This is a genomic window from Paraburkholderia phenazinium (assembly GCF_900142845.1).
Lineage (GTDB): Bacteria > Pseudomonadota > Gammaproteobacteria > Burkholderiales > Burkholderiaceae > Paraburkholderia > Paraburkholderia phenazinium_A.
Map to the genome: position 1 here is coordinate 1,542,822 of NZ_FSRU01000001.1, position 922,746 is coordinate 2,465,567.

788 protein-coding genes, 17 pseudogenes and 4 riboswitches are annotated in these 922,746 nt (G+C 62.6%); of the genes and pseudogenes, 403 read left to right on the plus strand and 402 right to left on the minus strand.

The genetic code is table 11. The features are described 5' to 3' along the window. Positions 1–131: 131 nt before the first annotated feature. Positions 132–305: a hypothetical protein gene (locus BUS12_RS38715; protein WP_171991606.1), complete on the minus strand. Its 174-nt coding sequence runs from the start codon at positions 303–305 to the stop codon at positions 132–134. 12 nt (positions 306–317) lie between these two features. Between BUS12_RS38715 and BUS12_RS06720 the strand changes: the two genes are divergently transcribed. The 4 genes from BUS12_RS06720 to BUS12_RS06735 are packed head-to-tail and all read left to right on the plus strand — an operon-like array spanning position 318 to position 6,619. Beyond that, the gene (locus BUS12_RS06720; RefSeq protein ID WP_253190022.1) at positions 318–2,240 is read left to right on the plus strand and encodes a protease modulator HflK; all 1,923 of its coding nucleotides are present in this window, start codon (positions 318–320) and stop codon (positions 2,238–2,240) included. A 58-nt stretch (positions 2,241–2,298) separates the two neighbouring features. Then, on the plus strand, positions 2,299–3,378 hold the full coding sequence (gene hflC, locus BUS12_RS06725) for a protease modulator HflC (protein ID WP_253190023.1): 1,080 nt from the start codon (positions 2,299–2,301) through the stop codon (positions 3,376–3,378). Continuing rightward, positions 3,375–4,517: an SPFH domain-containing protein gene (locus tag BUS12_RS06730; protein ID WP_074294885.1), complete on the plus strand. Its 1,143-nt coding sequence runs from the start codon at positions 3,375–3,377 to the stop codon at positions 4,515–4,517. The genes hflC and BUS12_RS06730 overlap by 4 nt, the downstream gene beginning before the upstream one ends. Next, positions 4,514–6,619: a heavy metal translocating P-type ATPase gene (locus BUS12_RS06735; protein ID WP_083640277.1), complete on the plus strand. Its 2,106-nt coding sequence runs from the start codon at positions 4,514–4,516 to the stop codon at positions 6,617–6,619. Before BUS12_RS06730 ends, BUS12_RS06735 begins: the two co-directional genes overlap by 4 nt. A 59-nt stretch (positions 6,620–6,678) precedes the next feature. On the opposite strand, the gene BUS12_RS06740 is transcribed toward BUS12_RS06735, so the two are convergent. The 6 genes from BUS12_RS06740 to BUS12_RS06760 all read right to left on the minus strand — a co-directional run bounded on the left by BUS12_RS06740 (position 6,679) and on the right by BUS12_RS06760 (position 10,873). Further along, a complete protein-coding gene (locus tag BUS12_RS06740) occupies positions 6,679–6,915 on the minus strand; it encodes a hypothetical protein (protein ID WP_074294887.1) in 237 nt (78 codons plus the stop codon). A gap of 457 nt (positions 6,916–7,372) precedes the next feature. Continuing rightward, a complete protein-coding gene (locus BUS12_RS38720; protein WP_171991607.1) occupies positions 7,373–7,510 on the minus strand; it encodes a hypothetical protein in 138 nt (45 codons plus the stop codon). A 136-nt stretch (positions 7,511–7,646) separates the two neighbouring features. Beyond that, entirely contained in the window at positions 7,647–7,991 is a 345-nt protein-coding gene (locus BUS12_RS38725) for a hypothetical protein (protein WP_074294890.1), read from the minus strand. Positions 7,992–8,203: 212 nt separating this feature from the next. Beyond that, the gene (locus BUS12_RS06750) at positions 8,204–9,214 is read right to left on the minus strand and encodes a DUF2891 domain-containing protein (RefSeq protein ID WP_074294892.1); all 1,011 of its coding nucleotides are present in this window, start codon (positions 9,212–9,214) and stop codon (positions 8,204–8,206) included. A gap of 22 nt (positions 9,215–9,236) precedes the next feature. Further along, positions 9,237–10,187 carry a DUF979 domain-containing protein gene (locus tag BUS12_RS06755; protein ID WP_074294894.1) on the minus strand — a complete coding sequence of 317 codons (951 nt, stop codon included), beginning with the start codon at positions 10,185–10,187 and terminating at the stop codon, positions 9,237–9,239. Continuing rightward, the gene (locus BUS12_RS06760; RefSeq protein WP_074294895.1) at positions 10,184–10,873 is read right to left on the minus strand and encodes a DUF969 domain-containing protein; all 690 of its coding nucleotides are present in this window, start codon (positions 10,871–10,873) and stop codon (positions 10,184–10,186) included. The genes BUS12_RS06755 and BUS12_RS06760 overlap by 4 nt, the downstream gene beginning before the upstream one ends. Positions 10,874–11,191: 318 nt before the next feature. Between BUS12_RS06760 and BUS12_RS38050 the strand changes: the two genes are divergently transcribed. The 5 genes from BUS12_RS38050 to BUS12_RS06780 all read left to right on the plus strand — a co-directional run bounded on the left by BUS12_RS38050 (position 11,192) and on the right by BUS12_RS06780 (position 18,368). After that, positions 11,192–11,389, plus strand: a complete 198-nt coding sequence (locus BUS12_RS38050; protein ID WP_143788273.1) for a hypothetical protein — start codon at positions 11,192–11,194, stop codon at positions 11,387–11,389. A 10-nt stretch (positions 11,390–11,399) separates the two neighbouring features. Next, a complete protein-coding gene (locus BUS12_RS06765; RefSeq protein WP_253190024.1) occupies positions 11,400–12,950 on the plus strand; it encodes an efflux transporter outer membrane subunit in 1,551 nt (516 codons plus the stop codon). A gap of 74 nt (positions 12,951–13,024) precedes the next feature. Continuing rightward, positions 13,025–14,290, plus strand: a complete 1,266-nt coding sequence (locus tag BUS12_RS06770) for an efflux RND transporter periplasmic adaptor subunit (RefSeq protein ID WP_074294900.1) — start codon at positions 13,025–13,027, stop codon at positions 14,288–14,290. Between the two features lie 10 nt (positions 14,291–14,300). Continuing rightward, positions 14,301–17,651 carry an efflux RND transporter permease subunit gene (locus tag BUS12_RS06775; protein ID WP_083640278.1) on the plus strand — a complete coding sequence of 1,117 codons (3,351 nt, stop codon included), beginning with the start codon at positions 14,301–14,303 and terminating at the stop codon, positions 17,649–17,651. Between the two features lie 60 nt (positions 17,652–17,711). Beyond that, positions 17,712–18,368 (plus strand): TetR family transcriptional regulator, encoded by a 657-nt coding sequence (locus tag BUS12_RS06780; protein WP_074294902.1) that lies wholly within the window; start codon positions 17,712–17,714, stop codon positions 18,366–18,368. Between the two features lie 45 nt (positions 18,369–18,413). Here BUS12_RS06780 and BUS12_RS06785 read toward each other — a convergent pair whose 3' ends face one another. Beyond that, positions 18,414–19,388 (minus strand): hypothetical protein, encoded by a 975-nt coding sequence (locus BUS12_RS06785; RefSeq protein ID WP_143788274.1) that lies wholly within the window; start codon positions 19,386–19,388, stop codon positions 18,414–18,416. 87 nt (positions 19,389–19,475) lie between these two features. Further along, positions 19,476–20,312, minus strand: coding sequence for an AraC family transcriptional regulator (locus tag BUS12_RS06790; RefSeq protein ID WP_074297198.1), 837 nt, complete (start codon positions 20,310–20,312; stop codon positions 19,476–19,478). A gap of 194 nt (positions 20,313–20,506) precedes the next feature. Between BUS12_RS06790 and BUS12_RS06795 the strand changes: the two genes are divergently transcribed. Next, positions 20,507–21,205, plus strand: coding sequence for an O-methyltransferase (locus BUS12_RS06795; protein WP_074294906.1), 699 nt, complete (start codon positions 20,507–20,509; stop codon positions 21,203–21,205). 27 nt (positions 21,206–21,232) lie between these two features. On the opposite strand, the pseudogene BUS12_RS06800 reads toward BUS12_RS06795, so the two are convergent. The 12 genes and pseudogenes from BUS12_RS06800 to BUS12_RS39250 form a co-directional block, all read right to left on the minus strand. Then, positions 21,233–22,813: pseudogene (locus tag BUS12_RS06800) on the minus strand (MFS transporter); the annotation flags it as partial. Positions 22,814–23,267: 454 nt separating this feature from the next. Next, positions 23,268–24,572, minus strand: coding sequence for an NAD(P)/FAD-dependent oxidoreductase (locus BUS12_RS06815; RefSeq protein ID WP_074294910.1), 1,305 nt, complete (start codon positions 24,570–24,572; stop codon positions 23,268–23,270). After that, complete coding sequence (locus BUS12_RS06820; RefSeq protein WP_074294912.1) at positions 24,572–25,864, minus strand: NAD(P)/FAD-dependent oxidoreductase; 1,293 nt, start codon at positions 25,862–25,864, stop codon at positions 24,572–24,574. The genes BUS12_RS06815 and BUS12_RS06820 overlap by 1 nt, the downstream gene beginning before the upstream one ends. Positions 25,865–25,931: 67 nt before the next feature. After that, the gene (locus tag BUS12_RS06825; RefSeq protein WP_074294914.1) at positions 25,932–27,518 is read right to left on the minus strand and encodes a DUF3138 family protein; all 1,587 of its coding nucleotides are present in this window, start codon (positions 27,516–27,518) and stop codon (positions 25,932–25,934) included. 43 nt (positions 27,519–27,561) lie between these two features. Beyond that, positions 27,562–28,467, minus strand: a complete 906-nt coding sequence (locus BUS12_RS06830; protein ID WP_074294916.1) for an ABC transporter permease subunit — start codon at positions 28,465–28,467, stop codon at positions 27,562–27,564. Beyond that, entirely contained in the window at positions 28,464–29,435 is a 972-nt protein-coding gene (locus tag BUS12_RS06835; protein WP_074294918.1) for an ABC transporter permease subunit, read from the minus strand. The genes BUS12_RS06830 and BUS12_RS06835 overlap by 4 nt, the downstream gene beginning before the upstream one ends. After that, positions 29,432–30,598 carry an ABC transporter ATP-binding protein gene (locus tag BUS12_RS06840; RefSeq protein ID WP_074294920.1) on the minus strand — a complete coding sequence of 389 codons (1,167 nt, stop codon included), beginning with the start codon at positions 30,596–30,598 and terminating at the stop codon, positions 29,432–29,434. Before BUS12_RS06840 ends, BUS12_RS06835 begins: the two co-directional genes overlap by 4 nt. Positions 30,599–30,803: 205 nt before the next feature. Beyond that, positions 30,804–31,937 (minus strand): polyamine ABC transporter substrate-binding protein, encoded by a 1,134-nt coding sequence (locus BUS12_RS06845; RefSeq protein WP_074294922.1) that lies wholly within the window; start codon positions 31,935–31,937, stop codon positions 30,804–30,806. 76 nt (positions 31,938–32,013) lie between these two features. Continuing rightward, positions 32,014–33,450, minus strand: a complete 1,437-nt coding sequence (locus BUS12_RS06850) for an aspartate aminotransferase family protein (protein ID WP_074294924.1) — start codon at positions 33,448–33,450, stop codon at positions 32,014–32,016. A 35-nt stretch (positions 33,451–33,485) separates the two neighbouring features. Then, a complete protein-coding gene (locus BUS12_RS06855) occupies positions 33,486–34,820 on the minus strand; it encodes a glutamine synthetase family protein (protein ID WP_074294926.1) in 1,335 nt (444 codons plus the stop codon). 31 nt (positions 34,821–34,851) lie between these two features. After that, positions 34,852–35,646 (minus strand): gamma-glutamyl-gamma-aminobutyrate hydrolase family protein, encoded by a 795-nt coding sequence (locus BUS12_RS06860; RefSeq protein WP_074294928.1) that lies wholly within the window; start codon positions 35,644–35,646, stop codon positions 34,852–34,854. Between the two features lie 299 nt (positions 35,647–35,945). Continuing rightward, the gene (locus tag BUS12_RS39250; protein ID WP_429285803.1) at positions 35,946–36,167 is read right to left on the minus strand and encodes a hypothetical protein; all 222 of its coding nucleotides are present in this window, start codon (positions 36,165–36,167) and stop codon (positions 35,946–35,948) included. A 465-nt stretch (positions 36,168–36,632) separates the two neighbouring features. Between BUS12_RS39250 and BUS12_RS06870 the strand changes: the two genes are divergently transcribed. The 3 genes from BUS12_RS06870 to speB all read left to right on the plus strand — a co-directional run bounded on the left by BUS12_RS06870 (position 36,633) and on the right by speB (position 39,858). Further along, the gene (locus tag BUS12_RS06870) at positions 36,633–37,184 is read left to right on the plus strand and encodes a cupin domain-containing protein (RefSeq protein ID WP_074294930.1); all 552 of its coding nucleotides are present in this window, start codon (positions 36,633–36,635) and stop codon (positions 37,182–37,184) included. A 91-nt stretch (positions 37,185–37,275) separates the two neighbouring features. Further along, the gene (locus tag BUS12_RS06875; protein WP_074294932.1) at positions 37,276–38,763 is read left to right on the plus strand and encodes an aldehyde dehydrogenase; all 1,488 of its coding nucleotides are present in this window, start codon (positions 37,276–37,278) and stop codon (positions 38,761–38,763) included. 132 nt (positions 38,764–38,895) lie between these two features. Next, a complete protein-coding gene (gene speB / locus BUS12_RS06880; protein WP_074294934.1) occupies positions 38,896–39,858 on the plus strand; it encodes an agmatinase in 963 nt (320 codons plus the stop codon). A gap of 26 nt (positions 39,859–39,884) precedes the next feature. Here speB and BUS12_RS06885 read toward each other — a convergent pair whose 3' ends face one another. The 3 genes from BUS12_RS06885 to BUS12_RS06895 all read right to left on the minus strand — a co-directional run bounded on the left by BUS12_RS06885 (position 39,885) and on the right by BUS12_RS06895 (position 43,034). Continuing rightward, complete coding sequence (locus BUS12_RS06885; protein ID WP_083640279.1) at positions 39,885–41,168, minus strand: MFS transporter; 1,284 nt, start codon at positions 41,166–41,168, stop codon at positions 39,885–39,887. After that, on the minus strand, positions 41,165–41,698 hold the full coding sequence (locus BUS12_RS06890) for a MarR family winged helix-turn-helix transcriptional regulator (protein ID WP_074294938.1): 534 nt from the start codon (positions 41,696–41,698) through the stop codon (positions 41,165–41,167). Before BUS12_RS06890 ends, BUS12_RS06885 begins: the two co-directional genes overlap by 4 nt. A gap of 103 nt (positions 41,699–41,801) precedes the next feature. After that, positions 41,802–43,034 carry a D-amino acid dehydrogenase gene (locus BUS12_RS06895; RefSeq protein WP_074294940.1) on the minus strand — a complete coding sequence of 411 codons (1,233 nt, stop codon included), beginning with the start codon at positions 43,032–43,034 and terminating at the stop codon, positions 41,802–41,804. Between the two features lie 41 nt (positions 43,035–43,075). Continuing rightward, a riboswitch (glycine riboswitch) is annotated at positions 43,076–43,189 on the minus strand. A 261-nt stretch (positions 43,190–43,450) separates the two neighbouring features. Here BUS12_RS06895 and BUS12_RS06900 point away from each other — a divergent pair. From BUS12_RS06900 to BUS12_RS06910, 3 genes are all read left to right on the plus strand, one after another. Further along, positions 43,451–44,353, plus strand: coding sequence for a LysR family transcriptional regulator (locus BUS12_RS06900; RefSeq protein ID WP_074294942.1), 903 nt, complete (start codon positions 43,451–43,453; stop codon positions 44,351–44,353). A 238-nt stretch (positions 44,354–44,591) separates the two neighbouring features. Continuing rightward, the gene (locus BUS12_RS06905; RefSeq protein WP_074294944.1) at positions 44,592–44,993 is read left to right on the plus strand and encodes a nuclear transport factor 2 family protein; all 402 of its coding nucleotides are present in this window, start codon (positions 44,592–44,594) and stop codon (positions 44,991–44,993) included. Positions 44,994–45,053: 60 nt separating this feature from the next. Next, entirely contained in the window at positions 45,054–45,809 is a 756-nt protein-coding gene (locus BUS12_RS06910; RefSeq protein WP_074294946.1) for an SDR family oxidoreductase, read from the plus strand. Between the two features lie 35 nt (positions 45,810–45,844). Here the strand turns inward: BUS12_RS06910 and BUS12_RS06915 are convergent, their stop codons facing one another. From BUS12_RS06915 to BUS12_RS39895, 9 genes and pseudogenes are all read right to left on the minus strand, one after another. Continuing rightward, positions 45,845–46,339 (minus strand): DUF3237 domain-containing protein, encoded by a 495-nt coding sequence (locus BUS12_RS06915; protein ID WP_074297199.1) that lies wholly within the window; start codon positions 46,337–46,339, stop codon positions 45,845–45,847. Positions 46,340–46,621: 282 nt separating this feature from the next. After that, positions 46,622–47,371, minus strand: a complete 750-nt coding sequence (locus BUS12_RS06920) for an SDR family NAD(P)-dependent oxidoreductase (RefSeq protein WP_074294948.1) — start codon at positions 47,369–47,371, stop codon at positions 46,622–46,624. Positions 47,372–47,426: 55 nt separating this feature from the next. Further along, the gene (locus BUS12_RS06925) at positions 47,427–47,822 is read right to left on the minus strand and encodes a DUF427 domain-containing protein (protein WP_074294950.1); all 396 of its coding nucleotides are present in this window, start codon (positions 47,820–47,822) and stop codon (positions 47,427–47,429) included. 69 nt (positions 47,823–47,891) lie between these two features. Further along, the gene (locus BUS12_RS38730) at positions 47,892–48,065 is read right to left on the minus strand and encodes a hypothetical protein (protein WP_171991559.1); all 174 of its coding nucleotides are present in this window, start codon (positions 48,063–48,065) and stop codon (positions 47,892–47,894) included. Between the two features lie 71 nt (positions 48,066–48,136). After that, the gene (locus BUS12_RS06930; protein WP_074294952.1) at positions 48,137–48,883 is read right to left on the minus strand and encodes an SDR family NAD(P)-dependent oxidoreductase; all 747 of its coding nucleotides are present in this window, start codon (positions 48,881–48,883) and stop codon (positions 48,137–48,139) included. A gap of 474 nt (positions 48,884–49,357) precedes the next feature. Next, a complete protein-coding gene (locus tag BUS12_RS06935; protein ID WP_074294954.1) occupies positions 49,358–50,041 on the minus strand; it encodes a DUF3331 domain-containing protein in 684 nt (227 codons plus the stop codon). A 278-nt stretch (positions 50,042–50,319) separates the two neighbouring features. Then, on the minus strand, positions 50,320–50,502 hold the full coding sequence (locus BUS12_RS06940) for a zinc-binding dehydrogenase (RefSeq protein WP_437123858.1): 183 nt from the start codon (positions 50,500–50,502) through the stop codon (positions 50,320–50,322). Between the two features lie 89 nt (positions 50,503–50,591). Further along, positions 50,592–50,765: an SDR family oxidoreductase gene (locus tag BUS12_RS39890; RefSeq protein ID WP_437123868.1), complete on the minus strand. Its 174-nt coding sequence runs from the start codon at positions 50,763–50,765 to the stop codon at positions 50,592–50,594. After that, positions 50,754–50,933 (minus strand): annotated as a pseudogene (locus BUS12_RS39895) (SDR family NAD(P)-dependent oxidoreductase); the annotation flags it as partial. The gene BUS12_RS39890 and the pseudogene BUS12_RS39895, both read right to left, overlap by 12 nt. A 239-nt stretch (positions 50,934–51,172) precedes the next feature. On the opposite strand from BUS12_RS39895, the gene BUS12_RS06950 reads away from it, so the two are divergent. Then, entirely contained in the window at positions 51,173–52,075 is a 903-nt protein-coding gene (locus BUS12_RS06950) for a LysR family transcriptional regulator (protein WP_074294958.1), read from the plus strand. Positions 52,076–52,136: 61 nt separating this feature from the next. Here BUS12_RS06950 and BUS12_RS06955 read toward each other — a convergent pair whose 3' ends face one another. Further along, positions 52,137–52,784, minus strand: a complete 648-nt coding sequence (locus BUS12_RS06955; RefSeq protein ID WP_074294960.1) for a LysE family translocator — start codon at positions 52,782–52,784, stop codon at positions 52,137–52,139. A 102-nt stretch (positions 52,785–52,886) separates the two neighbouring features. Between BUS12_RS06955 and BUS12_RS06960 the strand changes: the two genes are divergently transcribed. Continuing rightward, the gene (locus BUS12_RS06960; RefSeq protein WP_074294962.1) at positions 52,887–53,735 is read left to right on the plus strand and encodes a LysR family transcriptional regulator; all 849 of its coding nucleotides are present in this window, start codon (positions 52,887–52,889) and stop codon (positions 53,733–53,735) included. Positions 53,736–53,784: 49 nt separating this feature from the next. Here the strand turns inward: BUS12_RS06960 and BUS12_RS06965 are convergent, their stop codons facing one another. Further along, positions 53,785–54,588 (minus strand): DUF72 domain-containing protein, encoded by an 804-nt coding sequence (locus BUS12_RS06965; RefSeq protein ID WP_074294964.1) that lies wholly within the window; start codon positions 54,586–54,588, stop codon positions 53,785–53,787. Between the two features lie 227 nt (positions 54,589–54,815). On the opposite strand from BUS12_RS06965, the gene BUS12_RS06970 reads away from it, so the two are divergent. Beyond that, on the plus strand, positions 54,816–55,988 hold the full coding sequence (locus BUS12_RS06970) for a 4-hydroxybenzoate 3-monooxygenase (RefSeq protein ID WP_074294966.1): 1,173 nt from the start codon (positions 54,816–54,818) through the stop codon (positions 55,986–55,988). A 42-nt stretch (positions 55,989–56,030) separates the two neighbouring features. Here BUS12_RS06970 and BUS12_RS06975 read toward each other — a convergent pair whose 3' ends face one another. Further along, complete coding sequence (locus BUS12_RS06975; RefSeq protein ID WP_074297201.1) at positions 56,031–56,837, minus strand: TetR/AcrR family transcriptional regulator; 807 nt, start codon at positions 56,835–56,837, stop codon at positions 56,031–56,033. Between the two features lie 232 nt (positions 56,838–57,069). Here BUS12_RS06975 and BUS12_RS06980 point away from each other — a divergent pair, with 232 nt between their 5' ends. The 4 genes from BUS12_RS06980 (at position 57,070) to BUS12_RS06995 (ending at position 62,875) form a co-directional block, all read left to right on the plus strand. Next, positions 57,070–58,251, plus strand: coding sequence for an isovaleryl-CoA dehydrogenase (locus BUS12_RS06980; protein WP_074294967.1), 1,182 nt, complete (start codon positions 57,070–57,072; stop codon positions 58,249–58,251). Positions 58,252–58,328: 77 nt separating this feature from the next. Beyond that, positions 58,329–59,936 carry a carboxyl transferase domain-containing protein gene (locus BUS12_RS06985; protein WP_074294969.1) on the plus strand — a complete coding sequence of 536 codons (1,608 nt, stop codon included), beginning with the start codon at positions 58,329–58,331 and terminating at the stop codon, positions 59,934–59,936. A gap of 31 nt (positions 59,937–59,967) precedes the next feature. Further along, positions 59,968–60,753, plus strand: coding sequence for an enoyl-CoA hydratase/isomerase family protein (locus tag BUS12_RS06990; protein WP_074294971.1), 786 nt, complete (start codon positions 59,968–59,970; stop codon positions 60,751–60,753). Positions 60,754–60,820: 67 nt separating this feature from the next. Next, complete coding sequence (locus tag BUS12_RS06995) at positions 60,821–62,875, plus strand: acetyl/propionyl/methylcrotonyl-CoA carboxylase subunit alpha (RefSeq protein ID WP_074294972.1); 2,055 nt, start codon at positions 60,821–60,823, stop codon at positions 62,873–62,875. An 88-nt stretch (positions 62,876–62,963) separates the two neighbouring features. Here BUS12_RS06995 and BUS12_RS07000 read toward each other — a convergent pair whose 3' ends face one another. Together BUS12_RS07000 and BUS12_RS07005 are read right to left on the minus strand one after the other, a co-directional pair. Then, positions 62,964–63,755 carry a phosphate/phosphite/phosphonate ABC transporter substrate-binding protein gene (locus tag BUS12_RS07000; protein WP_074294973.1) on the minus strand — a complete coding sequence of 264 codons (792 nt, stop codon included), beginning with the start codon at positions 63,753–63,755 and terminating at the stop codon, positions 62,964–62,966. A 49-nt stretch (positions 63,756–63,804) separates the two neighbouring features. After that, a complete protein-coding gene (locus tag BUS12_RS07005) occupies positions 63,805–64,734 on the minus strand; it encodes a LysR family transcriptional regulator (protein WP_074294974.1) in 930 nt (309 codons plus the stop codon). 172 nt (positions 64,735–64,906) lie between these two features. On the opposite strand from BUS12_RS07005, the gene BUS12_RS07010 reads away from it, so the two are divergent. The 9 genes and pseudogenes from BUS12_RS07010 (at position 64,907) to BUS12_RS07035 (ending at position 75,490) form a co-directional block, all read left to right on the plus strand. After that, positions 64,907–66,481 (plus strand): MFS transporter, encoded by a 1,575-nt coding sequence (locus BUS12_RS07010; protein WP_074294976.1) that lies wholly within the window; start codon positions 64,907–64,909, stop codon positions 66,479–66,481. Between the two features lie 283 nt (positions 66,482–66,764). Beyond that, positions 66,765–67,226 carry a cupin domain-containing protein gene (locus BUS12_RS07015; protein ID WP_074294978.1) on the plus strand — a complete coding sequence of 154 codons (462 nt, stop codon included), beginning with the start codon at positions 66,765–66,767 and terminating at the stop codon, positions 67,224–67,226. A gap of 110 nt (positions 67,227–67,336) precedes the next feature. Further along, complete coding sequence (locus BUS12_RS07020) at positions 67,337–67,756, plus strand: DUF3592 domain-containing protein (RefSeq protein ID WP_074294979.1); 420 nt, start codon at positions 67,337–67,339, stop codon at positions 67,754–67,756. A 1,111-nt stretch (positions 67,757–68,867) separates the two neighbouring features. Beyond that, positions 68,868–69,521 (plus strand): annotated as a pseudogene (locus BUS12_RS39900) (ESPR-type extended signal peptide-containing protein); the annotation flags it as partial. Positions 69,522–69,524: 3 nt separating this feature from the next. Continuing rightward, on the plus strand, positions 69,525–73,091 hold the full coding sequence (locus BUS12_RS07025; RefSeq protein ID WP_437123869.1) for a YadA family autotransporter adhesin: 3,567 nt from the start codon (positions 69,525–69,527) through the stop codon (positions 73,089–73,091). A 114-nt stretch (positions 73,092–73,205) separates the two neighbouring features. Next, positions 73,206–73,601, plus strand: a complete 396-nt coding sequence (locus tag BUS12_RS07030) for an outer membrane protein assembly factor BamE (RefSeq protein ID WP_083640281.1) — start codon at positions 73,206–73,208, stop codon at positions 73,599–73,601. Between the two features lie 61 nt (positions 73,602–73,662). Then, the gene (locus BUS12_RS39095; RefSeq protein ID WP_216352697.1) at positions 73,663–73,836 is read left to right on the plus strand and encodes a hypothetical protein; all 174 of its coding nucleotides are present in this window, start codon (positions 73,663–73,665) and stop codon (positions 73,834–73,836) included. A 445-nt stretch (positions 73,837–74,281) separates the two neighbouring features. Then, positions 74,282–74,848 (plus strand): hypothetical protein, encoded by a 567-nt coding sequence (locus BUS12_RS38060; RefSeq protein WP_143788275.1) that lies wholly within the window; start codon positions 74,282–74,284, stop codon positions 74,846–74,848. A gap of 69 nt (positions 74,849–74,917) precedes the next feature. Beyond that, a complete protein-coding gene (locus BUS12_RS07035; protein ID WP_074294982.1) occupies positions 74,918–75,490 on the plus strand; it encodes a GNAT family N-acetyltransferase in 573 nt (190 codons plus the stop codon). A 144-nt stretch (positions 75,491–75,634) separates the two neighbouring features. Here the strand turns inward: BUS12_RS07035 and BUS12_RS07040 are convergent, their stop codons facing one another. Further along, a complete protein-coding gene (locus BUS12_RS07040; RefSeq protein ID WP_171991608.1) occupies positions 75,635–76,276 on the minus strand; it encodes a DUF2268 domain-containing putative Zn-dependent protease in 642 nt (213 codons plus the stop codon). 1,381 nt (positions 76,277–77,657) lie between these two features. Between BUS12_RS07040 and BUS12_RS07045 the strand changes: the two genes are divergently transcribed. Together BUS12_RS07045 and BUS12_RS07050 are read left to right on the plus strand one after the other, a co-directional pair. Further along, entirely contained in the window at positions 77,658–79,436 is a 1,779-nt protein-coding gene (locus BUS12_RS07045; RefSeq protein WP_171991609.1) for a retron Ec67 family RNA-directed DNA polymerase/endonuclease, read from the plus strand. A gap of 232 nt (positions 79,437–79,668) precedes the next feature. Continuing rightward, positions 79,669–80,040, plus strand: coding sequence for a VOC family protein (locus BUS12_RS07050; RefSeq protein ID WP_074294986.1), 372 nt, complete (start codon positions 79,669–79,671; stop codon positions 80,038–80,040). 468 nt (positions 80,041–80,508) lie between these two features. On the opposite strand, the gene BUS12_RS07055 is transcribed toward BUS12_RS07050, so the two are convergent. From BUS12_RS07055 to BUS12_RS07065, 3 genes are all read right to left on the minus strand, one after another. Beyond that, positions 80,509–81,027 (minus strand): tetratricopeptide repeat protein, encoded by a 519-nt coding sequence (locus BUS12_RS07055; protein WP_216352698.1) that lies wholly within the window; start codon positions 81,025–81,027, stop codon positions 80,509–80,511. Between the two features lie 248 nt (positions 81,028–81,275). Then, positions 81,276–81,626, minus strand: a complete 351-nt coding sequence (locus BUS12_RS07060; protein WP_074294988.1) for a BON domain-containing protein — start codon at positions 81,624–81,626, stop codon at positions 81,276–81,278. 65 nt (positions 81,627–81,691) lie between these two features. Beyond that, positions 81,692–82,822, minus strand: coding sequence for a porin (locus BUS12_RS07065; RefSeq protein WP_074294990.1), 1,131 nt, complete (start codon positions 82,820–82,822; stop codon positions 81,692–81,694). A gap of 848 nt (positions 82,823–83,670) precedes the next feature. Between BUS12_RS07065 and BUS12_RS38735 the strand changes: the two genes are divergently transcribed. After that, positions 83,671–83,835 carry a hypothetical protein gene (locus BUS12_RS38735; RefSeq protein WP_171991610.1) on the plus strand — a complete coding sequence of 55 codons (165 nt, stop codon included), beginning with the start codon at positions 83,671–83,673 and terminating at the stop codon, positions 83,833–83,835. Between the two features lie 128 nt (positions 83,836–83,963). Here BUS12_RS38735 and BUS12_RS39255 read toward each other — a convergent pair. Continuing rightward, positions 83,964–84,250: pseudogene (locus tag BUS12_RS39255) on the minus strand (IS3 family transposase); the annotation flags it as partial. 186 nt (positions 84,251–84,436) lie between these two features. Here BUS12_RS39255 and BUS12_RS07070 point away from each other — a divergent pair. After that, a pseudogene (locus BUS12_RS07070) lies at positions 84,437–86,344 on the plus strand (bifunctional transcriptional regulator/glucokinase); the annotation flags it as partial. Positions 86,345–86,758: 414 nt separating this feature from the next. Here BUS12_RS07070 and BUS12_RS39260 read toward each other — a convergent pair. Further along, a complete protein-coding gene (locus tag BUS12_RS39260) occupies positions 86,759–87,643 on the minus strand; it encodes a LysR family transcriptional regulator (RefSeq protein ID WP_367117630.1) in 885 nt (294 codons plus the stop codon). Between the two features lie 196 nt (positions 87,644–87,839). Between BUS12_RS39260 and BUS12_RS07085 the strand changes: the two genes are divergently transcribed. Continuing rightward, positions 87,840–88,223 (plus strand): cupin domain-containing protein, encoded by a 384-nt coding sequence (locus tag BUS12_RS07085; RefSeq protein WP_074294992.1) that lies wholly within the window; start codon positions 87,840–87,842, stop codon positions 88,221–88,223. Positions 88,224–88,333: 110 nt separating this feature from the next. On the opposite strand, the gene BUS12_RS39770 is transcribed toward BUS12_RS07085, so the two are convergent. Beyond that, positions 88,334–88,573 (minus strand): HNH endonuclease, encoded by a 240-nt coding sequence (locus BUS12_RS39770; RefSeq protein WP_074294993.1) that lies wholly within the window; start codon positions 88,571–88,573, stop codon positions 88,334–88,336. 27 nt (positions 88,574–88,600) lie between these two features. Between BUS12_RS39770 and BUS12_RS07095 the strand changes: the two genes are divergently transcribed. After that, positions 88,601–89,527, plus strand: coding sequence for a LysR family transcriptional regulator (locus BUS12_RS07095; RefSeq protein WP_074294995.1), 927 nt, complete (start codon positions 88,601–88,603; stop codon positions 89,525–89,527). Between the two features lie 210 nt (positions 89,528–89,737). Here the strand turns inward: BUS12_RS07095 and BUS12_RS07100 are convergent, their stop codons facing one another. Then, on the minus strand, positions 89,738–90,370 hold the full coding sequence (locus BUS12_RS07100; protein WP_074294996.1) for a class I SAM-dependent methyltransferase: 633 nt from the start codon (positions 90,368–90,370) through the stop codon (positions 89,738–89,740). 126 nt (positions 90,371–90,496) lie between these two features. Then, on the minus strand, positions 90,497–91,249 hold the full coding sequence (locus tag BUS12_RS07105; RefSeq protein ID WP_074294998.1) for an SDR family NAD(P)-dependent oxidoreductase: 753 nt from the start codon (positions 91,247–91,249) through the stop codon (positions 90,497–90,499). Between the two features lie 584 nt (positions 91,250–91,833). Between BUS12_RS07105 and BUS12_RS07110 the strand changes: the two genes are divergently transcribed. From BUS12_RS07110 to BUS12_RS07125, 4 genes are all read left to right on the plus strand, one after another. After that, positions 91,834–92,502, plus strand: coding sequence for a Type 1 glutamine amidotransferase-like domain-containing protein (locus BUS12_RS07110; protein WP_074294999.1), 669 nt, complete (start codon positions 91,834–91,836; stop codon positions 92,500–92,502). Between the two features lie 192 nt (positions 92,503–92,694). Next, positions 92,695–94,146 carry an IS1182 family transposase gene (locus BUS12_RS07115; protein WP_074297205.1) on the plus strand — a complete coding sequence of 484 codons (1,452 nt, stop codon included), beginning with the start codon at positions 92,695–92,697 and terminating at the stop codon, positions 94,144–94,146. Positions 94,147–94,434: 288 nt separating this feature from the next. After that, entirely contained in the window at positions 94,435–94,836 is a 402-nt protein-coding gene (locus tag BUS12_RS07120) for an NUDIX hydrolase (protein WP_074295001.1), read from the plus strand. Between the two features lie 154 nt (positions 94,837–94,990). Then, a complete protein-coding gene (locus BUS12_RS07125) occupies positions 94,991–95,428 on the plus strand; it encodes a GNAT family N-acetyltransferase (RefSeq protein WP_074295002.1) in 438 nt (145 codons plus the stop codon). Between the two features lie 419 nt (positions 95,429–95,847). Here the strand turns inward: BUS12_RS07125 and BUS12_RS07130 are convergent, their stop codons facing one another. Continuing rightward, positions 95,848–96,642 (minus strand): SDR family NAD(P)-dependent oxidoreductase, encoded by a 795-nt coding sequence (locus BUS12_RS07130; protein ID WP_031356643.1) that lies wholly within the window; start codon positions 96,640–96,642, stop codon positions 95,848–95,850. A gap of 97 nt (positions 96,643–96,739) precedes the next feature. Here BUS12_RS07130 and BUS12_RS07135 point away from each other — a divergent pair, with 97 nt between their 5' ends. Both BUS12_RS07135 and rsgA read left to right on the plus strand, forming a co-directional pair. Continuing rightward, positions 96,740–96,892: a helix-turn-helix domain-containing protein gene (locus BUS12_RS07135; RefSeq protein WP_253190027.1), complete on the plus strand. Its 153-nt coding sequence runs from the start codon at positions 96,740–96,742 to the stop codon at positions 96,890–96,892. Positions 96,893–97,159: 267 nt separating this feature from the next. Next, complete coding sequence (rsgA, locus tag BUS12_RS07140; protein WP_074295004.1) at positions 97,160–98,224, plus strand: ribosome small subunit-dependent GTPase A; 1,065 nt, start codon at positions 97,160–97,162, stop codon at positions 98,222–98,224. Positions 98,225–99,449: 1,225 nt separating this feature from the next. Here the strand turns inward: rsgA and BUS12_RS07150 are convergent. Both BUS12_RS07150 and BUS12_RS07155 read right to left on the minus strand, forming a co-directional pair. Further along, complete coding sequence (locus BUS12_RS07150) at positions 99,450–99,944, minus strand: GNAT family N-acetyltransferase (RefSeq protein ID WP_367117598.1); 495 nt, start codon at positions 99,942–99,944, stop codon at positions 99,450–99,452. Between the two features lie 203 nt (positions 99,945–100,147). After that, on the minus strand, positions 100,148–100,810 hold the full coding sequence (locus tag BUS12_RS07155; protein ID WP_216352699.1) for a TetR/AcrR family transcriptional regulator: 663 nt from the start codon (positions 100,808–100,810) through the stop codon (positions 100,148–100,150). A gap of 73 nt (positions 100,811–100,883) precedes the next feature. On the opposite strand from BUS12_RS07155, the gene BUS12_RS07160 reads away from it, so the two are divergent. Both BUS12_RS07160 and BUS12_RS07165 read left to right on the plus strand, forming a co-directional pair. Continuing rightward, complete coding sequence (locus BUS12_RS07160; protein WP_074295008.1) at positions 100,884–101,465, plus strand: hydrolase; 582 nt, start codon at positions 100,884–100,886, stop codon at positions 101,463–101,465. A gap of 177 nt (positions 101,466–101,642) precedes the next feature. Beyond that, positions 101,643–102,764, plus strand: a complete 1,122-nt coding sequence (locus BUS12_RS07165; protein WP_083640284.1) for an FUSC family protein — start codon at positions 101,643–101,645, stop codon at positions 102,762–102,764. Between the two features lie 89 nt (positions 102,765–102,853). On the opposite strand, the gene BUS12_RS07170 is transcribed toward BUS12_RS07165, so the two are convergent. Further along, positions 102,854–103,942, minus strand: coding sequence for a fatty acid desaturase (locus BUS12_RS07170; RefSeq protein ID WP_074295010.1), 1,089 nt, complete (start codon positions 103,940–103,942; stop codon positions 102,854–102,856). Between the two features lie 209 nt (positions 103,943–104,151). On the opposite strand from BUS12_RS07170, the gene BUS12_RS07175 reads away from it, so the two are divergent. Continuing rightward, entirely contained in the window at positions 104,152–104,652 is a 501-nt protein-coding gene (locus BUS12_RS07175; protein WP_074297211.1) for a MarR family winged helix-turn-helix transcriptional regulator, read from the plus strand. Between the two features lie 23 nt (positions 104,653–104,675). Here the strand turns inward: BUS12_RS07175 and BUS12_RS07180 are convergent, their stop codons facing one another. From BUS12_RS07180 to BUS12_RS07200, 5 genes are all read right to left on the minus strand, one after another. Further along, on the minus strand, positions 104,676–105,416 hold the full coding sequence (locus BUS12_RS07180) for a CDP-diacylglycerol diphosphatase (protein ID WP_253190119.1): 741 nt from the start codon (positions 105,414–105,416) through the stop codon (positions 104,676–104,678). A 149-nt stretch (positions 105,417–105,565) separates the two neighbouring features. Further along, positions 105,566–107,020 (minus strand): indoleacetamide hydrolase, encoded by a 1,455-nt coding sequence (gene iaaH, locus BUS12_RS07185; RefSeq protein ID WP_074295013.1) that lies wholly within the window; start codon positions 107,018–107,020, stop codon positions 105,566–105,568. Between the two features lie 149 nt (positions 107,021–107,169). After that, positions 107,170–107,388 (minus strand): transcriptional regulator, encoded by a 219-nt coding sequence (locus tag BUS12_RS07190; RefSeq protein WP_074295016.1) that lies wholly within the window; start codon positions 107,386–107,388, stop codon positions 107,170–107,172. Between the two features lie 324 nt (positions 107,389–107,712). Beyond that, positions 107,713–108,363, minus strand: coding sequence for an NADPH-dependent FMN reductase (locus BUS12_RS07195; RefSeq protein ID WP_074295018.1), 651 nt, complete (start codon positions 108,361–108,363; stop codon positions 107,713–107,715). Positions 108,364–108,747: 384 nt separating this feature from the next. Then, positions 108,748–109,227, minus strand: a complete 480-nt coding sequence (locus BUS12_RS07200) for a hypothetical protein (protein ID WP_074295019.1) — start codon at positions 109,225–109,227, stop codon at positions 108,748–108,750. A gap of 556 nt (positions 109,228–109,783) precedes the next feature. Here BUS12_RS07200 and BUS12_RS07205 point away from each other — a divergent pair. Next, the gene (locus BUS12_RS07205; RefSeq protein ID WP_074295021.1) at positions 109,784–110,068 is read left to right on the plus strand and encodes a hypothetical protein; all 285 of its coding nucleotides are present in this window, start codon (positions 109,784–109,786) and stop codon (positions 110,066–110,068) included. A gap of 28 nt (positions 110,069–110,096) precedes the next feature. Here BUS12_RS07205 and BUS12_RS07210 read toward each other — a convergent pair whose 3' ends face one another. Next, positions 110,097–110,501 (minus strand): helix-turn-helix domain-containing protein, encoded by a 405-nt coding sequence (locus tag BUS12_RS07210; protein WP_074295023.1) that lies wholly within the window; start codon positions 110,499–110,501, stop codon positions 110,097–110,099. 702 nt (positions 110,502–111,203) lie between these two features. Here BUS12_RS07210 and BUS12_RS07215 point away from each other — a divergent pair. The 4 genes from BUS12_RS07215 to BUS12_RS07230 all read left to right on the plus strand — a co-directional run bounded on the left by BUS12_RS07215 (position 111,204) and on the right by BUS12_RS07230 (position 114,881). Continuing rightward, positions 111,204–112,049, plus strand: a complete 846-nt coding sequence (locus BUS12_RS07215; RefSeq protein ID WP_074295025.1) for a DUF2092 domain-containing protein — start codon at positions 111,204–111,206, stop codon at positions 112,047–112,049. Next, the gene (locus BUS12_RS39100) at positions 112,046–112,843 is read left to right on the plus strand and encodes a hypothetical protein (protein WP_216352701.1); all 798 of its coding nucleotides are present in this window, start codon (positions 112,046–112,048) and stop codon (positions 112,841–112,843) included. The genes BUS12_RS07215 and BUS12_RS39100 overlap by 4 nt, the downstream gene beginning before the upstream one ends. Positions 112,844–113,492: 649 nt before the next feature. After that, on the plus strand, positions 113,493–114,461 hold the full coding sequence (locus BUS12_RS07225; RefSeq protein ID WP_074297215.1) for a hypothetical protein: 969 nt from the start codon (positions 113,493–113,495) through the stop codon (positions 114,459–114,461). A 24-nt stretch (positions 114,462–114,485) separates the two neighbouring features. Continuing rightward, a complete protein-coding gene (locus BUS12_RS07230; RefSeq protein WP_074295028.1) occupies positions 114,486–114,881 on the plus strand; it encodes a hypothetical protein in 396 nt (131 codons plus the stop codon). Here BUS12_RS07230 and BUS12_RS07235 read toward each other — a convergent pair. After that, complete coding sequence (locus BUS12_RS07235; RefSeq protein ID WP_083640286.1) at positions 114,853–117,990, minus strand: ATP-binding protein; 3,138 nt, start codon at positions 117,988–117,990, stop codon at positions 114,853–114,855. The two genes, BUS12_RS07230 and BUS12_RS07235, sit on opposite strands and share 29 nt — an antisense overlap. Positions 117,991–118,182: 192 nt before the next feature. Then, positions 118,183–118,806 (minus strand): GNAT family N-acetyltransferase, encoded by a 624-nt coding sequence (locus BUS12_RS07240; RefSeq protein ID WP_074295030.1) that lies wholly within the window; start codon positions 118,804–118,806, stop codon positions 118,183–118,185. Positions 118,807–119,076: 270 nt separating this feature from the next. Between BUS12_RS07240 and BUS12_RS07245 the strand changes: the two genes are divergently transcribed. Then, complete coding sequence (locus tag BUS12_RS07245; RefSeq protein ID WP_074295031.1) at positions 119,077–119,619, plus strand: hypothetical protein; 543 nt, start codon at positions 119,077–119,079, stop codon at positions 119,617–119,619. A gap of 41 nt (positions 119,620–119,660) precedes the next feature. Here the strand turns inward: BUS12_RS07245 and BUS12_RS07250 are convergent, their stop codons facing one another. The 4 genes from BUS12_RS07250 to BUS12_RS07260 all read right to left on the minus strand — a co-directional run bounded on the left by BUS12_RS07250 (position 119,661) and on the right by BUS12_RS07260 (position 122,160). Next, a complete protein-coding gene (locus BUS12_RS07250; protein ID WP_074295033.1) occupies positions 119,661–120,116 on the minus strand; it encodes a CesT family type III secretion system chaperone in 456 nt (151 codons plus the stop codon). A 120-nt stretch (positions 120,117–120,236) separates the two neighbouring features. Then, a complete protein-coding gene (locus BUS12_RS38750; RefSeq protein WP_171991560.1) occupies positions 120,237–120,404 on the minus strand; it encodes a hypothetical protein in 168 nt (55 codons plus the stop codon). A 148-nt stretch (positions 120,405–120,552) separates the two neighbouring features. After that, positions 120,553–120,801 (minus strand): type III secretion protein, encoded by a 249-nt coding sequence (locus BUS12_RS07255; protein WP_074295034.1) that lies wholly within the window; start codon positions 120,799–120,801, stop codon positions 120,553–120,555. A gap of 66 nt (positions 120,802–120,867) precedes the next feature. After that, on the minus strand, positions 120,868–122,160 hold the full coding sequence (locus tag BUS12_RS07260; protein ID WP_074295036.1) for a hypothetical protein: 1,293 nt from the start codon (positions 122,158–122,160) through the stop codon (positions 120,868–120,870). 273 nt (positions 122,161–122,433) lie between these two features. On the opposite strand from BUS12_RS07260, the gene BUS12_RS07265 reads away from it, so the two are divergent. After that, positions 122,434–123,003 (plus strand): thioesterase family protein, encoded by a 570-nt coding sequence (locus BUS12_RS07265; RefSeq protein WP_074297217.1) that lies wholly within the window; start codon positions 122,434–122,436, stop codon positions 123,001–123,003. 53 nt (positions 123,004–123,056) lie between these two features. Here BUS12_RS07265 and BUS12_RS07270 read toward each other — a convergent pair whose 3' ends face one another. Next, positions 123,057–124,181, minus strand: coding sequence for an ABC transporter ATP-binding protein (locus tag BUS12_RS07270; protein ID WP_074295037.1), 1,125 nt, complete (start codon positions 124,179–124,181; stop codon positions 123,057–123,059). Between the two features lie 306 nt (positions 124,182–124,487). On the opposite strand from BUS12_RS07270, the gene BUS12_RS07275 reads away from it, so the two are divergent. From BUS12_RS07275 to BUS12_RS07295, 5 genes are all read left to right on the plus strand, one after another. Further along, the gene (locus BUS12_RS07275; RefSeq protein WP_074295038.1) at positions 124,488–125,840 is read left to right on the plus strand and encodes an ABC transporter substrate-binding protein; all 1,353 of its coding nucleotides are present in this window, start codon (positions 124,488–124,490) and stop codon (positions 125,838–125,840) included. Positions 125,841–125,938: 98 nt separating this feature from the next. Then, positions 125,939–126,877, plus strand: a complete 939-nt coding sequence (locus BUS12_RS07280) for a carbohydrate ABC transporter permease (RefSeq protein ID WP_171991612.1) — start codon at positions 125,939–125,941, stop codon at positions 126,875–126,877. Between the two features lie 20 nt (positions 126,878–126,897). Then, on the plus strand, positions 126,898–127,758 hold the full coding sequence (locus BUS12_RS07285; protein ID WP_083640449.1) for a carbohydrate ABC transporter permease: 861 nt from the start codon (positions 126,898–126,900) through the stop codon (positions 127,756–127,758). Between the two features lie 73 nt (positions 127,759–127,831). Beyond that, positions 127,832–128,800, plus strand: coding sequence for a sugar-binding transcriptional regulator (locus BUS12_RS07290; RefSeq protein ID WP_253190029.1), 969 nt, complete (start codon positions 127,832–127,834; stop codon positions 128,798–128,800). Positions 128,801–128,929: 129 nt separating this feature from the next. Next, positions 128,930–129,964: an NAD(P)-dependent alcohol dehydrogenase gene (locus tag BUS12_RS07295; protein WP_074295041.1), complete on the plus strand. Its 1,035-nt coding sequence runs from the start codon at positions 128,930–128,932 to the stop codon at positions 129,962–129,964. Between the two features lie 93 nt (positions 129,965–130,057). Here the strand turns inward: BUS12_RS07295 and BUS12_RS07300 are convergent, their stop codons facing one another. The 10 genes from BUS12_RS07300 to sctU form a co-directional block, all read right to left on the minus strand. Beyond that, a complete protein-coding gene (locus tag BUS12_RS07300; protein ID WP_074295042.1) occupies positions 130,058–130,501 on the minus strand; it encodes a DUF1801 domain-containing protein in 444 nt (147 codons plus the stop codon). 96 nt (positions 130,502–130,597) lie between these two features. Then, positions 130,598–131,125 (minus strand): SRPBCC family protein, encoded by a 528-nt coding sequence (locus BUS12_RS07305; protein ID WP_074295043.1) that lies wholly within the window; start codon positions 131,123–131,125, stop codon positions 130,598–130,600. Continuing rightward, positions 131,122–131,457, minus strand: a complete 336-nt coding sequence (locus BUS12_RS07310) for an ArsR/SmtB family transcription factor (protein WP_074295044.1) — start codon at positions 131,455–131,457, stop codon at positions 131,122–131,124. The genes BUS12_RS07305 and BUS12_RS07310 overlap by 4 nt, the downstream gene beginning before the upstream one ends. A gap of 142 nt (positions 131,458–131,599) precedes the next feature. Then, positions 131,600–132,610: a hypothetical protein gene (locus BUS12_RS07315; RefSeq protein WP_074295046.1), complete on the minus strand. Its 1,011-nt coding sequence runs from the start codon at positions 132,608–132,610 to the stop codon at positions 131,600–131,602. Positions 132,611–132,650: 40 nt separating this feature from the next. After that, positions 132,651–132,914, minus strand: coding sequence for a type III secretion system export apparatus subunit SctS (sctS, locus tag BUS12_RS07320; RefSeq protein ID WP_074295048.1), 264 nt, complete (start codon positions 132,912–132,914; stop codon positions 132,651–132,653). Positions 132,915–132,927: 13 nt separating this feature from the next. Next, positions 132,928–133,578 (minus strand): type III secretion system export apparatus subunit SctR, encoded by a 651-nt coding sequence (gene sctR / locus BUS12_RS07325; RefSeq protein ID WP_074295050.1) that lies wholly within the window; start codon positions 133,576–133,578, stop codon positions 132,928–132,930. Further along, the gene (sctQ, locus tag BUS12_RS07330; RefSeq protein WP_437123870.1) at positions 133,562–135,073 is read right to left on the minus strand and encodes a type III secretion system cytoplasmic ring protein SctQ; all 1,512 of its coding nucleotides are present in this window, start codon (positions 135,071–135,073) and stop codon (positions 133,562–133,564) included. Before sctQ ends, sctR begins: the two co-directional genes overlap by 17 nt. Before the next feature lie 14 nt (positions 135,074–135,087). Continuing rightward, positions 135,088–135,849 carry a type III secretion system protein SctP gene (gene sctP, locus BUS12_RS07335; protein WP_074295052.1) on the minus strand — a complete coding sequence of 254 codons (762 nt, stop codon included), beginning with the start codon at positions 135,847–135,849 and terminating at the stop codon, positions 135,088–135,090. A 13-nt stretch (positions 135,850–135,862) separates the two neighbouring features. Then, positions 135,863–137,971, minus strand: coding sequence for a type III secretion system export apparatus subunit SctV (gene sctV, locus BUS12_RS07340; RefSeq protein WP_074295054.1), 2,109 nt, complete (start codon positions 137,969–137,971; stop codon positions 135,863–135,865). 96 nt (positions 137,972–138,067) lie between these two features. Beyond that, positions 138,068–139,165, minus strand: coding sequence for a type III secretion system export apparatus subunit SctU (gene sctU / locus BUS12_RS07345; protein ID WP_074295055.1), 1,098 nt, complete (start codon positions 139,163–139,165; stop codon positions 138,068–138,070). 367 nt (positions 139,166–139,532) lie between these two features. On the opposite strand from sctU, the gene BUS12_RS07350 reads away from it, so the two are divergent. From BUS12_RS07350 to sctC, 10 genes are all read left to right on the plus strand, one after another. Further along, positions 139,533–140,111, plus strand: coding sequence for an HrpB1 family type III secretion system apparatus protein (locus tag BUS12_RS07350; RefSeq protein ID WP_074295056.1), 579 nt, complete (start codon positions 139,533–139,535; stop codon positions 140,109–140,111). Positions 140,112–140,148: 37 nt separating this feature from the next. Next, a complete protein-coding gene (locus tag BUS12_RS07355; RefSeq protein ID WP_074295058.1) occupies positions 140,149–140,544 on the plus strand; it encodes a type III secretion protein HrpB2 in 396 nt (131 codons plus the stop codon). Between the two features lie 76 nt (positions 140,545–140,620). After that, positions 140,621–141,448: a type III secretion system inner membrane ring lipoprotein SctJ gene (gene sctJ, locus BUS12_RS07360; RefSeq protein ID WP_074295059.1), complete on the plus strand. Its 828-nt coding sequence runs from the start codon at positions 140,621–140,623 to the stop codon at positions 141,446–141,448. A gap of 17 nt (positions 141,449–141,465) precedes the next feature. Next, positions 141,466–142,272 (plus strand): type III secretion protein HrpB4, encoded by an 807-nt coding sequence (locus BUS12_RS07365; protein WP_074295061.1) that lies wholly within the window; start codon positions 141,466–141,468, stop codon positions 142,270–142,272. A 26-nt stretch (positions 142,273–142,298) separates the two neighbouring features. Beyond that, positions 142,299–143,129, plus strand: coding sequence for a type III secretion system stator protein SctL (gene sctL, locus BUS12_RS07370; RefSeq protein ID WP_253190120.1), 831 nt, complete (start codon positions 142,299–142,301; stop codon positions 143,127–143,129). Then, a complete protein-coding gene (sctN, locus tag BUS12_RS07375) occupies positions 143,126–144,475 on the plus strand; it encodes a type III secretion system ATPase SctN (RefSeq protein ID WP_074295064.1) in 1,350 nt (449 codons plus the stop codon). Before sctL ends, sctN begins: the two co-directional genes overlap by 4 nt. Beyond that, the gene (locus tag BUS12_RS07380; RefSeq protein ID WP_074295066.1) at positions 144,475–145,008 is read left to right on the plus strand and encodes a hypothetical protein; all 534 of its coding nucleotides are present in this window, start codon (positions 144,475–144,477) and stop codon (positions 145,006–145,008) included. Before sctN ends, BUS12_RS07380 begins: the two co-directional genes overlap by 1 nt. Then, complete coding sequence (gene sctT, locus BUS12_RS07385; protein ID WP_074295068.1) at positions 145,005–145,823, plus strand: type III secretion system export apparatus subunit SctT; 819 nt, start codon at positions 145,005–145,007, stop codon at positions 145,821–145,823. Before BUS12_RS07380 ends, sctT begins: the two co-directional genes overlap by 4 nt. Positions 145,824–146,013: 190 nt before the next feature. Next, positions 146,014–147,489, plus strand: coding sequence for a helix-turn-helix transcriptional regulator (locus tag BUS12_RS07390; protein WP_074295070.1), 1,476 nt, complete (start codon positions 146,014–146,016; stop codon positions 147,487–147,489). A 63-nt stretch (positions 147,490–147,552) separates the two neighbouring features. Beyond that, a complete protein-coding gene (gene sctC / locus BUS12_RS07395; protein WP_074295073.1) occupies positions 147,553–149,352 on the plus strand; it encodes a type III secretion system outer membrane ring subunit SctC in 1,800 nt (599 codons plus the stop codon). 76 nt (positions 149,353–149,428) lie between these two features. On the opposite strand, the gene BUS12_RS07400 is transcribed toward sctC, so the two are convergent. From BUS12_RS07400 to BUS12_RS07410, 3 genes are all read right to left on the minus strand, one after another. Continuing rightward, positions 149,429–150,355 (minus strand): response regulator transcription factor, encoded by a 927-nt coding sequence (locus BUS12_RS07400; RefSeq protein ID WP_074295074.1) that lies wholly within the window; start codon positions 150,353–150,355, stop codon positions 149,429–149,431. 126 nt (positions 150,356–150,481) lie between these two features. After that, positions 150,482–150,904, minus strand: a complete 423-nt coding sequence (locus BUS12_RS07405) for a CHRD domain-containing protein (RefSeq protein WP_074297225.1) — start codon at positions 150,902–150,904, stop codon at positions 150,482–150,484. Between the two features lie 254 nt (positions 150,905–151,158). Next, on the minus strand, positions 151,159–152,121 hold the full coding sequence (locus BUS12_RS07410; RefSeq protein ID WP_074295076.1) for a response regulator transcription factor: 963 nt from the start codon (positions 152,119–152,121) through the stop codon (positions 151,159–151,161). A 479-nt stretch (positions 152,122–152,600) separates the two neighbouring features. Here BUS12_RS07410 and BUS12_RS07415 point away from each other — a divergent pair, with 479 nt between their 5' ends. The 3 genes from BUS12_RS07415 to BUS12_RS07425 are packed head-to-tail and all read left to right on the plus strand — an operon-like array spanning position 152,601 to position 157,083. Further along, the gene (locus BUS12_RS07415) at positions 152,601–153,758 is read left to right on the plus strand and encodes an aromatic ring-hydroxylating dioxygenase subunit alpha (protein ID WP_074295078.1); all 1,158 of its coding nucleotides are present in this window, start codon (positions 152,601–152,603) and stop codon (positions 153,756–153,758) included. Beyond that, positions 153,758–155,719: a 2-succinyl-5-enolpyruvyl-6-hydroxy-3-cyclohexene-1-carboxylic-acid synthase gene (gene menD, locus BUS12_RS07420; protein WP_143788279.1), complete on the plus strand. Its 1,962-nt coding sequence runs from the start codon at positions 153,758–153,760 to the stop codon at positions 155,717–155,719. The genes BUS12_RS07415 and menD overlap by 1 nt, the downstream gene beginning before the upstream one ends. Beyond that, positions 155,719–157,083 (plus strand): polysaccharide pyruvyl transferase family protein, encoded by a 1,365-nt coding sequence (locus BUS12_RS07425; protein WP_074295081.1) that lies wholly within the window; start codon positions 155,719–155,721, stop codon positions 157,081–157,083. The genes menD and BUS12_RS07425 overlap by 1 nt, the downstream gene beginning before the upstream one ends. An 85-nt stretch (positions 157,084–157,168) precedes the next feature. Here BUS12_RS07425 and BUS12_RS07430 read toward each other — a convergent pair whose 3' ends face one another. Next, positions 157,169–158,254 (minus strand): LLM class flavin-dependent oxidoreductase, encoded by a 1,086-nt coding sequence (locus tag BUS12_RS07430; protein WP_074295083.1) that lies wholly within the window; start codon positions 158,252–158,254, stop codon positions 157,169–157,171. Between the two features lie 26 nt (positions 158,255–158,280). Continuing rightward, the gene (locus BUS12_RS07435; RefSeq protein ID WP_074295085.1) at positions 158,281–158,973 is read right to left on the minus strand and encodes a DUF3455 domain-containing protein; all 693 of its coding nucleotides are present in this window, start codon (positions 158,971–158,973) and stop codon (positions 158,281–158,283) included. A gap of 319 nt (positions 158,974–159,292) precedes the next feature. Between BUS12_RS07435 and BUS12_RS07440 the strand changes: the two genes are divergently transcribed. Genes BUS12_RS07440 through BUS12_RS07450 form a run of 3 tightly spaced genes read left to right on the plus strand, consistent with a single transcriptional unit; the run spans position 159,293 to position 161,935 of the window. After that, complete coding sequence (locus tag BUS12_RS07440; protein WP_074295087.1) at positions 159,293–160,228, plus strand: TylF/MycF/NovP-related O-methyltransferase; 936 nt, start codon at positions 159,293–159,295, stop codon at positions 160,226–160,228. Then, positions 160,225–161,484 carry a cupin-like domain-containing protein gene (locus BUS12_RS07445; RefSeq protein ID WP_074295089.1) on the plus strand — a complete coding sequence of 420 codons (1,260 nt, stop codon included), beginning with the start codon at positions 160,225–160,227 and terminating at the stop codon, positions 161,482–161,484. Before BUS12_RS07440 ends, BUS12_RS07445 begins: the two co-directional genes overlap by 4 nt. Before the next feature lie 43 nt (positions 161,485–161,527). Then, positions 161,528–161,935, plus strand: coding sequence for a hypothetical protein (locus tag BUS12_RS07450; RefSeq protein WP_074295091.1), 408 nt, complete (start codon positions 161,528–161,530; stop codon positions 161,933–161,935). Positions 161,936–162,029: 94 nt separating this feature from the next. Here the strand turns inward: BUS12_RS07450 and BUS12_RS07455 are convergent, their stop codons facing one another. After that, entirely contained in the window at positions 162,030–162,950 is a 921-nt protein-coding gene (locus BUS12_RS07455) for an anti-sigma factor family protein (RefSeq protein ID WP_074295093.1), read from the minus strand. Next, positions 162,947–163,495, minus strand: a complete 549-nt coding sequence (locus BUS12_RS07460; protein WP_074297227.1) for an RNA polymerase sigma factor — start codon at positions 163,493–163,495, stop codon at positions 162,947–162,949. The genes BUS12_RS07455 and BUS12_RS07460 overlap by 4 nt, the downstream gene beginning before the upstream one ends. Positions 163,496–163,782: 287 nt before the next feature. On the opposite strand from BUS12_RS07460, the gene BUS12_RS07465 reads away from it, so the two are divergent. The 6 genes from BUS12_RS07465 (at position 163,783) to BUS12_RS07490 (ending at position 171,136) form a co-directional block, all read left to right on the plus strand. After that, positions 163,783–165,354 carry a sensor domain-containing diguanylate cyclase gene (locus tag BUS12_RS07465; RefSeq protein WP_074295095.1) on the plus strand — a complete coding sequence of 524 codons (1,572 nt, stop codon included), beginning with the start codon at positions 163,783–163,785 and terminating at the stop codon, positions 165,352–165,354. Between the two features lie 209 nt (positions 165,355–165,563). After that, on the plus strand, positions 165,564–166,766 hold the full coding sequence (locus tag BUS12_RS07470) for a DUF1444 domain-containing protein (protein ID WP_074295097.1): 1,203 nt from the start codon (positions 165,564–165,566) through the stop codon (positions 166,764–166,766). 185 nt (positions 166,767–166,951) lie between these two features. After that, positions 166,952–167,704, plus strand: coding sequence for an SDR family NAD(P)-dependent oxidoreductase (locus tag BUS12_RS07475; RefSeq protein ID WP_074295099.1), 753 nt, complete (start codon positions 166,952–166,954; stop codon positions 167,702–167,704). 38 nt (positions 167,705–167,742) lie between these two features. Then, the gene (locus BUS12_RS07480; RefSeq protein ID WP_074295101.1) at positions 167,743–169,065 is read left to right on the plus strand and encodes an MFS transporter; all 1,323 of its coding nucleotides are present in this window, start codon (positions 167,743–167,745) and stop codon (positions 169,063–169,065) included. A 62-nt stretch (positions 169,066–169,127) separates the two neighbouring features. Continuing rightward, positions 169,128–170,306, plus strand: coding sequence for an L-rhamnonate dehydratase (gene rhmD / locus BUS12_RS07485; protein WP_074295103.1), 1,179 nt, complete (start codon positions 169,128–169,130; stop codon positions 170,304–170,306). A 47-nt stretch (positions 170,307–170,353) separates the two neighbouring features. Then, positions 170,354–171,136 (plus strand): L-rhamnose 1-dehydrogenase Lra1, encoded by a 783-nt coding sequence (locus BUS12_RS07490; RefSeq protein WP_074297229.1) that lies wholly within the window; start codon positions 170,354–170,356, stop codon positions 171,134–171,136. 47 nt (positions 171,137–171,183) lie between these two features. Here the strand turns inward: BUS12_RS07490 and BUS12_RS07495 are convergent, their stop codons facing one another. Further along, positions 171,184–172,188 carry a LysR family transcriptional regulator gene (locus BUS12_RS07495; RefSeq protein WP_074295105.1) on the minus strand — a complete coding sequence of 335 codons (1,005 nt, stop codon included), beginning with the start codon at positions 172,186–172,188 and terminating at the stop codon, positions 171,184–171,186. A gap of 195 nt (positions 172,189–172,383) precedes the next feature. On the opposite strand from BUS12_RS07495, the gene BUS12_RS07500 reads away from it, so the two are divergent. From BUS12_RS07500 to BUS12_RS07540, 9 genes are all read left to right on the plus strand, one after another. Then, on the plus strand, positions 172,384–172,707 hold the full coding sequence (locus tag BUS12_RS07500) for an L-rhamnose mutarotase (protein ID WP_074295107.1): 324 nt from the start codon (positions 172,384–172,386) through the stop codon (positions 172,705–172,707). Positions 172,708–172,776: 69 nt separating this feature from the next. Then, the gene (locus BUS12_RS07505; RefSeq protein WP_074295108.1) at positions 172,777–173,670 is read left to right on the plus strand and encodes an amidohydrolase family protein; all 894 of its coding nucleotides are present in this window, start codon (positions 172,777–172,779) and stop codon (positions 173,668–173,670) included. A gap of 60 nt (positions 173,671–173,730) precedes the next feature. Then, a complete protein-coding gene (locus tag BUS12_RS07510) occupies positions 173,731–175,260 on the plus strand; it encodes a sugar ABC transporter ATP-binding protein (protein ID WP_074295110.1) in 1,530 nt (509 codons plus the stop codon). Then, positions 175,257–176,321 carry an ABC transporter permease gene (locus BUS12_RS07515; RefSeq protein WP_074295112.1) on the plus strand — a complete coding sequence of 355 codons (1,065 nt, stop codon included), beginning with the start codon at positions 175,257–175,259 and terminating at the stop codon, positions 176,319–176,321. The genes BUS12_RS07510 and BUS12_RS07515 overlap by 4 nt, the downstream gene beginning before the upstream one ends. After that, positions 176,314–177,327 carry an ABC transporter permease gene (locus BUS12_RS07520; protein WP_074295114.1) on the plus strand — a complete coding sequence of 338 codons (1,014 nt, stop codon included), beginning with the start codon at positions 176,314–176,316 and terminating at the stop codon, positions 177,325–177,327. The genes BUS12_RS07515 and BUS12_RS07520 overlap by 8 nt, the downstream gene beginning before the upstream one ends. An 85-nt stretch (positions 177,328–177,412) precedes the next feature. Next, entirely contained in the window at positions 177,413–178,420 is a 1,008-nt protein-coding gene (gene rhaS / locus BUS12_RS07525; protein ID WP_074295115.1) for a rhamnose ABC transporter substrate-binding protein, read from the plus strand. A 176-nt stretch (positions 178,421–178,596) separates the two neighbouring features. Beyond that, the gene (locus BUS12_RS07530) at positions 178,597–178,836 is read left to right on the plus strand and encodes a DUF2442 domain-containing protein (protein WP_074295117.1); all 240 of its coding nucleotides are present in this window, start codon (positions 178,597–178,599) and stop codon (positions 178,834–178,836) included. Positions 178,837–179,232: 396 nt separating this feature from the next. Next, positions 179,233–180,540 carry an MFS transporter gene (locus BUS12_RS07535; RefSeq protein ID WP_083640287.1) on the plus strand — a complete coding sequence of 436 codons (1,308 nt, stop codon included), beginning with the start codon at positions 179,233–179,235 and terminating at the stop codon, positions 180,538–180,540. Positions 180,541–180,648: 108 nt separating this feature from the next. Continuing rightward, positions 180,649–181,470 (plus strand): NAD-dependent epimerase/dehydratase family protein, encoded by an 822-nt coding sequence (locus tag BUS12_RS07540; protein ID WP_074295119.1) that lies wholly within the window; start codon positions 180,649–180,651, stop codon positions 181,468–181,470. 34 nt (positions 181,471–181,504) lie between these two features. Here BUS12_RS07540 and BUS12_RS07545 read toward each other — a convergent pair whose 3' ends face one another. Beyond that, positions 181,505–182,458 carry a GlxA family transcriptional regulator gene (locus BUS12_RS07545; RefSeq protein WP_074295121.1) on the minus strand — a complete coding sequence of 318 codons (954 nt, stop codon included), beginning with the start codon at positions 182,456–182,458 and terminating at the stop codon, positions 181,505–181,507. 148 nt (positions 182,459–182,606) lie between these two features. On the opposite strand from BUS12_RS07545, the gene BUS12_RS07550 reads away from it, so the two are divergent. Further along, entirely contained in the window at positions 182,607–183,410 is an 804-nt protein-coding gene (locus BUS12_RS07550; RefSeq protein WP_074295123.1) for an SDR family NAD(P)-dependent oxidoreductase, read from the plus strand. A gap of 42 nt (positions 183,411–183,452) precedes the next feature. Here BUS12_RS07550 and BUS12_RS07555 read toward each other — a convergent pair whose 3' ends face one another. Then, the gene (locus BUS12_RS07555) at positions 183,453–184,034 is read right to left on the minus strand and encodes a TetR/AcrR family transcriptional regulator (protein ID WP_074295124.1); all 582 of its coding nucleotides are present in this window, start codon (positions 184,032–184,034) and stop codon (positions 183,453–183,455) included. 256 nt (positions 184,035–184,290) lie between these two features. Here BUS12_RS07555 and BUS12_RS07560 point away from each other — a divergent pair, with 256 nt between their 5' ends. From BUS12_RS07560 to BUS12_RS07615, 12 genes are all read left to right on the plus strand, one after another. After that, a complete protein-coding gene (locus BUS12_RS07560; protein WP_083640288.1) occupies positions 184,291–185,325 on the plus strand; it encodes a LysR family transcriptional regulator in 1,035 nt (344 codons plus the stop codon). A 178-nt stretch (positions 185,326–185,503) separates the two neighbouring features. Continuing rightward, positions 185,504–186,313 (plus strand): alpha/beta hydrolase, encoded by an 810-nt coding sequence (locus BUS12_RS07565; protein ID WP_074295125.1) that lies wholly within the window; start codon positions 185,504–185,506, stop codon positions 186,311–186,313. 231 nt (positions 186,314–186,544) lie between these two features. Beyond that, positions 186,545–187,480 (plus strand): LysR family transcriptional regulator, encoded by a 936-nt coding sequence (locus BUS12_RS07570; protein WP_074295126.1) that lies wholly within the window; start codon positions 186,545–186,547, stop codon positions 187,478–187,480. Positions 187,481–187,625: 145 nt separating this feature from the next. After that, entirely contained in the window at positions 187,626–188,060 is a 435-nt protein-coding gene (locus BUS12_RS07575; protein WP_074295127.1) for a MarR family winged helix-turn-helix transcriptional regulator, read from the plus strand. Positions 188,061–188,134: 74 nt separating this feature from the next. Next, positions 188,135–189,241, plus strand: a complete 1,107-nt coding sequence (locus tag BUS12_RS07580; protein WP_074295128.1) for an HlyD family secretion protein — start codon at positions 188,135–188,137, stop codon at positions 189,239–189,241. Positions 189,242–189,259: 18 nt separating this feature from the next. Continuing rightward, complete coding sequence (locus tag BUS12_RS07585) at positions 189,260–190,834, plus strand: DHA2 family efflux MFS transporter permease subunit (RefSeq protein ID WP_074295129.1); 1,575 nt, start codon at positions 189,260–189,262, stop codon at positions 190,832–190,834. Positions 190,835–190,842: 8 nt separating this feature from the next. Further along, positions 190,843–192,279, plus strand: coding sequence for an efflux transporter outer membrane subunit (locus BUS12_RS07590; RefSeq protein ID WP_074295130.1), 1,437 nt, complete (start codon positions 190,843–190,845; stop codon positions 192,277–192,279). Between the two features lie 118 nt (positions 192,280–192,397). After that, positions 192,398–192,760 (plus strand): BON domain-containing protein, encoded by a 363-nt coding sequence (locus BUS12_RS07595; RefSeq protein ID WP_074295131.1) that lies wholly within the window; start codon positions 192,398–192,400, stop codon positions 192,758–192,760. Positions 192,761–193,004: 244 nt separating this feature from the next. Then, positions 193,005–194,174, plus strand: coding sequence for a quaternary amine ABC transporter ATP-binding protein (locus BUS12_RS07600; protein ID WP_074295132.1), 1,170 nt, complete (start codon positions 193,005–193,007; stop codon positions 194,172–194,174). Beyond that, positions 194,167–195,069 (plus strand): choline ABC transporter permease subunit, encoded by a 903-nt coding sequence (gene choW / locus BUS12_RS07605; RefSeq protein WP_074295133.1) that lies wholly within the window; start codon positions 194,167–194,169, stop codon positions 195,067–195,069. Before BUS12_RS07600 ends, choW begins: the two co-directional genes overlap by 8 nt. A 125-nt stretch (positions 195,070–195,194) precedes the next feature. After that, complete coding sequence (locus BUS12_RS07610) at positions 195,195–196,199, plus strand: GlxA family transcriptional regulator (RefSeq protein ID WP_074297231.1); 1,005 nt, start codon at positions 195,195–195,197, stop codon at positions 196,197–196,199. A 43-nt stretch (positions 196,200–196,242) separates the two neighbouring features. After that, on the plus strand, positions 196,243–197,184 hold the full coding sequence (locus BUS12_RS07615; RefSeq protein WP_074295134.1) for a choline ABC transporter substrate-binding protein: 942 nt from the start codon (positions 196,243–196,245) through the stop codon (positions 197,182–197,184). Positions 197,185–197,308: 124 nt separating this feature from the next. Here the strand turns inward: BUS12_RS07615 and BUS12_RS07620 are convergent, their stop codons facing one another. The 3 genes from BUS12_RS07620 to BUS12_RS07630 all read right to left on the minus strand — a co-directional run bounded on the left by BUS12_RS07620 (position 197,309) and on the right by BUS12_RS07630 (position 200,846). Next, positions 197,309–198,457, minus strand: a complete 1,149-nt coding sequence (locus BUS12_RS07620; protein WP_074295135.1) for a CmpA/NrtA family ABC transporter substrate-binding protein — start codon at positions 198,455–198,457, stop codon at positions 197,309–197,311. A 10-nt stretch (positions 198,458–198,467) separates the two neighbouring features. Then, the gene (locus tag BUS12_RS07625; RefSeq protein ID WP_074295136.1) at positions 198,468–199,043 is read right to left on the minus strand and encodes an ANTAR domain-containing response regulator; all 576 of its coding nucleotides are present in this window, start codon (positions 199,041–199,043) and stop codon (positions 198,468–198,470) included. A 573-nt stretch (positions 199,044–199,616) separates the two neighbouring features. After that, positions 199,617–200,846 carry a Fic family protein gene (locus BUS12_RS07630; RefSeq protein ID WP_074295137.1) on the minus strand — a complete coding sequence of 410 codons (1,230 nt, stop codon included), beginning with the start codon at positions 200,844–200,846 and terminating at the stop codon, positions 199,617–199,619. Between the two features lie 301 nt (positions 200,847–201,147). Here BUS12_RS07630 and BUS12_RS07635 point away from each other — a divergent pair, with 301 nt between their 5' ends. The 5 genes from BUS12_RS07635 to BUS12_RS07655 are packed head-to-tail and all read left to right on the plus strand — an operon-like array spanning position 201,148 to position 206,446. Next, positions 201,148–202,356 carry a CaiB/BaiF CoA transferase family protein gene (locus BUS12_RS07635; RefSeq protein WP_074297233.1) on the plus strand — a complete coding sequence of 403 codons (1,209 nt, stop codon included), beginning with the start codon at positions 201,148–201,150 and terminating at the stop codon, positions 202,354–202,356. A gap of 35 nt (positions 202,357–202,391) precedes the next feature. Further along, positions 202,392–203,840, plus strand: a complete 1,449-nt coding sequence (locus BUS12_RS07640; RefSeq protein ID WP_083640289.1) for an MFS transporter — start codon at positions 202,392–202,394, stop codon at positions 203,838–203,840. Between the two features lies 1 nt (position 203,841). After that, positions 203,842–204,690 (plus strand): citryl-CoA lyase, encoded by an 849-nt coding sequence (locus tag BUS12_RS07645; protein ID WP_437123859.1) that lies wholly within the window; start codon positions 203,842–203,844, stop codon positions 204,688–204,690. After that, positions 204,687–205,592 carry an SMP-30/gluconolactonase/LRE family protein gene (locus tag BUS12_RS07650; RefSeq protein ID WP_074295138.1) on the plus strand — a complete coding sequence of 302 codons (906 nt, stop codon included), beginning with the start codon at positions 204,687–204,689 and terminating at the stop codon, positions 205,590–205,592. The genes BUS12_RS07645 and BUS12_RS07650 overlap by 4 nt, the downstream gene beginning before the upstream one ends. A gap of 32 nt (positions 205,593–205,624) precedes the next feature. Beyond that, positions 205,625–206,446, plus strand: a complete 822-nt coding sequence (locus BUS12_RS07655; protein WP_074295139.1) for an IclR family transcriptional regulator — start codon at positions 205,625–205,627, stop codon at positions 206,444–206,446. Positions 206,447–206,497: 51 nt separating this feature from the next. On the opposite strand, the gene infA is transcribed toward BUS12_RS07655, so the two are convergent. Together infA and BUS12_RS07665 are read right to left on the minus strand one after the other, a co-directional pair. Continuing rightward, positions 206,498–206,770, minus strand: a complete 273-nt coding sequence (gene infA / locus BUS12_RS07660; protein WP_042325066.1) for a translation initiation factor IF-1 — start codon at positions 206,768–206,770, stop codon at positions 206,498–206,500. A gap of 144 nt (positions 206,771–206,914) precedes the next feature. Then, positions 206,915–207,196, minus strand: a complete 282-nt coding sequence (locus tag BUS12_RS07665) for a hypothetical protein (RefSeq protein ID WP_074295140.1) — start codon at positions 207,194–207,196, stop codon at positions 206,915–206,917. Between the two features lie 202 nt (positions 207,197–207,398). On the opposite strand from BUS12_RS07665, the gene BUS12_RS38755 reads away from it, so the two are divergent. Beyond that, on the plus strand, positions 207,399–207,566 hold the full coding sequence (locus BUS12_RS38755) for a hypothetical protein (protein ID WP_171991613.1): 168 nt from the start codon (positions 207,399–207,401) through the stop codon (positions 207,564–207,566). Positions 207,567–207,718: 152 nt separating this feature from the next. Here the strand turns inward: BUS12_RS38755 and BUS12_RS07670 are convergent, their stop codons facing one another. Then, positions 207,719–207,937 carry a hypothetical protein gene (locus tag BUS12_RS07670; protein ID WP_074295141.1) on the minus strand — a complete coding sequence of 73 codons (219 nt, stop codon included), beginning with the start codon at positions 207,935–207,937 and terminating at the stop codon, positions 207,719–207,721. Between the two features lie 196 nt (positions 207,938–208,133). On the opposite strand from BUS12_RS07670, the gene BUS12_RS07675 reads away from it, so the two are divergent. The 3 genes from BUS12_RS07675 to cysC all read left to right on the plus strand — a co-directional run bounded on the left by BUS12_RS07675 (position 208,134) and on the right by cysC (position 209,573). Beyond that, the gene (locus BUS12_RS07675) at positions 208,134–208,325 is read left to right on the plus strand and encodes a DUF1653 domain-containing protein (RefSeq protein WP_253190031.1); all 192 of its coding nucleotides are present in this window, start codon (positions 208,134–208,136) and stop codon (positions 208,323–208,325) included. Between the two features lie 50 nt (positions 208,326–208,375). Continuing rightward, positions 208,376–208,570: a YqaE/Pmp3 family membrane protein gene (locus tag BUS12_RS07680; RefSeq protein WP_074295142.1), complete on the plus strand. Its 195-nt coding sequence runs from the start codon at positions 208,376–208,378 to the stop codon at positions 208,568–208,570. Positions 208,571–208,982: 412 nt separating this feature from the next. Next, the gene (gene cysC / locus BUS12_RS07685; RefSeq protein WP_074295143.1) at positions 208,983–209,573 is read left to right on the plus strand and encodes an adenylyl-sulfate kinase; all 591 of its coding nucleotides are present in this window, start codon (positions 208,983–208,985) and stop codon (positions 209,571–209,573) included. Positions 209,574–209,794: 221 nt separating this feature from the next. Here cysC and BUS12_RS07690 read toward each other — a convergent pair whose 3' ends face one another. From BUS12_RS07690 to BUS12_RS07700, 3 genes are all read right to left on the minus strand, one after another. Next, positions 209,795–210,106: a 2Fe-2S iron-sulfur cluster-binding protein gene (locus BUS12_RS07690; protein ID WP_074295144.1), complete on the minus strand. Its 312-nt coding sequence runs from the start codon at positions 210,104–210,106 to the stop codon at positions 209,795–209,797. A 71-nt stretch (positions 210,107–210,177) separates the two neighbouring features. Further along, a complete protein-coding gene (locus BUS12_RS07695) occupies positions 210,178–211,317 on the minus strand; it encodes a VIT1/CCC1 transporter family protein (RefSeq protein ID WP_074295145.1) in 1,140 nt (379 codons plus the stop codon). 154 nt (positions 211,318–211,471) lie between these two features. Further along, positions 211,472–213,529 carry a sigma-54-dependent Fis family transcriptional regulator gene (locus BUS12_RS07700; protein ID WP_437123860.1) on the minus strand — a complete coding sequence of 686 codons (2,058 nt, stop codon included), beginning with the start codon at positions 213,527–213,529 and terminating at the stop codon, positions 211,472–211,474. A 312-nt stretch (positions 213,530–213,841) separates the two neighbouring features. Between BUS12_RS07700 and BUS12_RS07705 the strand changes: the two genes are divergently transcribed. Then, positions 213,842–214,132: a DUF1488 family protein gene (locus BUS12_RS07705; RefSeq protein WP_074295147.1), complete on the plus strand. Its 291-nt coding sequence runs from the start codon at positions 213,842–213,844 to the stop codon at positions 214,130–214,132. Between the two features lie 53 nt (positions 214,133–214,185). On the opposite strand, the gene BUS12_RS07710 is transcribed toward BUS12_RS07705, so the two are convergent. From BUS12_RS07710 to BUS12_RS07730, 5 genes are all read right to left on the minus strand, one after another. Further along, the gene (locus BUS12_RS07710; protein WP_074295148.1) at positions 214,186–214,716 is read right to left on the minus strand and encodes a cytochrome b; all 531 of its coding nucleotides are present in this window, start codon (positions 214,714–214,716) and stop codon (positions 214,186–214,188) included. A 164-nt stretch (positions 214,717–214,880) separates the two neighbouring features. Further along, positions 214,881–216,182 (minus strand): NCS2 family permease, encoded by a 1,302-nt coding sequence (locus tag BUS12_RS07715; RefSeq protein WP_074295149.1) that lies wholly within the window; start codon positions 216,180–216,182, stop codon positions 214,881–214,883. A gap of 469 nt (positions 216,183–216,651) precedes the next feature. Next, a complete protein-coding gene (locus BUS12_RS07720; RefSeq protein WP_074295150.1) occupies positions 216,652–216,915 on the minus strand; it encodes a DUF4148 domain-containing protein in 264 nt (87 codons plus the stop codon). Positions 216,916–216,946: 31 nt separating this feature from the next. Continuing rightward, positions 216,947–217,720 (minus strand): slipin family protein, encoded by a 774-nt coding sequence (locus BUS12_RS07725; protein ID WP_074295151.1) that lies wholly within the window; start codon positions 217,718–217,720, stop codon positions 216,947–216,949. Between the two features lie 14 nt (positions 217,721–217,734). Next, a complete protein-coding gene (locus BUS12_RS07730) occupies positions 217,735–219,330 on the minus strand; it encodes an NfeD family protein (RefSeq protein ID WP_074295152.1) in 1,596 nt (531 codons plus the stop codon). Between the two features lie 367 nt (positions 219,331–219,697). Between BUS12_RS07730 and BUS12_RS07735 the strand changes: the two genes are divergently transcribed. Both BUS12_RS07735 and BUS12_RS07740 read left to right on the plus strand, forming a co-directional pair. Beyond that, a complete protein-coding gene (locus tag BUS12_RS07735; protein ID WP_074295153.1) occupies positions 219,698–220,612 on the plus strand; it encodes an HpcH/HpaI aldolase/citrate lyase family protein in 915 nt (304 codons plus the stop codon). A 118-nt stretch (positions 220,613–220,730) separates the two neighbouring features. Then, a complete protein-coding gene (locus tag BUS12_RS07740; RefSeq protein ID WP_074295154.1) occupies positions 220,731–222,152 on the plus strand; it encodes a DHA2 family efflux MFS transporter permease subunit in 1,422 nt (473 codons plus the stop codon). Positions 222,153–222,164: 12 nt separating this feature from the next. Here BUS12_RS07740 and BUS12_RS07745 read toward each other — a convergent pair whose 3' ends face one another. Further along, positions 222,165–223,190, minus strand: a complete 1,026-nt coding sequence (locus BUS12_RS07745) for an AraC family transcriptional regulator (protein ID WP_074295155.1) — start codon at positions 223,188–223,190, stop codon at positions 222,165–222,167. A 292-nt stretch (positions 223,191–223,482) separates the two neighbouring features. Here BUS12_RS07745 and BUS12_RS07750 point away from each other — a divergent pair, with 292 nt between their 5' ends. The 4 genes from BUS12_RS07750 (at position 223,483) to BUS12_RS07765 (ending at position 228,471) form a co-directional block, all read left to right on the plus strand. Then, entirely contained in the window at positions 223,483–224,616 is a 1,134-nt protein-coding gene (locus BUS12_RS07750; protein ID WP_074295156.1) for an acyl-CoA dehydrogenase, read from the plus strand. A 139-nt stretch (positions 224,617–224,755) separates the two neighbouring features. After that, positions 224,756–226,474, plus strand: a complete 1,719-nt coding sequence (locus BUS12_RS07755) for an AMP-binding protein (protein WP_074295157.1) — start codon at positions 224,756–224,758, stop codon at positions 226,472–226,474. Positions 226,475–226,492: 18 nt separating this feature from the next. Further along, positions 226,493–227,296 (plus strand): enoyl-CoA hydratase, encoded by an 804-nt coding sequence (locus tag BUS12_RS07760; protein ID WP_074295158.1) that lies wholly within the window; start codon positions 226,493–226,495, stop codon positions 227,294–227,296. Positions 227,297–227,331: 35 nt separating this feature from the next. Next, positions 227,332–228,471 carry an enoyl-CoA hydratase/isomerase family protein gene (locus tag BUS12_RS07765; protein ID WP_074297241.1) on the plus strand — a complete coding sequence of 380 codons (1,140 nt, stop codon included), beginning with the start codon at positions 227,332–227,334 and terminating at the stop codon, positions 228,469–228,471. Positions 228,472–228,587: 116 nt separating this feature from the next. Here BUS12_RS07765 and BUS12_RS07770 read toward each other — a convergent pair whose 3' ends face one another. Genes BUS12_RS07770 through BUS12_RS07780 form a run of 3 tightly spaced genes read right to left on the minus strand, consistent with a single transcriptional unit; the run spans position 228,588 to position 231,531 of the window. Further along, a complete protein-coding gene (locus tag BUS12_RS07770) occupies positions 228,588–229,850 on the minus strand; it encodes an MFS transporter (RefSeq protein WP_074295159.1) in 1,263 nt (420 codons plus the stop codon). A 59-nt stretch (positions 229,851–229,909) separates the two neighbouring features. Then, positions 229,910–230,725: a siderophore-interacting protein gene (locus tag BUS12_RS07775; protein WP_074295160.1), complete on the minus strand. Its 816-nt coding sequence runs from the start codon at positions 230,723–230,725 to the stop codon at positions 229,910–229,912. Between the two features lie 53 nt (positions 230,726–230,778). After that, positions 230,779–231,531, minus strand: a complete 753-nt coding sequence (locus BUS12_RS07780) for a PadR family transcriptional regulator (RefSeq protein WP_074295161.1) — start codon at positions 231,529–231,531, stop codon at positions 230,779–230,781. A 257-nt stretch (positions 231,532–231,788) separates the two neighbouring features. Between BUS12_RS07780 and BUS12_RS07785 the strand changes: the two genes are divergently transcribed. After that, positions 231,789–232,661 carry an NmrA family NAD(P)-binding protein gene (locus BUS12_RS07785; protein ID WP_074295162.1) on the plus strand — a complete coding sequence of 291 codons (873 nt, stop codon included), beginning with the start codon at positions 231,789–231,791 and terminating at the stop codon, positions 232,659–232,661. Between the two features lie 149 nt (positions 232,662–232,810). On the opposite strand, the gene BUS12_RS07790 is transcribed toward BUS12_RS07785, so the two are convergent. Further along, the gene (locus tag BUS12_RS07790) at positions 232,811–233,998 is read right to left on the minus strand and encodes an NAD(P)/FAD-dependent oxidoreductase (protein ID WP_074295163.1); all 1,188 of its coding nucleotides are present in this window, start codon (positions 233,996–233,998) and stop codon (positions 232,811–232,813) included. A gap of 191 nt (positions 233,999–234,189) precedes the next feature. Here BUS12_RS07790 and BUS12_RS07795 point away from each other — a divergent pair, with 191 nt between their 5' ends. Then, positions 234,190–235,155: a LysR family transcriptional regulator gene (locus BUS12_RS07795; protein ID WP_074295164.1), complete on the plus strand. Its 966-nt coding sequence runs from the start codon at positions 234,190–234,192 to the stop codon at positions 235,153–235,155. 259 nt (positions 235,156–235,414) lie between these two features. Here the strand turns inward: BUS12_RS07795 and BUS12_RS07800 are convergent, their stop codons facing one another. Beyond that, complete coding sequence (locus tag BUS12_RS07800; protein ID WP_074295165.1) at positions 235,415–236,017, minus strand: helix-turn-helix domain-containing protein; 603 nt, start codon at positions 236,015–236,017, stop codon at positions 235,415–235,417. A 225-nt stretch (positions 236,018–236,242) separates the two neighbouring features. Between BUS12_RS07800 and glnT the strand changes: the two genes are divergently transcribed. The 6 genes from glnT (at position 236,243) to BUS12_RS07830 (ending at position 243,950) form a co-directional block, all read left to right on the plus strand. Continuing rightward, positions 236,243–237,631, plus strand: coding sequence for a type III glutamate--ammonia ligase (gene glnT / locus BUS12_RS07805; RefSeq protein ID WP_171991614.1), 1,389 nt, complete (start codon positions 236,243–236,245; stop codon positions 237,629–237,631). 11 nt (positions 237,632–237,642) lie between these two features. Beyond that, positions 237,643–238,551 carry a class II glutamine amidotransferase gene (locus BUS12_RS07810; RefSeq protein ID WP_074295166.1) on the plus strand — a complete coding sequence of 303 codons (909 nt, stop codon included), beginning with the start codon at positions 237,643–237,645 and terminating at the stop codon, positions 238,549–238,551. Beyond that, positions 238,539–239,228 carry a GltB/FmdC/FwdC-like GXGXG domain-containing protein gene (locus BUS12_RS07815; protein ID WP_074295167.1) on the plus strand — a complete coding sequence of 230 codons (690 nt, stop codon included), beginning with the start codon at positions 238,539–238,541 and terminating at the stop codon, positions 239,226–239,228. Before BUS12_RS07810 ends, BUS12_RS07815 begins: the two co-directional genes overlap by 13 nt. A 25-nt stretch (positions 239,229–239,253) precedes the next feature. Then, positions 239,254–240,615 carry an FMN-binding glutamate synthase family protein gene (locus BUS12_RS07820; RefSeq protein ID WP_074295168.1) on the plus strand — a complete coding sequence of 454 codons (1,362 nt, stop codon included), beginning with the start codon at positions 239,254–239,256 and terminating at the stop codon, positions 240,613–240,615. 80 nt (positions 240,616–240,695) lie between these two features. After that, complete coding sequence (locus BUS12_RS07825; protein ID WP_074297245.1) at positions 240,696–242,132, plus strand: APC family permease; 1,437 nt, start codon at positions 240,696–240,698, stop codon at positions 242,130–242,132. Continuing rightward, the gene (locus tag BUS12_RS07830) at positions 242,133–243,950 is read left to right on the plus strand and encodes a bifunctional protein-serine/threonine kinase/phosphatase (RefSeq protein ID WP_083640292.1); all 1,818 of its coding nucleotides are present in this window, start codon (positions 242,133–242,135) and stop codon (positions 243,948–243,950) included. 128 nt (positions 243,951–244,078) lie between these two features. On the opposite strand, the gene arsH is transcribed toward BUS12_RS07830, so the two are convergent. The 5 genes from arsH to BUS12_RS07860 form a co-directional block, all read right to left on the minus strand. Next, positions 244,079–244,843, minus strand: a complete 765-nt coding sequence (gene arsH / locus BUS12_RS07835; protein ID WP_074295170.1) for an arsenical resistance protein ArsH — start codon at positions 244,841–244,843, stop codon at positions 244,079–244,081. Beyond that, positions 244,843–245,265 (minus strand): arsenate reductase (glutaredoxin), encoded by a 423-nt coding sequence (gene arsC / locus BUS12_RS07840; RefSeq protein WP_074295171.1) that lies wholly within the window; start codon positions 245,263–245,265, stop codon positions 244,843–244,845. The genes arsH and arsC overlap by 1 nt, the downstream gene beginning before the upstream one ends. Before the next feature lie 5 nt (positions 245,266–245,270). Beyond that, positions 245,271–246,347 carry an ACR3 family arsenite efflux transporter gene (gene arsB, locus BUS12_RS07845; protein ID WP_074295172.1) on the minus strand — a complete coding sequence of 359 codons (1,077 nt, stop codon included), beginning with the start codon at positions 246,345–246,347 and terminating at the stop codon, positions 245,271–245,273. A 169-nt stretch (positions 246,348–246,516) separates the two neighbouring features. After that, positions 246,517–246,849, minus strand: coding sequence for an ArsR/SmtB family transcription factor (locus tag BUS12_RS07855; RefSeq protein ID WP_074295173.1), 333 nt, complete (start codon positions 246,847–246,849; stop codon positions 246,517–246,519). 167 nt (positions 246,850–247,016) lie between these two features. Continuing rightward, the gene (locus tag BUS12_RS07860; RefSeq protein WP_074295174.1) at positions 247,017–247,334 is read right to left on the minus strand and encodes a DUF4148 domain-containing protein; all 318 of its coding nucleotides are present in this window, start codon (positions 247,332–247,334) and stop codon (positions 247,017–247,019) included. 202 nt (positions 247,335–247,536) lie between these two features. On the opposite strand from BUS12_RS07860, the gene BUS12_RS38080 reads away from it, so the two are divergent. Further along, positions 247,537–248,220 carry a hypothetical protein gene (locus BUS12_RS38080; RefSeq protein ID WP_143788280.1) on the plus strand — a complete coding sequence of 228 codons (684 nt, stop codon included), beginning with the start codon at positions 247,537–247,539 and terminating at the stop codon, positions 248,218–248,220. Positions 248,221–248,289: 69 nt separating this feature from the next. On the opposite strand, the gene BUS12_RS07870 is transcribed toward BUS12_RS38080, so the two are convergent. Continuing rightward, positions 248,290–248,904 (minus strand): glutathione S-transferase family protein, encoded by a 615-nt coding sequence (locus BUS12_RS07870; RefSeq protein WP_074295176.1) that lies wholly within the window; start codon positions 248,902–248,904, stop codon positions 248,290–248,292. A 42-nt stretch (positions 248,905–248,946) separates the two neighbouring features. Further along, positions 248,947–249,714 carry an SDR family NAD(P)-dependent oxidoreductase gene (locus BUS12_RS07875; protein WP_074295177.1) on the minus strand — a complete coding sequence of 256 codons (768 nt, stop codon included), beginning with the start codon at positions 249,712–249,714 and terminating at the stop codon, positions 248,947–248,949. 214 nt (positions 249,715–249,928) lie between these two features. On the opposite strand from BUS12_RS07875, the gene BUS12_RS07880 reads away from it, so the two are divergent. Both BUS12_RS07880 and BUS12_RS07885 read left to right on the plus strand, forming a co-directional pair. Next, positions 249,929–250,843 (plus strand): LysR family transcriptional regulator, encoded by a 915-nt coding sequence (locus BUS12_RS07880; RefSeq protein ID WP_074295178.1) that lies wholly within the window; start codon positions 249,929–249,931, stop codon positions 250,841–250,843. Positions 250,844–251,009: 166 nt separating this feature from the next. Beyond that, on the plus strand, positions 251,010–252,032 hold the full coding sequence (locus BUS12_RS07885; protein WP_074295179.1) for an aldo/keto reductase: 1,023 nt from the start codon (positions 251,010–251,012) through the stop codon (positions 252,030–252,032). A gap of 25 nt (positions 252,033–252,057) precedes the next feature. On the opposite strand, the gene BUS12_RS07890 is transcribed toward BUS12_RS07885, so the two are convergent. Next, positions 252,058–252,972 carry a glutaminase gene (locus tag BUS12_RS07890; RefSeq protein ID WP_074295180.1) on the minus strand — a complete coding sequence of 305 codons (915 nt, stop codon included), beginning with the start codon at positions 252,970–252,972 and terminating at the stop codon, positions 252,058–252,060. 104 nt (positions 252,973–253,076) lie between these two features. After that, the gene (locus tag BUS12_RS07895; RefSeq protein WP_074295181.1) at positions 253,077–254,651 is read right to left on the minus strand and encodes a DHA2 family efflux MFS transporter permease subunit; all 1,575 of its coding nucleotides are present in this window, start codon (positions 254,649–254,651) and stop codon (positions 253,077–253,079) included. A 350-nt stretch (positions 254,652–255,001) separates the two neighbouring features. On the opposite strand from BUS12_RS07895, the gene BUS12_RS07900 reads away from it, so the two are divergent. From BUS12_RS07900 to BUS12_RS07910, 3 genes are all read left to right on the plus strand, one after another. After that, positions 255,002–255,670 (plus strand): alpha/beta hydrolase, encoded by a 669-nt coding sequence (locus BUS12_RS07900; protein ID WP_074297247.1) that lies wholly within the window; start codon positions 255,002–255,004, stop codon positions 255,668–255,670. A 188-nt stretch (positions 255,671–255,858) separates the two neighbouring features. Beyond that, positions 255,859–256,911, plus strand: coding sequence for a rod shape-determining protein (locus BUS12_RS07905; protein WP_074295182.1), 1,053 nt, complete (start codon positions 255,859–255,861; stop codon positions 256,909–256,911). Between the two features lie 241 nt (positions 256,912–257,152). Further along, on the plus strand, positions 257,153–257,950 hold the full coding sequence (locus BUS12_RS07910) for an alpha/beta fold hydrolase (protein ID WP_074295183.1): 798 nt from the start codon (positions 257,153–257,155) through the stop codon (positions 257,948–257,950). Between the two features lie 91 nt (positions 257,951–258,041). Here the strand turns inward: BUS12_RS07910 and BUS12_RS07915 are convergent, their stop codons facing one another. Further along, positions 258,042–258,443: a hypothetical protein gene (locus tag BUS12_RS07915; protein ID WP_074295184.1), complete on the minus strand. Its 402-nt coding sequence runs from the start codon at positions 258,441–258,443 to the stop codon at positions 258,042–258,044. A gap of 394 nt (positions 258,444–258,837) precedes the next feature. Between BUS12_RS07915 and gltA the strand changes: the two genes are divergently transcribed. From gltA to BUS12_RS07950, 7 genes are all read left to right on the plus strand, one after another. Then, positions 258,838–260,139 (plus strand): citrate synthase, encoded by a 1,302-nt coding sequence (gene gltA, locus BUS12_RS07920; protein WP_074295185.1) that lies wholly within the window; start codon positions 258,838–258,840, stop codon positions 260,137–260,139. A 330-nt stretch (positions 260,140–260,469) separates the two neighbouring features. Further along, positions 260,470–262,749 carry an amylo-alpha-1,6-glucosidase gene (locus BUS12_RS07925; protein WP_074295186.1) on the plus strand — a complete coding sequence of 760 codons (2,280 nt, stop codon included), beginning with the start codon at positions 260,470–260,472 and terminating at the stop codon, positions 262,747–262,749. Positions 262,750–262,814: 65 nt separating this feature from the next. Then, positions 262,815–263,675: a MurR/RpiR family transcriptional regulator gene (locus BUS12_RS07930; RefSeq protein ID WP_074295187.1), complete on the plus strand. Its 861-nt coding sequence runs from the start codon at positions 262,815–262,817 to the stop codon at positions 263,673–263,675. A 298-nt stretch (positions 263,676–263,973) separates the two neighbouring features. Further along, positions 263,974–265,023, plus strand: coding sequence for a C45 family autoproteolytic acyltransferase/hydrolase (locus BUS12_RS07935; RefSeq protein WP_074295188.1), 1,050 nt, complete (start codon positions 263,974–263,976; stop codon positions 265,021–265,023). A 25-nt stretch (positions 265,024–265,048) separates the two neighbouring features. Further along, entirely contained in the window at positions 265,049–266,395 is a 1,347-nt protein-coding gene (locus tag BUS12_RS07940) for an aspartate aminotransferase family protein (RefSeq protein WP_074295189.1), read from the plus strand. 36 nt (positions 266,396–266,431) lie between these two features. Further along, the gene (locus BUS12_RS07945; protein WP_074295190.1) at positions 266,432–266,986 is read left to right on the plus strand and encodes a carboxymuconolactone decarboxylase family protein; all 555 of its coding nucleotides are present in this window, start codon (positions 266,432–266,434) and stop codon (positions 266,984–266,986) included. A gap of 201 nt (positions 266,987–267,187) precedes the next feature. Further along, the gene (locus BUS12_RS07950) at positions 267,188–267,613 is read left to right on the plus strand and encodes an OsmC family protein (RefSeq protein WP_074295191.1); all 426 of its coding nucleotides are present in this window, start codon (positions 267,188–267,190) and stop codon (positions 267,611–267,613) included. Between the two features lie 131 nt (positions 267,614–267,744). On the opposite strand, the gene BUS12_RS07955 is transcribed toward BUS12_RS07950, so the two are convergent. The 4 genes from BUS12_RS07955 to BUS12_RS39630 form a co-directional block, all read right to left on the minus strand. Beyond that, complete coding sequence (locus BUS12_RS07955) at positions 267,745–268,359, minus strand: hypothetical protein (protein WP_074295192.1); 615 nt, start codon at positions 268,357–268,359, stop codon at positions 267,745–267,747. Between the two features lie 44 nt (positions 268,360–268,403). After that, on the minus strand, positions 268,404–269,195 hold the full coding sequence (locus tag BUS12_RS07960) for a molybdopterin-dependent oxidoreductase (protein WP_074295193.1): 792 nt from the start codon (positions 269,193–269,195) through the stop codon (positions 268,404–268,406). 2 nt (positions 269,196–269,197) lie between these two features. Continuing rightward, a complete protein-coding gene (locus tag BUS12_RS07965) occupies positions 269,198–269,791 on the minus strand; it encodes a cytochrome b/b6 domain-containing protein (protein ID WP_074295194.1) in 594 nt (197 codons plus the stop codon). 278 nt (positions 269,792–270,069) lie between these two features. Further along, entirely contained in the window at positions 270,070–270,834 is a 765-nt protein-coding gene (locus tag BUS12_RS39630) for a helix-turn-helix transcriptional regulator (RefSeq protein WP_074295195.1), read from the minus strand. Between the two features lie 223 nt (positions 270,835–271,057). Between BUS12_RS39630 and BUS12_RS07975 the strand changes: the two genes are divergently transcribed. Next, a complete protein-coding gene (locus tag BUS12_RS07975; RefSeq protein WP_083640293.1) occupies positions 271,058–272,839 on the plus strand; it encodes an NAD(P)/FAD-dependent oxidoreductase in 1,782 nt (593 codons plus the stop codon). Between the two features lie 608 nt (positions 272,840–273,447). On the opposite strand, the gene BUS12_RS07980 is transcribed toward BUS12_RS07975, so the two are convergent. After that, the gene (locus BUS12_RS07980) at positions 273,448–274,158 is read right to left on the minus strand and encodes an autoinducer binding domain-containing protein (RefSeq protein WP_074295196.1); all 711 of its coding nucleotides are present in this window, start codon (positions 274,156–274,158) and stop codon (positions 273,448–273,450) included. Positions 274,159–274,225: 67 nt separating this feature from the next. Between BUS12_RS07980 and BUS12_RS07985 the strand changes: the two genes are divergently transcribed. Together BUS12_RS07985 and BUS12_RS07990 are read left to right on the plus strand one after the other, a co-directional pair. Beyond that, positions 274,226–274,675 carry a DUF4902 domain-containing protein gene (locus tag BUS12_RS07985; protein ID WP_074295197.1) on the plus strand — a complete coding sequence of 150 codons (450 nt, stop codon included), beginning with the start codon at positions 274,226–274,228 and terminating at the stop codon, positions 274,673–274,675. A 208-nt stretch (positions 274,676–274,883) separates the two neighbouring features. Next, positions 274,884–275,558 (plus strand): acyl-homoserine-lactone synthase, encoded by a 675-nt coding sequence (locus BUS12_RS07990; protein WP_074297251.1) that lies wholly within the window; start codon positions 274,884–274,886, stop codon positions 275,556–275,558. Positions 275,559–275,675: 117 nt separating this feature from the next. On the opposite strand, the gene BUS12_RS07995 is transcribed toward BUS12_RS07990, so the two are convergent. Both BUS12_RS07995 and BUS12_RS08000 read right to left on the minus strand, forming a co-directional pair. Continuing rightward, on the minus strand, positions 275,676–276,233 hold the full coding sequence (locus tag BUS12_RS07995; protein WP_074295198.1) for an inclusion body family protein: 558 nt from the start codon (positions 276,231–276,233) through the stop codon (positions 275,676–275,678). 188 nt (positions 276,234–276,421) lie between these two features. Continuing rightward, positions 276,422–276,979, minus strand: coding sequence for an inclusion body family protein (locus BUS12_RS08000; RefSeq protein ID WP_074295199.1), 558 nt, complete (start codon positions 276,977–276,979; stop codon positions 276,422–276,424). A gap of 567 nt (positions 276,980–277,546) precedes the next feature. On the opposite strand from BUS12_RS08000, the gene BUS12_RS08005 reads away from it, so the two are divergent. The 9 genes from BUS12_RS08005 (at position 277,547) to BUS12_RS08045 (ending at position 287,404) form a co-directional block, all read left to right on the plus strand. Further along, entirely contained in the window at positions 277,547–278,449 is a 903-nt protein-coding gene (locus tag BUS12_RS08005; RefSeq protein ID WP_074295200.1) for an alpha/beta fold hydrolase, read from the plus strand. A 33-nt stretch (positions 278,450–278,482) separates the two neighbouring features. Then, entirely contained in the window at positions 278,483–279,052 is a 570-nt protein-coding gene (locus tag BUS12_RS08010) for a methyltransferase family protein (protein ID WP_074295201.1), read from the plus strand. Between the two features lie 20 nt (positions 279,053–279,072). Beyond that, positions 279,073–280,383: a nucleotide disphospho-sugar-binding domain-containing protein gene (locus BUS12_RS08015; protein WP_074295202.1), complete on the plus strand. Its 1,311-nt coding sequence runs from the start codon at positions 279,073–279,075 to the stop codon at positions 280,381–280,383. Positions 280,384–280,457: 74 nt separating this feature from the next. Further along, positions 280,458–281,969, plus strand: coding sequence for a DHA2 family efflux MFS transporter permease subunit (locus tag BUS12_RS08020; protein WP_437123871.1), 1,512 nt, complete (start codon positions 280,458–280,460; stop codon positions 281,967–281,969). 21 nt (positions 281,970–281,990) lie between these two features. Continuing rightward, a complete protein-coding gene (locus tag BUS12_RS08025; RefSeq protein ID WP_074295204.1) occupies positions 281,991–282,947 on the plus strand; it encodes a glycosyltransferase family 2 protein in 957 nt (318 codons plus the stop codon). Further along, the gene (locus BUS12_RS08030) at positions 282,944–284,488 is read left to right on the plus strand and encodes an efflux transporter outer membrane subunit (protein WP_074295205.1); all 1,545 of its coding nucleotides are present in this window, start codon (positions 282,944–282,946) and stop codon (positions 284,486–284,488) included. Before BUS12_RS08025 ends, BUS12_RS08030 begins: the two co-directional genes overlap by 4 nt. After that, positions 284,489–285,682: an HlyD/EmrA/EmrK family protein gene (locus BUS12_RS08035; RefSeq protein WP_074295206.1), complete on the plus strand. Its 1,194-nt coding sequence runs from the start codon at positions 284,489–284,491 to the stop codon at positions 285,680–285,682. A 99-nt stretch (positions 285,683–285,781) separates the two neighbouring features. Then, a complete protein-coding gene (locus BUS12_RS08040) occupies positions 285,782–286,408 on the plus strand; it encodes a TetR/AcrR family transcriptional regulator (RefSeq protein ID WP_074295207.1) in 627 nt (208 codons plus the stop codon). 717 nt (positions 286,409–287,125) lie between these two features. After that, complete coding sequence (locus BUS12_RS08045) at positions 287,126–287,404, plus strand: YodC family protein (protein ID WP_074295208.1); 279 nt, start codon at positions 287,126–287,128, stop codon at positions 287,402–287,404. A gap of 53 nt (positions 287,405–287,457) precedes the next feature. On the opposite strand, the gene BUS12_RS08050 is transcribed toward BUS12_RS08045, so the two are convergent. The 3 genes from BUS12_RS08050 to BUS12_RS08060 form a co-directional block, all read right to left on the minus strand. Then, complete coding sequence (locus tag BUS12_RS08050) at positions 287,458–287,937, minus strand: GNAT family N-acetyltransferase (protein WP_074295209.1); 480 nt, start codon at positions 287,935–287,937, stop codon at positions 287,458–287,460. A 2-nt stretch (positions 287,938–287,939) separates the two neighbouring features. Next, complete coding sequence (locus BUS12_RS08055) at positions 287,940–288,572, minus strand: LysE family translocator (RefSeq protein ID WP_074295210.1); 633 nt, start codon at positions 288,570–288,572, stop codon at positions 287,940–287,942. Positions 288,573–288,623: 51 nt separating this feature from the next. Then, positions 288,624–288,720, minus strand: a riboswitch (ZMP/ZTP riboswitch). 90 nt (positions 288,721–288,810) lie between these two features. Further along, complete coding sequence (locus BUS12_RS08060) at positions 288,811–289,119, minus strand: superinfection immunity protein (RefSeq protein WP_074295211.1); 309 nt, start codon at positions 289,117–289,119, stop codon at positions 288,811–288,813. A 237-nt stretch (positions 289,120–289,356) separates the two neighbouring features. Between BUS12_RS08060 and BUS12_RS08065 the strand changes: the two genes are divergently transcribed. The 3 genes from BUS12_RS08065 (at position 289,357) to BUS12_RS08075 (ending at position 293,216) form a co-directional block, all read left to right on the plus strand. Beyond that, positions 289,357–290,820: a M20 family metallopeptidase gene (locus tag BUS12_RS08065; RefSeq protein ID WP_074295212.1), complete on the plus strand. Its 1,464-nt coding sequence runs from the start codon at positions 289,357–289,359 to the stop codon at positions 290,818–290,820. Between the two features lie 48 nt (positions 290,821–290,868). Beyond that, a complete protein-coding gene (locus BUS12_RS08070; RefSeq protein ID WP_074295213.1) occupies positions 290,869–291,972 on the plus strand; it encodes a malate/lactate/ureidoglycolate dehydrogenase in 1,104 nt (367 codons plus the stop codon). Between the two features lie 362 nt (positions 291,973–292,334). Further along, positions 292,335–293,216 carry a crotonase/enoyl-CoA hydratase family protein gene (locus BUS12_RS08075; protein ID WP_074295214.1) on the plus strand — a complete coding sequence of 294 codons (882 nt, stop codon included), beginning with the start codon at positions 292,335–292,337 and terminating at the stop codon, positions 293,214–293,216. Positions 293,217–293,229: 13 nt separating this feature from the next. Here BUS12_RS08075 and pdeR read toward each other — a convergent pair whose 3' ends face one another. From pdeR to BUS12_RS08090, 3 genes are all read right to left on the minus strand, one after another. After that, entirely contained in the window at positions 293,230–295,233 is a 2,004-nt protein-coding gene (gene pdeR / locus BUS12_RS08080) for a cyclic di-GMP phosphodiesterase (RefSeq protein WP_074295215.1), read from the minus strand. Between the two features lie 184 nt (positions 295,234–295,417). Continuing rightward, entirely contained in the window at positions 295,418–299,875 is a 4,458-nt protein-coding gene (locus BUS12_RS08085) for a DEAD/DEAH box helicase (RefSeq protein WP_074295216.1), read from the minus strand. Between the two features lie 141 nt (positions 299,876–300,016). Then, the gene (locus tag BUS12_RS08090) at positions 300,017–303,316 is read right to left on the minus strand and encodes an autotransporter outer membrane beta-barrel domain-containing protein (protein WP_074295217.1); all 3,300 of its coding nucleotides are present in this window, start codon (positions 303,314–303,316) and stop codon (positions 300,017–300,019) included. A gap of 178 nt (positions 303,317–303,494) precedes the next feature. Here BUS12_RS08090 and BUS12_RS08095 point away from each other — a divergent pair, with 178 nt between their 5' ends. Then, a complete protein-coding gene (locus tag BUS12_RS08095) occupies positions 303,495–304,550 on the plus strand; it encodes an aldo/keto reductase (RefSeq protein ID WP_074295218.1) in 1,056 nt (351 codons plus the stop codon). Between the two features lie 71 nt (positions 304,551–304,621). Here the strand turns inward: BUS12_RS08095 and BUS12_RS08100 are convergent, their stop codons facing one another. After that, complete coding sequence (locus BUS12_RS08100; protein ID WP_074295219.1) at positions 304,622–305,182, minus strand: FUSC family protein; 561 nt, start codon at positions 305,180–305,182, stop codon at positions 304,622–304,624. 135 nt (positions 305,183–305,317) lie between these two features. Next, positions 305,318–306,643: a cation:proton antiporter gene (locus BUS12_RS08105; RefSeq protein ID WP_074295220.1), complete on the minus strand. Its 1,326-nt coding sequence runs from the start codon at positions 306,641–306,643 to the stop codon at positions 305,318–305,320. Between BUS12_RS08105 and BUS12_RS38760 the strand changes: the two genes are divergently transcribed. Together BUS12_RS38760 and BUS12_RS08110 are read left to right on the plus strand one after the other, a co-directional pair. After that, a complete protein-coding gene (locus BUS12_RS38760; protein WP_171991615.1) occupies positions 306,642–306,806 on the plus strand; it encodes a hypothetical protein in 165 nt (54 codons plus the stop codon). The genes BUS12_RS08105 and BUS12_RS38760 overlap by 2 nt on opposite strands. Positions 306,807–307,138: 332 nt before the next feature. Next, positions 307,139–307,681, plus strand: a complete 543-nt coding sequence (locus BUS12_RS08110) for a hypothetical protein (protein ID WP_083640294.1) — start codon at positions 307,139–307,141, stop codon at positions 307,679–307,681. 44 nt (positions 307,682–307,725) lie between these two features. Here BUS12_RS08110 and BUS12_RS08115 read toward each other — a convergent pair whose 3' ends face one another. Both BUS12_RS08115 and BUS12_RS38085 read right to left on the minus strand, forming a co-directional pair. After that, entirely contained in the window at positions 307,726–308,400 is a 675-nt protein-coding gene (locus tag BUS12_RS08115; RefSeq protein ID WP_074295221.1) for an HAD family hydrolase, read from the minus strand. 209 nt (positions 308,401–308,609) lie between these two features. Next, on the minus strand, positions 308,610–308,924 hold the full coding sequence (locus tag BUS12_RS38085; protein ID WP_143788282.1) for a hypothetical protein: 315 nt from the start codon (positions 308,922–308,924) through the stop codon (positions 308,610–308,612). Between the two features lie 42 nt (positions 308,925–308,966). Here BUS12_RS38085 and BUS12_RS08120 point away from each other — a divergent pair, with 42 nt between their 5' ends. Further along, on the plus strand, positions 308,967–309,302 hold the full coding sequence (locus BUS12_RS08120; RefSeq protein ID WP_074295222.1) for a DUF1488 family protein: 336 nt from the start codon (positions 308,967–308,969) through the stop codon (positions 309,300–309,302). Positions 309,303–309,347: 45 nt separating this feature from the next. Continuing rightward, positions 309,348–309,929 carry a hypothetical protein gene (locus BUS12_RS08125; RefSeq protein ID WP_074295223.1) on the plus strand — a complete coding sequence of 194 codons (582 nt, stop codon included), beginning with the start codon at positions 309,348–309,350 and terminating at the stop codon, positions 309,927–309,929. A 29-nt stretch (positions 309,930–309,958) separates the two neighbouring features. On the opposite strand, the gene BUS12_RS08130 is transcribed toward BUS12_RS08125, so the two are convergent. Further along, complete coding sequence (locus tag BUS12_RS08130) at positions 309,959–310,195, minus strand: hypothetical protein (RefSeq protein ID WP_074297254.1); 237 nt, start codon at positions 310,193–310,195, stop codon at positions 309,959–309,961. Between the two features lie 415 nt (positions 310,196–310,610). On the opposite strand from BUS12_RS08130, the gene BUS12_RS08135 reads away from it, so the two are divergent. Continuing rightward, positions 310,611–311,063 (plus strand): PA2169 family four-helix-bundle protein, encoded by a 453-nt coding sequence (locus BUS12_RS08135; protein WP_074295224.1) that lies wholly within the window; start codon positions 310,611–310,613, stop codon positions 311,061–311,063. A gap of 153 nt (positions 311,064–311,216) precedes the next feature. Here the strand turns inward: BUS12_RS08135 and BUS12_RS08140 are convergent, their stop codons facing one another. Next, positions 311,217–311,555: a BON domain-containing protein gene (locus tag BUS12_RS08140; RefSeq protein ID WP_074295225.1), complete on the minus strand. Its 339-nt coding sequence runs from the start codon at positions 311,553–311,555 to the stop codon at positions 311,217–311,219. A gap of 374 nt (positions 311,556–311,929) precedes the next feature. Here BUS12_RS08140 and BUS12_RS08145 point away from each other — a divergent pair, with 374 nt between their 5' ends. The 5 genes from BUS12_RS08145 (at position 311,930) to BUS12_RS08165 (ending at position 318,882) form a co-directional block, all read left to right on the plus strand. Continuing rightward, positions 311,930–313,453 (plus strand): RNA polymerase factor sigma-54, encoded by a 1,524-nt coding sequence (locus tag BUS12_RS08145; protein ID WP_074295226.1) that lies wholly within the window; start codon positions 311,930–311,932, stop codon positions 313,451–313,453. Positions 313,454–313,780: 327 nt separating this feature from the next. Then, the gene (locus tag BUS12_RS08150; protein ID WP_074295227.1) at positions 313,781–314,980 is read left to right on the plus strand and encodes a pyridoxal phosphate-dependent aminotransferase; all 1,200 of its coding nucleotides are present in this window, start codon (positions 313,781–313,783) and stop codon (positions 314,978–314,980) included. Between the two features lie 148 nt (positions 314,981–315,128). Next, positions 315,129–315,839, plus strand: coding sequence for a lytic transglycosylase domain-containing protein (locus BUS12_RS08155; protein WP_253190033.1), 711 nt, complete (start codon positions 315,129–315,131; stop codon positions 315,837–315,839). A gap of 199 nt (positions 315,840–316,038) precedes the next feature. Next, positions 316,039–317,097, plus strand: a complete 1,059-nt coding sequence (locus BUS12_RS08160; RefSeq protein ID WP_074295229.1) for an ABC transporter substrate-binding protein — start codon at positions 316,039–316,041, stop codon at positions 317,095–317,097. 96 nt (positions 317,098–317,193) lie between these two features. Beyond that, positions 317,194–318,882: a GMC family oxidoreductase gene (locus tag BUS12_RS08165; RefSeq protein WP_074295230.1), complete on the plus strand. Its 1,689-nt coding sequence runs from the start codon at positions 317,194–317,196 to the stop codon at positions 318,880–318,882. A gap of 89 nt (positions 318,883–318,971) precedes the next feature. On the opposite strand, the gene BUS12_RS08170 is transcribed toward BUS12_RS08165, so the two are convergent. The 6 genes from BUS12_RS08170 to BUS12_RS08195 form a co-directional block, all read right to left on the minus strand. Next, positions 318,972–320,399, minus strand: coding sequence for an aldehyde dehydrogenase family protein (locus BUS12_RS08170; protein WP_074295231.1), 1,428 nt, complete (start codon positions 320,397–320,399; stop codon positions 318,972–318,974). Positions 320,400–320,421: 22 nt separating this feature from the next. Beyond that, positions 320,422–321,216, minus strand: a complete 795-nt coding sequence (locus tag BUS12_RS08175; RefSeq protein WP_074295232.1) for an ABC transporter permease — start codon at positions 321,214–321,216, stop codon at positions 320,422–320,424. Beyond that, complete coding sequence (locus BUS12_RS08180) at positions 321,213–322,079, minus strand: ABC transporter permease (RefSeq protein ID WP_253190034.1); 867 nt, start codon at positions 322,077–322,079, stop codon at positions 321,213–321,215. The genes BUS12_RS08175 and BUS12_RS08180 overlap by 4 nt, the downstream gene beginning before the upstream one ends. Before the next feature lie 38 nt (positions 322,080–322,117). Then, complete coding sequence (locus BUS12_RS08185) at positions 322,118–323,455, minus strand: NAD(P)/FAD-dependent oxidoreductase (RefSeq protein ID WP_074295234.1); 1,338 nt, start codon at positions 323,453–323,455, stop codon at positions 322,118–322,120. A 4-nt stretch (positions 323,456–323,459) separates the two neighbouring features. Next, positions 323,460–324,173 (minus strand): HAD-IA family hydrolase, encoded by a 714-nt coding sequence (locus BUS12_RS08190; protein WP_074295235.1) that lies wholly within the window; start codon positions 324,171–324,173, stop codon positions 323,460–323,462. A 78-nt stretch (positions 324,174–324,251) separates the two neighbouring features. Then, positions 324,252–325,328, minus strand: a complete 1,077-nt coding sequence (locus tag BUS12_RS08195; RefSeq protein WP_074295236.1) for an ABC transporter ATP-binding protein — start codon at positions 325,326–325,328, stop codon at positions 324,252–324,254. Between the two features lie 101 nt (positions 325,329–325,429). Between BUS12_RS08195 and BUS12_RS08200 the strand changes: the two genes are divergently transcribed. The 7 genes from BUS12_RS08200 (at position 325,430) to BUS12_RS08230 (ending at position 332,222) form a co-directional block, all read left to right on the plus strand. Continuing rightward, the gene (locus tag BUS12_RS08200; protein WP_074295237.1) at positions 325,430–326,401 is read left to right on the plus strand and encodes a LysR family transcriptional regulator; all 972 of its coding nucleotides are present in this window, start codon (positions 325,430–325,432) and stop codon (positions 326,399–326,401) included. 165 nt (positions 326,402–326,566) lie between these two features. Continuing rightward, positions 326,567–327,340 carry an SDR family oxidoreductase gene (locus BUS12_RS08205; RefSeq protein ID WP_074295238.1) on the plus strand — a complete coding sequence of 258 codons (774 nt, stop codon included), beginning with the start codon at positions 326,567–326,569 and terminating at the stop codon, positions 327,338–327,340. Between the two features lie 162 nt (positions 327,341–327,502). Continuing rightward, a complete protein-coding gene (locus BUS12_RS08210) occupies positions 327,503–328,402 on the plus strand; it encodes a LysR family transcriptional regulator (protein ID WP_074295239.1) in 900 nt (299 codons plus the stop codon). 160 nt (positions 328,403–328,562) lie between these two features. Then, the gene (locus tag BUS12_RS08215; RefSeq protein WP_074295240.1) at positions 328,563–329,294 is read left to right on the plus strand and encodes a FadR/GntR family transcriptional regulator; all 732 of its coding nucleotides are present in this window, start codon (positions 328,563–328,565) and stop codon (positions 329,292–329,294) included. A 195-nt stretch (positions 329,295–329,489) separates the two neighbouring features. Beyond that, positions 329,490–330,233: a (Fe-S)-binding protein gene (locus BUS12_RS08220; protein ID WP_074295241.1), complete on the plus strand. Its 744-nt coding sequence runs from the start codon at positions 329,490–329,492 to the stop codon at positions 330,231–330,233. Then, positions 330,230–331,621 (plus strand): lactate utilization protein B, encoded by a 1,392-nt coding sequence (locus tag BUS12_RS08225; protein WP_074295242.1) that lies wholly within the window; start codon positions 330,230–330,232, stop codon positions 331,619–331,621. Before BUS12_RS08220 ends, BUS12_RS08225 begins: the two co-directional genes overlap by 4 nt. Next, positions 331,608–332,222: a LutC/YkgG family protein gene (locus tag BUS12_RS08230; protein ID WP_074295243.1), complete on the plus strand. Its 615-nt coding sequence runs from the start codon at positions 331,608–331,610 to the stop codon at positions 332,220–332,222. Before BUS12_RS08225 ends, BUS12_RS08230 begins: the two co-directional genes overlap by 14 nt. On the opposite strand, the gene BUS12_RS08235 is transcribed toward BUS12_RS08230, so the two are convergent. Then, complete coding sequence (locus BUS12_RS08235) at positions 332,200–333,588, minus strand: MFS transporter (protein WP_253190035.1); 1,389 nt, start codon at positions 333,586–333,588, stop codon at positions 332,200–332,202. The genes BUS12_RS08230 and BUS12_RS08235 overlap by 23 nt on opposite strands. A gap of 495 nt (positions 333,589–334,083) precedes the next feature. Here BUS12_RS08235 and BUS12_RS08240 point away from each other — a divergent pair, with 495 nt between their 5' ends. The 7 genes from BUS12_RS08240 to BUS12_RS08270 all read left to right on the plus strand — a co-directional run bounded on the left by BUS12_RS08240 (position 334,084) and on the right by BUS12_RS08270 (position 345,144). Further along, complete coding sequence (locus BUS12_RS08240) at positions 334,084–335,595, plus strand: sugar ABC transporter ATP-binding protein (RefSeq protein WP_074295244.1); 1,512 nt, start codon at positions 334,084–334,086, stop codon at positions 335,593–335,595. Between the two features lie 17 nt (positions 335,596–335,612). Continuing rightward, positions 335,613–336,638: an ABC transporter permease gene (locus BUS12_RS08245; protein WP_074295245.1), complete on the plus strand. Its 1,026-nt coding sequence runs from the start codon at positions 335,613–335,615 to the stop codon at positions 336,636–336,638. A 117-nt stretch (positions 336,639–336,755) separates the two neighbouring features. After that, positions 336,756–337,697, plus strand: coding sequence for an ABC transporter substrate-binding protein (locus BUS12_RS08250; protein WP_074295246.1), 942 nt, complete (start codon positions 336,756–336,758; stop codon positions 337,695–337,697). Between the two features lie 137 nt (positions 337,698–337,834). Continuing rightward, entirely contained in the window at positions 337,835–339,133 is a 1,299-nt protein-coding gene (locus BUS12_RS08255) for an L-fuconate dehydratase (RefSeq protein WP_074295247.1), read from the plus strand. Positions 339,134–339,572: 439 nt separating this feature from the next. Continuing rightward, complete coding sequence (locus tag BUS12_RS08260) at positions 339,573–340,763, plus strand: porin (protein WP_074297258.1); 1,191 nt, start codon at positions 339,573–339,575, stop codon at positions 340,761–340,763. 299 nt (positions 340,764–341,062) lie between these two features. Further along, a complete protein-coding gene (locus BUS12_RS08265; RefSeq protein ID WP_074297260.1) occupies positions 341,063–342,781 on the plus strand; it encodes a VRR-NUC domain-containing protein in 1,719 nt (572 codons plus the stop codon). Beyond that, complete coding sequence (locus BUS12_RS08270) at positions 342,778–345,144, plus strand: ATP-dependent DNA helicase (protein WP_074295248.1); 2,367 nt, start codon at positions 342,778–342,780, stop codon at positions 345,142–345,144. The genes BUS12_RS08265 and BUS12_RS08270 overlap by 4 nt, the downstream gene beginning before the upstream one ends. 106 nt (positions 345,145–345,250) lie before the next feature. On the opposite strand, the gene BUS12_RS08275 is transcribed toward BUS12_RS08270, so the two are convergent. After that, entirely contained in the window at positions 345,251–347,713 is a 2,463-nt protein-coding gene (locus BUS12_RS08275) for a mechanosensitive ion channel domain-containing protein (RefSeq protein ID WP_083640296.1), read from the minus strand. 257 nt (positions 347,714–347,970) lie between these two features. After that, a complete protein-coding gene (locus BUS12_RS08280) occupies positions 347,971–349,554 on the minus strand; it encodes an MFS transporter (RefSeq protein ID WP_074295249.1) in 1,584 nt (527 codons plus the stop codon). Between the two features lie 190 nt (positions 349,555–349,744). On the opposite strand from BUS12_RS08280, the gene BUS12_RS08285 reads away from it, so the two are divergent. After that, complete coding sequence (locus BUS12_RS08285) at positions 349,745–350,911, plus strand: patatin-like phospholipase family protein (protein ID WP_083640298.1); 1,167 nt, start codon at positions 349,745–349,747, stop codon at positions 350,909–350,911. Between the two features lie 59 nt (positions 350,912–350,970). Here BUS12_RS08285 and BUS12_RS08290 read toward each other — a convergent pair whose 3' ends face one another. Further along, positions 350,971–352,413 (minus strand): sigma-54-dependent transcriptional regulator, encoded by a 1,443-nt coding sequence (locus BUS12_RS08290; RefSeq protein WP_074295251.1) that lies wholly within the window; start codon positions 352,411–352,413, stop codon positions 350,971–350,973. Between the two features lie 1,704 nt (positions 352,414–354,117). Between BUS12_RS08290 and BUS12_RS08295 the strand changes: the two genes are divergently transcribed. Both BUS12_RS08295 and BUS12_RS08300 read left to right on the plus strand, forming a co-directional pair. Continuing rightward, positions 354,118–354,648, plus strand: coding sequence for an SAF domain-containing protein (locus BUS12_RS08295; protein ID WP_074295252.1), 531 nt, complete (start codon positions 354,118–354,120; stop codon positions 354,646–354,648). Between the two features lie 165 nt (positions 354,649–354,813). Next, the gene (locus BUS12_RS08300; RefSeq protein ID WP_074295253.1) at positions 354,814–355,542 is read left to right on the plus strand and encodes an NAD-dependent epimerase/dehydratase family protein; all 729 of its coding nucleotides are present in this window, start codon (positions 354,814–354,816) and stop codon (positions 355,540–355,542) included. Positions 355,543–355,577: 35 nt separating this feature from the next. Here BUS12_RS08300 and BUS12_RS08305 read toward each other — a convergent pair whose 3' ends face one another. Both BUS12_RS08305 and BUS12_RS08310 read right to left on the minus strand, forming a co-directional pair. Beyond that, on the minus strand, positions 355,578–357,422 hold the full coding sequence (locus tag BUS12_RS08305; RefSeq protein WP_074295254.1) for an ABC transporter ATP-binding protein/permease: 1,845 nt from the start codon (positions 357,420–357,422) through the stop codon (positions 355,578–355,580). A 4-nt stretch (positions 357,423–357,426) separates the two neighbouring features. Further along, entirely contained in the window at positions 357,427–358,302 is an 876-nt protein-coding gene (locus BUS12_RS08310) for an extracellular solute-binding protein (RefSeq protein ID WP_074295255.1), read from the minus strand. A gap of 347 nt (positions 358,303–358,649) precedes the next feature. On the opposite strand from BUS12_RS08310, the gene BUS12_RS08315 reads away from it, so the two are divergent. Beyond that, positions 358,650–359,144: a molybdopterin-dependent oxidoreductase gene (locus BUS12_RS08315; protein WP_253190124.1), complete on the plus strand. Its 495-nt coding sequence runs from the start codon at positions 358,650–358,652 to the stop codon at positions 359,142–359,144. Between the two features lie 74 nt (positions 359,145–359,218). Here BUS12_RS08315 and BUS12_RS08320 read toward each other — a convergent pair whose 3' ends face one another. Then, a complete protein-coding gene (locus tag BUS12_RS08320) occupies positions 359,219–359,473 on the minus strand; it encodes a hypothetical protein (RefSeq protein ID WP_074295256.1) in 255 nt (84 codons plus the stop codon). A 536-nt stretch (positions 359,474–360,009) separates the two neighbouring features. Between BUS12_RS08320 and BUS12_RS08325 the strand changes: the two genes are divergently transcribed. Next, positions 360,010–360,333: a winged helix-turn-helix domain-containing protein gene (locus tag BUS12_RS08325; protein ID WP_074295257.1), complete on the plus strand. Its 324-nt coding sequence runs from the start codon at positions 360,010–360,012 to the stop codon at positions 360,331–360,333. Positions 360,334–360,393: 60 nt separating this feature from the next. Here BUS12_RS08325 and BUS12_RS08330 read toward each other — a convergent pair whose 3' ends face one another. Continuing rightward, positions 360,394–361,749, minus strand: a complete 1,356-nt coding sequence (locus BUS12_RS08330; protein ID WP_074297264.1) for a DUF2325 domain-containing protein — start codon at positions 361,747–361,749, stop codon at positions 360,394–360,396. Positions 361,750–361,893: 144 nt separating this feature from the next. Continuing rightward, a complete protein-coding gene (locus tag BUS12_RS08335; protein ID WP_253190036.1) occupies positions 361,894–362,499 on the minus strand; it encodes a hypothetical protein in 606 nt (201 codons plus the stop codon). Between the two features lie 279 nt (positions 362,500–362,778). On the opposite strand from BUS12_RS08335, the gene BUS12_RS08340 reads away from it, so the two are divergent. The 3 genes from BUS12_RS08340 (at position 362,779) to BUS12_RS08350 (ending at position 364,976) form a co-directional block, all read left to right on the plus strand. Beyond that, a complete protein-coding gene (locus BUS12_RS08340; RefSeq protein WP_074295258.1) occupies positions 362,779–363,390 on the plus strand; it encodes a LysE family translocator in 612 nt (203 codons plus the stop codon). Positions 363,391–363,450: 60 nt separating this feature from the next. Beyond that, positions 363,451–363,924 (plus strand): nuclear transport factor 2 family protein, encoded by a 474-nt coding sequence (locus BUS12_RS08345; RefSeq protein WP_074295259.1) that lies wholly within the window; start codon positions 363,451–363,453, stop codon positions 363,922–363,924. A 170-nt stretch (positions 363,925–364,094) separates the two neighbouring features. Then, complete coding sequence (locus tag BUS12_RS08350; protein WP_074295260.1) at positions 364,095–364,976, plus strand: 2OG-Fe(II) oxygenase; 882 nt, start codon at positions 364,095–364,097, stop codon at positions 364,974–364,976. Between the two features lie 55 nt (positions 364,977–365,031). Here BUS12_RS08350 and leuA read toward each other — a convergent pair whose 3' ends face one another. The 3 genes from leuA to BUS12_RS08365 all read right to left on the minus strand — a co-directional run bounded on the left by leuA (position 365,032) and on the right by BUS12_RS08365 (position 369,541). Further along, entirely contained in the window at positions 365,032–366,771 is a 1,740-nt protein-coding gene (leuA, locus tag BUS12_RS08355; RefSeq protein ID WP_074295261.1) for a 2-isopropylmalate synthase, read from the minus strand. A gap of 483 nt (positions 366,772–367,254) precedes the next feature. After that, positions 367,255–367,932: a cation diffusion facilitator family transporter gene (locus BUS12_RS08360; protein ID WP_074295262.1), complete on the minus strand. Its 678-nt coding sequence runs from the start codon at positions 367,930–367,932 to the stop codon at positions 367,255–367,257. A 178-nt stretch (positions 367,933–368,110) separates the two neighbouring features. Next, positions 368,111–369,541 carry an MFS transporter gene (locus BUS12_RS08365; RefSeq protein ID WP_074295263.1) on the minus strand — a complete coding sequence of 477 codons (1,431 nt, stop codon included), beginning with the start codon at positions 369,539–369,541 and terminating at the stop codon, positions 368,111–368,113. 410 nt (positions 369,542–369,951) lie between these two features. Here BUS12_RS08365 and ahpC point away from each other — a divergent pair, with 410 nt between their 5' ends. The 3 genes from ahpC to BUS12_RS08380 all read left to right on the plus strand — a co-directional run bounded on the left by ahpC (position 369,952) and on the right by BUS12_RS08380 (position 373,791). Then, positions 369,952–370,515: an alkyl hydroperoxide reductase subunit C gene (ahpC, locus tag BUS12_RS08370; protein WP_074295264.1), complete on the plus strand. Its 564-nt coding sequence runs from the start codon at positions 369,952–369,954 to the stop codon at positions 370,513–370,515. A gap of 171 nt (positions 370,516–370,686) precedes the next feature. Beyond that, a complete protein-coding gene (gene ahpF, locus BUS12_RS08375) occupies positions 370,687–372,285 on the plus strand; it encodes an alkyl hydroperoxide reductase subunit F (protein ID WP_074295265.1) in 1,599 nt (532 codons plus the stop codon). A 342-nt stretch (positions 372,286–372,627) separates the two neighbouring features. After that, positions 372,628–373,791, plus strand: a complete 1,164-nt coding sequence (locus BUS12_RS08380; protein ID WP_074295266.1) for an alkane 1-monooxygenase — start codon at positions 372,628–372,630, stop codon at positions 373,789–373,791. Between the two features lie 71 nt (positions 373,792–373,862). On the opposite strand, the gene BUS12_RS08385 is transcribed toward BUS12_RS08380, so the two are convergent. The 3 genes from BUS12_RS08385 to BUS12_RS08395 all read right to left on the minus strand — a co-directional run bounded on the left by BUS12_RS08385 (position 373,863) and on the right by BUS12_RS08395 (position 375,511). Next, positions 373,863–374,051, minus strand: a complete 189-nt coding sequence (locus BUS12_RS08385; RefSeq protein WP_074295267.1) for a hypothetical protein — start codon at positions 374,049–374,051, stop codon at positions 373,863–373,865. A gap of 270 nt (positions 374,052–374,321) precedes the next feature. Continuing rightward, on the minus strand, positions 374,322–374,735 hold the full coding sequence (locus BUS12_RS08390; protein ID WP_074295268.1) for a DoxX family protein: 414 nt from the start codon (positions 374,733–374,735) through the stop codon (positions 374,322–374,324). A gap of 50 nt (positions 374,736–374,785) precedes the next feature. Beyond that, the gene (locus BUS12_RS08395; RefSeq protein ID WP_074295269.1) at positions 374,786–375,511 is read right to left on the minus strand and encodes a pirin family protein; all 726 of its coding nucleotides are present in this window, start codon (positions 375,509–375,511) and stop codon (positions 374,786–374,788) included. 202 nt (positions 375,512–375,713) lie between these two features. On the opposite strand from BUS12_RS08395, the gene BUS12_RS08400 reads away from it, so the two are divergent. Further along, positions 375,714–376,604 (plus strand): LysR family transcriptional regulator, encoded by an 891-nt coding sequence (locus BUS12_RS08400; RefSeq protein ID WP_074295270.1) that lies wholly within the window; start codon positions 375,714–375,716, stop codon positions 376,602–376,604. A 377-nt stretch (positions 376,605–376,981) separates the two neighbouring features. Next, the gene (locus BUS12_RS08405; protein ID WP_074295271.1) at positions 376,982–377,821 is read left to right on the plus strand and encodes a MipA/OmpV family protein; all 840 of its coding nucleotides are present in this window, start codon (positions 376,982–376,984) and stop codon (positions 377,819–377,821) included. 144 nt (positions 377,822–377,965) lie between these two features. Here the strand turns inward: BUS12_RS08405 and BUS12_RS08410 are convergent, their stop codons facing one another. Beyond that, positions 377,966–378,448, minus strand: coding sequence for a hypothetical protein (locus BUS12_RS08410; protein WP_074295272.1), 483 nt, complete (start codon positions 378,446–378,448; stop codon positions 377,966–377,968). Positions 378,449–379,529: 1,081 nt separating this feature from the next. Between BUS12_RS08410 and BUS12_RS08415 the strand changes: the two genes are divergently transcribed. Continuing rightward, positions 379,530–379,799 (plus strand): hypothetical protein, encoded by a 270-nt coding sequence (locus BUS12_RS08415; RefSeq protein ID WP_074295273.1) that lies wholly within the window; start codon positions 379,530–379,532, stop codon positions 379,797–379,799. 84 nt (positions 379,800–379,883) lie between these two features. Here BUS12_RS08415 and BUS12_RS08420 read toward each other — a convergent pair whose 3' ends face one another. Together BUS12_RS08420 and BUS12_RS08425 are read right to left on the minus strand one after the other, a co-directional pair. Then, positions 379,884–380,084, minus strand: a complete 201-nt coding sequence (locus tag BUS12_RS08420) for a hypothetical protein (protein ID WP_074295274.1) — start codon at positions 380,082–380,084, stop codon at positions 379,884–379,886. Between the two features lie 6 nt (positions 380,085–380,090). Next, positions 380,091–380,444 (minus strand): hypothetical protein, encoded by a 354-nt coding sequence (locus BUS12_RS08425; RefSeq protein WP_074297268.1) that lies wholly within the window; start codon positions 380,442–380,444, stop codon positions 380,091–380,093. Positions 380,445–380,756: 312 nt separating this feature from the next. Here BUS12_RS08425 and katE point away from each other — a divergent pair, with 312 nt between their 5' ends. From katE to BUS12_RS08460, 7 genes are all read left to right on the plus strand, one after another. Next, positions 380,757–382,871: a catalase HPII gene (gene katE / locus BUS12_RS08430; RefSeq protein ID WP_074295275.1), complete on the plus strand. Its 2,115-nt coding sequence runs from the start codon at positions 380,757–380,759 to the stop codon at positions 382,869–382,871. 292 nt (positions 382,872–383,163) lie between these two features. Then, positions 383,164–386,796 (plus strand): response regulator, encoded by a 3,633-nt coding sequence (locus BUS12_RS08435; RefSeq protein ID WP_074295276.1) that lies wholly within the window; start codon positions 383,164–383,166, stop codon positions 386,794–386,796. A gap of 18 nt (positions 386,797–386,814) precedes the next feature. Then, positions 386,815–387,672: a CheR family methyltransferase gene (locus BUS12_RS08440; protein ID WP_074295277.1), complete on the plus strand. Its 858-nt coding sequence runs from the start codon at positions 386,815–386,817 to the stop codon at positions 387,670–387,672. A gap of 57 nt (positions 387,673–387,729) precedes the next feature. Then, positions 387,730–388,362: a chemotaxis protein CheB gene (locus BUS12_RS08445; RefSeq protein WP_083640300.1), complete on the plus strand. Its 633-nt coding sequence runs from the start codon at positions 387,730–387,732 to the stop codon at positions 388,360–388,362. A gap of 9 nt (positions 388,363–388,371) precedes the next feature. Then, a complete protein-coding gene (locus tag BUS12_RS08450; protein WP_074295278.1) occupies positions 388,372–389,499 on the plus strand; it encodes a hybrid sensor histidine kinase/response regulator in 1,128 nt (375 codons plus the stop codon). Between the two features lie 135 nt (positions 389,500–389,634). Continuing rightward, positions 389,635–390,171 (plus strand): carboxymuconolactone decarboxylase family protein, encoded by a 537-nt coding sequence (locus tag BUS12_RS08455; protein ID WP_074297272.1) that lies wholly within the window; start codon positions 389,635–389,637, stop codon positions 390,169–390,171. A 200-nt stretch (positions 390,172–390,371) separates the two neighbouring features. Next, complete coding sequence (locus BUS12_RS08460; protein ID WP_074295279.1) at positions 390,372–391,400, plus strand: sulfonate ABC transporter substrate-binding protein; 1,029 nt, start codon at positions 390,372–390,374, stop codon at positions 391,398–391,400. 45 nt (positions 391,401–391,445) lie between these two features. On the opposite strand, the gene BUS12_RS08465 is transcribed toward BUS12_RS08460, so the two are convergent. The 3 genes from BUS12_RS08465 to BUS12_RS39775 all read right to left on the minus strand — a co-directional run bounded on the left by BUS12_RS08465 (position 391,446) and on the right by BUS12_RS39775 (position 394,522). After that, positions 391,446–392,279, minus strand: coding sequence for a LytR/AlgR family response regulator transcription factor (locus BUS12_RS08465; RefSeq protein ID WP_074295280.1), 834 nt, complete (start codon positions 392,277–392,279; stop codon positions 391,446–391,448). A gap of 30 nt (positions 392,280–392,309) precedes the next feature. Next, the gene (locus BUS12_RS08470; RefSeq protein WP_083640456.1) at positions 392,310–393,410 is read right to left on the minus strand and encodes a sensor histidine kinase; all 1,101 of its coding nucleotides are present in this window, start codon (positions 393,408–393,410) and stop codon (positions 392,310–392,312) included. Between the two features lie 209 nt (positions 393,411–393,619). Next, complete coding sequence (locus BUS12_RS39775; protein ID WP_367117600.1) at positions 393,620–394,522, minus strand: DUF6622 family protein; 903 nt, start codon at positions 394,520–394,522, stop codon at positions 393,620–393,622. On the opposite strand from BUS12_RS39775, the gene BUS12_RS08480 reads away from it, so the two are divergent. Then, positions 394,463–394,909 carry a hypothetical protein gene (locus BUS12_RS08480; RefSeq protein ID WP_074295282.1) on the plus strand — a complete coding sequence of 149 codons (447 nt, stop codon included), beginning with the start codon at positions 394,463–394,465 and terminating at the stop codon, positions 394,907–394,909. The two genes, BUS12_RS39775 and BUS12_RS08480, sit on opposite strands and share 60 nt — an antisense overlap. Positions 394,910–394,922: 13 nt before the next feature. On the opposite strand, the gene BUS12_RS08485 is transcribed toward BUS12_RS08480, so the two are convergent. Both BUS12_RS08485 and BUS12_RS08490 read right to left on the minus strand, forming a co-directional pair. Beyond that, on the minus strand, positions 394,923–396,245 hold the full coding sequence (locus BUS12_RS08485; protein WP_074295283.1) for a tetratricopeptide repeat protein: 1,323 nt from the start codon (positions 396,243–396,245) through the stop codon (positions 394,923–394,925). A 53-nt stretch (positions 396,246–396,298) separates the two neighbouring features. Next, complete coding sequence (locus BUS12_RS08490; protein ID WP_074295284.1) at positions 396,299–397,216, minus strand: NAD(P)-dependent oxidoreductase; 918 nt, start codon at positions 397,214–397,216, stop codon at positions 396,299–396,301. Positions 397,217–397,479: 263 nt separating this feature from the next. Between BUS12_RS08490 and BUS12_RS08495 the strand changes: the two genes are divergently transcribed. From BUS12_RS08495 to BUS12_RS08505, 3 genes are read left to right on the plus strand one after another with little or no spacing between them, the layout of a single operon-like run. Further along, entirely contained in the window at positions 397,480–400,401 is a 2,922-nt protein-coding gene (locus BUS12_RS08495; RefSeq protein ID WP_074295285.1) for a molybdopterin oxidoreductase family protein, read from the plus strand. A 13-nt stretch (positions 400,402–400,414) separates the two neighbouring features. Continuing rightward, positions 400,415–401,236 carry a 4Fe-4S dicluster domain-containing protein gene (locus tag BUS12_RS08500; RefSeq protein ID WP_253190037.1) on the plus strand — a complete coding sequence of 274 codons (822 nt, stop codon included), beginning with the start codon at positions 400,415–400,417 and terminating at the stop codon, positions 401,234–401,236. Further along, positions 401,233–402,189 (plus strand): dimethyl sulfoxide reductase anchor subunit family protein, encoded by a 957-nt coding sequence (locus tag BUS12_RS08505; protein WP_074295286.1) that lies wholly within the window; start codon positions 401,233–401,235, stop codon positions 402,187–402,189. Before BUS12_RS08500 ends, BUS12_RS08505 begins: the two co-directional genes overlap by 4 nt. A gap of 92 nt (positions 402,190–402,281) precedes the next feature. Here BUS12_RS08505 and BUS12_RS08510 read toward each other — a convergent pair whose 3' ends face one another. The 3 genes from BUS12_RS08510 to BUS12_RS08520 form a co-directional block, all read right to left on the minus strand. Continuing rightward, complete coding sequence (locus BUS12_RS08510) at positions 402,282–402,863, minus strand: GlcG/HbpS family heme-binding protein (protein WP_171991616.1); 582 nt, start codon at positions 402,861–402,863, stop codon at positions 402,282–402,284. 33 nt (positions 402,864–402,896) lie between these two features. Beyond that, positions 402,897–403,292, minus strand: coding sequence for a VOC family protein (locus BUS12_RS08515; RefSeq protein WP_074295287.1), 396 nt, complete (start codon positions 403,290–403,292; stop codon positions 402,897–402,899). Positions 403,293–403,381: 89 nt separating this feature from the next. Continuing rightward, positions 403,382–403,918, minus strand: a complete 537-nt coding sequence (locus tag BUS12_RS08520) for a tautomerase family protein (RefSeq protein ID WP_074295288.1) — start codon at positions 403,916–403,918, stop codon at positions 403,382–403,384. A 115-nt stretch (positions 403,919–404,033) separates the two neighbouring features. Here BUS12_RS08520 and BUS12_RS08525 point away from each other — a divergent pair, with 115 nt between their 5' ends. Beyond that, entirely contained in the window at positions 404,034–404,627 is a 594-nt protein-coding gene (locus tag BUS12_RS08525; protein WP_074295289.1) for a TetR/AcrR family transcriptional regulator, read from the plus strand. Here BUS12_RS08525 and BUS12_RS08530 read toward each other — a convergent pair. After that, complete coding sequence (locus tag BUS12_RS08530; RefSeq protein ID WP_074295290.1) at positions 404,624–405,190, minus strand: DUF4865 family protein; 567 nt, start codon at positions 405,188–405,190, stop codon at positions 404,624–404,626. The genes BUS12_RS08525 and BUS12_RS08530 overlap by 4 nt on opposite strands. A 174-nt stretch (positions 405,191–405,364) precedes the next feature. Beyond that, positions 405,365–405,688, minus strand: coding sequence for a DUF4148 domain-containing protein (locus BUS12_RS08535; RefSeq protein ID WP_074295291.1), 324 nt, complete (start codon positions 405,686–405,688; stop codon positions 405,365–405,367). Positions 405,689–406,047: 359 nt separating this feature from the next. On the opposite strand from BUS12_RS08535, the gene BUS12_RS08540 reads away from it, so the two are divergent. Next, a complete protein-coding gene (locus BUS12_RS08540) occupies positions 406,048–407,289 on the plus strand; it encodes an ammonium transporter (protein ID WP_216352702.1) in 1,242 nt (413 codons plus the stop codon). Between the two features lie 77 nt (positions 407,290–407,366). Here BUS12_RS08540 and BUS12_RS08545 read toward each other — a convergent pair whose 3' ends face one another. Further along, positions 407,367–409,736, minus strand: coding sequence for a DNA polymerase II (locus BUS12_RS08545; RefSeq protein ID WP_074295292.1), 2,370 nt, complete (start codon positions 409,734–409,736; stop codon positions 407,367–407,369). 411 nt (positions 409,737–410,147) lie between these two features. On the opposite strand from BUS12_RS08545, the gene BUS12_RS08550 reads away from it, so the two are divergent. Continuing rightward, complete coding sequence (locus tag BUS12_RS08550; RefSeq protein WP_074295293.1) at positions 410,148–410,426, plus strand: HU family DNA-binding protein; 279 nt, start codon at positions 410,148–410,150, stop codon at positions 410,424–410,426. 180 nt (positions 410,427–410,606) lie between these two features. On the opposite strand, the gene BUS12_RS08555 is transcribed toward BUS12_RS08550, so the two are convergent. From BUS12_RS08555 to BUS12_RS08585, 7 genes are all read right to left on the minus strand, one after another. After that, positions 410,607–411,695 (minus strand): diguanylate cyclase, encoded by a 1,089-nt coding sequence (locus BUS12_RS08555; RefSeq protein ID WP_074297280.1) that lies wholly within the window; start codon positions 411,693–411,695, stop codon positions 410,607–410,609. A gap of 63 nt (positions 411,696–411,758) precedes the next feature. Further along, positions 411,759–412,766, minus strand: coding sequence for a chemotaxis response regulator protein-glutamate methylesterase (locus tag BUS12_RS08560; RefSeq protein ID WP_074295294.1), 1,008 nt, complete (start codon positions 412,764–412,766; stop codon positions 411,759–411,761). Continuing rightward, a complete protein-coding gene (locus BUS12_RS08565) occupies positions 412,763–415,210 on the minus strand; it encodes a hybrid sensor histidine kinase/response regulator (protein ID WP_074295295.1) in 2,448 nt (815 codons plus the stop codon). The genes BUS12_RS08560 and BUS12_RS08565 overlap by 4 nt, the downstream gene beginning before the upstream one ends. Further along, on the minus strand, positions 415,207–415,947 hold the full coding sequence (locus BUS12_RS08570) for a chemotaxis protein CheW (RefSeq protein ID WP_074295296.1): 741 nt from the start codon (positions 415,945–415,947) through the stop codon (positions 415,207–415,209). Before BUS12_RS08570 ends, BUS12_RS08565 begins: the two co-directional genes overlap by 4 nt. Then, positions 415,928–417,460 carry a CheR family methyltransferase gene (locus BUS12_RS08575; RefSeq protein ID WP_074297282.1) on the minus strand — a complete coding sequence of 511 codons (1,533 nt, stop codon included), beginning with the start codon at positions 417,458–417,460 and terminating at the stop codon, positions 415,928–415,930. Before BUS12_RS08575 ends, BUS12_RS08570 begins: the two co-directional genes overlap by 20 nt. Before the next feature lie 32 nt (positions 417,461–417,492). After that, positions 417,493–418,008 (minus strand): chemotaxis protein CheW, encoded by a 516-nt coding sequence (locus BUS12_RS08580; RefSeq protein WP_074295297.1) that lies wholly within the window; start codon positions 418,006–418,008, stop codon positions 417,493–417,495. Positions 418,009–418,040: 32 nt separating this feature from the next. Further along, on the minus strand, positions 418,041–419,717 hold the full coding sequence (locus BUS12_RS08585; RefSeq protein ID WP_074295298.1) for a methyl-accepting chemotaxis protein: 1,677 nt from the start codon (positions 419,715–419,717) through the stop codon (positions 418,041–418,043). 333 nt (positions 419,718–420,050) lie between these two features. Between BUS12_RS08585 and BUS12_RS08590 the strand changes: the two genes are divergently transcribed. The 9 genes from BUS12_RS08590 (at position 420,051) to BUS12_RS08630 (ending at position 431,277) form a co-directional block, all read left to right on the plus strand. Further along, the gene (locus tag BUS12_RS08590; protein ID WP_074295299.1) at positions 420,051–421,067 is read left to right on the plus strand and encodes a porin; all 1,017 of its coding nucleotides are present in this window, start codon (positions 420,051–420,053) and stop codon (positions 421,065–421,067) included. 84 nt (positions 421,068–421,151) lie between these two features. Further along, positions 421,152–421,880, plus strand: a complete 729-nt coding sequence (locus tag BUS12_RS08595; protein ID WP_074295300.1) for a GntR family transcriptional regulator — start codon at positions 421,152–421,154, stop codon at positions 421,878–421,880. Continuing rightward, positions 421,880–422,917, plus strand: coding sequence for an ADP-ribosylglycohydrolase family protein (locus BUS12_RS08600; protein ID WP_074295301.1), 1,038 nt, complete (start codon positions 421,880–421,882; stop codon positions 422,915–422,917). Before BUS12_RS08595 ends, BUS12_RS08600 begins: the two co-directional genes overlap by 1 nt. Before the next feature lie 49 nt (positions 422,918–422,966). After that, the gene (locus BUS12_RS08605; protein ID WP_074295302.1) at positions 422,967–424,406 is read left to right on the plus strand and encodes a purine-cytosine permease family protein; all 1,440 of its coding nucleotides are present in this window, start codon (positions 422,967–422,969) and stop codon (positions 424,404–424,406) included. Then, the gene (locus BUS12_RS08610; RefSeq protein WP_074295303.1) at positions 424,403–425,350 is read left to right on the plus strand and encodes a PfkB family carbohydrate kinase; all 948 of its coding nucleotides are present in this window, start codon (positions 424,403–424,405) and stop codon (positions 425,348–425,350) included. The genes BUS12_RS08605 and BUS12_RS08610 overlap by 4 nt, the downstream gene beginning before the upstream one ends. 579 nt (positions 425,351–425,929) lie before the next feature. Next, complete coding sequence (locus tag BUS12_RS08615) at positions 425,930–427,744, plus strand: S53 family peptidase (protein WP_253190038.1); 1,815 nt, start codon at positions 425,930–425,932, stop codon at positions 427,742–427,744. Between the two features lie 167 nt (positions 427,745–427,911). Continuing rightward, the gene (locus BUS12_RS08620) at positions 427,912–429,687 is read left to right on the plus strand and encodes a S10 family serine carboxypeptidase-like protein (protein WP_074295305.1); all 1,776 of its coding nucleotides are present in this window, start codon (positions 427,912–427,914) and stop codon (positions 429,685–429,687) included. Positions 429,688–429,748: 61 nt separating this feature from the next. Further along, positions 429,749–430,135, plus strand: a complete 387-nt coding sequence (locus BUS12_RS08625; RefSeq protein WP_074295306.1) for a hypothetical protein — start codon at positions 429,749–429,751, stop codon at positions 430,133–430,135. A 122-nt stretch (positions 430,136–430,257) separates the two neighbouring features. Further along, the gene (locus BUS12_RS08630) at positions 430,258–431,277 is read left to right on the plus strand and encodes a succinylglutamate desuccinylase/aspartoacylase family protein (protein WP_074295307.1); all 1,020 of its coding nucleotides are present in this window, start codon (positions 430,258–430,260) and stop codon (positions 431,275–431,277) included. Between the two features lie 119 nt (positions 431,278–431,396). Here the strand turns inward: BUS12_RS08630 and BUS12_RS08635 are convergent, their stop codons facing one another. Next, positions 431,397–432,221 (minus strand): MetQ/NlpA family lipoprotein, encoded by an 825-nt coding sequence (locus BUS12_RS08635; protein ID WP_074295308.1) that lies wholly within the window; start codon positions 432,219–432,221, stop codon positions 431,397–431,399. Between the two features lie 341 nt (positions 432,222–432,562). On the opposite strand from BUS12_RS08635, the gene BUS12_RS08640 reads away from it, so the two are divergent. The 4 genes from BUS12_RS08640 to BUS12_RS08655 all read left to right on the plus strand — a co-directional run bounded on the left by BUS12_RS08640 (position 432,563) and on the right by BUS12_RS08655 (position 437,647). Next, positions 432,563–433,519, plus strand: a complete 957-nt coding sequence (locus BUS12_RS08640) for a sulfonate ABC transporter substrate-binding protein (protein WP_074295309.1) — start codon at positions 432,563–432,565, stop codon at positions 433,517–433,519. Between the two features lie 235 nt (positions 433,520–433,754). Beyond that, a complete protein-coding gene (locus tag BUS12_RS08645) occupies positions 433,755–435,008 on the plus strand; it encodes an SfnB family sulfur acquisition oxidoreductase (protein WP_074295310.1) in 1,254 nt (417 codons plus the stop codon). Positions 435,009–435,014: 6 nt separating this feature from the next. Continuing rightward, complete coding sequence (locus BUS12_RS08650) at positions 435,015–436,277, plus strand: SfnB family sulfur acquisition oxidoreductase (protein ID WP_074295311.1); 1,263 nt, start codon at positions 435,015–435,017, stop codon at positions 436,275–436,277. Beyond that, a complete protein-coding gene (locus BUS12_RS08655) occupies positions 436,277–437,647 on the plus strand; it encodes an LLM class flavin-dependent oxidoreductase (RefSeq protein WP_074295312.1) in 1,371 nt (456 codons plus the stop codon). The genes BUS12_RS08650 and BUS12_RS08655 overlap by 1 nt, the downstream gene beginning before the upstream one ends. 61 nt (positions 437,648–437,708) lie before the next feature. Here BUS12_RS08655 and BUS12_RS08660 read toward each other — a convergent pair. The 3 genes and pseudogenes from BUS12_RS08660 to BUS12_RS08670 all read right to left on the minus strand — a co-directional run bounded on the left by BUS12_RS08660 (position 437,709) and on the right by BUS12_RS08670 (position 440,415). Then, positions 437,709–438,304 (minus strand): annotated as a pseudogene (locus BUS12_RS08660) (nitroreductase family protein). A gap of 164 nt (positions 438,305–438,468) precedes the next feature. After that, positions 438,469–440,109: a chaperonin GroEL gene (groL, locus tag BUS12_RS08665; RefSeq protein WP_074295313.1), complete on the minus strand. Its 1,641-nt coding sequence runs from the start codon at positions 440,107–440,109 to the stop codon at positions 438,469–438,471. Positions 440,110–440,124: 15 nt separating this feature from the next. After that, positions 440,125–440,415 (minus strand): co-chaperone GroES, encoded by a 291-nt coding sequence (locus tag BUS12_RS08670; RefSeq protein ID WP_074295314.1) that lies wholly within the window; start codon positions 440,413–440,415, stop codon positions 440,125–440,127. 286 nt (positions 440,416–440,701) lie between these two features. Here BUS12_RS08670 and BUS12_RS08675 point away from each other — a divergent pair, with 286 nt between their 5' ends. The 17 genes from BUS12_RS08675 (at position 440,702) to nikE (ending at position 462,569) form a co-directional block, all read left to right on the plus strand. Further along, on the plus strand, positions 440,702–442,213 hold the full coding sequence (locus tag BUS12_RS08675) for an MFS transporter (RefSeq protein ID WP_074295315.1): 1,512 nt from the start codon (positions 440,702–440,704) through the stop codon (positions 442,211–442,213). A 177-nt stretch (positions 442,214–442,390) separates the two neighbouring features. Then, on the plus strand, positions 442,391–444,034 hold the full coding sequence (locus BUS12_RS08680) for an FAD-dependent oxidoreductase (RefSeq protein ID WP_074295316.1): 1,644 nt from the start codon (positions 442,391–442,393) through the stop codon (positions 444,032–444,034). Beyond that, positions 444,031–444,360: a 4Fe-4S dicluster domain-containing protein gene (locus BUS12_RS08685; protein ID WP_074295317.1), complete on the plus strand. Its 330-nt coding sequence runs from the start codon at positions 444,031–444,033 to the stop codon at positions 444,358–444,360. Before BUS12_RS08680 ends, BUS12_RS08685 begins: the two co-directional genes overlap by 4 nt. Before the next feature lie 129 nt (positions 444,361–444,489). Continuing rightward, positions 444,490–445,437 carry a TauD/TfdA dioxygenase family protein gene (locus BUS12_RS08690; RefSeq protein ID WP_074295318.1) on the plus strand — a complete coding sequence of 316 codons (948 nt, stop codon included), beginning with the start codon at positions 444,490–444,492 and terminating at the stop codon, positions 445,435–445,437. Between the two features lie 53 nt (positions 445,438–445,490). Then, positions 445,491–446,708, plus strand: a complete 1,218-nt coding sequence (locus BUS12_RS08695) for an acyl-CoA dehydrogenase family protein (RefSeq protein ID WP_074295319.1) — start codon at positions 445,491–445,493, stop codon at positions 446,706–446,708. Between the two features lie 157 nt (positions 446,709–446,865). Beyond that, positions 446,866–448,545: an ABC-F family ATP-binding cassette domain-containing protein gene (locus tag BUS12_RS08700; RefSeq protein ID WP_074295320.1), complete on the plus strand. Its 1,680-nt coding sequence runs from the start codon at positions 446,866–446,868 to the stop codon at positions 448,543–448,545. A 330-nt stretch (positions 448,546–448,875) separates the two neighbouring features. Next, positions 448,876–450,480, plus strand: coding sequence for an ABC transporter substrate-binding protein (locus tag BUS12_RS08705; protein ID WP_074295321.1), 1,605 nt, complete (start codon positions 448,876–448,878; stop codon positions 450,478–450,480). A gap of 12 nt (positions 450,481–450,492) precedes the next feature. Further along, positions 450,493–451,473 (plus strand): ABC transporter permease, encoded by a 981-nt coding sequence (locus BUS12_RS08710; RefSeq protein ID WP_074295322.1) that lies wholly within the window; start codon positions 450,493–450,495, stop codon positions 451,471–451,473. A gap of 37 nt (positions 451,474–451,510) precedes the next feature. Continuing rightward, positions 451,511–452,482: an ABC transporter permease gene (locus BUS12_RS08715; protein WP_074295323.1), complete on the plus strand. Its 972-nt coding sequence runs from the start codon at positions 451,511–451,513 to the stop codon at positions 452,480–452,482. Between the two features lie 9 nt (positions 452,483–452,491). Then, complete coding sequence (locus tag BUS12_RS08720; RefSeq protein ID WP_074295324.1) at positions 452,492–454,240, plus strand: ABC transporter ATP-binding protein; 1,749 nt, start codon at positions 452,492–452,494, stop codon at positions 454,238–454,240. 209 nt (positions 454,241–454,449) lie between these two features. Beyond that, entirely contained in the window at positions 454,450–455,451 is a 1,002-nt protein-coding gene (locus BUS12_RS08725) for an ABC transporter permease subunit (RefSeq protein WP_367117601.1), read from the plus strand. Further along, positions 455,448–456,188, plus strand: a complete 741-nt coding sequence (locus BUS12_RS08730; RefSeq protein ID WP_074295325.1) for an ABC transporter ATP-binding protein — start codon at positions 455,448–455,450, stop codon at positions 456,186–456,188. Before BUS12_RS08725 ends, BUS12_RS08730 begins: the two co-directional genes overlap by 4 nt. Before the next feature lie 110 nt (positions 456,189–456,298). Beyond that, positions 456,299–457,243 (plus strand): NrtA/SsuA/CpmA family ABC transporter substrate-binding protein, encoded by a 945-nt coding sequence (locus BUS12_RS08735; RefSeq protein ID WP_253190039.1) that lies wholly within the window; start codon positions 456,299–456,301, stop codon positions 457,241–457,243. Between the two features lie 63 nt (positions 457,244–457,306). After that, positions 457,307–458,971 carry an ABC transporter substrate-binding protein gene (locus BUS12_RS08740; RefSeq protein ID WP_074295326.1) on the plus strand — a complete coding sequence of 555 codons (1,665 nt, stop codon included), beginning with the start codon at positions 457,307–457,309 and terminating at the stop codon, positions 458,969–458,971. A 33-nt stretch (positions 458,972–459,004) separates the two neighbouring features. Next, a complete protein-coding gene (locus BUS12_RS08745; RefSeq protein ID WP_074295327.1) occupies positions 459,005–459,922 on the plus strand; it encodes an ABC transporter permease in 918 nt (305 codons plus the stop codon). Then, a complete protein-coding gene (locus tag BUS12_RS08750) occupies positions 459,919–460,815 on the plus strand; it encodes an ABC transporter permease (RefSeq protein ID WP_083640303.1) in 897 nt (298 codons plus the stop codon). The genes BUS12_RS08745 and BUS12_RS08750 overlap by 4 nt, the downstream gene beginning before the upstream one ends. Continuing rightward, positions 460,812–462,569, plus strand: a complete 1,758-nt coding sequence (gene nikE, locus BUS12_RS08755) for a nickel ABC transporter ATP-binding protein NikE (RefSeq protein ID WP_074295328.1) — start codon at positions 460,812–460,814, stop codon at positions 462,567–462,569. Before BUS12_RS08750 ends, nikE begins: the two co-directional genes overlap by 4 nt. A 180-nt stretch (positions 462,570–462,749) precedes the next feature. Here nikE and BUS12_RS08760 read toward each other — a convergent pair whose 3' ends face one another. Beyond that, the gene (locus BUS12_RS08760; protein WP_074295329.1) at positions 462,750–463,640 is read right to left on the minus strand and encodes a LysR family transcriptional regulator; all 891 of its coding nucleotides are present in this window, start codon (positions 463,638–463,640) and stop codon (positions 462,750–462,752) included. 133 nt (positions 463,641–463,773) lie between these two features. Between BUS12_RS08760 and BUS12_RS08765 the strand changes: the two genes are divergently transcribed. Then, positions 463,774–464,514 (plus strand): SDR family NAD(P)-dependent oxidoreductase, encoded by a 741-nt coding sequence (locus BUS12_RS08765; RefSeq protein ID WP_074295330.1) that lies wholly within the window; start codon positions 463,774–463,776, stop codon positions 464,512–464,514. A gap of 84 nt (positions 464,515–464,598) precedes the next feature. On the opposite strand, the gene BUS12_RS08770 is transcribed toward BUS12_RS08765, so the two are convergent. Continuing rightward, positions 464,599–465,783 (minus strand): LLM class flavin-dependent oxidoreductase, encoded by a 1,185-nt coding sequence (locus tag BUS12_RS08770; protein ID WP_074297290.1) that lies wholly within the window; start codon positions 465,781–465,783, stop codon positions 464,599–464,601. Positions 465,784–466,160: 377 nt separating this feature from the next. On the opposite strand from BUS12_RS08770, the gene BUS12_RS08775 reads away from it, so the two are divergent. Together BUS12_RS08775 and BUS12_RS08780 are read left to right on the plus strand one after the other, a co-directional pair. Further along, positions 466,161–467,795, plus strand: a complete 1,635-nt coding sequence (locus BUS12_RS08775) for an ABC transporter substrate-binding protein (RefSeq protein WP_083640305.1) — start codon at positions 466,161–466,163, stop codon at positions 467,793–467,795. 63 nt (positions 467,796–467,858) lie between these two features. Next, positions 467,859–469,307: a SidA/IucD/PvdA family monooxygenase gene (locus tag BUS12_RS08780; protein WP_074295331.1), complete on the plus strand. Its 1,449-nt coding sequence runs from the start codon at positions 467,859–467,861 to the stop codon at positions 469,305–469,307. Positions 469,308–469,362: 55 nt separating this feature from the next. On the opposite strand, the gene BUS12_RS08785 is transcribed toward BUS12_RS08780, so the two are convergent. From BUS12_RS08785 to BUS12_RS08810, 6 genes are all read right to left on the minus strand, one after another. Beyond that, positions 469,363–470,181 carry an ABC transporter permease gene (locus tag BUS12_RS08785; protein WP_074295332.1) on the minus strand — a complete coding sequence of 273 codons (819 nt, stop codon included), beginning with the start codon at positions 470,179–470,181 and terminating at the stop codon, positions 469,363–469,365. A 34-nt stretch (positions 470,182–470,215) separates the two neighbouring features. Continuing rightward, positions 470,216–471,406, minus strand: a complete 1,191-nt coding sequence (locus BUS12_RS08790) for an ABC transporter substrate-binding protein (protein ID WP_074295333.1) — start codon at positions 471,404–471,406, stop codon at positions 470,216–470,218. Between the two features lie 12 nt (positions 471,407–471,418). After that, complete coding sequence (locus tag BUS12_RS08795) at positions 471,419–472,249, minus strand: ABC transporter ATP-binding protein (RefSeq protein WP_074295334.1); 831 nt, start codon at positions 472,247–472,249, stop codon at positions 471,419–471,421. Then, entirely contained in the window at positions 472,246–473,355 is a 1,110-nt protein-coding gene (locus BUS12_RS08800; protein ID WP_074295335.1) for an acyl-CoA dehydrogenase family protein, read from the minus strand. The genes BUS12_RS08795 and BUS12_RS08800 overlap by 4 nt, the downstream gene beginning before the upstream one ends. Beyond that, on the minus strand, positions 473,352–473,918 hold the full coding sequence (locus BUS12_RS08805) for a carboxymuconolactone decarboxylase family protein (RefSeq protein ID WP_074295336.1): 567 nt from the start codon (positions 473,916–473,918) through the stop codon (positions 473,352–473,354). The genes BUS12_RS08800 and BUS12_RS08805 overlap by 4 nt, the downstream gene beginning before the upstream one ends. A gap of 129 nt (positions 473,919–474,047) precedes the next feature. Further along, positions 474,048–475,049: an AraC family transcriptional regulator gene (locus BUS12_RS08810; RefSeq protein ID WP_074295337.1), complete on the minus strand. Its 1,002-nt coding sequence runs from the start codon at positions 475,047–475,049 to the stop codon at positions 474,048–474,050. A 242-nt stretch (positions 475,050–475,291) separates the two neighbouring features. Between BUS12_RS08810 and BUS12_RS08815 the strand changes: the two genes are divergently transcribed. The 3 genes from BUS12_RS08815 (at position 475,292) to BUS12_RS08825 (ending at position 478,525) form a co-directional block, all read left to right on the plus strand. After that, positions 475,292–475,636, plus strand: a complete 345-nt coding sequence (locus tag BUS12_RS08815; protein ID WP_074295338.1) for a DUF3088 domain-containing protein — start codon at positions 475,292–475,294, stop codon at positions 475,634–475,636. A 133-nt stretch (positions 475,637–475,769) separates the two neighbouring features. Continuing rightward, entirely contained in the window at positions 475,770–477,119 is a 1,350-nt protein-coding gene (locus BUS12_RS08820; protein WP_074295339.1) for an LLM class flavin-dependent oxidoreductase, read from the plus strand. Between the two features lie 38 nt (positions 477,120–477,157). Then, complete coding sequence (locus BUS12_RS08825) at positions 477,158–478,525, plus strand: LLM class flavin-dependent oxidoreductase (RefSeq protein WP_074295340.1); 1,368 nt, start codon at positions 477,158–477,160, stop codon at positions 478,523–478,525. A 38-nt stretch (positions 478,526–478,563) separates the two neighbouring features. On the opposite strand, the gene BUS12_RS08830 is transcribed toward BUS12_RS08825, so the two are convergent. From BUS12_RS08830 to BUS12_RS08840, 3 genes are read right to left on the minus strand one after another with little or no spacing between them, the layout of a single operon-like run. Further along, entirely contained in the window at positions 478,564–479,907 is a 1,344-nt protein-coding gene (locus BUS12_RS08830) for a cytochrome c (protein ID WP_074295341.1), read from the minus strand. A 3-nt stretch (positions 479,908–479,910) separates the two neighbouring features. Beyond that, on the minus strand, positions 479,911–481,683 hold the full coding sequence (locus BUS12_RS08835; RefSeq protein WP_074295342.1) for a GMC family oxidoreductase: 1,773 nt from the start codon (positions 481,681–481,683) through the stop codon (positions 479,911–479,913). 60 nt (positions 481,684–481,743) lie between these two features. Beyond that, positions 481,744–482,415: a gluconate 2-dehydrogenase subunit 3 family protein gene (locus tag BUS12_RS08840; RefSeq protein ID WP_216352703.1), complete on the minus strand. Its 672-nt coding sequence runs from the start codon at positions 482,413–482,415 to the stop codon at positions 481,744–481,746. Positions 482,416–482,709: 294 nt separating this feature from the next. Between BUS12_RS08840 and BUS12_RS08845 the strand changes: the two genes are divergently transcribed. The 9 genes from BUS12_RS08845 to BUS12_RS08885 all read left to right on the plus strand — a co-directional run bounded on the left by BUS12_RS08845 (position 482,710) and on the right by BUS12_RS08885 (position 494,434). Beyond that, a complete protein-coding gene (locus tag BUS12_RS08845; protein WP_074295344.1) occupies positions 482,710–483,732 on the plus strand; it encodes an SGNH/GDSL hydrolase family protein in 1,023 nt (340 codons plus the stop codon). Positions 483,733–484,113: 381 nt separating this feature from the next. Beyond that, positions 484,114–484,662, plus strand: a complete 549-nt coding sequence (locus tag BUS12_RS08850; RefSeq protein WP_074295345.1) for a GNAT family N-acetyltransferase — start codon at positions 484,114–484,116, stop codon at positions 484,660–484,662. Between the two features lie 54 nt (positions 484,663–484,716). Continuing rightward, positions 484,717–485,670, plus strand: a complete 954-nt coding sequence (locus tag BUS12_RS08855) for an ABC transporter substrate-binding protein (RefSeq protein ID WP_074295346.1) — start codon at positions 484,717–484,719, stop codon at positions 485,668–485,670. 202 nt (positions 485,671–485,872) lie between these two features. Next, a complete protein-coding gene (locus BUS12_RS08860; protein WP_171991617.1) occupies positions 485,873–488,323 on the plus strand; it encodes a TonB-dependent receptor plug domain-containing protein in 2,451 nt (816 codons plus the stop codon). Between the two features lie 138 nt (positions 488,324–488,461). Next, positions 488,462–489,463: an LLM class flavin-dependent oxidoreductase gene (locus BUS12_RS08865; RefSeq protein WP_074295348.1), complete on the plus strand. Its 1,002-nt coding sequence runs from the start codon at positions 488,462–488,464 to the stop codon at positions 489,461–489,463. Positions 489,464–489,509: 46 nt separating this feature from the next. Then, the gene (locus BUS12_RS08870; protein WP_074295349.1) at positions 489,510–490,832 is read left to right on the plus strand and encodes an LLM class flavin-dependent oxidoreductase; all 1,323 of its coding nucleotides are present in this window, start codon (positions 489,510–489,512) and stop codon (positions 490,830–490,832) included. Between the two features lie 31 nt (positions 490,833–490,863). Next, positions 490,864–492,702: an amino acid ABC transporter permease/ATP-binding protein gene (locus BUS12_RS39635; RefSeq protein ID WP_074295350.1), complete on the plus strand. Its 1,839-nt coding sequence runs from the start codon at positions 490,864–490,866 to the stop codon at positions 492,700–492,702. 75 nt (positions 492,703–492,777) lie between these two features. Further along, a complete protein-coding gene (locus BUS12_RS08880) occupies positions 492,778–493,818 on the plus strand; it encodes an LLM class flavin-dependent oxidoreductase (protein ID WP_074295351.1) in 1,041 nt (346 codons plus the stop codon). 49 nt (positions 493,819–493,867) lie between these two features. After that, complete coding sequence (locus BUS12_RS08885) at positions 493,868–494,434, plus strand: GNAT family N-acetyltransferase (protein ID WP_074295352.1); 567 nt, start codon at positions 493,868–493,870, stop codon at positions 494,432–494,434. A 36-nt stretch (positions 494,435–494,470) separates the two neighbouring features. Here the strand turns inward: BUS12_RS08885 and BUS12_RS08890 are convergent, their stop codons facing one another. Further along, a complete protein-coding gene (locus tag BUS12_RS08890; protein ID WP_074295353.1) occupies positions 494,471–495,301 on the minus strand; it encodes a VOC family protein in 831 nt (276 codons plus the stop codon). 219 nt (positions 495,302–495,520) lie between these two features. On the opposite strand from BUS12_RS08890, the gene BUS12_RS08895 reads away from it, so the two are divergent. Next, a complete protein-coding gene (locus BUS12_RS08895; protein WP_074295354.1) occupies positions 495,521–497,179 on the plus strand; it encodes an ABC transporter substrate-binding protein in 1,659 nt (552 codons plus the stop codon). Between the two features lie 37 nt (positions 497,180–497,216). Here BUS12_RS08895 and BUS12_RS08900 read toward each other — a convergent pair whose 3' ends face one another. Beyond that, entirely contained in the window at positions 497,217–498,287 is a 1,071-nt protein-coding gene (locus tag BUS12_RS08900; RefSeq protein ID WP_074295355.1) for an LLM class flavin-dependent oxidoreductase, read from the minus strand. A 24-nt stretch (positions 498,288–498,311) separates the two neighbouring features. Further along, positions 498,312–499,499, minus strand: a complete 1,188-nt coding sequence (locus tag BUS12_RS08905; RefSeq protein ID WP_074297294.1) for an ABC transporter substrate-binding protein — start codon at positions 499,497–499,499, stop codon at positions 498,312–498,314. A 337-nt stretch (positions 499,500–499,836) separates the two neighbouring features. On the opposite strand from BUS12_RS08905, the gene BUS12_RS08910 reads away from it, so the two are divergent. Beyond that, positions 499,837–500,238 (plus strand): IS5/IS1182 family transposase, encoded by a 402-nt coding sequence (locus BUS12_RS08910; protein ID WP_074295356.1) that lies wholly within the window; start codon positions 499,837–499,839, stop codon positions 500,236–500,238. A 31-nt stretch (positions 500,239–500,269) separates the two neighbouring features. Here BUS12_RS08910 and BUS12_RS08915 read toward each other — a convergent pair whose 3' ends face one another. After that, entirely contained in the window at positions 500,270–501,175 is a 906-nt protein-coding gene (locus BUS12_RS08915; RefSeq protein WP_074295357.1) for a LysR family transcriptional regulator, read from the minus strand. Between the two features lie 116 nt (positions 501,176–501,291). Between BUS12_RS08915 and BUS12_RS08920 the strand changes: the two genes are divergently transcribed. Next, entirely contained in the window at positions 501,292–504,828 is a 3,537-nt protein-coding gene (locus tag BUS12_RS08920; protein ID WP_074295358.1) for an ABC transporter ATP-binding protein, read from the plus strand. 6 nt (positions 504,829–504,834) lie between these two features. On the opposite strand, the gene BUS12_RS08925 is transcribed toward BUS12_RS08920, so the two are convergent. Further along, the gene (locus BUS12_RS08925) at positions 504,835–505,854 is read right to left on the minus strand and encodes a zinc-dependent alcohol dehydrogenase family protein (RefSeq protein ID WP_074295359.1); all 1,020 of its coding nucleotides are present in this window, start codon (positions 505,852–505,854) and stop codon (positions 504,835–504,837) included. Positions 505,855–505,979: 125 nt separating this feature from the next. Between BUS12_RS08925 and BUS12_RS08930 the strand changes: the two genes are divergently transcribed. Next, positions 505,980–506,888: a LysR substrate-binding domain-containing protein gene (locus tag BUS12_RS08930; protein ID WP_074295360.1), complete on the plus strand. Its 909-nt coding sequence runs from the start codon at positions 505,980–505,982 to the stop codon at positions 506,886–506,888. A 93-nt stretch (positions 506,889–506,981) separates the two neighbouring features. Here the strand turns inward: BUS12_RS08930 and BUS12_RS08935 are convergent, their stop codons facing one another. Further along, a complete protein-coding gene (locus BUS12_RS08935; protein WP_074295361.1) occupies positions 506,982–507,620 on the minus strand; it encodes a TetR/AcrR family transcriptional regulator in 639 nt (212 codons plus the stop codon). 53 nt (positions 507,621–507,673) lie between these two features. Here BUS12_RS08935 and BUS12_RS08940 point away from each other — a divergent pair, with 53 nt between their 5' ends. Next, the gene (locus tag BUS12_RS08940) at positions 507,674–509,167 is read left to right on the plus strand and encodes an FAD-dependent monooxygenase (protein ID WP_074295362.1); all 1,494 of its coding nucleotides are present in this window, start codon (positions 507,674–507,676) and stop codon (positions 509,165–509,167) included. 163 nt (positions 509,168–509,330) lie between these two features. Here the strand turns inward: BUS12_RS08940 and yghU are convergent, their stop codons facing one another. Then, positions 509,331–510,212, minus strand: coding sequence for a glutathione-dependent disulfide-bond oxidoreductase (gene yghU / locus BUS12_RS08945; RefSeq protein WP_074295363.1), 882 nt, complete (start codon positions 510,210–510,212; stop codon positions 509,331–509,333). A 370-nt stretch (positions 510,213–510,582) separates the two neighbouring features. Between yghU and BUS12_RS08950 the strand changes: the two genes are divergently transcribed. The 7 genes from BUS12_RS08950 to BUS12_RS08980 all read left to right on the plus strand — a co-directional run bounded on the left by BUS12_RS08950 (position 510,583) and on the right by BUS12_RS08980 (position 517,800). Continuing rightward, positions 510,583–510,954, plus strand: coding sequence for a DUF6697 family protein (locus BUS12_RS08950; RefSeq protein WP_074295364.1), 372 nt, complete (start codon positions 510,583–510,585; stop codon positions 510,952–510,954). A gap of 295 nt (positions 510,955–511,249) precedes the next feature. Further along, on the plus strand, positions 511,250–512,914 hold the full coding sequence (locus BUS12_RS08955; RefSeq protein ID WP_074295365.1) for a fatty acid--CoA ligase: 1,665 nt from the start codon (positions 511,250–511,252) through the stop codon (positions 512,912–512,914). Beyond that, entirely contained in the window at positions 512,911–513,438 is a 528-nt protein-coding gene (locus BUS12_RS08960; protein WP_083640306.1) for a MaoC family dehydratase, read from the plus strand. Before BUS12_RS08955 ends, BUS12_RS08960 begins: the two co-directional genes overlap by 4 nt. Next, positions 513,422–515,128 carry an alpha/beta fold hydrolase gene (locus BUS12_RS08965; protein WP_074295366.1) on the plus strand — a complete coding sequence of 569 codons (1,707 nt, stop codon included), beginning with the start codon at positions 513,422–513,424 and terminating at the stop codon, positions 515,126–515,128. Before BUS12_RS08960 ends, BUS12_RS08965 begins: the two co-directional genes overlap by 17 nt. A 61-nt stretch (positions 515,129–515,189) precedes the next feature. Then, a complete protein-coding gene (locus tag BUS12_RS08970; RefSeq protein WP_074295367.1) occupies positions 515,190–515,612 on the plus strand; it encodes a phasin family protein in 423 nt (140 codons plus the stop codon). 71 nt (positions 515,613–515,683) lie between these two features. After that, the gene (gene phaZ / locus BUS12_RS08975; RefSeq protein ID WP_074295368.1) at positions 515,684–516,517 is read left to right on the plus strand and encodes a poly(3-hydroxyalkanoate) depolymerase; all 834 of its coding nucleotides are present in this window, start codon (positions 515,684–515,686) and stop codon (positions 516,515–516,517) included. Further along, positions 516,514–517,800, plus strand: a complete 1,287-nt coding sequence (locus tag BUS12_RS08980) for a DUF445 domain-containing protein (protein WP_074295369.1) — start codon at positions 516,514–516,516, stop codon at positions 517,798–517,800. Before phaZ ends, BUS12_RS08980 begins: the two co-directional genes overlap by 4 nt. Before the next feature lie 18 nt (positions 517,801–517,818). Here the strand turns inward: BUS12_RS08980 and BUS12_RS08985 are convergent, their stop codons facing one another. The 4 genes from BUS12_RS08985 to BUS12_RS09000 form a co-directional block, all read right to left on the minus strand. Further along, complete coding sequence (locus BUS12_RS08985; RefSeq protein WP_074295370.1) at positions 517,819–520,545, minus strand: winged helix-turn-helix domain-containing protein; 2,727 nt, start codon at positions 520,543–520,545, stop codon at positions 517,819–517,821. Positions 520,546–521,169: 624 nt separating this feature from the next. Continuing rightward, positions 521,170–522,000: an MNIO family bufferin maturase gene (gene bufB / locus BUS12_RS08990; protein WP_074297296.1), complete on the minus strand. Its 831-nt coding sequence runs from the start codon at positions 521,998–522,000 to the stop codon at positions 521,170–521,172. Positions 522,001–522,088: 88 nt separating this feature from the next. After that, positions 522,089–522,400 (minus strand): BufA1 family periplasmic bufferin-type metallophore, encoded by a 312-nt coding sequence (locus BUS12_RS08995; RefSeq protein ID WP_074295371.1) that lies wholly within the window; start codon positions 522,398–522,400, stop codon positions 522,089–522,091. A gap of 170 nt (positions 522,401–522,570) precedes the next feature. Then, positions 522,571–523,491 carry a LysR family transcriptional regulator gene (locus BUS12_RS09000; protein ID WP_074295372.1) on the minus strand — a complete coding sequence of 307 codons (921 nt, stop codon included), beginning with the start codon at positions 523,489–523,491 and terminating at the stop codon, positions 522,571–522,573. Between the two features lie 164 nt (positions 523,492–523,655). Here BUS12_RS09000 and BUS12_RS09005 point away from each other — a divergent pair, with 164 nt between their 5' ends. From BUS12_RS09005 to BUS12_RS09030, 6 genes are all read left to right on the plus strand, one after another. After that, positions 523,656–525,014, plus strand: a complete 1,359-nt coding sequence (locus BUS12_RS09005) for a Rieske 2Fe-2S domain-containing protein (protein WP_074295373.1) — start codon at positions 523,656–523,658, stop codon at positions 525,012–525,014. Beyond that, positions 525,011–525,499 (plus strand): benzoate 1,2-dioxygenase small subunit, encoded by a 489-nt coding sequence (gene benB / locus BUS12_RS09010; RefSeq protein ID WP_074295374.1) that lies wholly within the window; start codon positions 525,011–525,013, stop codon positions 525,497–525,499. The genes BUS12_RS09005 and benB overlap by 4 nt, the downstream gene beginning before the upstream one ends. Positions 525,500–525,539: 40 nt before the next feature. Beyond that, the gene (benC, locus tag BUS12_RS09015) at positions 525,540–526,562 is read left to right on the plus strand and encodes a benzoate 1,2-dioxygenase electron transfer component BenC (RefSeq protein ID WP_074295375.1); all 1,023 of its coding nucleotides are present in this window, start codon (positions 525,540–525,542) and stop codon (positions 526,560–526,562) included. Further along, complete coding sequence (gene benD, locus BUS12_RS09020) at positions 526,559–527,353, plus strand: benzoate diol dehydrogenase BenD (protein WP_074295376.1); 795 nt, start codon at positions 526,559–526,561, stop codon at positions 527,351–527,353. The genes benC and benD overlap by 4 nt, the downstream gene beginning before the upstream one ends. 242 nt (positions 527,354–527,595) lie before the next feature. Further along, positions 527,596–528,657 carry a catalase family peroxidase gene (locus tag BUS12_RS09025; RefSeq protein WP_074295377.1) on the plus strand — a complete coding sequence of 354 codons (1,062 nt, stop codon included), beginning with the start codon at positions 527,596–527,598 and terminating at the stop codon, positions 528,655–528,657. Further along, the gene (locus tag BUS12_RS09030; RefSeq protein ID WP_074295378.1) at positions 528,654–529,217 is read left to right on the plus strand and encodes a cytochrome b; all 564 of its coding nucleotides are present in this window, start codon (positions 528,654–528,656) and stop codon (positions 529,215–529,217) included. Before BUS12_RS09025 ends, BUS12_RS09030 begins: the two co-directional genes overlap by 4 nt. Here the strand turns inward: BUS12_RS09030 and BUS12_RS09035 are convergent. Continuing rightward, entirely contained in the window at positions 529,214–530,143 is a 930-nt protein-coding gene (locus BUS12_RS09035) for a cation diffusion facilitator family transporter (protein ID WP_074295379.1), read from the minus strand. The genes BUS12_RS09030 and BUS12_RS09035 overlap by 4 nt on opposite strands. A 627-nt stretch (positions 530,144–530,770) precedes the next feature. On the opposite strand from BUS12_RS09035, the gene BUS12_RS09040 reads away from it, so the two are divergent. Beyond that, positions 530,771–532,084, plus strand: a complete 1,314-nt coding sequence (locus BUS12_RS09040) for an Nramp family divalent metal transporter (RefSeq protein WP_074295380.1) — start codon at positions 530,771–530,773, stop codon at positions 532,082–532,084. A 78-nt stretch (positions 532,085–532,162) separates the two neighbouring features. On the opposite strand, the gene BUS12_RS09045 is transcribed toward BUS12_RS09040, so the two are convergent. From BUS12_RS09045 to BUS12_RS09065, 4 genes are all read right to left on the minus strand, one after another. Further along, entirely contained in the window at positions 532,163–532,702 is a 540-nt protein-coding gene (locus BUS12_RS09045; protein WP_171991618.1) for a phosphate-starvation-inducible protein PsiE, read from the minus strand. A gap of 325 nt (positions 532,703–533,027) precedes the next feature. Next, positions 533,028–533,303, minus strand: coding sequence for a BrnA antitoxin family protein (locus BUS12_RS09050; protein ID WP_074295382.1), 276 nt, complete (start codon positions 533,301–533,303; stop codon positions 533,028–533,030). Further along, on the minus strand, positions 533,275–533,556 hold the full coding sequence (locus BUS12_RS09055; RefSeq protein WP_074295383.1) for a BrnT family toxin: 282 nt from the start codon (positions 533,554–533,556) through the stop codon (positions 533,275–533,277). Before BUS12_RS09055 ends, BUS12_RS09050 begins: the two co-directional genes overlap by 29 nt. 1,356 nt (positions 533,557–534,912) lie before the next feature. Then, positions 534,913–535,575 (minus strand): hypothetical protein, encoded by a 663-nt coding sequence (locus BUS12_RS09065; protein ID WP_143788284.1) that lies wholly within the window; start codon positions 535,573–535,575, stop codon positions 534,913–534,915. Between the two features lie 687 nt (positions 535,576–536,262). On the opposite strand from BUS12_RS09065, the gene BUS12_RS09070 reads away from it, so the two are divergent. Next, complete coding sequence (locus tag BUS12_RS09070) at positions 536,263–536,643, plus strand: helicase HerA domain-containing protein (protein ID WP_074295385.1); 381 nt, start codon at positions 536,263–536,265, stop codon at positions 536,641–536,643. Positions 536,644–537,441: 798 nt separating this feature from the next. Here BUS12_RS09070 and BUS12_RS09080 read toward each other — a convergent pair. Together BUS12_RS09080 and BUS12_RS09085 are read right to left on the minus strand one after the other, a co-directional pair. Next, a complete protein-coding gene (locus BUS12_RS09080) occupies positions 537,442–539,319 on the minus strand; it encodes a UvrD-helicase domain-containing protein (protein ID WP_074295387.1) in 1,878 nt (625 codons plus the stop codon). Beyond that, a complete protein-coding gene (locus BUS12_RS09085) occupies positions 539,316–541,652 on the minus strand; it encodes an ATP-dependent nuclease (protein ID WP_074295388.1) in 2,337 nt (778 codons plus the stop codon). Before BUS12_RS09085 ends, BUS12_RS09080 begins: the two co-directional genes overlap by 4 nt. 367 nt (positions 541,653–542,019) lie before the next feature. Between BUS12_RS09085 and BUS12_RS09095 the strand changes: the two genes are divergently transcribed. The 3 genes from BUS12_RS09095 to BUS12_RS09105 all read left to right on the plus strand — a co-directional run bounded on the left by BUS12_RS09095 (position 542,020) and on the right by BUS12_RS09105 (position 548,714). Beyond that, positions 542,020–546,351 carry an NACHT domain-containing protein gene (locus BUS12_RS09095; protein ID WP_143788285.1) on the plus strand — a complete coding sequence of 1,444 codons (4,332 nt, stop codon included), beginning with the start codon at positions 542,020–542,022 and terminating at the stop codon, positions 546,349–546,351. A gap of 98 nt (positions 546,352–546,449) precedes the next feature. Beyond that, positions 546,450–547,703, plus strand: coding sequence for a hypothetical protein (locus tag BUS12_RS09100; RefSeq protein WP_074295391.1), 1,254 nt, complete (start codon positions 546,450–546,452; stop codon positions 547,701–547,703). 21 nt (positions 547,704–547,724) lie between these two features. Then, positions 547,725–548,714, plus strand: a complete 990-nt coding sequence (locus BUS12_RS09105; RefSeq protein WP_074295392.1) for a hypothetical protein — start codon at positions 547,725–547,727, stop codon at positions 548,712–548,714. Between the two features lie 71 nt (positions 548,715–548,785). Here BUS12_RS09105 and BUS12_RS39105 read toward each other — a convergent pair whose 3' ends face one another. From BUS12_RS39105 to BUS12_RS09140, 7 genes are all read right to left on the minus strand, one after another. Beyond that, the gene (locus BUS12_RS39105; protein ID WP_216352705.1) at positions 548,786–550,078 is read right to left on the minus strand and encodes a hypothetical protein; all 1,293 of its coding nucleotides are present in this window, start codon (positions 550,076–550,078) and stop codon (positions 548,786–548,788) included. A 190-nt stretch (positions 550,079–550,268) separates the two neighbouring features. After that, positions 550,269–551,195, minus strand: coding sequence for a toll/interleukin-1 receptor domain-containing protein (locus BUS12_RS09115; protein WP_074295393.1), 927 nt, complete (start codon positions 551,193–551,195; stop codon positions 550,269–550,271). A 24-nt stretch (positions 551,196–551,219) separates the two neighbouring features. Beyond that, a complete protein-coding gene (locus BUS12_RS09120) occupies positions 551,220–551,987 on the minus strand; it encodes a hypothetical protein (RefSeq protein WP_074297302.1) in 768 nt (255 codons plus the stop codon). Positions 551,988–552,167: 180 nt separating this feature from the next. After that, complete coding sequence (locus BUS12_RS09125) at positions 552,168–554,039, minus strand: DUF3732 domain-containing protein (RefSeq protein WP_171991620.1); 1,872 nt, start codon at positions 554,037–554,039, stop codon at positions 552,168–552,170. Between the two features lie 71 nt (positions 554,040–554,110). Next, positions 554,111–554,626 (minus strand): three component ABC system middle component, encoded by a 516-nt coding sequence (locus BUS12_RS09130; RefSeq protein WP_074295395.1) that lies wholly within the window; start codon positions 554,624–554,626, stop codon positions 554,111–554,113. Then, a complete protein-coding gene (locus BUS12_RS09135; protein ID WP_074295396.1) occupies positions 554,623–555,837 on the minus strand; it encodes an ABC-three component system protein in 1,215 nt (404 codons plus the stop codon). Before BUS12_RS09135 ends, BUS12_RS09130 begins: the two co-directional genes overlap by 4 nt. A gap of 387 nt (positions 555,838–556,224) precedes the next feature. Then, positions 556,225–557,379 carry a tyrosine-type recombinase/integrase gene (locus BUS12_RS09140; protein WP_074295397.1) on the minus strand — a complete coding sequence of 385 codons (1,155 nt, stop codon included), beginning with the start codon at positions 557,377–557,379 and terminating at the stop codon, positions 556,225–556,227. A gap of 179 nt (positions 557,380–557,558) precedes the next feature. Between BUS12_RS09140 and BUS12_RS09145 the strand changes: the two genes are divergently transcribed. Both BUS12_RS09145 and BUS12_RS09150 read left to right on the plus strand, forming a co-directional pair. Continuing rightward, positions 557,559–558,512 (plus strand): DNA-binding protein, encoded by a 954-nt coding sequence (locus tag BUS12_RS09145; RefSeq protein ID WP_074295398.1) that lies wholly within the window; start codon positions 557,559–557,561, stop codon positions 558,510–558,512. 335 nt (positions 558,513–558,847) lie between these two features. After that, positions 558,848–559,618 (plus strand): hypothetical protein, encoded by a 771-nt coding sequence (locus BUS12_RS09150; RefSeq protein WP_074295399.1) that lies wholly within the window; start codon positions 558,848–558,850, stop codon positions 559,616–559,618. Between the two features lie 71 nt (positions 559,619–559,689). Here BUS12_RS09150 and BUS12_RS38095 read toward each other — a convergent pair whose 3' ends face one another. The 24 genes from BUS12_RS38095 to BUS12_RS09270 all read right to left on the minus strand — a co-directional run bounded on the left by BUS12_RS38095 (position 559,690) and on the right by BUS12_RS09270 (position 586,834). After that, positions 559,690–559,875, minus strand: coding sequence for a hypothetical protein (locus tag BUS12_RS38095; RefSeq protein ID WP_143788286.1), 186 nt, complete (start codon positions 559,873–559,875; stop codon positions 559,690–559,692). Positions 559,876–560,120: 245 nt separating this feature from the next. Continuing rightward, positions 560,121–561,230: an ABC transporter ATP-binding protein gene (locus tag BUS12_RS09155; RefSeq protein WP_074295400.1), complete on the minus strand. Its 1,110-nt coding sequence runs from the start codon at positions 561,228–561,230 to the stop codon at positions 560,121–560,123. A gap of 223 nt (positions 561,231–561,453) precedes the next feature. Continuing rightward, positions 561,454–562,323 carry a carbohydrate ABC transporter permease gene (locus tag BUS12_RS09160; protein ID WP_074295401.1) on the minus strand — a complete coding sequence of 290 codons (870 nt, stop codon included), beginning with the start codon at positions 562,321–562,323 and terminating at the stop codon, positions 561,454–561,456. Next, complete coding sequence (locus BUS12_RS09165; protein ID WP_143788287.1) at positions 562,320–563,252, minus strand: carbohydrate ABC transporter permease; 933 nt, start codon at positions 563,250–563,252, stop codon at positions 562,320–562,322. Before BUS12_RS09165 ends, BUS12_RS09160 begins: the two co-directional genes overlap by 4 nt. A 73-nt stretch (positions 563,253–563,325) precedes the next feature. Next, positions 563,326–564,618 carry an ABC transporter substrate-binding protein gene (locus BUS12_RS09170; RefSeq protein ID WP_074297304.1) on the minus strand — a complete coding sequence of 431 codons (1,293 nt, stop codon included), beginning with the start codon at positions 564,616–564,618 and terminating at the stop codon, positions 563,326–563,328. A gap of 324 nt (positions 564,619–564,942) precedes the next feature. Then, the gene (locus BUS12_RS09175; protein ID WP_253190042.1) at positions 564,943–565,701 is read right to left on the minus strand and encodes a GolD/DthD family dehydrogenase; all 759 of its coding nucleotides are present in this window, start codon (positions 565,699–565,701) and stop codon (positions 564,943–564,945) included. Positions 565,702–565,768: 67 nt separating this feature from the next. Then, positions 565,769–566,545, minus strand: a complete 777-nt coding sequence (locus BUS12_RS09180) for an L-iditol 2-dehydrogenase (protein WP_074295404.1) — start codon at positions 566,543–566,545, stop codon at positions 565,769–565,771. A gap of 214 nt (positions 566,546–566,759) precedes the next feature. After that, positions 566,760–568,043: a D-tagatose-bisphosphate aldolase, class II, non-catalytic subunit gene (locus BUS12_RS09185; protein WP_074295405.1), complete on the minus strand. Its 1,284-nt coding sequence runs from the start codon at positions 568,041–568,043 to the stop codon at positions 566,760–566,762. After that, a complete protein-coding gene (locus BUS12_RS09190; protein ID WP_074295406.1) occupies positions 568,036–569,022 on the minus strand; it encodes a tagatose kinase in 987 nt (328 codons plus the stop codon). Before BUS12_RS09190 ends, BUS12_RS09185 begins: the two co-directional genes overlap by 8 nt. Then, a complete protein-coding gene (locus BUS12_RS09195) occupies positions 569,015–569,596 on the minus strand; it encodes an ABC transporter permease (protein ID WP_253190043.1) in 582 nt (193 codons plus the stop codon). The genes BUS12_RS09190 and BUS12_RS09195 overlap by 8 nt, the downstream gene beginning before the upstream one ends. Before the next feature lie 8 nt (positions 569,597–569,604). Continuing rightward, positions 569,605–570,486 carry a DeoR/GlpR family DNA-binding transcription regulator gene (locus tag BUS12_RS09200; RefSeq protein WP_253190044.1) on the minus strand — a complete coding sequence of 294 codons (882 nt, stop codon included), beginning with the start codon at positions 570,484–570,486 and terminating at the stop codon, positions 569,605–569,607. A gap of 875 nt (positions 570,487–571,361) precedes the next feature. Next, positions 571,362–571,721, minus strand: coding sequence for a thiamine pyrophosphate-binding protein (locus tag BUS12_RS09210; protein ID WP_290439571.1), 360 nt, complete (start codon positions 571,719–571,721; stop codon positions 571,362–571,364). 154 nt (positions 571,722–571,875) lie between these two features. Continuing rightward, on the minus strand, positions 571,876–574,815 hold the full coding sequence (locus tag BUS12_RS09215) for an FAD-binding and (Fe-S)-binding domain-containing protein (protein WP_074295410.1): 2,940 nt from the start codon (positions 574,813–574,815) through the stop codon (positions 571,876–571,878). 91 nt (positions 574,816–574,906) lie between these two features. Next, complete coding sequence (locus tag BUS12_RS09220; RefSeq protein WP_074295411.1) at positions 574,907–575,194, minus strand: fumarylacetoacetate hydrolase family protein; 288 nt, start codon at positions 575,192–575,194, stop codon at positions 574,907–574,909. A gap of 365 nt (positions 575,195–575,559) precedes the next feature. Then, the gene (locus BUS12_RS09225; protein WP_074295412.1) at positions 575,560–575,934 is read right to left on the minus strand and encodes a tautomerase family protein; all 375 of its coding nucleotides are present in this window, start codon (positions 575,932–575,934) and stop codon (positions 575,560–575,562) included. Between the two features lie 92 nt (positions 575,935–576,026). Then, the gene (locus tag BUS12_RS09230; protein ID WP_074295413.1) at positions 576,027–576,827 is read right to left on the minus strand and encodes an acetoacetate decarboxylase family protein; all 801 of its coding nucleotides are present in this window, start codon (positions 576,825–576,827) and stop codon (positions 576,027–576,029) included. A 981-nt stretch (positions 576,828–577,808) separates the two neighbouring features. Beyond that, a complete protein-coding gene (locus BUS12_RS09235) occupies positions 577,809–578,603 on the minus strand; it encodes an AraC family transcriptional regulator (protein ID WP_171991621.1) in 795 nt (264 codons plus the stop codon). Positions 578,604–579,199: 596 nt separating this feature from the next. After that, positions 579,200–579,730, minus strand: coding sequence for a hypothetical protein (locus BUS12_RS09240; RefSeq protein WP_074295415.1), 531 nt, complete (start codon positions 579,728–579,730; stop codon positions 579,200–579,202). A gap of 35 nt (positions 579,731–579,765) precedes the next feature. Further along, on the minus strand, positions 579,766–580,596 hold the full coding sequence (locus BUS12_RS09245; RefSeq protein WP_074295416.1) for a quaternary amine ABC transporter ATP-binding protein: 831 nt from the start codon (positions 580,594–580,596) through the stop codon (positions 579,766–579,768). Next, positions 580,593–581,519, minus strand: a complete 927-nt coding sequence (locus tag BUS12_RS09250; protein WP_074295417.1) for an ABC transporter permease — start codon at positions 581,517–581,519, stop codon at positions 580,593–580,595. Before BUS12_RS09250 ends, BUS12_RS09245 begins: the two co-directional genes overlap by 4 nt. 50 nt (positions 581,520–581,569) lie before the next feature. Then, positions 581,570–582,613, minus strand: a complete 1,044-nt coding sequence (locus BUS12_RS09255) for a glycine betaine ABC transporter substrate-binding protein (protein ID WP_074295418.1) — start codon at positions 582,611–582,613, stop codon at positions 581,570–581,572. Positions 582,614–582,688: 75 nt separating this feature from the next. Next, positions 582,689–583,633: an electron transfer flavoprotein subunit alpha/FixB family protein gene (locus tag BUS12_RS09260; RefSeq protein WP_074295419.1), complete on the minus strand. Its 945-nt coding sequence runs from the start codon at positions 583,631–583,633 to the stop codon at positions 582,689–582,691. A gap of 10 nt (positions 583,634–583,643) precedes the next feature. Beyond that, a complete protein-coding gene (locus BUS12_RS09265) occupies positions 583,644–584,393 on the minus strand; it encodes an electron transfer flavoprotein subunit beta/FixA family protein (RefSeq protein ID WP_074295420.1) in 750 nt (249 codons plus the stop codon). Positions 584,394–584,410: 17 nt separating this feature from the next. Next, positions 584,411–586,834 (minus strand): GcvT family protein, encoded by a 2,424-nt coding sequence (locus BUS12_RS09270; protein ID WP_074295421.1) that lies wholly within the window; start codon positions 586,832–586,834, stop codon positions 584,411–584,413. A gap of 360 nt (positions 586,835–587,194) precedes the next feature. Here BUS12_RS09270 and BUS12_RS09275 point away from each other — a divergent pair, with 360 nt between their 5' ends. Then, a complete protein-coding gene (locus tag BUS12_RS09275) occupies positions 587,195–588,106 on the plus strand; it encodes a LysR substrate-binding domain-containing protein (RefSeq protein ID WP_074295422.1) in 912 nt (303 codons plus the stop codon). Between the two features lie 5 nt (positions 588,107–588,111). On the opposite strand, the gene BUS12_RS09280 is transcribed toward BUS12_RS09275, so the two are convergent. The 4 genes from BUS12_RS09280 to BUS12_RS09295 form a co-directional block, all read right to left on the minus strand. Then, positions 588,112–589,143: an FAD-binding oxidoreductase gene (locus tag BUS12_RS09280; protein WP_074295423.1), complete on the minus strand. Its 1,032-nt coding sequence runs from the start codon at positions 589,141–589,143 to the stop codon at positions 588,112–588,114. Then, entirely contained in the window at positions 589,140–590,387 is a 1,248-nt protein-coding gene (locus BUS12_RS09285) for an aromatic ring-hydroxylating oxygenase subunit alpha (RefSeq protein WP_074295424.1), read from the minus strand. Before BUS12_RS09285 ends, BUS12_RS09280 begins: the two co-directional genes overlap by 4 nt. Positions 590,388–590,578: 191 nt before the next feature. Further along, entirely contained in the window at positions 590,579–591,721 is a 1,143-nt protein-coding gene (locus BUS12_RS09290) for a porin (RefSeq protein ID WP_074295425.1), read from the minus strand. Positions 591,722–592,060: 339 nt separating this feature from the next. After that, complete coding sequence (locus BUS12_RS09295; protein ID WP_367117602.1) at positions 592,061–592,834, minus strand: TetR/AcrR family transcriptional regulator; 774 nt, start codon at positions 592,832–592,834, stop codon at positions 592,061–592,063. 273 nt (positions 592,835–593,107) lie between these two features. Here BUS12_RS09295 and purU (BUS12_RS09300) point away from each other — a divergent pair, with 273 nt between their 5' ends. The 6 genes from purU (BUS12_RS09300) to BUS12_RS09325 all read left to right on the plus strand — a co-directional run bounded on the left by purU (BUS12_RS09300) (position 593,108) and on the right by BUS12_RS09325 (position 599,903). Then, positions 593,108–593,980, plus strand: coding sequence for a formyltetrahydrofolate deformylase (gene purU / locus BUS12_RS09300; RefSeq protein ID WP_074295427.1), 873 nt, complete (start codon positions 593,108–593,110; stop codon positions 593,978–593,980). A 23-nt stretch (positions 593,981–594,003) separates the two neighbouring features. Next, entirely contained in the window at positions 594,004–595,254 is a 1,251-nt protein-coding gene (locus tag BUS12_RS09305) for a sarcosine oxidase subunit beta family protein (protein WP_074295428.1), read from the plus strand. 12 nt (positions 595,255–595,266) lie between these two features. Then, the gene (locus tag BUS12_RS09310) at positions 595,267–595,587 is read left to right on the plus strand and encodes a sarcosine oxidase subunit delta (RefSeq protein WP_074295429.1); all 321 of its coding nucleotides are present in this window, start codon (positions 595,267–595,269) and stop codon (positions 595,585–595,587) included. Beyond that, entirely contained in the window at positions 595,574–598,573 is a 3,000-nt protein-coding gene (locus BUS12_RS09315; RefSeq protein ID WP_074295430.1) for a sarcosine oxidase subunit alpha family protein, read from the plus strand. Before BUS12_RS09310 ends, BUS12_RS09315 begins: the two co-directional genes overlap by 14 nt. After that, positions 598,566–599,159 (plus strand): sarcosine oxidase subunit gamma, encoded by a 594-nt coding sequence (locus BUS12_RS09320; protein ID WP_074295431.1) that lies wholly within the window; start codon positions 598,566–598,568, stop codon positions 599,157–599,159. The genes BUS12_RS09315 and BUS12_RS09320 overlap by 8 nt, the downstream gene beginning before the upstream one ends. Before the next feature lie 126 nt (positions 599,160–599,285). Further along, positions 599,286–599,903 carry a TetR/AcrR family transcriptional regulator gene (locus tag BUS12_RS09325; protein ID WP_171991622.1) on the plus strand — a complete coding sequence of 206 codons (618 nt, stop codon included), beginning with the start codon at positions 599,286–599,288 and terminating at the stop codon, positions 599,901–599,903. Between the two features lie 35 nt (positions 599,904–599,938). Here BUS12_RS09325 and BUS12_RS09330 read toward each other — a convergent pair whose 3' ends face one another. From BUS12_RS09330 to hppD, 3 genes are all read right to left on the minus strand, one after another. Continuing rightward, positions 599,939–601,129, minus strand: coding sequence for an amino acid aminotransferase (locus BUS12_RS09330; protein ID WP_074295433.1), 1,191 nt, complete (start codon positions 601,127–601,129; stop codon positions 599,939–599,941). A gap of 66 nt (positions 601,130–601,195) precedes the next feature. After that, positions 601,196–601,549, minus strand: a complete 354-nt coding sequence (locus tag BUS12_RS09335) for a hypothetical protein (RefSeq protein ID WP_074289585.1) — start codon at positions 601,547–601,549, stop codon at positions 601,196–601,198. A gap of 10 nt (positions 601,550–601,559) precedes the next feature. Further along, positions 601,560–602,633: a 4-hydroxyphenylpyruvate dioxygenase gene (gene hppD, locus BUS12_RS09340; protein ID WP_074289584.1), complete on the minus strand. Its 1,074-nt coding sequence runs from the start codon at positions 602,631–602,633 to the stop codon at positions 601,560–601,562. 218 nt (positions 602,634–602,851) lie between these two features. Between hppD and BUS12_RS09345 the strand changes: the two genes are divergently transcribed. From BUS12_RS09345 to BUS12_RS39290, 3 genes and pseudogenes are all read left to right on the plus strand, one after another. Continuing rightward, positions 602,852–603,322: an Lrp/AsnC family transcriptional regulator gene (locus BUS12_RS09345; protein ID WP_074289583.1), complete on the plus strand. Its 471-nt coding sequence runs from the start codon at positions 602,852–602,854 to the stop codon at positions 603,320–603,322. Positions 603,323–603,498: 176 nt separating this feature from the next. Continuing rightward, positions 603,499–604,356, plus strand: a complete 858-nt coding sequence (gene folD, locus BUS12_RS09350) for a bifunctional methylenetetrahydrofolate dehydrogenase/methenyltetrahydrofolate cyclohydrolase FolD (RefSeq protein ID WP_074295434.1) — start codon at positions 603,499–603,501, stop codon at positions 604,354–604,356. A 71-nt stretch (positions 604,357–604,427) separates the two neighbouring features. After that, positions 604,428–604,962, plus strand: a pseudogene (locus BUS12_RS39290) (SOS response-associated peptidase family protein); the annotation flags it as partial. Between the two features lie 270 nt (positions 604,963–605,232). Here the strand turns inward: BUS12_RS39290 and BUS12_RS09365 are convergent. From BUS12_RS09365 to BUS12_RS09375, 3 genes are all read right to left on the minus strand, one after another. Next, on the minus strand, positions 605,233–607,029 hold the full coding sequence (locus BUS12_RS09365) for a methyl-accepting chemotaxis protein (RefSeq protein WP_074295437.1): 1,797 nt from the start codon (positions 607,027–607,029) through the stop codon (positions 605,233–605,235). A gap of 226 nt (positions 607,030–607,255) precedes the next feature. Beyond that, on the minus strand, positions 607,256–607,633 hold the full coding sequence (locus tag BUS12_RS09370) for a VOC family protein (protein WP_074295438.1): 378 nt from the start codon (positions 607,631–607,633) through the stop codon (positions 607,256–607,258). Between the two features lie 9 nt (positions 607,634–607,642). After that, the gene (locus tag BUS12_RS09375) at positions 607,643–608,251 is read right to left on the minus strand and encodes an FMN-dependent NADH-azoreductase (protein ID WP_074295439.1); all 609 of its coding nucleotides are present in this window, start codon (positions 608,249–608,251) and stop codon (positions 607,643–607,645) included. Between the two features lie 111 nt (positions 608,252–608,362). On the opposite strand from BUS12_RS09375, the gene BUS12_RS09380 reads away from it, so the two are divergent. Continuing rightward, positions 608,363–608,752 carry a winged helix-turn-helix transcriptional regulator gene (locus BUS12_RS09380; RefSeq protein ID WP_074295440.1) on the plus strand — a complete coding sequence of 130 codons (390 nt, stop codon included), beginning with the start codon at positions 608,363–608,365 and terminating at the stop codon, positions 608,750–608,752. Positions 608,753–608,791: 39 nt separating this feature from the next. Here BUS12_RS09380 and BUS12_RS39295 read toward each other — a convergent pair. The 7 genes and pseudogenes from BUS12_RS39295 to BUS12_RS09415 form a co-directional block, all read right to left on the minus strand. Further along, positions 608,792–608,988: pseudogene (locus tag BUS12_RS39295) on the minus strand (D-amino acid dehydrogenase); the annotation flags it as partial. A 31-nt stretch (positions 608,989–609,019) separates the two neighbouring features. Then, complete coding sequence (locus tag BUS12_RS09390) at positions 609,020–609,616, minus strand: plasmid pRiA4b ORF-3 family protein (protein ID WP_074295441.1); 597 nt, start codon at positions 609,614–609,616, stop codon at positions 609,020–609,022. An 11-nt stretch (positions 609,617–609,627) separates the two neighbouring features. Continuing rightward, positions 609,628–611,172: an IS66 family transposase gene (gene tnpC, locus BUS12_RS09395; RefSeq protein ID WP_074295442.1), complete on the minus strand. Its 1,545-nt coding sequence runs from the start codon at positions 611,170–611,172 to the stop codon at positions 609,628–609,630. A gap of 51 nt (positions 611,173–611,223) precedes the next feature. Next, a complete protein-coding gene (gene tnpB, locus BUS12_RS09400) occupies positions 611,224–611,571 on the minus strand; it encodes an IS66 family insertion sequence element accessory protein TnpB (protein WP_074295443.1) in 348 nt (115 codons plus the stop codon). Then, the gene (tnpA, locus tag BUS12_RS09405) at positions 611,568–612,002 is read right to left on the minus strand and encodes an IS66-like element accessory protein TnpA (protein WP_083640314.1); all 435 of its coding nucleotides are present in this window, start codon (positions 612,000–612,002) and stop codon (positions 611,568–611,570) included. The genes tnpB (BUS12_RS09400) and tnpA (BUS12_RS09405) overlap by 4 nt, the downstream gene beginning before the upstream one ends. A 19-nt stretch (positions 612,003–612,021) precedes the next feature. Continuing rightward, positions 612,022–612,210: pseudogene (locus BUS12_RS09410) on the minus strand (FAD-dependent oxidoreductase); the annotation flags it as partial. Between the two features lie 176 nt (positions 612,211–612,386). Further along, a riboswitch (glycine riboswitch) is annotated at positions 612,387–612,484 on the minus strand. 221 nt (positions 612,485–612,705) lie between these two features. After that, on the minus strand, positions 612,706–613,602 hold the full coding sequence (locus BUS12_RS09415) for a LysR family transcriptional regulator (protein WP_074297306.1): 897 nt from the start codon (positions 613,600–613,602) through the stop codon (positions 612,706–612,708). 201 nt (positions 613,603–613,803) lie between these two features. Between BUS12_RS09415 and BUS12_RS09420 the strand changes: the two genes are divergently transcribed. Further along, complete coding sequence (locus tag BUS12_RS09420) at positions 613,804–614,952, plus strand: M20 aminoacylase family protein (protein ID WP_253190131.1); 1,149 nt, start codon at positions 613,804–613,806, stop codon at positions 614,950–614,952. A 76-nt stretch (positions 614,953–615,028) separates the two neighbouring features. Next, positions 615,029–616,360, plus strand: coding sequence for a citrate-proton symporter (locus tag BUS12_RS09425; protein WP_367117603.1), 1,332 nt, complete (start codon positions 615,029–615,031; stop codon positions 616,358–616,360). A gap of 297 nt (positions 616,361–616,657) precedes the next feature. Here BUS12_RS09425 and BUS12_RS09435 read toward each other — a convergent pair whose 3' ends face one another. The 3 genes from BUS12_RS09435 to BUS12_RS38105 form a co-directional block, all read right to left on the minus strand. Then, on the minus strand, positions 616,658–617,104 hold the full coding sequence (locus tag BUS12_RS09435) for an MbcA/ParS/Xre antitoxin family protein (RefSeq protein ID WP_074295446.1): 447 nt from the start codon (positions 617,102–617,104) through the stop codon (positions 616,658–616,660). 47 nt (positions 617,105–617,151) lie between these two features. Next, positions 617,152–617,814, minus strand: a complete 663-nt coding sequence (locus tag BUS12_RS09440; protein ID WP_253190045.1) for a type IV toxin-antitoxin system AbiEi family antitoxin domain-containing protein — start codon at positions 617,812–617,814, stop codon at positions 617,152–617,154. Positions 617,815–618,001: 187 nt separating this feature from the next. After that, on the minus strand, positions 618,002–618,472 hold the full coding sequence (locus BUS12_RS38105) for a hypothetical protein (protein ID WP_143788288.1): 471 nt from the start codon (positions 618,470–618,472) through the stop codon (positions 618,002–618,004). A 196-nt stretch (positions 618,473–618,668) separates the two neighbouring features. On the opposite strand from BUS12_RS38105, the gene BUS12_RS09445 reads away from it, so the two are divergent. Both BUS12_RS09445 and BUS12_RS09450 read left to right on the plus strand, forming a co-directional pair. Beyond that, a complete protein-coding gene (locus BUS12_RS09445) occupies positions 618,669–618,917 on the plus strand; it encodes a helix-turn-helix domain-containing protein (RefSeq protein ID WP_229011971.1) in 249 nt (82 codons plus the stop codon). A 32-nt stretch (positions 618,918–618,949) separates the two neighbouring features. Further along, complete coding sequence (locus BUS12_RS09450; RefSeq protein ID WP_074295449.1) at positions 618,950–619,663, plus strand: hypothetical protein; 714 nt, start codon at positions 618,950–618,952, stop codon at positions 619,661–619,663. 81 nt (positions 619,664–619,744) lie between these two features. Here BUS12_RS09450 and BUS12_RS09455 read toward each other — a convergent pair whose 3' ends face one another. The 3 genes from BUS12_RS09455 to BUS12_RS09465 all read right to left on the minus strand — a co-directional run bounded on the left by BUS12_RS09455 (position 619,745) and on the right by BUS12_RS09465 (position 624,965). After that, positions 619,745–620,578, minus strand: a complete 834-nt coding sequence (locus BUS12_RS09455) for a hypothetical protein (RefSeq protein ID WP_074295450.1) — start codon at positions 620,576–620,578, stop codon at positions 619,745–619,747. Between the two features lie 593 nt (positions 620,579–621,171). Beyond that, a complete protein-coding gene (locus BUS12_RS09460) occupies positions 621,172–622,194 on the minus strand; it encodes a hypothetical protein (RefSeq protein ID WP_074295451.1) in 1,023 nt (340 codons plus the stop codon). Further along, positions 622,191–624,965 carry a hypothetical protein gene (locus BUS12_RS09465; RefSeq protein ID WP_143788289.1) on the minus strand — a complete coding sequence of 925 codons (2,775 nt, stop codon included), beginning with the start codon at positions 624,963–624,965 and terminating at the stop codon, positions 622,191–622,193. Before BUS12_RS09465 ends, BUS12_RS09460 begins: the two co-directional genes overlap by 4 nt. Positions 624,966–625,759: 794 nt before the next feature. Between BUS12_RS09465 and BUS12_RS09470 the strand changes: the two genes are divergently transcribed. Both BUS12_RS09470 and BUS12_RS09475 read left to right on the plus strand, forming a co-directional pair. Further along, positions 625,760–626,677, plus strand: coding sequence for a tyrosine-type recombinase/integrase (locus BUS12_RS09470; protein WP_074295453.1), 918 nt, complete (start codon positions 625,760–625,762; stop codon positions 626,675–626,677). A 740-nt stretch (positions 626,678–627,417) separates the two neighbouring features. Next, the gene (locus BUS12_RS09475; RefSeq protein ID WP_074295454.1) at positions 627,418–628,197 is read left to right on the plus strand and encodes a DNA-binding protein; all 780 of its coding nucleotides are present in this window, start codon (positions 627,418–627,420) and stop codon (positions 628,195–628,197) included. A 1,441-nt stretch (positions 628,198–629,638) separates the two neighbouring features. Here BUS12_RS09475 and BUS12_RS39905 read toward each other — a convergent pair. Beyond that, positions 629,639–629,764, minus strand: a pseudogene (locus tag BUS12_RS39905) (phage integrase family protein); the annotation flags it as partial. A 204-nt stretch (positions 629,765–629,968) separates the two neighbouring features. Continuing rightward, positions 629,969–630,412, minus strand: coding sequence for a hypothetical protein (locus BUS12_RS38110; protein ID WP_143788290.1), 444 nt, complete (start codon positions 630,410–630,412; stop codon positions 629,969–629,971). Between BUS12_RS38110 and tnpA (BUS12_RS09480) the strand changes: the two genes are divergently transcribed. From tnpA (BUS12_RS09480) to BUS12_RS37780, 4 genes and pseudogenes are all read left to right on the plus strand, one after another. Beyond that, the gene (gene tnpA, locus BUS12_RS09480; RefSeq protein WP_171991578.1) at positions 630,402–630,836 is read left to right on the plus strand and encodes an IS66-like element accessory protein TnpA; all 435 of its coding nucleotides are present in this window, start codon (positions 630,402–630,404) and stop codon (positions 630,834–630,836) included. The genes BUS12_RS38110 and tnpA (BUS12_RS09480) overlap by 11 nt on opposite strands. Further along, positions 630,833–631,177 (plus strand): IS66 family insertion sequence element accessory protein TnpB, encoded by a 345-nt coding sequence (tnpB, locus tag BUS12_RS09485; RefSeq protein ID WP_074294021.1) that lies wholly within the window; start codon positions 630,833–630,835, stop codon positions 631,175–631,177. Before tnpA (BUS12_RS09480) ends, tnpB (BUS12_RS09485) begins: the two co-directional genes overlap by 4 nt. A 30-nt stretch (positions 631,178–631,207) precedes the next feature. Beyond that, a complete protein-coding gene (gene tnpC, locus BUS12_RS09490) occupies positions 631,208–632,776 on the plus strand; it encodes an IS66 family transposase (protein WP_074294020.1) in 1,569 nt (522 codons plus the stop codon). 94 nt (positions 632,777–632,870) lie between these two features. Then, a pseudogene (locus BUS12_RS37780) lies at positions 632,871–633,002 on the plus strand (integrase core domain-containing protein); the annotation flags it as partial. Positions 633,003–633,202: 200 nt separating this feature from the next. Here the strand turns inward: BUS12_RS37780 and BUS12_RS09495 are convergent. Further along, entirely contained in the window at positions 633,203–633,895 is a 693-nt protein-coding gene (locus BUS12_RS09495; RefSeq protein ID WP_171991623.1) for a restriction endonuclease, read from the minus strand. Positions 633,896–634,765: 870 nt separating this feature from the next. On the opposite strand from BUS12_RS09495, the gene BUS12_RS09500 reads away from it, so the two are divergent. From BUS12_RS09500 to BUS12_RS09540, 9 genes are all read left to right on the plus strand, one after another. After that, positions 634,766–635,233: a hypothetical protein gene (locus tag BUS12_RS09500; protein ID WP_074295455.1), complete on the plus strand. Its 468-nt coding sequence runs from the start codon at positions 634,766–634,768 to the stop codon at positions 635,231–635,233. Further along, positions 635,230–637,353 carry a DNA cytosine methyltransferase gene (locus BUS12_RS37785; protein WP_083640318.1) on the plus strand — a complete coding sequence of 708 codons (2,124 nt, stop codon included), beginning with the start codon at positions 635,230–635,232 and terminating at the stop codon, positions 637,351–637,353. Before BUS12_RS09500 ends, BUS12_RS37785 begins: the two co-directional genes overlap by 4 nt. A 16-nt stretch (positions 637,354–637,369) precedes the next feature. After that, entirely contained in the window at positions 637,370–640,009 is a 2,640-nt protein-coding gene (locus tag BUS12_RS09510) for a Z1 domain-containing protein (protein WP_074295456.1), read from the plus strand. Beyond that, the gene (locus BUS12_RS09515; protein ID WP_074295457.1) at positions 640,006–641,055 is read left to right on the plus strand and encodes a PD-(D/E)XK motif protein; all 1,050 of its coding nucleotides are present in this window, start codon (positions 640,006–640,008) and stop codon (positions 641,053–641,055) included. Before BUS12_RS09510 ends, BUS12_RS09515 begins: the two co-directional genes overlap by 4 nt. Positions 641,056–641,245: 190 nt before the next feature. After that, a complete protein-coding gene (locus BUS12_RS09520) occupies positions 641,246–642,886 on the plus strand; it encodes a hypothetical protein (RefSeq protein WP_143788291.1) in 1,641 nt (546 codons plus the stop codon). Beyond that, entirely contained in the window at positions 642,883–643,788 is a 906-nt protein-coding gene (locus BUS12_RS09525) for a hypothetical protein (RefSeq protein WP_074295459.1), read from the plus strand. Before BUS12_RS09520 ends, BUS12_RS09525 begins: the two co-directional genes overlap by 4 nt. Then, entirely contained in the window at positions 643,785–644,570 is a 786-nt protein-coding gene (locus BUS12_RS09530; protein ID WP_143788292.1) for a DUF6339 family protein, read from the plus strand. Before BUS12_RS09525 ends, BUS12_RS09530 begins: the two co-directional genes overlap by 4 nt. Before the next feature lie 24 nt (positions 644,571–644,594). Continuing rightward, entirely contained in the window at positions 644,595–644,810 is a 216-nt protein-coding gene (locus tag BUS12_RS39110; RefSeq protein WP_216352706.1) for a very short patch repair endonuclease, read from the plus strand. A 282-nt stretch (positions 644,811–645,092) separates the two neighbouring features. Continuing rightward, a complete protein-coding gene (locus BUS12_RS09540) occupies positions 645,093–646,265 on the plus strand; it encodes a hypothetical protein (RefSeq protein ID WP_143788293.1) in 1,173 nt (390 codons plus the stop codon). A gap of 363 nt (positions 646,266–646,628) precedes the next feature. On the opposite strand, the pseudogene BUS12_RS09545 reads toward BUS12_RS09540, so the two are convergent. Both BUS12_RS09545 and BUS12_RS38115 read right to left on the minus strand, forming a co-directional pair. After that, positions 646,629–647,796: pseudogene (locus tag BUS12_RS09545) on the minus strand (tyrosine-type recombinase/integrase). Between the two features lie 125 nt (positions 647,797–647,921). Beyond that, a pseudogene (locus BUS12_RS38115) lies at positions 647,922–648,066 on the minus strand (IS6 family transposase); the annotation flags it as partial. Between the two features lie 329 nt (positions 648,067–648,395). Between BUS12_RS38115 and BUS12_RS37790 the strand changes: the two are divergent. The 5 genes from BUS12_RS37790 (at position 648,396) to BUS12_RS09575 (ending at position 654,162) form a co-directional block, all read left to right on the plus strand. Further along, on the plus strand, positions 648,396–649,292 hold the full coding sequence (locus tag BUS12_RS37790) for a helix-turn-helix transcriptional regulator (protein WP_171991624.1): 897 nt from the start codon (positions 648,396–648,398) through the stop codon (positions 649,290–649,292). A 106-nt stretch (positions 649,293–649,398) separates the two neighbouring features. Continuing rightward, positions 649,399–649,866, plus strand: coding sequence for a nuclear transport factor 2 family protein (locus tag BUS12_RS09555; protein WP_074295463.1), 468 nt, complete (start codon positions 649,399–649,401; stop codon positions 649,864–649,866). Positions 649,867–650,419: 553 nt separating this feature from the next. Further along, on the plus strand, positions 650,420–651,055 hold the full coding sequence (locus tag BUS12_RS09565; RefSeq protein ID WP_074295465.1) for a malonic semialdehyde reductase: 636 nt from the start codon (positions 650,420–650,422) through the stop codon (positions 651,053–651,055). 349 nt (positions 651,056–651,404) lie between these two features. Then, complete coding sequence (locus BUS12_RS09570; RefSeq protein WP_074295466.1) at positions 651,405–651,863, plus strand: DUF3331 domain-containing protein; 459 nt, start codon at positions 651,405–651,407, stop codon at positions 651,861–651,863. Then, positions 651,856–654,162, plus strand: a complete 2,307-nt coding sequence (locus BUS12_RS09575; RefSeq protein WP_074295467.1) for an FdhF/YdeP family oxidoreductase — start codon at positions 651,856–651,858, stop codon at positions 654,160–654,162. The genes BUS12_RS09570 and BUS12_RS09575 overlap by 8 nt, the downstream gene beginning before the upstream one ends. 388 nt (positions 654,163–654,550) lie before the next feature. Here BUS12_RS09575 and BUS12_RS09580 read toward each other — a convergent pair whose 3' ends face one another. From BUS12_RS09580 to BUS12_RS09590, 3 genes are all read right to left on the minus strand, one after another. Further along, complete coding sequence (locus BUS12_RS09580) at positions 654,551–655,666, minus strand: porin (RefSeq protein ID WP_074295468.1); 1,116 nt, start codon at positions 655,664–655,666, stop codon at positions 654,551–654,553. A 66-nt stretch (positions 655,667–655,732) separates the two neighbouring features. Beyond that, positions 655,733–657,088 (minus strand): MFS transporter, encoded by a 1,356-nt coding sequence (locus BUS12_RS09585; RefSeq protein ID WP_074295469.1) that lies wholly within the window; start codon positions 657,086–657,088, stop codon positions 655,733–655,735. A gap of 569 nt (positions 657,089–657,657) precedes the next feature. Continuing rightward, positions 657,658–658,122, minus strand: coding sequence for a MarR family winged helix-turn-helix transcriptional regulator (locus BUS12_RS09590; protein ID WP_074295470.1), 465 nt, complete (start codon positions 658,120–658,122; stop codon positions 657,658–657,660). A 586-nt stretch (positions 658,123–658,708) separates the two neighbouring features. On the opposite strand from BUS12_RS09590, the gene BUS12_RS09595 reads away from it, so the two are divergent. Next, on the plus strand, positions 658,709–659,692 hold the full coding sequence (locus BUS12_RS09595) for a dihydrodipicolinate synthase family protein (RefSeq protein ID WP_074295471.1): 984 nt from the start codon (positions 658,709–658,711) through the stop codon (positions 659,690–659,692). A 59-nt stretch (positions 659,693–659,751) separates the two neighbouring features. Continuing rightward, positions 659,752–661,149, plus strand: a complete 1,398-nt coding sequence (locus BUS12_RS09600) for an MFS transporter (RefSeq protein ID WP_074297312.1) — start codon at positions 659,752–659,754, stop codon at positions 661,147–661,149. Between the two features lie 123 nt (positions 661,150–661,272). On the opposite strand, the gene BUS12_RS09605 is transcribed toward BUS12_RS09600, so the two are convergent. The 5 genes from BUS12_RS09605 to BUS12_RS09635 form a co-directional block, all read right to left on the minus strand. Beyond that, a complete protein-coding gene (locus tag BUS12_RS09605; protein ID WP_074295472.1) occupies positions 661,273–661,908 on the minus strand; it encodes a malonic semialdehyde reductase in 636 nt (211 codons plus the stop codon). Between the two features lie 184 nt (positions 661,909–662,092). Next, complete coding sequence (locus BUS12_RS09610) at positions 662,093–663,058, minus strand: alpha/beta hydrolase (RefSeq protein ID WP_074295473.1); 966 nt, start codon at positions 663,056–663,058, stop codon at positions 662,093–662,095. 682 nt (positions 663,059–663,740) lie between these two features. After that, positions 663,741–664,850 carry a Gfo/Idh/MocA family protein gene (locus tag BUS12_RS09615; RefSeq protein ID WP_074295474.1) on the minus strand — a complete coding sequence of 370 codons (1,110 nt, stop codon included), beginning with the start codon at positions 664,848–664,850 and terminating at the stop codon, positions 663,741–663,743. A 326-nt stretch (positions 664,851–665,176) separates the two neighbouring features. Further along, positions 665,177–666,223 carry a hypothetical protein gene (locus BUS12_RS09620; protein ID WP_074295475.1) on the minus strand — a complete coding sequence of 349 codons (1,047 nt, stop codon included), beginning with the start codon at positions 666,221–666,223 and terminating at the stop codon, positions 665,177–665,179. Positions 666,224–667,448: 1,225 nt separating this feature from the next. Beyond that, positions 667,449–667,991, minus strand: a complete 543-nt coding sequence (locus BUS12_RS09635) for a MarR family winged helix-turn-helix transcriptional regulator (protein ID WP_074295478.1) — start codon at positions 667,989–667,991, stop codon at positions 667,449–667,451. Positions 667,992–668,553: 562 nt separating this feature from the next. Between BUS12_RS09635 and BUS12_RS09640 the strand changes: the two genes are divergently transcribed. Then, positions 668,554–668,799: an FAD-binding protein gene (locus BUS12_RS09640; RefSeq protein ID WP_253190132.1), complete on the plus strand. Its 246-nt coding sequence runs from the start codon at positions 668,554–668,556 to the stop codon at positions 668,797–668,799. A gap of 399 nt (positions 668,800–669,198) precedes the next feature. Continuing rightward, positions 669,199–669,798 carry a MarR family winged helix-turn-helix transcriptional regulator gene (locus BUS12_RS09645; protein WP_074295480.1) on the plus strand — a complete coding sequence of 200 codons (600 nt, stop codon included), beginning with the start codon at positions 669,199–669,201 and terminating at the stop codon, positions 669,796–669,798. Between the two features lie 418 nt (positions 669,799–670,216). Here BUS12_RS09645 and BUS12_RS09650 read toward each other — a convergent pair whose 3' ends face one another. After that, positions 670,217–671,308 carry a porin gene (locus BUS12_RS09650; protein WP_074295481.1) on the minus strand — a complete coding sequence of 364 codons (1,092 nt, stop codon included), beginning with the start codon at positions 671,306–671,308 and terminating at the stop codon, positions 670,217–670,219. A 372-nt stretch (positions 671,309–671,680) separates the two neighbouring features. On the opposite strand from BUS12_RS09650, the pseudogene BUS12_RS38125 reads away from it, so the two are divergent. Further along, a pseudogene (locus BUS12_RS38125) lies at positions 671,681–671,968 on the plus strand (IS3 family transposase); the annotation flags it as partial. A 72-nt stretch (positions 671,969–672,040) separates the two neighbouring features. Here the strand turns inward: BUS12_RS38125 and BUS12_RS09655 are convergent. From BUS12_RS09655 to BUS12_RS09690, 8 genes are all read right to left on the minus strand, one after another. Continuing rightward, positions 672,041–673,021, minus strand: coding sequence for a fumarylacetoacetate hydrolase family protein (locus BUS12_RS09655; protein ID WP_074295482.1), 981 nt, complete (start codon positions 673,019–673,021; stop codon positions 672,041–672,043). Positions 673,022–673,039: 18 nt separating this feature from the next. Then, positions 673,040–673,513: a VOC family protein gene (locus BUS12_RS09660; protein ID WP_074295483.1), complete on the minus strand. Its 474-nt coding sequence runs from the start codon at positions 673,511–673,513 to the stop codon at positions 673,040–673,042. 56 nt (positions 673,514–673,569) lie between these two features. After that, positions 673,570–674,601 (minus strand): CDP-6-deoxy-delta-3,4-glucoseen reductase, encoded by a 1,032-nt coding sequence (locus tag BUS12_RS09665; RefSeq protein WP_074295484.1) that lies wholly within the window; start codon positions 674,599–674,601, stop codon positions 673,570–673,572. Between the two features lie 206 nt (positions 674,602–674,807). After that, positions 674,808–675,671 (minus strand): fumarylacetoacetate hydrolase family protein, encoded by an 864-nt coding sequence (locus tag BUS12_RS09670; RefSeq protein WP_074295485.1) that lies wholly within the window; start codon positions 675,669–675,671, stop codon positions 674,808–674,810. Positions 675,672–675,691: 20 nt separating this feature from the next. Beyond that, a complete protein-coding gene (locus tag BUS12_RS09675; protein WP_074297314.1) occupies positions 675,692–676,948 on the minus strand; it encodes an MFS transporter in 1,257 nt (418 codons plus the stop codon). Between the two features lie 78 nt (positions 676,949–677,026). After that, the gene (locus tag BUS12_RS09680; protein ID WP_074295486.1) at positions 677,027–677,524 is read right to left on the minus strand and encodes a flavin reductase family protein; all 498 of its coding nucleotides are present in this window, start codon (positions 677,522–677,524) and stop codon (positions 677,027–677,029) included. Then, positions 677,521–678,435: a VOC family protein gene (locus BUS12_RS09685; protein WP_074295487.1), complete on the minus strand. Its 915-nt coding sequence runs from the start codon at positions 678,433–678,435 to the stop codon at positions 677,521–677,523. The genes BUS12_RS09680 and BUS12_RS09685 overlap by 4 nt, the downstream gene beginning before the upstream one ends. Positions 678,436–678,448: 13 nt before the next feature. Then, positions 678,449–679,834 (minus strand): acyl-CoA dehydrogenase family protein, encoded by a 1,386-nt coding sequence (locus tag BUS12_RS09690; RefSeq protein ID WP_253190047.1) that lies wholly within the window; start codon positions 679,832–679,834, stop codon positions 678,449–678,451. On the opposite strand from BUS12_RS09690, the gene BUS12_RS09695 reads away from it, so the two are divergent. Further along, positions 679,791–680,813 (plus strand): amidohydrolase family protein, encoded by a 1,023-nt coding sequence (locus BUS12_RS09695; protein WP_074295489.1) that lies wholly within the window; start codon positions 679,791–679,793, stop codon positions 680,811–680,813. The genes BUS12_RS09690 and BUS12_RS09695 overlap by 44 nt on opposite strands. A 174-nt stretch (positions 680,814–680,987) precedes the next feature. Here BUS12_RS09695 and BUS12_RS39300 read toward each other — a convergent pair. The 6 genes and pseudogenes from BUS12_RS39300 to BUS12_RS09725 all read right to left on the minus strand — a co-directional run. Next, positions 680,988–681,282, minus strand: a pseudogene (locus BUS12_RS39300) (ABC transporter substrate-binding protein); the annotation flags it as partial. Positions 681,283–681,619: 337 nt separating this feature from the next. Continuing rightward, positions 681,620–682,588: a hypothetical protein gene (locus tag BUS12_RS09705; protein WP_143788294.1), complete on the minus strand. Its 969-nt coding sequence runs from the start codon at positions 682,586–682,588 to the stop codon at positions 681,620–681,622. Between the two features lie 416 nt (positions 682,589–683,004). Then, complete coding sequence (locus tag BUS12_RS09710) at positions 683,005–684,189, minus strand: epoxide hydrolase family protein (protein ID WP_074295490.1); 1,185 nt, start codon at positions 684,187–684,189, stop codon at positions 683,005–683,007. A gap of 169 nt (positions 684,190–684,358) precedes the next feature. Next, positions 684,359–685,474 (minus strand): branched-chain amino acid ABC transporter substrate-binding protein, encoded by a 1,116-nt coding sequence (locus BUS12_RS09715; protein WP_074295491.1) that lies wholly within the window; start codon positions 685,472–685,474, stop codon positions 684,359–684,361. A gap of 54 nt (positions 685,475–685,528) precedes the next feature. Further along, positions 685,529–686,434, minus strand: coding sequence for a dihydrodipicolinate synthase family protein (locus BUS12_RS09720; RefSeq protein ID WP_074295492.1), 906 nt, complete (start codon positions 686,432–686,434; stop codon positions 685,529–685,531). Between the two features lie 55 nt (positions 686,435–686,489). Next, positions 686,490–687,551, minus strand: a complete 1,062-nt coding sequence (locus BUS12_RS09725; protein WP_074295493.1) for a proline racemase family protein — start codon at positions 687,549–687,551, stop codon at positions 686,490–686,492. Positions 687,552–687,869: 318 nt separating this feature from the next. On the opposite strand from BUS12_RS09725, the gene BUS12_RS09730 reads away from it, so the two are divergent. Then, positions 687,870–688,562 carry a GntR family transcriptional regulator gene (locus BUS12_RS09730; RefSeq protein WP_074295494.1) on the plus strand — a complete coding sequence of 231 codons (693 nt, stop codon included), beginning with the start codon at positions 687,870–687,872 and terminating at the stop codon, positions 688,560–688,562. A gap of 76 nt (positions 688,563–688,638) precedes the next feature. Here the strand turns inward: BUS12_RS09730 and BUS12_RS09735 are convergent, their stop codons facing one another. The 3 genes from BUS12_RS09735 to BUS12_RS09745 all read right to left on the minus strand — a co-directional run bounded on the left by BUS12_RS09735 (position 688,639) and on the right by BUS12_RS09745 (position 691,067). After that, the gene (locus tag BUS12_RS09735; RefSeq protein ID WP_074295495.1) at positions 688,639–689,340 is read right to left on the minus strand and encodes an AIM24 family protein; all 702 of its coding nucleotides are present in this window, start codon (positions 689,338–689,340) and stop codon (positions 688,639–688,641) included. A gap of 455 nt (positions 689,341–689,795) precedes the next feature. After that, positions 689,796–690,170 carry a tautomerase family protein gene (locus BUS12_RS09740; protein ID WP_074295496.1) on the minus strand — a complete coding sequence of 125 codons (375 nt, stop codon included), beginning with the start codon at positions 690,168–690,170 and terminating at the stop codon, positions 689,796–689,798. Positions 690,171–690,266: 96 nt separating this feature from the next. Then, on the minus strand, positions 690,267–691,067 hold the full coding sequence (locus BUS12_RS09745) for an acetoacetate decarboxylase family protein (protein WP_074295497.1): 801 nt from the start codon (positions 691,065–691,067) through the stop codon (positions 690,267–690,269). A 210-nt stretch (positions 691,068–691,277) separates the two neighbouring features. Between BUS12_RS09745 and BUS12_RS09750 the strand changes: the two genes are divergently transcribed. Continuing rightward, complete coding sequence (locus tag BUS12_RS09750; protein WP_143788295.1) at positions 691,278–694,337, plus strand: AAA family ATPase; 3,060 nt, start codon at positions 691,278–691,280, stop codon at positions 694,335–694,337. A gap of 15 nt (positions 694,338–694,352) precedes the next feature. Here the strand turns inward: BUS12_RS09750 and BUS12_RS09755 are convergent, their stop codons facing one another. From BUS12_RS09755 to BUS12_RS09805, 11 genes are all read right to left on the minus strand, one after another. Then, on the minus strand, positions 694,353–697,469 hold the full coding sequence (locus tag BUS12_RS09755) for an ATP-binding protein (RefSeq protein ID WP_083640325.1): 3,117 nt from the start codon (positions 697,467–697,469) through the stop codon (positions 694,353–694,355). After that, the gene (locus BUS12_RS09760; protein ID WP_171991625.1) at positions 697,466–699,103 is read right to left on the minus strand and encodes a helix-turn-helix transcriptional regulator; all 1,638 of its coding nucleotides are present in this window, start codon (positions 699,101–699,103) and stop codon (positions 697,466–697,468) included. Before BUS12_RS09760 ends, BUS12_RS09755 begins: the two co-directional genes overlap by 4 nt. 290 nt (positions 699,104–699,393) lie before the next feature. Beyond that, positions 699,394–700,449 carry an AraC family transcriptional regulator gene (locus BUS12_RS09765; RefSeq protein WP_171991626.1) on the minus strand — a complete coding sequence of 352 codons (1,056 nt, stop codon included), beginning with the start codon at positions 700,447–700,449 and terminating at the stop codon, positions 699,394–699,396. Between the two features lie 165 nt (positions 700,450–700,614). Beyond that, entirely contained in the window at positions 700,615–701,028 is a 414-nt protein-coding gene (locus BUS12_RS09770) for a Ros/MucR family transcriptional regulator (RefSeq protein ID WP_074295501.1), read from the minus strand. Positions 701,029–701,194: 166 nt separating this feature from the next. Then, on the minus strand, positions 701,195–702,736 hold the full coding sequence (locus tag BUS12_RS09775; protein WP_083640328.1) for an MdtP family multidrug efflux transporter outer membrane subunit: 1,542 nt from the start codon (positions 702,734–702,736) through the stop codon (positions 701,195–701,197). Next, positions 702,736–704,898: an FUSC family protein gene (locus BUS12_RS09780; protein WP_083640329.1), complete on the minus strand. Its 2,163-nt coding sequence runs from the start codon at positions 704,896–704,898 to the stop codon at positions 702,736–702,738. Before BUS12_RS09780 ends, BUS12_RS09775 begins: the two co-directional genes overlap by 1 nt. Continuing rightward, entirely contained in the window at positions 704,895–705,968 is a 1,074-nt protein-coding gene (gene mdtN, locus BUS12_RS09785) for a multidrug transporter subunit MdtN (protein ID WP_074295502.1), read from the minus strand. Before mdtN ends, BUS12_RS09780 begins: the two co-directional genes overlap by 4 nt. Positions 705,969–705,994: 26 nt before the next feature. Next, positions 705,995–706,225, minus strand: a complete 231-nt coding sequence (locus tag BUS12_RS09790) for a YtcA family lipoprotein (protein ID WP_074295503.1) — start codon at positions 706,223–706,225, stop codon at positions 705,995–705,997. Between the two features lie 59 nt (positions 706,226–706,284). After that, on the minus strand, positions 706,285–708,006 hold the full coding sequence (poxB, locus tag BUS12_RS09795) for a ubiquinone-dependent pyruvate dehydrogenase (protein ID WP_074295504.1): 1,722 nt from the start codon (positions 708,004–708,006) through the stop codon (positions 706,285–706,287). A 157-nt stretch (positions 708,007–708,163) separates the two neighbouring features. Then, a complete protein-coding gene (locus tag BUS12_RS09800) occupies positions 708,164–709,264 on the minus strand; it encodes an NAD(P)H-dependent flavin oxidoreductase (RefSeq protein ID WP_074295505.1) in 1,101 nt (366 codons plus the stop codon). Positions 709,265–709,287: 23 nt separating this feature from the next. Continuing rightward, complete coding sequence (locus BUS12_RS09805; protein WP_074295506.1) at positions 709,288–710,799, minus strand: CoA-acylating methylmalonate-semialdehyde dehydrogenase; 1,512 nt, start codon at positions 710,797–710,799, stop codon at positions 709,288–709,290. A gap of 108 nt (positions 710,800–710,907) precedes the next feature. Here BUS12_RS09805 and BUS12_RS09810 point away from each other — a divergent pair, with 108 nt between their 5' ends. From BUS12_RS09810 to BUS12_RS09820, 3 genes are all read left to right on the plus strand, one after another. After that, a complete protein-coding gene (locus tag BUS12_RS09810) occupies positions 710,908–711,849 on the plus strand; it encodes a LysR family transcriptional regulator (RefSeq protein WP_074295507.1) in 942 nt (313 codons plus the stop codon). Between the two features lie 154 nt (positions 711,850–712,003). Continuing rightward, positions 712,004–712,714: an SDR family NAD(P)-dependent oxidoreductase gene (locus tag BUS12_RS09815; RefSeq protein ID WP_074295508.1), complete on the plus strand. Its 711-nt coding sequence runs from the start codon at positions 712,004–712,006 to the stop codon at positions 712,712–712,714. 66 nt (positions 712,715–712,780) lie between these two features. Then, on the plus strand, positions 712,781–713,017 hold the full coding sequence (locus BUS12_RS09820; protein WP_074295509.1) for a tautomerase family protein: 237 nt from the start codon (positions 712,781–712,783) through the stop codon (positions 713,015–713,017). Between the two features lie 146 nt (positions 713,018–713,163). Here the strand turns inward: BUS12_RS09820 and BUS12_RS09825 are convergent, their stop codons facing one another. Together BUS12_RS09825 and BUS12_RS09830 are read right to left on the minus strand one after the other, a co-directional pair. Continuing rightward, on the minus strand, positions 713,164–713,589 hold the full coding sequence (locus BUS12_RS09825) for an organic hydroperoxide resistance protein (RefSeq protein ID WP_074295510.1): 426 nt from the start codon (positions 713,587–713,589) through the stop codon (positions 713,164–713,166). A gap of 323 nt (positions 713,590–713,912) precedes the next feature. Then, positions 713,913–714,122: a hypothetical protein gene (locus BUS12_RS09830; protein ID WP_074295511.1), complete on the minus strand. Its 210-nt coding sequence runs from the start codon at positions 714,120–714,122 to the stop codon at positions 713,913–713,915. A 236-nt stretch (positions 714,123–714,358) separates the two neighbouring features. On the opposite strand from BUS12_RS09830, the gene BUS12_RS09835 reads away from it, so the two are divergent. The 3 genes from BUS12_RS09835 to BUS12_RS09845 all read left to right on the plus strand — a co-directional run bounded on the left by BUS12_RS09835 (position 714,359) and on the right by BUS12_RS09845 (position 717,841). Beyond that, positions 714,359–715,285: a LysR family transcriptional regulator gene (locus tag BUS12_RS09835; RefSeq protein WP_074295512.1), complete on the plus strand. Its 927-nt coding sequence runs from the start codon at positions 714,359–714,361 to the stop codon at positions 715,283–715,285. Positions 715,286–715,412: 127 nt separating this feature from the next. After that, positions 715,413–716,720, plus strand: coding sequence for an MFS transporter (locus BUS12_RS09840; RefSeq protein WP_429306759.1), 1,308 nt, complete (start codon positions 715,413–715,415; stop codon positions 716,718–716,720). Between the two features lie 356 nt (positions 716,721–717,076). Continuing rightward, positions 717,077–717,841, plus strand: coding sequence for a flagellar brake protein (locus BUS12_RS09845; RefSeq protein WP_074295514.1), 765 nt, complete (start codon positions 717,077–717,079; stop codon positions 717,839–717,841). A gap of 20 nt (positions 717,842–717,861) precedes the next feature. On the opposite strand, the gene BUS12_RS09850 is transcribed toward BUS12_RS09845, so the two are convergent. Continuing rightward, on the minus strand, positions 717,862–718,293 hold the full coding sequence (locus BUS12_RS09850) for a PRC-barrel domain-containing protein (RefSeq protein ID WP_074297324.1): 432 nt from the start codon (positions 718,291–718,293) through the stop codon (positions 717,862–717,864). A gap of 207 nt (positions 718,294–718,500) precedes the next feature. Here BUS12_RS09850 and BUS12_RS09855 point away from each other — a divergent pair, with 207 nt between their 5' ends. The 3 genes from BUS12_RS09855 (at position 718,501) to BUS12_RS09865 (ending at position 723,012) form a co-directional block, all read left to right on the plus strand. After that, positions 718,501–719,217 carry an ABC transporter ATP-binding protein gene (locus BUS12_RS09855; protein WP_074295515.1) on the plus strand — a complete coding sequence of 239 codons (717 nt, stop codon included), beginning with the start codon at positions 718,501–718,503 and terminating at the stop codon, positions 719,215–719,217. After that, positions 719,210–721,777 (plus strand): FtsX-like permease family protein, encoded by a 2,568-nt coding sequence (locus tag BUS12_RS09860; protein WP_074295516.1) that lies wholly within the window; start codon positions 719,210–719,212, stop codon positions 721,775–721,777. The genes BUS12_RS09855 and BUS12_RS09860 overlap by 8 nt, the downstream gene beginning before the upstream one ends. A gap of 152 nt (positions 721,778–721,929) precedes the next feature. After that, positions 721,930–723,012, plus strand: coding sequence for a lipocalin-like domain-containing protein (locus BUS12_RS09865; protein WP_143788297.1), 1,083 nt, complete (start codon positions 721,930–721,932; stop codon positions 723,010–723,012). Positions 723,013–723,090: 78 nt separating this feature from the next. Here BUS12_RS09865 and BUS12_RS09870 read toward each other — a convergent pair whose 3' ends face one another. Continuing rightward, positions 723,091–724,065 (minus strand): J domain-containing protein, encoded by a 975-nt coding sequence (locus BUS12_RS09870; RefSeq protein ID WP_074295518.1) that lies wholly within the window; start codon positions 724,063–724,065, stop codon positions 723,091–723,093. 263 nt (positions 724,066–724,328) lie between these two features. Between BUS12_RS09870 and BUS12_RS09875 the strand changes: the two genes are divergently transcribed. Both BUS12_RS09875 and BUS12_RS09880 read left to right on the plus strand, forming a co-directional pair. Further along, entirely contained in the window at positions 724,329–726,158 is a 1,830-nt protein-coding gene (locus BUS12_RS09875; protein ID WP_074295519.1) for an ABC transporter ATP-binding protein, read from the plus strand. A 194-nt stretch (positions 726,159–726,352) separates the two neighbouring features. Further along, entirely contained in the window at positions 726,353–728,296 is a 1,944-nt protein-coding gene (locus BUS12_RS09880; protein ID WP_074295520.1) for a putative bifunctional diguanylate cyclase/phosphodiesterase, read from the plus strand. Positions 728,297–728,419: 123 nt separating this feature from the next. On the opposite strand, the pseudogene BUS12_RS09885 reads toward BUS12_RS09880, so the two are convergent. Next, positions 728,420–728,623: pseudogene (locus BUS12_RS09885) on the minus strand (hypothetical protein); the annotation flags it as partial. A gap of 430 nt (positions 728,624–729,053) precedes the next feature. Here BUS12_RS09885 and BUS12_RS39305 point away from each other — a divergent pair. Further along, positions 729,054–729,341 (plus strand): hypothetical protein, encoded by a 288-nt coding sequence (locus BUS12_RS39305; RefSeq protein ID WP_074295522.1) that lies wholly within the window; start codon positions 729,054–729,056, stop codon positions 729,339–729,341. A gap of 49 nt (positions 729,342–729,390) precedes the next feature. Here the strand turns inward: BUS12_RS39305 and BUS12_RS09895 are convergent, their stop codons facing one another. From BUS12_RS09895 to BUS12_RS09950, 12 genes are all read right to left on the minus strand, one after another. After that, positions 729,391–730,350 carry a carboxypeptidase regulatory-like domain-containing protein gene (locus BUS12_RS09895; RefSeq protein WP_074295523.1) on the minus strand — a complete coding sequence of 320 codons (960 nt, stop codon included), beginning with the start codon at positions 730,348–730,350 and terminating at the stop codon, positions 729,391–729,393. A gap of 299 nt (positions 730,351–730,649) precedes the next feature. Beyond that, positions 730,650–731,387, minus strand: coding sequence for a GntR family transcriptional regulator (locus BUS12_RS09900; protein ID WP_074295524.1), 738 nt, complete (start codon positions 731,385–731,387; stop codon positions 730,650–730,652). Positions 731,388–731,450: 63 nt separating this feature from the next. Beyond that, a complete protein-coding gene (gene hpxZ / locus BUS12_RS09905; protein WP_074295525.1) occupies positions 731,451–731,849 on the minus strand; it encodes an oxalurate catabolism protein HpxZ in 399 nt (132 codons plus the stop codon). A gap of 2 nt (positions 731,850–731,851) precedes the next feature. Continuing rightward, the gene (locus BUS12_RS09910; protein ID WP_143788370.1) at positions 731,852–732,514 is read right to left on the minus strand and encodes a cysteine hydrolase family protein; all 663 of its coding nucleotides are present in this window, start codon (positions 732,512–732,514) and stop codon (positions 731,852–731,854) included. 2 nt (positions 732,515–732,516) lie between these two features. Further along, positions 732,517–734,139 carry an ABC transporter ATP-binding protein gene (locus tag BUS12_RS09915; protein WP_074295527.1) on the minus strand — a complete coding sequence of 541 codons (1,623 nt, stop codon included), beginning with the start codon at positions 734,137–734,139 and terminating at the stop codon, positions 732,517–732,519. Between the two features lie 6 nt (positions 734,140–734,145). Continuing rightward, entirely contained in the window at positions 734,146–734,838 is a 693-nt protein-coding gene (gene biuH / locus BUS12_RS09920; RefSeq protein WP_074295528.1) for a biuret amidohydrolase, read from the minus strand. Positions 734,839–734,874: 36 nt separating this feature from the next. Next, entirely contained in the window at positions 734,875–735,801 is a 927-nt protein-coding gene (locus tag BUS12_RS09925; protein WP_074295529.1) for an ABC transporter permease, read from the minus strand. Continuing rightward, a complete protein-coding gene (locus BUS12_RS09930; protein ID WP_074295530.1) occupies positions 735,794–736,909 on the minus strand; it encodes an ABC transporter permease in 1,116 nt (371 codons plus the stop codon). Before BUS12_RS09930 ends, BUS12_RS09925 begins: the two co-directional genes overlap by 8 nt. Positions 736,910–736,945: 36 nt before the next feature. Further along, positions 736,946–738,043, minus strand: coding sequence for a BMP family ABC transporter substrate-binding protein (locus BUS12_RS09935; protein ID WP_074295531.1), 1,098 nt, complete (start codon positions 738,041–738,043; stop codon positions 736,946–736,948). 28 nt (positions 738,044–738,071) lie between these two features. After that, the gene (gene atzF, locus BUS12_RS09940) at positions 738,072–739,958 is read right to left on the minus strand and encodes an allophanate hydrolase (RefSeq protein WP_074295532.1); all 1,887 of its coding nucleotides are present in this window, start codon (positions 739,956–739,958) and stop codon (positions 738,072–738,074) included. A gap of 260 nt (positions 739,959–740,218) precedes the next feature. Next, positions 740,219–741,325 carry an NAD(P)/FAD-dependent oxidoreductase gene (locus BUS12_RS09945; RefSeq protein ID WP_074295533.1) on the minus strand — a complete coding sequence of 369 codons (1,107 nt, stop codon included), beginning with the start codon at positions 741,323–741,325 and terminating at the stop codon, positions 740,219–740,221. 147 nt (positions 741,326–741,472) lie between these two features. Beyond that, positions 741,473–742,579, minus strand: a complete 1,107-nt coding sequence (locus tag BUS12_RS09950) for a porin (RefSeq protein ID WP_074295534.1) — start codon at positions 742,577–742,579, stop codon at positions 741,473–741,475. Between the two features lie 362 nt (positions 742,580–742,941). Here BUS12_RS09950 and BUS12_RS09955 point away from each other — a divergent pair, with 362 nt between their 5' ends. The 3 genes from BUS12_RS09955 (at position 742,942) to BUS12_RS09965 (ending at position 747,703) form a co-directional block, all read left to right on the plus strand. Further along, positions 742,942–744,198, plus strand: a complete 1,257-nt coding sequence (locus BUS12_RS09955; protein WP_074295535.1) for an AAA family ATPase — start codon at positions 742,942–742,944, stop codon at positions 744,196–744,198. 5 nt (positions 744,199–744,203) lie between these two features. Continuing rightward, positions 744,204–745,943 (plus strand): cobaltochelatase CobT-related protein, encoded by a 1,740-nt coding sequence (locus tag BUS12_RS09960; protein ID WP_074297326.1) that lies wholly within the window; start codon positions 744,204–744,206, stop codon positions 745,941–745,943. 167 nt (positions 745,944–746,110) lie between these two features. Beyond that, positions 746,111–747,703 (plus strand): methyl-accepting chemotaxis protein, encoded by a 1,593-nt coding sequence (locus BUS12_RS09965; protein ID WP_074295536.1) that lies wholly within the window; start codon positions 746,111–746,113, stop codon positions 747,701–747,703. Here BUS12_RS09965 and BUS12_RS09970 read toward each other — a convergent pair. Beyond that, positions 747,684–748,517, minus strand: a complete 834-nt coding sequence (locus BUS12_RS09970) for a class II glutamine amidotransferase (protein ID WP_074295537.1) — start codon at positions 748,515–748,517, stop codon at positions 747,684–747,686. The genes BUS12_RS09965 and BUS12_RS09970 overlap by 20 nt on opposite strands. A 27-nt stretch (positions 748,518–748,544) precedes the next feature. Further along, on the minus strand, positions 748,545–749,213 hold the full coding sequence (locus BUS12_RS09975) for a MarC family protein (RefSeq protein ID WP_074295538.1): 669 nt from the start codon (positions 749,211–749,213) through the stop codon (positions 748,545–748,547). A gap of 414 nt (positions 749,214–749,627) precedes the next feature. Here BUS12_RS09975 and BUS12_RS09980 point away from each other — a divergent pair, with 414 nt between their 5' ends. Further along, positions 749,628–749,843 (plus strand): DUF3311 domain-containing protein, encoded by a 216-nt coding sequence (locus tag BUS12_RS09980; protein ID WP_074295539.1) that lies wholly within the window; start codon positions 749,628–749,630, stop codon positions 749,841–749,843. After that, positions 749,840–751,321: a sodium:solute symporter family protein gene (locus BUS12_RS09985; protein ID WP_074295540.1), complete on the plus strand. Its 1,482-nt coding sequence runs from the start codon at positions 749,840–749,842 to the stop codon at positions 751,319–751,321. The genes BUS12_RS09980 and BUS12_RS09985 overlap by 4 nt, the downstream gene beginning before the upstream one ends. A gap of 39 nt (positions 751,322–751,360) precedes the next feature. On the opposite strand, the gene cobM is transcribed toward BUS12_RS09985, so the two are convergent. The 3 genes from cobM to BUS12_RS10000 all read right to left on the minus strand — a co-directional run bounded on the left by cobM (position 751,361) and on the right by BUS12_RS10000 (position 754,177). Next, a complete protein-coding gene (cobM, locus tag BUS12_RS09990) occupies positions 751,361–752,092 on the minus strand; it encodes a precorrin-4 C(11)-methyltransferase (RefSeq protein ID WP_074295541.1) in 732 nt (243 codons plus the stop codon). A 73-nt stretch (positions 752,093–752,165) separates the two neighbouring features. Then, complete coding sequence (locus tag BUS12_RS09995; protein WP_074295542.1) at positions 752,166–752,891, minus strand: cobalt-precorrin-6A reductase; 726 nt, start codon at positions 752,889–752,891, stop codon at positions 752,166–752,168. Further along, positions 752,888–754,177: a bifunctional cobalt-precorrin-7 (C(5))-methyltransferase/cobalt-precorrin-6B (C(15))-methyltransferase gene (locus tag BUS12_RS10000; RefSeq protein ID WP_074295543.1), complete on the minus strand. Its 1,290-nt coding sequence runs from the start codon at positions 754,175–754,177 to the stop codon at positions 752,888–752,890. Before BUS12_RS10000 ends, BUS12_RS09995 begins: the two co-directional genes overlap by 4 nt. 206 nt (positions 754,178–754,383) lie before the next feature. Between BUS12_RS10000 and cobG the strand changes: the two genes are divergently transcribed. Genes cobG through cobJ form a run of 4 tightly spaced genes read left to right on the plus strand, consistent with a single transcriptional unit; the run spans position 754,384 to position 758,979 of the window. Then, positions 754,384–755,865 (plus strand): precorrin-3B synthase, encoded by a 1,482-nt coding sequence (gene cobG / locus BUS12_RS10005; protein ID WP_083640330.1) that lies wholly within the window; start codon positions 754,384–754,386, stop codon positions 755,863–755,865. Beyond that, complete coding sequence (locus tag BUS12_RS10010) at positions 755,858–756,484, plus strand: precorrin-8X methylmutase (RefSeq protein ID WP_074295544.1); 627 nt, start codon at positions 755,858–755,860, stop codon at positions 756,482–756,484. The genes cobG and BUS12_RS10010 overlap by 8 nt, the downstream gene beginning before the upstream one ends. Beyond that, positions 756,485–757,228 carry a precorrin-2 C(20)-methyltransferase gene (locus BUS12_RS10015; RefSeq protein ID WP_074295545.1) on the plus strand — a complete coding sequence of 248 codons (744 nt, stop codon included), beginning with the start codon at positions 756,485–756,487 and terminating at the stop codon, positions 757,226–757,228. Next, positions 757,225–758,979: a precorrin-3B C(17)-methyltransferase gene (gene cobJ, locus BUS12_RS10020; RefSeq protein ID WP_074295546.1), complete on the plus strand. Its 1,755-nt coding sequence runs from the start codon at positions 757,225–757,227 to the stop codon at positions 758,977–758,979. The genes BUS12_RS10015 and cobJ overlap by 4 nt, the downstream gene beginning before the upstream one ends. 44 nt (positions 758,980–759,023) lie before the next feature. Here cobJ and BUS12_RS10025 read toward each other — a convergent pair whose 3' ends face one another. After that, positions 759,024–760,271 (minus strand): MFS transporter, encoded by a 1,248-nt coding sequence (locus BUS12_RS10025; RefSeq protein WP_074297331.1) that lies wholly within the window; start codon positions 760,269–760,271, stop codon positions 759,024–759,026. 103 nt (positions 760,272–760,374) lie between these two features. On the opposite strand from BUS12_RS10025, the gene BUS12_RS10030 reads away from it, so the two are divergent. Together BUS12_RS10030 and BUS12_RS10035 are read left to right on the plus strand one after the other, a co-directional pair. Next, positions 760,375–761,259 (plus strand): LysR substrate-binding domain-containing protein, encoded by an 885-nt coding sequence (locus tag BUS12_RS10030; RefSeq protein ID WP_074295547.1) that lies wholly within the window; start codon positions 760,375–760,377, stop codon positions 761,257–761,259. A gap of 221 nt (positions 761,260–761,480) precedes the next feature. Continuing rightward, on the plus strand, positions 761,481–762,407 hold the full coding sequence (locus BUS12_RS10035) for a flagellar brake protein (RefSeq protein WP_074295548.1): 927 nt from the start codon (positions 761,481–761,483) through the stop codon (positions 762,405–762,407). 138 nt (positions 762,408–762,545) lie between these two features. Here the strand turns inward: BUS12_RS10035 and BUS12_RS10040 are convergent, their stop codons facing one another. The 4 genes from BUS12_RS10040 to cobW are packed head-to-tail and all read right to left on the minus strand — an operon-like array spanning position 762,546 to position 769,206. Then, positions 762,546–763,187, minus strand: a complete 642-nt coding sequence (locus tag BUS12_RS10040) for a vWA domain-containing protein (protein ID WP_253190048.1) — start codon at positions 763,185–763,187, stop codon at positions 762,546–762,548. A 26-nt stretch (positions 763,188–763,213) separates the two neighbouring features. Next, positions 763,214–764,299 (minus strand): magnesium chelatase ATPase subunit I, encoded by a 1,086-nt coding sequence (locus BUS12_RS10045; RefSeq protein ID WP_074295549.1) that lies wholly within the window; start codon positions 764,297–764,299, stop codon positions 763,214–763,216. Then, a complete protein-coding gene (cobN, locus tag BUS12_RS10050; protein WP_074295550.1) occupies positions 764,296–768,120 on the minus strand; it encodes a cobaltochelatase subunit CobN in 3,825 nt (1,274 codons plus the stop codon). Before cobN ends, BUS12_RS10045 begins: the two co-directional genes overlap by 4 nt. A 6-nt stretch (positions 768,121–768,126) precedes the next feature. Continuing rightward, positions 768,127–769,206, minus strand: a complete 1,080-nt coding sequence (gene cobW / locus BUS12_RS10055) for a cobalamin biosynthesis protein CobW (protein WP_074295551.1) — start codon at positions 769,204–769,206, stop codon at positions 768,127–768,129. Positions 769,207–769,362: 156 nt separating this feature from the next. Next, positions 769,363–769,630: riboswitch (cobalamin riboswitch) on the minus strand. Between the two features lie 143 nt (positions 769,631–769,773). On the opposite strand from cobW, the gene BUS12_RS10060 reads away from it, so the two are divergent. Next, positions 769,774–770,217 (plus strand): cobalamin biosynthesis protein, encoded by a 444-nt coding sequence (locus BUS12_RS10060; RefSeq protein ID WP_253190049.1) that lies wholly within the window; start codon positions 769,774–769,776, stop codon positions 770,215–770,217. A gap of 68 nt (positions 770,218–770,285) precedes the next feature. Here the strand turns inward: BUS12_RS10060 and BUS12_RS39910 are convergent, their stop codons facing one another. Further along, positions 770,286–770,717: an addiction module antidote protein gene (locus BUS12_RS39910; protein WP_074295553.1), complete on the minus strand. Its 432-nt coding sequence runs from the start codon at positions 770,715–770,717 to the stop codon at positions 770,286–770,288. Further along, positions 770,714–771,034 (minus strand): type II toxin-antitoxin system RelE/ParE family toxin, encoded by a 321-nt coding sequence (locus BUS12_RS10070; protein ID WP_253190050.1) that lies wholly within the window; start codon positions 771,032–771,034, stop codon positions 770,714–770,716. Before BUS12_RS10070 ends, BUS12_RS39910 begins: the two co-directional genes overlap by 4 nt. A 408-nt stretch (positions 771,035–771,442) precedes the next feature. Between BUS12_RS10070 and cobO the strand changes: the two genes are divergently transcribed. The 3 genes from cobO to bluB are packed head-to-tail and all read left to right on the plus strand — an operon-like array spanning position 771,443 to position 773,993. After that, on the plus strand, positions 771,443–772,045 hold the full coding sequence (gene cobO, locus BUS12_RS10075) for a cob(I)yrinic acid a,c-diamide adenosyltransferase (RefSeq protein WP_074297335.1): 603 nt from the start codon (positions 771,443–771,445) through the stop codon (positions 772,043–772,045). 3 nt (positions 772,046–772,048) lie between these two features. Beyond that, positions 772,049–773,353, plus strand: a complete 1,305-nt coding sequence (locus tag BUS12_RS10080; RefSeq protein ID WP_074295555.1) for a cobyrinic acid a,c-diamide synthase CobB — start codon at positions 772,049–772,051, stop codon at positions 773,351–773,353. Beyond that, positions 773,337–773,993 carry a 5,6-dimethylbenzimidazole synthase gene (gene bluB / locus BUS12_RS10085; RefSeq protein ID WP_074295556.1) on the plus strand — a complete coding sequence of 219 codons (657 nt, stop codon included), beginning with the start codon at positions 773,337–773,339 and terminating at the stop codon, positions 773,991–773,993. The genes BUS12_RS10080 and bluB overlap by 17 nt, the downstream gene beginning before the upstream one ends. Positions 773,994–774,039: 46 nt before the next feature. Here bluB and BUS12_RS10090 read toward each other — a convergent pair whose 3' ends face one another. The 5 genes from BUS12_RS10090 to BUS12_RS10110 all read right to left on the minus strand — a co-directional run bounded on the left by BUS12_RS10090 (position 774,040) and on the right by BUS12_RS10110 (position 779,259). After that, on the minus strand, positions 774,040–774,873 hold the full coding sequence (locus tag BUS12_RS10090; RefSeq protein ID WP_074297337.1) for a quaternary amine ABC transporter ATP-binding protein: 834 nt from the start codon (positions 774,871–774,873) through the stop codon (positions 774,040–774,042). Between the two features lie 34 nt (positions 774,874–774,907). Continuing rightward, entirely contained in the window at positions 774,908–775,870 is a 963-nt protein-coding gene (locus tag BUS12_RS39315) for an ABC transporter permease (protein ID WP_083640332.1), read from the minus strand. 63 nt (positions 775,871–775,933) lie between these two features. Next, positions 775,934–776,968, minus strand: coding sequence for an ABC transporter substrate-binding protein (locus BUS12_RS39320; protein WP_074295557.1), 1,035 nt, complete (start codon positions 776,966–776,968; stop codon positions 775,934–775,936). A 78-nt stretch (positions 776,969–777,046) separates the two neighbouring features. After that, positions 777,047–778,273 carry a M24 family metallopeptidase gene (locus BUS12_RS10105; protein WP_074295558.1) on the minus strand — a complete coding sequence of 409 codons (1,227 nt, stop codon included), beginning with the start codon at positions 778,271–778,273 and terminating at the stop codon, positions 777,047–777,049. Between the two features lie 98 nt (positions 778,274–778,371). After that, positions 778,372–779,259 carry a HalD/BesD family halogenase gene (locus BUS12_RS10110; RefSeq protein ID WP_074295559.1) on the minus strand — a complete coding sequence of 296 codons (888 nt, stop codon included), beginning with the start codon at positions 779,257–779,259 and terminating at the stop codon, positions 778,372–778,374. 123 nt (positions 779,260–779,382) lie between these two features. Here BUS12_RS10110 and BUS12_RS10115 point away from each other — a divergent pair, with 123 nt between their 5' ends. After that, positions 779,383–780,300: a LysR substrate-binding domain-containing protein gene (locus BUS12_RS10115; RefSeq protein ID WP_074295560.1), complete on the plus strand. Its 918-nt coding sequence runs from the start codon at positions 779,383–779,385 to the stop codon at positions 780,298–780,300. A 48-nt stretch (positions 780,301–780,348) separates the two neighbouring features. On the opposite strand, the gene BUS12_RS10120 is transcribed toward BUS12_RS10115, so the two are convergent. The 6 genes from BUS12_RS10120 to BUS12_RS10145 form a co-directional block, all read right to left on the minus strand. Continuing rightward, the gene (locus BUS12_RS10120; protein ID WP_074295561.1) at positions 780,349–780,960 is read right to left on the minus strand and encodes a DUF4136 domain-containing protein; all 612 of its coding nucleotides are present in this window, start codon (positions 780,958–780,960) and stop codon (positions 780,349–780,351) included. Positions 780,961–781,016: 56 nt separating this feature from the next. Then, positions 781,017–783,440 carry a CHASE2 domain-containing protein gene (locus BUS12_RS10125; protein WP_074295562.1) on the minus strand — a complete coding sequence of 808 codons (2,424 nt, stop codon included), beginning with the start codon at positions 783,438–783,440 and terminating at the stop codon, positions 781,017–781,019. A gap of 17 nt (positions 783,441–783,457) precedes the next feature. After that, positions 783,458–784,825: a FecR family protein gene (locus BUS12_RS10130; protein WP_437123872.1), complete on the minus strand. Its 1,368-nt coding sequence runs from the start codon at positions 784,823–784,825 to the stop codon at positions 783,458–783,460. A 56-nt stretch (positions 784,826–784,881) separates the two neighbouring features. Beyond that, complete coding sequence (locus tag BUS12_RS10135) at positions 784,882–785,580, minus strand: response regulator transcription factor (RefSeq protein WP_074295564.1); 699 nt, start codon at positions 785,578–785,580, stop codon at positions 784,882–784,884. 462 nt (positions 785,581–786,042) lie between these two features. After that, positions 786,043–786,435 carry a hypothetical protein gene (locus BUS12_RS10140; protein WP_074295565.1) on the minus strand — a complete coding sequence of 131 codons (393 nt, stop codon included), beginning with the start codon at positions 786,433–786,435 and terminating at the stop codon, positions 786,043–786,045. A gap of 331 nt (positions 786,436–786,766) precedes the next feature. Continuing rightward, on the minus strand, positions 786,767–787,429 hold the full coding sequence (locus BUS12_RS10145) for a LysR substrate-binding domain-containing protein (RefSeq protein WP_074295566.1): 663 nt from the start codon (positions 787,427–787,429) through the stop codon (positions 786,767–786,769). Positions 787,430–787,812: 383 nt separating this feature from the next. On the opposite strand from BUS12_RS10145, the gene BUS12_RS10150 reads away from it, so the two are divergent. The 4 genes from BUS12_RS10150 (at position 787,813) to BUS12_RS10165 (ending at position 795,513) form a co-directional block, all read left to right on the plus strand. Continuing rightward, positions 787,813–790,980 carry an efflux RND transporter permease subunit gene (locus BUS12_RS10150; RefSeq protein WP_074295567.1) on the plus strand — a complete coding sequence of 1,056 codons (3,168 nt, stop codon included), beginning with the start codon at positions 787,813–787,815 and terminating at the stop codon, positions 790,978–790,980. Further along, positions 790,977–792,266: an efflux RND transporter periplasmic adaptor subunit gene (locus BUS12_RS10155; RefSeq protein ID WP_074295568.1), complete on the plus strand. Its 1,290-nt coding sequence runs from the start codon at positions 790,977–790,979 to the stop codon at positions 792,264–792,266. Before BUS12_RS10150 ends, BUS12_RS10155 begins: the two co-directional genes overlap by 4 nt. Beyond that, positions 792,263–793,780: an efflux transporter outer membrane subunit gene (locus tag BUS12_RS10160; RefSeq protein WP_074295569.1), complete on the plus strand. Its 1,518-nt coding sequence runs from the start codon at positions 792,263–792,265 to the stop codon at positions 793,778–793,780. Before BUS12_RS10155 ends, BUS12_RS10160 begins: the two co-directional genes overlap by 4 nt. Before the next feature lie 476 nt (positions 793,781–794,256). Then, entirely contained in the window at positions 794,257–795,513 is a 1,257-nt protein-coding gene (locus BUS12_RS10165; RefSeq protein WP_074295570.1) for an oxalate decarboxylase family bicupin, read from the plus strand. A 39-nt stretch (positions 795,514–795,552) separates the two neighbouring features. Here the strand turns inward: BUS12_RS10165 and BUS12_RS10170 are convergent, their stop codons facing one another. Further along, on the minus strand, positions 795,553–796,458 hold the full coding sequence (locus tag BUS12_RS10170) for a LysR family transcriptional regulator (RefSeq protein ID WP_074295571.1): 906 nt from the start codon (positions 796,456–796,458) through the stop codon (positions 795,553–795,555). Positions 796,459–796,938: 480 nt separating this feature from the next. On the opposite strand from BUS12_RS10170, the gene BUS12_RS10175 reads away from it, so the two are divergent. The 5 genes from BUS12_RS10175 to BUS12_RS10195 all read left to right on the plus strand — a co-directional run bounded on the left by BUS12_RS10175 (position 796,939) and on the right by BUS12_RS10195 (position 801,226). Then, positions 796,939–797,622 (plus strand): response regulator transcription factor, encoded by a 684-nt coding sequence (locus BUS12_RS10175; RefSeq protein WP_074295572.1) that lies wholly within the window; start codon positions 796,939–796,941, stop codon positions 797,620–797,622. Positions 797,623–797,699: 77 nt separating this feature from the next. After that, complete coding sequence (locus BUS12_RS10180; protein WP_074295573.1) at positions 797,700–799,028, plus strand: HAMP domain-containing sensor histidine kinase; 1,329 nt, start codon at positions 797,700–797,702, stop codon at positions 799,026–799,028. A gap of 38 nt (positions 799,029–799,066) precedes the next feature. Continuing rightward, on the plus strand, positions 799,067–799,768 hold the full coding sequence (locus tag BUS12_RS10185; RefSeq protein ID WP_074295574.1) for a response regulator transcription factor: 702 nt from the start codon (positions 799,067–799,069) through the stop codon (positions 799,766–799,768). 291 nt (positions 799,769–800,059) lie between these two features. Then, positions 800,060–800,434: a hypothetical protein gene (locus BUS12_RS10190; RefSeq protein WP_074295575.1), complete on the plus strand. Its 375-nt coding sequence runs from the start codon at positions 800,060–800,062 to the stop codon at positions 800,432–800,434. A gap of 117 nt (positions 800,435–800,551) precedes the next feature. Then, positions 800,552–801,226: a response regulator transcription factor gene (locus tag BUS12_RS10195; protein ID WP_074295576.1), complete on the plus strand. Its 675-nt coding sequence runs from the start codon at positions 800,552–800,554 to the stop codon at positions 801,224–801,226. A gap of 77 nt (positions 801,227–801,303) precedes the next feature. On the opposite strand, the gene tatC is transcribed toward BUS12_RS10195, so the two are convergent. The 8 genes from tatC to BUS12_RS10235 form a co-directional block, all read right to left on the minus strand. After that, on the minus strand, positions 801,304–802,083 hold the full coding sequence (tatC, locus tag BUS12_RS10200; RefSeq protein ID WP_074295577.1) for a twin-arginine translocase subunit TatC: 780 nt from the start codon (positions 802,081–802,083) through the stop codon (positions 801,304–801,306). A gap of 28 nt (positions 802,084–802,111) precedes the next feature. After that, positions 802,112–802,654 (minus strand): Sec-independent protein translocase protein TatB, encoded by a 543-nt coding sequence (gene tatB, locus BUS12_RS10205; RefSeq protein ID WP_074295578.1) that lies wholly within the window; start codon positions 802,652–802,654, stop codon positions 802,112–802,114. A 34-nt stretch (positions 802,655–802,688) separates the two neighbouring features. Beyond that, positions 802,689–802,922 carry a Sec-independent protein translocase subunit TatA gene (gene tatA / locus BUS12_RS10210; protein WP_074295579.1) on the minus strand — a complete coding sequence of 78 codons (234 nt, stop codon included), beginning with the start codon at positions 802,920–802,922 and terminating at the stop codon, positions 802,689–802,691. A 234-nt stretch (positions 802,923–803,156) separates the two neighbouring features. Then, the gene (locus tag BUS12_RS10215) at positions 803,157–805,361 is read right to left on the minus strand and encodes an FUSC family protein (protein ID WP_074295580.1); all 2,205 of its coding nucleotides are present in this window, start codon (positions 805,359–805,361) and stop codon (positions 803,157–803,159) included. Then, positions 805,358–806,218, minus strand: coding sequence for an efflux RND transporter periplasmic adaptor subunit (locus tag BUS12_RS10220; protein WP_074295581.1), 861 nt, complete (start codon positions 806,216–806,218; stop codon positions 805,358–805,360). Before BUS12_RS10220 ends, BUS12_RS10215 begins: the two co-directional genes overlap by 4 nt. Before the next feature lie 13 nt (positions 806,219–806,231). After that, positions 806,232–806,432 carry a DUF1656 domain-containing protein gene (locus tag BUS12_RS10225; protein ID WP_074295582.1) on the minus strand — a complete coding sequence of 67 codons (201 nt, stop codon included), beginning with the start codon at positions 806,430–806,432 and terminating at the stop codon, positions 806,232–806,234. Further along, positions 806,422–807,954 carry an efflux transporter outer membrane subunit gene (locus BUS12_RS10230; RefSeq protein ID WP_074295583.1) on the minus strand — a complete coding sequence of 511 codons (1,533 nt, stop codon included), beginning with the start codon at positions 807,952–807,954 and terminating at the stop codon, positions 806,422–806,424. Before BUS12_RS10230 ends, BUS12_RS10225 begins: the two co-directional genes overlap by 11 nt. Before the next feature lie 189 nt (positions 807,955–808,143). After that, complete coding sequence (locus tag BUS12_RS10235; RefSeq protein ID WP_074295584.1) at positions 808,144–809,568, minus strand: aminotransferase-like domain-containing protein; 1,425 nt, start codon at positions 809,566–809,568, stop codon at positions 808,144–808,146. A gap of 256 nt (positions 809,569–809,824) precedes the next feature. Here BUS12_RS10235 and BUS12_RS10240 point away from each other — a divergent pair, with 256 nt between their 5' ends. The 6 genes from BUS12_RS10240 (at position 809,825) to BUS12_RS10265 (ending at position 816,849) form a co-directional block, all read left to right on the plus strand. Next, positions 809,825–812,146 carry an FdhF/YdeP family oxidoreductase gene (locus BUS12_RS10240; RefSeq protein WP_074295585.1) on the plus strand — a complete coding sequence of 774 codons (2,322 nt, stop codon included), beginning with the start codon at positions 809,825–809,827 and terminating at the stop codon, positions 812,144–812,146. Positions 812,147–812,218: 72 nt separating this feature from the next. Further along, positions 812,219–813,616 (plus strand): cytochrome ubiquinol oxidase subunit I, encoded by a 1,398-nt coding sequence (locus tag BUS12_RS10245; protein WP_074297339.1) that lies wholly within the window; start codon positions 812,219–812,221, stop codon positions 813,614–813,616. 44 nt (positions 813,617–813,660) lie between these two features. Beyond that, positions 813,661–814,647 (plus strand): cytochrome d ubiquinol oxidase subunit II, encoded by a 987-nt coding sequence (gene cydB / locus BUS12_RS10250; protein ID WP_074295586.1) that lies wholly within the window; start codon positions 813,661–813,663, stop codon positions 814,645–814,647. A gap of 172 nt (positions 814,648–814,819) precedes the next feature. Then, positions 814,820–816,004, plus strand: coding sequence for an SAM-dependent methyltransferase (locus BUS12_RS10255; protein ID WP_074295587.1), 1,185 nt, complete (start codon positions 814,820–814,822; stop codon positions 816,002–816,004). A 214-nt stretch (positions 816,005–816,218) separates the two neighbouring features. After that, positions 816,219–816,488: a hypothetical protein gene (locus tag BUS12_RS10260; protein ID WP_074295588.1), complete on the plus strand. Its 270-nt coding sequence runs from the start codon at positions 816,219–816,221 to the stop codon at positions 816,486–816,488. Positions 816,489–816,501: 13 nt separating this feature from the next. After that, positions 816,502–816,849: a c-type cytochrome gene (locus tag BUS12_RS10265; protein ID WP_074295589.1), complete on the plus strand. Its 348-nt coding sequence runs from the start codon at positions 816,502–816,504 to the stop codon at positions 816,847–816,849. Positions 816,850–816,925: 76 nt separating this feature from the next. Here BUS12_RS10265 and BUS12_RS10270 read toward each other — a convergent pair whose 3' ends face one another. The 3 genes from BUS12_RS10270 to BUS12_RS10280 all read right to left on the minus strand — a co-directional run bounded on the left by BUS12_RS10270 (position 816,926) and on the right by BUS12_RS10280 (position 821,790). Then, positions 816,926–817,435 (minus strand): DUF1697 domain-containing protein, encoded by a 510-nt coding sequence (locus tag BUS12_RS10270; RefSeq protein WP_074295590.1) that lies wholly within the window; start codon positions 817,433–817,435, stop codon positions 816,926–816,928. Continuing rightward, a complete protein-coding gene (locus BUS12_RS10275) occupies positions 817,432–820,752 on the minus strand; it encodes a DEAD/DEAH box helicase (protein ID WP_074297341.1) in 3,321 nt (1,106 codons plus the stop codon). Before BUS12_RS10275 ends, BUS12_RS10270 begins: the two co-directional genes overlap by 4 nt. 231 nt (positions 820,753–820,983) lie before the next feature. Beyond that, complete coding sequence (locus BUS12_RS10280) at positions 820,984–821,790, minus strand: DeoR/GlpR family DNA-binding transcription regulator (RefSeq protein WP_074295591.1); 807 nt, start codon at positions 821,788–821,790, stop codon at positions 820,984–820,986. A 281-nt stretch (positions 821,791–822,071) separates the two neighbouring features. Between BUS12_RS10280 and BUS12_RS10285 the strand changes: the two are divergent. Further along, a pseudogene (locus BUS12_RS10285) lies at positions 822,072–824,553 on the plus strand (GcvT family protein). Here BUS12_RS10285 and BUS12_RS10290 read toward each other — a convergent pair. Continuing rightward, positions 824,550–825,089 carry a cytochrome b gene (locus tag BUS12_RS10290; RefSeq protein ID WP_074295592.1) on the minus strand — a complete coding sequence of 180 codons (540 nt, stop codon included), beginning with the start codon at positions 825,087–825,089 and terminating at the stop codon, positions 824,550–824,552. The pseudogene BUS12_RS10285 and the gene BUS12_RS10290 overlap by 4 nt on opposite strands. Next, entirely contained in the window at positions 825,086–826,174 is a 1,089-nt protein-coding gene (locus BUS12_RS10295) for a catalase family peroxidase (protein ID WP_074295593.1), read from the minus strand. Before BUS12_RS10295 ends, BUS12_RS10290 begins: the two co-directional genes overlap by 4 nt. A gap of 137 nt (positions 826,175–826,311) precedes the next feature. Between BUS12_RS10295 and BUS12_RS10300 the strand changes: the two genes are divergently transcribed. The 3 genes from BUS12_RS10300 to BUS12_RS10310 all read left to right on the plus strand — a co-directional run bounded on the left by BUS12_RS10300 (position 826,312) and on the right by BUS12_RS10310 (position 828,857). Beyond that, a complete protein-coding gene (locus BUS12_RS10300; RefSeq protein ID WP_143788300.1) occupies positions 826,312–827,280 on the plus strand; it encodes an anti-sigma factor family protein in 969 nt (322 codons plus the stop codon). Between the two features lie 216 nt (positions 827,281–827,496). Next, on the plus strand, positions 827,497–828,015 hold the full coding sequence (locus BUS12_RS10305) for an RNA polymerase sigma factor (RefSeq protein WP_074295595.1): 519 nt from the start codon (positions 827,497–827,499) through the stop codon (positions 828,013–828,015). After that, positions 828,012–828,857, plus strand: coding sequence for an anti-sigma factor family protein (locus tag BUS12_RS10310; protein WP_074295596.1), 846 nt, complete (start codon positions 828,012–828,014; stop codon positions 828,855–828,857). The genes BUS12_RS10305 and BUS12_RS10310 overlap by 4 nt, the downstream gene beginning before the upstream one ends. 43 nt (positions 828,858–828,900) lie before the next feature. Here the strand turns inward: BUS12_RS10310 and BUS12_RS10315 are convergent, their stop codons facing one another. Continuing rightward, entirely contained in the window at positions 828,901–829,824 is a 924-nt protein-coding gene (locus BUS12_RS10315) for an AraC family transcriptional regulator (RefSeq protein WP_074295597.1), read from the minus strand. Positions 829,825–830,017: 193 nt separating this feature from the next. Here BUS12_RS10315 and BUS12_RS10320 point away from each other — a divergent pair, with 193 nt between their 5' ends. After that, positions 830,018–830,917 (plus strand): NAD(P)H-binding protein, encoded by a 900-nt coding sequence (locus tag BUS12_RS10320; protein ID WP_074295598.1) that lies wholly within the window; start codon positions 830,018–830,020, stop codon positions 830,915–830,917. A gap of 216 nt (positions 830,918–831,133) precedes the next feature. Here the strand turns inward: BUS12_RS10320 and BUS12_RS37800 are convergent, their stop codons facing one another. The 3 genes from BUS12_RS37800 to ribA all read right to left on the minus strand — a co-directional run bounded on the left by BUS12_RS37800 (position 831,134) and on the right by ribA (position 833,764). Continuing rightward, positions 831,134–831,502, minus strand: a complete 369-nt coding sequence (locus BUS12_RS37800) for a hypothetical protein (protein WP_083640333.1) — start codon at positions 831,500–831,502, stop codon at positions 831,134–831,136. Between the two features lie 133 nt (positions 831,503–831,635). Then, positions 831,636–832,754 carry a type IV toxin-antitoxin system AbiEi family antitoxin gene (locus BUS12_RS10335; RefSeq protein ID WP_083640334.1) on the minus strand — a complete coding sequence of 373 codons (1,119 nt, stop codon included), beginning with the start codon at positions 832,752–832,754 and terminating at the stop codon, positions 831,636–831,638. 362 nt (positions 832,755–833,116) lie between these two features. Then, a complete protein-coding gene (ribA, locus tag BUS12_RS10340; RefSeq protein WP_074297345.1) occupies positions 833,117–833,764 on the minus strand; it encodes a GTP cyclohydrolase II in 648 nt (215 codons plus the stop codon). 318 nt (positions 833,765–834,082) lie between these two features. Here ribA and BUS12_RS10345 point away from each other — a divergent pair, with 318 nt between their 5' ends. Next, positions 834,083–834,523 carry a CBS domain-containing protein gene (locus BUS12_RS10345; protein ID WP_074295601.1) on the plus strand — a complete coding sequence of 147 codons (441 nt, stop codon included), beginning with the start codon at positions 834,083–834,085 and terminating at the stop codon, positions 834,521–834,523. A 173-nt stretch (positions 834,524–834,696) separates the two neighbouring features. Here the strand turns inward: BUS12_RS10345 and BUS12_RS10350 are convergent, their stop codons facing one another. Together BUS12_RS10350 and BUS12_RS10355 are read right to left on the minus strand one after the other, a co-directional pair. Next, positions 834,697–835,050, minus strand: coding sequence for a DUF4148 domain-containing protein (locus BUS12_RS10350; protein WP_074295602.1), 354 nt, complete (start codon positions 835,048–835,050; stop codon positions 834,697–834,699). Positions 835,051–835,337: 287 nt separating this feature from the next. Further along, the gene (locus BUS12_RS10355; RefSeq protein ID WP_074295603.1) at positions 835,338–835,970 is read right to left on the minus strand and encodes a DNA-3-methyladenine glycosylase; all 633 of its coding nucleotides are present in this window, start codon (positions 835,968–835,970) and stop codon (positions 835,338–835,340) included. A gap of 339 nt (positions 835,971–836,309) precedes the next feature. Between BUS12_RS10355 and BUS12_RS10360 the strand changes: the two genes are divergently transcribed. Then, entirely contained in the window at positions 836,310–836,669 is a 360-nt protein-coding gene (locus BUS12_RS10360; RefSeq protein ID WP_074295604.1) for a BON domain-containing protein, read from the plus strand. A gap of 138 nt (positions 836,670–836,807) precedes the next feature. Here BUS12_RS10360 and BUS12_RS10365 read toward each other — a convergent pair whose 3' ends face one another. Next, a complete protein-coding gene (locus BUS12_RS10365) occupies positions 836,808–837,962 on the minus strand; it encodes an acyl-CoA dehydrogenase family protein (protein WP_074295605.1) in 1,155 nt (384 codons plus the stop codon). 207 nt (positions 837,963–838,169) lie between these two features. Here BUS12_RS10365 and BUS12_RS10370 point away from each other — a divergent pair, with 207 nt between their 5' ends. Continuing rightward, positions 838,170–839,252 carry a calcium:cation antiporter gene (locus tag BUS12_RS10370; RefSeq protein ID WP_074295606.1) on the plus strand — a complete coding sequence of 361 codons (1,083 nt, stop codon included), beginning with the start codon at positions 838,170–838,172 and terminating at the stop codon, positions 839,250–839,252. A gap of 30 nt (positions 839,253–839,282) precedes the next feature. Here the strand turns inward: BUS12_RS10370 and BUS12_RS10375 are convergent, their stop codons facing one another. Then, positions 839,283–840,158 (minus strand): LysR substrate-binding domain-containing protein, encoded by an 876-nt coding sequence (locus BUS12_RS10375; protein ID WP_074295607.1) that lies wholly within the window; start codon positions 840,156–840,158, stop codon positions 839,283–839,285. Positions 840,159–840,548: 390 nt separating this feature from the next. On the opposite strand from BUS12_RS10375, the gene BUS12_RS10380 reads away from it, so the two are divergent. The 3 genes from BUS12_RS10380 to BUS12_RS10390 all read left to right on the plus strand — a co-directional run bounded on the left by BUS12_RS10380 (position 840,549) and on the right by BUS12_RS10390 (position 842,850). Beyond that, positions 840,549–841,385, plus strand: a complete 837-nt coding sequence (locus BUS12_RS10380; RefSeq protein ID WP_074295608.1) for a transporter substrate-binding domain-containing protein — start codon at positions 840,549–840,551, stop codon at positions 841,383–841,385. A gap of 62 nt (positions 841,386–841,447) precedes the next feature. After that, a complete protein-coding gene (locus BUS12_RS10385; RefSeq protein ID WP_074295609.1) occupies positions 841,448–842,191 on the plus strand; it encodes an amino acid ABC transporter permease in 744 nt (247 codons plus the stop codon). 2 nt (positions 842,192–842,193) lie between these two features. Beyond that, complete coding sequence (locus BUS12_RS10390; protein WP_074295610.1) at positions 842,194–842,850, plus strand: amino acid ABC transporter permease; 657 nt, start codon at positions 842,194–842,196, stop codon at positions 842,848–842,850. A 128-nt stretch (positions 842,851–842,978) separates the two neighbouring features. On the opposite strand, the gene BUS12_RS10395 is transcribed toward BUS12_RS10390, so the two are convergent. From BUS12_RS10395 to BUS12_RS10405, 3 genes are read right to left on the minus strand one after another with little or no spacing between them, the layout of a single operon-like run. Further along, positions 842,979–844,259 (minus strand): c-type cytochrome, encoded by a 1,281-nt coding sequence (locus BUS12_RS10395; protein ID WP_074295611.1) that lies wholly within the window; start codon positions 844,257–844,259, stop codon positions 842,979–842,981. A gap of 13 nt (positions 844,260–844,272) precedes the next feature. Continuing rightward, positions 844,273–846,558, minus strand: coding sequence for a xanthine dehydrogenase family protein molybdopterin-binding subunit (locus tag BUS12_RS10400; RefSeq protein WP_074295612.1), 2,286 nt, complete (start codon positions 846,556–846,558; stop codon positions 844,273–844,275). A gap of 1 nt (position 846,559) precedes the next feature. Beyond that, a complete protein-coding gene (locus BUS12_RS10405; protein WP_074295613.1) occupies positions 846,560–847,015 on the minus strand; it encodes a (2Fe-2S)-binding protein in 456 nt (151 codons plus the stop codon). A 302-nt stretch (positions 847,016–847,317) separates the two neighbouring features. Between BUS12_RS10405 and BUS12_RS10410 the strand changes: the two genes are divergently transcribed. From BUS12_RS10410 to moeB, 9 genes are all read left to right on the plus strand, one after another. Next, the gene (locus BUS12_RS10410; RefSeq protein WP_074295614.1) at positions 847,318–847,716 is read left to right on the plus strand and encodes a hypothetical protein; all 399 of its coding nucleotides are present in this window, start codon (positions 847,318–847,320) and stop codon (positions 847,714–847,716) included. A gap of 374 nt (positions 847,717–848,090) precedes the next feature. Continuing rightward, positions 848,091–850,574 (plus strand): malate synthase A, encoded by a 2,484-nt coding sequence (gene aceB, locus BUS12_RS10415; protein WP_253190134.1) that lies wholly within the window; start codon positions 848,091–848,093, stop codon positions 850,572–850,574. A 25-nt stretch (positions 850,575–850,599) separates the two neighbouring features. Next, on the plus strand, positions 850,600–850,863 hold the full coding sequence (locus BUS12_RS10420) for a MoaD/ThiS family protein (protein WP_074295616.1): 264 nt from the start codon (positions 850,600–850,602) through the stop codon (positions 850,861–850,863). A 130-nt stretch (positions 850,864–850,993) separates the two neighbouring features. Then, complete coding sequence (locus BUS12_RS10425) at positions 850,994–851,233, plus strand: acyl carrier protein (RefSeq protein WP_074295617.1); 240 nt, start codon at positions 850,994–850,996, stop codon at positions 851,231–851,233. 31 nt (positions 851,234–851,264) lie between these two features. Then, positions 851,265–852,338, plus strand: coding sequence for a LuxE/PaaK family acyltransferase (locus BUS12_RS10430; protein ID WP_074295618.1), 1,074 nt, complete (start codon positions 851,265–851,267; stop codon positions 852,336–852,338). Beyond that, positions 852,335–853,102 carry an enoyl-ACP reductase FabI gene (gene fabI, locus BUS12_RS10435; RefSeq protein ID WP_074295619.1) on the plus strand — a complete coding sequence of 256 codons (768 nt, stop codon included), beginning with the start codon at positions 852,335–852,337 and terminating at the stop codon, positions 853,100–853,102. The genes BUS12_RS10430 and fabI overlap by 4 nt, the downstream gene beginning before the upstream one ends. A gap of 5 nt (positions 853,103–853,107) precedes the next feature. Beyond that, the gene (locus BUS12_RS10440; RefSeq protein WP_074295620.1) at positions 853,108–854,529 is read left to right on the plus strand and encodes an AMP-binding protein; all 1,422 of its coding nucleotides are present in this window, start codon (positions 853,108–853,110) and stop codon (positions 854,527–854,529) included. After that, positions 854,526–855,752 (plus strand): acyl-CoA reductase, encoded by a 1,227-nt coding sequence (locus BUS12_RS10445; protein ID WP_074295621.1) that lies wholly within the window; start codon positions 854,526–854,528, stop codon positions 855,750–855,752. Before BUS12_RS10440 ends, BUS12_RS10445 begins: the two co-directional genes overlap by 4 nt. A gap of 22 nt (positions 855,753–855,774) precedes the next feature. Then, a complete protein-coding gene (moeB, locus tag BUS12_RS10450) occupies positions 855,775–856,902 on the plus strand; it encodes a molybdopterin-synthase adenylyltransferase MoeB (RefSeq protein ID WP_074295622.1) in 1,128 nt (375 codons plus the stop codon). A 29-nt stretch (positions 856,903–856,931) separates the two neighbouring features. On the opposite strand, the gene prpR is transcribed toward moeB, so the two are convergent. Then, positions 856,932–858,872: a propionate catabolism operon regulatory protein PrpR gene (gene prpR / locus BUS12_RS10455; RefSeq protein ID WP_074295623.1), complete on the minus strand. Its 1,941-nt coding sequence runs from the start codon at positions 858,870–858,872 to the stop codon at positions 856,932–856,934. Positions 858,873–859,078: 206 nt separating this feature from the next. On the opposite strand from prpR, the gene prpB reads away from it, so the two are divergent. The 4 genes from prpB (at position 859,079) to prpF (ending at position 865,123) form a co-directional block, all read left to right on the plus strand. Further along, positions 859,079–859,972, plus strand: coding sequence for a methylisocitrate lyase (prpB, locus tag BUS12_RS10460; protein WP_074295624.1), 894 nt, complete (start codon positions 859,079–859,081; stop codon positions 859,970–859,972). Between the two features lie 30 nt (positions 859,973–860,002). Next, entirely contained in the window at positions 860,003–861,169 is a 1,167-nt protein-coding gene (gene prpC, locus BUS12_RS10465; protein WP_074295625.1) for a bifunctional 2-methylcitrate synthase/citrate synthase, read from the plus strand. Between the two features lie 150 nt (positions 861,170–861,319). Continuing rightward, positions 861,320–863,917: a Fe/S-dependent 2-methylisocitrate dehydratase AcnD gene (gene acnD / locus BUS12_RS10470; protein ID WP_074295626.1), complete on the plus strand. Its 2,598-nt coding sequence runs from the start codon at positions 861,320–861,322 to the stop codon at positions 863,915–863,917. A 15-nt stretch (positions 863,918–863,932) separates the two neighbouring features. Then, the gene (gene prpF, locus BUS12_RS10475; protein ID WP_074295627.1) at positions 863,933–865,123 is read left to right on the plus strand and encodes a 2-methylaconitate cis-trans isomerase PrpF; all 1,191 of its coding nucleotides are present in this window, start codon (positions 863,933–863,935) and stop codon (positions 865,121–865,123) included. A 153-nt stretch (positions 865,124–865,276) separates the two neighbouring features. On the opposite strand, the gene BUS12_RS10480 is transcribed toward prpF, so the two are convergent. Beyond that, positions 865,277–866,326 (minus strand): M23 family metallopeptidase, encoded by a 1,050-nt coding sequence (locus BUS12_RS10480; protein WP_253190052.1) that lies wholly within the window; start codon positions 866,324–866,326, stop codon positions 865,277–865,279. A gap of 785 nt (positions 866,327–867,111) precedes the next feature. On the opposite strand from BUS12_RS10480, the gene BUS12_RS10485 reads away from it, so the two are divergent. After that, positions 867,112–867,501: a hypothetical protein gene (locus BUS12_RS10485; RefSeq protein WP_074295629.1), complete on the plus strand. Its 390-nt coding sequence runs from the start codon at positions 867,112–867,114 to the stop codon at positions 867,499–867,501. 87 nt (positions 867,502–867,588) lie between these two features. Here BUS12_RS10485 and BUS12_RS10490 read toward each other — a convergent pair whose 3' ends face one another. Next, positions 867,589–868,482, minus strand: coding sequence for a LysR family transcriptional regulator (locus tag BUS12_RS10490; RefSeq protein ID WP_074295630.1), 894 nt, complete (start codon positions 868,480–868,482; stop codon positions 867,589–867,591). Positions 868,483–868,593: 111 nt separating this feature from the next. On the opposite strand from BUS12_RS10490, the gene BUS12_RS10495 reads away from it, so the two are divergent. Continuing rightward, complete coding sequence (locus BUS12_RS10495; RefSeq protein WP_074295631.1) at positions 868,594–869,424, plus strand: SDR family oxidoreductase; 831 nt, start codon at positions 868,594–868,596, stop codon at positions 869,422–869,424. 60 nt (positions 869,425–869,484) lie between these two features. Here the strand turns inward: BUS12_RS10495 and BUS12_RS10500 are convergent, their stop codons facing one another. From BUS12_RS10500 to BUS12_RS10530, 6 genes are all read right to left on the minus strand, one after another. Further along, positions 869,485–870,699, minus strand: a complete 1,215-nt coding sequence (locus tag BUS12_RS10500) for a hypothetical protein (protein WP_074295632.1) — start codon at positions 870,697–870,699, stop codon at positions 869,485–869,487. A gap of 200 nt (positions 870,700–870,899) precedes the next feature. Continuing rightward, complete coding sequence (locus tag BUS12_RS10505; RefSeq protein WP_074295633.1) at positions 870,900–871,802, minus strand: DMT family transporter; 903 nt, start codon at positions 871,800–871,802, stop codon at positions 870,900–870,902. A 47-nt stretch (positions 871,803–871,849) separates the two neighbouring features. After that, positions 871,850–873,175 carry a c-type cytochrome gene (locus tag BUS12_RS10510; protein WP_083640335.1) on the minus strand — a complete coding sequence of 442 codons (1,326 nt, stop codon included), beginning with the start codon at positions 873,173–873,175 and terminating at the stop codon, positions 871,850–871,852. Continuing rightward, the gene (locus BUS12_RS10515; RefSeq protein WP_074295634.1) at positions 873,172–873,825 is read right to left on the minus strand and encodes a (2Fe-2S)-binding protein; all 654 of its coding nucleotides are present in this window, start codon (positions 873,823–873,825) and stop codon (positions 873,172–873,174) included. The genes BUS12_RS10510 and BUS12_RS10515 overlap by 4 nt, the downstream gene beginning before the upstream one ends. Further along, complete coding sequence (locus BUS12_RS10520) at positions 873,822–876,650, minus strand: xanthine dehydrogenase family protein molybdopterin-binding subunit (RefSeq protein WP_074295635.1); 2,829 nt, start codon at positions 876,648–876,650, stop codon at positions 873,822–873,824. Before BUS12_RS10520 ends, BUS12_RS10515 begins: the two co-directional genes overlap by 4 nt. 390 nt (positions 876,651–877,040) lie before the next feature. Continuing rightward, the gene (locus BUS12_RS10530; protein WP_074295637.1) at positions 877,041–877,796 is read right to left on the minus strand and encodes a DeoR/GlpR family DNA-binding transcription regulator; all 756 of its coding nucleotides are present in this window, start codon (positions 877,794–877,796) and stop codon (positions 877,041–877,043) included. A gap of 149 nt (positions 877,797–877,945) precedes the next feature. On the opposite strand from BUS12_RS10530, the gene BUS12_RS10535 reads away from it, so the two are divergent. From BUS12_RS10535 to BUS12_RS10555, 5 genes are all read left to right on the plus strand, one after another. Then, positions 877,946–878,530 (plus strand): NUDIX domain-containing protein, encoded by a 585-nt coding sequence (locus tag BUS12_RS10535; RefSeq protein ID WP_074295638.1) that lies wholly within the window; start codon positions 877,946–877,948, stop codon positions 878,528–878,530. A gap of 246 nt (positions 878,531–878,776) precedes the next feature. Further along, positions 878,777–879,271: a hypothetical protein gene (locus tag BUS12_RS10540; RefSeq protein WP_074295639.1), complete on the plus strand. Its 495-nt coding sequence runs from the start codon at positions 878,777–878,779 to the stop codon at positions 879,269–879,271. Positions 879,272–879,338: 67 nt separating this feature from the next. Further along, a complete protein-coding gene (locus BUS12_RS10545) occupies positions 879,339–880,037 on the plus strand; it encodes a PspA/IM30 family protein (protein ID WP_074295640.1) in 699 nt (232 codons plus the stop codon). Between the two features lie 31 nt (positions 880,038–880,068). Continuing rightward, complete coding sequence (locus BUS12_RS10550) at positions 880,069–880,725, plus strand: YqiJ family protein (RefSeq protein ID WP_074295641.1); 657 nt, start codon at positions 880,069–880,071, stop codon at positions 880,723–880,725. Positions 880,726–880,817: 92 nt separating this feature from the next. Next, on the plus strand, positions 880,818–882,623 hold the full coding sequence (locus BUS12_RS10555) for a flotillin family protein (RefSeq protein ID WP_074295642.1): 1,806 nt from the start codon (positions 880,818–880,820) through the stop codon (positions 882,621–882,623). Between the two features lie 124 nt (positions 882,624–882,747). Here the strand turns inward: BUS12_RS10555 and BUS12_RS10560 are convergent, their stop codons facing one another. Continuing rightward, positions 882,748–883,902, minus strand: coding sequence for a porin (locus BUS12_RS10560; RefSeq protein ID WP_074295643.1), 1,155 nt, complete (start codon positions 883,900–883,902; stop codon positions 882,748–882,750). A gap of 358 nt (positions 883,903–884,260) precedes the next feature. Between BUS12_RS10560 and BUS12_RS10565 the strand changes: the two genes are divergently transcribed. Together BUS12_RS10565 and BUS12_RS10570 are read left to right on the plus strand one after the other, a co-directional pair. Beyond that, positions 884,261–885,370, plus strand: coding sequence for an OpgC domain-containing protein (locus BUS12_RS10565; protein WP_074295644.1), 1,110 nt, complete (start codon positions 884,261–884,263; stop codon positions 885,368–885,370). A 126-nt stretch (positions 885,371–885,496) separates the two neighbouring features. Then, positions 885,497–886,390, plus strand: a complete 894-nt coding sequence (locus BUS12_RS10570; RefSeq protein WP_083640336.1) for an alpha/beta hydrolase — start codon at positions 885,497–885,499, stop codon at positions 886,388–886,390. 149 nt (positions 886,391–886,539) lie between these two features. Here BUS12_RS10570 and BUS12_RS10575 read toward each other — a convergent pair whose 3' ends face one another. Continuing rightward, positions 886,540–887,625: an AI-2E family transporter gene (locus BUS12_RS10575; protein WP_074295645.1), complete on the minus strand. Its 1,086-nt coding sequence runs from the start codon at positions 887,623–887,625 to the stop codon at positions 886,540–886,542. A 358-nt stretch (positions 887,626–887,983) separates the two neighbouring features. Between BUS12_RS10575 and BUS12_RS10580 the strand changes: the two genes are divergently transcribed. After that, positions 887,984–888,286: a DUF3331 domain-containing protein gene (locus BUS12_RS10580; RefSeq protein ID WP_074295646.1), complete on the plus strand. Its 303-nt coding sequence runs from the start codon at positions 887,984–887,986 to the stop codon at positions 888,284–888,286. A 14-nt stretch (positions 888,287–888,300) separates the two neighbouring features. Here BUS12_RS10580 and BUS12_RS10585 read toward each other — a convergent pair whose 3' ends face one another. From BUS12_RS10585 to BUS12_RS10605, 5 genes are all read right to left on the minus strand, one after another. Then, entirely contained in the window at positions 888,301–889,284 is a 984-nt protein-coding gene (locus BUS12_RS10585; protein ID WP_074295647.1) for an alpha/beta hydrolase, read from the minus strand. 40 nt (positions 889,285–889,324) lie between these two features. Beyond that, entirely contained in the window at positions 889,325–889,816 is a 492-nt protein-coding gene (locus BUS12_RS10590) for a thioesterase family protein (protein WP_074295648.1), read from the minus strand. A gap of 123 nt (positions 889,817–889,939) precedes the next feature. Further along, a complete protein-coding gene (locus tag BUS12_RS10595) occupies positions 889,940–890,905 on the minus strand; it encodes an L-carnitine dehydrogenase (protein WP_074295649.1) in 966 nt (321 codons plus the stop codon). A 40-nt stretch (positions 890,906–890,945) separates the two neighbouring features. Beyond that, positions 890,946–891,875 carry a 3-dehydrocarnitine:acetyl-CoA trimethylamine transferase CdhC gene (locus BUS12_RS10600; RefSeq protein WP_074295650.1) on the minus strand — a complete coding sequence of 310 codons (930 nt, stop codon included), beginning with the start codon at positions 891,873–891,875 and terminating at the stop codon, positions 890,946–890,948. Between the two features lie 120 nt (positions 891,876–891,995). Further along, positions 891,996–892,964 (minus strand): choline ABC transporter substrate-binding protein, encoded by a 969-nt coding sequence (locus tag BUS12_RS10605; protein WP_074295651.1) that lies wholly within the window; start codon positions 892,962–892,964, stop codon positions 891,996–891,998. A gap of 326 nt (positions 892,965–893,290) precedes the next feature. Between BUS12_RS10605 and BUS12_RS10610 the strand changes: the two genes are divergently transcribed. After that, complete coding sequence (locus BUS12_RS10610) at positions 893,291–894,283, plus strand: GlxA family transcriptional regulator (RefSeq protein WP_074295652.1); 993 nt, start codon at positions 893,291–893,293, stop codon at positions 894,281–894,283. Here BUS12_RS10610 and BUS12_RS10615 read toward each other — a convergent pair. The 3 genes from BUS12_RS10615 to betC all read right to left on the minus strand — a co-directional run bounded on the left by BUS12_RS10615 (position 894,280) and on the right by betC (position 898,317). Beyond that, positions 894,280–895,422 (minus strand): porin, encoded by a 1,143-nt coding sequence (locus BUS12_RS10615; RefSeq protein ID WP_074295653.1) that lies wholly within the window; start codon positions 895,420–895,422, stop codon positions 894,280–894,282. The two genes, BUS12_RS10610 and BUS12_RS10615, sit on opposite strands and share 4 nt — an antisense overlap. A gap of 319 nt (positions 895,423–895,741) precedes the next feature. Further along, complete coding sequence (locus tag BUS12_RS10620; RefSeq protein ID WP_074295654.1) at positions 895,742–896,698, minus strand: choline ABC transporter substrate-binding protein; 957 nt, start codon at positions 896,696–896,698, stop codon at positions 895,742–895,744. Positions 896,699–896,778: 80 nt separating this feature from the next. Next, complete coding sequence (gene betC / locus BUS12_RS10625) at positions 896,779–898,317, minus strand: choline-sulfatase (RefSeq protein ID WP_074295655.1); 1,539 nt, start codon at positions 898,315–898,317, stop codon at positions 896,779–896,781. 148 nt (positions 898,318–898,465) lie between these two features. Here betC and BUS12_RS10630 point away from each other — a divergent pair, with 148 nt between their 5' ends. After that, positions 898,466–899,368, plus strand: a complete 903-nt coding sequence (locus BUS12_RS10630; RefSeq protein ID WP_074295656.1) for a choline sulfate utilization transcriptional regulator — start codon at positions 898,466–898,468, stop codon at positions 899,366–899,368. Between the two features lie 186 nt (positions 899,369–899,554). Further along, positions 899,555–900,433, plus strand: a complete 879-nt coding sequence (purU, locus tag BUS12_RS10635) for a formyltetrahydrofolate deformylase (protein ID WP_074295657.1) — start codon at positions 899,555–899,557, stop codon at positions 900,431–900,433. 691 nt (positions 900,434–901,124) lie between these two features. Here purU (BUS12_RS10635) and BUS12_RS10645 read toward each other — a convergent pair. The 12 genes from BUS12_RS10645 to BUS12_RS10700 form a co-directional block, all read right to left on the minus strand. Continuing rightward, complete coding sequence (locus BUS12_RS10645; protein WP_074295659.1) at positions 901,125–901,550, minus strand: nuclear transport factor 2 family protein; 426 nt, start codon at positions 901,548–901,550, stop codon at positions 901,125–901,127. 131 nt (positions 901,551–901,681) lie between these two features. Continuing rightward, a complete protein-coding gene (locus BUS12_RS10650; protein WP_074295660.1) occupies positions 901,682–903,340 on the minus strand; it encodes a trimethylamine N-oxide permease in 1,659 nt (552 codons plus the stop codon). Between the two features lie 115 nt (positions 903,341–903,455). Further along, complete coding sequence (locus BUS12_RS10655) at positions 903,456–904,331, minus strand: glycine betaine ABC transporter substrate-binding protein (protein ID WP_074295661.1); 876 nt, start codon at positions 904,329–904,331, stop codon at positions 903,456–903,458. 126 nt (positions 904,332–904,457) lie between these two features. After that, a complete protein-coding gene (locus BUS12_RS10660; protein ID WP_074295662.1) occupies positions 904,458–905,600 on the minus strand; it encodes an FAD-binding oxidoreductase in 1,143 nt (380 codons plus the stop codon). A 44-nt stretch (positions 905,601–905,644) separates the two neighbouring features. Then, the gene (locus BUS12_RS10665; protein WP_074295663.1) at positions 905,645–906,886 is read right to left on the minus strand and encodes an aromatic ring-hydroxylating oxygenase subunit alpha; all 1,242 of its coding nucleotides are present in this window, start codon (positions 906,884–906,886) and stop codon (positions 905,645–905,647) included. A gap of 40 nt (positions 906,887–906,926) precedes the next feature. Then, on the minus strand, positions 906,927–907,706 hold the full coding sequence (locus BUS12_RS10670; protein WP_074295664.1) for a drug:proton antiporter: 780 nt from the start codon (positions 907,704–907,706) through the stop codon (positions 906,927–906,929). Continuing rightward, complete coding sequence (locus tag BUS12_RS10675) at positions 907,703–908,902, minus strand: electron transfer flavoprotein subunit alpha/FixB family protein (protein WP_074295665.1); 1,200 nt, start codon at positions 908,900–908,902, stop codon at positions 907,703–907,705. Before BUS12_RS10675 ends, BUS12_RS10670 begins: the two co-directional genes overlap by 4 nt. Before the next feature lie 4 nt (positions 908,903–908,906). Continuing rightward, a complete protein-coding gene (locus BUS12_RS10680) occupies positions 908,907–910,826 on the minus strand; it encodes a (Fe-S)-binding protein (RefSeq protein WP_074295666.1) in 1,920 nt (639 codons plus the stop codon). 2 nt (positions 910,827–910,828) lie between these two features. After that, positions 910,829–912,892: an NADH:flavin oxidoreductase gene (locus BUS12_RS10685; protein ID WP_074295667.1), complete on the minus strand. Its 2,064-nt coding sequence runs from the start codon at positions 912,890–912,892 to the stop codon at positions 910,829–910,831. 60 nt (positions 912,893–912,952) lie between these two features. After that, positions 912,953–913,486: a DUF5943 domain-containing protein gene (locus BUS12_RS10690; RefSeq protein WP_074295668.1), complete on the minus strand. Its 534-nt coding sequence runs from the start codon at positions 913,484–913,486 to the stop codon at positions 912,953–912,955. A 122-nt stretch (positions 913,487–913,608) separates the two neighbouring features. Beyond that, a complete protein-coding gene (locus BUS12_RS10695; RefSeq protein ID WP_074295669.1) occupies positions 913,609–914,580 on the minus strand; it encodes a dipeptidase in 972 nt (323 codons plus the stop codon). A gap of 69 nt (positions 914,581–914,649) precedes the next feature. Continuing rightward, positions 914,650–915,924: a serine hydroxymethyltransferase gene (locus tag BUS12_RS10700; RefSeq protein WP_074295670.1), complete on the minus strand. Its 1,275-nt coding sequence runs from the start codon at positions 915,922–915,924 to the stop codon at positions 914,650–914,652. A gap of 415 nt (positions 915,925–916,339) precedes the next feature. Here BUS12_RS10700 and BUS12_RS10705 point away from each other — a divergent pair, with 415 nt between their 5' ends. Together BUS12_RS10705 and BUS12_RS10710 are read left to right on the plus strand one after the other, a co-directional pair. Next, a complete protein-coding gene (locus BUS12_RS10705) occupies positions 916,340–917,359 on the plus strand; it encodes a GlxA family transcriptional regulator (RefSeq protein ID WP_074295671.1) in 1,020 nt (339 codons plus the stop codon). Positions 917,360–917,589: 230 nt separating this feature from the next. Then, positions 917,590–920,145, plus strand: a complete 2,556-nt coding sequence (locus BUS12_RS10710) for an adenosylcobalamin-dependent ribonucleoside-diphosphate reductase (protein ID WP_074295672.1) — start codon at positions 917,590–917,592, stop codon at positions 920,143–920,145. Between the two features lie 11 nt (positions 920,146–920,156). Here BUS12_RS10710 and BUS12_RS10715 read toward each other — a convergent pair whose 3' ends face one another. Together BUS12_RS10715 and fdhA are read right to left on the minus strand one after the other, a co-directional pair. After that, a complete protein-coding gene (locus BUS12_RS10715) occupies positions 920,157–921,200 on the minus strand; it encodes an AraC family transcriptional regulator (RefSeq protein WP_083640337.1) in 1,044 nt (347 codons plus the stop codon). A gap of 318 nt (positions 921,201–921,518) precedes the next feature. Beyond that, positions 921,519–922,718: a formaldehyde dehydrogenase, glutathione-independent gene (gene fdhA / locus BUS12_RS10720; protein WP_074295674.1), complete on the minus strand. Its 1,200-nt coding sequence runs from the start codon at positions 922,716–922,718 to the stop codon at positions 921,519–921,521. Positions 922,719–922,746: the final 28 nt, after the last annotated feature.

Genomic DNA, 922,746 nt, shown 5'->3' on the forward strand with positions numbered 1-922,746 from the left:
AGTAAAATCCTCCGGTTTAATTCGCTTTTGACGGCATTGGGTATTGCCGCCGTCGGCGAACCCGGCGCTGGGCGCGCAAAGCGCCCGCGCCAGCGGGGCTAGCCCGTCTTCCGCACAATAAAAGCCCGGCACTACGCCAATAACGCGTTCATTGTTAAAAACGCCCGGCGCGCACGATTCGCTTGAGTTTCGAATCCTGACGCGTTAAATTCGCCTCGCACGCCGCCGGCGCTGCCAAACACATCCTGACGAAATACATACAGTTGCATGCCGTCGACCGGGTTCAGGGATCCGGCGCCGGTCATTTAAGGATCGCGATGTTGCCTCAGATGCAAAGCGACGAAGAAGCAACGCACCGCTATCCGGTTTCCGCCACGCGGATCGCCTCAGTCAGTCTGGTGCTGGCTCTGGTACTCGGCGCACTGCCGTTGATCAAGGGTGGCTGGTTCGATATCCGCTGGTGTGCCGCCCTGTCGAGCGCATGGCTCAACGTGTTTACCGTCGCGCTGGCGGCCGGGCTCGCCCATACCGGTGGGCGGCGCGTGTCCACGACATCCCATCAAACGCATGAACGGCATGAACCGCCTCAATCGTTAGGCCTGCGTGTCTGGCAGAGCGCATGGTGGCGCGCGTGCGGCGCAGCGTCGCTTGCTGCGCTGCGCGGCATCCGCTGGCAGCCCTGGGCCGTGCTGGTATGTGCGGCGTTGTCGGTGGCGGTGGCCTCGCTCGCCTGGCGGGCGCCGGTCCAGTTTGCGCTCGCTGCCGTGCTGCGGCCGCCCGGCGCCGCGCTGATCGCGGGTGTGGCGGCCTTCGCACTGGCATTCGGCACGCTGGTCGCCGAGCTGTTCTTTTCGATGCATGCCGAGCGCGGCCGCGCGTGGGCGTCGCTCGCCAACGTGCTGCGCGCGGCGCTGCTGAGCGCGCTGGTCGCGGCGGTCTGCGCCGTGTTGCTCGCCTATGCCGATGTCTCGCCCGTGTGGCCGGTACATGCACTGAGTGCCTTCGGCGCCGCGATCGCGCTCGAATTCGCCTTGCGCGCCGTGTTGTCGTGGTTCGCGCCGCCGCACATGCGCAGCGGCGACGCCAGCGTGCCCGATAGCCTCGTCGCGAGCCTGCTGCGTTTGCGTCCCTCGCCGCTCGCCCGCTTTAGCGCGCAACTGCGTCATCGGTACGGCATCGATCTGCGCCAGAACTGGGTCTTGCAAAGCGTGGTACGTCTGCTGCCGGCCGCGCTCGGCACGGTGGTCGTCTGTGCCTGGCTGCTGACGGGCGTCGTGATGCTGGGACCCGAGCAGCGCGCCGTGTACGAACGGTTCGGCGCGCCGGTCGCAGTGTGGCAGCCGGGTCTGCATGTGGCGCTGCCCTGGCCGTTCGGCAAGGCGCGTGCAATCGACAATGGCGCGGTCCATCAACTGGTCGTGTCCGGCTCGCCCGAAGAGAGCGTGGCCGCGTCGCCGCTGGTGCCCGCCGACGCCCAGACGCCCGAGCAGTTGAACCGCCTGTGGGACGTCGTGCATCAGGGCGAGACGAGCCAGGTGATTGCGGGCGGCAGCGGCGACCGGCAGAACTTCCAGATTGTCAGCGCGGACGTGCGGCTCGATTACCGCATCGGTCTATCGGATGCCGCCGCGCGGGCCTCGCTGTATCGCACCGACGACGTGCCGGCAACCGTGCGCGCGATTGCCAATCGCGAAGTGGTGCGCTACCTCGCGTCGCACACGCTGGACTCGCTGCTCGAAACGCGCCAGACCGTGATGGCCGACACCCTCCGGCACGCGGTGCAGGCGCAACTCGACCGCCTGTCGAGCGGCATCGACGTGGTGGCCGTGGTGATCGAAAGCGTGCATCCGCCGGCGGGGGCGTCGGGGGCATGGCATAGCGTGCAGGCCGCGCAGATTCGCGCCGAGGCGAGTGTGGCGGAGGCACGCGGACTCGCCGCGCAGTCGTTGGGCGACGCGCGGCAGCAGGCCGAGACCGCGGTCGCGCAAGCCGACGCGCAAGCGGCCGACATCACGTCGGCCGCCCAGGTCCAGCAAACCAGTTTCAGCGCCGACATGATCGCGGCCCAGGCGGGTGGTCCGGCGTTTGTGCTCGAGTACTACCTGCACAACCTGCAGAAGGGTTTGCAGAATGCGCACGTGACGGTGATCGACGACCGGCTCGTGGAAGGGAACCGCGCCACCATCGATCTGCGCTCGTACGGCGCGGGCGATGCAGCGGGCGCGCGGCGGATTTATTGATGAGACGGCATCGCTGCACACGCGGTACGGCATTGGACAGACGGCTTCGGGGGATAGGGTGAGTTTGAATCATTCGCACGCACACGCTCATGGGCAGGGTCACGCGCATCACCACCACCACGGCGGCGCGGCAGCAGGCGGCCCTGGTTTCTACTGGCGGGTAGCGCTGGCGGCGCTGTGCGTCGCGATCGCGTTCGCGGTGGCGAGCTTTATCCAGGTGCAGGCCGGCCAGGCGACGGTGGTGACGCGCTTCGGCGAACCGGTACGGGTACTGCTCGAGCCGGGCCTCGCGTGGCGGCTGCCGGCGCCGATCGAGGCGGCCGTGCCGGTGGACCTGCGTCTGCATACGACGTCCAGCGGTCTGCAGGACGTCGGCACGCGCGACGGCCTGCGCATCATCGTGCAGGCCTACGTGGCCTGGCGCGTGCCGGCCAATGCCAACGACGTCGGACGTTTCGTGCGCGCGGTGCGCAACGAGCCGGACGAAGCGGCGCGGCAGATTCGCTCGCTGCTCGGCTCGGCGTTGCAGACCACTTCCGCCGACTTCGATCTGGCCTCGCTGGTGAACACGGACCCGAGCCAGGTGCGCATCGGCGCGTTCGAGGACGAACTGCGCCGCCAGGTGGACTCGCAGCTTTATCAGGCGTATGGCGTGCATGTCGTGCAGGTGGGCATCGAACATCTGACGCTGCCGGCGGTGACGCTCTCGGCCACGGTCGAACGGATGCGCGCCGAGCGCGAGACGGTGGCCGCGCAACGCACCGCGGACGGCAAGCGGCAAGCCGCGCAGATCCGCTCGGACGCGGATCGCGACGCGCGCATCGCGGTGGCCGATGCCAACGTCAAGGCTGCGCAGATCGAAGCGCAATCGCGCCAGGATGCCGCGGCGATCTACGGCAAGAGCTACGCGGGCAATCCGCATCTCTACACGATGCTGCGTTCGCTCGACACGCTGAACACGGTGGTCAACACCAATACCAACCTGATCCTGCGCACGGATGCGGCGCCGTTCAACGTGCTGGTGCAAGGGCCTGCGGGACTCGGCGTGACGCAGGCGCCAGCGCAGAGTCAGACCCAGACTCAGGCCGCAGGCGCAACGCAGCCGACGGCGGCGAAAAAGGCCAGGCACATCCCATGAGCACGGCCGTGGAAACGCCAACGCCCTCGCTCGGACCCGGCGCGCAGGCTGTGCGCCTCGCGTTCTGGTTCGTGGTGGCGATCGCGCTGCTGGCGGCGGGCGTGTGGGCTACCTCGAACATCCGCCGCATCCCGGCGGACAGCCGGGCCGTGGTGATGCGCTTCGGCGCGTTCGTGCGCACCCAGGATGCTGGCTTGCTGGTGGCGTGGCCGCAGCCGTTCGAAACGGTGCTGCTGATTCCCGGCAGCGCACGCGTGCTGGAGGAGCGCATCAGCTCGCTCGACCGAGATCCGCGCGCGCGTGCCGCCGATCCGGCCGCCACCACCGAATCCAGCCAGACTCAGCAGTTGCCCTTGGGCGATGTGAGTTCATGGGGTTTCCAGTCCGACGGCTCGACGCCCGGGAACGCCGGCCCGACGCTGTCCGACGCACTGGCCGGTTCCGGCTACACGCTGACCGGCGACAACGGCGTCGTGCAGTTGAGCGCGACGCTGTACTACCGGGTGGTCGATCCGTATTCGTATGTACTGCAGAAGGAGCGTCTCGACTCGGCGCTGCAGCGTGTGGTGGCAGCGGCGGTGGTCGAGGTGACCGCGTCGCGCGATCTCGATTCGATTCTGGTGGCGCGTCCCGAACTGCTGTCGACCGATCAGCAGATGGCCGTCAAGCGCGAGCAGTTGCGCGGCGAGATGGCGCAGGCGGTGCAACGTCATCTGAATGCGCTGGCGGCAGCGCACGCGGGCCTCGGGATCGACGTCGCGCGCATGGACGTGCAGGCGCAGTTCCCGGCGGCGGCCGTCGATGCGTTCAACTCGGTGCTGACGTCGCTGCAAACCGCCGACCGCAATATCGCCGACGCGCGGACCGAGGCCGAGAACATCCGCCAGGGCGCGCAGCAGTCCGCCGACCAGATCCTGCAAAGCGCCCAGGCAAGCGCCACCGAGCGCGTCGCGACCGCGCAGGCCGAAACCACCACGATCTTGCAACTCGAAACGCCGCTCGACGCGAATAGCGATCCCGGTCTGCTCGCGCGTGCCTATCGCGACCGGATCCAGCAGATCCTCTCGAAGGCGGGGCGCGTGACGACGATCGATCCGCACGACGCATCGAGCTTGGTGCTGCCTGGGAAAATCCAATGAGCACGCACATCGAACCGGTTGAGCGGGCAGAGCCCGGTGGCGCGGTCGATCCGGCCCATGCCGCAGCGCATGGGGCTCATGGCGCTCATGATGCGCATGACGCCGGACATGAACATGAGCACGACCACGGCGCCGGATCGGACACCCACCATTCACACGACGACGGACCGACCATCGCGCTGTCCGCCACGGAACGGCGCATCGTCACGCGGCAGATTGCGCTCGCCTTGCTGGCGGGCGGCCTGCTGGCGTTGTCGCTCGCATGGCGCTATTTCGCGCCAGGCGGCGCGCAACTTGCCGAAGTGCTCGCCGGACTCGCGTCGCTACTGGTGGCGGGGCCGGTCTTCGCCGGCGCGTGGCACAGCCTGAAGTCGCCCAGCCTGCATGGCGTGACCGACCGCCTGATTGCGCTCGCGATGCTGGCGGCGTGGGCGATCGGCGACATGACGACGGCGGCGTTGCTGCCCATCGTGATGACCTTCGGACATGCGCTCGAAGAGCGCAGCGTGCTCGGCTCGCAGGAGGCGATTCGCGCGCTCGGCCGGCTGACCTCGGGCAACGTGCGGCGCGTGAAGGCCGACGGCACGCTCGAGGACGTGCCATATGAGTCAATTCGCGCCGGCGACACGGTCGAGGTGGCGCCCGGTTCGCGCATTCCCGCGGATGGCGTGGTGCGTCGCGGCCGCTCCAGCGTCGACAACGGACCGATCACCGGCGAGTCGTTGCCGCTCGACGTCGCTGAGGGCATCGCCGTGTTCGGCGGTGCGATGAATCTCGACGGCCCGCTGCGCATTGAGGTCACGCATGCGGGCGAGCAGTCGACGCTCGGCAAGATCATCGAGTTGCTGCAGCGCGCCGAGCAGGTCAAGCCGCCGATCACCCAGGTGCTCGAACGCTACATGGGCGCTTATCTGGCGCTGGTGCTGCTGATTGCGGCGATTGTGTGGTTCGCGTCGGCGAACTCATCGGCGATGCTGGCCGTGATCGTCGCCGCGTGTCCGTGCGCGCTGGTGCTCGCCGCGCCTTCCACGGCGATTGCCGGGATTGCGGTCGGCGCGCGCCACGGTGTGCTGTTTAGAAACGCGGCGTTCCTCGACCGGATTGCCGAGATCGACTCGCTCGTGATCGACAAGACCGGCACGCTCACGCACGGCGAACTGCGCGTCGCCGACGTGTTCACGCAACCGGGCGTAGCGCAAGCCGAAGCCGTTGCACTGGCGGCGCGGCTGGGGGCGGGCAGTGTGCATCCGGTGAGCCGGGCGCTGACGCGCCACGCTGCGGCAGCCGCGGGAGAGGAGGCAGCCCCGTTCGAACGCACGCGCGAACTGCGCGGTCTTGGGGTCGTCGCGGAAACGCCGGAAGGCACCGCGGTACTCGGGCGCGCCGAGTTGTTGCGCGAGCACGTCGCCGCGTTGCAAGCCGCGCCGGCCTCGATCGACGGTCCTTGCGTGGGCCTCGCGCTCAACGGTCAACTGCTGGCGTGGTTCGGTTTTGCGGACGCCTTGCGTGCCGAAGCAGCCGGTGCGCTTGCCGAACTGCGCGAGCTCGGTCTCGTGCGGCAGACCCTGCTGACAGGCGATCGCGACGCGGTAGCGCAAAAAGTGGCCGCCGAAGTCGGCATCGATACGGTCGTCTCCCAGGCGCTGCCGCACGACAAGCTCGACTACGTGATGCACGAACTCGAAGCCGGACATCATCCGCTGGTGGTCGGCGACGGCCTGAACGATGTGCTGGCCATCAAGGCGGGCGCGACCAGTATCGCGATGGGTGAACGGGGCATCGACATTGCGGTGGCGTCCGCGGATATCGTGCTGCTCGGCGACGACCTGCGGCGCATTCCGACCTGCATCCGCCTCGGCCGACGCTGCCGCCGTACCGCGACCATCAACGCGGCGATCGGCCTGTTGTGGACCGTCGAGATCATCGCGCTGGCCGCGCTCGGTTTGCTGGGGGCCGTGTGGGTGGCGATCCTGCACAACGTCGGCACGTTCATCGTGATCGCGAACGCGGGACGGCTGCTGCGCATCGACGAGGATGCTGCATCGCAACCACCCAGAAGAGGTTTGGATGCCGATCCGCCGCGACCCATGACGCCGCATTGAAAAGCGGCGCCCGACCGGCTTGAACGCTGCCGCGATGAGCGGTGCGTGGGTGAAGCGTCTCAGGTTTCGGCGACCGTCTTGCCGTGGAGAATAGCGGTGTCCAGTTCGTCGAGTTGCAGCAGCAAATCGTCGATTGAGCAGAGCTGGGTTTTGGTGACGTGATGGGTTTCGAGCAGGTCGTACAGGCGTTTGCGCCAGTACTCCGCAGGCAGGATGGGACCGCCGAAATCCCCGCACAACGACGGCTTCATCACGCGCGTGATGTGCGCGATGTCCTGATCGATCAGCGTAAGCATGTCCGCCCCCCGTGGTAGTTATACGTGGATTTGCGCCATCTTTTGTTTTGTCTAATTAATACTCTAGGTCAAATTCGTCGGATGACAAGCTGTCTGAATTGCGGGGGTATAGACCCTGATGGCCGTTGCAGGCGCGCGGTGGCCGGCAGCAACGCAGCGCGCCGTTATTAAGGAAAACCATGATGGCAAGCTGCTGCGGAAGGGTTAGACTGTAACCAAACGTAACTAAGTGTTGCTAATCATAAGTACGGGGATGTTCAAACGGGGCCGCGCCAGACTGGGCGCACTGATGAGAACGTGGTGGAGTGAAGCCGCGCAGATGGAAATGGCCGCAGAGCAATCTGCGGCCATTTTTTTATTCGCTGACGGGGGGTGAGCGAGGTATTGGCTCGCCGCAGGCTATGCTGCAGCCGAGCCCGCCGGCACACCGCGGGACGGGTGTGCCTGAGCGTGTGCCTTAATGGCAGCGCTTTTCCCAATGATGATGGACCTTCACCTTGTGGCAAACCGGATGGTGATGATCGTCGGCGTAGGCCGGGGTGATGACGCCAACGGTGACAGCGGCGAGCGTGAGCGCAAGCAAAATTTTCTTCATGGGGGCTTCCTCGGTCGGACTGACCTGGTTGATGAACGGTCCGCTATCTTAGCCCGAGTGCCGTGACAACACTGTCAAGGAAATGCAAAACGTGTGTGGTTAGCGACGCAGCGTAGCGAACTGCTCAGCTTGCCTGCTAGTGCCCGTGTCCGCCGCCACTGCTGCCGCCGCCCTGGAACGTGCCGCCGCCACCGCCACCGCCGCTATGACCGCCGTGTCCGCCACCGCCGTGCCAGCCGCCGTTGCCATGCCATCCATGGCCGCCGTGCCAATAGCCGCCGCCGTGCGGGTAGTAGCAGCAACCGCCGCCACCGCCGCCCCAGACGGTGACCGAGCCATAGGCCGGCGCATAGCCGTAGCCATATCCATAACCGTAGTCCGGATAGTACGGTTGATCGTAGTATGGATAGCCATAACCCGGCGCGACCGCACAACCGGCCAGAGCCGCCGCCACCCCGAGCGCCGCAATCAGGCGAAGCATGATGTTCTCCCTCGATATGCTTAAGAAAGAACTAGCCGCATCAAGTTCCAGCGTAATTGTGTCCTCCGTTTACCGAAACAGTGATTGATCGATACTTCTGACGTGAGCCGCGCGTCGTCATGCATAGCGGCGCTTCAGACGCGTTGCCGCTGAAACGCCTCCGCACGCTCGCAGCGGCGTTTTCGTTTCATCGCATCAAATGCATTCAGCACTCACGCTTCGAGCGCGAGCGTCGCGAAAGTGGCGAGCCAATGTTCGCCCATGTAGTCCCCGGCCACATGCGCAAGCGCGCTGTCGAGATGGACTTCGGCGGCTTCGTTGAGCAGTGCTTGGCGCGCGTCGTCGGCCGGCAGCGCGCGGGCGAGCGAACGTTGACACCAAGCGCGGCTCAGATTCAGGCCGTCGAGGTGGGCGATCTTGCCGTCGCTGCGATCGGCCACCGTCACCGGGACGAACAGCGTGGCCGGCTGGCGCGCGGCGAGCTGCGGCAGGAACGCGCCGAACCAGTCGACGAACTGCCCGGCCGGCAACACGCGGCGCATCAGTTCGGCTTCCATGAGCGAGGGCGAAAGGAATTCATCGCCCGCCGGCTCCCACGCCTGACAGGCCACGTCATTCAGAAACCAGCGCTGCGATGTCTCTACGACCAGCGCCGCCAGCGATTCGCGCGCTGTCTGCCGCGCGAAATCTAGCGTCAGGGCGAGCGCGAACGCCATGTTGAAATGCGTGCCCACGCGCAGCGGATAGGTGGCCTTCGGCAGGAACTCCTCGAAGCGCTCGACGAACGCATCTGTTAGCGGTGCGAAGGTTTTGCTCCAGCGAGCCGCTTGCGGTAGTGTCAGCGCATCGATTTGCGCCGAGAGCGCCAGCAGCCAGGCCCAGCCGTACGGCCGCTCGAAGCCGCGATTGTGCGGCAGGTCGAGATAGGCGCGCTCGCCGGCCACGTTGGCCTCGGTGAAGTGCTGGTCGACCACGGCGACGATGCGCGCGGCCTCGGGCAGATCGGGAAAGCGTTCGAGCAGATGGAGGATCAGCCAGTAGCCATGCACGCACGAATGCCAGTCGTAGCTGCCGTAAAAAATCGGATGCAGCGCACGCGGTCCCAGCACGTCTTGCGGACCGTCCAGCGAGTGAGTCAGCTTGTTCGGATACTCGCGTGTGAGGTGATCCAATGCCAGGCTGGCGAATTTCGATGCGATAGCGGAAGTGAGTTGAGCGGTCATCGGCGGCCTCGTCGGGAGCAGGTCAAAAGCGGAATACGAAGAGATACATCAGGACGGTGTTGACGATCAACAGCAGCAACGCGGTCGGCCATTGTGCCTTGATCACGCCATTCTGGTCTTTCAGTTCGAGCAGGGCGGCGGGCACGATGTTGAAGTTGGCCGCCATCGGCGTCATCAGCGTACCGCAGAAGCCGCACAACATGCCGATTGCGCCGAGGATCGCCGGATTGCCGTGGAACTGATGAACGATCAGCGGCAGGCCGATGCCCGCGGTCATCACCGGAAACGCGGCGAACGCGTTGCCCATGATCATGGTGAAGATGGCCATGCCGAAGGTGTAGGCGGCCACTACGGCGAAAGCCGAATCGAGCGGAATCCACGCTTTGACGAGTTCGGACACGACGTGGCCGACGCCCGCCACCGCGAACAGTGCGCCGAGCGCCGCGAGCATCTGCGGCAGAATCGCGGCCCAGCCGACGGTGTCCATCGTATGCCGTGCATCCTTGAGCGCATGGACCGGCGAATCGCGCAGCATCGCGAGCGCCGTGCCGAAGGCGACCAGCGTGCCGAGCACGAGTGCAATCAGCGTTACGCTCTTCGGATCGACGAACGGCACATATTTAAGCGTGAAGGTGCCGAGCAAGGTGACGAGCGGAATCAGCAGCGCCGGAACGAACAGCTTGTTGCCGAAGCGTTGTGCGTTCGCCTCGCGACGGGTGGCCGCCGCGGCGCTGGCGCTATCCGGATTGCCTTTGCCGAGCTTGCCCGAACCGGCAATCAGCGCGAGTGCGATGGCGAGGCAGCCGGTCACGAAGTGCGGCAACTCGGCGCCGAACATGAACGTGATGGCGTAGATGCCCCAGAACAGAAAGTTGACGACGCGGCGCGGATTCGAGCGGTCTTGCAGACTGAACAGCGCAAAGGCGGCGAACATCAGGCCGGCGAGGATGTACAGGGTCTCGAGCTTGATCATGGTGCGAGGCTCCGTCCATGGGCCTTCATCCGGTAGGACAGATTGCGGTCGAGCAGCATCAGGCGGGTGCAGTGGATGAGAAGTGCCGCCACCGCGGTCGGAATGGCCCACACGGAAATATGCAGCGGTTCGACCATCACGCCGTTCTGTTCGAGAAAGCCTTTGATCAGCAAAATGGACTGGATGGCGATGAAGATGTCTTCGCCGAAGAACACCGCGATGTTGTCGACGGCCGAGGCGTTGGCGCGAATCTGCTGGCGCACTTCATCGGGCAGCTCGCCGTAGCGGTTCGCGGCGGCGGCTTCCGCCATCGGCGCAATCAACGGACGCACCATCTGCGCGTGACCGCCCAGCGAGGTCAGTCCGAGCGCCGCGGTGATCTGGCGGATCACGAAGTACAGCATCAGCACGCGGCCAGTGGTGGCCGCCTGCAAGCGGGAGATCAGATGCCGCGCCTGTTCCTTCAAACCATTGCGTTCGAGCAGGGCGATCACCGGCAGCGTCAGCCAGATGAGGCCCATATAGCGGTTCTCGGCGAAGGCCTTGCCGAACGCGCTAATGATCTCGACCGTGTGGAGGCCGCCGGCCAGCCCGGTTGCAAGGCCCGCGATGGTTACGACCAGTAGCGCGTTAAAGCGCAGCGCGAAGCCGATCACGACGATCGGTATCCCTATCAGAACCAGCATGTTTCCTCCCGTGTCGCTGTGTGGCGGTGACGCGCGCCGGCGGGACGCGCATGGTGCGAAGCCGCCGGCTATGTGAATCGCATGAAACGCGGCGAGGCAATCTAACACGATAAATTATCGATAAATAGTCAATAAAGTGCGGTTTCAGGGTAAACGAGGGGGAGGTAGGGCGGTTCGGCATGTCGCGCGCCGGCATCCATATAAATACGACCTCGTCACACGGTCTTGCTGTTGCAATGGACTGGCGCCTCTTCTCTCTTGAGCGGGGCGCGTTCTGCGAAGGCGAATTTTTCCTTCTACATCGATAAGGATGGCGAAATGAATGTCGAACCAGCAACTGCAGTAACCGGCCTGCCGGAACCTGGCGCAGCGAGGATGGCAAACCAGGCGGCGATGGCAATGGAATTTCTTTTCCTGGCGCTAGATAAGCAAAGTTTGCGTTACTTCGCTACAGTACGTCTTGTCTCGTTGTCGGGCTGTTTATCCGGTAATCAGGGGAACGCACTTGAAAAGTGATTTACGGACCTTGGATTCTGCTTACGAAGAGATTACGCATTCCCGGTCGCGGCGCGCGGCGAAGGGTGCGCTCGCGCTCGTCGTCGCCACGTCCCTTGCGGCGTGTATGGTCGGACCGGACTATCGCAAGCCCGCGCTCCAGGTACCGGAGGGATTCAAGGAGGGCGTCGACTGGCAGCGCGCCGAGGTGAATCCGCAGGCTGCGATCTCGAGCACATGGTGGCGCATGTACGGCGACGACCAGCTCAACGGTCTCGTCGAACAGGCGTTGCGGGCCAACCAGTCAATCGCCTCGGCGGAAGCCGCCTACCGGGTCGCGCTCGCGACCGTGGAAAGCAGCCGGGCGAGTCTGTTCCCCGTCGTCACGGCCGGCCTCTCCGGTGCGCGTTCCGGCGGCAACCTCGCCGGGCTCGAGGGGAGCGGCACCAGCTCGACCTCGGTGCCGGCCTCCAACAGTGTGATTGCCAGTGGAACCGTGAGCTGGGAGCTGGACCTGTGGGGCGAGGTACGGCGCGAAGTCGAGGAAGCGAAAGCGAATGCCGAGGCGTCGGATGCGCAGCTTGCCGGCGAGCGCATTTCGATCGCGGCCAGCGTGGCGACCGACTACTTCCAGTTGAGACAGGCCGACTACGACATCCGCGCGCTGCAGGAACAGCAGGACATCTACGGCCGCATCCTCGTGATGACGCAGACCGGGCTCAAGGAAGGCTTCGCGTCGAACGACGACGTGCTCAACGCGCAGGAAAACCTGCAGACCGTGATCGCCGACCTGCAGACCACCGAAACCACACGCGAGCAGGATGAGCACGCCATCGCCGTGCTGACCGGCACGCCGCCGGAATCGTTCAGCATCGCACCCGATCCCGACTATCGCTTCCCTTCGCCCGACGTGCCGCCCGCGCTGCCTTCGCAACTGCTCGAGCGTCGCTATGACGTGGTCAGCGCCGAGCGCACGGCGGCGGGGGCCAATGCGAGCATCGGCGTGGCCGAAGCCGCGTACTTTCCAACGCTCACGCTCTCGGCCGAGGGCGGCTTTGCGCACAACACGTTCGCGCAACTGTTCACGGTGCCAAGCCGCTTCTGGACGCTCGGCCCTGCGCTCGCCGGGACGATTTTCGACGGCGGCGAGCGTACGGCCGCGGTGCACAAGGCGCGCGCGACCTACGACGAAGACGTCGCGACCTACCGCAATACCGTGCTGACGGCGTTCCAGAGCGTGGAGGACAGCCTGTCGTCGATGAACCATCTGCGGGCGCAGGAAGAGGCGTTCGCGAGGGTGCTCGACAGCAGCAGCCGGCTGTTCGCGAGCCAGCAGGCGCAGTTCAATGCCGGCGCGTCCAGCCAGCAGAACGTGCTGACGCAACGGTTGACGCTGATTCAGGCGCAAGAGAGCGTGCGGGATACGCAGGCGCTGCTCGCCGAAAGCAACGTCACGCTCGTCAAGAATCTTGGCGGTGGGTGGCAGGGCAATGACGCCGAGATGGCGTCGGCGCCGGCCGCCGCTTCATCGCCCGCTTCGAAAACGGCAACACAACCTGTCCCGGCGCGGTCAGCCGACTGACTCACACGCTGTTCCACAGGATCCGGCATACCGCCCAACCGCGCATGCCGGCCTCAAGCAAGAACGGAGTTCTCATGAAGTCACGTCCTCAGCGCGCGTCGCTGTCGTATCTGTGTCTGATCGTACTCGCCGCCTGCTCGAAACCCGCGGCGCCGCCTCCGCCACCGCAGGTCGCGGTGGTGACGGCGCATATGCAGTCGGTGCCGCTCGAGCGGCAATTCGCCGGCCGGCTTTCGCCTTACTACAGCGCGAATGTCACGGCCCGCGTGTCGGGCGTGCTGCTGCGGCGCAATTACACGGAAGGCTCGCCGGTTCGCGCGGGGCAACTGTTGTTCGAGATCGACCCGGTCGTGTACCGCGCGCAGCTCGATAGCGACGTTGCGCTGCTGGCCGAGGATCAGGCCACTTACGTCAACGATCACATCACGGCCGTGCGTAACCGCAAGCTGTTGCCGGTCGGTTCGGTCTCGCAGCAGACCGTCGACAATTCCGATGCTGCCGAACGCAGCGCCGCGGCCAAGGTCAAGGCCGACGAGGCGACCGTCGAGAGCGCACGGGTCTCGCTCAATTACACGCGCGTGACCGCGCCGATCAACGGTATCGCCGGACAACAGCAGGTGACGGCGGGTGCGGTGGTCGGCAGCAGCACGTCCGACACGGGCGGAAGCGGCACGCTGTTGACGACGGTCCAGCAGATCGACCCGATGTACGTAAACTTCACGATCAGCTCCGCCGATCTGGCCACGCTGCAGGATTCGCAGAGCGCCGGCTCGGTCGATCTGTCGCAGCAGAACCGCACCACGGTGCAGATCGCGCTGCCGAACCGGGCGGAGTACGGCACGGCGGGCACGCTCGATTTCTCCGACGTGACGGTGAACGCGGCAACCGGCTCGGTCAATCTGCGTGCGCTGGTTGCGAACCCGCAGCGGCGTCTTCTGCCGGGCATGTTTGTGACGCTGACCGTCAATTTCGGTCAACGAAACAATGTATTTCTGATTCCGCAGCAGGGCGTGCAGCGCGACACGGTCGGCGCATATGTGTTCGTGGTCGGCGCGGACAACAAGGTGGCGCGCAAGGACGTGGTGGCGAACGACAGCCTCGGCAGCAACTGGGTCGTGACGCAGGGGCTGGCAGATGGCGACCAGATCATCGTGACGGGTGTGCAGATGGCGCGGGAAGGGGCCGCGGTGAAGACCGTCGCGTGGCAGCCGCCTGCGGCAGCTTCGGGAGCGTCCGCAGCAGCGGCCGGGTCGGCAGCGTCCACGGCGCCGGCCGCGTCGAGCCCGGCGTCCGCGCCGGTTTCCACAGCGTCAGCGGCTTCGGCCGCCTCGGCGCAGTAGGAGACCGCACATGCCGAGTTTTTTCATCAACCGTCCCGTCTTCGCCTGGGTTATCGCGATCCTGATCTGCCTGTTCGGCATCATCTCGGTGCACAGCATGGGGATCGATTCGTACCCGGACATCGCGCCGCCGGAAGTGACCGTCACCGCGCAGTATCCGGGCGCGAGCGCCCAGACGATGGAATCGACGGTGACCCAGGTGATCGAGCAGCAGCTCACCGGCATCGACAATCTGCTGTATTTCAGTTCGACGTCGAGCTCGAATGGCCAGACGCAGATCACCCTCACGTTCGCGACCGGCACCAACCCGGACATCGCCCAGGTGCAGGTGCAGAACAAGGTCACGCTCGCCCAGCCGCTGCTGCCTTCGCAGGTCACGCAGCAAGGCGTGGTGGTGGCGAAGGCGAGCCCGGACATCCTGATGTTCGTCGCGCTGCAATCGGACAATGCGGCGATCGACGCCGGCCGTCTCTCCGATATTCTCGCTTCGCAGATCCAGCCTAACATCGGCCGTGTGAACGGCGTCGGCAATACCACGCTGCTGGGCTCGGAGTACGCGGTGCGCATCTGGCTCGACCCCAACAAGCTGCAGAGCTACGGGTTGTCGACGACCCAGGTGCTGAATGCCGTGACCTCGCAGAATGCGCAGTTCGCGGCCGGCTCGCTCGGTGCGGATCCGGCCGTGAAAGGCCAGGTGTTTACGGCGAACGTGACGGGCGACAGCCTCTTTTCGTCGCTCAAGCAGTTCCAGGACATCATTATCGTCGCCAACAACAACGGCACCACGGTCAAGCTCTCGGACGTCGCGCGTATTTCGTTCGGCTCGCAGACGTATGGTTTCGCGCCGGTCTATAACGGCAAGGCGGCGGGGGGGATGGCCGTGTTCCTGCTGCCGGGCGCCAATGCGCTCGCGGTCGCGAAGGCGGTCAAAGCCGAGATGGCGACGCTGGCGAAGGATCTGCCGGAAGGCGTGACATGGAGCGTGCCTTACGACACCACGCCGTTCATTACCGCGTCGATCGTCGACGTGATCCGCACGCTTGTCGAGGCGATCGTGCTGGTGTTCTTCGTAATGCTGATCTTTCTGCAGAATCTGCGGGCCACGATCATCCCGACGCTGGTGATTCCGGTTGCGCTGCTCGGAACCTTCATCGGCCTGTCGGCGCTGCATTACACGCTGAATCAGTTGACGCTGTTCGGCATGGTGCTGGCAATCGGCATCGTGGTGGACGATGCGATCGTCGTGATCGAAAACGTCGAACGCATCATGACCGAGGAGCATCTCGAGCCAAGGGCGGCGACCCGCAAGGCGATGGGCCAGATCACCGGCGCCATCATCGCGATTACGGTGGTGCTGTCCGCCGTCTTCATCCCGTCTGCGCTGCAGCCTGGCGCGACCGGCATCATCTATGCGCAGTTCGCGCTGACGATCGCGGTGTCGATGGGATTCTCCGCGTTTCTCGCGATGTCGTTCACCCCGTCGCTGTGCGCGGCGATCCTGAGGCCCGAGCACGCGAAGAAAAAGAACGCGTTCTACCGCTGGTTCGATCGTAGTTTCGAGTGGACATCGAGCAAGTATCTCGGCCACGCCGGCCGGGCCGTGACTCATGCGCCGCGCTGGATGATCGTATTCGTGCTGGTGGTGGTGCTGACGGGTTTCCTGTATACGAAGCTGCCGACCAGTTTCGTGCCGGACGAGGATCAGGGCTTCGTGCTTGCGCTGATCAATCTTCCGCCAGGCTCGACGCTGCAGAGCACCGATCATGTGATGGCCGAGGTGCGCGACAAGCTCGCGAACAGTCCGGTCGGCAAGGAAATCGTGGGGATTTTCCAGCCGGAGGGTTTCAGCTTTGTCGGCACGAGCGAAAACGTCGGCATGTCGTTTATCAAGCTGGCGGACTGGGACAAGCGTCACGACACCGCGATGACGATGATTCCGAAGATCAACCAGATCCTCCATAGCATTCCCGATGCGCAGATCTTTGCGGTGAACCTGCCGACCATTCGCGGTCTCAGCCAGTTCGGCGGTATCGACATGTACTTGCAGGCGCGTGAGGGCCAGTCGCGTGGTGAGCTTGCGCAGGCCACGGGCACGTTGCTCGCGGGGGCGACGAAGAGCCCGGTGCTGTTCGGGATCCGCCCCAACTCGCTGCCGAGCGCACCGCAACTGGACATCGCGGTGGACCGTACGCAGGCCGAAGCAATGGGCCTGTCGCTGACCGATGTCTACGACACGCTCCAGATGGAGCTCGCGCCGTTTTACATCGACCAGTTCACCTACGGCGGGCGCGTGAAGCGCGTCTATATCCAGGCGGATGCACCGTACCGGATGGGGATCGACGCGCTTCAGCATCTGTATACGCCGAGCCTGTTTACCAGCAGCGGCACGAGCGCGAGCTCCAGCTCCAGCCAGTCGTCGAGCAGTGCGAGCGCGTCGAACGGCTTCACGACGCCCGTCGACCCGTCGCCCGCGAATACCTCGATCAGCCCCTACAACATGGTGCCGCTCTCCAGCGTGGTGAATACCAAATGGAGTTTCGGGCCGACGGTGCTGCCGCGCTACAACGGCTACTCGGCAATCGAGATTGTCGGTAATTCCGCGCCGGGTTATTCGACCGGGCAGGCGATCGACGTGCTGCAGAACATCGTCGATCGCCAGTTGCCGACCGGTTTTGCGGCCGACTGGACCGGACAGTCGTTCCAGGAACTGCTGTCGGGTTCGTCGGCGGTGACGCTGCTGTTGCTGTCGATCGTGGTGGTGTTCCTGTGTCTCGCCGCGTTGTATGAAAGCTGGTCGATTCCGGCCGCGGTGCTGCTTGTCGTGCCGCTCGGCATGCTCGGCATGCTGGCGTTCTGTCTGTCGTTCGGTGTACCGAACGACATCTACTTCAAGATTGGTCTCGTGACGGTGATTGGCCTCGCGGCGAAAAACGCCATCCTGATCGTCGAGTTCGCGGTGGAAGGGCAGCAACGTGGCATGACGCTGCGCGACGCGGTCATGACCGCGGCACGGCTGAGACTGCGGCCGATTCTGATGACCTCGATGGCTTTTATTCTCGGCGTGTTCCCGCTCGTGATCTCGTCGGGTGCAGGCGCGGCTTCGCGTCACGAAATCGGCACCGGCGTGATCGGCGGCATGCTGTTCGCGACCTTCCTCGGCTTGCTGCTGATACCGGTGTTCTATGTGGTCGTACGCCGGCTGCTTGGCGACAAGCTCGACGAGGTATCGCACAAGATGCCGCATCACGATGAGGACGGCGACGGTGAGGGCGGTCATGGCGGCACACCTGGTGGCGGGGGCGGCCACGACGGCGGTGGCGCGGGCGGTGCGAATCCTGCAGGGGAGGGCACGCCAGCCTAGCGAATCGATGCGCGCCCGGCACGGCGCGCTTCAGTCAACCAGCCACCGGCGCAGCGAGCGATGAAACGGACACGGCAACAGGCGCTGGACACGCGCAACCAGATTCTCGACGCGGCCGAGTGGGTGTTCGCCGAGCGAGGCGTCGCCCGTGCCTCGCTGGAGGATGTCGCGGTGCGGGCCGGGTTCACGCGCGGCGCGATTTATGGACACTTCCGCAACAAGGGGGAACTGTTCGTTGCCATGACGAACCGCGTCACATTGCCGATGGAGATGCTGGTGGGGGCGTCGGTCGATGCCGGAGAGTCGGATCCGCTCGGCAAGATCCGCCAGCTCCTGGTGTTCTGCCTAAGTAAGGCCGTGGTGGAACCGCACAGCCGCCGCGTGTTCGAAGTGCTGTTCACTAAGTGCGAGCACACGCGCGATACGGACCTTGTGTTCGATCGACAGCGGAACGCTGCCCGCAACGGCAGAAAGCAGCTTGAGCTTGCGCTGCGAAATGCGATTGGACGAGGGCAGTTGCCGTCCGACCTGGATACGGTTCGCGCATCCGGTGTCGTGCATGCGTTTCTCGACGGCGTGTTGCGAGACTGGCTGCTGGAGCAGGATTCGATCGTCTTGCCGCGCGATGCCGAGTATCTGGTGGATGTGTGCATCGGCATGCTGCGGCATTCGGCTTCGTTGGGGCAAGGGGTTGGGGCGGTGCGGTCGGCAGGGTGACGTGGATGGGTCGTTCGTCGCGTGCCTGGCCGACGCCGCTCACCCTCAGAGGTGTCCCTCGTTGTAAGGGGTACTGGATGACGCAACGTGTGTGTGGCTGGGGGCGCTTGATGACGCAGCGGCTATCTCACTGGAGGCGCTCGATGACGCAACGGATATCGCAGCCTCTGTGAGTGGTACCCATCCGGCAGCGTCATCCTTGTATATGTCCGGTTCTTTGACCTGTTGGTACGATAAAACGGGGTATCTAAAATATAATTTGTCGGCTTGAATCGGGGTCTTGGTCGTTGCCGCATCCTCTTGCGCGTGATCAAGCTTAGGTTTCGGGACATCCTCAAACTTGACGCGAAGGAGAAATACTCTATCTATTGTTGTGCGCAGGAGTTTGACATATTTCTCGAAATGCTCTTTAACGCCTTTTTCAGTAAGAAAATAAACGCGTTCGCTCGTTATTTGTTCTTCGGAATCTTCGATAGTCTGTCTGATTTTTACTGCCAATTTAAATAAAAAATGATTCTGGTATTTCGAGGTGTCGCTCTGATTTAATTTTTCAATTTTCTTTAACTCCTGGCTCACGACATTATGGGCCTTGATCTTGTCGACTTTTGTTTGCTCGATAGGATTTCCCTTCAGTGCATTGCCAAAATGCGCCAAACATTCTGTCCTGAATACAGATGCATCGGTACTGGCTAAACTTGTCGATCCAAAACGCATCTGATCTATACCAAATTGAAATTCGATCTCCAGCACCATCCCATGATTCTGTCTCCAGTGTAACGAATCGATAAAATGAGAGTCTGTCTGGAATTCAAGAAGGTCTTGAAATGGATAGCCCTCGTTTACGAAATACTTCAAGTGTGCCTTAAAGGCGGTCCAGATGTCTTTCGACTCCTTGTTCCGCCTGGTTTCCTTCGTCACGCCATCCGCCCCGGTTGTCTTGCGCAGTATTTTCGGGACCAGACCGTTTTCCTTGATCAATTCGAGATTTTCCACTTTCGAAATATGATAAAGATATGGCACGATCGCTCTCCGTTATTTAAATAATAAGGTCATGGTTCATAGGCCCTCTTGCGCCCTTTACCCACGCCTGATCGAAACGCCCCTCCATCATGCCCGCTCCGACATGTAGCGTGCGGGCGGCGAGCCGAGGTTTTTGCGGAACATCGACACGAAGCTGCTTGCGCTCTCATAGCCAAGGTCGTCGGCAACCTGTTGTACCGATGCACCGGCGCCTAGCCATCTCACCGCCAGCATGAGATGAAGCTGCTGGCGCCAGCGGCCGAAGCTCATGCCCGTTTGACTGGCGAGCACACGCGCCAGCGTACGCTCGCTCATGCCCACTCTGCGCGCCCACGTCTCCATCGTGCCGCGATCGGCGGGACTGGCCGCAATCATTTCGACGATCTTGCGCAGCCGCGCATCCGTGGGCATCGGCAGATGAAGGTTGCCGATCGGCGCCGCCGCAATTTCATCCAGCAGCAGCGTGACCAGATGCGATTCGATGCCACCATCCGCATACAGCATCGGCAGGCTGGCAGAGCGGATCAGCAGTTCGCGCAGCAGCGGCGTCGTCGAAAGGGCGCAGCACGTCGACGGCAGGTTCGACTCGACACTCGGGTCAATGAAGGCGACATAGCACTCGAGCGTGCCGGTGGCGACGAACTTGTGCACGACGCCGCCCGGCACCCAGATCGCGCTCTGTGGCGGAACGATCCATAAGCCGCCCTCCACCTCGCAGGTCAGCACACCGCGCAGCGCAAGCAGCAGTTCGCCCTTGCGATGATGATGAAAATCCATTTCCTTCCGGTCCCGATACAAGGCAGCCGCTTTTTCATCGAGCGCTTTCATGTCGATGCCGGTCGCGCCAACCGTCACCACCGGACGAGGCACGTCGTCGGGATTCAGCCACTCGGCGGGATCGGACAGTTGACTGAGAACGGGCATGGCGGGGAACCGGGTGGGCGCGCAGGCCTGCGACGTGTCGATTGGCAGGAATTCCACATATTTTGGCTATGTTCCCTCATGTTGCCAAGCGCAAGCTTGTTTAGCATGCCAGTGGCACTAACGGATTGGTTGAACGGGACTGTCCCGGCATCCTCCGTCGACAATTTCCGAAACCCTTCAGGGCACACGAGACCATGGATTCATTGAGCACCGGGCGCGTCGCCCATACCTTGCAGCAGATGTTTGCAGAAGCGGAACAAGCCGATCGCGCGTTGATGGCACAGTTCAGCGAGACCGACCACCCCGAGCAACTGATTGCCGACACCATCGCCGAACATTTCGCCGAAGAACGCCGAGACCTGCGCGGCTTCTATCACGGCTACGCGGACAACTTCCTGAACGTGACGCCGGCATACGGGCAATTCCTCTACCAATGCGCACGCGCAAGCAAGGCAACGCGGATTGTCGAGTTCGGGACGTCGATGGGGGTGTCCACGGTCTATCTGGCGGCGGCACTGCGCGACATGGGCGGCGGCCATCTGATCGGCAGTGAGCTGGAACCCGGCAAAGCGGCGCGCGCGCGTGCCAACCTCGAAGCCGCGGGTCTTGCCGATCTGGTCGACATCCGCGTCGGCGATGCGCGCGAAACGCTCTCCGATGTGCATGGCGCAATCGATCTGGTCCTGCTCGACGGTGCGTTCAGCTTGTATCTGCCGGTGTTGAAGCTGCTCGAGCCGCATTTAAAGAGCGGCGCGCTGATCCTCGCGGAGAACGCGTTCGATCATGAGAACGACTACCTGGACTATGTCCGCGATCCAGCGAACAGCTACCTCTCGCAGTCGATTCCGATCAACCCGGGCCGGGGTAATGAGTTCAGCCTCGTGACGCGTTGATCTGGCGAGGAGGTTCAGTAGCCCTGATTAGTTCGTGCTTGCCCGAGCGCTCGAGATTTTCGCAGCAGCCGCGAACCGCGTTTCAGGAAGAAAGACCAGGCCAATCACAAACGTACAGGACGCGACCACGACCGGGTACCACAGTCCGTAGTAAATATCGCCTGTCGCGGCGACCATCGCGAAGGCGGTCGCCGGCAGGAAGCCCCCGAACCATCCATTGCCGATGTTGTATGGCAGTGATGTAGCGGTGTAGCGAATCTGCGGTGGGAAGAGTTCAACCAGCCATGCTGCGGCCGGGCTGTACACCATTGTCAGATAGACGATAAGGATGGTGATGAGCAGTACCAGCATCGGCCGATTGACGTCAGCCGGCACGGCGGTCGCTGGGTATCCGCTCGACGCCAGAGCGTGCGCCACTTGCGCATCGAACGCCGCTGTCTGTGCCGCGAACTGCGAGCGCGACAACCCCTTGCCGTCGACTGCTGAAATCACCTGCTCGCCTATGTGGATGGAGGCCACGGTGCCTGGCGGTTGTGCGACCGTACTGTATGGAACGGCGTTGCGCGCGAGCGCGGCTTTGGCCGAGTCGCAGGAACGGGTGAACGATGCGGTTCCAACGGGGTTGAACTGCAGTGAGCACTCTCCAGGCGGCGCATATACCGTAACCGGGGCCATGGTGTGCGCGTGTTCGAGCTGCGGATTCGCGTAGTGTGCGATTGACTTGTAGATTGGAAAATACGTCACCGCGGCCAGCAGACAGCCCGTCAGGATAACGGGCTTGCGTCCAATCCGGTCCGACAGCCATCCAAAGAAAACGTAGAACGGCAGACCAAGGACAAGCGCTATCGCAAGCACTTCGTTTGCAATCCGCCCGTCGACCTTGAGGGTTTGCAACAGGAAGAACTGAACGTAAAACTGACTCGTGTAAGCCACCACGCCCAAACCCGCGGTACAACCGAGTAGCGACAGGAGAACCGTCATGGCGTTGCGACGATTGCCGAAGGTGTCGCGCAACGGCGACTTTGAGCGGGTTCCCTGGACCTTCATCTTCTCGAACTCCGGACTCTCTTTGAGCTTGAGGCGAATCCACATCGACACGCCCAGAAGCGCAATGGAGAACAGGAACGGTATCCGCCAGCCCCACGATGCGAACTGCTCTTCGCCGGTCAGGGTGCGGACGCCGAGAATGACGAAAAGCGAAAGAAGAAGCCCGCCTGTGCCGGTGGTCTGAATCCACGACGTATTGAAACCGCGATTCGACGGCGTGGAATACTCGGCGACATACGTGACGGCGCCGCCATACTCTCCGCCGACCGCCAGTCCTTGCAGCAGTCGCAGCGCAATCAGTGCTATTGGCGCGGCCATGCCGATCGTCGCATACGACGGCAGCAGGCCCACTATGAACGTCGGCAATCCCATCAGGACAATGGTGATAAGGAACGTGTGCTTCCGTCCGCTCATGTCGCCGAGCCGCCCGAAGACCAGGGAACCGAAGGGCCGAACGATGAAACCGGCGGCGAATGCCAGCAAGGCGAATATGAACGATGCGGTCGGATTGACGCCCGAGAAAAACTGCTTCGCGATAACGGTCGGGACCGTGGCTGAAAGAGGCCGACTGGGTGCTGTCCTGCGTAGTGGGGACCCAATCGCTTGAGGTCGCGACGCAGTGCTTCGGGTACATGCGGCGCGGCGCCTCGTTCGCCGACTTTACGACCGCCGCGCCCGACCTGAAGCGGCAGGCAGCGGCCGTGGCGGGAAACCCGACGATGCGTGCTTGCGGCCGGTTTCGCACTCTTCGACGCAGGCCTGTATCCCACGCTCATTACCGATCTTACGGTTGGCTCGTCACTCGACAGATCGGGCCAGCTAGGGATCAAGCTCTGGACGCATCATTTCCGGCAGACCATCTCGAGAGCCGAAGTGCTCGCAGGGTTGCAGGCTTGACGCAGATTCATGGTGTCGCGCCGCTTGCATACTTGCGGATGCGACGGCTCAATTGCGGTCGGCCAGGACGAAGTCCGTGCCTGGCCGATCCCGTCTGCAACGTTAGCGAGATCGAGCGCTACAACAACTCCCGAATCCGGTGGTACAACATCCCGAGCTCGAGCGCAGGCCCACGCAACGCCGGCCCACCCGGAAAGCGCGCATGCCGCAGCTTCGCGAACAGATCGAATGCCGCCGTCTCTCCCGCCATAGCCTGCGCCACGACGCGCCCCGCGATCCCGGTCAGCGCCACGCCGTGCCCCGAAAACCCCTGCACGTAGAAGTAGTTCGGATCGATGGAGCCAAAATCCGGCGCACGATTACGCGTGACGTCCACAAAACCGCCCCACGCGAATTCGACCCGCGCATCGGCGACTTGCGGAAACACGCCAACCATCCGCTTGCGAATCTGCTCCGACAACTGCGCGGGCGACGCACCCGTCGAACTGGCGCGTCCACCGAACAGCACCCGGTGATCGGCGGACACGCGGAAGTAGTCGAGAAAGAAATTGTTATCGCAGACAGCAGCGCGTCCCGGTATCAACGCAGAGGCACGCGCTTCGCCAAGCGGCTCGGTAGCGACGATATACGAAGCGATCGGCGCGATACGTGCAGCAACGCCGGAAGGCAGCACGTTGCCGATGGTCGCGTTACCGCAGGCAGCGACAAAGCGGCAGCGCACTTCACCCGTAGCAGTCCGCACGACCGGCTGCGCGCCGCGCACGACTTCAAGCACCGGAGAGTGCGCGAACAGCCGCGCGCCTTCCTGTCTCGCCGCCTCGGCCAGGCCGAGACAATATTTGAGCGGATGCAGATGCCCGGAAAACGGATCGTAGACGCCGGCCAGATAGCGTTCCGAGGCGACGCGCGCACGGACTTCATCCGTATCGAGCCACGCGAGTTTCGGATAGCCCCAGCGCGATGATGCATCCTCCATCCACGAACGCAGGTCGGGCACGCGTTTCGGTTTGGTGGCGACGGTCAGATAGCCCGACGTGAAATCGCACTGGATGCCATACCGTTCGATGCGCTCGCGTACCAGCCTGACGCCTTCCACCGACATCGCCCAGGCCGCGCGCGCACCCTCGAGTCCGAGTTGCTTTTCGATGACCTCGTCTTTCGCGAAACCCACCAGCGTCTGGCCGCCATTGCGACCCGATGCGCCCCAGCCGGGACGATGCGCGTCGAGCACGATCACAGACAAACCACGCGCCCGGCATTCGAGCGCGACGGACAAGCCGGCGAAACCCGCGCCGATCACGCAGACGTCGGCCTCGAGCGTGCCCTCGAGCATCGGATCGTCGGCGAGCGGGCGCGTAACGCTGGCTTCGTAATAGGAGTTGCGGATCAACGCATCCGCGCGGCGGTCGAGACTGTCGGTCATCAAAGCAGGTCCTTCATTCGATACCAGGCCATCGCGAGCACGAGGGCAGGGGTGCGCAGTGTAGCGCCGCCCGGGAAATCGCGGTGGCGAATCTTGCCGAACAGGTCGAAACGCGCGGCCTGGCCGTGGATCGCTTCGGCAATCAGCTTGCCGGCGAGGCCCGTTGTGTTGACGCCATGGCCGGAGAAGCCTTGCGCGAAATACACGGTTGGCGAGAGACGGCCGAAATGCGGCGCGCGATTCATCGTGATATCCACAAAGCCGCCCCACGCATAATCCACCTTGACGTCGGCCAGTTGCGGGAACGTCTTCAGCATATCGCGGCGCATCGCTTCGCCCAGATTGCGCGGCGCAAACGTCGAGTAGCTGACCTTGCCGCCCCACAATACGCGATTGTCGGGGGCGGGCCGGAAATAGTCGAGCACGAAGCGGCTGTCACAGATCGCCGCCTGCGCGGGCATCAATGCCTGGGCACGGGCGGCGTCGAGCGGTTCGGTGGCGATCACATAGGTGCCCACCGGCATGATCTTGCGCGCCACGTCCGGCGCGAGCGCGCCGAGCCAGGTATTGCATGCGAGCGCAACGAACTGCGCCTGAACCTGGCCGCGCGCGGTTTCGATCACATGCCCGCTGCCTTCGCTGCGCATGTGGGTCACGCAACTGTCTTCGAAAATCTGTACGCCGGCGGCACGCGCGGCGCGCGCGAGGCCCAGCGTGTAATTCAATGGATGCAGGTGGCCGCTGTCCGGATCGAACAGGCCGCCCAGGTAGCGGGTGGACTGCACATAGTGGTCGAGCGACTCGCGCTCGATATAACGGAAACGGTCGTAACCGAAGCGTTGTTGTGCCTCGTCACGCCACTCGCGCAATGCCGCGACATCACGCGGTTTATTTGCCGCATGCAGATAGCCGAACTGGAGATCGCAGTCGATCTGGTGCTTCGCCACGCGCTCCCTGACGATATCCAGCGTCTCGAGTCCCATCGCCCACATGCGTTTGACGTCTTCTGCAGGCATGTGCTTCGCGAACGTATCCATATCGCACGCAAAGCCGCCGATCAACTGGCCGCCGTTGCGGCCGCTCGCCGCCCAGCCGACTTTGGACGCTTCCAGCACCGCGACCGAATAGCCGCGTTCAGCGAGGTTGAGCGCAGTCGAGATGCCGGTGAGGCCGGCGCCGATCACGCACACATCCACTTTCAAAGGGCCGTCGAGCGGAGCGTGACGGGTTGTATCGTTGAGCGTCGCGGCGTAGTACGACGCGGCGTGAGGCTGGTTCGCGAAACGGAGCATAGGCAGAACACATGAAAAGCCGAAACGCGTTGCCGCACAGCGAGGCGCCGCGCTTCGGCTGGACTGATTAGAACGAGTAGATGAACTGCGTCGCAAGGATGTCGTTGGACTTGCTGTACGAGCCGTCGTTGCGCAGGAACACATTCTGGCTGGCCCAGTCGTGCCGGTATTCCACCTTCACAGTAATCTGCTGGGTTGCGTAGAACAGCACGTCGAGCGCGACGTCCTGGTGGGTGGCGCCCTTGCACTCGAAGCCGTGGTTCGACGAGTTGGCGAGACAGTTCGCGCCAATGCCGAAGCCGTCGGCCGTATCCATGCCGTTCGAGTTCAGCGCAATGCCACCGCCGCCGCCGCCGTTCTTCTGGTCGACCAGCAGGTCGTAGCGCAGGGTCGCGCCCATGCGGCCCACCGTCGGCAAGGTGAACTTGCGGTGCGCGAGCAGCGACAGACCGTACCACTGTGCCTGGCCGCCGTTGTACGCGGCGTTCTGCTGCTGGCCATAGTCGAGCTCGGCGTTGTACTGCACGTCGGCGAGCGTGTAAGCCGCATCCGCTTCGGTGAAGAAGAACGTCCCGAAGGCGCTCGGCGCTGCACCGCCTACGCCATACACCGGCGTGCCATCGGAATTGATTCCGGAGGCGAGCGTCTGGCGGCCAATATTGAACGAACCGCCGATATCCAGCGCGCTAGACCACGTATAGTCGACGCGACCCGTGAACGTTGGGATCTTGTTGCTGCTGGTGATCGGATCGCCCAACGCGTTGGTGCCCGTCTGCACCACCGAGCCATAGGTGCGGTATTGTTCGTTGCCCAGCATGAACTTCCACGCCCAGTTGCTGCCGTCGCCCGTGTAGTTCACGCCGACACCCACGTAGCTGCCCGGATCCGAGAAGTCGTACAGCAGGTTGTGCGTGAGCGTCACCATCTGGTTCGACTGCTGCACCTCGTAGCCGCCGAAGCTGGGCATCAAGCCCGCCACGAAGGTGGTCGTCGCCGTCACCGGCACGGTCACCACCGCGGTGTTCAGGATGTTGTCGCTGATCGTGCCATGTTCGTTCTGCAGCAGCGTGATGCCGTTGCCGCGGTTCGGCATCAAGGTGATTTCAGCCGACGGCGCCATCGGGCCGACACCGAAGGTCTTCTTGATGTCGAGGTAGAGATCGCCGAAGGTGCTGTTGAAGTAGTTGTAGCTGCTTTCGTGGTTCGCGAACAGGAACGATGAGCTGCTCAGATCGCGGTTATACATGTAGGTGGGGTCGATATAACCCGTCACCGACAGACCCGCGATCGGCCCGGTGTTTTGCGCATCCACCAGCGAATCGACCTTCAGTTGCTGATTGGCGATCTGCTGCTTCATCGAGTCGACCTGGTCGTTGGTCAGCGTGGCCTGTGCCTTGCCGTAGTCCGGCGACGAGATATCCACCGGCGCCGCGGCCACGGCAGGAGCCGCAGCCGGTGCTGCCGCCGGTGCTGCCGCCGGTGCCGCCGCGACCGCTTTGGGCTTGGCCGCCACTTCCGCCCGCAACTGCTTCACTTCTTTTTGCAACGAGTTCAGTTGCGCCTGCAACGCCTTGATCTCATCGCTGGTGGCGTCTGCCATGGCCACACCAGGCAGACTCCCCGCCACTAGCAGGCAGATGAGTTTCTTTCTCATGCACATTCTCCTTGTTGGTCGTATTGCTAGAAACTGCTTGGGCTCAGGCGGTACCGAGCGATTTGCGCACGGTAGCGGGTTGCGGGGTAACGGGTGCGGCGTCGGCGGCCTCCGCCACGGCGAAGGCCATCTGCATGTCGCGGGTACGCTTGCGTTCGCGGACCTGCATCCAGCGGTTGACGGCAATCACCCCGACCGTCACCACGCTGATAAAGATCGTTGCGAGCGCATTCATTTCCGGATTCAGTCCGAGACGCACGCGCGAAAACACGACGAGCGGCAGCGTGGTGGAGCCGGGGCCCGAGAGGAACGCGGACAGCACGAGGTCGTCGAACGAAAGCGTGAACGACAGCAGCCAGCCGGACATCAACGCCTGCGAGATCAGCGGCAGGGTGATCAGGAAGAACACCTTGAACGGCGTTGCACCGAGATCGAGTGCGGCTTCTTCAAGCGACTTGTTCAGCTCCTTGACGCGCGACTGCACGATGATCGCCACATAGGACACGCACAGCATCACGTGACCGATCCAGATCGTCAGCAGGCCGCGGCCCTTCGGCCAGCCGAGCATCTGTTCGAGCGCCACGAACAGGAGCAGCAGCGAGATGCCCTGAATCACTTCAGGAATCACCAGCGGCGCGTTGATCATGCCGGCGAACAGCGTGAAACCGCGAAAGCGGCCGAAGCGCGCGAGCACGAAACCGGCCCACGTGCCGATCACGACGGACGCACAGGCGGTCAGCAGACCGATCTTGAGCGAGAGCCAGGCGGCGCTCAGCAATTCGTCGTCCTGCAGCAGCGCGCCATACCATTTCAGCGAGAAGCCGGACCATACGGTGACGAGCTTCGATTCGTTGAACGAATACACCACGAGGCTGATGATCGGGATATAGAGGAACAGAAACCCGAGCGTCAGGACGGTGTTGGACAGCTTCCTGTTTGGCTTGATCATTTCGCGCCCTCCAGTTCCTTGACCTGGTAGTACTGAAACACGGCCATCGGCACGAGCAGCAGCAGAACCATCGCGACCGTCACGGCGGATGCCATCGGCCAGTCCATATCGTTGAAGAACTCGTCCCACATGACGCGGCCGATCATCAGCGTGTCGGCGCCGCCGAGCAGTTCGGGAATCACGTACTCGCCCACCGCCGGGATGAACACCAGCAGGCTGCCGGCGATGATGCCGTTCTTCGACAACGGCAAGGTGATGCGGGTGAAGGCGGTCCACGGTTTGGCGCCGAGGTCGTAGGCGGCTTCGAGCAGCGTCAGGTCCATCTTCACCAGGTGGGCGTACAGCGGCATCACCATGAACGGCAGGTACGAATAAACCATGCCGATATAGACGCCGATATCGGTGTGGTATAGCCGCAACGGCGAATGGATCATGCCGATCGCCATCAGCGTGTGATTGAGCAGGCCGTCGTCCTTCAGGATGCCGATCCATGCGTACACGCGGATCAGGAACGACGTCCAGAACGGCAGCATCACGCCCATCATCAGCAGGTTGCGCTTGGCCGGTTCCGAGCGGGCGATGTAGTACGCCACCGGATAGCCGATCAACAGGCAGAAGAAGGTCGAAATGGCCGCCATCTTCAGCGAGCTGATGTAGGTCGCGATATACAGGTCGTCCTGCAGCAGAAACGCGTAGTGACCGAGCTGGATCGCGAAGTGCACGACCCCGTCCTTCATGCTGAGGAGGTCCGTGTACGGCGGAATGCCGAGCCGCAGATCGGCGAAGCTGATCTTCAGCACCAGCACGAATGGCAACGCGAAGAACAGCGTGAGCCACAGGAACGGCACGCCGATCACCGTCGTGCGGCCCGACGGCAGCAGGGCGCCGAGCCGTTTTTTCAGCGCGGCGAGCGCACCGCTCGCGTGCGGCGCATTCAGCGCCGGGGAGGTGGGGGCGGGCGTTCTCATTGCGTCACCACTACGCCGCTAGCGGGCGACCAGTAGACGAACACGTCGTCGTTATAGGCGGGCGCGCCTTCGCTCATCAGATGCGAGCTGGACAGGTTCGAAACGACCGTCTTGCCGCTCGGCAGGCGCACGTGATACAGCGAATAGCTGCCCATGTATGCGACGTCCGAGACCACGCCACGGGCCCAGTTATGCGGCGTGCCCGGCTTGTCGCGCGAGACCTTCACGCGTTCCGGACGCACCGAGATGCCCACCGGCATGCCGAGCGGCCCGGTAATGCCGTGGCTCACATACATGCGTGCTTCAAGGTCTTCGCTTTCGACGAAGATGTGGTCCGGTTCGTCCTCCACCACCACGCCTTCGAACATGTTGGTCGAGCCGATGAATTCGGCCGAGAAGCGGCTGTTCGGAAACTCGTAGACCTGCGAGGGCGTACCGATCTGCACGATGCGGCCTTCGCTCATCACGGCGAGCCGTCCGGCCATGGTCATGGCCTCTTCCTGATCGTGCGTCACCATCACGCAGGTCACGTCGACCTTCTCGATGATGTTGACCAGTTCGAGCTGCGTCTTCTGGCGAATCTTCTTGTCGAGCGCGGACATCGGCTCGTCGAGCAGCAGCAGCTTGGGGCGCTTGACGAGCGAGCGGGCGAGCGCCACGCGCTGCTGCTGGCCGCCGGAGAGCTGATGTGGCTTGCGGCCCGCGAACTTGCTCATCTGCACGAGGTGGAGCGCATCCGCGACGCGTTCCTTGATTTCGTTCTTCGGCGTGCCTTCCTGCTTGAGACCGAAGGCGATGTTCCCCTCGACGCTCATGTGCGGAAACAGCGCGTACGACTGGAACATCATGTTGACCGGGCGCTTGTACGGCGGCATGGCGGCGAGGTCCTCGCCGTCGACGAAGATGCGGCCCGAGGTGGCCGTCTCCAGGCCGGCGAGCATGCGCAGAAGCGTGGACTTGCCGCAGCCCGAACTGCCGAGCAGTGCGAACAGTTCGTTCTTCGCTATGGTCAGGTTGACATTGTCGACAGCGACGCTGTCGCCGAATTTCTTCACGACGTTTTCAATCCGGACGAATTCATCCGGTTTGCTTTTGGTCGTCACCGCGAGTTTGGCCGCTTGAGGTGTTGCCTGGGCGGCGTTATTTGAGGTCGTCGAGTTCATGGTGTAACCATTCCTTGCGGATCGCGGGCGTAAGCATCCCCGTGTGGGGCGCGCGAGGCGGCTCACAAAGGTCTGCTGCGATCGGGAAACATGGGACTGCGCTTGCAAGGCGCAGGCTGACTGCCTTATTGCCTGATTCAGGCGGAGAGGGATCGAGCGATCCCTGCTCCGCGATTAAATATGCTTATCGGCTATGAGTAAAAAATCAGTGGCCGGTTTTGAGCTGAGCCCAAAGACGGTTTTCAAGGCGCAGGATGTCGCTCGGCATCGGCTTCATCAGCGTCATCTTGCTCAGCACTTCGTCACCCGGATAGACGGTGGTGTCCTGAGCGACACCCGGCGTCACGAACTGACGGGCTGCCTTGTTGGCGGTCGGGTAGAACACTTCGTTGGTGATGGCGGCGTTGACCTTCGGATCTTCGATGTAGTTGATCCACTTGAGCGCGGCTTCAGGGTGCGGTGCATCCTTCGGGATCACCATCACGTCGAACCACAGCAGGCCGCCTTCCTTGACGTTGGAGAACTTGACCGTGTACGAGCGCTTCGCTTCAGCGGCGCGGCGGCTGGCGATGCCGACGTCGCCCGACCATGCCACGGCGACGCACACGTCGTTGTTGGCGAGGTCGTTGATGTAACCGGACGAGTTGAACTGGGTGATATACGGACGGACTTTCTTCAGCACTTCGAAGGCGGCCTGGTAGTCGGCCGGGTTCGTGCTGTTCGGGTCCTTGTGCATGTATTGCAGCACGGAGGCGAATACGTCGACGGCCTGGTCGAGGAACGACACGCCGCAACCCTTCAGCTTGGAGAGGTTGGCCGGATCGAACACGAGGGCCCAGCTATCCACCGGTGCATTGGCGCCGAGCGCTTTCTGCACCGCTTCCACGTTATAGCCGATACCGTCCGTCCCGTAGGCCCAGGGTACGCCGTACTGGTTACCCGGATCGGCGTCGGTGATCATCTTCATCAGAACCGGGTCGAGATTCGCCAGGTTCGGCAGCTTCGACTTGTCGAGCTTCTGGTACACGCCGGCCTGAATCTGCTTGGCCATGTAGTTCGAGGTCGGCACCACAATGTCGTAGCCCGAACTGCCGGCGAGCAGCTTGGCCTGCAGCGTGTCGTCGCTATCGTAGTTGTCGTACTTGACGTGGATGCCATCCTGCTTCTCGAAGTTCGGAATCGTGTCCTTGGCGATGTAATCCGACCAGTTGTACACGTTCAGATCGGTGTCGGCCGCAAGCGCCGGTGTGACCGACAGCGCCGCAAAGCTCGTGACGGCGAGAAGCGCGGCCCCCGCGACCGCATGACGAAGATGACGTCCAGTATGACTAGCGCTCATGACTTTTTTTCCCTTGAAGTTGAAGTCCCGGCATGAGCGCGTGTCGTGATGCGCCCACGCCGGAAAAGAACTGCCGTTACGAAATTCCGAGTTGTTGTGCGGTCGCGTCAATGGCCTTTTTCGCCTTCGACACGATCTCGTCGATCTCCTGCTTCGTGATCACGAGCGGCGGCGACAGCAGCATCCGGTCGCCGGTGGCGCGCATGATCAGGTTGCCGTTGAAGCAGAAGTCGCGGCAGATCGTGCCGACCTCGCCTCCATTGGCAAAACGCTTGCGCGTTTTCGGTTCCTGCGCGAGTTGCAGGCCGGCCACCAGCCCCACACCGGCGATATCGCCGACGATCGGATGGTTCGCAAAGGTGTCGCGCAGCTTCTTCTGGAAGTACGGGCCCGTATCGGTCTTGACGCGCTCGATGATTTTTTCGTCGCGCAGCAGCTTCAGGTTGGCGACCGCCACGGCTGCCGCGACCGGATGGCCGGAGTAGGTGAGGCCGTGATTGAAGTCGCCGTTCTCGATGATCGCGCGGGCGACGCGGTCGTGCAGACCCACTGCGCCCATCGGCACGTAGCCGCTCGTCAGACCCTTGGCGAGCGTGATGAGGTCGGGTTCGAAGCCGAAGTGCTGATGCGCGAACCATTCGCCGGTGCGGCCGAAACCGCCGATCACTTCATCGGCCACCAGCAGGATGTCGTACTTGCGGCAGATGCGCTGGATTTCAGGCCAGTAAGTGGACGGCGGGAAAATCACTCCGCCCGCTCCCTGGAAAGGCTCACCGATAAACGCGGCGACGTTCTCTGCACCGACCTCGAGGATCTTCGCTTCGAGTTGCTGCGCGCGGGCGAGGCCGAATTCTTCCGGCGTCAGGTTGCCCTCGGCTTCGCCGAAGAAATACGGCTGGTCGATGTGGACGATGTTCTCGACCTTCGAGGGCATCTGCTCATGCATGTAGCCCATGCCGCCGAGCGTACCGCCGGCAATCGTCGAACCGTGGTAACCGTTCTTGCGCGAGATCACCACTTTCTTCGCTGCCTTGCCTTGCGTCGCCCAGTATTGATGGACGATGCGCAGCACGGTGTCGTTGCCTTCCGAACCGCTGTTGCAATAGAAGAAGTGGTTGAAGGGCGCCGGCGCCAGTTCCGCGAGCAGCGCGGAGAGTTCGATCACCGGCGGATGCGTGGTCTTGAAGAAGGTGTTGTAGAAGGGCAGTTCCTGCATTTGCCGGTATGCCGCGTCCGCGAGTTCCTTGCGGCCGTAGCCGACGTTCACGCACCACAGGCCCGCCATGCCGTCGATGATCTGATTGCCTTCGGAGTCCCACAGGTACACACCCTTGGCCTTCACGATCACGCGGCTGCCGGCCTTGTTGAGCGAACCCATGTCCGAAAACGGATGGATGTGGTGCGCGGCGTCGAGCGCGCGATATTCGGCCGTGCTGCGTTGTTGCGAAACCTGCGCGGCTGCAGCCGGCTGGGCCGGTTGCACGTACGCGACTTCTTCTGTTCTGTAGCTCATGTTGCCTCCAGTTGTTCTGTTTGCTCAGGCGCGTCCTAGACGTGCAGCAGCAAATGCCGGCGTTCCCACGAACTGATCACGCGGAAGAACGCTTCGTATTCGGTTTCCTTCAATGCCAGGTAGGCCTTGACGAATTTCTCGCCGAGCACTTCGGCGATCGGTTCGCACGCGCCCATCAGCGTCAAACCCTCTTCGAGATTGCGCGGCAGTTGGTAGGGCAGTTCGTAGCCATCGCTGATCAGCGGTTCGGTGGGGCGCAGATTTTGCGTCATGCCGAGATAGCCGGCCGCGAGTGTGGCGGCAATCGCGAGGTACGGATTGCAGTCGACACCCGGAATGCGGTTTTCGATGCGGCGCGCAGCCGGGCCCGAATGCGGAATCCGGAAGCCCACCGTGCGGTTGTCGTAGCCCCACGCTACGTTGATCGGCGCTGCCATGAAGCGCGAGAGCCGGCGGTACGAGTTGATGTACGGTGCAAAAATCGGCATCAACGCCGGGGTGTACTTCTGCAGGCCGGCGATATAGCCGTCGAATAGCTGGGTGGGCTTGCCGTCGGCGCCGGTGAACAGGTTGTGGCCGCTTTCCTCGTCGACGAGACTCTGATGCATGTGCATCGCCGAGCCCGGTTCGTTTTCCATCGGCTTGGCCATGAACGTCGCATACATCTTGTGACGCAGCGCGGCCTCGCGCACCGTGCGCTTGAACAGGAACACGCTGTCCGCGAGCTTGAGCGGATCGCCGTGCATGAAGTTGATTTCCATCTGCGCCGCGCCGACTTCGTGAATCAGCGTGTCGACTTCCAGTTCCTGAATGTCGCAGTACTCATAGATGTCCTCGAAGAGCGGATCGAATTCGTTGACCGCTTCGATCGAGTACGCCTGACGGCCCGTCTCCGGACGCCCGGTCCGGCCGATCGGCGGTTGCAGCGGCAGATCCGGGTCCTTGTTCATGTCGACGAGGTAGAACTCGAGTTCCGGCGCGATCACCGGCTTCCAGCCCTTTGCCTTGTACAGTTCGAGCACCTGACGCAGCACCCGGCGCGGCGAGATCGCCACGGGCGTGCCGTCGAAGTGCACGCAGTCGTGAATCACCTGCGCGGTGGGGTCGACAGCCCACGGGATCAGGCGAATGGTCGATGCATCGGGAACGCAGACCATGTCCGGGTCGGTGACGCCGGTCAGGGATCCGTCTTCCGGATAGTCCCCCGTGACGGTCTGGATCATCACCGCTTGCGGCAGGCGCATGGATTCGCCGGATTCGAACTTGCTGCGCGGAATGATCTTGCCGCGCGCGATCCCGGCCATGTCGGGAATGATTGCTTCGATCTCGGTGATGCGGTGTTGCTTCAGAAATTCGTCGATGTCTTGCATGATTGTTCTCTCAGTTTTTGCGCGGACCGGCCTAGGCGTGCGTGGCGGCGGTGGATACCGCGCCGTGGCCGGCCCTGGTGCGCATTCGATCGCGGCATGCGTCGCCGAACGCCCGGAAGATCGCGGTGGACAGCGCGTCGCTCGCATGCTTCCACTCGGGGTGCCACTGCACACCCAGAGCGAAGGCGCGCGCATCCTTGACGCTCACCGCTTCGATCAATCCGTCCGGCGCAGTGGCTTCGGCCACAAGGCCGTTGCCCAGCCGCTCGACGCCCTGGCCGTGCAGGGAATTCACCCGCGCTTCGTTCGCCCCTGCCGCGAGGCGCTGCAACAAGCCGCCTCGCGTCAGTGCGATGGAATGCGACGGTGCGTATTGCACGTCCAGTTCGTCTTCCTTGTTCTCGCGGTGATCGTTCAAGCCGGTCACTGCGTGAACGCTTTGATGCAGCGTCCCGCCAAACACCACGTTCATTTCCTGAAAGCCGCGACAGACAGCAAGGACCGGCACACCGGCGTCGATGGCCGCGGCAAGCAGCGGCAGCGTCGTCGCATCGCGTGCGGCGTCGTGCAGCGTGCCCGGCGCACTGGCGTGGCCGCCGTAATGCTGCGGTTCCACATTCGAATAGCTGCCGGTAAACAGCAACCCGTCGACCGCCTCGAGAATCTCGGCGGCGGCCTGACGGTTGCCGAGCGCGGGCAGCAGCATCGCCAGCGCCTGTGAGCCGTCGACCACGGCAGCGATGTACTTCTCGCCCACCGTGTGCGACGGGTGCACTCCCATCATCGTTCTATCGGCGCTAATGCCGACCAGAGGTCTGGTTCGCATGACTAATTGAATGGACGTGTTGGTTCCCCGCGGGATGCGGCACGAACAACGTTAAAACAGGCGCGGCACGATTCCGCAGCCGTGCGCAGGGCGCAAAGCCACCAGAAGTCCAGGCGGGGGTCGTTAGCGGACCGCGCCGCGCGTTGCTATCAGGAAGACCGTTCGATTCAGCCCGTTATCCGGCGCGATCCGCAGAACATGCGCACACGGCAGGCGAAACAAGGCACGCATAAGCGCGGACGCCATCAAAGGCGCGCTCAGGCAAACAGGTGAACCGAACGGTAAGCGGGAGAGAGGCGCTACGGCAGCAGCGAAGCGACTTCGTCCGTGCGTACGGCGATGAAAGCGCGCGCAGAGACGGAATTGTGGCGTCGGACAGAACGGCGGGACAGGATCGTGAAGACGGACAGAAAGCGGCGAAACGCAAGGCTGCCGTTGCTGCCGTCGGCGATGGTGCCTTCAGGACGAAGACATCTCGCCTGACTGCGTTCCCACCTAACCAAAGGGCCTCGGACTCTCACGATTACACTCGACTAGCGACGTTGAAAGTATTGAACGCCTCGCTCCAGAAACGCACCGTGCGTTTAAAGAAACGTGACGCGGGATGATCGCCGGGTAGCCTCGCGAATCGGGATTACCCGCTTCGCTGCGCCGCAAAACACTGTGTTCAGCGTCTGTGACGTAGGCATGACGATCGCCTGTGAACCAGCATATACGAGCCAATATTGCCGTCAAATCATTTTTATAAAAGATTTATCAGGGCTTACCCGAGGCAATAGGCCTAAACCCGGGGGTTGGGTATGCTCGTTGCGTAAGTCAGTATTTCGAAATGCTTGCAGGGTTTTCCCCAGCAGCGGCGGCAATAAAGTGATTAGAATATTCAACACTCGCGCCGGTCGTGCATGACCCATGTGTGCCCAATGCGTGACCTGTGTCCGATTTCTGCCTGTTTCCTAAACCGGTTCATCCACTCTGAGAGTGCAGCGATGTCCATCGAAGTAGCGACCCGCTTGCAGTACATCCGTAAGAAGAATGGCCTGTCTCAGCGCGAGCTGGCCAAGCGGGCGGGGGTCACCAACGGCACCATTTCGTTGATCGAACAAAATCGCGTGAGCCCCTCGGTCGGTTCGTTGAAGAAGCTGCTCGAATCCATTCCGATGAGCCTCGCCGAGTTCTTTACGTTCGAAGTCGAAGCGGACTGCTCCGTGGTGTCGCGCCGCGTCGACATGCCGAATCTCGGCAACGAGTCGATTGAGTTCTATCTCGCCGGTGCGGGCGTAAAAGACCGCAACATGGGCATCCTGCGCGAGGTCTATCAGCCGCTCGCGGACACGGGGCCGGAAATGCTGGTGCATACAGGACACGAGGGCGGCGTGATCGTCAGCGGCCAGATCGAATTGACCGTGGACGGCGCCACATGGCTGCTCGACCCCGGCGACAGCTACTACTTCGAAAGCCGCCGGCCGCATCGTTTTCGCAATCCCAGCGCGGAACACGTCTGCGAAATCGTCTCGGCGAATTCACCGCCGAGCTTCTAGACATTCCGCGTCAACGTCGTTGCGACGCGCGTGATGGCTGCAAGGGCAACCCTCACGTTGAACGTCGAACGCATAACATTGAGGCATCCTGATGGAAAAGACTCTCGCTTACTGGCAAGACAAGGCCGCAACGCTTTCAATCGAAGGCCGCGCGTTTATCGACGGCGAATATCGCCATGCAGCCAGCGGGCGCACCTTCGATTGCCTGAGCCCGATCGACGGCAAGCTGCTCGTCAAGGTGGCCGATAGCGCCAGCGAAGACGTGAACGCAGCCGTGGCCGCGGCGCGGCGCGCCTTCGACTCGGGTGCCTGGTCCGGCCTGAATCCGCGCAAACGCAAAGCAATCCTGCTGCGTTGGGCCGGTCTATTGCGCGAGCATCTCGACGAGCTGTCGCTGCTCGAGACGCTCGATGCGGGCAAGCCGATCGGCGATACGACCTCGGTGGATGTGCCGGGCGCGGCGTATTGCGTCGAGTGGTTTGCCGAAGCGATCGACAAGATCGGCGGCGAAGTGGCCCCGGCCGACCATCATCTGGTCGGGCTCGTCACGCGTGAGCCGATCGGTGTGGTGGCCGCGGTGGTGCCGTGGAATTTCCCGATCCTGATGGCGTCGTGGAAGTTCGGCCCGGCTCTCGCCGCGGGCAACAGCGTCGTGCTGAAGCCCTCCGAAAAATCGCCGCTGACGGCCATTCGTATTGCGCAGCTCGCGCATGAGGCCGGCATTCCGGCGGGCGTGTTCAACGTCGTGCCGGGTGCGGGCGAGCCGGGCAAACTGCTGGCCTTGCATCCCGACGTCGATTGCCTGGCCTTCACCGGTTCGACCAACGTCGGCAAGCTGATCATGCAGTACGCCGGCCAATCGAATCTGAAGCGCGTGTGGCTCGAGCTCGGCGGCAAGTCGCCGAACATCGTGATGCCCGACTGTGCCGATCTCGACCGCGCCGCCAATGCGGCAGCGGGCGCGATCTTCTACAACATGGGCGAGATGTGCACGGCGGGTTCGCGCCTGCTCGTGCATCGCGACATCAAGGACGTGTTCCTCGACAAGCTGATCGCAGCGGCGCGCAGTTATACGCCGGGCAATCCGCTGGATCCGAAGACGTCGATGGGGGCGATCGTCGACCAGGTGCAACTGGACCGCGTGTTGAGCTATATCGAGGCCGGACGGGCGGAATCGAAGCTGCTGCTCGGCGGCGGCCGCGTGAAGCAGGAAAGCGGCGGCTACTATATCGAGCCGACCATCTTCGACACCAAGGCGGATGCTAAAATCGCCCGTGAAGAAATCTTCGGACCGGTGCTGTCGGTGATCACGTTCGATACGGCCGAAGAAGCCATCAGGATTGCCAACAATAGCGAATACGGTCTTGCCGCTGCGGTCTGGACCTCCAACCTCACCACCGCGCATGAAATGGCGCGCAGCCTGCGGGCCGGCACGGTGTGGGTCAACTGCTACGACGAAGGGGGCGATATGAACTTCCCGTTCGGCGGCTACAAACAATCGGGCAACGGCCGTGACAAGTCGTTGCACGCACTGGAGAAGTACACCGAGCTGAAGTCTACGCTGGTGCGGCTGCGCTAAAGGATTCGCAAGCCAGCGCGGCGGTGCGTCGTTCCGGCGCCGTCGCGTTCCCAATGAATCCGAAGCCGGGTGATACGCGCACAACCTCAGGAAAACCGCGTGTGTTGCCGGCATGTTTTATCAGGTCATCCCATGACTGAACTCCTCTATGGCGACGGTGCAATCCGCCGTCCGTCCCTCTACGGGTCCTCGATCGAAAATACCTATGCGGGCGTGCTGTCGTTCATGCGACGCAAGTACACGCGCGAACTGGCCGGGGCCGATGTGGTCGTTTCCGGCGTGCCGCTCGATCTGGCCACCACCTTCCGCTCCGGCGCGCGCCTCGGTCCCGCTGCGGTGCGGGCGGCGAGTGTGCAGTTGTCCGAGTTGCATCCCTATCCGTGGGGCTTCAATCCGTTCGACGATCTCGCCGTGACGGATTACGGCGACTGCTGGTTCGACGCGCACAACCCGATGACCGTCAAGCCGGCCATCGTCGAGCATGCCCGCACGATTCTGCGTTCGGATGCGAAGATGCTGACGTTGGGTGGCGATCACTACATCACCTATCCGTTGCTGATTGCGCATGCGGAGAAGTACGGCAAGCCCTTGTCGCTGATCCATTTCGACGCCCACTGCGATACCTGGGCCGACGATAGTCCGGACAGCCTGAATCACGGCTCGATGTTCTACAAGGCGGTGAAGGACGGCCTGATCGATCCGAAGACGTCGGTGCAGATCGGCATCCGCACGTGGAACGACGACTTCATGGGCATCAACATCCTCGATGCGGCGTGGGTGCATGAGCATGGCACGCGCGCTGCGGTGGAGCGGATCATGTCGATTGTCGGCGAGCGTCCCACGTATCTGACCTTCGATATCGACTGTCTCGATCCGGCTTTTGCACCGGGCACGGGCACGCCGGTAGCCGGCGGCTTGTCGTCGGCACAGGGGCTCGCCATCGTGCGGGGCCTGGGCGGCGTGAACCTGATTGGCGCGGACGTCGTCGAAGTGGCGCCCGCCTACGACCAGAGCGAGATCACCGCCATTGCCGCCGCGCACATTGCCTGCGACGTGCTGTGCCTGTGGCGGCAACGCAAGGTAGCGGGGCGTTGACGTTGTTGTAAGCAGTGCGGCCGGCGTCAGCTCGCGGAGGACGCTTCGCGAGGTTGGCGCCGGCCTTCCAGTAGACCGAGTGTGTATATGGCAAGCGCGCCGCTGGCGAGCGCGAGTTGCCACATCAGCATGTCGCTGCCTAGTGCCTTCATGGCGAAGCCGGCGAGCAACGGACCGGCAATCGAGCTGACCGTGAAGGTCAGCGAAACCAGCCGCATGTTGCGGGTCAAGGCGGCTTTATCGCCGCTTGCGGCGGCGAACATCCCTAGCGTGATAAAGGCGCTATTCATTCCACCCAGCAAGACTGCGCTCGCCGCCAGCAGCCCCGACGCAGGCGCGGCCAGGGCGAACGACACGACTGCGAGCGCGCTTGCTGCTGCACAGACGACGACCGCTGCGGCGAGACTGACGCGCTGGGCGAACCAGCCAACCGGAAACTGCAACGCCATCCCGCCGATACCGAAGCAGGTGAGCAGGGTAGCGGTTTGTGTCGCGCTGAGTCCGCGTCCGTCGGCGAAGAGCGGAAAGAGGCCGTAGAGCGCGCCGTCGCCGAGACCACCAAATGCCACGACCACCATGCCGAGACAGACGAGCGGGCCGATTGCCGTTGTTTGGGACCTGGCCTTGGCAGGTTCGGTTGCGACATGTGCGGGTAAGTGAGGTTGCAGTGCTAGCTCGCGGGTCTGCGGCGTTGTTGGCGCAGCGAGCGGATTCGCCGGACGTCCGCTTGAGCGCGCAGCGTTGGGACGGCGCGACTCGGCAGCGGTCAACCATAGCGGAATCGCCGCGGCAAACGTGAACAACGCCCCCGCACCAAAGGTGATGCGGCCATCGACGGCGCACCACGTTGCAAGAGCCGGCCCGATTACACCGGCCGCTGCGATCAGCGCTTCATGAATGCCGACCACCCGGCCACTGGCCCGCTCGGGCACTAGTCTGTACAGCCAGGTTTCATTGGCGATCCAGCGCAGGCCGATGCCGAGTCCGGTCAGCATGCCGGGAATTAGCCACCACGGCCACGCCAGCCAGCCTATCGTTGCGAATGCAACGATGCTCGCCGCAAGCCCCAGCGTAACGGTTGCCTTTGCACCGATTCGCTCCGCCAGATGCGGCGCCGCCAGCAGCCCCGCGACCATGCCGGCCCACTGGGCAGCGGAAAACAGCCCCGCGCGCGGTGCGTCGAGGCCGTGATGCGCCAGCCAGACCGGCAACACCATAAAACCGATCCCGAACTGACCGATCTGCGCCAGCGCCGACACGGCGGTCAGCGCGCCGATCGCACGCCAGCGCACCGGCGTCGCGGGATTCATGAGCCGCTCCGTTCGGGCATCGGCAAGCCCTGTTCGCGGCATTCGACCGGGCAACCTGCTGCGAGGCACGGACCGTCGTCGCATAGACGACACAACTGCATGGCATGCGCAGGGTCGCGCGTTTCATGCCAGAGAATCTTGATCAACAGGTCTTCGAACACGACCCGTTCGTCGTCATCGAGCCGGCTTACCACGCGCTGCAGCATGCGTTCGCGCGCTGTCTGCATGCGCTTCGCTTCGCGCCGGCCAGCAGTGGTCAGCGCCAGCGCCACCGCGCGTTTGTCGGCGCCTGGTTTCTTTTCGATCAGGCCGGCCTCGACCAGACCCGCCACCGCGCGGACGGCCGCCGGATGCGACAGATCGACCGCATCGCGCAGCACTTCAATGGAGGAATCCGGATACTGGCCCACCGCATTGAGGATGGCGCGCGCCGTGGGACCGGCGAGCGCGGCCACGGTGGTCTGCGCATTCATCTCGTCCGTCACCAGCAGGGCGAGCACCCCAAGCAGATTTTCTGTGCGCTGCGTCATGGCAATACCTCAATGTGTGCGGTCTGCATATATGCATGATGCACACATTGAGGAGGGAGCGCAAGTTTACTTTTGCGGTGGCGAGTCAGCCTGAAATCGCCGCTTAGGCCTGCTGCGTCCTCGTTGATGCGATCACATCGGCCACGCCCGTAGCGGTCGCAGCGGACAGCGTCCAGCCAAGATGCCCGTGTCCGGTGTTATAGAACACGCCGGGCAGGCGGCCTTTGCCGACCTTTGGCAACATGCTGGGCAGCATCGGACGCAAACCGGCCCATGGAATGACGCGCGACGTATTCACCTGCGGGAAGTAGCGACGGGTCCATTCGGTGAGCGGAGCAATGCGTTCGGCGCGGATATCGCGATTGAAGCCGTTGATTTCGGCTGTGCCGGCCACGCGGAAGCGGTCGGCGCCGAGACGGCTCGTGACGATCTTCGCGCTGTCGTCGAGCAGGCTGACCCAGGGCGCGCCTTGCTGGCTCGCGGCGTCGTCGAGGCACACGGTGATCGAATAGCCTTTGACCGGGTAGATGTTGACCCGGTCGCCGAGCATCGACGCGAATGCGCGGCTCTTCACGCCGGCACACACGACGATCTGCGCAAACGTCTGCTGAAACGGCTCGCCCGCCTGCTTCGCGGCGACGCTGAAGGCGCCGGCGGAATCGCGCGTGATCGACGCAATCTCCGTGTCGTAGCGGAATTCGACGCCATGACGCTCGCACGCTTGCGCGAGGCCGCGGGTGAACTTGTGGATGTCGCCGGTCGAATCTGAGGGCGTGAAGAAGCCGCCGTGGAAGGCGCCGTCGAGCGTCGGTTCAATGCGGCGAATGTCGGCCACGTTCACCGCGTTGCGCTCGAGGCCGCCTTCGTTGAGCAGCGCATTCACCTTCGCTGCTGCATCGAACTCCTTGCGGGTCTTGTAGACGTGCAGAATGCCGCGCTTTTCGAGGTCGAAATCGATCTGCTCGCGCGCCGCAATCGAAAACAGATGCTCACGCGCGGCGATCGCCAGCCGCACGGTTTCGATGGTGTTGGCACGGTAATGCGGAATCTGCCGCAGGAATTCGCCCATCCACGAGTACTTGTGCCAGCTCGGCAGCGGATTGAGCAACAGCGGGGCGTCGCGCGTCAGCATCCAGCGCAGGCCTTTGACGACCGTGGCGGTGCTGTTCCACACCTCGGCGTTGCTGACCGATAGCTGGCCGCCGTTGGCGAATGAGGTTTCCATCGCGGCGTAGCGGTGGCGTTCGAACACGGTTACGTTGAAGCCGCGTTGCGCGAGGGCGTAAGCGGTCGTGACGCCGGTAATGCCGGCGCCAATGATGGCGATGCGTGACATGTCATGGTCCAGAGTGAGTGAGCAGGGCCGTTGCCGGCTTCCATGCCCCATCTGTCCATGTACCTGAGAGTTTCTTTCCGCGCGCATCCCGTTGCCGGGCGGGCGGAAATCCCCTTCGGTGGGCGCGTTAAGCGCCGCTCTCCAGATGTTCCCGCTGGGCGGTCCTTGTGCCTGAGAGTTTCCGGGGCGGTTGCTCCGTCGGCGCCGTCACCGCATTTCTGCGTGACAGTCTCTCCCGCGACAGCGTGTAGAACGGCGTAACGGTAGCCGTTCGCAAATAATCCGGCAAGCGTTTTTTTGCGGTTGCGGTTTTCTGTCCGAGCGGGGCGGGTGGTTCGTATATTTGCGCCGGGTGCATCAATCGTATAGCCTTGGTCAGGTTCGCCAGCCTTGATCCAACCCAACTATCCTGCACCGTGAAGGACATCCTCGCCCTCAAGCTCTACACCCGCGTTGCGCGTCTCGGCAGTTTCTCGGCTGCGGCGCGTGAGTTCGGGCTGTCGCAATCGCAGGTGTCGCGCATCGTCGCCGAGCTGGAAGGCGACCTGGGCGCGCGTCTGCTCACGCGTACCACGCGGGCGGTCGTGCTGACCGACGCGGGCGCCGAGTTCCTGTCGCGTCTGGACCCGATCCTCATGGCGCTCGAGGACGCCGAGCAGAGCGTGCGCGAAGGCAGCGAGTTGCGCGGCATGTTGCGCATGAGCATGCCCAGCAGTGTCGCAATCCGCGAAGTCATTCCACGGCTCGCGCCGTTTCTCCAACGTCATCCGGAGCTGCGTCTGCAGATGTTGCTCGGCGACCGCCCGCAGGATCTCGTCAAGGACGCGGTGGATGTCGCCATCCGGCTCGGGCGTCTGGTGGATTCGAGCGCGACGGCCACGCTGATCACGCAGATTGCGCGGGTGATCGTCGCCTCGCCCGATTACCTCGAGCGCCATGGTGTGCCGGTGACGCCCGATCAACTGACGCAGCACCGCATCGTGGGTGGACCTGCGTCCGTGGTCCCGACGGGCTGGAAGTTCGCACGCGCAGGCGAGGAGGTGGCGCTCGACCTCGACGCGCATTTCTCGACCAACGAGAACGAGGGCGCCGTCGCTGCCGCGGCTGCCGGCATCGGCATTGCTTCGACCAGCGAATGGGCTTGCCGCCGCGAACTGGCCGATGGCTCGCTGGTCCGGCTGCTGGTCGACTGGAAGACGGCCGACATCCCGGTGCATGCGTACTTTCCGATGGGCCGCGCAACCCGCGCCGCCGGGCGCGCGGTCGTCGAACATCTCATGGCCGATTTCAGGCGCGAACAGCACGCCGCTGTTTTGTGAACCTCACGATTCCTGCGCCTTAGTGCCGGCTTGTCGCGGCGGCCTCCGGTCGCCTGGCGTATGACGTATGGGCCACCCGCCGCGTCGCCATCTATGCATCCCATACATAAGACATAGCAGAAACCGATGGCTACCGCCGGCGGCGGCGCGCGCTTATCTTCTCCATCATCCGCTTAGCCAATACCTGACTCACATGGGGCGGCGGCGATTCGATTCATTCACGTTCATCGAGACTGACATGAGCAAAACGACACCGGAGCAAAACAAGGCCCTCGTCCTGGAGGCATTCGATACGCTGTTCAACCAGCGCGACTATGAGGCGGCTGAACGCTTCTGGTCGGACCGCTACATTCAGCACAGTGCGCATATCGCGCCGGGACGCGAGGGTCTGTTTGCGCTGATCCGCACGCTGCCCGACACGCTGCGCTACGAGAATCAGTTGATCGTGGCCGAAGGCGACTACGTGATCGCGCACGGCCGTTTCTCCGGCAGCGGCAGACCGGCCGCGTGGATTGCTGCGGACGTCGTCCGCTTTGAGGACGGCAAGCTCGCCGAACACTGGGACGTGCTGCAAGACGAAGTCACTGCGGCGCAATCGGTCAGCGGCCTGCCGATGTTCGGCGACCGATTCCCCGGTTGAGCGCTGAAGTCACTATTGCGGCAGTCTCAACTTATCTGCGATATCCTTAAGGAGTCCATCATGAAACTCAGCGGCAACACGATCTTCATTACGGGCGGCGGTTCAGGCATTGGCCGTGGGCTGGCCGAGGCGCTGCATCGGCGCGGCAACAAGGTGATTATCGGCGGACGGCGGCGCAGCCATCTCGACGAGGTGGTGGCCGCGAACCCCGGCATGGCGGCAGTCGAGCTGGACATCACCGATGCGGCGGACATCGAGCGGGTGGCGGCGCAACTGATCAAGGCGTATCCCGCCCTCAACGTGCTGATCAACAACGCGGGTGTGATGCAAACGGATGCGGCGGCCGGCCGCATCGACGATGCGCTGATGGTCTCCACCATCACGACCAACCTGATGGGGCCGATCCGCATGACCTCCGCGCTGATCGACCATCTCAAGACGAAGAACGATGCCGTGGTCGCCTATACCAGTTCGGTGCTGGCGTTCGTGCCGCTAGCGGTGACGGCGGTGTATTCGTCGACCAAGGCGGCACTGCATTCGTATGTCATGTCGCAACGCTTCATGCTGCGCGATACCACGGTACGTGTGCTCGAAATCGCGCCGCCGTGGGTGCGCACCGATCTGATGAACAGCCGCGAGGCCGAACAGGCCATGCCGCTGGATGCGTTTATCGACGAAACGATTGCCGCTCTCGGCACCGACGCCAATGAGGTGCTGGTCGAGAACGCCAGGTTGTTCCGCGGTAACCCCGGGCCGGGCGAGCATGATCTTGTGAACGGCTTTAACGCGCAGATGGTTGAAGTGTTCTCGGGGTGAGGCGGGGTCTTTATGAAGCGCCATGCGTGCTCGGGCTACTTAACCTCAAACACGCTATAGACCGGGCCATCCGCAAACCGGTGGCCCGTTCCGATCGCAACCACCCGGTTCAGCCATTCATACTTGCCGGCAGGTGCTTCAAAGAGCGGATTGATGCGGAAGTAGTAGCTGGCCGGATCGACTTCCTCGCCTTTTTCCAGCCGCTGGATCACGTCGGCCGCGCCGTGGCGGATGCCGCGATAGGCCATCGTGATGTGAGCACCGTCGTCGGTTTCAAGGATCAGGCGCACGTCGAGCGTGGTGCTGCCGTCGCTGCGCACGGTCTGCCAGTCGCTGCCGCCGTCCAGCACCTTGCCGGATAGACGCTCGCCGGCGAAGGTGCCGGACGGCACGATACCGATGCGTCGAAACTGTCCCGGCGTCGCGCCGACCATCACGATCGGTTTGACGTCGAGGCGCATCACGAACAGCGGTCGTGTTTGCACACTCTGGAGCGGTGCGGGGAGCTCGTGGAAAGCGGGCGTGGACATCGTAATCACCTTGAGCGTTGAGCGCATGACGTTGCGTGTCATGTGGTTGAGTTTACCGGTTTTGATCGATCGTCGGGGCCGCTACTTCAGCGGCGAGAACTCCGTGGGACGCATTATTCTCTCCTGAAGCCACGGCACGCCTTGAGTCGGTGCTGCCGGTGATCGCTGCCGTAGAACGCATCAGCAATGACACAGAAGGCTCAATAAAAATAAACCGGATAACTAAACAAATACCGATTTATCCAGGCCGAACGAAACCTGCATGACAGACACTGCCGATCGTTACGCAGCGGTTCTTCCGCCATTGACCCTGAGAATTTCGCCGGTCATGAAGCTGGCCTTTTCCGACGCCACGAACACGATCGCCTCAGCGATTTCCTCCGGCGTTCCCGCACGCTTGAGCGGGACCGTCGCGAGCATGCCGGCCTTACGTTCCGCGCCGGCGGTGAGCCGGTTCAGCATCGCGGTTTCAACAGGACCGGGCGCGACGGCGTTGACCCGCACGCCGAATGCCGCGGCTTCGAGCGCCGCCGATTTGGTGAGTCCCTCTACGGCATGCTTGCTGGCGACATACAGCGAGAGGCCGGCCGCGCCTCGCAGGCCCATGGTCGACGAGATATTGACGATGCTGCCGCTGCCTTGCGCCGACATGACGCGCAGTTCGTGTTTCATCGCGAGCAGCGTGCCGAGCACGTTGGTGTCGAACACAGCCGTGTAGCGCTCGGGTGTCTGATCCAGCACCGGGATGGTTTCGCCCTCGGTACCTGCCGCGTTCACGGCGATGTCCAACCGGCCGAAGCGTGCGACGACGGCGTCCACCAGCTTGCTCACGTCGTCTTCGAAGCGCACGTCCGATTGCACGAACTCGGCTTGTGAGCCGGTGGAACGCAGTTCCTCGGCGAGTTGCCGGCCTTCTTCCACGCGCCGGCCTGAGACGACGACACGGGCCTTGTCACGCGCAAAAGCAAAAGCGGTGGCGCGACCGATGCCTGTGAGCGCGCCGGTGATGAGTACAACGGGTTGGGTGGTCATGGATAGTCCTTGATCGGGTGGCGCGAGCCGTCCTTGCGGCGGCTCGCTGCCGAGCTCAGTCCTGCACGTCGATGGCGTCGACGCGGTCGGGGTAGAAAGCGACGTGAGCCTTGATCTCTTCGACCGCCGCATACGGATTCTCATACGTCCAAACCGCATTCACCGAGCGCGCGCCGCCCGCTGGAATCGAGTAGTACGAGCAGTCGCCCTTGTAGGGGCAATACGTGGCATGCTCGGTGCGTTCCAGCAGGGTCATGTCCACGTCCTTTCGCGGGATGTACAGCACAGCGGGGTAGGCGGCCTCGCGCAGCGTCAGCGCCTCGCGCGTATCGGCGATCACCTTGCCGGCAAGCGTGACCACGACGCGCGCCGGGTTCGGCTCGATGGTGATCGGATGATCGGGGCCCGGTACCTTGACGGTCTTGCCTGACGGGTTGAGGTTGCTTGACATGGAAACACTCCTTGAGTTGATCGCCGTGCGCAAGAGCCAGGCGAGACCGGTGCTGCGGGCCGCTGCCGTTCAGGCGGCAGACGGCAGGAAGTCGAAATATGAACGTTCGTCGCCGCGTTGCAGGATGTCCTCGGCGCCTTCGCGGTCGAATCCACCTGCTGCCATGATGGGCCCTTTGAAGAATTTGCGCAGAAACGATGATGCGACCGGCGACTGACCCCGGCCCAGGCCGTTCAGGTTCATTTCGACATCCTGATTGATGGAAGCTGTCTCAGTTCTAAAAGCCAGCCTCTGTCAGCTCTTCACCGCGGCAATCAAAGCTTCGAACCGCCGTCGACGTGCAGCGTGTCGCCCGTCACCCAGCGTGCGTCGTCGGAGGCGAGGAAAGCGACGGCGCCGGCGATGTCGTCGGGTTGTGCGATGCGCTTGAGCGCCTGCATGCCCAACGTCATATCGCGGCCAGCATCGGTCTTGGTGAAGCTCGACATGTCGGTGGCGACTACGCCGGGTGCGACGGCGTTGACGCGAATGCCGCGTTCGCCGAGTGCAGCGGCAAAGTGCTTGACCAGCGTATCGACGGCGCCTTTCGTCGCTGCGTAAGCCGACAGCGCGCCGACTGCGGCATGCGCCGCCAGCGAGGACAGCAGCACAACGCTGCTGCCTTCGCCCAGCACCGGCAGCAACTGCTGTACGAGGAAATAGGGAGCCCGCACATTCACGGCGAACAGGTTGTCGAAGTCTTCGACGGTGGTGTCTTCGATGCTCGCGGCCTTCGCGATGCCGGCGTTGGCGACAAGCACATCCAGACGCGCGCCGACGATCTCGCGCACTTGCCTGGCAAGCGTCTGCGGACCGTCAGCCGCGCGCAGATCGGCGCCGACTTTCTGGGCCTTGCCGCCTGCCGCGCGGATTTCGGCGACCACCGCATCCGCTTCCTTTTCTCCACTGCTGTAGTGCACCAGTACTTCGGCGCCCTGTTTGGCGAGGGCTAGGGCGCTGGCGCGGCCAATGCCGCGGGAAGCGCCGGTGACGAGGGCGGTCTTGCCGTTCAGATTAGTCATGATCAAGCTCCTGTGAGGTTGAAAGCTGGTGTGCCTGCGGAGTGGGGATGCACGCCGCGTGACCTGCGAATCGGAGCAGCGGTGCGTGGCGTCATATCCGTTTGCGTCGCTGTCTTGGAAGCTAATTTAGTGGCGCGCGCGGCAAAGGAAAAAGACTTTGTGGGCTGGTGGCCATGCTTCGGGAGCATGCCTCAGTGGTGTCGCGCGCAATTGTTCGCGCTGTGCAGCCCAATAGGGCGTGATACGGCGGGATGTCGGAAGAATGAAAGCATGCGGGCGCATGCATGGCTGGGGGTGTGGTGCCGCGCGACGGCAGCGGAGGAGACTAATGGACCATCTACAAGGAGGCGGCGGAGGTGTCCGTTAAAGTGCGGCGGCGGGTCGGGATAAGCGCCACGGAGGGCCGGCGCGCGGCGGCTAGCGGGCCACCGCCCACCGTCCACCGCTCGCACCGAATCGCAGCTATACGCTCTTTCAGGCCGCCCCTTCCAGATACTCGATCGCTTCGGCCAGCACCATTTGCGCGGCATTGGCCGGACGTGCCGCCGTGCGGCCGGCCGGTCCATACACGGCGTCGCCGCGCACGATGCTGTTGCCCGTGAGCGCGCAGACGCCTTGCGAACGCGCGATGCGGCGAATCCACAACTGCTCGCAATAGTTGGCCGCAGTGGAGTCGCGCCAGGTAATCGATACGGACTTCGCGGTGAAACGCTCGACAAAAGTCACGACAGCGCTCTTCGCAAGCGCCGATGGCGCGCGTGCACGATCGGCCGCGGCGCCGCGGCGCACGCGCCCGGTGCATTCGCGCCCGGCGCGTTGCGCGGACTGGCGAAGGTCTTCGGTGGCTTTCCGCGCGGTTGCATTGACTTTCGATTCGCTTTCGCTCGCTTCGTTCGACACCGGCTCGGCGTCGTCCCCCACGTGCTTGGCGTCCTTCAGTCCGGCAATGACGAAAGCCCATGGGTCCGCAAGGCGGGCAGGCGTCAAGGTGGACACCATCGCCGGTCCGGCGGGCGGCGCCAAGGCCTCGCCGCCTGACGGGAAGGCACGTTCGGTGGCGTCGTGATGGTCGGCAGAGTCGGCCTTCAGGCGTCGATTGCGCGGCGCGGTCCGTTGATGCGTGGCCGCGAAGTCTGACCCGGTTCCTGTTCCGTTCACGTCGAATCCTTTGTTTGGCTCTATCCTCGCGGACAGAACGGACTGTAACGATGTGCTGCCTCGATGCACTTCGGCACCCCTGCCGCAGCGCGGCGAGAAGACGCCAATGCCCGTCGTGGCGGCGTGCGGCACAACGGGATATGAAGTGTGGATGCCCTTTACGACACCCTCGACGCATCATATCGGCTGCGTTGCAGCGGATAAATACGCGTTCCCTGAAAACTCCGTTTGCGTTCGGCTAACAATCGGCCATGGGTCGCGCGGGCGCCCTATGGCGGTCACACGGTCACGACGATCTTGCCGAACTGGCCGTTTTCCTCCAGATGGCAGTGGACGTCCAGGATATCGTCGAACTTGAAGGTACGATCGATCACCGGTTCGAGTGCGCCGCTCTCCAGGCCTTTGAGGACAAATTCCATTGCCGCTTCGCGGCGGATCTGATCGCCGCTCGGATGCTTCACGACCGCGTAGTCAGGCGCGGTGATGACTTCGCCGTAGGTCGAGTAGTGCGGTAGGGTTGCTAATTAAGATTGCTAATTAAATTGATTGACTAAAACTTCGATCTACCGTCGACGCATAACGTCTCGCCGGTGATCCAGCGCGCGTCATCCGAGGCCAGAAAAGTCACGATGCCGCCGATGTCCTCGGGCCGCGCGGTCCGCTTGAACGTCTGCATCGCGAGCTCGGCCTCGCGACCACCCCCGGTTGCCGCGAGCACCGGCATGCCACCGGCTGAGCGGATCTGCGCGACCACTTCGTTCGCCGCCTGGTCTTCGTGACAATAATGCACGAGCACCTGGGCGCCTGCGTGTGCAAGGGCCAGCGCGCTGGCGCGGCCAATGCCGCGCGAGGCGCCCGTGACGAGCGCGGTCTTGCCGCTGAGAGGGCTCATAGTCGGACTTGTCGCGTTTCAATGCTCACCGCTGATCACCACAACCGGTGTGCTCATGTCGGTTCTTCAACGGCATAGATGGAAGGCATGAGGCGCAGCCGCTACCGAACCCGATCGTGCTGATCGTGTTGCCGTCGCTTCCGCCTCTGCTGCTCAATCTAGCCGGGGCTTGCGCAAAGTGAAAAGACTTTGTAGGCTGGCCGGCATGCCTGTCAGGCATGGACCGCCACCGAGGGCCTATGGAGCTTCGCCATTTGCGGTATTTCATCGCCGTCGCCGAGACCGGCAGCTTGACGGTTGCAGCCGAACGCCGGCTGTTCACCTCGCAGCCGTCGCTGAGCCGCCAGATTCGCGATCTGGAAGAGGAGGTCGGTGCCGAACTGTTCAATCGCAGCGCGCGTGGCGTCGAGCTGACCGCGTCGGGCAAGGCGTTTCTCGATCATGCGCGGCTCGCGCTGTCGCAAGTCGATGCCGCCACCGAAGCCGCGCGGCGCGCCTCGCAGCCCACCAGGCAGGTCTTCGCGCTGGGCTTTCTGACGGGCGAGGAGATGACGTGGCTGCCGCGCGCGATGCAGGTGCTGCGCGACGAATTGCCGAAGATCGACGTTACCGTGTCGAGTCACTATTCACCGGATCTGGCCGACGGGCTGGCGCGCGGCAAGCTCGATCTCGCGTTTCTACGCGCCGAACCGGGTTTCGATCTCGACTATCGCGTGGTGAGCCGCGAGAAACTCATTGTGCTGATGCCGAGTGACCATCCGCTGACCGAGCGCACCAGCATCCGCCCCGAGGATTTCAGGGGCGAGCCCTTCATCATGGCGACGAACAAGGCGACGGTGCTGAATCAGGTGATCCTGGGGTATCTGCGCGAGAACGCGATCGATGTCGCGCCCGAACACGGGGTCGACAATCTCGCGATGGCTATGTCGCTGGTGGCGTCGACGCGTGGGCTCGCGCTATTGCCGGAGTACGCCAACAATCTGCTCCCGTGGTCGGTGGTAAGCCGTCCGCTCGAAGGCGAGGCTCCGACCATCGATCTGGTGATCGGTTATAGCAAGTCGAATACGTCTGCCGTGTTGAAGCTGTTTCTTTCCAGAGCGGACGAGTTGATGGGCGGACTGTATTCGACGACGAGTATCTGACCTGAGTTCGCCCTCAACGACCCGCCATGACACAGCCGGGATGTTGGAGGGTGCTCAACCATCAGGCGATGCCGCCCAGCTTCAAGGCATCGAGCGTCATGTGTGCGCCGAGCGTGACCAGAACGGCTCCCATCGCCCAGCGTTGCGCCAGCAGAAGTCCCGGCCGTCTCGCGAGGAACGTCGCCATGCTGCCGGAGCAGACGGCTACGAAGCCATTGACCGAAGCGAACGCAACAATCAACGACGAGCCAAGCACGAGCGATTGCCTGAGTACGCTGCCGTCCTGATAGTCGATGAATTGCGGCAGGAGCGACAGGAAGATCATCGCCAGCTTGGGATTCAGCAGACTGGTCGTGGCGCCCATCGCGAGGAGCCGGCGGGGCTGCTCACGAGGCAGTTCGCGAACTTCGAGGGGAGAGCGGCCACCCGGCTTCACCGCCTGCCACGCCAGATAGAACAGATACGCGGCACCCACCGCACCCAACGCGCTGGCTGCATAAGGCACGCTCAGGAACAACGCCGTGATGCCGAACGCTGCCGCGAACATATAGAAGAGGTATCCGAGCATGACGCCCGCTAGCGATATCAAGCCGGCCGTGCGTCCTTGCGCAATGGAGCGCGACATCACGTAGACCATGTTCGGGCCGGGCGTCACAGCCAGCATGCCACCCACCATCAGAAATCCGTAAATCGACCCTGTACCGTGCATTTCGCGGGCTCCCCCAAGTGCGCATGGGTCGTAGTATCGGTTTGACGCTTAATCTGGTAAAACGAATTAAATTGAATGAATTGATCAGATTTTCTGACGAACATGAAAAAACTCGATCTGGACGTGCTTGAAATGCTGGTCGCGGTTGCCGATACGGGATCGTTTGCTAGAGGTGCGGAGTCCGTGCATCGTTCGCCGTCGGCGGTGAGCATGCAGGTCAAGGCGCTTGAAGAAGCGCTGGGAAAGCCGCTCTTCGTGCGCAGCACGCGTAACGTGGCGATTACCGCAGAGGGCAAGACGCTGCTGGACTATGGCCGGCGAATGCTGGCGATGCGCGAGGAAGCGTGGGCGTCGGTCGTTCGCCCGGAGATGAAGGGCCGCGTCACGATTGGCGTGCCTGACGACTACGTTTCTTCGGTGCTGCCCCAGGTTCTGGGAAAGTTTGCCATGGCTCATCCACGTGTCGAGATTCGGGTCATCGGTCTGCCTAGCAGCGCGCTCGCGCCCTTGCTCAAAGACAACACGCTAGATCTCGCGTGTATGACGAAAACAAAGGGCGTCGCAGGCGATTTCATCCGTTTCGAGCCGATGGTGTGGGCCGGGTCGTCCGCAAGAAAGGTGTGGAAAGAGCGTCCGCTTCCGCTTGCCGTTTTCGCCGACGGCAGCACTGCGCGTGCTTATGCCGTCAGCGCGCTTCAGCGTGCAAATATCAAGTATCGGATGTCCTACGAAAGCCCGAGTTTGCTGGGCCTGATCAGCATGGTCGAAGCCGGGCTCGCGGTCGCGCCGCTCGCAAGATGCAGCGTGCCGGACCATCTGGTTCAGTTGTCGCAGAACGAAGGCTTGCCGCCCCTGGACGAGCTCGAAGTCATTCTTGCGCGCAGTGCCCGGTCTGCGCGACCGCCCTGCGATTTTCTCGCTGAGCAGATTCTGGCCGAGTTGAGGACCTGATGCGGTGGTTCTGCTTCGAGGGCGATGTGCGACAGAACGTAGTTAGCCTTCAAAGCCGTTCAATGATCGCCTTCGCCGCGGCCGGATTGCGCTCCTTGAAACCGCTGATCACGTAGAGATAAACATCGCGCCCGCCCTTGGCGGCGGCCTTCGCCTCCACCGGCTGCAGATCGTCAGGGACCGTGCCGGCGGCCAACTGACGGGCCCGCTCGGCCCATGCGTCGAGCGCCTTCTTCGAATAGCCTTGCGCCTGCGCGTCGGACGTCCCCATGATGCGCGCATACACGAACGGCGCGGTGATGTTGGCGATCTGCGGATAGTCGCTGTCGCCGGCGAGTACGATCGCCACGTCGTATTTGCGCGCCAACGTGACGAAGGTTTCAGTGCGGAAACTCTCGTGCCGCACTTCGACAGCATGCCTCAGCGTAAGGCCGTCCAGTTTCTTCGGCAGCAAGGCCAGAAATGCTTCGAAATCCTCTGCATCGAATTGCTTGGTGGTGGCGAACTGCCAGTTGATCGGGCCGAGTTTCTGTTTCAGATGCTCGAGGCCGCTGCCGAAGAAGCGCTCGATACTGTCGCCGGCTTCGGCCAGCACGCGCCGGTTCGTCGCGTAGCGCGGCGCCTTTAAGGCGAACGCGAAGTCGTCGGGCGTTTCGTCGTGCCACTTCATATAGCTCTCGGGCTTTTGCAAGCCGTAGAACGTGCCGTTGATTTCGATGGTGGTCAACTGGCGGCTCGCGTACTCGAGCTCGCGCTTTTGCGTGAGGTCGTCGGGATAAAACACGCCGCGCCATGGGGCATAGGTCCAGCCTCCAATGCCGACCCGAATGTGCGGTTTCGTGCGCGTTGCCATATGCAGTTTTCCTCGTTGTTCCGGTTTGCCTTCGGCGAGCGCCCAGCTTAACGCAGCCGCCGTGCCGTTGTCTCAGATCTGCCGCAAACACCTTCTCCTGCTGCCCGCAGGCCCTCATTGGCTATCTCAAAACGGGATAGTTGTTATCTGTTATATCGCGTTGCGCGATATGCCGGGTAGTCGGCACACTGGGGCCACAAATCAATCGCCGCAGCAAGGAGACAATCATGCGCACTCAAGTCGGCATCATCGGCGCCGGGCCGGCAGGCCTGCTTCTTTCCCATTTGCTTCATCTGCGTGGCATCGAGTCGGTCGTGCTCGAATCGCGTACGCGTGAGCAGATCGAATCCACCATTCGTGCAGGCGTGCTCGAACAGGGCACGATGGACTTGCTGAGCGAATCCGGCGTCGGCGCGCGCATGAAGGCGGAGGGTGCGCTGCATCACGGTTTCGAACTGGCCTACGAGGGCAAGCGTCGGCGTATCGATCTGACCGGACTGACGGGCCATGCCATCACCGTCTATGCGCAGCACGAGGTTATCAAGGACCTGGTCGCCGCGCGCGTGGAGGCGGGCGGCGCCTTGCTGTTCGGCGTCTCCGAGACGTCGATACACGGCATCGATACCGCCGCCCCATCGATCCGCTTCACACATCAAGGCGAGCCGTGCGAACTCCAGTGCGACTTCGTGATCGGCTGCGACGGCTCGCAAGGGGTGTCGCGTGCGTCGATCCCCGCGGCGTTGCGCAAGGACTATGAACGGGTCTATCCGTTCGGCTGGTTCGGGATTCTCTGCGAAGGACCGCCGTCGTCCGACGAACTGATCTATGCGCGCCATGAACGCGGTTTTGCACTCGTCAGCACCCGTTCGGCGAACGTGCAGCGGATGTATTTCCAGTGCGACCCGAAGGAGTCGGTGAACAACTGGTCCGACGATCGCATCTGGGCTGAGCTGCATGCACGGGTCGATTCCGCGGACGGTCAGAAGGTGGTGGACGGCAAGATATTCCAGAAGAATATTGTCGGCATGCGCAGTTTTGTTTCGACCACCATGCAGCATGGCCGGCTCTTTCTGGCCGGCGATGCGGCGCATATCGTGCCGCCTACCGGGGCGAAAGGCCTGAACCTTGCCGTGGCGGACGTGCGCGTGCTAACCGCTGCCTTGCGGGCGTTCTATGAAGAGAACCGCACGGATCTGCTCGATGGCTACAGCGCTACCGCGCTCAAACGCATCTGGCGTGCCGAGCATTTCTCGTACTGGATGACGCGCATGATGCACCGGCTCGACGATGCTTCGCCGTTCGAGCAGCAGCTTCAGGTCGCGGAACTGGAGCATGTCACGACCTCGCGTGCCGCGGCCACCGCGATGGCGGAGAACTACGTGGGTGTGGCGCCGGTATAGGCCAACGCGCTGGCCGGAAGATCGGATGCGCGAAGCGACGCGTTACGCACCATCCGCACCACCGACCTTCCGGCCGCGCCGCCCAGCCGGCGCGGCTGCGCTTGCCGCCCGCTGCGCCGCTTCGACCGTCTCGGCCGCTTCCAGGCGCCGGCTTGCTTCGCCCACCTCATGCCTGAATTGCACCAACGCGGCCAGCGCCGCATCGGGCGGCTGCAGGGCCGCCCATAACACTTCGATCAGACTGTCCGCGGTGGCTTCGATATCCGTGCGGCGGTTGGCGAGCGTCGCGTCCCACAAGACGTGCTCCATCGGCCCGAACACCATGGAACGCAAGAGCCGCAACGGCACATCCGCGCGCACCTGGCCGGTTTCCTGGCCGTGCGCCAGCACGCGCATCAGCGGGGCCGTATAGCGCCGCTGCATATCGGTCAGCGTTTCGCTGAGTTCGTGATGCCGCGCACGCCCCTCCGACAGCACCAGCGCGCACAGGTCCGTGCCGTTCACCAGCATCAATCGCAGATGCATCCGCACAATGAAGGCGAATTGTTGCCGCACGCTGCCGTCGCGCGGCAGGCCGGTTTCGATTGCCTCGATGATTTCGTCATACCAGTCGCCGATCACCCGCGCGCACAACTCGCGCTTGCCGCGAAAGTAGCTGAATACCGTTGCCTCGGAGATACCCAGGCGCTGCGCGATCTCCGCCGTGGTGGCGCGCTCGTAGCCCTTCTCGGAGAACACGTCGCGCCCGGCCTGAAGAATTTCCTTCACGCGCTGCTGCGATTTGCGGCCGGCCGGCTGGCGGCGCGATGCCGGCGCTTCGGCCCTGGTTACGGCCTTCGGTGCGGCCATCATATGAGTCCAGTTCAAGTTTCGATTCCGGACAATCCCGGTGCCGCCGAGTTTAGCACGCTGGAACATGGCTAAAACGTGCTTCCGGCATATCTGAGTATCACTCAAAAATACCTATTGACGTATACGTAAATCTAGCGTGAAATTCGGCTTGGGCGAGCGCGTGTGGCCGCCGCGTCCGCAAGCGCGGCTGAGCGCGCACGAATGCCGATGAATTCCTGGAGACACTGCAATGAGTAACCTGCCCGGTTTGCAATTCCCGCTTGGTGAAGAGATCGAAATGCTGCGCGACAGCCTCGCCGGTTTTGCGGCGAAGGAAATCGCGCCGCGCGCCGCGGAGATCGATCGCACCGACCAGTTCCCGATGGACCTGTGGAAGAAGTTCGGCGATCTGGGCGTGCTGGGCATGACCGTGTCGGAGGAGTATGGCGGCGCCAACATGGGCTACACGGCGCACATGATCGCCATGGAGGAGATCTCGCGGGCGTCGGCTTCGGTCGGCCTGTCGTATGGCGCGCATTCGAACCTGTGCGTGAACCAGATCCACCGCAACGGCACCGAGGCGCAAAAGCAGAAGTACTTGCCGAAGCTGGTGTCGGGCGAACACGTCGGCGCGCTCGCCATGAGCGAGCCGAACGCCGGCTCGGACGTGGTCAGCATGAAGCTGCGCGCGGACAAGAAGGGCGGCCACTACGTGCTGAACGGCACCAAGATGTGGATCACCAACGGCCCCGATTGCGACACGCTGGTGGTCTACGCAAAGACGGATCTCGAAGCCGGCCCGCGCGGCATCACGGCGTTTATTGTCGAAAAGGGCATGAAGGGTTTTTCGGTTGCGCAGAAACTCGACAAGCTCGGCATGCGCGGCTCGCATACGGGCGAACTGGTGTTCGAGAACGTCGAAGTGCCGGAAGAAAACATCCTCGGCCAGTTGAACGGCGGCGTGAAGGTACTCATGAGCGGGCTCGATTACGAGCGCGCGGTGCTCGCGGGCGGCCCCACCGGCATCATGGTCGCGGTGATGGACGCGGTGGTCCCGTACATTCACGACCGCAAGCAGTTCGGTCAGTCGATCGGCGAATTCCAGCTCATTCAAGGCAAGGTGGCCGATCTGTACACCACGCTGCAGGCATGCCGCGCGTATCTGTACGCGGTGGGCCGTCAGCTCGACACCATGGGCGCCGAGCACGTGCGTCAGATGCGCAAGGACTGCGCGGGCGTGATTCTCTATACCGCTGAAAAAGCCACGTGGATGGCCGGCGAAGCGATCCAGATTCTCGGCGGTAACGGTTACATCAACGAGTATCCGGTGGGACGTCTGTGGCGCGATGCGAAGCTCTATGAGATCGGCGCGGGCACCAGCGAGATCCGCCGCATGCTGATTGGCCGCGAACTGTTTGCGGAAACGGCTTGATCCCTGAGCAGGGCCACCCGGCCGCCCCGGTTTAACGGAGCGGCGAAGAGAACCACGGCGCACAGGAGAGCCACGCAATGCCGATCATCGAAACAAAGCTGAATCCGCGCTCGGACGATTTCCGCAACAACGCGGCCGCGCTCGAGGCACTGGTTGCCGATCTGCGCGCCAAGGTCGACAAGCTCGCGCTGGGCGGTGGCCAGGCCGCGCGCGACAAGCACGTGGGACGCGGCAAGCTGCTGCCGCGCGACCGGATCGCGCAACTGCTCGATCCGGGCACGCCATTCCTCGAACTGTCGCAACTGGCCGCGTTCGGCATGTATCACGACGACGCGCCGGGTGCCGGCGTGATCACCGGCATTGGCCGCATTGCCGGGCAGGAATGCGTGATCGTTTGCAACGACGCCACGGTGAAGGGCGGCACGTACTACCCGGTGACGGTGAAGAAGCACGTGCGTGCCCAGGAGATCGCAGCGGAGAACCACTTGCCATGCGTGTATCTGGTGGATTCCGGCGGCGCGAACCTGCCGAATCAGGACGATGTGTTCCCCGATCGCGATCACTTCGGGCGCATCTTCTTCAATCAGGCCAACCTGTCCGCGGCCGGCATTCCGCAGATCGCGGTGGTGATGGGCTCGTGCACGGCAGGCGGCGCGTATGTGCCGGCGATGAGCGACGAGTCGATCATCGTCAAGAATCAAGGGACGATTTTTCTGGGCGGCCCGCCTCTGGTGAAGGCCGCCACCGGCGAAGTGGTCAGCGCCGAAGATCTCGGCGGCGGCGACGTGCATACGCGTCTGTCCGGCGTGGTCGATCATCTCGCGCAGAACGACGCGCATGCGTTGGGGATTGCGCGCAGCATCGTCGGCAATCTGAATCGCACGAAGCAGGTGCCGGTGGCACTGCAGGAGCCGAAGCCGCCGCGCTACGACCCGAAGAGCCTGTACGGCGTGATTCCGGTCGATACGCGCAAGCCGTTCGATATTCGCGAGGTGATCGCGCGCATCGTCGACGATTCCGCCTTCGATGAATTCAAGGCCCGCTACGGCACCACGCTCGTCACCGGCTTCGCGCATATCTGGGGGCATCCGGTCGGCATCATCGCCAACAACGGCATCCTGTTTTCGGAGTCGGCGTTAAAGGGCGCGCACTTTATCGAACTGTGCTGCCAGCGCAAGATTCCGCTCGTGTTCCTGCAGAACATCACGGGCTTCATGGTAGGCCGCAAGTACGAAAACGAAGGTATTGCGCGCAACGGCGCCAAGATGGTGACGGCAGTGGCCACGGCCAAGGTGCCGAAGTTCACGGTGATCATCGGCGGCTCGTTCGGCGCGGGCAACTACGGCATGTGCGGTCGCGCCTATTCGCCGCGCTTCCTGTGGATGTGGCCGAACGCGCGCATCTCGGTGATGGGCGGCGAGCAGGCCGCTTCAGTGCTGGCGACCGTCAAACGCGACGGCATCGAAGGCAAGGGTGGCACGTGGACGGCCGAGCAGGAAGAGGCGTTCAAGCAGCCGATCCGCGAGCAATATGAACACCAGGGGCATCCGTATTACGCCAGCGCCCGCCTGTGGGACGACGGCGTGATCGACCCGGCGCAAACCCGCGATGTGCTCGGCCTCGGACTGTCCGCATCGATGAACGCACCGATCGAAGATACGCGCTTCGGCGTGTTCAGAATGTAAGGCCGGGCCTCGAGCGAAGGAGTCGATCGATATGCAATACGAAACTTTAAGCCTGACTGTCGCCGGCCAGGTGGCGACGGTCACGCTGAACCGCCCGGACGTGCGCAACGCGTTCAACGAAACGATGATCGCGGAACTGACCGCGGCGTTTGTCGCATTGAACGCGCGCGACGACATCAGGGCAGTCGTGCTGGCCGCCAACGGCAAGGCCTTTTGCGCGGGCGCGGATCTGAACTGGATGAAGAAGATGGCCGGTTATTCCGACGAGGAGAACCGCGCCGATGCCCTGCGTCTCGCGGCGATGCTTTCGGCAATCTACCGCTGCAACAAGCCGGTGATCGCGCGCGTCAATGGCGACGCCTACGCGGGCGGCATGGGTTTGATCTGCGCCTGCGACATCGTGGTGGCGCTGGACACGGCGCGCTTCTGTCTCTCCGAAGCGCGCCTCGGCCTGATCCCTGCGACGATCGCGCCATACGTGATTCGCGCCCTCGGCGAGCAGGCTTCGCGGCGTTACTTTACGACCGCCGAGCTGTTCGACTGCGCGACGGCGCTGCGTCTGGGCCTCGTCAGCGAAGCCGTGAGCGAAGACCGGCTCGACGCGACCGTGCAGCAACTGGCCGACACGCTCTGCGCCAACGGCCCGCAAGCGGTGCGTGCCTGCAAGCAGCTCGTGCAGGACATCGCGGGACGTGAGCTGAACGAAGCGTTGATCGAAGACACGGCCTCGCGCATCGCCCGTGTGCGCGCCGGCGCGGAAGGCCGCGAAGGGGTGGCGTCATTCCTCGAAAAGCGCGCGCCGGCATGGCGCAACTGACGCCTGCGCATGCCACGACAAACCGCAGAACTCCAGTCCTGAACGGGACACCTGAGCGAGACATCTCATGTTCAACAAGATTCTGATCGCCAACCGCGGCGAGATTGCCTGCCGGGTTGCCGCGACCTGCAAGCGTCTCGGCATCGCGAGCGTGGCGGTGTATTCCGATGCGGATGCCAACGCGAAGCACGTCGCGGCGTGCGACGAAGCGGTGCATATCGGCGGTTCGACCGCGGCTGAGAGTTATCTGCGCTACGAGCGCATCATCGCGGCGGCGCTCGCTACCGGCGCGCAGGCGGTACATCCGGGCTACGGATTTCTGTCGGAGAACGAAGCTTTTGCGCAGGCTTGCGAAGCGGCGGGCATTGTTTTTATCGGGCCGCCGGTCGAGGCGATCGCGGCAATGGGTTCGAAAGCGGCCGCCAAGGCGTTGATGCATGCAGCGGCCGTGCCGCTGGTGCCCGGCTATCACGGCGACGATCAGGACGCGCAATTGCTGCAGCGTGAAGCGGATGCGATGGGCTATCCGGTGCTGCTTAAGGCGAGCGCGGGTGGTGGTGGTAAAGGCATGCGGGGGGTCGAGCGCAGCGAAGACTTCGCGGCGGCGCTTGCTTCGTGCAAACGCGAGGCGGCCAGCAGCTTCGGCAACGACCGGGTGCTGATCGAGAAGTATCTGACGCGGCCGCGTCACGTCGAAGTGCAAGTATTTGCCGATCAGCATGGCGGCGCCGTGTATCTGTTCGATCGCGACTGCTCGGTGCAGCGCCGCCATCAGAAGGTACTGGAAGAAGCGCCGGCGCCGGGTCTGTCCGCCGAACTGCGCCGCGAGATGGGCGAGGCGGCGGTGGCGGCGGCACGCGCGGTGAACTACGTCGGCGCGGGCACGGTCGAGTTCATCATGACCGGCGCGAGCGATTTCTACTTCATGGAAATGAACACGCGCCTGCAGGTCGAGCATCCGGTGACCGAGATGGTGACGGGCCTCGATCTGGTCGAATGGCAATTGCGTGTCGCGTCCGGCGAGCCGTTGCCGCTCACGCAGGCGCAACTGAAACTCGACGGTCATGCCATCGAGGCGCGCATCTATGCAGAGCATCCGGCGCGCGGCTTCCTGCCGTCGACGGGCACGCTCAAGCATCTGCGCATGCCGGAAGGCGTGGAGTTCACGATCAGTCCGGCGGGTGCGCCCGGCTCACGCGCGGCCGTGCGGATCGACAGCGGCGTGCGCGAAGGCGATACGATCACGCCGTTCTACGATCCGATGATCGCCAAGCTGATCGTGCACGGCGCCACGCGCGCCGAAGCGCTCGCGCGGATGAGCCGCGCATTGCGGGCTTGCGAGGTGGTGGGCCCGCATACCAATGTCGAGTTCCTGCAGCGTATCGTTGCGAGCGAGCCGTTCTCTGGCGGCGATCTCGATACCGGCCTGATCGAGCGGCATCACGAGGCCCTGTTCGCGCCGGTGAAAAAGCCCTTCCGGGAAGCGCTGGCGCTGGCCTGTGCGGCGTTGCTCACGCGTGAGGGCGGTACCGCGCATGGCGCGTCGCCCTGGGATGCCTTGTCGCACTGGCGCCTGAACGGCGGCTATACGCAGACCTTCGCGTGGCGCGATATCGAAAGCGAAACCGCCTTTGCCGCGACTTTCGCGCGCGATAGCCGGGATAGCCACGACAGCGGCGGGCAGACGCTGGAATACGCGGGGCAGCGCGACAGCTTTACATGGTGGAGCGGCACGGGTGCGCACGAGTTCGGCGCGACGCTCGGCGACTCGCATGTCACGGGGCGCGTGTTTGTCGACGGCGACGTGTTTCATGTGTTCTGCCTCGGCGAGGCGCAGGCCTTCGAATGGCAGAACCTGCTTGCGCATGCCGCGGATGCCGAACACGGCGAAGGGCGTCTTACCGCGCCGATGCCAGGCAAGGTGATCGCGGTGTTAGTTGAACCGGGTACGGTGGTCGAGAAAGGCACACCGCTGATCGTGATGGAAGCCATGAAGATGGAGCATACGATCGGGGCGCCGGCGGCCGGCACGGTGTCGGAAGTGCTGTATGCGGTGGGCGATCAGGTGGCCGATGGGGCGCAGTTGCTGGTGCTTGAGGTGGGTTTATCCGGCGCGGCGTGATGTGACGTGCCGCAAGCGCCATTCGTGCTGCCGTAGTTACCGCAGCGGCAGTGGCAATGGCCGTCGTAGTTGAAGTCACACCGCCAGTTCAGGCGAGGCGCGCGTAGCCCAAAGCTTGCGCCTCGTTTTCCAGTTGCGTAATGCGGGCATAGTCGCTCAGCGGCAAGCTCGCAAATCCCTTCAGTCGCAGTCGTGCAGCACGTTCGGGCTGCGCCGCCACGGCTTCGTTCAGCGCCGCACGCAACGCCTCGATCACAGCCAACGGCACCGTGTTGGCGGCAATCAGCGGCAAACCCGGCGATGCAGCGGTCCAGCCGATTTCCCGCACCTGTCGTGCGAGTTCCGGCATGTCGTCGCGCACGAACGCAAAGGTCACGCAGTCGATGGCGGCGATATCCGCGCGGTCTTCCGCCACCGCTCGCAGCGAGCCGAGGTGAGACCCGGTGCGGTTCACCTCGCTAAAAAATTTCCCGCCTCGTGCCAGCGGCGCGACCGCGTGCCGCAACACATTCATGCCGCTATTCGAATCGTCCTGGTTGTACGCGGCGCGTGCGCCACTGCATGCCTCAAGCGTGTCGAACGGTGCGTCGGAGCGTGTGATCAGGACACTTGAATAATCCGCATCCGTGCAACCCGGTGCATCGAATAGCGGCGTCGCGATCAACTGGACGTGCTCATGCAGGCCGCTCATCAGCGGATAGCCGCAGGTCTGCGAAACCAGCAGGTCGGGGCGGCGCCACAGGGCGTGCAGATCGTCGCCGGGGTCCACGATGCGGGCGTGCGGGTCGACGGCTTGCAGGACGTCACCGAGCAAGGCGCGCCACTCGGCGGCGAGGGCGGGCGTGACGTTGTACATGGGGAGGGCGGCGATCCGGTTCATGGATGCGATTCTGGCATATCGCTCGCCCGATGGGGTACCGCCTGGCGTCTTACCTCGAGGCAGGAGCGGTGGCGGCGAGGGCATCCTGCGCGGCTTTGGGAAACAGCGATTGCGCCATGAAGTCGATCAGCACGCGGTTTTTCGGCAGCAGATGGCGGCTCGACGGCCACAGGACCCAGAAGGTACCGGTCACGCTGTAGTCGGTGAGGATTGCGCGCAGCGCGCCGCTGGCGAACGCTTCGCGAGCGACGAAATCGGGCAGGTAAGCGATGCCCGTGCCGCTGACGCAGGCCGACAACACGGCTTCGATGTTGTTCATCACGGCGGCCGGGGAGATTCTGGCCTGAACGACGCGATTCCCCGACTTTAATGTCCAGCTTTGCAATTTACCGTTTGACGGGAATTTGAAATAAATGCCGTCGAAAGCGGATAGCGCATCAAGCGAATCGGGTTCGCCATAGCGATTCAGAAAATCGGGCGAAGCATACAGATTAACGCGGTATTGGCCGAGCGGTTTCGACATCAGGCTGGAATCGGGCAGATCGCCGCTGCGGACCACGGCGTCGAAGCCTTCTTCGACCAGATCGACCATCCGGTCGCTGAAATCGAGTTCGAGTTCGATGTGCGGATAGAGGCGCCGGAAGGCGGGCAGGACAGGGGCGATCAGGCGGTAGCCGACCGCCGGAAAGCTGACCCGCACGCGGCCGCGCGGCTCGCCGACGTTCAGGCTCAGTTCGGCCTCGGCGTTCTCAAGGTCGCGCACGATGTCGCGGCAGCGGGCGAAGAATTGCGCCCCTTCCTGAGTCAGGCTGATCTGGCGGGTGTTGCGATGGAACAGACGGACGCCGAGTCGTTCTTCGAGGCGCGTAATGCTTTTACCGACTGCCGACGACGAAATGCCGAGGTTGCGGCCGGCAATCGTAAAGCTTTCGTGTTGAGCGGCCTGGACGAATACGGTGAGGCTGTTCAGATTATCCACGCGCCTCCCACTTTGGCCTATTTGTCCGATCAGCGCGGAGTTTATCACCTCAATTTGATTACGTTGCCGAACATATGATCGAGAGCAGCTACCACGGGTCATGCCATTAGTCGTTGCGTCGATGGCGCGTGGTTTTTAATTGAGGCGATTCAATTTCTATGCAAACAACATCATGAAGACTGATCAGATCGACATCCGGGTGGGACGACGTTCCGGCGCCCAGAAGCTGCTGGGGTTGTGCGCGGTGTGTCTGGCCGCGCTGTGCATGCCGCTTAGTTTCACCGGGCCGGCGGTCGCGCTGCCGGATATCGCCCGCGAACTCGGTGGCAGCCCGCTCGCGCTGAGCTGGATCACTAATGCCTTCATGCTCTGCTTCGGGGGCTTCCTGCTAGTGGCCGGCGCGTTGGCGGACCGCGTCGGCCGCAAGAAAGTGTTCCTCGCCGGCGTGGTGGTGTTCATCGCCGCCTCGTTCAGCCTGTCGCACGCATCGAGCATCGTTGCGCTCGACCTGCTGCGCGCGTTGCAGGGTCTGGCGGCCGCGGCCGCGCTGTCGGGTGGCGGCGCCGCCCTTGCGCAGGACTTCGAAGGCGCGGCCATGACGCGGGCCTTCAGTTGCCTCGGCAGCTCGTTCGGGGTCGGCCTGGCATTCGGCCCGATCCTTGCCGGTTTCCTGATCCAGCACAGCGGGTGGCGCAGTGTGTTTGCCGGCACCGCGGCGATCGGCATTGTTGCGCTCGTGCTGGCGACGCTCTGCATGCGCGATTCCCGCGACCGCGCCGCAACAGGTCTCGACTGGCCCGGCGCGGCGAGCTTTACGGCCGCGCTCGCACTGCTGACCTACGCCGTGCTGCGCGCTCCCGATAGCGGTTGGAGCAGCCCGTCGGTGCTCGGCCTGCTGGCGTGCGCCGTTGTGTTGTTCGGAGCGTTCGTGGCGATCGAGAACACGGTGCATCGCCCGCTGCTGGATCTGTCGCTGTTCCGCTACCGCCGCTTTATCGGCGTGCAGTTTCTTGCGGCCGCGCCGGCCTATTCGTACGTTGTACTACTGGTGTTGCTGCCGGTGCGGCTGATCAGTATCGAAGGCTACGGTTCGCTCGAAGCCGGTCAGATCATGTTCGCGATTTCCGCGCCGCTGCTCGTGTTGCCGATGGTGGCCGGGCTACTGACGCGCTGGTTCAGTGCGGGTTCGATCTGCGGCGTCGGCCTGGTGGTGGCCGCGGCTGGTTTGCTGTGGCTCGCGCAATGTCCGCCGGCTCACTCGGCGGTGGCGATCGTGCCGGCCATGTTCATCATCGGCGTGGGTGTGTCGTTGCCGTGGGGTTTGATGGACGGCCTCGCGGTCAGCGTGGTGCCGAAGGAGCGTGCTGGTATGGCGACCGGCGTGTTCAACACCACCCGGGTCGCCGGCGAAAGCATTGCGCTGGCGGTCGTCGCCGCCGTGCTCGCGGCGTTCGCCGAAACCGGCTTGCGCGACGCGACGGCCGGCGCGAGTTTGCCGCCGGCGTCGCAAGCGCTGTCGGAAGCTGCGCATTGGCTGTCGCTCGGGAGCGTCGGAGAAGTCTCGCGGCTGCTGCCGGGCCTCGATCATGCCGCGCTGCTGGCGAGCTACGGGCGTGCGTTCAGCGACCTCGTCTATGTGCTTGCCGCCATCACGCTGCTTTCCGCCGTGATGATCTTCAGCTTCCTGACGCGGGCTCGCCCGGCCGTTTCGACACACCTTGGCGGTGCCGATTCGGTCGCTGAGTAATCCGGGCGACGTGCGGCGTCCTGGCTCAGGTGAATGCGTTGCTCGAAGCGGCTGAGCCGGTTGCTTCGCCAGGCGCGAATGCGTAGCGTCGCAACCATTCGCTATAACCCTGGATTGTCGACGATCGGTTCGCGGCGATAATGACAATTGCCTTCGCGGAACACCCGTCTGGCTTTTCCATCAGCTTCGCATAGCTCGGACAGTTGAAGGCTCTTCCTGCCCTGAAGCATTTCCGCCAAACTGTGCGGAATCGATTTGTCAGCGTGGAATTACGGAGCCTCACATGCCCAAGATTAACATCGCCGACGTACCGGAACGTCAAGGTACAGGTTATCCGCCACCGTTCGATGCCCCCTGCGCCGACCGTATACGTCAGCGACTGGGCAACGCCGGCGGACTCAGTGACTTCGGGGTCAATCTTATGCGCTTGCCGCCGGGCAATTGGTCAAGCCAACGCCATTGGCACTCTGCCGAAGACGAATTTGTCTACGTGCTTGAAGGCGAGCTTACCTTGATCGAGGACGGCGGCGAAACGGTGCTCCAGGCCGGCGACTGTGCTGCCTTTCCAAAAAACACCGGAAACGGCCATCACATGATTAACAGGTCGAACGTGATGGCCGTTTACCTCGAAGTCGGTTCGCGGTCGCCTGCGGATGTCATTACCTGCTCCGACGTCGACATGATGAGCCCGAGTGTCGACGGCCGGTTCTTGCGTAAAGACGGTACCCCGTATTCCGATACTTGACGACCATGCAATATCCGGGATGACGACCTGAAGCCACGTTCTTATGGGGACGCCGCGTCCGTAAAGTAGTGGAACGCGGACCGTTATGCACCAATTATTTCCATCCAACCATGCCTGTCGACACTGAACGCAACCTGACGGAGCCGTGGAATGCGGCCACGATCCTGATGATGCTCATGGGTTGCGTTGTCCTTACCTACATCGCATGGCATACCTTTCAGACCGCTGCGTTCCTGCACCATGCGACCCGCGTCACGGGGGTGGTCGTCGATCCTGCAGGACACCCCAGGATACGGTTCAGTACTGCCGATGGTGTGCCGGTTGAATTCGTACAAAACGGTTTCATTTCGCGCCCGCGCGGCGCGGCGGTGCCGGTAGCTTACGACCCGCACAATCCCGCCATGACGGCGCAAGCGGCAACCTTCTGGGCAAACTGGGGCGAATCATTGTGGTTGCTGCCGATGGGACTGGGCTTTACTCTGCTGCCGCTGTTCGGCGCACGGGCGCGGTTTCGTCCGGGACGATATTGATCACGGCTCTTGAGGTTCTGTGTCATGTTCGATGCGCGAGAGGCGATGTTGGTGATTGGGGGCCGAACTGGATCGAGAATATCCAATAGGGACGCCGCTACGCACGCGGTATCGCAACGCCGCGTCGCACCCGGATCAGGCGAGTGCTGCTGCCGATACTTGCCTTGTTGGGCAGGTTGACTTGCATCTCATGCTGGCGCTCGACCCGACGTCAAGAGATGTGATGCTACTGACGGGCAAGGTTGGGGGTTACGCCTGATGCGCCACGCGTCCCTCCAGCTTGCCTGAAGGGAAAGCCTCGACTATAGGTCTAACTTATGTCTGGAATGGACCGACCTGTTTTCTATTCTCGGTCGGGGCTCGTATTGCCTGGGCCGACTGAGTAGTTCCGGGTTCGGCCAACTCCAGCCGTTCGGCCGCGCGCCAGGAAGGGCACTCGAACTCGGTTTTTGTGTTTCATTGCCTACCAACCAAATATGCGTTTTGCTATTGCCCAATTGTTAAATATCTCAATGTTTCGACTTCAATTGGTTTTAGTAGACAAATGAAAAATCCTATGCGAAAGTTTCATTGAGCGCTTACAAGAACTTACTTGCCTTGAGCTGCGACACGAAAAGTCGAATTCGACGCGAATGTTTTCCGGTCGTCAGATTGCGTAGTGCGCAAAATTTTGCCGAAATAGAAATGTGACGCTTGCAGCGCGGAATGAGCGTTTGCCCTGTCGCGCCGAGAACACGATGCAGTACCTCATTTAGGGGGGGCGGAAATTATGAGTATTCCGGACAAGACAATGCAAGGCAAACGTTTGGCAAGCCAACGATTGCGTTTAGACGTGCAATTAGCTCCTCGTCACACAGCTGACATCGATATGCCGTTGCCCTTCGGACCTTCATAAGCCAACGGTCCGCACCGCCGAGGTGCAAGAAAAATAGAAGTATTTTAACTACGTCTTATCTATACCCTCCTCACGTGGATTATCCGGGAAGGAGGATGGCGCACGTTTGTACTTAGGAAATCTAAGTATTGATGCCGGGTCCATAAAAATAGAGTTCCACAATAATCCAATGAAACGCCAACATTTTACTTTCATATTGATTGCGTAGTTATCCTTATGAAAGATTATAGGATAGTGTCAATAATATTAAAGAGGAAAAATGTGAACAAGATATATCGGTCGATCTGGAATAACGCGCTCGGCGCGTTTGTGGCTGTATCGGAGCTCGGAAAGTCGCGGGGTAAAGGGAAATCGGGCGCATCTGGTGTCGTATGTGACAGTCGCCATGAGGAGCAGGACGCGATCACCGCGCGGCATCGAACATCCAGGATTCTCCTCGGCCTTGCAATACCGTTGTGTCTTGGCCTGTCAGGCCAGAACGCCCACGCCCAGTACGACGCAGGCGGTGGCACGGCGACAGGCGGTAATTCAATTTCCATCGGCACTACCAGTACTGCGAGCGGACAGTATGCGACCGCCTTCGGAATTAGCTCGACAGCCTCTGGGACGAGCACCATTGCGATTGGTCCAGATTCAACGGCCTCCGTCTTGTACGGTGTGGCAATTGGCAATCTCGCACAGGCGACCAACGCGGGAGCGATAGCACTGGCCGCGGGCGCTGTCGCATCGGGAAATGAAGCGGTGGCCCTTGGCTTTAATGCAGCATCGAGCGGATCATCCAGCGTTGCGCTGGGATCTACAGCTGCCGCCAGCAGCACTAACGCCACGGCGCTCGGTGCCGGCGCTGTTGCCTCGGGGGATCATTCGACTGCGTTGAGCACGCAGTCGACCGCAGCAGGCGAATATTCAGTCGCTATTGGCTATGCGGCGATTACGACCACTACCGCCGCTGCCGGGGTAGCGCTGGGTTCAGGCGCCTCAGCCAGTGGCGCATCCGCCGTTTCGATAGGCGTCAACAGCGGCGCGTCCGGTACCGGTGCGGTAGCCATCGGGGTGGGCGGCACCGCCGGTGTCCCTGGTTCGGGTACGCAGGCAACTGGCGAAGAGGCGACCGCCATTGGCTTTAACAGTCTCGCCAGCGGGACATCCGCACAGGCATTCGGGACTACGTCGACGGCCAGCGGAACCAGTTCTATTGCCATGGGCGTGTCCGCCGTATCGTCCAGCCTGTTTGGCATCGCCCTGGGCGATCTGGCGGCGGCAAGCGGCACGTCCGCGGTCGCACTGGGTCCTGGGACCCACGCAACTGCCAATAACTCCACGGCTTTGGGCATCAACGCGACCGCGTCCGGCGCACAAAGCGCGGCACTGGGAGGATCGGCGACGGCCAGCAGCACCGGTACAACCGCCGTCGGCGGTCAGGCAATCGCCTCGGCGGCGGAGGCGACGGCGATAGGTGCAGATTCGCAGGCACTTGCCGCCTCGACCGTCGCTCTGGGCTACAGCAACACGGTGGCCGCGGCAGCGGGCACGGGCTCGATTGCGGGCGGCTACAACTCGCAGGTCACGAGCGGCACAGGAGCGGTGGCGCTCGGCGAAGGCCAGACAGCAAGCGGCAACGGTGCAGTGGCCATTGGCGATCCGAACACGGCCACGGGCAACGGCGCGGTCGCGATGGGTGCCGACAACACGGCCAACGGGCAGGGTGCGATTGCGTTGGGTAATCTCAATGCCGCGACGGGCCAGGGCTCGGTGGCACTGGGCAACAGTTCCACCGCCGCGGCCGCCGGCGGTGTTGCACTGGGCGACACGGCTCGCGCGCTGGCCGGCGACGGCGTGGCGTTAGGCTCAAACGCTGTGGCGACCAATGCAAACGACGTGGCGCTGGGAGCAGGCTCGAGCACGGCGGCAGCCGACACAGGTACCACTGCACTGTATGGCGGTACCGCAGCGGGCGTGGCGAAGACCGCCTCCGGAGTCGTCTCGGTAGGTAGCGCGGGCAACGAGCGCCAGATTCAGAACGTGGCGGCAGGCGTGATCTCCTCGAGCAGCACCGACGCGATCAACGGATCGCAACTGTTCTCCGTTGCAACCGGCGTCAACAACCTGGGCAGCGCGACGGCAAGCGCACTGGGCGGCGGAGCGACCTACAACAGTTCGACCGGAGCGATCAGTGCGCCAAGCTATACGGTCGACGGCAATACCTACACCAACGTGGGCAGTGCGCTGGAAAGCATCAATAACTCACTGACTGGCGGTGGGATCGAGTACTTCCATGCGAACTCGACGCTTGCGGATTCGACGGCGACCGGTACCAATAGCGTCGCAGTCGGTCCGGTTGCGGTCTCTACCGGAGCGTCTTCAGTGGCAATCGGCAATGGGGCGCAAGCCAGCAATGCGAACGATGTTGCTCTGGGCGCCGGGTCCACAACTGCGGCACCGCATACCGGGACGTTCGACATGACGGGCGGTACGGCCGAGGCAACCGCGCCCACTTCTGTCGTGTCGATCGGCGCGGCCGGATCGGAACGGCAGCTCCAGAACGTCGCAGCGGGCGTCTTGTCAGCGACGTCGACCGACGCCGTCAACGGCTCGCAACTGTTTTCTGTGGCAAGCGCGGGCAACGCGACCGGGACCACGGTCGCTTCGGCATTGGGCGGAGGTTCCGCATACACGCCGGGCAGCGGCGTCTCGGCACCGAGCTACACCGTGCAAGGCAACACCTACAACAACGTCGGTGCTGCGCTTGGCGGGTTGAACACTGGTCTTACTAACATCGAGAACTCCCTCACTAACATTAACAACGGTGCGGGCATCGAGTACTTCCATGCTGACTCCACAGAAGCGGATAGTCAGGCAACGGGTACTAACAGCATCGCGGTTGGGCCTGAGGCGGTGGCCAGTGGCACGGCCAGCTTTGCGGCAGGCAACGGTGCGCAGGCGACGGCTGACAATGCGATGGCACTGGGAGCGCAGGCTACGGCTTCCGTCGCGGGCGCGATTGCCATAGGTTCAGGGTCCGTGTCTAGCCGTGCGATTGTTCCCGCGTCAGGTTCGCTTGCGACGGGCAGTAGTTACGTGATCCCCTATAACACCACCGATGAGACGCTGCTGGGCGCGGTGTCGTTTGGAACCACAAACGCGTATCGCCAGTTGACCAATGTTGCGGACGGCACGCAGCAGCAGGACGCGGTCACTGTCCGGCAACTTGCCGGCGCGTTGTCCTCGTTCGCAGTCACGTCCACCGAGTACTTTCACGCCAACTCAACCGCAGCAGACTCGCTGGCCGTAGGCAGCCAGTCGATTGCCGTCGGACCGACCACGGTGGTCAATGGCGACAGTGGCGTGGGTATTGGCAATGGCGCCATTGTCAATTCGAACGCGCCAGGTGGTGTCGCGATCGGCGAGGCGGCGAGTTCGAATCAGGCCGATGCGATCGCGCTGGGCAGCGGTGCTAACGCAAGTGGCGCCCAGTCTGTCGCGCAGGGCGCGAATGCCAGCGTCACGGCGGTGGGCGGTGTGGCGCTGGGTTCTGGTGCGCAAAGCAGTGCCACCGGCGCAGTAGCGCTAGGCGCCGGCGCTTCCGCGACCTATGCGAACAGTGTCGCGCTGGGAGCCGGGTCGGTGACGACGGTCGGGGCATTGTCGAACTACATTGCTTATGGTCTGAGCAGCCCGCAGTCCTCAGCAGGGGAGGTCAATATCGGCAACCGGCAGATCACAGGGGTTGCGGCGGGGAGTGTCGGGACCGACGCAGTCAACGTGAGTCAGCTCCAGGCAGTCCAGCAGCAGTTGACCACGCTGATCAACAACGAGAACGGCGGCGGTGGTGGTTTTCCGTCCACCTCGGGGACAACGACGCCGCCTGCGTCAACGGGATCCAATTCGGCGGCGGGCGGACAGGGGGCCGTTGCTTCGGGAACCAGTAGCACGGCTGTAGGCAACAACTCGCAGGCAACCGCCAACGGCTCGACGGCCCTCGGTCAGGGCGCGACGTCGACAGGATCCAGTTCCGTGGCCATCGGCGCCGGTAGTAACGACGAGGGTCGCAGTAACGTGGTGTCGGTAGGGTCAGCCGATTCGCCGCGGCAGGTCACCAATGTCGCCGCCGGTACTGCGCCCACCGATGCCGTCAACGTGCAGCAGTTAGGGAGCGCCGTCGCGCAGGCAAACGCATATACGGATAATCAGATTCAACAGTTGAAGCGTGACGCGGACGGGGGAATCGCGACTGCGATGGCGGTCGCAGGGTTGCCGCAACCCTCGGGGCCGGGAAGAAGCATGGTATCGGTCGCCGGCAGCGTCTATCGAGGCCAATCAGGGCAGGCGGTCGGAATTTCTACAATCTCGGATAACAATCACTGGATCTATAAGGCTGCGGTCTCGACCAATACGCAAGGCTACTATGGCGCGGTCGTGGGTGCAGGCTACCAGTGGTAGCCGGTGGAACGAAACTCCCAATGGGCGTCAGTCCGATAACCATGGGTGACGCCATTCCGTTTCTTGCTGCGGCCCGTCTCGCGCGCGGCTGCCTGTTCGATGAGAGATGCAAACATGAAAATGCAATGGAATCTTGCGCTGTCTATCACGTTACTTTCACTGATCGCGGGCTGCGTTGCCGATGGTCCGCCGAAGTTTCCGGATCCTCAATCTGCGACGCAGGCGGGTGGTACCTTCGTTAACCTGAATAGCCTGCGCAACGTGGGGCCAGGACTCACGAAGGACCAGATGTTCGATCTGCTCGGACCGCCTCATTTTCACGAATGGTTCGTGGGCGGGCACGTCTGGAACTACCTGTTCGATTTTCGCCGGGATGGGCAGATCGTTGCTTGCCAGTATCAGGTGCGATTCGACAAGCAGATGAAAGTGAGCGACACGTACTGGCGTGACCCTTCATGCGCGGCTTTTCTTTTGACAGCAGGGGGAACGCCGACGCCGGTTGAGCCTTGATCCGCGAAGGTTTATGTCGGGTCCCGCCTGCTGGGTCCCGACGGCCTATACGGAGCCTCACATGCCTAAGATTAACGTCGCCGAAGTACCGGAACGTCAAGGTACGGGTTATCCGCCACCGTTCGATGCGCGAAAGGCGCTGGGACAGAACCTGCCGAAGGCACAGTTGACGCCGCAAGAGGTCAAGAAAGCTATGTTGGTGATGGGGCCGAACTGGAGCGGGAATATCCAATAGGGACGCCGCTGCGCACGCGGTATTGCAACGCGGCGTTGCGCCCGGATCAGGCGAGTGCTGCCGATACTCGTTTGTTGGGCAGGTTGGCTTGCATCTCATGCTAGCGCTCGATCCGACTTCAAGAGATGTGATGCTACCGACGGTCGAGGTGCGAGTTATGCCTGATGCGCCACGCGTCCCCCAGCTTGTCTGAAGGGAAAGCCAGGTAGTCACAGTTTCGACAGGGGCGCGAAATGAGCCGGCTTTGGCGCTGTACACCGCTTTCGGGTGTCGCTTTACCCTTCCCAAGTTGCTGCCCAAGCCAATGCAGCGCGATCTGAAGGGTCGAATTTTTAGCGCGCTGCATTCAGCGCGCGTTTTCACATAACCTCGGCCAACAGCGGACCGTCGACACGGTAGCCCAGATCGCCGAAAATCAATGGCGTCCCGCAATTGAGAGAGAACAATGGACCACAAAGAACTCCTTCAGCTTTCTCGGCAGCTTTCACCAGCGGATGTATGTGCACAGCTGCTCGCCCTATGCGTTGTCGAATATAGCTATACGCCGAATTTAAGCATTGCTCTCGAACTCAATGACGCTGAAGGAAAGCTCACCGACACGGGCCGGGGAATGAGATTGACGCCGGATAAGGGCGACACGCTCGCACATGCCGAACGGGCACTTACCGGCTTCTATCCATGTCTTCCTTCAAGTCTGGCATTTGACGCAATTCTTCGCGAATTGGTCTGGGGCGAACACGGTTCCCTAGGGCCGTCGGTCGCCAACTTTGCGTGCCGATCATTGAAGTTCACCAGCATGAGAGATGGCGAGGTTTGGTCGCAGAGTTATAGCTATGGAGCACCTTCCGGCCCTGCGGTGATGATCGGCTCGACGGGAAAAACCGGTACTGTCATTGATTTCAAAACCACCGCGCCAATCAATCATGCCGTTGTCACGACGCTCGTAGAGGCGCTGCGTTCTCGCGTCCAAGGGCTTTCCATAGTTCTTCGATCTCATGGCAGGAGTCAGTAGCCGGCCAGTTTGAGGCGCTCGAGGCCATCGCTTAGACTGTTGACAATCATTGCTCATGACACGAACAAAATGATGACCGAAATTGAACTCTTGAGGCCTACGACTGCATTGCTGCCAAGCTACGTTTCTGCCCTTGAGGCAGGATGGTCCCCTGACAATGTTCGGAAGAAGGTCGCTGCGCGCGAACAGTTGCACGCTATCGAATTAAACGCGGAGGCATTTGTCAACAGCCTGGATGATCCGACCGCATCGGGCGGCCCGATTCCTTTGCCAGACGGATCGACCGTCGCCCGTCTGCCGAGCATTGTTCGATGGATTTGGGACGGCGATGTTAGCGGCGCAATCGGATTTCGTTGGCAGGCTGGAACTGCCGAATTACCTCCGTATGTACTCGGGCATATCGGCTTCTCAGTCGTGCCGTGGAAGAGAGGCAACGGCTACGCCAAGCAGGCGCTCAATTTGATGCTGGGCGAAGCGAGGCTACAAGGCTTGTCCTACGTCGAGCTAACGGTTGATCCTGAAAATATAGCCTCACAGCGGGTAATCGCAGCATGCAGTGGTGTCCTGGTCGAACGGTTCAAAAAAGCGGCCGCCTATGGATTCGCTGAAACTCTTCGCTATCGCATTGTGCTAGACGACTGAAAAGACTGTCGGACCTAGTTCGGCCACTTTCTGTCGGTCATATTGGACCGCTAGATCATCGACACCCGCTGCTTTGGCAACTGTCAATTCACGAGTTCTTTCGCTCGTTCCTGTAAAAGGTCGAGACGTGTGTGGAAGCGGTCGTCAAGCCAACTCGGCAAGCAGTGGACGAAACGATTCGGCAGACTCATTCACAAGCTGCGCAGCCGACTGCCCCAGTTGGTCGATTCCTCGCCCGACAATGCTGTAACCGATGCTATAGCCTGCGAAAAGCGGAAGCAGATTTGCGTCCTTGCCAAAAAACCAAAGCCCTTGATCATGGGGCGTTTCGCCCCAACGATCCGCTGCGAGACGAGCCACTCGCGCCAGTTCAGTTGCTGCCAACGCCCGAGCGTAGAACGGCGCCGCTCCGCCCCGGAAATGGGATTTGAAATGACACGCCAATCCTTCAGAGACCAATGCTTCACCAACCGCGCTGCCATATCCCACACCTTGCATGCGAACCGCATGATGACACTCGTGAGCAAACGCTGAGACAAATTCAATCGCCAAATTGCGGTGAAATGCTGGGTTCTCAGGGTCAAGCGCAAGCGAGATACGAAATGGGCTTTCCGTGTATGCGCCGATCCCGACCTCCGGAATGGTGGCCTCCGGGTCATAGTAAACGGAGCAATCCACCCTATCGATAGGCAGATAAGATTCGACTTCGGCTACGGCGAGCCGAAACAGTTCGCCAAGCTGGTCATGCAACGCAGGGAGTCGACCTTGAGCGTCCAGGATATGCAATTCGCAAGCCATAGTATTGTGTTTTCTCTCTCTGTGGAGTTGCAGGATATTCTAGCGATTGCCAAATATCTTTGGCGAGTGAGCGCTATGGGGAAAGCCGAAGGTTCCTTGTGGGTCGAGTACGGATGCTCAGCGTCGGACCGGGTTCGGCCAGGAGCGCTCAGTCGACGTATGCGTCCAGATCGCCGACAATCGGACGGACATTGACAGGTTCAGAAAAGGGGCAAGCGTGAAATCTCGATTCATTTTTTTAATGGTGGCGCTCTATAGCTGCGCCGCGTTTGCCGCGCCAGTTGATAACCCCGCCCCCAATGACCGAGTAGAGGTAACCGGCACGATACCCGACGATGTCGAAGCCGTTCTTGTCGAAGATTGGTACACCACAACGGACTCGATGTTCTGTCAACACATGGTTGGAGAGGCTGGCTTCATGCCCAGCCATTTCGCGAAGCGTGCAACACAGACGTCCGCGTCGAATGGACAGCGATCTTGGCTTGTCTGGCGAGACGACGTAAAGCCAGGACACTGTGGCTGGACGTTGAAGCAAGTTGTGCTCTTCCTTGACTCCAAGGCGTCCGGGAAGGATCCTGTTCGGGCGTCCACCGTTCCCGTCCGGGTTGCTTACGTCTGTCGGACCGGAGAGAACTGCCAGAACACGTGGGCCTCAAACGACGATAGTGAAAAACCAACCTTTCACCGTTGCGACTTTGCTTCTGTCAGTCAGTTGGCACCAGGAAACTCAGCCAACCCATGCGCCTTTTTTGATGAAAACGCGAGAGGGACTGACTTGGGGAAGTATGAACATATCCTTCGGCCTTACCAACACACAGTTCGATTCGTCATAACCGAAGTGGGAAAACAACATCCCTAACCACTGTCGAACGGCTGCTTTTTAACAACGCCACCGTCCGCTCCGGGTCGACAAGGGAAATTCGCGTCGAGGTTGGGTAGGTCTCTGACGCGAGGTAGACGAACTTCCGCGTTCGGCCATGAAGCGACGGTCGCCCCGCGCGTCTACCTGACATTTAGAGGGCGGCTCTATACTGCAAACGGCCGTTGGTATTGCCTCACGCTTGGCATCGGCCGTGCCCCGAGATGAGAGGGCAAGTTCGTTTAACGTATCCGGTTTTGGCCAGATGTGAGCCACGCCGCAAAAAAAGGGCAATCGTTTACCAATTTTCACGACTTGCATATTAAAATCGTCTCGGCTTCGCAGACAGAGTTTCTGCCATGTAATCGTGGCACTTGACAACAAAGTGAGGACCTATGCTGCTCCTCGGCTACTACGCCTGACGGAACTTTCCGTTCATATGATCGATCGCGTTGGAGTGTCTGCGAGGCCCTCCCAATACATATGTCTTCAGAAAAAACGATATTACAGTTGTTCCAAGCCGCAACCTCTCGATCTGACGTTGCCGCGCTTCTGGATATCAAGGTTAAAGACTTGACCTACCTTCTTTATGTGATGAAGGCAGAGGACAAGTATAAAACGTTCGATATCCCGAAGCGATCAGGCGGCATGCGGAAAATAAACGCCCCTATCAAAAAAGTTAAGTCGCTACAGCGAAAACTTGCCGACCGCCTAGAGCAGTGTCTAACTTTAATTGAAGGCACCACCGGACTAACAAACCCGTCCTCGCATGGTTTCCGACGGGGAAAGAGCATACTCACGAACGCGGCAACGCATCGCAACCGGCGCTTTGTGTTTAACGTTGACCTTCAAGATTTCTTTCCGTCAATTACAGGCAGAAGAATCCGCGGCTTGCTTATCAAGGATAGGAAGTTTGGATTTCACAAAGACGTAGCTACGACGATCGCTCATATTGCCTGTCACAACGGGGAATTGCCGCAAGGAGGCCCATGCTCACCGGTGATCTCGAATATGATCGCATCCGTACTGGACTTTCACTTGTCTAGGCTCGCGCGAGACAATGGATGCGCTTATACCCGATACGCTGATGACATCACATTCTCTACTAACAAAAAAACCTTTCCGTCCGCCATTGCCGTGTGTGACGAGGCGAGCGGCCATAATTGGAAATTGGGTAATCAGCTCGCTGGACTGATTAAGAAGTCCGGCTTTTCGGTCAACGAAAAGAAGACTAGGATGCAATACAGGACGTCGCGCCAACAGGTCACGGGGCTGGTAGTAAACAAAAGAGTCAATGTAACAAACGAGTACAAACGACTCGTGCGTGCATATCTCTTCTCGCTTATCAATCACAACAAATTCACGATCAAGAAAGTTGAGCCCTCAGAACTAGGCGACAAAGTTTCCTTGATCGATGGCACGCGAGAACAGCTTCACGGTATGTTAGGGTTCGTTCATTCAGTGGACAGCGTTTTTCGTACCAATGTAAAACAGCACCCCCAGAATTATCCGGGAATGCAAACGGATATAAAGAAAGATACCAAGAAGCCCACTGGAACCTTAGAACTCTATCGACGATTTCTGTTTTTCACTCGGTTTTTCTCAAATACGCTTCCCTTGATCGTCTGCGAGGGCAAGACTGATATTGTCTATCTGAGTAACGCTGTTCATCAATCGAAACTCGCGTTTCCGAAACTTATAACAAAAAATTCCGGAGGCGCTGACGTATTGAACTTTCGATTCTTGAAGTACGCACGCAAACACAAGCGCAAAAAGAACGTTTACTTACCAAACTTTTCCACTGTACAGATACTCGGCGCAGGGAGTGGCGGAGGACCAAATTTAGGAAATTTGATTTTAAACTATCAATCGGAATTTCCTAAATTTCGCGCACCAAAAGGCAAATATCCTGTCATTTTCGTCGTCGATAATGACAGCGGGGGAAAAGACGTCTTCAATAAAGTTAAGAATATTGTGAAGATAACAGGCCATGAATCTTTCGTTCGTCTGTTTGGAAATCTTTATATCGTTCCGCTTCCCCTCAATGGTGCAGCAGAAAAAAGCATTGAAGATCTTTTTTCTCCCGCTGACATAGCCAAAGGAATGGACGGGAAACCGTTCGATTTCACCAAAGACAGCAGCGACGCAACTTCTATCGGAAAGGCGGGTTTTGCCTACGATTTTGTGGCAAAACAGGCCGAAGACCTTGAATGGAGCGGATTTCATCCGCTGCTGCAGAACATCTGCGCGGCGCTAGATGATTACGCTGCACTGGCAGCCACTCCCTAATGGCAGACCGGTCCAAAGAGGACGCGCGCTCGCGTGCGGGGCCGCCCACGAGTGGCTGCAATGCCTCAGACAGCCGCCTTCACGACTGCACCGGCTGGACGGACAGCAATGGGTCGAACTGAGACGGTCGTCATCGGGCTCAGTTCGACCACGCGCGGCCCGTCGACTGCTCCATCAAAATCAACGACAATCCGGAAGAGTCGTCAATCTCAGCATATTCGGGGAGAGTCCAATGCCGGTTTCCATGTCCAGGTTGATACTTTACGTCCGTGATGTCGAGTTGCTGAAGTCGTTCTATCAGACCCATTTCGGGTTTCCGGTCACCGAAGAAATCGAAAGCGAATGGGCTGTGCTGAAAGCCGGTGAGATTGAGATTGCTTTCCACAGAGTTGGTGAGCCCTATCGCGAACGACCACATCACCCCAACACTTCGAACGCAAAAATTGTCTTTTCGGTGGAGTCAGGGCTATCGGAGTTGCGCGAGAAACTGTTGAGTAGGGGTGTCCGGATGCGTGACTTGAAACGCTACGATGGCTTCGCGCAATTGATGTGCGACGGAGAAGACCCCGAGGGAAACGTCTTTCAACTTTCCCAAGCTGATTAGATGACGCACTGGTCTCAAGTGACTCGTCCGTCCCGCGCGGTAGCAGCCTCTACAAGGGAAGGTATATGACTGGAAAAGCTGATGTATCGCAGGCTGCTAGCTTAATGCCGGTCGCAGCGGGTCTCATGGTGATATCCGCCGCGATCGTGGCGATCCACGGCGATGGATTCGAAAGAGTCTGCGGCGCGGCAATCGCGATAGGGTCCGCCCTGATCCTCGGTGGTTACCTGATGTCTCGGTTCGGAAGCGATAAAACGTAAGCGAGACTGAAACGGAGATCGTTGAAGGACAGAAGCTCTATCTGGATGAGTGTCGGCCGAAAGCGCGGCGACGGTTGTCGTAGACAACTCAGACCTCGCAGCTCCTATCATTCGACTGCGACCGTGAAGCCGTTGGAACTGGATCTGGAATTGCATGAGACGGTGTTCGGCCATGAAGAGTCCTTCGATGAGATCTTGGAGGAGGGGTCTAATCGCTATCGTCGTCGCCCGGCCAGATTCGATCGATGTTTTCTGCATAAAATGCGATCGCTCTCTTGTAAGCGACCACTTCTGCGTCGCCGCTGGTATCCGCGATAAGCAGCAGGAGAAGTCTCATTGCCTCCGTGTGCTCACCCACATTGTGCAGCGTCATTGCGAGGAAGACGTCGAAGGATCGATGTGACGGAAATTTGCCACGACCGCACATCAGCACCCGTCTCGCATTTTCGTAGTCCCCAAGTGTGCGATACGTGCTACCGAGCCCCAGATAGGCGTTGGCTTCGTCCTCCGGGTCGCTCAAGCCGAGTGCCAGGGATTTTTCGTAGTAAGGCACTGCTGCCTTTTCGAGCCCTAATCGATCGTGAATGGCGGCCGCTTGATACTGCACAAAGGCGCTCTCGGGTCTTTCGCCGGCCAATTCAATCATGAGGGTGAGGACCGCCTCATATTCACCAGATGCACGAAGGTTCATCGCTCGCGTCAGGCGTTCTTCGAAGGTGTCTTTCAATCCTGATCTCTCATTGGTTCGCACTGTAGCGTATTTGGCGACCGTATCTTATATCTCCGTGGCGTGAAAAAATAGCTGCGATGCCGCTGCTAGTGATTGTTGCGCTAGCGTGGCGGCCACTACTTCGATTCCCGGGGCGGCGCAGTTTCGCGGATCGACGTGAGGGCGGGGCGGTCGAAGCAAACCCGTCTGGAACTGAAGCGGGCACAACCCTCTGCCATGCAGGGTTGTGCCCGGTCTGGTAAGCACTACTGTGCACGGATCTCCAGTGCATTCTTCACCGACGTCACGCCCGCTACTCCTTGAGCGGTTTGCGTAGCTATGTCGCTTTGCGCTTGCTCACTCACCCGACCTTCCAACGTCACTGCACCGTCGCGTGCACGGACTGTGATGTTGTCAGCGGTCAAGCCCTTCGCCCTGGCCAGTGCCTTAAGCACCTTGCGTTGCAGAGCGCGGTTGGCCGCCCTGGTTGCCTTGGCGCTCGGGGCAGCTGTCGTGGCGGGTGCAGCCGTCGCATCGCTGCTTTGCGCATACGCGTTGAGCGAAGCCATTACGATGAGCGCGCCACTGATGGCCTTGATTGCCTGGGATGCTTTCATTTATGTCTCTCCTATTATCATGGTTCGTCGTGGTTCCTCTCGGGTCTTATATTGACACTGTTCGATTAGAACGAGTGTTCGATACCTGCGTACACGCCAGTCTGGCTGTGGCCCGGAAGCGGGTTGTCCGCTTGCGGGTTTCCCGGAGTGCTCGGCAGGTTGGCCTCGAGGCTGAAGGTAGCATTGCTGCTGTTACGCACGCTAGCGACCTGGATGTCAAGCAAAGTGCGCTTGGAGAGGTTGTACGAACCGCCAATCGTGTACATGGTTGCGTTCCCTGCGCCATTGTTCGCATTGACGTGGTACACGGCGGCAATCAACTGCGCGGCCGGCGTAGCATGCCAGGTCACACCGCCGTATTCCTGGTTTGCTGTCGTCGCAACGCCAGTCGCGGCGCCGTTCACCCCCGAGCTACGCAAGCCGTCATACATGGCGTTCAGCGTGAATGGCCCCAGGATCAGGTTGCCGCCAGCCATATATTCGCGTGAGGAAGCCCATACACCGTCCGTTGCGTCGCCAAGGCCGCCGTTCACATTGCGGACTTCGTCATAGACAGCGCGAAGCTGGACAAGACTGTTGTTGTACTTGAGTTCCACAGCGTCTGAACGGCCTTCATTGTTAAATTGACCGCCGTTGCCCGTAGCGCCATTGTTAAAGTTCGTGGTGTTACCCAGTGAGTATTGGACGCGCGCTGCGAAGCCGCCGAAGGTTTGCGAGTCGTAATTGATGTTGTTGCTCGAGGCCTGCCAGTTGCGGCCACGTACCAGCGATGCTGATGACCACGAGGACTGGGCGAACGGGTCATATGCCCAAAGGTCCTCGCCATCAAGGGTCAGCTCGCGACCCAAGGTCAGGGTACCGTACGTGGTGTCCGAGAGCCCAACCAATGCATAACGATTGAAGAGTTCGCCGCCGCCGGGTAGGGCACCCGTCGCTGTGCTGAAAGAACCTTCCAGGTGGAACACGGTGGACAAGCCACCGCCCAGGTCTTCCACGCCCTTCATACCCCAGAGGCTGGTACCCCAGTCACCGCTTTCCAGTTTTACGCGAGACGTGGAGCCCGACCCAGTCGTGCTAGGTATTCCACTCATGTATTCAACACCCGCATCCAGGCGGCCGAACAGCGTCACGCTGCTTTGAGCGTGCGCAATGACGCCAGCTGACATCAGCGCAGCGGCGAGTAAAGCTTTTTTCATCGTCTCCTCCATATCCTGTTAAAAAGAAAAACCAGAAGTACTACTAATGGTGTTCGGGCACCACGGGCGCCTGAACAGACATCTCATACCAGGGAGGCAGTTAGACCGACCGGGATGTGTTGTCGTGACCATGTGGCCTGAGGCTATCTTTGCGTCACGTGGATCGCTCGTCGGCCGCCATCGCCCCTGGTTGCGTAGTCAAACTACTTTCAAATAACTTTCTTTTCGTACTTTGCCTACTGACTGGTTGAGAGAATACCCGAGAGTCGGACAAAAAAATCGATATCAGATGGACTGGTGTGGCGAAATTGCAATATTGATCCGTGTAAGCGGATCGTCGTGAAGTTCTAGAGCCTCGTATAACAAGGGAATTAAAGTTACCTGGGTGTAGAGCCAAGGATTGTCACTATTGACACTCAAAATCGATGAGAGTAGCGCGTGGCGCGATAGACATTTACCAGGAGATTTATGCGGCTGATGGATTGTCAGTGAAGGTATTTATGCGGATGACGGCGATAGTGCATGGTCATGTAAATTTCAGTAATAAACTGGAAATATAAATAATGTTTTAATTTTCTGATGCTCATATTTAGGCGTCGCTATACCGTTAACCACATTTCGGGCCGCAGTTCGATGCAACTCAGCGTCTACCGTCCGGCGGCAAGCGGCGTGGAAGCCTATGTACAAAGGGGTTAGGGTTTCCTGGGAAAAGGGGCACGGTTCGCCAGGCGTGCCGCCAAAGATTGTTATTGTTGTTGGCAAAAATCGATTAAAAAATCACGCGTCTTTATATGTTTTATGCAAGAGTTCGCGAGACCAGGGACGATTGCATGCGAACAAGTAAAACCATGCAACAGACCGGTAATATAGGTGGTGGTCGATTTGCTGTAGCATGCGCGTTGATGCGTCGCGATGCACATTTCGAGTTGCGTTTCATGATTGTGCGCGGTTGGTTAACGACCCGGCCGAAAGCGAAATTACATGCGAAAATTGAAATTGAGAATTTCAGTTAAACCGCAACCCGGTAATCCTGGAGGCTGATTGGTGTAAGACAATACCCGTGCAGCAGAGATATTGCTGCGTTGCTGGTATTAGTGTTTGCTCCAGTTTCCGCGGGCGGCATAAAGCCGGGCGGTTGCATCGGCCGGCGAGCGGAACGGGCCTGTTCAGTAGCGTCCACAACACAACGAAGCCCCTGGTCATCGAAGGGCCGGCACGCCAGCCGACGATGGGTCGGGCAAACACGTTGATCACGAACGCCACACAGAGGCTGCCCTCCCACGTCTAGAGGTACGTGAAATCCGCAACTCACAACTGGTTCGGCCCGTCAGCCGTGAACTGACGGTTGACTCGGTCCAGCGGACGTGGGGCCGAAACTTCGGGGATGGTCGTGCTTACTCGGTTGCCGTGAATCACGCCGCGCAAACCCTGTTGGGGAAATCTTCAATACCTTGCAGATCGGCTTCTTGAGTCGATCGCGTTCCGACGTGGTTACGCCCTCGCACTCGACGCTATCGACTTCGTCTCGTTTGACCACCCCAGCAATGTCCGGCTCGCGCCCGGGTGGAAAAAATGCCATCTCAACGCTGGCAAATGACAACGGAGTGAGACTCGATGTCTACTGGTGTGAAAAGTAACGCTGTGCCGAGTGCAGGCCAGCACGTCGACGGACCGAGGCTGCTAGGCGAGATCGGCGACACCAACGCGCGCTTTGCGCTGGAGACAGGACCGGGGGAGATTTTTCAGGTGCAGGAATATCCCTGCGCCGACTATCCGGGGATCGCCGAAGTCATCAGGAAGTACCTGAAAGACATGCAGATTGGCCGCGTGAATCACGGGGCGATTGCAATTGCAAACCCGCTCGACGACGACCGGATCAGCATGACCAACCCCGACTGGACCTTTTCGATCGAGGCGACGCGCCGCGCGCTGGGCTTCGGCACGTTGCTGGTCGTCAACGACTTCACGGCGCTGGCGATGGCATTGCCGGGCCTGACGGATTCGCAACGCGTGCAGGTGGGCGGCGGCGCACGGCGGCCTAACAGCGTGATCGGGCTGCTGAACCCTGGTACGGGTCTCGGCGTCGGCGGCCTGATCCCCGCCGCCGACCGCTGGATTGCCCTGGACAGTGAAGGCGGCCACACCACCTTCGCACCGGCCGATGAGCGCGAAGATCTGGTGCTGCAATATGCGCGCAACAAGTGGTCGCATGTATCGTTTGAGCGCGTGTCAGCAGGCTCAGGCATCGAAGTCATTTATCGGGCGCTGGCAGCGCGCGACAAGAAATGCGTAACCTTCGACACGTCCGACGTGGTCAAGCGCGCGCTCGATGGCGAGCCGCTGGCGGCGGAATCGGTTGAGGTGTTCTGCAGCATCCTCGGCACCTTCGCCGGCAACATTGCGGTGACGCTGGGGTCGCTGGGCGGCATCTACATTGGCGGCGGCGTGGTGCCGCGGCTGGGCGAGTTCCTTGAGCGTTCGTCGTTCCGCGAGCGCTTCGAAGCGAAAGGCCGCTTCGAGTCGTATCTGAAGAACGTGCCGACCTACGTGATCACCGCCGAGTATCCGGCGTTGCTTGGCGTCTCGGCGATTCTGGCGGAGCAGTTGTCGAATCGCGCGGGCGGGAATTCGACGGCGGTGTTCGAACGCATCCGTCAGATGCGTGACGCGTTGACGTCGGCAGAGCGGCGCGTGGCGGATCTGGCGTTGAATCATCCGCGATCGATCATCAACGATCCGATCATCGACATTGCACGCAAGGCCGAAGTAGGCACGTCGACGGTGATCCGTTTCTGCCGCTCGCTGGGCTGGCCGAGATTGTCCGATCTCAAGCTGAAGCTGGCGACCGGGTTGACCGGGACGATTCCGGTGAGTCACAGCCAGGTGCACCCGGGCGACATGGCGACGGACTTTGGCGCGAAGGTGCTCGACAACACGATCTCGGCGATTCTGCAATTGCGTGAGCATTTGAACTTCGAGCATGTCGAGCGGGCGATCGAACTGTTGAACGGCGCTCGCCGGATTGAGTTCTACGGGCTCGGCAATTCGAATGTCATCGTGCAGGATGCGCACTACAAGTTCTTCCGCTTTGGGATCCCTACGATTGCTTATGGCGACCCCTACATGCAGGCTGCGTCGGCCGCGCTGCTTGGGGTGGGCGATGTGATTGTTGCCGTGTCGAGGTCAGGGTGTGCGCCGGAGTTGCTGCGTGTGCTGGACGTGGCCATGCAGGCTGGAGCGCAGGTGATTGCTATTACGTCTAGCAATACTCCGTTGGCTAAACGCGCTACGGTGGCGCTGGGGAAGGATCATATTGAGATTCGTGAGTCCCAGCTTTCCATGATTTCGCGGATCCTGCATCTGGTCATGATTGATATTCTTGCCGTTGGCGTGGCTATTCGGCGCGCTGTGCCCGGCGAGGATGTGGCTGAGGCTATCGCCAGGTTGCGCGGCAGTGCGGATGATGATGTCACTGCTGCGCTCGATTGGCTTAGTCATGGGGCGGCTGGTGCCGCGACGGGTTCCCGTAAGAAGTCGGTCTTGCAGAATGGCGTGAAACAAGACGTGGGGCTGGAACGGGCATGGCCCACCCATCGCGCGCCTTAGGAGCCGATTGCGCCCCAGTGAATCCCCCGTCCGGAGGGGTTTCCCAAGATTGTTGTTGTTCGAATAATTGTATATTCAAATTATCAACATAAAAATCCAATAGTAAGTGTATACACTGACTGCCATGTTGCTGTAACGCGAAGTTGTGGTTCCTTCTGCAGCCTCTTGGCAAAGCCGAAACTCTCTATTGGAGGTACGTCATGAATACCAAATTCATCGCCGCTGTCCTGATCGCGGCTTCGACCGCCATCGCGGCCCCTGCTTTCGCAGCGGGCGGGAGCGGTGGCGGCGGAACCGGCCCCGCTGGACCGGTCGGGTACGACTGGGGCGCTACGCCACAAGGTCAGCAGGTACAAAAAGTCTGGGCTGAACGGGCTGAACGTCAAGGCGCCGACCGCAATGCGAACACGGCTTACGGCGGCAGCGACAGCACGGGGTCGCAATCGGGCGCACCGTCGTCCGTCGGCGCAAGTCACTGACCGCGAGGGGGTACCCGCGTTGCTCGTTCTGGCCAAATTCGGCTGGTGCGTGTGACCGTTCCGGAGAATCCTGAGTACCCCCTATGGGTCGGCTTTTGCCGCTCTCGAACACCGTGCGCCACGCAATTCCCTCGTTCGCGAGCGCGCCGAGCACCACCGGACGGAACGCGCAACGTTCGTCTACCATCGACAGCGGCAGCGGCCGCTTCTGCCACGCATCGCTGCCGCGTCCCTTCACCCACACCAGCGGTTCGACGCGAATAACTTCGCCTTCGGCTTCGCTCCCGACGTATTCGACCAGCGACACGTCCACGCGACCGCTATTCACCGCCTCGTTCAATTCAGGCGACGCTGCGCACACCAATGAAATCTCCACGTGCGGATAGGCTTCGGCGAATGCCTTCAGCGCGGGCGCAAGCGGCGTTACGAGATCGTAGGGCACGCCGACGCGCAGGCGGCCGCGCAGCAGCTGGCCGGTCATATCGGCCCAGATTTCGTCGTTCAGCCGCAGCAGTTGGCGCGCCTTGACGAGAAACTGCTCGCCTTGATGCGACAGTTCCAGCTTGCGCGTCTTGCGCACGAATAGAAGACAGTCCAGCACGTCTTCGAGGCGTTTCACCTGCTGGCTGACGGCGCCCTGCGTCATGTGCAGAAGATTTGCGGCGACAGTCATGCTGCCGCTATCGACTACGGCGACGAAGGTGCGGATCAGATCGAGATCGAGGTTTCGTGTCATCGACACATTATGTCTTGTAATGGATTGCATCAACATTATTGCCTTTGACGATGCGTCGGCGATCCGTACAGTGCTAGTCTCGTTCACCCGGATGCGCAACGATCCCCCCGATTCTGCCGCTTATTCTGTTCGCGGCCGCCCCGGGACTTCGTAGCATGCTGCTCGCCGCATCCGTCATTCCGACCTGGAGATAATCATGGCTGTTTACCCCTTCGCCGAATCATTCGACCTCGAATCCGCGTTCGGCGACGTGTCCGACTATTGGTCGCCCAAAGTCGTCGCGCAGGTCAACGATCAATACGTGAAGATCGCAAAAGTGCGCGGCCAACTCGTGTGGCACGACCACGCGCATGAGGACGAATTGTTCTTTGTCGTGCGCGGGCATCTGAAGATCGAATACGAAGGCGGCCGCGTTGTCGATTTGCCAGCAGGTTCGATGCATGTGGTGCCGCGCGGTACGCGGCACAACCCGGTCGCCGATGAGGAATGCTGGATCGTGCTGATCGAGCCCATGCAGACGAAACACACGGGCGACGTGGAATCGCCGCTGACGAGGACAATTGACGAACAATTGCGTTGATCACGCTGAGTTCATCTCTTCACACGGCGGCTAACCCTCCAGGTTCGGACATTGAGCGACATTGCTCGGACTGGCCGTTGAGGGTCGGCATGTGCCGTAGCCAGCGACACTCAATTTTCGAAATGAATCGGCGGTGCGCGAAGCGGGACACGCAGCGCGTTGACGCGCCGGTGCGTGTGCTCCCCAGCGTAGGGGGTAATGTGGGCGGCCTCGAGCACGGCCGTTGCGTCGCATTGGGTGATGGCGCAACGACCGGCGTAGGCGTCCAGCAAGGCCTCGCGAAAATCTTTCTGGCCCCATGCAGTGCCTCCACCCACTCTGAGAAGCCGGTATATTGCGATGCGAGACATCCCTCTCAGAGATAGATAAAGGCTTGTATGCTCGACGGCGTATCCCTCGACCAGCTTAGAACATTCATCGCCGCGGTGGACGAAGGAAGCTTCTCCGCGGCGGCTCGACGCTTGAACCGCGTGCAGTCCGCAGTCAGCGGCTGGGTGAGTGCTTTGGAGGAGCAGATCGGCATCACACTATTCGACAGGTCAGGGCGTTTCCCAAAACTAACGCCTGAAGGCGTGCTCCTTCTTGCGGATGCGCGGGCCATCGTGTCGGGTGTTGACACCCTCAAAGCTCGGGCAAAGCTCATGGCCTCGGGGGTCGAGGCCGAGCTCTCCGTGGTGTTCGATGTCTTCTTTCCCACTGCCGCCATCAGCGAGGCAGCCAGAGCGTTCACCAAGCGCTTCCCGTTGACGCCGTTACGGATCTTCGTGGAGGGTTTGGGTGCTGGGTATCAGCCGGTACTGGAGGGGCGCTGCACGTTGGGAATCCTCGCCTCACTCCCAATCGACTTCCCGTCGCTGGCTGTCGACCGCCTCGGCACCGTCCCGTTGGTGATGGTTGCTGCGCGTGGCCACCCGCTTGCAAAATTCGAGGGCCATATTCCCAAGAAGGAACTCTCTAAGCACGTGCAACTGGTCTTGACCGATCGTTCACAGCTGCTCGCTGGCCGCGACTACGGGGTCCTATCGTCTACGACCTGGCGCCTGGCCGATCTGTCCACGAAATATGCGTTGCTCAAGGACTGTGTCGGCTGGGGAGGGATGCCTCTTCACATGGTGGAGAAAGACATTGCCTCCGGTGACCTGGTCGCCCTTGACGTCGATGGTGTCCCGCGCGCCGGAGCCATGCTGACCATTTCTGCCGTCTACCCAGCCGCAACGCCTCCTGGTCCAGCTGGCCGCTGGCTCGTTGAGCATCTGAAAGACTGGTCGAGCGCAAGAGAGTCGCCTGCACCCGCAAAACTCTAGCGCTAGGCAGCGGCCTTAACCGAAAGTCATTCGACCTCGCGAGCCAGAAGGTAGACCACAAAGCCCGTCTTGGCCATTCAACGCCCCGACGATGCAAGTGACTTCCGTACGACCTGTACTACTCACGAATTCGGCGCGTGGAACCTGCGGATCGCATCAAGTTGTTTGCACCCAGTGGCGAGCTCGACATTAAGTGGGCGGCTGGACTCGTTAGGGCTTCACAAACCGATAGGCGAAGCGATCGGTCTTACCCTTGATCGAGGGGTCAAACACCTTGCCCGAGTGCGGATCGTTCTTGTTGGCGAGAACGGTGCTTTCCGCGTCCAGTACGAAGCCTGCCGCTTCCACCTCCTCGCGCACGGACGCAGGGTCAATCCGATGCAGCGACTGGGCGTTGCTCATGCCCACTCCGACGGCGGTGGCGTGATCGACGATGACATAGTACCCACCGGACTTCAGTCGCTCGTAGACGGCTCGGTTGAACTCCGCCGCCGTCGCGCCTTTGGCCTGCATAAGCGCAGTGTGGAGGTCGTGGTAGAACAGGTGCAGCCACAGGACATCAGCTGGTCGAGTGGCCTGCGGCATCGCTACGAGGTCCGCGGAAACGACCTCGACGTTCTCTCGGCCCGGCTCCTTCGCAAGCGTCCGCATGAGGCCGACCGGATCGTTCTTGAAGTGGGCAACTTCGGCCGGCACGAAGCTGTAGACCCGTCCTTCGGGTCCCACGACGTCTGAAAAGAGACGGGTCCAGTCGCCGTCGCCCGGGTAAACGTCGATGACGGTGGCGCCCGCATCGACGCGTGAGAAACGGATCAACTCCGCCAGCTTGGATTGGTCGTACATGGGATGTCCTTCACGGTAGAGAATTCGACGAGCGTATGACGTGCAAGGCATCGGCCCACGGCTCATTCGCCATAGACCGCGAAGAATGCCGCTAAGGCCAGCGCCTGCGTGTCAATGTACTCCGGGTCAGCCCTGCGCCATGCCCCCATCGACGGGAAGATCGATACCGGTGATGTAAGAACTTTCATCAGAGGCGAGGAACGTGACTGCTGCAGCGATTTCCTCGGGCATGCCCCTGCGGCCCATCGGGATCTGCGTGGTGAACTGTGCGACTGCTTGCTCGGCCTGTTCAGCGGTAAGGCCCGTCGTAGTCGCCAAGGCCGGGGTGTCGATTGCTCCGGGGCTCATACAATTCACGCGGATCTTGCGGTCTTTCAATTCCAAGGCCCAGCCGCGCGCGAAGTTGCGCACAGCGGCCTTACTCGCGGCGTAAGCAGTAAATCCTGGAAGCCCGAGCACGTTCGAGACCGAAGAGTTCAGGATAATCGAACCGCCGTCTTTGAAGAGGGGAAGGGCCTTCTGCACCGTAAAGAACATTCCCTTCACGTTCACGTCGAAGGTCTGGTCAAAATGGGCCTCACTAGCTACCGCGAGCGGTGCGATTGTCCCCGCGCCCGCGTTCGCGAAGAGAATGTCGATGTGACCATGTTTCTCTTTCACGACAGCAAAGAGGCGATCCAGATCGTCTAGGCGCGACACATCGCCCACGACCGTCGTAATGTTTCTCTCGATGGCGGCGGCGGCCTCTTTCAGCTCTTTCTCTCGGCGCCCAGTGATTACGACATGCGCACCTTCATCCACGAAGCGCTTGGCTGTGGCCAAGCCAATCCCACTGCTTCCGCCCGTGACGACTGCAATCTTGCCTTCTAGGTTTCTCATGATCTTTCATCCTTTCGTAACTGAAAAGCGGGGTTCCGCGACTGGCGGAGCCGAAGTCCAGCAACGGGACGACGACCCAAGCTCCTCGCTACAAGCGCGAGAGCTTGCAGATCGGCCCGCTGGCCGAACACGAATGGTAGGAGCGCACCGGCCTCCTGAGAAGACGACATATTGAGATGCAATCCATCTCTTCCGTAGATGGACGCCACTTACGGGCTCGATAAACTTCATGCGCTGACTATGACGGCGGCTCTGCGGACGAGACCGCAACGAACGGCAAGTGATCTCTCTCGCGTTGTCGACGGCAAGGATATCTGCCGAGCGGGCAATTTGCGTTCGCACCGACGATCCTTTGGTAACCGATGACATTGTCGAGAAGGTGTTGCGACGCATGGTCGGACGGACATATGATTGATGAGCTTATCGAACGGTCTCTGGGCCCTTACACCGATCGCAGGGGTAACAACCGGCCATCAAGCGACGGTCGACTGAGGCTTCAGAATGGGCGACAATTCCCAGTCTCGTAGGCGCGCCGCGTATCCGGTAGAAAAATCCAACCAGTTCGAAACGAATTTGAGAGTCGCATGTGCCCTTATCGAAAACTGGCGTTATATAGTGATCAAGACTTTCCAGCTAATGAAGAAATGGATGCGCGTCTTCTACGGTTGATCGGACGACCGCAGCCGAAGATTGGATATATCCCCGCGACAAGCGATCCAGAGCGCATTTACTTCCGGCGTAAAGCTGACTACTACGCTGGGATTGGCGCGAATTTGGTAGTGTATGTAGACCCTAGTCAAGACACATCGGAAGCGGAATGGTCGACTCTGCTGTCGTGCGATGCGATCCACCTATCTGGCGGGAATACGTTTTCGTTCTTGTCGTGGCTGCAGCGACGCAGCGTACTGCCGCTCCTGACTCGGTACGTATCCGAAGGAGGGGTGCTGATCGGTGTAAGCGCGGGCGCTATCTTGATGACACCCAGCGTGGATTCAGCATTACTGTGCGGCGATGTTCGGGACGAACAGTTGATGGATGACGCAGGACTCGGCCTTGTAGATTTCCACTTTTGGCCACACTTCAATTCTGAAAGCGTTACCGGAGATCAGTCGAAATTGTCCTCTACTATCCCGGACCTCTACGCGTGTCCCGACGGTTCGGGGATTGTCATTGACGGCAAGGAAGTCGAGTTATTCGGACGGGTTCATCGATACGCTTCAGAAGCGATTCGTCCTACTCCTCTTGAGGATTGAAGTCGTCCCGTTCTTTGGCAGCAACTGTGCTGATGGTCCATCTTCGGTTCGTGAACGTCCGCTTCGTAGAAAGCCGAACGTTACATGCGAGTCGATCTGGGTCAGCATTCGTCCGGCCCAATGCGGCCGAGGCTGTGTAAAAACGCGCGTCATCGTCTAGACTAAATCAACCTGTTGATGCGCGAGACGAAGATGGGGCGATATGTTGAGGGTGCAGACCGCAATCAAACAACACTGCTGCCGGAATGTCTTGACGACTTCATCGCCGAGGATAACCCAATAAGAGTAGTCGACGTGTTCGTAGGCGAACTTGACCTGGCTTCACTGGGATTCGATGGAGCCACGCCAGCAAGCACAGGGCGTCCGTCTTATCATCCCGCCGTCTTGCTGAAAGTCTACATCTACGGCTATCTCAACCGCGTACAGTCGAGCCGTCGCCTGGAGCGGGAATGCCAGCGCAATGTTGAGCTGATGTGGCTGACCGGCCGTCTTGCGCCAGACTTCAAGACGATAGCCGAGTTCAGGCGATGCAATGGAGAAGGCATTCGCAATGCATGCCGACGTTTCGTGAACATATGCCGCAATCTAAAGCTCTTCACGCACGCCTTGGTGGCCATCGACGGCAGCAAATTCAAAGCTGTGAATAGCCGTGACCAGAACTTCACACCGAACAAGATTGAGAGGCGACAGGAGCAGATCGAAAAAAGCATCAAGCGCTACATGGATGCGCTGGAAACAGCAGATCGGACCCAGCCGGCTGAAGTTGAGGCAAAGACCAGTCATCTGCGAGAGAAGATCGACAGGCTGCGCGAACAGGTGCGCGATCTGGATTACGCAGCGAAGCTTCTGAACGATCTTCCAGAAAAGCAGATCTCCCTTACCGATCCCGATTCGCGCTCGATGCTCTCGCAAGCCAAGGGCACAGGCGTGGTTGGCTACAACGTTCAGGTGGCTGTCGACACCCGTCACCACCTTATCGTGACCCACGAAGTCACAAACGTCGGCAACGACCGCACTCAGTTGAGCCCGATGGCGAAAGCCGCGCGCGATGCCATGGGGAGAAAGACGCTTAGGGTACTCGCGGACCGGGGATACTACAGTGCACCGGAGATCAAGGCTTGTGACGACGCCGGTATTGCCGCGTTCGTGCCCAAATCACAGACATCTGGCGCCAAGGCTGACGGGCGGTTCGATCGAGCTGACTTTATCTATATCGCGACCGACGATGAGTACCAATGTCCGGCGGGACAGCGAGCGACTTACCGGTTCAGCTCCGTTGAGCGCGACAACCCGATGACGTTGCGAACCTACTGGAGCCGTGCATGTCCACGCTGCCCGATCAAAAGCCAGTGCACGCCGTCTGATTACCGGCGTATCCGCCGATGGGAGCACGAAGAAGTCCTTGAGGCCGTGCAACGCAGGCTCGATCGTCAGCTTGATGCGATGACAATTCGCCGTCGCACGGTCGAACATGTGTTCGGCACTCTCAAGCACTGGATGGGTTCAACTCACTTCCAGACTCGCAGGCTCGGTAACGTCGCCGCCGAAATGAGCTTGCATGTGTTGGCGTACAACATCAAACGAATCATCAGTATCCTCGGATTCGCAGACGCAATGCGGGCAATGAAGATGGCTGGCGCGTGATCTGCGCTCGCCTGTCTTACACTTCAGCGCAGCAAATTCTGATCGCTCTCGAAATCTGGTGTCACGAAAGCGTGCACCTGCTGAGACACGATATTTTAGCCAATCGGTAGCCGCGTTTTTACACAGCCTCGGCCAGGAACGGACCTTCGACAAGTGGACGTAGATCGCCGACAATCGGACCTGCAACAACGGACCGCTCACACAGCAGGAGCGCGGAATCTAAGCGGCATATTCTTGAGAAGCTGCTTGTCTGTGCACAAATTGGCGAACTCAGACTAGGGCACCGAGATGGAAGACGGTCGATACGCGGTATCCATTAAGGGAGTGGTTTTCAATGAACCAGATAGAGTGATTCTGCTGCTCAACGAGCGACAGGAGTGGGAGCTGCCCGGTGGCCGTATTGAACGCGGAGAGAGCCCGGCCGAATGCGTAGTGCGCGAATTCAAAGAAGAACTGGACATCGCCATCAGTCCCGCTGTTCTTCTCGACACCTATCTATTCGAAGTGATTCCGCGAAAGCACGTATTTATCGTTACATACGGTTGCCAGCTGGCCGGAGTGTTCTGCCCGAAGATCAGCGAAGAACATCTACAAGCCTGCACCTTCGACGTCAATGTGCTTCCTGTGAACCTACCGGAGGGATATCGCAATTCAATCCTGACCTGGCACAGTCGACGCACGCGGGCTTAACGCAGTCAGCTTCGCTGCGAAGGCGGCAGGAGGTCCGCTAGATGATTTTCAATCGAACGGCACAATGCATCAGGGGACACTGCGCTATTACCATGGAAGCTACAGTCAAACTCCCCTTGACCGTTCATCTCGCCACGGCTGGACAGCACAGACCATGAATCAACAGATCAACTTACGCGCTGCATCTCAGGACGACGAGCCATTTCTCCTGCAACTCCGCAAGCTAACGATGACGGAACATCTGGAACGAGTCGCTATACCCGTCGACGATGAAGCGCACTACCAGCGCATCAGATCAAACTTCGAAGACGCGCAGATTATTTGCGAGGGAAATCGAAGCATAGGGCTAATCAAGTTGAGCCGCATGACCGACGAATGGCACGTACATCAAATCCAGGTGACACCGTCCCACCAGGGAAGAGGTGTCGGCAAAACCGTTTTGACTGCCGTGTTGAACGAAGCGAAGCGCGTAGGTGTACCAGTCACTCTGAGCGTGCTGCATGGCAACCCGGCACGTCGCCTGTATGATCAGCTCGGTTTCCAATTCGTCGCAGAACTACCCAAGAGCACGAAGCTCATTTGGCATCCGTAGTCTCAAGTGTCCCAACGGCATCTTACGTAAAGATCAGTCACGCTTCCGACCAGCGTCGTTCATTGATCGCTTACGGTCAATCAGTCCACCCCATGAGCGGCAGCAATGCGGATGGAAACGGCCGTACCGGGTCGGCGCACGCCTTTCGCATATCTGCGCGATTAGCGATCGATTGAGGTCTGTGTCGGACCGCGTTCGGCCAGGAGCGGACCATCGACCCTAAGGCGAGGATCGTCGGCAATCGTGTCACCATGGACCAACCGGTCGGCGCGATTAAGGCAACTCTGGGCGGCTATTTTTGAGTGGAAATACTCGTACGAATGCAGGCACATTCAACTTGGGCTGTCGTCTACTCCGGGAAGGAACCGATGGTTTGGCCCTTCCCTGGGCCGCGTTGAGCGAGTGAAAAAGCGGGCGCCCTATGCAATTGTCCGAACGACACCGCCGTCGACACGCAAGGAAGTGCCTGTTGTCGCCGACGCCTGCTCCGAGCAGACATAGACGACCAGGTTTGCGACTTCTTCGGTTGTCGCGAAGCGATTGAGGAGCGTGGTCGGGCGATTCGTTTTCAGGAACTGCTGCTCGGCTTCCTCACGCGTAATGCCTTGCGCATCTGCGTTCGCCTGCGCCCAACCACCCATGATCTCCGAATTCGTCGGACCAGGGAGAACCGAATTAACGGTGACGCCCGTTCCGCCGACCACCTCTGCCAAGCCCCTCGCAATGGCGAGCTGAGCGGTCTTGGTCGTGGCGTAGTCGATCATGTCTTTAGGGATGGCAAGCGCGGACTCGCTACTGATGAAGACGACGCGCCCCCAGCCGCGCTTCGTCATGTTTGGCACATAGTGGCGGGAGGCGCGAATACCGCTCATGACGTTAAGTTCGAAGAGATCGATCCACTCGCTGTCCTCAATTTCGAAGAAGGACTTCGGACGCCCAGTACCCACATTGTTGACGAGAATGTCCGCATCCGGCGCCTGCGCGAACAAGTCCGCCGCGCCTTTCGGAGTCGCAAGATCTGCGATGACGCCGGTAAACTCCGCCTTTGGCAAGAGTTCGCGAAGCTCCCGAAGCGCCGTGGAGACGCGCTTCTCTGTGCGGCCGTTGATCACGACCGCGGCGCCTGCGCGCCCCAGCCCTTCTGCAATGGCTCGGCCGATACCTGCTGTGGACCCAGTAACGACGGCCTTGCGGCCAGTGAGATCAATATTCATGACACCATTCCTTCAGCTGTGAAGAGAGCTGCATTGTGAGTGATGTCGGAACCAATGATAATAGCTTGATTTGCCATAACATTAATTCCCAGGAGGAATGGAAGTGGATCGATTCCACGAATTAAACGCCTTCATAGCCGTGGTTGAAGCCGGCGGTTTTACAGCTGCCGCGCATCGAACCGGCGATTCACAGTCGGCAATCAGTAAGGCTAGCGCTGGGCCATTCGAACGACTTCCCCGGTTTACTTAACGGTCGTTGACTGACCGGCAGTGCATCGGTGCACCTGCAATCCCCGTGAAAAGTTCGACAAGAATTCAGACACTTCTAGCATCTTGAAAGGGAGAACCTCAGACTCCCTATTCAGGGCTTTAATTCTCGGCTAAGCTCTGGAAGCCTTGCGCGTATTGGGTTCTATTTCGGCTTAAGGCGGCCCCACTGAAATTTGGAGGTTGGATATGAAAGATATTGACACCACACCGTCAGGCAACTTTCTAAATTTTTCTATGCATTGGGACCATGACCAATCTCGAATCCGATTGTTTAAAGAAACTAGGCTTTAACGAACACTTTTCTTTACAGGTCGCGCCTTACGGTATCGGCCAACCCTATCGCGTTACCGAGGATTTCGGTTTGCGCTTTGTGGTGTCGGGTGACGCCCAAGGGCGGCTTCAACAATTCAATTTGACCTTTTCGAGAAAGAGCGAACAAGTACCGATCATCGGCGACTGGGTACTTGGCATCTTGAACGCAACGGGTGAAGTGGAATTTATCGACATCCTTCAACGCGCCAATTGTTTCCAGCGCAGTACCGACGATGGCCGCGTGCAAGCTTTGGCGGCCAACATAGACAAACTGTTTATCGTTACCTCCTGTACCGAAGAATTTAATTTGTCGCGGCTCGAACGCTATCTGCTGCTAGCACGCGCTAACCGCATCGCGCCCACCGTGGTTCTCAACAAGGCGGATCTAGTTGACGACAAAAGTGCTTATCTTGAGCAGCTTGCCGAACTCGGATCGGATATTCCGGTGTGTATGCTGAGCACCGTCAACGAACCTAGCGTCACGCGACTCAAAGACTTGATTGCAAAGGATGAAACCTGCGTGTTCGTCGGCTCATCGGGGGTTGGAAAGAGTTCGATTGTGAACGCGTTAACCGGTTCGCATCAGCAGCTAACGCTGGGCGTCAGCACAAAGGGGGCACGTGGCTCGCACACCACTACCAGCCGATCGTTATTTGTACTGCCAGAGCGTGGCGTCATTATCGATACGCCCGGCATTCGTAGTGTCGGCGTAACAGCCAGTGCCGACAGTTTAAGCGACACCTTCGAAGATGTGACACTACTGATGAGTCAGTGCGCATTTCGAAATTGCGGGCATAACGGGGAGCGTGGATGCGCGATTGCACAAGCACTTGACGATGGACGCCTGACGCTCAGACGGCTAAATTCGTTTAGAAAATTGGAGCGAGAAGCCAAATTCTTTGACGACAAGAATACTGCGCTACGGCAGCAGCGCAACGAAGCAAAGCAGCGGGCCGCGCGGCGCGGAAGCCGCGAAAGGTTTGAGCGGGAGCCAAGATGACAAACTAGGTTATCGAAGGTATGGATAGGGCACGCGGCTCGTCGGCTTGATTCGATGGGCTGCATGGCTAGTGACTGATGTACGTTCAGTGCTCGGACGCTCAGGCGTCGGCTATGCACTCGGAAGCGGCCATTCATATTGTGTCTGGTCGAATGGCCGAGTTGGGTGGCAAGGGAAATTCGCGCCGAGGTTGGGTAGGTCTCTGACGCGCGGTAGACGAACTTCCGCGTTCGGCCAGGGGCGGACGGTCGGCACGGGGGTAGATTGATCACAAGACAGGTCTACATCGCGAACAATTTGAGTACGTACGATAGCCGATGCGACACTCGTTCAGCGCCTACTCTGCGAGTAGAGTCAGGTCTTCCCAGACATCCTCGTAGTCGGCCACGACCACTTGAGCGCAATGCTCGAAAAATTCGTTCGCGGGATTTCGGTAGACTGGTTTCATACTACGCTTTGTACACGAGGTATCAATGATGTTGCTCTCAATCACTTCCATCAATAGGCTGCGTAATCTCGGGTTGCAGTTGGCCGACGAACCGTTCTTTTCGCACGATCACACAGCGTACCCTTCGGGTTACCTGGTTATGAAGCCCACCAGTGTCCAGGGGAACTCGCTTCCCAGCCTTCGTAAAGGCTACGAAGATGGTCATACACTCAATGACACGGACGCTCCAGTCCCAGTAATCTGGAATGCCTCTGGTCGTTGGCACGTGTCTGTTTGGGATTGGGCGCCTGGCCCTGGACCGGGCGACTTCGTGAAGGAGTTCGTTGACGAGGCAACTGCGATTCACTTCATCATCCAATATTTTTTCGACGAGACCCCCGAATTTTCAGCGCGCCGCGCTCACGAGCGTCAACGTCGGTCGATATAGAACTGGATTCAACGTGCGGTTTGGGCGCGATTCTGCACCACGATCCAGCAACTGTGCTATCGATGAACCCGCCGCGGTAACTTATCGATGGGTGTGGTTCAGCAATTCGGCATACGAGGCGCTTACATCGCCTCTGACGATGGATACACATGAACGACCGCTGTCGGGCGAATCGAAGGTCGCTTCAGGGTCGAGTGCGGAAGTTCACCGTAGAGCAGCGGGGCGGCCAGTTACAGTCATTCGATCCGTGAACGTGAATCGTCGACAAACCACCCGGCGCGTGGCGGAGTGAATGCTATCGTCAAGGCACACGCCGATTGACGAGGCGGGTGTGAAGCGAAGGACAGTTGTCAAGACGGCTTGTAGACGTCCGGTCGCAAAACCTCCATGAAACGCCTTGCGTTCCCGAGTTCGGTGAAGCCGAACTGCGCATAGAGCGAATGCGCGTCCGATGTCAGCAGCAGGAGACGACGAAGACCCGAAAGATCCGGGTGTTGCGTCACTTCGTGCATCAGCCATTTCGACAAACCTTTGCCCCGGTGCGCCTCTAGAATGAACACATCGGCGACGAGTGCAAACGTTGCCCTGTCGGTGACGACGCGAGCCAAACCGACCTGCGCCGCCGCATCATAGACGCCGAAGCACAGCGAATTTGCAATCGACTTTTCGACGACCGCTCGAGGTATACCAGCGGCCCAATACGAATCTTCCGACAGAAACCTGAAAATCATTTCGTGGTCGAGACGCGTTGCATCAGTCGAAATTTCGTATCCAGCGATAGTCATAGTCACGGTGTCGTTCTCGTGCAGTTGGCGATGGGTGGCGAGTTTCGTCAGGTAAGTCAAGCCGCATCGATAGGTGCGCCATCGCCTGTTAGTGACGCCTCCACCCTGAGTCAACCTGACTCCAGGCTCAATGGGTCTATCGAACATTCTGAAGGCGAACTCCTTCGCCGCTTCGAGCCACATCGCCCAGTTGCGCTCGAGAACCTGATAGCGCGCCGCGGCGAGCCGCGCGCTTGCAATTGGACGTACCACGCTATGGCGACTTATGAAGACGTGGGCGTCTCCAGGTTCGCACGTTGGATCGCGTCCTGCAGGTAATGACGCATAAGGCCATCCAGTTCGTCCATGACAGCTTTACGACTGGCTATGGAGGTATCGCCATTAACCGCGACGGCCGCCTTCATGATCTGCTGGATCACGGCGGCACGGACGGCGATCTCTGCCGGTGCCAGATGCGGGGCCACTTCAGCCAGCACGGATTCGATCTCTCTACGCAGACTTTCGCGGATGTTCATGGTGCGCGGCAGAGCGTAACTGTAGGTCTCGACCAGGACCGCAAACGCCGGATGGCTCGCGCGGAACTTCACGAACGTCCTCGTCAACCGGCTCGCAAGCAGCGATACGTCCAGAGACGGCGCAGCCTCGCGCAGCTTGTGGAACGTCTCTGCGAGTATGTCCAGATAGCTTTCGAGCAACGCACCCGCGATCCGGTCCTTGGTGGGGAAAAATTGATACAGCGAGCCAATCGACGCGCCCGCGCGGGAGGCGATCGCCGTCATGGTTGCTGCGTCGTATCCCTTGTCTGCGAATTCGGTACCTGCTGCCTCCAGCAGCGCTGCGACCCGTGCGTGACCGCGTGCGCGCTGTGGGGCTTTCGCTTGTCCGCTTTCGGCACGCAATGTTGTGGTTGACTTTTGTGAGGGCATGCTCATAAAATAGAAATGTGAGACGAGCCTCACAATACACCTTTGGCTCACTAACTTCAACGGAAGGCAAAAGATGTTGCAGAAACTTGACTCCAAGACTACGGCACTCGTTCTTATCGACCTCCAGCAGGGCATCCTTGGTTTTGGGAAGGCCCCTCGCAGCGCCGAGTCCGTGCTGACGGCCTCAGCGAAGCTCGCGAAGCGCTTTCGGGAACTCAGTGCGCCAGTCGTGCTGGTGCGCGTAGGCTGGAGCGACGATTTCGGCGACGCGCTGAAGCAACCCGTCGACCAACCCATGGCGCTTCCTGCCGGCGGACTTCCGTCGACGTGGTGGGACTTCCCCGAAGCGCTCGAAGCCGCCGAGCATGATCTCAAGATCACGAAGCGGCAGTGGAACGCATTTCACGGCACGGAACTCGATCTGCAATTGCGCCGCCGCGGCATCAAGACCATTGTGCTCGGCGGAATTTCGACGAATATCGGTGTGGAGTCGACGGCACGTGCTGCCTATGAACTTGGCTACACACTCGTGCTCGCCGAGGATACGATGAGTTGCGCCACGGCTGAGCATCATCACGCGTCGGTTAATTACATTTTTCCGAGACTCGGCCTCGTGCGTCAGTCCGAGGACGTGATCCAGGCACTCGCGGACTAACAAGGGTCCACGAAGGGGCACGAGGGCCAGAATGCGCAGCCGCTGACAGGCCGGAAAGCGTGTCGGTCGGTACGCCGACCGATCGGATCGAGTCGACTCGCGGATTTGTACATCAACCTGTCCGCACACGCGAGAGGGCAGCAGCAGAGTACGAAGATTCAGTGCAGGAGTTCCGGGATGTCGAAATCAAGTTCCGACGAACAATCAGTTGTCCGTATAACCGACGCTTCGCCGACGCAAAAAAGTCGTTACGGGGTTGTCGGATCGGCCGTGTCGCGTATCGAGGCTGCTATCGATAGCAAGGCGCTTGTTCGCACGTTGACGGCCCTTTTCCCGTTAGTCGTCCTCGCGCTGGTTTCCGGTCAGACAAAGTGGTTGCTCGTTTCGCTGGTGACGGTGTCGACCGCTATCGCAGTGGATCGCTCGCATCTCGCTCCGCTCGGGGTCATTTCCCACGGGATAGCCATCGGAGCGGGCTTCCTGGTATTGATGGCCTCGCTTGCGTATCCACCACTGTTTGTCGTAGCCACCGCCTTAATGGCAATGGGGTCGATTTTGGTGACCGCACGGGGAAGCGAGTTGCGCTCACTCGGCAGCTATACGTTCATTCCGGTGCTTTATCTCGCCTGCGAGAGCGCCGAAGGAGTGAGGCAATCGGCACTCATTCATCGCGGGTTCGAGCTTCTTCCCTTCGTCTTGGCGGCTTTCTTGCCGGTTTTGCTGATTTCCTCGATCAATCATTACCGCGAACGCCGTCCAGAGGTTTCATATTTCGCGCACTATGCGAAATGGTCGAAGCGTTCTGAGCGTGGCGATCGTGTTCCGTACGTCGAAGCGATGATCGCAATAGCACTCGCCGTAGGCCTCGCAGCAGCGCTTGTGGAGTGGAGGCATATCGAGCGCGGACAATGGATAATCTGGTCTGCGGCGAGCGTGGTGACGGGCAGTGCGGCGAGCGCCCGAGTCAAGTTCCGGAATCGTATCGCGGGGGCCATTGTAGGCGTGCCGGCCGGTATCTTCGTCGGGTTGTTGGTCCCCCACGACTATTTCGTGCGAGACCTGGTTATCCTCGCTGCGTTGCTGACACTCGTCTGCATTCGGCCCTACGTTATGGCATTCGGCACGCGTTGCGCCTGCGCCGCGATGGCATTCGTGGTTGCCGGGCAGTCGTGGACTTTCGCTAGCGAGCGTCTGATCAACGTAGCGGTCGGCAGTGCGACCGGTCTCTTGATTACGCTGGCTGTGCACGTTATCGCGAGGCGCATCGAATGCTCGCGCAAACCGGCCTCATTTCGATGATCGGCAAGATTCCGGTCGCGCCTGTTGACGGGGCCGATGCTACGTCGCGCGCCTCAAAGCGCCGAAACCTTCCGCGCTGCAAGCGGAGCCTATACGACTCGCCGCGTGGTTTGGCGTTCAGCAGTAGCGGGTAGATGAGCTTCACGGAGTTCCCGTTGGCGGATAACTACCATGCGTTTTACCCGCAATTTACCCACAAAACTGTCGGAAGCAGAGGGATTCCCGTGGAGGTTGCCGGACAGATCGTCATGCGCCGGATGCGCAACTGGAGCGAACGCGTAAAGCTTCAACCATTCGCTATAACCCTGCACGAGAAAGCCGCCTGAGCGCGCCACGTACTCCTGGCGCGACGCCTTATAGACACCCCGCAGCGCAAACCAGGGGACATGAGGCAAATCATGGTGTACTAAATGATAGTTATTGTTCAAAAACAGCAGACGCCAGAACCACGCCGCTTCATTGAGCACCGTACGGTGTTCGACGGCGTCGGCCAAGCGATGCTCGTGAAACGAGCGGACCGAGCTGATCGACAGCGCACCGTAGCCGATGCCCAGCACATACAGCCACGCGGGTATCCCGCAGGCGGTATGCAGCCACCACGCAAGCGCGCTCACGGCGACGCCCTGAGCGATCCACAGCGGCACGTCGCGCCAGTCGCCGCGCGCGGCCTTGCGAACGGCGTCGATCGCGGTCGCGGCAATCGCGAAAGCCGGCCCAACCAGCAGCCGTCCCACGAAGGTATTGCGCAGCGTCAGCAGCGCATGCGAAACGGCGCCGGCGCCGTGCCATGTCTGACCCGAGACGAAGTAGCTTTCCGGATCGTGTTCGGGGCGGGTCAGGTTGGTATCGTCGTGATGCCGCAGATGCGACTCGCGATAGATGCCATACGGGAACCAGACGGCGAGCGGCGCGAAGCCGAGTAGCGCGTTGATCAACGGCGAGCGGGTGGGGTGGCCATGCAGCAATTCGTGCTGCAGGGACATATACCAGGCGCTCAACAATGCGAGCAGGCCGGTGGTGAGCGGCAGTCCAAGATTGCGCGCATGGGTCGCGACGCCGAACCAGCCCCCGTAGATCGTGACGATCAGTACCCATGTCGGCCACTCCGTGCGCCAGGTCCAGCTCGCGCTCAGGCGGGCCAGGGCTTTGCGTTGCGTGTCGTCGAGATAGATCGCCATCGGCAGGACAGGTAGGGCCGGATAAGGGTGTCATAAGGCGTCAGCAGACGCGTTAAGGCTGATCCTACTGAGGGTCCTGTTCGCGACGAACCATTTTGTTGCGCAAAGCATCTGCGAAAAAGCGCTTAGGGCGTGCCGGCGCGCTATCCCGCCATGTCGTTAGCGGTTAATATCAGAGCACGAACGTTAATCTTCGAATGCTGATATCCATGCGCAAACCACCCACGACACCAGACCCGCAAGATGTGCCCCGTGTCGGCGAGGGCAAACGTGGCGAGGAAGGCCATATCGGCTATCTGCTGCGCCAGGCGGGCGCGGCAAACCGCTTGCGCATGGAGCGCGCGCTGGCCGGCCTCAACGTGACGCCGCCGCAATTCATGGTGCTGACCATGCTGGTGGCGTATCCGGGTCTCTCCAATGCGGACGTCGCCCGTCTCGCGATGCTCACGCCGCAGACGGTCAGCGTGATCGTCGCCAACCTCTTGCGTAGCGGCACCATCGCCCGGCGGCCGCATGCGGTGCATGGCCGCATCCAGCATATCGACGTCACCGACGAGGGCAAGGCGCTCCTCAAGCAATGCCGCGCACGCGTGAAGACCATCGAGCAGCAGATGCTCGCGGGCTTCGACACGCAGGAGGAAAGCGTGATTCGCCGCTGGCTCGTGAGTCTAGCCGTCGAGGGCGGAGGCGGCGTGAGCGAGGCCGAATAGGCGCGACGGGACGCTACCCGACGTTACTGGGTGTCGGCCAGCTTGCAGGCATGATCGAGCAGGCCTTCTGCGGTGCCCGTGCCGTTGTCGACGTCGAGGCCGCTGTTGAGCACGAGCCAGCCGTCCTGATCGACGGAAGGACCGGCGCCGGTCACGAGGATGGTCTGCGTCGCCATGGCTTGCGGGTCCCGATGATCGTGCGCGACGATCCGGAATGGATCGTTGTCCTGCGTCAGGCTGGTGACGCGCATGATCCGGTAACGCACCCCGCCGAGCGTCTCCCAGCGCCATTGACCCGGTTGATCGTGGCGGTAGGCGGCGAGGGCGTCGATGACGTCCGTGCGCATGCAGTCCATATGAATATGCAGCTGCTGCTGCGAGCGGCGGAATTCAGAATTGATTTCGAGTCCGAACTGATTGGCGGCGAGCGGCGCCTTCAGCGTCGCCTCCACCACCTTGCGCGAGCTCCAGCCATCCGCCCAGTAGTCCGGCGCGTCGGCGTCGAGAATGCTCGGGCTTTCGATGCCGGTGACGCGCTCGGTCGGAATCAGCAGGTGCTGCGTGCGTCCGAAGATGTCTTTCAGAATCGCGTAGTGCCCGGCGAGATCCACGCTCGTGCATTGGCCTGGCCGGCCGCTGGCCTGTGCCTCGGGCACGCATTGTCCGCCGACGATTTTCCACAGCGCGTCGGGATCCGCGGCTGCGATTTCCGCGCAACTGCTGGTCACGACGGCGACGGCGACAAGGGCGGTCACGCGAGTCATCATGCGACGCGCGCGGCGGTGAATGTGCATGTCAGTCATCCTATGCATTGCAGGCTATGCGGTGTGGTGTGCGATCAGCAAGCGCAGGGCGCGCAGTGAACGCCATGAGCGGCGGCCGGCCTCTGCCGGTAAAACCTTGTGGGTTTTCATCAAAGGGTAGGCGCAGGCAACGCGCCGAGCACCTGTTCAAAGGCTACGCCGATGGCAAGAAGCCGCCGGTCGCTGCCGAGCGGGCCGTCCAGTTCGAGCCCCACCGGCAAGCCTTCCGAGGTCAGGCCGGCCGGTAGCGACAGGCCCGGAATGCCGGCATTGCTGGCCGGATCGGTGTTGCGCAGATAGGCGCTCAGTTCGTCGATGGGCGCGCTGCCGTTGATCGTCACCGCCGACGAGCCGGCCAGATCGTCGATCGGCACGGCGGCCAGGCGCGTCGTGGGGAACAGCAGCGCATCGAGCCGGTGCGCGGCAAAGGTCTGCGCATACAGTTCCTGAAGCTGCGGCCGCCATACGGTCAGTGCAGTCTGATACTGCTGGGCGAGCGGGTCCGCGAGGATCGCGTCGTAGATGCTGCGCACATCCGGGCTGGCAATGCGCGCGGCCACCTCGGCGAGCGTCTTGACCGGCGCATCGTTGGCGACCAGCCACGCGGGCACGTCGTCGTGCGCCTCATGGATGGCGACAGGCGAGGCGACCTTGTCGTTCAGCTCCAGCAACGCATCCATCTCAACGGGCACGAAGATGACGCCTGCGGCCTCCAGCAGGGGCAGCGCAGCGCGTACGACGTCTTCCAGCGCGTACTCCAGGTCCTCCCACAGCGGCTCAGGCAGGCCGATGCGCAAGCCGTTCAGCGTGATCGCGGGCAACGGCCCGGCGCCCGTCACGACCTCGTCCAGCAGCGCGAGATCGGCGACGTTGCGCGCCATCGGGCCGACGGTGTCGCGCGTATGGCTGATCGGCACCACGGCGTTGGGATCGTGATAGCGGCGCTCGGCGCCGCCGTTGCCGACCGACGGACGGAACCCGGCCGTGCCGGTCAGGGCGGCTGGGATGCGGGTGGAGCCGCCGGTGTCGGTGCCGAGACCGGCCGGCACGATACGCGCGGCGATCGCGACCGCGGTGCCGCCCGACGAGCCGCCCGGAATCAGCCCCGGGTCGTACGGATTGCGCACGGGCCCGGCGTGGGCGGCGAGGTTGGTGCTGGTAATGCCGAAGGCCAGCTCATGCATGTTGGCCTTGCCAAGCACGATTGCGCCGGCGTCGAGCAGACGCTGCACCGTGGGCGCGTTCTCGCGCGGCACGAAGCTCTCCAGCGCGGGCGTGCCCGCCGAGGTCATGAGCCCCTGGGTGTTGATGTTGTCTTTCACGACGATGGGCAAGCCCGCCAGCGGCAAGGCTGCGCGTGCTTCGGGCGTCAGCGCGTCGAGCCGTTGCGCGGCGGCCAGCGCCCCTTCCATGTTGAGCGCGGTCAGGGCGTTGAGCGTCGACAACGCGGCGGCGCGAGCGAGCAGCGTGGCGATGTATTCCGTGGTTTTCAGCCGGCCGCTCTGGATTGCAGCCACGGCTTGCGTGGCCGTCAGGGCCAACTGTTCGTCGACGGTCCATGTCATGCGTGAGATCTCCAGGTGTGCCCGGGACGATCTTCGGCGGCATCTGCATCGATCAACGTATCGGACATGGCGAGTGCAACAGGGCGGGACGTGCCGCCTATTCTGTCACAGCCATTTAAACCGCGTCGTCAGGTGAGCAGGGCGCCCGCCTATTGATGGCTGTCGACCCACATGCGTCCCCAGCGGAACGCATACGCCACCGCGTGCTCTTCATCGAAGAAATAATCGAGCGCGTCGAACGAGTAAGCACGGTTGTGCTCCGGTGTGGCTTTCCCGATGGTCAGATTCGCCGCGAACAGGCCGTTGGGCAGTCGCTGCGCGACGGGGGCAACCTCGTAACCTTTGTATTGGATAGCTTGTCGATTCATATGGATGGCGATGGTTCTGCCCGCGTGCGTTGCAAAGGAAGCTCAACGCACTGTGCCGACCGGATGGTGGGCGGGCAGGAACAAGCGTAGGCCGGGCGGCCTCGCGAGTGAACCAATGATTCGTCGCAAGCAAATCACGGTGGACCTGGAACGGTCTTCGTGGATTCGACTGAGGCGGCCCCGGATGCGTTGATGCCACTATCCGGCGCGCCGTACCGCCTGTCTGTTACTTGGCACACGCATTGTGCCGCGCGAGTGCGGCAAACACGGCGCGCTGCGTGCGCCGCTGCACGTTGGATGCGCGGCGCCGCGGCCGCGCCAGGCTCAGTTGGCGAGCGTCAGTACCTTGGCCGTGCGAGCTTCGGTCGCGCCGAGATGCGCCGGCGCGTGGTGCGCGCTGAACGCGAGCGCGAACTGCGCGGCCTGCTGGCCGACTGTGGCGAGCTGGTCGACCACTTTCGGGTCGGAGCAGCTATCGACGGATTCGAAACGCGTCTCGAGCGTGTTGATGCCGGCGCCAAACGGCGTGGGCCAGCCGCGCAAGGCGTGGACGATCGAGCGCAGCGAGGTGAGTACGGAACCGGCGGCCTGCCAGCCGTAGGCGGTGACGATACAACCCACCGCGCGGCCATCGAGGTAGGGGCGTTCGTCGGCACGCAATTCTTCCAGCGTGTCGAGCGCGTTCTTCACGAGGCCGGACACGCCGCCGTGATAGCCGGGTGTGGCAATGATCAGCGCGTCGGCCTGGCGCACGGCTTCGATCAGCTCGAGCTGGGCGTCGGTACGTTGCGGGTCTTCGGGTGCGTAGTGCGGCAGGCTATGCAGGAAGGTGCCGCCGAACAGGCGGGTGCGGGCGCCGGCGGCTTCCGCGCCGCGCAGTGCGAAACCGAGGGCACGCTCGGTCGACGACGCCGCACGCGTCGTGCCGCCGATGCCGATGACGAGCGGCCGGCGATTTTGATCGAAACTGGTCAACGAAATGCTCCTTCGGTAGCGGCTGTCGGGGCCTCGCACGGGGCTGCGTGCGGACTTGCCGAGGCAAACTGGACTTAAACCGCCATGTTAGTGACCGATGGTAGCAGCACGAAGCGACTTTTCGTTCTAACGATATACGCTGGGAGGGTTATCCACGTAGGGCTGCGGTGAAATGCACCTGAAGCGGGCGCCGATAAGCAAAGCGCAAACGCTTGGTTGGAGACGCCCCTTGCCTGCGGCTATGATCGGCTTGTCTCCTCCATGACTACTCCTTGACATGGGACTAGGCCCTGCCGTCGCAAGATGGTGGGGCCATTTTTTTTGCCTTGCGCCGGCGTTGCGCTGGTTTGTTTTGTGTCGACTTGCCTTTGCCTTTGCTCAGGCTTATCCAGGCTCATTCACTCGCTCGCCGAGGCTGGACCACGGCGTCGGGCGGCTGCTTTGCGCAAAACGCACGAGACGCTTGTGCACCTCGTGCATGGCGTTGACCGACGCCTGTTGCAACTGCTCGTCGTGCAGCGTCAGCAGTTGTTCCAGCACGAGCGCTTCTGCGTCGTCGAGCCGCCAGATGTTTTCCGCCGTGGCGCGGGCCGCGCTGCGCTCGAGCGCCTGCTCTGCCTGCGCATAGAGCGCGGCGCCGGCCACGCCGAAACCCGCTTCCTGCAGATACCAGGCAACGTACAGGACGTGAATCAGTTCGCTCAGCAGATGGCCGTTGCCGGAGCCCACGCGCAACGCTTCGAGTGCGAGATGGCCGCGCAGCGACTGGGCGCGGATCGACTGGGCCGTGGGCGGCAGCAGCCTGGCTTTTGCCGCTGATTTTCCGCCGGAACTTCGCCTGACGGCATGTTTCCTCTTATTCATTTTGGGTAAAACTCGCAAGACCTGCCGGATTTTGAGTCGCGATTTTATATGCGCTTACCGGTCAGACGATTTAATTTTTCGATTTTTAAAAAATGACGGGACAATGACCTCTGGATTTCATGGTATTTAAAGCAGGGAGATGCGCGCTGGGTTGATGCGGCGCGATTATCTATCACGCCGAAACGGCTCGACACGTCCGGCTGGGCGGCGGTTTGAGCGATTGAAAGATAATCGTCACATGCGCCATGCATTTACTGGGATTGTGCATTGCGAACGCTTCCCGGAGTGGGCGCGCAGACTGAAACATCAGGCGTATCGGCGGCTTGTCATAAAATCGACCAGGCAATATGCATCGCTTTTGGAACCGGAAGATTCGCTGAAGGCGGGTTAAACACCGCTCGAATCCGGCGGCATGGCCCGCGCGCCGAGCGCCGTGGACGCATCCTGCCGCAACGGTCCGGCCGTGCGCGAGGCCGCCAGAATTCCTGCGAGGCATTCGACGCGTTGTCACATCCATCTGATACATGGAGAGGGACACCCTGCACAGGAGAGCAATGTGAGCAACCGAGTCCCCGATTTGCGCCCCGCGATTGCAGCGAAACACCCGTTCGAGAGTTGCTTCGTGGACCTGGGCAACCACTCGGCCGACAAGGCGCTCAACGCGTTGACGCACGCCGTGCACGCCGAGCAGCGCGATATGAACGCCTACGACTGGATCACCCAGGCGCTGCCCGGTGCGACGCTCAAGCCGGCACTGGCATTCGGCACCGTCGGCGAACTGTACCGGTCCTATACCCGGCCTGCCGAGTTCGGCAGATTGAAGCAGATCTGGCGTCTATGAGGAGACATTGTCGCGGCGTTGCGCCCGCTCAGCGGCTCGACTTCGAGAGCCGATGGCCGAGGCCCAGATTGGTCGCGATTTGCCACGTGTAGACCCGCGAGTACTGGACGCCGAAGCGCGCCTCGATCAATTCGCGCAGGCGCGCGTTGGTCCATGCATCGCTGGGGAAGCCGTGCGCTTGCGCGGAGCCTTGCAGCGCGGCCGCGATCCAGTCCAGCGCCGCGGCGTCGAGCGCGGACGAACGGCCGCCGACACTCATTTTCTTCAGCGCATCGAGGCCGCCGTCGTCGAGGATGGTCTTATAGCGTTTGACCGTGGCCATGGACAGATGCAGGGCCTTGGCGACCGCGCTCACCGAGGAGCCTGCCAGCAGCATCTGCGCCGCGCTCATGCGCCGGGTAACGGTGGGAAGCTCTTCGGTTCGGGAGCGCATAGGATTGACCGTCCATCAAGGTCCGGGGCAAACAACTGGGGCGCCGCTCGTCTCTGCAATCATTCTTCTCCTGGACGCGGGGCCCGTACCTCAGGTCTCGGCCGGATGGGTGTCCGGCGCCGCGGCGGATACCACTACTAATAAATGATTTTTTATTGAATGTGTTGAAATGAAATGAAAATAACTGGACTTGCGGTTTAATCCGTTCTTGCTATGGAGTCTCGATATACTGCTTTCCGGCATCTTTTATTGAAACAATCGCGCTCATCGTTACAGATTCCAGCATCACTATATTGGTGCTTGATGTTCATTAAAACGTTTGCTAGCATCCAGTAATATTCTTTTACCTCTGACGATTTGCGCAGACACCGGTTTCGCGCACAGTTCAAGGTGCGCCTGCTGCGTCTCGGCGAGGAGCCTTGTATGGCCCGTCCCGGCTGCATTACGCATTGTTTTAATGTGTGAAATGGCTTCAGCCTGCGCAGTCTTATTTTAAAATAATTCCGCCCTGTCACATTCATCAGTTGTTATCCCCGGTGAAACGGGGAGGTTTGATTTTCCGCGCAAACCGTTATACGTGCGGCATATCGATTGCCGCTAAATCCGCATCGCCTGGGCCGGATCGGATGTCAGCGGCTTTTTGAATGCCAGCATGGTTGAATGCTCGGTGAATGCAACGTTTCAGTGATTTAGGAGAGCATAGTGAATCTGTTCATTTCACGTCAGGGCGGCGAGAGCGCCTTGCAGGTCAGGCGCTTCGTCCTGATAGGCTCCGCGCTGGCCGCCATGGCCGGCGCATCGGTCGCGCTGGCCCAGGCGCCGGCGTCCGGAAGCGACGAACCGGCGCAGGCGCAAGCGGAAATGCAACCGCAGGCCGTCGATGCCCTGAACAAGCTCGGCAACTATCTGCGCAGCCTGAAGAGCTTCCGTATCCAGGCGGACAGCGTGACCGACGCCGTCCTGACCACCGGGCAGAACGTCGGCTTTCTGCATCGCACGGAGATGTCGGTGCAGCGTCCGAACAAGGTCCGGGTCGTGGTCACGGGCAGTCGTGCGCCGAAGGGCCTGATCTACGACGGCCGCACCTTCGTGCTGTTCAACGACACGCATCACTTCTACAGCAAGGTGCCGGCGCCGCCCACCATCCGCCAGTTGATTACCGACGCCGATGAGAAGTACGGCGTCCAGCTTCCGCTCGTCGACCTGTTTTACTGGGGCGAGCAATCGGACGACGAAAAGTCGCTGACAAGCGCGCTGTTTATCGGGCTCGACAAGGTCGACGGCAAGTGGTGCAACCACTACGCGTATCAACAGCCGGGGCTCGACTGGGAACTGTGGATCCAGAGCGGTTCGCGGCCTCTGCCATGCCGGTTTGTCGTCACCGATACCACTCAGCCGTCGCGGCCGCAGCATGCCGTCAATTATCAATGGACGCTGAATCCCACGTTCGAGGCGGGCACCTTCACGTTCCGTCCCGGCCCGGACGCGCGGCAGATTCCGATGCGGCCGCCTGCAATATCGGACGACCAACAGGGAGACGCGCAATGAAACCACTGACGCGACTGACCGCTATTGGGCTCGCCCTTGCGTTTTCGGCGACATCGGCCACCACCTTCGCCTTTGGGATCCGCGGAGGGGCGCGCACCAGCATTCATGGAGGAGGCGGTGGGGGCTTTCACGGCGGTGGAGGCGGTGGCTTCCAGGGCGCTGGAGGGGGAGGCGGCTTTCAGGGAGGCGGGGGCGGTTCTCACGGCGGCGGCAATTTCGCCGGCGCGCCTGGCGGTGGACCGTCCCATGGCGGCGGCGGTCAGCCGTCGCACGGCGTGGGCCAGTCGTCCAATGGCGGCGGCGGTGGGTCGAACTCGCATGGCGGAGGCGGCGGGAGCGGTGGCGGAGGAGGCGGGCAAAACAACTCGCACGGCGGCAGTAATGGTGGCGGCGGAGGCGGCAACCAGAACTCGCACGGCGGCGGCAGCAATGGCGGCGGCAGCGACCACCATGACAATGGCGGCAGCGATCATCACGACAACGGCGGCAGCGACCATCACGACAATGGCGGTAGCGACCACCATGACGACGGTCACCACGACGACGATCACGACCACCATGACGATGACCACCATCACCACGACGACGGCTGGTATGTCGATCCGGTGGCAGTGGGCGTAGCCGTGGGCGTGACGACGGCAATCGTGGTGGGGACGACGGTGGCAGCCCTGCCGCCGAGTTGCAACAACGTCATGATCGCGGGCGTGGTGTACGAGCAGTGCGGCCCGAACTGGTACCAGCCCCAGTACGTGGGCGCAACGGTGAAGTACGTGGTCGTGACGCCGCCGAGGTAAGCGCGGCGTCAGGCGCCGGGTGCCGGCTTGCGAAACCGCTAGCGGAGTGTCGCGCCGGCACGCAGGTGCAACGTATGAAGTCACTAGCATCGAAGGCGCAAACGGGTGCGGGGAAGCCGCGCGTCGGCTAGGTCCTGGCTGCGCGCCGCAGGGGTTCCTGTTCGCGCGCGCGGCAATGACAAGGACGGATATGGATATCGAACTCGAGGCGCGAATCGCCCAGTTGCTTCTAAGGGCAGCGCGGCGCAGGAAGCTCGTTCCGTACGGCAGCTTCCACGCAATCTTTCCCCCGGATTTACCGCTGAACCGTCGCTATAAGGTGCTGGAGAAGGCGACGTCGTCCATCTGCGACCTGCAGCTTGCGGATTATGGCGCGCTTCTCAGTACCGACTCCGGTCTGCCGGGACCGGACTTCTATGCGCGCTTCAAGCGCATGCATGCCGAGCGCTATTACGCGGTGCTCGGTGCGGACCGCTTCCGCAAGCTCAGGCTCGTCGAAAAGCAGCGCTTCGCGCTCGAGGCGCGCGAAGCGGTGTATCGGCATGCCCGTGCCGTCAACGCAGCGTCTTCCGCGGACGCAGCTGCAGACGCACCAGGGCCGGTCGAGGCCGGCGTGGCAGGCTTCTCAGCGCGCCCGGTTTGCAGCGCCGTGCTGGGCGTCGTGCTGGTGGCGGGTGGATTGCTCGGCTCAGCGGGCGCCGAGGCTCAGGAGTTTTCGCTATTCGGCGGAGGGTCGAGGGCAGCCAACACCAACACCTACAGTTGGGCTTTCAACTATCAGGAAGGACTCGGACAGTACTTCGCGGGCAGCTTTTCGTGGCTGAACGAAGGACACATTCCCGACCACCATCGCGACGGCCAATTGCTGCAGCTATGGGGGCGCATTCCGGTCGGTAATCCTAAGTTTATCCTGCAGGCGGGTATCGGTCCTTATCGCTACTTCGACACGACCACGGCCGACCAGGGCGGAAGCTACTCCGATACCCACGGCTGGGGCGTGGTCTACAGCGTGCGTGCTGCGTATTACGCGTCGAACCGCTGGATTACCCAATTGCAACTGAATCGCGTGCACGTGCAGCGCGGACCGGATGCGACCAGCGTGATATTCGGCGTGGGCTATCAGCTCGATGCGCCGGACACGCCTGGGCCGCGTGACTGGGCGGCCAGCAGTGCGACAAAGGTGACGAACAACGAAGTGGCCGTGTATCTGGGCAAAACCATCGTCAATTCCACGAGCTCGCCGTCGGCGCTGGGCGGCGCCGTCGAATACCGACGTGGCCTTGCAAAGTATCTCGACGTGACGCTCGGTTATCTGCACGAAGGCAGCAGCAAGGTGGCGCGCCGGGACGGCATCACCAGCCAGCTATGGGCCACCCGTGCGTTTCTCAACGACAAGGTGACGCTCGCGGTGGGCGCCGGGGCGTACTACGCGATCAATGAAAACGAAAACAGTGAATCGCCGGGGCCGGGAGCCGGCAAAGTCTCCGGTCTTGTCACGATTGCAGGTTCATACCGGTTGACCCAGCATTGGGATGCGCGGCTCGAATGGAACCGGGTGGTGACGCGCTACGACCGCGATACCGATGTGATCTTTGCAGGAGCGGGCTACCGGTTCTGAGAGCGCGATATCAAGGAGGTCCCCATGACCACCACAAGTCACGGCATCGCCGCGCTGTGCCTGGCGACATGCTGCATGTGTACGGCGAATGCGTATGAAGATGCCGGTGCGGTCGCGGAGCGGATTCAGTCGGCCGGGCGTGGCGCGCACCTTGGGCACGAGCTGTGCGGTTATACGTCCGCGCAGGTCGCGCGGTACAAGGAGAGACTGCGGCGCTCGCTGTCGGGGCCGGCCGGCTTCGATACGGAATGGGACTATGGCTGGAAACGGGCCGAGCCGATGCTGCTGCAGTATCAGTCGCTGCGCACGGGCGATCCGCAGGACTACGAAGCGCGCGTTCGCCGCGTCTGCGCAACGCTGCGAGGCCTTGCGAAGCGCCTGCCCAAGCCCGCTAGCCAGGCCGTTCCGCCGTCGCAATAGACGCGTGACCGGTTGCGTTGGCGGATATCGTGCCGAGCGCTTCGAGGTCGACCGTAATGCGCAGCGCGAGACGCCGGGCGTCCTGCTGGCGGGCGCGTTGCAGCGCTTCGTCGAGCAGCGGCCGGACAGCGTGCGTGGACTCGCCGTTGGCGAGCTGCACCATGGCCGACAGGCGCAGCAGTTCCGGCACATACCAGAGCTCGCCGGTGCGCTCGCTGCGCGTCACCGCGCCGAGCAGTGTGGCCGCCAGCGACGCCGTGAGTTCCGGCTCGTCCTGCAAGGCAATGCGCGGCAGCAGCGTGGCGATGAAGGCGACGTCGAGCAGGTAGATGTGTTCGCGGCCGATCCGCTTGAGCGCGTTGCCGATCACGCGCTTTGCGGCCTGCTGATCGCCGCGGCGGGCGTCGAGCCAGAGCCGGAAATCGAGCCCGGCGCGCAACCAGCGCCGCACGCCGGCCACGCGGGCGCGAGTGACGAGCGCGGCGGCACACGATTCGGCCAGCGCGATATCGTCGTCGAGCGCGGCGAGCGCGCAGGCAAGGCCGAGCGCGATGCAGCACGCCACCGGTTCGCTTTCGTCAATGGGGTCGCGAAACGTGCTCCGCAACGGCGCCGCCACATTGGGCTCGCCGGCGAGCCACTGGGTGACGGCCAGCACAGCGCGCGCAACCAGATGCAGCGAGAGGCCATAGCCCGTCGCCATTGCGTTGGCTTCGTGGCAGGCGTCGTCGTCGAACGTGTCGTCGGTTGCATCGTCGCTTAGACCGGCTACCGGCGACAGCAGGCGAATCGCTTCCTCGTACTCGCCCGCATAGGCCCTCATGACCCCTTCGATACGCCGCGCGTTGATGCTGACCGCCGGCCACCGCGTGGCCGCGGCGATTTCGCCGAACGCCTGGCTTAGCTCGCGGCAGCGCAGCACTTCGCCGGCTTCGAGCGCGCCCATCGCCAGGCTGAACAGCGCGCGCAAGCGGTACGGCGTGTCGGCGCAAATATTCGCCAGTTCATAGGTACGCTGCCAGCTCGCGACGATCTCCCCCGAAGCGCTGCGCTGTAGCGTCAGGGCACGCGCCAGTACCGCGCGCAGGCGCATCTCGTCGCGGATGCGCCGCATCGAGCCGCTATCCACGCGGGCCAGCGCAGCGCGTGCCCAGCCGACGTATTCGTCGACGAGCGACAGCGTGGTCCACACGGGCGCAGTGTTGTCGAGCAGGTCCGCGCACAGTTCGGCCTTGTCGGCCGAGACCGCCCATTCGAGGGCGGCGCGCAAGGCGTCGATGTCGTGGCGGCTGTGCAGCGCGCCGCTCGTGAGACCGGCGCCGAAGCGGCGCGCCATGTCGCGCGCCACGAAATGCGCGTGATGGGCAGCCGCATCGGTGCTTTCGCGGGTCCGCTCGAGCGCGTCCAGCGCAAAGCGGCGCACCGCCTGCGGCAGGCGCAGGCGCAGCGCGCCGTCGCAATCCACTTCGTTGATGAGGCCCGCGTCCACCAGCGAGCGCAACTGGATTTCGAGCGCGCCGGCTTCGGGCGGTCCCGATTCGTAGTCGGGATCGAACGCGCCCAGCACGGCGAGCGCGGCTTCCTGGGCAAACGCGTTGGCGAACACGCCGAGGCGGCGCAAGGTGGTGCGGGTGGGCGCGTCGAGCGCCGCATACGAGAGATCGAGCATGGCCTGGACCATCATCGCGCGCGGCAGCACGATGCGGCGTGCGCCGGTGCGGCGGGTCATCACCGCGTCGAGTTCCGCGGCAAAGGTGGCGAGCGCGGTCTCGACCGGCGCACCCGCACGCACCTGGGCGGCGACCGTCGCGGCGGCGAGTTCCACCGCGTAGGGCACACCGTCGATGCGCCGGCACAGCAGCGATGCGGCGGCGAGCGCGTCCGGCGCGAGCTGTTGCGGGTCGAGCGACGCCGCGCCGCCGCCGGCGGTTTTCAGACCATGTGCGAGCCGCATGAGCAGCAACTGCAGCGCGTCGTAGTCGAGCATCGACGCGGCATGCGGTGCGCCGTTGAGCGGCTCGGGCGGTACACGTAAAGGTGCGACCGCCACCGTCGACTCGCCCGCGATAAAGAGCGGCGTCTCGCAGGTGGCGATCACATGCAGTCCACGCGTGGCGGCGACGAGGGCTTCGATCGTCGCGCCCGCGGCTTCGCTCAGAGGGTCGCAATGATCGACGATCAGCAGCATGCGCCGGGCGCCGATCAGCGCGGCGAGGCGGGCCGGTTCCGCGAGTCCTTCCGCTTCGGCGGGGCGCGCGTTCGGCTCCTGACCGACCGCCGCGGCAATCGCATTGATCACCCGGTCGGGCTGTGCCAGCGACGCCAGTGCCGCGCACACCGCGCCGTCCGGGAAGTGCGAGGCGAGCCGGCTGGCGGCCTCGGTGGCAAGCCGCGTTTTGCCGATGCCGGAGGCGCCGGTCAGCGTGACGATGCGGCGTGTGGGCACAAGCGCGAGCAACTCGGACAGCTCTGCATGACGACCGACGAACGGCGACGGGTCGATCGAATGCGAGCGCAGCGAGGCGACGGCACTGGTCGGCACCGGTGCCGTCGGGACCGACGCGGCGAGTTCGCTGCCGGGCCGCGCGCCGCGCAGAAAGGTTGAGCGCACCGTGCCGAACGGCGGCGCCGATGCGAGGCTGACCGCCGGCCCGAACGCGGCGGCAGCAGGCAAGCCGGCGGTGGCGCCGCCCGGAGCGCCGGCGGGCATGAACGAGGTGGCGAGCGATGCCGCGATGCTGCCGGCCCCAACGGTACCCGGTTCGAGTCCGGTATCCGGCGATTCGACGAGGCGTATCTCGCCGGCGAAGCGGTAGCCGCGCCCGGGTACGGTGACGATCAGATCGCGCTCGTCGTTGAGCGCGCGGCGGATCGCCGAGATCTGCGCCTGCACCGTATTCGCGTCGATATGCGTGCCGGGCCAGACGATCTCGCGCAGCTCCGCCGTCGACAGCACGCGGCCGCGCGCATCGAGCAAGGCGGCCAGCACGGCGAACGGGCGCGTGCCCAACTCGATCACGGCGCCGTCGGCGATCAGAAGGCCGACCTCGCGCGCGAGCCAGAAGCGCGAAAAAGCGATCATCTGTCCCGTTAGCCGCGGTAACGACATCAAGGGATCTCCGGCGTTGTTTGTTGTGTGGTCGGTCAGCCGGCGAGGGTGGCCGCCGGGGAAGCATCGCGACGCGCCGCGATGCGGCTTTCGTCAGACCTTTGCATTATCGCCTGAGAGTTGAACAATTGCTTGAATCTGGAACACTTCTTCATCTATCGGGACGGCAGGGCGTTTGCTGCGGTGCGGGGTTTATGCGTTTTCGAGGCTCCATTGAAGTGTCGTGCGCAACCAGGCGACGCCCTCGTTGGGCGGCTCGGGCAAGGTGGGCGCCGGGCGCGTGCGGGCGTACAGGTAGCTGTTGTCGGCCAGCAGGCCGCGGTTGGGGCGCGGTTCGTGATTCATCAGGAGTGCTTCCTGAACGAAGCCGAGCCGCTCCATGCTGCTGTGCGCGGCGCCGTCGACGGCGCAGCATGCGAACAGCCGGTAGACGCCCGGCTGTTCGATCAGCCAGTCGAGCAGATCCTGCAGCGCGAGCACGCCCGCGCGCCGCCGCCGCGCACCGCCGAGCCGGCTGATGACGACACCCACCTCGATACGCGGCAACGCCGGTTTCAGTTCGATCAGCGCGGTGAGCCGGCCGGTCTCCTTGCATTCGAGCGCATAGCGGATCAGCGTGCCGTCCTGCCAGCCGCGCAGCGCTTCGTCGATAAATGCAGCGGTTTGTTCGACGTTGCGATGGCGGGGCACCGGCAAATCGCGCATCGTGCCGATGTCGCCGAGCATCTCGTCGAAGAGGGCGGGCGCATCGGCCGGCGCGAGTGGGCGCAACACCAGATACGGCGTTTCCATTCTGTCGAGCGGGACGAAGCGCATGATTCAGGTCCGGTTAACGAGGCTGCCCCGTAGTGTGCCGCGATGCCGTGTCCGCCGGATGGCGCTTTGCGAAACGGCGAGCGGGGGTGCGAAGCGGACGCGCGAAGCGGGGCCTTCGACGTGTGGCTTCGTTCCGGATGACGCGGTTTCGCGCCGCGCCAGGCGTGTGCGGATGCGCCGCAGTATGGTCGGACGGGATGCGTGTCGTATTGTCCTCGCGCGCGGCCGGTTGCACTTCGGCCATACGCGGTCCAACCAGGAGCCTGCACCATGACGAAATCTCCGTCGATCGGCGGTCACAGCGGCGTTGCGCCGCTTGCGGATGTTGCCACGCCGTCTTCCGCACCGGTGGGGGGCGGCAAAATCGCCGAGGCCGGCGCGCAGGCCGGCCCGCAAGGCGGCGCCGTTCTGAATGGCCTGAACGCGCTGAAGAGCGGCGGTGCGGCTCCGGGTGGCGGCGCGCGGGCGTCGTTCGCTGCGAAGCCCTCGACTGCCGAGCGCGGCGGCACGCCCTATACGCCCGGTGGTCCCGGCGCGAAAGTGAGCGTGGGCGGGCGTATCGGCAACCTGCTGCATGACGCGTCGGCGCGGCTCAACACGGCGGGCGGTGGACGTCTCGGCGGCTTGCTGCAGGATGCCTCGGCGTTGACGGGGGGCGTCGGCGGCCTGGCGCAGGCGGGCGCCGGACTTGTGTCGGCTGGCATGAGCGTGGTCGGTTCGATCATGCAAGTCGAGGAAGCGGAGGCCAGCGAGATTGCCAAGATCGCGGAGCAGGGCGCACAGAATGTCGAAAACGCCGCCAAGGGCGGTTGAGCGCTCAACCGCGGTTAAGCGCTCAAGCGCTCAAGCTCTAGTCAAGCCCTCAGCCAGAAGAACTCGCCGGACGCGACCCCTTCGAACATTTCGTCGCTCGATTCCACGATGTTTTGCCGCCAGTAGCGGCCGTGTTCGGCGTAGTGCGCGAGCAGATCGGCGAGCGCCTCGCCGTTGAGCTCGTCCGCGAACGGCAGGCGCAGGACCAGCACGACGCCGCCGGTGTCGGTGTCGAGTCCCAGTTGCGCCTGATCCTGCGCATAGATCAGCAGATTGGCTTCGAGCATCAGGCGGAACACGACGAGCGTGCGCCCGGCCGTCACCGTGCCGAAGTGGAAATTCGCGTACATCGCGTCGATGTCGCGCTCGAAGTAATCGAGCCGCACGTCGAAGCCTTCGACTTCGATCGAACGCGTGCGCAGCACGTGGTCGGCGTCGCCGAGACCGACGGTCGCGCACAGATCGACAATCAGGTTGGTATAGCGCTCACTGCTCATGCCTCGACCTCAATAACGCAGTGACAGGCAGCCGATGCGTGCACGGGACACGCACCGGCCGCGACGGCGGCGCGCCACCGTGCGCAAGCGCGCGGCGACGGCCGGCCGGGCTAAGGCCGCTTAGCTGCCTTGCGCGGCGCTCTTGACGTTGCTGGCACCGCTCTTCGCGATGTCGGATACCGATGCATACATGCTCTGCTCGACTTGCATCTGAGCCGACATCTCGGTCATCTGATCCATCTCGCTGGTGAGACCTTGCATCATCGAGCCTGCGCTTCCTACGGACATGAGAACCTCCAGTGGGTGTGGAACGAAAGGAGTGGCCTACATCGAGACCTGCTGCTGCGCCGGCTGCTTTGATGGCATACCGGCGCGGCTAGCGCGTTGACCGGGCGAGGCACGAACGGTCGGTGCCCCGCGCCGGCAGGGCGCGGCGTCAAGCCAGCGCGGCGCCCTGTTTTTCCTGAAGCCGCGCGAGCACGCGCGACGCGGCCAGAAAGCCGCGATACAGCTTCGCGAGATTGTTGCGGTCGAGGTCGTTGGCGCCCTGCGTTTCGCTGATCTGCTGCGCCGTCTTGTCGAGCGCATGGCGGATTGCTTCGATGCGCGGGGCGCCCGCGGGGTCGGCCAGGGTCTTCGGCAGATCGTTGAAGTCGCTGCCGTAAGGTTCGAGTTGCTCGTACATGTCGATCTCCTGAGTTGAGGATGGCGCGCTGGAAGGTTCGGTCAAAGGTTCGCCGGGTTGCCTGCGTCAGCCGGCGGGACCGCGCTGCCGCTGGGGCGGCGGTGCGGCGGCCGGCAAGGTGGCGGGGTCGGGCAGCGGCACGCCGGCGTCGGCGCTGCGGCTGATGGTGTCGTTGTCGACGGGACTGGTTGTGCTGGCGGCGTGCGTCACGCCGGTGGCGGCGGCGCTGCCGTTGGCATTCGCGCTGCCGCTCGGGGTGGCGTTCGGGCCGGCCGCGTTGGTGGCGCTGGCGGCGGTGGTGGCATTGGCCGCTCCGCTATCCGAGGCGCCGGCGGGCGGATCGACCGCGTAGATATGTTTGACCCCGTCAGGCGTTTCGGCGTATTTGACGTCGTCCGAGGAAATCATTTCGGAGTACGACGCTTCATTGGGTGCGTCCACGGTGCCGGCGCTTTCGGACGCCTGCACCACGATGCCCTTGACATTGCCATCCAGGTCGGCCCGCACGCGCGCCAATGCGGCGTCGAGATCGGTGCGGCTGCTGACCTTGCCGGTCACGGCAAAGGTGCCGCCGCCCTGATATTCGACGTGCGCGCCCGCAATCCCCAGCGAGTCCTCGATACTGCGCGCGTCGTTTTGCGCGACGTCGTAGTTGCGCGAGATGCCGTTCTCCGAAATGCGGTCGAGCAGGGTCCGCACGGCCTGGTCGTCGGCGGGCGTCGCCACCATGCCCGTCACCACCACGGTGTTGCCGAGCGCATGCGCGTGCAGGCCGCTCACATGGGCAGCGGCGAGCGCTTCGCCGACCCGTTGCGCGCGGTCGTCGGCATTGTGCGGCAGGGCCGCACGGCTCATCTGCGTGGTGGTCAGGAGCGACACGGCGACAATCACCGCCCCGAGCGCGAAGCAGGCTGCGACCGCGCCCACATAGCGGTGGCGCTTCTTGCGCTCGGCCGCGAAACGGGCCTCGGCGGGGCGGGTGAGGAGCGTCGACAGCAGGTCGAGGTCGGAGGGCCATGCCGCATCGTCGGCGCCGACGCACAGGATCGTATCGTCGAACTGCATGGGCACGAAATCGACCAGCAACACCACTTCTTCCTGAGCGGCCGGACTGCGGGGCGCGCCGGATGCTTGCTGTGCATCTTCTGCGTGTCGAGTCTCCTGCGCGGCGCCGTAGCCCGGCGCGAGGCGCTGCGCGCTCACCACGCCGCTCGCATCGACATGCAGCAGCGTATCCGCACCGCGCCAGTCGGCGAGGCGGATGTCGGCATCGTCGTCCGCGCCGATGCGGTGCGTCCCCGGCGTGAGCTGCAATTGCGCTCCCGCGTGGACGCCCGTCAGTATCCGCAGCAGTTTCATCGTGCTCGCACAGGGTGATGGGAAGGGTTCCGGACTCGCCGGCTCGATCGTCCCTAATGTAGGCGTTTGAAAGCAGGCGTTCGCGCAGGGATGCGAAGGCGGCGCGTGCGATGCGAAGCCGCGCGGTTCCCCCGCAGCACGGCATGGCGCGCCATTCGAGCTAGTGTTCTACGGATTTGCCCCCATCTATCGGTCCCGGATCGCATCGTCGCGGCTACCATGCACGTTTGCGCGCCGCTTGCGGTGCGTCTCCATCACTGGGTTTTCTTGCGCATGAGTCTGCTACTTCGTTTGTTGTGTCTGGTTTTGACAAGTCCCCGCCGCAGCCGGCTGCACGTGCTCGATACCTGCGTCACGCCGTTTCGCGTCTGGTTGAACGACCTCGACGTGTTGTTCCATATGAACAACGGCCGTTACCTGACGATCCTCGATCTGGCGCGCGTCGATCTGATGATGCGCAGCGGCCTGTGGAAGCACCTGAAGGCACAACGCTGGTATCCCGTCGTCACGCTGGAAACGATCCGCTTTCACCGCTCGCTTGAGCTCGGCAATCGTTATAACGTCGAAACCCGTGTTATCGGATGGGACGAAAAGCACATCTTCATCGAACAAGGTTTCGTGCGCGGCGAGACGCAAGTGGCGTTGGCTGTGGTCCGCGCCCGCTTTCTGAAGCGAAGTGGCGGCGTTGTGACGACCGCCGAGTTGATCGGGCTGGCAGGAATCGAGCAGCCGTCGCCGGTGTTGCCCGAATGGGTCGCACGCTGGAGCGAGGCGGAAGGCGGTATGGCGTTTCCGTCGTCGTCTTCTTCGGATAGAGAGAACGAGACTGTCGTAGAGCAGTGAGTGCGGGGCCGCCGGCCGGCGCATGGCACTGTCATGCGCCGGCCGCGATTTCTTCAGGCCGTCGCAGCAGTTTGCGGCACCGTCAGAAGACGCTCCACGGCCTCGCCATTGTCGCGGAAAAGATGCACGTGGCGCAGCGCGAAGCCGGCATCCACCGCTTGCCCGTCGGTTGTGGTCGACTCTCCTGAGCCCTTCACCTGAATCACGGCGCCGCCTTCGAGGCTCACGTGCAGCAAGGTCTCGCCGCCGAGATGCTCGACCACCATCACCGTGCCCGATAGCTTCCCCTGCACGTCGTTCACCACCGTTTCGGACAGATGCTCCGGGCGAATGCCGAGGGTCAGCGCGTCGCCTGCCGTCACGCCCGCTGCGCTGAACGGCAACGTAATCGGAGCGCCGCCAGGCAAGCCGATGGTCAGACCTTCCGCGTCGGCGCGCTGCACCTTCACGGGCAGAAAATTCATCTTCGGCGAGCCGATGAATCCCGCCACGAAACGGTTCCTGGGTGTCCGGTATAACTCGAGCGGCGAGCCGATCTGCTCGACCTTGCCGTTGTTCAACACGACGATGCGATCCGCCATGGTCATGGCTTCTGTCTGATCGTGCGTGACGTAGATCATGGTTGCATTGAGCTGCTTGTGCAGCTTGATCAACTCGAGCCGCATCTGCACACGCAATGCGGCGTCGAGATTGGACAGGGGTTCGTCGAACAGAAACACCTTGGGTTCGCGCACGATTGAACGCCCGATTGCAACGCGCTGGCGTTGCCCGCCGGATAGCGCCCGGGGTTTGCGCTCGAGCAGTTGCTCGATCTGCAGGATCTGCGCTGCACGCTGCACGCGCTCCTTGATCTGCGCTTCAGGCAGCTTGATCATTCGCAGTCCGAACGCAATGTTCTCGTAGACCGACATATGCGGATACAGCGCATAAGACTGGAATACCATCGCCACGCCGCGTTGCGACGGTTCGAGTTCGGTGACGTCTTCGTCGCCGATCAGGACTTGCCCCGAATCGCTGCGTTCCAGTCCGGCAATGGTGCGAAGCAGCGTGGATTTGCCGCAGCCCGACGGGCCGACGAACACCATGAATTCACGATCGGTCACCGAGATGCCGATGCTCTTCAACACCTCCGTTCCGGCAAACGTCTTGCGGATCTGCTGCAACTGAACTGCACTCATGCTTGTCTCCAGCTGAGGCTCGTGCCTTCGCTCGACGCGAGCCAGGTAACGGGTTTTGTGCGCAACTTCGCCTTGCAACGCAGCATGCACCCTTTATCGAATTTGTTCTTGACAACCAGTTCGGGTCCAAATATACAATTGTAATTGCCGAATTACAAGTGAAACGAAGCTGGTCGGTGCGGGTGAAATACGAAGCAGGGGTGTGCAAGGAGCCGGCAGCCGGTCGGGTCCGTCTGCACGCTTGAACGGCTCAGCCGGCCGCGTCCGCTGTGAGCCCCTTTAAGAAGAAATGCTTAGGAGACAGGCATGAAGAAGCACTACGCGCAGGCCGCGGCGTTCGCGCTGCTGGGCGTCACCGCATCATTCCTTTCGGTGTCCAATGCGTCCGCCTGGACGCTCAAGGAGGCCGCCGCGCCGTATTCGGGCACCACCATCAGCGCCATCTTTCTCGACCGGCCAGGCTACAAGGCTGCCTCGGCGCTCATCCCGCAGTTCGAGAAAGAGACCGGCATCAAGGTGCACACGGAAGTGGTCCCCTACGAGAACACCCGTGAGAAGGAGGTGCTCAACTTCGTAGGCGGCGGCGCCCAGGACATCGTGCTGGTAGACGTGGTGTGGATTGGCGAGTTTGCGAGCAACAAGTGGCTCGTTCCCATCAAGACCTTTACCGACAACCCGAAACTGGCCGACCCCAATCTCAATCTGGGGGACTTTTTCCCGATCCTGCTCGATTCGTTCGGCACGTGGGACAAGACTACCTACGGTCTGCCGTTCGATAACTACTCGGGCCTGATGTTCTACAACAAGTGCATGTTGAAGGACGCAGGTTTCGACCAGCCGCCGAAGACCTGGGACGAGTTGCTCAACGTCTACGCACCGAAGCTCACCAAGCCCGACAAGAACCAGTTCGCGTTCGCGCTGCAGTCGCGCCGTGGCGAAACGCAATCGGCTGACAGCTTCATGCGCATGCTGTGGCCCAACGGCGGCTCCTTGCTCGATGCGAAGTTCAAGTCGAACCTGATGTCGCCGCAATCGCAGGCCGGGCTCGAATATCGGCAGAAGCTGATGAAGTACATGCCGCCGGGCATCGTCGATTACGACCACGCCGAGGCCGTGAATGCGCTGGCGCAGGGGCAGGTCGCGATGATCACCGAGTGGTCCGCGTTCTATCCGACGCTGACCGATCCGAGCAAGTCGAAGATCGGCAACTGTCTCGCCATCTCCACCGAACCGAAGGGTCCCGCCGGACTCAAGCCCGCGCTGGGTGGTTTCTCGCTGGCGGTGAATGCCAAGTCGGACGCGAAGAAGCAGGCGGCGTCGTGGCTCTTTATTCAGTGGATCACCTCGCAAGCCATGGCAAAGCCGTATCTGGAGGCAGGTGGCGTGAGCGGGCGCATGTCGGTCTACAAGGACCCGGCGATTCAGAGCAAGTATCCGTTCGTGAAGCCGATGGTGGAGTCGTGGCAGGACGGTGTGCCCGACTATCGGCCGCGTTTCCCGGAATGGCCGGCAGTGTCTGAAGTGATCGGCGAGTGGGGTAGCAAGATCATGCTCGGTCAGGTCTCCGTGAAGGACGGTGCGCAGACCATCGGCACCAAGACGGAAGAAATCCTGCAGAAAGCGGGCTATTACGATGGCAAGAAACCTTTGCTGAAGTAAACCCGCGTGGGTGAGGCAGCCCGTGTGCTGCCTCGCTCGTTGAAGTCGAAGTTGGAGTTGACGTCGAAGTTGAAGTAAGCCCCCCGCGGAGACGATTCATGCTGAACACCACGGTACCACCGGCGAGCGGCGCAATGCGCCCGCGGCGGCCCAAGCGCTCTCGCTTCGTGCCGCGCTCGCCCGCGTTCTGGTTCCTGTTTCCCGCTGTCGCGGCGCTGGCGATCATCGGCATCTACCCGTTGCTGCTCGCGCTTTATAACTCGTTCCATCTGTACAAGCTCGCGGACGTCGCAGCGGGTACGCCGTTTGTCGGCTTCGACAACTACATCGCCACGCTGTCCGATCCGTCGTTTTGGGGGGCGCTCGGTCGTACCGTGTGCTTCCTCTGCCTGACCTTGCCGATTGAAATTGCTTTGGGGCTGTTTGCCGCCTTGATGTTGCATCGTACGGCGCTGCCATGGCTGCGTGTCGCGGCGCGCGTCGGTCTCGTGATTCCGATGGCGACCACCTACGCTGTGGTCGGCTTGATCGGACGCCTGATCTTCAACCGCCAGTTCGGTGTGGTCAACTATCTGCTGGGCCTGTTCGGTATTCCGCCGCTCGACTGGCTCGCCGACCCCACGCTCGCGTTCGTGTCCGTGATGATCATGGACATCTGGCAATGGACACCGTTCTGCGCGCTGATCCTGCTCGCGGGTCTGGCGATGGTGCCGAAGGAAGCGGAAGAAGCCGCTCGGCTCGAAACGCCGAAGTGGAGCAAGATTCTCTGGCATCTGCAGCGTCCCTACCTGCTGCCGGGGCTTACCGCGATCCTGATTCTGCGTTCGGCCGACATGCTCAAGATGTTCGACGCCGTATTCACCATGACACGCGGCGGACCCGGCACGGCGACCGAGTTCATCAGCATCTACATCCAGCGCATCGCGTTCCGCCTGTTCGATCAGGGCATGGCGTCGGCCCAGGCGGTCTTGCTGCTGATCCTGACCATTGTGCTGTCGCGGCTCTATATTCGTTTTGTCTATCGGGAGGCCGTGTGAGCACGACAACGGACACCAGCATGCAAGCTTTGCCGCTATCGCCGCGCGCTCGCCGTGCGAAGAACGCGCGGCGCCGCGCGACGGTGTGGCATGCGATCGGCTTGCTGATCGTATTTCTTTCTTCGGTGTTTCCGTTCTACTGGATGGTGACGACGAGCCTGAAGAGCCAGGCCGACGCGCTCGCCATGCCGCCGGTCTGGTTCTTCACACCGACGCTCGCGCACTACACCGACGCGCTGTTCCAGCACGACGTGGCGCAAAGCCTGTTGAACTCACTGATCGTGGCAAGTAGCACGACGTTTCTGGCGATCCTGCTCGGCACACCGGCAGCCTATGCGCTCGCGCGTTTCGAGTTTCGCGGCAAGGAAGACCTGTGGTTCTGGTTCATCTCGAACCGCATGGTCAGCCCCGTCGTGCTGGCCGTGCCGTTCTTCCTGATCGCAACGAAGCTCGACATCGTGGATACGCATACCGTGCTGATCCTGCTGTACCTGACGTTTTCGCTGCCCATTGTCGTCTGGATCTGCACCGATCAGTTCCGCAACATTCCGGTCGAACTCGACGAGGCCGCGCGTCTGGACGGCGCCTCCGCGTGGCGTGTGTTCTGGCGCATCAACCTGCCGCTGGCGATGCCGGGAATCGTTGTGTCCGCAATCTTTGCATTTATCTTTTCGTGGAACGACCTGCTGTACGCGCTGGTGCTGACCCGCACCGACGCCATTACGTCACCGGTCGCCGCAACCAGTTACATGAGCGGCTATGAGTTACCCTGGGGCGAAATCATGGCCACCGGCACGCTGATTGTGTTGCCGATGGTGGTGTTCGCGCTGGCTGTCTCGGGCCGGCTGGTCCAGGGGCTCACGATGGGCGCAGTGAAATGAAAGGTGGAGCACGGGGTGGTGAACTACTATCGGGTTGTGCACATTCAAACCCATCATACATATGAATAAATCCATGCCATCCGCTGCCACGTCGCTTGCCGAATCCTCGGTCGACACCGAAGAGGAGTTGCAGGCGCGCGTCGCATGGCATTACTACATAGGCAATCTGACGCAACAGGAAATTGCCCAGCTGATCGGCAGCAATCGGGTGCGGGTCAACCGGCTGCTCGCCGCGAGTCGCGAATCGGGGATGGTGCAGATCACTATCAATAGCCGTCTCACGCCCTGTGTCGCATTGGAAGAGACACTGGTCAAACGTTTTGGGCTCGAGGCCGCGGTTGTGGTGCCGTCGGGCGCGGACACGGACGCCAACATGGCCGCGATCGGCATTGGCGCGGCAAATTACCTGGCAGGACAGATCGAAACGGGACAGACCATCGGACTCGGTTGGGGGCGTACGATTCGCGCCGTGCTGCGCGCCTTGCCGCAACGATCGTATGGCTCGCTTTCGGCGGTGTCGTTGCAAGGCGGCCTCTCGCATTGCCCGAGCATCAACACGTTCGACATTGTGTCCGACTTTGCCAACCTGTGTCAGGCGGACGGTTTCCTGTTTCCCGCACCGATCTATGTGAGCAGTCAGGCGGTGCGCGACGTCCTGCTGCAGGAAGACGCCGTGCGCGAGACCTATGAGCGGGCGCGTCAATCGGACCTGGTGCTGCTGACCTGCGGCGACCTGACCGAGTCGCTGGTGGTGACTTATGGCATCAACGATCCGGAACAGGTGAAAGCATTGCAGAAGGCGGGGGCGGTAGGCGACATGCTCGGTCACTTCATGGACGCGGACGGCGAGGCGATCGACCATCCCCTGAATCGCCGCACGGTTGCGATTTCGCTCGAAGATCTGCGCACGATTCAGCGGGTGATTCTGGTGAGCGGCGGCGCCAAAAAGTTTGCAGTGACGCGAGCGGCATTGCGCGGACGTTATCCGTCGGTACTCGTGACCGACGAAGACACCGCTCGCCGTCTCTGCGAAGAACCTTGATGAAACGATGATCCCTGGAGTGGAATCGCGACGACTCGAACTTCTCTAACGGTGTAAGCCTTGCAGCATACGGCGGTTTTCAGGCCGACCGATTTCATTCCGTTTATCCCCTAGCAGAGGGCTTCAATCATGGAAGCACTGGTTCTCGAAGAAGCGCGCCGTATCAGCTTGCGCCCGTTCACCTTGCCGCAGGTGGTGGGTGCGCGCGACGTGCGCATTCGCATCAACACGGTCGGTATTTGCGGCAGCGACATTCATTATTATCAGCATGGCCGCATTGGGCCGTTCGTCGTCAATGAGCCGATGGTGCTCGGTCACGAAGCGGCCGGCACGGTGATCCAGGTCGGCGAGGAAGTGACGCACCTGAAGGTGGGCGATCGTGTCTGCATGGAGCCGGGCGTACCGGACATGGCGTCGCGGGCGTCGCGCGAGGGCATGTATAACCTGGACCCGAGCGTGCGCTTCTGGGCGACGCCGCCGGTGCATGGATGCCTCACGCCGTTCGTCGTGCATCCCGCTGCGTTCACTTTCAAGCTGCCGGACAACGTCAGCTTCGCGGAGGGCGCGATTGTCGAGCCTTTGGCGATCGGCATGCAGGCCGCAACGAAGGCGAAGATAAAACCGGGGGACGTAGCCGTCATTCTGGGCGCGGGGACGATCGGCATGATGTGCGCGCTTGCGGCGCTCGCCGGTGGGTGCAGCCGCGCGATCGTCTGTGACATGGTGCCGGAGAAGCTTGAACTGATCGGCAACGTGCAGGGCGTGACGGCGGTCAATATCCGTGATCGGAAACCGAAGGACGTGGTTGCCGAGCTGACGGAAGGGTGGGGCGCGAACGTTGTCTTCGAAGCGAGTGGCAACGAAAAAGCATTCGAGGGCATCGTCGATCTGCTGTGTCCGGGTGGCTGCCTCGTGCTGGTGGGCATGCCGCAACACGCGGTGCCGATCGATATTGTCGCGGTTCAGATCAAGGAGGTGCGGATCGAGTCGGTGTTCCGCTATGCCAACATGTTCCCGCGTGCGATCCAGTTGATCGCGTCGGGACGGCTCGATATCAAGCCGTTCATTTCACGCTCGTTCGCGTTCGCGGATGGGATCAAGGCTTTCGAGGAAGCGGCCAGCGGCAAGCCTACGGACGTGAAGGTGCAGATCATTATGGAGTGAGTGAGGGGTGTGCGCGTGCCGTGGGGTTCGTGTTGGAGGGCGGTTGAACACCGAGGCACGCGTCGGTGATGCGGCTTAAATTACGCAAACTGGCTAGGTCGCCTTTTTCACTCGCGCTGGCTTCGCCTTCGCCTTTGACTTCGCCGCGACAGCGGATGCATTCAGATCAATCGCCGCGCGGACAAGCGTCTTGAAAGCTCTCGCATCGACTTCCTCGCCTTCATGAATGTCGATCGCACGCCGTGTATTCCCGTCGAGGCTCGAGTTGAATAGCTTCGACGGGTCCTTCAGCGAAGCGCCTTTGGCGAAAGTCAGCTTTACCACTGCTTTATACGACTCGCCGGTGCAGATGATCCCATCGTGCGACCACACGGGCGTGCCCATCCATTTCCACTCTTCCACGACGTCGGGGTCCGCGTCCTTGATGAGCTCGCGCATCCGGCTCAAGGTTGCGCCGCGCCAGTCGGCGAGATCGGCGATGCGTTGATCGATCAGTTCGGATGCCGACCGATTCTCGTTCGAAGCGGACTTGTTCATGTTCTCCTCCTGAAACTTCCCGACGTTTTTTTGATTTCGCAACGAGCCTTTCGTGCTGCCCGCGAGCGGGCAACTTGCTTCGCCGCGCGCCGAAACTCAAAGCCCAAACTGCTTCGTATACTCGTCGTTCAACCGCGGCCAGCCGAATTTCATGGCTTCACCACCGACGATACGCCCGATTGGCTCGTCTGCCACGAACCGCTCGAGCACATCGAGACAGATGTGCCAGCCGGCGGCGCCCATGGCAATGAAACCGCGATCGATGTTGTGCCACAGCGTGAGCCGCGTGCCGTCACCGAGCGGCTCAAGTTGCCAGCGCATATCGTTGTCACCCCAACGATATTCGAGCAGCTTCGGCGCCTCGGCGCGCGTGACCTGGGTAGCCGAAATCTGTGGCGCCGGCGTGCCGACCGTTGAAAGCCTCACGGGGCCAACCGAAGCGAGGCTGCGGTCGGCATCGAACGGTGCCCATTCGCGCAGGCTGGCCGGATCGGTCAACGCTTGCCACACCTTCTCCGGCGGATGGCGCAACTCGCGCACGATCACGAGTGTCCACCTTTCGCCGGCCTTTTGGACTTCGGCGCCGGCGGCCGGGCCCGGCAGGTATTCGTCGCGCTTGCTCATCGCTTTCTTCCCTTTCGTTGCGGTACAGGATCCATCTGATCGAGGTGCCGTTCGAGAGCATCGAGGTGCACCGACCAGAACTGGCGGAACGGGGCGAGCCACGCGTCGATTTCCATCAACGGCTCCGGCCTGATCCGGTAGAGACGTCGCTGTGCATCGACGCGCGACTCCACGAATCCGGCCTCCCGAAGGACCCGAAGATGTTTTGAAACCGAGGGCTGCGAAAGGCTTAACTGCTCCTCGATATCACCCACGGACCGCTCGGCAGAGGCGAGCAGGCTCAGGATGGCGCGGCGGTTCGGCTCGGCGATGATCGCGAAGGTCGATTCCATTGTTCTTATATACCTGATGAGGCATATACGTGTCAAGCGAGGAGCATGCACGCGGTGCCGCTGCGCGTTCGGTTTTCACGGCTCGTCAAACTTGCGGGAGGGTAGGCGCCTGATTACGGCACGAACATAAGAAGCGATGCTTTTAACGCCGGCCGCCGGGAAACGCCTGGCGGGGCGCGAGCGCGGCTTGCGGCGCGGGTCCATCCGCCGCGTTTGGCCGCGCGGCGGATCCATGCGACGAGGACATGGCCGCCGTCGCGGTTCCGTCGGCGCCGGCCGCAGTACCAGCCAAGGCCCGGCTCACCACACCGCTACGTACCGAACCCAGCGTATCGAGCGCACGCGCTCGTTGCGATCCCGTGTACGGCATATCCGCATGCAGCCACAACAAGGGAAACAGCAGATTGAAGCGTTGCACCCGCTCAGGCGGCGGCAGCCGCGTCACGCCGGCGCCGGCAGCGCTGGAACTGCGATCGCGCAACGAGGCGAGCCCAAGCGCCGGCAAGCGGCCGAAGCGCTGTTGCGCGCCGAGCAGATCCATGGAATGTTCAAGCACGTTCGCGGCAAAGTGCATGTGTGGATTGGCGGCCAACTGATCGCGCAGATCCAGCATCGCGCCGCACCACGCGTCGCGCAGCGCCGCATTGCGCGCGGCTTCCTGGCCTGGTTGCGCGTACTGTGCGGCGATCGCGTCGAGCTGGCCGGCAGGCGGCGGCACCACGGCGCTGTCCTTGCGCACCTTCATGGCGGGCGCGGCGGACGAATCGTGCTCGTCCGCATGGTCGTCGTGCGATTGCCCACCACCACCGCGTCCGCGACCGTCGCGGTTCACGCTATGGCTGTCGGCGTGGTGGGCGTCGGCGTCGTCGGGACCGTCGTCATCGGATCCTACGCCGCCGCCACGTTGCTTCTTGGCCGCGCGGCGCTTGCGTGCGAGTTGATCCGCCATTTTTTTGGCGCGCACCGAACTGACCGACGGGCCGCGCTGCGCGTCCTGCCCGTAAGTGAAGTTGGTCGCGCCGCGATACAGTGCGGCAAATTGCGCACCGTTGCGGGCGCCCTGCGCATTGGCGCTTTTCTGCTGGGCGTCGGCGGTGTGCTGCGCATTGGCTGCAGCGGTTTCGTTGCCGTTCGAGTGGGAGACGCGGTTCATGACGATGGCTTCGATAGATTCCTGTGGCTCGCGCGCCGCGTCACAGCGGGACCGCTGCCTGCAGGATTTCGTTGGCGAAGTGCAGGACCGCCGCGCAAGACAGCGGCGCGGCAATCACGATGGCGACCGTCACCGCAATCAGCTTGACGGCATGCGAGAGCGTCTGGTCCTGCATCGAGGTGATCGCCTGCAGGAACGACACACCAAGGCCGACCACCGCCGCGACGATCACCGGCGGCAGCGAGACGGTCAGACATAGCAGCATGCCCTCGGTGGTGTAGCGGATCAGCGAATCGATATCCATGGTGCGCGCCTCGCTATTTGTAGGTCATGACGAGGCCGTGAATCAACGTCGACCAGCCGTCCATCACGACGAACAGCAGCAGCTTGAACGGAATCGCCACGTTGGTGGGCGTGACCTGGTTCAGGCCCATCGCAAGCAGTACGTTGGCGATGATCAGATCGACCACGATAAACGCGATGTACAGCAGAAAGCCGATCTTGAACGCGTCGGTCATCTCGGTCAGCGTGAAGGCGGGCGCGAGTACGATCAGATCGTCTTCCTTCAGTTCCGCAGCCTGCTCCTTCGGCCATACCACGCCGGCCGAGCGCAGGAAGAAGCGCTTTTCGCGCTCCTGTGTATGCTTGACGAGGAACGCACGAAACGGCTCGCGCGCGGCGCCGAAGGCCTGGATCAGCGCCTGCGATGGCTGCGAGGCGAGTTGCTGGCCTTCGAGCGACTTCGCCGCCAGCATGCCGATCGGCGCCATGACGTACACCGAAACGAGGATCGCGATGCCGTTGAGCACCATGTTGGGCGGCACCTGCTGCACGCCGAGCGCATTGCGCAGCAGGCCGAGCACGACGACGATCTTGGCGTACGAGGTCACCACCATGGCGACGAAGGGCAGCAGGCTGATCGCAACGACGACGAGCAGCAGCCCGGTGATATCACTGAACTGGACCATGCCTGTGCGCCATGCGAATGATGCGAATGCCAAGATGCTCGCCGACTGTCACAAGCTCGCCGTAGCCGATTGTTTGTCCGTGTGCGACGAGGCGCAGTTGCGCGTCCGCGACCGGTACCGGCAGTTCGACCACATAGCCCGGCCCCAACGCCGACAACTGGGCGAGCGGCAGGGCGACCGTGTCGATTTCGAACTGCACGGGCAGCTCGAGTTCGCCGATACGGATCGGGTCCTCGGGCTGGTCGATGGCGAGCCCGGCGTCGGCGTTCGCCGGGTCCAGCTCTTCTGACATGTTCGGCTCCTTGACGATGACGAGCGATTGCCCGTCGAGTTCCACAGCGGCGCACAGACGCGTGAGCCCAGGGGTGCCCCACGCGGCGACGGCGCGTAGCCGTGACCGGGGCAGGGAGGGGTCATCGTCCGTTGCGAACAGCGTCGCGTCGAACGACGGAAACAGGGCGCGCAGCAGCACATCGCCGGTATCGAGCGCGTTGAGCGTCTCGACGGGCAGCGGTTTCATGCCGACGACCAGGCGGCCCGGAATCGCGAGGTCGGGCTGCGGCAGCGGCGCGGGAATGACGCTGGTCTCCGTGCCCGTCTGCGCATGCAGCAGCGTGTCGAGCAGGTCGTAGCAGCGCGAGTCGGCACGGATGGCCAGGTCGAAGCGTCGGGTCTCATGCATGAACGACAACGCTACAACGGGCGTTTGGGTAGGCGAATCGCGATGCAGTGCTTGCGTGGGTTCGTGACGGGACTCGCGTGGCATGCTGCGTGGCCCTTCGCTCAAACGCCGCCGCCGCACAGCTATCACGCGTGGGTCCTTGACGCCGAAGCGAAGCAGTTGCGCGAGCAACGGTTCCAGCACCACGCCAGCCACCGCATTGCGGAGTGCGACATCCGCCGAGCTGCTTGTCATCATGGGCGCCGCCGGGGCGCCTGCAGATTGCCCATTGCCTTGCGGCGGCACATCGCGTTCGGGCCACGCGGCGATGGCGAGCGCCGGATACGCCTGCAGATCCAGCGCCACTTGTAACGCCGCACTCGCTGTGCCGACCGGCAGCGCAACCGAGAGTTCGACCACGGCCGGGTCGGCGTAAGCTGAATCCACTGACTGCGCGTCCGTTACCTCAACGCGTAACGCTGTGACCGCGCACAGTGCGGTGGCGCGCATCGCAAGCCGTGTATCGCAGACACTGCGCGTGATGCGGGCGGCCGCGCGTTCGATGGCACGCGGCCGCAGCGGCGCGATGCCTTGCTCAATCGCAGACGGCCCAGACGGCCCCGGCCGGGCCGCTCGATTCGACGCTTCGCTGTGCCGCTGCAAACCGTCGTCCTGCACACGCTTTGCACTAGCGGCTGCGAGCCGTCCACCGATCGGATTCACAGCGTGACCCGTGCCAGCATCCGTCCCCTCCGGCACGCCATGCGCAGCGCGTCCCTGCGCATCGGTGCGCACGGCGTCAGCGGTCCTCGGTTCGGCTAGCGGATGGGCCATGCGTTGGGAGTCAGTCACCAGACAGTGAGTTCGATTTCGCGGGCTTCGCCCCACGCGCGCAGCATCGTGTCGAGCTCTCTCTCGAGCAAGCTGCTATGGTCCAAGAGTAATTGTCGCGCCGCCGTATCCGGTGCGTCGAACCGAAGCTGGAGCCTGAAACGCGAAAGCGACAGATACAAGGTGGTCTGCGGCAGCAGCTTCTGATCGAGCGGTAACTGCACTTCCCAGTTGCCTGCGTCGGCAATCGCGCGCTCGCTGCAGAACGCGCCAATCTCGCGCGCAAGCGAACCCAGCAACTGGATGCAGCGTTGCTGCTGCTGGTACACCGCCGACACGACCGGCATCGCCGCACCGGCGACGCGTGCGCGCAGTGCCTGACGCTCGGCGGATTCGCCGGCGTCATCGGCTGCATGGGCGGACGTGCGGGCCGAAGCGTGGCTATTCCCGCTGTCCCATGGCGTGTCGTGATCCGCGCCGGGTTCCCGTTCGAACGGGCAGGGTGCCTGGGGTGTCCCTGTGCCTGCGTCATCCGGAGAGGGTTTGTCACCGTCAGCGCCAGCGCCGGCGTCGCCGTCGGCTTGCGCATGCGCGCCGGCATGGGTGTTGGCGCCACTGCTCAGACGATGCGGCGCACGGCGTCGTCCCAGCAGCGACGCGTAGTCAAACTGACGTCCACGGCCGCTGCCCGCCGGTGCCGCTGTGTCATCGGACGCGTCCTCATAGCCCTCGCCCTGGCCTGGAATGATGCGGAGATGGCGTGCCTCGATATGCGTCATGGTCGCCTCGGCCTTAGATCGACACGCGGCCGAGGGGCCGCAGTTCGACGTGCTCGCCGAGTTCCTGGTACGAATAGACAGCGAGCCAGCCCAGCCGTGCTTCGATCATCCGGCGCACATAGCGGCGGATATCCATCGAGGTCACCAGCGCTACACCGTCGCGCGGCGCCATGCCGACGAACGACTGGATCTTGTCGATCAGCAGCGTCGCTTCGTCCGGCGGCAGCGCGAGAAAATTGCCGGTAGGCGTTTGCTTTATGGCCTGGCGAATATGCTGCTCGACCGGCATGTCGAACAGGACAGCGGAAAGCGTGCGCTCGCCACGCGCGGCGCGATGCGCCAGAAAGCGCGACAGGTCGCCGCGCACGTACTCGGTGAGCATCAGCATGTCCTTTTCTTTAGGACCCCAAGTAATCAGGCTTTCCATGATGGTGCGGACGTTGCGAATCGAGATCTGTTCTTCGAGCAGACGGCGCAGCACGTCGGCAATCCGTTGCGGCGGCAGTACCTTCTGCACCTCGGCGACGAGGCCGGGGTAGTCGCTCGCGAGCTGGTCGAGAATCCACTGCACTTCCTGGATGCCCAGAAAGAGCGGCGCGTGCCGGCGCATCAGCGCGACCGATGCATGCGCAATCACCTGTTCGGCACGCCATACCGGCGTTTTCGCGGGTACGGCGCGTTCTTCGAGCCAATGTGTGGGCGCCCCGCTGGCGTCGATGGGCGCGCGTTCCTCGCTTTGTGCGAGCAGCGCCGCGAGCGCGGTGTTGTCCTCGTTCGTGACGGCGGCTGCCGCCGCGCTTGATTGCCCCATCCGCGCCGCCTCGGGCAGCATCACCTTGCCGACGGGCAATTCAATAGCAAGCTGCGGCACGTCATGCACGAGGATCTCGCAGGTCGCAGCCGGCAAGGCGGCATAGCTCCACATCGTGATGCCGGGGAACGGCAGCCCAAGCTCTTCCTGCAGGCGCGCCCGTTCGGTTTCGAACGACTTGTCGAGCGCGGGCATGGTGAGCCGCGCCACCAGGTCCGGTGCAATGCGCACGCCAAGCGGGCAGGTGAACTGCGGCGCGCGGGCGAGGATGGCGGGCACGTCGATCTTCGAGCCCGAGCGCTGCATGGCGTGCAGCGACTCGCGTTCGTGGCTTTGCTGCTGCGGTTTTTTGGCGTTCAACCGGTAGGCGGTAAAGGCGAGGGTGCCGGACAGCAGCACGAACAGCGCGGCCGGGAAGCCCGGTACCGCAGCGAAGCCCAGCAGCAACACCGCCGCGAAATAGAGCGCGCGCGAACTGGAACCGAGCTGCCGGCCGATTTCGTCGCCGAGCGAGCCTTGTTTGGTCTGGCGCTCGTCCGCGACACGGGTGATCATCACGCCGGCCGCCACCGACAGCAGCAGCGAGGGAATCTGCGACACCATCGCGTCGCCGACCGAGAGGATCGAGAAGCGGTTGGCCGCGTCGCCTGCGCTCATGCCGTGATAGGCGACGCCCACGGCGATGCCCGCCACGATATTGATCATCGTGATGATGAGACCCGCGACCGCGTCGCCCTTGACGAACTTCATTGCACCGTCCATGCCGCCGTGCAACTGGCTTTCCACCGCGAGCGTGGCGCGCTTGCGGCGCGCTTCTTCGGCGGTCAGCAGATTGGCGCGCAGATCGGCGTCGATACTCATCTGCTTGCCGGGCAACGCGTCGAGCGTAAAGCGTGCGCCGACTTCGGCCACCCGCTCCGAGCCCTTCGCAATCACGATGAACTGCACCGTCGTGATGATCACGAACACCACGAGGCCCACCACGAGATTGCCGCCCACCACCAGTTCGCCGAAACTTTCGATGATATGACCGGCCTCGGCATGCAGCAGAATCGACTTGGTGGAGGCGATGTTCAGCGACAGCCGGTACAGCGTCGTGAACAGCAGCAGCGAGGGGAAAGCGGACAGCGAGACCACGTCGGGCACATACATGGTCACCATCAGCAAGGTCACGCTAATGGTGATGTTCACGCCGAGCAGAATATCGATCAGCGCAGGCGGCAGCGGCAGGATCATCAGCGAGATGATCGCGACGATCAGCGCCACGATCCCGACTTCACCGCCTGCGGGGAGTTTCAGCGTCTTGAGCATGGGTCGGTTCTCATGTCGGAGTGCCTGGTTAAACGGGTCAATGCGCGAAACAACGCGCGAATCAATGCGCGAAACAATGCGAGTCGAAAGACCACGCTAATGGAGCATCTGCGGCGGATCGTACGGTTGCTCAGAAGCGACGCCGTCATCGCGCCGCGCGCCAATCGCCTCCACCCAGCGCAGAATCGCGGCGACCGTCTCGAACAGTTCCTCGGGAATCGGCTGATCGACGCCGACCTTATAAAGCGCGCGAGCCACCGGCGGATTGCCGATGATCGGCACACCGGCGTCGCGCGCCGCGTGCCGCAAATGCGCCGCCTGCTCGTCCATGCCCTTGGCGATCACGCGAGGCAGCGGATGCTCGTCAGGCGCATAGCGCACGGCGACCGCATAGTGCGTCGGGTTGACCACCATCATGTTCGCCATGCCCACCTTCGCCTGCGGCGGTGCGGTGGCGAGTTCGCGGGCGAGCCGGCGCCGTTCGCCCTTGATGCGCGGGTCGCCCTCCTGGTTCTTGTGCTCGCGTTTGACTTCGTCCTTGCTCATCTTCATCTTCTTGAGGAACATGAAGCTCTGCAGCTTGACGTCGGCCGCGCCGACCAGCACGAACACCGCTGCCGCCACCATGAACAGCTTGAGCAGGATGTCCCAGAACATCCGCACGAGACCCGGTAACGGCTGGTAAAGCGAGCCGACGATCAGCGGGAACAGCCATTTGATCGACTCCCACATCACGCAAAAAATGATCGCCGCCTTGACGACCATCTTTGCGCACTCGATCAAGGTGCGTACCGAGAAGATGCGCTTCAGGCCCGCGGCCGGACTGACGGCCTTCGGATCGGGCGTGACCGGCTTGGTGGCGATCTGGATGCCCACCTGGCCCAGCGAGCCTGCGACCGCGGCCAGTGCGGCCACGCAAACGCACGGCACGATGGCGGAGAGCGCCACGCCGCCGAGCCGGTAGAGCTGCGTATTCATGTTGGTGAGCGAATGGTCGCCGTCGACAAAGCCCATGGCCGTGTTCACGACGGCACGCATCGCATCGCTGAAGCGGCTGGCGCCGCCCACCAGCAGGACAACCACCGCCAGCATCGAGATCGAGTCGGTCAGGTCGCTACTGCGCGAGACCTGGCCTTCCTTGCGCGCGTCCTTGAGCTTTTTGTCTGTGGGTTCTTCGGTCTTTTCGTCGCTCATGCGTCGGCTCGGCTGGAAGGGGCGGCAGGGGGCGGGGACTTCTGCACTGAGGCACTGAAGCACTAAGGCACTGCGCAAACGCAACGCTCGCCCGACGATAGCGCTCACGCTCGCGCCGCATGAGGCTCGAAGCGAAGCTGTCGCATGCCTTGCGAAGCCCGCGAGGCAGGCAGACGCCCGAAGACGCTTACCGTTGGTGGCGCTATGGGCCCGCTGTGCAAGCGCCGCTGCGGCTTCGCTTGCGGTGCGCTTGCTTCGCATCGCACAGCGTATGCCGTGGCGCCTGTTGCTATGTTTGACGCATCCTTCGTGACCGGCCGCGCGTGGCGCGGCCGTTTTCAACGTCTCTCCCCAGGAGTGAGTCGCCATGACCGTCAGCACGCCGGAATACATGAATTGCAGCCCCAATGTCATCGGCGGGCTGATCGAAACCGTCTCGACCGCCTTGCTCAGCAACTTCCCGAAAGTCTCGGCCGATCCCTACGACATCGAACTGGTGCTCGACGCGCTGCGCGTGCTGCGTCCGCGCGTGACCGAGATCGATACGCTCGACGGCATCCTGCATATGGTGCGCGGCCATTGGGACGACGCCATTCACGTGCTGCGCCAGGTGGGCGAGAATGCGCCGCGCTTCGGTTACGCCAAGGCGCTGCTGGCGTTCTGCCTCTCCGCGAAGGGCGATCCGGACTGGAAGCAGTGCGCTACCGAAGCCATGGAAATCAATCCCAGCCGCGATACCCAGGCCCTTGTGCGTGCACTCGAAGCGCGTGAAGACCTGCTCAACGCCATGCGCGTCAAGCGTAACGGTGGCCAGTTCGTGACGCCGGCTTCATGCGAGGCGCTGGCCGAATTCAACGCGGAAACCGAGAGCGCCGAGCCAGCCGTGGCACTCGCGCCGGCGCCGGTGGCTGCGCCGATTCCGCACGCGTCGTTTCTGCGCGCCTGAGGCGCTGCACGTTTTTCCACTCGTCACGGAGTCGCACATGACCGTCAACGTCAACGCGTCGGCGCTACAAGCCTCGCTCGAACAGATGTCGCAAGGGGCGGCGGCGCCTGGCGCACAAGCGCCCACGCAACTGGCCGACAAGTTCCAGTCGCTGATGCAGAAGGCGCCGATGAGCGCGCCCGCGGCGCCGCAGGACGACGGCACGGCGGTCGCCTCGAAGCTGGTTGCTTCGCAGGACGCGGAATTGCAGCAGACGGTGAACGATGCGCTCGACCTCGCACAGCGCGCGCCGACGCTGACAATGAACGAGATGAGCGCGGGCACCATCCGCATGACGCTTGAGCTCGCCAGCACGCAGCTCGATCTGGAAGCGAAGATGGGCGTGGTCGATTCGTCGAAGTCGGCCATCGAAACGCTGATGAAGAACCAATAAGGTTGTCGTTACCCAACGACCGTTGTCAGGGACGCCGCGCCGGTGTCCTTCATGCGATGAATCGCGAGGCTTAGCCATGTCAGACCGAACGCCGATTCGCCGCCGCAGCGCACCTTTGCTGTGCGTGCTGGCGCTATGCGTGCTGCTCGCCGGCTGCAAGAAAGAGCTATACGGCAATCTGTCCGAACAGGACGTCAACGAAATGGTGGTGGCGCTGCTCGAGCGCGGCGTCGACGCGACCAAAGACACGTCGGACGCCGGCAAGACCTGGTCGCTCGATGTGGACGACAGCCAGCTTGTGCGCGCCATGGAAGTGCTGCGCGCGCGTGGCCTGCCGCATAACAAGTTCGACGATCTCGGCGACCTGTTCAAGAAGGACGGCCTCGTCTCGACGCCGACCGAGGAGCGCGTGCGCTTCATCTACGGGATGTCGCAGGAGCTTTCGTCGACCCTGTCGAAGATCGACGGCGTGCTGGTGGCGCGTGTACAGATCGTACTGCCGAATAACGACCCGCTGGCGCAGACCATCAAGCCTTCGTCGGCGGCTGTGTTTATCAAGCACCGTCCGGACTCCGATATCGGCGCGCTGGTGCCGCAGATCAAGACGCTGGTCATGCATAGCGTCGAAGGGCTCACCTACGACGAGGTCAGTGTGACTGCGGTCGCCGCGGATCCGGTGGAATTGTCGCAACTGCCGCAGTCGAACGGCATGCCGGGATGGCTGTTGGGTGTACTGGCCGGCGCCACAGTGCTGGTGGCTACCGCGCTGCTGGTGTTGGCGAAGCGCGGTGTGTTGGCGGGACGGGTGCAAAGCGGCGCGACGAGCGGTGCGGATGGTGAGGCCGAGACGGGCCGCTTCGGTGGGCTGCTCGCGCGCTTGCGACGCTTGCGTCCGGCCAGTTGAGTCTTCATGCACTGCCGATGAACGCCCCCGTCGATTTACCGTTTATACGTGCGGCCGCTGCGCTAGACGCGTATCGCCGCAATCTCGCTCAAGCAGTTCACTGGGCCGATCCGTCGTGGAGTGCGGCGCTGCTTGGCGCCGACGACACGCAGCTCGCCGGTTGGCGTGCGGCGCTTGCACGGGCGAGTGCATCAGCGCTGGAAACCGGCTCGCGAGCGCTCGTGCTTGCTGCCGGCGTGCGCATGCCGGGGCTGGACATCTTGACGCAATCAGCCATGTTCGGTGCTTCAGCGTCACCGGCTTCGTCAATCGTATCAGCGGCATCCACTGCGTCGGTCCCAACGCTGCAGCCGAACGCTGCCTTGCTTGATGTGCTGCCGGCACAAACGGGCTTGCAAGTGCTGCGCATGCGTGCGCTGTCGTTCCGGCGCGCCGAAGCGCGGCGCCTGATCGACAAGCGTAGCCGCTCGCAGCTTTCCGAATGGGCGGGCGTCGGCATCGACCGTCTGACCCAGGACGCGCATCTGGCCGACGCGCCCGACACGGCACGTCTCGCCGCGCGTGCCGCGATGCCGCCGCTGGCGGCGCTCGACGCCGAAGCGCTCGCCATCGAAGGCTGCGTGTTGCTCCTGCGCGATCTTGCGACGTATGGACACAGCGGCTCGCGCATGCCGTTTCCGTTGCTCAGGCTCGCTTTGCCGCGCGTGCTGCCGACGCCGCCCTGGCTGGCCGCCGTGCCGCCGCAGCTCGACGCGCCGGGCACGGCGCGGCTCTTCGTGCGGCTATCCGAACTGCTACCGGAGTGGGCATGGCTATTTGGTTGAAAAGCGCCCGGTCGGCGCCCGGTGAGATGGACATCAACGGTCTGGTGGCGCGCGTCGGCGCGGCGCGCGATGTGATCCCGCGCGAGACCTTCGGCACGCTGGTCTCGATCGACGCGGCCTACACGGCACTCGCGGCAGACCGCGAAGCGCTGCTCGCCGCCGCGCGCGAGGAAGCGGCCGAGATCGTGGCGGCAGGCCAGGCACAGGCGGGGCAGATTATCGAAGAGGCGCAACGCGAATACGACACGGCTGCCGAGCAGGGCTATCGCGACGGTTGCGACCGCGCGCTCGCCGACTGGATGGAGCGCCTTGCCGATGTCGCCGACGCCCAGAGCCAGTTGCAGATTCGCATGCGCGAGCGGCTGGCGGGGATTGTCGCGTCGGCGGTGGAGCAGATCGTGCGCGTCGAGCGTCATGAGGCGCTGTTCGAGCGAGCCTTGGCGACGGTCGACCGGATCGTTGACGGCGCAACCTATCTGCGGGTCGCCGTTCATCCCGACGACTACGACGAAGCGAAGGCGACGTTCGACCGGCTCGCCGCGCGCTGGCTCGAACTGGGACGGCCGATTCCGCTGTCGGTCGTCGCCGACAAGCGCCTCGGCCCCGGCAGTTGCGTGTGCGAATCGGACTTCGGCACGGTGGACGCGAGCCTCGACACGCAGCTTCGCGCGATGCGCAGTGCGGTGTCGCGCGCGTTGAAACGGTCGGTAGAGGAGGCTGAGGCGGACGAGGCCGTGCAAGCTGAAGCAGAAGGCGACGAAGCAGAAGCGACGGCAGCGGACCTCGGCTATGGCGCAGATGAAGGTCACTCCCCCCATCTGGACTACTCGCAATCAGCCACAGAAGGAACCGCATGAGCACGCCATGGCTGACCCGCACGCTCGATTTCGAGCGGCTGACCGACGCCATCGAGCGCGAGATTCTCGCTGTGCCGGGTGTCGCGCGCACCGGCAAGGTCCTCGAAGTGATCGGCACGCTGATCAAGGTGGCCGGTCTCGACGTGTCGCTTGGCGAACTGTGCGAATTGCGCGCGCCGAACGGCACGCTGCTGCAGCATGCCGAGGTAATTGGTTTTACCCGCGACGTCGCGCTGCTGTCGCCGTTCTCGCGCCTCGAAAACATCTCGCGTTCCACCCAGGTGATCGGACTGGGCCGGCCGCTCGCGGTCAAGGTGGGCGACATGCTGCTCGGCCGCGTGATCGACAGTCTCGGCGAACCGGTAGACGGTGGCCCGCCCATCGAGTCCGACACCATGCGGCCGATCTTCGCCTCGCCGCCCGACCCCATGAATCGCCGCATGATCGACGCGCCGCTTGCCACCGGCGTACGCGTCGTGGACGCCATGATGACGCTCGCCGAAGGCCAGCGGATGGGTATTTTCGCGCCGGCCGGCGTCGGCAAGAGCACCTTGCTCGGCATGTTCGCGCGCGGCGCCTCATGCGACGTCAACGTGATCGCGTTGATCGGCGAGCGCGGCCGCGAAGTGCGCGAGTTCGTCGAACTGATACTTGGCCCGGAAGGGATGGCGCGTTCGGTGGTGGTGTGCGCCACCTCGGACCGCTCGTCGATGGAGCGCGCCAAGGCCGCCTATGTGGCGACCGCGATCGCCGAATACTTCCGCGATCGCGGCCAGCGCGTGCTGCTGATGATGGACTCGCTCACGCGTTTCGCGCGGGCCGGCCGCGAGATCGGTCTCGCGGCGGGCGAGCCGCCGGCGCGGCGCGGTTTCCCGCCGTCGATCTTCGCGGAGTTGCCGCGCCTGCTCGAACGCGCCGGCATGGGCGCGACCGGTTCGATCACCGCGTTGTACACGGTGCTCGCGGAAGACGACAGCGGCAGCGATCCGATTGCCGAAGAAGTGCGCGGGATTCTCGACGGCCATATGATTCTGTCGCGCGAGATCGCGGCGAAAAACCAGTACCCCGCTATCGATGTGCTGGCGAGCCTGTCGCGCGTCATGCCGCAGGTGGTGCCGGAGCAATATGTGCAGGCGGCGGCGCGGATTCGCGAACTGATGGCCAAGCATCGCGAGGTGGAGATGTTGTTGCAGATCGGCGAATATCAGCCCGGCACCAATGCGCTTGCCGACGAGGCCATCGCCAAGCTCGATTCGATCAAGGCGTTTCTCTCGCAGCGGACCGCCGATTATGCGGCGCCGGCCGACACGGAAGCGCAGTTGTACGCCCTGAGCGGACTCGGCTGATGGCGGCGGCAAAGGGAGCGAGCGGTTCGCGGGACCGCCGGATTATCGCGCTCGACCGTTCGTGCACACGGCGGCGGCGTCTCGACGACACGCTGCGCGCCACGCTCGCCGCGCAGCGCAACGCGCATGTGTCGCTCGAGGCCGCGCGTGATGCCAAGGCCGCCCAGGTCGAGCATGAGGCCGGCATCCAGCGCTTCTATCAGCATCGCATCGATGCGATGATGACCGGCACGGAAGCCTTCTCGCTCGAGGACATGAACGGCTGCCGCCGCTATCTGGAGATCGTCGGTGAACGGCTGCGTGCGCTCGAAGGCGAACTCGTTCACGCCGAAGCGGCAGTGCAAAACAGCCTGGCGGCGCAGGACAAGACCCGGCGCGATATCGCACTGAACCAGGGGCGCATCGATCTGTGCGGCGAGCGGATTCAGCAGATTCGCCGCCAGCACGACGAGGCGGCAGACAACGCGAGCGACGAGGAAGCGGAAGAGACCGCGCTCGCGCGCCGCTTCCAGCAGCAGAGGGCACGCGCGTGAACGATATTTTCTCGGCGCTGCCGCAGCTTGGCGAACTGCTGGTCGGCTATATCACCTTGATCGGGGTCTGCTCGCTGCGCCTCTTTATCGTGATGTTTATCTTTCCGCCCACGGCCGATGGTCTGCTGCAGGGCGTGGTGCGCAATGCCATCGTGCTGCTGTTCAGCTCGTATGTCGCGTATGGGCAGCCCGCGTCGTTTATCGAGTCGCTGCATGGCATCGCGCTGCTCGAAATCGGTCTGCGTGAAGGGATGATCGGTCTGGTGATCGGCTTTGCGGCATCGATCGTGTTCTGGGTCGCCGAGAGCGCCGGCACCTATATCGACGACCTGACCGGCTACAACAACGTGCAGATCACCAACCCGACGCGCCAGGAGCAATCCACGCCCACCGCGACCCTGCTCGGCCAGGTGGCCACGGTGGCGTTCTGGGCGCTGGGCGGCATGACGTTTCTGCTCGGCACGTTGTACGAGTCGTATAGCTGGTGGCCGATTACCTCCGCAGGACCGAACGTCTCGAACATGCTCGAATCGTTTGTCCTGCAGCAGACCGATACGCTGATGCAGACCGTCGCCAAGCTCGCCGCGCCGATGATGCTGATTCTGTTGCTGGTCGACTTCGCCTTTGGTTTTGCATCGAAGTCGGCATCGAAGCTCGATCTGATGACCTTGAGCCAGCCGGTGAAGGGCGCGGTGACGGTGCTGATGCTGGCGCTCTTCGTGGGCATCTTCGTGGACCAGGTGCGCGAGCAGGTGACGGTCGCCGGTCTCGCCGCGGAATTTCGTGAGCTATCGCATACCGCCGGCAAGCCTTGAGTTTTGCTTGAGAAACTGAGGTCTCGGCACGCGTACGGGGCGTGCCGGCGTGCAACACTCAACACTTCTCAAATACGCGGAAAAGGTCAGATTTATTGAAAGTTCAGCGCGAGCGTTTGGCTACATTGACTCCATCCGATGACGTGCGCGCTCAGCGTGCGACGCGGTCCGCAATCAGAGGAGTCGAATCATGTTCTCGATGCTGTACTTCCCCGTTGTCGCCGCTCTCGCCACACCTACGCCCACTGCCGAGCCGGCGCTTGCCAACCGTTACCTCGATGCCCTGCTCAACGGCAAGCTGAGCGCTGCGCGCCAGCAGGTGAGCCGTTGGGCCGAAGAGGCCGGCGCTGCGGAACACGCGCCGCATGGCCTGCAATTGCATGCGGATATGCAACTGATGCTGGGTATCGAAGTGGAGGCTGAAGAAAACTATCGCCGCTCGCAGAAGCTGATTCGTTCATCGAAGCATGCCATCCGCATTGCTTCGTGCAGGAACGCCGCGTGGCAGGCCTTTTTCCGTCACCGGCTCGGCACCGCGCTGGCGTGCTTCTCGCGCGTCGCGGACGAACCCGAGATCGAGCCGGCGCGCGCGGCCGAAGCGCACTTCGGCATGGTCTGCGTGTTGCAGGAACTCGGCCGCACGGGCGAGGCGAGCGAGGCGCTCGAGAGCCTGACGGCGCTGGTGGAGCGCGATATCGACGACCGCCACGGTCATTGGCACGACGTGCTGGCCACCTTGCGCTTCGATCTCGCGGTGCAGAGCGAGGTGCGTAGCGCGAGCGCGCTAGGCGATCACGTGTACTGGCAGTCGGCGTTGTCGAGCGACCGCGTGCTGCGCCTGGCACACGCCGCCGATACGACCGTCGACAGCTTGCGCGAGGCCGTGTCCGGCGTGCGCACGCCGCTGCTGCGCGGCCGCATCGACTATCTGAAGCGCCTGCGCCTTGCGGCCTGTGCGGACCGCGATGCGATGGGCGGCCTGCACGACTATCTGAACTGGGCGCGCGAGCAAGGCCTCACCGATTATCAGCGCACGCTGCGGCTGGAGATCGCGCTGGCCACGCTGGCCGGCGCGGCGCCTCATCTCGCGCATGCCGTGCTCGAACCGCTGCATCAGATAGGCCGTAACGGCACCACGGGTCACCGCCAGCTCGAGTATCTGTATTGCACGGCCAAGACGCGTCAGGCGCAAGGACGCGCGCAGGAGTCGCTGCAACTCTATAGCCGCTATGCGCTGGTCGCGATGCAGTGTCTGCGCGAGGACTCGCATGTGCGTGCACCGTCGCTCAATCGCGCGGCCAAGCCGTCGCCGCAACTCGATGACGTCAGCGCCCGATTGCCGGCCAAGTATCGCCGTGCCTACGGCTATGTGCTCGACAACCTGGACCGGCGCGACCTCTCGGTGCGCGAAGTCGCCGCGGAAATCGGCGTGACGGAGCGTGCTTTGCAGAGCGCGTTCAAGAACTTCCTGGGACTCTCGCCGACCGAGCTGATCCGGCGTCAACGCATGGAACGCATTCGCGCGGAACTGACGGAAGGCTCGTATGCGAGCGAGCGCGGTGTACTGAGCGCGGCGAGCAAATGGGGCGTGCAGAACCGCTCGACGCTCGTCAACGGTTACCGCAAGCAGTTCCATGAAGCGCCCTCCGAGACGCTCGAACGATAAGACGTTGCAGCATGGCGGCCCGCAGCGCGTTGCCATTTTTATTCACCTCACCCACACGACTCCATGAAATCGAAGAGGCTACTTTGCGCCGCGTGGCTCGCGGCGTCCCTCGCATGCGCTGCGGTCGATCCGGCCGATGCCGCGCCGGTGCGCTGGCGCAGTTCGACGGTGCATATCGCTGTAGAGGGCAAGGATCTGAAAGACGTATTGCGCGACTTCACGGCGAGCCAGGGGGTGGCCGCTTCGATCGCGGGCAACGTGCAGGGCTCGGTGACGGGGCACTTCGATACGTCGCCGCAACGCTTCCTCGACACGCTTGCGTCGACCTTCGGCTTCGTCTGGTTCTATGACGGCAGCGTGCTGTCGATCAGCAGCGCCAACGACATCACGCATCAGGTGATCAAGCTCGATCATGCCTCGCCCGCGGATCTGCGCGCGGCGCTGCAAACCATGAGCATCGACGATACGCGTTTTCCGATTGCCTATGACGAGGCGGCCGGCACCGCGCTCGTCAACGGACCGCCGCAGTATGTGCAACTGGTGATGGAAGTGGCGCAGCGTCTGGACGACAACGCAAGCCGTCGCGGCGGTTCGGTGATCCGCGTCTTCAAGCTGAAAAACGCCTGGGCCGCGGATCACAAGGTAAAGATCGACGACAACACGATCACGGTGCCGGGTGTCGCCACCGTGCTGTCGAATATGTACCACGCGAAGCAGGAGCAGGGCGGCGGCAGCGGCGGCAATGCACAGAACTCGGTCTCGCCTAACATGCAGCGCCTGCAACCGATGAACGACGTGGGCGGCAACGGTTCCGGCGGTGGCTTGCAGACGTTGTTGCCGCCGCTGCCGTCCAACATGCCGCAGGGGCAGGACGCTTCGCTCGGCGGTCTGGTGGGCAACTCGGCGCCGCCGAACTTTGCGAACGGCGGCAACGTCGGCTACGGCAGCGTGCCGGGCCGCTCGCAGGGCGGCGGGATCGCCAGCGGCGGCGATCTGAGCTTGCCGATCATGCAGGCCGATCCCACCACCAACTCGGTGCTGATCCGCGACACGCCGCAACGCATCGACCAGTACGCGTCGCTGATCGACAAGCTCGATACGCGGCCGAAGCTGATTGAGATCGAGGCGCATATCATCGAAATCGATGACGACGTCCTCGCGCAAATCGGCGTCGACTGGCGCGCGCATAACAGCCATGTGGATTTGCAGACCGGCAACGGCGCGCAGCCGCAGAACAGCTTCTCCAACGGTCAGGTCAACCCGACCTTCGGCACCACGACGCTCTCGGACGGCACGACGGTGGTCGATTCGACGCCGCTCGGCGGCTCGATTACCGCGGTGATCGGCGGTGCGGGGCGTTATCTGATGGCGCGCATCAATGCGCTGCAGAGCGACTCGAAGGCGAAGATCGATGCATCGCCGAAGGTCGCGACGCTCGATAACGTTGAAGCGGTGATGGACAACACCACGAAGTTCTTTGTGCGCGTTTCGGGGTACACGTCGGCGGATCTGTATAGCGTGTCGACTGGCGTGTCGCTGCGTGTGCTGCCGATGGTCGTGACGGACAACGGCCAGACCCGCATCAAGCTCGACGTGCATATCGAGGACGGCCAGTTGACGGGACAGCAGGTGGACAGCATTCCGGTGATCACGAGTAGCGAGATCAACACCCAGGCGTTTGTCGGCGAGGGCGACAGCCTGCTGATCGCCGGCTATAGCACCGACAATAACTCCAATGGTGTGACCGGCGTGCCGGGGCTCTCGAAGATACCGCTGATCGGTGCGCTGTTTCGCTACAACAACGACCAGCATACGCATATGGAGCGGGTCTTCCTGTTGACGCCGCGAGTGCTGAGCTTGTGATGGAGGATGAGGGCGCCCTGGCCTGATAGGCGCCCTCATGTCGACGACCTGTCTAGCCGGGGTTCTCGTTCTGGCTTTAGCCGCGCCGCGGCATGCACACGCAAGCTAGCGTTTCGGACACGGAGTAGAGCGGCAGCACCGCGCCCTGCCATGACGACGCGATGGCCCAGGGCAGGCGAGCGCCGACGGCCTGTGCTTCATCAATCGTATCAGCCGTATCGGCAGCCGCTTCGGCGTCCCCATCCCCATCCGCATCTGCGCTTGAAGACGCGTTCGGTTGCGCGTCGCCGTCGCCGGCACTGCCGGTCAGCTCGATGCGGTAACCATGCCCATAGCGCGTACGCAGATGCACACCGGCGGCTCCGTTCAGATCTAGCTTCTTGCGCAGCTTGTAGATATGCTGCTCGAGCGTGCGGCCGACAATATCCTCGGTGCCGCCCCAGATCGCAGCGGCCATCTGCCTGCGGCTCACGTACTCGCCGGCCCGCGAAAACAGCAGCCACGCAATCGCGAACTCGCGCACGGTGAGGCGCACGCTGTGCGCGTCGATATGCACGGCGCTGGCGCGCCGGTCGAGCCGATAGCGGCCGAAGCTCAAGAAGTCGTCCGCGTGCGGGGGCGTGGCCGACTGGATGCGGCGTAACGCAAGACGAGTTCGCGCGGCCAGTTCGCCGGGATTGAACGGCGCGAGGACGACGTCGTCCGCCCCTTCGCTGAACGCACGTTCGATGCTGCTTCGATCGGCAAACTCGCCCACCACAATCAGCGCGGCGCGCCGGTCGTCATAACAGGCGCGATGCGCGACTACCGCATGGGTCGAGTCGATACCGTTCGACGCATCGACGAAAATCGCGTCGTAGTTGTCGCGGGTAATCGCTCGCGACAACGCGATATCGTCGCGAAAGCGCCGGTATTCGATGGCGTTGTCGCTGAAGTCGCTAAAGGACTGGCAAATCCGATTGAACAGATTGCCGTCGGTGGTCAACACGGCGAATTTCAACATGTTCTCCGGAGGTCGTGCGAGGGGCACGCTACGCCGCGGCTGTTGCGAGTGGGCGTAGGGATCGCGCCGTGCAACCGGCCAGCGGATCGACCGGTTGCACGGCAGAGGGAGCGGGCCGCGAGGCGCTTACTTGACCTGTTCGACCTGGCCGCGAATTTCGCCGCCCGGGTTCTTCGCGGTATGCACGTTGAAATACCAGTTGCCGGCGAGCAGGTCGCTTTCCTGCGCGGGGGTGAGTGTGGCCTGGCCTTCGATCGGGCTGGGCAGCTTGTCCATCGGAATCGGAATCACGACAGGCGCGTTCTTGCCTGCGGGTGCCGGGCCATGAAAGTGCGCCATGCTGGCCGGGCCGGTGAGGTCCGCGTAGGTGACCTTCCACTGCAGCACTTTCGTCGACGTGTCGTAGGTGGCCGTCAGGTCGCCATGTCCGTCGCTGGCTTTGGGCGGCACTTCGGTCGAGGCAAGCAGGTTGGCTTTCAGGTTCAGCGTGTCGGCAACCGCGAGCGCAGGTGCCGCGAGACTCAGCGACAAGACCATAGCCGTGAGCATTCGATTGATTTTCATAGACGTCTCGTGGAATGGAAAGAGGATAACCTGCGACGCACGCGCGCCTTCGGGCGATGTGTGGCGACGCTGGTTACTCTATTGAACGCCTGGTGTCGGCGGCTTATTCCGTGACGCGACGGTCTTTTTTTGCACCCATGCACGGGATGAAACGGGCATGGTCACGCGCCTGCGACGCGCGCCGGCAGCGGCAGAGGACGGGCGCGGGACGCCCGCTTCGGAGGGAGCGTGTGCGGCCTCTAGCGGCGCTGTCGTGTGCCGTTGCGCAGCAAGGCGGCGGGGATGGAAAGCGAGGCGTACGTGCTGCTGTCGCTGCCCGCATGGGCGGTTTCCGTGGCGACGAAGTTCGCCACGAGGCTCGCGGAACCCGGAGCGCCGAGGTTCCAGAACGCCGCATATTGCCCCCACGGCTGGGCGGTGCGGGCGGCTTCGCTGTCGCGCGGATGAACGTCCAGAGCGCGGCAGGCGCGAGCGGCGAGCGTTGCTTCGGCGTCGATCTCCACCGTCGAATCGCAGAGCTCGATCCGGTAGCCGTGCGCATACATGGTCCGCAATTGCACGCCCGAACTGCCGTTCAATTCCAGCTTCTTGCGCAGCTTGTAGATATGCTGTTCGAGCGTGCGGCCGACGATGTCCTCCGTGCTGCTCCAGATTGCGCCGGCAATCTGCCGCCGGCTCACATACTCGCCCGCTCGCGAGAACAGCAGCCACGCAATCGCAAACTCGCGCACCGTGAGACGCACGATGCGGTCGTTGACGAGCACCACGCCCGCACGCCGGTCGAGCTTGTAGGGACCCAGTGCGGCCGATTCTTCGGTGGGCGCGGCGGGCGTCGACTGGAAGCGGCGCAGTGCGAGAAAGGTACGCACGGCCAGTTCGCTGCGATCCACCGGCGACAGCACCACATCGTCGGCGCCCGCCTCGAAGGCGCGCTCGATGCTGTCGCGATCGGCGAAGGAGCCCACCACGATCAAGGGTGCTCGCCGGTCGCCATAACAGGCACGGCGGGCGAACACGGCGCGGGTCGAATCGATGCCGGTGGCCGCGTCGACGAGGATCGCGTGATAGTCCTCGCGATAGATCGCTCGCGACAACGCCACGTCGTCATGAAAACGGCAGCACTCGATCGTGTCGTCTCCAAAGCACTGGCATATCAGATTGAACAGATTGCTGTTGGTGGTCATCACGGCGAATTTCAACATGCCCTCCAGGACGGATACCAACGGTTGTGCTCCGAATGACGAACTGCACGACCCGAAAATTAAGACCCTTAAAATATCAGGGCTGTAACGAATTGTTTCCCCTTGAGGGTTGGCGGTTTACAGGTAAACATCGGTGTTTGAAGTCGCCTGAATTGTTACGACGAATAACGACGCAGATACCGGAAAGATGTCGTAAGTTATGTGCCTAAGCGGGCGCCCGGTATCAATTGCTGGCTTTCGCTCAAGGCCAGGTAAAAAGGCCGGAAATGGCCGTCAACACTCGGCGATGTATAGGTTCGCGCCACCTTTCAATGTCGCAAGGCGGATTAAGCTTTGTTGAGGATCGACTAAACAAATCGCAAGGCGCGGCTTCGCGTTTGCATGAGCTTTGTTGAATCTATGCGTGAAGGGCCTCTTTAAACTCGCTTTAAATCCCGCTTGATTCCCTTCACGCCTGACGATCCTGCTCTGAGCTGCCCATGTCCTTCCTGTTGAATGCGTGGTATGTCGCTGCCTTTGCGCACGAGGTGCGCGCCGATGCGCCGTTTGCGCGCACGCTGCTCGGGCGGCCGGTGGTGTTGTATCGCGATGCCGCGCAACGCGCGATCGCGCTCGACGATCGTTGCGCGCATCGCTTCGCGCCGCTTTCCAAAGGGCGCGTCGTTGACGGTGCGCTCGAATGTCCGTATCACGGCCTGCGCTTCGGCGCGTCCGGACAGTGCGTGCACAATCCGCACGGCGATGGGCGCGTGCCGGCCGGCGCACATGTGCGGACCTATCCGGCTATCGAGCGTTACGGCGCGGTCTGGTTCTGGCCGGGCGATCCGCAACGTGCCGATGCGTCGCTGCTGCCGTCGTTTCCATTTGTAGATCCCGACACGGCGCTTATGCAGGATGGCTATCTGCTCACGCGTGCTCACTACCAGTTGAGTGCCGACAACCTGCTCGATCTGAGTCACTTCCAGTTTCTGCATCCCGATACGTTGGGCAGCGAAGCGATTGCGCGCGGCGAGGTGCAGTCCGGCAGTCTCGGCGATACGGTCTGGGTGCGCCGGCTTGCGCACGACGAAGTGTTGCCGCCGTTCGTCGCGAATGGCTTTGGCATTCCGCCCGGCACGCGAGTCGACCGCTGGATGGATGTGCGCTGGACCCCACCTGGTCTGCTGTCGATCATGGTGGGCGTCACGCCGGCGGGCATGCCTCGCGAGGCGGGGCTGATCGCGCCGTCGGCGCATTGGCTCACGCCCGAGACCGAGCGGACCACGCACTATTTCTTTGCCTTCGGCTTGCCCAAGGAGATGGGCGAGGCGGGCCGCGAGCTGGTGCGGTATGCGGTGGATGGCTTGATGAAACCGTTCGAGCAGGAAGACCTGCCGATGCTCGAAGCGCAGCAACGCAATCTGGGCGACAACGATTTCTGGGCGCTGCAACCGGCCTTGCTGCCGCTCGACGCGGGCGCGATTCGCGCTCGCCGGGTGATGGAGCGATTGCTGGCGGAGGAGCGTGCGGCTGGTGTAGCCGGTGTGGCGCAGGGGCCGGTTAGTCAAATGCCTGGGCAGACGCCCGCGAGTGAGACAGCGGCGACGCAGACGGTGCCGGTCGAATCGCTGCGCCGTTCTTCGTGCGCGGCGGCGTAGTGGCGGCCGTCCTCGAGTCGCGCGTCGCGGCCGGATCGCTGAACGCGGTATGGGTGGAGGGTATTGCCGATGCGCTCAGCGCGGCGGGCGTGCGCCATGCCGTGCTGTGTCCAGGCGGACGGGCGAGCGCGATGTGCCTTGCTCTCGACGCGCATGCCGGCATCGCGGTCGAGCTGGTCAGCACCGACGAGCGCAGCGGCGCCTTCGCGGCGCTCGGCATGGCGAAGGCCACCGGCACGCCGGTGGCGATCGTCACGACTTCCGGTTCAGCAATGGCGAATGTTTTGCCGGCGCTGATCGAAGCCGATGCGTGCGATATTCCGCTCGTCGTGCTGACCTGCGACCGGCCGCGTGCTTTGCGCGGCGCAGGCTTCGGACAGATGGCCGATCATCTCGGCGCAACGCGTGCCTTCGTGCGGGCGCAGGCCGATCTCGACGATCCCTTTGATTCTGCGGCTGCGTTTGAGGCTGCACGTACGCTGTTAAACCGCGCGCTGGCCGCAATGCATGGCGTGTGCCGAAGCGATGTGGCGGTGCTGGCTTTACGCCCTTTACGCGTCGACGAGCATCCGTCTCCTGTGCGTGCGGCGCCTGGCCCGGTGCATGTGAATGTGCCGCTTGCCGGGGTCTACGACGCCACCGAAACTCATCCCGTCTCCGCCGATACGGTGATAGTCGCGCGCGAGCAGCGCGCGTTCGGGATTCCCGCAGCAGCGCTGCGCGAAGCTCAGGCGACGCCTGCTTCGATCGTCGGGCGTGTGATGGCGAGCGTGCGGGGCAGGCGGCGCGAGCGATCGATTGACGCTGGACTCGACGGTCTGATCGTCGTGGGACCGGAGCCGGGCGTATCGCTCGAGGCGATCTTCAGGTTCGCTACGGCGACGGGATTTCCGGTCCTCGCGGATGCCGGCAGCGGCCTGCGCGCGGGACCCGCGGCGCTGGCGCCGGCGCAGGCCGCTCGTGGTGCGCCGGGGGCGTTGATCGTCAATGCATTCGACGTGCTGGGCGGCAGTGCGCGTATGGCCGATGCTCGGCCGGACCTGATCGTCCGCTTTGGCCTCGCGCCGGTGCTGCCTTTGCTGCATACGTATCTCGAAGCGCTGGCCGATGTGCCCGCGATCAAGATCGCGCCGCATCGTGTGGCGCATGATTATCTGCATCAGGCGCTCGATCCGCGCGATGTGCTGGTTGCGCCCACAACGGTCGAGTTGGGTGAGATGGCGCGTGCGCTGGGTGACGCGGTGCGCGGGCATTTGACCGGTGCAGCAGCGGCGTCCGCTACGGTAGATGTATCGTGCCCGGTCGCTTTCGCGTGGCGCGACCGGTGGGCCAGCGTCGCCAGCTATGGTGCACGCGAGCGGCGCGCCTGTGTCGCGAAGCTCGGCTGGGGCGAAGTAGCGGCGGCTCATCAACTCTTCGCTGCAACGGGCTTTGGGTTTGTGCATATCGGCAACTCGATGTCGATGCGGCACGCCGATATCGGCTATGACGTCCGCGCTGAACCGCAGGACGTCTATGTCAATCGCGGCGTGAGCGGCATCGACGGCACGCTGTCCACGTTTATCGGCGAAGCGCTCGTGCGGCGCGATGCAGGTTTGCTTGTGCTAGGCGATCAGGCGGTGATTCACGATCTGTCGGCGTTAGCCAGTGCGCAACGGGTGACGACGCCCGCCTGCGTATGCGTGGTCGATAACGGTGGCGGGGCGATTTTCGACTTTTTGCCGATTGCGCAGTCGCCGGCGTATGGACGGACGATTCGCAATCCTTACCGGATCGATATTGCTGCGTTGGCGCAGGGTTTTGGATTGACGCATCGGCGTGTTGCAAGCCGTGAAGCGCTGCGCGACGCACTCGAAGCATCGCGCCAACACGCGGGCGTGACGATTGTCGAAATCGCCGTCGACGCTTTTTCCGGCATGGAGCAAATGCAGTTGCTCGCGCAAGCATTGGGAGCGGACTGATGTGGGAGATGGCTGAGGACCACGATCCGCTGCGCCGTTCGCTTGCCGCGCTGCAACGCTACGCTAGCGCGGCGGCGCCGGATGAAGTCTTCCTCGACGATATGCAGCAGCGGATCGATGCTTCGGCCAATTCGCAAGGGCACGGGCCCGTCCCAACCCACGCGCCACGCCTGCGCATTCTCCTGCTCGGCTACAGCGGCGCGGGCAACACTGGCGCCGATCTGCGCACCATCGAAACGATCGCACAACTGCAGCGCCTGCTGGCGCCACGCGAGCCCGACATCACGCTATTTGCGTTAGGCGACTGCTTCGACCATCCCGTACTGGCGACCACGCCAAAGCTCACGCCCGCGTTGCCCTACCTGCCGGATGCGCTCGACGCCGCGATTCGCGATGCCGATCTCGTCCTGAACGTCGAAGGCTCCACGTACACATCGAAGTTTTCCGATTCGCTTGCCGGCATCCTGATTGGCGGTGTGGCGCTGGCCGACGCGCATGGCCGGCCGGCCATCGCCTACGGCGTCGATAGCGGGACGATGAGCGCGGCGCTCACGCGCTTCGTCACGCGCAACGCGGCGCGCGGCCAGATCCTCTGCCGCAATGAGACCGCTCGCGCGCACCTCGCGCCCCTTGACGTGCAGGCGCAGCTCGGCGCAGACACCGCATGGACCTATCGCGCGCCCCACAGCGCGCGTGCAGCCGCACGCGGTTCGCGCATCGCTGCGCTATGCCCTAACAACCCGTTCTGGTGGCCGGTCGTCGCGGATGCGGCGCGCGCGCGCCTGCTCGATGCGCGGCGCGAAGTCTCGCCGTTTCGCTACGGGCCGTTGCATTTCCACAGTTGGGATGACACGCGCACCGCAGCGTACGACGCCTACCTCGCGCGTTTCGCCGACATCGCCGAAGGGCTGCGGCAGCAGGGCTACACCCCTGTGCTGGTCGGCATGGAACAGCTCGATCGTGCAGCGTGCGCCGATCTGGCGGCACGTTTGCCGTTCCCGGTAGAGATTGTCGCGCGGGGCGCCGAGCGGCTAGACGAAGTTGCGGCTACGGTCGCCCAGGCGGCCTGCGTCGTGACGACGCGATATCATGCCGCCGTGCTGGCGATGTCGCATGGTGTGCCGGTGTTCGGCCTGTCGATGGATCCGCGGATCGACCGCCTGTTAGCCGAGGCGGGATGTGCTCAATGGCGCGCGGCCTGCGATGCGGAAGACAGCACGCAAGCGGCGCTGGCGCAACTTGGCATGCTTGAGGCGCCGCACGTTCGGGCTGAGCTGATCGCATGTTACGACCGCTATGCCGACGCGCAGCGGTCGCGTTTCGAGGAGATGGGCCGACAGGTTTTGGGGGCGCTGGGGCTTTGAGCGTTGCCGCCGTGGCTCCGTTTCGGTCGTAGGGCGCCGTCCCGACGTGAAGTCAATGCAACTCGGGCACGACTCAAACCCGTCCTCACCACGCCAGCATCGTTTCCCGCTGTGCTTCGGCTTTGCGCGCCTGCGTAGCCGCCTCGCCAGCAAACACCGGCATCACCTTCTCCGCAAACCTGCGCATCGACGCCATCACCTGTTCATGCGGCAACGCGCCGAACCAGAAGCTCGCGCTGAAATAATCGCAGCCCAGTCCGTTCTGAATGCGTCGCAACTGGTGGATGCATTCATCTGCCGTACCCACCACCAGAAAATCGTCCCGCAGCGCCTGTTCCGACGGTTCATCGGCAAACGGTTGAGCCGGCACCACGCCGTCGACGACATCACCCATGTCATGCCGCAAGCGCAGCGTGGCGCGGCCGTTCCAGCGCGCCTGCTCCACCGCTTCACTGGCCTCGGCCTCGCTTTGCGCGACATACACCGGCCGCTGCGTGCCGATGCGCACCGAGGCCAGCGCCTGCGCCAGATCTGGATACTGACGGCGCACATTAGTCAGCTTCGAGATCGGTTCGAGCACGCCCGTAAACAGATTCGCACGCCGCTGCACGGCCTTCTCAACCGAGGCGCGGCGGCTCGAATTGACCACCAGCCAGAGCGGCATGGCGGCCTGCAGCGGCTGCGGCACGAGCGCAGTGCGTGCAATCCTGAAGTGTTCGCCGCTGTACGAGAACACCGGTTCGCGCAGCGCCTGCAGCAGCACGTCGATGGCTTCGTCGTCACGCGTGGGCGTTTTGCCCTTGACGAGCTGAAAGCGCTCGTACTGATAAGCCTGATAGCCGCTGCCGAGACCGACTTCGACGCGCCCGCCGCTCAGCACGTCGAGTGTCGCGAGTTCTTCGGCGACCACGAGCGGGTGATGCAGCGGCACCGGAATGATCGCCGGCCCAAGCCGCAGATGCTGCGTGCGAGCGGCAATGTGCGTCAACAGCAGTAGCGGCCGCGACGAGTGCGAATAGTTGGTGAAATGATGTTCGGCGAGCCACAGGTGGCTGTAGCCGAGGCGGTCGGCGGCTTCGGCCATCTCGAGCGCGCGCCGGTACGACTCGGCAGCGGGTCGTGGTTCGGGCGCGGGCATGGTGAGGAACAGGCCGAACTGCATCGGTTGCATCGTCGACTCCTGTGGGGAAGGCCTGATCAAAGCCCGGTCGAATCCGTCGACGAAGCGATCGGCGCCACGCCCTTGGGACGGTAGAACATATAGGTGGCCGCATACGGCACCAGCAGCCGCGAACCCTCGAGTTCGCAGCCCGGTTGCGGCGGCAGGCCGCCCGACGTGTCGATGCGCTGAATCGAACTGATGTCCGCGAAACGGCCCGAGCCGGGACGCGGCGCGGCGTCGTAGCCCGCCGTGTAGCGCGCCCAGGTCAGCGCATTGGCGCCCACCTGGCTCTCGGCCGAGGTGGCGGCCTTCACATAGCTGCCGTCATAGGAGAGAAAGTAGTGCCCCGGCGCGACCGTGCCGACGCTTTCGCCGCCGGCATCCACGAGGATCGCTTCGGAGCCGAAGGGCGCCCAGAGCAACTGGGTCGGATCGCTACGCACGCCGGATGTCGTGGCGCGGGAGGTTTTCGCCGCGCTCAGCGCACCGAGCGGGTCCGCCGGGACCGGCGTCCTGCGGCAGATGTAGGTCTCGTCGCCGTGGGTGGTCATGACTTCCTGCAGCACCTCGTCCTGGCTCGCGCGCAACGCGACGGGCAGCGCTTCGTTGGCGGTCGGCGGCGGTTTGGGCGGCGTGGCGCAGCCGCCGAGCATCAGCAGAGCGCCAATACCCAGCACGGCGGTGAGCTCGCAAAGCAATCGGACGGGGCGCAGCGGAAGACCTGTCATCGGCGTATCGAAGGTAGCAAAAGTGAAGCGGGGACGGACGATGTTGCAATCACACCCGATCTTCGACTGCGTGCCTCCGCACAACCCGAAAGGCTGCACGGGAAAACGCACGAACCGGCCATGGTTCGCGTTCGCATGCCTGCGTTCGCAGATGGGTGGGCGAGGGCAGCCGCGCAGCGGATACTGTCCGTGGTCCGCTGGCGATACATCCGGCACCGCCCACCTTCGATGCGCATCACACGCTCGGTTTGCAGGCGGCAAGCGTCTGCGACGTAGCGCGCCACTTCCTTACCATGGCCTCGCGGCTCTGCAACCGTCGATGGAACCGAACCTGACCGACTCCGCATCCCTGATCGATCCTGAGCGGCGCGACATAGCGCCCTTGGGTCGCACCGATCTCTCGTCCACATGGCTCGCGCTGATCCGCAAGTACATTCGCGGCGAGCCTGACGACGGCGCATTCACCGGGGCTCACACGCCCAACGTCACTCCGGTTACGGCAGCGGAATGCGCGGCCCGTCTGGCCGATGCAGACCGCGTGTTTGCCCAGTGGCTCGCGCCGTTGGGGCGCTCGGCGGCGCAGGTGGCGGGCATCGAGCCGGCGCGGATTGCGGTAGCGCTCAATCACATGCATCACGAGTCGCGCCGGCTGACGATGTGCGACGACGCCTTGCTCGACAACGTGGTTACGCTGGCGCGCGAGGTGATCGAGCGCCGCGTGCCGGGCGACTTTATCGAAGCGGGCGCATGGCGCGGCGGCGTGACGATCCTCATGCGCGCCGCCTTGACGGCTTTCGGCGACCTGCATCGCACGGTATGGGTGGCCGATTCGTTTGCCGGCCTGCCCGCGCCGGATCCGGCCAGCGATTTGCGCGATGCGATCTGGCATCACGTGATGCGCGCGGTCGGGTTGCTGCAGAGCGATCTCGATGGGGTACGCAGCGCATTTGCCCGCGCGGGCCTGCTCGACCGGCGCGTGCGTTTCCTGCCCGGCTGGTTCGCGGATACCTTGCCGGCCGCGCCGATCGAACGGCTCGCGCTGATGCGGCTCGACGGCGACTGGTACGACTCGACGCGCGATGCGCTGGAGGCGCTGTATCCGCGCTTGTCGCCGGGCGGCTTTGTGATTGTCGACGACTATGGCTTGCCCACCGGATGCGCGCGAGCCGTCGACGAATACCGCGAGCAACACGGCATCGACGCGCCGCTGGAGTGGGCCAATCAGCAGGCCGTGTATTGGCGTAAGCCGTTGTGAACGCGCCATCGCTGTCCCAGCTTGCCGCGCGGCTCGCCGAGCATTACGTGGCGCCGCCGCGAGCCGCGGTGCTCGACCTGATCGTCAGCGACGATGCTCAGGCCAGCCGCCGCTTTGTGCTTGGGCCGTCTATAGACATGAGCGCGTTGCCGGAGGACGGCGGCAAAAGCGCAGCGGCGGCGCGCATCACAGTCAGCGCCGCCATGCTTGCCGCGATCCTCTCGGATCCAACGGATTTCGACATCCGCAGTGCCGCGTCGCTCGCGCTGGGCGGTGTGCGGATCGAAGGCGCGCCGCAACTCGCGGCGTACTGGCTGCAATTGCTCAAGCGTCCGTCGCAGGAGGGGCGCGCCGCGCTGGCGCGTGCCCGTGAACGTGCGCCGCAGTGGCTCGACGCGGTGCCGGTGTTGGACGCGCGGCATGGTCACGATCGCTCGCTCGCTCGACTCATCGCCAGTGTCCTCGACAGCAGCATCCCGCTGCATTTGCGCCGCGTGCTGCGCTGGCCCGAGACCGCCTGGACGCTCGCCGATTGGCGTCAGCGTGAAGCGTCGACGGTGTTGCGCACGAATCCGGCGAACGGACGCCCGCAATGCATCGGCGAGTTTATCGACGCGCTCGACTCGCCCGCATCCCACGCCGTTACCGATTCGCCCTATACCGAAGGCTGCTTGCTGCCCGCCGGCTGGGAGGCGCGCTTTACGATGCCGGTGTTGCCCGCGTCCATGTTCGGTGCGGCGCAACTCTGGTTCGGCCGCCGTCGCGATCACGCGCTGGTCACGCGCCTGCATTGCGATCTGGCGAACTCGTTCCTCGCCCAGGTGCATGGCCGCAAGCGCGTCCGTCTATACAGCCCGTCGCAGGATGAAGCCGTCTATGCGCTCGATGCGTTCAATACGTACCGTCCGTGCCGCGTCGATGCAGCCGCGCCGGATCTCGCGCGTTTTCCGCTGTTTGCCAGGGCGCGTGGCGTCGATGTGACTCTTGAACCCGGCGATCTGCTGGTGATCCCCACCGGCTGGTTCCACTGTGTCTGGGCGCTCGATCACGTGCTGTCGATCAGCCGCTTCGTCAGCGACGCGCACGCGGCCGCGCTCGCTTCGCATGCGCACAACGCTGGCTTTCATCAGGCGAATCCGGGTAAGCTCGCGGATGTCTCGATCGTCCACCCGAACGACGTGAAAGGGTTGACCCAGTTCGGAGCGGCGATACAACAGGGCGGCCCACCGTCCGGCGGAGACGGCGTGCTGGAATGACACGCGCGGGGTCTGGTCCAGTCCATCTCATGCAAAGGATTGAATGAACGAGTCACGCACCCGCGGCGCTTATCCGCGCCCATTTCTGTTCCGCCCGGCGGCCGCGCTTGCCGTCCTGAGCTCGTTGACGTGCGCGACGCTCCCTGCGATAGCGCATGCCCAGGCGCCGGCTTCCGTGGCCAGCATCTGCGCCTCGCGCGCGAACAATGCGAAGCTGATTGCGCAGGACCGCGACGCCGGTGTCAGCGAAGCGCAGGAACGGCGCAAGACACAGGCCGTGGTCGAGGCGCTGCCGCCTGGGCGACAGGCTTATGCGCTGGCGGAGACGTCGTCGTTTATCGACGGCCTGTATGGCCGCTATGCGAAGCTTCCGCCGCAGGAGGTGTATACGAAGTATCTGGCTTACTGCGAAGGACAATCTTCGAATGGCGGGGCGGCTAAAACGCCGTGAGGCGGTGGCTTGATCTGGAGTCGGGACGAAGCAGCCATGCATGCCGTGTGCGTGCGATCCAACCTTCGCGCCCACACGGCCCGCCACGTCACATTCAGTTAGCCGCCAGCATCGAGATACCGGCGTCACCGTACAGCGTCTGCACGTTGTCGCCGGAAATATGTTTGGCCAGCGCCGACAGATCGGTTCCTTCGGGTTTGCCGATCAGCGCATAGCTGAGCTCGGCGTGCCGCCAGGTCACGACATTCATGCTGTCGATGTGCTGCTCGGCCACCGCGGCGTCGGGCTTGGCGTCCTTCATCACACATAGCGCGATCGGGGCACCTTGCTCGGGCAGATAGACGATCTGTACCAGTGGCTTGTCGTTAAAGCGCAACCGTTGCACGCGCTTGAAGGTCAACCCCGCCGCACTCAGATCGGGAATCCGCACATCCAGGCCGTCCTGATGCTGGATGGCGTCGACCGTTTGCGACGTGACCTCGGCATTGACCGGCACCTGCGCGATGGTATCGCGCGAATAGAGCTGCTGATAACCGGCTGCCGCCGCGACCCAGCTCGACGCATGAGGGTCGGCCGCCGCCAGCGTCGCTGTGGGCGTGGCGTTCGAACCCGCGCCCTGGCCCGGCAGGAACCGCATGCCGACGCCGTAGCAGAACACGCCCGCCACGAACGCCACCGCGAGCCACTGCGGGGCAATCCGCAGACGTGAGCGCACGGGAGCGGAGGGTGGGGCAAAGGCGCCGTGCGCGATGCTGGCGTCGTTGGCGCCTGGCGTGGCCGTGCGCTGCACATGGGCGCGCGCCATCGCCGCGACGGCCTCGGTCAGGCTGTCCGGCACCGGCGGCAATTTTTGTTGCGCGAAGGCTTCCGCGTAGGGCAAGCGCGCAGTCTGCAACTGCGCGACGAATTCTGCGGCATCGGGCGACACGGCGATCTCCTTTTCGACCTCGAGGCATTCCTCGGCGGATAGTTCGCCGTCCACGTATGCCATGAGCAGGATAGAGTCCATCTTCATGAGACCGGGTCCTTACTAGCAACTGCTACTTTCGTTCTCTGCGTGTCGCGCACCCCGAACAGCGCGCCGATGGTCTGGCGTGCGCGCGACAGGCGGCTCATCACGGTGCCGATCGGCACCTCGAGCACTTCGGCGGCTTCGATATAGCTGAGTCCTTCGACGGCCACCAGCAGCATCACCAGACGCTGCGCTTCCGGCAGCCGGCCGACCGCGCTGACAATCTGGTTATTGATCGCATTCTCTTCCGGCGTGCGCATGGCCGGATCGGCGACGGTTTCGAGCATGTCGTCGTCCCACTCCGTGCTCGAACGGTTGCGCCGGCTGCGGGCGCGCAACTCGTTGATCCAGGTGGAATGCACGATGGCAAACATCCAGCTCAATGCCGAGGTGTCGGGCTGCAGTTGATGCGCGCGTTCGAGCGCGCGCACGCAGGCCCGCTGCACCAGGTCTTCGGCATCGTGCCGGTCGCCCGAAATGCGCAAGGCGAACGCCCACAATCGCGGCAGCATGGCCGGGAGCAGGCTGGGTAAATCCGAACCGGTCATCGACATGGTTCCTTGCTGGGTGTCCGGTGTCTTTGGGGCGCCGCACGCAGCGCGGCTGGCGCTCTGGCGTGCGGTCCGCCGGATGGTGGCCGGCGTGGTGGCCCGGGTTAGCCTGGGCGGAGACCGGCAGATTCAGGCCGGCCCGCTTGCCTCGCCGCGGGCTAAATGGAATGCTCGCGCCAGGGCAATCTGCAGATTTTAGCGGCAAACCGCGGCTTGCGCTCCAACCCGCCGGAACCCGGGCACTTGCGGATTTCCCGTCGCCGGTCGAAGCGGTTAAAGTCCCGATGACGACTTCGCTATTCACGACGGGGGGACGGGTGACGCATCGAGTGCTTTCCTTGCGTCGGCGCTGGCGCAAAACCCGGCGCAAGTACGGCGCGGCGATTACGCAAATGGTCGGCAGCCATCCGATCCTCGCCGGCATGGCGGGGACCGCGGTGGCGGTGGCCATGGCAAGCCTGACCTTTGTGACGCTCTACGATGGCCGGGCCGACGCGCTCAGGCACGCGCACGAGACCTCGGAGAACCTGGTGTCGCTGATCTCCAGCGACCTGGCGCGCAACGTCGAGATCTACGACCTGTCGCTGCAGTCGATGGTCGACAGCGCGCAAAATCCGGCCACCTGGCGCCTGCCGGGCGACCTGCGCCAATCGGTCCTGTTCGACCGGGCGACCACCGCCGCCTTTCTGGGCGGCGCCTATGTGCTTGACGTCCACGGCCAGGTGCTGGCGTCCCAGAACGGCGAACTCAATCCCGCCGTGCGGCTCGACGACCGCGACTATTTCGTCGTGCAACAGCGCAATCCTTCCGTCGGCCTGTTCGTGTCGCATCCGTTTCGCTCGCGGCTGCGCGAGGGCAACGTCTCGATCGGTCTGACCCGGCGCATCAATACGCCGGCCGGCGACTTCGCAGGCGTCGCGCTGCTGGCGATCCGGATGGAGTATTTTCAGCGCCTGCTCGACAGGATCAATATCGGCAACGAGGGGTCCGTTTTCATTGCCCTCGACGACGGCACGTTGCTCGCCCGCAAGCCGTTCTCGCCCGAGGCGATCGGCACGAGCATCGCGAAGTCGCCAACCTTCATGATCATGGCGTCGCATGCCGAAGGGGCGTATTCGGCGAACTCCGCCGTCGACGGCGTGCCGCGCATCTTCACCTATGCCCACGTGCCGTCCACGCCGTTGATCGCCGTGGTGGCGCCGGCGGTTAGCGATGTGTTCGCCGAATGGCGGCGGCGCAGCCTCGTGGCCGGCGGCCTGACGCTGGCGTTGGGCACCGTGTTTGTCGTGGTGGCGTGGCTGCTTGCCTTCACGCTGCAGGACAAGGTGGCGGCCCAGGCGGAACTGGTCCGGCTCGCCGCGACGGACCCGCTGACCGGCCTGAGCAATCGCCGCATTCTGGACAGCCGGCTCGACGAAGAGTGGCTGCGCGCGCGGCGCAACGGCAGCCCGATGTCGGTGCTGTTCGTGGACGTCGATTACTTCAAGGGCTTTAACGACACCTACGGCCACGCCGCCGGCGACGAAGTACTGGCGGCGGTTGCCGAGTGTATCGACTCGGTGGTGAGGCGGCCGGTGGATCTGGTTGCGCGCTACGGCGGCGAGGAGTTCGCCGTGGTGTTGCCCGATACTGCGGCGGACGGGGCTGCGGCGGTCGCCGAAAAGATCCGCAGAAAGGTACAGGGCATGAGCCTGTTTTATGGCGAGAGCGAACACGGCAGCGTGACGGTCAGCGTGGGCTGTGCCACCTGCTTGCCGGTGCAGGGCGGCAGTGCGTCGGAGTTGATGGCGGCGGCGGATGCGCAGCTCTATGCGGCGAAATCGGCGGGGCGGAACCGGGTGAAGTCGGCGGTGTGAGGGGGATGGGGCGGATGCCGTGTGTTTGCGCACGGGAGACCCATGGGATCGGCAGGCGGCACTGCCAGATCGAGTTGCGTCCGCCTTTCTCAAGTCCGTCGGGTATCCGGCCGATAAACGGCAAAGAGACGAACGACCGTCACGCCGCAACGCGCATATGCATGCTGTATGCGTATTGACTGACCACCCACACTCATCGACCCCAATCCATGCGCTTTCTGGACCGCTTTCGCAAACCATCCGAGCAGAAATTTGCCGAGCTGTTCATCACAGGCTTACGCGCGTCAGGCGATACGCGCTCGTGGGCGTACGACAAGAGCCAGAACCGGCTCGTGCCGACGACGTCCGGCAACGGCGAAGGCTTCAACTTCATCAATCTGCCCAACATGTACCGGGAGTATCTGCAGGCGAGGCCGGCAGAGCGCAAGGACGTCCTCAAGCGTCAAACCGGCGGCATGATCCGGCATGCCATGCCCGCGCTGTTTGCCGACGCGCGGGCTCGCCTGCGGCCGGTGATCCGCAGCGCCACCGAGCGCGGCGTGACCTACCTGCAGACCCAGGGCAGTTCATCGCGGTTCGACATTGCGTTCCGGCCGCTGTGCGAGAACCTGGAAATCGGCGTGGCCTACGACGGCGATTTGAACATCATGAGGCTCACGCAAGCCAAACTGAGGGAGTGGAACACGACGTTCGACGAGGCTTACGACATCGCGCTCGACAATCTGCGGGGCGAATCGTCGAAGCCGTTCGTGGCATTGAGAGACGGTGTCCTCGCTTCCCAATTCGGCGACCACTACGACGCCGCGCGTCTGTTGCTGCCCGATCTGCTGCACAGACAGAATATTTCCGGGGCGCCGGTGGTGATGGCGCCGAACCGCACCGTCCTGCTTTTGACCGGCGACCGGAACACCGCGGGCCTCGCCACGATGGTGCAGATCGCGGAGGAGGCGCTTGCCCAGCCTCGCGCCCTGCCACCGTTGATGCTGCGATGGGACGGAGCCGTATGGCAACGCTTCGCGCCCGCGGAGCTCGAGCCGAAACTCAGCGAGCTTCGATTCAACGAGCTGGCCGGCGACTACCACGATCAGCAGAAGCTCCTGAACGACATGCATAGCCGGACGGGCCTCGATATTTTTGTCGCCCAGTACACCGTGGTTAAACGGCACGCCGGCGGGATATTCAGTCTCTGCGTATGGACCCAGGGTGTGCACGCGTTGCTGCCGGCGACGGACACGGTCGTGCTGTTCCGCCAGGAGCCGAAGCAGACCGCCTACGTGCCATGGTCCGAACTGGTCAAGGAGTGTGGGCATCTGCTGAAGCCCACTGACGATCTGCCCGTGCGCTATGAGGTCACGGCATTTCCCGACGAGCGGCTGTTCCGGTCGTGGTGTACGCGGTTCAGTCAGGCTTAGGCTGTCACACAGCCTCCAGGGATTCCCCTGACGCGCGGCGCTGTTCGCTTCGTTCGATCCGCATTTGTTATCGCACCTTCCAATACTCGAATTGTTCAGGTATCGGCCACGCCGTATATTGGCTGACACCAACACAACCATTACCGTGACGCGGCGCGAGCCCAGTCATGGAAGCGAGACAAGCGATGAACCGAATCGATCTGGAGGGACGTGCCGTTGTCATTACCGGCGGCGCGCGCGGCATTGGCTATGCAGTGGCGCAACGCGCGCTGAACTCGGGCGCCTCGGTCGCGCTCTGGGATGTCGACGCAGAGCGCCTCGAGCGCAGCCAGCGCGAGCTGGTGGAACTGGGCAAGGTGTCGTCGGCGATCGTCGAACTGACGGATGAAACTTCGGTGGCCGATGCGGTCGCGCAAACCCTCGCCGCGCACGGCACGATCGACGTGCTGATCAACTGCGCGGGCATCACCGGCGGCAACGGCACCACGTGGGAACTGGAGCCGGACGTGTGGCGGCGCGTGATCGACGTGAATCTGATCGGGCCGTATCTGACCTGCCGCGCGGTCGTGCCGCAGATGCTCAAGCAGGGCTATGGCCGGATCGTCAATATCGCTTCGGTGGCCGGCAAGGAGGGCAATCCGAATGCGTCGCACTACAGCGCATCGAAGGCCGGCCTGATTGGGCTCACCAAATCGCTCGGCAAAGAACTCGCCACCAAAAACATCCTTGTCAATGCGGTGACGCCTGCGGCGGCTAAAACCGAGATCTTCGATTCGATGTCGCAGCAGCATATCGACTACATGCTCTCGAAGATTCCCATGAACCGTTTCCTGTTGCCCGAAGAGGCGGCCTCGCTGATCTTGTGGCTGGCGTCGGAAGACTGTGCGTTCAGCACGGGGTCGGTGTTCGATCTGTCCGGTGGGCGCGCGACTTACTGAGGCGGACATCAGCACAGACGGTCGGCAAAGGAGACGCCATGAATCCGGATTCGCCCGCTTCCCTCGAGGCGATCAACAGCAAGGTGATGCGGCGGCTATTGCCGTTTCTCCTGCTGATGTACGTGCTGGCCTTTCTCGATCGCGCCAATATCGGCTTCGCGCAAAAAGCGCTGCAGCACGATACCGGGTTGTCGAATGCCGCGTTTGCCTTCGGCGCCGGCGTGTTTTTCATTGGCTATGCATTGTTCGAAGTGCCAAGCAATCTGCTGCTGCATCGGGTCGGCGCCCGTGCGTGGATGTGCCGGATCATGGTGACGTGGGGGCTGGTGTCGGCTTCCCTGTGCTTTGCCCACACGCCCACGGCGTTCTACTCAGTGCGCTTTCTGCTCGGCGTCGCGGAAGCCGGTTTCTTTCCGGGCGTGATCTATTACCTCACCCACTGGTTTCCGCAGTCGGCCCGTGCGCGTGCGGTCGGTGTGTTCTATTTCGGCGCGCCGCTCGCGTTTATCTTCGGCAGTCCGCTCTCGGGTCTGCTGCTCGAATTGCACGGGACGGCGGGTCTGGCCGGCTGGCAGTGGCTGTTCCTGATCGAAGGCGGCATGGCGACCGCGGTCGGCGTGTGGGCCTTCTGGTATCTGGACAACCGTCCCGAAGACGCGCGCTGGCTCGATGACGCGCAACGCACCACCTTGCGCGCGGCACTCGACGCCAACGCCCGCGATGCCTCCGCCCACGGACCCCGCAACACGCTGGCTGCGCTGCTCGATCGCCGCGTGCTGGGTCTGTCGGCGATCTATCTGCTGATCCAGATGAGCGTGTACGGCGTGATCTTCTATCTGCCGCAACAGGTCGCCGCGTTGCTAGGCACCGCCGTGGGCCTGCGCGTCGGACTCGTCGCGGCCTTGCCGTGGCTGTGCGCGCTCGTGGTGACCTGGATCGTGCCGCGCCGCGCGGATCGTACCGGCGGGCATCGTCGCTGGGCCGTCGCGCTGCTGGTGCTCGCCGGACTCGGCATCGGCGTCTCCGGTCTCGCCCACAGTCCATTGCTGGGGCTCGCTGCGCTCTGTTGTGCCGCGAGCGGATTTATCGCCGCACAGCCGCTGTTCTGGACGTTTCCCACCCGCTATCTGACGGGCGCAGCGGCTGCGGGCGGCATTGCGCTGATCAACTCGCTCGGCGGCCTGGGCGGCTTTATCGCGCCGTCGCTGCGTACCGCGGCCGAACACACGTTTGCTTCGACCTCGGCGGGTCTGCTGGTGCTCGGCGCAGCGAGCCTGCTGGCGGCGCTGCTGATCGGCACGCTGTTTCGCCACGAGCGCGTCATCGCGGCGGACGCACTGACGCCGCTCATCCATCACTGAGACACCGCGCCCGCCACGCATCGACGGCCGCGCTTTACTGCACTAAAAACGGAGCCTTTCTTATGGCGATGCCTACTATCAAGCACGTGCGTGCCTTTATCGTCCGTGGCGGCGGCGCGGATTATCACGACCAGCCCGACGGTCACTGGATCGACGATCACATCTCGACGCCGATGGCGCGCTACCCGGAATACCGGCAAAGCCGCCAGTCGTTCGGCATCAATGTGCTGGGCACACTGGTGGTCGAGATCGAAGCGAGCGACGGCACCGTCGGCTTCGCGGTGACGACCGGCGGCGAGATCGGCGCGTTTATCGTCGAGAAGCATCTGGCGCGATTCCTCGAAGGCCAGCTCGTCACCGACATCGAGAAGATGTGGGATCAGATGTATTTCTCCACGCTCTATTATGGCCGCAAGGGCGTGGTGCTGAATACGATCTCCGGGGTCGATCTCGCCCTGTGGGATCTGCTCGCCAAGGTCCGCAAGGAGCCCGTGTATCAACTGCTGGGCGGTCCGGTGCGCGACGAACTGGTGTTCTACGCGACCGGCGCGCGGCCCGATCTGGCCAGGGAAATGGGCTTTATCGGCGGCAAGCTGCCTTTGCAACACGGCCCGGCTGAAGGAGAGGCGGGGCTCAAGAAGAACCTCGAGCGTCTCGCCGAGATGCGCAGCCGCGTCGGCGACGACTTCTGGCTGATGTACGACTGCTGGATGAGTCTCGACGTGCCGTATGCGACGCGTCTCGCGCAAGCGGCGCACGAGTACGGCCTGAAATGGATCGAAGAGGCGCTGCCGCCGGACGACTACTGGGGTTACGCCGAACTGCGCCGCAACGTGCCGCGCGGCATGATGGTCTCGACGGGTGAACACGAAGCGACGCGCTGGGGCTTTCGCATGCTGCTGGAAATGAACTGCTGCGATCTGATCCAGCCGGACGTTGGCTGGTGCGGCGGCATCACCGAACTGATCAAGATTTCCGCGCTGGCCGATGCGCACAATGTGATGGTGGTGCCGCACGGCTCGTCGGTGTACAGCTATCACTTCGTCGTCACGCGTCACAACTCGCCGTTCGCGGAGTTTCTGATGATGGCGCCGAAGGCCGATGAAGTGGTGCCGATGTTCACGCCTTTGCTGCTCGACGAACCGGTGCCAGTCAACGGCCGGATGAAGGTGCCGGACACACCGGGCTTCGGCGTGCGACTCAATCCGGAATGTGCGCTGGTGCGGCCGTATCCGCGTTAAGCGGTGAACTGAAGAGCGCGATGGCTCAATCGATCAAGGAGAAACAAGTGCTGCTCAAGGACAAGGTCGTGATCGTGACAGGCGGCTCGCGCGGCATTGGCCGGGCCATCGCCGTGGCTTGCGCACGCGACGGCGCCGACGTGGCGATCAACTACTGGGGCGATAACGACGCATCGTACGGACGCCGCTCCGCCGTCGAAGAAGTGCTGGCTGAAATCGAAGGGCTCGGGCGGCGGGCGATAGCGGTGGAAGGCAACGTCGCGGCGCGCGAGACCGGTGCGGAACTGGTGAAGCGTACGGTGGAGGCCTTCGGCAAGGTCGACGTGCTGGCGAGCAATGCAGGCATCTGTCCGTTCCATGCGTTTCTCGACATGCCACCCGAGGTGCTGGAGACGACTGTCGCGGTGAACCTGAACGGCGCCTTCTTCGTGACCCAGGCCGCGGCGCAGCAGATGAAAGCGCAAGGAACAGGCGGGGCGATTGTCGCGACCAGTTCGATTAGCGCGCTGGTGGGCGGCGGCATGCAGACGCATTACACGCCCACCAAGGCCGGTGTGCATTCGCTGATGCAATCGTGCGCGGTGGCGCTGGGGCCGTACGGGATTCGCTGCAACTCGGTGATGCCGGGCACCATCGCGACGGATCTGAACGCCGAGGATCTCGCCGACGAAGCGAAGAAAGCCTACTTCGAAAAACGCATTCCGTTAGGACGCCTGGGACGTCCCGAGGATGTCGCGGACTGCGTAGTATTCCTCGCCTCGGACCGGGCCCGCTATGTGACGGGCGCGGCGTTGCTGGTGGACGGCGGCCTGTTCGTCAACCTGCAGTGAACACGCGCGGCGCGGTGCGTGGATCGATGCGCGGCTCAATGAGCGGCTTAATGAGCCGAAAGTGGCACGGCATCGCCGGTGGCCGCGGCATGCGGTTGGACGGTGGCATCGCGGGCAAGCTGGTGCGAGACGCTGCGCAGCAGGTCGATGAAATGCAGCGCCGGTTCGGCGAGCGGTTCTTCCTTGCGCGTGAGGATGCCGAAACCCGCGAGGCTCTTGCCGATTTCGACCGGCAGCGCCACCAGCAGTTTGCCGCGCACGTGATCGCGCACCACGGACTCGGGCAGCATCGCCACGGCATCGTAGTTTTCAAGCAATTGCAGGGTCGCGAAGATCGACGCGCATTCGGTCAGGTTGACCGGCGTCGCGAGTCCCGCGCGGGCCAGTTCTTCTTCGAACAGCACGCGCGCCGGACTGGTAAGCGGTTGCGCGACCCAGGGCCAGTCGATCAGTTCGCGCAACGTGATGGAGGTGCGCTGCGCCAGCGGATGAGCGGTGCGCACCACCAGCAGCAAGGTCTCGCGCGCCAGCGGCTCGAAGCTGAAATCGTTGTGCTGGAGAGGATGGGTGAGCCGGCCGAGCGCCAGATCCACTTCGCGGCGGTGCAGCAACTGGACGACCTGATCGCTGGTTTCGCCGAGGATGCGCACATTCAGCAGCGGCCGCTCGGTCTTCAACGTCGCGACCGCCATGGCCAGCAGGTCGGGCGCGGCGCCCATGATGGCGCCGACGGTCAACTGGCCGTGTCCGCCCTTGCGCTTGACGTCGAGGTCTTCGGCGAAGCGGGTCAGTTCCGCCAGCGCGCGCCGCGCATAGGCGAGGGTGACGACACCGAGCGGCGTGGGCGTCATGCCGCGCGCATTGCGCTCGAAGAGCAGGAAGCCGAACGCTTCTTCGATATCTCCCAGCATGCGGGATGCGCTGGGCTGGGCGACGTTGACGGCGTCGGCGGCTTGATGAAGGTTGCGTGCATCGTCGAGCGCGACCAGCAGCGCCAGGTGCTTGAATTTGAGCCGGTTGACGAGGGCGACGGTAGCGGCGTTCTGGCTCATGGGGCTGATGCGGTGGGAAGGGCGGGTTGGCACGTGCGGTGGCCGATGCGAAGGCGGTCGTGCGATTCGGTTTCTGGATCGCCCAATCCCAACAACGGATTGAGATGCTATCGATCCAGGAATTATAGTCCGATCAGGCGCTTCACCCAGAAAGCGCTCCGACATACGAATCACAAGGACTGGAGACAGGCCGCCATGGAGACAATCGCTTTCCGGATGGTGCTCAACCCCGGCATGCGCGAGGAATACGAGCGCCGGCATCAGCAGATCTGGCCCGAGCTGGTTGATGCGCTGCATCAGGCCGGCGTGCGCGATTACCGCATCTTCTTCGACGCCGGGACCCATCACCTGTTCGCCATCCTGACGCGCACCGGCGATCATCACATGGACCGTTTGCCCGAGCTCGACGTCATGCGCAAATGGTGGGATTACATGGCCGACATCATGCAGACCGCCCCGGATCATACGCCGTTGCAGGAGGCGCTGGAGCCGGTGTTTCGTTTGCACGCGCCGGCTTGATCCGATCGACGCGAGGCTCATTGAAGCTGCACTGTGGTTGATTGAGGCTGATGCAAGGAGACATGCCCCATGCAAGTTATCGACCCGCACATTCATCTGTGGGATCTGAAGACACATCACTACCCGTGGCTCGCGAATCCGGGCGTGTCGTTCGTCGGTGACGCGCGCGAGTTGAAGCACGACTATCTGCTGGCCGATCTGCTGGGCGAAGCCGGCGCGATCGAGATTCTGAAGGTGGTGCATGTCGAGGCGAATCACGATCCGGCCGATCCGGTTGAAGAGACGCGCTGGTTGCAGCAGCTTGCGAGCGAAGCGGGTTCGCGCGGCATGCCGAACGGCATCGTCGCGGCGGCGGATCTCGCGGCGCCCAATGCCGCGCAGGTGCTCGAAGCGCACGCGGCCTTTGCGAATACGCGCGGCATTCGCCAGATTCTGAACGTGCATGAGAAGAAGCTGTTCGATTACATCGGGCGCCATCTGATGCGCGATTCCGTGTGGCGCGAGAATTTCGGCTTGCTGCGCCGCTATAACCTGTCGTTCGATCTGCAACTGTATCCGTCGCAGATGGAAGAGGCCGTCGCGCTGGCCCGCGCTCATGCCGATACGCAGTTCATCGTCAATCACGCGGGCATGTTCGTGGACCGCAACAGCGTGGCGGGCTATCGCGCGTGGCGCGAGGGCATGCGGCAACTGGCCGGCTGTGCCAACGTGGCCGTGAAAATCAGTGGGTTGGCGATGTTCGATCACAAGTGGTCGGTCGAAAGCCTGCGTCCTTACGTGCTGGAGACGCTCGACACGTTCGGCGTCGAGCGCGCTATGTTTGCGTCGAACTTCCCGGTCGATCGTTTGTTCGGGACGTATGAGGAGTTGTGGCGTGCCTATGCTTCGATTGTCGCGGACGCGAGCGACGCCGAGAAAGACGCGCTGTTTTGCCGGAACGCGGAACGGATCTATCGGATCTGAGAAAGCATCCCCGATAAAACGCGGCGCGCTTGCGACGCCGCACGATGGAGGAGACAGGTAGTGCAGGAACAGACAACCGCTGCGCCCCGGCTTGAACTGCGGCATGCGAGCAAATCGTTCGGCAGGGTCCGTGCGTTATCCGATGGCGACCTCACGCTGTGGCCGGGCGAAGTGCATGCGCTGCTCGGCGAGAACGGCGCGGGCAAATCGACGCTCGTGAAGATCCTCGCCGGCGTGCATCAGCCCGACACCGGCGAGATTCTGGTCGACGGTGAGGCGCGCCGTTTTGCGACGCCTGCCGAGGCACGCGATGCGGGTCTTGCGGTGATCTATCAGGAACCGACGCTGTTCTTCGATCTCTCGATTGCCGAGAACATCTTTATGGGCCGGCAGCCGGTGGACCGCATCGGGCGTATCCAGTACGACGCGATGCGCAGCGAGGTGGATGGCCTGCTGGCATCGCTCGGCGTCGATCTGCAGGCGGATCAACTGGTGCGCGGTCTGTCCATTGCGGATCAGCAGGTGATCGAGATTGCCAAGGCGCTCTCGCTGAACGCGAACGTGCTGATCATGGACGAGCCGACTGCGGCGCTGTCCCTGACCGAGGTGGAGCGGCTCTTTGCCATCGTGCGCAAGCTGCGTGAACGCGATGTGGCGATCCTGTTCATCACCCATCGTCTCGACGAAGTGTTTGCGCTGACGCAGCACGTCACCATCATGCGCGACGGCGCGAAGGTATTCGATGCGCCCACAACCGATTTGACGACCGCCGCGATCGTCGCGAAGATGGTCGGGCGCGATCTGGAGAGCTTCTATCCGAAGGCGGATGTGACGCCGGGTGAAGTGCGTTTGTCGGTGCGCGGCTTGACGCGGCTTGGCGTGTTCAAGGACATTTCGTTCGACGTGCGCGCCGGCGAGATCGTCGCGCTGGCGGGTCTGGTGGGCGCCGGGCGCAGCGAAGTGGCGCGGGCGATCTTCGGCATCGATCCGCTCGATGCGGGCGAAGTCCGGATCGCCGGCAAGCCGCTCGCCACCGGGCGGCCTGCGGCCGCGGTGCGGGCCGGGCTGGCGCTGGTGCCGGAAGATCGCCGCCAGCAGGGCCTCGCGCTCGAGCTGAGCATTGCGCGCAATGCGTCGATGACGGTGCTGGGACGTCTCGTCAAACACGGGCTCATCTCCACGCGTAGCGAAACGCAACTCGCGGCGCAGTGGGGTACGCGGCTGCGGTTGAAGTCGGGCGACCCCAACGCGCCGGTCGGCACGCTGTCCGGCGGCAATCAGCAGAAGGTGGTGCTCGGCAAGTGGCTCGCCACCGACCCCAAGGTCTTGATCATCGACGAACCCACGCGCGGTATCGACGTGGGCGCCAAAGCGGAGGTGTACAGCGCGCTGGCGGAACTGGTCACGGGCGGCATGGCGGTGCTGATGATCTCGAGCGAACTGCCGGAAGTGCTCGGCATGGCCGACCGCGTGCTGGTGATGCACGAAGGACGGATCAGCGCCGAGATCGCCCGCGCCGACGCGAACGAAGAACGGATCATGGGCGCCGCGCTCGGCCAGCCTGTGTCCCCACTAGGGCACGCCGCATGATGCGCCACTCTCATACTCATCCCCATCCGGCGCCGGTGCGGCCTCCCGTAGTCGGAAGTTCCGCCGCGAAAACCGGTGGCCTCGTCGCCACGGTTGCGAAGAGCCGCGAGACCACGCTGTTTATCGTGCTGATCCTGCTGATCGTAGGCACGGCACTCGCACGGCCGCAGTTTTTGAATCTGCAGAATCTGCGTGACGTGCTGCTGAATGTGTCGATCATCAGCTTGCTGACGGCCGGCATGACGGTGGTGATCCTGATGCGGCATATCGACCTCTCGGTTGGCTCGACGGTCGGTGTCAGCGCGTATGCGGTCGGCAGCCTGTATGTCGCGTTTCCCCATATGCCGGTGCTCGTGGCGCTCGCGGCGGGACTCGCAATCGGTCTGGTGGCGGGCGGCATCAACGCATTGCTGGTGGCGGTGGGACGGGTGCCGTCGCTGGTTGCCACGTTGTCGACGCTCTACATTTTCCGCGGCGCGGACTACGCCTGGGTGCATGGCGGACAGATCAACGCCACCAGCTTGCCCGATGCGTATTCGCGGCTGGCGACCGGGGTGATCCTCGGCGTACCGACGCTCGCGTTGATCGCGATTGTGGTGCTGATCGGCCTGTCGATCTACCTCAAGCAGTTCCGCGCCGGCCGCGAGCACTATGCGATCGGCTCGAATCCGGAGGCCGCGCGTCTGGCCGGCGTGAATGTGGAGCGGCGCGTGATGTCGGGCTTTCTGCTCTCCGGTGCGATTGCGGGCTTCGCGGGCGCGCTGTGGCTGGCGCGCTTCGGTACCGTCGACGCGAGCACGGCCAAAGGCATCGAATTGCAGGTCGTGGCCGCGGCGGTGGTCGGCAGCGTGGCGATTACCGGCGGCGTCGGCACCATTCTCGGTGCGACGCTCGGTGCGCTGGTGCTCGGCGTCATCAGTATTGCGCTGGTGGTGCTGCGCGTCTCGCCGTTCTGGGAACAGGCCATTCAGGGCGCGTTGATCGTCGCGGCGATTGCCGCCGATACCTTGCTGGCCCGCTCCGTCGCCAAACGCATGATGAGGAAACGCGATCATGGCTAAACCCGATTCCGCGCTGTTGACCCGCAAACGCGAGACGCCGCTGCGCTGGGAAATCCTGCTGGTCGTCGTGCTGGCGTTGTCGCTGGTGCTGGGCCGGGTGCTCTCGCCGGTGTTTCTGACCGGTGCCAATATCAGCAACATCCTCGCCGATCTGACCGAGATCGCGCTGATGGCCTTGCCGATGACCTTGATCATCGTGGCCGCCGAAATCGATCTGTCGGTGGCGTCGGTGCTGGGGGCATCGAGTGCGCTGATGGGCGTGCTCTGGCATATGGGCTTGCCGATGCCCGTGGTGATCGTGCTGGTGCTGATTGTCGGCGCCTTGGCCGGGCTGCTGAACGGCCTCGTGATCGTCAAGCTGAACCTGCCTTCGCTCGCCGTCACGATCGGCACGCTCGCGCTGTTTCGCGGGCTCGCCTATGTGCTGCTCGGCGATCAGGCCGTCGCGGATTTTCCGGCGGGCTATACGGCGTTCGGCATGAACAATCTCGGCGCAAGCTTTATTCCGCTGCCGTTTGTGATTGTGATCGTCGGCGCCGTGGTGTTTACGGTGCTGCTGCAGGCCACCGCGTTTGGCCGCAGCCTCTATGGGATCGGCGCGAACCCGACGGCCGCCACCTTCTCCGGCATCGAAGTGGCGAAGATCCGTTTGCGGCTGTTTGTTCTGTCCGGCGCGATGAGCGCTCTCGCCGGTGTGGTCTACACACTGCGCTTTACCAGCGCGCGTGGCGACAACGGTGAAGGCTTCGAGTTGTCGGTGATCGCGGCGGTGCTGTTCGGTGGCGTGAGCATTTTCGGTGGACGCGGCTCGATGGTCGGCGTGTTGCTGTCGTTGCTGATCATCGGCGTGCTGAAAAATGCCCTCACGCTCGATGACGTCTCGAGCGAAACGCTCACGATCGTGACTGGCGTGCTGCTGCTCGCTTCCGTGCTGATTCCGAATCTGGTGGCCCGCTGGCGCGCGATGCGCGACCGGCGCTTTATCGCGAAGTCTGCTGCTTCATAGCCGTACGGAGTCCGTACGGTATGCCGTTCCTGATATCAACAACCCGGACGCTTTAACGTCCGATTATTCAGCCAGGAGACACTTCATGTTCAAACCCCTACGTCAGGCCGGAGCGGTCGCGCTCTGCGTGGCCCTATTGGGCATCAGTTGCGCGGCGGGCGCAGCCGATATCAAAAGCGGCCTGAAGATCGCCTTCATCCCGAAGCAGATCAATAACCCGTATGAAGTGATCGCCGATAACGGTGGCCTTGCCGCGATCAAGGAATTCGGCGGCGTCGGCAAGGTGGTGGGTCCGTCGGATGCGGGCGCATCGTCGCAGGTGCAGTACATCAACACGCTGATCACGCAGCGCCAGGATGCGATCGTGATTGCCGCCAACGACGCGAATGCGGTCGTGCCGTACCTGAAAAAGGCCATGTCGCAAGGCATCAAGGTCGTGACCTTCGATTCGGACACGGCGCCCGATGGACGGCAACTGTTCGTCAACCAGGCCAACGCGGAAGGCATTGGCCGCGGGCAGGTCCAACTGGTCGCAAAGTTGATGGGCGGCGAGGGCGAGTTTGCGATTCTCTCGGCGACGCCGAATGCGACCAACCAGAACACCTGGATCAAGTGGATGCAGGAGGAGCTGAAGAAGCCTGAATACGCGAAGATCAAGCTGGTGAAAATCGCCTACGGTAACGACGACGACCAGAAGTCGTTTGTCGAGACGCAGGGCCTGTTGCAGGCCTATCCGAATCTGAAGGCGATCGTTGCGCCGACCACGGTGGGGATTGCGGCGGCCGCGCGCTATATCTCGACGTCGTCGAGCAAAGGCAAGGTGGATGTGACGGGTCTGGGCACACCGAACCAGATGCGCGCCTTCGTCAAGAACGGCACCGTGAAGGCGTTCCAGTTGTGGGATCCGAACCAGCTGGGGTATCTGGCAGCTTATGCAGCGGCGGCGCTCGCGTCGGGGACGATTACCGGCAAGGAAGGCGAGTCGTTCGATGCCGGCAAGCTCGGCAAGCGCACGATCGGGCCGCAAGGCGAAATCATCCTTGGACCGCCGACTACGTTCGATTCGAGCAATATCGACAACTTCAATTTCTGAGCGTGAACGCGGCGTGTAGCGCGAGAGAAAATGTGCCTTGCAAAGACGCCCTTCGGGGCGTTTTTGCTATTTGGAGTACCGGTGCGTGCGGCCTGCTCGTACCCGCTTTTTCTTTCTTGAACGCCTGGTTTCGGCGCTATACGCTTGGATGGCTTGCCTCTCTCAAGGAGCCGGTCATGAAAGGCGCTGCGGTGGATGTGCATTTCGATGCACGCTTTATGGTGCTGGATCTGGCCGACGGCCGGGTGGCCCAGTTTCCTCTGGCCCAGTTTCCTGCCCTGGCGTCGGCTACGCCGATGGAGCGGGACTGCTTTGCGATTTCGCTCGACAAGCAGCAGCTCTATTGGCCGGCGTTGCAGCAGGACGTGAGCGTGACGGCGTTGCTGTTGCCGCTGGACGAAAACACGCTGCATTGAGTCGTCGGCCTGTCTGGTCTCTGCGCGCGGCTCGCTCGCTTGCTGGCGATGCCGCTATCCCCGGCTGTCTGGATTCTTCCTTCCTGCCGCGCATCGCTGCCAGCGGTGGCGCGCGCTTCCTCGCCTGAGACGTCCGTGTCTTCAACACCGGCAAGTTGTATGGCAAAAGCTTGTTCAGGGTATACGCCTATGACTCTGGTTTTTCGCGTACTGTACGGAAATTCTCGTAAATTCAGCCATATATCACGCAAATCCAACCTCATCTAGTTTTCGCAATTGTCTGTCAATTCAATGTTGCTTGACAACTATTCCTCCGCTTGATTATCTTGGCGCCCATGGTGCGCACCCTACAACACGGCACGTCAGCGCACGGCGGCATATTGGATGGAGGAGCAAATGGGCAAGGTTAGAGGCATGCGCTGGTGGATGATCGGACTCGTCACATCGGGCCTGATCGTCAATTACATTGCGCGCAATTCGCTGGCGGTCGCCGCTCCGGAAATGAACCGGCTGCTGAGCATCTCGACCGCGCAGTACTCCTATATCGTCGCTTCGTTTCAGGCCGCTTATATGGTGATGCAGCCGATCGCGGGCTATGTGCTCGACGTGGTCGGCACCAAGATCGGCTTCGCGATTTTTGCCATTGCATGGTCGGGCGCGTGCATGCTGCACGGCACGGCCAACGGCTGGATTTCGCTCGCGGTGTTCCGCGGCATGCTGGGCCTCACCGAAGCCGCAGGCATTCCCTCCGGCCTGAAGGCCACCTCCGAATGGTTTCCCGCCAAAGAGCGTTCCATTGCCACCGGCTGGTTCAACATCGGTTCGTCGATTGGCGCCGTGATCGCGCCGCCGCTGGTGGTCTGGTGGGTGCTGCATGGCAACTGGCGCATGGCGTTCGTGTCGATCGGCGTGCTTGGGCTTGTCTGGAGCATCCTGTGGCTGCTGTTGTATCGCGCGCCGAAAGACCAGCCGCGCCTGTCCGATACCGAGCGCGACTACATCCTCGCCGGGCAGGAGGCGCAGTACAAAACGGCTGGCGCCGTACGTCCTTCGTGGCGCGCCATCATCAAGCGCCGCGCCTTCTGGGGCATTGCGATTCCGCGCTTTCTGGCCGAGCCGGCATGGCAGACCTTCAACTTCTGGATTCCGCTCTACATGGTGAGCGTGCGTCATATGAACCTGAAGGAAATCGCCATGTTCGCGTGGCTGCCGTTTCTCGCGGCCGACATAGGCTGCGTGCTGGGCGGTTATCTCGCGCCGTGGTATCAGAAGCGCTTCAAGACCTCGCTGATCACCTCGCGCAAGCTGGTGGTGGTCACGGGTTCGCTCTGCATGATCGGACCGGCGTGCATCGGTCTTGCCACCAGCCCGTATATGGCGATTGCGCTGTTCTGCATTGGCGGCTTTGCCCACCAGACGCTCTCGGGTGCGCTCTATACGCTCGCCTCCGATGTGTTCGGCAAGAACGACGTCGCCACCGCGACCGGCCTGACCGGGATGGCAGGCTATGCGGGCGCCACGCTGTTTTCGCTGGCGGTGGGTGTGGTGGTGGCGCTGGTCGGTTACGACCCGTTGTTCGTGGCGCTGGCCTGTTTTGACCTGGTCGGGGCCGTGGTGGTGTGGTTTGTTTTGAAGGAACCGGGTGAGCCGCAGCAGCGTGCCGCCGATGTCGTCCCGCACGTTGCCGACGCAGCGCGCGCATAACGCAGTCGATGGCTGGTCCGGCCACGCGGCAATGCTCTAAACGCAGCAACGTGGTAACGCGCTGATGACGCGCTGAACGGCAGCAGCAAGAACGGAGAAGCAGCAAGGATGAGCAAGCAGGAATCGATGGGCAAGCCGTTTCGACGGCTGTTGCTGACCGGCGCGGCCGGCAATCTCGGCCGCCAGTTGCGCAGCGCGCTGGCGCAATGGGCGGATGTGGTGCGGCTGTCGGATATCACGCCGATCGGCGACGCGGCCGCGCATGAAGAGCATGTGGTGCTGGATCTCGCCGACCGCGCGGGCGTGGATGCGCTGCTAGAAGGTGTCGACGCCGTGGTGCACCTGGGCGGCATTTCCGTCGATGCGCCGTTCGACGATCTGCTCGAGGCAAATATTCGCGGCGTGTACAACCTGTACGCGGCGGCGCAGAAGCATGGCGTGAAGCGTGTGCTGTTCGCGAGCTCCAATCACGCAATCGGTTTTCATCCGACCACCACGGTGATCGATGCCGATGCGCCTTTGCGTCCCGACAGTCTCTATGGGGTGACGAAGTGCTTCGGCGAATCGTTGTCGCGCTATTATTTCGACCGCTTCGGTCTGGAGACGGTCTGTCTGCGGATTGGTTCGTCGTTCGAAGTACCGAAGACCGCGCGCATGCTGGTGACGTATCTGAGCTATCGCGACTTTGTCGAACTGGTGCGCTGCTCGCTGTTCACGAACCGCGTGGGACATGCGATCGTGTATGGTGTGTCGAACAATCGGGTGGCATGGTGGGACAACACCAAGGCCGCGTTCCTCGGCTATCGGCCGCAGGACAGTTCAGCGCAGTTCGATGGGATGTTTCCGGTTCAGGCGCCGACCGTCGAGTTCGACGACCCGGCCCGGCAGTTTCAGGGCGGCCCCTTCGTGGTGGCGTTGCCGCAGTCCTGAGTCGGCCAGTCGCAGACGAACATCAGCCCTTCGCTCACACCCGCTCCGGCTCAGCGCCTCCCCGCGAGGCGCGCCGGATCACTTGCGGCGGCTGCCCGAACGCGCGCAGAAACGCGCGACGCATCCGCTCGCGATCGCCGAAACCCGTATCGCGCGCCACGACTTCAATCGGATGCAGGCCCGATTCGAGCATCAGACGCGCAGCCTCGATACGCAGATGCTCGACCGCCTTCGCCGGCGATTGGCCGGTCTCCGCCCGGAACGCGCGGCTGAATTGCCGCGGACTCAAATGCGCCGCATCGGCCAACTGCTCGACCGACAGTTCGGTATGAAGATTCTGCTTCGCATAGGCGAGCGCCGTCTGGATGCGATCCGAGCGCGGCTCCAGTTCGAGCAGCGCTGAGAACTGCGACTGTCCGCCGGCCCGCCGGTGATAGACCACCAGCTTCCGCGCCACCAGCCGCGCGATCTCGGCGCCCGAGTCCTTTTCGACCAATGCCAATGCGAGGTCGATGCACGCCGTCATGCCTGCAGAAGTCCACACCGGTCCGTCGATGATAAAGATGCGGTCTTCCTCCAGCTTCACCTCCGGGTGCTCATGGCGCAGGCGTGCCGCGAAAAACCAGTGAGTGGTGGCGCGCCGGCCATCGAGCAAGCCGGCCTGCGCCAGATTGAACGCCCCAGTGCAAGTGGAACCGATGCGCCGCGAGGTCTGCGCGGCGCGCTGCAAAAAGGCGATCAGGGCCGGGCCGGGTTCGATCACCTCGTTGTCGCCGACTACCAGCACCGTATCGAAACGGCTGTCGTCGAACGCCTGGGTTTCGACCGCGAAGCCGGCCGAGGTCTGCACCGGTCCACCATGCTCCGAGAGCAGAACGACCTCATAGACGGCCTTGCCGGCCGTCATGTTGGCGAATTCGAAGACCGTCGTGATGGCCAGGTTGATGACCTGGAAGCCGCGGTACAGCACGATTCCGATACGTAGCATGGGCGTGTCCTTGGGCTGTCGTCAGGGTGTCGCAGCGGATGTCCTGAAAAGTGGCATCTATGACATTGGAGACATCCGATTATGAGCCTAATCTCCTTTCCATGCAGGCCGACACGGGTCGGCGCTCATGAAACCAAGGAGAAATTCGATGAACGACACAGCACACAAGGGCACGGCTCTCATCACCGGCGCCTCTTCAGGAATCGGCGCCATTTACGCGGATCGCCTGGCTCGCCGCGGCTATGACCTGATTCTGGTCGCGCGCAATCGCGAACGGCTCGACCAGTTGGCCGATCGCCTGACGACGGCGACCGGCCGCTCGATCGAAGTGGTCGCCGCGGATCTCGGCAACAAGGCCGACGTGCGCCGCATCGAAGAGATTCTGCGCACCGATTCGAGCATCACGATGCTGGTGAACAATGCCGGCGTTGGCGGTGCGGGTCCGCTGCTGGTGTCCAATGTGGACACGATGGAAGCGATGATCGATCTGAACGTGACCGCGCTCACGCGGCTGACGTATGCGATCGCGCCGGCCTTTGTGGCGCGCGGCGCCGGCACGATCGTCAATATCGCTTCGATCGTGGCCGTGGCGCCGGAAGTTCTGAATGGCGTGTACGGTGGCACCAAGGCCTTTGTGCTGGCGCTTAGCCAGTCGCTGCATCATGAGCTTGCGTCGAAGGGTATCCGCGTGCAAGCCGTGTTGCCGGGCGCGACGCGCACCGAGTTCTGGGACATTGCCGGACATCCGGTCGAAAATCTGCCGCAAGGCATTGTGATGAGCGCTGACGATCTGGTCGACGCCGCGCTCGCCGGACTGGACCTGGGCGAACTGGCTACGGTGCCGTCGCTGCCGGATGCGGCCGACTGGGCGGCGTTTGAAGCGGCGCGTGCCGCGCTCGGGCCCAATCTGTCGCGCAGTGAGCCGGCGGCGCGTTATGGTGTGCGCCAGTAAGGCTCGGTGAGCCGCTGCCAGGGCGACACCCTGGCGATGCGGTCAGCGCAGGATTTTCGAAAACAGCAGATGCTTGAAGCGCACCACCGGCTGCGGGCTGCGCTGTGCCTTGGCGAGCAGGATGGAGCCTTGCAGCGACGCGACGATAAAACCGGCGACGTCGTTGCAATCGAAATCCGCGGGCAGTTCGCCCGCCTTGGCCGCCGACGCCAGGCAGTATTCGAAGCTCTGCTGCAACTCCGCGAAAATCTCCACCACGCGATGGCGAATGGCGTCGCTATGGTCGCTCGCCTCGAGTGCGAAGTTGCCGAGCAGGCAACCGTTGCGCGTCTGATTCACGCAGAGGCGCGAAATGCTCCAGTCGATATAGTCGCCAAGGCGCTTGAGCGGCGGCAACGCGTCGTTGCGCAACGTGTCGCGCAGGATGTCGCGGGTGTTGGCGAAGTAGAGCTCGAGGACTTCGAGACCGAACGCTTCCTTCGAGGCGAAGTGGTTCGTGAACGACCCTTGCGGCACCCCCGCGGCCTGGACGATGTCGCGCACGCTGGCACCCGCAAAGCCGCGTTCATGAACGACCTTGAGGCCTTCGGCGAGGATCTTTCCGCGATGTGAGGGTCTGGGCATAGTGGCTAAATTGTACGGTCGTCCATATTGGGGCGTCAACGCTGAACGCCGTCCCGGCGCTGGAAACAGTGGCCTTGGTAGGACCAGGGGAATCCTTGACTTCGTGGGACGCTTCCATTTTAATACGGACAGTCGTATTGGTTGGCGGGAAATGAGCGTATTGCGTGTGTCACGCAGGCTGCGCACTGCCGCAGGCCACGCAACAAGCACCGCCCGGGCCGCCGGGCAAACCTGAAACGCTCAAAGGGATGGGTATATGGACCGGCTGCAAGCAATGAAAGTGTTCACGCGGGTGGTGGAGACGAACAGCTTTTCCCGCGCCGCTGATACGCTGGATCTGCCGCGTGCGTCGGTCACGACCATCATCCAGAATCTCGAAGCGCATCTGAAGGTCCGGCTGTTGCAGCGCACGACGCGGCGTCTGAGCCTCACGCCGGATGGCGCGGCTTATTACGAACGCTGCGTGCGCATTCTGGCGGACATCGAGGAGACGGAAAGCTCCTTGTCCCATGCGCGGCGGGCGCCGCGCGGCAGACTGCGCGTCGATATGCCGAGCGCGCTCGGCAAGCTGGTGGTGATGCCCAAGATCGACGAGTTTCACGAGCGCTATCCGGACATCGAGCTGATGGTCGGCTTCGGCGACAAACCCGTCGACCTGATCCAGGAGGGCGTGGACTGCGTTATCCGCATCGGCACGCTGCAGGATTCGAGTCTGGTCGCACGGCGGATTGGGGTCTTCCAGCGTGTGACGGTGGCGAGCCCGCTTTATCTGGAACAACACGGCACACCGGAGACGATCGAGGCGTTGCAGGATCACGTGGCTGTCAATTACTTCATGAGCCGCACCGGGCGCGTGGTGGATTTGACCTTCGGGGTCGACGATCAGACCGTCGAAGTGAAGATGCGCGGCAACATTGCCGTGAACGACGCTGAGGCCTATGTCGCGAGCGGCCTGAAGGGCGTGGGTTTGCTGCAGGCGCCGCGGTTTATGGCCTTGCCGCATCTGCGTTCCGGCGAACTGGTCGAGGTGCTGTCGCAATGGAAGCCTTCGCCGCTGCCGATCTCGGCGGTATATCCGCACAACCGGCATCTGTCGCCCACGGTGCGGGTGTTCGTCGACTGGGTGGCGGAACTGTTCGGCCGTTGCCCGCTGTTCTCCGGTCAGGAAGACGCCGAACAGCGTTGCCTGCCGACGATGGCGCCGGCGGCAGTGCCCGCGTCCGCGCCGGCCATCCGGCGCAGTGCGCCTGCGCCGGCTGTGTCGGTGGATAACGCGGCATTGGCGGTCTGAGCAGGCCGTATCCGTAGATATCCTAAGCAGACCGGGCAGGGTGCTGATGCTGTAGCGGATTATTCGGTATCCCGAGATTGTGTTTCGGTTCCACAGGGCTTTATCCCGCGCCTCTTGAGCACCACAATAGCCGTCATCGCAAACAAGGAGGACGGCGCGCGCGCGCCCGACGGTAGACATGGTGTCGACGCTGGATCTTGGACTTTGTATCGAGGATGTTCGCATCACGGGGCATGCGCAGCCCATTACGCTGCGCAGCTACCGGCCGGCATCGAATGGCTTGATTTTGCCGGTGGTCGTGTATTTCCACGGCGGCGCTTTTATCGGCGGCACGCTCGACGATGCGGATACGGCGGCGCGCTATATTGCTCGCGCTACGCCGGCGTGGGTCGTATCGGTCGGCTATTCGCTCGCACCGCAGTTTCCGTTTCCCGCGGCGCCTGAAGACGGCTACCGCGCCTTGCAATGGGCCGTATGCCATGCCCGCGCGCAACGCGCCGATCCTCGCCGGCTTGGCATTGCGGGCCACGATGCGGGCGGCAATCTCGCGACCTGCGTCGCGGCCGTTGCGCGCGACCGGGCCGAGGTGACGGTGTCAGCCCAGGCCCTGCTGGCGCCGTTGCTCGATCCGAGCATGACCCGCATCGCCCATCACAGCAAAACCCCAGCGACCCTCGATCTTTATCAGTGCGCGCGCTGCTATCGGGAGTATCTGCCGAATGCGACGCAGCGGCTGCATCCTTATGCGGCGCCGCTCGATTCCTGGCGGCTCGCGGGGCTGCCGCCCGCGCTGATCGCCAGCGCGCAGCACGACTCGTTGCGCGTGGAGGCCGAGACCTATGCGGCCGCGCTGACCCGTGCCGGGGTTCTCACCGAAGTGCGACGCTATACGGAGACGTCACGCGACGATCTGGCCACGCATGCCGAGGCCCTGGCCGACCTCGTCGCATTCCTGCAGAGGCAGTTGCGCGAGCCTCAGCCCGTTTGACCCGGGGCCAAGACGTGCCGCCGCTGCACACGTGCCCATAATTTCAGCGGCGTGTTCGCAACGGACTCCAACCGAAACGAAACGCTTTCCCTGCTTGCCCAGCCCACCCCACTATGCGGTAATCTGCGGACGCTCAGTCTCACATTCGATCATGCGAACGTGCCAGCGTGCGGACGTGCGGCGCCATCCGGCAACCGCTCACTCACTCGCGAGCCCACCACAAGGTGCCTTATGGATTATCTGGAGAGTCTGCGGGTCTTCCGCGCGGTCGTCGAAGCGAGGAGCTTTACGCGCGCTGCGGATATGCTCGGCCTGACCACGCCGATCGTGTCGCGCTCCATTTCCGGACTCGAACGCCGTCTCGGCAGCCGGCTGTTCAATCGCACCACGCGGCAGGTCTCGCTCACCGAGGCGGCGGAACATTTCTACGAAGGCTGCGCGCGGATCCTCGACGATCTCGAAGTGCTCGAAGCCGAGGCCTCGGCGCAGACCCGCGAACCGAGCGGCGTGCTGCGTCTCGTCGCGCACACGACGGCCACCGTCAACCGGCTCGTGCCGCTGATCTCCACCTTCAAGCACAAGCATCCCAAAGTCAGTCTCGACGTGACGCTGACGGAGCGGCCGGTCGATCTGGTTGCGGACGGCTATGACCTCGGCATCGTGCTGCCTTTCATGCTGAGTACCGATACCGTGGTGACGCGCCTGCTCGAACGCATGAACTTCGCTATCCTGGCGACGCCGGAGTATCTGAAACAGCATTCGCGACCCACGCATCCATCCGAGCTCGTCGACCATACGTTTGTGGCGCTTTCGCCGGCGTTTCGCAAACCGCAGTTGACGTTCCGGCTCGGGCCGGAGGATCTGCTGATCCCGCTCAGATACGACATTGCTTCGAATAACGCCGTGTTCAATCGCGAGATGGTGCTGCAGGGGTTCGGCATCGGTGTGTTGCCCGCAACGCTGGCCCAGGCCGAACTGGCCAGCGGCAGACTGGTGGCCATTCTCGAAGAATTCGAAGTGATCGACCAGTCGGTCGATCTGCGGATCGCCTACAACACGCGCACGCTGTTGCCGGCCAAGGTGAAAGCGTTCGTCGAGCACGCTGCGGAGTTCTTTGCCGACGTGTCGGCTATCCCCGTGTCATCCGATCTCAAGATCAGACCATAGGTCTGACGATAGGGCCATTGACCGATGAAGCCGGCGCCACGGCGCCCGGTTAACGGCCATCGTCGGCCTGACTCTTGTCGCCGTCACAACAATCAGATGCCCCCGCGAGATTGATCCGCACGAGCGGCATCACTACTCTGTGCACATGCACACCAACTCACCCGAAAACGACGACTGCTTCGCGATTCGTCAGGCCGCCCGGCATATTTCCCAGCTTTACGAGCGGCATTTGTCTGAAGCAGAGGTCACGCCTACTCAATTCAGCATTCTCACCGTGCTGCGCCGCGGCGCGCCGCTGACGATGCTCGAACTGGCACAGGTGATGGTGATGGATCGAACCACGCTGGTGCGCGCGCTCAGGCCCTTGCTGCGCAACGGACTGATCGCCGGCGAACCGGACGGGCAGGGCACGCGGCGCTTGCAGCTGGTTCTGACGCAAAGCGGCCGCGCGAGGCTCGATCAGGCCATGACGCATTGGCTTGCGGCGCAGGACGAGTTTGAGCGCAAGTTCGGACCGCAACAGGCGGCCCTGCTCCGACGCGAACTGTTCCGCCTGACACGCGACGTTTCGAAAACCTAAAGAAGATTGGGCCGCTGGCCCCGGTAGCAATTGCAGTTTTCCATTCAATGTAGTGCATATACACAGGTGAAATCATGTCAAGTCCTTCAACTCCTGCTTCTGTCGTTCCCAAGCCGTCCGCCGAGGCGGCCAAGGCCGGGCGTATTCCGTGGATGCGGCTTGCCTACGGGGCGGTGGCGCTGGTGCTGGCCGCGGCGGCGGGCTACTGGTTCTTCGTCCTGCGCTTCGAGCAATCTACCGACGACGCCTACGTCGGCGGCAACGTGACGGTGATGGCGCCGAAGGTCAACGGCTTCGTCACCGACATCCTCGTGCAGGACAACCAGCATGTTGCCGCGAACCAGGTGCTGATCCGGCTCGATGCGCGCGACTACGACGCGAAACTCGCGCAGGCCACCGCCGAGGTGGATAGCGCCCGCGCGGCGGTCGCGGAGTTACAGGCGAAGCAGGTTTTGCAGGCCGCGGTGATCAATCAGCATCAGGCGGAAGTTCGGGCCTCGTCGGCTGAATTGACGCGCAGCGCGGAGGACCAGACGCGTTATCGCGAGCTGGTCAAGGACGATGCGGTGTCCAACCAGATCGTCGAGCGCGCCGACGCCGATTTCTCCAAGGCACAGGCCTCGGTGCAGAGCAGCGGCGCCGCGGTGCTTGCCGCGCAGCGCGAACTGGATGTGCTCGGTGCGCAGATCGCCGACGCGCAGGCTCGCGTCAACACGGCGCTGGCGGAGCAGCGGGTGGCGCAACTGAACGTCGACTACACGACGATCCGCTCGCCGGTCGACGGGTATATCGGCAATCGCACGGCGCGGGTCGGCATGCTTGCCAATATCGGCGCGCCGCTTCTGACCGTGGTGCCTTCTACGGACCTCTGGGTCGACGCGAACTTCAAGGAAGACCAGCTCAAGAAGATGCAGATCGGCGACAAGGCCGACGTCGCGCTCGACGCTTCGAGCCTGCCGCTGCACGGCTATGTCGAAAGCCTTGCGCCTGCGACGGGCGCCACCTTCAGCGTGTTGCCGCCTGAAAACGCCACCGGCAACTTCACGAAGATCGTGCAGCGCGTGCCGGTGCGGATTCGCCTGAATGTGCCGCGGGGGATGGAGAGCGTGTTGCGTCCCGGCCTGTCGGCGACCGTCGAAGTGCATCTGGCCGACGGCTCGCAAGCGTCGAGCAGTCACTAAGCGAACCGGACCTCCATCATGACAAGCGCTCCTTCGCTCGATCCCGCATCCCAGCCCATGCGGCAACGCGTATTTGCATTCGCGCTCATGTGCCTGGGATTTTTTATGGCAACCCTGGATATCCAGATCGTCGCATCCTCGCTGAGGGATATCGGCGGCGGACTGTCTGCGAGTCAGGACGAGTTGTCATGGGTGCAGACCGCCTATCTGATTGCGGAAATTCTCGTGATCCCGATGTCGGGCTGGCTCTCCAAAGTGTTCTCGACGCGCTGGCTGTTCGTTGCCTCCGCGGTGGGATTTACCGTTACCAGCATGCTGTGCGGCATTGCCTGGGACATCAACTCGATGATCCTGTTTCGCGGCCTGCAGGGCGCCATGGGCGCCGCGATGATCCCGACGGTGTTCACCACCGCTTTTGTGCTGTTCCCGGGCAAGCAGCGTCTGGTGGCGTCCACCACGATTGGCGCGTTGGCTTCGCTCGCACCGGCGATCGGCCCGGTAATCGGCGGCTGGATCACCGACCAGTGGTCGTGGCACTGGCTGTTCTATCTGAACGTCGTGCCGGGCGTGGCGGTGGCTGCTCTGGTGCCGAAGTATGTGAATATCGACAAGCCCGATCTGCCGCTGCTGAAAAAAGGCGATTACCTGGGAATCCTGCTGATGAGCGGCTTTCTCGGCTGCCTCGAATATGTGCTGGAAGAAGGGCCGCGCAAGAACTGGTTCGGCGATCACATCATCATCGCCTGTACATGGATCTCGGCGATCTGCGGCTTTCTCTTCATCGTCCATGCGTTGACTACCGAGGACCCCATCGTGGATCTGCGCGCGCTGGTGGTGAGAAATTTCGGCATCGGCAGCTTGCTGTCGTTCATCACGGGGATCGGAATTTTTGTGGCGGTGTTTCTCACGCCGGAGTTTCTCGGTCAGGTGCGTGGCTTCAGTTCATTGCAGATCGGTACCGCGTTGCTGTCGGTGGGCGTGTTCCAGTTGTTCGCGCTGGCGGTCTATGCGTGGGTGGCGCGGTTTGTCGATATGCGTCTGTTGTTGCTGTTCGGCCTGATCTGCTTCGGCCTCGGCTGTTACCTGTATGTACCGCTGACGCACGATTGGGGCTGGCAGCAACTGCTGTTGCCGCAGGCGTTGCGCGGTATCGGCCAGCAGTTTGCGATACCGCCGATCGTCACGATGGCACTGGGATCGCTGCCGCAGTCGCGCCTGAAGTCGGCCAGCGGGCTGTTCAATCTGATGCGCAACCTGGGCGGTGCGATCGGCATTGCGGTCAGCGCGACCATGCTCAACGACCGTCTCAACTTCCACTATCTGCGGCTCAACGAAAGCGTCACCGTGGGCCGTCCGGAAGTGGAGTCCACATTCACGGAACAGAGCGCGCATTGGTCGTCCGTGGCCGGCGACGTCCTCAATACGACCCAGTCCGGGCTTGCCGATCTTCATGCGCTGGTGTTGCGCGAAGCGTTGGTGCTGACCTACTCGGACACCTTCTATGTGCTGTCGCTGTGCTTCATTGTCGCGATAGCCAGTCTGGTGTTTTCCAAACCTTTCTCTAACGGTGCGCCGCCGCCGGACGCACATTGAGGCCTATCATGAAGAAGCTCATCGTAGAAATTCTGGCTTGTCTTTCGGTGGCCGCGTGTGCGGTCCAGCCGGCCACTCACGCGGATCTGCCGGCCACCGTCAAAACGACCGCGCCGCTCAACTGGAGCGTCGAGGCGCCGCAGGATGCGGTGGACGCGAAGACCTGGTGGTCGCAATTCGGCGACCCCGTGCTCGACCAACTGGTGGACTCCGTGCTCACCGGCAACCTCGATCTGCAGGCCGCCGTGGAACGCGTCAAACAGGCGCAAGCCATCACCACGCAAAAGCATGCGGTGCTGCTGCCGGAACTCGATGCGACGGCTACCGCCGCGGATAGCCGCATCAACGCGCCGCCGCCGCTAGGCTATGTGCGCCAGGGCGGCGTGGGTCTTGCGCTGAACTGGTCGCCGGACGTGTTCGGCGGCGAGCGGCTCGATCTGCTGGCCGCGCAGGCGCAACTCGTTGGGCAACAACATGCGGAGGACGCACTGAGGCTCGCGCTCGCGGCCAATACCGCATCGGCCTATGTGGATCTGCGCTGGGCGCAGTCGGAACTGCAGATTCTTCAGGATAACCAGGTCATCCGTCAGCGCGCTTTGCAACTGACTCAGGAGCGTCTCAAGTATGGCTTGTCGACGCAACTCGATGTCGCCCGCGCGCAAAACCAGCTCGATGAATTGCAGGCGCGGATCCCGCGTGCTCAATCGACGATCGAGCACGAACTGAGCCTGATTGCCGTGTATTCGGGCCGCACGCCGGAATCCGTGGACAAGCTGGTGCTGGCCACGCCCGGCCCGATTCCCAACCCGGAAGGCGCGGCGCCGACAACCCTGCCGTCCGAAGCGTTGCTGCGCCGTCCCGATGTGCTGGTTGCCTATGCGGCCGTCGAGCAGCGTGCAGCCGAAGTCGGGGTATCGAAGGCGGAACGTTATCCGAAGTTCAATCTGAATCTGAGCGATGGCTTGCTGGCGGCTTCGTATCTCGGGCTGCCGACATTGACCGACAACCTGTTCAGCGCGGCATTGAATGCCACCAGCCCGATTTTCAACGCTGGACGGATCACGGCGGATATCCAGGAGAGCGAAAGCAAGATGCGCGAATCGCAATTGAATCTGCAGCAGACCATGCTGCAGGCGCTCAGGGAAGTGGAAGACACTCGCAGCGATCTGGTGAGTACGACGGCGTCGACGCAAAAGCTGACCGACGCATTGGGGGCTTCGGATCAATCGCTCAAGCTGGCGAACCAGTTGTACAAGGGTGGTGCAACCGACTTCCTTGATGTGCTGTCGGCGCAGCAGACCTATCTGCAGGACTCCGATTCGCTGAATCAGGCGAGGCGCGAGCATGCGCTGGCTGCTGTCGCGCTGTACCGCTCGCTTGGGGGCGGGTGGAGTCAGGCGGGTGAGCCTGCACTGGTTGCAAACGGCCATGCGACGGGCGGCTGAATGCTTTGCACTTTGCGAGCCGATGAATTAGATTGACCATGGACCGCGTGCCGCACGCCCTGCGTCTGTTTTCGCCGTGGCGAGGCACGCGAACTTGCAGTCAGCAGAGGAGAAGAACGTGAAGACAGTCGGAATCTTGAGCGCGTTATGTCTGACAGTAGCCGTTGCCATGCCGGTGGCCGCTTATGCGCAGGCAAGCGATGCGATGGCCGGAATGGACAACGGTTCCATGCCGAGTGGTAAAAAGGCCGCCTCCAAGGCCGACCGTGCGCTTGCGCGGGCCGTGCGCCGCGCGCTGACGAAAGCCCAGGGCTTTAATGTCTCGAACGTGTATGTGCGAGCGCGCAGCGGGGCGGTGACCCTGTCCGGCACCGTCGATACCGGCGATCAGATCGCGCAGGCAGAGCAGGTTGCGCATACGGTGTCAGGGGTGACGTCGGTTTCGAACAAGCTCACGCTGTTTCATGGTGGGAATGGGTAGGGAGGGGCTGAACACACCCACCTTCCAAAACGCGACATCGGCAAACGAGCCATGGCGCATCGCATCATCTCCTCAAACGCCCGCCCGGCAAGGCGATCCGCCTGCCGCTAACGCCCGTGCTTTTTTCCCCGTGTCGTATTTGCGCAAGCGTCTGTCGCAATTAGTCGGCCTGTCGGGGTTTTTTCTGGCAACTATGTGGGTACACAGTGCGGGCCGGCGCCTGCACCACGAGGAGATGGATTCAATGAATTCCCCAAAGGTCGTGGTCGAAGGTTTATGTAAGGTTTTCGGGGCTAATCCCAAGCTGGCGCTCGATATGCTGGCCAGCGGCTCCACGAAGGACGAAGTGCATGCGAAAACCGGCCACGTGGTCGGCGTTCATAACGTCTCCTTCGACGTTCAGGAAGGCGAGATCTTCGTCTTGATGGGCCTGTCGGGTTCCGGCAAGTCGACGCTGATCCGCTTGATCAACCGCCTCGTCGAGCCGACGGCCGGCAAGGTGCTGGTGGATGGCCGCGACATTGCCGCCGTGCGCCGCTCCGAGTTGACCTCGCTGCGCCGTACCGACATGAGCATGGTGTTCCAGTCGTTTGCGCTGATGCCGCAACGCACGGTGCTCTCGAATGCGGCGTTCGGCCTCGAAGTGGCCGGCGTGGGCCGCAAGGAACGCGAAAAGCGCGCGCTCGGTGTGCTCGAACAGGTTGGCCTCGCAACCTTCGCGCAGAAGCTGCCCGCCGAATTGTCCGGCGGCATGCAGCAACGAGTGGGTCTGGCGCGTGCGCTGGCCGTCAATCCGTCGCTGATGATCATGGACGAAGCGTTCTCCGCGCTCGATCCGCTCAAGCGCAAGGAAATGCAGAACGTGCTGCTGGAACTGCAAAAGAACCAGCGCCGCACGATCATGTTCGTCTCGCACGATCTCGAAGAGGCGCTGCGCATCGGCAACCGCATTGCGATTATGGAAGGCGGCCGTGTGGTGCAGATCGGCACGCCGCAGGAAATCATCAGCAACCCGGCGGACGACTACGTTCGCGCGTTTTTCGAAGGCGTGGATACGAGCCGCTATCTGACCGCCGGCGATCTGATGCAGACCAACGATATCCCGCTGGTGCGCAATCTGGATGTATCGAGCGTCGCGGCTTCGTTGAACGGCAGCGCCGAATACGCCTTCGTGCTCGATGCCGAACGCCGCATTCGCGGTTTCGTCACGCGCGATGCGATCGGCAACGCCGCGCCGCATCTGCGCAAGGTCGAATGCATTTCGCGCGGTGCGTCATTGGAGCATGTGGTCTCGCGCGTCTGTGCCAACGCCACCGCGCTGCCGGTTGTCGACGACGAAGACCGCTATTGCGGCTCCGTCAATCAAGCCGCCGTCCTGAAGATTCTTACGCGCAATCGAGGTTCTCATGTCTGAGATCATCCCGCTCGGCCGCTGGGTCGACGATTCCGTTCACTATCTGCTCGACCACGACGCGAATACGTTCGACGCGATCGGCAAGGCCATCGAGAGCTTCGCCGCGCTGATCGAGCATAGCCTGCAGGCGATTCCGATGTGGGCGCTGATGGCGTTCTTTATCGGCATCGGCCTGTGGCGGGTGGGCTGGCGCTTCGCGTTCTTTACCACGCTCGCGCTATTGCTGATCTATGCGACGGGCTTCTGGGACGAAACCGTCATTACGCTCGGACTGACGCTGTCGTCGACCCTGATCAGCTTGCTGTTCGGTATTCCGCTCGGCATCTGGACGGCCAAGAACAAGCATGTGGCGATGGTGGTGCGGCCGATTCTCGACCTGATGCAGACCATGCCGGCCTTCGTCTACCTGATTCCGGCTGCGATGCTGTTCGGCCTTGGCCGCGTGCCGGGGATTCTCTCGACGGTGATCTTCGCCATGCCGCCCGCCGTGCGCCTGACGAGTCTCGGCATCCGCCATGTGAACCGCGAGATCGTCGAAGCGGGTCAGGCCTTCGGTTGCACGCCGTGGCAACTGCTCTACAAGGTGCAATTTCCTAACGCGCTGCCTTCGATCATGCAGGGCGTCAATCAGACCATCATGATGGCCTTGTCGATGGTGATTATCGCTTCGATGGTCGGCGCAGGCGGTCTCGGCAACGACGTACTGGCGAGTATCCAGCGGCTCGACATTGGACTCGGCTTCGAAAGCGGCCTGTCGGTCGTGCTGCTGGCGATCATTCTGGACCGTATCACCGAGAGCTTCGGCCGCTCGCCGGGCGCGGCGAATGTGCCGCGTTTTGCAGGCTTGCGCCAGGTGATGCGGGTACGGCGCGACCAGCCGGCCGTGCAAAGCTGATTTCGGCAAGCGGCAGTTCAAGGCCGGGCTAAGCCAAACCCAGCCCGGCCAGGTAAAACCAAACTCAACTCAGGCATCGCGAAGGCCTTCGGGCCTTCGCGATGGACAAACTCACCCTGTGCATCATGGAGCGCGACGTGACGTCTGCTACGACTGAATCGGCCCGCCTCAACGCGCCGTTGTCGAGTCTTGCGCATTTCGGTTTTTTGACGCTGCCCAGTTTTTCGATGATCGCCTTTACCAGTGCGATCGAAGTCTTGCGGATGGCTAACTATGTCGGCCGTGCGCAGCATTACCGCTGGTCGGTGCTGACCCCGGACGGCGTCCCCGCGCGGGCCAGCAACGGCATCACCGTGAAGCCGACCCGCACGCTCGAAGAGGCCGGCATGCCCGATGTGCTGATCGTCTGCGGCGGCACGCAGATCCGCAGCGCCGTCGATTCGGACGTCAAGGCGTTGCTGGGCGATGTGGCGGAGCAGGGTGTGCCGCTGGGTGGCATTTGCACGGGGGCGTATGCGCTGATGTCGGCGGGTTTGCTCGACGACTATCGTTGCACCGTGCATTGGGAGGATCTGTCCACGCTGCACAAGGAGTTTCCGCGCGTGCATTTCGCCGATGAGCTGTTTGTCATCGACCGCGACCGTCTGACCTGCACCGGCGGCACCGCGCCGCTCGATCTGATGCTGAATCTGGTGGAAAGCCGCCTCGGACAAAGCCTCGCTGCTCAGGTATCCGAACAATTTATTCTCGAACGTATTCGGAGCTCGAGCGACCCGCAGCCGATTCCGGTCGACGCCCGGGTGGGTTTTTCCCGTGCCGAACTGATCGAAGTGGTGCGGTTGATGGAAGCGAATATCGAAGAGCCGCTCTCGCTCGAGGAACTGGCGCGTCTCGTGCAGCTTTCGCAGCGCCATCTGCAGCGCATGTTCAAGGTCTATCTGAGCGTATCGCCGACGCATTATTACCTGACGTTGCGTCTGCGCCGCGCCCGCGATCTGTTGCGCACGACCGATGCCTCGATCGCACGCGTCACGACCGTGTGCGGTTTTCACTCACCCTGTCATTTCAGCAAGGCATACCGGGCGCAATTCGGCCATGCGCCGAGCGTCGAGCGTCGCCAACCCAATTAAATCAACAGCAAGCAAGTCAACAACAAGCGTGGAGAGAAAGAAGATGAATAGAAAGCTGATGGCCGCAGCCTGCGTACTGGGGCTGGCAAGTGCAATGGCCCATGCGGCCGATCCGGCCGTATGCCGCGACGTGCGTTTCGCCGACGTGGGCTGGACCGATATCGCGGCGACCACCGGTCTTGCCTCGACGGTATTCGAAGGTCTGGGGTATCACCCGACCAAAACCATCGCCTCGGTGCCGATTACGTTTGCCGGGATCAAGAGCAAGCAGATCGATGTGTTCCTCGGCTATTGGGCGCCCACCATGGACCCGATCATCACGCCGTTCGTCAAGGCGGGCACGATCAAGGTACTGGCGACGCCGAACCTGACCGGCGCGAAATACACGCTGGCAGTGCCGGACTATGTGTATAACGGCGGCCTGAAGAACTTCAACGATATCCAGAAGTACGCCGACAAGCTCAACGGCAAGGTCTACGGGATCGAACCGGGTAACGACGGCAATGCGCTGATCAAGAAGATGATCGACGGCAATCAGTTCGGCCTCGGCAAATTCAAGCTGGTCGAATCGAGCGAAGCGGGCATGCTGGTCGAAGTGAACCGGGCGATTCGCGAGAAGCAATGGATCGTGTTCCTCGGCTGGGAACCGCATCCGATGAATGTGCAGATGAAGATCGATTATCTGGCCGGCGGCGACGATGTGTTCGGGCCGAACTACGGCGAAGCGAAGGTGTTCACGGCGACGCCGCCGGACTACGCCGCGCGCTGTCCGAATGCGGCGAAGCTGGTGTCGAATCTGCAGTTCACCACGGCCATCGAAAACCATGTGATGGTGCCGATCATGAACAAGACCGACGCGAATCAGGCCGCGCTGAGCTGGCTCAAGGCGAATCCGCAGGTGCTGGATCAGTGGCTGGCGGGCGTGACGACAATCGACGGAAAGCCGGGCTTGCCGGCCGTGAAGTCGTATATCGCCGCGCACTGAGCTGCAACGAAGTCTCCATGTAGCGGGGCGTGAGTTGGGCCGGCGGGTTCGGCACACGCCCCGTGCTTTTTTGCTGCGTAGTTATCTGCGATCCGTCCTCTATCATGCGGCGCGATTGCCCTGATCACGCGCGGATCTCGAATCCGTTCGCATACTCCTGGGGATCGCTGCCGTCCCACACGCGGCCGTCTATCAGAACCTGCGAGGCGGTCTCAGCCGGAATCGCAATGCCGATACTGTGCGCCGCTTCACGATACAACTGCGTTTGATTGATGGCTGCCGCGATCTCCCGATAGTCGTCGCGGCGCGCGATCATTCCCCAACGCTCGTATTGCGTCAGAAACCAGACACCGTCGGCCGCGCGCGGATAGTTGACCGTGCCGTCTTCGAAGAAGCGCACGGGCAACCTGTTGGACTCCGGCGACACGCTGTCGCGCGTGAGCCGTCGCGCGATCAACGCTTCATCGATGCCGATAAATTCCGGCCGCACCAGCCAGCGTGCAATTTCGTTGCGATGTCCAGGACCATCCAGCCAGCGGCAGGCTTCAAGCAGTGTTTGGACCAGTGCCCGCGCCGTATTGGGGTGCCGGCTCACAAAATCGCGCCGGCAGGCGAGCACTTTCTCCGGATGATCGGGCCATATTTCGCTGCTGTAGGCAATCGTGCGGCCGACGCCGCGCGCTTCGGCGGCGGCGTTCCACGGTTCGCCTACGCAGAGTCCGTCCAGCCGGTCTTCTGCAAGCGCGGGCACCATCTGCGGTGGCGGTATCACCACGCTTTCGATGTCGCGCAACGGATGCACGCCTTGCGAAGCGAGCCAGTAGTACAGCCACATGGCATGCGTGCCGGTCGGGAAGGTCTGCGCGAAGACCGGCTTGCGGCCGAGTGTGGCGAGGGCTTGCGGCAGCGTGCGCTGTTCGGCCAGAGCGTCGGCAAGACGGTTCGATAGCGTGATGGCCTGGCCGTTGCGGTTGAGCACCATCAGGACGGCCATATCCGTTTGCGGACCGCCGAGGCCTAGCTGTACGCCATAGGGCAGGCCGTATAGCGCATGAGCGGCATCCAGTTCGCCGGCTAGCAGTTTGTCGCGCAGCGCGGCCCATGAAGGTTGACGCGAGAGCTCGAGTGTCAGGCCGTGGGCATGCCCGAACTCGAGCAGCTTCGCGGCCACGAGCGGCGCCGCGTCGGCAAGCGACACAAAACCGAGCCGCAGATGCGTCTTCTCGAGCCGCGTGGGCGCGGAGGGTGGGGTAAGGGGAGCAGGTTGGTTCATGAGCCACGCTTCATTTGGGCAGGTCCGCAGCCTCGACGATCTGGCGCGCGATCTCGGCGAGCTTGACGCCCTGGTTCATTGCACGCTTGCGCAGGCTCGCATAAGCGGCGTGTTCGGCCAATTTTTGCTGATCCATCAGGAGACGTTTGGCGCGGTCGATCAGCTTGCGCTCGGCCAGTTCGTTTTCGACTTCGGCGAGCCGCTCGCGCAACTGGCTTTCCTGTGCGAAACGGGCGAGCGCCACTTCGAGAATTGGCGCGAGCTTCTCGGTGGCCAGGCCTTCGACGAGATAGGCCGTGACACCGGCGCTCACGGCATCGCGAATCAGTTGCTGGTTGGCATCGTTGCTGAACATCAGCACGGGGCGCGGCGCGGTCGCCTTCATGACCGCCAGTTGTTCGAGCGTGTCGCGCGATGGCGATTCCGTGTCGATGATGATCACGTCCGGCCGCTCGCTTTCGACCCGCCGATGCAACGCCTGCGAGGTCGTCGTGCCGGCCAGCATGTCGTAGCCGAGCCGCGCGAGGGCATCGCGCAGATCGCCAATCGGCTTGTCGGTATCGGTTACGAGTAATACACGCAGCATGGTTCGAATCGGGTCAGCGACATCAAGGATTCAGCTTGGGTTTTAGCAGTTTTGCGCGGTTCCGGCTGGCGATGGCTGCAGCCTGGCGCGGCGCGGCTGCGCTTGTTGGACGACAGCCGTGCGGGACGCCGTGGAGGGGAGTGGCTATGAGGCCTGGTGCTGCGGTTCATGAAGGTTCCGTCGTCGAATCGCCATCCGGTCTGATGGGGACCGGATGCGATGAACGTCGAACGTCATTGCCCGACTTCAAATACGAAGCGGCGTCTTTCTGGCTGGTAAAGAAGGGGCCGGGGAAGACGCTGTTGTGCCTGGTGGAGCCGGTGACGGTGGCCTTGCGCCGTACGCCGTGCGGTTTCCACTCATGTCCTACCGCGCCTTTGCGGAGGACCGTGAGGTTTAAGCAAGCGGTATGCCATCTGTGGGGATGGGCGGGGAGGATTGCCTGAGCGGAGTGGAGGAGCGGGGGGCGTGCACGATGACGGTGCGAGGTACGCGATGCGCACTGAACTGGCGCGTGTTCGGCATGCGTCGTATCGCGGAGCTGGTCGCGATACGACGCACGGCGTGCGGGTGTCAGGCGGTATTCGACTCCGCTTCCGGCCAGAGTCGTGGGAAAAGATAGCGGAACAGCCTGATCGGCAGCGCGAGTTCGACCGGCCCTTTGGGCGTTCTCGAGCGGACAATGCCCAGCTTGAACAGATCCGCGAGGGCACGATCGGCCGTTCGCGTGGGCAGGCCCATCATCCCTTTGAATCTCGCCCGGTCCATTGACTTCACGGTTCCGAGATAAGCAAGCGGTTGTGCCGCTTCGGTTCTCAGGTATCGGTAGTCGTCTTTGGTTGCTTCGGCCGCGAGCATCTGCGCCAGCCGGGCTTCGAATGCCTGCATCTGCAACATGCCGTCCATAAACCTGATTTGATCGAGGCAGATATTCATGGCAAAGGAGATGAATTTCACCAGACCGCTTTCGCTCAATACACCTCTGCCATCGTAGTCGCCTTTGCGGCGTGCGTCGGCCGCCGCCAGATGTTCATAGTAAGCCGTGTGTTCGCGCGCAAGGCCTCGCATTGGCGACCAGAGTCCTTGCGTCAAACCCAGCGCCGATAGTCCGATATGCGTATGCAACCGTGCAGTACGGCCATTGCCGTCCAAAAACGGGTGAATCCACGCCAGCCTATGGTGTGCCGCCATCAAGGCGATCACGGCGGTTTCTCCCGCCCGGGCATAACGGTATGCCCGATGCCATTCTTCGACAAAGTTCGCCACGGTGGCCGGATCGGGAGGGATATGCGTGCCGACCTTGACGCCCCTGTCTCGCCACACTCCCGGCGTAATTTTCTCCTCATTGCCGTCGTCGTCCATCTGCACGAGGTCGTCCGGCGACAGCTGATCATGCAGATGGCGATGAATGGCTTGAGGGACCTTGCCCTCGAAGAGCGTAGTGGAGTCCCAGGCCGGGAATGTTTCCTCTCCCCACCTTTCCGTAGCGATATGAGCCACCGCGATGCGTTGCTTGCGTGCTTCCGCGGGCTTGCTGGAAAAATCCTTCTGGAGTGCCTGCTCGATCAGTAGAGGCTCAGTGTGCTGGCCTTCTATTTTGTTGGTGTAGTACGAATTCATGGGACGCAGCGCTTCACGCAATAAATCGCGCAGATGCGGCATTCCATGAGCGGCCAGATCTTTGGCTTGCCCGATTACCTCGGCGGCCACCGGGCGCAAGCTATTGAGTTTCGGGTCCGAGGGAAGCAGTGGATGCATCTGATGGACCGCGTGGTACGGATATTTTGATTCAATGCTATCCATGGCAACTTTCTTGGCGGATCTCGTGGTAGATCTTACAAAAAAATTATAGCACAAAAAATCCTTTTATTACAAATACATACACGGTTTGTGGTTGATGTCGTGGTCGATCTTCTGGTAGATATTCAGGCGGTCTTTGCCACGCGCCGGTGGCGACGTATTCATCCCCTACGCCCTTATCCACTCGGGGGTAACCCCTATTCCCACTCCGTGACCACGAGGACTACGATCCGCCTCATCGAATTATAGAACGTCATTCTGTCAGATAGAACGACATTCAAAGGACTCAAAAAGGCTCGTCATGATTTCCCTTCCGCTTTCCGGCATCCGCGTGCTGGATCTGTCCAATGTGCTGTCCGGTCCGTTTTGCACCTACCAGCTTGCGCTGCTCGGCGCCGCTGTCCTCAAGATCGAGAACCCCACCGGCGGCGACCTGGCCCGGCGTCTGGGCGCGGACCCGCAAGCCTCGGCGCGCAATATGGGGGCGTCGTTCGTGGCCGTGAACGCGGGCAAGGAGTCGATGACGCTCAACCTCAAGCACGAGGCCGGCAAGGACATCCTGCGCAAGCTCGTGGCCGACGCGGACGTGCTGGTCGAAAACTTCCGCCCGGGCGTCATGGACCGGCTGGGTCTGGGCGCGAAATCGTTGCTCGAACTGAATCCGCGTCTTGTCTACTGCGCCATTTCCGGGTTCGGCAACGACGGTCCGCTGGCCCACCGTCCGGCTTACGACCAGATCATCCAGGGCATGTCGGGCGCGATGAGCGTCACGGGCGACGCCGAAAGCGCACCGCTGCGCGTCGGCTATCCGGTCTCGGATACGGTGGGCGGCATGAACGCCGCGCTGGCGATCTGCGCCGCGGTGCTGGCCGCGCAACGCACCGGCGAGGGCAGGATCATCGATGTCTCGATGCTTGAGGCGACGCTCTCCAGCATGGGCTGGGTCGTGTCCAACTATTTGAACGCCGGCGTGACCCCCGCACCAATGGGCAATGAAAACTTCACAGCGGCCCCGTCCGGAACCTTCGTCTGCGGCGACGGCATGCTGAATATCGCCGCCAACGAGACCAAGCAGTTTGTTGCGTTATGCGAACTGATCGGCCGCCCCGATCTGCCGCACGATGCGCGCTTTAGCGAGCGCAATACACGCAAGCGTTATCGCGCGGAGTTGAAGCAGGAGATCGAAGCCGCGCTCGCCCTCGACACCGCCGGCAACTGGGAGCAGCGCATGACCGCGGCGGGCGTGCCGGCTGGGCTCGTTCTGAGCGTGCCGGAGGCGATCGGCCAGCCGCAACTGGCCGGCCGCGGTTTCGTACATGAACTGCAGGACGGCGACACCGTGCAGCGGGTGACCCGCGCGGGCTTTCGCTTTGCCGATGGTCATGGCGAGTTGTCGAGCGGCGCACCCGTCTCGCGCGCGCCGCATCTGTCCGAACATACGGATGCGCATTTGCAGCGTCTCGGTTTTGATGCCGGCGCGATTGCGCGCTTAAGAGAAGACGGCGCTATCTAACGTCGCACCGCGAAGAGATCTGATTGGAGGAGACCATGAGACAAGCATCGAATGCCGTGGCGCGCGCCGGATTGGCGAACGCGGTAGAGCACAACGCCGATCAGGAGTCCCAGGCGCGCGGCATTGTCGCGCGGCTGGACCGCCTGCCCGCCACGCGGCATATCTGGAAGATCGTGTTTCTGCTGTCGCTGGGCGGCTGTTTCGAGTTCTACGACCTGTTTATGACCGGCTATATCGCGCCGGGGCTGATCGTGAGCGGTCTGTTCGTCAAGACGTCCACCTCGATCTTTGCCATGAACAGTATCGCGGCCTTTGTCGCCGCGACGTTTCTTGGCCTCTTTATCGGCACCATGGGACTCGGCTTTCTCGCCGACCGTTACGGCCGCCGCCGCATCTTCGTGGTGGCCTTGCTGGCCTATACGCTCGCGAGCATTCTGATGGCGTTTCAGCAAAGCGCGCTTGGCGTGAATGTGTTCCGCCTGCTCGCGGGGATCGGACTCGGCGTCGAGATGGTGACCATCAACACCTATGTGGCCGAACTGATGCCGAAGGATCTGCGTGGCCGAGCGTTTGCCATCACGCAGATCGTGCCGTATTGCGCGGTGCCGGTGGTGGCGCTGATGTCATGGTGGCTGGTGCCGCAGCAGCCCTTCGGTCTCGACGGCTGGCGCTGGGTGGTACTCGCAAGCGCGGCCGGTGCGGCGATTGTATGGGTGATCCGGCTCGGTATCCCCGAAAGCCCGCGCTGGCTCGTGACGCGTGGGCGCCTCGATGAAGCGGCGCGGGTCACGCAGGACATCGAGCGCGTCGTCGAACGTCAATACGGACAGCCGTTGCCGTCGCCCGTGCCGCATACGCACAGCGCGCCCACGGTCGAACGGCGGTTTCGCGACATCCTGAAGGCGCCGTATCTGAAGCGCACGATCATGATGTCGGTCTATAACGCGGTTTCTGTAATCGGCTTTTACGGCTTCAGCAACTGGATTCCTTCGCTGCTCACCAGCAAGGGCATCAATCTGGTTCACAGTCTGCAATACTCGTTTCTGATGTCGATTGCGCTGCCGCTCGGGCCGGCGTTGTTTTTCTACTTCGCCGACAAGATCGAACGCAAGTGGAGCCTGGTGGGCGCGTCGGGTGCGATTGCCGTATTCGGGCTGGCCTTTGCGCAGCAAACCGGATCGTTCGGCCTGATCGTGTTCGGCTTCTGCATGAACCTCGCGCTGACCATCATGACGTACTCGTTTCAGACCTATCAGTCGGAGTTGTACCCCACCGAGATCCGCGCACGGGCAATTGGCTTCGTCTACTCATGGAGCCGTCTGAGCGCGATTTTCTCGGGCTTTCTGGTTGCGTTCTTTCTGCGCGATTTCGGCGCGAACGGCGTGTTCGTCATGATCAGCAGTTGCATGGTGTTTGTGATGCTGCTGATCGGCATCATGGGACCGGCCACCAAAGGTCTCGCACTCGAAGATATCAACCGTTGAAATGACCGCCATGAACAGTACACCTATCGATCCCGCCGCCCTCGCCGCCGATTACTGGAGCACGTCGATCATCGACATTCACCCGGGCTCGATCCAGGTGCGCGGCTATCCGATTCAGGAGCTGATCGGCGCGATCAGCTTTCCGCAGATGATCTGGCTGATGCTGCGCGGCGAATTGCCGGGCGCGGGCGAAGCGCGTCTGCTCGAGGCGGCGCTGGTGGCGTCGGTGGATCACGGTCCGCATGCGCCTTCGATTGCGATTTCGCGCATGGCCGTGAGTTGCGGCTTGCCGCTGAACGGCGCGATGGCTTCGGCGTTGAATACGCTCGACGATGTCCACGGCGGCGCCGGGCAGCAGACCGTCGAGCTGTTTCACATCGTCGAACGGGCGCAGGCGGACGGGGCATCGCTGGAAGCAGCGGTCGAGTCGTCCATTGACGCCTTTATCGTCGCGCATGGCAAATATCTGCCGGGCTTCGGACATCGGTTCCATCCCGTGGATCCGCGTGCGGGCCGCCTGCTGGCGATGGTCGACGAAGCCGCCGCCGAAGGCGTGGTCTCCGGCCGATACGCCGCGATTGCACGCGCCATCGAAGCCCTGCTCAAAGGGCGCAAATCGAAGCCGATTCCGATGAACATCGACGGCGCCACCGCCGTGATCTACGCCGAACTCGGCTTCGCGCCGGAACTGGCGCGCGGCGTCTTCTGCCTGTCACGCGCGGTCGGCATTCTGTCGCATGCGTGGGAGCAGCGCGGGCGCGGCGAGCGCAACAAGGGGCCCATGCCCCGGCAGATGCCGTATCGCTATACGGGGCATGCCACGCGGCATGTCGAGGAGGAAGGGCAATGAACTGGAATCCAACTCCACCCGTCGTCGGGACCGCGGTTCATACAGCCATGCCGCAGACGCTGCGCCGACACGAGGTGACGGAGTGGTCGCGTGCCAACAAGGGCGGGGCAGTGGTGGATTCGTTTATCGAAGGGCCGTGTTTCGACCGCGAGAGCAATCTGTATATCGTCGATATTCCGCACGGACGGATCATGCGGATTTCGCCGGCGCTCGAATGGAGCGTGGTGGCCGAATACGACGGCGAGCCGAACGGACTGGCATGGCATCCCGACGGCCGCGTGCTGATTGCGGACTACAAGAACGGCATTCTCGCGCTCGATCCCGCCAGTGGGGCCATTACGCCGGTGATCGCACGGCGCAACAGCGAACGCTTCAAAGGGCCGAACGATCTGATCGTCGCGAGCAACGGCGATCTCTACTTTACCGATCAAGGCCAGACGGGCTTGCACGATCCCACTGGGCGCGTCTACCGGCTGCGTCCCGATGGCCGCCTCGACTGCCTGATCTCGAATGGCCCAAGCCCGAACGGACTGGTGCTGAGTCCCGACGAAAAGGTCCTGTTTGTCGCCATGACGCGCGATAACTCGGTGTGGCGCCTGCCGCTGCTGGCGGACGGCAGCACCAGCAAGGTGGGCCGCTTTGCGCAGTTCTATGGCGTGAGCGGGCCGGACGGCCTGACGATGGACCGCGACGGCAATCTGTTTGTGGCGCATGCGTCGCTCGGCGCGGTGTTCGTGCTCAATCCGCATGGCGAGGGCATCGCCAGGATCGAATCGTGCGCGGGCCGCACGATCACCAACGTGACGTTTGGCGGCGCGCACCACAGCACCTTGTTCATCACGGATTCGAGCAGCGGGTCGGTCTTGACGACGCAGTGGAATACGCCGGGCCTGGGCGGGTAAAATGATGTTCTGTCAGGCATAACACAGCACTAATGGCCTCTTCCCGTTCTTCCAGCGCCTCCAGTCCCGCCTCTGCTGACGATGCGCAAGCCGTCTCGGGGCCGTCGAGCGCCCCCGATGGCGTCGCCGCGCTCGATCGCGCCTTCGCCATCCTGTTCGCCTTTCGCCCGGACGACAAAGGGGTGTCGCTCGCCGAACTGGCCGCCCGTACCGGGCTCTACAAAAGCACGATCCTGCGGTTGATCGCGTCGCTCGCGCATCACCGCATGCTGCTGCGCTCGGACGACGGTCTTTACTTCGTCGGCCCGGCCACGCTGCAACTCGGCGCGCTATACCAGCGCAGCCTGCAACTCGGGGATGTCGTCCTGCCGTTGATGCGCCGTCTGCGCGACGCCAGCGGCGAAAGCGTGTCGTTCTACGTGCGGCAGAAGGACCTGCGGGTCTGTTTGCATCGGGTCGATTCGACGCATGCGATCCGCGATCACGTCCGCGAAGGCGACGTCCTGCCAATGGACAAAGGCTCGGGTGGACGCGTGCTGAGCGCGTTCGGCGACGGGCGGGGAGAGTTGTGCGAACGAATCCGCCACGACGGCTATTACATGTCGGTGGGGGAGCGGGATGCGGAAACGGCGGGCATTTCGGCGCCGGTGTTTTCGGCGGCACAACCGCTTGCCGGCACGTTCACGCTGGCTGGGCCGCGTTCGCGTGTCGACGAAGCATTGATGCTGCGGATGCGTCAGCTGATGCTGGAGACCGCAATCGAGGCCAGCGAACAGCTCGGCGGCGATGCGACCCCGCTGCGCGCCGCTCTGGCATTGCTCAAGCCGGAGAAGGCGCGCGAAAAGCTCCGCTAGCGGTAGGGCCGTAAGCGGGCCGTCAACGCGACGGCAAACGTGCCGCCGCTTTTAACGACGACGGAACTGCGTATTGCGGGCGCCGCCGCCACCGGAGGCGCGTTCGTCCTTGTGACGGAAGTTGATCCGTCCTTTGGTCAGATCGTAGACCGACAGCTCGAGCGTCACGCGGTCGCCCGCGAGAATACGAATGTGATTCTTGCGCATGCGTCCGGACGCATAAGCGCCAACCACGACGCCGTTGTCGAGCGTCACGCGGTAACGGCTATCCGGAAGTACTTCGTCGACAATACCGTCAAGTTCAAGCAGTTCTTCTTTCGCCATGCATAACTCCTGGTCGATGGGGTAAGGGCGCTTTGCTTAACGGCAAAGCTTGTGATGCGGTAGCGCGGGCAGCCGGGCGGCGCACCCGCGAAGAATGGCGCGGCGCAGCGCTCAGGGCGCGCGCGGCGAAGGTGGAGCTGCCGATCAAAGATCGGCGACCGACTGGCCGTCTACGCGGCCGTCGATCAACTGTTCGGCGTGCGCCATGCACGCGATGCGGGCCTTGCCCGTGCCTTCGAACGGCCACAGATACGGCAGGCGGAACACCCGGCCGTCGGCTGCCGGATTGGCGCCGACGCGGCAGATGCGCACCGAGGCGTCGTAGCCTGCGTCCGGATTGCGGCTGGTCGTGCCGTCAGCGGGGCGGCGCGGGTACACGAGCGGATGGATTTCGTAGCCCTTGTAGGTCTTGACAACTGAATTCATTAAGTCCTTGTCCTGTAATACGTGGCTGGCGTGTCACGCGTGTTACGCGCGGCACAACAGGCCCGGCAGCGCTGCGCCTTGGGGCGCGCCGCCATGGAAAATGAGTGGCACAGGCCCGATGGCAGGGGGCTTGAGCGCAGCCGCGCAAAATCGCGGATTCGATGGAGAAGAAACGCGCTAATGTCGCGCAGACATCAGGCGCATGAAAAACTGCACAACTCGCGACGGCGAATGCGTGCTGCGCATTGCCGGAGTGACGGGATCGCCGACGGGCGGCGGTCGAACTGTCGGGGGTGGTGCGGAGATGCTAAATGCTGCTGCTGATACTGCAGATGCGGCGGAATACAGCTATTTCAATATGATGCACTAAATGGGCCAGGTTGGATAGCAAAAACTGCCGGGCGGACGCCGGCGGGCGGAAAAACGTTGCCGAAAAGGGCGCCGCCGCCCGTGCCGGGCACAGCGAACGCCTTGTGGGACGGGCCCCAGCGAGGGCTGGCGGGCCCGGGTGGAGGTTTCGGGTTAGCGGGTCGTTTCCGCGACGCGTTTCTTCAGTTCGCGCGAGGCGGCAAGCGGAATGCGCGCGTCGTCCCAGACCGCGAGCCATTCGACTTCCTTCGAGGTAAAAATCTGGCCGTGATTGCGCAGCGTGTATTGCAGTGAATCGATGATGTGATTGCGGATGATTTCGGGCGTGCCTTCATCGTCAAGCACGGCGCGAAACGCTTCTAGCGTGGCCATCTGTTGCTCCGTGGAATAGGTTCTTCTTTTATCGCACGAAAAAATTCTGCCCGCCAGGCGAACAAAAATGCACGCGTGTCCGCTAGTCCACAGGTGCATGCAAGACCGCCTCTCTCGCGGATGCGGCGCGGCTCGCGTACGATGCGCGTTTTCCCGCGCTGTATTTCCCTCAACCGTGATCCAAAGGAGCGCGACCGTGCGCTATCAGCATTACAAAGGCGGCATCTACGAACTGATCTGCGAGGCGACGCTCGAGTCGGATCCGAGCGTCACGATGATTGTCTATCGGGCCGCGAATGGTACGATCTGGACACGTCCGGCTTCGGTATTTTTCGAGCTGGTCGAACTTGAAGGCGGCAAGGTACCGCGCTTCGCTCCAATCAACTGATCCCGGCGCCACGCGTGGGCGGGTCAGCCGGATCTCATGAGGACATCTGCATGCGCCTGTTGCTTGCCATCATCCTGCCGTGGCTCCAGTTCTTTACGATCGGCCGTCCGTTCGCGGGGATCATCTGCCTGATTTTGCAGATCACGCTGATTGGCTGGATTCCGGCGGCAATCTGGTCGGTGTACGCGCTGAGCCAGTACAAGACCGATCAGAAAATCGAACGCGCGCTCGGGGCGCGCCGGTAAATCCCTGGCGGATTTTCCCTGGCGGACCTGAACGCAACCGCTCTTACGTTTTTACTCGCCGCCGGTGATCTGACCGGTGATGGGATGCACGCGGCGCGCGAATCCGATCAGCGCGAGTATGCCGAGCGGTGACAGGATAAAAAATGCGAGCAGCATGATGGCATTCGCGATGATGGAGTGCTGTGAGTGTAGTCCGTTGTCCGGATTAGAAAATCACCCCAAAAGACAACACAGTGTTCAGCTTGTGTGAATGAACTAGTCTGGTTTCTATCGCCCATTCAGTTCGGGCCGGCCTGGCGCGTCTTCCAGAAGGGCTGTTTGAAATTTTCCGTAAAGGATGACTTTTTTTTCAGCGACGGAAAATGGAAGCGCAAACGTTAAAGTTGGACCGAAACAGACTGGACGCGATTCCATGGACGCAAACGACGGATTGACGACTGCCGACCTGCCACCGGTTGTCTGGATGACGGGCTTGCCTGGCGCCGGCAAGAGTACCATCGCGCAGGCGCTGCACGCCGCCATGCAGAGCGAGGGCGCGAAAGTGGTGGTGCTCGACGGCGACACCCTGCGCGAGGGGCTGTGTTCGGATCTGGGGTTTTCGGATGCGGACCGCATCGAAAACGTGCGCCGGATCGCTCATGTCGCCAGACTGTTCCAGCAGACCGGACATGTGGTGGTGGTCGCCACGATCTCGCCGCTTGCGATCCAGCGCGAGATGGCCCGCGCGATTGTAGGCGACGGCTTTCTGGAAACCTTTATTTCGGCGTCGGCGGATCTGTGTTCGCAGCGCGATCCGAAGGGCATGTATGCGCAGGCGCGGATCGGCAAGATCGCGCAGTTTACCGGCGTGTCGTCGCCCTACGAGGTGCCGGTCAACCCGGATCTGGTCATCGAGACTTCGCGTTGCCGGGTCGAGAGCGCCGTCGCCACCATCATCCTGCGGCTGGGAAAAAGCGTTCGAACGGGCGGCGTCAAGAGCACCGGCAGGCGGGTGACATCGTGACCCGGATCAAGGTCTGAGGCGAATGCTCAGGAAAGGACTCTTGCAGCGGGGGCGGTTAATCTGAAGAGCAGAAGCCGCTAAATTAGCGTTGCGTGCTGGAAGTCCGCTGCGCGTGAGAGAGTTGCCCCGGTTGCCTGAACAGGCGACTGGGGGTTTTTTGTGTGCGGTGCCTGGGCGAGCGTCTCAGGCGACGGCCGCGTGCTGTTTGATCACGGCGAGCTTTAAGCAGGTGGACCAATCTCCGCCGCATCGGGCACCTCGATCACCAGATCCGACGCGGCCACCGCCACGCAGGGCAGGATAAACCCCTCCGCTTTCTCCTCCCGCGACACGCCTGGCCACTCGATGGTGTAGGACACCGTCCCGCTGACCAACCGGCACAGACATGTGCGGCACGTCCCGTTGCGGCACGAACGCGGCAGACGCAGATTGGCGAAGCCGGCGGCTTCGAGCACGGTCAGCGAGTCGGGGGCTTCGAACGTGCGTCCGAGCGGCTCGACGCGCACCGAAAAGGGGGGCTTGGTGTCGGACATGGCTTCAAACGGGAGTCAGCCCGCCACGATACCGCAGACTCGTCGTGCCGGCGCGCGCCGCAGCGGCGGCGTCATGAAATCGACACCCCGAGCAGCCTCCCGACGCCGAACGTAAACGCCGCCGCAATCAGGCCGATCACGATCTGCCGGAATGCCGAGAAGAGCGCCCCGCGGCCATTGAATAGCGAGGTGAACACACCCACCGCCGCCAGCCCGGCGCCGCTCAAGGCGACACATTGCAGGATCGCCTGCAGGCCATGGGCCCACAGGAACGGCAGCACCGGAAAAATCGCGCCCAGAGAAAACAGACAGAACGAAACCCCCGCCGCCGACCACGGATTGCCGCCGAGTTCGGCCGGATCGATCCCTAGTTCCTCGCGCGTCAGCGTATCCAGCGCCTTGTCCTTGTCGCGCATGATCTGGCTGGCGATGCGGCGCGCTTCGCCCGCTTCGATCCCCTTCGCCTGATAGATCAGCGCCAGTTCGTGGCGTTCGGCGTCGGGCGTATGTTCGATCTCGTCGGCTTCCTTGGCGATCTGCGTGCGGGCCAGTTCGCGCGCGTTCGTCACCGAGAGCCATTCGCCGAGCGCCATCGAGCACGCCCCCGCAATCAGGCCGGCAAACCCGGTCAGGAGGATTGCCTTGTTGCCGGTGCCCGCGCCGGCGACGCCCATGATCAGGCAGAAGTTCGACACGAGGCCGTCGTTCGCGCCGAGTACCGCCGCGCGCAAGTCGTTGCCGGACCGCACGCCCTTGTGCCACGACTCCGCGTTGGCGATCTGCGCGCCTTTCGATTCGGCGTTGGAGGCGCCGTTTCGGGCCGCGTCGACGACCGCCTGCACCACGTCCGCGTGATGCTGCTCTTCGGCGGAAAGACGCGCGGCGTCCGGCTGGTTCGCGTACTTGTTGCGGTCGGCGGTTTCGATGGCGGCGATCGCCGGCAGTACGAACGATGGGCCGAAGGTATGCACGAGTGCGCGCATCAGATGCGTTTTCACGCTACGCCGCGGCAGCCGTGCTTCGATACCGTTGGCGTGCAGCTTGTCGAGCCATACCTGAGCGTGTTCGCGCTCCGAATCGGCGAGCTGCTGAAACACGTCGCGGCGCGCCGTATCTTTCTCGACATGCGCGAGCGTTTCGTACAGCGCGGCGCTGTCGAGTTCGTCGGCGAGGTTGGTGCGGTAGCGTTTGAGTTCGTGTTGGGAGGCCATGGATGACAGATGCGCGCGGGGTCAGCGTCGAAGCTTAACCCGGCGCGGCGTATCGGATGGCGAAGTCCCCAAGACGCAGTTTGACTGCGAATGCCAATGCTTCTAATTGCGCTAACAGGGCCAACGATGCTATCGATCGCCGCCGGCGCTCGCGTCAATGCGTCTGGCCGCGACGCAGATACCGGTACACGGTATTGCGCGCAAGGCCGAGTTCGCGCGCGGCGGCCGAGACGTTGCCGCCATGGCGCGAGAGCGTCTGCGCGATCAGCGTGGTTTGCCAGTCTTCCATGCGTGCCGGCGAAGCTTGTGTGTGCGGAGCGGTTTCGTGGTCATGCTGGCCGGCCACGCTGTTTCCTTGCGCCGACGAGTGTGCCGGTGAGGCGAGCGTGTCTCCGGGGTTTGCTTGCTGAGAGCGGTTCGCCTGCTGAGTGCCGGTCGCGCCGTCCATGGCGTCGCAGTCGTGCAGGAAATCGTCGGGCAGATGCTCGACTTCGATCTGCTGCGCGCCCTCGGCCATGATGCCGGCTGTGCGCAGGACGTTCGCGAGTTGCCGCAGATTGCCCGGCCAGCGGCAACGCCTGAAACGCTCGAGTACGGTCGCGGAGACGCGCACAGGCACCCGTTCTCCCTCGCGCTGCGATTCGAGGATGTAGGAGACCAGTTCCGGCAGATCCGTTCGCTCGCCTAGCTCAGGCAAGGTCACGACGAGTCCGTTGATACGGTAGTACAGGTCTTCGCGGAATGTGCCGGCTTCGATCATGGCGCGCAGATCGCGGTGGGTCGCGCAGACGATCCGCAGATCGACCGCAATCGCCCGCGTGCTGCCGAGCGGCGTCACCGTGCGCTCCTGCAGCACCCGCATCAGCCGCACCTGCTGGGCCAGCGGCATATCGCCGATTTCGTCGAGAAACAGCGTGCCGCCGTCGGCCTGCACGATCTTGCCGACGCTGCCGCGCTTCTTCGCGCCGGTAAACGCGCCGTCCTCATAGCCGAACAGCTCGGCTTCGATCAGCGTGTCGGGCAGCGATGCGCAGTTGAGCGCGACAAACGGCGCCGTGCGGCGCGGCGAATCGTGATGGATCGCGCGTGCGAGCCACTCCTTGCCGGTGCCGGTCTTGCCCAGCACGAGGATGGGAATGTCGCGGCCGCGAACTTTTTCGACCCGGCGCAGGATGGCGGCCATCTGTGCGTCGCCGGTGTCGAGCGCGGCGAGCGTCATCACCGGTACCGGCACGGCTGCGCGTGCAGCGGGACGTATTGCGACGGCGATGCCTGCGTCTGCGCCGAGGCCGGCGGCCGGCAACAACTGGCGAGGCGCGGCAAATTCGCCGCGGGCGATCACGCGTACTCCGCTTGGCAGCGTCAGCGTCATGCATTCGCCCGGCGCGCAGAGCGCCTGCTGCAGCAAGGCGGGAAACGCCATGCCGAACAGTTCGTCGAACGATTGCCGTTGCAGCTCCGCAAGCGGCCGCCCCAACTGGAACAGCGCGCTGCGGTTCGCCGACAGAAACGTCCCGTCAGGCGCAAACGCCGCCAGCCCTTCAACCAGGGTGCCGATGAACTCGGCGCGCGCATGGAAATGAATGCGCACGGCGTCGGCAAACTGGTTGGAGAACAGATGATTCTCGATCATCTGCGCGGACATCCGCACCAACGCCAGCGTGTGCTTATGGAAACCGCGCGTGTCGCCGCTTACGTCGAGTGCGCCGATGACACGGCCGTAGGGATCGGCGATGGGCGCACACGAGCAGGTGAGGATGCGATTCGCGTGCAGGAAGTGTTCGTCGGCGTGCACGACTGTCGGTTGACGCTCGACCAGCGCCGTGCCGATTGCGTTGGTGCCGCGATCCGCCTCGGCCCACGACACGCCCGGACATAACGCGACGCGGTTGGCCTTTTCGATAAAGTCGCTGTCGCCGAGGCTATGCAGGATCACGCCGTGATCGTCGGTGAGCAACACCATGCTTTGCGTATCGACGATCTGCGCGTGCAGCGTCTCCATGACCGGCAGCGCGTGCGTATAGAGCGAATGATTGCGCCCGACCAGATCGCGCAGCGCCGGTTCGCGCAACGGGTGGAAATCGGGCGTCTCTGAGGCGCGCAGTCCCACTTGAAGCGAGCGCGCGTGCGCCTGCGCAATCACGTCGGGCTGGCCCGTCAAGGGGCGGGCAGCCATAGGCGCCGTAGGGGGCGTGCCAGGGCGATGGGTCACTGCTCGTCTCCGGTTGGATTTCGACGCAGGGGGTACGTTGCCCGCCTGTTGCCATCCCGCAGCGCAGCATGCCGCGCGGCCGAAGATTTCATCTTACAGGATTGAGGCGCGCGGCTGCGCCAGATCACCTTATCCAGAAGAAAACTTGCGGCGCGCCGGAACTCGTCTAAAGTGAATGAAATCAACCGTGACTGGCGTGCGTGCACACCTATTTGCGGTTGCTTGTAGCCCGCGCCTCGACCACGGAGGGAGGCAACGAAAAAGGCGTGCGCGGCCCCCGAGCGATCCACCCGTCAAACCAAGGCGAATCCCATGCAGATCATTTTCCCGAACGAAACCCCTGAATATTCGGGGCGCGAACTTACCCTGGCGTTCCCGGCAATGGTCGACGGTGAAAGGGTGGAGTGCATGATCACCGCCGAGGCGCTCGAAGACCACTATGGCGCCGCCTCACCGCGTCTCGAAGACATGGTGGGCGCTTTCGCCGAGCATCGTACCCGCATCGAAGCGGCGACGCGCCGCCTGCTGTCGGAAACCCGCGCGCAATGTCTCGTTCTGCGCAGCGGCTATGTGCGCTTCTACGAAGCGAACTGGCGCAACTAAAGCGCCGTTCGCAGTCGTTAAGGGCAACTAAAGGTGGCGCGGCGCTCGCCGCGTCAGATCATGCGCCGCAGTGTGCGATCCTTCAGCAGCACGTGATGGCCGATTGCGGCCAGCGCGTGCAGGCCGATCACCCAATAAAACGCATTGCCGATCCACACATGCGCAGTCTTGAGCAGCGGCCGTGCGGCCGGGTCGGCGCCGACCAGCGTCAGATTCAGGTTCAGCCCCGCGAGCGTTACCGGATGGCCACCGGTATTCACCATCAGAATCCCGAGCAGCGGCTGCGCAAAGATAAACAGGTAGAGCGCGAGATGCGCCAGCCGCGCGAGAAACGCCAGCAGCCGGTTGGCATCGATCTCGGGCGGCGCCGGTGTCCATAGACGCCAGCCAAGGCGCGCGACAGCCAGCGTCAGCACCAGCGTGCCGGCCCAGAAGTGCACGCTGGTCCAGACGGCGCGGCTCTCGGTGCCTTTCGGGCCGCGCACTTCAATGGCCAGATACGCGAGCGCCACCAGCAGAAAAATCGCCCAATGAAAGAAAATGGCCGGTTGCGAATAGCGATCCGGGCCGCGTTGCAAGGACATGTGGACTCCTGTGGTCGGGTGGGGCTGTTGTTGTAATGGTCGGATGATAATCAACGGCGCCGGAAACGAGAACTGGCCGAACGGCTAATGTTGATCCAGACCGCAAACGGCGATAATTCAATCCTCAGCGCGGGCCGGTCTTGCCGGCGCTGAGGCGAGGCGGCTTACTCCGCGCCGAGATAGAAGTAGCGGAACAGGAAAATCGCCGCGATGATCCACACCACCAGCTTGACCTGGCGCGCGCGGCCGGTCAGCAGCTTCAGTCCGGCGTACGAAATAAAGCCGAACGCCACGCCGTTGGCGATGGAATAGGTGAACGGCATGAGCAGCGCCGTGAGGGCGGCAGGGACGACTTCGGTGGCGTCGTCCCACGGCAGGTCGACCATTTCGCGCAGCATCAGGCACGACACGTAGAGCAGGGCCGGCGCGGTCGCGTAGCCGGGCACTACGCCCGCGAGCGGAGCGAAGAACAGGGCGGCCAGAAACAGCACGGCCACGGTGATGGCGGTGACGCCGGTGCGGCCGCCTGCCTGCACGCCCGAGGCGCTTTCGATGTACGCGGTGGTCGACGAGGTGCCCAGCAGGGAACCCGCGAGGATGGCGGTGCTGTCGGCCAGCAGCGCCTTGTTCAGACGGTGCATCTTGCCTTCCACCAGCAGGCCGGCGCGGTTGGCGACGCCCATCAGGGTGCCGGTCGCGTCGAACAGCTCGACGAGGAAGAACACCAGGATGACGTTGAGCACGCCGGTCGAGAGGGCGGCGCGAATGTCGAGGTGAAACAGCGTCGCGTCGATGGACGGTGGCGCCGAGACGATGCCGTGAAACTGGTTGCCGCCGAAGAAAAAGCTCAGCACCGTCACGCCCACAATGCCGATCAGGATCGCGCCGCGCACCCGCAGAAAGTCGAGCGTGACGATGGCGAAGAAGCCGATCACCGCGAGAATCACGTGCGGATCGTGCAGATTGCCGAGGGTCACGAGCGTTGCCGGATTGCCGACCACCACGCCGGCCGTCTTCAGCGAAATGATTGCCAGAAAGAGACCGATGCCGGCCGTAATGGCGATGCGGATGGAATGCGGAATGCCGTTGACGATCACCTCGCGCACCCGGAACAGCGTGACGATCATGAACAGGCAGCCGGAGATGAACACGGCGCCCAGCGCGGCCTGCCACGTGAAGCCCATGCCCTTGACCACTGTGTAGGCGAAGTAGGCGTTCAGGCCCATGCCCGGCGCGCAGGCAATCGGATAGTTGGCGTACAGGCCCATGATCATCGAGCCTAGCGCCGCCACAAGACAGGTCGCCACGAACACGGCGTCTTTGGGGATGCCCGCGTCGCCGAGAATGGCCGGATTGACGAAGATGATGTAAGCCATCGTCAGGAAGGTGGTCAGTCCCGCGAGCAGTTCGGTACGCAGGTTGGTGCCAGCTTCGTCGAAGCCGAAGTATCGTTTTACGAAGTCCATGAGGCGAGTCTCGGGTCGGGGTGACGTGGTGTGTTGTGGTGGTCGAAAGGCGCGGCCGCTTCACAGGGAGGCAGGCGCTCGCAAAGCGCTACGGGCGGATTGTAGTCACGATTGGCGGTGAAGTACCGTACCGGGACGGTAGGCGTGGAGCCGATGCAACAGTTGCGCGCGGTAAACAGGCTTATTCCCGGGGGGCGTTTAGCCGTAGCCGCGCGGATTCCGCGCGTCGGCGTCTACCCGTATCGGTATGGTGTCGGCGTGCGGTATCGAAGGGGCGAGATGATACCTTGCCGGCGCGCGAGGCGGCGCGGCAAGTCCGTTGCCGATAGCGCAGTCAATGGCTGCCGGCGTTATGGCGGTCGCGTTGCCGGGCGGCGCATGAGGCGCATGAGGCGCATGAGGCACGAAAGCCGCCTGAAGCGAGAGGGGGACGAAAGCCGCGCCGGACGCACCACCCACCGCCACCCGCCTACTGCGCGCAGCCGCCCATACTTCCCGTCGCCGCACGCTGTTGCGCGACGATACGGCCCGCGCGTTGAGCGTTGTCCGGATAGTTGATCCAGTCAAGCGGTTCGTAGCCCGCTGCGCGCCATTGGACGAGATCCGCCTTGACTTCGGCGCGGGTTTTGGCCGCGTACGGATTGCACGACCCTTGAGCGGTCTGGGCAAACGCCGTTGCCGCGCAGCACGCGGCGAGCAGCGTCCCCAGGGTAATACGGGAAAGGGTTTTCATAACAGGCTCCTGTGGAGCAATCAGGACCAACCTACGATGCTGACGGCTTGCCGAACCGGTCCAGCACCGCACTGAGCAAATCGATCGGCAACGGAAATACGATGGTCGAGTTCTTGTCCGCGGCAATCGTCGTGAGGGTCTGCAGGTAGCGCAACTGCATCGCCTGCGGTTGCTGCGCCAGCGTCTGCGCCGCTTCCAGCAGATGCTGCGAGGCCTGCAATTCGCCTTCCGCGTGAATCACCTTGGCGCGCCGCTCGCGTTCGGCTTCCGCCTGGCGGGCAATCGCGCGGATCATCGTTTCGTTGATATCCACGTGCTTGATTTCGACGATCGCCACCTTGATGCCCCACGCATCGGTTTGCGCGTCGAGCACCTTCTGGATATCGGCGTTGAGCTGTTCGCGCTCGGCCAGCAGTTCGTCGAGTTCGTGTTTGCCGAGCACCGCGCGCAGGGTGGTCTGCGACAACTGACTGGTGGCCTCGAAGTATTTCGCCACCTGAATTACCGCCCGCTCCGGATCGACGACGCGGAAATACACCACCGCGTTGACCTTGACCGAGACGTTGTCGCGCGTAATCACGTCCTGCGGCGGCACGTCGAATACGACGGTGCGCAGATCCATCCGCACCACCTGCTGGACGATCGGAATGATCAGCACGAGGCCCGGCCCCTTGACCTTCCAGAAGCGTCCGAGCATGAAGACGACACCGCGCTCGTACTCGCGAAAGATGCGGATCGACGAAGCAATCAGAATGGCGATCAGTACGATCAGAATGCTGCTGAAGCCGAATGTGAATCCAATCATGAGCGTTCCCCTTGTTATGGTTTTTCCGCCGGCACCACCGTGAGCGTGAGCCCACGTCGAGCCGTGACGCGTACCGCGTGGCCGGGCGCGAGCGGCGCCGCGCTGCGCACCTGCCAGCGCTCGCCATGGACCTGGGCCCAGCCTTCGCCGGTGCCTGTGATGCCGTGCGGCACGAGGCCCTCGCCAAGCACGACGCCAAGACTGCCGATCAGCGCTTCCGAACCGGTCACGACCGGCCGGCGCCGGGCGCGCAGCGCGACGCTAGACACGGTGAAGACGAACAGCGCGCTGAATGCGGTGACGGCGGCGATTACCGGCAATGGGATGCCGTAACCCGGCACATCCGTATCGATCAGCATCAGCGCGCCGACCACGAACGCAACGATGCCGCCGAAGCCCAGCGCACCGAAGGTCGGCAGAAACGCCTCGGCAATCAGGAAGGCAATGCCCAGAAAGATCAGGCTGAGCCCCACATAGCTGATGGGCAGCATCTGCATCGCAAACAGGCCGACCAGCAGGCTGATGGCCCCGACCACGCCGGGCAGCACGAAGCCGGGATTGGCGAACTCGAAGAACAGGCCATACATGCCGATCATCAGGAGAATCAGCGCCACGTTCGGGTCGGTGATCACCGCGAGGAAATGGCTGCGCCAGTCGGGTTCGAGCGTGACGATGGGCGCATTGGCTGTGTTCAGCCGCTGGTCGCCTGCCACGGTATTGACCGTGCGGCCGTCGAGTTTGCGCAGCAGGTCGGGCACGTCGCGCGCGGTCAGGTCGATGACATGCTGCGTGAGCGCTTCGTTGGCCGACAGGCTCACGGCTTCCCGCACCGCGCGTTCGGCCCAGTCGGCGTTGCGGCCGCGCAGTTGCGCGAGGCCGCGGATATAGGCGGCCGCGTCGTGGACCTGCTTGCGCAGTTCGGTCGATTGGCTGTCGAGAGGCACCGCGGTTGCAGGGGCGTTGGCATCGCCGGCAGCCGCGTTCGAGGTTGCCGCTGCGCGGGATGGGCCTGTTGCCACGGACGCGCTTGCAGCAGCAGAGGCTCCGGCGCTGTCCGCCGCCCCTTGTCCGCCCGGACGCAAATCCGGCAAGCCCGGTGCGCCCTGTCCCGGTGGCTCGCCACCGCCGCCCAAGCCGAGCTGTACCGGCGTCGCCGCACCGAGATTGGTGCCGGGCGCCATCGCCGCGATGTGGCTGGCATAGACGATATAGGTGCCGGCGCTCGCCGCCCGCGCGCCGCTCGGACCGACGAAAGCGGCCACCGGCACGGGCGAGCCCAGAATCGCCTTGATGATCTGCCGCATCGACGTGTCGAGCCCGCCGGGCGTATCGAGTTGCAGCACCGCCAGTTGCGCCCGGTCCTGCGCCGCGCGTTGCAGGCTGCGCCCGATGAAGTCGGCGCTCGCAGGGCCGATCGCGCCATTGACGGGAATCACGACGACCCCGCCCGGCGCCGCGGCGGCTTCGATGCCGATGGGGAGGGCGCCGGCGAACGCCAGCACGAATCCCAGCGCGGTGAGGCCGCGCAGGAACCGGACCGCTACACCGCCAGGGATACGCCGGCGGCGCGGGCCGGATTGCCGAAACGGGAGAAACCGGTACGTTCTCATCGCGAACGGCCGAGGGCGCCGCCACGAACATCAAACGGACTCAGGCGGCGCGGGCCGAAAAAAGGGCAGGCCTGCTGCTTACAGCTTAGAGCGTGTTAGGAGCTTTGCCTAATAGGTCCTGCATGAACGAGCCTGGCGGAAACGACGAAGTGCAGGTCTGCGAAGGTTTCGGACAGGCGTTCGCAGTCGCGTGCCACCCGCTTCGATACATCCGGGTCAACTGTCTGATCTGTCAGGTTGATGAATGTAAATTGAAAGTTTATTGTAATGTATTCGTATGGATTTGTCGTTAATCGTATTGAACACCATATTAAATACGCATGAAAGGAGACACCTTCCATTGAACCGATCGAATTGAGGTGGAAAGATGAAAAAGTGCTCTCCTTTTTCGCTGGGCGCGACGCTTTACATGCCCGCAACCAGAACGGATCTGTTAGACGTCGTCCTGAAGAAAAAGGTGACTGACCTGCGCTCCCTGGTCGTCTGTCTTGAGGATTCGGTAGCGGAGTCAGACGTTGAAATCGCTCTGCGCGGCCTTGGAGAATTGCTGGCCGGCATTGACATACAGGGTGGGCGTCCCGAGGGGGGACCGCTGTTGTTCGTTCGACCGCGCAATGCGGAGATGTCGGCGATGCTTAACGATTGGCTGTTGATCCGTCACGTCGACGGTTTCGTCATTCCGAAGCTTCGCCTCGAGAATACGGTGGACTGGGTGTCGTCCGTTGCCAACCCGGATCTGCTGGTGATGCCGACGCTGGAGACCGCGGAGGCGTTCAATCCCAGCACCGCCGCTGAACTTGGGCAGGCGCTCAAGGCGGGTTTCGACGAGCGCATTCTTGCGTTGCGCATCGGCGCGAACGATCTGCTCGGCTGCCTGGGCTTGCGGCGACATCGGATGTTCACGCTGTACGACACGCCGATGGGCTACGTGATCCCCATGCTTGCCGGCATCATGGGCGCGCAGGGTTTCGCGCTGACCGCCCCTGTCTTCGAGCAGATCGCCATGCCCGAGCTGCTCGAGAAAGAGTTGAGGCTGGACATCTCGCATGGACTCGTCGGCAAGACGGCGATTCATCCGGCGCAGATCAAACCGATCAACGATGCGTTCCGGGTCAGCTCGAACGATCTGGACTGTGCCCGGCTGATCGTGGAGCAAGGCGCGCCCGCCGTGTTCAAGTTCAACGACGCGATGTGCGAGCCGGCAACGCACTATCGCTGGGCCTCCAACATCATCGACCGGGCGAAGTGGTACGGCGTAAGGGCGCACGCCGTGGCGGCGTGAAGCGCTGACAACCTCAGGATGCGCGCCGGCCATCGGGTCGGACCGCGCTCGCCGGGCGGCCGCGCGACACATGTGCGGCCGTCCCTTGCCGCTTTCTTTTCGAGCCCGGCTTTCCACGATGATGCGAACTTCCTCCCAATCGGGGCTACTGTGGGTCGTAGCCGCCGGCTTCTTCATGCAGGCGCTGGACACCACGATCGTCAACACCGCACTGCCGTCGATCGCGCAGGCGTTCGGCGAAGACGCGCTGGCAATGCGCTCGGTCGTGATTGCCTACACGCTGACGATGGCGATGCTCACGCCGCTCTCGGGTTGGCTGTCGGACCGGTACAGCACGCGCTCGGTGTACTTTGCCGCGATCCTCGTGTTCGCGCTCGGCTCGCTCGCCTGTGCGGCATCGCAGACCTCGTCCCAACTCGTGGTCGCGCGCATCGTGCAGGGCATCGGCGGCTCGATGCTGCTGCCGGTCGGCCGGCTCGCGGTGCTGCGCAGCGTACCGGGGGAGGCGTACGTTACCGCGCTGGCGTTCATCTCCATCGCGAGCCAGGTCGGCCCGCTCGTCGGGCCGACGCTTGGCGGCTGGTTCGCGCAGACGTGGTCGTGGCGCTGGATATTTCTGGTCAACGTGCCGATTTGCGCGGTTGGGTTGCTTGCATCGCTGCGCTATTTGCCGTCGGACCGGCTGGGCGAGCGGCACCCATTCGACTACCGGGGCTGTGCATTGCTGTCGCTCGCCATGCTCGCGAGTTCGCTGGCGATCGATGTGACGGCAGGGACGAATCATCTGACATGGACGCTCATCGCGGGGCTCGGCGCGGCTGCCGCTGTGTCAGCTTACGTCGTGCACGCGCGACGGCATGCGAGGCCGCTGTTCCGCCTGGATCTGTTTGCCGAACGGAACTTCCGCACCGGGCTGATCGGCAACCTGGTCTGCCGGATCGGCACGAGCGCGGTGCCTTTTCTGTTGCCCTTGCAGATGCAACTCGGGTTCGGCTATTCACCGTTGCATGCAGGTCTCGTCATGTTGCCGGCGGCGTTCGCGGGTGTGCTGGCGAAGCGCTGGATTGCACCATTGATCCGCCGTTTCGGCTATGTGTCGTTCCTGAAGATCAACACGCTGGTTGTCGGCGCGACCATCTTCGGATTCGCGGCCATCTCGCCGGATACGCCATTGCTCGTCGACCTTGCACTACTGGCGGCATTCGGCGCCGCCAATTCGATGCAGTTCGCGGCAATGAACAGCGTCACGTTAAAAGATCTGTCCAGCCACGATGCCAGCAGCGGCAATAGCCTGTTTTCGATGGTGCAGATGCTGGCTATCGGTCTGGGCATTTCGGTCGGCGGTGGATTCGCGAGCCTGTTCGAGCAGCGGTTCGGCGCCGCGGCGCTCGGGATTCAGTTGAGCTTTTTGATTGTGGGAGCGGTCACGATTGCATCTGCTTTCGTGTTCGGCAAGCTGGCGGCGACGCGCGTTATCGGGCCGGTGCCTGCGAGAGTGGGCCGGCCGCTGTCGAGCGATGAAAAGTTATCTGAAAAGTGATTGGCCTTGCTCCTATTCCGCGACTCCTCGCGCGAGCCGGTAATCGGTTGGCCGCATGCCGGTCCATTTGCGAAAGGCGCGATGGAACGCGCTCGGTTCGGCGAATCCCACCCGGGTGGCGATCTCGGCGATGCTGCGCCGGCTGTCCTGCAGTTCCGCAATGGCGATGTCGCGCCGCAGATCGTCCTTGATGGACTGGTAGGTATAACCCTCCTGCTTGAGATGCCGCCGCATGGTCGCCTCGGCGACGTGCAGGCGCAGCGCCATCTGATCGGCGGCGGGCCAGCCGGCCATCGGCAGTGTGCGCAGCAGCTTGCGCACCCGTGCGGCGAGCGAGCCGGGATTGCGGTACTTGACGATAAAGTTGCCGGGCGCGTCGCGCAGAAACGGCTTGATCGTCTGGGTCGTCTGGATCACCGGTAACTCGAGAAATTCCGGCGGCAGGTCGACGTACGAGGCTTCCTGGCCGAAGCGCATGTCGTCGCAGAACATCAGCCGGTATTCCTGCGCGGCGGCCGGCTCGGCGCAGCGAAAGCGCGCGGCCAGCAAGGGAATGCGCCGGCCCACGAGCCAGCACACCAGCCCGTACACCAGGATGAAGTAGGTCGCGTAGGCGAACATGGTCGGCTGCGGCGTGCCTTCGCGATGGCTGAAGGTGATCCGCACGCGGTTCGGCTCCGGGCTGAGGTGTGCGCTCAGATCGTCGAGTACGAGGCGCATGAAGCCGAGCGCGCGTGACAGGGCCTGGGTGCCGTTGCGTGCCGTCAAGGCGCACTGGGTCATGGCGATAAAGCTGCCGGAGCGCATCGGATGCGAGTCCTGGCCGAAAAACTCGTCGTCGAGCGCCCGCGCGATGCCGGCCCAGAGCGCGCCGTATTGCGCCGACGACACCCGGCTTTTCGGCGCGGCCAGTATTTGCGGCGCAATGCCTGCCGCTTCGACGAGCGGACGCACATCGAGGCCGCGGGCGCGGGCGAGCGCCAGCGTCTCTTCGACGAGGCTCAGCGAGATCGTCCCTTTGTCGTGTTTCGGCGTCATTGAATCGAATCGGGTTGCATGGTTTGGACCGGGTAACCTGCTTCAAACACGGGGCCGGCGAATACGAGGCGGGCAAATGCGCGGCAGACACGCGGCAAACGCTGGGCTGGCAAACGCGCTCAGCGATCCGCGTGCCGGCTGATGCCGGCCGCATGAATCCGCGCCCGCCGGGCTTGCACGATTATGCCGGTATGGCAAATTCGCTCACGCAGAATGATCGGGCAGAGCATCGAACCTGTCCAGCAGCTTGCCTACACTGGTCTTTACATTGACGCAGAGGCGAGGCCCCATCATGGACGACTTTTACACCGACGATCAACGGATGATCCGCGACGCGGCGCGCGACTTTTCGGTCGAACGCCTCGCGCCGCACGCGGCGCAGTGGGACCGCGACGCGCAACTGCCGGACGAGGTCGTCAAACAGATGGGCGAGCTCGGCTTCCTCGGCATGATCGTGCCGTCCGATTGGGGCGGCTCGTACACCGACTACATCGCCTATGCGCTGGCGCTCGAAGAAATCGCCGCCGGTTGCGCTTCGTGCGCAACCTTGATGAGCGTGCACAACTCGGTCGGCTGCGGTCCGATCCTGAACTTCGGCACCCAGGCGCAGAAAGACGCGTACCTGGAAGATCTCGCCACGGGACGCCGGATCGGCGCATTCTGCCTGACCGAACCGCAGGCCGGCTCGGAGGCCAACAATCTGCGCACGCGCGCGGAGCTGCGCGACGGCAAGTGGATTCTCAACGGCAACAAGCAGTTCGTGACCAACGGCGCGCGGGCGAACATTGCCATCGTGTTCGCCGTCACCGATCCCGAACTGGGCAAGCGGGGCATCTCCGCGTTTATCGTCCCCACGGATACGCCCGGCTTCAACGTCGGGCCGCCGGAACACAAGATGGGTATTCGCGCCTCGGATACCTGTCCGATCGCGTTCGACGACTGCGCCGTGCCCGAAGCGAATCTGCTCGGCCAGCGCGGCGAGGGGTTGCGCATTGCCTTGTCGAACCTCGAAGGCGGACGGATCGGCATTGCGGCGCAAGCGCTGGGGATCGCGCGGGCGGCTTTCGATGCGGCGCGTCTCTATGCCAGCGAGCGCGTCCAGTTCGGCAAGACCTTGAGGGAGCATCAGAGCGTCGCCAATATGCTGGCGGATATGACCACGCGCCTGAACGCGGCGCGCCTGCTGGTGCATCACGCGGCGCGGTTGCGCAGCGCGGGCAAGCCGTGTCTGTCCGAAGCGTCGCAGGCCAAGCTTTATGCCTCGGAGATGGCCGAGGAAGTCTGTTCGAAGGCGATCCAGATTCACGGCGGGTATGGGTATCTGGAGGACTACGCGGTCGAGCGCCACTATCGCGATGCGCGCATTACGCAGATCTACGAGGGGACCAGCGAAGTACAAAGAATGGTGATTGCGCGGAGCGTTTGAGCGCAGAATAAACCGCCAATTGAGCGCAAGAAAAGAGACTGGAGTAAGCGCTGAAGCGCTTACTCCGATCGATTGCGATAAGACTGCATGGGACCAGAGTAAGCGCTGAAGCGCTAACTCTGGTCGACAGGAGACAACGATGACCGAGCGGACCACTTCAACGCAAAGCTTTCTCGCGGCGCGCGACCTGCTACTGCGCCATCGTACCGACTACGAAACCGCCTATCGCGAGTTCGCCTGGCCCGCGCTCGACGAATTCAACTGGGCGCTCGACTATTTCGACGTCATCGCGCAAGGCAACGACCACCCCGCACTGTGGATCGTCGACGAGCCGGCCGGCGCGGGCACGAAGTACTCGTTCGCCCAGATGTCCGAGCGCTCGGCGCGCATGGCGAACTTCCTGCGCGGTGTCGGCGTGGGGCGTGGCGACCGTCTGCTGTCGATGCTGCCGAATCGCGTCGAACTCTGGGACGTGATGCTGGCGGCGATGAAACTCGGTGCGATCGTGTTGCCCGCCACTACCCAGCTTTCCTCTGACGATGTGCGCGACCGCGTGCAGATCGGCGAAGCGACATTCGTGGTGGTGGACGGCGCCGAACTGGCGAAATTCGAAGGCCTCGAGATTCCGTTGACGCGCCTGTCGGTGGGCACGCCGCGCGACGGCTGGATCGATCTTGCCGCGGCTTACGAGGCCGAGCCGCAGTTCAGGCCCGACGGCCCCACGCGCGCCACCGATCCGCTCCTGCTGTACTTCACCTCGGGCACGACCTCGAAGCCCAAGCTCGTCGAGCATACGCATCAGAGCTATCCGGTCGGCCATCTGTCGACGATGTACTGGATCGGCCTGCAACCCGGCGACATCCACTGGAACATCAGTTCACCGGGCTGGGCCAAGCACGCGTGGAGCTGCTTCTACGCGCCGTGGAACGCGCAGGCCTGCGTGTTCGTGTTCAACTACGCGCGCTTCGTGCCGAAGGAAACGCTCGACGTGCTGGTGCGCTGCCGGGTCACCACGCTGTGCGCGCCGCCCACGGTCTGGCGCATGCTGGTGCAGGAGCCGCTCGCGGAATATCCGGTCAAGCTGCGCGAGATCGTCGGCGCGGGCGAGCCGCTGAATCCGGAGGTCATCGAGCGCGTCCGGCACGCCTGGGACGTGACGATCCGCGATGGGTTCGGCCAGACGGAGACCACCTGCCAGGTCGGCAATTCGCCGGGTCAACCGGTGGTGGCGGGTTCAATGGGACGACCCCTGCCGGGCTACCGGATCGAACTGGTCGACGCGGACGATCATCTCGTCAGCGAAGGCGAAATCGCCTTGCCGCTGGCGCAGCGTCCGCTCGGCCTGATGACGGGCTACGCGAACAATCTCAACGCCACCGTGCAGGCAATGCGCAACGGCTACTACCACACGTCCGACGTCGCCCTGCGCCGCGACGATGGCTACTACGTGTATGTGGGCCGCGCCGACGACGTGTTCAAATCGTCCGACTACCGGCTAAGTCCATTCGAACTCGAAAGCGTGCTGATCGAACACGAAGCCATTGCCGAAGCCGCCGTGGTGCCGAGCGCCGACGCTTTGCGCCTGTCCGTGCCCAAAGCGTTTGTGACGGTGCGTCACGGCTACGAAGCCGGTCCCGAACTCGCGCGCAGCGTGTTCCAGTTTTCGCGCGAAAAACTCGCCCCGTACAAGCGGATCCGGCGGCTGCAGTTCAGCGAACTGCCCAAGACCATCTCCGGCAAGATCCGCCGCGTCGAGTTGCGGCGCCGCGAACTGGAGCGCGAGACCGAACCCGCGCGCCTGCCTGGCGAGTACTGGGAAGAGGACTTCCCGGATCTGTCGGGCGCGAACAGTAAATAGACCGAACGGAGAAGCACGATGATCGAACTCGACTACGCCAACGACGGCGCCATTGCACTGCTCACCCTCAAGCGGCCGCCCGCGAATGCCTTTACACCGGACGGCTTGCTGCAACTGCAGCACACCGTCGAGCGCCTGAACGGCGAGGCGCGCGTGCGGGCAATCGTCATCACCGGCGACGGCCCGAAATTCTTCAGCGCCGGCGCCGATCTGAACACCTTCGCCGACGGCAATCGCGACGTGGCGCGCACGGCGGCCACGCGCTTCGGCGCGGCCTTCGAGACGCTGCAAAACGCGCGTGCCGTGGTGATTGCCGCCATCAACGGCTATGCGATGGGCGGCGGACTCGAATGCGCGCTGTCGTGCGATATCCGCATTGCCGAGCAACATGCGCAGCTTGCCTTGCCGGAGACGGCGGTGGGCCTGCTGCCCTGCGGCTGCGGCACGCAGACGCTGCCCTGGCTCGTCGGCGAGGGCTGGGCGAAGCGGATGATTCTGACCGGCGAGCGCGTCGATGCCGCGACGGCCTTGCGCATCGGTCTCGTCGAGGAGGTGGTGGAAAAGGGCGCTGCGCGCGAGGCCGCATTGACGATGGCGACCCGCGTCACCACGCTGAGCCCGCAAGCAGTCTCGTTCAGCAAGAGCCTGATTCATCAGGCGCGTCATGGCGTGCCGCGCTCGGCGGCGCTGGCGGTAGAACGCGAGCGCTTCGTGGATCTGTTCGACGGGCCGGATCAGCGCGAAGGCGTCAACGCATTCCTCGAAAAACGTGCGCCGCAATGGCAGGTGACGCAGGGAACGCGCGCAGGGGACCCGTCATGAATGCCGTGGTGAACCCACGTAGCGCTACCGCCGTGATGGCCGATGGCTCGGCGGAACAGGCGGCCGAACCGGCCATCCTGTTTCGCGTGCTCAACCGCGTCGCGATCATCACGCTGAACCGGCCGACCGCGCTGAACGCGCTATCGCACCCCATGGTGCGCGAACTCGCGGCGCTGCTCGAGCGTTGCCGGACGGACGACGCCATCCTCGCCGTGGTGCTGCGCGGCGCGGGCGAAAAGGGCTTCTGCGCGGGCGGCGACGTGCGCGAACTGTACCGTATGAAAATGCGCGGCGAGACCGGCTGGCAAGCGTTCTTTATCGACGAATACCGGCTCGATTACGCGCTGCATACTTTTCCGAAGCCGATCGTGGCGCTGCTCGACGGCATCACGATGGGCGGCGGCATGGGGCTGGGTCAGGCGGCGAGGCTGCGCGTCGTCACCGAGCGCACGAAGATTGCGATGCCCGAGACGCGCATCGGTTTCCTGCCCGATGTCGGCGCCACGCATTTCCTCGCCGTGATGCCGGTGGAAGTCGAGTTGTATGTCGGGTTGACCGGTGTGACGCTGTCCGGCGCGGATGCCGTGCGTCTGCAACTGGCCGATCTGTGCGTCCCCGCCGAATGGCTCGCCAGCTTCGAGGAGCGGCTGCAACGCATGTCCACAGACGGCGAGCTACTGCCCGCGCTGCGCGCAGTGTTCGAACCGCCGTGCAACATCGTGCCGCATGCCGTGCTCGGACCGTTCACGCAACTGATCCTGCGGCATTTCGATCGGCGCTCGAGTGTCGAGCGGACCGTGGCTACGCTACGTCACGATCTGGAGCGCGAGCCGCCGCGCGAAGTGCGCCAATGGCTGCAGGCCACCTTCGATGCGCTAATGAGCCATTCGCCGACCATGCTCCACGTGACCCGCGAGGCGTTGCTGCGCGGCCGCCAGATGACGCTGGCCGAATGCTTCCGGATGGAGTTGGGCATCGTTAGCCGCGTGATCGAAGAGGGGGATTTCTGCGAGGGGGTGCGGGCGCATCTGGTCGACAAGGACCGTCAGCCGCGCTGGGCGCCCATGACGTTGGCGGAAGTGCGCAGCGAGCGCGTGCGGCATTTCCTGGCGTCGCCGTGGCGCAGTGAGGCCCATCCGCTGGCTGCGCTTGGCGGGACAGGATTGGTTGATTAGGAATGCTGGACAGGTGCCCTCGCTTTGCGTCGAGGGCACCTGTCTGCGCGGTTTTGGCTTTGGCTTTGCATAGCGCTATGCAGCGCAGCGCAACGCTACGCTACGGCAAGGCCTGCTCAAACCTCGCCAAGCGGCTCCGGACCGAGTTCCGCGGCGCCGGCCGCCGGCGCCTTATCCGCGGCAGCCTTCACGCGACCGACCCACAACACCGCGACCAACGTCACCGCCACCGCGACCCAGCCGACCGTGCCGTAACCGGCGATCTGCCCGCTCGGCGTATTGGTCAGCATCAGGCCGCCAAACCATGCGCCACAGCCGGTCCCGAGCGCCTGCAACGCGCTGTTGGCGCTGAGAAACGCGCCGCGCCGCTGCGGTTCGGGAACCGTGGTCAGCAAGGCCTGCATCGGCACCATCCGCCCGGACATCGCCACCATGAAGAACGGGAAGAACAGCACGACCGCCACGAACGGCAGATCGGGCAGGTGGGTCACGAACAGGACGGGCAGCGTCGACAGCAGGGCGGCGATGCGAAACACCCGGTGCTTGCCGTAGCGGTCAGCCAAACGACCGATTGCGCGCGACGTGAAGAACGTCGCGAAGCCGCCGCCCATATAGATCCACGACAGATGCGCGGGCGGCACGCCATGGTTGAGCACCAGCATAGGCGCGATAAACGGAATCACCAGCATATGCGAGACCATGATCATGAAGGTGAGCGCAAACGCATTCAGGTGACGCGGATTGCCGAGCAGGCGCATGAGGTCGGGCAACACCTGACGCAACGGCGGCGGCCGGCGGCTCAAATGCTCGGCGAGCGACGGCACGATCAGCGAGCCGCCGAACCAGATCAGCACGGAGAGCACGACCAGCAGCACGAACGGCGCTGCCCAGTTGAAGTGCGCCCCGAGCATCACGCCGGCCGGCACGCCGGCAATCGCGGCCAGCGAGAACGCGGTCATGATGGTGCCGGTGGCCGCACCGCGCCGCTGCACCGGGATCACGTCGCCGACGATCGCCATGATCACCGAGCCCAGTACGCCGCCGGTGATGCCGGCAAACGCGCGTGCCACGAGCAGTAGCGGAAAGCTGCCGGCGAGCGCGCAGCCCAGGTTCGACACCGCGAACAGCGCATAGATGGTCAGCAGAAGCTTGCGCCGGTCGAAGCGGTCGATATAGGTGGCGGCGAACAGGCCCGAGAGTCCCGAACACCACGAATAGGCCGACACCGCTGTCGCGAAGGCGGCCGGCGTGATGCCGAAGTTGTGCATGATCTGCGGGCCCAACGGCATCATGATCATGAAGTCCATGATGATGGTGAACTGCGTCAGCGCGAGCAGCCACAGAAGGCGGCGTTCGTGCCTGGTGCTGATGGAATACATCGGCAGGGTCCTTGACAAGATAAAGCCAGCCGGATGGCTGGCGGTCGGCACTGCGTGGTTTAGTCGTCGAGGTTTTCGTGGACCGCTTCGGCGCCCTGTTTCCAGTAGCTCGCCGCGCGGATGCGCGATTTGTCGACACCGCGTTCAGTGCATAGGTGATAGCGCACCGCGCGCATGGTCGCGGATTCGCCCGCGGCCCAGACATAGCCCTCGCCGTCCGGCAGATAGGTCTCGCGTACCGCTTGCAGCAGCGCGTCGCCGCGATACGGCGATTCGCTGCGATAGCGCCACACGGTATGCAGCTCGGCTTCGGTGTCGAACTCGAGGCGCGCCGACGGGTCGGCGACTTCGAGTACGGCTGCCACGCGCGTGCCGGCAGGCAGTTCCTGCAGACGGCGAGCGATGGCCGGCAGCGCGGTTTCGTCGCCGATCAGCAGATGCCAGTCGAAGCCCGTCGGAATCACCAGCGAGCCGCGCGGGCCGCCGATACCCAGATACTGCCCGACCTTGGCCTGGGCGGCCCAGGTCGCGGCCGGGCCTGCCTCGTGCATGGCGAATTCGATATCCAGCTCGAGCGCCGCGCGGTCGTAGCGGCGCGGCGTGAAATCGCGCGCCACCGGCCGCGGCTGACCTTCCGGGAACACCGGGCCGTTCGGGCCTGCGCTCGGTAGCGCCGGCTTGTCGGCGCCCGGCGCCGGGAAGAAAACCTTGACGTGATCGTCGAACGACGCCGATTCGAAGTCGTGCAGATCGTCGCCGGTCAGGGTGACCCGAATCAGGTGAGGCGTCAGCGGTTCGACCCGCTTGACTTGCAGCAGACGGAATTTCAGGGAGTGACGGACGCGGGTAACCGCGAGATCGGACCTGGTCAGCATAAGTGTTCTCTCCAGTGTTGTCGGGTAGCGCTCGGGATGGCGGCCACGCGGGCTCAGAGCGCGTCCGCGCCTGCGTCGGCGCCGCTCGCGGCGCCCGGGTTGCCTTCGATTTCGGCCGTGGCGCGCGCGAGGATCGCGGCGATGCGGCGCTGTTCGTCGGCCGGTACGTTGTCGCGGCGAATCAACGCATGCTTGAGCGCGCGACGGGCTTCGATCAGCTCCGGCAGCCAACCGCCTTCGTTCGGATCGAGCGCCTCTTCGCCAGCGAAGGCGCGGCGTACCGAATCCATCTTGCGGGCAATGTGGTTCAGCTTGGCGAACATCAGTTCGACACGCTCGCGGTTGTCCGCGAGGTATTGGCGGCCGGGTTCGGCGAGCTCGTAGCGCTTGCGGTTGCCTTCCAGTTGCACGGTCACATGACCGATTTCTTCGAGGTAGGTCAGCGCCGGGTAGACCATGCCGGGGCTTGGGCTATAGAAGCCGTTCGAGCGCGTTTCAAGCGCCTTGATCAGCTCGTAGCCGTGGCTCGGCTGGGCGTCCAGCAGGGCCAGCAACAGCAGTTGGAGGTCGTCCGAGCTGAATTTGCGGCCGCGCGGGAAACCGTCGCCGTCGCCGCCGCCGAAGCCGCCAGGACCGCCGTAGCCGCCTCCAAAACCACCGCCGAAGCGGCCGCTGCGGTCACTGCCACGGTCGCCGCCACGATGATGGCGGCCGATGGCGTGCCACAGCGCGTGCAGCGAGAAAGCGTGGGTGGAATGCAGGCCGTCGGTGTCGTGGTGACGGCGCGAATGATGGGAGTGACGCATCTGTGTGCTCCGTTGTGTCTTAAGATGTGTCGTAAGATATATATCTAAAGATAGCTTGTCAAAGAGAAAATGTGGGGCCGGATGGATGTGGGGTGGGGAACGCGAGTTCTCGGCTTGTCATTGGATCACCGTGGGTGGGAGGCTTTAAATGACACAAGATCATTAAAGTTATGACACTGATGCTCTCGCGAAATGGCTGTGACGCGACCAGAATGCCTCTCAACGCGGCATCGGGCCGTTTTCACCGGAGAGATGAAATGTTTGCAATTACTGGCGTGACGGGAAAGGTCGGGGGCGCCGCGGCGCGTGCATTGCTGGATGCGGGCCACGCAGTGCGGGCTGTGTTGCGCGACAAGGCGAAAGCGGCCGCCTGGGTCGAGCAGGGCGCGGAGGTGGCGATTGCCGACATGGAAGACACGGCGGCGCTGCAAGCCGCGTTCGCGGGCACCGAGGGAGTCTTCGTGATGGTGCCGCCCAACTTTGCGCCGCAGGCGGGTTATCCGGAGGCGCGCGCCGCGGCGGCGTCGTTGGCGCGTGCGCTTGCTGAGGCTGCGCCGCAGCGGGTGGTGGCGTTGTCGTCGATCGGCGGTCAGCGTGAGTCAGGGTTGGGTCTGATTACGCAAGTGCATATTCTCGAGGAGGCGCTTGCTGCGTCGCCCATCCCAAGCGCGATTTTGCGTCCGACATGGTTCATGGAAAACTCGCTGTGGGATGTCGCTCCGGCACGCGAGACCGGGACGATGGCGAGTTTCCTGCAGCCGCTCGATCGGGCGTATTCGATGGTCGCAACGGCGGATATTGGCCGCGTGATCGCCGATACGCTTGTGCAGCAGTGGCAGGGCCGGCGCGTGATCGAAATTGAAGGGCCGCGGCGTTATACGCAGCATGAAATTGCGGCGTTGCTGGGTGCAGCCGTGGGACGTGAGGTTCAGGCGCAGGCCGTGCCGCGTGAGCAGTGGGAGGCGCTGTTTCAGTCGCAAGGGACGGCGAGGCCGATGCCGCGGATCGAGATGATCGATGGGTTCAATAGCGGATGGATCGAGTTTGAAGAGGCAGGCGTCAATGAACGGGTGATTGGCACGACACCTTATGAAGTCGTGTTTGGGGAGCTGGTTAAGCAGGTGGGGTGAGTGTCTCGGGTTTGCCGCGGATGAGCGGGGCGCGTGGATATGACGCGCCCCGCTCAAATCATTCGTGGCGGCCCGGACGCGCACGTCGGCGTCAACCGCACGTTTCACTGTAACCAGAAGATCGATTCCAGGAGTGAAGCGTCCGTTGCTCAGGAGACCGCGCCGGAACCGTATTTGCCCACCAGCAGCGCGCCGCTGGCGAACCGCTCCAGTGCATAGGGTGCGAGTGAAACGTCGGTGGGCTGACCGAGCGCGTGCTGGGCGAGAATCTTGCCGATGCCCGGCGAGAGTTTGAAGCCGTGCCCGGAGAAGCCGAAGCCGACCACGAGTCCCTCGATATCGGCGACCTTGCCCAACACCGGATTCCAGTCGGGCGTCACGTCATAGACGCCGGTCCACGACGAAGCGAGCCCCGCCGCTTCATAAGCGGGGAAGCGTTCGGCGACCTGAGCGCCGACTTCGGCGACATAGTCGAGCGAGATCTCCCCCTGTTCCGTTTCCGGCGAGCTCAGCGTTTCGCCGACCACGCCCTCCGACACGAGCATCTGGCTGCCGCCATAGCTGCGGTAATAGAGCATGCCGGCCGAGCCCAGGTCCTTGAACGCCGGCATCCTGAACGAGTAGGCGGCGCCCTCGCATTCGAGGGCGAGTACCGTGTGGCGCTCCGGCTTGACCGGCAACGGCACGCCGATCCAGCCGGCAAGTTCCGGCGTCCAGATGTTCTGCGTGCTGATCAGGGTGCCGCAACCAAAGCGGCCGGCGCTCGTCTCGATACCGGTGATCCGGCGTCCTTCGCGGATGAGGCCCGTCACCGTCACGCCTTCCATGATCTTGACGCCGCGCCGGCGCGCGGAACGGGCGAAGCCGGTGGCGACCAGATAGGCGTCGGCAAAGCCTGCTTCCGGTTCATAGCCGATCAGCGCGGCGTCGTCGAAGCTGGCGATCGGCAGGCGCTCGTGCGCTTGCGCCCTGTCGAGTAACTGCACTTCGATGCCCATGTCGCGCTGCGCGGCGAGCGAGGCGCGCAGCGGCTCAAGCTTGTCGCCCTCGGGCGAGCAGATCAGATAGCCGCATTTGACGAGGCCGCAGGACGCTTCGTCGTCGCCGACGTATTCGGCGAAGTTGTTGAACGCCCACCATGACGAGCGCGCAAGTTCCACATTCTGGCGGACCGAATAATGCGTGCGCAGCAGGCCCGACGACTGGGAGGTGGTGCCCGCGCCGATCGTGCCCTGCTCGATCACCAGCACGCTCTGCGCGCCGTGTGCGGCGAGATGATGGGCGACCGACGCGCCGATGACGCCAGCGCCGATCACGATGAAATCGTAGTGGCTCATGTGGAGTGGACCTCTGTGCGGGCAATGAGGCGAATTCTAGGAAAACGCCGGGTGCGCCAATTTTGTATCAGGCAAACTTATGGCGACCTATTGCAATTTCTCATCCTGAACACCGGCCCTGCACACAACGGCACCATGCTTTCGTGCCGCGCAGGATGACCGGCCCGTCACCCACGCGAGCGGAACATGCCATGAGACGAACCCCGCCTCCGATCGATCTGCGCGCGCTGCAGGCGTTCGTCGCCGTATGCGAGAGCGGCTCGATGACAGGCGCCGCGAAACAGCTCGGCGTGAGCCAGAGCGCGGTCAGCCAGTCGATTGCCGCGTTGGAGCGCGACCAGGGCCTGACGCTGTTCGACCGCGAGAGCCGGCCGCCGCGGCCCAACGTGGCGGGGCGCGCGCTGCTCGAACTGGCCGATCCGTTGATCGAGCACGCGAAGATGGTCGCCGCCCGCATCGGCGATGCGTCGCATACGGGCAAGATGCCGGTGCGGCTCGGCTGCGTCGACTCGTTCGCGGCGACCGTCGGCCCCGAACTGATCCGCGCGGTGTCGAATTCGGAGCGGCAGATTTCGATGTGGTCCGGTCTGACGCCGGGCCTGAGCAAGCAACTGCACGACCGGGAACTGGATATCGCGATCTGCACGCAGACCACGCTAAGCGATGCGCGGATCGTCGAAGTGCCGCTGTTTTCCGAGGCGTTCGTCATGGTGGTGGCGCGTAGCCATCTGAGCGGACGACGCACGGTCGACTGGCGCACGCTCGCGCTGGAAATGCCGCTGATCCGCTACACGGCGCGCTCGGTGATCGGCCAGCAGATCGAGCGGTTCGCGCGGCATCTGGGTATCGACAGCGCGCGCCGTTACGAGTTCGACGCGACCGATCCGCTGCTGAGTCTGGTGGCCGCACGCGTGGGTTTCGCGATTTCGACGCCCTTATGTCTGTGGCAGGCACGTCACTACCTCGACGATATCGCGGTGATGCCATTGCCGCCGAGCCGCCTCGGGCGGCGCGATTTCTTTCTGCTGCACCGGCAGGGCGAATGGGATCAGTTCGCCGGCGACATCGCCATGCTGACGCGCGGCGTGCTGGACAACGCCATTCAGCCGTCACTGGCGCGCGCGTTGCCCGATCTGCCCGAGGATGCGTTGCGCTGAGGCTGAGGGAAATCTCTCGCTTTGTATAAGTATTGCTTTTGACGCTGCGTAACCACGCACCTCGTTCTTGTGCAAAGTCGCACCAGTCGCAACAAGGATGTGCACCGCAGTCGAGCCAGCGCGCGCTTCAGCCTGGTTGCCGACACGGCGTCATTGCGCCCAGGGCGTTTATCCAAGGGAATTTTTGATTCACCGAGATAAAAATGGCATAAACGTTGCATTGCTTTGTGCACCGGCGGTGACCGGACACAGCGCGAGATCAGTCGGCGCCCGATTGCGGGTACATAAAGATCGACAGGAATTGAATGGGCGTCTTGATCAGACGTTCAGGACCGTGGGGGACTTCACCCTGGAAGGTGAGGGTGTCACCGGGATGCAGGATGTAGGTTTGCTGTCCGTGGCGATATTCGATGACGCCCTTGAGCATGTGGATGAATTCGGTGCCCGGATGCTGGAACACGGGAAAGCGCTCGGCTTCGTCCTCCATCGTGATCAGGAAGGGTTCGAAGAGTTTGCGCGGCCCCTGGTCGTAAGCGAGCAGGTGATAGGTGTGGCCGCGTTTGGTGCCTTTGCGGACCACCTCCATGCCGGCGCCTTTTTTGACGAGCTGTGCACCGCCTTGCGGCACGTCGAAATTGCGGAACAGCGTGGAGAGCGAAACACCGAGCGCCTGGGCGATGCGGTTGAGCACATCGAGGCCGGCGGAGGTCTGCGCGTTCTCGATCTTCGAGAGCATGCCGCGGCTGATGCCGGCCTGCGCGGAGACCTGGGCGATGGTCAGGCCGTGGCGCTGGCGTAGCTCGCGAATGGTGATACCCAGGTAGCGTTCGAGCGGCGTGTTGTTGTCTTCACCGGTTTGCATGTAGGCCTCGGGAAAAAGGAAAGCGTAGCAGATCGTCGTACCTGGCTTGCGCGTGGAGAGTTTCACTGAGGGAATCTTAGTTTATCGCCAATAAAGTACCCGTCCGATTGAAGACGGGGTTGCAGCGCAAGGCAACCGGCGTTCGAAAGCGCGCTGCATAGCCTCGCCACATGCATTGCGTGTGGCTTGTCCAACCCACCAACACTGTTGTTGCAAGGAGTGGCGATGAACCTGAACGATGCGACCACGCTGCCGGTCAACGAACTCGGATGCGTGCCCCGGTTCGGCTCGGCGGAAGAGGCGCAGGCTTATCTGACGCAGCAGGGCGTGAAGTACGTGCTGGCGCAGTTTGTCGATATTCACGGGGTGGCCAAGGCGAAGTCGGTGCCGGTCAGTCATCTGAAGAGCGTGTTGACAGCGGGTGCCGGTTTCGCGGGGTTTGCGATCTGGGGCGTCGGCATCGAGCCGAACGGTCCCGACTACATGGCCGTCGGCGATCTGGCAACGCTCACGCCGGTGCCGTGGCAGCCGGGTCTGGCACGGATCGTCTGCGACGGTCACGTGGCCGGCGAGGCGTGGCAATACGATTCGCGCGTGACGCTGAAGAAGGCGGTTGCGAGGATGACCGAGCGCAACTGGACCCTCTTCACCGGTCTGGAGCCGGAATTTTCGCTGCTGCGCCGTTCGGCGTCCGGCACGCTGGAGCCGTGCGATCCGAGCGATACGCTCGCCAAGCCGTGCTACGACTACAAGGGTCTCTCGCGTACGCGTGTCTTCCTGGAAAAGCTCACCGAATCGATGCGCGCGGTAGGCATCGACGTCTATCAGATCGATCACGAAGACGCCAACGGGCAGTTCGAAATCAACTACACGTACACCGATTGCCTGACCTCCTGCGACCACTACGTGTTCTTCAAGATGGCGGCCTCGGAGATCGCCAACGAGCTCGGCATGATCTGCTCGTTCATGCCGAAGCCGTTTGCGAACCGCCCAGGCAATGGCATGCATATGCATATGTCGATCGGCGACGGCGAGCGCAACCTGTTCGCCGATCCGGCGGACACACTCGGCATGGGACTTTCTGCGCTCGGCTATCAGTTCACGGCCGGCCTGCTCGCGCATGCGCCGGCGCTGACCGCGCTGTGCAATCCGACCGTGAATTCGTATAAGCGTCTCGTGGTGGGACGCTCGTTGACGGGCGCCACGTGGGCGCCGGCTTACGTCAGCTACGGCGACAACAACCGCTCGACGATGGTGCGCATGCCTGGCGAGCGCATCGAACTGCGGCTGCCCGACGGCTCATGCAATCCCTATCTTGCGACCGCGGCGGTGATTGCGGCGGGACTCGACGGCATCGACCGCGGCCTGTCGCCGGGCGAGCCGGCTAACGAAAACCTCTACGAGTGGTCGTCCGCGCGGCTCGCGGAACACGGCATCGGCGTGCTGCCGCAAAACCTCGAACAGGCGCTCGACGCACTGGAGTCCGACCGCGTGATCTGCGATGCGCTCGGCCCGGTTGCCGACGAATTCCTCAAGCTTAAGCGGATGGAGTGGCTCGAATACATGCGCCACGTGTCGGACTGGGAACTGAAGACCTACCTCGAATTTTTCTAAGGAGAACTGCAATGTGCGGAATTGTCGGCTTGCTGGTGAAGACGCCTGCACTGCGCGAGCGGCTGGGCGTTCTGATGGTGCCGATGCTGATCGGCATGACCGAGCGCGGACCGGACTCGGCGGGCCTCGCGGTGTTCGGCAAGCCGGTCGATGCGAGCCAGCGCAAGCTGAGCCTCTACGCGGGCTTCACCGAAGAAGGCGCGGATTTCGCATGGCAGCCGCTGGTGGAAGCGCTGAACGCGGCGATGGACGTCACCGCGCGCGTCGACTCCAAAGGCAATCATGCCGTGATGACGGTGCAAGGCGACGTCGAGCGGGTGAAGACATGGCTGCGCGAAAAATATCCGAAGCTGTATCTGCTCTCGAGCGGCCGCTCGATCGATCTGTACAAGGATATCGGCTCACCGTCGCAAGTCGCGGGGCGCTATGACTTTGCGAACCTGAAGGGCTCGCATCTGGTCGGCCACACACGTATGGCGACCGAGTCGGCCGTGACGCCCGACCGCGCCCATCCGTTCACCGCCGGCGACGACTTCTGTCTGGTCCACAACGGTTCGCTGTCGAACGCGCATGGCGTGCGCCGCAAGCTCGAACCGCAAGGCATTCACTTCGATACCGACAACGACACCGAAGCCGCCTGCCGCTTTCTCGAATGGCGGCTGCGCGAAGGCGACACGCTGCCGGTCGCACTGCAGAAAGGCTTCGAAGAACTCGACGGCTTCTACACGTTCCTGATGGGCACCTCGACCGAACTCGCGCTGATTCGCGATCCGTTCGCTTGCAAGCCGGCGGTGGTCGCGGAAAACGACGACTACGTCGCGATCGCTTCCGAGTTCCGTTCGCTCGCGCATCTGCCCGATATCAAGAACGCCAGGGTCTTCGAACCGGCACCCGAGGAGATGTACGTATGGAAAGCCTGACTTTCGATCTGGAGCGCACGACGGTCCGCGAGTTGAACCAGTTCCTGCACAAGCCCGCGAGCGAACTGGAAGGCCAGGCGGTGACGGTCGTCGCACCGAACGGCGCGCACAACCTCGCTGTGGGTGTGGATGCGGCGGTGCGGGTCACCATCGCCGGTCACGCCGGCTATTACGCGGGCGGCATGAACCAGCACGCGACGATCGAGATCGACGGCAGCGCGGGCACCGGCGTCGCCGAAAACATGATGAGCGGCAAGGTGCATGTGAAGGGTTTCGCGTCGAACGGCGCAGGCGCTTCGGCGCATGGTGGGCTGCTGGTGATCGACGGCGATGCGGGCCTGCGTTGCGGCATTTCGCTGAAGGGCGGCGACATCGTGGTGGGGGGATCGGTGGGCAGCTTTTCTGCGTTTATGGCGCAGGCCGGACGCATGGTGATCTGCGGCGATGCGGGCGATGCGCTCGGCGACTCGCTTTACGAAGCGGTGCTGTACGTGCGCGGCGAAGTGAAATCGCTCGGTGCGGACGCGCAATACGAGCCGATGACGCAGGCCGATCTCGACGCCGTACGCGCACTGCTCGCCGCCGCCGGCATGGACCACGACCCGGCGTCGTTCAAACGGATCGGTTCCGCTCGCACGCTCTATCACTGGAACGCCGACGCGAACCAGGAATATTGAACACACGCTCTCGAAGAAGGTCGCCATGGAAGCCAAACCCGTTCACTTCGCCCGCTTGCAGCAGGAAGAGTCGCAAGGCTACGACCGCAAGACGATCGACTATATCCACGCCGCCGCGCAACGCGGTCTCTATGAAATTCGCGGTCTGGGCGCGAAACGACGCGTGCCGCATTTCGACGATCTGCTGTTTCTCGGCGCCTCCCTGTCGCGCTATCCGCTCGAGGGGTATCGCGAGAAATGCGCGACGGGGACCGTGCTCGGCACACGCTTCGCCAAAAAGCCGCTGGTGCTCGACATTCCGATCACGGTGGCCGGCATGAGCTTCGGCGCGCTGTCCGCGAACGTGAAAGAAGCGCTCGGCCAGGCCGCAACGGCGATGGGCACCTCGACCACCACCGGCGATGGCGGCATGACGCAGGAGGAACGCCGCTCGTCGAAGATGCTGGTTTATCAGTGCCTGCCGTCGCGTTATGGCTTCAATCCCGACGACGTGCGCCGTGCCGACGCGATAGAAATCGTGATCGGTCAGGGTGCGAAACCGGGCGGCGGCGGCATGCTGCTCGGGCAGAAGGTGAATCCGCGCGTCGCGTCGATGCGCACGTTGCCGGCCGGCGTCGATCAGCGTTCGGCGAGCCGTCATCCGGATTGGACCGGCCCGGACGATCTGACGATCAAGATTCAGGAGTTGCGCGAAATCACCGATTGGGAGAAGCCGATCTACGTGAAGGTCGGCGCCACCCGTACGTTCAACGACGTCAAGCTCGCGGTGCATGCGGGCGCGGACGTGGTCGTGATCGACGGGATGCAGGGCGGCACGGCGGCGACGCAAACCTGCTTCATCGAGAACGTCGGCATTCCGACGCTGGCGGCGGTTCGCCAGGCGGTGGACGCGCTTGAAGACCTGAACATGAAAGGCCAGGTACAACTGATCGTCTCGGGCGGGATCCGTACCGGCGCCGATGTGGCGAAGGCCCTGGCGCTTGGCGCAGACGCGGTGGCGATCGGGCAGGGCATGCTGATGGCGCTCGGTTGCAACAGCGATACGTATTTTCAGAACGGCGCGCTGCATTCGGCGGCGGCGGAGTACGCGGCGCTCAACACGTCGCCGGGGTACTGCCATCACTGCCACACCGGCAAGTGTCCGGTGGGCGTCACCACCCAGGACGCGGTGCTCGAACAGCGTGTCCAGCCCGATGAAGGGTCGCGCCGCGTGCGCAACTACCTGAAGACGCTGAACATGGAACTGACGACGATTGCGCGTGCGTGCGGCAAGCAGAACGTGCATCACCTGGAGCCCGAGGATCTCGTCGCGCTGACCGTGGAAGCCGCGGCAATGGCGCGCATTCCGCTCGCGGGTACCTCGTGGATCCCCGGATGGAACACATGAATTGAGTTGTTTCCAGATTTTTGACTATGGAAAAGTTGAGCGCACGCAACGTTGATTCACCCATCTATCAGGAGCCCTACATGAGCACTCCGCAAAGCAGTACGCAAGCAGCGCCGGTATCGTCCGGCGGACTACGTGCCGGCACTTTGGGTTTCCCCGAGGTCATTGGCCAATCCATCGCGAACCTTTCTCCAACCTTCACGCCGTCGATCAATGTGACCGCCATCGCGGCGCTGGCCGGCGCGGGGACCTGGTTGATTTATGGTCTTTCGACGCTCGGGTTGCTGCTGGTGAGCATGAGCATCATTGCGCTCTCGAGCCGGATCGCGTCGGCCGGGTCGTTCTTTATCTATATCTCACGCGCACTTGGACCGATGGCAGGTGGCATTGCCGGCTGGGGCCTGATTGCGGCTTACGTGGGTACGGCGATGGGGGTGGGGGCGGCAGGCGTGGTGTTCGTGCAGAATGCCTTTTCGGCCTGGAACATGGCGATTCCGTCGTGGGCTATTTACACGATCTTTATCGGCCTCGCCTGGTTCTTCTCGGCACGTGACGTGAAGCTGTCTTCGCGCCTGTCGCTGGCGATCGAAGGTGCTTCGGTGGTGATTGTGGGCGGTGTGCTGATTTATGTGCTCGCACTGCACCCGGACCATATCGTCGACCATACGCAACTGGGGCTGCAGGGTGTAAGCGGTAAGGGCATGGCACAGGGCATGGTGCTCGGCATCTTCTCGTACGTGGGGTTCGAGAGCGCGGCCTCGCTCGGTCAGGAAACCAGGAATCCGCTGCGCGTGATTCCGCGTGCGGTGGTCTGGTGCGTGATCCTGTCGGGGCTGTTCTTCATGTTTGTGGCCTATTCGATGACGATCGCCTACCACGACGACGTAGCCAAGCTCGGCGGCGATTCGGCCGTGCTCAGCACGCTGCTCACGAGTGTCGGCGCCTCGCCGCTCGGTCCGGTGTTTTATCTGATCGCCTCGGTCAGCGCGTTCTCGTGCGTCCTCGCGTGTATCAACTCGGCGAGCCGCCTGCTGTATTCGATGGGCCGCTATCAGTTCGTGCACCGCTCGATGGGCATGGTGCACCGTACGCACCAGACACCGTATCTGGCCGTTGCGTTTTCCTCGATCGTGACCTTCGTGGTGTGCATTGCGATGCTCGGCACGGGGCCGCTCAACACGTTCGGCTATACGAGCACGTTTGCGACTTTCGGCTTCCTGGTCGTGTACTTCCTGGTCGCAATCGCGGCACCGGTTTATCTGAAGAAGCAGGGCGAGCTCAAATCGATCAACGTGGTGTGGGGCGTGCTCGGCGCACTGGCGATGGTCGGCGCGGTGATCGGCAGCGTGTATCCGGTGCCCGATTATCCGTATAACATCCTCCCTTATCTGTTCGTCGCGTATATGCTGGTTGGCGCAGTCTGGTTGATGATGCTCAAGAAGCGCTCGCCGCAGGTGCTCGAGAAGATCGAGCACGATCTGGAAACAAGCGACGTGATGACTCACGGCAAAAAGTAAATGAATGAACCCTTCTCCCCGGATAGCTTGTCCGCACCGAACACGGGCCGGACGCCGGACGATCCGGAGGGAAGGGCAGTTAGCCGTCGCGGCATGGGCGGCCAGGAAATCGACCTGCAGTTGCGGGCGGAGCGCGGCGAGTGCGCCGCGCTCGAGGTCGGTTGTGTCTCTTGCCCTGCCCGCGGACGCGGGCAGGATCACATCAACGAAGACTACGTCGGCGTGATGCTTGGCGATCTGGCGGCGCGCGTGGCGCGCGGCAGTGTGATTGCTCTCGCCGATGGCGTGAGCGGCAGCAAGGGCGGGCGGGTGGCGGCCGAACTCTCGGTGCGGACCTTTATCGACGCTTACTACGGACTCCCCGACACCTTGCAGCCTGGCGTGGCCGCTGCGCGCGCGCTTGAGGCAATCCACGGCTGGCTGCATCAGATGGGGCGCGTCGATCCCGCGCTGACGCAGATGGCCGCATCCTTTGCGGCGTTGATCGTGCGCCGCGCGACCGCGTATCTGGTGGCGGCCGGCGATGTGCGGCTCTATCTGCTGCGCGATGGTCAACTGATCCAGGTCGGCGACGACGATGTCGTGCCGGTCGCCTTCGGTTCTTATGTGGCGCATGCGGTCGGCATGCTGCCGGCGCTGGTGACGCGCATCGAAACCCTCGAGCTGCGCGAGGGCGACCGTCTGCTGATGTGTTCCGACGGGCTCTATCGCCGCGTGCCGATGCGCGAGTTGCAGACGGTGCTGGCGGCGCGCGGTAGCGCACTCGACACGGCACGCCGGCTTGGTGCGCTGGCGGTGACGCGAGGCTCGCATGACGACGTGACGAGCGCGGTGCTCGATGTGGGCGCTCTGCCTTCGCTCGATGTTGGGTACCTTGAGCGAGTGGTGGGTGTCTTGCCGATTCCGGCCGTGCCCGACGCCGGCGATGTGGTCGATGGATATCTGCTCACGAGCGTGTTGAACGATGGTGTCTATTCGCGGATTTTCGCCGGCTACGATCTGGCCGATCCGAACACGCAACTGGCGCTCAAGTTTCCCAAGCCGCGCGTTGGGGAGGACGAGAACGTGCGCCAGTCAATCGTGCGCGAGCGCTGGCTGGCAGGCAAGATCGACGACGAAGGCGTGCTCGCGCCGATGCCGGTCGATGCCGACCGGCAAACCCGGCTCTATGTAGTGATGCCGCTCGGCGCAGGCATCACGCTCGAAAAACTGCTGGCGGCGCCTCAGCCCATATCGCTGCCGCGTGCGCTTGGGATCGCCCAGCAACTGGGCCGTTCGATCGCCGCGCTAAACCGCCGCAATATCTTCCATCGCGATATCAAACCCGAGAACGTGCTCGTAATGCGGGGCGATAGCACGCGCCTGCTCGATCTCGGTTTCGGTTATATGCCGGGCATGCAGTTGCCGGGGCCCGACGTCGCACCGGGTTCGCCCGCTTATATGGCGCCTGAGTTGATGAAGGGCGCGCAGGGCGATGCGCGTTCCGAGGTGTTCGCGTTTGGCGTGACGCTGTACCGGCTGTTCAGCGGCGGCAAATTGCCTTACGGCTTTAATGGCCGCGTGCCGCTTTATCAGTATCGGCTCGACGCGCCGCAATGGCTCGACCTGGTGCTCGAAAAAGCGCTACAGCCCGATCCGGCGCGCAGGTATCAGGACGTGCTCGAAGTCTGCGCCGATCTCGAGCGCTTTTCGAGCGGTCGAGATGCGCTTGCGCCGATTCGGCGCAAGCCTTTGCTCGAGAGCGATCCGGTGCTGTTCTGGCAGGGGGTTGTGGTGGTGTTGCTGGCGCTGTTGTTGTGGTCGTTGATGCGGCGGTGAGGGGGGCGATTTCGGCTGGACATCTTCTACGGGTAAGCCATTTACCCATTGCGAAAACATGTATCGGTAGGCAGATCGCCAGATTAAACCCGGCCAGCACGGTCCCGCAGACCATGACGCGCCGGCCGTCACTGCGTTTCGCTGTCGTCAGTGTCTGCATCGGTGGTGACCGCTTCCTGGTTCATGGCGGCGGCCGCCAATGTCGTTGCAAGCTTTGGGTGCGCTTCCTTCCGTTCACTGTAGCGATCGGTCAGGTAGTCCGAGCGGTCACGTACCAGCAGCGTGAACTTGTATAACTCTTCCATCACATCGACGACGCGATCGTAATATGCCGAGGGTTTCATCCGGCCGTTTGCGTCGAACTCCTGCCAGGCCTTCGCCACCGACGACTGATTCGGGATGGTCACCATGCGCATCCACCGGCCGAGAATGCGTAGCGCGTTCACAGCGTTGAACGATTGCGATCCGCCGCACACCTGCATCACCGCGAGCGTGCGACCTTGCGTCGGGCGAACGCCGCCGGTTTCAAGCGGTAGCCAGTCGATCTGGTTCTTGAATACTGCCGTCAGGGTTCCGTGACGTTCTGGGCTGCACCATACGTGCCCTTCCGACCACTCCGAGAGTTGGCGCAGTTCGACCACCTTGGGATGGTCGGCCGGCACGCTGTCCACCAGCGGCAAGCCGTGCGGATCGAAAACCCGCGTTTCCGCGCCGAAATGGCGCAGGATGCGTGCGGCTTCCAAGGTGAGAAGCCGGCTGTATGAGGTGGGGCGCAACGAGCCGAACAGCAAGAGGATTCGCGGAGCGTGTTGCGAAACCGTGCGCGGCTCGAGCTTCTGCAGATCCGGTACGTCGAGGTGCGGGGTGCTGACGTTGGGAATGTCCTGCGTCATTAGAGAAACCTCCTTCCTTCGCCATCGACGACCTGTTCCCCGTCCTCTTTCGTGAATGCCCCCTTCTGCCCAGCAGGAAGGATGTCGAGAACGGCCTCGGAGGGCCGGCACAGGCGCACGCCTAGCGGCGTGACGACAAACGGACGGTTAATCAGGATTGGATGTTCCATCATGGCATCCAGCAACTGCTCATCGCTTAAGGACGTGTCGCTCAGACCCCGCTCGGCGTAGAGCGTACCCTTTTCACGCAGCGCAGCGCGTACCGTCAAGCCGGCGCGAGCAATCAGGTCCTTCAGTATCTCCCGGTCAGGCGGGGTTCTCAGATACTCGATTATTTCCGGCTCTATTCCGGCATTGCGGATCATGGCCAGCGTGTTGCGCGACGTGCCGCAATCGGGATTGTGATAAATCGTGACGCTCATAGCGGTTACCCCTTGATGCTGCGTTTCGTTTCGTACCAGTGCTGCGAGCGGTTGACCATGCCGACGACGAACAGCATCACCGGCACTTCGATCAGCACGCCGACCACCGTGGCCAGAGCCGCGCCCGAATGAAAGCCGAACAGACTGATTGCGGTGGCGACTGCCAGCTCAAAGAAATTGCTGGCACCGATCAGACTGGACGGCCCCGCAACACAGTGCGCAACGCCGAGCCGCCGATTCAACAGGTACGCAAGGCCCGAGTTGAACAACACCTGTATCAGGATCGGTATCGCGAGCATGGCGATAACGAGCGGTTCCTTGACGATTGCCTGGCCCTGAAAGGCAAATAGCAGGACGAGTGTCGCGAGCAGTGCGCTGATTGAATACGGACCGAGACTTGCGACCGTCTGCTGGAAATAGGCTTTGCCCTTGGCCAGCAGATGCCGACGCAGCAACTGGGCAAGGATGACGGGAATGACGATGTACAGCCCAACCGAAATGATCAGCGTATCCCACGGTACCGTGATGGCCGACAGCCCGAGCAGGAGCGCAACGAGCGGTGCAAATGCCACGATCATGATGGAATCGTTGAGTGCTACTTGCGAGAGCGTGAAATACGGATCGCCTTTGCACAGCTGCGACCAGACGAACACCATCGCCGTGCAGGGCGCGGCGGCCAGTAGAATCAGGCCGGCGATATAGCTGTCGAGCTGATCGGCCGGAAGCCACGGCGCAAACACATGACGGATGAAGATCCACCCGAGCAGTGCCATCGAAAAGGGTTTGACGAACCAGTTCACGAAAAGGGTTACGCCGATGCCTCGCCACTGGCTCTTTACCTGGGTCATCGCGCCAAAATCGATCTTGACGAGCATAGGGATGATCATCACCCAGATCAGCACGCCGACCGGGAGATTGACCTGTGCAACTTCCATACGGCTGATCGCCTGGAAAAGCAGGGGTAGTGCTTGCCCGAGCAAGATGCCGCTCACGATGCAGAGGGCAACCCAGATCGTCAGATAACGTTCGAAAAACCCGATCGCCGGCCGTGCGGCGCCGATCGTTGCATCACTGCTGCTCATTTGATTCCTCTGCGGGCCTCGTACCGATTGTGTCGTAACCCAGCGCTTCGCGGCGCTCAATGGCAAACGGGTTCACTGTGCCGGATGCGCTCCGCGTTACCGAACATGGCGCGATAAAACCGGATGCTGTCGCCCAGGTTTTCGACCGCAATATGGATGTGCATGCGCTTCATGGTTTGTCTGCGCAGCAGTTTGGGAGATCGCTCGCGGCACACGTCGCGCCGGCGCAGCAGTTCTCCGTCAGGAAACCGATCAGGTCCGTCATGGCGTCGAAGTTCGCCGTGTAGATGATGAAACGCCCGTCCTGTCGCGGCGTTACCAGGTCTGCATGAGACAGATCCTTCAGGTGGAACGAGAGGCTGGAAGGCGAAACATCAAGCTTCTGTGCAATATCACCAGCAGCCATGCCGTCCGGACCGGCCACAACCAGCAGGCGAAAGATGGCAAGGCGCGATTCGTGGGCGAGCGCGCTCAGGGCGCGTACAACGAGGTTTGAGTCCATGCCGGAACAATAGACCATTCATTTCTATATTTCAAGTATTGTTGAAATGACGGTGATGTTAAAGCAGATACGGGTGGAAAGCTGCGCCAAGCGGCCGACTCGCGCGTGGAGTCAAATGCGAATCCCCCACGCGCAAGTCGAGCACGCTCTCACCCGAAAGTGCTGGATCAGTGATGAGCGAAGATTGATTGAGCACCTGTGAGGTTCGTGGGTGTACCCGCCTGCGAGGAGCCGATCGATACTCCGCCGACTGACGTATCGCTCTGCGTCGTCGCGTCCTGCGCTGCGAGACGCGCGTCCGCTGCCTGAATCTCGGCCGGATAGTGCACATCGTTGACGTTCGGGTGATACCCGGCCTGTTCGACACGCACCAGGTCCGCCTGCACTTCGGCACGTGTGATCGGGGTTGTAGTTTCCTGTGCAAAGGAAAGCACCGGGGCGGCCAGTGCGCCGGCAACCAGCGCTGCGTAGATTAGGGTCTTCATGGCGAACTGCCTCCTGAACTGAACTGTGGTCGGCGTCACTCACGATGAATGAAGCCTCGGGACTCACCGCCAAACCTTGAGGAGATGAGTTACGTTCATTGTGTGCGGAGGGGCGTTTCGCGATACTGACACCTGGATTACGTTTATGTCATGTTTGGAGAGTGATTGCTGTTCGCTGTGGGTCGTTGAGCATTACTCCAAAATGCAGATGAACAAGGGCAGAGTAATAGTTGCCGGTTCGCCGACAGTGCGCACTTTCAGGAAAACCGGAATCTATGCTGGCTGGATTAATCCCGCAGCTTCTTGCCCCAACTCCTTGACCTTCGTGCAGAATACCGTCCCAGCCCATCAGTGTTCGCCAGCAATATCGATCGCGGCGGCTAGATGTGCAAAGCAACACTCGGGGCCGTGCGAACCACCCATTAAAACTTTTACTCCAAATATGAGCAGCCTACCTCAGACTATTCAGCCAGAACTCATCGTGCGTGGCAGTCGCTTTGCAATGCCGCTTCTGGTCGTCGTTATGCTAATAATTGCAGTGTGCTATTTCGTTTTCGCGCAATCGGACCCGTTTTTAAGCTTCGGCGATATTTTTATGCTTTTTGTAGCCCCTTTTGGCGCGCTAATAAGCATGAATTTCATGACGCGTGCGATATTTTTTGACGATCGTTGTCAGGTGAGTCGCACGGTGATTCTTTATCAGAACATTGTTAGCGTAGAGCGAGGGCGGTTTCTCTTGACTATCCGCTACTACCGTCCGAATGACTCGCGCGCCAAACCGCGAAGCGCCAAACTGTCCTTCTATGAAATGCGGCGAGCCGAACAGGAAAAGTGTCTGGATATCTTGCGAACACGTCTACCAGCAAAGGCTGTGTCAAGTCTTTAAATGCCGAAGCGTGCAGCGACTCCGCATCGATTCGCGAGAGTCGCGACATCTTCTTCGCGCGCGCTGTCGCTATCCCTTGAACGGTAGCGTGCTGGAGAACGCATCCATTTCCATCGCGCGCGCGGCCAGTCGGGCAAGCTTGGGAAAGGCCGCGGCATGAACGACATCGGGCATGAATGCCAATGATGCGGATTGCCAACTGATCACGACCATCACATCGGCTTGAGACAACGCATCGCCCACCAGCCAGCCAGTACCGGTCCTCGACTCTATCATCTGAAATCCCGCCAATGCCTGCTGGCGGTGCGATTCGACGATCCTGGCGATTTGATGCTCGGGCGGGCGGATCGACTCGTCGTACATATCGCTGAGCTTTCCGTAGATGGCGGACGCGATGCCAATGAACTGCAACGCATCGCGTCGATTCTTGCCGGAGGGCGCGAGCAATGCGCGTTCCGGTCCGACCTCTTCATGCAGATAGTCGATGATGGCGGCGCTATCGAAGAGAACCGTGCCGTCGTCGAGCGCGAGCGCCGGCACCTTCACCATCGGGCTGAACGGACGGATAAGTTCCTGCTCCTCATAGGCGTGATAGGGCAGATGCTCGAACGGCATGCCGAGCAGCTTTAGCGTGATGCCGACCCGACGGGTATAGCCGGAAAACCATGGACCGATAAGCTTCATTGCTGACTCCTCGAAATTGACTGGGTTGGGATGCGCGATCGTTTAGAACGCTTCCTTGAACGGGCGCAGATCGAGCTCGTGCGTCCAGGCCGAACGGTGCTGGCGGTGAAGCAACCAGAATGCATCGGCGATGGCGTCGATATCGAGCAGGCCGTCGAGGCCTTTCTGTTCGACATGCTCGGTGAAGCGCGTATGCACCCGTTCCCCGTCGATACCGCCGTCGATCACGACATGGGCCACGTGCAGGCCGAGCGGGCCGAATTCGCGGGCCATGCTTTGAGCGAGCATGCGCAAGCCGGCCTTGCTCGACGCGAAGTGGGCAAAGTTCGGCATGCCTCGAAGCGCGCCTGTCGCCCCGCTGAAAAGCAGCGACCCTCGGCCGAGAGGCGCAAAGCGCCGGGCGGCCTCGCGACCCACGAGGAACCCGCCAAAACAGTTGAGCCGCCAGAACGATTCGAAGACGTCCGCTTCCATCGTCCGCAGATCGAGAGGCTGGTTGTTGCCGGTGTTGTAGGCAATGAGATCGGCGCTGTCGCCGTGTTCGTCGGCCTGCATCGCGATATCGAACAAGCGGATCACATCCGCTTCGCGGGTCGCGTCCATGACGACCGTGCTTGCCGAGCCGCCCGCCTCGACAATCCGCTCGCGTACCCGTTCGATCTTCGCTTCGGTGCGCCCCGCGATGACCACATGACGCCCCTCGGCCGCGAATCGGCGAGACAGGCCCGCGCCTAGTCCTTGCTCCGGTCCCACTCCGATGACGACGGCCTTCGGGCGATCCGCGACCGGGACCTCTTCATTGATAGACATGAATACTTTCCTTTCCTAAATAAACTTCGGCGCGGCAGCGCAAGCGGTACGAATGAGCCCGTGACCGGTTCGAAGCGCCGTCGAAGTTCGTCAACGATTGCGATGAGTGAACGTTACCGGATACGCACAGCGGGATAAATCGTTGCTACGATTCCACATTGTTTCTTCAGTGAAACAATCGGGCAGACCGTATGGAACAGCGAGGAGTCAGACCGTGGACAAGTTTCAGGCCATGCAGGCGTTCATTCGAGTGGTCGAAAGCGGGACCTTTACCAAGGCTGCGCAGGTGCTCGATTTACCGAAGACGGCCGTCAGCCGCCTGATCGCGTCGCTCGAAGTCGAACTGGGCACAAAGCTGCTGAACCGCACAACGCGCAAGGTCTCGACGACAGCGGACGGCGCCGCCTACTACGAACGCGCGCAGCAGTTGATGAGCGATCTCGCGGAACTTGAGGGCACGATGTCGCGCGCGAAGACCAACCCGCGAGGACGGTTGCGCGTCGATCTGCCCGTGCCGTTAGGTTTATCGGTGATACTTCCCGCGCTACCGGCGTTTGTCGAGCGTTATCCGGATATCGAGCTCGAGTTCGGGATCAGCGACCGTCCGGTCGACCTCATTGCGGAGAATGTCGACTGTGTGGTGCGCGCGGGGGAGATATTCGATCAATCGCTCGTCGCGCGACAGATCGGTGCCGTCAGACAAATCCTGTGTGCGACGCCGGCCTACCTGGACAAGCACGGGCGGCCTTCGCATCCTGCGGACCTTGAGCATGGTCACGTCGTCATCCGAACCATCGCCTCGCGCACCAATCGACCTTTCCCGATCGTGGTGACGAAAGAACGTGAACGCGTGGAAGTGCAGAATCGGCGCGGACTGACCGCCAACGACATCATGGCATGTCTGACCATGGGCCTGGCCGGTCTCGGCGTCGTCCATGCGTTGACGTTTTCCGCCGCAACGCACGTTCAAAGCGGCGCACTCGAAACCGTCCTGAGCGACTGGGTATCGGATCCGGTTCCCGTTTTTGTTGCCTATCAGCCAAATCGACACCTGAGTGCGAAAACCCGCGTCTTCATCGACTGGCTCGCCGAACTGTTCGCGAGCAACGAGTCGACTGCGAAGCGTTAGCTCTAGTGCGATGCGATGGCCCATTAATGACTAACTGTCATTTTATAATTGCCATTCGTGTCATTCAGTTTCTCCTCGCGTTTCCCCACAATGCATCCCAACGGTACGTTTCGATGGACTTTTTCCGCCCATCGTTCATCAAGGGATTCATATCAAAGGGTTCGCTATGGAATACAGCACACTCGGCAGGTCAGGCCTGCGCATTTCCCGCCTTTCTCTGGGCGCCATGACCTTTGGTTCCGGTACCGGCATCTGGGGTGAAATTGCCGGCCTCGACCGTGCCCAGGCCACCCGGCTTGTCGCGATGGCCGTCGAGCGCGGTATCAACCTGATCGATACGGCTGACGCCTATTCGCAAGGGCAGTCGGAAGCGGTGGTCGGTCAGGCGTTGGCCGACCTTGGACTCGACGAGTCGCGCATGCTGGTCGCGACCAAGGTTCGACTGCGCACAGGAGCCGGCCCGAACGACGTCGGGCTCGGCCGCTCGCACATCATGCGGTCGGTGGAGACGAGTCTTCGGCGTATCGGCCGCGATCATATCGACCTGTTCCAGTTGCACGACCGCGATGAACTCGTTCCGCTGGAAGAAACGCTGCGTGCTCTCGACGACCTCGTGAGGCAGGGCAAGGTGCGGCACGTCGGGGTCTGCAATTTCAGCGCGGGCGATCTGGAGCGTGCGCAAGGGATTACCGCCCGCACGGACTGGACCCGCGTCGTCAGCAATCAGGTTCACTATGCGCTGACGAGCCGCGACGTCGAGCATGAGATCGCGCCGGTGGCAAAAGCGAATGAGGTTGCGCTACTGGTGTGGAGTCCGCTCGCGGGCGGGTACCTGAGCGGCAAGTACACGCAGGGAAGCAGCGGTGAAACCGGGCGTCGAACCAGGCTGAATTTTCCACCGATCGATCCGGCAAAGGCGGATCCCGTCGTGCGCGTAGTGTGCGACATCGCCGCGGAACTGGACGCCTCGCCGGCTCAGGTGGCATTGGCCTGGATTCTGGCACGCCGCGAAGTCTGTTCGGTCATTGTCGGCGCGCGCACGCCCGATCAACTGGCTGCGAACCTCGACGCCCAGAAAATCGCGTTGAGCGCGACGCAGACCGAACGTTTGAATCAGGTCTCGCAGCCGCAGATGCCTTATCCGTACTGGATGCAGCAGTTCCATGACAAGGATCGAGTCGTGGTCTGATTTCGGGGTGTCTGCGCGAGGGCGATCAAAAAATCGATCGCCCGGTCTGCGTCGTCAGCCACTCCAGCGCCATGACGCCCGCCAGCGAATTGCCATTGCTGTCCAGCCCCGGCGACCACACGCAGACCGCCATTTCACCCGGCAATACCGCGACGATGCCGCCGCCCACGCCGCTCTTGGCGGGCAATCCCACGCGGTACACAAAATCCCCGGCCGCATCATAGGTGCCGCACGTTAGCATGAGAGCCGACAGCCGCTTGGCCGAACTGCTATCCAGAATGCGCTCGCCGGTGGACGGCACGACACCGCCATTGCTGAGAAACAGCGCCGCCTTCGCCAGCTCGACGCAGCTCATCGAGATCGCGCATTGCCGGCAATACGCCTCGACCACTGCGTGGACGGGCATCTCCATGTTGCCGAAGCTCGCAATGAAATGCGCCATGGCCTGGTTGCGGTCCGCATGTTGCAGCTCCGACTGCGCGACGCGCGAATCGTAGTCGATCGTCACGTCGCCGGTTAGCCGACGCATAAACTCGACCAGCGCGGTCTCGGCCCGCACGAAACGGCGGCACAGCACATCCGTGACGACCAGCGCCCCGGCGTTGATGAACGGATTGCGCGGCTTGCCTTGCTCCGCTTCGAGCTGCACCAGCGAATTGAACGGCGTGCCCGACGGCTCGCGGCCGACGCGCTGCCACAGTTCATCGCCGAGCAGCCGGAAAGCCATGGTGCAGGCGAATAGCTTGGAGATACTCTGGATCGAGAAGCGGGTATCCGCCTGACCGGTGCGGAAGACCTTGCCGGCCGGCGTGACGATGGCCATGCCGAAGCTCCTGGCCGGGACGTTCGCCAGCTCGGGAATGTAGTCGGCAACGCGGCCGGTTCCCAGGTAGGGCTGCAGATCCTGGTGAATCTGTTCGAGGATGCCTTGGTAGTTCATGAGCAGGGATGAGCGTGGATGCGCCGCGATTTTACTGGCTAGCCACGACACATGGCCAGCCGGGCGGGGCGCGCTTGTACCGCGCGCCCCCACCGTTCACACGCTCAATGCGCCCCGGCCGCATCCGCTCCGCCGCCGCCCTTGGAGGGCCGCGTGATCCAGATCAGCGGAATGATCAGGATAAAGATGATCGCCGAGATGAAGAAGATGTCGTTCAGCCCCATCATCGCGGCCTGCGTGTTGACCGTGAAGTCGAACAGCGCATTGGCGGACTGGTTGTTCATATGCAGCAACGACTGGGTCGAATCGATCTGCTGGTTAAACAGCGGATTGTCGATCGAGGCGCGTTCGGTCAGCCGTGCGTGGTGCAGCACGGTGCGGTTATTCCACTCGTTGCCGGCAATCGATGTGCCCACCGCGCCGCAAAACACCCGCGCGAAATTCGACAGGCCCGCGGCCGCCGGGATTTTATTCGGCGGCTGCCCGGACAGGATGATCGCCGTCAGCGGCACGAAGAACAGCGCCATCGGAATGCCCTGCAGCAGCGTGGGCAGCACCAGATGCCACGTGTCGATTTCAATCACGTATTTGGAGCGCATGTAAAACACGATCGCAAAGCCGACAAAGGCCAGCGTGGCGATGACGCGCGCATCGGAGCGCGGCAGCACGCGGCCCATCACCGGCGCGAGCAGCACCGCGAAGATGCCGAGCGGCGCGGTCACGAGGCCGGCGTCGACGGAGCGGTAATTGAGGTATTCCTGCATCCATTGCGGTAGCAGCACAAGATTGCCGAAGAACACGCCGTAGGCCACCGAAATGGCAATCGTGCCGCCCAGGAAGTTACGCTGCGTGAACAGCCGCAGATCGACGATGGGGTTGTCCTCGGTCAGCTCCCAGACGAGGAAGAACGCGAAGCTGATGATCGCCGTGATACCGAGGATGACGATCACCGGCGACGAGAACCAGTCGAGGTCCTTGCCCTTGTCGAGCATCACCTGCAGCGAGGCAACCCAGGTGATCAGCAGACCGAGCCCCACTACATCGATAGGCGGCTTGCGGGTGGCCGTTTCGCGGGTACGGTAGATCATCCACGTGACCCCGGCCGCGAAAATACCCACCGGGATATTGATGTAGAAGATCCACGACCAGCTATAGCTATCGGTGATCCAGCCGCCCAGCGCCGGTCCGGCAATCGGGCCGACGGTGGCGGTCATGGCCCATAGCGCGAGCGCCGTCGAGGACTTCTCCTTCGGATACGAGCCGAGCAGAATGGCTTGCGAGAGCGGGATCAGCGGGCCGGCCACCGCGCCTTGCAGCACCCGTGCAACCAGCAGGATGGGCAGCGTCGGCGCGATGCCGCACAGCCATGAGGACAGCACGAACATCAGGATGGCGCCGACGAACAGCTTGACCTGACCGATGCGCTGCGTGAGCCAGCCGGTCAGCGGAATCGAGACGGCGTTGGCGGCGGCGAACACGGTGATCACCCAGGTGCCTTCGTCCACCGATACGCCGAGATTGCCCGAGATGGTCGGAATCGCGACGTTCGCGATCGACGTGTCCAGCACGTTCATGAAGGTGGCGAGCGCAACGGCGATCGTCGCGAGGACGAGTTGCCCGCCCTTGAGCGGCGGCGGTGGCGGCGGGGGCGATGCGGGCGCAGGGGTGGGCTGGCTCAATCGTTTCTCCGGAGCAAAAAATAATCGGGGATGATGCCGCGCCGGGGCGAATGCCCTGCGGCGTGTCTGGGCGTGCAAGTTGCAAGCGGCCCACAGGCCGTGCGCGCAAGGCAGCGGGAGCGAAGGCGCAAGACGGCGGTGGAACGGCTGCTAAAAGCATACCTGCATTCCCGCAGAAGGGTCATTGGCGCGGGCAGGCGCTAGCCGGGCAAAGGCGGCAAAAAGATAAGTGAAAGCGTATGCTCGCGGCTGTGAGCTGCGCGTCGAAGCATCGCGGTGCCTTCGCTGCGCGGGCAAAAAGCGAAACAGAAGCGGATACAGATCCGGAATCGGAAGGGAGAGGAATCGCAATGGCCTGGGAACAATTCGAACATGGCTGGCGCCGCGCGCCGCTTGGTGCGCCGCACGATGCGCCGGCTCGCGCGCTGGTGATCCTGCTGCATGGCGTCGGTAGCAATGCGCAAGACCTGCTGCCGCTCGCCGATGCCTGGAGCAACACGCTGCCCGAGGTCGCCTTTGCGTCGCTCGACGGCAGCGAGCGTTTCGACGGTGGCTTCGGCGGCCGGCAATGGTTCAGCCTGCGCGACGTGAACGAGGCTAATCGCATCGGCCGCGTCGCCGACGCCTATCCCGCGCTGCGCCGCATGCTGGACGCCGAGCTGGCGCATTGGCAGCTTCCTTTCGGTAAGCTTGCGCTGGTGGGCTTTTCGCAAGGCTCGATGATGGCGCTCCATCACGCCGCCACGAGCGACGACGCGCCGGCGGCGGTCGTGGCGTATTCGGGCCGGCTCGCGTCGCCCATCACCACCCGGGCCCGCACGCCCTTGACGCTGGTGCATGGCGTCGAAGACCCGGTGATTCCGGTGCTCGAACTCGAGCGCGCGGCCAATGCGTTTAGCGACGCGGGCTTCGCAGTGGGTGCGTTTGCATTGCCTGGTATTGGTCATACGATTTCAGGCGACGGCGTCGTGCTGGGACGCGATGCGCTGGTGCGCGCACTGGGCACGCCGCGCGCCTGAAAAATGCGGAAATAAATCAAGTCGGCCTAAAGAATTTGATCTGCTTGCCGTTAATGGTTCATTAGCGTGAAAATCACGCGCGCCGCAATGATGTCTTGCCATGCCCCCAGGGGAGGCGGGATGTCAGCGGTACGGGGAATCACCGCAACGCCCCAAAAGGGCGATAACGACATACGCAGAGCCTATCTATGGCCAGACCGAAGCCGCACCATCCGTTGTTCAGGGGTCTGTTCCGTCACACGGTGGCGGTCGACCTTGGCACGGCCAATACGCTGATCTACACCGACGACGGCGGCATCGTGCTGAATCAGCCGTCCGTGGTGTGTTTTCAGAAGCATCAGCAGGCGGGGCAGAAGCGAGTGGCGGCGGTCGGCAGCGAGGCCAAGCAACTGCTCGGCCGGGCGCCCAACAATCTTGAGACGGTACGACCCATGCGGCATGGCGTGATCGCCAATTTTTCCGCCGCGGAACACATGATCCGGCAGTTCGTCGATATGGCGCGGCCGCGGCCGTTTTTCGGCCGCCGGGCGGCGTTCACGATCTGCGTGCCGGCCGGGGCGACCCAGGTCGAACGCCGCGCCATCAAGGAAGCCGCAGTGGCCGCGGGCGCATGGAAGGTGAGCCTGATCGGCGAGTCGCTGGCATCGGCGGTGGGTGCGGGTTTGCCGGTTTCGTCGGCCACCGGCTCGATGGTGGTCGATATTGGCGGCGGCACGACGGAAGTCGGCGTGATCGCCTTGGGCGGCATGGCCTATAACGGCTCGATTCGGGTCGGCGGCGACCAGTTCGACTCGGCCATCGTCAACTATGTCCGTAATGTGTACGGCGTGCTGCTCGGCGAGCAAACCGCCGAACACGTCAAAAAGACCATCGGTTCGGCGATGCGCGACGTGCCGCTGGAGCGCATGAATGCGACTGGCCGCAGCGTCGACGACGGGCTGCCGCGCACGGTCGAGATCAACAATCACGATATCGCCGATGCGATCGACGGGCCGCTGCGGCACGTGATCGGCGCGGTGAAGACGGCGCTCGAAAGCGCGCCGGCCGAACTGGTGACGGATATCGCCAACACGGGGATCGTGCTGACCGGCGGCGGCGCGCTGCTCGCCAACCTCGGCCGGCGTCTGACCGCTGAGCTCGGCCTCGCGGTGCGCATCGCGGACGAGCCGCTCACCTGCGCGGTGCGCGGTGCGGGCGCGGCAGCGGAAGCCGGCTTGCTGGACGATCTCGTGTACGAATAACCCGCACGGCGCCGGCGGTATTTGCACGTCAGGCGTGCGGGCGTCATGACTGTGTGACAATACTGCCTTGTTTCGCCGACCCTGCGGCCTGAACGGTCCCGCAGGCGCAATCCGTTCCACTCCACTTTTGAAAAACCAGCACGCCCGACGGGCGCTCGCTGCGTTGTCCCCGAATCGACCCGTGACTCATCCTGATCCCGTTTCATCCCCATCGTTTATCGAATTATCGAGCGGCTTGCGCATGCCTTATGTTGTCGAAGGCGAGGGCGAACTGCTGCTGTTCGTGCATGGTTCGTTGTGCGATTACCGCTACTGGCAACCGCAACTCGCGGGGATGGCGAAGCATTATCGCTGCGTCGCCGTGAGCCTCACGCATTACTGGCCGGTGACCGATACGCCGCCCGACATGCCGTTTAGCTGGAGCGACCACGCCGACGAAGTGGCCGAATTCATCGAGCGCCTGGGCGAAGGGCCGGCCCACGTCGTGGGTCATTCGCGCGGTGGCTGCGTGGCGTATTACTTTGCGCAGCGCCATCCGCAGCATGTGCGTACCTTGACGCTCGCCGACCCGGGCGGGCCTTTGCAGATCGCCGGCAGGCCGGCTGCCCGCTTGCCGGAAACGGTCAACACGCTGCGTGCACGCGCCGCGCAACTGATCGAAGAGGGGCAGGTGGATGCGGGCTTGCAACTGTTCGTGGATTCGGTGAGCCGTCCGGGGTTCTGGGCCAGAAGCACCGAGTCGTTCCGCACGATGGCGACCGACAACGCCCACACGCTGGCGCGTCAATTCCGCGATCCGCTGCCGGCCTATGCGCCGGAAGAGGCCGCGCAAGTGCGCTGCCCGGTCTTGCTGATCGACGGCGAAAAGAGTCCCGACATGTTCCGGCGCACCGCGACGGCGCTCGCCTCGTGGCTGCCGGATGCGCGGCGCGAGACGGTGCGCGGCGCATCGCATGGGATGAATCTGGCGCACCCCGCGGCGTTCAATCGCTATATCGACGAATTTATTCGCGGCGTGGGCGCGGCCGATCAGGGCTGATTCGAGGACTGATCCGGCGTGACGCGCCTGCTTACCGCCGCAGGCCACGCCTGCCCTCCAACGGGGGCGCGGCGTGGCTGCGGTCTGGCTGTTAAGCCTTGCGATGCGCGTCGGCGTCGAGCGCGAGTTCGGCGGCTTCGCCGACGAGGCCGTGATAGTACAGATGCACGCCGATCGCGAGCGAGTCGTTGCGGATTTCCTGGAAGGCCTTCCATGCCTTCACCGGTTCCTTGAATATGAGGTAGTGCGCTTCATTGGCGACCAGTCCGGCGACTTTGTGCAGGCCACTGCCGTGCAGCTTGGCGACGAGTGCATCGAGGCTGCTGTGCGTGCGCGCGTCGGTACGCGGATACAACATGTGCAGCACAGCGACGTTTTGCGTCTTCAGTGCCGCCGACAACGCCACCACGATGTCCTGATGGTTCAGTGCGGTGACGATGCTGTCTTCGGTGTGGTTGAGGTCCGGAAACAGCGTTTCGAGCGAGGCGTTCATCTGATGGTCCTGTTCTTCTGACTGGATAAAAAGGCCCGCCGCGAACGGCGGGCCAAAGACAGCGATGTGTTTTGCAGGGGAAGCATCACACGCAACGAGTATCTCAGAGGACGCGCACTCGTGCTGCATGCCCGTTGCAAAACATTGTTGCGTTCTCAACGTTGTCTTTCAGTTGGCTGGCTGATTTTATCTGACCAATATTCATGAGCCGTGCAATGGTTTCAGCGCAATTTATAGTGAATGTTGCTGAGGTCGAGATGGATTGTTGCGGTCAATCGCCGCAATGAATTGACTCTGTAGCCGTAAAATGCAAAGCCTGAGCCGGAGCATGGCGAGCAACGACAGCACCCGTAGTCCGGCACGTGTGCGATGTGATAGCAAAAGGAAAGCGTAGATGAACGACTCTAAGACACACGCAACGCTGAAGTTTTCTGACAGCGACCAGACCATCGATCTGCCGATTTACAAGGGCACGCTTGGCCCCGACGTGATCGACATCCGCAAGCTGTACGGCCAGACCGGCAGGTTCACGTACGACCCGGGCTTTATGTCGACGGCGGCGTGTAACTCGGCCATTACCTATATCGACGGTGACAAGGGCGAGCTGCTGTACCGCGGTTATCCGATCGACAATCTCGCGCAGAATGCCGACTTCCTCGAATCCTGCTATTTGCTGCTGAAGGGCGAACTGCCCAACGCGAAGCAAAAGGAAGAGTTCGTCGCCTCGGTCAAACAGCACACGATGGTGCATGAGCAGATGCACTTCTTCTTCCGCGGCTTCCGTCGCGACGCGCACCCGATGGCGATTCTGGTGGCTGCAGTCGGCGCGCTGTCGGCGTTCTATCACGACTCGCTCGACATCACGAACGCACAGCACCGCGAGATCTCGGCGACACGCATGATCGCGAAGCTGCCGACGCTGGTGGCGATGGCGTACAAGTACAGCATCGGCCAGCCGTTCGTCTATCCGAAGAACGAACTGTCGTATAGCGCGAACTTCATGCACATGATGTTCTCGAACCCGTGCGAAGAATACAAGGTCAACGACGTGCTGGTGCGCGCACTCGACCGTATCCTGATCCTGCACGCGGACCACGAACAGAACGCGTCGACTTCGACGGTGCGTCTGGCCGGCTCGTCGGGTGCGAATCCGTTTGCATGTATCGCAGCCGGTATCGCCTGCCTGTGGGGCCCGGCGCATGGTGGCGCGAACGAAGCAGCACTGAACATGCTGGAAGAGATCGGCTCGGTCGACAACATCCCTGAGTTCATCCAGCAGGTGAAGGACAAGAACTCGGGCGTGAAGCTGATGGGCTTCGGTCACCGCGTCTACAAGAACTACGATCCGCGTGCGAAGCTGATGCGCGAAACCTGCCACGAAGTGCTGGAAGAGCTCGGTCTGCATGACGACCCGCTGTTCAAGCTGGCCATGGCGCTGGAAAAGATCGCGCTGGAAGACGAGTACTTCGTGTCGCGCAAGCTGTACCCGAACGTCGACTTCTACTCGGGCATCGTGCAGCGCGCGCTGGGCATCCCGACCTCGATGTTCACGTGCATCTTTGCGATGGCGCGTACGGTGGGCTGGATTGCACAGTGGAACGAAATGATTGCCGATCCGGAACAGAAGATTGGCCGTCCGCGTCAGCTGTTCGTTGGCGATACTGCACGCGAGGCGAAGCCGATTGCGCAACGCTGATTGATTGATCGGTGGGTGTTGCACGGGCTTGAGCGTGATTCAAGCACACGCACACGCGCAAGCAAGCGGGCGCTGCTTCCGGAATGGAGCCGCGCCCGCGGTCCGTTTACGGAATGCTACGAGGGATCCAACCCGCGCCGCATGCCGGATCAAAACTGCATGACGCGTGCCAATTGCCCCCACACAACGGCACGGGCGACTGCCGTAGCGTTTTGTTACGCCTTCAACGTGGCCCGCTTGCGCAAATCCACCACACTCCTGTGTTAAGTTCGTTCGGCGGGCGCAGACCCTCTACAATCGGAACGAAGCCCATAGCACAGGAGCAAGCTGATGCAGGATCCAGAAGCACTCGGCGGACTGACGCACTCAGGCGGTGCGGACCGCGCGGAACATGAACCGGACACGGCGTTCATCCCACCAGAAAACCTCAACGTCGCCAGCGCCAACCAGTATGTGTTGAAGTCGGGCGATACGTTTATCGTCAACGACGCGCTGGGCGACATCACCGGTCACGACGACGGCCTGTTCGTCAACGACACGCGCGTGTTGTCGCAACTGCGCCTGACCTTCGGCGGTCGCGCGCCGTCGCTGCTGTCGGGCAGCGTCAGCAGCGACAATGCGGCATTTACGGCGCATCTGACCAACCGTCCGTTGCCGCCGCTCGGCGGCGACAGCACGCCGGAGGGCGTGATCCACGTCGAGCGCGTGCGCGTGTTGTCGGGCACCGTGCTCAACGAAGCCATCGAGCTGACCAACTACGGTACGAAAGATGCGGTCGTGCCGCTTTCCATTTCTTTCGCCAGCGACTTCAGCGACATGTTTGAAGTGCGCGGCCTGAAACGCGACAAGAAGGGCAATGTCGAACCGGCGCGTGTCGAGAATGGCGAAGTGCTGCTCGGCTACGTGGGGCTCGATAACGTCGAACGTGACGTGCAGATTGCCTTTTCGCCGACGCCGGACAAGCTGTTCGCCAATCGCGCGGATTACACCGTGCAACTGCCGGCGCAAGCCTGCGTATCGATCTATCTCGCCGTCGCGGTGAAGCTGCGGGCCGACAAGCCGGTGGTCAGCGCGGGCGTGTCGGTGCCGGTCCACGCGCAGAGCGGGTCGCACGTGTCGCAGATCCATGCGGAGCGTCCGCGGGTCGGACGCGCGGCGGTGCGCGCAGCGCTGGTCGAGGCCCACCTTGTGATGCGCGAACGGCGCCGTGCTACCGCGCGGGTGCGTTCGAGCAATCCGCTCTTTAACGCATGGATCGACCGTTCGCTCGCCGATCTCGGCCTGCTGACCACCGATCTGGAGACCGGTCCTTATCCGTACGCCGGCATTCCCTGGTTTTCGACCCCGTTTGGCCGCGACGCGCTGATTACCTCATTGCAGACCTTGTGGCTGCAGCCGGGCCTCGCGCGCGGCGTGCTGCGTTTTCTTGCCGAGCATCAGGCGCTCGAGAACTCGGCCTTCCGCGACGCTGCGGTCGGCAAGATCATGCATGAAATGCGCAAGAGCGAAATGGCCGCCACCGGCGAAGTGCCGTTTGCGCTCTATTACGGCGGCGTCGACAGCACGCCCTTGTTTATCGTGCTGGCCGGCGCCTATGTGGCGCGTACCGGCGACGTGGACCTGATCGACGAGTTGTGGCCGGCGCTGCAACGCGCGGCGAACTGGGTCTCGGGTGTGTGCGACAAGAACCGCTTCGGCCTGCTCGACTATCAGCGCGAATCGGATGGCGGGCTGGCGAATCAGGGCTGGAAAGACAGTCACGATTCGGTCTTTCACGCCGACGGCCGCTTCCCGGATGGGCCGATCGCGCTGGTGGAAGTGCAGGCCTACGCGAGCGCCGCGTTCGACACCATGGCGCACTTCTCGACGCTGCGCGGCCTGTCCGAGGACGCTGCCGGATATAGCCGGCGCGCCAGGGCGATCCGCGAATGCGTCGAAGAGAAGTACTGGATGGAAGAGTCCGGCTTCTACGGCATCGCCCTCGACGGCCATGGCGAACTGTGCCGCGTGCTGGCCTCGAATGCCGGCCATCTGCTCGCCTTCGGCTTGCCGTCGCGCGAGCGCGGCGAAGCGGTCGTGCGCGGTCTGGAATCGACGCTGTTCCATACCGGCTGGGGCGTGCGCACGCTGGCGGCGGGCCAGGCGCGCTTCAATCCGATGGCGTATCACAACGGGTCCGTCTGGCCGCACGACAACGCGCTGTGCGCGCGAGGCGTGGCGCGCTACGGCGGCAAGGCAACCGCGGTGAAGTTGCTGCAGGCGCTGTTCCAGGCCGCGGTCAATTTCGACATGCGTCTGCCGGAGCTCTTCTGTGGCTTCCCGCGGCGGCGCGGCGAACCGCCGACGGCTTACCCGGTGGCCTGCCTGCCGCAGGCTTGGGCAGCGGGCTCGCCGTTCATGATGCTGGAAGCGTGCCTGGGCGTGACCGTCGACGCAGCGAAGCGCGAGGTGCTGATCGAACAGCCGATGCTGCCCGAAGGCATCGACTGGCTCGAAATCGGCGATATGCGCGTCGGCGATTCCACGGTGACGATCACTTTCCGGCGGGTCGCGGGCAAGGTGGTGGCGTCGGCCGAGCAGGGCGACGTGCGGGTCGTGGCCTTGCTGTAGAAGGGCGCGGCATGCGTGGTGCCGGGTGGTAACATTTGTTGTCAACTTACTTCCCGGTCCACCGCATGCCCGACAGTTTCGACCAGCTCGCCGCCCTGATCCGGGCGCGCTTCTCAGAACTGAGTCCGCAATTCCAGATGGGGGCCGCGTTCCTGCTGGATCATCCCGACGAAGTCGCGGTTTCCTCCATGCGCAAGGTCGCCGAACGGGCTCAGGTGCAACCGGCATCGCTGGTGCGGTTGTCGCAACAACTCGGTTTTCCCGGCTGGAACGAGTTGCGCAATCTGTTTGTGGCGCGCGTGCGCACGCGGCCGGAGCCGCTCGCGAGCCGCGCCCGGACGCTCGTCAAGGCCAATGCCAAAGACGCACTGGCGCACGATCTGCTGATCGCTCAACAACATAATCTCGATGTCACCGCGGCGCATAGCGCGCGGGCCGTCGTCGAAACGGCGCGGCTATTGCGCCGCGCACCGCATGTGCATGTGGCCGGTTTTCGCTCCTGCTATGCGGTGGCGTTCGGTCTGGTGTACGGCTACCGGTTGTTTCGTTCAACGGTGTCGCTGTTGACAGGCGAAGCCGGCACGCTGGAAATGCAACTGCGCACGATCGCACGCGATAGCGCCACCGTCGTCATCAGCTTCGCGCCTTATTCGGTGGAGGCGGCTCGCGTGGCCGAAGCGGCTCTGGAGAAGGGCAGCAAGCTCATCGCCATCACGGACAGTGCGGTGTCGCCGATTGCGTTGAATGCCGACAAGGTGCTGATCTTTTCACACGAAAGTCCTTCCTTCTTTCCTTCGCTAGTGGCGGCTACGGCGCTTGCGGAGTCGCTGGTGGCGCATCTGCTGGCGCTCGAAGGCGCCGATGCGGTCGAGCAACTCGAGATTGCCGAGCGGTCGATGCACGCGAAGGGTGTCTACGTGCCTTGAACGAGGCGTGCGCGGTGCGAGGTGCCGCGCACTTCGCAGACCGCGCAAGTGCCGCCACGCCGGGCGCAGCAATGGTGCGTCGCAACCTCAACCATGTTGAGTGATTCGCTTCATTCAGTGCATGCTCGCCTCGATTGACAACATATGTTGTTGAGAGGTATAAATTAGGATCGAATGTTGAATCGATGCCATGGTTGCTGACGGCATCCTTTCACTTTGCCGCACAGGCGAGTGGGCGATGGTTGCCATGCCGATGCGGCGCGACGATCAACAAGGTTTGAGCGAGGCATAACCGTCGATGCAGGAATGGACTCTTTCCCGTGTAACCGGCCGGCCGGATGACATCGGCTACCAGCTGGGCGAACTGGCGCGGCCGGTCATGGCGGCCTACATGGAGCAAAGCGCCGCCTGGCAACAGGTCAGCCGTTGGCGCGGCCACCGGTTCGTGGAGGCGCTGCGCCGCGCGGCGCAAGCGCATTTCCCCGCGCTGCTCGCCGAGCTGGAGGGCATGGCGGCGGGCCTTGGCTGGCCAGTGGAAGACGTGTTTCTGTGGAATTGCCGTGGCGAGCTGATCCATAACGCGCCGGACGGCTGCACGACACTGGCGGCCGTTTCCGGCAACGCGCGTTTCATCGCGCACAACGAGGATGGCGATCCGTACCTGCGCGAGCGGTGCTTCCTCGTGGACGTCCAGCCTGCCGGCAAGCCCGGCTTCGTGAGTTTCTACTATCCGGGCTCGTTGCCCGGCCATACTTTCGCCGCCAACCGCGCGGGCGTCGTGCAGGCCATCAACAATCTGCGCATCCGGACACCGGCTGCGGGCGTGCCGCGCATGATCCTCGCACGTGCCGTGCTCGATACGCGTTCGCTCGACGAAGCCGCCAGGCTGTTGAGCGATGCACCGCGAGCCAGTGGGTTTCATCACACGCTTGGCTGTGTGGGCGACGCGCGCCTGTTGAGTATCGAAGCCACTGTCCAGCGCTGTTCGGTCATGGCCGATACGCCGCGGTTCGGTCATGCGAATCACCTGATTCACGATGGCTGCGAGGGCGAAGCGCAAATCGTGACCGATTCTTCGCGCGACCGCCAGGCACGCGTCGACGCTTTGCTGCCGACGCTGCGCACGCCGCTTGCAGACGACGGGCTGCTACGCGTGCTGCGTGACCAGGCGCCCGCTGGCTTGCCCATTTACCGTGACGACCCGCGCGATCCCGACGACGAAAACACCTTGGCTACCGCGCTGTTTCGCATCGAAACGGACGGTGTTGCGATGCAGGTCTATCGGCAAGGGCACTGCGCCTTCGACACCTTCATTCCCCTGGCGGCGCGTTCGAATACCGCCTTCTGACCGCGATCACGCGATAAGGAATCCTATGTCCACCGTGTTTCACCGTGCCCCGAAACAAACGCTGCCGGTTGCCGTCGCGGGCGACGGCATCGAGATGATCGACTCCACCGGCAAGCGCTATATCGATGCATCCGGCGGGGCCGCCGTCTCGTGCCTCGGCCATAGCAACCAGCGCGTGATCGATGCGATCAAGCGCCAGTCCCAGCAATTGCCCTACGCGCACACCTCGTTCTTTACGACGCAAGCGGCCGAGGAACTCGCGGACCGGCTGGTGGCGAGCGCGCCGCAAGGTCTGGATCACGTGTATTTTGTGTCGGGCGGCTCGGAGGCGATCGAAGCGGCATTGAAGCTGGCACGCCAGTATTTCGTCGAGAAGGGCGAGCCGCAGCGCCGTCATTTCATCGCCCGTCGTCAGAGCTATCACGGCAATACACTGGGCGCGCTGGCGATTGGCGGTAATGCATGGCGCCGCGAGCCGTTCCTGCCGATCCTGATCGAAGCGCATCACGTGAGCCCGTGCTACGCATATCGCGAGCAACGTGCTGACGAAACCGAAGAAGTCTTTGCACAACGGCTTGCCGATGAGCTGGAACAGAAGATCCTCGAACTCGGCGCCGACACGGTGGCGGCCTTTGTCGCGGAGACGGTGGTCGGCGCAACCGCCGGCGCTGTACCACCGGTGCGCGAGTATTTTCGTAAGATTCGCGCGGTCTGCGACCGTTATGGTGTCCTGTTGATTCTCGATGAGATCATGTCGGGGATGGGACGTACCGGTTATCTGTACGCGTGTGAAGAGGACGGCGTGGCCCCCGATCTGCTGACCATCGCGAAAGGTCTTGGGGCTGGCTATCAGCCCATCGGCGCAACGCTGGTCAGCCGGCGCATTTACGACACGATCGTCGGCGGCTCGGGATTTTTCCAGCACGGCCATACGTATATCGGACATGCAACGGCATGCGCCGCCGCGCTCGAAGTGCAACGCGTGATCGCCGAAGACAAGCTGCTCGATAACGTTCAGGCGCGCGGCGAACAGTTGCGTGCGCAACTTCGCGAGCACTATGCGCAGCATCCGTATATCGGCGATGTGCGCGGGCGCGGCTTGTTTGTAGGCGTCGAGCTGGTTCAGGATCGCGCCACCAGGGTGCCCTTCGACGCGAAGCTCAAACTGCACGCGGCGATCAAGCGTGAGGCGTTTGCGCGCGGCCTGATGGTGTATCCGATGGGTGGAACCGTCGACGGTCAGCGCGGCGATCATGTGCTGCTTGCGCCGCCGTTTATCTGCACGGCGCAGGACATCGATCAGATTGTCAGCCGCCTCACCGACGCGATCGACGGTGCGCTGCTTGCCACCGGCGTACGCGCTGCCGCGTAGCCGGCGGCGGCTACTTCATCATTTGTGGGAGTTTTCATGACTGAGCGTTTGCCGCGTTTTGACGCATCGACTGCGACGCCCGAACAGAAGGCCGTCCTCGACGAGATCCTGTCCGGTCCGCGTGGCAACCTGAACGGGCCGTTCCTCGGCTGGATTCACAGTCCGGAGCTCGCGCAGCAGGCGCAACGGCTGGGTGCGTTTTGCCGCTACCGGACCGGCTTGCCTCTGCGCCTCTCGGAACTGGCGATCCTGGTGACGGCGGCGCGCTGGCAGGCTCAGGCTGAGTGGTATATCCACTATCCGATCGCACTCGAAGCGGGTGTTGTGCAGGCCGATGCCGAAGCGATCCGTTCAGGCCAGCAGCCGTCGTTCGCGGACCCCGACGACGCGCTGATCTATGCTTTTGCCAGCGAGCTGTACGACACGAAGCGCGTGTCCGATGCGACTTACGCGGCCGCGGTGGCGCGCTTTGGGCATGAGGTCACCATCAATCTGGTCGGCTTGCTCGGTTATTACGCGCTTGTGGCGATGACGTTGAATGTGTTCGGAATGCGGGCGGAAGGTCAGGTGACGTTGCCGTTTGCGCAGTGAGGGAGGGGGAGGCCGATACACGCTGTCCGACGCCGCCCCCAGGAAGCGCCTATCATGAAGTCCGGTCTACGCCCGCGCCTGTCGCGCTGCGTGGCACGCTCGACCTACGCCGATGCCGCAAGAACCTGGGCGCGACCGTTGCGGCAGGCGTCATGGTCGAATGCACAGCAGCGCCGGCAGGGCTACCCATTGGAGAGAACGATGAAGCGCAAGGCATCAGCGGTCTGGCAAGGCGGCCTGCAGGACGGTAAGGGCACGATTTCTACTGATAGCGGGGTTCTGAAGGACACCCAGTATTCGTTTGCAACGCGTTTCGAGGACGGTATCGGCACCAATCCGGAAGAGCTGATCGCGGCGGCGCATGCCGGGTGCTTCTCCATGGCGCTTTCGGCCGAACTCGGCAAGGTGGGCATCAAGCCCGAACGCATCGGCACCACGGCCACCCTGACGCTCGACAAGGCCGACGGCGGGTTCGCCATTACCGCCGTGCACCTCGACGTCAAGGTGAAAATTCCCGGCGGCGACCGGGCTGCGTTCGAAAAAGCCACGGCGGACGCGAAGGCGGGTTGCCCGGTTTCGAAAGTGCTAAAGGCCACCATCACCATGGATGCGACGCTCGAAACCTGAGCGGCATCCAGGCATCCTCCGAGCGAAGCATCGCTACGTCTGAGGCGGCCTTGCATTGCCGCCTCAGGCGAAAACAAAAATGGCCCGGATCGCCCCGGGCCATTCATCAAACAGCAACAACCTGCCGGTGGTTACATCGGCGGCGCGACGCCATCCTTTTCGACCACGACCCGCTGCGCCACAAACGCGCCCTGCGCCGCAGGCGTCGCCACCACGAATACCTTTTTGCCCGGCGTGAGGTCGGTGCGCGCTGCCGGCGTGAAGGTCACGATAGGCACATTCGCCGGTACCGTCACCACATTGTCGCCACCCTTGTACGACAGCTTCAGATCGCGGCCGCTGGTGCCCTCGACGACCGTGTCGACGTTCGCATTCGTCATCGAGCTATTCGGACCCAGGTCCCACGCATAGTGACCTTCGCCAGTGCCGCGCGCCGATTCGGGAAACACCACCACTTCGGTGGCGGTCAGCTTGCCGTCGGTGCCAGTGGTGGCCGCCGTGCCGATGAACGAGCCGGGCTTGATATCGGACAGTTGCATCGCCTTGACCGCCGAGATGCCGACGGTGGGCGCCACGTTGATCGCGACCGTGTCGCCGCTGCGGCGATGCACCTGCAGGACGTCGCCGTTGAGCGAGACGATCTCGCCGCGAATGCGCGAGGGTTTGACAGCCGGCGTCTGCGCCAGCGCGACGCCCGCGAAGGCGAGCGTAGCAAGCGTAACGCCGAGTTTCAGGCGGATAGACATGGAATCTCCGTGCAGTGTTGTCGGGTTGAAAATGGGGATGCTGCTCAGGAACCGCCGAACCAGTTGTAGCCCTGGTTCTCCCAGTAACCACCGGGGTAATCGTTCGTCACGGTAATCGCGACGATGTGTTTGGGATTCTTGTAGCCGAGCTTGGTGGGCATGCGCAGCTTCATCGGAAAGCCGTACTTCGGCGGCAGCACCTGGCCGTCGTAGGTCAGCGTGAGAAGCGTCTGCGCATGCAGCGCGGTGGGCATGTCGATGCTCGTCCAGTAGTTGTCCGCACAATGCAACGACACGTAGCGTGCCGTCGTATCCGCGCCGGCGCGCTTCAGGAAATCGGCAAAGCGCACGCCGCCCCAGCGGCCGATCGCGCTCCATCCTTCAATGCAGATATGGCGGGTGATCTGGTCCTGCTGCGGCAGCGCGCGCAGCTCGTCGAGCGTCCAGACACGTTTGCCATGCGCAAGACCGCCTACCTGAAGCCGGTACGAGGCCGGGTCGACTTCCGGCACGTCGTCGATATCGTAGAACGCGTTAAACGGAAACGGCCGCGTGATCATCGACTCGGGATAGGTCGGCGCCATCTTGTGCGGATCGAACAGCAGGGCCTGTACGTCGTCGTTGAAGAACGAGATCCTGCGCAGCATCGTGTTGACCGATTTGTCGTTGCTCAGATCGCAGCCGGACAACATCGCCAGGCCGCCGAGCGAGAGAATCCGCTTGCCGAGCAGACGGCGCGCGGGATTTTTCAATTCCCGCTGGGCATCCTTGATGATGGCGTCGGCGTGTGACGATAGCGTCGTGCCGGGTTCGCCGCTGCGTTTGCGAGTTACCATGTCTACCGTCCTCGAAGCATCAGAAGCAGGGAGCGCGGCACCAGCGCGACCATCGCGACATGCACGAAGAAGAAGGCCACCAGCACGCTCATGCAGACGAAGTGCACGACACGCGCGTTGTCATAGCCGCCCATCAAGGTGCGCAGCAGCGGAAACTGCACCGACTTCCACACGGCCAGCCCGGAAAGCACCAGCAGCACGATGTCGACGATAACGGTCAGATAGGCCAGCTTCTGGATGGCGTTGTAGCGGCTCAGGTCGCCGTGCGTGAGGCGGCCGCGCAGGGCGGCGAGCGTATCGGCGGCAAGCGACCTGGCACTGAGCGGCAGCAGCTTGCGGCGCAGCCGTCCTGAAGCGAGATTGAGCCCAAGGTAGACGAGGAAATTCGCCACCAGCAGCCACATGACCGCGAAGTGCCACAGCAAGGCGCCGCCGAGCCAACCGCCCAAGGTGACGGCGGCCGGAAACTGCAGGGCCGGAAAAATGGGCGAGGCGTCGTAGATCTGCCAGCCGCTCATTGCCATCAGGACGACAGCGAGCGCATTAATCCAGTGTGTGACGCGAACCCAGACAGGTTGAATCGTGGTGTGACTCACAGCGATCTCATCGTTGGTGGCAATTCACGCGGGCCAGGGCGATCAGGCGCGAGCCGTGGTTCGCGAGCCTGAGCAGCAGCCATGCATGCGCCGCGGCGAGCACGGCATGAGAGGGTGAACACCGTCTTTCCGGCGTTATTCCGCGGCGGCGAAAAAAAGATTTATTACCGAATGTTTGCGGCGGAGGAGGTGGGGATGGGCGGGCGTGAGACGGGGGATGCGCGAAAGCGGGATGACGCTCAAGCCTGGCAGCGCTCTATTGCGCGCCGCCACCTGGCTTATCGTGCGTCCTGCTGGGCCATGCGAATCAGCGCCGACCGGTTGCCGACGCCGAGCTTCTGAAAGCTGCGGTCCACATGCGTGCGCACGGTGGTGTACGAGATGCCGAGCCGCTCAGCGATCTGCTTGTCGAGGAGTCCTTCCATGATGAGCGACACGACTTCCCGTTCGCGCGCCGTCAGCGACTTGAGCACACGCTCTGAAATCAGGCGCGTATGCGGCGTTCCCGCTTCGGTCATGCCGGCGGTTCTGCGGGCGCGGGCGAGTCCCGACGTGAAGGCCGGGCGAATCAGTTCGGCGAGGGCGAGGTCATGGTCCGAGAAATTGTCCCGCTGCTTGCCGCGCCAGATGCGCAGGTCGCCGATGTTCGTCTCGCCGGACCACGCAAAGACGTCCATGCCCCAATGCAGGCCGTCGCGGCGCAGAAAGTCGTTGAACAGTTCGGTGCGCACGAGTTCGGCCTGGGGAAGGACGTCCGTCACGCGAACTGCTTGCCGGCAGTTCTGCAGCAACGGTGTGACCGTGTCGTGGTACTGGTAATACTGTTCGTACTCGGCGAGGTTGTCGTCCGACATATTGAGCGCGACCCGATTCACAAACGCCTTCTTCGTCGCATCCCACACGTACGAGCCCAGATAATCCGCGCGCAGCAGATCCAGCATCCTTACGCCGATTTCCCGGCGCATCAGGTCCTCGGGTAAGGCATCGGCCAGCACGGCGAAGATGTCAGAGACCAGCGCAGTCTCACGGTTCGTCAAATACATGGTGTTCCGGACTGCCTGCGAGTAAGTTTTGCTCCTTCGGCCAGGGGCCTCAGGTCTGTAAGAAAGTGTTACCGGCGAGCTTACACGGCCAAAGTAAATGGTTCAAGCGGGACGCAAAAATGCCGTTAAGCCGTGTGGTGTTATCCCCACCGGGCTGCCGGGAACATGAGTGAAACCCGCTGCCCGCACGCTGCACGTTTATCTTTAGCCCACGAGGAGAAGCATGCCGTTCATTCCGAATCTTCGCCGACGCTTACGCCCTTCGCCTCTCGCCGGCGAATTCGGCGCGACAGAGCGCCAGAGCCCGAGTTTTGGCTACATCGATACGCTGTTCGACTATGGCTCCTACCTGGCCGGCTCGCCCGATGCCCTGGGACGTGTGCCGCCCGCGGCTGCGAACGCCACGATTGCGATTATCGGTGCCGGCATTGCCGGTCTCGTCGCCGCGTACGAACTGCTGCGCGCCGGCGCGGCCAATGTGGTGCTCTTCGAGGCCTCGGATCGCATCGGCGGCCGCGCATGGAGCTCGACCTTTACGGAGTCCGCGCCCGAGTTTCTTGCGGAGCTGGGGGCGATGCGCTTTCCGCCCAGCGAATACAGTCTCTTCCACTATCTTGACCGCTTCGGCATCAAGGCAACGTCGAGCTTTCCCGACCCCGGCGCCGTGCTAACTAATTTGGGGTACCAGGGAAAAACTTATGTGTGGCCCGCACACGGTAATCCACCGGATATGTTCGCGACCGTCAACACCGGTTGGAATGCCTTTATCAGCGAGGGCTTTACGCCGGAAACCGGGCCCGCACTGATCGCGCCGGTGGCGATCACCCAGTTGCTGCGCAGCGGACAAACCGCGGCAGCACGCAATGCGTGGCAGGCGTACATCAATGTCTTCGGCAACGAGAGTTTCTACAGCGCCCTGTGCCGTATCTTTGGCAGCGCCAACCCGCCGGGCGGCACGCGTTGGCGCTACCCGGACGACTATGAGCTGTTCGGCGCGCTCGGCGTCGGTTCAGGCGGTCTGGGGCCGATGTATCCGGTCGCCTTTCTCGAGATCGTGCGCCTCATGGTGGACGAGCTCGAAACCGACCAGTTGTTCATTCCAGCTGGCATCGAATCGCTCGCCCGGGCGTTCTCGACGCAGGTCTTCGAGCGGCGCTCGATCGCGCAACGCGTGATCAGGACGCCGGTTGCGCGGGTCACGCGCGAAGCGGCGGGCGTGAAGCTCTGGCTGGAGGACGGGACGACGCAGTTTGCAGACCGGGTCATTGTGACTGCGAGCACGCGGGCCATGCAGATCGACATGGCGCTGAATGGGCCCGGCACCTCGCTCTCGCCGCAACAGTGCACGGCGATCGACGACGTGCATCTGACGAGTTCGTCAAAGGTGTTCGTGATGACGCAACGCAAGTTCTGGCTCGACGAGAACCTGCCCGCCAACATTCAGACCGACACGTTGGTGCGAGGCGTCTACTGTCTCGACTATGCGCCGCAGAACCCCAACTCGCCGGGTGTCGTGCTGCTGAGTTACGCCTGGGAAGACGACGCGATCAAGCAACTGGCGCTGGGCGACAACCGTCGGCGCGTGCAACGGCTGGTGGCGGATCTGGCGCAGACGAACGCGGCGTTTGCCCGCCATGTCGTGCCGATCGGTAACGATTACGACCGGTATGTGCGCGTGGTCGACTGGGATCTGGAACGCGGCTACTACGGCGCCTTCAAGCTGAATTTTGCCGGCGGCGATGGCTATAGCCAGCAACTCTTCTTCCAGTTTCAGGCGAGCCGCAATCCGTCGACGGATCCCTCCATTTACCTTGCAGGCGATAGCTGCTCGTTTACCGGTGGGTGGGTCGAAGGGGCGTTGCAGACCGGCGTCAACGCGGTATGCGCGGTAATCCGCAGTCTTGGCGGCGAACTGTTTGGTCCGGCCAATCCGCTCGATAACATGACGCCGCAATACGATTATGGCGGACGTGCCACAAGCCTCGCGGTGCCGGTTGAGTCGTAGCAATCGTTTGCGCCAGAGATTTTTTGCAAAAAAAGACCCGCGCAAGGCGGGTCTCATCTCTCAGGTTTAGCGGCGCCCTATGTCTTAAGTACTGTGTGCAGGTTTCGCCGGGTCCGGTATCTACAATGGATCCGGGACTCCAATCGAATATACCCGATGCATATTCAAGCTTCATCCTCATTTCTGAGGACAAAAAAACGCCAGCTTGCGCTGGCGTGAAAAGTTCTGGCTATTCCGAGGGCCGCCAGAACCTGAGAGAGGGGATGTAACGACAGACGGCTCAGCCCCGGTATGAGCCCGCCTGTCACAAAGGCTGTCAAAGCTATTGAACGAACCGCGATGCCGCCAATAATACTGCTAAATCGTCATCATCACTTTTATTTTGTGTTCGTTTGGAGGCGAGCACAAGCGCGGCGCGCGACGGCAGTGAGAAATCCGCAAGCTGTCAGACCTCACAGCTATGTGCCCCGTTCAATAGATATTATAAATAGACTGCGCGCGTCGGTCGGGACGCAGCACCGGGATAGCCGCTGTGTGTCCCTTGCCAGTCCGTTATACGTCTTGCGCCTCCTGCGCCGGTCAGTGCCGGGCCTTCTATGCGAGGGCGGCTAGATCAGCCCGGTTGCGATCGCTTTCACGACCGCCTGTACCTTATTGGTCGCCGCCAGCTTCGACAACACGTTGTTGACATGAAAATTGACTGTACGCTCGGAGATGCTGAGGATTTTCCCGATTTCGTAAGAGGTCTTTCCCTCGCCGGTCCAGCGCAGCACTTCGCGCTCGCGGGCGGTCAGCGTGATGCCAGTTTCGGGTGCGAGCTTGCCTTGAAGGAACTGGCCCATCCGCATGTGGCAAAGATTCGCGAGCCAGTTTGCGGGCAGCTGCAATTCCTCGACTTCGGCAGACGTCAAGGTGTCCGCGTTGCGCGACATGGTCAGGAGTCCAAACGTACCGTGCGCCGTCCAGCTCGAATGGGCAACGCCGACCTTGATGCCGAAGTCGCGCGCATCGGACCACAGGCGCGGTGCTTCGTCGGACATTGCGCGCGGCCAGGCAATCAGATCGGTGCGACGCATGCCCGCCCGGACAATGGGGTCGATCTCGAGAAAGCCGTTGGCGCGATAGTGGGTCATCCACCCGGGTGGATAGGTATCGAAAATCTTGACCACCGGGTTCGAAACCGGCAAAGGCATGCGAATTCCGTAGCAGCAATATTCGAATCCAAGACGTTCTGCGAAAGCCGTTATTTGCTTAAATAGCTCATATTCGTCGCTCGCAGCGAAAAACTGCTGATAAGCATCCTGAAAGTACGATTCCATTGCGCCCCCGGTTTAACGTCTTATATAGAAGCAAGCCCGTCCAGCTATAACGAAAGGTACAGGCCCGATGACACTCTCCCCATTGCTCTTTCATTCCCCATCGTCCGATGGCTATGTTCGTGTTCCCGAATTCATGCTGGCCCGGTTGACACTGGTCCACGTTTCCTCGGGCATCGACGAGGGCCTGCTGGCGGATCTACGCGCCGATGCGATCGACGCCCTCGATGCTGGCTATACCGAGTGGCAAGGTACGCTCCACCCATTGACCTCGCAGGTAACCGTTGGCTGGGATTGGTATATAGAAGGCACGTCAGGCGCGTTTCTGATCGCCTGGGGCGACGTGAGAAGCAATCTCATGGGTGTTGATGGCTTGGGTACCGACCTTGGAATGGTTTGCACCACAAGGGCGCTCGTACATCGGCTCATGCGCTTGAACTGGTCGCAACCGGTTGCGGCCAACGTCGCGTTCGCCTTGAGAGGGCGGCATCACATGCTTTCCTCGTTTCAACGACACTAGACGTTGCAGCGGCAATGCAAACATTTCAAACGTCTCACCGCTCATTTATAAGCAAAAGGTGTTCGCTTTGCAATCGTAAATTGATGTCAGGGCTGAATATATCAACGAATGAAAATATTCCGCCATAAAGCCCTGTCAACTCTACCAGTTACTGCGCAACCCTGTGCGCGCTCTAATGCGCTCGATAAAAAGCGACCAGGGGTGCATGATGCGGACTTTCATTCACGACGATGGACGGTTACCTGAGGGTGTAGGTAACGCGCTTGCGCAGTACCGGCACGAGATTTTCGTTAAGCAGCTGGGCTGGCGCTTGCCAATGGCCGACGAGCGATTCGAGCGCGACCAGTATGACCGTGACGACACGGTCTATGTGCTCGGGCGCGATGAGGACGGCTCGATTTGCGGTTGCGCGAGGCTCTTGCCGACTACGCAACCCTATCTTCTGCAAGAGTTGTTTCCGTTTTTGCTTGCTGAGGGCATGCCGCCGCCCGAATCATCTGAGGTATGGGAACTCTCCCGCTTCGCGGCCAGCCCGATTGCCGGCGACCAGGCCGAGGGCGGCAATCTCACGTGGTACTTTCGCCCCATGCTGGCTTCGGTCGTGCGCTGCGCCGCGCGCCTCGGCGCACGCCAGATCATTGGCGTGACTTACCTCAGTATGGAGCGGCTATTCCGGCGCATCGGCGTGCATGCACACCGGGCCGGACCGGCGCAATGCATCGACGGCAGAATGGTGGTGGCGTGCTGGATCGATATCGACAGTCAAACGCTATCGGCGCTCGGTATCGAGGCCACGCATGACGCGGCACCGGCACAGATCGTGATGAACGTCGCGCACGAGAAGAGGGCGGCGCATCTTGCCGGAGAACATGAGCCTGCCTGAGCCTGTCTGAACCTGTCCAGGCCCGCTTGAAACCTGCTTGCAACCTGCTGGATCCATCGCAATGAATCCAGCAGGTGCGACGCTGCTTACCCGATGATCTCTCGCGAGATCAACCGGTCACGCCACCGTGATGTACGGGTCCCACCAGTAATAGCCGAACAGTTCCTGGTCCTGGCCATTGGCGGCTAGCGTATACAGGCCGAACGCGAGGCCAAATCCTTCCCGGCCGCTGCTCCTGACTTTCGATTCGAACACGGAGAAGTTCGTCTGCTTCTTAACCGGCGGCAGGCCGTTGCGGCTCGGCGAATCGGCGTTCGGTTGAACCGCGCCATTGCGGATAATCAGGTCTGCACTGAACTGATTGAATACCTGATCGCCCGAAAAGTGCTTGACGTCATACACGATCACGGCGTCATCGGAGTTGTCGTAAATCGACACGCCGGTGAACGCCACGTCGTCGCCGACGTTCGCCCTGAATTCCAGGTCTCCCGTGCCTTGTCCGGAGATGATGCCTCGCGAACCCGTGCACAGCATGTACTGATGGTTGTGATCGATACCGGTAGGATTGTTTTGATCCTTGCTCGGATTGGGATACGTTCTTTTCACGTATTCCGTGTCGATGACTACGAGCACGTTGATGTCTTGTCCGCTCGCTGTTAACACAGTTCCAGCCATGATGAATCCTCCTGTTTCTGCGTTTATCGGTGACTGCGTGGTGACACGTGTTTCACGTGTCACGTGCAATGTCCTCCTATTTTTTAGTTAGCACACCTAGTAAAGTAAACAGGACTGCCGGAGTTCGAAGCAGCACAGCGTGCGAGGCCAAACCCTATGCTATGTCATGATTTTTTGCGCGCGACGTTTTATATAACTGTCACACTGAAGTGATAGGCGTAGTAGCCGAAGAGCGTCTGGTTCTCGCCGTCGTCGGCGAGCGTGTAAAGAGCGAAGGCGAACGTCAGAGGGGCAACGCCAGGCGCTTTGGCGGTCACGGAGAAGTTCGAGAAGTTCGCTTCTTTGCTGACGGGCGGCAAGCCGTTTCGGTCCGGCGAGTCGGGGTTAGGTTCGACAGCGCCCGCCCTTGCGTAGAAGGCCGCTTGAGAGGGTGTGAAGATGTGGCCGTCTGCGGGAGGCGCGAGACTGTAGACGATCACGGCGTCTTGCGAGTTGGCGGAACCGGAGGTGCCCGTGATCGAAACGACATCGTGCACACGCGCGTTGAAGCTTAGCTTGCCGGTTCCCTGGCCGTGGACCTTGCTGCGTGCGTCGGTGCACATCGTAATCGTGTCGTCGTGGCTTAGTGCCTTCGCCAGCGACGGGTCGCGGTTCGGTCCATAGGTCGCGATGATGGTATCGGTATCCACGACGATCAACACGTTGATGTGTTGCTGGACCCGTTGTATTGAAGTGTCGTGTTCCATATACGCTCGATCCGTTCGTTTTCGCCGCGGCGTGGGCAACGCCCCCGTAAAGGGGTGCTTTGATTCTCCTCTCGCGGCTTCCTTTGGATACCTGTCAGAGTCGTCAGGGTGAGCTGGCGCAAGCACGCATCCGTGTTGCATTCTCATTGACCGGGCATCGCGCGTAACAACTGTGCATAACGGTCGAATTAGATTTTTTTTGAAAAAACTTGAATTGTTCTTTATCGACATATTAGTATCACACCCTAACGCGACACTCATCTCGTCCGGACAGACCGGATGAGGCGAAGCAGCCGAATTACTTTCTTGTTGTAAACATAAAAAGACAATAAACGAGGCGTCGAATGCCCGATTGCCGTCGCGCAGTGCCAGCGCGCCGGGCAGTCGGGGGATCGCATCACACGGTGTGTGAAGCGAGCTTCGATGGCGCGGTGGCCGTCATGGATCGAACTTGCCGGGGGGCAAGCGTTACGGGCCCGATCCCATGGCTGTACGGCCCCAAAGCGTCCGCTCAGGCGGGCGCGGTATCAGTGCGCATTTGCTCTTGCAAGTGCACGGGATACGCTCATGCCCATCGAAAAGCTGGTTGTTCCACTGCCGACAGGCTGCAAGGTCTACGTTGAACGTCACGTGTTCAATCCGGACTTTGAAAGTGTCATTCTGATCAACGGCGCACTAGCGACAACTGCGTCGTTTGGACAGACAATCAAATATCTCGGCGAACGCTATAACGCAATTTGCTTCGATTTGCCCTACGCCGGGCAATCCAAAGCGTATAACGCAGGCGAATTCGTCCTGACCAAGGACGATGAAGTCGACATTCTGCTGCACCTGATTGCCGTATTCGAGCCGAGCTTTCTGCTGTCGGTCTCGTGGGGCGGGGTGGCCTCGCTGCTGGCGCTGGCGCGCCGGCAAACCAGCGTGCGAAGGGCGGTGATCGCCTCGTTCTCGCCGCTGCTTAACCGAGCCATGACCGACTACGTGACCTGTGCGCGCGACTACATCGCCGCCGGCGAAAACCTCAAAGCGGCGCAACTGCTGAACGATACCGTGGGCCGCCATTTGCCGCGGATCATGAAGCTGTACAACTACCGCTACCTGTCGACGCTGCCGCGCCGGGAACAGGATCAGGTCGCCTTTCACGTGGACCAGATCCTCGCCATTCGTCCCGAGCAATACCTGCACGAATTCCGCAACATCGACTGCGATCTCAAGTTCATCAACGGCGAGCTGGACGAATACACCACGTCCGCCGACGTGCGAACGCTGGCTGCGCATCTCGCGCGGGCCGAGTTCGCCACGATCGAACAGGCCGGCCATTTCCTCGATCTGGAAGGACGTCATCCGTTGCGCCAGGTTCGCACGGCGATCTTCGACTTCTTCGGCGAGGCGGCGTGTAGCGAGGCGGGCGATGGCTTCGGTTCGTTCGAGGTAGCCGAGCGCTTCGCCGGCGCCCAGGCGGTTACGTAGACGTATCACTCATTCATAACAGGCTGAGCTACCGTGAATATCATTCAAAGCATGGCGATCGTGATTCCGTGGACACTGTGGCTCGTCTACTGGATCGCGACGTCGAAGCAGGTCAAACAGACCGCGCAGCGCGAAACATCGAACTCGCGCACGCTGCAGTCGATCCCGCTGATTGCCGGCGGCGCGCTGATCATTGTGCCGGACCTGACATCGGCGGCATGGGTGCCCGACTGGCAACAACTGCAGGGCCCGCAGTTCGCCGGTTTCGCGGTCCTGCTGGCAGGCCTCGCGTTCTCGGTATGGGCACGCCTGCACCTTGGCACGAACTGGAGTGTCTCGGTCACGCTCAAGGAGGGGCACGAGCTGGTGCGCAGCGGTCCTTACGGTCTGGTTCGTCATCCTATCTATACGGGTTGCCTGATCGCGCTGGCAGGGGCGGTGCTGATCGGCGAGCAATGGCGCTGCGTGGCCGGCCTGCTGCTGATCTTCGCCTCGCTCGCCTACAAGGTGCGCGTCGAGGAAAGCTGGTTGACGCGCTATTTCGGCCCTGCCTACACGCAGTATCGCCGCGAAGTGGCGGCGCTGATTCCCGGCCTTTACTGACGCGCGCCGGATACAGCGCAATGGCCAAAGTCATCATTACCGCGATCGGCTCCGCCGGCGACGTGCATCCGCTGATCGGTATCGGCGCTTCGCTGGCGGCGCGTGGGCACCGGATCGTATTCTGCACGCACGCGCCGTTTGCGGAGCTGGCGGAGCGGCGCGGCTTCCAGTTCGTGCCCATCGGCACGCGTGAAGAATATGCCGCCGCGATGGCCGATCCGGCGCTGTGGCATCCGCGCACCTCGTTTCGAACCTTGTGGAACGTAATCGCACCGACGTTGCGGCCGCATTTCGACACGCTCGCTTCGCTCACCGATGCCGATACGGTGCTGGTCGGCACGCTATGGGCGTTTTCGGCGCGTCTGATGCAGGAGATCCACGGCGTGCCGTTTGTCTCGGTGCAGGTGTCGCCTTCCACGCTGCTGTCGGCTCATGCGCCGCCCACCCATAAGCGCCTGACGATCCCGCGACGCCTGCCGCTCGCGCTCAAGACCGGCTTGTTGAGCATGGTGGAGCATCACGTTCTCGACAAGGTATGCGGGCCGGCCTTGAACGTGCTGCGCCGGGAACTGGGTCTGTTGCCTGCCCGACGCATCATGGGAGAGTGGTTGCATTCGACCGACGGCATCCTGTGCCTCTTCCCCGAGTGGTTTGCGCAACCGCAGCCCGACTGGCCGAAACCTCATCTGCTGGGCGGCTTTCCGCTGTTCAACGACATCGGCACGCAAGCGCCCGATAGCGGCCTCGACGCCTTCCTTGCGGCGGGCGAGCGGCCGCTGGTCTTTACAGCGGGTTCGACGCTGATCGACAACAAGCGTTATGCCAGCACGGTAGAAGAGTCGCTGCGCGAGACCGGGCTGCGCGGCATTCTGCTCACACCGGATGCCGGCACCGCAGATGCGCACGATGCTCAAAGCACGCTGCTCAAACGCCGCTATGTGCCGATGGGGACGCTGTTGCCACGATGCCGCGCGCTGGTTCACCACGGCGGCATCGGTACGGCGGCGCTGGCCTATGCGGCGGGGATTGCGCAGATCGTGACGCCTTTTGCGCATGACCAGTTCGATAACGCCCAGCGCGTTGCCGATAGCGGTTGCGGCATCCGTATCGATGCGCCGGTGAATGGCCGAACGCTCGCGCGTGCGATCGAAAAGGTGCTGGGCAGTCCGTCGATCGCGATTCAATGCGGCCGCATCCAGGACCGTTTGTCGGGCGCCGTGGATGGCTGCGACGCGGCTGCACGATACATCGAGCGTTTCGCGGCGCCGCGTGCGCAGCCCGCGCATGCAACGAGCGCACGCGTCGAACTGGGCGAGGTGCAGCGGGCATGAGCTCATCCTCCACGTCGACGTTGGCAAGCGCAGCGGGCGAGGGCGGCCATCCGTCCGGCGGTGCGTTGCCGGCCATGCGTGGCGCGCGGCTCGCTCTGCTGACCTTTGCGTTATCGCTCGCTACCTTCATCGAGGTATTGGACTCGACGGTCACCAATGTCGCGGTCCCGGCAATCTCGGGCGGTCTCGGCGTGTCGAACAGTCAGGGCACGTGGGTCATCAGTTCCTACTCGGTGGCGGCCGCCATTGCGGTGCCCCTGACCGGCTGGTTGTCGAGGCGGGTAGGCGAAACACGCCTGTTCGTGAGCGCCGTGATCCTGTTCACGTTGACGTCGCTTTTGTGCGGCGTGGCAGGCGACTTCCACCTGCTGGTGATCTGCCGCACGCTGCAAGGCCTGTGTTCCGGGCCGATGGTGCCGCTCTCGCAGACCATCCTGCTGCGCACCTTCCCACCCGACAAGCGGGTCGTGGCCCTCGCCCTGTGGGCGATGACGGTCTTGCTGGCGCCGATCTTCGGGCCGGTTGTCGGCGGCTGGATCATCGACAATTTCTCGTGGCCGTGGATTTTCCTGATCAACCTGCCGATCGGCCTGTTTTCGTTTGCGGTCTGCACGGCGCTATTGCGTCCGACCGGCCGGCCGTCGACGCGCGAGCCGATCGATCTGGTGGGCATCGTGCTGCTCGTAGTCGGCGTCGGCTCGCTGCAGGCCATGCTCGATCTGGGCCATGACGCGGGGTGGTTCGATTCCTCGCTGATTCTTGGCTTGGCGATCGCGGCTGCGCTCGCGATCGGCTCCCTGCTGATCTGGGAGGCGGGCGAGGCGCACCCGGTTGTCGATCTGAGCCTGTTCCGGGATCGAACCTTTTCGTTCTGCGTACTGATCATCTCGCTGGGCATGATGAGTTTTTCGGTCGTGGGCGTGATTTTTCCGCTCTGGTTGCAGGCGGTGATGGGCTACACCGCCTATCACGCGGGACTGGCCACCGCGCCGCTCGGCATTCTGGCGCTGGTGTTTTCGATTCTGGTGGGGCTGTTCTCGGCACGCTTCGATGCGCGCGTCCTGGCAACTTCTGGATTTCTCGTATTCGCGGGCGTGCTGTGGTGGGATGCACATTTCACGCTGACGATGACGTTCACGCAGATCATTACGCCAGGACTGATTCAGGGCATCGGCCTGCCGTGCTTCTTCATTCCACTCACGGCCGCGACGCTGTCGCGCGTGCCGGACGAGAAACTGGCGGCGGCCTCGAGCCTGTCGAACTTCCTGCGCACGCTATCGGCGGCATTCGGGACCGCGATGAGCGTGACCTTGTGGGACAACCGGGCGAGTTACCACTACGACACGGTTGCGCAATCGGTCACTCAGGCATCCGCCAATACGCAGCGCTTTGTGCAGGCGCTGCATGGGATGGGCGTGAGCGGCACGCGCGAACTCACGACGCTGCATCAGATCGTGCAGCAGCAGGCGTACATGATGGCCACGGGCGACATGTTCTTCATGGCGAGCGTCACGTGCCTGGTGCTGGCCGCGATGATGTGGTTGACACGTCCCAGACGCGGCGCGGCCGCGACGCTGGGTCACTGAGCCGACGATGGAGCGAATGCGATGACGACCCTTGGCGCACTGGTGGTTCTGTTTCATCCGACGGCCGACGAACTCGCGCGGGTGGTCGCCTTGCGCGAGCGTTGCGACGGCCTTACGGTGGTCGATAACTCGCCGCAAGTGAATCCGGCGGTCGCCGCGCAACTGGCGGCGCACGACATCACGCTGCTGTACAACGGCAATCGCAACGGCATCGCGGGTGCGCTCAATGGTGGACTAGCCAGCCAGTTCGAGCAGGGCATGGATGCGGTGGCCCTGTTCGATCAGGACTCCGTGGTGCCGGCCGGCTATTTTCCGGCGATGCGCGACACGTGCGCCGCGCTCGGCACGGGGGCATTCATGGCCGGACCGCGCATCTTCGATGAAAACGATCAGCGCTTCCTGCCCGAACTGGCGAGCGACGGTCTCACGGTGCAACGTCTCAAGCTGCACGAAGGCGTCGCACCGCAACGCTGCGCCTTTCTGATTTCTTCGGGCTGCCTGGTTTCGCGCAAGGCCTTCGAGACGCTGGGCCGCTTCGACGAAGCGTTGTTTATCGATCACGTCGATACTGAATACTGCTTGCGCGCCCTGGCGCGTAACGTCCCGCTATACGTCGTACCGTCGTTGATCCTCTCGCACAGGATCGGCGAGCGACGTCGCCATAAGCTGGGTCCGTTCCATATGACCGCGACGCATCATCCGTGGTATCGGCGCTATTACAGCGCCCGCAATGCGATGCAGCTCGGACTGCAGTACGGCATGCGCTTCCCGGTCGCGATCGTGCCGAACCTGCTGACACTTTGGCAGATCGTGCAGGTCCTCCTGCTCGAAGAGGACAAGCTCGCCAAGCTCAACGGCATCCTCCTCGGTGTGTCGGATGGTCTGTTCGGACGTCTCGGTCCGCTGGAGCGCACGCGGCCCGCGCTTGCCGCACGCTTTGCACACTCGGCATCCGCTCACAGGACGCAGTACGAATGAGGCACGCTCTTTTAACACGGCTGCTGTGGCCGGTTCCCGCGCTGCTGGTCGCATATACGCTCGCCGGCTGCGTCGACGACGCCGGTTTGCATGCAAGCGTCAAACCGTTGACGCCCGCTGTCGATGCGCTGGTCGCGACGACCGGCACCCAAAACAACGGCACATGGCCCGCGCCCGGCTGGGTCGAGCAGTATCGCGATCCGCAACTCAACCAACTGGTGAGCGAAGCGTTGCAGCAGAATCCGGATATGCAGATCGCCAAGGCCAGAATCGGCGTGGCGCAGTCGCAACTGGAGCAGTTTGCTTCGCTGACGGGCCTCACGGGAACGGCCGGCGCCACGGTGACCAAGGCGCGCTTGCCGCAGCCGCCCAACGTCGCGAATGTGTCGGTCGACGGCCAGACCTTTCCGGTACAGTTGTTCAGCGATCCGACCGCCTCGCCGTCCGCGCTGTTCGCAGGACTGAGCTATCAGTTGGACCTGTGGGGCAAGAATGCCGCCTTGACGCGCGGACTGATATCCGAGCGCGACGCCGAGCGCGTGGACGCGGAAGAGGCGCGGCTCTCGCTGACCGTCGCACTGGTGACGCTGTATTTCGAGCTCGACCGCGCCTTCGCGATGCAGGACAACCTGCGCGAGAAGCAACATGCGAGCGACTACGTCAGCGAGGTGACGCGCGAACGTTTCGCACGCGGTCTCGACAACGCCTACGACGCCGCCGACACAGCACTCAAGCAAAACCGGCTGCTCGCGCAGACCGAGCTCAACGACGAGCGCATCAAGCTCACGCAATTGCAGATCGGGGTGCTGACGGGCCGCGGCGCGGAACGAGGATTGTCGATCCGGCGGCCGCAACTCGCCGACGTCGACGATGCGGCGCTACCTGCACGCCTGCCGGTGGATCTGTTGGGGCGGCGGCCGGATATCGTGGCGGCCCGGCTGCGCGCCGAGGCGGCCGTGGCGAATGTCGATGCGACGCGCGCGCAGTTCTATCCGGACGTCAATCTCGTCGCATTTGCGGGTCTGACGGCGCTCACGCCGGCCTCGCTGTTTACCCGCTCGGCGTTGACCGGCTCGGTCGGGCCGGCAATCTCACTGCCGATCTTCGACCGCAGCCGCCTGCGCGCGAAGTTGGGCGGCGATTTTGCCAGTGTCGATTCGGCTGTTAGTCTGTACAACAAAACAATCGAAGGGGCACTGGGCGAAGTGGCGCAACGCCTGACCTCGCTGCGTACCGTGGATAAGCTGGTGCAGCAGCAGGCGCAGGCCGTCGACGCGGCGACGCGTATCGTGTCGATCGCCGACGAGCGACACCAGCGCGGCATGGTGATGCAAAAGGACGTGATGCTGGCCGACCTGACGCTGCTGGACGAGCGCGCCGAGCAGGTCGACTTGCAGACGCAGCGCCGCGCGTTGCAGGTTGCGTTGATTGGCGCGCTAGGCGGCGGCTTCGACGAGCAGACGCTCGCCGGGCCGCCGATTTCCCATTTCCAGGCTGCTTTTCCATCACACGGCCGCATCACGGATACGCACTTCGACTGAATGTATAACGACATCAAAGAACATACTCAGGCCAGCGAAACCGAGGCTGCCGCCGCGAAGCAAGCCGCCAGACGTGCGACTCGCCGACGGCGGCTCGCGCTTTTTTTAGGGGCTGCGGCAGTAGCGGCGTTGATCGCGCTTGCGTGGTGGGGCTTCACCGCGCGCTTTTACGAGGAAACCGACGACGCCTATGTGGCCGGCAATATCGTGCAGATCGCCGCGCAGATTCCGGGCACGGTGACGGACATCCTCGTATCCAACACGCAGCGCGTGCGGGCTGGACAGAGCCTCGCGAAGCTCGACGATACCGAGGCGGCGGTGGCGTACACCCAGGCCCAGGCGCAGCTTGCGCTCGCGGTGCGGCAGGTCGCCAACGCGACGCTCTCGCGCGGCTCGTACGTGGAGGCGATCAAGGCTCGCCGCGCGGAACTGGCGCTCGCGCAACAGGCATTGGCGGCGCGTGACCACTCCGCGATCGAGATCGTCTCGCCCGAGGAACTGGCGCACGCTCGCGAAACGGTGGCGGTCGCCGAGGCGAATCTCGCTGCGGCGCAGTCGCAGCTCGATGCGGCCCGTGTGCTGGGCGGCGGGCAAGCGCTCGAGGCCAATCCGACGGTGCTCCAGGCCGCCGCGCAACTGCGGCTTGCGTTCCGCAATCTGCAGCGTTCGACGATCGTGTCGCCGGTGGACGGCACAGTGGGGCAGCGCTCGGTGCAAATCGGGCAGCAGGTGGGCCCGGGCGTGCCGCTCATGTCGATCATCCCGCTCGAGCGGTTATGGGTTGAAGCCAATTTCAAGGAAGGGCAGATCCGCCATATGCGGGTCGGCCAGCCGGTGCGCATCGTGTCGGATGTGTATGGATCGCAGGTGGTGTATCGCGGCCGGGTGGAAGGGTTTTCGGCGGGGACGGGTAGCGCGTTTTCGATGCTGCCTTCGCAGAACGCGGCGGGCAACTGGATCAAGGTGGTGCAGCGGGTGCCGATTGTGATTTCTCTCGATGCGGACGAGCTGGCTGCGCATCCGTTGAGATTGGGACTCTCGATGCAGGTGTCGGTGGATACGCATGTGCGCACGGGGGCGCTGATTGGCAATGACGTGCCGCCGCCGGTTCAGCGTACGCGAGTGTATGACGAAGGGGCGGCGGAGGCCGAGGCGGTGATTGCGCGGGTGATTCGGGAGAATGAGGGGAAATAAGCCGGCCCCATCCGGTTTCCGCAGCCGTTACGCCCTCTCCAATACCCCCACCCTCGCCAGGCTTGATTTGTTGAACGGATAGTCATAATATCCATTCCCATGACGCCACCCGCCATTTCGAAGAAGTCCCGCACCGCCAATGCCCGAGGCCGCCCGCGCGAGTTCGACACGCCCACCGTACTCGCGCACGCAAGCGAGGTGTTCTGGCGCCACGGCTACCACGCGACTTCGATCGACGACCTCTGCAAGGCAACCGGCCTGTTGCGCGGCAGCCTGTACGGTGTGTTCGGCGACAAGCACGGCATCATGCTGGCCGCCCTCGATCACTACGCGGACGGTTCGATTGCCCGGCTTGCCGAACGTCTGAACGCGCCGCTGCCGCCCATGGAGGCGCTGCATAGCGCCATTCTGCACTACGCCAAGGCGGCCGCCGCGCTGTCCACGCAACGCAGTTGCCTGATTACCAACACCGCACTGGAAATGCAGTCGGACGACGAGGCGCTGCGCGAGCGCATCGGCTCGATCCAGCGCCGCATGGCCACGCTGCTTGCCGCGGCCGTGATTCGCGGCCAGGCGAGCGGGGCGTTCAGTTCGACGCTCGACGAAAAAGCGGTCAGCAATTTTCTGCTGTGCATTATCCAGGGCCTGCGTGTGCTCGGCCGGGTCGCTCACGAGGAGCGCGAGTTGACCGCCATCGTGGATATCGCGATGCGCGCGCTCGTCTAAATTTTTTTTGCCTAATTGTTGAACAAATAGTCATGAATAGTGAGTGCGCCAAATCCACGCCGGCGGCCTTCGCTGCGCCTGGCCGGGCGACGTCCCACGCCCCACGCCTATGCCCATGCCCATGCCCATGCCTTCCAGTACAGCCTCGCTATTAATGCGCTATTGATGCTGATATGCATCGGACCAAGCATCCTGTTGGTGCGGCATCAGCAACTCGCGGTGCGGCGTGCCAGCTAAATCGTGATAACCCCGCACCATTCCCGGTATTGCACTGCACCGCATTAATGCAGCGCTCCCGCAGTACTGGAAATTCATGGGTGATTGGGCTGTTTATGGATGGTTTTGGCAATAATTGATCAGATAAAAACCATTCAAAGATTCAAATGGATTTCAATGTCTGACAAATTATCCTCCGGCATCTTTTACGCTGGGATATTAGCCGTCGCGTAAATTGTTCCCGCGTCAGGCGTCTGGGAGCGGGCCTGAAACCCCATGAAGCATAGGGGTTTCGCCGTATGAGCATTGTTTCACCCAGTGAGCCGATGACCGAATTCCGATTCCCGTCTGCATGAAAACGGTATCAATAAAAATCGCTTGCAGACCGTAAATTCGATTGTTAATCTTGGCAAACTTTAAAATCTTTTGCCAGCCACCTGTCTGAGACAATGGGTTAAAACACGCCAAGGCCACTTCAACGCTTTAGTCCCGGGGATTGATATGCTGACCGCCACCCTCGATACATTCGATACACCAATCGCGCCGCTGAATGTCGGCGATGTGGTTACGCTCAAGTCGGGCGGCCCGCGCATGACGGTCACCTACTTTGGGCCCGTTGCGTTGACGGCGGGTGACTGGGTGGTTTGCCAATGGTTCGACGAGCATGGCGAACTGCGCCAGGAGATGTTCGAGCAGGAGCACGTCCGGCTCGAACCGCGCTCCATCCCGCCAGGCTCAGTCCACGTGGGCCGTTTCGCGCGCGTTGCCCGTCCCGGCTGACATGCGCCGTTCATTCAGCCGCTCGTGCTCGTGCGGCTCACCCGCTTGAGGTCTCACGCCGCCGGGGGCGCGTCTACGGCTTTGGCCATTTCGGTGGTCGGTGCCCAGCCGAGTCCCGCGTAAAGCGGCCGCCCCTTCTCCGTGGCGTGCAGGATCGCATACGGCAAACCCCGCTCGCTAAACGCCGCCTCCGCCCGATCCATCAGCGCGCGTGCTATGCCGCGCTGCCGGTGGCTCGGCTCCACATACACGTTCAGCACGTAGCCACGCCGGTCCTGTTCCGGGTGCAGCGGATGCGGCGGCCAGTCGATTGCCATCAGGCCGATGCCGGCCACCGGCGTGTCGCCGTCGAGCGTGATAAAGCCGAAATACGAACCGTCGGCGAGGCGCGGCTGCAGCCAGCTCCGAAAGGCCGGCGTCATCTGGTCGAGGACGGCCGGCTCGCGACCGGCCTCACGGAACATCTCATAGCGGTGGCGGCAAATCAGGTCGAGGTCGCCGGCCAGCAGTGGGCGCGTGTGCAGCGTGCCCATGCTTACCGCCGCGCTTCGGTGGCCATGCGCACGGCGAGGCCGGCGAGCACGGTGCCCATCAGCCAGCGCTGCACGAGGATCCACGCGGGCCGCCTGGCGAGAAACACCGCAATCGAACCGGCCATGAGCGCGACCATCGAGTTGACGGTCAGGCTGAGCGCAATCTGCAGCGTCCCCAGCACCAGCGACTGCTCCAGCACATGACCGTGTTGCGGATCGATGAACTGCGGCAGCAGCGACAGATACAGCACCGCAATTTTCGGGTTCAGCAGGTTCGTGACGAAACCCATGGCAAACAGTTTGCGCGGGCTATCGGCCGGCAGGTCGCGCACCTGAAACGGCGAGCGGCCGCCCGGTTTGACGGCTTGCCACGCGAGCCACAGCATATAGAGCGCGCCGCCGAAGCGCAGCGCGTCGTATGCGAACGGCACGGCGAGCAGCAGGGCGGTGATGCCGAGCGCGGCGCTCAACATATAGAAGACGAAGCCGAGCGCCACGCCGCCGAGCGAAATCAGGCCCGCGGTGCGGCCCTGGCAGATCGAGCGCGAGACGAGGTAGAGCATGTTCGGGCCGGGCGTCAGCGCCATTCCGAGCGAGACGAGACCGAAGGTGAGCAGCTTGGCGAGTTCAGGCATGGCGGGGCTCCTTGGAGATTGATGCGGCCGATGTGGCTAAGACAACTGAGGCAGCAATACCCAGGCGCGCGGCGGTTCGCGAGATTGATGTCGCGGTCCGCGTTTCCCGATGGTGATCCATCTTCAAGCGCCAGTTGCGCGGACCGGACGATTATTCCACGCCCGGCGCGAAGCGGGCAAATCGAAGCGCTCATGGGCGACGCCTGCGCGTGCCGCGCGCTTGACGCGCCAGCCGCGCTTACCGGTCGCTCTTGTTGCGGTTCGCGCGGTTCTGCACGCGCTGGATCAGCATCACGGAAAAGCTGCGCATGCGGACCACGCGGCGCGTTTGCTCCACCTCGCTCGCGACGTCCTTCGGTGGGTTGGGCTGCAGCGCCCAATAGAGCGCCGCGAGCCAGCCGAAGCCGGTCCAGCCGAGGCATGCGTTGAACAGGGCGAGCGTCAGCAGATCATGACGTTTGCGCCGGTCGGCGAGAATGGCCGGCAGGAAGTACAACCCCAATGCAATGACTGCGGCTACGGCTTGAACGACCGTGCTGGCGCCCATCGCGGTTCCTCCAAGCGTAAGCGGATTCTTTCAATTGTCGCTCGAATGAGCAATTTGCGCAGTAATGGATGTGCTTTGGATAGGCTTTATTGCGAATCCCAACAGGGTGGACGCCACGCATGGCCTCGGCAGCGCAATGCTGCAGCGCCGCGCGACGGCTTGGCCGAATGGGGGACTTCAGGCCGGCACTGTTGAGGTCTATCATGTGCGTTTTGACCGACCGACCGGACAGCCAACATGATTTCCGACGACACCACCCAGCAAGCCAGGCAGATCAACCACGACACGCTACGCGAGTTTGTCGAGCGCAAGTGGAACGACGAGATCGTGCCGGCGCTGACGGACTATATTGCCGTGCCGGCCAAAAGCCCGGGCTTCGACGCGGACTGGGCCAGGCACGGCTTTATCGACCGCGTGGTGACGGACGCCGCGCAGTGGGCGGAGCAACAGCCGGTCAAAGGCCTGAAGCTGGAAGTAATTCGCCTGCCGGGCCGCACGCCGGTCATCTTCTTCGAGACACCGGCTACGCGCTCGGGCAGTACCGAGACCATCGTGCTGTACGGCCACCTCGACAAGCAGCCTGAATTCGACGGCTGGCGCAACGACCTCGGCCCGTGGACCCCCAAACTCGAAGACGGCAAGCTGTACGGCCGCGGCGGCGCGGATGACGGCTACGCCATCTACGCGAGCCTCACGGCCCTCGCCGCGCTCGACGCACAAGGTGCGGAACGTCCGCGCTGTGTCGGCCTGATCGAAACCTGCGAGGAGTCGGGCAGCTACGATCTGCTGCCGTATGTCGACGCGCTGCGCGAGCGGCTCGGCAAAGTGGGGCTGGTGGTGTGCCTCGACTCGGGCGCGGGCAATTACGACCAGTTGTGGCTGACCACCTCGCTGCGCGGTCTGGTGTCGGGCGACCTCGAAGTGCATGTGCTCGATGAAGGCATTCACTCGGGCGGTTATGGCGGCATCACGCCGTCGAGCTTCCGCATCATGCGGCAACTGTTCGACCGTCTTGAAGACGCGTCGAACGGTAATCTGCTGCCAAAGGGTTTCCATGCTCCGATCCCGGCCGACCGTCTGCGCGAAGCAGAGGCGACCGCCCATATTCTGGGTGACGACGTCTGGAAGAAAATCCCCTGGGCATGCGGCCAGGACGGCCGTCAGGTGCTGCCCACCACCACCGATCCGAAAGAGGCGCTGCTCAACTCGACGTGGCGTCCGTCGCTATCGGTGACGGGCGCGGCCGGTTTGCCGGCTATCGCCGATGCCGGCAATGTGCTGCGTCCGCGTACCGCGTTCAAGCTGTCGTTGCGCCTGCCGCCGCTTCTCGATGCAGTCAAGGCGGTTGCGGAGCTGAAAGCGTTGCTCGAGTTCGATCCGCCGTACAACGCCAAGGTCACCTTCAAGCCGGACGCCGGCGCGGCCACCGGCTGGAGTGCGCCGGAGCTGGCGCCGTGGCTCGCAACGGCTCTCAACGACGCATCGCGTCAGCATTACGGCGCGGACTGTGCGTACATGGGGCAGGGCGGCACGATCCCGCTGATGAATGTGCTCAAGGAGGGTTTCCCGCATTCGCAGTTTATGGTGTGCGGCGTGCTTGGACCGAAGTCGAACGCGCACGGCCCGAACGAGTTCCTGCACGTGCCGTATGGCAAGAAGCTGACGGCGGCGGTTGCCGACGTGATCGCCGCGGCGCCTTGAACGGAAGGCGGTGCCGAACCTCAACCTGCTTGCTCACCGATACTGCGAATGAACGAACCTCGCGCTGCCTATCCGTCGCCGCTCAGCATTCCATCCGCAACGCTGCACGATTATGTGCGGGCCATCTGGGAGCAAGCCGGCAGTGCGCCGCGCGAGGCCGAACTGGTCGCCGATCATCTGGTGGCCGCAAATCTCACCGGGCACGATTCGCATGGCGTCGGGATGATTCCGCGCTATGTGGCCTCGCTGCGCGATAACGAACTCAAGCTCAACCTGCATGCGCAGGTGGCGCGCGATGCGGGCGCCGTGCTGAGCATCGACGGCGGCAAAGGCTTCGGCCAGGTGGTCGCCTATGAGGCGATGGAGCACGGCATCGAGCGTGCGAAACGGCTCGGCATCTGCGCGGTCGGGTTGCGCGGCGCGCATCACATTGGCCGCATCGGTCATTGGGCCGAGCAATGCGCGCGTGCCGGGCTCGTTTCGTTTCACTTCGTCAATGTGGCGGGCGATCCGCTCGTGGCGCCTTTTGGCGGCACCGATCGCCGTATCGGCACCAATCCGTTCTGCGCTGCGTTTCCGCGCAGCGGCAAGCCGCCGCTGGTGCTCGACTTCGCCACCAGCGCCGTGGCGTTCGGCAAGGTTCGGGTGGCGTATAACCAGGGCAAGCAGGTTCCGCCCGGCGCGCTCATCGATCACGACGGGCAGGCCACGCTCGAACCGAAAGCCATGATCGAGGCGCCCTTCGGGTCGTTGCTGCCGTTCGGCGGCCACAAGGGCTTCGGGCTGGCGGCGATGTGCGAGATTTTCGGCGGCGCATTGTCGGGTGGCTATACGACGCATGCGGAGACGCTGGGCACCAACCACGCGATCGTTAACTGCATGCTGTCGGTGATCATCAATCCCGCCGCCTTCGATGCACCGAACGCCGAGGCCGAAGCCGATGCGTTTGTCGAATGGGTCAAGGCTTCGCCGCTTGCCGCGGGCACTGAATCTATCCAGGCGCCCGGCGAACCGGAGCGTGCCATGCGGGCCAGGCGCGAGGCCCAGGGCGTGCCGGTCGATCCGGCGACATGGCGGCAGATCGGCGACGCAGCGCTTGCGGTCGGCATGCCGGCCGAGCAGGTCGATCGCTGGTCGCAGCATTTGCAATAACAGCAACGCAGTGCCCCGCATCCCGCCCGCCGCCTCAAACCGCTTCGAAGCAGTCATCCCGCATAACGGTAATTAATTACCGCCGCATTCCGCGGCGGCAATTAATTCCGTATCCAAGCGCACATCGTTCTGACATCGCGCTTTGACACAAGCCTTTTCTTGCGCTTATTTCGGTGTGCTTTCCATGCGCTCCGTATGCATCCAGCACCCCCATTCCTTTTGAACGTCCCCGCTCACCCGCTTGCCACGGGTTTGCAAGGACTACTTGTGTTTGTCCGTTAGCAAACCCGCTCCCACCTTATTCAGGTCTGCTTTAGGCTCGACTTGCATTACCGCCGTTTAACCTTAAAGGACCGTTCAAAATGAATCTTCACAATCATCACGCCTGCCGTCCCTTCCTCGAAGCGGGTAATTTGTCGCAGATTTCGGCCTATTATGAAGAAGGGCGCAATGTCATGTGGATGATGTTGCGGGCACAACCCCGTCCCTGTTTCAACCTCGAACTGGTGCACGATATTCTTGGCCTTGCTCAGGCCGCACGCGATTCGCGTCTGCCGATCGATTTCTGGGTGACCGGCTCGTTGATCCCGGCAATCTACAACGTCGGCGGCGATCTCGACTTCTTCGCGGAGACGATCCGCGCCGGCAAGCGTCAGTCGTTGCTGTCGTATGCGCGGGCCTGTGTCGATTGCGTGCATGCGGCCGCGCGCGGTTTCGATACCGGCGCCATCTCAATCGCCATGGTGGAAGGGACCGCGCTCGGAGGCGGTTTCGAAGCGGCGCTCGCGCATCATTTCCTGCTCGCGCAGAACGATGCCCGCATGGGTTTTCCGGAGATCGCCTTCAATCTGTTCCCGGGCATGGGCGGCTATTCGCTGGTCGCACGCAAGGCCGGCATGCGTCTCGCGGAAGAGCTGATCGGCATCGGCGAGTCGCATACGGCAGAGTGGTATGCGGGCAAGGGACTCGTCGACCAGTTGTTCGAGCCGGGCGAAGCCTATGTCGCCACGCGTACCTTTATCGACACGCTGCGTCCGAAAATGAACGGCATTCGCGCCATGTTGCGGGCGCGTCAGCGGGTCCTGAAGATCTCGCGTGCCGAGTTGATGGAGATCACCGAGGACTGGGTGGAGGCCGCGTTCACCATCGAAGAGAAAGACCTGGCTTTTATGGAGCGGCTGGTGATGCTGCAGAACCGCCGCACTTCGAACACCCTGCGCCAGAATAGCGCGAGCATCGCCTGAAACGTCCGGAAGCTCAGGCGATTAACCTGAGCTTCTGCCTGTCGCGCAGCCACTGTTCGAATTCCGCGGCCGGCATCGGCTGGCCGTACAGAAAGCCCTGTACGTAGTCCACGCCAAGCCCCTTCATGAAGGCTTCTTCCGCTTCCGTTTCGATCCCTTCCGCCACCACCTTGAAATTCAGCTCCTGGGCCACCGCGACCATCGAGCGCACCAGTGCCTGCGCTTTCGTATTCTCGTTGATCGAGCGCACGAAGCTGCGATCCAGCTTGATGACATCGAGCGGAATCCGCCCGAGTTGCGACAGCGACGAATAGCCGGTGCCGAAGTCGTCGAGATGCACCTGCGCCCCGAGTTGACGAAACTGCGTAATCAGCTCAATGGCGGCGGCTTCGTCTTCGATCAGGCAGCTTTCGGTGAGCTCGAGATCGATCAGGCACGGGTCGAGCCCCGCTTGCTGAAGCGCTTCGGCAAAATGCCGGACCACGGCGGTATCCACCAGTTGCCGTGCGGAGACGTTGATCGCCACGCGCAGATTGAAGCCCGCGGCCTTCCAGCGGGCGGCCTGCAGGGCGGCGGTCTGCATGACCCAGCGGCCGAGGTGGCCGATCAGTCCCGATTCTTCTGCATACCGAATGAACTCGGTGGGCAGGATCAGCCCGCGCTCCGGCGAATTCCAGCGTATCAGCGCTTCGACGCCGAGCACCACACCGGTCGAAAGCGACAGCTTGGGCTGATAGAAGAGCGTGAACTGGCCTTCGTCGATGCCGCGGCGCAGGTTGGTGTCGAGCCACATATACTCGGCCACCTTGCGGTCCATTTCCTGCGAGAACACGCGGTAGGTGCGCTTGCCTTCGTCCTTGGCGACGTACATGGCGGTGTCTGCCGAGCGGATCAGCGATTCGAGGCTGTCGCCGTGTTCGGGACTCAGCGCAATGCCGATCGAACAGCCGGTGTAGACCTCGACGAGCCCCAGGCTGAACGGCGTGCGCATGCGCTCCAGAATGCGTTGCGCGGTGGCTTCGAGCGAGGCGAGCGTGCCGGTGGCGGCCAGCACGATAAACTCGTCGCCGCCCAGCCGCGCGAGCGTATCGCCTTGGTTCAGGCAGGTGCTGATGGCTGCCGACACGTCTTTGATCAGCCGGTCGCCGAACACGTGGCCGTAGTGATCGTTGACCTTCTTGAAGTTGTCGAGGTCGAGGAACAGAATGCCGACCGACTCGTCGAGCGCCGCGCTCGCAATCGCGGCGCGGATCTTGTCCTGAATCGCGTTGCGATTGGCGAGGCCGGTCAGGGAGTCGGTGTTGGCGAGTTCGGTCAGACGTTCCTGCGCGCGGCGTTCCTCGGTAATGTCCGTGCCCGAGCAGATCAGGAACTGCTCGTCGACGCCGCTGCCGCTCTGTACGAACTTGTTGCGAAACAGGAAGAGCCGCTCGCCGTGGACGGTTTTCACGAGCCGTTCGACTTCGTACGAGACGCCGCGGTTGAAGAAGCCGGCAATGTTCTGGCTCGACGCCGCACCGGCTTCGGACGACATGAACAACGCCCACACGCTCCGGCCGACGATGTCTTCCTCTTTCATGCCGGTGAGTTCTTCGGCGAGGCGATTGAAACGCTGGATGCGACCGTTGCGGTCGACGATCACCACCACCGAATTGACCTCCGAGACCACCTGCTCGGCAAACGACAGGCCGTGGACGAGGTCGCGCGCCACCGATTCGGTATCTTCGTACGCCGAAGCGGTGCCTGCCCACAGATTGGCGCTCAGCTTCTTGCCGACCAGATGCAGCCGCAGGGGCGCGCCGGACAGGCGGACGTCGAGAATCAGATGGGCGGTGATGCCGGTGAGGCGGCGGATTTGCGCGGCTTGCTGCGGGTTCAGGGGGATGGCGGCATTGGCAGGCATGTCGCCGGTGACCGGCGTCAGCTCGAGCGCGTTGCTGTCTTTGGACAGACGCCAGCAAGGGCTGCTTGTGCCGAACTGGGCATAGAGCACCTGGTCGTGTTGGTCGTCGTTCATAGGCTTCCCCGGACAAGGCGAGCTTGCGGGCCGACAGCGTGAACAGGTGGCTGGCGGGTGACAGTCAGTCTACATCAGATGAAACCGCAACTTCATTGTATCCGGGCAATCTGCACTCGCGGACATAAAGGTTGAACGGTGAACCCACCTTGAATCTTTAGACACCCTAACATCTCAGTGACGCTCAGTGGCGACGGACCAGCAGCGTGCGCATCTGTTCGCGCATTGCGCCGTCTTCATTCGTCAGATAAATAAACTCGCCCGCCACCAGCTTCGCGACAGCCACGCCGTCCCGATACAGCACGCGATTGCCGACGACCGCCGGCACCTTGTCGCCTGGCAGCAGGGTGCCGACGAGGTTCAGGGGATCGGTGCCCGCGACGCAGACAAAGGCGCCGTCGCCGGTATGGCGGCGCACTTCGCGCAGGAGCGGAATGGCCTCCGGCAGCGCGAACTGCTCGCCCGCCAGACCGTTGATAAAGCGTCCGCCGCGCACGACGCCGCGCGCTTCGAGACGCTGCAGTACGCGCAACAGATCGCGCCACGGCGGCAGCCATTCGGCTTCGCGTGCGAGCAGACGCCAGCACACCACGCCATAGCGGCGCAGCAAGGTCATCGCCAGATGTTCGAGCACTTCAGGTTCGAGCCGCGGGGCACGGCCCGCGGGCGGCGCCGAGGGTGCGCTTTCGCTTGCCGCAGGCGCGCTGCGGCGCCGGACCAGCGCCCAGCGGCCGGCGTCGTCCATGCCGCCGATCAATGCGCCGCCGCGTGGCCGTCGGCTGCTGTGATGCGCCTGACGTTTCGCGACGGGTTTCAGTAACGCGCGCAAGCCGGCGAAGCTGTCGGAGTTCGCAAGCCCCGCTGCGACCAGTTCGCCCAGCGCATTTTCCAGTTCGATACCCAGCAGGCGGGTATCGCCCAGCAGCTCGTCGAAGAACATGGCGCCGTGTTGCAGCAGCGCGTCATAAACGCTTTGCGCGCGTGGCGACAATTCGGGCGCTTCGGATTGATCGATCAGCGCGCTCCATACGCCGATATCGCGGCGCGGCAGCAAAACGACTGGCGTGCTGCGCACGGGCGCAGCGGTTGCGCGTGCGCGTTCGGTCAGACGCGTCCAGACCAGCTTGCCGGAGCGGCACAGTTCGTCGAGCGAAGTAATCGAATAGTCCTTGAGCCGCGCCGGCAGGATGTCTTCTTCCCAGGCGCCGGCGGCCGCTTCGAAACCTGCCATCTGATCGAGCACACCCGCGAGGGCATCGCGTCCTTCGCCGCGTGTGCCGGGCGTCAGGTGTTGCCATTCGAACAGGAAGCGCATGAAATCGTGCCGCTCGACCGGTTCGATCTCGCGCCGCAAGCGTCGCACGGTATAGCGGTGAATCCGCGCCAGCAGGTGACGCTCGCACCATTCCTCGACGGTTGCGCGCGGTGTGAAGCGGCCACGCATCACATAGCCTTGCGCTTCGAGCGTCGTCAACGCGCGCTCCACGGCCGCAGCCGGAAGCGCCAACTCAGCGGCGATGGTCGCCACCGGTAGCGGACCGAATCCTGTGAGCCGGGCACGAATCACGTCGACGAGCGCCTCGTCGTCGCTCCATGCTTCCGTGAAGCCTTTGGGGGCGGCGATGGCCGGCTCGAACGACGCATCCGGGTAAATGGCGCGCAGGCAGGTCAGGCGTTCGGCCGGAAGCCAGAGCGCGGCGCCGCTCGCGCTGCGCAACCGGGTAGCGCGGCCCGCCTCGGCGAGCGCCGCAAGCCATGCCGGCCAGTCCGCGTTGTGCTGGGCCTCGGTCTCGCTGATGCAGGCGAGGCCGGTCAGCGCCTCGTGCATTTCATCGAGGCTGCGCGGTTGCGGCCAGGCTTCCTCGCGCACGCCGGCAATCGCGTCCGCGTCGAGCGCGCCGAGATCGTCGGCGGAGGCGGGATCGGACCAACGGCGGTTGAGCACGGCCTGGGTGCGGCGTTCTTCGATCGGCGCGTCGTCGAGATACGCGTAGGGCTTGGCAGTGAGAATCTCGGCTGCGAGCGGCGAGGGCGCCGGCAACTCGCGCGTCACCAGTTTGACCTCGCCCTGTTCGATTCGACGCAGCAGGCTCAGCCATCCTTCGGTGTCCATTGCTTCGTGCAGGCAGTCGTCGATGGTCTGATCGACCAGTGGGTGATGCGGCAGTTCACGCTCGCCGACGATGTTCTCCAGGCACGCCACCTGATCGGGAAACACCGCCGCCAGCAAATCCTCGCTGCGCATGCGCTGCAGTTGCGGCGCGGTTTTGCGGCCGCCGCTGTAGCGCGGCAGCGCCAGCGAGGTGGTCGCGTTCCAGCGCCAGCGCACGCCGAACAGCGGCGCGTCGAGCAGGGCCTGGATCAGCAGATGTTCGGCGCTGTTCGAGTGCAGGTAGCGCCACACTTCATCCAGCGCGAAGCTGTGGCTGCCGGTCAGCGAGAGGATGATGGCGTCTTCCGTCGCGGCGGCCTGCAATTCGAAATTGAAGGTGCGGCAAAAGCGCTTGCGCAGCGCGAGGCCCCACGCGCGATTGACGCGGCTGCCGAACGGCGCGTGAATCACGAGCTGCGTACCGCCCGATTCGTCGAAGAAACGCTCCATCACGAGGGTGGTTTGTGTCGGCAGCGTGGTCAGGGCGGCACGGGCGCGCGCGAGGTAATCGACGATCTGGCGCGCGGCGGCTTCGTCGAGGCCGAGCGTGGCGGTCATCCAGCGGATAGCGCGTTCGATACGTGGGGCGTTGCTGGCCGGGGTCACGGGCGTGGACGCATCGCCGTTGGCGATTTTCAGCACGATGTCAGCGTCGCCGAGCAACTGATCGATCTGCGCCCGCAACCGCGCGACGCCGAACGACAGCTCATCGCTGCGCCCCGGCGCCTCGCCGAGCCAGAACGGAATATTCGGCGGCTGGCCTTGCGCATCCTCCACGCGCACACGGCCCGCTTCCACGCGCAGGATGCGGTACGACGCATTGCCGAGTTGGAAGACGTCGCCGGCCAGACTCTCGACGGCAAAATCTTCGTTGACCGTACCAATGTTGACCGCCTGCGGTTCGAGGATCACCGCGTAGTCCGCGTTCTCGGGAATCGTGCCGCCTGAAGTCACCGCGACCAGCTTGCCGCCGCGCCGGCCGCGCAGCGTGCCGCTGACGGCGTCGCGATGCAGATAAGCGCCGCGCGGACCGTGGCGGCTCGTATAGCCTTCCGCGAGCATGCGCAGCACGGCGTCGTATTGATCGCGCGCCAGCTCGGCGTACGGAGCGGCGCCGCGCATCAGCTCGAACAGGGCGTCTTCGCTCCACTCGGCGCTCGAGACCTCCGCGACGATCTGCTGGGCCAGCACGTCGAGCGGCGCGCGCGGGATCTGCAGCGCGTCGAGTTCGCCGCGCCGCACGCAATCGAGCAGGGCCGCACATTCGATCAGGTCGTCGCGCGAGGCGGGGAACAGGCGCCCCTTCGGCATGCCGCCCACGTGATGCCCGGAGCGCCCGACGCGTTGCAGGAACGGCGCGATCGCGCGCGGCGAACCCATCTGGCAGACCAGATCGACGTCGCCGATATCGATGCCCAGTTCCAGCGAAGCCGTGGCGATCAGCACGCGCAGTTCGCCGCGCTTGAGCCGCTGCTCCGCGTCGAAGCGATGTTCCCTGGCGAGGCTGCCATGGTGCGCGGCGACCGCTTCCTTGCCCAGGCGCTCGGTGAGATGGCGCGCGGCGCGCTCGGCCATGCGCCGCGTGTTGACGAAGATCAGCGTGGTGCGATGCTGGGCGATCAGTTCGGCGAGCCGGTTGTAGACCAGCTCCCAGACCTCGTTGGCCATCACCGCTTCGAGCGGGACCGGCGGAATCTCCAGCGCGAGGTCGCGGGCGCGTATATGGCCGACGTCGACGATGGCGCAGTCGGCGGGCGTTGCGCTCGCGACGCTCGCACCGCCCACCAGAAAACGCGCCACGGCTTCGATCGGCTTTTGCGTCGCGGACAGGCCGATGCGCGGCAGGCGCCGGCCGCAGAGCGCGTCGAGCCGTTCGAGACTGAGCGCCAGATGGCTGCCGCGCTTGCTGCCCGCGAGCGCATGAATTTCATCGACGATCACGGTGCGCGTGGTGCCCAGCATGCGCCGGCCCGAATCCGAGCCGAGCAGGACATAGAGCGACTCTGGCGTCGTCACGAGAATGTGCGGCGCGCGCTTTTTCAGCGCGTTGCGCTCCTGCTGCGTGGTGTCGCCGGTGCGCACGGCCGTGCGGATATCGAGCGGCGGCAGGCCGCGCTGCGCGAGTTCGGCGGCGATGCCTTCGAGCGGCACCTGCAGGTTCAGACGGATGTCGTTGGAAAGCGCCTTGAGCGGCGATACGTAGACCACCAGCGTTTCGTCCGGCAGCTCGCCGCCGGTGGCGAGGCCCTGCTGGACGAGGTCGTCGAGCGCGGACAGAAACGCGGTCAGGGTCTTGCCGGAACCGGTGGGCGCGGCGACCAGCGTCGAGCGTCCGCTACGGATGCACGGCCAAGCGGCGAGCTGGGCGTCGGTAGGCGCCGGAAACGTTTTCTGGAACCAGCCGGCAACCGCCGGATGAAAGCCGTCCAGCACGCCGCTCGCGGAAGAGGCGGGAGTCATGCTGCCGTAGATGGGGGCGCGACGGGCCATATCCAGAGGGGCGGTGGACGCCGTTAGGTTGGTCGAGACAGAGGCCCAGTCTCGCAGGTTTTGGACAGGTGTGCCAGGAACGTGTATGAGCGCCACAGCAGCATTTTTTGCCGTGTTTCAAGGGGTGCCGGCCGGTACGACCTACCAGCTCCAGCGCACGCCTGCGTTGCCCGTCACCGTACGTTGGTGGGATCCGCCGAGGTTGGTCAGCCAGCTCGCGGCGGCATACACACTGCCCGACTTGCTCACCTTCGCCGTGACGCCTGCGCCGATCTGTCCCGCGGTCTGCCCGACGTTCGTGCCGATGTCGGTCGCGCCGCCAAACGTCGTGTTGTCGTTCGAACCGAACGAGCGCAGCACGTTCAGCCGCAGCCACGGTTGCCAACTGGTGCCGAGTGTGTCGAAACGCCCTTGCAGCCGGACGCCGAAGCGGCCGAGAAAGGTGTTGCCGCTATTGAAGCTCACACTGGAGACGCCGTCGTTCAGATCGTCGATCGACAGATGTTGCCAGATCAACTGCGCTTGCGGCTCGATGGTGAGGACGCTGCCAAGCGGAATCGGCAGGCCGCCTTCGAGCGATCCGCTCACCGCGTCGCCATGTGTCGTTGCGCCGACGTTGTCGCGCGACAGCGGATCGACGGTGAGGGCGCTGCCCATCAGGACGGCATCGGTGTACCAGCCGCCTGGCCCGATATGGGTCCAGTAGCCGCCGAGACTGTAGGCGTTGATCGCGAGATGCCCGGCATCGAGGCTGGGCGTGCCGAGCGCAAAGCCGTCGACATCGCCGGTGGCGCGCGCGAAGCCCACCAGCAGGCCGTAGTGGTTGCGCTGGCCGCTGGCGCTCGTGTCGGCATAAATATCCTGGCCGGCCTGCATGCCGTAGATGGAACCGTCGAACTCCGGGCTGACGGTGCCGTCCTGACTCAGCACGCTGTGGCTGCCCCATACGCGCCCCCACGCCGCCGGCAAGGTGCCGTTGTCGGTCAGCAGGGACTGGTCGCCGAGGCGCTCGTGGAAGGTGTCGATCTGCATGATGCCGATCTGCCGCGCGACGCTCGGAATCTCCGCGTAGACAGGGACTTCGACGCGATAGAGCGGAATCGGCCCGGAGCCTGCCGCGCCCGGCGCCGGCAGCGCGGGCGTGCCCGCCGCGGCAATCGGCTCGCCCGACAGGTTCGAGGACGGCGTGCCTTCCGGCGAGGTGCTGGTGGGCGTCGAAGGCAAGGGCGCGACGGTGTTGCGCAAATACCAGTTGTCGGACGTCCCGGCGCTCACGCCGCCTTTCGCCAGATAGTAGGAATAGGCGCCAGCCTTGACCGGCGCGGCGAGCGTGAAGGCACTGGCCTCGGTCGTCGCGCCGTTGGCCGCCTGGATCACTTCGATGCCGTTCGCGACCGTTTCGGCCCCTTGACCGCCGACATTCGTGATCTTCAGCGCGGTCGAGCCGCTCCCGGTTCCTCCGCTGATCACGAGCCGGTCTGACGCCGCGCCGTCGCCGGCCACTTGCGTGTTCAGGCCGAGCAGGCCGTTCTGGCCGACGTAATTGCCGGCTACCGTCAACTGATTGCCCACCCCCGTGCCGCCGATCTGCACAAGGCCCGCGTTGAACAGCGCTCCGTTGATCGTGAAGCCGCCGTTCGCCTCGGCACTGAAAGACGGCAGCGCATTGGCGGCCTCAATCGTGCCGTTGTTGGTGACCGTACCGCTGACGCTGCCATAGCCGCCGAGCGTCGCACCGGCGGCCACCGTCGCACCGCCTCCACCCGCCAGCGAGGCGCTGGCATGCGCGGCGTCGCCCACCGCGAGCGTGCCGGCGGCGACGGTGGTTGCGCCGCTATAGGTGCTGGCGCCTGTCATCAACAGGCTGCCGGTGCCGTCCTTCGTCAGCGCGCCTGCACCGGTAACCGGTTGCGCCAGGGTCGAAGAAAAGGACTGCGTATCGATTGTGCCGCCGCCCGCATTCAATGTGACCGCGCGCGTGCTGGCGAGATCCACGCTCTGGGTCAATTGCAGGGTGCCGCCGTTGAACGTGAGACTGCCGGTATTCGCGCCCAGCGCACTGTCCGCGCCGATCGCGACGGTACCCGCCGTCAAGGTGGTGCCGCCCGAGTAGGTGTTGCCGCCGGCGGCGCCGGGCGCCAGCGTCAAGCTGCCGGCGCCGGTTTTTTCGACCGCGCCGCTGCCCGAGATCAGTCCCGCGTAGGTGCCGTCGCTGGTTTGCGCGAAGCGCACGAGGCCGTTGTCCGTGACCGTTTGCGGCAGACTCTGCGCAGTGGCCTGCAAGGTTGCGCCGCTGTCGACGAGGCCCGCGGCGCTCGCGCCCAGCGTGCCGGTGAGGTTGAGCGTGCCGCTTTGCACATGGGCGAGTGTAAAGGTGCCGCTGCCGCTCCAGTTCCACAGCGTGCCCTGCATCAGCAAGGTCTGGAAGTTCGTAAACGCATTCGATGCCGTGCCGGTGCCCTGCAACGTCACGGTGTTCGTTCCGGCGCCGCCGTCCGCGGTGCCGTTGATGACGGAACCGGTTTGCAGGATCAGCGAATCGTTGCCGTTGCCCATTGAAATCGCCGTGCCGGCTCCGCTCTGCACGAGTCCGGCGTTGATGACCGTCGTGTTGCCGTTGAGCGTGCGAATGCCCGCCGCGCTCTGGCTGATGATCTGGCCGCCGGCAAGATTCTGAATGGTGGCCGTGAAGCTCGACCCGGCCGTATTCGAAAACACCGCGTCGGAGCCGCTGCCGCTTGCGGTGATCGAACCGGTATTGATCAGGACGTCGTTGTTGCCTTGCAGATAGGCGGTGGTACTGGACGTACCCGTGGTCGACAACGTGCCGCTGTTGTTGATCGTGCCGCTGCCGCCAAGAATCGAGGCCGCGCGCGCGTTGCTGCCAGAGGTCGTCACCGTACCGGTGTTGACCAGGGTGTTATTCAGTTGACCGGAATTTGTTTGTCCCCATGCCGCGGTCATGCCATACGCGTTGGGGCCCGCGGTCGTAATCGATCCGTTGTTGGTCAGGGTATTGCCGCTGCCATTCGCGGCCATGCCGTCGTTATACGCACCGGTGGTATTGATGACGCCGCCGGCCGCGTTGGTCACGCTGTTGTTATTGCCGGTGCCGAGCAACACGGCACCGCGCGCGGTGCCGCTGCCGCCTCCGCCCGTGAGCGAAAGATTGCCGCTGTTGCTGATCGTGCTGGACGTATCGACGCTGAAGGCCACGGGATTCGTCGTGCGAAGGAAATTGCCGGTGGCCGTCGAATCCAGCGTGATCGAGACGCCCGTGCTGCCGGTCTGGGCGATGACGCCAGGCACGCCCGCGCCGGAGCAGGTGACGGCAGTGCCGCTCGGCGGCGCGGTGTTGCTACAGGCCGCCAGCGCCGATGGGGTCAGCGCTCGCGACAGCAGTACGACGCCTCCAATGCCAATGCCGATCTTTTTCTTCATGGGTATCGCCCTATTGTTGCGAATAGGATGTACACACCAGAGTCGGCTGATTTATAGCACTCCTTGCAATGGATTAACAAACCTTTCACGATGTGTTCTGTAAATTCGTTGCACAACTCATACGTATTTGCGCAATGCAGTATGCTGATTGGATTCCTCACCCAGTGGGAGTTTCGCGATGCGTTATAACCAGCTAGGCCGCACCGGCCTGTTTGTTTCTGAACTCTGTCTCGGCACCATGACCTTCGGCGGCGGCGAAGGCATCTGGCGGCAGATCGGCGATCTGCAGCAAGCGGATGCCGAGCGACTCGTCGGCCGCGCGCTCGACGCCGGCATCAATTTCATCGACACCGCCGATGTCTACGCGCAGGGCCTGTCCGAGCAGATCACCGGCCTCGCGCTGAGAAACCTCAAGGTGCCGCGCGATCAGGTGGTGGTCGCCACCAAGGTGTTCGGCGCGACGACGGAGTCCGCCAATACGCGCGGCGCCTCGCGCTATCACATCATGGACGGCATCAAGGCGAGCCTCAAACGCCTGCAGCTGGACCACATCGACCTGTACCAGATTCACGGTTTCGATCCCGCCACGCCGATCGAAGAAACGGTGCGCGCGCTCGATACGCTCGTCCAGCATGGCCATGTCCGCTACGTCGGGGTTTCGAACTGGGCGGCATGGCAGATCGTCAAGGCGCTCGGTATTGCCGAGCGGCAGGGCCTTGCGCGCTTCGAAACGCTGCAGGCTTACTACACGCTGGCGGGCCGCGATCTCGAACGCGAACTGGTGCCGATGCTGCACAGCGAAGGCCTCGGGCTGATGGTCTGGAGCCCGCTGGCCGGCGGCCTGTTGAGCGGCAAGTACGGCCGCGAGCAGCAGGGCGAGAGCGGCAGCCGGCGCAATACGTTCGATTTCCCGCCGGTGAACCGCGAGCGCGCCTACGACTGTATCGATACGATGCGCGGCATTGCCGAGGCGAAAGGCGTGTCGGTGGCGCAAATCGCGCTGGCGTGGCTGCTGCATCAGCGTGCGGTGACGACGGTGATTGTCGGCGCGAAGAAAGTCGAACAGCTCGACGACAACATCGCGGCCACGAAGGTGGAGCTGAGCGCGGACGAACTGGCGAAGCTCGACGCGGTCAGCGCATTGCCATCCGAGTATCCGGGGTGGATGCTGGAGCGTCAGTGCGAGCCGCGCCGAAACCAGCTGGAACAGAGCCGCCGTGGCCTGGTGAAATAAGGCGGCTGCAGTAGGGCTGGCGCTTTAACCCCGTTCACGCGCCAGCGGGCGAAGCCGGACTTCGTGCCGGCTTACGTCTTGCCGAACCAGCGCTGCTCGACGACGCGAATCAGCGCGCACACCAGCAGCGCGCTGACCGTGCCGAGCGTGACCTCGCCGAGGCGCACCAGCGCGACTTCCCATGCCGGGCCGATGCGCGGCACCAGCAGCATGATGGTGGCGGTGATGCCGCCGAGGCGCGCCGCGCTGCCGATATTCGTCACCCAGCAGATGATGATGGCGATCGCGACCGTCACCATATAGGCGAGGAAATGGCCGCCGCCCAGCACGGCGCCGGCGAGTCCGCACACGCCGCCGACCATCGCGCCGATGAACTGGTCGCGCGACAGTTTGCGCGTGTCGACATAGCTGTGCTGACTCACCGCGATGGCCGTGATCGCAGCCCAGAACGGCTGCTCGGCGCGGAGGTGGCTGGCGAGCGTAAACGCAATGCTGGCGCCCCCAACCGCCTGCAGTGCCATGACGCAGCCTTCGATCAGGCGGTCGGAGAGCGGCAGCGATTTCAGGAACGCGAATAGCGAATTCGCGGCGCTCGTCTGCGCGGCGCGGCGGGCGTGGGAGGAGTCCGTCATGGTGGGTCGAGGGCGTTCTGGCGTGATGAAGCTCGGAAGAGGGTGACGTATTCTATCGGCTCGTGCGCGAGCGCGGCATGAACGGCGCGAGCGAGGCGAATGAGCGGGGATGCCCGAGGCATGAGCGGCGCGCCTTCAACGGCGCCGATGCCGCCCGCGGTGATACCAGTTCATCAACGGCGTCGCCGAGACGCCGTGCACCACCACCGAGGCCGTGACGACCGCCAGCGCGAGCGGCAGCAGCGGCAGAATCGTGGTGGCGGGCCCGTGTTCGAGTGCGTAGGCGAGGTAGTAAAACGAGCCGATGCCGCGAATGCCGAACCAGCTCATCAGACGCCGTTGCGCGTTCGACGCCTGCGAGCCGAGCAACGAAAGCTCGACTGCAGCGGGCCTGATCAGCAGGAACAGCACCACGATCAGCGCGGCGCTCGACCACGTAAAAAGCGGCCCGCGCAGATTGGCGAGCACGTTGCCGATCATCGCCATGATGGCGACTTCGGCGATCCGCTCCAGCTCGATCGTGAAGCCCAGCACCGATTCGGTCATATACGCGTGGGCCTTGTCCGGATCCGCGGCGGTCGCGCTCACGTCTTCCGAATCGACGCTGCCGATCGTACTGCGCGGCGAGCGTTCGCCGCTCGCCTGGTGTTCGACGCGCCGCATGGCGACGCCGGCCGCGAACACGGCGAGGAAGCCGTAGGTATGGGCGAGTTGCGCGCAGCCGAACGACAGCACAATGAGTCCCAACGCGAAGAAGCCTTCGAGACCGAGCGCCTGCGCATGATGCGTGCGCAGCCAGGTGACCGCGTGCGTCGTGGCCCAACCCAGCAGGGCGCCGATTGCGACGGCGCCGGCTATGCCCCACAGCGCGCCGCCGGCGAAACGCCACGTCAGTCCTGCAGCCGGCGAGGCGAGCGGCACGGCGCAAAGCGCGAGGCCGAGCACCGCAAACGGCAGCGCGATGCCGTCGTTCAGGCCGCCTTCGCCGGACAGCGCAAAACGCAATACGTCGCGGTCGCCGGGATCGTGGACCTGGACATCGTGGGCGAGGACGGGATCGGTGGGCGCGAGAATCGCCGCGAGCAGCAGAGCCGGTCCCCAGCCGAGCCGCAGTCCGTAGACGCCGAACAGCGTCAGCAAGGCGATCGTCAGCAGCATGGCCGGTACCCCGAGCCTTAGCGGCAGCCACCACAGCGCGTCGAACACCGGCACGCGCAGCCGCAGGCCGATGGCGAACAGCGAGACCAGCAAGGCGATCTCCGTCACGATGCGCAGCAGATGCGCGTCGGCGGCGAGATCCAGATGCAACAGGTTTACCCCGGCGGGACCGAGTCCGTAGCCGATTGCCAGATAGAACATGGCGGCGCTGACGGGCAGCCGCCTGAAGGTGGTCGCCGCGATGCCCATGAAGACGAGCACGCTGCCGACGATGAGGAACCAGAGGGTTTCGGTGTCGTGCATGAGTGGGCAAGCGCGCGCGGGCCGCGGCTACGGCGCGCGGCCGAACGATGGATGTCCACTGGTGACAGCAATGGGCATTCCTTCCACCACGCGGCGTCCGAGCGACGGCTTCCGGGTGCTGGGCATGCTGCGTCGCGTCCAATCCGCTGTCGCGTCCGTGTGACCCGTGCCGCCTCGCACGGCAAAGCGCGTAAAAAGCGTCCGAACGATTGCAATTCTTGCGCGCTGCTGACTCCGCGACCGGGCGTGCGGGGCTTAACGGCCCTTAACGGCCCTGTCCCCACGGCCTGACGGTGGACTTATTCAAGCGCCTGCGAATTCGGCCCAATTCTTGCTGCGTTGCGCCGGTGGACGTCCGTCCGCTGCTCGCACGCGCTGCTGCGAACCCATCTTGAGGATGCCTCCGTGGCGCTCCGCTGGATTCGGGTTCGGAGCGCAACCGGCGAGCGGTGGCGGTAGCCCACGAGAACTCCCCGCATTTCTATCGGAATCAGCATGACCGCGGAACGACTCAACTCGCGCGCCCCCTCGCGTCACGGCCCCGCGCCGGGCCGCGGCGTCGGCGCGCAACCGCCGACCGTTCGCACCGTAGCGCCCGGGCCGGCAGCTTCGCAGGAAGTGAATACGTCGCAGTCGCACGCGCAGCAGATCAGCGCCACGCAGATCCTGATCGCGCTGCTGCTGGCGCCGCTCGCGTGGCTCGCCCAGGTGAGTATCGCGGAAATGGTCCTCGGCGGATCGTGCGCGGCGGGCGGCCCGCTGTTCGTCGTGCATACGATGCCGTGGACGCCGGCCACCGTTGTTGTCGCGAGCGTCGTCTGCCTGATCTTCGGCGGCGTCGGCGCCTATGTGGCATGGCGCAATCTGTGGCGCACGGCGCGCATTCCCTGGCGCTTCCCGTCGGCGCTCAGAGGCACACGCGCCGAGCGTGACTGGCTCCTGTCGCGGATCTGCGCGATGTCCAGCACCATGTTCATCCTCGGCCTGGTGGCGACCGATATCGCGATGCTGGTTATCGCGCCGTGCAGTCCCTGGTAGGCACGCAGCGCCGGTCAGGAATCGGCGACCGCGCACGGGACCCGCTACGGACGTGCGGCGACCTCGTCGAGATGCAGCAACAGGTCAGCCGGATCCTCATAGACGCGCAGGGCGCCGGCGCGTTCGAGTTCATCCTGGCCGTAACCGCCGGATAGCAGACCGACGCCCAGGGCACGGCAGCGCTGCGCGGCGAGCATGTCCCAGATGCTGTCGCCGACCACCACGCTCTGTTCGATCGGCGCACCGAGGCGATGGGCCGCGGCAATGAACAGATCGGGATCGGGCTTCGCATACTTCACATCATCGCGCGTCACCACGACCGCTTTCTCCGGATCGACCCCGAGTGCGGCGAGATTGACCGCGGCGGTTTCCATCCGGCCGCTCGTGGCGATGGCCCAGCGGGTGCCGCTCTCGCTGAGCGCGGCGAGCAGTTCGCGCGCGCCGGGCAACGGCCGCACCTGGCTGCCCAGGCGCCGATAGGCCTCGGCATGCGCCTGCCGCAACCGCTCGATGCGCTCGGCGCTCATCTCGCTGCGGGTCTCGCGGAGCAACTGATTGGTGAACAGACCGCCGCTCATGCCGATCTTGCGATGGATGCGCCACACCGATAGCTCGATTCCTTCCTGATCCAGCGCCTGCTTCCACGCGAGGACGTGCTGATACACGCTGTCGACCAGCGTGCCGTCGAGGTCGAAAAGGAAGGCGGTTTCAATGCGCATGGTGTTCCTCCGGGAATGGGTGGTGGTGCTGCGAAAGCCTGGAAAGCGGGAAAGCGGCGAATGGCTATGGTGCGCCTTTGTGGGTGAGCGTGCGCGTCGCGTTTCGGTCAGGGGTGAGGGCGTTTTGCGTTGGAGGGTTTCCGCGTGCAGCGCCTCGCGTTCTGGCTGCCTTTCGCATTTTTCGCGATTTGATAAGGAATGCTGTGATTTTATCGTCGCTCGCAGGATGTGCTGCGTCCGCCGACGGCGACGCCAATCTCGCAGCCGGCGCGCACATCGAACCGGACCGCGTCGACGAGCCGTTTTAACCCGACGATCCGGATGTGGAGTCCGGCTGATTTTGCACGGGCATAGGTCTTGCTCGTTAGCTCCTTGAACGGGGCCGAAAGCGAGTTCGAGGCGATGCCCGGCGCCGCGCAAGTGAAGTCGCTTGCACGCTCGCCACGCAAGCGGAACAGCCGGAGGCGCAGGGTCGCTGCGGCTCTATAAACAGGGAGAAAGTGCATGAAATTCCGGTATTCCATACACGCCGAACTGCACCTGAAGACATTCGGGCCGGCCGCATCATGAACGCGATTCTGCCGCGCCCGGCCTATGAGGACGCCACCATGCGCATTACTTTTCCTGACGACGAACCGGGCTTCAACGGTTCGAGCCTGACCGTGCAGTTCATGGCGCAGGTCGACGGCGAACCGGTGATGTGCGCGATCACGGCCGAGGCGCTCGAGGATCACTTCGGCGCGTCCTCGGCGCGTGAAGACGTCCTGCTCAAGGCATTCGAACAGGGTCGTGGCCGAATCCGTTCGGTGTGTGCCGAGGAACTCGACCGCAACGACGGCGGTGGAGTAGTGTTGCATAGTGGACTGTTCCGGGTCGAAGGCATGGAGCCGGGTCGCCGCTAGTGATGGATGTGTACACCATTCTCTTCCGCGATGAAAGGAGGTCATATGTCACTGATCGTCGCTGCGCGTTTTACCACATTTCCCGCGGCCGAAAGCGCCGCACAACGACTGTTCAATAGCGGTTTCGTCGAGGAGGACGTGACGCTGTTCTTCGTCAATCCGGTTGGACAACATGCGCGTTATCCGATCGGCGGCGATATCGGCACCGATGCGGGCGCTGCCGAGGCGCCCAAAGGCGCGGGCAAAGGTGTAACGATTGGCGCCGTGGTGGGCGCGGCGGTCGGCGTCGGCATCTTTACGCTGTTTGCGGCGCCGGTGCTGGTGTCGGTCATTGCCGCAGGGGTGGGCGCGTATATCGGCTCGCTGGTCGGCGCCATGTCGCACACGCGCGAAGGCGGCAGGCTGGGACGACACACTCCGCGGCATGACGAAACGCGCGACTCGGGCGTGTTGCTGGCGGTGCACGTTTCGCCGGACAGTCAGTACGACGCCGCGCGCCTTTTGCGCGATGCGGGCGGTACGGCTATCGAGCGCGCCACCGGCCGCTGGCAGAAAGGCCGTTGGGCCGATTTCGACCCAACCCGGCCGCCGGATACCATGCCCGAGTTAAACGAAAAGCACGCCTGAGCGCGTGTTAGATAGTTGCCCCGCCTTCGTTATACCCAGATGCGCGGGGCCGACTGTTGCGGATGCGTCGCGCCGTCGTCAACGGGATGCTCGCTGCGCATGGCAGCGCAGGCCGCCGGCGCGAGGCCCTGATGCGGGGTTTCGCAGGACAGTGTCTGGACGGCGTCCTGCGGCGCGGTCTTCAAGACGTATTCGCGGATCTGCATGACCGCAGCGGACGTGACAATCGCCACGGCCAATAGAAATTCTGCTCTCCTGATTTTCATGAGGTTCTCCCTATGTCGGTGTTGCGTGCCCATTGCTTTTCGATTGGGGCGCGTCCGGCTGATCAACGAGCGGGTCGCGCGAGGGTGGGCAGCACTAGCACAGCAACATCCATGCCATTGGTTGGAAACCCGGCGCGAAAGCTGCGGAGGCTCATGCCAAGCGGGCTTGGCGAGGCGTGAGGGAGCGGGACGCGCCTGCGGTCTGCGCCAACATTTACCTTCGCTGGGTAACTTTGCAAACGCGTTTGCAAACGCGTTTGCAAACGCGTATGCCGATGTGTTTGCCAACGCGTTTGCGCAGCCGCGCCGGCACGCCGTTGCAGCGTGCGCTCCAGGCATGCGGCATGCGGGGTAAGTGGAGAGCCGTTGCCACCGGCAGCGGATCCGATGAACCACGAAACCCCGGAGGAATGCAATGTCTACCAACGTGACGAGTGTATTGAACGATCTGGTCGAAACATCGAAGGACGGCGAGCGTGGCTTTCGCAAGGCTGCCGAAGATACGCACGATGCGCAGCTCAAGACGCTCTTCGTATCACGAGCCGAAGACTGCTCGCGCGGCGCGCGTGAACTGCAGGACGTGGTCCAACGGCTGGGCGGCAAGCCGGAAACCGGCGGTACGGTGAGTGGCGCACTGCATCGCGGCTGGACCGATGTCAAAGCGGCTGTCGCCGGGCGTACCGACTACGCGATTCTCGAAGACTGCGAAAAGGGTGAGGACGTGGCGAAGAAGCGCTATCACGATGCGCTCGAGAAGGAACTGCCCGCCGATGTCCGTATTGTCGTCGAGCAGCAGTTTCAGGGTGTGCTGCAAAACCATGACCGGATTCGCGATCTGCGGGATCAGTTCAAGGCCGCCAGGCACTAGGCGGGCAGGCGGGCACTAACCTGGACTCGGTGAGCCGGCGTCTTGCCGGATCACCGGAACCATCCAGCACAAAGGGCCGTCCGCAATGCGGACGGCCCTTTGTTTGATTCCGGCATCGACAGCATAGCCGATGCCGTCAAGCGTGCTTCCGGTTTAGTCGGCCACCACCTTCAGGTGGTTCTTGACGCTTTGCACGCCGTTCACGTTTTGCGTCACTTCTGCCGCCGCTGCCTTGTCGTCCGAGCTCGGCACCGTGCCCGTCAGCCACACCACGCCGTGACGGGTCTTGACGTGAATATGGGTCGATTTCACGTTGCTGGCGCCGAGCAGATCGGCCTTCACCTTGGTGGTGATCGTGCCGTCGTCGATGTGCTGGCCCATCGTTTCCGAAGCAGCGGGCGGCGCCGAGCTGCTCGTTTGAGCGGTAGCGTTCAGGGCGAAAGCGACACAGGCGATGCTGCCGGCTGCCTTGATGAAATTGAGGGTCTTCATAGGTCGAGCTCCTTTGTGTTGTTGATAAAAAATGCGGTCCTGTTAATCGTCCACATGGCTTCGAAGCGCAAGGAGCGTTCCCGGTAAGGCTATCGCGTGGTCCGGACGCGGCAAATGCCGTTGCGGCAAGGGACTCACGCGCTGTGCGGTGCAACACAAGCCGTTGCTGCGCGGCCTTGGCGGCCTGGTCGGCCGGTTGTGGTTCTTTGTAAACATTTTTCCGGCGGATTGTAAAAGTTGGGGCTCGAATGGCCTGCGCGGCCTCGGCGAAAAAACTAAAGCTGAGAAAAAACAGCAGTTTGCGAGAGCTGGTACGGCAGTTGCTCTGCATAGGCCACACGATGTTTTCGAACTGTTCACAGGACCTGACTACAATGCCGCCTTCAATCGAACTACGCACGAGGCAGTCGCTCGCACTGACACCGCGGTTGCAACAGTCAGTGCGGCTATTGCAGTTGTCGTCCCTCGAATTCCAGCAGGAGTTGCGGACTGCCCTCGACACGAATCCGTTTCTCGAATACGACGCCACCGATACCGAAGACGTTGCGCTCGCAACTTCTTCGACGGGCGGTGACGGCGTCGAGGCCGTCGCCGGCGAAACCGCTACGGTGAGCGAACGCGAGACGACGCTCGACACCGCGGTGGCCGACACGCGCGAGAGCGTGTCTCAGGATGAAGCGTCCAGCGACTACTCGAGCGATTCCAGCGACTCGAACGACTACGCCAGCGAATACTCCGGCGATTCGTTCAGCCGCAGTTCGTCGCGCCAGAACGGCGATTCCGAAGGCAGCGATCCGGCCGACTGGGCCCGTTCCCAACCCACGCTGCGTGAACAGTTGCACGACGCGTTGCGGCTGTACCGGCTCGACCAGCGCGATCGGGAAGTCGCACGTTTCGTGATCGAAGCGCTCGACGACGACGGCTATCTGCGTCAGGACCTGGCCGATCTGGCCGCGATCGTCGACCTCGAGCCCGTATTGACCGAAGACGAATTGCTGGTGGCATTGCGCCTCGTGCAGGCGCTTGACCGTCCGGGCGTCGGCGCGCGCACGCTCTCCGAGTGCCTCGCGCTGCAACTCCACGCCATGCCCGACGACGTGCCCGGGCGCGATGTCGCGCTGCAGATCGTCGAGCATCACCTTGAACGGCTCGCACGCCGCGAGCAGGCGGAATTGCAAAAGCAGATCGGCTGCTCGGCGGAAGAATTGCGCGTGGCCTGTGCGCTGGTGCGCAAGCTCGACCCGAAGCCCGGTAATTTCTATGGCCGCACCGAAGACAACTATGTCGTGCCGGACGTGATCGTGCGCCAGGTGCGCAACAAGTGGATCGTCAATATCAACCCGGCGGTGCAGCCGCGTGCGCGGATTCATCGTATGTACGCTGAGCTGTTTGCGCAATCCGCCGGCGCGAGCCGTTCGCCGCTCGCGCAGCAACTGCAGGAAGCGCGCTGGCTGATCCGCAATGCGCAGCAGCGTTTCGATACGATTCAGCGCGTGGCCGAATGCATCGTCGCGCATCAGAAGGCCTTCTTCCAGTACGGCGAGATCGCGCTCAAGCCGATGGTGCTGCGCGACGTCGCCGAAGAACTCGGCCTGCATGAGTCCACGATCTCGCGCGCTACGGGCAACAAGTACATGGCGACGCCGCGCGGCATTTTCGAATTCAAGCATTTCTTCCCGCGCGAACTGGGCACCGAAAGCGGCGGTACCTGTTCCGCCGCGGCCGTGCGCGCGTTGCTCAAGGAAATGATCGCCGCGGAGAACACCAGCGATCCGCTCTCGGACGTCTCGCTCGCGCGCATGCTGGCCGAGCAGGGCGTGCTGGTTGCGCGGCGCACCGTGGCGAAGTACCGGCACTTGATGAAGGTGCCGCCGGCTGAACTGCGTCGCCAGATCTAGGCCTTCAGATGCGCGGCGTTCGCCCCTTGAACGCCGTCGCCCGCATTGAGTTTTCCACGCCTCCTCCAGGTTTATCCGCAAAACGTCGTTCGTAAGGATGGACGTTTTGCCCGCGCCCCATTACATTGATGGCCGGACCGCGCGTCGCATACGCGCGGTTGCAGTGCGCGCGCGTGTGGCCCGCAGAGGGCCGTCCTCGTCGCGGCGCTGCAACGTGTCTATGGGAACTGTCTGGAACATCGCGTGCCGGTGCATCCGGCATGCTGCTACGACGAGGCGGGACAGGGGGCGCTGGCCCACTCTGCCTGCATCGCGAGGAGTGCGTGGATGAAGTATTCAAGTCTGGTCGAGCGCCTGCAAGGCAAGCGTACGTCCGCGTGGGAGATTCACCATGCCGCGCAACAGGCGCGCGCAAGAGGCGAAGATGTGATCGTGCTGAGCGTGGGCGATCCCGACTTCGCGACGCCGGAGGCGATCGTCGAGCGGGCAGTCGACGCATTGCGCGGTGGCGATACGCACTACACCACGGTGGTGGGGCGCGAGCCCTTGCGTGCCGCGATTGCGCGTGAGCACACGCGCACTACCGGCCGTGCCGTGAGTACGGAAAACGTGATGCTGTGCGCCGGTGCGCAGAACGGCATCTTCGCCACGTCGCTTTGCCTGTGCGAGGCCGGCGACGAAGTCATCGTGCCGGAGCCGCTGTATCTGACCTACGAAGCCTGCGTGCGGGCCTCGGGCGCCACGCTGGTGCCCGTGCCGGTCGATCCGGCGCGCGGTTTCCATCTGGATTGCGATGCGCTCGAAGCGGCCATCACACCGCGCACCAAAGCGATTTTCTTCGCCACGCCGTGCAACCCCACTGGCGTCGTGATGCCGCGTGCCGATCTGGAACGCATCGCGCAACTGGCTCGCCAGCATGACTTGTGGGTGCTGTCCGACGAGGTCTATGCCGACCTGACGTTCGAACGCGAGCACGTCAGCATTGTGTCGCTCGAGGGCATGGCCGAGCGGACCGTGACCATTGCCAGCCTGTCGAAATCGCATGCCATGGCGGGCTGGCGAGTGGGCTGGGCTGTCGGACCCAAGGAGCTGATCGGTCATCTGGGCCGACTGGCGCTGTGCATGCTGTATGGGTTGCCTGGGTTTATCCAGGAGGCCGCGCTCACCGCGTTCGAGCAAAAGGCGCAGATCGTCGCCGAGATGCGCGAGGTGTATCGGCGCCGCCGCGACGTCGTCTATGAGCGCTTGAGCCAGGTGAAGGGACTGCGCTGCCTGTTGCCCGAAGCGGGCATGTTCATGATGGTGGACGTCAGCGGCTGCGGCCTCGATACCGTCGATTTCACCTGGCAACTGTTTCGGGCCCAGGGCGTCTCGCTGCTCGATGCGAGCGCCTTCGGCGAGACCGCCAACGGTTTCGTGCGGCTCGGCTTCGTGGTCGACGAGGTCCGGCTTGCCGAGGCCTGCGAGCGTATCGCTGCGTTTGTCGCGAGCCTGCAGGTGAGCGCGCCGGCCTTGAACGCGGACTAAGCCGAGGAAAGCGCACTAAAGCGGGTTCCACGCGGCGCGTCAGGCGCTGCGATCTTGATACGGCGTTTACGTCGGGCGGACGGGTTTTTGTTCGCCCGATATGCCATTCCCGTTACTGTTCATCGCACGCTAATAACCAGCGGGCGATATGCAGAACAAGCAAACGAACAGGGGAAGGGACGGCCGCGCCACGCGAGCCACACGCTGGATGCGACTGGCGGTGGGCATGCTGGCGCTGTCATTTGCGAGTGCGATGCAGGCGGCCGAAGCGCCGCTGATCACGGATGCGCCGGGCGTCGACACGCCGGGCCTGGCTGCACCGGCAGTGGCCGTACCCGTCATGGCCAACCAGCCGGCGAGCGACGGCAACGCATCGGCACTCGTTGAAATCGCAACCATCTTGTCAGGGCAATTCCGTGTGGCGCGCGGAGAGTCGACTGCCATTGCGCATGCGGTGCTCGACGCGGCGGATCGCTTTGCGATGTCGCCGGTGTTGCTGCTTGGCGTGATCGCCACGGAATCGGGCTTCAACCGGCGTGCTGTCAGCTCAGCGGGAGCGCAAGGGCTGATGCAGGTGTTGCCTTCGGCGCACCCGCAACTGGTCTCGGGCGGCAAGGATCTCTCCGATCCGGTCGTCAACGTGACCATCGGCTCGTCGATCTTGCGCGGCTATCTCGACGCCGCGGGCGGCAATGTCGACTCGGCACTGTCGCGCTACAGTGGCGGCGGCAAAGGCTACGCGCGGCGCGTAGCGCTGCAGATGCAGCAGTTCTCCTGCTTTTCCCAGGGTGATAAATGCGTCAAATCCTCGATCGCAATTCCGGGAGTCCGCCCGGCAATTCGTAGAAAACGGCTGTAGCGGTCAAGCCGGCGGTACCACGACGTTGACAGCAGTCCTCGAAAGACAAGCGGGTGCCGGCGTCACGCTCTTGCCATAACGTGATGTCATGGGCACCAAAACAATTCCGGTGTTGTCGCCGCAAAATAGACTCACTATATTTTGCTCAACGCGCATTACACCCACGATATCTTTCGCCTAACGTTTCGAGGACACAGTCGTGATCAAGAAGCCAACGTTGCGCCCGCTTGCCGCAGTTCTGATTCTTGGTGTCGCGGGTCTGGTGCCTGCGTGTCTAACGCCTGTTTTTGCCGCTGGGCAAATTACCTTCGTCTCCCAAGGCGGTACGTATCAGGAAGCGCAGACGAAGGCGATCCTCGATCCGGCCGCGAAACTGCTGAACATCACCGTGAACCAGGACAGCATCCCGGACGCGTGGCCGCAGATCAAGGCACAGGGCGCGACCGGCAAGCCGATCTGGGACGTGGTCGATACACCGACCTCCAACTGTCTGCGTGGCGGCCACGAAGGCCTGCTCGAAAAGCTCGATTTCTCGAAGATCCCCAATGCGGCCGCGATGCCTGAGAAATACCGCACGCCGTATTCGGTCGCCTATGAGTTCTATTCGACGGTCATCGGCTACAACAAGAAGACCTTGAAGAAGGTGCCGCAAAGCTGGGCCGATTTCTGGAACGTGAAGGGATTCCCCGGCACGCGCGCGTTGCGCAACGACCCGCAGACGGTACTCGAAGCCGCGCTCCTCGCCGACGGCGTGCCGCGCGACAAGCTTTATCCGCTCGATGTCGACCGTGCGTTCAGGAAGCTTCAGCAGATCAAGCCGGACGTGACCGTCTGGTGGACATCGGGAGGGCAGTCGGCGCAACTGCTGCACGACGGGGAAGTCGATATGACGATGATCTGGAACGGCCGCGCGAGCGCCGTGCGCAAGGATAATCCCGACATCGACTTCACGTTCAACGACGGTATTCTCCAGAACACCCAGTTATGCATTCTGAAGAACGCACCGAACCTCCCCGAGGCGATCAAGTTCGTCAACGCCGCCGTCTCGCCGGACTTGCAGGCGAACCTGCCGCTCTACATCGACTACGGCCCGGGCAATCCGGCGGCCTTCAAGACGGGCAAGATCGACGCGAAGCGCGCGAGCGAGCTGCCGAGTTCACCGGATAACGCGGCGAAGCAGGCGCTCATGTCAGAGGAGTGGTGGGCCTCGGACGCCGGGATTCAGGCGAAGGCGCGCTGGCTCAAGTTCATGCAGTAAAGCGCAGCGTGCTTGCCTGCACGCGGGCTGACAGCCTCGCGGGCTCGCCCTGCCGCGCCGGCCCCGCACAGTTCAACGCCTGCGTACTCAGCGAACGTGATCGACTATCTGATTCTCGGCGGCGGTTCGGCCGGCTGCGTGCTCGCGGCGCGCCTGTCCGAAGAGGCCGGCAAGACCGTCTGCCTAGTCGAGGCCGGCCGCAACATCTCGCGGACGGACATGCCCGCTGCCGTGCGCAGCCGGTATCCCGGCCGCGCCTATCTCGACACGGCGAACATCTGGCAGCGCCTGAAGGCGCGCATGAGTACGTCGGCGACGACACGCCGTTACGAACAGGCGCGCCTGCTCGGCGGAGGCTCGGCGATCAATGCGCTGATGGCGAATCGCGGCGCGCCTGCCGATTACGACGAATGGCACGCGCTCGGCGCACACGGCTGGAACTGGAGCGCGTGCCTGCCGTACTTCCGCAAACTCGAATCCGATTGCGACTTCGACGGCGAGTTGCATGGCACGAGCGGCCCGGTCCGCATTCAGCGCGCGAACGGGGCACGCATTTCGCCTTTCGTGCGCGCGGTACTCGACACGCTCGATGCGCACGGCCACGTCCGGCGCAACGACCAGAATGGCGTGTGGCAGGACGGTACGTTCATCGGATCGATTGCCGTGAGCGAGGCCGGCGAGCGTATCCCGACCTCGGTCTGCTATCTCGACGACGCGGTGCGCGCCCGCCCGAACCTCGAGATTCGCACCGGAACGCTCGTCGAGCGCGTGCTGTTCGACGGCACGCGCGCAGTCGGCGCGCGCATCGTCGCCGGTGAGGGCCGGGATGGCGTGGCTGAAGAATTGCGCGCCGCGCACGTGATTGTCTGCGCTGGCGCGATCCACAGTCCCGCGCTGCTGATGAGAAGCGGCATCGGACCGGCCGCTGAGCTCGCCGCGCTCGGTATCGAGGTACGCGCGGATCGAGCCGGCGTCGGCGGCAATCTGATGGAGCATCCGTCGATCGCTGTTTCCGCGGTTTTGCCGTGGACTGCGCGCACGCCGTTTCCCGACGAGCATCACGAGCAGGCCATCGTGCGCTTTTCGTCAGGCATGCCCGGCACGGTCCCCGGCGACATGCACGGTGCGATCCTGTCGCGTTCAGGCTGGCATTCAGTCGGCTACCGGCTCGGCACGATCTTCTTCTGGGTGAACAAGTCCTACTCGCGCGGCCGTGTGACACTAACCTCGGCGAGTCCGCATTGCGAGCCCGCTGTCGATTTCAACATGCTGTCCGATGCGCGCGATCTCGAACGCCTGAAGCGGGCGCTGCGCTTCGGCGCTGAAACGCTGGCCGATCCGATGATGGCGAAGCATCGCACGACGCTGCTGCCTTCGAGCTATTCGCCGCGTGTGGCGAGTGTGGCCGTGCCCGGTGCGTGGAATGCGTTGCAACGCGGCATGCTGAGCGCGCTGCTGGACATTGCGGGTCCGTTTCGCGCGTGGCTCGTGCGACGCGTGGTCACTCAGGGCGTGACGCTGAACGACTTGCTCGCCGACGATCGTGCCTTGACGAAATTCGTCACGCGCTCGGTGGGCGGCACCTGGCATCCGTCGGGAACCTGCCGGATGGGCACCGCCGACGATCCGCTCGCGGTTTGCGATGCGCGTGGCGCCGTGTACGGCGTCAGCGGGCTATACGTATGCGATGCGTCGCTGATGCCGTCGATACCCTGCGCCAATACGAATCTGCCGACCATCATGATCGCGGAGCGTATCGCGGATATGCTGCGTGGCCGCCCCTGACCGGCGTGCCGACCCGGGGCAGCGAACCCGCAGCGCGCGGCCCGGAAACCGCTGAGGTGCTCGGTGACCGCGGGCGCGCCGAGTCGCCTTCAGTCTCCATATCCCACGATACCCTTCACCTCGAGAAACGCTTCGAGTCCCCATTCCGCGTATTCGCGCCCGTTGCCCGATTGCTTGTAGCCGCCGAAAGGCGAGCCGGCGTCCCATGAGGGATAGTTCAGGTACACGCTGCCTGCCCGCAACCGGAACGCCACGCGCCGCGCGCGTTCGAGATCGGCGGACTGGACGTAGGCCGCGAGGCCGAAGGGGCTGTCGTTCGCGATCGCAATTGCCTCTTCCTCGTCGCGATACGGCATGATCGCGAGCACGGGTCCGAAGATCTCTTCACGCGCGATCGTCATTGCAGGACGCACGTTCGCGAACACAGTGGGTTGCACGTAATAGCCGCGTTCGAGACCTTGCGGCCGACCGAGCCCACCTGCCGCGATCTGCGCGCCCTCGTCGATGCCGGCCGCGATCAACCGTTCCACGCGCTCGAACTGCACGCTGCTGACAACCGGCCCCATGGTCGTGCGCTCATCGCCGGCGGGGCCGACGCAATGCGCTTGCGCCGCGCGCCGGGCAATCGCCACGGCTTCGTCATGGCGTGCCTCGGGCACGAGCATGCGCGTCGGCGCATTGCACGACTGGCCGCTGTTGTTGAAGCAGGCGTTGACACCTGCCGTCACCGCTGCGTCGAAATCGACGTCGTCCAGCAGGATATTGGCCGACTTGCCGCCCAGCTCCTGATGTACGCGCTTGACGGTCGGCGCCGCGAGCTTTGCGATCTCGACGCCAGCGCGGGTCGAGCCGGTGAACGACACCATGTCGACATCGGGATGCGCCGCAAGCGCCGCACCGACGGTCGGTCCATCGCCGTTCACGAGATTGAAGACGCCCGGCGGCACGCCCGCGGCGTCGAGAATTTCCGCGAACAGCAACGCGTTGAGCGGCGTCACTTCGCTGGGCTTCAGCACCATCGTGCAGCCGGCCGCGATGGCGGGCGCTGCCTTGCAGACGATCTGATTGATCGGCCAATTCCACGGCGTGATGAGTGCGACAACGCCTACCGGTTCGTGATTGACGAGCGTCGTGCCTTTTTGGCGTTGCCACGCGAACGTTTCGCATGTGCGGATCAGCTCGTCGAGATGCCGGCGCCCGATCCCCGCCTGCCACGCATGCGCCATCGCGCGTGGGGCGCCCAGCTCGCGAGAAATCGTTTCGCCCATCTCATCGTGACGTTCGAGAAAGACTTCCAGAATGCGGCGAATCAGTGCGAGGCGCTCGGTGGGCGTAGTCTGCGAGAACGACGTGAACGCGTGTTTTGCCGCAGCGACCGCGCGATCGATGTCGGCGGGCGTGCCCATTGCCACTTCGGCGAACGCTTCTTCGGTGCAGGGATCGATCACCGGCAGGCGTGCCGTGCCCGACGGCTCGACCCACGCGCCGTCGATATAGAACTTCAGTGCATTGATCATGTGAGACGCGCGTAGGAGGAGTTCAGGCTCGCGCCGTGGCGGCGCGCCGGCTTACGACGACGATCATCACGAGGCAAAGGGTCAGCGCGGTGAGCATCGTGCTGATTGCGGCGATGGTCGGATCGATCTCGTCACGCAGCGTGACGAACATGCGGCGCGTCAGCGTCTGGTTCGAGCCGCCCGACACGAAGAGTGCGACCACTGTTTCGTCGAGCGCCTGAATGAATACGAACACTGCGCCGGAGATCACGCTTGCCTTGATCTGCGGCAGCGTCACCGTCATGAAGCTGCGAAAGCGATTCATGCCGAGGCTGCGGGCGACCATTTCCTGGGTGCGGTCGAAGGTACGAAGATCGGCGCCGACCGAGATCAGCACATACGGCAGCCCGAGCATCGTATCCGCGAGAATCAGCCCGCCGAGCGTATTCACATAGCCGGCCTGCGAGTAGACGAAAAACACGCCCACCGCGACGATGATGATCGGCACCATCAACGGCAGCATCAGCAGGGTGCGCAGATAGCGCATGATCCAATGCGTGCCGTTCTGAATCGCATAGGCGGCGCATACACCGAGCGGGGTCGCGAGCAGCGCGGCGCAGGTCGAAGCGGTCAGCGTGGTGCGCGCGGCGTCGATCCATGCGGGGTTGTCGAAGAACGAGTGATACCAGCGCAGCGAATAGGCCGGCGGGGGGAAAGTCATGAAGCGCGTGTCGGAGAACGACAGCGGCACGACGATCAGCACCGGTATCATGAGGAACAGGAGGATCAGCACGACCGCCGCGCCGAGGACGATCCGTCCGAACGAAAACTTGGTCATTTCGCGCCCAGGGTCTTTTCGAGTGGCACCACGCGGCTCGCGGCGTAGAAAATCGCGAACACGCAGATCAGCAGCACGACGCTTACCGCGCTAGCCGCGCCCCAACTGTTATAGATCTCGACGTTGCGGCTCACCACCATCGACACCATGATCGACTTGCCGCCGCCCATCAACTCGGGCGTGATGTAGAAACCGAGGCAAAGCACGAACACGAGGGTGACACCGGCGAACACGCCGCTCATCGAAAGCGGCAGGAACACACGCATGAATACATGCAGCGGCGAGCCGCCGAGACTCGCGCCCGCCTGCGAGAGATTCGACGGAATCTTCTGCATGGCCGAAAAGAGCGGCAGCACCATGAACGGCAGCAGGATATGAACCATCGCAATGACCGTGCCGAACTGGTTATAGGCGAGTTGCACCGGCCGGTCGATCAGGCCCGAGGCGATCAAGGCCTTGTTGACGAGGCCCGTGCGCTGCAGCAACACGAGCCATGCGTAAGTGCGCACAAGCACGCTCGTCCAGAACGGCAGGATGACCATGCCGAGGACAAGCGCGCTCAGCCTGGGTGACAGCGAGGCCGCGAAGTAGGCCACCGGATAGCCGAGCATCAGCGTGACGACGGTCACGATGATGCTCAGTTTGAACGTGAGCAGAAAGGTTTCGAGGTAGGCGCCCGTGAACATGCGCCGATAGTTTTCGAGCGTGAAGCCGTCGTGATAGATCGACTGCCACGACAGCCAGGCGAGCGGCACAACGAGCAGCACGACGATCACGAGGAGCGCCGGCGCCATCAGGAGAAGCATCGTGCGATCTTCGCGCCGCTGGTAGCGCGCGGCAGGATCGGACTGGGTGGCCTGCATCAATGTGGGTCCTTGGAGCATCCGTTTGGCGGTCGTCATCATGCACCTACGGCGTCGAGAAACTGATACCACGCGGCGACGAGCCTCACACCCGGCGCGCGCAGCGAATGAAAAGGCACCGGCCGCAGACCCGGCGCGCCGAGCAGCGAAAGCTCGGGCGTCTCGCCGAGGGCAAGCGCGGCGGCATGCTGTCCTAGCAGACTGGCCATCGCGACGCCTGCTCCGTTATACCCCAGACAGAAGGTCGTGGCATCGTCGCTGCGCCCGACATGCGGCAGCGAATTGAACGTCATGCCGACATAGCCCGACCAGCGATACGCCACGCGTACGCCGGCGAGAGCGGGAAAGAGCGCGACCATCGCCCGCTGCAGCGCATCGAAGCCGGTCATCTGACCTTCCTTGCCGAATGCGTCGCGACCGCCGAACAGCATGCGGCCGTCCACCTTGCGGAACCACTTCATCATGCGCCGTGTTTCCGTGTAGCTGCGGCGTTCGACCATCAGACGCGCATCGAGATCGGCGGGCAGGCGTTCGGTGGCGATCATTGCGCTGCGGAACGGCACGAGTTCGCGCTGATACGGCGAGGTGGCCGGCGTGAGATCCGAATAGGCATTGGTCGCGACGATCACCTGCTTCGCACGCACCGTACCGCCCGGCGTGCTCAACGTCACGTGCCTATCGCCGGGTGCGCGATGCATCTGCAGTACCGGTGTCGATTCGTAAATCGGCACGCCGCGCAGCGTCATGCCGCGCGCGAGTCCGCGCACGTATTCGAGCGGCAGGATCGTGCCGGCATCGGCGCTCAGCACACCGCCGGCAAACCCCTTCGACCCCGTCTCGCGCTCGACTTCGGCGCGCGATAGCACGCTCATCGACGTATCGCCGAGCTTCGTGCGCACCCAGTCGGCTTCGGCGCAGATCGCCGCGAGCGCGCGCTCGGTGTGTGCGCAGCGCAGGCTGCCCGTATGCTCGAAGCGGGCCCGCGCGAGCCCGAACTCGTCGACCAGCGATTCGACGACCCGCACGCCTTCATGCGCGAGCCGGTGCATGCGCTTCGCGGTATCGAGGCCGTGCACCTGGTCGATGGTGGGAAACGACAGTCTGAATTTCGACGACACCACGCCGCCATTGCGCCCGCTTGCCCCCCAACCGACCGGGTTCGCGTCGAGTACAGCGCAACCGACACCGCGTTTTTGCAGCGCATAGGCTGCGGCGAGACCCGAGTAGCCCGAGCCGATCACCGCGACTTCGACGTCGAGATCGCGCGCGAGCGGCACGCCGGCATGCATGGCCGCGCCCGCATCGGGCGAGGCGGCAGCGAGCGCTTGCCAGAGCGACTCAGGCAGGGACGAGGGGCGTGCTGTCGGCGCGAGCATCGGCTCAGGCGGCGAGGCGCGCTTCGGCTTCGACGGCGTCCGCGAGCGCGGCGAGCGTCGGGAACGTGAACGTCGGCGTCGTGACGGCTTCAGGCACCGGTGTGGCGCCGAACCCCCGCTTGCCCTGACGGCGCTCGATCCAGCAGGTCGCATAGCCCAGTTTCGTGGCAACGCCGATGTCGTGGTACTGGCTTTGCGCGGTGTGCAGGATCTCGCCGAACTTGTAGCCGAATGCGGCCTGGCGGCCCCGGTTGTACGCGAAGAATTGCGGATCGGGTTTGGCGACGCCGGTTTCGTCGCAGCAGACCGTGTCGTCGAACGGGTCGCCAAGCGTGTGGGCGTAGGCCGACAGCGCGACGCGGTCCGCATTGGTCATGGCAACCAGGCGGAAGTGTTTGCGCAGACGTTTGAGCGCGGCGACCGAATCCGCGAAGGCGGGCCATTCGAGTACGTCGCGCTGGAACGCGGCGGCTGATTGCATGTCGTCGGGCAGACCGAGTTCCTTCGCCAGCGACAGGTAGACGTTCGCCATTTCGTGGCTCGAGCGGCCCGGATGAGCAGCACGGCCGCGCATGTACGGCTCGAAGATCTGGTCGTCGGTCAGGTCCTGCGCTGCAGGGCCGCCGAGACGCCGCACGGAGGCGAGCACGCCACGCTCGAAGTCGATGAGTGTGCCGACGACGTCGAACGTCAGGACCTTGAAATCGGTGAGCTTCATGAAATCATCCTTTTGCTGTTTGCTGTGAAAACGGGAGAGGGAATACCCCAGGCGTGGGCGGCCGAAAAATGAGTGGGGTCAGGCGGGCACGACGATCGTGTCCTGCGGATCGAGCGCGACGCTCATCGGCGTGCCCGGCTCCGGGATGCGCCGGCGCGCGTCGTGGCCGCCCGGCTGCCTGAGGCTGATGGCGGTGCCGTCGGCGAGCGTTGCGAACACGCGCAGGCTTTCGCCCTGGTACAGCACTTCGGTGACATGGCAAGACAGACGATTCACGCCGTCACGCCGATCGCCGCCGTCGATTACGAGTTTTTCGGTCTGCACCGCGAGCAGCAGCTTGTCGCCGCGCGGCAGCGGGTGCGCGGTGCGCAAAACCGTGTCGCCGAGACGCACGGCATCGTCGCCGGCGCGCGTCACGGCGAGCAGCGTCGCCTCGCCGATGAAGCTCGCCACGAACGCGTCGCACGGACGGTCGTAGAGCCGCTCTGGCGTGTCGATCTGCACGAGCCGGCCGTTCTTCAGCACGGCCACGCGGTCGCTCATGGTGAGCGCCTCGCGCTGGTCGTGCGTCACGTAGACGATCGTCGCGCCGAGCTTGCGATGCAGCCGCCGCAGCTCGATCTGCATGGTTTCGCGCAGTTGCTTGTCGAGCGCGGAGAGCGGCTCGTCCATCAGGATCAGTTGCGGTTCGAAGACCATCGCGCGGGCGAGCGCTACCCGCTGGCGCTGGCCGCCGGACAGTTGACCGATGCCGCGGCTCTCGTAGCCCGAGAGTTCCACCATCGCGAGCGCATCGGCGACCTTCTTGGCCCACGTCGATTTGGGCTGACGGCGCGCGCGCAGCGCAAACGCCACGTTCTCGCCGACGCTCATATGCGGAAAGAGCGCGTAGTTCTGAAAGACAATCCCGATGTCCCGCTTGTGCGGCGGCGCAAATGTAATGTCGCGCTCGCCGACCCAGACCGCACCCGAACTCGGCTGCACGAAGCCGCCGAGAATGCCGAGCAGGGTGGTCTTGCCCGACCCCGACGGTCCGAGCAGCGAGACGAATTCGCCGGGGGCGATGTCGAGCGATACGTCGTCGAGAGCCACTACTGGCCCATAACGCTTCGCTGCCGATCGGATCGAAACACCTGTTTTCGCTCGTGCGTCCATTGCGTCCTGTCTCGCTGTTGAGGCCTGCGTCAGGGAAAATATAGGCCGCGTCATTATTGGCGGCAATTCCCAAATTGTTGGACAAGGCATAACATCAGGTCATGCCTAACCTTCGCAAAAAATTGCCGAGCGCCAATGCGCTGTTCGTGTTCGAAGCTGCCGCGCGCTGCGGCAACTTCACGCGCGCGGCGCAGGAGTTATACGTGAGCCAGCCGGCGGTGAGCCGCATGCTGGCGCGCATGGAAGACCATCTCGGCGTGCGCCTTTTCGAGCGCGTGCGCGGTGGGATCGAGCTGACCGAGAACGGCAGGATCCTTTACCGGAAAATCTCCGAAGGCTTCAATGGCATAGAAGGCGCGATACGCGAGATCGAGGCGCGTGCGACGGGTGTCGAGTCGGTCACGCTGTCGGTGTCCACCGCGTTCACCACGCACTGGCTGATGCCGCGTATGAACCGGCTGAACCAGGCGTTTCCGAATGTCGATTTGCGATTTCAGCTGATCTCGGGACGCATCGGCGGCCCGCTCGTCGATGTCGATCTCGGCATGCGCTTCCTGCACGAGGACGAGATCGGCGAGAACAGCGTGCTTGTGATGCCGGAGACGCTGCTGCCGGTGTGCAACCGGCGCTATCACGAGACGGCCGCGACCGGGACGGGCCGCGAGCACGGCGATACGGTGATCGTGATGGACGACGGCGAGCGCGGCTGGCATGACCGCTTCGAGGCGTTCGCGGCACATGGGCGGCATGCCGTGGGCATGCTGAGCTTCAACGACTACGCCATCGTCGTGCAGGCGGCGCTGCTCGGGCAGGGTGTCGCGCTCGGCTGGCTCAACGTGGTGTCGCATTGGCTCCTGGAGGGCGCGTTGTTGCCCGCCGAAGAGGAGCTCATCGTGACGAACCGGCGCTGCTGTCTGGTGTGGCCGGAGAATCGGGTGTTGCGTCCGGTTGCGGCGGAAGTGCGCGACTGGATCATTGAGGAAACGCACGCCGATGTGCGCGCGGTCGATCGGACCTATCCGAAGCTGGGGCTGCGGCGCTTGCTGGCGGAGGCGGGGTTGGTGATCGGTTAGGTGGTGTGTGTTGTGGTTGCAACATTGCGCACGGTGTTGTTGCCCGCGCCGTCCCGCCATCCGCATTGTTCAGGTTTGCTGGACTTTGCATCCAGCCACGACGGTCCAATAGCGGCCATCCCTCCTCCTATACTTGGTCTCCCACTCAATGTCCTGGAGGACGTCATGGCAGATCACTCTCTAAACGGCAAGGTTGTCCTGATTGGGGGCGGTGCGAAGAACCTGGGCGGGTTGATTTCCCGCGAGCTCGCCAAAGGCGGGGCGGCGGCAGTGGTGGTCCACTACAACAGCGACGCCACCCGCGGCGCGGCGGAAGAAACCGTCGCCGCCGTGCAGGCCGCCGGCGCGAAGGCGATTGCGGTGCAGGGCGACTTGACCCAGCCGAAAAACGTTACGCGGCTGTTCGATGAAGCGCTGAGCCAGTTCGGCAAGATCGATGTTGCCGTCAACACCACCGGCATGGTGATCAAGAAGCCGATCGTCGAAGTGACCGAGCAGGATTACGACACGATCTTCGCGGTCAATTCGAAAGCGGCGTTTTTCTTCCTGCAGGAAGCAGGCAAGAAGCTGGCGGACAACGGCAAGGTCGTGACCATCGTGACGTCGCTGCTGTCGGCCTATACGCCGTTCTATTCGATCTATCCGGGCAGCAAGGCGCCGATCGAGCACTACACGCGGGCGGCGTCGAAGGAGTTCGGCGAGCGCGGCATTTCGGTGAATGCGATCGGCCCGGGGCCGATGGACACGCCGTTCTTCTATCCGGCCGAATCGAAAGAGTCTGCGGCTTATCACGCGACGGCTGCGGCGCTCAGCAAGCAGACCAAAAGCGGCCTCACCGAAATCGGCGATATTGCGCCGATTGTCAAATTCCTCGTTACCGACGGCTGGTGGATCACCGGCCAGACAATCTTCGCCAACGGCGGTTATACGACCCGCTAGCCGCTGCATCGCCCGTCGCGGGTCACTGCTGCGGCGCCCGCAGCAGTGACGATTCCTCGCAACACAACCGCCATCCCTCCGCACGTCTTTGACCTTGCTTGTGCCTGCGCGGCATTCGTGTTTCAGTCTCAACCGTGAAAGAGCAAAGGGAGTGCGACTTCAATGGATCAGGTCGACCTGTTACGGGTCTTCGTGCATGTGGCCGACAAGCGCAGTTTCATCAAGACCGCGCAGGCGCTGAACTTGCCGCGTGCGACGGTTTCGCTGGCGATCCAGCAACTGGAGCAGCGCATGGGCGCGCGCCTGTTACACCGGACCACGCGGCTGGTGCAACTGACCCCGGACGGGCAGACGCTGCTGGAACGCAGCCGTAGCTGGCTGGCCGACGCGGACGATATCGACGGCCTGTTCCGCAAGGCGCCCACGGAGATCGCGGGACGCCTGAGCGTCGACGTGCCGAGCCGGATTGCGCGGCGGCTGGTGGCGCCCGCGCTGCCGGCGTTTTTCGAGCGCTATCCGAATGTGCAGGTGGTGCTGGGCTCGACCGATCGTCCGATCGACCTGGTTCAGGAGGGCGTCGATTGCGCGATCCGGGTGGGCCCGCTGAATAGTGCGAGTCTGGTCGCGCGGCCGCTCGGCCAGCTCACGCTGATCAATTGCGCGAGCCCCGCGTATCTGGCGAAGCACGGCGTGCCGCATACGCCCGAGGATCTATCGCGGCACTGGGCGATCGATTATGCGTCGTCAGGCGCCGCGCGCGTGGCCACCTGGGAGTATCAAAGCGGCGAGCAGACCATCAACATGCCCATGCGCAGCCACGTGGCCGTGAACAATGCGGAGACCTATATCGCCTGTTGCCTGTCGGGGTTAGGGTTGATCCAGATTCCGCGTTACGATGTGCAGCACCATCTCGACGCGGGCGAACTGGTCGACGTGTTGCCCGCGTGGCGCGCGCCGTCCATGCAGGTGTCGGCGATCTATCCGCATTGGCGGCATCGGGCCGATCGCGTCGAGGTGTTCGTGAGCTGGTTGATCAGCCTGTTGCAGAGCCGGTTCGATTGAGGCGTGCGTTGGAGCACAGAAGGCGGACGCTATAATTGCGCCAACCCGTCGTTGCGCACCGCTCCATCTAGTAGAAACGTCACGCGCATCGGCGGCCTGGCGAGCACCACCATCGCCGCGGCCCGTCGTCGGGACCTCTACCGCCACGCCAACCCAGCCCATGCAATTCGACCCGATTCAGTCCTTCACGCGCAAACGTCTGTCCGATGTCGTGTCCGACCAGATCAAGCGCCTGATCTCGGACGGCGCGTTGATGCCGGGCGACCGCTTGCCCGCCGAACGCGATCTGGCGACCCAACTGGGCGTGTCTCGGCCGTCGTTGCGGGAGGCGCTGATCCGGCTGGAAGCGGACGGCTACATCGAAACCTCGGGGCGGGGCGGCTTCACCGTGGTGGACGTCACCGCGCCGATCATCTCGAAGCCGCTCGCCGAACTGCTGCTGCAGAATCCGCGCACCAGCGCCGATATCCTCGAATTGCGCCAGGGTCTGGAATCCATCTCCACGGTCTACGCCGCCGAACGCGCCACCGCCGCGGATCTCGAGAAGATCCGCAGCGCATTCGAAGCGCTGAAGGCCGGCTCGCTGTCCAGCGACCGTGCGAACCTGGCCGAACTGGACGCGGCCTTTCACCTGGCAATCGCCGATTCGACTCACAACGTCGCGCTGGCTCACGTGATGCACGGCATCCACACGCTGATCCGCGAAGGGATGCGGCAATACCACCGCCTGATCGATTACGACGACGCAAAAGAGCGCCAACTGTTGACCCAGCATCAGGCGATCTTCGACGCCGTGATGGCGCGCGACGCGCAGAAGGCCCGCAAGGCGGCCGAGCGTCATCTGACGTTTGTGCGCGAATTGTATGAGGAAGAGGCGGCCAAGCCGTCCTGATTGCGACCTGACTCAGCCGATTGACACGTCCTGCCAACTTCCTTATATTCTTGGTCAGACCAACAAGACCAGTCTTACTGGTTGAGGACGTATACGGCAAATTGCTCAAGCAGCGGGAATCCGCAGTAGAGTGAGCGTATGCGTTTGTCATCGAGTCACAGCGCCTCGTTCCCATCATTGGCTGGCCTTGAATTCATGAAAGTCGCACTCTTCATTCCCTGCTTTATCGACGCGTTCTATCCGGAAGTGGGCATCGCGACCCTCGAGTTGCTCGAGCGCTTCGGCATCGAGGTCGACTATCCGCAGGAGCAGACCTGCTGCGGACAGCCCATGGCTAACAGCGGCGCGCAAGCCGAGGCCGCCGGCGCGGAGAAGGTGTTCGCGCAAAACTTCGCCGGATACGATTACATCGTCGGGCCGTCGGCAAGCTGCATCCATCATGTGCGCGAACATCTGACCGCGATCGAGCAGACGGCCGAAGTGAAGCAGGTGCGAGCCGGTGCGTATGAACTGGTCGAGTTTTTGCACGACGTGGTGGGCGCACGCGAGTTTCCGTGGGCCGAGTTTCCGCACCGGGTAGGACTCCACAATAGCTGCAGCGCGCTGCGGCATCTGAAGGAAGCGTCGATCTCCGAAGTCGCCGGCACGCCGTTCTCGAAGCCGCTCACCTTGCTGAAAGGCGTCAAGGGCATCGAGTTCGTCAAGCCCGCGCGCCCCGACGAATGCTGCGGCTTCGGCGGCACCTTCTCGGTGACCGAGGAACCGGTGTCGGTCCGCATGGGGCAGGACAAGGTTCGCGATCATCTGCAGGCCGGCGCGGAATATATCGTATCGGGCGACATGTCGTGCCTGATGCACCAGCAGGGTTGCGCCGAGCGGATGAAAGCGGAGGCGCGCTTCATCCATATCGCCCAGGTCCTGAATGGAGCACGCGAATGAGCCGGATCGATCACGCCAAGGCGGCGGGCGCTTTCATCGCGAAGACGGAGCACGTGGCGTTTCACGACAAACGCCTGTGGGACCTGCGCGAGAAGCGCGACGTCCAGGCGCACGGCATCGCCGAATGGGAGACGCTGCGCGAGCTGGCCTCGGGTATCAAGGAACACACGCTGTCGCATCTGTCCGAATATCTCGGGCAGTTCGCGTCCGCGGCTGAAGCGAACGGCGTGATCGTGCACTGGGCGGCCACCGCCGAAGAGCACAACGCACTCGTCTACAAGATCATGTCCGAGCGCGGCATGACGACGCTCGTCAAGAGCAAGTCGATGCTCACCGACGAATGCGCCATGCGCGACTATCTCGAGCCGCGCGGCATCACGGTGATGGAGACGGACCTCGGCGAGCGCATCCAGCAGCTCGATCACCAGGACCCGAGCCATATGGTGGTGCCGGCGGTGCACAAGCTGCGCGGCGACGTCGCGCAACTGTTCGGCCGCACCATCGGCACGGACCCCGAGAACAGCGACATCCACTACCTCGCCGAAAGCCAGCGCATGAATACGCGGCCGTATTTCGTGCGCGAAAAGACGGCCGGCATGACGGGCTGCAATTTCGCCGTGGCGGAAACGGGCACGGTAGTGGTGTGCACCAATGAGGGCAATGCGGATCTGTCGGCGAACGTGCCGCCTTTGCATATCGCCTCGATCGGCATCGAAAAGCTGATTCCCCAGGTTGCGGACCTCGGGGTGTTTATCCGCATGCTCTCGCGCAGCGCGCTCGGCTCGCCGATCACGCAATACACGTCGCACTTTCGCGCGCCGCGTCCCGGCACCGAGATGCATTTCATCCTCGTGGATCACGGCCGCTCCGAACGGCTTGCCATGCAGGACTTCTGGTACTCGCTCAAGTGCATTCGCTGCGGCGCGTGCATGAATACCTGTCCGGTGTACCGGCGCAGCGGCGGGCTGTCGTATGGCGGCACGTATTCCGGGCCGATCGGCGCGATCATCAACCCGACCTTCGACCTCAAGCGCTACAGCGCCTTGCCGTTCGCTTCGACGTTGAACGGCAGTTGCACCAACGTGTGTCCGGTGAAGATCAATATCCACGAGCAGATCTACAAGTGGCGCCAGGTGATTACCGAGCGCCACGAAGTGCCGTTCGTGAAGCAGGAAGTGTTGAAGATGGCGGGGCGTCTGCTGGCGAGCCCGACGCTGTATCGCGCGACGGTGTCGTCGATGGGCGGCGCACTGCGGCGTCTGCCGAATTTCGTGCTGTATAACCCGCTCAATATCTGGGGCCGGCAGCGCGAACTGCCGGAGGCGCCGAAGCTGACCTTCCACGCGTGGTACCGCAAGAATCGCGGAGGTGGCGATGACAACGCGTGAGGCTTTTCTCGCCAAGGTGCGCGCCGCGCAACCGGACGCGCGCCAGCGTCCCGAGGTGCCGCTGTTCGCTTCGACGGGCGGCGATCCGCGGGCGCGGTTTACCGCGGCATTGGCGGGGATGGGGGGAACTTGCGTCGAGGCGGCGTCGGCGGCGGATGTGCTCGCGCTGATCCACGAGCGCTTCGGCATCGAGGCGTCGGTGTGTTCGGCCACGGCCGAGGTGCCCGGCACCCGGCCGCTAGCCGCCGACACGGCGCCGGCTTCGCTGCAGGATGTGGATGTCGGCGTGGTGCGGGCCCGCTTCGGGGTCGCGGAAACCGGCTCGGTGTGGTTCAGCGAGCGGGAATACGTGGTCAACGCGCTCGGCTATATCGTGCAGCATCTGGTCGTGCTGTTGGACCCCGCGCAGATGATCGACGGTTTGCAGGACCTGTACCGGCGTCCGGATTTTCGCGAGGTGCGCTATGCCGCGCTGGTGACGGGGCCATCCGCGACGGCGGATATCGAAGGCGTGCTGATTCGCGGCGCGCAGGGTGTCCGGTCGTTGACCGTGGTGTGGCTCGCGCCGCCCGCCCGCCTCAACGAACCACCCGGGGCGTAGTCCGCAAACTCTTCAGCGTCAGCACGGCGAGCGCACAGGTCACGATCGCCGTGAACAGATACAGTCCACCCGGCCCGGCGAGCGCCATCAGCGCCGACGCCAGCGTCGGGCCGCCGCTCGCGCCGAGCGAAAAGACCAGCAGCAGTCCGGCACTGACCGCGATGCGCTGGCCGGCGGGAATGCAGTCGTTCACGTACGACGTCACCACGCCATACAGCGAAAAGATCACGCTGACATACAGATACCCGAGCACTTCGACCAGCATCCCGCCATGCAGCAGGAATAGCAGCGCGCTGCAGGCCGCCGCGAGCGCGGTGATCGCCACGATGATGAGGCGCCGGTCGAACAGGTCGGCGAGGCGCGCCACCGGCCATTGCGGCAGCAGGGCGGCGAGCAGCGCAAAACCCATGAAATGGGACACGTCGGTCACCGAATAGCCGAGCGTGCGCATGTACACGGGCTGCATCGAGTAGAAGCCGCTATTGAGCAGCCCGGCGGCGAGGCAGCCATAGACGCCAAGCGGGGCCCATGTGTAGACCGTGCTCAGACCCGAGAGACCGCGCGCGAGGCGCGAACCGCCGCCGCTGCTGGCCGTTTCCACGGGCGCCGTCGGCATGGGCGCGTTGCCGGCCAGCGCAACCGGAATCAGCGAGGCCGAAAACAGCGCGCTGACGACGCTGAACAAGGCGAACCCGGACGGATCGGCGAGGCCGATCAGGAACTGGCCGGTGCCCACGCCCAGATAGTTGGTGATCAGATAGGCGGAAAACACGCGTCCGCGTTGTGCGTTGCTCGCCACCTGATGCAGCCAGCTCTCGACCACCGTGAATATGCCGACCAGGCAAAAGCCCATCACGAAGCGCAGCGCCACCCACATGGCGGCCGAACTCCACGCCGCATAGCCGAGCGCGCAGCACGCCGAGACGGCCGCAAACGTGACGAAGGCCCGGTGATGCCCGACGCGCCCGATCAGCCCACCGCCCCACAGCGCGCCGACCATAAAACCGAGGTAGTAAGCCGATTGCACCACCCCGACCACCAGCGACGGCGCCTGCTGCTGGATCAGCCGCAGCGAGATCAGCGTGCCGAGCAGGCCGTTGCCGGTGATGAGAATGGCATAGCCGAGCAGCAGGATGGCGGTGGCTTGCAGGCTGCTCGCGGGCGCGGCGCCGCCGCGGGCGTTCGCCGGCGGGGCGGGCGGTTGCAGCGTGCCGCCGGTGAGCGGCGCCACTGCGCGGTTGACGGATTCGTTGAGCGTGGGCGTGGGCGGCTCGTCGAGCGGCGGCAGACCAACCTCGGCGCGGGGCGTCTGTATTTCACCGGGCGGCGTTTCCATCGGCGCATGCTGCGATGTAGCGGTCGGCATGGCCGGCGCGGCCGGTAGACTGGCCGCGTCGCGGAGCCAGGAATCGTTGGCCGGTTTCATCGTGCGTGGGTGCCGTGCATGGGTGCGGTATCTGGACTGTAGTGGCCGCGGGTCGCCCGCGCCCGGCAGCAATACGACACGGCCTTGCGGAGAAGCGACTTGCGTTGGCGCGGCGGCCAACGGCGCGGCGCAACGGGCGACCGACACATGGTGGCCCAACACAGGCTGTCGAAGCAATTACGGCAATGCATAGAATTGACGCGGTCGCCGGCGATATTAGGGAATGCCTAATTGAGTCGGCGCCGTCGAGCGTCGTAGAATCGTGGCACATCGGTTTGGGGGGCTCCAAGGCATGAGTCTGGCTTCTCGTTACGATTTCACCCGCAATACCTGCGATACCCGGCTCCGTCCCGCGCAGCCGCGCCCCGCATATTGCCGACCCGCTTCTCGTGAGGCGGCCTGCGGCCGTCGCGGCATCGTCGTTCAAGCCGCGCCGTGACCCCGCTCATTTCCGTCAAGCGGCTCAGCAAGAGCTTTCCCGGCGTGAGGGCGCTTCACGAAGTCCAGTTCGAGCTCATGGCCGGCGAAGTCCACGCGCTGATGGGCGAGAACGGCGCCGGCAAGTCGACCCTGATGAAAATTCTCGCCGGCGTGTACACGCGGGACACCGGCGAATTCCTCTGCGACGGCCAGCCGGTCGAATTCTCGAGCCCGCGCGAAGCGCAGGCCATGGGCGTCTGCATCATTCATCAGGAACTCCAACTGATGAACCATCTGAGCGTCGCCCAGAATATGTTCATCGGCCGCGAACCGCGCGGACGCCTCGGCCTGTTTCTCGACGAAAACAAACTCAATGCCCAGGCCCGCGACATCCTGGCCCGCATGCATGTGAATCTCGATCCGCGCGCCCTGGTCGGCAGCCTGACCGTCGCCAGCCAGCAGATGGTCGAGATCGCCAAAGCCTTGTCGTTCGACTCGCGCGTCCTGATCATGGACGAGCCCACCTCGGCGCTCAACGACGCCGAGATCGCCGAGCTGTTCCGCATCATCCGCGAACTGAAGAGCCGCGGTGTGGGCATTGTCTACATCTCGCACAAGATGGATGAGCTGAAACAGATCGCCGACCGCGTCACCGTGCTGCGCGACGGCGAATACGTAGCCACCGTAGCCGCACGGGACACCAGCGTCGAAGCGATCATCGGCATGATGGTCGGGCGAACGCTCGCCGACCTCGAGCCGTCCCAGAGCGTCGCCGGCGAAGGCGAGGTGGCACTCGAAGTCAGGCATCTGAATGCCGGCCCGCTGGTCAGGGACGTGAGCTTCACGTTGCGTCAAGGCGAGATATTGGGCTTTGCCGGCCTGATGGGCGCGGGCCGCACCGAGGTCGCGCGGGCGGTGTTCGGCGCCGATCCGGTCGAATCCGGCGAAATTGTCGTCAAAGGCGTGCAGGCGGCCATCCGGACGCCGAGCGACGCGGTGGCGCGCGGCATCGGCTACCTCTCGGAAGACCGCAAGCGCTACGGCCTCGCGACCGGGATGGACGTCGAAGCGAACATCGTCATGTCCAATCTCGGCAAATTCCTCTCGCTCAATTTCTTCCTGCGCCGCAAGCAGATGCGCCGGACCGCCGCGCATTTCATCAAGCTGCTCGCGATTCGCACGCCCTCGGCGGCGCAACAGGTGCGGCTGCTGTCGGGCGGCAACCAGCAGAAAATCGTCATTGCGAAATGGCTCGAGCGCGACTGCGACGTGCTGTTCTTCGACGAGCCGACGCGCGGCATCGACGTCGGCGCCAAGAGCGAAATCTACAAGCTGCTGCGCGCGCTGGCCGCACAAGGCAAGGCGATCGTCATGATCTCGTCGGAACTGCCGGAAATCCTGCGCATGAGCGATCGCATCGTCGTCATGTGCGAGGGCCGCATTACCGGCGAACTGTCCGCCGGCGAGGCGACGCAGGAGCGCATCATGCATCTCGCAACGCAGCGCGAAACCCTACAAGCGGCGTGACCCTCACGAGGTCTTTCATGACACAGCCATCGGATACATCGGCGCTAGGCAGCAAGGCGGTACCTTCAGGCCTGAGAGCGCGCCTCTTCGCGCCGGCCGCGTTGCAAAAGCTGCTCGCCTTCGGCAGCCTGATCCTGCTGCTGGTGTTTTTCAGCTTCGCCTCGCCCTCGTTCATGCAGATGGACAACATGCTCGGGATTCTGCAGGCGACGGCGGTCAACGGCGTGCTGGCAATCGCCTGCACGTTCGTCATCATCACCGGCGGCATCGATCTGTCGGTCGGCACCTTGATGACCTTCACCGCGGTGATTTGCGGCGTGTTCCTGACCAACTGGCATCTGCCGATGTGGATCGGCGTCGTCGCGGCGATTGCGACCGGCGCGATCTGCGGCAGCATTTCGGGCACCCTCACGGCAAAAATGAAGATTCCGCCGTTCATTGCCACCCTCGGCATGATGATGCTGCTCAAAGGGCTGTCGCTGGTCGTCTCGGCCGACAAGCCGATCTACTTCACCGACACCGAAAATTTCTACATGATCTCGCAGGATTCGCTGATCGGTTATGTCCTGCCGAGCATGCCGATTCCGAACGCGGTCCTGATCCTGTTTTTCCTCGCGGTGGCGAGTTCGATCACGCTCAATCGCACGGCGCTCGGCCGCTATACCTTTGCGCTCGGCAGCAACGAAGAGGCGGTGCGGCTGTCCGGCGTGAATGTCGACCGCTGGAAGATCGCCATTTACAGCCTGGGCGGGGCCATTTGCGGCGTCGCGGGGCTGCTGATCGCCTCGCGCCTGAACTCGGCCCAGCCGGCGCTCGGCCAGGGCTATGAACTCGAAGCGATCGCCGCGGTGGTGATAGGCGGCACGTCGCTCAGCGGCGGCTCGGGCACGATACTCGGCACGATCATCGGCGCGTTCATCATGAGCGTGCTGACCAATGGCCTGCGCATCCTGTCCGTCGCCCAGGAGTGGCAGATCGTCGTGACCGGTCTCATCATCATTCTCGCGGTGTATGCCGATATTTTGCGGCGCAAGAAAAGCTGACGCGTTGCGACGCGACGCGGTGCAGGGCAAGCTCGGAATCAGCATCGAAGAAAAGGGAGCGCAAGAGGCTCCCCCAACGGCTGCAGGTTGATGGCCCACCTTAGGAGGAGATAACTCATGTTTAAAAGAAGACTCATCGGCGTCGCGGTCGGCGTCGGCGCGCTCGTTGGCGGCACGAGCTTCGCGCTCGCCGACGAACCCTATATCCCGCTCATTTCGAAAGGCTTCCAGCATCAGTTCTGGCAGGCGGTCAAAGCCGGCGCAGAGCAGTCGGCCAAGGAGCAGAACGTCAGGATCACCTTCGAGGGTCCGGAAACCGAGGCCATGGTCGACAAGCAGATCGACATGCTGTCGGCCGCGCTCGCCAAGAAGCCGCAGGCGCTCGGCATCGCCGCGCTCGACAGCAAGGCGGCCATTCCGCTGCTGAGGCGTGCGCAGGCGCAAAAGATCCCAATCATTGCGTTCGACTCGGGGGTGGACAGCAACATTCCGCTGACGACGTGCGCGACGGACAACGTGGCGGCAGCCTCGCTCGCCGCCGACAAGATGGCCGAGGCGATCGGCGATTCGGGTGAGGTCGGCCTGATCGTGCACGACCAGACCAGCCGCACCGGCGTCGACCGTCGCGACGGCTTCCTGAACGAGATGAAGGCGAAGCATCCGAACATCAAGATAGTCTCGGTCCAGTACGGCGGCGGCGACCATCTGAAGTCGGCGGAAATCGCCAAGACGATGATCCAGGCCAATCCCAACCTGAAGGGCATCTTCGGCTCGAATGAAGGCTCGGCGGAAGGGGCGGCAATTGGCGTGAAGGAATCGGGCAAGAAGCTGGTCCTGATCGGCTACGACTCCGGCAAGGAGCAAAAGGACGACATCAATTCAGGCCTGATGTACGGCGCCATTACACAGAACCCGATCGGCATCGGCAAGTGCGTCGTCGATTCCGCGGTGAAGGCGCTGAAGGGCGAAACGCTGCCCAAGAAGGTGGACACGGGCTTCTACTGGTACGACAAGAGCAATATCAACGATCCGAAGATCGCCGCCGTGCTTTACGATTGAGCGTTACCGCCGCGGCGTAGCGCGGCGGGAGAGGCAGGGGCGCGGCGTCTTGCGGCGTCGCGGCCCGCGTCGTTGCATGGCGTGGCGTCTGATGGGTAGATGGGTAACCGGTTGCTGTCCGCGAAGAGGGGATTCAGATGACCACGATCACCAGGCTGTCCGTGCGGGACATTCGCTTCCCGACCTCGCGTTCGCTCGACGGCTCCGATGCGATGAACGCCGCGCCCGATTATTCGGCTACCTACGTCACGCTCGAAACCGATTCGCCGCAGGCGCTCACGGGCCACGGCCTGACCTTCACCATCGGGCGCGGCAACGAGATCTGCGTGAGTGCGGTCGAGGCGCTGGCGCCGCTCGTGGTCGGCACCACGCTCGAGGATATCGCCGGGAATATGGGCGGCTTCTGGCGCATGCTGACCTCGGATAGCCAGTTGCGCTGGATCGGCCCGGACAAGGGCGCCATCCATCTGGCGACGGCGGCGGTCGTCAATGCGGCCTGGGACCTGTGGGCGAAAGCGGAGGGCAAGCCGGTGTGGAAGCTGCTGGTGGACATGAGCCCTGAGGAGCTCGTGCGTTGCCTCGACTTCCGCTATGTGACCGACGCGATCACGCCGCAGGAAGCCATCGCCATGCTGCACCGTCATGCGCGGACCAAGGGCGAACGCGAACAGGAAATGCTGGCGCAGGGCTTTCCGGCCTACACGACTTCGGCCGGCTGGCTCGGTTATGACGACGACAAGATCCGCCGGCTCGCCCGCGAAGGCGTCGCGCAAGGCTGGACGCACTTCAAGCAGAAGGTGGGCGGCAACCTCGAAGAGGACATGCGCCGCGCCCGCATCCTGCGTGAAGAAATCGGTCAGGACCGCAAACTGATGATGGACGCCAACCAGGTGTGGGATGTGGATGAGGCGGTCGCGAACATGCGGCGTCTCGCGCAATTCGACCCGTGGTGGATCGAAGAGCCCACCAGCCCCGACGACGTGCTCGGCCACGCGGCGATCCGCCGCCGGCTTCGGCCCATCGGCGTCGCGACCGGCGAGCATTGCCAGAACCGCGTGATGTTCAAGCAGTTGCTGCAGGCCGAGGCCATCGACTTTTGCCAGGTGGATAGCTGCCGCCTGGGCGGTCTGAACGAGGTGATCGTGGTCCTGCTGATGGCGGCGAAATTCGGCGTGCCGGTGTGCCCGCACGCGGGGGGCGTCGGCTTGTGCGAGTACGTCCAGCACATTTCGCTGTTCGACTATATCTGCGTCTCGGCGTCGCTGGATAACCGGGTGCTCGAGTACGTGGATCATCTGCACGAGCACTTCGTCGATCCGGTCGTGATCCGCCATGGCCGCTACATGCCGCCGCAGCGTCCCGGCTACAGCATCGAAATGCATGCGGCCTCGCTCGATCAGTATCACTTTCCCAAGGGTCCTGCCTGGCGGTCTTAAGATGCACAAGACCCTGCGCTTTAAATTAAATTTTTGATATCATTAGAATTAAATTTCAGCAGCAAATCATAAACCGGGGCGAAATTAATCATTGCGATTTTCGAATGATGTTGTTAAGCGCCGCTGAGGCAGCGATAATTCCGCTTGTGGTGGATTTGCGACATGCCGCATCCGTCGTAGAGAGCCAGACGGCCGCTGTCATCCGCGGCTGGCCGGATCGCCTCGAATCCCATGCCCCGAAACCGCCCGCAGGCGGGCCAGTATGCGGGACTGTTAAGATTTTATGAAGAATTATCACTAGAATCTGGAAGTCTGATTTCCGCGATTATCTCGTTCAACGCAATTAAACCCAACCCTATACTTCGCTCGTTTTTTTCACGGCGATCGCCGATCGTCGAGTGAGAAAAAACGTACTTGAACGGGGTGTGGATTGATCAAGATGCGATATCTGGCTGCGGTGGCGGCCATGCTGGTAGCGGGAGCGGCGCACGCTCAAAGCAGCGTCACGCTTTTTGGACTCATTGATACGGGCGTTGTCTATCAGAACAACGCTCGCGTGTCGCCGTCGAGCGGTACGTCGGCAGGTGCAAGCGCCTGGTCGATGCAGAGCGGCAACGTCTTCACGTCGCGATGGGGCCTGCGCGGCACGGAAGATCTCGGCGGTGGCCTCTCCGCGGTATTCTGGCTGGAGAACGGCTTTAACGTGGACAACGGCGGCCTGAAGAACGGCGGCGACCTGTTCGGCCGGCAAGCCTGGGTGGGGCTGCGTTCGAGCGAATACGGCACGCTCTCGCTCGGCCGCCAGTACGATTTCATGGTCGACTACGTCGCACCGTTGAGCGCGACGGGTTCGGGCTTCGGCGGCAACCTGGCCGCTCACGTGTACGACAACGACAACCTGAACAACGACCTGCGCCTCGACAACTCGGTCAAGTTCAGCAGCGCCTCCTACGGCGGCTTCAAGGCGGGCGCGATGTACGCGTTCTCCGGCGAGGCGGGCGGCTTCGCCAACAACAGCGCCTACAGCCTGGGCACGAGCTACACGTACGGCCCGTTCAACGTCGCGGCGGCGTACCTGCAGATCAACCGTACGTCCCAGCCTTCGCTGGCGAACGCGTCCGGCGCAGTCAGCACGGGCGACGGCGACCAGCTCACGACGGGCGGCAGCCAGCAGATCTACGGCGCGGGTGCGCAATACAAGTTCGGCAAGTCGTCTATCGGCGTCGTCTGGACCCACTCCGTCACCGACAACGTGACGGGCATCTGGCAGGGCGGCAGCACCTCGACCGGCGCGATCGGCGGCAGCTACATCAAGTTCGACAACTTCGAAATCAACGGTCGCTATTTCGTGCGGCCGGACTTTAGCCTCGGCGCGGCCTATACGTACACGACGGGCGGCTTCGGCGGCGCATCGAAGGGTTACACGTCGGCTACGCCGCACTGGAACCAGATCATGGCGCAAGCCGATTATCTGCTTTCGCCGCGCACCGACGTCTACCTCGAAGGCGTGTACCAGCGCGTCGGCGGCGGCAACGGCAATGCAGCGTTCGATGCCAGCGTCTACAGCCTCGATCCGTCGTCGGGTAACCAGCAGGTGGTGGTGGCGGTCGGCCTGAAGCACCGCTTCTGATCGAAGAGGAATCCTGTTGATCCGCGGCGCGCCGTGAGGTGTGCCGCGGGGAAGGGAGCTTCCGCCGGACGTGGTGCGGGCAGTCGTCCTGCCGGCACCACGTCCGGCCATTCCTGTTTTCTGTTTTCTGTTTCTTCTCGGCGTCAGCGCCCGGGCCATGCGGGGTTTGCTATCATAGACTGTATAAACATACAGTCTTTGTGAATGCTCCGTGGTGACCGATGCTTCCTGATGCGCCCTCCGTCGCTCCCTCCGGGTTGCCTTTCGGCCCCTCGGGCGAGCCTGCGCGGCCTTTGGGTGTGCCTTCCCGGAGTGCGCCTGCTTCGGGTGCGCCTTCGGTGGGCGTGCCTTATTACCTGCTGAATTTCGAGCGCGCGCTGGTGTGGCTCACCGAGCGCTACGACGACGTCTTCGGCGCGGACGAACGCCACTTTCTCGGCGCATTCGGCGGCCTACCGCAGGCCTCGAGAGCGCTGCTCGTGCGCATGCTGATGCGCAAGGGCACGCTGTTCAGGGCCAGCCGTCTTGACTACGACGAAATCGGTTGTCCGCTGCAGGCTGCTGCGCCGCTGGTCGCGCTGGGCTGGATCGACGCCGCGCCGCATCTGAGCCTCGACGAGTTGTTCAACCTCGCGACCCGCCCCGAACTGCAGCAGATGTTTGCCCACGTGTTTGCCCACGTCCGCGCGAGCAAAGGCGGCCGCAAGTCGGATCTGCTCGAAGCCCTGCGCGCCACCCACGACGAAACGAAGCCCTACGACATCTGGGATCCGCGCAGCGCCGACCGCGTGCTTCACGTCGCCATCGCGCCGTTGTGCGAGCGTCTGCGCCTGATGTTTTTCGGCAATCTGCAGCAGGACTGGTCGGAGTTCGTCCTCGCCGATCTCGGCGTGTTCCAGTACGAAACGGTGGCGTTCGCGCCGTCGTCGCGAGCCTTCCAGCAGCGAGAGGATGTGGACCGCTATCTGGCCCTGCACGCCTGCCGTGAAACGCTCGACACGCTCGCCGAAGGCGAGTCCATCGAGCCGCTTCTAGCCGACATCGCGGCCATCGAAACCGGCCATGCCTGGCTCGATACGCGCCGTGCGAAGCTGCTGTTCCGCATCGGCCAGCATTGCGAGCGCCGGCAGGACTGGGAGGCGGCGCTGACCGTCTATGCCGGTTGCGCGTGGCCGGGCGCACGTCATCGGCGCATGCGGGTGCTCGAACGCAGCGGCCGCTTCGACGCGGCGCTGACGCTGGCGTTGCAGGCCGCGGAGGCGCCGGAAAGCGAAGAGGAGCAGCAACGCGTCGCGCGCCTGCTGCCGCGCCTGCAGCGCCGCCTGGGTCATCCGGTGGCGCGGGCCGCACGCGCACGGCCTATCGAGCGTAGCGCGCTGGTTCTGGAGCGGCCCGTTGAGCCGTTCAACGTGGAATTCGTGGCGCGCGACCATCTGAGCTGCCCGCAAGCGCCGGTGCACTACGTCGAGAACGCGCTGATCAACTCGCTATTCGGCTTGCTGTGCTGGGAGCCGGTGTTTGCGGCGCTGCCCGGTGCGTTCTTCCATCCATTCCAGCGCGGCCCCGCGGATCTGCATGCGCCCGATTTCCATGCGCGCCGCGCCGCCCAGTTCGACGCATGCCTCGCGCAACTCGAGAGCGGCGCGTATCGCGAGACGATCCTGCGGCACCTGCAGAGCAAGGCCGGCTTGCAGTCGCCGTTTGTGTTCTGGGGCGTATTGACGCCCGAACTGATGACGCAGGCGCTCGACTGCCTGCCGGCCGCGCATCTGAAACTCTGCTTCGAACGGTTACTGCGCGATATCCGCAGCAACCGTTCGGGGCTGCCCGATCTGGTGCGTTTCTGGCCTGCCGAGCGGCGCTATGAGTTGATCGAGGTGAAGGGACCGGGCGATCGTCTGCAGGACAACCAGATCCGTTGGCTGGAGTACTGCGCGCAGCACGGCATGCCGGTGCGCGTGCTCGATGTGCGCTGGACCGACGACGCGCTCGCCGGCGGCACCGAGGCGGCGGTATGACGTACGTCGTGGCCGTGCGGGCGTTGTGCGAATTCACGGCGCGGCGCGGCGATCTCGACCTGCGCTTTACGCCCGCGCCGACCGCCGCCGAAGGCATCGCCGGACACGGGATCGTCGCCGCGCGCAGGGCGAGCGACTACGAATCGGAGATCACGCTGACCGGCACGCATCGCAGCCTGAGCGTGCGCGGCCGAGCGGATGGCTACGACGGCGTGCTCAACCGGCTGGAGGAGGTCAAGACCTATCGCGGCGACCTCGAGGCGATGCCGGCCAATCACCGGGTTTTGCACTGGGCCCAGGCGTTGGTCTATGGACACCTGCTGTGCCAGGCGCGCGGCTTGCGCGAGTTGCAGGTGGCGTTGGTGTATTTCGACATCGCGAGCCAGAAGGAGACGGTACTCACGCAGTTGCATGATGCGGCTTCGCTGGAGGCGTTTTTTGTCGAGCAATGCGAACGGTTTATCGACTGGGCGATGCAGGAGGAGGCGCACCGTAGCACACGCAATGCGGCCTTGAGTACGCTGGCGTTTCCTCACGGCGAGTTTCGCAGCGGTCAGCGCGAACTGGCGGTGTCGGTCTACCGGGCTGCACGCGATGGGCGGAATCTGATGGCGCAGGCGCCCACGGGGATCGGCAAGACGCTTGCGACGATCTTTCCGCTGCTGAAGGCTTGTGCGGCGGATCAGATCGAGCGGATTTTTTTTCTGACTGCGAAAACGCCGGGGCGCGCGCTGGCGCTGGATGCGGTTGAGATGTTGCATGCGAGTGCCAGTGCCAGTGCCAGTGCCAGTGCCGACACCGCCACATCACCACTGCCGTTGCGCACACTCGAACTGGTCGCCCGCGAGAAGGCCTGCGAGCACCCCGACAAGGCTTGCCACGGAGACTCCTGTCCGCTCGCGCGCGGCTTCTATGACCGCCTCGACGCCGCGCGCAGCACGGCACTGGCCGGGCATCGACTCGACCGCGCGGCGGTACGCAAAGCGGCGCTCGCACACGATGTCTGTCCGTACTACCTCTCCCAGGAACTGGTGCGCTGGAGCGACATCGTCGTGGGCGACTACAACTACTACTACGACAGCAGCGCCTTGCTCTATGCGCTCACGCAAATCAACCAGTGGCGGGTGGCGGTGCTGGTGGACGAGGCGCACAACCTGCTCGACCGGGCGCGGCGCATGTACACGGCGTCGCTGGAGCAAAGCGCGTTCCGGGCCGCCCGCAAGAGCGCGCCGGCCGCGCTGCGCAAACCGCTCGAGCGGTTGAACCGCGAGTGGAATGCACTGAATCGCGCGCAGACCGACGCCTACGAGGTGCACCCGGACGTGCCGCCGCGCTTCCTGAGCGCCGCGCAGAATCTGATCGGTGCGGTGACCGAGCAGTTGGCCGAAGCACCGCTGTCGATCGACGAAACCCAACTGCGTTTCTACTTCGACGCGATGCACTTCGTGTCGCTCGCGGAGCAGTTCGGCGAGCACTCGGTGTTCGACGCGACGCTTGTGCCGGATCGCTACGTTGCGCGTCAGCTCGGCGGCCTGGCAGCCGGTGCGCCGAAAGCCACACGTCTTGCCGGCAGTACAACCGCCCGTCCAAAGGCCGCGTCGACGCTCTGCGTGCGCAACGTGATCCCCGCGCCGTTTCTCGCCCCGCGTTATGCCGCGGCGCGCACCACCGTGATGTTCTCCGGCACGCTCAGTCCGCATCACTTTTATCGCGACACGCTCGGCCTCGCGGACGAGACCCGCTGGCTCGACGTCGAAGGGCCGTTTCGCGCGGAGCAATTGAAGGTGCATGTCGCGAGCCATGTGTCGACGCGCTGGCGCGATCGCGAGCGCTCGCTCGTGCCGATCGTCGATCTGATCGCCCGGCAGTACGCCGCGCAGCCAGGCAATTACCTGGGTTTCCTGAGCAGTTTCGACTATCTGCAGCGGGTTGAGACGCTGATGCGCGAACGCTATCCTGAGGTGCCCGTTTGGGCGCAGGAGCAGGGCATGGATGAAGCGGCGCGCGAGGCGTTTCTCGCGCGCTTCAGGGCGATGGGTCGTGGCGTGGGATTTGCCGTGCTGGGCGGTGCGTTTTCGGAGGGCGTGGACCTGGTGGGCGAACAGTTGATCGGCGCGTTTATCGCCACGCTGGGCCTGCCGCAGATGAACGACGTCAACGAGCAGATGCGCCGCACCATGGAGGCGAAGTTCGGCAACGGCTACGACTACATGTACCTCTATCCGGGCCTGCAGAAGGTCGTCCAGGCGGCGGGGCGGGTGATTCGCACGGAGCAGGACGTGGGCGTCGTGCATCTGATCGACGACCGCTACCGGCGCCCCGAGGTGCGCCGCCTGTTGCCGCGCTGGTGGCAGGTGCCGTGAAGCCGGCGCCGGTAGGCGAGGTCTTGATGCCGGTGGAGTGGCTGGCGTAGCGGCGCGCTGGCCATGCTGCGATACCGGATTGCTCAGCGTCGCGCATGGCTGGAACTTAAGCCGCGGGCGGCTTCGCAACATTGGGCGATGGAGCGGCTTGCGCCGAGGTATCCAGCTTATCGGCAGCATTCGGCCCCTCCGCGTCGACTGCCGCGCCCTCATCTGCTTTCCCCGCGCCCATCTGGGCATCGCTGCGAACCATTACCGTGCGTTGCGGATTCGCGATCTGGATACCCCGTGCCTGAAACAGGTTCGCCACGCGCCGGTTGAATTCGCGCTGCACGCCCCAGCGTCCGCTGTCGCGGCACTGGATCTGGCCGCTCATTGTGATCGCCGAACCGTCTACCGAATCGATGCCCCAGTAGGCGAAGTCGGACAGGATGCCGTCCTTGAACTGCGGATCCTCACGCAACGACGCGCCGATTTCCTTCAGCGTGGCGATCGCGAGGTCCACGTCCTGGCCATAGAGAATGCTGACCTTCACGGCCGCGTTGCCGAGGCCGCGGTTGGTATTGTTGACCGTCGACACCGAACTGAACGGCACCGTGTACAGCGATCCGTCGCCGCCGCGCAAACGCACCGTGCGGATCGACAGATATTCGACGGTGCCCGACACGCCGGCGAGCGTGACCCAGTCGCCCACCTGCATGGCGTTTTCCATCAACAGGAAGATGCCGGTGATGAAATCCTGCACCAGTTTCTGCGAGCCGAAGCCGAGCGCCACGCCGAAGATGCTGGCGCCGGCCAGCAGCGGCCCGATGTTCACGCCGAGTTCGCTCAGTCCCGTCAGGACCACCACCAGCGCGATCACGACAAACAGCAGGCTGCGCAGCATCGGCAACAAGGTGCGCAGCCGCGCGGCGCGCACCAGGTCGCCTGCGTTGGTCCATTGGTGCAGGCGCCGCTCGACGGTGACGTTGGCCGCTTCCCACACGAACAGCGCCACGGCCGCCGCCACGGCGATCGTGACGAGCGCGGAGGCGAGCCGGTGGCCGATGGTGCCGCTCTGGAACAGCATGCTGACGTCGGCGCCCCACACCTGCAGCAGCACCAGCGCGGTGATGATGCCGACCGTCCACGAGACGACGCGGCGCAGCAGCGGGTAATAGCGATACGCATGCTGATGCACGAGCGAGTCGCTCGTTTGCGGATCCTGGCCGTCGAAGAGCCGCGCGAGCGCGCCGAAGATCACGATGGACACCACGCGCGCCGCCACCAGCACCGCAATCGAAATGCCGCCGAGGTGCAGCAGGGCGTGGTAGCCGTTGCGCACGTCGAGCGCCCACACGAACCACAGCGCCATCACGACGAACACGCCGATCGTGGCCCACGAGTCCGCCAGCGCATTGCCGATGACCGACAGCGACGGGCTGGCGGCGCAGCGCGCCCGGATGCGCGCGGCAACCGGCTGGCGGCATTGCAGGATCAGCAGTGAGATCATCACGTGGCCGATCAGCGCGACCACTTTCATCAAGGCGAGATGGGCGGCTTCGTTCAGGCCGAGGACCACGGCGGTATCGGCGATCGCCGAGCCCGCTCCGACGACGCTGACGAAAATCACCATCCAGCGCTGTGTGAAGGCAGCCCAGGTCGTGCCCATCTGCAGCAGACGCAGGCGCGGCGCGTCGGGCTGCAAAAAGAAGCCGCTGACGATGACGACTACGCGGCACAGCACGTAGATATCGATGATCGAATCGAGCGCGCGGTCTTGCGGCGTGCCTTCGTCGGTGAGGATCGACATCAGCAGGCTCGATGCGCCGATAAACACGCCGAGCGGCACGAATCGAACCACCATGCGCAACGCAGCGCGCGGCAGACGGCGCAGCAACGAATAGTGGTGGGCGGCGTGGCGCGCGCCGGCGGCATCGGCCGGCGCGGCCTGGGCGGCTTGAGCGGCCTGCGCCGCCAGCGTCGCTTCAGACGGCTCGTCAAGGAACAGTTCGCGCGGATCGACGTTGCGGCGTACCGCGAGCGCGGTAATCGCGCGGCGCAGCAGACGGCGCGCAAGCCACTCCAGCGCCAGCGCGGGCAGCAACGTACCCAGCAGCGTCAGCAGGATATTGCCGAGCACCGTGCGTTGCTGCGGGCTGTTCATCAGATCGGTCCACCAGCCGCGCACGGACGACACGTCCAGCAAAGCCGCCAGCGAGCGGCGCACCGCGCCGGCAATCTGCACCGCCCCATGCGCGCCCTGGCGGGCCAGTTGGGAAGCGAGACCGTTCGATTCGAAGGCAGCATGCACGGTCCCTGCCGCGCCGCTTGCGGCAGCCGGCGCCGAGGCCGCGGCCGGGGCGGAAGCGGGCGGCGCGCTAAGGGCGCCCGCTGCGGCGATCGCATGCAGGGTGACTTCAATCTGCGCGCGCCGTTGCGGATCGTTGAGGACGGCCAGCGCCTGGCGGGCCTGGTCGGGCGTCAGCGTGACGGCGGGAGGGGCGGAGGCGGCTGCCGGCTGAGCCGGAGCGGCGAAGACCGGCGCGGCGAGCAGGCTCAGTAACCAGATGACAAGTAGTGTGCGCATAGGGAATAGGCGGGACGGCTGCGATGAGCGGCGCCGTCCGGATGCAGGTCAATTCGACCGAAAAAGTCTGAACTATAAGACGACAGCGGCCTCGCGACGCAAGTTCCGCACGATGGGGGAGCGAGCCCGGATAAATCGCTCGGGCGGGCATGTGTCGGGCAATCGTAAGCACGGGCGCTACGAGGATTATGCACGCTCGACGCCGCGTGGGCCGCGCCGGGTGCCGATTGCCGAAGCGCAGGGCGAGCGCGCAGCCGTCATCGGCGCGGCTGGATCGTGGTGGCTGCGAGAGCCGCCCCCGCCAGCGCGCACGCGGCCGACACCAGCGCGACCGCGCGCAGCGCCGCGCCGAGCGCGTCTGCCTGCGCAAGGGCGAGGGTCGGCGACGAGGTCGCTCCCGGTTCCAGCAATTGCCCTTTGCGGCCCGCCTCCTGTGGCACATGCAACTGATCGAGCCGCGTGGCGAGCACCGCGTTATGCGACCACACAAACACGATGCCGAGCACGGCGACCGCGAGCAGGCTCGCCACCCGGGCGACCGCGTTGTTGATGCCGGACGCGACACCGGTGCGCTCGGACGTGACGGCGGTCATGACTGTGGTCGTCAAGGGCGCGACCGTGATGGTCATGCCTAAACCCAGCACGGTCAGGGGCGGAAAGAACCCGGTCCAGTAGCCGCCGCGCGCCCATGGCAAGGCGAGCATCGCGAACCCGGCCGCCACCACCACCGGTCCGGCCGTCAGCAGCGCACGTGCGCCGTACCGGTTGGTCAGATTGCCGGCGAAGCGCGACAGCAGCCCCAGCGTGACCGGCAACGGCAGCAGCGCGGCGCCCGCGGCAGTGGCGCTGTAGCCATAAGCGCGGATCAGCGTGAAGGGCAGAAAGAACAGCGCGCCGCCGAGGCCGAAGTACAGCAGCAAGGTCACCAGATTGGCGCCGACGAAATCGCGCGAACGAAACACATCGAGCGGCACCATCGGATTGCGGCTCCTCGCTTCGATCACCACAAAAACCGCCAGCACCGCCACGCCCGAGCCGATCAGACCGAGCACGCGCGGATCGGCGAAGCCGCGCGTGGAGGCGATCGTCAGACCATAGGTGAGGGCGGCGAGACCCACGGCCGCCGCCGCAGCGCCGAGCCAGTCCAGTGGTTCCGCCGCGCCGGACTTGCGGCTGTCCGGCACTGCCGCGAGCGCCAGCGCGACCGTCGCACAGGCAATCGGCACGTTGAGAAAGAAGATCGCCCGCCACGAAAACGTATCCACCAGCCAGCCGCCCGCCACCGGTCCGACCGCAGAGGTAATCGCGGCGACGCCCGCCCACGTGCCGATCGCCTTGCCGCGCTCGTGCTCGTCGAACACGGCGCCGATAATCGCCAGACTGCTCGGCACCAGCAGCGCCGCGCCGACGCCTTGCACGGCGCGGGCGGCGATCAAGGCGCCGGCGTGCGGCGCGAGACCGCAGCCGATCGACGCCAGCGTAAAGATGCCGATGCCGCTCACGAAGATCGTCCGCCGTCCCAGTGTGTCGCCAAGCGAGCCGCCCACCAGCACCAGCGTGCCGAGAAACAGCAGATAGGCGTTGACGACCCACTGGATCGCGGCGACGCTGGCCATGAGCTCGGCCTGGATCGACGGTAGCGCGACGTTGACGACCGAGCCGTCGATAAACGCCATGCTCGAACCGAGAATCGTCGCCGCCAGCGCGAGCCGCTTGTGACGGCAGGCCCGCTCGGGCGCGACCGGCTGCGCGCCGATGACGAGTTCGTCGCACGGGCTCGCCTGCGCGGCGACGGCGTGAGAGACCCGCGCGGGTGGGTGGGGATGCTGCTGGCCGGCCAAGTGCACTCCTCGCGCGAATGATCTCCGTGCAGCATAGCAATGCCATGCCGCGAGCGATAGGCGCCTGGCCAGGCGGCCAGGGGCGCGCGGGGTATGCGACGCGCCTTGCATTGCATGTTGTCATGCACGCGTGCCATCATCGACTCGAAGCGAGGCGCGCGCGGCGGCGCTGCACAACCGGAGAAGCACCATGGTCAACCAGGCACCGGACGACATGCCCGGCGCGACGCCCGGGCAGCCGGTCCGCGCGGACATTCCCGGTCAGGTCGTCTTTGTCCTGCAGGGCGGCGGCGCGCTAGGCGCGTATCAGGCCGGCGTGTATGAAGCGCTGCATGAAGCGCAGATCGAACCCGACTGGGTGATCGGCACCTCGATTGGCGCGATCAACGGCGCGATCATCGCCGGCAATCCGCCCGGACAGCGCATCGACAGGCTCAAGCAGTTCTGGGACCAGGTCGCCTATCGCGGCAGCGCCACGGCCGGCTGGCTGCCCGTGCTCGACGACTGGTTACGCAACATGTCGATCGTGACGCGCGGCATCCCGGCGTTCTTTGCGCCGCGCCTCGGCGCCTTGTTAGGAATGCAGAGCGATGGCGGCCTGGCGCCCGCCGCGTTCTATTCGACCGAGCCGCTGCGGGAAACGCTGTTGTCGCTGATCGACTTCGGCTATCTGAACGGCAAGCAGACTCGCTTGACGGTCGGCGCGGTCAGCGTCGCCAGTGGGCGCATGCGCTACTTCACGAACCGCGATGCGCCGCTCGACGTCGATCATGTGATGGCCTCGGCCGCTTTTCCGCCGGGCTTCCCTGCGGTGCAGCTCGAAGGCGAGGCATGGTGGGACGGCGGCGTCTACTCGAATACGCCGCTCGAAGCGGTGCTCGACGATCATCCGCGGCGCGACTCGGTGATTTTTGCAGTGCAGTTGTGGCCGGCGCATGGCCGGGCGCCCAGGTCGATCCTGCAGGCGATGAGCCGGCAGCGCGACATCCAGTATTCAAGCCGCGCGGAAAGCCATCTCGAGCGGCAGAAGCAGATTCACCGCCTGCGGCATGTGATTCGCGAACTGGAACAATACATTCCCGAGGACCAGCGCGATGCCGCGGAGGTCAGGGAATTGCTCGGCTGGGGCTGCGGGACCACCATGCAGGTGATCGAGCTCGACGCGCCGCGTCTCGCGGGCGACGATCTGCACAAAGACATCGATTTCTCATCGAGCGGCATCAAGCGGCGCTGGGCGGCGGGTTACGAGGACACCGTGCGCGTGCTGAAGAAGGCGCCATGGCGTGAGCCGCCCGATCCGATGGAGGGCATTGCGGTGTACCGCTCGGATCCGGAGGCCAATCCCGGACCAGCGTAAGCGCGGGAGCGGCCGCCACGCCATACAGACCCGGCGGCCCGCCTCAACGCGTCAATGCCTCAATGTGTCGACGCCGTCAGCGACGGCAAGTCCCGCTCACTGTCTTCGTCGTCTGGCGGTGCGGCCGCGTCGGACGGGCGCGACGAGCCATCCTGATTGACGCGGTTGGCGTGCATCAGCCGGTACAGCGTGGCGCGCGAGACGCCCAGATCGGCGGCCGCCTCCGACAACTTGTAGCCATGCCGCTGCAAGGCCTGCTCGATCGCATCCTTTTCGGCCTTGCTGCGGATCTCGGCCAGCGTCACCGGCGGTGCGTTGGCCGATTGCGGCAGCCCGAGGTCGGAGGCCGTGATAAAGCGGCCCTCGCTCATCACCACCGCGCGGCGCACGCAGTTGATCAGCTCGCGGACGTTGCCGGGCCAGCCGTAATTGGACATGGCCACCACCGCATCGCTCGAAAAGCCGCGGATCTTGCGGGCCCCGTCCTGCCTGTACATGCTGAGCGCGTAGTTGGCGAGCAGCTTGATGTCGCCGCCGCGTTCGCGCAACGGCGGCTCGACGAGCCGCAGCACGCACAGCCGGTGATACAGGTCGGAACGGAACCGGCCATCTTCGACGGCCTTTTCCAGGTTGACGTGGGTCGCGGAGATGACCCGCACGTCCACCTTGATCTCGCTGGTGCCGCCGAGGCGCTCGATCGTGCCTTCCTGCAGGAAGCGCAGCAGCACCGCCTGGCACTCGTGCGGCATGTCGCCGATCTCGTCGAGAAAGAGCGTGCCCTGATGCGCGCTTTCGATCCGCCCGGTCTTGCGCTGCACGGCGCCCGTGAAGGCGCCGCGCTCGTGGCCGAACAGTTCGGCCTGCAGCAGGGTAGGCGGAATGGCCGCGCAGTTGATCGCGACGAACGCCTGCGCCGAGCGCGGCGAGCGTACGTGGATGGCGCGTGCGGTCAGTTCCTTGCCGGTACCCGACTCGCCGGCCACAAACACCGGCGCGTCCGTGACGGCGCATTTGTCGATATGACGATAAAGCTGGAGCATCGCCTCGCATTGGCCGACCATTTCATGGCGGCCCATGGAGGGTTCGGGCGTGATCTGCATCTTGCGCAGGCTCGACAGGCCATGGGCGTGTCCCAATGCGAAGATGAGCCGTTCGTTCAGGCACGGCCGGGTGACGAAATCGAAGCAGTAGTCGAGGATGAAGCGGCTGACCGGCTCGTTGTCGGACTGGCCCGGTGCGATCTGCGCGACCCAGTTGGTCTCCACCCGCCGCATGCAGGCTTCGAGCGCCGACAGATGTTGCGATGAGCAGTTTTCGGGCAGCTCGATCAGGCCGACCTTGATGTTGTCGCGCTCGATCATGCGTTCGGCGATGGCGGTGGTCTTGGCGTGGGCAACCTGCCAGCCGCATGCGGCCAGAAACTTGGTCAGCATTTCATCGGGTCTGGCAGAAACACAGAGCACCGTTCGGTCTATTTCATGCGGCGTGACGTTCGTAGTCATATTACCCCCGGTTCGATGCAGCGTTCATGCTTGCTGGGTCAGGAAGCGAACCGCAACCGCGTCGGTTGCTCATGGTGAACTCAATGGCGCGCCGAATAATTTGTTCATACGAACTCTCAATTTTCATTTTCGTTTGTTCCCCCGTTGATACCGCAGTCAGCGTGTTTCCCGCCGGTCTCTCTATATTGCGCTCTATGCGACGCATGGGCCAAAGATAGAACAAAACAATTGGACTTGCCATACGCGCTAATCTGGATAGGGAATTCGCGGCCCGCACCGGCCCGCCGCCCCGATCAGGGACGGGCGCGCGCCGCGTTGGAGAGTGGCGCGGGCAGTTCGGTGCAGGTCGTGTATCAATTCTGTCTCAATCTGGGAATCCATGTATCGATTATTTTCGGGCAATTGTTAATTCGGTAATCGGAATGTTTGACCGGAAGTCATCTTTTATCCCCATCAATGCGACTGCCATTCCATTGCGAGCCTAATTGCGCAAACCTTTGCGCAGTAGAAAGGGCGATTCGCCGGCGCAGTGGATACGTGCCGCCATCGACATCCCGCTAAAACCCGGAAAATGACGCCAATGCCTTGATAGAGGCGGTTCCAGCCAATCATTTCAAGTGCCCGGGCAACGTGCGTTGGGTAGCTTGACGTTGTCGGCAGGGCGGCGAATCACGCCGGCCCGCTTCGCCCGGCACGCTGCATTCGACGTCGCGCATCACGTCAATCCGACCTGCTTCAGCCCGCAATCGGCCCTGCGTGTCACAGACTACCGTGTGTGGGAGGCGTCTCACAATTGAGACACTTTGGTCTTGGTGCGGTAGCCCACATAGTGATCGCCGCCCCCTCTTTCGAGTCCCCCGCCGCGGACGAACTCGCGCCGCGCAGCCCTCGGTCCAGCCCCATGCGGCGACAGGGCTGCGGCCAGCGAAGTAGTTGCCGACGCAACGTTTCGGGCCCCGTAAATTTGCCCGTGCCCGGCGAGTCGCACACCTGCAACAGTTTTTGCACGACCCCTCTCAAAGCGTGCCGCGCGGCGACGCGCATTGACGGCCATGTCCGGTGGCATAACGCTTTGCGAAGCGCTGGCACGGTCGTCGCTATATGACCTGTGCCCGGCAGCAGCGCAGTAGCGCGGGACAGTACAGGAAGTACAGGCAGGGCGGGAAACCACAGGTGGCGCGGGGACGCACAGGCAGGAAGCGGCAACACAGGTGGCGCGGGGACGCACAGGCAGGCAGAAAAAAACAGGCAGCGCGAAGACGCACAGGGAAGAAAAAACAGCGAACGATCAAGCCCATACGAAAGGGCGCGACGGGGCCAACACAGAAGGGCGCGAAGAGGCCAATCAGGCAGGCGAGCCTTCATAGAAAGGCCAGGCAGTATCAGTTTCAGAACGGGCGTATCAACAGCCTGATCGGCAGTCACCGGACGGGGGCGGGTGTTCCCCCGTCGGGTGCAGACCGGTCGCATCGATGCTTCGCGGGGACGGCTCAGGCCGGGCGGCAGATCGGATCAACACGATCGCCAGGGGAACGAAGCGGACGATTGCGGCGCGATTCGACGCCGGCGTTGATCATCGCTCTTTTTTATTTCGCCGACCCGTCTCTCAGGACGGCGGCAGTTTTTCGAGAATGTCCCGCGTCACGCATCCTGTTCGATCTTTACCTGCGCCATCCTGATGAGCCGTAAAGTAAGGAGTGCGAGATGAAAAATACAAAATGGCTGGGGACACTGGCGGTCACGGCCGCCGGCACGCTCGTCGCGGCGCTCTGCGCGTCGCGCGGGATGCCCGCGCAAAGCGCACCCGTGACGAGGATCGCGGTGGCCGCGGTGGATATCGACCTTGGGCAGCGGCTTGCACCGCGTTTCATCAAGCTGATCGAATGGCCCGCGGGCAAGATTCCGCCCGGCACGTTCGACGACCCGCATCAACTCGACGGACGGGTGCTGTGCGCGAGCATCGTGCGTGGCGAACCGTTGACCGAGGGCGGACTACAACCGCTCGAAGCGTCTGCCGTCACACTGCATCTGGGCGATCGCGTTACCGCTGCGGTTCCGCCTCGTGACGCTAAACAATTCCATCTTGCCCGCAGCGGTAGCTTGCTGTCGCTCAAGCGTGGCGAGCAGGCGGTGGTTCGAGACTACGATCCCGATACGGTGGCGTGGCTGTCGTTACTCGACGATCCGTTGGCACCCGTGATGCCGCCTCGCGCAGGGAAACCGGCCGGGGCGTGACAAGCGAGCGTTGCGGTGTGCGGGTTTCAGGACCCGATTCGATCAAATCTCTTTCTTCGGTTGGTTTGCACATCATATAAGAACTCTTATATGATATTCGAACTCATACATTATTTGCGACGGATCGATGGTCTGCCGCAGTGCGAACCGAAGGAGATGCGTGCTATGTCCGAATGTCTGTTTCTTGCCGGAGCCACGGGCGCCATCGGGCGCCGGGTTGCGCCGCTGTTCGTTGCGGCCGGCTGGCGCGTGGTGGGCACCACACGTGCGCCGGAGAAGGCGCGTTTGCTGCGCGAGCTGGGCGTGGAACCGGTGGTCGTGGACGTGTTCGATGCGTTGGCGCTGCATGACGCGCTGGCGGCCGCACGGCCCCAGGTGGTGGTGCATCAACTAACGGATCTGCCGCCGGGTCTCGACCCCGCCCGCATGGCCGAAGCGGCACAGCGCAATGCGCGCATTCGCGACGAGGGCACGCGCAATCTGGTGGCCGCTGCGGTGGCGGCAGGGGCGCGGCGCCTGCTGGCGCAAAGCATCGGCTGGGCCTATGCGGAGGGTCCTTTGCCGCACGCCGAAGACGATCCGCTCGATACGGATTTCGACGGTCCACGCGGCGTCACGCTGCGCGGCGTGGCGAGCCTCGAGCGCCAGGTGCTCGAGGCGCCGCTGGACGCCATCGTGCTGCGCTATGGGCGGCTCTATGGTCCGGGCACCGGGTTCGATGCGGCGGCAGGCGCCGCGCCGATCCACATCGACGCGGCCGCGCACGCCACGGCACTCGCGTTGGCGCGTGGTACACCCGGCATCTACAACATCGCCGAAGACGATGGCACGCTAGCCTGCGACAAGGCGCAACGCGTGCTGGGCTGGAGCGCCGGCAGCGTGGTGGCGCAGTAGGCCAGCGGCCTAACGCCAACGCCGGATCGCTCCGTTCAAGCCTGGGCGGCTTCAACCGCCCACACCGACACCCCGGCCGAAGCAATCGCAAACCGGTGTTGCGAGCCCAGGCGCAAACGGGTGTCCTCGCTGGCGATATCGAAGAACGCACCGCCTATCTCCACACGGATATAACGCTCGCCGCGCCGCAGTTCGATGGCGTCGATGGTGCCCAGGTGAGGACCGTCAGGCGCCACCACCAGCGCGTGCGACGACACGCGCCACATCACCCGCCGGCCGGCGGCGATCGAATGCGCGGCCGTCGCGCTTGTCTTCACCCGCAGACCGTCGCCGATTTCGAGCACGCCGTCCTCGCGCATCACCCCTTCGCCGACGTTGTGCAGACCGAGCAGTTCCGCGACCCGCATCGTCGCGGGCTGTTCGTAGACCGTATCGATCGGACCCGCCTGCAGCACGCGTCCGGTTTCGATCACCAGCACTTCGTCGGCGAGCAGCGCGGCTTCGTCGGGATCGTGCGTGACGAGAATCGTCACCGCGGCGATCTCGCGCTGCAAGGCGCGCAACGACTGCTGCAAACGCCGGCGGCGCGGCGTATCGAGCGCGGCGAACGGCTCGTCGAACAGCAGGAGCTGACTGTGGCGCGTCAAGGCCCGCGCAAGCGCCACGCGCTGACGCTGACCGAACGAGAGCTGATGCGGCACCCGCCCGACCAGTGTGGCGAGGCCCAGATGGTCGAGCCAATAGCGCGCGCTGGCCGCGTCCGCATCCACCGGAAAGGTCAGTTGCCGAGCGACCGTCATATGCGGAAACAGGCCGTAGTCCTGCGGCATGTAGCCGATCTGGCGCCGCTCGGGCGGCAACGCATCCAGATCCGTCGTGCCGAGGCGAACCGAGCCGCTTTCGTTGGGCTCGAGTCCCGCGATCAGACGCAGCGCCAGCGATTTGCCGGAGCCCGACGGCCCGATGATGGCGAGACGCCGGGTGGCCGGCGCCCAGGCAATGTCGAGATCGAAGGCGCCGAGATGGCGGGTCAACCGGAAGGCGAGCCGTAGTGGAACGGCTTCGGCGGCCGGCGGCTGGCCGACGGGCTGGACGGCCTCGTCGCCGTTTTCAGGTTCGATCGCGCCGCTCTGGCGCCGGCTGTACAGCGACAACGCGGCGCAAACAATCGCGATGGTCAGCGTGGGCAGCAGCAAGGGCATCATGGCCGGCAAGCCCTGGCCGCCGAACACGACGTAGGTATAAACCGGCAGCGAATACGGGTGATACGCCACCATCACGGTTGCGCCGAATTCGCCGAAGGCACGCAGCCACGCCAGTGCAAGTCCTGCGCGTATGGCCGGCCACGCCGCGGGAAGGATGACGCGAAAAAACCGGCTGCCAGCATGATGGCCGAGCGTGGCGGCGACGTCGTCGAAGACCGGATCGACAGCGGCAAACGCCGACTTCGCCGCGATGATCAGGAACGGTGCGGCGACGAAGGTCTCCGCGAGCACGATGCCGGCAAACGAGTCGGTCAGCGTGCCGCCCGTCAGGCGGCCAATGCCGCTATACGGTCCGAGCAGAAACAGCAGCAGCACGCCGCTCGTGAGCGGCGGCAGCGCGAGCGGCAACTGCACGACAAAGCCGAGCACCGCGACCTTGCGCGAGTTGGAGCGCGCCAGAAAATAGCCGAGCGGCACGCCGCCCAGCAGGATCACCAGCGAGGCGACGCTCGCGCTCGCCGCGGAGACGCCCACTGCCGACCAGGTGGCGTGCCAGTCGACGCTGGCCCAGTCGGCCGCGCCGAGCTGGGGCACGCTGGCGATGAACGGCGCACACAGATACGCCGCGAGCAACGCGGCCAGCCAGAAAAGCGGCCGGGCCGCGATGCGCTTCATGCCGTTACTGCGCTGCGTCGATCACGGCCTGCACCGAGGGCGGAACCGCCTGCCCATTGCCGGTGACAACAGGCTTGATCACGTCCACGCCATGCTGCTTCAACAGCGCGCGACCTTGCTCGCTCAGCAGGAAATCGACGAAGCGCGCGGCGCCTGCGTTGTTCGGCGCGTCGCTGAGGATCGTCAGCGTGTAGCTGGCCTTGGCCGCCAGTTCGGGAGCGGGCTGGAACGCGGGGATCTTCAGGTCCGACGTTTCGGTGGAGTAGAAGAAGCCGGCGTCGAGCTGGCCCGATTGCAGGCGTCCGACGAGCGTTTCTTCAGGCAATACCTGAGCGGGATTCTCCGCGTCGCCAAGCGTCTTTTCGACGAGATCCGGTTGATGGTAGAGCTCGGCTGCCTTCGTCATCATTTCAACCGTGAACGCGCCCTTCGGATCGAGCTTCGGATCCGTGCGGCCGATACGGATACCCGGCTCTTGCAGCACCTGCTCCCAGCGCTTCGTCTTGAAGTCGGCGGCGAACTTGCTCTTCGGGTTGTAGCCGATCATCAACGGCGACTCGGCGAAGTTGACGTACCAGCTCACATGGTCGCCGTTCTCGGCGCCCATCAGGCTCTGGTTGACCTTCGGACTTGCGCTGATGAACACGTCGCCACGGCGCAGCTTGCCCTTGATTTCGTTGGCGATCTTGTTCGAACCCGCCGCGTAGCCGCGGAACTGCAGACCGGTGGATTTCTCGAAAGCGGGTCCGACGCTGCGCTCCATCAGGTTGACCAGCGAGCCGGCGTACAGCACGTTGACGGTGTTGTCCTGGGCGAAACTGGGGGTGGCGGCCGCCATGCTGGCGACTATTGTGAAAGATGCGAGCAGCTTGCGAATCATGCCATTTCCCGTAGCGTTATAAAGAACGCTATATTACGACGCCGCAGCGGAATGTGGGTCGAATCGCCCGCCGCCGGGCATGGCCTTGACGATATATCCGGTATGTCGCACGCCCATCCGCCGGGCTGGGCGGAGCGCGGCGTAATATATGCCAGAATACAGCGTAGCGAGGGGCGTGGCGCGCTGTGTGGCGTGCTTTGTGGCGTGTTATGCGACGCATGCGCCGAGGCCGGTGCCGCGCGCGGTCATGCGTCCTTATGACGCGTTCTTTCGCGCGCTTTGTGCGTGCCTTGTGCTGGAACCATGCCGTACCCAATGCCGGAGGAGGATCTGCAAGCATGGAACTGATGAATCTGGGCGTCGGACCGGCGCCCCTGGTGCCCGAGGCGGCCGCCGGCGATTTCGTCCTGACCGGCCATGTGCTGCGTCCGTTGTCCTTATCCGTGGAACAGCTGCGCGGCTACAGCAGCATGCTGGCCGCGCCGTTCGACCTGCGCTGCTTTACGACCAACCGCTATATTCGCCGTGTGGGCCGGTACCGTGGCGTGGGCCTGACCGACCTGATCTCGGAGGCCGGTTTGCGTAACGATGCGCCGGGCGATTTCAAGCGGATGGTGTTCGTCGCCGCCGCGCACGACGGCTATGCGGTGACCTTCTCGTGGCACGAACTGTTCAATACGCCGGTGGGTGCGAGCGCGCTGATCGCCTATGAATGCGACGGCGAGCCCTTGAGCGTCGAAGACGGCGCGCCGGTCCTGTTTTCCGGCGCGGACATCATGGCGGCGCCGCGGCATGTCAAGCGGCTGAGGCGGATCGACGTGCAGGTGCTGCGCCCGCTGTAGTGCATTGGCAAGTTTCGCGTGGGGGGCAGGCGCCCACGCGGTTGGAGGTACCTGGGCGCCCATGCCCCAGCGGTTCAATTTGTGGGGTTCGCCCACGGGTCTTTGTAGAAAGTCTTCCCTTTGTCAACGACACCGAGTGCCTGCAAAGTATCGTTGATGGCATCCAGCAAACCAACGTCTTCTGCGGTAGCTTTTTTTTGCTGTACCCGCCGCAGTGCCAGAAAAAACGCTAACTTTCCAAATGAGACCTCGTCAGTGGCGCTCCCTCCCTTGACGATCTTCGCAGCACACTCGTTGATCTTGTCTTCCACAAGCTGAGCCAGTTCCATACTATTCTCCGCGACAACCTAGTGTCAAAACAGGTTAAGAGGGTCCCGCCTTCCATTCATTCAATATGGACAACGAATGTTTTTTGGGGGGCTGCGCCTAAAAAACACGCAGAAATGGTTCGGCAGGAAATGCATTGTGCGATGACATCCAGCGAACGCCATACGCAGCGAAACCCGGTGTGCCGATAGACCAAGTATAGCGATTGATGGCGCTGGCGCTCATCGTGCGACGACTCGTCACGGCTTCCTGACGGGCGCTCCGCAGTCGTACGCCAATGAGTCACCTCGCCACAGTTGCCGCGCGTGCGCGGTCAAGGTTTTCGAGTGTTGCCTCGCGGGCGGCTTCGTGTATGCTTTCGCGCATGGCTGAATCCGCGAAAACCAGATCCGTCCCGGCGAAAAATGTCGGCGTCAAAACAGGCAATCGAGCAGGCAATCGAGCCGGCACTAAAACTGTCGCCCGAGTTGACGCCGGGGCCCCGACCCCAACCGCCTCCCCGGCCCGCACCAGAACGCGGCCCGAGGTGCGTTTCCGCATGCGCATTCGCAAGGGCGATACCGTGGCGCTCGGACCGGGCAAGGTCGAATTGCTCGAAGCGGTGCGCGAGCACGGTTCGATCTCGGCTGCGGCGCGCAGTCTCGACATGTCGTACCGGCGTGCCTGGTTGCTGATCGACGAGTTGAACCAGTCGCTCAAGTCGCCGGCGACAGTGTCGGAACAGGGCGGGCAGAGCGGCGGCGGCTGCGTGCTGACGCAGGTCGGCGAGAACATCGTGCGTCTCTATCGCGGTGTCGAGGCGCAAGCCGAAGCGGCCTGTGCCAAACAGATCGACGAGCTGATCCGGTTGATCCGGGCCTGACGCGGCTTGCCGCAAGGTCAGGCGAACTCAACGCGCCTCAGCCGCGCACTTACCCGTGCCTTAGCCGTGCCGCAGGCAAAACGCCGAGGGCGGTCGCGCGCTTGCCGCGGCGTTCTGCGCCGCGCTCCGATCGCTTTGCAGGCGCGAGAACAAATCGATAAAACTGGCGACGCTCGCCGTGCGCAGCGGGTGATAGTCCACCTGATGACGCTCGCATACCCGCTTGAGCATATTCATCGAATCGTGATCGATGCAGTCCACCGGGAAGACCACCAGGTCGGCGCCGGGCAGCGCAGCCGCCAGCAGGCCTTTGCGATCTTCCACCCCGCCGTCGTGCACGACCAGTTCGCCACCGGCCGACGCCACCAGCGCCTTGAGCGCCGCGTTCGAACCGGGCCGGCCGCCGACATACACCACCCGCTTGCCCGCCACATCCGCGAGTCCCGCACGGCGCGCGTCCGGCCGATCCAGCGCATCGAGCGTCGCCCGCTCGAGCGCATGGCATTCCGCCTGAACCGTCTTCAGCAAGTCGAGCGCCTGATCGCGGCTCTCGCGCAGCGCCTCGGCCGTTTCCTGCTCCTGCAGCGCGCGCTGTTCCGCGGCTTCGCGGCGGCTCGTGTGCAGCGCGAGCCGCTGGTCGGCTTCCGCGAGTTTCTCCTGCAAGGCCTTGACCTCATCCGCGAGGCCGGCGGTGTCGTTCGACCCCTGGCGGCTCGCCTGGGCCGTCAGTTTGACGATCTGTTCGCTTAGCTGCGCGGTGACCGCATCGCGCTGCGTGCTGATCTCATGCAGGCGGCTCTGTTGCCGCTCAATCTTGTCCCGCAGCGCGGCGTTTTCCTCTTCGAGCGCCACGAGGCGCCGGATGTCCGCGCGATTCGCCGCGCCCACCAGGTGCGACAGCATATGCAGTTCGCCGAAGGCCGCCTGACGAACCGGCATCGTGGCGTACGGGTGGGTCATCAGCGCCCAGTAGGCCGGTGGAATGTCGCCGTTCTTGAGCGACTCGTTCCACAGCGCCAGCACCGCCTCTTCATCGCGCGCCTGCTCGAAGCGGCGGATGGCGCCGGCATAGCGTTCGTCGAGCGCCTTGTGCAGCGCCTTGCCGCCCGCGCCGCCCGCAATGGCGAGTTCGACCGCGGCGTGGTGAATCTCCAGGTCGCTGGCCTGCTGGCGATCGAGATCGGTGAAGCGCGGCACCAGCTTGCGCAATTCGTGCGTGCTGAGGCAGGTTCCGATGACCGAGCAATGCAGATGGGGATCGAGCTCCGCCAGCCGGGTGCGGCGCTTCGAGCCGGCGAGTTGCGCGGCGGAGGGCGGCGCGCAGCAGGCGTCGGCCGCGCGCAGACGGGTGCCGGCGCTATCGTCGGCGCGGCTGGCGTCGGCGGTTCGGGCGAGGCGAAATGGGGGAGCTTGCATGATGACCTCGAATCCGGTTCCGGTGTCAGGACTCGCCGGCGAGATGCACCGGATGACCTCGAGGCTGCCACCATCAATCACAGTACCGCAATATATCATCGAATATAGCGGTGGGCAGAGGGCGGGCGGCCCGGTGGCGTACCCCTAGACGTCGGAAGACAGCGCCAGCGGCGCCCTGGCGTGCTGCTCCAGCACATGCTCGACGCACAGGCCCACGAAGGTCGCGTCGAGACGCTCCAGTTCCGCGGCGGCCTTGCGCAGCGCGGCGTGGTTGTTGCTATGGGCGTCGGAGAAGATCGCGTCGCGCAGTTGTTCCGCCGAGCGCGCTTCTTCGACCGCCGTCCTCAACTCGGAAAAGCGCCTGAAACCGGCCGCCTTGCCTTGCTCGGCGAGGATCGACAGCAACTGGTTGAAGGAAGGCGAGCCTGAGGCGCCGGCCGACGGGAAACTGCCCTGGCCGTCGGCAAACATCTGCACAAAGCGCAACACGCTGCCGTAAAGGCGTCTGAAAGCATCGACGACGTCACGGATCAGTTCCGCGCGCCCACGGTCGGGCGCGACTTTCAACGCGGTGATCGTGGTTGAAAGGCTCTTCGCGGACCGGTCGCGGCGTTCCGATGCGTCGGACAGGGTGGATCGACTGCGCACCAATCTGGGCTCCGGGAGTTGTCTTGGAAGGGGTGTCCTGCAACGTTGGCCGAGCGTGTCGGGGCGCATGAATCGTTGTACGCGCCGGTCGACCGCTGCCAACCGTCATATTCCGTAGGATATAACGAATGGCCGCGCAAGTGGTAGACGCTGCGCCGGCGAGTACTGCGCTGCTGATGGCTTGCTGTAGCCCGCGCGGCTGCGGGGAGCGGCCGGACAGGTTGGGCACGCAACGGCACGCAGCGGCGCGCTCGGGCAACTGGCCCGCCCAAGGTAGTGGCCGCTCTCCAGAGAGACGCATGAGTTTGAATGGCACAATGCAGAACCTGCAGTGCGTTTGCCGGTGCTGTTCAGACTCGTACGGTCGTGAGGAGAAGGTCCATGGCGTTTTCCGCTTTGCTCGTGTTTGCGCTGGCCTTGGGTGTCGCGGCGGCGTCGCCCGGTCCGGGTATCGCCGCGCTCGTCTCGCGTGTGCTGACACACGGTTTCCGTGACGTGCTGCCGTTTCTCGTCGCCATGTGGCTCAGCGAGGTCGTGTGGCTCACCTGTGCGGTGGCCGGCCTGGCGGTGATTGCCCGCACCTTCGCACTGCTGTTCACGATCCTGAAGTTTGCCGGCGTCGCCTACCTGCTGTTTCTCGCCTGGAAAATGTGGTTTGCGCCCATCGGTGGCGAAGAAGCGCATCTGCCGAGCGGGCAATCGCCGTCACGCATGTTCCTTGCGGGCCTGACGATCGGTTTCAGCAATCCGAAAGTCATGGTTTTCTATCTTGCGCTGTTGCCCACCCTCGTGGATATTTCGCGTGTGAGCGTGTTCGCCTGGTTCGAACTGACATTGACGGCGCTCGCCGTCCTGATCACGGTAGATCTTGCCTGGACGCTGCTCGCCGCGCGTGCGCGCAAGCTGCTGACAGGCCGGCGCGCGGCCAGAATCGCCAGGCGGGCGAGCGCGACGATGATGGCAGGCGCAGCGGTGGCGATTGCCACACGCTAGTGCGTCCTTGCGACGCCTTTTCCAGACTCCAATCCGTTTCAAACGGGAACAACACTAACGATGAGTCATCCCCACACCGAGTTGATCGAACGCTTCTATGAAGCCTTCCAGAAGTGCGACGCCGAAGCCATGGGCGCGTGCTATGCCGACGACGTCGTCTTCAGCGATCCCGTCTTCGGCGAGCTGCGCGGTGAAGAAGCGCGCGACATGTGGCGCATGCTGGTGCAGCGCGCCCAGGCGTTTTCGCTGACGTTCGACGCCGTCGAGGCCAACGAGCGCACCGGGCGTGCCCATTGGGTGGCGCGTTATCTGTTCAGCCAGACCGGCCGCAGCGTGGTCAACCGGATCGACGCGCAGTTCGTGTTCCGCGACGGCCGCATTGCCGAGCATCGCGATACCTTCGATCTGTGGCGCTGGTCGCGCCAGGCACTGGGATTCAAGGGGATGTTGCTGGGGTGGACACCTTTCGTGCAACGGGCGATCCGCGCGCAGGCGAGAAAGGGCCTCGATGCTTACCGGGCGAGGCGCGCCTGAGATATCACCGCGCGGCGCTGCGAGGCTGGCCATCCGGCCTACTTGCAGGAGATCGGGCAGATGATGCAGTATTTCGTCAGCAGGCGCGCCGTGTCCGAGCGGCGATTCGCTGTGGTTCACGGCGATGGGCGGGGCGCGCCGAATCATCAAGATCAAAGGGACGAATAGCTATGCCTGTCGTGGATGCGGCCTGGGAGGATTGGCTGGCCACCAATGCGAAGCGCGGCTGCACCGTGGATTCGATGGTGGAAGCGATGGTTGGGGCGGGTTTCGATTCGCTGTCGGCGAGCGCGGCGGTGCAGCGCGCGCTCGGCGCTGGCTTGGGCGGAGCGAGGACGGCCGAGGCCGAAGGCGGTACCCAGGCGCGCCTCGTCAAGGCGGCGCCGGCCGATTACCAGTACGATGCGTCGCCGGTGCCGGGCGGCAATCTGATCCGCGCGTTCGACCGCGACGTGAAGGTGCTGATGCGTTGCGAGCGGCCGCAAGTGATCGTCTTTGGCGACGTGCTCTCGCCCGACGAGTGCGCCGAGATGATCGAGCGTTCGCGGCACCGACTCAAGCGTTCGACCACGGTCAACCCGGAGACGGGCCAGGAAGACGTGATCCGCAACCGCACCAGCGAGGGCATCTGGTTTCAGCGCGGGGAAGATGCGTTCATCGAACGTATCGACCAGCGGATCGCCAGCCTGATGAACTGGCCGGTCGAGAACGGTGAAGGCCTGCAGATTCTGCACTACAACACGAGCGGCGAATACCGCCCGCACTTCGACTATTTTCCGCCGGATCAGCAGGGCAGCGCTGTGCATACGGCACGCGGCGGCCAACGGGTGGCGACGCTCATCGTCTACCTCAACGATGTCGAGAACGGCGGAGAGACGATTTTTCCGGAGGCGGGGTTGTCGGTTGCCGGCAGACAGGGCGGTGCGGTGTATTTCCGCTACCTGAACGGCTTGCGGCAACTCGATCCGCTCACCCTGCACGGCGGTGCGCCGGTGCTGGGCGGCGAGAAATGGATCATGACGAAGTGGATGCGGGAGCGGGAGTACCGGTAATGCGCGGAGGGCTCACACGAGCCCTCCGTCAACCGTCCGCCAAGGCCCGCCAAACTTACCCGGCTTGCAGCGCCTTGCCGCGCTCGGCGTCCTGGCCGACTTCGCGCAGCACCGCATCGAAGAAATGCGCTTGCGCGTCGGCATCCGAGCGCGCGTAAGCACGGTTGATCCCGCTGATCACGGCGCGGATCGACGCCGTAATCAGGTTCGCGTCGATGCCCACGCCGAACGCGTTCCCCACCACTTGCGCGCCGGCCATTTCGGCAATCGCAATGGCTTTGGCGTCGGCGCCTTGCGTGAGCGCGCGTTCCTCGTAGTGCTGGATCCGCACAGGGGTGCGCAGCGCGTGCATCAGCGCGTCGAGCGGGCCGTTGCCTTCACCGGCCAGCACCGTGCGCACGCCGGCGATGTCCACCGTCAGCTTGATGCGTTCGCGGCCGCCGTCTTCCGAGAGTGCATGGCCGATGTAGCGCAGCGGGGCGACGCTGCGCACGTACTCGTCCTGGAACACTTCCCAGATCTGCTGGGCGCTGACTTCCTGGCCGCTGTCGTCGGTGACCCGCTGGACAGCCGAGCTGAAGTCCACCTGCAGACGGCGCGGCAGCACCACACCATGGGTCTGCTCGAGCAGATAGGCGATGCCGCCTTTGCCCGACTGGCTGTTGACGCGGATGATCGAATCGTAGGTGCGGCCCAGATCGCGCGGGTCGACCGGCAGATAGGGCATTTCCCACACCGCATCGTCCTTCTGCACGGCAAAGCCTTTCTTGATGGCGTCCTGGTGCGAGCCGGAGAAGGCCGTGAATACCAGGTCTCCAACATACGGATGGCGCGGGTGCACCGGCAATTGCGTGCATTCCTCGGCGGTGCGGGCGACTTCGTTGATATGCGAGAAGTCGAGGCCAGGATCGACGCCTTGCGTGTACAGATTGAGCGCGAGCGTGACGAGGTCCACGTTACCGGTGCGTTCGCCGTTGCCGAACAGGCACCCTTCGATGCGGTCGGCGCCGGCCATTACGGCCAGTTCCGCCGCCGCGACCGCCGTGCCGCGATCGTTGTGCGGATGGACCGACAGCAGCAGCGAGTCGCGTCGCGCGAGGTTGCGATGCATCCACTCGATCTGGTCGGCGTAGAAATTCGGCGTGCCGATTTCGACGGTGGCCGGCAGGTTGACGATGGCCTTGCGCTCGGGCGTCGGCTGCCAGACGTCGAAGACCGCGTCGCAGACTTCCTTGGCGAAATCGAGTTCGGTGGCCGTGAAGGTCTCCGGGCTGTATTGCAGCGTGAAGGCCGTTTCCGGCGTCGCGTCCACCAGACGCTTCATCGTGCGCGCGGCGTTCACAGCCAGTTGCTTGACGCCATCGCGCTCGAGTCCGAAGACGATCTTGCGGAATTCCGGCGCGGTGGCGTTGTACAGGTGGACGATCGCACGCGGAACGCCGCGCAGCGATTCGAAGGTGCGTTCGATCAGGTCGTCGCGCGCCTGGGTGAGCACTTCGATCGTCACGTCGTCGGGGATATGGCCGCCTTCGATCAGCTCGCGCACGAAATTGAAGTCGGTGTCCGACGCCGACGGGAAAGCGACTTCAATCTCCTTGAAGCCGATTTGCACCAGCGTCTTGAACATGCGCATCTTGCGCTGGGCGTTCATCGGCTCGAACAAGGCCTGATTGCCGTCGCGCAGATCGGTGCTCATCCAGATCGGCGCATGCGTGATGGTGCGCGAGGGCCAGGTGCGATCCGGCAAGTTGACGGGAGTGAAGGGGCGGTACTTGGTGGCGGGATTTTTCAACATGATGGGCTCGTGTGGGTTCAGAAAAGACGTGAAGGGATCGAAACGAAGAGAGGCAAAGACGGACGGTGCGACGACGCGTGACAGCGCTGGCCTCGCTGGCCAACCGGGCCACTGACCGTGCGCGAAGACTGGGCCGGCCGCGTCGACGTTGCGGCAGCCCGGCAAAGCAAAGAAGGAATTCTGTAGTGGTTCATCAGTCCGTTGCCCGGTGAGCAATCCATGGAGCGTGAAAGGAACGAGACGAAGCACGGCCGCCGGTTGGCAACCGGGGCAAGGTCAGCAAAGCTTGGGAGTTAGTGACGCTTCAGTTGCGTTAGCAGGAAGCGCGTAGCAGCAGACCTAGCCCGGTAGAGCGGGCTAGTAGTAGGAGGGATAGCAGGGTCTGTGCGCGGAACATGGCCGTAATGGAATCACAAACGGCGAGGCGAGTCAAGCAATGCTTGCGCGGTGCGTCAGGGCGGGCAGTCATGTGGACGGCCAGGTTCATTGGCCCGCCGTGTTGCCAAGCGGGCGCGTGGACAGGTCCTTGAGCGCCGTCCAGCAGTTGCTGTAACCCATGCGCAGGATCATCAGGCCGATCACGCCGGCGGCGACGTGATCGAGCATCGGCAAGCCGGCCATGCTGCCGATAATCCCCAGCGTCGCGACCAGCGCGGAGAACGCATCGAGCCGGGCATGCCATGCGCTGGCGAGCAGAATGCTGGAGTGGGTTCGATGTGCTTCGGCGCGCATGTAGCGGAACAGCGCTTCCTTGGCGAACATCACGAAGAGGGCGACGATGAGCGCGCTTGCCCGCACGGTCGCGCTGACGGTGAGGATGGCGGCGGGTCCGATGCAATGCCACAGCATGTCGCCGGCGGTGCCGATCAACAGCACGCCGATGAACAGCGAGGCGAGCGAAGCAGGAAAGCTGCCGTCGCGAGGGGCGGCACGCCGTCCGGATGCGGTGGCCGCGCCGAGAAACAGCACGGCGATGACGACACCGTCCGCGGCGAGATCGCTGAGGGTATGGATGCCGTCCGCCACGAGGCCGTCGGAGTGAGCGAACAGGCCAATGACGATCTGCATGGCCATCAGTGCGGCATTCAGCATGGCGCTCACGTAGGCAGCCTTGAAGGCACTGCCGCGCGACTGGCGGGGACGCTCTGACGGCGATGGCATCGTGTGGATGGGTTCGAGTAATGGCAGCAAGTTAGCTGCCGAACGTTGCGGGCATGTGACAACGCTCCCGACCCCGTCGCGCAGGCGTGGCTTGCCGATCGTGCCGGTCGTGGCTGCAGCGCGGTGTATTTCCGCTACATGAACGGCCGGCGCGAACTCGATCCGCTGACGCCTCGCTTTACGACGCGTCCTGCCGCCGTGAACCGCCGCCGACGCTTTGCCCGGCGTCGTGCGCCATCTGCCAGTAGCCCCACATCGACACCAGCGTCAGCAGGCCGGCGCAGAGGAAGGCGAGGCGGAAATCCTCCAGCGTGAAGACATGGCCCGACAGCTCGCCGTTGAACACCGCCGCGCCGCGCAGCGCCACCGCGCCGAAGGCGATGCCGAGGCCAATCGTCATCTGCGCGGCGGCGCTCCAGAGCGTGCTGGCGGCGCTCATCTGCGGCTGGGCGACGTCCGCGTAGGCGAGGGTGGCGAGGGTCGAGAACTGCATCGAGCGGGCCACGCCGTAGACGAACACCACGATCAGCACCCACGCTAGCGGCGACTCCGGCGTCAGCAGGCCGCAGGCGATCGTGAAGACGCCGGCCACGGCGACGTCGACGATCGACACCACCCGGAAGCCGAAGCGCTGCAGGATGCGCGTGGTCAAGGCCTTCATGCCGAGGTTGCCGAGGGCGCTCGCGAGCAGCAACAGCCCCGACTTGAAGGCGGACAGTCCGAAGCCGATCTGGAACAGCAGCGGCATCAGATACGGCACCGCGCCGATGCCGATGCGCGTGAACGAACCGGTTACGACGGTCACCGAGAAGGTGGGGATCTTGAGCGTCGACACGTCGATCAGCGGATGCGGATGGCGCTGCGCATGACGAAACGCGACAAAGCCGAGCACGAGGCCCGCCGCCACAAAAGCACCTGCGATCCACGGATTTTCGCCGGGCTGGCTGGCGAGTTCGGCGCCGTACAGGATCGAGGTCAGGGTGGCGCCGCTCAGCAGCAGGCCGACGAGATCGAGCGGCCGGCGTTCGCTGCCGCGCAGGTTCGGCACCAGCGCGACCACGGCGGCCATCACCGCGATGCCGAACGGCACATTGAGGAGAAAGATCCAGCGCCAGTTCGCGTACGTGGTGATGAAGCCGCCCACCGGCGGCCCGACCACGGGCGCGACGATCGCCGGCCACGTGATGGTGGAGATGGCTTGCATCAGGCGGCTCTTTTCGGTGCTGCGTACGACGATCAACCGACCTACCGGCACCATCATGGCGCCGCCGATGCCTTGCAGCAGACGCGCCGCCGTGAACTCGGCCACGTTCTGCGACATCCCGCACAGCACCGAAGCGATCGTGAACACGCCGATCGCGCTAAAGAACACCGTGCGCGAGCCACAGCGATCGGCGACCCAGCCGCTCACCGGAATGAAAATCGCCAGCGCCAGCATATAGGCCGTCATGCCGAGGCTCAGGCTGTTCGGACCGACGCCGAACGAGCGCGCCATCTGCGGCAGGGCTGTGGCGATCACGGTGGTGTCGAGGTACTCCATGAAGAAAGTCGCCGCGACGATATACGGCAGCCAGCCGATGAAGGACGGACGGGTTTGAGTGTCGGTCATCGCGCACCCTCGGGCGAGCGGCCTGGCGCGCGTTGCGCGGCGGCGCGGGCAAGCCGCCCGTGCGCGTCATGATGTTGGCGTCGATTCATGCTGTTGCGGCTTCCTGTCAAAAGCGTGTGTTCATCCCCGGTCTCCCCGCGCGAACCCTCTGCGGAACAGGTTTCCGTTGCGCCGGGAAAACGTAGAAGTATTGCTCAGGACGGGCAAACCCTGCTCTCGCGGCAGGCAACTTTTTCGCGTCAGGGCCTCGACGGCGCCGCTCGGCTAGGCGGAAACCCGCGCCAGTAGGCCGTTTGCGAGTGAATAGGCAATGCCAATTGCGGCGATTTAAACAATCAACTTTTTCTATTAAGCGGTTCTAGACATAATCTCCTCACTTTCTCAACCACGAACCAAAGAGGACGCAGCAAATGCCGATCATCAACAGCCAAGTCAAACCCTTCAAGGCAACCGCTTACCACAATGGCGACTTCCAGACCGTCACGGAAGAAAGCCTCAAGGGCAAGTGGTCCGTGTTCGTGTTTTACCCGGCTGATTTCACGTTCGTTTGCCCGACCGAACTGGGCGACCTGGCCGATCGTTACGCCGAATTCAAGAAGCTCGGCGTGGAAATCTACAGCGTTTCGACCGATACGCACTTCACCCACAAGGCATGGCACGACACGTCGGACACGATCCAGAAGATCCAGTATCCGATGATCGCCGATCCGACGCTGGCTATCTCGCGTAACTTCGACGTGCTGATCGAAGAAGAAGGCATGGCCCTGCGCGGCACCTTCGTGATCAACCCGGAAGGCGAGATCAAGCTGTGCGAAGTGCACGACAACGGCATTGGCCGTGACGCCGGCGAACTGCTGCGCAAGGTCCAGGCTGCCCAGTACATCGCGGCCCACCCGGGTGAAGTGTGCCCCGCCAAGTGGACGCCGGGCGCTGAAACGCTGACTCCGTCGCTCGACCTGGTCGGCAAGATCTAAGCAGATTCGCTTAGCTCAGTCACATCGCAGTACGCGCCACTCGCTGGCGCTCCTCCGTGCGGACCGTATCACGCGCCATGCCGCTTCATGTGTATGCGGTCCGCACGCCTCCTCGCCACGCCCCGAAGTGGCGGCCGGAGCCCCAACCCTCGTCACGGAATTCGAATAGCCATGCTGGACGCCAATCTCAAGACTCAGTTGAAATCGTACCTGGAAAAGGTCAGCCGGCCGATCGAGATCGTCGCCTCGCTCGACGACAGCGCCAAATCGCAAGAGCTGCTGGCGTTACTCGAGGACATCGCATCGCTGTCGGAACGCGTCAGCGTGATCGAACGGCGCGGCGACGACCAGCGCAAGCCGTCGTTTTCGATCGGCGAGCCGGGCAAGGACACGGGCATCCGCTTTGCCGGTATCCCGATGGGGCATGAATTTACCTCGCTGGTTCTGGCGCTGCTACAGGTGGGCGGGCATCCGGTCAAGCTCGACGACGCGGTGATCGAACAGATCCGCGAGCTCGACGGCGACTATCAGTTTGAAACCTATTTCTCGCTGTCATGCCAGAACTGCCCGGAAGTCGTGCAGGCGCTGAACGTGATGGCCTTGATCAACCCGCGCATCCGCCACGTGGCGATTGACGGCGCGGTGTTCCAGCACGAAGTCGAATCGCGCCAGATCATGGCCGTGCCGACGATGTTCCTGAACGGCGAAGTGTTCGGCCAGGGCCGCAGCGGCGTGAAGGAAATTCTCGCCAAACTCGATACCGGCGCGGGCGCTCGTGCGGCAAAAGAACTGGCGAAGAAGCCGGTGTTCGACGTGCTGATCGTCGGCGGCGGTCCCGCCGGCGCGGCCGCCGCAATCTACTCGGCACGCAAGGGCATTGCGACGGGTGTGGTGGCCGAACGCTTCGGTGGTCAGGTACTCGATACCCTTGCCATCGAAAACTTTGTCTCCGTTCAGGAGACCGAAGGACCGAAGTTCGCCACGGCGCTCGAGCAGCACGTGAAGAGCTACGAAGTAGACATCATGGACGTGCAGCGCGCCGAAGCGCTGATCCCGGGCCGCATCAACGAAGTGCGCCTCGCGAGCGGCGCCGTGCTGAAGGCGAAGACGATCGTGCTCGCGACCGGTGCGCGCTGGCGCGAAATCAACGTGCCGGGCGAGCGCGAGTATCGCAATCACGGGGTGGCCTACTGCCCGCACTGCGACGGCCCGCTGTTCAAGGGCAAGCGCGTCGCGGTGATCGGCGGCGGCAACTCGGGCGTCGAAGCGGCGATCGATCTGGCCGGCATCGTGCGCGAAGTGACGCTGTTCGAATTCGGCGCGCAACTGCGTGCCGACGAAGTGCTGCAACGCAAGCTGCGCAGCCTCGCCAACGTCACGATCGTGACGCAGGCGCAGACCACCGAAATCACCGGCGACGGCAAGAAGGTCAACGGCCTCGTTTATAAGGATCTGCGTTCGGGCGAGACGAAGAAGGTCGAACTGGAAGGCGTGTTCGTGCAGATCGGTCTCGTGCCGAATACCGAATGGCTGAAGGGCACGGTCGAACTGTCGAAGCACGGCGAGATCGTGGTCGATGCGCGCGGCGCGACTTCGGTGCCGGGCGTGTTCGCCGCCGGCGATGTGACGACGGTGCCGTTCAAGCAGATCGTCATCGCCGTGGGCGAGGGCGCCAAGGCATCGCTGGCCGCCTTCGATCATCTGATCCGCAGCAGCGCGGACGACGAAGTGGAAGTCAAAGAGGAAGAAGCGGCGCTCGCCGAGAGCTAAATCTTCCGCGTGCACGGCGTGCTGTCGCCTTGCACTGCTGCATTGCAACGAAGCCCGCCAGCGCGCGGGCTTTGTTTTTTTCGGCCATCACTTCGTTGGCAGGCGCCATTTTTGGCCAGGCCCTCTACCCATACACCCGTTTCATTCGCACGCTTGACGCAGGCCACCGCTGACGTCGTCACGGCCCCTTTGTTTGGAGTCCGTTGCCTGGATTGAATGCTTGGCTAAGCCGCTCGCGAGGCCATATAAATCTGGGAGTCGGGCCCGACCTTTCGCCGCAGCCGCATGTCACGACACGACACGCCCGCGGACGGGAGGCGCCATAAAACAGGGAGGGAGACAATGGCATCTTCGCAAGCGGCGCCTGCCCGTTGGGTGGACGGCAAGCGCTACCTTTGGCTGCTCGGCGCGCTGACCATCACGTTGCCGCTGCACGCGGCGAATCTGGCGCTGATGACGGGCTGGCATGTCTTCTGGTGGTTCGGTCCGATCTTCGTGTTCGGCATTATCCCGGTACTCGACTATCTGATCGGCGACGATCCCAGCAATCCCCCCGACGACGTCGTGCCCGTGCTCGAGCGGGAGCGCTATTACCGGCGCATCGTTTATCTCGCGACCTTGATCGAATACGTGTCGTTCTTCGGCGCCGTGTGGATCGTGGGCACGCATGCGCTGAAGTGGTACGACTACCTGGGCTTTGCGCTGTCGTTGGGCGCGGCGACCGGTGTCTCGATCAACACGGCTCATGAACTGGGCCACAAGACCGACCGTTTCGAGCGCTGGCTCGCCAAGGTCACGCTGGCGCCGGTGGCCTACGGGCATTTCTTTGTCGAGCACAATCGCGGGCACCACGTGCGGGTCGCCACACCGCCGGACCCGGCCAGCGCGCGTTATGGCGAGTCGTTCTGGGCCTTCCTGCCGCGCACCGTACTTGGGAGCATCGCGTCGGCATGGCGGCTCGAGAGGGAGCGCCTTGCGCGCCTCGGTAAATCGCCGTGGAGCTGGCGCAACGAGGTCTTGCATGCGTGGGCGATGACCGCGGTGCTGTGGGGCGCCATGATCGCGCTGTTCGGCAGGGGGGTGATTCCGTTCCTGCTGATTCAGGCGGCCTACGGTGCGTCGCTGCTCGAAGTGGTCAATTATCTGGAGCACTACGGACTGGGCCGCAGGCTGTTGCCGAGCGGCAAATACGAGCGCTGCCGGCCCGAGCATTCGTGGAACAGCAATCGCATCGTCACGAATCTGTTCCTCTATCAATTGCAACGGCATGCGGATCACCACGCGAATCCGACACGCTCGTACCAGGCCTTGCGTCACTTCGACGGCGCGCCGCAACTGCCGTCCGGCTACGCGACGATGATCATGTTCGCGTATGTGCCGCCGCTCTGGTTCCGCGTGATGAATCCACGCGTGGTCGCGCATTATGGCGGCAATATGGAGCAGTCGAATATCCGCCCGGCGATCCGCGAGCGGGTGCTCGCGCAGTTCGCGGGGGCGCATCGATGATGTGACGCTGGTACCACCGCGTTCGTCGCGTGTCGTCTGTCGCTTCGCGCGATTCCCGCGAAGCCTTGCTACTACGCTTCGTGCCGTTCCGGCTGTTCGCTGCGAGCGGCAAATTCATCTGCCGTCGCGGCGCGAACCTCGTCGGCAAAGCGCTGCAACGAGGAAAGCGATCCGCTCACGCTGTGATAGGTCTCGCGGCCGATGCGGGCATCGAGCAGAATCTGCAAGCCCGCTGTCCTGGCAATTTTCACAATATCCACGGCCGTCCCCTGGTTAAGCGGCGTGCAGACTGCATTCCCATCTCGATCGAGCCTGCCGTCTGGCGGCGTTTCATGTTCACGAGCGGGGCGATGTATTGGCGGTGGCTACGCTGAAAGCCACGGACCCATCGTAGTTGAGCAAAACGTCTCGCGATAATGCAAACAGCGGGCAATAACCGAGGCAATTCGCGTCTTCGACGCACCTCGGTTCTGCCCGCTGTTAAACCGCCGTTTCGAACCGCCGTATGACCGTTCAGGACCCCACGCGTTTTACTTCCTGTCGATCGAGTACTTGCCCGGCCCTGTCACGCTCAACAGCAGCAAGCCACCGATGATGCTGATGTTCTTGTAGAAGTTGATCATGTTCATGTACTGCTCCATGCCGCTCATGGTCCAGTAGTGGTGGGCGATCAGCGCCGTGCCGAACGTGTAGAGCGCGAGCAGCACCGCCAGCGGCCGGGTATAGAAACCCACCACGATGGCAAGGCCCACGGCGAACTCCATTACCACCGCGATGATCGCCGACAGCTCGGGCACTGGCGCGCCGGTCTGCGTCATATAGGCCACCGTGCCCGAGAAACCGGTCAGCTTCGACCAGCCGAACAGTACGAACAACAGCATCAGCAAAATCCGGGCGGCGAGAATCAGTTCGTCCTTGCGAGATTCAAATAGTGTGTAGCGCATGATAGTTTCCAGTGAGTGTTGATTAAGCTTGCGTAGGTGGGCGAATCACATTACGCCCACAGGTCCGACATTTCGATGTTGCGCAGATCGAAGACCAGCACTTCGGCATCGCGCCCTTGCGTGAACGTCAGCAACTGTTCGTTGCGTACCCGTGCGCCGTCGCCTTCAGTCAGCGCTTCGCCGTTCACCTTGACGCTGCCGCGCGCCACGTGAACATAGGCGTAGCGATCGGCCGCCAGTTCCAGCCGGGCGCTCTCGTCGCCGTCGAACAGACCGGCATAGACGCGCGTGTCCTGCTGCACCGTCAGCGATTCATCCGCGCCGTCCGGCGAAATCACCAGGCGCAGCTTGCCGCGCTTTTCCGCCGCTCCGAAGTGGCTCTGCTGATAACGCGGCGCCGTGCCTTTGGCCGCCGGCGCAATCCAGATCTGCAGGAAGTGCACAGGGTCCGCCTTCGAGTGGTTGTACTCGCTATGGGCGACGCCGGTGCCTGCGCTCATCAACTGGATGTCGCCGGGCACGATCACCGAACCGGTGCCCATGGTGTCCTTGTGTTCCAGCGCGCCTTCCAGCACGTAGGAGAAAATTTCCATGTCCCGGTGCGGATGCTTGCCGAAACCCTGGGCCGGTGCGACGCGGTCGTCGTTGATCACCAGCAGGTCCGAAAAGCCGTTCTGCTTCGGGTCGTGATAGTTCGCGAAGGAAAACGTATGACGCGAGCTGAGCCAGCCGTGCTCCGCGCGGCCGCGTTGATTGGCGTGTCTGATGTCGAGCATGGTGTTTCTCCTTGATTGTGCGATCCGGCGAGGGTTGTCGTCCGTGATCCATGAACAGCAGTTTAGGTCAATCAATGTGATTATAATCAAGCAAAAATCGGAAACACTGTCGCTATGGAGTGGACAATGAGACGGCAAACCAGGCCGGCAGGCACGTGGGCGCGTAGTAGGGCAATCAGGACGCGAGACTTGAGGGCAGGCGATGCAACTCGATGACATGCGGATCTTCGTCGCCACCGTCGACGCGCACAATTTCACGAGCGCGGCCAACCGCCTGTCGCTCTCAAAGCAGTTCGTCAGCCGCCGGGTGATGGCGCTGGAGGAGGCGCTCGGCGTGCGGCTTCTGATCCGCAACACGCGCAAGCTGGCGGTCACCGAGCTCGGCCAGGAGTTCTACGAGCGGGCGAAGCGCATCCTCGGCGAGGTCGAAGAGGCGGAGCAGGCCATGTCGTTGCGGCGCGCTTCGCCGCACGGTCTGCTGCGGGTGAGCGCGCCGATGTCGTTCGGCATGGTGCATCTGTCGCCGCTGGTGGCGATGTTCCTGAAGAAGCACCCGGACGTGCGCTTCGACATGGAGCTTAGCGACCGCACCGTCGACGTGGTTGGCGAAGGCTTCGACATGGCGATCCGCATCGGCACGCTGGCCGACTCGACGCTGATTGCGCAAAAGCTCGCCGAGGTGCGGATGGTGGCGTGCGCCAGCCCGCAGTATCTGCGGCGGCGCGGCACGCCCACGGCACCGGCCGATCTCGCGCGTCACGCCTGCCTGCTGTACGGGCACGGCGGCCCGGCGAGCTGGGAGTTCGTGGTGGACGGGGTGCACAAGGCAGTCGAGGTGCATGGACCGCTACGCGCGAACAACGGCGAGTTGATCCGCGATTCCGCGATCGCCGGGCTCGGCATTGCGCGCCTGCCGGATTTCATCGTGTCCGCCGCGCTCAAGGCGGGGCAACTGGCCGGTGTGCTGGAGCCGTTTCTACCGCGCGCCGCGGCGCTCTATGCAGTCTATCCGCAGCATCGTCAAAGTTCGACTACGATCCAGGCGTTCACCGCGTTTTTGCGCGAGCAACTGGCGAAGAGCTTGTCTGCCTGAGCGGGCGGGTCGAGAAACGGCGCGGGGCGCGTGAAGCGGTAGCGCGTCGTTGGGTCTCACCGAGCGCGGCCACCACCGTTCGGGCCCGGATATTGCGAAGGTCGAGCCTGCGAGAAGTCAGTCGTATGGAGAATGGATTCGTTGCAACCGGGCGTATCAGGCAGAAACGACCATGGACCCAATCAGCATCTGACTCGTATGCACCAGCCGCTGAAGAAATTACATGCCGAGGCATGGCTGCGTGGCAGCCTTTACAGCCTCGCATGCCGTTCGGACAGCGGGCAATCAATTCATTCGCGGCCAACGCGATCGGAGGATGGGTGTCGAACAGACGTATAACGCGTGCAATCCGCCGCCGCGACCACAGAACCGCCGCCATGGCGCCGTGGCTGGCTGCCGCTGCTGTCGCCGGCATGACCGTCATGCAGGCCCCGGCCAGCGCGCAAACGCCGGCGCCGCTGCAGGAGTGGCAATACTCCGCGGGCGTCCCGCTGGAAAAAATGATGGAACCGCAAATCCCCACGTGGCAAGTCGCGGTCGGCGCGGCCGCGGCCTTCCAGCCGCGCTATGACGGCGCGGACCGCTATCACTTCGAAGGCGGCCCAAGCGTCGACATTCGTTATAGCGATCTGTACTTCGCTTCGACAGGGGAAGGTTTTGGCGCCAACGTCGCGCAAGGCCAGAACTGGCGGATCAGCATTGCCGCCGCCTACGACCTCGGGCGACGCGGCCAGGACGACGACGAGCATCTGCACGGCCTCGGCAACATCAACCCGGCGCCCGAGCTGAAGCTGGCAGCCGACTATGTCGTGTCGCAGAGTTTTCCGCTGGTGCTGCGCGCGGATATCCGGCGCAGTTTCGGCGGCTCGAACGGCTGGGTCGGCGATCTCGGCGCGTATATGCCGCTGCCGGGCAGCTCGAAGACGTTCTTCTGGTTCGCCGGGCCGAGCCTGACCTTCGCGGATTCGAAGTACATGAACAGCTGGTTCGGCGTGAACGAGACCCAGGCCGCCGATTCCCAATACTCGTACTACCACGCGAGTGCGGGTCTCAAGTCGGCGGGCTTCGGCGTCAGTGCGATCTGGTTCTTCCAGAAGCACTGGTTTGCCGCGTGCGACTTTGCGCTCGAGCAACTGGTCGGCAGCGCAGCGCGCAGTCCGATTACGCAGCGTTCGTCGAATGGCGTGCTCGATCTGTCGATCAACTATCAGTTCTGAGCCGGCTTGTTCCAGGGCCGCCCGGCTGGATCTAAGTCGGGCCGCCTGAATCGGCGCACTGTGCGCAGGCATCGCACGAAGCCTGCGCACAGTGACGCGGCGCCGCCTCGATACACCGCACGCGACGCGACGAAGGTGGTGGATCTAGCAGACCGTGGTGGGCGCTTCGGCGACCGCCTGTCTCTGGCCCGCCCGCAGCAGGCCTTCCACCATGCGCGCCTCTGCTCGGGCAATCATTTCGAGCGATGCGGCAGACAGTTGGGTATCCAGAATCGAAAGCGCGGCGCACAGGCGCAGGTAATCGTCTTCGCCGACGTTCCAGCCGCCGGCCTGATGCTCGGCGGCGTCGAGTTGCACCATGGCGGCGTGCGCGCTCTCGACGTACTCCAGCCCCTCCGGCTCGAGTCCGAGACGGCACAGCTCCTCCGACACCAGAAAGTGGCGGCCGAGGGTCATAAACAGATCCCGAGAGCCATGACCGCGCGTGAAGGCATCCAGGGCGGTGTAGCACTGCAGGAGCATGGCCTGCGTCACGGGTTCGTGCGCAGCGCGGCTGAAAGTGAGCGCGCGCAGCAACGGCGACATGGCGGGCTGGTTGCGTTTGCGGCTAGGCGATTTGTTGGGCATGACGGTTTCAACCTCGTTCTGTAACGCTCGGCCCGCCACCGAAGCTTCTTGTATGCGGTGCACCGGCGGGGTAAAGGCAAGCTCTAATATGTGTCCTGCGATCATGATCGCAAGCAACAATTAAGACAGGCTTAAACCACGGGACGTTGAACGAGTCCGTGACGAAAAGGCGGCGCGGAGGATCGGCGCCCTAAAAAAAAGCCCTGTCCCATGGGGGACAGGGCCTGACAGGATGGAAGAGTCGTACAGGCGCGTGGAGCTTGCCGACCTGTTCCCATCACAACAACGCTGTTGCACTTCATTACCGGTACTGCGTAAAACCCATACTGACTGCTTGAAACGTGGTCCTTCACCTTCGCTTTGCTGCAAACCCCTGTTGCTTTTATTGCATGTGCTGCGAGAAGCGCTTTGGTGCTAAGGTTACTGCCACTCCCTGCTGCTTACTGCGTACCGCTTGAATGGACTGCGTCTTTCTAAGTACGGCCACTACCGGAACTGCTCTACGGAACTGCTCTACAGGTACGGTCAAAACAACGCGGGGGAAGACCGCGTATGGACCCGGTGATTCGTCGTGCCCATGGAAACCAGTGTAGAGCGAAAGATGCACGAGCGATTCGGCGAAACGAGGGGAATTGGCCACGCAGTTCGACGAATTGCTTGCCATGGACCGCGCCGGCCACACCACGCGTCTGGTGCGACGCCACAGGCGATTCCAGCGTCACGCCGGCAATGTACAGGCTTGCTTCATGCAGACGTAGGCGGGCGTGCCGGAGGGCGTGGCCTCCGTTATTTAGAAATTCCGGCCGTTCGATCGTTTATTAATTGATTCGGATACCGTATTAAATGACGTTGGATGAATACCCGGCGCGATCCGGCCAAACCTGCTGTTGATGCGCACCGAAGCAGTGCTGCCGTTGCCTGGTTTGGCGCATGACGCGACGTGCGCGCCACACAAGCATGCAGCCGATAAAACTGATGTTTGGGCAAAAGCCCGTGGTTCGGGTAGTTGACCATATCGGCATAGAACTTGCCTTGTCTCGCGAGGGAGAGGGAGAGAGGTATCCATAAACGGGAGGACATCATGTTCGAGTCCGCACCTATTACAGCGAGCAAAGTGGTGGACGGGGAAACGGTTCGCGCTGAATATCTGTGCGATACGGGACGTCTGCGCATCCTCGGCGAGCGCACCGTGCACGCCGAATGGTTTCCGCCGCATTCGTGGTTCGCTATAGCATCGAGTTCGGGACATAGCCGATGGGGCACCCGGCCTGACGAGGCAGACCTGCTGCTGCTGATCGACAACTTCGTGGGGTACTCGGGCCAGAATGCCTTTGCGCTCATCCGGCGCTAAGCCAGCACGATGCGGGCTTCTGTCTATTCACGCCTAAAACCGAAGTGCCTGCAGTAGCGCGATTGGCAACCCTGATTGGCAACCCTACCCGTGACTATCGACCCAGGCGCGGGCCCAATCGAGGCCGGTCAAGCGGGCTTCTTCGTCGGTATCGAACGTTCCGAGCACGCCCGATCCTTCCACCAGTTTGCTGCCGCGCGTGATGGTGCCGCTGGACGCATAGCCGTCGCCTTGAACGATGGCGTGACCCCAGATCGCGTAGCCCTGATAGATTTTGGATTCCATTTCGCGTTACCGCACCACATACACGGACGTGTGTCCGGTGCTTACCTGCAGCACGTTGCCTTCGGGCGTGAGGATACGGGGAATGTCGATAAAGCGCGGGGCCGTGGTTTTCCTCGCACCGTCGCCTCCGCCGTGTTTCGTCGTCGACGCTTTAGCCAACGGGTCCGCAATGCGGCGTGTCGCCACTTTGCCCATACCGCGCGACAGCAGCGCGGTTTTGGCCGCCTTGGGTTTGCATTTACCCGCAGGCTGCCCGATGCGCGCTTCCGGCGGATTCCAGACTTCCACGTAGTGCTGGCCGGCAGCCGCTGTGGATGTCACCGCGAGCAACACCGCACCCGCGCTCAGAAATCGCAGCATGTCTTCTCCATAGATATAAACGAGGTTCGCGTAGCGCGCGAGGCGCGCCGGCAAAAACTCGCGCCGGTTCCTGCCCATGAGCCACCGCAGCCTTCGCGGTAGAAACGGCTCACCACACCGCCCGGTCAGCAAAGCGGATGAGGAATACTGTACATCCATACAGGTATTTGTGCAATCCAAGACTTTCCCGCAGGACGATAGGCGTGAAGCCCTTCCGTTCGCCCGCCGCGTTTGGGAACAGCCCTTGCTGACCATCAAGCTGGCGCCAGGCCGACGTTTCGCTTGGCGGCGCCGAACGCAAGGAGCCTTTCCATGGCAGGTAAATCGAATCACCGACAGCCCGCTGCCCACGCCGCCGCGGGCACCGATTCCAAATCCGAGGATCTCGAACAGTTTCGCTTGCGGCCAGACGGCGAAGCGCTGCGGACCAATCAGGGCGTGAAGATCGCCGACAACCAGAACAGCTTGCGCGCCGGTGTGCGCGGTCCGTCGCTGCTGGAAGATTTCATCATGCGTGAAAAGATCACGCACTTCGACCATGAGCGCATTCCCGAGCGCATCGTGCATGCGCGCGGCTCCGCGGCCCATGGCGTATTCAAGGTGTACAAGCCGCAGAGCGACTACACCAAGGCTGCGTTTCTGCAGGACCCGGCCGTGGAGACACCGGTCTATGTGCGCTTTTCGACGGTGCAGGGACCGCGCGGCTCGGCCGATACCGTGCGCGACGTGCGCGGCTTCGCCGTCAAGTTCTACACACAGGAAGGCAATTACGACCTGGTGGGCAACAACATGCCGGTGTTCTTCATTCAGGACGCGATCAAGTTTCCCGACTTCGTCCACGCGGTCAAACCGGAAGCGCCGAATGAAATGCCGACCGGCGGTTCCGCGCACGACACCTTCTGGGACTTCGTCTCGCTGGTGCCCGAATCCGCCCACATGGTGCTGTGGACCATGTCGGACCGCGCGATTCCGCGCAGCCTGAGGACCATGGAAGGCTTCGGCATCCACACGTTCCGTTTCGTCAATGCCGCGGGCAAGGCGCGCTTCGTCAAGTTTCACTGGCGTCCTGTGCTCGGCTCCTATTCGCTGTTGTGGGACGAGGCGCAGAAACTCGCCGGCAAGGACCCGGACTTCCACCGGCGCGACCTGTGGGAAGCCATCGAGCGCGGCGATTTTCCCGAGTTCGAGCTGGGCGTGCAGATTGTCGAAGAGCAGGACGAGCACAGCTTTCCCTTCGACCTGCTCGATCCGACCAAGCTGATTCCCGAAGAAACGGTGCCGGTGCAGATCATCGGCAAGATGACGCTCAATCGGAACCCCGACAATTTCTTCGCCGAGACCGAACAGGTGGCGTTCCATCCCGGTCACGTCGTACCTGGCATCGACTTCAGCAACGATCCGCTGTTGCAGGGGCGGCTCTTTTCGTACACGGATACGCAGATCAGTCGCCTCGGCGGCCCGAACTTCCACGAAATTCCGATCAACCGTCCGGTGTGCCCGTTTCAGAACAATCAGCGCGACGCGATGCATCGTCAGGCGATCCACGTCGGGCAGGCTTCGTATGAACCGAATTCGCTCAGCGGCGGCTGGCCGAAGGAGACCGATCCGGCGGCCTCGGACGGCGGTTTCGAGAGCTACCACGAGCGCATCGACGGCGAAAAAATTCGCGTGCGCAGCGAATCGTTCGCCGATCACTTCTCCCAGGCGGCGCTGTTCTATCGCAGCATGTCCGAGGTCGAGAAGGCGCACATCGCCGCGGCTTACCAGTTCGAACTCGGCAAGGTGACCAAGCCGGAGATTCGCGAGCGTGTCGTCAACCAGATTCTCGCTAACTTCGACGCCGGTCTGGCCGCCGAAGTCGCGGCCGGCCTCGGCTTGCCCGCGCCGAAGAAGGGCAATGCGCCGGCCGCCGCGAAGCCGGAGACCTCACCGGCCTTGAGCCTGCTCAACCGCGCGAAGCCCGGCATCAAGACCCGCAAGATTGCCTTGCTGGCCGCGCCCGGCTCGGACGTCGCCGCTATCGGCAAGCTCCAGCAGGCCCTGCGCGGCGAAGGCGCTACGCCGTTGCTGGTCGCGCCGACGCTCGCGGCCATCGGCAGTTTGCAGCCCGATGCGACGATTGCCGGCATGCCGTCGATCATGTTCGATGCAATCGTGGTGGTCGGCGGCGAGACGGGCGCGAAGGCGCTTGCGCAATCGGGCGATGCGCGGCATTTCGTGCTCGAAGCGTTCAAGCATCTGAAGGCGATTGCGGCGCTCGGCGCCGGTCGCGACGTGCTCGATGCGGCGCATCTGCCAGCCGACGCAGACGGTGTCGCGACCGGCGACGACAAGCAGCTCGCCGAGGTCATGAAGGCGTTCGTTGCGGCGGCGCAGCAGCATCGGGTGTGGTCGCGTCAGGCGTTGGCGGAGTCGGTGCCGGCTTGAACCGTGGATGGCAGCAGCGCGCGTGTCCGATCGATGCGCGCGCAACCAATGCCCGGCATGCCTGCGCGAGGCAAAGCGCATGGATCGAATGGGTATAGTCGCTGTATGATACGTGGCCGTCGTGCCGTGAGAGAGTCGACCGGGCGCGCGGCTTCAATCGAATGTTTCAAGCCTTTGCGTGGCGTCCCGCTGCCGTTTCGGCGGCATGGACGTTGACAACGTATCTTGTGGTGGCGGTACCTCAGTCGAAATTGCCGAGCCGAGCAAACTGACCGGACGAAACACAGAAAAAATGCCTGCCTTCACTGCTGTCGACAAAGACCAGTTCCGCCGCATCATCCGTCGCAACATCGTGCTGCCGCTAGCCATGGGTCTATTGACCGCCGTGGTGTTCGTCGCGCTGGTTGCTTACCTGGTGAATACGATGAGCTGGGCCGAGCACTCGGAGCGGGTGATCGGCAACGCCAACGAAATAATGCGGCTCGCCGTGGACCGCGAGTCGTCCATGCGCGGCTTCCTGATTACCGGCGACGAAAGTTTTCTGGCGCCGTACGAGTTGGGGCAAGCGCGCTTCCAGACCGAGATCAATTCGCTGATGGATATGGTCTCCGACAACCCGCCCCAGGTCGATCGCCTCAAGCGGATCCAGGCGGTGCAGGCACTATGGGACAACTACGCGCAGCAGATGATCGATCTGCGCCGCAGGAACCAGGCCTACGAACCGGAAGCGGCGAGCACCCGCGGCAAGATCGCTTTCGACGAGACGCGCCGGCTGTTCAGCGACTTTCTCGATGCGGAGCTGGTTCTGAGGCGGGAGCGTGCCATTGCCACGCGCAATGTCATGGCCGTCATGGTCGGCATCTTTCTGTTCTTTAGCGTGGTGGTCAGCCTGTTTCTGGCGTGGCGGGGGCGGCGCGAGTTGCTCGACCTGTCCGCATCCTACGATGGTGTGCTCAGGCAACAGGACGAGCAGACCGAGGTGTTGCAACAGCAGGTCTGGTTGCGCTCGGGGCAGCGGCTGCTCGCCGAGAAGGTGGTGGGGCAAACCACGCCGACGCTCGTCGGCCGCGCCATGCTCGAGTTTCTGGCGCAGTATCTGGGCGTGTCGGTGGCGGCGCTCTATATCCGCGACAAGGAAACCGGCACGCTGCATCGCGCCGCATCCTACGGTTTCAGCCTCGAAAGCGAACAGGCCTCGCAGCATTTCCAGAATGCCGAGAGCCTGATCGGCCAGGCCGCGCTGACGCGCCGGACCATCCTGCTGAAGGACGTGCCGGACGATTACGTGAAGGTCGTATCGGGCCTCGGCATGAGCCCGCCCAGGAACCTGATTGTTTTGCCCATCGAGAACGACGGCGTCGTCAACGGGGTGGTCGAACTCGGCTTCATGCGCGCGCTGGTCGAACGCGACCAGGAACTCCTGCAACTGATTGCCGGCGGCATGGGCGACTTCCTCGAGGCCGCGCTGTATCGCGAGCGCCTGCAGGACACGCTGGTCGAGATGCAGCAACTGAACGAGGAACTGCAGGTTCAACAGGAAGAACTGCGCGTCTCGAACGAAGGCCTGGAAGAGCGCGGCCGCGCGCTGCTCGATTCGCAGTCGCGGCTCGAAAACCAGCAGGCCGAGCTGGAACAGACCAATGTGCAGCTCGAAGAGTACGCGCAGCGTCTCGAACGGCAAAAAGCCGATCTGTTGCGCGCGCAGGACGAACTGTCCACCAACGCGGCACGGCTCGAACAGTCGAGCCGCTACAAGTCCGAGTTCCTCGCCAACATGTCGCACGAGTTGCGCACGCCGCTGAACAGCTCGCTGATCCTCGCCAAACTGCTGCAGCAAAACCGCACCGGCAATCTGACCGAAGAGCAGGTGCGCTACGCGGAAACGATTCACGCGTCCAATAGCGATCTGCTGGTGCTGATCAACGACATTCTCGATCTCTCGAAGGTCGAGGCCGGACAGATCAGCATCGAACTGGAAACCGTCTCGCTCGACGGCACGCTGCAGTCGCTGCGCGAAACCTTTGCGCCGATGGCCGCGGCGAAGCACCTGAAGCTGAGCTTCGATCGCGCGCCCGGTGTGCCCGACACGATGATCACCGACAGCCAGCGCACGGTGCAGGTGCTGCGCAATCTGCTGTCGAACGCCGTGAAATTCACCGAGCGCGGCGAGGTGTCGCTGAGCGTGGCGCCGGCCGAAGACGGCCTGTTGCGTTTCGAGGTGCGCGACTCCGGCATCGGCATTGCGGCGGACAAGCTGGAGATGATTTTCGAGGCCTTCCAGCAGGCCGACGGTTCCACCAGCCGGCACTACGGCGGCAGTGGCCTCGGTCTGTCGATTTCGCGCGAATTCGCGCGGCTGCTGGGCGGACGTATTACGGTGGCGAGCGAACCGGGCAAGGGCAGTGTGTTCACACTGTGGCTGCCGAGCGATGCGAGCGCCGCAGTGGCCGCTGCAGAGGCTGAGAAAGCTGGGCAGAGCGAAGCTGGGGCGGCTGGGTCTGACGCTTTTAGACCATCATTCAACTCGGCTGCCACGCCCGTGCCGGTGGCGCATGCTTCGTCGTCCTTCGCACCGTCCGTCAACGCGGCGAGCGCCATAACGGCCGCCATAACGACCGCCGCAGCGACCGCCACGACAGGCGCCGCCGCACTCCAGCCGGCGCGACCCGCCGAAGCCGGCGCACGCAACGGCGCCGAGGAAAGCGGCGGCGCGCCGATCGGCGACGACCGCTACGAGCGGGCGCGCGGCAGCCGGCTGATTCTCGCGATCGAGGACGACATCCCGTTCGCCGAGATCCTGCGCGACCTGGCCCACGAGCTCGACTTCGACTTTCTGCACGCCACCGATGCCGCGAGCGGCGTCGCCCTGGTGCGCGACATGCGGCCCGCGGCCGTGCTGCTCGACGTCGGTTTGCCGGACCGCTCGGGCCTGACCGTGCTCGAATGGCTGAAGAACGATCCGCTCACGCGGCATATCCCGATCCACATCGTCTCGGCCACCGATCACGCCGACAAGGCGCTGCACCTTGGCGCCATCGGCTATACGCTCAAGCCGACCGCACGCTCGACGCTGGAAGCGGCGATCCGCCGCCTCGAAGCGCGCCTGCAGCAACGCCTGAAGCGCGTACTGGTGATCGAAGACGATGCGGCGATGCGCGAGAGCATTCGCGCGCTGCTGCAAAGCGCGAACACGGAAATCGTCGCCGTGGCGACGCTCGCGAGCGCCTTCGACGAACTGGCGGCGAGCAGCTTCGATTGCGTGGTGACGGATCTCGCGCTGCCGGACGGCACCGGCTACGACCTGCTCGAACGGCTCGCACTCGACGCCGCCCATCTCGCGCTGCCGGTGATCGTCTATACCGGCCGGATGCTGTCCAGCGAAGAAGAGCACCGGCTGCGCCGCTATTCGAAATCGATCATCATCAAGGGGGCGAAATCGCCCGAACGGCTGCTCGACGAAGTGACGCTGTTCCTGCATAGCGTGGAATCGTCGCTCGCGCCGGAGCAGCAACGCATGCTGCGCACCGTGCGGCAACGCGACAACGCGTTCGAAGGCCGCAACATCCTGCTGGCCGAAGACGACGTGCGCAACATTTTCGCGCTGTCGCACGTGATCGAGCCGCTCGGCGCGAAGCTGCAGATTGCGCGCAACGGCCGCGAAGCGCTCGAGTTGCTGGAGACGCAACCTGAGGTCGATCTGGTGCTGATGGACATCATGATGCCGGAGATGGACGGCCTGACGGCGATGGCCGAGATCCGCCGCAATCCGCGCTTTGCCCACCTGCCGATCATCGCGCTGACCGCGAAGGCGATGGCGAACGACCGGGTGCGCTGCCTGGAGGCGGGTGCGGACGACTACATCTCGAAGCCGATCGACGTCGACAAGCTCGTCTCGCTGTGCCGCGTGTGGTTGCGGCAGCGCTAGCCGTAGAGAACCCGAGCCATGAAGACGAACCCAACGACTGCGCCCGAGCCGCGGCCCCCGCGTATCAGCGATTTCGACATCGAACTGACGCTGCTGCTCGAGGCCATCTACCTGAAGTACCAGCACGACTTTCGCCACTACGCGATGTCGTCGCTGCGCCGCCGGTTGACCCAGGCGCTCGACGAGTTCGGCCTCGCCACGCTCTCGCAGATGCAGGATCGCATCATGCGCAGCGGCGCCGATTTCGCCCGGCTGTTTCAATACCTGACGGTGCAGGTGAGCGATATGTTTCGCGATCCTGCCTATTTTCTGGCGCTGCGCCAGCAGGTCATGCCGGTGTTGCGGACCTATCCGTCCATCAAGGTCTGGGTGGCCGGATGCAGCACGGGCGAGGAACTGTGGTCGCTGAAGATTCTCTTCGACGAAGAGGGCCTCACCGAGCGCACCTTGTTCTACGCTACGGATATCAACCCCGACGCGCTGGCGCGGGCCGAAGCCGGCATCTATGCGCTCGACCGGATTGCCGGCTTCACGCAAAACTACCTGGCGGCGGGCGGCAAGCGTTCGCTCTCGGACTACTATCACGCGGCCTACGGCGGCGCGCGCTTTGCCGGCGCGCTGAAGGACCGGGTGGTGTTCGCCGATCACAGCCTGTCGACCGACGAAGTGTTCCTTGAAGCACATCTGGTGTCGTGCCGCAACGTTATGATCTATTTCGACCGCGCGTTGCAGGACCGCGCGCTGGGGCTGTTTCAGCGCGCCCTGGTACGGCGCGGCTTTCTCGGCCTCGGCAGCAAGGAAAGTTTGCGTTTTTCGAACCAGCACGAAGCGTTCGACGAATTTTGTCCGCGCGAGCGCATTTATCAGAAACGCTAGCATGAGCGCCATGCCCATCTCGTCCGGCCAACCTTGTCGATCCTGACGCGAGCCCCTATGCGAGCCATCCGTCCCGCCGTGAAGCGCCAGCCCGCCTCGACGCAGTCGCGTGCGTTCGAGCTGGTGGCGCTCGGCGCGTCGGCGGGTGGAATCGACGTCCTGAACGGCTTGCTGGCCGCGCTGCCCAGCGACTTCGCGGCGGCCGTCATGATCGTGGTGCACCTGCCGCCCGATCCGCCGAGTTACCTGGTGGAGAGCTTCGGCCGTCGCAGCAGCTTGCCGGTGATCGAACCGGACGCCGGCGAGCGGATTCTCGCCGGCCGCGTCTACGTCGCGCCGCCCGGCTATCACATGCTGGTGGAAGACGACCGCACCGTGGCGCTCTCCACCGAGGCGGCCGTGCGCTTTTCGCGGCCGTCCATTGATGTGATGTTCGAATCCGCGGCGTGGCGGTATCGCGAACGTGTGCTCGCCATCCTGCTCTCGGGCGCCAATGAAGACGGCGTGCTCGGCCTCGAAACGGTGCGCGCCGCCGGTGGCGCCGCCTGGGCGCAGGCGCCTGAAACCGCCGCGTCGCCGGAAATGCCGCGCGCCGCAATCGAACGCGGCGCAGTGGACGAAGTGTTGTCACCCTCTACCATGGCCCGTCGTCTTGCCCGACTGCCGGCCTTTACCGACCACGATTCCTGACCCGATGCCATGACGAATCCCTCTGTCAACATTCTGATCGTCGACGACATCGCGCATAACATCACGGCGCTGCAGGCGTCGTTGACCCAGCCCGACATCAACCTGCTGGTGGCCGACTCCGGCACGGCCGCGCTGGACCTGCTGCTCAAGCACGAGGTGGCGCTCGCCATCCTCGACGTCAACATGCCCGGCATGAACGGCTTCGAACTGGCCTCGCTGATGCGCGGTAGCCCGCGCACCTCGCACGTGCCGATCATCTTTCTCACGGCCACCGCGCAGGACGCCTCGCGCACCTTCCGCGGCTATGAAGCCGGTGCGGTGGATTTCCTCTACAAGCCGTTCGATTCGCGCATCCTGCAATCGAAGGTGGATGTCTTCGTGCAACTCGAGCAGCAGAAGCGCCAACTGGCCGCGCAACTGGTGACCACGCGCCAGATGCTCGAGGCCAACGAGATGCTGATGGCCGTGCTGAGCCACGATCTGCGCACGCCGCTCGGCGCGGTGCTGTCGTCGGCCGAATATCTGATGCGCCTTGAAGCCGGCGACACGGTGACGACCACCGCGACGCGCATCAAGAGCAGTTCGCTGCGCATGGCCCGCATGGTCGACCAGTTGCTCAATCTCGCGCGGTTGCAAGGCGGGCGGCTGCACTTGCAACCGCGTTCGATCGAGCTGGCGACGCTGTGCCAGTCCGTGGTCGACGAATTCGCCACTCACAAGGGCGCCGGGCAGATCGTCCTCGCGAGCGAGGGCGATTCGGCGGGCCGCTGGGACACCGATCTGATGTGGCAAGCCATCTCGAACCTGATCAGCAATGCGCTGCATCACGGCGAGCCGGGCGGCAGCATCGTGGTACGGATCGACGCAGGGAGGGCCGAGCGGATCGCGCTGAGCGTGACGAACCGGGGCGTGATTCCCGCCGAGGTCGTGCCGCATCTGTTCAAGGCGTTCGGCGCCGGGAGCGTCGGCGGGCGGTCGCGCGAAGGGCTCGGGCTCGGCCTGCATATCGTGCGCGAGATCGTCCATATGCATGGTGGCGAGGTCGGCGTGCAGTCGGATGAGACGCAGGGCACGGTCTTCTCCATCGAACTGCCGCGCACGCCCGTGCGTGGGCGCGGCTCACTGAGCGGGCGTTAGGACGGAATGCTGATGAGACGTTTGAGCATATAGTTGCAATTTAGTGGCATTAACATGCTCACTGAGGCTGGCTACACTGACTTCCATGCCATACGACATGGCTAGCAGATGAAACCCAATCTCAAGGAGTCGATCATGTCCCGTCTTACCGCAATCCAACCTGAAGCCGCCACCGGCGCTGCCGCCGAACTTTTCGCCAAAATCAAGAAGGCGGCCGGCAAGGTGCCGAATGCCTACGCCACCATCGGTACCCACAGCCCGGCTGCGCTCGGCGCGATGCTCGGCGTCGACGCCGTGCTGGCGAGCAGCAGCCTTGCCAAAGCGGATATCGAAGTGATCAAGCTGGTGGTTAGCGAAGTGGCGGGCTGTGACTACTGTATCGCTGCCCATACGCTGATGGGCAAGTTTGCCGGTCTGTCGCCGGACGTCATGAAGCAGGTCCGCGCCGGTACCGCGACGGGCGACGCGAAGCGCGATGCGCTGGTGCGCTTTGTCCGCACGCTGGTCGGCACGCACGGCACGGTGGCGGCGCAAGAGCTCGACGCGGTGCGCGCGGCCGGCTACAGCGAACAGCAGGTCATCGAAGTGGCGCTGGCGATCGCCTCCATCACCTTCACCAACCTGGTGAACCGCGTGAACGATACGACGCTGGATTTTCCCGCCGTAGCGTAAAGCGGGGCGCTGAGGTTTCGCGGCGGGTGCCGCGGAACCTCGGGCAGCGCCACCGTCCCGCCGCGTTCCCATCCGCCATGCTTTGCATATGCGCAATGATTGGTTCGCTTCGCGCCGGGTCGTCCTTATGCTGATCATCGCCCCGCGATGGCCCTCCGCTTGCGGCGGTACAACCCATCACGAACTAGCGAAGGACAGCCATGGCTTCATCAGATCATTCCACGCCCGGCGCGCAGCCGGTCGATTCCAGTCGCCGCACGCTTCTGAAGGCGGCAGGCGCGCTCGCCGTGGGCACCGGCGCCGTCATGGCGGGAGGCGCTGGAGCGCTACTGTCGAGTTCGTCGGCGCTCGCGCAGGGGAATGCAAAAACGTTGCGGATCGGCTTCCAGAAGTACGGAAATTTCGTCGTCCTGAAGGCACGCGGCTCGCTCGAAAAGCGCCTCGCCCAGCAAGGCGTGGGGGTGCAGTGGCTCGAATTTCCCGCCGGACCGCAATTGCTCGAAGGCTTGAACGCGGGCGCGGTGGATGTCGGCACGGTCGGCGAAACGCCGCCTATCTTTGCCCAGGCCGGCGGCGTCGATTTCGTCTACATCGCCAACGAGCCGCCCGCGCCCAAAGGCGAAGCGCTGGTCGTGCAGCAGGATTCGCCGATCCGCACGGTGGCGGACCTGCGCGGCAAGAAAGTCGCGCTCAATCGCGGCTCGAACGTCCACTATCTGCTGGTCAAGGCCTTGCAGCGCGCCGGCCTGGCTTATACCGATATCCAGCCCATCTACCTCACGCCCGCCGACGCACGCGCCGCATTCGTGCAGCGCAGTGTCGACGCGTGGGTGATCTGGGATCCGTATCTGGCCGCCATCCAGCGTCAGGCCAATGCGCGGGTGCTGACCAATGCCGAAGGCATCGTGCGCAACACCCAGTACTACGTCTCGTCGCGCAAGTTTGCCGACGCCCAGCCGCAGGTGCTGCATACGCTGCTCGACGAGCTGAACCAGGTGGACCAGTGGGGACGCAACAATGTCTCCGCGGTGGCCGCCCAGTTGTCGCCGCTCGTCGGACTCGATACGGCGACGCTCGAGCTGGCGCTGGGACGCGCCGGTTACGGCGTGCAACCGATCACCGATGCCACGCTCGCGTATCAGCAGGAGATTGCGGACACGTTCACCGAGCTCAAGCTGATTCCGAAGAAGCTGACCGTCGCCGATGCGCGCTGGAACACGGTCGGCTGAGGCGTTGCCAACCCAGGCGCGCTCGCCCAAGCGAGCGCCGCCGTCTTACATGCCCTTGAACTGATCGGCGTACAGGCGGCTCACGCTCAGCCTGTCGGTGTGGCCGCGCAGGCTGAGCGTGAGCTTGCCGGCATCGTCGCGTGACGCGCTGGCAATCATCTCGGCGCGCACCACCGTGCCGCGGTGAATCTGCCAGAACTGCTGCGGGTCGAGTTGCAGCAGCAGTTCCCGCAAGGATGTGCGGATCAGGTGTTCCTGGACGGCCGTAATCACGCGCACGTATTTGTCTGCCGCTTCGAAGTACAGCACCTCGCTGACCGGGACCATCGTGATCGTGTTGCCGGCGCTCGCCTGGATCATGCGCAGCGGCGCGGCCGGCGCAGCACCGGGTGCACCCGATGCGCCCGCTATCCCCGCGCCGAACAGCGTGCGCAACTGATCGATCATCGGCGCCAACGCCAGATCCCCGCCTTGCGGTTGCGATTGCGCACGCGCCTGCAACGCCGCTTGCAGACGCTCGCAGGTTTTTGCCAGCCGTTCCGGCTGCACCGGCTTGAGGACATAGTCGAGCGCGGCGCGTTCGAAGGCATGCAGCGCGTATTCGTCGTATGCCGTCACGAAGACCAGCAGCGGCAGCGGACGGCCCGCGTCGGGCCAGTCTTCGGCCAGCGCCTGGGCGGCTTCCAGACCGCTCATTCCAGGCATGCGGATATCGAGGAACAGCACGTCGGGCTGCAGCGCGAGACCCTGCCTGAGCGCCGACGCCCCATCGCCGACGCTCGCGACGATGCGCAGTTCCGGCCACAGACGGAGCAGTTCGGCTTGCAGGTTGGCGGAGAGCAAGGGTTCGTCTTCGGCGATCAGAGCGGTAGCGTGCATAGGGAGAAGGTCGTGTTGGATGGAGTGGACTCAGGCGACGGGCAAGCGGACCACGGCGAGCGCGCCGCCGCGGCCGTCGTCCGGAGCGGTCAGTTCAAGCGAAGCTGCGTTGCCGTACAGCGCCGCGAGCCGTTCGCGCACCTGCTGCATGCCGAAGCGGCTGCCGTGCGAGGGCGCGGCGCCGAGGCCGACACCCGTGTCGCGCACGCTCAGCACGAGCGCGTGGCCGTCGCGGCGGGCGGCGATCTCGATCTGCCCGCCCGACACGCTCGGTTCGAGCCCATGCTTGATCGAATTTTCGACCAGCGGTTGCAGCAGCAGCGGCGGCACGGGCAGGCTGCTCAGCTCGGCGGGCAGATCGAGCGTGCCGCGCAGGCGCGGTCCCATGCGGACCTGCATCAACTCGAGGTAATCGCCGATGCGGGCAAACTCCGCGGCCAGCGCGTGCGAGCTGGAACGCGAGGCGTCGAGCGTGGCGCGCAGAAAGCCGTTCAGATGATCGAGCATCGCCTGGGCCCGGGCCGGGTCCGTACCGATCAGCACGCGCAGATTGGCGAGCGTGTTGAACAGCATGTGCGGCTCCAGTTGCGACACCAGCAGCTTCAACTGATTCTCCGCGGAGGTGCGCAACGCAGCTTGTGCGCGTGCCTCGGTCGCGGCGAGCCGCCCACGGACATAGAAGAAATAGGTGCAGCCGATCGCCAGCACGAACGCAGGCAAGAGGGTGGGCAACAGCGACTGCGCATTGCGCATGAAGCCGAGCGTCGGATGATGCGTGCCGGTGATCAGATCGCCGAGCCGATGCCCGCCGACGTAACCCACTACGGCCGACATCGCCACCCACGGCGTCATCAAGGCCCAGCCTGGCCAGCGCCGCTGGGCCGCGAGGTTCTCGGGCGTGCGGTCTTGCGGACTCTCGGGAGGGCGCCGGAACAGTGGGCTCGACAGGCCGTAGCGCCCCGTTTCGATCAGAGCCTGGATGCACAGCGTGACGGTGAACGAGTAGAACAGATTGGAGCCGAACTCCCCGTCCGATATCGGGCCGAACATGAACGTGCAGGCCAGCGAGATGAGGATCGTGATGCGCAGTTCACGCCAAAGCCATTTGAAAACGATCGGATACGGGGGCATGCGACAGTCCGGAGTCAGGCGCTCGTCGCGCGGGGTGGCGTAGGGGATGAAAGGGCCGCGCATTCGCGCAGCCAGCCGGCCCGTTCTACCTGCAGCCGATTGTAGCGGGTCAGGGGATCGACCAGGCCATCGAGGCATGGCCGGTCGGCGGGCTCGGTCGCATTCATGTCGGATAGGGGGCGAAGACGGTCGGCAGGCCGCACGACCCGTCAATAGGCCGCGTCGTGCTGCATCGATTGCCGTACCACTCGCCACACCGCCAGGGCGCGGGCGAGGAACACGCCGCTGAACGCGCCGTAGACGAGGCCGGCAAATCCGGCGAAATCGGCGTCGACGGCGAGGCTCGGGGTGATGGAGAGCGCCACGCCGACCGCGAACTTGACCGAAAACAGTCCGAGCAGCAGGACGAGCGGCAGCCAGCTTCCCGGCATCAGCACGCTGCGCTCCTGCGGCAGCCAGCGAATTTCACCCCACACGCGCAGGGTCTGCGCCAGCAACAGCGTCACGGCGCCGCCGGCGACCCAGGCGGCCAGCGCCAGCGGTTGGCGGGAAAAGGCTGACATGACACCGTACAGTGACAGGAACGCCATCAGGAGCGGCAGGGTGGTGCTGCTGCCCAGCGATCGGCGGCGCGGCAGCGTCTGCTTGAAGCCGACGACGGCGAGGGCGGCGAGTACGCCCCAGACCCAATGGGGCGTTTGCAGGAGAATGGCAGTGAACATGGCGGCGGGCTCCGTGTCTATCAACGAGTGGGTTCGATGACGCACATCTTCGGGCCGGCTTCCGCCACGTTCGAGCGGTTTGCGACAGAATGACAAGGTGTGGCGCGAAACGGCCCGGATTCGACGCGAAGTGTTTGGCGATTGCTTGCGAGGCTTCGGCGTTTGGACGTTTCGGCGTTCCGGCGTTCCCATGCGCTGGCCGCGCGGCGCTGCCTGAAAGGCTATGTAATGTGGATTGATGGCTGCCGTACAGAGGGAGCGGAGCAAAGGTCCTACGTTCAGGATAGGCTTCGCGTGCCGGACACCTGTCAGGATAGGGGTTGCCTCACCATGAGAAAGTGCTTGCCCAACGCGCTTGGCGTGCTGACCACCCTCGGCGTGCTGCTCCATTCGCTCCCTGCTGTCTCACACGAACTCGACGCGCAGCTCGACTGCACCTCCAACGCGCATAGCTTTATCGCATCGCTGCAAAGCGACCAGTTCATCGAAACGCAACCTATGCATGTGGAATCGAACTCCGTCAACGCGTTCCGTCCGACTCGCGGCAGCCAACTGACGGCCTTCGGTTTTCGCGTCTACGCGGTACTCGGCTACGCGCGCGACGACGAGCTGTTTCACAAGGGCAGTGGCGAGGCGATGGCGGGGTCGCTCTATGGTGTGGTGGTGTTCGGGACGAGCGAGTCGGTGAAGGTGCATTTGCAGGACGCGGGCAGCGATGCAGCGGTGCATGAAGTCCTGCCGCTCGTGATGACGGCGGTGCTGTGCAAGGCGAATTGAGGGGGCGCCTCGTTTAGGCGTGCCGCTCGCGCACGCTGTCCGCCAGCGCGTCTCTCACTTCGCCGATCACACCCTGCCAGCCGGCCTCGCGCTGGCGGAACAGATACATGTCCTTGGGGTACCACGGCGACTGCACGCCGCTGCGCTGCCAGCGCCAGTCCACACCCCGGCGCGGCAGCAACAGCCAGCAGGCCACGCCCAGTGCGCCGGCCAGATGGGCGACGGCGGTATCCACGCAGATGACCAGATTCAGTTGCCCGACGATGGCGGCGGTGTCGCCGAAGTCGCGAATCTGGTCGCCGAGGCACAGCGCCGGCTGCTCGCTCGCGCGTTGCCGCGCTTCGGTCTCTGCGCCGCCGACCTGCAAGCTGATGAAATGCACTCCACGCACCGAGTTCACCGAGCTCACCGAGTTCGCCGAGTTCACCGACCACAGCGGCTGCAGCGCGGAAAAATGCGGCAGCGAGCGCTCCGCGTCATTATCGTGCTCAGGATTGCCCTTCCAGACGAGTCCGACGCGCAGGCCGTCGACGGGCAGGCGCGCTCGCCATGCCTCGAGGCGATTGGTGAACACACCCACGTACGGAATTTGCGCGGGAATCGACTCGAGCGTCGTGCCGAAGCGGCCAGGCAGACTCAGCAACGAATCCCAGTAATCGTGCACCTGCAAGCCGTGCGGGTCGGTGATCAGCGCATCGATGCCTTGCACGGTGCGCAGAAGCGGGACGAGCGCCGGCTTGCAGATCACCGAGAGCTTCGCGACCCCGCGCGCCTTGAGCAGGCTCACGTAGCGGACAAACTGGATCGTGTCGCCATAGCCTTGCTCGGGCAGCAGCAACAGTGTCTTGCCGCGCAGGTCTTCGCCGTTCCAGCGCGCAAACGGCAAGCTGCCGTGCTCACGGAATACCTGTGAGCGCGCTTCGTAATGCGCCCAGCCTTGCGCATAACGTCCGGCCGCAAGCAACAGCAGCCCATAGTTGTAGCGGGCTTCAGCGCGGGCTGGGTCCAGTTCGAGCGCGCGGCGATATGCGCTTTCGGCAGCCTCGTACTGCTCAAGGCTTTCGAGCGTGTCCGCGAGATTCGCGTGGATCTGCGCTGAATCCGGCAGCGATTCGAGCGCGCAGCGGTAGTGGGCAATCGCGCCGGCAAAGCGCCCGGACTGGCGCAGCAGAGTCGCCAGGTTGTTGTGCGCGATGCCATTGCGACTGTCGGCTTCGATCAACGCCCGGTACAGGCGCTCGGCGCCGGCAAGGTCGCCTTGTGCCTGCGCAGCGAGCGCGGCTTCTACAACCTGACGTTCCGCATTTGACACGGGACGCGGGCGGGACTGATTCATCGGACGGTGTGGTTCGTATCGAAGTGGCGCAACCAGGTGACCCCGCTGCGTCCTCAGTCGGCGCGCTTGAGTTGCCGCAACCGCCAGATCAGGCTCGAAGTATCGAACCGCTTGCCGCCCAAACCCTGCACGTCGCCGTAGAACTGATCGACCAGCGCCGTGACCGGCAACGCGGCACCGTTGCGCTTCGCCTCGTCGAGGCAGAAGCCGAGATCCTTGCGCATCCAGTCCACCGCGAAGCCGTAATCGAACTTGCCTTCGATCATCGTCTTGCCGCGGTTATCCATCTGCCAGCTTGCGGCGGCGCCCTTGCCGATTACGTCCAGCACGAGCGGCATGTCGAGTCCGGCGCATTGGCCGAAGTTGATCGCTTCCGACAAACCCTGCACCAGTCCGGCGATACAGATCTGATTGACCATCTTCGCCAGTTGCCCGGCGCCCGCCGGGCCGATCAGGGTGACGGCCGCCGCATAGTGCCTGAGCGTGACGGCGGCATGCTCGAAGGCCTTGGCGTCGCCGCCGCACATGATGGTCAGCTTGCCGTTTTGCGCCCCGGCCTGGCCGCCCGAGACGGGTGCGTCGATGAACTGCAAGCCGTGGTCGCCGGCAATCGCCGCGAGCTCGCGCGCGACGTTCGCCGAAGCGGTTGTATGGTCAACGAAAGTCGCGCCGGATGTCATGCCCGCAAACGCGCCGTCGTCGCCGAGCGTGACGCTGCGCAGGTCGTCGTCATTGCCGACGCAGGCCAGCACCAGCTCGGCGCCGTCTGCAGCTTCACGCGGCGTGCGGGCCGCGCGGCCGCCGTACTCCGCAACCCACTGTTCCGCTTTGGAGACGGTGCGGTTATAGACGGTGACGTCGAGGCCGGCTTTGGCCAGATGCCCGGCCATGGGATAGCCCATGACACCGAGGCCGAGAAATGCGACGCGACGTTTTGCGTCGCCGGAAGACGAAGTGGCGGAATCACTCACTGCGCGGCTCCTTCAAGTGGGGCAAGTTGGGGGGGGGCTGAAAATCCATTATGGCAGCGAATGCCGGTGCAATGCAGGCGGCCCGGCAGCGGCGGCCGCGGTTTGAAACTATCGGGGAGCGCGATACATTGGATATTAAATAGCGATTTTTGTTTTACATCCATCGGTCATACGATGCATGGGTAGTGGCCGTCGTCCACGATGGGCGCGGCTGATGGAATCGAGCGGGGCCGACGTTTTCGGCACCGCAGGAGGACGTACCCATGGAACATCACGCGCGCACGCAGAACGAAAAACTCGAAGTCAAAACCACGACCTGCTACATGTGCGCATGCCGCTGCGGCATCCGCGTGCATCTGCGCGATGGCGAGGTGCGCTATATCGACGGCAATCCCGACCATCCGCTCAACCAGGGCGTGATCTGCGCGAAAGGGTCGTCGGGGATCATGAAGCAGTACTCGCCCGCGCGCCTCACCCAGCCGTTGATGCGCAAGGCCGGCGCGGAGCGCGGCAGCGCGCAGTTCGAACCGGTCTCGTGGGAGGTGGCGTTCGAGACGCTCGAAAAACGTCTCGCCCATCTGCGCGCCACCGATCCGAAGAAGTTCGCCCTGTTCACCGGCCGCGACCAGATGCAGGCGCTCACGGGCCTGTTTGCCAGGCAGTTCGGCACGCCCAACTATGCGGCGCACGGCGGCTTCTGTTCGGCCAATATGGCTGCGGGGATGATCTATACGATCGGCGGGTCGTTCTGGGAATTCGGCGGCCCCGACCTCGATAGCGCGAAGCTGTTCTTCATGATCGGCACCGCCGAGGACCATCACTCGAATCCGCTCAAGATTGCGCTGTCGAAGTTCAAGCGCGCCGGCGGCCGTTTCATCGCCATCAACCCGATCCGCACCGGCTACGCGGCAATCGCCGACGAGTGGGTGCCGATCCGTCCCGGTACCGACGGCGCGCTCTTCATGGCGCTGATCCATGAACTGCTCAGAACGGATGCGTACGACCACGCGTTCGTCACGCGTTATACCAATGCGGCCGAACTGCTCGACACGAATGCAGAGAGCGATACGTTCGGTCTGTTCGTGCGCGAGCCTGGCTTGCCCGAAGTGAATCCGCTGTTTCCGCAAAACCACTTGTGGTGGGACAGCAAGACGCAGCGCGCTGTGCGGCATCACACGCCGGGTGCGGAGCCCGCCCTCGACGGTCATTACACGCTCGACGACGGCACGCCGGTGACGCCGTCGTTTGCGCTGCTGCGCGAACGGGTGGCGGAGAGCACGCCGGAGTGGGCCGCGGACATCACCGGCATTCCCGCCGAGACGATCCGCCGCCTCGCGCGCGAAATGGCGGACGTGGCGCGCGACCACAAGATCAGCTTGCCGATCCCGTGGACCGACGCGTGGGGCCAAGCCCACGACACCGTCACGGGCAACCCGATCGCCTTTCACGCGATGCGCGGACTCGCGGCTCATTCAAACGGTTTCCAATCGATCCGCGCGCTGGCGGTGCTGATGTCCCTGCTCGGCACGATCGACCGGCCCGGTGGCTTCCGGCACAAGTCGCCGTATCCACGGGCGGTGCCGCCTTCGGCCAAACCGCCGAACCACCCGGACGCCGTGCAGCCGAATACGCCGCTCGCCAACGGGCCGCTCGGCTGGCCGGCCGCACCCGAGGATCTGTTTATCGACGACGCCGGCGAACCCGTGCGCATCGACAAGGCGTTCTCCTGGGAATACCCGCTCGCCGTGCACGGCCTCATGCATAGCGTGATCACCAACGCATGGCGCGGCGATCCTTATCCGATCGACACGCTGCTGATTTTCATGGCCAACATGGCGTGGAATTCCTCGATGAACACGGTCGAAGTCCGCAAGATGCTCGCGGACAAGGACGACAACGGCGCCTACAAGATACCGTTCCTGGTGGTCTGCGACGCGTTCCAGTCGGAGATGACCGCGTTCGCCGATCTGATCCTGCCGGACACGACCTATCTGGAACGGCACGATGCGATGTCCGTACTCGACCGGCCGATCTCCGAGTTCGACGGTCCAGTGGATTCCGTGCGCGTGCCGGTGGTGCCGCCCACCGGCGAATGCAAGCCGTTTCAGGAAGTGCTGATCGAACTGGCGAGCCGCCTGAAGCTGCCGGCTTTCACCACGAAGGAGGGCGCGCGCAAGTTCCGCGACTACCCGGACTTCGTCGTCAACTTCCAGACCGCGCCGGATTCGGGCGTGGGCTTCCTGATCGGCTGGCGCGGCAAGGACGGCGACAAGGCGCTGGTCGGCGAACCGAATCCGCAGCAGTGGGAGCAGTACGCCAGCCACAATTGCGTATTCCACTACACGCTGCCCGAGCCGCTGCAATACATGCGCGGCGTCAACGGCCCGTATCTGAAGTGGGCGGTGGAAAACGGCTTTCGCAAGTTCGACACGCCGATCGTGATCCAGCTTTACTCGGACGTGATGCAGAAGTTCCGCCTCGCCGCGCAGGGTAAAACGGCAGGGCGTCAGCCGCCCGATCATCTGCGCGAGCGTGTCGCCCGTTATTTCGATCCGCTGCCGTTCTGGTACGAACCGCTTGAACTCGCCGCCACCGACCAGGTTCGCTTTCCTTTGGCGGCCGTCACGCAGCGGCCCATGGCGATGTATCACTCATGGGACTCGCAAAACGCGTGGCTGCGGCAGATTCACGGCGAGAACTATCTGTTCATGAATCCGTTGATGGCGCGCGCCAACGGCATCGAGGATGGCGGCTGGATCTACGTCGAATCGCCGTGGGGCAAGGTGCGCTGCATGGCGCGCTATAGCGAGGCGGTGGAACCCGGCACGGTGTGGACGTGGAACGCGATCGGCAAGGCCGCCGGGGCGTGGAACCTCGGCCCGGACGCCAACGAATCGCAGCGCGGCTTTCTGCTCAATCACCTGATCACCGACGAACTGCCAGGTGCGGCGCCTGGCGATGCGCGCACGTCGAACTCCGATCCGATCACCGGCCAGGCCGCCTGGTACGACGTGCGGGTGCGCGTCTATCCGGCCGAAGCCGATGCGGACCACACCTTGCCGCAGTTCGCACCGATGCCGGCGCTGCCCGGTTCGACGGGTGTGCTTCAACGCATCGTGCAGACCTATTTCGCGGGACGCGGCGAGTTTGCTGCGCGTCTGCGCGGCGCCGGCAAACAGAAATAACGAGGAGCATCCCATGACCCAGATGGCGCTCGTAATCGACCTGAACGTTTGCGTGGGATGCCACGCGTGCGTGACGAGCTGCAAGGAGTGGAATACGTCCGGCGAGGCGGGCAGTCTGGCCGACCTCCGGCCCTACGACGCCGATCCGTCCGGTACGTTCTTCAACCGCGTGCAGACCTTCGAATCCGGCGAGTTTCCGCTTACCGATACCATCCACTTTCCGAAGTCGTGTCTGCACTGCGAGGACCCGCCGTGCGTGCCGGTGTGTCCGACCGGTGCGAGCTATAAGCGCAAGGAAGACGGGCTCGTGCTGGTGGACTTCGACAAGTGTATCGGCTGCAAGTACTGCGCCTGGGCGTGCCCGTACGGCGCACGCGAGCTCGACGAAGCGCGCAAGGAGATGACCAAGTGCACGCTGTGCGCGGACCGCATCCATAACGAGGCGTTGCCCGAGCGCGATCGCAAGCCCGCCTGCGTGCTGGCGTGTCCGACTTCGGCGCGCCTCTTCGGCGATATTCACGACCCGGACTCCGTCGTGTCGCAGGCGATTCGCGAGCGCGGCGGTTATCAGTTGATGCCGGAGTGGGACACGAAGCCGGCCAATCATTACTTGCCGCGCCAGAAGACGACCTCGTGCGGCGGCGAGTCGTGTTCATGCAAGTCACGGGACACGTCCGACGCTTTGGTTGCAGACGCAAGCGCTTCTGCTTCTGCGGATTCGGCCGCGGCGCCGATGGCGGCCCGGAACGGACCGCTTCATGCCGAGCGGCGCGGTGCGGTCGCCGGTGTGCTCGACCGCGTCTTCAATATTCTGAGTCTGGGGAGGGGCGCATGAAGCCCGCGTTTTCCGTGGTGTTTCTGACCACGCTGAGCGGTGCGGGGCAGGGCTTGCTGATCGCACTGTTCGGCGTCGAACTGGCCGCGCGCCTTGGACTCATTGCGGCCGGCTCAACGCCGCCGCAGATGTTCTTCGTGCTGGGCGCGGCGCTCGCGGTGGGGCTGGGCGGGCTCGGACTGCTGGCCTCGTTTTTTCACCTCGGCCATCCCGAACGCGCCTGGCGGGCCATTGCCATGTGGCGTACGTCGTGGCTTTCGCGCGAATGCCTGGCGCTGCCCGTGTTTCTTGCCTGCGCCTTTGCGTATGGTGTCGCGCACTGGATGGGCTCGCCGTGGTCGCTGGCGATCGGTGCGCTTGGGGTGCTCGCAAGCGCCGTGTTGTTCGTGTGTACCTCGATGATCTACGCGTGCCTGCGTTTCCTGCAGGAATGGGCGACGCCGCTGACGATCGTCAACTTCGTGCTGCTCGGCTGCGCGTCGGGCTTCACGTTTGCCACGGCGTGCGCCGCGTGGTTCGCGCCGGCGCTCGTGGCGGGCCTTGCCTTGTACGCCGGTGGGCTGACGCTGGCAGGCTGCGCGAGCCGCGTGGCGTCGCTGATGCGCAATGCGCGCTTGCGGCCTAAGTCGACGGTGCAGAGCGCAACCGGTATCAAGTCTGCGAAGCTCGAGCAGAAATCGCGCGGCTTTACCGCAGGCGCGTTCAATCTGCGCGAGTTCTTTCACGGCAAAACACCGCAAACACTGCAACGGATCAAGTGGACGTTTCTCGTTGGCGCCTTCGCCGTGCCGCTCCTGCTGCTTGCATTAGGTGGCAGCGTGCCGTCGCTCATCGCGTCGTTCTGGCTGCTATGCGCCGCATGCGCAGTGCAGTACGCGGGACTGGTGGCGGAGCGCTGGTTTTTCTTCGCCGAGGCACGGCATCCACAGAATCTGTACTATCGCCAGTCGTAGTCAGCGGCCTTACGACGGTGAGGGGGTTGGTAATATCCGGCTTGCCGAGCTCGCTGCAGGCGTCGATTGCGAAACTGCTTGCAGCAGGGCATCTACTGTTGCAGCGCCGTCTGTATGCGCGCGGCGCCCGCCGCGGCACAGAGTTCGTCGTCGGTGCTTAGCGGCGATCCGCTCACGGCTATCGCGCCGAGCACTTCTTTGCCGCTCCTGATCAGCACACCGCCCGGCACAAACAGCAGCTCGGTCGACCCGCCCCCTACGTTGGCCATGCCGGACGGGTAGGTACTCAGAAACTTGACGAGCGCGGTGCCTGTATCGAGGCCGAACATCGGTCCCATGCTGACGACGGTATAGGCCTTCCGGAACGAAAACGCTTGAGAGTGTATGGGACTGCCGTCGTCGCGAGCCTGCAGTTTGATGACGCCATCCGGATCCACGATGGTGACGGCCACCTTGAAGCCTTTTGCCTGGCATACCCGAACGGCCTCATTCGCCGCGTCCATGGAAAGCGGCAGTGTCAAGGCTGCCGGACTTGCGGCGTAGACGGGCGAGGAGAACAACAGCGCGAGCATCATGAAGCTGCGACAACGCTGGAATGCAGCGCTTGCGTCAAGCGTCATACTCCGGCGTGCCGGGATTCTTTTGAGCGGTGGCATCGACATGGGTTTCTCCATGAAATTCTTCATTGAAATAGCGAAGCGGACCGCTCAGAGCGGACAGTTCAACATCCACTGCACGCCGAATCGGTCGGTCAACTTGCCGTAGAACGCGCCCCACGGCTGGATGCCGAGCGGGGTGGTGACGACGCCGCCTTCGCCGAGACGGCCGAACAGCGTCTCCGTTTGCACGCGGTCGTCCATCGTCAGAAGGTGTGCGGAGCCGCGCATGGGCTCCGCGTCGTCGTTATCGGACGCGTAAAACAGCGCACCCGGTCCCTCGAACCGCGCATGCATGATCCGGCCGCGCAGGGTTTCGTTGCGCACGGCCATACCGGCCTCGCCGTAGCGCATCCATTCCACGACCCGCCCGAGCCCGCATTGGGTGTAAAAGCCGAGCGCGGCCTCGCAGTGGGTCGTGAAGAAGAGATAGTTAGCCAGCTGCATGATAGGGAATCCTAAACAGACAGATTTCGACGATTCAAGAAAATCCGGACCGGGACTTGGACCGCGTGCGCCATCCGGCGCTCAGGGGATCACGGCCGGCTGGCCTGCTCCGGGTAGCCGTGCGCTTGGTATCCCCGCTTTTGCGCGGCCAGCAGCGGCTCGAAGTAGTCCGCCCGTTCCGGTGTCCCGCCCGCCACCTGATTGATCTCGCGAATGCCGATGGTCTGGCCGCTCGCGCCCCAGTTGCCGTCCGGTACCTCGTGGATCAGCACCCAGTCGCCGCCGCGCTGCGGGAACGTGCCGTCGACGTCGAGCGTCTGCGCCACGATGGCATTGATGCGGGCGTGCAGGGCGGTCTTGTCCAGCTGGGAAGCCGCGCCGAACGGATAGACCACGTCGAACAGGAAGCGACCGCCTTTAGGGGGATCGAGATCCGGCTTGCCGCCGACGAACCACTCGCTCTTCGGATCCACTTCGTCGAACAGCACGTAAGCCACCGCGCGGCCGGCTGGGGTGTCGGCGCCGACTTCCGCCACCAGGATCGCCGCGGTGAGCTGCTCGGCGAGCTGGGCCTTCTGGGCGGCCGTGAACGCGCCGCGTTGATGGGTGATGCGTAGCAAGGGCATACCAGTCTCCTCAGGGAACGCGCCGGCGGTTGCCAGCGCCTCCCCGACAAATTATATTGTGATCGTAATTTAATCAAGGATTATGTGACGATCGTCATGTAAAAAGGAGAGCAGCATGGCGCGGTATGCGCAGGGGCACAAGGAAGAGAGCCGTGCCCGGATTGTGGAAGCGGTCGGACGCGGGTTTCGAAAGCAGGGCTACGGCGGGATCGGCGTGGATGGTCTGGCGCGCGAGGCGGGCGTGACGCACGGGGCGTTCTACGGCCATTTCCGCTCCAAGGCGGAGGCGTTCGGGGCGGCCGTGGTGGCGGGGCTCGGCGATCTGCGACAGGCGGTGGAGGGCCTGCGGGTCGAACACGGCAAAGGCTGGCTCGGGGTGTTTGCGGCGTTCTATATGGGCTACAAAAGGACCTGCGAGCTGGGCGACGCCTGTACGCTGCCGAGCCTGTCGGCCGAAATCGAGCGGGCCGATCCGCAGGCGCGGGCGGCCTATGAGACCGAACTGCAGGGGGTGATGAAAGCAGTGGCGGCCGGCTTGCCGGAGGGCAGCGAGGCCGAGCGCGAGGCGCGCGCCTGGGTGTTGCTGTCGCTGCTGGCCGGAGGGGTCACTTTAGCGCGCGCGGTGCCGACCGCGGCCACCAGCGAGCAGATCGCGGCCGCGGTCCAGCAGGCGGTGGCGGTGTTGGCCGCCGCCCCGCCCGGAGCTTAGGCAAGTTGCCCCATCTCCGGCCGCGCCATATGCAGCACGTCATACACTTCACCGCCTCGCGCCGGATCGGCTGGCGCTGACGAGACGGTAAACCGGATCAGCTTCCACGCGTAGAGATCGAGCGCCGCCCACACGGCTACCGTGTCGGGTCGCGCTGCGATCTCACGATTGCGTTCGACCTCGCCGGCGTACAAAGCCACGCGATCCGTTGCGGCGCTCAGCACACGTTCGTCGCGGTAGGCCGACAGCGCCTGCTTCGCGCCGCCGCGGCGGGCATCCAGTGGTAACCAGGTTTCGATCTGCGGACGGCCGAATGAATCGATCACCGCCTGGAACCGCTCCCCAATCAGACAACGAACCGCCGCGTCCGAGTCGGACCACAAATAGATGGAGGCGTAAGCATTGCCCGCCGCACCATGACGGTTACGCTGCTGCGTGGCGAACAGCTTGCAGATCAGACCTTCCGTGTCGTCCCATTGCGGGCCGCGCTCGGCCACGCGCCGGCGGATGATCTCCATGTCGTAGTCGGTGGGCAAGCGGTGTGAATACTGCATCGCGAACATGCCATTCTCCGCGGGTTGGATGAATGGTCTGTAGTTTGCGCGCGAGCGGGCCTCCAGTGAAGGCCTGCTTCGCGATAGCTGTGATGAGAGGAACGAATCGTACGAGATCGTTTCGCTGGTCGAGAGCGAAGGGTTGGCGTCGAGGCCCGCTCATTGGCCAACCCATTGGCCAACTCACTGGCCGGCATTCACCGGGTTCGTCGCCGGTTGCATGCCTTGCGTGCCCGACTGTGCCGAACCGTTCATCGCGGGACCATAGCTCGTCGCGTTCCCCTGCGCCATCTGCTGGTGCTCGGCCACGCGTGCTTCGGCGGCCTGGATGTCTTGCGGATAGCTGGAATCGTTCGACGCTGCCGGGTTATAACCCGCCTGCTCGACTTCGAGGAGTTGAGCGCGGACTTCCGCGCGCGTGAGCGGCGCGTCGGTCGATTGTGCGGAGGAGGCCATCGGCGCAGCCAGAAGCGATATTGCGGCGATGGCATAGGCTAGCGTTTTCATAATGCACTCCCTCCAGAAACGATGCGTGACGTGAACCTGAAAAGTGGACGCAAGCCGTTCCGTTCGGTACGCGCGCCATGTTTACATTCTAGTGACGCTGCGATTCCAGTTTCCCTTCGTTTCCACAACTCAGTATTTCGTGTCTCTCGACGATGCTTCGTCACGCTAACTTTCTGCGCTGTGGTTTACCCCTGTCCATCGCGACGCAAGCGCGCGCGGGCGGACTCATATCGGCTTCCTGAACCCGGCAATAGCGCTCGCGCGTATTGTGCCGGCGGCGAGGGCAGACTACTTTTCGACAGCAACGAAAACGAGCGTGGTTTCAACGTCCCGCACGAAGACAATCAAGGAGACAAGCTGTGCTTCCCGCCACCCTGCCGATCAATGTCGGCAATACCGCTTTCATGCTGCTGTGTGCGAGCCTCGTCATGCTGATGACGCCGGGGCTCGCGTTCTTCTACGGCGGCCTGGTAGAACGCAAGAACGTGCTGTCGATCATGATGCAGAGCTTCATTTCTCTGGCATGGACGACGGTGTTGTGGTTCGCCTTCGGCTACTCGATGTGCTTCGGGCCGACGTGGCACGGCATCGTCGGCGACCCGACTTACTACGCCTTCCTGCATGGCGTGACCTTGCAGACCATGTACACGGGCAACGACGCGGGCATCCCGCTGGTGGTCCATGTGGCGTATCAGATGATGTTCGCCATCATCACGCCCGCGCTGATCACCGGTGCCTTTACCAACCGCGTGACCTTCAAGGCCTACTTCCTGTTCCTGACCGGCTGGCTCGTGCTGGTGTATTTTCCGTTCGTGCACATGGTCTGGAGTCCAGATGGAATTTTCGCGAAGTGGGGCGTGCTCGACTACGCGGGCGGGATCGTGGTGCACAACACCGCCGGCTTCGCGGCGCTCGCCTCGGTGCTGTATGTGGGACGCCGTCGCGTGATGTCGCACAAGCCGCACAACGTGCCGCTGATCGCGTTGGGCACGGGCCTGCTGTGGTTCGGCTGGTATGGCTTCAACGCGGGCTCGGAGTTGCGTGTCGATGCCGTGACCGCGTCGTCGTTTCTCAACACGGATATTGCCGCGTCGTTCGCGGCGGTGACGTGGTTGCTGATCGAATGGCTCAATGCCCGCCAGCCCAAGTTCATTGGTCTGCTGACCGGCTCGGTCGCGGGTCTCGCGACGATCACGCCCGCTGCGGGCTATGTCTCGCTGAGCACGGCGGCGGTGATCGGCATGGCTGCCGGCCTGATCTGCTACTACGCGGTCGCGCTGAAAAACCGTCTTGGTCTCGACGATGCGCTCGACGTGTGGGGTGTGCACGGCGTGGGCGGCCTCACCGGCACCGTGCTGCTCGGCGTGTTTGCGTCGAAAGCATGGAATCCTAATGGTGCGGACGGCCTCTTGCTCGGCGGCGGAGCATTCTTCGTCAAACAGTGCGTGGCCGTCGTCGTCTCCGGCGTGTGGGCTTTCGTGTTCACGTGGGCGATGCTGTGGTTGATCGACCGCGTGACCGCGGTCAAGCTCGATGCGGCCGCCGAGCAGCGCGGGCTCGATAGCGAGCTGCACGGCGAGGTGGCGTATCTGGATGCGTGAGCGGTCGCGGCCCGATCACCGGCGCGGCAGCCCTGGGTCGCCGTTGCCGGAGGCAGGACTGGCGGCAGGCGCAGACCCTAGAACAACTCCTTCTGCCCCGTCATCAACGCAGAAAAATCGTCGCCCAGAAACGGCAGGATCGCGTCGGCCACAGGCTGTAGCTGGCGCGTCAGATAGTGGTCGTAGTCGATCGCCGAGCGCCGCGTCTCGAGCGGCTCGGGACCGGTCACGGTCATCAGGTAGGTGATCCAGCCGCCGTTCTGGTACTGCAAGGGCCGGCCTTGCTGCTGGTTGAACGCGTCGGCCATGCGGGCGGCGCGGGCATGCGGCGGCACATTGCGCTGGTAGTCGTCGAGGTTGCGGCGCAACCTGCGGCGATACACCAGCAGATCGTCGAACTCGCCGCTCAAGGTGCGCTCCACGTAGTCGCGCACATAATCCTGATACGGCTCCTGCTTGAAGATGCGCAGATAGAGCTGGCGCTGAAACTGTTGCGCGAGCGGTGTCCAGTCGGTGCGTACGGTCTCGAGGCCCTTGTAGACCATCTCCTCGTGCCCGTCGGCCTTTATCACCAGGCCCGCATAGCGCTTCTTGCTGCCTTGCTCGGCGCCGCGGATGGTGGGCATCAGAAAACGCCGGTAATGCGTTTCGAACTGCAATTCCAGCGCGCTCTCGAGCCCGAACGCCTGCTGCAGGTGTTCGCGCCACCATTCATTGACGTATTTGACCAGCGCGCGGCCGATATGCGCCGCCTGCTCCTCGCTGCGGGCCCGCTTGAGCCACACGAAGGTGGAATCCGTATCGCCGTAAATGACCTGGTAGCCGCGTGCTTCGATCAGCTCGCGCGTGCGATGCATGATCTCGTGGCCGCGCATGGTGATGGACGACGCGAGGCGCGGATCGAAGAAGCGGCAGCCGCTTGAGCCCAGCACGCCATAAAACGCGTTCATGATGATCTTCAGTGCCTGCGACAGCGGCTTGTTCTGTTCCCGCTTGGCCGCCTCGCGGCCCTGCCAGATCTGGCCGACGATAGCCGGCAGGCTGTGCTTGCTGCGCGAGAAGCGGGCGCCGCGAAAGCCGGCGACGGAGGCGCTCTCGTCCGGATTGCGCACGCCTTCGACGAGTCCCACGGGATCGATCAGAAAGGTGCGGATGATGGAGGGATAGAGGCTCTTGTAGTCGAGCACCAGCACCGAGTCGTACAGCCCGGGCTGCGAATCCATCACGAAGCCGCCGGGGCTCGCTTCCTCCGCCATCTCGCCGAGGTTCGGCGCCACATAGCCCTGACGGTGCATCAGCGGCATGTAGAGGTGGGTAAATGCCGCGACGGAACCGCCGCTGCGGTCGGCGGCGAGACCGGTGACGGTGGCGCGCTCCAGCAAAAAGGTCAGCAGTTCGGTCTTGGCGAAGATCCGCGTGACCAGTTCGCAGTCCTTGAGGTTGTAGCGGGCGAGGGCAGGTTTGTCTTCGGCGAAGCGGCGGTCGATTTCCGCCATGCGCTGGTAGGGGTTGTCGATGGCTTTGCCTTCGCCCAACAGTTCTTGCGCCACGTATTCGAGGCTGAAACTCGGAAAGCTCCAGGTGGCCGAGCGCAACGCCTCGATACCGTCGATGATCAAACGCCCCGCGGCAGCCGCGAAGAAGTGGTTTTGCTTGCCGCCGTGCTCGCGCCATTCCATCACGTCGCCGCCGCGGCCGAGGCGCAGCGGAACCGCGTAACGCTGCGAATGCTCCTGCAGCACGCGCAGATCGAACTGCACCAGATTCCAGCCGATGATCGCATCGGGGTCATGCTGCTCCAGCCATGCATTGAGTTTCGCGAGCAGCAGGGCGCGGCTCTCGCAATACTCGAGCGCGAAGTCGATCCCGCTGGCGTCGCCATTCGCCGGTCCGAGCATATAGACCTGACGCTGCCCGCAGCCTTCCAGCGCGATGGAGTACAACTCGCCGTGCGCGGTGGTTTCGATATCGAGCGAGACGAGTTTCAACGCGGGGCGGTACGCCGGTTCGGGCTTCATCTCGCCGTTGAGCCAGCGACGCTCGCCGGCCGGTTCGCCGCCGAAGCAGACCGGTGCGGTGATGAAGCGCTCCATCAGGTAGCGTTCATGCGGGCGGATGTCGGCTTCGTAGACGTCGATGCCGTATTCCTTCAGGAGCTTTTCCAGTTTGAGCAACTGGCGGTACTGCTTGCAATACAGTCCAATAACAGGGCGCTGCTGAAAATCGGTCAGCGCGAGGGGGCGAAGTTCGTACTGGCGTTCGTTGCGCAACACGGCTTCGGCGCGCTCGCGCTGATCAGCCGGGATGAACGCCACCGAGGTCTGGGGCGGCAGGCGCAGATGTTGCGGACCGCTCTCGGTAGCCAGCCAGAAGTCGACTTCCGTGCCGGCGGGCGTGTCGCGCCAATGTCGGGTCAGAAGAAAACCCTGCTGCTGTTGTTGAACCACACTGCAACCTTTAAGAACCTGTCGGGGTCTATTTTACCTGGTCAATCCATCCAGGGCGGCGCGCCGTGGCTGCTGCGCGGGCAGCCGTCGCCGGCTGTCGCGAGATGTTGCAAAGGTAACGGAAAGTATCGCATCAACCCGCCCAAAGCCACGCCTATCGTGCCTGTGAGGTCCAAGGCGCGGTAGGATAACGGCTCGCGGCGGGCGCCCTGGCGGCGTCTCAGTGCCCTCAAATGGGGCTTCTGGCGCCCGGAAGGTGAGTCCTCGCCGGCCTGTCAAGCCGTGCGGCGGCGCCATCCGGGCAGGCATTCACGACGCCGCGGGTTTGCGCAGAAGCGCCTGAATGAGGTAGGGTGGCGGGTCTGGCGCCGTTTAAGGTGCCGGTTCTATCAATACAGAAAGGGATGTGCAATGAACAAGCAGGAACTGATTGACGCAGTTGCGGCTGCGACGGGCGAAAGCAAAACGGCCACCGGCAAGTCGATTGACGCGATCATCGAAGCGGTGACGAAGGCAGTGTCGCAAGGAGAAACCGTTCAGCTGATCGGCTTCGGAGCATTCTCGACCGGCGCTCGCGCGGCGCGCGTTGGCCGTAACCCGTCAACCGGCGCGGAAATCCAGATCGCTGCGGCAAAGACGGTGAAGTTCACCGCCGGCAAGGCATTCAAGGACGCGGTAAACGCTTCCTGATCGCCCCGTCGATCCCGCGCAGCCCCCACCCCCTTGGGGCGGTGGCGCGCGGCGCTTGCGGGCTCGTAGCGCGTCGTCTCGCTGGCGCGGCGAGTCCGTTTCCGGCTTATCCGCGTCGTCCGGCGCGCGGGTCGGTGTATAGACAGGCGCGCAGATCAACGTCCAGATCCGCACGCGCAATCAGTCTCCCGTCAGCGTCACCTGATTCTTGCCGTCGCGCTTCGCCTTATACAAGGCGAGATCCGCTGCTTCAATTAGCGAGGTCATCGGCGAGTCGACACTCGGAATCACCGACGCGCCGCCAATGCTGATCGTCACGTATTGCCCCGTCGACGAATTCGCGTGCGGCACCTGCAAGGCCTCCACTTCGCTGCGGATCTTTTCGGCCAGCGTACGCACGCCTTCGAGCCGCGTGCCCGGCAATACCACCGCAAACTCTTCGCCGCCGAAACGCGCGGCCAGATCGCCGGGACGCCCAAGGCAAGCTTCCACCGTCGCGGCAATCCGCTTGAGCACTTCGTCGCCGGCCACGTGGCCGTAGGTGTCGTTGTACAGCTTGAAATTGTCGACGTCGATCATCAGCAGCGACATCTCCGCCTTGTCGCGCGTGCCGCGCCGCCATTCGGCGCTCAGGTACTCGTCGAGGTAACGCCGGTTCGACAGGCCGGTCAGGCCGTCCGAATGCGTCAGGCGGCGCAGTTCGAGATTCGCTTCGAGCAGTTGCTGCTGCGACTGGCGCAACGCCCGGTAGGCCTCGTCGCGTTGTAGCAGGTTGATGTAGGAACGCGAATGGTAGCGAATCCGCGCCACCAGTTCGATGCGGTCCGGCAGCTTGACGAGGTAGTCGTTCGCGCCCGCAGCGAAGGCCGCGCTTTTGATGACGGGTTCTTCCTTGGTCGACAGCACGATGATGGGCACGTCGCGGATGGACGGCGTCGAACGATAGGCCTTGACGAGCGTGAGGCCGTCGATGCCGGGCATCACGAGATCCTGCAGGATGACGGTCGGCCGCGTGTGCACCGCGGCCTTCATCGCTTCGTCGGCGCGCGCGCAGTAGTGAAAGTCGATGCCGTCTTCCGCGGCGAGTGCCTGACGCACCGCCTCGGCGACGATCGCCTGATCGTCCACCAGCAGGACCATCACCGGCTGCTCGACCGGGCCAGGTGTTTGCAGCGCCGCCCGTGCTGCTTCGAGCGTCGCGTCGGCGCCGTCCTGCGCAGCCGGCGCGTGGGCTCGCTGGTCAGGCGAGCCGGTTTGATCATTTGCCATTTTCGTACCCGTTTCGGAAACACGCATCACACGTGTGATGCCATTCAAGTCTGATTTTTTCGCTCATCGTTTGACGTTCGACACCAGTTCGGCGGCGATGCTGCCGAGCGGCAAGATCCTGCGTGCCGCGTCGAGCGCGGCGGCGGCCTTCGGCATGCCGTAGACGGCGCTGCTCGCTTCGTCCTGGGCGATGGTCCGGTAGCCTTTCGCGCGCATCGCCTTCAGGCCGATCGCGCCGTCCCGGCCCATGCCGGTCAGCAACACACCGATGGCGTCGCCGTGCCAGTGCTCCACCACGCTCTGAAAAAACACGTCGACAGAGGGGCGATAGGGCGTGCTCGCCGGCTCGGACGTGTAATCGAGCGAGCCGCTTCGCGTCACATACAGGTGATCGTTGGTCGCCGCGAGCAAGGCCTCGCCCGCCTTGGGCGTGTCGCCGCTCACGGCCACCCGCACCGTCAGCTCGGTCTGGCCGTCGAGCCATTGGGCCATGCCCTCGGCGAACGCCTTGTCGACGTGCTGCACCATCACGATGGCGCCGCCGAAGTCCGCCGGCAGTTTGCGGAGTACCGTGGCGAGCGCGCTCGGGCCGCCCGCCGAGGCGCCGATCGCCACCAGCGGGGCCGCGCCGCGCGCCACCCCGGCACTGGGCCGCGGTGCAGGGGCGAGCGTGGCTTTGTCGAGCAGGCGACCGATCTGATCGATCTTGGCGAGCAACGGTTGCGAGGCGTCGCCGAGCCGGTTGTCGGCGAGGGTCGGCGTGTCGACCGCGTCGAGCGCACCCACGCCCATCGCCTCGTAGACGCGCCACGCATTCGCGCCGACGCTGCTCGTCACGACGAGAATCGCGCAGGGCGCCTGGGCCATGATGCGGCGGGTCGCCTCGACGCCGTCGAACTTCGGCATGATCAGGTCCATCAGCACGACGTCGGGCGGTTGCGCGATGCAGAAGTCCACTGCCTCTCCGCCGTCAGTAGCCACCCACAGCACGCGATGCTCCGGCCGCAACGCAATCGCGCGGCGCATGGCCTCGACGGCGAGCGGCAAGTCGTTGACGATGCCGATGTTCATGTGTGCGCTTCTCCGATCAGGTCATGCACCGCATCGAGCAGCGCTTCGTCGTGAAAGCTACCCTTTGCCAGATAATAGTCGGCGCCGGCATCGAGCCCCCGGCGGCGATCTTCGTCGCGATCCTTGTACGACACGATCATCACCGGCACGCTTTTCAGCAGCGCGTCGCGCTTGATCAGCGTGACCAGTTCGATGCCGTCCATGCGCGGCATGTCGATGTCGGTCACCACCAGATCGAAATGGGTGCTGCGCAGCGCGTTCCAGCCATCCATGCCGTCCACCGCAACCGTCACCGTATAGCCGCGCTTTTCCAGCAGTTTGCGCTCGAGCTCGCGCACCGTCAGCGAATCTTCGACCACGAGCACATGCTTGCGCGCGCGGGCGGCGACGCCCTGGGCACGCTGCACCTTGTCGAGCTGGCCGCCGCGCACGAGTTTGTCCACCGAGCGTAGCAGGTCTTCGACGTCGACGATCAGCACGGCTTCGCCATTTTCCATCAGCGCGCCGGCTGCGATGTCCTTGACCTTGCCGAGCCGGCTGTCGAGCGGCTGCACCACCAGCATGCGCTCGCCGAGGAAGCGGTCCACCGCCACGCCATAGGTGCCGCGTTCGTCGCCGATCACCACCACCGCGACGTTGGCGCGCACCTCGTCGGGCGCGTCGGTGCCGAGCAACTGGTGCGCGGTGACGAGTCCCACGGGCCGGCCGTCGAAGGCGAAATGCTGTTGTCCTTCGAGCATGTCGATCTCGCCGCGCGCCAGTTCGAGCGTGCGGCGCACGTGCGCGAGCGGGAACGCATACGCTTCGCCGCCCACCTGCACGAGCAGGCTGCGGATCACCGACAGCGTAAGCGGCAACTGCAGGACAAAGCGCGTGCCGTGACCCGCCTCGGTGACGATGCGCACCGTGCCGCGAACCGCCTTGACCATTTCATGCACCGCGTCGAGTCCGACGCCGCGGCCGGACACGTCGGTTACCTGCGCTCGCATCGAGAAACCGGGCAGCAGCAGAAAGTCGAGCAGTTCCTGATCCGACATGCGGGCGGCGGTGGCCGCGTCGGCGAGGTGACGCCGCACGACGGCGGCGCGCACCGCGTCGAGGTCGACGCCGGCGCCGTCGTCGCTGACGCTGATCAGCAGCTTGCCGGCGCTATGGCGCGCTTCCAGCGTGAGCGTGGCTTCGGCGGGTTTGCCTTGAGCGAGACGCTGCTCGGGGGCTTCGACACCGTGGTCGAGCGCATTGCGCAGCAGATGGCCGAGCGGGGCGTCGAGCATATCGAGGATGTCGCGATCGATCTGGGTCGACTCGCCGACAATCGAAAAACGCACCCGCTTGCCGAGCGAGCGGGCGAGGTCGCGCACGATGCGCGGATACGCATGCGTCGCGTCGCCGAATGGGCGCATCCGGCATTGCAGCGCTTCGTCGTAGAGCTGCTGCGCGAGATTGGAACTGCGGCGGTCGAACCGGTCGAGCTCGTCGATGCGTGTGGCGAGCAGATGCTGCATTGTGCCGAGCGTTTGCCGCACGGCGTCGAGCGCGGCCAGTGCGGACGGATCGAGACGTTCGGCGAGCGTTTCGAAACAGGTGTCGAGCGCGCGCGCGGCGTCACGTTGCGTGCGCTTGACGCGCAGCATCGACTCGGCGAACGGTTTGAGCCAGCGCGACTCCACCAGCGATTCGCCGGACAGGCTCAACAGCCGGTCGAGGTTGTCGGCGCGCACGCGTAGCATCCGTTCGGGGTCGCGTGCGCTGTGGACGTTTAACGGGGCGTCGGGGGGCGGTGGTGGCGTTAGCGTTGCCGTTGCCGTGATGGACGAGTCCACTGCGGAGGTCTCGATTGCGGAGGCCACAACGTCCTGCGTCGGTTCGGCGAAACTCACTGACAATTTTGCGGCGTCCGCGCCGAGGATGGCGAGCGCGGCGCGCATCGTTGCGTCGTCGTCCGGGTCTTCGCTCGCGGCGAACGGGTTGGTGTAGGTAGCGGCGGACGTGCTCCCCCAAGGCGACGCGACCGTGGAGTCCGCGTGCAGTGCATGCGGATCGTTCGCCGCCGCGCTGAACGCCTCGAGGCGTGCCACGAAGGCGTCCACGTCCTCGCGGGCGAGCGCGGTCTGCGTGTCCGGGTTACCGGCGCGCAACAGCAGGTCGACGCCGCGCAGCAGTTCGTCGATATGCGCAGCGGAGAGGATCAGCGCGCCCCGTTGCGCGGCGACGAAGCATTCCTCCATCAGATGCGCGATGTCTACACCATCCTGCAAGCCGACAATGCGCGCCGCGCCCTTCAGCGAATGTGCGGCGCGCATGCAGGCTTCGAGCTGCGAGGCGTCAGTGGGCGCATGTTCGAGCGCCAGCAGTCCATCGGAGAGCACGCGGGTCTGCGTCTGCGCTTCTTCGCGGAACAGGTCGAGCAGGGAGCGGCGGCTCAGATCGTCGTCGATACTCATCGCAGACTCCGGGCAAGCGACTCGAAGACACGGTCGGTGTCGAGCAGGCCGACCGAGCGGTCGCGCCATGCCAGCACGCCGCGCGCATGCGAGGCGCCGGCGTGCGCGAGGGTGGTGGGCACCGGCAGCAGCGCGCTCGCGGCAAAGCGCACGACGCCTTCGACTTCGTCCACCGGAAAGGCCACCGGCTCGCCGCGATGGGCGGCGACCAGCATGCGCGCGTAGCCGTTGCTCGAGGTGTACTTGCCGCTCACCGCCGTGCGATCCAGATGCAGAAGCTCGCCGAGCGAGGCGGCTACCGTCAGCGCACCGCGAATGTTGACGAGGCCGAGCACGACCCGGTTGCGCCGATGCGGCAGGGAATGGATCGGGCGGATGTCGTCCACCTGGCGCAGCGCCGCGGTCGGCAGTCCGAGCCATTCGTCGGCAATCCGAAACACCAGTGCGGATTCGGTTGCGGTTTCAACTGCGTCGCCGGCGTCCGGTGTTTCGCGAGTGCTTGCGGTGTGCTCGCGGGACTGCGCATTCGGCGTCGCCATAGCGGACTGGGCGAGCTCCGCATCGTCTACCGGCCGGTCGAGCAGCCGCGCCGCGGCCTGTTCGAACACGGGACAGTTCAGGCAGCGCGAATGTTCCGCGAGCTTTGGGCACGAGCCGTCGCCGCGCGTGCCGATGCGATTCCAGCAATCGTCGATGAGCGTGAGCACGCCCGTATTCTCAATGGCGCCGTGTGCCATGCGCGCCTCGCGGTGGGTTCAAGGGGGCGTCCGCCATGGTGGGCATCTTTGCCGCGGCGCGCTGGGCGCGTCGCATGAGGTGCTGGGCGCCGGCGCTGTCGCCGGTCATGTCGAGCAGCGCTGCAAGATGCGTAAGTGCCTCGTAGTGAGCCGGCGCGAGATAGAGCGCCTTGCGGTAATAGTCGCTCGCGTCGGCGGTGCGGCCGCGCGCATCGGCGATCAGGCCGAGCAGATAAAAGGCCTCCGCGTCCGTACCGTTCACGATCACGAACTTCTGCGCCTCGTGTTCGGCCTTGTCGAATTGTCCGGCGTCGGCGAGACGGCGGGCTTCGACGAGCGACGCGGCGGGTGCGGCGACGCCGGCAGATTTCGCGTGGGCGTGGGTATGCGGGTGGGCATGCGCTGGCGGGCGGGCATGGGTAGGCGCATGCGCGTTGGCGTGCGCAGGTGTCGCCGTGCGTTGCCCCGGCGCAGCGGGTTTAGCTTCCATTGTCGAAGCGGGCGCAACCTCCGCAGCGGTCGCGGAAACTACGGACACAAAAGCGCCGGACGCCGCCGAAGGCACAGACACGAACGGAACAGCGGGCGCCTCTGCGGGCTTGAGCGTCCCATAGACACGGTGAAGCGCGGAGGCCGCAGCCGCATCCGGCACCTTCCCAAACAACGCGAAGCTGCGCGTGCTCGTCTCTTCAGGCGGCGTGCGCTGAAACGCGAACGCCAGCGGAATGCGCGCCGAACTCAGCGTATGACGCATCATCAAGCCGGTTTCCGCCGGACCGACGAAAATCGTCCCGCCTTCGGCCAGACGGGCATCGAGCAAATGAATCGCGCGATCCTGAGCCTCCCTATGGAAATAGATCAGCACGTTGCGGCAAAAAATGAAGTCATAGCGTGCGGAGGCAGGCTGCGCGGGTTCGAACAGATTCGCCTGCGCAAAGCGCACGGTCTGCTGGATGCGTTCGTTCAGCACCCACCCGCCGTCGCGCGGGCTGAAGTGGCGTTCGCGGAAGCCGAACTCGCCGCCGCGAAACGAATTGCGTCCATAGACCGCCTTCTGCGCCAGTTCGATGGCGCGCGCGCTGATGTCCATGGCGTCAATGGTGAAGCGCTCCGCGCCGATCCCCACGTCGAGCAGGGCCATCGCCGCCGAGTACGGTTCCTCGCCGCTCGAGCAAGGCACGCTCAGCACGCGCAGTACGCGAGCCGGATCGCGCGCCAGCTTTTCATTGGCGAGGCGCGCCAGTGCGACAAAGGCCTCGCGGTCGCGAAAGAACCAGGTCTCGGGGACCACCAGCGTCTCGACCAGTGCGAGCCGTTCATCCGGCGAGTCGTTGAGGTGCTGCCAGTAAGCACCCACCGCACCCTCGGCCAGGTCCGCGGCCGGAGACGCCGCCTGCGTTGTGCGCACGCGTTCCAGCACGGCCCGCTCGAGGGCGTTGATGCCGAGCGAGTGCGCGTCGATCCCTGTCTCGTGGGAGAGCCAGGTTTCAAAGCAGGGGTCCGTGGCGTTCATGGCGCGGTTCACGTCGTCGTTCAGGTCGCCGGTCACGAGTAGGCCGGCGGTTGCGCGTCAGCCGCTTGCGGGAACAGCAGGGCTTTGACTTCGTCGCTCAGCATGTGCTGTACCTCGACCCATTGCACGAGACCCATGCCGTCGTTGGCGACCGGTCCAAGCCAGCGGGCATGCGGTGTGGCGATGCCGCTGTCGAGAAACTGCGCGCGCTCGATACGCCGCGTCTGCGTGGCGCGCTCCACGATCAGGCCGAGCAGACGCGCGGGCTCGCCGCCATTGTCTTGCGTGCCCGTTTGCGCCGCCGCGTCGTCCGGCCTGTAGCGGACCAGCACGAGGCGCGTCGAGCGAAGCTGGCGGGCGGGGCGTCCGAGCGCGAGTTGCGACACGTCGATCACGGGCACGGCCTCGCCATGCCGCTCGAACATCCCGGCGACCCACGCCGGTGCGCCGGGAATCGACTTGGTGGGTGCGAGCGCCAGCACCTCGGCGATCGCCGCCGCATCAAGCGCGTAGCGGTCGCCGTCCAGATCGAACAGGAGGAAGAGCATCGCGATGGCCCGTGTTTAGCGTGAAGCGTGCGTCACGCGTCGATCTTGAAGCGCGACACGCCGGTGCGCAACTGATTGGCGACCAGCGTGAGGTCGTCGATTGCCTGCGACGACTGGCGCAGCGACTCCGCCGTCTGCTGGGCCGCCTCGGACAGTTGCGAGAGCGCCTGGGTGATCTGCTCGGCGCTGGTGGCTTGCGTCTGCATGCCCTCGTTGACCAGTTGGAAGCGCGGCGCGAGCGTCTGCACTTCATTGATGATCTGCGAAAGCTGGCCGCCCACCTGCTGCACGTCGCGCATGCCGCGGCGCACTTCTTCGGAGAACTTATCCATGCCCATCACGCCGGCGGATACCGCCGACTGGATTTCCTTGACGGTCTGCTCGATGTCGTAGGTCGCCACGGCGGTCTGGTCCGCGAGACGGCGGATTTCGGTGGCGACCACGGCGAACCCGCGGCCGTATTCGCCGGCTTTTTCAGCTTCGATGGCGGCGTTCAGCGACAACAGGTTGGTCTGATCGGCCACCTTGGTAATGGTGGCGACCACCTGATTGATATTGACGGCCTTCTCGTTGAGGATCGACAGCTTGGCGTTGACCGAGCCGGCTGCTTCCATCACGCTGCGCATCGTGTCTTCCATGCGCGTGAGGCCGCTTTGGCTCGCGCCCGCCAGCGTGGCCGACTGTTCGGCGACGCCCGCCACTTCGTTCATGGTGCGCAGCAGATCGCGCGAGGTAGCGAAGATTTCGCGGGACGTGGCGCCGATCTCCGTGGTGGTCGCCGCTGTTTCGCTCGCGGTGGCCTGCTGTTCCTTGGAGGTCGCGGCAATCTCCGTCACCGAGGTGGTCACCTGCAGCGAGGACTTTTGCGCTTGCGATACGAGGCTCGTCAATTCCTCGGCCATCCGGTTGAAGCCGTTCTCCAGCGTGCCGAATTCGTCGCTGCGGCGCAGGTTTAGCCGTTGCGCCAGATTGCCGGTACGCATGATGTCGAGCACTTCGACGAGCCGCGTCATCGGCACCGTGACTGCCTTGAATAGCGTGTAACCGGTGACGAGCGCGACCAGCAGTACGATCCCAAGTGCGGTGGCGAGCGTGACCTCGGTGCCGGTCACCGAGGAGCGGATCAACTCCGCCGAGTCGTCGGCCTGGGTGTGGTTTTCCGCGACCAGCACGTTGGCGTTGCGAATCACGCTGTTCCACGCGGGCGTCAACTGGATAAAGCTGGCTTGTGCCGCGGCCTTCGAACTGCGGGCCTGGCTCGCAGCGGTGTTGAAGAGCGCCAGATACTGGTCGTAGGCGGCCTTGAAGGTGTTGAAGCGTTCGCGGTCGTCGTCGCGAAACACCGTGCCCTGATAGTCGGCCGCGACCTTGTCGAAAGCGCGCTGGGCGTCCGGCAGGTGGTCGAGGTCGGCTGTCGTGCTGGCCGCGTCGGGATCGACGAAAACGGCCCGCTCGAGCGTCGCGTAGCCTTCGTTCGCGGCGGCGCGCAGCGCGGTGGCGTAGTAGAGGCCCGGCACCGAATCGTGGCGCAGGCTGAGCGCCTCGTCGTCGATGTTGCGCAGCCGCGTGTATGAAATCACGGCCATCGCGAGCATCAGCAGAAAGAGCGCGCCGAAGCTCAGCACGATACGTGCGCCGAGGGTGAGCCGGCCGCTGCTGAACATGCCCGACAGGTTTGCGTTGTTCGTGCGTGGCGTGACAGTGGCCATTTTCGATGTCTCTCTGACGGATTGATACAGGGGTGCTGCCGCAAAAGCAGCGTCACCCGATGGCACTCAGGCCAAGCATAGGACGCTACACCCCTGACGAGAAGGCCGGTCGGGGGAATAGTGGGGGTAAATTGTGCCAGATTAGGCCGTGCACGGGCATGTCGGCGTTCGCACGGCTCGAATTCCTCTCGCGGGTTTCCCCTGGATCGATCCTGCTTGACCATCCGGATTCGGCGCCTTAGATTCTGTACATGTTCCTACATGTTCTTTAATAGGTGTGCAAAAAGGAACAGGTAGTCGCGCCCGCGATTTGCCCACCCGACATCGCTCATCATGAACATTCGCCTGCCGGCCGCTGTAATGCTGATTTGCCTTGCACCCGCCGCGCACGCGGACTCGAGCGTCACCCTGTATGGCATCCTGGACGAATTCGTCCAGGTGGTGAACACGGGCAGCGGCTATACCGGAGCGCTGGGTTCGTCTGGACAGTGGGCGAGCCGATTCGGTCTGCGCGGCACCGAGGATATTGGCGGCGGCAATCACATCAACTTCGATTTGCAGAATGGCTTTAATCCTAACGACGGTACGCTTGCCTCGCCGGGCAGCCTGTTCAATCGCGCCGCCTGGGTTGGCCTATCGGGAGGATGGGGCGAACTGCGCGCCGGCCGTCAGAACTCGCCGGTGTTCAACGACCAGGGCGGCCTCGACGCGTTCGGCGCCTCGACCCAGGCGTCCGGTTTCAGCAACCTGATGACCTACACGGTGCGCACGAGCAACACGGTTTCATACACATCGCCGACGCTGGCCGGCTTGCAGTTCAGCCTCTACACGGGTCTCGGCGATGCGGGCGGGTTCCGCTCGCCGGGTTCGAGCTATCAGGGTGATGTCACGTACTCGCATGGACCGGTCGCGGCCGTGTTCGCCGCGCAAGCGGTGAAGAGTGCGGACGGCAGCGCGACGGACCGGACCGAGGAGGCGGGGCTGTCGTATCAGATCGGCAAGACGACGCTTTACGCAGGGTGGAGCGGTTCGAAGTGGGCCGATATCGATCTGGATGTGAACGTGTACGGCGCATCGGCGCTGTATCAGTTCACGCCGTCGAGCGCCCTCGCATTCGGCTATACCTATCTGCACGACGAGACGGGACAGGGCAACAACGCGAGCCAGGTGGCAGCGCTCTACACGTATACGCTCTCCCGACGCACCACGGTGTACAGCGCGTTGTCGTTCCTGCAAAACCGTGGTCAGGCGGAATACCGGCTGGCGGGCTCGGCCAATGCCGGACTGCCGCTTGCGTACCCCGGCGCGGATGCGCGTGGGTTTCAGTTGGGCATCGTGCAGCGTTTTTGAGGAAAACATGTGCATACTTGTGCTTTTCGAATGAAGGCCCGGCCGCTGCGATGGCCGGGCCCTCCCAGGCACAGGAGCCGCAAGATGGTGAAACGGGCAGTAAAGAGCGCGGAAGTCGGGCGCTCGAAGGCGCATATGGTGGCCGCCACGATCGAGCAGGAGATTCTGAGCGGACGCCTGCCGTTCGGTCAGCAACTGGAAAGCGAGCACGAACTGGTCGAGCGCTTCGCGGTGAGCCGCAACACCGTGCGCAAGGGACTCGACCTGCTGACGAACGGCGGGCTGATTACGCGCAAAGGCGGCATCGGGTCGTTCGTGACGTTCAACGGCCAGACGATCGACGGCACGCTTGGCTGGACCACGGCGATCGAACAGGCGGAGGGTGGGGCGCAGACCCGCCTGCTGCAGATTGCGCTGGTCGAAGACGAGACGCTTGCGCAGGAACTGAAGCTCAAGCGTTCGACGTTTGTGGCGATCGACCGCATGCGCGTTATCGGCGCCGAGGCGCAATGCATCTCGCTCGAGCGCAGCCGTCTGCCGTTCAGCGAAGAGCTGGCTGCGCTGCCGTTGCAAGGGCTGGTAGGCGGATCGTTGAACCGCACGCTGATCGAGCACGGCATGGTGCCGCATCACGGCGAGCAGTGGGCCGAAGTGGTCGGGCTCGATGCGGCCGATGCGCGCCTGCTCAAGCGTCGCGCCGGCACATCGTTTCTGCGTTCGCGACGGCTCACGCGCGACCGTGACGACCGCATCATCGAGTACGTCGTGAGCTTGCTGGATCCGGCGTTTTTTGCACTACATCTGGAATTCTGATGTCTTCGTTTTCGCATTTGACTCACCCCGAATGGACGGATCGTGCGCGTGGCGCGTTTTATGGCCTTGCCCTCGGTGACGCGTATGGCATGCCGACGCAGTCGCTCAGCCGCGAGCGGATCGCCGAACAGTTTGGACGCATCGACAAGCTGGAGAGCGCGTTCGCCGACCAGCCTATCGCCCCGAATCTGCCGGCCGGCTCGATTACCGACGACACCGAGCAGGCGGTGCTGGTTGCCGAGCTTCTGGTGGAGGGGGACGGCACGATCGAGCCGAAGGCGTTCGCGCATGCGTTGATGGAGTGGGAGGCGTCGATGAAGGCGCGCGGCTCGCTCGACCTGCTGGGTCCCTCCACCAAACAGGCGATCGAGCGCATCGCCGCTGGTGAAAATCCGTTGCGCACAGGGCGCTTCGGCACCACCAACGGCGCGGCGATGCGTGTGACGCCGGTGGGGATTGCGTTCGATCTGAGGCAGCGAGAGGCGTTTATCGATGCTGTGTTGCAGTCGTGTGTCGTCACGCACCACACCACGCTCGGTATTGCGAGCGCGGCGGCGGTGGCCGCCGCGGTGTCGGCGGGCGTGAACGGCGCGAGCCTGGCTGCGGCACTCGAAGCGGGGATCGACATGGCGGAGCAGGCGGCGAGCCGTGGCTTCTGGGTGGCGGGAGGAAGGATCGCGCCGCGTCTGCGCCACGCGCGAGAGTTGATCCGCGGCTGTGCGGAACACGACGTCGCGGAGTTGATTTACGACGTGATCGGCACCTCGGTTGCGTCGCAGGAATCGGTGGTCGCCACCTTCGCGCTCGCATTCGACGCCGAGCGACGTGGCGGCTCGATCGAGGCCGCATTGGGCGCGGCCGCGAGTCTGGGCGGCGATACCGACACGATCGCGGCAATGCTCGGCGCGATTCTCGGCGCGTGCTCGGGTTATGACGCGTTGCCGGCCGGACCTGTGGCGACGATTCGACGCGTGAACGCGCTCGATCTCGATCCGCTGGTCGACCGTTTGCTTGGATTGCGCGCCCGCACCGACTGAGGCGCAGGTCCGTTCCGGTAGTTTCCTTCAATCTGGAGATTCGACTCAGATGGCTTCGTCACGCCCGTCAAACAGCGCTCGCCAAGTCGAGACGCGCGGTATCGAACCGGTACCGCCCAGCGAATGCCATGGACATCCGCGCCAGCTCTTCTGGGTCTGGTTCGCGGCCAATATCAGCATTCTCGCTCTGCCGCTCGGCGCAACCCTCGTCGCTTTCCAGCATCTTGCGATCTGGCAGGCGGCACTGGTGGCGATCGTCGGCGCGGCGGGATCGTTCGCGATTGTCGGCGTGATCTCGATTGCCGGACGGCGCGGTCATGCGCCGAGCCTGACCCTGTCGCGAGCGATTTTCGGGGTACGCGGCAACATTGGCCCGACCATCGTCTCGCTGCTGTCGCGACTCGGCTGGGAGACGGTCAATACGACCACTGCCGCCTACGTGCTCCTCTCGCTCGCAACCATCCTGTTTGGCACGCCTGCGCAAGCCAGCCAGGCGCCGGTGCTCACGCTCGTGTTCATTGCCGTGTTCGTCGTGCTGACGTTGATCGTCTCAGGCTTCGGCCATGCCACCCTGCTGGTGATCCAGAAGTGGTCCACCTATGTGTTTGGGGTGCTGAATCTGGTGGTGGCCGGTTTTCTCGCGACGCGCATCGACTGGCATGCCGTGTTCCAGGTCGCACCGGCGCCGGCGAGCGCGGTCGTGATCGGCATCGGCACGATTGCCGCGGGCACCGGAATCGGCTGGGCCAATGCGGGTGCAGACATGTCGCGCTATCAGGCGCCGTCGGTCAAAGGTCCGGCTCTGGTGGCCTCGGCGGCATTCGGCGCAGGCATTCCGCTGATTCTGCTGGTCACGCTCGGCGCGTTGCTGGCGGTCGGCAACGATCAGCTCGCCTCGACCTCCGATCCGATTGCCGCAATTCGCGACATGTTGCCCACGTGGATGGCGATTCCTTATCTGATCACGGCGTTCGGTGGCCTGTTGCTGTCCAATTACCTGTCGGTCTATTCGGCGGGCTTGACGACGCTGACGCTGGGCCTGAAAGTCAAGCGGGTCCAGGCGGTGGTGGTGGACGTGGTGGTGATATTCAGCGGCTCGATCTACTTCATGCTGATTGCCGGCAGCTTTTACGGTCCGTTTATCGGTTTTATCTCGCTGCTTGCGGTGCCGATTACGGCTTGGGTCGGCATTTTTGTAGTCGATCTGATTCATCGTCAGGAGTACTCGGCAACCGATCTGCTGGATGTCTCGCCGGGTAGCGCATACTGGTACAAAGGCGGCATCGAGTGGCGCGCATTGAGTGCGTGGGCGCTCGCCATCGTGCTCGGATTCTGCTTCCTGTCGACCGGCGCGATTCATGGCGTATTCGCTAATTCATGGCTCGGCCGCAATGGTCTCGGCTGGATTGTCACTTTCGTGATCGCAGCAGGCGTGTATGCAGGCCTGGGCGGCGCACGCCATTCGGCAAAAAACTGGAAGACAGCATGATTCAGGCAGTTCCCGCAAAAGTATCCCGATTGATTCATACGGGCCAGGTCATCGTCGATCTCGTCATGCAGATCGAGGCGTTGCCTGCGCCTGGGGGCGACGTGCTCGCCGCCAACGCGTGTTTCGAAGCAGGCGGCGGCTTCAATGTGATCGCCGCGGCACGTCGCAGTCACATGCGTGTGGTGTATGCAGGCGGTCATGGCAGCGGGCGTTTCGGCGACGTGGCGCGTGCGGCGCTCGAGAAAGAAGGCGTGGAGATTGCCGGTCCGCAAGTGACGGGCGAGGACACGGGCCTATGTGTGGCGCTCGTCGACGCGCGGGCTGAACGTACCTTCGTCTCGCATATCGGTGCGGAAGGTGTACTTGAACGGAGTGTGCTGGACGGGCTGCAGGTGACGCAGGACGATATCGTCTATGTGAGCGGCTATAGCCTGATGCTCGCGGATAAGGCCACGGTGCTGCTCGCGTGGCTGGAGCAGTTACCTGCAGGGACGCGCGTTGCGTTCGATCCGGGTCCGCTCGTCGACGCCATTGACGCCATGCTGCTCGAGCGTGTGTTGTCCCGCGTATCGATCTGGACAAGCAACCGCGTGGAAGCGTTGCGTTTCGCCAGGACGGACGACCTCGACGCGGCGTTCGACTCAATCGCCGCCCGCTTGCCAACCGATGCACTGACGGTGGTGCGCGATGGCGAGCGCGGGTGTGAGATACGCGTGACAGCGCAGCGCGATCATGTGCCGGGTTTCAGGGTGAACGCGGTCGACACCAACGGCGCCGGCGACGCCCACACCGGTGTATTCCTCGCCATGCTGGCGAGTGGCGCGGATGCGCACACAGCGGCTATGCGTGCGAACGCAGCGGCGGCGCTGGCCGTGACGCGCCATGGTCCGGCGACAGCTCCGGATGCCAACGAGATTGACGTCTTTCTGGACTCGCGTCGCTGATTCGTCCCTCCGCACACGCTTCCCACTCGCTCTGAACCCCGCGCCCTTGCCGAACCCCAAATTGCCTTGGGGATGAGGCGGGGCGCGTCGTCATTGGTCAAATGATTCGGATAGGATAATCATTCAATTCGGATAATTATTAATAATTTCAACCTGATTAATGTTATCCAAAACGCACCATTATTTAACCGATGTCAAATCTTTATTTACCCCTTGTCAGGAGGGGTGAATCCATTAAGATTCGCATTACAAAAAATTACTGGCTTCGGGGATAAGTGTCGATGGAGAGCGTGTATCTCACGTTATCCAGACCGTTTTGTTCGCCCAGCACTACCGTGCTGGTCAGCAGGTGGCCGCTTGTTCTCACGAGGAGGCATTATGCCAACACAGGCACCGTCTTGGGTCGCACGCTTTTCCGGCGCGACACGTCGTTTCTCGGTTTTATCGCTGATTGGTTTATCTTCCACCGGTTTGTTAACCTCGGCAGCGAATGCCCAGGCTAATTCGCAGGACTGGGTTTCTACCCGCACACATGCATTTATTACCTCGCCACCCAATAATCCGGTAAATGGTGCATTGGTGACGCCGCAGGCGGCCACCAACGCCACCAGCGAGGTGCCCGCCAATAAACCGGTACACGTCGTTATCACGCTTAAACTGCGCAACCAGCAGAATCTTGAGACGTTTATCCGGCAGGTCAATCAGCCGGGCAGCCCGAATTTCCGTCAATATCTGACGCCCGACCAGATTCTCTCCACCTATGCGCCTACCGACGCCCAGGTGGCCGCGGTCCAGCAATATCTGACCCAGGCGGGTTTCACCAACGTCCAGGTGGCGAAGAACCGCATGCTGGTGACGGCCGACGGCACCGCAGCCACGACCCGGGCGGCGTTCAACACGAGCCTCGTGCAGTTCAACGACGCCGGCCGGCAGGTTTACGCCAACTCTGGCGACGCGCAGGTGCCCGCCGCCCTGAGCGAGGTCGTCGACGCGGTGCTGGGCTTGCAGAATGTCGTGACCGCGCACACCAACTATCACCTGGCTCAGCCGGGACAACCCGCGCAGTCTGCGCAAGCGGCGGCAAGCATTGCAGCGGACGCGAGCAAGAAGAGTGCGGCGAAGGCGATCCTGACCGGCCACAACCCGGTCGAGTTTTCCACGCTTTACGACGCCGGCAGCACGCCGACGGCTGCAAGCACCACGATCGGCATTATTTCCGAGGGCGACCTTTCGCAGACCTTATCAGATCTGCAGACCTTCACGAGCAACAACTCGCTCGGCACGGTGCAGACCAACGTCGTGCAAACCGGCCCGTCCGGCAGCGACTATAGCGATACGTCGGGCACGGTGGAATGGAACCTCGACAGCCAGTCGATCGTCGGCGCCGCGGGTGGGGCCGTCAATCAGTTGATGTTCTACGATGCGCCCTCGATGAATCTGGGCGACATCACGGCGGCCTACAACCAGGCGGTCTCCGACAACGTCGCCAAGGTGATCAACGTCTCGCTCGGCGTGTGCGAGGCGAGTGCCCAGCAAGGCGGCTCGCAGTCGGCCGACGACGCAATCTTCAAGGTGGCGATGGCGCAGGGGCAGACCTTCTCGGTCTCGGCCGGCGACCATGGCGTGTACGAGTGCGAGAACGGCGTGCCGCCGTCCAACCTCAGCAGCTATAGCGTCAGCGAACCGGCAACCTCGCCTTATGTCATCTCGGTAGGCGGGACCTCGCTCTACACCAAGGGCAGCCAGTACGACCACGAAAGCGTCTGGAACTCGGGACTCGATAACACCGGCGCGCTGTGGGCGACGGGCGGCGGTATCAGCCAGTACGAGGCCGCGCCAAGCTGGCAATCCGCCGTCACCGGCAATCAGTCGCGCACCGTCCCGGATATCGGCTTCGATGCGGACAGCGCCAGCGGGGCCATCCTCGTCTACCAGGGACAAACGGTCGGCACGATCCCCGGTTATGGTCCGACCGATCCGAACGTCATCGGCGGCACGAGTCTCGCTGCACCGATTTTCTCCGGCATCTGGGCGCGCGTGCAGTCGGCCAATAACAACGGCCTGGCGTTTCCCGGCGCGACGATCTATAGCGACGTCCCCACCGATCCGAGCCTCGTCCACAGCGTCCTGACCGGCAACAACGGCATCACGCAAGGCGGCGTCACGTATGGCTACAGCGCCACGCAGGGCTTCGACTTCGACACCGGCTGGGGCAGTTTCAGCATCGCGCGGCTGAACAGCGACTTCGGTTCTACACCCTCTATCGCGTCGGGTAACGGCACCGCCGGCAGCAGCAGCGACAGCGGCGGGGGTTCGGCGAACCTCTTCAGCCTGCTTGCCAGCTTCTTCAACGGCCTGTGGTCGATGCTGTCCGGGTCAACCGCGACGGCCTGATTCTGCGGCGCCCGTCCGGCTGCTTCGGCCGGACGGCAACACCGTCTCGTGGGTCCATCCCTCAAGGTCTAGCTGTGTCGACTCCCTGGTATCCACTGCTTTGCAGTGCTTACCAGGGGCGTCGTCGTATCGAAGTGTTGTTCCGCATCACCATAACCAGGATAAAAATGAAAGAGATAACTCGTGGAGTGCCTGCCGCCTGGGCGGCTCAGGTCCGGCGCAGCGCGCAAGCGCCGCTGGCCGTTGCGATTCTTGCCCTTGCGGGTTGCGGCGGCAGCGTCAACAGTAATAGCAGCAGCGCGACGCCGACCCAGGCCGACCAGCAACTGACCGACCCCATCGCTTATTCCGCAAAGGCCGGCGACAGCCTGAGCGCGGCGCAGGTGTCGGAGAAGGCGGCGGTGGTGCATCACCAATGGAGCAGCGGCGGCACGACCGTCAACTACACGACGACCACCGGTCACCTGAGCGCGTCGGATCCGAACGGCAACCCGCAGGCGACGATGTCGTATGTCGCGTACACGGCGCCGTCCACCAACGGCACGCCACGGCCTGTCACGTTCTTCTATAACGGCGGTCCGGGTTCGTCGTCGGTGTGGCTGCGGCTCGGTTCGTTTGCGCCGACCCGCGTCGCGACGCCCGACCCGCAACTGACCAACTGGCCCAATTTCCCGCTGGTCGACAATCCGGAAAGCCTGATCGACACCACCGACATGGTGTTCATCGATCCCCCGGGCACGGGTCTCTCCGAAGCAATCCAGCCGAACACGAACCAGACCTTCTGGGGCGCGGATCCCGACGTGCGGGTGATGCGCGATTTCATCCAGCGCTATCTGACGGTGAACAATCGCAGCAGTTCGCCGATCTATCTATACGGCGAATCGTACGGCACGCCGCGCACCGACATGCTGGCGCTTTCGCTGGAGTCGGCCGGTGTGCATCTGACCGGCATCGTGCTGCAGTCGTCGATTCTGAATTACTTCGCGGACGTGGGCGAAACCAACGCGATCACCAACAACAACGCCGCCGACTATCCGACCGAGCTCAAGTACAGCACGGATTCGATGATCGGCTACTTCGTGAGCTTCGCACAGGTGGCCGCGTACTTCGATCAGGTCTCGCCGGCGCCGACCAATCTGGGCGCGTACGCGCAGCAGATCCAGAACTTCGTGACCACGCAGTATGCGTCGCTGACCCAATACGGTCCCACGAATAACTTCGCCGGCACGCCGGTGCTGACGACGCCGCCCGTGTTCCCGAGCAACAACACGATTGCCTCGTGGTCGAGCCTCACGAGCCTGTCGCCGCAGGCGCTGAATGCGTATTTCGGCAATGCGTACTATGGGACCGCGCTGGTGCCGGGCTCGACCATTGGCCGCTACGATGGCCGCGTCTCGCTACCGAGCAGCGATCCGCGCCTGCAGGCGGATTCGGATCCGTCGGACATCCTTATCTCGCAGCCGTTCACCACGGCGCTCGCTACGCAGATGCCGTCGTATCTCGGCTACAGCGCACCGAACGCGACGTTCCAGACGTTGAATAACGACATCATCGGCGCATGGGACTTCAGCCATGACGGGCAGGCCGTGCCGGATACGATCCCCGACCTGCTGGCGGCGCTCACGCTCAATCCGCAACTGAAGGTGCTCTCGGAGAACGGCTATCACGATCTCGCGACGCCGTATTTCATCACCGAAAACCAGTTGGCGCGACTGCAGACCGCGTCCGGCCTGAACGCGAACCTGCAGGTGACGTTCTATCCCGGCGGCCACATGATCTATCTGGACAACACCGCCCGGCCGCAGATGAAAGCGGACCTGAAGTCGTATTTTGCGGGCTCGCCGATTCCGGCCGCGCTCTCGCTCGCCAACCTGCCAGCCGCATGGTCCGACGAAACGCCTGCGGGCACGCCGACACTTGCCGCGATGAAGGTCGCCCCTTAAACACCTTGCGAGGCGGCGGCCGGCCATTGGCTGACGCCTCGCTCTTTTTGCGAGTCATGTCATGCGTATTATTCCTGTCTTGCGGTACGTCGCTTCGGCGACGCTTCTGTGTGCGCTCGCCGTGAGCGCGCAGGCCGAGTCGGTACAGTCGGTGTCCTCGGCCGTGCCGGCGAACGGCGGAGGCGTCGACGGTCCGTTCTTTCCGCGCGCTCGCAGCGCACCGCCTGCGCCCACCACGGGCGCCGCGTTGCAGCAGCAGGCGCAACAGCGTCTTGCGACCAGCCTGGGTGCGGAGGGCGCATTGAGCAACGGCGCCGCGATCACGAAGAGCCAGGCGCAAACGGGCGGCCTCGGTTACGTGGCCGCGCATTTCGATCAGATCGACTCGGCGCGCAGCGGCACCGTGACCATGAAGGAGGTTCAGCAGTATCTGCAGCAGCAGAAGTAAGCGGTCTTAGCTTTGCGGTGGATTTGGATCGTTGTATAACTTGGTAACGGCGGGAGGCGAGCTCGTCGAGAATGAGAGTTCGCCTCCCATGCAACGTAACCTCCATCCCAGAGCCACCCAAGATGACCCGCGACGCGCAAGCAGCCAATCCCATCCGCAGTGAAATCGATCTGGATTCGAGCGGCAAACACACTGGCTACCTGCGGCTGCCTCATTCGGTCCACCGCTCGGCGTATGGCTGGATCCCGATTCCGATTGCGTCGGTCCGCAACGGCGACGGGCCGGTGGTGCTGATCATGGCCGGCAATCATGGGGACGAGTACGAGGGGCAGGTGATCGTCTCGCAACTGATCCGCGAGATCGAGCCGCACATGCTCAGCGGACAACTGATCCTGCTGCCGATGGCCAACTTCCCGGCCGCAGAGGCGGGCCTGCGCACCTCGCCGCTCGACGGCGGCAATCTGAACCGCACGTTCCCGGGCAATCCGGCCGGCACGCCGACCGAACTGATTGCCGATTACATCGAGCATACGCTGCTCGCCCGCGCGGACTATCTGGTCGACCTGCATTCGGGCGGCAGTTCGTTGCTGTATCACGGGGCCAACATGCTGGCGATCGAGCCGCGCGATGCCGAAGAGGACGCGCGGTTGCGCGCGCTGCTGGCTGCGTTCGGTTTGCCTAACGCGTTTCTGCATCCCGAGAATCCGGTTCATGCGGCGACCGCCGCGCGGCGCCAGGGCGCGATCTCGATCCTCACCGAACTGGGCGGCGGCGGAGTGGTGCAGGCGAAACTGTTGCGCGAGGGGCGCCAGGGACTGCTGCATCTGCTGGGCTTCATTGGGCTGCTGCATGGCGCGCTCGTGCCGGACAGCGCTCCGGCTGCCACCCGCTTCATGCGCGTTTCAGGCTCGCGCCATTATGTCTACGCTTATGACCGCGGTTTATACGAACCACTGGTGGAGCTGGGCGAGCAGGTCGTCGAAGGGCAGGCGGCTGCGCGTATCCATTTTCCCGAAACGCCTTTGCGCGAACCCGTCACGCTGCATTTCACCGGCGCCGGGGAGGTCGTCTGCAAACGCGTGCCCGCATTGGTGCAGCGGGGCGATTGTCTCTATCATCTGGCCGAACCGGCGGGGCAATAGCGCGGCATTAAACTTCGCGATCCTTATAAACAAAAAGGGGCGGGCGCTGTTGTGATAACAGCACCCGCCCCAGCTTTTTAACCCGCCGTGCGCTTACCGCTTACACGTCCAGGCGAGACTTAGTGGCTTGCCCCATCCCACGCCGGCAGCGTCGCGCCATGATAGACGCTGAGAATTTCAGCGGCCACGTTAGGCTGCTGATAGCTCTGAACCAGCGCGTGGACCCACGGCGCGTTCGCATCCTTTGCATTGACGGCGAGGAAGTTGCGATACGGATTGCCGTTCACCTGCTCCTGCGCGATACGTTCTTGCGGAATCTTGATGCCGGCCTTGATGGCCCAGTCCGTGTTGATCACGGCGGCGTCCACATCGCCGATCGCACGGCCCACGATACCCGCGTCGAGTTCCTTGATATGGATGTGCTTCGGATTGTCCGCGATATCGCGCGCGGTCGGCAGCAGGCCGACGTCGGCACGCAGCGTGATCAGATGCTGGGCTTGCAGCAACAGCAGCGAGCGTCCTTCGTTACTCGGATCGTTCGGCACGGCGACCGTGGCGCCATCCGGCAGATCGGCCACTGACTTCACCTTGCGCGAATAGAGGCCAATCGGCTGCACATAGGTAAAGCCCACCGGCACGATCGTGTAGCCGCGCGCCTTGATCTGCGCGTCGAGATACGGCTTGTGCTGGAACGAATTGGCGTCGAGGTCGTGTTCCGAGAGCGCCTCATTGGGCTGCGTGTAGTCGGAGAACGTCGTGATCTTGATGGCGAGGCCCTGCTTGGCGGCGTTCGCGGCCACGACGCGCCACACGTCCTCATCTTCGCCGGACATGATGCCGACGCGCAGGGTTTGCGGAGCCGCCAGCGCGAGTTGCGAGGTGGCGACGCCCAGACCGAACACAACGGTGGCCAGCGCGGTTTTCAGCAGGTTTCTTTTATTCATGATGCACGGTAGCCGTGTAGTGGATGATGGCCGCATCCTATGTAATGAGGAAGGGGGCTGGCAAATACTTTTCCGTTGGTTGCTAAATCCGCTGAGGCATATATGGAAAGCGCCAACCCGCGCTATCCACAACCGGATATTTGCTTACCTCGAAAGATCATTTCGATGCCTCAGGCATGACGCGTAAGATTTTCGACTCCATGGGAAACGGGAGCAGTGTGTCCGGGCAAACGAACGTTGCGCGGCGCGTGGCACCCGTTGTACCCAACCCGATGCTCACCAACTCACGACGTTGGCCCAACCTGAGGCTGACGCGACCCGTCAAACATGGACACGCTACGATGAACCACTCGACACGCCGGGGCCGCCGGACCTTCCTTGCCGCCTTGGGCGCGACGCTGGCCGGCACCGCACTGCCGGCATGGGCCAAGTTCCAGCCCGATCAGTTCAGGATCGGCTACCAGAAGTCCGCCACCACGCTCTTGCTGTTGAAGGCACACGGCACGCTGGAAAAGCGGCTCGCGCCGCTAGGCATCAAGGTCTCGTGGAACGAATTTACGGCCGGCCCGCAATTGCTGGAGGGCCTGAACGTCGGCGCGATCGATTTCGGCTATGTCGGCGAGGCGCCGCCCGTGTTCGCGCAGGCCGCAGGGGCGGACTTCGTCTATACCGCGTATGAACTTCCGGCGCCTCGCGCGGAAGGCGTGGTCGTCGCGAAGAACTCGCCTATCAAGACGGTGGCGGATCTGAAGGGCAAGAAGGTGGCGTTCAACCGCGGCTCCGACGTGCACTGGTTCATCGTCGCGCTGTTGCGCAAGAACGGTCTCGACTTCGGCGATATCCAGCCGGTCTATCTGGCGCCTGCCGATGCGCGTGCCGCTCTCGAGCAAGGCGCAATCGACGCCTGGGCGATCTGGGATCCGTTCCTCGCCGCTGCGCAGGCGCAGAGCGGCGCGCGCCTGCTGGCCGATGCGCAAGGCGTCGCCAGTCACCACGAGTTCTTTCTGAGTCAGCGTGAGTTTGCGCAAAAGCGTCAGAACGTGGTCGCCATCGTCATGGAAGAGTTGAACAGGCAAGGGCAGTGGGTCAAGCAGAACACGGCTGCTGCGGCCGCGGAACTCGCGCCCCTTCAGGGGCTCGACGTGTCGATCATCCAGACCAGTCTTGAGCATTACTCACACGTCTACAAGCCGATCGACGCCGAGGTGCTCGCCGAACAGCAGCGAATCGCGGATACGTTCTACGAACTGAAGCTGATTCCGCGCAAGATCGTCACGAAGGACGCGACGCTCGCGTAAGCGGCGGTGAAGACCGCGAGCGGCGATGTGAAGCCCAGGCAGTAAGCGCCGCACCGGGAAATCGCAAATCCTCATAAGCAAGTTCCAATTCGATAGTAGGCGTGGCAAGCCTCTGCTGGTCCAATAGACGGTTCAACCTGTTCGCCACAAGCGTTACGCAGGCTGTGCGTTTCTCCGTCACAAGGGAGGGAGCGTTGTGGGCGGACGGGTGTCACCTCTGTCGGTACGAACCATCATGTCCACTCTCGAATCTCCCTCCGCCGAGGCGCCGCTGCCTCGGCGTCCCGATCCCGCCCGTGTCCAGCGCATTGCCGGCGACGCCCAGGCGATCGCCGCCGCCCACGCCCTCGCCGAGCGGTTCGCGGCCGGCGCTTCCGAGCGCGATCGCCAACGCCTGTTGCCATGGGCTGAACTGGATCTGTGGTCGGAAAGCGGCCTTGGCGCGATCACCGTGCCGCGCGAATTCGGCGGCGCCGATGTGTCGTACGCCACGCTCGCCGAAGTGTTTGTGATCCTGTGTGCAGCCGATCCGGCTTTGGGCCAGATTCCGCAGAACCATTTCGGCGTGCTGGGCGTGCTGCGCGAAATCGGCACGCCGGCGCAGAAAGCGCGCCTGTATGGCGAGGTGCTGGCGGGCCAGCGGCTTGGCAACGCCGGTCCGGAGCGCCGTTCGGCGAACGTCAGGACCATCCTGCAGGGCACGACGCGGCTGACTGCGACGCCTGATGGCTTGCGCCTCGACGGCCAGCGTTTCTACTCTACCGGTGCGCTGTTCGCGCACCGCGTTCCCACTCGCGCCACCGACGACGAAGGCCGCGCCGTGCAGGTCTGGGCGCCGCGCGACGCGCCGGGCCTGACGGTGGTCGACGACTGGAACTCATTCGGACAACGTACGACGGCAAGCGGCACGGTGACGTTCAGGCAGGTGCCGGTCGATCCGCAGGACGTGCTGCCGATCTGGCAACTTGCCGAGCGTCCGGGCCTGTTCGGGCCTACTTCACAACTGATTCAGGCTGCCATCGATCAGGGCATTGCGCAAGCGGCGGTGGCCGACACGCTCGCCTTCGTGCGCGAACGCGCGCGTCCGTGGGTCGATTCCGGCCTTGAGCACGCCACTGACGACCCGTACATCATCGCCGACGTGGGCCGTCTGCAGATCGATCTGCACGCCGCGCACGAGGTGCTGCAGGAGGCGGGCCACACACTCGATGCTCTTGCCGCCGCGCCCTCCCTCGACGCCGAGGCGAGCGCACGTGCCTCCGTCGCGGTGGCCGAAGCCAAGATCCTGACCACCCGCATCGCACTGGAAGCGAGCGAAAAGCTGTTCGAGCTGGCCGGTTCATCCTCGACGCGCGCCGCGCATAACCTCGATCGCCATTGGCGCAACGCACGCACCCATACGTTGCACGATCCGGTGCGCTGGAAACTGCACCTGCTCGGCAACTATCACCTGAACCAGGTGCTGCCCGCGCGTCATTCGTGGAACTGAAGAAACATGACTCTCAATCTTTCTGTAGAAACGCGCGGCGACGTTGTGGCGAACGCGTTGCCTCCCGAACTGCGCCCGCCCGTTACGCCTGATCTGATTACCGACGACGCGCAGGCCCTGCTGACCGCTCGGCGCCTCGCTGCGCAATTCGCGCCTGAAGCGGCGCTGCGCGACCGCGAACGGCGGTTGCCGTGGGTCGAACTCGACGCCTTCGTCGCGAGCGGCCTGTGGGGCATCACCGTGCCGCGCGAATTCGGCGGCGCAGGGGTGCGCAACGGCACGCTCGCCGAAGTGACCGCGATCATTTCCGCCGCCGACGGCTCGCTCGGCCAGATTCCGCAAAACCATTTCTACGCGCTGGAAGTGCTGCGCGTCGGCGGCAGCGTCGAACAACAGCGCTTTTTCTATCAGCGTGTGCTGGCGGGCGAGCGCTTCGGCAACGCGCTTGCCGAAATCGGCCACAAGGACTTCAAACGCCGCACGCGGCTCACGCGCGGCGCGCGCGGCTGGCAGGTGGACGGCCGCAAGTTCTATTGCACGGGGGCGCTTTACGCGCACTGGATTCCCACTTTGGTGGTCGCAGAAGAGCAGGGACGCGACGTCACGTATCTGGCCTTCATTCCGCGCGATACGCCAGGCGTGACAGTTACGGACGACTGGGACGGCTTCGGCCAACGTGTCACGGGCAGCGGCTCGGTGCAGTTCGAAGAAGTGCGTGTCGAGCCCGAATGGGTCGTGCCGTTCCAGGTGTCGTTCGAGCGGGCGACGACGATCGGACCGCTCGCGCAGATCATCCACGCCGCCATCGATCTGGGCCAGGCGCGAGGCGCTTTCGACGCCGCCGTGCAGTTCGTGCGCGAGCGTTCGCGGCCCTGGATCGACGCAAAGGTCGAACGCGCGGCCGACGATCCGCTGACCATCGCGCAGTTCGGCGACCTCGCCGTGCGACTGCGTGCGGCGGAAGCGTTGCTGCGCCGCGCGGGCCGCTTCGTCGACGCCGCCCAGGCCCACTCCACCGATCGCTCGGTGGCCGAGGCTTCGGTCGCCGTAGCCGAGGCGCGGGCGCTGACCACGACCGTGTCGCTCGACGCGGGCTCGCGCCTGTTCGAACTCGCCGGCACGGTTGCCACGCTCGACGGTCTCGGGCTCGACCGTTTCTGGCGTAACGCGCGCACCCACACGCTGCATGACCCGGTGCGCTGGAAGTATCATGCGGTGGGTAACTTCTACCTCAACGACAAGCTGCCGCCGCGGCATGGAGCCTTGTGATGGCGAAGAAACAGATTTTGCTCAACGCGTTCAACATGAACTGCGTCGGCCATATCAACCATGGCCTGTGGACGCATCCGCGCGACCGCTCCACCGACTACCGCCTGCTGCCGTACTGGACCAACCTCGCGCGCACGCTGGAACGCGGCCTGTTCGACGGCCTGTTTCTGGCCGATATCGTCGGCGTCTACGATGTCTATCAGCACAACGTGGATGTGACCTTGCGCGAGTCGATCCAGTTGCCGGTCAACGATCCCACGCTGCTGGTATCGGCAATGGCCGCCGTCACCGAACACCTCGGCTTCGGCGTGACCGTCAATCTCACCTACGAGCAGCCTTATCTGCTCGCGCGCCGCTTCTCGACGCTCGATCATCTGACGCAAGGACGGATTGGCTGGAACATCGTGACCGGCTATCTCGACAGCGCGGCGCGTGCGATGGGGCTCAACGAGCAACTGCCGCACGACGAGCGCTACGAGCGGGCCGACGAGTATCTCGAGATTCTCTACAAGCTGTGGGAAGGCAGTTGGGAACAGGGCGCGGTGCTGCGCGACAAGGCCGGCCGCGTCTATGCCGATCCGGCTAAAGTGCACGAGGTGAAGCATGCGGGGCGCTACTACAACGTCGAGGGCTACCATCTCGCCGAGCCGTCGCCGCAACGCACGCCGGTGTTGTTCCAGGCGGGCAGCTCCGGGCGTGGCCAACGTTTCGCCGCGCGGCACGCCGAGTGCGTGTTCATCTCGCCGCCGAACCGGACGGTCGGACGCGAGACGGTGCGAACGTTGCGCGAGCAACTGGTTCAGGCCGGCCGGCATCCGGACGACGTCAAGGTATTCGTTGGGGCCGCGGTAGTAACAGGTGCGACCGAACACGAGGCGCGCGAGAAATACGCGGACTATCTGCGTTACGCGAGCCGCGAAGCGGGTTTGGCTCATTTCGCGGCCAGCACCGGCATCGACTACGCGCAATACGATCTCGATGCGCCCGTCGACTATGCGCCCACCAACGCCATCGAATCGGCCACGCGGACCGCGAAGCAGCATGGCTGGACGCGTCGCAAGCTGCTGGAGATGTTCGAACTGGGCGGCCGCTATCCGGCCATTGTCGGCACGCCAGCGCAGGTGGCGGACGAACTGCAGGCGTGGGTCGAGGAAACCGGCGTGGATGGCTTCAACCTCAGCCGCACCGTCGTGCCGGAAAGTTACGAGGACTTCATCGATCTGGTCGTGCCGGAGTTGCAGAACCGCGGGCTGTACAAGACTGCTTACGACGAAGGCACCTTGCGCCACAAGCTGTTCAGCGAGGGCGATCTGTTGCCCGGACGGCACGCGGCAGCGAGTTTTCGGCGGCAGACGGCCGAACTCGCGTAGCGGTGAATGCGGCACCGACCTGGCGCCCGCGACTGTGTCGCAGGGCGCCAGCGTGTCTCCATCAAGGAACGAAACGGCCCTCTGCGGCAATTTCAGCCAGCGGCTTGCGTGGGCTCGGCGCCTCGCGGGCCTGCAACGCCTCCGGCAGCACACTCTTGTCGCCTGCGCGTCCGATTGCGATAGCCGCTTCGATCGAATACACATCGGGGACAGCTAGCCCCTGGCGGATCTTGTCGCGTTCGATGCCGGCCAGACCGTGCGCATGCCATCCCGAGAGACTCGCCTGCAGTGCGAAGTAACCCCACGCCGCGCCGGCATCGAACGAATGCGTTGGAGCCGGCACTTCGGCGCTGCCGCCGGGTGGCGTGAAAGTGCTTTCGACAGCACGATTACGACGGCCGCCGCGTGTTTGGCCCAACTCTGATTGAACTCGTTGAGAAAACCGAGGAAACGCGTCCAATGCTCCGTGTCGCGGCGGGCGTAAGCGAAGCGCCACGGTTGCGAGTTATAGGAGGAGGGCGCCCAGCGCGCCGCTTCGAAGAACGTCAGCAGTGTCGACTCTGGAATGGTCTCTTGCGTGAAGGCACGTGGCGACCAGCGGTCGAGAAACTGAACGTCGATCGGATGATCCGCAGCACGGGAGTTCGATGTGGTCATGGCTCTATCCAGAAAGAAACGAAAGCTGGCCACGCGGGCCAGATTGGTGAAATGCTAGTACGTTATAGACGATTTGGCGCGGATCGATGCGATCATGCCCGCGCGAGGCGGGCATGATCGTCGTTAAGGCGCCGCCGGATCAACGACGCACAAACATGGCCGCCTTAGAAATCGAAGCCCGGGCCGCCCGCGCCCGGACCGCCCGCAGGTGCCGACGGCGCGGCATCCTTCGGCGCTTCGTAGACAGTCGCATCGGTCGTCAGCAGCAGGCCGGCAATCGAAGCCGCGTTCTGCAGCGCGGTGCGCGTGACCTTGGTCGGATCGAGTACGCCCGATTCCACGAGGTCGCCGTATTCGCCGGTCTGGGCGTTGTAGCCGAAATTACCAGTGCCCTGCGAGACCTTCGCCACCACCACGCTGGCTTCCTCGCCGGCATTCGACACGATCTGGCGCAGCGGCTCTTCAAGTGCACGCAGCACGATCTTCACGCCGGCGTCCTGATCCGCATTGCTGCCTTTCAGATCGATGATCGCGTTGCGCACGCGAATCAGCGCCACGCCGCCGCCCGGCACAATGCCTTCTTCCACTGCGGCGCGGGTCGCATGCAAGGCGTCGTCGACGCGGTCCTTCTTCTCCTTGACTTCGACTTCGGTGGCGCCGCCCACCTTGATCACGGCCACGCCGCCGGCCAGCTTGGCGACACGTTCCTGGAGTTTCTCGCGGTCGTAGTCGGAAGTGGCTTCTTCGATCTGCACGCGAATCTGCTTCACGCGCGCTTCGATAGTCTTCGGGTCGCCGCCGCCGTCGATCACGGTGGTGTTTTCCTTGCCCACTTCGATGCGCTTGGCCTGGCCCAGCTCAGCGAGCGTAGCCTTTTCGAGCGTGAGGCCGGTTTCTTCGGCAATGACCTGGCCGCCGGTCAGGATCGCGATGTCTTCGAGCAGCGCCTTGCGGCGGTCGCCGAAGCCAGGCGCCTTGACCGCGACCGTCTTCAGAATGCCGCGGATGTTGTTCACCACCAGCGTCGCCAGCGCTTCGCCTTCGACGTCCTCGGCGATGATCAGCAGTGGGCGGCCTGCTTTGGCGACCTGTTCGAGCACCGGCAGCAGATCGCGAATGTTCGACACCTTCTTGTCGTGCAACAGGATGAACGGGTTGTCGAGAACGGCGACCTGCTTGTCCGGGTTGTTGATGAAATACGGCGACAGGTAGCCGCGATCGAACTGCAGACCTTCGACCACTTCGAGTTCATCCTCGAGCGACTTGCCGTCTTCGACGGTAATCACGCCTTCCTTGCCGACGCGGTCGATGGCTTCGGCAATCCGCTGGCCGATCGACTCCTCGCCGTTAGCCGAAATCGTCGCCACCTGAGCGATTTCCTTGCTGGTGGTGGTCGGCTTGCTGATCTTCTTCAGCTCGTCGATGGCGGCGATCACCGCCTTGTCGATGCCGCGCTTCAGATCCAGCGGATTGAGGCCGGCCGCCACATACTTCTGGCCTTCACGCACGATAGCCTGCGCCAGCACGGTGGCGGTGGTGGTGCCGTCGCCGGCGGCGTCGCTGGTACGCGAGGCGACTTCCTTTACCAGTTGCGCGCCGATATTCTGCAGCTTGTCGGCCAGCTCGATTTCCTTGGCGACCGACACGCCGTCCTTGGTCACCACCGGTGAACCGAAGCTGCGCTCCAGCACCACGTTGCGGCCCTTCGGACCGAGCGTGACCTTGACTGCATTCGCGAGCAGATTCACGCCTTCGACCAGTTTCGAACGCGCGTTGTCGCTAAAGACGATTTCTTTGGCTGCCATCTTGTGAAGCTCCGTTTATTGGTGGACTACGGCGACGATGTCTTCTTCGCGCAGCACGAGCAGGTCGGCGCCGTCGACCTTGACCTGCTGGCCCGAGTACTTGCCGAACAACACGCGCTCGCCGACCTTCAGATCGGGTTCGATGCGCTTGCCGTCGCTATCGCGCTTGCCGGGACCGACGGCGAGCACTTCACCCTGGTCGGGTTTTTCGGCGGCGCTCTCGGGAATCACGATGCCCGAGGCGGTTTTGGTCTCCTGATCGAGACGCTTGACGATGACGCGATCATGCAAAGGACGTAAGCTCATTTAGACATTCCTGCAGTGGAGATTTGGCACTCTTCGCTGGCGAGTGCTGACCGTGATTGAGTATAAGAATGGGCACGAGGTGGCTCCAATAACGAATCCTCAAATGCTTATCCGCATTTCGCTGTTTAGGTTATGGGGCATGCTGCAAAATCGGCATGCCCTGAAGCAGAGACCAGTAGGGAGTGCTGCGCAAGCGCAGATTTGCATATATGAATTCGTCGTTTTGCCGATGCGGTGTGCATGGCTACCATGCAACGCTTCAGCTACTCGTGCGAAATCCGACATCATGTCCACCGTTGCTTTTCCGTCGACGACCGTCGACACGCCGGCACAAACGGCAGGCGCCGGCCGTCCCGCTGTGATCCGTTCCGCGCAGGACGTCTCGCGTATCGTCAACGCGGGCGCTGCGAAAGGCAGTAACGCACGCATCGTGATTGCGATTGCGCTCGGCGGGGTCTTTCTGGATGCCTACGATCTGACTTCACTCGCTTACGGCATCAAGGACATCGCGCGGCAGTTTTCGCTTTCGCCGGTACAGGTGGGCTTCGTTTCGTCTGCGATCACGTTTGGCGCGATTCTCGGCGCGCTGTTCGGCGGCTATCTGACCGACCGGATTGGACGCTACCGCGTGTTTATGGCCGACATGCTGTTCTTCGTGGTCGCGGCCATCGCGGCCGGTCTTGCGCCGAATGCGTGGGTGCTCGGCGGAGCGCGCTTTCTGATGGGCTTCGGGGTGGGCCTCGATCTGCCGGTGGCGATGGCGTTTCTGGCGGAGTTCTCACGGGTGGCGGGCAAGGGCAACAAGGCGGCCAGCGTGGCCGCGTGGTGCCCCGCGTGGTATGCGGCCACCAGTACCTGCTATCTGCTGATCCTCGGCCTGTATGCGATCCTGCCCGAGCATCACCTGGGCTGGCTGTGGCGTCTGACGCTTGCGTTCGGCGCGGTGCCCGCCATCGCGATCATTCTGGTGCGCAGCCGCTATATCAGCGAGTCGCCGGTGTGGGCAGCGAACCAGGGCGATCTGGACGAAGCCGCGCGCATTCTCAAGCGCTCGTATGGGGTGGATGCGGTGGTCGAACGCAGCAGCGAGCCGGTCAAGGCGCCGCGTGCCGCGTCGTGGCGCAACTATGGCGTGCTGTTTAACCGCACCTACCGCAGCCGCACGATTCTCGCCGCGACCATTGGAGCGGCGTCCTCGTTTGGCTACAACGCGATCATCTTCGGCTTGCCGGTGATCATCACCAGCTTCTTTCATCAAGGACCGCTGACGACGATCGTCGCCGCGCTGACGCTGAATCTGGCCTTTGCTTTTGTGGGCGGATTGATCGGCGTGCGCACCGCGCCGACTGTGGGAGCCTGGAAGATGACGGTGCTGGGGCACTCGCTGCAGTTCGCGTCGCTGATCGGGCTCGCGTTGATCGGCAAGCCGGGCAGCGGCGTACTGGTCGTGCTGGCTATCCTGCTGCTGGGCGGCTATCTGTTCGGACAGGGCTTCGGGCCAGGCTCGCATTCGATGACTTACGCGTCGCTCAGCTATCCGACCTCGATTCGCGGCATTGGTGTGGGGTTCAACCAGACGCTGGTGCGCTCGGCGTCGACGGTGTCGCTGTTTCTGTTTCCGGTTCTCTCGGCCGCGCTCGGGACGAAAGTGTTCTGGGTGATCGCGGTGGCGCCGCTGACTTCGCTGCTGGTGTTGCTGGCTATCCGCTGGGAGCCGTCGGGGTACGACATCGACGCGGAGGATTATCTCGATCCGCTCGCGGTGGGCGGGCGTTCGGTTAACGCGGTCAACGCATAACTGACCTGACCTGGTATGGCCTGGCGCGAGGACGGCACCCGGCGTCGACGCAGGTCGCTGGCTTCCAGGCGCGCTGCATTGGCAGCTAGCCCATATCCATAGCTGCAATGCTTGGTTTGCCGATGCCCGCGGAGAGGATAACTTTCCAGATTGGTCCATCGAGACGGGAGGGGCTCCATGAGCGTCGCAGGTCAGCAGGCAAGAAAAGTGGATGACGCGTCGGTAGGCGCGCGCTACGACGTCGACGTGCTGGTGATCGGCGGCGGCCCCGCCGGCACCTGGGCTGCGATCGGCGCAGCCGCGCGAGGCGCCAGGGTGGTGCTGGCGGACAAGGGGTACTGCGGCACCTCGGGCGCCACGGCGCCGGCCGGTACCGCGCTCTGGTACGTGGCGCCCGATGGCGAGGCGCGCAGCCGCGCCAAGGCAAGCCGCTTTGCGATGGGCGGCGCGTTGGCCGAACACGCCTGGATGGACCGCGTGCTCGAACAGACGTGGGTGAACGTCCAGCAACTGGCTGAGTGGGGCTATCCGTTTCCCGTCGATCAGGATGGCGAACAACGTCGCACCTCATTGCAAGGCCCGGACTACATGCGCCTGATGCGCAAACGCGTCAAGGAGGCCGGCGCGAAGATTCTCGATCACAGCCCGGCACTGGAACTGCTGGTCGACGCTAGCGGTGCGGTGGCGGGCGCGGCCGGCGTCAACCGGCAAACCTCGGAGCGATGGATTGCGCGAGCGCGCGCCGTCGTGATCGCCACGGGCGGATGCGCGTTTCAGAGCCGTGCGCTAGGCTGCAACGTCCTCACCGGCGACGGTCAATTGATGGCCGCCGAAGTGGGCGCCGAACTGTCGGGCATGGAGTTTTCAAACGCGTATGGGCTGGGGCCCGCGTTCTCGTCGGTCACCAAATCGCTGTTCTACAACTGGGCGACCTTCTACGACGCCGATGGCGTGAAGATCGAAGGCGCCGGGTCGTCGCATGGACGCGGCATCATTGCGCGCGAGTTGCAGACGCGCCCGGTGTTTGGCTGTATCGACAAGGCCGATGCGCAGATCCGCGCATGGATGCGTACCGCGCAACCGAATTTCTTCGTGCCGTTCGACCGGCTCGGCATCGATCCGTTTACCCAGCACTTCCCGGTCACCTTGCGGCTTGAAGGCACCGTGCGCGGCACCGGCGGGCTGCATCTGCTGGACGAGCAATGCGCCACCTCGGTTGAAGGTCTATATGCGGCCGGCGACGCCGCGACACGCGAGCTGATCTGCGGAGGCTTCACCGGCGGCGGCAGTCACAACGCGGCGTGGGCGATGTCGTCCGGCCTGTGGGCCGGTGCGGGCGCGGCCGGGCATGCGCGTCAGGTGACGGGCGCGGCGCGCGCGCGTTCGCTGCGGCATGCCGGAGGTGTTGGCCTGCACGACGGAGGCGGCAGCAGCAGCTACGATAGTCAAAGCGTGGTGCAGGCGGTCCAGGCCGAAGTCTTCCCCTACGAACGCAACTGGACCCGCAGCGCCGATCTGCTCGACGACTCGCTGCAGCGGCTCGATGAGCTGTGGCTGAAACTGCGCGCCAGCGCTCCCGCGCGCGACGTGCAGGAAGCCGTGCGCGCACGCGAGGCCGCCGCGATGGTCGCGACTTCGCGCTGGATGTACCGCAGCGCGTTACAGCGGACCGAAACGCGCGGCATGCATCGTCGTCAGGAATACCAGGCACTGGACGATGGGCAGCACCATCGTCTGCTGAGCGGCGGGTTGGACGAAGTGTGGGTGCGCAAGACGCCGGTCGCTGCTTCCCCGGCTGTAGCAATGGGAGCGGCAGCATGATCGAGATCGTCAGCGAATCGCGCTGCACCGGTTGCAATATCTGTGTGCGGGCATGCCCGACCAACGTTTTCGAAGCGGTGCCTGGCGGCATTCCGCGCATCGCCCGCCAGGCAGACTGCCAAACCTGCTTCATGTGCGAGCTTTACTGCCCGGAGGATGCGTTATTCGTGGCGCCGCACGCTGACGGCGCATGCACGGTCGACGAAGCCGCCGTAACCGAAGGCGCATTGCTAGGCAGCTATCGCGACGCGGTAGGTTGGGGCCGTGGCCGGCAGTCCACCGCGGTCGCCGACGCGACTTTCGAACTGCTGATTCGAGCCCATTGAAGCGCGCCGCGACCGTGCGTTCGCACTGTAGATGTTTTGCATATGTGCAATGATTGGTTGGAGCGGCGCGATGACGACTTTACTGTTGATGGATTGGCGTCCACCCAATCCGTCTATCAGGAGTCTTCCATGAGTGCAGCCCTCTCAGCCGCCACGGCCTCGCTCCAGGTCGCGCCGCTCTCGGCGCATATCGGCGCGGAAATTCACGGTGTCGATCTCACGCAGAAGCTCTCGGCCCAGCAGGTCGCCGAGATACGCGCGGCTTTGCTGAAGTGGCGGGTGGTGTTCTTTCGCGAGCAGTTTCTCACGCACGAGCAGCACGTCGCGTTTTCGGCGCAATTCGGCGAACTGACGCTCGGCCATCCGGTATTCGGACACGTGGACGGCTATCCGCAGATCTACTCCATCTCCAAGTTTCGCAAGGCCACGCGCTTCGAGGGCGCCACGCTGCTAAGGCCGTGGACCGGCTGGCATACCGACGTCACCGCAGCGGTCAATCCGCCCTACGCGTCGATTCTGCGCGGCGTCACGATCCCGCCGTTCGGCGGCGACACCCAGTGGACCAATCTCGTCATCGCTTACGACAAGTTGTCCGAACCGTTGCGGGCGTTCGTCGACGGTCTGCGTGGCGTGCACCGCTTTACCCCGCCGGCCGGGGCGAGCGGCACGGAGGCGTTTGTGCAGGCGGTGTCGCAACGCACGCTGGTGACCGAGCATCCGCTGGTGCGCGTGCATCCGGAAACCGGGGAACGTGCCCTGTATGTGAGTCCGAGTTTCCTGAAGCACATTGTCGGCGTGACGCCGCGTGAAAGTCAGGCGCTGCTCGAACTGCTCTGGGAGCACGTGACGCGCCCCGAATTCACGGTGCGTTTCAAATGGGAGCCGGGCAGCATTGCGTTCTGGGACAACCGCGCCACGGCCCATCTCGCGCCCACGGATATCTTCGATCTCGACTTCGACCGCCAGTTGTATCGCACCACCCTGGTGGGCGACGTGCCGGTTGGACCCGACGGCAGGGCATCGATTTCATTGGAAGGCTCGCCGGTCGGCGCGGCGGCCGCCATTGCATTGAATTGAGGGCGACGCGCCATCGAGGGCGCGTCCCATGCGTTTATACAAGGAAAGCAGGCATGCAGGTCTTACAGGAAAACGCCGCGCAGTCGCGGCTCCAGGCGGCATTGTCCGCGTTGCCCGCATTGGCGGAAGCGATCGGCACAGACGCCGCGCAGCGGGAGGCGCGACGCGAGTTGCCGTTCGATGCGTTCACGCTGTTTCGGGAGTCGGGGCTAGGCGTGTTGCGTCTGCCGGTGGAGTGGGGCGGTCTTGGCGGCACGCTGGAAGATCTGTTTCAGGTGATCACTACCCTGGCTGCGCATGAGTCGAATGTCGCGCACGCGTTGCGGATTCATTTCGATCTGACCGAAGCGCTGGTGCTGTCGCCGCGCTCCACCTTTAACGATACGCAGATCGAGCGCTTGCAGAAGGGCGCGATTTTCGGCGGCGCATCGACTGAACTGGGCACTTCGCGCCCCGGCGAAATCACCACGAAGCTGGTGCGCGACGGCGCTCACTATCGTGTGACGGGCCGCAAATTTTATTCGACCGGAACCGCGTTTTCCGACTATGCGCGCATCAACGTGCAGGATGAAAACGACCAGAACGTGTCGATCGTGATTCCGGTAGCACGCGAAGGCCTGCAGGTTCTCGACGATTGGGACGGCATGGGCCAGCGCATGACCGCGAGCGGCGGCCTCGTGCTGGACAACGTTCGTGTGTATGCGCATGAAGTCGCGCTACGCGGCAATACGACGCTGGCGGGACGGCACGGCGGTGCGTTGCGGCAATTGCATCTGGTGGCGGTGGCGGCCGGCATTGTGCGCAACATCGTTGAGGATGCGCGCCGCTATGTCACGCAGTTTGGTCGGCCCGTGCTGCATAGTCCCGCACCGTCGGCGCGTGAAGATGGTTTCGTGCAGCAGGTGGTGGGCGATCTCGCGGCGCATAGCCTGTCGATCGATTCGTTAGTGCAGCAAAACGCTCGCACCCTCGACCGCTCTGCGAATGCGATCCGCAAAGGCGCCGGCAACGCCGAAGAGCGGGTGCTGGAAGGCGCGCTAGCTACAGCCAAAACCCAACTGGTGGTCAGCAAGCTGGCGCTGTATGCGGGCGAACGTCTGTTCGAAATCGGCGGGGCGTCGGCCACGGCGCGCTCGCATAACTTCGATCGCCACTGGCGCAACCTGCGCACGATCTTCAGCCATAACCCGCTGCTGCACAAGGCGCGGGTCATCGGCGATTACGAGCTGAACGGCGTGACCACGCATCTGACCGAGGGGCGGGTGTTCTGACGCGTAGTATGTGCGATTCGCCGCACGCCCGACGCGAACCGGACCCTCGCGTTTATCGAGCGACGCACTGACCCGCCAGACGAGGTGCAACCGGAGAAATTCGACGCCCTGTGCGTCCGGTCGGCTATCATGCCTATCCTCTCCGAAGTAGCTCCTTATGATTTCCGTCCGAAATGTCACACTGCGCCGCGGCGTCAATGTCGTACTCGACAGCGCATCCGTCACCTTCGCCCCCGGCGAAAAGATCGGCCTTGTCGGTCGCAATGGCGCTGGTAAGTCATCCTTTTTCGGCCTTCTCAACGGCACGCTGCACGAAGACGGCGGCGAGTTTTCGATACCCGCTGCATGGAAGATGGGCCAGGTCGCACAGGAGATGCCGGAGACCGAGCAGAGTGCGACCGACTTCGTCATCGAAGGTGATACCGTCATGCTGGCCGCGCAGGCAGAAGTCGCCGCCGCTGAGGCCAGCGACGACGGCATGCGCATGGCGCACGCCTACATGGCCCTGCACGACGCCGGTGCACACGATGCCCCCGCACGTGCCCAGGCGCTGATCCTGGGCCTTGGCTTCAGCGCTGCGCAGCTCAGCCAGCCGGTCAACAGTTTCTCCGGCGGCTGGCGCATGCGGCTGCAACTGGCGCGCGCGCTCATGTGCCCGTCCGACTTGCTGTTGCTCGACGAGCCGACCAATCACCTCGACCTCGACGCGCTGGTCTGGCTGGAAGCGTGGCTCAAGCGCTATCAGGGAACCATGGTAGTGATCAGCCACGATCGCGAATTCCTCGACGCGGTGACCCAGGTGACGGTGCACGTCGACAACGCCAAGCTGGTGCGTTACGGCGGCAACTACAGCAAGTTCGAAGAGATGCGCGCCGAGCAACTGGTGCTGCAGCAGGCCGCGATGGTCAGGCAGGCGGACAAGATCGCCCACCTGCAGAAATTCATCGACCGTTTCAAGGCCAAGGCCTCGAAGGCGAAGCAGGCGCAGAGCCGCGTCAAGGCGCTCGAACGCATGGAGAAGATCGCACCGGTGCTTGCCGACGCAGAGTTCACCTTCGAGTTCAAGGAGCCGCTCAACGTCCCGAACCCGCTGTTGTCGATGCTGGACGCGAGTTTCGGCTACCCGGCGCCGGCCGGCGCACCGCCGGGCACGCCGCCGACGGTCATCGTGCGGGGCATCAACCGATCCGTGCTGGCCGGGCAGCGCATCGGCATTCTCGGCGCCAACGGCCAAGGCAAGTCCACTCTGGTGAAGACGGTGGCGCACGAGCTGGTGCCGATTGCCGGTGAAATCAGCGAAGGCAAGGGTCTGAACATCGGCTACTTCGCACAGCAGGAACTCGACGTGCTGCGTCCTCTCGACACGCCGATGGAACACATGATCCGCCTTGCCAAGGACACGCCGGCGCACATGCGTGCCCCGGGCCAGAGTGGCACCGAGCAATCGCTTCGCACCTTTCTCGGCACTTTCAATTTCAGTGGCGACATGGTCCATCAGGCGGTCGGCACGATGAGCGGCGGCGAAAAGGCGCGGCTCGTGTTGTGCATGATCGTGTGGCAGCGCCCCAACTTGCTGCTGCTCGACGAGCCGACCAACCACCTCGACCTGGCCACACGCGAAGCGCTAGGCATGGCACTCAACGAATTCGAAGGCACAGTGATGCTGGTCAGTCACGACAGGTCTCTGCTGCGCGCGGTATGTGACGAGTTCTGGCTCGTTACCAAGGGTGGCGTCGAGCCCTTCGACGGCGATCTGGACGATTACCAGCAGTTCCTGCGCGACGAAGCCCGTCGCATGCGCGAGCAGGCTGCGGGGGAGCAGAAGGTCGTCGCCTGAGTTAACCCCCAAGGCAGTTCCAGTCTGGAAGCTGTCATCGCGCTCGCATCGCGCGTTGCGTTCGCACGTGCGCATCCAGCGCGACCTGACACGCTCGCCAGCACCGAAACGGTGCGCCTGTACCGTTGCGCCGAACGCGATATATCGATAGCAGGATGTGTTGGTTCATTAGCCAATCCGTCGTTGCTACGATCAAGCTCTCCGGCCGGTCTCCCGGGCAAGGACCGATCCCTTCCGACATCTCCGTGTCGCAGGTTTCCTGCGCGTGGAGACGGCCGCATGCAACTCCCCTGAAAACACCTGCACTGCTGGCGAAAGGAAGCGAATTACATGGCTGGGCTGAATCGACGCGAGTTTCTGATTTCATCGGGCGCTGCATTGGCTGCGGCAGGCATGCCGACCCTGGCGCGGGCCCAGGGCGAGAGCGCCGCACCGAAGCGGGGCGGTACGCTCAACGTGCTGATCAACCCCGAGCCGCCGGTGCTGGTGTCGATCTTTCAGACCACTGGGCCTGCGCTGGCGGCCAGTTCGAAAGTGCTGGAAGGCCTGCTGGCATACGATTTCGATCTGCGTCCGCAACCTCAGCTCGCCACCGCCTGGACGGTCAGCCCGGACGGCCTGAAATACACCTTCACGCTGCGGCAAAACGTGAAGTGGCACGACGGTCAGCCGTTTTCTTCGGAGGACGTCGCGTTTTCGATCGACCTCCTGAAGTCCGTGCATCCGCGCGGACGCAGCACGTTCGCCAACGTGACACGCGTCTCCACACCCGACGCGCGCACCGCCGTCATCGAATTGTCGAAACCGGCGCCGTACCTGCTCAAGGCGCTGTCCGCCGGAGAATCGCCGATCGTGCCGAAGCATCTGTATGCCTCGGGCGATCCGCTCAGCAATCCTCACAACAACGCGCCGATCGGCACCGGCCCATATCGCTTCAAGTCGTGGACGCGCGGCGCCAATATCGTCTACGAGCGCAATCCCGACTACTGGGCGCCGGGCAAGCCGTACATCGACACGCTGATCTTCAAGGTGATTCCGGATGCGGCCGCGCGTTCGGCGGCCTTCGAAACGGGCGCGCTGGATCTGGGCGGCGAGAACCCGGTGCCGCTCACCGACTTGCCGCGCCTGATGCAACTGCCGCAGCTTGCGGTCGAAACGCGCGGTTACCGCTTTCTCGAGCCGCTCTCCGAGGTCGACTTCAATCTCGACCATCCGATCCTCAAGGATCTGCGAGTGCGCCAGGCCATTGCCCACGCGATCAATCCGCAGGTCGTGCAGCGCACGATCGCTTACGGTTACGCCGACCTTTCGCCGACCCCGATCACGCCGGCCTCGCCGTATCACGATGCCAAACTCGCGCCGTACGCGTTCGATATCCAAACCGCGGAGAAACTGCTCGACGCCGCGGGCTATCCGCGCAAGGACGGCGGCGTACGCTTCAGCCTGACTCACGACTACCTGCCGTATGGCGACCTGTACCAGCGCCAGGCGGACTATGTGAAATCGGCCTTGTCCAAGATCGGCATCGACGTCACGGTGCGCTCGCAGGACTTGCCCGCGTTTCTCAAGCGCGTCTACGCGGACCGCCAGTTCGACTTCACGAGTATCGGCGTGAACACGCTGTTCGATCCGAGCGTGGGCGTGCAGCGTCTCTACTGGTCCAGGAACATCCGCCCCGGCGTACCGTTTTCGAACGCGCCGCATTACAGCAATCCGGAAGTGGACCGTCTGCTCGAAGCCGCCTCGGTGGAAACCGACGAGAGCAAACGCGTCGTGCTGTATCAGCAGTTCCAGCAAATCGTCTATCGCGACCTGCCGATTCTGAATCTGGTCGCGCCGCGCATGGTTACGCTCGCCAACCGTCGCGTGCACAACCATACGGTGAGCGCCCAGGGCCTCGAAGGCAATCTGGCCGACGTGTACCTGAGCGCCTGACCGGGAGCCGCCATGAGCCGACGTTTGCGTTTCAGCACGATTGCGCGTCGCACAGCGTGGCAGGCATTGCCGACGGTGGCCGGCATCGTCGTCCTGAACTTCTTCCTGCTCAAGCTGATGCCGGGCGACGCGGCCGACGTGATCGCCGGCGAGTCCGGTTCCGCGACCGTGGAAACCATGCAGGTGCTGCGTGCGAGGTTCGGTCTCGATCAGCCGGTCCTGCATCAGTTGTGGTCGTACCTGTCGCATCTCGCGCACTTTAGCCTCGGTTATTCGCCGCGTTACGACATGCCGGTGATGCAGCTGATCCTGTCGCGCCTGCCGAATACGCTGCTGCTGATGGGCGTGGCGTTGTCGCTGGCGCTGGTGGTGGGTGTCACGCTGGGCGCGGTGATGGCGCATTGGGCCGGCAAGTGGCCCGACCGCGTGCTCTCGGTGCTGGCGCTGCTGCTCTATTCGACGCCGGGTTTCTGGATCGGCCTGCTGGCGATCGTGCTGTTTTCGGTGCGGCTCGGCTGGCTGCCGAGTGGCGGCAATCTGACCATCGGCGTGCAACTGCATGGCTTCGCGTACTTCGTGGACGCGCTCAAGCATGTCCTGCTGCCGGCTGCCACGCTCGCGACGTTCTTCGTCGCCATCTATGCCCGCCTCACGCGCGCCGCAATGCTCGAAGTGCAGCGGCAGGATTTCGTTCGTACGGCGCAGGCGAAGGGGCTGCATCCGTGGCGCGTGACCGTGCGTCATGTGTTGCGCAATGCGCTGATGCCGCTCACCACGATCGTCGGGATGCACTTCGGCACGCTGCTGGGCGGCGCGGCCGTCACGGAGACGGTGTTTAGCTGGCCCGGCCTCGGCCGGCTCGCGCTGGATGCCGTGATGGCGCGCGATTTCAGCGTGCTGCTGGGCGTGCTGTTGCTGTCCTCGCTGCTGGTGATCGTCGCGAACGTGGTGGTGGATCTGTTGCAGGTATGGCTCGATCCGCGTGTTGCCTGACGCTGGCCGCCGCTTTGTTTTGTTCAAGAGGCATTGAATGGCTTCCGAATCTCCCAACCTGATTTCCACCCCGGATGATGGGCCCGCAGCGACCTCGTCATGGCGCAGTCAGTTGGGCGGGGCCTTGTTCGGTCAACGAGGCGCGTCCTCGAGCGTGGCCGGCGCCGGAGTGGGACGCGGCGTCTGGCGTGCGCTGCTGCGCAATCCGTCCGCGCTGGCGGGGCTGGTGCTGCTCGCCGCCTTCATCGTGCTGGCGCTGTTGGCGAACCGCCTGTTTCCCGGCGATCCGCTCGACATGGTCGCCGCGCCGTTCGAATGGCCGGGTGCGGACCCGCACTACTGGCTCGGCACCGATTCGCTCGGCCGCGATGTGGCGGCGGGCATTGCCCACGGCACGCGTGTGTCGCTGCTGATCGGCGCTTCGTCCGCGGCAATCGGGCTGGTGATCGGCACGCTGGTGGGGGCGGTGGGCGGCTTTTTCGGCGGTGTCGTCGACGATCTGCTGGTGCGCGTGACCGAACTGTTCCAGACAGTGCCGTCGTTTCTGCTGGTCATCGTGATCGTGGCAATTGGCAGGCCGAGCGTGACGACCATCGCGCTCGCCATTGGCGTGGCCTCGTGGCCGACCGTCGCGCGAATCGTGCGCGCCGAATTTCGCACGCTGCGTCACGCGGATTTTGTGCTCGCGGCACGCAGCCAGGGCTTCAGCAACGCGCGGATCATCTTCGGCGAGATTCTGCCCAATGCACTGCCGCCCGTGATCGTGACGGCCTCGGTGATGGTGGCGAGCGCGATCCTGATCGAGTCGTCCTTGTCGTTTCTCGGCATGGGCGACCCCAACGCGGTGAGCTGGGGCAGCATGATCGGCGCGGGGCGCGACGCGTTACGCACGGCGTGGTATCTGACCGCGATCCCTGGTGTGGCGATCGTCCTCGCGGTACTTGCACTGAACCTGCTGGGCGAAGGACTGAACGACGCATTGAATCCGCGCTTGCGGCAACGGACCTAAGGGCGCGACGTGGCCAATCTGCTGGAAGTACGCGACCTGCGCGTGAGTTTTGGTGCCCATGAGGCGGTGCGCGGCGTGAGCTTCGAGATCGCGGCGGGCGAGACGCTGGCGCTCGTCGGCGAATCGGGCTGCGGCAAATCGGCGACGGCGCTCTCGCTGATGCGGCTGGTGCCGCCACCAGCACGCGTGTCGGGCAGCTTGCGCTTCGACGGCCGGGAGTTACTCGATCTGCCGCCGCGTGAAGTGCGGGCCATCCGCGGGCGGCAGATCTCGATGATCTTCCAGGAGCCGATGACGTCGCTCAATCCTGTGCTGTCGATTGGCGCGCAGATCGTCGAGACGCTGCGGCAACACGAATCGCTGTCGAAGCGGGACGCGTGGAAGCGTGCGATTGAACTGCTCGACCTCGTGCAGGTTCCGGAGCCGCAACGACGCGCCTTCGATTATCCGCACGAACTGTCCGGCGGCCAGCGTCAGCGGGTGATGATTGCGATGGCGGTGGCATGCCGGCCGCGTCTGCTGATTGCGGATGAACCGACCACGGCGCTCGACGTAACGATCCAGGCGCATATTCTGGAACTGCTCGATTCGTTGCGGCGCGAATTGTCGATGGCGTTGCTGCTGATTACTCACGACCTGGGCGTCGTCGCGGAGCATGCGGATCGCGTCGCCGTGATGCTGGCAGGCGAGAAGGTCGAGGAAGCACCGGTATCGAAGCTCTTCACGCAACCGCAGCATCCGTACACGCGCGGTCTGCTCGGCGCTTCGCTGAATCTCGCGGACGATCTGCATTACCGCGGCTGGAAGTTGCCCGAAATCCGTCATGGTGTCAGCGACGACGGCAAACCGACCTTCGCCGTCGTGCCGCGCGCGGCACGCACCGGACAATACGTGGCCGACTCCGCGCCGGGTTTCTCCGCGCTCGGCGATCCTCCACCTTTGCTGGCGCTGCACGATTTGCGCATCGACTATCCGCAGCGGCATAGCAAGTCGGTGTTACGCGCTGTCGACGGCGTCTCGTTGCAGATTGCGCGCGGCGAAACGGTGGGACTGGTGGGCGAATCCGGTTGCGGCAAATCGACCCTCTCGAAGGCCATCCTGCGTCTCGTGCCGGCTGCCGGCGGCGAGATCCGCTTGCGCGGCACGGACCTGGTGCCGTTGCGCGAACGCGAACTACGGCCGCTGCGGCGCCATGTGCAAATGGTGTTCCAGGACCCGTATGCGTCGCTCAATCCTCGCCGAACCGTGGCGGAGATTCTGGACACGGTGCTGGTGGTGAACGGCGAGGGCGACCGGAACCTGCGTCGTCAGCGCGTGGCAGCGATCCTCGATCGGGTCGGCTTGCCGAGTTCGGCGCTAGGCCGGTTTCCGCACGAGTTTTCCGGCGGCCAACGGCAGCGCATCGGCATTGCACGCGCGCTCGTGCTCGAACCGGATCTGTTGATCTGCGATGAACCGGTGTCGGCACTCGACGTGTCGATCCAGGCGCAGATTCTCAACCTGCTGGTCGAACTGAAGCGCGATCTGGGGCTCGCGTATCTGTTCATCTCGCACGATCTATCCGTGGTGCGCTATATCGCGGACCGCGTGCACGTGATGCAGAACGGCCGCATCGTCGAGAGCGGACATCATCGCGAGATCTGGCGTCATCCGCAGCATCCTTATACGCGCACGCTGCTCGATGCGATTCCCGGCAAGGATGCGACGCATGAAAGCCTCGACGCGTCGCGGATCTTTACTACCTCGCCTACCGCGTAACCACACGCAACGCAGCTTGCTTCGGGCCGCTGTTGTGGCGGCAGATTCGTTAGGTCTCCATTCATGTACCACGCGCAATGTGTGGTGCCGATTTCACTCGCCGGTTACCCAGGGACGCTGCGCCTTATAGCGCAAAACGCGCTTCGTGCCGCTCCCTGCTATGCATATAAGAATTATGTGGTTCCCGCATTTTGTCTTTTGATTAATATGTGAAGCAGTATCGGTCGCTGCGCTGCTGCGTGGGCCGCATCGGCAAGACGCGTGGCTCGCGCAACGCGCTTGATAGGTATCGGGCGCAGACGATCAAGGGAAACATCATCATGGCTGAAACGTTGGGACGCGCACCTGCATCGACTGACTGGTCGGAGGCGGAGCCTGCCGCTGCGAACCGGCAGCAAGCAGTTGCATCGCGGGCTGATGGCTTGCGGCGCTTGACCAGCGAGCGGGCGCTGCAAGTCATTTCGTGGGCGATGCCGCTGGCGGTCTTCGCGATCTGGGAGGCGCTGGCACGTTGGGGCGCCTTGTCGCCGCAAGTGTTGCCGGCGCCGACCAAGGTCGCGCAAACCGCATTCGATCTGGTGAAGCACGGCCAGTTGCTGCCTGATCTCGCCATCAGCCTGTTGCGCGCCGCAACGGGCTTCGTGATTGGCGGGACGCTGGGTTTTGCGCTCGGCACGGCGGTGGGTTTCTCGCGACTTGCCGAAGCCTTTCTCGACCGCAATATCCAGATGTTGCGCGCCGTGCCGTTTCTCGCGGTGTTGCCGCTGGTGATTGTCTGGTTCGGTGTTGGGGAGGTCGGCAAGATTTTTCTGGTCTCGCTGGGCGTGATGTTTCCGATCTATATCAACACGGTGTCCGGCATCCGCCAGGTGGACCCGAAACTGATCGAGCTCGGTCGCGTCACCGGCCTGAGTACTTCGAAGCTGATTCGCCGGATTGTGTTGCCGGGCGCGTTGCCTTCGGTGCTGGCCGGCGTGCGCTATGCGCTGACGACGGCATGGCTCGCGCTGGTCGTTGCCGAGACGATCGCGACCACGAGCGGCATCGGCTTTCTGGCGATGGACGCCCGCGAATTCCTGCGGACCGATGTGATCGTGATGACGATTGTGATCTACGCGCTGATCGGCGTGCTTGCCGATACGATTGCACGCGCGCTCGAACGCAAGCTGCTTGCTTGGCACAGCAACTACGCACGCGGAGCAAAGGCATGAGCGCGGTCGAATCGTTCGCACAGGGGGAGCGCGAGGCCGCTGTCGTGGTGCGCAATCTGCGGCGCAACTATGGGCCGCGTACGGTCATCGACCGTCTCAACCTGCGGATCGACCGCGGCGAGTTCGTCGCGCTGCTGGGTGAAAGCGGTTGCGGCAAGACGACGCTGCTACGTTCTCTGTGCGGGCTCGATGCGATCGACGGCGGCACCATCGACGGTCCGCGGCTGCCGGCCGTGGTGTTTCAGGAGCCGCGTCTGTTGCCGTGGGAAACGCTTTGGCGCAATGTCTCGCTGGGTCTGCCGGATGACGGCGCCAAGACGCGTGCGGCGAGTGCGCTGGGCGAAGTCGGTCTCGCCGATCGTCTCGACGACTGGCCGCGCAACCTGTCCGGCGGCCAGGCGCAACGCGTGGCGCTCGCTCGCGCGCTGGTGCAGGAACCGCGACTTCTGTTGCTCGACGAGCCGTTCGCCGCGCTCGACGCGCTGACCCGCATCAAGATGCATCGCCTGATCAAATTGCTGGTGGAACGTCATCAACCGGGTGTACTGCTGGTGACGCACGATGTCGACGAGGCGATTGCGCTGGCCGATCGCGCGTTGATCATGCGCGACGGCGCGATTGCCGCCGAATACCGCATCTCTCGCGAAGCGAATGCGCAGCGCGCTCATCCCGCTGCGACTGCCTTGCGCGAAGTGCTGCTGACCGAACTGGGGGCGGGCGCCGAGTCCGACGCATAACGCTGCGGAGGTCCGCATGCACGGCCTTTTCGAAACACTTCTCTTTACTGTATCCATTCATGCCCAAGTTTTTTGAACCGTCGATGTCACGGGTATCCCGGCGTCGCTTCATGCAAACCACACTGGCAGCCGCGACGCTCGCCACCGGGCTCGGCGCCTGCGCGCGTCGCAGCACCGATACCGTGCGCCTCGGTTGGGGCCTGGGAGGTCTGCCTCAGCTCGCCAAAGAGCGCGGCGAATTTGCGAAGCTGCTGGCGAAGGACAATATCAAGGTGGAATGGGTCGGCCCGTTCCCGAACCATGCGCCGTCGCTGCAGGCGGTCACTGGGAATAGCGCCGACTTCGGCTTCGGCGGCAGCACCACACCTGCGCTGGCGGCGATGATCGCCGGTTCGCCGCTGGTATTCACGCAGTTTTGCGTGGTCGATCCGCGCACCACGGCGGTGATTGCCAAGGACGGTTCGGGCATCGATCGGGTCGAAGATCTGGTGGGTAAAACGGTGGCGGTAAACCGTTCGGGGCTCGGCGAATTCCTGCTGCTGGCCGCGCTGGAAAAACATCATGTCGATCGTCACGCGGTCAATATCGTCTACCTGAATCCGCCTGACGCGGCGCCGGCCTTCGGGCAGGGCAAGATCGACGCGTGGTCGATGTGGAGTCCCGGCGTCGACATTGCGCGCGATCAGTACAAGGCGCATAACGTGTTTCTCGAAGGGCGTGACCTCGACTTCCAGATCGACTTCAACTCCTATGTGACCCGACGTCAATTCGCCGAAGACAACGCCGCGCTGGTCAAGGCCGTCAACGCAGCGTATGCGGCCGAGGCGCAATGGGCCTCCGAACATCCGCAGGAAACCGAAGCAATCGCCCAGCAGAAGGGCGGCTACAGCATCGAGGTCCGCGACACGCTGGCGGCGATGAAACGCACGTACACGATGCACGGTGTCGATGACGCGGCCTTCCTGAAGAGCTTCCAGACCGCAGCGGACTGGCTGTCGGCGCGCAACGTGCTGCCGCAGAAGATCACCGTCACGGATTATCTGGCGAAGACTTGAGGCGACAGCCGCCTCGGAAATTTTCCACTCCCTTGCGCTCACCCAGTACAGGACTCGCAGTCGATGAACCCACGATTTTCCCCGTTGCTCGCCATGGCTACCGCGGCCGTCGCCGTGGTGGCGACGCTGGCGCTATCCGGCTGCGAGAAAAGCGCAGCGAACACTGAACAACAGGCCGCCTCGCATCCCGTCTCGGGCGGCTCGCTCACCTGGGGCGTCACGACCGAGCCAGTGTGTTTCGATCCGCATCGAGCTTCGCAACAGAACGCATTTTTCCTGATTCGCAACTTCGTCGACTCGTTGATCGCGAAGAAAGCCGACGGCAACTATGGCCCGTGGCTCGCGAAGTCGTGGCAAGTCTCGGACGACGGCAAGCGCTACACCTTCACGCTGCGCGACGACGTCACCTTCACTGACGGCACGCCGTTCAACGCGCGGGCGGTCAAGGCGAACTTCGACTACATCATCAAGAACGCGAGTACCACGTCGGCTTCGGCATCGCTGCTGGTCCAGTACGACCACACCGAGGTGGTCTCGCCGACTGTGGTGACGATCGTGTTGAAACAACCGGACTCGACCACGCTCGAATCGCTCTCGAGCGTGAAGCTCGGCTTTCTCTCGCCACAGTCCCTGGCCTCGAACACCGATCTGTGCGCAGGCGGACCGGGTCTGGTGGGCACCGGCCCGTTCGTGTTCCAGCGTTACCAGCGCGGCCAATCCGCGACCTTCGTGCGCAATCCGCACTACAACTGGGCACCGGGCTACGCGCAGCATCAGGGCGCGGCGTATCTCGATCAGGTGACCTATCGTTTCCTGCCTGAAGCGTCCGTGCGCACAGGGGCGCTGAGTTCCGGCCAGGTCGACCTGATCGAAGGCGTCCAACCCACCGACATCACCGTATTCGACAAGGCGGAAGGCTTCCAGTATCTGACCGGGCCCTCCGCAGCTACATCGTTCACGCTGAACGTCAACTACACGGCCGCACCCGCCGACGACGTGCGCGTGCGGCGCGCGCTGCGCGACGGCTTCGATCTCGACGCGATCGTCAAGAGTGTTTATCTGGGCACGGTGCAGCGCGCGTGGTCGGACATCGGTCCGGACAACGCGGACTACAACGCGAGCCTGAAGGGCACGTGGGGCAATCGCGTCGCCGAAGCCAACAAACTGCTCGACGAAGCGGGCTGGACCCAACGCGATGCGGACGGCTTTCGCACCCGTAACGGCAAGCGTCTGTCCATCGAAGTGGGCTATCCGCAGCCTTATGTGCGCGACAGCCGCGACGTGCTGATTCGCGCCATGCAGTCGGAACTGCGCCAGAACATCGGGCTCGATCTGCGGCTGCACATCAATACGGCGGGTGACTTCGCGAACGAAAAGGCCACCGGTATCTGGAGCATCTATCCGAACACCGACAACCCGTCGGACGTTGCGATGGAACTGTGGGACATGCTCGGCGACAAGGGCTTCCTCTACAACGCGATCCCGAACCCGGACCGCACCATCGTCACGGAGATCAATCAGGCGCGCCTGTTGCCGGTCGGCCCGCAGCGCCGCGCGTTGCTCGCGAAGATCCAGCAACGCGCGGTGGATCAGGCGTTCATCGTGCCGCTGTTCGCGCCGGCGTATCACCTCGCGGCGAAGAGCACGGTGCATGGCATCGGCTTCGAGCCTGAACTCGACTCGCCGACCAGTTCGTACGACCTGTGGGTCGCGCATACGGCCGGCTAAAGCTGGCATGCGAATGCGCTTAACGGAGAGGCCATGCTGAAGAGAATCGTCGTGCGCTTGCTCACGAGCCTGCTGGTGTTATGGCTTGCCGCCAGTGCCACGTTTGCCGCGATCCACGCGTTGCCGGGCCGTATCGAAGACGTGCTGGCCGGCGACCTGTCGTATCCGGGACTGCGCGAAGCGATCAGCGCGCAGTGGGGACTCAACCGCAGCCTCGGCTGGCAGTACGGTCACTTTCTTGTGCGCCTGCTGCACGGCGACCTGGGGACGTCGTATGTGATGCAGCAACCCGTCACGGAGGTCCTGGGCAGCCAGGTGTGGCCGACTGTCCAGCTTGCGGTGGCGGCCGGCGCGCTGGCTTTCGCGGTGGCGATCACGGTGGCGACGCTGACCGCCGGCCGGGGGGCGTGGCGCATCCGTATCGCCTCGGTGCTGGAACTCGCTTTCACGTCGACGCCGGTGTTCTGGCTAGGAATGTTGTTGCTGATCCTGCTCTCGTTCCAGTGGCGGCTCTTTCCGGTGTCGGGCGCGGCGGGCTGGCGTTCGCTCGTATTGCCGGCGGTCACGCTCGCGCTGCCGACGGCCGGCGTGCTGTCGCAAGTGATGCGCGAGGCGCTCGAACAGGCGCTCGACCAGCCGTTCGTCACGACCGTCCGCGCGCGTGGGCTGGGCGAATTCGCGCTGCGCGTGCGGCATGTCTTGCGGCACGCGTTGCTGCCGGTCGTGACGCTCGGCGGCTGGCTGATCGGCAGCCTGCTCGGCGGCGCCGTAATCACCGAGAAAATGTTCGGGCGGCCCGGCATCGGCACGGTGACCTTAAACGCGGTGATGTCGCAGGATCTGCCGGTGGTGCTGGCGGTTGTGCTGCTGGCCGCCTTCATCCACGTGGCGATTTCGACGCTGCTCGATGTCGCCTACCTGTTTATCGACCCAAGGCTGAATACCCGATGAGTGCATCCCAATCCGCCCAGCACGAACGGGTGCTCGGCCGCGATACGCAAGCGGGCGCGACGGTGCAGGCCGCTCGCCGCCGGCGCATATTCTGGCCGCCTGGCGTGATTGCCGCAGTGGTGTTTCTCGGGCTGCTGGCGTTTGCGCTCGTGCTGCCGCAGTGGGTCACGCACTACGATCCGCTCGTGAGCGTGGTCACGCAGAGTCTCCAACCGCCAGATGCGGCACACTGGTTCGGCACCGATCGCATCGGCCGCGATGTGTTTGCACGAGTGATCTACGGCGCGCGTTATTCGCTGCTGATTGGGCTCGCCAGCATGATCGTGAGTCTGGCAATCGGCCTCGTCTTCGGGATTGCGGCCGGGCTCGGCAACCGCTGGGTCGACGAGCCGGCTTCGCGTGCGTTCGACGTGCTGTCCGCGTTTCCGTCCATTCTGCTGTCGCTGTTCGTGGTGACCTTCCTCGGGCAAGGGATCGTCAATATTGCCATTGCTGTGGGCATTGCCGGCATTCCGAAGTTCGGACGCGTGGTCCGCAGCCGCACGCAACAGGTGCGGCGCGTCGATTATGTGACGCATGCCGTGACGTATGGATTCAGCCGGCGGCGGGTGTTTTTCAGGCATCTGCTGCCGAACGTGTTGAGCGCGGTGCCGGTGATTGCGACCATCGATATCGGCGCGGCCATCATCGCGGTATCGGGCCTGAGCTTTCTCGGCCTCGGTCCGCAGCCGCCGACACCGGAGTGGGGTGTCATGCTGGCGGAAAGCCGCGACGTGCTGCGCGTCGCCTGGTGGCCGAGCGTGTTTCCGGGGCTCGCGATCACAATGACGGTGATCGCATTCTCGGTCCTCGGGAAATTTCTGCAACGTAACTTCGAAGGACGGGCGCGATGACGGCGGCTGCCTTGATCGACATTGCGGGTCTGAGTATCGGCTTTCGCCATGCCAACGGCGGCGCGCCGCTCGTGCGAGACCTGGACCTGACCATTCACGCGGGCGAATGCGTTGCGCTGGTCGGCGAGTCGGGTTCGGGCAAGAGCCTGACCGCGCGCAGCCTGCTCGGGTTGGCGGGCCACGACGCGCTCGTGCACGCGGCACGCTTTCGCATCGACGGCCGCGATGCCTTGACGTTCGGCGAGCGCGACTGGAGAGCCTTGCGCGGCACGTTTGCAGGGCTCGTGATGCAGGATGCGCTGGTGTCGCTCGACCCGTTGCGGACGATCGGCGCGGAAGTCGGCGAGGTACTGGCGCATCACCGCTTGCTGCGCACGCGCAAAGCGATCGCCGCGCGGGTGCAGCAGGTGATGGCGGACGTCGGCATCCCCGAGCCGGCGCAGCGAGCGCGGCAGCATGCGCACGAGCTGTCCGGCGGCTTGCGGCAGCGCGCGTTGATTGCAGCGGCGGTGGCGGGTCAGCCTGCGTTGATCGTTGCGGATGAGCCCACCACGGCGCTCGATGTCACCGTCCAGGTGCAGGTGCTGGCCGTGCTCAAGGAGCGCTTGAAGCAGGGCGTCGGCGTGCTGCTGATCAGTCATGACCTGTCGGTGGTGGCGGGAATCGCCGATCGCGTGCTGGTGATGCATGACGGAGTTGTGGTCGACGCGGGTACCCATGACGAAGTGCTGACGCACCCGCGTCATCCGTATACGAAGCAACTGCTGGCCGCGCGGCCATCTGCGAGTTCGAAAGGGTATCGGCTCGGCTCGGCGCGCTTTGTCGGGAGTACGGATGAAGCGCCGGCGTCCGGGACTGAGCAGGCCGCGACGACGACCGCCGGCGCGGTCTCTATCCTGCGTGAGCCGCTGCCTGTTCGTCATCGCGACACGAGCCGAACGGTGCTGGAGGTGCAGGGCATCGGCAAGCGTTATCGCCGCCCCGGTGCGGATTCCAAAGAACGTTTTACCGCGCTCGAAGACGTATCGTTCACGGTCGGTGCAGGCGAGGTGGTCGGGATCGTCGGCGAGTCCGGTTCCGGCAAGAGTACGTGCGCGAGCATCGTGCTGGGTCTGCTGGAACCCGATGCGGGTGAAGTGCGCCTGCTTGGCGCGAAGTGGAACGGCCACGCGATACGCGAGCGCGATCGCACGGCACTGCGAACCCGCTTGCAATACATCCCGCAGGATCCGCTCAGCGCATTCGATCCACGCTACACCGTACGGCGCCTGCTTGAAGAGAGCCTGTTCGCGCAGGGCTTGTCGAAGCCGCAGACGACAGCACGCGCCGTGGCGTTGCTCGAGCAGGTCGGCCTTTCGGCGGCGTTTCTGGACCGGCGTCCACCGTCGCTATCGGGTGGGCAGCGTCAGCGGATCGCGATTGCCCGGGCGCTCGCGCCGGAACCGGCACTGATCGTGTGCGACGAACCGGTGTCGGCACTCGACGTGTATGTCCAGGCGCAAGTGCTCGACCTGCTCGGCGAATTGCAGGCCAAGCTCGGCACTGCGCTGCTCTTTATCTCGCACGATCTGGATGTGGTTCAGCACATCAGCGACCGGGTGCTGGTGTTCAAGGAAGGACGACTGATCGAGCAGGGCGAACCGGAGCAGGTGTTTGGCAGTCCGGTTCATCCGTATACGCGCTTGCTCGTGTCTGCGGTGCGTGGGAGCGGGGTGGCGGCTACCGCGCTTGCGGAGGCGGACGCGGTGTTCTGAGTCCGCGCGCCGCTAAATGTCATGCATGGGCGGGATGCTGGACGGTCTGGCTCAGGTAGTCGCCATGGCGCTGTTGTTCGGTATCGTCACCGCCGGAGATCACGTGCACGGCGACCCGGCCCGCGCTGAAGCGACCACGATGGGTTGCGCCGGCCCTTGCGGCAAATGGATTCCGTGCTCCTAAACCCGCTGTGGCAGCGCCTTGGCAAAAAACTCGGTCGCGCAGCGCACGCGGGCCGGTACAAAGCGACGTTTAGGCCAGATGAGGCTGACGTCTCTCACCTCGCTGATGAATTCGTCGAGGACCGTGATCACGTCCGGATGCTGGAGTTCATCGGCAAGAGAGACCTTGGCAAACAGGCCGATGCCAACCCCGGCCAGCACACCCGCGCGGATTGTTTCGACACTGTTGGACGAGAGATTGCCGTGCACGGACACGCTGAATGGACCGTCCGGCCCGACGAACGGCCAGTTCACCGACTCCACCAGGCCGCCATATAAGAGGCAATTGTGATCGACGAGCTCGGCGGGCGTCTTCGGTATGCCGTATTGCTCGAAGTAGCGGCGCGATCCGACGCATACGAGAGGCGTGCTGGCCACGCGCCTGACGATCGCGTCAGGTTCGTCGACAGGGCCCACGCGGATCGCCAGATCGATCCGGTCGTCGACCATATCCCGCACGAAGTCAGAAAGAACAAGGTCCACCTGAAGACCGGGATTGAGCGACAACAGCTCGGGTATGAGCGGAAGAATGTGCAGGCGCCCGAAAGTCGAGGCGACGGCGATCCTGATCAGACCGGAGGCATTCTGCGTGCTGCTGGTCAGCTCGCTGTCGGCATCGTCCATCTCCTCAACCAGCGGCTTCGTCCGGTCATAGTACCGCTGGCCCTGGTCGGTCAGCGTCACGCTGCGCGTGCTGCGGTTGAAGAGCATCACGCCGAGGCGCCTTTCCAGTGCACCAACGGCCTTGCTGACGGCGGACTGTGTGTCGCCGGTTCGACGCGCCGCGGCGGAAAAACCACCCGCTTCAACGACGGCGATGAAGGCATTCAATTCATGAAACCGGTCCATTGCAATCCTCACGAGGGGCGGCTGTTTGATCCATTCTTTTCTAGCATAGATCTTATGGGCAATTCGCGGATTATCAGCGCCGGCGACCGCAATTACCATGAACCTGTCATTCACGAACAGGCAGCAGGTCACAATGTCCACTCTCGCAGGCAAGATTGCCGTCATTAGCGGCGCAACAAGCGGTATCGGTTTGGCGGTCGCCCAGCGCTTCGTCGCTGAAGGTGCTCACGTGTTTATCTTCGGCCGCCGGAAAGCGCAGCTTGATGAGGCCGCCGGACTGATCGGACGCAACGTCACAGCGATTCAGGCTGACGCCGCGAACCTGGATGACCTCGACCGTGTCGCTGCGGTGGTGAGGGAAGAAAAGGGCGCTGTCGACATCGTCGTGTCGAACGCGGGCTTTACGGAGCAGGCTTCCATCGACACCCTCACGCCCGAGCATTTCGACAAGGCGTTCAACCTCATGGCTCGCGGCCCCGTCTTTCTCGTGCAGAAGTTGCTGCCGCTGATGACAGGGAGCGGTTCGATCGTGCTGGTGTCGTCGGCCATGCATGTCATGGGTATTCCTGGCCACACCGCCTACGCGGCGACCAAGGCGGCGTTGCGTTCCTATGCCCGCACCTGGGCCGCGGAGTTCAAGGATCGCGGCATTCGCGTCAACATGCTGAGCCCCGGAGTTACCGACACGCCGATTCTCGACTCGCAGTCGGCGACCCGCGAGGATCTGGTGAACATGTACCAGAGCATGGTCCCGCTTGGTCGGCTCGCGCAGGCCGAGGAGATCGCCAGCGCGGCGCTTTTCCTCGCGTCAGACCAGAGTTCGTACGTGACGGGTGCGGACCTGATGGCCGATGGCGGTATCGGTCAGGTTTGAGACCCGAGGGCCGATGCGAAACCCTTGGGAATGCTTAGTGGTGCAGCCACACATCCGCAAAACTCGCATCCATACCGTCCGGTATTAATGCCGCAGGCCTGCCTCGCGCAGCAACGGCAGAACCCGTTGGCCAAAGAATTCCAGGTCCGGCTGAAAGTCGAAGAAACTGAGCTGAACCCCGTCGACGCCTGCCTGGTGCAGGCGGACGATGTATTCGGCAATCTGTTCCGGCGAGCCCACGATGGTAATGTTGCCGCCCACGGCGCGAGCCGCCGCCTGGGTGCGTTGGGCGCTGCCACCGCGCCAGGCATGAGCGTCGCTGTCGAAGCGGTGGAAGCTGCCTTCATCGCCGTGTGCGACGATGGCGTCGTGATAGGCATGCGCCTCGGCGGCGGTTTCGCGGCAGATCACCATGGGGTTGATGAGCGTGCGGATCGCGCGTCCTTTGGCGGCAGCCTCGGCCTTCACGCGCGCCGTGTGGGCAGGCAACGCCTGTAGCGCCGCTTCGATCTCGGAGCCGTTCGGGCTGGTGATGAAGACAATGTCCGAGTAACGCGCGGCGAAATCGATGCCCGCGTCCGAACCCGTTGCGTTGACAAGCAACGGGCGTCCAAAGCGCGGCTTGGGCGTCACGAAGGCGCCGTTCAGACTCCAGTTCGACAACGCCGGCGCAAACGTAAAGTTGTCGGGCTGTGCCCATAGTTGCTGAACGGCGTCGAGAAACTCGGCGGCCAGTTCATAGCGTTTGTCGTGTTCGATGCGTTGCCAGCCGAACATCTCATGTTCGACCGCGCGATGGCCGGTCACGACATTGATCCCCCACCGTCCCTGCGAGATGTGATCGAGCGTAGCGGTGAATTTCGCAAAATGAAGCGGATGCCATGGACCATAGAGGACGTGACTGGTCGCCACCAGAATGATCCGTTTCGTGAGCGCGGTCATCGCCGCCAGCGACATGAACGAATCCAGTGCTTCTCCATTGAATACGCCGCCATAGCCGCCTTTGGGCAGCCATTGCGACAGCGCAAACACCAGATCGAAGCCGAAGTGCTCGGCCCGTTGCACCAGCGCGGCGTTGTAGTCGAACGACCAGTCCGTGCTGCGCGGCAAGGTGGAGGCGCTCCAGCCGCCCGCCTGGATCGGCAGAAACAGGCCCAGCATCAGCGGTTGCGCGAGTACGCGCGACACGGGACTGTCGGCGAAGCCGGCAGGCGAGGGCACCGGGACAAAACGCGCAGGCGAAGCGTCTGTGGAAACCGGGACAGTTATCGAAGGATCAAGCGTTTGCTCAACGGGCGTCGAATGGGTCACAGTAGGTATCCATAGCGGCTCGCGGCATAACCGGAGTGCGGCGCGGCGAAATGACGGGAGAGCTTAATAGTTAAGCACGCAATAACCATCAACTCCAAAGAAGGAATTCTGCTATTCAATTGAGCCGCATTCCTACGTGGCACCGCGCTGCTATAGCGTCGAAATTGGCGGATACGCACCGGCTCAGGAAGGCACGTATCTCACCCGACCAATTACATATGCAATCCTGAATTTAATCGTTCAAATGAGCGTGCAACGCTTGCTATCGTGCAGCGTCCGGCAGATATCGTAGAGCGCGCCACGTTGGTTCGCGCTCTCCTTCGTAAGGAGCCAGCATGCCGCATCGCCACCCGTTTCATTCCGGCCGTCGCGCGGCGTTGCTCGGCCTCGCCGGCAGCGCCGCAGGCGTGGCGTTCGGGCCGTTCGCCTCGCTCGCCCACGCCGCTGCAGAAACAACGGCCATCGCACCGCGCCGCGGCGGCCGCTTGACCTTGCTGGTGAATCCCGAACCGAACGTGCTGATCAACTTCGCGACCACGGCCGGCGCGGAGCAAAAGGCGAGTCCCAAGGTAACCGAGGGGCTACTGAGCTACGACTTTAACGTGCGGCCGCAGCCGCAACTGGCCACCGCCTGGACGATCAGCGCCGACGGCTTGCAGTACACCTTCAAACTGCGCCAAGGGGTGCGCTGGCACGATGGCCAGCCGTTCACCTCGAAGGACGTTGCGACGTCGATTGGTCTGCTCAAGCAATACCATTCGCGCGGCCGTTCTACGTTCGCCAACGTCGTCGAAGTTCGCACGCCCGATCCGCACACCGCGCTGCTGCAATTATCCAGGCCTGCGCCGTATCTGATCTACGCGCTCGCAGCGTCCGAGTCGCCGATCGTCCCGGCGCATCTCTACGACAGCGGCGATCCGCTCAACAACCCGCATAACATCGCGCCGATCGGCACCGGGCCGTTCCGCTTCAAGAGCTGGGAGCGCGGCAGCCACGTCGTGCTCGTGCGTAACCCCGACTACTGGGATGCCCCCAAGCCCTATATCGACGAACTGGTCCTGCGCTTTATCGGCGATCCGGCGGCCCGTGCCGTGGCGCTGGAAACCGGCGAACTCGACCTGGCCGGCGAAAACCCGGTGCCGTTGCTCGACATCCAGCGGTTGCAGGCGCTGCCGCATCTGGCGCTGGAATCGCGCGGCTATAGTTACGATGCTGCCCAGACCCAGTTGCAGTTCAACCTCGACAACCGCTATCTCGCCAACCCGAAGGTGCGTCAGGCGATCGCCCATACGATCGACCGCGAGGCGATCCTGCGGGCCGTCTGGTACGGCTATGGAATTGTCGCGCCTTCGCCGATCAGTCCATTGCTGACGCAGTTCTACGATCCGCATGCGCCCACCTGGCCGCACGATCCCGCCAAGGCGAACCAACTGCTCGACGAGGCCGGCCTGCCGCGCCAGTCGAACGGTTATCGCTTCGCGCTGAACGTCGACTACAACCCGTACGATCCGACCTTCGCGCGGCTGGCCGACTATCTGCGGCAGACGCTGCGCGGCGTGGGCATCGAGGCGACGGTGCGTTCGCAGGACTTCGGGGCCTACGTCAAGCGTATCTACACCGACCGCGATTTCGATCTGGACGCGAACTTCCTCGGCAATACCTTCGATCCCACTGTCGGCGTACAGCGCCTGTATTGGTCGAAGAACTTCAGGAAAGGCGTGCCGTTCTCGAACGCGACGCACTACAGCAATCCGGAAGTCGATCGCTTGCTCGAAGCCGCTGCCGTGGAGAACGACCCGCGCACCCGCGTGGCGTATTTCAGGCAGTTCCAGCAGGTGGTCGGGCAAGACCTGCCGATCGTCGATCTGGTGACGCTCAAGCAGGTGACGATCTATAACCGGCGCGTGCACAACCATACCGTCACGGCGGATGGTCTGGACGGCAATCTCGCCGACGTGTTTGTGGCCTAAGCCTCAGAAAGCGGCACGATAAAGTGCTCGCCATTCCTTATCAATGGAAAGCGGAATTCAGACATGACGCAAGCAGTGAACCCCGATCACGACGCCCTCAACACGCTGAAGCTGCTGGGTCCGGCGCCTGATAACTGGGTGCCGGATCGCGAGGGTGTCGATCACAATGTCCTGATTGTCGGCGCTGGCCAGACGGGCGCGGCATTTGCGTTCGCGCTGCGGCGCGCGGGAATCGGACGTGTCAGCGTGATCGACGCGGCGCAGGACGAATCGAAAGCCGGCGTGTGGCTCACGCGGGCGCGCATGAACAAGCTGCGTACTCCGAAGTCTTTGGTTGGCCCCGAGACCGGTTTGCCGGGATTGAGTTTTCAGGCATGGTACGAGGCGCGTTTCGGCAGTGAGTCCTACGCAACCATCGACCGGATTCCGCGCACGCGCTGGGCCGAATATCTGGCGTGGTTCCGGCACTTTCTCGACATCGCTATCCGTTACGGCACACGTCTCACGCGCATCGAGCCTGTGGATGGACTGTTTCGCGTGCACCTGGAGGTGAGCGACGGCAAGAAGGTTCGGCAGGTCGTCGAAACCGCCCGCAAGGTGATTCTGGCCAACGGCGTCGCCGGCAATGGCGGCGCGTACGTGCCCGCCGTGTTGAAGCACTTGCCGGCGGCGTTTCATGCGCATACGTCCAGCGAGATCGATTTCGCCGCGCTGCGTGGGAAGTCCGTAGCGGTACTCGGCGGCGCGGCGTCCGCGTTCGACGCTGCCGCAACCGCGCTCGAGGCCGGCGCAGGCGAAGTGCATCTGTTCGTGCGGCGCGCCACGCTGCCGTCTGTGCCCATCACGCGAACCCGTGCTTATCCCGGCGCTTACGACAACTATTTTCAGTTGCCCGATGCGATCCGTTGGGCGCAGGCACGGCGCTTCCGGCGTTCCGGTTCGACGCCGCCGGTCGATGCCGTCGAGCGTGCCACGAGCTTCGCCAATTTCCATCTGCATCTCGGCGCGCAGTGGAGCGAGGCGCGCATTGCTAACGGCGCGATTGAGGCAAGCGTGGCAGGGGAACGGCTCACCTTCGACTTTGCCATTGCCGGGACCGGTTACTTCATCGATCCCGCGGCGCGGCCGGAGCTAGCCGATTTTGCCTCGCATATCAGCTTGTGGCGAGACCAATATGTGCCGCCCGTGGATGAGACCGACGACTATCTCGGGGCGCATCCCTATCTGGGCGCCGCGCTCGAATATCTGGAGAAAAGCGCCGGCGACGCACCTTACCTGCGCGATATCCACGTCTACAACCCGGCGGGTTTTGTCAGTTTCGGCTTACCGGTCGGCGACGTTCCGAGCATGCGACGCGATATTCCGGCGGTCGTGCAGCGCATCAGCCGCGACCTCTTTCTGGCGGATCTCGATGCTCACGTCACGCGGATGAACGGCGACGTGCCGGCGGATTTCGACGCGGCACTGTATGCGAACCGTCTGTGGCAGGGCGATCGGGCAGATGTGACGTGACGGTCAATGATGCCGGCGGAGGGGCGAAACTTCCGCCGCTGGCAGCGATGGGCGCTTACCTTTCGTCGGACGCCTGCAATTGGGCCGCCGCGCCAAAGCGCCGATAAAGCAGACGTGCCATGGAGTCCAGCAAAAAGCCCAGCGCGCCGATCACGAGAATCACCGCGGTCAACTCGGAATAGGCGAGCCGGTCACGGGTATCGAGAATCAGATAGCCGAGCCCGGAACTGACGCCGAGCATTTCCGCCGGCACCAGCACGATCCACACAATGCCGATGGCGAGTCGCACACCGGTCAGCACATGCGCGGCAATGCCCGGCACGTAGACATGCCAGAGCATTTCGCCGCGTGTCGCTGCGAGGCTCTCGCCGAGTTGCACCCAGCGCCGGTCGATCTGCGCGACGCCGGCCGCTGTGCTCATCACGAGCGGCCATACGGCGGCGAACGCCAGCAGGAAATACACCGCACGATCGCCGACACCGAGCGACATCACCGCTATCGGCATCCACGACAGCGGCGAGATCATGCGCAGAAACTGCAGGGTGGGCGACAGTGCCGTGTCGAGCGCGCGCACCCGCCCCAGCAGGAATCCTAAAGGAACACCGACCAGCAGCGCCCAGACGAGGCCAACGGCGATTCGTCGCAAACTGGTGACGATATGGACCAACAGGCGATCGTCGACGACCAATGGCGGCAGTGTCGCCAGCGCTCGAGTGGGGGAAAACTGCGCGGCCAGACCGTTGGGGTCGGCGAGCAGCGTAATGGCGAGCCACCAGATCACGACGACGCCCACGAGGCCCGCCATTCCGGACAGCGCGCGCCGCACCCAGCCATGCGCACGCGACGCGGGCCGCGCGGCGCGCACAGTGCCCATACGGACAGGGGCGGACACGGTCTCCAGCGGCGCGTTAGACAACGATCGTCTCCGTGCGCTCAAAGCCCTCCGGCAGACCGAACGCGCTCATGCCGCCGACGGCCGCAATGCTGTTACGGACAAAGCGGTCGTCGACCAGATCGCGCGCCACAAACGCCGGATCCAGCTTGCCCAGAAACTGGCCGTTGCCTTCGAGCTGGGTCGCTTTCAGGCGCTTCACCAGTTCCTCGGTGTAGTCGGGATATGGGTAGGGCTGGAAGTCGATGCGCTTCGCGTGCCAGTCGGCGTGGACGATGGCGCGGTCGGCCAGATAGCGGCCCTGATCCGCAGCAGACGGCGCCAGCACGGTGCCAAGTACTTCTGCCGAATGAGGCGTGTAATGGTTCTTGCCGGACTTGGACAGCAACTGCGCCGCTTCCTGCGGATGCGCGCGCGTCCACAACTGCGCCTTGACTACGGCATCGACCACCTTCTGCGACCAGGCGGCCCGCTCAGTCAAATCGCGCTCGTGCATGAAGACGACGCAGCAGGCGTGATTCTTCCAGACGTCGCCGGTAAAGCGCAGCACCTTGCCGATCTTGAGACCTTCGGCCGCGGCATTGAACGGCTCGGCCACGATAAAGCCGGCGATCTGTTTCGATGCCAGCGCGGGCGGCATGTCCGATGGCGACATCACGGTGAGCCTGACTTCGTTCGGCTTGAGATCGCCGTCCTTTTTCAGCACGGGCACGAGTCCTTGTGCGCGCAACATGTCCTGCACCACGACGTTGTGAATCGAATACCAGAACGGTACGGCCACGGTCTTGCCGCCGAGGTCGCCAATCTTGTCGATCTCAGGCGACACGGTCAGCGCCGACCCGTTCACATGGTTCCACGCAACGACCTTGGCCGGCGCCTGGCTGCCGTAGCGGGCCCAGATCGTCATGGGCGAGAGCAGATGCACGACGTTGACCTGACCGGACAGAAACGCTTCCACCAGTTGCGCCCAGCTGCGCAGTAACGTAGGCGCTTCCACGGCAAGGCCGGCTGCTTCGAAATAACCGTTGTTGTGCGCAACGAGCAACGGGGTCGCGTCGGTGATCGGCAGGTAGCCGATGCGGACCGGCGCGTTGGGATCGGTGGCAGCGCGTGCGTTGAGTGCGCCCAATAGCGGCGCCGCTCCTGCAACGGTGAACATCGAGGCGAGTTTGAGCCACTCGCGGCGAGACATCGGAAGCTGGCACATGCTGTTTGGCCTTTATGCGTGAGCGAAGGGCTGCGTGTTGGAGACGGGGGAAATTGGCGAGGCGTTCGGCGCTGTCGACATCGAGTCGTGCAGCGCCTGAAGAATCTGGATGCGCAACGCGCCGAGCGCCGGCACATGGGCTTCGCGCGGCGCGGCAACGTCGACCGCGAGATGCAGGATCAGCGTGCCGCGACTGCCGAGGACCACAATCCGGTCGGACACCAGCAAGGCCTCGTCGATATCGTGCGTGACCAGAACGGTAGCCGCCCCCGTGTCGCGCACCACTTGCAGCAGCAGGCGTTGCATATCGGCACGGGTGAGTTCGTCGAGCGCACCGAAGGGTTCGTCGAGCAGCAACGTGCGCGGTTGGCGGGCGAGGCAGCGGGCCAGCGCGACGCGCTGCGCCATGCCGCCGGACAGTTGTCGCGGCGCATAGTGACGGGCATGCTCGAGGCCCACCTCGGCGAGCGCCGCGTTGACGCGTTCGCGGCGGGCGGCGCGCGTCAGGTGCGGCTGACGGGCAAAGCCGAGACCGAACGCGACGTTCCGATCCACAGACAGCCAGGGCAGCAGGCAAGGATCCTGAAAGGCGAGCGCCACATCGGGACGGGGGCCGCCAACCGCTTCGCCATCAACCAGAACTCGGCCGCTGGTGGGCTTTTGCAGACCTGCAATGATGCGCAACAGCGTGGATTTGCCGGAGCCGCTCGGCCCCAGTATCGACACCAGTTCTCCGGGCCGCACGCTCAGGTCGACGGCGTGCAGCACATGCCGGTCCGCGTAGCTGAGGCCAATTTCGCGTAGCTCGACGCGCGATGCGGGCGTACCGGTTGCGTGACTCATGCCGCTTTCGTCTGTCGATGCTGGGCCAACTGGTTTTTCAGTTGCACGATGCTGGGCGTGACAATCGGTACGAACGCCGCTTCGCGTGTGCGCCGGGCGCAGCCGCTCTGACCGCGCAAGTAACCGCGTCCACCGGTTGTCTGCACTTCGAGCCGGACGGCGGCATCCACGAGCGCGGCGAGTGCGATACGCACTTCGAACAGCGCGGCCGGCGCAGCGAGGAACGTGCCGTGCTCGACACCGTCGAACAGGCGCTTTGACAGCACAGCGAGTTCGCTCGCCAGTTCCGGGGCCTCGTCTTCGACCGCCGCGCGGGCGGCCGCGCTGCTTGCGTCAATGGCGGCGAGGGCACGGCGCGCGAGGCCGATTGACATGCCGCATTGCAGCCCCAGAAAAGCGGGGCGCACGCGCACGAGAAATCCGCGCGCGTCGTCGGTGATCTGCCAGGCCGAGTCCAGTACCGCGCCGTCGAGCCGCAACGCCGCCGTATTGCTCGAACGCAGCGCGATCAGGTCGAGGTCGTCGCTGCGCACGAGGCCGGGTGTGTCGTGCGGCAAAGCAAAGATCGACGGCGGTGCACCGTCGCTATGATCGAAGGCGGCCGCAGCCAGAAACCCTTCGCGGCGCAGGTTCGTAATCCACGGCAGGCTGCCGTTCAAGGTCCATCGCCGGGCGGCCCCGTCGCCGTTCAGCGGCGTCGCGTTCATCTGCAGCGGCTCCAGACTCGACAGGTACTTCATCGCGTTCGAAAGACCTGTCGCACCGGCGAGTTCGCCGCTCAGGAGCGAGGGCAGCCAGCGCTTGCGCAACGCTTCGTTAGGACTATGGAGCAGATATTCGATGAAGGTCCGCTGTCCCCAGAACACGAAGGCGCTCGCGAGCGAATGCGCCGCCACGCTCGCAATGGCTTCAATCGCTTCGACGGTGCTGCCGTCGTCGCCGCCCAGGCTGGCCGGCACGCCGATCCGGAACAGGTGCGCGCGAGCGAGCTGAGGCAGGATCTGGGCGGCGAAGTCCTGGTGGGCATCGATCGCTTCGGCGTGCTCATCGAGCCATGCCGCGAGTTCCGGCGCGCGTTGCCGCAACGACGGCGTCGGCGCCTTCATGCGAGTTGTTCCTGCGGCGCCCAACGATAGGCGGCGAGCTCCGGGTTCAGCTCGTTTTGCGCCAGATTGTTGGCGAAGTTGCACAGCGTGGCGAGACTCACGCCGAGGATCACTTCCAGCGCATTGGCATCGCTAAAGCCGGCTGCATGGAACGCCGCAAGCGTTTCGTCGGAAACAGCGCCACGGGTGGCGATCACCGCCCGCGTGAACACGGCCACCGCGTCGAGGCGCGGGTCGGACAACGGCGTCTGGGCCCGAATGGATTCGACAAGCTGCGGTTCAAGTTGCGCCTTCTTCAATGCAACGGCCGTATGCCCCGCCACACAGAAACCGCAGCCATGGATAGCGGCAGCGGTGATCTGCACCGTTTCGCGCTCGGCCAGTGAAAGGCCGCTGCGTCCGTTGATTTCCGCCACCGTCAGATAGGTTTCGAGCGCAGTGGGTGCGTTGGCGAGCGACGCGACCAGATTCGGCAGGAAGCCATTGGCAGCTTGCGCGCGTTGCAGATAGGGGCGGCTCGCCTCAGGGGCGCTCTCGGGGGTGTGCAAACGGAGACGGCTCATGGGAGTTCCTCACAGATAAGGCCTCATTGTGAGTCCGGCAAGCGTGACGGAACAATGCGCGCCTGTCTGCGAATCCTGCGAGTTTGTCCAGCTTCGAGCGGCGCGGTGGTGCAACTCGCCGCGCTTCGCTCAATGCAGTGCGGCGACCGGCCTATTTATGGCGGCTGGAGCCTGCTTTTCAGGGGATTTCACGGCGCGGCGGCGATACGCGCCAGGCTGTACGCCGGTGACGCGCTTGAACGCCTGCGCGAACGCCGACTCCGACTGATAGCCGACCCGTTCGGCCGCATCCGGCATGCTCGAGCCGCCGCGCAGCATGGCCGCGGCCATTTTCATACGGACCAGCGTGACGAACTGGGCGGGCGGCTGGCCGGAGATATCGACGAACTGCTTGCAAAAGCGCGCCCGCGACATGTGGACGAAGCTCGCCATCGTATCGGTGGTCCAGCGTTCGGCGGGCGCCTCGATAATCGCCGCGACGAGCGGGGCAAATTCCGGGCGGCGCATCAAGGACCAGAAGCACGGCGCAATCTCGTCGCGTCCGGCCACCGCACGCAGCACGTAGACGAACAGCAGGTCGGTCAGACGGGCGATCAGCGGAGACGGGGTCTGCACGTCGCGCAGCGCTTCGGCGCGAATCAGATCGAAGATCGCCCGTGCGCCATCGAGTGAGGGATTGTCGCGCCGCGCCACGATGTGATCGGGCAACAGGCTGAGCAGCATATCGTCGAGTCCCGAGTTGAACTCGAAGAAGCCGCAGGCGATCCCCACGCTGCCGTCGGCGGGCGCGAGCGCATCCGCAGGCGAGGTCAGCGGCGACATCGTGCCGATCCGTTCGCTTTCATGGCCGCTTGCCGGCGGGCGCGGATCCGGCGACAGGCAATGCGGCATGTCGTGCAGCAGGAACACGGCGTCGCCGGGCGCGAGGCGCAGGCTTTGCGCCGCGCGCTCCGCATTGGCGGGCAGGTGCAGCCAGCATTCGCCGTGCAGCGCGAGATGGAAGCTGGCGCGATGGCGTCCCGCCGTCGATGCTTGCCAGGCGCCGCAATATTGACCGACGTGAAAGATCGTACTTTTCAGTTCGAGACCGGATAGCAGCCAGTCGGCAATCGTTTCGGCGTGGGGTGACATGGGACTCGGGTGCGGCGAAGCAGGGCGGACCCATTACATTAGAGTTTCGTCGGTGCGATGCAACGAATTTTTTGTTGGAAGCTTATGCCTTGCGAAGGGGAGGATGGATGCCCGACGCCAGGGCATCCGTCGTATCGCGCTAAGTTGCGGAGCGCATATCGTTGTGCGGATTTATTCGTGGCGCAATGCCATGCAAGGGCTGAGAATCGTTCGACTGATCCCCTTCTGGACTGCCGCACATCATGAGCCGAGACCTCCTCTTACTCCTTGAACCGGGCTTTACCGATCCAAAGTACCCCGGCGAGCGCTTCATTTGCCCGCACGGCGCGCCGATCGAAGGACTGCTCGCCAGCGACCCCGCGAAGACCGCGAGCCTCGATATCCAGCGCTTGCCGTTTGCACGGCCGCGCGAGGTGGCGATCCAGGCGCTCGACGCGGATCACCAGGGCTTGCCCGTGCTGATCCTCGGCGACGAGGGAGCGGTGCCCGACGATGTGCAGACGCTAGGCGAAACACGCTTTGTCACCGACACCCAGCGCATTCTCGCGTTGCTTGCTGAGCGCCACGGCTTTCCGAAAGTTCATTGACGCTGCCTGGCAAAGTTATCGGTCTGCGATTACGGTCAGGCCGGTGTTCGACGGCCACGCTGCCCGCTCCCGCTTTGGTTCGCGCTCATCCGCGCGAAGCGGGCAAAGCTGATCCCGCCACGGAGACTTTCACATGAGCCACGCTGCAGGCCCGCAGCCGCCGCGCCAGTTGCATCTGAACATCAATATCCTGCACTCGGGCTTTGTTCCCTCGGCATGGCGCGTCGCAGAGGCCGACCCGCATGCGTTCATCGACGTGGCCCATTACGTGCGCGTCGCGCAGATTGCCGAGGCGGCCAAATTCGATGCCGTGTTCCTCGCCGATAACGCGTCGATTGCCGACCAGATCGGCTTCCGGCCGATCACGGCGCTCGAACCGACCGTCCTGCTGGCGAGCATTGCCGCGGCGACGTCGCACATTGGCGTGATCGGGACCGCTTCGACCAGTTACAACGAGCCGTACAACATCGCGCGCCGTTTCGCGACGCTCGATCACGTCAGCGCAGGGCGTGCCGGCTGGAACGTCGTCACGACCGCCGATCTCGGCTCGGCGCGCAATTTCGGCCGCGAGGCGGTGCCGGACCACACCGAGCGCTACGCACGGGCGGCAGAGTTTACCGAAGTGGTGAAAGCGCTGTGGGATAGCTGGGAAGACGACGCGTTCATTGGCGACAAGATCAACGGGCATTTCGTCGACGCCGACAAGATCCATCCCATCGCGCATCACGGCAAGTATTTCGACGTACAGGGGCCGCTGAATCTGCCGCGCTCGCCACAGGGACATCCGGTGCTGGTGCAGGCGGGTGCGTCGCCGGATGGCCGCGATCTGGCGGCACGCCATGCGGAAGCGGTGTTCTCCGCCTCGCAGTCGTTCGACGAATCGCTTGCCTATGGACGCGAACTGAAGGCCCGTGCCGCCGCTTACGGACGCAACGCCGTCAAGGTGCTGGCGGGCCTGACGACGATCATCGGCGCCACGGAAAGCGAAGCCTTGCGGCGGCGCGACGAACTGGTCGACCTGATTCCCTGGAGCTATAGCTTGACGCGCCTCGCCGGTACGCTGGGTATTCCGGCAGACAGGCTCAAGCTCGACGAGAAACTGCCCGACAATCTCACCTTGCCCGGTGGCGGCAACGGCAACCATACGTTCTTTCACGCAACGATCGCGCAGGCGCGGCGGCACGGCTTTACGGTGCGCGAGTTGATCCGCTCGCTTGCGGGCGGTGGGGGACATCGCGTGATCGTCGGGACACCTGAGCAGATTGCCGACGACATCGAACACTGGTTCAAGGCGGGCGCGGCCGATGGTTTCAATCTGATGCCCGATGTGCTGCCGGGTGGCCTGCAGGACTTCGCCGACGGCGTGGTGCCGCTGCTGCAGCAGCGCGGCATTTTCCGCACCGAATACGAAGGCCGCACGCTGCGCGAACACCTCGGTCTCGCGCGGCCCGATAACGCCCGTGTGTGGCAGAAGAGTGCCTAGGCGTTCACGCTGAAACTTCATTTCCACCGTCCATCACCATGACCAAACGCACTGGCCATTTGCGCCTCGGCGCCTTTCTCTACCCTGCCGGGCATCACATTGCCGCATGGCGCCATCCCGAGGCGCAGGCCGATGCCGGCGTCAACTTCAGACATTACGTCAGGCTTGCCCAGGCTGCGGAGGCCGCGAAGTTCGATCTGCTGTTTCTCGCCGACGGCGCCGGCACGCGGGGCGACAACGTGGACTTTCTCAGCCGCACGGCGCACAGCTACGTGGCGCAATTCGAACCCATTACCTTGCTGTCGGCGCTGGCAGCCGTCACGGACCACGTGGGTCTGGTGGCCACGGCGTCGACCAGTTTCAACGAGCCGTACCATATCGCCCGCAAGTTCGCGTCGCTCGATCACATTAGCGGCGGGCGCGCCGGATGGAATCTGGTGACGTCTTCGAACGAGCATGAGGCGAAGAACTTCAACCGCGACTCGCACTTCGATCATGCGGAGCGCTACGAGCGCGCCATCGAATTCGCCGAGGTCGTGGGAGGCCTGTGGGACAGTTGGGAGGACGACGCTTTTCTGCGCGACAAGGCACAAGGGCGCTTCTTCGATCCGGCCCGGCGGCACGTACTCAACCATAAGGGCCGTTTCTTCCAGGTGCGGGGACCGCTTAACGTGGCCCGTGCGCCGCAAGGTCACCCGGTGGTGGTGCAGGCGGGTTCGTCGGAAGCGGGCAAGGAACTCGCGACGCGTACGGCGGAGGTGATCTTTACCGCGCAGCAGACACTGGACGACGCCGTCGCTTTCTATGCGGACGTCAAAGGACGCCTCGCGCGCTATGGACGGCATCCCGACGACCTGAAGATCATGCCGGGCGTCTTTCCGATCGTGGGCCGCAGCGAAAGCGAAGCGAAGGAGAAGTTCGAACAGTTGCAGGCGCTGGTCGACCCCAAGGTGGGCCTGGCGCTCGTCTCGGGACTGACCGGCGGCTTCGATCTGTCCGGCTATCCGCTTGATGGTCCGATCCCCGAATTGCCCGAGACGAATGCGAGCAAGAGCCGTCAGGTGCTGACACTGGAGTTGGCACGGCGCGAGAACCTGACGATTCGCCAGCTCTACCTGCGAGTAGCGGGCGCACGCGGGCACTGGCAACTGGTGGGCACGCCCGCGCAGATCGTCGACGAGCTCGAAGCCTGGTTCGTCAACGGCGGCGCGGACGGTTTCAATGTCATGCCGCCGTTGTTGCCGGCGGGGCTCGACGATTTCATCGAGCTCGTCATTCCCGAGTTGCGGCGGCGTGGGCTATTCCGCAGCGAATACGAGGGCCGTACGTTGCGCGAGAATCTTGGACTCAAGCGGCCGGCCAACCGGCACGCGGCGCACGGAGCGGCTGCGCACGCGGTGGCATAAACCGCGCCCGGAGCCGTTCCTTTGCATGCTGCGGTGTCCTACTGGTTTTGCGCCACCCCAATCGCCGATTGAGCGCCAAGACTGCCGCGAACCTTCTTGACGTCGTCCGCGGAAATCGGCGCCGCCGCATTGCCCCAGCTATTGCGGACATACGTGGAGACGGCTGCGATATCGGCGTCGGTCAGTTTCCAGCTGAAGTTCGGCATGGCCGCGCCGGTCGGATTGCTTTGCGTGACGGCGCCACGGCTGCCGATCAGGATTGTGCGCAGCATATTGGCGGGATCGGGTGCGCGCACGCCTGCGCTATCCGCCAGTGACGACACCATTCCCGTTACACCTTGACCCGACGAGCGATGGCAGGCCGCGCAGTTCGCCATGAAGAGCGAGTGGCCGAGCGTCATCGTTGCGTCGCTCGCGTCGCGTGCAGCCGGCGCCTTGCGGTCCGAGCCCGGGAAGCTCTTCAAATATACGCCGACGGCATGCAGGTCCGCCGTACTCAGATGCTGCAGCGAGTTGCTCACCGCTTCCGCCATCGGACCCGATGCGACGCTACGCGCGTTGCCGCCTGTATGCAGATACTCGACGATATCCTCCGTCGACCAGTTGCCCAGGCCCGTATACGGATTGCTCGTAATTTCCGGTGCGTACCAGCCCTGCAGCGAGCCGCCTTGCAATGCCGCCTCATCGCCGCCAAGGAAGTTCTTCGCGGTATGGCAGGACGCGCAGTGTCCGAGCCCTTGCACCAGGTAGGCGCCGCGATTCCATTCCACGGACTGCTTATCGTTGTTTTTGAAGGGCGTCTTGTCGAAGAACAGCAGGTTCCAGCCGAACATCAGCATGCGGATGTTGAACGGGAAGGGCAACTGATTCGCCTCGACCTTGTTGTGCACCGACGGCACGGTATCCAGATATGCCTTGATGTCGCGCAGGTCCTGATCGCTGACCTTGGCGTAGGCCGTATAGGGCATGGCCGGATAGAGGTATTCGCCGTGCTTGCCGCGGCCTTCCTTGACTGCGCGAATGAACTCGGCGTCGCTCCAGGTGCCGATGCCGGTGTCCTTGTCGGGCGTGATATTGCTCGCGACGATCTTGCCGAACGGGGTTTGCAGCGGCAGGCCGCCTGCAAACGGCTTGCCGCCCTCGGCGGTGTGACAGGCAATGCAGTCGCCGGCGCGGGCCAGATACAGGCCTCGTTCGGCCGAGTCGGCGTCCCCGTCTGCGTTTGCGGAAACGGGCGACGCGGCCTTCGCAGCAGGCGCGTTCAATGCGCTATGCGCGGAGGGCGTGTCCTGAGCATGCACCTCGCCTGCATGATTCCACGCAAGGAAAGCGGCGGCGAGTGCCAGCGCGCTGAATGAACCAATGAGTGTCTTGACGCGCACTTTCTAGCTCCTCACCAGGGGGCCAGGCGACTTCAGATACTGCGTCTTGATCGCTTCCGCGGCCCACAGCGTGGTGGCGCCGACGGTGCCGGTTGGATTGTAGCCACCGTTGTTGGCGAACGCGGACGCACCCACCACGAAGGTGTTGTGCACGTCCCAGCTTTGCAGGTAGCGATTGAGCGCGCTCGTCTTCGGATCGTCGCCGATGATCGCGCCGCCTGTGGTGTGCGAGGACAGGTTGTCCATCGGCGAGAACGGCTTCGCGGTCGGTTCGCTACGCACGACGGTTTTCGCGCCCATGGCGTGCCCGAGTTCTTCCGACTTGTCGGCCATGAACTTTGCCGAGCGCTTGTCGTTTTCGATCCAGTCGAAGGTCACGCGCAATAACGGCCGGCCGAAGCGATCCTTGTACTCGGGATCGAGATCGAGGTACACGTCGCGATGTGGATAGCTGTTGCCCATCACGTAGATCGAGTTGTAGTTCTGGTAAGCGTGCTGATACGCCTTCTTCCACTCGCTGCCCCAGCGCGGCGTGCCGGGCGGCACGCCATTGGCGAGACCGATGGGCCGGCCGTTGGTCGAGTGCACGAGCGCTACGCCACCGCCGATGAAATCGTGCTCACTGTGATCGAAGTTGTCGCTGTTGAAATCGTCGATGGCCTGCGCCAGCGCGCCTGCGCCGATGAACGGATTGAGGCGCTCGTTCTCGAAGAAGATCGACGCGCCCGAGATGGTCTGATACGCGTAGTTGCGTCCCACCACGCCTTCACCCGTATCGCGGTCGTAAGGCTTGCCGATGCCCGAGAGCAGCATCAGGCGTACGTTGTCCATCTGATAGGCCGAGATCACGACGATGTCGGCGGGCTGTTCCCACTCGTTGTTGTCGTGATCGACGAAGGTGACGCCTGTGGCCGTCTTCTTGTCTTCGGCGAGGTTCACGCGCAGCACTTCGGACTCGGTGATCACGCTGAAATTCTTGCGCTGCATGAGCGCGGGCATGATGCAGGCCTGCGGGCTGCTCTTCGACCAGTTGCCGCAGCCGAAGAATTCGCAGTAGCCGCAGTACGTGCACGGCGCCATGTGAATACCGAGCGGGTTCACATACGCACCCGAGGTATTGCCCGCCGGCACCGGAAACGGGTGATAGCCGAGACCGCGCGCGGCCTTGTCGAACAGGGTGGCGACACGTGTGCGCTCGAGCGGCGGCAGCGGATAGTCGCGATGGCGCGGCCCTTCGAACGGATTGCCGCCTTCCTGGATCTTGCCCTGAATGTTGCCCGCGCGTCCCGAGGTGCCGGCCAGGCGTTCGAACCTGTCGTAGAACGGTTCGAGGTCGGCGTAGGTCACGCCCCAGTCCTGCACCTGCATGCCTTCGAGGAATTTGCCCTTGCCGTAACGTTCGACCGTGTTCGAGTAGGTCTGAAAGTCGTTCGGCTGGAAACGCCACGTCATGCCGTTCCAGTGCGTGCCTGCGCCGCCCACGCCGATACCGAACTGGTAGGTGTTCCAGTCGCGCAGCGGCAGTGCGGTCTGGTCTGGCGTGTTGCGGAAGGTGAGCGTTTCGATGGCAGGCGGCTGCATCAGCGCGCGGCGCGTCGCAAAACGCAGTTCGTCGGTGTCGACCGTGGTGGGGAAGTCGCTGCTGGTGTCGCGCCAGGCGCCGCGTTCGATCGCGACCACGTTCAGACCGGCCAGGGTCAGTTCGTTCGCCATCAGCGAGCCAGCCCAGCCGAGCCCGACGATCACAGCGTCGGCTTTAGCACGTTTGAGTGCCATGTGATTCTCCGCTTGTTGCAGTGGGGGTGCAGTCGGGCTGCACGGGAAACAGCGCGCGCCTCAGCTCTTGCGGCTGATGAGGCTGATCGGAATGATCTTCAGGTCTTCGCCCTGACGACCGATCACGTCACGGAAGTCATACTGGGCGCCGGGGAAGCCGAGCATCTTCCAGCCGGCCATGTCCTTGTTGCCGCCGTAGATCGGGTCGGCGAAGAAACCTTCGCGCACGTTCTGCAAGACCAGGTTGAAAAAGGCTTTTGCATCGACGCCGGCGAGTGCGAGTTCGCCTGCTTCGAGCTGTTTCAGCACGCTGTCCTGCTGTTCGGCTGCAAGTGCACTGAAGGCTGTGCCCCCGAAGGTTTGCTTGCAGTGGTCGTCGAGCGACTTCAGGCCGGCGCGATAGCGTTCGGCCGGCGTGTCCTTGATTTGCGGTCCCTGACTCGGCGTGCCCGGCTTGAAGGTGCCCAGCCGATACTGCGTGGCCGCGCGGCCGTAGTCGCTGCTCAATTGACGGTCGATAAAGAGCGCGCAGCCGGCTTCCTTGCCGCCGATGCTCAATTCGTCCGAGGGAATCAGCCGGTCGGCGATCGCCTCGACGGCTGCGACTTCGCCGGCTGTGAAGAATTTCCAGCCATCCGGCACTACGGGCTCGGGCAGAACCACCGGATCCTTGAACCACGGCATGCCGCCGAAAATCACGCGGGCCTTGGCCACCGCAATGCCTGCAGCCATCAAGATCATTGACGACAAAAACTTGCGCCGTAACACGTCGTTCTCCAGGGAATCATCGTAGAGGCGAGAGAAACGGGATGCGCGTGAGCGCTCCCGAAGCTTCGTTCCGGCAGTATTCTAACTGGTTAGTTAAAAATGCGCCAAGAAAATCCACATGGCGTTTTTGCGGCTCGCACGTACCCCAGCCGCGTCGGCGCACGCTTTTTGCTACGAGGTAAGGATTGGTGAGGGACGACGCGCGGCTTCAGGCCGCGTAGCGGCCCCGGCGCCCCGGCTGGTCAACGAGGAGTGGTAATGCGAGCAATCCATGGCAAGGTACGCGTTGCAATTTGTTCCGTGGCGATTTCACTGTTTTCGGCATGCGGCGGTGGCGGCCACGGCGGCAGTTCGGGTAGCAGCACGTCCACGGCGCCAGGCGGCGTCAATCTGCAAGTGGTCTCGTTCGGCGACAGCCTGTCCGACGTCGGGACTTATGCGCCGCTCGCCAGCGCGGTGGGCGGCGGGCGCTTCACGACCAACCCCGGCCAGGTGTGGACGCAGAACGTCGCACAGTATTACGGCGGCACGTTAAGCGCCGCGTACACGATCGACTTCACGCATAAGCTCAGCGCGCAGAGCGGCCTCGGTTATGCGGAGGGCGGCGCCACGGTCGCGACGCCCGCGGACCAGAACGACTTCCTGACCGACGTGATCGGCAACGTCGAAATGCCGATGAATCAGCAGGTGTCGAGCTATCTGGGCACACACGGCAGCTTTAACTCGAATCAACTGGTGCTCGTCTGGGCCGGCGCGAACGATGTGCTGCGGGCCGGGGCGCCGCCGGCCGGATCGAGCATTGTGCAGACCGCGGCAACCACGCTTGCGCAACTGGTGGCGCAGATCGTGCAGAACGGCGCCACGCATGTGGTGGTGGTCAATCTGCCGAACATCGGACTCTCGCCGGACGGTCTCTCCCAGTCCGATGGCGGCGCGAATTACACCCAGCTATCGCAGCTCTTCAACAGTACGCTGAACAGCGCCTTGCAGACCGACGGCGTGCAAAGCAAGGTCATCCAGGTGGATGCCTATACGTGGTTGAACGGGATCATCGCGAACTTCCAGGCGAATGGCTTCTCCGTATCGAACACGGGCCAGGCCTGCGATCCTTCGAAAACGCCCGATGACACGTCATTGCTGTGCTCGCCGGCCACCTACGTGAGCGCCAACGCAGACCAGACCTACATGTTCGCCGACGACCTGCATCCGACGACGCATCTGCACGCCCTCTTCGCGCAGTACGTGGAGCAGCAGATCGCCGCCACCGGCCTGGGGCACTGAGCCCGGCGTGGTGGCCGCTCGACGCAGCGACGGGGCACAAGGTCCGGTTGCCCAGCGACTGTGGGCCTGTTTGCAGGCGAACGCGCCGATGGACCCGTCGCTGTCCTGAACAGATACAAAGTTAGGTGACCTGCTGGAATGCCCATCCCACTCATGGTTGCAGCACAACGCGCTGCGCGAGCGACGAAAATCGCATTGCCGCACGTGAATCGGCACATAAATAATATATACGGATTGTGCGGAATAACGATTCGTTAAATGTTTGGTTCAATGCAGATTGACTGCCTGTTATCGTATTTTCGGTTCGACGGAAATTCAGGTCGAACGGCATAGAAATTCAACGACAGGATCAGCGGGGCCGTGAAATAGCCCCTATCTGCCATGACCTACACCATTATCGATACCACGTTGTCGGATCCGCTTGCGCGGCCCCTGCTGGATGGACTGCAGGTCGAGTACGCGACACGCTATGCCGAGTTTCGGCCGAACAGTGCCGCGTTGGCGAGCGAAGAGCTGGTGCGTTATCCGGCCGAGTTATTCGCGCCGCCCGAAGGCGCGTTCATCGTGATCGTACGCGACGGCGAGACGGTCGGCGGCGGTGCGTTCAAACGCTACGACGCAACGACCGCGGAGCTCAAGCGTATCTGGACGCATGCGGGCGAGCGTCGTCAGGGGCTGGCCCGTCGCGTCGTGCAGGAACTCGAAGCACGTGCGTTGCGGCAGGGCTATCGCCGCGTCTATCTGACCACAGGCTTCAGGCAACCCGAGGCAGCGGGACTTTATGTGAGCGCGGGTTACGAGCGCCTGTTCGATCCTTCGATTCCGCCCGAGGTTCATTTTCGTCTGCCGTTCGGCAAGGATCTGCTGGAACCCGGCCGCACGGATTCGCTGAGCGATCTGGTCCAGCTCGAACCGCTCGGCCAACGCTAGTCAAGCGCGCTGCGCCTGGCACACATTGTCTATTTCAACAGGGCATAACCATTCATGAGACACAGCCGGAAGATTCTGTCGGCAGTGGCCGCTACGCTCGTCGCTTTGGCGATGGGTTTGACGGCCACAGCACAAGCGGCAGGCACCACCTCAAGCGGATTCAATCTGAGTCCGGATCAGCCAAACCGCGTTCGGACCACGCCCGACACGGCAGCCATCCTGGCTGTTCCTGCAACGTTTCATTTTGCGGAAAAAGACGAACTGGTCATCGGCCTGACGGTAGCGTTTCCACCGCTTGGCGCGTATGCGACGGATGCAAAGACCGTGGTGGGCTTTGACCCGGACCTGTCGCAACTGATCGCGGACGGCCTGGGGCGCAAGCTGAAGCTCGTTCCGCTCGCGTGGGAAGACTGGCCGCTTGCCTTGCAATCGGGCAAGGTCGACGCGGTGGTGTCGAACGTCACGGTGACCGAGGAGCGCAAGGAGAAGTTCGACTTCTCGACCTATCGGCGCGACGTGCTCGGATTCTATGTGAAGGATTCCAGCCCGATCAAAACGATCCGTGAACCGAAGGACGTGGCGGGCCTGCGTGTGATTACCGATTCCGGCACGAACCAGGAAAAGATCCTGCTGGCATGGGACAAGGACAACGTCGCGCATGGGCTGAAGCCGGTGCAGGTTCAGTACTACGACGACATCGCCGTGCGGGACGTGGCGCTGCGCTCGGGGCGTGCCGACGTCATCCTGAGCGTCAATTCGGCGCTCGCCTACGAGGCGGCGCAGAAAGGCGGGATCCGCTCGGTGGGCACCATCAGCGGCGGCTGGCCGATTCTGGCCGATGTGGCGGTCACGACGCGCAAGGGGAGTGGGCTCGCCGCTCCCGTCACGCTGCTGCTGAACGATCTGATTCACAGCGGAAAATACACGCAGGTGCTCGACCGCTGGAGTCTGGGCAGCGAAGCGATCGACAAGGCCCAAACCAATCCGCCTGGCTTGCCAAAAAGCTAACGATAACCGGGCAGCGCTTGCTGCCTGGTCGATGGTCCGCTGTAAATCATCAGTATGACTAAAAAATGGCTCCTCACACCGTTGCGTTCAACCGGTGTGCGGGAGAGTGGTGTTCGCTGACAATCAACGGGACAGTGCGATGCGCAGGAACAGTAATAGAAAGAGTCGGGCCGGTCAGGCCGCCACCGGATTTCGCAGGACGATGTTATCCGCCGCTGTGCTGGCGATTACGTGCAACGGCGCCGCATGGGCGCAGAGCGCGGCTGCACCGGCGCAGGCAAGCGATGCCGCGGCGGCCAACGGCGCTCAGCCCGCCGCAGTCCAATCCGCAACGAGCCGGGCAGCCACGAAGCAGGCCGCCGCAACCGGTACCGTGCAGCAGGACACCGTGGTGGTGACCGGCACGCGCACCAGTACGAAGGCGAGCCAGAGCCTGACGCCGGTGGATGTGATCAGCGGGGCCCAGTTGCAGGCCACCGGGCAAAGCAATCTGCGCGATGCGCTCGTCAAGCTGTCGTCGTCGATCACGCGGGAGACCTATGCCGGCGATACGGCGCAGTTGACCGACGCGCTGTCTCTGCACGGTCTGACGCCGGACCACGTGCTGGTGCTGGTGAACGGCAAGCGTCGCCATACCACGGCGAATATCGCGCTCGACGGCGGCCTGAACCAGGGGTCGACCGGCGTCGACATCGACATGATCCCGGTCGGGCTGATCGACCACGTCGAAATCCTGCGTGACGGTGCCTCGGCGCAGTATGGATCCGACGCCATCGCCGGAGTGATCAACATCATTCTGAAGACGAGCTCGCATGGAGGATCGCTGCAGACGAGCAACGGCCAGACCTATGCAGGCGACGGCTTCAAGAACGGCGAGTCCGCCAATATCGGCCTGAATCTCGGCGACAAGGGCTACCTCGACCTGGCGGCGGAATACGACCGCCAGAATCATACGGTGCGCACCGGCCCCGACGACTACTTCGGCACCTTCCAGCCGGGGCATGGCTACTACAATCCGATCGAGGGCGACCCGGCCAGCACGCGTGAGTCGGTGGGCTTCAATGCGGGCTATTACCTCGGCGACGATGTCGAACTGTACGGCTTCGGCACCTATGCGCATCGCAATGCCGAGGCTTATCAGAACTACCGTCCGCCTGCCGTGCTTCCCGAGGTCTATCCGAACGGCTTCGTGCCGACGGAGACGGTCAACGAGAACGACTATTCGGTGACGTCCGGCATCAAAGGCCAGAACCTGTTCGGCTGGTCGTGGGATCTTAGTTCGACCTATGGCGGCGACCACGAAGGCATCGGCATGGACAATTCGGCTAACACCGGACTGTATGCCGCGCAAGGCTATACGCCGACCAGTTTTCATCTGGCCACCGTCAGCAACACGCAACTGACGAATAACTTCGACCTGTCGCGCGCCTTCCATCTTCCGCTGTTGCCGGCGCCGGTGAACGTTTCGGTTGGGGTGGAACAGCGGCGCGAGACCTACACCGTGGGGGCGGGCGACGAGGCTTCCTATCTGGATGGCGGCTCCCAGGCGCTGCCGGGTCTCGCGCCCGTCAGCGCGAGCGACAATTCGCGCAACGTGCTGGGCACGTACATCGACCTGTCGACCCACCTCGCGCCGAAATGGACGGTGGATCTGGCCGGACGCTTCGAGCATTACAGCGATGTCGGCGATACGACGAACGGCAAGATCTCGACGCGTTACGACTTCACGCCGCAGATCGCCGTGCGCGGCAGTGTCAGTACCGGATTTCGCGCTCCGTCACTCGCTGAGGAGTACTACAGCAATGTCAACGAATCGCCGGCTTCGGTCAGCGGCCTGCTGGCGGCCAACTCGGCGGCGGCAAAGTTGATCGGCGCACAGCCGCTGAAACCGGAAGAGTCGACCAACTACAACCTCGGCCTCGTGCTGACGCCTGCCAAGGACCTGCACCTGGCGATCGACGCGTATCAGATCGACATCCGCAACCGCATCGTCGAAGGCGGCACGGCCTCGGGCGCGGCGGCGATTGCCGCCATGGAGGCTGCCGGGCTATCGGTACCGGGGTCGATCCCGGCGTCGGCGGTGTCTGCGAGCTACTTCACGAATGGTGCGAGCACGCGTACCCGTGGCATTGATCTGTCCGGTACCTGGCACACCAGTTTTGGCGGTTATGGCCAGGTGGACTGGGATCTCGGCATCAACCTGAACACCACCTCGGTCACGCAGGTAGCCAACGGCGCCAACGGTCAGCCGGAACTCAACGCACAGCAGATTGCGTGGCTGAGCACGGCGACGCCGAAGAACAAGATCATCATCGGCGGCAACTGGCATCTCGACAAGTGGGGCGTGAGCCTGCACGAGACGCGCTTTGGTTCGACCTCAAGCGAGGAGACCTACATCGTCGGACCCAATGCGTTCTCGACGACGCAGTTCATCCACTTCGAGAATGCAGCGCGCTACACCACCGATCTGGAGGTCCGTTACGACGTGACGAAGCGGTTCCAGATAGCGGTGGGGGCGAACAACCTGTTCGACGTCTATCCGACCAAGCTGCCTTATGCGGCACAGCTCGAAGGTGCGCAGTACGACGCCTTTGCTTCGACGATCGGCGAGGACGGTGGTTTTTACTACTTGCGTGCACGCTATACGTTCTGACGATTTACTCATATGCATAGCAAAATTTGCTCGAACGAGGTTCGTTCCTGATGGCGATAATGGAACAAGCGGATCTCGCCCGGCAGATCTCTTCCACCTTTTTCCCACGCACCTGTCGGTGCGCTGGGAGGTATCGATATGTCCTACTCACTTTCGATTCTCGACAAAAGTCCGATTTCCGACGGAACCAGCGCGCACGATGCGCTGCGTTTCACGGTGCGGCTCGCACAGCGTGCGGAAGCGCTGGGTTACAAACGCTACTGGATCGCCGAGCATCATGGCGCGCCAGGGCTCGCCAGTTCCGCACCGGAGATCGTCGTGTCGCATCTGCTCGCGCGCACGTCGCGCATTCGCGTCGGCTCCGGCGGCGTGATGTTGCAGCACTACAGTCCGTTCAAGGTGGCCGAATCGTTCCGGGTGCTGGCGTCGCTGGCGCCGGGCCGCGTCGACCTTGGTGTCGGCAAGGCGCCGGGCGGCTTGCCGCTTACGACGCGTGCCTTGCAGTGGTTTCACGACAAGGCGAAGAAGCCTGATTTCGCCCACCAGCTTGCCGAACTCGACGCGTTCCTGAAGTCCGGTGTAGCCGAAGATCATCCGCTCGCTGGCGCCGTGGCATTGCCGACGCCGCCTGAGGCACCGCAGGGCATTCTGCTGGGCGGTAGCCCTGAGAGCGCGTTGCTTGCCGCGAAGCACGGCTGGCAGTTCTGTTATGCCGGTCACTTCAATGGCGATAACGACAGCATCGAGCGCTCGATTGCTGCGTATCGCGATGCGACAGGACGCACGCCGCTGCTCGCGCTGTTCGCGTTTGCCGCGGAGTCGAAAGCGCAGGCCCAGCGTCATGTCGGTCCGCTGCGCATTTTCAAACTGCGGCTTGCAACGGGGCAGAGCGTGAACCTTCCCAGTCCCGAGGCCGCGGCGGAATTCGCGCGGCAGACCGGTGTAAGCGACTACCGGCTCGACGAATTGCACCCGCATGTCATCACCGGCACGGCGGACGAAGTGCATCAGGAACTCGACGTATTGCACGAGCGCTTCGGCATCGAGGAATTCGTGATCGACACCCCCGTGGCGGACTACGCGCTGCGCCTCGCTTCGGTCGAGGCGCTGGCCGGTGCGGAACAGGCCGCGCGCGTCTGATTGTCCCGTCTCTCATCCCTGCTCATTTTTGTCTAACGGACCCCACATGACCCAGCGAAACCTCACTTTCGGCATCATGCTGCATGGCGCAGGCGGCCATATGAATTCCTGGAAGCATCCCGCCGGCCCCGCCGATGCCAGCGTCAACCTCGATTTCATCACGGGTATCGCCCAGAAGGCGGAGGCCAACGGCGTGGCGTTCGCGTTCGTAGCCGACGGCCTGTATATCAACGAGAAATCAATTCCCCACTTCCTGAACCGCTTCGAACCGATCTCGATCCTCTCGGCCCTCGCGACCGCGACTACGAAGATCGGTCTGGCGGGCACGTTGTCGACGTCGTACAGCCATCCGTTTACGGTGGCGCGGCAGTTCGCCTCGCTCGACCTCATCAGCGGCGGCCGCGCGGGATGGAACGTCGTGACGTCGCCGCTCGAGGGTTCCGCGAAAAACTATGGCGGCGAGCATCCGGATCACGAACTGCGCTACGAGATCGCCGACGAATATCTCGAAGTGGTGCAGGGCCTGTGGGACAGTTGGGACGATGGCGCTTTCGTGCGCGAGCGCGACAGTGGACGTTTCTTCGACCGCGAGAAGCTGCGTACGCTCGATCACAAGGGCCGCTTCTTCGAAGTGGCAGGGCCCATCAATATCCAGCGCTCGCCGCAGGGGCAGCCGGTGATTTTCCAGGCCGGCGCATCGGATTCCGGCATCGCGCTAGCCGGCAAGTACGCGGATGCGGTGTTCACGCATTCGCCGTCGCTCGAAGAAACGCGGGCGTTCTCGGAGAGCGTGCGGCAAAGCGCGCTCGAGCATGGGCGCGCGGCCACCGACGTGAAGATTTTCCCGGGCATCGGCCCGATCGTCGGCGCGACGCTGGAGGAAGCCGAGGCGAAGTATCGTGTGATTCGCGACCTGATCACGGTGGACGAAGCGCTCGCGTATCTAGGCCGTTTCTTCGAACATCACGACTTCACGCAATATGCGCTTGACGAGCCGTTCCCCGATCTCGGCGAGCTGGGCAAGAACAGCTTCCGTTCGACCACCGATCGCATCAAGTCCGAAGCGCAGAAGAAGGGTTCGACGCTGCGCGAGGTCGCGCTGGAAGTAACGACGCCGAAGCCGCAATTTATCGGCACCGGCGAGCAGGTCGCGGACGAATTGATCCGCTGGTTCGACGCCGGCGCGGCCGACGGCTTTATCCTCGGTTTCCCGGTGCAGGCCGAGGGCTTCGACGATTTCGTTCGCTACGTGATTCCGGCGCTGGAGGCGCGCGGCCGCTACAGCCGCACGCTGGCCGGCGCCACGCTGCGCGATCATCTCGGACTGCCGCGACGAGAAAGCCGCTACGCGGCCGCGGAAACGGCATGACTGACGGCGCGCAGCGCAGGAGGACGCAATCATGAGCGACACCACTCAGCCGTTTGTCGGCCCTGGCCACGCGGGCCGCGTGAGCGACGATGCAGCCGGTCCGGAGTACGCACACTACCGGATCGTTCCGGCTCGACATCACGCGCGCACGGCAGGGACCGTGCTGGCGATCGCGCTGATCGTGATCGTGCTGAACTCGGTGCTGGGGAACCCGCGCTGGGGCTGGGGCGTCTTCGCGCAGTGGTTTTTCGCCGCGCCGGTGCTCGAGGGGCTCGGGCGCACGCTCGTGTTGACGGGGCTGGGCGCGCTGTTCGGCTTCGCGTTGGCCACGCCGTTGGCGCTGGCGCGCGTGTCGCGTTCGCCGCTGCTGGCCGGCTGTGCGTGGGCCTTCATCTGGCTGTTCCGCTCGATTCCGCCGATCGTGCTGCTGCTCCTGCTGAACAATCTCGGCTATCTGTACGAGACGATCTGGATCGGCGTGCCGTTTACGCATATCGCACTGCTGAGCGAATCGACCACCGATCTCATCAGTCCGTTCTTTGCGGCCGTGCTGGGCCTCACGTTAAACCACGCGGCGTTTTCGGCCGAAGCGATCCGCGGCGGGATTCTCTCCGTCGACCACGGACAGCGCGAGGCGGCCGCGGCGCTCGGTTTGCCGGGCGCCCGCCAGGTGCGCCGCATCGTGCTGCCGCAGGCGATGCGCGCGATCCTGCCCACCGCGTTCAACGACATCATTGGTCTCGCCAAAGGTACCTCGGTGGTCTACATCCTCGCGATGCCGGACCTGTTCTACACGGTGCAGATCATCTATCACCGCAACCTGGAGGTGATTCCTTTGCTGATGGTCGCGACCATCTGGTATCTGATCATCCTCACGGCCTTGTCGGCGATTCAGGTTCATATCGAACGCTACTACGCACGCGGCGCGACACGCGAGCAGGTGGCGGTGTCGCGGTTTAGCGCGCTGTTGAGGCGGTGGCGGAGCGTGCGCGCCGCGCGGCGGGAAGATGCGCTGAAAGCGGGGCCGCAAGCCGGCTCTGCGGCCGCTGAGAGTGCCGCTGCCGGTGCCGATGCCGATGCAGGCATTAGCGGCTGGGCGCAGCGGCGTGTCGGCGGCAAGGTGGGTATTCATAACGTGTCGAAGAGCTTCGGCACGCTGAAAGTTCTCGACGATATTTCGCTCGTGTTTCCGTCCGGCAGCGTCACGGTGATTCTCGGTCAGTCGGGCTCGGGCAAGTCGACGCTGCTGCGCTCGATCAACCATCTCGAACGCGTCGACGACGGTTTCATCGACATCGACGGCGAGCTGATCGGCTATCGCCGCGACGGACGCACGCTCTACGAGCTCAAGGAGAAGGATATCCTGCAGCGGCGCCGCGCCGATGTCGGGATGGTGTTCCAGAGTTTCAACCTGTTTCCGCATCTGAGCGTGCTCGACAATCTTGTCGAGGCGCCGCTGGCCTCGGGCGTGCCGCGCGCGCAGGCTCAGGCCGAAGCGCGTGCGCTGCTGGCGCGCGTGGGACTCGCCGACAAGGCCGACGCTTGGCCGCGCCAGTTGTCGGGTGGCCAGCAGCAGCGGGTGGCGATTGCGCGCGCGCTGGCGCTGAAGCCGAAGGTCCTGCTGTTCGACGAACCGACCTCGGCACTCGATCCTGAGCTGGTCAACGAGGTACTCGACGTGATTCGCCAGCTCGCGCGCTCGGGCACGACGCTGATCATTGTCACGCACGAGATCGGCTTTGCGCGGGAAGTCGCCGACACGATCGTGTTCATGGACGGCGGACGCATCGTCGAATCCGGTCCGCCGGCACGCGTGCTCGGCAATCCGGCTCAGGCGCGCACCCGCGAATTTTTGTCGAAGGTGTTGTGAGCGTATGCGCTACGAGAAAGGCCGCGACCAACCGGCTGCTTCGATGCTTCTCCAGAACAACCACCGAGGTAGCGTATGTGTGCTGTCCGCATTGATCACCTTGCTTTCCTGACGCCGGGCAATTACCCGGACGATGCGCCGCTCGCCGGCTTTGAGCGATCGCTCGATCTGTTCGGCGTCGGCGAGGCCCTTGGTTACGACAGCGCGTGGGTGCGTCAGCGTCATCTGGAACGCGCGGTGTCCTCGTCGGCCACCTTCCTCGCCGCTGCGAGCCAGCGTACGACACGCATCGGACTCGGCGCGGCGGTGATCCAGATGGGCTACGAGAACCCGTTCCGGCTCGCCGAGGATCTTGCCACGGTGGATGTCCTGTCTAGAGGACGCCTGAATGTCGGCTTGAGCGCGGGTGCGCCGGCGCACGGCATCCTGCTCGGCGACCGTCTGTTCGACGCGAATCCCGAACTGATCGATTTCTCGCACGCGCGCATCGAACGTCTGCGCCGCAATCTCGCGGGAGAATGGCTGGGCGATGAGGACAGCTTCATCGAATCGGCGGCAGGCCGCGTGCGGCCGCGCGTGACGCCCTATGCGACGGGTCTGACCGAGCGGCTCTGGTATGGCGGCGGCTCGCGGCGCTCGATCGAATGGGCCGGTCGCAACGGCTTCAATCTGCTGATCGGCAACATCACCACCGGTGAGGGGACGGACGATTACCGCACCGCGCAGTTAAGCCAACTTGAGTTGTTCCGCTCGCACTGGACGGAAGCCCGGGCGCCGCGGATCGCCTTGGGGCGTGTGATCGTGCCGGTCGACGGCGCCGATGCCCGCACGCGGCAGCGCTATCGCGAGTTCGCCGAGGGGCGCCACGCGCGCACGCTGACGCCGCACGGCGAGCGGCGCACGCTGTTCGTACCCGATCTCGTCGGGACGGCGGACGAGATCGTCAGCCGTCTGCTCGACGATCCGGTGGTGGCGCAGGTCCGCGAACTGCGCCTCGAACTGCCGTATGATTTGCCGTTCGAGAATTATCAGCAGATTCTCGAGGACTTCGTCACGCGCATCGCACCGGAACTGGGCTGGCGGCCCGAGGCCGCGCGCGAACCGGTCGCGGCCTAGTGGTTGCCTGGTTGCGGCGCGTTTTTTGATGGATCGAACGATTGACCTTATGACACACGCTACTTCCGCTTCTGTTGTTTCGCGGCCGATTCAAACCGCGCCCGACGAGCGCTTCGTTTACGTTTCGGTGCACGACCCGTTGGCCCGGCCGCTGTTCGATGAGCTCGCCTATGAATACAGCAGTCGTTATGTAGGCCTGATCGATGCGGAGGAGATCGCCCGGGAAATGCAGCGCTATCCGGTTGAGGCGTTCGCGCCGCCGCATGGCGCCTTCGTGCTGCTGCTGCGCGACGGAGTGGCGATAGCGGGTGGGGCGTTCATGCGCCATGAGGATCCGGGCACCACCGAGTTCAAGCGCATCTGGACCAGCCGCGACCATCGCCGTCAGGGCCTGGCGCGTCGCATTCTGGCGGAGCTGGAGGCGCAGGCCGTTCGCCAGGGTTATACGCGGGTGTACCTCGGTACGGGACCCCGTCAGCCGGAGGCCATCGCGCTGTATCGGACCCATGGCTATACGTTGCTGTCGGCGCATGACTTTGGTGAGGATGAGCCGCCAGGGTATCTGTTTGAGAAGGACCTGTCCACGGTGGCCGTAGGCGGGAGCGCTAAGGCGTAGCGGCGCGCGCGCTGAGCCCACGGCCGTCGCGCCGCTTTAGCTTCGTGCGGGTTTGGCGTTGTCCGTGGACAGCAGTTCGAGACCGACGCCATGCGTCAGATTGAGCGGCAGCCCGCGCGGCGGAGCACCCGCCGCGCCGTGCAACACCACCCCGAAGACGCCTTCGCCGTGCGACGCCAGCCGATCCTGAACCTCGGTTGCGAGCGCCGACCCGTTCGCGCTACCCGATGGACTCAGTAGCGTGAGCGTCGCATCGCCGATCGGCAAGCTTGCGAACGACACGCCGTGACCAGGCCATGCCGACCGATGCACCTGGAGCGACTCCCCCAGCAGCGCACGATACCGGCCAAGGCTGGCATCGAGATCGCGCACGGCGATGTTGAGGGCCAACACACCGCGCGCACCGTTGCGATGGCTGCGCACCTCACCCTCGGCCACGCGCAGATGGCGTGGCGTAACGTCGCCACAGAGAAACGGCAGGTCGGGTGTCGGGGACCGGCCCAGTTGCCACGCGAGACGCGCACCGTCCGGCCGCACGCGTCCGCCGTCGATCGGCCCTTTGTATTGAAGTCCACGCTGCCGCGCGGCATCGATCACCGTCTGCACCGCTCCCGGCAGCAGCGCAAAATCGACCAGTCCGTCGCCAACCCGATAGTCCGCATCCCACCAGCGATGCTCGGGTGCGTCGCGCAGAAAGGCAATCAACTCGAAGTAGCTGCCGTCCGCGAAACCGATCAGCGCATTGTGCGTCGCGCCGTCGGCGTGCGTGCCGCCGCGCTGGACGGTGAAGCCGAGTTCGTTATAGTCGGCAATGGTCTGCTCGAGATCGCGCACGCGGATCACAACGTGGTCAAGGGAAAGCGTCATGGCATTGGAATAGGGAAGTTGAACGCAACGAGTATGCAAATGGCCGTCGGCGCGCGCCAATATCGATTTCTCGAATGCATAGCGTGCACCTGGATTTCAGCGCCTTAGCTTCATCTCGCATATCGATCTACGGATTTATTCGTAGTACTTGAACGCCGTCGGAATGAAAATTTCCGGCCACGGTCGCCCGATCGCTTAGCGTTTTCTGCCCAATCCCACATGATCAAGCGTTCTTTCCAGCATGCCATGCCTGTCTTGCGCCGCGCGGTTCGCGCGTCTTTAGCGATCGTATCTTTCAGCCTGGCTGTCACGGCATTCCCGGTTTGCTCGCCGGCAAACGCGGCCGGTAACAACACCCTGGTGTTCTGTACCGAAGGCAGCCCGGCGGGCTTCGACCCGGGCCAGCATACGACCAGCACCGATTTCGACGCCAGCAGCAACGCGGTCTACAACGAACTGGTGCAGTTTCGCCGCGGCACGCTCGACCTCGAGCCCGCGCTCGCGACCAGTTGGGACGTGTCCGACGATCAGCGCACCTACACGTTCCATCTGCGGCATGGCGTCAAGTTTCACACCACCGCGTGGTTCAAACCCACCCGCGATTTCGACGCGGACGACGTGCTGTTCACATTCAACCGCATGCTCAATCCCGACGATCCGTTCCGCAAGGCTTATCCGACGAGCTTCCCGTACTTCAGCGATCTGGGCTTCGACAAGAATCTCGAGCGGATCGATAAAGTGGACGACTATACGGTGCGCTTCCAGTTGAAGCAGCCGGACGTGATCTTCGTGCGCAATCTGGCGATGGCCTTTGCCTCCGTCCTGTCCGCGGAATACGCGGCGCAACTGAGCACCGCGCATCGCGAGGCCGACATCAACCAGTTGCCGGTGGGCACGGGTCCGTTCGTGTTCCGCTCGTATCAGAAGGATGCGTTGATCCGCTACGACGCCAACCCCGACTATTGGCGCCCCGAAGACGTGAAGCTCGCGCATCTGATCTTTGCCATTACGCCGGATCCGGGTGTGCGCGTGCAGAAGCTCGCAAGCGGCGAGTGCCAGGTGTCGGCGTTCCCGCGTCCGGCGGATCTGGAGGTCGTCAAACGCAACCCCGATCTGACGCTGATCTCCGGGGTGGGCTTCAATGTCGGCTTTGTCGCGTACAACACGCAGCACACGCCGCTCGACCGCGTCGAAGTGCGACGTGCGCTCGATATGGCGATCGACAAGCCCGCCATCATCAAAGCCGTGTTCGCCGGCAACGCCACCGTCGCGACCAATCCGATGCCGCCGTCCCAGTGGTCCTACGACAAGCAGTTGAAGGATGCGCCCTACGATCCTGCGAAGGCCAAGGCATTGCTGGCGCAGGCGGGATTTCCGAACGGCTTCGACATCTCCCTGTGGGCGATGCCGGTGCAGCGCCCCTACAACCCGAATGCCCAGTTGATGGCGCAGCTCATCCAGCAGGACTGGGCGAATATCGGCGTGCGCGCGAAGATCGTCAGCTATGAATGGGGTGAGTACAACCGCCGTGCGAAGCAGGGCGGCGAGCACGACGCGATTCTGTACGGCTGGTCGGGCGATAACGGCGATCCGGACAACTGGCTCGGCACCTTGCTCGGTTGCGACGCGGTGCATGGCAGCAACGTGTCGAAGTGGTGCGATCCCGCCTTCAACGCGCTGATCGTCAAAGCCCGTTCTAGTTCGGATACCGCCGTCCGCACGACGCTTTACGAGCAGGCCCAGGTGATCTTCAAGCAGCAGGTGCCTTACACGCCGATCGCGCATTCCATCGTGTCGCTGCCTGCTTCGACGCGGGTGAAGGGGCTGGTGTTTTCACCGCTCGGCAGTCACCGGTTCGACGGCGTCTGGCTGGAGTAAGCAGTAAGCGCGCGATAGATCCAACGCTGGGGGCGTCTTACCCGGCGTTGAGCGCGTTCAGCGCATGGACACGCGGAATCACCTGTTCGGCGAAGGTCCGCATATCGGCTTCGAACGGCTGGAACTGCAGCATGAACAGTTCGATGCCGGCGTGCTGAAACGCGGCGATGCGCCGCGCCACCGTGTCGTAACTGCCGACCAGACCCGCAGCCGTGCCGCCGTTCGAGCCGACGCGCGGTGTTTGCGCGAACGTCTGGAACATCACCGCTTTCGGGTCGATATTGGCTTTTTGTTGCGCGCGCAACGGTGCGTCTTTGGCGGCCAGGGCGAAAAGATGGGCGAGGTGCTGCTGGGCTTCTTCATCGGATTCGCGGGCGATCACGAAGGCCGACAAGCCAAAGCGCAAACCGGCGAGCGACGCCGGGCGCGTTCGGGCGGACACGTCCGCGATCAACCGCGCCACGTCTTCAAGCGGCTGACCGTTGATGAACCAGACATCGCCCTTGTCGGCCACCAGTTGCCGGGCCGGCTCCGATTCGCCGCCGACGTAGATGCGCGGCCTTGCGCGAAACGGATCGGCGGGCCGCAGCAGATAGTCGTCGATATGGAAGTGCTCTCCGTTGAAGCTTGTGCGTTCGCCGCGCAGCAGCGCCTCAACGACGGTGATCCATTCGCGGCCATAGGCGTAGCGCGCGTCGTGTTCCGCAAAGCCGATGCCCGCACGCTCCAGTTCAGGCCGGTTCCAGGCATTGACGAGGTTGATCGCAAAGCGTCCCTGACTGATGTGCTCGATCTGCTGCGCCATTTTGGCGAGCACGACCGGGTGATACAGATAAGGCTTGATGGCTGCGATGATCTCGATGCGCTCGGTCAGCGCGGCGAGTGCGGCCGACGCGGTCCATGCTTCGAGCTGGTCGAGATTCGGATCGTGCGGATTGATGGTGTGCTGCGCGACCAGCACCGAATCGTAGCCGAGCCGCTCCGCTTCGAGCACCAGCGCCTTGTTGCGCGTCCAGGACGCGTCGTAGGGTTCTTCGGGGTCCTGAAGGGCGGCACGGCTGCCGTGAACGAGCGCCCAGACGCCGAAGCGGGCCAAGGGTATCGACATGAAGCAAAAATCTCCGCGAGAGGGTTACTTCGACGCGACGGCGGCGTTCTTGTCGAGCAACACCCACTGACCGTCGTGGGCCACGAGGTTGATGCTCTTCACGCCGATCACGCGCCGCGTCGTGGGATCGAAGGTCGCCTTGCCGAACACCACGCTCGGGATGTCGCGAAGCTTCAGCAGTGCGTCGCGCGCACCGCGGCGATCGGCGCCGCCCGTACGCAACGCGTAAGCGGCGATGATCGTCGCGTCGTATGCAAAGGCGTTGAAGGCGTCCGGCTCGCGATGATATTTCGCCTCGAAGGCATGCACGAAGCTTTGCACTTCGGGCCGCGGATCGCCGGGGAAAAAGCTCGTATTGGTGGTGACGCCGTTCACGGCGGTGCCGCCGAGTTCGAAGAACTTCGGCGAGTAGACCGAACTGGCCGCGACGACCGGCAGGTCGATGCCGCTCGCACGCGCCTGGCGGACGATCTGGGCGCCGTCCGAGTAGTAGGCAATCAGCACGAGCGCGTCTGGATGGGCGGCGTTGACGCGCACCAGCGTGGCGCGAAAATCCTGGTCGGTGGGCTGATAGCCTTCCGCCGCCACCACCTGCACGCCGCGCGCGGCCGCCGACTTGACGAACACGTCCTTGCTCGCGCGGCCCCAGTCGGTGTTCTGGTAGAGCACAGCGACGTGGCGGAAGCCCTGTTTGGCCGCGAGATCCGCGAGCAGCGGCTGCGCATCGGTCTGGCTGACCGACGGGCTCCAGATGAAGTCGCCGCCCTTGGTGAAGTCAGGGTGAGAATTGGTGAAACCGAGTTGCACGAGTCCGGCGCGCTGATAAATCGGCGATGCCGCCATCGAGGCCGGGCTGGAGAAGTCGCCCAGTTCGATCAGGATGCGCGGATCCGCCACGAACTTCTGCGCGATGCTGACCGCCTGGCGCGGATCGCTCTGGCTGTCCTCGAACACGTATTGCAGCGGGTGTCCGTCGATGCCGCCGCTTGCGTTGATCTGGTCGAGCGCGAGATCGAAGCCGGCTTTCCATTGGGCGCCGTATTGCGCATTGGGTCCGGTCAGCGGGCCGCTGACGCCGAAATACACAGGCTCGCCGGTAGCGGCGCCTGACGCGGCCCATGCTGACGGTGCTGCCAGGACGCTGGCGATTCCCAACGAGACGAAGGCGGCAAGCCCCCTCAGTAACTTCCGGCGCGAAGCGGTCGAGGACATGCACTGCCCGACCAACGGCACGGCGGCGTTTTCCGTGGCTTGATCGAGCGCTCGTTGGGGTTGATACGCGAATTCCTTCATGGCGGTCTGCAGGTCGATTTCAACCTGTCGAGTGTCCGCATTCATGCGACCGGGTCGAACCAATTTTTTCGCATATCCATAGCAGGACGGCGTCTTTGCGACGTCGCGCGTGGGCCGTTGCCCGAGCGCGGCGCAAGCCAATCAGCGCCTATCCACGCCCGCAGCTTTGCTTAACGCGAAACATCACTTCGATGCGCGGCGCACGGCCCCTAAGATTGCGGCGTCGCGGGAAAGATGAGCTTCGCTGAGAAAAAACATGATTCAGTTTGATGACTTGAGGGACAGCGAATGGGCCCTGATCGAAGGGTTGTTCTGCCATGAGGCGGTAGCGCCGGACCGGTCGGGCCGACGTCGCGTGGAGCCGCGCGCGGTGGTCAATGCGGTGCTGTGGGCGTTGCAGACCGGGCATAGCTGGTCGAGGGTGCCCGGATGGTATCCGTCGCGCCCGACCTGCCAACGTCGCTTCGAAGAGTGGCAAGCCGACGGCACGCTCGCCGAGATCATCCGGCGGCTCGATGCTGCGGGCCGAAAGGTGTCGTTGCGCGGACCTGTGGCCGATGCGCTCAACCAGCGTGCCGCGAACCCGGCTCACGAACGCCTGAAGGGCCTCTCGTGGGCCAGTCCGCAGACGTGGCGCGCGCCGCTCGATATGGCCTGAGATGGCCTGAGCTGCCCCGGCAATTGACGCGTCAGGTCGAGAGAACCGGAGGCGTCGCGGGTACGGCAGCCTCTGCCTGAAGGAATTCGATCAACGGATCGAGCATCCGGTGCCGGCGCGCCGGCCCTTTGCGCAGGACGAAGCGCCAGGAAGCCGGGCGCGACAGATCCGGGAAGAGCCGCACGAGGCGTCCGCTGCGCAGTTCCGGGTCGATCAGCGGCGAGCGGCCCAGCGCGAGTCCCGCGCCGCCGATCGCCGCGCCGATGACCTGACTGAAACTGCTGTAGCGGACGATCTTGGTTTCGAAATCGCCGGGCAGGCCGAAGCGCGCCGACCATGTGCGCCAATCGATTTCAGGGGAATTCTGGTGCGACTCCTGCAACAGGCGGCACCGGCACACCGCCTTGGACGCGAACGGATGCAGCTCGGGGCTGCACACCGGAAACACCTCCTCCTGCAGCAGGATCACGTCATCGGGACGCAGCGCGCGCTCCGGCACATGCACGACCGCGAGGTCGATGTCGAAGCGGGCAAAATCCGGTTCGCCATCCTGAATGATCGCGTTCAACGGCGTCTCGGGATGGCGGCTCGAAAACTCCGCCAGACGGCGCGCAAGCCACATGGCCGAGAACGGCACGTTAGCCGAGACGGTCAGCTGCTTCGCGACGCCCTTGATCTGCGAACACGCGTCCTCCAGCATCGACAGCGCCGCGCTCGCGGCGGGCAGCAGGCTCTCCCCAGCCGCGGTCAGGCGAATCCCGCCCATGCCGGTGCTGCGCTCGACGAGGCGAGCGCCCAGCAGTTCTTCCAGGTTGCGGATCTGATGACTGACGGCGCTGGTCGACACGTTGAGCTCGACCGCGGCACGCGCAAAGCCTCCGAGCCGCACCGACGCCTCGAAGGCGCGTAACGCTGTGAGTGGAGGGATGTTGGACATAGCTGGGTATTGTAGGATATTCAACACCCCTTGAAAAACCATCTTTTGCCTGACTCTGCGGCGCACGGTAAGGTCTCGTTGAACCGATGTGACATCGAACCGATTGGAGACCAGGGATGTATTTCGACAGCAGGCTGTGGTTGATGATGGCAGGGTTGCGCCTGCGCGTGGCTGGCGCAGTGGGCCTCGGATTGCTCGCCATGGGCCTGGGCGTCTTGCGCTTCGTCTTCCTCGGTCGGGTCCTCGCGCTGGCCTTCAAAGGCGCGCCGGCGCAGCAAGTGGCGCTGGCGGCGGCCGGCACGGTGGCCTGCATGTTGCTGCGCGCGTGGCTCGATCATCGCCGGATCGTGTTGGCGCAGGGCACGGCCGGGCGCGTGCAGTCGGTGCTGCGCGCGCGCCTGTTCGACCGCATCGCCGAGCTTGGCCCGGCGTGGTTCGGCGCGGAGCGCACCGGCGGCGTGATGCTGGCGGTCATCGACGGCGTGGAGCAGTTGCAGACCTTCTTCGGCGCTTACGTGCCGCAGCTCGTCATCGCCGCCTGCGCGCCGGTGGTGATCTTCGCCGTGCTGGCCTGGTGGGACGTGCCGACTGCAGCCGTGCTGCTGGTCGCCGCGCTCGCGACGCTTGCATTGCCGATGCTGGTCCACAACGCCGACAAGCACGCGGCCATCGCCCGCGCGAAAGCCTTCAAGGCGTTTGGCGAAGAGTTTCTCGACGCGGTGCAGGGCCTGCCGACGCTCAAGGCCTTCGGCCAGAGCGCCGCCTTCGCGCAAAAGCTCGCGGGGCGCGCCCGGGCTTTGTCCGACAGCACGTTCTGGGTGCTGGCGCTGGGCCTGCTCACCCGTTTCTTCACCGATCTCGGCACTGGACTGGGCGCGGCCGCCGCCATCGCGCTCGGCGCGTGGCGCGTGAGCCATGGCGCCATGAGCCTCGAAGCGCTGCTGATCATCCTGATGGCCGGAACGGAAATTTTCCGTCCGCTGCGCGATCTGCGCTCCGTGCTGCATCAGGGGATGATCGGGCAATCGGCGGCGAACGCCATCCATACGCTGCTGGAAGCGCGCAGCGACGCACCGGCCGGCGGCGCGGCCCACGTGCCGGAGTTGCGCGCCAGTATCACGTTCGACAACGTCGGCTTCGCCTATCCGGGCCGTCGTGCCGACGCCCATGCCGGACTCAGCTTCGAGATCGGCGCTGGCGAGACCGTCGGCATCGTCGGGCCGAGCGGGGCCGGCAAGTCCACCATCCTGCGCCTGCTGCTGCGCCAGCACGATGCGCAGGCGGGTGCGATCCGCATCGGCGGTCACGACATCCGCACGCTCGACCCGGACCAGGTGCGCGGCATGATCGCGATCGTCTCCCAGGACAGCACGCTGTTCGACGGCACGATTGCCGACAACCTGCGGCTCGGCCGCCACGATGCCGGCGACGCGGAGATGATCGCCGCAGCCACGGCCGCCAATATCCACGACTTCATCATGGCGCTGCCGGACGGTTACGCGACCCGCATCGGCGAGCGGGGCGCCACGCTGTCCGGCGGACAGCGCCAACGCATCGCGATTGCCCGCGCGTTGCTGCGCGATGCGCCCATCCTCCTGCTGGACGAGGCGCTGTCCGCCGTCGACGCGCAAAACGAGGCGATCATCCAGCAGGCGCTGGACCGGTTGATGCAAGGCCGCACCACCTTGATCCTGGCGCATCGGCTGTCGAGCGTGATCGGCGCCGACCGGATCCTCGTGCTGGATCAGGGACGCGTCGTCGAAAGTGGTACGCATACCGAACTGATGACCCGCTCCGGCGCCTATCGCCGTCTGATGGGACCGCAGGTCGCGGCGACCGCCGAACGTCCGGTGGCGATGGAACAACTGCGCGCCGCGCCGGCGTCGTCGGGACCGCAGGTGCGGGCGCTTGCCGAGGACGCGGCGGACATCGGCTGGGGCGATACCTTGCGGACCCTGTTGCGCTTCGTCTGGCCGTGGCGCGTGAAACTCGCGCTGACCGTGCTGTGCGGCGTAGGCCGGGTGCTGGCTTTTATTGGCGTAGGTGTGCTGGGTGCGCTCGTGGTGGCCGGGGTCGCGTCGGGACGACCGGTGCTAGGACTGACGGTGGGGTTATTGCTCGCGGCCCCCGCTGCGGCGACGCTGCACTGGCTGGAATCCTGGCTGGCGCACGACATGGCTTACCGGCTGCTGGCGGAAATGCGCATCGCCTTGTTCGCCAAGCTCGAGCGCCTCGCGCCCGCTTATCTCCTGCGCCGGCGCTCCGGCGATCTGGTGGCGCTGGCAACCCAGGATGTGGAGACGGTCGAGTATTTCTACGCCCACACCGTGGCCCCGGCTTTCGTCGCGGTGCTGATCCCCGCCGGTGTGCTGGCGCTGCTGGCATGGGCGGCCTGGCCGCTCGCCCTGGTGCTGCTGCCTTTCCTCGCCTGGGCAGGCCTGACGCCGGTGTTCGCGCGCGGCAAGATCGATCGCCTGGGTGGTCAGGCGCGCGCGGCGCTGGGGCTATTGGGCGCGCATCTCACGGAAACGATTCAAGGCCTCGCCGAACTCGCCGCCTTCCAGGCCACCGGCCGGCGCCGCGAGGTGTTTCTCGCCGATACCGCTACCTATCAGAAGCAGCGCTCGGCTCTGCTGGATGACCTGTCGCGCCAGAGCGCCGCGCTCGAGGTGGCGACCGGCCTGGGCGGTCTGGCCGTCGCGTTGCTCGGAGCCGTGCTGTCTTCGCGCGGCTGGTTTGCGCATGAATGGCTGCCGCTGCTGGTGCTGGTCTCCGTGGCCGCCTTCATGCCGGTGGCCGAGATTGGCCAGGTGGCGCGTCAACTGGCGGACACGATCGCGTCGACGCGGCGCCTGCATGTCGTCGAAGCGGAGCCTGAACCGGTTACCGACGGCGACCTCCCGGTGCCCACGAATCCGCAGGTGCGACTCGACGCGGTGAGCTTCGCTTACCCGGGGCGCAGCGCACCGGCGCTGGAGCGGGTCAGCTTCGCCGTGCGTCCCGGCAGCACCGTTGCGCTGGTCGGTGCGTCGGGCGCGGGCAAGTCGACGGTGGCCAATCTGCTGCTGCGCTTCTGGGATCCGCAGCAAGGCGCCATCACGTTAGGCGGCGTCGACTTGCGCCGGTTGCGCCTCGACGACTTGCGCAGCCATATCGCGCTGGTCGCGCAGGACACCTATCTGTTCAACGACACGCTCGAGGCCAACATCCGTCTCGCCGGGCGCGATGTGTCCGACGCGGACGTGCGTCGCGCGCTCGACCGGGCCGCGCTGAGCGAGTTTGTCGAACGCTTGCCGGACGGACTGGCTACCCGGGTGGGCGAGCGCGGCGTGCAGTTGTCGGGCGGGCAACGTCAGCGGGTCGCGATTGCCCGCGCGTTCCTGAAGGACGCGCCGATCCTCGTGCTCGACGAGGCCACCTCGCATCTGGACACGATCAGCGAGCAGCAGATCCGCGCCGCGCTCGACGAACTGATGGCGGCGCGCACCTCTATCATCATTGCGCACCGCCTGTCCACGATTCAGAACGCCGACACGATTCTGGTGATGGATGCCGGCCGGGTCGTCGAGGCCGGCAGTCACGACGAACTGCTGGCGGCCGGCGGGGCGTATGCGCGGCTGGTTGCGCATCAGTCGGGTGTGGTGGCCGCGTAGCGGTTTTTAGCGGTCAAGGCGAATCACCACCTTGCCGAAGTGCTGGCCCGACTCGAGATGCCGGTAGGCGGCGGGGGCGTCGTCAAAGCCAAACACGCGATCGACAACGGGCCGGATCTGATGGAGGCCCACGAACCGGGCCACCTCATCGAGCATCGAGCGGCTGCCCACCATGATGCCGTGCAGCCGCTTGATGCCGCCGATCACGGCTAGCAGTTCGAGCTGCGGTCCGCTAAAGCCGCTCACGCCGCCGATGATCGACACCAGTCCGCCCATTTTCGTCGCCGCAACCGATCTCGGCAGCGTGTCCCGTCCACCGACTTCCACGACGATATCGGCGCCTGCGCCCTCGGTCAGGCGGAGGACTTCGTTCTGCCATTCGGGCGTGGCCCGGTAGTTGATCGTCGCGTCGGCACCCAGTTGGCGTGCGCGTTCCAGTTTTTCATTGCTCGACGACGTGATGATGGTGCGCAGTCCCGCTGCGTGCGCCAATTGCAATGCGTAGATCGACACGCCGCCTGTGCCGAGCAGCACCACCGTCGAGCCGGGTTTGGCATCGCCGTCCGCGAACAATGCGTTCCATGCCGTGACGCCGGCACACGATAACGTGGATGCCTCGTCGTAGCTCAAGTGAGCCGGGATCGGCACAAGGGCCGCTTCATCGACCACGAACCGCTCGGCCAGCACCCCGTCCGACTGCGCGCCCGGCGAACCGCCGACCTTCCACGGCGCGGGGCCGCCATCTATCCAGTGCGGGAAATACGTATTGATGACGCGATCGCCAGGTTTGAAGCGGGTCACGTTGCGGCCGACCTCGACCACTTCGCCCGCGCCATCGCACAGCGGGATCAGTGGAGCATCGGCGAGGCCGAGATAGTCGCCGCGCGCGAACATCAAATCCCGATAGTTCAACGACGCCGCGTGAATCCTGACGACGACGTCGTCCGGCCCCGCCGGGCGGGCCGTCGCATCGCTTCGCTGCAAACCGGCGATACCCGCGCCAGGTTTCAATGTCCATGCATTCATAGCGACCTCTCGAGATAGAAAGAAGTCCCTATGGTAGTGTTGCCTCAAAGGACGCATTGGCGAGATATTGACGACTTACCGTCGCCTGGCAGGAGACAAAGGCGGCAGCGATGGAGGGGCATGCGATGGACGACCGGCTAAGAGGCGTGGCCGAGTTTGTGGACGTGGTGGATGCCGGCAGTTTCGCCGCTGCGGGCGAACGCCTTGGCGTCACGCGCTCTGCGATAGCGAAGATCGTGGACCGGCTCGAGCAGCGCCTCGGCGTGCGCTTGCTGCAGCGAACCACGCGCCGTTTGAGCCTGACCGACGAGGGGCACGCGTACTACGACCAGTGCCGTCGCGTTATGGCTGAACTCGGCGCGGCGGAGGCCGCGCTCGATGCCGGCCGCCGCGAGCCGTCGGGAAGGCTGCGGATTACCGCGCCCGTGCTGTTCGGCCGGCAGTGTGTCGCACCGGTGATGCTGAAGCTGATCGAGCGCTATCCGTTGCTCGACGTCGAGATGTCGTTCAGCGATCGTGTCGCGGATCTGGTTGAAGACGGCTTTGACATTGCGGTGCGAATCGGAGCGCTGCCGGACCATGCAACGCTGGTCGGGCGCCGGCTTGGCGTTCAGCGGATGGGCATTTGCGCGTCGCCCGGCTGGCTTGAGCGAAACGGCCAGCCGTCAGGCCTCGCCGAGCTTGGCTCGCTCGTCGGCGTTGCCTACGGGCGTGGCGGACAGAGCATGCCGTGGCGCGTGCTCGGGGCAGACGGCGAAGTGCAGGAGGTCCGTGTCGCCTCGCGCCTGCGCTACGACGATCTCCAGGCCATTGCGGACGCCGCCGCGGCCGGCGCGGGCCTCGCATGGTTGCCGTGCTGGCTCATGGCGCCGTATCTGCGCGACGGCCGCCTCGCACTCGTGATGGACAGCAACAGCGTGCAGGGCGCGGAGGTGCACTTATTGCGCTCGCAGTCGCGGCATATCCCGTCCAAGGTACGCGTTGCAGTCGATGCGCTGGTTGAAGAGATACCTCGGGTGCTGGCCAGGATCTGAGCGCGGTGCGGGTTTGGTCAGGTTGGGATTCCTAATTGGCTCCATAGGAGATGCAGATAGCATCGGCGAAAACGTATCGGCGCACGCGGGTGTTCACGCGTAAGGCGTGCCCGCCAACGCGGCCTTCAGGCCAAGGCTTCCCTTATCGACAATCGCGAGAAAGACGGCCTTTGCCTCCTCTGCATCCTGCTTCTGCCGAAACGTCCGGTGCGCCTGGATGAGGGCCACGGTCCACGTTGCGAGGAGCAGATCGGCCGCCAGATGAGCGTCGGGATCGCCAGGTTTTCGCCCGACGCATTCGGATAGCGCCACCGTGACGACTTGCGCAAGTTCATCGCGTATCGCTCTCGCTCGAGCCTTGAGGGTGCCGCTGCCCTCGATCGTCTCGATGAAGCCCTGGCTCGCCACAGAAAATTCGATGAACGGGCTCCGTTCCGCAACCAGCCGATGAGCGAGCAGACGCAAGGTCTCGATCGGAGCCACGCCGGGATCGTGCCGCCGCAACGCTTCGCGCAGCATCTCGCGACCCTCTTCGTCGCGATCGAAGAACATGTCCTCCTTGCGCGGAAAGTGATTGAACACGGTCATCCGTCCGACGTCGGCGGCGGACGCGATCTCGTCCACCGTCACGTTGTCGAAGCCCCGCTCGAGGAAGAGGCGCGTGGCGGCATTAGAGATGCCTTGCCGCGTGGCAAGGCGCTTACGGGATCGGCGATCGGCTGGGATTGACATGTCGCCATTTTACCGCATAATAAATGTACTGAGTACAAATATGGATTAAGTATATGTCAACAACAGTTGATGTCGTTGTGGTGGGTGCCGGGCCGGTCGGACTCCTGACCGCCATTGAGCTGACCTTGGGCGGCGTGCACGTCCTCGTGCTGGAACGGCTCGCCGCCGCGAGCGAGGCCATGAAGGCCATGGCGGTCGGCCCGCTTGCATGCGAAGCGTTACAGCGTCGCGGGATGGCTGCGGGCATCGTCACCGAAGAGGCGCGCAGTTTCGCGGTGATGAAGCAGTTCACCGAGCAGACCGGCGCGGACCTGCGCGGCCGGGCGGCGAAGTTCAGCGGCCATTTCGCGGGCCTGTTGATCAGAAAGGACGCGCAGAACGAGCCGGAACGGCGCGCCTGCGCGGTGGGTCAGCAGGGGCTCGAAGCCATCCTGGCCGACCGCGCGCGTGCGCTTGGTGTCGAGGTTCGCCGCGAGTGCGATGTAACGCGCTTCGTCGAGCAGGCAGACGGCATCGACGTGGAGTGGGCCTCTCCGCGAGGCCCAGGCCGGATCCGCTGCGCCTGGCTCGTGGGTTGCGACGGGGGCCGCAGCTTCGTCCGCAAGATGGCCGGCTTTGATTTCCCCGGCACGGCTCCCACCTCGACGTTCTACCAGGTCATCGCCGAGATCGACCATCCTGAGCGTCTGTTGCCTATTGGTTGGCGTCGCACATCGGATGGCGTGTTTTCTTATGGGCCTGTTCCTGGCCGGCTGTTCATGCTGGACTTCATCGGTACGCCTGAAGATCGGCAGGCGCCTGTCACACGCGAGGAAGTCGAGCTTGTGTTACGCCGCATCAGCGGCGCGGACGTCCGTGTGAAAGCGCTCGAAAGCGGTAGCCGATGGGCCGACAACACGCGGCTTGCCGATACCTACCGCCGGGGCAGAGTGCTGCTTGCCGGCGATGCGGCGCATGTCCATTCGCCGTTCGGCGGTCAGGGCCTGAGCCTTGGACTCGTGGACGCGGCCAACCTCGGCTGGAAGCTCGCCGCGGTCGTTCGCGGCGAGCTGCCCGACAGCCTGCTCGACACCTACACGGCCGAGCGGCGCCCCGTCGCCGAGGCCGTGCTGGCCAACACCCTGGCCCAGGTCGCGATTTTGCGGCCCGATCCGCAATCGGGTGCGATGCGGGACCTCATCGCAAACCTCATGCAGCTCGATGACGTCAATCGCCTCATCAGCGAGATGATGCGCGGTCTTTCCACCCGTTACGATTTCGGCTCGGAGCGGGACGACGTCGGACGGCTGATCGGCGACAGGCCGATCGGCCAAGGCGGTGCGAACGTCTCGCTCTACGACGTCATGCAGGACGGCATGGGTGTGCTTCTCGACGCCTCAACCGGCGGCAACGCTTCCACGCTCGTTGCAACCGCCACGCAGAGAGTGCGTTGCGTCGCCGTCGATACGGGCCCATCGATGCTGATTCGTCCCGATGCCTGCGTTGCCTGGGCCGGCGAGGGGAACGGCACGGACGGCCTGGAGGAAGCGCTGCGTCGCTGGTTCTAGCGCTGTCTTTCGCAAAGCGCCGCGATCTCCACAGTCGAGGCGCTTTCGTGCGCGAGGGTGCGCCGGTCCATCCATTCGCGCACGACGTTCTCGACGCGCCGTTGGGCTCTCAAGCCCAACGACATCCAGCGGTAAAACCCGGTGGCGTCCTGGTTTTGTCTCGTCAGAGCTTATCGGCGGATTCGACAAGCTTATCCTGCGTCCGCGTATCGAAGTCACTGGCCGCATGGCGTTCATGCAACTGATCCGCCGGCTCGCCGAACACGCGATTGACCTTGCGTCCGCGCCGCACGGCCGGGCGTTCACCGATCGCATCCGCCCAACGCTGGACATGCCGATAATCCTGCACCGAGAGAAACTCGCCCGCCTCATAGAGCCAGCCTTTTACCAGCCCGCCGTACCAAGGCCAGATGGCCATATCGGCGATCGTGTACTCGCTTCCCGCGATGTATTCGTTATCGGCGAGCTGCTTGTCGAGGACGTCGAGCTGACGCTTTACCTCCATCGCGAAGCGGTCGATCGCGTATTCGAATTTGCTGGGGGCGTACGCATAGAAATGACCGAAGCCGCCGCCCAGATACGGCGCGCTGCCCATCTGCCAGAACAGCCATGACAGGCATTCGGCGCGCGCACCGGCCTCGGTCGGCAAAAACGCGCCGAATTTCTCGGCGAGGTATTGCAGAATCGCGCCGGACTCGAACACCCGGATGGGCTTCGCACCGCTGCGATCGAGCAGCGCGGGGATCTTGGAGTTCGGGTTCACGCTCACGAAGCCGCTGCCGAATTGTTCGCCGTCGCCGATCCGGATCAGCCACGCGTCATATTCCGCACCGCTGTGGCCGAGCGCCAGCAGCTCTTCGAGCATCACCGTGACCTTGACGCCGTTGGGTGTTGCCAGCGAATAGAGCTGCAGCGGATGCTGGCCGACGGGCAAATCCTTGTCGTGCGTCGGTCCCGAGATCGGGCGGTTGATGTTGGCGAAACGGCCGCCATTATCCTTGTTCCAGGTCCAGACCTTCGGCGGCTCGTAGTCGGCTGTGCTCATGCTTCACGCTCCTTGCATCGTGGGAATAGGGGTGTCGAAGCGAGATTAACAAATTGCCGGAGAACGTGCTGACGACGTGAGAACGCCGCAAAGCCGCGCGAAGCGGAATCCGCCCGGCAACTCGCGCAACTGCATGTTGTCGTGAACGCCGGGCAAGCGGCGAAGAGAATGCCTGAGGAATCCGAACAAAAATATGGAAAAGCCGACACCATCCGGTGGATGGCAAATTCGCAACGTGCGGAAACGGCTTTGCATACTTCCTTTACTCAACCGCTCACACTCTTTACAACGGATTTAGATGGAGGCCGATATCATCGCTCCGCTTGACGCCGCTAGGCCTTAGTCAGGCGTTATTGTCAGGAGCGAACTCATGTTTGAAATCGGCAAGGAATATTCCCGGGAAGACATTCACAGCGTAACGGGGGGATGCAAGCAGGCCTTCCTGCCCGTGAAGGGCGGCAAGGTCGTGGCCGCGCGATTGCGCCAGGATCTGAACCCCTATGCCCCGGACGTCATTGTGTGCGACGGCAGTGCCGCCGCCCGCGCGGCCGGTCGAACGCTTGCGCGGCAGACGGACCCGGTTCCGGTATTCGTGCGAACGGCATCCGACCGCTTTCGCTATATGGGCGAGTACGTCACGGACGAATCGCTGACCGCGCCGCTCGATTACGAAAAGTACGTCAGGAACAGTGGCTTTACGCTGGGCCAGATTTCGCGCGTCATCAAGATGAAGCGCCGTTGAATCATCGCATTTGACGCGCTGAATGGCGCGCCTCCGGCCGGTCGGCGCTGCCGGCGCCGACCGGATGCACCGTTCGATCGTTTCTCCGTTCCCCGCATTACTCTCAGAGGCCTGCTATTGGGGTTCCATCGGACCCCGGGCCCATGTACTCCTCGCCCCACCAGGCTCCCCTGTTCAGGGGATGGCCGTTTCTCCTGCCGGATTTCATGATGGCGTCAATCGGGGTGCCACCGTGCGTGATAAGCCTCGTTGACCTGTGTCAGCCCGACTTATTTCCCGCTTGAAGGAGACATCTATGCAGGACGCCGCGCAGCACTCGACGCCATCACCCTATGCCTATCCGCTGCTGATCAAGCAGCTGCTTCATACGCCGTTCGTTCAGGCGCAGCAGCAGGAGATCGTCTACCGCGATCAGGTGCGGATGAACTATGCCACCCTGCGCGAGCGCATCGCGCGCCTTGCCAACGGGCTCCATCAGTTAGGCGTACGGTACGGCACGACGGTGGCGGTCATGGATTGGGACAGCCACCGTTATCTGGAGTCGTATTTCGCTGTGCCGATGATGGGCGCGGTGCTTCAGACCGTCAATGTGCGGCTGTCGCACGCGGAGATCGCCTACACCATCAACCATGCGGGCGCAGAGGTGCTGTTCGTTCATACCGACTTCCTGCCGGTAGTCGAGGCGATCAAGGATCAGCTTGAGACGGTTCGCACCTTCGTGTGGATCGACGAACCGGGCAGCGATAGCTGCGCTCATTCGATCGCCTTCGCTACGGAATACGAAACGATGCTCGCGCAAAGTCCGACGAGTTTCGACTTTCCGGACTTCGATGAGAACACTCGCGCCACCACCTTTTACACCACGGGGACGACGGGTCTGCCCAAGGGCGTGTACTTCTCGCATCGGCAACTGGTGTTGCACACCATCACGTTGATGGCGGCGTTGTCGAGCCCGGAGTCGGGTCAGCGTTTCCACCGCGGTGACGTGTACATGCCGTTGACGCCGATGTTCCATGTGCATGCATGGGGAATGCCGTACATCGCCACGGTCCTCGGCGTGAAGCAGGTTTATCCGGGCCGCTACGTGCCGGAGCGCCTTCTGCAGCTCGTGCGCGACGAGGGCGTCACGTTCTCGCATTGCGTGGGCACGATCCTGCACATGCTGCTGTCCGCCGACGACGCAAAGCAGACGGACTTCAGCAAGTGGAAAGTGATCATCGGGGGTGGGGCGTTGCCGCATGGTCTCGCCCGCGCGGCGCTCGATCGCGGCATCGACGTATTCACCGGCTATGGCATGTCGGAGACTTGCCCCGTGTTGAGCCTTGCCCAGTTGCCGCCGCACAGCGGAACGCTCGATCCCGAGGAGGAAGTGCGGCTGCGTTGCAAGGCCGGGTATCCCGTTCCGCTCGTCGATCTGCGCATCGTCGACGACGCGATGGACGAGGTCGCACACGACGGCAAGGCGTTCGGCGAGATCGTCGCGCGCGCTCCGTGGTTGACACAGGGCTATCTGAACAATCCTCAGGCATCCACGGACCTGTGGGCAGGCGGCTATCTGCATACACAGGATATCGCCAACATCGACCCGACCGGCAGCGTTCAGATCACCGACCGCATCAAGGACGTCATCAAGTCGGGCGGGGAGTGGGTCTCGTCGCTTGAAATCGAGAGCCTGATTTCACGGCACCCGGGCGTTGCCGAAGTCGCGGTGATCGGGATCAAGGACGAGAAGTGGGGCGAGCGGCCGGTTGCCCTAGTAGTGCTCAAGGCGGGCATGGTCGTCACGGAAGACGAGATCAAGCAGCACGTGATGGAGTTTGCCACGACCGGACGCATTTCAAAGTATGCGGTGCCGCAGAAGGTCAGGTTTGTGGACGCGCTCGAGAAAACCAGCGTGGGCAAGACCAACAAGAAGTGGTTGCGCGAGCAGTTCACTTCGCACCAGGAGTCTGCACGATGAGCATCGAAAACTACAGCGTCGCGACGCTCGAAGACTTCATTGGCCGTGAGCTGGGCGTGTCGGACTGGGTCGTGGTCGATCAGGCCCGCATCGACAACTTCGCGGCATGCACGGGCGACAGGCAGTGGATTCACGTCGACGTCGAGCGTGCGAAACGCGAAAGCCCCTATCGTGGCACGATCGCCCATGGCTACCTGACGCTTTCGCTGCTGGCGGGACTCGCCATCGAAATCGGCATTGTGCCCGCGGATGCATCGGCAGGCGTGAACTACGGCCTGGACAAGGTGCGTTTCATGGCGCCGGTGAAGGCCGGAGCGAGGGTGCGCAGTCGCGTGACGCTGGTGTCGGTCGAACGTAAGGACGGCGGCCGGATCATCGTCAAGACGATGAGCGAGTTGCAGATCGAAGGCGAGGACAAGCCCGCGTTGATCGCGGAGACGCTGGCGATGCTGGTCGTCGAGGCACCGTCGTTCAAGAGTCGGAAAGAGATGAGTGAGGAGCAGCAGCATGGCGGCAAGCACTGAAGGAAACACAGGGCGTCAGAACCCGGACGATGTCGCGGCGTCTGCCGCCGAGGGCATATTGGGACCCAATCCGTTTGTCGGGTTGCGGCCGCGCGACGTGCTTGCCACCGCACAGCAGATCGGCGCGCAAGCACTACGGCAACCTGCCTTGCTGGTGGAACAGGAGGCGGCGCTGGTCCGCGATCTGCTCGCGGTGCTGGGAGGCAGCGCGAACTGCGTACCGCCTCAAGGCGACAAACGCTTTGCCGACCCTGCCTGGCAGGACAACTCGCTGTACCGCATGACGCTTCAAGGGTACATGGCATGGCGTAACGCGCTGACCGGGTTTGTGGACCGCTCCGCACTCGATGCGGCGACCAAGGAGCGGGCGCAGTTCGTTCTGTCGCTCCTCACCGATGCCTTGTCGCCGACCAACACCTTGCTCGGCAATCCGGCAGCGCTCAAACGGATCATCGATTCGGGCGGCGCGAGCCTGTTGGGCGGCGTGAAGAACCTCGTGACGGACATGCTTCAGAATCAGGGCATGCCGGCCCAGGTCGACAAGACGGCGTTCAAGGTGGGCGAAAACCTGGCCACCTCGGCGGGCGCGGTGGTGTTTCGCAACGAAGTGCTTGAGCTGATCCAGTACGCGCCGGCCACGGAGCAGGTGTACGCCCGGCCTCAACTGATCGTGCCGCCGCAGATCAACAAGTTCTATGTCTTCGATCTGTCCGAAGGCAAGAGCATCGTCAACTATCTGGTGAAGAACGAGTTTCAGGTCTTCGTGGTGAGCTGGCGCAATCCTACCGCCGCGCAGAGCCATTGGGACCTCGACACCTATGTCGCGGCGTTGCTCGAAGCGCTCGAGGCCGTGCGCGACATCACCGGCAGCGAGGACATCAATCTGCATGGCGCCTGCTCCGGTGCGATGACGATTTCAGCGCTTCTCGGCCACCTCGCAAGCCGGGGAGAGCAGCGCGTCAACGCCGCGACGCTGATGGTCGCGGTTCTCGACAACACCGCCGACTCGCAACTGGGTCTCTTTGCCACGCCCGAGGCCATCGCGGCCGCGAAGCAAAACAGCACGGCAAAAGGCGTGCTGGCCGGCGAAGAAATGGGCCGCGTGTTCGCATGGATGAGACCGAACGATCTCGTCTGGAACTACTGGGTGAACAATTATCTGCTGGGCAAGGCGCCGCCCGCATTCGACATCCTGTACTGGAACAACGACGCCACCCGGCTGCCGGCACGCATGCACGGCCAGTTGCTCGATATTTTCACGGGCAATCTGTTCAGCAAGCCTCGTGCGCTGACGGTGTTGGGCACGCCGATCGACCTGTCCGAAGTGACGTGCGACAAGTACGTGGTGGCCGGCATGACCGACCACATTACACCGTGGATGGGTGTCTACAACACCGCGCGCGCATTCGGTGGCGACACGCGCTTTGTGCTGAGTTCGAGCGGCCATATACAAAGCCTGATCAACCCGCCCGGCAATCCGAAGGCGAAGTTCTTCCTCAATCCCAACCTGCAGGGCAGTGCCGACGCCTGGCTCGCCAATGCCCAGACTGAAAAAGGCACGTGGTGGGACAACTGGTGCAAGTGGCTTGCGGACCGGTCCGGCGAGCGCCGCCTCGCGCCGGCGTCGCCTGGCAGCGAACGGTATCCGGCCGGCGTGAAGGCGCCTGGGACCTACGTCATGGAAGCGTGAGCGCAACGATTGCCACGCAATGAAAACGTTTTTTTAACGCAGTTACTATGGAGTATTGATCATGGATGCAACCAATCCGAATAGCATTTTCGCCGAGTACAAGAAAGTCATCGGGCAATTCAAGCTGCCCGGCGTCGACGTCGGGGCCATCCTCGATTCTAGCCGTAAGGATATCGAAGCGATTGCCGAAGCCAACACCACCGCGCTCGCAGGCGTACAGTCGCTGGCTCAGAAGCAGTCGGAGATCCTCCGTACGACGCTGAGCGAGTTGCAATCGCTGGCCGGCCGCGTGCCTCCGTTCGGCGCCCAGTCCGCGGCAAACGCGGGCGAGGTGGTCCAGCAGGCGCTGCACAAGGCGCTCGTGGATATGCAGGCGCTCGCCGAGACGGCATACCGCGCGCAGTCGGACAGTTTTGCCGTCGTCACGAAGCGCGTGGCGGAGCATGCTGAAGAACTGAAGGCGCGTCTTCAACCTAAGCAGTAATCCGGCATGCCCACCGGCTTGCCCACTTTACCCACCCAGTGTCCTTCCAGAAGATCATCCGGAACATAGAAATGCATACGAGCTCTGAGTCCGCTTGCAGCATGCAAATCCAGACGATCGATCTGGATGGGCAGAGGTTGCGCGTGGCGACATGGCGTGGCAGCGACGCCTCGCCCCCGTTGCTCATTTTCAACGGCATCGGCGCCAATCTCGAACTGGTGGAGCCTTTCGTCACAGCGCTTGACGATGTGGGTGGAATTGTCTTCGACATTCCGGGTGTTGGAGGGTCGCCTGCGCCCGTGGTGCCCTATCGTTTTTCGACCTTGTCCGTGCTGACGGACAAGCTGCTGTCGCGGCTCGGTTATACCGGCGTGGTCGACGTGCTGGGCGTATCGTGGGGCGGCGCGCTTGCGCAGCAGTTTGCGCGCCTGTACCCCGAACGTTGTCGCAGGCTGATTCTCGCGGCCACTTCACCTGGCGTCATCATGGTGCCGGGGAAATGGTCGGTACTGTCCAAGCTGATCGGGCCGCGACGGTACACCGATCCCGCCTATCTGCAGCAAATCGGCGCCGAGATATATGGCGGTGCTTACCGGCGCGATCCGGCGTTGCTGGCGGCGCACAGCAAGCACATCCAGCCGCCGCGTGGCCGTGGCTATTTCTATCAGCTGTTTGCCGTTTCGGGCTGGAGCAGCTTGCCCTGGCTCGGCGCGCTGCGGCAGAGAACCCTGGTCATGCACGGTAGCGACGATCCTATCGTGCCGCTGACCAATGCGAAGATTCTGGCCGCCCGTATCCGCGATGCGACGCTCTACGTGATTGATGACGGCCACCTGTTTCTCATCTCGCGAGCTAGCGAAGTCGCGCCGGTGGTACGCAAGTTTCTCCTGCTGGAGTCGAGTTGAGTTTCTTCGCGGACAGCGGCGGGAGTGCGCGGCCGGCGGCGGACGCGCGCGAAGAGCAGGCCTTGCGACGTCTCAAGCAAATGCGCTGGACGGCGACGAGCCTGCTGGCCTTGATGATCATCGTGTTGGTGGCGTGTAACCTCTACCAGGGCGCTCACGGCTGGCTCGTCTGGCCGCGGGCGTTTGCCGAGGCGGGCACGGTCGGCGCGATCGCGGACTGGTATGCGGTCGTCGCCTTGTTCCGTCGTCCTTTGGGATTGCGCGTTCCTCATACGGCCATCATTTCGCAAAACCAGCAGCGGATCGCCGAGCGCCTCGGCGACTTCGTCCATGAAAATTTCCTCGCACCGGACTTCCTGATGCTCAGGCTCGCCGGCTATAACGCCACCCAGGCGCTTGGCCGATGGCTTGCGCGTCCGAGCAACAGCCGCGGCGTGGCCGATGTCGCCATGGACTCGCTGGTGGAGTTGCTCGACGGTATGGATGAGGACGACCTGCAGCGGCTATTCGAAGGGTTCGTCATACCGCATTTGCGCACACTCGATCTGTCGCGCGCAACCGGCCGTCTTTTGCAGTTGCTGACCGATGCCGGTCGACATCAACCGTTGCTGGATTGCGGCCTCGGGGCGCTGAAGGCATGGCTGACGTCGAACGCGGGCGTGATCAGGGCCAAGTTCAGCGAGGCGTCGCTTTACACGCCGGCGCCGCTCGACGCCTATATCGTCAGGAAGTTTATCGAAGGCATCGTCGCGCTTCTTGGGGAAGTGGCGGGCAATCCTGAGCATGAGCTTCGTCGTCAGCTCGACGCTGCGCTGCAGGCGCTCATTTCGCAATTGCAGACCTCTTCCCAGTACCGGCGCTTCGGCCACATCCTGATGCGCGACTGTATCCGCCATGTCAGGAAGGCAGATAGTCGCCGCGCGATGCTCGAGCATGTGCGTGCGTGGTCAACCACCCGACTCGGCCCCAAAGATGCGGAGAGTCGCAACACGCTGGCGGTCCTGCTGGTTTCGTTCGGCAGGACCCTCCGTCGCGATCCTGCGATTCAGCGCAAGCTGAACGCGTGGTGGCTCGCGCTGGCCGACAAACTCGTCACGCGGTACGGACGTCAGTTGTCCGCACTGATTACCGAGGTGGTGCAGAGCTGGAAAGCGGATGAAGTCAGTCGCAAGATCGAAACGGAAATCGGTCGCGACCTGCAGTTTATCCGCATCAACGGCACGTTCGTCGGGGGGATGGTTGGCGTGCTGCTCCATGCCGCCACGCTCGCGCTCGCAAGATGAAGAATCCGCCGCACCGGGTCAGACGGTGGCAACCAGCCCCATAGCCTGGGCTCGTGCGACAGCTTGCGCCCGCTTGTCGACAGCCAGTTTGATGAACATGTTCTTGACGTGGGTCTTGACCGTCTCGGGAGCGATCCCGAGGGTGCGGGCGATTTCCTTGTTCGACTGGCCTTGAGCGATGAGTTCGAGAATGCCGCGTTCCCGCGCGCTCAACGGTTCATATTCGATTTCGCGCGCGGGCTTGATTGCCGGTCCGTACAGCGCTCGCCAGCCATCCAGCAGACGATCGATGTAGGCGACGGTCGCCTTAGTTTGCGGCGTGACGCGCGTGTCGTCGCGCACGGCCTGCAGAAGCGGTCCGACTTCCGGTCCCTGATCCAGAATCGAGCGGTAAATGTCCGTGTTGGCGTTCAGGACGCCGCGAAAAACTTCGACGGCGCGCGCCGGTTCGTTCCCGCGCAGCCAGATGAGGGCTAGCACCGTCCGCAACCGGAGCGCAAGGTAATCGCCATGCCGCTCTTCGACGCTGTGCAAGGCCGAGGTCAACGAGCCGACCGCGTCTTCCGTGCGGTTCTGGGCCATCGCCAACCATCCGACCGCGAGGGCGCGAAACGTGTCAATCTCCGGGGAAACCGGATCTGCAGCGGCCATTAGAGCGGCTACGAGCTGCTCCAGTTGACCCACACATGCCGCGGCCTCCGTGATTCGGCCTTCCTTGAGGTAGAGCCGTGTCCGTTCGACGGCGGCGCCTGCAAGCAGCCTGTTCCAGCCGCGGGCGTAACCCAGGGTCTGGGCCTGATTGAGTAGCGCGTGGGCCTGTTCCAGATTGGACCGGGCGATAGCGATGCGAACCAGCACGCGATACGCGATGAATACGCTGTCGAGCAGCACCGCCAGGTCGATCGCAGGCATCAGCTCGACCAGCAAGGCTTCCGCTTCATCCAGCCGGCCCTGTTCGTACCAGATGTGCGCAAGCATCGGCGCACAGAGTGCGGCTGAAATGGACTTTGGACCGGCATAGCGCTCGGCTAGCTGCATCGATTCGCTGAAATAGCGCTCGGCGAACCCGAAGTGCATCTGTTGCATCTCGGCGTGGCCGAGCAGGCACAGCCGGTAGACAGACGCGAACACGTTGCGCTGGTCTTCGTCTATCGAATCGGGGATCCAGGGCGTCGCATACAGCGCTTCGAGATTGCCTGCTTTCCAGTGTCCGAAACGTGCAACGTTGGACGCCGCGTTGGTGGTCCAACTGTCGGTGGAGGGCCGCGCGAGACAGCGCTGGGCCAGTGCCAGCGCGCGCGGCGCATCGTCCTGCAAGCCGGCGACCACCGAGCGGATGCCAAGGCATTCCCAGCGCGTATTGTCTGCTTCATCGCCTGCGCCGGCGTCGGCTTCGATCGTATCCAGCATCGCGAGCGCTTCGTCGAAGCGCATGGCGAGCGCCAGCCCCCATGCGATCGCAAGGCTGATCTTGACTTGCCCACGCATCAGCGCCGCCGGAAACTGCCTTTGCCAGCCAAGCAGCGTCAGCAGATCGCCTTTCCTGACGAGTGCCATTGCGCAATGGCCCATCAACGAGACCGCCTTTTCCGTGTCGCCCGCCGCAATGGCGTGTTTGACGGCGTCCGTCCATAGCGACTGTCCGGCGTACCACGCGCACGCACGGCGATGCAACTCCGCCAGTTCGTCGCGATGCTGCGTTTCGAGGCGGCGGCGCAAGTAGTCGCCCATCAGATGGTGATAGCGGAACCAGCGTCCTTCGATATCGAGCGGCTCCAGCAGCAACTGGCGCGCGGCAATCGTGTCCAGCAGGCCTTGCCTGGCGTCGAGGCCTGTGACTGCTTCGCATAGCGGCGCGGTGAGACGCTCGAGGATGGAGGTGCGCAACATGAAGCCGACCATGTCGGCGGGCAAGCGCCTCAGCATGTCTTCGAGGTAGGCGGCGAACGGCCGCGACGCGCCCGTGGGCACGCTAATGTCCGAATCGCGCTTGTATTCGTCGCGCGATAACGCCGACGTGGAAATTCGCAGCGCGGCGGCCCAACCCTCCGTTCTGGCGAACAGCGATTTGACGCTGGCCGCCTGCAGCGCACCGGGGCACTCATGTTCGATGAAGCACTGTGTTTCGTCGAAATTGAAGCGGAGTGTCGACGCGTCGATTTCGAGCAGATCATTGGCCGCTCCGAGCCGCGCAAGCGGGAGAGGCGGATCGGTCCGCGTGCAGATCACCACGTGCACGTTCGACGATGCATTCGCGATGAAGAACGACATCGCGTCGTGAATGACGGGCTGGCCGATCAGGTGATAGTCGTCGACAAACAGATAGACCTCTTCGTCGACGTCGATCAGTTCGTTGATCAGCGTCGCCACCACGGTTTGCGCCTGCGGCAGCGAGGCCTCCGACGTGAGACTGATTGCCGATGCGCCGACGCTCGCGCATGCATTGTGCAAGGCGCGCGCCAGGTGATGGAAGAAGCGGGTGGGTTCGTCGTCGTCGGCGTCGAGCGAGAGCCAGGCGGCAAGCGCTCCACCTGAACTGAAGCGCTTGAGCCACGTGAGCGCCAGCGACGTCTTGCCGTACCCGGCCGGCGCCTTGATGACGGTCAGCCGCGCGTATTCCGCCTTTTCGGAGAGCAGGACGAGCCGCGGCCGGTCGATCAGCCCGGCGCGCAGGCGCGGCGGAAGGACCTTCGTGGCGAGAAAGAGCGGGGCGCTATTGGGACGAATCGCTTCTGTCGCGTGCATCGGTTGCTCCAGACATTCGGGTTGACCCTGACTACCGTTTCCCGTCTATACGATTGCGCTCCCCTTAAAGGGGGATTCTGCGTGGGGCAGCGCTGAGACACCATAGGTTCATAAATCATACGCCCAACCTCCGTAGGCAGGGCCCTATGTCATGGATGGAATTGCATTGCAGTGCACAAACCCATGGGTCTGGCGTGCCGCTTTCAACTGAACCTGACTGAAGCGGAACAGCGCGCGACGCACGGATCGCACTCATCTGCGCAGGTACACATGATATTTCGGATTGCATATTAACTGGAGTGAGACGATGAAGAAGACGGTATCCACGGGCCTTGCGATAATATCGGTCGCGCTGTGTTCAAGCGCGATGGGACAGAGTGCGGGTAGCTTGATCTCGACAATGGGCGGGACGTGGCTCGATTTCGGTTCCTCTTCGGCGACCTCGTTGCGCAGCAGTTCGGCTGCGGGCGTGTTTACGTCTTCGGGTCAAGACAAACGCGACGATCGACTCCGTCGCGGCCAACGGTCAGACGGTGTTGTCCAACAAGACGCGGATCACGGCTGATCCATGGATCGGGTTCGTGGGGATTGGGTACCGGTTTTGACAGTCCGGTTCGCTTGAGCTCAGCCAGGAGACATGATGTGCCGCGCCGACAGCGCCTGAGCGCGCAACACCGGCCAACTGGGAAGGTTGCTGTCCCACTCGACCAGCGTCGGCTTCGCGCCAATGCGCGAAACGACATCCCGATAGAGGTCCCAGACGGAACTGGAAATGGCGCAGTCGTGGCTATCGATCAGCAGCGGTTCGTTTTCGTCGTCGTGTTGTTCGCTATGTCCCGCGAGGTGTATTTCACCCACCGCTTCAAGCGGCAATGCATCAAGATACGCTGCGGCGGAAAAACCATGATTGCTTGCCGAAACAAACACGTTATTGACGTCCAGCAACAGACCGCAGCCGGTTCGTTGAACGACCATGCGGATAAATTCGGCTTCGCTCAGGGTCGAGGACGCGAAAGCGACATAGGTCGACGGATTCTCAAGCAGGAGAGGGCGTTTGATCGCATCCTGGACCTGATCGATGTGCTCGCACACCTGTTCGAGCGTGGCTTGCGTGTACGGCAAAGGCAGGAGATCGTTGAAGAACTGGCCGCCGTGCGACGACCACGCCAGGTGCTCGGACACCAGCATGGGCTCGTAGCGAATCACCAGCTCGCGAAAGCGCGCCAGATGCGCGACGTCCAGTACGTCAGGCCCGCCGATCGACATGCATACACCGTGGAGGGAAAGCGGATAGTGCTCGCGGATGGCCGTCAGTGCCCGGTGCGGCGGGCCGCCGGCGCCCATATAGTTTTCAGCGTGAACCTCGAAGAAGCCATCCTTCAGTCCGTCCGCGAGAATCGCGGCCAGGTGTTCGTGCTTGAAACTGGTGCCGGCCGGCCCCTGAGCACCACGCATGACGCCATGGTGACGGCCCGACTCGCCCACCGCGGTGATGCTGGGGATATCGTTCATGGCCGCACCCTTGCTTGCGTCGTTGCTGGGATCAGGACTTCAGCGGAGTGAGCGAGCCATGGCCACCGCCCGGCACTTCGATGCTCGTGCAGGTGCCGCCCTGGACGAACTTCCACGAGTTACCCTGGAAGTCCGTCGCGGACGTTCCCTGGCAGGTCGTGCCGGGACCGGCGGCGCAGTCGTTCTGCCCTTTGAGGGCGACGCCATAGCACTTCTCCTTGTGAGCGGCGACGGCGGCGCTCGCTTCGGCCGGCGTGAGCGGCGCGGCGTGAGCGACCGAAGCGAGCAGGCTGGCGACGACGCCGGCGAGCAGCGTGGAACTGACGGTGGTCTTTGCGGACATGGAATTTCTCCAGGGTTGGAATGGAAGGTACCCGTGGTGGATACAACCGTTAATTCGTCGATGACGAAGCCCTGGTTACAGCGAGGAGCAATTTTTTTCAGCCGGTTGCCGGCTGCGACGGGGACCGTCTCCATCCCTTCGAGCCGCGCCCTTGTCCTGGCTCCTTGCCTTCAGGACGTGGCGATACGAGGTACATGGGGTATCTGTGCTTCCTCGTACAGCCGGTAGATCAGTTCAAGCATCTCCCGGATATCGCGCGACTCGTCGAGCGCACGCATGCTCATGATGATGGGCGATACCAGTGTGGGATCGTCCAGCTCCTTGTAGCTCACATCGTCGCGCTTCAGGCCGTACACGCTGCTCGGTACGACAGCAATGCCTTCTCCCGCTGCGACGAGCCCTAGCGCAATCTGCAGCTCTCGCACCTCATAGATCCGCCGCGGCTTGAGCGCACGGTCCTGGAACGCCGCAAGCACCTGGTCCGCGTAACTGGGTCTTGGCGCCTTCGGGAAAATGATCAGCGTCTCGTTGACCAGATCGCCAAGCGCCAGGACCGGCTTGGCGAGCGAGAGCGGATGGCCCTCCGGAAGGGCAACGATCATCTTCTCCTCGCGAAGAATCACCCGGCGGATGCTCGCGTCTTCGAGTCGAATCCGGCCAAACCCGACATCGATCCGGCCATCCTTCAACGCGCGGATCTGGTCCATTGTCGACATCTCGTGGAGGCTGAGTTCGACCGTGGTGTTCTCGTCGCGGAAGCGGCGGATGATTTTGGGCAGCATGCCGTATAGCGTCGAGCCCACAAACCCGACGGAGAGACTGCGCTCGATATTGCCCACGCGCCTCGTCATAGATTCGAGTTCGGCCGTCTGAGCCAGCAACTGCACGGCATGCGAATAGAAGAACTTGCCCGTCTCCGTCAGCTTCAACGGGCGCGAGTTGCGCTCGAATAGCTGCACGCCAAGCGTTTCTTCGAGCTGTTGTATCTGGCGGCTCAGAGGGGGCTGAGCCATGTGCAATCGCTGCGCCGCGCGCGTGAAATTGCGTTCCTCGGCCACCGCGACGAAATAGCGAAGATGTCGCAACTCCATCTCAATACCTCCAGGATATAGACCAATACTAAATCGGTGTTGGACGGGCCGTTTTGACGTCCATTATTCTGCCTTCACACGATGTTTCAGCACCGAATTATACCTTTCAGGCATGAATGGCGGATGCTGAATCAAGGGTTAACCCCGGCATACGGAGCGCACACATGGCCGCCACTACCGACAAAGCCAGGCAACTGGATGAACTGCTGCACACCGCCGTTCAGGACGACAGGCAGAGCGGTGTATTCCGTTGCCGCCGCGACATCTTCACCCACGCCGATTTATTCGAGCTCGAGATGAAACACATCTTCGAGAGCAATTGGGTCTACCTGGCGCACGAAAGCCAGATTCCCAACCCCAACGATTACTACACCACGTGGATCGGCCGCCAGCCCGTAGTGGTCACCCGCGACAAGGGCGGTGAGCTGCACGCGGTCATCAACGCCTGCGCGCACAAAGGGGCGATGCTGTGCAGGCGAAAGCACGGCAACAAAGGCAGCTTCACCTGTCCGTTCCACGGCTGGAGTTTCTCCAATACCGGCAAGCTGCTGAAAGTGAAGGATGCGAAAACCACCGAATATCCGGTGCAATTCAACACCAACGGCTCGCATGACCTGAAAAAGGTCGCGCGTTTTCAGAGCTATCGTGGCTTCCTGTTCGGCAGCCTCAACGCCGATGTGCTGCCCTTGGAGGACTACCTCGGCGAGACCCGGGTCATCATCGACCAGATTGTCGACCAGGCGCCGGATGGGCTCGAAGTGTTGCGCGGCAACTCCTCGTACATCTACGACGGCAACTGGAAGATGCAGATGGAGAACGGTTGCGACGGCTACCACGTTAGCACCGTGCACTGGAACTACGCTGCGACGATGGACCGGCGCAAGGTCGACGGCACCAAGGCGGTGGATGCGAATGGCTGGAGCCGGTCGGTAGCCGGCGTGTATGGGTTCGAACACGGCCACATCCTGCTGTGGACCAACACGATGAACCCGGAAGTGCGTCCGGTTTATCAGTACCGCGAAGAAATCGGCGCACGCGTCGGCGAAGCAAAGGCGAAATTCATCGTCAACCAGACGCGAAACCTGTGCCTGTATCCGAACGTGTTTCTGATGGACCAGTTCAGCACCCAGATTCGTGTGGTGCGTCCGCTCTCCGTAGACCAGACCGAAGTCACCATCTTCTGTTTTGCGCCAAAGGGTGAGAGCGCCGCCGACCGCGCCACGCGTATCCGCCAGTATGAGGATTTCTTCAACGTCACGGGAATGGGTACCGCCGACGACCTGGAAGAGTTCCGCGCGTGTCAGGCCGGTTATGCCGGTACCGCCGCGTTGTGGAACGACCTTTCGCGCGGCGCGCCGTTGTGGGTCGACGGCCCGGACGCAAACGCGAAGAGCATGGGCCTCAGGCCGCTGATCTCCGGCGAGCGGAGCGAGGACGAGGGCCTCTTTGTGTGCCAGCACGAATACTGGCTGCACGTGATGCGCGAGGCGTTGAAAAAAGAACAAGAGGGAGTCTCGGCATGAGCTTCGACTACCCGACAATCTGCGCCACGCTGTACCGCGAAGCGCGTCTGCTGGATGACCGTCAGTGGGACGAGTGGCTGGCCTGCTATACGGAAGACGTCACCTACTGGATGCCGGCGTGGGATGACGACGACCAGCTTACCGATGATCACGAGAGCCAGATCTCGCTGATGTATTACCCGGACCGTGGCGGCCTGGAAGACCGCGTGTTTCGCATCAAGACCGAGCGTAGCGGGGCGTCGATGCCTGAACCGCGCACCAGCCACAACGTGACGAATGTGGAAGTGCTGGCCGAACGCGGCAATGAAGTCGACGTGCGCTACAACTTCAACACGCTCAATCACCGCTACAAAACCACCGATCATTTCTTCGGCACGATGTTCGTCACCCTGAGAAAGGTCAATGACGGGCTGCTGATCGCCAGCAAGCGAATCGTGCTGAAGAACGACTACATCCGCCAGGTGCTCGACGTCTACCACGTTTGAGGTCGAGTGCCGGAAAGAGATGAGAAGGGAAGGAGACAGCATGTCCAGCTACACCATTGCACTGAATTTCGAGGACGGCGTGACCCGCTTCGTCGAATGCAAGGCCGGCGAGAAGGTGCTCGATGCCGCCTTTCGCGCCAGAATCAACCTGCCAATGGATTGCTCCGACGGCGTGTGCGGCACCTGCAAGTGCCGCGCCGAAAGCGGTCGCTACGATCTGGGAGACGACTATATCGAGGACGCCCTCAGCGACGACGAGAAGAGCAGCGGTCTCGTCCTTACCTGCCAGATGGTGCCGCAAAGCGACTGTGTGATTGCCGTGCCGGCCTCGTCCAATGTGTGCAAGACGGAGCAGAGCAGGTTCGCCGCGACGGTATCGAAGATCGAGCCGCACAACGACGCAGCCGTCGTGCTCGAGCTCGACGTGGAGGCCGCGGCACCGGTGTTCCTGCCGGGTCAGTACGTCAACATCGATGTTCCCGGCAGCGCGCAGCATCGTTCGTATTCCTTTTCATCGGCGCCGGGTGAGTCGAGAATCCGCTTTCTGATCAAGAAGATTCCCGGCGGTGTGATGAGCACCTGGCTCGAATCCGCATGCCCCGGCAACAGGGTGGAACTGACCGGACCGCTGGGGAGTTTCTATCTGCGCGCCGTGGAGCGGCCGTTGCTGTTCCTCGCGGGCGGTACGGGCCTGGCACCGTTTCTGGCGATGCTGGAAGTGCTGGCGCGCGTCGCTTCGCAGCAGAAGGTTCATCTGATCTATGGCGTGACGCGAGACCTTGATCTCGTGCAGGTGGAAGCCCTCGATGCGTACGCGGCGAAGCTGCCGAATTTCAGCTACGCCACGGTCGTCGCCGATGCGGATTCGGCGCATCCGCGCAAGGGTTGGGTGACGCAGCACATTCCAGCCGAGGCCTTGAATGATGGTGATGTCGACGTGTACCTGTGCGGACCGCCGCCGATGGTCGATGCCGTGCGTCAGTATTTCGACGACAACGGCATGAAACCCAACAGCTTCCACTACGAGAAGTTCACGCCCAACGCTTCGCCGAGGACCGCATGAACACGCAACGATTCGCCGGCAAGGTCATGGTCGTCACCGGCGCGGCGCAGGGCATTGGTCGTGCTGTCGCGCTGCGTGCGGCCGCCGAAGGCGGCAAGGTGCTGTTGGTGGATCGCGCCGACTTCGTCTGTGAAGTTGCCGCCGAAGCGCAAGGCACGCACACCACTCGCACAGCCGACACGGTTGGGTTCGTTGCCGACCTCGAAACATATGAAGGCGCGGCATCGGCGATGGCGTTTGCCGTGCGGCAGTTTGGCGGTATCGACATCCTGGTGAACGGCGTGGGTGGGGCGATTCGCATGCGTCCGTTCGCGGAGTTCGAACCGGCGCAGATCGATGCGGAAATTCGCCGCTCGCTGATGCCCACGCTGTACGCGTGCCACGCGGTGCTGCCGCACCTGCTCAAGCGCGGCGGCGGAACCATCGTCAATATCTCATCGAACGCCACACGTGGGATTCGTCGCGTGCCGTATTCGGCGGCCAAGGGCGGGGTCAACGCGATGACGCAGTCACTGGCAATGGAATACGCGGCGCACAACATCCGCGTCGTCGCGACCGCACCCGGCGGCACCGACGCGCCTGCGCGGCGCGTGCCTCGCAATACGGCCGGCGACAGCGAGCAGGAAAAAGTCTGGATGGGCGAGGCGGTGAGGCAGGTCACCGAATCGACCTTTCTCAAGCGCTACGGCAGCATCGACGAGCAGGTCGCTCCCATTCTGTTCCTCGCTTCGGACGAGGCGAGCTATATCACCGGCACAGTGCTGCCGGTCGCGGGCGGGGATACCGGCTGATCTTTCCGTGCGATGCTCTTCCACACTGCCGCCGGCCCTGGGCGAAGCCTGCCGCGCCTCAGGCCGGTTGCGAGGCAAGCACGATCGAGCGTGATCGAGCGTGATCGTGCCAAAGCGGGCAGTGGGGACAACCGACGAATTCGAGTGTATTGTCTGGACTGCAACGGCTCCATGCAACCTGACCAGATCGTTCTACACTTGTGCCGGCAGGTGTTCCCGGCATTCGCCATCGGGAGAGATCGATGACCGACAGACCGACTTCCAACCCATCCACCGTTCGTTCGCTGGCGCTGATTGCAGTCGTGGTGGTCGTGCTGGTCGCCGCCTTCGCCTTTACGGCCGGCTGGCTCTCGCCGGGGCGCCTGACGCCGGCAAAGATCGTCAACGCGCTTGCGCCCCCAGGGGGCGCGGCGCTGGGCTTCCGGCGCAACCACTCGAAGGGTATCTGCTTTACCGGCAGCTTCGAATCGAATGGGGCGGGTGCGGCCTTGTCGAAGGCGCCGATGTTCGCGCCTGGCTCGTATCCGGTCACGGGCCGTTTCAATCTCGCTACGCAGGATCCCAAAGCGCCGGACGCTACGGTTCGGGTCAGGGGCCTCAGTCTGCGCATCGTCGCCCCGGATGGAAGCGAATGGCGCTCGGCGATGATCGACGCACCCTTCTTCCCGGTCGCCACACCGCAGGCCTTCTACGGACTGCTGCAGGCCTCGGCCAACAAGAGCGACCCGGACGCCATGAAGAATTTTGCTGCTGCGCATCCCGAACTCGGCAATTTTGGCGCATGGGCCGGCAGCGCACCGTGGACGGCCTCATACGCGCAAGAGCGCTACAACAGCCTTAATAGCTTCATCTTCACCAATGCCTCGGGACAGGACCAGGCCGTACGCTGGTCCTACGTGCCGGCGGCGCAACCCGAGGCCGTCTCCCCGGATCAATTGAAGGCGAAGGGGGCCGACTTCCTCGCCGCGGATATTACCCAGCGGGTGCAAAGCGCGCCGCAACGATGGACGCTGGTCGTCACGCTCGCCAATCCCGGCGATCCGACCGCCGACCCCAGCAAAGCCTGGCCGGAAGATCGACGCAAGGTGGAGGCGGGGACGCTGGTGGTCAGCGCCATCGAGCCCGAGGCTGACGGGCCGTGTCGCGATCTCAACTTCGATCCAACCGTCTTGCCGCCCGGCATGCACGTCTCGGACGATCCGTTTCCCGCCGCGCGCTCCGCCGCCTATTCCGTATCGTTCAACCGGCGCACCGCCGAGGATAAGGACTATCCGCACCATCCGGCCGGAGGAGACACGCCATGAGCCCGATCCGCAATCGCTTTACACCGCTGCAGCGCGTGCTTCACTGGCTCATGGCGGTTTGCATTCTGGCGATGCTGTTCATCGGCGTCGGGATGGTGTCCACCGTTCGCCCGGATTATCTTTCGCTGGTGTCCATCCACAAGCCGCTGGGCATCACGATTCTCGTGCTGGCGCTGATTCGCCTGGCGGTGAGGTTGACGCGCGGCGCGCCGCCGCTGCCGGCCTCGATGCCCGAACCGATGAAGCTCGCCGCTCGTCTGTCGCATCTGGCGTTCTATCTGTTGATGATCGGGCTGCCGCTGATCGGCTGGGGCATGCTGTCGGCCGCGGACTATCCCGTCGTGGTGTTCGGGATGCGCTTGCCGTCCTTCCTGCCGCATAGCAACTGTTTGCACACGCTGCTGTGGAACGCACACAGGGCGCTTGCGCTGTGCTTCTTTGCGCTGATTGTGGTTCATCTGGCGGCGGCGCTGTTGCATGCGCTGGTGAGACGCGACGGGGTCTTTGAGGCGATGGCGCTGTGGCGCTCCGAGGGGAAGGCGGAGGGTTCCGGGGATTAGTGGGCTTTGGGTGTGTTTGACCTGACCAGGTCGTCGAGACGTTCGTCGTCGATGCCGGCAGGCTCCAGGTGGGCCGTCACGTCGGCAGCCTCGAACAGGCGTTGTACTGTTTTTTCCGCACGATCGGCGATGGTGTGACCCGTCGCGACAGTGAGCGCCCCGTCGACTTCCACGTGGAATTCGATAAAAACCCGGTCGCCGCCGTTGCGCGTCCGGATATCATGAACGGCTTGCACGCCGTCGCATGCCAGCACGGCAGCCTCGACGCGTGCCCGCTCGGCGAGATCCAGCTCACGATCAAGCAACTGGAGCAACGCTTCTGCCGCCATGCCCCGCGCATTCCACAGCATGTAGGCGGAAATGGCCAGTGCGCCGAGCGCGTCGGCCCGGGTCCAGTCGAGAAAGCGTTCGAGCAGCAGCGCAACCAGCACGGCAAGGTTGACCGCCACATCCGTCACGTAATGCGCCCGGTCTGCGGCAATGGCGGTTGAGCCGGTGCGCCTGACCACGAGCGTTTGCATAGCGACAAGTCCGGCCGCGGCCAAGGTGCTTGCCACGATCACCCAGATGCCGAATCCCGTCTGGTTCAGAGACTGAGGAACCAGGAGACGCTGAACCGATTCGACGCCGAGCCCAACCGCTGCCGCCGCGAGCAGCAGCGCCTGGACGAAGGCCGCGACCGCCTCTGCCTTGCCGTGCCCATAACGATGCCCCCGGTCGGCAGGGCGCGCCGCATAACGCACCCCGGCAAAGGTGACGGTAGAGGCGAGGACATCGACGAGGCCATCCGCGGCAGAGGTCAGCAATGAAATGGAGCCGGTTGTGAGCCACGCCCAGACCTTGATCACGACCAGTCCCAGTGCAACCACGAGCGCAACCATTGACGCCATTCGCCGAAGCGCACCATCGGACATGTGTTCGGACATCGATCCAACCTCTCTGGCGATACGTTGATTGGGGGCGTTGTCCGGGTACGAAATGGTTTTCCACCGTGCGAACGTTCCGGTACGCAGCCGAGTGGTTAAGGTATATCCTCCGCGTGAACGTGCGCAAGTCTGCGCATGCAAACAGGCTAGTAGCCGCCAGAGAGCAGTTGAACCAGATGTACGGCGGCCACTGCGAATCCACCGAGCACAATCGCAAACCCTAGCGCCATTCGGGCGAGGGATCGGACGGGCATGTTCGGCGTATGACCGACGGGGAGGGTAGTGATTCTGCTCAACATGATTCATTTCCAGAACGTTTTGCGTAAGGCAATGTTGCCGGGAATCCGCCGGAAAGAACATTCAATAATTCGAATCGTTTCGATAAGGTTTCGTTAACTGACGAGACCGCCGCAACACTGCCCAGGTTACATCGACCTTTCTGCGATTCGAGGGCGTCCCGCGCCGATCCGATCCGTTTCGTTAGTCCGATTGATAAATATTTGTTCACTTTGCGGTCATTCCGGCCCGGTGGTCCGGTGTCATATCCTCAGGCTTATCTGAATCCATGCGCGCTCGCCGTGGTCGGGAGCAGCCAGACATGAAATTATTTTCTCGAAGGATTTGATAATGAACGGTGGACAGGCCTCAATAAGGATAACGGATCGGACCGTAAGTGCAATCAATGAAGTGCTGGCCGGTCGAAAGGCGGGTGGCCTCAGCAGATTATTTTTATTTGCTGGCCCAGCCGTCGTGGCATCCATTGCCTACATGGATCCAGGCAACTTTGCCACCAATCTTCAGGCAGGCGCGCAGTACGGCTATTCCCTGCTGTGGGTCGTCATGGCGGCCAACGTCATTGCCATGCTGTTCCAGGCGCTGTCGGCGAGGCTCGGTATCGTGACCAACCGGAATCTCGCCGAGATGTGCCGCGAGCATTTCCCGATGCCGGTGGTCTATGCAATGTGGGGCGTCAGTGAAATTGCCGCGATGGCAACGGATCTGGCGGAATTCCTTGGCGGGGCAATCGGTCTGTCGCTCCTGTTCCATCTGCCGTTGATCGACGGCATGGTGGTGACCGGGGTGGTCACCTACGCGATATTGCTGGCGGAAAAGCAGGGATTCCGACCAATCGAGCTGATCATCGGGGGCCTCGTTGCTGCGATTGCCCTGTGCTATCTCGTCGAGCTGTTCATGGTTCATGTATCGTGGGCGGCAGCCGCTCACGGCACCTTCGTGCCAACGTTGCATTCGAGCGAGGCGGTGACAGTCGCAGTCGGCATTTTCGGCGCCACCGTCATGCCGCACGCCATCTATCTGCACTCGGGCCTGACGCAGAACCGCGCGCCCGCCCGGACCGATGAGGGTCGCCGCAAGCTGCTGCGGTTCTCCAATCGTGAGGTGGTTATTGCCCTCTCGGTTGCGGGTCTCGTCAATATGGCGATGGTCGTGATGGCGTCCGCTGCATTTCACGTGGGGCATCCCGACATCGCGGAAATTGAAACGGCCTATCACATGCTGACGCCTTTGCTCGGCGCCGGTGCGGCTGCGGTATTTCTCATTTCGCTGCTTGCCTCCGGCGTTTCCAGTTCGGTGGTGGGAACGATGGCGGGACAAATGATCATGCAGGGTTTTGTCGGCTTTCACATTCCAGTGTGGTTGCGCCGCATGGTCACCATGGCGCCGGCATTTGTCGTGGTCGCGTTAGGCGTGAATGCCACCGATGCGCTGGTCTATAGCCAGGTTGTCCTGAGTTTTGCGCTTCCCGTGCCGATGATTGCGCTGGTGATCTTTACCCGCAGGCGCGACATCATGGGCGCGTTTGCCACCAGCCGGCTGGTTAGCGCGGCGGCGATTCTTGGAACGGTGGTCATTCTGGTGCTTAACGTTATTCTGATTCTTCAAACGTTTGGTGTGAGCATCCCGGGGTTGCCCAGCGCTTGAGACGCGAGGGCGGAAAACACCCTGTGCCGTGGCTGCATCTGTGGTGGCGTGGGGGCGACGAGGTTCAACGGCCTCCGCTCAGTGGCCGCCATCCTCAGGTCGTTCGTTGGTATGACTCGGATATTTCGACTGACCGTAGCGAATCAGCAGTACCCCTAAAGCTATGAGCACAATAGCGCCGGCTGATGCAACGAGATGCAGATTGGTATTCGTGCCGGCGCGCAGGATAACGTCGCGTGCGATCGAAACCATCGCAATGTAGAGCGGAAAGCGCACGGGCAGTTGCCCGGCCTTCAGGTATTGCCCCACCATGGCGAACACTTCGAGGTAGAGAAACATCAGCAGCAGGTCCGTCAGCGTGACGTCGCCGGAGTTCGCCATCGTCCAGATCAGATGACCCATTGCCAGCGCGGTTCCGATTCCGGTGACCAGCAAGCCGATCAGTTCGGCTGTTTCTATTATTTGCTCGAGCCGTTCCTTGATGCGCTTGCGAAGCGTGCCTTCGTACTTCACTGGCGGTGCTCCATGCAGCGTTGAAATAGTGTCGCGAGGTTGCGGTTCATCGGTATCGGTCCGTTTGGTTAAGCGATTGAGTGTGGCGACGCGTGCTGACGACATGGCATGGAGCGTTAGCTATGCGCGGGGAGGGCGGCAACTGCAACGAACGGTTGCCTTACGCTTTTCCGGCGAGGGCATGCGGAAAGCGATTGGCAAACTTAGCATGTTGGGGTAGCTAATAGATGCGTCATGTCGTCGCTCGATCTGGACAGCAGAACAGGCCGACTTTGCCGACTGTGGCTGGCTTGTGAGGCTTGAGATGGGCCGCGCGTCCTCGAAGCTGGCTTTTCGGTTGCCAGTCGTTCAGGGCAGATGCGACGTCAGCAACGAACATTTGTACCGTGACGATTAGCGCCCTCTGTCCCGCATCGAGCGCCACCGATATTTACGCGCGGTGAGTCTTAAGCCAGTCGCGCAGCGCATCGTTCATGCGTGTTTGCCAACCTTCGCCGCTTTCCCTGAATTGCTCGATGATTTCCGCGTCGTACCGGACGGTGACCGCGACTTTGGGGTGTGCGAGCTTTGGACGGCCGCCGCGTCGCTTCATCTGCGCGAACTGCTCATCGGTCGGCTCGAACGTGTCCGGGTCGGCCGCGATGCCGCGCTTGATCGCCGCTTCTTCTTCTGGCGTGTTACGGATCAATGTGGGTTGCTTTTTCATAACGTTCAATCTCCCGGTTGTTGGCTTTGCGCAGACTGATAACCCTGAAGGTTTCACCGCGCTGCGTGAACACCACGCAATAGAGGCGGGCGTCGATCACGGCGTAGCCAATCTCGCGCAATTCGCCATAGTCTTTCCGGTCGTCTGGTGTGCACCAGACGGAAGGCCAGTCGATCTCTTCGGCGAGAGCTAGGGAAACGCGGTGTTTCTCCTCGTTGGTTCTGCTTTTGGCTGGATCGTGGGTTGTTCTCATAAATGAACTTCACATGGTTATTGTAGTTACAAAAACACACCGCTGCAAGGTGTTTTTGTAACTACGTTATTTGCCGTATTCTGGGCATCTGAAGTTCAGGCCGCTGTTTTCTCATGCACGTATGCCGGCGGGTCACTGCCCGCAAACATCCGGCCTGAGCGCCACATTCGCGGCGGCTCGACCGCCAGCGCGCGAGCACGGTCGAAAACGTGCCATCCCCGGACGTACAGCGCGAAGCTGCGCCGGCTCGACAGAAAATGCGGCGCGTGAACGCCGACCCACGTGAGCAGTTCGGCAGGCGGAACGTTTGGGGGCAGCCGTATCGGGCTCGATACGGGCGACGACAGTAGATGAGGTAGTGAAACTTAATTTGACATAATATAAATTATCAACGCTGAATCTGTAGTAGCTTTATAGAAATGTCCGGTTTCCTGCTCCGGTCCGACTGCCGTGGAGTGCGCCGGAGACAATGTATGTACGCTCAAGCAGTTTGCACAGCCAGCACATGGTTTACCTGGGCCGCCACACTGAGCACGTACTTTTACTCGGGGCTCAAAATTGCACATCCTGAGCACACACTTTGTCGCTGATGCTAGCGTCAGTAGCGCGGGGAACTAAATTTGGCACTTTTTGGGTGCTAAAAGCCGCGAAACCCTGCGCCGCAACTTTGTACCGAGTTTAGTTCCAAAAACCCGCAGGTAAGTCCTGAATTTAGTTCCAATCTTGCTGGCTGAAGTAGGCTGGAGGCATGAACAGGTGCTGCTGTCGATGACGGTGGCCCTGCCCGGCAGTGCTTCGCAGCAAAAGTGTGAATGCGGGCAGGTTTACCTTCGATATTCACAAATTTGCCCCGTGAATCGCACATTCACAAGTTTGCTACGCGGCCGTTCTGCCCGATTCGACACTCACAGATTTGCTCCGAAGCAAAGTGCTTCGGAGCTAGATCGTGAGTTGTTGCCGGCCACGTGAATGAGGCCGGTGACAGTCGCGAGCCGAACCGAACCGGCAGCGTCTGCGCCTTTGGCACCGGCGCCCGGCAAGATACGTATCCAGTCGCCACGAGGCGGATATTGGTTGAAGAGAGCGTGGATCCCCACGCGCCGCGCGTGGAGATCCAGCGCGCCTGAGCCGATGATTGGTTCGCTCCCAAACACGCGCATCCGGGGTGCCGCGAGATTTACGGATATGCGCTGCGGTTTCGACGGCCTGGCCGCGAAGATGTACACCGTGCCGGCAAAGATCCGTTCTCTACCCACGCTGACGCACGCGCGAGTTTTAGACGCTTTTACTTTTGATATGCCCTGCCCTTATAGATCTCTGTAACATTGATCATGTCGGTCCGTGCGCACTGAATAGTTAGTACGTCAGAACATGCTTGATCCTTACCGAATCGAAACCAAGGCGCATAAGTCGGAAAATGACAGACCCTGAAATTTCTTCATCGTCATCAGAATCTGCAATAATATCCAATTTTCTACCTTTAATATGGTATGACTCTATAAGTTGATGTCGGTATAGGCAAATATGGAGGGGGTCGTTATCGTTAATTTCAAGGGCGCCGATATAGGATTGAAATCTCCTGAGGTGATTGTCGAGGTGTTTAGTCTGCCAGAAATTGACATTTTTCAGGTAGACTGCGAAAATATTGTGAGTAAGAATTGTCTGCGCGGATTTTCGCGTTAAAGTGCAGTAACTGGAATTTCTTGAATCGAGTAACATCTGGGTTGCCAGAGTGCGGGTGATTTCCGGCACCAACCCATATTCCGATAAAATCATGTTTGCGCGCGAAATAGTCAATTCGTGGAGGCGCAGATCACCGAGGAGTATTCTCGAATCGATTCTCAGGCCGCGCCTTCCCAGCAGCGACCGAAATACTCTCCGGACGATTGATGTGCCGTAGTCATCCGTCAAACTCTGGTCGTCGGCATTAAAATGAAAGGCGATTTTCATTCCGACACCCGCGTTTCGCTCATGATGTCCCCTTTCAAGCATCGTCACGCTACTTACCCGCAGCGTCATTACTGCTTGGCACCTGCAAAGACGTTGGGTTCCTCGGCACCATCCCGCAAACATCACTCTAGAAGATTTTTAATCCGTTTAAATATCATATTTTTTTATAATCACACATCAGTCTTGGAGATAAACGCAAAATCAATTCTTAACACGTACGAATATTAAATTTCTAACAAATTCTCGAATTGACATTGCGGCGATGCGGCCCGAACGCGAAGAATAAACTGATATGTTATGGGCGATCCGCGCTCACGGACAGGCAATTCAATCAGTTTCGTAAATCGAACTTGTAGATTTTTAGGAAATTGCCTGACGTTTTTTAATGCTCAATGAACTAAAATGTGAGCCTCGATACCCACAGCCTCAGCCCGACTTGGTCACGCTGGATCATTAAAATTATTAATATTTGCAACCCCGGAAACTCGATTCATACTTTTTGCATCCTCAACGACGTCAGGCTTGCCGCCCATCACGGACGCTTCGTCGTCGGGTGTCAGAAGCACGATAGCGAAACTAACATCTTGATAGTTCTGGATCTTCTCAATGACTGCTTGGTTCTGGCTCGCCTATTCGTGCAAAAATTATCGACTGGAAGCCAATTCTTCCGAGGAAACGCGCGATGGGGCCGCGTGCGCCGTCGTTGTGCCCATGCACGACGATTAGCGTCTCGGCGTAAATGTCAGCCCCGCTCATATGTTTGGCAGGCACTGTGCGGTGCTTGGTGCTACAGGAGGAGGCAAGAGCTGGACCGTGGCACGGATCCGTCCAGGAAGCCGCCCGCATCGGCGGCAAGATCATCCTGATCGATCTGACGGGGGAATTTCATACCTTCACGGAAGGTGTCCAGGCGATCCATTTGGGAGGCGAGCGAGAAAGCAAGGACGATCCCCGTCAGTTCGTCGCCTTTCCATACTGGCAGCTCACCGAGTCCGATCTTTTCGCCATCTTCCAGCCCAGTCCCGGGGCGCAGGTCCCCAAGCTGCGCGAGGCCTTGCGCAGCCTCAAGCTCAACTACGTTCTGAACGGCGAAAACGAGCCCTTTACCATCAAGAAGGCAGGTGCCGTCCGTCGTGAGTTCAACTTTGCCTGGGCTCGCCATGAAGGAACTGTCGAGGCAGAAGGCGCACGGTACCTTATTTCGCCGCTTGGAAAGCAGATCTTCGAGGAGTGCGTTTACGAAAATGGCGGCTCCATGGCGAAGAGTGCTTCGGAGCAAATATGTGAACGCGAGCAACGCTTCCTTCGCTATTCACAAATTTGCCTCCTGAATCGCACATTCACAAGTTTGCTACTTGGCCTCTCACCCTCATTCGACATTCACAGATTTGTTCCGTTAATGGCACATTCACAAATTTGCTTGTTTTGAGTGGTCGAGAGAAAAATGCACGGCATACCCTCGCCCTCGCAGCACACTGACATACGGTGCTGTCCGGCTCGCGGTGGATCTCTGGGCGCGGCAGTTGCGCCGGCAGCGATGCGCGCTTCGGTTGCTGGGGTGGCTGGTCGGCGGCGGCAGATCGAATTCCGGCGGCGACTCTGTTCGATGTCACGCAGGCGCGTGGCGTCGATTCCCGCCTGCCACCTTCCCATTCCTGCTCTAAAAGAGATCACTATGACTGCCCTGTCGGTTCTTGGGGACACAGGAACTACTGAAGCTCCTGGATGAGATTGCCATGGATGTCGCTACGCGCTTGCATGAGCGACGCGACTGATGCCTTCACGTATGGCGCCCGAATCGCGTTCATTCAAAGCTTCGGCAACCACCGGATCGATCCATAATCCGCCCTGCCCTGCGGGCGCGTGCACGAGGCACCTGCCGCGAACGGACAACACGCCGAGTCCTCAGACTGGTTGCTCTTTGACTCGATGGCGTCAGCCCAGATGCTCTGTACTCCGGATTACGGCCTCGGGAAACAGATTTTTCTCAACGATTGCAGCGCGGGCCGCCGCGACATCGGGAACGAAGACCACGACTGCCAAGTCCTTCACCGCCCGCGAGCAGCACACGTAAAAGAGGCGACGTGTTCGATCAAGTACGGACTCTTCGTCTGCCGCTATCTTGGCTTCGTCGCTGTCCGAGAGCGGGATGTACCCAAAATACTTTCCATAGGAATATTGCCGGAAGCCAGCTTCTTCATCGTCGATCACGACCAAAACGCGTTCAAACTGGGCACCTTTCACACCATGATGGGTCGCGAACGGTGATTCCTCGGTGAAGTAGCGCCGGTAAGCCCAGAGTTCGTCGACACCACACGCTAGGTAGGCCTGAACGTTCTCGAATCCGCTGCTGCCGTCGTCCACCGACTCGGCAATCAGATGCACGCCAAAGCGGTCGTCGAGGCGCAGCAGCTCGTTATCGCGCACATGCACCAAGACATCTCGGACGGTCGCCCGCGATCCTTCTGCCAACAGAGCGACGAGCCCATCGAGCGCTTGCTGCAGCGCTCTCAGAACAGGTGCCGTCGTCTGTCCTCGAAGCCGCTCGGGTTCGAGCTTCGGGCTTTCGCTGCGCAGGGTCGACATCACGGTGAACTGATCTCCCGCTCGCGCCGCAATGACAAGCGGAAGTATGTGCTGGGCGACTGGGCGGACCGGCCAAGCTGTTCCATCGTTCAATCCTTCACTCAGACTCATCGGGGCTCGGTCATTGAGCGCCGCATACAGATTAGGGAAGCCGAGCCGGGTGGCCGCCATGCGGTGCACCAGCACAAGTAGGCGGACATCGCCTTCCCGCACATCGCTTAGCCAGAGGTCGTCCCCGGTTTCGGACGCCAACCACCGCCTGACAGCGGTGAGGCGCGCGCTCCGATCCCCGCCCGCCGGTAGGACGAACAGATTAGAGGTGCCCACGACCGGCTGCTGGATGCCATCAACGGTCACCGTCCGACCCCGCACCTGCTCTAGGCCGTCGCAAGGGACGCGGATCGCATTGATGACCCCAAGCACCGATGTCGGGCAGCGGAAGTTCTCGGGCTTTGTGACTTCCGCCCAGCCGTCGTTCAGCGGGACAGTACCTGCTCCGCTCATATAGATCTTCTGCATAGGGTCTCCGAAGAAACCAACGCACATATCGGGATGCACTCCCGCGATGTGTCGCAGCGCCTCCACCACCTCCGGATTGGTGTCTTGGCTTTCGTCGACGAAAATGTAAGGAAAGCGCTTAGCAACAAGTAGTCTCAACAGCGGATGCGAAGCGACACAGGCAGGGGTGAGCTTGAGGATATCGTCGTGGCCGAGAATGCCCTCGGTGTAGCTACTGCCATTGCCGTAGACGAACTTCTCGACTCTACTGATCGCACCCAACTCGGCCTCGAGATCAGCGATCTCCTGTTCGAGGCGCGCCTTCGTTCTCTCCTGCGTCCGGGGCCTGTTGTAGTGTTCGCGTCGCTCCGCGATCTTCTCCTCGATGCGGGTGACCACCCAGCTCGCGATATTGGTATGGAACGGCCGGATGATCGACCACAAGAAACTGTGGATCGTCGATATGTGGAATAGCGGCGAGACGCCGACGTCGGACAAAATTTCACCGACAGCGACTTCGGTATATGTGATGCAGGCAATTTGCTGTCCCGCGCGACGCAGCGCAGTACCGCGAGTCTCGGCCAGGTGCGCGATAGCCTTGATCAGCGAGGTCGTCTTCCCTGAACCTGCGCCGGCTACCATGACGAACGAGCGCGGCGGCGTCCGATCGAGACAAGCTCGAACGTCTAGGTCGGCTTGTGTGTCGGGGCTGCCAATCCGGCTCGTCACGCCGCCACCTCATCGCCAGCGACGTCCGGTCCGCCCTTGAGTTCAGGGCCGCCTCCCTGCGGTTGCTCCTCGTCTTCGTTATTGTCCAGCGACGGCGGCGCGATCTCGGTCTCGAGCCAGCGCAGGCCCTCGACGATATAGGTCGGGACCGACCAGTTACTCGGATCTTCGGCGAGCAAGGCGAGCGCGAAGTCGGTCTTGCTGAAGCTCTTTGCCTGCACGCGCTTGTGGATACGCTCCGCAAGTGTGGCTAGACCCTTCTCGCCAGCCTTAGCAATGCGGAGCTGAAGCGGCCTGCGATCCTTGTCCTGACACCATTCCAGATTTTCGAGCGCGAATGCTTCCTCCAGCGTGCGCCCGGCGAGTACCAGGGTCTCGGCGCCCCAGGTGACATCGATCCGGTACTGATAGGCAACCCGTACCAAAGCATCGTTGTCGTTCGCCCGCGGCTGGATCTTCTGCTCAGCCGTCGCATCCCACAGGGCGGCGACCGTGTCGCACTTCGGTAGCCATTGACGCAAAGTCTGATTGGACGTCGCCGCGCCCGGATGACCGGCGATGCACGCCTTGCCGGGCTTATCCGTGGCCGCAGGTGCATCCTCCTCTTCATCGTCTATGTCCTCAGCGTCCGCGTCGGCGACCAGCGCATTCTCAGCAGCCAGCTCCCTGTCTTCCAGCTGAGCTTGGTCAGCGACCTCCCCGTCCTTCGCCAGTGGACCGAACACGCTGTCAAGATCGGTGATGATGAGCGTCGTCAGGCCGAGAAACTCGATCAGCGCCTTGAATCGGTAGCCGAACGCCCCGCCGATCTCGAGCACGGTAAGATAGGTCGACTGCAGTCGCGGCGCGGCATTAGCGATCATCTGCGGCAATAGCAGCCGCTCAACATTGCCTTCGACCAGCACGGCGCCGTCGGCGAAAAAGAGATCGCAGTGCGCAAGCTTCAAATAGCGCTCAAGAAAGCTACGGATGTCCGGGGCGGTGCTGTCGTAGAAAACCGATAGGTTGAGCACATCGGAGGTCGGCACATTCTGCACACGGCTGCGACGAAAATAGCGGATCGGCCGGAAGCCTCGTTCGTAAAGAATGTGAGTCGAGTGGGTCGTGACGACGATCTGGTTCGTACAGTGCGTGCGGTCCTCGTCCTTGAGCGCGAGGATGCCCATCACTTGGCGGATGAAGGCCTGTTGAAGCTGGGCGTGAAGGTGCGCCTCGGGCTCCTCAATGAAAATCAGGTGGACCGGCGGACGGTTGTCCTCGATCGCCAGCCATTGGGCGTGGAGGTCGAGCAGTTCGACGACCATGAAGATAAGGTTCTTGAAGCCGAGGCCGTTATAGTGGTCGGGTAGAGTGGGCGGGTCGGGATTCCCGTCGTCGGCCCCCAGCGCATAGTGGACGATCGCGCCATCGCGACCGTTCATGATCTTGGCCGGGTCGAGCGCCGAGCGGATCATCATGCGCGGGTTTGAGAGACCCGGATAACCGAGCTTCGACAAGCTCTTGAGTGTCGGTTCGAACACCCGCTCAAGATGCTCATTGAGCGAGACTTCGGATGCTGCCAGGGCACGCAACGCCTCGATATCTTCGCCTTTCTGTTCGAGGTTGCGCCCGTAGAAGCGACTGAGTACGTGGGAGAGATCCTCGGCGCGCGAGCTACCGGGGCCGTCCGAGAGATGGCGCTGCGCGTTCAAGAAGTCGATATGAAGAAGGCCGTTCAAGATCTCACGCCCGCTCCGGTCACGACCGGTGAGAAAGGCCGGGTCATAGCCATCCTCTGCGACCATGTTCGTGTCGAACCGAGCAGGATCCAGTACAAAATGGCGTAGTTCATATTCGTCGTGCAGCCTGTCGCGGAGGAACTCCCGCAGGTTACGTGGCGAGGGGTCGAAGACGGGCGCTTCGTCGTCATCCTTTGCGACCGCATCAAGCACGCGCTGACGCACTTCGACATAGCGGGCCCGCGTCTCCGCGGGATTTCTGGGCACGTAGGCGACACGCATCCCCACCAGCGTGCCTTCCCAAGCCAGGCTGGGCAGAAGATCGATGACGCGGTGAACATCGTCCGGACCGATTTCGAGCCAGATGTCGATTTCCATCCTAGGCAGGGACGCTTCCCCCTCACCCTCGCCGAACGCAACGATGTCGGACCAAAGTTCGGCGCTGAAGTCGTGAATGTTGAAGCGGCCGCCTTCAGTGAACAACTGGAGAGCGTGCCCAACCGATGTCTTACCGCTGTTGTTCGCACCGACAAAAATCGAGATGTCGGACGCAAGATCGATTACGACGTTGCGTAGCCGCCTGAAATTGCGGACGACCAGCTTCTTCAAATGCATCCTCATCCCCCGATTATCAGACCACCCGCGTGCTCAAAAGGCCAGCTTTCTCAAGCAGCTTACTATAACGTTTCTCGCGAAGCGATAACCGCGGCGGCCACTGGTCTCGCTTCGGCGCGGCGCTTGCCATCGCGGTCGGGCTGCTGATCTAGGTGTCAGTGAAGCCGCCGGTCGGGCGCATGATCGTGCCTGTCTGCCTCAGATACAGGAGACACAACGGGCGTCGCCTCAAATCGATTGGCATCGGCGGGAAGACGACTACGGCCTGCCCGGTCGAGCCAACGTCGCATTCCATGAAACATCTGGCGCGTGTCGTAGAATCGGACAGGATCGAACCGGGGACAAACCAAATCCGTCGAGGGACCAATTGGATGCAAAGCGCATTAAAGAGGCTGAGGACGGGATTTCGCCCGCCGGCACGCGAAATCAAGATGCAGGATTTATTGAACTTGGTCGAAGATTCGAGGTTTATCGAGACGATGAGCCTGTAGACGAAGCGGCAAGACGGAGCTATGTCGCCGAATTTGCAGGTAAACAGTATCAGCTTGATTGGCACGCCCTGCTGGCCCATCGGCTCGTTGTTGTTCTCGGCGAGCCGGGCAGCGGCAAATCGGAAGAGTTGCGCGCCCAACACCGCCGCAACCCCGACAGTTTCATCCTCCGACTGGAGCAACTCGTCACCGAGGATATCGACAAAATCCTGTCGGACGAGGAACTCGACCGTCTGAAGCGATGGAAAAACTCAGGCGTCCCGGCCCTATTCCTACTGGATGCGGTCGATGAGTCAAAGCTCAAACGAGACGATGACTTCATCGTCGCGCTGGACCGGCTTAGCAAAGCATTAGGGGCTGCTCGCTATCGGGCGCGCCTGATCGTCAGCTCGAGAATCAGCGAATGGCGCCCACAGACCGACCGCGATGCATTGCGAGAGCGGTTTGCCGTTCCTAGTGGCGGCGGCACACCAGATTCGGGCAGCAGCGAAATCCTAGTTACAACCATTCTCCCACTTACGGCCGTGCAGGTTCGCCAGTTTGCAGAAAGCAGAGGGATACGGAATGCACAGCAATTTCTCGACGCCTTAGGCGAGCATAACGCGTGGCCCTTTGCCGGTCGACCACTGGACGTTTCAAACTTGTACGCCTACTGGCAGGAAAAAGGAACGCTGAGTGGCCTGACCGCATTGACCGACTACATGGTCAAAAAGCTGCTTGCCGAGGTGCCTAACAAGGAAAAGGGCGACCCGCTAACTTCCGAGCAAGCTAGGTTTGGCGCCGAATACCTGGCTGCTGCCGCCGTGCTATGCCGGAATCTCAAGTTCGAAGTTGCGGACGACGGTCACGTCGCAGACCAAAAGCGCCTCTCACCTGAACGCATTCTGCCCAGCGACTGGAAGCCAAACGAGAGGCGCGCGTTGCTGGACCGTGCGATATTCGACTCTGAAAGTCGAGGGGCTCTATCTTTTCACCATCGGTCACACGTCGAATTTCTTGCCGCCTCCTGGATTGAGCGGCTGATGGAGCACAACTGTCCGTTCGAGGCACTCCAGGGCATTCTGTTTGTCCAGGAAGACGGTGCGACGACATTGCGCGCATCCCTAGCCCCCGTCGCTGCATGGCTGGTTAGCTCTGACGTAGCGCCCTGGCGCAAAAGGTTGACGAACCTGCTCGTGGAAACGGCACCGGAGATCCACTTGCAGTGGGGCGACCCAGCGGCGTTGTCACTTGAACATCGCAAGCGTGTTCTTGACGCCATCGTGCGCAAGTACCGCGGACGCGAATATGTCTCCATCGATGTCAGCCTAGAGGCGCTGGCCCGGATTGCAGACGCCGGCCTTGCAGAAGATATCTCGACCTACCTCACGGACCCGGACGTCTCCGACTCATTGAAGGCCGATTTTCTCATGATGATCATGGAGGGAAGGCTTCCCGGTTGCATCGACGGTGCGCTTAAGCTCTTCGAAAACCCTCAGAGTGCCGAGTCTCTAAAACGTTATTGCGTCCTTGCCATCCGCGAAGCAGGCACCAGTGAGCATCGACGACAGTTGGCAATGAGTTGCCAAAAACTGGAGAGCATCGACAATAGAACCCTTGGATATCTGTTTGAGACGCTGTTCCCTTCTGTTCTTACGGTGGCAGAGGCCCTGGAATTGCTGCAGAGGGCGACTTTGGTCACTCGCTACGAGATCGAGTTCCTGAACGCTGTTCGAGATCGGTTGACGCAGTCTCTGGATGGTTCAAGTGCGATTTACTTTCTGCGCGGCTTCGTCGACATGATTGCGAGCGCGCCCATCAGTGTCTCGCGACGTGTATCCGAACAGTATTACTGGGTGTCCGACCTGATGCCCCTTTGTCTATCGGTAGTCCTGGCACAGCCGAAGTTCCCGGCAGCGGACATCGACACGGTGTTCGAGGCTATATTGCACGTCGAACACGACATCATGTTCGATCCCAAGGGCGATGCTGATGTCGAATCACATCGCGAAAAAACGCGAGATGCGCTTGCAAAGAACGCCAAACTACGTCAAGCCATTTTTTGGAGGCGGGTCACGCGATACCGCGCATCGCAGAATGGCCGGGAGCCCCCAACACACACTCTCAACCCACATGTCAGTCTGATGCCGTGGGCACCTCCCGACATTGCCTGGATGCTAACCGACTCTCTTGAGCGCGCAGATGGCCGTGACCGGAAAATCGCCATGGAAGCGGCGCTCAATATATTCTGGTCGACACGAAACCCGCTCCCTACAACGGTCTTGGAACTCCGACGGGCGCTCGCTCGCGGAGACCTTCGGGCACTGGTACTGAGGCACATTCGCAACCGGCTAATTGCGCCGATCTGGCTGCGATACGATAAATATGTGCGTAACCGTCTGCTGGCAGCCCATTGGTGGACGATGCGTCACATGGAGATTGTGCGGACAAAGAACGCGATCAAATCACAGTTTTGGTTATGGACCCATCTGGCGGGAGTAAAGTCAGGAAAATACCCCGTTGCGCTCCGGTACCTAGTTGGACCGATGGAGGACGGCAGCTCGTCTAAGTACAGTATCTCAGCATGGGACAAGGTTCGCTCCAAGTGGGGTGCCTCACTTACCACTGCTGCTCAGGAAGGATGTGCCACTATCTGGAAGATATTTTCACCACGGCTGCCACACGAACGACAAGAGAAGAATTCGGTGGACGGTCGAGTCGTGCTCGGTCTGATTGCCCTGCAAACGGCGTGGGAGTCCGGGGTCATGGGGGTCGATCAACTTAATGGCGCGGATGTGAACCGCGCCGTGAGATATGCCTGCAGCGAACTTAACGGTTTGCCAGACTGGTTCGAAGCTTTGGCAAATGCATTTCCCAACGAGGTCGGAGATGCACTGAAACCCGCCATCGATGCCGAATTCGGGTACCCGGCGAACACTCCGCTCGTCCATGAGGTACTGGCCAAGCTGTCCGAATCGAAGTCCCCTACTACCGCGGCGGCAAATGCCGTACGTCAATGTCTGTCAAAGCGAGACCCGCTGAATAGCAATGTCCTGAGGCAGGCCACGACAACACTCCTCCGCACAGGGGTTCCTTTTTACGATGACCTCCTCGCGCTGGCACCTGCCAGAGTACAGTTGTATGCCGTCAGCGATGCCCACTGGCTTGCATGGATGAGCATATGGCTGCGACTAGACGCCATACCGGCAGTTCAGCGCCTTGAAACCGCCACAAAAGCTTGCAGTTCAGATGACTCTGATGAGTTAGTGGTTCGCCTTTGCTCAATGCTTGGCGGGAACTACGGCGCGGCGCTGCCCATGGGGGGCTCCTCCTTGCTCGCTCCGTCATCACTGGCTCTGTTGATTCCCCTCGTTAGCCGTCACGTCCGCAGAGAGGACGATATCGACCGTGCAGGCAAGGGGGCGTATTCCCCACTGCCAAGGGACGATGCTCAAGATTTCCGGTCCCGACTTTGGGAAGTACTGCGTACTTCTGATTCCCGCGAAGCCGACACAGTACTAGAAGGATTCCTCAACGATTCCTTACTGTCGGACGAGCACGATTGGATACTGAGTATGCTGGAGAAAAGAAAAGGCACGCAGGCCGATCCGGCGGCATGGTTTCCAGAGGACGTTCAGGCGTTTGGCATGCATTATCGGCACAAGCCGCGTTCTAACTATCAGCTTTACCAGCTGGCAACTCGTCTCTTGCTGGATATCAAGGCGAGTGTCGAGATTTCCGAGAACGCCACCGATCGGCTTCAGGTGCGCAAAGAAGATAAAGAAGTGCACTTCCAAGGATTCCTCAAACGCCAACTCGATCAGCGTTCGCTGCAATGGTTTTCCGTAACGCAGGAAAGTACTATTGACCTCAATCAGCGGCCAGACTTGCGCGTCGAGATTCCAGACATCAATGCCTTGCCTGTCGAAGTGAAATTGGCGAACCTCGACCATTGGACTGCCGAAAAACTACTTGAGCGTCTCGAGGTGCAACTAGTTGGCCAATATCTACGCGCAGCTAGCGTCAACTATGGCGTGTACGTTGTCGGGAACACTGAACCTAAGCGTCAATGGCAACGCCCCGGTGATAAACAGCTGATTGGTTTTGCTGAGCTCGTCTCCCTACTTCAGGCAAGGGCCGAGGAGTTGGTCGCCGAGCGTTCCGAGGCAGTCTACGGACTAAGCGTCATTGGTATCGACTTTTCAGATCCACGAGAACGACGCCCGTAAAACGGCGATGCTGATAACCGCCCTGAGCGCCCTAGTTTCTGCTGACACGGCAGCCGCAGGAAGACAGTAATCGAAGGTTAGACCTTGGAACCCAGACCTTGAGAAACAACATACCGACGAAGACTTTCAAAATCTTCTATTCCTGGCAAAGCGATCGCGAAAACAAGTGCTGCAAAGACTTCATCCGGAAAGCAGCCGATGCCGCAGCCGAGAGGGTAAGCGCACACTTTGGCGTCCCAATCTCGGTCGAAGCGGATACAGAAGGTGTCGCTGGAACGCCGCCGATCAACGAGACCATACTCCGCAAGATCGATGAGTGCGATATCTTTCTAGCAGACATGACTTTCGTGGCAGCATCCGGTGTGGGAAAGCTGCTGCCGAATCCGAACGTGATGGGTGAGTACGGCTATGCCCTGAAATCGAAGGGCCTCGCCCGAATCCTTCTTGCCATGAACACGGCTTTCGGTCCGCCCGAAAATCTGCCGTTCGATTTACATCATCTTCGCCACCCTGCCCGCTATACGCTCGAGGAAAGCGCACCCGATGGACAGCGCCGTAAAGCGCGCTCAGATTTTTCTGCCATTCTGGAAAGAAACATCTCGATCGCTATCGAGGAGCTTCTGAAAGCTCCGGAAACGACGCCTTCGACGAGTCGTTGGGGAGAAGCCGAAGAAGCCATCAGCAGATTTTTGCATTCGCGCGTCGCCACGCCCTCGCCAGTTCTCGTGAAAGATCCCAAACTGGTGGTGTGCGTTATCCCGATAGCGTCCCTCGATCACCCACGTCTCAGTGCTGCCGCGGTCAAAGCGACCCGTCCGCAGTTTCCACCGTCAATCGATGCGCGAGTGCAGGATGGTCAGGACGAAAACCAGTGGTGGTCCAGCGACCCGCCTCGGCATGTTGTAAACAAACCGAATCGTGAAGCAAGATGGTCCTTTCGTCTAGTGAGACCCGGGTTATTTGAAGTCGCCACGACCATCGGCGAGCGTGTAGGCGACGACCCCGAAATCGTGGTTCTTGGTAGGGATATTGAGCGGCATCTTGTGAACGCGGTCGACCGTGTGGCGACTGTGGCGCATCAACTCGGTCTGCAAGGACCCGCCTTGATCGCAGCCAACCTCGAAGGAATTGAGGATGTCGAAATCCACCGGGAACGTCCCGGTGCAGGAGGGCGCCGTATCAGGCGGCCGTCTGCGTCGCTCAGGACTTTCCCAATTCAGAGCCTGACTGCGCCAACCGCGGATGCTCTGGCCGATATGATGGAAAGCATGTGGCTCATCGGCGGATGGGACGACGGATCCCCCTTTTTTGCCGACGGCCGTTGGATCGGCTATGAATCAAACCATACATAACCGAAGGGGATATAGAAGCTTATGTCGATCTACAACGACATTTTAGACCAGCAGGGTGGCAACCACAGGGCAGCAGGCGACCTTCATGAGGTTTTGTGGAGCAGGCTTCTTGCAAAGGAGGATCCGAGATTTCATAACGTGCGGCTCGCGGGTGGCGACGGCGGCGTGGACGGGATCATTGTTACGGACCCGGCTTTAGGGAATGTTACCGTTTTCCAAGCAAAGTTTTTCAAAAACATCACTCAGAAAGCAAATCGAGACGCCATCTTAGAATCGTTTACCCGTGCTCATAATCACGGTTTTACAGTATCGGAATGGGTGCTGCTTGTACCGGTCCCGCTCTCCACCAAGGAAATCGACTGGCTCTCAAGCGGGGAGCTCCAAAGGCATGCAGGAGCCAGATTAGACATTTCGCGCAAGTGCCGACTCGATCAGTGCGTTGTCAAATATCGCGAGGGCTCCGAGCTAGAGAGGCTAGCCGAGCGGAACTTGACAGTCACGGCTGACCTTCTGCCGAAATCCGCTAAAGCGCTGCAGAAAATCATTGCTACCGAACGAAGACTCAAGACACGCCTACAGCTTGAGATTGTCGATCGCCTGAGAACAATCAACGAAGACATCATTCGACAGCGCAAGATTGAGACGGTCCGGGCGCAGTCCGCCCTAAAAGCACTTCGAAAAGGCTGGGCCGACCATACCTTGATGTTAGATCAAACGCGGCGAGAAAACGCCGCACCGGGCCTCGTACAGGAATACACGCGCGACTTCATGGAATTCATCAGACAACGGCTAGATCTTGCATTTATGACGGAAGGCCTGTGCGAAGGCATCAGCGTCAAGTTAAGTGAAATTTTCGCAACGACATTTCACCTCAGCGCCGCGGCGGGACGGGCACAAATCCCCAATATGAAGGCTGAGAAAGCTACGATGTGGAAGCTACTCGGAACACTGCTGGATCAGTGCCGAGAGTTTGACATCGAGCTTGCCAAAGCAGTAGGGAAATTTGTCTAGGGCTTATCCATGCGTAGCTCCGCAACGACTAGCCATTGCTGTGGTTTGGAGCATGCTGAACGACTTCATGATCAACGGCGATCAGGCGGGAACCCCAGAAGCGGCACTGGTCGATCCCCACCCTGATAGACGCTTATCCGCTCTATCAATTGAGGCAAAAGGGCGTCGACCTTTTCATTGTCCACATCGTGATGAGCGTGGGGCCGCTGACAGATCACCTCCTTCAACTCAGCAAGCGAAACGATCGAACTCGGATCGCGCAAATCGGCCTCGGCGGTATCCAAGGCTTCGCGTGCGAGGTGCCTGGCGACATTGCTACAGTCTTCGCACAGGTCGTAAACAGTGTGCCGGTGCTGAGCCGTAGGGTCATAAAGTACCTTCTCCTTCACCTCAAATACCCATGGAGTCTTTCCAGATGGACGCACACACTGAAACCGCGATCGCTCACAGCAGCCGCACTGCCAATCGGGTCCGACGCGACTCCAGAATTTACCTCTCGTTCCTTCCAGCAACTGAATGTCTTGCGCGGATGGAATAGCATTGCGTGCCTTTTTTGTCTTCTTGAGGCGCCACGACGCCGAACTCCCCCTCCTGACACTCGTACGATAGAGAAGCGTCTCCGGCACACCATTGGCGCCCAGGCGTCTCGCTAGTTCATCGAGTCCCGTCCAACTAAAAATTTCTTTGGCTCTTTTCTCAGTTCGAGCTGCGGTTACCTCGGACGCTTGATACCAATGAAGATTGCTAGCCGCCATCTTGGCGACTCTGCTTACCATAGCCATTCGCATTGCGAAGATGGCACGCCCCTCATCCCAGATTCTCCTGGCGATCGTGCCATCGATAAGATGCGGTCCCACGTTGGGTCGTGGTTCGACGAACTGCCTGATCTCTGCGGGGGAAAAGGAGAAGTCCTTATGTGTGCCTGCCAAGCGTTTTGCCTGTGCATCCGCATAATTGCAGTCGGAGCAGATTACCGTGTTGTCATAGGCAGAGAGTCCAAACGCCGTCCTGATCGCGAATTTCTCGGCCAGTTCATCCGCGACTACGACCTGCCTTTTTACCGCTTCGGCCAAAAACATTTTACGAACAAGGTCCCTCATATGATCGTGGTGCTCATGCAACTGACCCATAAGGAAGTGGTGCTGGTCAAGACGGACAATTTTGGGCTTTGAGCGTCCGCACGCGGGACACAGCCAATCCGAGCCAGTCATGACCCACCATCGATTGACGTGGATGCCCTTCGCACCAAACTGCTCTTTGAGGCTCGACATCGTAGACGAGTATTCGCTATCAATTCCGGTCAAACCCCTGTTGCCCAAAAAATCACGTAACTCATCAATGGTCGATATGTGACGGAAGTCCATCTCTCAATCTCGTTCAAAAGTGCTCATCGATCTTCCCTGTGCAATCAAACAAAGGCGACACGCCTGAAGTGATCGCAGCGGCTAGCACGCGCTCAAGGTGACACACTCCAGTTGCGCTTCCGCTGTGTGAATCGTTGCACGTTGTACACCTGAGTCGCCCGCAAGTGCACAGATCGCTGAATCGGGGTGATCAAAATGAAACTGGACGAGGGCCTAGCGGCGGCACCGGGATTGGAACGTTGTGAAGCTCCCGAACCAGGTCCTTGTACGCATTTTCTGCATCCGGGCCGTCGGTCAGGTCCAAATATCTCCGTCCCTGCAGATCGTGGGGGACGAAAGCTTCGCCGACGGAAGATCGGCGCACAACAGGAATGAATTTATTTGTTCCGACGTCATGCATGATGTGACTGCTTACGAGCATCTGTTCATAGCCCACACCGCCCTGCCGTTCGTATCCCCTGCGCACATATTGCTCGGTTGAGATAACAAGCACGCGATCACTTTCTCGGACGCCCCTGACCATAAACGTGCTCAGGTCCTCACCAAGGCCGAGATGCCACTGATCCAGGACTACGTCGATGCCGTCGCGCCGCAGAGCCGTCGCCAGTTGCGCGACCCATGTACGATGCTCCGGTGAATCCCAGGAATATGAGATGAAAACGCGCGGAGGTCGCGCTTGCGGCGCGAGTATCGGATTGGATGTAATGCGTGCAGCGTGAAGTATTTGGCCGAGATCGACGTTCTTGACTGCCCAATGGGTACGGTTGACCTCCCCCTTGGACCCGATATCCAGTGCATCCAACAGGCCCGAAAAAACTTGTGGAGATATTTCCGGGATGGTGGGATCAAGCGCAAACGTCAAGCCGAATTCTGACTGCCTGCTCGTCAGCCCGGTAATCCGGCCGACGCGGGCGGGAGCCTTAAGATATTTCTCGTACGCAAATAGAGTGGGCAATGACATCAGCGCGGCGAGCGCGCTCTCGTCCGAAATGCTGAAACGCTGCTTCACACTATCATGCGTATATTCGAAGACCCGGTCGTAACCCATCGTCCACGATGTACCGGTCCAAGCTTCGTCATTGCCGGACATCAGCAAATTGTAATATTGGTTTTGCATGAGAATCCCTGCGTAACGTTGTGCTTACAATCCCGAGCCGAGTTTTCGCTTCAGCAGAAACCAGCACATGCCCAGCGCGAGTGATCGGCCGAGCCGAGCCATCTGCTCTTCTGAGACTCCGACTGGCCGATGAGACCCGGGGCTGATGAAACCATAGACGCCGGCCAAGCCTTTCTCTTCCTCCATACTAATCAGTCCGGCTGTCTTCAGATAGGAGATCACGCCCCCCCATTTTGCTGGGTTGTAGTTCTGGTCCTTCAATGCCTTCAGGCTTTCTGCGATATCCACAGCAAGTGTCTCAAGCGCGACGCGGGCGGCGTTGAGAGATGCGTTGTAATTCGGAGGCGTCACACGAAACATTTCTGTCGATTCGTTAATCTTGCGAATGATCTCTGAAGCACGTGATGCGGCGCAGCTTCCCAACTCCCGCAACAGATCATCGTCGACCGGAGCGGCATCCCCGATTGACGGATCGCTCGCCCGGATCTCCCTGTCCTCAACCACGTAGCCATCGAGCACGAGACATTGCACAAGGTCGATCCAGCGTTCTTCGAAGCGGTACCTTGGGCTAACTGCGGACCGCAGGTTGCCTTGCGTGCGAACAATTTCGTCAAGCAGGACCATCATTGCATTCTGATCGGCGCGGGTCAGCGTATCCGTGAGGCCGCGAAGCAGCAGCGCCGGATACAGATCCGAAAAGATACCGGCCTTGCCGAGCAGTACGGTGCAGACCGTCGGCTCCTGAAGGGCCAAAAACTGACACAGCGATAGCCTTGTTCGTTGACTAAGCATGACACGCCCTCTTTCTATGATCCACGGTTGCTGCGTCTTCCGGTGTGCGACCCTTGCGCGGAACCGTCGCGGGAACAAGCGAAGGTCGAGGGAAGCCGGAACAGCGCTCTTAATCTGGACTCGCAGAAGAAAATCAGTAGAAAAGCAGTCCGGCAAACGCACGAAGATAGAAATGAACTGCTAGCTCAATAACGGCCAGTCTTGCGGGATAAGCTTGACCCCGTTGCGCCATCGCTCACGCACGGCAGTCTGAAATCGTGGGTCATCGCTGAAGTCCGGGTGGTCAGTGATAATAATCTGGAAGCGGCCTTTTTCCTCTTCAATCACGTCAAATATCAACTTGTAAAGCGCCTTGACCGCCTTCCGGTCCGTATCGATTTTGCTGGTATCCACGTTTCCGCGCTGGACGGCATCGGGAGAGAAGTGTGCCTGCGAAAGCTGATCGAGCAGAAGAAATGAGGGAACGGGACGCTTTCGTTCCGCGAACCACTTGTGCAGGGCAAGATGCGCAACGATGTGGTAGCCAACGTGGTTTTCTCCGCTACCAATTTCTCGCATCGGGATCGGCCGATTCGGGGTGTCTGCAACAATAGTCAGCGCCCTCGGGTCGAGGCGCAGCGGACTATCCGAGTATTCGAGGTCGACACGTTCAGCGAAGTCGGAGAGACTGCGGTTGACGTTGGATAGGCAAGACTCCAGACGTTCCTGGATGGCGTCGGTACTGACGGCCTCGTAGATCTCCAGTTCCTGCTCTCTAAGCTTTGCAAGCTTGTTGCGTTGCTCACTTACGTCGGGCATCTCCGGAATGTTTTCGACGTATAGGCTGATACGTCCAACTACCAGGGCCTGACGCGCCTCTGTGTCCGATGCGAGCTGTAGTCGCGTGCTTGACCGCTTGATGGAACCAAGTAACTCGCGATTCGTCTCTAGGTCGCGACGGTTCTCTATGAGTTTTTGTTCAATCTCGACAATCGCGGATTCAATGCGCGGCGTCGCCGAATCCATCGCGCCGCCGCGCTCTCCGATATTATCCTTCGCTGCGCGCAGTTCATCGATTGACGGTGCAGCGGACGCTGCCGGAAGGTCCTGCAGGCACAATGGGCACGCGTGACCTTGAGCAGAAGGTTCAAAGACGGAAATTGCCTCCAGTCGCGCGACATGCTCGGCGGCTTCTTTTGCGAATCCCCGAGAATTGCCTTCAAACGCGCGTGCCCTGTCAATTGCAGCCTGTATGGCGCGTTGTGCCTGCAATAACTCAGTACGTTTCTGTGTCAGTCTATGGAATTCGGCCTGGTCATCACCTTCGGCAACAGGCGGAGCGATCGGAGAGTTCTGTATTCGTTTCAGGACTTCCACTTTCTCCGCCCACGAAGTGTCATCCGCGATCTCGGTCAGCCCGACCGATTTAGCCTCTGCCAGCAGGGTGTCAGCACGACTTACGCCGTCGCCGACGATTGCGGATGCTTCGGCCAGCCGCTTTTCGAGTTGCCGGATTTCGGCGCGGACCTGTTTCAGCAGTTGCTGGTTCCGGATGTATTCGTCGGTAACGGCTCCAAGAAAGTACGGCAAGGTGTCCTTGATCGCCTGGGCTACGAAGCGATCGCTAGCACCATGAAACAGGACACCCTTCTGGCCGACCTCGTTTTGTGACTGGAAGCAAAACGTGAGCGCATGATTGAAGGTCGCGGACAGCGGCGGACGTGAGTGTCCTGCCGGCGGCTCGTGCAGATAGTCTGTTATCCCCACCCAGGACGCCAGCATCGCCGCCAGCCCGTCGGTGTTCGTGGTCTGCCGAAGTTCGGAGGCTTGTGGAATATCGAGCGATTGGCCGATCTTGATGAAAACTGCCTCGTTCGATTTGCCGTTACCGACAGGCAGCTTCCGCGCTATAAACGCCTGCCCGTGCGTTGTCTGCAACAAAAGACCAAACCATCCGGCGCCCCGCCGGATGATTCCCTCGGGAACATCGAGTGCGGACGAGCCGAAGCAATAGTCGATTACGCCGAGGATTGCGGATTTTCCCGTGCGCGAGTCGCCGGAGATGATGTTCACCTTTCCGGGCTCCAATGGCAATACCCGGTGACGACCGTCATGACTATATGCGACGATCGCTCTTATCTGAATCATGGCTGAAGTCCCAGAAGCGCAAGCGTGGTAGCAGATGTTCCGTTCTTTTGTAGCCAGCGGCCTACAAACTGGCCCCGGCGGGCGCAATCCTGCACATCAGGACCCGCGTGTTTCACATAGCTCGTCATTTTCTTTTTTGCGCTGTCAATCGGAGCCACGCTCGGCCCGACAGTAATAAGCGCCCCGTGATGAACGCCAAAAATGATTGCTTCCCTCACGTAGGGTCGCAATATTTCGACTCCCCTTGCGATCGCGGATCGCTCAAGCGGATTATCCTGAAGCCAGGCGATGAGAGAGGTTCGGATGGTGCTGGGTAGCTGCGAGCGCGTCTGGCCACGAAGCACGAGGCTTGTAGCCACAAACGATAGTTCCAGCGGCAAACCGTCTTCGTCTGATTCCGTCGAGAGCGCCTCCTCCCTGTATCCCAGCGCGATGTGCCACAGGACAACCGCACAGAATGCAGGATTCAGGAGATTGCGCTGCTCAATAGTTCGCTCGTGCCATGATGTCATGACGTACTGTCCTCGGCGTGCAGGTCGAGAAGTGCTTCAAGACGCCCTGCAAAATCGGGATGCCAGCCGAGCCGCCGCTCGTCGGCAAGCATATGCAGTGACCCGCGACATACCCACGGAACACTGACGCCTTTCTTGATAGGCACCAATCCGTCTTCCGCCCACTTCAGAATTGCCCGGCCAGCCCGCTTCATCTCTTCTTCGCCCGCGGTCTCTTGCAGTTCATCACAAACCTGGGCGCGGATGAGTTCCCATTCGCGAAGCAGCCGCGTTTCGTATTGCTTCAGATCAGTCTCAAAAAGCAGATCATGGCGGGTCCAGAGGGATCTCTGACGGAATGCCTGCAAGTAACTTGTGATCGCATTATGGATGCGAAACCTGCTGCCACCGACCAGTTCGACCTGCTTGTAGAACGGACGATTAGCAAACTCTGGCAAAGAATCGAGCGCGATCATCAGCGCATCGATTTCCTGATCAATAGGTAACGAATCAGGCTTCAACGACTCCTGTATTTCAAGAATCTGCGCATCCATTTCCGCACGGCTGATGCCGTCATCGGCACTTACGAGTCCGTGGACCACGCGGCTCAGCCACCAGCCCTCAAGCATCTGGACGGCCATTTCATGGTGATGCAGTGAGACGTGGTAAAGCTCTGACTGCAACTGATCAGTGATTTCGTCCACGTTCGGCTGCGCTGGGACCACGAAGATATTCTCGAGGAGCGCCTTTCTCGCGCCGTCTTCCAAAGCGAGATAGGCTTTGAAGATATCGGAAAGCTCTTCGTTCGTTGACGTAGTAGCGGCGTGCTTCAAAAGCTTCGCGGCGGTTTCCACGTTCCGCTTCGTCTGGTCGCAAGAAAGTGCCTCACATGCCGTTCCTTCCGAGACGGTGGACGTCGTGATCAGGAAATGCGAGACAGCTACCGGGATCTCGCCGGACGAAGAACCGACCAGCCAGACGCGCAATGTCTTCCAGAGCTCGGCGCTTAGGTCACCAAGGCTCGCGGCGGTATTGAGTGCATGTTTCGTTTGCAACACCGCAACAGAATCACCGTCGGCGTGAAAACTCACGTCATCGAGTGCTTCAATTTTGACAACGAAGTCTGCAGTCCGGCTTTTCCTGACTGCCCACACTAGCGCAAGCCGAACCTGATAGATGTAGCCGAGCATTGATGGCCCGGCGTTGAAAGCACTAACGCTCGTCTGCTTCATCGTGTGTTGGCTCCTGCTCACCGCGCTCGGATTACGTGCAACTGCTCGGCACATTGCGGGCATCCACCTTCTGGTGAAAGCGCGGCAGACCAGGTCAAGGTCTCGACATAAAACGGGGTGCCTGTGATGGCACTGGGGTTGCCCGGTCCATTGCGGGGGGCGCAAGGCAGGGGCAAGTATTCGCGCTGGTCGTACGCCTTGAATGCAGTCGACGCTGCAGCATCTCATTGAATATGCGATTTATATGAGACTGCGGAACATCGTCGGCTTTCGCCCCGGACTTGTCGAAACAGAGATTGGCGCTCTCGTCCGCCATGTTGCCCCCGATTTCTTATGGTGTTAAATAGCAAAGTGATTCTCTCACATTATGTTTATGTGTTGCAGGGATCAGTTCTGCTCGGGTTCGCGCACGGTATCGGTGTGCCGCTGGTCATCTTCGGCGTGCAGATAGATGCCGGTTGTCTGGATCGACGCATGACGCATGTTCTTCTGGATGAAGCGCAGGTCCGTGCCTGCATCGGCCTGATGCGAAGCTGCACTGTGACGAAGCCAGTGTGTCGATGCACGTCGCAGTGTTTCAGCGCCGGCTACGTCGCCCGTTTCGAGCATATCGGCGGCGCGTCGAAACACTTCCTTGACGATCAGGTAGACCGCCGCCGGCGTCAGATGTCTGCACGGGTCGCCCGCGACGCTCATCACCGCGGCCGCCGTCTCATTCCCCGACGGCATCGGTGCCAGTCCATGAAAAACCCGGTACCGGGCGAGGTCCGCCATCAGCGCGACGCTCACGGGCACCTCCCCTTCGGCGCCGCCCTTCCCGACCACGTGCAGCCACCATTTGCCCCGCCGCTGATAGAAGTCTGCGGCTTTCGCATTCGCCGCTTCCGAGACCCGCAGCCCCGTTTGGTACAGCAGGCGGATCAGCCATCGGCTGCGCTCATAGTGCTGGTGATCGCGGGCGGTGATCCGCGGCCATTGCTCGACGCTGGCGAGTACGTGGTCCCACAGCGCGTGATCCAGATACCGCTCGATCCGTCGAGTGCGCCTTGCCGCTGCGCCGGTCCGGCGGCGCAACGCAAGCGGATTGCCTGCCAGGTAGCCGGCGCTGACCAGGTAGGACAGCAGGCCCGACACAATGCCCAGCGCCTGATGCCGGCTGCGCTCCGACAGCGGGCCGTCGAACAGCCGTCGCGTGCCACCCCGCCGCGGGCGGGTCGGATCGGCCCAGTCGCCGGTCGGCGCCGCGAGAAACTGCTCGTACAGCAGGAAGTCCTCGCGTGTGAGGCTGGATAGGGGTTTGCCGAGCGCCCGGGTGGCCCACAGCAGCAGGCGCACCGCTTCCCTGCGGTAACTGCGCAAGGTGTGCGGCGAACCCGCATATTCCGCGAGCCACAGGCGCACGGCCTCGACGTCGCTGTCCGCAGCAATCTGCAGGTGGCCGCCCCGCGCGCGGTTGGTGCCCGCACGCCCGTCAAGGGCGGCAGGCAACGCTAGCGACAGGGCGATATCAGGAGATTCCGGGGCGGTGACGGGCAGGCTCATGGTGAGACGCGTTTTCGAATGGAGTTTTCGCAGCGTACACGACCAGAACTTGTGATTATGGGCGTTATCACAAATTTTATGCCTGTATCGTTACATGTATAACGTTATACGATGATATACGCTTATAATTCACTGGCGAAACGCCCTCTTCAACCGCTTTTCACGGTGAAACTCTGCCCATGAGCCGTATCAGTGACACCCGCATCCGTACCCGGAAAGCCGCCGCGCAACTGGTCGCCTCGGGCCGGCCTGCGCATGAACTCACCGTCGACCTGATCTACGCAGAAATCCGCCAGGGCAGCCGCACCACCATTAATGACGAGCTGAAACTGTGGAAGGACGAGCAGACGCGCAACGACGCGCTCGCCACAGCACTGCCGCCTGCGGTCGCCACTGCGATGCTGTCGGTGTGGGCGCTCGCGGTTGAGCGAGGCGAGCAGGTCTATACGCAGCGTGGCGACGAACTCGAAGTCGAAGCAGCGGCAGCCATCACCCGCGCCGGGACCCTCGAGACAGCCAATGCGGAACTTCAGGCCGAAGTTCGCACCGCTCGCGCCCAGCTTGGCGACCAGCAGGCACGACTTGCCGCATTGCTTGCTGACCACGCGCAGGCCCAAGCTGGTCGTGACGCTGCGCTCCGGCTGGCTGAAGCATCCGTGGCCGAAAGGGACGCCGTCCGTGCGCAATCGGAGCAGGCGCTGCACGACATGCGATCAGACCATCGTCGTGAAGTTGAAACGTTGCGAGCCACCCACGCCGAACATGAAGCGGCCCTGCGTGCAGAGGTCGACCGTGCGACGGCTCGGCTCGAAGGTGTCCAGAAACGCGTCATGCTGCAGACCGAAGGCGCACGTGACGCGCAACGCCGGGCGGAGGCTGCGCTCTCCGAGGTCCGGAAGCGCAATGAGCAGCTTGTCGGCGACGTTGAGCGGATATCGGCGGACGCCGCCGAACAAAGGCGCCTTGCCGAGCGGCATGAGAAGCTGCACGATCGCGTCACGCAGGAAGCCCGTGAACTACGGCACGAACGCGATGATCTGGCTCAGCAGGTCGCATTGTTACAAGGGCAATTGAAGGCCCGTGAAAAATCCCCGTCGGCCCGTCGAACCAGAGTTTCGCGTCCGCAGACGTGATCACGCGAGGAGTCTGCGCCGCGCCGGTTGCCGCCCGCCACACTGCCCTGCCCGCTGAGAACGCTAAAATATCCCGGCAAAACCGTCATCAGGTCCTGTGCTTGTTTCGTGTTGCACCGAAGCAAAGGTGACATGACGGATGCGACCAAAGAAGGTGCCAAACGATATCCGATGCTGGCCGACATGTGATGGGGGCTGGCTGCGTGAGGCAAGCGGGCGATCGAGCATGGAGATCACCTAGGGCCATAAAGGACATGAAGGTTGGACGGATCTCCCTGCTCGATTCTCTGCATCCGTGCTGCCTCCTCGTTTCTCAAAAAAACTGGATGGTCTGAATGCAATTTACCCGCTGTTATATGTGCGAAGCCGAGGGCACAACGACGGAGCATGTCCCGCCGCGTGCGCTATTTCCGGAGGCGAAAGATGTTCAGGGAAGAAACTATAGGATCGACCTTGTTACCGTCCCCTCCTGCCCGCTCCATAACACAGCCAAGTCGGATGACGACCAGTTCCTGATGGTGAGCCTCGCGGGCATCATTGGCAATAACTCAATCGGTTATCACCATCGGATGACGAAGGTGGACCGTGCAATCCGACGCAGCTCAAATCGACTGCTCGACAAGGTCCTCGTCAAGAAAAGTCATTCGTTAAAAATTGATCTCAACAACAACCGGTTTTTGGAGGTGATCTGGGGAACCCCCGACGCGCAGAGGCTTCACCGTTGCTTCAATCACATTGTTCGCGGTTTGCATTTCCATCACTTTGCAGAGCCTCTGGTGGGCGAGGTCCGTCCATTTTTGGGTTTTCTCTTCCATTCTGACCGGAGTGCCAGGAGTTTCTCAGAATTCATCGAGCACCGGGCAAGCCTCGATCTGGCTGAAAAGACACGATACGGAAAAAATCCAGACGTATTCTTTTACAGCGTCACAGAGCCGGACCAGTTCGGTCTGTACCTGTTTCATCTGTGTTTTTACGGTGGAGTCAACGTATATGCTGCCGTTATCCCCAGCCATAGCAAGCGGCCTCATGACATCGGTTTTGAACTCATGAATCGAGGAATCAAAACCTTTCTCAAGGTAGAAGACAAGAGCTACGAAATCAACTGAGAGCACTCGACTGCGAATCGCAGTTTTTTTAAAGCGGCAAGCCCTACCGCAGAGGAGTATGCGGAAGCGCACTACACCGGAGGAGTATTCATCGCCGTCAGGCGGCCATTCAAAGGCCAGTTCTCGCCGTCGACGCCCTTGCGGATCAGCGGTTCGCCGCCCTTGCCATCACGATGTCCGCTCTGGCCTCGCGGCACTTCATGCCAGAACTCGACATCACGGGCCAAAGAGGCGAGCGTCGTCCATCTGCTTGCCACGACCCAACGCAGCGGCCGCGAACCTCGCGCGAATATGGTGTGGACACCAGCGCAGCAACCCGCCCGGCCGCGCTTCTTCTGTCGCCAGACAACGTCAGCGAGTAGCTTCCCTGGTGAGGCGTGCAAGCACCACGCGGTGACCGCGACGCTCAACGACCTACGGTTTTTGGGCCTAGATTCGGCGCGTTCCGTGCGCGAACGGCATAGCCCGAGAAAGAGGGCGCGACCAACGCGCCCCACCCTCATCAGGCCGCCAGCACCTCGACAATCTTGCGCTGGAATGCTTTCCCGCCGGCATCGAACAGATGGCAATGCTCGGGCGTCGCGCCGAGCTTCTGCGTCTCGCCCTTCGTATGCCGTTCAAGCGGCGGAATACGCGCAATCAGGCCTTCCGGCGATACGCCCGATTCCGCGTACAGATAGGCCGCGTCACCGAGGGATTCGATCGCCATCGTGCGGGCTGAAATGCCGTCATCGGTGTTGCCGACGTGCAGATGCTCGGGGCGAATCCCAACCGTCACCTTGTCGCCCTGCTTCACCGTGCCCGGCTCCACTGCAACGCGCTGGGTCTCGCCGGTTTCGTAGCGCACCGTGACGCCGTCGTGCGTAACCGACTGCACCACGCCCTCCATGAAATTCATTTTCGGCGAGCCGATAAAGCCTGCCACGAAGCGGTTGGCCGGCGCGTGATACAGCATTGTTGGGCTACCGACCTGCTCGACATTGCCCGCCGACAGCACCACGATCTTGTCCGCCAGCGTCATGGCCTCGACCTGATCGTGCGTCACGTAGATCATCGTGGTCTTCAGCTCGTCGTGCAGACGGGCGAACTCCAGGCGCATCTTCACGCGCAGCGCGGCATCGAGGTTCGACAGCGGTTCGTCGAACAGGAACACCTTCGGCTTGCGCGTAATCGCACGGCCGATGGCCACGCGTTGCCGCTGGCCGCCCGACAACTGCTTGGGCTTGCGGTCGAGCAGGTGGTCGATGTGCAGGATCTTCGCTGCATTGCGCACCGCCGCGTCGATCTCCGGCTTCTTGGTGCCGGCAAGCTTCAGCCCGAACGCCATGTTGTCGTACAGCGTCATGTGCGGATAAAGCGCGTATGACTGGAACACCATCGCAATGCCGCGCTTGGCCGGCGGCACGTCGTTCACGCGCGTGCCGTCGATATTCAGATCGCCGCTGGTGATGTCTTCGAGGCCGGCGATCATGCGCATCAGCGTCGATTTCCCGCAGCCGCTCGGGCCCACGAACACAACGAACTCACCGTCCGCGATGTCCAGATTGACGTCGCGCATCACTTCATTGTCGTCGTAGGCCTTTCTGATATTGCGCAGAGTCAAGCTTGCCATGATGTGTCTCCGTGTATTGTTCGTACTAAGCTAATCCAGTTTGAAAGTGTCTGCCAGGGGTGTCCAATTTCACCTTCTCACGTTCACGCCGCCCAACAGGCCGTCTCAATGCGGTCTTCGTGCCGCCTCAATGCGATTCCGCGCTCGCGCGCTTCGCTGTCGATCCGTACACCATCACAATCGCAGATCAATGCCAGCCGGGTACCGGTCACGGGGTTACCGGTCATTTAACCGCCCCGAACGTCAGCCCACGCACCAGCTGCTTCTGCGACAGCCAGCCGACAATCAGGATCGGCGCCACCGCCAGCAGCGAAGCGGCCGAAAGCTTGGCCCAGAACAACCCTTCAGGACTCGAGTACGACGCGATAAACACCGTCAGCGGCGCCGCGTTCGAACTGGACAGGTTGATACTCCAGAACGCCTCGTTCCACGACAGGATTACCAGCAGCAGCGCCGTGGAAGCCAGGCCCGGCAGCGACATCGGCATCAGCAGGAAGACGATTTCCTGCCAGGTCGCCGCGCCATCCATGCGGCCTGCTTCAAGAATATCGCGCGGAATCTCGGCGAAGTACGTGAAGGTCATCCACACCGCAATCGGCAGATTGATCAGCGTGTAGACGATCACGAGCCCCGACACCGTATCGAGCAGCCCGGAGTTCTTCCACAGCAGATAGATCGGCACCAGCACGCCCACCGACGGCATCATCTTCGTCGACAGCATCCACAGCAGCAGCTTCTGCGTGCGGCGGGTCGGAAAGAACGCCATCGCGTAAGCACACGGCACGGCGAGCAACAGACACAGCACCGTGACGCCCGCCGAAATCAGCACCGAATTCCACGCGAACGCGAAATAGTTGCTGCGTGCGAACACCTCACGGAAGCTGTCCAGCGTCGGGATGAAAAACAGCGACGACGCATAAGCCTGCTGCTCGGTCTTGAACGCGGTAATCGTCATCCAGAAGATCGGGAAGAACAGCAGCAACGCGATCAGCCATGCGAACACACCAGGAATCGTGCGCTTGAAGACGGCCCACGGCGCGTTCTTCGACGACGTGGTCGACGACGAAACAGGTGAAGCGGCAACGTGGCTCATTTTTCGTACTCCCCTTTCAGGTTCTTCGCGAGCATGCGGACAAGGAAGAACGACACGATGTTCGCCAGCACTACAGCGAGAATCCCGCCGGCCGAGGCGAGGCCCACGTCGAACTGTTGCAGGCCGAGCGAATAGATCAGGTAAGACAGATTGGTGGTCGCCGTGCCTGGGCCGCCGCCTGTCGTCGTATAGATTTCAGCGAAGATCGACAGCAGGAAAATGGTCTCCATCATCACCACCACTGCAATCGCCCGTTTCAGGTGAGGCAGTGTGATGTAGAAGAACATCGAGAAGGCACCCGCGCCGTCGATCTTGGCCGCTTCCTTCTGCTCCTGGTCGAGCGACTGGATGGCAGTGAACAAAATCAGGAACGCGAACGGTAACCACTGCCACGAGACGATCATGATGATCGCGGTGAGCGGATAGTCGGCGAACCAGTCGATCGGCTGCATGCCTATGGCGCGCATACCCTGCGCAATCAGGCCATACACCGGATGCAGGATCATGTTCTTCCAGATCAGCGCGCTGACCGTCGGCATCACGAAGAACGGCGCAATCGCCAGCAGCCGTGCGACACCCTGGCCGTAGAACTTACGGTCGAACAACACCGACATCAGCACGCCGCCCACTACCGTAATCACCAGCGTGGAGATAATGAGTTCGAGCGTGTGCCCGATCGACGGTCCAAACGACGGGTCTGTAGCAAGGTACTTGTAGTTGTCGATCCCGGCAAAACCCTTCTCGTCGGGATTGAGCAGGTTGTAGTGCGAGAACGAAAACCAGATCGTCATCGCCAACGGGATCGCCATCCACAGTACCAGTACAGCGGTGGACGGCATGACTAGCCAGCGTGAGGACGACGCGCCCTTATGGTCCAATCCACTGGCGGCCGCCACTGGCGGTTGAGCGGGAGAAGCAGCTTGCTGCATGATCGCCTCACTTTCAGGGTTCGCAGCGGCGCTGGCCGTTGCCAGCGCCTCCGAACTTCATAACAATGCGGCTTTACTTCAGATATCCCGCCTGCCGGACTGCACGCTCCGTGGCTGCTTGACCAGTCTGAAGTGCCTCATCCACGGACGTCTGTCCGGCCAGCGCACCTGCGATGCTCTGTCCGACGGTTGTGCCGAACGACTGGAATTCAGGTATCGCGACGAACTGGACGCCCGTGTACGGAACAGGCTTTGCGGTCGGATGCGTAGGATCGGCAGTTTCAATCGCCTTGCGCACAAATTCAGCGAACGGCGCCGCTTGCGTGTACTCGGGTATCTGATAGGTAGACATCCGGGTACCCGGGGGTAACGAAGCCCAACCAAGATCCGATCCGACCAACTTGATATATTCCTTCGAAGTCGCCCATTCCACGAACTTCTTCGCGGCGTCCTGCGAACGCGACGTCTTCGGAACCGCGAACGCCCATGACCAAAGCCAATGCGATCCGTTGGGTGTCGCCTGCACAGGCGCCGATGCAAAACCCACCTTATCGGACACAGACGATTCCTTGGGATTGTAGAGAATGCCCGCTGCAGTGGTAGCATCCACCCACATCGCACACTTTCCGCCCGTCATTAGTGAAAGATTCTCGTTGAAACCGTTCGAACTAGCTCCGGGGGCACCATCACGCTTGAGCAGGTTCACGTAAAAGGTGATCGCATTCTTCCACTCTGGCGACGTGATCTGCGGCTGCCATTTCTCGTCAAACCAACGGCCGCCATATGTGTTGACGAGCGTACCGACATAGGCCATGTTCTCGCCCCATCCCGCCTTGCCACGCAGGCAGATGCCATAGACACCGTTGGCCTTGTCGGTCAGCTTGTCGGCAAACTGCGAGATCTGCTCGTAGGTAGGCTGGGCCGGCATAGTCAGGCCTTTCGACGCAAACAGGTCCTTGCGGTAAAACGTCATCGAACTCTCTGCGTTGAACGGCAGCGCATATAGCGTCCCGTTATAAGACAAACCATCGCGGACAGTCTTGAACAAATCATTGACATCGTATTCGGGCGGCAAATTGTTCAGCGGAACGAGCCAGCCGCGCTTCGCCCAAAGCGGCGCTTCATACAAACCAATCATGAGCACATCGAACTGGCCGCTGTTAGTCGTAATGTCAGTCGTCAATCTCTGACGTAGTACGTTTTCCTCAAGAATCAGCCAGTTAAGCTTGATATCCGGGTTCGCCTTCTCGAACGCTGCCGAAAGCTTCTTCAGCTCGATCTGGTCGTTGTTGTTGGGAACCCCAATCGTCAGCGTTGTTGCATGCGCTCCGCTTATGCCCAGCACGCCGCAGACGGCCGCTACCATGGCCAATCGTTTGCAGAACGCAGGCAGAGCACGGCGATTGATGTAAGATTTCGCATTCATTTTCGTCTCCTCAGCTTCCATCAAGAATGGACTTCGTACCGGAACTTCCGTTGAGCGGGTAGAACCGGCTGCAGGACCACAATACCCATGGAACGGAAGCTGTATGCAAAACACCTCCTCATTCCATCAGGATTTTCGCTTCACAACTCCCTTCGCACTAACAGCTTATTTCCCTACGTCTTCCACGATGCGGCGCTTTGCCATACCTGATTCGAGCGCCATACGAGACCGCTATCCCGTCCGCTACCCACTGCTTCCCGCAACTCACGTAATGGTGTATCCACCGTCAATAAGGAGATTCGCACCATTGATCATGGCCGCCTCGCCGCTCGCCAGATACAGAATGGCGGAAGCAATTTCAGCCGGCTTGGCAAACCGGCGGGTCGGGATCATCGCGCGTGCGCGATCACCCGTTTCACCCGCCCACCCGGTCAACCCGAGTTCTGTTTCAACCACCGTCGGTGAAACCGCGTTGACCGTGACACCTTGAGGCGCCCATTCGAGAGCCATGCAATTTGTCAGCCCGATCACTCCAGCCTTGCTTGCGCAATAGGCAAGATGCCCGTCAATGCCAATCACGGCAGCCTGCGACGCCAGATTGATGATCCTTCCGTGCCTACCCGCAATCATCCCCGGTGCGAACGCGCGGGCCACCAGAAATGTCCCGGTGAGGTTAACGGCAATCGTCTTGTCCCAGGTCGCTAGCGGAAAGTCTTCGGCGGAGGCCAGCGGACCAATGCCTGCGTTGTTGACCAGCACGTCCACACGGCCGAATCGTGCGATAACTTCCTTCGCTACCCGCGCGACCGAATCGGCAACGCTTACGTCGACGATCCAGCCCTGATGCGTCGGTCCCAGCGCCGATGCGACCTCCAAGACAGCCGGAGAGATATCCATTAGCGCCACGGACGCACCAGCTTGCGCAAATAATTCCGCCGTCGTTCGGCCGATACCGGCCGCCGCGCCGGTGATGGCGACGACTGTATCGGCGAAACGGTAAGCCGTGTTCGAATTGATAGTCACAAGCATCCTCCTGAGCCTTTGGTTAAGAAATGGCTAGATAACTGCATCGTCCCGGCGCACGCTGTCTCTAACTCATCCAGTTTCCTCCATCGACGTTGAGCGTCTGTGCGGTGATGTAATCAGCGTCTGTGGAAGCGAGGAAGACCGCCGCGCCGGTCAGTTCGTCGGGTCGGCCCATGCGACCTAGCGGGACTGACTCGCCTACCAAGCGCTTCTTCTCGCCGATCGGGCGGTTCTCGTAACGCGCAAAGAGAGCATCAACGTCTTTCCACATTGGAGTGTCAATGACGCCCGGTGCGATGCCGTTGACATTGATGCGATGAGGCGCAAGCGCGAGCGCAGCCGACTGCGTATAACTGATGACGGCCGCCTTGCTGGCGCAATAGTGCGATACCAGTGCTTCGCCTCGGCGTCCAGCCTGAGACGCCATGTTGATGATCTTGCCGCCGCGGCCCTGATCCACCATCTGCTGGGCGACCCGCTGCATCAGGAAGAACATCCCTTTAACGTTCACGGCGAAGATCCGGTCGAAGATTTCCCATGACTCGTCCAGCAACGGACGCATATCGAATACGGCAGCGTTATTGAAGAGAACGTCGACGCGCCCGAATTGGTCGATCGTAGACCGTACAATGCCCTCGATGCTGTCGCGCCTGGTTACATCCGCCTGGAGCAGCAGCAGATGACTTTTCTGAGCATCGGTGTAGGTCGCTTCCAGCTCCGATTTCGGCTTGACATCAACGACAACGACCTTGGCTCCCTCATTCAGATATCGGCGAACAACCGACTCGCCGATGCCCGTTGCTCCACCTGTCACGATGGCAATCTTGTCTTTCAGTTGCATCCTGCACCTCCTCAAATGGAAAGCGTCCCTCTCTATACCCGTCTGACCAGACAATCAGGAATACTACTTAGATTCAATAGACGTCATGGCATCAATTCCCGCCCGTCGCTGGCTCTCATCCTGCAGCTACCAATTACCCTGTTGCGTCGACCAGAACGAAGGCAAAGGATTCAGGTTTCATTGCGAACTTCAACCTGTCTGAGCGAGGGGCGTGTCATGCTGCGCACGCAGCAGCGTACACACCAATGACTTCGCGAATCTTGCTCTGGATGAGGTTCATCGGAGACGCATCGATCAGCCCGCGCCTCAATTGCCAGTATTGTTCAGGCAGGTAGCGGCTAAGCAGGTTCTCGGAAATGGTGACGTCCGTCAGGTTCTTGATCAGCTTCTGAGCCGCCGCGTCGATTTCCCGGTCCGCCCAGTAATATCTGACGCGGTCGCTATAGCTGTAAGTTCTCAGCAACCGCTTTTCCGGCTCGTCGCCGTGGTAATACTTCTCCCAGTTACCGGGTTTGGAAAGCATGACCTTCTCGACTACCTCGCGCAGGTTCGACCTTGCATCTGCGGCAACGAGCTCGACTTCGATGTCGGAAAGCGCGTAGAGTGCTTCGCGCAGGGCGAAGGTGACTCCAGGGCCCACTTTCAGGATTGCAAAGCCATCTCTCACCAGCGCGGCGAGGGACTCTGGCTTTTGATAGTCAGTGGAATGAGCCTCGAAGACGATGCCCGGTAACTGGTCTAGAACATTGGAAAGTTTTGCGGCAAGCTCAGGCTTGTAATCTACTACCTTCGTATGATCGAACTCGACGCCCGGTTGAACGACGAGGGCGATCACACGTTGCCACGCAGCGTCAAGACCTCGATCACGCCACGCGTTGCGGTGAACCGCGACGGTATCCAGTGCGGCGTCCGGATTGGTTACTTCAACGGTATCCAGCTCTTCGGCGGCGCCACCTGGGACCGGAACCTCCGTACCAATGATATACACCGGCTTTTCGGCTTTGCCTTCGCGCCCGGCAGTTGCTTCGGCGATTGCACACAGGCGGGAGGCTCTCTCCGCCACGATGTCGTCTGTGAGACGCTCTGGATCGCCAGCGCAACTCATGCTGGTGTCCAGGTGAATTTTCGTGAACCCCGCCGCCACGTAGGCATCAATGAGAGCCTCCGCGCGTTCCATGGCTTCTTCTGCAGGCATGCTGCGCCATGCATTCGGTCCGAGATGATCGCCACCGAGGATCAGCCGCTCGCGTGGCAGCCCAACGCGATCGGCAATAAGATGGACAAAGCGCACGAAATCCGCCGGCTTCATGCCCGTGTAACCACCAAACTGGTCGACCTGGTTCGACGTCGACTCGACCAGCAGGGGCGTATCGTCGTCGAGCGCCTGTTTCATTGCTGCGCCGAGCACCCATGGATGCGCCGAGCAGATCGAATAGATACCCCTGAGCTTCTGAGCTGCGCGCTCATCTCCGAAGAGGCGCGAGACAACGTTAGTCATGATCTTGCTCCGAAGTTTGCGCGATAAACTCGTCGAGTTGAGCCAGCGTAGCCGTGCCCTCCATCGGGCCGCGAAATGTAACTGCCCGGGCGCCGGCCGCGCATGCATAGGTCAACGCCTTCTCGATGCCGAAGCCTTGAGCGCGACAGGCAATGTACGTCCCACCGAAACAGTCGCCGGCTCCGGTCGGATCAATCTCCTCGACCGCCAATGCAGGGAGGCTCAGTTCGGTTGCTCCGTCGTAGTAACTGCATCCCTCCTTTCCTCGTTTGACCACGACTTCACGCACGCCGCGCTTCAAAAGCTCTTCGATGGCGCCCCGTTCGCTGCCTGCACTGGCGAGCAGCATCACCTCGTGGCCACTTGGCAAGAAGACATCTGTGTAATCCAAAATGAAGTCGAGCGCCTCGCGCATCTCAGGGATGCGGAGCATCTCCTTCCGGATGTTCGGGTCAAAACTAACTGTGCCGCCATATCCTTTGACGGCCTCAATGACCTTCTTCATTGCTTCGATGATGCGGAAAGAAAACAGCGACGAACCCATTACGTGAAAGTGACGGCATTCCTTGAGCAGATCGTCCCGGATATTGCCGACGGAGAGATGCCCAGAGGCGCTGTTCGAGATGTTGTAGATAAAGTCCCGATCGCCGTCCTCACGGTATGTGACAAATGCACTGCCCGTTGTCGCAGTCTTGATGACCGAGATTCCCGAGACATCAACGCCATCAGCACGCAGGCGATCGACATTGAGTCCACCGAAGTCATCATCGCCGACGCAACCGATCATGGCGCAGCGGCTACCTGCTTTCGCAACCTGATCAATGAAGATGGCGGGCGCACCGCTCGCGTATGGTCCGACAAGCGTGCCGGGCTTACGGAATGACTGTCCACGCTCGGTGGCCATGATTTCGACGAGGATTTCGCCCATCGTCAGGATGTAGCCAGCTTTACCGGCCTTATGCAGTTCAGTGTTAGGCATGGCGCTTCTTCATTTGAACGTCGATGCAAACGGCGACGAGAATCACGACGCCCTTTACGATCAGTTGATAAAGGTAGGGAACAATCAGCAGATTCATACCGTTGTTGATAACGCCAATGATGAGCGCGCCGATCAACGTGCCCGCGATCGTGCTGTAACCACCGCTCAGACTCGTACCACCAAGCACGGGCCCCGCAATCGCGTCCAGTTCATAACCTGGACCCGCATTGGGCTGTGCCGAATACAGGCGCGAAGTCATCAGCGCGCTCCCGATGCTCGCCATCAGCCCCGAGATCACGAAAATGACAATCCGCAACCCTTTTACATTGATGCCCGAATACAGCGCTGCTTCGAGATTCCCGCCAGCGAGATACGCCTTGCGGCCAAATACGGTTTTCGACAGTACAAAGTGATTGACGACCAGCAGGATGCCCAGAATCCAGATGGGTATGGCGATACCGAGACAAGTAGCATTACCGAGCGCAGCGAAACGATCATCGTCGATCGAGAAGTCGTGACGGCTACCGGGGCGACTGCAAGGGTTTGGGGCATCAACTTCATTTGTCTCTTCCACTGATAGAGCTAAGTGGTGGATTTACGGAACTCAAGGATTCCGCTTTCCCTTCTGTGCAACTGAAGTCCTTTGCGAGGCATCAGTTCCATTGTCGGTGGATCGATGCCGTCATCAATAAGTAGCGCGTCCACATCGGCAACGTTCGCGAAAACTTCCCCATCGCGCTCATTTAGCTGCGGCTGGTACGCAACGACGATCGTTCTGGCAGCCGCTCGCCGCGCTGCCTCAAGCACGCGAGCCACTGTAGGGTCTGCGCAAAGCAGGTTGCCGTCGCGGTCAAGTCCCGAGGCCTCCAGGAAACACAGGTCAACTGAGCGTCGCGTCACCGAGGCTTCTGCGTCAGGGCCCGTCATGACCGTGGTGTTCTCTTCGAGTTGGCCACCCGTCAACAGTAGCTCGCAATGCAAATAGCGCTGTGCCGTTTGTGCCATCCCGATGTCCTGCACAAGCAACGCAAGATTTGACCGATCAGAGAGGAACGGCAGGATTTTGTGAACGATCTCGCCCGCGCCCATCATTAGCGACTCGTGATCATCAACGGCCTCGGCGGCAAAACGGGCAATCGTGGTTTCAGATGCCTTTCGCGTTGCTCCATCCGCCTCAGGTACCAAAACATTGTCCCCGAGCTTCTGCGAGAGATAGCGGGCCTTCCCGAACGACCGGACGAGGTAACGCTGCTGCTCGAGATAAGTCAGGTCCGTGCGGATGGTTACGCTCGACACGTCGAACGCCTGGCTGAGCTCCTCGACAGAAACCTCACCGCGCTTGCGGACCATTTCGACGATTTGCAGTCGCCGCCTCAGGGAACTCTTGTTTGACAGCATGTCTCCGATCTCGAAAGAAAACGCTTTTGTTTCGAAAGATTCTAGTTTCGAATCGAAAGAAATCAAAGCGCTTTTTGGATTCGGACGGTAGGTGTTTTCACCTAGCTACTTGGTCGACAGGCAAGAGAAATCCCTGCCTGAGGAAAATCGCGGCAGAGTAATCGGGGTTACTGGGACGGCCTGCCTCCAATTCGATCGTTCGTGCTGCTATCGGCATCGCCGCCGCGTGGACTGACGTCCAATGCCTGTCTCGCCGCCCGGGCAGTCCGCCTAACGGCTAGCTTGAAAGAAGAGCCAGAGCAAGAAGTCTAGCGGCGCGCAAACTGGTCGATATCGTCGCAAGAATGCTGTAGCACGACGGGGTGTACCGCTCGAAGCATTTGCCGGCCAAACCTCTCCTTGATGACCACGGGAAAGTCATCAACTAATACATCGTCGCAGTAAAGATCGATGAGAGCGTCAAAACTCAGGAGGCACTCAGGGCGAGTGAAAGAGCTGCGCGCCGAAGGGTACACAGGGCGGCGGCGCGATGACCGCAGAAAGAATGGCCGGTGCGACCTGCCGCACGCGGAAAACGTGCCGGCGACCATGGGGGCCTAGCAGACCTCCCTCAAGACGGGGGGCGCGTACTGTCGGTACATCGTATCCGCGGGAAGGACGATACGTAGCACTGGTTTCAATGCAAGGCCACCGCCAGGTGGAAGGAGAACGGAGAAATCGTGAAGCGGTACGGTCTCTCGGCTGATATTCACGAATGCAAACGGCCGAGGAAACACGGAGAGAGAACAAACGGCAACTTTGCAGGATCGTCGATGCCATACCCTCCACGATCTGAAGAGTGACGCCTCGCGGCGACATCGACCGGTGGAACCGCTGGATGCTTGGATTCATCGCCAAGAGCTGGGAGGAGGTCGACGAGCAACGATTCCTTGACCTCATCCCTACGAGCGATCGCGTCTGTTCGCGCTGATTGCAAGTCGTCCGCAAAGGTACCTCGTACGAGCATACCTATCAGGTCGACGGCGCGGACGGCAAACTCTGCTGGTACTTCGTACGAGGCGAGCTTCGGCACCTGCGGCAAATGCCGCGCTTTCCCCGTGCCGCACGTGACCCCACTCAATGGAACCGGCGCGGCGCAGAGCGTCTGTGAATCCGCTCAACGAGTCGCCCAAGACGCCAAAAATGCGCTTTATGCCCGCCTTTGCCAGCGCACCCACCATGTATTCGGCCGCCGTCTTTGCCCTCTTGCCTCCCCGTTCACGTGAGCAGTCGCTGCTGGGTGCGTCCGCCTGTGCGCCCAGCCGGCGGTTCCGATGTCAGTGTATCGAACCGATGTTTCTCGAAGAATGTCCTGATTCTGGCGAGCACGTGCCATTGCCATACTCGCAGAAGCTTGGTTTCCATCCAGCGTGCACAGACCAGCGACGCTCATCGAAAGGCGGTGTTGCGTGCCATTCAGGTCGCCCTGGTGCATTGCTCTAGACTGAACACAAACGACTCGTAAGGTCGTCCGGTGACGTGTCTCAAACCCATTTCGCACGTGCGGTTTGAGGAGACATACGCATCGGCCGGGTTCGCCTCCACGTATGCATGCTCTTCCCTTGTGGCCGAGGCGACGAGCTCCGGATGCAGAAGCCCTCTATCGCCCGCGGTGCCGCAACAAGTCGCGCCAATCGGAATAACCACTTCCTGCGCCACGTGCTGCGCCACCTCCTTGAGCTGCCCCGACAGGTTCAGGTGCATCATCGCGCATGTAGGGTGCAGGACGATACGCTTCATTGGCGTGGTCACCTTGAGGCTGGGTAGCAGGCGCGCGCACCACGTGACCGAATCCATAATTTCGAGGCGCGCGTGTTGCTCGCGTAGACCGGCGTCGAGATGCTGCGCGATCTCACCGACCAGACCGTGGGTGCAGGATGCCGCATCCACAACGACGGGCAATCGTCCCTCATCAGTCCATCGCCATAATGCCTGGATAATCGATGTCGCCATAAAGCTATGCGCTTGCGTGTAACCCTTTGAGCTAAATGGTGTCGCGCAGCAGAATCCTTTGACGTCCGGCGGAATCCACACATTTTTCCCCGCGCGACGTGAGACTCGAACGAGCGCTTCCTGGATAGATATTGCATCGCGAGGCGAATCCGGGTCACGACCGAACATGCGATTGACGCACGCAGTGAAGTAGACGGCATCGGCGCCTTCGCGGGTAGTGTCGGGCATTCGCGTTGCAGCTGGCTTCGGCATGGGTCCCGGGACGGTCGGAAGAATATCCGTGCTCACAATTTCGCGCGCCGTGTCGGCAATCGCTTTCATCGACCGCCAGCCCAGCGTGTTTCCGAGGTACTTTGCTCCAGTCAATGCAACGGTACTCACCCGTTCGACGGTGGCCCAATTTCTCGCAACGGACAGCGCAACGCGTTCCGAGGTCTCACTCTGCGAGCGCCGACGGAACTCGCGCATGAGTTCGCCCGTGTTGATTTCGATTGGGCAAGGCAGCGAACAGGTCCCGTCTCCGGCACACGTCTCGATAGCGTCGTACTGGTATTGCTCCTGGAGCCGTCGCAAGACCTGGGAGTCTTCCGGCTGCCGCGCCATTTCCCTGCGCACGACGATACGCTGCCGTGGTGTCATCGTGACGTTCCGGCTTGGACATACCGGCTCGCAAAAACCACATTCGATGCACTGACTGGCTGGGCCAATCCCGTCTATGGGCGGCTGCGACTTGAGAGACTTCAGATGGATCTGTTTGTCCCCGGTGAGGATGACGTTCGGCGCGAGAATGCCATTCGGGTCGGCGAGCTCCTTGACACGCCACATGATGCTGGTCGCCCGCTCACCCCACTCGTGCTCGAGATACGGCGCCATGTTCAGCCCGGTTCCATGCTCGGCCTTCAGGGAACCGTCGTATTTGCGCACCACGAGTTCGACCAGCTCCTCCATGAACTTCGAATATCTGGCCCGATCGTTTTCCTCGTCAAGTCGCGCGGTGAGCGTGAAGTGCAGATTTCCGTGGGCTGCATGCCCTGCCACGCCAGGGACAAAGCCGTGTTTCTCGAGAAGCGCCTGCAGGTCGTGAGCGGCCTGTGCCAACAGTCGAGGTGGAAAACAGACGTCCTCCGTTATCAGCATCGAGCCCTGCGGCCGCTGCTTTCCAACCAGACCCAGAAGACCCTCCCGCACATGCCAGGCAAGCTCCACGGCCTCTGCACGACTGGTAAACGTCAAGTCTCCCTGCAGCGTTACTTTGTCGGTCAGATGCATGACATGAGCCTGCTTTTCGGTCAGGCTCTGCTCATCGCCGGCTCCAAGTTCGACGAGCAACGCCGCCGCCTTCAAGTCCAGCGTTTTCCAGTATTCAGGAGTGCCGTGGAACGCGGCGCCCGCAGCTCGCAACGCGGGTGCGACCATCAGTTCGATGGCACTCGCACCGAGCGCAACCAGCTCCGGCACGAGCGCGATGGCGTCATCGATTGAGGCAACGGCAATCCATGCAACGCTGGTGACTGCCGGGAGCTCGATGGTTTCAAATGTCACGTCCGCAATGAATCCAAGCGTTCCCTCACTGCCCACCAGTAAGCGACGGAATATTTCAAGGGGAGTGTGACCGTCGAGGAATGCGTTAAGCCGGTACCCATGTGTGTTTCTGATGGAGTATTTTTTCCGGATGCGCCTGACGAGTTCGTCGTCGGCGAGAATGTCTGCCTGTAAGGCCAATAGTCCTTCTGCGAGTTTGGGCTCGCTTGCCTGGAAATGTCTTTCAGCGTCGGGGTCCGACGTGTCGACTTTCGTTCCGGACGCGAGCACAAACGTCATTGCAGCAACGGTGTGATAGGCATCCTGAGTGACGGTGCATCGCATGCCACCTGCATTGTTTGCAACTACGCCACCGAGCGTGCACGCCGCGGAACTGGCCGGGTCCGGACCAATCTTGCGTCCGTGCGGTGCCAGATGGGCGTTTGCGTGCGAAAGGATCGTTCCTGCACCCGCCGTAAGCGTAAGCCCTCCCGCTCCGATGCGCTTGATACCGCTGAAAGACTTGCGCACATCGATGAGAATTCCATCGGATTGGGCCTGGCCGTTCAGACTTGTCCCAGCAGCGCGAAAAGTGGCGTGCCGACCTGACTTCGCACAGAAATCCAGAACCTTTGCCACGTCGTCCGCATCATGCGCGACCACCACTGCCTGCGGCACGAGCCTATATGGACTGGCATCGGAGGCATAACGAACGAGGTCGACCAGTCGATGCAACACGCGTCCTGGTCCAAGTAGTTGCTCGAGTTCTAGCCTTAATGGGGCAGGCGTTCCATCACGCTGATCCTCCGGTATCGCGTCCGGCGATGTCTGACCCGGCGGCCGGCCAATTTTGGCTGGGTCCACGGAAAGCAGTTTTCGCATGTTGAACTCGGGGAAAAAAGTCGACGGCCGATGTGGCTGTGCGAAAGCGCCGCGACGGCAATGGCATCAACGGGACGACACGTCGCAAGAGTTATCCTTCGTGCATGACCTGATGGCGTTGCGCGCCTCGACCCGTCGCTGACATTTCCACGATGTCGCCGGCGGCAAGGAACTGTAGCGGCTTCATGCCCCCGCCGACGCCCGCCGGTGTACCCATGGTGATCAAATCGCCAGCCCCGAGGGTCATAAATTGGCTGACATGGCTCACAACCTCATCAACGCTGAAAGTGCGCAGGTGCCAAAGGACCTCGGCAAACTCGGCAGTTGCTTCTTGCGGCTGGGTTCGGGCGTCAACAGCCTCGTTGGCAGCATTATCCATATCACAGGTCTCACAGGTTCATGCGGGCAGCTAGTTCCGTCAGTGCGATTGTTGCTACTCTTCAGTCTTCGACCCATCGGGAACGCTGCACGCGCTCTCGCAAGGCGCAATGCGACGTTGCGAAGCAAAGAGAAATCCACATCGACCGGTGAGGCGAACCGCAGGAGTACGTGGACGTGGTGACACTTCTCGCTAGCGCACGGGCATCCTATATGACCAGTGGCATTCTTCGAGTCGACGCAGGCATGTCCCCAAGTATTTGAGCTTCAAGGCGAAACTGACGAAGGTCAGCAACGGCTGATTACCTTCGAGCCTGGAGCCCACCTCCGCCTCGACTAGGAGGTACCGTTGCCAGCGAGGGCGCCCTATTCGTTCGCAACGTCCGGCATGACCTGTCCCATCTCCATCGCCTGACTCGCTGGCACGTCCTGAATGCCGATGACAATCTGGTCATCGGGCGCCCCCGTCGCGGTCTGAAACAGTTTCCAAAGACGCTGTATCAATTCCCGCTTATATTCCGGCGCTCGCCCGGCCCGCATCAGAAGCGTGAGCGCGGCGGTTGCCGCGGGTTCTCCAGCGGTGAACCCGCGGCCAGGTGCATAGTCCTGAAACACGACATGCACCCAATTTTTCGGCACACCGGCATATTCGGAATGCAGGGTCGTCAATTCCGTCGCGAGCCTGGTCTTAGCCTCACTGTTGAATACGTCTTCCTGAGTGATTATGGTGTAGAGCGGCATGGTGGCGACTCCTATACTATCGTTTCGCAGGCGTTCGCAGTCACGGTGGCCCACGTAACCTGGCCCTGCTAATTCGGGGGCCTTCGAGACAATCATCCGACATAGTTCTTCAGAATGCGCAGGTCTGTCACGGAGTACGACATACCCAGCCGATATCCGCGGCCGACGCGCAATGGCGCAATCTGGTGCAGGTCCTCGCCGTCGACTTCGGGAAGCTTCAGTTCAGCCGATCCGGTCCAGACGTCCACGATCGCGAGATTGTCAGTTAGCGACATGGTGAGTTCGTCGACCGGTGGCTTTTCCCACTGGCCGGCCGCCAGTTGTGGAAAGTAACGGCGCATCGTCGTCGGTCGATTGAAAACGGTCGCTGGGTCAGCGACAGGCCCCTCGAGCTGGATACGGGCGGTCGCCAGCCTTTCCCCGTGCGCGGCCACACTGGCGCCAAAGCGACTGCCTTTGGCAAGAGGCGCTGCGGCCAGGCTGGGAGCGGAGAAGCTGCGAGTCTGATAGACGGTGGCGAGTTTCTTTGGAAACCCCTGTGCCCATCCGCGGGATATTGCGGCATCGTTATCCACGAAGATGTGCGGGCAATAGTTGACCGGAACACCCTCGAAGACTGCTTCGACCAGAACAAAGGCCTCGCGGTATTGATACCGGGCGGGGTCCGTCAATTCGTCATTGGAACCAGTGAACTGCCAGTCCAGAAACCAGAAGAAGGCACGCCCTGCGGATTTCTCGTCCACTGTCAGCCCGGGCGGGAGGAGCGCCGCGATAGACTTCTGGTCGGCCCAATACTCGATCGCGAGACAGTCGCTGGAATAGTGCCACGGCGGCAGTGTCGCCAGTGCGGACTTTCCTTGCGGGGTAACGGGAACTGAGAAGGCTTTAGGCATTTCGTTTCGTCCTCGATTAGCGCCACCCAAAGTCGCTGTCCTTGGAAATCCGGGCAGTTCCTGGGAACGCCGCATATCACCTGACGCGGACCGCTCCAGGCTACAACTCACGGCCAGGATGCGCTTCGCAGCGGCGCTCGAACCCGCGTGCTGCACTTGGGATAAGTGTGCCTTACCTCGCCTCTCACAGCTTTCGAAATCGCACGATCAGCTAGCGTATTAGCACGGCACGTACGCCACTAACCACAAGCTCGTAATTTGTAAGATTTATCTACCTTGCAAGTCCGAAAACCGTTCTGGCAATCACTCCGCCCTTTGCGTGGTCGCTTGCGCTCATGCACTCGTACATCGACTACGCAAACTCAGCACGGTCGAGAGGAACAACAAGGCCCACAGGCGCAGCGAATAGTAGAAACGGGCGTATGCGCCCTAACCATCTAACGAGATTCCTGTGCTCAGATGCGAATCGAAAACTTGGACGCGCCAGTAAAACAACATCGTGCTTTCTCACAATCAGGTGGCGGCCATTGCGCTCTATCTTGTCGACACATCGACTGCTGCCACTGGAGACGAAGATGCGACAAGAATTCACACATTGATCGACATATCTCTTTCGTAACGTGTCTCGCCTAACAACGCCGTTAAGGTCTGAACCCATCCCAACCAGGAATGTATCCGACTATCTTGCACACTTCGAATTTTCACTGTTTGTGAGCATCGGAGTTTCGATGTTCGGTCTAGCGGTCGAGTTGCTGAGCGTCAATTCGCTTACTGAAGCATGCGCCCCGATCGCCACAGTCACCGTCTGGACCGCTTTTGCTTATTGCGCCGCGGTCCTCCTCCCTCGCTCACCACAACAGTTTCAATTGCATTGCCCGGCGGGGCTGACCACCAGCCTGCTGATGCTTTTCGCGGGACCGACAATTTCAACGTTCAGATCTTGCCTCTACACCATCGATTGTCTCGGAAAATACGCCGCCGTCATACTTGCTCTGCAGATACGGGCTCACGAGCATCACGTTCCGATCTTCCGTGACGATAAACCCCACATTGGGCGTCCCTCTTTAATTGTTCCGCCCGCCATGCATTCGGCGAAACGCCTACAAGGCGCTTGAAAACTGCGCTGAAGTGGGCATGCGAGCGGAAGCCACACGCAAGTGCAACATCCAGGATCGTCCTATCTGCATTCAGAAGGTTCGATTTGGCGCGCTCAATCCGTCGGTCCCTCAGGTAATCATGAGATGAAGTCCCCATCGCGAGACGGAACTGAGCAGCAAAATGCATGCGTGTCACACCCGCGCTCGCCGCCATATCTTTCAGCGCAATTGGCTCGGCGAGGTGATCCTCGATGAACTCCATCGCACGTTCAAGCCTCCAGGCCGGGAGCGACGTGCGCCGAATCTGGCCGTGCGGCGCGCTCGTCCAATTGGCACGGTGAGAAAGCAGTCTCGCGATAATGGCGTCCCGAATTGCGCAAGCATATTGGCGGCGAAAGGTCACAGCACAGTCCGGCATATCCGATAGCGACAGCGCCAGTCTTTCAATCGCGGCGTCACAAGTCACCCCTCGCCCGCCCAAGGTCATTGGGACAGGCGCGTTCTCAATATTGCCAGCCGAAAAATAACGCCTGACGCGCTGAACAGGCAGGAATATGTGCAACACGTCACACGAAGAATGGAATCGGACCGCGGCGGTCACTTCGGGTTGCGTAACCAGCATTGAACCGGGGGCGACGAAGCCGCTCCACACAACCTCGCCGGCGTGATAGAAGTTCATGCGGGTCGAGGTAAGGTGTACGGCGACAGTGAAGAAACCCGCTAATCCTGCGTGCTCGAAGCTTGTACGTCTGCAGTCCGGCATTCGCCAACGGGACGCAACGATACCATCGGCCGGAGACACATTTCTCCAGTAGTCCTCAATTATTAAACAGTCTCGGGATGACATGATTGCAAGCTCCAATGCTCCAGCATTCACCTTCGACGGAAGACGACGTCGGCATCAAACATTTGTTCCACTGTTCTTTGCTGCATCTCCGGCGAGCAGCGCATGTTGCTCCCGGACTTCGCCCAGAACAGGATTGAACGTCACATTCCGGTTCGGTACTACATACTCAAGGTAGTCCGTAACTACAACTACGGCTAAAGACGCAGGCACCGTCCCAGCTTGCGATAGTCGCGATCTGTTTGTCGGCGGCCAGTCTGCCGCCTTGACCGCTTTTTACTGGGCGGCTTCCCGCCATTATCGGCATACGCCAATCATCGGCCAGGAGACACGGGGCCTCAATGTGTATGCGATGCGGTCACGAGGCTGCGCACCCGACGAAGTCGTTGCAATCCGCTGTCAATATGAGACTCCTGCAGGCAACCCGGGGGTTACCCAAGACTTAGGCTCCGATTGTATTGTCTAACCTGGCGCAGGTAACGCACCGCTGGTCTAAGTGCGTCATTGCTCCGTAACGGTCTCCACTGTACAAAGGCCTCAAGAGCGCGCTCGTGCTCGACAAGAAGTTCAATGCGCTCGCGGTCAGCAGCGGGTACGTCGTGCAACAGCGCTTCAAATCGAACGACGGCCGGTGAAATCCTTCGGGCCATTTCGAGCATCAGCATGTCCCATGTGAGGTGCTTCAAACTCTGCTCAACAGCGAGTTCGTTTGCGGTCGATGCTGTCGGTGCGAGGTGTTCAATACGGTGCCTCACCAGTAACTCCCGCAGCAGCGACCCTGTCTCTCGTTCGACCTCGGTCAGAAGCTGGAAGGCGCGTCTTGCGTACAAATCTTTTCGGTAGTGGCGAGACAATTTGAAAAACAAACTGTGACCAAGCACCTCTCCTTTATAGGCTTGCAGTATTTCCTGCTTATAGATGCCGGCGACTTCTTCTGCTTGACTGTCCGAGCTTCGATTCATACGTCGTCCGTTGAACATTGTCGTTTGAAGAGCGCTCAGTGAGCAGTGGCTTTCTTGAAGAAGCGCAGCACATAGTCGTTCGCCGGATTATCACGAATCTGCTCAGGGGTGCCCACCTGAACGACCTCCCCATCTTTCATGATGGCGATTCGAGAGCCGAGCTTCATGGCTTCATCAATGTCGTGTGTAATGAAAATGATGGTCTTCTGCAATTCGTTCTGCATCTCCAGCAACAGGTCTTGCAGGTCAGCTCGAATCAATGGGTCCAATGCGGAGAAAGCCTCATCCATCAGAAGTATGTCGGGATCCGACACGAGTGCGCGAGCGAGACCGACGCGCTGGCGCATGCCGCCAGAGAGTTCGTCTGGGAATTTGTCTGCATATCCGCGCAACCCAATGCGCCCCTGAAGCCACTTCTCCGCGGCTGCAATGGAGGCAGATTTCGAGTCGCCTCGCAGCGTCCTCCCGAAGATAATGTTTTCCATCACCGTTTTATGCGGCAACAGTGCGAAGCTCTGAAACACCATGCCGATATTATATCGCCGAACGTTTCGCATCTCTGATTTGGACAGCTTCAAAAGGTCCTTACCGCGAAAGAGCAATTGGCCTGAAGTCGGCTCAATGAGACGATTGAAGTGGCGTACCAACGTCGACTTGCCGGACCCGGACAGGCCCATGATGACGAAGATTTCGCCCTCACAGATCTCCAGTGAAACATCACGGACTGCGACGGTGCAGTTCGTTGCATCAAGAATGTCCTGTCGGCTGCCTCCATTCCGTGCGGCGTCCTGAGCTGCACGGAGACTTCCTGAATCCCTGCCGAATATCTTGTAGACGTTCCTCAATTCAATCAGCGTGGCGCTCATGCCTTTGCCTCCTGCTTTTCCGCAGTTGCTGCGCTCGACTTACGGATAGGCTGCTTGTTTGCTTTAGTGATTTTCAAACGCGCACGTCGCGAGCGGCCATATGCCTGCGTAATTCGGTCGAAAACCACCGCGAGCATGACGATGGCAAGACCCGCCTGGATTCCCTGCCCCATGTCAAGGTTGTTGATACTTGCCAGAACGTCCTCCCCGAGACCCTTTGCGCCAATCATCGACGCAATTACCACCATGGCGAGTGACATCATCACCGCCTGGTTGACGCCCGCCATGATCGAAGGAAGCGCGAGCGGTAGTTCAACGGCAAACAGTTGCTGCATTGGAGTAGCGCCGAAGGCTTGAGACGCCTCGAGCACGTCCTCTGGCAGCTGCCGAAGCCCGAGTTCCGTCAACCGCATCAGCGGCGGCAGCGCGTACACCGTGGTCGCGAATACGGCCGGCACGCGGCCAAGTCCAAAAAGCATCAGAACCGGAATGAGGTACACAAAGGAAGGTAGCGTCTGCATCATGTCGAGAACTGGGTTGAGCACTCTTCTCAAAGCTTTCGACTTGGCCATCGCGATGCCCATCGGAATCCCGATGATTACCGTTACCAGCAATGCTACGACCATGATGGAGACCGTCGAGATGAGCTTGCTCCACAGACCGAGGCATCCGATGCTGTAGATAAGTGCAACCATCATGATAGTCGGTACAAGTCGTCGAATGCCCAGCCACGCTAATATTCCAAGCGCCAACAGAAGAACTACGGGTGGCGTCGCCTGGAGCCCGTGTTCAACAGGGTTGAGAATCCATACCAGTAACCAGGTACTGACAACGTGGAACTGGTCAGCATACTGCTGGACCATCCGGGTGAAACCCTGATTGATGGTATCAGCCAGATTCACCGAAAAGAATATACCGTTCACAGTTCTGCCTCCATGTCCTGTTGCCCGCCAGGGGGCAACAGGCATCGTACCTAATTCGAAATCGACGCTTCGACTTTCTTCGCCACGTCAGCAGGAACCCACGTAGCGAGCTCCTGCGGATTTGCCTTCAGGTATTGGATTGCAAGGGACCGAGGGTCTGCTTTTGTCGCCCCCATGCTGGCAAGCGCCTGATTCACGGCCGACATGGGCAAAGACATCTTGCTTAGAAAGTCGACCGTGGTGCTATCGGTTGAAGCGAAGGGGGCGGAAACTACAATCTTCAGATTTGTTACAGGGGACGCCGACGGACAAGGATCCGAATCTTTACTGTTATTGATGGTCTTCCAGCACTTCTCATTGAACGACGGTTCGTCCAGCCTGATCGACGGGTATCGCGCGAGCAGGGTCGACGGTTGATAGTAGTAGTAGACAATGGGCTTGCCACGCTCGTAAGCCGACGCAATGGTTGCATCCATTGCCGCCCCAGTTCCAGGATGGGTGTTGGTATACGAAGCATCGAGCTTGTAGGCTTTCAGCTTTTGAGTGTTGTCAGACTCGCATTGCCAGCCGATTGGGCAATTGAGAATGCTCCCTTTCGTCGGATCTTCGGGGTCAGCGAAAATGTTGCTCAAGCCTGAAAGTTGCGACACGGATTTCAGGTCTGGCGCGACAGCTTTGATGCCACGCTTCGGGTCACCCTGAACTACGTAAGCAGGCACGTAGAAGCCTTCAACGCTCCCGCCTTTCACCAGGTCGCCTATGACCTTGACCTTTCCTTCCTTGGCGGCGGTTTCAACAGCTGCAGTACGACCGTTCCAGTACTCGACGAAGACCTGAAGATCGTTGCTCGAGACAGCGCCTAGCGTAATGGAGTTTGAACCATTCACCGTTTCGGTCTTGCAGTCGTAACCCTTTTCGAGGACGTACCGAGCAATCTCGGTGAAGAACTTGCCGCTATCCCAGCCGATTTCTGCGAACTTGATGGGCTTCCCCGAACTACACCAAGGCGAAGTGGATGCGGCCAACGCCGGCGCAGACAGGCTGGCAAAGCTGAAGGTAACCGCCGCTATTCCTAGAATCTTCCGATAGTTCATAGGTGCCTCATTGGGTCTTGGATAAAATTAGACTCGCCAATCTCTTGACCGAGTCGATGTGGTCAGTCACAACGCTTATTGGGCCTCAATCCACTGAGGTACTGCCGTAAAGAGGTCGGCAACCAGGCCGTAGTCTGCGACTCCGAATATCGGTGCATCCGGGTCAGAGTTCACAGCGACGATGATTTTCGATTCGCGCATCCCTGCGAGATGCTGGATGGCCCCGGAAAGACCAATCGCGATGTACACGTCGGGCGCGACAACCTTCCCTGTTTGTCCGACCTGGCGGTCATTTGGAGCGAAACCGGCGTCTACCGCGGCCCGCGATGCACCCAGGGCCGCACCAAGCTTGTCTGCCAGCGGAGTCAGGATGCGGTCGTAGCTTTCTTTGCTGCCCAAGCCCCGGCCACCCGAGACAATGATTTTTGCCGACGCCAAGTCTGGTCTGTCGGAGACTTCATGCTGTCGTTCCGTAACCCGCGCATAACGCCCGTCCGTTTCGGCATCGCACATGCCAATCGGCGCCGCACTCTCTCCAGCCTGTGCTGCGGTGAATGCAGTCGAGCGCACAGTGATGACCTTAACGGCATCAAGCGCTTCAACGGTTGCAATCACGTTGCCGGCATACGTAGGACGCTCGAAGAGTGATTGTCCTTTGATCGCCGTGATATCAGAGAACTGCGCGACATCCAACTTTGCGGCGATGCGTGGTGCGACGCTCTTGCCGAAGCTCGAGGCGCTAAAGAGAATGTGGGTGTAACCGTTCCTGGCCAACGCGAGAACGGTCTTTGCGACGCCCTCGGGGTTACGGTCAGCAAGACTCGACGAGGTAGCCGTCAGAACCTTGCCGACGGGAAGTCGAGAAGCGAACTTTGCAGACGCGTCGAAACGGTCGCCCACCAGCAGAAGATGAACCTCTGCGCCGGCGTGGCTTGCGATTTCGCTCGCGGCCGTTACAGTGTTGAAGGTCGACGGAAGCAGCGTGTCGTCAAGGACGTCTGCAATAGCAAGAATGGCCATGGATCTACCTTTAGCTTAACGTTGTCTCGGCGCGCAGACGCGACACAAGAGTGGCTACATCCGGAACAATTTCGCCTGCTTTGCGCGGCGCTGGCTCACGTACGCTCACGGTGCGAAAACGCGGCGCGACGTCTACGTCCAGGTCTGCGACGTCGATAACCTCCAGCGGTTTCTTCTTCGCTTTCATCAGATTCGGGAGCGTCACGTAGCGCGGTTCGTTCAATCGGAGGTCTGCTGTAATGACAGCGGGCAAATCCATCTCGACCGTTTCGCGTCCGTCATCGGTTTCCTTCACGACCACGAGCTGGTCGCCGCGTCGCTCAATTGACGAGGCATACGTCGCCTGAGGCACATCAAGCAGCGCAGCCAGTAATTGCCCGGTCTGATTGGAGTCGTCATCGATAGCCTGCTTACCCATGAGCACGAGTTCTGCAGCTTCCCTGGCGACCAGCGCTTTCATGATCTTTGCAACGGCCAGCGGCTGCAGCTCGGCATCGGTCTGGACGAGAATCGCCCGGTCCGCACCCATCGCTAGTGCTGTGCGCAGTGCGTCCTGCGACTGAGCAGTTCCGCAGGACACGACCACCACTTCGGACGCGTCGCCTTTCTCCTTCAATCTTACCGCCGCTTCGACCGCAATTTCATCAAAGGGGTTGACCGTCATCTTGATGTTTGCGAGGGCCACGCCGGTGCCGTCACTGCGCACGCGAACCTTGACGTTCGGGTCGGGGACGCGCTTTACACCTACCAGAATCTTCATTTCAATCGCTTCCTTGATTACTTCGGCGCACGCATGCGGGAGCCCATCGGGTCATAGGGAACTTGAGAAAGGAGCTTTGCAACCCGACGCTCACCGAGTACGTGAAGCTCATAGCGCGTGTCGGCGTTGATGGACGACGCCTCGATGTAGCCAAGTGCCAGGCTCTTCTTGACCGTATGCCCGTATCCACCAGACGTGGTGAAGCCGACAACGCGTTCACCCAGCCAGATGGGCTCAAAGCCGCTAGCGTCTGCATCAGTGGCTTCCACTTCGAGCATGACCAGCTTGTGGGTCGGTGTCTCGCCCTTTGCCTGAATTGCCGCTTCCCGACCAATGAAATCAGGTTTCGTGAGGTCGACAAAATGGCCGAGGTCGTTCTGGAACGGCGTGTACTCAGGTGCGAATTCACGAGACCAGATACCGAAGCCTTTTTCCAGACGCATTGAAAGGAGAGCCCATACGCCGTATTCGCGCAGGCCGAGGTCCTTGCCGCTCTCGAACAGTTGCTCGTACAGAGATCGCACGTATGTGGATTCGCAGTAGAGCTCGAATCCGTACTCGCCCGTGAGAGACAAGCGAGCGATCATCACGGGGACGACTCCGGCTTCGGCGCGGGTCACGGAGAGCAGCGGTTTCGTTGCATCGATTGCCGTTTGACCGACGAGCCGCTCTACGAGTTTGGCCGACTTCGGGCCGGCAATCGCTAGCATTGAGAGCGAATCGCTTCGATTCTCGACACGCACCGACCCGTCCGATGGCAGATGCGATTCAAACCAGCGCATATGCCACTCTTGCAAGTAGCCCGAGCCAGTGATGAGGAATGTCTCCTCCGTTGGACGGAGAATCGTCAAGTCGCCCATCAGGCGTCCGGATTCGCCGAGCATCGGGGCGAGGCGCGCGCGACCCACGGCGGGAATCTTCGACGCGAACATACGGTCGAGCCACACATGCGCACCGGGACCGGTTACTTCATATTTGGCATAACCACTGGCGTCGAAGAGACCCACGTTCTCGCGAACATTCGTACATTCTGCAGCGACCACATCAAAGGCATTCGAGCGCTTGAAGGTCGGCCTCTCCAAAGCCTCCTCACCGGGGCGCGCGAACCACATGGGTGTTTCAAGTCCGTAGCTGACGCCAAAGACTGCATTCTTTTCCTTCTGATACGCATAGAGCGGCGTCGTGCGCATCGGCCGGCCAGCAGGCCACTGCTCATTCGGACGAGCGAGGTAGAAGCGGTGCTCGTAAAACTCCTTGGCCTTCGCGGTGACGAAGTTCTGGGTCAGCTTCGGGAAGCGCGCGACGTCGAAGCCGAATACGTTGCCTTCGGGCTCGCCGTTAATCATCCACTGTGCAAGCGCGAGCCCCATGCCGCCGCCCTGGCTAAAACCCGCCATACAGCCACATGCTGCCCAGTAGTTCTGCTTGCCACGGACCGGACCAACGAGCGGGTTGCCATCGGGGGTAAACGTGAAGGGCCCATTCACGATACGCTTGATACCGGCGTTACCGACACTCGGGAAGCGCTCGAAACCCTTCATAAGCTCGTTTTCAAGCTTTTCGAGATTCGGCTGGAGAAGGTCGGTCTCGCCGTAGTCCCACGGAGTTCCTGCCAGCGACCAAGGTGTCGAATTTTTCTCGTAGACGCCGAAGAGCACGCCATTGTGTTCCTGCCGCATGTAGATTTCGCCGTCGAGGTCCACCATGACAGGAATCTCTTTGCCGAACGCTTCGAGTTCCGGAATGGTCTCCGTTATCAGGTAATGGTGTTCCATCGGGATGAGCGGATGCTTCACGCCTGCCATCATCCCCACTTCTCGCGCCCACAGACCTGCGGCATTGACTACGTGCTCTGCGTGGATGACACCCTTGTCGGTGTAGACATTCCAGGTCCCATCAGGACGTTGCTCGAGGCTTTCCACCTTCGTATGCTGGAAAATTTCGGCGCCTTGCTTCCTGGCTGCGCGTGCATAAGCCTGCGTGGCGCCGTAAGGGTCGAGGTGACCTTCGTCGGGCGTCCACAGGCCACCCAGCACTTCCCCGACTTCTACGAGCGGGCAAAGCGCCTTGATTTCGGAAGGCGTAATCAACTCACTCTCGATGCCCATGAAGCGATGTCGGCTCCATTCAGTACGCAGGAACTCCCACCGCTCCGGCGTCGCCGCCATAGCCACGCCGCCCGGCACGTGCAGCCCAACGTCTTGCTCGCCGATTTCCTGAATCTCCTTGTACAGCGCGATTGTGTACGCCTGTAACCGCACCACGTTTGGGTCGCTGTTAATGGAATGGAAGCCCGCTGCTGCATGCCATGTCGAACCGGCCGTCAGCACCTTTCGCTCAATCAGCGCGACATCTTTCCAGCCGAATTTGGTCAGGTGATAAAGAACGGAACAGCCAACTACGCCGCCACCAATGACAACGGCCTGATAGTGAGATTTCATTTTTCCGCCAGTTTCAATCGATTCGTCTTCGCCCGAGTGAATCGAGTAGACCCGTCAGTGCAATCCACCCGGAGGTGAATATCGAGCCTCAAATCTAGGCAGCCAGAATTCAGGCCGAAACTCAAAAGAGTTGAGCTTGAGCATGAAATTTTTCATGCATGGGCAAATCTGCCTCAGGCCGCTGATATCAACGGGGCTTCGGCTTGTGCCTTATGTGACGGGCACGCCAATGGTAGGGAAATTCCTGGGGCGTTCTGGCACTCCGCGCGTAGCCCACTTTTTTGGAATGCAGTAAATTGCCGGAAATCCAGATGTTCGGTCGCGTGCGGGTCCAGGACCTGCACCTTGAGAGGCTTACACGTGGCAACACAGCGAAAACGTCTTCCCCCACTCAATACCATCGCGGCTTTCGAAGCGTCGGCGCGACTGATGAGCTTCACGCGAGCCGCGGAGGAACTACATTTGTCTCAGGGTGCCGTGAGCCGGCAGATTCAGGTGCTCGAAGAGCGGATGGGTGTGCCGCTGTTCAATCGGCGTCACAAGGAGATACAGCTGACGCGCGCCGGGCTAATCTTTCAACAAGCCATTGCCCAAAGCCTCAATTCCATTCGTCGCGCGGTGACAATGATTGAGACACTGGACACCAGCACCGTTACCATCGCAGCGAGCAACGCGATGGCCAGCTTCTGGCTCATGCCAGCAATCATCGACTTCCGCAGCCAATACCCTGACATCGACATTCGGGTCCTGGCGAGCAATTCACCGGTGGACCCATGGCAGGAACCGGTTGACCTGGCCATCCGTTACGGTGACGGGCACTGGCCAAATCTCACCAAGGTGAAGCTTTTCGAGGAAGAGATTTTCCCGGTTTGTGCTGCCTCATATCAACGCGAACACAACATTGAGAGCATCCAGGACCTGCTGAAATGCGAGCTGATTGAACTCGATTCAGGCATCTCGGAGTTTAACTCCTGGGATGTATGGTTTGAACGGACTGGGTTTCAGCCGGGCGTACTACACAAGAACATTACAGTATCGAATTACGACCTTGTATATCGGGCTGCATGCAGCGGCAAAGGTGTTGCACTTGCATGGGCGTATGGCATCCCGCACGACGCGCGGGAAACACTGCTGGTCCGGCCGCTTGACATCTCCATCAAGACCGGCCTGTTCGAATACATCATTTACGCGGAAAACGAGGAGCTCAGCGCGCCTGCTCGCACGTTCCTCGAATGGCTAATTGACTTTGCGAAGCGGAGCCTTTGGACCTAAGTCCATCAATATTCGATTGTGATGTTGGAAAGAGGCACGGAACAACATGTGAGGATGTAGCCCTCATCGACTTCCTCGTCTGTAATACCGCCGTTGTGCTGCATGTCCACGTTTCCATCAAGCATCCGCAGCTTGCACGTGCCGCACACGCCGGAACGACACGCGTTTGGAATCTTCACGCCATGCGGCGACGCATGAACCGCCTCCAGAACCGTTTTCCCCGGTTCACATGAAACGTCGAAGCCAGACTCCGAGAGCCGAACGGTCGAGACGCCAGTGTTTGTGACCACGTGCGCAGGGGGCGAGTCTGGCACGTTGAAGCTCTCCTGATGGAATCTCGTCGGGTCGCCACCGCTGCTAACGAAAGCTTCCCGCATATCAGCCATGAAAGAATCTGGCCCGCAACACAACACCGTACGCGACTTCCAGCCGGGGACGATTTTGTCCAGCAGGTCGGTGCAAAGCCTGCCCGCCTGGCAATCGCTATCGCTTGAATGCGACGCGAAGAGATGCGGAACTATCCCATTCGAGGAAGCATCCATTTCTCTCAGTTCGTCGCGAAACAGAATGTCGCCTGGCGTTCGCGCAAACTGTAGGAACTGAATGTCTGCTGATTTTCCTTGCGCGTGCAGGTGTCGAGCCATTGACATTAGCGGCGTGATGCCGACGCCTCCGGCGATGAAAAGTAAAGGCTCGCCGCGGTCATCCGGAAGCACGAAGTCGCCCGTGGCCCGGGAAACTTGAACTTTTGCCTTAGCCTTCAGTGTCTCGTGCAACCATGTCGACACGAGTCCGCCGGGTGAGTGCTTCACCGTGATTTCGAATTCGCCCGGCCCCTGATTTTCGGGCGCGCAGGAAACGGTGTAACAGCGGTAGACAGTCTCCCCGCCAATTTCCAATCCCAAAGTCACATACTGTCCGGCCTCGAAATCGAACCCGTTGTCTGGATTCGCAACGCGGAACCGGAATGTTTTGACATTCCAGTTTTCGCGTCGAATATCGATGCACGTCGCCGCAACGAATGGACTCCCGGTCATGCTTTGGTACACGCCACAGGAATAACGTTGGGCGCAGCATGCAACTCGCTACGAAGCGTGTCGAGATACCAGTTGATGAATTCAGTCACTCCGCTTTCGACCAGCGGAGAATATGGGCCGGGCTGATAGCCCTTCGAATTGATGCCCTGCTGATTCGCCTCTACCAGCTTCTGGTCCTGCGCATTGGTCGCGGTCCACACAGCGGTAAGGTCATCTAGATTGTAGTCTTCGCCCTCCACAGCTTCGCTGTTGACCAACCACCAGGTCGTAACTTGAGTTTCCGTAGGACTCAGCGGCAGAATCCGGAATGCAACCGCGTGGTCGGACAGCACGTGATTCCAGGTGTTCGGGAAACGCAGCAGACGGAGCGAACCGACGTCAGCGTCCTCATTAGTTCCGAGCAGCTTTTTGCAGGCAAGCCCACCGCTCAACGTGAATGACAGGCCCCGTTCCATCGCGACACGTACGAGCCGGTACCCCTCATCGGTCTCGATAGGTTTGTGGGGCAAACCCGCAGTTGTCCAGCGCGCCTCGTCCTTCTCGCACTTTATCGCGTAGTCACCGCCGAAACGCGGGTCAGTTGGACCATCAAATTCAGAGATGGTCCTCAGAAGTTCCGGGTGGCTGCCGGTGCAGTGATAACACTCCCGATTGTTTTCGAGGACGAGCTTCCAGTTGCCCTTCTCGATGATGGTCGTCTCGTAGGCAACCTTCGCGTTGTCGAGACCGTGCGGTCGGATGTACGGAGAAATCGTCTCCCTAAACGCCTCAAACGGAGTCGCCTCATCAGCGAGGGAGATGAAGATGTAGCCCTCAACCGTTTCGCAATGCACCGGCCTTAGGGAAAACTCGGACATGTTGAAATCTTCGCCCATTTCCTTGGCGAACATCAGCTTGCCGTCGAGTCCGTACGTCCACTTGTGGTACGGGCAGACGAGGGTACCGGATGAACCCTTGTCGCCAGCGCAGATTCGTGAGCCTCGATGACGGCAGGTGTTGTAAAAGGCACGGACGGCCTTCGCCCGGTCACGGATGACCACGATGGAGCTTCTGCCAATCTGGACGGTGAACCAGTTACCCGACTTCGGAATCTGCGCCGTCATGCCAACAAACAACCATTGCCGCTCCCAGATGAGTTCAAGCTCGCGGTCAAACACGGACGGGTCGGTATAGAAAGGCTGAGGCAGCGACCGGCCGGGCTGACGGGAATCGACTAGCGCGGAGAGTTGTGAATTTGACAGCATGATGAGTTTCTTCGTGAAGTGCGGTGGAGAGATGACCTATGTTCCGATTTGAATCGCAACAAGAATTCTGCGCAATCGAGAAATCCTGATGCTTTGCATGCATTTTTAGCCGCCCCCCATCTGGTCAGGCTCGAGAGGCGAGTGCTTTGGGCGGAGCTTCAATGCTGCTGCAACTCCGCCGTGCTAGCACGTTAGAAGAAGTGTCGAAGTGCCACGCGCGTGACAACCTGCTTGTTAGTCGACGACGAGTTATCCGAACCCGTGATGTAGGCCTGGTCAAGGAACGTTCCGGTCGAGCCAGAGACCTTCTGGTACACCGCCTGTACATAAACGTCCGTGCGCTTCGACAGGTTGTAGTCAGCCATCAGACCGAACTGGTTCCAGTTCGGATGCGAGTTGCCGTTACTGGCGTCGTAATGACCACGGGTGTACGTGTACATCCCACCGACGAAGAACGTTGGCGTGATGTAATACTGCGCATTGACTTCAAAGTTGTCGAAGGTCAGGGACCCGACTGAGATACCCGCCGGGAAGGTATCCGGCGTCAGATAGCCGTTGCCGGTCGGGTTCTCGAGATGGGTGTGGTCGTAGGCGAACCCGAGAGTCGCCGATCCTATCTTGTAGTTGATGCCCGCGCCGAAGGTGCGCTCCTCTCCTGCGAAAAAGCTCGCGTCGTTTGCCGCGACCGCACCAGTCGAGCCGACGCCTACGTTGTCGATGTCCATATACGCCGCGCCAATCGTGACGGCGCCGCCCGAGTAGCTTGCGCCAACGCTCATGAGGCGATTGTTGGCGAACTGTCCAGCTGTGTTGCTGAAGCCGTACACGCCGCCGAACTGGAATCCACCGAGGTTCGGACTCGCGTATTTGACTGAGTTACTGACGCGAAACGAGTTATCGGTGTTGTCGTTGTCGTACGGGTGGGCAAACAGGTACCCTGCCCAATTACCATTGGCGGTCGTCGGCGCCATGTAGTCGACCATCGAATCGTACTGACGGCCCATTGTGAGTGCACCGTATTGGCTGTTGACTCCAACATACGCCTGTCGGCCGAACATGCGTCCGCCTTGACCCGCTTGCCCGTTGCTGAGATTAAAACCATTCTCGAGCGCGAAGATTGCCTTCATCCCACCGCCCAGGTCCTCATTTCCTTTGAGACCCCAGCGACTTCCATAGGCGTAGCCCGAGGCCAACTCCCAGTTGTGATTGCCACCGGTGTTGTTCGTGTAGTTAAGACCCTCGTCAATAATCCCGTAGAGCGTGACCGTCGACTGCGCGAAGACCGTCGGGGCTGCCGCAAGCATCAATGCGAGGACGGTGAATTGTCTTTTCATTTGTATCTCCAAACTTGCACATCGTTAACAAGACTTGTGGCCCGGGCGGATAGAGCAACTCTTGGCCTATTTGAGGTCGTGCACGAAGGAGACTAAGAAACGCAAAAAAGCGCCGCAAACCAAAGAATCGAATGCATTGCATTCTTTAAGGAATGGCTGCGTCGCACCTTGCGGCGACGGTGCTTCGGGCGCAATGGGCCCTGACCAGATCCGCCGTCATAAGGGTTTTTGGGGAGGCGGAACTGCCCGGCTTTGTCGCTGAAGTGGCAGCCTCAACAGTTAGCAAGGGCGATTTAACGGCAGAAACAGAGGGGGACGAACCGGCTGAGACATCGACATTTAGACTCGCGGCAACCCAGCCTGTACGATTGTTTGCACCAGCACATCAAGCTGACCCTCGACTTCCTCCTGCGCGATATCGAACAGGTCAAAGACACCCATGCCTCGCAGGCTCGCGAAGACGAAGCCGGCAAACTGCTTCGGGTTCGCGTGGTTCGCTTCGATTTCGGGGAAGGACGTAATGAAGCGCTCGAAGAAAACCGGGTCGGAGCGCGCGCGGTTTGCGTCTATACGAGCGAAGAGTTCCGGCGTCGCCTTGCAACCAAAGAAGAGACTCCATGCCGCCACATAGCTGGGTACGCCATAGATGGTTTGCCAGGCAAGGCGTACGAACTCGCGAGCTCGCTGCTCGAGGGGCAACTCGGGCGGCGGCCAGACCACGCCGTCATCAGATAGCGGCGCCATGACTTCATCGATCAGCCGCTCCATCAGCACTTGCCGATTGGCGAAATGGTGCTGCAACGCCCCAAGGGTGACTTTTGCACCTCGGGCGATGTCCTGAAGGTTGGTTGCCCGGAATCCCTTTTTGTGCAGCAATCGCATTGCTGACTGAACGATGCGCCGGCGGGTCGCATCGCTGCGCTCTTCCTGCGATCGTCGTGCTGGTGCCCGACGGGGCGGATCCTGTTTCGTCACTGTACTCATAAGGCGAATCTCGTTTTCTTGCGCACGAAGTTTAATACAGGAGAGAAGCGCTGAGCTTGATGGTAGCGCGGTCGAGGGTTTACCACAAACAAGTAACAATAATTTTTTATTGTTATTGATTTCTACCATGCCTATACTGGCGCCAAGGTGGTGTCGCTGCGCTTCGGACGGGGCGGCCATCTACTTCATGGTGACTGACAAATGGTCTGGCATGACCAAAAACAATAAATATTTATTGTTTTTGGTCATGCCGTGACTCGGCACCCCAGCAGGCAGCGGAGTTGGAATTGCGTGACCGGCCGATTCCGTCGAGAACGTATCGGTCGCGAAGAACGCGTCTACACCACCGTGTAACCAGCCCGCTCACCACTATTTACTCATCTTCAGCAGCAGGAAATTTCCATGTCGACCGCATCTGAGAAAAAGACCTCCGATTACCTGTTCACCTTCGAATGCCCCGACCGTCTGGGCATCCTCGCAAAGGTTTCGAATCTTATGTTCGAGGGCGGCGCATTCGTGACCGAATCCTTCCATTACGGAGACCCTCACACTGAGAAGTTCTTTGCCCGCATGGTCTTCGATGACCATGTGCTCAAGACTCCCGTGGAAGGCCTGCAGGACAGGGTCTCAGAGTTGGCGAAGGAACTCGAGATGAAGTTCACGATTCGGCCAGCCAGCTATCGACCGAAGGTCCTGATTGCGGTGTCGAAGTACGACCACTGTCTCAACCTGTTGCTGACCAAATGGCGCGCCGGCGCACTGGCAATCGACATTGTGGGTGTCGTTTCGAACCATAACGATTGTCGCAGTCTTGTCGAGTGGTACGGCATTCCGTTCCACCACTACCCCATCACGCCGGAAACGAAGCCGCAGCAGGAAGCGCAGATTCTCGAGCTGTTCGCTAGCACGGGCGCAGAGTTGCTGGTGCTCGCCCGATACATGCAGATTCTCTCGGACGACTTGAGCCGCAAGCTGGAAGGCCGCGCCATCAACATTCACCACTCGTTCCTGCCGGGTTTCAAGGGCGCGCGTCCCTACCATCAGGCTCACGACCGCGGAGTAAAGGTAATCGGCGCAACCGCTCACTTTGTGACCAGCGACCTCGATGAAGGTCCTATCATCGCGCAGGAAGTAAAGGCTATCGACCACACCTACACCGCCGAAGACATGGTGCTGGTTGGACACGATACAGAGGCCATCGCCCTGGCGAATGCCGTCCGGCTGTTCAGTGAAGGCCGCATATTCCTGAACGGTCATCGTACCGTCGTTCTTTAATCGCACAGCGGAAGAGGTCGCGCTTGGAACACTATTCATTCTGGTCACTCGCAAAACATGCGTTGTCGGGCCACCGCAACTGGACGCCGGCGTGGCACTCCCGCGAACCGAAATCGCGGTACGACGTCGTCATCGTAGGTGGTGGAGGCCAAGGCCTCGCGACCGCGTACTACCTTGCGAAGAATCACGGCATTACGAATGTCGCCGTGGTCGAAAAAGGGTGGCTCGGCGGTGGCAACACCGGCCGCAACACGACCGCCATCCGCTCGAACTACTTCTACAAGGAGTCGACGAATTTCTTCGAACGCTCGTTGAAGCTGTACGAAGGGCTGAGTAAGGAACTCAACTACAACATCATGCTGAGCCAAGGTGGAGCATTGACGCTTGCTCACAATCCGCAGCAGATGGACGGTCTCGAACGTTGGTCAAATTCCATCCAGTTGCAGGGTATTGACGCGGAGATGCTCGACCTGAACCAGATTCGCGAGTTCATGCCGGTGCTGGATACGGGTCCAGATGCGCGGTTTCCGATTCTTGGTGGCTTCATTCAGCGTCGCGCTGGTGTTGCGCGACATGACGCCGTGGCATGGGGCTATGCGCGAGGAGCGGACAATCTCGGCGTCGACATCGTCCAGAACTGTGAGGTCACAGGTCTGCGAGTGAGCGGTAATCGAATCAACGGCGTCGAGACGAAGCTTGGTTACATCGAAGCAGACAAGGTCGTGATCGCTGTTGCAGGCCACTCTTCGGTGCTGGGAAAGATGGCAGGCATTTCGTTGCCTATCAACAGCGTCGCGTTGCAGGCGATGGTCAGTGAACCGGTCAAACCTGTCCTCAGTGGCCTTATCGTCTCGCCGCTCGTGCACTGCTACGCCAGCCAGTCCGACAGGGGAGAAATTCTCATTGGCGGCCGTGCTGACGCCTATCCGTCGTATGGTCAGCGCGGAACATTACCGGCGCTGGAAGACACGCTGAGCGCTGCGCTAAATCTGTTCCCGTCTTTCAGCCGTCTCAAGCTGATGCGTCAGTGGGCTGGCATCGTCGACATTTCTCCAGACACGAGCCCGATTATCGGAAAGACACCGGTTATGGCGCTGTATATCAGCACGGGTTGGGGAACAGGAGGCTTCAAGGCTATCCCGGTTGGCGGCGAGACGCTGGCCTATACGGTGGCCAATGACCGTCCACATGACCTCATTGAACCGTTCGGTCTGGACCGCTTCGCGACGGGGCGTTTCGTCAACGAAGCAGCAGCAGCTGGCGTTGACCATTAAGCGAGAAGAATCATGTTACGCATCCAATGTCCGTTTTGCTGCAGCACGCGAGACGAAGACGAATTCACTTACGGCGGACCGTATGAACGCGTCCGTCCGACCGCGCCGCAGGAACTGTCGGACCAGCAATGGGCTGATTTTATGTTCACGCGCGATAACACGCGTGGCAGATCGCTTGAGCGCTGGCGCCATACATTCGGCTGCCGGCAGTGGTTCGGCATCGAGCGTGACACAGTGAGTCATGAACTGCTGCGTGTTTTCACGTTTGCTGAAGTTCCTCGCACTGGCATACCCGCCACTCCTAAGGAAGGAGGCCTGCATGAAGCCGCTTGACCGCGTACCCGTGTTCGGCCGTCCAGCTAACGAACCACGTCGTAAAGTCCAGTTCACGTTCGACGGAAAATCCTACGAGGGCCTGGAAGGCGATAGTCTTGCGGCGGCTCTCCTCGCCAACGGCGTTGACATCGTTGGGCGCAGCTTCAAGCTGCATCGCCCCCGAGGCATCATGGCCAGTGGCGTCGAAGAACCCAACGGCCTTGTGCAGCTTGAGTCGGGCCAGTTCGACGAGCCGAACGCCCGCTCGACGATGGTGCCGTTATACGACGGTCTACGGGCATCGAGCCAGAACGCCTGGCCGAACGCAGAGCACGACGTGCTTGGCATCATGGACCGATTCGCCAAAGTACTGCCCGCATCGTTTTACTACAAGTCGATGATGTGGCCAAACTGGCACTTCTATGAGCGCTTTGTGCGTCCTATCGCGGGACTTGGCAAAGCGCCAAAGGAACCGGACGCCCAGAACTACCATAAGCGCAACATCCACTGTGATGTCCTGATTGCGGGCGGTGGGCCCGCGGGCTTGTCAGCTGCGTTGGCCGCAGGCAAGTCCGGTCTGCGCGTTATTCTCATGGACGACCGAGAGCATTTCGGTGGCTCGTTGCTGGGAGAGCGATTCAAGCTGGACGGCGTTCCTGGCGTAGAGTGGGTACAGAGGACTGTTGCCACGCTCGCACAAATGCCGAACGTGCAGTTGATGCCGCGCACGAACGTGAGCGGATATTACGAGAACAACTTTCTGGTTGCGTCAGAGCGAGTTCGCAACCACCTCGGACCGAAGGGACAGAGTGGCAAGCTGCGCGAACGTCTATGGCGTATCCGCTCGCGTTCAGTGATTCTGGCTACGGGCGCCATCGAACGCCCTCTTGTGTTCGCGAATAACGACCGCCCTGGCGTCATGCTCGCTTCCGCAGTGCGAACGTATGTGAACCGGTTTGGTGTTGTGCCTGGCTCGCGTATCGTCGTTGCCACGAACAATGACGACGCTTATCGCACCGCAATCGACTTGCGTACGGTGGGCGTCCAGTCACTGACGGTCGTTGATACACGATCCAAGGTCGCGGATGAACTGACGCGCGACATGAAACAGCGTGGCATCAGCCACTACGTCGGCTACAGCATTCGCGACGTCGTGGGCAGCCGGAAGGTCAAGGCGGTGAAGCTGTCGCGTCATCTCGGCGGCGGCAGGCTTGCAGAGGACACTACGGTAGTTGAGTGTGATACCGTGGCCATGTCGAGCGGCTGGACGCCGACTATCCATCTCTACAGCCAGGCGGGCGGGTCACTCGAATTCAGGGACTGGCTGGCGTGTCTCGTACCCAAATCGTGTTCACAGGAGGTTCAGGTCGTCGGCGCGGCGAACGGCGCGTTTTCTCTGCCTGAATGCATCCAGGAGGGTATTGATGCGGGGCAGAACGCCGCGGAAAAACTCGGAGCCAAGGTCACGTCAAAAGTGGCTATGCCGAAGACACACAGCGCGGACCGCGAATTACTGCGGATTGAACCGTATTGGTACACCCGAAGCGCGCGTACGGACAAGCAATGGCTCGACTTCCAGTACGACGTCAAGGTATCCGACGTGGAACTGGCGATGCGAGAAAACTTCGTCTCCGTCGAACACGTGAAACGCTACACCACGGGTGGCATGAGCGTGGACCAAGGCAAGTCGAGCAACTTCAATATTCTGGCCATCATGGCAGAACTGAGTGGTAAGCCTATCGCCAAGGTGGGCACTACGCGTTTTCGGCCGCCTTATCAGCCCGTAACCATTGGAGCGTTCGCCGGCAACACAGTGGGTGAATTGTACGCCCCGTGGCAAACGCTCCATGCAGCGGTCTCGCACACGGCCTCTCAAGCGCGTTTCGGCGATTACGGATGGCGCCGACCGGACTATTATCCACAGGGGCAGGAAGATATCGTCGCTGCAACACGCCGCGAGGTACTGGCCGTTCGCAATGGTGTGGGTATGTTTGACGGCTCGCCTCTTGGCAAGATTGAGGTGAAAGGTCCGGACGCCGCAACCTTCCTCAACCGGGTGTACGTGAATAATCTCGCCAGTTTGAAGCCCGGTTTCGCGCGCTATGCGATGCTCACCAACGACAACGGTGTGCTTATCGACGACGGCGTGGTCGTGCGCCTTGCGGAGGACCACTACCTTGTGCATGCGACGAGCGGCGCTGTGGCACGGGTATTCCTGCTGTTGGAAGAACACCTTCAGTGTGAATGGCCGGAACTTCGCGTCCACATCAACAACGTCACCACACAGTGGGCAAACGTCACGCTGTCTGGGCCGAAAGCTCGTCAGGTACTGCAGCAATTCGAATCAGACATCGACTTCTCGGCTGAGAGCTTCCCCCACATGCACTTCCGTACTGGCAAACTCACGGGCGTTCCTGTTCGTATCCTGCGGGCAAGCTTTACGGGCGAAGTGACCTTCGAAGTCTCGATTGCCAGTCGCTATGCGAAGTCGCTTTGGGACCATATCGCGAAAGCCGGGCAGCCGTTTGATATCACGCCCTACGGTATCGAAGCTCTCGAAGTGATGCGCACCGAAAAAGGCTACCTGCACGTCGGCGCTGATACCGATGGGAACTCGAATCCGCTGGACATCGGCTGGGCGAAGGTGATTGAGAAAAAAGCCGATGACTTTATCGGTCGACGGTCTCTCCAGCGTCCAGCAGACAGAGAAGCCGGTCGACTTGAATTCGTCGGACTGGAATCTGTTGACCCGAAAGTGGCACTGACGGTAGGTGGGCATTTCGTCGACGACGCGAGCGCGAAAATTCCTGCCGCCTCGCATGGCTACGTCACCTCTGCCTGCATGAGCCCGATGCTGAACAAGGCAATCGGATTGGGCATCCTGCGCAACGGCGCTTCCCGCATTGGCGAAGTCGTGAACATCTATGCAAAAGGCAAGATGACGACAGCTCGTGTTGTTCCGACGGCACATTTTGACCCAAAAGGAGAGCGTCTCAATGGATAAGCTAATCGCACGTACGACCGTATCTCCAAATTTTTTCAGCGAAAGCCTGTTCCCGGTCCGATTCCCGTCATTACACGTATCCGAACTGCCGCTCTCAGGCATTATCCGGATCCAAGGCAGCTCTGAGAGCCGCGCGTTTCGTTCTGGCGTAGCATCTACACTTGGCGTTCAACTGCCGGCCCCTGAGCGGGTGTCCGGGGGTGGTGACGTCAAGCTCGCATGGGCCGGTCCGCACGAGTATCTCTGCTTCTGTTCGCTCGAAAACGAGGAAAAGTGCAAGTCGATGCTGGAAGAGGCGCTGGCTGGCGAATTCGCAACGGTGACCGTGGTTTCGGATAGCCGCGTCGCTTTCTTCGTTGCTGCCGAAGATGCTCCTGCTTTGGTTGCCAAGGGCTGTTCGATTGACATGCATCCGTCCGGCTTTGCTGCGGGCCATGTCGTGACGACCCGATTTGCTGGGCTGCCTGCGATGTTGGTGCATCGTAATGTCAGCGAGTACGTTCTCTACTTTGACGTCGCCTACACAGAGTTCATTGTGAAGTGGTTGATGGACGCGGCCGAGGAATTCGCGGAACATGCCGCATGAGTTGAAAGTGCGCAAGCGGTAACGCGAGGCCTGCTGTGCGTGTTTATTTCCGGGAATCAGCAGGCGCAGCGACAGTGCTATGCTTTCCGGCGATGAAACTCAGATTGGGCACCGATGCCGCGGGAAATGATTGGCGAAAAGGCAACGAAGAGGATGACAAAGGCGGCACGACCGGTCGTTGACCGGGAGGTGTGGCTCGACGCTGCGCGGTCCATACTCATCGAACAAGGAGTCGATGCGGTCAAGGTCGAGCCACTGGCGTCCATGCTTGAAATCAGCCGCAGCAGCTTCTACTGGCACTTCAAGAACCGCCAGGATCTGCTCGACGCGCTCATCGAATATTGGACAGAAGTGAACGACCGTGTCCTGCGGTCGCTGGTCGAGCCACACGAGTCGGACCCCAAGGGGCGCGAAGAATTAGCAAAACTCCGGCTTCGACAACTGATGATGCTTTTCATTGATGAACGCCAGTTCTCGTCGGAGTTCGACATGGCGATGCGAGAATGGGCCCGGAAGGACGCGGCCGTAGCGAAAGAGGTTGCCCGCATCGACCGGCAACGTATCGCTCACCTGCAGAAGATCTTTCAGGCTATGGGACATTCAAAGCCCGATAGCCTTATACGCGCGAAAATTCTCTACTTCCACCAGCTCGGCTATTACCTCACCGGCATCAAGGAAAGCGACGCAGTCCGCAAGCGCGTCGCCCCTCGCTACCTGGAGGTGCTCAGCGGCATCAAGCTTTAACGCTGAGCCTGCGTCAAAAAAGCGGCGGCGGACTGTCAGCGCACAACCTTTGCGAAGGCGTCAGCTACGTACTCGACGTTATTTTCATTGAGCCCCGCGACGCAAATCCGCCCTGTCCCAGCTGCGTACACGCCAAAGTCTGACTTCAGCGCCGCAACCTCCTGCGTGCTGAGTCCGGTGTAGGCGAACATTCCCCGTTGCTTCACGATATGGTCGAAGTTCCGTGCCGGGACGGCAACCGACAGAGCTGTATGCAGCTTTCGGCGCATATCAATGATTCGAGCGCGCATCGCTTCCAACTCATCAAGCCATTGTCTTTGCAACGTGTCATCCGTCAGAACAGTGGCAATCAGCCGCATTCCGTGGGTCGGCGGCGACGAATAGTTTCGTCGAATCGTGAACTTCAATTGCCCGAGTACGTTAGCCGTTTGAGCAGAGTCGGCGCAATGCACGGTCAGGGCACCCGCTCGCTCACCATACAGTGAGAAAATCTTTGAGAACGAGCTGCTGACCAAAAAGTTACGTCGCCGTCGCGCGAGCTCGCGCACGACGTACGCATCGCTCTCAAGTCCCTCAGCGAAGCCCTGATAGGCCATATCTACGAAGGGTATGAGATTACGCTCGTCGATAACGTCGAGAATCTGGTTCCATTGCGGACGGCTCGGGTCAACGCCTGTCGGGTTATGACAGCACGGATGCAGCAGAACGATGTCTTGCGGCTTCAGGCGTCGCAGGTCCGCCAGCATTGCTTCGAAGTCGAGTCCCTTGGTATTCGCGTCATAGTAGCGATATCGCCCGACCTTGAATCCCGCGCCATCGAAGATGCCGATGTGGTTATCCCAGGTTGGGTCGCTCACGAACACGGAGCTTTCCGGAAAGTGCTGTCTTAGAAAGTCGGCGCCTACCTTGAGTGCTCCGCTCCCACCGACGGACTGGACTATTGCCAGGGAGTCCCGTAGGGATTCAACCTGAGGTCCGAACAGCAATCCCGCAACCTGAGAGCGATAACCAACGTCGCCTTCAATTGGTAGGTACGACGTAGGTGCATTCGCAGAAAATACCCGTTCAGCGGAGGCTCGGACAGAGCGAAGTACGGGAATGTTGCCTTCGTTGTCGTAGTAAATGCCGACGCCAAGGTTGACCTTCCCGGAGCGAGGGTCGAGCGCATACGTCTCCATCAAACCCAGGATAGGGTCGCCAGCAAAAGGTAGAACGTGTGAAAACATCGTCGTTTCCTAAAGAGTGGTCAACAACCTGCGTTTCGCGCCGGGTATCAGCGCGATGGTGCGGTTTCATTGCAGTGTTCTCGCGTCGCCGGGCCGACTTTCGCTTACGGCCGTACCAGACCTCGAATTCACCACTTCAATAGAAGCAAGAACAATCGGAGCGCGGAGCAGCGCGCATAGAGCGCGGTCGATAAAGGTAGACGCTGAGGGGTTGCCCGCCTCAAGTAAAGAATCGCGCATCACGTTGTAGTCAACGACTTTCGCAAAATCGTCGCCGCAGGAATCCGAGTCTTCGTAACGGACATAAATCTCGACGTTAACCAGTAACCATTCTGCGCAACTGGCGGTGTCGGTACACCGCCAGTTGCGCAGAAAGAGCCGCCTGCAAACAATCGAAAGCTCGCCGACAACAATGTTCATGCATCGAGCCTTAAACCTTCAGCGCGCCCCGGTCGATCTGGTCGCGCTCGATGGATTGGAACAGCGCCTTGAAGTTACCTTCGCCGAATCCATCATCGCCCTTGCGCTGGATGAATTCGAAGAATACGGGTCCGAGTACAGTTTTCGAGAAAATCTGCAGGAGAAGACGGGGCCTGCCCTCTTCGACCTTGCCATCGAGCAGAATGCCTCGAGCCTCCAGTTCCGCGACCGGCTGTCCGTGGTCCGGCACGCGTGTGTCGAGTGCCTCGTAGTAATATTTATTCGGCGCCGACATGAGCGGCACGCCCGATGCCCTCAGCGTGTCGATGACGGCAAGAATGTCGTCAGTGAGAAGCGCAATATGCTGAATTCCTTCTCCGTTGAAGGCCATCAGGAACTCTTCAATCTGGCCGCCACCTTTAGCGGACTCCTCGTTCAACGGAATGCGAATTTTGCCATCAGGTGCTGTCATCGCGCGGGACGTCAAGCCCGTGTATTCACCCGAGATGTCGAAGTAGCGGATTTCGCGGAAGTTGAATAGGTTCTCGTAAAACTTCGCCCAGTGCGCCATGCGGCCGCGATAGACGTTGTGCGTCAGATGGTCGATGAGCTTCAGTCCGTGTCCGACGGGATGGCGGTCCACACCCTCAACGTACTCGAAATCGATGTCATAGATCGACTTGCCATCTTCGTACCGGTCAATCAGATAGATGGGCGCGCCGGCAATACCCTTGATTGCGGGCAGCTTCAGCTCCATCGGACCCGTGGCAATTTCAATTGGCTCGGCTCCGAGTTCCAGTGCACGGGCATAGGCTTGATGTGAGTCTTTGACCCGGAAGCCCATGCCGCATGCGCTGGGACCATGTTCGGCTGCAAAGTAAGCTGCCCGACTCTTCGGTTCGCGGTCGACGATGAAGTTGATATCGCCCTGGCGATACAGGACTACGTCTTTCGAACGGTGACGAGCCACAAGGGTGAAGCCCATGCACTCGAACAGCGGCTCGAGGACGTTCGGCTGGGGGGACGCAAACTCGACGAATTCGAAGCCACAGAGGTTCATCGGGTTTTCAAACAAGTCTGCCATGACGATACTCTTCTGCAAAGTGGAAAGGGCTTCGGGTTTGCACGAAATCCAATTTCGTTTAGGCGCATGTCCTTGCACCGCGTCGCTGCCTATCAATTCACGACACAATGCGCGCTTGATGCAAACAAGTTTAGAATCTCTGCCATGAAATAAGATTTCATTGTTCCACCCTGAAAACCCGAATTTTCACATTTATATTTCGTTTACGAGGTATCCGAATGGCCGCCCTGCAACTCGACCGCATCGATATGAGGCTGCTGGCTGCGCTCCAGGAGAACGGGCGAGCGACCAACCTCGAACTCGCCGAAACCATCAAGCTGTCACCGGCGCAAACGCTCAGACGTCATCGACGTCTGGAAGAAATCGGACTAATCAGGCGCTACGAAACCCGGCTCGACCCAGCGAGCCTGGGGCTGGGTGTCGTAGCGTTCATACAGGTCACGATGGAGCGCGGTCACATCCGCGACCTCAGCAAGTTCATCAAACTTGTTGGAGACCTGCCGCAGGTGCTGGAATGCTTTTCGGTAACCGGTGAAATCGACTACATGCTTAAAGTCGTGGAGAGAGACCTGAAGTCACTGTCCAGCTTTCTTCTTGACACTCTGATGCGCATCCCCGGTGTCAGCGCAGTGAACTCGACCGTATGCCTCGACGAAATCAAGAGCACCACCGCCCTGCCACTCTTCTGAGTTCCCATCTGAGCGTCTACCGACGTCTCCTGAAGCATGGGCAAATGTCGCCCAAACTTCAGCATGTATCGGCCACTATTTATCCTGCTTGACCTAATGTACAGAAATGTCCATTATGCGCGTGAGGACGAATTGGACCCGTGCGGTCACGGGCGATCGCGTGTGAGGAACTGGACATGAATCAAGCGAAGACTATCGACGGCGTTGTGGTGTCGCAGCGGTTGCGGGAAGAAGTTGCAAGGCGCGCAGCCGCTCTTGCGGCAAAGGGTACGACGCCCGGGCTAGCCGTTGTATTGGTGGGCGACGACGCAGCCAGTGCTGTGTACGTTCGCAACAAGGTGAAAGCCTGCGAGCAATACGGACTGTTTTCGACACTCGACCGGATGCCCGCGACTGTGACCGAAGCCGAATTGCTCGAGCGCATTCATCAGTTGAACGTGGACCCGAAAATCCACGGCATTCTGGTGCAGTTACCGTTACCGCGCCATATCAACAGCCACAAGGTGATTGAAGCCATCGCTGCTGAAAAGGACGTTGACGGTTTCCATGTGGCGAACGCCGGTGCGCTGATGACTGGACAGCCTCAATTCCGTCCATGTACCCCGTATGGCGTCATGAAAATGCTCGAGGCCTACGACATTCCGGTCTCGGGACGGCATGCAGTGGTCATCGGTCGCTCCAATATCGTCGGAAAGCCGATGGCGCTGTTGCTGCTGGAGGCCGGGGCAACCGTGACGGTGTGCCACAGTAAGACGGCGGACCTCGCATACCACACCCGGTCGGCAGACATTGTTGTTGCAGCTGTTGGCAAACGTAATATCTTGACTGGCGACATGCTCAAGCCTGGCTCGACTGTGATTGATGTCGGCATGAACAGGAACGACGAAGGCAAGCTGTGTGGAGACGTCAACTTCGCGTCGGTCAGCGAAGTGGCCGAATACGTGACACCAGTCCCGGGAGGCGTTGGTCCGATGACGATTACGATGCTGCTTGTCAATACGCTTGAGTCAGCAGAGCGGGTTTTGCACGTATGAAGCTGAATCCTTTAGGTAGCGAATCTATTTAGCTACTTCCGCAGCTCCGCCTTATACCGCGTCTGCGTCGCCAGCCTCAATCGGCCGATGAATTCGAGATTAAGGCCCTCATCGACAAATTCAGCGCAGAGCGGGTGACGAAGCTTGAGCGAGACCTGTTCAAGCAACGTGCCCGACTCGCGGATGCAGAGAGCGCACTTCAGAAGAAGGTCACAAAGGCGGCAACCGAAAGTAAGCGAATCGCCACCGACCAAATTGCGTTGACCCCGGGGCAAGTTGGCTGATATCCAGCGGACCGAGCTCATAGCGCGAGATTCTCGTATTTTCCTGGGGCACTATGCGCTAGTCATGGTTATGGAAAATGGCCAACGCGTCATAAAACCCATGCGCTACCAGTGTCGTGTCGCTGGTAAACCGGCCTCGTACGACGTGAAGTACCCCGGCGCCTATAACGCACGCCGCAATTACCTCGAAGGTTTCTCGAAACCACTCTTCGGTCACTCGCACGGAATCCTCGTAGCCAGTGTTTTCTACGAGAACGTGAGCAGAGCAAGAATGGACGGTCTGGAGCTCGCGGGAGGCGAGAAAGACGAAAACGTTGACCTTGGGGTCTTGTCGACCCTGCCCCACCCTCATCACAATGGTTACCACCTCTGCTGCATGGTCTAGTCCATCTCGGCGATACTGCCGTCGGTCCTGACGATACCGGTCACGATCTCGCGCTTTGTCGGGTCGACGGCCGGCCCACTGCACACCGTAGAGTCCATCTCTGGGGTGGTCGGACGCAGCCGAGTCGGTCGATCATGTCGCACACCGGTACATCGGCACACGGCTTCGGGGACGTTCCAAGGACTCGGCGACCAACCTGATATGGAATTAGCCGGCGCGCAGCTTGAACAGCCCCACCGTGTGCGCCAGGCCGTGCGCCTGCTCATTGAGCATCGACGACGCGGCGGCTGACTGCTCCACCAGCGCTGCGTTCTGTTGCGTGGCTCGGTCCATTTCGGCGACACTGCGGTCGATTTGGCTGATGCCGGCGCTCTGCTCGTGCATGGCGTCTTCGATCTCGCCGATGATGCGTGCGACGCGCTCGATGCCGGCCACGATACCCTGCATCATTGCGCCGGCGGCCTGCACGCGCTGCGCACCGGTCTTTACGCTGGCTTCCGATGCCCGGATCAGATCGTTGATCTCGCGTGCGGCGGCGGCGCTGCGTTGTGCGAGCGTTCGCACAGCGCCAGCTACCACGGCAAAGCCTCGACCGCTCTCGCCTGCGCGGGCGGCTTCCACGGCCGCATTTAGCGCCAGGATGTTGGTCTGGAAGGCGATGCTGTCGATCGCGCCGATGATCTCGGTGATACGCGCCGAGGACTTGGCGATCTCGTCCATTGTGCTCACTGCGCTGGAGACGACCTTGCCGCCGCGCGTGGCCGCATCGCTGGCGTCACCAGCCAAGCGCGTGGCCAGCACAGCTGCATCGGCGGAATTCTTCACGCTGGTGGTCAGCTCAGAGAGCGCCGCGGAGGTTTCCTGCAAGTTGCTGGCCGACACCTCGGTGCGATTGGACAGATCACGGTTGCCCATCTCGATCTCGCCGGTAGCCGACTTCATGTTGTCGACGTTGGCACGCACTTCCAGCAGCACCTCGCCTATCTTGTCAATGAAGGTGTTGAACGACGCGGAGATCTGTGCCACCTCGTCGTTGCCGATCACGGGAAGGCGATGTGTGAGATCACCTCCGCCGGCGCCGATGGTGTCCATCGCATCACGCACCTGCGAGAGGCGGCGGAACGACTGCGACGTGAAGAACGCGGCGATACCCACAGCAGCCAGCGTCAGCAGCACCATGGCCACGCCCAGGGCGCGCACCACGTTGCGCAAACCTGCGGTGGCCTCGACCTTGTCTAGAGCAATCACCAGGTACCAGTCGGTACCGACCACGGCTTGCGCCTTGAGCAACTTCGGTGCGCCGGCCAGTTCAACTTCCAGTGGGATAGAAGCCCTGGCGAGCGACGCTAGCGCATCGGCATCCAGCGATGCGGCCATTTCGGTCACCGGCTTGAGCATCAGCTTGGCATCGGGGTGGGCGATCACTTGGCCGTCTCTTGCGACAACGAAGGCCAAGCTCGAGGGCGTTGGGTGCACGGCGGACACCACCTCGCGCACGCCATCGAGCGGCACGGCGCCGCTCACCACGCCAGTGGCCGCACCATTGCGCACAATCGGTGCGGCAAACGCGACGTACTGCACGCCGGTCGCCACATCGCCATACGGCTTGGTGACGATCAGCTTGCCCGCGGCGATGGCCTGCTTGTACCAAGGGCGCACCGTTGGGTCGTAGTCTTTGGGTGTGTTACTGGTCGAGAAGAACTTCTTGTCAGTCCAGCCGACGCTGACGATAGGAAAGCCGTTGGCGTCGCCCATGTACTTGACCAGCCCGCGCGTGTCGCCGTGCTCGACTACTTCAGCTGTGGTCTTCACGGCCCTTGCCTTGGCGGCAACCCACTTGTCGATGGCGAGTGTGTTGCCGCTGGCGATGGCGGCGAGGTTGTGGTCGATAGTCTGCATCGTGCTGTTTCGCACGATCAAATACGTGGCGGCGCCAGACAGCCCCAAGGCACCGATCACGGTAGCCGAGGAGATGAGCAGAATACGGGTGCGAAGGGAGGACATCGTGGCTATTGGCGTGTCCGCATGGATGTGCGAGGCCACATTCTTGCGCAACGAAGAACAAGGGAAGAAATACTCTTTTGCGATACCGCCGATCGGATTTATGTATGGCTATACGCCCGCCTGCAAAGGCGTAGATCTCCTGCGAGCGATCGCTGGCAGGAGGTCTTCAGCCTGAGAACAAGCCTGAGCTGGCGTGGCGCCCCGAAATTCGCCGAACGCCAATACCCTAGCTCTTGTGTACAACTTCGAACGAGTATCCGTCCGGATCTAATACATCAGCCGCGTAGTACCCAGGATAGTATTCAAGCCGTGCGCGAGGCGGAATGTTCTCTCGTGCACCGGCGGTGATTGCGGCGTCGTGGAATTCGTCGACCTTGGCGGTGCTATGCGCCACAAAGCCCCAGTGAATAGCGTCGGGATTCGGATTCCCCTGCTTTAGCCAGAAGAAAGCCTTCTCACCATCGCCGAAGCCCCACAGGTCAGGATGTCCGTTCTCACCTTTGTATGGCAGGAAGAACCTAATCCCTATTGGCTTCAAGGCAGCTTCGTAGAAAGCCAGCGAACGCTCGATATCGCTGACGGTCAGGATCATGTGATCAAGCATGCTTTCCCCTCATAGTGCAAGCGCTTCGATGACTCGCTCGCCGTTCGCGACAGCATCTGGAGCAAGCGCTGGAATATTCATGCCTTCCGCACGAACAGTTTGGACATCCGAGATCCCGATGAAGCCAAGAATTTGCCGAAGGTACGGTTCTACAAAATCCCAAGGCTTCCAGGGTCCCTCGCTGAAAACACCGCCCGACGCGAGCAGCAAGAATGCCCTCTTGCCTGTCGCTAGCCCCTCCACGCCAGCACCCGCGTAGTTGAACGTCTTGCCGGCTCGCACAACATGATCGATCCAGGCCTTCAAGGAAGCCGGGATCCCGAAGTTCCACATTGGAGAGGAGATGATCAGGATATCCGACGTCATGACTTCGTCGACGAGCCGATCGGATACATCCGCAGCGTCCTTGAGCGCCGCGGCTTCCATTGTATCCTTGCTGGATATGGCTTTGAGCGTGACGGCGTCCAGGTAGAGTGGGGGCGCCTTTGCGAGATCGCGCACAATCACGTTGGCCGTGGGATATTGCTGCTCCAGTCTCCGCCGCAATCTATCGGTCAATTGGCGGCTGGCGGAATCAGCTTCTCGAGGACTGGATTCAACGATGAGTATCTGGGTCATAGTTTGCACTGGTAGATGAGAGCGATCGAGGCTCGATCGATAAACTTTAACAGCGAGATCAATTGCCACCAATACGGCACATTGAGATCAGTAACTTACATGGATGTACGCATGGGTAAGGCTAAACAGCCACTAGATTCGGCGCTGGTCTGCGGCCACGAGGATCCAATCGCGGTTCGCGAGTTACTCACTCGAGTCGGTGATAAATGGAGCATATTTCTTATTCTGTCTTTAGCGAAACTTGGCGGTCGCGCTCGCTTTTCTCAACTGGATCGCGCAATACCAGGGATATCGCAACGAATGCTGACCTTGACATTAACGCATTTGGAGCGAGATGGATTGATCGCGCGAGAGGTGTTCGCAGAAATTCCTCCTCGCGTCGAATACGAGCTGACAGCGCTTAGCCGAAGCCTAGTGGAGGCCATGCAAGGATTGGTGGACTGGGTGGCTCAGAACTGGAAGCAAGTCAGCGCAGCTCGAGCGGAATACGATGCACGGTAGGATTCAAAGCGAAGTGCCTTCGGTACAACACCGGTATGTAAGCCGAGCCATCTCCACGCTGTTGCGTCGATAGCGCGGAATCGATGCGATGAATTCGACGAACCAGCTTAGCTTGTGCCATGTGGGGGAGGGTTCACGAGCAACGGTGAATCATTGCGCCGCATCCACTTCATGCCTTTTATCGGCATGGACCAATGCATCCAAACTTCGGCGTTCGATGCTGAAAGCTGTCCTCCAGTAAGCGTCAATCTGAGGCCGTCTTGACGATCAGAATTTGACCTCTGAGAGCAGCTGATTCGCGAGCACGAGATCGAAGGCGGCGGGATCGAAGCTGCCGCCACACCACTCGAGGAAGTGGTCGTGCTCCTCGTGCGTCGGATTGGTGATCGCTTCGAGGAAGTCGGCATATCCTGGCACTCCACCAACGTCTTCTGGTGGACACGCATTCTGCCCGTCCAGGCACAGCGGCCGGCGCATGTCTGGATCAGGCACCAGCGCCTTCTCGACTTTGATCCGATGCTGCCAGTTGTCGCCGTAGTCGTAGATGTAGGTGAATGACTTCAGCCCGCCCAGCGCCTTCGCCAGCGTGACCCGTGCTTCATTGAGCATCGGTGAATCGCTCTGGAATCCGAAGTCATCAGGTTCACCATAGTTGGTTTCGCCGAAGACGAACTCGTGCAGGTGCCCGCCTTCCCATCCCATGGCCAGTTGCAGCACGACATGCAGCTTGCCCAGCCGGATCGAGCCGGGAACGATGATTCGTCGCCAGATCGCCGGCTTGATGTACTTCAGCTCAACGCGCAGTACGTAATCGGGCACTGGCGCCTTGATCAGGCGCACGGCAGGTTTGCGGGGCTGGGCCATCGGATTGATTGTCAGGCAGCTTGCTGCTCGATGTGTGCAGCCGGCATCAGGCGCCACGGCAGCAACTCGTCGATGCGGTTGATGGGATGATCGGCAATGCGCTCAAACACCGTGCGCAGGTAGGCAAACGGCTCGATGCCGTTCAGGCGCGCCGTACCGATCAGGCTATAGATCACCGCCGCACTTTGGCCACCGCCGTCGGAGCCTGCGAACAGATAATTGCGCCTGCCGAGAACCAGCGGCCTGATCGCGCGCTCCGCCGTATTGTTGTCCGCCTCGACGCGCCCGTCTTCGCAATAGCGTGTGAGCGCGTGCCAGTGCCCCAGCGAGTATCTGATCGCCTTTGCCAGCCCCGACTTCGCCGATACCTGTGACAGCGTGTGTTCGAACCAGACCTTCAGTTCAGCGAGCAATGGGGCCGAGCGCAGCTGACGCGCAGACAGGCGCACGTCCGGCGTCTGGCCGCGAACCTCGCGCTCAACGGCATACAGCGCCCCAATGCGGCGCAGTGCTTCTTCGGCAATCGGTGAGCTGTCCAGCTTGTACAGGTCGTAGAACTTTCGGCGCGCATGCGCCCAGCATCCGGCCTCGATGACCGTGCCGTCACGATACAGGGCGTCGTACCCGCTGAAGGCATCCGCCTGCAGGATTCCCGTGTAGCCCGCCAGATGTTCCTGAGGTCGCTCACCTTTGCGGTCGGGTGAGTACCTGTACCAGACTGCTGGTGGCGCGCGGCTGCCTGCCGGGCGGTCATCCCGCACATAGGTCCACAGGCGCGCCGTGCGTGTCTTGCCACGGCCCGGCTCCAGCACCGGCACGGGCGTGTCGTCGGTATGGATCTTATCTGCGGCGCGCACGTAACCACCGAGTGCGTCGGACAGGGGTTGCAGCAGCGCCGCCGCTTCACGCACCCACGAAGCCAGTGTTGCCCGGTCCAGTTCGATGCCCGCGCGGCGATAGATGCCGGCCTGCCGGTATAGCGGCATATGGTCAGCGTACTTCGCGACGACGACCTGTGCGAGCAGCCCCGCACCCGCCATCGAGCGTGCTATCGGCCGCGAAGGTGCCGGCTCCTGTACTACTGCGGCACAGCGCGGGCAGCTCAGCTTCGGACGTACGTGACGCAGTACCTTGAAGTAGCCGGGCACATAGTCGAGCACCTCCGAGACGTCTTCGCCGAGCGCACGCATCTGTTTGCCGCATTCCGGGCATCCGCAGTTTGACGGCGCATGCACAACCGTTTCGCGAGGAAGATGGGCAGGGAAGTCCCGTGACTTGCGGCGTAGCGGAACGACGTTCGTTGTAGCTGACGTATCAGCAGCGGTATCAGCATCGGGCTCCTTCGACGTTGCGGCCATGGTCGATTCAGGAACGGGAAGCTCACCGAGCGCGAGCTGCAGTTGGTCCATCAGTTCGGTCATGCGCTCCGATGAACGGCCATACTGCCATCGCTTCAGTCGCGAGATCTCGGCCAGCAACTGCGCGATGGTCTCGTCGCGCGAGGCAACGATGCGCTTGAGAGCGGCGATGTCATCGGGCAGATGGCTGGCTGGCATGCATGCCAGTGTAAATGAAGCCCACGCGCTTGTGGGTTCACGCACCCGGCGTTACGCCGCGTGCGTCGGCTGCCAAGTCCGCTCTGGATGCCGCCAGTCAATCCCCTCGAGCAGCATCGACAGTTGGGCGGCTGACAGATGGACTGTTCCCGAGTCCGCCTGCGGCCACACGAAGCGTCCACGTTCGAGTCGTTTCGCGTACAGGTTCATGCCGTCGCCGCTCCACCATAAAATCTTGATGAGGTCACCGCGACGCCCACGAAACAGGAAGATGTGCCCCGAGAAGGGATCACGTCCGAGTGCTGACTGCACCAGCGCGGCAAGTCCATCCATGCCACGGCGCATATCGGTAACGCCCGCTGCCAGCCATACGCGGGTACCGCCTGGCGGCGCAATCATGCTGGCATCAGGCAGCGCAGCACGAGGCGCAGCTGCACGGGGTCGACCATGCCAGTGACGCGTACACGGGCACCGTTCAGTTCGATCTCGATGCCCGACGCTGCCGGTACGCTCTCGCGATGTGGCTCGACAGGCTGTAGAGCGAGCGACGCCGGTTCTGCGGTCTCGCCGGTCGGTGCATCAGGTAGCGCTACGGGCAGCAACACCGCTGTGCTGTGCGCCACGCCTTCAAACAGGCCCGCCCGCAGTTGCCGGCGCCACTTGAACACCATATTCGGATTCAGTCCGTGCGCCTGCGCGAGCTTGGCCACTGAAATACCCGGCTCGCACGCCGCAACGGCAACTTGCCGTCGGTACTCTGGGGTGTAGTTCGGTCGGCCCTTGCGGTTCGATGGCCGCGCATTGCTTGTGTCCAAAGTAGTCCCCACCACTTGAAGTAACGGACATCACTTTGGACACCGGCTTCAGCTCTGTCCATGCGGCCACGAAATGACGCTTACGTCCTCCATTCGCGAACGATGTTTCCATGGCCGCATAGCGGTGCCGCTCGAAGAGCGTGACCGAGAAACCACGTTTGGCCAAGGCGTAGACCGTTGTAATGCCGGTGATGCCGCTGCCAATCACCGCAATGGATCTGATGAGAAGGTCTTCCGGGACGTCGGGGGAAAATGGCAATCCGATGCAAACACACCATGTGCAAAGCGGACGCTGCCCTCTATCCTCGACCTGAGAGATTCGCCACGCACGGCAAGGGCGCGCAGCTTGCTCCTTCGGTACCATCGGCGGACGTATGCGCCGAGGTTCTTCAGAGTGTAAAAGCGATGCCGGTCCTTTAGCCTGAGAGTTTCCGGGGCGGTTGCTCCTTCGGCGCTCTGCCTGCCGCGGCAGGTAGAGACTCTTCCGATATCAATCGCATACGACGGCGGCAACTATGTCACAGAACTTTACGGCTCTGCTACAGGTTTAACACGACTGAGCCCTGCACCACTCGGCGTGAGGGTCCGCAATACCTTTATTTGATCGGCAACTAGGCAGGCAGACATCAGCTTGACCTCGGCTCCGCGCATTACCAACGGCTAAGACGCCCACACTCGTTCCGTGCCTGCAGCTGGAGCACGTGCGCTGCGGTCTATGTTATTGGTCGGGTGACACACAGGCCTGCACGACCTCAACGAAACGTTGCAATGCTGGCGAACTATTGTCCGAGCGCCAAACCAACTCCAGTGGCAACTTGATATCAAGGTCTTTGACCTTCAGGAAGACCACGCTGTCAGGCGCATTTATGCTGGCCGTAGCAGGCAGGATCGTGCAGCCCAGTCCTGCGGCCACCAGACTCAGGAGTGCGCTATTGTCCTCTCCCTCCTGTGTGACGCGAGGGGTGAAGCCAGCCTTCCGAAAGCAGTGAATCAACTGATCGTGATAATCGGGGGACGCCTTTCGTGGGAACCAAAGGAAATCCGCGTCACACAGCTCCTGTAGCCGCTCAGGAGGCTTCGCAGCCCAGTCCGAATCGTGGGGTACCGCGAGCACAAGTGGCTCCCGGTGAATCGTGAAACCGGCAAGCGCCTCGTCGCCTGCGGGCCGGAAGAATAGAAAACCGGCATCAAGCCTCCCCGAGCGAATTTCCTCGAGTTGCGGGCCGGACAGCAGTTGTCGCAGGGAAATCGACACGCTAGGCAGACTCCTGCGAAACGCCCGCATGATCTGCGAAAAAATGGGAAGGAGAGCATGTAGTACGGTAATCGCGATTGACAGCGAGCCAATCTGACCGTTGCTTACGCGTCGCGCACGCTCTTTAGCCAAAGCCACCTCATTCAGAATCCGAGTAGCGTCGGTCAGGAATTGCTGCCCCGCGGGGGTCAGTTGAATCCCACGCGAGCGTCTTTCAAATAACGTAAACCCCAGTTCCTCCTCCAAGTCGCGGATCTGCTTCGTGAGGGCAGGTTGCGCGATATGTACGCCACGCGCTGCCTGACTGATACTCCCGTGCTCAGTGACCGCTACAAAATATCTCAGGTGGCGTAGTTCCATGGCCATACATAGAAGTGATGGATGGGATCAGAAAGTAGTATTTATTCCCCTGTTCGTCAATCCGCAATAATGAGATCCGATGCAAGGTCGGCGCTGCTGGACCTGCGACTCTCAGTGCGGCGCGCATATCGCTCTTCGCGAGGAGAGGCCCTCTACAGATGATGACAAACGATGCCCCCGACGAAACAGATCTTGGACGCGATGGAGGCGTTGCGTGCGATTCGACGCGACATACATGCACATCCCGAACTCGGCTTTGAGGAACACCGCACAGCGAACCTCATTGCCGAGGAGCTCTCGAGGTTGGAGATTCCCCATCATGTCGGCATAGGTCGTACTGGCGTAGTCGGTGTGATCGAGGGGCGCAGTAATTGCCATGGGCGCTCTGTAGGGCTGCGTGCGGACATGGACGCGTTGCCGCTGCAGGAACTCACCGGACTTGCGCACCAATCACGTTGTAGTGGCCGCATGCATGCTTGCGGGCACGATGGCCATATCACCATGCTGCTTGCCGCGGCAAGCTATCTGCAACAGACACGCGAATTCGACGGCACGGTTTATCTGATCTTTCAACCTGGTGAAGAGGGCTGTGGCGGTGGTCGCGCGATGGTTGAGGACGGGCTGTTCGAGCGCTTTCCAGCAGAGCGAGTCTATGCGCTCCATAACTGGCCAGGTTTGCCGTTGGGCACCGTGTCCATTCCAAGTGGGCCGGCAATGGCCGCAACGGACCGGATCCGCATACGGATTCGTGGGCACGGTGGGCACGGTGGAGTGGCTCCACATCGCACAGTAGACCCGGTGTTGGTGGCTGGGCATGTGATTGTGGCTACTCACAGCATCGTCAGCCGCAATATCGATCCACTGGAAGCCGCGGCGATCAGCCTTTGTGCGGTTCAAGGCGGTGATCTGGAACGCGGCTTCGCGGTGATTCCCGAGGAGGTTGTAATTGTCGGCACTGCCCGTTCGCTGCGCCCCGAAGTTCAGGACCTCATAGAGCGACGTCTGCAGGTGGTCGTGCAGAGCATTGCGGAAAGCTTTGGTGCTACTGCCACGCTTGAGTACGAACGAGTGTTTCCGGCCACGATCAATTCGGCGGAAGAAGCGCGATTCGCGAATTCGGTCGCTGCTGAACTCCTCGGCACAGACAAGGTCATCGCACACCCGCGCCCCAGCCTCGGCGGCGAAGATTTCGCCTTCATGCTGCAACAGCGTCCGGGGGCATACATCCATTTGGGAAATGGTAGCGATGTTGGCTTGCACAACCCGCACTTCGACTTCAACGATGAACTCATCCCGATCGGAGGCGCTCTATTGGCGCGGTTAGCCGAGCGGGCACTTCTGTCGAGCTAGGCTTACTGCAGTAACTCGACGTTCCCCGCCTACTGCCCCGATAACACAAGAGGGCCGAATCCTGTTCTTGGAGACTATGATGCAAAATTCACAACGCTCGCAAGCTGGCGCACTCCCTCCGCGCCAGGTGATCGCAGCGATCATCGGCAACGCTTTGGAGTGGTACGACTTCATCGTCTACGGATTCCTGACCATTGTCATCTCGAAGCTATTCTTTCCAACAGATAGCGAATACGGTTCCTTGCTACTTACCACAGCGACGTTCGGTGTTGGCTTCTTCATGCGCCCCGTTGGGGGAATATTGATCGGCATGTACGCGGATAGGAAGGGACGCAAAGCCGCGCTGCAATTGATTATCGGTCTGATGACCGTGTCGATTGCGATGATTGCGTTCACACCGACCTATGCGGCAATTGGAATCGGAGCCCCACTGATCATTGTGCTGGCCAGAATGCTGCAAGGCTTCGCTACAGGCGGAGAGTTTGCCAGTTCAACTGCGTTTCTGGTCGAATCAGCTCCCGCTGATCGCCGTGGGCTGTACGGTTCCTGGCAGATGTTTGGTCAGGCCTTAGCGGTTCTTGGTGGTGCGTTGGTAGGAGCCTTGGTCACGAAGGGGCTGTCTCCCGAGGCGGTGGAGGCGTGGGGTTGGCGCATCCCATTTTTGGGTGGACTCGTGATTGGCCCCGTAGGTTTGTGGATTCGCCGACATTTGGAGGAAACCGAGGCCTTCATCGAGGCGCAGAAAGATACAAAGAGCCAACAAACGCTCGGCTCCGTGTTTAGAGAGCATCGACGTGGCGTCCTGGTAAGCATGTGCCTTACCATCTGCGCCACAGTGTCCTTCTATGTCGTGCTGGTGTACATGCCGACCTTTGCCACCAAGCAATTGCATTTGCCACTTGATGCCGCATTCCTGGCGCAAGTGGTCGGCGTCTCATGTCTCGCACTAACGGTGCCGCTGTTCGGTGCGGCATCCGACCGTATCGGCCGCAAGCCGATCTTGACAGGCTCGATGGCGCTCTACCTGGTGTTGCTGTACCCCCTGTTCCACTGGGTCAACGCCAATCCTAGCCTTTCCAACCTGATCGTAATGCAGGTCGTGCTTTGCAGCCTGCTTGGTGCGTTCTTTGGCCCTTTTTCGTCTGCCCTGGCGGAACAGTTCCCCTCCGGAGTTCGCTCGACCGGAATGGCGGTCGCGTACAACATCGCGGTAATGGTGTTTGGAGGCTTCGCGCAACTCATTGTCACCTGGCTGATTCACACGACTGGATCGCCCATCGCGCCGGTGTTCTACGTGATGTTCGGCGCGGTGCTTGGCTTGCTAGGAAACTTGTTTCTTGTCGACCCAGTCTTGACCCAGCACAGCCCCACGGGCACCGGGGCCAACATAAAGCAGTCGTCCGTTTGACGTCGCAGGGAGCCGGCGGGTACGACTAGCCCAGCCTAGAGCGATTGCCGAGCCCCCACAATCTAGCCTGCGTAGTACATCCTTAGTACTACAGCTGTAGATATGTCGGAGGCACGCCACCAGTCGCTGCTTGTCTGCCGGGTCGAAACTGCGCTTGCGACCGATACCAACGCGTGTCACCCGCAAGGGCAAAAAGGTCAGGTCATTCTCGGTCATGGATTGCGTCCGCAAGTTCGGGTTGCGGACGCAATCGTGAGCCTTCTCAAATGCAGAAGCTAGGTGCGCTAAAGCTAGCGCCTACTGGAAAACGCTGCATGGCCTCAATAAATTTTTATTGATTGCACCAATTCGCGATTTCTCAACGCAATCCAGATATGCGCGCACCATCAGTAATCCGGCGAACCCGTACTCCTTGATCGCATCAACAGGCGTCATGCCGCCGAAGGCGCGATTGCACATCTTCATCCAGCTGTACGCCACGTCTCGGTTGCGTGGGAACAGCAGACGAAGGCTCCTGTGAATACCGAGAAGATGCCCGACACGTACGTACTCCTCTCGCGTCGTACCGATGCGGGCGCCTTCCCGGTAACGGCCCAAGGCAGCCCGGTTTCCCGGCGCCAAGCCAAGCAGGAATGCCTGATCTTCGCTGGGCAGATTCCAGTGATCGAATAACGACATGACCATCTGAGCCAAGCGGCTTAGATCAGCGTCAGACGAGTTCTCAGGAATGGAAGAGGCGATCATTTACGTCACATCTGTGAGGGAATCGACGTCGTCACACCAAGGTCTTTTCAGGCGCGCAACTGCTGAGCCCAATCCACGCCCTCATCCTCCGCGAGAAACTTCAGCCCCCACACTACGTCCCTGCGGGGACAGCAATCTACCAGCTCCTGCAGAACGTTCAGCCGAATGTTCCTCAGGCTGCCGATAAGGTCTCGCACGTCTTCTATCAGGACCAGCTCCAGTGAGACACTGACGTATTCGAGGATTGCGCGTTCTGGAACCGAAACCAGCACCTGTGGATGGCGCCACGCAAGCGGCTTCAACCCGTAGCCTTCGTTCATCCCCGTGTCGAACAAGGAGTGGGAATAGTAGGAACAGGCAAGCCTATCCACCGCCCAGGAAGGGATGTTGCAATAGCCGCGTCCCCACAAATCAATCCGGTCGCGGAAACGAAGATGATGCATCATCCGGTGCCACTCTAGCGCCGTTCTTCCCCCAACGTGGAGATTTGGGATAAACGCCCGCAAATAGGCAATCGTTCCATCGACGCCCGGCTGGTCGCCGCGTAGTAGATAAGCATCCTCGGACAACCGTCGCAACCATCCCTCTTGCACGAGTTCGCTCACCTGCTGCGCGTCAATTCCAAGTGCCGCGAAGTAGCGCAGACCAAGCGGCTGCGATCGTGGCGCGAAGTCCATCAGGAACTGCACGATTTGAGTGGGGTTCAACATGTTCTTGTTAGCCGATGTACCGAGTCGCGTAGTCGGCGCCGAAAAGCGGCGGTGCGCCGATTCGCGCATGGAGACGGCGCGGACAGTCCACTAAAGGAGCGCCCCGCCGCCCGACATCACATAAGCAGATATTCGTACAGAGATATCTGGAAGATTGGCCGTCTACGCTTATCCATAAGTTTTTGAGTCAAGACAGGCACGCCGCGTCCGAATCTGCATGCGCCCAAACAAGCATCTTGCTACGAGCTTCAACAGGATCGGGTTGCTGAGGTTCGCAGGCTCGCAGACGACCGTGTGCATCCCTATAGGCAAGATAATTCCGGCCATCTTCAGCATACGTGTACGACCACACGCTCGAAACAGGAACCAACGTTTCCCAATCGATCGCCAACAAACGAGGCTTGGCGTCTCCGTATCCTTCGAGAACCGAAACAAGAATTGATGGATCCGCGACGATAAAGGAATAGCCGTCAGGATCATCGGGGCGCACCTCAGCAGCCCGAATCAGGAACGTCGTGGCTACGTGATTGATGCCGGCGAGGCGCCAACGGTTAAACGGGTCATGTCTGATCCGATACGGCGTCTCCCAGGGAGATTTTGTAAACAGCATCTTTTCGAGAAAAATCAATGGGCTGAAGTCATCGGCGTCATTGCCCAAAGCGCAGGGGCTTGCGAGATCCAGCCCTGTGGTTCGGGTGATGTATGGTCCGCAAGGGATCGTTCGTTACATTTTGCACATTATCAATTGTAGCGCAATCGTGTGCGTCCGACGACAGTGACATCTTCAAAATTTACCTACATGACTGATGTCGATTCGTCTTGGCCTGGCACGCGGATTGAGAGCTGCTCGCAAAATGCGCGGCGTTTCTCAAGACGGTCTCGGCGTATCCAGCAGGACATATCTAAGTGCGCTCGAGCTTGGAAAGCAGACGCCTACGCTAGACAAGCTCGACGAAATCGCGCGAGCCATAGGCGTTCATCCCCTCAGTGTCCTCTACTATGCGTACGCAGTTGGCCTGACGCCGCAAGAAGTTCGTGAGCTGGGCCACGTTGTTCGCTCTGAGATTGCCGGACTTGAGAAGTACGACATCGTAAGCGGCTAGCGTCGCCCGGTATGGCGGCCCTGGAGATTCCCATGCTCCTCGCAGTACTACAGCCCGAGTTCCATTGGTTCTCCGACGATCCTTCAGCTTTCATAGCGCTCGTCGAGCAGGCCGTTTGCCGCGCAGAATTCGATGTGCTGGTTTTACCCACCCCGTCGATTGCATGTGCCCGTGAGGCTGAAACAGATACTTCCACACAAATCGCTTCGTATTTCAAGGAATTGAGCAGGAGGAAGCACGCCCTCATCGGTTTTGGGATCAGGACGTACATTGGACGTGAAGTCTCGTGCGCCGTCCATGCTGCATACGACGGCAGGCTTTATACAAGCCCCGTAACTTCATCCAAGGCCAGGATGATCAACGACTGGCGGCCATGCTACGTCGCCACGGAGTCCGTGAGGGCCGGCGTGTTCCAGGATGTTGCGCCGGATGAGGGGCTACTTTTAGCAGACGACCATTTGCAGATGTTCCGACTGGAGGACGCGCAGATACTGATGGTATCGGCCTCTCACCGGGAGGCGCGAGTCGAAGCCGATTCGGGGCCGATGGATCTCCGATCGTCACATCGGTTGAACGCTTACAGGATGGTGGCCCGGTTCGCCGTCCGTGAGGGAGTATTTTCTGCCAATCATGATTATGGAGGTAGCACCATCGTATCGCCACGCGGACAGGTCCTTGTCGATGGCGGGACCAAACCAGGATGCTACGTGACTGAGATTCCGGACATCCTGCCGTTCCACTCGTGAAGCACCCGGTGTTTCCACCCCGCCGCAAGGATCGCCGGCACGCAACAGAGTGAACTTCGCACCGCTTGAGTTGCCCTCAGGCTATATTCGCCCGCCCCCATACTCATCGAAGCCAGGGTTAAGCAAGGCACGGAAATCCGTCTCTAACTTCCTGTTATGACGGTTCGCGTTCCGCAAGAGTACCAGGGCGTCTCTTAGCCGCAGACGAGGCGGATCGAAGTGACGAAGTGGGAGACCCTCAACTTCCGGAAAAACGGTTGCAGAGATGCGCAGCACAGGCGAGACCTGATACTGAAAATATGTGTCGAACCCCGCCTCCGCGGAAAAGTCTGCATATTTGGGCCGGGTGCCGTTCAATCTCCAGTAGAACGCAGCAAACGTACTAAGGAAAACGGCCTCCCAACCTCGCCCGGACAGAGTTGTGGGCCAGATTCGGGCTGAAGCGGACCTCCAGCGGACAACACGAGCGTTGCCGATTGGTGAGTGTAACCCCTTGGGCTTGTCGCCCTCCCATGCCCCACGCAACAACATGTATGCCATTACGGCCGGAGGAGCCGCATCGCGCAACAGCAAGCCGTCCTCGCCAATCAGCGACGGATACGGCTCATCTGGAACCATGTGCCCGTAGGCTCCTGTCAGCCATAACTTGAGATCCGAGAGCGTCTCCATATATATGAGGTCCGCTTCCTCCAGATGGCGATTCGGATACCGGTTCGTGGAACCATCGGCAACGGACGCCGAGGCGTTATTCTCGTCCGCCCATAATAGCCACGACAGTTTCGGCTTTGGCATGATTCCGTCTTGTTCATCCGCGCTCAATGATCGGGCAATCTGAAAAATCATCTCCGATGTTCCCCACCATTGGTCGATCGCACGCTTATTTACAAGTTCAGCAAACGGACCGAGCGGAATCATGCGGTGTACGGCCCTCTTGTGACGTTTGAGGCACGATGCAAAAATCCGACCGAGGTCTGTTGACTTCCTCAGTTCCACATGAGCACGTACAGATGGCAAATTTCCGGGAGTGAGTGAAGCACTGCAGTGCACGCACTCATATGGCAAGCGAAGTATCGCTCTATCAAACTCATACATCCCAAATTCGTGTCCGCAACGCCAGCAGGTCTCGACAAGTGCGCATCCATGAAGCGGGCAACAGTCGAGTGCCTTCCACTGGTACCATATGCTGTGATAGAGCGCGCCCGCACACTCCGGGCATATTCGGAGTCTGTCGATAAACCACACGTTTGGAGAAAACGCGGACAACCATCTTGCATCGCTTCTTCCAGAAGCTTCCCCCTTGCTCCATCCCATCAGCAAATCAATGTGAAGGTCGATCCAGCTGCTATCTGTCCAAAAGCTTTTACGCACAGACGACACACCGCACAGTTTTGCAAATTGACCAAACGGAAGGGTGTTGAGCCACATAATCCTTGCGGCGACCGAGAAGGTTGACTCATGCGGCAAGCGCGCGAGCGTCTCTCCTGTCACGCGTCCATTTGTTTGTCGAATCAATTCCCCTCCTTTGGCTCGGGCAGATAGACAATGCCGTCCAGAACGAGCCCCATGGCTTTTTTCCACTGGTCGACACCAATCGTCAGCCCAGGTTGGTCATTCTTTGAAGCCTCTCCCAGCGAGCGCTTGATAGTCCTAAATATGAATTCGGCTGTCACGCGTCCGTTTGCCGCATACTCATCCACAGCTACTTTAAACGCCCCCGCGTGATCTGAAAGTTTGAAACCCGCCTTGCACGCCTTCGGAAGGAGAAATTGCACCCATGTCACAGAGCCCGCCTCCGTATAAACAGAGGTTTCGATCTCGCGCAGTACCGAATCAAGATCGAGAGCCGAAGTGAGTGGCCGCAGAACGCGACCTGAACCCAGAAGTGAGCGGATCGTTGCCAATCGATCGAGAGCTTTCGTGTCTTCGACCATCGCCTTGAACGCGTTAATCTCGGCGGTGCCCACGAGGAAAAGCTGAATGCCCTTTACCTGCAGATTGGTTTTGAGAGCGGCCAGCGCTTGTATCATTTCCCATTCCAGTTTTTCAACGCTCTGCACAAAGAGCACAAATCTATACACACCGGTGATTGCTGTTCGTTCGTCGATCAGATTCAGTAGTCGCCATTTGATTTCTTCGGGAGTTCCGCGCCAGAAACGATAACCTGCTGCGGCCAGCAGCGAACCCCATCTTGCCGTGGGCGTTGTCAGTTCCTCACCTAGCGGAGCCCAAGTCACAGTTTCAACCTCTGGAAACTCCTGCCGAAGCAAATTTCTCATGACCAGTAACGCGGTCTTTCGGCCGTCGCCGCGCTGTCCGAGCAGCGTGAAGCCAGATGCGCCAAACAGAAACTCGTCTTTGAATTCCAGATATGCCTGAATAGCTGGCTCGGTTTGGATCACTGGCGAAGAATAAAAAGGAATCCTGATCAGCAACTCCTGCTCCGTGCGCTGATTCGGCGCCAGGATATCTAGCTGCTGCGACTGCTGATCAGAAGATCCTTGCGGCACTGTAAGCGGTTGGATGTCGCTCATCCGAACCTCCTGCCACCCCTGATAACACGCAGGCGGAACCGGTCTACCCCGCCTTCCCAGATAGTCTTATCCGGCTGTCCCCGTGATTCCACGGGTTGCACCGTTTCAATCGACTCCGCGTCAACATTAGCGGTGGCATTCTCAGCATCCGCCTGCTGGCCATGATAGGTCCCCCTGCGACGCTGCCTCTCCTCTTCTAGCGTAGGAGCACTCGCCTTTCCTGGCTTTTTGCTTTTTGCTTTTGGAGAACCTTGGTCCAGCGCCTCCTCTTTGACCGACGAGGCCGCCTGTTCCAGGCGCTCACGCGTCTTCAAGTTCCCTCCCGTTTTGTCGAAGAATTTCCAATCCGACACCGATATCTTGGCGTCACGCTGTCTGTCTGGTTTGAGTTTGCCTATGGGAATATTATTCACAGCGCCGGACGCCTGGCGGATGTCCCAGCGCTTCACCCGGCCAACCAGGTTCGTTTCGTTCGACCCGTGAGGCTGGATCAGATCCGGGCGACTCCTTAACGTGTCATTTGTATAACGTCGTCCCAGCGAGTTGCAGTACGGCATCACGCCTTTGGCCAGGTTGCCCCGCACTACCGCTTCAAAGTAATGGTCAAGGTATTTGCTGTCGACGATAGTGGCGCGAGGAAGCGGCGCAGCGATGAGACCGGCGCTTGTATTGTTCAATGCATTTCGGAACGCGATGAGCGGCGAAGTTTGCCAAAGCCGTTCTGTACGCTCGGTGTTATGCTGATTGCAGGCTCGCGCCAGGTCAAGGATAAACAAATCGAGATCGATCGCTGACTCGCCGTCATGCAAGGCGTTCACTCGCCTCGAAACATCGCCGATCGCCCTCTCACAAACAGCGCGCGTCACCCAGTTATAAGTCGGTCCAAAATTGACTGCACAGCCAAATGTGTAGATGCTCGCCCTGATGAAGCTATCGTTCAGGTTGCACTTGGCATTGTCCGCAGACAACACGTTGAAGCCATTGCCAGTCATCCCCTCAAACTGTTCATAGAACAACCGGTCCTCCCCATCAGGGTCATTTTCCAGACGGTAGGCTTCAGGATGCACATAGCGATCCAAAGTTTCAATCGCACTTGCCGTACTTGGGTTGATCTCGAGCGTGGGATATCGCGATAAGACGGACCAGTGGTATGCGTCCACGAGCAGGGCGTAGTACCAGCGGGGCAGTGTCTGTTTGAAGAGCTCGCCCGCCGGGTTACGTCGCATGACCCCTGTGGGCCGGTCTATCCTGTAAAAATCCAGTTGAAGGAAGGACCCGGGACGGATCGGGCGAATGATCCGCACGGGGGTCCCGCCAATCTGCCGGGCGCGCTTGCTCGAAGTCTCCCCATGATAAATTCCTATGTAGCGGTCCGCGTGGCGGTCGCAAATCGTCTTGATATAATTCTGGAGCGCATTGCGACCGAGGTCAGTGTTGGTAAACGGATAATCACTGTCCCCGAGTCCTTTCGTTCGCAGGAAGTCTTCCATCTTCGCCCAGCAGTCGTCCAGATCAATCCTTTTCCCGTTTTCCGTAGGCTCGTGACCAAGCACGAGGTCCGTGATGAGCTCCTCGAGGCCGACAACGCCCTGAAGCAGCCGCGTCCATGCCCATGGGCCGTTACGACTCTTTTCGTCCTCGCCACCGTCCTGTTCCTTAACCTTCCTTCGCGTCGTCGTAGCCCCTTCCCCTGGCTGAGCGATACGGTAGTACTCTTGGAGGGCGAAATAGCCGTGAATCGAGCCGGGTCCGGCGGGTGTGATGCATCGCTTTACCAGACGAAGCACCTCATTCTTGGACAGCAGATGTTTTTCTTTAATTTCCGAGAATTCGGCCCCCCTACGGTATGCAACGATCCCCTCTTTCTTCGCGCGGAATTTTTTGCGGTCGTCGTCTGACATGTTGGACTCTTCCGGGGTCGGCCATTCGGCAAAGCGGTGCTCCGGCGGAATCAGCCGCCGCCGCGATCTCGCGGTGCCGAATGATTTTGCGGTATCGAGCGTCGTCTCATCCAGACCGTGCCCGTCGGCAGATGGATTGTGAGCGCCAGGTATCGCACCGTCGCCCGACGAATTCTTCGACCGCTTAAGGGCCGAGAACTTGCTCGCGCTACTGCCTGTAATGTTGGCCATTACCGTTTCAAGAGACAGTAATCGCGTCAGGTCGGTCACCAATGTGCCCTCGGCTACGAGGGATGCCAGAGCACCTCTTAATAGGCCAGGATCAATACCGGGAATATCGAATATCTGCCGGATAGTGCCTTGGCTCCCCGGACCGATTCGATCCAGGATCGCGAGTCTCGCTGCCGGCGATGTGTAGTCAAGCGTTGCAGTAAGCCAGGTCGACAGCGACAAACAATTGTCGAATTCGATCTGCCGCGCCACGACGTCGCGACCAGTGACCAGGCGCACCCCAAGCGGAATTCGCTTCAACATCGACTTTTTTGACGTCCCCGGCTCCCTTCTGCAGCAAACAAGTTCCTGTCTGCCATCTGCATAGCGGGCTATCAGATCGGGCTTAAAACCATCCGCTTCCTGATCTGCATCGGGAGTCTGTGGCGGCGCGGCGCCGTACCAGACGACTTGCGGATCCATTTCAAAAAAAATTGAGCAAGCAAAAACAACATCTGTCTCCGCCACCATCAGATGGTTTATTTTATTGGAGTGGAAAATCCAATAATTGGCCCGGGGGTCAGCGCGATGCTCGATTAGCCGAGCCGCGCTTTCCCCTGCCTTCGAAAATCCGGGGGACATGCTAAAAAGACGAGGCATGAAAAATCATCTCCTTGCACACGCCCGCGTCGGAAAAAGAATCCTCTTGACTTTCCCCGTGAATGGTAGAGAATCAAAGTGACGCGGGTGGCCAGGATCACCGCAAAGATCGCCTGGCCCCAGTTAGTAGTGGATTGCACGGTAGTTGCGTACTCGATAGCACCTCTCAAGAAAGCCGACCCGCCAGTCGGCTTTTTTATTTTCAGATTTCATATTATTAGGCGAAAGCAAATAATTTTACAATATCAAATTTCCCAAATTCCCCATAAAATTGTATGTGAGAAAGGGAAATGATCAGACCATTCCATGATTTTATCTTTACGTGTTATGCATTGAAAATTAAACTAAATGTATTTTAACGATCCGAGACCGCCTTCTGAAGGTCGTCGTGAATAGGGTGTAGAATATTGTTTGCTGATAGAATGGAATTGATTTATTGTATTTTCAGGCTGACCGGAATGCAGCGCCGCCTCATTGAATTTGTTTACTACTTGTAATTCTTCCCGAAGGACGCGGCGAAGTGGGTCGCTGCCCGACACTTCCGGCCCCCATCGCTGACGAAGGCCCGCATGCGGTAGGTGGCGTACGAGAAACTGGACAGCGAATCCGGGGGCGCGGGTAAGTTACCGTGCTGATGATAACGACCGCCATTAAGGTACGTCCAATACGGTGGGAAAACTTGTGGAGCATTTCCGGGTGCCAAGTGCAAGCGATGTGGATCGGGGCAGTCCTGCAAGTATGCATTCAACAAGCCTGATGTTCGGAAGGTCGTCCATTACTATCGTAGGTGACCAGTGACTGACAACCCCTCCGATCGCGACGACAACACATCGCCTCAAGAGGACAGGCAACTGACCTACGAAGACGTGATGCAAGACTACCAGTCCAGGTGGGGAGGACGGTTGCCCAGCAATCCTCGCGAAATTGCCCGATATCTTCGGGAGCACGGGAATGTCCTACCTGTTGCAACATTGAAACTCAGGTTGGCTGCCATCAGCCTGTGGCATCAGACTCACCAGTTTCCCGATCCGGCAAGGTCCGCGCACGTAAAAAGCGTGCTTAAAGAGATAGAGCACATGCAACAGACAGTGCGCGGACAGGCCCGACCGTTGCACGTCGAACAGTTGGAAATGGTCGACTCGTGGCTGGGTCAGCAAATCGCAAGGGAGAGTGGCTCGAGCAAACTCCCACATCTGAGAAACCGAGCATTGGTGCTAGTCGGTTTCTGGCGGGGATTCCGGTCCGACGAACTCACCCGCCTGAAAGTCGAAAAGGTGACGGTGGATAGTGGACGCAGCATCACTATCTACATTCCTCGTGTGGACTGCGATTCCGCCAATAGTAGTGATATGACGTTCCGGACCGCTGCGCTCGCAAAGCTCTGTCCCGTGGCCGCTTACGAAGCCTGGATTGCCGCATCCGGGCTAACCAGCGGCCCTGCTTTTCGCAGCATCGACCGGTGGGGAACGATCAAGGATAACGCTCTCGCTAGCGGAAGCATCACTCCACTATTGCGCGGGATATTAAGATCGTCAGGTGTAGCGGATGCGGATGCCTATAGTAGTCATTCGTTGCGCCAGGGCTTCGCGATCTGGGCTCGATCGAACGCGTGGGACGAGAAGATGCTCGCGGAATACGTCGGGTGGAAAGACCGTCAGTCAGCAAGGCGTTATCTCGACACGCTAGACCCGGTTCGAGTGTTTCGTGCCTGACGCGTATTGCAAAATCGCATCTTTGCGCATTTCTCCCGTGGGCACTGACTTCGCAAGAGTCCTCGTCCTGTCAGTCGGCCATATGCCAGTCTCGCCAGTAATGCGAGAGCGGGCCGGAGTCAACTGCTCGGCTACCGATCTGCAGGCAGCTTAGCTACGTATTTGAGTCTGCTTTTCGCTTCCCGATCAGACCGACGAGATCCTGTTCGCGAAAATGACTGGCGGTTCCATGATCGCATCACGAGCACATACTTTCTCTCGCACTGGAGCAACTGTGCCAGCACTTCACCGCGATCGCGTATGTTCATAATTGACTTCACCTCCCGGAAATGCTCACCGTCCACATACTTGAGCACGGCGCCCACATCCGGGTCGGCAAGCAAACCGCGCAACGCGCACCAGCCGGCGACCAATGCGGCCGAGGATGTCTCGAGCCGATTGCTTTTTCCGTCTTGCCTTGGGAGACAACGCTTGACCGCCATCGCGAATGGACTTGCCCGCATATCATTAAAGCAGCGCGTCGACTCTATTGCGTTCTTGGTAGTAAAAGCGTGTGGATTTCACGCTTACACTGCATCCGCACATCTTGGCTCCGCTTGACACTCCAACAGCAAACTGTAGCCTAGAATGTGTTCGGATCGCATTGTTCCACTCGCCTCCGGTCTGAATCTCGATTGATTTGGGTGAGATGGAACGAGTAATACGCGCCGTCCTGATGGTCCCGCTTCCAAGGAGTCTTCATGGCCTATCCGCGTTCGGAGTCTCGAAAAAATATTCGCTCCGTTGCCCTCGAGATGCTGACTGCACCCGGTGAGACGGCTTCCATTTCGACGGCACGCTTCAGACAACTGGTTTCGGTACGTAAGGTGCGCGACAAGCTCGGCGGCGGGGATCCGGCAGCGCTTGCTCGCGAACTAAATGCGCTTGAGCCAGAACTTACTGAGAGCGAGGGCGAGCTCGACGTTAATATTTCTGGCTTGGCGCCCGCTGTTACGAAGATCGTATCGAATACCGCAGTCACCTCAAAGACTAAGGGCGTCCGTTGCCTGGGTGAAAATGCAGAGCAGAATATTCCGGAGGCCGACGCTGCGACGCGAACGAAACTGAAGAAGTCGGAGATCAACGAGCTTCGCAGACTTGTTGCTGAACGCGATTCAGAACTTTCGAGTATCTTGAGCAAGCTCGCAATATCTGACGAGCGTAGCTGCATGCTGGAAGCTGCACTGAAAGATCGCGACAGGCAATTGGCCGCCGCAGTATCCGAAAGAGATGCCATTCGACGGACGTACGAAACGAAGCTGTTAGCGGAGCAGATGCGCTTCAGGGAGCAGTTGTTAGAGGAGCAGATTCGCTTCAGGGAGCAATTGTTAGAGGAGCAGATTCGCTCCACGAAGCAATTGTCAGAGGCGCAGTTTCGCTTCCGGGAGCAATTGCTAGAGGAGCAGATTGACTACATGAGGAAGACGGCGGACGTGAGCGAATTCTATCAGGCTCTGTATGCTAACTCTGCCTCGAAATGACTTACCGTAGAGAAGCGGGTAAATCTGCTGAACGGAGAACGCATGAGTAAGTAGAAAGTACCAACGCGATGCTAACCCGAAGAATTCCGCGGCGTGGCGGCGCGGCCAGCGAAATCCGTGAGACACACGAGACAACGCATCGTCCGGGTGTCCCGATCACCGCGATCGGAAAACGGCTGATGGAACTCGCGTCGCGAAACGGTGCGGCCGTTGCGGCGCGAACTCTCGGCGTAACAGCGAGCCAAGCCTTCGCCAACGACAACATAGGCGCAAGTCGACTGGCTTCGCAAGGAATTGGCCCGCGCGAAGCTCGACGATGAAATTCTCCCAAATGCGGTGGCGCACTTTGCGTATGGGGGCGCTGAAGCACGCGTGGATCGATACCCACCTGGCAGTGCTGCTGTCACGCGTATGTGTCGGGCGCCGGGCGTGTCGTGCAGCGGCTACTACGAGTGGCGAGTTCGCAAGTCGAGCGCGCCGGCGGCTGAGATCTCATCTCCCGGTCACTATTGCGGTCCCTGCGCTCATCCGGCTCCGAACGCGCACGCTGGCACGCTCTTGCAGGCTGTTTCCGCGTCGTACATCACAAGCACATACTTTTACCAGGACGACATCCGGTTGCACACAAAGCACATACTCTTACTCCCCGACCCGCGCCTTACGCTTTTGGGCACACACTTTTCCGTCGGGCAGGTTGTGTGTACTGCGGCGTGATATGGTCGGAAAGGCCCGTCAGACATAGAGACGTGTGTACATGGTTTGTCTCCGGCGCACTCGTGGCGCATGCAGTGCTTCGAGTGCGCCGGAGACAATGTATGTGCGCTCGCCAGGTTTGCACACTCAGCACACACTTTGACTGCGCCAGCGCACTGAACACATACTTTTACGCAGGCCTAAAAATCGAGTGCGCTCGGCATGCACTTTGTCTCTAAGGCGAGCGCCGTTGCATGCCGCCACGCTATCGACGCCGCGTATCCACATTTGAAACATGTCGCGCACGGTCACTCGTGAATTTGAATATGTGCCTTGCAATGTCATAAAGTGCCAATGTTCGAATGGGCCGCACGTTGGCATAGAGTGCTTCGGAGCTAAAATGTGAACGCGGGCAGGTTTTCCTCCAATATTCACAAATTTGCTCCTCTGAATCGCACATTCACAAGTTTGCTGCTCAACCGTTCAGTCCCATTCGACATTCACAGATTTGCATTGCGCTGGAGCGCGCCGGACCATAGATATACGGTTTGACGTGGCCGACACCACAACCGTATATCCATGCTGCGGACATGATCCAACCGTATACGATTGGTCCGCCCAAAAACGCATGGACGAGAGCCGCATGGTTATGCTCCGGTAGTTTTTTGAGCCGCCGCCATAGCAACATCGACTGAACAGAAATTTGGGTGATAGTTCCGGCTGCCTGTACAGAAACCAAGGTGGAAATAACAGAACAGGTTTGGCGCGGCGCCCGGAAAGCGCCCGTCAAGCTGTCGACCTCATGCGGCAGTCGCAGTTGCTCCCACGGGACGATAGCACCGGGCCGAGAGCCGGCAACGATCGCCCTCGCCTGTAGTGCTTCGGAGCTAAAATGTGAACGCGGGCGGTTTTTCTTCGATATTTACAAATTTGTCCCCTGAATCGCGCATTCACAAGTTTGGTACTCGGCCGTTCAGTCCCATTCGACATTCACAGATTTGCGGTGTCATGCTCCAGCGCGCCGTGTCGCGAATACCGCGCTAGCCCGCTGGCAAAGCATCGATAGTGCCGAAGTCTGTCATCGCGTGCGAGAGACGTTCCAACGCATCGGCCTGCCTCCTACCCTGCTGAGCGCCACGGCGTCGTAAGCGGCGATCTGCGCCGTAGAGCGACCGGACGAAGTGGAATCCAGGAGAACATGCGCACCGTCGGGTCGCCCAACGGAGAGTAAAAGCAGGGCTTTATTAAATCGTATCGATGGAACAGAAAGTTGGGCGGTAATCCAGGGCGTCTGTACAGAAACCCGGGTGGAAATGACAAAAAAGACCGTTTTCGGCTTTTTACATACGAACTTCTGCACATCAGTGACCGTGCAGACTTTTCCCCCGGCATTTCTGTACGCCGCGGCTCGGATGGGCGAACCGTCACCCAGCGAGCCTCGGGTGGGGAGACAGGCGGTAAGCGGCTCGTCCTCACCGTCGTAGACGGTTGCTGCGATACACAGCAAAGTGATGTCCATCATTTTCGATTTGATGGACACCACTTTGTCAGAGTCTCCAGAGAAGAAGCATGGAAGTCGAGCAGGCCGTCCGAATTACCCACGGGAGCTTCGGGACCGGCTGGCGGCAGCAGCGTGTGAGCCGGGCGTCTCGGTCGCGAGACTGGCCCGTGAGAATGGCATCAACGCGAACATGCTGTACACCTGGCGGCGGCGATATCTCGCCGAGCAGCAAGCTCCGTCTACCAGCCTCCTCCCGGTCGTACTGCTGAGTGACGCGCTGACGCAGGTCGTTGCGTCATCTTCGGGGGTTCCGCAAGCGCCAGATATGAAGCCGGCGTCTCCTGGGGGCACGATCGAGATCCGCATCGGCCGTGCGATGGTTAAGGTAGACGGCCTGGTCGACGCTGACATGCTGCGTACCGTGCTGGGCAGTCTGCGATCATGATCTCTCTGCCGGTTGGTACGCGCATCTGGATCGCTGCAGGCGTGACCGATATGCGATGTGGGTTCCAGGGACTGGCCGCAAAGGTACAAACGGCGCTTGAAGAGAATCCGCTGGGAGGCAACGTCTACATCTTCCGGGGCCGCCGGGGCGACCTCGTAAAAATCCTCTGGGCAACGGAGGACGGAATCTGGCTTCTCGCGAAGCGGCTTGAGCGGGGCCGTTTTATCTGGCCCCAGGCCGACGGCGGGAAGGTCCATCTGAGTTCAGCACAACTGTCAATGCTTCTCGAGGGCATCGATTGGCGACAGCCCCGTCGTACCGCCGCGTTATCGATGTTGTAAACCGCGCCGCGGACTCGTAAACTACGGCGTATGTCGAACGGCGCCGATCTTCCAGACGATGTCGAATTGTTGAAGGCCTTGCTGGTCGAGGCCCGTAGTCTGCTTGCTGAACGCGATGTCGAGATCGAGCAGCTTAAGGCGCAGATCGACAAACTTCGACGCATGCAGTTCGGCCGCAAGTCCGAACAGTTGCAGCGGCAGATCGAGACCCTCGAGACCCAACTCGAGGATCTGGCCGCCGGACGCGGCGTTGCAGACGTGGAGCGAGCGCAAGCTCGAGGCGCAAACGCTTCCTCCTCCAATGCAACGATGGACGAAGCGGCTTCGAGGCAAGCGCTGGCTGCGCACCTCGCGCGTGTGGATCATGTGCTCGAGCCCGAATCGAGTTGCCCGGACTGCGGTCAACAGATGCAGGTGCTCGGTGAGGACGTGTCCGAGCAACTCGCCCGGGTCGCAGCGGCGTTCAAAGTCGTTCGCACGATCCGGCGCAAATTCGTTTGCCCATGCTGCAGCACCATCAGGCAGCCACCCATGCCCGGCCTTCCGATCGAGCGGAGCATCGCCCATCCAAGCTTGCTGGCGGATATCCTCGTTTCGAAATACGCAGACCACCAGCCGTTGTATCGGCAATCGGCGATCGCGGCGCGCGACGGCGTGACGCTCGACCGGGCCAGCATGGGTCGCTGGGTCGGCCAATGCGAAGCGTTGTGCGCGCCGCTGATTGAGGCGCTGCGCCGCTATACGGTGTCGGCCGCCAAGCTGCATGCGGACGACACACCGATCCCGGTGCTCTCACCGGGCAACAGGAAGACCCGCACCGGTCGGCTATGGGTCTATGTGCGCGACGATCGTCGCTCGGGGTCGACGCAACCCGCTGCGGTATGGTTCGCATACTCGCCGAACAGACAGGGCATCCACCCTCAGACTCATCTCGCCGGCTTCAGGGGGACCCTGCAAGCGGACGCTTACGCGGGCTTCGATGAGCTGTTCCTGGGTGGCTCTGTACTGGAAGCGGCATGTCATGCTCACGCGAGGAGAAAGTTCTACGACATCCACGTGCGCACGCCGTCCGACACGACGCAAAAAGCGCTTGAATACATTGGCGCGCTATACGACATCGAGGCCTCCATTCGCGGCAAGCCTGCGGCCGAACGGCTACAAATACGGCAGGAGAAAGCCAGGCCACTGCTTCAAATCTATGAAGCGTGGCTCAAGGCCAGGCTCGAAACATTGTCGTCGAAGTCCGACACTGCCAAGGCGATCAACTACTCGCTTAACCAGTGGCGCGCCCTGACGCTATATTGCGAAGACGGCACGCTCGAGATCGACAATAACATCGCGGAAAACGCGTTGCGTTGTGTAAGCCTGGGTCGGAAGAATTTCCTGTTTGCCGGTTCCGACAGCGGTGGTGAACGTGCTGCTGCGATGTACTCATTGATTGGCACGTGCGCCCTCAACGACATTGATCCGCGCGCTTACCTGAACTATGTGCTAGCTCACATCGCTGACCATAAAATCAATCGCATCGACGAGCTTCTGCCGTGGCGCGTGGCCGACAAGCTGCACACGCCAGCCAGTCCGCCGACACCCGCTACCTGACAGTCCAAGTCCGGATCACCATCATGCCTCACGTGCACGCGCGTGGACGAACGGCCCACGTGAGCCGCTTACGACAGGCGCGCCGAGGCTAGGGGTGCTCATCGAGCAATGGCGCTAGTTCTACAACGAGAGGCGGCCGCATAGCGCCCATCGTTACCAACCTCCGGCCACGGTCCGTCGAGCCTGGCTGAAGTCCGATGATATCGACATGCGACTCACTGCTTAACCGGCTACAAAATCCCGCCGCAGGTCAACTGGTCTGCCGGTATGCTGAGATCATCTGGGCATCACGGCCCGTCTACAGGTTGACGCGTTTTGTTATGACGGTTCGTATGTCCTGCCTCAAACAAAGCCCTGATCAGGACACGTGGCGTATTGGGCAACCATCTCCAATCAACCTTGAACCAGGGCGGCGGTAACCATATCTCACCGTAACGGGCGTCGGTCCAGGGGTACTTCGCCATCAGCCATGCGAATGACGAAAACCGCCTCGTCATCGTTCTTCTCGACGAACCACGTGTGTTCACAGCCGCACTCGTATGTCTCCTCATCGGGAACAACGACTTTTGATCCGCAGTCCCAACACCAGAATGCAAAGCTGTGGCAGACGTCGCATTTGCCCGTAAAAACGATTGCCCAACTCCATGAGACTGGTAAGGGAAGCTGGCCATCCCAGAAGACGAATCCTTTAGTCTTACGCTTTTTGTGGCGGCAATATGGGCATGGGTCGATCATCGAGAAATCGAGCTCCTCAGCTTCGTCGGCGGTAACAATTCGGATTTCGATTGACTGCTGCGCCCTCGCCAGCGCTGCCTCGGTATAACCACTGGAGCAGACGAGCACGCCACGCGATGCCTGGACATCCCGCATCATGCCCTCGAAGGACTCGACGTCCTTCACGTCCACTTTCCGCTTGCGTAGTTTCGCATCGAAAATGATCCGTCGCTGGACCCCTTCCTCCCATCGTGCATCAACGAGGACGTCGATCTGTCGCGCCACCCCGCTGATACTGCCAATGATCTTCGCATTCGGAGTGACCGACACGTCCAGTCCAGATGCTTCGATTTCAAAACATGTCAGGATCCGTTCATAGAGGCGCCAGTCCATAATTTCACTCATCTGAGTATTACTCTCCATATTTCTCGTTAACGTCGAGTGACGGATCGGACGCGCGAGCGTTACGACTCGCAACCACGCGAGTCACCAGGCCAGTAGCCCGGCATGCAGGCACCGCGGTGACATTACCGATTTTTCGCAAGGACTTACGCTTCATGCGAAGTGGCGCCGAAACGTTAGTCTTCTCGCTACAGTGCGCCACAAACAGTATGCCGTCGTGCGGCGGGTTCAAGGACTACCCGTCGAGCCGCGGGGTGGGCCGCGGATAGTCGCTGTCCGGTCATCAGGAAGTTGTTTCCGAGGATGCATTTTCCGCCGCCGGCCGGCGTCCGGGTCACTTGCCAGTCGACGCAGGCTGATCGCCCTAACCTGACGTCGATTGCACATCTGCCAGCGCGCGATGCAGCCGACGCTCCAGGTTGAAGGTGTCAACATACTGAGTGTCGGGTCGCCAGTCAGAACCCAGCAACATCCTTGTAACGTCGTCCGTTACGACCCGTCGCGAGGACGATCTGTCCGCTCCCTGTTGAACCTTCGTTCGCAACGCGACACGGTTTCCGGCCTGCGCTCGAACGATCCCTGAGTTGTCTGCCGCGCGACGGCCAATGGACTTTGGTACCCGATCTCGGTCTATCGGCAACGGCGCAAAATTTTTTAGTCGGGACACTGACTTTCGCGTGCTTTGCGGCGACGTAGCGATTACCACTGGGTCAGTAGCTCTTCGCTAGCGTTTGCAGTCGTAACGCGTCCGCCGCGGACAATACCGAAATATCTGCTGTTCCGACTGCGATGCCGTAAGATTTATAGGATGTAAGGTACCGCGACGCTTTAGATTGTTGCCAACGACAATTTAAATAGGGATAAAATAGCACAATGCTAAAACTGACCCCGCAACAGGTCTCGGACGTCGCGCAGCTCCCCGACCAGACGCTTCGGCATTGGCGGAAGGTGCTGCCTCCGCTCGTCGGCTTGAATGGATACGCGCCCTGCTTCTCGCCGGGCGATGCGCTCGCGTTGCTGGTTGTACGGTACCTGGTAAAGGCGATGGGCATCAGCGTTGCCACGTTGGCGCCCGCCTCGGCCGATTTATTCTCACTGTGTCGCAGTACGAGTTGGCCGCTTTTGGCAGATCGCCTGCTGGTCGTGGACGTCCAGAACGGGTCGGTGCACGCGCTCGATCGTGATGCGAGCTTCGGGGTGCCAGTCATCGTCATTCCCATGCGCGCCTTTGCAGAACGGCTGCAAGCGGCGTGGGCCAGCAGTTTTCCGTCCGACGACCAGCTTTCACTTCAATTTCCGTTGTCTCTTGATACACCGCCAGCCCGGATAGCAAACGCATGACACAAATAGCGCTGGACAGGCCAGCTCACGACGCCACACCGGCGCTTTCCACACAGATACTCGACGGCGTGGGTGCTGTGACAAGCGAATTCGGGCCAATTTGGATTGTCGAAGAAGTTGCCGGCCACCTACGAAGCGGCAAGACGCGCGAACTGGCGACGCTGCGGCTCTACAGGCTTGACGGCGACACCCTCTCGTCGCTTCACGAACTGGGCTTTGACGAGGGGGGATCGCGCGTCGACTTGGTCATGACGCTGCTCGCGCGGGCGAAGGCGGACATGGGTGTGCTTGTCTGCAGCCACCGTACCGCTTCCGCCCCGCAACTTGCCGCCCGCCTTGAAGCAGACGCGGTACGCTTGCATTACGTGTTGGAAATCGATGCATCACGCCGTATGGGATTCGCTCGCGCACGCGAAGGCGAACGCAATGTGACGCCCAGGGAGCGGGCAAAGACTGCCAGTTGGCAGCCTGTTTCGCTTAGCAGACCGGCAGGCAACAGCGAATGCTTTGCGGCAAATCTCGGTAAGGCAAAATTGGGGGATGTGGAAGACCTGACGTGTTTCGCCCTCTCGATCGGCGGCATCCAAGGCGATAGCCGGGGTACGCTTACAGGCGTTACGTCGCTCGATCTGGACGACACGCTGAAAAAGCTGGCCCAACTGCTTGCATGGACTCGCTGGATCCGCCTCGCCGTCAGGCGGGCAAATCGCCAGCGGCAAGTGCCGACATCGTCGTCAAGCGTTTTTGCCGATGTGGCGCGGTCCAAGCCGTCAGTCGTGGACATATCGTTCCGCGCTAACCGCAGAACCGCAGAGGGCCGAGACAAGCGCGACGCCCAGCAGCGCTCCCTGCTGCCGGATCGCCCTCCGACTCTCAGGCGCCGGCTGACTCAGGAAAAGAAAACCCTGAACGTGGTCGAACTATTCGCGGGAGCCGGCGGCATGGGCTTGGGCTTTCTCGGCGCGCACGCGTCGGGGGGGCGCGGTTACAGGATCACGGGCTCTGCAGAACTTCAGCCGATCTACACCCAGACGCTGAGACAGAACCATGCCTACATGCAGAAATCCGGTCTTGTGCGGCCCGGCTCTACGCCCGCCGAGTACGCCCCGATGGATCTTTGCTCTAGACAGGTCCGCGATCGGCTGGAATCGATGGCAAGGACGCAGGGTGACGTCGACGTGCTGATCGGCGGACCGCCCTGCCAAGGGTTTTCCAGCGCGAACAGAAACAGCTGGTCCAGTTCGAATCCGAATAACCGGCTGGTAGACGCGTTTCTTGACTGCGTGGATCACATGGCGCCGAAAGTCCTGCTGATGGAGAATGTTCAGGGCATCCTTTGGACACCGCGTGACGAAAACTCGTCAGATCTGAGCGTTGCGGCACACGTGCTTGAAAGATTGGGCGCGATGGGCTACCAGGTATTTCCTAAGCTGCTTGATGCCGTATGGTATGGCGCACCGCAGAACCGCAACCGATTCTTTCTGCTTGGAATCCATAAGGATCTCGGCTACAGCAGCGAAGATTTTGGCCAGTGGGGCCCCTTCCCGAAACCGTCACATGGCCCAGGGACGGGCAAGGCGTTTGTCACGGTCCGAGATGCCATCGCCGATCTGCCGAAACTGGGCAATGGTGACGAAATTGACGAACGCCCTTACGTCGGTGATGCAGTTCGACTCGCACAGAACGCGTTTCTGCGGGCGATGCGCGTAGGTGCTCCTGCAGACGTAATCTGGGACCACGTGACTTCGCGCCATGCAGAGTACGTGATTGAACGCTACAAGGCGATTCCGCAGGGCCAGAACTGGCAGGCTGCGCGCGAACTGATGACAAACTACGCAGATGTTGAGCGTACGCATAGCAACATCTACAGGCGGCTTGCGTGGAGCGAGCCTGCGATCACAATCGGGCACTACCGCAAGAGCATGCTGATCCATCCTTCCCAGCATCGGGGACTGTCGCTGCGCGAGGCTGCCCGTCTGCAGTCCTTCCCTGATTGGTTCCGTTTTGCGGGCACGCCGACGGGCGCCGCCGGTGGCCTGATGCATAAGCAGCAGCAGCTTGCCAATGCTGTGTGTCCGAGCGTTACCAAAGCAGTTGCTGAATTCATTCTCGACCTTTAATTGAGAGGGCCGTCACATGCCACTGAGTAATGGACCCGACGACCAGATCGGCCTCATGGCGGATCAGATTGCCGATGCCGTACGGGCCGGCCGCACGCCTGAAGAAGCTGCCACGCGTCTCGCGGCATTTGCCAAAGCCGATCTCGTCGAGCAGGCGCTGCAGCGATATCGCGATGCCGCCCGGCGTGTGTGGACGATGAAAGAGCCAGGCAGCATCCACAAGAAGCATTTCGACCCATGGTATCTGGGCCCCGACCCGTCCGACCGGTTGTGGCACTCCTATGCGAAATACCTTCGTGAAAAGGGCTGGAGCGAGGAGACTATCAAGGACATCGACGATGCATCGACGCGCATCGTCTCGCTCATGGATCCACCGCAGAAAGCTCAGATCCGCACGCGTGGTCTTGTCATCGGCTACGTGCAGAGCGGCAAGACGGCGAGCTTTACGGCGGTGGTTGCGAAGGCGGCTGATGTCGGCTACCGCTTCGTCATCGTGTTGTCTGGGCTCAACAACGTCCTGCGCTACCAGACGCAGATGCGCATCGACGAGGATCTGATCGCGTCGAACCCTGAGCACTGGATTACCGTTACTGACACTGAAGACGACTTTAACGCGAACCGGAACGTCAATTCGTTTCTGACGGACAGGCATGCAACGAAGGTGCTGGGCGTCGTCAAGAAAAACAGTAGCCGGCTTACGCGGCTCTACAAATGGCTTACGGGCGCCCGTCCGGAAGTGCTGCGTAGCTGCCCGGTGCTAATCGTCGACGACGAGGCCGACCAGGCGAGCCCAAACGCACACCCCGACCCGGAGGAACGAACCAAGATCAACAAGCTGATCATCAAGCTGTTGACGGACCTTCCCAAGGCGGCCTATGTCGGCTACACCGCTACGCCCTTCGCCAATCTGCTCATCGACCCGACGACGCCCGAGGATCTGTACCCGAGCGACTTCATCGTCGATTTGCCCAAAGGCAAGGGCTATTTCGGTGCAGAGGAGATCTTCGGGCGCGCGCCTCTCGATGAGGATGAAGAGCCGGTCGACGGACTCGATATTTTCAGGCAGGTGCCGGACGACGAGGTGCCGCTACTGAAGCCGCCGAGCCGCGAAGCACGCTTCACGTTTGCAATTGAGATCACGCCGACGCTTCGGGAAGCGACCCTCTACTTCTGGATGGCAACTGCTGCCCGGCACGCACGAGGGCAGAGCACGAAACACGCTTCGATGCTCATTCATACGACCCAGTACGCTGCCGTACATCTGAATTCGAAGCCGGTTCTGGAAAGCTTACGCGACGCGGTGCGTTCCCAGCTTGACAAGGGTACCGCTTCGCTCCTTGACGAACTTGAAAAACTTTGGGCGCGAGAACAGGCGAAGCTGCCTGCCGAGGCGTTCGGTGTACGCCCAATCCCGTTTGACGAAATGCTCACGTATCTGCCGAAGGTAGTCGGACTCACCGAAGTCAAGGTGGAAAACGGCAGGAGTCCCACGCTCGACCGCGTGGACTATCAGGTCGATGCCGACGGCAATGGCCGGCTGTACATAGTTATTGGCGGCAACGTGCTGTCGAGAGGCCTGACGCTTGAGGGGCTCACCGTCAGCTATTTCGTGCGGTCTGCGTCCGCCTACGACACGCTGTTGCAGATGGGCCGGTGGTTTGGCTATCGCCCGGGTTATGCCGACCTGCCCCGGGTCTGGACGACCGGAGAGCTTCGCGACTACTTTTACGATCTGGCCAGCGTCGAAAAGGAGATTCGGTCCGACATTGCGCATTACAAGAGCGGGATCATCACGCCGATGGATTTTGCCGTGCGCATCCGCACGCATCCCGCTCTAGCCGTCACAGCGAAGCTCAAGATGCAGCACGCTGTCAAGGCAAAGATGGCATACAACGCGCGCGAAGTGCAGACGATCGTGTTCCGGCACAAGGATGAGGGTTGGCTCGACAGCAACATCAAGGCCGTTCGCGATCTTGTCCAGAACATGATGGCAGCCGATATCAAGCCGGCCACGCTTGCGGGAAAGCCTCACCGCGTGTTTCTCGACGTACCCGCGAAAGCGGTTGTGGATTTCCTCACCAGTTACGCCATCGAACCGAGCAACAGTGAAATGGATGCCGCGTTGCTGCGCGGTTACATCCTGGCTCAGAACAAGCGCGGACGCATCACCCAATGGTCGGTGGTCATTGCGACGCGCACCAACGCACGGCCGGAACTGGGAACCATCGATCTGGGGGGGGGTGTCGAACTGCCGCTGGTCAATCGCGCGCGTTTCCTGCGCGACCGCGGTCCCGATGTGGTTGACATCAAGGCTTTGATGTCGGAAACCGACGCGGCGGCCGATGTGCCCCTGCCGGCCGCTGAACTGCGCAATAGCGACCGTGAGGCGCTCAGAAATCTACGTCAAGAGTACGTTCCCGGCCGCGGTCTTCTTGTCATCTACCCCATCAGCAAGGACTCTCTGCCACAGCCCGACAGCCAACTCCGTGCGCCGCTGGAGGCAGTGCGGCACATCATGGGCATTGCACTCGCATTCCCAGATGTGCCGCAGGAGGACCTTACACCGCAGGACTACTTGACGGTCGAGTTGCCGGACACGGGCAGCGAGGTGATCGATATCGACGATCTGGAAGACATGGGTGACACCGAGCAATGACCTCTGATACTGCATGGCCGACCGATGTCGCCTGGAAGCGGCTGGAGTCGCCGGACGCTACGCCTACGAGGGGAGAGTTCCGCGTGTTTGACACCGGAATCTCTTCCTCAAACGGGAACGTGTTACTCGCCATTGACGGATCGGGACTTCGTCACCTGCTTGTGCCAACATCCGATGCGTTTGAAGCCGCTCACGACCGGCGAAGCGGCGGTGTTCATCTGGTCACCCGGCTGTTGCTTGACGGCTCCGGGCAGCATCAGTACATCGACCTGGCCTGCCAGAAGGAGCATTTGAATGCCGCGTTCGGCCATATGGCAGACGAGGTATTAGCCGACTTGGGCAAGAACACCGACGACGCATTCCAGACCTGCCGACGCACGCTGCAACGCTGGCGCGAGCTCATGGATCGGGAGGTTTCACCGGTCATGTCAACCGAGGCGATGTGCGGACTCTTTGGCGAGTTGTGGCATGTGCGTGCCATTGCGGAGCTGGATCCGTCAGCTACCCACATCTGGCAGGGGCCGCGTGGTGCGCGCCACGATTTCAGCGCGCGAGGCATCGCGCTAGAAGTGAAAACGACACTCAGCCACAGCCACTGGAGACTCCGCATTCACGGGCTGACCCAGCTTGAGGCGCCTGCAGATGCATCGCTGTTTCTTTGCGCCCTGAGGCTGGAACTCAATGGTGCTGCAGGAAGCACGCTGCCGGAACTTGTCGGGCAGATCCTGGAGCTGGGCGTGGACCGCCACGAGTTCGTCACAATGCTGGCGGCAGCCGGATATCAGTTGAGGGATCAGGTGCACTACGAGCAGTTCAGGTTCGAGGTTCTTGATATGAGGCTGCACGAGGTCGTCGATCGTTTCCCGCGTCTGACAACTGCCGACTTCGGCGCGTCGGGCCTCCCGTCTGGCGTAACGGAAATCGACTACACCGTGAACCTTGACGCCACAACGCCATTGAAGCGTACCGATCTTGACGGGCTTCTCGCCGCTCTGGTCGCCAACTCAAGGAACCCGGATGTCCTCGCCGCTAAGCCTTCATTCTGAGGTTTTTCCAGCGACAGGCGGCGCGTCGGCCGAAGGAATATCGAATCAACTGGGTCGCCCGCGCGCCGACCGGTTCACGCTTCTTGTGCGTGAGGCTGTGCAGAACAGCTGGGACGCCAGGGTCGACGCGGCCGGTGGCGTAAGGTTCGAGATAACAGGGCGTCTTCTGCCGCGCGATGGACGACGGGCATTGCTGGACACGATATTTCACGATGTTCCTGCGGATCTGCCCTTGCGCGCCCGACTCGACGACAGCCAGGATTTTCCGATACTTGCGATCCGCGATTTCGGCACGAAGGGACTGGGCGGCCCGACGCGCGGGAATGTCGTTCCGCGTCCAGGCGAACCGACCAACTTTGTCGACTTCATGCGCTACTCGGGCCGGTCGCCCAACCGCACGCACAGCGGAGGCACATATGGTTTTGGCAAGGCGGCCTACTTTCTCGCCAGTTCGCTTCGCACCATATGTGTTCACACACGCTTTTCCGGCGTGGCAGGCATCGAATCCCGTTTCATGGCTTCTGCGCTTGGACCTCAGTTCGAGACGACGGGCCCGGATAGCACGCGCTATACAGGGCGACACTGGTGGGGGGGGCAAGCATCTGACGGCGTCGTCGATCCCGTAGTCGGCCTCGCCGCAGACGATCTTGCGCGCCTGCTTGACCCGGCGGTTCGAGCGTCTGACGCCACGGGGACGACCATCTACGTTCTGGCACCCGAATTTGAAAATGCTTCGGCCGAGCATGTATTTGCCTCAATGGCCCGAACCATCGTCGAGTTTTTCTGGCCGAAGCTGATCGATGGGATCGATGGCGCGCCCTCGATGACGTTCGGCGTTCAGTGGCAGGGACACGATATCGCGCTGCCAGTCAATGAGCCTCAATGGGCATTGCTTAGCCACGCGTTTCTCGCAGCTTCGACGGGCACTTCGACGGATTCCGGAGAGGTGCAGTCCGTCTTTTCGCAGCGGCCGCGGCAGCATCTGGGGACGCTTGCGCTGTTGCGCAGGCCTGCCAATTTGGGCGGAGCCGGCGGGACCACGACCACCGAAAACGCGGAACCGATGTCTGGCCGACGGATTGTGGAATTTCCGCTAAGACATATTGCGCTCATGCGAGCGCCCAACTTCGTCGTCAAGTATATTGAAGGACCTCCGGCGCCATACGGTCTTGCCGAATATGCCGGCGTATTCCGTGTTGATTCCCGCGTCGACTCCGCGTTTGCGCGCTCGGAGCCACCAACCCACGACGATTGGGTGCCAGACCTGCTCGAGGCTACGACGGAAAGAACGTATGTCCGCGTGGCGCAGCGTCGCGTCAAGGAGCTCGTTGAGGCTTTCGCTGCCCCGTTCAGCGTTGAGCCTGGCACGACCGACGCGCGCTCCGTGCTGGGGTTTTCAGCCATGCTGGGTGGGCTGGTGCCTTCCCTGCATGACGACGGTGGCCCCTCTGGTTCAAGCAGCACCGGGGTCACGCGGCGGCGGCCAGTGGCAACATCAACCGTGCGCGCAGACTTCATGGGCGAACCCGAGCTTGCCCTGATCGACGGCGTGCCGGCGATGCTGGTCCGATTCGAAGTTCTGGGCAGGCCTGGACAAACCGCCACAGTCAAGGCTCTTTCGCGCGTAATGGTTGCTGACGGCTTTGAAACTGAACCGCCCGAAGGGGCGGCCGTCCCGCGGGTACTGGCTTGGCGAAAACCCGATGGCTCAGTATCCTCGACGCAAGCAAGCTGCTCCATTGAAGTCGCCAGTGGAACATGGAGCGTGGAAGTTAGTATTCCTTCCGACGCAATGACAACCCTTGCGCTAGAGGTCGAGGTCGGATCATGAAGGCCGCCACAACGATGCCCTATCGAAGCGCGAACGCTGCCCGGATAGGCGGTGGTCCGTGGGAAGTGATCGCGGCTGGACCGCCGCCAGCAGCTCTGTCCGGACCGATTGAAATCGACTACGTGTCCACAATCCAGGTTCGGCGGCATCTGACGGTTGATACGGAAGGAGTGCGGCGCGACTGCGGCCTCCCCGAGCGTTTGCCACTGATCGTTTCTGCGATTTGGTCAAGTGCCGGCACATTTGTCAAACGGTGCCTGGCACAAATCGAACTCGGCGGCCAGGACGCCCATCAGCACATTGATCTGTCTGGCGAAATACCGGGTGGCGAAGTCGCCGGAACGCTTCAAATCGAGACGGCCATCATGCTTGCCTGTGACAATGCAGAGGCTGCTGCCCTCGTCGCGAAATATGCGGGAAGCGTCCTGGTCCGGGATCGCCACATCGTGTATCTGGACGAATCGACGTCTCGCTTCCCCGTTGAAATCGTGGACTTCAGCACGGGCTTCTGGGCAAACCCCGAGGCGGGTTGGCGTCTTTCCTGGAACAGCCTTGATATGGAGGCGCCGTTTCTTCGATCGGTCCGGCTTTTTGTCAACGCGACGCACCTGCGGGTGGTTCACGCTGTGTCAGTCGAACCGCCGTCGCCCGAAGCAAAAGCCATTCGCGATGCCATCTATTTCGACGTGGCCAGAAGCCTTATCCTCGGGGCACTCGGAAACGACGAATTTGTATCTCGCGAAGGAAACTACGGCAACGGTAGCTGTGGTCGGGCAATCTACACCCTTGTCCAGCTTCTTTTCCCGGGCGACCGGCTTGAAGGGCTGAAAAGCGCTGCGGAACAGCGGCCGGAGCAGTTTGGCAGCGATTTGCAGGGCAAACTTCGAGTTTTCTACGCTTGAGCACCCTTCTCTTTCCACAATTGCCGCATCATGCCGCCCTGCGGATGGCCACAGCGTTCCGCAACTTCAGCGTCGAGGAACTGGCGGCGCACGCGCAGTTCGAATGCGACGAGTGCGAATATACGCCCACGGGTGGATCGCGCGCGACGGCTCTCGAAATCACCACCCTGCGCACCGAGGTCATTGATCTGGCCAAGGCGTATGGCTATCCAGGGTTTCCCAACCAGCATCAGGCGGCGACGTTCGACGCCACCCTGACGCTCGTGCTTGTCGCGCAGATGCGCCTCGCACCGGCCGAGGCTGCAAGAGGGGGCGTGTGGGCGTTTCTCGCCTGTGTCGTTCTGCCGGACATTGTGCGCTGGCGCTTCGGCGGCGTCGACGCGCCAACCTCTCCTGAGCGTTATCTGTCGGGGCGCAGAAATACCTTTCAACGGCTATGGTGGCGAGCGTTCTATCTTGGCACGCGCCCGCATGCCGGCCGCAGTGTCGAACAGCTCCTGCACGCACTCGGCGAAGACGAACTGGTCCAAGTAACAGAACGACCATCGCTCGCCGGCATCGAGGGTCTGGCGGCGGCCGTGGCAGCCGGCATGCTCGACGCGTGCATCAGACACAAAGGCCTTGCCCGGCGACATCTGATGCGCGAGGCACAAAAGCGGCTCCTTCGTTTGTCGTCGTTCGTGAGCCTCGAATCCGTTTCGGCGGAGTGCCTTGACCATCACGTCACCCGGATATTCGACAAGGTCGCGGATTCATTTGCGGCGGCGCATGAGCCTACTTGAGATCTTCTGGCAATGGTAGACAACATGACGCCCGAGCAGCGGCGCGCCACGATGTCGAAGATTCGCGGACGGGACACCAAACTGGAACTGCTCGTGCGCCGAGAACTGCACCGTCGCGGCAATCGCTTCCGGGTCAATGCGGCGTGGCTAGCCGGAAAGCCAGACATCGTATTCACCCGTATCAGGCTCGCCGTATTCATCGACGGGGATTTCTGGCATGGCTGGCACTTTCACGAATGAGAGGCGAAGCTTTCCCCGTACTGGAAGGAAAAAATCGCCGGCAACCGGGCCCGAGATCTGCGGCATACGACAGCGCTTCGCAAGGAGGACTGGTCCGTCATGCGCATCTGGGAGCATGAAATCAAGACCGATCTGGCGCACTGCATAGACCGCATTGAACGTCGAATAGCCCGACTTCGTCGACGAGAAACCATCCGAAGGTAAGCAGCGGAAGCTGCCCGCTTCCCCCGGCGCTGCTGAAAGGGAGCGGTCCGGCCCAAGTCTGGATGCTGTCAGACGGACTTGAGCGCGTTGGCCGCACAAAGGAAAATCAGCGGAAATTTTGAAGCAATGCGTGGATATCAGGCAATGACGGACTGGTTCAAGATAATAGTAAACGACGAAATGGTTAGCGAAAAACTTCGCACTTTTCTTGACATTGCATATACGGAAGAACGTGCACTGCTGTCGGAATGGATAAGCGAGTTTGTTGTAAAGGATGGCTTAATCAAAACAATGAAGCAATTCCAGATAACTTTTCACGATGTTTTATGGGAGATATATCTCAATAAGGTTTTCCTTGTGAGTAAATTTATGATTGTTGATGGGCGCGCCTCGCCCGATTTCGATCTACTGAAAAATGGCACGCACACTTTCGTAGAGGCAGTCATCGCAAATATCGGACTGGAATCGCGAAAGGAAAGCGATAGAAATATATCGGACGTTTACGCAGAAAACAATTACCCAGATATTCTGGACGAGTCCATAGTAAGAATCTCAAACGCTATCGGATTCAAATTGGAGATCTATGCGAAAAAATATCAGGACGTCGTCAAGGAAAGTCCTTTCGTTGTCGCCGTAGGCGACTTTGGTCAGGTCAATTACGGCCAGTCATACTACCTGCCGATGCTAGGGGTGTTATATAACGCCTACTTCGACCCGTCTGATAAAAGGGACCTTCTCATCCACTGCGAGGACAATTACGGTCGGGAGTACAAGTATCTGGATCGCATTACCAAATACAACGGCAGCGAATTGGATCTTGGTTTGTTTTCGAGCGACAAAAACTCCCACATATCAGCAATAATGTATTCGTGCACACTTACGCTGGGAAAGCTTACCAGTTTGTCTAAAAATCACAGCCCTTTCGATAAATGCATCAAGATCGTTTTCGAGGTATATATGGGAGAGCTTCATATTGCGAGATTCAGTGGATCGAATTCCGACGAATCAATTGCAGATGGGCTGTTCGTCTTCCATAATCCGTTTGCGAAGGTGCCGCTCGATGAGGATTCGATAAATGCGGAAGGTGTAACGCATGTATTCTTTGATGCGGAAAATTCCGAAATCACAATAAAGGCCTCGAGCGCACGCATGTTGAAGCGAAGATTCGTTGCAATGAAGGATATGGCGCCAACCCTGATTCCGGGCTTCCATGAAATGGAATGGCTGCCTGTCATTCCGAACGGTCGTTGACTATCGCAGCCGCTATAGGCTTTCCGATGACTTTTGCGTCGTAGTCATCTATCGGCCTGTTCTTGATCTTCAAGGTAAGGCGTGCGCATACGTGCCCACCGTTGGACGGGACGTCCACTCGATCTACGGTGGATTTGAGGAAGTCCAGTGTGCGATCCTCGGGATTTTCATTCGCTCCCCGTCCTCAACGATCCGGGCATCCTCTCAGTTGAGCCTGCCGCGATTCCGGCTGCATCGAGACGACGCATGCATTGCTGCAGACAATGTTCAATTCGAGAGGCGATCCGGGAGCGTTCCACCGGCGCAAATGGCGCGCCATGCGATGGCATGGTGGTCGCGTTCTGTAGCAGCACGGTTCTCGCGCTAGGATTCAGTAGGTACTCTTTCGCCCTGTTCCCGCACGGTTTCGGCGTGCCGCATGTCATCTTCAGCGTGAAGATAGATTTCAGTCGTCTGGATCGATGCGTGCCGCAGGTTGTTCTGGATGAAGCGCAGATCCGTGCCGGCATCAGCCTGATGCGACGCAGCACTGTGGCGGAGCCAGTGGGTCGACGCGCGTCGCAGGGTTGCGGCGCCAGCCGGATCACTCGTTTCCAGCATCCCCGCAGCGCGCCGGAAAACTTCCTTGACGACCAGGTAGACCGCCGCCGGCGTCAGGTGTCTGCGCGGGTCGCCCGCGACGCTCATCACCGCGGCCGCCGTCTCATTCCCCAACGGCGTTGGCGCCAGCCCGTGAAAAACCCGGTACCGCGCGAGGTCCGCCATCAGCGCGGCGCTCACCGGCACCTCCCCTTCGGTGCCGCCCTTCCCGAGCACGTGCAGCCACCATTTGCCCCGGCGCTGATAGAAGTCTGCGGCCTTCGCATTCGCCGCTTCCGAGACCCGCAGTCCAGTGTGGTACAGCAGGCGGATCAGCCAGCGGCTGCGCTCGTAGTGCTGGTGATCGCGCGGTGAGCCGCGGCCACTGCTCGACGCTGGCGAGCACGTGGTCCCACAGCGCGTGATCCAGGTACCGCTCGACCCGCGGCGTGCGCCTCGCGGCCCCACCCGTCCGGCGGCGCAGCGCCAGCGGATTGCCGGCGAGATAACCGGCACTGACCAAATACGACAGCAGCCCGGACACGATGCCGAGCGCCTGGTGCCGGCTACGCTCTGATAGCGGGCCGTCGAACAGCCGTCGCGTGCCACCCCGCCGCGGCCGGGTCGGATCAGCCCAGTCGTTGGTCGGCGCCTCAAGGAACTGCTCATATAGCAGGAAGTCCTCGCGCGTGAGGCTGGAGAGCGGCTTGCCTAGCGTCCGCGTGGTCCACAACAGCAGGCGTACCGCTTCCTTGCGGTAGCTGCGCAGCGTGTGCGGCGAGCCGGCGTATTCGGCGAGCCACAGGCGCACGGCCTCCACGTCGCTATCGGCCGCGATCTGCAGGTGGCCGCCCCGCGCGCGATTGGTGCCGTCGCGTCCGTCGAGGGCAACAGGCACCGTAAGCGACAGGACGCTGTCGGGTGATTCCGGGGCGGTGACGGGCAGGCTCATGGTGTGACGCGTTTTCAGATGGAGTTTTCGCAGCGTACACGATCAGAATTTGTGATTATGGGCGTTATCTTCACGGCGCGATTACCTGACTAAGCTATGCGGTCAAGCATTTGACTCAACCGGCCGACCGACACCGCCCGCTCGGACATCATTTGTTCCAGATGACGCAGACTCAACGGACAAGCGACGTACGAATTTCAGCATTACATCCAGCGGGTAATGCAGCCGTCTTAGCGCTTTGCTCACAGTGGCGATCGGGGTCCTTATCATTCGTCACATCGCCCGTTTCGGAACCAACCTCCATATCGCAGAACGGCTCAATGCGAAAGAACCCCCATTCGCGCGCACGCCGCGTCAGTGCCGCATGAGATCAATCCGCTTTGACTACAAAGTGATGCAGTGCCTGGCGTACACTACCGCAGGCAGCGTAAATGCCGGGCCGGGTTACCCCCGCGCCGTACGCTCTTGCCCTGCGGTGGGCGGCGAGCTGCGCCGTGGATACCCCTACATCCGCAAGGCACCACTTAACGACTGCAATTTACTGGTCCGCCAAACGGGGCCGTGTCTTGGTGATAACTCTTAGACTAAGGAAGAAGCCTGTGGGGTTACTAAAATACGGAGTAAGAAAATATCCGGCGACATCGGCATTGCTGGCTTCTTCTGCGAGCCTCGGCTGGTCAACACTATCCGCGGAACTTCGAGCTCATGGCGCATGTGAAACGCCGACGATCGTTGCACAACACGTTGAAATTTGCCTGGTTATTGCCGGCAACAAAAACAGTCTCGTAAGGCGGAACGAGGCCGGGCTTCGTCAAGAGGCGATAGCGAACACCGGCGCTATCTGGTTGAGCCCAGCTGGGGTTAGTAAGAATATGGTGATAAATGCGCCTGTCCCCCAAACAATGCATCTTTACTTGCCTGCTACCTTGTTTGATCAACTGGAACACGATTTTAACCTTCCGGTCGCGCCGGCCCGCACGATCCGCCACCTAGCGGGTATCCGCGATAATGTGATCGAGCAGATAGGACGTTCAATTATATCGGAACTCGACAACCCGACGCCCGTCGCGCGCATGTACGTAGAAACTGCCTCACTGATGCTGGCTGCGAGACTGCTTCAAAAGCATTCGGACGCCGAGGCGTACACGTCCCTTGAATCTTCAACGCATGATCTTGATCGTAATCGGCTCCGCCACGTCCTCGAGTATGTTGCAGCAAACATTAAAAATAACATCACTCTTACGGATCTCGCCGCAATCGCAGGTTACAGCCCATTTCATTTTGCGCGTAAGTTCACGCTCGCCATGGGTATTCCGCCGCACAGTTATATAAGCCGTATGCGGCTGGAGAACGCGATGGCGGAATTGGCGTCAGGCAAATTACCGCTTGCGGAAATCGCGCACAATGCACATTTCTCCTCGCAGGCCAGTTTTACGCGAGCGTTTCATCGCGTAACCGGCATGACACCAAAGGAGTACCAGCGCCGTCGACGCTAGCAAGCACGGTAAAAATATCCGCAAGTACGGGAAAGACGGGGCCGTATCCTCGATGCTATTGTCGTTACTGCAGTTGCGGCAATCCACTACTTTGACGGAGAACGAAATGAGCAACAGGACACCAGAGCAAGAGCGCAACGAACAGGTGGTCCGCCAGCTATACTATTTTGCTGAGGCGTCCTCCAAAGACACAGCGAAATTCATGTCGCTCTTTGCAGAAGGCGGCAGCTTCTACGATATCTCCGCGGGCAAGAAATACTATGGCGCCGACATAGGCCGAACGGTCGATATCTATGCGAGTGCCTTTCCCGATATGCACCGAGAACTCGGCAATTTCTATTTCTACGACAACGCTGTTATCGTTGAGCTATCGCTGAACGGTACCCATAACGGCGAACTCGCATTGCCGATCGGAACAATTCCCCCGACAGGAAAGAATATCCATGCGCCTTGTTGCGATGTCTTCCGGTTGACGGATGGCAAAGTCACTTCATTCGACTGTTATCTTGTGGCTTCAGTTCTTCTGGAGCAGCTTGGCGTGCTTGGAAATCTTGGAGCAGTCCTCAAGCATTGAGCGGGGCATTCGCGAAGTCCTCATCAGCAAGCCATCAACCGATCGCGACGGGGTTCGTGTCCGGGATAGCCTCGCGATCAAACTCGTCGATCTCATCATCATCAGGGCAGCCGACGGCGCAGACATGACCGACTCTTTCGCCGGTTCTGTCGTAGCAAGATAAGGTGGAAAAGTAAACGCAATGTGATAAGCATTACTTATGAAGTAATGCGAGTGAATCTGCTGTGCAGCGGACATCCGGATTTCCACCCAAGCACTTAAGCTGCCTTTTGGGTCAAGTGCATGACTTCAATGCCGCTCAAAGTGCTGCTGGATGACTCGCGTGACTATGTCCAGCGCGCCATCGCCGCAGACGTTGATGCACGGGTTGACGTCTGGATAGGGATGCCTCACGGATTCGCTGGCAGGATCGGCGTGTTGAAGGCCTCGGGAGAGGCTCTCCAGGCGATCGGTGTATTTCTCAGATTGTCGTGCCGAAGTGGGGAATTTGATCGTAGCCGCGTGAGCGAGCACGTCGTGCGAGTCAGTTGCGGCCTTCTGCCTTGGAGGATCTATGAGAAACGCTATAGAGGATGTTGGGCTCGACATTCTGTTTCGTGAGGCACGTACGTACAGCGCGTGGCTAAACGAGCCGGTGTCGGACGAAATCTTGCGTCAGGTTTACGACCTGATGAGATGGGCTCCCACCAGCGCCAACTGCAATCCCACACGGATCGTCTTCCTGCGCACCAAGGCGGCAAAGGAGAGGCTGTTGCCGGCACTCGCTCCTGGGAACGTGGACAAGACCATGAGCGCCCCGGTGACAGCCATCATCGCTTGCGACCTGAAGTTCTATGAAAAGATGCCGCTGCTATTTCCGCACAATCCTGGCATGCGCGATCTCTTCGCCAATGCACCGGAACTAGTCGACGCTACGGCGAAACGCAACTCCAGTTTGCAAGGCGCCTACATGATTCTGGCTGCGCGTGCGTTAGGACTGGATTGCGGGCCGATGTCGGGGTTCGACAACGCGAAGGTCGACGAGGAATTCTTTGGTGCTGGTAAGAGCGAGCCGAATTCCACGCAAGAATTCTTTCCCGAAGGTCACATTAAATCGAACTTCCTTTGCAATCTCGGGTATGGCGATAAGTCAAAGTTGTTCGCGCGCGGGCCGCGCCTCGAATTCGATCAGGCCTGCACACTTTTGTAGATGTGTTCGTGGAACGCACGAAACCAAACTGCCGCGTGTTTTCGTGTCGACACTTGGCCGAGGCAACCTGACTCTGAGGGTGCACGGTGTCGAAAACCGATGAACTCGAAGCAGCCGTCGTGACCTGGTTAAATCAGCCGGCCCTGCTCTTCTGAACATCGAGGTAGACACAATGACACTCGTGATGCCGCCCAATATCGATTAGGGTCTGCGTACGGCATGGTCCTGTATTCAGCGAATGCCTTGTTGCAAGGCCAATCCGCCTACGTGTTCGCGATGATTCGCGAGAATCTATAAGGCTTGCCCGACTACCTGAGGCGCGCTTGCACATTGGCTCAAGCGAGGAACTATGGACGACACTGCAGACGATCAACGGTGGCTGCAAATGCTAGCCTTGCTTGGCCCAGTGTCGTCGCTGGCAGCCGTCAGAGATACCTCCCCCAACGGCGCCCATCAGACTCCTGCGGGGGTGGGTAGACGAAATCAGGATTCCGTACGAAATTCCACCCATGTCAAAATCCTGGAGCGGCTCTCACCCACCTCTATCGTGGTTAGCCTGGCCGACGCGACCTCAGGCCGGTATGGCGACCAGACCTGGGTGTTGCGCACAGCCCGCCGCAAAGGCTTTTGCCTGTTGAGCGGCGAGCCGTTCCTACCGGGCGATCCGGTCTATCGCGCGAACGCGCGGCGGCACAACATAACGATTGCCACCCTGGCTATATCGGTAGCGGCAATCGCACACCTGGAAGAAGATGTGTCCTTTCCGCTGCTCGATGGCGGATTAACATTGGAGATCGAAAATGGCTGAGCGTCGGGAAGTTGCTGGTATCAAGCGATACGACAGTCCTGCTGGCGGATGGGGAGCGTTGAACGCCACGGCGAAAGCGGTCAGACAGCAAATGGATGCGACTATCGCGCCGGTGACTCTACTGCGCACGAACCAGCCCGATGGTTTCGATTGTCCCGGTTGCGCATGGCCGGATAAAGAGCACAGATCGACCTTCCAGTTTTGCGAGAACGGTGCGAAGGCCGTGACATGGGAGGCGACAAAAAAGCGCGTGACGCCCGAATTCTTTGCGGCGCACACGGTGAGCTCACTACTCGACTGGTCCGATCACCATTTGGAAGACGAGGGACGCCTGACTCACCCGATGGCGTATGACCATGCCACGGATACCTATGTGCCGATAACATGGGAAGCGGCGTTCTCGCGTATCGGGCAGGTGCTGCGTTCGCTGCCGGATCCCAACATGGCCGAGTTCTACACATCGGGCCGGGCATCGAACGAAGCCGCGTTTCTCTATCAACTCTTCGCGCGCGAATTCGGCACCAACAACTTCCCCGACTGTTCAAACATGTGCCACGAGGCGACCAGCGTCGGCTTGCCTCAGTCAATCGGGATCGGCAAAGGTACCGTGTCACTCGACGATTTCGAGCACTGCGAATTGCTGATCGCGATGGGACACAATCCCGGCACCAATCATCCGCGCATGATGGGAACGTTGCACGAAATCGCTCGTCGGGGTGTGCCGATCATCGTGTTCAATCCGCTGCGGGAACGGGCGCTCGAGAGATTTGCCGATCCCCAGAGCGCGATGGAGATGGTGACGTTCGGCTCAACCGACATTGCGTCTTCGTACTATCAGGTCAAGGTGGGCGGCGACGCCGCCGCATTGAAGGGCATTCAGAAAGCCATCATGGCCCTCGACGACGAAGCCGGAGCCGACGGATCGGTTATCGACTACGAATTCATCAGCAGGCACACGAACGGTTACGATGCGGTCGTCGCCGATATCAAGGCGACGGCGTGGGAGGACATCGAAGCAAAGAGCGGGCTACCGCGCGACGCGCTGGAGGCGGTCGCGAAAGCTTACGTCAAGTCGAACGCGACCATCGTCACCTACGGAATGGGAATTACCCAGCACAACAAGGGAACGTCGAACGTCCAGCAGATTGCCAATCTGCTCTTCCTGCGCGGCAACTTCGGGAAGCCAGGCGCCGGTATCTGTCCATTGCGCGGCCATTCGAACGTCCAGGGCAATCGAACGGTCGGCATCACGGAGAAGCCGTCGAAGGACATGCTCGAACGCATCGAGCGCACTTATGGATTCGTGCCCCCGAAGGAACATGGCCACGACGCCGTGCGTACGATTCAGGCGATTGCCGAAGGAAAATCGAAAGTGCTGATGTGTCTGGGCGGCAACTTTTCGGTGGCACTTCCGGATTCCGGCGCAACGTTTGCAGCCATGCGCAAACTCGATCTGGCGATACACATCAATACGAAACTGAACCGCAATCATCTTCTGGTCGGCAAGGAGTCGATCCTGCTACCGTGCCTGGGTCGCACCGAACTGGACGAGCAGTCCGGTGGCGTGCAGGCGGTGACGGTCGAGGATTCGATGTCGATGGTTCACGCATCACGGGGCAAACTTCCGCCTGCGTCGGAGTATCTGCGCTCCGAGCCGGCGATCGTCGCCGGCATTGCGCAGGCGACGCTGACGAACAGTAACGTGCCTTGGCTAAAGTTGATCGCAGATTACGACCTGATCCGGGACGGGATCGAATCGGTATTCCCTGATTTTGCGCAGTACAACCAGCGTATCCGCCAGCCGGGTGGTTTCCGGCTCCCGCTGCCGCCGACGGAGCGGGTGTGGCCGACATTGTCCGGGAAGGCGGAATTCATACCGTTTGTCGGGCTGAACGTAGGGCCGGACCCAATGTCCGCCGATGTTCTCACGCTGACGACGCTGCGCAGCCACGATCAATACAACACGACGATCTACGGTCTGGACGACCGCTATCGCGGCGTGTTCGGGCGCCGGGACGTGATTTTCATGAACGAAGACGATATGGCCATGCACAATCTGGAGCACGGCGATCTGGTCGACGTGGAAACGGCGCTGGTGTACGACCGTACGTTCCGGCTTTCAGGGTTCACCGTGATTTCATACAACATCGCCCGCGGCTCGATCGGCGCTTACTACCCTGAAGCGAATGTCCTGGTCCCACTCGAGTACATCGACGAAGTAAGCGGCACGCCTTCATATAAATCCGTACCGGTCCGGATTTTCCGATCGTCCCAAGCAGGAGTCATGGGGCGAGCGTAGCGGCTGGCGGGTGAGCGTCGGGCGACGCGTGACTGTGATTTTGACGGCCATGCACGCTGTTCGAGAGTCTGACCGCACAGGTACAGATCCCGGCCAGCGTGCTTGGCGTGCGCTGGATGACCGCGGCGACGATTCAATACCCATATCACTACCGCCCGGGGAGCGGTTCAGCGCGAACGGTTTTTTGGTTACCGATTGCGGTTCCACCTATGCGGAATCGCTTAAAACGTCTGTAGCCGCAATCGCTAATCAAAAAACCTCTGCCTAATGTCGTATTCGATCTTTTCCGTGTCGCCCGTGTAACGCACGCGTGATGCGGCGCCATCAGCGATAGGGCTTCCCCTTGTTGATGGCGGCGAAAATTCCAGCGTAGCCTCTCTTCAAGAGGCTAAAACCTGTGCCGCAGCCCGACGGTTACCTCAAGCTGGCTGCGATTGCTCGACGCAGGAAGCGAGTACAACTGCGCGAACTGAGCGCCACCGCCTGCGCGTTGATACAACGTGACCAGAGAGATGTCCGTTGCCTTCGAGAGCAGGTACTGCACCCCAGCGTTGACCTGATGCCAGTGAGGCGAGCTGAGCGAATATCCGTATTCGCCGTGGGTATAGATATAGGCGAGCCCAAGAACCATAAAGGGCGTTGGGCGATATGTGCCGTTGACTTCGTAGTTGTCGATCCGCAGCGACTCTCCGTCTACGTAGTCGAATCTCGATGTGGTTGCAAGTGCGGCAATTGATAATTTATCGAACCCATATGATCCGCCTATGCCCGCGATGCGGTTTAGTGCCACGCCCGCATTGTCCTTCAGAGGACTGACCCGGAAAGTCGTCGCGTAGTCTCCGACAACCGCGCCGTTCGTGTTATCGGAAGAGTTGGGAGAGTTCAATTCCATGTAGGCCGCGCCGAGGCTAAGCTGGCCGATGTTGTAGCTCAGCCCGAAGCTGTATGCCCTATTGTCTGCGAAGCTACCGGCGTCGTTGCTTGCCCCATACAGCCCCGATAGCTGCACCCCAGCAAAAATTGGGCTTGAATACTTCACAGCGTTGTTGATGCGAAACGTGTCGAAGACGTTATCGGCGTCACCAATGTGTGCGCCAGTGTCAGCCCAAAGTACACTCGATTCATAAATTCGAAGTGCGTCTCCGAGCGGTGAATATTGACGCCCCAAGGTCAGGGTTCCCCACGCATTGTTGTTGAGTCCCACAAATGCCTGCCGGCCAAATTCGCGACCGCCCTGACCCAAAGAGCCGTCCAGAATGCTAAATCCATTCTCCAGGATGAATATTGCTGACGTCCCTCCTCCGAGATCCTCCGTGCCGCGAATCCCCCATCTGGACGGCTGCACCTGACCGCTAACCGCACTTACGATCGAATGGCCTCCTTCGTTGCTCACGTACGCGATGCCGCCGGAAATGAGTCCATACAAAGTTACAGACGATTGTGCGTTTGCATTGGCACAAGGCAGCAGCGCCGCAGCACACGCGGCAAAGATTGTCTTTTTCATAGTCCAAACCGTGAGTGTTGTGATTGTGGCTAACTTCCCGCTTGAGCCGGAAATCGAGGATTGATGTCACACAGGGGGCGCTTTGCGATTGGCATGATTCGTCGGCGCGGCCGTCAGTGCGCCAACGATTGACGCGCTAACAACAACGGCTGCGGCGAAGAGGAACATTACCGGGCCAAACGACGAGAGATGATTTTTGACGGCGCCGACGGCGACTGGTCCGACAAAGCCGCCGACGTTTCCGATGGTGTTAATGAGGCCGAGAACGCCGGCTGAAGCTGCTCCGGCAAACATCGAGGCAGGCAACGTCCAAAACACCGCACTCGCCGACAAGACACCTGCCGCACCAACAGACAGCGCTGCGAGAGCACCCATGGGTGAGTGAATCGCTCCAGCGGCGGCAAATCCTGCTGCTCCGACCAAGAAAGGAAGCACAATATGTAGCCGGCGCTCCCCCGTCTTGTCGGAGTGCCGACTTACTGCGTAGGTAGATATCCCCGAGACGAGATACGGGATGGCGGTAACAAAGCCGGTAGTGATGTCCGACGTGCTCCCAACTGCTTTCACGATCTGCGGCAGCCAGAACGTCACGCCGTATACGGCAAAGATGCTGCACCCGTAAGCGACGGCTAGCAGTAGCGTGCGCCTGTCTGTGAGCGCGCGACCTACGCCCGCGTGAACCTTGGCGGCTCCCTCGGTGGCGAGACGTGCCTCAAGCCAACTGCTCTGCTCGGGCGTAAGCCATTTTGCATCTCGCGGGCGGTCCGGCAGCAAGAAAAAGACGGCGAACCCGATAATCACGGACGGTACACCTTCCAGCACGAAAAGCCACTGCCATCCACGCAACGCGAGCGTTCCGTCCAAGCCCATCAGAAGACCTGACACTGGGGCGCCTATGACAACTGCGATAGGAATTCCAAGCGCGAAAATCGCTATTGCGCGTGCTCGCTCGCGCTCTGGAAACCATTGAGCGATGTAGAACGTCACTCCGGGGACGAAACCGGCTTCCGCAAGTCCCAGCAGAAGTCTGAGAGCGTAGAAGGAAGTTGGCCCTTGAACAAACATCATGGCAGAGGCAACCACCCCCCACGAAACCATAATGCGAGCGAGCCACAGCCGTGCGCCAACACGGGCCTGCACAAGTATGCTGGGGACTTCGAACAGCGTGTACGGAATGAAGAAGATTCCGGCAGCAAGACCAAATACCTCTGGGCCAAAAGACAGGTCGTGATTCATTTGTATTGCAGCAAATCCGACGTTCACACGATCAAGAAAGGCCGCGACAAACATGGTGCAAATCAGGGGTAAAAGTCGTCTTCGGACGATGCGCACCGTCGAGCGCTCGACTTGGGATGTCTGCATTTGAGCCTGTTCTTCCGCAAATTGGTTTTTAAGGAAACGTGGACCCAGTCCGCCGCTCATACACATAAGCTTCCATACAGATATAATTAGTTAACCTAAATACTGGATAACTAACAATATGAAGCGATCGACCGCCGCGTATGCCGGCGCAGCCTCCGATACCTGATGCAAACGTACGCGGCGATCTTCCCAACACGCTATACAAAAGACGACACTTCAAGGCAACGCAAGGTCACGTCGCTTTGTGCGCGTAGTCTGGACCGCAAAGCGGTGCTCGACGGGACGCCACTGCCTCCATCCCTCAGTCAGGGTCTACCGCTCGCGCACACAATTGAGATGGCGGTCCGTCCATTCGCCTGATCATTTATTTGCAATTGCAAACATAACTGATTGTAACGAAGCTCAAATTCTGCGCACCTAAGTGGTTTCCCCTACGTGTCGCAAAATAAAGGTATCGCCATGCTCCTGCCACTAAAGGACGAGCACGAAAGAGACCACTGGATGGATTCGAATAGCACGCGGATTCGGCGGCAAGGGCTCAGGGCAGGCCGGAGGCGCCGCAGTGTGGAGAAAGTTGCCTACAAATATCGCAGTCGGATCTTCTTGTATGACAGCCCGAATCGACTGCGCTACTTCTCGAGAGTAGGTTTCGCGTGAACAGCGACAGACGCAATATTTTCGTGAACCTGAGTAAGCAGACGCTTAAGGATGACCGCCTCTTCGGGCGAAATGTGCGCCAACGCAATGCGCTCGTAGAGCTCCGCGAGCGGGACAATTTTCCACGCCAGGTCGCGCGCTTTCTCCGTGAGCGTCACAGATACCGCACGCGCATCGTCCGGGGCTACGGTTCTGCGCAAAAGCTCGCGCTTTTCCATGGAGGTAACGAGGCGCGACAGTGTGGATACCTCGATGGACGTATGGTCGGACAGAGCAGTTACTCTTTGGCCGTCCTGATGCAGCAATGAGGCCAATACCCGCCACATCGGGAGATTGATATCGAACGCAGCCAGTTGGTCCGAAAATGCCTGTCCGATTCCTACCCCCGCTCGATTCAGGAGATACGGTAATGCACTCTCCAGATCGAATCGCTTCATTCCATATCTCCTGTCGCTAGCAATTTTCACCGGCCAGAGTCTAGCAACTTGTGTTGGCATTGTCTGACTAATATGCGGCGTTGATCGCCAGCAAATTGAGTTTTGGGCGCTTCGAGGCAACCTGCCCAGCCGCTCGGCATACTGCCGACGATAGGCGAGACCGGCCGCTAGTTTGACCGTACACAAATTTGCAAATGCAGTTGGTCTTCACGTGGCGAGCTTCCCTGTTTCGTAAGCCAGCGTCATCAGTCCGCTCCTCTGCGCGCTGCATCAATGCTGCGAGGGCTCCACGGAGAGTCTTTGTCTTTCCTCGCAGATAGCGGCCGCCGCCCACCGCTTCGACAGCAGCACCCAGTCGCGTGAGTGCTGCTACCCCCCATCGTAGCGTGTCAGTCAGCGTTTTTCCGTCTTCCCTTCTTGCCGGGGCTCCGCAAAGCGGGTAAACACTGGCCAGATATTATTTGTATTTGCAAATAATATCTGGCTAACTTGAGGTGTCAATGGCCTCAAGCAAAAGAACCATGAGTTGCCACCTTTGACGGGCGAGACATTCGTTTCTTCACGGGCGTTCTACGGAGGAGTAGCTGTGCATCCACTCGCTAGGCGTTACTACACCGCATTGGTGTTGCCCACCAACTCCGATTTCACTATCGACGAAGGCGGCCTTCGCCGCCTCACCCGCTACTTCATGCAGCCAGGTTTCCGTGAGGTTGGCGGCTTGATCGTGAATCCTGAGGCAGGTGAAATTTTCTACCTTGATCGTGCTGAAAAGCGTCGAGCAATTGAGATCGTCCTGGACGAAGCAAACGGCGAAATTCCCGTTTTCGCGGGTCTATACGGCTCGTCGACGTCTGATTTACTGAACGTCACACGCGACGCGAAAGCTATGGGCGTGGACGGTATTTTTGTCATCCCGCCGGGTGGGGCGATGGACATCACGTATAGCTGGGATGCAAACAAGTACCCTGAAGTGTGGCTCGATCAGATAAAGGAACAAGATGCAGCGGTCGACCTGCCGATCCTCACACACCCAGTTGCCCCACCCTCTCCCAAATTTGGCGTTGGCCTACCGCTCGAGCCGACACTCAAGATCTGTCGCGAGGTACCCAACATCATCGGCTGGAAAATGACCTACAGCTACGATGGCTATCGGGTCATCGCACGGGCTCTGCGCGAGCAAACGAGCGTCGGCATTATGGGTGCGCCGGCGCACTTCTTCCACGAAGCCCAGGCAACAGGCCAGATGGATGGCACGGTCTCCGGTTGCTGGTGCTATGCCATGGAACCAATGCTCGAACACCTTGATGCATGGAAGCGTGGAGACCTGGAGCAGGCTCGGCAAATTTGGGATTCGGGTCTAGCCGCACTGCATGAGTACATCTTTTCCGAGTGGGGGCGCGTCCACGTGCGATACAAGGTGGCGAGTTGGCTTCGCGGATTGACGTCGCATCCCCGCATGCGCCCGCCGATGCCTGAACCTCGTCAGGAAGAGATCTCCACCATCAGGCAACTGCTGACCGCCTTGAATTTGCCGCTTGTTGGCGACGTGAAGGCAAGACAGTCTGCCTGATCTTGCCGGCTTCGGCAGCCGACCCGGTCGGCTGCATCCTCCTATTTCAAGAAGAAACCATGGGCATCCCATCAGCTCCTCCTCAACTCAGTCAACGCGCGATTACGTCGACGGACATCGTGTCACGACTTGAGCGTATCCCGACGTCCGGATGGCACGTTCGTACACGCGCGATCGTCGGAATTGCGACGTTCTTCGATGCCTTCGATGCGTTGACACTGGCATTCGTCTTGCCGTCTCTAATTCGCACGTGGCATCTTCTCCCAGGCCAGGCGGCCTTGTTACTCTCTGCCGGGTTTCTTGGCCAACTTGTCGGCGCCTTCAGCTTCGGGGGCTTAGCGGAAAGATATGGCCGAATCCCGACACTCGTCCTGAGCGTCGCTATATTTTCGTTCGCAAGTCTATTGTGCGCAGCTGCCAACGGATTTGCCATGTTACTCGTCTTTCGCGCTGTCCAAGGAGTCGGACTAGGTGGCGAAGTGCCGGTCGCGGCCACCTACATCAACGAGCTGACCAAGTCGCACGGGCGTGGAAGATTTATCCTTCTTTACGAAATCATCTTCCCCGTAGGTCTCGTTTTTGCCGGGTTGCTCGGAACGTGGATCGTCCCCACGTTTGGATGGCGCTACATGTTCCTGATTGGTGCCCTACCCGCGATCCCAACCCTTCTGATGACACGTCTTTTGCCGGAATCGCCACGCTGGCTACTGGCAAAAGGCAAGCTCACCGAGGCTCAAAAAGTCGTCGAGAAAATCGAAACGGCCGTCTCAAAGAATGGGGCGCGCCCTCTGCCTCCGGTTCGCCCGCTTGAAACCGTCGTCGCTCAACCGCCCACTCACGGGAGGAAGCGTTTTGGCGCAGAACTGTTTTCCCCCTTCTACAGGTGGCGAACTCTGGTGATCTGGATGCTCTGGTTCTGCTCCGCATTTGTTGTGTACGGGCTCGTCAGTTGGCTTCCCACGATTTATTCCACCGTGTTTCACGTCCCGCTACGAGATGCCCTACTCTTTAGTCTTACGGCCAATCTTGCAGGACTGGTGGGGACACTGGCATGTGCGCTGCTTATTGATCGAACAGGACGCAGGCCGTGGTTCGTCGCTGCCTTCATTTGTGCGGGGTGTTCCCTTGCTGCGTTGGCAACGCATGCGAATTCGCTATCCGCCGTCGTTGCTATCGCGTCAATCAGTTATTTCTTCGTCAACAGCACGGCCCTTGCGCTTTATGTTTATACACCGGAGTGTTACCCAACAAGAATTCGCGCGTTAGGCACAAGCATCGGTACAGGTTGGCAACGGATAGCGTCCATCTTTAGCCCCTTGATTGTCGGAAGCTTGCTAATGAACAGCGCCGTGTCGGCTGTGTTTTGGCTCTATTGTGCTGCCGCAGTGGCCGGTGCGATTGTGTCGCTTTTCACAACGGAGACAGCTGGCAGGACTCTTGAAGAGCTATCCCCGTGACGGGGTCGCTCATCTGCAATATGACCTGAAACCTCGCGACCGTTAGTTTGAAGGTGCGCAATTCGGACCAGATTTCGGCAGGGCCACGTGTGGAGTTTGGTTTCGCGCGGCCGCTGAACAAATCTATAAAAGTGTGCAGGCCTGGTCGAATTCGAGGCGCGGCGCGCGCGCGAACAGCTTTGACTTATCGCCATACCCGAGATTGCAAAGGAAGTTCGATTTAATGTGACCTTCGGGAAAGAATTCTTGCGTGGAATTCGGCTCGCTCTTACCAGCACCAAAGAATTCCTCGTCGACCTTCGCGTTGTCGAACCCCGACATCGGCCCGCAATCTAGCCCTAACGCACGCGCAGCCAGAATCATGTAAGCGCCTTGCAAACTGGAGTTGCGTTTCGCCGTAGCGTCGACTAGTTCCGGTGCATTGGCGAAGAGATCACGCATGCCAGGATCGTGTGGCAATAGCTGCGGCAACTTCTCGTAGAATTTCAGGTCGTGAGCGACGATGGCTGTCACCGGGGCGCTCATCATCTTGTCCACGTTCCCGGGAGCAAGCGCCGGCAACAGCCTCTCCTTTGCCTCTTTGGTGCGTAAAAAAAGGATCCGCGCAGGATTGCCGTTGGCGCTGGTGGGGGCCCATCTCATCAGGTTGTAAACCTGACGCAAGATTTCGTCCGACACCGGCTCGTTCAGCCACGCTCTGTATGAACGTGCCTCACGAAACAGAATGTCGAGGCCAACATCGTCTATAGCGTTTCTCATAAATCCTCCAGGGCAGAAGGCCGCAACTGACTCGCACGACGTGCTCGCTCACGCGGCTACGATCAAACTCCTCACTTCGGCACGACAATCCTTTTGCCGCGTTGCTAGCGACCGCGGGAGCCGGTTGTGTGTTGGCGGTCAGCGTTATCACGCCGCTTTGTCTACCTGCCGTGTCATTCTGAGCCTACGATCGGATCACCGATTGCAGCTTCTCGCCAAGAAATACACCGATGGCCTGGAGAGCCTCTCCCGAGGCCTTCAACACTCCGATCCTGCCGGCGAATCCGTGTGGCATACCCATCCAGACATCGACCCGTGCATCGACACCTGCAGCGATGGCGCGCTGAACATAGTCACGTGAGTCATCCAGAAGCACTTCATCGTCTCCCACGTGAACGCGAACGGGAGGCAAACCGGTCAACGGTGCATGAAGCGGCGAAGCGTGGGGATGTTTGGGATCCGCGCCACGCAGGTAGGAATGCACAAGCTCAGACACTTGCGCGCGGGTAAAAAGCGGATCGGCATCCGCGCGTGTCTCGTATGTCGCACCCGAGAGCGTCAGATCGGTAACGGGTGACAATGCAACCACTCCAGCAAGTGTCGCCTTCGCAGAGACGTCGTTGCCAGCAAGGCGCGATGCGAGAACCAGGGCGAGGTTGCCGCCAGCCGAGTCCCCAGTTACGGCAATCCGGGAAATGTTCCTTTCATCGAGTCCGAGATAACAGGCCAGCACATCATCAACGGCTGCAGGGAACGGATGCTCAGGAGCCAGCCGATAGTCCGGAACAAAGGCCCGCACTCCGCTCCTCGCCGCGATATGCGCGACGAGATGGCGGAATGCGTTCGCGGAGCCGAAGTTAAACCATCCTCCATGCAGATGGATGATCGCCTCGTCCGGCCGACAGTGCGCAGGAGTCACCCAGATCCCATGGATGCCGCCCACCGTGTCGTGTTCGAACGTTACATCGTCGCGTGGCAAAACACTTTCCATCATGGCATCGAAAGCCCCGCGCGCTTCGATCCCCAACTTCATACCTTTGGTGGAACTGGCTCCGGCTCGCATCGCCTCGGTGATCTTCGCGTCTTCAGGATCGAGTCGATGCGTCACGACAGAAGCGCTTGACGTACCGTTGGTGGGTGAATTTTCCATTGTTAGTTCCTTTAATTTCCGCGGCTGTCACGTTGCTGCGGCCAAGGTGTCGTACTGCTGAACGCTTTTAGTAACGTAGCGGTACGACCCGCCACAGACAGCTATTAGCTGATGGTGGAAGCGCCTCCACCGAGCCCCCTTCGCAGCGAACGAGAGTCATCTCGCTCAAGGAACCACTCAATGAAAGGCACATCGGTGTACGAGGATAAGGAACGCTTTGAAGGGCCCACCGCCAGCAGCCATAGGTATTCCAACATGCGATCCCGCTGGCAGTCACGTTGGCGAGCTATGCGTCCAGAGGCACAACTACCTTGCTACCGACTTCTATGCTCCGCTAACGCAAACCGATGGGTCGCGTCTCGCCGCGAAATCGAACCCGGTCCTGCAGCGTTCCTGCCAAGGCGCGTACATCCATGCACTCCGCGTGGCCGCTAAATGTCGGCTCACATGCCAATTCGGCGAGCGCCAATTTCCACACGACTCGACCTTCGTCGGATAATAGAATGACCGCGAGGGCGTGCATATGTCCTGAATTGCAAAGCAACGTTGCGCGCGGTAGAACGCCCACCATTCACAAGAATCGGCCGATGGGCTACATCAATGACCTTCAACTCTACCCGTACAAATGCAGCGCCGGATGTGCAGAACAATCGGATAAGCACGATCGCCTACCCTCCGGTGGTCAACCGATTCGAATTCGCCTACCGATCTGGTCCGACCGCTCAATGGCATCAACAACCTCGTGAAGGGCTACCGCATCATTGAAATCGGGAGCCGTGCGGGTGTCGTGACGCAAATCCTCGGCCAGCAATCGATAAATGCCGGCGACGTTGCGCGCCGCGACCGCGTCCTCAAAACCGAACTCGTATGGTTTCGGAACTTCGAGTTCACTCCATCCATCCTGCTTCTTGCGTGCTGCCTCAACGCGTAACGGCGAGATGTTGATCACGGGAACCGCGTCGAACGTCGCCGAGATACGCAGATCTCCTTCGGTACCATTGATCTCCCACAGCAATCCCGTACCGCGCGGCAGGCCGCCCCGAAGCTGCAGCGACAACGGCGCGCCCGACTGCAACACGGCGTTGAACATGACCTGGTCATGCGTCTTCATCGGGATCGTGTCCCCGGTCTCGACGATTCGCACGGTCTGCCGACGCTGCGACAGCACCGCCCCCACTTCGGCTATCGGGCCAAGCACGCTTTGCACGGCAGCAATGGCATGTCCGCCAATAATCGAAAGCATGGTTGCACCGTTACGCGAATCCATTGCGTAGGCGTCGCCGTGAGTGATCTCGTCACCCCAGGTGAATCCGGCGCCAATGTACGTCGACGACAGCACCTCACCAACGTATCCGTCGGCAACCAGCTTGCGCACGAGTTCGACCTCGGGAGATACGATGGCCTGCGTTCCCACGACCGTCCGTACGTTATTCTCATTGGCAAGCCGCGCAAGCTCGATCGCTTCCGCAAGGCCATTTCCCAACGGCCATTCACAGTAGACAGCCTTGCCCGTCCCCAAAGCCGCTGTGACGACTTCCCGGTGGTAAGGAACCTTTACCGTGACGATCACGACATCTATGTCGGGCGAGGCAATGAGTTCCGCCACGCTCTCGAAGGCGCACGGAATGTCATAGGCAGCCGCAGCAGACTTGGCGCTCGCGAGACTGGTGTTGGCGACTCCGGCGATCTCGTACACGTCGGACAGGGCACGCAAGGCCGGAATGTGCGCGGTAGAGGCCCAGCCACGCTCCGCGCTCAGACCGACGATACCCACTCGAAAACGTTTTGTCATTACTTCCTCAAAATCGTTTAGTAGCTTGCATTTTGACTATGGGAAAGCGCCAAGCGCATCCGACGCCTGAACTCCTTCAAACGAAGGTCTTTCTCGCATCACGATACTGCCATTCGTGCCATTCCTGCCGTTATGCACAAGCGAAGCTCTCGCGGAGCACATCGCCTGAGCACCTCGGTGGCAAGCGGAGGCTGGCGTCATATGACCGCGTACTTGTACGACAGTTCTTCCTTGTTGCGCCGTCCAACGTTGAACGTTCTCAACATGCAGAACCCTTGCACGCTCTGAAAATACTTCGACCTGAGTCAGTCGAAGCGTAGCCACTCCTATCGTTTGTTCACGCTCGGGTGCGGTCGGTACTCGCCGGTTTCCATCAACTCTGAAGCGGCGATCGCCTCGGGTGTCCAACGAAGCGTTGCGCGCGTTTCCATCAGCCACGCCTGATAGCCTTCCGGAACGTTCTCGGACGGCCCGTGGTGGATGACGCCTTTCGGCACCCAGGTTAACGTGCCGGGCTCAGAACACCCTCCCCAGACGCCAGGGCCCCGTACATAACAGATCACCTCGTCAAAATCGGCATTGATGTGAACTGGTGGTCGCTCACCAAGACGTGCGCTCAAATTGAACATCAGGATGTCGCCCGTGCTCGAAGACAGAAACTGACTGGGTGGCCCGCCATTGGGTAAATACGTGTGAAGTTGAATGTTGGCCAGGTTCAACTTCCACACAGGAACGGATGTCGACAACCGCACGCCGAGAGAAAGCGGGTCGTGCGGCATCGAAAACACGGTGTTCTCCGTATCGAACCCCTTCAACACGAGTCTCGTCGGACCGCCGACGGGGATGGCGGGATCAATCTCGGCATACTTTACGTCCCGCGCGACATTGAGCAAGCCAATCGGTGATGGGGGCGCAAGTTTCAGCGCCGAAGGACTTTCGACAATGATGCTGCACATGCTATCGCCCGTCGGCGCGTATCGATACGCGATAGCCCGCGGAATGCAGACGAAGTCGCCCTCCACGGCCGTGAGACTACCGACCTCTGTTTCGAACTTCACCGTACCCGACTGAATGAAATGCATTTCGTCCGCTTCGACATTTCGAAGCACATACGGCATGGGCTTGCGCCGGCCGGATACGACCAGTTTGACACCGAGTCTGGATGTCGCCACCGTTGTCGGGAACGCTTCGGCGTCGTGCTGATCCGCGGGTGTCAATCGATCGAGGACGGCTCTTCGCGGTGCGTGCGGACCTTCTACAGAAAGGTAGTCCGGGCCGTAGGTCGACCGAGTCACGACCGATGCCGCGCCTTGGAACCCGTCCCGAGTCCATAGTTGCACAGGATGCTCTCCACCGTGCAAGTCATCACTCATTTGTCAATCTCCTTCGCTCTCGAGCGCCGCCGCTTTCTTTGCCCTACCACCTGTGCGGGAGCATACCGTGCATGCCACTCACGACGTCCCGCTTTGAGTCCGCCAGGTGGCTTTGGTTGTCGTCATGCAATTTCGCTGGCGGTTGAACTGGAAGTCTACTCAAATGACGACTTGACCGGCGCCACCGGAATATCATGTCCTCCGTCCCGATGCGAATGTGCAAACCCATCATGGTGGCGAGCGTCGTCAACTACACGCCTGCACGACCTGCCGCGCAGGCGCTGATTACCGACGTCGGTTGTGAATGATGGTTCGACACATTGCGAACCCGCGGCAAACTCACGGGCAACGGGTGTCCAGGGAGAAGCCGGCGCCATATTGAACGTTCGCGCATCGCTATGACTTGGACTGACGATTCGGTATGTCGTCCGATGCATCGATGCGCTCCCAGTCGCGCCACTGATCTCATCGGTTTTGGTGCGATAATCTTATGACAGATGGATTTATATCGAATCATGTTCTTTGAATCCAACAAAGTCAAGACCGCTGGGGAATTCACTAATACGACGCTGCGAATGACTCCGTCCGACTCGACTGCAATCGGTGTGATCCAGGATACCCTTGAGCTGGTTCGCCATACAGAGGGAAAGGAGCCGACAGCGGTCTTCGACGACCGGGGCCGATCGGTCGCCTGGATGACGCGAACCCTGTATCGCCTCTACGAAGACCAGGCGCAAAGAGCTCTACGTGAGAATGTTTGTTGAAGCGAACTCGCGATCAGAAGGATAGGCGAAAGTACTACGTAATCCTCACCGATGATGGCAGATGCCTGGGCAACCAATTGTTACCGGATGTCGTCAAGATGATTTCCGCGTCGTTCGACGGGGCCGACAAGATATGCTCGTCTTCCGGAAGGTTTTGCATCAGATCGATGCAGACCTCATTGCGATGTCGAATGGAAATACTCTGGACTAGCCAGGCGGCTTCCGCGGCCCAATACGAAGGCTTTTCGACCGCCCATGTCTAACGGCAAAAGCGCGGGCGTTCCCATCGAAACGGCGGACTCGCCTCCGCTGGCGGGCCCCAATCAGCAAGGCATTATTTCGGCGCCGCGCATTACTTTTAAACGACTTTTTGTCTGAGTAAGCAGAAGAGGTGTCGCGCTCGCGGTGCGTCGAACGTCCGATCATCGCTCTTGATTGGGTGGAGATGCATGGGCTGGTTGTCAGTCCAAAACATCATTGTCCTGTGACATCCCGATAAGATTCACTTCAATCTGGTGCATGACCTTCCAGAAAATGCGGAGATCCTTCTGAGTGACCCCCTCAAGTGACGCCGAAATCGTTTCGACGAGCGCGGGAAGCATTTCATCAACCAGCCGCCTGCCCTCATCTTTCAGATTAACAAAGTACTTCCGTCGATCGTTCGGGTCTCGGGTTCGCTGTACCAGACCACGCTTTTCGAGGCTATCGAGCGCAGGCACGGCGGTCGTCGAAGCAATGCCGACCCGTTTGCTCAATTCAAGCTGATTCAGTGCACCGCGCTCGGCGAGTACGCGAAGGTAATACCAATACGCGATCGGAAGCTCCTCCCTATCGAGAATCTTTTGCGCCTGAGCGTCATAGAGCCTATGCACCGTTCGCGCCATCCACGGGATAGTCCTGCCATGGTCATCAAATAGCTCAAGAGGGTGCGTCGCGGCTGGCTCGCGCGGTAGCGCGCGAGCATTCGTGGCAGCTTTGACCGTGGTGGAGTTTGACTTAGGCATGCACTGATCCCTTAATGTGGAGGTTGCCCGGATAGGGAATCCGGGTCGCGCAAACAACAGTCAAAGAGCGCCTGCCAAAGGAACCCTTGACCTCTCTCATACTGCGAAACATTATTCGACATAGATCGATATCAATCGGCATCATCGTTTTGCAAATGATCCGTCGCAAGAAGGAGCATACCTCACGACGACTACTTCATCGTGCTGCCCGGCAAAGTCAGACCGCGAAGGTCACAAGGACGTACAGCCCGACACACGTGTTGGCTCGGTCCGGCAACAAGGATACGCAGATCGGTATAGACATGAACCCGCTCGCCAATGGCCGCTGACGCAGGGAAGATCCGCCGGGCCGCCCGGCTGCGGCTACCTTGGTTGGACCCGAGCGAGGTTCCCCACAGATTGGTACCTGCATGGGCCATCCCTCGTTATCCGAAAACAACCGCTATGAACCGGTTTTGGCAGTTCAGCGGGTTGGAAACATCGTCACGTCGGGGTTCTGGATCCACCATCGCATCTCGTGCGGGCGCACTTCAGCCCAGGCGAGACTTCCATGCAAAGGCAGATGCACGTTCGCTCTCACCGGGGCGTCGTGATTGCGACAGGCGGCTACCCAGGTAACTCGGACATGTGCCGCGAGCACTCCCGCGCGCCAATAGCGAATCTCACGCTCGGGTTGGCGGGCAACGTCGGCGAAAGGAGCGGGCTAGGCCTGTCGACGGGCGGCCAACTCGACCACAACTCTAGCGACATGACGTCAAGCAGGACGTCCGGATTACCGACGAACTTGCTGGCCGGTCGGTCGAGGTGATTGTCGCCGCGTCAGGGGGCATGGTAGTCGCTCCGTTCGGGTTGTTAGTGGGTAATTGACGGCGGCCCTCTTTCTGCTTGTCGCTAGCTGTGAGGCGCCAATGGGCCTGCTGACGTCGACAAGCGAGATAAGACAGGAAGTGAGGCACAAGGGCGGTGGGAGACGGGGAACGAGAAATCGTCCATCCGCGGACTGATATCTGTAAAAGAACAGTCAATTGGTGTCGTTACCGACATTCATTGGTTAGCTCCAAATCTGATTCGCGTTTCGCATGTCCGGCTTGTTGGGGACACGCCCCAGCTCCCTCCACAATTTTCGCAACAATTCGAGCGCGCTACATCCTTCTATCTGGTTGCTTAAGCTATCATTTAGGTGCCCCCCAAGTGACGAACCCCGTTCATGACCACTTCCGACTCCACCACACGCCAGCAACACGCGCTTCCCGCGCGCCACACCCGCACGCAGCCGCTGCCCACGGAACGCCCCGATCACGACCTCGACAATTCCGTCGGATATCTGCTCAATCGCGCGGCGAGCATTATCGCGGCACGCTTCGGCGACGATCTTAAACCCTACGACATCAACCTTCAGGGTTGGCGGGTACTTGCAGCGCTCCGTCACGAAGATCACCAGAGTTTGTCGGACCTCGCAAGTCACACAGGTTCCGAATTATCGTATTTGTCGCGTGCCGTTGGGGCCCTCGAGTCCAAAGGATATATCCACCGCAGTGCGTCTCCCTCCGATCGTCGTAACCTTCACTTATCCCTGACGCCCAAAGGGATTGCGATCGTGAATGAACTATCTCCGCGCGCGTGGGAAATCGAACGGATGTCAGTTAAGGGCGTATCGGCCCGCGAACTGGAAATCACGCTCAAAACCCTTCGGATGGTCTATTCAAACCTTGTCGACGGTTGCGAAGACGTGCCCGCGATCAGCCGCAAGCTCACATTGGCGCGACGTATGCGCCGACGCGAAACGCGTGACGCATCGTCCGATTGATTGCGCCCGTCGGCCGTCCGGAATTCCAGGTCAAGCGCGCGCCGCAGTAGCCTATATACATAGTCAGCAAACCTTCCCGCGTTATCGAAGCGAATGTACCTTGCACTATGCGTCGATCGCGACGGAGAAGTCACGACTTCGAGTACAGATGCGAAGATACCTCGAGCTTGTTCGCCGCGCTGGACACATCCCCCCTTAACTGCCGGGTCAAACCGGCGTTTCCCGTTGGTGTAACGGGTCATTCGAAGTGGCAGAAAAGTCACACTCGTCATCGATCAAGGCTTGCGTCCGCAATGTCTGGTTGCGGACGCAAGCGTGACGCTCCACAGTCACCTATACCAGATGCTCAAAGTCAAAACTCATTAGTAATCCTATTTATAAAAACACATAGTACACACTCCCGCTTCGTTACGATGTATCAGAACTTCTGCTGCAGACCGATCATGACCCCAAGCTGATCCGCGCCAGTTTCGACAGTGCCGCCGGCTGCAACCGGGTTGGCAGCCAGCGCACTGTTGAACATGTACCCAATCGACGTGTAGACCTCCGTGCGCTTCGATAGCTGGTAATTTACGCGTCCGACCAGTAGCGTCGCGCTCGAGTCGTTCGTTCCCGCATGTCCGCGTTGCAGATCACGCACGCCCTCGGCGTCGAAGGAAAGCGCTGGCGTGAGATAGTACGTTACCCCCGCGAAGAAAATGTCTGTCTGCAAATGAGTCGCGGCTGCCACGTTGTTTCTAACCCAGCCGACACCGATCTTGGTTGGACCTAAATTCACGTAGCCATCGACGATGTTGTGCGTATCGGTGTATGCGCTGTTGTTCAGGGGCGCCGACGCGCCTGCACCACCACGCATCACATCGTAGGATGCCGCTGCACCGAAGCTCGCTGAATCATAGGCAAGCAGCGCAGTGTATTGCCGGCACGCAACGAAGTCGCCCGGCACCTGTCCTCCGCAGTTAGTCGCCGCGGGGCCCGCAGGGCCGGCCGCGTCACGGCCAAAACTGTAGGTTCCGCCAAGGGTGAAGCCACTGAATTTTCCAAGGTAGCCAACCGCATTGTCGCTGCGCGAGTTCGGCAGATACGGGTCGAAGCTGGCCATCGAATGAATCGAAGGGCCGATCACGTCCGCGTTGGCCAGCGCGTACATCGTCATGTTCATTTGCCGGCCGAGCGTGAGTGAGCCATAGTCGCTGCTCACGCCAACATTCGCCTGACGGCTGAAGAGGCGCCCGCCATAGTTCAGCGAACCGGTGCCCGGCTGAAAGCCGCTCTCCAGAACAAAGAATGTCTTGTAGCCACCGCCGAGGTCCTCGACGCCCCTCAAGCCCCAGCGTGACGGTACTTCACCAGTCAGAGTAGGCACCCCAATTTCCGATCCACCGTGGGCTGTTGCGTGGTTGTAGTACGACAGCCCTGTATCGACGATTCCATATAGCGTGACACTGCTTTGGGCATACGTGAATCCCGACACTGCGACGAGCAATGCCGCGCTCCATTTGATTTTCATGACGATTAAATCTCCAATTTTGTGGCGCAATGCCTGGTTATAAGAAGCCGGGGAAACGCTCGTCTACAATCTAATTATTATATTTAGGATGACTTATTTTATAAGTCTCGAACAGGTACGATAATCCGATCTGAACCTATGTCATCGCGATCGACCTCCACACGTCCGTTCGCATCTCCATGTTGCTGTTGCACGACGCTTGGACGTGAACCTATAGCGACGGTTTTCGGCAATCGCCCAGGCCACGGTTCAGGGCGCGATGGTGCTCACACTGGAACAGATCGAGCTCTCCCAACTGCGCAATGACTGGGGAGAGTCGCTCGCGCGGTTTTCCAGCCGGCAAGGCCCGCGACGGTCGTGCTTTAACTTTTGGACCATGGTAGCCAGACCTCCAGTCATGAATTCTGGCGCAAACTGGAAGCCTCCGGCATGCGTTGCCCGGTGAGCCGCACGAGTTGCTGGGAAAATGCGTCGACGGAAATCTTCTTCAGCCGCCAGAAGAACGAGAGGGTGCATGGCACAAGCTATCGCACGCATCGAGAATCCGTTGCGGACTTGTTCGAATACATTGAAGTGTTTTATGGCCGCCCTCGTCGTCATTCGTCGCTCGGCTTTCTATCACCAACCTGGTTCATGCGAAACTGGCTCGGTGCTCAGTAGGCAAAGGGGACCGTTGCATAACCCGGGGCCCTTGGACGGCGGAGAGCCGAGGCCCCCTTTGCCTCCCCTCCTTTAGCTATCCCTTCTTGTGGCGTCGTGGGTCACGAACGTGCTCTTGAGCGTGCCAATGCCTTCGACCCAGACCTCCATCTCATCGCCGGGCTCGATGAACTGGTTGTGTGGCATACCGACGCCCGCCGGCGTGCCCGACAGAATCACGTCGCCCGGGTACAGCGTGACGCGACTGCTCAGGAAGGCAAGCTGTTCGGCCACGCTGAAAATCATCTCGGCGGTACTCGAATCCTGACGCAGCTCGCCGTTACGCCAAAGACGGATTCCAAGTGACTGAACATCCCGAATGTCTTGTGCAGGCGTGATCCAAGGTCCAAGCGGACAACTTCCTTCCCAACACTTCTGGGAGATCCAGTCAAAGTGGAACGGTGAATGCACGCCAATGTAGTCGCGTACGAATACATCTCGCAGGGAGAGATCGTTGGCCACGGTGTACCCGGCAACGTACGACAGCGCATCCTCGACTGCGACATTGCGTGCCGGACGTCCAATTACCACCGCGAGCTCCGCCTCCCAATCGACGCAGCGGCTATAAGGCGGCAGGGTCACGTGTTCCCCGGTACCAACAACCACCGAGCGTGAGGGAGCCTTGATAAAATGCCACGGCGCTCCCGAAACCGTGTGCGGATCGGGTGACGGTGGCATATTGAACGCGCGGTCCATCTCCGCGACGTGATCATAGTAATTCGCGCCCGCGCCGTAGATGGTCCCGGGTAGCAGCGGCGCCAGCAGCTTTACCGCATCGAGCGCGAAGCCCGGCAGCGATGTCGTCGATGCGAAAATGCGAGCGGCTGCCTCGCGCAATTGCGGACCAAATCCGTCCCACCGGCCGATAAGTTCAGTGACCGTCAGGTCATGCATGTCAAGCTGCAGCAACTCGCCAAGCTGCGGACCATACGGATAAACACGCTCACCAACCAGCAGGCCGGCACGCGCTCGCCCTTCGTCGTTGAAACTCAGCAGATGGTAATGGTCGTTCATGTCGAATTGTCCTATCGCTTAAAAGCGATCGCCGAAGTCGAAAACATCTTCGTTCTGGAAGCCGTCGTAATACTGAAATTCCCACCAGTTGTAGTCGAGGTCCTGAAGATAGAACGAGTACACACCGTGTTGCAGCGTCGTCTCGGTGATCTGGCGAATCTTGTAGTGGTCCTTGAACTCATGTGCTGCACGATGCGCGGCGTCGACTTCTTCCCGAGTACGCACGTCGAGTCCCCAGTGGGTCAGGAACGAGACGTCGTGAATCTTGTCGCCCACTTCGACGCAGAACACATGGAACTTCAAACCCAGCCGAAACGCGAACGCGGGGGCCGCATGGCGGACGGTTTCAAGGCCAAGGAACTCTTCGTAGAAGCGCCGCGTTTCTGCAATGTCGCGGCACTCCAACGTGCCGTGTCCGAGCACGTAGGGTCGATTGATCGCGCTGCTGTTTTTCAACGGTACAACGGCGTCGCCAGGGATTTCGAGCGTCATAAGATGCCTCCATTGTGTTAGGTACGGCTGGTGTATCGGTCGGCGATTGCGTGGCCTTACGCAGCGGTCTCCGCCTGCGTCAGGAACGCGTCGGCATGGAAAGCCGCCGCTGGAAGACCGCACGTGCTCGTGAAGTCTTCTCGTGCTGCGTTGACCATCGCCGGCGCGCCGCACGCATAGACCTCATATCCCGAAAGATCCGGAAAATCGTCGACCACCGCCTGGTGAACCCAGCCCGTGCGCCCGGTCCAGTCGCAATCCATTTCCGGTTCGGACAGCACCGGCACGAAATGGATGTTCGGATGATCCTCCGCCCATTTGCGTGGCAGGTCGGCCAGATACAGGTCGCGCCGCCGGCGGCCACCCCAGTAGATGTGGAGTTCACGAGCGCTCCCGCGTTGCAGTGCATACTCGACAATGGCTTTTACAGGTGCGAAGCCGGTACCACCCGCGAGCAGGATCGCGGGCTTCTCGGTAGTCTCACGCAGGAAGAATGAACCGAAAGGTCCTTCGAAGCGAAGCATCTCCCGCGGGGCAAGCTTCGCGAATACGTGCTCGGTGAAGCGGCCGCCCGGGTGATGGCGAATATGCAACTCGATATGCGTCAGCGACACCGGATCGGGCGGCACAGCAATCGAGTAACTGCGGCGCACGCCGTCCGGCAACAGTACGTCTATATACTGACCGGCGCGGAAGAAGAAGTTCTCGTTCAGCGGAAGTCGCAACCTCAGAACGGCAACATCGGGCGCGGGTCTCGCGATGTCAGTCACCCGGCAGGGGTAGGTCGAAGCCTTGACGACATCGAGGCCGGTTAACTCCTCCACCTCGATGGTCAAATCGGAAAGCGGCTTCGCGGAGCATAGCAATGCGTAGCCGTCCTCTCGCTCCTTCGGTGGTAAGGCTCGTTCGAGTACATGACCGTGCTCGACGCGCCCCTCCACGACGCGCCCCTTGCACGCGCTACAAGCGCCCGAGCGGCAGCTATAAGGAACGAAAAGACCGGCCTTCATGGCTGCCGCCAATACCGTTTCGCCCTCTTCGACAACATAGCGATTTCCGCTTGGCTTCAGTAGTATTTCAAAACTCACTTTCGCGTCTCCATTCTTGAATCCAGCCTCCACCCGGCTGCCCTTCACGTTCCGAATCCACCGCTGGCGGACCATCACCGGATCGGTTGATTTTTCACCGCGAGAACACGGCTCCGACCAGCACCGGCATACCCACCGTGCTCCCATGCGCCGGAAACCACCCCATGCATGTGCCAACCTCTACCGATTCACGGCGCCCGCTTGCATCACACCGGTTCGGCAACGATCCGATTCTCAATTGCACCAATCCCTTCTATTTCGGCCCGCATCACATCCCCTGCTCTTAAGTACACGGGAGGGCTCATCGCGACGCCTACGCCCGACGGTGTACCCGTTGCCAGCAAGTCGCCCGGTTCGAGCGTAAAGGCGGTGGACAGGTGAGCAATCTGGTTGTAGATGTCGTGAATCATCGCGCCGGTCATATCGTCTTGACGCAGTTCGCCGTTTACCCACATCCGCAAACGCAAGGCGTGTGGGTCGCCGAGCTCGTCAGGGGTAACGATCCATGGACCGATGGGTCCGCAGGTATCGAACGACTTACCAATCGTCATGGTCTGCGTGGCGAGCTGCCAGTCGCGCACCGACACGTCGTTGCACACCATAAAGCCCGCGATAACCGAGCTCGCTGCTTCGCGGCTCACGTGCCGGCAGCGCTGGCCGATGACCACGCACAGTTCGACTTCGTAATCGAGCTGATTCGATACTGCCGGAAGGTGCACATCGCCGAACGGGCCGTTGATACAGGAAACCTGTTTGTTGAACCAGACCTGGGTGGGCGGGGTCTGCACTCCGACCTTGGCCGCCTCTGCCACGTGCTTCCGATAATTCATGCCGATTGCGAGGTATTTCGACGGATTCGGCAGCGGAGCAAGCAGCGTGACGTCCGACAGCGCAACGGAGTGCCCGGGCAACACGGCGCGCGCACGCGCGATTGCTTCTGGACCGGCCTCCAGTAATTCCTTCATGGTGGCCGGCAAGGTCGGATCGTTGCATGGCAGGTCAATCACAAGATCGCCCTCCACCTTGCCGATCGAAATGTTTGCGTGGTGCTGGTAAGTAACGAGTTTCATGGATGTCAAAAGGAAGTGAATTAGGCCAGGCTCGTACGCGGCGGATCTTCTGATGCGTCGCCGTGTGCAGGAGCCTGAACGGGATACGGATAACTGCGCGGCAGTCTCAGCAGCAGCCATCCGGCGCAGGTGAGCACAGCCACGAACGCTATCAGCGCGGGGCGGTAGGAACCCGTGGCATCGTAGGCAGCTCCCATCACGAAGGGCCCGAGTCCGGTACCGACCGTGAAGACTGCGAACAGATAGCCGTAGATCTGTCCAAACGCGCGCAGGCCGAAATATCGACTCTGCAGATACGCGATGAGATCGACCTCCGCGCCCATGCCGAGGCCGACCAGCACTGCACCGATTGTCGTGAGCGATACGTCGGCACTGGCCAGTAGTGCAATCACACCTATGGCCGGCAGGATCACGAACGCGATCGCAACGTGGGGACCGAAAAACCGGTCGAGCAGAAAACCGCACAACAAGCGCCCTGCGATCAACGACGCCCCCATGCCCGAAAACACGGCTACCGCCTGGCTCGCCGGAATGCCGCGGTCAGTCAGCAACGGCACAAGGTGCACAACGGTGCCGTTGACAACGATTGGAATGCACAGGAACACCACCGCAAGCTTCCAGAAATCCCGGCTGCGCACGGCCTCACCCGCTTCGAGCCCTGGCAAGCCGGGACCGCGCATGTGCGCTTCCGCGATCCGAGGCGCGCCAACTGGATCACGGATGAACAGCCCGACTGCGAGAAACGCGATGACGAACACGGTCAAGCCGATCGCTACGTACGCGCCTCGCCATCCGAGCCTGTCGAGATACAGTTGCGTGAGCCGGGGCACGAGTGCCGCACCCAGGCCTACGCCCGTCATGGCGATGCCCATTGCGAGGCCGCGCCGCCGATCGAATGCCGCGGCGATCGCCTTGGCATAAGGCAGCGGTGCCTGCCCGCCGCTGAACAGGCCCATCACCGCGAACATGGCCAGAAACGCCGCGGGAATGGCCGGCGCCAGCGACATGGCGGCGATGGCCAGCGCAAAGAACGCAATGGCAACCAGTGTGACCCGCCTGATCCCACGCCTATCGATCAGTCTGCCAGCGACGGGCGTGGCAATCGCCGCGAAGATCGACCCCAGCATGACCGCGCCGGACATGACGCTGCGATTCCAGCCGAACTCCGCCATGATGGGCTTCATCAGCACCGATGTCGAAAACTGCAGGACGGTGACGTTACCGACCGTCAGTCCAAGGAGCGAACCAAACACGATCCACCAGCGGCTTTTGAACATCCAATGCACGATCATCTCCAATTGTCTTTGTTGTCCTCGAGTATCCACCGATCCGGGGTGGCGAATCGGGGTTCGCCGTCATGCGGTGGCACTGTGCTCGAGGAAGCGGCCGGCATGGAACAGCAGCGGCGATTCGCTGCCGTAGGAGAAGCGCTCGACGTGGCCCAGAATCATGACGTGGTCGCCGTAAGGTTCGATGCCCGACGTCCGGCATTCGAAGCAGGCCAGCACGTCGCCGAGTACCGGAACGTCGCCGAGCCCCGCCTGCACGCGTTCGCTGAACGGCGCGAACTTGTCTTCCGCGAACCTCGCGAAGTGGGTCGCGAGGTCTTGCTGATCGGCGGCCAGAACATGCACGGCGAAATATCCCGATTCCCTGAACACCGGCAGGCTCGGCGACCTGTCATTCAGATACCACGCCACCAGCGGTGGATCGAGCGAAACTGAGCAGAACGAATTGACAGTCAGTGCAGCCTGCCGTCCGTCCTCAGTACGCGTCGTGACAACGCAGACACCGGTCGCAAACCGTCCGAGTGCGTTGCGGAGCTCGCGACCATCGATAGAAACTGCGCTCATGATTTTTGTCCAGTCAAAGCGGGCGTGGCGTTCGCGCCAGCACCCGTGAAACAGCGCGGATCGCGCACGGAACCCCAGGAGTCGAGATTGCTGGGAGACGGCTCCATGCGCCGTGGCTCACGAGGATGCGCTTCAGCAAATGTTTCCATCCCGAAGCTGTACTCCATCGTTAACCCATCGGGGTCAAGGAAATACAGAAAGACGCTGTCGGAAGCTGGATGCCGGCCAGGGCCAAACACCACGTCGGAGTTCGCAGCCTTCAGGCGCGTTAGCGCCTTACCGATGTCGTCAATTTCCGTCACCATGTAGTTGACGTGGTGCAAACAGTGACGATCGAAGCGCGCGATACCGATACCGTGGTGATAGGGGTTCGGCCAAACACGCATGAAGGTGACGAATTCGCCGAGCGAATCCGACTCCCGGAAATTTAGTACGTCGCGCCAGAATTCAATGGCGCGCGCCGCATCAGGGGTGTTGAAGACGACATGACCGATCCGCTGGATGCGCGCGACCGACGGCTGGAATGGACGCTCCGCGTCTGGCAACGGGACGTAGAACTCTATCGTTGCGCCGACCAGCGGTTCGAATACACGTACAGCGCGCAGCTGCGCCCGCTCCCGACAACTCTCCGTCGCCGTTTCGTGCACTTCTAGACCTGCGCGCGTAAGCCGTTCAATCAACGGCTCGAACTGCGCCTCGTCCTCCAGCATGAAACCGGCACACCGAAGCCCTGCTTCCGACGCCGCATGCAACACCACGTTATGGTGGTCGTGATCGCAGCGCAGTCGGATCTCGCCGTCGGCGCCCGTGTCCACGTATTGGAGGCCCACCACCTCTTCATAGAACCGGCGCGATTTTTCCAGATGGGTCACGTTAAGTTCCACGCGCCCCAGCTTCCCGTATCGGACCATTACTTCCTCTCCTTCAATACTGACCGCGCGGCGGCAGACCGAGCCGCATCTGCCCGTACATCGTGGACACCGCGTGCCAGTTGACGCTGATGTGGTGCGCAACTGCATTGATATCGCGCCAGGCGCGCTGGATACCGCTGTCCAACTGGATGCCGGTTCCGCCCACGACGTCGTACAGTGCGTTGATCGCCTCGACGCACAGACGCACCGCGAACGCGTGACCTCGCCGAAGCTTGATGCGTTGCTCGTTGCTCAACTTTGCGCCGCCGTCCACCCACTCGGTGACCTGTTGCAGGTCACGTTGCAGAATGAGCTGTGCGGCGTCGACTGCTGCTTCAGCCTGTGCGACCGCCGACTGGACATGCCCGAACTGGGCGATCGAAGCGCCGCCGCCCGCAAACGCGCCGCGCGTGGCCCGCGCGGCGATGCTCTCGATGAATTCATCAAGCGCGCCGCGCAGAGCCGCCACTGCCGGGTTGGCCAACAACGGCGGAAAGCCGCTCAGGAAAGGCACCCGGTAAAGCGCCGAATCGTGGATATCTGCACCCGGTGCTTCCTGCTCAAGAACCTCGGAAAACGCCACGGTACGATGCACCGGGACGAACACGTCCTCTTCGATGGCGATGTCCTTGCTGCCGGTACCCGCAAGACCCACCGTGAACCACGTGTCAACGATCCGGTAGTCCGCCTGCGGCACCAGCAGGAAGATCGGGCGGGGCGGCGCCCCTTCGCCCTGCTCCACCATCGCGCCGAGCGACAGCCACTGCGCGTTATCGCTATTGCTGCCAAAGCTCCATCGGCCCTTCAGCCGAAAGCCACCCTCGGTCGGTGTGGCCTTGCCAGTCGGCGCGATGCAGGAAGCAATCAGCGCATCCGGCGACTCGCCCCACACATCGAGTTGAGCCTGTTCCGGAAACATGCCGACCACCCACGACGCCGCAGCACTCAGTCCGTAACACCAGCCGGTCGAGGCACATCCCTGACCGAGTTCGAACGCCAGGCGGCGCAACGCCTCCAGGCTCAGCTCATACCCTCCAAAACGCCGCGGCTGCACCACCCGGTAGAGACCGGCTTCCTTGAGCAGGTTTGTGACGTCTGCTGAAACGCGACGGTCCAGTTCAGTCTGGCGCGCGCGCTCTGCGAGGCGCGGTCGAAGTTTTACGGCGGCATCCAGCAGGCGCGCGAATACGTCTGAGTCAGGCGATGCAGGCTGCGGCTCGAGGACGCGGAAAGTCGATGTCATTCTGTCACCTCCAAAATTATTGCAAAAGCAACCAAACCGTGATCGAATTAAACTCCACAACAGTTGCTTTTGCAACTTATTTTCGCCCACCAACAGACCAGGAATTACCCGAATGAACACCCCTTTCCAGTCATTCCACTGCGGATGCATCGACATCCATACTCATGTCGTTCCTCATGATTTCCCGGCCTATGTGGGCCGCTATCCAGACGCGCCGTGGCCTTCGATGCGCGAGGCTAAGCCTTGTCACCGACACGTTGTCGTCTCGTCTAAGGTCTATCGAACGGTATCGAATCAGGCATGGGACATCGACGTTCGAGTCGGCGACATGGACCGGCTCGACGTCGGACGGCAAGTGCTTTCCCCCATGCCGGAACTGCTGTCGTACTGGCTCGACCCTGCAGACGGGGCAATGCTGGCGCGCTATCTGAATGAAACGCTGGCGAACATGGTGACTCGAGCGCCCAACCGCTTCAGCGCCCTCGGCGCCGCGCCGCTGCAGGACATCGACGCCGCGATCCGCGAACTCGAATTCGCCGTCGGCACGCTTGGGCTCGCCGGAATCGAGGTCGGAAGCAACGTGGGCGGCGTGCCGATCGGCGATCCACGTTTCTTGCCATTCTTCGAGGCCGCCGAGGCGTGCGACGCGGCGATCTTCGTGCATCCGTTGCGCCCGGCCGGCATGGACCGGCTGGTAGGACCACCTTCGCTGGAGCAGATCGTCGGATTTCCGGGTGAAATCGGTCTCGCGGCCGCGTCACTGATTACCGGAGGACTGCTGCAGCGGCTTCCGCGCTTGCGTATCGCGCTAAGCCACGGTGGCGGCGCCATCCAAACCTTGCTACCGCGCATGCAGTTCTCGTGGGAATCCCAGGAGGCATTCCGGGAGGCCATCCCAGTGGCGCCGGTCGACGCAGCCCGGACGCTCTATTACGACGACCTGCTCTACAGCACGACGGCTATTCGTGCGCTCATCGAAACAGTAGGGGAAGACCGCGTGATGATCGGCACCGACTATCCGTTCGCGATCATGGACCCCGATCCCGCAGCGCGCGTTGCCGCACTCGGATTAAGTGCCACCGTTCAGGAAGCCTTACGATGGAAAAACGCGGCCACGTGGCTCGACCTCGAATGACATGCAGAGAACCACACGACTGCTCCGGCGGCTCATGGAACCGTCGGAGCCCGGGTCGATCAGTGATCGTCGAAATCAATGGCCTGCCATTCGAGCACGGTCATACATTGGCGAAGACTTGCAGACAACGCCTACTGTGGCGACGCGAGCGCGATCCGCGACGCGCCGCCACGTGTTAATCCCTCGATCCGCGCGCACGTAGATAGAGGTATGCCAGAACGCACGCGGCGGAAAATGGGAATGGCGATATAAGGCGAGGTTCCGGTAACCGTCTTCACCGAGTAGCTGCTGAACGACAGCTCGCAGATATCGTCGTCTGCGGTGCCGAAAGGCACGAAAAAATCTCATCGGGATCCTGCAGCATGAAAATGGAATCCACACCGTCGATCTGTACATCAACAATCACAGGGGGCCTGATGCTGTCATAGTTGCGAACAGCGATAGAAGGCCGGAGCTTGTGATTTCGCATTGCCACGCCTCCTTGCCGAACGGTCCAGGCGCAATCGAACGGCGTACCACAGTCATTCAAACCGAGGCAGCGAGCCATCACAATCAATTCGATTTATATCGAATGATCCTTCATGGAGCGAGAAATGTCAAGAATCGTCGGAAACCACGGATCCGTGGGACCTGCATCTTTGCACCCGATCTTACCCACGATCGGTGGGTTTATCTCACTGGGCCATCGTCGGATTGCCCTGATCCTGTAGCGGCCAAGTTGCAATGTCCGCTTTCCCGCCGGAGCCCACGCCACCAAACAACGCTTGCCGAACGATTCTATCGACGCGACGGGACCCCAAGAGAACTCAATTCGAGGGGATCGGCACGAATTGATCGCTCGCAATGAAATGGAAGTCAAAGTCACTGGAAGACGACTGCGGCAAAGTAATTCGAATGATCGGGATAAACCCACCATTAGTGACTTTGTAGTAGTCGCTCTGGTCGTCTTGCGCGTCTTTGAGTCCTTGTCCGCCGTCGTCGTTGCTGTTGGCTACGATATAGAAAAGGGATTGTATGGGCAGCACGGATGGATCAACGTCGGTGGTCCATACGGTCAATCGTAATTCGTCCTGTTCCTGAAATGAAACGTCATTGAACATGTCCCGCGCCTGGATAGTCGCGTAAAAAGCCTGGGCAGTATTCCCATATTTTGAGCCCTCGCTTACGTCGAATCCGCATTGATAGAGACCATTAGATTGGTTGAGCCCACCGTCGCCGCTTTTGTACTGGGTCAACCACTGCTGCGCTGTGGTAATTCCCTGCCCCTGGCACGGACTACTTTGCTTCAAATACGTCGTGTCCGGGCCGCAGCCTTCGTTCTGTCGGTAATCAGTCCAGCCGTCCAAGGGGAAGGAGCATAAAACATCGAGCTTTATCTTCCGGTCTGAACCGCTGTAGCGGTATTTTCCTAACAGAGGGTATAGCGTATATCCATGTGAACCGTTGCTTTTGAATTTATCGAACCTGGCGTCATGCCGGATGTACGAAAATGACACGGCGCCTTCATGCAAGGACGACGGCGAAGGCTGCCAGAAGTAGTAGCTTTGTCCCGCTACTGGCCGTGCCGTCTCGCGAATGATTATTCCAGAACATAAAAACGCCGGCGCCGTGTTACCACCGCAGTCCTTGCCGGTATCGTAGTAAAGATTGCCCATGTCTTGCGCCGTGTGAGGAGAAGACGCAGCGTTGCTGGTTATGGCTGTGGATTCCGCGGCGCAGACGGTTAAAGTCAGCGCGCCGATGGCTACGCAAATAGCATAACAAAAATTTTTCACGATTTCTCCCCTGCTGATTATTAGATTTCTTCGTCCTCTCTTGCGGGCAGCAAGCTAATAGCGTCGCCGCCTGATCAGCATAGGTTATTGAAAACAATATTCAAATTAAACGTATTTTTAATCGAATAGCTGCGATCGAATACAGCCGTCACGCAGTCTGTTGATTCGCCAGTTTTATTTTCCGACGCAATACTCGGTCCTTCATGCGTCAATTGCCTCATCCACTGTTTAAAACCAGTGACCCGAGGACGCGTTTAGGGAGCGACTGCATCGACCGCCTCCTGAATCTTTGACAGATGCCGGAAAGCGAGCGACTCGCTGATTGGCACTATCATTTCGACCGACACGATGTTCTCCTGTTTTTGTAGTCCCAACTATGGCCCGACCCGGCTTTACACCTACTGACTCCCGCTGCTTTAACCGCCGCTTTTCGCCGGGGGCCGAAGCGCGTGCCGCAGCGGACGGAAGAACGCGCGAATGTCCTCGGCCAGCAACTCCGGCTGCTCCAGGGCCGCGAAATGGCCACCCTTCGGCATCAGGGTCCATCGCTGCACATTGAAGCCGCGCTCCACCCACGAACGCGGGGGCATCGGCAACTCGCGCGGAAACACCGCCACGCCGAGCGGCGTCGCAACCCGTTCGGACGTTTCGAAGGCCAGCGGGCGGAGCCGACCTTCCTTGTAGATACGAAACGAGGCGTCGAGCATGTGGCCGAACCAGTAGATCGAAATGTCGGTCAACAGTTCGTCCATCGTGAAGACGCGTTCGACATCGCCGCCGCAATCGCTCCACGTGCGGAACTTCTCCGCGATCCAGGCAGCGAGGCCCACGGGAGAATCGGTCAGCCCATAGGCCAAGGTCTGTGGCCTGGTGCTCTGCTGGGCGGCATAGGCGCCCTCCGCGCTCGACCAGGCGGCGACGGTGTCCAGATACGTCTGTTCGTCCGCGGTCACCGGCGGCAGGCCGGCGCCCAATGGGGGCCGAAAACTCCCGGGGATATAGTTGATGTGGGCGCCAATGATCTGCTCGGGGAAGCGACGTGCCAGCCACGCCGAGACACCCGCGCCGATGTCTCCGCCTTGCGCCCCGAAGCGCTCGTAGCCGAGCCCGTTCATCAACTTGAGCCACAACCCGGCAACGCGGTAGGGGCTGACACCGGGGCTGGTCGGAGCCGCAGAAAAGCCGAAACCGGGCAACGAAGGGACGACGACATGGAACGCATCGGCCGGATCATGACCATGCGCTGCGGGGTCGGTGAGAAGCGGGATGATGCGCTCCATCTCGACGAAGGAGCCGGGCCACCCGTGCGTGAGGACGAGCGGCATCGGCGCTGGCCCCTTGCCAGTCTGATGGACGAAATGAATATCGAGCCCGTCTACCGTCGCCAGGTACTGCGGCAGACGGTTCAGCCGTGCCTCCTGCACGCGCCAGTCGAACTGGTTCAGCCAATGCTCGGTCAGTCGCCGGATGAAAGCAAGGCTTGCCCCGTCGTCCCATTGCTCTGCATTGATGGAGGCAGGAAATCGCGTTGTACGCAAACGCAGCTTCAGATCTTCGATCTGATCGTCCGGAACGTGGATCTTGAAGTCACGTAGATTCATCGCTGCACCCCATTTCTCATTGACACCCTCGGGTTTCGTGGGACCAGGCGCGGCGCTAATCCGCGGAACGCTAGTGTATTCCCCCACGACCCGTTGCGTGTCAAGTCGATCCAAGGGCGCGCGAAAACCGCAGCGCCGCACGACGAGCCTGGCCTCACCTCACCTCACCTCAATCAGGCACCAACTGGCTATTCCTGAACGTATAGATCGTCGTCGGCGCGCCCTTCAGATTGCCGTTGGCGTCGAACGAATAGTGTCCGGCGAGGCCGTCGTATTCCACGTTGGCCAGATAGGCGCGAATCTTCGCGCGGTCGGTCGTGGTCCCGGTCGCCTGCATGGCCTTGGCGATCAGCATGGCGCCGTCGTAGAAGTTCGGCGCGTAGACCAGCATGTCGATGTGGTACGTCGACTTATAGCGCTGAATGAACGCGCGCCCTGCCTCGGTCTTGTCGAGCGCGGAACCGCCCTGTGCGCAGAATACGCCCGACGACACATCGCCGGCCAGTTGCTGCAATTCCACGGAACAGATTCCGTCGCCGCCCAGGAGCGCCGAGCGCATGGCGATCTCGTGCATCTGCTTCAACATCGGACCGGCCTGGGCGGAATAGCCGCCGTAGAAGACCGCATCGGGATTCTTCGTTTTCAGCGTCGAGAGGATCGCCTTGAAGTCCACCGCTTTCGAGTTGGTATATTCCTGCGCCACCACGTTCAGGCCGATTTTCTTCGCCTCCTGGAGAAACTGATCGGCGATGCCCTGACCGTATGCCGTGCGATCGTCTACCACCGCCACCTGTTGAGCCTTCAGCACGTTCTTCGCGAAGTCCGCCATTGCGCCGCCCAACTGCGCATCGCTCGCGCCGATCCGGAAGATATCGTTAAAGCCTTGCGCCGTCAGCGCCGGGTTCGATGCGACCGGCAAGATCGCGACGCCCGCCGAGCTGAAGATGCGCGAGGCAGGAATCGCGACGCCCGAGTTGTTCGGCCCAAGGATCGCGATTGCGTCGCTATCCACGAGCTTTTGGGCGACCTGCACGCCCACTTTCGGGTCGCCCTGATCGTCCTCGGAATCGAGTTTGAAGGTCACCTTCTGCCCGCTCACCATGAACGATTTCGCGTTCAGGTCCTGCACCGCGAGCCGTGCACCGTTTTCGTTGTCTTTGCCGCTACCGGCTTCCCCGCCGGTCAGCGGACCGGACAAGCCGATGGTGACGGTCGTATCCGCCAGTACCCACCCCGGGACGATCGAAAGACCGCATATAAGAACCAGTTTTCTGAACGAGCGCATGTCAAATCCTACGGATAATGGAATGGAAGTCCTCGGGGCGGCCTCTGCGGGCGCTTATAACAAATGAAGATCGGACGGCAAGGCGGGACGCGTATCGAGCGAGCGCTTCACCAGGCTTTCGATCTGACTGCGCCGCTCGCCTTCGTGCGCCATGCGCGGCATGCGCACGCGGTCGTTCGAATCCGCGGCGATCGCTTCGACGAGCTTGATGTTCTGCACGAGGTACGTACTGACATCAAGGTCGAGCAACGGACGGAACCAGCGGTAAATGACGAGCGCCTCGTCGTAGCGGCCAGCCTTCACGAGCTTGTAGATCGCGACCGTTTCGGCCGGGAACGCACAGCACAATCCCGCGACCCATCCGTGCGCACCAACCGTCAATGCCTCGAATGCGAGGTTGTCGACGCCGGTCAGCACGTCGTAGCGTTCACCGAAGGCATTGAGGATTTCAGTGGTGCGGCGGATATCGTCGGAAGACTCCTTGATCGCCACGAAGTGATCGTCGCCAGCCAGCGTTTCAAGCATTGAGTGTGTGACATCCACACGGTAGGCGAGCCGGTTCGAATAGATCATGACCGGCAAGTCGCCCGCAGCGGCAACCGCCTTCAGCGTAGCGACGGTTTCGCGCTCGTCGGTGTGATAGACCATGCTCGGCACCACCATCAGCCCTGCCGCACCGCTCTTTTGCGCCGCGCGGGCCAGCGAGCAGGATGCCTGGGTCGACGCATCGGCCACGGTCATCAGGACAGGCTTCGTGCCGGCCACGGCAAGCGCGACATCGAGCACTTCGATCCGTTCGGCGTGGGACAACATGGGCCCCTCGCCGAGCGAACCGCACACAATCAGCCCGTCGCAGCCTGCATCGAGCTGAAGGGAAAAGCTTCGCGCCATCTCATCGTGATCGAGGCTGCCGTCCGGCTTGAACTTCGTCGTTACCGCGGGATAAACGCCTTTCCACATAATTTCCAGTCCTTAATGAATGATGTCCTCGGTCGGACATTGCCCAGCCCTACACTTAAAGCCGGGATTTGATGAGCTTGTCGTCCACGGCCTCAAGCCAGGTGTCGGACAGGGTGAATCCCGTCGGGAAACGGTCGCTAGGATCGACGCCTACCTGTGAGATGGCGCTGATCCACGCCTGCCCGGCGACGACCGGCACCACGGCCGCATACGGGCCCACCTGGGTAACGGATTCGATCCGGCTTTCGAACAGCGAGCCGATGATGGATTCATGCACAAAGGTCTCGCCGACCTGGATCTGACCTTTCGCGTGCATCACCGCAAGCCGCGCAGACGTTCCGGTGCCGCACGGCGAGCGGTCGCACCGGCCAGGCGAAACGATGACCGTGTTGCGAGACTTGAGGACACCGGATTCGCGGCGCAGCGGCAGCACGAATTCCGTTTGCGTAATGCCCTTGATGAGCGGATTGAGCGGATGCGGCGACGGCAATTGCTCCGCGGCCGCTGTCTTGATGCGTTGACCGAGCTCGCAAAGCTCGCGTGCTTCGTCGGGCGTAATACCGAAACCCAGCGCCTGAGCGTCGACCAGCACGTACGTCATGCCGCCATAACCGACGTCGACCAGAAGGGTACCCACACCCTCCACTTCGATGTGCCGGTCAAGATGATTGGCGAAGGCCGGCTGATTGGTGAACTGGACTTTCGTGACCTTGCCGTTGCTGCACTCGCAGCGCACGCCAATCAAACCCGCCGGCGACTCGAGAACCAGGTTCGTCACCGGTTCGGTCATCGGCAGAATGCCGGTCTCCAGCAAGACCGTGGCCACGCAGATCGTATTCGAGCCCGACATGGCGGGATATTCGGTGGATTCCGCGATCACGTAGCCCATCTGCGCCCGTGGATCGGTTGGCGGCAGAATGAAATTGACGCTTTGATTGGCCGATCCGCGCGGTTCGAACAGACATATCTTGCGTAGTTCGTCCAGGTGCTCCTCGAGATACATCATCTTGTCGAACATGCTCTTGCCCGGGACGTCGAACACACCGCCCGTCACCACGTTGCCGACTTCCCCCTCCGCGTGGCAGTTGACCACGTTCAGTACCCTGTTCCAGCGCATAAATTCCCCACGACGCGTTTGCATGACCAGGTGCGAAATTTCACCTCACACACTGGAGATTGTATCCAATATGCTGCGTCCAATTTGGACAGTCAAGTGCCTTTTGCATATTTTCGGGGCCTTGGCCGCCGGGCGGCAGCGCCCGGATAGCCGCCCATTGAGAGCGGACGGGCCCCCGGCGGCGATTCGGTGCGAACGGGAGAATGGATACAGCATCCAGTTGTGGCATGATGTAATACCACTTTTGAAAACCGTCTTATGCACCGCCCCCTGTCCGCTTCCCCAAACACATCCGAACTCCCGTCCGACCAGGCGTCCGTGCCCGACGGAGCAAGGAGGCCAGGAAAAATCGTCCGCTCGACCACCGTCGACCTGGTCCTCGAAGCGATCAGGGGAAAAATCTTGCGTGGCGAGCTTGGCTCAGGCGAAGCATTGAGACAGGAAGCGCTGGCCGAGGAGCTCGGCGTCAGCCGCGTGCCGGTGCGGGAAGCGATTACGCGGCTGCAAGGCGAGGGGCTGGTGACGGTGATTGCCCACAAAGGGGCCTACGTATGCGGGATTTCGGTCGACGAGGTTCGCGAAACCTTTGAAATGCGGCTGCGCCTGGAACCCTGGATTTTTTCCAGGGCGATCCCCGCCACCACTGAGGCCTCGCGGGATGCGGCGCTTGCCATCGTGGACCAGATGGACCGCGCCACGGAGTCGACGTGGGGGCCGCTGAACTGGCGTTTTCACGAAACGCTCTATCTGCCCTCCGGCCTGAACCTCGCCATCGAAACGCTCAAGCGGCTGAACGACCGCAACGAGCGCTTCTTTCGCTTCCAGGTCGTCAATGTGCCGATTCGGGAGAATACCCATCGCGAGCACGTCGAACTCGTCGACGCGTCGCGTGCCGGCGATACGCGCCTTGGCGCACGCCTGCTGCGCGAACACCTGCATACCGCCATGGAGCAGATCGTGTCCGTCGCGGAGAATCTGGTGTCACGCCAGAGCGGTCGGGAAGCCGAATAGCCGTGTCGATCGTTCACAGCGGGGCGGCAAGTGTCATCCCGTTGGGAGCGCATCGAGCAGCGGTAACGGTAAGACCCTACCGGTCGCTCGTCGCGTTGTTCACATACATGGACTGGATTCCCACCCGCCCTGGACCCGTGAACCGGTTCACCGTAAAGTTGAACCCTGCCGCAAAGAGACCGCTCGAAAGCCGGTCAACCACTGTGTCCATCTGGACCTGCGGATCCTTATAGAGCCATCCACCCGGCTCGACGTCGATCGTCTCTCCGGCAGCCAGCACTTTCTCGAAGACGTTGCCGTATCCATGCAGCCAGAGCACGCCTTCGCCGCCGTGGCCACGAAACTTGTCGACGAAGAAACCGGTCTGGCCGAACAGCATGTTTGTGATGCCGCGGAGCCGCTCGAAGGTGTATTCGATATTTGCCGTGGCGGCCAGGAACTGATGCTCCCGCACGTGCAGTTCCTCGCCCGCCCGTAGATGAATCGGCACCACGTGACCGGCGCCGTCGCGGCTGAATGCGATGATGCCGTTGCCGCTCGCCTCGGTGACGAACACCTGCATGCCGGCGAGCATGCGTTTGACGGCGCCCTTGACGGGCCGGATGCCGATGCGGACGTTCGAGTTCTTCCAGAGCAGGATGTGGTGCTCGAAATAGACCGGCTGGTTCGATACGTCGACCGACAAAACCGGCACGAGCTCACCGCCGATGTGATACGTCACGCCGCCGAAGCTTTCGTCGGCCGCCGCGGTAGGCAAGAGTCGGGGTAACTGATTCATGGGTTGTCCTGGGCTAAGAATCGTCGTGTCAGACGTGTATCGAACCGGCCAGTCAGTCCGGCCGGGCGCGCTTCGTATCGGCCTTGACGGGGTAAGCGGCGGCCAGCGCATTTCGGATCGCCGCGGGCTTCGTTTTCCTTATGATGGATACACCGGCTTGCAGGGGCTTCGCCTCATAGCCCGCGTCAGGGCCCTTTGACGTAGCCTCGCGCCTCGTCGTATAAGCGGATCGCGGACGAGCTCGTGCCGGTACGCGCCGCGACGTATCCGAACTGCATCGCGCGCGACCTTGAACTCGAATCGAAAGTGAGTATAAACGTATCCGTGTCGCGAGATCCCACGCACAGGCGTTGTCAACGGCTCTACCCAATCCGGGCCGGGACAGCCAACTGACATCGCGATACGGTCAACAGAGCGGCACGCGCATCCAAGGCAGGCGTTGCACCTGCCCTCCTCTATTCGCCGGCGACTTCCGGCATGATCTGTCCCATCTCCATCGCCTGACTGGGCGGCACCTCCTGAATGCCGATCACAATCTGGTCATCGGGGGCGCCCGTCGCGGTCTGAAATAACGTCCAAAGACGCTGTAGCAAACCGCGCTTATACTCGGGCGAGCGGCCGGTTCGGATCAGCAGCGTCAGCGCGGCAGTGGCCGCTGCTTCTCCGGAGGTGAAGCCATTGCCGGGCGGATATTCCTGAAAGACCACATGCACCCAATTCTTTGGCACACCGGAATAGTCGGAATGCAGGTCGGTCAGTTCGACCGCGAGCTTCGACCTGGCCTCGCTGCTGAGTACGCCATGCTGGGTGATCAAGGTGTAGAGCGGCATGGTGAGCGGCTCCTATAGAGACGAGACGTTTGACGGGCATTCGCGAAGACGGTCGAGCCAACGCCCCCTGATCGCTGAGGGGGCCGTCGCCCATCCTCAAGCGGCGTAGTTCTTGAGAATGCGCAGGTCCGTCACGGAGTACGCCATGCCGAGCCGGTAACCGCGGCCGACGCGCAGTGGCGCAATCAGATGCATGTCCTCGCCGTCGACTTCAGGAATCTTCAGTTCCGCCGAGCCGGTCCAGACGTCCACGATCGCGAGATTGTCCGTAAGCGACATGGTGAGTTCATCGACCGGCGGTTTCTCCTGAAGACCCGCTGCGAGTTGCGGAAAGTAACGGCGCATCGTCGTAGGCCGATTGAAAACACTCGCAGGGTTTGCGACAGGTTCGTCGAGCTGGATCCGGGCGGTGGCCAGCCGTTCGCCGTGCGCGGATACGCTGGCGCCGAAGCGGCTGCCTTTGGCCAGCGGCGCCGCGGCCAGACTCGGTGCGGAGAAACTGCGGGTCTGGTAGACGCTGGCGAGCTTCTTGGGGAACCCCTGCGCCCAGCCGCGAGCGATGGCCGCGTCGTTATCGACGAAGATGTACGGGCAGTAGTTGACCGGCATACCGTCGAAGACGGCCTCGACCAGAACGAAGGCCTCGCGGTATTGATAGCGGGCGGGGTCCGTCAATTCGTCATTGGAACCTGTGAACTGCCAATCCAGAAACCAGAAGAAGGCACGCCCGGCGGATTGCTCGTCCACAGTGACGCCCGGCGGCAGAAGCGCGGCGATCGCTTTCGGATCGGCCCAGTATTCGATGGCGAGACAGTCGCTCGAGTAGTGCCACGGCGGCAACGTCGCCAGGGCCGACTTACCTTGCGGAGTGACAGGAACTGAAAACGCTTTAGGCATTTCGTTTTCTCCTCGGTTGGGGCGACCGGAAGTCATCGCCATAAAGCATTATTGTCGAAGGCATCATGGCGTCCTATCCCCCAAACGGGGGCGAAGACTTGCCGGACGACGCCCGGTCATGCCGGTACATCGTGGGTTTTCGCGGTCATATTGCCGGTATAGAATCCGCTAGATTGCAAGTACGAACGGGCCGTGAGGTCGGAGACAAACGTGAGCGATTTCCCGCCATTCCGGCTAGACCGGGCCAATCAATGTGTCTGGCAATCGACATCCGACGGCGAACGCCGCCTCAATCTCAGGCCGCGTGCCTATGACATGCTTCAGTATCTGGTCGACAACGCCGGCCGTCTTGTGACGCACGACGAGTTCCTCGACGCGCTTTGGCAAAAGGTCCTGGTACAACCGGAAGTGCTGAAGGGGCACATGCTGTCGATCCGGGCCGCGCTCGGCGACGACCCCGCCAACCCCAGGTTCATCGAAACGCAGCGCGGCCGCGGCTACCGGTTCATCGCGCCGTTGCGCGCGCGGGCGCCCGTCCATGCCACGCATGCCACCGAGGTAGAGCCGCCCGCTCACAGCAGCTTCGTCGGACGCACGTCTCAGCTAGACAAGCTCAAAACGCTATTCGACGAGGCCAGCACAGGCGAGTCGCGCATTGTGTTCGTCGCCGGCGAACCGGGCATCGGCAAGACCACACTCGTCAACCAGTTCCTCGAATCCCTCGACGGTCGCGGCGAGGTGCTGACCTCGCTTGGACGCTGCGTGGAAGGCTACGGCGGCACCGAGCCGTACTACCCCGTGCTCGAAGCCCTCGCGCAACTGGTGCGGGGCGACGCCGGCGCGCCCATCATGCGCAGCCTGATCTCGATCGCACCGACCTGGGCCGCGCAGCTTCCCGGTTCGGTGCCGGAGCGGCATCGCGCTGCACTGCAACGCCAGTTGGTCGGCGCGGTCAGTGGCCGCATGCTGCGCGAGATCTGCGAGTTCTTCGCCGCACTCTCGGCGCAACGACCGCTCGCGCTCGTTTTCGAAGACCTGCATTGGTCGGATTATTCGACGGTCGACATGCTCTCCGCCCTCGCCCGTCATCGCAACCATGCGCGCCTGATGGTCGTCGCCACCTATCGGCCCGAGGATGCGGAAGTCGTGCAGCATCCGCTGTGCCGCCTGAACCGCGACCTCGGTTTGCAGAAGCTCTGCCACGACATCGTGCTCGAGCCGCTGACCGAAGACGCGATCGCCGAATACCTGAATGCCAGCACGCAGCACGCGCGCGAGAGCGAGTTCGCGCAGCTCGTATGCGAGCGCTCCGGCGGCAATCCGCTCTTCATGGTGGCAACGCTCGATCATCTGGTCGCGCAAGGCATTGCCAGGTCCACGCCGGAGGGCTGGAAGCTGCATGTGTCGCCGTCCGAAGTGCGGCTCGAAGTGCCGCTGACGCTGAGCCAGGTCATCGAGCATCGCATTCAACGGCTGACGGGCGATCAACAACGCGTGCTCGAAGCCGCCAGCGTGGCGGGGCTCAACTTCGACGCCACCGCCCTGGCTGCCGCCGCGCAGTTGAACCAGGAAAGCGTCGAGGAGGTGTGCGAAGCGCTGTGCCGGCAGGAGAGCTTCATTCGACGTGAGGCGCCTGCGCCGCTCGACCCCATGAACGCGGCGCGCACCTATGCGTTCCGCCACACCATGTACCGGCAGACGTTCTATGAACGTCAGGGCGCGCTGCGCACCGCGCATTCCCATCTGCGGATTGCCGAGGCGCTCGAAGCGCGCTGCGCGCCGGAAGCGCGCGGCAGCGTCGCCGCCGAACTGGCCCAGCATTTCGCGGCAGCGCGGCAATGGTCGCGCGCGCTCGGCTATCTGCGCATCGCGATCCAGACGGCGAAAAAACGCCTCGCCTATAACGACGCCCTTGCCGTGCTCGATCGCGCCATGATGCTGGCCGCCAATCTGCCGCACGATGCACGTGTGGCCGCGGAAGCGGAGTTTCTTGAAGGGCGTGCGTCGATCTTTACCGCGGCGCACGACCGGCGGGCGCGCGAGACATGCGAGCAACTGGCGGCGCGCGCCGCGCAACTGGGCCTGATCGACATCCAGAGCCGGGCGCTGCTGAGCCTCGCTTACACGTATAGCTGGCGCGATCAACTGCGCTGCAACCGGATCATCGACGAAGCGCTCGCGCTGAGCGAACGGCAGACCGATCCGCAGCAACAGGCGCGCACGCGCATCAGTTGCTACGTCTGGAGAATGTGGGTCCGCGGCTGGAATGCCGACGATATCCGCCAGTGCGAGGTGGCGCTCGAGGCCTTGCGCGGCGGCGCCGATCCGTTCACGACCGCGTGGTCGCAGTGCGAATACGCCATGGTGCTGATGGTATCGGCGCGCTATCAGCAGGCTCAGGACACGATTCTCGCGAGCTACCAGTTCCTCGTCGATAACGACGAGAACCGGCCCGAGTTCAACATGGCGCGCGCCACATGGATGGTGAATCTCGGCGTGCCCTGGACGCTGCTGTACCTGGGCGAGTTTGGCCACGCACAGCAGGCGTTCGACCGGGTGATCGGCATGTATGCGGCGAACGGCAATCAGTACGGCGCCGATACGCTCACGCTGTACCGCTGCTGGCTGCAATTCCATGCGCTCGACTTCGACGCCATGCTCGAGTCCTGCACGCAGGTGCTCGCAGACATCCCGAGCGAGACGGCCACGCGCCGCTCCACGCTTCCCGCGGAGCAGCGGCTCGGGATTCTGCTGAAGGGACTGGCCTACCTCGGCCTCGGCGACACCCGCACGGCGCGCGTTCATCTGCTCGACGTGATGCAGCGCATGGATAACGAGCCGGTGATTTTCGACTGGTACTGGCGGGTGTCGCTCGAATGGGGACTCGCGAACCTTGCGCTCGCGGAGGGCGCGCTTGACGAAGCGATGACGCATGCCGCGCGTCTGGTCAAGCTCGCGACCGCAACGCAAGAGCGGACGTGGCATGGCTTGTCGTGGGAAGTGCAGGCGCGCGTCGCGCTGCAGCTTGGCGCCGTGACGGACGCCCTGCATTGCATCGACAAGGCCATGGCGGCCACCCAGCATTTCCAGACTCCGCTCGCGGACTGGCGCATTCATCGCACGGCGAGCGAGGCATATGGCCTGAGCGGCGACGCGGCAACGGCCGCCCGTCACGCCGAACTCGCGGCGAGCAAACAGGCTGCGCTTGCCGCCAGCTTGCCCAACGGAAGTCGCCTGCGCGACACGCTGGAAGCCGCGATTCAGGGCTAGCGCGCAATCGGGGAATCAGGGAGTCAGGTCCACGAGATCCGCGAGGTCCGCGAGACGGCGGCCGATGCCATCGCCCGCATCCCGTGAGGTCGAACCGGCAAGACGGGTGCGCAATTCGATGCAGCGTTGTCGTGCCGCCGACATGGCTTGCGTATCGCCGCGCGCCTCATGCCACTGTGCCGCCGTGCGCTGCAGACGCCAGTTCGCCAGCGGCGTCTCGAAGCCTTCGGTCGCCGCAAACGCAGCCTCCAGATGCAGCCTGGCATGCTCCAGATCGCCTTCGTGCAGCGACGCTCTTGCCATCGTGTCCCACGCCAGCGCCTGCCAGGTGCGCTCCTCCGTCGCGAGCGCGCCGGCGAGGAAGCGGCGAGCGCGATACTGCGCGGCCTCGTGGTCGCCGCCCGCCATCGCGAGGTCCGCGCAGCCCCATTCGAGCGCCAGCCGCCAGTACCAGTCGAACATGGTCGGCTCGTGCTCCATCAGCCGTTCGGCTTCGGCGAAACGTGCTGCGGCCGCGGTGCTTTCGCCTAGCCCTGCATGAGCGAGACCGGCGAGAACCGTCCAGCCGTGCTGCTGCGGCGGCAGCAAGGCAGCCCGCTCACGCACTTCGGCATCGGATCCAGGGCGGTCCGCCGCCGCGCTGAATTGCCGGTCCAGTTCGATCACGGTCTCGAAGTCCATCGTATGGATCAGCAGCCAGCCGCGATAGACCTGCAAGGTGCGCGCCGCAAAGTAGTTGCCGTTGTCGTGAAAGACGCGGATGCCCCGATCGAATTCGTCGAACGCGCGGCCCAGCTCGCCTAGCGACATCTGCGCCCATGGCACGCCGAGCCGCATCATCCACATCGCACGTGCGATGTCGAAGCCCGGATGGCTCACGGCATGGTCGTACAGCACCTGATAGCCCGTTTGCACGTTGTTCAGCGCGGCGCGGTACTGCGTCGACACCATCTGCAGCATGCTCTGCTCCAGTTGCGCTTTCGCGATGGACACCGGATCGCCTACCTCGCGCAAGGTGGCGAGCGCATCCATGCAATGGCGCGCGTCGGCCGCGCTCCAGCCTTGCGTCCAGATTCGCCGCACGTGACATGCGATCTGCGTCGAAGCGCTGACGCGCCGGTCCGGATGCGACGCGCTCAAGCTGAGCGCATCGTCGAGGTAGGCCACCGAGCGAACCTGATCGTTCCAGCTGAGAACATACGAGAGACCAAGCAGTGCGCGCAGTTGCACTTCGATCTTGCCGAGCTGCGTAGCCTGCTCATGCAGTGCCCGATAGGCGCTCACCGCCAGCGGATCGTGAGCGGCTGCGAGCAGCGCTGCGCGCGTTTCGACAAACTCGACGCGCCGCAGCGCGCGCAAGTCCGCCGGCAAGTGCGCGAGTAGCGCGTCGGCCTGATCGAGCGCCGCGAGGGCCTCGCGATAGGCACAGCGCACCTTCGCGGTCTGCAAGGCGATCCGCACATAGTCGAGCGCCTTCTCCCACTGCTGCGCGTCCGCGAAATGCCAGCACAGCTCCCCTGCGATACTGCCGCGCTGCCCCGGCGCAAACAGTTGCTCGAGACGCTCGCCGATCAGCCGGTGCGACGCCGAGCGCCGCGTCAAGCCCTGACGGTCGTAGAAGACACTGCGAACCAGCGCATGCGCAAACCGGAACGACTGCAGGCTCGAACCGTCGGGCAAGGTCCGAATGTCAGCACGACGAATGAACTGGCCGCGCCGGGCCAGGCCATCGCAAAGATCTTCGAACGCCTCGACGCTCATCCCGGCGGCTTCGGCCGTCGTCGTGGCGGCAAACGTCAAGCCCGCCACGCTTGCCGTTTCGAGCGCGCGCTGTGCCCGGGTCGCCAGTCGCCGAATGCGTATCTCGATGACCTGGGCGACCGTGCGCGGTAGCGCGTCGCGCAACTGCGCGGCCGGCGCGCGCTGATGCCAGCCGTCGGAGGTCGGCTCCACCAATCCCTGCTCATGCAGATGCTCCAGCATGGCCTGCATGAACAGCGGATTGCCGCCGGAGCGTTCGGCGAGCAGATGCGCCAGCTCTTCGTCGAGCGGGTTCAGACTCGCGCCATGCGTGAGCCACGTGCCGATCGAATCGGGTTTGAGCGGCGCCAGCGCGATCATCTCGCACGCGCCGCGCAGCGACAGCGTATGACTGAGCTTCATCACCGGATGCTGCAGGGACGCGGCCTCTTCGCCACGGTAAATCGCCACCAGCATGAGCCGCACCGACCCTTCGAGCCGTGCGAGCGCGGACAGCATGTCGATGGTCGAGAAATCGGCCCAATGCAGGTCGTCCAGCACGAGCACCAACGGGCGTTCTCGCGCCAGCGCCTGCAGCAGATCGCACATTTCGCGCATCATGCGCTGCCGTCCGGCGCCGAGCGTCTGCGCGAGCAACGCCTCGCGGATGGAGGCCGGCACATGAGCCGGCATCAACACGGCCCAGGTGGGCGCGATCGCGATGAGCGCCTGCGTGACCTCGGTGCCGCCCGCACCGCGGCATAAACGGCCCAGCGCTTCGAGTACCGGATAGTACGGTTCGGTGCCGCCGTAGCCTTCGATGCAGCCGCCGCCCAGCACGCGCGCGTCGCCGTGTGACACCTCGGCGAGAAACTCGTCGACGAGCGCCGTCTTGCCGATCCCCGCCTCGCCGGCGATAAACGCGATCTGCCGCGTGCCGGCGCGAGCACGCTGATGGGCTGCTAGCAAGGCGTCGAGTTCCGGTGCGCGACCCACGAAACGCTCCGCCCGGCGCGCGAAGAAGCCTGACTGGCCGCCCGCTGCAAACGTATCGACCGCGGCGATGAAGCGATAGCCCCGGCCGCGAATCGTTGCGACGTAACGCGGCGCGTCCGCGTCGTCGCCAAGCGCGCGGCGGATCGCCGCCACATGTCCTTTGAGCACTTCGGGCTGCACATGCACGTGCGGCCATACCGCTTCGAGCAGCGCATAGGATGAGACCAATTGCTGCGGATGTTCGACCAGGTGGCGCAACACTGCGAAGGTTTTAGGCGGCAGGTCGATGCGCGTGGCGGATTGCACCGGGCTCAGCCGCCACACGCAGTGATTGGCCAGGTCGAGCTGAAAGCCGGAAAACTGCAGCAAGGTGCGAACGCGAAAGTCAGGGTTCAAGCAGCAACACTCCTCGGCATCCGGAGCAAATCGAGGCGGCTCGCGAGCGTGACCGCCTCGGTCCGGTTTCTGACCGACAGCTTGGCGTAAAGATGCTTGGCGTGCGATTTCACCGTTTCGGGAGCAATGCCCAGCTCGACCGCGATCTGCTTGTTGGACAGCCCGCGCCCCATCAGCGCAAGGATCAGGCGCTCGCGCTCGCTGAGTCCCGCACCCGCGTGCGGGCGTCGTGCCGCGAACGGCTCATGGGTTTCGCTCGCATCGCGTTGCCGGTGCACCAGCAGCATGCCCGCATACGGCAGCAGTTCGCGGGTATCGCTGACCGCAACGATGCGTTGTTGCACGATCGCCTCGATCAGTTCGGCGACGCGCGCACTGCAATCCACCAGCGTTTGATGCAGCCCGACCGAGGGCGCGAGCCTCAGCAGTCCGACGAGCACCTCGACTGCTTCGCCGCGTTGGCCGGTCACGAGCAAGGCCTCGACGAGCAACAGGGCAATCGGCACCGCCGCATAGAGACCGCCCCGCCATACCGTGTCGCGATGCACTTCGCGCAGTGCTGCGATATCGACGGCAGCCGGCGAGCAGGCCAGCGCAACGCGCGCCCGGGCGACGGTGTGAAACCTCGCAATCTCGAAGCTCACGTTGCGGCTCGCGGCGCGCGCTTCATCGGCGAGGCCGGCAAGTGCGACAAGTGCGGCGAGACGCTGCAGCGCACTTTCGGCCTGCTCGATGCGGCCACGGCCCACCTCGATCTCGATCTGCTGCGCGAGGCTCGCCGCCTGCAGTCGCGGCCAGGCGCGCCGCGCGCCAAGCGCCTCGGCCTCGCTGAGAATCACCAGCGCCCGGCCGTGTTGCCGCCGGCCCGCGGCGATACGCGTGAGCAGCCCATACGCACGCAACGCACTTTCGACCGTACAGCTTTCGCGGAGCGTGGCCAGCCGGGCGACGATCAGCGCCTCAGCGTCGTCCACCTGGCCTTGCTCGTAGAGCACCTGCGCAACGATGCAGGCGGGAAACGCGTCCGCGGGAACCTGCTTGCCGATAAAGCGGCGGCCAATCTCAAGCGCATGTGCGGCCAGCAAACGCGCCGCGCTGAAGCGCATTTGATCGAGCGCGACGGCGGCGTCCAAGGCCAGATCGAACAGCGCGGCGAGCGCCTGCCGCCGGCCCAACTGGGTATCCAGCTTGACGCGCTCCACCGCGTGGAAGCGCTCCAGCTCGCCGAGCCGCCAATACACGCTGCGGCACACCGTCAACGCGATGTGCGCGGTGACCGCGCTGACGCCAGGCCCGCGTGCCGCCAATGCGGCGGGTAAGGCAGCCGCCTCGTCGTCCTGCAACACGAGCGCCGCCGCGCGCAGCGCCGCAAGCTCGCAGCGCAACGTCTTCGCTACTGTGGGGGACAGCCTGTTCGCGTGGTGTTCGATCAGCTCCGCGATGACGAGCGCCTCGCGGCATTCGAGGTGCATGACGGCCTGCCACGCCCGTTCGAGATCGAGCCGGAGTTTTGCAAAACCGATGCCGGGACGGACGCCGCCGTTCCGTGTCATTGGCCGTGCCTCGCCGATGCGGATGCTCACCGGCGGATAAATGGCATGCCGCGCGGCCGTCTCGGTCGCAGCGTATGGCATCGCTCCGCTTGGCGTTCGAGCAGATTTCGAAAAGCTTTCGTGCGCAACCACATCGTTCATGCGAGGCTCCATCGGAACACGCCGTCGTCGCAACTGCTCGACGAAGGAAGATGCCGCCCAGACTAAACCTGGCGCCGTCGCGAAGCGTGATGATTCGGTTATTTTTCGGTAATGGTCCGGTCGTGACGGGGCTTATACGATGTTTATACGGCGCTTATACGGTGCATCGACGCGCGAGCTGCGCTGGGACGAACGCGTGTCGGCGCTATTCGTCTGCGGACATGCCGCCGTCACGAGGCGTCGCATGCGGCGGCCTCGCCGCGCGGCTCGTTCGCCAGCCTGCCACCTCGCATCCGCATGCGCCAGGCATTAGGCGGCTCGCCGATCATGCGCTTGAAGACCGCCGTGAAATGCGCGTGCGAACTGAAGCCGCAACTGAGCGCGACGTTGAGCACGCTGAACTCCGACGAGCTGAGCAGCATCTGCGCATGCTCGAGCCGTCGTCTTAGCAGGTAAGCGTGTGGGGAATAACCGGTCGTCGAGCGAAACTGCGCGGCGAAATGCATACGCGTGAGCCCCGTGCTGGCCGCCACTTCGGCCAGGCCGATCGGGTTGGCGAGATTGGCCTCCATGAAATCGAGCGCGCGGCGCAAACGCCACCTCGGCAGCGATGCACCCTTGGCCATGGCGCGCGCCGACATATCGTCCGCGCCCCGGGCCAGCAATCGGGCCATGATCGCATCGCACACGCTGTCCGCATACATGCGGCCGAAGGTGTCGGCAAGCGGATTCGCGTCCTGCAGCGCGAGCGCCAGCCGTTCCACCGCGATGTCGCGAAAAATGCCCGGACTGTGGTCCGCGAGATCGGGCCGCGCGAGTTGCCCTTCGGCCTCCTCATAACGCCGCGACACCAGGTCCGGCGCGACGAACAGATGCATGACGCGGCACGGCGCTGCATACACGGCCTTGACGCTGGCGCCCGGCGCGGTGATCTGGATCGAACCCGGCATCACCGGACCGTCGCAGAGGACCCGGCCGTCGTGCTGGAACCTCAGCGTGGTCGCGCTCAGGCTGATGCCGACCGTATAGAAACGCTCATCGCCCACGCTCGACACTTCGCGCTGCGCGGCGCCGCCCTCACTCCAGCTCCAACTGCCGGCGAGGATGCGGTCGGTGGTGGCTGCATCGACCGTGGAAAGCGGCGGACAGCGCCAGCGCTCCTCTACGCCTACGATCGAACGTTCGCTCGCACTGAAGTTCGTTGTGAAACATGCGCCCAGGCCACTTCCGGCATCAGCAGATGCCGCCCGGCCAAGGCTCGCCGCGTACTGTGACTGTCTGGACATGGTGTCGCTCCGTGTCGATGCGCCGCACGCCGGCGGCGCCGACCGCTTCACGGCGCCCGACCCGCGGGCCGTTTTCATTGCTGAGCATGATGCGCGACACGGCCACTGCTCCGGTATCCCTCCAATGGGTGAAACGGCCACCCGCGAGCGCGGGCCCGCCTCCCCTCAAGACTTCGCAGGACGACGCGGCTTGACGGCCCCCGCGGGATGATTCTTCGCGATGGTCGAGCGCAACGCCGAGTAGGCGGGCGCGACCATCGGATAGTCGGCGGGCAGCCCCCATTTCGCCCGATACTGCTCGGGGGTCATCCCGTAGCGGTGCTGCAGATGGCGCTTGAGCGACTTCAGTTTGCGGCCGTCCTCGAGACAGACCAGGTAGTCGTCATGGATCGATTCGTCGATGGGGACGGCCGCCTCGCCCGGCGAGCAGGCCTCCTCACCCGGATCGCGCAGCGCCGCGAGGGCGGCATGGGTACTGGAAATGAAGGCCGGCAGGTCGGCGGCCGGCAGCGGGTTGCATGAGACGAAGCTCGCCACGATTTCGGCGGTCAGCTCGATCAGGTGGGTGCGCTCGTTCACGGCCGGCCTCGTAAATTCAAGGGCCCCGTGTCAATGGGTAAGGTGCCCGAAAGCAGCGGACAGATTCGCGACACCATGACCTTGCCTCCCTGTTGGGCGGGTTCCCGGAAAAGGTAGAGGCGCGCAGCACGCGGGTCAATCCCCCGAACGGGGGCGGACTCGCGCGCTAGCGCGTCGCACTTGCCGGCTGCGCGGGCAGTACCGGCAAATCGTCGCTGCGATACCCGCCGCCCAGCGTGCGCGTCAGGACGATTTCCGCTTCGATTTCATCGCCGTTCAGTTGCAGCAGCGCGATCTGTCCTTCGATGACCGGCGCCTTGGCCTGCATCGCTGTGCTGCGGTCGGCGAGACCGCGCTGGTACTGCGCGTCGGCGCTCTCGCTGGCGAAACGGATGGCGTCGATCCGCTCGCGCTGCAGTTGCGCGCGATGCTCGAGATCGTCGATCTGGCTGCCGGTTTGCGCGACATCGCGGACCGCGTCGAGCACCGCTTCGTTGTACTGTTCGATGAGCGTGTTGCTGGCACTCCGTGCGCCATGCAGGCCCGCGTTCAGACGGCCGCCGTCGAAGATCGGCAAAGAGAGTCCCGGGATCAGGTTGATCTGCTCGGCTGAATGCGTGAACAGATCGCGCATCCGCAGCGCGTTGAAGCCGAAGAACGCGGTGATGTCGAAGCTCGGGTAGAACGCGGCCTTGGCGGCGTCGATGCGGTCGAACGATGCCGCGACGAGCCAGCGCAGCGCCTGCAGGTCCGGGCGGCGGTTCAGCAGCTCGAACGACAGTGTGGACGGCAGGCCGACCGAGGGCGCCGGCAACGCCACCGGCACGATGGCCGGCAGATCGTCCGCGCCCGCGCCCAGCAGCGCGCGCAACGCCTCGCGGGTTTGCACGATCTGTTCCTGTGCCGAGGCGATCTGCTGGTCGAGCGCAAGAAGTTGCGAGCGCGCCTCGGCCGACTGCGTCAGCGCCTCCAGCCCCCGTTCGTGCCGCGCGCTTCGCGTGTCCAGCTCGAACGCGTCGACGCTGCGCAATTGCTGCAGCAGGCCGAGGCTCGTATAGACGATCTGGATCTGGTAGTAGAGCTGCGCAACGCCCGTCGACACTTCCAGCTCGGCCTGCGCCGCCTCGGCGCGACGCGCGTTCTGTTCGCCGAGCGCCGCGCGCACGAGATCGCGCTGCTTGCCCCACAGGTCGATATCGTAGTGGGCGTCCACGCCGACCAGCCCGGTCCAGTACCACGGGCCGTAGGCGCCGATCGCCGGATCCTGCTGCGCATAGGCGCTCAGGAAACCATGGCCGGACACGTGCTCGCGATCGGCCTCGCCGCGCGCCGAGACCTGCAGGTCCGAACCCGCGCGGATCAGTTCCACCTGGGCGTGCGCCTGCGAGACGTGCTCACGTGCGATGGCGAGCGTCGGCGCATGACTGAGCGCGCGGTCGATCAACGCGTCGAGCTGCGGGTCGTGATAGTCCTCCCACCAGCGCGCCGACGGCCAGCCTTCGCCGGCGAGATGGATGTCGTCGGCCAGACGGATTTGTTCCGGTGCGATGAGAGCGGCCGGCGGGCTGTCGTGATGAATCAGCGCGCAGGCTGCGAGGCATGAACAGAGCGGCAGCAGCGCCAGCCAGCGGCGCACGAAGCGCGGCAACGGTGGACGGGCGGCGTGGCGAGGCGCGGTCTGCGTCTGCGAAAAATGATCGTCGCGCATCACGCTATCCCCGCCCGGGCGGAATCATTCGACGGCGTCGACGTGAGTTCGGCGGTCCACCATTGCGGCAAGCCCGTGAGCGCCGTGTTGAGACGCGTGGCCGACTCCTGCAGCGCAGCGCTGCCCTCCCCGCCGCGCGCGCTCGTCGCCAGCCTGGTTGAATCCAGCGGCGCGGGCGGCGTGGCAAGCGGCGGTTCGCTCGACAATTGCTGAGCGTATTGTTCGAGCGACTCGCCAAGCTCGCGCTGCAGCGCCCCACAGGCTTGCATCACATCCGTGCCGGATGCATCGGTACGTCCGGCCTCGAACATCGTCCGGTCGTGGAAAACGTCGCTCGCCAGCAGGATCGAGCGGCTCTGCGCCAGCACCGTTTGCGCGAGGAGCGTGATGCGGGCCGTTTCGCCCTCACGCCAGTCCGGTTCGAGCGTGACCCGCGCGAGCATCGCTTCGCAATCCGCCAGCATGGCCCACGCCGTCGACGCGGGCTGCGCCGGCGCTGCGGGCGCGCCGCTCATGGCCGCCGGGGCATGGCCGCGAGCGACAGCCGCGATCGTACGAAGCACCTTGGCGAGTTGCGTGCGCAGCGCGTCGGCCTCGCCTTCCGGCCACACCGACATCTGGATAAAAGTCGCAACGCCGACCCCCAGCAGAATCCCCACCAGCCGGTCGCGGATTTCGGTGAGATCGGACGGCGGCGCAAACTGCTCCAGCAGGGCGAGCGAAAACGTGAACATGAGCTGCAAGCCGGCGTAGCTGATCCGCTCGGAACCGGCCGACACCCACGCCCCCAGCGCAATCACCGGCAAGCTCATCAGCAGCAGGCCCGTCACGCTTTCCAGTTGCGGAATCACGAAGGCGACCATGAAGAGCGCGAGCGCGCTGGCGACCAGTGCACCGCTCACCCGCAGCAGACCGTGCCGGCTCGAGGCGCCGAGACTGGGCAGCGCGACGACAAGGCAGGTCAGCATGATCGTATGAATGCCGGGCCAGTTCACCGCGTTGTAGAACACATAGCAGATCAGGACCGACATCAGCGTGCGCAATGCGAAGCGGGCGTAGCGCGGGTTGGAGAAGGCATCGGGTGACAGCAACGGGGCCGGCGGCGACGGCGGCGTCGCTGCTTGCGCCGCCTTGGAGCGGGTGGCATCGGCGAGCGCTTCGATGGCGCGCCGCATCGAAGCGACGGCGGGAATCGTCGGCGCTTCGGCATCGCGCTGCGCGGCGCTCACCCGTGGCAATGGCGCATCGTGGGTGATGGCGGCGTCGAGCGCCGCAACTTCGCCGCGCACGCTGCGGATCGCGGCGAGCCCGGCGTCACCGGACGGTTGCGCCGTGGCGGGCAAGCCGGCGGCCGCTTCGTACAAGCGCGAGACGGCCGTCACCGAAGCCAGCATCGCTGCAGCCGCATGCTCGCTGTAGCGCGTGCGCATCGTGGAGAAGCGCAGCAGTTTCTGCAACGACAAGGCGCCCTGCTGCAGATCGCTCGCATCGAGCGCGGCCGGCGTCGCAACAGGCTCGATAGACGGTTCGAGCAGCGCGGTGAGGCGCGCCTGAACCGCGGCGAGTTGCCGGTGCATCGCCGCGCGCAGTTGCCGCTCGGGCTCGGCGGGCAGCAAAACCGTATTGATGATCAGCGCCACCACAACCGGATAGTTGACCGCGGACCAGACCCACAGACAACTGCGCACCAGTTGTTCCGCGTTGTCGGTCAGGTCGACAAAGCTCTGCGCGTAGATCACGATGATCGCGACGATAAAAAACACCAGGCCAAACTTCGTAACGGCCCGCATCAGGTACACGCTGCAAAAAAATATCGCGCTAGCGACGGCGATGCGCAGCAGCGGGTAGTCGAAGGTCAAGACATAGAGGCCAATGGCAGCGGCAACCGCACAGGTCGAGCCGAGCACCAGGTTCAGCGCGATCACGCGCGTCAACACCACGTTGGCCTGGGTGACGTAGAACACCACCATCAGCGACAGGGCCAGCTCGGGCACCTGCAGCGTCATCGAAGCGACGATCACGATTGCGCTGCCCAGCACGCAACGCAGCGTTACGTTGCCGCGACCGGGGAACATCGCCAGTTCGCGCTGCAGAAACCCCACGAAACGCGCGAATGGGCGCGGCAACGCAAGCTCGCGCCGCAAGCGCGCGACAGCGGTCATGACTGCGCTCCGCCTGCGGCTGCCGCAGCATGTTCGCGAGGACGCACCACCGCCACCGCCGAGGTGCCGATGCGGAACAACTGCGGATCGGGACGATCCACCAGGATCTTCACCGGAAAGCGCTGCGCGACGTGAACCCAGTTGATGCTGCGCTGAATGTTCGGCAGACCGTTCGCGGTGCCGCCGCCGTCCTGCGGATCGACGCCAAAGCCGACCGAGTCGACGGTACCGCTAAAGCGTATGCTGGTATTGCTCATCAGATACACCGTCGCCCGCGTGCCGGGACGGATCTGCCCGAGTTCGTTCTCGCGGAAATTGGCAATCACGTACCAGTGCCGCGTGTCGATCAGCGTGAAGACCGGTTTTTGCGCGGACACGTACTGCCCGACCGTCGTGCGCAGTTCCGCGACGCGTCCATCGAACGGCGCGCGCACCGTCGCGTACTCGAGATTGAGTTGCGCCGTGGCGATCTCGGCCTGCAACACCGAGCGCTGCGCGACGAGCGCATCGACGCTGCTGACCGCCGCCTGCGCCTCGCGTGCCTGGGCCTCGGCGGAGGCCAGTTCCGCGAGCGCCGAGCGCTGCGCGGTGCGTGCGCGGTCGAGGTCGTCGGCGGAGATGTAGCCCTTGCCGATCAGCGGCTGCATTCTCGCGAGCGTATCGCTCGCCTGGTTCGCCGCCGCCTGGGCGCGCGCCACCGCCGATCTGGCCGCCGTCGCGCCGAAGGTCTGCGCGTTCACGCTGCGCTGCGTCAGCGGAATCTGCGCGTCGAGCTGCACGAGCGCCGCCTGGGCGCGCTGCAACGCGTACTGATACGGACGCGGATCGATCTGGAACAGCAGATCGCCCTGCTTGACCGCCTGATTGTCGCGCACCGCCAGCGTGACGATCTTGCCGCTCACTTCCGGCGACACGCCGATGGTGTCCGCATACGCATAGGCATCGTCGGTGCGCGGCGCGGTGTCGACGCGCCAGATCACCGCGACGATCGCGGCCACCGCCAGCACGATCAGCAGAATGGCGGGCCAGGTTCGGGGGCGCTTCGCTGCGCCGGAGTTTGCCGCGCTCATGTTAGAACCCATGTTGGCACTGTCTGTCACAAGTTGAAGCCAACCGCCCAGAGGACGATCGAAAAGAGCACGGTCAGCGCGGGATAGACGATCGCCGGAGGCGTGAGCCAGCCGCCGTAGCCGCGGCGATACGCCAGCACATGCACGATGACCGTCAGTGCCACGCCGCCCGTCACGCAGAACAGCCAGTCGGGAAAATACGCGCCCAGCACGCCCACCGACGGCGACCCTGAGCACGCTGTGAGCAGCATCGACATCGGCAGGCCTAGGACTGTTTTTAGGCCCGCGCTTAAGGCCGCTTTTGAGCCTGCTTTCATCAGCGCGTCAGATTCACTTTCGCCAGATCGATCAGTTCGCGGCCGCGCCCGTCCATCACCGACTTCATCATGAAGAGCCCGAAATGCCACGCCTCGTCGACGGTGGTCTTCGGCGGCATGATGAGCTCCTGACGCGCGCTGACCACGTCGACCAGCGCCGGACCGTCGTGCTCGAACGCCGCGGTGAGGGCGGCTTCAAGGTCCTGCGGCCGCTCGACGCGAATGCCCTTGACGCCGATCGCCTCGGCCATGTTCGCGAAGTTGGGGTTGATCAGCTCGGTGCCGGTGTCGACGAAACCCGACGCGCGCATTTCGATTTCGACAAAGCCGAGCGTGCCGTTGTTCAGGACGACGACCTTCACCGGCAAGCCGGCCTGGACCAGCGTGAGGAATTCGCCCATCATCATGGCAAAGCCGCCGTCGCCCGACATCGACACGACCTGGCGCCCCGGATACGTCGCCTGCGCGCCGATGGCATGCAGCATGGCATTGGCCATCGAACCGTGATTGAACGAGCCGACCAGCCTGCGCTTGCCGTTCAGCTTGAGATAGCGCGCGGTCCAGGCGATCGGCGTGCCGACGTCGCAGGTGAAGATCGCGTCGTCCGCGGCGAGCTCGCTAACCAGCTTCGTCACATACTGAGGATGAATCGTCGTGCTCGACGGATTGCTTTCGGCGAGCGCATCCAGGTCTTTGCGCGCGGTGCCGTAATGCTCGAGCGCGCGGTCCAGGTGGGTCGAATCGGTCTTTTCGTTGAGCACCGGCAGCAGCGCGGCGAGCGTGTCCTTGACGGTGCCGAGCAACCCGAGTTCGAGCGAGCAGCGGTTGCCGAGCGCTTCGGGGCGCACGTCGATCTGCACGATCTTGGCGTTCTCCGGGTAGAACTGCCGGTACGGAAAGTCCGTGCCGAGCAGCAGCAACAGGTCGCAGGCCTTCATTGCCGCATAGCCCGAGGCAAAGCCGACCATGCCCGTCATGCCGACGTCGTACGGGTTGTCGTGCTCGATGTACTCCTTGCCGCGCAGCGAATGCACGATCGGCGCCTTGAGGCGCTTCGCCAGCTCCACCACTTCGTCGTGCGCACCGGCACAGCCGGCGCCGCACATCAGCGTGACGCTCGATGCCGCGCGCAGCAGGCCCGCGAGATCGGCGATCTGCTCGTCGTTCGGGCGCAGCACGGGCGGCGTGGTCGGCACGACCCAGGGCGCGACTTCGGCGGGCAACGGCGACAACGCCACGTTGCCGGGAATCACGACCACCGCCACGCCGCGGCGCGCCACCGCGACACGCATCGCACGGGTCAGTATCTGCGGCAGTTGCGCGGCGTTCGAGACCAGCTCGACGTAGTGGCTGCATTCCTTGAACAGGACTTCCGGGTGCGTGGCCTGGAAATAGTCGATGCCGATTTCGCTGCTGGGAATGTGTGCCGCAATCGCCAGCACGGGTACGCCGCTGCGGTGACAATCGAACAGTCCGTTGATCAGGTGCAGATTGCCCGGCCCGCAGCTACCCGCGCAGACCGCGAGTTCGCCGGTCAGATGGGCCTCGGCGCCGGCGGCGAACGCCGCGCCTTCCTCGTGCCGAACGTGAATCCAGTCGATTTCGCTGGAGCGGCGCAGCGAATCGGAAACGCCGTTCAGCGAATCGCCGACGACGCCATAAATGCGTTTGACGCCGGCATGGGCGAGCGTGGCGACCAGGTAGTCAGCTGCAGTAGTCATGCAGCACCTCCAGATGGATTCCAGGTGGATGAATGCGATCGCGTGACGTACTGGCCGTTCGAGCCGACGTGCCGCGTGTCAGGTGATAGTGCCGCGCCTCACCTGTCCACGCTGTTCAAATCGCACGGCCTGGTTGCGATTTAGCACGGTATGCACCTCAATTCACCCACTGCGCCAGCCGCGCGACACTCTCCTTCATCTCGCGCTCGAGCTGCGCGAACAGTTCGGCTGCCGGCAACGCGCGTGTGAGCGCGGCGGCCTGCCCTGCCCACTGCGCGCCGTAGCCGAACTCGCCCTTGGCTTTGGCGGCAGCGTGAAGCGCCTTGCCGGCGTCATAGGCGATCGGATACGCGGGCGGCTGTGGGGCTTGCGGGCCGCTGCCGAGTTCCGTGAACCGGTTGACCATGCTTCTCGCCACGCGCCCGGAAATTGCCGCGGTGAAAGTGGTGCGGCGTGCCGCCTCGCTCAGGATCGTCCGCCGGTAACCGTCGTCGATCGAGGTTTCCGGGCACGCAACAAACGCGGTGCCCAGTTGCGCCGCCTGGGCGCCCAGGGCCAGCGCGGCGGCGATCCCGGCGCCATCCATGATGCCGCCCGCCGCGATCACCGGCAGATCGAATTCCCTGACCAGCAGACGCGTCAGTGCAAAGGTGCCGAGCCGGTCGTCCGTCGCCTCGGGATCGAACACGCCGCGATGGCCGCCGGCCTCGATGCCTTGCGCGACGATCGCGTCGACGCCGGCTGCGGCGACCTGCGCCGCTTCCTGCAGATTGGTCACCGCGGCGAGCAGTTTGATCCCGGCCTTCTTGAGTTCGGCGATCGCTTCGGCCGACGGCAGGCCAAAGTGAAAGCTGACGATTGCCGGCTTCTCTTCGAGAAACACTTCGAGCATGGCGGGGTCCGCCACGAAGCTCGTATAGATCTCGGACAGCGCTGCCGGCGGCGTGGCGCTGTACTGCGCGAACTGCGGCGCGAGCCAGCTCAACCATTGACGCTCGACATCGGCATCGGCCGTGGCAGGACGATGACAGAACACGTTGATGTTGAACGGCTTCGCGGTCAGCGCCCGCGTCTCCACGATCACCTTGCGGGCGCCTGCCGCGTTCATGGCGCCGACGCCCAGCGAACCGAGGCCGCCCGCATTCGATACGGCCGCCGCCAGCGCCGGTGTGCTCACACCGGCCATGGGCGCCTGAACGATCGGCTTGTCGATGCCCAGCAAGCGCAGCAGCGCGCGGTTGTCAGTCTGATGGGTCATGTCGGCTCCTTTTTGGGTTCGACTTACTTCGCCGTCGGCATCGCAAACTCCGCACCCTTCTCGGTGCTTTCGGGCCAACGCTGCATGATCGACTTCTGCTTGGTGTAAAAGCGCACCCCTTCCTCGCCGTAGGCATGCATGTCGCCGAACAGGCTGCGTTTCCAGCCGCCGAAGCCGTGCCATGCCATCGGCACCGGAATCGGCACATTGATGCCGACCATGCCCACCTCGATGCGGCGGCCGAATTCGCGGGCCACGTGTCCATCGCGTGTGTAGCAGGCCACGCCGTTGCCGAACTCGTGTGCATTGATCAGATCGACGGCTTCCGTGAAGTCCTTGACGCGCACGCACGCCAGCACCGGTCCGAAAATCTCTTCCTTGTAGATGCGCATCTCCGGCGTGACGTGGTCGAACAGCGTACCACCGGTGAAGAAACCGTCTTCGTGACCCGGCACCTTCAAACCGCGGCCGTCGACGACGAGCTTGGCGCCTTCCTCGACGCCAAGCGCGATGTAACCTTCGATCCGTTCCAGCGCCTGGCGCGTCACGATCGGGCCCATTTCGGCATCCGGCTCCATGCCGTTCTTCACCACCAGACTGCGGGCGCGCTCGGCGAGGCGCGGCATGATCTTGTCGGCCACGTCGCCCACCAGCACCGCCACCGAAATCGCCATGCAGCGCTCGCCGGCCGAGCCGTAGCCTGCGCCGACCAGCGCGTCGATGGCCTGGTCGAGGTCGGCGTCGGGCATCACCACCATGTGGTTTTTCGCGCCGCCCAGCGCCTGCACGCGCTTGCCCTGCTTCGCGCCGGTCTCGTAGATGTAGTTGGCGATGGGCGTCGAACCGACGAAGCTCACGGCCTTCACGTCCGGGTGCGCCAGCAATGCGTCAACCACCACCTTGTCGCCCTGCACGACGTTGAAAACGCCGTCGGGCAAGCCTGCCTGCTTCAACAGGTCGGCCATGAAGAGCGACGCCGACGGGTCACGCTCGCTCGGCTTGAGAATAAACGTGTTGCCGGCGGCGATCGCCACCGGGAACATCCAGCACGGCACCATGCACGGGAAGTTGAACGGCGTGATGCCGGCGACGACGCCCAGCGCCTGGCGCGTGGTCCAGTTGTCGATGCCCGTCGACACCTGCTCGGTGTAGTCGCCCTTAAGCAGTTGCGGAATGCCGCAGGCAAATTCGATCACGTCGATACCGCGCGACACTTCGCCTTGCGCATCCGAGAACACCTTGCCGTGTTCGGCCGTGACGATGGCCGCCAGCTCGTCGCGGTGTTTGTTCATCAATTCGAGGAAACGCAGCATGACCCGCGCGCGGCGGATCGGCGGCGTATCGCTCCACGCCGGAAAGGCGGCCTTCGCGCTCGCGACCGCGGCCTCCACATCCGCCGCTTCGCCCAGACGCAGCGTGCGCGGCCGCGCGCCCGTTGCGGGATTGAAGACCGGCTGGGTACGGCTGCCGTTACCGGCGACGCGCTGACCGTGGATGAAATGGCCGACGTCTGCGGTGTCGTTGAAGGCTTGCATGGAGGCTCCTGATCGTTGATGGTCGATCACCTGAGTCTAGGAGCCGGCGACCCATCTGCAAAGGCGCTATCATTGAATTCATTGTTTTCTATAGTGAACAATCAGTGTATGGATAGCCAAAAAATCGAAGGCCTGTGGGTGCATCTGCATTGGCTCAGCGTCCTCGCCGAGCAAGGCAGCTATACCGCGGCGGCGGCCCGCCTCGGCGTCAGCAAGGCGGCCATGAGCCAGCGCATTGCCGAACTGGAGCGCGCCGCGGGAATCTCGCTGGTGCAGCGCACCACGCGCAGCGTGCGCCTCACGGAAGCGGGCCAGCGGCTCGTCGAGGACACCCGCGGCCACTACGAACAGATCGCCAGCAGCTTTTCCAGCGTGCGCGAACTGGCCGGCGTGGCGCGCGGCCTGATCCGGGTGACGGCGCCAGTTGCCTTTGCACGGCAGCAGGTGGTGCCCGAACTCCCGGCGTTTTTGCGGGCCAATCCGGAGGTCCGGGTTCAGCTGGAGGTCTCCGACCGGCTTGCCTCGCTCGCCACCGAAGGCTTCGATCTGGCGATTCGCCATAGCGCGGAAGCGCCCGACTCGCACGTTGCATGGAAACTCTGCCAGACCCAATCGACGATCGTGGCGACGCGCGCCTATCTGCGCAAGCGCGGCACGCCCGTTGCGCCCGAAGACCTTGCCGCCCACGACTGCCTGTTCTATCCGCGCCCGACCGGCGGCGGGATGTGGTCGTTCGAGCGCAGGACCGCGCGCAAGACGGGCGGCGCCCCGGTCACGTTGCCGGTCAACGGGCCGTTCTCCGCCAACAACAGCGAAACGCTGCGCGATGCGGCACTGGACGACATGGGCATTGCGCTGCTGCCGGACTTCACGGCGCAGGCCGCCGTGCGGGCCGGCAAGCTCGTCGTGGTGTTGCCGGAGTGGCGCGTCACGGGGGCGTTCGCCGAGCAGCTCTATGTGCTGCGGCCTTACGCGTCGCATGTGCCGCGTGCCGTGAGCCTGTTCGTCAGCTACCTGCGGGAGCGTTTTGCGGGCGGTTTTCCGCTGTAATGCGCCCTCGTCGGCCTTGACTTGTTCCTGCGCGTCACAAGTGTTTGTCCGCGCCGGGTATTCGAACTTGACGCCAATGCGCCTAGATTAGGCACCTATCGGAGCCGCAGGCCCGACCGGTAAAAAGCCGAACCAACCTATTCTGAGGTCTAGCATGAACACGTCAAACAAGGTCGTTGTCGTTACAGGTGCGTCACAAGGCATTGGCGCTGAAATCGTGAAGGCGTTCCGCGAACGCGGTTATCGCGTGGTTGCCACCGCGCGCAGCATCAAGCCGTCGGAAGATCCCAACATTCTCACGGTGGCCGGCGACATCGGCGATCCGGACACCGCTCGCCGCGTCATCAGCGAAGGCGTGGCGCGTTTTGGCCGGATCGATACCCTGGTCAACAACGCCGGGATTTTCATCGCCAAACCGTTCACCTCGTACACGGCTGAGGATTACGCCTCGATCATCGCGGTGAACCTGAACGGCTTCTTCTACATCACGCAACTCGCCATTGCGGAGATGGAGAAGAACTCGAGTGGTCACGTCGTCAGCATCAGCACCACCCTCGCGGACTCGGCGATCGAAGGCGTGCCTTCGGTACTCGCTTCGCTGACCAAGGGCGGCCTGAACGCGGCGACCCGCTCGCTCGCGATCGAATACGCAAAACGCGGCATCCGTGCCAACGCGGTCGCGCCGGGCATCATCAAGTCGCCGATGCACGCCGTGGAAACGCATGAGGCACTCGGTGCGCTTCATCCCATGGGTCATATGGGCGAGATGAGCGATGTCGTGAACGCCATCCTGTATCTGGATTCCGCGCCGTTCGTGACGGGCGAAATCCTCCACGTCGACGGCGGCCAGAGCGCCGGCCATTAAGTCGCTTGCGCGATGGGGCGCTGCCGGGCGGCGCCCCGTTCGTCAACCCTGCTCAAGGAGAGCACGATGCCTATCGTTACGATTCAGGTGACCCGCGAGGGGACGAAGCCGGGAGCCGATTCCGTCACGGCGGATGAAAAGGCCCAGTTGATCAAAGGTGTAAGCCAGTTGCTGCTAGACGTGCTGAACAAGCCGCTTGAAGCCACGTTTGTGGTGATAGAGGAAGTGGAGACTGGGAACTGGGGCTGGGGCGGGTTGCCGGTTGAAGATTTTCGCAGGCAGCGAGCGTTGAAGCAGGCGTGAGCGCGGGATCGATCATGCGCCGGCCAACGGGCCTTTGAGTGCAACGCTCAGGCGGTACGGAGCGTCGCGCCGCTGTTTCAGAGTTGACGCAAGGAAGGATGCGACTGGCCGCCCATCCCACAGACGGCCAGCCCAGCCATGCGCGCTTATACCAGCGTGAGCGTCACATCGATGTTATTCCTCGTCGCATTCGAATACGGACACACGATGTGGGCCTTCTCGATCAGCGCCTGGGCGGTTTCGCGCGGCACGCCGGGAAGCGATATCTTCAGCTCGACCTGGATGCCGAAGCCATTGGGGATCGGGCCGATGCCCACGCTTCCCGCCACCGAAGCATCCGCCGGCACGGCGATCTTGTCGCGCGCGCCGACGAACTTCATGGCGCCGATGAAGCAGGCGCTGTAGCCGGCGGCGAAGAGCTGTTCCGGGTTGGCGGCCTGCCCTCCGCCACCGCCGAGTTCCTTCGGGGTGGTCAGCTTAAGATCAAGTCCCGAGTCCGGCACCACCGCGCGGCCGTCGCGGCCTCCGGTGGCAGTTGCATGGGCGGTGTAGAGAACCTGTTCAAGTGACATTTCCAGCTCCTTGGATGTGGGCGAGGATGTGAAGTATCGCGACTGACATACGCAAAGCGGCAGGCACACGCACTGTGTTGCCTGCGAGGGCGGCGCTCACCGCTTTCGCTATTCAACACCAAATTCTGGAAGAGGCCAAATGAAAGGCGATTTCCGGCACGCGCTTCGTGCAGGAAATCGCCTTGTTGATATTTGGGTCGAACCCAATTGTGTCGTGGATATGTCTGTCGTGCGCGTCGTACGCGTTGTATGTGCAGGCGCGTCTATATTTCGCATTCCGTACGGATTGTCACGAAGACACTCTCACGTGGCGACGTCACGTGTCAGTGAAACGAATCGCGCGTGGAAAATGGACTGTGCGAGTCCATCCAGTCATACGTTTCCGTGTTATGCAACCAGGCCCAGTTGCGCGCAGGCTTTTGCGTCTGGTGCAGCGCGGGCGTGACTTGCCCGACGGGCTGAATGTCAAGGCGCGTATCCTTCTCAGCGCCATTGCGGCCGGTGTTTCGCGAGTTCGATGAATTGTGGTTCATGATCTTTCCTGTTCGAAGTTGCGCTGAACGCGCATCAATCCTGCTGCACCCATTCTAGGGATTGCGTGCTGGACATCAACGCGGCCACGGCGAATTCACTGTTTTCGATTCCAGCACAATGGCGGTGGTGGCTCGCCTGCGCGGTGTCTCGACCCATCCGACCCTCCCCAGATACAAAACATGACGCGGACGGTAGACTTCGGCATCGGCTCCGGCCGCACACTCTCTGACGCCACATGGACCGAATCGATGCGATGAAGGTGTTCGTCGCCACGCTGAACGAAGGCAGCCTGGCCGGTGCGGCGCGCCGGCTAGGCCGCTCGCCTGCGGCGGTGAGCCGGGCGATCGCCTTCCTCGAAGAGCACACCGGTGCCGCGCTGCTGCACCGGACCACCCGGACCATCAAGTTGAGCGAAGCCGGCGAGCGCTATGCGTCCGCGTGCCGGCGGATCCTCACCGAGCTCGAGGAAGCCGATCTGCTGGTGGCCGACGAACGCTCGGCGCCGCGCGGTCTGCTCACGGTCACGGCACCGGTCGCCGCCGGCGAGGACGTGCTGCGCGCCATCCTCGACGATTTCATCGACCGTTATCCGGACGTCTCCGTCCGTCTGCAGTTGCTCGACCGTCCGGCGAGCCTGATCGACGAAGGCATCGACGTCGCGCTGCGCATCGCGCATCTGCCGGACTCGACGCTGATCGCGATTCCTGTCGGCGAGGTCCGGCGGGTTGTCGCAGCCTCGCCGCGCTACCTCGCCACGCATCCCCGTATCGACGAACCGGGCGACCTCGCCCAGCATCAGATCATCTCGATGACGCACTTCGGCCTGGACTCCTGGAGCTTTCCGCCGGTGGGCAACGCCACGATTCCGCTCGTCGTGCAATTCACGCCGCGTTTCATCGTCAACACGATTCGGGCAGCCGTTGCCTCGGCGGTCGCGGGCCATGGCGTCACGCGCATGTTCTCTTATCACGTAGCGCAGGAGGTCAAGCAAGGCACGCTCGAGATCGTCCTGCGCGATAGCGAGCATGCCCCCCTGCCCGTCCATCTCCTCACGCCTCAAGGGCGGCTGTCCGTGCCGAAAGTGCGGGCCTTCGTCGACTTCGCGACCCCACGGCTGCGCCGCTATTTCAAGCAACTGCAAGCGCCTGTTGCGACCCGCTAGCCGCACCCATTGAATCGCGCGCCGGAAGAATGTCTTCCGGTACGAGCGGATTCTCTCCTCAATCGGTTCAATCTAGACTGGCTCCATTCAATCCGGTGGTCAATCTGTTTGCCGCGCTGAGGACGAAATGAATCAATCTGCTGATTGCATGTTGGGCCCGGGCCGGCGGACGGCATGCCCAACCTCTCCCACCTCCCCCACATCAACCGCCTCGCTCAGTTACGCCGAGCGCAATGAGCGTCACTGGAAACGCAATCTCGCGGTCTGCGTGTTCGGCTCGTTCACCACGCTCGTCAGCCTGAGCATGCTGTTGCCGTTCCTGCCGCTTTACGTGCGCCAGTTGGGCGTCGACTCGCAGTCCGCGGTGATCCAGTGGTCGGGAATCGCGTTTGGCGCGACCTTCCTCGGTACCGCGGTGACGGCGCCGCTTTGGGGCCGTCTCGCCGACCGCTACGGCCGCAAGCCCATGCTGGTGCGCGCGGCGATCGGCATGGCCATCGTCATGTCGCTGATCGGCGTCGTGCATACGGTTCACGAACTGGTGGCCCTGCGTCTGATCGCTGGACTGGTGGGCGGCTACTCGTCGGCCTCCACCGTGATGGTCGGCTCGCAGGCGCCACGCGAGCGAGCCGGCTGGGCGCTGGGAATACTCTCGACCGGGGCGCTCGCGGGCAACCTGGTTGGACCGTTGATCGGCGGCCTGCTGCCTGAATGGATCGGAATTCGCGGCACCTTTTTCGCGGGCGGCGCCATCATCGCCGTCGCTGCCTTGCTCACGATCTTCGTCGTCAAGGAGGACTTCAATCCCGCCGATCAGGCAAAACAGCGCGCCCAGGCGACCCGTGCGACCAGCGAGGCCGCCGTCGCGATCAAACGGACCAACTACGCGGTCGTGGCGGCCTTGCTGGTGACGGCGATGATGGTTCTGCTCGCCAACATGTCGATCGAACCGATCATCACCGTCTATATCGGCGCGCTGGGCGTGCCCGCCGCTCACCTGGCCCGCATCGCCGGCGTGGTGATGGCCTGTTCCGCGCTGGGCAGCATGTTGACGGCGGCACGGCTCGGTGCGTTGGCGGACCGTATCGGCGGCTGGAACGTCATCATCGGGTGTCTTGTGCTGACCGGTCTCGTGATGATCCCGCAGGCCTTCGTCACGCAGTGGTGGCAACTGGCCGGCTTGCGCATGCTGATGGGCATGACCCTCGCCGGTCTGCTGCCGTCTATCGCCAAGCTCGCCAGGCATTCGGTCGACGAAAGCAAGACCGGTCAGATGCTCGGCTATCTGCAATCCGCGCAATTCAGCGGGCAGGTTGTCGGTCCGTTGATTGGCGGGCAGATCGGCGTGGCGCTTGGTCTGCACTCGGTGTTCTTCGTCACGGGGACTTTGCTTGTGGCCTGCGCGGGACTCGCGCAATGGGCGCGGAAGTCGTGAAGGCGGCGGGCGGCATGCATCGTCCGCTCGCTTTCCTTCACCGCTGGTTCTACCCAGACCGTCGCTCCGGCATTACTTCCTGAGCACCTGCCGTAGCACCTCACGTCGCCGTAACAAGACCCGCGTCGTTACGTAGCGGCGCCTGCTAACACCCGCGACGCCGCTTCACCCCATCTCCCCGCAAACCCCCGCCCCAAGCGGCTCGGCGCCCGACGCCGCGCCGCCCGCAGCATCCTCGGAACAGTTGGCACGGTCCCTGCAGTACAGCCTGCAGAGACCGGGCGCCGACACGTCATACCGCCAGCGCTCATCGAATAACCGGCCGGGCCAAGGCCACCACGTCCACGGACACTACGATGATTGCCGACCTCTTCCTTGATTCCGACCTCGCCGAAGCAGCCAGCGAGATTCACCCGGACTTCGCGCAACACCATCCGCTGCAGATTGCGGTCTGTCTGCGCAAGCTGGTGTCGGGTCAGGACTTCGTGACGGTGGAATTCGGCGGACGGCAGATCGTCACCCAACTGCTCGACGTCGATTCACGCAACGCGCGTCTGATCTTCGACGCAGGCAGCGTCGCCGCAGACAATCAGGCCCTGCCGGCCTCGAACCGGCTCGTCTTCCGCAGCCTGCCCGGCGGCATTCGAACGGAGTTCATCTCGGCGCGCGCCGAACCGATTGTCTTCGACGGGCGGCTTGCCTTCGAAGCACCGTTCCCGGCCGTCCTGTATTGCGTGCAGCGCCGCGAATATTTTCGCGTCCAGACACCGGTTCTCGCCCCATACACCGCCAGCGGACGCTATGCCGACGGCGACGCGTTCATGGTCGAACTGCAGGATCTGTCCTTGGGCGGCGTCGCATTAAGAACCGCCAACGCCCACTTCGGATCGCTGGAAGCGGGTAGCATCCTACAGGGTGTGACGGTGCGACTGGGCGACTACGGCACACTGAAACTGGACCTCGAAATCGTCGCGCCGCGCCAAACCCTCAACGCGAGCGGCGAACGACGCTTCGTCATGGGATGCCGGTTCGTCGCGCTGCCCGGTCTCGCCGAGCGCATGCTGCAGCGGGTGATCACGCAACTGGAGACGAAGCGCCAGGCTCTGGTTCCGCGCGACTGAGCGGCAGGTGCGCGGGCCGCCTATTGCGAGCTGACCTTGCTGGGCTTGGTCGCCTTTTCGAGCTTGTTGTACTCGAACTCCGGAACCCGTTTCAAAGCGTCCTTGGTGGCGCCAGCCAGAAAGAGATTGCCGTTGCGGATTTCGAAGTGGTCGACCGGAATCGCGACGTAGTGAATGCCCATTCCCAGAAAGCCGCCTACCGAAAGCACCGCATAGGTAGCCTTGCGATCCGGCGCAATGATCAGGTCGTAGATGCTGCCGACCTTGTCGTTATTGTCGTTGTAAACCGGTTCGTTAACCAGCGCCTTGCGCACGCTCCAGCCGTGCAGCAGGTCGTTGTTTTCTTCGACCGTGCTGCCCAGCGGCTGAATGCCGGCAAGCTGTGCGCGGGCGGCCGGCAATGCACAGGCGAACAGGAGAATGCCGCTGCAGACGAGTGTCTTCGCTTTCATTTTCAGCATCATGATCCCTACCGTTGATGAGAGTCCTGGATAGACACCGGGTAGCACGTGCCATGCCCACCCCCGGCGTGCTGTGCCGCAAACACAAATCCGACGCGCCGGTTAAGATGCTTTCTGGGCCTTCGCTGTCCGGCTCGCCCGACGCCGTCACGCTGCCGTTCGGCTTACACCCCTCATCTCCTGGATCGATCACCCCTCATGCGCGTTGGCGATGAATGCCCTGCCCCGGCGCTCGAATGCCGAAAACTGAGCAAAGCCTACGGGCAGGCTCGCGTGGTCCTCGCGGAACTCGATTTCATGCTCGACCCGGGCGAGTTCGTCGCAATCATGGGCGACTCGGGAGTGGGCAAATCGACCCTGCTCAACCTGATTGCCGGACTCGACGCGCCCGATAGCGGCGACGTCCTGATCGACGGCACACGGGTCTCCGGTCTCGACGACGATGCCGCCACCCGCCTGCGCCGCCAGAAGCTCGGCTTCGTGTTCCAGGCGTTTCACGTGTTGCCGCATCTGACGCTCGCGCAAAACGTCGCGTTGCCGCTGCTGCTCAACAACCTGCCGGCGGCGCACGCGCTGGACATGCTCGCGGCGGTCGGCCTCGCGGGACGCGGCGACGACTTCCCACGCCAGTTGTCCGGCGGCGAGTTGCAGCGGGTGGCGATTGCCCGCGCGCTGGTGCACCGTCCCCGGCTGATTCTGGCGGACGAGCCCACCGGCAATCTCGACCCGGATACCGCCCACGAAGTGCTGGCGCTGTTTCGCTCGGAGGCCAAGTCAAACGGCGCCGCGACCATGATGGTGACGCACTCCGAGGCGGCCGCGGCCGTCGCGGATCGCGTGCTGATCCTGAGCGAAGGCGGTCTGCATGCCGCGGACCATGGCAGTGTCCAGCGGGTCCGTTCGCCTCATGAGTGACGTCGCGCCGTCGCAGTCCGCCCACGCGACAGGTCGCACGCGGCTCGCGCGCTGGCTGCTCGAAGCGGAATGGCGCAGCCAGTGGGGCCGCGCCATTGTGGCCGTGGCGACGATCGCGCTCGGCGTCGCGCTCGGTTACGCGGTGCAGTTGATCAACAGCGCGGCGTTCAACGAGTTCTCGGCCGCCGCGCGCAGTCTCTCGGGTCAGGCGGACCTGCAGGTGCGCGGCGCGCAGCCAACCTTCGACGAAGCGTGGTATCCAAAGCTTGCCGATGAACCCGGCGTGGCGCTGGCGAGTCCGGTCCTCGAACTGGACGCCACCGTGCCGGGCAAGAATATGCCGCTGAAAGTGCTCGGCATCGACATCTTCAAAGCCAGCCAGATTGCGCCGGATCTCATCGGCGTGCCGGCTTCGCACAGCCCCATGGATACGCTCGCCGACGACGCCGTGTTTCTATCGCCCGCGGCCCAGCAATGGTTGAACACGGGGATCGGCCAGCACATCGGCTTGCTAAGCGGGACCGCGAGCGTGCCGTTCCGGGTGGCCGGCGGTATCGTCAGGGCGCGGCCGGGTCAACGCATCGCGGTGATGGACATCGCCGCCGCGCAGTGGCGCTTCGGGCGGCTCGGCAAACTCTCGCGCGTCGATCTGGAGCTGGCGCGCGGTGTCGACCGGGAAAGTTTCAGGCGCGATCTGCAGGCGCGGCTTGGCCGGCAATGGGTGATCTCCGAACCGCGCGACGTCGACAGCCGGACGGACCGGCTGTCCCGCGCGTATCGCATCAACATGAATGTGCTCGCCTTGGTGGCGCTGTTTACCGGCGCGTTTCTGGTGTTTTCGACCCAGGCACTGAGCGTCGTGCGGCGCCGCTCGCAGCTTGCCATGCTGCGCGTGCTCGGTTTCACGCGCGGCCAGTTGCTGCGCCAGATCCTGATGGAAGGTGCATTGCTCGGCGTGCTGGGTTCAGTTGCGGGTCTCGCGCTCGGTTATGCGCTGGCCAGCGCGGCACTGCATTTTTTCGGCAGTGATCTTGGCGGCGGTTATTTCCCTGGCGTGCGTCCGCGCGTCGGTTTCGAGCCGCTGCCGAGCGCGATCTTTCTCGTCCTGGGCATCGGCGTCTCGATACTCGGCAGTCTCGCGCCCGCGCTGGAGGCGGCTCGCGCCCGCCCCGCCGCCGCGCTGAAGGCAGGTAGTGAGGAAGGCGCTTTAGCGAAGCTCGCGACGCCATGGCCCGCGCTGGTTTGCCTCGTCGTCGCCGGCGTGCTCACGCAAATGCCGCCGGTTTTCGAGGCGCCCATTCTCGGCTATATCGCCGTCGCCCTACTGCTGGTGGGAGGCATTGCGTTGATGCCCCGTTGCACAGCCATGCTGTTCACGGCGATTGGCCGTTCGCGTGCGGGACGCGGCGCGGGGACGACCAGCGCGCTGTCGCTGGCACGCCTTGCCAATGCGCCGGGCCAGGCCTCGGTGGCGATGAGCGGCGTGCTGTCGAGCTTCGCGTTGATCGTTGCCATGGCGATCATGGTGGCGAGCTTCCGCGTCTCCGTCGACGAATGGCTCGAACATCTGCTCTCCGCCAACCTTTACGCCCGCGTGGCGCCAGGCGGCGACACCGGTGTGCTGAGCCTCGACGATCAGGCAAAAATGGCAGCCGTAGCGGGCATCAAAACGGCAGCGTTCACCCGTACGTCGCAACTGACGCTGGACCCCGCGCGTCCCGCAGTCGTCGTGCTGGCCCGCGAAATCGACGCCGCCGATCCCGGCGCCAGCCTGCAAATGTCCGGGCCGGTATTGCCGGAAGCGGCCTTGCGCGGCGCGACGCCGGCTTGGGTCTCCGAGGCCATGGTCGACCTGTACGGCTACCGGCTGGGACAGCATGTCGAATTGCCGCTCGGCGGACGCAACCGCATGTTGGTCGTGGCCGGCGTCTGGCGCGACTATGTGCGACAGACGGGGGCGATCGAGTTGCGGCTCGCCGACTATCGGCAACTGACCCACGACACCGGCGCGACCGACGTCGCCATCACCGTCGCACCCGGCGCAAGCGTCGAGCAGGTGATGACGGCCCTGCGCGCGCTGCCGTTCGGCCGCGCGTTGGAGTTCTCCCAGCCCGGCGAGATTCGCGCCCGCTCACTGGGCATCTTTGACCGCAGCTTCGCGGTCACCTATCTGCTCGAGGCGGTGGCCATCGTGATCGGCCTGTTCGGCGTGGCGGCCACGTTCTCGGCGCAGACGCTCGCCCGCTCGCGTGAGTTCGGCATGCTGCGTCACGTGGGCGTGACACGCGTCCAGATACTCGCCATCCTCGCCAAGGAAGGCGGCATGCTGACGGCGCTGGGTATCGTCATGGGGTTCGTGCTCGGCTTTGCCATCAGCCTGATTCTCGTGTTCGTGGTCAATCCGCAGTCGTTTCACTGGAGCATGTCGCTGCATATGCCGTGGCTCGTGTTGAGCCTGGTGGCCGGCGTCATGCTGGTCGCGTCGTGCGCGACGGCCGTGGTCGCAGGACGCCGCGCCGTCTCGGTGGATGCAGTGCGCGCCGTGAAGGAGGATTGGTGATGCGGACGGCAAGCTTGATTGCTTCGTGTCGCGGCTTCATGCGTGCCGTCAATGAGCGGATCAATATCGCACTCCGAACCGTATTGCGGACACGTCCTGCGCTGTGCGCATGCGCCGTCTCATGCGCTGTCATTGGCTTCGGCACGGCCGCCATGGCGGCGCCTCCCCAATTTGCCGCGGTCGCGCCGGGACACCCGCTGACCTTCCCGACGGATACAGGCGCACACCCCACGTTCCGGACCGAATGGTGGTACGCCACCGGCTGGCTCAACACGCCGGACGGCAAGCCGCTGGGCTTTCAGATCACATTCTTCCGCTCGGCGACGGAGCATGACGCAACGGACCCGAGCGCCTTCGCGCCGACGCAACTGATCATCGCGCATGCCGCGCTCAGCGATCCGGCTTTCGGCAAGCTGGTGCATGACCAGAAGGTCGCGCGGCAGGGTTTCGGTCTCGCCTATGCGAAACCGGACAACACCGACGTCAAGCTCGATAGCTGGCACATGGCGCGCGCCGCCGACGGCCACTACAGCGTGCTGGCCCAGTCCGGCGAGTTCGCGCTGAACCTCTCGCTCACGCCCACCGAGGCGCCGCTGCTTCAAGGTCAGCAGGGTTACTCGCAGAAAGGTCCGCTTGCCGGCGAGGCGAGCTACTACTACAGCGAGCCGCAACTGCGCGTGAGCGGCAGCGTCACGCGACCGGCGCGTTCGGCTAGCGGTGCGGGCGGCGTGGCCGCCGCGGGGGCCAGCACACCCGTAAGCGGCGTGGCGTGGCTCGACCACGAATGGTCGAGCACGCTGTTGAGTCCCGATTCGGCGGGTTGGGATTGGCTCGGCGTCAATTTCCCGGACGGCTCGGCGCTGATGGCCTTCAAGGTTCGTGGCCGCAATGGCGGTGCGGTTTGGGCGCACGCGGCATTGCGCGACGCGAACGGCAAGCTCACCACCTTCGATCCGGCTCAGGTGGATTTCATCCCGCAGCGTACGTGGCGCTCGCCGCGCACCGACACGGTCTATCCGGTGGCGGAAACCGTGAAGACGGGCGCGCTCACATGGCAACTGGAGCCGCTGCTGGACGATCAGGAAATGGACACCCGCGATTCCACCGGCTCGGCCTACTGGGAAGGCGCAGTGACAGTGAAGCGCGCGGGGCAAGGCGTCGGACGCGGGTATCTGGAACTGACGGGATACCAGGCGCCGCTCACGCTGCAGAATACGATGAAAGCGGCGCGGTAACGGCGCGGCGCGTGCCGGCAGTGTCTACCGTGCCCGCAGCACGGGGCACAGTGCACTGTGCGCTGTGCCAGGCGTGCGTTAAAGCCCCGCGAGCGTTGCCCATAGCCGCGCTTTCAGGGTGCGGGTGGCGTCGTCCGTGGCCTCGTAGGGCTGGGCCTGCACGATCACGAGACGCCAGAACGACGTGCCGATATGACGCAATTCCACGTGCGTCCTCATGGACGGAGCCGCAATGAGGTGGCCGTCGGTGGACCAGCTCTCGTGACCATCCGTAGTCTCGCGGATGCCGGGCGCGCCGAGCGGCATGGTGGCGGCGTTGTTGCGCAGGTAGGCGGGAATGTATTTGTTGAAGCCGACGCCGGGCAGATCCTCTCGCGCGAAAACGATCGCCGCGCTGCCGTTTGCTTCGGTGAAGGTGTACACCGGTTGGCCGTCGTCGGCGCCCGTCACCGAGAGCTTCCAGATGCCGTCGATGTCGGCGCTCGCGTGGGTGACCGGATTGGTCCATGTGACCGATGGGCCGGCATTCTGCGCGGCGATAGCCTCGCGCCGGCCGCTCGGTTGACGCTGGTTGATGTGCCATAACCAGGCAGCGCACAACAGCACGACGAGGACCAACGCAGCAATGGCCTTGCGCGAGAGGCCTCGTTTATTTGTCTGCGTGTAAAAGGCGGCCGCCGCTTCGTAGGCGGCCTGGGAGCCTGGGTTGAACTGGTAGCCTTGGTGGCCCTGATGGCCCGCCGCGAACGGCGGCGAGTCCGCGCCCGCACCGCCGGTGTGCACCTCCGCGCCCTGCTGCGGCTGACCGGCTGACGGCCCCGCCACCTTCGGCGCCTGCCCGTCGCGCGCGGCGAGTTCGCGGTCGTAGGCCGTTCTGCGGTCCGGATCGCCCAACACCGCATAGGCCTCGTTGATGATGCGCATGATGCGCTGCGCGTCGGGGCTGGGGTTCTTGTCGGGGTGGTACCGCTGGCTCAACGCCTTATACGCGGCACGAATCACCTCCGCCGGCGCGCCGCGTGTGACCTTGAGATTGTCGTAATGGGTATGCATAGGCTTTCCAGAGGGACTCTTCCCCGTGTCGACAGCATATCGGCTCAAAAACAAAATGCTTTAAGCGGAACAGATTGTGAGGCAAGTGACGCAAGCCGCGTAAATCGAACGCCCCCGTTCACCGCCATCGCCCCTTCGGGCACGCGCGTTGCTGACGCCCCTCATGGCGATTCACTCACCAGGCCACCGCTTGCCGGCCCCGCACGCTAAAAGCGCGGCGCTCCGTCAGGCCCGCAACCGCAACCGCGACGAAGCACGAGGCAATGGACATTCCCGAACCCACCCGCCGGCGTCACATCCGCCATGCACGCCGGCGTGCGCGCTCGCGGGAAATGTCGCGCTATGCCGGCAAGCCGCTGCGCCTCCTCTGGCGTTACCTTGCCCGGCGCAAAGTGTCGCATCTGATCGTGCTGACGAGTGTGCTCGCCGCAGTCGGCTGCGCGCTGGCCTCGCAGTACGGCATCAAGAATCTCATTGACGCCCTGCCGTCCGGGCGCGCGCATCCGGCCGTCGTGATGCGGGCATTCGTCATACTCGTCGGGCTGATTCTCGCGGACAACCTGTTCTGGCGCGTCGGCGGCTGGATCGCGGCGCGCGTCTTCGTGACCGTCACCGGCGACATCCGCCGCGAGATGTTCGCCTATCTGACCGCGCATCCACCCGCGTTCTTCGCGGACAAGCCGCCGGGTGTCCTGTCGAGCCGCATCTCGGCGACGGCCAATGCCGTATACGTGCTCGAAAACACCGTCTCATGGACCGCGCTGCCGCCCTGCCTGACGGTGGTCGGCGCCATTGCGATGGTCGCGACCGTCAGCGTGCCGATGAGCGCTGCGCTGGTGGCGATCTCCGCCACGCTTGCCTTCGCGGTCTTCGTGCTGGCGAAGAAAGGCACCTCGCGGCACCAGGCGTTCGCGGCGCGAGCGGCGTCGGTGGACGGCGAACTGGTCGACATCATCGGCAACATGGGGCTGGTGCGGGCGTTCGGCGCCGTGCGATCCGAGCGGCGCCGCTTCGACGCGCATCTGTCCACGGAAACTCAGGCGCGCACCCGCAGCCTGCTTTACCTGGAGAAACTGCGCCTGCTGCATGCGCTGGCTACCGCGCTGCTGTCGGCCGCCATGCTCGGCTGGACCTTATGGCTCTGGAGCATGGATCGCGCAACCACCGGCGACGTGGTGCTGATCAGCTCGCTCGGCTTTGCGATCCTGCACGGTACGCGCGATCTGGCGGTGGCTTTCGTCGATCTTACGCAGCACGTGGCCCGCCTCGGCGAAGCCTCGTCGATCCTGCTGACGCCGCACGACATGCCGGAGCACCACGACGCGCCGCCTCTGCAGGTGCGGGAAGCCACCATCGAGTTCAGGGACGTGACCTTCGCCTACCCCGGGCGACGGCCGGTGTTGAACGGCCTGAATCTGCAGATCCGGGCCGGCGAGCGGGTCGGGCTGATCGGTCCATCGGGCGCGGGTAAATCGACCATCCTCGCCCTGATCCAGCACTTCTACGAACCGGCGGGCGGCAGTGTCGCCATCTCGGACCAGGACATCGCAAAGGGAAGCCTCGACAGCCTGCAGGCGGCGATTTCGGTGGTCCCGCAGGATGCCTCGCTGTTTCACCGCTCGCTGCTCGAGAACATCCGCTACGGCGTGCCGAAAGCCTCCGAGCCGGAGGTACGGCGTGCCTGCGAGGACGCCAACTGCCTCGACTTCATTGCCGCCATGCCCGATGGGCTCAACACCATCGCCGGCGATCGCGGCACGCGGCTTTCAGGCGGCCAACGGCAGCGCATCGCCATTGCGCGCGCCATCCTCAGGGATTCGCCGATTCTCCTGCTCGACGAAGCCACCTCCTCGCTCGATTCGGCCTCCGAAGCAGCGATTCAAACCGCCCTCGAACGGCTCATGCAAAACCGCACGGTAGTCGCTATTGCCCACCGTCTGTCCACGCTGCAGAGCTTCGACCGCATCCTCGTGATCAACCGCGGCCGCGTCACCCAGGACGGCTCACCGGCGGAACTGGCGCAGCAGCCGGGCATCTATCGCGACACACTGATGCGTCAACGCAAGCGAACCACGCCATCTGAGCTAGCGTAAGCCTCTGAAAGCCTGGACCGGCAAAACCCGCCAAACCCGCGCCGCAAACTCCCCGCACCAGCACGACAACGTTTGCGTGCCCGCCCCTGAAAAAATACCCCGCCTATTTGCGTCGCACAGCGAAGAAACGCTGAAGAACCTGGGAGGAAATGCCGATATACGGTGTTACATCTAAATCCAGGTTAGGGGCACTGATGGTTTCGGTAGCTCGAATACGGGGGGCGTTCACGGTCGACGGCACCGATCCGGAACTAGTGCGCTCGCAGATGCAGGCCTTCGGCCGGCAAATCCCGCTGCTCTATTTCATGCTGGTGATCAACACCATGGCGGTGGCGATCACGCACGTCGGCTGCGCGCCCGCCTGGCTCGCCGTCTACACCCCGCTTGCCCTCTGCGCCTTCTGCCTGATTCGCTGCGTGCGATGGTGGTTCTTCCGGCAACGGACGCTCACGCATGAGCAGGCGGTGCCGGAACTGCGCAAGACCTTGTGGCTCGCCGGCGTGATGGGCGTCACTTTCACGACGTGGGCCGCGCTGCTGTTCCACTACGGCCCCGCCTACGAACAGGCTCAGGTGGCGTTCTACATGGCGACCACGGTGGTGGGATGCGTGTTCTGCCTGATGCATCTGCGCGCCGCCGCGTTCCTGCTGCTGAGCATCGTGATCGGCTCGTTCACGATCGTCCTGTTCGCGGCGGGGCGTCCGGTGTTTGTCGCGATGGCGGTCGACATGTTGTTCGTCGGCATTACGCTCGCCCTGATCGTTCACCTCTACTACCGAAACTTCTCCAGCCTGGAGTCTTCGAAGCGCGAACTGCTGGCCAGCCAGGCCGTCACGCAGAAACTCAGCGACGATAACTTCCGCCTCGCGAATATCGACAGCCTCACGGGCCTGCCCAACCGGCGCAGTTTTTTTTCGTCGCTGAATGCGCTGGCCGAGCAAGGCACGGGCGAAACGGCCACCTTCCACATGGGCCTGATCGACCTCGACGGTTTCAAGCAGGTGAACGATATCTACGGGCACTCGAGCGGCGACCTCGTGCTCAAGGAAGTCGGTGCACGGCTTCTGGAGCTGGCGGACCCGGCGATCTTTTTTGCGCGGCTGGGCGGCGACGAATTCGGCATCATCATTCAACGGCGCCTCACGGAAGACGAACTCGACCGCCTCGGTCAGACACTGTGCGAGCGGTTAAGCCGCCCTTACACGATAGGCGGCAACACGGCGGAGTTGTCGGGCACGATCGGCTGGGCCGGCTTGCCGCCGCCGAGCGTCAGCGTCTCCGATATCTTCGAGCGCGCGGATGCGGCGCTCTACGTCGGCAAGGAGAGCCGTCGCGGCACCGCGGTGGTGTTTTCCGCCGAGCACGAGCACCGCGTGCGGCGCGCCAGTCTGGTCGCCCAGGAGCTCAAGGCCGCAAGCCTCGACGCCGAGCTCTATCTGGAGTTTCAGCCCATCTACGACGTCGGCGCGCACAGCGTGGTGGGCTTCGAAGCCCTGGGCCGCTGGCGCAGTCCGAAGCTTGGCCAGGTCAGACCGGAAGAATTTATCCGCATCGCCGAGCGGACCGATCTGATCCGCGTGGTCACCGAGGTGCTGCTGCGCAAGGCGCTGGCCGAAGCCTCCCATTGGCCGGCCCACATGTATCTGTCGTTCAACCTTTCGGCACTCGACATCTCGTCGGTGCCGCGCGCGCGCCGGCTGCTGGATATCGTGCAGGAAAGCCCGACCGATGCCGAGCGGGTGCATTTCGAAATCACCGAAACCGCCGTGACGCGCGACTTCAGGCAGGCGCGCGCCTCGCTGTCGCTGATCAAGCAGGTGGGCTGCCATGTGTCGCTCGACGATTTCGGCACCGGCTACTCGAGCCTGAGCTATGTCCACCGGCTGCCCTTCGATACGATCAAGATCGATCGCAGCTTCGTGGCCGAGGTCGATACAGACGTCGCTTCCGCAAAAATCATCCGCTCGGTGATGGATCTGTGCCGCAACCTCGGCCTGGAATGCGTGGTGGAAGGTGTCGAAACCGAATCGCAGTGCGAAATATTAACCTCGCTAGGCGGCCGCGTGATGCAGGGCTATCTGTTCGGCAAGCCGATGCCGGCTGACGCGATGCTCGCGTTTCAGCTCAATGCCGTTTAGGCGCAGCGCCGGTCGAATCGACGCACGCGAGGCGTGACGCTGCGCGGCCCCCTACCCCGTTCCGCCTTGCAAAGTGCAACGCACGCCAGTTGCACCGCCTCTCTCCCTCTGCGCGTGCGGCAACGCCTGCTGGCACGCTTCGAGTGCCCGCAGCGCTTCCTTGAGCCGGTTGACCCGGCTGACCTGCGAGGGCACCTGGACCACGCCGGACAAACCGTCCACCCGATCCCGCCAGTAACTCAGCGGCAACGGACGGTCCGCCGTGGCGATTCGCGGCAGCAGGTGCTCAAGATGTTCAATATCTTTTTCAAGCTGATGGTGATTCATTATGGGTCCCCGGAAATATCACACCAAGCCGTTGCAAATCGACCTTTGTGTTTTATGGCCATCTGTTTCTCTCTTTTTGCCAGTCTGATCGTTTCAAAGGACAAAACTTGTCCGTGCGTCTCAGTTTTTAAAAAATAAGGGGACCACCGGCAGCGATTTAAAGATTTACCCATTCAGCATTTATTCCAGCGCGGCGTCTAACGAGCCGTCCGCAGCGGCAGGCCCAATATGAGTTGGCCCTTTCATCCGCCTTGCACGGCTATTTTCGGCCTTTCATTCAACGGTTTTATATCTGACCAATTTGCCATCCAGGCGTCAGCATGACGACCCGAGCGCAGCCGTAGACTGGTTTGGCGTTGTGGAGACCCGAATTCGGCAGTGTTTCAAGAAATAAGCCGAAGTCCTAACGTCCTTCCTCCAGGAGTCGAATATGTTCCGAATCGCTTATGTTGCAGTTGCTGTTTCCACCATTGCTTGCGCCGCGCCCGTGTTTGCGCAGGATGCCCCCACCGCCGCTCAACCGGCAGCGACCGTCGGCAACGGCGACGCCAATGTCAACGGCACCGCCAACAGCGGCGTCGGCATGGACACCAGCGGCCAGACCGCCGCCGGCTCGCCGGCCGGCCTCACGCGCCAGGAAGTGAAGCGCGAGTTGTACCAGGCCGAAACCGACGGCCAGATCAAGATGCTCAACCGGACCGTCTACAACGGCAGTTGAGCTAGCGCTTGCGCGCAGCGCGCCGGACCGCCCGGCGCGTTGCGTCGAACTAGTTGGTCGAGCTTGCGTGCAGCATCGGCCACACCAACGTCAATCTGACGCCGCCACGCGCCGGCACATACAGTTCGCGACTGCGCGGCGCGCCATCCAGCATGGCCGTCAAACGGTAGTGTCCCTGCGGAAGCCGGGCGAACAGATACGGCCCATCCGAGGTCGCGTTGAACACCACCGTGCCGTCCGATCGCGCCACCTGCACCGCCACCCCCGACAGATACTCGCCGGACCCCGTCATGAAGGTCGCCCGCATGTTGTAGCCGGAGGCGAGTCCGCGAAACGCCGCGACTTCGTCCTGGCCTACGCCGCCGGTGACATAAGCGATGCCGTGGTTGTCGTGAGCGACCGGTATGTCGTTGGGCGAAGTATTGCGCGCCGAGGTGTCGGGGGGTGGCATTGCTGGAGTCGCAGGCGTGGCCGTAGCCGTAGCCGGCATGCTCTGCGCGGCGGATTGATTCGCCGCCGACGCGTGAGTCGACGGTTCGCGGCTCGCAGGCGAACGGCCGGGCGGTTCGCGCGTAGCCACTTCGTGCTGCGGCGGCTTGCGTTCAGGCACCTCGCGAACCGGCGCGGGTGCAGGCACCGGTGCGGGCACGGCCGTGGGCATCCGCGGCCGCGCGGCGCCGGCCTGGCAACTCAGACCCGGTATGTCGCTGCCCTCGCCGGCAGGCCGTCCCGCGAGCACCCACGGCGGCAGCGCGACACCCTGCCCTTTGGCGCGCGGCGTCAAGGTATCGCGCATCCGCGCGGCCACCGCGCTGCGCTCCTGCGGCGTCGACGCACGGTGCATTTGTGTGCAGAAATCAATTCGCTCGTCGTCGCTGAGCAGTTGCGAGGGCACGGCCTCGGACCCACCCGCCGAACGCTGCCCATGCGCATTCAAGGCCAGCGCGGCCACGCCACACACGAGCGCCCACCGGACGATTTGCGGCAAGCCGGAACAGAGCGTGGACATGTGTTACCTCCGGGACACGCTGCGGGCGCGCAACGTTGGGTCGATTCGGGGGCGTCTTCGAGCGCTTCGCTTAACTAACGACGAGCAACAGCGGCAGGCGTGGTCTTGCGGGGAGAAATTGCGGGCGGAGCCGGAGCGAAACCCAATCGCAGTGTAGCAATCCGCTGTGCCCTGCGAGCCACCCGGAGTAGTCGATCTCCGCCATGTTCCAGCGCGATTGAACCGAACCGGTGCATTGGCGCTGCGACTTCGCAAGACGCGTCAACTGACGTTGCGCCCCCTATTCGGCGACGACGCCCCTAAGACACAAACGGCAGCTTCTGATCGCGTGCCGCAGCAAGCATCGATACCGTGATCTTGCGCACCTCGAGTTTGCTCTGCGTGATGTGCGCACGCAGCAGAATGCTGGCTTCCGGCAAGCGGTTGCGCTCGATCAGGTGCAGCATGGTCGAGTGTTCGTCATAGGTCGCGCTGGTCCGATGCGGCTTGAGAAAATCCAGCCGCCGCACAATGCGGATGCGCTCGGTGACCTCGTTGTGCACCCGAAGCATTTCTCCATTGCCGGTCGCGGCCACCAGTTGACGGTGGAAATTCTCGTCCATGCCGAACATGGTCACCGGATCGCTCTCGCGCAGTTCCGGCTCGACGCACCAGATTGCCTTGAGCGGGTCGATGGCCGCGTGCGGTGCATTACCCGAGGTCAAGCGCTCGAGCGAGGCCAGTTCGAGCACGATGCGCAGATCGTAGAGCTGATCCAGTTGCTCGAAGTTGATCTGCGAAACTTTCCAGCCGCGCCGAAAACCCACCTCCAGATAGCCCTCGCGTTGCAGGCGAAACAGGCCATCGCGCATCGGCGTGCGCGATACACCGTAGTGCTGGGCGATGTCGCTTTCGGAGAAGCGGTCGCCGGGGAACAGCCGGAAACTGAAGATGTCGCTCTTCAGTTGCTGATACACCTGCTCGGCCAGCGGGTTGGGCGCATTGGCCGCAAACGGCGCGCTTGCCAGCTTCACGTCGCCCGTTTCGTTTTCACTCATCTCGCACCCTCTCCTTGCCATGTTCTTATTATGCGTTGCTCAAGAGCACGCCGGGGCGCCCATTCATGGCGCAGCGATAAGACTCACATGGGCGGCGACGATTTTCCAACCGTGGTACGCCTCGCTCGCGGCTCCCACGCGTGCCCAGCTCTGCATCTGGCGGCCGAGCAACGCGGTGGCGTCGCTGGTGAACTCGGTGCTGACGGTGGCGTAGTCGGCGCCGAAGGTGGTGACCACGGTGCGATACAGACGCCGCGACGCAGGCACCGGTTCGCACGACGCGCGCCACGCGCGTATCGCGTCGCCGCCATGCTGCACTTCAGCAATCCCGTAGCGCACGGTTTCGGGTGTATGCCAGAACAGCGCGTTCATCGTGTCCACTTCGTTGGCGACCAGCGCCCGTTCGTATTCGACAAATGCCGCCGTCACTTCGGCGACGATTTCCGGCTTGTTGACTTCCATCCTCACAGTCCTTTTTTCAATGCGGCCAACGGTGCGGTCCAGCCCACGATGCCGCCCTGCGAACGAATCATCTCCAGACTCGCCTGCTTGAACGCGGGGAAGTAGCTGGCGGTGGCATCTTCGATCAGCAGGCATTCATAGCCGCGGTCGTTGGCCTCGCGCATCGAGGTCTGCACGCAGACCTCGGTCGTGACGCCGGCGAACAGCAGGTGCGTGATGCCGCGTACGCTCAACGCTTCGCTTAAGCGCGTGGCGTAAAACGCGCCTTTGCCGGGCTTGTCGATCACCAGTTCGCCCTCCACGGGCGCCAGCGCGTCGATAATCGCATTGCCGGGTTCGCCGCGCACCAGAATCCGGCCCATCGGTCCAGGCTCGCCAATGCGCATCTGCGGTGCGCCGCGCAAGCGCTTCGCCGGTGGGCAGTCGGACAGGTCCGGTGCATGCGATTCGCGCGTGTGGACCACCAGCAAGCCCGTGCGACGAGCGAGCGCCAGCAGTTCGGCGACGCTCGGCACGATCTCCGCGAGCAACGAGACATCGTTGCCGAGCGACTCGCCGAAGCCGCCTGGCTCGATGAAATCGCGCTGCATGTCGATGATCACGAGCGCGGTGTGCTGCGGCTCGAATACGAACGGCGAAGGTAACGCCTTAACTTCGATGCTCATCATTAGTGGACCGCCTCGTCCATATGCCCCGCCATGTGCCGTCCCAGCACGGCGCGCTCCGCGCCTGCCGCCGGCGTTTCGTAGACCAGCCTGCCTTCCGCCATCACGGCGATACGGTCGGCCAGTTCCAGCAATTCATCCAGATCTTCGCTGACAAGCAGCACGGCCGCGCCCGCATCGCGCGCCGCGATCAGCCGCGCGTGAATATCCGCCACCGACGCGAAATCGAGACCGAACACCGGATTCGCGACGATCAGCACATCCACCGGCTGGCCCAGTTCGCGCGCCAGCACCGCACGCTGCACGTTGCCGCCGGAGAGCGTGCCGATCATCCGGTCCGGCACGGGCGGACGCACGTTGAAGTCGCGGATCAACTCCGTGGCGCGCTCGCGCATCGCCTTGCGATCGAGCCGCCAGCCGCCGCGGCAGACCGGTGTGCGGTCGAAATCTCGGAGTGCCAGGTTTTCTGCCACGCTCATGCCGGCCACACAGGCGTTCTTGAGCGGCTCTTCGGGAATCGCGAAGACGCGCCGCGTGGTCATCTCCTCACGTGTGGCGCGATACGGCGCACCGGCGATCTGCATCTCGCCTGCCACGGGACGCCGCTGGCCCACCAGCGCCTCGACCAGTTCCTTCTGGCCGTTGCCCGACACACCCGCGAGACCGAGAATCTCACCCGCGCGTACGGCCAGCGTCGCATGCCGCACGGCCGTGTGGCCGCGGTCGTCCTGCACCGAAAGGTCGCGCAGTTCGAGCCGGATCGCCGCCTCGGGATCGACCGGTTTGCGCGCGGCCCGCTCGACGCGGATCTCCGCCAATACCGGCGCTTCCTCGCGCGAGGCCTCGGCCTGCACGATCGAGCTCGTGCCCATCATCCAGTTCGCGAGTTGTTCGCGGTCGGTCTGCGCGACCGCCGTAGTGCCGACCTGGCGTCCTTTGCGCAGGACTGTGACGTCGTCGGCATAGGCCATCACCTCGCGAAACTTGTGCGTGATCATCAGCACCGTCAGTTCGCCGCGCGTCGTCAGATCGCGCATCAGGCCGAGCACCTCGTCCGCTTCCTGCGGCGTGAGCACCGAGGTCGGTTCGTCGAGAATCAGAAAGCGCTGGCGCAGATAGAGCTGCTTGAGGATTTCCAGCTTCTGCTTTTCGCCGGCGGCAAGTCCCGCGACCGGCGCGTCGAGCGGCAGCCTGAACGGCATGCGCGTCATGAACTCCGTCAACGCGGCGCGCTCGCGCTTCCAGTCGATTCGCCAGGACAAACGCCCGCGCGCCAGCAGCAGGTTTTCTTCGACGGACAGACCGGTTGCCAGCGTGAAATGCTGATACACCATGCCAATGCCGAGCGCCTGGGCATCGCGCGGCGAGGCGATCTTCACTTCGCGTCCGTCTGCGGTGATCTGTCCTTCGTCGAGCAGGCCATAGCCGACCAGCCCCTTCACCAGCGTGCTCTTGCCCGCGCCGTTCTCGCCGAGCAGCGCGTGGATGGTGCCGGGTGCGACCTTGATCGACACCTTGTCGAGCGCGCGGAACGAGCCGAACGATTTCGTGGCGCCGAGGACTTCGACACCCAGCGCATGCGTGGCCGCGTCTTGCGGCTGGTTGTAGGGAGCGGGAGTCGACATGATCGGTCAGCGTCCGAGAGTGGCGAGCAGCGCGCGCGAATCGGACACCGTGCCGAACACGCCGCCTTGCATCGTGATCATGTGCAGCGCGGCGTCGTGGTTGCTCTTGTCGGTCGCGCCGCAGCAGTCGGCCAGCACCGTGCATTCGAAGCCGCGATCGTTCGCTTCGCGCATGGTGGTGTGGACGCAGACATCGGTCGTGATGCCGGTCAGCACCAGGTTGACGATACCGCGCGTGCGCAGGACCAGCTCCAGATCGGTCGCGCAGAACGAGCCCTTGCCCGGTTTGTCGATGATGATTTCGCCGGGGAACGGCGCGAGTTCGTCGATGATCTCCCAGCCCACTTCGCCGCGCACGAGGATCCTGCCGCAAGGGCCGTCGTCGCCGATGCCCACTCCCTCGGTGCCCGCGCGGCGGCTGCGCCAACGCTTGTTGGCCGGCAGATCGGACAGGTCCGGACGATGCCCTTCGCGCGTATGAATGATCGTGAAGCCCTGGGTGCGCATCAGCGCGAGCACGTTGCTGATCGGCTCGATCGGGGCGCGCGTGAGCGACAGGTCGTAGCCCATCTTGTCGACGTAGCCGCCGTGACCGCAGAAGTCGGTCTGCATGTCGATGATGACAAGCGCCGTGTTGTCCGGCCGCAGGTTGCCGTCATAGGGCCACGGGTAAGGCTTCGCTTCGATGAATCGGTTCATGATGGTGGACTCTTCAGGTTGGCATCGACATGCGCGTCAGCGCGTGAGGCTGAGTTCGCCCGGCGCACCGGCGAGCGTCCGGTCGGGACGGCAATTGACGATCATGATCGCGAGCGTCAGCACGTAAGGCGCGGCGTTGTACAGGTAGTAGCCGCTCGTCACGCCGATGCCCTGCAAGGCGGGGCCGAGCGCGCCGGCCGCACCGAACAGCAGCGCGGCAAACAGACAGCGCAGCGGCTGCCAGCGCGCGAAAATCACCAGCGCGACGGCCATCAGGCCCTGGCCGCTGGAGAGGCCCTCGTTCCAGCTCCCCGGGTAGACCAGCGACAGATACGCGCCGCCCACGCCCGCAAAAAATCCGCCAACGGCCGTTGCGGCAATGCGAATGCGCGTCAGCGGATAGCCCATCGCCCGCGCGGTCTCCGCATGATCGCCGACGAGGCGCAGCGTCATGCCCCAGCGTGTGCTGCGCAAGCCCCACTGCAGCAAAAACGCGAGCACGATGCCGATCACGAACAGCGGGCTGATATGCAGCGCGTTGCGCAATTGCGGCGAGACGGCCCAACTGCCGAGGTCGATCGACGGCAGCATCGGCGCTTGCGGCTGGATGAACGGCTTGCCGAGATAGAACGCGAGGCCGGTGCCGAGCAGCATCAGGGCAATGCCGAAGGCGATGTCGGAGACGCGCGGCAGCGAGCACACGAGCCCATGCAGACAGCCGAACAGCAGGCCCACGATGCCGGCCGCCAGCACGCCAAGCCACGGCGAACCGGTCAGATAGGAAGCGGCATAACCGCTCATCGCACCGGAGACGAGAATGCCTTCGAGACCGAGATTCACGCGGCCGCCCTTCTCCGTCAGGCATTCGCCGAGACTCACGAACAGATACGGCGTGCTGACGCGAATCGCGCCGGCCAGCAAGGAGAGCAGCAGGATCACGACAGGCGAGTGCATATCAGGCATGAGTCTTCTCCAGTTGCACCGGCACTTCGGTGACGGCCAGCGCCTGCAGTTTCACGCGCCATGCCACGATGCGGCCACCCAGCGCTTCCCACGCGAGCAGGTTGGCGAACAGCAGGCCCTGCAGCACGAGCGTGGTCGCATCGGGCAGATCCAGACGCCGTTGCAGCAGACTGCCGCTTGCCTCGATGCCACCAATCAGGACTGCGCACAATACGATGGCCAACGGGTTTTGCCGCGCGGCGAAGGCCACCAGAATGCCGCTGTAGCCATAGCCCGCCAGCAGCGATGCATTCGCGCTGCCCTGCACCGCCGCGACTTCGAACATCCCCGCGAGACCCGCTGCGGCGCCGCCCATCGAACAGGCCGCCAGCGCCAGCATCCCGACCGGCAACCCCACCAACCGCGCGGCCCGATTGCTGCCGCCGACCACCCGCATGGCGAAGCCTTTCGTGCTGTGCCTGACGAACACCCACGCCGCGATACAGGCCAGCACGCCCCATAGCAGCCCCCAGTGCACCTCCAGCCCCGGCAGCGAGCCGATGGTCATGGCGTCGGGCACCGGTAGCGTCGAAGGCTTGTTCAGGCTCGCCGGATCGCGCAGCGGTCCCTCCACCAGATGTTTGAACAAGGCAATCGCGATATACGACATCAGCAGGCTGCTGATCGTCTCGTTGACGCCGCGCCATTGCCGCAACGCGCCGATCGCGCCGATCCAGATGCCGCCCGCAAGCATGCCGGCCACCGCCATCAACGGCGTGGCGACGAGCCACGGCGTGCCGGCCGGCAAGCACTGCGGCACCACCGCGGCCGCCAGCCCGCCGAGCGCCAGCGCGCCTTCGCCACCAATCACGATCAACCCAACCTGGGCCGGCAGCGCCACGCACAGCGCCGTCAACATCAGCGGCGACGCGCGCAGCAGCGTGCTTTGCCACGCAAACGACGAACCGAACGCGCCCTGAAAAATCAGCCCGATCGCATCGAGCGCCGGCGCGCCCTGCACCAGCAGGAACAGCCAGAACAGCAACAGCGTGCCCGCCAGCGCACACAGCGTGGGCAACGCCGGCAGCGCGCCGAGCATCAGCCGGGCAGAACTCGCATTAGGACGCATGGCCGCTCCTTGAGAAATGATCGGACCGCGAGTGCATCAGATCTGGCCCACCACACCCGAGACCAGGTAGTTCATGCTTTCGAGCGTGTAGTCGGTCTGCACGTGCGTGGTGCCGTCCGCGACCACCACGCCGCCCTTGTTGTCCTTGATCGGGCCTTTGAAGATCACGAATTCGCCGGACATCATCCTGGCTTTCACGCCGTCCGCGTTCTGGCGCGCGTCGGGTGTCACCTTCGCGCCATACGCCGACATCTTCACGAAGCCTTCCTTCAGGCCGCCGCGCAGCACGTTCGGTTGCGGCTTGCCGGTTTGCGCACCCGCCACCAGTTCCTTGTACGGCGTGGCCCAGTCCCATTCCGCACCGGTCAGATAACCCTTGGGCGCCAGCGCGGCCTGGCTCGCGTGATAGCCGCAGCTCATCGCGCCGCGCTTCTCGGCCGTTTCGATCACGACCTTCGGACCATCCACGTGACAGGTCAGCACATCGCAGCCCTGATCGACGAGGCTATTGGCCGATTCCGCTTCCTTGACCGGCATCGACCAGTCGCCCGTGAAAATCACGTGCGTGGTGATCGACGGATCGACCGACTGCGCGCCGAGCGTGAACGCATTGATGTTGCGCAGCACCTGCGGGATCGGCTTGGCGGCGACGAAGCCGAGCTTCTTGCTCTTGCTCATGTGGCCGGCCACGACGCCGTTCAGGTACTGGCATTCGTCGATATAACCGAAGTAGCTGGTGATGTTCGACGGGTTGCCCTGCTTCCACAGGCCGCCGCAATGCGCGAAGCGCACGTTCGGATATTTGGCGGCCATCTTCAGCACGTGCGGATCGAAATAGCCGAACGAGGTGGCGAAGATCAGGGTCGCGCCGTCCTGCTCGATCATCGCTTCCATGGACTTCTGCACCGCGATGGTCTCCGGCACGTTCTCTTCTTCGACCACCTTGACGTTGGGGAGCGACTTGATGACGTTGGCGGCCTGGGCTTGGGCCTGGTTATAGCCATAGTCGCCGCGCGCGCCGACGTAGATCACCCCGACGGTCAGTTTGCCGGCGGCGAATACCGATTCGAACGGCAGCACCGCACCAAGCGTCAGCAGGCTGGCATTCTTAAGAAAGTGACGACGATTGCTCATGACGGATCCGGTCTCGTGGGGTTGACGGTTAGGAAGAAACAGCAACGGAGGGAGAGGCGGCAAGGCTCGCGAGATAGGCCAGCCAGCCGCCGAAGTGCGTGATGTCGCGTGCGCCAGTTGCCGCCGTAATGGCTGCGGGTTCGCAGATAAAACCCTTGACGCTCAAGCCGTTCGCCAGTTGCACCGTGCCGATGCCCAGCGGCGCCGGCACCTGCGCAACCAGCGCGCCGAACAGGCGCAGGGGCACCTGCCAGAGTTCGACGACGATGGGTTGCGTGGGATTTTTTGCGCTGGCGCCGGCGTCGGCGTGGACAGGATGATCCGGCATCCTAACCAGTGCGGGCTTGGGTGGCGTCGTGCCGGCCAGCGCGAATAGTCGATAGTCGCGCGTGGTCTCGGTGGCTTCGATAAAGCGCGCCCCTGCTTCGAGCAGTTGCCCATTCAACGGTTGGCCACGCAGATGCGCGCCGACCACGGCGAGCGTGATGGACGGTTCGTCGGCCGGCAACGGGCGCTGTGGCAGGTCGGGCGCGTGCACGTCGTCGAAGAAGAGCTTCTGGATCTGCGCGCCCAACACCGCCAGCCGATGATCCGCCCCCGCCGGCGCGATCAGCGTGACGCCGGCCGGCAGGCCGTCGCTGCGTCTTGCGCACGGTACCGCCAGCGCACACAGATCGAGCAGGTTGACGAAGTTCGTGTAGTAGCCGAGCTGGCTGTTCAGCTCGACCGGATTGGCCTTGACGGCGGCGATGGTCGGATGCGTCGGCGTGGTGGGCACGATCAGGACGTCGATGTCGTCGAAGACCGCCTCGGCCGCGCGCTTGAGCGCGGCGAGACGGTATTGCGCAGCGAAGGCGTCGACCGCGCTGTAGTGGTCGGCCTTCCCGATCACGCCGCCGACCACCGGGTCGATCGCGTCGCGCTGCGTGTCGAAGAACTCGCCCACCGCGGCACGGCGTTCGGCGACCCACGGGCCGTCGTAGAGCAGCGCAGAGACTTGAGTGAACGGCGCGAGGTCGATCAGCGCCGGTGAAGGGGCGAGATGCTTGCGCAGCGTATCGAGCGTGGTGTGGAACGCGTCGGCGGCGAACGCGTCGCCGTAGAACTCGGCGCGGGCCGGCACGCCGATACGCAACGGCGCCATGCTCAAGCCCAGGGGCGGGACGCGGCGCGAGTAGCTATCCAGCGGGTCGAAGCCCGCCAACTGGCTCAGTACGGCCCAGGCGTCGGCCACGTCGTGCGCGAAGATCGACACGCAATCGAGACTCTGGCAAGCCGGCACCACGCCGCGCTTGCTGACCAGCCCGATCGAGGGCTTCAGGCCGACCAGTTCATTGAAGCCGGCAGGAACGCGGCCGGAGCCGGCAGTGTCCGTGCCTAGCGAAAACGCCACGCAGCCCGCCGCGACGGCGACCGCCGAGCCCGAACTGGAACCGCCCGAGACCCGTTCGGGAAACTCGACCTGACGCACGGCGCCGTACGGCGAGCGCACCCCGACGAGGCCGGTCGCGAACTGATCCAGATTGGTCTTGCCGATCAGGATGGCGCCCGCCTCCAGCAGACGCTGCACGACAAACGCCGATTCCGCCGGCGTATAGGCGAACGCGGGACAGGCGGCCGTGGTGGGCATGCCCGCCACGTCGATGTTGTCCTTCACCGCGAACGGCACGCCGAACAGCGGCGCCCGCTCAAACAACGCCGCGCCCGCTTCGGCCTGCAGCGCTTCGAGTTGCGCGGCGCGGGCGTAGAGCGCCTCGGCACTGACACGGTGGATCCAGACTTCGGGGCGATCCACTGCGTCGATCCGCTGCAGCGTTTCCTCGACGCACTGGCTGGGCGTGAACCTGCCCGACGCATAGCGCGCGGCTAGCTGGCTAATCGAACAGACGGTGCGGGCGGTACCTGTGGTAGTCATGAGTTCAATCTTGAATACAAGTTTGAACTCAAATAGCAGGTCTCATGCCAATTGGCCTTGGCTGCGTGCGCTCGAAGGCGCAGAGGCTTATGCAGCGGGCATTTTCGACGGGTGGTGGGTGCGTCAGACCATGCGCCGGCGCCCGTTTGGCGCTATGAGGCGAGGCCTATGTTTGTGCGTCATTCCCCACAACGGGGCGATCGTGAACCGCGACGGATCGTTGGGGAGCTCGACGCTGCACGCCGCAAGCCCCCTTGCCCCTACTCCGCGCTCGCCGCCACCCGTGCCGCGAGCTTGGCGTCGTAGCTCGAATGCACATGCACGCGCTTCTGCTCTGGATACGCGTACGTATAAGCCTTGCGCAAGGCCAGCGACGCCTCATGGAAGCCGGACAGAATCAGCTTTTGCTTGTTCGGATAGTTGGCGATATCGCCCACCGCGAAGATGCCCGGCCGTGAGCTTTCATAATTGGAAGTATCGACGTCGATCCGCCCGGCATGCAGGCTCAAGCCCCAGTTCGCGATGGGCCCGAGGTCCGCGACGAGTCCGTACAGCGCGACGACATGCTCCGCCTCGATCTGTGTGGCGCCGCCCACCTGGCGGATCTCGAGCGATTCGAGCGTACCGTTGGGAGCATTCAGCCCGGCTATGGCTCCGACCATAAACGTCATCTCCCCCGCCTCCACCGCGCGGCGCATCTTCTCGACGCTCGAATCCACCGCACTGAAGCCATTGCGCCGATGCACCAGCGTCAGCTTGCCCGCCACCGAACGCAGGGCCAGCGCCCAATCGAGTGCGGAATCGCCGCCCCCTGCCACCACCACGTTCTTACCGGCGAAGTCCGCGAGATTGCGCACGCTGTAATGCACATGACGCCCTTCCAGCGGCACGGCCTCTTCCAGCGCAAGCCGCTGCGGGGCAAACGCGCCATTGCCGGCGGCGAGAAGGATGGCCGCCGCGTCGAATTCGAGGCCCTCGCCTGTCTTGACCGTCCAGCGGCCGTCGGCGCGTTGCTCGACCGACTCGACGCGTTGACCGAGATGAATCGGCACATCGAAGGGACGGCATTGCTCCAGCAGACGCTCGACCAGTTCGCGGGCGGTGCACGACGGAATGGCGGGGATGTCGTAGATCGGCTTGTCCGGATACAGCTCGATGCATTGACCGCCTACCTCGCCGAGCGCGTCGACGATCTGGCATGACAGCCCGATCACGCCGGCCTCGAACGCGGCGAACAGTCCAACGGGACCGGCGCCGACAATCAGGACATCGGTGCGGACCGCATGCTGCGAGGCAGGCGATGTTTGCGACGCCTGTGGTGCAGCGGATGCATTCGGTGCATCGGGCAAAGCAGCGTTGGAAGTCATTCGTTGTCCCTGGTGTTGAGCAGGCCTAAGCGTGCATGAAGGTGCGTCAGCCCGCACAAGCTCATCCACCATACAGACTCAACCGCATCGCGGCAACGAAGACACCACGCGCGGTGTGGACAGCGCCGTCCGCACCGCGTGTTGCCCTTAGAATTGATGCATGATGCCGACGTAGGCGCCCGTCTGCGATTCGCCTTGCAGCGGACTCGTGCTCGAGGTGCCTTCGCGCGGATTGGCGAGCAGCGAGAAATTGGCCTGCTTGCTGTTGTCCACGTAAGCTACCGTGCCGTACAGGAAGGTCCGCTTGGTCAGGTTGTAGGTCGTGCCGAGCGTGTACATCGTCGCGTGACCGGACGGATCGTGCAGCGCGTCGCCGCCGCCGTCGCCCACGTCCACATAGAAGCCCGCTGCCGTCAGGGCCCAGGCCGTGTTCACGTTGTACGTCGCACCCAGCCAGTAGTAATTGGCGCTGTCCGCGAGGCCGTCCGGCGTGTCCGGCGCGGCGTAGTGGGTATAGGCGCCCTGGATCTTGATCGAGTCGAAGTGCACGTTCGCGCCCACGAAGAACTCGCGCGAGCTCGTGAAGATATTCGTGAACTGGCCGTTGTTGTCGCGCAGTTCGTCGTAGATGCCGCGTACGTCGAATAGCGTCGAGTGATACGACAGCATGATGCCGTCCGAGCGTCCGAACTCACCCGCTGCGCCGTTGTTGAAACCGTTCGGCTGATTGCCGAATGCATACTGGCCTTGCACGTCGAAACCGGCGAACACCGGGCTGTGATATTCGATGTTGTTGCTGGTCTGCTGCCAGTTGCGGCCGCGCACGAGTGAGGCGGACGAAAACGCCTGCTGGACCATCGGATCGAATTCCCAGACACCGTCGCTGTCGATAAACAGGTTGCGGCCCGCCTGCAGCGTGCCCCACTCGTCGCTCTTCAGGCCCACAAAGGCGCGGCGCGAAAACAGCCGGCCGCCGCTCGTCGTGCCGTTCATCACCTGCAAGCCGGTTTCCAACGTGAAGATGGCGTTGAGCCCGCCACCCAGGTCCTCATTGCCCTTGAGGCCCAGCATGCTGGTGCCCCAGTCGCCCCCTTCGGCGCTCCAGCTATTGGCCGTGCCGCCGTTGCCGTTGCTCACGTGATTCAGATACTGAACGCCGGCATCCAGCCGTCCATACAGAATGACACTGCTTTGTGCATGCGCGAGCGGGCTTGCCACCAGCAAAGCGGCCGTCAGTTGTGTGCGTAGTCTCATTGTTTTGCCTTATGCCATATCGTGGTTTCGTCCCGCATGGGCCATCAGTCGCGACACTGGACACAGAGAATGGTGGAAAGCACCGGATCAATGCCTGAATTGTTCGAATTGCTTAAGTGAAGCGAAACCATGACGCCGGACCGCGTCCAGAAAGCCGGGGAAACGCGCGCTCGCACTATAGGTGAATCGTCTTTGACAGTATATTTCGTTTGACGCAAATGTCATTTGTCTCCGGCGATCTCGACGCATGCTCCCTCTTCGTGAATGGCCGACCTGCCGGCCGGCAGGCGTCGCGCCACGTGTCCGCGATAAGATAGATGCTTGCTCCCAGCCGGCATGGCTGAACCTGACGACACGCCCCGATGAACGCCCCTGAACTGACCGAAGACGAACGCCTTGGCCTGTACCTGCGCAACACCGACACCGGCGCCGAATGGTGGCGCGTCACCGTGGCGGATCGGCCACAAACCTATCGCCTGGAACACGGCGTCGAAACCGCACAAGGCAACGCGTCGGTCGATATCGATCTGGTCGTGGATGAAGAGAACCTGCTTGCGAAGCTGAAGAAATGGCATCGCGAAGGCTTTGTGTTCGAGGCGCGCGGCGCGTCGCCGCAAGCCGATGCCCAGCAGCGCGCCGCGTTCATGCCGGCGTTGCAACGCGCGGCGGCAGCGCGGCGCAATGCTGGGAGCGCGGGCGAAGCATTCGGCGCTAGCCCGACCGATGCCGCCTCCGCGCCAACCGGCCACTCAGTCCGCATAGGCGAAATCGAGGTGCCTTGCGGCGTGCCCGGCCCGCTGGTGCCGCGCGTCAATCCGGCTTATCTGTTCTCGGAACGCTTTAACGACATCGTCGAAGATATCGTCGAGAACAAGCGCGTCATGCTGATCGGCCATACGGGGGCGGGCAAGACCAGTCTGATCGAACAGGTCGCCGCGCGTGCGCAGCATGGCGTGGTGCGCTCGAACATGAACGGCCAGACGACCGTGGGCGACTTCGTCGGCTTCTGGACCGTCAAGGGCGGCGAGACGCTGTGGGTGGACGGCGTGCTGCCCACCGCGATGCGTGAGGGACTCTGGCTGATCGTCGACGAGATCGACTTCGCCGAGCCGTCGATTCTCGCGGCTCTCACCGCCGTGCTCGAACCGCATGGCCGTCTCACCTTGAAGGAGAAAGGCAACGAGGTCGTCGCACCGCATCCGGCATTTCGCCTGTTCGCCACCGCTAACGCAGTCGGCGCGATGAGCCAGTTCCGCCATCTGTATCAGGGCGCGAATCTGATGAACGAGGCATTCCTCGACCGCTGGCGCGTGTATCTGCTCGACTATCTGTCGCCTGCCGAAGAGGCCGACGTGCTGGTGCGCACACTCGCTCCGCATATGACGCCCACGCTGGCCGCCACGCTCGCGGCGATCGCCGCCGATTGCCGGGCGGCGTTCGCACGCGAGGATCTGTCGAGCGCGTTCTCCACGCGGCGGCTGCTCGACTGGGCCGAGCTGATGCTGCGCACCGGCGACCCCGAGCGTGCCGCCGGTCCCGCCATCTACGCCAAGGTCAGCCCCGAAGACGCCACGCTGATCCGCGGCATCATTCGTCATCACATCGCCCCCGCCGGGTGAGCGCGATGCATACGGCGCGCGACGCCCGGGGCTTCGAGTTCGAATCCGCGCTCAGCAAGGTCGCGCGCGTTCTCACGGGGCAGTACGGCGTGACAGTCGTGTTCAGTCCGGATGGACCGAGGGTCGAGCGCGGCCGCATCGTGATTCCCGACTACGAAGTGGGCGAGGGTCTTTCAACCGATGTGCTGGTCGGCTATCTCGACCTGCTCGTCGCGCGGGCCAAACACTCCACGCTCGCGCAACTCGAAGCCCTGCCGCGAGGCGTGGCAAGCAATCTCGCCCAGGTCATCGAAGACCGGCGCGTGTGTGCGCAGTTGCTCGAAGAGTATCCCGGCGCGCGCTGGTTTATCGGCAAGCTCAGGGCGCATGCCGCAGCGCGCATGCAGCAAAGCTGGACGCGTCTGCGTTGGCGCGACCGCTTCATCTGGCGTGTGGAACGCGCGCTATGGGATGAGCCTGTTGCAGGCAACGAAACGAGCCAGTCACTCGCGGCCGCGCTCGGCGCCGCGCAGGATCTTCTTGAGCGGGCGGCCCACAGCCGCTCCACTGCGGACAGCATCGCCGCGGCGCAGGAGATTCTTGCGCGGGTTCGGGCGCTGTCGGCCGGTGAGGTCAACAACATGATGTTCTCGGTGGGCACCGCCGAAGACATCGATACCGACCCGCTACGCTCGTCGTTCGATCCGTTCGAAAGCGACGGCACCCGCGCGAGCGAAGAGAGCGCAGCGCCCTCGCCCACCGACCCGAGCGGCGCCGCCGAAGCCCTCAACGGCGCCGGCATGGGGCACGCGCTCGCCGATGCGCAGCCATCCGCAGCACGCGCCGATACCACCGCGCACACGCTGCGCGCCTCCGCGCGCATGGTGATGTCGATTCCGCTTGCCACCGAGTTCGACGTCGTCAACGACCAGACCGGTCGCGGCGACGCCACGGCATGGCGCGAACTGCGCAACGAGGCGCGCGCGGAAACCGCCCAGCTCAAGGAAAAACTCGAGCGCGCATTGAGCGCGGACGAGCGCACGCGCTGGCGGCGCGAGCAGGAGCGCGGCGAAATCGACCGGCCGTCGCTCGCCAAACTCGCCACCTCGCCGGGCTATCGCACGCCGTTCAAGGTGAAGCGCGCCACGAAAGGGCGCGACGTTGCCGTCACCTTGCTGATCGACCGCAGCGGTTCGATGGCCGGCCGCAAGATCGAACTGGCGCGGCTGTGTGCAGCCGCGTTGGGCGATGCGCTCACGCAGTTGGGCTTCGACTGCGAAGTGCTCGGCTACAGCTCGATCGAATCGCCGCAAATGAAGCAACTCTACGAACGGCAACGCGCGGCCGGCGTGGACTTGCACCGCTACAACCGGCTCGTCGAACGGCTCGATCTGCAGATCTACAAACGCTTCGGCTCGGCGGAGTTGAGCGGCCTCACGGGCATCGACTGCGGGCACGAGAACCCGGACGGCGAGGCGCTCGCCTGGGCCGCCACCCGGCTCGCGGATCATGCGGCCGAGCGGCGTATCCTGATGGTGTTCTCCGACGGCTATCCGGCCACCGGCGACGGCGACCCGCTGGTGTTGCGCAGCGATCTGCGCCAACGGGTCGCGGCGATTCAGAAGACCGGGATCGAACTGGTGGGCGTCGGTGTATTGACCGATGCCGTGGAAGCGTTTTATCCGCACAACGTCGTGGTGAGCCGGTTGGCGGAACTGCCGTCGACGGTGTTTTCCGTGCTGAGTTCGATGTTGTTGAGGCGGTAGCGGGACAGGAGCGCGTCCCCGCCGCATACCCACTCCACCCACGCTTCCCCCACCCAAGGGTTTCACTCTAGACACCCACACCCCCGAGATGCCGATAAACAGGTGAAGGCCGCCTGCGCCGGTGAAGTGCGGCCCCACGCTGTGGACAAGCCTCTCACGGAGTGTGGATGCGCAAGCTCGGATTCAAGCAAAAGCTCTGGCTGCCGCTGCTGGTCAGCCTGACCGCCCTGCTGCTGGTGTCGGTCTCGGCGGCTTACCTGTCGTACCAGACGCGCATTGAAGAGCGCAAGAACGATCTGGTCAACGTGGCGCATATCGGCTTGTCCATCGTCGAGGAGTACGCCGCGCTGGCGCAGGCCGGCACCCTCACCGATCAGCAGGCCCGCCAGCAGGCGCTCGCCCGGCTGCGCGACATCCGCTATGGTGAGGACGGCTACTTTCTCGTCATCAACTCGCGGCCGCAGATGGTGATGCACCCCATCAAGCCGAAGATGGACGGCAAGGACCTGAGCGAGGCGGCCGACGCCGACGGCCGCCATCATTACGTGACCTTCGCCGCGACCGCGCAGGCGCCGCAAGGCGGCTTCGTCGATTATGTGTTCCCGCGCCCGAACGTCACGCCGGCGAGAGCGGTCGACAAGCTCGGCTACGTGGTGCGCTATGCGCCGTGGGACTGGATCATCGCAACCGGCGCGTATGTGGACGACATCGATGCCGCGTTTCACACCTCGCTCTATGCAGCCGGCGGCGTTTTCCTGGTGCTGGCGGCCCTGCTCGCGCTGCTGGTTGCGTTCACCAACCGCAGCATCGAACGCACCATAGGCGGCGATCCGCACTACGCCGCCGAGATCACGGAGGCGATTGCATCGGGCAACCTCGCGATCGCCATCCGTACCCGCAAGAACGACACCGACAGCCTGATGCAGACGATCCGCCAGATGCGCGATGCGTTGCGGCGCACGATCAGCGAGATTCGCGGCGTCGCCGACAACGTCGCCGTCACCGCGCGCGAGATTGCCGGCGGCAATGCCGACCTGTCGGCGCGGACCGAAAGCCAGGCCGCTGCGTTGCAGCAAACCGCCTCGAGCCTCGAGCAGATGACGTCGATGGTGCATCACACCGCGGAAAACGCCCGCAGCGCAAGCCAGCTCGCGACCAGCGCCGCGCAGATCACCGACCGCGGCGGCGCGATGGTCGTGGAAGTAGTCGCGACGATGCGCGACATCTCAGGCGAATCGCAGAAGATGGTGGACATCATTGCGGTGATCGAAGGCATCGCGTTCCAGACCAACATCCTCGCGCTGAACGCCGCCGTCGAAGCGGCGCGCGCGGGTGAAGAAGGACGTGGCTTCGCGGTGGTGGCGAGCGAAGTGCGCAATCTGGCGCAGCGCAGCGCTGGCGCCGCGAAGGAGATCCGCGGGCTGATTCACAACGCCGTGAGCAAGGTCGGCACGGGCGCGGAACTGGTGGAGAAAACCGGTACAACGATTCAGGAAGCGCAAGAGGCAATGGCCCGCGTGACCAGCATCGTGCAGGAGATCGCTTCGGCGGTGGGCCAGCAAAGCGCGGGCATCGAGCAGATCAACCTGGCCGTGACGCAGATGGACAACGTCACCCAGCAGAATGCCGCCCTCGTCGAACAGGCGGCCGCGGCGGCGCAGTCGTTCGACGATCAGGCGCGTCAGTTGCAAGCGGCGGTGGCCGCGTTCAACGTGGGCGAGCGCCCCCACGCACGCGCCGTCAGCCGAGGTGCGGATTGAACGCGTACTGTTCGATCTCGCCGCCGCGCGCCACCACCGCCGTGCTCTCCGGAATCTCTTCCCACCAGCCGGGCAGATCTACCAGCGGTTCGGACAGGACGAGGAACGCGTCGTCACCGGCCGCAGCAATGCGGGAATCGTGCGGATACAGCTCGCGCAGATGATGGAACGACGAACTGTGGAACAGCGAGCGCGATTCGCGTTCGCTCGAGTAGCGCACGGCGATGATCTGTTCGCCGTCCGTCGCGCACACGGTCATGTTCAGCGGCTGCTCGACGCCGTTTTTGCGCCCGGTGGCTTCGACGAAGGCGACCATCCGCTCCAGCGCGGTGACCGGCGTGAGTTCGAGGCCGAAGGTCAGCGCGAGAAAGAACAGTACCTCGGAATCGGTCGAACCTTCGATGGACGGGAACAGCTCGGGCTTGATCGCCATCATCAGTTCGCGCCGCACCGCGGGGTAATTGCGCACGAGGCCGTTGTGGACGAACAGCCAACGGCCGTAGCGAAACGGGTGGCAGTTGGTTTCCTGCGCAGGCGTGTCGGTGGCCGCGCGAATGTGCGCGACAAACAGCGGCGAATGGATGGCGCGGGCCGCCTCGCGCAGATTCCGGTCGCTCCACGCGGGCTGCATGCAGCGGTAGCGAAAGGGAATGTCGGTGGGACGCCCATACCAGCCGATGCCGAAGCCGTCGCCATTGGTGGTGGTCTGGCCGAGGCGCGAATGCAGGCTTTGATCGATCAACGAGTGTTTGGCGCGAAACAGCACCGTCTCGAGCTGGACGGGGTTTCCGGTGTAGGCCAACCAGCGGCACATGGGGGGGCTCCTTGGCTGTGTTCGATGCTACTTCGGTGGCAACTGCGCAATCGGAATCAGAAACTCGGAAAAGCCGGTCAAGATGATCTGCACGCCGATGCACAGCAGCAGAAACGACGACACCCGCATCGCCACCTTGGTGCCTTCGACGCCCAGGTAGCGGGCAAAAATGACGGCGCGGCTATAGGTGATATAGACCACCACGGCCACGATAAGCGAGATCGCCACCGAGGCGATGCTCGACAGCACGAACTCCGACAGCTTGTGGGTGCGATTGGCGTTCAGCGCAATCGCGGTGGCCACCGAACCAGGCCCGGTGGTCAGCGGCACCGTCAGCGGGAAGAACGCCTTCGAGGTGGCATTGTCCGCGTCGACGCGCTTGACGGGCGTGTCGGCAGGCGGCGTATCGGGCGCATTGAGCATGTTCCAGCCGCTCACCGCGACGGCGAGGCCACCGCCAATCCGCAGCGCCTCCATGGAAATGCCGAAGAAATGCAGCACGGGTGTGCCGAAAAAGAACGCGACGAGCAACACGCACAACACGTTAATGGCGATCTTGCGCGCCAGCGCCGTGCGCTCTTCCGTGGTGAGCGACGCCGTCCGGTCGAGAAAAACAAAGGCAATGCCGAACGGATTGATGATGCTGATCAACCCGGTGAACCCAAACAGAATGTCCGCGATCAGACTTTCCACCATGTTTTGCGATCCGCCTCGAACGACGGCTGATGGGTTCCGGCTGGAACGCGATGAGCCGTCGGTGATTGTCTGGCTGGACGAAGCCTGCGCCCCATCCAGATCGATCCACCGGCGCCGTGTATGCGGCACCCGTTGCTGCGCCTACCCGTGGCTCCAGGATACTCGCACGCCTAATGATATCGCGGCGCGGCATTCGTACGACACTATCCGCGCGGCGCAATCGTGGCGCAATGCAGCATGGCAGAACGATTCAGCAGACCTGGCGCAACCCCACCGCGCAAGCCTGCGCCCCACTACGGTCAAACGGCCTACATCTTTTTGACGACCTTTACGGACCGGACCTATCTGGCATAAAGTCGGGACGGAAGACTAGGCTTCACCTAACGCATCGATCCGTTCGAGGAGTCGCTCCACATGTTCCTTCGCTTTCTCGCCGCGCTGCCGTTCATCGGCATCCTGCTCGGCGTTCCGTTCGTCAACCGCGTCGAGCCGCTGGTGTTGGGCATGCCGTTCGTGCTTGGCTGGATCGTGCTGTGGGTGATCCTGATCTCGGTCATCATGGCGGTGATCTACCGGCTCGACCCCACCAACCGTCAGACCGCCGTCGATACCGATGAGGCCCGATCATGAGCAGCGCTCTCGTTATCATCGCCGCCGTCACGGTGTTCGCGCTGTATCTCGGGCTGCGCGCCAAGCGCGGCCACGACATGAGTCTCGAACAATGGACGGTCGGCGGCCGCAGCTTCGGCACCGCGTTCGTGTTCCTGCTGATGGCCGGCGAGATCTACACCACCTTCACCTTTCTCGGCGGCAGCGGGTTCGCCTACGGCAAGGGCGCGCCGGTCTATTACATCCTCGCTTACGGGTCGCTCGCCTACATCCTGTCGTACTGGATGTTGCCACCCATCTGGCGCTTTGCGAAAGCCCAGCGGCTGATCTCGCAGCCGCACTTCTTCTCGCGCAAATACGATAGCCCGGCGCTCGGCGTACTGGTCGCGCTGGTCGGCGTGGCGGCGCTGATCCCGTATCTCGTGCTGCAACTGAAGGGGCTCGGCATTATCGTCGCGACCACCTCGTACGGCGCGATCTCGTCGACCTCGGCGGTCTGGATCGGCGCCGCGGTGGTGACGTGCTACGTCATCGTTTCGGGGGTGCGCGGCTCGGCGTGGAACTCGGTGGTAAAGGACACGCTGATCCTGGCGGTGGTGCTGTTTCTCGGCATCTATCTGCCGATCCACTACTACGGCGGACTGGGCGACATGTTCCGGACCATCGACGCCGCCAAACCCGGCTTCCTCACCTTCCCCGCCAAGGGTTCGAGCGTGGCCTGGTTCCAGTCGACCGTGCTGCTCACCGCGCTCGGATTTTTCATGTGGCCGCATACGTTCGGCTCGATCTTCACGGCGAAAGACGAACGCATTTTCCGCCGCAACGCGATGGTGCTGCCGCTCTATCAGTTGATCCTGCTGTTCGTGTTCTTCGTCGGTTTTGCGGCCGTGCTGAAAGTGCCGGGCCTGAAAGGCGGCGATATCGATCTGTCGCTGTTCAGGCTGTCGCTGCAGACTTTCGATCCGTGGTTCGTGGGCGTGATCGGCGGGGCCGGCGTGCTGACCGCGCTGGTGCCGGGCTCGATGATCCTCAACACGGCCTCGACCCTGCTCGCCAACGACGTCTATCGCGGCCTGCTGAAGCGCGACGCAACCGACGCGGCCGTCACCAAGCTGGCGCGCATGCTGGTGCCGGTCGTGGCGCTGGTGGCCGTGGCCTTTACGCTGCATGGCGGCGAGACCATCGTGGCCCTGCTGCTGATGGGTTACAGCTTCGTTACGCAGTTGTTTCCGGCCATGGTGTGCAGTCTCGCACCGCATAACCGGGCCACCAAGCAGGGCGCGTTCTGCGGGATTCTGGCCGGCGTGGCCGTGGTGGCGGTGACCACACTGATGCATCTCAGCATGGGCCAGTTGTTCCCGTTCCTGCCCGATGTCGCCAAGGACGTGAACATCGGCTTCGTCGCGCTGGCCTTGAACATCATCGTGTTCGTGATTGTGAGCGCGGTCACTCAGCCGCGTTCGAGCGGCCAGCCTCAGGCACAGACCCACGTGCATTGAGAATGCGGGCGGGGCCATCCTCGGGTCGCCTCGCCCCGTCTAGCTGCCCGCTTTCGCGTACAGCGTCGAATCCGCAAAGCCCTCCGCATCCAGCACGCGCCCAACCAGAATCAGCGCGGTTCTTTCGATCTGCGTGGTCTGCACCTTGCCGACAATGTCAGCAAGCGTGCCCGTGATCTTCTCCTCATCCGGCCAGCTTGCACGGTAGATCACCGCGATCGGACACGCGTCACCGTAGTGCGGCCGCAGTTCATCGACGATCCGCGCCAGATGCCGCACGCCGAGATGAATCGCCATCGTCGCACGATGGCGCGCCAGATCGCCCAACTGCTCGCCTTCCGGCATGCTCGTCTTGCTGGCGAAACGCGTGAGGATCAGCGTCTGCGACACGTCTGGCAAGGTCAGCTCGCAACCGAGCGCCGCCGCACAGGCGGCCGTCGCCGTCACGCCGGGCACGATCTCATAGGGAATCCGCAATTCGCGCAGGCGGCGGATCTGCTCGCCGATCGCGCCATACAAAGACGGATCGCCCGAATGCACTCGCGCCACGTCTTTGCCGCCGTCATGCGCTTCTCTCAGGAGTGCGATGATTTCGTCCAGATCGAGCTCGGCCGTATTCACGACCTGGCCGGCGGTGTGTCCGTCCAGCACGGCGGCCGGAACCAGCGATCCCGCATACAGAATGACCGGGCAACTGCGCACGAGGCGCTGCCCTTTCACCGTGATGAGCTCCGGGTCGCCTGGACCCGCGCCGATAAAAAACACCGTCATACCAACTCCGTGATTCGATGATCCGATGCGCGTGCCCGATGCGATTCGTCATGGCAAGGCACGCGCGAAACAGTCAGGATATTAAGGTTTGCAGTGCATCCAGCAAGTCGGCGGCACGCGTGAATTCGCGCTCCACCGAGGGTAAGTCCGGACGCCGCAGCATGATGACCGGCAGGCTGCGCTCGCGGGCGACTTCGAGTTTCGCTTCGGTGGCGTTGCCGCCGCTGTTCTTGCTGATCACGACGTCGATCCGGCTCGCGCTGAACAAGCTGCGTTCGCCTTCGACAGTGAACGGCCCGCGTGCATCGAGGATGCGCGCCTGCGCGTTGCCCGGGTGAGCTTCGAGACAGCGCACGATCCAGTGCTGGTGCGCGGGGATCTCGTCGAGATGCGCGAGCGGTTCGCGGCCCAGCGTAAAGAGCGGACGCGAGAACGGGGCGAGCGCACTGGTCAACTCGGCCCAGTTGTCGACCATGCGCCAGTCGTCGCCGGTCTGCGGTTGCCAGGCCGGGCGGCGCAGCGCCCAGCACGGGACGTGCGCGGCACGACTCGCGGCAAAAGCGTTTGCGCTGATCTGCGCGGCGTACGGATGCGTGGCGTCCACCAGCAGGCCGATACGCTCGTCGTCGAGATAGCGCGCCAGTCCGTCAGCGCCGCCAAAGCCGCCGACGCGGACGGTGCAGGCAAGATCCGTCGGCACCTTGCCGAGTCCGGCGAGGCTGTAGACGTGGTCAGGGCCGAGTCGACGCGCGATTTGCAAGGCGTCGCCGGTGCCGCCGAGCAGGAGGATGCGGGTCATGGCTTCGTTCGCCCGGCGTCTCGTCCGACGCCGCCGGCGTGACCGGATGCTGACTCTGCCGCAAGCTCATCCCCCGGCTCACCACCCGGCTTCCCCACTTCCAGCAACGTGATAGGCAACGCCTGCCGCCATGTATCGAAACCACCCAGCGGCTGCGCTTCGGCCAGCGCAATGCGCGTAAGCGTGCCGCCATGCTGCGCACGCCACGCGACGAGCGCCGCCTCGCCCTGCAGCGTGACCGCATTCGCGACCAACCGGCCACCCGGCCGCAACTGCGCCCAGCAGGCATCGAGGACACCCGGCACGGTCACGCCGCCGCCGATAAAAATCGCCTCGGGCGCGGCGAGGCCGTCAAGCGCCTCGGGCGCCCTCCCCGCGACCAGTTGCAAACCCGGCACGCCAAGCGCGTCGCGATTGTGTTCGATGAAGCGCTGACGTTCCGGATGGCCTTCGATGGCGATCGCCCGGCAAGCCGGATGCGTGCGCATCCATTCGATCCCGATCGAGCCGCTGCCCGCGCCGACATCCCACAGCAGTTCGCCGGGCATCGGCGCAAGACGCGCGAGCGTGATGGCGCGAACGTCGCGCTTGGTCAACTGGCCGTCGTGGCGAAACGCATCGTCGGGCAGACCGGGGGTGAGCGGCAGACGCGGCGCGCCGTCGAGAGCACGGCATTCCAGCGCGACCAGGTTCAACGCGGCCACAGTCTCGCCGGACCATGCATCAGCGCGGCCATCGAGACGGCGTTCGCACTCGCCGCCCAGGTGTTCCAGCACGATCATGCGGCTCGCGCCGAAGCCGCGCAATGTGAGCAATGACGCCAGAGCAGCCGGCGTGGCGCCGTCCGCACTCAAGACGAAAAGCCGCGCCCCGCCATGCACATGCGCGTTCAGCGTAGCGAGCGGCCGGCCTACCAGCGAAACCGCCGTCACCTCCTGCAACGGCCAGCCGAGGCGCGCCGCCGCCAGCGACAGCGACGACGGCGCCGGCAGCACGCGCATTTCACCAGCGGGCAATTGACGCGCAAGCGTCGCCCCAACGCCGAACAGCATCGGGTCGCCGCTGGCGAGCACGCATACCGGGGTGTCGCGCTGGGCCAGCACCGGAGCGATATCGAAGGGACGCGGCCACGCTTCGCGCCGCGCGGCGAGACGGGCGGGCAGCATCGCCAGATGCCGCTCGCCGCCGAATACCACGGCCGCGTCGAGCAGCGCGCGGCGTGCCGCTCGCCCCAGACCGGCAAAGCCGTCATCGCCGATGCCTACCACGGTCAGCCATGCCGGCATGAATCCTTCCTCATACGTGATCTTGAATTGATCGGCTGCGGCGCGCCAATCAAGGCCGCAGCGTCGTTGTGCTGTTCGAAAAAAGGCATAATACCGTGTCGTCGGCGCCCTTCGGGGCCGAAGAGGGCACACAGAGCCAGTGTGGCCGCCCCAGCAACGGTATGCAGCGAGCTCGGACCGTCGCGCGACGCTAACCCGGTGCTCTCTTGAATCACGCGTCATCCTCCTTCGTCACGCCTGTTACTGCCCGTCCCTCGGCTTGCCCGGGGCTGCTGCGCATCGTCGCGGCGCTCGATGGCGGCATCTGCCGCGTCAAGCTGCCGGGCGGCGTGTTGCGGTCCACCGAGGCGCGCGCGATTGCCGAGGCGTCGGAGCAGCACGCGGCGGGCGTGATCGAGGTCACCAACCGGGCGAATCTGCAGATACGTGGGGTGATGGCAGGGCATGAGGCGGCGTTGATCGAGACGCTGGTGAATGCGGGGCTCGGGCCCACGGCGGGGTTGATTGATGCGGCGAACTACGGAGCGGCTGTTGCGCTCGATGCGTCTACTGCACCTACTGCATCCACTACAACCACCTTGCTTGCCGCCTCCGCCGCAGACGACGTGCGCAACCTGATGATCAGCCCGAGCGCCGGCCGCGATCCGCAGGCGTTGTTCGACACTCGCGCGCTCGCTGCGCAGATCCTCGCGCTATTGCAAAGCGAGCCGCGTTTCGCTGCGCTGTCGCCGAAGTTCGCGCTGCTGCTGGACGGCGGCGAGCAACTGGCGATGCTCGACCATCCTCATGACGTCTGGCTAGCAGCGACGGCTGCACCTGAGGGTGTGCGTTTCGCGTTCGGGTTGGCCGGCTGTCCGCCGGTGGCGCGAGCGGATGACCGCGGACGCAATGCGAAACCCGGCACCCCCGCACTCGCCGCCGTCCTGCCCTCGCAGGTGCCCGCGCTGGTGAACGCATTGCTGCAAACGTTCCTCGACCTGGCCGCCCCTGACGACACGCGCATGCGGCACCTGCTCGCGGCCCACCCTGTAGAAGCCGTCTTGCAGCACACCCAGACGTACCTCGACTTCCCGCTAAACCGCGACCCCGCACTCGCCGACTGGCATCGCGCGCCCGCCGACGCTTCGCTGCGCCTCGGCGCCCATCCGCAGCGTATGGCGGGCACGTGGCAAGCGGGCGGCCAGCCGCCGCTCGGCCGGCTCGACGCAGCAACGTTGCGCGCCCTTGCAACCATCGCCGAAGATTCCGGCGACGCCACATTGCACATGACCCCATGGCAAAGCGTGCTGCTGCCCGACATCGCCGCGCACGCGACCGCCTCCGTTCTCACCGGCCTTGCCGCACTCGGCCTCGCTTGCAAAGCCACCCAGCCGCTCGCAAGGCTGATCGCCTGCGCCGGCTCGACCGGTTGCGCGAAAAGCCAGGCCGACACCAAGGCCGATGCACTGCACCTCGCCGCGCTGTTGCCAACCACCGTCGAACAAGTGCATCTGAGCGGCTGCCCACGCTCATGCGCGGCGGCGCATCGTGCGCCGTACACGCTGCTGGCGGTGGCGCCGCGCCATTACGACCTTTATCGACGCGACGACGACCACCCCGGCTTCGGCCAGTGCGTCGCGCACCATCTGACGATTGAACAGGCCGCCGACGCCCTCGCGCGGCTGGCCCGGAGCCCTTTTGATGCTTGATTACATCCGCGACGGTCAGGAGATCTACCGCCAATCCTTCGCGACGATTCGCGCGGAGGCCGACCTCTCGCGCATTCCCGTGGACCTCGAAAAACTCGCCGTGCGTGTGATTCACGCCTGCGGCATGGTCGACGTGGTCGACGACCTGCTTTTCTCCACTGGCGCCGGCGCAACGGGCCGCGCGGCGCTCGCCGGCGGCGCGCCGATTCTGTGCGACGCACGCATGGTCGCAGAAGGCATCACGCGTGCGCGTCTGCCTGCTAGTAACGAAGTCATCTGCACGCTCGGCGATCCTTCAGTACCGGCGATGGCGCGCGAACTCGGCAATACTCGCTCGGCGGCGGCACTCGAACTATGGCGCCCGCATCTGGCGGGCAGCGTGGTGGTGATCGGCAATGCGCCGACCGCGCTGTTCTATCTGCTCGAGATGCTCGACGCCGGCGCGCCCCGCCCCGCGCTGATTCTCGGCTTCCCGGTGGGCTTCGTCGGCGCGGCGGAATCGAAAGCGTTGCTTGCCGAACACAGCCGTGGCGTGCCCTACGTGATCGTGCAGGGACGGCGCGGCGGCAGCGCGATGGCCGCCGCCGCAGTCAATGCACTCGCTTCGGAGGCCGAATAAATGAGCGCTCATCAGCATCGTTCGGGCCGTCTGTTCGGACTCGGTGTCGGCCCCGGCGATCCCGAGCTGATCACGCTGAAAGCGCTGCGCCTGCTGAAGGCCGCGCCGGTGGTCGCCTATTTCGTCGCCAAGGGCAAGAAAGGCAACGCGTTCGGCATCATCGAAGCGCATTTGAGCGAGACGCAGCAGCACTTGCCGCTCGTCTATCCCGTGACGACGGAGGCGCTGGAACCGCCGCTATGCTACGAATCGATCATCGCCGACTTCTACGACACCGCGGCTGAAATCGTCGCCGCGCACCTCGACGCGGGCCGCGACGTCGCAGTGATCTGCGAAGGCGACCCGTTCTTCTACGGCTCGTATATGTACCTGCACGACCGGCTTGCGGCAGGCTTCGAAGCGGAAGTCGTGCCCGGCGTGTGCTCGATGCTTGGCGGCGCGGCGGTGCTCGGCGCGCCGCTGGTGTATCGCAATCAGAGCCTGTCGGTGCTGTCCGGTGTGCTGCCGGAGGAGGAGTTGCGACGACGCCTCGCCGATGCGGACGCCGCCGTCGTGATGAAACTGGGCCGCAATTTCGACAAGGTGCGGCGCGTGCTCGGCGAACTTGGACTCGCGGAGCGGGCCTTGTACATCGAGCGCGCGACGATGGCGAACCAGCGCATCGTGCCGCTCGCCGAAGTCGATCCGATGGCCTCGCCGTATTTTTCGCTGCTCGTCGTGCCGGGGGAAAAATGGCAAGGATGACGCCGCCAGCCATCGTGATTCTCGGCGCCGGCGCGCTCGCTACGGCCCGGCGCGTGCAGGCGTGCTATCCGGACGCTCGGGTGCATGGCTTGCAGGGCCGCGTCGAGGCGGACGTGGCGTACGCCGAACTCGCTGCGCATCTGCGCGACCTGTATGCGCGCGGCACGCCGATTGTCGCGCTCTGTGCGGCAGGCATTGTGATTCGCTGCGTGGCGCCGCTGCTTGCCAACAAAGGCGTCGAACCGCCTGTGCTAGCCGTAGCCGAAGATGGCAGCGCCGTGGTGCCCTTGCTCGGCGGTCTGGCGGGCGTGAATGTGATGGCGCGTGAAATAGCCGCTGCGCTCGAGGTCGCGCCGGCTATCACGACGAGCGGCGAGTTGCGCTTCGGCACCTGCGTGCTGAATCCGCCGGAAGGTTACGCGTTGGCGAGTCTCACGCAAGGCAAGCGCTTCGTGTCGGATCTGCTGGCTGGAGAAAGCACGCGCATCGAAGGCGATGCCCCGTGGCTCGACGATGCGCAACTGCCGCGCGCGAGCGAAGCAAGGCTCGCGATTCGCGTGACGCCGAAGGCCTGGGATGGCGGCGCGAATGAGTTGGTGATTCATCCGCGCAGTGTGGTCGCAGCGGTGAGCGGTGATAGCAAGCCTATCGCCGGACAGGTTCATGCCGCATTGCAGGCGCACGACCTGGCGCCGCTTTCGCTCGCGGCGCTGCTTGCACCGGTGGCGCGGATGGGCGATGGCGCGCTTGTCGAAGCGGCTGATACGTTGGGCGTACCGCTGAGATTTGTCGAAGCCGGCACAGATGGCATCACACGCGCGGCGCATCACGACGACACGATCACGACATCGACCGCGCGGCGCTTGCTTGAAGCCGCCATGCGCGTGCCCTATGCGACGCTACAGGACGACGCCCACGAGGACATCGCCCTCGCGTTGAGCCGGACGCCCATCGATCCGGATACGGTCGGACAGCGCCGTGGCAGTCTCACCGTCCTCGGCCTCGGCCCCGGCAGCGCGGAACTGATGGTGCCCGCCGCACGCACGGCGCTTGGCGAGGCGACTGACATTCTCGGCTACGAAACCTACGTGAAGATGGCGGGCCCATTCCGCGCCGATCAACAAGTGCATGGCACGGACAACCGCGAAGAGATGCAGCGGGCGCGACATGCGTTCGAGCTGGCGAGTGCGGGGCGGGCGGTCGTGGTGGTGTCGTCCGGCGATCCCGGGGTGTTTGCGATGGCCGCCGCCGTGCTTGAAGCACTCGATGCGTCCGGGGATGCGCGCTGGGGCGCCGTCGAGCTGAATATCGTGCCCGGCGTTTCGGCCGCCATGGCGACGGCCGCGCAAGCGGGCGCTCCGCTTGGCCACGATTTCTGCATGCTGTCTTTGTCGGACAACCTCAAGCCGTGGTCGATCATCGAAACGCGTTTGCGTCATGCGGCGCAAGCCGATCTGGTAATGGCGTTCTATAACCCGATCTCGCGCGCGCGGCCCTGGCAGTTGGACAAGGCGCTCGATATCGTGCGGGAATATCGTGCGCCGGCGACCAGGGTCGTGCTGGGAAGGGATATCGGCAGAGCGGGGGCTTCGCTTAGGAGTACCACGCTAGGCGAGTTGCGTTCAGACGATGTCGATATGCGCACGATGGTCATTCTCGGATCGTCCACGACGCGTGGCTTTGCGCGTGGCGCTCAGGGAGAGTGGGTGTATACGCCGCGGTGGTATCCGCAAGGCGCAACTGAAGCCTGAGCGGGATCTCGCCGGCGAGCGGGCGGACCCTCTCGCCTGGATCGTCAACCCGCCTCCGCTCCCCGCACCGTTTCCGTCACCCGCCTCGCCTGCGGCCAGAAATACCAGACCGCGCCGAGAATCTGCAACACCAGCAGCACCGCCCAGGCGCTCATATGCGCCTCGGCCGGATAGTGCGCGCCATCGGCCATCAGCCGCGCCGGATAGAGACTCAACACCGCGCCGACGCCGGTCTGGCACAGGAAGATCAGCACGAACATCACCAGCGTGAGCGTCGTGTTGACGCGGCCTATCAGATGGCTCGGGAAGTGTTCGGCCAGCACGGCATAGCTGAGAATCCCCGAGCCGCCGAAGACCCCGTAAGCGGCCCACAGCCACACCGCGGGCACCGGCACGCGGGCCATGATGGCGCCCTGGACGCCAATGAACAGCAGCATGCCCACCCCGGAAAAAGCGGCCAGACTCACGCCAAACCGCTCCAGCCGACGCGCGATCGCGCCAAATCCGACGCAGCCCGCCATCATCGCCAGCGCCACCACCGAGACCAGCGTCGCCGTGGCATGCGCGGTCAGGCCGATGACGTCGCGCATATACGGCGCCATCCACAGCGATTGCATCGCATAGAAGACCCCTTGCGCCATACCCGACAGCGACGCAATCTTCCAGAACACGCGGCTGCGCAGCACATGCCCCACGCCGCGCAACTGTTCGACGAGTCCCGCTTGCCGATGCGTCTGCACCGCGTCGGGTACGCCGAACCAGATTGCAGCCGACGTGCACACCGTCACCGCGGTCAGACCGAAACAAACCAGACGCCAGTCGGTAAAGTGCAGCAGCCAGTTCAACGGCGAGCCCACCACGACGCCGCCGAAGCCGCCCACCGCCATCACCAGCCCATTGAGCAGCGGCAAGCGGCTGACCGGGAACCACTGCGCCAGCGCCTTGAACGCACCGCCGAGGCACACCGACACCCCGACGCCGATCAACAGCCGCCCCGCCATCAAGGTCGCGAGGCCGTGCGCCATGCCGAACACGGCCGCGCCGGCGGCGGCGACCAGCAATAACAGCGCGGAGACTCTTCGGGCACCGAAGTGATCGAGCAGCACGCCCGCCGGCAGTTGCGCGCCCGCAAAACCGAGGAAATAGAGGCTCGTCAGCAGACCGAGATCCGCCGCCGACAAACCGATGTCACGCGCCATAAACGGTGCGAATTCGATATTGATGCCGCGATAGACATAGGAAATGAAATACCCGCAGGCAAACAAGGCGAATACGCGCAACCCTTTCGACATGGTGAAAAACTCGAGCAAATGAATCGGAGATCCATTGTCCCTGCTCGCGCTTTCGCCGGCCAACGAAACGTTTTTGCCGGGATTGTGAGTAGAATTTGACATCATGGCCAAACCGCTCCCTCCCCTGCAGGCGCTCCGCGCCCTCGAAGCAGCCAGCCGGCATCGCAGTTTTACGCGGGCCGCCGACGAATTGAATCTGACGCACAGCGCGATCAGCCATCATCTGCGCAACCTCGAAGATACGCTCGGCACGCCGCTGTTTCGCCGGGTGGGGCCGCGCATGATCCCGACCAGCGCGGGCGCGCGGCTGGCCGAGCGGGTGCGGCTCGGCCTTGCGGAGATCGACGACGCCCTCACGGAAGCGCGGGCAGGCGACCGTGGCGGCGCGGTGCGGCTCGAAGTCAGCGTGATGTCGGACCTCGCCGGCAACTGGCTGATCCGCCGGCTCAACGGCTTCGCGGCGCAGCAACCGCACATCGAGCTGATGCTGCGGGTGCATGCCCAGCTCGTACCGCCGGATCCGTACACCGCCGATCTGGGCATCTGGCACAAACGGGTCGACGAGCCGGGTTTCGTCTCTCACAAGCTGATCGACGACCAGTTGATTGCCGTCGCCAGTCCGTCGTTGCTGGCGCAGATTCCCAATTTCCGCGTCGCCGATACCCGCAAGCTGCCGATGCTGCGCTTCGCCCACCGTGCCTGGCGCGACTGGCTGGAGGCCGCCGGCTTGCCCCTGCAGGAGCCGACGTTCGGCCCCATCTTCGACAATCCCGACTCGTTGCTGCAGGCGGCCATTGCCGGTCAGGGCGCCGTGACGGCGCGGCGCCTGCTGGTGCGCGATGCAATCGAACAAGGCACGCTGGTGCAGATCGGCACGGTCTGCGTGCCGGCAAGCCTCGAGTACTTCGTGAGCTGGCGCGAAAACCATCCGCGCGAAGCGGAGATCCGCGCGTTTTATGAATGGATGCGCGAACAACTGGTGAGCTGAACGGATCAAGGCCGTCGAATGAGGCTCACCTTGGTCTTCATGCTCAAGGCCGTTGGCGGTTTCGGACGCTGAGGTGTCTGGCGCGGTATCCATGATCCGAATAAGCCGGCATAAAACCACTCGCACGGTATTTTCGACAAACGCAAATAGACCATTAAGCTTTTCCGAAACTTTGACGTTAATATCACTAATCCGCCCATTACTTCGCTACTAAAAACCCAATGAACGAAGATACCGTGGAATCACCCGTTGAGGCAGCGTCGGCCGCGCTGAGCCTCGACACCGTTCCGGTCGGCACGCCGCTCGACTGGCCGATCGTCGACAGCGACGGCACGCTGCTGTTCGACGCCGGTGCGATTCTGGTCGGCGTGGAGGAACGCAAGTTCCTGTTCGACCATTTCCGCCCGCAACGCGGCGACGTCAGCGATACGCCCACACCCGCAGCGGATGGAGCCGTCGCGCCCGACACGTCGGAGCCGCTGTCGGTCAAAGATATGCACCTGACCATCGGTGCGCTGATCGGCGTACGCCAGCAAATCGGCAGCGCGGCGCCCATGCATCCTTGCCGCATTATTGGCTTCGCACCGAACGAGTCGTTGTTTGCCACGCCGCCGTTGTTCGAAGGAAAGGCCTTGCCGCTCGGCGTCGGTGAAAACGTGGAGATCGTCGCGATCGCCAGTCAGGCGGTGTTCCGCTTTGTCTGCACGGTCGAAGCGGTGTGTCAGTTGCCGTTCGATTACATTGTTCTGTCGAAGCCCGGCGTGATCCGCCGTCTGCGCGAGCGCAAGTCGATCCGGGTACGCGCGCGGCTCGCCGTGCGCTATGGCATCGGCGAAACCGGCGACACGTATGAAGGGCTCGGCCTCGCGAAGGGGATCAGCGCGCTCGGCATGTCGCTCACGGCATCGTGGGCGCTGGGCCAGATTGGCGACCGCCTGCGCGTCGCGTATCACCTCGAGTCGAAAGACCTCCACACGTCCATCGAAACCAGTGCCGTGATCCGAAACGTGCAGAGAGGCGCGGCCGGCGAGCCTGTGGCGCACGGTCTCGAGTTCGACCGGCTCGATGCGGCGCAGCAGATGGCGATGAAGGTGTTCGTGTTCGACCGTCAGGATGATGTGCTTTACTGGACCAACGGGATCAAGTAGGGGCTTGTTGGGCGCGGGACCGGGAGGGCCGCCGTGTGAACGCCGTCGCGCTGCGGTCATGCGCTCCTCCAAATATCAACGCGTAAAAGCGGCCCGTGCGAGGCCCGCAATGGCGATAGCGGAACGCACACTCAGTGCCTAGCCGATCAGATCTTCCGGCCGGACGCAGCTCGCGCCCCAAGCCTGCGCGAGTTGCTCGCAGCGCCCTAAGCGGATCGCGCCCCGCTCGAAATCGACAAACACCACCTGGTCGACCTCGTTGGGCCGCACCGGCACATCGCCGCTGCGGCCATCGGTGAGTACCCACAACCAGCGTTGCTGCAAAGGCTTGCGGCGCGCCGCGCGTTCCAGCAGTTGCGCGGCCTTATGCACGCCCGCGGCGAACGGCGTGCCGCCACCGCCGCCCAGCGGCTGCACCCAGCGTTCGTTCCACCAGCGCGGGACGGCGGGGCCGAAGCGGACGTCCGCCCCTGTGCCGCCGAAACACACCAGCGCCGCATCGGCGCGTGCCTTGCTCGCGCGGTCGAACAACGCAAGCAGCAGTCCTTTGGCGAGCGCGAGGCGCTGCCCCGCCAGCATCGAACCGGAGCAGTCGAGCAGGAAGCAGTGCAGCACACCGCCTCGCGGCGCCCTCGGTACGAAGCGCAGGTGGCCGGCATGCAGAGGCGCCTGGCGTTTTGCGGCGAGCGTCGGTGGCCATGCGATGCGCTCGCTCTGCCCTCGCCCTTTGTCGCGCGTTGCCCCACCCGCACCTTTCCGCCATCGAAAACCGCTGCGCAAGTCAGCGGCGGCGCCCTCCCGATGGCTCAGCGTTTTTTTTCGTTGAGCGGGATCACGCCTTTGACCGGGGTCGTGCCGGTCGGCTCGGGCGGTAGATAGCCCCATTCGCTGTCGCCGGTCGCGGCGGAGGCCTCGGCCGCTGCGTTGCTCTCATCAGGCGGCGTAGCACTTGCGCTAGCGGAGTCGTGTGGCGGAGTTTGCGCGGCCGCGTCGCCCTGCGGCGGCGTGTCCCGGCTATGCCGGCGATGGTGCAAAACTGCTTCGGCAACCTGATCGATATGCGCCGTCGTCACCGCCGTCGCCTGTTCGAGCGCGGCCAGCGCACGCGCCGCGCGCAACATCACCAGATCGGCGCGCAGGCCGTCGACGGCCGCCGCAATGCACAGCGCGCTGACATACGCATGCACGGCGTCATCGAAGCCAAGCGCCGGCAACGCAGCGCGCGCGGCGCGGATCCGTTGCACATGCTGCGCCTGCTGCTCCGCGTAGGCGGCACGGAAGGCCTGCGGATCCAGATCGAAGCCGAGCCGCGCCTTGACGATCTGCTGCCGCACGAGCGGATCGAAGCAGTTCTCCAGTTCGACCATCAACCCAAAGCGGTCGATCAGTTGCGGCCGCAACTCGCCTTCCTCTGGATTCATGGTACCGATCAGCACGAAGCTCGCTTCGTGGCTGTGCGAGATGCCGTCGCGCTCGACGGTATTCACGCCGCTCGCGGCGGCATCGAGCAAGGCATCGACCAACGCATCGGGCAACAGGTTGATTTCGTCGACATACAGCACGCCGCGGTGCGCCTTCGCCAGCAAGCCCGGCGAAAAACGCAGCGCGCCGTCGCGCAGCGCGCTTTCGATGTCGAGCGTGCCGATCAAACGGTCCTCGCTCGCGCCGAGCGGCAAGGTTACCAGTTGTCCTTCGGGCAGCAGTTCCGCCAATGCGCGCGCCGCTGTGGATTTGGCCGTGCCGCGCGGGCCGCTGACGAGCACACCGCCGAGACCCGGGTCAATCGCCGCGAGCAACAGGGCCTGCTGCAACGACGCTTGCCCGACCAGCGCGGCAAACGGAAATGCGGGCCGCGCCGCCGGCGTGTTGCGAAGCTCGGTCGCTGCGTTCATGGTCGTGTTCCTTCGATGAACTGCTCGCTCGCGAGCAAATGCTGTTCCACTTGCGCGCGATAGTCGCCCGGCGCCTGCCATAGTCCACGTTGCATTGCTTCGAGCAGACGCTCGCAGATCGAATGCAGCGCGTGCGGATTGTGCTGCTGCAGGAATGCGCGCGTGTCGGCGTCGTTCAGATACGCGTCGGTCACCAGCGCGTATTGATGATCGGCAATCACACGCGCCGTTGCATCGTAACCGTACAGATAGTCGACTGTTGCCGCGATTTCCGCCGCGCCTTTATAGCCATGACGCTTCACGCCGTCGAGCCACTTCGGATTGACCACGCGCGATCGAATCACGCGGGCAATTTCCTCATGCAGCGTGCGCACGCGCGGCGCGTTCGGATTGCTATGATCCGCGTGATACACATGCGGCTGATTGCCCGCCAGATGCCGCACGGCGGCGACCATGCCGCCCTGGAACTGATAGTAATCGTTCGAATCGAGCAGATCGTGCTCGCGGTTGTCCTGATTCTGCAGCACCACGTCCATGGCGGCGAGCCGCGTGCCGAACGCCTGGCGCGCTTCCTCGCCGGCGCTTTTCTGGGTGTAGGCGTAGCCGCCCCACGCCTGGTAGGCGTTCGCCAGATCGGCGTCGGTTTGCCATTGCTGGGTGTCGATGATCTCCTGCAAGCCGGCGCCGTACGCGCCGGGCCGCGCGCTGAAGACGCGCCAGCCGGCGCGTCGGCGCGCTTCGGCGGCGTCCATGCCGCGCGCGATCAAGGCATCGCGTTCGCGCAGCACGCGCGCGCGGATCGGGTTCTGATCCTCGGGTTCGTCCAGCTCGGCGACGGCCTGCACGGCGGCGTCGAACAGGTGCATCACGTTGGCGAACGCATCGCGGAAGAAGCCGGAAACGCGCAGCGTGACGTCGATGCGCGGCCGGTCGAAAACGTCGATCGGCATGATCTCGAAGTCGGTCACGCGATGACTGCCCGGCGCCCATTTAGGCCGCACGCCGAGCAACGCCATGGCCTGGGCGATATCGTCGCCACCGGTGCGCATGGTCGCGGTACCCCACACGGACAGGCCGATCGCTTTCGGATAATCGCCATGCTCCTGCAGATGGCGCTCTATCAGGTGCTGCGCGGATTTCAGGCCCAGCGCCCAGGCAGCCTGAGTTGGAATCGCGCGCGTGTCGACGGAGTAGAAGTTGCGTCCGGTGGGCAGCACGTCGGGCCGGCCGCGCGAGGGCGAACCGCTCGGCCCTGCCGGTATGAACTTGCCTTCGAGTCCGCGCTGAAGGTGCCGCATTTCTTCCAAACCACAGGCGTCGAGACGCGGCAATACATCGGTGCGCAGGCGTTCGAGCACGAGTTCGGTCTGCGGCAAGGTGCCTGCGGGCGGCAGTTCGGCGTTTGAGTTCGCGTCCAGCTTCGAGCCGGACTCGTCGCCGCACATCGTCCCCAGCATCTCGCTCGCAAGCAATTCGAGGCGCTCGCGGGTGTCGCCGTTGTGTCGCCACGGCGCATCGCTGACCTGCTGCAATACGTGTGGGCGTGGGCCATCCCACACTGCGGCCCAATCCGCCGAGAGCGGATCGAACAGATGGTCCATCTTTAGATCGCGCGCCAGCGCATCCACCAGCCCGGCTTTACTGCCGCGTCCATCGCCGACCGGAAAGCGCCCGAGCGCCAGCAGCGTATCGCGCCGCTGCACGCCCTCGGGCGAACGGCCGAAGGTATGCAGACCGTCGCGAATCTGCGCTTCTTTCAGCTCGCACAGCCAGGCATCCACGCGCGTGAGCAGCTCGTCTTCGGCATCCTGCCCGTCCGGCGCCTTGATACTGAGTTCGTCGTGCAGACGGTGTTCGACGATGGTCGCGAGAATCGTGCGCCTGAGCAGTTTCGAACGGCGCGGGTCGACCATCAATGCTTCGTAGTACTCGTCGACCTGGCGTTCGAGGTCCTGCAGCGGCCCATAGCTTTCGGCACGCGTGAGCGGCGGCATCAGGTGGTCAATGATCACTGCCTGCGCACGGCGCTTTGCCTGGCTGCCCTCGCCCGGATCGTTGACGATGAACGGATACAGATGCGGCAGCGGCCCGAGAATCAGATCGGGCCAGCAGGCGTTGCTCAACGCCACGCTCTTGCCCGGCAGCCATTCGAGGTTGCCGTGCTTGCCGACGTGCACCACCGCGTCGATGCCAAACTGGTGGCGCAGCCAGAAGTAGAACGCCAGATACGCGTGCGGCGGGACGAGGTCGGCGTCGTGATAGCTGGCGTAATCGCCCTGCTCGCGCGAGCGCGACGGCTGAATGCCGACGAACACCTGGCCGCAGCGCCAGCCCGAGATCATGAAGCGGCCGCGCCGCAGCGTCGGATCCTGTTCCGGCGGACCCCAGCGCGCATTCAATGCATCCCTCGCTTCGGCAGGCAGGCGCGCGAAATGCGTCAGGTAGTCGTCAAGCGCGAGGCTCTGTAAAGCAGGACGCAGATCGCGCACCACGGGATCGTTGGTGACGCCCTCGGTCAGCTTGCGCAACAAGGCGTCGCCGTCCGCCGGCAGGTCGCCCGCACGGTAACCCTGCTCGGCCAGCATCGCGAGGATGCCCACCACCGAGGCCGGCGTATCGAGCCCCACGCCATTGCCGATGCGCCCTTCGCTCATCGGATAGTTGGCGAGGATCAGGGCGAGTTTCTTGTCGGCGTTGTCGAGCGTTCGCAAGCGGCACCAGCGGCCGCTCAATTCCGCGAGAAAACCGATCCGCTCGTGATCGGGCTGATAACGCACCACGTCCACTTCGGTGTGCGGACAACGATACGCGAGCCCTTTGAAACTGATTGCCCGCGTGATGATGCGGCCGTCCACCTCGGGCAGCGCGATATGCATGGCGATATCGCGCGAGTTGAGCCCCTGGTTGTCCTTGAGCCAGTCGGCGCGATTGCCGCCGCTCAGGATCACCTGCAGCACCGGCGCGTCGCCGGCGAGTGCGAGGGGTTCGGGGTCGTCGATGGCGGTCGCTGCAAACGCGGTGGTGTTCAGCACCAGCGCCACATCATGTTGCGCGCACAACTGTTGCAGGACCTCGCGGCTCATGGCGTCTTTGAGCGAGGTCAGCGCAATCGGCAGCGGATTGAGGCCCTGCGCTTCGAGCGCTTCGATCAGCGCGTCGAATACCGCTGTGTTGGCAGCCTGCAAATGCGCCTTGTAGAACAGGATCGCCACCACCGGCGCGTCGGCGCGCCAGCGTGCCTGCCACTCGGCGATGGTCGGTGTGTCGTGCTCAGGGTGATAAAGCGTGGCCGCCGGCAACACGCGCGGCGGCGCCGGCTCACGTCCCCAGCCGAGCGAACGGTGAGCGAGGCAACGCAAAAACGCCTCGGCATTCTGCGCGCCGCCTTCGCGCAGATAGCGCCATAGCTGATGACAGAGCGCCGCATCGGCCGTGCTGCGCGCGAGCAGGTTCGGATCCTCCTGCAAGTCGCCGGAGAACATCGCCAGCACCTGATGCTTGCGCGCGGCGAGCGCCACGACCTGCTCGATCCCATACGGCCAGTAGGCTTCGCCGCCCAGATGATCGACCACCACGACCCGCGCATGCTGCAACACGTCTTCGACGTAGAAATCGACTGAAGCCGGTTGCCGCAGGTAAGTGACATTCGCGAGCCGCACGCTCGGAAAGCCCTCGCCCAGGCGCGGCACGACGCTGGCGAGCAGCGACAGCGTCGTATCGGCGGAACTGAGCACCACGATCTCGGCAGGCTTTTGATCGATGCGGATGACACCCTGGCTGTCGTCGACGAAGCCACCCGGCGTGGTGCGCAGCAGATGCATGATCGATTACGCCTGTTGCGCTTCGGTCTTCAAGGCGCTGTCGAAGGCACGTTGCAGTGCGGCCTGATCGAGATCCTCGCCGATCAGCACGAAGCGGCTGCGCTGCGTTTCGCCGGCTTGCCAGCGCCGGTCGAAATAGCTGTCGAAGCGCCGGCCCACGCCCTGGATCACCAGGCGCATCGGCGCGCCGGGCAACGCGGCGAAGCCCTTCACGCGATAGATCGTGTTGCTTTCGACGAGGCTTTGCAGTGCGGCAATCACCGCCTCGCGCGACGGCGCCTGCGCCTCGACCACCACCGAATCGAATTCGTCGTGATGATGGTCCGCGTCTTCCGCGGAGCCGTGATGATCGTGACGCAGATGGATCGTCGCTTCCGAAGCCGCTTCGAGACCGAGCAGCGTGTGCAGATCCAGTTGACCTTTATGCGCGCGCACCACCTTGACCTGCGACGGAATCTCCTCGCGGATCAACGCCTCCACCGCGCCTTGCTGGGCGTCGTCGAGCAGATCCGTCTTGTTCAGGATTACCAGGTCCGCAGCGGACAACTGATCTTCGAACAGCTCATGCAGCGGCGACTCGTGATCGAGATTCGGATCGGCCTTGCGCTGGGCGTCCACGGCCACCGGGTTGTCGGCGAACTGGCCGCTTGCGGCCGCCGGGCCGTCCACCACCGTGACCACCGCGTCCACCGTGAAGCTGTTCTTGATGGCCGGCCAGTTGAAGGCCTGCACCAGCGGCTTCGGCAACGCGAGACCCGAGGTTTCGATCAGCACGTGATCGATCTGGTCGCGGCGTTCCACCAGCTTTTCCATCACCGGGAAGAATTCTTCCTGCACGGTGCAGCACAGGCAGCCGTTGGCGAGCTCGTACAGTTGGCCTTCGGTCTCATTGCCTTCTTCGTCGCAACCGATGCCGCAGCCTTTGAGGATCTCGCCGTCAATGCCGAGTTCGCCGAACTCGTTGACGATCACCGCAATGCGCTTGCCGCCTGCGTGCTGAAGAATGTGCCGCAACAGCGTGGTTTTGCCGCTGCCGAGGAAACCCGTCACAACGGTGACGGGGATCTTGCGCATGGAGTTCTGCATGGTTATTCCGTCGAAAGAGTGGGCCGATTCATGGGCACGGGAATTGAACAGACGAAACACGGGGACGGAAAACGACGTGGCGGCGACGGGCAGCGCATGAAGCCGACTCATGAAGCCCTATAACGAAGCCGTGGACGACACGCCGCATCCCCGCGGCGCCAACCCTCTTCCCTGGCCGGTATCCGGGCTGGCGAAAGCGCCGCTTCCCCTTCCCAGACGAGTGATTTCTCGCCCAGTGGTTGCATGCCTGCGCGATCTTGCGCGCAGGCACTGAAGCCGGCTCTGCACCGCTTGCGCGATGCCTTCGCTTACCGTTGCGGGGGCAGCACAGGTTGGTCCGGTCTGTTGAAAGTGGACACCCTGTTTCCCGTTTAACTGCGTGCGCAGGACTGCGCGCGCGAGCACCAAAGTGCGTGGGAGTTTAGGCCCGCAAGCCCCGCGCGTCAAGGCAGCCGGGCAGGCGACCCCGGTTGTGGCCTGTGCTATCGTATGCGCGCATTGGGTGCCGGCGCGGGGTCGCGCACGGGCGGTCGAACGGGAAACAGGATGCGTAACAGGGGGCACCGCGTGATACAGACCACCCCGCTGGGCACTCCGCTGAGCATCGGAATCGGCTGCAGGCAGCACACCGCGGCCGGGCAGATCCTGGCCGCCGTGCGCCAGGCGCTGGGCAGCCACCCGTTCGAAGCGATTCGCTGCATCGCGACCATCGAATCCAAAGCTCAGGAACCCGGTCTGCTTGAGTTTTGCGCGCGCTACGCGCTGCCCTTGCTGAGCTTCAGCCGCGCCGAAGTCGCTGCCGTGCGCGATCTGCCGACGCCGTCCGCCGTTGTGTGCGCGCGTCTCGGCGTCGACGGTGTCTGCGAGCCGTGCGCCTTGCTAGCGGCACCAGCCGGCCGCCTGATCGTGCCGAAGACGGTGCTCGACGGCGTGACCGTTGCGATCGCAACGAGTGCAGACGGCACGGCGAGAAGCGAATCTTTTGAATTCAACTCACTTAACACGCGATAACGACTGTTCCCCTAGAGCCATCCATGGACCGGACTCAAGCTGACGGCGTGGCGCATGATGCGCACGTCTTACGCATGTGCCGGCTTTGATGTTCGCCGGGTCTTTCGCGCGGGACTCTCTCCCTCGGCCCGAGCGTGCTTTCTAGCTGTCTTGAACGTGCCTGATTTTGCTGACTTGATGACCTCTGCGGCCACCACCTCGTCGGAGTCGGCAATGATCACCTCTGTCACGAATCTGACGCCGAGGGCTCCCGCGACCTTTAGAATCGTTTCAAAGCGGGGCTTCGCTCCTTCAGTGAGGGACTTGTAGAGGCTTTCGCGTTGTACCCCAGCATCGGCCGCAACCTTTGCCATGCCTCGCGCCTTGGCAACGTCTCGAAACGCGGCGAGAACCACATCTTCATTCCCGGATGCCAGCGCGTCATTCAGGTACGCAGCAATGGTTTCTTCGCTGTCGAGATATTCCGATGCGTCAAATGGGGTGATGTTGGTTTTGCTCATTTCTTCCGCTCCTTCTGGATTTTTGTCCACAATGCTTTTGCGGCAGCAATGTCCGCTTTCTGCCCCTTCTTTCCACCACCATCAAGAAGCAGATAGACCGTCAGTCCGTCTCTCACGTAATACACTCGCGTCCCGGCGCCTACATGGATTCGCATCTCCCACACGCCGTCACCAACATCATGGCAATCGCCAAATACCCCATTTGCCGCCCGCGTAATCCGGCTGACCACTGCACCCTTGAGCACCTTGTCGGCAAGGCCGGTAAGCCAGGCCCGGAATTGGTCAGTTTGATTTATCGTATTCATTGCTTCAGCCACGCATGTTCGTTGCTACCTCGGTTGGGGTTTGACCGAACCGTTACCAATGATAGTATCCAATTGGATACGGAATTGCAAGCTCGATATGCGGAGGAGATATGCGAGCTGGCCAGGTTTGCCTGGACGTCCGCCGGGGCCTTCCTCTCAAACGCGTTTGACTCACTATGTACATCCTTCCCGGTGCGCTTGAGGCGGATCTACGCGGTGTACACTACGCCGCTCTTCGTCGTGCGAGGTGTGATGCTTCCCCTATGGGCAACTCCTCTGCTCATGGTGAAAATTAAGCATTGTCATCTGACAATTGCACCTGTAGATAGCACGGAATAAAGTGCTCAAAAGCGGCCCACAAGATTGATTTCATTCAAAAATAAACCCAACCCCCTTGCCAGAAGGACAACCTGAGAAATGGTGAAAACCGATCCCGAATCCCATCTGCGCATGACCCAACGGCGTCGCGAAGGCCACGAGAAAAAGCAGGCCGAAGCGACCATCGAAAAGGGCCTGCTGATCGTCAACACCGGCACCGGCAAGGGCAAGACCACCGCTGCGTTCGGCATGGCCGTGCGGGTCCTCGGCCACGGCATGCGCCTTGGCGTCGTGCAGTTCATCAAGGGTGCGCTGCACACGTCGGAGCGCGACTTTCTGGGCAAAATCGCCACCTGCGATTTCGTCACCATGGGCGACGGCTACACGTGGAATACCCAAAACCGCGATGCCGACATCGCGACCGCCCGCAAAGGCTGGAACGAAGCGCGCCGGATGATCGAAAGCGGCGAGTATCAGATGGTGATTCTCGACGAACTGAATACCGTGCTGAAGTACGAATACCTCCCGCTCGAGGAAGTGCTGGCGGTCGTCAACGCACGTCCCGAGATGCTGCATGTGGTGATCACCGGACGCCACGCGCCGGACGCGCTGATCGAAGCGGCCGATCTGGTCACGGAAATGCGCATCGTCAAACACCCGTATCGCGAGCAGCACGTCAAGGCGCAGCGCGGCGTGGAATTCTGAGCCATGCCGTCCTGTCCCGCCCTGTTCATCAGCGCGCCGGCTTCCGGTCAGGGCAAGACCACGATCACCGCCGGCCTCGCCCGCTACCACCGGCGGCAAGGGCGGCGCGTGCGCGTCTTCAAGACCGGCCCGGACTTTCTGGACCCGATGATCCTCGCCCGCGCCAGCGGCGCACCGGTGCTGTCGCTCGACCTGTGGATGGTCGGCGAACAGGCGTGCCGTGAACTGCTCGCGCAAGCGGCAGCCGAGGCGGACCTGATCCTGATCGAAGGCGTGATGGGTCTCTACGACGGCACCCCGAGCAGCGCCGATCTCGCCAGTGCGTTCGGCGTACCGGTGGTCGCCGTGATTTCCGCCAAGGCAATGGCGCAGACCTTCGGCGCGCTCGCGTTCGGTCTCGCGCATTTCCGGCCCGGCCTGCCGTTTCATGGCGTGTTCGCCAATCGCGTCGGCTCGGCGCGCCACGCGCAGATGTTGCAGGAAGCGCTGCCGTCCGGGCTACGCTGGACCGGGCATATTGCCAGCGCCGACGCCATCGAACTGCCCGAACGGCACCTCGGCCTGCACCAGGCGGGCGAAGTCGACGATCTCGACACGCGGCTCGAGCGCGCCGCCGATGCGCTCGCGCAAACCCCGCTCGCCGAACTGCCGCCGGCGGTGGAATTTACTGCGCCCGCAACCACGCACCATGCTCTGCCGCGGTTGCTCGACGGCAAACACATTGCGATTGCCCGCGACGCCGCGTTCTCGTTCATCTATCCGGCCAACGTCACGCTGCTCGAAACACTGGGCGCACAGGTCAGCTACTTCTCGCCGCTGGCCGACCAGCCTGTGCCGGAATCCGCTGACGCCGTCTATCTGCCCGGCGGCTATCCCGAGCTGCATGCAGCGACGCTCTCGCGCAATGCACGTACGGCGGATGCGATCCGCGCACATGCGGCCGCCGGAAAAGCCATCGTGGCCGAATGTGGCGGTATGCTCTATCTGCTCGAGCAACTCACCGACACGCAAGGCGCGACCACGCCCATGCTCGGTCTGCTGCCGGGCCACGCGACGATGCAAACGCGTTTTACCGCACTCGGCATGCAACAGCTAGTCGGCCTCCATGGCGCCATGACCGGTCATACGTTTCACTATTCGAAGTTGACGACGACGCTCACGCCACAGCGGACGGCCACCCGCCCGCAAGCCGACGCGCCCGGCGAGGCCGTATTCCGCGCCGGCCCGATCGTCGCCACCTATATGCATGCCTACTGGCCTTCCAACCCGGCCTTCGCGGCCGCCCTGTTCCATGGCGAAGTGTTTTAACGATTCCGACCGCGACGCGGTCTACCGCGCCATCCATGAAAGGCGCGACATGCGGCACTTCGTGCGCGACCCCGTCGACCCGGCCGTGCTGCAGCGCCTGCTCGAAGCGGCGCACCATGCGCCGAGCGTCGGCTTCATGCAGCCGTGGCGCATCGCGCGCATCACCGATCCGGCGCTGCGCATGGCCTTGCACGAGGCGGTGGACCGCGAGCGGCTCGCCACCGCCGACGCGCTCGGCAAACGGCGCGACGAGTTCATGAAGCTCAAGGTGGAAGGCATGCTGGAGTGCGGCGAGCTGCTGGTGATGGCCTTGATGGATGGCCGCGAGAAACACATCTTCGGACGCCGTACGTTGCCGGAGATGGATCTCGCCTCGGTGGCCTGCGCGATCCAGAACATGTGGCTGGCGGCGCGCGCCGAAGGGCTTGGGATGGGCTGGGTGTCGCTGTTCGACGTCGACGCCGTGCGCACCCTGCTGCATATGCCGGAAGGCGCGCGTCCGGTGGCGATCCTGTGCCTCGGTCACGTGGATCGGTTCTATGCGGAGCCGATGCTCGAAACCGAGCGCTGGGCGAGCCGCGTGCCGCTCGCCGATTGCGTGTTCGAAAACCGCTGGCCTGAAGAGAACAAGCCGGAGTGATCCGGTGAGGTGAGGTGCGGCGGTGCGTAGCCGCTCGCCGCACGCCCTACGCTACCACCTCGCTCCGCTCGCTGCGCCGCTCCACAAACCGCCGCACATAATCGTTCGCTGGATGGCGCAGGATGTCCTGCGGACTGCCCTGCTGCACCAGCTCGCCATCGCGCAGAATCGCGATCTGCGTACCCGGGCGCAGCGCCTCGTCGAGATCGTGCGTGATGAAGACCACGGTCTTGTTGAGCGTCGCCTGCAACGAGAGCAACTGGTCCTGCATTTCCGTGCGAATCAACGGGTCCAGCGCGGAAAACGCCTCGTCCATCAGCACCACGTCCGTATCCGCCGCGAGTGCGCGGGCGAGGCCCACCCGCTGCCGCATGCCGCCTGAAAGTTCATCCGGAAACTTCTCCGCATAACCGTCGAGGCCCACTTTCTTCAGCCAGTCGCGTGCGGCCGCATACGCCACCTCGCGCGATTCGCCGCGCGTTCGCAGCGCATACGCCGCGTTTTCCAGCACCGTCGAATGCGGCAGCAAGCCGAAGTTCTGAAACACCATGCTGATCCGGTAGCGGCGCAACTCGCGCAGGCCGTTCGAATTGAGCTTCAGGATATCCTTGCCGTCCACCAGAATCTCGCCCGCGCTCGGCTCGATCAGGCGGTTCAGGTGCCGCACCAGCGTCGACTTGCCCGAGCCGGACAAGCCCATGATGACGAAAATCTGGCCCGGCTCGATTGTCAGATTGACGTTGTTCAGCCCGACGTTGCAGCCTGTTTTCGCCAGCACGTCCGCCTTCGACGCGCCCTGGCGCAACAGATCGAGCACGCGTGCGTGCGCGCTCGCCGGTCCGAAAATCTTGTAGACGTTCCTCACCTGAATCGCTTTCATGTTGCCGCTCCTGTTGGCGTGTTCAGTTGCGTTCTCAATGGCGTGCGTCGCTTGCAAGCTCGCCATCCGGCTGCGCCTCACGCGCCAGCGCCTGCTCGCGCTTCTGCTTGCGTGCCTGCACGCGGGCGTCGCGCTGGGCCGCCGCCACGCGCCGCGCACGCCGCTCCTGGCCATATCCCTGGCTGACCCGATCGATCACGATCGCCAGAATCACGATGGCGATGCCGGCCTGCATGCCCTTGCCGACATCGAGCGTCTGGATGCCGGCCAGCACATCCTCGCCGAGCCCGCGCGAGCCGATCATCGACGCGATCACCACCATCGACAGCGACATCATGGTGGTCTGATTGATACCCGCCATGATGCTGGGCCGCGCCAGCGGCAACTGCACGCCCACCAGCAATTGCCAGCGCGTCGTACCGAAGGCGCGGGCCGCTTCGATCACATCGCCGTCGACATGGCGAATGCCCAGATCCGTCAAGCGGATCAGCGGCGGCAGCGCGTAGATCACGGTGGCAAAAATCGCCGGCACCTTACCGAGGCCGAACAACATCAACACGGGTATCAGATAGACGAAGCTCGGCAGCGTCTGCATCACATCCAGCACGGGCAACAGGATGCGTCGCAACATGCTGCTCTGCGAACAGACAATGCCTGCCGGAACACCGATTGCGATGGACAGCACCGTCGCCACCAGCATCAGGGCGAGCGTCTCCATCAGTTTGTCCCACAACCCAAAGCAGCCGATCGCATACAGCAGCAGTACGAAGAAACCGGCGACACCCATGCGCCGTGTGGCATGCCATGTGATCGCGCCGGCCACCACCAGCACGAGCCATGGCGGCAACACGCGCAACCCGCTTTCGAGCGGCACCAGCAAGTACTTCAGCACCAGCAGGCTGAACGCGTGAAACGCATCGCCATAGTTCTGAACGAGTGCGCCGACCTTGTCGTTGACGACATCGACCATCGACAGATGCAGAAAAAACCCATTCATGACCGACTCCCTTCAGCAAAGCCTCACTCCGGCGCGTGCAGGGGCACCGCGCTCATCACGCACTCAGGCGCCGAGATTCGCCTGCACCTTCGACGCCACATCCGCGGGCACCCATTGCTTCCACATTTCCGGGTGATCGCGCAGGAACTGCGTGGCCATCGCGGCGCCGTCGAGTTTCTTCGTGCTCATCTCGAGAATGGTGCTGTTCAGGAAGTCCATCGGAAACCTGACCTTGTTGAGCATCGTCACCAGGTCGGGATCCGAGTCGTAGAACGGCGTGGACACGCCCACCGTCACATGCGACACCATGTACGACGAGGCGCATTGCTGCGTGCTGCTTTCGTCGCGCAAGGTCTTCCAGCAGGCGTCATTGAAGGGCGGCATCTTCAGTTGGGCGAACTTGTATTTCGCCATCAACGCGGCCGGTCCCCAGTAGTAGAAGACAATCGGCGCACCGCGCTGGTACGCGGACGCGATTGCGGCATCCAGCGCCGCGCCGGTGCCGGGGTGGAAGTTCGTATAGGTGGTGTCGAGGTTCAACACCTTCAGCAGGCGCGTATTCACGCGCTCGCAATCCCAACCCGTCGGGCAGTTGAGAAAGCGGCCCTTGTCCGGTTCCTCGTCGTCGGCGAAGACGCTTTTGTATTTCGGCAGATCCATCACTGAGACGAGATCCGGCGCGACCGGTTTGATGCCGCGCGCCGCGTCGCCCTTGATCACGTACTCGGGCACGAACCAGCCTTCCTTGGTGCCGCCGGGCAAGGTGTCGCCCACCAGTTTCACCGAGCCGGTTGCGACCGCCTTGGCGGTGATCTCGCTGCGGCCGGTCCATTGTTCGGCCCACACCTGCACGTCGTTATGCGCCAGCGCCGTCTCGGTGGCGGCCGTGCTGCCCGGCACCACATCGGTCTTGCAGCCGTAGCCCTTCTCCATGATCTGCCGCAGCACCTCCGTGGCGAAGGAGCCGCTTTCCCACGTGATGCCCGCGAAGTGCACGGTCTTGCCTTGCGTACACCAGTTGTCGGCTGCGTGAGCTGCCGTTCCGGTCAAAGTCAGCGCGGCGGCGACGAGCGCCACCCGGAGTCGTCTGAATTGCATGGTCGTTCATCCTTGAGCTTTGGACATACGTTGAATTCGAAAGCAGGAAACGTTGCGCGTGACGCTGCGAGGTATGAATCAGGCGAGCAGGCGTTTTTCGAACGGATAGTCGGACAGCAATTCCACCTGGCCGTCGTCGCGCACGTAAACCTGCTCTTCGAGCTTGACGCCTTCGCCGCCGTCTTCATGGCCGATATAGCTCTCGATGCACAGCGTCATGCCCGGCTGGATCACGCCGTCATACCCCTTCGCCTCGTTGTCTTCGCGGTGGACGATGTACGGATACTCGCCCGTCATGCCGACGCCATGCGCCAGCGCGAAGTAACGGCGCGCCTGATAGGGACCGGGGATCTTCCACGCCCTGGCGATGAACTCCTGAAAGGTCGTGCCGGCCCGCACGTTCTCCATGTTCGAATGGACCTGTTCGTAGGCGAGCCGGTAGAGGTTCTTTTGCGCAGGCGTGGCCGGCCCATCGCCGCACAGGAAGGTGCGCGAGAAATCCGCGTAGTAGCCGAAACGTCCCACCACGTCCGTGTCGAGCCCGACCAGTTCGCCCGCCTGGATCTTGCGCGGGCTGCTTTCCTGGAACCACGGGTTGGTGCGCGGACCTGAACTGATCAGACGCGTCTCCACATAATCGCCATCCGTTTCGATGATGTGCTTGTGCAGATGCGACCACAGTTCGTTTTCGCTGATACCGGGCACGAGTGCCGCCTCCAGCTTGCGCACGCCCTCTTCCGCGGCGCGCAGCGACGAACGGATCATCTTGATCTCGTTGGGCACCTTGATGGCACGGGCCCGTTCGAGCGGCTCCTGGGCATCGGAGATCTGATAGCCGCGCGCCTGCAGCGCGAACGCCGCCGCCGAGGTGGCGCTTTCAATCGCAATCTTCTTGCCGCCGCCGCACTGCTTGACCAGATCGTCGATCTCGTCGGCCCAGCGTTCGGTCACGCGGCCCAGCATGTCGTCGCAGAAGTAATAGGAGATCGCCGTCGCGGGGCGGACTTCATCCACCGTATCGAGTCCGTCGGCGAGAAAATCGCAGCCCGCGTATTCGAACAGCACCACCTTGCCCTCGGCCGGCACGAACACATAGCGTGCCGGGTTGCGCATCGAATACACCTGCATGTTGCGCGAGCCTGTGGCATAGCGCATATGAGTCGGGTCGAACAGGATCGCGGCGGTCAGATCGCGCTTTTTCAGCTCGCGGCGCACGGCGGCGAGCCGGTCACGCTGGATCTGCGCAATTTCCTGCGCAGTCGGTTCGCAGTCGTCCGGGCGATGAGTCGGGCGAAGAATCGTCATGGTGTGTGTGGGGTACGTTATAAGAGTCAGGAGCAACAGCAATTGCAGGTTCAATGCAGCTTCAATCTTCAAGCTGCAGTCTCGGCTTACGGGTCGCCTCAATCGACCAGATTGTCGGCACGCACCAGCCGCTGTTCGGCTTCCAGATGCATTTCCGACACGCGGCCGTAGAGCTGGCGCGTGCGCTCCAGGCGGCCTATCACGCCGGGCTTCTGGGAGTAGGCGAAGATAGCGGTATGACGGTCGATTGCGCCCTTCACCTGGGTCACGCGATGCAACGAGAAGCGCCCCTTGAAGAGCTGCAGATCGCCGGGCTGCAACGTGATCACGTTGATCGGTTCGCGCGTTTCGCCGCGCACCACAGCGCCGACACCACCATAGTTCTCACCTTGAGGAGAACGGATGTTCGGGCAGTACTCGAAGTCGCCGCCGGCGTCGGGCTGCTGCGTCATCATCGAGACGATGAATTCGTTGGTATCGTAGTGCCACGGTTGCTCGGTGCCCGGCGGCATCACGTTCTGCACCAGTCCCGCATACGGATCGGCGTATTCCCACACGCGCTCCTCGCCGAGACAGGTGGCGACAAAGCGCTTCATCGCCTGCGCCACATAGATCCGGTGAATGATGGCGTCCGCCGGAATGACGTCGCGCGTGACGAAACCGCTGGTGCGGTCCATGAAGACGCGGCGTGGATCTGCTTCGGGTAACGAAGGATCGTCCGCCGTGAAATATGCGTTCACCTTACGACTCGAAAAGTAGGTCTTGCCGGCGAGCGCGACGCCTTCGGCACGCGCCTGCGCCAAAGCAGCCGGCCGTAAAAAACCGTGCAATACGGCGCTGCCGTTGCCGGCAAGGTGGGCCCGGCAGCTCGCCACCAGCTCGCGCATGCGGGGGTGGTCCGGATCGTGCAACGGATAACGCTCGGTATCGACGATATCGCTCAGATCGGTACATTCGGCGTCGGCAAGAGGCAGGCTGGCTGACACGGTGTGGCTCCAGATTCGTGGTTTGAACGGGGATTTGTGAGCCGAATTGTTTTCGACAACAATCAGCTCATCGACGTCCTCATATTTCGATCACCAAATTCCTTTGGAAAGCGAGTAATTCCGATGGCTGCCATCAGCGGACCCGATTGGTCCAAACTCAGCTCACTGGACCCCGAACTGGTGCGTGCATTCGTCGCCGTCGTGGACAGCGGCGGCTTTACGGCCGCGGCGAAACAGCTGCATCGCACGCAATCCACGATCAGCCTGCGGATCCGCACGCTCGAAGAGCGGCTCGAGACGCATATGTTCCTGCGCAATAGCCGGCGCCTTGCACTCTCGCGTGACGGCGAAAACTTTCTGATCCACGCCCGGCGCATTATTCAGGTGCAAAACGAGGCGATCGCCGCACTAAACCGGAGCAGCCGCGAGGGCGTGATCCGTTTTGGACTGCCTGAGGATTACGCGGAACTCTGGTTACCGGATCTGCTGAAGAAGTTTTACGAGCTGCGGCCGGGCGCGCGACCGCACATCCATTGCCGGATGTCGCTCGAATTGCTCGAACGCCTGCAAGCGGGTGAACTGGACCTGGCGCTAGTGGTGCGGCACGGCTCGCAGACGGGCGGCCGGCATCTGGGGCGGGAGGAAGTGGTGTGGGCGGCTCACGAGGACTTCGTGCTGGACGCCAGGGCCTCGGTGCCGCTCGCGCTCTTTCCGGAGACCTGCTGCTACCGGCAGCGCGGTCTGGAAGCACTGGCCGCGCTCGACCGGCCCTATCACGTGATCTACACGAGCCAGAGCCCGACCGGCATCAAGGTGGCGGTGAACCACGGCGCCGCCGTGACGATCATCGACCGCTGCACGCTGCCGGCGGCGTGGCGTGTGCTCGGCGCGGCGGAAGGCTTGCCGCCGCTGCCGCCGGCCGATCTCGAACTGCACCGCTCATCGGGGGTTCGCGATCCCGCTACCGACGACCTTGCTTCGTTGATCGAAGCAATGGTCGAAGAGCGGCGCCGCGCATCGGTCGACCTTGCCATGAACTGAGCGCCGGGCGTCACGGCGCGTAGAACACCGGCGCGCAGTCCTGACCCATCAGGGTTGCACCGGCTTCACCGACACCACCGTCGGGGCGCCGCCCGTCGCGTCGGCGCGCAGTTTCACGCGCCAGTCGGGATGGTCGGCAAAGGGGAATTGCGCGAGCGCGCTTTTCACCAGATACGGAATCGCGTGCAGCGGATCGGCGTCATGATCCTGGCTCACGACGCTTACCTTGTAAACCTCGTGACCGTTGGTCTGCTCGAAGAAGCGCAGCGTCAGCGAGTGCTTGTACGAGCGGCGGCCAAACAGCGAAAACGAGGCTTCGCCGGGGCTGCCGCAACCCGCCTGTTGCGCACAATCCGCCGAGCCGACGCCGACGCCCGCAAGCCGGGTGTCATACGCAATCGACAGCAGATAGTGCGCGTGTTGCTGGGCAACGTCGGCAAAACCGTACTGGCCGAGTTCGGTCCGGATCAATGTTTCGTATTCCGTATGATCGGGGTTGCCGTCCTGCAACGGCGAGCGTGCCAGTGTATAACTGTGCTCGCCTTCCATCGGGGTAGCCGTTGGCGACGCCCGCACATCCGTGCTGACACCGGCACATCCTGTCAGACTTACGCCCAGGCTTGCTGCGATCAGCGCAGCGCATATCAGCGTGGCTCTCATCGTCGTCCCTTTCCCTTGTTTCGCGTCTAAAGATGCCAAAAAATGCGGCCTGCCTATCAGGCCTGCGCAAGCTGCGTGTCGTCGAGGGCCGGTAGCAGCACCGTGAAGGCGGTGCCCTCGCCCGGTGCGCTGACCACCTGCACATCGCCACCATGCCGCGTCACGACGGTTTTCACAAAGGCCATGCCGAGACCCGCGCCGCCGGTGTCCGGCTGCTCGGCCTCGTGAAAGCGCCGGAAGCGCTGAAACAGCCGGCTCTGCTGTTCCAGCGGAATCCCATAGCCCTGATCGCGAATCGTACATTGCACACGCGCCGGCAGGCCGGTCACCGGCCCAATCGTGCAGATGATGCGCGACTCGGGCGGGCTGTACTTGACGGCATTGTTCATGATGTTGACGAGCGCCCGCGTCATCAGCGAGCGGTCGGCGCAGATCCAGCAACCGTCGTCGCCCTCGGCCGTCGTCTCCATCTGGATCTGCTTGGCGTGCGCCTGCGGCCAGACTTCGTCGCTGGCGTCGATGGTCAATTCGCTGAGGCTGACGGGTTCGAGCACATAGGCTTGCGACTCCGCGCGCGCCAGTTGCACGAAATCGTCGGCGAGCGTCAGCGCACGCCGCGAGTACCGTTCGATGCGCTCGAGCAGCTCGTGCACGTGGTCCGACTCGATCCGCGCCCGTTCGATTTCCACCAGCGCCAGAATCGAGGCCTGCGGCGAGCGCATGTCGTGCGACAGCAGCCGCAACGCATCCTCGCGCTGCCGCTCCGCTGCGTGCAAGGCCGACACGTCGACAAGGCCCGCGATCCAGCCGGTCACCTCGCCTTCTTCGTTGGTGCACCGGGCGTAGCGCAGCAGATGGTCGCGTTCGGCCAGGTCGCGCACTTCGATACCTTGCGCCATCAGGTCGGCGAATTCGAGCCGCGCCGGATCGAGAATCGCCGGCCAGTGCGTGCGCGCCCGCGTGTCGTGTTCCGCGTCGCCCTCGGTGCCGGCATCGATGGTTTTCACGAAGGCCAGATCGCCCAGCACCTCGCGCATCAGGCGGCCTTGCGGCATCAGCGAACCCAGCCGCGCAAAGTGCGCGGTCGCCGCATGGTTGGCGATCAGCACGACGCCGTGCACGTCGCTCACCAGAATCGGCTCGGGCACGCTATCGAGGCTGTCCCAGACGAAGCGCTTCATGTCCTGAACGCGCTGCGCGGCCTGCGCCATCAGCGCCATGTGCTGCTCCAGCACGTCGCCGCCGAACTCGCGACGGCGCTGCGGCGTTTCCGGCAGCAGATGCGGTTCGTCGGCGAGCCGCTGCAACTCTTTGCGCAGATAGGCCATGGTCATTTCGAGCCGCCGCCAGTTCCAGATCGGATACACCACGATCATCCCGACCACCGCCGGCGCCGGCGACATCCAGAGCCGCGCGCCGTACAGCAAGGCGGCGCTGCCGCCGGCCACCAGAATGCACAGGCCGGCGGTCAGCAACAACGAACGCCGCGGCGACAGCACGAGGAAACCGGCCAGCAGCGCCGCAAGCGGCACCAGCGACACGAGGACCAGCGGCACTGCCGTAACGGGATCGATGGCGCGGCCGGTCAGCAGCGTATCCAGCACGTTCGCATGAATGTAGACGCCGGGCAGCGGCCCCAGCTCGCCCGACACCGGCGTCGCGAAGCGGTCGTACAGACCCGATGCGGTCACGCCGATCAGCACCACATGGCCGCGCAACTGCTCGGGCGGCACCTCGCCCGCCACGACATCGGCAAACGACACATGCGCGTAGCGCGCGGCATTCAGGCCGAACGGAATCAGAAAACGCGCCTCGTCGAGCTTCTCCAGCGTGCGATCGCGCACGCCGGCAAGGCTCGCGAGCGGCGGCGAGAGCTGAAGCGCGCCTTGCCTGATGGCCCGCCAGACCGGCACCATCAACTGCGGCCAGCGCGAATGCGCGTCGCCCTCGAACAGCGCGACGCTGCGTACGATACCGTCGCCGTCCACTTCCAGATTGATGTGGCCCAGCCCGGCCGCGGCGGCCGCGAGCGGCGCCACCGGCTTGATGACGGCCCGCTCGCCGTCGCTGTCCTCGGGGCTCAGCAGCACCGGCAGATAGGTCGGGCTCAGGGCGATGGCGTGGGCGAGTTGCGCGTCGTCCGCGGCGGCCTCGGTGAACAGCACGTCGTAGATCACCGCCGCCGGTTTCGCCTTGGCCAGTTGCGCGAGCAGGCTCGCATGCACGCTGCGCGGCCAGGGCCAGTGACCGAGCCGCGCCACGCTGGCGTTGTCGATTTCGACCACCACGATATCGGAGAGCGCCGGCTGCGAATGCAGCGCGAGGAAGCGGTCGTAGACCAGATGATCGATGCCCGACGTCCAGCGGCCGAGCGCACTCAGCAGGACGACCGCAATGCCGAGGCAGCCGAGCGCGCCCCATTCGAACAGGAAGCGTCGGCCAGCCGGCCGCCCAAGTCGTGCACGCGGATCAAGGCTCATGCGTGGAGGTTAGAGTTCTAACGGGCAAGCGTGAACGAGCGGATCGAACTGCCCTTCTCATAGAACCGGCCGTTTTCGAACTGCTCGGCGATCACGGTCCAATAATAAACGCCGCGCGGCAAGTCCGTCACCACGATCTCGCCGGCCGGCAGGTCGGGACGGTCGAGGATCGGGTTGCGCAGGTCCGGCGTGGCGCCGAGGACAAAACGGAAGTGCGTCTCCACGCCCGGGCGGCTCGCGAACCAGCGGAACGTATAGTCGCGCGTGCCGGGGCGCGGCGTCGCCGAGGCGGCCAGACCCAGTTGGCGCCGCTCGAATGCATAGATCTGCGGCAGGCCTTCAAGGCCGTTGTGATCGACCGCCGAGATACGCACGAAGTAGGTGCCGTCGGGCATGTCGCCGAAGTCGGCATGCGGCGCGCTCACCGGCAGATCGCGGATCAGGTCGAGCAGGTCCGCGTCGCGCGCGATCTGCACGCGATAGCCTGCCGCGTGGCTGTCCGGCACGAGATCGAACGCGACGGTCTTGCCGTCCTGGATCTTGCCGGGGTCGCTCAAGGACGGCGCGGGCAGCAATTCGATCGGCGCGCCGATGGCTCCGCTTGCGCCCGAAACATTGCCGAAGTGCGCCGACACGAGCTGCTCCGAGGCCTGCAGCGGCACGCCCGGGGCCGGCGCCGGCGCGCTGCCCGGATCCACGCCGACTGCGCCCTCCAGCACTTCGACGGCCGTTTGCTGCTGGCCGGCATCGTAATTCACCCGGAAGCGCGTGCCGCGCACACCTGCGACCACGGACGGCGAACGGATCTGGAAGCGGTCGTCTTTCTTCGTGGCGTGCGTGACTTCGCTGTCGACCTCGCCGTGCTGCAGGTTGAGCACGCGATCGGAGGCGCCCGTCAAGACTGTCTGACGCAGCTTGCCGATCTCGACCATGCCGTCCTGCGATACGCTCACGTGCGAACCGTCCACCAGTTCCAGCGTCGCAAAACCGTCATGACCGGTACGCACGCGATCGCCTTCGCCCAGCATCATGCCGGGCGCCAGCGGCGTGTACGGTCCCGCGCGGAAGGCCCGCTCGACCGGACCGCTGGTCGCCAGCACGCGCGCGGACTCCTGGTCCTGACGCAACAGCGCAGCCGGCAGTTTCAGTTGAAGCCCGGCTTGCAGATGGCGCGGCGCGGGCACCTTGTTCAAACGGCTCAGCACTGTCCAGTCGTGCGGATCGCGCAGGTAGCGCGCGGCGATGGCGTACAGCGTATCGCCCGCGGCGGTCGTATAAGGCACGGTGACGACGGGCGTGCTTTTGCCCTTCTGCGCGTCGGCCAGCGCGGGCGCGAGCCCAAGCGCCGCGAGGACGTACGGTACGCACGGCACGAGCGCCGCCAGCGCACGGCGCGCGCCGGCTGCCGGCAAGCGGGCCGGCAGCGTGGACCCAGACACCCTCACGCATCCCCCTTTTCGATGCGCTCCAGCCGGTATCCATAACCGTAGATCGGCGTCAGGCGATAGCCGTTTTCAGGCCGCAAACCCAGTTTGCTACGCAGCATCGACACGTGGGTATCCATGGTGCGCGACGGGATTTCGGTGGCCTGCTTCCAGATCACGTCGAGAATATGCGCGCGCGACAGCGGTCGGCTCAGATGCTGGAACAACAGCAGCGCGAGGTCGAATTCCTTTTGCGTCACGGCCACGGCGGTGCCGCGCACCAGCACGTGCTTCGCGCTCAGATCGAACTCGTACTCGCCGAACACTTCCTTGAGGGCGGTCGTGTTGAGCTTGTAGGCGCGCCGCAGCAGCGAACCGACGCGCGCCAGCAGCACGCCGGCCGACACCGGCTTGACGACGTAGTCGTCCGCGCCGGTGTTGAGGATCGACGTGATGTCGGTCTCGCGGCTGCGGCTCGTCATGAACAGCACCGGCAAGCGCTCGGACAGGCTCTCGCGCACCCAGCGCAACACCTCTTCGCCGGACATGTCCGGCACGTTCCAATCCAGCACCAGCAGATCGAAAGTCTGGCGCCTCAGTTGGCGCACCAGCGCGCGGCCTTCGGCATAGGCATGGCAGATGTGGCCAGCGGCCGAGAGGGTTTGACACACCAGATCGGCCTGAGCCGGATCGTCATCCAGGACTGCAATTCTCATAACACCCCGCAATGCAACACCGTTATTCGTATCTGGATGGCCGGTCATCGAGTCGATCCGGCGCGCAGCCCCCTTACACCGGACTGCGACGCCCCGTTTGCCTTCAGGTCACACGCACGTTCAGCACGCTGACTGTCGGGTAACGAACTCCTCCATCGACAACACTATTTATCGATTATTAGTCGCGCCGGAAACACCTGTTTAAAACAGGTATCCGATATATCTCAAAAATGGCGCGCAATTCGCCCAGTCACATCACGTGAAAAGGCATTTTCATCATAATCGAAAACGGCCATCCCCTTCCGAATGCCATCCTCCTGCCATCCGGCATCGGCTCAAACGCGTGAGCCTGTCTCTCAGGTTCTTTATCCGGCCTCTGGGGGCCATCAACGGGTTGTACAGCAGGTCTCGCTCACGCATTTACACTGGCCCCGTCTTACCTGTCCGGGTGCGCGCGAGGCGCTACGCCTCGTGCTCACCTTCGTCGTTCTCTTCGTCTTCCGGCTGCTTCATTTGACGGTTCAACGCCGCCTCGAGATGAATCCGCACATGCTCCCAGGCACCGTGCGCGTAGTCGGGTTGCGCCGCCGCCCAATCCTGCGCGAGTCCGAACACGCGACGCACCGTCGCCGCACACGCGCTCAGTTCGTTCGTGCCGTGCGCCGCCGATTCGCGCAGCAGTTCGGCGAGCCACGGCATGTCGGCAGCACACGAATCCGCGTAGGCTTCGATCGCCGCGCGCGCGTGACGGTCGCTTGTCAGATCGAGCTCGATACGTTGCAGGCGCTGTCCCGCCTTGCGTTTCTGCTCGTTCGCCCGGAACGGAATACGCGTCGTGCGCGGTCTGAAAAACATCCAATCCCTCGTTAAGCGGCACAGCATCTGTCACGCCATTGCCGCCCAGCGCGATGCAATTTGCATAATGATTCGTGACGCCCTGCGCCCGAACATCGACAAATATTTACAATCTGCCGGGACAGTATAAGAACAGTCTCAATTTAAATCGTTTAAAGATTGTTAGATCGGTTTCATGCTGCAACCGTGGATATCCCCAGGCGCACCCAATATCCGCACAAATATCTTTACAAACAATGACTTGCGTCAAAATCAGGCTGTCGGACGAGGTGGCGGCACGCGTTATTGCATTGCAATACGCGCAATCGAAGGCGCAACGATCGGCGCTTTGCTAGAGCCAGCGGCGTACCCGTGCGCAATAGGCGTCATAGCCGGGCCCTTGGATCTTCAGCATCCGCATTTCTTCAAATCTGGCCTGCATCTGAACCAGTAGTTCCGACACCACCCAGAACACCAATACAGGCCATGTCGGCAGGACGAGAAGCTGTCCGGTCAATGCCCCTCTGATTCCGAGGTAGACGGGATGCCGGGAAATGGCGAAAGCCTCGAGCGCCTGGCGATCGAACATCTCCGATTGACGCGCCAAGCCTCGTTCAAGGATAAATCCACCTGAAGCGCCCTCCTCCTGTCCGCCCAGGGAAATGGCCACCAGAGGATAGTTCAGGAGGTCTTGCAGTGTCACTGCCCGCGCCCCAATGGGATGGTCCTGACGCATCGCCAGAACCTCCGTCTGCTTCCAGACCGGCATCGACTGAAACCGCGCCGGCATCTCGGCGAAAATCCCGACGGCGAGGTCGATTCGACCAAGGTCGATTTGTCCGGCAAGATCGAGCCGCGTCGACGGCCTGACGATCAGATCGATCATCGGGGCTTCCGCGCTCAGTCTCTGACTCAAGCGGCCGAGCGCGTGACTGATGGCGGACTGACTCAGATTGAGCCGCTTGCCTGCGAGAAACAGATTGCGGTCTTCAAATATCGCATCGAATACACGCAAAAGATTGAGGTCAATTCTCGCGAGGTCATCCTTTCAATCCGGGTCACGTTGCATCGCATTTATTCTTCCCTTGCGTAACGCCGTTTCTATCGCCAGACGAATCAGCGCGCGCTCGTCGGCAACCCACGACCGGCCACACTGCAATGCATCCAATGCGTCCGAATGACGCACTTGCAGGCCGGTGCCCGCGCGCCGCGCCCGATTCGGCGGACGGTGCACACCCGCAGGATGACGAATCGCCTCCAAACTAAATAAAGCTTAATTCAGGCGAATTGTCGGGACGCCGCACGTCCCGGATCATCGGCATCCGTTCACTCGCCTCGTCGGTCCGCACAGGGCCACAGGCGCCGACACAATGCCGCACCCGACATAGACACCTTTACATGAACGCCATTGTTCTGGTCGCCTTGCGCCGACCCCTCACCTTTGTCGTGATGAGTATCCTCATCATCCTGTTCGGCACGATGGCTGTCCTGAAGACGCCAACGGACATCTTTCCCGCCATCCGCATTCCGGTGGTCGCGGTCGTCTGGAGTTACAACGGCCTGTCCCCGCAGGACATGTCCGGCCGGGTGGTCTACTACTACGAGCGCGCCTTGACCGCGACCGTGGCGAACGTCGAGCACATCGAGAGCGAGTCACTGTACGGCGCCGGCGTCGTGAAGATCTTCTTTCAGCCCGGCACCGACATCGCCGCGGCCCAGGCTCAGGTCACCGCTGTCTCGCAGACCGTGCTGAAGCAAATGCCGGCCGGTATCACGCCGCCTCAGATTCTGGTCTACAACGCGTCCTCGGTGCCGGTGCTGGACCTTCAGGTCTCGGCGTCGAACATGACGGCCGCGCAGGTCTACGACATGGCCTCCAACCTGATCCGCCCGCAACTCGTGTCGGTGCCGGGGGTCTCGATTCCGAATCCCTACGGCGGCACATCGCTCAACGTCGAGATCGATCTGAACCAGGCGAAGCTGCTTGCGCACGGTCTCTCGGCCTCGGACGTCGCGGCGGCGCTTAGCGCGCAAAACGTGGTGCTGCCGGCGGGCGACCAGAAGATCGGCGGCCTTGACTTTATGGTCCAGACGAATTCGACGCCGCTCCAGGTGGACACGTTCAACAACATGCCGATCAAGACGGTGAACGGCGCGACGGTTTATCTGCGCGACGTCGCTTACGTGCATCACGGCGCGCCGCCGCAGACCAACGCGGTGCTGGTGAAAGGCAAGCAGTCGGTGCTGATCCAGATTTACAAAAGCGGCAACGCCTCGACGCTTTCAGTCGTGGCCGGCATCAAGAAAGCACTGCCAGGTATTGTCCGGACGTTGCCGGCGGGCGTAAAGATCACGCCGCTCAACGACGCTTCGGGGTTTGTGCGCGACTCGGTGCTCGAGGTGGTTCAGGAAATGATCACCGCGGCGCTGCTGACCGGCATGATCGTGCTGCTGTTCCTCGGCAGTTGGCGTTCGACGCTGATCGTGGCGACCTCGATTCCGCTTGCGATCCTGACCTCGATCCTGGTGCTGCACTACACCGGGCAGACGATCAATGTCATGACCCTGGGTGGCCTCGCGCTCGCGGTCGGCATTCTGGTCGACGACGCGACTGTGATGATCGAGAACATCGACTCTCACCTCGAGACCGGCGTCGAGCTCGAGGAGGGAATCATCACGGCGGCCAACCAGATCGTCGTGCCGACGCTGGTCGCAACGCTGTGCATCTGTATCGTCTGGCTGCCCTTGTTCCAGCTGGACGGCATCTCGGGCTATCTGTTCCGGCCGCTCGCCGAAGCCATCATCTTCGCGATGCTCGCTTCTTTCGTGCTCTCGCGCACGCTAGTGCCGACGATGGCCGCCTGGTTGCTGCGCGCCCAGGTGAAGTCGCATGGCCACGCTCATGAAGACGGCGCCAATGCGGGCTTCTTCACCCGCTTTCAGCGCGGCTTCGAGCGCAAATTCTCGCAGTTTCGCGACGGCTACCGCAACGTGCTGACCACGGCCGTGCTCAACCGCAAGCGCTTTATCATGGCCTTCCTCGGCTTTGCAGTCGCGTCGATGGGGCTGATCGCTTTCCTCGGTCGCGACTTCTTTCCGGGTATCAAGTCCGGTGAAATCGATTTGCACATGCGCGCACCGATCGGCATGCGACTCGAAGACGCATCGAAGATTTCCGTGCTCGTGAACGGCGAAATCAGGAAGCTGCTGCCGGGCCAGGTCAACAATGTGGTCGACAACTGCGGGTTGCCCTCGAGCAGCATTAACCTCGCCTATACCTCGGACGGTACGATCGGTCCGCAGGATTGCGACATCAGCATCACCCTGAAGAATGAACACTCGCCGGTGGACGATTACCGGCTCACGCTGCGCCGCGAACTGCCGAAGCTCTTTCCCGGCACGGTGTTCAGCTTCCTGCCCGGCGACATTACCGCCAAGATCCTGAACTTCGGCCTGCCCGCGCCGATCGACGTACAGGTCTCCGGGCGTGGACAAGCCGCGAACATGGTCTACGCGCAGCAGCTCGCGGCGCGCATCCGCGAGATTCCCGGCGCGGCCGACGTCAACATCGAACAGGCGTTCAACGAACCGACGATCAAGGTTGCCGCGGATCGTTCGCTGGCTTCCGGCATGAACCTGTCCGAAGCCAACATTGCGAACAACACGCTTGCGACGTTGTCGGGCAGCGGCCAGACGGCGCCGACGTACTGGCTCGACACGACCACAGGTGTGTCGCACCTCGTCAACATGCAGACACCGCAGGACCAGCTCACCTCGATGAACGATCTCGAGACGATTCCAGTCGACACAGGCAACGGCGACCCGGGCGGCCAGCACTCGCAGTTGCTTGGCGCGCTCGGCACCGTGACGCAAACCGGCACGCCGCTGCTGGTCTCTCACTACAACATCATGCCGTCGATCGATATCTTCGTCAGCAACCAGGGGCGCGATCTCGGCGCCGTCTACGATCAGGTCGAACAGGTGGTCAAGGCGATGAACTCGCAGGTACCCCATGGCGCCAGCGTGCATGTGCGCGGCCAGGCGACGACGATGAGCAGTGCTTACACACAGCTTCTGGAGGGACTGGCGCTTTCGGTCCTGCTGGTCTACCTGGTGATCGTCGTGAATTTCCAGTCCTGGCTGGACCCGTTCATCATCATCACGGCCCTGCCGGGTGCGATTGCCGGGATTGTCTGGAGCCTCTTTCTTACTCACACGAACGGCTCGGTGCCGGCGCTCACGGGCGCGATCATGTGCATGGGCACGGCGACGGCCAATTCGATCCTGGTGGTGTCCTATGCCCGTGAGCGCCTCGCAGAACACGGCGATGCGATCGCCGCAGCCATCGAAGCCGGCTACGCCCGGATCCGCCCGGTTCTGATGACCGCCACCGCCATGATCATCGGGATGCTGCCGATGTCCATGAGCAATACGCAAAACGCGCCGCTTGGACGAGCCGTCATCGGTGGACTTCTGGTCGCGACGTTCGCCACCCTGCTCTTCGTTCCCTGCGTATTCGCCTTGATGCATCGCAACGACAAAAAAGCCACGGAGTCTCATCTATGAACGCAATCAATCGTGAAGTCGCGCAAACGCGCCGTATCCGGCCCAAAGTGTTTGCCGCGATCGCCGCTGTTGTCCTTGGAGGGCTGGTGGTCCACGGCATCGTCGAACGTCATGACAATGTCGCGGATCTCAAGACGCTCTCCGACGACGAGTCCATCCCGCAGGTGCAGGTCATGATGGCCATGCCTGGCCCGGCCACGCGCGCGATCACGCTGCCCGGCAATATCAAGGCCTGGTACACGGCGCCGATCTACGCCCAGGTCAGCGGCTACGTGCACAAGTGGTACGTGGACTATGGCGTGTTCGTCAAGGCCGGGACGTTGCTGGCGACGATCGATGCGCCTACTGTCGACGAGCAGTACCAGACCGCGGCCGCCAATCTCGACGTGGCGAAAACCAACAGCACGCTGGCCGACGTAACGGCGCAGCGCTGGAAGTCGCTGGCCGGCACGGAGGCCGTCTCGCAGGAAGAGGTGGACGTCAAGGTCGCTGCTGCTGCAGCACAGAAGGCCGAGGTGGTAGCGGCGAACCATGAGGTCGCGCGTTACGGCGCGCTGGAACAGTTCAAGAATATCGTGGCGCCGTTCGACGGCGTCGTCACCTCGCGCAATACCGACGTCGGCAATTACGTCAATGCCGCAGGCGGCGATGTCGGTTCGCACGGAACGGGGAGCGCCGATGAGATGTTCTCGGTGGCGGATATCCACGAGATGCGGCTCTTCGTCGACGTACCGCAGGACTTCGCGGACGTGCTGAAGCCAGGCCTCCAGGCGACTTTCACGCTGGCCCAGTACCCGGGCCGTGCGTTCAAGGCGACGCTTCTGACCACCGCTAACGCATTCAACCCGCAAACGCGCACCGTCGTCGCCGAACTGGTGGCGCAAAACCCGGATCATCTGCTCTGGCCGGGCAGCTATGCGACCGTCAAGTTCGTAGTGCCGACCGATCGCAGCGTGCTGGTCGTCCCGGAACAGGCGTTGTTGTTCCGCGACCAGGGCATGCAACTGGCACTCGTCGACGCCGATAACAGGGTGCATCTGCAAGACGTCAAGCTCGGGCTGAATCTCGGCCAGAACGTCCAGGTGCTGGCGGGCCTCAGCCCCACCGACCGCTTCCTGGTCAATCCTTCCGCCGGCACGCTCGAGGGCGAGAAAGTGCAAATCGTGAACGGTGTCCCGGGCACCGCTCCGGAAACGGCGGCCCCAACCGCGGCATCCGAGCCGGTGTCGCGGCCTGGCGGCGATCAGCAAGCCAACGTCGCCGCAGCCCAAAGCGAGCCGAAATGATGCGTTACTTCAAAGCTTCCCGGCGCCTTGCTGGCGCCACGCTCCTGTCGCTGCTCGTGCCGCTCGCCGGATGCAGCCTGGCGCCTGCCTACCAAACGCCGCCTATGCTTCTGCCGGCCAGTTACAAGGGTACGGGACCCTTCGGGCTCGCCAATCCGGAAGCCCAGCTCGAGCAAAGCGACTGGTGGAAGATGTTCGGCGATGACGAGCTCGATCGTCTTGAAGCCAGCTTGAATACGGTCAATCCGGATCTTCAGGCGGCTGAAGAGACCTATACCCAGGCACGCGACATCGTGGGTGAAGCCCGTTCACAACTGTTTCCGCAGTTGAGCGCCCAGACTTTCGCTACGCAGAACCGCCAGTCGGAGAACAGATTGTTCCGCGCCGGCGGCAGCGGGCCGAATGTGGAAGGATCGGTCGGCTATGGCGCGGCCCTGTCGTGGGAGCCGGACTTCTGGGGCGAGATACGGAACCGGACGAACTATGCCAGGTTCAATGCCCAGGCCACCGCCGCGATGGTTGCATCGGCGCGCCTGAGTCTCGAAGTCGAACTGGCCAACGATTACATGGCGCTGCGCGCGCTCGACTCGGAGCATGCCGTCTATACGAAGACGCTCGGCTATTACAGCGACGCACTCAAGATCACGCAGCTGCGCTATTCCGGCAAGATTGCCGCAGGGATGGATGTCGAGCGCGCGCAAGACCAGCTCTCCACGGCACAGGCGGCCGATACCGACAACGAGGCGCAGCGCGCCGTGCTCGAGCACGCCATCGCCGTGCTCGCCGGCGTCAATCCGTCGACCTTCAGCGTGCCGCCGGAAGACCTGGCACGCTTGACGGTTCCCGTGATTCCGGCTGGCGTGCCCTCGGCGCTGCTGCAACGGCGCCCGGACATTGCGCAATCCGAGCGGCGCATGGCGGCGGAAAACGCGGCCATCGGCATCGCGCGTGCGGCGTTCTATCCGAACATCGAGTTGAGTGCCGATGGAGGATTCGAGAACAGCGCTTTCGGCGGACTTGGATCGCTCTCCAACAGCCTTTGGTCGATCGGCGCATCGGGCGTGCTACCCCTGTTCGAAGGCGGGCTGCGCCGCGCCGAGGAACAGCAAAGCCGCTCCGCCTTCGCGCAGGCCGGCGATAACTACCGCTCGACTGTCCTGCAGGCGTTTCGCGAGGTTGAAGACCAGCTTGTGTTGACGAACAAGCTTGCCTCGGAGTACGACCAGCAGCAGGAAGCGCTGACGTCCGCACTCAAGGTGCAGGATCTCGCCTTGCGCCTCTATACCAACGGTTTGGACAACTACCTGAATGTGACGGTCGCGCAAGGCGCCGCGCTGAGCAGCGAGCTTGCGAGCGTTCAGGTGAAGCGCCGCCAATTGCAAGCCACTGTAGGGTTGATCGGTGCAGTGGGCGGCGGCTGGAGCACGGCGGATCAGCCAACCCCGGAACAGACCGTCCCCTTCAACCCGCTTGCACTTCGTCGCTCGCCGGGTGACGTCCGCGAACCGGATTGAGCCGGTCGGCGGAACCGCTTGAGCGGCAAGCGGGGGGACTATTGTTCGCAGTCAACCGGCTGCATCGCGTCTCCCCGCTGGCTTGCGAGACCGGTTGACCGGACCGGCAATGGAGATCGCGCCAACGGATATGTCTCCGATAAAATTAAATAATTATTAATACCCTGATTCCCAATAATTCACCGCTCCCGCTTTACAAATTCCATCTTCAAAAAGCGTAACTAATCATAATCCACCCATTATCGTTTCGTTCCAAAAATACGATTATCTTCGGGAGCGAGCAGCATCTATCATCAGCCTCAAGGGTACAGCCTGTCGGGCGAAACCCGGTTAAGCGATCGATTCACGGATCACCGGCAATGCAAATTAATTCGCCCCGATTCTCTCAGGATTCCCCGAGTGTTCCGCATCGTTATTTCATATTGAATAAAACACACTGCTTTTGATTCAACTTCCACAACGGAAAGGAGCAAACCATGACTGATCTGTCACGACGTAAAATGCTGGTTGGCGCAGCCGCCTCGGCCGCCGCGCTCGGTGTTGCCGCCACAGCCAAGGCAGCCACTTTCGGCAATCCGGACCGGCCGCCCGAAGGCATCGTCAACGCCCTGAGCCCGACGAGCCGGAATGACCCGGGCCCTCAGAACCCCGCCATTGCCAATCAGTTCCCGTCGTTCCAGAACCCGCCGGCAACCGACATCAACGGCATGCCGCTGTTCTGGGCGTCGTTCAACAACGCGCACAAGCGCTATCAGAACGGCGGCTGGGCTCGCGAAGTAACGCAGGACGACTTCGCAATCTCGGAAGATATCTCGGGCGTCAACATGCGCCTGGGCACCAACGGCACCCGCGAAATGCACTGGCACCAGCAGGCCGAGTGGGCCATCATGCTGGACGGCAAGTGCCGCATTACCATCCTCGACGAGCAAGGCCGCCCGCAGGTCGCCGACGTCAAAACCGGCGACCTCTGGTATTTCCCGCCGGGCCTGCCGCACTCGTTGCAAGGTCTCGGACCGACAGGCGCCGAATTCCTGCTCGCCTTCGACAACGGCCATGCATCGGAATTCAACACGCTTCTGCTGACGGACTGGATCGCCCACACGCCGCCGGATGTCCTGGCCGCCAACTTCAACGTGCCGGCCGACGCCTTCAAGAACATTCCGGTCGACAACCTGTGGATTTTCCAGGGTACCGATCCCGGTCCGCTGGAAGCCGCGCAACGTTCCGTGGCGTCACCGCTCGGCCTGCCTGAACATCCGTTCATTTTCTCGCTGGGCGATATGGCGCCGACGAAGGAGACCAAGGGTGGATCGGTGCGGATCGCCGACAGTCGCAACTTCAAGGCATCGGCAAACGTCGCGGCCGCCCTGGTGACGGTCAAGCCGGGTGGCATGCGCGAGCTGCACTGGCACCCGAACGCGGACGAATGGCAGTACTACATCAAGGGCGAAGCCCGGATGACCGTGTTCGATACAGGTCCGAAGGCGGCAACCGCAGACTTCCGCGCGGGCGATATCGGCTATGTCAAGAAGAGTCTCGGTCACTACGTGCAGAACACGGGCGATACCGACCTCGTATTCCTGGAAATCTTCAAGGCGGACCACTTCGCCGAGGTATCGCTTTCCGACTGGCTGACGCACACGCCGAAGCAGATGATCATGGATCACCTGCACGTGACTGAGGAGACGATTGCCCGGTTCCCGAACAACCGTCCCGACGTCATGCCGATCTGAATCGCACTGCGGCTCCTCTGCTCAGACGCCGCCCGGGCATCAAGGTATGGATCCCGGGCGGCCCTGCTCAAGCAAAAAATGCTTGAATGCTGCGGCCACCGGCGAGAGTCGCTTGTCGGCACGATGCACGATGCGCCACTGTCGCACGATAGGGAAGCCAACTACATCGAGCACAACAAGCATGCCGGCCTTCAGTTCAAGGTCGACGGTATGCGCGGACAAAAAGCTGATGCCCATCCCCGCCATGACGGCCTGCTTGATCGTTTCGGTATGCTTGATCTCAATCGGTTCGCTATCCTTGTCGAACGCATCGGCTATCGCATCCTCCATCACACCCCACGTGTCGGAACCCCTTTCCCGCACGACAAAACGCTGCTTCGTCAACTCGCAAACGGGAACCTGCCGTTTGCCCGCAAGGGGATGGGACGGCGACGCCACAATCAGATATGAATGCGGCGCAAACGGCTCACTGACCATGATCGGGTCCGTCGGCACGCCGACCATCAAGGCGAGGTCGATGCGATTCTCGTCGAGTTGCCTCAACAACTGGTCCCGATTCTCGACCGCCAGTTCCAGCCGGATTCCCTGGTTCCGCTGGTTGAAGTCGGCAAGCAAGCGCGGGAAAAAGTAGCCACCGGCGCTGATCACGCCGATATTCAGGCAACTGCCCTTGCCCCCCTTCAACCGCACCAATGCCTCCTCCACCGCGCGGAAGCGTTCAATGATCGCCCGCGTATGACCCACCATTTCTTGCCCTGCGGGCGTCAGGAAAATTCGCTTGCCGAGTTGTTCAAACAGGGGCACACCCGCATGCTGCTCCAGATGTTTGATCTGAGTAGACACGGCCGGCTGCGAAAGATGCAACTCGTCCGCTGCTCGCGAGAAGCTCAGACGTCTGGCGACGGTTTCAAAGGTTTTCAGCTGCCGCAGGGTCGCATTTTTCATAATGGTTTCGCCAGGATTGATGACCCCTCCCGCCCACGCGCTGAGTCCGCTGTCGTGCCCCAAATCGTGTGAGTTAAAGAAGGTGACTTAGCATAGACCGCGGGTGAGTGCCGGTGCGTATCGTGAAAATTGAAAATATTTCATGTTCGCCCCCACGGTTATGCAATTCGCCTCCCGATCGCCATTCGCGCCACTGTGCTTCTTCTCCACTCCCCCATGTGTGCTCCTCGTCCGGCGCAGGACCGCATTAACCTTGGCTCTGTCTCCGGTTCCAGCAATATAGCCCTCGAATGCTGGAACCTTTAGCCGACCGTTTCACGGTCGGCCCTTTTTCCCGGTGCCTGAGATGCCGCTTCAACTTCCCCTTGCCGCTTCCCCTTCACGCCGCGATCTCACCAGAACCTCCTCCGCTGCAGGAACCGGGCCGACCTCGCGCAACCCTTTGCGGTTCGATGCCGACCCGTGCGGAATGGACACGAGATGAGGCCGTCACGCGTCCTGGCTATTGAAGACGACGAGATCACCGGGAACGAGATCGTTCGTGCACTGCAGAGCCGCGGATACTCGGTCGATTGGGTGGACAACGGTCAGGACGGCATGGTGCGGGCGATCAGCGGCGAGTACGACCTGATTACCCTGGACCGCATGCTGCCTCGCGTCGACGGACTGACTATCCTGACCACCGTGCGCAGCATCGGCATTCGTACGCCCGTCCTGATGCTCAGCTCGCTCGGCGACGTCGATGAACGCGTGCGCGGCCTGCGAGCAGGCGGCGACGATTACCTGACCAAGCCATTCGACCCCGAAGAGATGAGCGCGCGTCTGGAGGCGCTGTTGCGCCGCAACCAGAGTCCGGCCGCGCCGACCCAGACAACCTTGTGCGTGGGGCCGATCGAACTCGACCTGATCTCGCGCAAGGTGCAGCGTGACGGCCAGGAGATTGAACTGCTGCCCACCGAATACCGCGTACTCGAATTCATGATGCGTCATGCCGGGCAGACCGTCACACGAACCATGCTCTTCGAAGCCGTCTGGGGTTACCACTTCGATCCGGGGACCAACCTGATTGACGTGCACATGGGCCGGCTGCGCAAGAAGATCGACCCGTCCGGCGTCAAACCCCTGATCGAGACCGTCCGCGGCGCCGGTTATATCCTTGCATGAAAGCCACCTTGGTAGACGTTCCCGTTCCGACGCTATTGCCCCTGAGGCGGCGATGGCATTCGACGACCTTCCGTCTGATGGCGGTCTACACGGTGATCTTCTCGGTGTCTGTCACGCTGCTGATGGGATTCATCAGTTGGGCCGTGACAGGCGCCATGGAGCACGAAACCGATGTCGTCATGGACTGGCAATTGATCTATTTCGATTCGATGCCGCACGGCGATCTTATCGACGCCATCTACGGGCGCATCGAGCATGAGCACATGCACACCAACTATTACGGCCTGTTCGCGGCCGACGGCCGGCACCTTGCCGGCGACATGCTGATGCTTCCACCGAACCTGCCGGTCAACCGTACGGGCGTTACGCTCGACACCCTCGCGGTTGCAGGCCCGGAACGAGCGCCGGTGGTACGCGTCATGGCGGAGCAGCGTCGTGACGGCGAAAAGCTCGTGCTTGCCCGCGACCTCACCCATGTTCTGAGGGTTCGCCAAAGGATCGTCAACGCGCTCATCCTTGGTGGAATCCTCTGCATGGTCACGGGTATCGCAGGTGGCCTGGCGTTGAGCATGCGACAGATGCGCCGCCTGAAAGGAATTCGCCACGCGACACAACTGATTGCGCAGGGTGACCTTGGCCAGCGGCTGCCGGCCGGAGGGCGCGACGAAATCGACATGCTGGTGCATCTGGTCAACCATATGCTCGAGGAAGTAGAACGTCTGATGAATGAAGTGAAGGGAGCCTGCGATGGCATCGCTCACGACCTGCGTACACCACTTGCGCACATGCATACCCTGCTTGGGCACATCGCGGAGCGCACCGGCGAACTGCCCGATCAGGAACTCTCGACACTGGTCCAACGGGCGCGTATCGAGACAAATGCACTCCTTGACCGCTTCCGCGCCATGCTGCGCATCTCCGAAATTGGCACGCTCCAGCGGCGCGGGGGCTTTGCCGCATTGCAACTCGAAACCCTGATCCACGAAGTTGGCGAACTATACGAGCCGCTCGCGGAAAGCCGCTCGATCAGGCTCATGGTGCAAACGCAGCACGTCGGCACTATCCGCGCAGACCGCGATCTGTTGTTCGAAGCGCTGGGCAACCTGCTCGACAACGCGCTGAAGTTCACGCCGAGTGGTGGCCTGGTACGCATTGAACTCAACGCAACGCCGTCCGGCCCCAGGGTGGACGTCATCGACAATGGACCCGGCATCCCGCAGGCAGATCGTGACGCAGTGCTGCAACGCTTCTATCGAAGCGAACGTACCCAGCATGTTGCCGGTTCTGGACTAGGACTCAGCATTGTGTCGACCGTCATGCGCGTACACGATTTCACCATCCGGCTACATGATGCTGCGCCGGGTACCAGGGCAACCATTGAATGCTGGCCACGGATACTCGCATGACTCGCGCGAACGCCCCCCTCCGTCGAGGCCACCCCTAAATGCGTATTCTTTTCGTCTCGCCTCAACATAACGAGTCGGCCTGGCTAAGCAAAGCGTTTCGCGAAAGTGCGCACAGCCTGCGACGCTCCAACGATCTCCGCGACGGTATTCTGGCTGCACCGAAAGAATCGTTCGACGCGATCGTCATGATGATCCTTGACCGCGCTTCGTATCCAGCGCTAACAACGGCGTTAGCTCAGTTCAAAAACGCCGCGCCCGCTGCGGTGATTGTCGTGGTGCTCGGCCCCGCTACATCCGGCGACAGAATTGCCATGCTACGAGCTGGCGCAGATGCCTGCTTTACCCATCCGTATTCCTACATCGAGATGCAAGAGCGGATGCAGGTCCTGCATCGCACCGCCACGGTACGCCCCCAGCACGCCCAGCTACCGCCCCCATTCCAACTTGATCCGCTAAAACGGGAGCTGGTCAACGGGAGCCAGCGTCTGCCGCTCACCAAGCGAGAGTATCTGCTACTTGAATGTTTGATGCGGCAGTTCGATGTACCCGTGCCCCACGATGAGTTGCTCCGCTACGCGTGGCCGGAAAAGGAAGACATCGATCTGTCTACCGCCAGCCCCCTGGTCTGGCGCTTGCGCCGCAAACTCAAACAGCACGTGCCGGACGTCAACATCGCCACCGTTAACTGTTTTGGCTATCAGCTCACCAGAGCGCCGAATTGCGTGCGAGCGTCTGCGTAGCATTGGACGCGCTGTCCTGTTCGGCTAGCGCGCCCCCGCCTTTCATGCAACGAATCGGCTACTCGTCAGCGATTGCAATGAGCGCAGACAGACGAGATCGGATAACGATAAGGATAACGAATTCTTCTATTCGACGCCATTCAATCACCGTGAAATCCCATTTATCTATCGTTTCAATAATCGCATGCCGCTCCCGTTAAATAAAATTTCATCACGAAATTCGACTATTTCAAGGTCGTCGTCGCTATCGATTACATAATAAGAACACCTGAAAGAGACGAGGACTGAGATATGCCCGGCGCAATGAGTATCGAACGGATCAACGAGTACGGCGGCCATGCCATCCGGATCGCTATCGGCCATCAGGCTGTTCTGCTGAAGACGGGTGAACTGGATGCACTGCTGGAACGGTTAAGCGTGATTCGTGCGGCCATGCAACCGGAAGTCCCCAAAGTGCCGTCGCAGACCCATCAATACGTGGTTGAGATGAATCCCTGCTGGCATGCGGAGAAGCATCCGCTGTATGACGGTACGGTGCTTTTCCTGCGTCATACAGGACTCGGCTGGACCGGTTTCGCACTGCCAACGCCTAGCCTGGCGAAACTGAAGGACGCGCTCTCACAGCATCTCGAAGCCTCCCTCGAGACCCAGGGCCTGCCAAACTGAGTCGATCAATGTTCACATCTCAAACATCGAGCCTCAACCGACGCCACCACGACCCAACGGATCGGTCACTCGCGCGGCAAGCCGTTGCCTGATCAACCCAATTTACATCCGCGTACAATGCCGAAAATTTTGACAATCGAAGACGACGAATCGCTCACGCTTAACATGACGCGCACGCTTGCAGCGGGTCGGTACCTGATCGATATCGCGCGCACCGGCCGGGAAGGTATGGCTAAAGCGATGGCCGGCGACTACGACATCGTCGCTCTCGCCCGCTCGTTACCCGACCTCGATGGCTTGACGATTCTCGCCGCCATGCGCGGCGTCGGCATGGAGACGCCTGTTCTCATCATGAGTGCAATGCCGGATATCGAGCAGCGTGTCGAAGCGTTTCGGGCCGGCTGCGACGACTACCTCTGCAAGCCGTTTTCTTTCGCGGAAATGTCTGTCCGCATTGAAGCGCTGTTACGCAGGCGTCCGCGTATTACCGAATCCGAGACTGTCTTGCGCGCGGGGGAACTTGAACTCGACCTGATCCGACATAAAGTCAGACGTCGCGAACGCGAACTTAAGCTAAAGCCCACGGAATGCCGGTTACTGGAGTTCATGATGCGACATCCCGACCAGGTGCTCACTCGCGAAATGATTTCCAAAGCGGTCTGGGGTTACGAGTTTGTTCCGGGCACGAATCTCATCGAAGTGCACGTTGGCCGGTTGCGCAAGAAAATTCACATAGCGGGAGAACGCCAGGTCATTCGAACCATTCGAGGCTCAGGCTACCTGCTCCTTTGACATTTGACGCGACCCTCAACGCTTAAGACAACCCGGCAGGCACATCGTTGCTAACGAGTGCCGCCTGGATGGCGACGTTAGGCGTCGCTTCCCTGCTCAGGTGTTGCATTGGGTTGTCCGCTAACGAACAGTCGCGCGGCGATGATTCCCGCTTCATACAGAACGATCAAAGGAACCGCGAGAATCAGTTGCGAGAATACGTCGGGCGGTGTCACCACGGCAGACACGACGAATGCCCCGACAACCACATACGGGCGGATTTCCTTGAGCTTGGGCACAGTCAGCAGGCCCATCCGCACCAGCAGTATGACGAAAATCGGGACCTCGAAGGTGACGCCGAACGCAAGAAACATCGTCAGCACGAAACCCAGGTAGTTGTCGACGTCCGTGTTCATTGCCGCACCCAACGGCGCGTTGTAGTGCGTCATTACGCGGAAAATAGTTGGGAAGACAACGAAGTACGCGAACGCCATCCCGCAGAGGAACAACGTGTAGCTGGTCCCGACGAGCGGTGCGACCAGTTTTTTCTCGTTTTGGTAAAGACCGGGCGCAATGAACGCCCATATCTGATACAGGACGTACGGCAACGCGATGACGAACGCAACGAGCATCGTCACTTTCATCGGCACAAAGAATGAACCGGTGACATCGGTGACGATCAATTTGCCGTCCTTCGGCAGGTTCATCATCAACGGGCGAGCGAGGAGCTTGAATATGTCCGGCGCCCAATAGACGAGTCCGAGAAACACGACAATGATGGCAATGCTTGCGCGGATCAAGCGGTCGCGTAGCTCGACGAGATGCGAGACGAAGGATGATTCCGGCCCTTCTCCCAGGGACTGCTGAACTTGACTCACAACGGCTCTCGCTTAAAAAATCAGGAAACTAGACATTAAAGAATCCGTGTCTGGCGGCGGCATATGCCGCGGGTTGGCGAGCTTCGCGAGCGGCAACCGACTGCACGCGCCTACGGTGTGCCGCAGCGCGCTTGTACCAGGTCGGCGTAACGGTCCGCTTTCCACGCCAGTTCCTGCGCTTCGGCGCCGCGGCAAGATCGGTACGCCACGAGACGGTGTCCAGTCCTTGCGACGGAGATTGCACTGCATCGTTCGCATCGTTCGCAACGTCTGGTAGCGAGGTAGAAGCGCCATTGAATGCGACCTTGAGCTCGGTTTCCTGCTCACGCAGGTTGTCGTGGATGGTGCTCTCGATGTTCGCCGCAGCCGCCACAAATTCGTTCTTCACCTGCTGCAATTCGCCCAGTTCAATCTCGCGCGTGACTTCGTCTTTCACGTCGCTGATATAGCGTTGCGCGCGCCCAAGGAGTGCGCCTGCCGTGCGTGCTACATGCGGCAAGCGCTCCGGTCCCAGTACGACCAGCGAAACCACGCCGATGACTGCCATCTTGGTAAGACCCAGATCAAGCATGAAGGTGTCCTGTCAGCACATGACTGATTGTGGTTCAGCGAGTTTCGCCGGACCGAAGCGTTTCCTTGGCCTCGACGTCAACGGTGTCGTTTCGCGGCAAATCGGTATGCTCAGCATGGGCCGATGCCTCGACTTCCTTGATTCCCTCCTTAAAGCCCTTTACCGCGCCGCCCAGATCGCCACCAATGGTTCGAAGCTTTTTCGTACCGAAGACCAGTGCGACAAGCACGAGAACGATCAACCAGTGCCAGATACTCAGTGAACCCATGAAAACTCTCCTTGATCCCGCCGGGTTGATTCCCACAGCGGAAATTAGCTTTGACCATGTGGTCGAATACGAAGCGTTGGCGCGCTTCAACGAAACAGCTCGTGTTGAGGTGTGGCCTCTCCGGTACCCAGCCATTCGGGGCGATTCGGAACGCAGCGGCCGCGCATGAACTCAACTCAAGGTCAGGATAGGCGCGTGACACCGGAACGGGAATGCCGCCACCATGAAAAAAATTTAATCGTGCGGCTGCCGGACACGTGGCGCAGTGGCGCGGTGAAGCCGCTCGGCACTGCCGTAAAAAGGCGCACCGCTATCGAGCAACGCCGTCCGGATAAAGTGCAGATAACTCAGGATGCGTTGCATTCGATGACGCTTCTCACGATCTGCGCGCAATGTTCCCCGCAGGGACTGCGCGATCCGGATCGCCGCTTCGACTGACGTCACCGCATGCGTAAGACGGGCGCTGTCCGGTTGCTCGAACAGGTCCACCAGATCCCGCCTCACCGTATCCAACGCGGCTTCCCATCCTGGTTGCAAACGCTCCGCGTAGGGCATATCGAACGTCTCGTTGCGAAGATCGATGATCGAGTGTCCAATCTCAAGCAGAGCGAGCATCCAGCGTAACGCGTCGCGATGCTGTTCGGAGTGCTTCAGGAGCAGCGCTCGCAACTGGAACATCAGGTCATGCGTGCTCGACTGGAACGCCTGATCGAGTCCGCCGAGCGTGCCCTCGCATACCAGCTTCATTTGCCGCCGCAGATCGCGCTTGATCCTCTCGATCCGCCATGGCATCTGCGTGGGGAAAATCACTGCGAAGACGACACTGGATACGAGCATGCCAACAACAACGGCGATGCCGTTATTGATGACGAGATCCGGCGTATAGACAACGACGTTGTCCGGACCGGCCAATAGACAAAACAAAAGACCAAAGGCGCCCCCGTAGCCGGCTGTGCTGGGACGCATCGACAGAAACGCACCGAAGGCAAGCACGGGTGTCAGTACGGCGCATAGCAACGGAAACCCTTCAATGTTCGGATAGACGAAGCAAGTGAAAAAATAGCCCGCCACAGTGGCAAGCGCCACGCCAACCGCCATTTGCGCCGCAAACTTCGACGTATCGGCCGATGTGGAACTGAGCGCGCACGCCACCGCCGCCCCGATCACCGCGTAGCCGCCGCTCGGCCAGTCTGTCGCAATCCAGAGTGCCCCCATCGCCCCGACGGCCAGCACTGCACGCAAGAACGTGAAGCCGACGACGTAACCGTTGGTGGTGACGGCGTGCCGCGTGACCGTTCGCTCGAGCGCGTGATTCTGGTCGTTTAGCGACGCGTAGGCTTCTGTATAGCGCCGGAACTCATCCACAAAGCGATACAGAAGCTCCATCGTCGTATCGAAGTCGAGCAGGAGTTCAGGCGCGGCTGTCGCAAGCAAGCGCCGCGTTTCGCCGGCAAACTCCGGCAACCTCGACTGGAAGCGATCGAGCTCAAGCGCCGCACTCGCTGCGCGCGTTCCGTCGGGTTTCATCGTATCTTTCAGCCTGACCAGCAAGTCCGAAAGCTCGTCGAAATACGGCCGGACGGCGTCCAGAACCGGCGTGGTCCGCCCCGCATGCATGCGTTTCAACAACTGATGAAGCGCGTGCAGGCGCGTGCAGGCATTGGTGAACTCGCTATTGAGTCGCGCTAGGCGCCTGCTTCGGACCCGTGTGTTCGGGTCTTCGAAAGAGGCGAACTTTCGCGTCGCCTCGAATCCCACGATCTGATCGACCAGATCTGCAAAGCGCCCTTCGTAAGCGACGTCGTCAATTTTCTCTCCAAGTACGCTCGCCGCGAAGAGACAAAAGTGGCTGTAGCGGGTACGCAGGATGCGCTGCAGTGCGGTACTCGATCGTAGCGGCAGGAACAGCGCGCTGACCGCACCGGAACACAGAATGCCGATCGTGACTTCGGCCGCACGCGTCAGCGCGGCCATGAACAGGCCACCCGGCTCCATGACCACCGGGATGCCGATCAGCGCGGCGGTGTACCCTGCGAGCACGAAGGCGTACCACTGAAATTGACGATACCGGACCGCAGCAGCCGTACAGGCACTGATCCAGACCGTCATGCCCAGCATGTAGAGTGCGGACTGTTGCGGGAAGATGGCCCCTAGCATCACCGCGGCAATCGTCCCCAACGTGGTTCCCACGACCCGATAGAAGCTTTTGGACAGGACCATGCCGCTGAAGGGCTGCATCAGGACAGCCACCGTGGCCATTGCCGTGCGCGGACTGGACAACTCCAGCCGCATCGCAATACCCATCGCCAGCAACGCGGCAAGCGCCGTTTTCAACAGATGCAACCAGACGACGCCGTCGCCGGCCATCCACGCTGCGGCTCCCATCTTCGTCGCACGTGCCCAGACAGACCATCGCGCGGATTCGATAAGCGTCGTCATCGGGCCGCGACGACAACCGTACACGTGGTACCTGCCGACAGCGTCACGCCATCCGGGACATGGTCGATCCTGATGCGCACCGGCACGCGCTGTGCCAGGCGCACCCAGTTGAACGTCGGGTTCACGTCGGCCAGCAGTTCGCGGCTCTGCGGGTTGTCGCGATCATAGATGCCGCGCGAGATGCTCTCCACATGCCCTTGCAGCACACCGCCGCTCATGAGGCGCATCTCGGCCCGGTCGCCGACCATGACATGCGGCAGCTTGGTTTCCTCGAAATACCCATAGACCCAGAACGAATGGCTATCGACGATAGCCAGCTTCGAGCTGCCCACAGTCGCGTAGTCGCCGCGAAAGGTCTCCAGATTCGTGACATACCCATCCACCGGCGACAGGACCCGTGTGCGTTCGAGATTGAGCTTCGCCGCGTCCAGCGCAGCGAGCGCCTGCTGATAGGCCGCATCTGCAGCCGACGCCGTATCGGCCGCGTCTTCACGGCCCTCTTTCGAAACGACGAGGCTGTCCAGATCCGCGCGCCGGTTCGCATCGTCGCGACGCATCTGCAGTTCGGCCTTGCGTGCGGCCACCGCGGCCTCGGCCTGCTCGACGGCGATCTGGTAGTGCGACGGGTCGATCTGCATCAGCAGGTCGCCCTTCTTCACTAGCTGGTTGTCGTGCACGGGCAGGCCGACAATCTCGCCTGAAACGTCCGGCGCAATGTCGACGATATCGGCGTTCACCCGCCCGTCGCGAGTCCACGGTTCGTCCATGTAGTGAACCCATAAAATACGGCCAATCAGGATCGCGGCAGCGAAAACGACGGCGGTCGCGACAAAACCCATAATGTTTCGGATGGTCATGATTGGACTCTGATCAACGATAAACGGCGAGGCCCAGCACGCCGCATACACACACGAGCAAGCTGGCCCGGAACAGGTTAGGATGCCAGACGATGCGATACAGGCCCGTATAGGCAATCACTCGATCGAGCAGCCAGGTCAGCGCGGCGCCGGCGATGAACAGCAACACGATGGCCGGCACGTACGCATCGAGGACGGCAACTTCACGTGGCATCGCGAACTCCTTGCTGCGTTTCGACCCGTGTGCCCGCCCCTGCGTGCTGCGGCAGCGTTTCTGCGGCCTTCGGACTGTCGCCGGGTTCTGCGAGGCCGCCGCCCAAGGTTGTCATCAGCGACGCGTGAACGGAGAGGCGCTCGGCCTGGATGCGTGCGACGCCTTCCTGGGCGTGCAGCAACTGGTTCTGTGCGACCAGCACGTTCAGATAATCGGTCAGACCGCGCCGGTAGCCTTCCTTCGCGAGGTCGTAGTTCTTGCGTGCAGTCGCAACCGAACGCTCGGCATCGTCTTCCTGGGTCTCGAGCGAGCGGGTCCGCACGACCTGATCGGCGACGTCCTTCAACGCGCTGACGATGGTCTGGTTGTACTGCTCGACCGCCGCGTCATAGCCCGCGTCCGCGGCGCCCAGTTCCGAGCGCAGCCGGCCGCCATCGAAAATCGGCAGTGTCAGTGCCGGGCCAGCGGTCCAGGTGCCGGTTGCCGAGCGCAGGAACGCGAACATCGGGCCACCCGCCGCCTCGCCGCCGATCGACGCCAGCAAATTGATGTCCGGATAGAAGTTGGCCTTCGCCACGTCGATACCGCGGGCCTGCGCCGCGACTGTCCAGCGCGCCGCGACGATGTCCGGACGATGGCCGAGCAGCTCGACGGGCAAGACCGACGGCAGGCCGGCGGGCGCGTTGAGCGAGAGCGTCGGCCGCACGATCGCATCGCCCGCGCCCGGACCCTTGCCGGCCAGCGCCGCGAGCTGGTTGCGGCCAAGCGCGATCGCTTCTTCGAGCGCATCGATCTGCCGCTCGTACTCGGGAAGCGGGGTTTCCGCCTGGCTGACCTCAAGCTGGGTGCCAAGACCGCCATTCAGACGGCGCGTGGCGAAATCGACGATCTGCTGCTGTTGCAGCAGCGTCGCCCTGGCAATATCGAGCAGCGCGTAATTCATCGACATGCCGATGTACGCGCGCACCACGTTCCCTTCCAGTTCCAGCTGCGCGGCGCGCTCGTCCGCGGCGCTGGCATGGGCCGTGTCGAGCGCGCGCCCGGCAGCGTTCTTATCCTTGCCCCACAGGTCGAGGTGATAGGACAGGCCAAGGCTGCCTGTGTTGTCCCACGTGTTCGCGTCGGCGTACGGGCCTGGACCGTACCAGTCATTCTCCGGCCAGTGTTGTCGCTCGATCGACAGATCGCCGTTGACCTGCGGCAACAGCGCCGCACGCGCCACGCCCGCGATGGATTGCGCCTCGCGCACCCGTGCCTCGGCAACGGCGAGTGTCGGATTGCCGGCCTGCGCCGCCTCGATCCAGGCGTTGAGCTGCGGATCGCGATAGGCACGCCACCAGTCGGCAGCAGGCCATTGCGCGTCGGCATTGGCGGCCCGAATGGCGGTGCCGGCATCAAGAGTGGATGCCTCGATGCCGCGTGCTTGCGGAGCGACGCCTCTAGTACTGGCGCAGCCCGCGATGACTAGTGAGATCGTAAGAACGGCGAGCGCGGCGATCCCTTTCTGGACGGGAATCTGCACGATTTCCTCTTCGATTGGCTGTAGAACCCTGGGGGTCGTGGGTCTTCGCGACCTGGATCGAATAGTGCCGTGATATCGACGAGGGGAAAGTAGACAGTTCGTGCGTTCGCCGGAAGGCACAGCCGGGACCGCATGGGCGGCCCCGTTAGCGCGTTGGCGACCTGGGTCTTCAGGAAGATCCGGCTGCGGCTATCGGGCGCAGGCCGCGGCCAGTTTTGCCACCGTCTGCACCGCCCGTTCAATCTCCGGAGACCAGGCGTAGCTATAGTTGAGACGGATGAAGTTGCTGTACGCGTTCGAAGCCGAAAACATATTGCCGGGGGCAATCGTAATGCCATTCTCTAGCGCAAGCTGGTAAAGCCTCATCGAGTCGACTTTTTCGGGTAGCTCCACCCAGAGAACGTAGCCGCCCGCCGGCGTTGAAGTGCGCGTGCCCTCCGGAAAGAAACGATTGACCATCGTTCTCATCAAGTTGGCCTGTTGCGCGTAGAGCCGTCGAATCCGGCGCAAATGGTGCTCGTAGCCGTCATTCTGAAGATACTCGGCAATCGCCAGTTGCTGCAGGTTCGACGTCGTCAGGGTATTGAGAAATTTGAGCTTCTCAACCTGCTCCCGATAGCGGCCGGGTAGCGCCCAGCCAATCCGGTGGGCGGCAGTGAGGGTCTTCGAAAACGAGGCGCAATGCAGCACCAGGCCTTGCGTGTCGTAAGACTTCAATGTCCTCGGGTGAGCGTCGCCGAAATAGAGTTCGTTGTAGACAGCGTTCTCGATAACAGGCACGTCGTACTGCGTCAGCAGATCGACGAGTTCGCGCTTTTTCTGGTCCGTTATCTGGAAGCCGAGCGGGTTCTGGAAGTTCGGCATGACCATGCACGCGGCGATCTTCTGATTCTCCAGGACGTCTGCGAGAACCGTAAGATCCATGCCCTCCTGCGCATGCGTCGGAATCTCGATGGCGCGCATCCCCATGCGCTCGATAGCGTGAAGCATGGCGTAAAAGGTGGGCGACTCGACGGCCACCGTGTCGCCAGGCTTGCCGACTGCCTGCAGACAAAGATTGATCGCCTCCGTGGCGCCGATCGTAATGATCACTTCATTCGGATCGATCGACGCCCCGTTCTCAAGGTAGCGTCGTGCGATCTGACGAATCAGATTCGGATTGCCCGGCGGCAACGCATCCGTGACACCCCATATCTCCTTCTTCCTGCTCATCCCATAAGCGTAGCGATTGATCTTGTCGGAAGGGAACAGGTTGGGGTCGGGATAAGGCGAGCCGAGCGGCACTGCCTCATCGGTGCCGATCGAGCGCAGCGTCGACAGCACCAGCCGGCTGACGTCCACCTCAGACGACACGGCAATCGGCCTTGAGGCACGCAACTCGTGAGCGTTGCCGTCTGAACCGGCATCGAGCTGGCGCACAAAATATCCGGACTGCGGACGGCTCTCGACAACGCCTTTGCTTTCGAGCAGCAAATACGCGCGGATGACAGTTGTAATACTGAGTTGGTGGTGCTGACTCGTTTGTCTAACTGAAGGGATACGGTCACCAGGACGAAACACGCCCTTGCGGATTGTCACTTCGATATCAGTGGCCAGTTTTTCGTAGAGCTTCACGGGTCGTCTCGATCGCAAACGCTGCGCCATCGGCTTCCAGAACCGTTCGCAGCCGTTAGAACATGGCGCAAGTGTACTCCTTTGGAGCACAGATTTCGGTTTATGCCGACCTGTCGAAACTGTGCTTCCTGGCGCACAGCAGATGTGTGCGCTTTGCACCCCGGTCAACGCTCTTATTCTTCGATCACCGAATGCGCAACACGGCGAAGCCCAATGGACGGATACCGCGACGCGCGAAGTCAATGGAGCCGAGGTCATGGAAAAGCCGAAAGAGAAAGGGCGAATTGAGCCCTACCACCATCCCGCCGCCGGTTGGGGTGCACTGAAGTACGTTGCCATTAATCTGATCAAGGAGAAAGTCTCCGGCGGCAACTATCGCGCCCTCTTCAAACAGAACCAACCGGACGGCTTCGATTGTCCGGGCTGCGCGTGGCCGGACCGTCAACATGCCTCGACCTTCGAGTTCTGTGAAAACGGTGTCAAGGCGGTCGCCGCCGAAGCGACGACCAAGCGCGTCACGCCTGCGTTCTTCGCGGAGCACACCGTCGAAGAATTGATGCAGCAGACCGACTATGAACTCGAGCAGCATGGCCGGCTGACGGATCCGATGGTTTACGATTCGCTGACCGACAAATATAAGCCCATCGCCTGGGACGATGCCTATCGGCTCATCGCCACGCATCTCAACCAGCTGGACAATCCGGACCAGGCCGCCTTCTATACCTCGGGCCGCGCCAGCAACGAAGCAGCGTTCCTCTATCAGTTGTTTGTACGCATGTACGGCACGAACAACTTCCCCGATTGCTCCAACATGTGTCACGAGGCAACCAGCCGCGGCCTGCCGACCACCGTCGGAATCGGTAAAGGCACCGTCACGCTGGACGATTTCGAGCACGCCGATACGCTCCTGATCTTCGGCCAGAATCCCGCGACCAACCACCCGCGGATGTTAGGGGAACTGCGCGAATGTGCGAAGCGCGGCGCGACCATCGTCTCGATCAATCCGCTCCGCGAGCGGGGACTGGAGCGCTTCTCGAGCCCGCAACACCCGCTCGAGATGCTGACGATGTCCAGCACCAAGATTGCCTCCACCTTCATCCAGCCCAGGCTCGGCGGCGATTTCGCGCTGATCAAGGGCGTCGCCAAGCGGGTCGTCGAACTGGACGACGAATCCATCGAACGTGGCGAAGAGCGCATTCTCGACGTGGAGTTCATCAAGGAACACACCCTCGGCCTCGAAGCGTTCGCCGCGGATCTGCGCGCCGAAAGCTGGCTGGCTCTCGAAGAAGAGTCGGGTGTATCACGCGAGGAGATCGAAAATCTCGCGCGTATCTATGTGAACGGCAAACGCGTCATCGTGACGTGGGGCATGGGTATTACCCAGCACAAACACTCCGTGCCGACGGTACACATGCTGTCGAATCTGATGTTGATGCGCGGCAATATTGGGCGTGAGGGCGCAGGCCTGTGTCCGGTACGTGGACACTCGAACGTGCAGGGCAACCGCACGGTCGGCATCGAGGAGAAGCCGTCACAGGCATTCCTCGATCGCCTCGGCAACGTCTTTGGCTTCGAGCCGCCGCGCGAGCATGGCCTTGATGTCGTCGAAACCATCGAACATATGCTCGAAGGCCATGTGAAGGTATTCCTGGGCCTGGGCGGCAACTTCGCCATGGCAACGCCGGACACCCCGCGAACCTTCGACGCACTTCGGTCATGCAACCTGACCATGCATATCACGACCAAGCTTAACCGCAGCCATCTGGTTCACGGTCGGGACGCCCTGATTCTGCCGACCTTGGGCCGAACGGAAATCGATATCCAGGGCGGCGTGTCGCAAGGCATCACCGTGGAAGACTCCATGAGCATGGTCCACATCTCTTACGGCATGAGTATTCCGGCTTCGAAGAACCTGATGTCCGAGACGGCCATCGTCGCCAATATTGCCCATGCGACGCTAGGCGACGACAAAGTCGATTGGCTGGAACGTGCCCGGAACTACGCACTGATTCGGGACGACATCGAACAGGTTCTCGACGGTTTCGAAAACTACAACGAGCGAATCAAGCATCCCGGCGGCTTTCATCTGCGTGTCGCCTCGCGCGAGCGCGACTGGCAGACCGCGACGGGCAAAGCGAATTTCATGGTCCACAAGATCGAAACGGACACGCCCATCCGGCGCGCCAAAGCGCTTCACGGCGAACGCGTCATGACGTTGATGACCACCCGCTCGCATGACCAGTACAACACCACGATCTACGCCCTCGACGACCGCTATCGCGGCGTTTTCGGACAGCGCCGGGTGGTGTTCGTCAATCCCGCGGACCTGGACATGCTGGGCTTCAAGGCCGGCGAGCGGGTCGACATGACGACGGTCTGGGACGACGGTATCGATCGACGCGCCGACTCGTTTCTGCTCGTCGAGTACGACATTCCGCGTGGGTGCATTGGAGCCTATTACCCGGAGACGAACCCGCTGGTTCCATTGTCAAGTGTCGGCGACGTGTGCAATACGCCGACCTCCAAGTCGATTCCGGTTTTGCTTCATCGTTGCGCGCCGTCCGTCGCGGCCGCATAACGCCACGCCCTTTAGACCCGCCGCGCGCCGCCTGGCGCGCCTGCCTCTCAATTCGCTTTTTTGGTGACCGAAATGCCTGTAGAAGCCCTACATCTAGCGCGAGGCCAGTTCGCAATGACGGCCATATTCCACATCCTGTGGCCCATTCTCACTATCAGCCTCTCGGCCTTTCTGCTGGTAGTCGAAACGCTCTGGATTCGAACCAACGAAGTGGTCTGGTATCGCCACGCACGCTTCTGGAGCAAGCTTCTTGTGCTCAATTTCGCCGTGGGCGTGGTGAGCGGCATCCCCATGGAATTCCAGTTCGGTACCAACTGGGGGCCTTTTTCCGAGTACACCGGCCAATTCTTCGGCAACATTCTCGGCTTCGAGGGCGCCATGGCGTTCATGCTCGAAGCCGGTTTCGTCGGCATCATGATGCTCGGCTGGGAACGTGTGCCCAAGCCCGTGCACCTGTTTGCCACCAGCATGGTCGCGCTGGGTTCGACCCTCTCGGCGTTCTGGATCATGGTGGCTAACTCGTGGATGCAGACCCCGGCTGGTGTGGAAGTCGTCAACGGCAAACTGGTGGTCACCGACTACGCCAAGGCCATCTTCAATCCCGACATGGTGTGGGGCGTGTCGCATATGTGGTTCGCGGCGCTCGAAACCGGACTGGTCGTGGTCGCCGGCATTTCCGCCTACTGCCTCTTCAAGCGCCGCAACCCTGAATTCTTCGTCCGCTCTTTCAAAGTCGCACTGGTGTGCCTCGCGTTCGTCGCCCCGGTCCAGATCTGGCTAGGCGATTCGAGCGGGGTCGATGTCTTTGCAACGCAGCCGGCCAAAGGCGCGGCTATCGAAGGCCACTGGCAGACCAACGCGCCGGGGACCGGTGCAGCCTGGTCCTTGCTCGCATGGCCGGACAAAGCCAGGCAAACCAATGACTGGTCTCTCGAAGTTCCCGGACTCCTAAGCGTCCTCGGCACGCACACGCTGCACGGTCAGGTGAAGGGCCTTGCCGACATCCCCGTCGCCGACCAGCCGCCAATGCTGCCCCTGCTCTATTACGCGTTCCGCGTCATGGCGGGAATCGGCTTCCTCTTCATGGTTCTGGCGTTCTGGACGATCTTCGCTCTGCGCAAGGCACGTGGCCGGCTCGACGCCCTGCTCGCCCAGCGCAAGCTGCTGCTCGCATGGGTTCTCGCCATTCCGTTGCCGTATATAGCGGTTGAGTGCGGCTGGATTGTCCGCGAGGTGGGTCGTCAGCCATGGGTCGTCTACGGCCTGCTTCGCACGGAACAGGCTGCTTCCAACATCTCGGCCACCGCCATCAGCGGAAGCATGATCATGTTCGCCACGTTCTACGCGATTCTGATCACGTCGTTCTTCGTCTTTGCCCGCCGCTGGTTGAAGAAGGGCCCGGACCTCACGTTGATGCCGCCGGTTGAGACGATTTCTCGGACTGTGCCTCACAGCTCGGTTGAATACTAGGACCCACGTCACATCCGCTTAAATTCACCCAGATAGGTATCCCCATGAATCCAGCTTCTACCGAGAGTTTGTTAAGCCACGCCTGGTTCGGCATAATCGGCTTGATGCTCGTGCTCTATGTCATCACCGACGGCTTCGACCTCGGCGTCGGCATCCTCACCCTGTTTCGTTCCAAGGAGTCCGAACGGAATCTCATGATTCAGTCGATCGGCCATGTCTGGGACGCCAACGAAACATGGCTTGTCGCACTCGGGGGCGCGCTGTTCGGGGCCTTCCCTTCCGCGTACGCCATGATATTGTCCGATCTGTATGTCCCTATCATGGTCCTGATCGCGAGCATGATCATGCGCGGCGCAGCGATCGAATTCCGGCATGCCGCCACGAGCAGCAAGCCCGTCTGGGACCGTATCTTCGGGGTGGGCAGCCTGCTCGCGGCGATTAGCCAGGGCGTGATCCTCGGCAGGATTCTCACCGGTATGCTTCCCGGTCATCTCCACATGACCTTCGTCGCGGTCACCGCAATTGGCGTGGTGTCCGGCTACGCGTTGCTGGGTGCAACCTGGCTGGTGAAGAAGACCACCGGCAGCCTGGAACAGACCGCGCGGCGCTATTCGGTCACGGCCGTCTTCACAACCGTGACCGCTGCGATCATCGTCTCTGCTGGAACGCTGGTCATCAGCCCGGTCGGCGTCAGCCGCTGGGATCAGCACGGCGTATTAAGCATTCTGATCGGCTTCGCCGTACTCGCGGCTTTGGCCGTCTGCTACATCCTGTACTCGGTTCATATGGGCGGCGAACACGGTCCTTTTGCCGGCTCCGCCATCCTGTTTGTTGCGTCCTTTGCGGGCCTGGCGGTCAGTCTCTTCCCGTACATTGTTCCAGGTCAGTTGACAGTCGCGTCGGCAGCGTCCGATAGCTCGACACTCACCTTCATGCTGTTCGGAATCGGCACCGTCTTTCCGATCATGGTCGGCTACAACCTGTATCAGTACCACCTGTTCCGCGGCAAGGTCGTCCCCGTTCATCACTAGACGATCCATCGCTCGCCATCCAGATTGCTCAGTAGGCAGGCATACGCCTGCTGAGCTTTTGTCGCCGAAATGGCTTTGTCGAATACATGGCGGCGCCATCGGCGCATTCACCGGGTGAGTTCGCGCAATCAGTATCGCCCGCGAGGCCCCGGGAACCACGTAGGTCAGCGACATGGAACGCAAGGAAGGAAAATTGCTGAATCGGTTAGTGAACTTAGGAATAGGAACCTGGGTAGACGGAATCCGCCTTAGCCACAATCTTCCAATTCAATTGAGCCTTTGGAACGGACAGGTTTTTGACCTCGGAATCTTCGAGAATCCGGTCGTGCGCATCCATGTTCGCGACCCGTCTGCGCTTCCGTTGCTTTTCACGCCGAGTCTGGACTCGCTCACTGAAGCGTACATCACAGAACGCATCGATCTGGACGGCAAGCTCGAAGAAGTTGTCGACACCGTGTATCGCATGTCGACGTTGCCCGCAAAATCGTCAGCGCGTTCCAAACCCGCAAGTCGGACGAAGCACAGCCGGCAATGGGACAAGACATCCATCCGCTACCACCATGACGTCTCCAACGACTTCTACAGACTCTGGCTGGATGAAAGGATGGTTTTTTCGTGCGGCTACTTCGAAAGCGGCGACGAAACGCTTGATGACGCTCAACTCAGGAAGATCGACTACGTTCTCCGGGAACTGAACGTTCAACCCGGGCAGCGTCTGCTGGACATTGGCTGTGGCTGGGGAGCCCTGGTCATGCGCGCTGCTGCGAATTACGGGGCACGCTGCGTGGGCGTCACGCTATCGGAGAATCAATACCAGCTCGCCACCGAAAGAGTCAGAGCGGCAGGCTTGAGCGACAGGGTCGAAATCAGGCTAGAGGACTATCGCGATGTGCGTGGGACGTTTGAGCGGATAACGAGTGTGGGAATGTTTGAGCATATAGGGCGAGACAACTTCCCATCGTACTTTGCAAAGATCCGCAGCCTCCTTGCCGACGACGGCACGCTGATCGAGCATCGCGTGACGAACGCCGACTCAAGCAAGGGCAACGCGCAGAAGCCAGCAGGCGAGTTCATCGGTCGATTCATGTTTCCGGCCGGCGACGATTCTCACCTCTCACGGGTAACCGGCGCGTTGCAGGAGAGCGGCCTGGAAGCTATCGACGTGCAAAATCTTGAACGTCACTATGCCGCGACACTGCGACGCTGGGCCGAGCGTTATGAGCAACACGCTGAGCGCATTCGTAGGACTGTCGGCGAGACCAAGTACAGGACCTGGCAGGTCTATCTTGCAGGTTGCGCACACGCGCTCTCTATTGGCAGCGCATCGGCGCATCAAATCGTGTGTCGGAAGGCCTGAGATATCGCGTCAATGCGCAGCGTGGTTCCCGAGATTTCTCCGCATTTTCACGTCTGACGAAATATCTGGAATCCCTAACAAAAAGTTAATCCTATCGATACTGGTTCGCTTATAGCAAGGGAATACACTGACTCCATCGACGTTGCGAATTCAGCTTACCCGCCACTGTCGCGACGCGATCCTGAACTGAAACGAAACGTTATTGGAGTCCATCATGAAGACCAAGATTCTTGCTGCCGTACTCGTCGCCGTCTCTGCCACTGTCGCTGCTCCCGCGTTCGCGAGCGGCTACGGCCCTGCCCCGTTTTATAGTCCGAGCATCGGTGCGCCCGCATCGCAACGAGGTCAGAGCGAACAAACCGTCGCGGCCGACGACGCGAGCGCGGCGACCAACCGTGCGTACGGCGGCGTGAACGAACAAACGACGCAATCGGGTACCCATGCATCCGCTTCGCCCGCGTTTTCGCTGTTCCGCCATCACTAGGCGAGGCGTAGCCATGTCATCGTCGCGGTTCTCGCGGCCTGGTATCACGGCGACTATCGTCGCCTTGCTGGCGGCACACACCGGTGAGGCCCTGGCTAACTCCGAAGCCGGAGCGCTGGTCGACGAGCAACACTGCATGTTCTGCCATACAGCCGAAGCACCGCATCTCGCCCTGTCGTTCCCGCAGATCGCAGCACGCTACCGCAAGATACCGGGTGCGCGCTGCGCACTCGAACAGAAGTTGTCCCTTGAAGGGCCCGCTCACTGGGGCGATATAACAATGCCGGTCGCGGATCAGGTCGATCCGCTCTCGCCCAAAGACGCAAGCATTGTCGCTCAATGGCTATTGAAGCAGCGATAACGTGAATAGCGCAGACAGCGCAATGTTTCACCGCTTAGCAACCGCACGCATGCACCCTAACCACGGCACGCCTCGTCTATGCAGCGGCCCACTCGGCGAGCGTAGCCACCGTGTTCATGTTGCGAGCGGTTCCAGCCTTGGCGGCCGCGATCTTTAGTTTGGAGTTCGCGATTCCGTCGCCGTAATGCACGTAGATTTCGCGCACTCCGAGCGCGATTTCTTCGGCCTGCTGGCCGCTCACACCGGCCAGGGTATCCGCAGGCGGCGGCGCGTCGAGAAAGATGGCCACCGTTCGGTTTGGTGCAGCGGACTTGAAGGGATTGGCGTCAAGCACGACGGCCAGTTCCGCAGCGGTGCGGATCACCACACCGACCGGCTTGCCGGCGTATGTCTCGAGCGCGCGCTCCAGCTTAGTCTTGAGCGCCTTTTCCGCCAGCTTGCTGGTGAAAACCACGTTACCGCTTGCGATATAGGTGCGCACGTCGGCAAAGCCAAGGGACTCACACATGGCGCGAAGCTCGGCCATGGGAAGTTTGCCTGTGCCGCCGACATTCACGGCGCGTAGCAGCGCTACATAGTGAGTCATGATGCTGCCCTCGCAATGTCCGGCATGGGTGCGAACAACGCGTCAAGATCGTCATCCGAGAATTTGACTGTTCCCGCCGCGTCCTCGGACAGGATGCTATCGGCCAGCGCCGCCTTCTTCTCCTGAAGCCGCACGATCTTCTCCTCGATGCTGCCTGCCGCGATGAGCTTGTAGACGAACACGGGCTTATCCTGGCCGATCCGGTGCGCGCGGTCGGTCGCCTGATTCTCGGCTGCGGGGTTCCACCACGGGTCATAGTGAATCACCGTGTCCGCCGCCGTGAGATTCAGCCCCACACCACCTGCCTTCAGGCTGATCAGGAACAAGGGCACTTCGCCGGACTGGAAACGGTGCACGGGCGTGGCGCGATCGGTCGTGTCGCCGGTCAGCGTGACGTACGGGATCGTCGCATGATCGAGCGCGTCCGCAATCAGGTCCAGCATGCCGGTGAACTGCGAAAACAGCAGCACGTGCCGCCCTTCTTCAATCAGTTCGGGTAGCATCGCCATCAGCAATTCGAGCTTGGCCGACTCCTTCACGCGCGCCGCTTTCTCCAGCTTCACGAGACGGGGATCGCAGCACACCTGGCGCAGTTTGAGCAGCGCATCCAGCACGATGATGTGACTGCGGGCAAGCCCCTGCGAATTCACGGCCGCACGCACTTTGGCCTGCATGGCCGTGCGGACGATTTCGTAGAGATCGCGCTGCGCGCCTTCCAGATCCACCGTACGCACGATGGTGGTTTTCGGCGGCAGTTCTTTCGCCACCTCGTCCTTGCGACGACGCAGCATGAACGGACGAATCCGCCGCGCCAGCAGTTCGCGCCGGACGCCGTCGCCATTGCGCTCGATCGGATTGCGCCAGCGCCTGGTGAAGTCCTTCTGCGTGCCGAGAAAACCCGGCAGCAGAAAATCGAACTGCGACCACAATTCGCCGAGGTGGTTCTCGAGCGGCGTACCGGTGAGGCACAGACGGTGCCGCGCCCGCAGGTCGCGAACCGCCGTCGCCGATTTGGTGGTGGCGTTCTTCACATACTGCGCCTCGTCCAGAATCAGCAGGTGATACTCGTGCTCGGACAGCACCGCATGATCGCGCCACAACAGCGCATACGTGGTGAGAATCAGCTCGTGCTGGCCGATCAACGCGAAGCGCTCCTTGCGCTGCGGTCCGTTCAGATCCAGCACCTTCAGATCCGGCGCAAAGCGGCGCGCTTCTTCGCGCCAGTTGTGCACGAGGGTGGTCGGCACGACGATCAGCGCGGGACGGTCGAGGCGCCCGGCTTCCTTCTCGGCCAGCACGTGGGCCAGCGTCTGAACCGTCTTGCCGAGGCCCATGTCGTCGGCAAGGATGCCGGCCAGGTTGTGCTCGCGCAGAAACTGCATCCAGCTCAGCCCCTGATGCTGGTACTCGCGCAACTCGGCCCGCAGCCCGCGCGGCACCGCGGCTTCCTTCACGCCGGCGCCGTTCTGCAGACGCTGGGCCAGTTGGCGGATCGAGTCGTCGCCTTGAAACTCCCAGCGGCCCGTGTCGTTCAGCGCCGCCAGGCGTCCTGCATCAAGCTCAGGAATCCTGATGTTGTCGTCGCCCTTCCAGCTCCCCAGACCGTCGAACAGATCGACCAGCACGCGCACCACGGGTTTGAGCCGCCCGGCACGCAGGCGCAGGCGCTCGGCGCGGTCGGTGGTCAGTTCGATGTCCTCTGCGTCGTCGATCGTTTCGAGCGCGCCGCCCAGCCAGCGCCGGTCGCGCCGGAACAGCCCGGCCAGCAGCGGTTCGAGGCGAACCGTGCGATCGCCCAGCGTGATGCCCATTTCGAGGTCGAACCAGCCGTCGCCGGCCTGGCGAGCGGTGCCTTCGATCGCATCGATTTCAATCACGTTATGACGGAACGTCGGCGCCATCGTCACGCGCCAGCCTTTGCTGTCGAGCGCAGGCAAGGCCTCGTCGACGAACTCGGGCCATGCGTCGACGTCGGACAGCGCCAGCAACGTCTCCGGCAGTGCGTGCCGCGAATACACGCCGTTCGCCGGCACCACCTGCAAGCCCGTCTTGCGCAGTTCGAGCAGGCGCTGCTTTTCGGTGTCGTAGCGGCGCCGGATATGGATCACGCTGCCGCCGGGCAGCGGCACCAGCGTCGCGCTGCTTTCGGCCTTGATGCTGACGCCTTCGTAGTCGAAGCTGACCGCGGCAAAATCCAGCAGGTGGTTGCGCTGGGCGTGCTTGCCGACGCCCAGCGACGCCATCGGCAAGGTGTTGAGCGCCAGCACCGGCACCGGTTCTGTGTCGATCACGCGCACCTTGGAGGTATCGAGCGCAGGCGGCAAGGGCAGATCGGGCGCGACCTCGCGCAGCACCGCGGCGACCAGCGGCGCCTCCGCGAGCGAAATGGGCGGCATTGACAGGTAATCCGGCAATTGCTGGAACGGCAACGAGAGTTCGACGATGCCGGCTTCGCCGGCATCCGCGTCGACGTACCAGACGGGCTCGGTCGCCAGCACCATCGCGGCCGCCGGTTCGGTGCGCAACACCGGCCGCAGCCGGTCGTCGGACTGCGCCTCCCACTCGATCCGCCCCGCGCGCGCCGCCCCCATCGACAGCGGGCGTGGCACGTCTCGCGAGGCGCCGTCTCCGGTCAGCGCGGGAAACAGCCGGCCGCTCCCGATCAGTTTGTGCAGCACGTCGCCGCCGTTGGCGCCGCGCAAGATGAAATGCCCGTGATTCTCGCGGGAATGGCCGAGCCACAGGCTACGCAAGATCACCAGATCGTCGTCCGAAACAAACTTGGGCGGCTTGATCAGGGCCGCTTCGACATTGCTCCATGGTTCATCGATGGCGCGGATCTCGCCGTCGACGCCGAGCCGGGCCTTGAACAACTGGATCTCATGACGCTGCTGATAGCGCGACCAGCCCAGCCGGTAAGCGAGCGCGTGACTGGCTGCGGCGTTTGCAGGGACTCTGCCGGGTGCGTCGGAGCCGGCATGGGCGCGGAACGTCTCGAGCCATCTGACCAGCTCGGGACGCACGCCCGACTGCGCCCCGGCGTCTTCCAGACCCGCCATCAGCAGCGCCGCCATGTGCTTGCATTGAAAACCGACCGGGCAGGAACAATCGCCCTCGACCCACAGGTCGTCGCCAATGTCGTGAAACTTGACGTCCACCACATAGGGATGGCGCTGCGTGCCCTGCACTTCGCCGCTCAGGGTGTTGTTTTCCCAGTGCAGGTTGGAGACCGCGCTGACGTACTCGCGCGCCTTGGCGACGGTCTTGGCCCCGAGCCACTTCGTTATATCTTCTCGATCGTAGAAAACTGACGACATCCGGGTGACCCATCCATGCGTATTCAGGCGTGCGGCGACGCTGCAGGTTGCGGGATCCGACAAGCCCGGCATCCCCGCCGATGGCCAGCCGTGCTCTTTTCGCGCTGCGTCTGCCGCTGATAGCCGGCTATTTTCGCATGGGTCGAAAATAGTCGTTGGGGCGTGGTTATCCCAAATTGGAGTGCGTGCGTATGACGACGCCCGCCGCTCGCACAGAACGCAAAACGCAGTTCAGGCGGTTATGCCCGCCGGATCATCCACCGGCGCCCCGGAGGCCGGAGCGCCAAAACTCACTTCGACATCCGCGGCGGCAAACACCTGCGCGAGCGCCGGCGACGGCGCCTCGTTCGTGATCAACAGGTCCACGGCGTCGCAGCCGAACGCGTGCACCAGCGCGCTATGCCCGAACTTGGCGTGGTCCGCCACCACGACGCGCCGCTCGGCCTGTGCAAACGCCGCCAGCGAATACGACACGTCGTCGGGCTGCGCATCCATGAAGCGGCCTTGCGCGTCGATCGCCGTCACCGAGACGATCGCGTAGCGCACGTGGAACTGGCGGATGAACGCCAACGTGCTTTCGCCGAACGCCGCGGCGTCGTCGGCGCGCACTTCGCCGCCCGCGATGAACACGCGGTTGCCGTTGCGCGGCGCGAGCGTGCGGGCAATCTCCGCGGAATTGGTCACAACCGTCAGGCGCGAGCGGGCGCACAGCGCGCTGGCGATATGCACGCAGGTCGTGCCGCCGTCGAGAATCAGCGAATCGCCGTCGCGCACCAGCTCGCTCACGCGCGCCGCAATCACCCGCTTCGCTTCGAGGTTCTCCTGCAGGCGGCGCTGAAACGGCGGCTCGTCGAGCCGGTCCGGCAGCATCACCCCGCCGTGCACCTTGAGCAGCACCCCTTCTGCGATCAGCGGCTTGATGTCGCGGCGGATAGTTTCGTCGGACACGGCGAAGACTTCGGCCAGCCCGGTGATCGTGCAGGTCTGCTGCGCCCGCACGAGGCGCAGGATTTCGGATTGACGTTGGGTTGAAAACATACGGAGAGCGGGATGATCCAGGTGCGGCCAGTCTAGCAAAGGGGCTAGCGCAGGGAAAGTCATTTCCACATATTTCCAAATCAATCAACATAGCTCAGTCCGGAAACACGTTGGAACGCTCCAAGGCCCATTTTACGGCCTATTCACGCCTCTTCATCGGCTTCCTCCTGCTCCGCAATTCAGTGAATTTTACGTGACAGCATTGCGTTTTCCGACCTTCTGTTGCACTATTCGCCACATATTTCCACGTATATCAACATTCACCAGGCAAAGTCCAAGTCATGTCCACACCTGTTCCCCAACACGCCCGGGTCGTCATCGTCGGTGGCGGCATTGTCGGTTGCTCGGTGGCGTATCACCTGACGAAGCTGGGTTGGACCGACGTCGTCCTGCTCGAACAGGGGCAACTGTCCTGCGGTACGACCTGGCACGCGGCCGGTCTGGTGGGGCAATTGCGCGCCCAGGAAAGCATGACGAAACTGATCCGCTATTCCACCGCGCTCTACGCCGAGCTGGAAGCGGACACCGGCCTCGCCACCGGCTGGAAGCAATGCGGCTCGCTCTCGGTGGCGCGCACGGCGGAACGGATGACGCAGCTCAAGCGCACTGCCGCTGTCGCGCGGGCCTACGGGGTGACGTGCGACGTCATCGGTCCGCAGGAAGCCGGCGACCTGTGGCCGGCGATGCGCACCGACGACCTGCTCGGCGCAGTCTGGCTACCGGGCGACGGCAAGGCCAACCCTACCGACCTCACCCAGGCGTTGGCCCGCGGCGCCCGTACGCGCGGCGCGCGGATCGTCGAGAACACGCGCATCACCGCCATCCACACGCGGCCGACGCCGGGCGGCCGTGAAGTGAGCGGCCTCGCGTGGCGCAACAAGGACGGGGCCGAAGGCACGATCGACGCCGAGATTGTCGTGAACTGCGCGGGTCAATGGGCGAAGGCCGTGGGCCGGCTATGCGGCGTGACCGTGCCGCTGCATTCGGCGGGAGCACTACTACATCGTCACCGAGCGCATTGCCGGCGTGCATCCCGATCTGCCGGTAATGCGCGACCCGGACGGCTTCATCTACTTCAAGGAAGAAGTGGGTGGCCTCGTGATGGGCGGCTTCGAACCGAACGCGAAGCCCTGGGGCATGAACGGCATCCCCGAGAATTTCGAATTCCAGTTGCTCCCCGACGACTGGGATCAATTCCAGATCCTGATGGAAAACGCCCTGCAACGGGTGCCCGCGCTCGAAACCGCGCAGGTCCGGCAGTTCTATAACGGACCGGAGTCGTTCACGCCGGACAACAACTTTATCCTCGGCGAAGCGCCCGAACTGCGCCACTTCTTCGTCGGCGCGGGCTTCAATTCCATGGGGATCGCCTCGGCCGGCGGCGCCGGCATGGCGCTGGCCGAATGGATCGTCGCCGGCACGCCGACCATGGATCTGTGGCCGGTGGATATCCGCCGCTTTGCGCGCTTTAACGGCAACGACACCTGGCTGCACGACCGCGTCAAGGAAACGCTGGGGCTGCACTACGCCATGCCCTGGCCGAACCGCGAGCTCGACAGCGCGCGGCCGTTCCGCCGCTCGCCGCTCTACGCCATGCTGCGCGACGAAGGTGCGAGCTTCGGCAGCAAGATGGGCTGGGAGCGGCCGAACTTCTTCGCACCGAGCCCGGAACAGGCAAAGATCGAGTACGCCTTCGGCCAGCAGAACTGGCTGCCCTGGAGCGGCGCCGAACATCGCGCCTGCCGCGAAGGCGTGGCGCTGTTCGACATGACGTCGTTTTCGAAATTCCTCGTGAAAGGCCGCAACGCCGAGAGCGTGCTGCAAGGCATCGTCACCAACGACGTCGCCGTGCCGACCGGCACCACCGTCTACACGGGCATGCTCAACGAGCGCGGCACTTACGAGTCGGACTTCACATTGACCCGCCTCGCCGACGATCAATACCTGATCGTTTCGGGGTCCGCACAAAGCACGCGCGATTTCGACTACCTCGAGAAGTCGATCCCGCACGACCAGCATTGCACCCTGGTCGACGTCACCGGCCAGTACGCGGTGCTGGCGGTCATGGGACCGCGCTCGCGCGAGCTGCTGCAGAGCATCTCCAAGGCCGACTGGAGCAATGCGGTGTTCCCGTTCGGCCAGAGCCGCGAAGTGGACATCGGCTATGCCACCGTCCGCGCCACGCGGCTCACCTATGTCGGCGAACTGGGCTGGGAACTCTACGTGCCGGTCGAATTCGCCGCGGGCGTCTACGAGACCCTGCATGCCGCGGGCAAACCGTTCGGGCTCCTGAACGCGGGCTACTACGCCATCGATTCGCTGCGGATCGAGAAAGGCTACCGCGCATGGGGCCGCGAGCTGACACCGGATTCGAACCCGTTCGAAGCGGGGCTGGCGTTCGCCTGCAAGCTGGACAAACCGATTCCATTCCGCGGTCGCGAAGCCTTGCTGAAACTGCGCGCCGAGCCGCTGCGCCGGCGCATGGTCGTGCTCACCGCCGACGGCGCCGCCGATCGCATGCTGTGGGGCGGCGAAGCGATTCTGCGCGACGGCAAGCCGGTGGGCTTCGTCAGCTCGGCGGCCTTCGGTCATACGTTTGGCTGTCCGGTGGCGATGGGGTACATCAACCATCCGGACGGCGTGGCCGATACGGCGTATCTGACGAGCGGCCGCTATGAGATCGACGTCGCCGGTGAGTTGTTGCCGGCTACCGTCCATCTGAAGGCGCCATACGATCCGCGTTCGGAACGGGTGAAAAGCTAGTTGGCGCCGCGCGCCATGCTCGACAACACCCCATCGCGGCGGATAAGCCCATGGAACAGCGCAGCCGCGAGGTGGCCCAGCACCGTCAGAAACAGCGCTAAAGCCAGGTACGTGTGCAACGACCGCAGCAACGCATAGAGCCGGACGTCGTGCGGCGCGATCGGCGGCAAATGGATGGCGCCGAACATCGTCACCGGATACCCAGCCGCCGACAGCATCGCCCAGCCGATCAGCGGCAGGGCCAGCATCAGCGCATACAGCACGAGGTGCGAGAGCTTCGCGACGAATCGTTGCAGCGCAGGCAGATCGTCCGGCAGCGGCGGACTGCCACGCTTGAGCCGTACGGCGATCCGCAGCAGCACCAGCAGCAGAATCGCGATGCCGAGCGGCCGGTGAAGCGCGATCAGCACGCTGTGCGCATGCGAGACCGTCGCGACCATGCCGACGCCGACGAACAGCATCGCGAGAATCGCGAGCGCCATGGTCCAATGCAGCAGGCGCTGGACGGGGCTGAAATGGGAATGCGTCGGCGTCATGAGCGGTCTCCGTGCGGCTGCGGACGATGCAGGTTGGGATTGAGCGCTTCTTCGCGAGTGCGCCGGTTATAGGAGAGCGAATACGCCGCCGAGCGTGCGGCCAGCAGCGGATCGTCCGAGGTTTGGATGCCCGCAGGCAGCACCGTGGGATCGAAGTTGACGTCGCGGCACGGGCCGTCGTCCTGCGAGGCGTCGTGGTCGATCACAAGCGTGCCGGCATCGATCTGCTGCCGGTCGGCGGGCCACGACTGCGTGGCGTCGTCGGTCGGGTCTCCGGGCGCGGCCACTGTCACGATCAGATGCCAGCGCAACGGACCGCTTTGCAGGCGCTGATCGAGATCGGCGTCCAGAAAATTCTTCGCGGCCTTTTGCGCGTCATTAATGGGCGCGAACGGCGTCTCCGGGACCATGGCCCAGCGTACGGCGCGCACCTCGCCCTTGGCGTCGACGAAGCGGAACGCATTCACGCTGTAGTACGACCCGTTGGCGAAACTGGACGACGGCGGATGCCCCTTCAACCACGCCTGAAACGGCTGCGTTTCGGGATTGGCGGCATAAAAGGCCTTGAGCGCGGCCGGATCCGGCTTGCCGGTCGCCGGATCGGGTTTCGCTGCGACCAGTTGCCGATAGAACTGCTCAGGTGTCCGAACCGCAAACACCGGCACCGAATTCATGCCGGTGCGCCATTGCTCGCCGTCGTGCTGCGTGAACATCAGGGCGAGGCTGCGGATCGGCACGCTGGTGTCGGGCGCAGACGGATTGCCGCCCGGAATCGCAAAACGGCCGATCACCGGCGTCTGTCCCAGCTCGAAGACGCCGGCACTGGAGAGCGCCGCCGCGTTGCCGTTGCTGTCGAAATAGCCGGTCACGCACACACCCTTGGCATGATTGCGGCGAAAGCCCGGATGCTGGCCGTTGTCCGCTTCAAAAGCATTGACGATGCGATGCGTGGTCAGGCGCTGCGGCGTGAGCCAGCCGGCCACATAGGCGAAGCCGCCGGCCATGGCCAACACGACGGCGCCGATCGCAGCGAGCCGGCATGGCACGCAAATAGCTGCGGGCGGTGGGAATGAAGGCTGTTTCACAAGAACTCCTTTGACTGTTGAGGCGGTCTACCTGGCGGCAAACACAGCGTGCAAAGGTTTATTCCTGATGGAGCCGAATTCGTGGGTGAGCGTCATCCACCAGCATGGAATAAACGCCTACAGGATCGTGTTAGCCGGTGAACAGGCAATCTCTTGGCACGACCCACATGAAACCGAACGACCCGCGGCGCGACCCGCCGCTCTCCGAAACCGATATCCAGGCCTATGCCGATGGTCTTCTTGCGCCCGAACGCGCCGCCCATTTGCGCCAGTACCTCGGCAAGCGGCCGGGCGAGGCTCGCCGGGTGGCCTTCTACGGCAAGCTGAACCAGCAGATCCAGCATGCCTTCCTGCCGACCGACGAGCCTTTGCCGGCTCTCGCCTCGAGCAACGCATTCGCCCGCAGTGTGCCGGGCCGGTGGCTGGGCCGGCGCCTCCGGGCGGCCAGGCTGCGGCCGTTGCGCGCCTTGCTGGCACTGGTTCTCGCGGCGGCGCTGGCCTTGCTCGCCGCCAGCGGCTGGATGGCGGCGTCGCAGGTGTCCGATGAAGCGCTGAACAACGCCGCGGTGATGGCGCTGGCGCAGGCGAGCGGCGGCCATTTCGGCGCCGCGGTCGAGTCTGCGGGCGGTGTGAAGGCGGCGGCCGGTACGGCACCCGGGTCTGCGGGCGGTGTGAAGGCGGCGGCCGGTACAGCACCCGGGTCTGCGGGCGGTGTCAATGCGCGTGCCGGTACGACGGCCACCGCCGCGAGCCGTAGTGCAATGACGGCGCCTACGGCGGCGACATTGGCGCCCGCCCCGCTCATCGCCGCCCCGGACGCCCCCGATCTCAGCGCAGCAGGCATGCACCTGGTCAGCGCCCAAACCCGCAGGCTGGGCCCCGTGGCACGCGCCACCGAATACGTCTACCTGAACGCCGAGAACCAGCCCGTGGTACTGCTCGTGGCCCGCTCGCGCTCGATGACCGCCCAGCCGCAGTGGAGTGCGCGGCGTGTGGGCACGCTGCGGCTGCTGAGCTGGAGCGCACGCCAGCAGCGTTACGTGCTGGCCGGCGCGGCCGACGCGCACGGCCTGATGCGCGCCGCCGACCTCATGACGATGCGGTGAGCAAAGGCCGTAGAAGCGACTTATTTTAGGTTCGCGATTGAGCGCGGGAATAAAATGCGCTCAACCGTGTTTGCATCTGAAACGCCGTCGTGCGCCCCTGTGGGCGGGCGACGCAGTCTCTCCTCCTGGAAACCGCGGGCCACCCGCGGTTCTCTTGCCCCGCGTGGGCAGCCCGGCGCGCAGCGACAGGCTGGAAAGCACTTACTGGTAAGGGCAATGGACATCCGTGACGAGTTAATGGAGCACGTCCCGCGGTTGCGGCGCTACGCAAGGGCGCTGATCAACAACCGGGACCTGGCCGACGATCTGGTGCAGGACACCTTGGAACGCGCCTTGGGGCGCACGGCACTGTTCCAGGCCGGCACCGATCTGCGCGCATGGCTGTTTACGATCATGCACAACGTGTTCGCGAACCAGGCGCGCAAAGCGTCCGTGCGGGCGGTTCACGTGTCCGTGGACGACGACAGCATCGCCGAGAGCGAATTCGCGGTGGCGTCGGATCAGACCCGTTCGCTGGAAATGCGCGATCTCGACTACGCCTTGCAGCGCTTGCCCACCGAGCAGCGGGAAGTAGTGCTGCTGGTTGGACTGGAGGAAATGAGCTACGCCGACGTGGCGCTCGCGCTGGACATCCCCATCGGCACGGTGATGTCGCGGCTATCACGCGGACGCGAGCGGCTTAGGGCTTTGATGGCGGGCACGCAGCCCAGCGCGAAATTACAGGTGGTGCGATGAACGAACAACTCACTCCGATCAGCGAAGAAGAGCTGCACGCGTACGTGGACGGCACGCTGTCCGACGAGCGTCGCGCCCAGGTGGAGCGTGCGCTCGAGCAGAACCCGGAACTGGCCGCGCGGGTCAGCGACTATTTCTCGCTGAACAACCTGTTTCATGATCGCTACGACCGCGTGCTGAGCGAGCCGGTGCCCAAGCGGCTGCAACCGCCGGCGCCGAAGCGGCGCTGGCTCGACGCGGCGAACTGGCCGCAGTTCGCCGGGATGGCGGCGGCGCTTGTGCTGGGCGTCGGTATCGGCGTGGGCACGCAGATGGGCAAGGATGTGCCGGGCACGACGGCATCCCCGCTGGGCATGGGCAGCGATCATTCGGATACGCGGCCCGTCAGCGCGGACGCCTCGGATGGGCTGGCGCGGCAGGCTGCAATCGCGCACGTGGTGTATATGCCCGCCGTGCAGGTGCCGGATAGCGTCGGTACCGATCAGGATCGGGACTTCGTGCAATGGCTGTCGAACAAGCTCGGCACCGATGTGCATGCGCCACTGCTCAACAAGAGCGGTTTTGAGCTGAGCGGCGGGCGCATCTTGCCCGGTGCGGACGGTCCGGTTGCGCAGTTCATGTACCGCGGCCCAGGCGACGAGCGGGTGACGCTGTGCATCTCGCATCGCAAGGTGAATTCGAACACCACCGCGTTCAAGCTGTATCAGGACGGTCCGGTGAACGTGTTCTACTGGGTGGATGGGGATTATGGCTATGCGGTGTCGGGCGGGATCGACCGCAAGGTTTTGCTGCAGCTGTCGCATGATGTGTATGCGCAGTTGACGGCGGCGAAGGGAGGGTGATGCGGGTTTGCCGGGCCGCACACGCCCCCGGTGTGCCTGTGGCCTATGGTTGAATCAACCGCAATGCTCCGCCGCGCTGCGAGTCTGCCGCCGCATCACTCGTAGCGCCCCTCACCAACTCCCGCGGCGTCACCCCCAACAACCGGTTCATCCAATGAGCCATATGGCTCTGATGCGCAAAGCCGGTCTCCAGCGCCACCTGACTCGCGCTTAACGCACCCTGCAACAACAGCGCCCGTGCCCGCTCGACACGCCGCTGCACCACATACTGATGCACGGGCACGCCGAGCGTCTGCCGAAACAGCACCTTGAAATGCGGCACGCTGAGGTCCGCCAGCGCCGCCAGTTCGCTCAAGGTGAGACGCTGCTCCAGATTGCTTTCGATAAACTCCACCACCCGCGCGGCGGTCCGCGGCGCGAGCCGCTTGCTGCGCTTACCCTCCAGCGCCGGCGCCCCCTCGGCCAGACGCACGATCATCGCCGTGCTGAGACTTTCCGCGTAAAGCGGATCGGACGCGTCGTCGGCTTCGAGCTCGGCGCGCAATGCCCACGCCAGATGCTGGAAACGCGTATCCCGCATCTGAAACTGCGGCCGGATGTGCGCCTCGCTCGCGCGCAACGCCATCTGTTCGAAGGTCTTTCGCACCAACGCATCGGCGAACCACACGCTAAAGATCGTGCAATTGGCGTCGTCCGCCCATTGACCGTCGAGCCCTGCGGGAATCACATCGGTGTCGCCGGGAGATTGCAGGCGGACGTGGCGCCGCTCGTTGCACAGGCAATGCGCCTTGACCGGCGCGCCCACATGAATGCCGACCCGGTGGTGCGGCTGCGCCGGAATCCGATGCACCCCCGCGGCCACACTGACCAGTTCCGCGCCGAAGCCTTGCCAGCCCAGGGCCGCGCTCGATCGCAAACTGATGCGGGTGCCCGAGTGGGGTTTGGGAATCGGAATCACAGCATTCATGGCGGACCCTCTCGATTGACGGCAGACGTGCCTGCATTGTGCGTCGTTTTCCGGGGTCTTGCATGACGTGCCGCCTACGTCGTCCGAGCGCGCAAAAACCGTCATCCGGATCTGCTCACGGCCATCCATCCCTGCGCGTTGCGCCCGCGACGGCCTTCTATGATGGGGACACCCTACCCACAAGGAGCACACCGTGTTCGTCGTTTTTGGAGCATCAGGCAATGTTGGAGACGCCACCGCAGTCCGCCTGCGCCAGGCCGGTCGCGCGGTGCGCGCCGTGGTTCGCCGTGAGAAGCAAGGCGACTACCTTGCCGCCCTCGGCTGTGAGATCGTCCTTGCCGATCTCACCGATCGCGCATCCGTCGCCAAAGCGATCGAAGGCGCGGACGCCGTGCAGATTCTCTGTCCGGTGCCGCGCACCGACCCTCACCCTGCCGACACGATGCGGCGCATGATCGACACGGCGGCCGACGCCCTGCGGGCCAATCCGCCGCCCCGGATACTGGCGCTATCCGACTATGGCGCGGAACTGGAGCATGGCACCGGCATCACGCTGCTGTTCCACCACATCGAAGCGCAGCTAAAGCCGGTCATGAGCCATCTGACGTTCCTGCGCGCAGCGGAGCACATGCATAACTGGGGGCGTGTGATACCGGCAGCGCTGGCGGCCGGCGTGCTGCCGAGCCTGCATCATCCGCTGGACAAGCTGTTTCCGACGGTTGCGGCGCAAGATGTGGGCCGCCTCGCCGCCGACCTGCTGATGGACGACGATCCCGACGGCGAGATATCGCCGCGTATCGTCAGCATCGAAGGACCGCGGCGCGTCAGCGCGCTCGATATCGCCCACACGCTCAGCGAGCTAAGCGGACGTGCGGTCGCGGCGCAAGCGTTGCCGCACGAAGCCTGGACGCCGATGCTGCTGCGCGCCGGACTCAGCGCCAACCACGCGCAGTTGATCGTGGACCTCTACGACACGCATAACGACGGCCGCATCGATGTCGAAGAGGGAGTTGGCGAGCGGCGTTTCGGGACCACGCCGCTGGCGGAGGTGCTGGCCGCACTCCTGCCTCACGTCGAAACGGCCGCGAGCTGAACGCGTCGCTCCGTGGTTCATCCTGGATGGAGGAAACGATGTCAACTTGCCCTTTGCTACGCGTGTCTTTGACGTCGCGGTCAGCGCGCCGGACGCGGCGTCTCGCCCACGCTACCGCTGGGAAGCAAACGCGCGTCAAACGTAGCGGGTATCTGTGGCTCGCTCTTTTGCTCAGCGTGGCGAGACTGGGCCGCCTCCATCAGCTCGAGCAACTGCTCAACGCGATCCCCGACAGTAACGACGATTTCGGCTGCTTTTGATTGTCGGGTGTTCCGACACCTCCTCAACCGTTCCAGCGTATCGCAGCACGTGGACCAGGTCGCCGGCGTCCTTGTTTTCGCTGCGTTGCTCGATCGCCATCGCTTTCAGGATCACGAACGCCGGCACATCAGCGAAGCGAATGACGCGGGCGGTAACGCCTCCATCGCCAGGCAACCGCCCCGCCACCTTCCGCTCGCCAAACCAGTCGTGCACGATTTCTGCAAACTTCACTGCCAGCGCGGAGACCCGTTCGCCATCGACGCTCACCGGCCTCCCTGCGGTTTGGCCAACGGCATCGCGCAAAAACTCGACGACGACATCCATTTGCTCATTTACCTTAAGCTTCCATTGCCACGACGATGGCTTACCATCCTTGAGATTGCGCTCGAGTGCGCTCGCAAGCCTCGGTGACATCAGCGCTGTACCCTGCCGCGGTGGTGGGTTTGACTCCGGACATCTATAGCTCCAGCTTTTTAAGAACGTGTTCCGCCAACTCTTTGTTTCGACCGCGACCGTTCAGGAGGTCGAGATACATGATGAACGGGCTCGCGAAATATGATGGGTACTCCGGAACCGGGTCGCGGAACAGAAGGCTCGCACCGTCACGCTCGACAAAGACCACGTTGGCGCCTTTGTCGGCGGGTTTCAAGCGCATGTCGCGAGCAAGATCCTCGGCTTGCCCGGGCGGGACAATGATCTCTGCAGTGTCTACACTCGTGAGGAGCGGAGCATAGACATTCGCGGCGGCTGTACCTGTGAACGCCCAGTCGAAGGCCGGGTTTGACGACTCGATCTTGTCCGTCAATTTCGTGAGCAGCAGATCAGGGCGCTCCGAGAAAAAGTACCAACTGGTACGCTCCTCCTTGCGCATCGTCCATTGCGCAGCCCATGCGTCTAACAGTTTTCTCGGCTCGTTTAGCCGGCGTCGAAGCGTTCGACCCGCGCCGCTTGATTCGCACCACTCACGGCGCGTCAGTTCCTGCAGGACGACAGAGACCGTGTATTGCGAAGTTTGGGACATTGCGGCCAGCTCTCCCCCGCTCAGCCATTTGTCACGGTTGACCAGGAGCGCATGAACAACCGCCTCGCGCGAATCCGTGAAGAGCGAGGCCGCTTCTTTTCTGACCGAAGGCGGGTCCGGCCGCTCGACGTTGATCAGCCAGTTGCGCCACTTCAGGCTGAGGTTGCCGTTGCGCTCGAAATATCCTATTCCACGCCTGCGAAGTAGGTCCCGTGCCCCAGGACTCAGCGATTCGGCGGCTACCAGGAGGATGAGGTCGCCGAACTGATCGGGGTCGTAGGCGTGCTTGAATTCGTCAAGCCGCCATACCGCTCCCTGCACATCGCGCGGATAGGCATAGCGGAGCACTTCCACGGCAAGGCGCACCGAACGGCCGTCGGCATCGATATCCATAGCGAAATCCACACGAGGTAAATTCGCAAAATCTGATTCGATATGCTGGACCTTGATCCGACCGTCCGCGATCTCATCAAGAGTCGAGCTAAGCTCCTTTGCGATTTCCATCTCGAATGCACTGCGCGCGTCGGCGCTCGGCTTGCGGCGGAAGTTTCCCATGGCTCGTTCGCAAAAAGCGGTGATATTGCTGCACAGCAGAGGTTATATCATTTGCTTTTATTTAGCACATTTCGCTACTTTAGCTGTGTAGCTAAGGAGACATAAGGAAAGGCGGCTAGATTGCCCCCGAAATTTTCAAGGTATGGAAAGGAGCGCACCCGGAGGGTGATGACCGTCCTGCCCAGATCACTTCCTCGCACGCCCTGCGAATAGTCGTTGGATTCGGGGCGAGATAGCGAAGCAACTCGTCAACCGAGCGCATCGCCTGGCAGCAGGATCAGATAGAGGAAGATGATCGGAGACGCAACATCAGCTACGCGCACACCACCTCTATCCGTGCCTGCTCACCAGGCAAACCAAACCTATTCGTTCTCGTCGAAGTAATGCCCAAACTTGACCTGCTTGGTGCGGATATAGCGCTCGTTCTCCTCACGCATCGGAATCGCCAGCGCGACCCGCTCGCACACGGGGATGCCGTGTTCCGACAAGGTGTCGAACTTCTTCGGGTTGTTGCTCATCAAGCGCACCGAGGTGACTTTCAGCGTACGCAAAATGCCGGCGGCCGAATCGTATTCGCGCGAATCGTCGGGTAAGCCGAGATCGAGATTCGCCTCGACCGTGTCTCGCCCCTGCTCCTGCAGCGCATAGGCGCGAATCTTGTTCGACAGGCCGATCCCGCGGCCTTCATGACCACGCAGATACAGCAGCACGCCGCGGCCTTCGGCGGCGATATAGCGCAACGCCAGATCGAGCTGCTCGCCGCAATCGCAGCGGTAGGAGCCGAGCACGTCGCCGGTCAGGCACTCCGAGTGCAGGCGCGTGAGCACCGGTTCATTGTTGGCGACGTCGCCCATCACGAGCGCGAGATGTTCGGCGCCGCTCTCGCACACGCGAAAAACGTAGGACGTGAAGGTGCCGTAGCGGGTGGGAAGCGTGGCGACCGCGTCGAGAATGACGCATTCGCCGTTATGTTGGCCGTCTGCTTCAGACGGATTGTGAGGCGTGGGCATGGCGTTGGGCAAAGGCACTGACATGAACCCGTGAACAACCGGGGATAAAGTATGGAACTGGAGTTTACCGCTAATCGGCCTCGCCCACCTGCCGGCGCGCGCGAAGGCGGAACAGATGACAAGGCGGGCTGCCGGGGAGGCCGCGGCGAATCGCCCGCACGCCCGCACGCCCGCGGGGACCGTAGCCGGATAAAACGCCACCACCAGGGATTTGCCCATGAGTGTCCGATGGGCATGCGCCGCCTATACTGCAATGGCCTGCCCTTTACGACCGCACGTCCCGTGCCGGCGTGCTGCACTGCGATACGGAGCCGCTCCATGACTAGCGTTGCGCAACTTCTCAAATCGAAACCGAATCAAGGCGTCTTTACGGTGGCAGCGGACGATTCCGTCTACGACGCAATCAAACTGATGGCGGAGAAACAGATCGGCGCGCTGGTCGTGACCGATGGCGACAGCATCGCCGGGATCATCACCGAGCGCGACTATGCTCGCAAGGTCGTGCTGATGGACCGCGCGTCGAAAGCCACGCCTGTGCGCGACATCATGAGCAAGGCGGTGCGTTTCGTGCACCTGACCCAGACCACGGACGACTGCATGGCGCTCATGACCGAGCGGCGCATGCGCCATCTACCGGTGATCGATCAGGACAGACTGGTGGGAATGGTGTCGATCGGCGATCTGGTGAAGAACATCATCGCCGAACAGCAGTTCACCATCCAGCAACTCGAGTTCTACATTACGGGCGAGCATCCCTGAGCCGTTGCCGTACGGCAGCTACGCCCCAGCAGCAAAAAAAGCCCAAACCATCGGGATTGGGCGAAGCTACCTTGCGGCAGCGGAGGTTCCTGAAATTCGTGTCGGCGATATGCCGCGCGCATTACGCGCAGCGGCATACGCTTGGCTTTGCGCCTGGTTTTATTGCGTTCCGCTTAGTGACCGAAGAAAACGCGCTGGGCCGGCGCTTCCGGTTGCATCGGCTGCATCGTGCCTGAGGCCGACGAACCGCTCGTCGACGGGCCATAGCCGCTGGTATCGGCAACCGGCTGTTGCGCAACCGGCGGGTTTTCTGCCTGAATGCGCTGCTCGGCGGCCTGGATGTCGGCCGGATAGTACGGGTCGTTGGAGTTCGACGGGTTGTAGCCAGCCTGTTCCAGCTGGATCAACTGGTTCTTCACTTCGGCACGCGTCATGGGTTGCTGGGTGGTATCCGCGGCTTGTGCGAACGCGGCGACCGGAGCGGCGAGGATTGCGGCAATAGCAACAGCTTGAATGAGCGACTTCATGATGGCTTACCTCCAGATCTGGTTTTTTGACTTCGCTTGACACGACATGTGAGAAGCGGGTAGTTCCAGTCTAGTCAGCGCATCCTCAAGGGAAAACCCTTAATTGGGAGATACATATTTGCGAGAATCGCAAGATTGAATGGGGAACCCGGAACAAACTTCGGTCACCTGACAGGTTTGGCGTAGCAATTACCCATTTCGTAATACTTGCAGGGCGACTGTCAAGCAAGTTAGTCCGGCATCGGTCAGTCGTTCCTGCCCGCGCCCCGGCCTGGTGCGACGGCTGCTCAAGCCGGCTGTGCGGAGGGCTGCGTCAAAAGCTTGCGCGGCCCGCTGACAAACGGGCTGCCGGGTTCATAGAAGCGCAACAGCCGGTGCATTTCGCGCGACAAGCCAATGCGTTTGGTGACCGCGACCGGCACGTCCTCCGTTTCGATCCTGCCGACCCAGAGGCCGCGGCCGGTACACAGATCCCGTCCATCGAATGCTTGCCCAATGCCGAGCGCGCTCGTCAGGCGGCCCGGTCCACGGGCGAGATCGCGCAGGCTCACGCCGGGGCGGCGCGCGTGCATCGCGGCAAGACCCTCGAGCGGCTCGAGCGCGCGAAACAGAATGCCGGCGCCGGTCCCCTCTTCCTCGCTCGACATGTTCAACATATACGACACGCCATACGTGAGACGCACATAAGCATGGCCGCGGGCGAGAAACATCGAACCGTTGTATGGCCGCCGCCCCAGAAACGCATGACTGGTCGAATCGCCGAGCGGATAGGCTTCGGTCTCCACGATGCGCCCGCTCATGCGTCCTTCCGGCAGTTCGTGCACAAGGTATTTGCCCACCATATAGCGAGCGAGTTCGATGGTATCGACCGGCAGGTCGTCGCGGCGCAACGGGATAATCGGCAGCAATGGAGATGTCATTTCGGCATGCGACGATAAAGGTTGTCTGTGCAACGAAAAGTCTGTAGCAATACCGCGCAATGACTGGCTCTTTGTTGCAATCGAAAGGCAATCCGTTGTATCAAAGCAGCATTTCCCCGCACGCTTGAGTTCAAAATTCTTTCAAGTGGAGTATTGTTACATTCCGGTCACCCGCACAGCCCTTGCAGGCTTGCATGTGCCTCGGCCCGCTTGATCAGCAGACAGGTTTGCATCACTCGCAGCACAGTTTCACCCAGATTTGATCCCGAAGTACCCTTTGGTGCAATCCTGCGGTTCCATACGGAATCGTGACGAATCATGACAACAGGAGAAACTCGAATGAAAGCATTCCAGGCAATCAAGGTCATCGGTGGCGCGCTCATCGTCGTGGCGTCCCTCAACGCCTATGCACAAAGCAGCGATGCAACGGCCGCCTCCGGTGCGATGTCCGCCGCTCCGACCGCCAAGTCGACCAAGGCCGCTAACCGCGCCCTGCAACGCAGCGTGCGCAAGGCGCTGTCCAAGACGAAGGGCCTGAGCGTGACCAACATCACGGTCCGCGCACGCAGCGGCGCTGTGACACTGGAAGGTTCGGTGCCGGAACAACCGCAAGTCGATCTGGCTACGCAAGCCGCTCAAGGCGTAGCGGGCGTGACCTCGGTGAAGAACGCACTGACGATCCGCGCGATCGGCCAGTAAGCGCATCGGCCGGGCACAACCCCGCATGGCCGGGGGGTGTGCCCGCTTCAACTGAGAGCGTGCCTTCGCCCGCTTCAAGTCCCCTCAGTCTGGTTCAGTTCAGCTCTCGCCGTACCGCACTGCTCAGTGCTCGCAGCGCTAGCCCGCAAAACTGCGCTGCATTTCACGCGCAATCACAATCTGCTGGATCTGCGTCGTCCCTTCGTAAATGCGGAAGAGGCGCACGTCGCGGTAGAAGCGCTCGATCCCATACTCGCTCATATAGCCCGCGCCGCCGAAGATCTGCACGGCACGATCCGCCACGCGTCCGCACATTTCCGTCGCGAACATCTTCGCGCATGAGGCTTCGCTCGTGACCCGCTCGCCCGCGTCGCGGCGGCGTGCCGCATCGACGATCATGCAGCGCGATGCGTAGATCTCCGCCTGGCTATCGGCCAGCATGGCCTGGATCAACTCGAATTCGACGATGGGCTTACCGAACTGCTTGCGCTCCATGGCGTAGCGCAGCGCATCCGCCAGCATGCGTTCGGCCGCGCCCGTCGCCACGGCGGCGATATGCAGGCGCCCCTTGTCGAGTACCTTCATGGCGGTCTTGAAGCCGACGCCCTCTTTCTCGCCGATCAGATTCGCCACCGGCACGCGGCAGTTGTCGAAGATCACGTCGCAGGTATGCGCGCCCTTCTGCCCCATCTTGCGGTCGATCTTGCCGAGCGACAGACCCGGCGTGCCCGCTTCCACAACGAACGCGGAGATGGCGCCGGCGCCTTTCGCCGTGGGGTCGGTGCGCGCCATCACGGTGAAGAGACCCGCTTCCGGCGCGTTCGTGATGAAGCGCTTGGTGCCGTTCAACACGTAGTGCTCGCCGTCGCGCACGGCGGTGGTTCTGAGCGATGCGGCATCGGAACCCGCTTCCGGCTCGGTCAGGCAAAACGAGCCGATCAGCTCGCCCGATGCCAGCCGCGGCAAGTACTTTTCCTTCTGCGCTGAGGTGCCGTCGATAACGATACCGGTCGAGCCGATGCCGTTGTTGCTGCCGATCGCCGAACGAAACGCCGGCGAGGTCTTGCCGAGTTCGATGGCCGCCAGCACCTCTTCTTCCATGGTCAAGCCGAGGCCGCCGTATTCTTCCGGCAGACATAAACCGAATAAACCGAGGTCCTTCATTTCCTGCAATAAGGCCGCGGGAATCTGATCGGTTTCAGCGACGACGTCCTCATTCGGCACCAGACGTTCACGGACAAAACGGATAATGCTGTCGAGCAACAGATTCAGGGTTTCCTGGCTTCGAATCACAACGTCTCCTTGAAAGCTCGCGTTCGCTATTCAACGCTATTCGTTATAGTTTAATGTACTGGCGCGTATTCCCGATTCATTGCATCAAGTTGCATGCATGGTTCAGTTGCAACGGACAAGCCCTTTTTCGCATGATGCGGCCGGACATTCCTTAGCGCCGGCACGCCTCAATTTCACCTCATATGCATTAAAACAAGGAACGACCGGATGACGACAACATCGCCTGTGCTGCCTCGCTGGACCATTGGAATGCCGATCGCCGCCTGGCTCATTCTCGGTGCGGCTTATGCTCTGCCCGGTTATGGCGTGCTGCTGGCGTTCGTCGGCATCGCGTTGGCCGGCGCCGTGTTCGCCGCCGTGCATCACGCGGAGGTGGTCGCCCACCGGGTCGGCGAACCGTTCGGCACGCTGGTGCTGGCCGTGGCCGTCACGGTGATCGAGGTTGCGCTGATCGTCTCGGTGATGCTCACGTCCGGTCCCGAGAAGGCCGGTCTCGCGCGCGATACGGTGTTCGCCGCGGTGATGATCGTGTGTAACGGCATTGTCGGTATCTGCCTGCTGGTGGGCGGCATCCGCCATCGCGAGCAGGACTTCCAGGCGCGCGGCGCGGCCGCCACGCTCGCCGTGCTGGCCTCGTTATCGGTGTTGACACTGGTGATGCCGAATTTCACCACCACCCGCGAGGGTCCGCTGCTGTCGTCGTCGCAACTGGCGTTTGCGGGCGTGTCGTCGCTGGTGCTGTACGGCGTGTTTGTGTTCGTGCAGACGGTGCGGCATCGCGACTATTTTCTGGCCGCCACGCCCGACGAAAGCGTGCACGCCGAACCGCCGAGCGTCACGCAAGCCATGCTGGCCGGCGGCCTGCTGCTGGTGTGCCTGGTGGCCGTGGTGCTGCTCGCCAAACTGCTCTCGCCGACGGTGGAGACGGCCGTGCAAAGTATCGGCGCGCCGCCCGCGGTGGTGGGCATCATCATCGCGGCGCTGGTGTTGTTGCCGGAAGGACTCGCAGCGGTGCGGGCGGCGCGTGCCGACCGCTTGCAGAACAGCCTGAATCTGGCGCTCGGTTCGGCGCTCGCGAGTATCGGCCTGACCATTCCCACCGTGGCCGGCGTCTTCCTGTGGACCGGCCAGCCGCTCGTGCTCGGCATCAACGGCAAGGAAACCGTCATGCTGACGCTGACGCTGCTGGTCGGCACCCTCACCCTGAGCACAGGGCGCACCACCATCCTGCAAGGGGTCGTGCACCTGTCGCTGTTTGCGGCGTATCTGTTCCTGTCGTTTGCGCCCTGAGTGGGGTGGGCCGCGCGCGTCCGCACAGCGTCATTCGGCCCAATGTTCCGCGATCCACTCGCGGAACAGATTGACCTTCTGCTGATGCGCAACGCAATCCGGATAGACGAAGTAGTAGCGCCATCCCGTGACCAGCACTTCGTCGAACGGCCTCACCAGCCGCCTGGCGGCCACGTCTTCGTCGATCAGCGCAAGGTCGCTGATCGCGACGCCGAACCCCTGTAGCGCCGCGTTCGTCGCCAGGTCGAGCGTGTCGAAGCTCGGGCCGTGACTGGCATCGATATCGCGTGCCTCGACGTGATCGAGCCACATCTTCCAGTCGCGATGGTCGCGGGTCGGATGCAGCAAGGTGTGACGCGCCAGGTCGGCGACGCTGTCAAGCGGCTTGCTGGTCAGCAGCTCCGGCGCGCAAACCGGCGTCAGGCGCTCTTCGAAGAGCGGCACGGCCTGCACGCCGGCACCCGGCGACGAACCGTAGATGATCGCGGCGTCGAACGGCTCGCTCTGGAAGTCGACGTCGTGCTGCCAGGTGGTGGTGATCTGCACATGCAGGTCCGGGTACCCGGCCTGGAACTGCATGATTTTCGGCAGCATCCAGCGCATCACGCAGGTCGGCACCTTCAAGGCCAGATCGGTCCGCTGGCGCGTGAGGCGCAGCGAGATTTCCTCGATGCGCGCGAAACTCTCCTTCACCGCAGGCAGCAGCAACTCGCCTTCCGCCGTGAGCGTGAGCCCCTTTGCCTGGCGCTTGAAGAGCGGAAATTTATAGTAGTCCTCCAGCGCGAGAATCTGCCGGCTCACCGCGCCTTGCGTCAGGCATAGATGATCGGCCGCACGGGTGAAGCTGCGGTGCCGCGCAACGGTCTCGAAGATCTGCAGCGCGTTCAGCGGAGGAAGTCGTCGCATGGGCGCGGTCCGGGTATCAGGAAAATGCATTGCAATGGGATGCGCTCGGCGGGCCGCTTGTCCCCAGTGTGGCCCTCAGCATAAGCGATCAAAAAACTTCCCGCCGTCTGCGGCATGAGCTTACGTCATGGCGGTCATGCAGAGATTTCGTTTGTTGGGTGATTTTGGCAAACCTAGAGTGCATCCACCCGCAACGCGTTCGCAAGGCAGGCTTCGCGCGGTTTGGTTCTGCAAGCGCGATCGCACTACAGATTTATGCCGCTCCGGCCGATACCTACTCCATGCAACCCCTCCAGGTCACATGGAGGCAGCCAGGTCGCCAAAGAGCGGCCGGCGCGCCGCGTACCGGATTCATCAGAGAAATATCACGCTTTCGACAGAGGAACGACCATGACCACACCTGACTCATCTGCTCTGCGCGCCGGACGTGCCCAGCGCATCCTGGCGACGCTGGCCACCACCCTGGCGTTCACCGGCGTCGTCGCGCTGTCCGCTTTCGCGGCCCCGGCCGCCCATGCCGATGCGCTGGATTCGATCGCCAGGTCTGGTGTGGTGCGGATCGGCGTCTTCGAAGACTACCCGCCGTTCGGCTCGATTGGCCCGGACATGAAGCCCGAAGGCTATGACATCGACATGGCCAACCTCATCGGCAAGACGCTCAACGCGAAGGTCGAACTCGTCCAGGTGACCGGCGACAACCGCATGGCCTACCTCGCCGACCACAAAGCCGACATGCTGCTTTCAGTCGGCGAGACGCCCGAGCGCGAGAAGGTGATCGATTTCTCGCAGCCCTACGCGCCGTACTATCTGGCCGTGTTCGGCCCGAAAAGCGTGGCTGTCAGGAACGCCGGCGACCTGGCCGGCAAGACCATTTCGGTGGCGCGCGGCACGCTGGAAGACCTGAGCGTCACCAAGATCGCACCGCCGAGCGCGACCATCAAAAGATTCGACGATCCCAACGGCGCAATTTCGGCGTTCCTTTCTGGTCAGGTACAGTTGATGGTGGTCGGCAACGACGTCGGGGCGACGATCCTCGCCCGTCATCCGGCCAACGATCCCGAGCAGAAGTTCGCGCTGTTCAGTTCGCCCGATCACGTCGGCCTGAACAAGAACGAGCCACGCCTGAAGCAGAAAATCGACGAGACGATTGCCCGCGCCCGCAAGGACGGCACGCTCAACGCGATTGCGGTGAAATGGCTGCGCGCGCCGCTGCCGGCCGATCTCTAACCTTTTTGTGCCGCTCAAGCGCGTTGGGCGGATGGAGTCCGATTCACGATGAGCGGTATGTCATGAGTTATGCGTTCGATTTCAGCGGCTTCGGCGTCTATGCCGGCATGCTGGCCCGCGGCACGGCCGTCACGTTGGGACTCACTGCGGTGTCCACCGTGCTGGGCGGCCTGGTGGGCATTGGCGGCGCCAGCGTCGCGGTGGCCGGACCGCGCTGGGCGCGTACGCTGATCGCGGCGTATGTCGAGCTGATCCGCAACACGCCGTTCATCGTGCAGCTGTTTTTCGTGTTCTTCGGCTTGCCCAGCCTCGGCATTCATATCGACGAAGTGCAGGCCGCGATTCTGGCGATGACGGTCAATCTCGGCGCCTACGCCATCGAGATCGTGCGCGCCGGCATCGAATCGATTTCGCGCGGCCAGGTCCAGGCGGCGCAGGCGCTCGGCTTGCACGGTCGGCAGGTGTTCCGCTACGTGGTGTTGCCGCAGGCGCTGGCGAACGTGTTCCCGTCGCTGCTGAGCCAGGTGCTGATCGTGATGCTCGGCTCGGCCGTCGTCTCGCAGATCTCCGTGCCGGACCTGACCTACGCGGCGAACTTCATCCAGTCGCGCAACTTCCGCTCGTTCGAAAGCTACGTGATCATCACGGTGACCTACCTGGTGCTCTCGATCGTGTTGAGGCAACTGCTCAACTGGCTCGCACGCGGCCTGTTCGCGGGCCGCATGCCGCACCGGCCTGACGAGCCGCGCGGCTGGCGGCTCCTGCTCGCGTGGCGCGGCGCCCGCACCATCACCACGGAGCGCTGATCATGGTCGAATTCACGCTATGGGATATCGCCCGCAATCTGTTGCTCGCCGCGCGCTGGACGGTGCTGCTGTCGCTGATCGCGTTCGTCTGCGGCGGCCTGGTGGGCTTCGTGCTGCTGGCGATGCGCGTCTCGCCGCTGCCCTGGTTGCGGCGAGCGGTGTCGGTCTACGTGGAACTGTTCCAGGGCACACCGTTGCTGATGCAACTGTTTCTGGCATTCTTCGGTCTGCCGTTGCTAGGCGTCGACGTCTCGCCGTGGACCGCTGCCACCGTCACGCTGACGCTTTACACCAGCGCTTACCTCGTCGATATCTGGCGCGGCTGCGTCGAGGCGATACCGCGCGGACAGTGGGCCGCGGGGGCGAGTCTCGGCATGACCTTCGGCCAGCAGTTGCGCTATATCGTGTGGCCGCAGGCGAGGAAAATCGCGGTGGCGCCGACCGTCGGCTTTCTCGTGCAGGTGGTGAAAAGCACGGCGCTGACTTCGATCATCGGCTTCACCGAGTTGACCAAGACCGGCACGATGATCACCAACGCGGCGTTCCGGCCGTTTCCGATCTACGGCATGGTCGCGCTGATCTACTTCGCGATGTGCTTCCCGCTCACCTGGTATGCGCGTGCGCTGGAGAAGCGGCAGAAGGTTGGGCAGCATCGGTGAGGCGCCGGCGGGCCGTCTGCGTGGTTGAGACTCGCCACGCAGACGCCTGCTTCAGCTTGCCTTTCAGCGTGTGCCTTTAACGCGTACCTTTAACGCGTACCTTTAACGCGTACCCTTAACGCGTGCCTTCAACGCGCCGCCTGGGTCGACTTCCTTAACTTCGCCACTTCATCCGCGGACACTGCCGGCGCACCGTTGTTCCACCCTGCCCGCACGAAGGTCAGCACATCCGCGATCTGCCTGTCGTTCAGCACCGGCGCGTAGTTCGGCATCGGATACGGCGCAGGAATGCCCTGAATCACCAGATCGCCGGTGCCGTTCAACGTGACGTTGATCAGCGACGAAGCATCGTGCTCCAGCACATTCGGATTGCCCGCCAGCGGCGCGAGCATCGGCGCGAAGCCTCGGCCATCCACCCCGTGACAATGCATGCAGTACTCGGTATAGACGCGCGCGCCGGCGTCGTTCGCCGGGCGCGTCAACGACACCCTGGTAGCCTGCGCATCGTACGAATACGGCGGCGCGCCCGTGCCGCCCGCGGCCGGCAGCGACCTCAGATAGCTCGTCATCGCGGCGATGTCCGTGTCGTTCGTGGCCTGCGTGCTGTTGTTGATCACGCTGGTCATCGAGCCGAACGCCGACGCGTGCGCATTCGCGCCGGTCTTCAGGAATGCCGCCAGATCCGCCTCCGACCAGCGCCCAAGGCCAACGTTTTGCTCCTGGGTCAGGTTCGCCGCAAACCAGCCGTCCAGCGGCGCGCCCGTCAGATACGCGCTGCCGCTTTCGTCCAGCGCCTTCTCCTGGAACGCGATACCGCGCGGCGTGTGACACGAGCCGCAGTGTCCGAGCCCCTGGACAATATAAGCGCCACGATTCCACGCCACGTCCTTGCCCGTCTTGTCCTGATAGACGCCCTTCTCCAGGAACACGACGTTCCACAGCGCGAGCGGCCAGCGCATGTTGAGCGGCCAGGGAATGTCGGACGCGCGATTGGCCTGCTGCACCGGTGCGACGCCGTTCATGAAGAACGCGTAGAGCGCCTTCACGTCGTCGTCCTTGACCTTCGCGTACGACGGATACGGCATCGCCGGATAGAGGTTGTGCCCGTCCCTGGCGACGCCCTCGCGCAACGCCCGCGCAAAGTCTTCCTCCGTATAGCGGCCAATCCCGGTGTCGGGATCGGGGGTGATGTTGGTGCTGTAGATCTTGCCCATCGGCGTGGACATCGGCAAACCGCCCGCAAACGGCTTGCCTTTGGGCGCCGAATGGCACGCCACACAATCGCCGAGCTTCGCCAGATAGGCGCCTTGCTGCACCAACGCATTGTCCGCCGCCTGCGCGGATGACGGCATGGCAAACGGCAACGCGAGGCCCAGCGCCGCCCCGGCCACCTTCAGTGTCTTGATCATGATCGGTCTCCGGTCAGGCGGTTTGCAGTTGGCTGCCGACCGGCAACTGCCGCAGGCGTTTGCCGGTGGCGGCGTAGATCGCGTTCGTCAGCGCCGGCGCGAGTGCTGCCGTGCCCGGCTCGCCGATCCCGCCGGGCGCCTCGGTGCTCTTCACGATATGCACCTCGATGCTCGGCGTCTGGTCGATGCGCAGCATCCGGTAGTCGGTGAAGTTGTTCTGCTCGACGCGTCCGTCCTTGATCGTGATCTCGCTGTAAAGCGCCGCCGTGATGCCGAAGATGATGCCGCCCTGCACCTGCGCCTCGATGGTGTTCGGATTGACCGTCATGCCGCAATCGACCGCGCACACCACGCGGTTCACCGTCACCTCGCCCTGGTCGACCGTCACATCCGCGACCATCGCGAAGAAGCTGCCGAACGCGTGCATCACCGAGACGCCGCGCCCTTGCCCCTTCGGCAGGCTCGCGCTGCCCCAGCCGGCCGCCTGGGTGGCCGTGTCGAGCACGTTCAGCGCACGCGGGGTCTTGCCGAGCAGGTCGCGCCGGTATTTCACCGGATCCACCTTGGCTTGCGCGGCGAGTTCGTCAATGAAACTCTCCACCACGAAGGTGCCGCGCGTCGGACCGACGCCGCGCCAGAACGCGGTCGGCACCGTGCGCGGTTCCTGGCGCACGTAGTCGATCAACTGGTTCGGCAGGTCGTATGGCAGGTCGGACGCCACTTCCACCGCGTCCGGGTCGATGCCGTGCTGGAAGGCCGGCGGCGCAAAACGCGCGAGGATCGACGAACCGACAATGCGGTGCTGCCACGCAATCGGCTTGCCGTTCGCGTCGAGCCCGGCGGAGATCTTGTCGTAGTAGTACGGCCGGTACATGTCGTGCTGGATGTCTTCTTCGCGCGTCCACACCACCTTGACCGGCGTGCCCAGCTGCTTGCCGATCTTCAACGCCTGGGTCGCCATGTCGAACTCGAGGCGGCGCCCGAAGCCGCCGCCGAGCAGATGGTTGTGCACCGTGATCTTCTCGGCGGGCAGGCCGGTGATTTTCACGGCCGTATCGACGATGCGCGTCGGCACCTGGGTGCCCAGCCAGATATCGCAACCGTCGGGGCGCACGTGCACCGTGCAGTTGACCGGCTCCATGGTGGCGTGAGCAAGGAACGGCTGCTGATAGACCGCGTCGACGCGTGTCTTGGCGTCCGAGAAGCCCTTCGTCACGTCGCCGTCCTTGCGCGCCACGGCGCCGGTGCCGTGGTCCGCGGCGGCGGCGAGATCGCCGACGATCTGCTGCATCGAAAGATTCGCACCCGCGCCTTCGTTCCAGCTGATATCGAGCGCCGCGAGACCGCGCTTGGCGGCCCACGTGTGATCGCCGATTACAGCGACCGCATTGTCCGCCTTGATGACCTGGCGCACGCCGGGAATCTTCTTCGCGTTGGTGTCGTCGACGCTGCCCAGCGTGCCGCCAAACACCGGACAGGTCGCGATGGCCGCGTAGACCATGTCCGGCACCCGCACGTCGAGCCCGAACACGGCGGTGCCGTCCACCTTCTCCGGCGAATCGAGCCGTTTGACCGCCGTGCCGATGATCCTGAAGTCTTTCGGGTCCTTGAGCGGCACATTCTGCGGCGCCGGCAGCTTCGCGGCGGCATCGACCAGTTGGCCGTAGCCGATACTGCGATTGCTGGCCGCGTGCATGACCTGCCCCGCCTGCGCGTGACAGGTTGCAGGATCGACCTGCCATTGCTGCGCCGCCGCGTTGATGAGCAGCACGCGCGCGGTCGCCCCGGCTTTGCGCATCGGTTCCCATGCGTAACGGATCGAGGTCGAGCCGCCGGTCAACTGGCCGCCGAGCAGCGGGTCCATGAAGAGCTTCTCGTTGGGCGGCGCGTGGTCGAGCGTGACGGTGTCGAGCGGCACCTCGAGTTCTTCGGCGATCAGCATCGGGATGGACGTATAGACGCCCTGGCCCATCTCGACCTTGGGTATCACCAGCGTGACCTTGCCGGCGGTATCGATCTGGATGAACGCGTTGGGCGCGAACACGCCGGCTGGAGCGGGTTCGCTCGCGTCCCCGCCGATCACCGATTGACCGGCCTGGCTTTGAGCTTGCCCCTGCCCCTGGCTTAGCGCCGGGATGCTGAAACCGAGCAGCAGGCCGCCGCCTGCGGCAGCGCCCACCGTAGCGCTGAACTTCAGAAACGTGCGGCGCGAGAAGCGCGAGCCACCTGCATCCGGGTTGATATCCCGGGCGGCGTCCGGCTGGGCGCCGCGTTGCGCATCGATCAATCCTTGCGACATGTCAGGCCCCCTTCGCCGCTTGCTTGATCGCCGCGCGAATGCGGTTGTAGGTGCCACAGCGGCAGATGTTGCCGGCCATGGCGGCGTCGATATCCGCGTCGGTGGGATTGGGGTTCTGCGCGAGCAGCGAGGCTGCGGACATGACCTGTCCGGACTGACAGTAGCCGCACTGCACCACGTCGATCTGCCGCCAGGCCTGCTGCACCTTTTTGCCGGCGGGAGTCTCGCCCACCGCCTCGATGGTGGTGATCTTCTTGTCGCCGACCGCCGCCACCGGCAAGACGCACGAGCGCACGGCCGCCCCATCCAGATGCACGGTGCACGCGCCGCACTGGGCGATGCCGCAGCCGAACTTCGTGCCGGTGAGGCCGACAAGGTCGCGCAAGACCCACAGCAAGGGCATATCGGGCGGTGCGTCGACGGTGTGCGTCTGACCGTTGATGGTGAGCGTTGTCATGGGGACTCCGATTGCGGGATATTGTTTGAGTGGTTTGTATAACGGCGTCGAACTAAACCGCTCGGTCTCGCCGAATCTATTCGGCAGACCGGGCTAATGCGCATAAGGCCCGCGAGGAGACTCGCGGTGGACTGCTACCCGGTTCGAGCAAAAGATAAGCGCCGGGGTCGTGACGAGCCAGTGGTGCGTAGGGCGAATTGATTGTAGCGTCGCATGGGAAAGTTTGTCGCCAACCTGTCACGCTGTATCTGGAGGGCAAGTTTGTTAGCATGTCCTTATCCCCATCCATCAGGAGTTGCGCCATGACCGACGAGCAAGCCATCCAATTCCTGTCCGCGGTCCGCCGGCCGCTGCTGTCGCTGCACAAGGCGATTCTCGATCACGAACGCGCGGCCTATGAAAAGGAATTCGGCCCGGTGACGCCGGCGGCGTTCCTGCAGGTGCTGATCAACGGTTCGGGGTTCCGCTGGCTCGCGCCGCTCTCGACGGTGATTGCCAACGTCGACGAAACCCTCGACGACAGGAAGGCCACGGACGTCGACCGGATCGCGGCGGCCGGTGCGGTGACGACGCTGTTTTCATCCGATCTGCCGGAGAATACTTTTCTGCCGCGTTATCTGCCGTTGTTGCAGGCGAGTCCGGCGATCCTGCATGAGCATGGGCTGGTGGCGCAGGTGTTGCGTACGGTTGAGGGGAAGTAAAGCAATGATCCGAATGCCTCGATATTTATTAAATTAGACACCGGTTTAATCAAACCGGTTAGCTAACTTCATAAAATCTTTCCAGACCTTCCCTTTTTTATGGCCTTGAATTTGCCAAAACTTAGATATACATATTATAAAAATGAATTTAGCGATTCCTCTGTGACCAACCTTTGGCATCGGGATAGTCCTATCTCCGTTTACGTATCGCGCTGAATACCGACTGCTCAGGAACACCTGCCGCGACATGGCCGGACGAGCGGCCTTTTGCCTTGCGTCAAGGCTCACAGTAAAAACGAACACGCAAACTTTCCTGTCTTGTGGAGTTCAGCTTGGCCACTCAAACTCATGCGGCTTGCGTTATTGAAAGCGAAGTGGCGCGGCAATTCCCAGACGTTCTCTCCGCAGACGCCCTGGAATTTGTTGCTGCATTAAATTGCGAATTTGCGCAGCAGCGCCGGCATATCCTGCAATCCCGTCGGCAACGCGCTCACCGTCGGCAGCACGGCGAATCCTTCGAGTTCCTCAGTGCCACTGCGGGCATTCGCAACAATCCGGATTGGCGTGTCCCCGCTCCCCCGCGAGACCTGCTGGACCGGCGCGTGGAAATCGCCGCTCCGGCCGAGAACCGAAAGATCGTCATCCATGCGCTTAACGCCCACGCACAAGTCTGGGTGGCCGACCTCGAAGACGCCTTGTCGCCCACCTGGCGCAACGTGATGACGAGCCAGCGTAACCTGCGCGACGCGGTCGCCGGCAAGATTACCTACGTCGATCCGCTGGGCAAGCCATATCGTCTCGAAGACCACCGCACCGCGATCGTGGTGCGCCCGCGCGGCTGGCATCTGCCGGAGCAGCACCTGCTGATCGACGGCGAGGCGGCGGCGGCCAGCCTGGTCGATTTTGGCCTGTACTTCTTGCACTGTGCCCGCCCGCAACTGGCGCGCGGGAGCGGGCCTTACTTTTATCTCCCCAAGCTGGAGAACCACCTCGAAGCGAAGCTCTGGAACGACGTGTTCGAATTCTCCGAGGACTGGATCGGCATTCCCCGCGGCAGCATTCGCGCCACGGTGATCGTCGAACACATCCATGCCGCCTATGAGATGGACGAGATACTGCACGCACTCGGAGCGCATGCGGCCGGTCTGACCGCGGGCCGATGGGACTATCTGTTCAGTATTGCCAGGGAATTCAGATACCAGCCTGACTTCGTCCTGCCTGACCGGTCAGAATTGACGATGGACTTGCCCTTCATGCGGGCCTACACCGAACTCCTCGTGCGCACCTGTCATCGACGCGGCACGCATGCGCTGGGCGGCGTATCCACGCAGATCCCCGACCGGCACGATGCCGCTGCGCGCGCCCGGGCAATCGAGGCGGTTCGGCGCGACAAGGAACGCGAGGCCGCCGAGGGCTTCGACGGCACGTGGGTGGTTCACCCGGACCTGGTGCCGGTCTGCCACGCCGCTTTCGATCGGGCGTCCGCTGGTCGCGCTCACCCGGTCGAGCCACCGGGCGACGCGCGTGAAATCACCGCCGCGCAACTCGCGGCCGCTAACCGGCTCGATGCCCGGGTCACCGAATACGGCTTGCGTTCCAACATCGCGGTCTCGATCCGCTATCTGGAAGCGTGGTTGCGCGGTAGCGGCTCGGTCAGGCTGTTCGGCTTGATGGAGGGCGTAGCGACCGTCGAGATTGCCCGCTCGCAGATCTGGCAATGGCTGCATCACGGCACGCAGTTGCACGATGGACGCCGCGTGACCCGTGAACTGGTGCGCGCCATGCTTGTCGAGGAGATCGAAAAATGCAGTGCCGGTTCGGTCCAGGATCGTCCGACGCTTGCCTTCGAAGAGGCCAAAGCCTTGTTCGAAGAGATCGCGCTGCACGAAAACTTTCCGGATTTTCTGACGCTCCCGGGCTATGGCCGCCTGATCCGGATGCCTTCCGCGTCGCACGACTGCGCCCCGGCAAAGCCGATGTCGAAAACCACGGCCGGTCAATCCACCTCCGTGGCCAGGCCGGTTCGGCAGACCCGTTTGACGATCCCTTGCAGCAGCGGCATGTTCACGCATTTGCAGTTGAAGCCACGCGTCGCGTTCTCCCTGGCGTTCATGGGTTGGTCGGCCTGGCTGGCCGAGCACGCCGTCGCGCATGCGGCACTCATCCGCGATCACGCAACCGGCTTTGTGCCGATAGGCCTTGAGATCGAGTATCTGCAGCCGTCGACCTTTTACGACTGCCAGTCGCTCAGCGTGACGACCGGGGTAAGAACCTGGAATCCGAGACGCTTCCACAGCCTGCAAGATGTGGATGTACTGCTCGTGGCTGACCACGGCGCGCCGGTGGCGCGCCTGCACCTGCAGGAAGTGTGCGTGCGCATCGAGTCGCCGGACACGCTCGCGGCCGCGCCGGGGCGCGTGCCCGCGGAACTGATCGAAGCGCTGCTGGACAACCCCGACGAAATCGACGAGCGGCCCGTGTTACTGAATCGCGGTGCCCCGCGTGTGCCGGCTGAAGCGAAGCCGATCGCCGAATCGCGGCATGAGTTTGTCGTCTATCGCCACGCCTGCGAAGTGGCGGACCAATGGTATTCCGAGCACGTGTGCGACTACATCGGCGAGAGCCGTGAGGCCATGGCATTCGAGCGCATGGAGGAATGCCCGGCCCTCGTCGCGGGCCTGAGCAAGCGGATCGAGCGGATCAGCATTGGCTTGCGCCGTCCCTACATGTTGTTCGACCGCGGCCAGGTCCTGACCCGAACCTACCGGATGGGCCAGGAAACCCACTTCGTTCATCAATTGCTTACCGCGTCGGGTTTCGCCGCCGGTGACGCAATCGAAGTATTCGCTTCGGCATGAGGCCGGCACGCGCAAGGAGTTCATCATGACTTTCCTGTTTTCCGGCTCGTTACTCAGGTATGTGGGCTACCGGCGCCGGATCGATTATGAAACGGCCACCCTCGCGGCCGCCTTCGGTGTGCTCTTCTCCGACTACCCCGACCTGAAAGGCTTGCTGACGCAACCGGACGGCACGCTGCGCAGGACGTTGCGTCTCGCCATCAACCACGAGGTGGTGCGCAGCGACCTGGCCCGCCCGCTCGCGCCCGACGACGCCGTCGAGATCATGACGGCCATCGCCGGCGGGTAAATGACAACCAAGGGACAACTAAAGGGCCGCTAAAGGACAGATGAAGGACCGATAAGGGACGGCGCAAGGTTCGCCAAAGGCCACGAGCCGGGATCGGCTCATGCAGGCATCAACCCAAGGAGTCACTGCCATGTCGCTCGACACAAGACTGCGATCGGTATTCGATACGGTGCTGCAGCTCGATACCGGGTTGCCCGATTCAGCGCTGCGTTACCAGCAGACGCGGGGTTGGGATTCGCTGGGTGCGGTGTTGCTGGTCTCCGCTATCGAAGACGAATTCCACGTTGAGATCAAAACCGGCCAGGCATTGAAGATGGACTCCTTCGAAGCCGCCTCGCGCCTGCTCCGCGAACTCGGCGCAACAGACTGAGCGCGCTGCGCACGCCACGCCGGAGCTCGCCATGAATCGTGATTCGCCGCCCAGCCAGGCCATGCGCGAAGCCGCGCTGCTGCCTCGTCTGATCGAACTGATCGATCATCACCGCCGCGCCTGCCCGGCCTATGCGCGCGTGCTGCATGCAGTCGGCCACACGCCGGGGCGGCGTTATGCACAACTGCGCGAACTGCCTTGGCTGCCGGTACGCCTGTTCAAGGAACACGCACTGGTCAGCAGCCGCAGTGAACCGGTGGCGGAACTCACCTCTTCCGGCACCACCAGTAACGGAGTCAGCCGCATCGCACTGGACCGCGAGGCGGCCGAACACCAGCGTCTCCTGTTGACATCGACGCTCGAAAAGCTGACCGGTCCGCGACGTTTGCCGATGCTGATTGTCGACTCGCCTTCGGCGGTGCGCGAAGAGCGTGCGTCGATCCGCGGCGCGACCGTACTCGGCGTGATGAACGTCGGCCGCGAGCATGTCTTCGCGCTGAACAGCAAGCAAAGCATCGATGCAGACGCCGTCGAAGGTTTCCTGCAACGCCACGGCCATGCGAGTTTCCTCGTGTTCGGCTTCACCTCCCTCGTCTGGACGCAGTTCTACGCGCTAGCGCAGGCGCGCGCCTTCGATCTGAGCCACGCGTTATTGCTGCACACGGGAGGATGGAAAAAGCTCGCGGACAAAGCGGTGTCCCCGCAGGAATTCCGCGCCGGCTTTCGCGACGCAACGGGCCTGCGCCGGTGCCACAACTTCTACGGCATGGTCGAACAAGGTGGCACGATTCATATGGAGTCCCCCTCAGGCGACGGCCTGTATTGCCCGGACTCTGCCGATGTGATCGTGCGCGATCCGTACACCTGGGAGGAAGCAGCCGTGGGCACGCCGGGTGTTATCGAGGTGCTGAGCGCCGCGCCGCGCGCCCACCCCGGCCACGTGCTGCTGACCGAAGACAGGGGCATCGTGCACGGGATCGACGACGGCGAATGGCCCGGCAAACGCTTCGCAGTGCTAGGCAGGCTGGCGCGCGCCGAACCTCGCGGATGCGCGGACACGCTGCCCGAGCGAGCCCCCGGGTACGGCGGCGGAGTCCGCTCATGAGCGGCCTGCTCGAAGGCAAGCACCTGATGATTACGGGTGTCATCAATCACGCTTCGATCGCTTTTGCGGTCGCGAAACTGGCCCAGGAGCAAGGCGCGCAGATCGTGCTGACCGGTCACGGCCGGCTCCATATGGTCGAACATACGGCCAGACGCCTGCCACAACCGGCGCCGGTGATCGAACTCGACGTCACCCAGGCCGGGCAGCTCGCCACGCTGGCCGCGCGCGTTCGCGCTCACGCGCCGCGACTCGACGGAGTCCTGCATTCGATCGCCTACGCGCCGCCGGCCGCGATCTGCGGCGACTTTCTCGCTGCGACGTGGGTGGACGTCGCGACGACCTTGCAGGTGTCGGCCTTCTCGCTGCAAGCGGTGGTCGCTGCCGTGTTGCCGTTGATGGACCGCGGCGGCACGATCGTCGGACTGGATTTCGATGCGTCGGTCACCTGGTCCGGCTACGACTGGATGGGCGTCGCCAAGGCGGGACTGGAATCGAGTGCACGCTATCTGGCCCGCGATCTCGGCGCCCGCGGCATACGCATCAACCTGGTCGCGGCCGGCCCTTTGCGCACCGCAGCTGCTCACGGCGAGCCGCGTTTCGACGAGATCGTCGCCGCATGGCAAGCGCGCGCGCCGCTGCGCTGGAATCCGGCCGATGCAAGTGGCGTCGCGCGGACCTGCGTCGCACTGCTGTCGGACTGGTTGCCCGCCACCACCGGCGAAATCGTGCATGCCGACGGCGGCTTTCACGCGGTAGGCGCATAAATCCCATGACACCCTTCGGCGCTCACGTCCGCCTGATCGAGGCCGCACACGGCCGAATCTGGAGCGGCTCCGACCTGGACGCGCGCATTCAGGCGATGGAAGACGAACTGCGCACCCTACCCTCCGGCCTGCTTCTGCTGCCCGCGCCATGGACCATCGACACGATCTGCCGCTATCTCGCCGCGTTCCGTCAACACCGGCCGCTCGCGTTGCTCGATCCGCAAATCGAGCCCGCTACGCTCGCGGAGCTGCTTGCGCGCTACGAACCCGCGGGCGTGTGGCAGCCGGGTCTCGGGCAACCCGCGCCGGCCGGCTACCGCGACGCCACGTCGGGCTGGATCCGGCAGACCTCCGCGGCAACGGTCCATATCGATCTCGCCTTGCTGTTGACCACCTCCGGCTCGACCGGCGCGGCGCGCATGGTGAGGCTCTCGCGTCAGGGCCTGCTCGCCAACGCCGAAGCGATCGTGCAGGCGCTCGGCATCACCGCTCGGGAGATCGCGCCCACCAGCTTGCCGTTTCATCTGGGCTACGGCCTGTCGGTGCTCAACAGCCATCTGCAGGCCGGCGCCACCGTCGTGGTGACCGCAGACCCGGTGATCGGCGCGGACTTCTGGGCCACCGTCGACAACTGGTGCGCCACCTCCTTCGCCGCGGTCTCGCATACCTATGAATTGCTCGCGCGCCTGCGCTGGACGCCCTCGGCGCACCGCAGCCTGCATACGCTTACCCAGTCCGGCAGCCGCATGCGTCCCGAACTGATTGCGCAGATCGCCGGGGACCTCGGCCGCGTGGGGGGCCGCTTTCATCTCATGTATGGCCAGACCGAAGCCACGGCCCGGATGGCCGTCCTGCCGGCCCAGCGGATTGCCGACAAGGCCACGTCGGTGGGACTCGCCATCCCCGGCGGCCGGCTGTCGCTCCGGACCGGATCGGGTACGGAGACCTGCGAGCCGGATCTGTCCGGCGAGGTCGTGTTTCGCGGTCCGAGCGTCATGATGGGCTACGCCGATAACGCCGCCGAGCTGGCCCGCGGCGACGACCTGGGTGGCGTGCTGTACACCGGCGACATCGGCCGCTTCGACGATGAGGGTTACCTCTATCTGGAAGGCCGTCTCAAGCGGATGGCCAAACTGTTCGGGATGCGTATCAATCTCGATGCCGTCGAACGCCTTGCGGTCGACGCCGGCGCCGCCGGCACAACCGTTGCCGTCTCGCCGAACGACGAGGTGATCGTGCTGTGGTGCGAAGGCGAGGCCGAACCTGGACGGCTGGACACGATCTCGCAACAGGTCGCGGAACGCCTGCGCGTGAACCGTCATGGCGTGCTTGCGCGAAGCATCGAAAAAGTGCCGCTGCTGCCCAACGGCAAGATCGATTACCGCGCGTTGACCCAGCTTGCGGCGGCCGGCGAGGTACCGCGATGATCCGGCCACTGTTCCCGCCGGCCGCACCGCTCGAGGCGGCGGCCTTGCTTGAGCCATTGTGCGATCCGCGAGACGACACCGCTTTGCAGGTGGGCGACGAGCGCATGCTCGACTTTCTGGACGCCGTCGGACAGCGTCTGCGCACGCCAGCGTATGCCCGGCGCATTCCGGAACTGGGACCGCTTGGCGTCTACCTTCGGCGTGGCCGTCTCGGCGCGGAACTGGCGCGGGTCGAAGCGGGACAATGTTGCCTGCGCTTCCCGCTCGGCCTGGTGTTTCATGTCGCGCCGGGAAACGCCGATACCGTGTTCGTCTATTCCTGGGCACTCGCCGCATTGGCCGGCAACCGCAATATCGTGCGCGTGTCGGACCGGGGTGGCGAGGTCATGCAGGCCGTGTTCGCCGTGCTTGACGAAGCCTTGAAAGAAGCCGATCCCGTGGTGGCCCGTACCCAGCGAATCGTGAGCTATGACCACCGCGACGAAGCCGCTACGGCGGCGTTGTCGGCCGCCTGCGACCTGCGCGTGCTGTGGGGCGGCGATCAGGCGATCCGTGAGATTCGCGGCTCACCGCTGCGACCCGCCGCCCGCGATCTCACCTTCCCCAACCGCGCGTCCTTCGCGGCGATCTCGGCGGCGGCATTTCTTGCGTCGCCCGCAGTGGAGCGCAAACTGGCGGCAGAGGCCTTTCATTCGGATGCCTATCTGTTCGGGCAAGCGGCGTGCGCTTCGCCAGGCACGCTCTTCTGGATCGGCGCCGACGCGGCTGTGGCCGATGCACAGGCCTCGTTCCTGACGCTGCTGACTGAAATCGTAGAGACCCGCGGACCGCGCATCGATGCTGCGATGGCGGTCCAGAAACACGTCGCCACCTATGGTCTCGCCGCCGAGGGCATCGTCGATGCGGTGCGCTTCGCGGGCAACGAGATCGCCATGCTGCAACTCGCTGCGCCGGTTCGTTTGCCGCGCCGCTGGCTCGGCACCGGCACCTTTGCGCAAGTCAGACTGGCTTCGCTCGCCGAGCTTGTGCCCTTGTTGCAACGGCAGGATCAAACCCTCAGCTATTTCGGCTTCACGCCCGCCGAAATGCTGTGCTTTGCCCAGCACCTCGGCGGGCGCGGTATCGATCGCATCGTGCCGTTGGGCCGGGCCCTCGAATTTTCCACGGTCTGGGACGGCTACGATCTGCTGCGCGAGTTCACCCGCCTCGTCACCGTGAATTGACTTTCTCCAGCGGAGCGTCAAGATGAGACCCGCCATTATTGAACTTGCCCCCAACGATGCTTATGAACGCCAGCAATCGGGGGCGTTGCTGGTCGACGTGCGCGAAGACGGCGAGCGCGCGACAGGCATGGCAAAAGGCGCGACGGGCGTGGGCCGGGCTCGGCTCGAAGCCGAGCCGGCCGTCTGGTTGCCCGACCCCACCGCCGAGATTCTGTTGATCTGCGCGGCCGGCGCACGCTCGCTGCAATGCGCGGGCATACTTCGGGGCCTGGGCTATGAACACGTCTACTCGGTCAGCGGCGGCACCAAGGGTTGGCAAACGGCGGATTTGCCGATGACGGAACCCACTGCGGACACGGATTTTCTCGAACGCTATTCGCGTCATCTGCGTCTGCCGGAGGTGGGACTGGACGGGCAACGCAGACTAGCTGCAGCCCGGGTCGCGCTCATCGGTGCCGGCGGCCTGGGTTCACCCGCGGCGCTGTATCTGGCGGCCGCCGGGATCGGCCACATCACGCTGATCGACGACGACGTTGTCGATCGCAGCAACCTGCAGCGGCAGGTGCTGCACCGCGATGCCGATATCGGCACGCCCAAGGTCGAGTCCGCTTGCCGCACCTTGCTGGCGCTCAATCCGCACATCGCGATCGACGCGCGGCGCACGCGCCTCTTGGCCGCCAACGTCGAACGCCTGTTGAGCGGGCACGACGTGGTGATCGACGGGTCCGACAATTTCTCCACCCGCTACCTCGTGAACGATGCCTGCGTGCGGCTCGGCGTGCCCATGGTCTACGGCGCGGTGCAGGGATTCGATGGGCAGGTCAGCGTGTTCTGGCCCGCGCATGCGGGCGGCAGTTGCTATCGCTGCCTGTTTCCCGAACCGCCATCGCCGGAGTTCGCGCCCAACTGCTCCGAAGCCGGCGTACTCGGCGTATTGCCCGGCGTGATCGGCCTGCTGCAGGCCACTGAAGCCGTCAAGCTGATCCTCGGTATCGGGGAGTCGCTGTCCGGCACCTTGCTGCGCTTCGACGCGCTGGGCATGCGCTTCGACCGGCTGCGTCTCGAACGCGACCCGGCCTGCCCGCGTTGCGGCGACGGTATCGGCACAGCGGATTATGTCGATCTCCCGGCCGCCTGCGCGGCGCATTGAAGCGTGCGAGTCGCGCCGGCCTCGCCCCTTCACCCCGCCGCATTCAATTTGCGCCACAGCGTCGTCTTGCTGATGCCTAGCGCCTCGCACGCCTGATCGCGGTCGCCATTGAACGCCTCCAGTGCCGCGCGAATCTCATCCGCTTCCACCCGACGGCTGCGTTGACGCAAGGTCAACGCAGCGTCGTTCGAAGCCCCTTCGGGCCGCTCGAACAGTTCGGGTGCGATGGACTGCAAGACCGCTTCGGTCAACGCCGCGTCGTCCGAGTCCGCCAGTTCCACCGTGATCCGCTCGATCACATTCTGCAGTTCCCGCACGTTACCAGGCCATGTGTGACGGCCGAGCGATTCGCTGACCGACGCCAGCACGTCCAACGCATCTCGTGTGCTACGAATGCGTGCCGCGAGACGCGGCTCGCGACGCGCCGCCTGACAAAGCAACTCGGCCGCGAGCGGCAGGATATCGCCATGCCGCTCGCGCAACGGCGGCAAGCCGATATTCAGAATGTTGAGCCGGTAGTAAAGATCGGTGCGGAATTCGCCAGCCTCGATCGCCGCCGTCAACGCGCGATGGGTCGCCGCGACGATCCGCACGTCGATGCGCGTCGGCTCCGTCGAGCCGAGGCGCACCACTTCGCGCTCCTGCAACACGCGCAGCAAGCGGCTTTGCAACGGCAGCGGCATTTCGCCGATCTCATCGAGAAACAGCGTGCCGCGGTGCGCCGCTTCGATCAGCCCAGCCTTGCCGCCGCGCCGCGCGCCGGTAAACGCGCCCTCCTCGTAACCGAACAATTCGCTCTCCAGCAAGGCCTCCGGAAACGCGCCGCAATTGAGCGCGACAAACGGAAAATCGCGCCGCGCGCTCAGATGATGCAGGCTCTGCGCGACCATCTCCTTGCCGGTGCCGCTCTCGCCGCGAATCAACACCGTGGCGTCCGACTTCGCATAGCGCTGCACCAGTTGCCGCACCCGTTCGATCGCCGGACACGCCCCCACCAGATCGTCGAGCCGGTAGCGCGCCACGAACTGCTGCGCGCGCTGCCGCGAACGCAGCGTGCGATCGAGCCGCTCAACCGCGCGCGATTCCTGAAACGTCAGCACCGTGCCCGTCGTCACACCGTTGTCGACCAGCGGTCCGCGATGCACGACGTAGCTGATGCCGCGCACGGTTTCGAGCGACTCGCCCTCCGCATCCGGGACGGCCTCGACCAGATCCGGTGCGAGTTCAAGCAACGGACGGCCCACCGCCGCAGCGGGTTCGATGCCGAGCACGAGCGCAAGCCGCTGGTTGATGGCTTCGACGCGGCCTTGCGCATCGAGCGCGACCACGCCGTCGCGCAAGTGCTGCAACACGTTGTCCAGACGATGCCGCCGCACCGCTTCGCCCCAGGTGGCCTGGGCGACTTCGAGCGCGGTATCGAACGCCGAGCGCACCGAGGCGCGTGAATAAAGGAACACGGATTCCATGCCGGCCTGCGACGCCAGATCCGTCACGAGTCCTGGACCCACAATCGTCTTCACGCCGCGATCGCGCAGATCGAGCACGCAGGTCTCCGCATCCTGCGCCGACTGATACGCCGCAAACACCACGTCGATACCGTAGGCCGCCACGAAGCGGCGCACTTCGGCGGGGGTCTCGCCGTAGCTCACGAGCGCCACTGGGGAGGCGTCGCGCCGCGCGCGCGCCAGCGCATGCATCACGTCGAAACCGGTTGGCGTGATGAGCACGACCGGCACATCGACCCGTGCCTTCAGATAGGTGCCATTGGAGCCCGCCGCAACGACGACGTCCGGGCGGTTCGTGCCCGCGGAAGCGATTTCGTTGACCGCGTCTTCATAACCGCGCGACACCAGCCGCAGATCGGCGCGGGCATCGTATTCTTCCGCGATGTCGCGGAACAGGTCGCGCAGTTTGGTGATGCCGATGGCCCAGACACGGGGCCGGGAGCCGGGTTCGGGAGGTCGATTCATGGCGGGCGGGCTGCGGCAGCGCGTAGGACGGAAGATGCTTCATTATGAACCCACGCTTTCATTTGTGAAATCCATAATTCCACTTATGAAACCATGAGACGGCCGGACCGTCCGGCAAATCCACAGGTAATCAACGACTTAACCGCGCGCCGGGAGGCTGGCCCGCTCCTTGCACTACACCCTCCCAACTTCATCGGGAGACACACGTGGGCTCAGCAAAACAACCAGTCAGCGCCGGCGCGAAATTCCGCACGGCGGTCGCAGAAGGACAGCCGTTGCAGGTGGTCGGCGCCATTACCGCCTATGCAGCCAGGATGGCGGAAGCCGTCGGCTTCAAGGCCGTGTATCTGTCGGGCGGCGGCGTTGCCGCCAATTCGCTCGGCATTCCCGATCTCGGCATCAGCACCATGGACGACGTCCTGATCGACGCCCGTCGTATCACCGATGCAACCGGTCTGCCGCTGCTGGTCGATATCGATACCGGCTGGGGCGGCGCGTTCAACATCGCTCGCACGGTGCGCTCGTTCATCAAGGCGGGCGTGGCCGCCGTCCACCTTGAAGACCAGGTGGGACAGAAGCGCTGCGGACATCGTCCGGGCAAGGAAGTGGTGGCGAAAGAGGAGATGGTCGATCGCGTGAAGGCGGCCGTCGATGCCCGCACCGACGATCAGTTCGTCATCATGGCCCGCACCGATGCAGCCGCAGCCGAAGGCATCGACGCCGCCATCGAACGCGCGATTGCCTACGTCGAAGCCGGCGCGGACATGATTTTCCCGGAAGCGATGCAGACGCTCGACGACTATCGCCGCTTCAAGGCCGCGGTCAAGGTGCCGATTCTCGCGAACCTGACCGAGTTCGGCTCGACGCCGTTCTTCACCACCACCGAACTGCGCGACGCTAACGTCGATATCGCGCTGTACTGCTGCGGCGCGTATCGCGCGATGAATGCGGCCGCACTCAATTTCTATCAGACGGTGCAACGCGACGGCACGCAAAAGGCCGCCGTCGAAACGATGCAGACGCGCGCCGACCTGTACAAGTATCTCGGCTATTACGCGTACGAGGACAAGCTCGACGCGCTATTCGCCGCACACAAGTAATCCCGCATTCAGGAGCAAGAGGACGACACCATGAGCGAAGCAGATAACAGCACGCCCGCAGCAGGCGCATTCAAACCGAAGAAATCCGTAGCGCTGTCGGGCGTGACGGCGGGTAACACCGCGCTGTGCACAGTCGGCAAGACCGGCAATGACCTGCACTACCGCGGTTACGACATTCTGGACATCGCCAGCACCTGCGAATTCGAGGAAATCGCCTACCTGCTGGTGCATGAAAAACTGCCCACCCAGGCCGAACTGACTGCCTACAAAACGAAGCTGAAAGCGCTGCGCGGCCTGCCCGCCAACGTCAAGGCCGCGCTGGAGTGGATCCCGGCGGCGGCCCATCCGATGGACGTGATGCGCACCGGCGTCTCGGTGCTCGGCACCGTGCTGCCCGAGAAGGACGACCACAACCTGCCCGGCGCGCGCGATATCGCCGACAAGCTGATGGCCTCGCTCGGCTCGATGCTGCTCTACTGGTACCACTACTCGCACAACGGCAAGCGCATTGAGGTGGAAACCGACGACGATTCGATCGGCGGCCACTTCCTGCATCTGCTGCACGGCGCGGAGCCGTCGAAGTCGTGGGTCGAGGCGATGCATACGTCGCTGAACCTGTATGCCGAACACGAATTCAACGCCTCGACCTTCACCGGCCGCGTGATCGCCGGCACAGGCTCGGACATCTACTCGGCGCTCACCGGTGCAATCGGCGCGCTGCGCGGCCCGAAGCACGGCGGCGCCAACGAAGTGGCGTTTGAAATCCAGTCGCGCTACCAGACGCCCGACCAGGCTGAGGCGGATATCCGCCGCCGCGTCGAGGCGAAGGAAGTCGTGATCGGCTTCGGCCATCCGGTGTACACGATCTCGGACCCGCGCAACAAGGTGATCAAGGAAGTGGCGAAGCAGCTCTCGAAGGAAGCCGGCAGCACGAAGCTGTTCGACATCGCCGAGCGGCTCGAAACCGTGATGTGGGACGCCAAGAAGATGTTCCCGAACCTGGACTGGTTCAGCGCGGTCTCGTATCACATGATGGGCGTGCCCACCGCGATGTTCACGCCGCTCTTCGTGATTGCCCGCACAGCCGGCTGGAGCGCGCACATCATCGAGCAGCGGATCGACAACAAGATCATCCGGCCGAGCGCGAATTACACCGGTCCGGACGACCTGACGTTCGTGCCGCTCGCTAAACGCTGATCGAGAAGCGTCGATCGGGAAAGGGGGATAATTGCCGCTGACGTCCGGCGACGTCCGGCATGATTCGCCCCTGTCGACCGGAGTTGGGCCCTTAGCCCTAACTCTGGTTCCTTGCAGAGCACCGAGCACCTCATTCTTATTCCCCACGGTATGAACACTGCAAACCGCAAACCCCTGCCTGGCACCAAGCTGGATTTCTTCGACACCCGTGCCGCAGTCGAGGCAATCCAGCCGGGCGCCTACGACACGTTGCCGTACACTTCGCGCGTGCTGGCCGAAAACCTCGTGCGCCGTTGCGACCCGGTGTCGCTGAACGCATCGCTCAAGCAGATCATCGAACGCAAGCGCGACCTCGACTTTCCGTGGTTCCCGGCGCGCGTGGTCTGCCACGACATCCTGGGCCAGACCGCGCTCGTCGACCTCGCCGGCCTGCGCGATGCAATTGCCGCGCAAGGGGGCGACCCGGCCATGGTCAACCCGGTCGTGCCGACCCAGCTGGTGGTGGACCACTCGCTCGCAGTCGAGTGCGGCGGCTTCGATCCGGACGCGTTCGACAAGAACCGCGCGATTGAAGACCGGCGCAACGAGGACCGCTTCGACTTCATCAACTGGACCAAGAAGGCCTTCAAGAACGTCGACGTGATTCCGCCCGGCAACGGCATCCTGCACCAGATCAACCTGGAGCGGATGAGTCCGGTCGTGCAGGTGAAAGACGGCGTGGCGTTTCCGGATACGCTGGTGGGCACCGATTCGCATACGCCGATGGTGGATGCGCTCGGCGTGATCGCCATCGGCGTAGGCGGTCTCGAAGCGGAAAGCGTGATGCTGGGGCGCGCCTCGTATATGCGCCTGCCGGATATCGTCGGCGTCGAACTCACCGGCAAGCCTGGCGAGGGCATTACGGCGACGGACGTGGTGCTGTCGCTGACCGAATTCCTGCGCAAGGAAAAGGTGGTCGGCGCGTACCTGGAATTCTATGGCGAAGGCACGGCCAAACTCACGCTGGGCGACCGCGCCACCATCGCCAACATGGCGCCGGAATTCGGCGCGACGGCCGCGATGTTCTATATCGACGAGCAGACCATCAAGTATCTGAAGCTCACCGGCCGCGACGACGAACTCGTCAAGCTGGTCGAGACCTACGCGAAGCAAACCGGCCTGTGGGCCGACAGCCTGAAGCACGCGCAGTACGAGCGCGTGCTGACGTTCGACCTGTCGACGGTGGTTCGCACCCTCGCCGGCCCGTCGAACCCGCACCGCCGTTTGCCGGTGTCGGAACTCGCTGCGCGCGGCATCAGCGGCAAGGTCGAAAACGAGCCAGGGCTAATGCCGGACGGCGCCGTGATCATCGCGGCGATCACGAGCTGCACCAACACCAATAACCCGCGCAACATGATTGCCGCGGGACTGCTCGCCCGCAATGCGAACCAGCGCGGCCTGACCCGCAAGCCGTGGGTGAAAAGCTCGCTCGCACCGGGATCGAAGGCCGTGACCTTGTACCTGGAAGAGGCGAAGCTGCTACCGGAACTGGAACAGCTCGGCTTTGGCGTGGTGGCCTATGCATGCACGTCGTGCAACGGCATGTCGGGCGCGCTGGATCCGGTGCTGCAGAAGGAAATCGTCGAACGCGACCTGTACGCCACCGCCGTGCTGTCCGGCAACCGCAACTTCGACGGCCGGATTCACCCGTATGCGAAGCAGGCTTTCCTCGCTTCGCCGCCCCTCGTGGTGGCCTACGCGATTGCCGGCACGATCCGCTTCGACATCGAGAAGGACGTGCTGGGGATCGACGCCGCCGGTAAGCCGGTGATGCTCAAGGACATCTGGCCGTCCGACGAAGAGATCGACACGATCTTCGCCGCGAGCGTGAAGCCGGAGCAATTCCGCAAGGTGTACGAACCGATGTTCGCGGTGACCGCCGACACCGGCGAGCGTGCCAACCCGCTCTACGACTGGCGCCCGCTGAGTACCTATATCCGCCGCCCGCCGTACTGGGAAGGCGCCCTGGCGGGAGCGCGCACGCTCGCGGGCATGCGCCCGCTCGCCGTGCTGGGCGACAACATCACCACGGACCACCTGTCGCCGTCCAACGCGATCCTGGCCGATAGCGCGTCCGGCGAGTACCTGGCCAAAATGGGCCTGCCGGAAGAAGACTTCAACTCGTACGCAACGCACCGTGGCGATCACCTGACCGCGCAGCGCGCCACCTTCGCCAACCCCACCTTGAAGAACGAGATGGTACTGGAGGACGGTAAGGTGAAAGCGGGTTCTCTGGCTCGCATCGAGCCTGAAGGCAAGGTCACGCGCATGTGGGAAGCCATCGAAACCTACATGGAGCGCAAGCAGCCGCTGATCGTGATTGCGGGAGCCGATTACGGCCAGGGTTCGTCGCGCGACTGGGCCGCCAAGGGCGTGCGCCTCGCGGGTGCGGAGGCCATCGTTGCCGAAGGATTCGAGCGGATCCACCGTACCAATCTGGTGGGCATGGGCATCTTGCCGCTCGAGTTCAAGCCGGGCGTGAACCGCCTGACGCTGGGCATCGACGGCACCGAGACTTTCGATGTCACCGGCGAGCGCAAGCCGCGCGCCGATCTCACGCTGGTGATCCATCGCCGCAACGGCGAGCGTGTGGAGGTGCCGGTGACCTGCCGTCTCGACACCGCGGAAGAAGTGTCGATCTACGAAGCCGGTGGCGTGCTGCAGCGCTTTGCGCAGGACTTCCTCGAATCGTCGCAGGCAGCGGCTTAACAGGACAACTACACAATGGCCCACGTACCCCAGATCAGGATTCCCGCCACCTACATGCGCGGCGGCACCAGCAAAGGCGTGTTCTTTCGCCTGCAGGATTTACCCGAAGCCGCTCAGGTGCCCGGCGCCGCGCGCGATGCGCTGCTACTGCGCGTGATCGGCAGCCCGGACCCGTACGGCAAACAGATCGACGGCATGGGTGGCGCCACGTCGAGCACCAGCAAGACGGTGATCATTGCAAAGAGCAGCAAGCCGGATCACGACGTCGACTATCTGTTCGGCCAGGTGTCGATCGACAAGGCGTTTGTCGACTGGAGCGGTAATTGCGGCAACCTGTCGGCCGCCGTCGGTCCGTTTGCCATCAGCGCCGGGCTGGTCGACGCGAGCCGCATTCCGCACAACGGCGTGGCCACCGTGCGCATCTGGCAAGCGAATATCGGCAAGACCATCATCGGCCACGTGCCCATCACCAACGGCGCGGTGCAGGAGACCGGCGACTTCGAGCTTGACGGCGTCACCTTCCCCGCCGCCGAAGTGCAGCTCGAGTTCATGGACCCGGCCGCCGAAGAAGACGGCGCGGGCGGCGCGATGTTCCCCACCGGCAAGCTGATCGACGATCTGGAGGTACCGGGCATCGGCGTGCTGAAGGCCACCATGATCAACGCGGGCATTCCGACGATCTTCGTCAACGCGGAAACGATTGGCTATAAAGGCACCGAACTGCAGGACGCGATCAACAGCGACGAGAAGGCGCTGGCGAAGTTCGAGACCATTCGCGCTCATGGCGCGCTGCGCATGGGCCTGATCAAGCACCTCGACGAGATCGCGACGCGGCAGCACACGCCGAAGGTCGCCTTCGTCGCCACGCCCACCGCGTATGTCGCCTCCAGTGGCAAGCCCGTTAGCGCGGGCGACGTAGACCTGCTGGTGCGTGCCATGTCAATGGGCAAGCTGCACCACGCCATGATGGGCACCGCCGCGGTGGCGATCGGCACGGCGGCCGCGATTCCGGGCACGCTGGTCAATCTCGCCGCCGGTGGCGGCGAACGCGAGGCGGTGCGCTTCGGCCATCCGTCCGGCACGCTGCGCGTGGGCGCGGAAGCGACTCAGGTGGAAGGAGAATGGGTCGTGAAGAAGGCCATCATGAGCCGCAGCGCCCGGGTGCTGATGGAAGGCTGGGTACGCGTCCCCGGCGACACGTTCTGACTGACAGGCACGTGACGAAGCACTGGCGCCCGGCGAATCAAGCGCCGGGGCCAGTGCCTGCTTTGAGTCCGCCTTGCGCGAACCGGAGAGCCGAGCACAAGCGCCGGCCGTCCATCAGGACGCCGGCGCTGCCTCAACCTGCTGCGCGCAGACTCAGCTTTGCTTGCCGGGCAGATAGGGCATCGGATCAACCGGCTTGCCGTCGCGGCGCACCTCGAACAGCACCGACACGCGCGAGTTGTTTTCGTTGCCCATCTCCGCGATTTCCTGCCCCTGACGCACGATGTCGCCGGTCTTCACCAGCAGCTTGCGGTTGTGCGAGTACGCGGTCAGGAAATCCTTGTTGTGCTGGACGATGATCAGGCTGCCGTATTCGTTGAGCCCTGTCCCTGCGTACATGACCTTGCCGTCCGCGGCGGCGCGCACCGGATCGCCCGGCTTGCCGCCGATCTCGATGCCGCGTGTTTCGCCCGGCTGGAACCCCTGCACCACCGTACCTTGCGCGGGCCACGCCAACGTCACGCGCTTGGCGTGACGGCCGATCTCGGCGTCCACTTCACGCGTCTGCGCCGCATCGGGCGCGGGGGACTCGGTAGCGGGGGTTGATGCAGAGGGAGGGACTGTCGTCGCCGAGGCCGCTGTCGCAGCCGCAGCATGTGCGGCCGTGGCTCCTGTCGCGCTTGCTGCCGCGCCTGCCGCCACATTCGAAGCCGGCACCGCGGCGGCAGCCGTCTTCGCCGCAGCCGCAGCTTGCGCCGCCGCAGCCTGCGCAGCGGCCGCTGCAGCCGCCGCCGCATTCGCTTCTTTCACCGTCTCCGGCGACGCCACATGCAGAACCTGTCCCAGCTTGAGGCGCGTAGACGGCTTGAGCTGGTTCCAGGCCAGCAACTCCTTGACGCTGCAGTGATTGTGCTGCGCAATATGGCTCAGCGTGTCGCCGCGCCGCACGCGATACACGAGCGGCGGGCTCTTCTTCGCCTTGGCCACGGCAACCGCTGCCGAGGCCTGCAGCGCTGCCGCGGACGCCGCCGCATCGGACGCTGCGCTCGCCGGCGCAGCCGAGGATGCCGCCGGCACCCCGGAGGCTGCCACACCCGCCTGTGCGCCCTGCTGTGCCACGTTCACACACCCACTCATTGCCACCGCGACCCAGACGCCGGCAATGCCGGTCATCATGGTTTTGTCGAAACGACTTCTTAACAAATTCGACTCCTGCCTTGTTCATAGGCAGACCCGAGCGTTCCCGCGTCGCGTGCGATGCGCGCATTCATCCGAAGCGCTGCGATCTCGCGACACGGAAAGCCGCCTCGTGCGACCGTCACTCGTGCCCTGCCCTCTATCTAACGCTCGTGCGCCAAACCTCTCAAACGTGAGGCCTTCTGCTGCAAACGGGGCCAGATAGACGATTAAAATTCAAGCGGAATTGTAAAATGCCTCAGACAAAAAACGAGCCGTCTGAACATACTGATACAAATCCTTACGAACGGTATCGCGGAATCGCGCCCACGATAACGTTTGCTTTAACGGCAAATGCCGCGAAAACTTGAATGGTGCGGAGGGTGACGCGCGCGATGTCCGATAGTTGGGCACGGTATCTGTCTGGGTGATTCGCGTTGTGCGAATTTTTCATGCGGGGATGAGGGATTCGAGCAGGGGATCTCGTCTGCCGGAGCGTTGTTGGAATGCGGCATGCCACACCTCACCGAGAGGCCAAGGTGAGGGTTTTCACATGGACTGGTGATTACCGTGGATTCCTAATCACTTTCCGATCCAGAACGACCCAGCCACCTGCCCCGAATTTTGGGGGCTTGCATGCAATGTGTTTAATCGACATCGCATCTTATATGACCGGCGGCGCGCGTCGCCGATTCAGCACATTTGAAGCGCCTGTTCGACATAAAGCCATAGGTTCGACGTGCCGTAATCAAGACATCAGGGCCGGTTGCATCCGGTAAATACGCCGGGCAGAACCATTCTTGGAGTCGATCATGAGCTATCTACGCGCCGCGGGTGGCATCACACGCAGCCTCTGCTTCTTTCTCTTTTCCATTGCCGTGTTTCTGCTGTGGGCATCGCTCGCTGCCGGCGCCGGATTTATCCTGCTTCAATTGCCCGATGTATGGGCGGACCACAGCAACGACGACAACGCACGCTATGCGGTGATGTCCGTCACTGCATATGCCCTGATTGTGGGTGCGTTGTTCCTGGTCTTCGTCGCAGGATCCATTGCGCGCTTAGCGGACGCGGCAAGCGCGGCGCGCAAGGCGCTTCGACACCTTCGCAAGATGCGAGCTGTCCGGCGCACGCGCCGCGCGCGCAATCATGAGCGAGACCACGACGCCGCGGTCACGTTGCAGCCGGCTCGCAATACGCTTTGATGCCGGATGTTTTCGTACCGGCGGCCGCCGCTCGCGAGCGTGCGGTTTTCATCCCGACATACGTCTCGCGTGGTCGCGCAGTTGCGCTCAGGCGGCACCTGTTCGAACCATGTCGATGAATGCCCGCAAACTCGTCGGCATATGACGCGTGCCGGGAAAGTAAAGGAACAGGCCTGGGATCACCGGACACCAGTCCTCCAGCACCGTCACGAGGCGCCCATCGTCCAACGCGTCACGCGCATAGGGTTCGGGTACGTAGGCGATGCCCAGGCCGTCTAGCGCCGCCTCGACCATCAACTGATTGTTGTCCAGCGTCAGGACGCCGGGGACGTCGATCGCCACTTCCTGTCTTCGCTTGAGAAACTCCCAGCGATAGCGCTTGCCACTCGGCAGACGTTGGCGGATGCATTGGTGCTTCGATAATCCATCGGGCACCTTCGGCGCAGGATGAACCGCCAGATAGGCCGGCGACGCGACCGCCAGAAAGCGGATGTCGGGGCCCAGACGAACCGCCACCATGTCCTTCGGCACGGCCTCGCCCAATCGCACCCCCGCATCGAAACCCTGTTCGACAATGTCCACCAGCCGCCCTTCCGCCACCAGGTCAAGTTCGACACCGGGATAGCGCTTGAGGAATTCAGGCACAACAGTCTGCAGCAGCAAGCGAATCGCGTTCTCGCCGCCATTGATGCGCAGCGTACCCGTAGTAAGACCTTGCTCGCCGGCCACTTCCTCCAGGGCGGCATCGAGATCGCTCATCAGGGGATCGAGACGGCCCAGCAGACGCTTGCCCGCCTCGGTCAACGACACGCTGCGCGTCGTTCGATGCAGTAGACGGGCGCCCACGCTGTCCTCCAGGCCGCGGATGGCATGGCTCAGTGTGGAGCGCGTGATCCCGAGCAGATCGGCAGCTTGCCGGAAGCTGCGGTGCTCGGCGACGGCCATGAACGCTCGCAGATCGGTCAGTGTCGGCTTGTTCATTGGTGGCTAATTTTCACCATCTCATGCGATTAATAGGTAATTGTGCCAACAATGATAACGCCATAGCATGGATATCGACAGCTCACTTATTCCCTTCGCTGGAGACACATCATGGCCAAAACCTGGTTCATTACGGGCACATCCACCGGCCTCGGCCGTATCCTCGCGGAACGTTTGCTGGAACGTGGCGACCGGGTGGTGGCAACCTTGCGGCAACCCGCAGCGCTGGACGAATTGCGGGCCCAACACGGCGATCGCCTGCATGTGCTCTCGCTCGATGTGACGGACGTAGAGGCCATTCGAATCGCCGTGGCGGATGCCTTCGAGCGTATGGGGCGCATCGATGTGGTGGTCAGCAACGCCGCCTATGGCCTCTTCGGTGCGGCCGAAGAACTGAGCGACGCGCAGCTTGAGCGGCAGATCGCCACGAACCTGACCGGTTCGATCCAGCTCATCCGTGCCGTGCTGCCCTACCTTCGCGAGCAAGGTGGCGGACGTATCGTGCAAGTGTCGTCGGAGGGCGGACAGATCGCCTATCCGAACTTCAGCCTCTACCACGCCACCAAGTGGGGGATCGAAGGTTTTGTCGAATCGGTGGCGCAGGAAGTCGCGCCCTTCGGCATCGATTTCGTGATCGTTGAGCCAGGCCCGACCCTCACCCACTTCCGCCAGGGTTTGGATCACGCGCAGCCCATGGCGTGCTATGACAATACGCCGGCCGGTGAGGTCCGCAGAGCCGTGTCGTCCGGCACATTCGTACTCAAGGGCGATGCCGTCAAAACGGTCGATGCCATGATCGACGCGGCCGATGCCGAGCGCCCGCCTTTGCGGCTGACCTTGGGCAGTACGGCCTACGCGTCGATCGGCAAGGCGCTGGCCGAGCGGCTGGGCTCGCTGGAGGCACAGAAAGATATCGCTTTTGCCGCTGATCGGGATAACTAACGGACATTTAACTAACCGCCGCTCGCAGTCCCCGCTGCGAGGCGAGCTTCACGCGTACTTTTAAAATCGCTTCTTCAAATCCATCATCAACAATCTCGAGGTGGCGTCGGGGTGCTTGTCCGGAAGCGTCATCAACTGGTCCGAGACAGACTTCAGCTTGTCGAGCCGCGCGTCATCGTCTAAAGCCCCAAGGGCCTTGAAAGACGGATCATTGCCGACTTTCTCCGAGACCCAGTTGTGAAGTTCCGGCGTGACGTTGCGGGGCGGTTGCCCGCTCGTCGCAGCCGTCGGACGCATTGCCAGGAGTTCCGGGGACATCGAAGGTTCGATGCGGGCGATCGGGACCAGGCCCACCTTTGCGATGGCGTCTGGATGGATTTTGTCTTCGCTACTGGTGCTTTCAACGTAGTCGCCGGATGGTGCGCCTCCCGTGTGGTTTTCACTGCCCCACGCCTTGCCCGCGGGTCGCTGCGTCTGCTTGAACTCGAGCTTCTTTGGAACGACCACGGCAAACATGACGTAGGTCTTATCCGGCATCACGTAGTCGTTGCAGGGCTTGCGCGACGTATATAAACCTTTCCCGTGGATATTCGCATTCGCGATGCCACCGGATTTGCCCTCATTCTTCTCAGCGGAGAAGCCCTCGTTGCGTATCGAGTCGACGTACTCCTCAGGTGTGACGTGATAGCCAAACATTCGAACGTCACCGTGTTTGCCCTGCAGTGCCTGATTGATGTGTGCCCCGATTGCCGCGGTTTCCTCACCGTTCGGAACATGCGACAACATGGGCAGGTCTGGAACGTCGATCACCTTGCCGCCAAACCCGCCCTTGCCGGCCCCCTCGCCTTGGGAGACTGCGGCTACGCTGCTTGCGCCCGGCAGCGGCGGCGTATGGGTCCACAAGCGGGGCCTATGGACCGCTGGCTTCTGCACAACGGGATGGTCGTTAAGCGATGCGCTGGATAACGCCGGCGCGTCAGCCTCCAGGCGGGTTTTCTTGAATGGCTGGTCATGCGCATCGTCATCGTGATGTGCGCTGCCCGGAACCGTCGACGCATCGCTCTGCGACCAGTTCCGCTTGCCCGCTCTTCCCGGCGCGTCATGATGCTCGGGCGACCGGCTCCGGCTGCGCTGCAGATCCACCAGACTGGATAAAGCGTGAGCGTTTCCCTCCGCGGACGGCCCGCTGTCGACGGTGGGCGCCTGATTGTGCGATTCAGTCTGTTGCTGGATCGACGCGTCGTGCGAGGGGGTCGCGGGGCCGGTCCGCAGCATCGTCGTCACCTTGTCGGCAAATGGGGATCGCCGCAGTATTGGCGATTCCCACGGCGCGAGGTTGCGGCATGCGAACCTGGCTGCAGAGAAGCGAATCGATTGGCATGCCGGAATGCGCGCGAATACCGGTTCTCAAGGGAAACCGCGTCTCCGCTCCAGCCAGAGTAACGACCGCGACACGCACGCTGCCCTCAGACTCCTCACGCAAGCGGCCCCTCCTCATCTTTCCGGCCAACTGCAACCGCAATCGCGCTGCCGACAATCAGCACAATCCCCGCGAGGGACAGCGGCTGAATGGTCTCGCCCCAAACGACATAGCCGAACAACGCCGCCCACACGATGCTCGTGTAGTTATACGGCGCCAGCTTCCCCGCATCCGCCTGGCGAAAAGCGACGGTCATCAGAATCTGTCCCGCGGTCGCGAACGCGCCGAGCAGCGCCATGATCAACAGCGCATCCATGGACGGTGTTCGCCAGTTGAATGCGAGGGTCAGGCCGGTCACCACCGTGCCCACCAGGGTGAAAAACAGCACCGTCGTCACCGAATCGTCGGTAGAGCGGATGCGCTTGATCTGCACGATGGAAAGCGCGCCGCAGAAGGCGCTCATCAGCAGCAACATCGGACCGAGCCAGCTCGACTGACTGCCGCCCGGCCGCACCACCAGCAACACACCGCAGAATCCGACCAGCGCCGCGACCACGCCGCTGCCCGTCAACCGCTCCTTCAGGATCAGCGGCGCAAGCAGGATGACGATCAGCGTCTCCGAATACGCGAGTGCGACCGCTTCACCCAAGGGCACGTAAGGCAAGCCGGCGAAGAACAAACCCGAGGCGCCGAGCAGCGTCAGCGACCGCACCGTCTGCCCTTTGAGATCGATGCTGGCCAGCCGCGCGGTCATGGAAAGCGGCCCCCGGCAGCCCATCGCGAAAGCCGGCACCAGACCGAAGAGCATGCGGAAGAACGTCACCTCATTGGCCGGATATTGCAGCGCGACCGTCTTCGCCAGGGCATCCACCACAGCAAAGCAAAACATGGAAGCGAGAATGCTACCGACGCTGTTCAGCGAAAGCGCGGTAGCCCGTGTTGCGCTGGATGGCGGCATGGCGATACGCGGGTGGCAACGGTATCGCCATCATCTCATACGGCCGCCTAGCGTAAGGCCTTGACGGCAGCCGCTGTCACATCGGCCGGCTGACCGCCCCAGTTGGCCCGCAGATAGCTCGCCAGTTGCGCGAGCTCTTCGTCGCTGAGTTGCCCGGCAAAACCCGGCATCTCCTGCATGCGTTCGAGGCCGGGGAAATCCTGCGCGCCGATGCCGTCGAGCATCGCCACGATCAGATTATGCGGATCGGTTTGCCGCACCGTCGAATTGCCGTGCATCGGCACGGCGACGTGCGGCTTGCCCTCGCCGTCGCGGCCATGACACCCCGCACACACCGCGAGGTAGACATTGCGGCCGGCGGCCAGTTGCGCAGCATCCGCCGAGACCGACTGCAGCGGCTGCGGCGCCGGCGGCTGATCGCCGAGCAGATAGGTGGACATCGCCCGCAGGTCGTCGCGACTCAGATACTGGCTGCTCAGATGCACGACCGGATACATCTCGCTGAAGGCCGAGCCTTGCGGCGCGACCCCGGTTGCGAAGAAGGTCTGCAGATCCGCCGCGGTCCAACCGCGGGCAGCCAACCCGTGCGGCGTGATATCCGGCGCGACGACACGCCCGAGCGCGCCGCCGCCAAGCGGCAACGCCTGATCGAGCTGGCCGAACTTGCCGCGCGGCGTGTGGCATTCGGCGCAGTGGCCGAGCGCATTGACCAGATAGCGGCCACGGTTCCAGTCGGCCGAGCCGCCCTTCGATGCATCGGGCAATGCGTCCTTCAGGAACAACATGTTCCAGAAGCGCACGGCAAAGCGCAGGTTGAACGGGAACGACAGGTCAGGCGCGTGGTTAGCCACCGCCGCCGGTTTCTGCGCCATCAGCCACGCATACATGGCGTCGCTATCGGCACGCGAGAGCTCGCGGTACGACGTGTACGGCATCGCCGGATACAACTGGCCGTCCGGCGACACGCCGTCATGCAGCGCCTTGTAGAAATCGTCGGCGCTCCACTTGCCGATGCCGTGGTCCTGGTCCGGCGTGATGTTCGTGCCGTAAAACGTGCCGAATGGCGACGCGAGCTTCACGCCGCCGGCGAACGGCGCCCCGTCCGCCGCAGTGTGACAGGCCGCGCAGTCAGCAGCCTTCACCAGGTAGCGGCCGCGAACCAGTTGATCCGCAGCGCCGCTTTGTCCGTCAGCCGGTGTGCTTGCCGGCGCGGCGCCCAGTGCTGTGGCGCTCGTCGCTGCCGTGGTGTTGTCGTGATGGTCGCCGCATGCAGCCAGCAGCGCGGCGCTCAACAGCAGCGCAACGCGGCACAGGCACAGGCGCGGGCGCAAGCTCAGGTGCGAGAGGTGCGAGGTCAGGAAACGCAGGCTCATGCGGCGTCCTTGACGAGTCCCGGCATCGTCATGACCACGTCCTTCACCGCCTCGTAGTAGCGCACATACCCCGTACAGCGGCAGATGTGATCGTTCAGCGCGTCGGTGATGGTTTCCTCTACCTGGTCCCGCGCCACCGGCTGACGCTTCAGACGTTCGATCAGCACCGTCGCCGCATTGACGAAACCGGGCGTACAGTAGCCGCACTGAAAACTGAAGTGTTCGAGAAACTTCTGCTGGATCGGCGACAGCGCGACTACCTCACCTTGTCCGTTGCGCTGCGCGTGACCTTCGATGGTGCGAATCGACTTGCCGTCGAAGAAATTCGCGCCCGTGATACAGGTGCGAACTTCCTCGCTCGTGCCATCCGGCTTGTCGAGAATCACCACGCAGGCGTGACAGACGCCCTGCCCGCAGCCGAGCCGCGAACCGGTCAGATCGAGGTATTCGTGCAGCAGGTCGATCATCATCAGACCGGTCGGCACCTGCACCGTCACGTCGCGGCCGTTCACCTTGAGCGTCAGCGGTTGCGCGCGGAATTGCGTCAGCGGCCGTTCCACGACCGGCGCACTCGCCGTTTGCGCGGCGGCATCCGAGGCCGGCGCGGCGCTGGCGGCGCGGCCGGGTGTTTGATTCAGGGCCGTCGTCATGCGAGCACCTCCAGAATGTTTTGCGGGGTAACCGGCAGGTCGCTAAAACGATGTCCAATGGCATGCGCGATACCGTTCACGAGCGCGCCGACAACCGGGATCATCACCACTTCCGCGATACCTTTGGGCGGATCGCTTTCCGTGAGCGGCGGCAGCACTTCGCCGGTCTGGGTCCAGACGGCCACATCTTTCGCACGTGGCAACTGGTAGCGATTGAAGTTCCATGTCCCGTTGCCGGGACCGTCTTCGTAGAGCGGCAGGTACTCGTGCAGGGCGTGGCCGATCCCCATGGCGAGACCGCCCTGCAACTGGCCCGAGACGAGCTGCGGCGCGATCTGGTTGCCGCACTCCATGATCGAGTGATGCGCGAGCAGTTCGACCTTGCCGCTCGCTTCATGCACGGCCAGCTCGACCAGCGTGCCGACCGCGCTGTAATATGTGACCGCCGCGTTGTTACGTTGCACTGGCGGAATGAACACGCGCTGACGATCGAGCACGCGGTATTGATTCGCAGTGGTCTGCTGCTTCTTTTTGTCGGCGGCGGCGTTATCGCCGTAGCGCAGCGAGAGCGCATCGACCGGCAGACGCTCGAGGCCGCCGTCGATCGCGAACTCCGCCTCGGTCCACTGCCAGCGGTTGAACACGTGCACCGCCGCGCCCGTCACGAGTCCGAGTTCGTGGGCCTTCTTCGCGAGTTGCGCAAACGGCAGCGCTTCGAGTCCCGCCGCCGACAGCTTGCCGTCGACCCAGCGTGCGTCCTCGATGCGCACCACCAGCGGCGCCGCCTGACCGCCGCCTGGCCCCTGGGTCCAGATCGCCATGGCCGCCGGCCACAGGCCGTGCGTGAAGACGACGCGAGCGGCCTCGCGCGTGCTGTGCGTGAAATAGAACGCGGAGTTGGTCGCGCTCGACGGCGACGAGTAATTCGGCGACCAACGCGGATTGGCCGACAGCCTGTCCTGCTCGGCCTGCGACATCATGTACGGATCGCCGCTCGTGACGACCGGCAGATCGGGCCAGTCGGTGACGGCCACGCGCACCTCGGTGGCCGGCATGCCGAGCCACTTCGCCACCGCAATCGCTTGCGAGGTGGACATGCCCGTGCCGATTTCAGCGGCGCTGTGATGCAGACTGATCTTGCCGTCCGCGCTGAACTCGACCTTTGCGAGCGACGCTTCGGCGCCCGTGCCGAAGTCCTTTTGCACGCATGCAAAGCCGACGCCATAGCGCTTGCCCGGATGCAGCAGTTCGTATTCGAGCTTCTTCTTCGCGCGATTCACCCACAGCGGATGCACCTGCGCTTTCTGCAGGACTTCGTCGACACGAATCGCGCCGGCCGGCACCGCGCCCTGGGTGTTTTTCATGCCCGAGCGCAACGCGTTCTTCAAACGGAACGCGATGGGATCGATGCCCAGTTGCGCGGCCATCTCGTCGACCATCATTTCCGTGGCGGCCATGCTCTGCAGCGTGCCATAGCCGCGCGCGGAACCCGCGTCGATGGCACGCGAAGCAATCGCAACGGCCGCCAGGTCGTTCTTCGGGAAGTAGTAGATGGACTGAGCCGCGGTCGCGCCGACCATCGCCACCGACGGCGAGAAATTGCAGCGCCCGCCACCGTTCGCTTCCATCTCGGCCTTGAACGATTGCAGCAGGCCGGTCTTCTTATCGACTGCAATGCGGTAATGCATCTTGAACGCGTGACGCTTGAGCGACGTCTGGAACTGCTCGTAGCGGTCGTTGGCAAGACGCACCGGACGACCGCCCGCATACATGGCGGTGACGAGGCCGTAGAACGGCACGTTGAAGTGGTCCTTCGAACCGTAGCCGACCGTGTAGCACGGGTGCAGGAACAGGTTCTTCACCGGGAACGCGCACTTCGCCACCATGCCCGCCGCGCTGTCCGCGACTTCCTGCGGCGCCTGGGTCGGCACAACCATATGCAGCGACTGCGTCGCCGCGTCATACCAGCAATTCGCGTTGTCGGGTTCGAGCGCGGCGGTGTCGATGGACTGCGTGTTGTACTCGCGCTCCATCACCAGCCAGTCCGCGGACGGATGTTCGAGCTCCTGCTGGATCTGTCCGGCGTAGAACATGCCCTGCTCGTCGAGCTTGCCGTGTTCCTTGCCGTCCGGCCAGACCGGCTGATGCTTGCGCATCATGCTCGGAAACACCGGCGCATTCTTCAGGCTCGAGAAGGTGTCGTCGTCATAAGGCGTCTTGCCGCCCACGCGCACGAAGCGGAACGTGCCCCACGGATCGCGCTCGAGCGGCCCCGTCTGCGCGCCGTAACGGATGATCTCGTCGTGGAACTTGAGCCGGTCTTTGGCAAAGCGGAAACGCGCGAAGTCGTGATAGATCAGGATCGCCACCGCCTGGCCGAGATACGCGGGCGTCTTGCCCGGCGGCAGCAACATGTCGTCGCCATAGAAGGCGGGGAAGATCAGGCGGTCGCGCGTCAGATCGTCCGCGGTGACGATGCGGTCGGGCTGCAGTTCGTCGCCCAGCAGCGCCAGGTCGAAGCCTTCGTAAAGGCGGTCGGCCTGAGTCGTGCGCAGGATGAAGGCATGCGCCTGCTGTTTGGGCCAATGCGGCATGTCGGCGGCACGGACGTCGCGCGCGAACACTTTCGCGCCGGTCACCTTGGCGATGCCGTCGATACGGAACCTGGCCTGCCCATTGGCCGCGTCCCATTGAACCGGCGTGAGAATTCTGTCTTCGAACAACGCAGCGAACGCACGGCTGCCGATCGGCGCGATATACACCGATACGCCCGCAAGCACGCTGGCCTTCAGAAAACTGCGACGCGAAAGGTCGAGTTTCCCCATGGACTTCTCCTTTAGTGAACGACGGCGGCAACGCCAGCGGGCAGCACGACGCGCGCGTGATCCCCACAGGCTGCGCAAGCCTGTGACGACACACCGCGTTGAGAATCAGGCGAATCCCGGACGCATTCGTCCGGGCATACCGGCGACGTGCGGCGGCGCAGAACATCGGCGCCGCCGCAGTCGATCTGATTGACCTTGAACTGCTCGTGAACGTGCTGGTGTTGCCAACTTCCCTGCCCTGCAATAACGAGGCAAAGCGCGGGATTATCGCCCTGTTGGACGGAGAATGAGTAACAAATTGTCCGCTATCTCTCAAATAACGGATTCGATATGAAAGGGCTAATTGATCTGGAATCCTGATATATTTGAGGCGCCGCCGCTACGGCTGTCTCACGCCCGCACGATCGCGATACCCAAGGCCTCGAGCGGCGCCGTGAGCGCCTCCGCGGTTTCCTTCTCGACCACGATGGCATGAGCCGCCGACGCTTCCGCGATCATGAACGCAGAAGCCGCGTTGAGCTTCTCCGCGGACGCCAGCACCACCGTTTCGGCCGCGCGGGCCGCCAGCGCCCGCTTGATGTAGGCCTCCTCGAGATCGCCGGTACTCAGGCCGGCCTCGGGATGCACGCCGGTCACGCCCATGAAATAGAGGTCCGCACGAATATGGCTCAGCGCCTCGATAGCGGCGCCGCCGACGTTGACCATCGAATGCCGGTACAGGCGCCCGCCAATCATGATGACCTCCACGCCCGCGTGATCGCCGAGTTCGACGGCAACGGTCGGGCTATGCGTGACGATCGTCGCGCGTAGATCCAGCGGCAGATGGCGCACCAGTTGCACGGCGGTCGTGCCGCCGTCGACGATCGCAATCTGGCCGGGCACGATCATCTGCGCCGCGGCCTTGCCGATGGCCGCCTTCGACGCCGACTCGATGCCTTGCCGCCCGGCCAGATCCACCGCAGCCGGCGACGCCGGCAATGCGCCGCCATGTACGCGCTGCAGGTAGCCATCGGCGGCGAGTTCGCGCAGATCGCGGCGAATGGTGTCTTCCGACACGGCAAATTCACTGCTCAGACTCTTGGCGATCACCTGGCCGTCGCGTTTGAGCGCGTCGAGGATCAACTGCTTTCTTTGCGATGTCAGCATGGGATAAGGCGAAGTTAAATGCGGATGGGTCGGTGCATCGGGTGCTGGACCGGCACCCGGCACGCAATGCATGAAATATCTTGTTTTTGCACGATATTGCACGATAACATGAAATCTCGCGGCTGAGGCCGCGCTTTCATGGAGCCACAATGAACGAAACTGCCGACCGGGTGCGTATTGTCGACGTCAAGGTGCTGTCCGACGACTGGTACGTGCTGAAGAAAACCACCTTCGACTACCGGCGCGCCGACGGCAGTTGGCAACGCCAGAGCCGCGAGACTTACGACCGCGGCAACGGTGCAACCTTGCTGCTTTACGAGCCGGTGCGCCGCACGGTGGTGCTCACGCGCCAGTTCCGGCTACCGGCGTTCGTCAACGGTCACGATGGAATGCTGATCGAGGCGCCGGCCGGTCTGCTGGAAGCCGCGTCGCCGGAGGAGCGCATCCGCGCCGAGGTCGAAGAGGAAACCGGCTACCGCGTGCATGCGGTGCGCAAGGTGTTCGAGGCGTTTATGAGCCCGGGTTCGGTCACGGAGAAGCTGTTCTTCTTTGTCGCCGAATACGCCGCGGCCGCGAAGGTGAGCGACGGCGGCGGTGTCGCCAGCGAAGGTGAGGATATCGAAGTGCTGGAGCTGCCGATCGATGAAGCGCTGGCGATGGTGCGGGGTGGCGAGATCGTGGATGGGAAGACGATCATGTTGCTGCAGTATGCGGCATTGAATCTGCTGGGGTGAGCGGGTTGAGTGGGGCGAGCAGTTGCACGACAGCCTGCGCATCGGCCGACAGCCGCAAAAAAAACGACACTGCATTCAGGCGGCATAAAACCCCGTGAAGCCCGCCCAGTAAGCCTCAGCGCCTTTTCATCTATGCATGCGGAATACCTCAGGAGGCGCCGCTGACACAACCCTGTGACAAACGTGTACAAACGCATACGTTTGTACTATGCTGGTTTTCAGCGAATCCGAAACAGGTGCTGTGTCATGCAAACCGTATCCGTGCGCATTCCCGAAGACGACCTCGCGTGGCTGTCGAGCCTGCAATTGCAGGGCGCGTCCAGCCCGAGCGACAAGATCCGTGCGCTGATCGCCGACGCCCAACGTCGCGCGAACGGCGAGAACGACTACGTCAGTTGTGCCGCCCTGATGCGCGAGCAGGTGCGGCCGCTACAGGAGGCCACTCAGGCCTACGAGCACGCCACGCACTCGCATTCGGAAATCGTTGCGCTCCTCACCACCCAACTGCCGGAACTGATGGCAAGCCTCGTCACCGCGCTGCCCGAGGGCAAGCGCGTCGCCGAGATGGCGCGTGAGATCGAGGCACGTCTCACCGCCAAAGCCATGCGCATGCTGCTGGGTCTGGTGCGCCTCGCCGTCACCCAGCGGCCGCCCACTTACGACCCCACGGTCCTGAACCGCTACGTGGCGGAGTTGCAGGAACTCGTGCAGGTCGTGCAGATTGCGCGTCCGCCCGGCTGACAGGCTCACCGCAACGCGAAGCACCGCATCGCACCCTCGATATCCCGCTTTATCCAGGAGAAACAACATGACGACAGAACGTCTGGGTAACCGTGTCAAACGACTGCTGACGGCCAACGTGCATGCCCTGGTCAGCTCGCTCGAAAGCCGTACGCCGCAGGCCGTACTGGAGCAGTACCTGCGCGAATTCGACGAAGTGATCGCCCAGGCGCGCATCGAGCTGGGCCGTCACGAAGCGGCACGGCACCAGGCCACCAAGGCGATCACGCGCGTCAACAACGAAATCGAGCGCCTGAACGAACTCATCGCCACGGCGCTGGCGCAAGGCGACGAAGCGGCGACGCACGCGGGCGCCAGCCGGCAGATCGATCTGGAAGACCAGCTCGGCACGCTCAATCAGGCGCTGCAGGAAGCCATCGAACACGCCGGCGCGGCCGAATCCGATCTGCTCGGTCTGCGCGCCAAACGCGCCGAGATGGAGCAGGCGCTGGGCGAGATGATCGCCTCACGGGCGGTCGCGCAGCGCGCAAGCAGCGTGGACGGCGTGTCGGGTGCGGCAGCGGGCATTCGCGCCGACCAGCTCGAGCAGGGTTTCAACCGCACCATGACGGGCGCCACCGGCGTCGCCGGCCTGCATACCGGGCCGGCCAGCGCCGATCCGTCATTGCTGCGGCGGCTCGAAACGCTGCACAAGGAACAGCGCATCAGCGAACGCGTCGCGCGTCTGAAAGCCGTGAACGGCAGACCGGTCGGCGAGGACGCCTGATCCACGCATTCATTCGGGGAACACAACAACAATGACTCCGCTTCTCTTACCGGGTAATGCCCCGTTCGTGGCCGCGATCGGACTGATGATCGCTATCGGCGCGCTCGAAGGCATCACCCTGCTGTTCGGACTCAGCGTCACTGAACACGCCGGCAGCATGCTGGTCAGCCACTTCGGCATCGACCATTCCGGCGCGGCGGCCGATACCGGCGTCGTCGGTCAGTTGCTCGGCTGGCTGCATCTCGGACGGGTGCCGCTGCTGATTCTGCTGATCCTGTTCCTGCTCGGCTTCGCGATTGTCGGGCTGGTGCTGCAATCGCTGCTGCATGCGCTCGCCGGCTTCATGCTGCCGCCTCCAGTCGCCGCGCTCATCGCCGCATTCGGCGCGTTGCCGTTCGTGCGCCAGACCGGCGGCCTCGTGGGCCACTATCTGCCGCAGAACGAAACCTCCGCCCTCTCCGAGGCCGACTTTGTCGGGCGCACGGCCCAGATCGTCACAGGCGAAGCATCGCCCGGCAATCCTGCCGAAGCGCGCCTCGTCGACGAATACGGCCAGCCGCATTACCTGCGCATCGAACCCGACGATCCGGAAGCGCGTTTTGCGCGGGGATCGACCGTATTGATCGTCTCGCGGGTGTCCGGGTCGCTGTATCGCGCGATCGCCAACCCTCGGCCAGATCTGTTGTAGCCGCTTTACCCGCAGGTTCGCCGCCGCCAGCCATGCGCGGTGTACCTGCCGATTTGTCACGCAGTCCTCTTTAATGGGAGTTGAAGAACAACATGGATGCCATATTCTTCTGGGGTGCCACCGGTCTTGCGGTTGTCATTGGCCTGTCGGTCATCGGTCTGATCTTTGCGCGGCTGTATGTGCGCGCGTCGGCGGAACGCGCTTTCGTCCGAACCGGCCTCGGTGGGCAAAAGGTCATCATGAGCGGCGGCGCGGTCGTGCTGCCGGTGTTTCATGAAGTCGTACCCATCAACATGAATACGTTGAAGCTCGAAGTGAGCCGCTCCACGCGCGACAGCCTGATCACCAAGGACCGCATGCGCGTCGACGTGGTGGTGGCGTTCTTCGTGCGCGTCAAACCGACCTCCGAAGGCGTCTCGACGGCGGCCCAGACGCTCGGCCAACGCACCAATGCGCCGGAAAATCTGCGCGCGCTGGTCGACGACAAGTTCGTCGACGCGCTGCGCTCCACCGCCGCACAGATGACGATGCAAGACCTGCAGGACGCCCGCGAAAAATTCGTGCAGGGCGTGCAGAACACCGTCGCGGAAGACCTGACGAAGAACGGCCTGGAACTGGAAAGCGTATCGCTGACCAACTTCAACCAGACTTCGAAGGAATTCTTCGACCCGAACAATGCGTTCGACGCCGAAGGCCTGACCAAACTCACCCAGGAAACCGAACGGCGCCGCAAGGAACGCAACGAAGTCGAGCAGGATACCGAAGTATCGGTGCGCGAAAAGAACCGCGATGCGCTCGCGAAGAAACTCGAGATCGAGCAGCAGGAATCGTTCATGAAGCTCGAGCAGGAACAGCAGGTGAAGACCCGCACGGCCGAGCAGAGCGCGCGCATCGCGGCGTATGAAGCCGAGCGTCATCAGGAAGCCGAACAAAGCCGGATTGCCGCGGAACGGCAGGTGCAGGAATCGGAGATCCAGCGCGAACAGGCCGTGCGCACGCGCAAGGTCGAAGCCGAGCGCGAAGTGCGCGTGAAAGAGATCGAGCAGACCAAGGTGACCCAGATGGCGGCCATCGAGCAAGCCAAGGTCACGGAAATCGCCGCGCAGGACAAGGCCATTGTGATTGCGTCGAAATCGGAAGCGCAGTCGCAGGCACAGGCTCGCGCCAACGAGGCGCTCGCAGAGGCCGTGAAGGCCGAACAGTTGGTGGAAACCACCCGCCGCACCGCCGAAGCCGACCGCGCCAAGCAGGTCGCGCTGATCGAGGCGGCCCAGCAGGCCGAAACCAGCGCCGTGCATGTCACCACCCAGGCGCGCGCCGAACGCGAGGCCGCGCAGATGCAGGCCACCGCCATCGTCGAGCTGGCGGAAGCGGCCCGCAAGAAAGGCCTCGCCGAGGCCGAGGCGCAGCGCGCCCTCAACGACGCGATCAATGCGCTGTCGTCGGACCAGACCAGCCTCAAGTTCAAGCTCGCCCTGCTGCAAGCGCTGCCGGCCGTGATCCAGCAGACCGTCGAGCCGATGAAGTCGATCGACGGCATCAAGATCATCCAGGTCGACGGCCTCAATCGCAATGGCGGCAGCAATGGTGCAGATGGCGGCTCGGGCCTGTCGGCCGGACATAATGGCACCAACCTGGCCGAGCAGGCCATGTCCGCTGCCCTCGCCTATCGCGCGCATGCGCCGTTGATCGATTCGTTGCTGAACGAAGTCGGTCTCTCCGGCGGGTCGTTGCAAGGACTGGTTCCCGGTCTCGCGGCGACCGGTACCGGCACAGCCGCACCTGCGAGCGCGGGTGCAACGCCGGCCGTCGCGCAACATGCCGACCACACGCCCGCGTTGCCCGGCACGACGGTGAACGGCGCCGCCGAACCCAATTACGGCCACACCGCGCGTTAAATCCACGCCGTGTGCCGGTCTGAATTGACCGAAAGGCGCAAACGGCCTCGCGGACCCACAGGGCCCCGAGGCCGTTTCTCTCTTCAGCTACCAGATAGCGTGCGGACCTGAACGCGCCGGCCGCTCAGAACTTGTGACGAATCGCCGCGCGCACCGCGAACTGGTTCGCGCTCGACGACACACCCGCCGAGCCGGGAATATAGGCGTCGTCCAGCACGGTATCGGTCTTGTCGCCGGCCACTTTCTGATAGGCCGCCTGGAAATAGAAGTCCGTGCGCTTCGACAGGTTGTAGTCGGCCATCAGCCCGAACGTGTGATATTTCGGATTCTCGTTGCCCGAGGTCGCATCCATGGTCGCGGCCGTATAGATGTACTGCAGGCCGACAAAGAAGGCCGGCGTGAACTGGTACTTGCCGTTGATTTCGAAGTTCTGGAACTTGAGCGCGGTCAGCGTGCCGCCGTTGGGCGGCGTGATCGCCCCCACATAGACCGAGGTGTCGGTCGCGGACGGCTCGCCGACATTCGTGTTCGTATAGGCAAAGCCCAGCGTCGCGGCGCCGAACGTGTAGTTGATGCCGCCGCCGAAAATGCGCAAGCGCTCCGAGATGAAATTCGCGTCGTCGGTCGCAATGGCGCCGTCCGCGCTTAGTCCTGGATTGTTCGCTTCGAGGTAGGCCCCGGTCAGCAGCAAGCCACCGTTCGTGTACTGGCCACCCAGGCTGTACTGGCGATTGTTGGCGAAGTTGGTGTCGTTGCTGAAGCTGTAGGTGCCGCCGAACTGCAGGCCCGAGAAATCCGGACTCGTGTACTTGACCGTGTTGTTCACGCGGAACGAGTTGTCGGTATTGTCGTTGTCGTAAGGGTGCGAGAGCAGATAACCGCCCCAGTTCCCGTTTGCCGTGGCCTGGGCGAGATAGTCGACCACCGAGTCGTACTGCCGCCCCAGCGTGATCGTGCCGTAATTGGCCGCCGTCAGGCCGACGAACGCCTGGCGGCCGAACATGCGGCCACCCTGGCCAAGCGCACCGCTGTTCACGTCGAAACCGTTTTCAAGGTCGAAGATGGCCTTCAGGCCGCTGCCCAGATCTTCCGAACCCTTGAGACCCCAGCGGCTGCCTTGCGCGTAGCCGCTCTCCAGCTGGTAGGCGGATTTGTCGCCCGCGTTGTTCGTGTAGTTGATGCCCTCGTCGATCACCCCGTACAGCGTAATGCTGCTCTGTGCGTGCACAGGCAGAGCGGCGGCTGCGGTCACAGCCAGCGCAATCATGTTCTTTTTCATGAAGATCTCCCGAATCTCTAATCATTAGCCAACCGCTAGCCAACTTTGAGAAAGCTCTTCTTATTTTTCAGCAGCACCTACATTGGGGCTTTAACGTTCACGAGTGTTAAACGATGCTTGCACACCGATAGTAGGCCGTCCATTGGGACAAGTTGACCCCCGGCAAATCGTTGCTAAATGCCCACGCGCGCGAAATCGGCATTGCGCATTTTTGCAGTTAGGGATTGGGGTCGGTTTGTCCCGCCCGACGGCCTATTACGATCGGCCGAGCCCGCTTGCGCACACTCAATCGTAAGTTCATGAAATAATTCCGAAAGAAATGGGCTTCGCCCAGCAGAACTCCCCTCGGTTATACGCAATGCAAAAGTCATCCTCCCGTCTGCCCGAACTCGACTTCTTTCGCGGACTGGTCCTCCTGTTCATCGTAGTCGATCACATCGGCGGCAGCATCCTGTCGCGCGTCACGCTGCACGCCTATGCGCTGTGCGACGCCGCGGAGGTATTCGTGTTCCTCGGCGGCTTCGCCACGGCCACCGCCTACGCCACGCTCGCCGCGCGGCGCACCGAGGCAGCCGCGCGGCAGCGCTTCCTGCGGCGCTCGTTCGAGATCTATCGCGCCTTTCTCGTCACGGCCGGTCTGATGCTGCTGGTCAGTGCGGTCCTGATCGCCTTCAGCGTCGATGCACCGAATCTGACCATCACCGACCTCGACGACTTCATGGACGCGCCCCTCTCCGCCCTGCGCGACATCCTGCTATTCCGGCGCCAGCCGTATCTGGCGTCGGTGCTGCCCATGTATGCGTTCTTCGCGCTGAGCGTGCCGCTCGTCCTGCCGCTGGCGCGCCGCCGGCCATGGTGGTTGCTGGCCGGCAGCCTCGCGCTGTGGGCGCTCGCGCCGTCGCTCAACGGCTATCTGCCCGCCGTCGAAGACATGCAATGGGACTTCAACCCGCTCGCCTGGCAACTGCTGTTCGTGCTTGGCGTGCTGGCGCGTTGCCAGCCGGTTTATCAGAGGCTCAGCGCGCATCGGAGCGGATGGCTCGTCAGCGTGCTGGCGTTCGGCATCGTGGTGGCCGCGGCCTACTACAAACTGGTTATCGAACCCGCCCCGCTCGACGCCAGTTTCAAGCAGAACCTTTCGTGGCTGCGCGCAGGCAATTTTCTGGCGATCGCCTGGCTCGTCGCCAATCTCATCCGGCTCGGCTGGGGGAAGAAGCTCGCGCGATGGCTGCCGTGGGTCGGCATGATCGGGCGCAAGGGGCTGCTGTGCTTCGTGGCGGGGGCCGTGATCTCGCTGGTGGTGGATTCGTTGCTGTACACCGCCACCGACGGGTATCTCGACATCCCGCTCGGGCTCGTCGCGGACGCTGTGGCGGTCGGCGCGCTGTTCATGGTCGCGCGAGCGTCCGAACCGCTTGCACGCATGCTGACGTGGCGCGCGAGGACCACGGGCGGCGTTTCCAGTTGAGCGCCGTGAAGCCGCGTAGGGTGGGCGTTCCGGCCAGATCACGCGTCATCCCGCCTCGCCACGCTGAACGGCGAGACTGCTAGCATCAAAGCCGCACCGTCGCGCAGCGGCCCTTCTTTCACCGCCATGTTCAGACTGACACGTTCCGCGCTGCTCCCGCTCGCCCTCACCGCCGTGGCCGCGGTGGCGTCAACCGCTGCCGGCAGCACGGCCGCGCTCGCCAGCATGGTCGTCAGCCGCAGTTTCCATGCGGCTGCGCTCGAACGCGAGTGGTCCTACACCGTCTACCTGCCAAGCGGTTACCGGCTCAACGGTCCACGCTACCCCGTGCTGTACCTTCTGCACGGCAACAACGGCAACGCCAATGACTGGATCTCGCAGGGCCATCTGCAAAGCACGGCGGACGCGCTGATCGAACACAGGGAGATTCCGCCCGTCGTCATTGTGATGCCGCAAGGCGGCACGGACTGGTACGTGGATCGCAAGGAGAAAATGGAAACGGCGTTCTTCAGCGACCTGCTGCCGGAGGTTGAAACGCAATACGCGGTGGCGAATCAGCGCAACGGCCGGATGATCGGTGGCGTTTCGATGGGCGGCTTCGGCGCGCTGCGTTACGCGATGACGCAGCCGGAGCAGTTCTGCGGCGCCATGCTGCTGAGCCCGGCGATCTATCCGAACGAACCGCCGCCGGCCTCCGCCGCGCGCCGCGTCGGCGTGTTCGGCGAGCGTCAGTTCGATCCGCACGTGTGGCACGCGCTCAACTATCCGGCGCAATGGGACCGCTATATGAGCGGCCCGTACCGGCTGCCGATGTTCATCGGCGCCGGCGACGACGACCTGACGATCCAGGCCGACGCCTCCGTGCTCTATACCAACCTGCGGCTGCCGGGCAATCCGGCGGCGCTGCGCATCATCGACGGCGCGCATACGTGGGCCGTGTGGAGCGCGTTGCTACCCGCCGCCTTGAAATACACGCTCGCCTGCGCGAAGCCGGCGGCGCAGCAACCGCCGGAGCATTAGCCGGGCAACACGGGCGCCGCGCGAGACGGCGAGGGAGACGGCGCTGGAACGGGATACGGAGACTGAGCCGCAGCCGCAGCCGCAGCCGCAGCCGCAGCGTTGGACCTCGAGCCGAAGCTACCGCAAACCAGCGCTCCAGCCACCACTAACTATTGCACCCAGTCCTTCCACAACACCATCAGCACCGTCATCAGTGCAGGGCCGATAAACAGACCGAGCAACCCGAAGGTTTCAGCGCCGCCCAGAATCCCGAACAGCACCAGCAGGAACGGCAAGCGAGTCGAGTTGCCGATGATCACGGGCCGCACAAAGTGTTCCGCAATGAACACGACCACGAAACCGAACACAGCGAGGCCGATAGCCCACGCCACCATCCCCTGCACGAAGAGCCACAACGCCGCGGCGCAGAACACGATGGGCGCGCAGAACGGCAGCATGGCGGCGACCGCGGTCACGAAGCCGAGCAGCGCGGCGTGCGGCACGCCGGCGAGACCATAGGCCACCCCAAGCAGCGCGCCTTCGCCGATCCCCACCACCACGAGACCTGCTACGGTGCCGCGCACGGCGGCGGCCATCCGTTCGAGAAGCTGCGCGCCGTTGCTGCCGAAAGCGCGCTGCGCCCCTTTGAGCAACGCACCCGAAAGACGCGGCCCCGCCTGAAAGATCACGAACAGCGTGACCAGCATAAAACCGAACACCACCAGAATCCGGACAGCGCGCGCGCCGAAGTGCCGGCCGAAGGTGACGACCGCTTCGCCGTGCAGTCCCTTCATGGCGGGCGACTCGCGCAGCGGCTGAGCAAGATTCGCCTGCCACCACGCCGCCACCTGCTGCGAGCCGAACGGCAGACGCTGCACGATGTCCGGCATGGCGATGCCGTTTTCCTGCACGCTCTTGAACCACACCAGCAGATCGTGCGCTTCGTGGCTCGCCTGACCAATCCCGATCGCCACCGGCAGCACGACCAGCAGAGCGATCGCCACCGTCAGGATGATGGCGATCAGCGTGGTGCGTCCCGTGAACCAGCTGTGATCTTCGATCTTGCGGAGCACCGGCCACAACGCAATCGCAATCACGCAGGCCCAGCCGACGGCCGGCAGGAAAGCGCGGATGATCCACAAAGCCAGCAGCACCAGGCCGATATACAGCACGGCGGAGGCCACCTGCTGCATTTTCCGGCGGCTCGGCGTGTCGGGTTCGGGCGAAGGCGTAGCTGCGGGCGGGCGTGTGACCATATGACCTCTGTGAAATATGTGCACGAGCCGACCGGAAAATCTCAAACCAGCTACACTAGCCCCGGCTCGGCTCGTCAATGTTCACATCTTAAAGGACGCAGAGCCCGCGCCGTCCATCCGGCCATTCGCAGCCTCATTGCACGTCATCGCATGTCGCGCTGCAAACAACACTGCGTTGCAAAAATCCGCTCTATAAGAAAAACGCGCAGTAACCCGCCCGCAAACCCGCGTCTTTTCGTATCTTCGCTGAAGTCAAGTGGCATTGTTGCTGTTTAGAGAACAGTGTTTCAACTGGCGCACAATGGCTCTCAGGCTCGCGCAGGAATACATTCGGCACACCACATATACGGAGCCGACCATGAAGACCATAGAGTCCTTCCCCCTTGACGGTGTCAATGGCGTACGTATCGAGATTCTGGAGCGCTCCGACACGACGCTGGTGATCCGCTGGGTCGAGCCTGGGCGCTGTCACTACGGCGAGCAACGCTGGCGCCGCCGTTCCGCGCATACGTCGGGTACGTGCGCGGTGTCGCGTCGCAAGATCCGGCGCGGCGACGCGGTGTTCAAACCGGCCGAGCGCCCTGCGCCGTCGAACGCCTCCGCGATGATTTCCGTCGAGACGCTGTGCAGTCTAGTTGGGGAATTGAAAGCAGCGGCTTAAGCCGCTGCCGGAAGTCAGTCTGGCCGGCGCAGCGTGTCGAGCAGGAAGCGGCAGACAGTGGCGTGCAACTGTTGCACGCCGGGGCTGGTCGAGAGCGCGCGCCAACAGCCGTGCACCAATCCTTCGCCCAACCATGCCTGGGCCTCGCCACCGGCAGCCTGGATCCGCTCGACGAACACGCGCGCGTCGTCGCGCAGCGGATCGTGTTCGACACCTATCGCCAGCGTCGCGGGCAAGCCGTCGAAACGGTCTGCATGAAGCGGTAGCGTCCATGCTGGCACGGCTGCGTTTTCGTGGCCTTCATCCCATCTATTACCCCAGTAAAGACGCCGAAAAGCGTACACGTCAGCGAGCGTGAGCAGCGGGGCATGCGCTTCGGTTTCACGGGCCGGCAGTTGCGGTTCGGCACCGAGCATCGGGTAAATCAGCGCTACACCATGCACACCCTCCAAGCCGGCCATCCCATCCGTGCCGCGATCGCGTAACGCCATCGCCACACTCGCCGCCAGATTGCCCCCTGCGCTGTCCCCTGCGAGCAGTAACGGCGCAGGTAACGAGGCGAACGGCAAGCGGCCCGCGAGCGCCGCAAGAGTGACCTCAAGACAGTCGTCATGCGCAGCGGGCACGCCATGTTCGGGCGCGAGTCTGTAATCCACCGCGATCACGCAGAGGCCTGTATCGGCCGCAAGACGCGCCGTCACGATCTCGTGACTATCCAGCGAGCCGACCACAAAACCGCCGCCATGAAAGTACAGCACCGTGCCTGCCCGCTGGGGATTGGCCGCAGCCGGCCGGTACAAGCGCAAGCCGATTGAGTGGCCCAATGAAGCAGTGAAACTCGCGTTCTCCACGTGTAGACCCGCAGGCAACGGCGGCGTAAAGGCAGCGGCATAGCGGTCGTAGATCGCGCGCTGTTGAGCGGCGGATAGCGTTGCCGTATTGGCGGGATAGATCGTCTCGGTCCGTTCGACGAACGCCGCAATTTCACGCTCCAGCATGGTGTCGTTCCTTCGCAGTCCGCTGTTTCGTACGCGCCGGTTAGCTGCGCGCTTTCGCCGGCAAACCGATCACGTGCCCTGCATAGCGTGCGGGCGGCAGCGCTGCATGCGCCGTAGCGAGTGCCTGCACGCGGGCGGCGACATCGTCGTCGAACGCCACCGAACGCGGACCGCCGGTGTCGACATGCAGCAGCATCTGTTCGCTTGCCGCCACCGGCTCTGCGCCGTCGTCGGCAAACATCTCGAGGTACAGATGCAGGCGCTTCGCGTCATGCGCCAGCAATCGCATCTCAACGCGCACCTGAGCGCCCTCCTTGATCTCATGCAGGTAGTTGATATGCGCCTCCAGCGTGTAGATGGAACGGCCGCGCGCGCGGCGCACCGCATCGGGCAGACCGATCTCATCGATCAGCGCGTCCGTCGCGAAGCTGAAAATCAGCATGTAGAACGCGTCGCGCACATGGCCGTTATAGTCGACCCACTCCGCGCGTACAGTATCGCGATACGCCGGCAGCGGCAGGTTATGCGACATCTTCAGTCCTCTCTCCTTCGTTCGTGGCAACGTGCGCTCGCAGCGCCTGCACCGGGCTCGGCGCGCCCCGCAACCGGCCCATTGTGCGGCAGATCAACCTCTACGGGTGTATTGCGCGGCCTGTCACTCGTCCGGATGCAGACCGTGACGCGCCTTGGTCTCAGCAATCGCCGCGAGCACGCTGGTAATGCAGTCGTCACGATAACGTTCCAGTGCCTTGATCGAACGCGGCCCTACCTGTTCCGCCGTGCCGTCGACGACACGGTCGATCAGTTCGTCCGTGAGCCTGGGCGCCACCAGCCTGGTCCACGGCAACTCCAGTGCCGGACCGAACTGCTGCATGAAATGGCGCATGCCGGCATCGCCGCCGGCCAGCGTGTAGGTCAGAAACGTGCCCATGAACGACCAGCGGATGCCTGCACCGAAGCGGATCGCATCGTCGATCTCGCCGGTCGTCGCCACGCCTTCGTTGACCAGATGCAGTGCCTCGCGCCACAGCGCTTCCAGCAGACGATCGGCAATGAAGCCCGGCACTTCCTTGCGCACCCGCAGCGGCCGCATGCCGAGCGAACGATAGATGCGGACGGCCGCTTCTATCGCGTCAGGCGCGGTGCGTTCGCCGCCCAGCACTTCGACGAGCGGCAGCAGATACACGGGATTGAACGGATGCCCCACCACGCAGCGCTCGGGATGAACGGCGCGCGCATAGAAGTCGCTGGGCAGAAGACCGGATGTGGACGAGCCGATAATCGCCTCCGGTTTCGCCGCGCGGCTGATCTGTTCGTGCAATGCGAGCTTGAGCTCCTCACGTTCAGGCGCGCTTTCCTGAATGAAATCCGCGTGCGCGACACATTCCTCAATGGTACTAACAAACTTCAAGCGGTCCTGCGACGCACCCGCTGCCAAACCCACCCGCTCCAGCGCGGGCCACGCATTTGCGACGTTGTCGCGCAACTGCTTCTCGGCGCCGGGCGCCGGATCCCACGCCACCACGTCGAGTCCATGAGCCAACGCGCGCGCCACCCAGCCACTGCCGATTACGCCTGCCCCGATTGCTGCAAATGTCCTGATATCGACGATCACTGCCATTGCTGACGATCCTTTGCGAAGAGGTGTCGGTTGTGCATCTTCATGCGAATTGTTCGACTGCGCGGCGTTCCAGTTGCCGCTCGCCGCGCGCCGGCAAGCCCAGTTTCCTGCGCCCTTCGGCCGGAGTCAGCGCCCGGCCGCCGAGCCGCTCGATGATTTCGACCGCGCGCTGCACCAGCGTGCCATTGGTTGCGTGCACACCCTTGTCCAGCCAGATGTTGTCTTCCAGGCCGACGCGCACGTGGCCGCCCAGCAGCATCGCCTGGGCCACCATCGGCATCTGCATGCGGCCGATGCCGAAGCCGGCCCAATGCGCGCCGGGCGGCAGGCTGTCGGCCATGGCCTTCATCGTCGTGGTGTCGGCTGGCGCGCCCCACGGAATGCCGAGGCAGATCTGGAACAGCGGCGGCGCATCAAGGAGTCCTTCCTTTAGCAACTGCTTGGCAAACCACAGATGTCCGGTATCGAAGATCTCCAGTTCCGGCTTCACACCCAGTTCCTGGATGCGCCTGGCGCCGGCCCGCAGTTGCGCGGGGGTGGAAACGTAGATGTAGTCGCCATCGCCGAAATTGAGCGTGCCGCAATCGAGCGTGCAGATTTCCGGCAGCAACGCTTCGACATGCGCGAGACGCGTGAGACCGCCCACCAGATCGGTGCCCGCGCCGAAGCGCATCGGGTCCTCACCGGGGCCGATCTCGAGATCGCCCCCCATGCCGGCCGTGAGATTGATGATCACGTCCGTGCCCGACGAGCGGATGCGGTCCACCACTTCCCGGTACAGATTCGGATCGCGGCTGCCACGCCCCGTCTGCGGATCGCGCACGTGGCAATGCGCAACGGTGGCGCCCGCCTTCGCGGCTTCGATCGCGGCTTCGGCAATCTGCTTCGGCGTCACCGGAATGGCCGGGTGTTTGCCGACGGTATCGCCTGCGCCGGTGACCGCGCAGGTCACGATGACTTCATGGTTCATGCGTGCCAAGTCCTGTTGGTTTCGTTGGTTCGTTCGTTTGCAAGTTCAGCTTGTTGCGGGTACGCCGCGTTTCACGCGCTTTGCACCGGTACGTCCGTATGCGCTACGTCGCTATGTCCTTCAAAGGCCGAGATACGCCTTCACCGCCGGCAAGCCGTCCTTGCCGTCATAGGTCTTCACGCCCGCGAGCCACGCGTCGAGCACTTGCGGGTTCTTCTTCAGATAGTCTTTGGCGGCGTCGGCGGGCTTTTCCTTGTTCATCACCGATTGCATGACGACGTTTTCAAGTTGGGTCGTGAAGCGCAGATTGCTCACGAGCTTGCCCGCATTGGGGCAGCGCGTCAGAAAGTCCGTCGAGGTCAGCGTGTAGACGCGCGCGTCGCCGTCGTTGGGGCCGAATACGCCGTCGCTGCCGCTCAGATACTTCATGTCGATGGTGATGTTCATCGGATGCGGCTCCCATCCCAGGAACACCACCCACTTCTTGTCGCGCACGGCGCGATCGACCGTCACCAGCATGCCCGCCTCGCTCGACTCGATCAGCTTGAAGCCGCCCAGACCGAACTGATTGGTCGCGATCATCTTCTGGATCGCCGCGTTCGCACTGCTGCCGGGTTCGATGCCGTAGATCTTGCCGTCGAGTTCGGCGCGATGTTTGGCGATATCGGCAAAGGTCTTCAGGCCTGCATCGTATTCGTAGGTCGGCACCGCGAAGGTGGCCTTGGCGCCGGTCAGATTAGGCGGCTGCAGCACGTCGATCGCCTTGGCGTCCACGAACGGCGCAATGGCCTTCTCCTGCACCGGCCACCAATAGCCGAGCGAGACGTCGAGCTGTTTGGTCTTGAGCCCCGCGAACGAAATCGGCACCGAGGCGACGGTCGTCACCGGTTGATAGCCAAGCCCTTCGAATACGGTAGACGCGAGTGCAGTGGTGGACGTAATGTCGGTCCAGCCGATATCGGCAAAGCGCACGGCGCGGCAGGACTCGGGGTCCTGCGCGAAGGCCGGCTGCGCCAACACGGCCGCGGCGGCCACTGAGGCAACGGCGGCCGCGCGACAGACGGACAAGGCTTTGACGCTTAACTTCATGAGATTCCCCTTTCGGACACGTTTGACTGCGTGTTTCGAATCAGGCCGCACAGCGGGCGGCCAACCGGACATGCTGGACTGCGTGGTGTGACGTAAAGTACAACCCCATATTCTGCGCAAAGCGACCGTCAGCGACCCGTACTTGCCTGGTCGCGACCATGAGGGAAAACCAGCAGCGCGGCCGGTGCGGTGCAGCATCGCCTGCCGGGGCACAATGAACAGACGTTAGCAGCCGCGAATATTGACGAACCTTGCCGGCGCGTGTCCCGCTTGCTACGCTTTTGGCCGTCCCCCGAACCGCTTGCCCACGCCCGAGCCGCCGCACGATGCCCGAAGACATTTCGTTCCTGTTGCTGCCGGGCTTCTCGGCGATCGGCTTCATGTCCGCGGTCGAGCCGTTGCGGGTGGCGAACCGCTTCCGCGACAACCTGTACCGCTGGCATATTCTCAGCATCGATGGCGCGCCGGTGGCCGCGAGCAACGGCATTTCCTTGAACGCCGAAGCGGCCTTCGACGCCGTCAAGCACGCGTCAACCCTGTTCGTGGTGGCGGGGTTCGAACCGCTCGCCTGCTATACGCGTGCGCTCGGTAGCTGGCTCAAACGGCTGGACCGTGCAGGCGCGACTTTGGGCGGGATCGACACCGGCAGTTTTATCCTCGCCGAAGCGGATCTCTTCGGCGCAGCGGACAGCCTGACCTTGCATTGGGAAGCGCTATCGGCGTTTCGCGAGCGCTATCCGTCGCTCGCGGCCAGTCAGGAGTTGTTCGAGATCGGCGCGCACCGCATCACGTGTGCGGGCGGCACGGCGTCCATCGACATGATGCTCGACCTGATTGGCCGCAGTCATGGTGCCGCGCTGGCGTCGGCGGTTTCGGAACAGTTTGTGGTCAGCCGGATCCGGCAGCGGTCCGACCATCAGCGTATGGAAATCGCCGCGCGTTACGGTGTGCACAACCGCAAGCTGATCCAGGTGATCGGCGTGATGGAACAGCATATGGAAGACCCGCTCGCGCCGGCCGAACTCGCGCTGGAGATCGGCGTGACGCGCCGGCAACTCGAGCGTCTGTTTTGCGCCGCGCTCAAGGACACGCCGACGCATTTCTATCAGCAGCTACGGCTCAATCGTGCGCGCGAGTTGCTGCAGCAGACCGACATGACGATCACGGCAATCTGCGTGGCGTGCGGCTTCGAATCGCCGTCGCACTTTTCGCGCACCTACCGGGCGCGCTTCGGGGCGAGCCCGCGCAGCGACCGCAGTCCGTTGGGAGGCGGCAGCAGCAGGGGCGGCGACTCACATCGCCGCCCGCCTTCCCCTTAGAACGAATGCCGCATGCCGATCCGCACATCCGACTGCGTGCTGGTGGTGGACGGCGTGAAGCTATAGCCGATCACCGCATCCACACCGCTCGATGCCTTCAGGTAGTCACCCGAGATATACACGTCCGTGCGCTTCGACAGCAGGTAATGCAGGCCGAGCGTGCCCTGGTTCCAGTGGTGTCCCTCGAAGCTCGTGTACTGGTAGCCGCCAACCGCGCTGAAAGCCGGCGTGATCTGCCAGTTCGCGCCGCCCTCGCCCACCTGCATATGCGCCGACTCCCCGTAGGCCTTGATCGTCGTGTACGTATAGTTGGCGTTCAGCGTGACATTGCCGATTGCATAGCTGGTGCCGACGCCGAAGGTACCCTGCTTGTCGACCGCGAACGAGGTGCTCGAATAGAGATCGGTGATGGCGCCCGTGGTGGGGTTGACGCTGATCGTCGGCCGGCCGAGGAAGGTGCTCGTGCCGATCATCGCGTACGGATCGAACGCGTAGATGCCGAACGGATTGTTCAGTTGGGTGTAGGCCGCGCCCAACGTGAACGGACCGTTCGCGTAGTGCGCGCCAAGGCTATAGGCGCTATCCTGGTGGAAGTCGCCCGCCACGCCGCCAAACGAATACAAGCCGCCAAAGGTAAAGCCCGCAATATCGTTAGAGAGGAACTTCACCGAGTTAGGCAGACGGTCGCCGTTGAAGCGGTCGAAGTCGCCCTGATGGATCGCATAGCCGCTACCCCATGCCGAGATGTTGTAGATCGATACCATCTCATTGGTCAGGTCGAGCTGATTGCCGAACGACAGCGTGCCCCACTGGTTCTTCAACCCGACATACGCCTGGCGGCCGAACTCGGCGCCGTCGAAGGCGAGCTTGCCCGTCCCGAGGTGAAAACCGCTTTCGAGGACGAACACCGCGGACAGGCCGCCGCCGAGGTCTTCGTTACCCTTGAAGCCAATGCGGTTGCCGTAGGCAATGCCGTCATCGAACTTCACGACATGCGAGCCACCGGTATTGCTGACGTAGGTGATACCCGCATCCAGAATCCCGTACAGCGTGACGCTGCTCTGGGCCTGGCTGACGGCGGGGACGCTGGCGAGCGCGAAGGCTACGCCGGACAGTGCTGCGGCATTCTTTCTTTTCATTGTGTCGTTCTCTCTTGCCTTTGTCGATGGGAAGAGCGTTCCGCACAAGCAGTAGCGGAACGGCCCGATCCTGCTGGAATGACGCGCCGTCTTTGCAGCGCTCGCCGCGCGTTTCCACGCAATCCCACGCGACGATGGTGGGACAGTACAAGCCCATATTTCCACCAACTCGACCAAAGGCGACGCCGATTGGTCTGATTGCGACAACGAGGGAAAATGCTAAAGACGTGCTGCGGCGCAGCGGGCATGAGACGCTTCTTCAGGGGCGACTTGTCATGCCGAATGCAAAATGCGGCTTGCCGAATGCCGCTTTTCGACGCTAGTGCAGCCCTAAAGACGCTTGAACGGCATGCAAGCCATCTGCACCACTAAGGGTCGTCACGCCCTTAAGCCACGTTGACAGCAGCTCAGGATTGGCCTGCAACGCACGAAGCGCGGCCGTATTCACATCCACCTTGTTTTGCAGCACATTGGTGATGATCTGGTTCTCGAGGTCTACGTTGAACGTGACCTGCTGGAACAGCTTCGCGAGATTCGCACACTGGCCGGCAAAGCCTGCTCGCGTCACCGTATTGACAGTGGCGCCGCCGTAGTTCGGACCGAAGTACGCATCGCCGCCGGAGAGATACGCGAGATGGAACCTGGTGTTCATCAGATGCGGTTCCCATGCGAGAAACACGATCCACTTCTTGTCCCGCACCGCCCGCTCCACCTGAGTCAGCATGCCCGTCTCGCTCGACTCCACCAGTTTCCAGTCGCCGAGACCAAAGGCCTTGTCCGCAATCATCTTCTTGATGTTCTGGTTAGCGGGCGCACCCGGCTCGATGCCGTAGATCTTGTCGTCGAACTGGTCCGCGTGCTTGACCAGGTCGGCGAACGAATGCACGCCCGCAGCGGCGACATAGTCCGGCACGGCAAGCGTGAACTTCGCATTGGTCAGGTTCGCGTGCAGCACGTCGACCGAATGCTCTTCGACGAAAGACTTGACCAGCGGCCCCTGGGCAGGCATCCAGTTGCCGAGGAAGACGTCGATTTGCCCTTTCTTCAGGCCTTGATAGGTGATCGGCACCGACAGGTTCGACACGTTTTGCTGATAGCCGAGGCCCTTTAAGAGCAAACCGGTGACGGCATTGGTGGCGTCGATGTCGGACCAGCCCGGATCGGCCATGCGGACCTGCGTGCAGCTTTGCGGGTCCGCCGCATGGGCCGCGAGGCTCGCGAAGCCGCACAACGAGGCTAATAGCGTGGAAAGCAGGAAGGTCCAACGTCGTTTCATGGTGGGCTCCGGTTCGGTCAGTGTGTTAAATCCGCTAGATGCGTTCGATTCGTTCAATGGGTTCGATGCGTTCGCGGCGGCTAAGGCGTCACGCGTGGAAAACGCGCCATCGCTTCGAGCGTGTCGAGCTCAATGTGATTGCGCATATAGCGCTGGCTGGCGTCGTTGAACGGCTGCCAGTCCCACGACTGGATGCGGCCCTGCGTGGTCGCTTCGAAATGAAAGCGGCGGCGCCGCTGGCTCGCCAGCACGGCTTCGCGCAGGGCCGGCAGGTCCCAGCGGCTAGCTGCTTCGGCACGGAATGCTGCGAGCACGTCGGCCCATGCGGCGCTTGTGGCGAGGTTGAGGAGCTCTTGCGGGTCGACGGCAAGGTTGTAAAGCTGGTCCGGATCGACCGGCGAATGAATGTACTTGAAGTCGCCGCGCCGGATCATCACGATCGGCGCCAGCGCCCCTTCCGCGAGATATTCGCCGATCGCCTCGTCATGGCCGCCCTCGCCCTGCAGATGCGGCACGAGACTGCGGCCGTCGACGGGGTCCGGCCATTCGTCGCGGCGCGCGCCGGTCGCGAGTTCGACGAGCGTCGGCAGCAGATCGAGGTGCGATACCGAAGCGGACACGCGATGCGCCGCGAAGCGCCTGGGCGCATGCACGATCAGCGGCACGCGGATGCCTCCTTCGAAACAGGTCATCTTGTACCAGAGGCCGCGCTCGCCCAGCATCTCGCCGTGGTCGGAGGTGACGATCACGATGGTGTCGTCCGCGAGTCCCGTGGCATTGAGCGCGTCGAGAATGGCGCCAAATTGACGATCGACGTACGACAGCGCGCCGTAATACGCGTGGCGGGCATTGCGTACCTGCTGCTCGGTGGGCGGCGTGCGGTCGGTTTCGCAGACGACGCGCAGGCGCCGCGAGTGCGGATCGCTTTGCTCCGCGGTGAGCGAGGTGCGCGGCAGATCGATCTCGTCGTCACGGTACAGGTCCCAGTATTCCTGCGGGATCGCATACGGATCGTGCGGATGCGTGAGCGAGGCGACGAGGCAAAACGGCCGTTGATCGCGCCCGGCCTGACGTTCGCGGGCGACGTCGAAGAGCTTCTGGCGCGCGGTGAAAGTGACCTCGTCGTCGAAATCGAGCTGATTGGTGCGCACGCAAGGGCCTGCGTCGAGCACCGAGCTCATGTTGTGATACCAGCTTGGGCGCACTTCGGGCTGCGACCAGTCCGGCACCCAGCCGAAGTCGGCCGGATAGATGTCGGTCGTGAGCCGCTCCTCGAAACCATGCAACTGATCCGGGCCGCAGAAATGCATCTTGCCCGACAGGATGGTGCGATAACCGGCCGCCCGCAGATAATGCGCGAAAGTTAGCGTTTGCGCTGGAAATTCGGCGGCGTTATCGTAGGCGCCTATGTTCGACGGCAGTTTGCCGGCCAGCATCGAGAAGCGCGCCGGCGCACACAGAGGACTCGCGCAATAGGCGGAATCGAAGACAACCCCTTCGCGAGCGAGAGCATCGAGACGCGGCGTGCGCGAAATCGTATGACCGTAGGCCTGCAATGCGAACGGCGTCATCTGATCAGCCATCAGGATAAGGATATTCTGCTTTGTGTTAAGGCTCATGAGCGGGGTCGATTAGAATCTTGATGATTTCCGCGCGGCTGACGCGCGGCTTCATGACGTGCCGCGTCATGCGCGAGAGTCTTCACTATTGCTGCTCATTGGCGCACTGTGAAGGTGCTCAATGCTTATGGGCCCATAAGGGGGACTTATGCCGAGACAGGATCGTTTGCCGCCGATGCAGACATTGTCGGTGTTCGAATCGGCAGCGCGGCTTGCGAGCTTTACGGCGGCCGCGCGCGAGCTCGGCTCCACGCAGCCGGCGGTGAGCCAGCGCGTCGTGCAACTGGAGGAAGATCTCGGCACGCCTTTGTTCGCGCGAGGGCATCGCGGCGTTTCGCTCACACCTGAAGGCGAACGGCTTTTCGAAGCGGTCCGCCAAAGCCTCGACACCCTCCGCGTGGCCACGGCCGACATCCGCGCTCGCCGCGCGACGGGCGAATTGACGATCCTGACCGATTTCGGCTTTGCGACCTATTGGCTGATGCCACGCCTCACGCGCCTGAAGCAGTTGATGCCGGAGGTGGACGTGAAGATCATCACGTCGCAGGCGGCGTTCGACCCGCGCCGCGACCGCGCGGATATCGCCATCGCATTCGGCGACGGCGACTGGGCGCCGTGCACATCGACGCGGCTGTTTACCGAGGAGGTCACGGCGGTTTGCTCGCCGGCGTTTCGCGACGCTCATCCCAGGGTTGCTCAGGCGGCCGATCTCATGAGCCTGCCTTTACTGCACGTGCAGCCCACGGAACCGGTACGCTGGCTCGCATGGAGCGACTGGTTTGCGGCCCATGGTCTCTACCCGCCTGCGGACCGGCACGGCATCACGTTCAACAGTTACGCGCTGGTGATCCATGCGGTGTTGATGAACCAGGGTATCGCGCTAGGCTGGACGCCGCTGGTGGACGAACTGCTCGCGACGGGGCAACTGGTGCAGTTGCTCGATCAGCCGGTGGTGACTTCGCGTGGCTATTTCCTGGTGTGTCCGCAGGCGCGGCCGGAAGCGGCGGCAGTGCCGCTGTTCAGGCGCTGGCTGTTCGACGAATGCGCGTGAGCCGGCGCCTGGCGTGACATCTTCGATGCCATGCGTCACGGGGCGCTGACGCTCCGATACCAGCATGACGGCGTTTCGATTCTATGCGCGGGAAATCTGGCCTGATTTACTTTGGCATTCCCGCGCGCTCAATTGGACGTTCTGTTCCCGATGGCGCGGGTTTCCCTATCGAAGTCAAGGAACCGCATGCCCGCCACCGATCGCTCCCATCAGTTCGCCCTGACCTTGTCATGCCCGAGCGCGGCAGGCCAGGTCGCCGCCGTTGTTAGCTTTCTCGAACGGCATCATTGTTATATCGACGAGTTGACGGTCTTCGACGACGACATCAGTGCGCGATTTTTTGTGCGGTGTGTGTTTCATGGGGTTGCACTCGCGCCTGCGTTGCCTTTGCAGATTGATGCGTTGCGGCGGGAGTTTGCGCCTATTGCATCCGACTTCGAGATGACGTGGGCGATTCACGATGTCGCGGTGCGGCCCAAGGTTTTGATCATGGTGTCCAAGCTTGAGCACTGTCTCGCGGATTTGTTGTTCCGCTGGAAGATGGGGGAACTCAAGATGGATATTGTCGGGATTGCTTCCAATCATCCTGATCTTGAAGGGCTCGCGGTGCAGCATGGGTTGCCGTTTCGGCATTTACCGGTTACTGCTGAGACGCGTGCCGCGCAGGAGGCTCAGGTGTTGGAGCTCTTTGAGTCTAGCGGCGCCGAGTTGATGATTCTTGCGCGGTATATGCAGATTCTCTCCGATCAGACCAGCCGGGCGCTTGCTGGGCGGGCTATCAATATTCATCATTCGTTCCTGCCTGGGTTTAAGGGGGCTCGGCCTTATCATCAGGCGCATGCGCGTGGGGTCAAGTTGATTGGGGCTACTGCGCATTTTGTCACTGACGATCTGGATGAGGGGCCTATCATCGAGCAGGTTGTCGAGCGGGTCGATCATTCGTTTGGGCCGGAGCGGTTGCTCGCTGTTGGGCGGGATGTTGAATGTATTACTTTGGCTCGGGCTGTTAAGGCTTTTGTTGAGCGGCGCGTGTTCATTAATGGGGAGCGGACTGTGGTTTTGTGATTTTTCTTCTTTCGCTGCGCGGCGGGTTGTTGTTCTTGCGGTGTTGGTCTTTACTTGCATTCTTGGTGGTCTGTTGGCGTTGCCTTTTGGCTGTTTGCCTACGGTGTTGGCCTTTCCTTGCATTTTTAGTGGTCTATTGGCGTTGCCCCTGTGCGGGGCGGCACTTACTTTCTTTGCCGCCGCAAAGAAAGTAAGCAAAGAAAGCGGGCTGCCACCGCCAGCCCGTAGTGAGCCATCTCAGCATGCTTCGGGAAACGGCCCAACACGAGACGCGCCCCCGCGTTTCCACCGTTCTTGACACAGCGCTCATCCACCCCACTCCGCACTCCGTGCGTCGCGGATGGGTTTGCATGGGAAAGCCGGCGCGCTAAATAGTTAGAATACCTACACAGCCTTCCGAATGAATTATGCCCCGCGGCGGGCGCGCAGCGCAACGCTGGAACGGATGACGACCTTGTCACTAACGGCTATGCCGCGAGGGCGCATCTCGTCTTGGGCCGTTTCCACTAGCAGACCTAGATGGCTCACTACAAGCTGGCGGTGTGAGCCCGCTTTCTTTGCTTACTTTCTTTGCGGCGGCAAAGAAAGTAAGTGCCGCCCCGCACAGGGGCAACGCCAATAGACCACTAAAAATACAAGGAAAGGCCAACACCGTAGGCAAACAACCAAAACCACCACCCCCCAACAAACCTCAGTGCTTATACCCCTGCCGCGCAAGCAACACCCAAACCCCGTCACGTTTCTGCCAAACCATCAACTGATCGAAATCGACCTCCGAAACCTTGCCTGCACTCTCCACCGTCCCGGAAAAATGATCACGAACAATAGCGTCGTCTCCGGCCAGCGTCGTCGCCGAATTGCTCAGATCGATTCGCCGATAATGCGTCGCGCCGCCTGCAATCGTTTCGATAAACGCCGCCTGATCCTGCACACGGCCATTCGAATGCCCATAGCTAAGCGCCTCGGAAGTCACGGCCTTCATCCCCTGCGCATCACCGGCAAGCATGGCCGCATTCAGGCGCTGCACCGCTGCGTTCACAGCGGCTTCGTCCGGCGCCTGCGCGGCCGCGCTCAAACAAGCAAGGCTCAGTACCCCCAGGCAGATCATTCTTTTCATCAAGTAACACTCCTTGAAGCACGCCCTACGTTGCGCGCAAGCAGCAGTCAAGCGGCACGCAGCGAGGCATCGCAAACGCCACCCTGACGCCACCGCTCGACAGACCCCGCACGCCGAACCGCTCTCTACGTTCAATAGAACGGCCTGGCCAGATGATGAGAAAACCACACCACGAACACGCCCAACGCCAACGCGCCAAACGGCAAAACTCGCCGCCAATCGACCACGGGCACGCCATCGTCCAGTTGCATATCCTGCGCCATCCGCGCAGGAAACCGTCCACGATCCTGCCAGAAATGCCGGTAGAAGAACACCGGGACTATCAGAAGCATCGCAATCAGCCCATTGCGCATGGTCCCCTCGCCTTGCAGATCCGCCCCCGCCCCGATGAACGCCAGATCCAGATACCCGCACACCGCGCCCGCCACCAGCAACCAGCGCGCGCAACGAAACGGCCGGTCCGCGTTCGGCCGGTCCATCCGGTGAATCCAGCCCGATTGCAGATTCAGAAACACAAAGATCATGTAGCAAACGTTCGAAACCGATAGCACCGTCATATAGTCCGACATCAGCAGCAAGATCAGGTTGAAGCCCAAATCGGTCCACATGGCGCGCGTCGGCGATCCATGCTCGTTCACGTGCGACAGATAACGCGGCAGCCATCCATCCACCGACGCCTGGTACAAGGTCCGCGACGACCCCATCATCGACGTCATCACGATCAGCAAAATCGACAACATCAGCATCACCACGATCACCGCCGAAACCAGCGCCCCGCCGCCCACCATATGCGCCATCGCCGCAGCCACGCCGGTACCGTCGACGATCTTCGGATCGAGCATCCCCGCCGTGCCAAGCGCACCCTGAAACGCCAGCGGCACCAGCGTCATCACCAGCAGACACAACAGGCCCGACCAGAAAATCGCCTTGACGGTATCGGTGCGCGGATTGCGAAACTCGCGCGTGTAGCACACCGCCGTTTCGAACCCATACGCCGCCCAGCCCGCCATGAACATCGCGCCAAACGCCATGGTGACGCCAGTGCCGTTCCACGCACCGAAACGCGATGCCGTCAATTGACCGTGAGCGTCATGCCCAAGCGGCAATAGCGGCCATAGATGCGCTGCCGGCACATCGCCCGTAATGAACGGCACGATTCCAACGATCAACAGGGGGACTAACGATGCAATGCCGAGAATCCGCTGCGTCTTGGCCGCTTTCGAGGCCCCGCTATGCTGGAGTTTGAAGGTAATGAGGAGAAAGGCAGCAGCGATCACGAAGGTGGCGTTGATGCGCAGCGTCAGACCTTGCTTGATGAAGCCCAGATCGAGCAGCGTCAGGTGCCAGGTGTTGATCGCGGCGTCGGGCGCAAACAGGCTCGTCAGCGCATAGTTGGCGGCGAGTCCTGTGCCGAGTGCAAGCATCGGCGACCATGCGAGCCAGTTGCACCAGACCGATACCGGTGCAAGCGTTTTGCTGTAACGCACCCAGGCCATCGCGCCGTACACCGAGGCGCCGCCCGACTTATGGGGAAATAACCCGGAGATTTCCGCATAGGTCGCGCTCTGCAGCAGGCCCATCACAATCGAGCCGATCCAGATGGCCCACGCAGGTTGTCCAATCGACGCGGAGACCCCGCCAATCGTAAAGAGAATGCCTGCGGGTACGCCGCTCGTTACCCAGAATGCGTCCTTCCATGTGAGGCGGCGTTGCAGTGTGTGGCCTGCTTGCCGCTCCGTATCCTGCTGCGCGCCTTGCGCGCTACGCGTTCGCGGTGTTACCTGTTCCATCCAGAGCTCTCCAGTGACGAGCCTGCCCTGGGCCGAAACGCGTACAACACAACACACGGTACAAGCGATCACACCACCGCCCGTACCGTGCCCATGCAACGTCAAAGGAAGGACGTTACTGCGCTCCAGCCACCCAGCTATCCACCCGATCGCCATGAGCGGCGATCCACGCATCAGCTGCAGCAGCAGGCTTGGTACCGTTCTCCGTCGCCAGCATCACGCTGTCGATTTCGCCCGGCTTCCATTGAAATTTCTTCAGAAACGCAACCACGGGTGCTGCCTTTGTCTCCAACCCGGGGTTGATCACATTGTCGACGTGTTCCGCATCGCCGTAAACTTTCTTGGGGTCGTCGAGGAACTTGAGCTTCCACTTCGCAAACATCCAGTGCGGCGCCCAGCCCGTGACGATCACAGGTTTATTGGCATGCATCGAGCGCGCAAGTTCCGCAGTCATGGCGCTGCCCGAACTCGGCATCAACTGATAATCGAGGCTATAGGCCTTGATGGCGTCGTCGGTTTTCTTCATCACCCCGGCGCCCGCATCGATCCCGACGATGCGTCCGCCAAAATCCGCCTTGTGTGCTTCGAGATCGGCAATGCTAGTCTCCGGCACATCAGCCGGCACGATCAACCCAATCTTCGCGTCCGGAAAGTTAGTACCGAGATCAGCCACCTTGGTCTTGAACTGATCCCAGTAGGCACCCTGCGTCACCGGCAGCCAGGCCGAGAGCGTCGCATCCAGATCGCCCCGCGCCACGCCCTGCCACATGATGCCGGCCGCCACCGGCACGAGCTGCACCGGATAACCCAAACGCTTTTCGATCACCTCGGCCGCGACGTTCGACGTCGCTACGCTATCGTCCCATCCTTCGACGTAGCCAATCTTGATCGTCGGTTTCGTGTCTGCGGTAGCCGTCACGCTTGCGCCCATCATCGTGATCAGCGCAGCCCCCAAGGCGCTGCATAGCAGCTGCTTTTTCAAGCCTTTCATGGTCGATCTCCTTGTACCCGCCCACGCGGTGAGCCTTTAGAATCCCCAGCCAGAAATCGCCACGAAGTAAGCTTTGCGACGTCTGCTTGTCCAAATGCGACCTGCATAAGTCGTTCATTCAGCAGACTATTTATCCACCACCAGATCGGACAGCGGCTTGCTGCAACACAGCAGCACCATGCCCTGGTCGATCTCGCGCTGACGGATGCCGCCGTTGTGTTTCATCTCCACCTGTCCCGACACCAGCTTGACCTTGCAGGTGCCGCACATGCCCTGCGTGCACGACGCAGGCAAGCGCACGCCGGCCTGGCGGGCCGCATCCAGAACGTGTTGATCCGTACCGCAATGAATCTCGCGGTTGCTGCGCGAGAAGCTCACCGCGAACGTGTTCGCGAGCACGTCTCCGTTTTCGGCCGGCGCAACTTCGGCCAGCAGCTCCGGCGCCTCTTCAATCAGCGTCTCGAATGAGAAACTCTCCTCGTGATAGTGCCGGCGATCGAAGCCCGCTTCGTCCAGCAGGTCGCGCACGGCCTTCATATAAGGCGCGGGGCCGCAGGTAAATACTTCGCGCTCCATAAAATCCGGCGCGATCAGTTTGAGCAAGGGCAGCGTCAGAAAACCGGTGACCCCTGGCCAGTTCGTGCGTGTCCCGACCCGCTCGCACACAAACGACGCGCGGAAATTGCTCTGGTTAGTCGCAATCAGATCGAGTTCGCGCGCGAAGATGATGTCCTCCGGCGTGCGCGCGCTATGCACGAAGGCAATGTCGCGGTCTTCGCTCAACTCGTGATGCGCGCGGCTCATCGACATCAGCGGTGTAATGCCCGAGCCCGCCGAGAGAAACAGATACTTGCGCGCCGGATGCCGTGCGCAGGTGAATTCGCCGGACGGTCCCAGCACGCGGACCTGCGCACCGGCTTGCAGATTGTCGTGCAGCCAGTTCGACACCTTGCCGCCCGGCACCCGTTTCACGGTGATGGAGATCGTATGCGGACGCGTCGGCGACGACGAAATCGTGTAGCACCGGTTGATCGTCTCGCCGTCGATCTCCAGTTCGAGCGTCACGAATTGCCCAGGCTCGAAGGAGAACCCATGCCCTGCCGGCGAGCGGAAGAAAAAGCTCTTGACGTCATGGGTTTCCTGACGCACCTGGCAACAGACGAGAGTCTCTTCGACGTCGCTCGTCCAGCGCGCCGGCAGCGTGCCCCAGAATTGCGGCTTGGTTAGCCGGCTTTCGACAGGTTCGAAGGTTGCCGCATCCCGCATCATTGTTCGCTCCACCTGCCGCCAGGCATCCGGTTGTTAATCTGCTGTCACTTGTTGATCTGTGCTGCGAGGCGCCCGATATACCAGTCGCTGAACTTCTCGACGAGCCCTTCCGTGTACGGCGAATACGGACCCGGCTCGTACGCGCTGCTCGCGGCGCCGCGTTGCGAATATTCGACCAGCGCACGGTCCTGATCGTTGGTCGCATTCCAGACCGCGGTCAGGTTCTTGACGTCGTAGTCGATGCCCTCTTTCGCGTCCTTGTGCACGAGCCATTTCGTGCGCACCAGCGTTTCGTCGGCGGAGAGCGGAATCACCGAGAACGTCACGATGTGATCGCTCATGAAGTGGTGCCACGAGTTCGGCTGGGTCCAGAACGAGAGTCCGCCCAGATCGGCTTGCTTGAATTCGCCGAGCAGTTTTTTCGAGGCCACCTTGGCATCGAGCGTCTGCGATTCGCCGCTACGATCGAGCGGCAAACGTTGGGTGCGAAAACCCGTCACGTCGGACAGGCGATCCACTTCCACCGATGGCAGGTCCATCGCTTCCCATTGCGCGGAACGCTCCACACACTCGCGCTCGAACGCCGCCATGCCCTCGGCATTCGCCGGCGAAGGCTGATAGCCGAAGCCGTATTCGTACAGCGAAATGGTCAGCTCAGGATGGTTCGCGACGCAGTGATAGCACTCGCGGTTGTTCTCCATCGTCAGCTTCCAGTTGCCTTTCTCGATGATGTCGATGGTCGCCGCAATCTTGCAGTTCGGCAGATCGTGCGGCAGCAGATACGGCTCCATGGCGGCGCGCATCACGTCGAAATCGACGGGCGGTTCTTCTGCCAGGCAAATGAAGATCAGGCCGGCGAGACTCTGCACGTGGACCGTCTTGAGGCTGTGCTTGCAGCGGTCGAACTGTTCGCCCATATGCTCGGCAAACATCAACTGGCCGGTCAGGTTGTAGGTCCAGCTGTGATACGGGCAGACGATATTGCCGACCGAACCCTTGTCCTCGTTGCACAGCCGCGCGCCGCGATGACGGCAGACATTGTGGAAGGCCCGCACCTGCATGTCGTCGTCGCGCACGATCAGGATCGAGTCGTTGCCGAGTTGCACGGTCGTGTAGTCGCCCGGTTCGGGAATGTCCGGCTCGACGGCGACCTGAATCCAGTGCTGGCGGAAAATGGCTTCCATGTCGAGCGCGAAAATTTCGTCGCTCCGATAAAACGGCGCTTCGAGGCTATAACCCTTCTTGCGCCGGTCGACCAGCGTGTGAATGTCTGCCGATACTTTCATGTGTGCTCCGGAATTGCTAGGGCCGTGGTGCGGCGCAAAATCAGTAATCGATGAGTTGATGCTCGCGCAAATAGCCGAGGATCACTTGTGCTTTTTCGACCGAAGTCCCTTCAATTACGACGCTGCCGCCGCGGCTTTCCGTGGTCGTCGCCGAGAGCATCCGCGCATGGCCGGAACGCTTCTCCTGAGCGGCGAGCCGAACCGGCTTGCGCAATGCGGCGGCCACCGTCCACGCGCCGGCATCGGCGCTGATAGACGGGCTCACGTGTGCGGTTTCGATGGAGCCGGCCTGCTGGCGCGCATACGCATAACGCGGCGTAACGCCCGCGAGCGGATGCACCGCCACCACGGCGGGCAGCGCGGCCTCGACGCGCCTACGAACACCTTTCGGCAAGAATTGCCGCACAGTGACGCGTCCTTGCGCGACTGAAGCGTCCACGGCCGCGCCGAGCAGCGGATAGCCGAGCGCGTCGGCGAGCTGGTAAGGCAGCATGCCGCTGTCGAACCCGCCCTCCGCGCAGGTGCCGGTCAAGATCAGGTCGTAGTCCTGCAAGCGGAGCGCCAGCGCGGCGACGGCGTCGTCATCCTCACCGCAGGCCAGCACTTCGATGCGTTCGGCGCCGAGCGCCAGATAGTCTTGCAGCGCGGGATTCAACGGATCGCCCGCGTGCAGCGTATCGAGCCGCGCCCCAAGCTGACGCGACAACTTGCGGCCTATTTCCAGCGCGGCGGCATCGTTGCGGCTGTAGCGCGCCACGCCGCTGACCGGGTGACGCCCCACTGAAACGAGTACTGCAATGCGTGTCGGTGTGCGGCTCATGCTGCGACTCCTTCGGCAACGGCCACCGTGGCCGGCGTGCTTGCCTGCGATCGCGACGTGCGGGCCAGCGCGACCGCGTCGATCAGCGATGCGATGGTGGCCTGCGTATCGCCGATGATGGTCAGATTGGCCCGTTTGACGATCGGCGCGCTGCCGTCGAGATTGACCGCGATCACGTGACGGCAATCCTTGATGCCCTGCAAATGCTGAACCGCGCCGGAGATGCCGAAGGCGATATACACGCTCGCCTCGACGGTCTTGCCGGTCGCGCCGATCTGCTTGTCGCGTGTGAACAGGCCGTTGTCGACGGCCACGCGGCTCGCGCCGATGGCCGCGCCGAATGAGCCCGCCAGCTTCTCGAAAGCGCCCACATCGGTCACGCCGTTGCCGGCGGAGACGATGAAATCCGCTTCTTCGAGCGCGACCTGAGCCGCGTCGATCTCCTCGATACCGAGGTCGCCATAGGCGTCGCCGGCGGACTTGCTGCTTGCCGCGACGAAGGGCATTTCCAGATGCTCGCCTGCGCCGATGAACGGCAAGCGCGGATCCACCGCACCCGCTGCCAGCAAAACAATATCCGGCAGCGCGCGCGTCGCGAATGACTTCTTCGCGTGGACATACGCGCCAACGTGAGACGCAGAAAGTTCGACCACGTGCGTCGCAACGCTCGCTCTCGCATAAGCCGCGTAACGGCGGCCAAGGTCGCCGTCGCCCGTCGCGTTGTCGGGGATCAGGATATGCGCGGGGGAAAACTGTGCGACGCAAGCCGCCAGCGCCTGCAATTCGCTTTCAGGCGCGAACGTGCGGCGATCGAACGACGCCACTTCGATCACCTTGTCGGCGCCGAGCGCAGCGGCATCGTCCTTCAGCTCGCCTAGCACCAGCAGGGCGACCTGCGTGTGCGCATCGGCAATCAGCGCGGCGCCGGCGAGCGTCTGACGCGCATGTTCATCCAGCGAGCCGCGATCGCTATGGGCGACCACCAGCAATGTACGTTGCGCCGCGTGCGTGGTACGGCGCGGCCTGGCGTTGCCGCCACCATGCGCCGTGCCATGTTGATGGGCCTGTGCAGCACGAAGCACATCGTCCTGCGACGCCCCTTCTTCCAGCACCGCGCCCAGCGTAATGCGCTTGAGTCCTGCCGCCGTGATGGTGAACGGCCTGCGCGGATCGATACGTTTGAGGATCGTGTTCATCGCTTCACTCCAGCGCCGCAGCAACGAGTTCGGCTACGTCGAGCACTTCTGGGCGCGGGCCGACCACCCCTTCGAGCATCGCCGTGCAGTTCGGGCAGCCCACTGCGACCACCTCGGCACCAATCGCGCGCGCATCGGCCATGCGGATATCCGGAATGCGCTGCTTGCCGGGAATGTCCGTCAAAGGCGCGCCGCCGCCACCGCCGCAGCAACGGCCACGTTTGCCGTTACGTTCCATTTCGACCACCTTGATGCCGATCGATTTGAGCAGTTGACGCGGCGCCTCGGTTTCGCCGTTATAGCGGCCCAGGTAGCATGGATCGTGATACGTGATGCGCTTGTCGGCCAACGCCGCGGCCGCTTTCGGCGACAGCTTGCCAGCTGCCACGAGGCTCGCAATCAAGCTCGTGTGATGCAGCACTTCGAAACGCGCACCCAGGGTGCGATATTCATTGCGCAGGCTGTGCATGACGTGTGGGTCGGCCGTGACGATGCGCTTGAACGTCAGGTTCGCCAGCGTGCCGGTCAATTGCTTTGCCATGCGCTGGAACGTGGCTTCGTCGCCGAGCCGCCGCGCGACGTCGCCGGTGTCGGTCTCGTCGCCGCCCAACACCGCGTAGTCGACGCCCGCCTTGTTCAACACCGTCACCAACGCCCGCAGCGTGCGCTGATAGCGCATGTCGAACGCGCCTTCGCCGGCCACCAGCAGCACGTCGACCGCCTTGCCCGGTTGCGCGACCGGCGCATTCAGGTCGACGGCCCAGTCGTAGCGAGCGGACTTGTCGTAGCCGCCTGCCGTGCCGGTTTCGCGCAGATTCGCCAGCACTTCCGGCCCCTTGCCCGGCACCGTGCCATGCACCAACGTCTGATTGCGGCGCATGTCGACGATCGCGTCCACGTGCTCGATCAACATCGGGCATTCCTGCACACAGGCACGGCAGGTGGTGCAAGACCACAGCGTGTCCGCTTCGATCAGGCTCGAAACGATGGCCCGATCCGGTTCACCGGAATGCTGCCCAACTGCCAGACCAGGCGTCGGGCTGCCGGCATAGGCCGCGTCCGACCCGCCCACCATGCCGGTGACCAGATCCTGAATCAGCTTCTTCGGATTGAGCGGCTGGCCGGCGGCAAACGCCGGACAGGCTGCTTCGCACTTGCCGCATTGCACGCAGGCATCGAAACTGAGCAACTGGTTCCAGCGGAATTCCACCGGCTTGCCCACCCCGTATTCGTTCTGCTCGAGTACCGGAGTTTTCAGCGCAGTGGGCGGCGTGGCGTCGGCACGCTCGTTACCGTGACCGGCAAACCGCTCCTGGCGCGGATGAAACGCGAGATGCAGCAAGCCGGCCAACGCATGCTTCATCGGACCGCCGCGCGCCGCGCCCATCGTCATCGCGAAGGCACCCACCGCGATCAGCAACGCGAAAATCACCGCAAGACCGCCGGACATCGCCGAGGCGGGCACCAGCACGAACAGCACCAGACCGAGCGCGAACGAGCCGAGCAACCACGGTAAGGTATCCCAGGGACCGCGTGAAAGACGCGCCGGCACCGCTTTCGCGCCGCTACGCCGGCGCCAGACGAATACGGCGCCCACCAGCATGATCAAGGCCGCAAGAAAGATCAGCTTGTCGAGCCACGGCGAGTAAATCGCCAGCCCGTAGTTGAGGAACACCAGTGCAAACGCGGCAATGGCGCCACCCGCCGTGGCGACGTGCGTCTTCGCGATATACGGATCGCGCGCCACCACATGGTGCAGATCGACAAAATAGCGCTTGGGAATGGTCAACAGGTTGGTCCACCCGAAGGCGCCCGCCGCCGTCGCGCGTCCGAGCCGCCAGTAGGACGAACGTTTCGCGACCGCGAACGCAAGGCCGGCGACCGATACCCACAGCAATGCGGTGATGAGAAACGCCGGGCTCATCGTTAGAAGTCCTTGCAGAGGCGCAGCGCGTCGTAGATCGCGCCGTGAATGTTGTGCATCGAGATGCAGTCGCCGACCCGGAACAGCAGGAAGCGGCCGTTACCCAGTTCTTCGGATAGCGAAGGTTGCGGCTCGGCGGCGAACAGCTTGTGCACGTCGACCTGGCCGCGGTTCACCGATTCCGGCTTCAGCTTCCAGTACAGTTCGTCGTTAGGCGTGCTGCCGTTTTCGATCACCACCTGATCGACGGCGCGCTCTTCCTGCTCCTCGGTGTACTCGTTGCGCAGCACGGCGATGGTCTTGCCGTCCTCTTCGTAGACGCGATCGAGCCAGTAGTTCGGCGTATGCACCACGCCCAGGGCGTAAAGGCGGCGATAGAAAATCGGGAAGGTCGTGCCGCCGACGTCGTCCGCCACCTTCACGTCGGGCGTGACGATCTCCACTTTCGACCCGCGGCTGGCGATAAAGTCCGCGACGCCCGCGCCCGCATGCGTGCTGACGCCGTCATAAACGAGCACGTTCTGCTTCGGCTCGACCCGGCCCGCGAGAATGTCCCACGAACTGACCGCGAGCCCTTCCGCCACGCCCCATGCCGGCACCTGCTGCGTAAAGCTTGAACCGCCGGTGGCGAGCACGACGATGTCGGGCTTCTCGGCGAGAATCATCTTGTCGTCGGCCGCGACGCCAAGGCGCCGGTCCACGCCGAGGCGTCTGGTTTCCATGTCGAACCAGCGGACAATGCCGGCCATCTGTTCGCGCTGCGGCGCCTTCGCCGCCAGCATGATCTGACCGCCCACGGCATCGTTCTTTTCGAACAGCACGACGTCATGGCCACGCGAACGCGCAACACGAGCCGCTTCCAGACCCGCCGGGCCCGCGCCGACCACCACCACCTTGCGGCGCGGCCCACGGGTCTTTTCGATCACATGCGGCATCGTCGCTTCGCGCGAGGTCGCCGCGTTCTGCACGCACAGCACGTCCAGACCGTTGTACTGACGATCGATGCAGTAGTTCGCGCCCACGCACTGCTTGATCTCATCCTCGCGGCCATCGCGGATCTTGATGACCATATGCGGATCGGCGATCTGCGCGCGGGTCATGCCGACCAGATCGACCATGCCGTTCGCCAGCAAACGCTCGGCCTGACCCGCGTCGCGGATACTCTGCGCGTGCATCACCGGCAGCTTCACCACCGACTTGATGCCCGCCGCCAGATGCACGAACGGCTCGGGCGGCAACGCCATCGGCGGCATGCAGTTGGCGAGCGTATTGTGCGTATCCGCACCGGAGCCGATCACGCCGATATAGTCGATCAGGCCTGTCTCGGACATTGCCTGGGCGATCTCTTTCAACTGTTCGTGGTCGAGTCCGTCCTCATGAAACTCGTCGCCGCACATGCGCAAGCCGACGCAGAAATCGCGCCCAACGGCTTCGCGCACAGCAGTGAGCACTTCGACGCCGAAGCGCAACCGGTTCTGCAAACTGCCGCCCCATTCATCGGTGCGGAAGTTGGTGCGCGGGCTCCAGAACTGATCGATCAGATGCTGGTGGGCGGCGGATATCTCGATGCCGTCCATGCCCGCCTGCTGCACCCGCTTTGCCGCCGCTGCAAAGTCCGCGATGATGCGGCGAATCTCCTCCTCTTCGATAATCTTGGCATTGCCGCGGTGCACCGGCTCGCGCACGCCGGACGGCGTCATCAGATGCGGCCAATGCTCGCCATGAAACGCCGAACGGCGGCCCATGTGCGTCGCCTGAATCATGATCTTCGCGCCGTGGCGGTGCATCGCTTCGGCGAGACGGCCGAGCGGATCGACGATCTTGTCGGTCGAGAGATTCACCGACTTCCACCAGCCCTGCGGGCTATCGATCGACACCGGACTCGAGCCGCCGCATACGGCGAGCCCCACACCGCCCTTGGCCTTTTCCTCGTAATAGCGGATATAGCGATCGCCGGGCAGACCGCCCGGTTCGGCGTAGACCTCGGCATGCGCCGTGCTGACAATGCGGTTGCGCAGCGTCAACTGGTTCAGCGTCAAGGGTTTGAACAGATTCGGGTAACGCATCGCGGACGACCTCGGACGGGGTTCGGTTAAAGCAGGTTCTTACGCGTTTTCCACGCGTTTCTAATCAGCCAGCGGCGACACTTCGAATACGCAATGCGCGTGGTGCTCGGCGGCGCACTGCACTTCTTTCGACTGCGAGCGCGGCGCGTTCTTGCCCGCTTCGGTGGTGTCGTTGACCCAGTCCATGGCGCCGGCAAACCAGCCTGCGAACATGTAGCAGAGCTTGCCTTCCTTACCCGGTTGCGCCAGCACGAACGACGAATGATGCAGTTCGATCCGCGCACGCGCGCTCGCCGGGTCGGCTTCGACGATCTTGAAGAGACCCCAGCCGCGTTGCGACAGACGGTTCAGGTAGTGCTCGAAAACCGCCATGCCGTTGATGCCGTGCTGCTTCGCTTCCTTATCGCACCAGTGGTAGGCTGACTTGTAGCCGGCCTTGTAGAGAATCTCCGCGTAGACGTCGCGGCCCAGCGCTTCTTCCACTGCCGTATGGTTGTTGGTGAAGAAATGGCGCGGCACGTACAGCATGGGCAGCGAATCGGTGGTCCAGACGCCGGTATTCGCATCGACGTCGATCGGCAGTTGCGGTTGCATCGCGAGTTACTCCGTGGGGTAAGCGGTATCGATCGCGGGTGCTCTTCGAGGCACCCGTCGCCGGTTTAATGCATGCATGTCAAAGCGGGCTTGAAGCGCCCCGCGTGGGTCTGGCTCGCCCCTCAGGCGCCCCAGACGTCGCGGAACACGCGCACCCAGTTTTCGCCCATGATCTTGCGAATGCGCGTCTCGCTCCAGCCGGCCCGCTCCATCGCCGCTGTCAGGTTCGGGAATTCGCCGATGGTGCGAATGCCTTCCGGATTCACGACCTTGCCGAAGTTCGTCAGACGGCGATAGCGGCCCTTGTCGTGCGTGATCCAGTCGAAGAAATCGACCGTATAGCCTTGCGTGAAATCGGAGCCGATGCCCACGGTGTCCTCGCCGATCAGGTTCACCACATAGTCGATGGCTTCGACATAGTCCTCCACCGTCGCGTCGATGCCGCGCTTGAGGAACGGCGCAAACATCGTCACGCCGACGAAACCGCCCGCATCGGCGATCTCCTTCAGTTGCTCGTCGGACTTGTTGCGCGGGTGCTCCTTCAAACCGGACGGCAGACAGTGCGAATAGCACACCGGCTTCTTCGAGAAGGCAATCGCCTCCGAAGAAGTATTGCCGCCAACGTGCGACAGATCGACCATGATGCCGACGCGGTTCATTTCGCTGATCACTTCGCGGCCGAAACCGGACAGGCCGCCGTCGCGCTCGTAGCAGCCCGTGCCGACCAGATTCTGCGTGTTGTAGCAAAGCTGCACGACACGGACGCCCATATCGGCGAAGGCTTCGATATAGCCAAGGTTGTCCTCGAACGCATGCGCGTTCTGGAAGCCAAGAATCACGCCCGTGCGATTTTCCTTCTTGGCGCGCAGGATGTCGTCGGTGGTGCGCACAAGCGTCAGCAGTTCGCTGTTTTCGCGGATCTGCTGCTTCATCAGGGCGATGTTGTCGACGGTTTTGCTAAAGCTTTCCCAAACCGATACCGTGCAATTCGTGGCGGTAATGCCGCCCTTTTGCATATCTTCGAACACCGAACGATCGAAGCGCGAAATATTCAGACCGTCGATGATGATGCTGTTCTCGTGCAGAGTGCTCATTCTGTTTGCTCCATCTGGCTGGCGTGTGGGGCGCTGCCTTTAGCGTAAGTAAGGGGGCGTGACGGCGAATCAGTAGATCGGGAAGCGCTCGCACAGCGCGAAGATCTCGCGGCGCACGCGCTGTTCGGTGGCCGCATCGCCTTCGGGCGACACGCGCAACGCTTCGAACACCTCAAGAATCAGGCGGCCGATCTCGCGGAACTCGCTGACGCCAAAACCGCGCGTCGTGCCGGCCGGCGTGCCGAGGCGAATGCCGGAGGTGACCGTGGGCTTTTCCGTATCGAAGGGGATGCCGTTCTTGTTGCAGGTGATGCCCGCGCGCTCCAGCGCCTGTTCGACCTGGGTGCCCTTCAGGCCCTTGGGACGCAGATCCACCAGCAGCAGGTGATTGTCCGTGCCGCCGGTGACCAGATCGACGCCGCCTGCCTTCAGCACTTCGCCGAGCGCCTGGGCATTGGCCAGCACGCTGTCGATATACGACTTGAAGCCGTCCTGCAGCGCTTCGCCGAATGCGACCGCCTTGCCGGCGATCACATGCATCAACGGGCCGCCTTGCAGGCCCGGAAAGACCGCAGAGTTGATTTTCCTGGCGATGTCTTCGTCATTGGTCAGCACGAAACCGCCGCGCGGGCCACGCAGCGTCTTATGGGTCGTTGAAGTCACAACGTGTGCGTGTTCGAGCGGATTCGGATGGCGGCCTGCGGCGATCACGCCGGCGATGTGCGCCATATCCACCATCAACTTCGCGCCGACGCTATCGGCAATCGCGCGGAACCGCGCAAAGTCGAGCACCCGCGGATAAGCCGAGAAGCCGGCAATGATCAGCGTGGGCTTATGTTCATGCGCCAGTGCCTCCACCTGGTCGTAGTCGATCCGCAGCGTCTCGCGATCCACACCATATTGAACGGCGTTGAACCACTTGCCGGACAGCGCGGGTTTTGCGCCGTGCGTGAGGTGGCCGCCCGCGTCGAGCGACATGCCGAGCACCGTATCGCCCGGCTTCGTGAGCGCCAGCATCACGGCGCCATTGGCCTGCGCGCCCGAGTGCGGCTGCACATTGGCGTACCCTGCGTTGAACAGTTGCTTGACGCGCTCGATCGCCAGCGCCTCGATCTGGTCGGCGAATTCGCAACCGCCGTAGTAACGCTTGCCCGGATACCCTTCCGCATACTTGTTGGTCAGCACCGAGCCTTGCGCTTCGAGTACCGCCCGCGACACGATGTTTTCCGACGCGATCAGCTCGACTTGCGACTGTTGCCGCTCGAGCTCCTTGAGCACCGCGCTGCGGACCGGCGCATCGCGTTCGGCGAGCGTCTGCGAAAAGAAGGGGTTTGCGTTCGACATGGGCGTTCCGTGAGAAATGGATTGCAGTGATGGAGGCAGTCCGCGAAACACCGTGAATCCCTTGACTGGCCTGCTGCCACCGGCTACCGACGGCTCTATTCTTCTCCCTCATCGGAAACGTCAATTTACGAATTCAGACGCGTTCTTTGCCTTTTCCGCCATTCAAGTCCGTTTTGGACAAGTGACCGGTCGTGCGATTCGCCGCCCGCCCGCACTGCTTGCGTGCGCGAGCCGCCCGCGAACAGTGCCTGCGCCGCACACGCGCGGTGCGGCGGCGCCCGCCAATCTTTCAACCCGCTTGATAAGGCCAGGGTTTAGCCGTATGGCACGCTTGTTGCCCTCGAACCCAGAATGACGGAGCCGTCCCCCCCACGACGGCCGCAACACAATACAGAGTCGAAGGAACACCCGCACCATGTCGCCTGACCGCACCGCGTCGCTGTCCCACTTCGCTTTCATGCCGCTGCCGAACTTCACGATGATCGCCTTCACCAATGCGATCGAAGTACTGCGGATGGCGAACTACCTGAGCGGACAACAGCTCTATCGCTGGTCGATCATCAGCCCCGACGGCGGCCCGGTTACGGCAAGCAATGGTCTGGCGGTCGACACCGGTCCCGCCGAATGCGTGGGCCAGCCCGATATCGTGTTCGTGTGCGGCGGCATCGACGTGCAGCGCGAAACCACCCCCGCCCATCTGTCGACGCTGCGCCGCTTCGCGCGTGGCGGCGTGGCGCTCGGCAGCCTGTGCACCGGCACCTATGCGCTCGCCAAGTCAGGGCTGCTGGCCGGTTACGCCTGTGCAATCCATTGGGAGAACATGTCGGCGCTCAAGGAAGAGTTTCCGGACACGCGCTTCCTGAAAGAACTGTTCGTGATCGACCGCGACCGCGTGACCTGCACCGGCGGCGTTGCGCCGCTCGACATGATGCTCAACCTGATTGCGGCGCGCGTCGGCACCGCACGCGTCACGCAGATCGCCGAGCAGTTCATTGTCGAACACGTGCGCGATACCAACGCGCAGCAACGCATGCCGCTCGTCGCGCGGCTCGGCTCGGCGAACAAGTCGCTGTTCGAAGTGATCGCACTGATGGAGAACAACATCGAGGAGCCGTTGTCGCGCGAAGAGCTCGCGCGCCTCGCCAACATGTCGCAACGGCAATTGCAGCGCCTGTTCCGCGAGCACCTCGGCATGACGCCGACGCATTACTACCTGACCTTGCGTTTGCGGCGCGCCCGCGAGTTGCTGCTGCAGACCGACATGTCCATCATGCACATCACGATGGCATGCGGCTTCCAGTCGGCGTGTCACTTCAGCAAAAGCTATCGCGACGCCTTCGGCACCGCACCCACGCGTGAACGGCGCAAGCAGGTTGCGCCGCTGGCCCACACCATGCCGCCGGGCGCACCGCTCGGTATCGCACTGCAGGCCTGAGCCGGACCTTACTCGGCCATCTTTGGATTCCATCAAGCCACGCGCCGTTTAGCGCGGCTTCTTTACGTCTATAACCCCTTCGGCCGCCATGTCTTGGATTGTGGCGAGGCGTCGCGTAAGCTATGGTGAGTTCGTTGCGGCATGTCACCCCGGCGACGCCCACACCCCGCTAGAGTGACTGCTTTCCACCATCGCGCTGCGCAAGCTGCGGCGCCGTTAAAGGCTGGGCCATGGCAGACGACAGCATTGAAACCCGCCCCACTCACTCCGCACCCCGGCTGCTGGTTGCGCCGCAACAATTCTCGCTCGACGTCCTGCTGGAAAAGTACGCCAAAGGCGACGAGCAAAGCGCCGACGACGTCTACCGGCGCGTCGCCCGTGGTGTCGCGATGGCGGAACCCGCTGCCCTGCGCGAGACCATCGAAGCCCGTTTTGTAGAGAACCTGCGCCATGGCGCGCTCGGCGCCGGCCGCATCATGAGCGCGGCGGGCACGGGTATCGCGGCGACGCTCATCAACTGCTTCGTGCAACCGGTCGGCGACAGCATCCAGGGCGTCGACGAGCAAGGCCTGCCGGGCATCTATGTCGCGCTGCTGCAGGCGGCCGAAACGATGCGCCGCGGTGGCGGCGTCGGCTATAACTTCTCGGCGATCCGCCCCAAAGGCGCGCGCGTTCACACCACCAGTTCGTCGGCCTCCGGTCCGTGCAGCTATATGGATGTGTTCGACGCATCGTGCCGCACGGTGGAAAGCGCGGGCTCGCGGCGCGGCGCACAGATGGCCGTGCTCGACTGCAACCATCCGGATCTGCTCGAATTCATCGAAGCCAAGCATTCAAAGGGCCGCTGGAACAACTTCAACGTATCGGTCGCCGTCACGGACGAATTCATGCGCGCGGTCGAGCAGAATCAACCGTGGCAACTCGTGCATCGCGCCGAGCCTTCGCCGGCATTGCGCGCCGCCAACGACATGCAGCAGCGCGAAGACGGCTTGTGGGTTTACAGCGAGAAACCGGCCCGCGCGATCTGGGACCGCATCATGCGCTCCACTTACGACGTGGCCGAACCCGGCGTGGTGTTCATCTCGCGGATGAACGAGGACAACAACCTGCGCGCAGTCGAAACGATTCGCGCCACCAATCCCTGTGGCGAGCAACCGCTGCCACCCTATGGCTGCTGCAATCTCGGACCGCTCAATCTGACGCGCTTCGTGCGCGACCCGTTTGCGCAAGGCAAAGGCGGCACGCCCTCGTTCGACTGGGATGCGCTCGCGAACAGCACCCGCACCCAGGTGCGTTTTCTCGACGACGTGCTGGATGTGACGCTATGGCCCCTGTCCGAGCAGTACGACGAATCGCGCGCCAAGCGGCGCATCGGCGTGGGCTTCACGGGCCTCGGCGATACGCTCGTGATGCTCGGCCTGCGTTATAACTCGCCCGAAGGCCGCGAACTGGCGGTGCGCATTGCCCGCCTGATGCGCGACGAGGCGTACCGCGCTTCCGTCGAACTCGCGCGCGAGCGCGGCGCGTTTCCGCTGTTCGACGCCAAGCGCTATCTGGAAGACGGCACCTTCGCGTCGCGCCTGCCCGACGACATCAAGGACGCGATCCGCCGCGACGGCATCCGCAACAGCCATCTGCTGTCCATCGCGCCAACCGGCACGGTGAGCCTCGCGTTTGCCGACAACGCCTCGAACGGCATCGAGCCGGCCTTTTCGTGGACCTACACGCGCATGAAGGTGATGGCCGACGGCAGCCGCGAATCGTTCGCGGTGGAAGACTACGCGTATCGCCTGTACCGCGAACTGGGCGGCGATGTCGAGGCGTTGCCCGACTACTTCGTCAGCGCCCTGGAAATGTCGGCGCGCGACCACCTCGACATGATGGCCGCCGTGCAGCCTTACGTGGACACGTCGATCTCGAAGACGGTGAACGTGCCCGCCGATTACCCATTCGAAGCGTTCGAGAGCCTCTACTTCGACGCATGGAAAAACGGCCTCAAGGGCCTCGCCACGTATCGTCCCAACGAAACGCTCGGCGCGGTGCTGAGCGTGGCGCCACAACAGCCCGATGATTCGCTCACCGAAGCGGATCTCGACCCGCTGCGTATCGCCATCGATCATCGCCCCAAGGGCGAACTCCCGGCGATTATCGAAAAGGTCGAATACCTCACCCAGGCCGGCAAAAAATCGCTGTATGTCGCGGTGTCGTTCATGGAAGTCACGGGGCGCCTCGCGGGCGAGGACGTGACGATCGAGCGGCCTATCGACTTCTTCATTCCGGTGGGTCAGCGCGACGAATCGCAACAGTGGATCACCGCGCAGATGCGCTCGCTGTCGCTGGCCGCGCGCGGCGGTTTTGTGGCGCGCAATCTGCAGGACCTGCGCAAGGTGTCGTGGGATCGCGGCCAGGTGCGGTTAGGCGACGTGCAACGGCTCGACGGCCACCGCTCGCCGCTGTGGCACGATTCGGAAGTTGCGGCGCTGGCGTACGCGATCCAGCAGATCCTCCACCGGCGCGGCTTTCTGGATGCCGAGGGCAATCAGGTGCCGTCGCGCGTGCTGGCCCGGATTGGACATGAGCAGGTCGCGGCGGCGCCTGCTGCCTCTACCTCCGCTCCCACCACCGTGACGTCCCACAACGATGACGCATCCCCCGACACCGAAGGCCTCAACCAGTTGCGCACGATGCTGGGCCGCAAATGTGGCACCTGTGGCGCCAATGCGGTGATTCGCAAGGACGGTTGCGACTTTTGCACGGCGTGCGGCGAAGTGGGCGCGTGCGGATGAACGTGGCCTGCTCACGCCTGCCAGGCTGAACTCCCGCCAACGGGCCAGGAGGCATGGCGCAAGCGTCTCGCCGGTTCGCGCCTGAGCAAGGGTGCATAGCCGTGCAATTCACGCGGCGCGATATCGAACGCACGCCGGAAAGCGCGCGTAAAACTCGACGCGTCATTAAAGCCCAGCCCCGAGGCAATATCCTGCACCGAGAGATGCGGAAAGCGGACCAGTTCATCGGCCGCCATCAAAAGCCTGCGGCTGCGGATATACGCGGCAAGCCCACCCTCATGCTCGAACAGACGGTACACGCTGGCGCGCGACAGATGCAGCGACGCCAGCACGCTCTCCGGCGTCAGATCCGGGTCGTGCAGATTGGCCTCGACAAAGCGCCGCACCTGCCCATACACCGCGGCACGCACCGCCGCGCGGGCGTTGCCGGAAAGTCCCGCCTGCCGGCTGAAAGCCGCAGCGAGGAGTTCGATCGCCGTGAGCAAGGACTGATACGCCTCTTCCTTGCTCAGGCCGGCGATCTGCCGGTTGAGCGCCACCAGATGCGCGATCAGCGTACGCATCAGAGGCGTCGTCGCCTCGACCCAACGGCCATGCAGCGAAGCGGCATCGGGAAACGACCGTTCAATCAAGAGGCGCGGCACGAACAGCAGCAGGATTCGCCCCTCGAAACTGCGCACGGTGCACGGCTGATCCATGTCCAATGCGAGGATGCCCGGCACGGACGGCACGCGCGGCGCGTCGGACCTTTGCTTGCCGCCGAGGAACTGCCCCCGCTCGCCTTCCAGGAAGATGCTGAAGCTGACATCGTGAATGCTTTCCGTCGAGACGCGCCCCAACGAGCGCACCGCCAGGTTAGGGCCGGTGAGGAAGTCGAACAGGCTCACATCGTCGACCGAGTAACGGGTGAGCGCCGCGTCGAAGCGCTCCTCGCCCTGCTTCGTGGCAGGCCGTATGTCGAAGACCGGACTCATGCGCTCCTGCCAGGCCAGGAAGCTCTGACGGGCATCGCCGTGTACGCTGAAATTGCTGTGGAGGATGCCGGGCGCGAGCATCGGTGGCTGCGGTGGCAAGAGAAAGCGGCTTGGCGGCATGGACGCGGGCCTCGGGTCGTGGATCCGTCGGCGCGCATTTCGGGCTTCCGTCCAGTCTCGATCCGCTTTATCGCCTCAGACAGGCACGAATCGTGTCGGGCCGCGAGCCCGCCCCGTGCGCGCCAATCCGGTTAGCGAAGCATATCCTGTCCACGCTGCCCGCGCCAACGGCGCTTTGCACAGACGCTTTCCGGATGGGCCATCGTTTGGGCTGCTAACTTGCCCGCTGGGTTGAAAAGCACCGCAGCGGGCAGTCCCACTCAGGCGGCCCTCACTTGCTTACGCCGCCTTCAGCAACCCGTGCGGGTCGATCACAAACTTGCGCGGCGCCCCGCCGTCGAACTTGCGGTAGCCTTCCGGCGCTTCATCGAGCGATACCACCGTCACGTTGACGATATCCGCAATCGGCAAGCGGTCCCACAGAATCGCCTGCATCAGATTGCGGTTGTATTTCATGACCGGCGTCTGCCCGGTATGGAACGAGTGCGACTTCGCCCAGCCGAGGCCGAAGCGGATGCTCAGGCTGCCCTTGCGGGCGGCCGGGTCGGTGGCGCCCGGATCGTCGGTCACATAGAGGCCCGGAATGCCGATGGCGCCGGCCACCCGCGTAATGTCCATCAGCGAATTCAGCACGGTCGCGGGCGCTTCCTCGTGATGTCCATGGCTGCCGTGACCGTGCGCCTCGAAGCCGACGCAGTCGACCGCGCAATCCACTTCCGGCTTGCCGAGTATGTGCGCGATCTGCTCGCCGAGCGTCGCATCGAGCGACAGGTCGACGGTTTCGAAGCCCACCGCACGCGCATGCGCGAGCCGTTCCGCGTTCATGTCGCCGACGATCGTGCATGCCGCGCCCAACAAACGCGCGGACGCAGCAGCAGCCATGCCGACCGGACCCGCCCCGGCGATATACACCGTCGCGCCCGGCTTCACGCCCGCCATCACCGCGCCGTGATAACCGGTCGGCAAGATATCGGACAGACACGTCAGGTCGCGGATTTTTTCCATCGCACGATCGCGATCCGGAAACTTCAGCAAATTGAAATCCGCGTAGGGCACCAGCACGTATTCGGCCTGTCCACCGATCCAGCCGCCCATATCCACGTAGCCATACGCCCCGCCCGCACGCGACGGATTCACGTTCAGGCACACGCCGGTATGCTGTTCCTTGCAGGTCTGACAGCGGCCGCAGGCTACGTTGAACGGCACCGAAACCAGATCGCCGATCTTCAGCGTCTCGACGTCGCGGCCCAGTTCCACCACCTCGCCGGTGATTTCATGGCCCAGCACCAGCCCGACCTCAGCCGTCGTGCGGCCGCGCACCATATGCTGATCGGAGCCGCAGATATTGGTCGACACTACCTTCAGAATCACGCCGTGACCGATTTCGCGGCCACTCGGATCGACCATCCGCGGATAGTCGATCGGTCGCACTTCAACCTTGCCCTCACCCAGATACACCACACCGCGATTGCTGCTCATTGTCTCGTCTCCATGTTCGTCTAGCTGC

What these genes read in the sequence shown, in the direction of transcription:
- BUS12_RS38715 (WP_171991606.1), bottom strand. Translation starts at nt 305, where the DNA reads ATGACCGGCGCCGGATCCCTGAACCCGGTCGACGGCATGCAACTGTAT.
- BUS12_RS06720 (WP_253190022.1), top strand. Translation starts at nt 318, where the DNA reads ATGTTGCCTCAGATGCAAAGCGACGAAGAAGCAACGCACCGCTATCCG.
- BUS12_RS06730 (WP_074294885.1), top strand. Translation starts at nt 3,375, where the DNA reads ATGAGCACGGCCGTGGAAACGCCAACGCCCTCGCTCGGACCCGGCGCG.
- BUS12_RS06735 (WP_083640277.1), top strand. Translation starts at nt 4,514, where the DNA reads ATGAGCACGCACATCGAACCGGTTGAGCGGGCAGAGCCCGGTGGCGCG.
- BUS12_RS06740 (WP_074294887.1), bottom strand. Translation starts at nt 6,915, where the DNA reads ATGCTTACGCTGATCGATCAGGACATCGCGCACATCACGCGCGTGATG.
- BUS12_RS38720 (WP_171991607.1), bottom strand. Translation starts at nt 7,510, where the DNA reads ATGAAGAAAATTTTGCTTGCGCTCACGCTCGCCGCTGTCACCGTTGGC.
- BUS12_RS38725 (WP_074294890.1), bottom strand. Translation starts at nt 7,991, where the DNA reads ATGCTTCGCCTGATTGCGGCGCTCGGGGTGGCGGCGGCTCTGGCCGGT.
- BUS12_RS06750 (WP_074294892.1), bottom strand. Translation starts at nt 9,214, where the DNA reads ATGACCGCTCAACTCACTTCCGCTATCGCATCGAAATTCGCCAGCCTG.
- BUS12_RS06755 (WP_074294894.1), bottom strand. Translation starts at nt 10,187, where the DNA reads ATGATCAAGCTCGAGACCCTGTACATCCTCGCCGGCCTGATGTTCGCC.
- BUS12_RS06760 (WP_074294895.1), bottom strand. Translation starts at nt 10,873, where the DNA reads ATGCTGGTTCTGATAGGGATACCGATCGTCGTGATCGGCTTCGCGCTG.
- BUS12_RS38050 (WP_143788273.1), top strand. Translation starts at nt 11,192, where the DNA reads ATGAATGTCGAACCAGCAACTGCAGTAACCGGCCTGCCGGAACCTGGC.
- BUS12_RS06770 (WP_074294900.1), top strand. Translation starts at nt 13,025, where the DNA reads ATGAAGTCACGTCCTCAGCGCGCGTCGCTGTCGTATCTGTGTCTGATC.
- BUS12_RS06775 (WP_083640278.1), top strand. Translation starts at nt 14,301, where the DNA reads ATGCCGAGTTTTTTCATCAACCGTCCCGTCTTCGCCTGGGTTATCGCG.
- BUS12_RS06780 (WP_074294902.1), top strand. Translation starts at nt 17,712, where the DNA reads ATGAAACGGACACGGCAACAGGCGCTGGACACGCGCAACCAGATTCTC.
- BUS12_RS06790 (WP_074297198.1), bottom strand. Translation starts at nt 20,312, where the DNA reads ATGCCCGTTCTCAGTCAACTGTCCGATCCCGCCGAGTGGCTGAATCCC.
- BUS12_RS06795 (WP_074294906.1), top strand. Translation starts at nt 20,507, where the DNA reads ATGGATTCATTGAGCACCGGGCGCGTCGCCCATACCTTGCAGCAGATG.
- BUS12_RS06815 (WP_074294910.1), bottom strand. Translation starts at nt 24,572, where the DNA reads ATGACCGACAGTCTCGACCGCCGCGCGGATGCGTTGATCCGCAACTCC.
- BUS12_RS06820 (WP_074294912.1), bottom strand. Translation starts at nt 25,864, where the DNA reads ATGCTCCGTTTCGCGAACCAGCCTCACGCCGCGTCGTACTACGCCGCG.
- BUS12_RS06825 (WP_074294914.1), bottom strand. Translation starts at nt 27,518, where the DNA reads ATGAGAAAGAAACTCATCTGCCTGCTAGTGGCGGGGAGTCTGCCTGGT.
- BUS12_RS06830 (WP_074294916.1), bottom strand. Translation starts at nt 28,467, where the DNA reads ATGATCAAGCCAAACAGGAAGCTGTCCAACACCGTCCTGACGCTCGGG.
- BUS12_RS06835 (WP_074294918.1), bottom strand. Translation starts at nt 29,435, where the DNA reads ATGAGAACGCCCGCCCCCACCTCCCCGGCGCTGAATGCGCCGCACGCG.
- BUS12_RS06840 (WP_074294920.1), bottom strand. Translation starts at nt 30,598, where the DNA reads ATGAACTCGACGACCTCAAATAACGCCGCCCAGGCAACACCTCAAGCG.
- BUS12_RS06845 (WP_074294922.1), bottom strand. Translation starts at nt 31,937, where the DNA reads ATGAGCGCTAGTCATACTGGACGTCATCTTCGTCATGCGGTCGCGGGG.
- BUS12_RS06850 (WP_074294924.1), bottom strand. Translation starts at nt 33,450, where the DNA reads ATGAGCTACAGAACAGAAGAAGTCGCGTACGTGCAACCGGCCCAGCCG.
- BUS12_RS06855 (WP_074294926.1), bottom strand. Translation starts at nt 34,820, where the DNA reads ATGCAAGACATCGACGAATTTCTGAAGCAACACCGCATCACCGAGATC.
- BUS12_RS06860 (WP_074294928.1), bottom strand. Translation starts at nt 35,646, where the DNA reads ATGCGAACCAGACCTCTGGTCGGCATTAGCGCCGATAGAACGATGATG.
- BUS12_RS06870 (WP_074294930.1), top strand. Translation starts at nt 36,633, where the DNA reads ATGTCCATCGAAGTAGCGACCCGCTTGCAGTACATCCGTAAGAAGAAT.
- BUS12_RS06875 (WP_074294932.1), top strand. Translation starts at nt 37,276, where the DNA reads ATGGAAAAGACTCTCGCTTACTGGCAAGACAAGGCCGCAACGCTTTCA.
- speB (WP_074294934.1), top strand. Translation starts at nt 38,896, where the DNA reads ATGACTGAACTCCTCTATGGCGACGGTGCAATCCGCCGTCCGTCCCTC.
- BUS12_RS06885 (WP_083640279.1), bottom strand. Translation starts at nt 41,168, where the DNA reads ATGAATCCCGCGACGCCGGTGCGCTGGCGTGCGATCGGCGCGCTGACC.
- BUS12_RS06890 (WP_074294938.1), bottom strand. Translation starts at nt 41,698, where the DNA reads ATGACGCAGCGCACAGAAAATCTGCTTGGGGTGCTCGCCCTGCTGGTG.
- BUS12_RS06895 (WP_074294940.1), bottom strand. Translation starts at nt 43,034, where the DNA reads ATGTCACGCATCGCCATCATTGGCGCCGGCATTACCGGCGTCACGACC.
- BUS12_RS06905 (WP_074294944.1), top strand. Translation starts at nt 44,592, where the DNA reads ATGAGCAAAACGACACCGGAGCAAAACAAGGCCCTCGTCCTGGAGGCA.
- BUS12_RS06910 (WP_074294946.1), top strand. Translation starts at nt 45,054, where the DNA reads ATGAAACTCAGCGGCAACACGATCTTCATTACGGGCGGCGGTTCAGGC.
- BUS12_RS06915 (WP_074297199.1), bottom strand. Translation starts at nt 46,339, where the DNA reads ATGTCCACGCCCGCTTTCCACGAGCTCCCCGCACCGCTCCAGAGTGTG.
- BUS12_RS06920 (WP_074294948.1), bottom strand. Translation starts at nt 47,371, where the DNA reads ATGACCACCCAACCCGTTGTACTCATCACCGGCGCGCTCACAGGCATC.
- BUS12_RS06925 (WP_074294950.1), bottom strand. Translation starts at nt 47,822, where the DNA reads ATGTCAAGCAACCTCAACCCGTCAGGCAAGACCGTCAAGGTACCGGGC.
- BUS12_RS38730 (WP_171991559.1), bottom strand. Translation starts at nt 48,065, where the DNA reads ATGAACCTGAACGGCCTGGGCCGGGGTCAGTCGCCGGTCGCATCATCG.
- BUS12_RS06930 (WP_074294952.1), bottom strand. Translation starts at nt 48,883, where the DNA reads ATGACTAATCTGAACGGCAAGACCGCCCTCGTCACCGGCGCTTCCCGC.
- BUS12_RS39890 (WP_437123868.1), bottom strand. Translation starts at nt 50,765, where the DNA reads ATGCCGGTGCTCGCGGCAACCGGGGGTGGTCGCGAGGCCGAGCTCGCG.
- BUS12_RS06950 (WP_074294958.1), top strand. Translation starts at nt 51,173, where the DNA reads ATGGAGCTTCGCCATTTGCGGTATTTCATCGCCGTCGCCGAGACCGGC.
- BUS12_RS06955 (WP_074294960.1), bottom strand. Translation starts at nt 52,784, where the DNA reads ATGCACGGTACAGGGTCGATTTACGGATTTCTGATGGTGGGTGGCATG.
- BUS12_RS06960 (WP_074294962.1), top strand. Translation starts at nt 52,887, where the DNA reads ATGAAAAAACTCGATCTGGACGTGCTTGAAATGCTGGTCGCGGTTGCC.
- BUS12_RS06965 (WP_074294964.1), bottom strand. Translation starts at nt 54,588, where the DNA reads ATGGCAACGCGCACGAAACCGCACATTCGGGTCGGCATTGGAGGCTGG.
- BUS12_RS06970 (WP_074294966.1), top strand. Translation starts at nt 54,816, where the DNA reads ATGCGCACTCAAGTCGGCATCATCGGCGCCGGGCCGGCAGGCCTGCTT.
- BUS12_RS06975 (WP_074297201.1), bottom strand. Translation starts at nt 56,837, where the DNA reads ATGGCCGCACCGAAGGCCGTAACCAGGGCCGAAGCGCCGGCATCGCGC.
- BUS12_RS06980 (WP_074294967.1), top strand. Translation starts at nt 57,070, where the DNA reads ATGAGTAACCTGCCCGGTTTGCAATTCCCGCTTGGTGAAGAGATCGAA.
- BUS12_RS06985 (WP_074294969.1), top strand. Translation starts at nt 58,329, where the DNA reads ATGCCGATCATCGAAACAAAGCTGAATCCGCGCTCGGACGATTTCCGC.
- BUS12_RS06990 (WP_074294971.1), top strand. Translation starts at nt 59,968, where the DNA reads ATGCAATACGAAACTTTAAGCCTGACTGTCGCCGGCCAGGTGGCGACG.
- BUS12_RS06995 (WP_074294972.1), top strand. Translation starts at nt 60,821, where the DNA reads ATGTTCAACAAGATTCTGATCGCCAACCGCGGCGAGATTGCCTGCCGG.
- BUS12_RS07000 (WP_074294973.1), bottom strand. Translation starts at nt 63,755, where the DNA reads ATGAACCGGATCGCCGCCCTCCCCATGTACAACGTCACGCCCGCCCTC.
- BUS12_RS07010 (WP_074294976.1), top strand. Translation starts at nt 64,907, where the DNA reads ATGAAGACTGATCAGATCGACATCCGGGTGGGACGACGTTCCGGCGCC.
- BUS12_RS07015 (WP_074294978.1), top strand. Translation starts at nt 66,765, where the DNA reads ATGCCCAAGATTAACATCGCCGACGTACCGGAACGTCAAGGTACAGGT.
- BUS12_RS07020 (WP_074294979.1), top strand. Translation starts at nt 67,337, where the DNA reads ATGCCTGTCGACACTGAACGCAACCTGACGGAGCCGTGGAATGCGGCC.
- BUS12_RS07030 (WP_083640281.1), top strand. Translation starts at nt 73,206, where the DNA reads ATGAAAATGCAATGGAATCTTGCGCTGTCTATCACGTTACTTTCACTG.
- BUS12_RS39095 (WP_216352697.1), top strand. Translation starts at nt 73,663, where the DNA reads ATGCCTAAGATTAACGTCGCCGAAGTACCGGAACGTCAAGGTACGGGT.
- BUS12_RS38060 (WP_143788275.1), top strand. Translation starts at nt 74,282, where the DNA reads ATGGACCACAAAGAACTCCTTCAGCTTTCTCGGCAGCTTTCACCAGCG.
- BUS12_RS07035 (WP_074294982.1), top strand. Translation starts at nt 74,918, where the DNA reads ATGATGACCGAAATTGAACTCTTGAGGCCTACGACTGCATTGCTGCCA.
- BUS12_RS07050 (WP_074294986.1), top strand. Translation starts at nt 79,669, where the DNA reads ATGCCGGTTTCCATGTCCAGGTTGATACTTTACGTCCGTGATGTCGAG.
- BUS12_RS07060 (WP_074294988.1), bottom strand. Translation starts at nt 81,626, where the DNA reads ATGAAAGCATCCCAGGCAATCAAGGCCATCAGTGGCGCGCTCATCGTA.
- BUS12_RS07065 (WP_074294990.1), bottom strand. Translation starts at nt 82,822, where the DNA reads ATGAAAAAAGCTTTACTCGCCGCTGCGCTGATGTCAGCTGGCGTCATT.
- BUS12_RS38735 (WP_171991610.1), top strand. Translation starts at nt 83,671, where the DNA reads ATGCAACAGACCGGTAATATAGGTGGTGGTCGATTTGCTGTAGCATGC.
- BUS12_RS39260 (WP_367117630.1), bottom strand. Translation starts at nt 87,643, where the DNA reads ATGACACGAAACCTCGATCTCGATCTGATCCGCACCTTCGTCGCCGTA.
- BUS12_RS07085 (WP_074294992.1), top strand. Translation starts at nt 87,840, where the DNA reads ATGGCTGTTTACCCCTTCGCCGAATCATTCGACCTCGAATCCGCGTTC.
- BUS12_RS39770 (WP_074294993.1), bottom strand. Translation starts at nt 88,573, where the DNA reads ATGTCTCGCATCGCAATATACCGGCTTCTCAGAGTGGGTGGAGGCACT.
- BUS12_RS07095 (WP_074294995.1), top strand. Translation starts at nt 88,601, where the DNA reads ATGCTCGACGGCGTATCCCTCGACCAGCTTAGAACATTCATCGCCGCG.
- BUS12_RS07100 (WP_074294996.1), bottom strand. Translation starts at nt 90,370, where the DNA reads ATGTACGACCAATCCAAGCTGGCGGAGTTGATCCGTTTCTCACGCGTC.
- BUS12_RS07105 (WP_074294998.1), bottom strand. Translation starts at nt 91,249, where the DNA reads ATGAGAAACCTAGAAGGCAAGATTGCAGTCGTCACGGGCGGAAGCAGT.
- BUS12_RS07110 (WP_074294999.1), top strand. Translation starts at nt 91,834, where the DNA reads ATGTGCCCTTATCGAAAACTGGCGTTATATAGTGATCAAGACTTTCCA.
- BUS12_RS07115 (WP_074297205.1), top strand. Translation starts at nt 92,695, where the DNA reads ATGGGGCGATATGTTGAGGGTGCAGACCGCAATCAAACAACACTGCTG.
- BUS12_RS07120 (WP_074295001.1), top strand. Translation starts at nt 94,435, where the DNA reads ATGGAAGACGGTCGATACGCGGTATCCATTAAGGGAGTGGTTTTCAAT.
- BUS12_RS07125 (WP_074295002.1), top strand. Translation starts at nt 94,991, where the DNA reads ATGAATCAACAGATCAACTTACGCGCTGCATCTCAGGACGACGAGCCA.
- BUS12_RS07130 (WP_031356643.1), bottom strand. Translation starts at nt 96,642, where the DNA reads ATGAATATTGATCTCACTGGCCGCAAGGCCGTCGTTACTGGGTCCACA.
- BUS12_RS07135 (WP_253190027.1), top strand. Translation starts at nt 96,740, where the DNA reads ATGGAAGTGGATCGATTCCACGAATTAAACGCCTTCATAGCCGTGGTT.
- rsgA (WP_074295004.1), top strand. Translation starts at nt 97,160, where the DNA reads ATGACCAATCTCGAATCCGATTGTTTAAAGAAACTAGGCTTTAACGAA.
- BUS12_RS07155 (WP_216352699.1), bottom strand. Translation starts at nt 100,810, where the DNA reads ATGCCCTCACAAAAGTCAACCACAACATTGCGTGCCGAAAGCGGACAA.
- BUS12_RS07160 (WP_074295008.1), top strand. Translation starts at nt 100,884, where the DNA reads ATGTTGCAGAAACTTGACTCCAAGACTACGGCACTCGTTCTTATCGAC.
- BUS12_RS07165 (WP_083640284.1), top strand. Translation starts at nt 101,643, where the DNA reads ATGTCGAAATCAAGTTCCGACGAACAATCAGTTGTCCGTATAACCGAC.
- BUS12_RS07170 (WP_074295010.1), bottom strand. Translation starts at nt 103,942, where the DNA reads ATGGCGATCTATCTCGACGACACGCAACGCAAAGCCCTGGCCCGCCTG.
- BUS12_RS07175 (WP_074297211.1), top strand. Translation starts at nt 104,152, where the DNA reads ATGCGCAAACCACCCACGACACCAGACCCGCAAGATGTGCCCCGTGTC.
- BUS12_RS07180 (WP_253190119.1), bottom strand. Translation starts at nt 105,416, where the DNA reads ATGACTCGCGTGACCGCCCTTGTCGCCGTCGCCGTCGTGACCAGCAGT.
- iaaH (WP_074295013.1), bottom strand. Translation starts at nt 107,020, where the DNA reads ATGACATGGACCGTCGACGAACAGTTGGCCCTGACGGCCACGCAAGCC.
- BUS12_RS07190 (WP_074295016.1), bottom strand. Translation starts at nt 107,388, where the DNA reads ATGAATCGACAAGCTATCCAATACAAAGGTTACGAGGTTGCCCCCGTC.
- BUS12_RS07200 (WP_074295019.1), bottom strand. Translation starts at nt 109,227, where the DNA reads ATGAATAAGAGGAAACATGCCGTCAGGCGAAGTTCCGGCGGAAAATCA.
- BUS12_RS07210 (WP_074295023.1), bottom strand. Translation starts at nt 110,501, where the DNA reads ATGCGCTCCCGAACCGAAGAGCTTCCCACCGTTACCCGGCGCATGAGC.
- BUS12_RS39100 (WP_216352701.1), top strand. Translation starts at nt 112,046, where the DNA reads ATGAAACCACTGACGCGACTGACCGCTATTGGGCTCGCCCTTGCGTTT.
- BUS12_RS07230 (WP_074295028.1), top strand. Translation starts at nt 114,486, where the DNA reads ATGACCACCACAAGTCACGGCATCGCCGCGCTGTGCCTGGCGACATGC.
- BUS12_RS07235 (WP_083640286.1), bottom strand. Translation starts at nt 117,990, where the DNA reads ATGTCGTTACCGCGGCTAACGGGACAGATGATCGCTTTTTCGCGCTTC.
- BUS12_RS07240 (WP_074295030.1), bottom strand. Translation starts at nt 118,806, where the DNA reads ATGCGCTTCGTCCCGCTCGACAGAATGGAAACGCCGTATCTGGTGTTG.
- BUS12_RS07245 (WP_074295031.1), top strand. Translation starts at nt 119,077, where the DNA reads ATGACGAAATCTCCGTCGATCGGCGGTCACAGCGGCGTTGCGCCGCTT.
- BUS12_RS07250 (WP_074295033.1), bottom strand. Translation starts at nt 120,116, where the DNA reads ATGAGCAGTGAGCGCTATACCAACCTGATTGTCGATCTGTGCGCGACC.
- BUS12_RS38750 (WP_171991560.1), bottom strand. Translation starts at nt 120,404, where the DNA reads ATGTCCGTAGGAAGCGCAGGCTCGATGATGCAAGGTCTCACCAGCGAG.
- BUS12_RS07255 (WP_074295034.1), bottom strand. Translation starts at nt 120,801, where the DNA reads ATGTACGAGCAACTCGAACCTTACGGCAGCGACTTCAACGATCTGCCG.
- BUS12_RS07260 (WP_074295036.1), bottom strand. Translation starts at nt 122,160, where the DNA reads ATGAAACTGCTGCGGATACTGACGGGCGTCCACGCGGGAGCGCAATTG.
- BUS12_RS07265 (WP_074297217.1), top strand. Translation starts at nt 122,434, where the DNA reads ATGAGTCTGCTACTTCGTTTGTTGTGTCTGGTTTTGACAAGTCCCCGC.
- BUS12_RS07270 (WP_074295037.1), bottom strand. Translation starts at nt 124,181, where the DNA reads ATGAGTGCAGTTCAGTTGCAGCAGATCCGCAAGACGTTTGCCGGAACG.
- BUS12_RS07275 (WP_074295038.1), top strand. Translation starts at nt 124,488, where the DNA reads ATGAAGAAGCACTACGCGCAGGCCGCGGCGTTCGCGCTGCTGGGCGTC.
- BUS12_RS07280 (WP_171991612.1), top strand. Translation starts at nt 125,939, where the DNA reads ATGCTGAACACCACGGTACCACCGGCGAGCGGCGCAATGCGCCCGCGG.
- BUS12_RS07285 (WP_083640449.1), top strand. Translation starts at nt 126,898, where the DNA reads ATGCAAGCTTTGCCGCTATCGCCGCGCGCTCGCCGTGCGAAGAACGCG.
- BUS12_RS07290 (WP_253190029.1), top strand. Translation starts at nt 127,832, where the DNA reads ATGCCATCCGCTGCCACGTCGCTTGCCGAATCCTCGGTCGACACCGAA.
- BUS12_RS07295 (WP_074295041.1), top strand. Translation starts at nt 128,930, where the DNA reads ATGGAAGCACTGGTTCTCGAAGAAGCGCGCCGTATCAGCTTGCGCCCG.
- BUS12_RS07300 (WP_074295042.1), bottom strand. Translation starts at nt 130,501, where the DNA reads ATGAACAAGTCCGCTTCGAACGAGAATCGGTCGGCATCCGAACTGATC.
- BUS12_RS07305 (WP_074295043.1), bottom strand. Translation starts at nt 131,125, where the DNA reads ATGAGCAAGCGCGACGAATACCTGCCGGGCCCGGCCGCCGGCGCCGAA.
- BUS12_RS07310 (WP_074295044.1), bottom strand. Translation starts at nt 131,457, where the DNA reads ATGGAATCGACCTTCGCGATCATCGCCGAGCCGAACCGCCGCGCCATC.
- BUS12_RS07315 (WP_074295046.1), bottom strand. Translation starts at nt 132,610, where the DNA reads ATGAACCGCGTCTCCCACTCGAACGGCAACGAAACCGCTGCAGCCAAT.
- sctS (WP_074295048.1), bottom strand. Translation starts at nt 132,914, where the DNA reads ATGGATATCGATTCGCTGATCCGCTACACCACCGAGGGCATGCTGCTA.
- sctR (WP_074295050.1), bottom strand. Translation starts at nt 133,578, where the DNA reads ATGGTCCAGTTCAGTGATATCACCGGGCTGCTGCTCGTCGTCGTTGCG.
- sctQ (WP_437123870.1), bottom strand. Translation starts at nt 135,073, where the DNA reads ATGGCCCATCCGCTAGCCGAACCGAGGACCGCTGACGCCGTGCGCACC.
- sctP (WP_074295052.1), bottom strand. Translation starts at nt 135,849, where the DNA reads ATGACGCATATCGAGGCACGCCATCTCCGCATCATTCCAGGCCAGGGC.
- sctV (WP_074295054.1), bottom strand. Translation starts at nt 137,971, where the DNA reads ATGCTCAAGACGCTGAAACTCCCCGCAGGCGGTGAAGTCGGGATCGTG.
- sctU (WP_074295055.1), bottom strand. Translation starts at nt 139,165, where the DNA reads ATGAGCGACGAAAAGACCGAAGAACCCACAGACAAAAAGCTCAAGGAC.
- BUS12_RS07350 (WP_074295056.1), top strand. Translation starts at nt 139,533, where the DNA reads ATGACCGTCAGCACGCCGGAATACATGAATTGCAGCCCCAATGTCATC.
- BUS12_RS07355 (WP_074295058.1), top strand. Translation starts at nt 140,149, where the DNA reads ATGACCGTCAACGTCAACGCGTCGGCGCTACAAGCCTCGCTCGAACAG.
- sctJ (WP_074295059.1), top strand. Translation starts at nt 140,621, where the DNA reads ATGTCAGACCGAACGCCGATTCGCCGCCGCAGCGCACCTTTGCTGTGC.
- BUS12_RS07365 (WP_074295061.1), top strand. Translation starts at nt 141,466, where the DNA reads ATGAACGCCCCCGTCGATTTACCGTTTATACGTGCGGCCGCTGCGCTA.
- sctL (WP_253190120.1), top strand. Translation starts at nt 142,299, where the DNA reads ATGGACATCAACGGTCTGGTGGCGCGCGTCGGCGCGGCGCGCGATGTG.
- sctN (WP_074295064.1), top strand. Translation starts at nt 143,126, where the DNA reads ATGAGCACGCCATGGCTGACCCGCACGCTCGATTTCGAGCGGCTGACC.
- BUS12_RS07380 (WP_074295066.1), top strand. Translation starts at nt 144,475, where the DNA reads ATGGCGGCGGCAAAGGGAGCGAGCGGTTCGCGGGACCGCCGGATTATC.
- BUS12_RS07390 (WP_074295070.1), top strand. Translation starts at nt 146,014, where the DNA reads ATGTTCTCGATGCTGTACTTCCCCGTTGTCGCCGCTCTCGCCACACCT.
- sctC (WP_074295073.1), top strand. Translation starts at nt 147,553, where the DNA reads ATGAAATCGAAGAGGCTACTTTGCGCCGCGTGGCTCGCGGCGTCCCTC.
- BUS12_RS07400 (WP_074295074.1), bottom strand. Translation starts at nt 150,355, where the DNA reads ATGTTGAAATTCGCCGTGTTGACCACCGACGGCAATCTGTTCAATCGG.
- BUS12_RS07405 (WP_074297225.1), bottom strand. Translation starts at nt 150,904, where the DNA reads ATGCTCACGGCTATGGTCTTGTCGCTGAGTCTCGCGGCACCTGCGCTC.
- BUS12_RS07410 (WP_074295076.1), bottom strand. Translation starts at nt 152,121, where the DNA reads ATGTTGAAATTCGCCGTGATGACCACCAACAGCAATCTGTTCAATCTG.
- BUS12_RS07415 (WP_074295078.1), top strand. Translation starts at nt 152,601, where the DNA reads ATGTCCTTCCTGTTGAATGCGTGGTATGTCGCTGCCTTTGCGCACGAG.
- BUS12_RS07425 (WP_074295081.1), top strand. Translation starts at nt 155,719, where the DNA reads ATGTGGGAGATGGCTGAGGACCACGATCCGCTGCGCCGTTCGCTTGCC.
- BUS12_RS07430 (WP_074295083.1), bottom strand. Translation starts at nt 158,254, where the DNA reads ATGCAACCGATGCAGTTCGGCCTGTTCCTCACCATGCCCGCGCCCGAA.
- BUS12_RS07435 (WP_074295085.1), bottom strand. Translation starts at nt 158,973, where the DNA reads ATGACAGGTCTTCCGCTGCGCCCCGTCCGATTGCTTTGCGAGCTCACC.
- BUS12_RS07440 (WP_074295087.1), top strand. Translation starts at nt 159,293, where the DNA reads ATGGAACCGAACCTGACCGACTCCGCATCCCTGATCGATCCTGAGCGG.
- BUS12_RS07450 (WP_074295091.1), top strand. Translation starts at nt 161,528, where the DNA reads ATGAACGAGTCACGCACCCGCGGCGCTTATCCGCGCCCATTTCTGTTC.
- BUS12_RS07455 (WP_074295093.1), bottom strand. Translation starts at nt 162,950, where the DNA reads ATGAAGATGGACTCTATCCTGCTCATGGCATACGTGGACGGCGAACTA.
- BUS12_RS07460 (WP_074297227.1), bottom strand. Translation starts at nt 163,495, where the DNA reads ATGACCGGTTCGGATTTACCCAGCCTGCTCCCGGCCATGCTGCCGCGA.
- BUS12_RS07465 (WP_074295095.1), top strand. Translation starts at nt 163,783, where the DNA reads ATGACGACTTCGCTATTCACGACGGGGGGACGGGTGACGCATCGAGTG.
- BUS12_RS07470 (WP_074295097.1), top strand. Translation starts at nt 165,564, where the DNA reads ATGCGCTTTCTGGACCGCTTTCGCAAACCATCCGAGCAGAAATTTGCC.
- BUS12_RS07475 (WP_074295099.1), top strand. Translation starts at nt 166,952, where the DNA reads ATGAACCGAATCGATCTGGAGGGACGTGCCGTTGTCATTACCGGCGGC.
- BUS12_RS07480 (WP_074295101.1), top strand. Translation starts at nt 167,743, where the DNA reads ATGAATCCGGATTCGCCCGCTTCCCTCGAGGCGATCAACAGCAAGGTG.
- rhmD (WP_074295103.1), top strand. Translation starts at nt 169,128, where the DNA reads ATGGCGATGCCTACTATCAAGCACGTGCGTGCCTTTATCGTCCGTGGC.
- BUS12_RS07495 (WP_074295105.1), bottom strand. Translation starts at nt 172,188, where the DNA reads ATGAGCCAGAACGCCGCTACCGTCGCCCTCGTCAACCGGCTCAAATTC.
- BUS12_RS07500 (WP_074295107.1), top strand. Translation starts at nt 172,384, where the DNA reads ATGGAGACAATCGCTTTCCGGATGGTGCTCAACCCCGGCATGCGCGAG.
- BUS12_RS07505 (WP_074295108.1), top strand. Translation starts at nt 172,777, where the DNA reads ATGCAAGTTATCGACCCGCACATTCATCTGTGGGATCTGAAGACACAT.
- BUS12_RS07515 (WP_074295112.1), top strand. Translation starts at nt 175,257, where the DNA reads ATGATGCGCCACTCTCATACTCATCCCCATCCGGCGCCGGTGCGGCCT.
- BUS12_RS07520 (WP_074295114.1), top strand. Translation starts at nt 176,314, where the DNA reads ATGGCTAAACCCGATTCCGCGCTGTTGACCCGCAAACGCGAGACGCCG.
- rhaS (WP_074295115.1), top strand. Translation starts at nt 177,413, where the DNA reads ATGTTCAAACCCCTACGTCAGGCCGGAGCGGTCGCGCTCTGCGTGGCC.
- BUS12_RS07530 (WP_074295117.1), top strand. Translation starts at nt 178,597, where the DNA reads ATGAAAGGCGCTGCGGTGGATGTGCATTTCGATGCACGCTTTATGGTG.
- BUS12_RS07535 (WP_083640287.1), top strand. Translation starts at nt 179,233, where the DNA reads ATGGGCAAGGTTAGAGGCATGCGCTGGTGGATGATCGGACTCGTCACA.
- BUS12_RS07540 (WP_074295119.1), top strand. Translation starts at nt 180,649, where the DNA reads ATGAGCAAGCAGGAATCGATGGGCAAGCCGTTTCGACGGCTGTTGCTG.
- BUS12_RS07545 (WP_074295121.1), bottom strand. Translation starts at nt 182,458, where the DNA reads ATGCTACGTATCGGAATCGTGCTGTACCGCGGCTTCCAGGTCATCAAC.
- BUS12_RS07550 (WP_074295123.1), top strand. Translation starts at nt 182,607, where the DNA reads ATGAACGACACAGCACACAAGGGCACGGCTCTCATCACCGGCGCCTCT.
- BUS12_RS07555 (WP_074295124.1), bottom strand. Translation starts at nt 184,034, where the DNA reads ATGCCCAGACCCTCACATCGCGGAAAGATCCTCGCCGAAGGCCTCAAG.
- BUS12_RS07560 (WP_083640288.1), top strand. Translation starts at nt 184,291, where the DNA reads ATGGACCGGCTGCAAGCAATGAAAGTGTTCACGCGGGTGGTGGAGACG.
- BUS12_RS07565 (WP_074295125.1), top strand. Translation starts at nt 185,504, where the DNA reads ATGGTGTCGACGCTGGATCTTGGACTTTGTATCGAGGATGTTCGCATC.
- BUS12_RS07570 (WP_074295126.1), top strand. Translation starts at nt 186,545, where the DNA reads ATGGATTATCTGGAGAGTCTGCGGGTCTTCCGCGCGGTCGTCGAAGCG.
- BUS12_RS07575 (WP_074295127.1), top strand. Translation starts at nt 187,626, where the DNA reads ATGCACACCAACTCACCCGAAAACGACGACTGCTTCGCGATTCGTCAG.
- BUS12_RS07580 (WP_074295128.1), top strand. Translation starts at nt 188,135, where the DNA reads ATGTCAAGTCCTTCAACTCCTGCTTCTGTCGTTCCCAAGCCGTCCGCC.
- BUS12_RS07585 (WP_074295129.1), top strand. Translation starts at nt 189,260, where the DNA reads ATGACAAGCGCTCCTTCGCTCGATCCCGCATCCCAGCCCATGCGGCAA.
- BUS12_RS07590 (WP_074295130.1), top strand. Translation starts at nt 190,843, where the DNA reads ATGAAGAAGCTCATCGTAGAAATTCTGGCTTGTCTTTCGGTGGCCGCG.
- BUS12_RS07600 (WP_074295132.1), top strand. Translation starts at nt 193,005, where the DNA reads ATGAATTCCCCAAAGGTCGTGGTCGAAGGTTTATGTAAGGTTTTCGGG.
- choW (WP_074295133.1), top strand. Translation starts at nt 194,167, where the DNA reads ATGTCTGAGATCATCCCGCTCGGCCGCTGGGTCGACGATTCCGTTCAC.
- BUS12_RS07610 (WP_074297231.1), top strand. Translation starts at nt 195,195, where the DNA reads ATGGAGCGCGACGTGACGTCTGCTACGACTGAATCGGCCCGCCTCAAC.
- BUS12_RS07615 (WP_074295134.1), top strand. Translation starts at nt 196,243, where the DNA reads ATGAATAGAAAGCTGATGGCCGCAGCCTGCGTACTGGGGCTGGCAAGT.
- BUS12_RS07620 (WP_074295135.1), bottom strand. Translation starts at nt 198,457, where the DNA reads ATGAACCAACCTGCTCCCCTTACCCCACCCTCCGCGCCCACGCGGCTC.
- BUS12_RS07625 (WP_074295136.1), bottom strand. Translation starts at nt 199,043, where the DNA reads ATGCTGCGTGTATTACTCGTAACCGATACCGACAAGCCGATTGGCGAT.
- BUS12_RS07630 (WP_074295137.1), bottom strand. Translation starts at nt 200,846, where the DNA reads ATGGATAGCATTGAATCAAAATATCCGTACCACGCGGTCCATCAGATG.
- BUS12_RS07640 (WP_083640289.1), top strand. Translation starts at nt 202,392, where the DNA reads ATGAGACAAGCATCGAATGCCGTGGCGCGCGCCGGATTGGCGAACGCG.
- BUS12_RS07645 (WP_437123859.1), top strand. Translation starts at nt 203,842, where the DNA reads ATGACCGCCATGAACAGTACACCTATCGATCCCGCCGCCCTCGCCGCC.
- BUS12_RS07650 (WP_074295138.1), top strand. Translation starts at nt 204,687, where the DNA reads ATGAACTGGAATCCAACTCCACCCGTCGTCGGGACCGCGGTTCATACA.
- BUS12_RS07655 (WP_074295139.1), top strand. Translation starts at nt 205,625, where the DNA reads ATGGCCTCTTCCCGTTCTTCCAGCGCCTCCAGTCCCGCCTCTGCTGAC.
- infA (WP_042325066.1), bottom strand. Translation starts at nt 206,770, where the DNA reads ATGGCGAAAGAAGAACTGCTTGAACTTGACGGTATTGTCGACGAAGTA.
- BUS12_RS07665 (WP_074295140.1), bottom strand. Translation starts at nt 207,196, where the DNA reads ATGAATTCAGTTGTCAAGACCTACAAGGGCTACGAAATCCATCCGCTC.
- BUS12_RS38755 (WP_171991613.1), top strand. Translation starts at nt 207,399, where the DNA reads ATGAAAAACTGCACAACTCGCGACGGCGAATGCGTGCTGCGCATTGCC.
- BUS12_RS07670 (WP_074295141.1), bottom strand. Translation starts at nt 207,937, where the DNA reads ATGGCCACGCTAGAAGCGTTTCGCGCCGTGCTTGACGATGAAGGCACG.
- BUS12_RS07680 (WP_074295142.1), top strand. Translation starts at nt 208,376, where the DNA reads ATGCGCCTGTTGCTTGCCATCATCCTGCCGTGGCTCCAGTTCTTTACG.
- cysC (WP_074295143.1), top strand. Translation starts at nt 208,983, where the DNA reads ATGGACGCAAACGACGGATTGACGACTGCCGACCTGCCACCGGTTGTC.
- BUS12_RS07690 (WP_074295144.1), bottom strand. Translation starts at nt 210,106, where the DNA reads ATGTCCGACACCAAGCCCCCCTTTTCGGTGCGCGTCGAGCCGCTCGGA.
- BUS12_RS07695 (WP_074295145.1), bottom strand. Translation starts at nt 211,317, where the DNA reads ATGGCCTCCCAACACGAACTCAAACGCTACCGCACCAACCTCGCCGAC.
- BUS12_RS07705 (WP_074295147.1), top strand. Translation starts at nt 213,842, where the DNA reads ATGCAGATCATTTTCCCGAACGAAACCCCTGAATATTCGGGGCGCGAA.
- BUS12_RS07710 (WP_074295148.1), bottom strand. Translation starts at nt 214,716, where the DNA reads ATGTCCTTGCAACGCGGCCCGGATCGCTATTCGCAACCGGCCATTTTC.
- BUS12_RS07715 (WP_074295149.1), bottom strand. Translation starts at nt 216,182, where the DNA reads ATGGACTTCGTAAAACGATACTTCGGCTTCGACGAAGCTGGCACCAAC.
- BUS12_RS07720 (WP_074295150.1), bottom strand. Translation starts at nt 216,915, where the DNA reads ATGAAAACCCTTTCCCGTATTACCCTGGGGACGCTGCTCGCCGCGTGC.
- BUS12_RS07725 (WP_074295151.1), bottom strand. Translation starts at nt 217,720, where the DNA reads ATGATTGGATTCACATTCGGCTTCAGCAGCATTCTGATCGTACTGATC.
- BUS12_RS07730 (WP_074295152.1), bottom strand. Translation starts at nt 219,330, where the DNA reads ATGAGAACGTACCGGTTTCTCCCGTTTCGGCAATCCGGCCCGCGCCGC.
- BUS12_RS07735 (WP_074295153.1), top strand. Translation starts at nt 219,698, where the DNA reads ATGAAAAAGTGCTCTCCTTTTTCGCTGGGCGCGACGCTTTACATGCCC.
- BUS12_RS07740 (WP_074295154.1), top strand. Translation starts at nt 220,731, where the DNA reads ATGATGCGAACTTCCTCCCAATCGGGGCTACTGTGGGTCGTAGCCGCC.
- BUS12_RS07745 (WP_074295155.1), bottom strand. Translation starts at nt 223,190, where the DNA reads ATGACGCCGAAACACGACAAAGGGACGATCTCGCTGAGCCTCGTCGAA.
- BUS12_RS07750 (WP_074295156.1), top strand. Translation starts at nt 223,483, where the DNA reads ATGGACGACTTTTACACCGACGATCAACGGATGATCCGCGACGCGGCG.
- BUS12_RS07755 (WP_074295157.1), top strand. Translation starts at nt 224,756, where the DNA reads ATGACCGAGCGGACCACTTCAACGCAAAGCTTTCTCGCGGCGCGCGAC.
- BUS12_RS07760 (WP_074295158.1), top strand. Translation starts at nt 226,493, where the DNA reads ATGATCGAACTCGACTACGCCAACGACGGCGCCATTGCACTGCTCACC.
- BUS12_RS07765 (WP_074297241.1), top strand. Translation starts at nt 227,332, where the DNA reads ATGGCCGATGGCTCGGCGGAACAGGCGGCCGAACCGGCCATCCTGTTT.
- BUS12_RS07770 (WP_074295159.1), bottom strand. Translation starts at nt 229,850, where the DNA reads ATGTATTCCATCAGCACCAGGCACGAACGCCGCCTTCTGTGGCTGCTC.
- BUS12_RS07775 (WP_074295160.1), bottom strand. Translation starts at nt 230,725, where the DNA reads ATGCTGACCAGGTCCGATCTCGCGGTTACCCGCGTCCGTCACTCCCTG.
- BUS12_RS07780 (WP_074295161.1), bottom strand. Translation starts at nt 231,531, where the DNA reads ATGCGTCACTCCCATCATTCGCGCCGTCACCACGACACCGACGGCCTG.
- BUS12_RS07785 (WP_074295162.1), top strand. Translation starts at nt 231,789, where the DNA reads ATGTTTGCAATTACTGGCGTGACGGGAAAGGTCGGGGGCGCCGCGGCG.
- BUS12_RS07790 (WP_074295163.1), bottom strand. Translation starts at nt 233,998, where the DNA reads ATGAGCCACTACGATTTCATCGTGATCGGCGCTGGCGTCATCGGCGCG.
- BUS12_RS07795 (WP_074295164.1), top strand. Translation starts at nt 234,190, where the DNA reads ATGAGACGAACCCCGCCTCCGATCGATCTGCGCGCGCTGCAGGCGTTC.
- BUS12_RS07800 (WP_074295165.1), bottom strand. Translation starts at nt 236,017, where the DNA reads ATGCAAACCGGTGAAGACAACAACACGCCGCTCGAACGCTACCTGGGT.
- glnT (WP_171991614.1), top strand. Translation starts at nt 236,243, where the DNA reads ATGAACCTGAACGATGCGACCACGCTGCCGGTCAACGAACTCGGATGC.
- BUS12_RS07810 (WP_074295166.1), top strand. Translation starts at nt 237,643, where the DNA reads ATGTGCGGAATTGTCGGCTTGCTGGTGAAGACGCCTGCACTGCGCGAG.
- BUS12_RS07815 (WP_074295167.1), top strand. Translation starts at nt 238,539, where the DNA reads ATGGAAAGCCTGACTTTCGATCTGGAGCGCACGACGGTCCGCGAGTTG.
- BUS12_RS07820 (WP_074295168.1), top strand. Translation starts at nt 239,254, where the DNA reads ATGGAAGCCAAACCCGTTCACTTCGCCCGCTTGCAGCAGGAAGAGTCG.
- BUS12_RS07825 (WP_074297245.1), top strand. Translation starts at nt 240,696, where the DNA reads ATGAGCACTCCGCAAAGCAGTACGCAAGCAGCGCCGGTATCGTCCGGC.
- BUS12_RS07830 (WP_083640292.1), top strand. Translation starts at nt 242,133, where the DNA reads ATGAATGAACCCTTCTCCCCGGATAGCTTGTCCGCACCGAACACGGGC.
- arsH (WP_074295170.1), bottom strand. Translation starts at nt 244,843, where the DNA reads ATGACGCAGGACATTCCCAACGTCAGCACCCCGCACCTCGACGTACCG.
- arsC (WP_074295171.1), bottom strand. Translation starts at nt 245,265, where the DNA reads ATGAGCGTCACGATTTATCACAATCCCGATTGCGGCACGTCGCGCAAC.
- arsB (WP_074295172.1), bottom strand. Translation starts at nt 246,347, where the DNA reads ATGAGCAGCAGTGATGCAACGATCGGCGCCGCACGGCCGGCGATCGGG.
- BUS12_RS07855 (WP_074295173.1), bottom strand. Translation starts at nt 246,849, where the DNA reads ATGGACTCAAACCTCGTTGTACGCGCCCTGAGCGCGCTCGCCCACGAA.
- BUS12_RS07860 (WP_074295174.1), bottom strand. Translation starts at nt 247,334, where the DNA reads ATGAAGACCCTAATCTACGCAGCGCTGGTTGCCGGCGCACTGGCCGCC.
- BUS12_RS38080 (WP_143788280.1), top strand. Translation starts at nt 247,537, where the DNA reads ATGCAGATGAACAAGGGCAGAGTAATAGTTGCCGGTTCGCCGACAGTG.
- BUS12_RS07870 (WP_074295176.1), bottom strand. Translation starts at nt 248,904, where the DNA reads ATGAAGCTTATCGGTCCATGGTTTTCCGGCTATACCCGTCGGGTCGGC.
- BUS12_RS07875 (WP_074295177.1), bottom strand. Translation starts at nt 249,714, where the DNA reads ATGTCTATCAATGAAGAGGTCCCGGTCGCGGATCGCCCGAAGGCCGTC.
- BUS12_RS07885 (WP_074295179.1), top strand. Translation starts at nt 251,010, where the DNA reads ATGGAATACAGCACACTCGGCAGGTCAGGCCTGCGCATTTCCCGCCTT.
- BUS12_RS07890 (WP_074295180.1), bottom strand. Translation starts at nt 252,972, where the DNA reads ATGAACTACCAAGGCATCCTCGAACAGATTCACCAGGATCTGCAGCCC.
- BUS12_RS07900 (WP_074297247.1), top strand. Translation starts at nt 255,002, where the DNA reads ATGGCCTGGGAACAATTCGAACATGGCTGGCGCCGCGCGCCGCTTGGT.
- BUS12_RS07905 (WP_074295182.1), top strand. Translation starts at nt 255,859, where the DNA reads ATGGCCAGACCGAAGCCGCACCATCCGTTGTTCAGGGGTCTGTTCCGT.
- BUS12_RS07910 (WP_074295183.1), top strand. Translation starts at nt 257,153, where the DNA reads ATGCCTTATGTTGTCGAAGGCGAGGGCGAACTGCTGCTGTTCGTGCAT.
- BUS12_RS07915 (WP_074295184.1), bottom strand. Translation starts at nt 258,443, where the DNA reads ATGAACGCCTCGCTCGAAACGCTGTTTCCGGACCTCAACCACACCGAA.
- gltA (WP_074295185.1), top strand. Translation starts at nt 258,838, where the DNA reads ATGAACGACTCTAAGACACACGCAACGCTGAAGTTTTCTGACAGCGAC.
- BUS12_RS07925 (WP_074295186.1), top strand. Translation starts at nt 260,470, where the DNA reads ATGCAGGATCCAGAAGCACTCGGCGGACTGACGCACTCAGGCGGTGCG.
- BUS12_RS07930 (WP_074295187.1), top strand. Translation starts at nt 262,815, where the DNA reads ATGCCCGACAGTTTCGACCAGCTCGCCGCCCTGATCCGGGCGCGCTTC.
- BUS12_RS07935 (WP_074295188.1), top strand. Translation starts at nt 263,974, where the DNA reads ATGCAGGAATGGACTCTTTCCCGTGTAACCGGCCGGCCGGATGACATC.
- BUS12_RS07940 (WP_074295189.1), top strand. Translation starts at nt 265,049, where the DNA reads ATGTCCACCGTGTTTCACCGTGCCCCGAAACAAACGCTGCCGGTTGCC.
- BUS12_RS07945 (WP_074295190.1), top strand. Translation starts at nt 266,432, where the DNA reads ATGACTGAGCGTTTGCCGCGTTTTGACGCATCGACTGCGACGCCCGAA.
- BUS12_RS07950 (WP_074295191.1), top strand. Translation starts at nt 267,188, where the DNA reads ATGAAGCGCAAGGCATCAGCGGTCTGGCAAGGCGGCCTGCAGGACGGT.
- BUS12_RS07955 (WP_074295192.1), bottom strand. Translation starts at nt 268,359, where the DNA reads ATGTCTATCCGCCTGAAACTCGGCGTTACGCTTGCTACGCTCGCCTTC.
- BUS12_RS07960 (WP_074295193.1), bottom strand. Translation starts at nt 269,195, where the DNA reads ATGGTAACTCGCAAACGCAGCGGCGAACCCGGCACGACGCTATCGTCA.
- BUS12_RS39630 (WP_074295195.1), bottom strand. Translation starts at nt 270,834, where the DNA reads ATGTATTTGACGAACCGTGAGACTGCGCTGGTCTCTGACATCTTCGCC.
- BUS12_RS07975 (WP_083640293.1), top strand. Translation starts at nt 271,058, where the DNA reads ATGCCGTTCATTCCGAATCTTCGCCGACGCTTACGCCCTTCGCCTCTC.
- BUS12_RS07980 (WP_074295196.1), bottom strand. Translation starts at nt 274,158, where the DNA reads ATGGAATCGTACTTTCAGGATGCTTATCAGCAGTTTTTCGCTGCGAGC.
- BUS12_RS07985 (WP_074295197.1), top strand. Translation starts at nt 274,226, where the DNA reads ATGACACTCTCCCCATTGCTCTTTCATTCCCCATCGTCCGATGGCTAT.
- BUS12_RS07990 (WP_074297251.1), top strand. Translation starts at nt 274,884, where the DNA reads ATGCGGACTTTCATTCACGACGATGGACGGTTACCTGAGGGTGTAGGT.
- BUS12_RS07995 (WP_074295198.1), bottom strand. Translation starts at nt 276,233, where the DNA reads ATGGCTGGAACTGTGTTAACAGCGAGCGGACAAGACATCAACGTGCTC.
- BUS12_RS08000 (WP_074295199.1), bottom strand. Translation starts at nt 276,979, where the DNA reads ATGGAACACGACACTTCAATACAACGGGTCCAGCAACACATCAACGTG.
- BUS12_RS08005 (WP_074295200.1), top strand. Translation starts at nt 277,547, where the DNA reads ATGCCCATCGAAAAGCTGGTTGTTCCACTGCCGACAGGCTGCAAGGTC.
- BUS12_RS08015 (WP_074295202.1), top strand. Translation starts at nt 279,073, where the DNA reads ATGGCCAAAGTCATCATTACCGCGATCGGCTCCGCCGGCGACGTGCAT.
- BUS12_RS08020 (WP_437123871.1), top strand. Translation starts at nt 280,458, where the DNA reads ATGCGTGGCGCGCGGCTCGCTCTGCTGACCTTTGCGTTATCGCTCGCT.
- BUS12_RS08025 (WP_074295204.1), top strand. Translation starts at nt 281,991, where the DNA reads ATGACGACCCTTGGCGCACTGGTGGTTCTGTTTCATCCGACGGCCGAC.
- BUS12_RS08030 (WP_074295205.1), top strand. Translation starts at nt 282,944, where the DNA reads ATGAGGCACGCTCTTTTAACACGGCTGCTGTGGCCGGTTCCCGCGCTG.
- BUS12_RS08035 (WP_074295206.1), top strand. Translation starts at nt 284,489, where the DNA reads ATGTATAACGACATCAAAGAACATACTCAGGCCAGCGAAACCGAGGCT.
- BUS12_RS08040 (WP_074295207.1), top strand. Translation starts at nt 285,782, where the DNA reads ATGACGCCACCCGCCATTTCGAAGAAGTCCCGCACCGCCAATGCCCGA.
- BUS12_RS08045 (WP_074295208.1), top strand. Translation starts at nt 287,126, where the DNA reads ATGCTGACCGCCACCCTCGATACATTCGATACACCAATCGCGCCGCTG.
- BUS12_RS08050 (WP_074295209.1), bottom strand. Translation starts at nt 287,937, where the DNA reads ATGGGCACGCTGCACACGCGCCCACTGCTGGCCGGCGACCTCGACCTG.
- BUS12_RS08055 (WP_074295210.1), bottom strand. Translation starts at nt 288,572, where the DNA reads ATGCCTGAACTCGCCAAGCTGCTCACCTTCGGTCTCGTCTCGCTCGGA.
- BUS12_RS08060 (WP_074295211.1), bottom strand. Translation starts at nt 289,119, where the DNA reads ATGGGCGCCAGCACGGTCGTTCAAGCCGTAGCCGCAGTCATTGCATTG.
- BUS12_RS08065 (WP_074295212.1), top strand. Translation starts at nt 289,357, where the DNA reads ATGATTTCCGACGACACCACCCAGCAAGCCAGGCAGATCAACCACGAC.
- BUS12_RS08070 (WP_074295213.1), top strand. Translation starts at nt 290,869, where the DNA reads ATGAACGAACCTCGCGCTGCCTATCCGTCGCCGCTCAGCATTCCATCC.
- BUS12_RS08075 (WP_074295214.1), top strand. Translation starts at nt 292,335, where the DNA reads ATGAATCTTCACAATCATCACGCCTGCCGTCCCTTCCTCGAAGCGGGT.
- pdeR (WP_074295215.1), bottom strand. Translation starts at nt 295,233, where the DNA reads ATGAACGACGACCAACACGACCAGGTGCTCTATGCCCAGTTCGGCACA.
- BUS12_RS08085 (WP_074295216.1), bottom strand. Translation starts at nt 299,875, where the DNA reads ATGGCCCGTCGCGCCCCCATCTACGGCAGCATGACTCCCGCCTCTTCC.
- BUS12_RS08090 (WP_074295217.1), bottom strand. Translation starts at nt 303,316, where the DNA reads ATGAAGAAAAAGATCGGCATTGGCATTGGAGGCGTCGTACTGCTGTCG.
- BUS12_RS08095 (WP_074295218.1), top strand. Translation starts at nt 303,495, where the DNA reads ATGCGTTATAACCAGCTAGGCCGCACCGGCCTGTTTGTTTCTGAACTC.
- BUS12_RS08100 (WP_074295219.1), bottom strand. Translation starts at nt 305,182, where the DNA reads ATGACGGACTCCTCCCACGCCCGCCGCGCCGCGCAGACGAGCGCCGCG.
- BUS12_RS38760 (WP_171991615.1), top strand. Translation starts at nt 306,642, where the DNA reads ATGAGTGGGCAAGCGCGCGCGGGCCGCGGCTACGGCGCGCGGCCGAAC.
- BUS12_RS08105 (WP_074295220.1), bottom strand. Translation starts at nt 306,643, where the DNA reads ATGCACGACACCGAAACCCTCTGGTTCCTCATCGTCGGCAGCGTGCTC.
- BUS12_RS08110 (WP_083640294.1), top strand. Translation starts at nt 307,139, where the DNA reads ATGACCGCGGAACGACTCAACTCGCGCGCCCCCTCGCGTCACGGCCCC.
- BUS12_RS08115 (WP_074295221.1), bottom strand. Translation starts at nt 308,400, where the DNA reads ATGCGCATTGAAACCGCCTTCCTTTTCGACCTCGACGGCACGCTGGTC.
- BUS12_RS38085 (WP_143788282.1), bottom strand. Translation starts at nt 308,924, where the DNA reads ATGGAATACCGGAATTTCATGCACTTTCTCCCTGTTTATAGAGCCGCA.
- BUS12_RS08120 (WP_074295222.1), top strand. Translation starts at nt 308,967, where the DNA reads ATGAACGCGATTCTGCCGCGCCCGGCCTATGAGGACGCCACCATGCGC.
- BUS12_RS08125 (WP_074295223.1), top strand. Translation starts at nt 309,348, where the DNA reads ATGTCACTGATCGTCGCTGCGCGTTTTACCACATTTCCCGCGGCCGAA.
- BUS12_RS08130 (WP_074297254.1), bottom strand. Translation starts at nt 310,195, where the DNA reads ATGAAAATCAGGAGAGCAGAATTTCTATTGGCCGTGGCGATTGTCACG.
- BUS12_RS08135 (WP_074295224.1), top strand. Translation starts at nt 310,611, where the DNA reads ATGTCTACCAACGTGACGAGTGTATTGAACGATCTGGTCGAAACATCG.
- BUS12_RS08140 (WP_074295225.1), bottom strand. Translation starts at nt 311,555, where the DNA reads ATGAAGACCCTCAATTTCATCAAGGCAGCCGGCAGCATCGCCTGTGTC.
- BUS12_RS08145 (WP_074295226.1), top strand. Translation starts at nt 311,930, where the DNA reads ATGCCGCCTTCAATCGAACTACGCACGAGGCAGTCGCTCGCACTGACA.
- BUS12_RS08150 (WP_074295227.1), top strand. Translation starts at nt 313,781, where the DNA reads ATGAAGTATTCAAGTCTGGTCGAGCGCCTGCAAGGCAAGCGTACGTCC.
- BUS12_RS08155 (WP_253190033.1), top strand. Translation starts at nt 315,129, where the DNA reads ATGCAGAACAAGCAAACGAACAGGGGAAGGGACGGCCGCGCCACGCGA.
- BUS12_RS08170 (WP_074295231.1), bottom strand. Translation starts at nt 320,399, where the DNA reads ATGATCAATGCACTGAAGTTCTATATCGACGGCGCGTGGGTCGAGCCG.
- BUS12_RS08175 (WP_074295232.1), bottom strand. Translation starts at nt 321,216, where the DNA reads ATGACCAAGTTTTCGTTCGGACGGATCGTCCTCGGCGCGGCGGTCGTG.
- BUS12_RS08180 (WP_253190034.1), bottom strand. Translation starts at nt 322,079, where the DNA reads ATGCAGGCCACCCAGTCCGATCCTGCCGCGCGCTACCAGCGGCGCGAA.
- BUS12_RS08185 (WP_074295234.1), bottom strand. Translation starts at nt 323,455, where the DNA reads ATGCTCGCGCCGACAGCACGCCCCTCGTCCCTGCCTGAGTCGCTCTGG.
- BUS12_RS08190 (WP_074295235.1), bottom strand. Translation starts at nt 324,173, where the DNA reads ATGAAGCTCACCGATTTCAAGGTCCTGACGTTCGACGTCGTCGGCACA.
- BUS12_RS08195 (WP_074295236.1), bottom strand. Translation starts at nt 325,328, where the DNA reads ATGGACGCACGAGCGAAAACAGGTGTTTCGATCCGATCGGCAGCGAAG.
- BUS12_RS08200 (WP_074295237.1), top strand. Translation starts at nt 325,430, where the DNA reads ATGCCTAACCTTCGCAAAAAATTGCCGAGCGCCAATGCGCTGTTCGTG.
- BUS12_RS08205 (WP_074295238.1), top strand. Translation starts at nt 326,567, where the DNA reads ATGGCAGATCACTCTCTAAACGGCAAGGTTGTCCTGATTGGGGGCGGT.
- BUS12_RS08210 (WP_074295239.1), top strand. Translation starts at nt 327,503, where the DNA reads ATGGATCAGGTCGACCTGTTACGGGTCTTCGTGCATGTGGCCGACAAG.
- BUS12_RS08215 (WP_074295240.1), top strand. Translation starts at nt 328,563, where the DNA reads ATGCAATTCGACCCGATTCAGTCCTTCACGCGCAAACGTCTGTCCGAT.
- BUS12_RS08220 (WP_074295241.1), top strand. Translation starts at nt 329,490, where the DNA reads ATGAAAGTCGCACTCTTCATTCCCTGCTTTATCGACGCGTTCTATCCG.
- BUS12_RS08225 (WP_074295242.1), top strand. Translation starts at nt 330,230, where the DNA reads ATGAGCCGGATCGATCACGCCAAGGCGGCGGGCGCTTTCATCGCGAAG.
- BUS12_RS08230 (WP_074295243.1), top strand. Translation starts at nt 331,608, where the DNA reads ATGACAACGCGTGAGGCTTTTCTCGCCAAGGTGCGCGCCGCGCAACCG.
- BUS12_RS08235 (WP_253190035.1), bottom strand. Translation starts at nt 333,588, where the DNA reads ATGCCGACCGCTACATCGCAGCATGCGCCGATGGAAACGCCGCCCGGT.
- BUS12_RS08245 (WP_074295245.1), top strand. Translation starts at nt 335,613, where the DNA reads ATGACACAGCCATCGGATACATCGGCGCTAGGCAGCAAGGCGGTACCT.
- BUS12_RS08250 (WP_074295246.1), top strand. Translation starts at nt 336,756, where the DNA reads ATGTTTAAAAGAAGACTCATCGGCGTCGCGGTCGGCGTCGGCGCGCTC.
- BUS12_RS08255 (WP_074295247.1), top strand. Translation starts at nt 337,835, where the DNA reads ATGACCACGATCACCAGGCTGTCCGTGCGGGACATTCGCTTCCCGACC.
- BUS12_RS08260 (WP_074297258.1), top strand. Translation starts at nt 339,573, where the DNA reads ATGCGATATCTGGCTGCGGTGGCGGCCATGCTGGTAGCGGGAGCGGCG.
- BUS12_RS08270 (WP_074295248.1), top strand. Translation starts at nt 342,778, where the DNA reads ATGACGTACGTCGTGGCCGTGCGGGCGTTGTGCGAATTCACGGCGCGG.
- BUS12_RS08275 (WP_083640296.1), bottom strand. Translation starts at nt 347,713, where the DNA reads ATGCGCACACTACTTGTCATCTGGTTACTGAGCCTGCTCGCCGCGCCG.
- BUS12_RS08285 (WP_083640298.1), top strand. Translation starts at nt 349,745, where the DNA reads ATGGTCAACCAGGCACCGGACGACATGCCCGGCGCGACGCCCGGGCAG.
- BUS12_RS08290 (WP_074295251.1), bottom strand. Translation starts at nt 352,413, where the DNA reads ATGACTACGAACGTCACGCCGCATGAAATAGACCGAACGGTGCTCTGT.
- BUS12_RS08295 (WP_074295252.1), top strand. Translation starts at nt 354,118, where the DNA reads ATGAAAAATACAAAATGGCTGGGGACACTGGCGGTCACGGCCGCCGGC.
- BUS12_RS08300 (WP_074295253.1), top strand. Translation starts at nt 354,814, where the DNA reads ATGTCCGAATGTCTGTTTCTTGCCGGAGCCACGGGCGCCATCGGGCGC.
- BUS12_RS08305 (WP_074295254.1), bottom strand. Translation starts at nt 357,422, where the DNA reads ATGAAGCGCATCGCGGCCCGGCCGCTTTTCTGGCTGGCCGCGTTGCTC.
- BUS12_RS08310 (WP_074295255.1), bottom strand. Translation starts at nt 358,302, where the DNA reads ATGATTCGCAAGCTGCTCGCATCTTTCACAATAGTCGCCAGCATGGCG.
- BUS12_RS08315 (WP_253190124.1), top strand. Translation starts at nt 358,650, where the DNA reads ATGAATCTGGGCGTCGGACCGGCGCCCCTGGTGCCCGAGGCGGCCGCC.
- BUS12_RS08320 (WP_074295256.1), bottom strand. Translation starts at nt 359,473, where the DNA reads ATGGAACTGGCTCAGCTTGTGGAAGACAAGATCAACGAGTGTGCTGCG.
- BUS12_RS08325 (WP_074295257.1), top strand. Translation starts at nt 360,010, where the DNA reads ATGCGCATTCGCAAGGGCGATACCGTGGCGCTCGGACCGGGCAAGGTC.
- BUS12_RS08330 (WP_074297264.1), bottom strand. Translation starts at nt 361,749, where the DNA reads ATGCAAGCTCCCCCATTTCGCCTCGCCCGAACCGCCGACGCCAGCCGC.
- BUS12_RS08340 (WP_074295258.1), top strand. Translation starts at nt 362,779, where the DNA reads ATGGCGTTTTCCGCTTTGCTCGTGTTTGCGCTGGCCTTGGGTGTCGCG.
- BUS12_RS08345 (WP_074295259.1), top strand. Translation starts at nt 363,451, where the DNA reads ATGAGTCATCCCCACACCGAGTTGATCGAACGCTTCTATGAAGCCTTC.
- BUS12_RS08350 (WP_074295260.1), top strand. Translation starts at nt 364,095, where the DNA reads ATGCCTGTCGTGGATGCGGCCTGGGAGGATTGGCTGGCCACCAATGCG.
- leuA (WP_074295261.1), bottom strand. Translation starts at nt 366,771, where the DNA reads ATGTTGAAAAATCCCGCCACCAAGTACCGCCCCTTCACTCCCGTCAAC.
- BUS12_RS08360 (WP_074295262.1), bottom strand. Translation starts at nt 367,932, where the DNA reads ATGCCATCGCCGTCAGAGCGTCCCCGCCAGTCGCGCGGCAGTGCCTTC.
- BUS12_RS08365 (WP_074295263.1), bottom strand. Translation starts at nt 369,541, where the DNA reads ATGACCGACACTCAAACCCGTCCGTCCTTCATCGGCTGGCTGCCGTAT.
- ahpC (WP_074295264.1), top strand. Translation starts at nt 369,952, where the DNA reads ATGCCGATCATCAACAGCCAAGTCAAACCCTTCAAGGCAACCGCTTAC.
- ahpF (WP_074295265.1), top strand. Translation starts at nt 370,687, where the DNA reads ATGCTGGACGCCAATCTCAAGACTCAGTTGAAATCGTACCTGGAAAAG.
- BUS12_RS08380 (WP_074295266.1), top strand. Translation starts at nt 372,628, where the DNA reads ATGGCATCTTCGCAAGCGGCGCCTGCCCGTTGGGTGGACGGCAAGCGC.
- BUS12_RS08390 (WP_074295268.1), bottom strand. Translation starts at nt 374,735, where the DNA reads ATGCGCTACACACTATTTGAATCTCGCAAGGACGAACTGATTCTCGCC.
- BUS12_RS08395 (WP_074295269.1), bottom strand. Translation starts at nt 375,511, where the DNA reads ATGCTCGACATCAGACACGCCAATCAACGCGGCCGCGCGGAGCACGGC.
- BUS12_RS08400 (WP_074295270.1), top strand. Translation starts at nt 375,714, where the DNA reads ATGCAACTCGATGACATGCGGATCTTCGTCGCCACCGTCGACGCGCAC.
- BUS12_RS08405 (WP_074295271.1), top strand. Translation starts at nt 376,982, where the DNA reads ATGGCGCCGTGGCTGGCTGCCGCTGCTGTCGCCGGCATGACCGTCATG.
- BUS12_RS08410 (WP_074295272.1), bottom strand. Translation starts at nt 378,448, where the DNA reads ATGCCCAACAAATCGCCTAGCCGCAAACGCAACCAGCCCGCCATGTCG.
- BUS12_RS08415 (WP_074295273.1), top strand. Translation starts at nt 379,530, where the DNA reads ATGTTCGAGTCCGCACCTATTACAGCGAGCAAAGTGGTGGACGGGGAA.
- BUS12_RS08420 (WP_074295274.1), bottom strand. Translation starts at nt 380,084, where the DNA reads ATGGAATCCAAAATCTATCAGGGCTACGCGATCTGGGGTCACGCCATC.
- BUS12_RS08425 (WP_074297268.1), bottom strand. Translation starts at nt 380,444, where the DNA reads ATGCTGCGATTTCTGAGCGCGGGTGCGGTGTTGCTCGCGGTGACATCC.
- katE (WP_074295275.1), top strand. Translation starts at nt 380,757, where the DNA reads ATGGCAGGTAAATCGAATCACCGACAGCCCGCTGCCCACGCCGCCGCG.
- BUS12_RS08435 (WP_074295276.1), top strand. Translation starts at nt 383,164, where the DNA reads ATGCCTGCCTTCACTGCTGTCGACAAAGACCAGTTCCGCCGCATCATC.
- BUS12_RS08440 (WP_074295277.1), top strand. Translation starts at nt 386,815, where the DNA reads ATGAAGACGAACCCAACGACTGCGCCCGAGCCGCGGCCCCCGCGTATC.
- BUS12_RS08445 (WP_083640300.1), top strand. Translation starts at nt 387,730, where the DNA reads ATGCGAGCCATCCGTCCCGCCGTGAAGCGCCAGCCCGCCTCGACGCAG.
- BUS12_RS08450 (WP_074295278.1), top strand. Translation starts at nt 388,372, where the DNA reads ATGACGAATCCCTCTGTCAACATTCTGATCGTCGACGACATCGCGCAT.
- BUS12_RS08455 (WP_074297272.1), top strand. Translation starts at nt 389,635, where the DNA reads ATGTCCCGTCTTACCGCAATCCAACCTGAAGCCGCCACCGGCGCTGCC.
- BUS12_RS08460 (WP_074295279.1), top strand. Translation starts at nt 390,372, where the DNA reads ATGGCTTCATCAGATCATTCCACGCCCGGCGCGCAGCCGGTCGATTCC.
- BUS12_RS08465 (WP_074295280.1), bottom strand. Translation starts at nt 392,279, where the DNA reads ATGCACGCTACCGCTCTGATCGCCGAAGACGAACCCTTGCTCTCCGCC.
- BUS12_RS08470 (WP_083640456.1), bottom strand. Translation starts at nt 393,410, where the DNA reads ATGCCCCCGTATCCGATCGTTTTCAAATGGCTTTGGCGTGAACTGCGC.
- BUS12_RS08480 (WP_074295282.1), top strand. Translation starts at nt 394,463, where the DNA reads ATGAGAAAGTGCTTGCCCAACGCGCTTGGCGTGCTGACCACCCTCGGC.
- BUS12_RS39775 (WP_367117600.1), bottom strand. Translation starts at nt 394,522, where the DNA reads ATGGAGCAGCACGCCGAGGGTGGTCAGCACGCCAAGCGCGTTGGGCAA.
- BUS12_RS08485 (WP_074295283.1), bottom strand. Translation starts at nt 396,245, where the DNA reads ATGAATCAGTCCCGCCCGCGTCCCGTGTCAAATGCGGAACGTCAGGTT.
- BUS12_RS08495 (WP_074295285.1), top strand. Translation starts at nt 397,480, where the DNA reads ATGGAACATCACGCGCGCACGCAGAACGAAAAACTCGAAGTCAAAACC.
- BUS12_RS08500 (WP_253190037.1), top strand. Translation starts at nt 400,415, where the DNA reads ATGACCCAGATGGCGCTCGTAATCGACCTGAACGTTTGCGTGGGATGC.
- BUS12_RS08505 (WP_074295286.1), top strand. Translation starts at nt 401,233, where the DNA reads ATGAAGCCCGCGTTTTCCGTGGTGTTTCTGACCACGCTGAGCGGTGCG.
- BUS12_RS08510 (WP_171991616.1), bottom strand. Translation starts at nt 402,863, where the DNA reads ATGGAGAAACCCATGTCGATGCCACCGCTCAAAAGAATCCCGGCACGC.
- BUS12_RS08515 (WP_074295287.1), bottom strand. Translation starts at nt 403,292, where the DNA reads ATGCAGCTGGCTAACTATCTCTTCTTCACGACCCACTGCGAGGCCGCG.
- BUS12_RS08520 (WP_074295288.1), bottom strand. Translation starts at nt 403,918, where the DNA reads ATGCCCTTGCTACGCATCACCCATCAACGCGGCGCGTTCACGGCCGCC.
- BUS12_RS08525 (WP_074295289.1), top strand. Translation starts at nt 404,034, where the DNA reads ATGGCGCGGTATGCGCAGGGGCACAAGGAAGAGAGCCGTGCCCGGATT.
- BUS12_RS08530 (WP_074295290.1), bottom strand. Translation starts at nt 405,190, where the DNA reads ATGTTCGCGATGCAGTATTCACACCGCTTGCCCACCGACTACGACATG.
- BUS12_RS08535 (WP_074295291.1), bottom strand. Translation starts at nt 405,688, where the DNA reads ATGAAAACGCTAGCCTATGCCATCGCCGCAATATCGCTTCTGGCTGCG.
- BUS12_RS08550 (WP_074295293.1), top strand. Translation starts at nt 410,148, where the DNA reads ATGAACAAGCAGGAACTGATTGACGCAGTTGCGGCTGCGACGGGCGAA.
- BUS12_RS08555 (WP_074297280.1), bottom strand. Translation starts at nt 411,695, where the DNA reads ATGGCAAATGATCAAACCGGCTCGCCTGACCAGCGAGCCCACGCGCCG.
- BUS12_RS08560 (WP_074295294.1), bottom strand. Translation starts at nt 412,766, where the DNA reads ATGAACATCGGCATCGTCAACGACTTGCCGCTCGCCGTCGAGGCCATG.
- BUS12_RS08565 (WP_074295295.1), bottom strand. Translation starts at nt 415,210, where the DNA reads ATGAGTATCGACGACGATCTGAGCCGCCGCTCCCTGCTCGACCTGTTC.
- BUS12_RS08570 (WP_074295296.1), bottom strand. Translation starts at nt 415,947, where the DNA reads ATGGCACACGGCGCCATTGAGAATACGGGCGTGCTCACGCTCATCGAC.
- BUS12_RS08575 (WP_074297282.1), bottom strand. Translation starts at nt 417,460, where the DNA reads ATGAACGCCACGGACCCCTGCTTTGAAACCTGGCTCTCCCACGAGACA.
- BUS12_RS08580 (WP_074295297.1), bottom strand. Translation starts at nt 418,008, where the DNA reads ATGCTCTTCCTCCTGTTCGATCTGGACGGCGACCGCTACGCGCTTGAT.
- BUS12_RS08585 (WP_074295298.1), bottom strand. Translation starts at nt 419,717, where the DNA reads ATGGCCACTGTCACGCCACGCACGAACAACGCAAACCTGTCGGGCATG.
- BUS12_RS08590 (WP_074295299.1), top strand. Translation starts at nt 420,051, where the DNA reads ATGAACATTCGCCTGCCGGCCGCTGTAATGCTGATTTGCCTTGCACCC.
- BUS12_RS08595 (WP_074295300.1), top strand. Translation starts at nt 421,152, where the DNA reads ATGGTGAAACGGGCAGTAAAGAGCGCGGAAGTCGGGCGCTCGAAGGCG.
- BUS12_RS08600 (WP_074295301.1), top strand. Translation starts at nt 421,880, where the DNA reads ATGTCTTCGTTTTCGCATTTGACTCACCCCGAATGGACGGATCGTGCG.
- BUS12_RS08605 (WP_074295302.1), top strand. Translation starts at nt 422,967, where the DNA reads ATGGCTTCGTCACGCCCGTCAAACAGCGCTCGCCAAGTCGAGACGCGC.
- BUS12_RS08610 (WP_074295303.1), top strand. Translation starts at nt 424,403, where the DNA reads ATGATTCAGGCAGTTCCCGCAAAAGTATCCCGATTGATTCATACGGGC.
- BUS12_RS08620 (WP_074295305.1), top strand. Translation starts at nt 427,912, where the DNA reads ATGAAAGAGATAACTCGTGGAGTGCCTGCCGCCTGGGCGGCTCAGGTC.
- BUS12_RS08625 (WP_074295306.1), top strand. Translation starts at nt 429,749, where the DNA reads ATGCGTATTATTCCTGTCTTGCGGTACGTCGCTTCGGCGACGCTTCTG.
- BUS12_RS08630 (WP_074295307.1), top strand. Translation starts at nt 430,258, where the DNA reads ATGACCCGCGACGCGCAAGCAGCCAATCCCATCCGCAGTGAAATCGAT.
- BUS12_RS08635 (WP_074295308.1), bottom strand. Translation starts at nt 432,221, where the DNA reads ATGAATAAAAGAAACCTGCTGAAAACCGCGCTGGCCACCGTTGTGTTC.
- BUS12_RS08640 (WP_074295309.1), top strand. Translation starts at nt 432,563, where the DNA reads ATGAACCACTCGACACGCCGGGGCCGCCGGACCTTCCTTGCCGCCTTG.
- BUS12_RS08645 (WP_074295310.1), top strand. Translation starts at nt 433,755, where the DNA reads ATGTCCACTCTCGAATCTCCCTCCGCCGAGGCGCCGCTGCCTCGGCGT.
- BUS12_RS08650 (WP_074295311.1), top strand. Translation starts at nt 435,015, where the DNA reads ATGACTCTCAATCTTTCTGTAGAAACGCGCGGCGACGTTGTGGCGAAC.
- BUS12_RS08655 (WP_074295312.1), top strand. Translation starts at nt 436,277, where the DNA reads ATGGCGAAGAAACAGATTTTGCTCAACGCGTTCAACATGAACTGCGTC.
- groL (WP_074295313.1), bottom strand. Translation starts at nt 440,109, where the DNA reads ATGGCAGCCAAAGAAATCGTCTTTAGCGACAACGCGCGTTCGAAACTG.
- BUS12_RS08670 (WP_074295314.1), bottom strand. Translation starts at nt 440,415, where the DNA reads ATGAGCTTACGTCCTTTGCATGATCGCGTCATCGTCAAGCGTCTCGAT.
- BUS12_RS08675 (WP_074295315.1), top strand. Translation starts at nt 440,702, where the DNA reads ATGTCCACCGTTGCTTTTCCGTCGACGACCGTCGACACGCCGGCACAA.
- BUS12_RS08680 (WP_074295316.1), top strand. Translation starts at nt 442,391, where the DNA reads ATGAGCGTCGCAGGTCAGCAGGCAAGAAAAGTGGATGACGCGTCGGTA.
- BUS12_RS08685 (WP_074295317.1), top strand. Translation starts at nt 444,031, where the DNA reads ATGATCGAGATCGTCAGCGAATCGCGCTGCACCGGTTGCAATATCTGT.
- BUS12_RS08690 (WP_074295318.1), top strand. Translation starts at nt 444,490, where the DNA reads ATGAGTGCAGCCCTCTCAGCCGCCACGGCCTCGCTCCAGGTCGCGCCG.
- BUS12_RS08695 (WP_074295319.1), top strand. Translation starts at nt 445,491, where the DNA reads ATGCAGGTCTTACAGGAAAACGCCGCGCAGTCGCGGCTCCAGGCGGCA.
- BUS12_RS08700 (WP_074295320.1), top strand. Translation starts at nt 446,866, where the DNA reads ATGATTTCCGTCCGAAATGTCACACTGCGCCGCGGCGTCAATGTCGTA.
- BUS12_RS08705 (WP_074295321.1), top strand. Translation starts at nt 448,876, where the DNA reads ATGGCTGGGCTGAATCGACGCGAGTTTCTGATTTCATCGGGCGCTGCA.
- BUS12_RS08710 (WP_074295322.1), top strand. Translation starts at nt 450,493, where the DNA reads ATGAGCCGACGTTTGCGTTTCAGCACGATTGCGCGTCGCACAGCGTGG.
- BUS12_RS08715 (WP_074295323.1), top strand. Translation starts at nt 451,511, where the DNA reads ATGGCTTCCGAATCTCCCAACCTGATTTCCACCCCGGATGATGGGCCC.
- BUS12_RS08730 (WP_074295325.1), top strand. Translation starts at nt 455,448, where the DNA reads ATGAGCGCGGTCGAATCGTTCGCACAGGGGGAGCGCGAGGCCGCTGTC.
- BUS12_RS08735 (WP_253190039.1), top strand. Translation starts at nt 456,299, where the DNA reads ATGCAAACCACACTGGCAGCCGCGACGCTCGCCACCGGGCTCGGCGCC.
- BUS12_RS08740 (WP_074295326.1), top strand. Translation starts at nt 457,307, where the DNA reads ATGAACCCACGATTTTCCCCGTTGCTCGCCATGGCTACCGCGGCCGTC.
- BUS12_RS08745 (WP_074295327.1), top strand. Translation starts at nt 459,005, where the DNA reads ATGCTGAAGAGAATCGTCGTGCGCTTGCTCACGAGCCTGCTGGTGTTA.
- BUS12_RS08750 (WP_083640303.1), top strand. Translation starts at nt 459,919, where the DNA reads ATGAGTGCATCCCAATCCGCCCAGCACGAACGGGTGCTCGGCCGCGAT.
- nikE (WP_074295328.1), top strand. Translation starts at nt 460,812, where the DNA reads ATGACGGCGGCTGCCTTGATCGACATTGCGGGTCTGAGTATCGGCTTT.
- BUS12_RS08760 (WP_074295329.1), bottom strand. Translation starts at nt 463,640, where the DNA reads ATGGACCGGTTTCATGAATTGAATGCCTTCATCGCCGTCGTTGAAGCG.
- BUS12_RS08765 (WP_074295330.1), top strand. Translation starts at nt 463,774, where the DNA reads ATGTCCACTCTCGCAGGCAAGATTGCCGTCATTAGCGGCGCAACAAGC.
- BUS12_RS08775 (WP_083640305.1), top strand. Translation starts at nt 466,161, where the DNA reads ATGCCGCATCGCCACCCGTTTCATTCCGGCCGTCGCGCGGCGTTGCTC.
- BUS12_RS08780 (WP_074295331.1), top strand. Translation starts at nt 467,859, where the DNA reads ATGACGCAAGCAGTGAACCCCGATCACGACGCCCTCAACACGCTGAAG.
- BUS12_RS08785 (WP_074295332.1), bottom strand. Translation starts at nt 470,181, where the DNA reads ATGGGCACTGTGCGCGCCGCGCGGCCCGCGTCGCGTGCGCATGGCTGG.
- BUS12_RS08790 (WP_074295333.1), bottom strand. Translation starts at nt 471,406, where the DNA reads ATGTGCCAGCTTCCGATGTCTCGCCGCGAGTGGCTCAAACTCGCCTCG.
- BUS12_RS08795 (WP_074295334.1), bottom strand. Translation starts at nt 472,249, where the DNA reads ATGAGTCACGCAACCGGTACGCCCGCATCGCGCGTCGAGCTACGCGAA.
- BUS12_RS08800 (WP_074295335.1), bottom strand. Translation starts at nt 473,355, where the DNA reads ATGAAGGCGCCGACGCCGTCGTTGCGGCAACGCGCGCCGGAACTCGCG.
- BUS12_RS08805 (WP_074295336.1), bottom strand. Translation starts at nt 473,918, where the DNA reads ATGAGCCGTCTCCGTTTGCACACCCCCGAGAGCGCCCCTGAGGCGAGC.
- BUS12_RS08810 (WP_074295337.1), bottom strand. Translation starts at nt 475,049, where the DNA reads ATGTCACCCCACGCCGAAACGATTGCCGACTGGCTGCTATCCGGTCTC.
- BUS12_RS08815 (WP_074295338.1), top strand. Translation starts at nt 475,292, where the DNA reads ATGAGCCGAGACCTCCTCTTACTCCTTGAACCGGGCTTTACCGATCCA.
- BUS12_RS08820 (WP_074295339.1), top strand. Translation starts at nt 475,770, where the DNA reads ATGAGCCACGCTGCAGGCCCGCAGCCGCCGCGCCAGTTGCATCTGAAC.
- BUS12_RS08825 (WP_074295340.1), top strand. Translation starts at nt 477,158, where the DNA reads ATGACCAAACGCACTGGCCATTTGCGCCTCGGCGCCTTTCTCTACCCT.
- BUS12_RS08835 (WP_074295342.1), bottom strand. Translation starts at nt 481,683, where the DNA reads ATGGCACTCAAACGTGCTAAAGCCGACGCTGTGATCGTCGGGCTCGGC.
- BUS12_RS08840 (WP_216352703.1), bottom strand. Translation starts at nt 482,415, where the DNA reads ATGGCTGCAGGCATTGCGGTGGCCAAGGCCCGCGTGATTTTCGGCGGC.
- BUS12_RS08845 (WP_074295344.1), top strand. Translation starts at nt 482,710, where the DNA reads ATGCGAGCAATCCATGGCAAGGTACGCGTTGCAATTTGTTCCGTGGCG.
- BUS12_RS08850 (WP_074295345.1), top strand. Translation starts at nt 484,114, where the DNA reads ATGACCTACACCATTATCGATACCACGTTGTCGGATCCGCTTGCGCGG.
- BUS12_RS08855 (WP_074295346.1), top strand. Translation starts at nt 484,717, where the DNA reads ATGAGACACAGCCGGAAGATTCTGTCGGCAGTGGCCGCTACGCTCGTC.
- BUS12_RS08860 (WP_171991617.1), top strand. Translation starts at nt 485,873, where the DNA reads ATGTTATCCGCCGCTGTGCTGGCGATTACGTGCAACGGCGCCGCATGG.
- BUS12_RS08865 (WP_074295348.1), top strand. Translation starts at nt 488,462, where the DNA reads ATGTCCTACTCACTTTCGATTCTCGACAAAAGTCCGATTTCCGACGGA.
- BUS12_RS08870 (WP_074295349.1), top strand. Translation starts at nt 489,510, where the DNA reads ATGACCCAGCGAAACCTCACTTTCGGCATCATGCTGCATGGCGCAGGC.
- BUS12_RS39635 (WP_074295350.1), top strand. Translation starts at nt 490,864, where the DNA reads ATGAGCGACACCACTCAGCCGTTTGTCGGCCCTGGCCACGCGGGCCGC.
- BUS12_RS08880 (WP_074295351.1), top strand. Translation starts at nt 492,778, where the DNA reads ATGTGTGCTGTCCGCATTGATCACCTTGCTTTCCTGACGCCGGGCAAT.
- BUS12_RS08885 (WP_074295352.1), top strand. Translation starts at nt 493,868, where the DNA reads ATGACACACGCTACTTCCGCTTCTGTTGTTTCGCGGCCGATTCAAACC.
- BUS12_RS08890 (WP_074295353.1), bottom strand. Translation starts at nt 495,301, where the DNA reads ATGACGCTTTCCCTTGACCACGTTGTGATCCGCGTGCGCGATCTCGAG.
- BUS12_RS08895 (WP_074295354.1), top strand. Translation starts at nt 495,521, where the DNA reads ATGATCAAGCGTTCTTTCCAGCATGCCATGCCTGTCTTGCGCCGCGCG.
- BUS12_RS08900 (WP_074295355.1), bottom strand. Translation starts at nt 498,287, where the DNA reads ATGTCGATACCCTTGGCCCGCTTCGGCGTCTGGGCGCTCGTTCACGGC.
- BUS12_RS08905 (WP_074297294.1), bottom strand. Translation starts at nt 499,499, where the DNA reads ATGTCCTCGACCGCTTCGCGCCGGAAGTTACTGAGGGGGCTTGCCGCC.
- BUS12_RS08910 (WP_074295356.1), top strand. Translation starts at nt 499,837, where the DNA reads ATGATTCAGTTTGATGACTTGAGGGACAGCGAATGGGCCCTGATCGAA.
- BUS12_RS08915 (WP_074295357.1), bottom strand. Translation starts at nt 501,175, where the DNA reads ATGTCCAACATCCCTCCACTCACAGCGTTACGCGCCTTCGAGGCGTCG.
- BUS12_RS08920 (WP_074295358.1), top strand. Translation starts at nt 501,292, where the DNA reads ATGTATTTCGACAGCAGGCTGTGGTTGATGATGGCAGGGTTGCGCCTG.
- BUS12_RS08925 (WP_074295359.1), bottom strand. Translation starts at nt 505,854, where the DNA reads ATGAATGCATGGACATTGAAACCTGGCGCGGGTATCGCCGGTTTGCAG.
- BUS12_RS08930 (WP_074295360.1), top strand. Translation starts at nt 505,980, where the DNA reads ATGGACGACCGGCTAAGAGGCGTGGCCGAGTTTGTGGACGTGGTGGAT.
- BUS12_RS08935 (WP_074295361.1), bottom strand. Translation starts at nt 507,620, where the DNA reads ATGTCAATCCCAGCCGATCGCCGATCCCGTAAGCGCCTTGCCACGCGG.
- BUS12_RS08940 (WP_074295362.1), top strand. Translation starts at nt 507,674, where the DNA reads ATGTCAACAACAGTTGATGTCGTTGTGGTGGGTGCCGGGCCGGTCGGA.
- yghU (WP_074295363.1), bottom strand. Translation starts at nt 510,212, where the DNA reads ATGAGCACAGCCGACTACGAGCCGCCGAAGGTCTGGACCTGGAACAAG.
- BUS12_RS08950 (WP_074295364.1), top strand. Translation starts at nt 510,583, where the DNA reads ATGTTTGAAATCGGCAAGGAATATTCCCGGGAAGACATTCACAGCGTA.
- BUS12_RS08955 (WP_074295365.1), top strand. Translation starts at nt 511,250, where the DNA reads ATGCAGGACGCCGCGCAGCACTCGACGCCATCACCCTATGCCTATCCG.
- BUS12_RS08960 (WP_083640306.1), top strand. Translation starts at nt 512,911, where the DNA reads ATGAGCATCGAAAACTACAGCGTCGCGACGCTCGAAGACTTCATTGGC.
- BUS12_RS08965 (WP_074295366.1), top strand. Translation starts at nt 513,422, where the DNA reads ATGGCGGCAAGCACTGAAGGAAACACAGGGCGTCAGAACCCGGACGAT.
- BUS12_RS08970 (WP_074295367.1), top strand. Translation starts at nt 515,190, where the DNA reads ATGGATGCAACCAATCCGAATAGCATTTTCGCCGAGTACAAGAAAGTC.
- phaZ (WP_074295368.1), top strand. Translation starts at nt 515,684, where the DNA reads ATGCATACGAGCTCTGAGTCCGCTTGCAGCATGCAAATCCAGACGATC.
- BUS12_RS08985 (WP_074295370.1), bottom strand. Translation starts at nt 520,545, where the DNA reads ATGCACGCGACAGAAGCGATTCGTCCCAATAGCGCCCCGCTCTTTCTC.
- bufB (WP_074297296.1), bottom strand. Translation starts at nt 522,000, where the DNA reads ATGCGTGGTGCTCAGGGGCCGGCCGGCACCAGTTTCAAGCACGAACAC.
- BUS12_RS08995 (WP_074295371.1), bottom strand. Translation starts at nt 522,400, where the DNA reads ATGTCCGCAAAGACCACCGTCAGTTCCACGCTGCTCGCCGGCGTCGTC.
- BUS12_RS09000 (WP_074295372.1), bottom strand. Translation starts at nt 523,491, where the DNA reads ATGGAGTTGCGACATCTTCGCTATTTCGTCGCGGTGGCCGAGGAACGC.
- BUS12_RS09005 (WP_074295373.1), top strand. Translation starts at nt 523,656, where the DNA reads ATGGCCGCCACTACCGACAAAGCCAGGCAACTGGATGAACTGCTGCAC.
- benB (WP_074295374.1), top strand. Translation starts at nt 525,011, where the DNA reads ATGAGCTTCGACTACCCGACAATCTGCGCCACGCTGTACCGCGAAGCG.
- benC (WP_074295375.1), top strand. Translation starts at nt 525,540, where the DNA reads ATGTCCAGCTACACCATTGCACTGAATTTCGAGGACGGCGTGACCCGC.
- benD (WP_074295376.1), top strand. Translation starts at nt 526,559, where the DNA reads ATGAACACGCAACGATTCGCCGGCAAGGTCATGGTCGTCACCGGCGCG.
- BUS12_RS09025 (WP_074295377.1), top strand. Translation starts at nt 527,596, where the DNA reads ATGACCGACAGACCGACTTCCAACCCATCCACCGTTCGTTCGCTGGCG.
- BUS12_RS09030 (WP_074295378.1), top strand. Translation starts at nt 528,654, where the DNA reads ATGAGCCCGATCCGCAATCGCTTTACACCGCTGCAGCGCGTGCTTCAC.
- BUS12_RS09035 (WP_074295379.1), bottom strand. Translation starts at nt 530,143, where the DNA reads ATGTCCGAACACATGTCCGATGGTGCGCTTCGGCGAATGGCGTCAATG.
- BUS12_RS09040 (WP_074295380.1), top strand. Translation starts at nt 530,771, where the DNA reads ATGAACGGTGGACAGGCCTCAATAAGGATAACGGATCGGACCGTAAGT.
- BUS12_RS09045 (WP_171991618.1), bottom strand. Translation starts at nt 532,702, where the DNA reads ATGTCGTCAGCACGCGTCGCCACACTCAATCGCTTAACCAAACGGACC.
- BUS12_RS09050 (WP_074295382.1), bottom strand. Translation starts at nt 533,303, where the DNA reads ATGAAAAAGCAACCCACATTGATCCGTAACACGCCAGAAGAAGAAGCG.
- BUS12_RS09055 (WP_074295383.1), bottom strand. Translation starts at nt 533,556, where the DNA reads ATGAGAACAACCCACGATCCAGCCAAAAGCAGAACCAACGAGGAGAAA.
- BUS12_RS09065 (WP_143788284.1), bottom strand. Translation starts at nt 535,575, where the DNA reads ATGACGCTGCGGGTAAGTAGCGTGACGATGCTTGAAAGGGGACATCAT.
- BUS12_RS09070 (WP_074295385.1), top strand. Translation starts at nt 536,263, where the DNA reads ATGTTTGGCAGGCACTGTGCGGTGCTTGGTGCTACAGGAGGAGGCAAG.
- BUS12_RS09085 (WP_074295388.1), bottom strand. Translation starts at nt 541,652, where the DNA reads ATGCATTTGAAGAAGCTGGTCGTCCGCAATTTCAGGCGGCTACGCAAC.
- BUS12_RS09105 (WP_074295392.1), top strand. Translation starts at nt 547,725, where the DNA reads ATGTCGATCTACAACGACATTTTAGACCAGCAGGGTGGCAACCACAGG.
- BUS12_RS39105 (WP_216352705.1), bottom strand. Translation starts at nt 550,078, where the DNA reads ATGGACTTCCGTCACATATCGACCATTGATGAGTTACGTGATTTTTTG.
- BUS12_RS09115 (WP_074295393.1), bottom strand. Translation starts at nt 551,195, where the DNA reads ATGCAAAACCAATATTACAATTTGCTGATGTCCGGCAATGACGAAGCT.
- BUS12_RS09120 (WP_074297302.1), bottom strand. Translation starts at nt 551,987, where the DNA reads ATGCTTAGTCAACGAACAAGGCTATCGCTGTGTCAGTTTTTGGCCCTT.
- BUS12_RS09130 (WP_074295395.1), bottom strand. Translation starts at nt 554,626, where the DNA reads ATGACATCATGGCACGAGCGAACTATTGAGCAGCGCAATCTCCTGAAT.
- BUS12_RS09135 (WP_074295396.1), bottom strand. Translation starts at nt 555,837, where the DNA reads ATGAAGCAGACGAGCGTTAGTGCTTTCAACGCCGGGCCATCAATGCTC.
- BUS12_RS09140 (WP_074295397.1), bottom strand. Translation starts at nt 557,379, where the DNA reads ATGAGCCTGCCCGTCACCGCCCCGGAATCTCCTGATATCGCCCTGTCG.
- BUS12_RS09145 (WP_074295398.1), top strand. Translation starts at nt 557,559, where the DNA reads ATGAGCCGTATCAGTGACACCCGCATCCGTACCCGGAAAGCCGCCGCG.
- BUS12_RS09150 (WP_074295399.1), top strand. Translation starts at nt 558,848, where the DNA reads ATGCAATTTACCCGCTGTTATATGTGCGAAGCCGAGGGCACAACGACG.
- BUS12_RS09155 (WP_074295400.1), bottom strand. Translation starts at nt 561,230, where the DNA reads ATGGCAAGCTTGACTCTGCGCAATATCAGAAAGGCCTACGACGACAAT.
- BUS12_RS09160 (WP_074295401.1), bottom strand. Translation starts at nt 562,323, where the DNA reads ATGAGCCACGTTGCCGCTTCACCTGTTTCGTCGTCGACCACGTCGTCG.
- BUS12_RS09165 (WP_143788287.1), bottom strand. Translation starts at nt 563,252, where the DNA reads ATGCAGCAAGCTGCTTCTCCCGCTCAACCGCCAGTGGCGGCCGCCAGT.
- BUS12_RS09170 (WP_074297304.1), bottom strand. Translation starts at nt 564,618, where the DNA reads ATGGTAGCGGCCGTCTGCGGCGTGCTGGGCATAAGCGGAGCGCATGCA.
- BUS12_RS09180 (WP_074295404.1), bottom strand. Translation starts at nt 566,545, where the DNA reads ATGCAACTGAAAGACAAGATTGCCATCGTGACAGGTGGAGCAACGGGC.
- BUS12_RS09185 (WP_074295405.1), bottom strand. Translation starts at nt 568,043, where the DNA reads ATGACTAACGTTGTCTCGCGCCTCTTCGGAGATGAGCGCGCAGCTCAG.
- BUS12_RS09190 (WP_074295406.1), bottom strand. Translation starts at nt 569,022, where the DNA reads ATGCCTAACACTGAACTGCATAAGGCCGGTAAAGCTGGCTACATCCTG.
- BUS12_RS09215 (WP_074295410.1), bottom strand. Translation starts at nt 574,815, where the DNA reads ATGCGAAAACTGCTTTCCGTGGACCCAGCCAAAATTGGCCGGCCGCCG.
- BUS12_RS09220 (WP_074295411.1), bottom strand. Translation starts at nt 575,194, where the DNA reads ATGGATAATGCTGCCAACGAGGCTGTTGACGCCCGAACCCAGCCGCAA.
- BUS12_RS09225 (WP_074295412.1), bottom strand. Translation starts at nt 575,934, where the DNA reads ATGCCGCTCTACACCATAATCACTCAGGAAGACGTATTCAACAGTGAG.
- BUS12_RS09230 (WP_074295413.1), bottom strand. Translation starts at nt 576,827, where the DNA reads ATGCCTAAAGCCTTCTCAGTTCCCGTTACCCCGCAAGGAAAGTCCGCA.
- BUS12_RS09235 (WP_171991621.1), bottom strand. Translation starts at nt 578,603, where the DNA reads ATGAACTTCTATCACGCCGGCGAGGTTGTGTGGAGCGGCTTCGTCGCC.
- BUS12_RS09240 (WP_074295415.1), bottom strand. Translation starts at nt 579,730, where the DNA reads ATGAATCGAAGCTCGGACAGTCAAGCAGAAGAAGTCGCCGGCATCTAT.
- BUS12_RS09245 (WP_074295416.1), bottom strand. Translation starts at nt 580,596, where the DNA reads ATGAGCGCCACGCTGATTGAATTGAGGAACGTCTACAAGATATTCGGC.
- BUS12_RS09255 (WP_074295418.1), bottom strand. Translation starts at nt 582,613, where the DNA reads ATGAACTATCGGAAGATTCTAGGAATAGCGGCGGTTACCTTCAGCTTT.
- BUS12_RS09260 (WP_074295419.1), bottom strand. Translation starts at nt 583,633, where the DNA reads ATGGCCATTCTTGCTATTGCAGACGTCCTTGACGACACGCTGCTTCCG.
- BUS12_RS09265 (WP_074295420.1), bottom strand. Translation starts at nt 584,393, where the DNA reads ATGAAGATTCTGGTAGGTGTAAAGCGCGTCCCCGACCCGAACGTCAAG.
- BUS12_RS09270 (WP_074295421.1), bottom strand. Translation starts at nt 586,834, where the DNA reads ATGAAATCTCACTATCAGGCCGTTGTCATTGGTGGCGGCGTAGTTGGC.
- BUS12_RS09280 (WP_074295423.1), bottom strand. Translation starts at nt 589,143, where the DNA reads ATGACCGGGAGTCCATTCGTTGCGGCGACGTGCATCGATATTCGACGC.
- BUS12_RS09285 (WP_074295424.1), bottom strand. Translation starts at nt 590,387, where the DNA reads ATGCTGTCAAATTCACAACTCTCCGCGCTAGTCGATTCCCGTCAGCCC.
- BUS12_RS09290 (WP_074295425.1), bottom strand. Translation starts at nt 591,721, where the DNA reads ATGAAAAGACAATTCACCGTCCTCGCATTGATGCTTGCGGCAGCCCCG.
- BUS12_RS09295 (WP_367117602.1), bottom strand. Translation starts at nt 592,834, where the DNA reads ATGGTAGAAATCAATAACAATAAAAAATTATTGTTACTTGTTTGTGGT.
- purU (WP_074295427.1), top strand. Translation starts at nt 593,108, where the DNA reads ATGTCGACCGCATCTGAGAAAAAGACCTCCGATTACCTGTTCACCTTC.
- BUS12_RS09310 (WP_074295429.1), top strand. Translation starts at nt 595,267, where the DNA reads ATGTTACGCATCCAATGTCCGTTTTGCTGCAGCACGCGAGACGAAGAC.
- BUS12_RS09315 (WP_074295430.1), top strand. Translation starts at nt 595,574, where the DNA reads ATGAAGCCGCTTGACCGCGTACCCGTGTTCGGCCGTCCAGCTAACGAA.
- BUS12_RS09320 (WP_074295431.1), top strand. Translation starts at nt 598,566, where the DNA reads ATGGATAAGCTAATCGCACGTACGACCGTATCTCCAAATTTTTTCAGC.
- BUS12_RS09325 (WP_171991622.1), top strand. Translation starts at nt 599,286, where the DNA reads ATGATTGGCGAAAAGGCAACGAAGAGGATGACAAAGGCGGCACGACCG.
- BUS12_RS09330 (WP_074295433.1), bottom strand. Translation starts at nt 601,129, where the DNA reads ATGTTTTCACACGTTCTACCTTTTGCTGGCGACCCTATCCTGGGTTTG.
- BUS12_RS09335 (WP_074289585.1), bottom strand. Translation starts at nt 601,549, where the DNA reads ATGAACATTGTTGTCGGCGAGCTTTCGATTGTTTGCAGGCGGCTCTTT.
- hppD (WP_074289584.1), bottom strand. Translation starts at nt 602,633, where the DNA reads ATGGCAGACTTGTTTGAAAACCCGATGAACCTCTGTGGCTTCGAATTC.
- BUS12_RS09345 (WP_074289583.1), top strand. Translation starts at nt 602,852, where the DNA reads ATGGCCGCCCTGCAACTCGACCGCATCGATATGAGGCTGCTGGCTGCG.
- folD (WP_074295434.1), top strand. Translation starts at nt 603,499, where the DNA reads ATGAATCAAGCGAAGACTATCGACGGCGTTGTGGTGTCGCAGCGGTTG.
- BUS12_RS09365 (WP_074295437.1), bottom strand. Translation starts at nt 607,029, where the DNA reads ATGTCCTCCCTTCGCACCCGTATTCTGCTCATCTCCTCGGCTACCGTG.
- BUS12_RS09370 (WP_074295438.1), bottom strand. Translation starts at nt 607,633, where the DNA reads ATGCTTGATCACATGATCCTGACCGTCAGCGATATCGAGCGTTCGCTG.
- BUS12_RS09375 (WP_074295439.1), bottom strand. Translation starts at nt 608,251, where the DNA reads ATGACCCAGATACTCATCGTTGAATCCAGTCCTCGAGAAGCTGATTCC.
- BUS12_RS09380 (WP_074295440.1), top strand. Translation starts at nt 608,363, where the DNA reads ATGGGTAAGGCTAAACAGCCACTAGATTCGGCGCTGGTCTGCGGCCAC.
- BUS12_RS09390 (WP_074295441.1), bottom strand. Translation starts at nt 609,616, where the DNA reads ATGGCCCAGCCCCGCAAACCTGCCGTGCGCCTGATCAAGGCGCCAGTG.
- tnpC (WP_074295442.1), bottom strand. Translation starts at nt 611,172, where the DNA reads ATGCCAGCCAGCCATCTGCCCGATGACATCGCCGCTCTCAAGCGCATC.
- tnpB (WP_074295443.1), bottom strand. Translation starts at nt 611,571, where the DNA reads ATGATTGCGCCGCCAGGCGGTACCCGCGTATGGCTGGCAGCGGGCGTT.
- BUS12_RS09415 (WP_074297306.1), bottom strand. Translation starts at nt 613,602, where the DNA reads ATGGAACTACGCCACCTGAGATATTTTGTAGCGGTCACTGAGCACGGG.
- BUS12_RS09420 (WP_253190131.1), top strand. Translation starts at nt 613,804, where the DNA reads ATGGAGGCGTTGCGTGCGATTCGACGCGACATACATGCACATCCCGAA.
- BUS12_RS09425 (WP_367117603.1), top strand. Translation starts at nt 615,029, where the DNA reads ATGATGCAAAATTCACAACGCTCGCAAGCTGGCGCACTCCCTCCGCGC.
- BUS12_RS09435 (WP_074295446.1), bottom strand. Translation starts at nt 617,104, where the DNA reads ATGATCGCCTCTTCCATTCCTGAGAACTCGTCTGACGCTGATCTAAGC.
- BUS12_RS09440 (WP_253190045.1), bottom strand. Translation starts at nt 617,814, where the DNA reads ATGTTGAACCCCACTCAAATCGTGCAGTTCCTGATGGACTTCGCGCCA.
- BUS12_RS09445 (WP_229011971.1), top strand. Translation starts at nt 618,669, where the DNA reads ATGCGCGGCGTTTCTCAAGACGGTCTCGGCGTATCCAGCAGGACATAT.
- BUS12_RS09450 (WP_074295449.1), top strand. Translation starts at nt 618,950, where the DNA reads ATGCTCCTCGCAGTACTACAGCCCGAGTTCCATTGGTTCTCCGACGAT.
- BUS12_RS09455 (WP_074295450.1), bottom strand. Translation starts at nt 620,578, where the DNA reads ATGATTCCGCTCGGTCCGTTTGCTGAACTTGTAAATAAGCGTGCGATC.
- BUS12_RS09460 (WP_074295451.1), bottom strand. Translation starts at nt 622,194, where the DNA reads ATGAGCGACATCCAACCGCTTACAGTGCCGCAAGGATCTTCTGATCAG.
- BUS12_RS09465 (WP_143788289.1), bottom strand. Translation starts at nt 624,965, where the DNA reads ATGCCTCGTCTTTTTAGCATGTCCCCCGGATTTTCGAAGGCAGGGGAA.
- BUS12_RS09475 (WP_074295454.1), top strand. Translation starts at nt 627,418, where the DNA reads ATGGCCTATCCGCGTTCGGAGTCTCGAAAAAATATTCGCTCCGTTGCC.
- tnpA (WP_171991578.1), top strand. Translation starts at nt 630,402, where the DNA reads ATGTCCATCATTTTCGATTTGATGGACACCACTTTGTCAGAGTCTCCA.
- BUS12_RS38110 (WP_143788290.1), bottom strand. Translation starts at nt 630,412, where the DNA reads ATGATGGACATCACTTTGCTGTGTATCGCAGCAACCGTCTACGACGGT.
- tnpB (WP_074294021.1), top strand. Translation starts at nt 630,833, where the DNA reads ATGATCTCTCTGCCGGTTGGTACGCGCATCTGGATCGCTGCAGGCGTG.
- tnpC (WP_074294020.1), top strand. Translation starts at nt 631,208, where the DNA reads ATGTCGAACGGCGCCGATCTTCCAGACGATGTCGAATTGTTGAAGGCC.
- BUS12_RS09495 (WP_171991623.1), bottom strand. Translation starts at nt 633,895, where the DNA reads ATGAGTGAAATTATGGACTGGCGCCTCTATGAACGGATCCTGACATGT.
- BUS12_RS09500 (WP_074295455.1), top strand. Translation starts at nt 634,766, where the DNA reads ATGCTAAAACTGACCCCGCAACAGGTCTCGGACGTCGCGCAGCTCCCC.
- BUS12_RS37785 (WP_083640318.1), top strand. Translation starts at nt 635,230, where the DNA reads ATGACACAAATAGCGCTGGACAGGCCAGCTCACGACGCCACACCGGCG.
- BUS12_RS09510 (WP_074295456.1), top strand. Translation starts at nt 637,370, where the DNA reads ATGCCACTGAGTAATGGACCCGACGACCAGATCGGCCTCATGGCGGAT.
- BUS12_RS09515 (WP_074295457.1), top strand. Translation starts at nt 640,006, where the DNA reads ATGACCTCTGATACTGCATGGCCGACCGATGTCGCCTGGAAGCGGCTG.
- BUS12_RS09525 (WP_074295459.1), top strand. Translation starts at nt 642,883, where the DNA reads ATGAAGGCCGCCACAACGATGCCCTATCGAAGCGCGAACGCTGCCCGG.
- BUS12_RS39110 (WP_216352706.1), top strand. Translation starts at nt 644,595, where the DNA reads ATGACGCCCGAGCAGCGGCGCGCCACGATGTCGAAGATTCGCGGACGG.
- BUS12_RS09555 (WP_074295463.1), top strand. Translation starts at nt 649,399, where the DNA reads ATGAGCAACAGGACACCAGAGCAAGAGCGCAACGAACAGGTGGTCCGC.
- BUS12_RS09565 (WP_074295465.1), top strand. Translation starts at nt 650,420, where the DNA reads ATGAGAAACGCTATAGAGGATGTTGGGCTCGACATTCTGTTTCGTGAG.
- BUS12_RS09570 (WP_074295466.1), top strand. Translation starts at nt 651,405, where the DNA reads ATGGACGACACTGCAGACGATCAACGGTGGCTGCAAATGCTAGCCTTG.
- BUS12_RS09575 (WP_074295467.1), top strand. Translation starts at nt 651,856, where the DNA reads ATGGCTGAGCGTCGGGAAGTTGCTGGTATCAAGCGATACGACAGTCCT.
- BUS12_RS09580 (WP_074295468.1), bottom strand. Translation starts at nt 655,666, where the DNA reads ATGAAAAAGACAATCTTTGCCGCGTGTGCTGCGGCGCTGCTGCCTTGT.
- BUS12_RS09585 (WP_074295469.1), bottom strand. Translation starts at nt 657,088, where the DNA reads ATGAGCGGCGGACTGGGTCCACGTTTCCTTAAAAACCAATTTGCGGAA.
- BUS12_RS09590 (WP_074295470.1), bottom strand. Translation starts at nt 658,122, where the DNA reads ATGAAGCGATTCGATCTGGAGAGTGCATTACCGTATCTCCTGAATCGA.
- BUS12_RS09600 (WP_074297312.1), top strand. Translation starts at nt 659,752, where the DNA reads ATGGGCATCCCATCAGCTCCTCCTCAACTCAGTCAACGCGCGATTACG.
- BUS12_RS09605 (WP_074295472.1), bottom strand. Translation starts at nt 661,908, where the DNA reads ATGAGAAACGCTATAGACGATGTTGGCCTCGACATTCTGTTTCGTGAG.
- BUS12_RS09610 (WP_074295473.1), bottom strand. Translation starts at nt 663,058, where the DNA reads ATGGAAAATTCACCCACCAACGGTACGTCAAGCGCTTCTGTCGTGACG.
- BUS12_RS09615 (WP_074295474.1), bottom strand. Translation starts at nt 664,850, where the DNA reads ATGACAAAACGTTTTCGAGTGGGTATCGTCGGTCTGAGCGCGGAGCGT.
- BUS12_RS09620 (WP_074295475.1), bottom strand. Translation starts at nt 666,223, where the DNA reads ATGAGTGATGACTTGCACGGTGGAGAGCATCCTGTGCAACTATGGACT.
- BUS12_RS09635 (WP_074295478.1), bottom strand. Translation starts at nt 667,991, where the DNA reads ATGCCTAAGTCAAACTCCACCACGGTCAAAGCTGCCACGAATGCTCGC.
- BUS12_RS09640 (WP_253190132.1), top strand. Translation starts at nt 668,554, where the DNA reads ATGCACGTTCGCTCTCACCGGGGCGTCGTGATTGCGACAGGCGGCTAC.
- BUS12_RS09645 (WP_074295480.1), top strand. Translation starts at nt 669,199, where the DNA reads ATGACCACTTCCGACTCCACCACACGCCAGCAACACGCGCTTCCCGCG.
- BUS12_RS09650 (WP_074295481.1), bottom strand. Translation starts at nt 671,308, where the DNA reads ATGAAAATCAAATGGAGCGCGGCATTGCTCGTCGCAGTGTCGGGATTC.
- BUS12_RS09655 (WP_074295482.1), bottom strand. Translation starts at nt 673,021, where the DNA reads ATGAACGACCATTACCATCTGCTGAGTTTCAACGACGAAGGGCGAGCG.
- BUS12_RS09660 (WP_074295483.1), bottom strand. Translation starts at nt 673,513, where the DNA reads ATGACGCTCGAAATCCCTGGCGACGCCGTTGTACCGTTGAAAAACAGC.
- BUS12_RS09670 (WP_074295485.1), bottom strand. Translation starts at nt 675,671, where the DNA reads ATGAAACTCGTTACTTACCAGCACCACGCAAACATTTCGATCGGCAAG.
- BUS12_RS09675 (WP_074297314.1), bottom strand. Translation starts at nt 676,948, where the DNA reads ATGTTCAAAAGCCGCTGGTGGATCGTGTTTGGTTCGCTCCTTGGACTG.
- BUS12_RS09680 (WP_074295486.1), bottom strand. Translation starts at nt 677,524, where the DNA reads ATGAGCGCAGTTTCTATCGATGGTCGCGAGCTCCGCAACGCACTCGGA.
- BUS12_RS09685 (WP_074295487.1), bottom strand. Translation starts at nt 678,435, where the DNA reads ATGGTCCGATACGGGAAGCTGGGGCGCGTGGAACTTAACGTGACCCAT.
- BUS12_RS09695 (WP_074295489.1), top strand. Translation starts at nt 679,791, where the DNA reads ATGAACACCCCTTTCCAGTCATTCCACTGCGGATGCATCGACATCCAT.
- BUS12_RS09690 (WP_253190047.1), bottom strand. Translation starts at nt 679,834, where the DNA reads ATGTCGATGCATCCGCAGTGGAATGACTGGAAAGGGGTGTTCATTCGG.
- BUS12_RS09710 (WP_074295490.1), bottom strand. Translation starts at nt 684,189, where the DNA reads ATGAATCTACGTGACTTCAAGATCCACGTTCCGGACGATCAGATCGAA.
- BUS12_RS09715 (WP_074295491.1), bottom strand. Translation starts at nt 685,474, where the DNA reads ATGCGCTCGTTCAGAAAACTGGTTCTTATATGCGGTCTTTCGATCGTC.
- BUS12_RS09720 (WP_074295492.1), bottom strand. Translation starts at nt 686,434, where the DNA reads ATGTGGAAAGGCGTTTATCCCGCGGTAACGACGAAGTTCAAGCCGGAC.
- BUS12_RS09725 (WP_074295493.1), bottom strand. Translation starts at nt 687,551, where the DNA reads ATGCGCTGGAACAGGGTACTGAACGTGGTCAACTGCCACGCGGAGGGG.
- BUS12_RS09735 (WP_074295495.1), bottom strand. Translation starts at nt 689,340, where the DNA reads ATGAATCAGTTACCCCGACTCTTGCCTACCGCGGCGGCCGACGAAAGC.
- BUS12_RS09740 (WP_074295496.1), bottom strand. Translation starts at nt 690,170, where the DNA reads ATGCCGCTCTACACCTTGATCACCCAGCATGGCGTACTCAGCAGCGAG.
- BUS12_RS09745 (WP_074295497.1), bottom strand. Translation starts at nt 691,067, where the DNA reads ATGCCTAAAGCGTTTTCAGTTCCTGTCACTCCGCAAGGTAAGTCGGCC.
- BUS12_RS09760 (WP_171991625.1), bottom strand. Translation starts at nt 699,103, where the DNA reads ATGCCATACGCTGCGACCGAGACGGCCGCGCGGCATGCCATTTATCCG.
- BUS12_RS09765 (WP_171991626.1), bottom strand. Translation starts at nt 700,449, where the DNA reads ATGTCCAGACAGTCACAGTACGCGGCGAGCCTTGGCCGGGCGGCATCT.
- BUS12_RS09775 (WP_083640328.1), bottom strand. Translation starts at nt 702,736, where the DNA reads ATGCGCGACGATCATTTTTCGCAGACGCAGACCGCGCCTCGCCACGCC.
- BUS12_RS09780 (WP_083640329.1), bottom strand. Translation starts at nt 704,898, where the DNA reads ATGACCGCTGTCGCGCGCTTGCGGCGCGAGCTTGCGTTGCCGCGCCCA.
- mdtN (WP_074295502.1), bottom strand. Translation starts at nt 705,968, where the DNA reads ATGAGCGCGGCAAACTCCGGCGCAGCGAAGCGCCCCCGAACCTGGCCC.
- BUS12_RS09790 (WP_074295503.1), bottom strand. Translation starts at nt 706,225, where the DNA reads ATGTCGATGCTGCTCACAGCGTGCTCAGGGTCGCCGTCGGTGGGCGTG.
- poxB (WP_074295504.1), bottom strand. Translation starts at nt 708,006, where the DNA reads ATGACTACTGCAGCTGACTACCTGGTCGCCACGCTCGCCCATGCCGGC.
- BUS12_RS09800 (WP_074295505.1), bottom strand. Translation starts at nt 709,264, where the DNA reads ATGACCCATCAGACTGACAACCGCGCGCTGCTGCGCTTGCTGGGCATC.
- BUS12_RS09805 (WP_074295506.1), bottom strand. Translation starts at nt 710,799, where the DNA reads ATGCAAGCCTTCAACGACACCGCAGACGTCGGCCATTTCATCCACGGT.
- BUS12_RS09810 (WP_074295507.1), top strand. Translation starts at nt 710,908, where the DNA reads ATGGATAGCCAAAAAATCGAAGGCCTGTGGGTGCATCTGCATTGGCTC.
- BUS12_RS09815 (WP_074295508.1), top strand. Translation starts at nt 712,004, where the DNA reads ATGAACACGTCAAACAAGGTCGTTGTCGTTACAGGTGCGTCACAAGGC.
- BUS12_RS09820 (WP_074295509.1), top strand. Translation starts at nt 712,781, where the DNA reads ATGCCTATCGTTACGATTCAGGTGACCCGCGAGGGGACGAAGCCGGGA.
- BUS12_RS09825 (WP_074295510.1), bottom strand. Translation starts at nt 713,589, where the DNA reads ATGTCACTTGAACAGGTTCTCTACACCGCCCATGCAACTGCCACCGGA.
- BUS12_RS09830 (WP_074295511.1), bottom strand. Translation starts at nt 714,122, where the DNA reads ATGAACCACAATTCATCGAACTCGCGAAACACCGGCCGCAATGGCGCT.
- BUS12_RS09835 (WP_074295512.1), top strand. Translation starts at nt 714,359, where the DNA reads ATGGACCGAATCGATGCGATGAAGGTGTTCGTCGCCACGCTGAACGAA.
- BUS12_RS09840 (WP_429306759.1), top strand. Translation starts at nt 715,413, where the DNA reads ATGAATCAATCTGCTGATTGCATGTTGGGCCCGGGCCGGCGGACGGCA.
- BUS12_RS09845 (WP_074295514.1), top strand. Translation starts at nt 717,077, where the DNA reads ATGATTGCCGACCTCTTCCTTGATTCCGACCTCGCCGAAGCAGCCAGC.
- BUS12_RS09850 (WP_074297324.1), bottom strand. Translation starts at nt 718,293, where the DNA reads ATGAAAGCGAAGACACTCGTCTGCAGCGGCATTCTCCTGTTCGCCTGT.
- BUS12_RS09855 (WP_074295515.1), top strand. Translation starts at nt 718,501, where the DNA reads ATGCGCGTTGGCGATGAATGCCCTGCCCCGGCGCTCGAATGCCGAAAA.
- BUS12_RS09860 (WP_074295516.1), top strand. Translation starts at nt 719,210, where the DNA reads ATGAGTGACGTCGCGCCGTCGCAGTCCGCCCACGCGACAGGTCGCACG.
- BUS12_RS09865 (WP_143788297.1), top strand. Translation starts at nt 721,930, where the DNA reads ATGGCGGCGCCTCCCCAATTTGCCGCGGTCGCGCCGGGACACCCGCTG.
- BUS12_RS09870 (WP_074295518.1), bottom strand. Translation starts at nt 724,065, where the DNA reads ATGCATACCCATTACGACAATCTCAAGGTCACACGCGGCGCGCCGGCG.
- BUS12_RS09875 (WP_074295519.1), top strand. Translation starts at nt 724,329, where the DNA reads ATGGACATTCCCGAACCCACCCGCCGGCGTCACATCCGCCATGCACGC.
- BUS12_RS09880 (WP_074295520.1), top strand. Translation starts at nt 726,353, where the DNA reads ATGGTTTCGGTAGCTCGAATACGGGGGGCGTTCACGGTCGACGGCACC.
- BUS12_RS39305 (WP_074295522.1), top strand. Translation starts at nt 729,054, where the DNA reads ATGTTCCGAATCGCTTATGTTGCAGTTGCTGTTTCCACCATTGCTTGC.
- BUS12_RS09895 (WP_074295523.1), bottom strand. Translation starts at nt 730,350, where the DNA reads ATGTCCACGCTCTGTTCCGGCTTGCCGCAAATCGTCCGGTGGGCGCTC.
- BUS12_RS09900 (WP_074295524.1), bottom strand. Translation starts at nt 731,387, where the DNA reads ATGAGTGAAAACGAAACGGGCGACGTGAAGCTGGCAAGCGCGCCGTTT.
- hpxZ (WP_074295525.1), bottom strand. Translation starts at nt 731,849, where the DNA reads ATGGAAGTCAACAAGCCGGAAATCGTCGCCGAAGTGACGGCGGCATTT.
- BUS12_RS09910 (WP_143788370.1), bottom strand. Translation starts at nt 732,514, where the DNA reads ATGAGCATCGAAGTTAAGGCGTTACCTTCGCCGTTCGTATTCGAGCCG.
- BUS12_RS09915 (WP_074295527.1), bottom strand. Translation starts at nt 734,139, where the DNA reads ATGTCGACTCCCGCTCCCTACAACCAGCCGCAAGACGCGGCCACGCAT.
- biuH (WP_074295528.1), bottom strand. Translation starts at nt 734,838, where the DNA reads ATGAACCGATTCATCGAAGCGAAGCCTTACCCGTGGCCCTATGACGGC.
- BUS12_RS09925 (WP_074295529.1), bottom strand. Translation starts at nt 735,801, where the DNA reads ATGCCTGATATGCACTCGCCTGTCGTGATCCTGCTGCTCTCCTTGCTG.
- BUS12_RS09930 (WP_074295530.1), bottom strand. Translation starts at nt 736,909, where the DNA reads ATGCGTCCTAATGCGAGTTCTGCCCGGCTGATGCTCGGCGCGCTGCCG.
- BUS12_RS09935 (WP_074295531.1), bottom strand. Translation starts at nt 738,043, where the DNA reads ATGAGCAATCGTCGTCACTTTCTTAAGAATGCCAGCCTGCTGACGCTT.
- atzF (WP_074295532.1), bottom strand. Translation starts at nt 739,958, where the DNA reads ATGACTACCACAGGTACCGCCCGCACCGTCTGTTCGATTAGCCAGCTA.
- BUS12_RS09945 (WP_074295533.1), bottom strand. Translation starts at nt 741,325, where the DNA reads ATGACTTCCAACGCTGCTTTGCCCGATGCACCGAATGCATCCGCTGCA.
- BUS12_RS09950 (WP_074295534.1), bottom strand. Translation starts at nt 742,579, where the DNA reads ATGAGACTACGCACACAACTGACGGCCGCTTTGCTGGTGGCAAGCCCG.
- BUS12_RS09955 (WP_074295535.1), top strand. Translation starts at nt 742,942, where the DNA reads ATGAACGCCCCTGAACTGACCGAAGACGAACGCCTTGGCCTGTACCTG.
- BUS12_RS09960 (WP_074297326.1), top strand. Translation starts at nt 744,204, where the DNA reads ATGCATACGGCGCGCGACGCCCGGGGCTTCGAGTTCGAATCCGCGCTC.
- BUS12_RS09965 (WP_074295536.1), top strand. Translation starts at nt 746,111, where the DNA reads ATGCGCAAGCTCGGATTCAAGCAAAAGCTCTGGCTGCCGCTGCTGGTC.
- BUS12_RS09970 (WP_074295537.1), bottom strand. Translation starts at nt 748,517, where the DNA reads ATGTGCCGCTGGTTGGCCTACACCGGAAACCCCGTCCAGCTCGAGACG.
- BUS12_RS09975 (WP_074295538.1), bottom strand. Translation starts at nt 749,213, where the DNA reads ATGGTGGAAAGTCTGATCGCGGACATTCTGTTTGGGTTCACCGGGTTG.
- BUS12_RS09980 (WP_074295539.1), top strand. Translation starts at nt 749,628, where the DNA reads ATGTTCCTTCGCTTTCTCGCCGCGCTGCCGTTCATCGGCATCCTGCTC.
- BUS12_RS09985 (WP_074295540.1), top strand. Translation starts at nt 749,840, where the DNA reads ATGAGCAGCGCTCTCGTTATCATCGCCGCCGTCACGGTGTTCGCGCTG.
- cobM (WP_074295541.1), bottom strand. Translation starts at nt 752,092, where the DNA reads ATGACGGTGTTTTTTATCGGCGCGGGTCCAGGCGACCCGGAGCTCATC.
- BUS12_RS09995 (WP_074295542.1), bottom strand. Translation starts at nt 752,891, where the DNA reads ATGACCCGCATCCTCCTGCTCGGCGGCACCGGCGACGCCTTGCAAATC.
- BUS12_RS10000 (WP_074295543.1), bottom strand. Translation starts at nt 754,177, where the DNA reads ATGCCGGCATGGCTGACCGTGGTAGGCATCGGCGATGACGGCTTTGCC.
- BUS12_RS10010 (WP_074295544.1), top strand. Translation starts at nt 755,858, where the DNA reads ATGCTTGATTACATCCGCGACGGTCAGGAGATCTACCGCCAATCCTTC.
- BUS12_RS10015 (WP_074295545.1), top strand. Translation starts at nt 756,485, where the DNA reads ATGAGCGCTCATCAGCATCGTTCGGGCCGTCTGTTCGGACTCGGTGTC.
- cobJ (WP_074295546.1), top strand. Translation starts at nt 757,225, where the DNA reads ATGACGCCGCCAGCCATCGTGATTCTCGGCGCCGGCGCGCTCGCTACG.
- BUS12_RS10025 (WP_074297331.1), bottom strand. Translation starts at nt 760,271, where the DNA reads ATGTCGAAAGGGTTGCGCGTATTCGCCTTGTTTGCCTGCGGGTATTTC.
- BUS12_RS10030 (WP_074295547.1), top strand. Translation starts at nt 760,375, where the DNA reads ATGGCCAAACCGCTCCCTCCCCTGCAGGCGCTCCGCGCCCTCGAAGCA.
- BUS12_RS10035 (WP_074295548.1), top strand. Translation starts at nt 761,481, where the DNA reads ATGAACGAAGATACCGTGGAATCACCCGTTGAGGCAGCGTCGGCCGCG.
- BUS12_RS10045 (WP_074295549.1), bottom strand. Translation starts at nt 764,299, where the DNA reads ATGAACGCAGCGACCGAGCTTCGCAACACGCCGGCGGCGCGGCCCGCA.
- cobN (WP_074295550.1), bottom strand. Translation starts at nt 768,120, where the DNA reads ATGCATCTGCTGCGCACCACGCCGGGTGGCTTCGTCGACGACAGCCAG.
- cobW (WP_074295551.1), bottom strand. Translation starts at nt 769,206, where the DNA reads ATGCAGAACTCCATGCGCAAGATCCCCGTCACCGTTGTGACGGGTTTC.
- BUS12_RS39910 (WP_074295553.1), bottom strand. Translation starts at nt 770,717, where the DNA reads ATGAGCAAAACCAACATCACCCCATTTGACGCATCGGAATATCTCGAC.
- BUS12_RS10080 (WP_074295555.1), top strand. Translation starts at nt 772,049, where the DNA reads ATGCCGTCCTGTCCCGCCCTGTTCATCAGCGCGCCGGCTTCCGGTCAG.
- bluB (WP_074295556.1), top strand. Translation starts at nt 773,337, where the DNA reads ATGGCGAAGTGTTTTAACGATTCCGACCGCGACGCGGTCTACCGCGCC.
- BUS12_RS10090 (WP_074297337.1), bottom strand. Translation starts at nt 774,873, where the DNA reads ATGAAAGCGATTCAGGTGAGGAACGTCTACAAGATTTTCGGACCGGCG.
- BUS12_RS39315 (WP_083640332.1), bottom strand. Translation starts at nt 775,870, where the DNA reads ATGAATGGGTTTTTTCTGCATCTGTCGATGGTCGATGTCGTCAACGAC.
- BUS12_RS39320 (WP_074295557.1), bottom strand. Translation starts at nt 776,968, where the DNA reads ATGCAATTCAGACGACTCCGGGTGGCGCTCGTCGCCGCCGCGCTGACT.
- BUS12_RS10105 (WP_074295558.1), bottom strand. Translation starts at nt 778,273, where the DNA reads ATGACGATTCTTCGCCCGACTCATCGCCCGGACGACTGCGAACCGACT.
- BUS12_RS10115 (WP_074295560.1), top strand. Translation starts at nt 779,383, where the DNA reads ATGGCTGCCATCAGCGGACCCGATTGGTCCAAACTCAGCTCACTGGAC.
- BUS12_RS10120 (WP_074295561.1), bottom strand. Translation starts at nt 780,960, where the DNA reads ATGAGAGCCACGCTGATATGCGCTGCGCTGATCGCAGCAAGCCTGGGC.
- BUS12_RS10125 (WP_074295562.1), bottom strand. Translation starts at nt 783,440, where the DNA reads ATGAGCCTTGATCCGCGTGCACGACTTGGGCGGCCGGCTGGCCGACGC.
- BUS12_RS10135 (WP_074295564.1), bottom strand. Translation starts at nt 785,580, where the DNA reads ATGAGAATTGCAGTCCTGGATGACGATCCGGCTCAGGCCGATCTGGTG.
- BUS12_RS10140 (WP_074295565.1), bottom strand. Translation starts at nt 786,435, where the DNA reads ATGTTTTTCAGACCGCGCACGACGCGTATTCCGTTCCGGGCGAACGAG.
- BUS12_RS10150 (WP_074295567.1), top strand. Translation starts at nt 787,813, where the DNA reads ATGAACGCCATTGTTCTGGTCGCCTTGCGCCGACCCCTCACCTTTGTC.
- BUS12_RS10155 (WP_074295568.1), top strand. Translation starts at nt 790,977, where the DNA reads ATGAACGCAATCAATCGTGAAGTCGCGCAAACGCGCCGTATCCGGCCC.
- BUS12_RS10160 (WP_074295569.1), top strand. Translation starts at nt 792,263, where the DNA reads ATGATGCGTTACTTCAAAGCTTCCCGGCGCCTTGCTGGCGCCACGCTC.
- BUS12_RS10165 (WP_074295570.1), top strand. Translation starts at nt 794,257, where the DNA reads ATGACTGATCTGTCACGACGTAAAATGCTGGTTGGCGCAGCCGCCTCG.
- BUS12_RS10170 (WP_074295571.1), bottom strand. Translation starts at nt 796,458, where the DNA reads ATGAAAAATGCGACCCTGCGGCAGCTGAAAACCTTTGAAACCGTCGCC.
- BUS12_RS10175 (WP_074295572.1), top strand. Translation starts at nt 796,939, where the DNA reads ATGAGGCCGTCACGCGTCCTGGCTATTGAAGACGACGAGATCACCGGG.
- BUS12_RS10180 (WP_074295573.1), top strand. Translation starts at nt 797,700, where the DNA reads ATGGCGGTCTACACGGTGATCTTCTCGGTGTCTGTCACGCTGCTGATG.
- BUS12_RS10185 (WP_074295574.1), top strand. Translation starts at nt 799,067, where the DNA reads ATGCGTATTCTTTTCGTCTCGCCTCAACATAACGAGTCGGCCTGGCTA.
- BUS12_RS10190 (WP_074295575.1), top strand. Translation starts at nt 800,060, where the DNA reads ATGCCCGGCGCAATGAGTATCGAACGGATCAACGAGTACGGCGGCCAT.
- BUS12_RS10195 (WP_074295576.1), top strand. Translation starts at nt 800,552, where the DNA reads ATGCCGAAAATTTTGACAATCGAAGACGACGAATCGCTCACGCTTAAC.
- tatB (WP_074295578.1), bottom strand. Translation starts at nt 802,654, where the DNA reads ATGCTTGATCTGGGTCTTACCAAGATGGCAGTCATCGGCGTGGTTTCG.
- tatA (WP_074295579.1), bottom strand. Translation starts at nt 802,922, where the DNA reads ATGGGTTCACTGAGTATCTGGCACTGGTTGATCGTTCTCGTGCTTGTC.
- BUS12_RS10215 (WP_074295580.1), bottom strand. Translation starts at nt 805,361, where the DNA reads ATGACGACGCTTATCGAATCCGCGCGATGGTCTGTCTGGGCACGTGCG.
- BUS12_RS10220 (WP_074295581.1), bottom strand. Translation starts at nt 806,218, where the DNA reads ATGACCATCCGAAACATTATGGGTTTTGTCGCGACCGCCGTCGTTTTC.
- BUS12_RS10225 (WP_074295582.1), bottom strand. Translation starts at nt 806,432, where the DNA reads ATGCCACGTGAAGTTGCCGTCCTCGATGCGTACGTGCCGGCCATCGTG.
- BUS12_RS10240 (WP_074295585.1), top strand. Translation starts at nt 809,825, where the DNA reads ATGGAAAAGCCGAAAGAGAAAGGGCGAATTGAGCCCTACCACCATCCC.
- BUS12_RS10245 (WP_074297339.1), top strand. Translation starts at nt 812,219, where the DNA reads ATGCCTGTAGAAGCCCTACATCTAGCGCGAGGCCAGTTCGCAATGACG.
- cydB (WP_074295586.1), top strand. Translation starts at nt 813,661, where the DNA reads ATGAATCCAGCTTCTACCGAGAGTTTGTTAAGCCACGCCTGGTTCGGC.
- BUS12_RS10255 (WP_074295587.1), top strand. Translation starts at nt 814,820, where the DNA reads ATGGAACGCAAGGAAGGAAAATTGCTGAATCGGTTAGTGAACTTAGGA.
- BUS12_RS10260 (WP_074295588.1), top strand. Translation starts at nt 816,219, where the DNA reads ATGAAGACCAAGATTCTTGCTGCCGTACTCGTCGCCGTCTCTGCCACT.
- BUS12_RS10265 (WP_074295589.1), top strand. Translation starts at nt 816,502, where the DNA reads ATGTCATCGTCGCGGTTCTCGCGGCCTGGTATCACGGCGACTATCGTC.
- BUS12_RS10270 (WP_074295590.1), bottom strand. Translation starts at nt 817,435, where the DNA reads ATGACTCACTATGTAGCGCTGCTACGCGCCGTGAATGTCGGCGGCACA.
- BUS12_RS10275 (WP_074297341.1), bottom strand. Translation starts at nt 820,752, where the DNA reads ATGTCGTCAGTTTTCTACGATCGAGAAGATATAACGAAGTGGCTCGGG.
- BUS12_RS10280 (WP_074295591.1), bottom strand. Translation starts at nt 821,790, where the DNA reads ATGTTTTCAACCCAACGTCAATCCGAAATCCTGCGCCTCGTGCGGGCG.
- BUS12_RS10290 (WP_074295592.1), bottom strand. Translation starts at nt 825,089, where the DNA reads ATGACGCCGACGCATTCCCATTTCAGCCCCGTCCAGCGCCTGCTGCAT.
- BUS12_RS10305 (WP_074295595.1), top strand. Translation starts at nt 827,497, where the DNA reads ATGGACATCCGTGACGAGTTAATGGAGCACGTCCCGCGGTTGCGGCGC.
- BUS12_RS10310 (WP_074295596.1), top strand. Translation starts at nt 828,012, where the DNA reads ATGAACGAACAACTCACTCCGATCAGCGAAGAAGAGCTGCACGCGTAC.
- BUS12_RS10315 (WP_074295597.1), bottom strand. Translation starts at nt 829,824, where the DNA reads ATGAATGCTGTGATTCCGATTCCCAAACCCCACTCGGGCACCCGCATC.
- BUS12_RS37800 (WP_083640333.1), bottom strand. Translation starts at nt 831,502, where the DNA reads ATGGATGTCGTCGTCGAGTTTTTGCGCGATGCCGTTGGCCAAACCGCA.
- BUS12_RS10335 (WP_083640334.1), bottom strand. Translation starts at nt 832,754, where the DNA reads ATGGGAAACTTCCGCCGCAAGCCGAGCGCCGACGCGCGCAGTGCATTC.
- ribA (WP_074297345.1), bottom strand. Translation starts at nt 833,764, where the DNA reads ATGCCCACGCCTCACAATCCGTCTGAAGCAGACGGCCAACATAACGGC.
- BUS12_RS10345 (WP_074295601.1), top strand. Translation starts at nt 834,083, where the DNA reads ATGACTAGCGTTGCGCAACTTCTCAAATCGAAACCGAATCAAGGCGTC.
- BUS12_RS10350 (WP_074295602.1), bottom strand. Translation starts at nt 835,050, where the DNA reads ATGAAGTCGCTCATTCAAGCTGTTGCTATTGCCGCAATCCTCGCCGCT.
- BUS12_RS10355 (WP_074295603.1), bottom strand. Translation starts at nt 835,970, where the DNA reads ATGACATCTCCATTGCTGCCGATTATCCCGTTGCGCCGCGACGACCTG.
- BUS12_RS10360 (WP_074295604.1), top strand. Translation starts at nt 836,310, where the DNA reads ATGAAAGCATTCCAGGCAATCAAGGTCATCGGTGGCGCGCTCATCGTC.
- BUS12_RS10370 (WP_074295606.1), top strand. Translation starts at nt 838,170, where the DNA reads ATGACGACAACATCGCCTGTGCTGCCTCGCTGGACCATTGGAATGCCG.
- BUS12_RS10375 (WP_074295607.1), bottom strand. Translation starts at nt 840,158, where the DNA reads ATGCGACGACTTCCTCCGCTGAACGCGCTGCAGATCTTCGAGACCGTT.
- BUS12_RS10380 (WP_074295608.1), top strand. Translation starts at nt 840,549, where the DNA reads ATGACCACACCTGACTCATCTGCTCTGCGCGCCGGACGTGCCCAGCGC.
- BUS12_RS10385 (WP_074295609.1), top strand. Translation starts at nt 841,448, where the DNA reads ATGAGTTATGCGTTCGATTTCAGCGGCTTCGGCGTCTATGCCGGCATG.
- BUS12_RS10390 (WP_074295610.1), top strand. Translation starts at nt 842,194, where the DNA reads ATGGTCGAATTCACGCTATGGGATATCGCCCGCAATCTGTTGCTCGCC.
- BUS12_RS10395 (WP_074295611.1), bottom strand. Translation starts at nt 844,259, where the DNA reads ATGATCAAGACACTGAAGGTGGCCGGGGCGGCGCTGGGCCTCGCGTTG.
- BUS12_RS10400 (WP_074295612.1), bottom strand. Translation starts at nt 846,558, where the DNA reads ATGTCGCAAGGATTGATCGATGCGCAACGCGGCGCCCAGCCGGACGCC.
- BUS12_RS10405 (WP_074295613.1), bottom strand. Translation starts at nt 847,015, where the DNA reads ATGACAACGCTCACCATCAACGGTCAGACGCACACCGTCGACGCACCG.
- BUS12_RS10410 (WP_074295614.1), top strand. Translation starts at nt 847,318, where the DNA reads ATGACCGACGAGCAAGCCATCCAATTCCTGTCCGCGGTCCGCCGGCCG.
- BUS12_RS10420 (WP_074295616.1), top strand. Translation starts at nt 850,600, where the DNA reads ATGACTTTCCTGTTTTCCGGCTCGTTACTCAGGTATGTGGGCTACCGG.
- BUS12_RS10425 (WP_074295617.1), top strand. Translation starts at nt 850,994, where the DNA reads ATGTCGCTCGACACAAGACTGCGATCGGTATTCGATACGGTGCTGCAG.
- BUS12_RS10430 (WP_074295618.1), top strand. Translation starts at nt 851,265, where the DNA reads ATGAATCGTGATTCGCCGCCCAGCCAGGCCATGCGCGAAGCCGCGCTG.
- fabI (WP_074295619.1), top strand. Translation starts at nt 852,335, where the DNA reads ATGAGCGGCCTGCTCGAAGGCAAGCACCTGATGATTACGGGTGTCATC.
- BUS12_RS10440 (WP_074295620.1), top strand. Translation starts at nt 853,108, where the DNA reads ATGACACCCTTCGGCGCTCACGTCCGCCTGATCGAGGCCGCACACGGC.
- BUS12_RS10445 (WP_074295621.1), top strand. Translation starts at nt 854,526, where the DNA reads ATGATCCGGCCACTGTTCCCGCCGGCCGCACCGCTCGAGGCGGCGGCC.
- moeB (WP_074295622.1), top strand. Translation starts at nt 855,775, where the DNA reads ATGAGACCCGCCATTATTGAACTTGCCCCCAACGATGCTTATGAACGC.
- prpR (WP_074295623.1), bottom strand. Translation starts at nt 858,872, where the DNA reads ATGAATCGACCTCCCGAACCCGGCTCCCGGCCCCGTGTCTGGGCCATC.
- prpC (WP_074295625.1), top strand. Translation starts at nt 860,003, where the DNA reads ATGAGCGAAGCAGATAACAGCACGCCCGCAGCAGGCGCATTCAAACCG.
- acnD (WP_074295626.1), top strand. Translation starts at nt 861,320, where the DNA reads ATGAACACTGCAAACCGCAAACCCCTGCCTGGCACCAAGCTGGATTTC.
- prpF (WP_074295627.1), top strand. Translation starts at nt 863,933, where the DNA reads ATGGCCCACGTACCCCAGATCAGGATTCCCGCCACCTACATGCGCGGC.
- BUS12_RS10485 (WP_074295629.1), top strand. Translation starts at nt 867,112, where the DNA reads ATGAGCTATCTACGCGCCGCGGGTGGCATCACACGCAGCCTCTGCTTC.
- BUS12_RS10490 (WP_074295630.1), bottom strand. Translation starts at nt 868,482, where the DNA reads ATGAACAAGCCGACACTGACCGATCTGCGAGCGTTCATGGCCGTCGCC.
- BUS12_RS10495 (WP_074295631.1), top strand. Translation starts at nt 868,594, where the DNA reads ATGGCCAAAACCTGGTTCATTACGGGCACATCCACCGGCCTCGGCCGT.
- BUS12_RS10500 (WP_074295632.1), bottom strand. Translation starts at nt 870,699, where the DNA reads ATGCTGCGGACCGGCCCCGCGACCCCCTCGCACGACGCGTCGATCCAG.
- BUS12_RS10505 (WP_074295633.1), bottom strand. Translation starts at nt 871,802, where the DNA reads ATGCCGCCATCCAGCGCAACACGGGCTACCGCGCTTTCGCTGAACAGC.
- BUS12_RS10510 (WP_083640335.1), bottom strand. Translation starts at nt 873,175, where the DNA reads ATGAGCCTGCGTTTCCTGACCTCGCACCTCTCGCACCTGAGCTTGCGC.
- BUS12_RS10515 (WP_074295634.1), bottom strand. Translation starts at nt 873,825, where the DNA reads ATGACGACGGCCCTGAATCAAACACCCGGCCGCGCCGCCAGCGCCGCG.
- BUS12_RS10520 (WP_074295635.1), bottom strand. Translation starts at nt 876,650, where the DNA reads ATGGGGAAACTCGACCTTTCGCGTCGCAGTTTTCTGAAGGCCAGCGTG.
- BUS12_RS10530 (WP_074295637.1), bottom strand. Translation starts at nt 877,796, where the DNA reads ATGCTGACATCGCAAAGAAAGCAGTTGATCCTCGACGCGCTCAAACGC.
- BUS12_RS10535 (WP_074295638.1), top strand. Translation starts at nt 877,946, where the DNA reads ATGAACGAAACTGCCGACCGGGTGCGTATTGTCGACGTCAAGGTGCTG.
- BUS12_RS10540 (WP_074295639.1), top strand. Translation starts at nt 878,777, where the DNA reads ATGCAAACCGTATCCGTGCGCATTCCCGAAGACGACCTCGCGTGGCTG.
- BUS12_RS10545 (WP_074295640.1), top strand. Translation starts at nt 879,339, where the DNA reads ATGACGACAGAACGTCTGGGTAACCGTGTCAAACGACTGCTGACGGCC.
- BUS12_RS10550 (WP_074295641.1), top strand. Translation starts at nt 880,069, where the DNA reads ATGACTCCGCTTCTCTTACCGGGTAATGCCCCGTTCGTGGCCGCGATC.
- BUS12_RS10555 (WP_074295642.1), top strand. Translation starts at nt 880,818, where the DNA reads ATGGATGCCATATTCTTCTGGGGTGCCACCGGTCTTGCGGTTGTCATT.
- BUS12_RS10560 (WP_074295643.1), bottom strand. Translation starts at nt 883,902, where the DNA reads ATGAAAAAGAACATGATTGCGCTGGCTGTGACCGCAGCCGCCGCTCTG.
- BUS12_RS10565 (WP_074295644.1), top strand. Translation starts at nt 884,261, where the DNA reads ATGCAAAAGTCATCCTCCCGTCTGCCCGAACTCGACTTCTTTCGCGGA.
- BUS12_RS10570 (WP_083640336.1), top strand. Translation starts at nt 885,497, where the DNA reads ATGTTCAGACTGACACGTTCCGCGCTGCTCCCGCTCGCCCTCACCGCC.
- BUS12_RS10575 (WP_074295645.1), bottom strand. Translation starts at nt 887,625, where the DNA reads ATGGTCACACGCCCGCCCGCAGCTACGCCTTCGCCCGAACCCGACACG.
- BUS12_RS10580 (WP_074295646.1), top strand. Translation starts at nt 887,984, where the DNA reads ATGAAGACCATAGAGTCCTTCCCCCTTGACGGTGTCAATGGCGTACGT.
- BUS12_RS10585 (WP_074295647.1), bottom strand. Translation starts at nt 889,284, where the DNA reads ATGCTGGAGCGTGAAATTGCGGCGTTCGTCGAACGGACCGAGACGATC.
- BUS12_RS10590 (WP_074295648.1), bottom strand. Translation starts at nt 889,816, where the DNA reads ATGTCGCATAACCTGCCGCTGCCGGCGTATCGCGATACTGTACGCGCG.
- BUS12_RS10595 (WP_074295649.1), bottom strand. Translation starts at nt 890,905, where the DNA reads ATGGCAGTGATCGTCGATATCAGGACATTTGCAGCAATCGGGGCAGGC.
- BUS12_RS10600 (WP_074295650.1), bottom strand. Translation starts at nt 891,875, where the DNA reads ATGAACCATGAAGTCATCGTGACCTGCGCGGTCACCGGCGCAGGCGAT.
- BUS12_RS10605 (WP_074295651.1), bottom strand. Translation starts at nt 892,964, where the DNA reads ATGAAGTTAAGCGTCAAAGCCTTGTCCGTCTGTCGCGCGGCCGCCGTT.
- BUS12_RS10610 (WP_074295652.1), top strand. Translation starts at nt 893,291, where the DNA reads ATGCCCGAAGACATTTCGTTCCTGTTGCTGCCGGGCTTCTCGGCGATC.
- BUS12_RS10615 (WP_074295653.1), bottom strand. Translation starts at nt 895,422, where the DNA reads ATGAAAAGAAAGAATGCCGCAGCACTGTCCGGCGTAGCCTTCGCGCTC.
- BUS12_RS10620 (WP_074295654.1), bottom strand. Translation starts at nt 896,698, where the DNA reads ATGAAACGACGTTGGACCTTCCTGCTTTCCACGCTATTAGCCTCGTTG.
- betC (WP_074295655.1), bottom strand. Translation starts at nt 898,317, where the DNA reads ATGAGCCTTAACACAAAGCAGAATATCCTTATCCTGATGGCTGATCAG.
- BUS12_RS10630 (WP_074295656.1), top strand. Translation starts at nt 898,466, where the DNA reads ATGCCGAGACAGGATCGTTTGCCGCCGATGCAGACATTGTCGGTGTTC.
- purU (WP_074295657.1), top strand. Translation starts at nt 899,555, where the DNA reads ATGCCCGCCACCGATCGCTCCCATCAGTTCGCCCTGACCTTGTCATGC.
- BUS12_RS10645 (WP_074295659.1), bottom strand. Translation starts at nt 901,550, where the DNA reads ATGAAAAGAATGATCTGCCTGGGGGTACTGAGCCTTGCTTGTTTGAGC.
- BUS12_RS10650 (WP_074295660.1), bottom strand. Translation starts at nt 903,340, where the DNA reads ATGGAACAGGTAACACCGCGAACGCGTAGCGCGCAAGGCGCGCAGCAG.
- BUS12_RS10655 (WP_074295661.1), bottom strand. Translation starts at nt 904,331, where the DNA reads ATGAAAGGCTTGAAAAAGCAGCTGCTATGCAGCGCCTTGGGGGCTGCG.
- BUS12_RS10660 (WP_074295662.1), bottom strand. Translation starts at nt 905,600, where the DNA reads ATGATGCGGGATGCGGCAACCTTCGAACCTGTCGAAAGCCGGCTAACC.
- BUS12_RS10665 (WP_074295663.1), bottom strand. Translation starts at nt 906,886, where the DNA reads ATGAAAGTATCGGCAGACATTCACACGCTGGTCGACCGGCGCAAGAAG.
- BUS12_RS10670 (WP_074295664.1), bottom strand. Translation starts at nt 907,706, where the DNA reads ATGAGCCGCACACCGACACGCATTGCAGTACTCGTTTCAGTGGGGCGT.
- BUS12_RS10675 (WP_074295665.1), bottom strand. Translation starts at nt 908,902, where the DNA reads ATGAACACGATCCTCAAACGTATCGATCCGCGCAGGCCGTTCACCATC.
- BUS12_RS10680 (WP_074295666.1), bottom strand. Translation starts at nt 910,826, where the DNA reads ATGAGCCCGGCGTTTCTCATCACCGCATTGCTGTGGGTATCGGTCGCC.
- BUS12_RS10685 (WP_074295667.1), bottom strand. Translation starts at nt 912,892, where the DNA reads ATGCGTTACCCGAATCTGTTCAAACCCTTGACGCTGAACCAGTTGACG.
- BUS12_RS10690 (WP_074295668.1), bottom strand. Translation starts at nt 913,486, where the DNA reads ATGCAACCGCAACTGCCGATCGACGTCGATGCGAATACCGGCGTCTGG.
- BUS12_RS10695 (WP_074295669.1), bottom strand. Translation starts at nt 914,580, where the DNA reads ATGAGCACTCTGCACGAGAACAGCATCATCATCGACGGTCTGAATATT.
- BUS12_RS10700 (WP_074295670.1), bottom strand. Translation starts at nt 915,924, where the DNA reads ATGTCGAACGCAAACCCCTTCTTTTCGCAGACGCTCGCCGAACGCGAT.
- BUS12_RS10705 (WP_074295671.1), top strand. Translation starts at nt 916,340, where the DNA reads ATGTCGCCTGACCGCACCGCGTCGCTGTCCCACTTCGCTTTCATGCCG.
- BUS12_RS10710 (WP_074295672.1), top strand. Translation starts at nt 917,590, where the DNA reads ATGGCAGACGACAGCATTGAAACCCGCCCCACTCACTCCGCACCCCGG.
- BUS12_RS10715 (WP_083640337.1), bottom strand. Translation starts at nt 921,200, where the DNA reads ATGCTCGCGCCCGGCATCCTCCACAGCAATTTCAGCGTACACGGCGAT.
- fdhA (WP_074295674.1), bottom strand. Translation starts at nt 922,718, where the DNA reads ATGAGCAGCAATCGCGGTGTGGTGTATCTGGGTGAGGGCAAGGTTGAA.